Origin of the sequence: Shinella zoogloeoides, from assembly GCF_030733845.1 — a bacterium.
GTDB lineage: Bacteria > Pseudomonadota > Alphaproteobacteria > Rhizobiales > Rhizobiaceae > Shinella > Shinella zoogloeoides_C.
Window position 1 is genome coordinate 2,113,224 of record NZ_CP132311.1, and the last position, 903,551, is coordinate 3,016,774.

Consider the following 903,551-nt stretch of genomic DNA (forward strand, 5'->3'; position numbering starts at 1 on the left):
CAAGGCCGCCGGCGCGGAACCAAGTGACGCGGTCCATCGGTGCATCCGGCGTCAGGCGGCCGCGGACCTCCTTGATGCCCTCGCCCAACGACGCCAGAAGTTTCGCACCATCCACCTGCTTCATGCCACCTGCCCCGAAATGCCTGCCAGTTCACCCGGCAGCGCCTGCGCCCAATACGTGATACTGCCAGCCCCCAAGAGAACCACAAAGTCGCCCGGCTTTGCAATGCCGGCGACGATCTCGGCCAGTGCCTCGGGCGAGGCGAGGAACCGCGCGTCGCGGTGGCCGCCCGACTTGATGCGGGAAACCAGCTCTTCCGCGCTGACGCCCTCGATAGGGTCTTCGCCCGCCGCATAGACCGGCGCGATCATGATCGTGTCGGCATCGTTGAAGCAGCCGGCGAACTCCTCGAAGAGGCTCGCCACGCGGCTATAGCGGTGCGGCTGGTGCACGGCGATGATTCGGCCCGAGCAGGCCTCGCGTGCAGCGCGCAGCACGGCCTTGATCTCCACCGGATGATGGCCGTAGTCGTCATAGACGCTGACGCCGTTCCAGCTTCCCGTCAGGGTGAAGCGGCGCTTGACGCCGCCGAAGCTTGCAAGCCCCTTGGCGATCAGCTCCGGCGAGATGCCGAGGCGCTGCGCGACGGCAATGGCCGCCGTCGCGTTGGAAACGTTGTGCCGGCCCGGCATCGGCAGGCGCAGGTCCTTCAGCGCGATCACCTGGCCGGTGCGGCGGCGGCGGATATCGACGTCGAAGACGGAGGTCGCGCCGTCCATGCGGATATTGCCGAAACGCACGTCGGCCTGCGGGTTCTCGCCATAGGTGATGACCTTGCGGTCCTCGATGCGGCTGACCATGGCCTGCACTTCCGGATGATCGAGGCACATCACGCCGAACCCGTAGAACGGCACGTTCTCGACGAACTGGCGGAAGGCCGCGCGCACGGCATCGAAATTGCCGTAATGGTCGAGATGTTCAGGGTCGATATTGGTGACGACGGCGATGTCGGCGGGCAGCTTCAGGAAGGTGCCGTCCGATTCGTCGGCCTCCACCACCATCCACTCGCCCTCGCCCATGCGGGCATTGGTGCCGTAGGCGTTGATGATGCCGCCGTTGATGACGGTCGGGTCGAGCCCGCCGGCTTCCAGCAGCGTCGCGACCATCGAGGTCGTCGTCGTCTTGCCGTGCGTGCCGCCGATGGCGATGGCATTGCGGAAGCGCATCAGCTCGGCCAGCATTTCGGCCCGGCGCACGACTGGCAGCAGTTTTTCCCGCGCGGCGATCAGCTCGGGATTGCTCTTCCGGATCGCGGTGGAGACGACGACCACTTCGGCATCGCCGAGGTTCTCGGCCTTGTGGCCGACGAAGACGTCAATGCCCTTGTCGCGCAGGCGCTGCACGTTGGCGCTGTCCGCCTGGTCGGAGCCCTGGACGCGGTGGCCGAGATTGTGCAGCACTTCGGCAATGCCGCTCATGCCGATGCCGCCAATGCCGATGAAATGAACGAGCCCTATGCTCTGCGGCATCTTCATGGCCGTTCTCCCTTGAATTGTGCGATCGTCCTGCCGCCCGCAATAGCCTCAACCATCAAGGCGAGCAAGCGCGCGGCATCCGGTTTGCCCGCCTTTCTGGCGTTGGCGGCCATCGCCACCATGCCGGAGGGATCGTGCATCGCCTTGGAAACGATACCCGCGAGACGCTCGGTGGAAAGCTCCGATTGCGGTATCACCTTCGCCCCGCCGCCGGATGCGAGCGCGGCGGCATTGGCTGCCTGGTCGTGATCCAGAGCATGGGGATAGGGCACGAGGATGGCCGGGCGGCCGATGACCGAGACTTCGGAAACCGTCGAGGCGCCGGACCGGCTGATGACGAGATGCGCATGGCCGATGCGCGCGGCCATGTCGTTGAAGAAGGGCGAGACATCCGCCGGGATGGCGAGATCGGCATAGCTGCGCACCACCTCGTCGCTGTCTTCCGGCCGCGCCTGCTGCGTGATCTTCATCCGCGCCCGGTCGGCGGGCTCCAGGGCCGCGATCGCCGAGGGGATGGCCTTGGAGAAGAACTGCGCGCCCTGGCTGCCGCCGAAGACGACGAGGCGGAATTCACCGTCTGCGGAGGCTTCGTAAGGAATGGTCGCGGCCTCGAGCACGGCGGGGCGCACCGGATTGCCGGTGGTCACCGTCTTGTCGGCATATTGCCCACCCGTCTCGGGCAGGAAGCCGCCGGCGATCGCCTTGACGCGGGCGGCGAGCGCCTTGTTGGCGCGGCCCATCACGGCGTTCTGCTCGTGGATCATCGAGGGGATGCCCATGCCGGTGGCGGCGAGCAGCGGCGGCACGGTCGGATAGCCGCCGAACCCAACGACGACCTTCGGCTTCAGCCGCGCCATCAGTTTTCGCGCGGCGCGGATGCCCTTCCAGAGGGTGAACAGGGACCTTGCGACGCTGACCGGGTTCTTCGAGCCGATCGTCGCGGACGGCACGACATGGATCTCGTCCGCCGGGAACTTTCCGGCGAAACGCTCGGCGCGGCTGTCCGTGACGAGATGCACGGACCAGCCGCCGGCCTTCAGCTCATGCGCCAGCGCCTCTGCGGGAAAGAGATGGCCGCCGGTACCACCGGCGGCAAGAAGAACGATGCCTTTGTCCATTCGAAACCCTTATTCAGCGGGCGCCACGATGCCGCCGCGGAAGAGGCTGCGCTCGGAGGCGCGCTTTTCCGGCCGGTGGCGGGTCAGCGCCAGGATGAAGCCGGCTGTCACGCAGATCGCGACCATCGACGAGCCGCCATAGGAGATCAGCGGTAGCGTCATGCCCTTGGCCGGCAGCAGTTCCAGGTTCACGCCGATATTGATCATCGACTGCGTGCCGAGCAGCAGTACGAGGCCGGCGACGGCGAAACGCGTGAAATCGTTGCGCTCCTTGAAGGCATGGTTGAGGCCGCGCATCACCACGAAGGCGAAGACCAGCACGATGACCATGCAGAAGATGATGCCGAACTCCTCGGCGGCGACCGAGAAGATGAAGTCGGTATGGCTGTCCGGGATGATGCGCTTGACGGTGCCCTCGCCCGGCCCCTGGCCGAACCAGTCGCCGCGGATGATGGCCTCGCGCGCCGTATCCATCTGGAACGTGTCGCCTTCGCCGGTGAGGAACTTGTCGATACGCGCCGCCACGTGCGGCAGGAAGGTGTAGGCCGTTAGCAGGCCGCCCACCGCGGCGCCGCCGAGGATGATGATCCACAGCCACGGCATGCCGGCCATGAAGAACATGCCGCCCCACACGGCGGCGGTGAGGATGGTCTGGCCGAGGTCGGGCTGGGCGACCAGCAGCGCGGCGACGATGCCGAAGAGGATGATTGCGAAGAGGTTGCCGGGGATTTCCGGCTGGCGGGCGTGCTCGGCGAAGAGCCATGCGCAGATGATGACGAAGGCCGGCTTCATGAATTCCGACGGCTGGATGGAGAAGCTGCCGATCGATATCCAGCGCCGCGAGCCCTTGACCTCGACGCCGAAGAACAGCGCCAGCACCATAGCCGCCAGCGAAAGGACGAGAAGGATCATCGCCGCCCGGCGCACCTGCCGGGGCGACAGGAAGGAGATGCCGAACATCACGGCGATGGCCGGCAGCAGGAACAGGGCGTGGCGCTTGACGAAGTGGAAACTGTCGAGCCCGAGACGCTCGGCGACCGCCGGGCTTGCCGCGAAAGACAGCATGAAACCGAGGCCCATCAGCACGATGAAGGCCGCGAGGAAGAACCGGTCTATCGTCCAGAACCAGTCCGCCAATGCACCGCGTTCGGCACGACTAACCATGTCTCTTCCCTCGCTTAAACCTCGACCAGCATGGACACGCCGGGCAGTGCCGCGACATGTCTCACGAAGGCGTCGCCTCTGACTTCAAAGTTCTTGTACTGGTCGAAGCTTGCGCAAGCCGGGGACAGCAGAACGGCAACGGGGCCGCTTCCATCCTTGCCGGCATCCGCCGCCGCGTCCTCGACGGCACGCTCCAGCGTGCCGGCAATCTCGAAAGGCACCGTCTCGCCGAGCGTCGCCGCAAAGGCCGGCGCCGCCTCGCCGATGAGATAGGCCTTGGCAATCTTCGGGAAGAAGCCGCCAAGGGTGGATATGCCGCCCTCCTTCGGCACGCCGCCGGCGATCCAGTAGATGCGTTCGAAGCTCGAAAGCGCCGGGGCGGCGGCATCGGCATTCGTCGCCTTGGAATCGTTGACGAAGAGCGTGTCACCCTTGCGCCCTACCGGCTGCATGCGGTGCTTCAGTCCAGGGAACGAGGCGAGCCCCGCGCGGATCTCGTCCTCGCCGACGCCCACCGCCAAGCACGCCGCAACGGCGGCGGCCGCGTTCTGCGCATTGTGGCTTCCGCGCAGCGTCTGGATCGACGAAAGGTCGGCGATCGCACGCGTCGCCCCGCTTTGTGCCAGGACAAGGCGCGCGCCATCCGCATAGATGCCGTCGGCCAGCACGTTGCGCCTGGATATGCGCACGACTTTCGTGCCGGTCCGCTCGACGCGGTCGGCGATCATCGCGCAGAACGTATCGTCGACGCCGACGATGGCCGTGCTGCTGCCCGCGACCAGCCGCTCCTTGACGTCGGCATAGTGCTGCATCGTGCCGTGGCGGTCGAGATGGTCGGGCGTCAGGTTGAGCAGGATGCCGGCGGACGGATTGAGCGTCGGGGCAAGGTCGATCTGGTAGGACGAGCACTCCACCACATAGAAGCGGCCGGCCTTCGGCGGATCGAGCGTCAGCACGGCCGTGCCGATATTGCCGCCGAGCTGCGTGTCGCGGCCGCTCGCCTTGAGGATATGGGCGATCAGCGCCGTGGTGGTCGACTTGCCGTTCGTGCCGGTGATGGCGATGAAGGGGCAATCGGGCGCATGCGCCCGGCGCTCGCGCACGAAAAGCTCGACGTCGCCGACAACCTCGACGCCGGCCGCACGCGCGAGGTCGGCGCTCCAGTGCGGCTTGGGATGGGTCAGCGGCACGCCGGGTGACAGCACCAGCGCATCAATGGCCTTCCAGTCGAGCTTGCGCAGGTCGCCGGTCCTGATGCCGGCGGCGGATGCGTTCTCGACGCTCGCCGGATTGTCGTCCCAGGCGATGACGTCGGCGCCGCCCGCGGCAAGCGCCAGCGCCGTCGCAAGGCCGGAGCCGCCGAGCCCGAAGAGCGCGACGGCCTTGCCTTTGAATGTGGTGACGGGGATCATCGGACCTTACCGCAGCTTGAGCGTGGAAAGGCCGACCAGCGCCAGCACGACGGCGATGATCCAGAAGCGGACGACGACCTGGCTTTCCGTCCAGCCCTTCTTCTCGAAGTGGTGATGGATCGGGGCCATCAGGAAGACGCGCTTTCCCGTGAGCTTGAACGAGGCGACCTGGATGATGACCGACAGGGTCTCCATGACGAACAGACCGCCGATGATCGCCATGACGATCTCGTGCTTGGTGGCGACGGCGACCGAACCGATCAGGCCGCCCAGCGCCAGCGAGCCGGTATCGCCCATGAAGATGGCGGCGGGCGGCGCGTTGAACCAGAGGAAACCGAGACCCGCACCGATGACCGCGCCGAGCACGACGGCGAGCTCACCCGTGCCGGGCACGAAATGGATCTGCAGGTAGTTCGAAAACACCGCATTACCCGCGAGATAGGCGATGAGGCCGAAGGCCGCCGCGGAGATCATCACCGGAACGGTGGCAAGGCCGTCGAGGCCGTCGGTCAGGTTCACGGCATTGCCGGCGGCGACGATGACGAAGCCGCCGAAGAGTATGAAGAAGATGCCGAGATTGACCATCACGTCCTTGAAGAAGGGAAAGGTGATGGACGAGCCGAAGGTCGAGCCCGCCGCTCCGGCCGAAAGCGAGGCGCGCATCATGAAATAGGTCGCAGCGCCCGCGATGACGAATTCGAGGGCAAGGCGGGCCTTGCCGGAAAAGCCCTTGTCCGTCTGCTTGGTGACCTTGAGATAATCGTCGTAGAAGCCGATGGCGCCGAAGCCGAGCGTCACGAGCAGCGTGGCCACCACGTAGACGTTGGAAAGGTCCGCCCAGAGCAGTGCGCTGCCGACGATGCCCGCCAGGATCATCAGACCGCCCATGGTCGGCGTGCCGGCCTTCTTGAAGTGGGTCTGCGGCCCGTCGGCGCGGATCGGCTGGCCCTTGCCCTGGCGGATGCGTAGCGACGAGATGATCATCGGTCCGAACAGGAAGACGATGGTGGCCGAGGTGAACAGCGCAGCGCCCGTCCGGAAGGTAATGTAGCGAAACAGGTTGAACACCTGAACGGTGTCAGCCAGCTCGACGAGCCAAAGCAGCATTGTCACCCTTTCCCCAAAAGGTTCCCCTGATCGTCCCGGCGTGACGACCGCGGACGAGAGAAGCAAATTTCAAAAAAGATAAGGTCCGGCGGACGTCTGCCCGGCCGAACCTCCCTCAACTCTCGCGCACCCTCTCGGGGAGCGCCGGATATTTGTCAAGCAGGGCCGCCACGATGCGGCTGAATCCCGTGCCCTTGGACGATTTGACCACCAGCACGTCGCCCGGCCGCACCGCATCGAGCGCATGGGCGGCGAGTTGGTCGGCGGTTTCGCGATATTCCGTTTCGACACCTTCCGGCAGCATGTCCCGCAGCGCCGCCATGTCGGGTCCCCCGAGCCAGACGTCGCCGACCCCAGCCGCGAGCAGAGGTTCGGCAAGGCCGGCATGCACGGCGGGAGAATGCTCGCCCATCTCCAGCATGTCGCCGAGGACCGCGATGCGGCGGCCGGTGCCATGCGGTTCGGCGTCGCGCAGCAGCGAAATCGCCGCGCGCATGGAGGCCGGGTTGGCATTGTAGCTTTCGTCGATCAGCGTGAACCAGCCGCCGTCCTTGGCGAGGCGATAGCGCCGGCCGCGCCCCTTCTCCGCCTGCATGGTCGCAAGGCCCGCCATCGCCTTCTCGATGTCGCCGCCGGCAAGATGCACGGCGCCGAGCACGGCCACGGCGTTTTCGGCGATGTGCCGGCCGGGCGCGCCCATCGGCACTTCCAGCGTCTGGCCCCCGACCGCGGCGCGCAGCAAGCTGCCATCAGCGGTGCTGATGAAATCGAGCAGGCGGAATTCCGCCTGCGGATCGGCGCCGAAACCGTGGATATGAGACACGCCGGCCGCCTGCGCCGCCTTTTCGAGGAAGGCGAACTGTTCGTTGTCGCGATTGAGCAGCGCATGGCCGCCCGGCACGACGCCTTCGAAGATTTCCGCCTTGGCGCCGGCGATCTCTTCAAGGTCGCGGAAATTGCCGAGATGGGCCGCCGCGATGGTGGTCACGATCGCCACATGCGGGCGCACCATGCCGACCAGCGGGCGTATCTCGCCGACATGGTTCATGCCGATCTCGAAGATACCGTAATCGGTGGTCTCCGGCATGCGGGCGAGCGTGAGCGGCACGCCCCAGTGATTGTTGAAGGAAGCGACGGAGGCATGCACGCTGCCTGAGGGGGCAAGCGCCTGCCGCAGCATCTCCTTGGTCGTCGTCTTGCCGACGGAGCCGGTGACGGCGATGATGCGGGCGGCGGTGCGGTCGCGCGCCGCACAGCCGAGATCGACGAGCGCCTGAAGCACGTCCGGCACCACGATCATCGGCGTGACGAGACGGCCGAGCGCCGGCAGCTTGCCCTCGCTGACGACGAGCAGCCCCGCGCCGTTGGCGATGGCGAAGCTCGCGAAATCGTGGCCGTCGACGCGGTCACCCTTGATGGCGAAGAAGGCTTCGCCGGGCGAAATCGCGCGGCTGTCGATGGAAATGCCCGAAATGCCCTGCGGCAGGTTGCCGATGGGGCGGCCGCGCGTCGCCGCAACGAGATCAGCGCTGGTCCAGAGCCATGTCACCGGTCGAACTCCTCCAAGGCCTTGCGCAGTTCGGCATGATCGGAGAAGGGCAGCGTCACGGCGCCGACGGTCTGGCCTTCCTCATGTCCCTTGCCGGCGACAATCAGCGTATCGCCGGACTGCAGCATCCGGACGGCATTGCGGATCGCCTCCGCGCGGTCGCCGATCTCGCTCGCCCCCTTGGCCGCGGCCATGATCTCGGAGCGGATGACGGCGGGAACTTCCGAGCGCGGATTGTCGTCGGTCACGATCACCACGTCGGCAAGGCGCGTGGCGATCTCGCCCATGATTGGCCGCTTGCCCTTGTCGCGGTCGCCGCCGCAGCCGAAGACAACGATGACGCGGCCCGTCGTGAAGGGGCGCACGGAGGTCAGCACGTTTTCCAGCGCATCCGGCTTGTGGGCATAGTCGACATAGGCGAGCGCGCCGTTCTTCGCATGGCCGACCAGTTCGAGGCGGCCCGAAGCGCCGATCAGCTTTTCCAGCGCCGCCATGGCGGTGGCAGCGGGAACGCCGGTCGACATGGCAAGGCCGGCGGCGACAAGCGCATTGGCCACCTGGAAATCGCCGGCGAGCGGAATGTGCACTTCGAAGATATCATCGCCGACGTGGATTTCGGCGGTCTGCTTGTGGCGGAAATGCTCGACGCGCTTCAGCGCGAGATAGTCGCCCTTGCGGCCGACGGTGCGCACGTCGAGGCCGGCCTTGCGCGCCGCGTCGATCGCCACGCCCGACCATTCGTCGTCGGCATAGATGACGGCCGGGCCGCCCTTCGGCAGCAGCGTATCGAACAGCCGCATCTTGGAGGCCATGTAGTGCTCGACCGTCGGATGGTAGTCCATGTGGTCGCGGCCGAGATTGGTGAAGGCGGCGGCGGCGAGCTTCACGCCGTCGAGGCGCGACTGGTCGAGGCCGTGGCTGGAGGCCTCCATCGCCGCATGGGTGACGCCGGCATCGGCAAGCTCTGCGAGCAGCGCATGCAGCGAGACCGGATCGGGCGTCGTCAGCGAGCCATAGTCGTTGCGGCCGGGCGCGACGACGCCGGTCGTGCCGATCATCGCGGCCGGGTGGCCGGCATGCGCCCAGATCTGACGCGTGAAGGAGGCGACGGAGGTTTTTCCCGCCGTCCCGGTGACGGCGACCATCGTTTCCGGCTGGCGGCCATGGAAGCGGGCGGCGGCAAGCGCCAGGAAACGGCGGGGTTCGGCAACGGCAATGACCGGCACGGCCGCTTCGGCGGAAGGACCCTCGGCGACGACGACGGCGCTGGCACCGCGGGAAACCGCATCGGCGATGAAGGCGCTGCCATTGGCCCTGGTGCCGGAAAGGGCAACGAAGAGATCGCCCGGCCTCACCGTCCGGCTGTCGCTCGTGATGCCGCTTATCTCCGTGGAGGCCGCGGCGCTCGAGAGGTCGGTTTCGGGTCCGGCGAGGTCACTGATCTTCATTGTCCGCTCTATATGCTTTCTGTTGGCAGCCGTTCCGCCCCACGAATCGGCGTCCTGTCATCTCCATTCAATAAGACACAAGCAAGGCAGACCCGTCCTCACCAAATTTCGGCTTTACACCGAGAAGCGCGGCGGAGCGGCGGATGATTTCGCCCACCATCGGCGCGGCGTTGAGACCGGCGGTGCGGCCCCCGCCCTCGCCTGTCTGCGGCGCATCGATAAAGGTCAGGACGACGTATTTCGGGTCGTCGATCGGGAAGGCCGAAAGGAAGGCATTGAAGTTCTGCGTGTTGGAATAACGCCCGCCGACAACCTTGTTGGCCGTGCCGGTCTTGCCCCCGACATTGAAGCCGGGAACCAGCGCCCGGCGGCCGGAACCGTCGTTGGCGTTGAGCTTGAAGAGGTAGCGCATCTTCTCGACGGTGTCGGGCTTGACCACCACCTTGGCGACCTCGTTGGCCTCGTCGGCCGTGCGCGGCAGGAAGGTGGGATTGATGAGCAGGCCGCCGTTCATCAGGGCGGCGGCGGCGACCGCCGTCTGCAGCGGCGTGGTGGAGACGCCATGGCCGAAGGAGATGGTGATCGAGTTGATCTTCTTCCACTCGCGCGGCTGGGTCGGCGTCTTCACCTCCGGCAGCTCGGTTTCGAGGCGCGTCAGGAGGCCGAGCCGGGTCAGGAACTCCTTGTGCCCGGCGATCCCCACGACGTCGGCCATCTTCGCCGTGCCGATGTTCGACGAATACTGGAAGATCTCCGGCACGGTCAGCACCCGGTGCTTTCCGTGGAAGTCCTTGATCGTGAAGCCGCCGATGCGGATGGGCGCGCGCGCGTCGAAACTGTCGGTGATCTTCACCTTGCCGGAATCGAGCGCCATGGCGGTGGTGAAGCTCTTGAAGGTCGAGCCCATCTCGAACGTGCCGTTCGACATGCGGTTCATCCAGCCTTCCTTGGCGCCCTCCGCCGGATTGTTCGGATCGTAGTCCGGTACGGAGGCCATGGCGAGGATCTCGCCGGTATGCACGTCCATCACGACGGCCCCGGCGGCGATCGCCTTGTATTTCTCCATGCCTTCCTTGACGACTTCGCGCACGATGGCCTGGACGCGAAGGTCGATGGAAAGGCGCACCGGCTCCAGCTTGGCGTCGCTCGTCATGCCGATGGCCGCAAGATCGGCAAGCCCCTGGCTGTCGATGTAGCGCTCCATGCCGGCAATGCCGCGGTTGTCGATATTGACATGGCCGACGATGTGCGAGGCGGTGGCGCCGCCCGGATAGAAGCGGCGCTTTTCCGGCCGGAAGCCGACACCGGGAATGCCAAGCGCCAGGATGCGGCTCTGCTGCTTGGGGGTGAGTTGGCGCTTCAGCCACTGGAAGCGCGACTTGGAGGTCAGCTTGCGATAGGTGCCGCGCCGGTCGAGGTCCGGCATCACGGTCGCGAGCATCTCGACGGCCTCGTCCACATCGACGATCTTGTGCGGTTCGGCATAGAGCGAGACGGTGCGGATGTCGGTCGCCAGGATCTCGCCGTTGCGGTCCACGATATCGGGACGCGAGGCCATCAGGTGGTCGGCCGGGCCGATCGAGGAGACCGTCTCCGGCGAGGCCATGCCGTATTGCACGAGGCGGCCGCCGATCACGGCATAGACCATGCCGAAGCAGCAGATGATGACGGCGACGCGGCTGCGGGCCTGCGAGCCGGAGCGCTTGCGCGTACCCTCGAAGGCCTGGCCGCCATTGCCGCCGGTCCGGTTGTTGTTGCCGCCGGCGCTGAAATGCGCCTTGCTCTTCAAGTCCATGATGCGGGAGAGAAACGACATCAGTTTGCCACCGATCCGGTTTGGATTGCATCCGTGCCCGAAGTCTTCTTCTTGTTCTTGGCGACCTTCTCTTCCTTGGCCGGCTCCAGCGCCGGCAATTCGTCCATGCGCATCGGCAGCTCGTTCGGTTGCGCGAGCTGGGTCGATTCGGTCGGCACGAGCTTGAGGTCTGCCTCGAAGGTCTTGACGAGACGGTTCAGGCGGTTCGGCTGGGTGAGCAGCGCCCAGTCGGCCTTGAGAAGATCGATCGTGTCCTCTTCGAGTTTGATCTCGGAATCGAGCTTGCGCACCTCTTCGAGCTTGTTCTCGGCCTGGTGCTTGATCGAATAGGTGACGGTGGCTGCTGCGGTCATCACCGCGATCATCACGACATCAAGGGTACGGAACATCTCTCAGCTTCCCATCTTCTCGAGGTCGGCAAGGTTTGGCAGGTTGAAGATGGACAGATCATCTGTCCCGGCAGGGGCGCTGGTGCGCTCGCCTGCCCTCAGCTTCGCGGATCGGGCACGCGGATTGACCGCGCTCTCCTCGTCGCTGGCAGCCACCATAGGGCGCCCGACTGGTGCGAAGGTTGCGGCGCGTTCGTGCACTTCCGGAAGATGTCGCGAGCCCGACGCCTTGCCGGCGCGATCCTGGAAGAACTTCTTGACGATGCGGTCTTCCAGCGAATGGAAGGAGACTATGACGAGCCGGCCGCCGGGCTTCAGCGCACGCTCGGCGGCGAAAAGCGCCGCGGCGAGTTCCCCCAGCTCGTCGTTGACGAAGACGCGCAGCGCCTGGAAGACGCGCGTTGCGGGGTGGATCTTGTCCTTGGCCTTGCGGGGCGTCACAGTCTCGATGAGGTTGGCGAGCTGCCGAGTCGTGGTGAAGGGCTCCTTCTCGCGCGCCTTCTCGATGGCGCGGGCGATACGGCCCGCCTGCTTCTCCTCGCCGAGGAAACCGAAGATGCGGATGAGGTCGGAGACTTTTGCGCGATTGACGACATCGGCCGCCGAAACGCCGGACGCCGACATGCGCATGTCGAGCGGACCGTTCTTCTGGAAGGAGAAGCCGCGCTCGGCCTCGTCGATCTGCATGGAGGAGACGCCGACATCGAGCACGACGCCGTCGAGCCCGCCCGCGGGCGCGTGGCTCGCAAGATCGGAAAAGCGCGAATGGATGAGCGTCAGGCGGCCGCCGGAGGCTGCCACCAGCCCCTGCCCGCCGGCTATGGCCGTCGGATCGCGATCAAGGCCGATGACATCGGCGCCGGCAGCGAGAATGGCCGTACTGTAGCCGCCCGCCCCGAACGTGCCGTCGAGAATGACCTCGCCGGGCTTGGGCGCGAGCGCCGCCATGACCTCGGAGAGAAGAACCGGAATGTGACGGACCGGTCCGCCATCGGCTTCAGAAAAACCTCCGCCAAGATCCGCCGTCATTCCGATTCTCCGTCTTACTCCGAGCCCAGACCTCGCGTCCTGAACTCTTCTCGGGCAGCCGCCTGCGTGGCTTGAAATGTCTGCGGCGCCCAGAGCTGAAAATGATCCGCCCGACCGACAAAGGTCACCTCCGTCGTGATGCCCGTATAGTCCCGGATGAAATCCGTGACCGGCAGGCGCCCTTCCGAATCGAGCTTCATGAAGACGCCGCCCCCGTGAATGAGGAGCGACATCGAATTGGCCTTCGGCGAAAAAACATCCTCGCTGGCGATCTGGCGCTCGAATCGATCGAGCAGATCCAGCCCACCGACGCTGACCGCCGGAAACATGAAATCCTGGAAGCAGTAAAGTTCCCGGATGTCGCGTTGCGACAGAACGGAGCGGAATGCCGAGGGAACGGAAACCCGTCCCTTGGCATCGATCCTGTTTGTCGCATTCGACAGGAACCGGTTCATGACGCGATACAGCCGCTTCCAAAGCCGGAGCGCTGTGCATCCCCCCCGGCATAACAAACACAATACGACGCGCACGAACCAGCCCTGATGCTACGCGTTCGCGTCGCACCGTCCCCAGCGGGTTTGCCTCAAAGCTTTGCGATGATCGGACGCTCATGCGTCCTCGTGCAGTATGGTTTTGGGATAACATGGGACCATATGGGCGTCAATGGGAAGAGACCTCGTTCCCGTATTCAGACCGTCAAATGTTTATAAGGCGTTAAGTTTAACAAAACGTTAGGAAGCCCCCTTCAACGCCTTGTATTTGCACGGGGTAAAACGCGACGCGCGTGCGCGCAGCCCAACGCAAGGCATGCGCGAACTCCAGGAAATTCAGCACATTAGCAGACCGTGAAAAATAGTCCGCAAAAGAGGGGGATTTTTGCCAGTTGGCCTGTAAGCCGGGTTCTGTATGGCTCCGGTTTGCACCGGAACGTGGCAGCCATTCATCTGGGACCGGACTTGCGCCCGGCCTCTTGCAACCCACCCGGATGACCGGCCCGGAAACAGGCTGAACCGCTTGCGCGGTTCGCGTCATCCCTATTCGGTTTTGCTCCCGGTGGGGTTTACCGTGCCGTCCATGTCGCCATGGCCGCGGTGGGCTCTTACCCCACCCTTTCACCCTTACCTTCCGAGGAAGGCGGTTTGCTTTCTGTGGCACTTTCCCTGGGGTCGCCCCCGCCGGACGTTATCCGGCACCGTGTTTCCGTGGAGCCCGGACTTTCCTCACCCTGCGGTCTTTCGACCCTTGCAAGGCGCGGCTGCCCGGCCAACTGGCAGGGGCTGACTAGCCCATGCGGACGGGAAAGACCAGAGGCTTGAGGGTTTTTACGCATTGTCCTTCGCAAAACCGCTTCACGCTTTTGCTGGAAATGCTCTAGCGAAAATGAACGGCGAAATCCGTCGCATAGTCCGGCTCTTCGAGCCGGCCGCGAATCACCAGGTCCGCGCCGATACGGCCGATCTCGTCCGAGCTCTTCGCCGCAGCGCCGTTGCCGCCGGTCAGCAGCGCGACGCGCTCGCCCTCGACAAAGCCCGCATAGGGATAGCCATGCGTGGTGTAGGTCGTCACGCACGGTACGGAAACCAGCCGCACCGGTTTCAGGTCCGGAACAGAACGGGCAAGCAGGTGCTTGAGATGGGCGACCGCTTCGGGGCGCCCCTCCCCGCGGAACCAGTCGCGGATCGCCTGCTCGTCCTCGATCTCCACCTCGATCGGATCGCCGCCGATCTTGAGATAGGTCTCACCGTCGGGATAGACGATCGGCGGCAGGAAATAGAAATGCTCGGAAGGGTCGGCGCTTTCATCGATCCAGGACGGCATGCCGCGATAGGCCTCGGCCTGTTGCGGCGTGAGCTGCGCCAGGACGATGGTGCGCGCCTTGACGACCAAGGCCGGCACCTTCGCAAGCAGCCCCGGCGCCCGCGAAAACCCACCCGTCGCCACCAGCACGCGCCCGCCCGTCACCGTCTCGCCGGATCTCAGCACCACCGCCGCCCGGTCGCCGGCATCGCGCACCGAAACGGCATCGTCCAAGATTGAGACGCCGCCGGCCTTTTCGAGGCAGGCGACCTGCGCGGCGACCAGCTTGCGCGGATCGACATAGCCCGCGCCCGTGGTTTCGAAGATACCCGCGGAGGTTTCCGGCAGGTCGAACCAGGGGAACCGCCTGCGCAGTTCGGCACGGTCGAGCAGCGGCGCATCGAGCGCATAGCGCCTGGCGACCGCCTCGACCGCATTGACGAAATCGCCGCCGGCAGGCCCGCTGATCAGGCAGCCGGTCTCGCCGAAGAAGGAGATGCCGGTTTCCGCCTCGATCTCGCGGTAGCGGGCAATCGACCGCCTTGCGAGCAGCGCCCAGTCGGCATCCTGGTCGATGGTACGCGTGATGCGGCCGCTGTCGTAGTGGCTGGAGAACACGCCGTCATGGCGCCTCCAGTCTGCCGGTTCGCCCCGGCCGACGAGCGCCACCGAGGCGCCCGTTTTGCTAAGGTGCCGCGCGGCGGCGGCCCCCATCATGCCCCTGCCCACCACGACGAAATCGAAATGCCGAACCATGCTTCACCCTCGCTCTTCGCAAATGGCATAGCATGGCCGCGGGCCGATTCCAGCCCGCGAAAAGTCACGCATCGCAGGCTCAGTCGATGTAGTTCTGAACCTTGCCGCAATAGCGCTTGGAGACCGGGTTCATGCGCTTTGCGCCATGGCCGGCATTGTATTTCAGGATGGTGCCGCAGGTCGTGCCGCCGCCGAGCTCATGCGCCATGGCGAGATACTTCATGCCGAACTTGATGTTCGTCTCCGGATCGTAGAGACCCTTGGCGCTGCCGCGATAGCCCATCATGCGCGCCGTCGCCGGCTTGATCTGCATGAGGCCGATTTCGCCGGCGCTGCCGCGGGCCTTCGGATTGAAATTGCTCTCGACGCGCACGACGGCATGCGCCAGATCCACCGGCACGCCGTAGCTCTTCGCATAGGTCTGGATGATGCTGGAATAGCTCGCCGTCTTGACGCCCGATGCCAGCGGGTTTTCCGGCTTGGCATAGCCGGTCGTGCTCTTGAAGGTCTTCAGCTTGCCGACGACCACGCCGTCCTTGTCGATCACCGTCTTGCGCTTGTTGCGCTTGACCGACGTCTTGCGGACCTTCTCCTTGCCGTCGACCTTTTCCTTCTTCGGGGTCTGGCCCACAGTCCGGGCGCTCCAAACCCGGTCATCGCCGGGCGAGGCATGCGCCATGCCGGCGGAAAAAACGGACACACAAAGGCAGGCCGCGCTCATGGCAGCAAGAAGTCTTCTCATCTAGTTGTCGTCTCCAAAAGGCGCAAAGGCAGAGCCTCGGGCCGCGGCATCCTTGGCCGTGCACCCTGCGCTAACGTCTCGATCATCGTTGATTGCGACCAGGCCCTGACCGCATGCTGCGCTGCAACGAACGCAGCCGGAAAAGACATGCCCAATCGGGTCAGGATGTGGCGGAGCGATAAACTTCTGTTACAGAGTGTAATATTCTAATAAACGCATAAGCTGTCAGACGGCCAGTCGCGGCAGTGCGGAAAGCAGCCGGTGCAGCGTATCGATGGTCGAAAAATCGGCGATGCCGTCGACCTGTCCGGGGCGGAAATGACGCTGGAAAGCCTCGACGGCGCCACGCGTTTTTTCCGAGTAAATCCCATCGATTTCAACATCATAGCCGTAGAGCGACAGCATCGTCTCCAGCGCCTCGACCGGCTGACCGGCGTCCCCCTGCTGGAAGAAGCGCCCGCCGGCGATGGGCGACGGCTCCACCCAGTGCCCGACACCCCCGGCATGAAGGCGTTCCCAGGGGAAATTTTCACCCGGATCGACCTTGCGAACGGGGGCCACATCGCTGTGCGCAAGCACGCGTTCGGGGGCAATTCCCCACCTTTCGCCACAATCGCGACACAGTTCGATGACCGCCGCGATCTGCGGATCGGGAAAATCCGGCAAGCCGCCGGGGTGGCCGGGATTGGCGATCTCGATGCCGATGGAAGCCGAGTTGATGTCGACCTCGCCCTTCCAGAAGCTCTTCCCCGCATGCCAGGCGCGGTCCGCCTCGCGCACGAGCTGCTCGACGCGCCCGTCCTCGTGCACGAAGTAGTGACAGGAGACCTGGCTTTCCGGCGCGCAAAGCCACTTCAGCGCGCCGTCCGCCGTTGCCATGCCGGTATAATGCAGGAGGATGATATCCGGAGTGCGCCCGCCTGCCCGTTCGCCGAAGTTCGGCGACGGCGCTGCAGTCGCGCCGGCATAGTCACATGTGAATGCGCTCATGCAGCGCAGCGTTCCTTCTCGATCGCCTCATAGGCAGCGTTGAGCGCGGCCATGCGGTCGTTCGCAATCTGATGGAACTCGGCCGGCACGCCACGCGCCACCAACCTATCAGGATGATGCTCGGAGGCAAGCACGCGATAGCGCTTGCGGATCTCCGAAAAGTCGTCGCTGGGCTTCACGCCGAGCACCTTGTAAGGGTCGCGACCGCTGATATGGACATGGCGCGCCGTGATCTGCTCGAAGCGCTCCTCGGCCATGCCGAAGATTTCCGCGACGCGGCCGAGAAAGGCCATTTCGTTCTCGTGGATCATCCCGTCTGCTTTCGCGATGTGGAACAGGCCGTCGACGATATCCTCGAGGATCGGGCAGTTCTTCTCGCAGGAGACGCAGAGCGCCTTCATCTTCTCCGCATAGGCCTCGTAACCCGCAACGTCCTGACGCGCGAGGTTATACAGCCGGGCGACATTGGCCGCCTGGTTGTCGGGATATTTGAAGATGTCCTTGAAGGCATCGACCTCGGCAGTCGTGACGATGCCGTCCGCCTTCGCCATCTTGGCGGAAAGCGCGATCATCGCGACGGAAAAGGCCACCTGTCGGCGCGTTTCCGGATCGCCCTCGAACAGGGTCCGCACGGCCTCGACCACGCCGGACAGCACATTGCTGGCGGCATCCGAGACCATGCCGACGAGGCGATCCCACACGGCACTGATGAAGCAACTTGGCGAATTCTGGAACATAAGGTGATCTTGATCAGACAATTGCAGGGAAAGCAAGGCACGGAGCCGCGATTTCGCCCCCAATGACGAAATTTTGATGCCCCTCATTAAGTGGCGCCATCAGAATTTATGGATCGGAGGATTTTCGCCTGTGGAGCACAGAAGACAATCCGTCATGGAGTGCGGATAAGTTCACCGCGCCGTTCCCCTTGCGGGGATTATACGCTAGAGAACGCCCACCCATCAGGACGGGCTGAAGCCGAGGAGGAATTATGGCCAAGCAGAAAGTCGCAATGCTGACCGCCGGCGGGCTCGCGCCCTGTCTGTCGTCCGCTGTCGGAGGCCTCATCGAACGCTACAGCGACGTCGCGCCCGATATCGAGCTCGTCGCCTACCGGTCTGGCTACCAGGGCCTCCTGCTTGCCGACCGCATCGAGATCACCAGGGACATGCGCGAAAAGGCGCCGCTCCTGCACCGCTACGGCGGCTCGCCGATCGGCAACAGCCGCGTCAAGCTGACCAATGCCGCCGACTGCGTGAAGCGCGGCCTCGTCAAGGAAGGCGAGAACCCGCTGCGCGTCGCGGCCGAGCGGCTCGCCAAGGACGGTATCACCATCCTGCACACGATCGGCGGCGACGACACCAACACGACGGCGGCCGACCTTGCCGCCTATCTCGGCGCGAACGGCTACGACCTCACCGTCGTCGGCCTGCCGAAGACCGTCGACAACGACGTCGTGCCGATCCGCCAGTCGCTCGGCGCCTGGACGGCCGCCGAAGTCGGCGCCGGCTTCTTCGACCATGTCAGCAACGAGCAGAGCGCGGCCCCGCGCACCCTCGTCGTGCACGAGGTCATGGGCCGCCATTGCGGCTGGCTCACCGCCGCCACGGCCAGGGCCTATATCCAGAAGACCAGCGGCAACGACTATGTCGATGGCTTCATGATGAACAAGCAGCTGAAGAACATCGACGGCCTCTACCTGCCGGAGCTGGACTTCAACCTCGAAGCCGAGGCCGAACGCCTCAGAGGCGTCATGGACCGCGCCGGCTTCGTCACGCTGTTCGTTTCGGAAGGCGCCTGCCTCGACGCCATCGTCGCCGAGCGGGAAGCTTCGGGCGAGACCGTCAAGCGCGACGCCTTCGGCCATGTGAAGATCGACACGATCAATGTCGGCAACTGGTTCTCCAAGCAGTTCGCGGCCCTGCTCGGCGCCGAGCGCGCCATGGTGCAGAAGTCCGGCTACTATGCCCGCTCCGCCCCGGCAAACCGCGACGACCTGCGCCTCATCCAGAGCATGACCGACCTTGCCGTCGAAAGCGCGCTGGGCAAGGTCTCCGGCGTCACCGGCCACGACGAGGGCCAGGGCGGCAAGCTGCGCACCATCGAGTTCCCGCGCATCAAGGGCGGCAAGCACTTCGACACCTCGGCAAAATGGTTCGGCGAGGTGATGGACACGATCGGCCAGAAGTGGAAGCCGGCCGGCTGATCCCGATCGGGCTTGACGGCGCAATGACGTGATGGCTTGCTCCCCGGATCGCACTCGATCCGGGGAGTTTTCATGTCCTTCGAACATTGGCTTGCCTTTGCCGCCGCCTCCGCCGTCATGCTCGCCATTCCGGGGCCGACCATCCTCCTCGTGATCTCCTATGCACTCGGCCATGGCCGCCGCACGGCGGGCGCCACGGTCGCCGGCGTGGCGCTTGGCGATTTCACCGCCATGACCGCCTCCATGCTCGGCCTCGGCGCCCTGCTCGCCACCTCGGCGGCGATCTTCACCGTGCTAAAATGGGTGGGCGCGGCTTACCTCGTCTGGCTCGGCATAAAACTCTGGCGCGCGCCCATCGCGACCGGCGCGGAAGGCGAGGCGCCGGCCGAGGAAAAACCTTTCCGCATCTTCGCGCACGCCTATGTGGTGACGGCGCTGAACCCCAAGAGCATCGTCTTCTTCGTCGCCTTCCTGCCGCAGTTCCTCGACCTCACGCAGCCGGTGCTGCCGCAGATGGTGATCTTCGAAATCACCTTCCTGGTGCTGGCGACGCTGAACGCGCTTTCCTATGCCCTGCTCGCCGCCGCCGCGCGCCAGACGATCCGCAAACCCTCGGTGCAGAAGGTCGTCAACCGCACCGGCGGCACGCTGCTGATCGGCGCCGGATTGCTGACCGCGGGCCTCAAGCGCGCGGCCGCCTGACGCATCGCCAGACCTGCGGGTTGCCGCCCTGCCCCCGATCGGTTAAGAGCGGGGCACGGCCACGGCCGATTGATTTGCAAAAAGCGGGCGCTCCGGCGCCCGCGCACCCCGGCAAACCGAGAGCGACGACCATGGCTGATACAATCGTTACCCGTCCGGCACGCATTGCCACGCTTGCCTGCGCAGGCCTTCTGGCGACCCTCGCCGGCTGCGCCAGCGTGGCCGAGGATGCAACGACGGCAAAGACGGTAACGCCTGCTTCAGCCACGAGCATCGTCGCAGCGGACGGCACGGTGACGGAAGTCGCCTATGCCGCCCTGCCCGCCGCCAAGCCGGGCACGGAAAACACGCCCGAAGCCCTGCCGACGCCGATCGCCGTAGCGAGCGATGCCGCCGCCGGTGCCGTTCCGGTTTCCGCCCTTGCCGAAGCCAAGCCCGTAACGGGCGCCGCCGCAGCCACCGCCGCCCTTGCCGGCAATACGGGCGCGGCCATGACGGCCGTCGCCGAGGCGCAGCAGTCCTACGACACGGTCATCGGCGTTTCGGTCATGGAGCCCGGCTTCGATACCGGCGAGCCGGAAGGCCTCGAACAGCTCGTCGCCAGCCGCAAGATCGTGCCGATGGCCAAGCCCGCACTGGTCAGCAACGCCGTCCTGACGACGCAGACGCGTCTGATGGTGCCGCAGGCTGAGCAGCCGTTCACGAAGTCCGGCACGCCGATCGATGCGCTGATCACGAAATATGCCGCCCTGTACGGTATTCCGGAATCGCTTCTGCATCGTGTCGTGAAGCGGGAAAGCACCTACAATCCGAGGGCTTTCAACCGAGGTCACTACGGCCTCATGCAAATCAAGTACGCGACGGCCAAGAGCATGGGTTACGAAGGCCCGGCCGAAGGCCTGTTCGACGCGGAAACCAACATCAAATATGCCGGCAAGTATCTGCGCGGCGCCTGGATGGTGGCGGACGACAAGAATGACGGCGCCGTGCGCCTTTATGCGGCCGGCTACTACTACCACGCCAAGCGCAAGGGCCTGCTCGACGAGACCGGCCTGAGATAAGCCAGCCTTCGCCTTAGGGCCGGTCAGCGCGCCGGCTTCAACCAGAACGACATCGGCTTTTCGGCCTCGTCCTCCTCACCGATATCCCGCCAGGCCAGCATCGTGCGCAGGTCGCCGCGATGCTCATAACCGCGCTTGGCCCAGAATTCGTCGAGCGGCACATAGTCCGCCGGTCTCAGCGGATGGTCCCTCGGCCGCTCCACGGCACAGAAAGCGCACCAGTCGAACCGGCCGAGGCGCCGCGCATAGGCCTCGCGCTCCTCGAAGAAGCGCACGCCGAGCCCCCTGCCCCGATAACCGGACAGCAGCACGGATTCGCCGAAGTAGAAGACCTTTGCCGGATCGATCCCAGCCTTGACGAAGGGCGCCTGGAAAACCACGGCGGCATCGGTCATCGGCACGCCCGTCGAGGCGCCGACGATCCGCTCCCCGTCGAGCGCCAGCACAAAAAGGCTTTCGGGTGACTGGGCGTAGGTCGCAAGATAGGTGGCCTCGTAGTCCTCGCTGCCCTCGTAGAGATACGGGAAGGCGCGGAAGACTTCGGTGCGCAGGCGCGCGAGATCCGCGATATGCCGCGTCACCGCCTTGCCGTGGACGATCTTGATCTGCATGATCCGTGAATGTTCCCAAAGGCTTGAACAATGCTATAAGGCGAACGGCTTCTGCCGACACGCCAACGATATGAGGGATGACATGCCAGCAAAAGAGACGATCCGCGCCTATTACGATGCTTTCAACAGGCAGGATATGGAGGCCTTCCTCAATCTCTTGCACGATGACGTCATCCACGACATCAACCAGGGCGGCCGGCAGGTCGGCAAGGACGCGTTCCGCGATTTCATGGCGCACATGAACCGCTCCTACCGCGAGACGCTGACCGACATCATCATCATGTCGAACGACGACGGCACGCGCGGCGCGGCCGAATTCGTCGTCAACGGCCAGTATCTCGCCACCGACGAGGGGCTTCCCGAGGCCAACGGCCAGACCTATATCCTGCCCGCCGGCGCCTTCTTCGAAATCCGCGACGGCAAGGTCGCCCGCATCTCCAACACCTACAACCTCAACGACTGGATCGCTCAGGTCGGCGCCTGACCGGCCTGGAGCTTCGACGCGTCCAGCACGTCGAGGATGCGCTTGACCAGCGGCTGGGGCCGGTAGCCGAGTTTCGACGGCGTCAGTCCCAGCCGGATCACCGCGAGCCTGCGCGAGGGAATGACGGCGGCCGACTGGCCGTCATGGCCGAGGATCCAGAACGTCTCGTCGGGCAGGCCGTAGTCCGCATCATCTTCCCTGCCCGGCCCCTTGGCCCAGGCCTGCATGCGGCTGTAGGCGCCGTCGGAAGCCTCGGTCGGCATCGCCATCGCCGTGACGAAGCCTTGCGGCAGCAGGCGCTCACCCTTCCAGACGCCGTCGTTGAGAAGCAGCAGCGAGAAGCGTGCCCAGTCGCGCGCCGTCGCATACATGTAGGATGAGCCGACGAAGATGCCGGTCTCGTCCGGCTCCATCACCGCGCTTGCCATGCCGAGCGGGGCAAACAGCGCCTTGGCCGGGAAGGACAGCGCCTGCGCCCGCCCGCTGAGCGTCCCCATCCAGATGCGAGACAGCAGAACCGCCGTCCCACTGGAATAGTTGAATGCCTCGCCCGGATTGGTCTCGAGCGGCAGCGACAGCACGAAGCGCGTCATGTCGGGCTCGAGGAAAAGCATGCGCGTGACATCGGCGACATCGCCATAGCTTTCGTTGAAGGCAAGCCCGCTTTCCATGGCGAGAAGCTGGGCGAGCGTGATCTTCGCGCGCGCATCGCCACGCCATTCCGGGAAAAGGCCGCTCATCTCCGGCGACAGCGCGCCGGCCTGCATCAGCCGGCCGATCAGCGCGGCATTGACCGACTTGGTCATCGACCAGCCGAGCAGCGGCGTCGCGGCGGAAAAGCCGTCGCCATAGGCCTCCGCGACGATGCGGCCGTCATGCACGACGACGACCGCCCGCATGCCCGGCCCCGTCAGCGCGGGATCGGCAAGCAGGGCGGCAAACCGCTCGTCGGGCGTCACCGCCTCACCGTCCGGCCAGGCGATGGCGGGATCGCCGGCAGGGATCGCCGGCAGCGCGACATCCGACACGGCCTGCTGCGCCGCACGGAAATCTCCGTCCGGCACGTTCGAGCAGCCAAATCCCTCATGCCAGGCGGCATGGCCCGGCGCGAAGGCACCGAGCAGATGGGTCGTCACGGTCTTTTCAGTGAAATCGACATCCTGCCGCATAAGCTTCAGCAACGGATGGCCGGGGGCCTGCACGTCCTTGGCCAGCACTTCGTCGGGGTCGCGCCCGGCGATGAAGACATTGGAGCAGACGATCTTGGCGGCATAGCCGGACCCGACGCTGAGCAGTGCCGGCGGCGATACGATGATCCAGCTCGCCCCCACCACGACGACAAGGGCAAGCAGGGAAAGCGCCCAAGCGGCCAGCCTGTAGAATCGTCTCATCGCGGCCTCTCCTTCCATCCGAGACAATCAGGATTTGAATGCCGTGAAAAGGCTTTTTGCGCGATCAGGCCGAAAGCCGGCTGTCCGGCCGCACGAGGAAGGTCATGACGTCGGATGCGGCGACCGGGCCGGAGATCAGGTAGCCCTGCGCCTCGGCTGCGCCGCGCTGGCGGATGAAATCGAACTGGCTTTCCGATTCGATGCCCTCCACCGTCGTCGTCACCTGGAACGTCTGGCCGAGTTTCAGGATGATGTCGACGAGGTCGGCATCGCGCTTGCTCTCCATCATCGCCCGCGCGAAGGAGCGGTCGATCTTGAGCTGGTCGATCGGGAAGGCGCGCAGGTTGTTGATCGAGGAAAAGCCGATACCGAAATCGTCGAGTGCCACGCGCACGCCGTGATCGCGCAGCTCCTTGAGGCTTTCTCGGATGGCCGTCTCGTCCACCGAGAAGACCGATTCCGTCACCTCGACCGTAAGGCGCCCCGGCGCAAGCCCGGCCTCGGCGAGGCATTCCTTCACATAACCGACAAAGGCGCGGTTCTTGAACTGGTCGCCGAAGACGTTGACGGCAACGCCGGCCGGCGCCGGCCACTTGGCCGCCTCCCGGCAAGCCTCACGAACCACCCAGTTGCCGAGCGGCAGGATGAGGCCCGTCTTCTCGGCGGCCGGGATGAAGACGTCGGGCATGATCAGCCCCTTTTCCGGATGCCGCCAGCGCAGCAACGCCTCGAAGCCGCGGACCGAGCGGCTCTCGACGCCGACGATGGGCTGGTATTCGAGGAAGAATTCGCCGGCCCTGATCGCCCGCGCCAGATCGTGCTCGATCGCCGCTCGCGCCTGCACGTCGGCGGCCAGCGCCGCGTCGAAGAACCGGAAACCGCAAGCATGCGCCTCCTTCGCCGCGTAGAGCGCAAGGTCGGCGCGCTTCAGGAGCTCGGACATGCTGACGTCTTCCGCCTCCATGAAGGTGACGCCGATGCTGCAGCCGCTTGTCACGCGGTTGCGCTTCAGCTCGAACGGTTCCTCGAAAAGCTGGCAGATCGTGCGGCAGACATCTTCAATCTTGCCTTGGGAAGGCCGTCCGGCGATCGTCACGACGAATTCGTCGCCGCCCAGCCGGTAGACCCGCGCCGTCGACAGCAGCGCGCGCTTCAGCCGCTCGGCAATGGCCGCCAGAAGCTGGTCGCCGGCATCGTGGCCGAGGCTGTCATTGACGAATTTGAATCGGTCGAGATCGAGAAGCAGCAAAGCCGGGCGACTTCCCCCCTCGCGCGCTTCCATGAAGGCCTGGATATCGCGCTCCAGGCAGAAGCGGTTGGCCAGCCCCGTCAGCCGGTCGTGATGCGCCTCGTGCGTCAGTTGCCGCTCGGTCTGCCGCCGCTGGCCGAGCTCTTCGATGAGTTGCGCCTTGGAACGGCCGATCTGGTAGAAGCCGACGCCGAAGAAGACCGGCATCAGGGCGAGCGCGGTTGCTGTCGGCGTGGAAAAGCCGAAAAGGCTCGCCTCGTTGTGATCGCGCAGGAACTGATCGGCAGCAAAGCAGATGGCAGGCAGAAACGCTCCGAAGACCGATCCCGCCAGCGCATAGCGCTGCTCGATCCTCGGCAACAAGGTTTTCAACATCATGTAACCCTAAACCGTTGTTATCATGACAACAGGGTGCCCCGGCCCATAGCGGCCTGGTGATGTTTCTAGCGGACAAAGAATGACAGAGTGTTAAGCGAGTGTTGGCATTCGCCCCCAAGATTCATGGGGTCTATTTTCTTCGGAACCAACGGGCTTTCTGCGCGTTGGGTCGGTTGTTGTCATTCGCGTGCGGGGCTTCGCGCGAGTATCGAGTGAAAAGGACCATCACATGAAATCCATCATCTTCGGTGCCGCCGGCATCCTGCTCACCGCAGGCGCACTGCCGGCCTTCGCGGCCGACATGGCCATTGCCGAACCCCCGGTGGAAACCCCGATTACCGAGGTGGCCGGCATCTATGACTGGGGCGGCTTCTATGTCGGTGTGAACACCGGCTATGCCTGGACAGGGGTCGAGTATTCGGACGGCGTTTCGGCCATCAACCAAGATCTCGGCGGCTTTGCCGTCGGCGCCTATGCCGGCTACAACTTCTTCAACGACGGCTGGGTGTACGGCGTGGAAGCCGACATCAAGCGCGACTTCAATGACGAACGGTTCGCGGCAGGCGGAACGACGCTCGAAACGGAAACCACATGGGGTGGCTCCGTTCGCGCACGTCTCGGCTACGCCATCGACCGGACCCTGATCTACGGTACGGGCGGCTATGCCTTCACCCATGCCAAGCTGGAAGACGTGAACACCGGCGCGAGCGAAGGCGAAACGCTGCACGGCTGGACGATTGGCGCCGGTGTGGAACAGGCCTTCACCGACAATGTGGCCGGGCGGCTCGAATATCGCTACAGCGACTACAGCAAGTCCGACGTGTTCGGCGCCGCTGGCGTCGATGGCGATATAGATTCGCACTCGGTCATGGTCGGCGTGAGCATGAAGTTCTGACGGTCGAAGCCGGGGCGGACCCCTCGCCCCGGCTTAACCGCCCGCTAACCATAATTTTACGGAAATACGCGATAGGTCGAAGGCCCGTCTCGCGCGCTCCCCTTTACGGCCCGGCCCATTCGAGGCAGGATTGGTAAACGCGCAACAACGGAACCTTCATGCGTCGGCTTCTTCTGGCTCTCCTGCCCCTTGCCCTTCTCGCCACGTCCTGCTCCACCACCGACTACGATCTCGTGTCCACCGCGTCGCTTCCGCCGCGGTTCGAGGACAAGGATCCGCAGGATTTCGGCGCCCGCACGCCGCATCGCCACGAGGTCCACGGCATCGACGTCTCCAAATGGAACGGCGAGATCGACTGGCACGCCGTCAAGAAGGGCGGCGTCTCCTTCGCCTTCCTGAAGGCGACCGAAGGCACCGACCGGCTGGACAGCCGCTTTGCCGACTATTGGCGCGGCGCGCGCGCCGCCGGCATCTCCCATGCGCCCTACCACTTCTACTATTTCTGTTCGACGGCGGACGCGCAGGCCGACTGGTTCATCGCCAACGTGCCGAAGGAGGCCGTGCAGCTTCCGCCGGTGCTGGACGCCGAATGGAACGCCGCCTCGCCGACCTGCAAGCTGCGCCCGCCGGCAGACGAGGTGCGCACGGTGCTGAAGCGCTTCATGGATCGCCTCGAAGCGCATTACGGCAAGCGGCCGATCATCTATACGACGGTCGATTTCCATCAGGACAACCTCGTCGGCCATTTCGAGAACTACCCTTTCTGGCTGCGCTCGGTCGCCAACCATCCGGAAAACATCTACGCCGCGCGCAAGTGGGCCTTCTGGCAATATACCTCGACGGGCGTCGTGCCGGGCATCTCCGGCGATACGGACATCAACGTCTTCGCCGGCTCCACGAAGAACTGGAACAAGTGGGTCGCTTCGGTTTCCCGTTGAGCGCGACAACATTTGCGTGAGAAAGGGCGACCGCACGCCGCGGTTGCCGTTTTCTTCTTGCTTCCGTCACATTCATCTGAGACAGCCGGCATTCGAGATAGCCGGGCATCGAAGACAGCCGGCAGCGGACCCAAGGAGCACTCGGATGCGGCCAAACCTGAAGACGACACTTGCGGCAGGCCTTGCGGCCTTTCTTCTCGCCGGCAATGCGCATGCCCAAACGGCAGCGGCCTGCGGCGGCGATGTCAGCGCGTTCCTTGAGGGCGTGAAGGCCGAGGCGCTGACGCGCGGCGTTTCCGCCGAGGTCGCCGACCGCGCGCTTGCCGGCGCCGCCATCGACCAGAAGGTGCTGTCGCGTGACCGCGCCCAGGGCGTGTTCCGCCAGACCTTCCTCGAATTCTCCAAGCGCACGGTCAGCCAGTCGCGCCTCGACATCGGCCGCAAGAAGCTGAAGGATCTCGGCTCCGTCTTCGCCCGCGCCGAGCAGGAATTCGGCGTGCCGGGCCCGATCATCGCCGCCTTCTGGGCCATGGAGACCGACTTCGGCGCCGTTCAGGGCGATTTCAACACCCGCAACGCCCTGGTGACGCTCTCGCACGATTGCCGCCGTCCCGAGCTCTTCCGCCCGCAGCTTCTCGCGGCCATCGAAATGGTCGGCCATGGCGACCTCGACCCGAACGGCACGACGGGCGCCTGGGCCGGCGAAATCGGCCAGGTGCAGATGCTGCCGAAGGACATCATCGAATTCGGCGTGGATGGCGACGGCGACGGCCATATCGACGTCAAGAAGAGCGCGCCCGACGCCATCCTGACGGCCGCCAAGTTCATCCAGCATCTCGGCTTCACCAAGGGCCAGCCGTGGATCCAGGAAGTGTCCGTGCCGAAGGTGCTGCCCTTCGAGAAGACCGGCCTGCAGCCGGGCATGAAGGCCGCCGACTGGTTCGCGCTCGGCGTCAAGCCGCGCGACGGCGACACGTCCTTCGGCAATCTCGAAGCCTCTCTTGTGCTGCCGCAGGGTCGCAAGGGCCCGGCCTTCATCACCTATCCGAACTTCAACATCTATCTCGAATGGAACCAGTCCTTCATCTACACGACGTCGGCCGCCTATTTCGCGACCCGTCTTGCCGGCATGCCGCCCTATGAGCGCGGCACGCCGGAGGAAGGCCTTTCCGACGACGCCATGAAGCAGCTCCAGACCAAGCTGCAGGGCCACGGCCACGACGTCGGCAAGATCGACGGCATTCTGGGTTCCGGCACGCGCGCCGCGATCCAGAAGGAACAGCTGCGCCTCGGCCTGCCGGCAGACGGCTGGGCCACACAGGCCCTGCTCTCCGCCCTCTGACGGAATCGGGTGGCCGACCGCCATCCGGTGCTGTAAACCTCGCCCAGACCCGAAGCGGCGCATGCCCGGTCGAACCGGACATGCGCCGTTTGTCTTTGTCTTGCCGTATCCACGCCGCTTCGCCTGGATGCCCTGGGAGGGGGAACGCATGGAACAGCCGGTTGCAGCAACACGCATGAGCGCCCAGACCTGGGGCCTGCTCGCGCTCCTCGGCATGATCTGGGGCGGTTCCTTCTTCTTCGCGCGCGTGGCGGTCGCCCATGTGCCGCCGGCGACGCTCGTGCTGCTGCGTGTCGGCATCGCGGCGCTTGCGCTGCACGTCTACGTCGCCGGCCGCTTCGGCATCTACGCGACGCTGCGCGAGCGCTGGCGCGAGTTCCTGCTGCTCGGCCTCATCAACAATGCCGTGCCGCACATGCTGATCTTCCTCGGCCAGACACAGATCGGCGCGGGCCTCGCCTCCATCCTCAACGCGACGACGCCGATCTTCACCGTGCTCATCGCCAACCGCATGACCGTGGACGAAAAGCTCTCGTCGGAGAAGATCGCCGGCTGCCTCATCGGCCTCGTCGGCACCGCGGTGCTGATCGGCCCGCGAGCGCTTGCGCCGTTTACCGGCGCCGGCGGCCCGCCGCTCTGGGCGGTCCTCCTGCCGGTGCTGGCCGCCGTCTCCTACGGCTTTGCCGCGACCTACGGCAAACGCTTCCGCGGCACCGCCCCGCCCGTCATCGCCGCCGGCCAGCTGACGGCCTCGACGCTGCTGATGCTGCCGGTCTCCCTTGCGCTCGATTCGCCCTGGCAGCTTCCCCTGCCCCCGCTGTCGGCCATCCTCGCCGTGCTGGCGCTGGCGCTCGTCTCGACGGCCTACGGCTACATCCTGTTCTTCCGGATCATGGCGGCGGCCGGCGCGACCAATACCTCGCTCGTCACCCTGCTCGTGCCGCCCAGCGCGATTCTCGCCGGCATGCTGTTCCTCGGCGAAACCCTGACGCCGCTCGGCATCCTCGGCATGGCGCTGGTGCTCGCGGGCCTCGTTGTGCTCGACGGGCGTGTCCTCGCCCGTTTGCGCACCGCCTGAAGAGGCCGGGAACAAAGCGCCTTTCCGGCCGTTTCATGGCGATACGCCGGATTGCGGACCCGACTTACGCCATAATGGTAAATGCACAATGTCGGCATTCGTCATTTGGTAGGGATTGTGAATTTTTTGTGGCGCGCACGATAAAGGAGGAAATTCAGCAGGTTAGAGCTGTTAATAACCATCGGGCCGAGCCCGGATGTTGCAACGCAGCAACAAAATACCTTTCCAACCCGCTTTTTTCGGTCGTAATATCGGACCGTAAACGCAAGGAGGTCAGCCATGGGACTCACACATTCCTTGAATGTTCTGATGATCAGTGCAGCGTTCCTCTTCATCGCAACGATGATCTTCATCTGAGGCGATCCAAGCGAAGCAGAAAGGTCAGGGACAAGAACAAGAAACCCTGCCGAAACCCATTGAAAAAACGCATGGCCCCGGAGACGGCGCCATGCGTTTTTATTTGAAGCCTTCGGCATTCGGGCCTGGCGAAGAACTAGGCCGCAGCGCCCGCAGCGCGGCTCCGGTCGATCTTCGCAAAGCCGACGCCGTCGCAAACCGCCGAAACCATCGCCGCCCGGTTCATCGTATAGAAGTGGAACTCGCTGATGCCGCGGGCGATGAGGTCGTTCACCTGGCGGATCGCGAGGTCGACCGCAACGGCGGCACGCTCCTGCGGACGATCTTCGAACGGACCGAGGCGTTCTGCAAGCCAGCCCGGCACCGAGGCGCCGCACAGGTCGGCGAATTTCTGGACCTGCGCGAGATTGTGCACCGGCAGGATGCCTGGCACGATCGGGATCGTGATCCCCGCCTTGCGCACGCGCTCCAGATAGCGCTCGAAATCGTCGTTCTCGAAGAAGAACTGCGTCAGCGCGCGCGTGGCGCCGGCATCCACCTTGCGCTTGAGCATGTCGATATCGGCGGCGACATCGGGGCTTTGCGGATGTTTCTCCGGATAGGCGGAGACGGAGACCTCGACATCGGCGAGTGCGCGCAGGCCCGCCGTCAGTTCCGCCGCATTGGCATAGCCGCCCGGATGCGGCTGGTAGGCCGCGCCGACGCCGCCCGGCGGATCACCGCGCAGCGCCACGAAATGATGGACGCCCACCGCCTGGAACTCCGCGACGACGGCATGCACCTCCTCCTTCGTCGCACCGACGCAGGTAAGGTGCGAGGCGGCCGGCAGGCCCATCTTCAGGAGATGGCGCACCGTCGCCAGTGTCGGTGCCTTGGTGGAACCGCCCGCGCCATAGGTGACCGACATGAAGCCCGGCTCATAGGCCGAAAGCTGGGCGGCCGTCTCCCAGAGCTGGCCTTCTGCCTCCGCCGATTTCGGCGGGAAGAATTCGAAAGACAGACGGATGTCCTTGTGGGCCCTGGTGGCGGTCGCCTGCTTCATGTCAACTCCTCCTGCGGATCGCGATGGGGTCGGCCGCCTGTTCGCGCTGGTCGCGGGCAAGCCAGATTGTCACGGTGAGCGCATCGGCAGCCGAATGCGCGGGTTTGAGGTCGACGACCTCCTCGACGGCGAGCCCCGCCTTCTCCAGCCACTCGGAGAGGGTCTGGTGCGAGAAGCCGAGGCGGATATGGGCGTGCTCGTCGCGCAGGTGCTCCAGCGCGTGCGGCGCCAGGTCGATGATCGCAAGGCGGCCGCCGGGCGCCAGCATGCGCGCGGCTTCTGCGATCGCCGCGTCCGGCTCGTCGAGGAAATGCAGGACCTGGTGGATCGTCACGACGTCGAATTCGTCGCGCTCCAGCGGCAGGTTGAAAATGTCGCCATGGCGGATCGAGGCCTTGGTGATGCCGGCGCGGTCGAGATTGGCGCGGGCCACCGCCAGCATGTCGCGGCTGGCATCGACGCCGACGCCGCGGCGGTAGAGCCCTTCGAAGAGCTGGAGGATGCGCCCGGTGCCCGTGCCGAGATCGAGGAAGGCGCCGACCGGGGCCGTGCCGATCATCTCGGCGAGCTTCGCCTCCACTTCCGCCTCGCTGACATGCAGGCGCCGCACCGCATCCCACTCCGCCGCGTTGCGGCTGAAATAGGCCTGCGCCTTGTCGGAACGGATCTTCTTGAGCGCGCGCAGGCGCTCGTCGTCGCGGGTAAAGACCGCGTCCGCCGGCTCGGCCGCATCGAGGAGCTGGTGGGCGAGCGCGACGGCGGGGCCGCCCTGGCTCAGCCGGAAGAAGGCCCAGGCCCCTTCCTGGTAGCGATCGACGAGGCTCGCCTCGGCCAGCAGCTTCAGGTGGCGCGAGATGCGCGGCTGGGACTGGCCGAGGATATCGGTGAGATCGGTCACGGTAAGGTCGCCATGCGAGAGCAGCGCGAGCAGGCGAAGGCGCGTCGGCTCGCCCGCCGCCTTCAGGATCTCCACGATGTCGTCCAGTCCGAGTTTCTGCATGTCGCCCATGATCTTTCCAATCAAGACATAAAGATATGTTTATGTGATTAACTCGCGTCGCGCAAGAGCCAATCCGTGTCGCCGATCTTCCCATCAACAGGCCCAAAGAAAAACCCCGGCGAACCGGGGTTTCTCAAAAGGGCGATGACGTTTTCGCTCAGCGGGTCAGGCGCTTGTAGGCCTGGCTGCCGGGGTTGAGGGCGTCGGGGCCGAGGCGGCGCACCTTGTCTTCCTCATAGTCCTCGAAATTGCCTTCGAACCACTCCACATGGCCGTCGCCTTCGAAGGCCAGGATATGCGTCGCCAGACGGTCGAGGAACATGCGGTCGTGGCTGATGATGATCGCGCAGCCGGCGAAGTTTTCGAGCGCGCTTTCCAGCGCACCCAGCGTTTCCGTGTCGAGGTCGTTGGTCGGTTCGTCGAGCAGCAGCACATTGCCGCCGGCCTTCAGCATCTTGGCAAGGTGCACGCGGTTGCGCTGGCCGCCGGACAGGTTGCCGACCTTCTGCTGCTGGTCGCCGCCCTTGAAGTTGAAGGCGCCGCAATAGGCCCTGGAGTTCATGTCGAACTTGCCGAGCTTGATGACTTCGGCACCGCCGGAGATTTCCTCCCAGACCGTCTTGTTGCCGTCGAGCGCATCGCGGCTCTGGTCGACATAACCGAGCTGGACGGTGTCGCCGATGCGGATCGAGCCGGCATCGGGCTGTTCCTGGCCGGTAATCATCTTGAACAGCGTCGACTTGCCGGCGCCGTTCGGACCGATGATGCCGACGATGCCGCCCGGCGGCAGCTTGATCGACAGGTCGTTGATCAGCGTGCGGTCGTCAAAGCCCTTCTTGATGCCTTCCAGTTCGATGACCACGTTGCCGAGGCGCTCAGAGACCGGGATGATGATCTGGGCATCGCCGGGCCGGATGTTTTCGGCCGCATCGACCAGCTGTTCGTAAGCCTTGATACGGGCCTTGGACTTGGCCTGACGCGCCTTCGGGCTGGAAGCGATCCACTCCTGTTCGCGCGACAGCGCCTTCTGGCGCCCGGCTTCCTCGCGGCTTTCCTGCTTCATGCGCTTGGCCTTGGCCTGCAGGTAGGCGGAGTAGTTGCCTTCGTAGGGAATGCCGCGGCCGCGGTCGAGCTCGAGGATCCAGCCGGTCACGTTGTCGAGGAAGTAACGGTCGTGGGTGATCATCATCACGGCGCCCGGATAGTCGCGCAGGTGCTTTTCCAACCAGGCGATGGTCTCGGCGTCGAGATGGTTGGTCGGCTCGTCCAGCAGCAGAAGGTCGGGCTGCGACAGAAGCAGGCGGCAGAGCGCGATACGGCGGCGCTCACCACCCGACAGCACCGTGACGTCGGCGTCCTTCGGCGGGCAGCGCAGCGCTTCCATCGCCATCTCGACCTGCTGTTCGAGGTCCCAGAGGTTCTGGCTGTCGATGATGTCCTGGAGCTTGGCGCCCTCTTCCGCCGTCTCGTCGGAATAGTTCATCATCAGCTCGTTGTAGCGGTCGAGCACGGCCTGCTTGTCGGCCACGCCTTCCATGACGTTCTCGAAGGCCGTCTTGGTCGGGTCGAGCTTCGGCTCCTGCTCCAGGTAACCGACGGTCGCGCCTTCGGCGAGCCAGGCTTCCCCGGTATATTCCTTGTCCTGACCGGCGATGATACGAAGGACGGTCGACTTACCCGCGCCGTTCGGGCCGAGGATGCCGATCTTGGCATCGGGATAGAAAGACAGGTTGACGTTTTCGAGAATTTTCTTGGCGCCGTAGGACTTGTTGAGCCCCGACATGTGATAGATGAACTGACGTGCCATGTAAGCGTACTCCGCATTCGCAGGAAATTTGCCCGCTATGTAGGCGAATTCTCCGCCCGCGGCAATCAGCGAAAGCGCCAGCGCACAAGCCTTCTCCCGCAATTCCCCGAAGGCAGGGCCATCAGAAGCCAACCCTCCTGCCCCGCACGGCGCAAACCGCACCCGGCACCGTCACGGGACGGTGGGGAGTACCCGCCGAACGGCCCCTAGCCCGCCGACGCCATGCCCGTAAAACCTTCGGTGCAGCGCGATTTCGTCGGAGACGACCCGTCGATCAGCGCCGACAGCGTGCCCTCGCCGGCGGCAAGGCCGATGGTGAGGCCGATCACCATGGTCCGGTCGCCCGCCTTGCGGCAGGCAAGGCGCACCCGCTCGCCGGCCCCGGGGCCGAAGGCCTTGTCGAAGGCGGCGCGAACCTCGGCGAGCGTCAAGGTGCCGCCGGCCTTGCCGGTAAAGAGCGCCGGCACCGGCGAGGCATTGAGCTGGTCGAGCAGATCGAGCGAGCGGTCGTAATAGGCCTCCGCCGAGGCGGCGACGCAACTGCCGCTGCGCAGCCATTGCTGACGGTCGAGGCCGAGCCGCGCGGCAGGCATGGCCGCCATGAGGCGCTGCTTCGTCGCCACGGCGAGCGTGATGTCCGGCAGGTCCGTCCACTTGCCCTTGCGCGCCCGCTGCTTCAGGTCGGCCTCGATGCCGCAATAACTCTTGCGCACCTGGAAGCGGCTATGCAGCGAGAATTGCCTTGCAGCCGGCGATGTCGCGGAGAAATCTGCGCAGCCGCGGCTCTTCGGCCGCGCCGCGCAGTAACCCGGCTGCCAACTGAGGGAGAGGACTTCCCGCGTCCCGCCGCCGTCCGGCACGGACTGCGCCAGCGCGACCCCGGCAGCCAGCAGAAAGGAGATGCATGCGGCAAGAACGGAAAATGCAGCTTTCGTCTTCATGACCCAGCCCCCAAATGAGAACAAAACAAGATCATATACAACCTAAAACGAGAAAATTGCAACCATGAATCGGAAAAATCCCGAAATGCGAGAAGATAAGGAAAAATACACGCCGCATCCCGTTGTGTTTGCATGGCAAATCGCGTTGACCTTTGCCGAACGGGAGGAATGGTGGTGTTTTCAGAAGCCGGGACGCTGAAGAGTACAAGCGGGGCGACGCTCGCACTGCGTCATGAGCCGGCGCGCGGCGACGCACGCGGCATCCTCCTCCTCAGCCACGGCCTTGCCGAGCACAGCGCGCGTTATGCGGCCTTTGCCGCACACATGGCGGCGGAAGGTTTTCACGTCTATGCCCACGACCATCGCGGCCATGGCTTCACAACAGCGCCGGATGCGCCGCGCGGCCAGTTCGCACCGTGCAACGGCATCGGCCGCGTGATCGCGGACATGCGCGCCGTCAGGGACCATGCCGTCGCCCGGCATCCGGGCCTGCCGGTCGTGCTCTTCGGCCATTCGATGGGCGGGCTGCTGGCGCTCGCCTTCGCCGAGGCGCATCCGGCCGACATCGATGCGCTGGCCGTCTGGAATTCCAACCTCGAACCCGGCCTTGCCGGACGCATCGCGCAGGGCGTGCTGGCGGCCGAGCGCATGCTGAAGGGTTCGGACGTGCCGAGCGGCATCCTGCCGCGCCTCACCTTCGGCGCCTGGGGGAAATCCATCGCCGGCCGGCGCACGGCGTTCGACTGGCTGTCGCACGAGCCCGCCGAGGTGGACGCCTATATCGCCGATCCCCTCTGCGGCTTCGACGTCAACGTCTCCATGTGGATCGACATCTTCGCCGTGACCTTTGCCGGCGCCTCGGCCGACGGGCTCGCCCGCCTGCCGAAGCGTCTGCCCATCCATCTTGTCGGCGGCGACGAGGACCCGGCGACGGATCGCGGCCGGGCGACGCTGGCCTTTGCCGAACGGCTCAAGAAATCACGGCTTGAGGACGTCACGACGATGGTCTATCGCGGCATGCGTCACGAGACGCTGAACGAAAGCCCGGCGTTGCGCGATCCCGCCGTCGATGCCTTTGCCGGCTGGTGCCGGCGGGTCGTCGAGGAAAGGCGCCGGGTCCCGGAACACACATGAGCACATCCGCCGTCACGCCGTTGCGCAACGAGGTCAGCCTCGGGCTCCTTCTCATGGTGCTCTCGGTACTCGTCTCGCCGATCATCGACATCTTCGCCAAGCTCGCCGTCACCTCCGTGCCGGCGACGGAGATCACCTTCGTGCGCCTCCTGTTCCAGATGACGGTGCTGGGGCCGATCTGTCTGATGCGCGGCACGCTGCTCGACGTGACCCGGAAGAAGATGAGCCTGCATGCGGCGCGCGGCCTGCTGATGGCCATCACCATGATCAGCTTCGTCACGCCGCTTGCCGTCATGGAGGTGGCGGACGCCATCGCCATCTTCTTCGTCGAGCCGATCATCCTGACGATCCTCGGCTCGATCTTCCTCAAGGAGACGATCGGCTGGCGGCGCTATACGGCCTGCGGCGTCGGCTTCTTCGGCTCGCTGCTCGTCATCCAGCCGAGCTTGCAGGAGGTCGGCTGGATCGCGCTGCTGCCCGTGGTCGCCGCCTTCTCGCTGGCGCTGTTCTTCCTCTTGACCCGTCTGGTCGCACAGAAGGAGGACCCCTGGTCCATGCAGTTCTATGCCGGCCTCTGGGGCGCGCTCTTCGCCGGCATTCTGCTTCTTGTCGGCGGCAGGGCGGGCATATCCTTCCTGACGCCGGTCATGCCCGACATGGCGAACACGCTCTACATCGCCGGCGCGGCCGTCGCCGCCACCATTGCCGGCGTGCTCGGCGTCTATGCCTACCGTTCGGCGCCCGCCTCCACGCTCGCACCGCTGCAATATCTGGAGATCGTCTCGGCCACCATCCTCGGCTGGTGGGTGTTCGGCGACCTGCCGGACGCGCTGAAATGGCTCGGCATCGCCATTATCATCGGCTCCGGCCTCTACGTCATCTGGCGCGAGCGGCAGGTGGGCAAGACGGCGACCATCCCGCCCACCTCGACGCCGATCTGAAGCACGCAAAACCGCCCGGCATCATGTCAGTCTCAGCCGTCATGATGTCCCCGCCCGCTTCGGCTATCGTGCCCACCGGCTTTTTGTTATCCAAGGGAAAACGGGCGTAAAGGCCCGGCGGGCGCCTTTGCGCGTCCACCCTGGAGGAAGTGCACGATGGAGAAGTCGAACCTGCCGCTTGCCGGCATAAGGGTCATCGAGCTGGCGCGGGTGCTTGCCGGCCCTTGGGCCGGCCAGATGCTGGCCGACATGGGGGCTGACGTCATCAAAATCGAGAACCCGGACGGCGGCGACGACACGCGTGCCTGGGGCCCGCCCTTCGTCATGGGCAAGGACGGCGAGAACCTCTCGGCCGCCTACTACCACTCCACCAACCGCGGCAAACGCTCCATCGCCGTCGACCTCAAGACCGAGGAAGGCCGCGACATCGTCCACCGCCTGATCGCGACCGCCGACGTGGTAATCGAGAACTTCAAGGTCGGCGGGCTCGTCAAATACGGGCTCGACTACGAGAGCCTCGCGAAGAAGCATCCGAAGCTCGTCTATTGCTCGATCACCGGTTTCGGCCAGGACGGTCCCTATGCCGCCCGCGCCGGCTACGACTATATCGTGCAGGGCATGTCCGGCTTCATGTCGGTGACCGGCGCGCCGGACGGCGAGCCGATGAAGGCGGGCGTCGCCATCGCCGACATCTTCACCGGCATCTATGCCGTGACCGCTATCCAGGCCGCGCTCATCCACGTCATGAAGACCGGCATGGGCCAGCATGTCGACATGGCGCTGCTCGACGTTCACTCCGCCGTCATGGCGAACCAGAACATGAACTTCCTCGCCTCCGGCACGGCGCCGGCGCGGCTCGGCAATGCGCATCCGAACATCTCGCCCTACGAGGTCGTGCCGACCTCGGACGGGCACATCATCCTCGCCGTCGGCAATGACGGGCAGTTCCGCAAGCTCTGCGGCATCCTGAAGCTCGACGGCGTGGCGGACGATGCACGCTTTGCGACCAACCGCGCCCGCGTCGCCCATCGCGACGAGGTGCGCCGCCTCGTGACGGGCGCGACGGCCGCCATCGGCAAGGCCGACCTCCTGGCCGCCTGCGAGCGCGAGGGCGTGCCGGCCGGGCCGATCAATTCCATTGCCGAGACCTTCGACGATCCGCAGGTCAAGGCCCGCGGCCTGCGCATCGACCTGCCGGATGCGGACGGCAACAGCATTCCCGGCGTTCGCACGCCCATCGTCTTCTCCGGCACGCCGCTCACCTACGACCGCCCGAGCCCGCGGCTCGGCGAGCATACCGACGCCGTGCTGGCGGAACTCCATTCTCTCGAAGCAGGAAAGAAAAGCGCATGAAGACCGGTGGCCAGTTGATCGTCGACGCCCTCGTTGCCAATGGCGTCAAGCGCGTCGCCTGCGTGCCGGGCGAAAGCTACCTCGCCGTTCTCGATGCGCTGCACGACACGGATGTCGATATCCTCGTCTGCCGTCAGGAAGGCGGCGCGGCGATGATGGCCGATTGCTGGGGCCGGCTCACCGGCGAGCCCGGCATCTGCATGGTCACGCGCGGCCCCGGCGCCACCAACGCCTCGGCGGGCCTCCACATCGCCCGGCAGGATTCGATCCCGATGATCCTCTTCATCGGCCAGGTGCAGCGCGATGCGCGCGAGCGCGAGGCCTTCCAGGAAGTGGAGTACCGCCGCGCCTTCACCGAGGTCGCCAAATGGGTGGCCGAGATCGACGACGCCCGCCGCATTCCCGAATTCGTCACCCGCGCCTTCGCCGTCGCCACCTCCGGCCGCCCCGGCCCGGTCGTGCTGGCGCTGCCCGAGGACATGCTGACGGACACGGTCGAGACGGTCGAGCCGCAGGCCTATATGCCGGTGGAAGCCCATCCGGGCCGCAAGCAGGTGGAGGAACTGGCCGGCCTGCTGGAGAAGGCCGAGCGGCCGCTCGTCATTCTCGGCGGCACGCGCTGGTCCGGGGAAAGCGTCGCGGCCTTTGCGGACTTCGCCGAGCGCTGGTCGCTGCCGGTCGCCTGTTCCTTCCGCCGGCAGATGCTGTTCGACCACCAGGACCCGAACTATGCCGGCGATTCCGGCATCGGCATCAATCCTGCGCTCGGCAAGGAAATCCGCGAGGCGGACCTTATCGTGCTGCTCGGTGGCCGCTATTCCGAAATGCCGTCCGCGACGTACAGCCTGCTCAAGAGCCCCTACCCGCAGCAGAAGCTGGTCCATGTCTATCCCGATCCGTCGGAACTCGGCCGCGTCTACCGCCCGGATCTGGCGATCTGCGCCGCACCGGACGATTTCGTCGCCGCGCTCGAAGGCCTTGCCCCGAAGACCGCGCCGCGCTGGGCCGCCCGCACGACCGCCATGCACGAGAGCTACCTGAAATGGTCGACGCCGCCCATGGAAGGCCCCGGCGACGTGCAGATGGGGCCGATCATGGCCTGGCTGGAGGAAAACACCGGCGAAGACACCATCTTCACCAACGGCGCCGGCAACTACGCCACCTGGGTGCACCGCTTCCACCGCTTCCGCCGCTTCGGCACGCAGGCCGCGCCGACCTCCGGTTCGATGGGCTACGGCCTGCCGGCCGCGGTCGCCGCCAAGCAGCTCCACCCGGAGCGCGAGGTTATCTGCTTTGCCGGCGACGGCTGCTTCATGATGCACGGACAGGAATTCGCCACCGCCGTGCGCTACAACCTCCCGATCATCACCGTCGTCGTCAACAACGGCATCTACGGCACGATCCGCATGCACCAGGAGCGGGAATATCCCGGCCGCGTCAGCGCCACGGACCTCACCAATCCGGATTTCGCGGCGCTCGCCGTCGCCTATGGCGGCCATGGCGAGACGGTGGAGAAGACGGAAGACTTCGCGCCCGCCTTCCTGCGCGCCCGCGCCAGCGGCAAGCCGGCGATCATCGAGGTGAAGCTCGACCCGGAAGCCATCACGCCGACGCGCACGCTCTCGGATATTCGCAGCGGGAAGTAACGGTTGGGGCGTAAGGCCCCTCATCCCGCTGCCGCGACCTTCTCCCCGCAAGCGGGGAGAAGGGGCAAGGGGCGATGCCTCGCACCTTCCAAGACCGTCGATTTTTTTGAAAACCGGTTCGGCATGTCCCTTCGCCCCGCTTGCGGGGAGAAGGTGCCGGCGACGGATGAGGGGCTTTTCCCCTCCCCGGCCTCAGCCGCGAATGTGCTGCGTCTGTTCGTAGGTCTTGGTCGAGCGCATGCCCGAGCGGCAATAGCCGAGCATCGGGCGCGGCAGTTCGTCGAGCGCGTCGACCATGCCGGTCACCGCTTCCGCCGTCACGCCCATCGGGCCGACGGGCACATGGGCGGTCTCGATGCCGAGTTCGCCGGCGCGGGCGGCAATGGCTGCAAATTCCGGCTGGCCGGCCTCTTCGTGGTCGGGGCGGTGGCAGACGATGGATTTGAAGCCCATGGCGGCGATCGCGTCGAGGTCCTCGACGGTGATCTGGCCGGAGACGGAATATTCGTCGTTGATCTCGCGGATATCCACGGGGGTGTCCTTTCAAAAACGGGGCGTCCACCGTTTAAGCCGGTGCCGCCTGAGCGTCAATCATGCGAAATCTAGCGGACCTCGAAGGCGAGGCCGTAGCCGGCGCTTTCGCCGGGCGCAAAATCCGGCGCCTCGCCGGCGGCGATCAGCTCGGCGCGGGGGGCGAGGCGATGCGAGACCGGTTCGATGCCGAGCACGGCGCAACCGGGCGACTGGTTCCGCCAGACCTGCAGAAAGGGCAAGGTATCGGTGCGGAAACGGACATGCACGCTGCGCCCGCCGAGGCTGGCGATCGGCCCGATGGCGACCTCTGCCCAGCCGTGGTTCGCCGTCCCGACCGCCGGTACGCAAAAGATCGTCATGTCGCCCTCGCCGAAGCGCCAGGGCAGGCTGCCGCCGGGTAGCATGGCACCGGTCAGCCGCGTGTTTTCGTCAAAGAGCCCGGTGCCGAAATTGATGTGGTACATGCCAAAGCGCGGCCATGGTGTGGCTCCCGTATTGGTCAGCACGTCGTCCAGCGTGATGTGGCCGGTGGCCCGGTCGGCCCGCCAGCGGCGTGCAAGTTCGGCCGTACCGCCATTGGCGAGCACGACGGGAACCCGCCCCTCGCAGATTACCTCCCCCTCGTCCTCCTCGATGAGGGTGTGCAGCGCCGGATTGGAGGAGAACGAACCGTGCAAGGGATAGCGCCGCCCGTCCGCCGCGCCCTCGACCGGCACCGGATGGCGGATATGGTCGGGTCCGCAGGTGAACAGGAATCCCGGCAGGGCCCGGTCGATCCGCGGATCGCCATCCGAGGGAACCGCCGAGCCCGGCGCGACGTTCACTCCTTGAAAGACCGCGGCGCCGACATCGAGCACCGATTGCGGCGTCAGGTCCAGGCGAAACGAATGAGAGGATGTGTCGGCAGTGAGGACAAAGGTCATCCGGGGCTCCGGCAAGAGGCAGTCAGGCATGGCCCATGCTAGGGTCAAAATCCGGGCAAAGCCACGGGGCGCCGGCGCTTCGACCCCATATTTTCACGGAACCATCTCGACCGATCACAAGTTTTTGCCTGACGCGTTGACGTTAGGTTCACCATCGATTCAGATTTTCCATATTAAGGTCTGAATTCAAGTGTTCCGTCCGCGCGATATATGCAATCTGGCAGGTCAACGATCGTGAATTCGATATTTAAAACAAGCATTTCGCTTCTTGCAGCGGCGTCCGTTCTCGGATTCGCCCTCGCGCCTGCCCACGCCCAGAGCCGCTACGACCGCGATACGGTGCTCATCTCGCCGGAGGGTGATATCCTCGATTACGTGCCCGACGACGGCAGCGTCCGCTGGGCGCGTGACAACAGCGGCCGCTCGGTGCTGGTCGACAACTGGGGCAACATCGTCGCCACCGCCATGCCCGCCAACCGCGATTACGCACGCGGCGACGATTATCGCCCTCGGCGCGATCGTTACCGCGAGGTGCGCGGTTATCCTGAAACGAACCCGGATTACTTCCCCCCGGCGCCCGAATCCGGCTTCGGCGACGACCTGACGACAAGTTCCGTGCCGGAAATGCGCGAAGGCCTGCCGGGAGATATCGAACGGCAGCCCCTGCCGGATGCCGATTTCGGCGGTTCGCAGCCCCTGCCCGACTTCAACGGGAACGATACCGCCGCGCTGCCGGAAAACGGCATCGATCCGAATACCGAATTCGTGCCCGGCCCGAAATTCGAGCCGGCGACGGCGCTCGGCAAGATGTCATCGGCCGAAGTCACCGCGCTTCAGGTGTTCCTCGACCGCGAGGGTTTTTCGCCGGGCGTGATCGACGGGAAGAAGGGCTCGAACGTCACCAAGGCGATCGAAGCCTGGCAGAACGCGACGGGCGAGACGCTCGATCCGAACAATGCCGACGATATCCTGGAGCGCCTGCGCCTTTCCGGCGGCATGGCCTTCACCACCTACGAGATCACCGCCGCCGACGCGGCCGGTCCCTATGTCGCGTCGATCCCGGAGGATTACGCCCACAAGGCCGCGCTGCCGCATCTCTCCTTCACCTCGACGACCGAGATGCTGGCCGAGAAGTTCCATATGGACGAGGCCTATCTGAAGGAGATCAATCCGGGCGTCGATTTCACCATTCCCGGCACGCTCATCAAGGTGGTCGACACAGGCGCGAAGAAGACCGGCAAGGTGGCGAAGATCCTCGCCGACAAGGGCCGCAAGCAGGTGCTCGCCTATGATGAGAACGGTACTCTGATCGCCGCCTATCCGGCGAGCATCGGTTCGGCCGATACGCCTTCGCCCTCCGGCACGGTCACGGTCGAGCGCATCGCGCTCAATCCGGGCTACACCTACAATCCGAAGATCAACTTCCAGCAGGGCAGCAACAACAAGGTCCTGACCCTGCAGCCCGGCCCGAACGGCCCGGTCGGCACCGTCTGGATCGCGCTCTCCAAGCCGACCTATGGCATTCACGGCACGCCGGAGCCCTCGAAGATCGGCAAGACCCAGAGCCATGGCTGCATCCGCATGACCAACTGGGACGCCACCGAGCTCGCCAAGATGACAAGCGCCGGCGTGACGGTCGAATTCGTCGACTGACGGTTTTTCAAATAGACAGCGAAAGCCGGCCCGTCGTGGCCGGCTTTTTCTTTTCAGGAAAACCCGGTTTCGCCACGGTACGAACCGCAATTCGCCGCTTTTGCCTATGAAGGAGCCGAACCGCTTCATCGAAACCAGCAATCCGGTTCCCATGTTCAAGAAACTCCGCCCCGCCCTCTTCTTTCTCGCGCTTGCCGGCACGCTGCCGCACGCCGCTTCCGCCGCCGACCTCATGACCTTCTGGGATACGCCGCAGAAGGGCGGCAACAGCTTCAATGCCGCTGAACCGGACAAGGCCTATTTCGAGGCGCTTGCGGCGACCGGCGCGACCTGGGTGCGCCTGACCTTCAGCAAGTGGAAAGGCGAAGGCCGGGATTTCCTGATCGGCGATGCCGATGCCTACAAGGGCCTGCAAGCGAAGGACCTCGAAAAGCTGCGCAAGGCGCTCGACGCGGCCCATGCCGCGGGGCTCAAGGTGGCGGTGACGCCACTCAGCCTGCCGGGGGCACGCTGGAAGCAGCAGAACGACGGCGCGTTCGACGACCGGCTATGGTCCGATCCCGCCTTTGCCGATCAGGCCGTGGCCTTCTGGCGCGACCTTGCCGGCGCGCTGAAGGACCACCCCGCCATCGCCGCCTATAACCTCCTCAACGAGCCCGCGCCGGAAAAGACGACGGGCCTTGCCGAGAACGGCACGATGGAGGACATCATCGCCTGGCAGGCGAAGCATGCCGACAGCCCGCGCGACCTGCCGAAGCTCTATGCGCGCATCATCGAGGCCATCCGCGCCGTCGATCCCGTCACACCTGTCATGGTCGACGGCGGCTACTATGCCAATCCGCGTTCGCTGGCCGCCTGGCCGAGACGCCTTGCCGACGACAAGGTGCTCTACGCGTTCCACATGTACGAGCCCTATGACGCGACGAGCGCGCCGAACATGAAGCGCGACAAGCCCCACCGCTATCCCGGCGTCGAAACCGCCTATGCCGGCGGCAGGATGGCCTGGGACCGCAAGGCCGTCGCAGACCATATCGGCGCCGCCTTCGACTGGGCGAAGACGCAGGGCCTGCCGCCGACCCGCGTTGTCGCCGCCGAATTCGGCTGCATGCGGCTCTGGGCCGATTGCGGAACCTACCTGACCGACGTCATGGATGCGGTTGAGGAAAAGGGCGGCCACTGGGCCTTCTATTCCTTCCGCGAGGACGTGTGGGAAGGCATGGACTACGAGCTTCCGGCAAAGGTGAAGCCCGGCCAGTTCTACTGGATGAGCGAACAGGGCAAGGCCGGCACGCTGCCGCGCGACGGCGAACTGATGGACCTGCTCAAGGCGCGCATGCGGAAATAAAACAAAGGCCGGGCGGCATCGACGCCGCCCGGCCTTTCTCGATCCGACGCTTCACTCAGGCCGCGCGCGTATATCCAGAGCCCTCGGCAGCCTGGGCGGTGCCGCCGGTGCGGAAAGCGCTGAGCTGGGCGGCGATGGAGGCCGCCTCCTGCGTCAGCGCCTGGCTTGCGGCATTGGCCTGCTCGACCATCGCGGCATTCTGCTGCGTGATCTGGTCCATGGCGTTGACCGCCTTGTTGACCGCCTGCAGCCCGGTCGCCTGCTCCGCCGTGCTGGCGCGGATGGAATTGAACACCGCGCTGACGTCAACGACCTGCGAAACGATCTGGCGCAACGACTGGGCGACCTCGCCCACCGAGCGCACCCCGTCCTCGACCTGCCCGTGCGACTTGGCAATGATGTTCTGGATGTCCTTCGCCGCATCCGCGCAGCGCTGGGCGAGCGCGCGCACTTCCGAAGCGACGACGGCAAAGCCCCGCCCGGCTTCCCCTGCCCGCGCCGCCTCGATGCCGGCATTGAGCGCCAGAAGGTTCGTCTGGAAGGCGATCTCGTCGATCACCTCGATGATGTTGGCGATGGCGGAGGACGAGGCCTGGATCTCGCCCATGGCGGTGATCGCCTCTTCCACCACCTCGCCGCTGCGCTGGGCATTGTCGCGCGCCGCCATGACGAGCGCGTTCGCTTCGTCGGCGCTCTGCGCCGTCTGGCGCACGGTGGTCGTCACCTGCTCGACGGCCGCCGCCGTTTCCTCGAGGTTCGCCGCCTGCCGCTCGGTGCGCTTGGCGAGATCGTCGGATGCGGAGGCGATTTCGCGGGCGCTGAGATGGATCGATCCCGCGCCCGCGCCGATGTTGCCGATGGCCTGCGCGAGCGTGGAAATGGCGTGGTTGAAATCGTGGCGCAGCGATTCGTAGGCTTCCGGCAACGCGCCGGTGATGCGCGCGGTCAGGTCGCCGTCCGAGATTCGCTTCAGCGCGGCGCCGAAACTGTCGCTGACGAGCGCGCGCTCTTCGGCGACGACCTGCGCCTGCACCGCCTGCTGCTTGGCGACGTCGGACATGTCGTTGTAGACGGAGATGGAAAGGTCCATGTCGAGGAACATGGCCTTGAGCAGGCTGGCAAACCGCGCGGCGAACTCTTCCGGCTCGATCTCCCTGCGGGAAAACAGTCCCGGCTTCGGCCAGGATGCCTTGACCGCTTCCGTCAGCAGATGCTCGACGATCAGCGCATAGCCGCCGATATACCAGCGCGGCTCCAGCCCGATGCGCGCATGCACATGGCCGATCGTCTGCACCTTCGCGGCATAGTCGCCAGTGAAATCGCCGGCGGCGATGTTCGCCCAATGGCCGAGCTGGGCGTTCTTGGCGCGGTTGATGTGCGCCTCGTTGGAGAAGAGGTGGTTCACCTCCGGGCTCTTGCGCACGATGGCGTAGAACTTGTCGAGCGCCGGGCCGAGTTCCTTCTCGATGAAGGGCTTCAGCGTGCGCAGCCGCTTCAGGGACGCCTCGTCAAGGCCGAGATAGTCCAGACGACGCGCGATATCGTGGTTCTGGCTGGCGGTCTGCGGGGCTTGCTTCATTCTGAGGGGGTATCCTGGCATTCGGGAAATGGGGGAAAGCAGCAATTTCCCGTCGGAAGGGCGCCGCCGCACGGCACGCCCACCCCCGCAACCCCTCATGGGTCCTGTCGAAGGCAACGGCCTTCAAGGAATAGCTTTCTGACGGGATATCACTAGGTTGGGCATGGTAAATTGTTCATTACCAAGCCTTGTGCCTCTTTGCGGGAACGGCTGCGCATTTGGTCGCAACCGTTCCTGGCTTTCGTCAAGTTCAGGCGGCGTGCCGAAGCGTGCGGAAGAAGCCGCGCTCGGTTGCCACCGGCTTGCGCGAGGGCAGCAAGCGCAGCACCTCCTCGGCGAAGAGCCGCGCATTCTCGCGTGCCTTGTCGAGATTGCTGACCTTCGCGGAATCCATCGAATAGAGCGTGCCGCCACAGTCGAAGATGTCGCGGAAGGCCGTGCGCTCGCCGATCGGCGTGTCGAGCACCGTCACGCCGCGCGCCGAGAGCAGCGTCTTGATCGTGCTCATGGCGCGGGTCGTCACCATCGCGCTCATGCGCGTCAGCACGACTGAATGGCTGATGCGGATGCCCGCCTTCTCGTCGAGCTGCTTCAGGAGTTCAAGGATCTGCGCGGCGCCCCGCGCATCCATCGCACAGCCCTGCACCGGGATCATCACATGATCGGAAAGGCCGATGGCTGTGGCGACGAGCGCATCGCGCGCGCCAGCGAGGTCGATGATGAAATAGTCCGTCGTCGCCCGGTTTTCGCGGATATGACACTGGATGGAGGCCATGGAGACTTCCGAGATGACGGCGATGTTGCGCTGGCGGCCGGATATCTCGTGCCAGTGGCTGATCCAGCGCTGCGGATCGGCATCGAGGATGGTGACGCGGTGTCCCTGGCTGGCGAGCTCGGTGGCAAGTATCAGGGCCGCGGTTGTCTTGCCTGCGCCACCCTTGGCATTGGCAAATGTGATGACTGGCATGTCTTTCCTCGTTGAATGCTGCGAGCTTCCTCATCGCTCTCGTCCGGCGACCCCGTGCAAATGGCGCCCGCTTACTCAAACCTTTCAAAACATGGTTAACGAAGTGGAAATTTCCTTATCGCGAAGATTAACGAGACGGCGCCCGGTTTTTCGCTTCGCAAAGAAAAAGCCCGGAAAACCAGCGTTCTCCGGGCCCCTGTTATTTGTTAACGGTAAGAATTCAGATGCACTCGACGAAGAGCCGCCTGGCCGCATCGAGCGTCAGCTCCACCGGATTGCCGCCGGCCGTCGGGTCGACGATGGCCATCTCGGACATCTCGTCGATCCGGTCGGTGCCGACGCCGAGCGCCGACAGCTTATCCGGCACGCCGAGTTCCTCGCGCAGGCGCAGCACATAGTCGAAGAAGCCGTCGAAGCCGCCGGCTATGCCGAGATAGGCCGCGGCGCTGACGATCTTCGCCTCGATGGCCGGGCGGTTGAAGGTCAGTACCGGCGGCATCACCACGGCGTTGGTCATGCCGTGATGGGTGTTGTAGATCGCGCCGACCGGATGGGAGAGCGAGTGGATGGCGCCGAGGCCCTTCTGGAAGGCGACGGCACCCATGGCGGCGGCCGACATCATGTGGGCGCGCGCCTCGATATCCGTGCCGTCCTTGTAGGCGCGCGGCAGGTATTCCTTGACGAGGCGCATGCCTTCGAGCGCGATGCCCTGGCTCATCGGGTGGTAGAACGGCGAGCAATAGGCTTCGAGGCAATGGGCGAAGGCGTCCATGCCGGTGCCCGACGTGATGACCTTCGGCATGCCGACCGTCAGTTCCGGGTCGCAGATCGTCACGGAAGGCAGGATCTTCGGGTGGAAGATCACCTTCTTGGTGTGCGTCTCGGAATTGGTGACGACCGAGGCGCGGCCGACCTCCGAACCGGTGCCGGCCGTCGTCGGCACGGCGACGATGGGGGCGATGCCATCAGGATTGGCGCGTGTCCACCAGTCGCCGATATCCTCGAAATCCCAGACGGGGCGCGTCTGGCCGGACATGAAGGCGATGGCCTTGCCGAGGTCGAGGCCCGAGCCGCCGCCGAAGGCGACGACGCCGTCATGGCCGCCGTCCTTGAAGGCCTTGACGCCATCGGCGAGGTTCCTGTCGGTCGGGTTCGGATCGACCTCGGCGAACATCGCCCGGCCGAGGCCGGCGGCCTCCAGGATGGCGAGCGCGTTCTGCGTGATCGGCATGGTCGAGAGGCCGCGGTCGGTGACGAGCAGCGGCTTCTTCATACCGACCGCCTTGCAGTGGTCGGCCAGTTCCGAGATGCGGCCGGCCCCGAACTTGATCGCGGTCGGGTAGCTCCAGTTGGCGGTGATGGTCATGCTGTTCAAGCTTTCCTGAAATGATAGGATTTCGGGCGGGTAAGGTTGTGGAAGCCGATGACGGAGAGCGAGCCGCCGCGGCCCGTTTCCTTAACGCCCGTCCAGCACAGCGCCGGGTCGAGATAGTCGGCGCGGTTCTGGAACACCGTGCCGGTCTCCAGATCACGGGCAATACGGGCCGCGCGGTCGGAATCCTTCGTCCAAAGCGAGACGGTGAGGCCGTATTTGCAGTCGTTCATCAGGGCGAGCGCTTCCTCGTCGCTCTTCACCTTCATGATGCCGACGGCCGGGCCGAAGGTCTCCTCGGTCATGAACTCCATGGAATGATCGACATCGACGAGGACCTGCGGGGCGACATAGGCGCCGCCGTCATCGGCTGGGAACAGTTTCGGATCGACCAGCGCCTTGGCGCCCTTCGAGACGGCATCGGCGATCTGCGCGCGCACCGTCGCGGCGAAGCGCTTGTGCGCCATCGGCCCGAGCGTCGTTTCCGGATCGAGCGGGTTGCCGAGCTTGTAGTTGGAGACCCAGGCGACCGACTTCTCGACGAATGCGTCGTAGAGCTTCTCATTGACATAGACGCGCTCGATGCCGCAGCAGCACTGGCCGGAATTGTAGGTCGCGCCGTCCATCAGCGTGTCGACGGCAGCGTCGAGGTCCGCGTCCTCCATGACATAGCCGGGGTCCTTGCCGCCGAGTTCGAGGCCGACGGGCGTGAAGGTGCCGGCCGCCGCCCGCTCGATCGATCTACCGCCTTCGACGGAGCCGGTGAAGTTGACGAAATCGAAGCTGTTGCCGGCGATCAGCGCCGAGGTCGTGTCATGGTCGAGGAAGACGTTCTGGAAGACGTCTTCCGGCACGCCCGCTTCGTTGAAGGCGCGCACGAGGCGTTCGCCGACGAGCAGCGTCTGGGCGGCATGCTTGATGATGACCACGTTGCCGGCCATCAGCGCCGGGGCGATCGTATTGATCGCCGTCATGTACGGGTAGTTCCACGGCGCAATGACGAAGACGACGCCATGCGGCTCGCGCTCGATGCGGCGCTCGAAACGCTCGCTGTTCTCGATGACGATCGGCGCCAGCGACGAGCCGGCAATCTCCGCGACATAGTTGGAGCGCTCGTTGAAGCCCTTGAACTCGCCGCCGTAGCGGACCGGGCGGCCCATCTGCCAGGCGATTTCCGGCACGATCTCGTCGGCCATCTCGTTGACGCGTGCGACGCCCTTCAGCACGAGCTGGATACGGTCTTCCAGCGGACGCCGGGCCCAGGCCTTCTGCGCCTTCTTCGCGCGGGCGACAGCCTCCTGCGCGGCGGCCAGCGGCATCGCCTCGCGCTCGGCATAGACCGAGCCGTCCACGGGGGATATGCATTTGATCACAGTCATGATCGACTTCCTGTTGGTTCTATCGGAATTACAGTTTCTGGCGCTCCGGTCTACGCCCTCTCGAAGCCGCGCGCCACCTCCCAGTCGGTGATGCGGCGGTCGTATTCCTCCTGCTCCCATTCGGCAGCGCGAAGATAGTGGTCGACGACATCGTCGCCGAAGGCCTCGCGCAGCATCTCGGACTCCTTCAGCGCCGCCGCCGCGCCGCGCAGCGTCTTCGGGATCTCGCGGATATCCTTACCGCCATAGGCATCGCCCTCGAACGGCGCCTCCAGTTCCAGCTTGCCCTCAATGCCCGCGATGCCGGCCGCGATCAGCGCCGCCATGGCGAGATAGGGGTTGAGGTCCGAGCCGCCGACGCGGCATTCGATGCGGATGCCCTTCGTGCCCTCGCCGCACAGGCGATAGCCGGCCGTGCGGTTGTCCTTGCTCCAGACTGCCTTGGTCGGCGCGAAGGTTCCGGCGACGAAGCGCTTGTAGGAGTTGATGTAGGGCGCGAGGAAATAGGTGATCTCGCTGGCATGGGCGAGCAGGCCCGCCACATAGCTCCGCATCAGATCGGACATGCCGTATCTGGCGTCCTTTTCGAAGAACTTCGGCTCCTTGCCGTCCACGCTCCAGAGCGACTGGTGGATATGCGAGGAGGAGCCGGCGGCGGTGTAGTTCCACTTGGCAAGGAAGGTGACGGACTTGCCGCGCTGCCAGGCGATCTCCTTGGTGGCGTTCTTGATGATCGAGTGCCGGTCGGCCATGGCGAGCGCATCGGCGTAGCGCACGTTGATCTCCTCCTGGCCGGCGGATGCCTCGCCCTTGGAGTTCTCGACCGGAATGCCGGCGCCCTGCAGGCCGTTGCGCAGCGCCCGCATGACATCCTCCTCCTTGGTCGTCTGGAAGATGTGGTAGTCCTCGTTGTAGCCGGAAGCGAGGCGAAGGTCCCGGTAGCCGCTCTCGCGCGCATCGTCGAAGGACTGGTCGAACAGGAAGAATTCGAGCTCGCTCGCCATGTACGCCTTGAGGCCCATGGCCTCCAGCCGCTTGACCTGCCTCTTGAGGATGGCGCGCGGCGAATGCGGCACTTCCGCGTGGGTATGATGGTCGAGCACGTCGCACAGCACCAGCGCCGTGCCTTCGAGCCAGGGGAGCTTGCGCAGCGTCGCAAGGTCCGGCTTCATCGTATAGTCGCCGTAGCCGGCGGCCCAGCTCGTCGACTTGTAGCCGGAGACGGTCTCCATCTCCATGTCGGTCGCCAGCAGATAGTTGCAGCTGTGCGTCTCCTCGTACGCGCTCTCGACGAAATACTCCGCCTGGAATCGCTTGCCCATGAGGCGGCCCTGCATGTCGACGAGGCAGGCAAGAACGGTGTCGATGCGGCCTTCGGCTACATCCTTCTTCAGGTCATCGAACGTATAGGTCATGCTCATGGTCTTCGGTCCCAGAAAATCGTGCACGGCAATCGCCGCGCGTCGGTCGGAAAATAGAAGCAGGGGCCGCGCACGCGGCCCCCCGCGCTGTGACGTGATCAGACTTGGCCGACGGCCTTTTCGGCGGCGGCGATCTCGGCCTGGCGGCGCGCGACCTCGTCGCCGATCGGCGGTCCCTTGAAGCGGCGGCTTTCAAGGCCGAACCAGATGATCGCGGTCAGGACGAGGAAGCCGACGGTAATGTAGAGCGCCCAGTCGTTCGGCGGCTGGATGCCGAGAACGAAGATCAGCACCATCGCGATGATCGACAGGATCGCGAAGAGCTTGAAGACGCCCTCGCCGAGGTTCCACGGCCCCATCTTGTCCCACTTCGACGTGCCCCAGGCAAAGAGGCCGAGCGCGATCGGGATCGCGAAGGAGAAGAACAGGAAGATGACCGTGCACGAGACGACGACGGTATAGACCGGCGTCTCGCCGATCGAGACGAGCGAGGACCCCCAGACGAAGAGCACGGCGAGGATGGAACCCGTCCAGATCGCGGAAACCGGCGTGCGGTAGGTCGGGCTGACCTTCGACAGGCCGCGCGAGAACGGCAGGCCGCCGTCACGCGAGAAGGCGAAGATCATGCGCGATACCGACGTGACGGTCGCAAGGCCGCAGAGCCACTGGGCGATCAGGACGAGGAAATAGATGACATCCTTCACGACCGGATGCACCTGCGTGTCCATGGCCCAGAAGAAGACGTTCCAGCCCTGGGCCGCCGCTGCTGTCATGCCGTCGGTGGTCGTGCCGTCGGCATTGGTCACCGAGGTCGGGATCATGAGCACGAAGGAGCACAGCATGATGTAGCCGAACAGCGCCGACCAGAGCACGGAGGAGACCATGCCGCGCGGCACGGAATGCGCCGCCTTGACCGTCTCTTCCGACGTGTGCGCCGAGGCGTCGTAGCCGGTGATCGTATAGATCGGCAGGAGAAGGCCGAGCAGGAACACCCAGGTGCCGGAATTTTCCGGCCAGACGTTTCCGCCGGCCTCGCCCGAGAAGTTCGAGAAGGTGAAGAGGCGGGCGATGTCGTAGCTGTCTGCGGCGACGAGGCAGACGATGGCGAGCGCGATGGACGTCGCAAAGATGAGGTAGCCTGAGAAGTCCGTTAGCTTCGCCGTCAGCCCGATGCCCATGTGGTTCACGAGCGCCTGCGCGCCGGTGATGATCGCCAGGAAGATGATGCGGGTGGTGGTCGTGTCTTCCAGGCCGAAATACGGCGTGCCGAACGATCCCATGAAGAAGTAGTAGGTGCCGACATTGATGGCGCCGAGCACGGTGACCAGGCCGAGCAGGTTGAACCAGGCGGTCAGCCAGCCGGTGAAGCGGTTGCCGAGGATCGAGCCCCAGTGATAGAGGCCGCCCGCCGTCGGATAGGCGGAACTGATCTGCGCCATGGCGACGGCGAAGACGAGCGAGATGAAGCAGCCGACCGGCCAGCCGATGCCGATCGCCGCGCCCCCTGCCCCCGATGTCGCCTGCGCCAGCGAGTTGATGCCGCCGGACAGGATGCAAATGATGGAGAAGGAGACCGCGAAGTTCGAGAACTGGCTCATCCGCCGCTCGAGTTCCTGCGCGTATCCCATCGAGTGCAGAACCTGCATATCCTCGTGTTTATCGTTATCTGAATAATCTGACATGTTTTTCCCCTGTATCGACCGGTCCCTGGCGGAATTGCCGAGGGGCCGCCTGTGTCTGAGGCCCATGAAATGCATGGGATATGCGCCGCGGGCATGCCATTCTCTGGTCTTCTTCTGATCAGGCGACGGGAAGGCTCCTTGAGAGCAGTCCCGCCAGATAGCCGGCCACGACCTCCTGGCCGACTTCGTCTCGAATGAGGTCGTTGCGGACCTCGATCATCACATTGGGCACGCCGTTGGAAAGGCCGTGCTCCCTGAGCGTATGCGTCACGCCGTCCTCGGGGCCGTAGGGCTCGTTGCGGCGGGCGTCGTAGCGCCCGTCCGCGTCCGCCTCGGCCAGCATGGCATCGGCAAGGCGCGTGTCGGCATCGTGCAGGATGCCGATCTCCACCGCGCGCTGCCGGCCGAAATAGACCGGCGTGAAACTGTGCATCGTCACGATGACAGGCGTCCGCCCCGCGGCGATCCGCTCCCGGACGAGGCGCGAAAGCATCTCCCGGAACGGCAGGTAGAGCGCCTCGGTGCGGGCATCGCGCGCGGCCTGGTCGAGCCCCGCATTGCCGGGAACGTCGAAGACCTCGCTCTTTTCCGGCATGGCGGCCGGCGAATCGGGGGGACGGTTGCAATCGTAGACAAGACGCGAAAAGCGCTGGTAGAGCAGCGTCGCGTCGAGGCTTTCGGCCATCAGGCGCGAGACGGCGAGCGCGCCGGGATCCCAGGCGATGTGGCTTGCCAGCGCCTCTTCGGAAAGGCCGAGCGTGCCGAGCGAGGCCGGCAGAAGGCGCGAAGCGTGCTCGCAGACCAGGATGACCTGTCCACGGGCGACGGCATTCTCCAGGGCGACGGGGTCGCCCTCCTCTCCAGTCAGAATTCCCATCAGCCTGATCCCCTCGACCGGCTTTTATCATTAATGAAAAGAATTCTTCACAGTTTTGCCGGTGTCAACGGGGTGTTGAAAAAATCTCTTCAAAAAATCATTTGACTCGAATTGTGACAGCGATGTTTAATTTTCAAAACTCCGGCAAAGACCGGAGCGCAGGGGAACAATTTGACGCTCAACCAAGCATCCATGACGGTGTCGGATGTGATCCATGCCCACTTCGATGCGCTGACGCGCGCCGAACGGCAATTGGCCACATCGCTGCTCGACAACTATCCCGTCTCCGGCCTCGGCTCGATCACGACGGTCGCTGAGAACGCCGGCGTGTCGACGCCGACGGTTGCGCGCATGGTGCAGAAACTCGGTTTCCGCGGCTTTCCGGATTTCCAGACCCGCCTGCATCACGAGCTGGAAGCGACCCTATCGAGCCCGATCAGCAAGCACGACCGCTGGGCGGCCAACGCGCCGGGCACGCATATCCTCAACCGCTTCGCCGATGCGATCATGAACAACCTGCGCCAGACGCTCGCGCAGGTGGAGACAGCCGAGTTCGACGGCGCGAGTGCCCTTCTCGCCGACCGGCAGCGCAGCATCTACATCATCGGCGGGCGCATCACCAAGGCGCTCGCCGACTATCTCTTCACCCATCTCCAGGTCATCCGGCCGAACGTCACGCAGATCGCTTCCAATCCGAGTTCATGGCCGCACTATGTGCTCAACATGAAGGCGGGCGACGTGCTCGTGATCTTCGACATCCGCCGCTACGAGCAGGAGATGGAGACGCTCGGGCGCGTGGCGCACGAGCGCGGCGTGAAGATCGTGCTCTTCACCGACCAGTGGGCCTCGCCCGTCGCGAAAGTCGCGGCGAGGGTCTTCCGGGTCCATATCGAGGCGCCGTCGGCCTGGGATTCGTCCGTCGTGACGCTGTTCATCGTCGAGGCCCTGATCGAAGCCGTCCAGAGTTCGGGCTGGGAGGAGACCAGCGGCCGAATGAAGACGCTGGAGGGCCTTTTCGAGGCCAGCCGGCTTTTTCGCAAACCCAGGCCGGAGGCATCCGGCAAGTCATGACAGTCACATAAGAAAAACCGAAACAAAACTGTCACATAAGCTTCATGCGCCGCCAGTATCAGCTTCGCCGAAGTTGACTGACACACAAAAGGAGAACACCCGTGATGTCACAGACGAGACGCCTGCTTTCGCTCTCCACCGCAATGGTGGTCGCCACCACGTCCCTCGCCTTCGCCGAACCGAGCGCCGAGCTCATCGAAGCGGCGAAGAAGGAAGGCATGCTGACGACGATCGCCCTGCCGCATGACTGGTGCGGTTACGGCGAGGTCATCGCATCGTTCAAGGCGAAGTACCCGGAAATCCAGGTCAACGAACTGAACCCGGATGCCGGCTCGGCCGACGAAATCGAGGCCATCAAGGCCAACAAGGACAACAAGGGCCCGCAGTCGCCCGACGTGATCGACGTCGGTCTCGCCTTCGGTCCGTCCGCCAAGGCTGAGGGCCTGCTGCAGCCGTACAAGGTCTCCACCTGGGACGAAATCCCGGACACCATCAAGGACGCCGAAGGCTACTGGTACGGCGACTACTACGGCGTGATGTCCTTCCTCGTGAACAAGGACCTCGTGGCCAATTCGCCGAAGGACTGGGCTGACCTTCTGAAGCCGGAATATGCCGGCCAGGTCGCGCTGGCAGGCGACCCGCGCGCCTCCAACCAGGCGATCCTCGGCGTTCTCGCCGCAGGCCTTGCCAAGGATGCCAAGTCCGGCAAGGAAGCCGGCGAAGCGGGTCTTGCCTACTTTGCCGAGCTGAACAAGGCCGGCAACTTCGTTCCGGTCATCGGCAAGTCCGGCACGCTGGCGCAGGGCTCGACCCCGATCGTGGTCGCCTGGGACTACAATGCCCTCGGCTGGGCCAAGACCCTCAACGGCAACCCGCCGACCGAGGTCATCGTTCCGGAGAAGGGCGTTCTCGCCGGCGTTTACGTTCAGGGCATCTCGGCCTACGCGCCGCACCCGAACGCCGCCAAGCTGTGGATGGAACACCTCTATTCCGACGAAGGCCAGCTCGGCTGGTTGAAGGGCTATTGCCATCCGGCGCGCTTCAACGCCATGGTCAAGGCAGGCAAGGTTCCGCAGGAGCTGATCGACGCCCTGCCGCCGGCAGCATCCTATGAAAAGGCCTACTTCCCGACGCTCGAGGAAGTCGATGCCAACAAGGCTGCCGTCACCGGCGCATGGGACAGCGTCGTCGGCGCGAACGTGCAGTAAACGCATCCTTCGTCGCTCCGGCCAACCGGCCGGGGCGGCGATCGCGGTATGCCGATGACGGCAACCACATCCGGGGTTTTCTTGATGTCCTCTGACAGTCCAGCCGCCAGCCAGCCGACGCGGGCGCCCTTTCGCCTCCCGCTGCACTGGCTAGGGGCAGCGCCTTTCGCGATCTTCGTCCTGCTGTTTCTGATCATGCCGACGATGCGCATCGTCATCGGCGCCTTCCAGACGCCCGACGGCAGCTTCACGCTGGACAATATCCGCGGGCTGTTCACCACGTCGATCATGTCGGCCTACTGGATCTCGATCAAGATCTCCATCGCCTCCGCCCTACTCGGCTGCCTGATCGGCTTTGCGGTAGCCGCCGCGGCGGTGCTCGGCGGGTTGCCAAAATGGATCCGCGGCCCGCTGCTGACCTTCTCCGGCGTCGCCTCCAATTTCGCGGGCGTCCCGCTCGCCTTCGCCTTCCTCGCCACCCTCGGCCCCGTCGGCCTCCTCACGGTGTTCCTGAAGACCCAGGTCGGCATCGACCTGCGCGCGCTCGGCTTCAACATCCTGTCCTTCTGGGGCCTGACGGTCACCTACCTGTTCTTCCAGATCCCGCTGATGATCCTCATCATCACGCCCGCGCTCGACGGCCTGAAGCGCGAATGGCGCGAGGCAGCCCAGATCCTCGGCGCGACGAACGGCCAATACTGGCGCATGGTCGCCTTCCCGATCCTGCTGCCGTCCTTCCTTGGCACGTTCGCGCTTCTCTTCGCCAACGCCTTCGGCGCCGTCGCCACCGCCATCGCGCTGACGGGCTCCTCCCTCTCCATCGCACCGATCCTGCTCTTCGCGCAGATCCGCGGCGACGTGCTGGGCAATCCGCATCTCGGCTATGCGCTCGCCTTCGGCATGATCGTCATAACGGGCATTGCCAACACGATTTACATCTGGCTTCGCGCCCGCAGCGAAAGGTGGCTGAAATGAAGAAGTTCTGGGCCTGGGGCGCCCTCATCTTCGGGCTGCTCTACTTCATCCTGCCGCTTCTCGGCATGACCAACTTCTCGCTGAAGATGCGCCGCGGCGTCTATTCGCTGGATGCCTATGCGGTCGTGCTCGGCGATCCGCGCTTCCAGGAGACCTTCACCTATTCCATCCTGATGGCGCTCGCGACCATCGTCTTCGGCGTGCTGCTGGTGGTGCCGACAGCCTACTGGGTGCGCCTGAAGCTGCCGGGCCTGCGCCCCTATGTCGAGTTCGTCACGCTGCTGCCGCTGGTCATCCCGGCCATCGTCATCGTCTTCGGCTATATCCGGCTCTACAACACGTCGAGCTGGCTGCCGCTGACCGGCTCGGTCACCGGCACGAACATCCTGCTGATGTTCGGCTATGCCACGCTCGCGCTGCCCTACATGTACCGCTCGGTGGACACGGGCCTGCGCGCGATCGACATCGCAACTCTGACCGAAGCCGCCCAGAGCCTCGGCGCCGGGTGGACGACGATCCTCGCCCGCATCATCCTGCCCAACGTGCTTGTCGCGGTGCTCTCGGGCGCCTTCCTGACCTTCGCCATCGTCATCGGCGAGTTCACGATGGCCGCCCTTCTCAACCGTCCGGCCTTCGGTCCCTACATGCAGTTGCTCGGCGCCAACCGCGCCTATGAGCCGGCGGCTCTTGCGGTGATGTCCTTCGCCTTGACCTGGGGTTGCCTCGGCCTGATCCAGCTTGTTTCCCGCTTCCAGAAGGGCGCGCAAAGCCCCGCCTGAGGATTTTCATGAGCTTTCTGACACTCTCCAGCATCCAGAAGTCCTTCGGGCCCGTCCAGGTCGTGAAAGACTTCAACATGTCGATCGAGAAGGGCGAATTCGTTTCCTTCCTCGGGCCGTCCGGCTGCGGCAAGACCACCGTCCTGCGCATGATCGCCGGCTTCGAGACGCCCTCGGGCGGCACGATCGCCATCGACGGCAAGAGCCAGGCGAACCTTCGGCCCAACCAGCGCAACATCGGCATGGTCTTTCAGGCCTATGCGCTGTTCCCGAACATGAACGTTGCCGAGAACGTCGCCTTCGGCCTCAAGGTCGCCGGCCGGCCGAAGGCCGAGATCGACGCGCGCGTCAAGGAAATGCTCGGCCTCATCAAGCTCGACCATCTCGCAGACCGCTACCCCTACCAGATGTCCGGCGGCCAGCAGCAGCGCGTCGCGCTCGCCCGCGCGCTCGCCCCCAAGCCGCAGGTGCTGCTGCTCGACGAACCGCTCTCGGCCCTCGACGCTAAGATCCGCGTGTCGCTGCGCGAGGAAATCCGGCAGATCCAGCAGCAGCTCGGCATCACCACCGTCTTCGTCACGCATGACCAGGAAGAGGCGCTGTCGATCTCCGACCGCATCGTCGTCATGAATGCCGGCAAGGCTGACCAGATCGGCGCGCCCGCCGAGATCTACAACCGCCCGGCCACCCGCTTCGTCGCCAACTTCGTCGGCACCTTGAACCTCGTCGAGGCCAAGGTGGTCGATCCCGCGTCGAACCGCGTCTCGATCGGCGATCAGGGTGTGACATTGCGCGAGCCGATCGGCAACGCGAAGGCCGGCGACACGATCTCGCTGGCGCTGCGCCCGGAGGCCGGCTCCATCGCGCCCGACGCCAAGGGCGACACGGCGCTTTCCGGCGAGGTCGTCTCCTCGAACTTCCTCGGCTCGGTCATCCGCACCCGCATGAAGGTCGGCGGCAGCATCATCTCCTTCGACATGTTCAACAGCCCCGGCCTCGTGCCGCCGGCCGTCGGCGAGACGGTGACGCTGCGCTTCACAGCCGGCGACCTGCTGGTCATCCGCGACTGACGCGAAAGGCCATTCCAGGCCTCGGCCGGGGCTTGGAAAAATCTGTCGTGAATCGCGCGCTTTCCGTCGCCTGCGGATTTGATCTCAGCGCTGCGCCCGGCTAATCTCCGCTTGTTCTCAGGGCGGGGTGAAATTCCCCACCGGCGGTATCCGGAGCAATCCGGGAGCCCGCGAGCGCCCTCCCGCCAAACGGAGGGGTCAGCAGATCCGGTGCGATGCCGGAGCCGACGGTCATAGTCCGGATGGAAGAGAGCAAGCAGAAGGCACCGGCCGCAAGGCTGGTTTCAGCTTTCCTGCGTGTTCGCCCAAGGGACCCGTTGCAAAATGGCTCAACCCTTGAAAGGCCTAAACATGAATGCGAATGCCACTCCCTCCGCCCGTATCGCCGTCATCCGTGCCCGCTGGCACGCCGGCATCGTCGACCAGGCGGTCACCTCTTTCATCGCCGAATGGCAACAACTCGGCGGCCGCTCCGAAGACATCGACGTGATCGATGTGCCGGGCGCGCTCGAAATCCCGCTGCAGGCCCAGCTTCTGGCAAGGACCGGCCGCTACGCGGCCATCCTCGGCGTCGCGCTCGTCGTCGACGGCGGCATCTATCGCCACGATTTCGTCGCCGGCACCGTGGTCGATGCCATCGTGCGCGTCGGGCTCGACACCGACGTACCTGTCCTGTCGGCCGTACTGACCCCGCACAATTTCCAGGAATCGGAAGCGCATATCGCCTTCTTCCGCGACCATTTCGTCGTCAAGGGCAAGGAAGCCGCCAACGCCGCCCGCCAGATCATTGACGCAAGGGCTCAGGTCGCGCTGGCATCGGTCGGTTGAATCTGCATCTCAAGGACCGGAATCGATCCATAAGGATATAGCGGCAATCCGTTGAAAAGACTCCGAAAGCCCGGCAGCGATGCCGGGTCTTTCTTCTTCCGCACACCCTCTCCTCCGTCATCCTCGGGCTTGACCCGAGGATCCACCCACACGGCAGACGGGAGAGGTTGGGACATGGATCCTCGGGTCAAGCCCGAGGATGACGGAGGGTGGGGCGAGGTCCTCCTGTCACCGACACTCCTGCCGGCCCACCTACCCCTGCAAATTCTTCAGATAGATCGACAGCAGCTGGATCTGCGAGGAGATGCCGAGCTTGCGGTAGACGTTGCGGCGATGGACCTTCACCGTGCCGGTGGAGATGTCGAGCCGCAGCCCGATCGACTCGGACGAATGCCCCTGCAGCACCAGTTCGATGATCGACGCCTCGCGGTCGGTGAGGTTGAGCTTGCGCCAGACCTTGTCCGCCGCGCTCACCGGCTCGCTGCGCCGGCCCCGCCCCTGCGCCGTCTCGGCAAAGCGCCCGGCAAGTCCGCCCCAGGCGCGGCGCACGAAGGCGGAGACGAAGGGCTCGGCATCCTTGAGCAACAAAAACTCCGGTGCGGGAAAGATGCCCGTCTTCTCCCGGCGCATCAGCGAGACCACCACCGTCACGCCATCCGACGTCGGCACGAAGAAGCCGAGCTCTTCGGCAAGCCGCGTCTGTGAATAGTAGCTGCGGAAATATTCGCTGGAGAAGAACCGGTCGGGCGCGAGCTCGCGCATGCGCAAGACCCCTGCCCGGCCGGCGCGCGTCGTGTGGTAGAACGGGTCGAGCAGATAGGGCCCGGCCTGATACATCGTCACGAAGACATGGTAGTCATCCGCAGCGAACGTGCTGAACAGATCGATGGGCCGTGCCTTGTCGCGATAGGCGAATATGACCATATCGTCGAAGCGCACGAGCGCGCGCATCATCGCAAGCAGGCTCTCTCCGGTCTTGACGTCCGAGCTCTCAGGCGCGCCGGTCCAGTCGGCGAGCGTCCTGAAAAGTGCCGTGAAATCGACCCGCATGACGCTGCTGCTCCCCCGGATTTCCTGCGGCAGCCGGCTTTTGCTCCCGCTGGGATATACTCCTTCCATAGCCTGTTTACGGATAAAATACCTCTCTCGGGGTATATACCACCCACCGGCGGCTGACTAGCATTCCTCCCGACGGTGGCCAAGGCGGCAGAGATCGCCAAGAGACCAAACAACCGCAGGGAACAGACGTGACATCCGCCCCAACGAACGACATCGAGTTCCGTTCGGTGACCAAGCGCTATGGCGCGGTGACCGCGGTCTCCGACATCAATCTCGCGGTTCCGAAAGGCGCTTTCGTCGCCCTTCTCGGCCCCTCGGGCTGCGGCAAGACGACCTGCCTTCGCATGATCGGCGGCTTCGAGCAGCCGAGTGACGGCGAGGTGCTGATAGCAGGCAAGGTGGCCAACGGCGTGCCGGCCTATCGCCGCCCGGTCAACATGGTGTTCCAGCAATATGCGCTGTTCCCGCATTTCGACGTGGAGAGCAATGTCGCCTACGGCCTGAAGCAGCTTCGGCCGCGGCTGCCGGCGGCGGAGATCGCCCGCCGCGTCGGCGAGGCGCTGGACATGGTGCGCCTTTCAGGCTTTGCAAAACGCCGCATCCACGAAATGTCCGGCGGCCAGCAGCAGCGCGTGGCGCTGGCCCGCGCCTTAGTCAACAAGCCCTCCGTCCTGCTGCTCGACGAGCCGCTCGCCGCCCTCGACAAGAAGCTGCGCACCGCCATGCAGATCGAGTTGCAGACGCTCCAGCGCGACCTCGGCATCACCTTCGTGCTCGTCACCCACGACCAGGAGGAGGCGCTGTCGATGAGCGACCTCGTCTGCGTGATGAGCGCCGGCCGCATCCGCCAGCTTGCCACGCCGCAGGAGGTCTACGACCGTCCCGCCGATCTCTTCGTCGCCGATTTCGTCGGCAAGACGAACCGTTTCGACGGCATGCTGGAAGCAGGCGGCACCGTGCGCCTCGGCAACGGCTCGGCACTCGCCTCCCCGCGCGGCGATCTCGCGCCGGGCGCCGTCACCGTGGCGCTGCGCCCCGAAGCGATCCGCCTTTCGCGCGTCGGTAGCGGGACGGCGACGCTGGAGGGCACGGTCACGCACCGCATCTTCCTCGGCTCGGCCGCGGAATATTCCGTCGCCGTCGACGGGCTCGGGGACATCCTCGTCACCGCCGAACGCCACAGCCAATCCAATAACGACCTCGTCGCGCCGGGCGAGCGGGTCGCCATAAGCTTCGATCCCGGTCAAACGCATATCTTTCCGGCCTGAGGGGAAACAGGCCTCACAACAACAAGGGAACAGCGTGATGTCGAAATGGTTCAGAGAGAATAGCCCGATCAGTGCCCATGACCTGACGGAAGAATTCATGCGCTTGAAGCGTGGCTCGGTCACCCGCCGCCACTTCCTCGGCGTTACCGGCCTCGGCCTCGCCGCCGCCGTGCTCGCCCGCCAGCCCGGCCTCTTCACTTCGGAAGCCTATGCGCAGGAAGACCTCGGCTCGACCATGTCGCTCGCCACCTGGCCGAACTACCACGATCCCGCGAGCTTCGAGGCTTTCACCGCCGCGACCGGCGTCGCCGTCGAGGTGAACGTCTTCGGCTCGAACGAGGAGATGCTCGCCAAGCTTCAGGCCGGCGGCACCGGCTGGGACCTCTTCGTGCCCACCAACTACACGATCTCCACCTATGCCGGCCTCGGGCTGATCGATCCGCTCGATGTTTCCAAAGTGCCGAATTTCGACCCGAAGACCCAGAACACCCGCTTCACCAACGAAGGCACGGTGGACGGCAAGGTCTATGCACTGCCGAAGAACTGGGGCACGACGGGCATCGCCTTCAATTCCGACAAGGTGAAGTCGAAGGTGACGAGCTGGAAGGAGTTCTTCGAGGTCGCCATGACCGAGGCGGACGGCCGTGCCATGGTGCACGACTACCAGCTCACCACCATCGGCAACGCCCTCGTCTCGCTCGGCTTTTCCTTCAACTCGGTCAAGCCCGAGGAGCTGGCGAAGGCCGAGGAACTGCTGATCAAGGTCAAGCCGCACCTCTATGCCATCAACAGCGACTACCAGCCGTCCATGCGCGCCACCGATGCCTGGATGACCATGTGCTGGACGAACGACGGCGCACAGCTCAACCGCGACATCCCGGAAATCCAGTTCGTGCTCGGCTCCGACGGCGGCGAGATCTGGTCGGATTTCTACGCGATCCCCAAGAGCGCCGCCAACAAGCCGGCCGGCTACGCCCTGCTCAACTTCCTGATGGACCCGCAGAACGCGGTGAAGGAGCACGTCGCCAACGGCGCGCCGACCACCGACAGCCGCGTCATCTCCCTGCTGCCGGCCGAAATCACCGGCAACAAGATCGTCTACCCGGACGAGGCCGCCCTGACCCCGCTCGAATTCGGCGCGGCCGTGACGCTGACCGACCCGGCCCGCGCGGAGCTGATGGCGCGGTTCAAGTCGGCGTAATACCCCCCTCTGCCCTGCCGGCCATCTCCCCCTCAAGTGGGGAGATCAGCAGGGGGCGGGAACCCTGCTTCATCATCGACGCTGGAGATGGGCGGAGCATCGCCACATCCAATCTCCCCCCTTGAGGGGGAGATGGCCGGCAGGCCAGAGGGGGGCGCCACACCCACCTCTCCCGGTCCACTATTCGCAAGAGGACAAACGCAATGCCCCTGACGATGACGACGAAAAGACGGCTGGTGACGACGGCGCTGCTGGCGCCCGCGTCCCTCTGGCTGTTCGTCTTCCTCGTGCTGCCCTTCATCGCCATGTTGGTCTTTTCCGTCGGCGAGCGCGGACCGGCGGGCGGCTATCAGGCGGCGTTCACCTTCGCGCAATACGCCAACCTGCCGGCCCGTTCCGCCGCCTACTGGAACACGCTGATGCTGGCGCCGGCGGGCGCCTTCCTCTGCCTGCTGGTCGCCTATCCGACCGCCTATTACCTCGCCGTCAAGGCAAGCCCACGCCACCGGCTGCTACTTGTCTCGCTGGTCGTGGTGCCCTTCTGGACGAGCCTTCTCGTGCGCACCTATGCCTGGATGTACATCCTCGGCTCGCGCGGCATCCCGAGCCTCCTCGACATGATCGGCATTGCGGACGTACGCCTGCTCAACACGCCGGGCGCCGTGCTGCTCGGCATCGTCTACGGCTACCTGCCGCTGATGATCATGCCGATCTATGTCAGCCTCGAAAAGCTCGACCGCCGTCTGCTCGAAGCCTCGGCCGATCTCGGCGCGAAGCCGGTCTCGACCTTCTTCTCGGTCACCCTGCCGCTCTCGCTGCCGGGCGTCATGACGGGCGTCGCGCTCGTCACCATCCTGCTGCTCGGCGAATATCTCATCCCGCAGCTTCTCGGGGGCGGCAAGGTGTTCTTCATCGGCAACGCGCTGGTCGATCTCTTCCTGCAATCGCGCAACTGGCCGTTCGGCTCGGCCATCGCCGTTACGCTGGTCGCCATTGTCGTGGTGGTGCTAATGGTCGCCATGCGCATCGCCTGGCGCATTTCCGGCACGAGACAGGTGGACCTCGTCTGATGCGCGCCCTGATCACCGCCGTCTATCTCTTCCTCTACGCGCCGATCGCGCTGGTCGTGCTGTTCTCCTTCAATGCGGGACGCAGTGCCAGCGAGTTCACCGGCTTCTCGACGCAATGGTACGGCAAGGCGCTCGCCAATCCGTTCCTCGTCACGGCGCTGCAGAACAGCCTGATCATCGCCGTCGTCAGCGCCACACTCGCCGCCGTCTTTGGCACCATGGCCGCCCTCGGCCTCGAACGGCTAGGCGCGCGCACCCGCGCCGTCTTCGACGGCCTGCTCGCCGCCGCCATCGTCGTGCCGGGCGTCGTCATCGGCATCGCGACGCTGGTCGCGCTGGTCGCCGTCTTCGGCATCGTCAATCCGGCCATCGCCGGCCTCTGGCCGGGCGACAAGCCGCCGCAGCTCGGCCTCGGCTACGGCTCGATCATCGCCGCGCACGGCCTCTTCACCATGGCGCTCGTAACCATGATCGTGAAGGCACGCATCGCCACGCTCGGGCGCGACATCGTCGAGGCCTCCGCCGATCTCTACGCGACGCCGCTCACCACCTTCCGCGATATCGTGCTGCCGCAGATCCTGCCCTCGGTGCTGGCCGGGTTCCTGCTCGCCTTCACCTTCTCCTTCGACGATTTCATCGTGGCCTTCTTCGTCGCGGGCTCGAAGACGACGCTGCCGATCTACGTCTTCGCCTCCATCCGCCGCGGCGTGACGCCGGAGGTCAACGCCATCGCGACCATGGTGCTCGTCGCCTCGCTGCTGCTAATCCTCATTGCCCGCCTGCTGATGCGGGAAAAGACGAAATCCCCTGCCGGAGAATAACCGATGATCCTGAAGAACCGCGTCGCCATCGTCACCGGAGCAGGCTCCGGCATCGGCCGGGCGGGTGCGCGCATCATGGCGCGCGAGGGCGCGACTGTGTGCGTCGCCGATCTCGACGAGACGCGGGCGGGCGAGACCGTCGATTTCATCCGCGCCGACGGCGGCAAGGCGGAGGCCGTCATCGTCGACGTCACCGACGACGTGGAACTGAAGATGGCGGTGGCCGCGGTGCTTTCCCGCCACGGGCGCATCGACATCCTGCACAACCACGCCGGCGCGCAGGTCGCAGGCGATCTTGAAAACGTGCCGCTCGACGGGCTGGACCTGTCCTGGAACCTCAATGTGCGCGCCCATCTGATGGCCGCCCGCCTCGTCATGCCGGCCATGCGGGCGCAGGGCAAGGGCGTCATCCTCAACACCGCCTCCTCCTCCGGCGTGCTCTACGACCGCGAGATGATCGCCTACACGACCACGAAGCATGCGGTCATCGCCATGACGCGGCAGATGGCCGGCGACTATGCCGGGCTCGGCATCCGCGTCAACGCGCTCTGCCCCGGCTGGGTCGATACGCCCTTCAACGCGCCCTTCATCGAGCAGATGGGCGGGCGCGGGGCGATCGAGGCCTATATCAGGGAGAAGGTGCCCATGGGGCGATGGGCGGATGTGGAGGAGATCGCCGAACCGATCCTCTTCCTCGTCTCCGACCGGTCAAGCTACATGACCGGCCAGATCCTCGTGGTCGACGGCGGGGAGACCGTGGTCTAGCTCAAACAGACGGCGACATCGCCCCCTGATGCACCACGATGCGCGCGTGATAGGGCACGCGCTTGTAGAGATCGAGCACATCCTGGTTGATGAGCCGCACGCAGCCCGAGGAGGTCGCCTTGCCGATCGACTTCCAGTCCGGCGAGCCGTGCAGGCGGTAGAGCGTGTCCTTGCCGTTCTGGAAGATATAGAGCGCCCGCGCGCCGAGCGGGTTCTTTATACCCGGCTCCATGCCGCCGTTCTCGACGGAGTATTTCGCAAGGCTCGGCGTGCGCGCGATCATGTCCGCCGGCACCTTCCAGCGCGGCCAGGGCTGGCGCCAGTGGATGATGCCCTCGCCTTCCCAGGCAAAGCCTTCGCGGCCGATGCCGACGCCGTAGCGCATCGCCGTGCCGCCCGGCTCCACGACATAGAGGAAGCGGCCGGGCGTATCGACGACCACCGTGCCAGGCGTCTCGCCGGTCGGATCCTTCACGCGCTGGCGGTAGTATTTCGGATCGATTTCCCTGTAGGGAATGGCCGGAATGAGATGGCCGCCATCTTCCACCGCGGCATAGCGCACCGCCAGTTCATCGTCCGTTGCCGGCACGATCGGATAGCTGACCTTCTGGGGAACCGGTGCATTCTTGACCGAAGTCTCCGTGGTTGCGCATCCCGCGAGCGTCGCGGCGGCGCCAAGGAAAAAGGCTCTGCGCGACAATGTGCACACCGTAGGCATTCTCGATACTACTCCATGGAAAAACCGTTGAGGCCGATGGCTAGCCAAAGCGCAAGCAGGCTGGCAAGAAGCAGGAGCATCACATCTTCGGCATCGGCCACGCGTTCTTTCCGACAGATGCAAAGCAGTCACGCCCGGCCCGATATCCGGAGGAAAACACGATGGCGCCTGTGGAAATCGACCCCGCCCATGTCCGCGAATTTCCCGATCAGGAAACCTTCTACCGCTGGCTCGGCGAGAACCACGACCGTGCGCCCGAGGTCTGGATCAAGGTCCACAAACGCGGCTCGGGCCTTGCGTCCATCACGCCGGAAGAGGCGATCGAGGTGGTGCTCTGCTGGGGCTGGATCGATGGCATCCGCAAGGGGCTGGACGAGAAGAGCTTTTTCCAGCGCTACAGTCCGCGCGGACGCAAGAGCGTGTGGAGCAAGAAGAACGTCGAGACGGTCGGACGGCTGGTCGAGGACGGCCGGATGACCGCGCACGGAATGAAGCATGTCGAGGCCGCCAAGGTGGATGGCCGCTGGGACAAGGCCTATGGCAGCGGCAAGGACCTGGCGATACCGCCCGACCTTCAGGCCGCCATCGACGCGGAGCCGGCGGCGAAGGACATGCTCGGCAGGCTGACGGAGCAGAACCGCTTCGCCCTTGCCTTCCGCATCCACAACCTCAAGACGGAAGCTGCCCGCAAGCGCAGGATCGACGCCTTCGTGGAGATGCTGAAGCGCGGCGAAACGATCTACCCGCAAAAGCGGAAATAAACCGCCTCTCGCGCGCTCAGGACTGGCCGTTCAGCCAGTTGTGCCAGTCGTTGACGCTGCCCGAGAAGACATTGAGGTCGATCTTGCCGTCGACGCCGTGCGACAGGCCCGATCCCGAATACTGCCAGAACAGCCAGCGGCGGTTCGGATAGCGCTTGGAGGGATGGGCGGCGACGGAGCGCAGCCAGAACGGATGGTTCTTGAGTTCACCCGAAAGGTTGTCTGCATAGAAGTCTGGCGCCGTATAGATGATCGGCCGCTTGCCGTAGTGGCGTTCCAGCATATCGGAGAAGACCTGAATCTTCTCGACATACTGTGCGCGCGTCAGCCGCTTTTTGCAGCTCGATTCGCCGTTGTATTCGGCGTCGATGACCGGCGGCAGCGCATCGGGATCCTTCGGCACGTTGCGGATGAACCATTCGGCCTGCGAGCTTGCGACGCGGCACCAGTAGAAGAAATGGTAGGCGCCCCGCCTGATGCCCGCCTCCTTGGCCCGACGCCAGTTCTTCTGGAACATCGGGTCGAGATGGTCGCCGCCGTCGGTCGCCTTGATGAAAGCGAAGTTGGCGCCCTGCGTGCGCAGCTTCATCCAGTCGATGTCGCCCTGCCAGCGCGAGACGTCGACGCCGTGCACCTGGTAGTGCTTCGGCGCGCGCTTGCCGAAATTGATGGGGTGGGCATCGCGGAACCGCTGGCTGTAGACGCGAGAGCCCTTGCGCGAACGGCCTTCCGTCAACGGCTCATCCCCGATCACCGCCTCGGCGGGACGGTCTGCCGGGATCGCCGCCTTCTTGGCCACGCTTTCGAAAACCTGGGTTTCCGGCACCGGCCCGGCCCAGGCGAGCATTTCCTGCGCATCGTCCGCCTTCACCTGGCTTTGGCCGACCGCGACTTCGGGAACCGGGCCGCCGCCCTTGGTGACCGAACTCGTCGTCTCGCGCGATGGCTTGATCGCAAGGACGGTTTCCGGGCTCGAGCTCGAGGCGCACCCAACGAGGGAAGCGCAACCGAGGAGGACCGCTGTAAGGACCGAAAGACGCATAGGCACTCGCACGCAAAACTAACCGAAGCCCCGCCCTTTCGACACATGGACGGAATTACTAACGGAAGATTACCGCGAAATGTTAAATGCAAAGTTTACGGCCGACCTCGACATTTCAGGTAGTTAGGCTCGGCGAGTTCATGTTCCTTGACGATTGCCATCAAGGAACGCCCGTCCGCGCGGCGAAAGCCGGTAGCCGGCGGCAAGGCTTTCCGTCAGCCCCAAATCCTTGAGCTGCCTGATCTTTCGCTTGAGCACCAGCTTCTCCACGCCGAGCCGTTCCGCCATCTCGGTGGCGGTGTGCCCGTCCCTTTCGGCGATCAGGGAAAGAACGGCGCGGGTCCAGGGCTTCGTGCGGTCGAGCCGCGCAAGCTGCCCTTCGAGGGCAGCGGTTTCGGCCGCATCGAGCGTATCGTTTTCGCGCAGTTTTTCCCGCGGATCCTCGCCCGCGACATGAAAGGCGATGCGGTACAGCGAACCCTCCGGCCGAAGGTCGCGCTCCAGCGCCGCGCGGGAGGCATAGCCGGCCGCGCGGATGTCGGTGTTGGAAATGGCTTCAAGCGGAAGGGTCTCGACGCTGTCAATGGCAAGAACGCCCACGGCGGTCCGCAAGGTGCCGCCGGCCCGGACGGTCGGCCTGGTCCACCGCCGAAAGGCGACCGTCACCGCGCCGCTCGCGATCCCTTCAAGCACTTTCGCCTTGAACAGCATTCCGCCTCTCAAGCATTGCCGATCTTCACGTAGCCGATGCCCTTCTTCTCGATCTCGTCGAACGAATCCTCGTAGCCCGCATCCGCATAGCGGATGACGCCGAGCGACGTGTCGTTCGTCAGAGCGTGCTCCAGCCGCTCCGCGCCGTCAGCCGTGCCGTCGGCGACCAGCGTCACGCCGCAGCTCGTCATGTAGCCTGCATAGCCGCCGCCGCCGGAATGGACGACGACGAGATCGGCCATGGAGGAGGAAAGCAGCATGGCGTCGAGCAGCGGCCAATCGGCGATGGCGTCCGAGCCGTCCTTCATGCGCTCCGTCATGATGTTGGGATGCGCCATCGCGCCGGCATCGAGATGGTCGCGCGAAAAGGCGATCGGCCCGTTCAGCTCGCCCGCCGCGACCAGCTTGTTGACCGCCAGCGCCAGCGCCGTGCGCTCGCCATGGCCGAGCCAGGCGATGCGTGCCGGCAGGCCCTCGAACGGCACATTCTCGCGCGCAAGCCGGATCCAGTTGGTGACGATGCGGTTGTCGGGGAACATCTCCAGCACGAGATCGTCGATGCGGGCGATGTCGCTCTCTTCGCCCGACAGCGCCATCCAGCGGAACGGGCCGATGGCGCGCGCGAAGAGCGGCCGCAGATAGGCCTCGGTGAAGATCGGGATGTCGAAGGCATTGTCGACGCCGCCTTCCCGCGCCTGGGTGCGGATGAGGTTGCCGTTGTCGAAGACTTCCGAACCCCTTTTCTGGAACTCCAGCATGGCCGAGACATGCTCGACGATGGAGGCGCGGCTCGCCGCCATCAACTGCCCCTGCCCGTCGTCGCGCAGGCCCTTCACCTGATCGAGGCTCATGCCCTTCGGCACGTAGCCGTAGACGAGGTCGTGCGCCGACGTCTGGTCGGTGACGATGTCGGGCACGATGCCGCGCCGGGCGATCTCCGGGTAGATTTCCGCCGCGTTGCCGACAAGGCCGATCGAGGTGGCGCGCTTTTCGTTCACCGCCTCATCGATCATCGAAAGCGCCGTATCGAGGTCCGGAGCGACATGTTCGAGATAGCCGACGGCCTTGCGGGCCGCCGCGCGCGCCGGGTCGATATCGACGCAGAGGATCGCCGCGCCCGCCATACGGCCGGCAAGCGGCTGCGCACCACCCATGCCGCCAAGGCCGGCGGTCAGGATGAAGCGGCCGGCAAGGCTGCCATCGAAGCGCTTTTCCGCGATGCGCATGAAGATTTCATAGGTGCCCTGGATGACGCCCTGGCTGCCGATATACTGCCAGGCACCGGCCGTCAGCCCGCCCCAGCAGATCAGCCCCTTGCGCTGGAGCTCGTAGAACACCTCAGCCTTCGCCCACTGCCCGACGATGTTGCAGTTCGCCATGATGACCAGCGGCGCCTTCGCATGGGTCTTGAGCAGGCCGACCGGCTTGCCGGACTGGATGACCAGCGTCTGGTCCTCGTCCATCTCCGTGAGCGCCTTGACGATGGCTTTGTGCGCCGCCCAGTTGCGCGCCGCCTTGCCGAGCGCGGCATAGACGATGAGATTGTCCGGGTCCTCGCCGACCGACAGCACGTTTTCCAGCAGGCGCAGCAACGCCTCCTGCCGCCAGCCTTTTGCGCGCAGCACCGGGCCGCTCGGGATCGGGTAGTTCGGGTGACGCGGGTTCGGTCTGGGCATGGTCGTCTCCTGTTCGTTTCGCGGGGCGCTGCCCCTCATCCGCCTGCCGGCACCTTCTCCCCGCAAGCGGGGAGAAGGTTAGGGTGAGGGGCAACGCACTTAGCTGCCAAGCGCATACCGCGCCAGCTCGATCCCCATCGCCTTTTCCACGGACGGATAGACCGTCGGGTCGAGCACGCTGGAGGCGAGCGGAATGATCGTCTTGGGGACGTGCAGCACGAAGATCTTCATGCCGACTTCGAGCTGGCCGACGCTGAGCGGTTCGCCCTCCGGCGAGAGCGTGGTGATGACGTCGGGGAACGTGGCAAGGCGCCTGCCGTCTGCCGATTCCACCGCCATATATTCGTTCATGACATGCAGCACCGTCGCGCTGTCGCCCGTGCCGAGCGTCACCGTGCCGATGTCGAAGGCTTCCTTGGTATAGACCACCGACTTGTCGGTGATCGTGCCCTCGGAAAGGATCGAGCCGCCGGTCGTCTCGACGATGGCGTCGATGATCGCCGAACCGCCCCTGCCCTCGGCCGCGATGATCGCCTCGCCGAGCTTCAACGCGAGCGAGATGCCGCCGAGCGCCGCATTCTTGCGCACATAGCAGGCGCGCAGCGGGTTGCGGCAGGAGGCGATGAAGCCGCCGGACATGTCGGACGCCGTGCGCAGGATCGGCGAGACCTTCGCGGTCGCGCCGCGCACCACAAGCTCGATATAGCGGTTCTCCTCGCGGTTTCCGCCGACGGCCGTCTGGATCATCTGCTCGGGCGAGCCCGCCATGCCGATCGAACCCATGTCGCCGGTCGGATGCGCGCGCATGTCGCCGACGGCATCCAGCACCTTGGTGCCGAGGATGGCCGACGGCAGCCAGCCGTTCAGCGTCGAGGACTTGCCGTTCTGCCCCACCATCAGCGCGGCGACCTTCTCGCCCAGCGCCTCCTGCAGAAGCTCCACCGCCTTCACATAGTCGACGCCGCGCATTTCCCAGGGCGTGGTCGAGGCCGGCGCGCCGATGGCCGCCGCCGTCGCCACCCAGTCGTCATCGGAAAGCTCGTCGATGGAGACCAGCTCCGGCTTGCCGATAGAGACCGCGGCATAGCCGAGCATGCGGCCATGGTCCGCCCAGCCGCCGCCGCCGGCCGCATAGACCGAGCCGCCCTTGACCGCGGCCTCGACGTCTTTTTCCTTTAGAATCCGGCCCATCAGGCGCCCTCCTGAATCACTTTTTGAAGTTTTCCGTCGAGTTGAATCACTGCGCTGAGAAGCACCGCCGCGCCGAGTGCGATGTCGTCCGTCTCGGCGAACTCTTCCGGCGCATGGCTGCGCCCGCCAAGGCACGGCACGAAGATCATCGCCGCCCGCGTCACCTTGGCCATGAAGGCCGTGTCGTGTCCGGCACCGGAGGCCATACGACGGTGACTCGCGCCCGCCGTCTCGCAGGCGGCGTCCAGCACGTCGAGCAGCAGCGCATCACCCGGCGTCGGCATGTTGTCGGAGATGCGGCGCGGCGGCGCGATGACGGTTCCCGTCTCGCGCGCGGTCTGCTCCGCCAGTTGCTCCACGGAGGCGGCGAAGACATCCATGGTCGTGCGCTCTTCCGCCCGCGCATCGATCAGCAGGCGCGCGCGGGAGGGAACCACATTGGCGGCGTTCGGCTCGATGGAGAACTCGCCCACCGTCGCGGTGAAATGCCCCGCCCCTTCGGAAAACGATTTCGCCAGCGCCTCGATGCCCGTCACCAGCCGCGCCGCGGCGGCGAGCGCATCGGCCCGATTTCCCATCGGCGTCGTGCCGGCATGATCGGCCCGGCCCTCGACGACGATCTCGATGCGCGTGATCCCGGCGATTGCAGTCACAACGCCGATGTCGCGCTTTTCCGTCTCCAGCACCGGCCCCTGCTCGATATGCAGTTCGAGGAAGGCCGCGATATCCTTGCGCGCCTCGGCGGCAATACGCGCGGGATCGCCGCCCGCGTCGCGAATGCCCTGTTCCAGCGTCAGGCCGCCGCTCTCGCGCGTCAGCCATTCCTGCGGCAAAACGCCGGCCATGCCGCGGCTGCCGATGCAGGAGACGCCGAAGATCGACACTTCCTCAGCAAGGAAATCGACCACTTCGAGATCGTGATCGAGTTCGATGCCCTGGTCCGACAGCGCGCGCGCCACCTCCAGCGCCACCGCGACGCCGGCAATGCCGTCGTAGCGACCGCCGTCCGGCACTGTGTCGGAATGCGAGCCGAGCATGATCGTGCCGAGGCCCGGCTTCCGGCCCGGCCGCCGGGCGACGAGATTGCCCGCCGCGTCGATGCGCGTCTCGAGCCCCGCGGCCTGAAACCTGTCGCGGAGAAAATCCCGCCCCGCCGGGAATTGAGCGGTGAAGGCACGCCGCGTATAGGGCCGGCCCGGCTCGGTGAGCCCGGCGAGCCCGTCGATCACATCCCCGATACGGGCGGGATCGACCGGCAGGTTGCTTGCGCGGGCCATCAGCGCGCACCGGCGCAAACGAGCGTCGGCAACGGCCGCACGAAGGCGCCGGTGCCCGGCTCGGCAAGCACGTCCTTGCCGTCGAAAGCGAGCTTTCCGCGCAGCCAGGTCGCCGAGACGCGCCACGGCAGGCGAATGCCCTGATAGGGCGACCAGCCGACGACGTTGTGGCCGCTTTCCGCAGCGTCGTAGGTGTAGGGCTCAGGCGTCAGCACGGTGATGTCGGCATCCTTGCCGACCTCCAGCGCGCCCTTGACGTGATCCAGCCGGAAGTGGCGGGCGGGATTCAGTGTCATCAGCTCGGCGGCGCGCGTCAGCGGAATGCCGCGCTCCAGCGCGCCCTTGACGAAGAGCGGCACCATGACCTCCAGCCCCGGCACGCCCGATGCATTGGCCAGCATGTCCGGATTGGTCTTGCGGTCCTCCGACCAGCTTACATGGTCGGTGGAAACCAGCGTGACATTGCCCTCGGCGACATGCCGCCAGAGCTTTTCCACCTCGGCGCGCGGGCGGATCGGCGGATTGATCTTCGCCTTGCCGCCGAGCCGCGCGACGTCGTTCTCCTCGTCGAGCGTCAGGTAGTGGATGCAGCATTCGATGGTCGCGCGAAAACCCTGCGCCCGGTAGGCGCTCGCGATCTCGTAGCCACGGCCGAGCGAGCAATGCACCACATGCGCCGGGCACCCGGTCTGCGCGCCCGTCTCGTAGATCTGGTTGGAGGCGAGCAGTTCCGTCAGCGGCGGGCGCGACAGGCCGTGCGCGCGGTAATCCGTGATGCCGGCGGCCTTCACCTTGGCTATCGCCGCGCGCACCGCCTCGTCGTCCTCGTTGTGCACGCCGGCCGTCAGCCCGGTCGGCGCGATGGCGCGGAAGCAATCCTCCAGCAGCGCGGCGGGAATGCGCGGAAAACGCTTCGGGTCCGTGCCGAAGGTGGAGAACTTGAAGGCCGCGACGCCCGCCTCGACCATCTCGCCGATGCGCGCCGGCCCCTCCTCCGGGTCGACCGTGCCGTAGAGCGCGAAATCGACGCGCGCCTGCGGCGAAGCGTGGTCGACCTTGCGCTTCACGGCTTCCGCCGATGAGACGAGATTGCCCTCGTCATAGGGCATGTCGACGATGGTCGTCACGCCGCCGGCCGCGGCCGAGCGCGTCGACCAGAGGAAATCCTCCTGGTTCTTCTGCGACAGGGAATGGACCTGCGCATCGATGGCGCCCGGCAGGATCAGTGCGCCGGAAAGGTCGTGCCGTTCCCTGGCGGCCGGCATCACGCCCTGCCCGACATGCACCACCTTGCCGTCCCGAACCACGACATGGCCGCCTTCGACGATGCGGTCCGCAAGGACCACTGTGCCTTTGAGAACGAGATCGAAATCGGCCATTGCCTGTCTCCGTCAGGGCTTGAGGGCAAAGAAAGCGTCGAAATCCGCCATGGGCGCGGCCGCGACGAAGGCGGCAAGCGCCTCGGGGCTGGCAAGGTCGCGGTCGAGCGCCTCGATCTCGGCCGAAAGCGGCCGGTCCTTGCGGTAGAACGGGCTGATCGCCCGCGTGCGCTGGTAGGCGACAAGCGCTACCCCCTCGACATTGTCGCCGGCCAGGTCGATCGCCTGTGCGGACAGCATGGCTTCGAGCGCGGCGAGCTGGCGCAGGTCCCGCACCTGGCTTTCCATGCGCTCGACGATGAGCGGCAGGAAGGTCGCCTCCTCTTCCAGCCCGCCGGCGACGACGATGGACTGCGCCGAGATCGGCACGGCCAGCGACTGGATGCGCATGTAGAGCTCGACGGCGAGCTTGAGGAGCGGCCCGAAGCCGGTCGCCGCCTCGCCGGGCGCGACGAGATTGACCGGCAGGTTGCGGCGAACGCCGTTGGCAAGCAGCACGCAGCGGTTCAGCACGTTGCGGGCGAGATGGGCAAAGCCGGTCTGTGCCGCCTCGACATAGAGCGTGGTCGACAGCGGCAGCGAGCCGCCGGACGCCATGACGTGATTGTCCAGCACGACCGGATTGTCGTCCGACTGCGCCGTCGCCTCGACGATGCGCTCGGCCGCATTCATCAGCGTGTCGAGGCAGGCGCCGAAGACCTGCGCGGTCATGCGCAGGCTGAGCGGATCGTGGATCGCCGAGGGTTTGGGCCAATTGCCCGAGGCGGCCTGTGCCTCGAACCAGGTGCCGGCCAGCGCCTCGCCATGGGCGGAGAGCCGCGCGGCGACCCGCCACGGATCGGCCGAGGCGCCGAGCGCCAGCGAGGACAGCACGCCCGTCACCATGAGGTTGCGGATCGCCTTGGCCGCCTCGCGCACCACATTGGCGGCGGCGGCGTGCGAGATGGCGTTGACGCTGAGCGCAGCCAGCGCGTCGCGCGGCTGCATGCGGTAGGGGTTGAGGCCGGCGCGCTTCAGCGCTTCCGTCGCCGGCAGGCGTTCGCCGCCGTACCACGCCTCGCCCTCGCCGGTCAGCACCGCCGCGATCTGCCCCATCAGGCCGATATCGGCGCAGCCCATCGAACCATGGCGCCGCACGACCGGCACGACATCCTTTTCCAGCAGCGCCAGGAAGGCGTCGATCAGCTCCGGGCTGCAGCCCGAATAGCCGCCGAGCGCGGTGTTGATGCGGATGGCCATCGCCTTGCGCACGATCGGCAGGTTGAAAGGTTCGCCGGTGCCGAAATGATGCGCCTTGACGAGGTTGTTGTTGAATTCGAGCAGGTCGTCCGCCGTCCAGAGCTTGTCCTTCATCGAGCCGACGCCGGTATTGGCGCCGTAGATCGGCAGGCCGGTGGCGAGGCGGTCGGTGATGACATGGCGCGCCGTATCGACACGCCCCATGCCGATCTCGCAGGCGACGGCGCGCCGCGTTCCCGCGCCGATCGCTTCGAGGGTCGCGAAGTCGAGCGGTTGACCGGTGAGATAGAGCATGTCGGCGGAAGCGAGCATTTTGGGAAAGCCTGTTTTTCAACGTGGATGTTATGCGGAACGCGCGCCGAGCGTATATCCCAAAATCCGTACGGTTCATGCTACAAGCCGAACAGACGAGAAAACCCTAGGCCCCGCCATGGATCTATCCACCCTTTGCCTTGTGCACAGCATTCTGGAGGAACGCGGCATCCGCAGGGCGGCCTCGGCGGCCGGCCGCCCGGCCTCCAGCGCCAGCGCCGCGCTTCGTCGTGTCGAGGCCGTGCTGTCCGTGCCGCTGGTGCGGCGCGACGGACAGGCCCTCGTGCCGACGCTCGACGCCGAGGGCCGCCTGCCGCGCTTTGCCGAGATCGCCCGCGCCGCCGCGGCGCTCACCGCGCTCGGCGATGCCTCGCGGGCGCCGCCCGCCATATCGCTCGCCGCCCTCGCCCGCTTCGTCACGGCGGCGCGGGCCGGCAGCATCAACGCCGCGGCAAAAACCCTCGGCCTCGGCCAGCCGCAGCTCACGCGCCAGCTCAGCCATCTGGAGGAGGCGGTCGGCTGCAAGCTGCTCGCCCGTTCTGCGGCCGGCATAAGCTGCACGCCGGCGGGCCTGGAGGCCCTCGGCCTTGCCGAGCGTATCGGCGTGGCCTGGGATGCGCTTTCGGCCGCCGCCGCCGAGCGCTTCCGCCGCAGCGCCGCCACCTGGCGGCTCGGCACGGTCATTCCCTTCGGCCATGAAAGCGAGATCGCCGCCACGCTCGCCCGCCTTGCCGTCGAGTGGCGCGCGGTACGGCCCCGCCAGCCGCTCTTCCTGTCCTCCACCACGGCGGACGAGCTCGTCTCCGGCCTCAAGAACCGCCGGTTCGACCTGATCCTGCTCGACACCGACCACTATCCCGCCGAGTTCGAGGGCAGCCTGATCGGCCGCTCACAACTGGCGCTCGCCGCCCCGCGCACCCTCGGCGAGGCCGGGCCGCAGGATTTGGCCGCCCTGCTGTGCCGCCATCCCATCGCCGTACCGAGCCCGCGCAGCGGCCTGCGGCAGATGACGGACCGCTTCCTGGAGGCGACGCTCTCCCCAGCCGAGCGGGCGCGGCTGACGCTGGTCGAGGTCGATTCGATCCCCGTTATCATCAACCTCGTGCTGGACCACGGCCATCTCTCGGTCCTGCCCGAACATTCCGTCGCCAATATCAGCCCTCCGCCGACCTTGCTGCCGCTCGACCCGGCATACCAGCAATCGCTCAGCCTCGTCTGGCCGCGCGATGCCCTGTCGCGGCAGGCTGCCGAGACGATGATGCGGCTGCTTGGGAAAACTAGTTCTTAGCGCCGGTCCGCAGCCGCCGCCGCGTCTCCGTCGGGCTTTCGTGATAGTGCGCGCGATAGCTGCGCGAGAAGGCGGAGGAGGAATTGAAGCCGGTGAGCGCGGCGATATCGGCGAATTCGGACCTGGTCTCGATGACCTTGCGCCGCGCCGCGTTGAGGCGGAGCGCCAGATAGTGCTGGTGCGGGGCGACGCCCATCGATTCCTGGAAAAGGTCCTGGAGGTGCCGGGCGCTGATCCCGACGCGCCTTGCCAGCCGCGTCAGCGTCAGCGGCGCATCCACCGTCTCCTCCATCAGCCGCACGGCCTGGCCGACGCGCTGGTCGGCGACGCGCATGTTGCCGAGCGCCGGCACCTGCAGAAGGCCGCCGGTACGCTCGTGCTCGTAGATGAAGAGGCGCGAGACCTCCAGCGCCAGCGAATAGCCCTGCCGCCGGCGGATGATCTCCAGCATCAGGTCGAGCGTCGGCAGCGAGCCGCCGGTGGTGACGCGCTTGCCGTCGATGACGTAGCGCTCGCGCATCACGGCGATCTGCGGATAGCGGGAGGCGAATTCCTCCATGTCCTCCCAGTGGATCGTCACCGAATGGCCGTCGAGCAGGCTCGCCTCGGCCAGCAGCCAGCTGCCCGATTCGATGCCGGCCATCATCGTGCGGTGACGCGCCGTCTGCGAAAGCTGGCGCCGCAACAGAGGCGTCGCACTCATCTGCCATTGATAGGACGAGAGCACGAAGAGCGGGAAAACCTCCTTCTCCGGCCGGAACACACCGTCGACCGGAACGGGAATACGGCTGCGCGTCTCGATCGGCTGGCCGTCCGGCGAAAAGATGCGCCAGCGGTATAGGTCCTGGCCGGAGATGCGGTTGGCCGCGCGCAGGGGTTCGATGACCGAGGCGACGAGGATGAGGTTCGTCTCGGGCAGCACGAGAATGTCGATGTCGAGCGTATCGGAAGAGGGATCGAGCATGGCGCAATCCTGCTTTTCTATCTCTCGAATTGTCAAGGATGGATCCGAAAAGTGAAAGCACTACGCCTTCTCTTGGCTCGTAATGGTTCCAACGAGAATACCGGGAGAACGACAATGCCCTTAGCCATGAACCGTGACGTCTTCATCACCTGCGCCGTCACCGGCTCCGGCGACACCGCCGGCAAATCCCCCCATGTGCCGCGCTCGCCGAAACAGATCGCCGAATCGGCCATCGAGGCCGCAAAGGCCGGCGCCGCCGTCGTGCACTGCCACGTCCGCGATCCGGAAACCGGTGCGCCGAGCCGGCGCAACAACCTCTACCGCGAGGTGACCGAGCGCATTCGCGACGCCGAGGTGGACGTCGTGCTCAACCTCACCGCCGGCATGGGCGGCGACATGATCTTCGGCAACACCGAGCAGCCCCTGCCGCTGAACCCCAACGGCACCGACATGGCCGGCGCCACTGAGCGCGTGTCCCACGTCGCCGAATGTCTGCCGGAAATCTGCACGCTCGACTGCGGCACGATGAACTTCTCGCTCGGCGACTACGTGATGACCAACACGCCGTCCATGCTGCGCGCCATGGCCAAGATGATGACGGACCTTGGCGTGCGGCCCGAGATCGAAGCCTTCGACACCGGCCATCTCTGGTTCGCCAAGCAGCTCGTGGAAGAAGGCCTGATCGAGGACCCGGTGCTGATTCAGCTCTGCATGGGCATTCCGTGGGGCGCGCCCGACGATCTCAACACCTATATGGCGATGGTCAACAACGTGCCCGCCAACTGGACCTTCTCGGCCTTCTCCATCGGCCGCAACGCCATGGCCTATCCGGCCGCGGCCGTGCTTGCCGGCGGCAATGTCCGCGTCGGTCTCGAGGACAACCTCTATGTCGGCAAGGGCCAGCTCGCCACCAATGCGCAGCTCGTCGACAAGGCCGTCAACATCATCGAAAGCATGGGCGCCCGCGTCATCGGCCCGGCCGAAGTGCGCGAGAAGCTGAAACTGACAAAGCGCGCGCCGCGCGGCTGACGGACGAGAGCCCCCCTCATCCGCCCTTCGGGCACCTTCTCCCCGCTGGGGAGAAGGGAGAAAGGCCGGGGCTTTGCCACAAGTCCCTTCTCCCCTCGGGGAGAAGGTGCCGGCAGGCAGATGAGGGGGAGCCGCCCCACACCGAGAAAAATACGAGGGAACGCATGAGCATGAGCACCATCAACAAGGCAGCCTGTGTCGGCGGCGGCGTCATCGGGGGGGCGTGGGTCGCGCGCTTCGCGCTCGCCGGCATCGACGTCAAGGTCTTCGATCCGCATCCGGAAGCCGAGCGTATCATCGGCGAGGTCATGGCCAATGCGGAGCGCGCCTATGGCATGCTCACCATGGCGCCGCTGCCGCCGAAAGGCAAGGTCATCTTCTGCAAGAGCTTGGAAGAGGCCGTGCAAGACGCTGACTGGATTCAGGAAAGCGTGCCCGAGCGGCTGGAGCTGAAGCGCGGCGTGCTCACCCAGATCGACGCGGCCGCAAGACCCGATGCGCTGATCGGTTCCTCCACGTCGGGCCTGATGCCGACCGATCTCCAGCGCGACATGAAGCACCCCGAGCGCCTGTTCGTGGCCCATCCCTACAACCCCGTCTACCTGCTGCCGCTCGCCGAGCTCGTCGGAGGCCAGAAGACCTCCCGTGCCGTGCTGGAAGACGCCAAGGCCAAGCTCGCCCCCATCGGCATGAAGGGCGTGATCATCAACAAGGAAATCGAGGCCTTCGTCGGCGACCGCCTGCTCGAAGCCGTCTGGCGCGAAGGCCTGTGGCTGATCAAGGACGACATCTGCGACACGGAAACGCTGGATGACGTGATCCGCTATTCCTTCGGCATGCGCTGGGCGCAGATGGGCATGTTCGAGACCTACCGCATCGCTGGCGGCGAGGCGGGCATGCGCCACTTCCTCGCCCAGTTCGGCCCCTGCCTCTCCTGGCCCTGGACCAAGCTCACCGACGTCGTAGACCTCGACGACGCGCTGGTGGAGAAGATCGCCGGTCAGTCCGATGCCCAGTCCGGCGCGCGCGGCATCCGCGAGCTGGAGCGCATCCGCGACCAGAACCTCGTCGGCATCATGCACGCGCTGAAGGCCGGCGACGAAGGCCGCGGCTGGGGCTCGGGCAAGCTGCTCGCCGAATTCGAGGAACACCTCTGGGCCAAGGCCGGCAAGGCGAAAGTCGAGGTCTCCGCTTCGGAGCCGCTGCGTCTCGTCGACACCAAGGTCAACGCGGCGTGGGTCGACTACAACGGCCACATGACGGAGCACCGCTACCTCCAGCTCTTCGGCGACACGTCGGACGCGCTGCTCCGCCTCATCGGCGTCGATTTCGCCTATGTCGAGGCCGGCCACAGCTACTACACGGTGGAAACCCACATCCGCCATCTCGGCGAAGGCAAGCTCGGCCAGGCGCTCTACACGACGCTCCAGCTCCTTTCCTCGGACAGGAAGCGCCTGCACTTCTTCACCCGCATCCACGACGCCGCCACCGGCGACGTCATCGCGACGGCGGAGCAGATGATGGTCCATGTGGACTCCAAGGCCGGCAAGAGCGCCGATGCGCCCGCAGAGGTGCTGGCGAAGATCGCGCCGATCGCCGAGGCCCATGCGAAGCTGGCCCTGCCGGAAGGTGCGGGCCGCAGCGTCGGGCAGAGGAAAGCGTAAGGCGCAAGCCTCCACCCCCCTCTGCCCTGCCGGGCATCTCCCCCTCAAGGGGGGAGATCGGCAGGAGGCAAGGCGGTGCCACAACCAATCTCCCCCCTTGAGGGGGAGATGCCCGGCAGGGCAGAGGGGGGGTAGCCACAACACGCACCTCCCGTAAAAGACATACCGGGAGGACTTTTCAATGAATTTCGCACTCACCGACGAACAGCAGATGATCGTGGATACGGTCCGCTCCTTCGTCGAAACGGAAATCTATCCGCATGAGAACGAGGTCGAGCGCACCGGCCATGTGCCGCCGGAACTCGGCCAGGAGATCGCCCGCAAGTGCAAGGAGATCGGCTTCTTCGGCTGCAACATGCCCGAAGAGGTCGGCGGCGCGGGCCTCGACCATACCTCCTTCACGCTGGTGGAGCGCGAGCTCGGCCGCGGCTCGATGGCGCTGACGGTCTTCTTCGGCCGCCCCTCGGGCATCCTGATGGCCTGCAACGACGAGCAGCGCGAGCGTTACCTGCTGCCGGCCGTCAGCGGCGAGAAGTTCGACGCGCTTGCCATGACCGAGCCGGACGCGGGCTCGGACGTGCGCGGCATGAAGTGTTTTGCGAGGCAGGACGGCGACGACTGGGTCGTCAACGGCACCAAGCATTTCATCAGCCATGCCAACATCGCCGATTTCGTCATCGTCTTCATCGCGACGGGCGAGGAGGATACGCCGCGCGGCAAGAAGAAGCTGATCACCTGCTTCCTCGTCGACCGCGGCACGCCGGGCTTCGATATCCGCGACGGCTACAATTCCGTCTCGCACCGCGGCTACAAGAACTGCATCCTCAATTTCGACGAATGCCGCCTGCCCTCCTCGCAGATCCTCGGCGAGGTGCACAAGGGCTTCGACATCGCCAACGACTGGCTCTACGCGACGCGCCTCACCGTCGCCGCCACCTCCGTCGGCAGAGCTCGCCGCGCCTTCGACTATGCCCTCAACTACGCCGCCGAGCGCAAACAGTTCGGCAAGCCGATCGGCGCGAACCAGGGCGTCTCCTTCAAGCTCGCCGACATGATCACCGAGATCGACGCAGCCGACCTGCTGACGCTCTCGGCCGCCTGGCGGCTCGACCAGGGCCTGCCGTCGAACCGCGAGATCGCCTCGGCCAAGGTCTATGCCACGGAAATGCTCGCCCGCGTCACCGACGAAGCGATCCAGATCTTCGGCGGCATGGGCCTGATGGACGACCTGCCGCTCGCCCGCTTCTGGCGCGACGCCCGCGTCGAGCGCATCTGGGACGGCACCTCTGAAATCCAGCGCCACATCATCAGCCGCGACCTGCTCCGGCCGCTGGGGGCTTGAGGATGGGGATGGCGATGAAGACCCCTCCCCAACCCCTCCTCACAAGGGGGAGGGACTTAACCTGCCGCTCCGCTTCATTCCATCTAGACGGTACCGCTGGCAGCGGCGCTTTTTTCAAGCCGTCAACGGCGCGGCACCGTAAGCCCCTCCCCCTTGTGGGGAGAGGTTGGGGAGGGGTCCTCCCATGACCCGCTCCCTCGACCGCCTCATCCGCCCGAAATCCATCGCCGTCTTCGGCGGCAAGGAGGCGCGGCGGGTCATCTACCAGTGCGACAAGATGGGCTTTGCCGGCGAGATCTGGCCGGTTCATCCGCGCGAGGACGAAATCCTCGGCCGCAAGTGCTACCGCTCCGTCGCGGACCTGCCCGGCGCGCCGGATGCCTCCTTCGTCGGCGTCAACCGCGAGCTGACCATCGGCATCATCCGCGATCTCGCGGCCCGCGGCGCCGGCGGCGCGGTCTGTTATGCCTCGGGCTTTCGCGAAGCCATCAGCGAGCTGGCCGATGGCGACGATCTCCAGAAGGCGCTGGTGGAGGCGGCGGGCGACATGCCGATCCTCGGGCCCAACTGCTACGGCTTCATCAACATGCTGGACGGCGCCCTGCTCTGGCCCGACCAGCACGGCATGCTGCGCGTCGAAAAGGGCGTCGCCGTCCTCACGCAGTCCTCCAACATCGCCTGCAACATCTCCATGCAGCAGCGCGGCCTGCCGCTCGCCTATATCCTGACCGCCGGCAACCAGGCGCAGACCGGCCTTGCCGACCTTGCCTGCGCGGTTTTAGAAGATCCGCGCGTCACCGCCGTCGGCCTGCATATCGAGGGCTTCGACAGCCTCGCCTCGCTGGAACGGCTCGGCCTTCGCGCCCGCGAGCTGAAAAAACCCGTCGTCACGCTGAAGGTCGGCAAGTCCGAACAGGCGCAGCTCGCCACCGTCTCGCACACCGCCTCACTTGCTGGCAACGACGCGGTCTCCTCGGCGCTGCTTGCCCGCCTCGGCATCGGCCGGGTCGAGACGCTGCCGGAACTGCTCGAAACGCTAAAATTGCTGCATGTCGCCGGCCCGCTGCCGAACTTCGACATCTCCTCTATGTCCTGTTCGGGCGGCGAGGCCTCGCTGATGGCGGATGCGGGCGTGAAGCGGAAGGTCGTCTACCGCGACCTGAAGCCCGAGCAGCGCCAGCCGCTGCGCGAGACGCTCGGCCAGATGGTGACCATCTCCAACCCGCTCGACTACCACACCTTCGTCTGGGGCAACCGCGAGAAGCAGACCGCCGCCTTCACGACGATGATGCAGGGCGGTTACGGCCTGAACCTCCTGGTGCTCGATTTCCCCCGCCTCGACCGCTGCGATCCCGCCGACTGGACCACCACCTGCCATGCCGTCATCGACGCCGCGAAGGCAGCGGGAGCGAATGCGGGCATCGTCGCCAGCATGGGCGAGAACATGCCCGAAGCGACCGCCGAGATGCTGATCGCAAACGGCGTCGTACCCTTCTACGGCATCGAGGAGGCGCTCGCCGCCGCGGACGCCGCCGCCGGCATCGGCGAAGCCTGGGAAAAACCCCTGCCCGCCCCGCTGCTCAAAACCACGCAAGGCGCAGGCGAAGCGGTCACGCTCACCGAGCACGAGGCCAAGCAGGCGCTCGCCGCCCATGGCCTGCCCGTTCCGAAGGGCATGACGGCCGCCACGGCGGAAGCCGCCGCCGACGCCGCCGAACGGCTCGGCTTCCCCGTCGTGCTCAAGGGCCTCGGCATCGCGCACAAGACGGAAGCCGGCGCGGTGAAGCTGAACCTTGCCGACCGCAAGGCCGTGCTGGATGCGGCGGAAGCCATGGCCGGGGTCGCGTCCGGCTTCCTCGTGGAAAAGATGGTGGGGAAACCGGTCGCCGAGCTGATCGTCGGCGCGATGCGCGATCCCGTCGCCGGCACGGTGCTGACCATCGGCGCCGGCGGCATCCTCGTCGAATTGCTGGAGGATTCGGCGATCCTGACCCTGCCGACCGACGAAAAGGCGATCCGCGAGGCGATCTGCGGCCTCAAGGTTGCAAGGCTGCTCGGCGGCTATCGCGGCGGCCCGAAAGGGGATATCGACGCCCTTGTCGCCGCCGTCGCATCAGCGGCATCCTATGTCGTTTCAAACGCTTCAATAATCGAAGAACTGGACGTTAATCCCATAATGGTGCTGCCGGAAGGCGACGGTGTCGTCGCAGCCGACGCACTGATCCGTCTGAGGAAGAACCCATGACCGGACCGATCCTGCAACGCCGCGAAGGCGGCATCCTGGAAGTCACGATCGATCGCCCCAAGGCGAACGCCATAGACCTCGTGACCAGTCGCATCATGGGCAAGATCTTTGCCGATTTCCGCGACGACGACAGCCTGCGCGTCGCCATCATCACCGGCGCGGGTGAAAAATTCTTCTGTCCGGGATGGGACCTCAAGGCCGCTGCCGCGGGCGATGCGGTCGATGGCGACTACGGCGTCGGCGGCTTCGGCGGCATGCAGGAACTGCGCGACCTCAATAAGCCGATCATCGCGGCGGTCAATGGCATCTGCTGCGGCGGCGGCCTCGAAATCGCGCTCTCGACCGACCTCATCCTCGCCGCCGAGCACGCCACCTTCGCGCTGCCGGAAATCCGCTCCGGCACCGTCGCGGACGCCGCCTCGATCAAGCTGCCGAAGCGCATCCCCTATCACATCGCCATGGACATGCTGCTGACCGGCCGCTGGCTGGACGTGCAGGAGGCGCACCGCTGGGGTTTCGTCAACGAGATTCTGCCCGCCGGCAAGCTGATGGAACGGGCCTGGGAACTTGCCCGCCTGCTCGAAAGCGGCCCGCCGCTCGTCTACGCCGCCATCAAGGAAGTGGTGCGCGCCGCCGAGGGCGAAACCTTCCAGACGACCATGAACAGGATCACCCGCCGGCAGTTCCGGACGGTCGATATCCTTTATTCCAGCGAGGATCAGCTCGAAGGCGCCCGCGCCTTCGCGGAAAAGCGCGATCCCGTCTGGAAGGGACAATGACCAGGCGCCCCTGCATCGGGCGCCCTTCGCGAGTTTCCATAAGCCTGACTTGTGGAAGATATAGGTAAATTAGGGCGTTACAGCCGCCTTGTGCCTGGTTAAATTATAGGAAAAACGCCGACCGGCGGCGGAAAGGGGAGGCTTTCGAAAAACGGAAAATACGCTTCTGGGGGCATAAAAACCGATCGTAAGGTTGCCTTAGAGGCGAAAACCAGAAATTCTGCCAATCATAACGACAAATGCTCAAAAAATTGGGCCAGCAAAGGGAACAGGGGAATGACGGACTACACAAAATACCTCACCAGCCAGGTCTCGCTCGGCAAGATGAACCGCCGCGAGTTCATGGGCCGCGCCGCAGCCTTCGGCATCACGCTCGCCGTCGCCGGCACCATGTTCGACACCGCCGCCAAGGCACAGGAGCCCAAGCGCGGCGGCCATCTCAAGCTCGGCCTCGAAGGCGGCTCGGCGACGGACTCCAACGATCCCGCGAAGTTCCTGTCGCAGGTCATGTTCTGCATCGGCCGTTGCTGGGGCGACATGCTGGTGGAATCCGAGCCGCTGACCGGTCAGCCCGTGCCGGCGCTTGCCGAATCCTGGGAGCCGTCCGCCGACGCCTCCACCTGGACCTTCAAGATCCGCAAGGGCGTGAAGTTCCACGACGGCAAGGACCTCACCCTCGACGACGTCATCAAGACTCTGCAGCGCCATACCGACGAGAAATCGGAATCGGGCGCGCTCGGCGTCATGAAGTCGATCAAGGAGATCAAGGCCGACGGCGAGAACCTCGTGCTGACGCTGACGGAAGGCAATGCCGACCTGCCGCTGCTTCTGACCGACTATCACCTCGTCATCCAGCCGAACGGCGGCTATGACGACCCGACCTCGGCCAACGGCACCGGCCCCTACAAGATGACGAGCTTCGAGCCCGGCGTGCGCGCCACGTTCGAGCGCAACCAGAACGACTGGCGCCAGGATCGCGGCTTCGTCGACAGCATCGAAATCATCAACATGAACGACGCGACGGCGCGCATCGCCGCGCTTTCCTCCGGCCAGGTGCACTACATCAACCGCGTCGATCCCAAGACCGTCGATCTCCTGAAGCGCGCGCCGACCGTGGAGATTCTCTCCACCTCGGGCCGCGGCCACTACGTGTTCATCATGCATTGCAACACGGCGCCGTTCGACAATGTCGACCTGCGCCTTGCGCTGAAATACGCGATGGACCGCGAGACCATGCTGGAAAAGGTGCTCGGCGGCTACGGCAAGATCGGCAACGACTTCCCGATCAACGAGACCTATGCCCTCTTCCCGGAAGGCATGGAGCAGCGCGCCTACGATCCCGACAAGGCCGCCTTCCACTACAAGAAGTCCGGCCATAGCGGCTCCGTGCTGCTGCGCACGTCGGACGTCGCTTTCCCCGGCGCGGTGGACGCCGCCGTCCTCTACCAGGAGAGCGCCAAGAAGGCCGGCATCGAGATCGAGGTGAAGCGCGAACCCGGCGACGGCTACTGGTCGAACGTCTGGAACGTGCAGCCCTTCTCGACCTCCTACTGGGGCGGTCGCCCGACGCAGGATCAGATGTATTCCACCGCCTATCTCTCGACGGCGGACTGGAACGACACGCGCTTCCTGCGGCCGGACTTCGACAAGCTGCTGCTCGAGGCCCGCTCGGAACTCGACGAGGCCAAGCGCAAGGACATGTACCGCACCATGGCCACGATGGTGCGTGATGAAGGTGGCCTCATCCTGCCGATGTTCAACGACTTCGTGAACGCCTGCTCCAAGCAGGTGAAGGGCTACGTGCACGACATCGGCAACGACATGTCGAACGGCTATGTCGCAACCCGCGTGTGGCTGGAAGCCTGATGGCCGGCGGCGGACCGGCGCACGGTCCGGAACTGACGGCGACGGCGGCTGCGGGCGATAGCCCGCAGTCTGCCGGCGCTGCCGGGTCGGTTGCGTCCACGGGAATCCCAGCCACCGAAGGCTCGCCTTCGTTCTGGGCGAAACTCAGCAAGAAGAGCCCCCTCGCCGCGCTCATCCTGCAACGCCTCGCGCTCAGCGTGGCCTTGCTCTTCGCCGTGTCGCTGATGATCTTCGGCGGCGTGGAGGCCCTGCCCGGCGACTTCGCGACGACCTATCTCGGCCAGTCCGCGACCCCGCAGGCCGTGGAGAACATCCGCAAGGACCTCGGCCTCGACCAACCGGCCACCACCCGCTACTTCAACTGGCTCGGCGGCGCCATCCAGGGCGATTTCGGCAAATCCTGGGCCTCGAAGAATTCGGTCAGCGAACAGATCGGCAAGCGCCTCGGCAATTCGCTGTTCCTCGCCTTCTTCGCGGCGATCATCTCCGTGCCGCTCGCCGTCGGCCTCGGCATGCTCGCGGTGCAATACAGGAACCGCCTGCCGGACAAGATCATCAACGTCATCTCGCTGGCGGCGATTTCCCTGCCGGAATTCTTCGTCGGCTACCTGCTGATCCTGTTCTTCGCCGTGCAGATGGGCGTCGCGACCTTCCCGGCGACGGTCTACGACTCGATGACGATCGGCCAGCGGCTGTCGGCCATCGCGCTGCCCACGGCAACGCTCGTCCTCGTCGTGCTCGCCCACATGATGCGCATGACGCGGGCCGCCATCCTCAACGTCATGTCGTCTGCCTATGTCGAGACGGCGGAGCTGAAGGGCCTGTCGAGCCTGCGCATCATCGCCAAGCACGCCGCGCCGAACGCCGTCGCCCCGGTCATCAACGTCATCGCGCTGAACCTTGCCTATCTCGTGGTCGGCGTCGTCGTCGTGGAAGTGGTCTTCGTCTATCCCGGCATGGGCCAGTACATGGTCGACGCCGTGACGGTGCGCGACATGCCGGTGGTACAGGCCTGCGGCCTGATCTTCGCCGCCTTCTACATCTTCCTCAACATGTTCGCCGATATCCTTGCGATCATCGCGAACCCCAGATTGAGGCATCCGCGATGAGACTTTCCACCATTCCCGTCAGCGCGTGGATCGGCATGCTGGGCATCGTGCTCGCCGTGTTCTGCGCCATCTTCGCCCCCCTCATCGCGCCCTATGGCGAGAGCGAGATCGTCGGTGCCGTCTGGCTGCCGATGGGCGGCGACTACCTGCTCGGTACCGACAATCTCGGCCGCGACCTCTTCTCGCGGCTGATCTTCGGCGCCCGCACCACGATCTTCGTGGCCTTGGCGGCGACCGTACTTTCCTTCTCGCTCGGCATGCTGCTGTCCTTCACCGCGGCCGTGACGGGCGGGCTGGTCGACCAGGCCTTCTCGCGCTTCAACGACCTGATGATGGCGATCCCGACGCTGATCTTCGCCCTCGTCGTGCTGGCGGTTCTGCCCCAGCAGCTCTGGATCCTCATCCTCGTCATGGCGATCCTCGACTCGACGCGCGTCTACCGCATCGGCCGCGCCGTGGCGCTCGACGTGGCGGTCATGGAGTTCGTGGAGGCCGCGCGGCTGCGCGGCGAAGGCACGGGGTGGATCATCTTCCGGGAGATCCTGCCCAACACGCTCTCGCCGCTGCTTGCCGAATTCGGCCTGCGCTTCGCCTTCTCGATCCTGTTCCTCTCCACCCTCTCCTTCCTCGGCCTCGGCATCCAGCCGCCGGCTGCCGACTGGGGCGGCATGGTCAAGGACAACAAGGACGGCATCATCTTCGGCATTTCGGCCGCCCTCATTCCGGGCGGCGCGATCGCGGGGCTGGCCATCTGCGTCAACCTTGTCGTCGACTGGCTGATGAAACGCACCTCGAGCCTGAAAGGGGGACGCGGCGATGCCTGATCTTCTCTCCGTCCGCGACCTCAAGATCGAGGCAACCAGCTATCCGCCCGGCGAGCCGCCGCGCACCGTGACCCTCGTCGAGGGCGTGAACTTCGACGTCGAGAAGGGCAAGGTGCTCGGCCTCATCGGCGAATCCGGCGCCGGCAAGTCCACCATCGGCCTCACCGCGCTCGCCTACGGGCGCGGCGGGGTGCGCATCACCGGCGGCGAGGTCAAGCTCAACGGCGAGGACCTGCTGAAGCTCTCGCCCTCCGGCATCCGCAAGGTGCGCGGCTGCAAGGTCTGCTACGTCGCCCAGTCGGCGGCCGCCGCCTTCAACCCCGCCCACCGGCTCGGCGAACAGGTGATAGAGGCCTCGCTGAAACACGGCATCATGAGCCGCGCTGAAGCGGAAAAGCGTGCGCTCTACCTCTTCAAGGTGCTCGGCCTGCCGAACCCGGAAACCTTCGGCCAGCGCTATCCCCACCAGGTCTCGGGCGGCCAGTTGCAGCGCGCCATGACAGCCATGGCGCTCTGCCCCAATCCCGAGCTCATCGTCTTCGACGAGCCGACGACGGCGCTCGACGTGACCACGCAGATCGACGTGCTCGCCGCGATCAAGCATGCCATCGAGGAGACCCACACCGCCGCGCTCTACATCACCCACGACCTTGCCGTCGTGGCGCAGATCACGGACGACATCCTCGTGCTCCGGCACGGCAAGATGGTGGAATACGGCCCGGTCAAGCAGATCATCGAGGCGCCGAGGGAGGACTATACCCGCGCATTGGTCAATGTGCGCGGCACGAAGCGCGACGAGGCGCCCGACCAGACGGACACGCTCCTGAAGGTCGAGAACATCACGGCCGGCTACGGCAACGGCTTCAGGGTACTGGAGAACGTCTCGCTGCACCTTCCCAAAGGCCAGACGCTGGCGGTGGTGGGCGAATCGGGCTCGGGCAAATCCACCCTCGCCCGCGTCATCACCGGCCTGCTGCCACCGCAGGAGGGCACGATCGGCTTCGACGGCAAGCCCCTGCCGAAGGCGCTGAAGGGCCGGGCGAACGACGAACTGCGCCGCGTCCAGATGATCTACCAGATGGCCGATACCGCGATGAACCCGCGCCAGACGGTGCGCGACATCATCGGCCGTCCGCTCACCTTCTACTACGGCATGCGCGGCGCCAAAAAGACGGAGCGGGTGAAGGAACTCTTGGAGCAGATCGAGATGGGCGGCCGCTTCGCCGACCGCTATCCCGCCGAGCTCTCGGGCGGCCAGAAGCAGCGCGTGGCGATCGCCAGGGCGCTGGCGGCCCAGCCGGAACTCATCCTCTGCGACGAGCCGACCTCCGCGCTCGACCCGCTGGTGGCGGAAGGCATCCTGAAGCTTCTCATGAAGCTGCAGGAGGAGACGCAGGTCTCCTACATGTTCATCACCCACGACATCGCCATCGTGCGCGCGATCGCCGACAGCGTGGCCGTGATGCACAGGGGACGGCTCGTGCGCTTCGGGCCGAAATCCAAGGTGCTCTCGCCGCCGTTCGACGACTACACGGACCTCCTGCTGAAATCCGTTCCCGAAATGGAGATCGGCTGGCTGGAACGGGTGCTGACGACGCGGCGCATGGAAAGCGCGGGGAACTGAAACAAGCGGGCGGCTCCGGCCGCCCGTTGCCATGCGCAAAACGCCCCTCATCCGGCCTGCCGGCCACCTTCTCCCCGCAAGCGGGGAGAAGGAAATTTGCCGCACCGGTTTCCCAAACCTTCACCGTTGCGTGGGGCGCGTCCCCTCTCCGCGATTGCGGGGAGAGGGTTAGGGTGAGGGGCAAACTCCCTCCTCCCCGCGCTTCAATTCTGCGTGCAGGCCACATCCCCGAGGCGGCTGGCGGATTCGCCTTCGACGCTCACCGTCTCCTCGCCGCGCGCCGTGCAATTGCCCTTCTCGCCGACGCCGGTGCGGAACTTCACCATGGGCTGGCCCTCGATCATGACGCTCGGCACGATCTCGTAGAGTTCCGGCGGGCAGTTGACGACATCGGACAGGCGCAAAGCCGGCGCGCCGCCGATGAAGACGCTCTTCGAACCCGACAGGGCGCAGGCCGGAATGGGGGCCGGAGCGTCCTCGGCCGACGCAACCGACGGCAGCCCGGCCATCAGGCCGACGATCAGCACCGCACCTGCAAATTGCCCTGATATCATCACGCATCTCCTTTTTCACGCGCTGTGCGGGATAGATCCCGCAGCGTTTCGAGCGCCCGTTCTGCATCTATTTCCGGCACGAATATATGGTCGTGATGGTAGCCGGCAACCACGTTGGCGCTGATGCCCGCTTTGGTCAGTGCCGTCGCGAAGGCCGCCGTCAGCCCGACCGCCTCCAGCGAGGAATGCACGGTGAGCGTGAGCATGCGCATCGGCGCGCTGGCGGCAAGCCCCTCCGCGGCGTCGGCCGGCAGGATCAGCGTGATGCCCTCCTCCTCGCGGAACAGGCCGATCGGCCCGCGGGCGAGATGCGCGGCGAGATCGGCCGCCGGCACGCTCGCATAGACGAAGCTGCCCTCCGTGAGCGCCGGCTCCATCGTCGCCAGCAATTCGGCGAGATCGGTGACGCCGCTCATGGATTGGCCATCCGTCGCACGGCATCGCACAGCGCCGCAAAGCCGGCCTTCGCCCCCTCGCTCATGAAGCGGGCGCGCAGCCAGGCATGGATCATCTGCTTCTCCTCGCGGAATTCCACGGGCACGCCGGAAAGCGCGAGCCGCGCCGCATAGGCGCGCGCATCGTCGCGCAGCGGATCGAAATATGCGCCGGTGATGAAGGCCGGCGGCAGGCCGGCAAGGTTTTCCGCCCGCAGCGGATAGGCGTGCACCGCGTCTTCCGGCGCCTTATAGATCTCGCGATAGTAGGCGACGTCGGCGGTCGAAAGACCCGGCGCTCGCGCCATATCCACATAGGAGCCGGAGACGAGGTCGCCGCCAAGGCCCGGATAGACCAGCGCCTGCCCGGCAATGCCCTTCAGCCCCTCATCGCGCGCCTTCAGCACGATGCCGGCCGCCAGATTGCCGCCGGCGCTGTCGCCGATCACCACAACCGGATGGTTCTCCAGAAGAAGCTCGACCAGCACGGCCCAGCAATCGTCGAAGGCGGCGGGCCAGACGTGTTCCGGCGAAAGGCGGTAGTCGATGGAGACAAGTTCGGCGCCGGCCGCCTGCGATATCTCGGCGCAGATGGCGTCGTGGCTCTCCAGCGAGCCGACGACGAAGCCGCCGCCGTGGATGTAGAAGAGGCGCGTTTGGGAAGTGACCTCCGCCGGCCTGTAACGGCGGACCGGGATGCGCCCTGCGACCAGCCCGCCCGCCTTGGCCATTCCGGCCGGCGGCGGCGCATCGAAGGCGGCGCAGAGCGCATCGTACCAGGCGCGCTGCTGGACGATATCCGCATCGACGGCATCGGCCGGATAGAAATCCTCGCAACGCTTGTGGAAGGCCAGAATACCCTCCTCGGTCGGCATGGGACGTTCGGTCATGGTGGGTTCCGTTCGGATCAGGTCTTCTGGAAGGCGAGGTTGAGGCCGAGCCCGACAAGGATCGTGCCGCCGACCCGCTGCATCGTCTTTTGCACCCGCGCGGAGCCTTTCAGCCGCGTGGCGATCGCGCCGGCCAGCAGCACGCAGACGATGTCCGCGGAAGTGAACATCAGATTTACCACCGTGCCGAGGACGAGGAGCTGCGCCCAGACCGGCAGCGCCGCCGACGGATCGACGAATTGCGGCAGGAAGGCGAGGAAGAAGATCGCCGTCTTGGGATTGAGCACCTCGACGGAAACGCTTTCGACGAAGGCACGCCGGCCGCTTTTACGCGCCTGTTCGCCGGATGCCAGCGCCGGCGCCTCGGCCTTTGCCCGGAACATGGCGATGCCGAGCCAGATGAGGTAGAGGGCGCCGAGCAGCTTGACCGCGAGATAGAGCGCGGGAACGGCGTGGAAAAGCGCCGTCAAGCCGGCGGCGGCGGCAAGCACATGGGCATAGCCGCCGAGATGAATGCCAAGGCTCGCCATCAGCCCCGAGCGGCGTCCGCGCGCGATGGTCTGCGCCGCGGCATAGAGCATGGCCGGTCCCGGCATATAGGCGAAGACCGCCGTCGTCACGAAAAAGGCAAGCATCATCTCGAACGGGGGCATGTCCTCTCCTGCAGGTCGCGCATCGGTTGCCGGAGCTTATCCCAGGAACCGAGGGCGGGGAATGCCTGGCGATGCCCATCCGCAGCCATTCGCCTTGCGTCGCGCCCGCGGCGCATATTAACTGCCGCCATGGCATTCACCTTCCGGCAACTGCAGTATTTCGTCGCCGTCGCAGAGCAGGGTTCTGTAACGCGCGCGGCGCAGAATCTCTCGATCTCGCAATCCTCGATCACCGAGGCGATCAAGGAACTCGAATCGGATCTCGGCGTGGAGCTCTTCGACCGCCATCCGCGCGGCCTGACGACGACCCACAACGGCCACCAGTTCCTGCGCCACGCGACGAAGATCCTCGCCGACGTCTCGGATGCGCGCCGCTCCTTCTCGGACAACCGCACGGCGGAAAAGGGCCAGCTCAACCTCGGCGTCACCTCGCTGGTCGCCGGCTACGTGCTCTCCGACCTCCTCTCGCGCTACCGCCGCGCCTTCCCCGGCATCGATGTCAGCGCCATCGAGGACAACGGCTCCTATCTGGAACACCTGCTGGTGGGCGGCGAACTGGACGTCGCAGTCATGGTCATCTCGAACCTGCGCGACCGCATGGCGCTGCAGGCGGAAATCATCGAGACTTCGCCCTACCGGCTCTGGCTGCCGATCGGCCACCCCCTCGTCTCGGCGGACATCATCTCCGTCAGCGACATCGCGAAAGAACCGCTGATCATGCTGACGGTGGACGAAATCGAGGAGAACACCGGCAAGCTCCTGAGCGCCCTCGGCGCGCGCCCACATGTCGCCTTCCGCACCCGCTCGGTGGAAGCGGTGCGCAGCCTCGTCGCCACCGGCGCGGGCATCGCGCTGCTCCCCGATCTCGTCTATCGCCCCTGGTCGCTGGAAGGCGACCGCATCGAAAGCCGCGACGTCTCCGGCGCGCTGCCGGTCGTCCAGGTCGGCATGGTCTGGCGCAAGGGCTCCAGCCTGCCGCAGGCCGCGCGCGATTTCGTGGGACTGGCAGAGGCATTGCGGAGCGGGCGGGGACGGTAGGTTTCGGAATTTCCGATAACGACATTCTGATTAATGAATTTGCGAAAGCGGCGAAATCGCGGCACCTTTTCATCCGGGAACAATACCGCCTTGAAGCGGATCAAACCGGGAGACTGTCATGAAGCGACTTCTGCATTCCTGCACCGCGCTTACCCTTTCGCTCGCCTTCACTACCGCCGCCATCGCCCAGGAGCCGCTGAAGGAGCTTGGCGCGGGCGAAGGCGAAGTGTCGATCGTCGCCTGGGCCGGCTATATCGAGCGCGGCGAAACGGACAAGAATTACGACTGGGTCACCGAATTCGAGAAGAAGACGAGCTGCAAGGTGACGGTCAAGACCGCGGCGACCTCTGACGAAATGGTTGCGCTGATGAACGAGGGCGGCTTCGACCTCGTCACCGCCTCGGGCGACGCCTCGCTCCGCCTCGTCGCTGGAAAGCGCATCCAGCCGATCAACACCGACCTCATCCCGAGCTGGAAAACCATCGACGAGCGCCTGCAGAACGCGCCCTGGCATACCGTGAACGGCGTCCACTACGGCACGCCCTATCTCTGGGGGCCGAACGTGCTGATGTACAACACCGAAGCCTTCAAGGGCGAGGCGCCGAAGAGCTGGAAGGTCGTCTTCGAGGAGATGACGCTGCCGGACGGCAAGTCCAACAAGGGCCGCGTGCAGGCCTATGACGGCCCGATCCATATTGCCGACGCCGCCCAGTACCTGATGGCGCACAAGCCGGACCTCGGCATCAAGAACCCCTACGAACTCAACGAAGACCAGTACAAGGCCGCGCTCGATCTGCTGCGCGTCCAGCGCACGCTCGTCGGCCGCTACTGGCACGACGCCATGATCCAGATCGACGACTTCAAGAACGAGGGCGTCGTCGCCTCCGGTTCCTGGCCCTTCCAGGTCAACCTGATGCAGGCGGAAAAGCAGCCGATCGCCTCGACCTTCCCGGAAGAGGGCGTGACGGGCTGGTCGGACACGACCATGCTGCATGCCGAAAGCCAGCACCCGAACTGCGCCTATATGTGGATGGAACACTCGCTGTCCGCCAAGGTGCAGGGCGATGCGGCCGCCTGGTTCGGCGCCGTTCCCTCGGTCCCGGCCGCCTGCAAGGGCAATGCGCTCCTGACCGACGAAGGCTGCAAGACCAACGGCTTCGAGAACTTCGACAAGATCGCCTTCTGGCGCACGCCCGTCACCAAGTGCGAAAGCCAGGGCGAATGCGTGCCGTATCACCGCTGGGTCTCCGACTATATCGGCGTGATCGGCGGGCGCTGAAAACAGCCCCTCACCCTAGCCCTCTCCCCGCAAGCGGGGAGAGGGAACGTGCCCCGCGACAGGTTTCGCTTCGACGGCAGAATGCCACAGCGGAGAACGCCTCTTCGTGCCTCCTTCTCCCCGCCTGCGGGGAGAAGGTGCCGGCAGGCGGATGAGGGGCAGGCAACATACACCGGGAGCCCCCATGACCGCCGTCCTGTTCCAGCAAGTATCCCGCCATTTCGGCACTGTCCGCGCCGTCGACAGCGTGGATCTCGCCATTGCCGAGGGCGAGTTCTTCGCCATGCTCGGGCCGTCCGGTTCCGGCAAGACGACGTGTCTGCGCCTGATGGCCGGCTTCGAGCAGCCGACGGCGGGCCATATCGAGATCTTCGGCGAGACGGCGGAGGGCGTGCCGCCCTATCGGCGCAACGTCAACACGGTGTTCCAGGACTACGCTCTCTTCCCGCATCTCTCGATCCTCGAAAACGTCGCCTACGGCCTGATGGTCAAGGGCGTCGGCAAGGCGGAGCGCCTGAAGGCGGCGGAGGATGCGCTCGCCATGGTCAAGCTGCCTGGCTACGGCGCGCGCCGGCCCGGCCAGCTCTCCGGCGGCCAGCGCCAGCGCGTGGCGCTCGCCCGCGCCCTCGTCAACCGCCCCCGCGTGCTCCTCCTCGACGAGCCACTCGGCGCGCTCGACCTGAAACTGCGCGAGCAGATGCAGGAAGAACTGAAGTCCCTGCAGAAATCCCTCGGCATCACCTTCGTCTTCGTTACCCACGACCAGGGCGAGGCGCTGTCGATGGCCGACCGCATCGCCGTCTTCAGCGACGGCAGGATACAGCAGCTCGGCACGCCCGAAGACGTCTACAAGCGGCCGCAGACGCGCTTCGTCGCCGATTTCGTCGGCTCCTCCAACGTGCTGCCGCCCGATTTCGTGGAAAGCCTCGGCTTCGGCAAGCACTATGCGAGCCTGAGGCCCGAGGCGGTCACGCTCGGCGACGGCCCCGGCCGCAAGCCGTTCTCCGGCCGCGTGACAGCGGCAAGCTTCCTCGGCGCGGCCAATCGCGTGACGGTCGAGGCGAACGGGTCGCGGGTCGCCGCCATGCTGCCGGCCTCGATCGCGGTGCCGGCGCAGGGCGAGACGGTCACCCTCTCCTTCCTACCGGAAGACCTGCACACCATGGATGGCGCGCAATGAGCACCGTCACGGACACCTCCATCCTCGATCACCGGCAAGGCGCCTCCGGGCGGCTTTCGGATTTCTTCTGGCGCAACCCGAAGATCCTCCTGCTCCTGATGCTGACGCCGCCGCTACTCTGGCTCGGCATCATCTATCTCGGCTCGCTCTTCGCGCTGCTGCTGCAGAGCTTCTTCTCGATCGACGATTTCTCCGGGCTGATCAATTACGAGTTCACCCTCGCCACCTACCGGCAGCTGCTCATCCCGTCGAACTTCGACATCATCATCCGCACCGTCACCATGGCCGTGCTGGTGACGCTGGCCTCCGCCGTCATCGCCTTCCCGATCGCCTACTATGCCGCGCGCTACGCCAGGGGAAAGTGGAAGGTCGTCTTCTATCTCGGCGTCATGCTGCCGCTCTGGTCGAGCTATCTGGTCAAGATCTACGCCTGGAAGCTGATCCTCGCCAAGGAGGGCATCGTCACCTGGGCGCTCGCCAAGCTGCACCTGCTCTGGCTGCTCGATGCATGGCTGGCGCTCCCCGTCGTCGGCGGTTCGTCGCTGTCGATCAGCTATACCGGCACCTTCATCGTCTTCATCTATGTCTGGATGCCCTTCATGATCCTGCCCATCCAGGCCTCGCTGGAGCGCGTGCCGGGCAACCTGATCGAGGCATCCGCCGACCTCGGCGGCCACCCCGGCCAGACCTTCCGCTACGTGCTCTTTCCGCTGGCGCTGCCCGGCATCATCGCCGGCTCGATCTTCACCTTCTCGCTGACACTGGGCGACTACATCATTCCGCAGATCATCGGCTCGTCGCGGTTGTTCATCGGCCAGGCGGTCTATGCCCAGCAGGGCACGGCCGGCAACATCCCGCTCGCCGCCGCCTTCTCCGTCGTGCCGATCGTCATCATGGGCCTCTATCTCTGGATGGCCAAGCGACAGGGGGCTTTCGATGCGCTCTGACAGAAACACCTCCGCCCCGCTCGGCCTGAAGATCGCTGCCGGCGCCGGCCTTGCCTTCCTGCACCTGCCGATCCTGCTCATCTTCCTCTATGCCTTCACCACGGAGGAAAAGAGCTACCAGTTCCCGCCGCCCGGCTATACGCTGCAATGGTTCGCCGTGACCTGGAACCGGCCGGATGTCTGGGAGGCGATGGGGCTTTCCGTGCGTGTCGCCGCCATCTCGACGGCCGTTGCGCTGGTGCTCGGCACGCTCTGCGCCGCCGCCGTTTCCCGCACCCGGTTCTTCGGCCGGGAGGCGGTCTCGCTGCTCGTCATCCTGCCGATCGCCCTGCCCGGCATCATCACCGGCATCGCGCTGCGCTCGGCCTTTTCCTTCGCGGATATTCCCTTTTCCTTCTGGACCATCGTGCTCGGCCACGCGACCTTCTGCGTCGTGGTCGTCTACAACAATGCCGTCGCCCGCTTCCGCCGCATCTCGGGCTCCTTGATCGAGGCCTCGATGGACCTCGGCGCCGACAGCTTCCAGACCTTCCGCTACATCATCCTGCCGAACATCGGCACGGCGCTTCTGGCCGGCGGCATGCTCGCCTTCGCGCTGTCCTTCGACGAGGTCATCGTGACCACCTTCACCGCCGGCCAGCAATCGACCCTGCCGATCTGGATGCTGGAGGAACTGGTGCGCCCCCGCCAGCGGCCGGTGACGAACGTCGTCGCCATGGTGGTCGTGCTCGTCACCTTCCTGCCGATCCTCGGCGCCTACTACCTCACCCGCGACGGCGACCAGGTCGCCGGTGCCGGCAAATGAACCAAACGACAAGGGAGAACGCCATGGACACCCAGATGCTGATCGGCTCGCGCTTCGAGGCCGGCACCGAGGCCGAGGAACACATCCTGAACCCGAAGACCGGCGGCAAGATCGTCGACCTGCCGGAAGCGTCCCACGCACAGATCGACGCCGCCGTCGATGCCGCCGAAAAGGCCTTCGTCTCCTGGGCGACGACCACGCCCGCCGAGCGCTCCGGCTACCTCCTGAAGATCGCCGACGCCATCGAGAAGGACGCCGACGCCTTCGCCGCGCTGGAATCGCTGAACTGCGGCAAGCCGATCAATGCCGCCCGCAACGACGAGCTGCCCGCCATCGTCGACTGCTGGCGCTTCTTCGCCGGCGCCATCCGCTCGCTGCACGCCCCCGTCGCTGCCGAATACCTTCCCGGCTTCACCTCCATGGTGCGCCGCGACCCGGTCGGCATCGTCGGCTCGATCGCGCCGTGGAACTATCCGCTGATGATGATGGCCTGGAAGCTGGCCCCCGCCATTGCCGGCGGCAACACCGTGGTCTTCAAGCCCTCCGAGCAGACGCCGCTGACGGCGCTGAAGATGGCGAAGCTCCTCGCCGACATCCTGCCGGAAGGCGTCGTCAACATCGTGCTCGGGCGCGGCGAGACGGTCGGCAACACGCTCATCAACCACCCGAAGATCAACATGGTCTCGATCACCGGCGACGTGGCGACGGGCAAGAAGGTGCTGGCGGCAGCCGCCAAGACCGTCAAGCGCACGCATCTGGAACTCGGCGGCAAGGCGCCGGTCGTCGTCTTCGACGATGCCGACATCGACGCCGTCGTGTCGGGCATCCGCGCCTTCGGCTACTACAATGCCGGCCAGGACTGCACCGCCGCCTGCCGCATCTACGCACAGGACGGCATCTACGAGAAGCTGGTCGCCGACCTCTCGGCCGCCGTCTCGACCATCAAGTACAACGACCCGGACGACACGCAGAACGAGATCGGCCCGCTGATCTCCAAGCGCCAGCGCGACCGCGTGGCGAGCTTCGTCGAGCGCGCCGCCGAGGTGAAGCATATCGAGATCACCACCGGCGGCCGGGCCGGCAGCGACGACGGCTACTTCTTCCAGCCGACCGTGGTGGCCGGCGCCACACAGGACGATGAGATCGTGCGCCGCGAGGTCTTCGGCCCCGTCGTCTCCGTCACCCGCTTTTCCGAGGCGGACCAGGCGATCACCTGGGCGAACGACAGCGACTATGGCCTCGCCTCCTCCGTCTGGACGAAGGACATCGGCAAGGCGATGACGGCAGCCGCCCGCCTGCAATACGGCTGCACCTGGATCAACACGCATTTCATGCTGACCACCGAGATGCCGCATGGCGGCGTCAAGCAGTCGGGCTACGGCAAGGACATGTCGATTTATGCGCTGGAGGACTACACCGCCGTCCGGCACGTCATGATCAATCACGGGTGATCCTCCCCGCCGCAAAAGCGGCCACCTTGCCGGGGCGCACCAGCGTCCCGGAACTTTTTTGCCTTCCGCGCGTCTTTCCCCGGACTGTATCGGAGGCTTCACCATGCTGAAATGGGCACTGATTTTTCTCGTCATATCGCTGATCGCCGGCTTCCTCGGCTTCTCCGGCGTCTCGGCCGCCACGGCCACCATCGCTAAGGTGCTCTTCGCGATCGCGCTCGCCATCTTCCTGATTTTCCTGGTGCTTGCATTGATGGCCGGCAGCCTCGCCTTCTGAGTGCAGCGCGTCCACATTTCCTGTTGCACCCCTGCAACAGGGGGAAAAACATGACCGGAAGAGTCATATAATTTGTTGCGGCCCATATAATCCTGATGAAAACAGTCATCTTATAGACTGGTCATCAGAAAGCGATCCGCATGCAAAATCCTCTCCGCCCGATGCTTCGCCTTGCGCTTGCCGGCACCTCCCTCCTCACGCTGGCCACGATGGCGGCCGCGCAGGATCAGGCGGGCGCCGCGGCCGGCGGCACCACCGTCCTTGAGGACATCGTCGTCGATGGCGGCAGCGGCGGGGTGATCAACGCGGACGGCTATGTCGGCAAGAGCAGCGCGACGGGCGCGAAGATCGACACGCCGTTCATCGAGACGCCGCAGTCGATTTCCTCCGTCACCAAGCAGCAGCTCGAAGACCGCAACCCGCAGACCCTGCTCGACACGATCGCCTATACGCCCGGCACCCGCGTCGGCGGGTACGGCTTCGATCCGCGCTTCGACAGTTTCACGGTCCGCGGCTTCGACGTGACCTACACCGGCGTCTTCCGCGACAACCTGCGCCAGCCGGGCGCCGGCTCCTCGCTGTTCAAGACCGAACCCTACGGCCTCGAGGGCGTCTCCATCCTGCGCGGCCCGTCCTCGGCGCTCTACGGCGCTTCCGGTGCGGGCGGCCTCTACAACCTCATCAGCAAGCGCCCGACCGAGGAGGCGCTACGCGAGGTGCAGGTGCAGTACGGCAGCCATAATCGCTACCAGGGCCAGTTCGATTTCTCCGGCCCGGTCAATGACGACGACCCGTTCTACTATCGCCTGACCGGCCTTGCCCGCAGCGCCGATACGGAACAGGTCGGCGTTCCGGACGACCGTCTCTACCTCGCCCCGGCCTTCACCTGGAAGCCGGACGAGGACACGCGCCTGACCATCCTCGGCGAATATTCCCGCACCAAGACGGGTGGCACCGCCGCATATTATTTCGACGGCGTTACCGTCAGCGACTTCTTCGCCGGCAACCCGGCCTATAACGACTCCGTCCAGAGCCAGGGCCGCATCGGCTACGAATTCGAGCGCCGCCTGAACGAGACCTTCACCTTCCGCCAGAACGCCCGCGCCTCCTGGCTGAACACCGATACCGACTGGACCTTCGCCTACGCGCCGAACGCCGTCGATCCGCTGCTGCTCGACAACAGCGCCGGCACGTTCGAGGAATGGCTGAACACCTATACGATCGACAAACAGCTCGAAGCGAAATTCGATACCGGCGCCCTGGAACACACGCTCCTCGCCGGCATCGACTTCACCAAGCTCCGCTGGAAGTCGCTCGACGGCCGCGGCACGACGCCGCCGCTCGACAGCCGCAACCCGACGCTGGGCCGCCCGGTCGATCCGATCGCCTTCCAGACGAAGACGGTGCAGGACCAGTTCATCACCGGTCTCTACCTGCAGGACCAGGTCCGCTACGACGCGCTGACCTTCACGCTCGGCGGGCGCTACGACTGGGTCTCGACCGACACCGACAACACCGACCTTGCCAGCGGCGCCGTTAGTGCGATCTCCCAGGACGACCGCGCCTTCTCCTGGCGCGCCGGCCTGACTTACGAGACGGAATGGGGCGTCACGCCCTATGCCAGCTACTCGACCGCCTTCTCGCCGAATGCGGGCATCAACCTGGAAACCGGCAATCCCTTCAAGCCGACGGAAAGCGAGCAGCAGGAAATCGGCGTGAAGTACCTGCTGCCGGACAGCAACACGCTGCTGACCGCCGCGCTCTTCAACATCGACCAGTCGAACGGCCTCTATTACGAGGTCGTCAACCTGCCCTCCGGCCCGGCGAACATCCAGGTGCAGCGCGGCAAGCTGCGCTCGCGCGGCCTCGAGCTCGAAGCCTCCACGAGCCTCGACAACGGCCTCTCGCTGATCGCGTCCTATACCTATACGCAGGCGAAGATCATCGAGGGGCCGGCCGCCACCCTCGGCCATGACGTCTCCTCCGTGCCGCGCCACATGGCCTCGCTCTGGGCGCACTACACGATGCCGGAAGACGGCGCGCTCGCCGGCCTCGGCTTCGGCGCGGGCGTGCGCTTCACCGGCGCGAGCTACGGCAGCGACGAAAACACCACGAGGAACAATTCCCGCGCCCTGATCGACGCATCGATCGACTACGATTTCGGCGCGATCAACAAGGACTTCGAGGGCCTCAAGCTGCAAGTCAATGCCACGAACCTCTTCAACCGCCGCGATCCCGTATGCTCGGCCGGCTTCTGCTACCGTGACCAGGGCCGTACGGTCATCGGCAGCTTGAAATATTCGTGGTAACCCCTTGAATACCCTTTCCTCCCAGGACGGCGAGACCGCCTTCAGGCCCAGCCTGAGGGCGGTCTTTACCGGTGAGCATGCCTGGTGCGGCGAGAAGATGATGCTCTCGTCGGACCTCGAAGGCGCCATGCCGCTCGGCGAGTTCCTGGCGGGCGACGGGTTCGGCGAAACGCTCGACCGCTATGCGGCCAGCCATGGCAATGCGGACCGCCGGGCCGCCGCCTCGTTCTGGTCGCTCTATTATTTCTCGGCCCTGACCATTCCCTATGTCGTCGCGCGCCGGGCGGAGATGACCCTTCCCGTCGCGTTCGACGAGATGACCATCGCCATAGGCGAGGACGGCCTGCCCCGCGCCTTCGGCCTGCCGCACGAGGGCGACTGGAGCGGCGGCGACAGCCTCGTCGATTTCGTGACGCCGCTGGTGGACTGCCACCTTTCGCGCGCCGTCGGCCTGCTCAAGGAGAAGTCCGGCATCGCCCCGAAGCTCGCCTGGAACAATGCGGCGGTCTATATCGATTATGCCTTCAACACGACCGACCGCTCCCCTGCCGAGGGCGACGACGACCACTGGCCGTCCCGTCCGCTCTTCGACTGCCCGCTTCTCGCCAATGGCAGCCGCAATCCCTTCCACGGCTGCCTGCGCCACGAATTGGCGGAAGGCACCACCCACTGTCGCCGCAAGGTCTGCTGCCTGCGCTACATGCTGCCGGGCATTCCCGGCTGCGGCGAACTCTGCGCCCTGCCGGAACTGAGAAAACAATGACCCGTCTCCTCGCCTTCTTCACCGCCGCCTTCCTGCTGGCGGCAAGCCTTGCCGCCCGCGCCGAGGTCCAGTACCCGCTGACCGTGACTGATGCCCTCGGCCGCGAGGTGACCATCCCCGCCGAACCGAAGGCGATCCTGCTCGGCAGCGGCTTCAACCTCGTGGCGATCTCGCTCATCCATCCCGATCCGGTGAGCATCCTCGCCGGCTGGGCAAGCGACATGAAGGGCGACAACCCGGAAATCTTCGCCCGCTTCAAGGAGAAGTTCCCGAAGATCGAGGACGTGGCGATCATCGGCGACGGCATCACCGTCTCCTTCGAGGCGGCGCTGTCGCTGAAGGCAGACCTTGCCATTCTCGCCAACTGGCAGGCGGAAACGGAACTCGGCAAGCAGGCGATCGGCTATCTGGAGCAGACCGGCGTTCCGGTCGTGGTGGTCGATTTCAACAGCGACGCCCTCAACAACACCGCAGGCAACATGCGCCTGCTCGGCAAGGTGCTGAACCGCGAGGAGCAGGCGAACGCCTTCGCCGACTTCTACGAGGCACGCGTCAAGCGCATCCGCGATCTCGTGGCAGAGCATCCCGAACCCGGCCCGACCGTGCTGATGGACGCCTTCCCGAACCCGGAAAAGTGCTGCTATGCCTATGGCACCGGCGGGCTCGGCGCCTTCATCGCCATCACCGGCAGCCGCAACATCGCCGAAAGCCTGCCGCCGCAGGGCGGCCTCGTCAATTCGGAGTTCATCGTCGCGGCAAACCCGGACGTCTATATCGCGACCGCCTCGCCGGGCGGCACCTACAGCACCTTCTCCGTCGGCCCCGGCGTCGATCCCGAGGAGGCGCGGGCGACCTTGAAGCGCGCGGTCTCCGCACCGATCCTCGCCGATATCAAGGCGGTGAAGGAGGAGCGCGTGCACGGTCTCTGGAACTTCTTCAACGCGGTGCCGCTCAACATCCTCGCCGCCGAGGCCTTCGCGCACTGGCTGCGCCCGGACATCTTCGCCGACATCGACCCGGACGCGACGCTGAAGGAAATCAACGAGCGCTTCGCCGCGGTGCCCTTCGACGGGGCCTACTGGATCAGCCTCAAGGCAAATTGAACCGGGCAACCCTTCCGGCTGCCGGCTGCGCAGGCTATATCATGCCCAGGAGGACATGAATGATCTGGGCATTTGCAGTCGTGGCGGCGGCCATTCTCTATCTCGCACTACGCTTCCGGCGGTTCCAAAGCTGGGTTGAACCCGTCCTTACCATCGTGGTCGCGATCGGCCTCACCGCGGCGCTCCTCATCTGGTTCGTCGAGGAACGCGCGCCCTCGGGCGATGTAGCGGCGCCCGATGCCACGCCTCCGGCGCTCAGCGCCGACAATCTCGTGCTTTCCGGCATGCAGGCGAGCCTCGGACAGACGAAGACGAGCTACCGCATCACCGGCCAACTCGCCAACAAGGGCGACGTGCCCCTGCAATCCTTCCGCCTCGACGTCGTGCTCTCCGACTGCCCGAACGGCACCTGCCGGGAGGTCGGCCGCGACAGCGCGCTGATCGTGCTGCGCGTGTTGCCCGGCCAAAGCCAGCCCTTCACCACCTTCGCCGTCTTCCCCGGCAGCGACCTCAACCCCGTCACCACCCCGCAATGGGATTTCGGCGTGCGCGACGTGCGGGCCGCCGGGCGGTGAGCCTCAGAAATAGATCTTGAACTTCTCGCGCACCGCCTGGTCCGTCGCGAAATCGAAGAGCGGGCCGCCGGCTTCGGCAAGGATGCGGTTCTTGCGCTCGATGGCTTTCTGCACCAGGTCCGGCCGGCCGATCTCTGCCCATTCCTTCGGGCTCGTGCGGTCGGCGACGGCAGGGTAGACGTATTCCGTCTGCATCAGGGAGAGCGTCTGCGGGTCGCCGAGATAGTGGCCGGGGCCGTCGAGGCAGACGGAGCGCATGGTCTCCAGCGAAACCGAATCCTCCGTCACGTCGATACCGCGCACGCAGCGTTGCACCTGGCCGAGCAGGTCGTCGCCGAGCACGAGGCTTTCCAGGCAGAAGCCGAGTAGCGAGGCATGCATGCCGACCGCCTCGTAGACCATGTTGAGGCCGGAAAGGCCGGCCATGACGTTGGAGATCGCCTGTTCCCAGCCGGCCTGCATGTCCGGCAGCTTGGAATCCGCGATGCCGGCGGCGGCGCCGCCCGGCAGGCCATAGAACTGGTGCATCTGCGCGCAGCCGGCCGTCAGCAGCGCCTGCTCGCCCGAGCCGCCGGACATGGCGCCGGTGCGAAGATCCGAGACAAAGGGCCAGGTGCCGAAGATCGCCGGGTGGCCGGGCGCCATGGCGTTGACATAGACGACGCCTGCAAGGCACTCGGCGACGGCCTGGACGATGGCGGTGGCGAGCGGCGCGGGGGCCGTCGCGCCGGCCTGCCCTGCCGACAGCAGCAGGATGGGCATGCCGGCGCGGATGCAGGCCTCCATGGTGATGCAGCTCTCCTCCGCGAATTTCATCGGCGGCACGACGAAGCAGTTGGAATTCGACACGAAGGGCCGCGCCCGCCACTTGTCCTCGCCGCCCGCCATCATGTGGATGAGGTCGAAGCAGCCGGCGACATGGGAGGGATCGGAGAAACTGGTGCCGACATGTTTCGACGTGCCGGCGCAGCAGCCGTAGAGCGTGTTGATGTCCATCAGGAAATTGTCGGGTACATCGCGGCAGACCATCGCCCGCTGGAAGAAATGCACGTTGTCGAGATGATGGACGAGCTGCGCGGCGTTGAAGAGGTCCTTCGCCGTCGATTCGCGGTATTCGCGTTTCTCCACGTCAACGATATGCACCGCCGCGCCCGCCGTGCCGTAATAGACGCGGGTGCCCGACAGTTCGAGATCGTATTTCGGATCGCGGCCATGGAGCGTGATGTCGCGCGCGGCAAGCGCCAGCATGTCCTCCACCAGCGCGCGCGGGAAACGCAGCCGCCCGTCGTCACCGAGGATCGCACCGGCGCCGGTCATGATCTCGATGCCGGACTTCGGCGCATTGGCGAGGCCGATATTTTCCAGCGCGTCCAGCGCCGCCTCGTGGATGCGGCGAACGCCCGCCTCGCTCAAGGGCTTGTACTGGCCGCCGGGCAGGCCGGGGCGCACGGGCCGGACGTTTTCCGCCAGCGGCGCGGCGCGCATGGCGACGCGGGCGGCACGGCCGCCGGACCGCCGGGACAAGACTGCCTGTTCACTCATGATCCGTCTCCCCCGCCCCGGCGGCAAGCATCTGGTTGATCCGGTCCCCCGACGCGGCGGCGGACAATCTGGCAAAACTGCCATCCTTCACGATGGCCTCCATCTGCTCGGCGATGGCCGCATGGGTGACGCGGGCGATCATCGAGCCGAGCGAGATGCGGCGCACGCCGATGGCGGCGAACTGCGGCACGGTGAGCTGGCGCAGCGGCCCGGCGGCGAGCGCATTGACGGGCTTTGCGACTGACTGCACGACGCGTCGCAGCTCCGCCTCGCCCGGCGGCACCGGCACATAGACGAGGTCCGCGCCGGCCTTCTCGAAGGCCTGGATGCGCCGGATGGCCTCGTCGAGGTCGTAGACACCGTTCATCACGCCGTCGGCGCGGGCACAGAGGATGAAAGGGCGACCGAGCGAGCGGGCAGCGTCGGCGGCCGCGCGGATACGCTCGACGGCGAGGTCGAAACCATAGGCCGGGTTGCCGTCGACCATCTGCGTGTCTTCGATCGAGCAGCCGGACAGACCCACTTCAGCGGCAAGCCGGATCGTCTCGGCGACATCGTCGGGCGCATCGGCAAAACCGTTCTCGAAATCGCCGGAAACGGGAAGCGCGGTCGCGCGTACGATATCCTCGGCGTGCTTCAAAGACTCATCCCGTGTCACCCGGCCCATATCCGGCCGGCCGAGCGTGAAGGCGAAGCCGGCGGAGGTGGTGGCGAGCGCCACGGCGCCGGAGGCCGCCATCATGCGGGCGGAACCCATGTCCCAAGGGTTCGGGATGACGAAGCAGCCCGACTGGTGCAAAGCGTGAAAACGTCGGTGGCGTTCGGCAAGCGTGGTCATGCCCGTACCCTCTCGGCCTTCGGATCGTACAGCGGCGCAAGCGAGGCTTCCGCCTTCACCCGCACGCCGGCAATCTCGATCTCGTAATTCGAGGCCAGCACATCCGCCTCGCTCTCGCCCTGGCAGGGTACATAGCCCATGCCGATCGCGCCGCCGAGATAGTGACCGAAATTGCCGGAGGTGATGGTCGAGACGATCCTGCCGTCGCGCACCAGCGCCTCGTTGTGGAAGAGCAGCGGCTCGGGATCGGAAAGCCTGAACTGCACCATGCGGCGCTTCAGGCCCTCCTCCTGCCTGCGCAGGACGGCATCGCGGCCGATGAAATCGCCCTTCTTGGTGCGCACGGCAAAGCCGAGGCCGGCTTCCAGCACATGGTCCTCGTCGGTAATGTCATGGCCGAAATGGCGGAAGGCCTTTTCGATGCGGCAACTGTCCAGCGTGTGCAGGCCGCAGAGCTTCAGGCCGACATCCGCCCCGGCTTCCTCCAGCGCCTCGAAGACATGGGCGGTCTGGTCGGTGGAGACGTAGAGCTCCCAGCCGAGCTCGCCGACATAGGTAACGCGGTGGGCGCGGGCGAGGCCCATGCCGATCTCGATCTCCCGCGCCGTCGCGAACGGGTGGTGCGCGTTGGAGAAGTCATTGGGGCTGACCTTCTGCATGAGGTCGCGCGCCTTCGGTCCCATGACGCAGAGCACGCTTTCGGCTGCCGTGACATCGGTGATGACGACGAACTCGTCCGTGAGATGCTTGCGCAGCCAGGCGAGGTCGCGCTGCAGCGTCGCGCCGGGCACGACGAGGAAGAAGGCGTTTTCCGAAAGGCGCGTCACCGTCAGGTCGCTCTCGATGCCGCCGCGGACGTTGAGCATCTGGGTATAGACGATCCTGCCGGGCCCGACGTCCATCTGGTTGGCGCAGAGCCTTTGCAGGAAGGCGAGCGCATCGCGGCCCTCCACGCGGATCTTGCCGAAGGAGGTCATGTCGAAAAGGCCGACGCCGTTTCGGACGGCAAGGTGCTCTTCCTTCTGGTTCTCGAACCAGTTCTGGCGCTTCCACGAATAGCGGTATTCCCGCTCCTGTCCTTCCTTGGAAAACCAGTTGGCGCGCTCCCAGCCCGCCACTTCACCGAACACCGCGCCGCGCGCCTTCAGGTGCTCGTGCAGCGGCGAGCGGCGCACGCCCCGCGCCGTCGCCATCTGGCGATAGGGGAAATGGTCGGCATAGAGCAGGCCGAGCGTTTCAGAGACGCGATCCTTCAGATAGGCGCGGTTCTTCTGGAACGGCTGGGCGCGGCGGATATCCACCTCCCAGAGGTCGAAGGGCGGCTCGCCGTCGTTCATCCATTGGGCGAGCGCCATGCCCGCACCGCCGGAGGAGACGATGCCGATGGAATTGTAGCCGGCGGCGACCCAGTAGCCCTTCAGTTCCGGCGCTTCGCCGAGATAGTAGCGGTCGTCGGGCGTAAAACTCTCCGGGCCATTGAAGAAGGTGTGGATGCCGGCCGTTTCCAGCATCGGCATGCGATTGATGGCGTTTTCGAGGATCGGCTGGAAGTGATCGAAATCCTCCGGCAGCTGGTCGAAGCAGAAATCTTCCGAAATGCCGTCCATGCCCCAGGGCTTGGCCTTCAGCTCGAAGGCGCCGATCAGCATCTTGCCGGCATCCTCCTTGTAATAGGTGCATTCGTCCGGCACGCGCAGCACCGGCAGGCGCTGAAGGTTCGGGATCGGCTCGGTGACGATGTAGAAATGCTCGCAGGCATGGAGCGGCAGCGTGACGCCCGACATGTCTGCGAGCGTGCGCCCCCACATGCCGGCGGCATTAACGACATTCTCCGTCTCTATGGTGAAGCTCTCGCCGTTCTGCTCGCAGGCAACGCCCGTCACGCGGCCGTCCTTCGTCAGCACCGACGTCACCTTGACGCCCTCAATGACCGTCGCGCCGTTCTGCCGCGCGCCCTTGGCGAGCGCCATGGCGATATTGGCCGGATCGCACTGGCCGTCGAGCGGCAGGTGCACGGCAGCCTTCACATCCGCCGTGTTGAGGTGCGGATAGAGCGCCTTCACCTCGTCGACGGTGATCTCGCGCACATCGATGTCGAAGGCGCGGGCGAGCGAGGCCTGACGGTAGATCTCCTCCTTGCGCTCCTCGGTCAGCGCCACGGTCATCGAGCCGCACTGGCGCATGCCGGTGCCGATGCCCGTCTCGGCCTCGAGCTTGACGTAGAGGTCGGCGGAATATTTGGCGAGGCGCGTCATGTTCTGCGAGGCGCGCAGCTGGCCGATGAGGCCGGCGGCGTGCCATGTGGTGCCGCAGGTCAGCTGCTTGCGCTCCAGCAGCACCACATCCGTCCAGCCGAGTTTTGCCAGATGATACGCGACCGAGCAACCGGACACGCCGCCGCCGATGATGACGGCTCTCGCCTTGGAGGGAATGGGCTTGGTCATGCGCGCAGTCTTTCATTGTTGGGGTCGAAGAGCGGGCCGTCCGGCTGGACGGTCGCCTTGAAGCGGTCGCCGTAGATTTCCACCTCGATCTCGGTGCCTGCCACCGCGAGGTCGGCGCGCAGCATGCCGAGCGCAATGGACTTGCCGGTGCGGTAGCCCCAGTTGCCGGAGGTCGTCTCGCCCACCACCTTGCCGCCATGCCAGAGCGTCGACATGTAGGGCGCGTCGCAATCGCCGGCCTCCACGGTCAGCAGCACGAAGCGCTTGGTCACGCCCTGCTGCTTCTCCCGCTCCAGCGCCGCCTTGCCCTTGAAATCGGGCTTCGCCCAGTCGACGAAGCGGTCGAGGCCACCTTGCAGGATGGTGTAGTCGGTCGAAAGATCGCCCTTCCAGGCGCGATACCCCTTCTCGATGCGCAGGCTGTCGAGCGCTTCCATGCCGAAGGGTTTCAGGCCATGTTTCTGCCCGGCTTCCCAGACGGCGTCGAAGATGACGGCCGTATCCTCCACCTTGCTGTGGATTTCCCAGCCGAGCTCGCCGGCGAAGGAGACGCGCACCAGCTGGCACCAGCGGCCGGCGATCTGGCAGGCCTGATGGGTGAGCCAGCCCTTCTGGAGATCGGCGTCGCTGACCTCGGCAAGGATGGCGCGGGAATTCGGGCCCGAGAGGATCTGGCAGGAGAAGTTCTCCGTCACGTCGTCCAGCGTGAAGGCGGCCCCCTCCGGCAAGTGCTTCTGCAGCCATTCGAAATCGTGCCACTGCGCCGTCGCGGCGGTGATGAGGAAGAAGAAGTCCTCCGCCAGCATCATGACCGACATTTCCGTAACGATGCGGCCCTTGTCGTCGGCAAAATAGGCAAGGCCGATGCGGCCCGGTTTCGGCACCTTGCCAGTGATGAGCGAGGAGAGCCACGCCGTCGCACCCTCCCCCTTGACGCGGAAGCGCGAGAAGCCGGGAAGGTCGAGGATGCCGGCGGCCTCGGTGACGGCGCGGCACTCTTCCTCGATGCGCGGCCGCCACGGCCCCTCGCGGTTCCAGGTCTGCGTCGCCTCTTCCGAAACGTCGTCGCCGGGCTGGGCGTACCAGTTGGCCCGCTCCCAGCCGTTGTAGGGCTTGAACTGCGCGCCGAGTCCCTTGATGCGGTCGTGGATCGGCGAAAGCTTTCGGTCCCGGCCCGCCGGCCAGGCGTGTTTCGGGAAATGCATGGCATATTCGTGGCCGTAGACTTCCATGCCCTTGGCGACGCAATAGTCCTTGTCGGCGGCAAAGGCGGTGTAGCGGCGCGGGTCGCAGGACCACATGTCCCATTCCGTCTCGCCCTCCGTCACCCATTCCGCCAGCACCTTGCCGGCCCCGCCCGCCTGGCAGATGCCGAAGGTGAAGACGCAGGCCTCGAAGGCATTCGGCACGCCGGGCATGGGGCCGAGCAGCGGGTTACCATCAGGCGCATAGGGGATTGGGCCGTTGATCATGCGCGACAGGCCCGCCGTGCCGAGGATCGGCACGCGCTCGACGGCATCGTTGAGATACCATTCGAGCCGGTCGAGATCGTCGGGGAAGAGCTGGAACGAAAAGTCGTCCGGCATCGGATCGTCGGGCGTCACCCAATGCGCCTTGCAATTGCGCTCGTAGGGGCCGAGATTCATGCCCGTCTTCTCCTGCCGGAGATAGTAGGAGCTGTCGACGTCGCGCAGCAGCGGCAGCTTGTGGCCGGCCTCCTTCGACCAGGCGGCAAGCTCGGGGATTTCCTCGAACAGCATGTATTGATGGCTCATCACCATCATCGGCACGTCGCGGCCGAACCACTTGCCGACCTCGCGGGCATAGTAGCCGGCAGCGTTGACGACCTTCTCGCAGCGGATCTCGCCCTGCGGCGTCGAGATCACCCATTCCTCGCCCTCGCGCCGCGCGCCGGTCGCCGGACAGAAGCGGAAGATCTTCGCGCCCATGTCGCGCGCGCCCTTCGCCAGTGCCTGCGTCAGCTGCGCGGGGTCGATGTCGCCGTCATAGGGGTCGTAGAGCGCGCCGGTGAGGTCATGCGTTTCGAGGAACGGGTATTTCGAGCGCATCTCGTCGGGCGTCAGGATGTCGAGGTCCATGCCCTGGTAGCGGCCCATGCCGACGACGCGCTTGAACTCCTGCAGCCGCTCCTTGGAGTGGCCGAGGCGGATCGAGCCCGTTACGTGGTAGTTCATGGGATAATCGACCAGAGCGCCCAACTCGCGGTAGAGCGAGGCGGAATAGCGCTGCATGTTCATGAGCGACCAGGAGGAGGAGAAGGTCGGCACGTTGCCGGCGGCGTGCCAGGTGGAGCCGGCCGTCAGCTCGTTCTTTTCGAGCAGCACGCAATCCGTCCATCCGGCCTTGGCCAGATGATAGAGCGCCGACGCCCCCACGGCGCCTCCGCCGATGATGACGACACGGGCATGGCTTGGCAGTGCGGACATTCTCGTTTCCCTTCTTTGCCCCGGATTTGTGGCAACCAAAGCGCCTTGCGGCAAGCGGGCGGAATTCGCTTTATTAATCGGAAATCTCGATTACATTGCCGTCAAACATTGGAAAAATACGGCGCGTTCATGCAAATTGTCCTGATTGAGACATTCCTGGACCTGATGGAAACCCGCAATTTCAACCGCACGGCGGAGCGGCTGAACATCACGCAATCGACGGTCACCCACCGCATCAACGCGCTGGAGGCGATGTTCGCGCGAAAGCTCTTCGCGCGCAACAAGGGCGGCACCCAGCCGACCGCCGCGGGCCTGCGTTTCCTCGATCACGCCAAGGCGCTCCAGCATCAGTGGCACGAGGCGACGAGGGCGGTGGAGACGGCCGGCGCCTACGAGCGTTCCATGCGCATCGGTCTGCAGCACGACCTCGCCGCCCACTATGCCGGCGACTGGCTGGCGGCAGTGCGCAAGGAACTGCCGGCGACCTCCATCTACTTGGAAGTCGACTATTCCAGCCAGATGAACCGCGACCTCGGCGCAGGTGATCTCGACCTCGCCATCCTCTTCACGCCGCATTACCTGCCGGACCTGCATTACGAGCGCATCGGCGAGGTGCATTACGAGATGGTGAGCAGCAGGGTGACGCGCATCGAGGACGTGAAGCCGGAGGACTATATCCAGGCCGTCTATTCTCCCGCCTTCGACCGGCTGCACCGGCAGGCCCATCCCGCCCTCTCGACCGCGCCGATCGCCAGCGGCGAGACGACCGCCATCCTTGCGCTGATGCAGAAGCTCGGCGGCGCGGCCTTCGTGATGGCGGCGGATGCGAAGCGGCTGCTGCGCACGGGCGCGGCGAGCCGGGTGGCCGGGGCCGAGCCGATCGCGCAGGCCGTCTACGCCGCCGTCAACGTGCGCACCCGCCATGCCCACCAGCATCGGCGGATCATCGCAATCCTGCAGGCCCTGCTTGCCGCCTGAATCCTTGAAACCGGCCGGAGCCATGCCTATTAACGGCAAACCCGATTCCGACGAAGGAGACGCCCATGGCCGCCCGCGACCGCTACTCGCGCAAACTCGAATGCGCCATGTGCGGCAATTCCGGCTATGCCGAGGTCTCCGAGGACGACATGCCGACCCGCAAGAACCCCGACTTCACGGTGGATTCCCTGCCGCGCGGCTTCCTGACCGAACGTCCCTCGAAATATCCGGACAAGCACATGATCCGCTGCCGCTGCGGCCATGTCTTCAAGTTCCAGCAGAAGACGGTCTATGCCGAGGGCGGCGAGCCCCGGCGCTAGGCCCTACCCCCGCCCGACGAACGGCATCGTCGTCGCCATCACCGTCATGGTCAGCACGTTGGCATCGAGCGGCAGGCTTGCCATGTAGATCACCGCATCGGCGACGTGCTTGACCGACATGGTCGGCTCGCTGGCGATTTCGCCGTTTGCCTGCAGCACGCCGGCGTTCATCCTCGCCGTCATGTCCGTCGCGGCATTGCCGATATCGATCTGGCCGCAGGCGATGTCGTATTTGCGCCCGTCGAGCGCGGTCGATTTGGTGAGGCCGGTGATGGCGTGTTTCGTTGCGGTGTAGGGCGCGGAGTTCGGCCGCGGCGCCGTCGCCGAAATCGAGCCGTTGTTGATGATGCGCCCGCCCCGTGGGCTCTGGTCCTTCATGATCCTGAAGGCCTGCTGGGTGCAGAGAAAGGCGCCGGTAAGGTTCGCGGCGAGAATGCTCGACCACTCCTCGAAGGGAATGTCCTCCAGGAGCGCCGGCGAGACATTGGAGCCGGCATTGTTGACGAGCAGGTCGAGCCGGCCGAATTCCTGCTTCACCTCGGCAAAGACCGCCGCCACCTGCAAAGGATCGCCGACATCGCAGGCAATTCCCCGGACGGGATGCCCCGTCCCGGCGGAAATCTCCCCGGCCGCCTTTTCCAGAACGCCAGGCCGGCGGCCGGTGATGACGACTGTATAGCCCTCGGCGCTGAGACCCCGCGCGACCGCGAGCCCGATGCCCGTGCCGCCGCCCGTCACCAGTGCGATCTTGCCTTTGCCGGTGCTGCCCCAATCCGTCATGTCGGTCCCTCCCAGAATCGTCTTCGCGCGCAAGGTGCATATACGACCTATCGCGACGAGCCGGGAAAGTCATCCATGGAGCACGGGACGGCCACCCCGAAGCGGGGCGGACGCGCCGTGCGGCCAAGCCATGTCAGGAGTGCAGGTGAATGCGCTCACGGCGTTCACGCACCGCCGCAAGCTCCTGTTCGATATGAATTTTCCGCGCGTCGTCCATCGCCGCGGCAATGGTGTCGGTGATGACGCGAAGGCTGTCGTCGGACACGAGCGGCGATACCCCTCGGCACTCCGCCGCGTGCAGTTTGCAAAGCGTGCTGGCAAGCAGCCGCGCATAGTCTTCCGGTTTGCGACCCATGTTCCCCATCCTTTTTGTTTATACCCACAGAAAACCACACAATGCGGCATAAAGCCACACCTTTCTCACAAGCTAATGGAAAAAATTGTGGGTAATCCCGCCGCCCCTCCGAGCGTGGAATGCTGAAAACCGAGACTGTTCGGAAAGGGGACAGGCGGTGGGCGCGCCCTGTGTCAACCTGCAGCAGGAAACACGATCTCTGCCTCGAAACCGTCAACACGCCCCGGGATAGGCGACGTCAGGACAAGGCTTGCCCGCATCTGCGCCAGCAGGCGTTCGGCAATGGAAAGCCCGAGGCCGGAGCCCGGCGCGAGCGACTTGCCGCGGGAGAACCGCTTGCGCACGGCGGCAAGCTCCGCCTCGGACAGGCGGGCGGCGGCGTTGCGGATGCGGACATTGCCCGTTTCGCTGACAAGAATCTCGACCGGTTCGCCCGCCCGGCCGTGCAAAAGCGCATTTTCGATGAGGTTTCGCAGCACGATGGCGAAGGCATCCGCCGTGCCCTCGCGCAGCGCCGGCCCGGCAAGGTCGCTCTGCAGGCGGATGCGCGCCGGATCCTGCGAGGCGCACTGGAAATCCGTGACCACTACCCTCACGACATCGGCGACGTCGAACGTGGTTTCCGCCACGCCGATCCCGGCCTCCGCGCGGGCGAGCTGGAGGAGCTTTTCCGTGAGCCTCGCCAGCTTCTGCAAGGAAGCCTCGATCTGCTGGGCGCGCGGGCGCGTCGGCGCGTCCCTCAGTTCGGACAGAAGAAGCTGGGTCTGCGCCAGCACGCCGGCGATCGGCGTTCGCAGCTCGTGCGCGCTGTTGGCGGTGAATTCCCGCTCGGCGGCGAGCACGGCGCGCAGGCGCGCAAGCAGGAGATTGACCGAACGCAGGATCGGCTTCAGCTCCAGCGGCAGGTCGGCCGCAGCGATGGCCGCGAGATTGCCGCCGTCCTTCTCGCCGATCGCCGCGCGCAGCGTTTCGACCGGCGAAAGCACCCGCCGCACGACGAACCACACGGCCGCGATGGTGACGGGAACGATCAGCAGCACCGGCAGCAGCAAGGCGAGCGAGCCTTCCACCATCGCCTCCCGCCGCTCCGCGGCGGAATCCTGAACCTGTACGAAGATCGTGCCGTCAGGGGTGGCGGCGGTGTAGATGCGGCCGGTTTCTCCCTGCCAGAAACCGACGTCCAAGGGTGCATTAAAGGCTTCCGCCGCCGCGGTGTGCGAGTGCAGCAGCACCCGGCCCGCCGCATCGCGCACCTGATAGGTCAGGTATTCCTCCTCGGAGGGCGCGCGGGCGGCCTCGATGCGGCGCGGCATGGTGAGGTCGTCGCGCCGCTGGAGGTCGTCGGCAACGAGCGGCACCAGCCGTTCGGCCGTCTCCTGCAAGGCGCTGTCGAAGATCTCGCCGAACTCGTCGTGCATGACGAAGGCGCCGAAACCGACCGCCACCAGCCACAACAGGGTGATGGTCGCCGTAATCCACAGCATGAGCTGGCCGGCAAGGCTCCTGAACCCGCTCATCTGCCCAACCTGTAGCCGATGCCGCGCAGCGTCTCCACGCAGTCCTTGCCGAGCTTCTTGCGCAGCCGGCTGACATAGACCTCCACCGTGTTGCTCTCGATCTCCGAGCCGAAGGCGTAAAGCGCCTCCTCGATCTGGTTCTTCGAGACGATGGCCTCCGGACGGGCGGCAAGCCGCGCCAGCACCGCCCATTCGCGGCTGGAAAGGTCGACCGGCTCGCCGGCGCGCAGCACCCGGCGGTCGGCAAGCTGGATCGTCAGCGGCCCGGCCTCCAGCACCGCCGCCGCCGCGCCGGCATAGCGCCGGGCGACCGCCAGCATGCGCGCGCCAAGCTCGCCGAGGTTGAACGGCTTGACGAGATAGTCGTCCGCTCCGCTGTTCAGCCCCTCGATGCGATCGGAGATCTGGTCATGCGCCGTCAGGATGATGACCGGCGTCACGGCCCCGGCGCGGCGCAGCTCCGTCAGCAGCGAAAGCCCGCTGCCGTCGGGCAGGCGCAGGTCGAGCAGGATGAGGTCGTAGCCGACCGCGCCGGCCGCGCCGCGGCCGTCGTCCAGCGTCTGCATCCAGTCGACGGCGTGGCCGAGCCCGGCCACATAATCGCGCACCGCCTCGCCCAGAACGGCATCGTCCTCGATCAGCAGAACCCTCAACGGCCGTTTCCCCGCATCCCGGCGGCCTGAAAGCCGCCTTCCGAATCCGGAGGATACAGGACGCCGGCCCCGCCTGTCACCGCCCGCCCGCTCAGGACGACGCGCCGAGCCGGCAGGGCGACACGAGGTCGAGCGCCGGCGCGCGGACCTTCGTCTCCACCCGCATCATGCCGAGCACGGTATGGAACAGGTTGTCGTGCGACTGCGGCTCCCTTGTCTTGCCTTCCAGGCACGTCGCCGAATAGGCCGCCTTCTCCCCCTTGCCGAGCCACAGCACGAAGGGCACGTGGGTCTGCTGGCTCGGCGCGATCATGTAGGGCGCGCCGTGCAGGTAGAGGCCGAGCTCGCCGAGCGATTCGCCATGGTCGGACATGTAGATCATGGAGACGTCGAGGCGGTCCTCCTGCTTCCGTAGCCGGTCGATTACGCTCGCAAGGATATGGTCCGTATAGGCGATCGTGTTGTCATAGGCGTTGACGATCTCCTCCCTGGTGCAGGCGGAAAATTCGGCGCTGCGGCATTCCGGCTGGAAGCGGCGGAACGCTTCCGGATAGCGCTGGTAATAGGCCGGGCCATGGCTGCCGATCTGGTGCAGCACCAGCACGGTGTCCCTGTTCACCGAGCCGATCCAGCCGTCCAGCGCGTCGATCAGCACTTGGTCCTGGCATTCGCCGCCCGAGCAATAGGCCGGGTTGCCGCTGTCAATCAGCGAATGCACCTTCAAAAGCCTGGCGATCCCCTTGTCGCCGGTATTGTTGTCCCACCATTCGACCTGGATGCCGGCATGGGAGAGCACCCAGAGCAGGCTCTGCGTCGCGAGCCCCTTGCGGTGCGTATATTCGGAGCGAGTATAGACGGAGAACATGCAGGGCAGCGAGACGGCGGTCGCCGTGCCGCAGCTCGTCGTGTCGGGGAAGTAGAGGATGTCCTCCTTCGCCAGTTCCGGATTGGTATCGCGCCCGTAGCCGCCGAGCGAGAAATTGGCGGCGCGCGCCGTCTCGCCGGCGACGACGATCATCAGGCGCGGCTTGCGCTGGCCGACCGGCGCATCGCTCACATGCGCATCCTCGCCGAGCGGCGCGGCAACCACGTTGACATCGACCGACTGGCCGGCGGCGAACTGCACCGCAGTGACCAGCGGCACGAACGGGTTGAGCGTCTCGAACCAGTCATGGTGCTCCCGCACGGCCGCGGCATAGACGCGGGCATGGGAAAGGCCCGCGACGAGCGCGATGACGAGCGCCGGCACGATGACGGCGAGATTGCCGCGCACCTTGCCGAGGAACGGGCGGTGGCGGACCTTCACCCACACCAGCAGCAGGCAAGACAGCACGCCATAGAAAAGCATATGCAGGATGAAGCCGGCCGTGACCAGGTGACCGGCCTCGGCGCTGTTCGTCTCCGCGGCATTGCGGATCATCTCGATGTCGATGACGACGCCGAACCGGTCCATGAACCAGGCGCCGGCCGCGCTCGCGAGGATGAGCAGGATGAAGACCGGCTTCATCACATATTTCAGCGAAACGGCGACGCAGAGCGCGATGTAGAGGCAGGCGATGCCGAGGGCGATGGAGGCGAAGGTGGTCGGCCTGCCCTCCAGATAGTGCCAGCCCTTCGACCAAAAGCTCCCGTTGGTGAGGGCGAGCAGGTACAGCGCCGTCAGCGTGCTGACGGTGACGCTGCCGAGTTCGGGCCGCCACAGGGCGATACGGCCGGTTCCTTCGCGCATGGATTGTCCTTTCAGGCATGTCCGGCGATGCCGCATAGCCGCATCGCCCTTGCGCCGTCCCTGCCGGGGCAAGCTGACAGCCGCCTGAACGCATCCCGGCGCCGGCATTCAGCGCGGCTTCAGGTTCGCGGCGCATGATCGGCCGCGGAACATGAGGTGATGCGTGAAATCGAGGTTCTTTCATCCGGGCACGCTGTTCGTCGCGGCCCTGGTCTTCCTGGTCCTGGCCATCCCTCTCGCCCAGGCCCAGCTTTCCCGCCAGCACAACGAGGGCCTCCACCGGGCCTTCCTCGGCAGAGCCGGTTAGCGGCGCGTCTCGGCGCGTCGGCACAAAATCCGATTGCATTTTGCAATCAGATTTGCGACCATCGGTCAACAAACGCGGAGGTCGCCATGAAGCCGGTTCTCTATGCCCATCCCTTTTCGAGCTACTGCCAGAAGGCGCTGACGGCGCTTTACGAAAACCACATCGATTTCGAATACCGCCTGCTCGACCACAACGATCCCGAGACGCTGGCCGACTTCGAGGCGCGCTGGCCGATCAAGCGCTTCCCGATCCTCGTCGATGGGGACCGCACGGTGATGGAGGCATCGATCATCGTCGAATATCTCGGGCTTCACTATCCCGGCCCGGTCAAGCTCATCCCGGACGACCCGCAGATGGCGATCGAGGTGCGCATGCTCGACCGCTTCTTCGACAACTACATCTCGACGCCGCAGCAGAAGATCGTCTTCAACGCCATCCGGTCGGAAGCCGACCGTGATCCCTACGGCGAGAAAGAGGCCCGGAGCATGCTGGAGCGTGCCTATGCCTGGCTCGAGCAGCATATGGAAGGCCGCCTCTGGGCGTCGGGCGACGCCTTCACACTTGCCGATTGCGGCGCCGGCCCGTTCCTCTTCTATGCCGACTGGACGCACGCCATCGACCCGGCCTTCAAGCATGTGCATGCCTATCGCCGCCGCCTGCTCGCCCGCCCGTCCTTCGCCCGCGCAGTCGACGAGGCCCGGCCCTTCCGGAAGTTCTTCCCGCTCGGCGCGCCAGACCGCGACTAGCCTTTCGGGCACTCACGTCGTTCGGCGGCCTTCGCCTCGCGCAGTATGCCGGTGACGACAAGGATGGGAGGCCCCTTGGCCTGCCTTTCGACATGCCCGCGAACGACGAGACGGCCGTAGTAAAGCGCATCCGTCTCCTGGATGCGCTGCCGGTCCGCCTCCGAAAGCCGGCTGATATCGGGCGAAACGCTCCGCCACGCCTTGCCGGTGGCAAGGTCGCGAACCGTGGAGGACGGGCACGGCGCCTTCACGCAGCGCAGGCCGTTGTCGCAGGCGACATAGGCGGCATCCCCTGCCAGCGATGGCAACGTTGCGGCGAGAACCAGACAGGCGGCGAGAGCGGGAATCGTTGAGCGCATGGGAGCAGTCTAAGCCGATCCGCAAAACGGAAAAACCCCGGCATCGGTGCCGGGAGCAGGCCGTCGGCAAATGGGTCTTTACGAAGCCTGCCCGATGAGCGCGAGGCGCGCGAACTCGGCGACGGAGGTCGTGCCGAGTTTCTGCGCGATATTCGCCCGGTGCGTATCGACCGTGCGGGGCGACAATTGCAGGCTTTCCGCGATCTCGCGCGTCGACCAGCCGCGCCCCACCATATCAAGCACCTCGCGCTCGCGGTCGGTGAGCTGTGCCACGAGCTTTACCGCCTCCGCCTTCTCCGCATGCACATCGAGCGCGCCGGAGGCCTGCTGCAGCGCCTCGACCAGCACCTGCTCGTCGATGGGCTTGGTCAGGAAATCGACGACGCCGGCCTTGAAGGCACGCCGGCAGGCGTGCACATCGCCATGGCCGGTACAGATGATGGTGGGCCAGTCGCAGCCGATGGCGACGAGCTTCTCATGCAGTTGCAGGCCGGTGATCGCCGGCATGCGCAGGTCGAGCAGCAGCACGCCCGGCTTCAGCTTCGGCGCGCGGGCGAGGAATGCGGTCGGATCGCCGAAGGTCTCGATGCGGATGCCATAGGTGCCGAGCAGCAGCGACAGGGCGCTGCGCACCCCCTCGTCGTCGTCGACCAGATAGACCGGCGCCATCGTCATTCCGCTGCTTCCTCTCGTTCGTGGGCGTCGCGCGCCGCCGGCAGCCGCACGGTGAAGACCGCGCCACCCTCTGCCCGGTTCTTCGCCGAGATCTCGCCGTCGAAGCGCTCGACGATGCTTTCGCAAAGGCTGAGCCCGAGGCCCATGCCATCGGGCTTGCTGGAAAAGAACGGCTCGAAGAGGCGCGGCAGGATATCGGGTGGGATGCCGGCGCCGTTGTCGGAGACGGCAATCGCGTAGCTCGCCCCCTCGGGCTTCAGCGCGACCAGCACCCGGCCATCGGCCCTGCCCGCCTGCTCCACCGCATCGGCCGCATTGCGGATGAGATTGTGGATGACCTGCTCGATCTCCACCGGGTCGATCCGCGCGATCGCGGGCGTATCCGGAACGTCGATGTCGAGCACGATGCCGCGCCGGTCGAGATCGATGCGCGACAGGGCGACGATATCCGCGACGTGGCGGCCGAGATCGTGCACGCCCGCTTCCGGCGCGCTCTTGCCGACATAGGCGCGCAGGCGCACGAGGATATCGGCGGCGCGCTTGGCCTGCTGCACATTGGCGGCGAGCACCGTGTCGATCGGTGTATCCGCGAGGTCGTTCGCCGCCGCGATGCGCCGGCCGGCCTGGCTCTGGCTGAGCAGCGCCGTCAGCGGCTGGGTGAGCTCGTGGGCAATGCCGGAGGCCATCTCGCCCATGCTGTTGATGCGCAGCGCGTGGGCAAGCTTCGTCTCATGCTGCCGCAGCGCCTCGCGCCGTGCCGCCGCCTGCACCGCCTCGCGCGCGACCGCCGCTTCCTGCCGGTGGCGCAGCAGCGAGCGCACCAGCACCAGCCCGGCGAGCGAGAGGCCGGCGAACAAGGCGAAAGGCCCCGGCGGCAGGAGCTGCGCCAGCGTGACATGCCGTTGCAGCGAGAGCCGCAGCGGCTGCGTGGCGCTGGCGATGGGCGCATCGAAGACGATGGTCCGGGCGAGCAGGGACGAGGCGGCTGGCTGCCCTGCCCCCGCCTCCAGCAACGGCCCTGCCGCGGTCGAAAGTTTCAGCGCGGCCCAGCGCGGCAGTTCCTCGCCCTCGACGAGCCTTGCCCCGTCGATGTCCAGGCTGACCGCCATCGTGTCGTTCATGCGCTTCATCAGGCGGTAGTGCCCGGGCTTGGCATCCGGGCCGTAGGCCGCCTTGCCGGCTGTGAGCATTTCCACCGCCTTGAAGACCTCAGCGGGATCGGCCGTCGATCCGTCGGTGGATTTCGCCGTGCTCACCACGCGCGCCCCCTCACCGGCCGGCACGCCGATGAGGTCGATGGCGACGATGCGCGGATAGAAGCGCAGGATCGACCTGGCGACGAGATCGAAATCCTCAGAGGGCTGCGCCTGCGCGAGGCCGAGCGCGCTGAGGCTCGTCAGGTGCGCATCGTGCTGGGCGACACGCTGCGAGATCGCCCGTTGCAGCGCGCGGCCGCTTTCGGAGACCTCCTGCTCCAGCGCCTGCCGGTGGCTTGTCGCCGAATAGAGGCCGAAGGCGGCGAGCAGCAGCAGCCAGCCGCCGGCAAGGGCGGCCGAGGAGCGGAGAAAGGTCAGGCGTCGAGGCATGCGCGGTAGGGCCGGGTCAAGGAACGGGAAGAGCATCATAGGGCTTCCCTCACGCCTTGGCGATCCGCAGCATCACGGATGCGGCAGCACCGGCAGGGACAGCGGCGCCAGCGCTGATGCCGCCCGCCCGCGCGGATCGTTGGCCTGCAGGCGCCGCACCGCGAAATCCTGCACCGCCTGCAATTCCGCCAGCGCGCCGTCGTAGTCGACGCGCGTCGGGCGATCGTTCTCCATGACACAGGCCCCGTCGACATAGACGGCGGCCACCGCCCGCTCGGCGGCGCAGTGCAGGAGATTGCGCAGCGGATCGTAGACCGGCTGCATGCCGGAATGCTTCAGGTCGACCAGCGAGAAATCCGCCTTGGCGCCCCTCGCGATGCGGCCGATATCGCTGCGGCCGAGCGCCTTCGCGCCGGCCAGCGTAGCCACGTCGAAAATATCGGCGGTCGAGACGTCGAACACCGTACCACCGGCGATGCGGGCGTTGATCAGCGCCGTGCGCATCTCCTCCAGCATGTTGAAGGGATAGCTGTCCGTGCCGAGCGCCACATTGACGCCGCTTCTGCGGTAGCGGCCGACCGATTGCAGCACCATGCCGCTGCGCGCGAAGGTGACGGGGCAATGGGCGACGCTGGTTCCGCTTGCCGCAAGACGGCCGAGATCGTCCGCCGTGCGCTGGCGCGTCCAGCCATGGCTGTCGATGAAAATGCAATGGCCGAGGATAAGGTCTGGGCCGAGGACACCGAGTTTTTCCAGGTACTGCACGGCGGTGAGGCCATGGCGGCGCAGCAGCTCCTCGTGCTCGGCCATGGTCTGCGCGGCATGGATGGTGATCGGCACCTTGCGGCTGCGCGCCGCCTCCGCCGCTTCCTGCAGCAATTCGGGCGAGCAGGTCTCGACCTGCGCCGGCGCGACGATGCCGCCGAGGCGGCTGCAAGGGTGGGCCTCGGCCGCATCGACGGTTTCCAGCGCCCGCGCGAAGGCCTCGCGGCCACGCGCGGCATTCCAGCGGAAATCGAGGCGGCGGCTGTCTTCCACATGCCATTGCGCCTCGCGAAAGCCGGGGGCGACATAGGCGCGGGCGCCGCTTTCGGCAAGCGTCGGAAGCCAGCAGTCGTGCGGGCCGGCGATATCGACGAAGGTGGTGACGCCGCTGCGCAGGAGGTCGCCGAGCATGACGGTCAGTGCCGCCTTCACCGCATCGTCGCCGATCTCGATCAGCGTCGAATATTCGTACATCGCCTGCCCCCAGAGGGCGGCGGTGCCCTGGTCCTCGAAGAGGCTCTTGGAGACCGGCTCCTCGCCGGAATGGCAATGCACGTTGACGAAGCCCGGCAGGACCATGCGGTCGCGGCCGGAAATTTCGTCGGCGAACGGCCCCTCGTAGCGGCCGCCGACATGCAGGAAACCCGTCGCGTCAAAGGCGACGTCGGCATCTTCCAGATAGGCATGGCCGCCGGTCGCGGCATTGTAGGCGACGACGGTGCGGGCGTTGCGGATGACGATGATGTCAGGCATGGGTCGTCCTGAAATGCTTTTCGAGGAAGCGGCTATAGGCGCCCAACAGGGCGCTGAAGGTGAAGTAGACGGCGGCGGCGACGAGATAGCCTTCCAGCACCGCGATGCCCTGCCATTCCGGATCGCGGATCGCCGAGCGCACCGTATCGAGGAAATCGACGAGGCCGACGATGGTGACGAGCGTCGTATCCTGGAAGAAGCCGATGAAGAGGCCGACCATCGGCGGAATGACCTTCTTCAGCGCCTGCGGCAGCACGATCTTGCGCATGACCTGCCAGTAATGCAGGCCGAGCGACTTGCCCGCCTCGTATTGCCCGGCCGGCACGTCCTGCAGGCCCCCGCGCACGATCTCGGCGATATAGGCGGAGGCGAAGAGGATGATCGCCACCTGCGCGCGCAGCAGCTTGTCGATCGTCACGCCCTCGGGCATGAACAGCGGCAGCATGACCGTCGCCATGAAGAGGATGCTGATCAGCGGCACGCCGCGCACGATCTCGATGAAGCCGACGGCGAGCACGCGGATCGCCGGCAGGTTGGAGGCGCGGGCCAGCGCCAGCACGATGCCGAGCGGCATGGCGAGCGTCAACCCGACGAAGGAGAGCGTGAAGGACAGCGGCAGGCCGCCCCAGCTCGTCGTCGGCACCGGCGTCAGGCTGAGGACGCCCCCGGCCATGAGGATGTAAAGCACCGGCAGGATGACGACGATCCAGGCAATCAGCAGGCTCCGGCTCCAGAAGCGCGGCATCATGGAGACGAGGAAAGCGGCGAAGAGCAGCAGAAGCGCCAGCATCGGCCGCCATTGTTCTTCATAGGGGTAGAAACCGAACAGCATGTAGCGCAGCTTCTGCGCCACGAAGGGCCAGCAGGCGCCGCTCGCCGCCTTGCACACCGCGCCGTCGCCGGAAAACACCGCATCGACCACCAGCCAGCCGAAGGCGAGCTTGGCGATGAAGAGGATGGCGGCGATGGAGAGAACGCTGATCAGCGTGTTGCCGGGCGAGCCGAAATAGGCCGAGAACCTTCCCATGCGCGCGGCGGCGGGCGCGGGCTGCGGCGGGGCGAGGACGAGAGCCGGGACGTCGGTCATATCAGCGCTCCTTCAGCGCGACATGCGCATTGTACCAGTTCATCAGCAGCGAGATGGCGATCGACAGCGCGAGATAGACGCCCATGAAGATCGCGATCGTCTCCATCGCCTGTCCGGTCTGGTTCATCACGATGTTGGAAACGGTGACGAGATCCGGATAGCCGATGGCGATGGCCAGCGAACTGTTCTTGAAGACGGTGAGATAGGTGTTGGTGAGCGGCGGGATGATGATGCGCAAGGCCTGCGGCAGCACGACGAGCCGCATGGTTTTCCCGCGCGGCAGCCCGAGCGCGGCGGACGCCTCCCATTGCCCCTTGTCGACGGCTTGGATGCCGGCACGCACGATTTCCGCGACATTCGCCGAGACGCTGAGCGCAAGGCCGAAAAGCAGTGCGACGAATTCCGGCCGCACATGCAGCCCGCCCGTCAGGCGGAACTTGCCGGCGGTCGGAAAATCCCAGTTCACCGCGAAACCGTTCGCAAGCCAGAGCAGGAGGACGGGCGCGAGCAGGGCAGCGATGGCGAGGAGGCCGCCACGGTTGGACTGGCCGGTCGCGATGCGCCGGCGCGTCGCCGTCGTACGGATGAAGAGGGCGGCCGCCGCGCCGCCGACGAGGGCGGCGAGCAGCGCATAGCCGCCGCTTTCCACGAAGGCGGCCGGCACGACGAGGCCGCTGTTGGAAAGATAGACTCCCGGCAGCAAGTTCAGCGCCTGCTTGACCGGCGGCAGGATGAGGATGATCAGCGAGTACCAGAGGAAGAGATAGAGCAGCAGCGGCACGTTGCGCAGCAGCTCGACATAGACGAGCGCAAGGCGCGCCAGCAGCGGATTGTGCGAGAGGCGCGCAATGCCAACTGCAAGGCCGAGCAGCGTGCCGAAGAAGGCCGCGAGCAGCGAGACCTTCACCGTATTGGCGATGCCGACGAGGATCGCCCGGCCGACCGTATCTGTCGGCTCGAAGGCGATGGCCGCCTCGGTGATGACGAAGCCGGCAGGGCGCGTCAGGAAGTCGAAGCCGGTCGCGATGTTCTGCTTGGCAAGATTGCCGCTCGCCGTGGAAAACATCGTCCAGCCGACGAGGACCACGAAGCCGATCGCGACGACCTGATAGAAATAGGCGCGAAAGCGCATGTCATGCAGGAAAGCCATGAAACCTCGCCGCCGGATTGGGAAAGAAAAGGCGCGCGCACCAACATGCGCGCGCCCTTGGGGATCGTCAGGCGATCAGCGGATCGGCGGCGAGTAGATGAGGCCGCCGGCATTCCACAGCGCGTTCGGGCCGCGCGTCAGGCCGAGCTTGGTGCCCTCGCCCACATTGCGCTCGAAGATTTCGCCATAATTGCCGACGCTCTTGATGACGTTGTAGCCCCACTTGTTATCGAGGCCGAGCATCTTGCCGAGCTCTTCCGTGGCGCCCAGCATGCGCTGCACGTCCGGATCCTCGCTCTTCAGCTTCTCGTCGACATTCGCCTGGGTGATGCCCTTTTCTTCCGCCGCCATCAGCAGCCAGACCGACCAGGAAACGATGTCGCCCCAGTTGGAATCGTTCTGGCGGAAGGCCGGCGCGAGCGGCTCCTTGGAGATCGTCTCCGGCAGGACGATGTAGTCGTCCGGATTGTTGGCGACGGCGCGGATCGAGGCGAGGTCCGAGCGGTCCGAGGTGATCGCCTCGCAGCGGCCGGAATAGAAGGCCGCGCGGTTCTCGTCCGGGCTTTCGAAGACGACGAGCTCGAACTTGCCCTTGATGGCCGTGAAGAAGTCGGAAATGTTCTGCGCGGTCGTGGTGCCCGGCAGGGTGCAGATCGCCGCTTCCGTCAGCTCCTTGGCGCTGGTGACGCCCAGCGACTTCGCCACCATCAGGCCCTGGCCGTCATAGAAGACCGTCGGGCCGAAATCGAGGCCGAGCGAGGCGTCGCGCGAGAAGGTGTGCGTGGTCTGGCGCGACAGCACGTCGATCTCGCCGGACTGCAGCGCCTGGAAGCGCGTATTGATGTTGGTCGGGACGAAATCGACCTTCTCGCCGTCGCCGAAGACCGCTGCGGCGATCGAGCGGCAGATATCGACGTCGAAGCCCTGCATGCGGCCCTTGTCGTCAGGCGCCGCGAAACCCGGCACCGTCAGCGAGACGCCGCAGATGAGCTTGCCGCGCGCCTTGACGGTTTCCAGCGTGCCGGCGGCCGAGGCCTGGCCGGCCAGCGTCAGCCCGAGCGCGGCCGCGCAGATCGAAAGAAGTGCCTGCTTCATACTCCCCTCCCATGGGTGTTGTTGGATGCGGAAGGCGAACCGCCCTCCAGCAGCCGCCACCCCATCGCGATCCATCAGACCGCAATGATTGTGTACAATGCAAAAAATCCATCATCAACACTTTCCGATCAGGAATGTCGACAATCCCGGCAAAACGGCCATGTACAATGATCATGAATATATGTATGATAGGCATGAACGTCGAATTTGCCGTAGGTTGATATCCCGGATATCCACCAATCCGGTGTTGCCACGTTGATAATGCGGGCTAAAAATACGATTTTTCGCGCGTCGCGGTATACAATCGGCGTTCGACAGTTCTTGCAAGGAAAGCGCCCGACGGCGCGGCACGACAGTTCAGAAAATTTCTCCCGGAGCCGGGGTCGGAGCGCGAATGTTCCGGCCCCGGCTCTGTGTTTACGCCCCGCCGGCCGGCCGGGCGCACCTGACCTTTTGGCGTATTCCGCGGTTTCGGCCCACGCGCCAAATACGGGCAAGCCCTGCACAGGCAGGTCAACCGCTCGAAACGAAGGTTAGGATCCACCATGTCGAAAGTCATCAAACTCGGCCGTGACGGCGTCGGCCTCAAGGCCCTCGAAAAGTGCAGCGTCGTACCGGCGGAAGCCATCCTCTCCGGCTTTGCCGAGGAGATGGGCGACGTGCATTTCGAAAGCGCCGACGGCTCGCTCGTCATCGGCACCTGGCAGGCGACGCCCTATGCCGAGATGCTCGTCTATCCCAACGGCACCGAATATGCCGTCATCGTCTCCGGCAAGGTCGCTCTGACCAATCCGGACGGCTCCGTCGAGACCTTCGGCCCCGGCGAAAGCTATATCCTGCCGCCGGCCACCGAAGTGCGCTTCGAAGTGCTGGAAACCATGCGCAAAATCTACGTCCTCCAGACGGCGAAGTAACGGCAGGCGGAGGGGAGGACATGCGGACCATGGTATCGAAAGCGCTTGCCGACGTGAAAATGGAACCTTTCTGGCCGGATCGACCCGACCGGCCGGAAACGCTGCCTCCCCTCACCGCCCCGCGCAAGGCCGACCTGCTGGTGGTCGGGGGCGGCTTCACCGGCCTGTGGGCCGCCATCCAGGCGCGGCAGGCAAAGCCCGACTGCGCGGTCATCCTGATCGAGAAGTCGAGCGCGGCCAGCGGCGCCTCCGGCCGGAACGGCGGGGTTGCCTCCACCTCGGTCATGCACGGGCTCTCCAATGCCGCCCGCATCTTCCCGAAGGATATCGCCGCGCTGGAAGTGCTCGGCCAGGAGAACATGCGCGGCTTCATGCAGGTGATCGCCGAGAACGGCATCGACTGCCACGCCGAATGGGGCGGCGAGCTCAACGTCGCCATCGAGGACAGCCAGATCGACAGCCTGCGCGAGGAGCACGACCTGCACCTCAAATACGGCCACAACGCCGTCTTTCTCGACCGTGACGCGCTTGCCGGGCACATCCGCTCGCCGCGCTACAAGGCCGGCGTCTGGACGAAGGACGTCGCGGGCACCGTGCATCCCGCCCTGCTCGCCTGGGGCCTGAAACGCCTCGCGCTGACACTCGGCGTCGAAATCTACGAGACCACCCCGCTGCTGAGCCTGGAGGAGACGGCGGGCAAGATGCGCGTGACGACGCCGCACGGCTCCGTCGTCGCCGACCGGGTGCTGCTCGCCACCAATGCCTTCATGGCCGGGCACCGGCATATCAAGCGCCGCATCGTGCCGATTCGCGACCGGGTGCTGGCGACGGAACCGCTCTCCGACGCGCAAATGGCCGCCATCGGCTGGGGCAACCGGCAGGGCATCTACGACATGCGCACGCAGATGAACTACATGCGCCTGACGAAAGACAACCGCATCATCTTCGGCGGGCGCCTCGCCTATGCCTTCAATGGCGACACGTCGCCGGATGTCGACCGCGAGCACGCCACCTATGCTCCGCTCGCCGAGGCCTTCTTCGACACGTTCCCGCAGCTCGAAGGCCTTGCCTTCAGCCATGCCTGGAGCGGGGCGATCGACCTTTCGACGCGCATGGCCGTGCATTTCCAGCGTTACCATGGCGGTAAGGTCGTCTATGCCGGCGGCTATTCCGGCTTCGGCGTCACGGCCTCGCGCTTCGGCGCGCGCGTCGCGCTCGATATCCTGAACGGCTCGACGCTGCCGGAGAGCCGCCTGGAATTCGCCACGCAACTCCCGTCCATCGTGCCGCCGGAACCGTTTCGCTGGCTCGGCGCGCAGATCACCATGAACGCGCTGGACACGGCGGACCAGAAGGGCGGCTGGCGGTTGCCCTGGCTGAAATTCGTCTCGGCGCTGGGCTTCCCGCTGCATTGAGCCGGGCAGTAGAGCCGCCCGACGGGTCTAAGGCACCATGAACTTCGCGTGTTTCAGCATGTAATGCGCGGCCTCACGGATATCGTGCGCGACAGCCTCGCGCGCGCGGATGGGATCCTTCGCCTCCAGCGCGTCCATGATGCGCTCGTGGAAGTCGACATCGAGCGCTTCGGTCGGCGTGAAGGTCGTGCCTTCCACCAGCTTGCGCAGGAACGGGCCGGCCTGGAGCCAGAGGATCTCGATCATGTAAAGCAGGTATTCGTTGCCGCAGTGCTGGTAGATCGAGAACTTGAAATCGAAATTGGCCTGCAGGTAGCGGTCGATGTCGCCGGCCTTTGCCGCCTCGGTGCGCGCCTTGCAATAGTGGCGCACGGTGCGCAGGCTATTGCCGTTGAGCTGGGTGGTCGCCAGTTCCGTCGCGGTGCCCTCGATGGCGATGCGCGCCTGCGTCAGGCTGTTGAAGGATGGCACGGTCAGGAGCGGCACCTCGACGCTGCCGTTCGGCAGCAGGTTCAGCGCACGCACGGCCTGCAGGCGCTGGAAGGCGGTGCGCACCGGCATGGGGCTGGTGCCGAACTGCTCGGCGACCTTGCGGTAGGTGAGCTTCTGGCCCGGCTCGAAATGCCCGGCCATCAGCGCGTGCACGATCTGCTGGTAGACCTGCTCGTGCATCGGCACCGGAGCCTCGATCGCCGTGATGCTTGCCGTCTTCTTCGCCGCCATGTCCGCCCCTCGAAACGCGCTTCGCACGCTGGAATTGCCCTTGGTAGGAGATTTGCCGGCGCCCGCGCAAGCCCTCAGCCGCACGCCGGCACCCCTGCATCACACCATGCGGGCGAGTTTCGCCAGGAAGGCGATGTTGTCGCGGTCGAACGGGTCGGTCACCGGGTCGGGCTGCGAGGACATGCGCACGATGACCGTTTCGCTGGCCGGATCCACGTAGAGCCACTGGCCGTGGATGCCGATGCCGCAATAGGCGCCCTCGCCCGTCTGGTACCACTTGTTGCGGTAGCGCCCCTTCGGGAAGAGGTCGAAGAAATCGCTCCTGTCCCAGGCCTCCTTGCTGCCGCCGCCGACCGTGTCGGCGACCCAGGCTTCGGGAACGAGACGCCTGCCGTTCGCCACCCCGCCCTGCCGCATCATCTCGCCGAAACGCGCAAGGTCGCGCGGGGTGAGCGAGACGCCGGCCGAGGCCCGGCTGGTGCCCTCGCGATCGACGGTGATCGTCACCGTGCCGCGCGCGCCGAGCGGCGCAAAGACCTTCTCGCGCAGAAGATCGGGAATGCGGCGGCCGGCGGCGCGCTCAAGGATGACCCCGAGCATGTCGGTGTTGGGCGACCGGTAGCGGAAGATCTCGCCATGGTCTCCCGGCAGGCGCCGGAGCGTGCAAAGGAATTCGGCAAGCCCCTCGCCGCCGCCGCCCGGGTTCCACAGCATCGCCTTGCGGTAGCGCGCGAACGGGCTCTGCGGGTCGAGATAGGCCTCGTCGATATCGATGGCGACGGACATGTCCAGCACATGCCGCACCGTCGCATCGCCATAGGCCGAGCCTTCGGCTTCCGGCACGTAATCCGTCACCGGCGCCTGCGGATCGAGCAGGCCGTCCTCCTCCAGGGCGCCGGCAACGACCGCGACGATCGACTTGCTGATCGAAAAGGCGATGTGGCGATTGCCGAAATCCATCGTCGGGGCGGACCAGTCGGCGACGAACCTGCCAGCCTTCATCACGGTAAGCGCATCGGCATGGGAGCGGGCCAGATAGTCCGAAATCCGCTCCTCGCCGCCGGGCAGCGTAACGGTCGCGGCAATGAGGCCGGCCGGATCCTGCGGCGCATCCTCGCCGCCCGCCCCACCCCATACCTCAGCGCTCGGCACCAGCTCGCCGACATTCTGGAACGACCACTGGCTGAACGGCGTCAGCCGCCAGTTGCCAAGCCGCACCGCATCGCGGCGAAAGCCGTATCTGTTCTCGAAAGCCGTCGTGCCGGTCATGCCTGTCCTCAATCCCCTGCCGCAGGAGTCGTCCCGGTTCACAGCAGCCCTGCGAACGTCGCCAGGAGGCGGCTTTCCCTGGCAATCATTAGACGCTATACTGTGATCTCAGATCACGCAACAGGATTTGCCTGCCTTTCCCGGCAAGGCGAGACAAACGCAGGCACGGCGCGTAAAATTGCGCGTCAGGCGACGGAATCGGCCGCGGAGAACATATGACTGTCGAAGCATCGAACGAGGACGGGCAGGTCTCGGCCATTGCCGATCTCGCCATGGCGCTGCTGGAGGGGATCGGCCGGCTGGATTTTCAGGAGCGCATCATGAACGCCCTGAAGCAGCAGGTCGATTTCGATGCCAGCCTCGTCCTTCTTTATCGCCGGGAAAGCGCGCCAAAAATCCTGTTCAACGACTGGCGCACGGACCGCGGCCTCTCGAACATCCGGCAATATCTGCAAGGCTACTACCGGCTCGATCCGTTCTACCGGCTGACGCTGGAGGACGGTATCGACGGAGTGCACCGGCTGAACCAGCTCGACACCAGCTTCGGCGACAGCGACTACTACCGGGAATTCTACCAGTATTCCGGCCTGCAGGACGAGATCAACGTCCTGGTCAGCCTCGACGCCGACACCAAATTCGCCATCTCGCTCGCCCGGCGCAACACGCGTCCGGCCTTTACCGGCGCCGAGCTGAAATTCCTGCAGACGGCGACGCCCCTTCTGGTCAAGGCGATCGTGCGGCACTACCGCGACCTTCGCCCTGACGGACAGGATGACGAGCCGATCCTGCAAAGCGCGCTGGCGCAGGCGGTGCGCAATTTCGGCCGCAGCGTGCTGACGAACCGGGAATGCCAGGTGGTGCAGATGGTCCTGCGCGGCCATTCGGTGAAGGAAGCCGCCGCCAAGCTCGGCATCGCGCCGGCAACGGTGAAGCTGCACCGCCGCAACCTCTACGCCAAGCTCGACGTGACCTCGCAGGCAAGCCTCTTCTCCCTCTTCCTCGATGCCGTCTGCTCGGCTGAAAACGCCTTCGACGACCCGCTGGCCGGCTATCTCACCCGCCGCGCCCGGCTGACGGGCGACCTGCTGCACGCCTAGCGGCGCCGTGCGTTCCGGGGCGCGGAAATCGGCCCGAACCTTTCCAAATATGAAGGGAACAATCGCCGCCCTTGCCGGTTGAAGCATCGTCAATGACGATAGGCGTGATCGCATATGCCCGACCAATCCAAGCTCTTTCCCGACCATAGAAGGCTGTCGGGGGAACGCTACACGGTGGAAACCTTTCGCGCGGCCTATGACCTCTCCCAACAGGAGGCCAAGCGGCTGTACGACAAGTTCGGTCCCTCCAAGAGGGAACTCGATCTCCTCATGCGCGCAAGACGCGACCCCGAGCAGTTCCTGAACTTTTGAAAGCCCGGCACTCTAGAAGCAAGGAGCCGACCATGACGATCGAAAATCCCAAGCCCGGCGCTCCCGGCACCACGGAGCAGTCTCCCCGCTGGGAAGGCCCGGAAGCCACCCGCCCGCGCGGCTACATGCCCGCCAAGGACGACCCGGATCATGACCCCGACGCCCACGGCGAGACCAATGCCGATCCCTCGCGCGAAAAGCTGAGCGACGCCGGCAAGACCAAGGACGGCGAACCGGAAAGCGAAGAAGAGAAGATCAAGCGCGAGCAGGCCACCAATCCCGCGCTGATGCCGATCGGCGACCCGGCCGGCGCGGCATAGGCAAAGCACACAGAAGACCAACAAGAACCCGCCTGACGGCGGGTTCTTGCATGTTCGCGTCATGCAGCCGCCATTGCCGCTTCCCGCGACTTCGGCACCGGCCGGAAGGTCATGGCGATCAGGAATGCGCCAAGGCCGATGCCCCAGGAGCCGACATAGAGCCAGGTATAGCTGGCGAAGGTATCGTAGATCAGCCCGCCGGCCACCGGCCCCAGCGCCATGCCGAGGCTGCCGGCCATGGCCGTGCCGCCGATGACGGTGCCCATCATGCGCAGCGGGAAGTTTTCCCGCGCGATGACCGCATAGAGCGGCATGACGCCGGCATAGATGAATCCGAACAGGGCAGCGACGATGTAGAAGGAAGCCAGCCCGCCGGTGAAAATATAGGCGAGTGCGCCGAAGGCCTGGGCGAAGAGGCCGAGCACCAGGATGTGCTTGGCGCCGAACCTGTCGCCGAGAATGCCGAAGGCCACGCGCCCGCCCATGCCGGCCAGCCCCTCGATGCTGTAGATCGTGACGGCCGCGATCATCGGGATGCCGCAGGTGATGGCATAGCTCACCGTATGGAAGATCGGCCCGGAATGGGTGGCGCAGCAGAAGAAGTTGGTGAGGCACAGGATGATGAACTGCGGTGACCTCAGCACCTCGCGCGTCGTCATACTCTCCTGCGGTTCGTCCGCCGCGGAGGAAGCGTCGCCGCCCGCCTCCAGCGCCGGCGCGCGCCTGACCAGCAGCGAGACGGGGATCATCACCACCGCGACCACGAGGGCGATGATCTGCAACGAGGTGCGCCAGTCGTGCATGGTAATGAGCCAGGCGGCGAAGGGCGACATGGTCATCGGCGCCATGCCCATGCCCGCCGAAACGAGCGAGACGGCAAGACTGCGGTGCGTGTCGAACCAGCCCGTCACGCAGGCCATCATCGGCGCGAAGATCGCGGCGACCGAAGCGCCGACGACAAGGCCGAAGACGAACTGGAACGCGACGAGCGAGGTGGCAAGGCTCGCCAGCGCAAGGCTCGCTGCGAGCAGGACGGAACCCGTCAGCACGACGGGCCGCGGCCCCCAGCGGTCCGAAAGGCTGCCCCAGAACATGCTGGCGAAGGCGAGCGCGAGGAAGCCGACGGTCATAGCCGTGGAAATGCCCGTGACCGACCAGCCGGTATCCTTGGAAATCGGCAGCAGGAACACGGGCAGCGCGAACATGGCGCCGATGGCGATGCAGCCGAGCAGGCCGCCCGCGGCGACGATCACCCAGCGATAATGCGTATCGATCATTGTCATCTCCTCCAGGATCGGCCGGCAGGCGGAGGCCGCGCCGGCTCATCGTGTCCGCCTGAAAGACGCTGGCGGCGGCTCCCTTCCGACATCACCATGAAAGAATTTCACGATGACGCCGAACATGGACCGCGGCAAGCCGGGCGATGCGAGATCCGGCAGCCGCACCCTCCGCCAGAAAGGGCTTGAATGCGGGCCGCAAAACGCCTTTCCTCGGCGACGAACGGCCCGAGACTAGCCGGCGGTATCTGCGGGCGGGAGTTACAAGTGTGACGGGAATGCCATGGACTCGATGATCACCGCCGCCGCCCGGGCGCTTGCCGCGGGCGATCCGCTCGGCGCATTGAACCGCGTGGCGCTGCGCGACGACGCCCCGGCGCTCGCGCTGCGCGGCATCGCCATGGCCCAGCTCGGCGATCTCGACCGGGCCAAGGCGCTGCTGAAGAGCGCTGCCCGCGCCTTCGGCCCGCGCGAGGCGATAGCGCGGGCACGCTGCGTGGTCGCCGAGGCGGAAATCGCCCTCGTCTCGCGCGATCTTGCCTGGCCGGTGAAGGCGCTCGCCGCGGCCGGCGCCACGCTCGAAATCCATGGCGACCGGCTGAACGCCGCCCATGCCAGGACGCTCGCCATCCGCCGCCTGCTGCTGATCGGCCGGCTGGACGAGGCGGCCGCCCTGCTTTCGGACATCGATGCGGCCACCCTGCCCCCACCGCTGCGGGCGGCGCACGAGCTTGCCGCCGCCGGCATCGCGATCCGCCGCCTGCGCATCGCCGCGGCGCGCGAGGCCTTTGCGCGCGCAGCCGCGGCGGCCCGGCAAGCCGGTATCCCGGCCGTGGCGGCCGAGGTCGCGGACGCGGCCTCCGTCCTGCAAAAACCGGCCGCCCGCCTGATCGCCCGCGGCGAAGACCACCTGCTGCTGCCGGATGCCATCGAGGCGCTGCTTGCCACCGACAAGCTCGTCGTCGATGCCTGCCGGCATGTCGTGCGCCAAGGCGAGGCGGCGATCTCGCTCGCCACGCGCCCGGTTCTCTTTTCCCTGCTGTGCACGCTTGCCGAGGCCTTTCCGGGCGATGCCAAGCGCGGCACGCTGCTTCTCCGCGCCTTTCGCGCCCGCCATGCCGACGAGTCGCATCGCGCCCGGCTGCGCGTGGAAATGGGCCGGCTGCGCGCCGAACTCGCGGGATTTGCACAGATCGACGCCACCAAGGACGGCTTCGTGCTCATCCCGCACGATGGCCGCGACGTCGTGGTGCTGGCCCCGCCGCTCGACGAGCCGCATGCCGACGTGCTGGCGCTCTTCGCCGACGGGGAAGCCTGGTCGAGCTCGGCGCTCGCCATCGCGCTCGGCACCAGCCCGCGCACCGTTCAGCGGGCGCTGGACCGGCTTGCCGCCGCCGGCAAGGTGCAGACGGTCGGCCGCGGGCGCATGCGGCGCTGGTTGACGCCGACGCCCGGCGCGTTCTCGACACTCTTGTTACTCCCAGGTCCTCTGCCAGGCGACTAGGATCAGGCCATCAACGATCCAAAGGAGATTTCGATGACCACCTCTCAGGCAGACATCATCCGCGAATACGGTCCCTTCCCCGGCGTGGAGCAGGTCCACGGTGTCACCTTCGACGGAAAGAACGTATGGTTCGCCGCCGGCGATGACCTCAAGGCGGTGAGCCCGGACGACGGCCGGGTGCTGCGCACCATCGACGTGGCGGCCCATGCCGGCACCGCCTATGACGGGCGCCATCTCTTCCAGATATCCGAAGACCGGATCCACAAGATCGATCCCGCGTCCGGCACCGTGCTCGCCACCATTCCCGCGCCCGGCAAGGGCGGCGATTCCGGCCTCACCTGGGCGGAAGGCTCGCTCTGGGTCGGCGAATACCGCAGCAGGCAGATCCACCAGATCGATCCGGAAACCGGCGACGTGATCCGCGTGATCCAGAGCAACCGCATGGTGACGGGCGTCACCTGGGTAGACGGCGAACTCTGGCACGGCACCTGGGAGAATGACGAAAGCGACCTGCGCCATATCGATCCCGAGACCGGCGCCGTGCTCGACACGATCGTCATGCCGGCCGGCACGGGCGTCTCCGGCCTCGAATCCGACGGCGCCGACCGCTTCTTCTGCGGCGGCGGGCGAAGCGGCATGATCCGCGCCGTCCGCCGCCCGCGCTGATCTTCGCTTACGTCTAAAATCCGTGGGTGCCGTCGTAGCCGTTGACCGGCGGCGGCGCCCAGCCTTCCGGCAGGCCCTTCGCCTTGTAGATTTCCACCACCATCGGATAGCAGGCCGCCGTATCGGAGGAATGCTGCGCCGAGCAGTCTCCGCCCGGGCAGGCCGACATGCAGCCGAGAAGATCGATCTCGGCGAAGAATTCCAGATAGTCGCCCGGCCGCACCGGGCTGGCCTTCATGAAATACTGTCCCGTATCGCGGGTGAAGCCCGTGCACATGAAAACGTTCAGCACGTCGTGCACATAGGTTTCCGCCTCGCGCGGCGCCATGCCGGTCTTCTGCGCGAAGGCGCGCGTCAGGTTCGAATGGCAGCAATGGTGGTACTGCCCGCCATGGCTCAGGAGATTGTGCGTATAGGGATCGCACCGCGTGCCGATCACGTCATGCACGGCCCCGCCGAACGCGTCGAAGCCGTACCAGTCCAGCGTATCGTGTGTGATCGTCGCGATGGGGCGCAGGTAGGGGAAGTTGGAGAAGAGCTGGTCGCCGAGCCCGACATGGGTGCCGTTCAGCGCGCGGGTCTTGCCGGTATAGAGCCGTTCGCGAAGATCGTTGGCGTTGAAGAGGTTGAGGTCACCCACCTGCGGGCCCTCGCTGCTGACGATGCGGCAGAAGTGCCCGGCCGGCACCGTCCACGTCGCCGCCTCGCGCGGCGGCACCACGACCGTCTCGATCAGCTCCAGGTCGTCCCGCAGCGCGCGGTAGGCCGCAAGGTCGGGCCGCGGCAGCGTCTCGACCGGATAGCAGATCACCGGCTTTATCGCCTTGCGGGCAGCGGCATCGGCAGGCGCGGCGGTTATCGGATTGGGCTTCATGACGTCCTCCCTCTCGGCAGGATGAGTGCCCTGCCCCTCAATCTTGTTGAATGAGGCTACTATTATTGTTCAACAGCATCCAGTTCAAGCCGCGACGTGGCGTGTCGGACGCCAGCCCCTGCCAGCTCCCAGCTTGACAGGCCGCATGCCAGACGCGACACCGTCCCTCCCCACGCGACGAGGTGCTGGCATGGCCATCGACTGGACCTACATTCAGGAAAACTACGACTGGCTCGGCCATATGGTCGAGGCCTTCGTCATGGCCGTGATCGTCGCGCTCATCGCGCGCGTCCTCTACCGCTGGCGCGATTCCTTCGTCATCGGGCTCGCCTTCGCCATGGGCCATTTCCACGGCCGCGAGAAACGCGACTACGAGGTCTCCGTGCACATGCCGCCGCCCCATCTCGACGGCTATTGCATGTGGGACTGGAGCTGGGACCAGATGACCGATTTCTGGCCGACCGCCCTCTTCCTCATGGTGCTTCTTTTTTTCGTGATCCGGCGCAAGGCCTGACGGCTTGCGGCGATTGACAGTTACAACCCATTGTTTAGACGTTAGGTGCAAACAACAATTGGCACCCCTATGCTCGCCTGGCTCCAGAAACCGGTCAATTTCCACGAATTCCATGGCGAGGGCGTGTTCGAGCCCGTGCGTGCGCAGGACTATGCCGGCCCGCCCGGAAAGCCGCTGAACCTGCTGCTGCAGGCTAGAGCCGACTTCCTGTCGATCTGGCGTGCCGGCGACTATAGCGAAGGCATTTCGCAGATCCGCGTCCTCGGACGGCAGGTGGTGGTGGTCAACAGCCCGGCGCTCATCCGCGACGTGGTCGTCAAGCGGCAGGAGAACTACGAGCGCAAGAGCCCGCAGATGCGCCGGGCGCTTGAGCACCTGCTCGGCGACGGGCTGTTCATTTCCGATGGCGAGACCTGGCGCCAGCGGCGCGCGCTGGTCGCCGACATCGTGCACATGAACCGCGTGCCCGCCTTCGGCCCGGTCATGGAAAAGACGGCAAGCGAGCTCGTCGAGCACTGGAATGCCGTTCCCGAGGGCACCACCCTCAACGCGCTGCACGAAATGGCGGGACTGACGGCGGAGATCATCTCCCGCGCCGTCTTCGGCAACCAGCTCGGCGAAGAGGGCGCGGCCTCCGTGTCCGAAGGCTTTTCGAGCTACCAGTCGCTGATCGACTCGATCAATCTCGGCTATTTCCTCGGCTTCGACGACGGCCTGCCGATTCTGCGCACGCCCTCGCTGCGCCGCTCCGTGAAGCGTATCCACCGGGTCATCGACAAGGTCGTCGAGGACCATCTTGCCGGCCGCGGCGACCACAATTCGATGGTTGAGCTCCTGATCCGCCGGCAGCAGCGCAACCCCGAGCTCAAGCTCGACGTGGTGGCGCTCCGCAACGAGGCCGCGACTATCTTCATGGCCGGGCATGAGACGACGGCCGCAACACTGACCTGGGCCTGGTATCTGCTCGCCCGCGCGCCGTGGGTGGAGCGGTCGGTCCACGAGGAGATCGCCCGCGTCTGCGGCGACCGGACGCCAACCATCGACGATGTGCCCAATCTGGAATGGTGCAAGGCGGTGATCGAGGAGACGCTTCGCCTCTACCCGCCGGTGCCGATCCTGGCGCGGCAGAACCGCAAGGCGGACGAACTCGGCGGCGTTACCATCGCGGCCAATTCGCTGATCCTCATCGTACCCTGGCTGCTGCACCGCACGGGAAGCCTGTTTGCCGAGCCGCACCGCTTCCTGCCAGAGCGTTTCATGGAAGGGCGCCGGCCGACGTCCTACAGCTACATTCCCTTCGCCAGCGGCCCGCGCGTCTGCCCGGGCCTGCATTTCGGGCTCACCGAGGCCGTTCTGTGCCTTGCGATCATCGCGCAGCGTTTCCGCGTGCGCGTGCCGGAAAAGCACAGGGTCGAGCCCGTCTGCCGCCTGACGCTGCGCCCGCGCGACGGCCTGCCCGTCACCCTCGAAAAGCGCGCCGGAGCGCCCGCATGACCGACCAGCCGCCGCGCGACGCCGGCAACCTCAGCCGAAGGAAGGCGTGGTTCTTTTCGAGCGGCGACCGGCCCGGCCTTTCCGCCTTTCTCGCCGGCGGAAGCGAGCGCAAGCGCTTTTTCCGCTACTGGGTCAGGGACAATCTCTGGAACGCGGCGCATCTTCTCGGCCACTACGCCCTGAAGCTCGTTCCCATGGACGCGGTTTCAGCCCTCGGCGCGGGGCTTGGCCGCTTTGCCATGCCGCGCTTCCACAAGCTTGCCGAACGGCGCGCGCGCGAAACGCTGCGCACGCTCCGGCCGGACCTTTCGGACTCCGAGCGCGAAAGCCTGCTGATCGAGAACCAGAAGGCGCAGGGTCGCATCATGACGGAGTTCTCCGTCGTCAACCGGATCGCAAGGCACCCCGATCGAATCCAGTATCACGGCCTCGAGATCATCGACGAAGCGGTGCGCGCGGGACCGACGATCATCGTCGGCCTGCATCTCGGCAATTGGGAAATCGGTCCGGTCATCCTGCAGAAGATCAACGTGTCGCCGCACACCTTCTACGTCCCGCCGGTGGAAAGGGCGAAAGCCTGGATCGCCGAGCGCGTGCGCAGAAAGGCCGGCGTGCAGTTTCTGCCGCCGGGTTTTCAGGGCGTGCGGCCCGCGGTGAAGATCCTGCGAAGCGGCGGCGTCGTCAACGCCTTCTGCGACGAGGGGTTTCAGGGCGTCATCCGTGGCCCGTTCTTCGGCCAGACGCCGCACATGGAAGGCAACATCGCGCTCATCATCCGGCTTGCCCGCATGACCGGCGCGACGATCTGTCCGTGGTACAATATCCGCACCGACGGCTTCCGCTTCGAGGCGCACGCCCTCGACCCGATCCGCCTGCCGCCTGAAGACGTCCCCGGCGAGCGCTTTCTCGACGACATGCTGCTGCTGAACGCCGCGATAGAACCCATCGTCCTCGCCCATCTGGACCAATGGTACTTCCTCGACAGCGCCATCAAGGCACGCTGAGCGCCCCACACTCCGGGCTTCGATGGGCCTGCCGGAACAGGCCCATCGCGATAGGTATCAACCGCCGAGGAACCGGCTCACCGCCTCGCTCGCGGGTCCGCCGTCCAGCGTGGTCACGCCATCGAGCCAGGGGCCGGCCGCATCGGGATGGGCTTGCAGCCATTCCGTTGCCGCCGTCGCCGCGTCCTTGCCGTCGTTGAGGATGGCGCCCATGATCTCGTTTTCCATCTCCAGCGTGAAGCGCAGGTTGGTCACGAACCGCGCGGCGTTCGGGCATTCCGTCGCATATCCGGCGCGAATATTGGTATAGATGTCCGCGCCGCCGTAGTTCGGGCCGAAATAGTCGTCGCCGCCGGAGAGGTAGTCGATCTTGTACACGGAGTTCATTGGATGCGGCGCCCAGCCGAGGAAGATGATCCATTTCTTCTCGCCGATCGCTCGCCCGACCTCCGCCAGCATGCCCTGCTCGGAGCTTTCGACCAGCTCCCAGCCGCCAAGGCCGAAGGCCTTCTTCTCGATCATGTCGGTGATCATGCGGTTGCCGTTGTTGCCGGGCTCGATGCCGTAGATCTTCTGGCCGAATTTTTCGGCGAATTTCTGCAGGTCCGCGAAATCCTTCACGCCAGCCGCCGCCACGTAGTCGGGCACGGCAAAGGTATATTTGGCGCCCGTCAGGTTCGGACCGAAGACCTCGATCGACTTGTCTTCCAGAAAGGGCTTGCGGTCTGCCTCCATGCTCGGTTGCCAGTCGCCGAGATAGACGTCGATATCCTTGTTCCGCATGCTGGTATAGGTGACCGGAATGGAGAGGAGCTTGCTTTCCGGTGCATAGCCGAGCGCTTGGAGGATCGCCGAGGCGACGGCCGTGGTGGAGGTGATGTCGGTCCAGCCGACGTCGGAAAAGCGCACGACCTTGCAGCTTTCCGGATCGGCGGCGCGGGCGGTGCCCATCGTCGAAAGCAGGCCGGCAGTCATGGCAAGCATCATTACAGGCGTGATATGTCTTGGCATTTGCTGTTCCCTTTCTCGTTATGTTGGCTTCATGCGAACCGGGCGGCTCACCAGAGTGCGCCGCCCGAGATCTGTATGTTCTCCATGGTGATGCCGCGTGCACCCTCCCCGCACAGGAAGACGGTGAGCGAGGCGATTTCGTCCGGCTGGATGATGCGGTTCTGCGGGTTCTGTCGGGCGATGTCCGCCATGGCGTCTTCCAGCGTCCGCCCGCCGCCCTCGCGGTCGATGACCTGCTGGACGTTACGCCGCATCAGTTCCGTCTCCACCCAGGTCGGGCTGATCATCACCGCCGTCACGCCATGCGGCGCCCCTTCAAGCGCGACGCAGCGCGTGAGGCCGAGAAGCCCCGATTTCGAGGTGCAATAGGCGGGATTGTCCTTCCAACCGACCGTTGCCGCCGTCGAGCCGATATTGATCACCCGGCCCCATTTGCGGGCGATCATGCCCGGCAGGTAGGTGCGGGTCATGCGGAAGGCGCCATTGAGGTTGGTGTCGATGATCTTCAGCCACAGCTCGTCCGAATGGCCGCTGACGGGCTGCTCGGCGGTGGTGCCGGCGGCATTGACGAGAATGTCGGCCGGCCCGCACGCTGCCCCGGCGGCGGCCGCAAAATCGGCGATGGAGGCGCTGTCGCGCACGTCGAGATGGCCGGCATGAACCTTCACGCCGAACCGTGCGAGCCCCGCGCGCACGCCTGTGATCTCCTCGGGGTCCGGATAGGCGGCCGCATCACCCTGCCGCCCGACTGCTTCGCGCACGAACGAGCCCACGGCGACATGGGCGCCGGCGCCCGCAAGCGCCTCGGCAATCGCCAGCCCCTGCCCCGTCAGCCCGCCGGTGATGACCGCGCTGCGGCCCTTCAACTGTCCCGTCATGCCGTCTCCTTCAGGGGTTTTCCCAGCCAGCCGCGATAGAAGCCGTCGAGGTCGGGCTGGAAATCATGCACGATGGGATAGCCGGGCGCAGCCGCCTCCACCTCATGGAGATGGGCGCATTGCGGGCAGAAGAACTCGCGAATCTCCATCCATTCCGGGTCCGGCAGGTCGCTGTTCGGATAGATTTCCCGCAGGCTTTCCTCCGTGTCGCGCACGTTGATGACGGCGGCGAGCTTCCAGTTCTTCCGGTAGTCACCGAAAGAGTGGCCGCATTCGCAGCGCGTGATCCTGCCCTCGCCACTGTCGCAGATGAACAGCCGGTCGCCGACCGGCAGCAGGATCGGATCGTCGAAGGCGACGCGATCCTGAAGGACCGCGATATATTTGAAGAACCGGTCGTCGTCCTTGTAGGCGCTCATGATACGGCGGGTCTGCGGCCAGGGCAGCGTGCCCTCGACCAGCTCGCGGATGACATCCTTGGAATATTCACTCATGGCTCAATTCTCCCCGGCAATGGCATAGTCGGCGTCGAGGCTCCAGAATTCCTTGAATTCCCTGGTGAATCTCGGCGAGAGCTGCATTGCGCTGCGATACATCTTGGCGACTTCCGGGGCAAAGGCCCCGGCCTTCACACGGTCCCTCTCGCGCGCGATCCATTCGGAGACCGGGACAGCCTTGGCGAGGCGCGCCCGGCGCATCTCTGCGCGCCTTGCAGCGGTGGCGTCGATATCGGCCTGCGGATAGCCCTCGTCGTCATCCTTCAGAATGATGCCGAAGACCTGTTCGGCCGCCTCGCGCGTCAGGAAGCCGTTCTCGACGTCCCAGGCTGTCTTGATCGGGTCGCGCTCCAGCACGTCGCCGAAACCGCCTCCGCCATTATAGGCGTGGCTGAAGATGTCGCCGGTCTTGTGCGGCTTGGTGATGTAGGGTCCCTCCTCGAAGACCTGCTGGCCCTTGTAGGTGCGTTCGAAATTCGAGGTGATCGGGTCCGTGCCCGGCGCATGGGCCAGCGGCTCGCGCCGTTCGGCCTTCTCGAAGATGTCCGAGCCGCGCACCGCATGGTGCTTCTCGCACGTCGGCGCCGGATAGCCGCCGCACAGGCCGCCATTGTCGAAGACGCGGGAGGAATGTTCGGAGGTGACGAGGCGCAGATGCTCCGTCTTGCTGACCAGCCATGTCGAGATGAAGGCGCAGCCGCCGCGATATTTGCCCGCCCCGCCTGAATTGGCGACGATGGAACGGCCGATATAGACCATCGGCATGTTCTGTTCCCAGATCTCGATATTGCCCATGTCGGATTCCGGATTCCAGCCGACATAGGCCGTGTCGAGCCCGTCCTTGATGGCGAGCGCGCCGGAGCCGGCGGCCGCGCATTCGAAATGCGCCATGCCGAAGCTGCCGCCGTACTGGCTGACGCCGCCCATCTCGATCATCGGCGAATTGACCTGGCCGACAAAGGCCTCCTCGACGAAGCCGCGGGCGATGAAGCCGCGCGACAGCAGCCGCTGGAACACGCCATAGGCGGGCAACAGCAGCGCCCAGGAGGTGGCGGTCGCCGCCATCTCATTGTCCGGATTGGTCCAGGTGCCGTGCGGAATGTTGATCTCGGTCGCCATCCATGCGCCGTCGTTGACGAGGCCCTCGAAATTCATGTGCTGGGTCAGCGTCACGAACATGCCGCCGTCCATGCCGGCCGGCGTGCAGTTCATCGAGTGGTAGCCCCAGGGCTGGGTGCCGTCGAAATCCATGCGGATCCTGCCCTCGGCCGTGATCTCCATCTCGATCGGGATGTTGTAGAGCCAGTTCGGATCGGCGAGCGGCTGGAAGCCGGGCTTGCCTTCCGTGACATGGCCATAGAACGTATGGCCGCGATAGATGCCGGGCACGGTGAGCTGCCGCGTGCGGGCAAGCTGGGCGCGCCGGCCTTCCTCGATGAACTCCTTGGCGATCTGCTGCCAGTAGCCGAGTCCGATCTCCGAGATGAGCTGCTTGACGCTCTCGCGCATATCGATGCAGGCGGCGACCTTGGCCTTCTCGTCGAGTACCCAGTAGATGGGCATGCGCAGGTTCCGTTCGCAGCGGATGATATAGTCGCGGCGCAGCTCGTCGTTCTGCCCGACCTTCTCCGCGCAGACGAAGAGGCCTTCCGTGAAACGCTCCTGCGCCAGGCAGACGTCGCCGCCGGGTGTGATGCCGCCGGCCTCCAGCTCGTGGCAGACCGCGCCCGCCCAGCCGACCAGCGTGCCCTCATAGTAGATCGGCACCACGTCCATGACATCGGGCACCTGCACCGTGCCGATGAAGGCGTCGTTGTTGGCGAAGATGTCGCCGTCGCGGATGCCGGGGTCCTGCTCGTAGCCGTTGCGGATCATCCACTTGATGAAGCGGCTCATCGTGTGCACATGCACCATGATGCCGTTGGAGAGCGCGATGGCGTCCCCCTCCGGCGTATAGATAGCGACGACCATCTCGCCGACTTCGCGCACGCCGGGCGAAGCGGAGATGCGGCGGGCCATCTCGCGCGCCGAGACGCAATAGGCGCGCAGCTTCGTGTGCAGCGTCTCGAACTTGAGCGGATCCTCCTTGCGCAGCTTCAGCTCGGTAATGCCGTCATAGCAGCCGGTTTCCTCCATCAGCCGTTCGGATTCCAGAAGGCGCGACTGGAGGGGGTTTGCGGTTTTGTCCAGCATGTCTTGGGTCTCCCGCTCAGGCATGGTTGTAGTGGAGCAGCGTCCACTCGTCGATGAAGACACGATCATTGGGATGGACGACCAGAGTGGTCGCCGGATGCTCGATGATGGCGGGGCCGGTCACCTCGTGGCCGGGCTGGAGCAGATCCATCTCGTAGAGGTTCGCCTTGTGCCAGCGCCCGCCCATATAGGCTTCGCGCATCCCCTTGTGGGCGGCTTGCGGGTTGGAGGTGCCGAGCGGCCGCCGCACGAGGGTCGGCTTGATCTTATCCGCGGTGGCGATGATGCCGAGTTCCATCAGCGAGAAGCCGGCCTCGCCGTATTTGGAGACGCGGTGATTGGCCTTGGCGTAGACCTCCTCGAATTGGGCAAGCAATGTGCGCATATCGTCGGCAGTGGCGATGGCGTCGAGCGGCGCGATGACCTCGACATCCTCCAGTTGCCCCGTATAGCGCGCCATGAAGAAGGGCACGGCCTTGATCTTCTCGCGGGCATGGCCGTCGGCGAGCATTTCGTCGACCGCGGCCTTTTCGAGGTCCTTCCAGACCTGCGTCACCTGCCGCCCGGCGGCCATGAGTTGCTCGTCCGAGGCCCGGGCGCCGATATCGATCTGGGTGGAGACCGAGTGACGCCGCATGTAGTCGGCCGTCGTGCAGCCGAAGGCGGAAAAACCGGCGGCGAACTGGAAGGTGATGATGTCCTTGAAGCCGATGCCCCTGGCGCAGCCGGCAAGATGCAGTGGGCCGGAGCCGCCATAGGACAGCAGCGTGAATTCCGAGGGGTGGATGCCCTGGCCTGAGATCACGCGGCGCAGTGCATTGTTGGCATCCGCCTCCAGCATCTCGATCATGCCCTCGGCCGCCTCTTCGACCCCGACGCCGAGCGGATCGGCGCATTTCTCCTTGAAGGCGGCGCGCGCCTTCTCCACCTGCAGCTTCACCTTGCCGCCGAGGAAATAATCCGGGTTCAGCCGACCGAGGATCGCATCGCAATCGGCAATGGTCGGTTCCGTGCCGCCGCGGTCGAAGCAGATGGGGCCGGGATCGGAGCCGGCGCTTTCCGGGCCGAGCGAGATCTTCCGCGTCAGCGGATCGACCTTCAGGATCATGCCTGCGCCGGCACCGATCGTATCGAGGTGCAGCGTCGGCACGTTCAGCTTGAAGCGGTCCATCAGCGGCTCATTCTCGATGCGCGTCTGGCCGCGCGAGATGACGCCCATGTCGAAGGACGTGCCGCCCATATCCGAGCAGATGAGGCTGTCATTGCCGATCAGCTTGCCGATATAGGCCGCCCCGAGAATGCCGCCGATCGGCCCGGAGATCATCGTCTCGTGCAGGCGCGGATGGTTGATCGAGGTGAGGCCGCCGAAGGACAGCAACGTCTGCACGCCGTATTTGAAGCCGTATTTCTTCGAGGCGTGCTCGATGCCACGCAGCTGCATGCGACCGCGCGAGGTGGCATAGGCCTCGATCAGCACGGAGTTCAATCGCGACTGCTCGCGGACGACGGGACGGACTTCGTGGCTGGTATAGACCATGATCTCGACACCGGCTTTCGCGATCTCCTCGCGGCAGATCTCGGCAATGCGCTTTTCGTGCGCCGGGTTCACATGGGAGAAGATCGTCATGATGCAGATCGCATCGACCTTGTCCTTGATGAGCGCGCGCGCTGCCTTCACCACATCCTCGTCGTAGAGCGGCAGGATGACGTCGCCGAAATGATCGATGCGCTCGGTGACGCCATGGGTGCGCCGGCGCGGCACCAGCGGATCGGGATGGGCGTGCGTGACGGCATGCAGCCGATCGGCATAGGAATAATCGGCCCAGGCCTGCAGGCCGCGGCCCATCAGGATCATGTCCTCCATGCCCTTGGTGGTGATGAGCCCGAGGCGGCGTCCGGTGCGCGAGAGCAGCGTGTTCAGCATGCCCGTGCCGGAATAGAGCACCACGTCGAGGCCGGAGAACATGTCCTCCAGCGAAATGCCCCAGGCGTCGGCCGCGTCCAGTGAGGAGGCGATGAAGCCTTCCGCCTCGTTTTTCGGCGTGGTCGCCGCCTTGCCGATCTTGAAGTGTCCGTGCCGATCGACGAGGATCGTGTCGGTCATGGTGCCGCCCGCGTCGATGCCAATCACTATCGGGTTTTCCAAGTCCTGGCCCTCCTGAGATTTTCGATGGGGGAAGACTAGGCTCGCGCAGGGCAAGGCCGCCATATGCCGAAAGGCACAATGACGGGGGAGCGTTGACGTGCTAGATCAGGGCATGCGTGGGCAAAGTTTCTGGCAGACCTTCGCCGCAGCGATTGCCGCGACGGGAACCGACGATCATGTCGATCGGTTGATCGACATGATCGATGCCGTCGTCTCGCCCGACCTCGTCACCGTCACACGCTATTCCGCGACCCACCGGCCGCAATTTGTCAAGCACCGCGGCTATTCGGAAGCGATGGTCGCGCGCTATCTGGAAACCTACTACGTCTTCGACCCCTTCTACGCGCATTGGCGCAACGGGCGACAGGCGGGCGTCGTGCCGCTCAAGGGCCTTGCCAACGACCGTATGAAGCGCGGCCGCTACATAGCCGAATTCCTCGCCCAGTCGGAAATCTGCGACGAGATCGGCGTGCTGCTGGAAGACGGCGACGACTGGTGCCTCGGCATATTCCTCGATCGTTCGCACCAGCCCTTCCGCGACGGCGAGGTCGACCTGCTCAACGAGCGCTTCTCCGTCTTCTCGGCGCTGCATGCGCTCGACACCCGCACGCGCCGGCCCATCGAACGCCGCACGGTGCCCGCCGCCGCGCCGGCCAACGGCCCGGTGATCCTGCCCGCCCAGTGGCCCGAGCTTTCCGCCCGCGAACTGGAGCTTGTGGAACTCGTGCTGAAAGGCCATCCCACCGCCACCATCGCGGCAAGGCTCGGCATCGCCGCCGGAACGGTGAAAAACCACCGCGCCCGCATCTACGAAAAGCTCGACATCACCTCCGAGCGCGAACTCTTCCTGCACTTCTTCCAGCGCAGCCAGCCGGGCCCGGATCACCAGGGCTAGCCCCGGCGCACAGCCCCTGTCGTCTCGCGCACGACCAGCGGACCGTCGACCTTGATGGTCATGGCGCGCGTCTGCTTGCCGTGAATGGCCATGTCGATGAGGATTTCGGCGGCTTTCTGGCCCATCTCGTAGTTCGGCAGCACCAGCGTCGAGAGCGGCGGATGGGTGTAACGGGCGAGTTCCTGGTCGTCATACCCCATGACGGCGAGGTCCTGCGGCACGCGAAAACCCTTTTCCTGCGCCGCTTCCATCACGCCGATCGCCATCAGGTCGTTGCCGCAGAAGATCGCCGTCGGCGGATTGTCGAGGGAGAGGAGATCAAGGCCGGCCTCGTAGCCGCGCAGCGGCAGCCAGTCGCCGTCGCGCACCAGGCTCTCGTCGAAGGCGATGTCGGCGGTGGCGAGTGCCTGCTTGTAGCCCTTGAGGCGGTCCATCGCCGCATCCATCCACGGCTCGCCGTTAATGAAGCCGATGCGCTTGTGGCCGAGCGACGTCAGGTGGGCCGTGGCGGTAAAACCACCCGCCACCTCGCCCGGCACGATCGCCACGTGCTGGCGCGGTTCGCAATAGCAGTTGAGCAGCACCGTCGGGATGGATTTCAGCGCCTTGGGGACCAAGACCTTTCGCGTGAAGATCGTCGCATAGATGACGCCGGCGATCGACGGGTCGCGCAGCACGGAGCGCAGCACGGCGTCTTCCAGGTCCGGATTGGAGCGCGTCGCATGCGCGGAAACCAGGAGCCCCTGCTCGAACGCATAGTCGCGGATGCCGTCGAGGCTGACCACCGGATGCGGACTGGTGGAGATTTCATCGACGATGAAGGCGATCGTGTCCTTCTCGACGGTGGGGGCGGCTGCGACCGGGCTACGCGTCGCGGGCAGTCTATAACCTATTTTATGAGCGGCCTCGCGCACCTTCTGCTGTGTTTCCTGCGAGATGCGCGACCCGGACATTTCGTTGAGCACGAGCGAGACGCTGGACTGGGAGACGCCGGCGATCCGTGCGATATCCGTCATTGTCGGGCGTCCGCTGCCCTCCCTGCCCGTATTGCGCCCGTTTCCCCTGGCCATGCATCGCTCCTCGCCCTCGCCGTGCATTGCACTGCACGCGGATTTTTTGCAAGTGCTCATAATTTTGGCTCTTGACTGCTCATATTATTAGCGCAAGATTTGCCCATGTGAAGCAGGAATTTGCTCACGTCCGGTAGAGGAGCACCGGCCAGAACCTGGGAGGAGAACCCACTCATGACCATGATTTCCCGTCGCACCTTCATGCTTGCGGCAACGGCCATCGGCGCGCTCGCCATCACCGGCGTCGCGATTGCCGAAGTGCCCAAGCTGGAGCAGAAGGACACCTACAAGGTCGGCTTCGCGCAGACCGAATCCAACAATCCCTGGCGCATCGCCCAGACCAACAGCATGAAGGCCGAGGCCGAGAAGCTCGGCTACCAGCTCGTCTATACGGACGCCGCCGGCTCGGCCGCCAAGCAGGTCGCCGACGTCAACTCGATGATCGCCCAAGGCGTCGACGTCATTTTTCTCGCCCCGCGCGAGGAAAAGCCGCTGATCCCGGCCGTCATGGCCGCCAAGAAGGCCGGCATTCCGGTCATCCTGCTCGACCGCTCGGTCGATCCCTCGCTTGCTAAAGCCGGTGAGGACTATCTGACCTTCATCGGCTCGAACTTCGTCGAAGAAGGCAAGCGCATCGCCGAATGGCTCGTCAAGAACGCCAATGGCAAGTCGAAGATCATCGAGCTGGAAGGCACGACCGGCTCCTCGCCGGCCAACGACCGCAAGAAGGGCTTCGATGAGGCGATAAAGGCGGCGGGCGGCTTCGAGATCGTCGCCTCGCAGACCGGCGACTTCGCCCGCGACAAGGGCCGTCAGGTGGCCGAGGCGCTGCTTCAGGCGCATCCGGACGCAGATATCATCTACGCCCACAACGACGAGATGGCGATGGGCGCCATCGCGGCGCTGGAAGCGGCCGGCAAGGTGCCGGGCAAGGACGTGCTGGTCCTCTCCATCGACGGCGGCAAGGAAGCCGTGCAGGCGGTGGTCGACGGCAAGATCGCGGCGGTCGTCGAGTGCAACCCGCGCTTCGGGCCGAAGGCCTTCGAGACGATGCAGCGCTACGCCAAGGGCGAGGCCATCGAGCCGATCCTCATCAACGAAGACAAGTTCTACGACGCCTCCAACGCGGCCGCCGAACTCGCCGACGCCTACTGATCGCATCTCCCAAGCATTTTGCGGCCGGGGCGGCAAAACCGTCTCGGCCGTTTTTTGAACGGGCCTGACCTTTGGTTCGTTCGGGTGTAGGCTCGCAAGGCCCGTCCCGGTGGGCGGATAGAGGAGGAACCGGATGCTTCTGTCCATGCAGGGCATTTCCAAGGCGTTTGCCGGCGTCGCCGCGCTGAAATCCGCCTCGCTCGAAGTCGAGCCCGCGGAGGTCATGGCGCTCGTCGGCCAGAACGGCGCGGGAAAATCGACGCTGATCAAGATCCTGACGGGCGTCTATCGCCGCGACGAGGGCAGCATCGCCTTCGACGGCAAGGAGGTCGACTTCTCCATGCCGGCGGAGGCGCAAGGCTCCGGCATCGCGACGATCTACCAGGAAATCAACCTCGCCCCGCAGCGCTCGGTGGCGGAGAACATCTACCTCTCCCGCGAGCCGAGACGCTTCGGCCTGATCGACCATGCCGCCATGCGGCGCGGGGCCGAGGCGGTGCTGAAGACCTTCAACCTTGCCATCGACGTCGACCGTCCTGTCGCGCATTTCGATGCCGCGACCCGGCAGATGGTGGCGATCGCCCGGGCCGTCACGCAGAACGCCCGCCTCGTCATCATGGACGAGCCGACCTCCTCGCTCGACGAGCGCGAGGTCGCCGTGCTGTTCGAGACGATCCGCACGCTGAAACGCTCCGGCGTCGCCGTCATCTTCATCGGCCACCGGCTGGATGAGCTCTATGCGATCTGCGACCGCGTGACGATCATGCGGGACGGCCAGACGGTGGCGAAAAGCCCGATGGCCGACATGCCCAAGATGGCGCTGGTGCGCCACATGCTCGGAAAGGAACTCGCCGCCTTCCAGGCGATGGCTCCCGACGAGGAGAGACCTGACCGCCCCGTTCGCCTCGCCGTCGAGAATGCCGGCGCCGGCGTGAGGGTGCGCGATGTCAGCCTCGATGTGCGCGAGGGCGAGATTTCGGGCCTTGCCGGCCTCCTCGGCTCCGGCCGCACGGAGACCGCCCGCCTCATCTTCGGCGCCGACAGGATGCAGCGCGGCACGATCCGCATGGACGGCCGGGAGCGCGCCTATCGCGAGCCGGCGGATGCGATTGCCGACGGCATCGGCCTCGTCTCGGAGGACCGCAAGATCGACGGCATCGTGCCCGACATGAGCATCCGCGAGAACATGACGCTGGCGCTGCTGCCGAAGCTGAAGAAGGCCGGCATCGTCGACCGCGCACGGCAGGACGAGATCGTCACGCGCTATATCCGCGCGCTCGGCGTGAAATGCGCCTCGCCCGACCAGCCGATCAAGGAGCTCTCCGGCGGCAACCAGCAGAAGGTTCTGCTCGCCCGCTGGCTCGCCACCGATCCGCGCGTGCTGATCGTCGACGAGCCGACCCGCGGCATCGATATCGGCGCCAAGTCGGAGATCCTGAAGCTCCTGCGTGGCCTCGCCGACGAAGGTCTCAGCGTGCTGATGATCTCCTCCGAGCTGGAAGAGCTTCTCGCCGCCGCCGACCGTGTCACCGTGCTCAGCGACGGCACGTCGGTCGCGACGCTGCCGCGCAAGGACTTGAGCGAGGCGGCGCTGCTTTCCGCCATGGCCCATCAGGTGGCCCATCAGGTGGAATGACATGACGACGATCGAAACCCCTGCCCCGCAGCCGTCAGGCACGTTCTCCTCCGGCAGCCGGCTGTTCACGCTGGCGAGCCGGTACGGCACCTTCGTCGCCTTCCTGGCGCTCATCGCCTTCAACATCGTGGTGACGCCGAACTTCCTGTCCTGGCAGACGCTCAACGTGAACCTCACGCAGGTCGCCACCATCGTGATCGTGGCGACCGGCATGACGATCGTCATCGCCACCGGGGGGATCGATCTCTCGGTCGGCTCGCTCATGGCGATTTCGGGAGCGCTCGCGCCGATGATCTTCATGGGCCAGTTCTGGCCGGTGGAGAACATGGCCTTCGCCGTGGCGCTCGCCCTCGTCATACCGGTCGTCGTCGCCGGCCTCTTCGGCCTGTTCAACGGGCTGCTGGTCACCCGCTTTTCCATCCAGCCGATCATCGCGACGCTCGTGCTCTTCATCGCCGGCCGCGGCATCGCGCAGGTCATGACCAACGGCAATCTGCAGGTCTTCAAGAACGAGGGCTTCCAGTTCATCGCCATGGGCCGTATCGCCGGCATCCCCGCGCAGGTCGTGCTGATGATCCTCATTGTCATCCTTGCCTCCGCGATGATCCGGTACACCGTGATCGGCCGCCAGATCATCGCCGTCGGCGGCAACGAGAAGGCGGCAAGGCTCACCGGCGTGCCGGTCAAGCGCGTGAAACTGCTCGTCTATATGATCAGCGGCGCGCTGGCCGGGCTTGCCGGCCTCGTCGTGGTCGCACGCAATTCGGCAAGCGACGCCAACCTCGTCGGCCTCGGCATGGAGCTCGACGCCATCGCCGCCGTCGCCGTCGGCGGCACGCTGCTGTCGGGCGGGCGGGCGAACATCATCGGCACCGTCATCGGCGCCTTCGTCATCCAGCTCGTACGCTACACGCTTCTGGCCAATGGCGTGCCGGATGCCGCCGCCCTCATCGTCAAGGCCGGGTTGATCGTGCTCGCCGTCTTCATCCAGCAGCGCGCCGACCGGCATTGAGGAGATCGATCATGCAGGCCCTCCTCCGTCCCTTCGCCATCAAGTCCTCGGGCGATCTCGCACGCTTCGGCGTCATCCTCGCGCTTGCCGGCCTCATCCTGTTCGGCGCGCTGCGCTACGACAACTTCCTGTCGCCCTTCAACATCCTCTCCTTCCTGCGCTACAATTCCATGTTCGCGCTGATCGCGCTCGGCATGGCCTTCGTCATCATCACGGGCGGCATCGACCTTTCGGTCGGCGGCACGGCGGCGATGGCCAGCGTGGTGGCGGCGCTGCTTTCGCCCTATCACTGGGCGGCCGGACTTCTCGGCGGCATGGCGGCGGGCCTTGCCGTCGGCGCGCTGAACGGCTTCATCATCACGAAGATGCGTATCCAGCCCTTCATCGCGACGCTCGCGACCATGCTGGCGGCCTATGGCACCGGCCTGCTGCTTGCCGACAACCAGTCGGTCTCCGTCTCCTACGACACCGGCTTCACCGTGATCGGCCAGGACGATTTCCTCGGCTTTCCCATTCCGGCCTGGATCGGGCTTGCCGCCTATGTGCTCGGCTGGCTGGTGCTGGAAAAGCTGCCGATCGGCCGCCACATCCTCGCCATCGGCGACGGCGAGGCGACGGCCGGACTGATGGGCCTCAAGGTCGAGCGCACCCTCGCCGCCGTCTATCTCGCCTCCGGCACGCTCGCCGGCCTTGCCGGCGTCATCCTCGCCTCGCAGTTCGGCGCTGGCCAGCCGACGGAGGGCGTGGGTTGGGAACTTTTTGCCATCGCCTCCGTGGTCGTCGGCGGCACGCTGCTGACGGGCGGCTCGGGCTCGGTCGGCGCGACGCTGGCGGGCGCCCTGCTGCTCGCCATGGTCTTCAACATCCTGAACTTCGAAAACGGCCTCGGCTGGATCTCGCTGTCGGCCTATTGGCAGTCCGTCATTCGCGGGGCCTTCCTGCTCGTGGTCGTCGTGCTGCAGGCCAAGCTGATGGCGCGGCACAGGAGCGCCTAAAGCGGGCAGCGACAGGCAAGCGGTCCTCACGCCCACTGATCTGGTGATACTGAGCCGACGGATGCGGGGAAAAGGCGGACGCTCGGCTTGCCGCAGCGACGCCGGGAATAACGTCGACGGAGATGTCTTCGCGAACGAGATGGGCGACCTCTTCGCCCGCTTGCCCGAAGGCCATGGGATTTCCTGTTTTCAGCCTCACCACGCGCTTACCCGCCCTGGCGAGCCCGATCATCAAGGTATTGATGTCCCGCCGGCAGCTTTCCTGACCGACCGGCAGGCGTTCCGCCTCCCGCCGGGCGAGCTCCAGCACCTCGGCGGAAACGAGGTCGTCGAAGAGGATGACGTCGGCCGATTGCAGCGCGCGCACGGCCTTCAGCGTCAGGAGTTCCGCATCGCCCGGCCCCGCGCCGACCAATGTCACGCAGCCGATGGCGGGGGCTTCCGCGAGCCGTTCGGCATCAGCAAGAAGCACCCCGCCTACGCCCTCCTCCGACGTATCCAGCGTCGAGAAAACCCGGTCGGAAAACCGCTCCCAGAAGACGCGGCGCTGCTGGCCGGGCTGGAGGCGCCGGTTGACCGCCTCGCGCAGCGACTGCGCCAGCGTCGCCCAGCTTTTCAGGCTGCGCGGCAGCAGCGCCTCGATCTTGCGGCGGATCGTCTGGGCGAGGATCGGCGCCGCGCCGTCCGTCGAGATCGCCACGACGACCGGCGAGCGGTTGACGATCGAGCCGAACTGGAACTGGCAGAATTCCGGCTTGTCGATGACATTGACCGGCACGCCCGCCGCGCGTGCCGCCGAGAAGAATTCCTGCGCATCATCCGCGCAATCGCCGATCGCGAGCATAGCGCCGGGAAGATCGGACGGCGTCCAGCATCTGTAGTGCGGTATCAGGCGGGCAGCCGGATGATCCGGCGCCCGGGCGAGCAGCGCCTCGAAGGCCGCGCCGAATGTTGGCGCATAGACATCGACGCGGGCGCCGCACGCCGCGAGCAGCTCGGCTTTCCACATGGCCGCATCCGAACCGCCGGCAACCACGACGCGCCTGCCTTCGAGCGCCCAGAACACCGGCAGCTTGGCGAGCGGTTCCACGCGTGCCGGAGCCTCATTCCGCGGCGGCAGCAAGACATCCATCGACGATCCCCCTGATTTCGGCGCGGCAGGAGCCGCAATTGGTTCCGGCATCGAGCGTCTTGCCGATAGCTTCGACACTGTGGCAGCCGCCGCGCACCGCAGCGACGATCTGGTTGACGCCGACGGAAAAGCACGCGCAGACGGTCGCCCCGGGATCCGCCTTGTCCGCCCCCGGCCGGCCGGCGACGAGCGCGAAGCGCTTGCGCAGGTTGGCGTGGTCGGTGGTGAGCTGTGCGATCGCCCAGTTGCGGGCAACGGCGACGGGCTCGCGCGCCAGGAAGAAGGCGGCAAGCAGCCGCGGACCGTCGAAGAAGGCGAGCCTGATATCGCCGGTCTGCGCATCGGCATAGCCGAGCGGCTCCACGCCGTCGGGGATGGCGAAGGCACGGCGGCACCAGCCGGCCCAGTCCTCCTGCGGTGCGGTGAAAGCGAGCTCCAGCCGCCAGCCGCCCTCGGCCCTGGCGAGCGCCCAATAGGCCGCGTCCGGTCCGGCCGGCTTCGCCTGCGATACCGCAAAGCCGTAATGCCGCACCTTGAACGGGCGGGCCGCGACGGCGACGTTCTTCGATGCCGGCTGGCCGGAAAACCGGTCGGTCACCGCAGGCACGACGGCATCGATGCGGGCCTTTGCGGCGAACCGGTCGTTCCAATGCATCGGCGCGAAGATGCTGCCGCGCGCCTGGCGCCCGGTAATGAGCGCCCGCACGACCGCCCGGCCCTGCGGGCTTTCGATCTCGACGAGCCCGGCATTGCCGACCCCGATCTCCATTGCGTCGCGCGGATGCAGCTCCGCGAAGGGCTCGGCGATGTGCGAGGAGAGACGCGCGCTTTTGCCGGTGCGCGTCATTGTGTGCCACTGGTCGCGGATGCGGCCGGTGTTCAGCGTGAAGGGATGATCGGCATCGGTGCGGTTCGTTTCGGTCGGTTCCACCGCGACGAACCGGGCTTTGCCGTCCGCATGATAGAAGCCGCCATCGGCAAAGAAGCGGGTTTCGGCGCGCGCCCGCCCCGCCGGCTGCGGCCACTGGAAGGGGGCGAGCCCGTCATAGGCGTCTTCCGCAAGGCCCGCATGGGCACCGATATCGAAGTCCCGGCTGCCGGCATTCTCGAAGGCCGAGAGGGCTGCATGTTCGGAAAATATCTCCGACGGCGCGGCATAGGCGAAGTCCTCGGCAAACCCCATGCGCCGGGCGACTTCGGCAAGCTGCCACCAGTCCGCCCTCGCCTCGCCCGGCGCGTCGAGGAAGGCGCGCTGGCGGGAAATGCGGCGCTCGGAATTGGTCACCGTACCGCTCTTCTCCCCCCAGCCGAGCGAAGGCATGAGGACATGGGCGTTCCGGGTGGTATCCGTCTCCTTGAGGACGTCGGAGACGACAACGAAGGGACAGGCCCTGATCGCCGCCTCGACGGCGTCGGCATCGGGCATGGAGACGACGGGGTTCGTCGCCATGATCCACAGCGCCTTGATGCTCCCGTCCGCCACGGCGCGAAAGAGATCGACGGCCTTCAGGCCCGGTTTCTCGGCAATGACGGGCGAACCCCAGAAGCGCCGCACACGGTCGCGATCCCCGGCATCCTCAAGCGCCATATGGGCGGCGAGCATGTTGGCGAGCCCGCCGACCTCGCGCCCGCCCATCGCATTCGGCTGGCCGGTCAGCGAGAACGGCCCCGTGCCCGGCCGGCCGATGCGGCCGGTGGCGAGGTGGCAATTGAGGATCGCATTGACCTTGTCGGTGCCCGAGGAAGACTGATTGACGCCCTGGCTGTAGCAGGTGACGACCTTTTCGGTTGTCGTGAACAGGCGGTAGAATTCGCGAAGCTGCATGGCCGCAAGCCCGGTCCGCTCCAGCACCTCGCCGAAGGAGACGGTGCCGGCCGCCGCGAAGGCGTCGGCAAAGCCTGATGTATGCGCCGCCACGTAGTTCTGATCGACGGCATTGTTCGACACCAGATGCGAGAACAGGCCGGCGAACAGCGCCACATCCGTATCGGGACGGATCGCCAGATGCAGGTCTGCAACATCGGCCGTCATGGTGCGGCGCGGATCGATGACGACAATTTTCATGCCCGGCCGCTTTTCCTTCGCGGCAGCAACACGCTGGTAGAGCACGGGATGGCACCAGGCGAGGTTCGAGCCGGTGAGGATGACGAGATCCGCGAGCTCCAGGTCCTCATAAGTCCCCGGCACCGTATCCGCACCGAAGGCGCGGCGGTGGCCGGCAACGGAGGAGGACATGCAGAGCCGCGAATTGGTGTCGATATTGGCCGAACCGAAAAACCCCTTCATCAGTTTGTTGGCGACGTAATAGTCTTCCGTCAGCAACTGGCCGGAGACATAGAAGGCAACGGAATCGGGGCCGTGCTCGGCAATCGCCGCGGCGAATTTGCCGGCGACGAGGTCGAGCGCCTCATCCCAAGAGGCCTGCCGGCCGCCGATCTCGGGGTGAAGGAGGCGGCCGTCAAGATCGATCGTCTCGGCGAGCGCCGATCCCTTCGAGCAGAGCCGGCCGTAGTTCGACGGGTGGTCCGGATCGCCCCGGACGGAGACGCCGCCGTCTTCCGCAACCGTCGCGATGACCCCGCAGCCGACGCCGCAATAGGGGCAGGTTGTCTTGACCGCTTTCTTCATCCTATTCGGCCGCCATCATCAGGCTTTCGAGCGCGATAAACAGCGCCCCGCCATTGTTCCTGAGCGCGATCGTCTTCACCGAACCCTCGTCGGCGCCGAGTGCCTTGCCTGTTTCCAGCGAGATCACCCAGTTGTGCAGCGGGCATGTCACGGCCTTCGCATGGACGATGCCCTGCGAGAGCGGCCCGCCCTTGTGGGGGCAATGATCCTCGATGGCAAAGGCCTCGTTTTCCGCGGTGCGGAACACGGCGATCTTGCCTTGCGGGGTTTTTACGCAGCGCGCGCCGCGCAGCGGAATGTCGGCGATGTTTCCGATGGCAAACCAGTTCATGTTCGACCTCCTATTCCGCCGCTTCCGGGTAGCCGATGGTCGCCATCGGCCTGAATTCATGCTTGTCCTTGCCGGAGACGCGCTCCGACCACGGATCGACCTGGGCGAATTTCTGGGAGAAGACGAAGCGCTCGTAATAGGCCTTGCGCCTTGCCGCATCGCCCATGATCTGCCGGCGGATCTCGTCGAGGCCGATGCGCTTTGCCCATTTGTAGATGCGCTCGAGATAACGCGCCTGCTCGCGATACATCTGCGTCAGCGCCACGATATGCTCCAGCGCCTCGTCCTCTGTCCTCACGAGGCCGAGCACCTCCGTGCCCTTGATATCGAGGCCCGCCGCCCCGGCGAAATGGATCTCGAAACCCGAGTCGACGCAGACGACGCCGATGTCCTTGCAGGTCGCTTCCGCGCAGTTTCGCGGACAGCCGGAGACGGCCATCTTCAGCTTGGCCGGCGTCCAGGAACCCCACATGAACTTTTCGATACGGATGCCGAGGCCGGTGGAATCCTGCGTGCCGAAGCGGCACCAGTCGGAGCCGACGCAGGTTTTCACCGTGCGCAGGCCCTTCGCGTATGCCTGCCCGGAGATGAAGCCGGCCTTGCCGAGATCCGCCCAGACGGCGGGCAGGTCCTCCTTCTCGATGCCGAGCAGGTCGATGCGCTGGCCGCCCGTCACCTTCACCAGGGGTATTTCGAACTTGTCAACGACATCGGCGATGGCGCGCAGTTCACCGGCATTGGTGACGCCGCCCCACATGCGCGGCACGACCGAATAGGTGCCGTCCTTCTGGATGTTGGCGTGCACGCGTTCATTGATGAAGCGGGACTGGTAGTCGTCGGCATATTCGTCCGGCCAGTCGCAGACGAGGTAATAGTTGAGCGCCGGTCGGCATTTGGCGCAGCCGCAGGAGGTCTTCCATTCCAGTTCCTGCATGACGGCCGGAATGGTCTTGAGCCCCTTCGCTTTGATCAGGCGGCGCACGTCGTCGTGGCCGAGATCGGTGCAGCCGCACATCGGCTGCACGGCGGCGGGATTGTAGCTGTCGCCGAGCGTCAGCGTCATCAATTGTTCGACGAGGCCGGTGCAGGAGCCGCAGGAGGCCGACGCCTTGGTATGGGCGCGCACGTCGTCGAGCGACGTCAGGCCCTTTTCCGTGATGGTCGACACGATCCGGCCCTTGCAGACGCCGTTGCAGCCGCAGATTTCCGCATCATCCGGCAAGGCTGCAACGGCCGCCATAGGGTCCAGCGGAGCGCCCCCCTGATAGGCCTGGCCGAAGATCAGCGTCTCGCGCATCTCGGAAATGTCGGTCGCCTTCTTCTTCAGGTCGTTGAACCAGGCGCCGTCGGAGGTCTCGCCATAGAGCACCGTCCCGATGATGCGGTTCTCCTTCAGTACCAGCCGCTTGTAGACACCTGCAGAGGCGTCGCGCAGCACGATCTCCTCACGGTCGTCGCCATCGGCGAAATCGCCGAGCGAGAACAGTTCGATGCCGGTGACCTTCAGCTTGGTCGGCGTGTCCGAATGCTTGAAGGCGGCGCCCGGCTCGCCGGCAAGATGCGAGGCCGCGACGCGTGCCATCTCGTAGAGCGGCGCGACGAGGCCATAGACCATGCCGCCCACCTCCGCGCATTCGCCGAGTGCCATGATGCTGCCGTCTGAGGTCTGCATGCCGTCATCGACGACGATGCCGCGATTGACCGCCAGACCGGCTTCCTTTGCCAGCCCGACGCTCGGGCGGATGCCGACGGCCATGACGACAAGCGTCGCCGGTATGACGCGCCCGTCGTCCAGCTCGATGCCCTCGACCTTGCCGTTGCCGATAATGGCCTTGGTGTTCGCCTTGCAGATGATCTTGATGCCGCGCCCTTCCAGCTCCTTCTGCAGGAGATAGCCGGCGGCCGGATCGAGCTGGCGGTCCATCAGGGTGGGCATGACGTGGAGCACCGTCACATCCATGCCGCGGCCGGCAAGGCCGGCAGCCGCCTCGAGACCGAGCAGGCCGCCGCCGATGACCACGGCCTTTTCGCGCGACTGCGCGGCAAGCAGCATGGCCTGCACGTCGTCGAGGTCGCGATAGGTGATGACGCCGCGCATGTCATGGCCGGGCACGGGCAGGATGAAGGGCACGGAGCCGGTGGCGATGACCAGCCTGTCGTAGCTTTCCGTCACGCCATGGTCGGAGGTGACCGTCCTGGCATCGCAATCGATGGCCACGATGCGGTGGCCCTTGTAGAGCGTGATGCCGTGCTTGATGTACCAGCCGTCGCCGTGAATGATGATTTCTTCGTAGTCCTTCTCGCCCGATAGCACCGGCGAGAGCATGATGCGGTCGTAGTTGACGCGCGGCTCGGCGTTGAAGATGGTCACCTCGTAGCGGCCGGGCGCCTTTTCGAGAAGATGCTCCAGCATGCGCCCCGGCGCCATGCCATTGCCGATGATGACGAGTTTCTCGGTCATGGTGTTTCCTTGCGATTATGCGGCGACGGCGGAGACGGAGGGACGATCCATCTGGCGGATGGAGAGGTGCATCCAGATCAGCGAGACGGCGACGACGGCGAAGAGAAGCAGGAAGCAGCTCGACCAGAGGCCGGTCGCATCCTTGAGGAGGCCGAAGGCGATGGGCAGGACGAAGCCGCCGAGCCCGCCGACCATGCCGACGACACCACCGACCGCGCCGACGCTATCGGGATAGTAGGCCGGGATGTGCTTGTAGACGGCGGCCTTGCCGAGGCTCATGACGAAGCCGAGCACGAAGACGATGACGATGAAGACGGCGGGCGTGACGCCTGACGGCAGCGACAGGATCAGCGTCGCCACGGCCGAGACGGCGAACATGCAGTACATGACGGAGCGCGCGCCCTTGCGGTCCGAAAGCATGCCGCCGAGCGCCCGGAAAATGCTGCCGGGAATGGAATAGGCGGCAGCGACCATGCCGGCGGTCGCGATGTCGAAACCGTAGACGCCGACGAGGTAGCGAGGCAGCCAGAGCGACAGCGCGACGAAGCCGCCGAAGGCGAAGAAATAGTAGAGCGAGAAGCGCCAGACCTGTGCCTTCTTCAGCGGCGCGAATTCCTCGCGCAGGCTGCGCTTCGGCGCCTTGCCGTCGCGGCGGCTCTGGAAAGCCGGATCGTCGCTGGTGGTGAACCAGAAGAGACAGGCGGTGAAGATCAGCGCCGCCGCCCAGATTTCCGCGACCATCTGCCAGCCGGCAGCGACGAGGACGAAGGGCGCGACGAATTTCGTGAGTGCGGCGCCGACATTGCCCGCACCGAAGATGCCGAGCACCGTGCCCTGCTTTTCCGCGGGAAAGAACGGCGAGATATAGGCGACGCCGACGGCAAAGGATCCACCGGCAAGCCCCACGCCGAGACCGGCAAGCAGCATCTGCGGGAAGGTGGTGGCGTGCGACAGCAGAAGCGTCGAAAACGCCGCGGCCAGCATTGTCAGCGTGTAGACGAGTCGGCCGCCGAAGCGCGGCGTCCAGACGCCCAGAAGGATGCGCACCAGTGAACCGGTGAGGATCGGCGTTCCGACGAGCAGGCCGAACTCGGCCTCCGACAGGCCGAGGTCCTCCTTGATGCGGATGCCGATGATCGCGAAGATCGTCCAGACGGCGAAACAGATGGTGAAGGCGAAGGTGGACATCCACAGGGCAACGGCTGGTGCGTGCGGGGATGAGGGCTGCTTGATCTCAGACATGGCTTCTCCGAGGCCCGACAAGGTCGTGCCGCTCCATCTTGGGGGTGAAAAACAAAAAGCCGCTGGCCAGGTACACGCGGCACGAAAGACCGTGGCGCGCAGAATCCTGATCAGCGGCTTTGCTGGTGAGACGCCCGCCATTGGACGCCGATATCGTGGCCCGAAGGCCTGAACCTTAAAAAGCAATCGGCGTGCCAGTTTCGCAAGCCATTGATTTTAAATGAATAGAATTAGCTATTGGTGCAAGATGCCGCGACTGCCGCCGCTGGCCTGTGCAATGTAAAGCCATTTTTTGTGCAGTGCGTATAAATTAAGCGGCGCTTCTTCAGCCGGCGGATTGCGAGGCGATATAGGCATCGACATCATCAGGATCGAAGCGCCCGCCATCGAAGAAACCGTCCGGCCCGAGCGTCAGGGCGCCGGAAGAGCCAACCGGCGTTGCTACAGTCAGCGCGCCCTCGACCTTGGCGCTGGCCGAAGGCATGGCGATCCCGAGATCCTTTAACGCGGCGCGGTAGATGTCCGGCCGATAGGTTTCCGCCGCAATGCGCTGGCGCTCCGCCGTATGCTCGATCTGCCGCCAGCGGACCATCTGCGTGTAGAACCAGAGGGCATGGCTTTTCCAGGGGAAGGTCGCGGCCTTGGCGTTCGGCACGAAGAAATCCGCGACAGCCCGCACCACAGCGCCGCCGACCGGCAGGTTGCCGGTGAGTGCCGGCAGGAAGAGTTCGGCATCGCGCCCGACATAGGCCGGCTTTGCCAGAAGCGCGGCAAGCGCTGCGTGGTTCTCAGGCCGGGCGCACCAGAGCGAAGCCTGGTGCAGGGCGACGAGCAGCGCGGCCATCGCCTGCGGATTGGCCCTGCCCCACGCCGCGTTTACGCCGAGCACCTTTTCGGGGCTGGAACGCCAGATCGCCGCCTTGACGGTGGCCAGATGCGCGCCGCGGCGAAGCACGCCGAAGGTGTTCCAGGGCTCGCCCGCGCAGTAGCCGTCGATGACGCCCTCAGCAAGCGCGTCGCCCATGTCCGGCGGCGGCAGGACGACGATCTCGATATCGCGATCCGGGTCGATGCCGCTGGCCGCCAGCCAGTAGCGCAGCTCGTAATTGTGCCCGGAATATGGATGCACAACGCCGAAACGCAGCGGCCTGCCCCTTCGCGCGGCGGTGACCTTGCGGAGCGCCGCACCGTTCACCCGCGCGTCGAGGTCCGCCGTGGCGCCATGCTCGGCCATCGCCCGCCAGAGCGCAGGTGAGACGGTCACGGCATTGCCGCCAAGCCCGAGCGCCATTGGCACGATCATCTCCGGCGCCGGGACGTTGAGGCCGAGATTGCAGGCGATCGGCATGGGGCCGAGGATATGCGCGACGTCGACATGCCGGACGGCAAGCCGATCGCGTATGCTCGCCCAGGAGCGCTCGCGCAGCAGCGTAAGGTCGATCCCCTGCTCCTCGGCAAAGCCCATTTCGCGCGCAACGACGAGGAGCGCGCTGTCGAGCAGCGGCACGAAACCGGCGGTGATGGCGTGGCGCGTCGTCATTCCGTTCCTCCGGGATCGAGCAGACTGGCCGCCGTGACGAGGCTCTGGGCGATGTCTGCGATCTTGCGGTTCTGGTTCATCGCCGTGCGGCGCAGCAGCGCATAGGCCTCTTCCTCCGAGAGCCCGCGCGAGCGCATCAGCAGCCCCTTGGCGCGGTCGATGACCTTGCGGTTCTCCAGTTCGCCGCGCGTCTCCTCCAGTTCGCGGTTCAGGCGGGAAAAGGCGTTGAAGCGGCTGATCGCCATTTTCAGGATCGGCCGCACCCGCTCCTGCTTCAGACCATCGACGATATAGGCCGATACGCCCGCCTCCACGGCCGCCTCGATGGACGCCTCGTCGGACTTGTCGACGAACATGGCGATGGGGCGCCTTACCGCGCGCGAAAGCTGGAACATGCTTTCCAGCATGTCGCGGTTGGGATTTTCCAGATCGATGACGATGACATCGGGATTGAGGTCGGCGATGCGCCGCGCCAGGCCGTGCATGACGTCGATGACCGTGACCTGGTCATAGCCGGCATCCCGCAACCCCTCCTCGATGATGGCGGCGCGGATGCGGTTCTCGTCGATAACCAGTACGTTCAGTCCGCTCGGTTTCATCTCAATATCGCAATGATACCGCGCCGCCGGATTGCTGCGTCGTCATTTTGCAATGCAGCATGAAGCCGGCAAAATCAAGCATGGAGGAAGGCTGCGGACAAATCGACACGCGCGTCGAAGAACAACCTGCGTCGTGTGCAGGAATCGGCGGTGTTCTTCGAGTTGCCAGCCGAACGCATCGAGCAGTCCTGCCGCGAGCACCTCGCCATTCTCGACGCGGTGGACAATGGTGATCTCGACTGAGCGCAAGCCTTGTTGCGCCAGCATCTGAAGCAGGCCTGGGAATTCGGCGCGGCTACGGATGGGCGCGGCTAACACCACGCCTGACTTAAACGATCACTCCGGCAACGCGCCCTGAAGTCAATCCATCCCGCGAGGATGAACGCTCATCGCAGTCCGAGGAAGGACAGGATGACGAGCACGATTACGACCAGGCCGACGATGTAGATGATGCGGTTCATGATGGTCCTCCTTGATGAGTGTGCAATGCTCAAAACCGAAAGTTGTTCCAAATCGAAAAGGCACGAGCGCGGAACAACGGCCTCCCCGGCCCCGTTGAAGCGCGACAGGAGGAACAGCGATGGCGATTGAGAACGCACCGACAAAAGACGGCAAGGAAGGCGCCCGGGGATTGCACAAGGCCGCGCGGGCCGAGGAAAAGAAGGTCGAAGCCGAAAAGGGCTCGGAACTCGCCAAAGGCGCGGACCGCTTCGAGGAGCGGTCAAGAAGTTCGGACGGCAAGAGCGCGGAAGAGAAGCAGCGCTAGTCCGGGCAAAAGCCGCCTCTCCGAAAGAGGGGCGGCTTACATTTTAACGCTGAATACTACCAGTTCTGGCGACCATACCAGTCGTCGATATCCTTCCTGGCACGGTCCTTCTCATAGCCGTAGCGCTCCTGGATCTTGCCTTCGAGCTGGTCGCGCTTGCCGTCGATGACGTCGAGATCGTCGTCAGTGAGCTTGCCCCACTGTTCCTTGATCTTGCCCTTCACCTGCTTCCAGTTACCTTCAACCCGGTTCCAATCCATTGTCGTCTCCTTTTGTAGGGTAGTGATGGGAAAGGGAACGCGCGGGGCAAGTTTTTGATCCCGGATACATTCACCGGCCGCTGCGGCGGTGTTGACGACACCTCTTGGATTGCGTCGCAATATCTCTATATTGCGATGCAGCAACAGGAGATACGCATGACAATCGATGTGAAAAATCCGATCGCAGACCTCCGCAAGTCCAAGGGCTACACGCTGGAGCAACTTTCCGTCATATCCGGCCTTACGGAACTCGAAATCACCAAGCTCGAGAACGGCGAACTGGTCGACCCGGCAAAGCTCGCCCGGTTGATGAGCGCTTGCGGCGCCAGGCAGGCCTGACGGCTGCGCGGTCGTAACTGCGGCCAGCGCCCATCGGATTGACGGTGGCAAGGTGCTGCCCCCCGTGCCCTTCGGGTCGCGGAACAATACCGTCCGCTCTTCATTTGTTTCCCGCCAATCTGGAAACGAGGAGAGCCCAATGAAAACCCTATCTGATATTTTCGAGCATACCCTCCAGGACGTCTACTATGCCGAGAACGCCATCACGAAGGCGTTACCTAAGGTCGCGAAGGCAGCCAAGAGCGCTGAGCTGAAAAAAGCGGCCGAAGACCACCTCGCCGAGACGAAGCAGCAGATCAAGATGCTCGAGCAGGTGTTCAAGTCGATCGGCAAGAAGGCGTCCGGCGAAAAGTGCGACGCGATCGAAGGCCTGATCAAGGAAGCCGACGGGCTCATGAAAGAAGCCGAAGGCACCGCGCTCGACGCCGGCCTTCTGGCTGCCTGCCAGGCGGTGGAACACTATGAAATCGCCCGCTACGGCTCGCTGCGCGAATGGGCCAAGGATCTCGGCCACGACGAGGCCCACAAGCTTCTGAGCGAGATCCTGGACCAGGAGAAGGCGACGAACAACAAGCTGACGAACCTTGCCGTGACATCCATCAACAAGACGACGGCCGCCAAGAAGGCTGCGTGATCGCGACGGACCGAACACCGGCCGGCCATTCGTGGCCGGCTTTTCTTTGCGCCGTGGAACCATCGACCGCAGACGGCATCGCATCGGGGAACTTCCGGCGGACCTGCGCCTTCCTCAGTCTATGATCTGGAAGGAGCAAACCATGAAGATCATTTCCATGGCGATCCTCGCAGGAAGCCTGACGCTGATGCACGCACCCCAATCGGCCGCCGGGGAGGAGCAGTTCCTGGACTCCCTTGAAGGCCAATACGAGGGCAAGGGACAGGTGCGGCTCAGGACTAACCGCGGCCCGATAAACGTAACATGCTCCTTCCGCTCGACCGCGACGGCGAACTCGCTATCGCTGGATGGCCGGTGCAGAGGCCTCGTCGTGGTCTCCCGCTCCGTGGGCGCCAAGCTGACGCACAACGGCAACTCCTACAAGGGCTCCTATATCGGCGCGGGCTCCGGACCGGCGACCCTCGCGGGCAAAAGGCAGGGTGATGCGCTCCACCTGACCATCAACTGGGCCAAGGAAGTCAACGGCGACCGCCGCGCTCAGCTTTCCGTGGCGAAGGCCGGCGCCAGCGGCCTCACATTGACCACCACGGACAAGGACCCCGCTTCCGGAAAGCCCGTGGTGACGAGCAAAATCGTCCTGCAGCGCCAATAGCCAGGACAACGCCGAATTCACGCGCCGAGGAAATCCGCCATTTCGACATTGTAGAATGTCTTGGTGCGCGGCCCGGCGAGGATCGGGTCGATCCGGCGCACGCATTCCTGATAGTGCGCGGTCTTGCGGTGCTCTTCCAGCGCCTCGGGCGATTTGAAGACCTCGTAGATCACGAACTTGTGCGCGTCTTCCGGATCGCGCAGCACGTCGAAGCGCAGGTTGCCCGGCTCGTGGCGCGTGCCCTCGTAGTTGATGCGGAATGCCTCCAGAAATTCGGCGGCATGGCCCTGCTTGACGTTGATGCTGACCATCTGGATGAGCATGTCTTGATCCCTGCTATGGTTGATTCACGAATGAAAAATTAGAGGCCCGGTGCCTTCCACATGGCCGTGGTGACGCCCTCGTCTACGAGCTGGCGTTGCAGCGCATAGGCTCGCGCCCACCGCTCGCCGGCCTCGTCATAGATGGCCTTGTGCGAAAAGTTCGGCTCGAAGCGCCGGTCCCAGCGCACCCAACCCTCGGCCGCCTCGACGAAATCGCGGCGAAAGCCGATGCCGATGGCGGCGCAGGCCGCGCAGCCGAGCGCGGTCGCTTCCTTGACGACGGGCGTGACGACCGGAAGGCCCGTCGCATCGGACAGGATCTGCGACCAGTGGGCGGATTTCGACGCGCCGGCGGCGAAGACGATCTTGTCCGGCGTCTTGCCGGAGAGCTTGAAGATGGCCGAAAGGTTGCGGGCCGCGACGATGGCCGCATTCTCCTGCAGCGCGCGGAAAATCGCCGCCTTGCCGGATTTCTCCGGATCGATGGACAAGTTCAGCAGCGACGGGGCGGCGTGATACCAGTTGCCGTAGTGCATGACGTCGGAGAAGACCGGGATGATGCCGTAGGCGCCGACGGGCACGCTCGCCGCCTTTTCTTCCAGCAGCCTGTAGGCATCGCCGCCCGGTCCGGCTGCCGCCACCTCTTCCGCGCCAAAACTGTCGCGGAACCAGCGCATGACGATGCCGACGAAGAAGCTTATCGCCTCGGCCTGGTTGAGGCCGGTGACGACATGCGGATTGATGCGCAGGTCCATCGACGGATCGGAGACATCCGGGCCGACATTGACCACCTGCTGCCAGAAGGTGCCGCCAAGCACCGCGCAGTCGCCCTCGTTGACGACGCCGATCGCCGCCGCACCGCTCTGGCAGTCACCGCCGCCCATGACGACGGGCGTGCCGGCGGCAAGGCTGGTCTCGTCCGATGCCTTCTCGGTGACGCGGCCGATGACCGTTCCGGGCTCGACGCTTTCAGGGAAGATGTCGTCGCGCATGCCGGCTCTCGCCATCGCCTCGGGCAGCCAGTCGCGTTTCGTCAGGCTGTAGAGGCCGGTCGTGCCGGCATTGGAAGGATCGCTGGCGATGACGCCGGAAAGGCGCGCCAGAACCCAGTCGGACAGCATGCTGATCCTGTCGATACGCGCATAGACGTCCGGCAGATTGCGCTTCAGCCAGAGGAGGCGCGGCAGGGCGCCAAGCGCGAAGGTCTGGCCAGTCTCGGCATAGAGATCGCGTTCCAGATCGGGGAAATCACGCTTCAGGTCGCGCACCTCGCTGACGGCGCGGCTGTCGACATTGGCGCAGGCCCAGATTTCCCGGCCGCTACGATCATAGGCGACGAAGGCCTCGCGCATGCTGGTGGCGCTGACGGCACGGATATCGGCGGCCGTGATTCCGGCTTCGGATATCGCCTGCCGGATGGCGCGCGACAGCAGCGACCAGTTGCCCTCGACGTCGAAATCCATCGAACCCGGAAAGCGCGGATCGGCCTTGTGCCACCATTCGTGCTGCGCGCTGGCGATCTGATTGCCGTTCTCGTCGAAGATCACGGCACGGCCGCTGCCGGTGCCGGCATCGACGGCCAGCAGATAGGAAGTCGTCATGGGATTCAGTCCTTGATCTCGATGAGGCCGGCTGCCGTCGTCTCGTCGGTGATGAGGATGCCGACGAATTTTCCGCGCAGCGCCGCGTGGATGGCTCCGACCTTGTGAATGCCGCCCGCCGCCGCCACGACCTTTTCCGCGCGCGACAGCGCCGCGAGCTTCACGCCGATCACCCGGTCGTGCAGCGGCAGGTCGAGCGGTTCGCCGCGTTCGTTGTAGAACTGGCAGAGGATATCGCCGACCGCGCCCTTGCGGCGCAGCGGCTCCACTTCGTCGGGACTGACATAGCCGGAGCGCACGACGGTGGAGGCGGCGGAAAGCTCGCCGATGCCGACGAGCTGGTAGGTGGCGTTGAGCGCCATGTCGAGGAGGTTGGCGACGGCCGGCTCGGAGGAGAGGTTGCGTGCCACGTCCGGGTCTCGCACGACGAGCGGCGCGGGCACCAGATGCACGCCGCTGCCCCAATTGGCCGTGCGCATGCCGTCGACATAAGTGCCGACGCCGCCGGTGAGGCTGACGAGGCCGATATTGCGCTCGTTGGCGAGATGGCCGAGCCGCTGGATGGTGTTCGAGACGGTGGCGCCCCAGCCGACCGCGAGAAGGTCGTCGGTCTGCAGCCGCTGCATGAGGAACTGCGCGGCCGCCTGCCCTAGCCGGTCGCTCGGGTCCTGATCGGGAAGCTGCGGCACGACATAGGCCTCGAGCAGCCCGTAGCGCTCCTTGATCTGCCGCTCCAGCGCAAGGCAGCCCTGGTAGCGCGAATTGATGCGCACCTGGATGATCCCCGAGCGCCGGCCGCTTTCCAGCAGGCGCGAGACCTTGATGCGCGACATGTTGAGCTTTTCGCCTATCTCGTTCTGCGTCAGCCCGTCGTTGTAGTAATACCAGGCGATGCGGGTGAGGATCTCCTCGTCCGTATCGGCGTAGCTCCATTCCCCGTTATCCGACGCCATGCAAGCGGCCCTTTCGGTCAATTTCTGATCATTTGAATAACAAAAAAACTTTTGATACGTCAACGTATCCGTGCGGCAAAAAATTCTTTGCCATCGCAATTCCTTGATTTCGGCCGATAATTCATATTTTGCAGCGCAATATTGACCTTGCGCGGCGTGTCTGCGTGATTTGAGCATATTGACGACCCTGCATCACTGTGATCACATGATTGACAAGAATTACATATGAACAGGTGCAGAATGACGGATAGCCCGGCGACCGGGAGGGTCGCGAAGCTGACGGACATCTGGAAGTCCTACGGCGCCGTTCCGGTGCTGAAGGGCGTCTCGCTCGCCTTGCAGGCCGGAGAGGTGCATGCGCTTCTCGGCGGTAACGGCGCCGGCAAGTCGAGCCTCATGAAGATCATGTCGGGCATCATCCCGGCCAATTCCGGCGCGATCGAGATCAACGGCCGGGCGCTTGCCCATGCCTCGCCAGCCCATGCCCAGGAGCTCGGCCTCTACCTCGTGCCGCAGGAAGCCCATATCCTGCCCAACCAGAGCGTCCTCGAAAACATCTGCCTCGGCCTTGCCGCCTCGCCCAAGGCGCTGCGCCCGCGTGTCGAGCAGCTGGTCACCGAGCTCTCCGTCTCGCTCGACCTCGACGCCCAGGCCGCCGCCCTCGAAATCGCCGAGCGGCAGATCGTCGAGATCCTGCGCGGCCTTGTGCGCGATGCGCGCGTGCTGATCCTCGATGAACCCACCTCCGCCCTCACCCCCTTCGAGACGAACGCGCTCTTCCAGCGCGTGCGCAAATTGCAGGCGCAGGGCGTCGGCATCTTCTTCATCTCCCACAAGCTGCGCGAGATCCGCGAGATTTGCGGCACGATCAGCGTGCTGCGCGACGGCGTGATCGTGCTCTCTGGCCCGCTCGACAGCTACAGCGACGCCGAGATCATCGACGCGATGAGCCGCGTGCAGATCACGGAGACCTCCGGCAAGGATCGCACTGGCCGCAAGGTCTCGCAGATCGGCCAGCCGCGTCTCAGCGTGCTCGGCCTCAGCGGCGAGGGTTTCCGCAATATCAGTCTCGACGTCCGGGCCGGCGAGATTCTCGGCCTTGCCGGCGTCGTCGGCGCGGGGCGTACGGAATTCGCCGAAACGCTCTTCGGCCTGCGCCCTCAGACGGCGGGCAGCGTCATCTTCGACGGGGCGGAACTGAAGAAGCGTTCGCCGCGCATCTGCATCGATCGCGGCCTCGTCTACCTGCCGGAAGACCGCCAGCAGCACGGCCTATTCCTCGAAGCGCCGCTCTTCTGGAACGTCTCGTCCTATCTCGTGCACCGCCTGCCCTTCTTCCTGCGCCCCGGCGCGGAACGGAAGGCCTTCGACGAATTCCGCTCCAGCATGGGCATCAAGTGCACCGGCCCCGGCCAGGAGGCGCGCGGCCTTTCGGGCGGCAACCAGCAGAAGGTGCTGCTGGCTAAATGCCTGTCGGCCCGGCCGAAGGTGCTGATCCTCGACGAGCCGACGCGCGGCGTCGACGTCGCGGCCCGCAACGACATCTACGACCTCATCCGCAAGCTCGCTGCCGAGGGCGTCGCCATCGTCCTCATCTCCTCGGATTTCGACGAGATCGAACAGCTCGCCGACCGCGTCGAGGTCATGGCCTTCGGCCAGTCCGGCGGGGAACTGACGGACGACATCTCGGTGGACGCCATCGCCCGCCTTGCCTTCGGCGCCGCGGAGGCCCGCCATGCTTGACCTCTTCGCGCGCAACCGCGTCGCAACGCTCATCGCCGTCCTCGTCGTCGCCTATGCCGCCATCGGCGCGGCCGCGCCCGGCTATCTCTCCGGCGCGACGGCCTCGGTCGTCGTCTCCAACAGCCTCGTGCTGATGCTGATCTCGCTCGGCACGATGATCGTCATCCTGACGCGCAACATCGACGTTTCCAGCGGCTCGGTGCTCGGCCTCAGCGCCGCCGTGCTCGGCCTCTCGCTCAATGCCGGCCTCGGCCTGCCGCTCGCCATCGCCTTCTGCCTCATGACGGGGGCCGCCGCCGGCGCCTTCAATGGGCTGATGGTCGCCTATCTCGGCATTCCCTCCATCGTCGCCACGCTCGGCACGCTCGGCCTCTACCGCGGCATCATGCTCGTCCTGACCGGCGGGCGCTGGATCGAGGACCTGCCGCAGGGCCTGAAGGGGTTAGCCGGCAATCTCGGCCTCGGCTTCTCCGCGCTCACCGTCGTCGTGCTCGTTCTCGTCGTCCTCGCCTGGCTGGTGCTGCGCAGGACACGCTTCGGCCGCTATTTCTACGCCGTCGGCGACAACCGGGCCGCCGCGCACCATCTCGGCGTGCCGGTGAGGCGCGTGCAGTTCACCGCCTTCGTCGCGACGGGCCTTTGCGCCGCGCTCGCCGGCCTCGTCTTCGCCGCGCAGATCGGCTTCATCCCCAACCAGGCCGGCAACGGCATCGAGCTGAAGGCCATCGCCGTCAACGTGCTCGGCGGGGTGAGCCTGCTCGGCGGTACCGGCTCGGTCGCGGGCGTCTTTTCCGCCGTCATCTTCATCACCTCGATCGACAGCGCGCTCGTCTTCCTGAAAATCCCCGCCTACTGGAACGACTTCATCGCCGGCGCGATCCTGCTCTCGGTGCTGCTGCTCGACGGGCGCATCCGCCAGATCATCGACCGCCGCATCCGCGCCCGCCGCTATGCCGTGCACGAGCGCGGCCCCATCCAATCCGCTGAAACGACAACGGCGCGCACCGTGGAGGCCGGCCGATGAAGAAGCTCATCTTCCGCTGGGAGACCGCCCTCCTTGCGATGCTCGTCGCCGAACTCGCCATCTTCGGCCTCGTCAATCCGCGCTTCCTCAACGTCGCGAACCTGATCTACGGCACCTCGGACTTCGTGCAGATCGGCATCGTCGCCCTGCCGCTGACCCTCGTCATCATCGCCGGCGGCATCGACGTCTCCTTCGCCTCGGTGATCGGCCTTGCCGCCATTGTCTTCGGCGTCGCCACCTTCTACGGCGTGCCGCTGCCGCTCTCGATCGCGCTGGCGCTCGTCTCCGGCGCGCTCTGCGGCCTCCTCAACGCCGCCGTCATCCACCTGTCGAAGATCCAGCCGCTCGTCGTCACGCTCGGCAGCCTCTATCTGTTCCAAGGCACGGCAACGGTCGCCTCCGGCCTCGTCGGCGCGGGCGGCTACGAGGGCATCGGCAATTTCCCGGATGCCTTCAACGCCTTCGGCTATGCGGAATTCCTCGGCCTGCCGGCCTCGCTCGCGCTCTTCCTCGCGCTCGCCTTCGTGCTGGTCGTGCTGCTGCACTTCACCCGCTTCGGCCGCGCCGTGTTCCTCTCGGGCCAATCGGAAAGCGCGGCGCGCTTTGCCGGCATCCCGGTCGGCCGCGTGCAGACCATCACCTATGTCATCACCGGCGTTTCCGCCGCCATCGCCGGCCTCGTCATGTCGGCCTATTTCGGCTCGGCGCGCGTCGACCTCGGTTCGGCAACGCTGCTGCCCGCCGTCACCGCGGCCGTGCTCGGCGGCGCCTCCATCTATGGCGGACAGGGCTCCATCCTCGGCACCCTGATCGCCACCTTCGTCATCGGCTACCTGCAGCAGGGCCTGCAGGCGGCCGGCGTCCCCAGCCAGATTTCCAGCGCACTTTCGGGAGGGTTGCTGGTTGTCGCGGTCGCACTGCGCCATGGAAGCGCAATGCTGGCCGATTTCATCGCCGTCGCCCGGCAGAAAAGACAGAACCGGGCGGCAGTCACTTCAGGAGGAGAATGAGAATGATCAAGAACATCATGAAATCCGGCGCCGTCGCCGCGGCGCTTCTCGCCGGCACCGTGCTCGCCTCGGGCACGGCCCACGCCGAAAACCAGATCGCCTTCATCCCCAAGCTGGTGGGCGTCGGCTTCTTCACGTCCGGCGGCGCCGGCGCGACGAAGGCCGGCGAGGAACTCGGCGCGAAGGTCACCTATGACGGCCCGACGGAGCCCAGCGTTTCCGGCCAGGTGCAGTTCATCAACAACTTCGTCAACCAGGGCTACAACGCGCTCATCGTCTCCTCCGTCTCGCCGGACGGCCTGTGCCCGGCGCTGAAGCGCGCCATGGAGCGCGACGTGCTGGTCATGACCTGGGACAGTGACGTCAACCCGGATTGCCGCAGCTACTACATCAATCAGGGCACGCCCGAACAGCTCGGCGGCCTCCTGGTCGACATGGCGGCGGAAGGCGTGACGAAGGAGAAGGCCAAGGTCGCCTTCTTCTATTCCAGCCCCACCGTGACCGACCAGAACGCCTGGGCGGAAGCCGCAAAGGCGAAGATCGCCAAGGAGCATCCGGGCTGGGAGATCGTCACCACCCAGTACGGCTATAACGACGCGCAGAAGTCGCTGCAGACGGCCGAAAGCATCCTGCAGACCTATCCGGACCTCGACGCGATCATCGCGCCCGATGCCAACGCCCTGCCGGCCGCCGCGCAGGCAGCGGAGAACCTGAAGCGCGCCGAAGGCGTCACCATCGTCGGCTTCTCCACGCCGAACGTCATGCGCCCCTATATCGAGCGCGGCACGATCCAGCGCTTCGGCCTGTGGGACGTCACGCAGCAGGGCAAGATCTCGGTCTATGTCGCCGATCACGTCCTGAAGAACGGCCCGATGAAGGTCGGCGACAAGCTGGAGATCCCCGGCGTCGGCACGGTCGAGGTCTCGGCTAACAAGGTGCAGGGCTACGACTACGAGGCCGACGGCAACGGCATCATCCTGCTGCCGGAGCGCACCGTGTTCACCAAGGACAACATCGCCAACTTCGACTTCTGACAACGCACAAACGGCGGGCGGTGCTCCGGCTGCCCGCCGCTTTCATTTCAAGGACAGGACATCCGCATGAAAAGCCGCTGGAACGACGGGGACGCAGCCCGTTACGTGGAAGTCGCGCGCGCGGCCGGTCAGAGCGAGGCGCTCGGCCTTCGCATCTACACCTCCCGCATCATCGGCGGCGACCCGGACCTCGTGCTGCACGGCGGCGGCAACACGTCCGTCAAGGTAAAATCAGCCGATGGCGAGGACCTGATGCACATCAAGGGCAGCGGCTGGGATCTCGACACGATCGAGGCGCCGGGCCTACCGGCCGTACGCCTCGCCCCGCTGCTCGACGTACGCCATGGCCCCAAGCTCTCCGACCCCGAAATGGTGGCGCTGCTGCGCGCAAATCTCATCGACGCAGACGCGCCGAACCCGTCCGTCGAGGCACTGCTGCACGCCTTCCTGCCCTTCACTTTCGTCGATCACACCCATGCGACGGCGATCCTCGCCCTTGCGGACCAGCCCGACATGCGCGAGGCGGTCAAGCGCGTCTACGGCGGGCGCCTCGCCTATGTGCCCTATGTCATGCCCGGCTTCGACCTTTCCATCGCCGCCGATCGGGTTTATCGCGACCATCCGGATTGCGAAGGGCTCTGGCTGGAGAACCACGGCCTCTTCACCTTCGCCGACGATGCCCGCGCGTCCTACGAGCTGATGATCGAATTCGTCACCATGGCCGAGGCCGAGCTTGCCCGTGCCGGCATCACGCTCTCCGGCCCGCAGGAAAGCGACGGCGACGAGGATGCCGCGCTGAGGGCGCGGCTGGAAACGGCCCTCGCCCGCGAGGGGTCCCCCTTCGCCAAGGGCGTCTTCCTCGATTACCGCGCCACCGCCGCGATCCGCAAACACACCGCCAAGGCGAACGTCGAGGAAATTGGCCTGCGCGGCACCGTCACGCCTGACCATGTCATCCGCATCAAGCCCTGGCCGATGATCGTCGAGCCGGATGCGGACGAGGCCGCAATCCACGCGGCCCTTGCCGCCTATGCGGAGCGCTACACGGCCTATTTCGAGCGCAACGCAGCCCGCGCGAGCGAACCGAAGCACATGCTGGACGCCTATCCGCGCGTCGTCCTCGTACGGGGAAACGGCATTTATGCCCTCGGCGCCAACGCCAAGGCCGCCAGTATCGGCGGCGACCTCTGCGAACAGGCGACACGCGCGATCAACGCGGCCGAAGCCTACGGCCGCTTCACGCCCATCGGCGAGGCCGATCTCTTTGATATGGAATACTGGTCGCTGGAACAGGCAAAGCTCGCTATCGGCTCAAAATAGCACGGACACCTGCCGGTCGTCGGCGCTCGGTGGTGCGGCGCAGAGCCCACGCGCGATATTCGCAGCCGACACCGCAACCGTTGGAACCAAACAGCCGATTGGCAGTTCGCTGCTCGAACCTCACCAATTTGCAGCATCGCTTGTTGAGGTCTCGTTGATATTTTGCGAGCGAACCAATGAGCAAATTGCCAGCGGACGAGCCAGAACCTCCGCAACGTGACAGCAGGCGCTATCCCATAGGAGCCGAAATCATCGGGGACGCCGCGTCGTTTCGACTATGGGCCCCATCCCGGACCGGCGTCGAACTGCTGCTTGAAGACGGCACGGCTCTGCCCATGCGAGGCGAGGCGAACGGATATTTCCGCCTCGACGTGCAGGGGCTGCCCGCCGATACGCGATACAAGTTTCGCCTGGAAGGCATCGACGCACCGGCGCCGGATCCCGCGTCCCGGTTCCAGCCCGAGGGGCCTGACGGCTGGTCGAGCCTCGTCGATCCTTTCAAGTATCGGTGGCGGGACCTCGCATGGAAGGGTCTTGGCCCTCATGAGCAGATCCTCTACGAAATCCACATGGGAACCTTCACGCCGGCGGGAACCTATCGCGCGGCAATGGAGAAGCTCCCTGCCCTGCAGGATATCGGCGTAACCTGCCTGGAGATAATGCCGCTGAACGAATTCCGCGGGAGCTTCGGCTGGGGCTATGACGGTATCCTGCCGTTCGCGCCAAGTCATCTCTATGGCGAACCCGACGATCTCCGGGCACTGATCGACGCCGCCCATGCCTGCGGCATCGGCGTCATTCTCGATGTCGTCTACAACCATTTCGGCGTCGGCGATCGCTACCGCGATTTCAGCGCCGACTACTTCACCGACCGCTATTCGAACGATTGGGGCAGTTCGATCAACTTCGACGGCCCCGGCAGCGCGGGCGTGCGTGAATTCGTCTCCGCCAATGCCCGCTACTGGATCGACGAGTTTCATTTCGACGGTTTGCGCCTCGACGCCACGCAGGCTTTGAATGACGCGAGCCACGAGCACATCATCGCGGCGGTGGCACGCGAGGCGCGTAGCGGCGCCGGCGACCGCGCCGTTTATCTTGTCGCTGAAAACGAGCCGCAGGAAACCCGGCTTGTCAGGCCGGCCTCGGCCGGTGGGTACGATATCGATGCGCTTTGGAACGATGATTTTCATCATTCGGCGATGGTCGCGCTGACCGGGCGGCGGGAAGCCTACTACCACGACCATTCAGGCACCGCGCAGGAGTTCGTCTCGGCGGCAAAATATGGCTATCTGTTCCAGGGGCAGCGCTACGACTGGCAGAAAGCCTCCCGGGGGCAACCCGCGATCGGCCTTCCGGCCACGAGCTTCATCCACTTCCTGCAAAACCACGACCAGATCGCCAATTCCGGCACCGGCGGACGCTTGCATCAGCTCGGCTCCCCGGCGCGCGCCCGCGCACTGACCGCCCTCCTGCTCCTCGGACCACAGACCCCGCTTCTCTTCCAGGGGCAGGAATTCGGCGCTTCGACCCCCTTCCATTATTTTGCCGATCATCCGGACGATCTGGCACGAGACGTCAGGCAGGGACGCGTCGCATTCTTGCGGCAGTTTCCAAGCCTTGCGAATCCGGCTTTCGCAGAACGCATGCCGGAACCATCGGCGAAGGCGACGTTCGAGGCGTGCAAACTCGACTGGTCGGAGCGCGAGAACAATCGCCAGTTCGTCGAACTGCACTGCGATCTCATCGCGCTCCGCCGGGCGTGCCGCGCGATCACCCATTGCGCGCAAGGGCAAGTGGACGGAAGCGTCATGACCCGGTCCATGTTCCTGCTGCGATACTTTGCAGACGAGCCCGACGATCAACGGCTTTTGATCGTCAACCTCGGGAGCGACGCCCCCTTGACGACCAGCGCCGACCCGCTTCTCGCGCCGCCCGCGGGCCGGCAATGGACGCTCGAATGGTCGAGCGAGGATTTCAGTTATGGCGGCAGCGGCGTGCGGCCGGTCGACATGCATTCGAGGATGACGATCAGCGCGAATTGCGCCCTGTTCTTCAGACCGGAGAAGAAGGAACGGCTGCCGATTCCCGATCATGACGAACTGCTCTCGTGGCAGGAGGCGATCGGCCGGGGACGATGATTATAGAGCCTTTCAGGTTAGTGCATGCCGGCATGCGCGGCTCGAAGGCCACGATTTTACGCTTCGTGGGACCGCGCAGGAACCTTACGCGGCCAACGTCATTGCCCTGCCGAGCGCAAGCTCATCCTCCTCTTTTGAAAAGGGCTTCGCCATGTCCACGAAAACGCTCCATGACATCGCTAGGAAACTCCAGAAGATCGATTTTTGCATGATGTCGACGCACGGCGAACAAGGAGCGATTTCCAATCGCCCCATGAGCAGCAACGGCGATGTCGAATACGACGGTGATTCCTGGTTCTTTTCCTATGACGATACGGCCAAGATCGCCGATATCGGCCGCAACCCGCAGGTCTCCCTTTCCTTCAGCGAACCGCCGAGCCTGCTCGGCAAGCCTGGGATTTTCATTTCTATCGAGGGCCAGGCACGCGTGATCCGTGACAAGGCCGCATTCGAGGAACATTGGCTGGCCGGTCTGGAGCGCTGGTTCCCACAGGGAACCGACACGCCCGGCCTCGTATTGATCGAGGTCCGGGGTACACGTGTTCAATACTGGGATGGCGAGGAAAACGGCACGTTCCGTCTCTAGCTGGAAAATCGCCACCCAGCATCGGTTTCAGCCGAGGCCGACCAGTAGCCCCCCTTGCGAAGAAGCGCCGCCGCTCCGCGATGACACGGAAGGACGTGAGGAAGGTGTCGATATCGCAACCCGGCCGGCTCCGGCGGATGCAGGCGGCGAACGCCCGGCCTCCTCGCGAGGCATCGCAAGCGATTCTTGCAAAAGAACAGGATGAGCAAGGTGAGACACCTTCTGCAGGGTAAAAAGCGGCGTCGCTAACCCTACCGGCTAACCAACATATAACTAATTGACATATAATAACTTTTGGTGGTGGAAGCAGTCCGAGGAGAACTCGTCTCGGAGGCAGATTTCCCTGAGAGTGGCCGATTTACAGGGTATTTCTGCAATTCGCCCTCAGCAGAATGCACTTCACCTGCGGATCATCTTGGAAAGTCAGCAGCTTGACAGTAGTATTCCCTAAAACCCTAAACAGGGAATTTTACCGCGAAAGCTGGGATTATGCGTTGCATGTGAGAGCGGAGAAATAAACTAGGCTCCGCGCGAGAGACAGTCTCCGAGGCAGGCGCATTTGTCGTAACGGAGCATCTCCCGAACGCCCGCAAGCAGGTCGTCGATGACCTCATTGACCACGGCCTAACGCTCGATGGTCCGCGCCGCCCGGAAAACGCCATTGGTACCCGCACCGCCGAAATACTGATGGGTTCCAACCCGTGCCGGCACATTCTCGATCCGATGGCACGGAAGATATCAGCAATCTTCAACCGCAAGAAATCTGACGTGCCGACCTGGGCGCTGCTCGCCTTGAGCTGCAGCGCAATTCCCTCGATCACCGGCCCCGTATCAACCGAGCGGACGAAACCGATGTCAAGCAGGACTCGTCTCTGATGTAGCCGTCGTCGAGGATCAGCGTGACCTGCGGTTGATGGGTGCAAGGACCAGGGAATGTGCTCAGTTCGGCTTAGGTGCAAGCTTTTCTCCTCGTTCCGAGGTTCAATAGCGGCTGATGGAACAGCATCAATCCGCCTTGATGTTGACCTTTTCGGCAGTCAGGACAAGATCAAAAGGGTCGACATCAAGGGCCAACTTCCTCGGTTCGTCGCATTCGGCAATGTTGTAAAGCTCTCCGGTCCGATGGTGGAGCGTATTTCAACAACGGATCAGACATGGGTCCGGTTGGAGCTACGCCGTCGAAAAATGTAAGGCAGAGCAGCATTCGCTGATGCCCCTAACTTCGGCTGGGCAAGGGATCTGTCTAGAAAAGTTCATATGACAGCCGACGTCGTGGTGATGAGGTCTCGAGCAAAGCACCTACCGTTTGGAGTGTATAGTGGAGGCAGTGTCGGGCCCCCAAAAGCACGGCGCGGGCGGACTATGACTATCCTTCCAGTTCAAGGCTTGCGGAATTCCACGGAATTCGGCGAAAGCCAGGATGGAGCGGGTAGCGGGAATTGAACCCGCGCGTTCAGCTTGAGAAGCTGTTGGTGTTGTCGCACGATCAAGGGCATAGCTGTAAAATTGTGCCTGAGCCTCAAACGCAATATCAAGGGCTTAGCGAGCCGATTGTAAAACCCCAATTTCCGCCATTCGGTGAGAACGACATACTTCGATGGCGCTTGGCCGGCAACCTTCGGCCTAGGAGGCATTTGGGGTCCTGACGGTTTGTCTGGGGCTTATTGGCTCGCTTTGCACTGAGAACATATAGAGAACATTTAGGTGGTGCGGACGCCAAAACTTAAAGCCAGGGGAAGATGCCTACTGTGGCACGAGACACAGGAGAATGAACGGGTGCGACCAAATATGAACGAAGACCTGCGAGACGCGGTCAACGACGCCATAGCTTGGCATGGTGGTGATGTCCGCGCCACAATCGGCACGCTCCTGGCCGACTGTGCTCATCTGCGTGAGCAACTCGACATTGCCAGCCGCGCGATGGGGCACGGTTTTACGCGTGGCTGGCGGCCGGCGTCAGAGCGCGAGTGAAATCATCGGAAACGGTCGGCCGCACTTAGGAAACCGCGGGACCATCCGGATTGATACTTCGGAGACATCATCGAGCCCACCACATCGAAGAAGCAGGTTGCGTCAAAGAGAACCGTTCGGCAAACGCCCCTCATTCGCGCCATATTTTATGTAATGCTCCATCGGATCCGCGCCGCTCTTGGCAACATCATCATAATGCTTGAGATACCACTCCGCATCGACCACACCTGCCTGGCTCAACAGTTCCACTTTTCGTTTTATCTGCGCCTTGTGCGGCAGGATAGTCCACAATGCAGGCAGTTCGATCATCTGCAGGATCGCGCGCCCGTTCTTGCTACGGCGCTCGGCGCCATCGATCTCGGCTATCGCGCCATCATCCTGACCGATGCGGTCTGCAGTGGCACGGACGAAACGCATGACGCATCGCTGAAGCTGCTCGAAAGCCGCTTTACAGCTCAGATGGAGGCGATGTTGACCGAGGCGTTCCTGTCGTCGGTTGCCGGCTAGCCGCCTGCCGAGACGCTATCAGAGTTCCGTGATTAGACGAAGGGCTCGCAGATACTTCTCACCATCCTCGCCGATCGTCTGCACTTGAGAAAGGTTGTCCTCAAGGTCTGCCAGCTTCACGGGCTTTGCGACAGAGTTCGAAGCAGCCCGACGGACAAATGCCTCCCACCCTTCATCCTCTCGCCGCGTCATCGCATCCACCGCGCTGATGACGTCGGGCGGGAAACCCTCCTCCCGCAGCCGATCCAGCGTCCATCCTTTGCCCTTCTCGACCACGTCATGCAGATAGGCGACGATTTTTCCGGTTTCATCTGTGACGAGGGAGGCGACGCGACGGCAGTGCTCGAAATAGGATCGTCCGGTCTTGTCGGCCTGGCCTTCATGTGCCGACTGGGCGACCTGGATTGCGTGAGCGAGGTGGTTCACGGGTTCAAGGCCCTTCGGTACTTTTGATTTTCTTGCGAGCCGGCTCATCTCCGGTCGAGATTTCCACGGTGGGTACCTCAGTCGTAGCGGCGTCTCCGCTGGAACCCTTCTTTGAAGCCTCGAACTCCGCTTCCGCCATTGACCAATGGCGCAAATCCTCACCGGCCGGACATCCCTCCTCCTCCCAGATCCAGTACGCACGCCGGCGAATTTGTTCATCGCGATCAACATCTGTCATCGATTTTCTCCTCGCTTGTGAAGGGCGCGACGACGCGGTCCCACTTTTCAGCGCCTTGTTATCCCGAGCCAACCTCTAATACCTCGCCCAAGGTCTCGCGGTCGACGACGTCGCCATGCTGCATGCTGGAATACGCCATCAAGTATATGCATGTCCGAGCAGCAGAGCGCACAACTGGTCACCTTGATGATCGCGTCTCGGCCATCCTCCATCTTTACGAGGCCGTTTTCATCCAGCTTCGTGATAAAACGTGACATCATCCTCAAGACCTACTGACCATCCTCCGCGGAAACGGCCGGCGCGATGTCTGTTTGAGACGGCTGGCCTTCCGTAACCGTCTCCCGGGTCGACTTTTCATCTTCGCTTGATGTCGTGGCCGACGTCGTTACCCGGTCGGTCGGCAGCGGCTGCGCGGTTATCGATCCATCGGCTGCCGCCACGCGCCACACCGTATTTCCGGCATCATCGGCGATCAGCAAGGCACCGGTACCATCGATCCCAAGTCCGACCGGACGTCCATGAACCTGGCCGTTCTCCAGGAACCCGGTGACGACATCCTGCGCCTTTGCGGAAGGTCGGCCATCGGCGAACGGGATGTAGACAACCTTGTATCCGTTGAACGCGCTTCGGTTCCAGCTACCGCGGTTGCCGACGAAGGCGCCGTCGCGAAACGCCGCGGGCAGTGCAGAGTCGTTTGTGAAGGCGAGTCCGAGTGCCGCGACGTGGCTCGACAACGCATAGTCGGGCGCAATCGCCTTCTCCACGAGATCGGAGCGTTCCGGACGGACGCGAGGATCGACATGCTGACCATAGTAGCTCCACGGCCATCCGTAGAAACCCTCCTCTTTCACGGAGGTCATGTAGTCGGGAACAAGATTAGGGCCGAGCTCGTCCCGCTCGTTGACGACAGTCCAGAGCTCGCCCGTCCGGGGATGGAAGTTGAGCCCGTTGGGATTGCGAAGACCGGACGCAAAAACCTTTGCCGCCCCCGTTTGGCGATCGACCCGCCAAATTGCGGCCCTTCCCTTTTCGGCCTCGATCCCGCGTTCACCGACATTGGAGTTGGATCCGACCGAAGCATAGAGGAAGCGCCCATCTGGACTGAGAGCCAGATCCTTCGTCCAATGATGGTTGATTGGCCCGCCAGGCAAAGGCGTGAGGATCCGGGGTTGCGCCGTGATTGCATTGCTGCCGAGCACGTATGGATATGCAAGAATCGCATCGGCGGCAGCGACATAAAGCGTATCCTCGTACCAAGCGACGCCGAAAGGCGAATTCAAACCGGAAAGCAGATCGACGCGCTCGTCAGGCGTGCCGTTGCGGTCGCTATCACGCAGAAGGGTGATGCGATTCGTTTCACCGCCACTGCCACCGCCGGCGGCCAAGGACATAATCCACCCGCGAATAATGTCTTTCGGACGTTCCAGCGGCTTGCCGGAGGGTGCCTTGGACTGCACGACGAGTATGTCGCCATTCGGAAGCGTGTGGACGGTGCGCGGGTTCGCCAGGTCCTTCGCGTAAGCGGTGATCGTCAGACCATCCGGAACCTTCGGCGTGTGTTCGCCCTGCCAGCCGATGACCGGCGCTACGTTAAGATCCGGCCAGAGACTTTGCGACGGCTCCGGCAGAACCGGATCCGGACCGAGCTGCTGCGCTGTATCGAAATCGTCGTCACCTCCCCTGCAGCCCACGAGGACGGCGCAGGCTAGCAAGGCCGCGATCGGCATGTGTACCTTAGACATGGGCATCTCCTTTCCGACCGGCGAGCGCCGTGACGCACATCACCACCACAGTGGCAACGGAAATCGTCAGTCCGTAGGGAATGACCGCGGTCCAGCCGTCCGCCGTGTGGATGAAACTGTTCAGGGCAGCGAGCCCGAACGCGATCATCTGCCCGACGACCCCGAGCCAGGTGGGGCCGTACCAGCGGCCGACGAGCGCGATCAAAGCAATGAGAACGGCAACCGCGCCGAAGACGAGGCCGGCAAGCAACAACCATTCGGAAAAGTGGAGCCAGATCAGATTCGTGGTCTGCCAGTAGGCGACGTCTGTCAGAACGGTCAGGAAGAAGCAGGCGATCGGGAACGACGAGAAGAAGCGATAGACCGCATAAGCTAACGGATGGGTGGCGGGCATGGTATAGAGTGTCATCGGAGCGACCTGCCATTTCGCGAGGGATCTCCCGAGGATACGCGCTCACGACGCAAATGTTCCTCGCGTACCCTTCAAGGCGAATTTCTGTCGCTGAACCGCGCCGGGTTTGCCGGAGGCCATTTGGTTTGAGTTATGCGGCCATGGCTGTTTCGTCCAGCATGGCGTAGTAGCGTTCTTCGGCTTCGGCAGGCGGTATGTTTCCGATGGGCTGCAGAAGTCTGAGAGCGGCGGTGCAAAAGTCGGCCACGGTAGCGGCGGCATAATGCTGCTGCGGGCGGAGTAAAATCCGGCCACCTATCTTCCTTCTGCAATGATCGCAGGAGGGACAGGGGATCTACACCGTGGAACTATATCTGAAGGTTCGTCTGGCTGTTTCGGAAGGGATGACGCAGCGTCAGGCGGCGAAGCATTTCAACATATCGCGCGACAGCGTGGCGAAGATGGTGTCGTATTCGACGCCACCCGGTTACCAGCGGCGATCACCGATCCGGCGTCCGAAGCTGGATGCGTTTGTTTCGACGATCGAGCATTGGCTCGACGAGGACCTGAAGGTGCCGCGCAAGCAGCGGCATACGGCCAGGCGGGTATTTGACCGCCTGCGCGACGAGTGCGGGTTCACCGGCGGCTACACGATCATCAAGGACTACATGCGCGAGCGGGATCAGCGCCGGCAGGAAGTGTTCGTGCCACTTGCCCATCCGCCGGGCCACGCGCAGGCCGATTTCGGCGAGGCGATGGTGGTGATCGGCGGTGTGGAACAGAAGGCCCGCTTCTTCGTGCTGGATCTTCCGCATAGTGATGGCTGCTATGTTCGGGCCTATCCGGCGGCGGTGGCCGAGGCCTGGGTGGACGGTCACATCCATGGATTTGCCTTCTTCGGGGGCGTGCCGCAGTCGATCGTCTACGACAACGACCGTTGCCTGGTCGCAAAGATCCTGCCCGACGGTACACGCAAGCGGGCGGTGTTGTTCAGCGGCTTCCTGTCCCACTACCTGATCCGGGATCGCTATGGGCGGCCGGGAAAGGGCAATGACAAAGGGAATGTCGAGGGCCTTGTGGGCTACGCCCGGCGCAACTTCATGGTGCCGATCCCGCAGTTTGCGACATGGGATGCGTTCAACGCCTTTCTGGAGGAGCAGTGCCGCAAACGCCAGCGCGACAGGCTGCGCGGCGAGAGCGAGACGATCGGCGAGCGCCTGCAGCGGGATCTGGCGGCCATGCGTCCATTGCCGACATCACCCTTCGATGCCTGCGATCAGGCCAGCACCAGCGTAACGGCCCAGTCCCTGGTGCGCTACAAGACCAACGACTATTCCGTGCCGGTCGCCTACGGTCATCAGGACGTCTGGGTGCGGGGCTATGTCGACGAGGTGGTGATCGGCTGCCGTGGCGAGATCATTGCTCGCCATCCGCGGTGCTGGGATCGGGAAGACGTCGTCTTCGACCCTATCCACTACCTGCCGCTGATCGAGCAGAAGATCAATTCCCTGGATCAGGCCGCCCCTCTGCAAGGCTGGGACCTGCCGGAAGAGTTCGCTACGCTGCGCCGGCTGATGGAAGGCCGCATGGCCAAGCATGGTCGGCGGGAATACGTTCAGGTTCTGCGCCTGCTGGAGAGCTTCGAGCTCGCCGACCTGCATGCGGCGGTGAAGCAGGCAATCCAGCTCGGCGCAATCGGATTCGATGCGGTCAAGCATCTGATCCTGTGCCGGGTCGAGCGACGGCCACCTCGACTGGACCTGGCGATCTATCCCTACCTGCCGAGGGCGACGGTCGAGAAGACCTCGGCGAAAGCCTACATGCGGCTTTTGTCGTCTGATGCGGGAGAAGCGGCATGAGCACCGAAGCACCCGAGATACTGCTTGCCCACTATCTCAAGACCCTGAAGCTGCCGACCTTCCAGCGCGAGTATCAGAAGCTGGCCCGGTTATGCGCCACCGAGGGCGTCGACCACATCGACTACCTGTTCCGGCTTGCCGAACGGGAGATGATCGAACGCGATCGCCGCAAGGTCGAACGCCGGATCAAGGCGGCCAAATTCCCTGTCGTCAAAAGCCTCGACAGCTTCGACTTCACAGCCATCCCCAAGCTGAACAAGATGCAAGTGCTGGAGCTGGCACGTTGCGAGTGGATCGACCGCCGCGAGAACGTGATCGCTCTCGGCCCCAGCGGCACGGGCAAGACGCATGTCGCACTCGGCCTCGGACTGGCGGCCTGCCAGAAGGGGCTGTCCGTCGGCTTCACCACGGCCGCCGCCCTGGTCAGTGAGATGATGGAGGCGCGTGACGAGCGGCGTCTGCTCCGTTTCCAAAAGCAGATGGCAGCCTACAAGCTGCTGATCATCGATGAGCTGGGCTTCGTGCCGCTGTCCAAGACCGGCGCGGAATTGTTGTTCGAGTTGATCTCCCAGCGTTACGAGCGCGGTGCGACCATGATCACCAGCAATCTGCCTTTCGACGAATGGACGGAAACCCTGGGGTCCGAGCGTCTGACCGGCGCCCTGCTCGATCGCATCACCCACCACGTCAACATCCTCGAGATGAACGGCGACAGCTACCGTCTCGCCCAAAGCCGCGCCCGAAAGGCCGGCTGACGCCTTCTCTGAAAATCGCCGCGCGCGCCTGAGACCCCCGCTCGGGCTACGCCCTCCCGGCGGTCTCAGGCGCGCGCCAAGGTGGCCGACTTTTGCTCCGCCCCGTGGCCGGTTTTTACTCCGCCGTTGACACATGGGCCATCAGTCAGCCTTCAAGTTCTAAAGGCCTGCTCCGTGAGCGCTTGAAAAGGAGTGGCGGCAATAAAGAGCCCGTCAGCAACGCGCTCTCAGCTCAAGCCGCATATACGGCCCGAGGAATTTGGACGGCCGAGCCCACGTTTCGAGATGCCTTTTTGGGCACGAGATGGCCGCGCTCGAGGATATGCGGTCCCCGTCCAATAGATTTATTAAGCTCGCGCTGTTCTTTCCCGCATCGTCTGGAAACAACATCGGTCTTTTCCTTTAGCCTTTGCTTCATAGAGTAATTTGTCCGCCGCGCCTAGCAGTTGATCTAAGTCTGTCGTTGCCTTCGCCCATACTCCTCCGACACTCGCCCGAACATCTACGCTACCCTGAACGATTCCAACCGGCGCCCGCATCTTGGCCACCACACGCTCGGCGACTGCTTTCCCGGTGTCTTCCGTTCCTGCGACGACGAGGAGGAATTCATCTCCGCCGGTGCGACAAACAAGATCGGCACCTCTGACGCACGACAACAGTCTTCTCGCCGTCTCGACAAGAACCGAATCTCCCGCAGCATGACCGTGGATGTCGTTCACCGGCTTGAAGCCGTCGAGATCGACTGCAAGGACCGAATATCCCTTGGGAGCGATGAGCTTGGAGAAGCTGGCGCTCAATCCGCGCCTGTTAAGCAACCCTGTCAGCGCGTCTCGCCGGGACGTATGCTCGAGGTCGGTGAAACGATTGTGCTCGTCGGTGAAGTCGATCGCCATTCCGACAATTCTGAGCGGCTTCCCTTCAGCATCACGAAGCAGCCGACGGTCACATCTCATCCACCGTTCTCCCACTATCGTTTCCAGCCTATACTCGGCGACGGCTTGATCGACCTCCCCCGCAAGGAGCGGGGTAAGGTCGGCGGTCGCACCGTCATCGACGTTGACCCGTTTCAGATAGTTCTCAAGATCCATGCGAGCCGCAGCGGGACCGGCGATAAACTGCGCCAGCCTGTCCGAGGTCTCGAATTGCCGCGAACCAACGTCCATGTACCAGAAGCCGCCACGGACAGCTTCCATCGCAAGTTCCAGCTGCGCCGCACGCTCGGCAAGCCGCCGCTCGTATTCCTTGTGATCCGTAATGTTCTGGATTTGCGAAATCAGCCTGATGACTTCACCTGCCTCGTCGCGCATCGCAGCAATATGAATGAGAACGTGAACCACAGCGCCGTCCGGCCGAATGTAGCGCTTTTCGATCGAATACCCATCCCTTGTTCCCGCGAGCACATCCTGGAAAAGCGCGAGATCGGCTTCCAGGTCGTCGGGATGAGTAAAATCCGCGAATGCCATCCCCGTCACTTCCACGAGCGGCCGGCCCACGAGTTCGGCGAATGCGGCATTTCCCCGGATAATGCGCCCACGGATATCGACCAGCGCAATCCCGATTGGGGCATGGTCGAATGCAAAATCGAACAACGCCATCCTGACTTCCGGACTTTCAGATTGAAGCTGCAACTCGTTGTTTTTGGTCATCGCACCTCAAGCCACATAATCTCGCGCACGCCTGCGACTAGTAACGCGTGGATATGGGGCGCGTTCGAGTACAAGCAAGGTAAAACGCCCACCTTGGTACAAGGCTCATTGTAGGCGGGGCGAGTGTGCTTGGGCCGCAGCATTCTAAGTCCCGGAAAAATCCCAGCTCAGAATTGCGATTCGTCAAATTCAACAGGATTTTGTGTGTCCTTTGATTTTTTCGCGCCCATCGCCCTTGAATTCGGGACGTCGTGTTCAAGTTCCCTCCGCAGGAGTGCTGACCAACCACACGGGGAGACGTCGACGATGGGGCAACTCACGACGGGGGAGCGGGATTTCGGTGCGATCATCCTGATCGTCCTTGCGATCATCGGCATCGCGATGGCCGCCGCAGGACGCTCGGATGTGCTCGGCATTCACGGCGCGATGGTCCTTCTCTACAGCCTCGCTCTGCTTTTTGTTCTCCTCTCGGGTGCCTTCGGAACGCCGCCCAGCCCCGCCCGCCTCACCCGCTACTATGACGATCCGATCAAGATCGGCGTCGGGCTGACACTGTTCTGGGCGATCTTCGGCATGTTCATCGGCGTATGGGCCGCCGCGCAGCTCGCCTGGCCAAGCCTCAACTTCGATACGTCTTGGGCGAGCTTCGGCCGCATCCGCCCGGCACATACGTCCGGCGTCATTTTTGGGTTCGGCGGCAATGCGCTAATCACCACCTCGTTCCACGTGGTGCAGCGCACCTCGCGCGCCCGGCTGGCCGACCAGCTTTCGCCTTGGATCGTGCTGTTCGGCTTCAACCTCTTCTGTCTCATCGCGATTTCCGGCTATTTCCTCGGCGTCACCCAGTCCAAGGAATATGCCGAGGCGGAATGGTACGCCGATATTTGGCTCGTCATCGTCTGGGTGACCTATTTCGTGCTCTACGTGCGCACGCTTGCCCGGCGCAAAGAGCCGCATATCTATGTAGCCAACTGGTACTACATGGCCTTCATCCTCGTCGTGGCCATCCTGCACATCGTCAACAACCTCGCGGTTCCCCTCTCCTTTGCCCACGCCAAGAGTTACACGATCTGGGCGGGCGTACAGGATTCCATGGTGCAATGGTGGTACGGGCATAACGCCGTCGCCTTCTTCCTCACCGCCGGCTTCCTGGCCATGCTCTACTACTACCTGCCCAAGCGCGCCGAGCGGCCGATCTTCTCCTACCGGCTGTCGATCCTCAGCTTCTGGGGCATTACCTTCTTCTATATGTGGGCGGGCTCTCACCACCTGCACTACACCGCCCTGCCCCACTGGGTACAGAATCTCGGAATGACCTTTTCCGTAATGTTGCTTGTGCCCTCTTGGGCATCCGCAGGCAACGCGCTGCTCACCCTCAACGGGGCCTGGCACAAGGTGCGCGACGACGCGACGTTGCGCTTCATCATGATGGCGGCGTTCTTCTACGGGCTGTCGACCTTCGAAGGCTCGTTCCTCGCGATCCGCCCTGTCAACGCGCTCTCTCACTATACGGATTGGACGGTGGGCCACGTCCATGCCGGCGCGCTCGGCTGGGTCGCGATGATCACCTTCGGCTCGCTCTATACGCTGGTGCCGGCGATCTGGAAGCGCGAGCGGATGTATTCGGCGGTTCTGGTCGAGGTGCACTTCTGGCTCGCGCTGGCCGGGACACTCATCTACGTCTTCGCGATGTGGAATTCCGGAATCATCCAGGGCCTCATGTGGCGCACCTATTCCCCTGACAACACGCTCGTCTATTCCTTCGTGGATACGCTGCTGGCAATGTATCCCTACTATATCGCGCGCGCTTTCGGCGGCCTTCTCTTCCTCATCGGAGCGATGGTCGCGGCCTACAACATCTGGATGACCGTGCGTAGCCCCGTCACCGCCGTGCTTCCCCTCGATGAGGATCTGCCCGTCGACGAGCGGCCGATCGGTGGCGCAACCCCCACGCCTGCGGAGTAGCCGATGCCGGAACTGATGCACAGGAAACTGGAACGCTCCGCAACGGGCTTCATGCTGGCCATCATCGCCGCCGCCAGTGTCGGCGGCATCGTCGAGATCGCCCCGCTCTTCACCATCGACGATACGGTCGAGACCGTTTCCGACATGCGGCTCTATACGCCGCTGGAACTGGCCGGGCGGGACATCTATGTGCGCGAGGGCTGTTACGCCTGCCATTCGCAGATGATCCGCACCCTGCGCGACGAGGTGGAGCGGTACGGCCCCTATTCGCTGGCTGTCGAATCCCAGTACGATCATCCGATGCTGTGGGGGTCGAAGCGCACCGGCCCGGATCTTGCCCGCATCGGCGGCAAATATTCGGATTTCTGGCATGTCGCCCATCTGAACAATCCGCGCGACGTGGTGCCGGAATCCAACATGCCCTCCTACCGCTGGCTGGGAACGACCCCGCTGAAGCTTGCCGATCTGCCGCTTGCGCTTCGCGCGCAGCGCGCCGTCGGCGTGCCCTATACCGACGAGATGATCGAGAACGCCGCGCGCGACGCCTATGGCCAGGCCATACCCGACAGCGAGCAGTCGTCGGGCGTGACGGAGCGATACGGCGAGGCGACGCAGGTCTCGGCCTTCGACGGCGTGACGACCAACGTGACGGAGATGGACGCGCTCGTCGCCTATCTCCAGGTGCTCGGCCAGCTCACCCGCGCGGCGTACGAGAACACCGCCGCGCCCGAACAGATGCCCGATCCGGACAATTGAGGTGACGAGATGGCGTTGACCCATGAGACACTGCTCGAAGGCTCGAAGATGTGGGGCCTGTTCTACCTGATCGGTTTTTCGATCTGTGTGCTGATCTACACCTTCCTGCCCTCCAACCGGGAGCGCTTCGAGCGGGCGGAGCGGGAGATTTTCGACGAGGACGATGGCCCATGGAAGTGAAAGAGGTCGATCCCGTCAGCGGCCGCAAGACGACGGGCCATATCTGGAACGGCATCCGGGAACTCGACACGCCCATTCCGCGCGGCGTGCTGCTCTTCCTGATCGTCACGCACATCTTTGCCGTGCTCTGGTGGGTACTGATGCCCACCTGGCCGCTCGGCAGAACCTACACCAAGGGCGTGCTCGGCGAGAACCAGAAGACCACCGTCGAGGCGTCGATCAAGGAGGGAGCAGGCGCGCGGGCGTCCTGGACCTCACGCATCGAGAACCTGTCGTACGACGAGGTCCGCGCCGACGAGCGGCTGATGGAGACGGTACGCGCCAACGGCCACCAGCTCTTCGGCGACAATTGCGCCGCCTGCCACGGCCGCGACGGCAAGGGCCGCGAGAACTATCCCGACCTCACCGACGACGACTGGATCTGGGGCGGCGGGCCGGAGGCGATCGCGCAGACGCTGACGGTGGGCGTCAATTCCCGCCATGCGGAAAGCCGCGTCGGGCAGATGCCGGCCTTCGGGCGCGACGAGATGCTCGATGCCACGCAAGTGTTGGACGTCGCCACCTATGTCAGCTCGCTGAGCGACCCCGCCATTTCCACCGCCGAGAACGTCGAGCAGATCGACCGCGGACGCGAGGTCTTCCAGACGACGTGCATTGCCTGCCACGGCGAGGATGCCAAGGGCAATCCGGAGCTGGGCGCGCCCAACCTCACGGACAACAGGTGGATCTATGGCGGTAGCCTGCAGCGCATCATCGCGACCATCCACGGCGGCCGGCAGGGCCATATGCCGACCTGGGACGAGCGGCTGGCGCCGGTCGAGATCAAGGTCCTGGCGCTCTATGTCGACGACCTCGGAAAGAGGACGCCGTAGATGACGAATGCCGCGCCCGCCCGCACACGACGGTTTCACCTCCTATGGCTTTTGACAGCGGCGGCGGTGGCCGTATTCGTGGGCGCCAATGCTCATCTCGTCTACGTCGCCGTCTCAAGCGAGCCGGGCTGCGTGGCGCATCTGAAGGACAAGAGCGGAACGCCGGGCGGATATCGCGCGGCCAAGTCCGCATGCTGACGGGGAGACGGTGAGATGGTCGCAAGGCAGCAGACACCCGAACTCGTATCCGAGGTTTCGGATATCGAGGAAACGCGCAACGAACGCTGGAAGCGCCACCTTTCCGCGCGGGCGCCCGTGCAGTGGCTCGCCAGCGGCTGGCGCGACCTGTGGAGGAACCCCGTGCCGAGCCTCCTCTACGGTCTCGCAGTCTTCCTCGCCTCGATCGTGTTCATCGTCTACATGTTCGATACCGGACGGGACTATTTCTTGTTCCCGGCACTGGCGGGCTTCCTGATCGTCGGTCCGCTGGTCGCTGCCGGCCTCTATCTCAAGAGCCGCGATCTGGAGGCCGGGGTGCGGCCGACGCTGCGCTCCATGCTCGCCGTGCAGCCCATGGCAGGCGCGCAGGTTTTTTTCACCGGCATGCTGCTGGCCATGCTGATGCTCCTGTGGATGCGCGCGGCCGTTCTGGTCTATGCCCTGTTCTTCGGCGTCCGCCCCTTTCCTGGGCTCGACCACATCGCCGAGATGCTCTTCACCACCCCGAGCGGTTGGGCGATGCTCGTCGTCGGCAGCCTGATCGGCGCGCTCTTTGCCGGCTTCGCCTTCGCCGTCAGCGTCTTCTCCATTCCCATGCTGCTCGACCGGCGCGTCGACGCCTTGACCGCAATGGGCGTCAGCACGGCGCTGGTGTGGAACAACCTCTCCCCGATGCTGGCCTGGGGCGCCATCGTGCTCGGTCTGTTCCTCCTTTCGGTCGCGACCGGGCTTCTCGGCCTGATCGTGGTCTTTCCTTGGCTCGGGCACGCCACCTGGCACGCCTATAAAGAGATGCGGTAGCGGCCATGTCCTGCTGCTCCGCCGAGATCGGACTGGGTGTGCCGCCCTGGCGGGCCAGTGTTTCGGCAGAGGAACTGGCGATGGCCAGCCGGGACATCGGCGGCGGGAGGCGGCAGAGCGTGCTTTCGGTACCCGCCATGCACTGCGCCGCCTGCATCGGCGCGGTGGAGTCCGCCCTTGCCAGGGTGCCGGGCGTCGAGCGGGCACGCGCCAACCTCTCGCTACGCCGAGTCACCATCGACTGGAAACAGGATGGAAGCGCGGCCCCCGACATTGTCGGCGCACTCGCCGCCATCGGCTATGACGCCAACCTCCCGGCAACCGAGATCGATGGCGAGGACCCTGCCCTTGCCGGCCTCGTGCGCGCGCTTGCCGTCGCCGGCTTTTGCTCCATGAACATCATGCTGCTTTCCGTCTCAGTCTGGTCGGGTGCGGATGGGGCGACGCGCCAGACATTTCACGTCGTTTCTGCATTGCTTGCGTTGCCGGCGGTGTTCTACGCGGGCGCGGGCTTCTACCGTTCGGCCTGGCGGGCGCTCAGCCATGGCCGCACCAACATGGACGTGCCGATCTCCGTCGGGATTCTGCTCACGTTCGCGCTCAGCCTCTACGATACCGCCACGAACGCCCCGCACGCCTATTTCGAGGCCGCCACGTCGCTGATCTTCGTCCTCCTCGTTGGCCGGGTTCTGGACCATGCCATGCGCGGCAAGGCACGCTCGGCGGTCGCCGCCCTGACGCGACTGATCCCGCGCGGGGCGAGCGTGCTGCGGAGCGACGGCACGCGCGACTATGTGGACTTAAGCGAGGTCGAGGCCGGCATGCGCCTCGGCATCGCCGCGGGCGAGCGCATACCGGCGGATGGCGTCGTGGAGGAAGGCCGCGCCGAGCTTGACGCCGCTCTCGTCACTGGCGAGAGCCTGTGGCGGCGCGCCAACGCGGGCGAGGCCGTGCGCGCAGGGGAACTCAACATCGGCAACCCCTTCGTGCTGCGCACCACCGCCGCGCCGGCAAACTCGACAGTCGCAGAAATGAGTCGGATGATCACGGCCGCCGAAGACGGCCGCTCGCGCTACCAGCGGCTCGCCGACCGCGCGGCCGGCCTCTACGCCCCCGTCGTCCACAGCCTCGCTGCCGTCGCCTTCATGACCTGGTTCCTGGCGACCGGCAATGTGCACACCGCGCTCACCATCGCCATCACCGTCCTCATTATCACCTGCCCCTGCGCGCTGGGGCTCGCCGTTCCCATGGTACAGGTCGTGCTGGCCCGTCGTCTCTTCGAGCGCGGCGTCATGACGGGCGATGGCTCCGCCTTCGAGCGCCTGAGCGAGATCGACACCGTGGTCTTCGACAAGACCGGGACATTGACAACGGGAACGCCCCGCCTGTTCGCCCCGGCCGGAATCGCGCCGGAAGCGCTCAGGCTTGCCAGCGCGCTGGCTGGTGCTTCCGCTCATCCGATAGCGAGGGCGATCGCTGCCGCAAGCCCCGCGGCCAGCTTACCCGTCTTCACGGATCTGCGGGAAGAGCGGGCAATGGGAATGGAAGGGAGGCTTGGAGCCGATCTCTATCGGCTGGGCCGGCCGGAATGGGCGCTGGCAGCCTCCGGCGGAGCGGCAATGACGGTACTCGCGAAAAACGGCGAGGCGCTTGCCTATTTCACATTCGGCGAGCACGTCCGCCGCGGGGCGCGTGATCTCGTCGCCACGCTGAAAACCCGTGGCATCGATATCGTCCTGCTCTCCGGCGATTGCCCGCAAGCCGTCGAGAGCGTCGCCACTTCGCTCGGCATCGACGACAGGCGCGCCCGGCTCCTGCCCCGCGACAAGGTGCATGCGATAAAGGACTTGCAGCAGCGTGGACGCCGGGTGCTGATGGTCGGCGACGGCATCAACGATGCGCCTGCGCTACGTGCCGCCGATGCATCCATGGCCCCCGCCTCGGCCAGTGATATCGGACGCAGCGCCGCCGATTTCGTGTTTCTCGGTGACGACCTGCGTGTGGTGACGGATATTTTCGACACCGTGGAAAAGGCGTCGGTCCTCATAAGGCAGAATTTCGCACTCGCGGTGCTGTACAACCTCGTCAGCCTGCCGATTGCTTTCCTGGGGTATGCGACGCCGCTGATCGCGGCCGTCGCGATGTCCTCATCCTCGCTCATCGTCGTTGCCAATGCGCTACGCCTCACGCGGAAGGCCAGCGCCGGAAGCAGCACTGTGGAAACCATTGTGGAGGCGAAGGCATGACAGCCATCGGCCTCCTCGTCCCGCTTTCGATCATCATGGGCATCGCCGGCCTCCTGGCCTTCCTATGGTCTCTGCGCGCCCGGCAATATGAAGACCTCGACGGCGCTGCCGCAAGAATTCTGCTCGAAAATGACGAGGACGCGCCGGTCGTCGACCGGCAGCGCAACTTGGCCGGAGAAGGAGACTCAGATGGTCGATGACGAACCTCAACGCTATGAACAGATCGACCACCACCGCGTTGTGGTCGATCCCTCGGATGCCGTGACGGGTCTCGGCTTTGTGCTGGGGCTGGTAGGCGCGGCAGTCGGCGTCGTGGCCGCGATCGTGATGGCGCCACAGCTTGAGGCCTTGACGATCCTCTACTGTCTTATCGGGGGCCTTGCCGGCGGATCCGCCGGCGTGGTCACAGGCGGGATGATCGGGGCGGTCTTCTCGGTCGCCCGCGGGAAGCCGCATTGAGATGTTCAATCATGCCTCCCCTGATCAGATTCATGATCTCTCGTCTGCTCATCGGTTTCTTGATCGGTGGCCTCGGCGCTATTTCTTTGAATGCCGGGCAGTGTCGGCAGTCCAACGACGTGTCTGGCAGGGGCGTTACTCTTCTATGGATTTGGTTCGACTTCCGCGTTTGGCTATCTCGCTGCCGCGCGCACTGGAAACCATCGATTGCTGTTAGTGCGGGCCTCGCATATCGGAACATTGGACAAAATCTGGCTCGCCATCAGTCCCTAAAACTACCGCCAGCGCGACAAAACTCTAATTTGGCCGCACGGTTGAGAGCGGCGGTGCAAAAGTCGGCCACGGTAGCGGCGGCATAATGCTGCTGCGGGCGGAGTAAAATCCGGCCACCTATCTTCCTTCTGCAATGATCGCAGGAGGGACAGGGGATCTACACCGTGGAACTATATCTGAAGGTTCGTCTGGCTGTTTCGGAAGGGATGACGCAGCGTCAGGCGGCGAAGCATTTCAACATATCGCGCGACAGCGTGGCGAAGATGGTGTCGTATTCGACGCCACCCGGTTACCAGCGGCGATCACCGATCCGGCGTCCGAAGCTGGATGCGTTTGTTTCGACGATCGAGCATTGGCTCGACGAGGACCTGAAGGTGCCGCGCAAGCAGCGGCATACGGCCAGGCGGGTATTTGACCGCCTGCGCGACGAGTGCGGGTTCACCGGCGGCTACACGATCATCAAGGACTACATGCGCGAGCGGGATCAGCGCCGGCAGGAAGTGTTCGTGCCACTTGCCCATCCGCCGGGCCACGCGCAGGCCGATTTCGGCGAGGCGATGGTGGTGATCGGCGGTGTGGAACAGAAGGCCCGCTTCTTCGTGCTGGATCTTCCGCATAGTGATGGCTGCTATGTTCGGGCCTATCCGGCGGCGGTGGCCGAGGCCTGGGTGGACGGTCACATCCATGGATTTGCCTTCTTCGGGGGCGTGCCGCAGTCGATCGTCTACGACAACGACCGTTGCCTGGTCGCAAAGATCCTGCCCGACGGTACACGCAAGCGGGCGGTGTTGTTCAGCGGCTTCCTGTCCCACTACCTGATCCGGGATCGCTATGGGCGGCCGGGAAAGGGCAATGACAAAGGGAATGTCGAGGGCCTTGTGGGCTACGCCCGGCGCAACTTCATGGTGCCGATCCCGCAGTTTGCGACATGGGATGCGTTCAACGCCTTTCTGGAGGAGCAGTGCCGCAAACGCCAGCGCGACAGGCTGCGCGGCGAGAGCGAGACGATCGGCGAGCGCCTGCAGCGGGATCTGGCGGCCATGCGTCCATTGCCGACATCACCCTTCGATGCCTGCGATCAGGCCAGCACCAGCGTAACGGCCCAGTCCCTGGTGCGCTACAAGACCAACGACTATTCCGTGCCGGTCGCCTACGGTCATCAGGACGTCTGGGTGCGGGGCTATGTCGACGAGGTGGTGATCGGCTGCCGTGGCGAGATCATTGCTCGCCATCCGCGGTGCTGGGATCGGGAAGACGTCGTCTTCGACCCTATCCACTACCTGCCGCTGATCGAGCAGAAGATCAATTCCCTGGATCAGGCCGCCCCTCTGCAAGGCTGGGACCTGCCGGAAGAGTTCGCTACGCTGCGCCGGCTGATGGAAGGCCGCATGGCCAAGCATGGTCGGCGGGAATACGTTCAGGTTCTGCGCCTGCTGGAGAGCTTCGAGCTCGCCGACCTGCATGCGGCGGTGAAGCAGGCAATCCAGCTCGGCGCAATCGGATTCGATGCGGTCAAGCATCTGATCCTGTGCCGGGTCGAGCGACGGCCACCTCGACTGGACCTGGCGATCTATCCCTACCTGCCGAGGGCGACGGTCGAGAAGACCTCGGCGAAAGCCTACATGCGGCTTTTGTCGTCTGATGCGGGAGAAGCGGCATGAGCACCGAAGCACCCGAGATACTGCTTGCCCACTATCTCAAGACCCTGAAGCTGCCGACCTTCCAGCGCGAGTATCAGAAGCTGGCCCGGTTATGCGCCACCGAGGGCGTCGACCACATCGACTACCTGTTCCGGCTTGCCGAACGGGAGATGATCGAACGCGATCGCCGCAAGGTCGAACGCCGGATCAAGGCGGCCAAATTCCCTGTCGTCAAAAGCCTCGACAGCTTCGACTTCACAGCCATCCCCAAGCTGAACAAGATGCAAGTGCTGGAGCTGGCACGTTGCGAGTGGATCGACCGCCGCGAGAACGTGATCGCTCTCGGCCCCAGCGGCACGGGCAAGACGCATGTCGCACTCGGCCTCGGACTGGCGGCCTGCCAGAAGGGGCTGTCCGTCGGCTTCACCACGGCCGCCGCCCTGGTCAGTGAGATGATGGAGGCGCGTGACGAGCGGCGTCTGCTCCGTTTCCAAAAGCAGATGGCAGCCTACAAGCTGCTGATCATCGATGAGCTGGGCTTCGTGCCGCTGTCCAAGACCGGCGCGGAATTGTTGTTCGAGTTGATCTCCCAGCGTTACGAGCGCGGTGCGACCATGATCACCAGCAATCTGCCTTTCGACGAATGGACGGAAACCCTGGGGTCCGAGCGTCTGACCGGCGCCCTGCTCGATCGCATCACCCACCACGTCAACATCCTCGAGATGAACGGCGACAGCTACCGTCTCGCCCAAAGCCGCGCCCGAAAGGCCGGCTGACGCCTTCTCTGAAAATCGCCGCGCGCGCCTGAGACCCCCGCTCGGGCTACGCCCTCCCGGCGGTCTCAGGCGCGCGCCAAGGTGGCCGACTTTTGCTCCGCCCCGTGGCCGGTTTTTACTCCGCCGTTGACACACCAGTACGTCGAGAGGGATGTACTTTGAAACGACGGACCCTGCCATGACCTGAGAGTTGTCGCCTGTCGAACATCCGGGAGGCCCTTTCGTTCATCAACGAGCTCAAGGCCATGTCGAACCACACGATACCCTTAGCACCTGGCAAACAGAGCCAAAACGTTCGTTAGCGAAAGCCACTATGGACGGCTGCGCGACACGTTCCTGGATGAAACAATCTACCGAAACAGCTGCAACATATGCTCTGTATTCGAGTTCGCTATCGACAGGAGTTGAGTGGCGAGTTGCTGCTGGGTCTGAATAGCTTTCATGCGGAGCGACGCTTCGTTCATATCGGCATCGACGAGGCGGCCAACACCCTTGTCCAATGTTGCCATCATTCTTGCTGCAAACTCAGCTTGCATATCGATCCGCTTGTGAAGGGCGCCAAGTGATGTGGCACCATCTGTTACCCTTCCGGCGACGACATCCATATAGTCGATGTAAGTGGCAATCATATCTGGGTTTTGCTCCACATCGATTTCAAGAAAGTTGAGGGTGGGCAAAGGCTCTATGCTGACCCGTATGTTGTCGAATTCCAGACGCGTTCCACTTCCCCAAGCTCGATCGACAGAAGGGTCCGACTTAATCAAAACTGCGGAGGGTGATTTCGCCTCGATGATAAGGTCTGGCCAGTCCTCATCAAGCAAACTCTTCAGAAGTGTAGCCATTTCGTCGGAGGTTTCGACTTTGCCGGTTTCTTTGCCAAGAATGTCGTTCACATAACTCCGATTGAAGGAATAGGCTTTAGGAGCGGCGTTATTAACGCCGAAAGCAAAACTAATCTCTACCCCGTCGACGTTGTCGCCATCTTCATGGACAATAAACTCCTTAAACGCCAGGTTCATGCCAGAGCCGCGACGTCCGAAATCAGAAGCTTCCCTCAACCCTCCCGTGCTGATGCCAACACTGGTGAGGTTGGCAATCTCAACGTAGGATCCATCCCCGTGATGTTGCAGCGTCTGAATCGACATCCGTTCGGGGTCGTGGATCCAGTTCTGAGAACCCGGCGGCGACTCAATTCGGCTCGTTGCCGAGACGTATGCGCCATGTGGGTGAAGCTTATAGCTGAGGAGGCCGGCAAACTCCGTATTTGTCGTGATTTTGCCACCAAGCTCAGGTCTCCAAGCGTCAACATCCGCCTTGGTAATGGTAATTGAGGCAGTATATCCCGCATAGAAAGGTCCAGGCAAATCCTGCAATTCACCTGACAATCCGGGCTCACTATCGGGATTGGACGCTTCCCTATCCAGGATGATATCAAAGCTGATCTCGGCGCCTGGCGAAGTAAAATCAAGTGTCGATCCTACTGGAAATGCGTCAAGGGCGAAGCTGCCAGAGCTCCCCGTCGTGCCCATAGGGATCATCCAGCCTGCTCCCTCGCTCCCATTGTATGCAGTCGAATCGGTCACGATCGGACGGGTAGGAGTGAAGCCTCGGATGCCGCCGATCGTTTTCGAATCGCGTGCGTCTGCCTGTAGCAATCCGCCGCCCGCGCTATTGAAAAGCGAAACTTCGGAACGATGGAAGTCGATGGTCTCGACTGCTACACCGCTGGAAGGAGTTCGAACAAAGGAGGCTACGAGGGCGGTTCGGTTCAGATCATTATCGTAGATATTGGGAATGTTAGTATTTAGCCAGTTTTCGCCACTAAAGCTTGAGGACATCGAGACGTCCAGCACCTGTTGCTTTAGTTGCTCCAGCTCGGCCTGGACCTTTGACTTATCGACGCCACCTTCCGCCGCCAGAACGAGCTTTCCACTAAATTCCGAGAGAATGTCAATCACGGATGAGAGTCCTGAATAAGCTACATCGACCTTTGCGGCACCGAGTCCGAGCGCGTCAGAAACCGCTGATATCGCCATGCGATCAGAGCGCATCGTCGTAGAAATCGACCAATATGCGGCATTGTCGACAGCATTTTGGACTCGTTTCCCAGACGAGATTTGCGCTTGCATGTGCTGGAGATCTGCGGTGACTGTGCGCAGCGTCTGGAGCGCAGAAATTGCGCTCGCATTTGTGTGAATGCTCGTCATATTAGCTCGTCTTGAAATTGTAATTCTGCTCTTCATGAGCTATGGCTGGTTGTCCTCACTACAATCTCGATAGGGTTAACGCCAAGTTAACATGCGTGCTAGATTTGGTAGAACCCGCTGCCTGGGCCCCGGAGAACAATCTCCTAACTTTTGAACGAAGGCTCCTTTGGAAGTTAATGGGACAGAGATTTTCGCGCCGTATACGCGAGCTGTCTTCCAGGATAGCCCAGCGATAATTCGGGCGAGCGCCGATCACATCCGCGTCGCTCACACCTCCGACACCGTCTTCGTCTTCGGCATCATGCGCGTGGTTACGGCCATATCGTGGAATCCACGCGCCGGCACGCCTTGGGTGGCCAGCCGTCGCTCTAGGCTAGCGTTTTCGTCTATTCTCCTGATCGTTCCGGCTATTCACTCGGCGTCACTTAATCGAAGAAAGACGCCGAGTCGGCCGTACGAGAGCATCGCCATCTGCAGCGAAAAAGCACATCACCAAACACGTCTTCCTTCTCGGTGCGACATATCGGCCAGACGGCGACCGATTTTTGCCCGTGTAGCATATTCAAGTCCCGTCCCAATCTGCCTTGTCAAATTGCCACTGTCGGTGGGACAAACGCGCGGCATCACCGTCATTTGAGTTTTTCTTGACCATGAAGCATACTTCGTCATTGGCAATGTTTTCCGGTGAGAAGTTCGCAATGAAAGCCTACACAAGCCGTCATCGGGGGTCGGCCAACCACGACGGCTTAGCTACGAATTTCGCGTCCGCGGCCCGAAGTAATTTAGCTGGTTCTTCGACAACGACCGGCTGCACAAGGCATCGTATTGCTGCATTTCAGCCTCCACGAAGTGGGCGCATTTTATCAGCTACGATCTTCACGGCTGAACGCCATGCGCCTGCAACCAACAGGTCAATGTGGATTAAAATACCGTTCAGGCGCAAATCCATGCGGAGCTACAAAGCGCTGCCTGGGAACGAGGCCCCTGCATATCAGCGATGCGCCTGCTTTTGTGGCCATCGATCATATGTTGAAGCAATACTAGCGTAGCGAAAGGCAACACATGCCCGCAACAATTCCATTTAAGCGCTCAGAAATGAAGCGACTGGCCGAATTCGCGAAGCGTGAAGGTGTGCGCGCCGAGATCGAAGTCAATGGTTTCGTCTTCCGCGTGGCGCCAGACTTCAACCCTGTTAGGGTTGCCGTTACAGAGGAATCCGACCTTGATCATGCGCTTGCGGAGTTCGATAGAAAGCATGGTTACAGCTGAGCACAAAGGCGTCCACGTCGTGAAGGCGAAGGGCAAAACGTATACCTATGCGTGGCGCGGGGGGCCTCGTATCTTCGCGGCGCTTGGCACGCCTGCGTTTCAGAAGGCATATGCCGAAGCGGTGGAGAGAATCCGCTTGCCCGATGAGAGTAGCTTTTCAGCGCTGATTACCTTCTACAAGCGCAGCGACGACTACAAGAAGCTTGCTGACAGTACGAAGAAAAACTGGTCTCGCTGGCTCGACCGGGTCGATGAACACTTCGGTTGTCTGCGGATCAAAAACTTTGACCGACCCGACCAGATCCGGCCCCGCATCCGAAAGTGGCGTGCCAACTATGCTGCCACTCCCCGCACGGCCGACTACGGCATGCAGGTTCTCTCGCGCGTTTTGTCCTACGCAGTTGACCCGCTCGCGAAGGTCAGCATGAACCCGTGCGAAGGCATTAAACGTCTCTGCTCTTCCAACCGGGCGGCGATTATCTGGGAGGCGTCCGAGATGCAGAGTATGCTCGCCTATTGCTCTGCCGAGGCAAACTTCGCCATCCGCCTCGCTGCTCTGACGGGTCTGCGCGCGGGCGATCTCTTCCGGCTAGCATGGTCGCACGTCGGCGAGAACACGATCAGGATGACGACGGGTAAGAGCCGACACCAACGAGAGGTTGTAATTCCCCTCTATCGGGAACTCAGCGATTTGCTCGACGAAATCCCCATACGATCGCCGATCGTGCTCACCAACAGTCGAAAACGGCAGTGGACGGTTAATGGCTTTGCATCCGTTTTCAACAAGGCGAAGAAGAACGCGAAGCTTGAGCGCAATCTTCACTTCCATGATCTTCGCGGCACGGCAGCGACGAAGCTCTACAATGCCGGCCTCGACAAGCGTATCATCGCGGAGATCCTAGGGTGGAAAGAAGAGAACGTCGACAGGATTATCCGCCGATACGTTGGCAGAAATGCCGCAACTGAAGCGTTGATTTGGAAGCTCGACACGGCCGCTGTAAGTACAGCGAGTGCAAACCTACTGTAGAACAGCATGATAAATGGTCTGCTTAAATGGAGCGCAGAGCGCTGGCCAAATAGCTGGAGCGGATAGCGGGATTCAAATCCGTGCGTTCAGCCAACGGGGATCCATACGGCGTGTTCTTGACCCGAGTGCCGATGTCGAGCAGGTTCGGTGGCGACAAGGAAGGCCAGGTCGCCGTTGCGAAGCGCAAGGGCCAAGCGATCGAGAATGCACTGATGAGGAAGGGGTGCGCCGGATAGGGTGCAGGCTGACATCCTCTCGCGGGGTTCTGGTTCAGCGGCTCAGTCAAGTATATCGGCCTCTTCGATGACGATGAGAAGGAGAGGCTGATGAACGCTTGCGGGCGACTATGAAAGAGTATGCGGGGGACGAATGACAACCCGAATAGACCGGCGCAATTGCCTTCGCCGCCTGTGCGCCCATATCTCATAATGTCTGCACTTTGACGCAGGCCGGAAGCCGCGAAGCGTTCCGCACGTCCTGCCGAGCGGCTTCCGTTATGATCGTTTCGGGAGGTGGAATGATGGACCTGGCGCAAGAGATTGAAGACGCGTTGGACCGCTTTGCCCTGGAGCAAGAAATTACCCGCGAGGAAGTGCTTGCGGTCATCGCCCGGGACTGGTTGATCGGACAAGGATATCTCCGCGCCGACGATGATGAGGAGCATGCTAGCGATGAAGCGCGGCCAGTGGAGTGAGCCTGTCACGTTCGAGACGCAGCGACATGGCCAGTATCGCACGATCGCCAGCGCTGAGGAGGCTGCCGGCGTCCTGATAGGACAATGGCCGCGGGAAGACGGGAAGGCTTTACGGAAAGCCTGCAAAGCTTGTCTGGATGCTCTTGAAGGGCTTGGCGACGCTGAGACCGCGAGAAGGGCTTTTTTGAGAGCCGCAGACGAGGCGAAAGTGTACACCTGCGACCGAGACGAGATGCCTACTGTGCGCCCAGGCGAAGATTAATCAGGGATCCCGCCGATTTGCTATGTTGGCTTCGTCGGCGGCTACTTGCACGCGTGCTGCGTGGTCAGCTATGGAGCTTTTCCCCCCAGTTTCGAGAGGATTTAAGTTTAGACCTTCGAAGCACGCGCGGCTTGTGAACGGCAAGTCCAAGGCGGGGTGCAGCTCTCGCGGGTGAAGAAATATGGCTCGAAGGTCGTACGGGATATGGCCTCGGCTAGAACCTAGTGTTGAATTGACCCGCAGTGCGTCTCGTGTGGAAATCGCTCACCGGAAACGGTCCAGGTCGCTGCCCCCTCATGCCCCGCCCCATGCGGCGGCCTGCCTTTACCGGGTCGTCGATTTCCATCGGAACGGGAACAGAGGCATCGCGGATTTTGCGAATGGAGGACGCAAATGCCGAGATTCCACTTCAGCATACGTGAGGGCGACAAGGTCGAATTCGATTCGGAGAGACCTGAATTGTCATCGCAAGGAGAAGCGGTCGCTGACGCACGCAAAGCTGCGCGGGTTGCGAGCTCCCCGGCAAACCGCCTCCCGCAACAAGCCTAATTCCATCTATCAGATTCGCGACTACGCTCGTCCATCGCCCGGCGCATGGCTTCCTCTCGATCGCACTCGTACTTTTCCATATGATAGCGGATGAGCGATTGGCGTCTGCTTTCCTCCATCATGGCAAAAACATTCCGGAACCGGCTCTCGGTTGGTGATTTTGAAACGGGCGCTGCCCTGGCTCGGAAGAGCTCGTTGAGCGCGAAGTGAATAGCCCATCCAGCCGCAAGCGCTGCGACGGTTGCAATTACCCAATCCCCCGGGGTAATTTGCCCGAGAGGCTTTGTTGTGATTTCGATGATCGATCCAGCTTCCATCACCCCTCCGTTCTCTAACCCAGAACAGCATTGCATGATCGTCTACTCGCATTGGTAACATTCAGCGTTGGGCGAACCCTGAAGGAAACGGCAGGCATTTTATCAATTGCCGCCGGCATGTGGATCGGGCGCGCATTGTCGTACGGGTTGCAAATCGCAGTAGTGCCTTGAGGGGATGCCGTGACATAAAAAAGCCAACGCTTTCGCACACCGAAACGCGATGCGGTCTCTGCGAAGGCGGCACTGGGCATGTGGGCCGTCTAACCACATCTTCACAGCATTATCGGCGGAGGTAAGTACGCTCGGATGGGTTGCGGATCGAAAGAGGCGGACGATGCGCTGGATTTGCTGAACTGGCAGCATATCGCGAGGCGGAAGCGAACAACGCATGGACTGAGGCTCGGCCTCAGGACGACGAGCATTAGCGCGTTGCGTCTATCGCGATGCGGCGGAGCCGAGAATTTGATAAGCTTGTCCAGACGGGAACAACTCATGGTCGCTTTTATTGCGTCGCAGCCGGTCATCCGTCTCGATTCAAGTTGCCGTATCAAGGGCATCGACCATAAAGCTCTTCGCGTGGTCGGCGATCCGGACGTTCTTCACAGAGCAGCCTCGGCGTCGGCGGCTTCTTGCCAGACCGCATGGCGCAGCTGCCAGCGGTTGCCCTCCCACTTCCAGAGGTGGGGGCTGCGGAACGTGTCGGCAAGCGTGTCGAAATAGTCTCGCGTCAGAATAGGCTCCTCGAACATTCGACTGGCTTCCGGGAATTCTTCCGGCGGAATGCTGAGATAGCGGAAGATCTCTTCGGCAAAACGTTCCGGCCATTCATGGTCGAAACGCTTGACCAGCGCCACGCCTTCTTCGCGCGTGATGTCGCCGGAGCGGATTTCCTGCGCCGCATCGTAGCTCGCCCGACCGAGGCCGAACTTGATGCCGGTTGTGTAGTAGTGGAAGTCGTCGATCCGGTCGTCGATGCTGTTGTACTTGCTGTAGGTGCCGGGCGTCCTTTCCGGCGAGGCCTGGAAGCCGCCATGCTCGACGGCGTAGTAGTAGCAGCTCTGCGGGTGCCATTTGAGATAGTAGCCGAGATAGTGGACCTCGACGCCCTGGGCCTCGATCTCCGACGGATTGGCCGGCAGGTAGGGCAGGAGATCCTGCTGCTCGACGCCGAAATGCGCCTTGAGATCGGGGATGGGCACGCCGCCGAGGCTCACCTTCGACTGGTCGTCGGAGGTGAAGTAGGACCAGTCGCGCTTGGCCGTTTCGGTATCGCCGATAGGGTTGCCGTATTCGGCCTCGTTCTCGCCGAAGAAGACGAGCGGGATCTTGTGCAGCAGCGCCATTTTCGGCGCCAGCGCCTTCTGGCCGAACATGAAGGCCTGGAAGGGGTGGAAAAGGTTGTCGACTGCAAGGCGCGTCAGGAGCCGGTGCACGCGGCCGTTCGGCGTCGAAAGCAGATTGTCGTGGCCGGCATGGATCCAGCTCTGGAAATTCCGCCAGCCCCATTCCGTGTAGACATGCGGCGCCCAGGTCACGGTCAGCGGATGCATGCCGTATTTGGTCTTCAGGATATGGGAGGCATAGAAGCTGTCCTTGCCGCCCGAACCCGGCACGATGCAGTCATAGTTGCCGTTGCGGCTGCGGAACGTATCGCACAGGGCGACGAGCCGCCGTTCGCGCTCTTCCCACTCGATCCCGGCCTGCTTCTTTTCCGCGAAGCGGCAGGCGTCGCATACGCCCTCTTCGTCGAAGGCGATCGTCGCCTTCTTGCTTTCCTTGGTGTGCTTGTACTCCACCGCAGAATTGGGGCGCTGGTTCGAGATCACGCAGCGAACGCAGAACTTGACCTTCGAGGGCAAACCGTACTTGGTTTCGTGCGCATGTGCGTCGCCCGAAAAGAGAGACTTGTCGATACGGGCCGGGGCCGGAATTCGATTCATGCTTGTCACTCCATTCTCATCTCGGCCAATCACTTCGCGGGCCGCAGGCAATATCTCTTGAGCAGGCCCCAATCGATTTCCGGCGGGCCTCACAAGACATGACCAGGCAATCCATGCGTAACCACCGACGACGACGGCAGCGCGAAGAATGTCGAACCACAGCACAAAATTGTCATAGTATCTCTTGCTACCGGTTCAGACTTCGATCTGTCAATTAGAACCATGGATGGGGCGATCGAGGTATTGCTGACGAGGTCGTGCTAATCGTCCCTCTGCGCAACATGGATCAAACGGCGGGTCAACCTGCGGTCGGAAATAATGGGGCGGGAAGCGGGAAAAGAAGGCACTGCGGCGCGCGCCTGCATGAAGGAAAAAGAACGTCCGCAAGTACGTTCCAGCGTCTTCTGCCGCGCTATTGCCGGCCCGTATTCGCCTGCCGAACCGCGTCGGCCCGTCAGAAGGCTCGTCCTCGATGATCGGCATCGTCTATCGATATAGCTTACACCTTAACCGTACGGATAACTTCTCACACGTAAGCCATCGTTTTACAGCCAGCGGTGGGAGTGAAGATGTTAAGAGTCTTAACGGCACTCGAGTCCGACCAAAAATGTTTCTCCCACCAGAGCCCCGTTGGGGTATTTCTGCTTGAGCTCGGCCACTAGACCGTTCGGCAGCATTCTGCGCACCGGGAAGTAGTTCAGTCCTCCCCGGTTCGTGAGCCAGTCGACCGTCGACCCGTTGACCAGAATTATGAACTGTGGACGAATGTCGTCCCCTGCCTGTGCCTGCGGTTCGAGATGGTGAGCGATCGAAGCCTTCGCCTCCTTACGCTGGCGGGCAGCAACTATCGGGTCATAGGTCGGCACGAGGCGGTTGTTGTATCCTAGTGACGTCAAGATGGTGACTCCGTCGGCCGCGGGCGACAACAGGCGAATACTACCGTAATTGTAGAGCCCCGACGCGTCGCTATTAGCGATCTGCACAAGCCTATGGCAGGTCTGTGCGAGCGGCGACGGGGAAAGCGCCGTGGTGAGCACCGCCATCAGTTGGCGACGTGCATCGCTCGACAGGGTGTCCAGATTGGAGCTGGATACCAGCGGATAGAGCCCGGTGCGCGAGCGCATTATCGTCATCGTCTTAGGGTCGGAGACGAGAACTCCCCTCTCTTTGGACAGTGCGAGGACCCTGCGTGCCGTGTCGAGATCGGTTCGGTCATAGGCGGCGAGGGCCCCGTTTGCTGGCGGCGGCTGGTTGTGGAAGGCATAGGACTTAAAATAACTACGCGACACGGCGAATTCCATCGCTACCGCCGCGGTTACCGCGAGGATCAGAGGCAGACTTCGCATGCGACCCCAGACGAGCGCCAGAACTACCGCGAGAACCCCGACACATGCCATGGCGAGCAGTACCGGCAGCGCCCGCCACAGGTAAGGTTCCGCCCGTTCGCTCAGAAGGAGGAAGGGCAGCGCCATCACCACCAGCATATAAGAAAGTGCCGAAAGCGACAGCCGACTATAGCTGTTGAACATCGTTGAGGCATTGCAGACAAGGATGGCAAGCGTCGCGGACGCGAGAAGCGTGATGAGGAACGCCGCCCGATGAATAAAGGGAAAGCCAGTAAGGATCAGTAAAATGAAGCCAAAGAACAGCAGAGTGATGTCGGCAAAAAGGTGGATCTCGCGCGCGTTTTCCAAACGACTCGGCCCTGATCCCAGTCGCCTAGCGGATAGCGACAGCATGCCGAACACGCCAATCAGCATCAGCAACACTGCGAGCGGTGAGACGGTGCGCGCTGCCTCAAACAGGGCGACCCGCGCCCCGACGCCCGGGGCAAGGTCACCATCGAGGGCGACATTGGCGAGGCTCTTACCCGTGATCGGGGTCAGCACCAGATCGAACAGGCTCCACAGGCCAAAAATATCGCCTTCTCCGCGGCTGAATACGAGAATTTTCACACACATCGCCGTCAGCAGGCTCAGCACCCCGATAGTTGCCAGCACCACCCCTCGGCTGACGACGCTGGGGCAGTAGTGGCGGCGAACGATACAAAGCAACGACAGACCACAGGAGAGTGCCACCACCAACGCGACAAAGAGGAGCGCACCACGGTGGAACAGCAAGGCAATGGCCGTGAGCACTAACACAGGCCAGATCTGCGCGACAAGCGGACGTCGTGTCAGATTGCCGACCAGCACGAGGGCAATCACGAGAAAGCTCGCCGCTCCGCTTGGCAGCTTCGTCAAGGCGACGCCGATCAGCAGCGCGGGGACCACGGTCAGAAGCTCCACGGCGCTGGCAGTGCCGGACATCATTCGGTCGCGTCGCGGCAGCAACACCGAGAGCAGCAGGATCGCTACCATCTCGGCCATTGAGCCATTGGTAGGATTGGACAGGGCGAACTGCGCCAACGCGATCGCCAACGCGATCAAGGTCGTGCGCCGGTTCGGCAGTAGACGTTCAATCAGACAGAGCAGCGTTGCGATCTGAATCGGCGCCATCGCCACCGGCCACACCCATTCCGCATCCAACGGATCGGCGCCCGTCAGACGCATCAACATGCCAAGGAACAGCTGCTGGAACGGGATGTAGGAGTCGGTGGCAAAGGGATTGAGAATAAAATTGCGCGCAAATTCGAAAGCGCCGCCATGGAAATGGCTGCGTTGGAACAGGTCGGTCACCGGATAGTCGGAAAAGATCGAAATGCTGTAGGCATAGCGTAACGCGACGAGAGGAAGCGAAATTGCAGCGACGACCATCAGTCGCTTGCGTTCTCCCGCCTTAAGCCGATAGGCCTCGCCGAGGCGGAGCCAGCCAATCACCGACAGTAGGTAGATCGGCGTCGCTAGCGTCAGGAAGCCGGTGCGCGCGCCGGACAGACGCTCGGACAACAAGAAGACGAGGATTATCAGTAACGTGCCGGTGAAATAGGCGATCAGCAGCGATTGCAGCTTGCTCAGCCGGTGAGGTAGGGCGCCGCGCAATCCGAAGGCCAGCGCATTGCCTACTCCGGCCGGAACGAGCAGTAGCAGCGGTGCGCTGAGGATGGTTGCCGCAAGCGAGGGCAACGACAGCACCATCGGTAGGAGCCCCATGATCATTGCGCCGAGAATCGTTTTCAACTCAACTCGCACGGTCACCCGCTCTCAATTGGGAAGGCAGCACGACGTAGGCGACCACCGGTTGGGAAAAAGTCACGATATTGTCGGGTGTCATCTGGAAGAAGCGGCTCCTCAAAGAAAGACTTCTCGATGAAGAAGTTGGCATTTCCGTGCCGACTCGCCAGACCGAGATGAAACCGCCTAGCTCCTGCACTATCACCAGCGCCTTGGTGTCGTGCAACTCATGAAAAGTTTTCTCTTGGCCAAGCAGCGGCCCAACCTTTGCGATGCCCTGAACCTCAAACTGCGTGCGGCTCTACGAGGCGCGCGCGCGAAGCCACTAAGCATGCGGCCCGCGCGCGCACAACTCTTACGCCGCTCATCATGGAAGTGGATATGAACACGGCATATCCGGTTGCGTGAAGACGCGGTTCGAGTGAAGCAAAGACGCTTAACCGGTTTTGAGTAAGCCTGACAAAAATCAGAACGGTTCTCATACGGTGAAAACCTCAATGCTGCTGAGCGGTAGCTTCGTCAACGGATTGCGCGCATGGCGGACACGCGCCGCGGGGTCGGACGAACAAGCGGCATAGTCCTGAAGCAGGGCCGCGACATCGGCTACGCCGAAGGCTTTGCCTGTGCGCGAAGGCTGGATCCGCTGCCGGAGCACATCTGCGGCGGCACTACCGGCGGCAAGCGACGACAAGCCGAGTAGCACCTGGCCAACAGAGGCATTTCTGCGACCGCCGCGCAACGCCATGGTCGCGCTTCTTCGTGCGACCGTAGACTTGGTCGCCAGCGCGCCCACTAAAAGGTCCGCCAGCCTCGCCGCCGCGAGACCGTCAGAATGATGGAACCAAGGCCGCGTCACGGCCTGGGCGGCCTCTATATCATAGGGCGAACGGTCCGGCAGCGTCTCGACGAAAGCACAAAGCTCCTCGAAATTTCCGGCTTGCAGGCTGATACTGGAAGGAAGCGGCGCATGTGACTTAATCGTTTCGGTATTCAGATACTCTATTGAGATCGGCACCTTACCACACAGTACGGCATCAACGGCGGTTCCGCAGTTGAGATGGATAACTCCATCCGACGCGGAAATGACGTTCAACACGTCGCCCGCCCCGTCGATCACGATGTTGGCGATCCCGGCAAATCGCTCGCGATAGAGCGATTCGTTTTCAAAGGGATGCGGCCTCACCAAAATCTGGCGCTTGGGAAAAGCCCGGGCAAGACTTTCAATCGTTTCGAGGTACACAGGGAAGACCCGTTCGAGATCGGCGAAGATCCTCTTAACGTATTCTTCGGTCCATCCGAGCGAGCGGAAGATTGCGCGCTCCTCAGAAGCGGAGCGGGTGTAGCGCGGATTGATCGCCGAGAAGTTTGTGTTAACGAGGATGAAATCGCGCCGCGTATGGCGCAGCATCGATCTCCACGGCTCGACGCAGAGATCATAGCGCGGACAGCCTGTGAGCCACAACTTTTCCGGAGGAATCCCGGAATGACGAACAAAGGCGTGATGCACATTCTCTCCCCAGAAGGCATAGTGATCGATAAGCGCGGATAGGCCCGAACGGCATATCGAGGCCGCCCAGGTATCCGGCGCATCATGCCCTTTGCTAGAGAGAATTCCGCCTTCCGTATCAAGCACCGCCACACCGTATCCGGCGCTACGATAAGTCTCGAGAAGCGGCCGATTGCTTTCCCGGGCGTAATTCACGACGACCAAATCCGGCGCGATGAGCGGGATGTCGTAGCCCTGCTGGTACATGGGCACCACAACGGCTGCCACGCCCCGCAACGCGAGCTGATGGGCGAGAAGAACGAGCCCGCGAAGATCACGACGCGGGTTGTCGACCACAATGGCGATCTTGCCGGGATGCGATGAGGATGACACAATCTTCTCCGTCATTGGGGTGCTTCGGGCATTTTCGGCCTTGGCGGCGGAACGCCTTCCAGCCTTGAGGATCGACAAAAGCTGCGGCCATGCCAGCCGTTGCGATGGTCATCACGGATCCCTTCCATACGAGCGACACCCATAGCGTTTCGAATCCGATCCGGTCACAAAGAATGACGGCACCTAGGGCAATCGTCCACAAGCAAAGAATGCGAACCACAGGAATCGAGTGCGGATAGGCCTGGTGCGCCAGAAAACACTGCAACGCGGCGCGCACGCTGACTGTGATCACTACCGCAATGCTGCCCCCCCCCGCGATCCCGTATTGGGCACGAGCACGGCAAGCGCCCCAGTGACACCGCCACATGCACAATCGAGCTCCTAATCCACAAACCGTTCTTTTCGGCAACATCAAGCCCGCGTCCGAACGATGCGATGAGCACTTGGAGATAGGCGGCGAGAACCAGCCACGAAATGAACGGAATTGCGGCACAGATTTTCGTCGCCGATAAGCCCCAGGATATCAAACATCTCCAGCTAGGCATCGAAAGCGACCACTTTCGAGTGAAGAAGAACATGCCGAAAATCGGCGGCTTCTAATCTTTCAGCACGGCACGCCGGACGATCGCCGGCTTCAAAGCGATGCTCTGGCTGCGGAAAGGCTTTGGCTTTTCCGGCAATTGGAGCGTCAACGATCAGAATGATCTGCTCGCGGGCCTCTCCGCACAAGTCAACAAAGCATGGAAATCCTGCCGATCGCAGGGTAATTTCAGCCTATTGAAAGGTTTGCGATAGTCCCTTCTCACTGCTTGTAGAGGATCCTTAGGCCATGAATAAGTTCGACGACGGTCAGGAATCCGAAAAACAGCGCGTAAAGTAGATTGTAAAGCGATCCAAGATTCAGCAGCACAGCGAGGATGAGAAACAACGGCATACCCGAAACAATGGCAAGTAGTCCGCGCTTCGCAAACTTGAACCGACTACTACGGCCGGACGAAGCCGCTGGCTGTTCAGCGGTGGACTCCAGCGATCCGCGCACGAACGTCAGTCGGATCTGCACATAGCAGCGGAACAGGAATACGAAGGACACGATGACGCCGATAAGCACGTCCACCGACGGATCAAAAAATCCTTGTCCCGACACCGACATGCCGTGCGCGAGAGCGAAGAAGATCAGGAAAGTAAGCGAATCAACCAGGCCGTCGATCATCTTACCGAAGGCACTAAACGACTTTGTGAACCTTGCTATATTGCCGTCGATAAAGTCGATCACATAAGCCGCTAGATAAAGCAGCGCACCCGTCATCAACCAGCCGGAATAAAGGGCAAAGACACCGGCAAGCAACATGGCGCAACCGATGGAGGTTACCTGGTTCGCAGTAAGGCCGGCCTTGATGCACAGCGCGGTGGGATAGAAGGAAGACCAGCGATATACAGGAAAAAAGACGTAATCACTGTCGAATTCCTGCTTTTTGCTGCCCCGGTATTCAGCGATGATTTGGGCAGCGAGCGCGACGGCTGACGTCATGGGTGAATCTCCGGCTTAGGACAGGACGGCAATGACGCGCGTCACGCTCGGGTCTTCCTCGAAATACTTGGCGTACCCCTTCCCCGACACCTCATATGCTACCTTGAAGCCGCGGCGTTCGATGGCATGACGAAAATATTCGGGCGTCTGATAGCGGCGGTAGTGCTCGCCAAACACTTTCTTGGTGTTTTCGTCATCTGCGTTGCGGAATTCGAAGTAGGCGGCGGCTAGATTCTGCCGCAGGGCATCCATGCCGTCGAGCATGGCCTCTTGCTCTTCCTCCGAGATTGAATGCTGAAAGAAGCGCGAGTAGATGTAGAATTTCCCGCCAGACGAGAATTCCCTTAGCGGTGCCAAGTCCAGTTCCGACACATCTCCGCGCAGATAGTTCAGCGATTTTCCAATGGCGTCTCCGGCACGGTGGGAGCAATAGTCGATCGCACTCTGGGCGGCATCCACACCAAGGACGCGGAAGCCGTGACTTGCCATAACGCGGGAATCGCGACCATTGCCGCAACCGAACTCGATCACGCTGGCTCCCTTTTCCGCCTCTTGGCAAAACATCGCGCAGAACTGGCTCGGTATATCGAGTGTAAAGTTGCCGGAGTAAAAAGCGTTCCAGTAATCGGTTTTCATATCGGAGTACCATTCGATGTTTCGAGAGGCGTAGCGAAAAGCCTCTTGCGATTGGCTACTCGCTTCTTTTCGAGCCTCGTTGGTAGAGAATAGTGCCGCCCGATCCATCTCGGTGGGCGGCCCCCGCCAAACCCTTGGATTAGCGAGCGTAGGCGTGCGGCAGATAAGCGTAAATTACAAGATTGTCTATAACGCTTGTAGGGTCAAATCTCAGTGGCAATCAACAGCGTGGCACGTCTTGGTGCCAGCGGGCTAGCTTTTTCGTCTATTCTCGTGACCGTCCGGCTATTCACTCGGCGTCGCTGAATTGAAGGACGATGCGGAACTGGCCTAACGATAGCATCGCCATCGGCAACGAAAGCACACCACAAAACAAGTCATCCTCCTCGGTGTGACGTGCTTCTTCAAGTGTCGTCCCCTGCCCTGTTATATTGCTAGCCGGTCCCGGATTGCGCGGTCGCACACCCGTTCCAGAAACTCCTCCGCAGCAATACCCAGTGGACGGCCTGCTCACCGGAGGCTTTTAACTGTACGCAATCACCCTCGCGCAAGCGCAATGCAGTACTGTGATTCTGTCGGTGGAGGCGGGCATGGACATGCATGAACATTACAAACAGCTGATTTACTTGGTCGCCGCGACCGCGATCCTGCTGTTTATCCTGGGAATCCCATCGCTCCTTCTGCTGTTTTGAGTGTTTTCTAGGGTTAGGGGACGAGTCACGGTCGCGCGCCCATCTGTTGCGGTGTTGAAGGGAATGGAGGGAACAACGCGCATCGACCCCGCGCGTTCAGCCTTGAGAGCTGTTGGTTCTCCTGCGTATTCAACAGCTTGAATGTAGAACTTTGCCCTCGCGCGGAGCGGAATTGCTCTGATTCACAAAAACTGGATCGTTCATAACCGGAGTTTTCCGCGTTAAATTCTCGGCTGGGAACAGGAGCGGAAGCGATGAATGCATCGAAGTTTTCGGAGGTCCAGAAAGCGTTCATTCTGAAGCAAGGCGACGACGGAGTGCCGGTGGCAGAGATTTCCCGCAAGGCGGGGATCAGCCAGGCGACGACGATCGGCAGGAAGCGGTCGGGTCGAACGACGTCTGGGCAATGGACTTGTTCACGACCAGCTCGCGACCGGCAATAAGCTGCGCATCCTGACAGTGGTCGACACGCACTCGCGATACTGCCCGGCCGCCGACGCACTCTTCACTTATCGGCGAGGACGTGGCCCCTCGACAGACAACCAAGATGGATTCATGCGCGGACTGACGGCAGCTTTGCCTCCGCGGCGCGACTTGACTATGGGATAAAGGACGTAATCCGTGCACGAGGTCTTGGCACTCGCGTCGTTCTACTGGAGACTCGTGTTCCGTTGCCGCCCGCCCTCGGCAAGGTCACGCTCTAAATTGTCCGAGACTGAATCAGGAGGTTCAACGCAGTGCGTTCTTCGACATCTGATAATTGATTGATTGATTGAGTGACCGACCGGTCGATAAGGTCGTGCGACGCGTCGTGTCGTGGCGTTTACCGGTGTTGATTGCCACTGAGAACTGACCCGGCATAGCCCGATATTTCCATTGAGAATTGACCCATGTTTCAACCGTCCCTCGCGAGTTTTCAGCGGGGGCTGTGGAGTGATCGACATGGCGTTACTGAGCGTGATCCGGCGCTGGCATCTTCGAGAGCATCTATCGATCCGAGAGATATGTCGCCGGACTGGCCTTTCGCGGAACACGGTCCGCAAATACCTGCGCCTTGATGGCGGGGAGCCGAAGTTTAAGGTGCCGGAGCGACCGAGCAAGCTCGATCCGTTTGCAGATCGGCTGTCGGCATGGATGAAGACGGAATCGAAGAAGGGCCGCAAGCAGAAGCGGACGATCAAGCAACTGCATGCCGATCTGGTCGGCCTCGGTTATGAGGGCTCTTATAATCGGGTTGCAGCCTTTGCCCGAGAGTGGAAGGCGGACAGGCAGAGGGAACTTCAGACCACAGGACGCGGCACGTTCGTGCCTCTGGCCTTCGAACCGGGCGAAGCGTTCCAATTCGATTGGTCGGAGGACTGGGCCATCATCGGCAATGAGCGCACCAAGCTGCAGGTCGCGCATACGAAGCTGAGCTACAGCCGCGCCTTCATCGTGAGAGCCTATCTCCTCCAGACGCACGAGATGCTGTTCGATGCCCACAACCATGCCTTCCGCGTCTTTGGCGGCATTCCTGGCCGTGGCATCTACGACAATATGCGCACGGCGATCGACAAGGTTGGTCGCGGGAAGGATCGCGACGTCAACGTGCGCTTCATGGCGATGGCCAGTCACTATGTGTTCGAACCCGAGTTCTGCAATCCGGCGTCCGGTTGGGAGAAAGGACAGGTCGAGAAGAACGTTCAGGATGCCCGTCATCGTCTCTGGCAGCCCACGCCGCGCTTTCCGTCGCTGGAAGCGTTGAACGTCTGGCTGGAGCAGCGCTGCAAGGAATTGTGGGCGAATACCCCGCACGGACAGATGCGCGGCACCATCGCCGACATCTGGGCTGAGGAGGCTTTGGCATTGATGCCTGTCTCCCGGCCGTTCGATGGCTTCGTCGAGTATACCAAGCGCGTCACGCCGACCTGCCTCGTTCATCTGGAGCGCAATCGCTACAGCGTTCCTGCCTCCTTCGCCAATCGGCCGGTGAGCCTGCGGGTCTATCCGGATCGTGTCGTTGTCGCCGCGGAGGGCCAGATCGTCTGCGAGCATCGCCGGGTCATCGATCGCTCTCATGACCGACCGGGACAGACCATCTACGACTGGCGGCATTATCTGGCGGTGGTGCAACGCAAGCCGGGCGCTCTTCGCAATGGTGCACCCTTTGCCGAACTGCCCGATGCGTTCCGAGCCTTGCAGCAGTACCTCCTGAAGAAGCCGGGTGGTGACCGCGAGATGGTCGATATCCTGGCCCTTGTTCTCCAGCACGACGAACAGGCCGTGCTATCGGCGGTCGACATGGCGCTGAAGTCCGGCGTCCCCACGAAGACGCACGTGCTGAACCTGCTGCATCGCCTCGTCGACGGCAAATCCTTCACACCACCGACCATCGACGCGCCTCAGGCCCTGACGCTCACCAACGAGCCGAAGGCCAATGTCGAACGCTACGATGCGCTCAGAAAGACGGAGGCTCGCCATGCGTCATAATCCAGCAAGTGGCGCTGTCGTCATCATGTTGCGGCAACTGAAGATGCACGGCATGGCCCAGGCCGTCGGCGAACTCACCGAACAGGGATCGCCAGCGTTTGAGGCCGCCATCCCGATCCTGTCGCAGCTTCTCAAGGCCGAGACGGCGGAACGCGAAGTTCGATCGACCGCCTACCAGCTCAAGACGGCACGCTTTCCAGCCTATCGTGACCTGAACGGCTTCGACTTCGCCAGCAGCGAGGTCAACGAGGCGCTGGTGCGTCAGCTTCATCGCTGCGACTTCCTCGGCGACGCCAACAACATCGTCCTCGTCGGCGGTCCCGGCACGGGCAAGACGCATATCGCCACAGCGATCGGTGTCCAGGCTATCGAGCATCATCACAAGCGGGTTCGGTTCTTCTCGACCGTGGAGCTGGTCAACGCGCTCGAGCAAGAAAAGGCACAAGGGCGTTCCGGCCAGATCGCCAACCGCCTGGCACACTCCGATCTCGTCATCCTCGACGAACTCGGTTACCTGCCGTTCAGCGCTTCAGGCGGGGCGCTGCTCTTCCATCTGTTAAGCAAGCTCTACGAGCACACGAGCGTCATCATCACGACCAACCTGAGCTTCAGCGAATGGGCCAGCGTCTTCGGCGATGCCAAGATGACCACCGCGCTGCTCGACCGCTTGACCCACCATTGCCACATCCTCGAAACCGGAAACGACAGCTTCCGCTTCAAGAATAGTTCGGCTCATGAGCCCAAAATGACGAAGGAGAAAAGGAAGAGCTTGACCGCAACCATCGACCCGAACGACATCTAATAAACGGGTCAATTCTCGGTGGAAATGCCGGGTCAGTTCTCAGTGGCAATCAACAGTCCCCCAAACGCGAGACCGGCGGACCGTACTGTTCCTCCGGCAGAGTGTCTGCCGGATCGGGCTTGTCATTGGCTTCGCCCTTGGCCTCTGCGATCAACAGATCGATCGTCGGCGCATCGAAGCCGATCGCATCCATGTTGAACTCGATCGAGATGAGGTCGGTAAGTTCGATGCTGAGCTCCGGCAAATCCCAGCCCGCGAGTTCGGCGATGCGGTTGTCGGCGATCTTATAGGCCCGTTTCTCCTCCCCGGTCAGATGATCGACGCGCACGGCCGGCAGGCTGGCAATGCCGAGGCGCCGGGCGGCTTCCACACGGGCATCCCCGGCGAGCACGGCATTGTGCTCATCGGTTACGATCGGGTTGAGAAAGCCGAACGTGTTGAAGGACCCCATGATCGTCGTGATCTGGCGTTCGTCGTGCGTGCGAGTGCGCCGGGGATGTTCCTTCAGCGTGTCGAGCGCAATCATGGTGACGCGATCGACGATGGTTTTGTTGAATGCCGCAATGTCCGACGGCAGCGAAGCATGCCTACCGATTGCGGCTTTGGGCTTGGTCTTGCTCTTCAGGGATTTGAGGAGCGGGTCGTTCGTCTTGGGCATAAGGCACTCCAATAGCGTTGCGGCGGCGGACATGGTCCGACCGTCGCCGGCAGAAGCCGGGTGATTATCTGGGGGCGTCAGTGCCTTTTGGCGCCGTAGTAAACGTCATCGACGTTAGGAACGGACAAGACCCGATCGGCCGCAAGGGTTTGGACCTCACGGTTGATCATGGACTATCAGCGCCATGCGTCATTGTCAATAAACCATGTAAAAACAAATAGATGACGAACCGATCCTTTGGCAGGGCGCGCTGCCAAAGGATGTTTCCAGGCCATTGTAAATCTTTGCAATTCGACTGGACTTGGCCACCAAAGGAAGCATTGCTGTGGTCATCGAAAGCGACTGAACCCCTCGCGATCATCCGCCCGCCGCCTGCGGGCTTCAGCCAGTACGAGGGCCCGGATTGGCCGGCCTTCCGAACCCGGAGCGATGATCATGACGAAGACGAATCAGACCAGCCGCAAAGCCAAGGCAACCGAAGCCAAGGACACCACCACAACCCCGGCGGTTCTGCCAGAGACGGCCGCGGCATCGCCAACCACCATCGTGACAGCAAAGGCCCCCACGAAGGCGGACAAGGTGATCACGATGCTCCGCGCAAAAACCGGCGCGACAATTGCCGAGATCATGGCCGAGACGAACTGGCAGGCGCATTCGGTCCGCGGCTTCCTCTCGGGCACCGTGAAGAAGAAGCTCGGCCTTGCACTGGAGAGGGCGGCCGACGAGGTCGGCGTCCAGCGCTACCGTATCGTCGAGCCGGCCTGCGAGCCCCGGAGGTCGGAAAGGCGACGCAATCGCAACCGTGACGCCGCCGGCAGCGCCAACGTCGCAATGACGGCCTGATCATGGCCAGGCGTGTCACTCTAGACGACAAGGTCGCCGCCCTCGGCGACCTTTCCTATGGCGAACTCGTCGAGCGTTGGACGAAGGCTCACGGGTGCCCGCCACCGAAAGGCGTCAAACGCGGTTTGCTGGAACGATCGGCCGCTTATACGCTACAGACTAGATACCACGGCGGAATGTCGCCTTCAGGCAGAGCGGCCCTGCGCGCTGCCATAAAGCGCTACGAGGGCAACCGCCAGACTGCGGGATCGAAAGAGACGAAGGATCCGTCTGCACTTCCTCTCAAGTCCATTCCTCCCGCAGCGGCCGCCGCCCCCCTACCCCCTCGCCCAACGCTATCCCCCGGCAGCCGCCTCGTCCGCGAGTGGCATGGTAGGATTCATTCCGTCGACGTCGTCGACGCCGGGTTCCGCTTCGAAGGAAAAACCTACCGATCGCTTTCGGCGATCGCCCGGCAGATCACCGGTGCACAATGGTCAGGGCCGAGGTTCTTCGGCCTATGAGCACCCCAAAAGCAAGACTGCGTTGCGCGGTCTACACCCGCAAATCGACCGAAGAGGGCCTGGAGCAGGAGTTCAATTCGCTCGATGCACAAAGAGAGGCCTGCGCCGCCTATATTGCCTCGCAGGCGGGTGTCGGCTGGACGCTTGTACGAGACGTCTATGACGATGGCGGCGTGTCGGGCGGCACCATGGACCGTCCGGCCCTGAAGCAGCTGCTTGCCGATATCGAAGCTCTCCGCGTCGATGTGGTCGTCGTCTACAAGATCGACCGGCTCACCCGATCCCTCACGGACTTTGCCCGCATCGTCGAGGTCTTCGACAAACATGGCATCTCCTTCGTCTCCGTAACGCAGCAGTTCAACACAACGACTTCCATGGGCCGGCTCACCCTCAACGTCCTGCTCTCCTTTGCCCAGTTCGAGCGCGAGGTCACCGCCGAGCGTATCCGCGACAAGATCGCCGCCTCCAAGCGCAAGGGCATGTGGATGGGAGGTGTCGTTCCGCTCGGCTATCGGGTGGAGGAGCGCAAACTGGTGATTGAAGAGGGCGAGGCTCGTATCGTCCGGCATCTCTTCCAGCGCTACATCGACTTGCGGTCGGTTCCAAAGCTCGCCGACGAGGCCCGAACCATCGTTCTTCCGCAATCACGACAGCGCAAGCCGGGCAAGCCGTTCGGGCGCGGCAATCTCTATCATCTTCTGTCCAACCCGATCTATGCCGGAAAGATCCGCCACAAGGATGCACTCTACGAAGGGGAGCACCAACAGATCATCGCCCACGAGCTGTTCGACCAGGTCCAGGCGATGCTAGCGGATCAGGCGCAGGATCGAGCAGCGCCGAAGAACCGTGAGGGTGCCCACCTGCTGACCGGGCTGCTCTTCGACGACACCGACGATCGCATGAGCCCTACCCATGCCAACAAGAAGGGCGTGCGTTATCGGTACTACATCTCGTCAAGGCTAGTGGACCGGACACGACAAGACGATACCGGATGGCGGATTCCGGCAAGCGAGATCGAGGCGCTTGTCCTCGACCAGACGCATCGCGTCCTTCATGATCAGGCGATGCTGGCATACTGGCTGGAAGAGGCAGGCCTGACGGATAGTTTGCACAAATGCCTGGAGAATGCCAAACGCATCAGCGCCAGAAGGGACAGCGAGACCGCTGGCATGCCCCTAGGCGAGGGGCTTCGGTCTATGGTGCGGCGCATCGCACTTCATCGTGATCGCATCGAGATCGATATCGACCGGCACGGCACACTGCTCATGCTGGGCGTCAAGCCCGGGGATGGCGATCCTTTAGCCTTCCAAACTATCATCTTGCCAGTCACTCTCAGGCGCCGGGGAGCGGAGACCCGGTTGGTGATGCTCGCAGGCCAACCGATCGCGCGCCATCCTGACGAGAGCCTCGTACACCTGATCGCACGAGCCCATGCCTTCCTTGCATCGCTCACCGAAATCGCCGGTCGCAGCCTTGGCGATGTTGCCAAGCTACACGGCACCGATCTGTCGAGTGTCAGCCGCATCCTTCCATACGCCTTCCTCTCGCCGGCGCTCACCGAGGCGATCCTGACGGGCCGGCAATCCCCCACCCTCAATACACAGCGCCTGGTCCGCCTGGCCGATGTGCCGATCGATTGGTCGCAGCAGCAAGCGCTGCTCGCCTGACGCCCTCGGGCTCTCTCAAAACTACCATTATACAACCGCCGCGAGCCTCTTTTGGCATCGGATCCATCAACACGAGTGATGCTGGCAGATAGTGTTCCTGCGAAAGCAGCGACTACCGATTCGTCCCTGCATCGCCCAAAACGACTTGCCGCGGAAAACCGGGCGACTGAGACGGAAACAGGAATTGCGGCATTCTTGCTCGGAATTGACCGTCTCACAGTCAAGTCACCGAGACCATACGGCCGTAAGCCTCGGGAATGACGAGGCAATTGGGAATACGCAAAATCACTGCGGAAATAAATGGACTGAATGGTGGGCCCGGAGGGACTCGAACCCCCAACCAAGCGGTTATGAGCCGCCGGCTCTAACCATTGAGCTACAGGCCCGGCCCGGCTTTTGGCCGGAGTCGTCGGTCAATGGCGGCCGACGGTTGGAAAGCGTCTAGACGAATTCGGTCTTTCCCACAAGCGCTGCCGCATTCTCCACACAATGGCAGGCGAAGAACGGGGCAAGGGACACAACCATCAGGAGATATTCCCACATGTTCCACGGAAGCTTCGGCCGCCGCACCGGCGCCAGCCTCGTCGCCCTCTCGCTCGCCCTTGCCGCCGCTCCGCTGGCCGCCAAGGCCGAGGACACGGCAAAGCCGCGCGAGGCGACCATCGTCGTTACCGGCGAAGGCACGGCCGAAGCCGCGCCCGACATGGCGCTGATCGACCTTGGCGTCGTCAAGGACGCCAAGACCGCCCGCGAGGCGCTCGACGCCAACAACAAGGCCATGGCCGAAATCCTCGCCGCGCTGAAGGAAGCCGGCATCGAGGAGCGCGACCTGCAGACCTCCGGCTTCATGATCAACCCGCAATACCAGTATCCGCAGAGCTCGACGGGCGAGAACCCGCCGCCGGTCCTCATCGGCTTCCAGGTCACCAACACGGTGACGCTGCGCGTGCGGGACCTGTCCAAGCTCGGCGAAATCCTTGACAAGGCCGTGACGCTCGGTGCCAACCAGAGCGGGGGCATCCGCTTTACCAACGACAAGCCGGATACCGCCGTCAGCGCAGCGCGCAAGAAGGCCGTCGAGAACGCCATGGCCAAGGCAAAGGAACTCACGGACGCTGCCGGCGTCGGCCTCGGCCGAGTGATCGAGATTTCCGAAACGAGCTACCGTGCCGAACCGATGCCGATGATGCGCGCCGTGGCCAAGGACTATGCGGCGGCCGGCTCCGTGCCGATCGCCGCCGGCGAGAACAGCTACTCCGTCGTCGTCAACGTGACCTTCGCGCTCGGCAAGTAAGGCGCAAGAAACGGCAATCGAACGGAAGGGCCGGGAAACCGGCCCTTTTCGTTATGGAATAAATAAACCTCCACCTACGGTGGAGGACTGGACTGGTTCTACATTGTCGTTGAGAGACCTCCGCGCTTGGACCGCTAGATTGGCCGAGACATAGAACGGAGGTTTTATGGACGAACGATCGCAATCACACGCGACGTGGGACTGCAAATATCATGTGGTCTTCGCGAGTAAGTACCGAACGAAGCGCCTTTACGGGGACGTAAGGCGTGAGTTGGGTGATCTGCTGCATAATCTTGCTCGACAAAAGGGATGCGAGATCAGGGAAGGGCACTTGATGCCCGACCATGTGCACATGCTGATATCGATCCCGCCGAAATACTCGGTGTCTTCGATTGTCGGCTTTTTGAAAGGCAAGACGGCCCTTTACGTGGCCAACAAATATGCCCGCAAGCGGCGCTACAAGGGCTATCACTTTTGGGCGCGTGGGTACTTCGTCTCTACGGCTGGCTATGATGAGCAGGTCGTCAGACGTTATATCCGTAATCAGGAAAAGGCCGACAAAGCTTCCGACTTTGCCGACCTCTTTAACCGTAGCTACTAACACATAGCAAAACCGCTTCTAGCGGTTCAAGCGCAGCGTTTCAAACCTCCACCTCTGGTGGAGGTCATGACTTCCGAAAACTGCCCTAGCAATTCCAGGCCGATACGGATCGGTCGATCCGGCCCTCCATGAGGGCCACCGGGAAGGCGACGCCGGGGGCCATGGGAATGGAAACGATTTCCAGCCGCTTCAGCCCCATGCGCGCATAGAAGGGCTCGGCGTTCAGCCCCGAAAACGCCTGAAAGCGCAAGGCGCCCTGCCCGGCCGCCGCGCGGGCGCATTCCGCAAAAAGCGCGCGGCCGATGCCCTGCCTTGCGCAAGCGGGATCGACGGCGAAATGACGCAGATGCGCCAGGCCCTCGATCGTCTCGCCGGAACCCGGCGCGCCAAACGTCCAGCCGCCGCAGCCGAGGATGCGGCCGTCCTCTTCGACGACATGGAACGTGCCGGATGCGAGAAGGTCGGGATTCGCCCGCATCATGAAGGGCAAGGCAAGGGCAAGCAGGCGCTCCTCATAGGCTTCGGCCATCATGGCCGGATAGGAGCGGCAAAGCAGGGCCTCCACGGCGGAGAGATCCTGCGGCGTCGATACTCTCGTCTTCATGTGGCTCCCCTGCTTCTGAACCAGCATAGGTTGCAGCGCTGCGTCGGCAAAGGGTTTTGCGCTGTCGAAACGCAAAAAACCCTCCCGGCAGAACCGGGAGGGTGGCCGTCCGCCGGCCGGGGGTGACAAGGTGGACGGCGTCCGTCGGGCAAGCGCCGGAAGGCCGGCCTCGCCCCTTAACGCCAGAGGGCCGGGCAGCCGCGGTCGTTCGCGAAGACGATGCGGCGGTATTCGCCACGGCGGAAGCCTTCCACTACGACCTTGCTGCGCGACACGTCGACGATGCGGGCACGGCGCAGGCCGATATCGCGCGCCTTGGCGACGGCGAGGTCCGGCGAGCAGCGGCCGCGGCGGCCGCCCCAGCCGCCGCCGTGGCGGCGGTCGTCGCGGCGGTCCCAGCGATCGCGATCGTGCCCGCGGCGCTCGCCGTCCCAACCGCCTTCCCAGCCGCCGTCATAGTCCTGCACCTGGAGGAAGCCGTTGCGGTAGCCGACATTGTCGATGGTAACGCTGAGGCCGGCGGCGGAGGCGGCCGGAACGGAGGCTGTCAGGGCGCCGAGGCCGAGAACGGCGGCGAGAATGGTCTTTTTGAGAAGGGTCGTCATGGAAGGATCTCCTGTTCGTTCCGGCGCCGTTCTGTCCGGCGATTGAGGAGACCATATGGCGGCGCGGCTGAACGAAATCCGAATCCTCCGTTCAGCCTGCGTTCAACTTCATGAACCGGAAAACACCGCGAAGCGGGTGATCGCGCCTTCCTCCAAGTCGAGGAGAAAGATCCGCTCCTTCGAATAGGCGCCGCCGCCCGCGGACGTGCCGCGCGCCGTCACGCGGATCGCGACATTGTGGCCGAGCGCATCGCTCATCACCAGCGCGTCGCCATAGCTTTCGTCGAATGCCTCGAAATGCCGGGCGAGACGGTCGCGCAGCGCCTCGCGGCCGTTGTCGCTGCCCTCGCCGATGCCGGAAATGGCGACATCTTCGTGGACCTTGGCGGCGAGCGCGGCAAAATCGCGGGCGTTCAGCGCCTCGATGACGGCGTGGTTGATGCTTTCTGTATCGGCCATGGCTCTCTCCTCTCAGCGGGTCGCCGGCAGCAACGTTCCATCGTGTGACGCAGTTCCGTCAAGGGCCGAGATGCAGCACGATTTCGCGCCGATGCGGCCGGTCGCGATGCTCGAAGAGGTAAAGGCCCTGCCAGGTGCCGAGCGCAAGGCGCCCGCCCATGACGGGAATGCCGATCGAAACCTGCGTCAGCGCCGCCTTGATATGGGCCGGCATGTCGTCCGGCCCTTCCAGCGTGTGCACGATCCAGGCCATGGACGGATCGTCGGCGGGCGGCACGAGGCGGCGGAAGAACGTATCGAGGTCGCGCCGGACGTCCGGGTCGGCATTTTCCTGGATGAGCAGCGAGCAAGAGGTATGGCGCACGAAGACCGTCAGCAACCCCTCTTCCTGGGCCGCCTTGCGCACGAATGCCTCGGCCTCGCGGGTGAACTCGTAGAGCCCCTGCCCGCGGGTCGAGACCGTCAGGATCGTCTGCGGCACGGCGCGCCTACCTCAGCCGAGCGCCCAGAACAGGGAGCCGACGAGGACGATGAAGGCGATGATCACGCCCATGAAGCGCGCAAGACCGGCATTGGTATCCGTCGTGGTGCCGACGATTGCATAGTAGAGGTTCATCATGGCAGGTCCTTTCTTACGGATGGCGGGTGCGTTGATAGCGCACCCGCCATTCGCTCACAACTCGAGGAAGGTCTCGAAGCCGCCGTAGATCATGCGCTTGCCGTCGAAGATGTCCTTCCATTCCTCGCCGCCCAGCCGCTCGTCGGCCATGACCTTGGCGACGATGTCATCGCGCTGCGCGCGCGATTTGTAGGTGATCCAGGAAAAGATCACGATCTCGTCTTCGCTCGCCTGCACGGCGCGGGGAAACGAGGTGAGTTCGCCATAAGGCACGTCTTCTGCGGTGCATTCGACATAGTCGATCGCCCCATATTCCTTCCACACCGCACCCGCGGCGCGCGCCATCGCCTTGTAGGCCTCGATCTTGGCCTTCGGCACGGCCAGCACGAATCCATCGACATAGGTCATGTTCGTCTCCTCCTTGGTTCGGACATGACAAGGACGTGTGTCGCCATCGCGATCCGACAAGGGGACGGATATTTTATCGGGAGCCTCTACGTGGCCTTGGTGGGATCGCCGATCTCGGCGTTCAGCCGGATCGCCGCGCGCACGAGCCGCTCGGCAATCGCCATGTCCACCCGGTCGCCTTCGAGGAACGTCATCGTCGCCAGCTCGTATTTGCCGCCGGGCTTCAGCCGTGGCTCGATCTCCACCAGACGCTTGCCGCGCCAGAAGCCGAAGAGCACGCGCGCGTCCTCCGCCCGGATCAGCAGAACCGGCCCGTTGGAAAAACAGACGATGTGGCCCCATTTGATGCGTTCCACCGGTGCCCCGGCGGCAACCACCGCAACGCGCAATGTGTCGACGATGTCCCGCCGCCAGCCGCCGAGCGCGGCGGCATAGGCATCCGGGCTCTCCGCAGGTTTTTCCTTGCGCATCATGCCGCTTCCTCCCCGTGCGGAGAGACTAGCGCGAACCGCCTACCGGCGCCAATCCGCATGGGAGCTGCGCCGACGGAAGCGACACATGGTTGCGCCGGCAGGGTCGGCATGCAAGGTTCGCGGCAACCGGGCATGCGAAGCGGAAGGAGTATCGGTCGTGCGGAATTGGTTCTGGCGTCTTGCTTTCTCCTTCTCCGCCACCGGGCTGGTGCTCGGCACGCTGCTCTTCGCGGCCTCCCTGACACCCAGCCTCCTGCCGCGCACCTATGTCACGCAAGGGCTGTTGTCCGGTGTCGCGATGGCCTGCGGCTATGGCCTCGGCGTTCTTCTCTCCGCCCTGTGGTTCTGGCTGGAACTGCCCGAACCGAAGGACCGCGTGCGGCTCGCCCTCAAGGCGGCTGCCGGCGGCATTTGCGGCGTCGTGGTGCTCGTCTTCCTCTGGCGCACGGCCGAATGGCAGAACTCGATCCGCACGCTGATGCACCTGCCGCCGATCGAGACGGCGCACCCGTTCTATGTCGGTCTCATCGCGCTTGCGGTTTTTCTGGCGCTGTTCGGCCTCGGGCGGCTCTTCGCCTTCCTCGTTCGCCTCTTTGCCAGAACCTCGCGGCGCGCGGCCCCGCGGCGGCTTTCCTATGTCATCGGCACGGCCCTGGCCGCGACCCTGTTCTGGACGCTGGCCGACGGCCTTCTCGTGCGTTTCGTGCTGCACACGGCCGATTCCTCCTTCCGCCGGCTTGACCAGGTGATCGAGCCGGATACCGCCGAACCGGCCGATCCGCTGAAGTCGGGAAGCAAGGCATCGCTGGTGCGCTGGGACGAACTCGGCCGCATGGGCCGGTCCTTCGTCGCGAGCGGGCCGACGGCGGCGGAGATATCCACCTTTACGGGCAAGCCCGCGCTGGAGCCGCTGCGCGTCTATGCCGGCCTCAACGCCGCCGAAACGCCGGAGGCGCGGGCGAAGATCGCGCTCGACGAACTCATCCGCGTCGGCGGCTTCCAGCGCTCGACGCTCGTCATCGTCATGCCGACCGGCACCGGCTGGGTCGATCCGGAAGGCATCGATACGGTCGAGTACCTGCACCATGGCGATATCGCCAGCATCGCCATCCAGTATTCCTATCTGGCGAGCTGGCTCTCGCTGCTCGCCGAACCGGACTATGGCGCCGAGGCCGCCCGCGCACTCTTCCACGCGGTCTACGGCCACTGGACGAGCCTGCCGAAGGAAGGAAGGCCGAAACTCTATCTCTACGGCCTCAGCCTCGGCGCGCTGTCGTCGGAACAGTCGGCGGAACTCTTCGAGGTGATCGGCGATCCCTACCAGGGCGCGCTCTGGGCCGGGCCACCCTTCCCCAGCCGCATCTGGCGCAAGATGACGGCCGATCGCGAGCCCGGCACGCCGGCCTGGCTGCCGCGCTTCCGCGACGGCTCCTATGTGCGCTTCACCAGCCAGCGCAATGCGCTGCCGGAGGCGGGCGACCATTGGGGCCCGATGCGCATCGTTTATCTGCAATATGCCAGCGACCCGATCGTCTTCTACGATCCCTATTCCTTCTATCGCCAGCCGGCCTGGATGGCCGTGCCGCGCGGGCCGGACGTCTCGCCGGACTTCCAATGGTACCCCGTCGTCACCTTCCTGCAACTGACGCTCGACATGGCGATGGCCACGACGACGCCCATGGGACTGGGCCACGTCTATGCCGGCGAGCATTATGTCGATCCGTGGATCGCGGTGACGGATGTGACGGACTGGAGCGCGGCGGATATCGCGCGGCTGAAGGAGAAATTTCGCGCGGGACGGTAGATGCCTGTCTTCTCCCCCGTCATGCCGGACTTGATCCGGCATCCAGCGCGCTCACGTCCGTGAGCGCAGAAGGCTCCCCTCACCGCGCAGACGCGCGGTGGCTGGACCCCGGATCAAGTCCGGGGTGACGAAGGAGAGGCTAGCACACAACAAAAACGCCGGAGCAAAGCCCCGGCGTTCGCATTCCAAATCGCGATGACCTTATTCGGCGGCGACGATCTTGCCGTCTTCCCACTTGAAGAGCGAGAAGCTCTGCGAGGTAAGGTCGCCGGTTTCGCCGTAGGTGAGCTTGCCGATGGCGGTCGGGATGGCTTCGCCGGACTTCAGCGCCGCGGTGACGGCGGCGGCATCCTCGGCGCTGCCGGCCTTCTCGATGCCGGCCTTCAGAACCTCGACGGCGGCATAGGCGTTCAGCGTGAAGGCTTCCGGCGGAACGCCCTTTTCCTTGAGCACAGCGACGGCCGCCTGCGAATCGGGGCTCTTCAGCGCGTCGGACGCGTTGGTGAAGAGCGTGCCGGCAGCCGCTTCGTTGCCGATCGCCCAGTATTCGCTGTTCGACAGGCCTTCGCCGCCGATGATCGTCGCGTTGACCGAGAGGTCCTTCAGCTGACGGGCCAGGAGGCCGCCTTCCGGATGGTAGCCGCCGAAGTAGATGACCTCGACGCCGTCAGCCTTGAGACGGGTGATCAGCGCGCTGAAATCCTTGTCGCCGGGCGTGACCGAATCGTAGAGCGCCTCGGTGACGCCGCCCTTGTTGAGCGCCGCCTTGAAGGCATCGGCAAGGCCCTTGCCGTAGGCGCCCTTGTCGTGGATCACGGCGACCTTCTTGTCCTTGAGGTTGGCCAGCACATAGGCGGCGGCGACTTCGGCCTGCTGGTCGTCACGCCCGCAGGTGCGCAGGACATTGGTGAGGCCGCGAGCCGTCAGGTCCGGCGCCGTCGCGGTCGGGGTGACCATCAGGATGCCGTTTTCAGCCAGGACGTCGGAGGCCGGAATGGCAACGCCCGAGGTGACCGGGCCGACGACGAAGCGGATGCCTTCGCCGACGATCTGGTTGGCGGCCGAAACGCCCTGCTTGGGCTCGCCGGCATCGTCCGTCAGCTTCAGCACGACCTGCTCGCCGAGGATGCCGCCGTTCTTGTTGATCTCGGCGACGGCCGCTTCCGCGCCGTTCTTGACCTGGTCGCCATAGGCCGCGACCGGGCCGGTCAGCGGGGCGATGAGGCCGATGACGATATCGGCATGGGCGAGCGGCGCAAAAGCGACGGAAGCCGCAAGGAAGGCTCCGGCGAAAATCTGCTTCTTCATGGTCTTTCTCCTGAACTGGGGCCTCGAAAGGGCCCGGTCGCAAACCGTCATGCATCCGGACGGCGCTGGCCGAAATCCGATGGCAGGACGGCGTTTCACGGTCCGGAACAATCGTGCGCGAAGGGCCGGCGTCGTATGGATTGATTAGGCTGGAAGGGCAAAAAGCGCAACAAAATAATGCATTTGCATATTTGATAGGCGGATCACGCCGATGAATGGGAGGGATCAAATGGCAATTGAATCAAAACGGATTGTTAAGATTTACCATTCATAAATATCCGGGAATTTTGAGGATAAGCGATGCGTTGCGTATTGATCGTCGTCCTCCTGCTGCTCGCCGGATGCGCGTCCGTTCCCCGACAGACGCAGAATGCCTGCGCCATCTTCGAGCAGCGCGACGGCTTCTTCGAGAACTGGCGGCGTGCCGCCTATAGTGTCGAGCGCGAATACGGCGTGCCCGTGCCCGTGCTGATGGCCACCATCTACACCGAGTCCGGCTTCCGGCATAATGCCCGCCCGCCGCGCACCTACCTGCTCGGCTTCATTCCATGGAAGCGCCAGTCGACGGCCCTCGGCTTCTCGCAGGCGCTCGACGGCACCTGGAAGCGCTACAAGCGCGAGACAGGCCGCTGGGCCGCCAAGCGCACCGATTTTTCCGACGCCATCCGCTTCATCGGCTGGTATCACAGCGAGAGCAACCGGCGGAACGGCATCGCGCTGAACGACACCTACCGCCTCTACATCGCCTATTACCACGGCCATGCCGGCTACAAGCGCGGCAACTGGAGTTCGACGGCCAAGACAGGCGGCAAGCGCGCGGCAACCATGGCCATCAAATATTCGCAACAGTTGAAGAGCTGCGGCAGCTGGTAAGGCCCGGCAGACCATAGAATAGAAAAAGCCCCGCGACCTTCCGGTTCGCGGGGCTTTTCGTTTCTTCGCCGCCTCAGCTATCGAGGAACGAGCGCAGCTTACGGGACCGGCTGGGGTGCTTGAGCTTGCGCAGCGCCTTCGCCTCGATCTGGCGGATACGTTCGCGGGTGACCGAGAACTGCTGGCCGACTTCTTCCAGCGTGTGGTCGGTGTTCATGCCGATGCCGAAGCGCATGCGCAGGACGCGCTCCTCGCGCGGCGTCAGCGAGGCCAGCACGCGGGTCGTCGTCTCGCGCAGGTTCGCCTGGATGGCGGCGTCGATCGGCAGCAGCGCGTTCTTGTCCTCGATGAAGTCGCCGAGATGCGAATCCTCTTCGTCGCCGACGGGCGTTTCCAGCGAGATCGGCTCCTTGGCGATCTTCAGGACCTTGCGGACCTTTTCGAGCGGCATGGCGAGCTTTTCGGCCAGTTCCTCCGGCGTCGGCTCTCGGCCGATCTCGTGCAGCATCTGGCGCGAGGTGCGCACGATCTTGTTGATTGTCTCGATCATGTGCACCGGAATGCGGATCGTGCGGGCCTGGTCGGCGATCGAACGGGTGATCGCCTGCCGGATCCACCACGTCGCGTAGGTGGAGAACTTGTAGCCGCGGCGATACTCGAACTTGTCGACCGCCTTCATGAGGCCGATATTGCCCTCCTGGATGAGATCCAGGAACTGCAGGCCGCGGTTCGTGTACTTCTTGGCGATCGAGATCACGAGACGGAGGTTGGCTTCCACCATCTCCTTCTTGGCGATGCGCGCCTCGCGCTCGCCCTTCTGCACCATATGCACGATACGGCGGAATTCCGAGATGGAAATGCCGGTCTCGGTGGCGAGATTCTGGATCTCCTGGCGAATGTCGCGGATCATCGTGTTTTCGCTCTTGGCGAATTCCTTCCAGCCGCGGGCCGCAAGGTTGGCGATCGACTTCATCCAGTTCGGATCGAGTTCCGCACCGTTGTACTGCTCCAGGAACGAGTCGCGCTTGACGCCGTAGCTCTCGGCCAGACGCAACAGGCGGCCCTCGTTCTGCACAAGGCGCTTGTTGATGTCGTAGAGCTGCTCGACGAGGCTGTCGACGCGGTTCTGGTTGAGCGACAGCGACTTGACGGCCGTGATCAGCTCGTCCTTGAGCTCCTTGTAGCGGCGCTCCTGGGCAGGCGAGAGCGTGCCGGTCGCCTGCAGGCGGGCTTCCACCTGCTGGTCCTGCAGCTTGCGCAGCTTCTTGTAGGTCTCGGCGATCGTGTCGAGCGTCTCCATGACCTGCGGGCGCAGTTCCGCTTCCATGGCGGCGAGCGACAGGTTCGACTCGTCGTCGTCCTCTTCCTCTTCCTCCGGCGGCAGGCCCTCGCCGCCGACATTGGTGATGTCGTCGTCGTTGGCGGCGCGCGGCCGGCGGTTCTTTTCCTTCTCCTCGGCCGCCTTGCGGTCGGCCTCGATCTTTTCCGGGCTCTGGAACTGCGGGGCAGCCTTCGCCTCGGGACCGGAATAGGTCGTCTCGAGGTCGATGATCTCGCGCAGAAGCGTCTGGCCTTCGTTGAGTTCATCCCGCCAGATGATGATGGCCTGGAACGTCAGCGGGCTCTCACAGAGGCCGGCGATCATCGTCTCGCGGCCAGCCTCGATGCGCTTGGCGATGGCGATTTCGCCCTCGCGCGACAGGAGCTCGACCGAGCCCATCTCGCGCAGGTACATGCGCACCGGGTCGTCCGTGCGGTCGGTCGGCTCTTTCTTCTTGGCGGTCGCAAGCGCGGTGCCGCCGGAGTTGGCGATTTCCCCGCCTTCGCTCTCGTTGTCGTCGTCGCCGCCCTCGTCGTCGCCGCCCTGGTTCGCCTCTTCGGCGTCCTCGTCCTCGATGACGTTGATGCCCATATCCGAGAGCATGGCCATCGTGTCCTCGATCTGCTCCGAGGTGACTTCCTCGGAGGGCAGGACGGAATTCAGCTCGTCCATCGTGACATAGCCACGCTTCTTGGCGGCCTTGATCATCTTCTTGACTGCATCATCGGAAAGATCGAGAAGAGGGCCGTCGGATGCGCCTTCGCGTTCGTTTTCGACTTCCTCGTTCTCTTTGACCTTTGTCGCCATTTATTTCGTCGCTTTCCTGATCATCCAGTTTTCAAGCGGTTAGGGTTTCCGCAGCCGATCGCCCTTCGGCATGCGCAATCGCTTATCAGCGTCCCTGACCTAACGGATTGACAATTAAATCTCGATTAACCACATCCCGGCCCGCGGGATGGTGGACGTGCCGCCGATGCAGCACAATTGACATGACTTCCCGATCCGCCGTACCCATTCCTTCACAGCCAACAATGGTGATTCCCAGAATTTTCGGTTACGTCAAGCTTTTCCGGCAAAAAAGCCGCAAAAGGTTCCGATTCGGCTTCGCGGACAGGACTGTCGGCGGATCCGGGCGATTGAGCCTTCATGTAGGCGCAAATCCCCGAAAGACAAGAGCCCGCAGCCTTGGCACACCCACAGCCGCCCGCACGGCGATTCGCACGCGAAGGTTTCAGAACGAGCGTCCATCCACCTTGGTGATCGTCAGTGTCTCAAGATCGACCGCCGGCAGGCAGCGCAGATTGACCGCCGCCATGCTGTTTCCTTTCGGATCCTTGCCCTCCCCATAGGGCGCGATGCCGCAGGTGGCGCAGAAATGATGCTGGATGGCATGGCGATTGAACGTGTAGGTCGACACGTTTTCTTCCGGGGTCGTCAGCACCAGCATTTCCCGCGGCACGAAGGCGAGCAGGCCGCCGCGCCGGCGGCACATGGAACAGTTGCAGTCGAGCCCCGTATCGAACTCGCCCTCGACCTCGAAGGCGATCTTGCCGCAATGGCAGCTTCCCTCGTATTTCATCGCGTTTCTCCTTCTGATCTTTGGCGCATGTCGTTGTCGCAAAACCGCTACGCACTTTTGCGCAACATGCGTCAGTGCCAATCCATGACGACCTTGCCGGAATTGCCCGAGCGCATCGCCTCGAAGCCGTCCCGGAATTCGTCGATCCCGATCCGGTGGGTGATGATCGGCGAAAGGTCGAGCCCGCCCTGCACGAAGGCGATCATCTTGTACCAGGTCTCGAACATCTCGCGGCCGTAGATGCCCTTCAGCGTCAGCATCTTGAAGATCACCTTGTTCCAGTCGATGCCGAAACCATCGGGCGCGATGCCGAGGATGGCGATCTTGCCGCCATTGTTCATCGTGTCGATCATCGAGCGGAAGGCCGGTGGCGCACCGGACATTTCGAGCCCGACGTCGAACCCCTCCGTCATGCCGATTTCCGTCATGACCTCGGCAAGGTCCTGCTTCGACGCATCGACCACATGATCGATGCCGACCTTGCGGGCAAGGTCGAGGCGCACCGGATTGATGTCGGTAATGACGACCTTGCGCGCGCCGGAGCGTTTCGCCACCATCGCCCCCATGATGCCGATCGGCCCGGCGCCGGTGACGAGCACGTCCTCGCCGACGAGGTCGAAGGAGAGCGCCGTGTGCACGGCATTGCCGAACGGATCGAAGATCGCCGCCACCTCGTCCGGCACGTCGTCGGGGATCGGCACGACATTGTGCTCGGGGATGCACACGAACTCGCCGAAGGAGCCCGGCCGGTTGACGCCGACGCCCTTCGTGTAGTGGCAGAGGTGCCCGCGCCCGGCGCGGCAGTTGCGGCACTTGCCGCAGACGATGTGCCCCTCGCCCGAGACTCGCTCGCCGACATGGTATTTGGTGACGGACGAGCCGATCTCGGCGATCTCGCCGACGAATTCATGGCCGACGACCATCGGCACCGGAATGGTCTTCTGCGCCCAATGGTCCCAGTTCCAGATATGCACGTCCGTGCCGCAGATCGCTGATTTCTTCACCCGGATCAGCACGTCGTTCGGCCCGACCTCCGGCACCGGCACGTTCTCCATCCAAAGGCCGACTTCAGGTTTTGCTTTAACCAGCGCACGCATCATGTTCGACATGACGAAACCTCCGCAAGGGATTCAGAAGACTCTTCAAATGACGCCAAGGTCGCGGCCGACTTCCGCGAAGACTTGAATCGCTTTGCGAACATCGGCTTCGCTATGCGCCGCCGACATCTGGGTGCGGATGCGCGCCTGCCCCCGAGGCACGACGGGGAAGGAGAAGCCGATGACATAGACGCCCTTTTCCAGCATGCGGCTCGCCATTTCCTGCGCCAGCGCGGCGTCGCCCAGCATCACAGGAATGATCGGATGCCCCTCCCCGGCAAGCGTGAAGCCGAGCTTCGTCATCTCCGCCCGGAAGAGGTCGGCATTGCCGTAAAGGCGCTTGCGCAGCGCATCGCCATTGTCGATCAGGTCGAAGACCTTCAGCGAGGCGGCGGCGATGACCGGGGCGAGCGTGTTGGAGAAGAGATAGGGCCGCGAACGCTGGCGCAGGCACTCCACCACCTCGCGCTTGCCCGACGTATAGCCGCCAGAGGCACCGCCCAGCGCCTTGCCGAGCGTGCCGGTGATGATATCGACGCGGCCCTCGACGCCGCAATGCTCCGCCGAGCCGCGGCCATGTTTACCGACGAAGCCGACGGCATGGCTGTCGTCCACCATGACCATCGCGCCGTATTTTTCGGCAAGGTCGCAGACGCCCTGAAGGTTGGCGATGATGCCGTCCATCGAGAAGACGCCGTCGGTCGCGATCATCTTGAAGCGGCTGCCTTCCGCCTTCTTCAGTTCTTCCTCCAGCGCAGCCATGTCGTTGTTGGCGTAGCGGAAGCGCTTCGCCTTGGAGAGCCGCACGCCGTCGATGATCGAGGCATGGTTCAGCGCATCGGAAATGATGGCGTCCTCCTCGGAAAGCAGCGTCTCGAAGAGGCCGCCGTTCGCATCGAAGCAGGAGGAATAGAGGATCGTATCCTCCAGCCCGAGGAACGAGGAGATGCGCGCCTCGAGCTGCTTGTGCTCTTCCTGCGTACCGCAGATGAAGCGCACCGAGGCCATGCCGTAGCCGTAACGGTCGAGCGCCTGCTTGCCGGCCTCGACCAGTTCCTCGTTGTCGGCAAGGCCGAGATAGTTGTTGGCGCAGAAGTTCAGCACGCGCTCGCCCGAGGCGACCGCGATCTCGCCGGCCTGCTTGGAGGTGATGACGCGCTCGGCCTTGTAGAGGCCGCCGGACTTGAGGCCTTCGATTTCGGATTTGAGATGGGCGATGAAGGCGGAGGTCATGGGCACACTCGTAAATTACGGGAGATCGGGAACGGCGAAGGGCCGCGTCTTACGCCACGCGCGCCGCATAGGCGGCCATCAGCGGCTCGAAGTCCTCCATCGGCGGAAACTTCTCATAGCTGTGGGCGGCCGGCGTTGTCGCCCAGGGGAGCTGTTCGCTCGTATAGGTCTCGACGAAGGGGCTGTACCAGCTGACATCGTCCAGCATGGTCGGCCGAACATTGACGAAGAAATCGAGCCCCGCCGGGCGGGTGAACATCCATGTCATGCAGTCCGGGCAGAAATGATGCCCGGCCTCCGGGCTGGCACCGGCAACCACCGGCTCGCCCGCGATGACGGAGAACCCTTCGGCCGGGATCGCCGCGCTCAGCGAATAGGCGCTGCCGGACATGCGCTGGCAGCCGGTGCAATGGCAGGCCATGGTGATCATCGGCGGCGCGCTGATGCGGATTTTCACCTTCCCGCAGCGGCAGGCGCCGTCCAGCGGCAATGTCGGTCGGCTCATGGGCTCGGCTCCCCTTCCGATATGCGCCGGCCTGTCTTTTTGATCGTGATGCCGGCGAATTGCTCCACGAGGATAGTTCTAGCGCAGCGACGGCCCGCGTAAAGGGCCGCAGCGCTGTTTTCAGGGGCGATCGCAGGCGATGAGCAGGAACATCGGCCGGTTGAGTTCCACCTGCCATTCCGGGTGCTCGGCAAGCTGCGCCGCGCTCGGCCGCCATTCCTCGACATGGCGAATAACAAAACCCGCCGCCACCAGCGCGTTCAGCGTGGTACCGAGTGTACGGTGATGTTTGACGACGCCCTTGGCGAGCCAGTCGGTCGTGCGCGGTCCCTCGACGAGATAGCCGTCGACCGGCCAGACCGTTTTCCCGCCCACCTCCGCCCAGTCCGGCGCGGAAGGCGCCATGTAGAGCGGGTGCTCGATGGTGAAGACGAAGGACGAGCCCGCAACGAGCGCGGCATGGACGGTCCGCACCAGCCGGTCGAAATCTGCGATATAGTGAAAGGCGAGCGACGAATAGGCAAAGTCGAAACCGCCTTCCGGCAGGTCGAGCCTGTCGAGATCGGCGATCGCGTAGCGCACGGCGGGCGAGGCCGTCTCCGCCTTCGCCCGGGCGATCATATTCTCCGAAAGGTCGAGGCCGAGCACGCTCTGCGCGCCCTGCTCCGCCGCATAGCGCGCGAACCAGCCGAAACCGCAACCGAGATCGACGATCCGCCGATCCTTGAGATCGGGCAGCAGCGCGCGCACCGATTCCCATTCCGCCGCCCCCGCCAGCCCGTGAACCGAGCGCGGAAGGCTGCTGTAGCCTTCGAAGAAGGCAGGCTGGTCGTAGATGTTCTGGGCCATGGCGGGAATCCTTTCAGACGGGCGACATAGCGTCTTTTTTGCCAAAGGACAAAGCCGCACGCACCGCCATCGGGGTTGACAGGCACGCCTCGCCCCTGTCCGTTGGCGCCACGAAAGGATGCGGGCGATGACGATATTGGACAGGTTTTCCCAGAAGGGCCGCGTCGCCCTCGTCACCGGCGGCGGGCGCGGCCTCGGCTTCGAGATCGCCAGGGCGCTGGCGGAGGCCGGCGCGCATGTGGTCGTCACGGGACGGACGGCCGCGACCCTGGAGGAGGCCGTCGCCAGGATCGCCGCGGCCGGCGGCAGTGCGACGGCCGCCGCCTTCGACATTGCCGACCGCGCCGCCCAGCGCGCGGCGCTCGGCGAGATCGAGCGCCGGCACGGCCGCCTCGATGTGCTCGTCAACAATGTCGGCGCCCGCGACCGCCGGCCGCTATCCGAGATGGACGACGAGGCGATCGACGACCTGATCCGCACCGACCTTTCGGCCGCCGCCAGCCTTTCGCGCGACGCCGCCGCGCTCATGAAGCGCAACGGCCACGGACGGTTGATTTCCATCACCTCGATCGGTGGCCATGTGGCCATGCCGAACGACGGCATCTACCCCGCCGCCAAGCAGGGCCTCACCGGCCTGATGCGCAGCATGGCGGTCGAATACGGCCCCGACGGCATCACCAGCAACGCCATCGCACCCGGCTGGTTCGCGACGGAAACCAATGCGGCCATGGCCGCCAACGAGGAGCTGATGCCCTTCGTGCGCCAGCGCATCCCGGTCCAGCGCTGGGCCCGCGCCGACGAGATCGCCGGCGCCGCCCTCTTCCTCGCCAGCGACGCCGCCTCCTTCGTCAACGGCCATGTGCTGGTGGTGGATGGGGGAATGACGGTGCGGATGTAACGCTGGGGCTGCCCTTCATCCCGCCGCCGCCGCCTCCAGCGGGGCGATGTCGAGCTTGACCATTTTCAGCATGGCCTCGGTGACGCGTTTGACCTTCGCCTGGTCCGGATCGTTCATCAATTCGCCGAGCCGGGCCGGCGCGATCTGCCAGGAGAGGCCCCAGCGGTCCTTGAGCCAGCCGCATTGCTCCACCGAGCCGCCCTCCTTCAGCGCATCCCAGAGCCGGTCGAGATCGCCCTGCGTCTCGCATTCGACCATGATGGAGAAGCTGTGGTTGAACGGGTCGAGCGGGCCGGCCTCGATGGCCATGTAGCGCTGATCGCCGAGCGTGAAGCTCGCGATCTTGACGCTGCCGGGCGGGCCGCTCGGCGTTTCGGCCGGCAGCGGCGAGACCCAATGGACCGAGGAGCCGGGAATAAGCGAGGCGTAGAAGCCGATGGCGGCCTCCATGTCTTTCGCGAACCAGAGATGCTGGGTGACTTTCATCGTGACGTCCTCCTTGCTGACCTACAGCAAGGACGAAGCACCGCCGAACGTTCCGACAGGGCGTTTCAAAAAAGCCTCAGCCGGCAAATTCCTCGATGACCGCCAGGAAGGCGTCGCCGAACCGGTCGCGCTTGGAAACGCCGATGCCGGGAATGTCCAATAGTTCCTCACGGTCGCGCGGGCGCTCCTTGGCGAGCGCGATCAGCGTCGTATCCGGGAAGACGACATAGGGCGGCACGTCGAGGTCCTTGGCGATCGAAAGGCGTTCGGCGCGCAGCAGTTCGAAAAGCTCGCGGTCGGAACCGGCAAGGTTGGAGCGCTCGCGCGCGGCGGGCGAGCCGCCGCCCTTGGCCTTGCGGCCCGTCTGTGGCCGGTCCTTGCGGAACAGCACCTGCCGCTCGTGGCGGAAGACGGCGCGCGCCTCCGGTTCCAGCTTCAGCGCGCCGAAGGCGGCATGGTCGACGCTGACGAGCCCGCCGGCCAGCAATTGCCGGAAAATCGATTGCCAGATGCGCGGCGCGATATCCTTGCCCGCCCCGAAGACCGGCATTTCCGTGTGGCCGAAGCGCTCGGTCTTCTCGTTGACCGATCCCATCAGCACATCGATGAGATGCCCCGCGCCAAACCGCTCGCCGGTGCGGTAGACGGCTGCGAGCGCCTTGATGGCGGCCTCCGTGCCGTCCCAGGTCTCGACCGGGTTGCGGCAGGTATCGCAATTACCGCAGCGGCCGGCATGGGATTCGCCGAAATGCGCGAGGATCGCCTGGCGCCGGCAGCCCGCCGTCTCGCAGATGGCGAGCAGCGCCATCAGCTTGGCCCGCTCGATGCGCTTGATCTCGTCGGCCGCGTTGCCCTCGTCGATCATCTTGCGGCGCTGCACGACATCCGCCATGCCATAGGCCATCCACACGTCGGACGGCAGGCCGTCACGCCCGGCGCGGCCCGTCTCCTGGTAATAGGCCTCCACCGAACCCGGCAGGTCGAGATGGGCGACATAGCGCACATCCGGCTTGTCGATCCCCATGCCGAAGGCGACGGTGGCGACGAGGCAGAGGTTTTCTTCCTTGAGGAAGGCATCCTGGTTGGCGTCGCGCACCGCGCGGTCGAAACCCGCATGGTACGGCAGCGCGCGAATGCCCTGCGTGTTCAGCCAGTCGGCGGTGTCCTCCACCTTGGCGCGCGACAGGCAGTAGACGATGCCGCTCTCGCCCTGATGACGCGACAGGAAGCGAAGCAGTTGCTGGCGCGGCTGGTCGCGCTCGGCGATCTCGTAGGCAATGTTCGGCCGGTCGAAGCTGGTGGTGAAGACCTCGGCATCCTGAAGGCCGAGACGCTCGATGATGTCCTCGCGCGTGTGCGGGTCGGCCGTCGCCGTTAGCGCGATACGCGGCACGCCGGGATAGCGCTCGCCGAGCATGCCGAGCGTGCGGTATTCCGGCCGGAAGTCGTGGCCCCACTGAGAGACGCAATGCGCCTCGTCGATGGCGAAGAGCGCGATGCGGGCGTCGGCGACGAGCTCGGCGAAACCGTCCGTGACGATGCGCTCCGGCGTGACGTAGAGAAGATCGAGTTCGCCGGCCCGCATGGCATCGCGCACCGCGAAGAATTCGTCGCGCGAGAGGGAGGAGTTCAGCGCCGCCGCCCTGACGCCAAGCTGCTTCAGCGCCTCGACCTGATCGCGCATCAGGGCGATCAGCGGCGAGATGACGATGCCGACGCCCGTGCGGCACAGCGCCGGGATCTGGAAGCACAGCGACTTGCCCGCGCCGGTCGGGAAGAGGACGACGGCATCGCCGCCCGCCGCCACATGCTCGACGACCGCCTCCTGCTTGCCGCGGAAGGCATCGTAGCCATAGACGCGCTTGAGCACATCGAGCGGGCTTGCGGCCTGCGCGTCGAACAGTGCCGACAGGGAACGGGAGGAATCTGCTTGAATCATGACCTGCACTTTCTACCCCCATTCTGGCCAAGCCGGAACCCACGGCAACCACCCAGCCCTCGTGTTTCGCTTTCGCACACAATGTTCTTGATTTGTTCTTATTTAAGGGTGGGTTGCAAGAAGATTGAGAAGAGGAGAAAACGCCTATTTCCCCGCCGGCCCTTTCACGCGGCCGGACAGCACGCCGAACCCCTCGATAATGGCTTCCTGGTTTTCCATGCGCACGGTCTCGAGCTGTACTTCCTGAAGCGCGCGCAGGATCTGCGGCACCCGCTCGCCGTCGCCCTCTTCCGTAGCCATGGCGAGTTCGCGTTCCAGCTCGCGGCGCTGCCAGAGCAGGGCGCGGGTGCGCTTGTGAAGGGCGAGCGCCTGCAGGAAGCCTTCGCGGGCGTCTTCCGGGGCCGCTTCCGCCGTCGCGGTCCACAGGCGGGAATTGCGGATCTGCTGGTCGAGACCCTTGAGCAGCGCCTCGAATCCGGCCGCCTCCAGCTCCTCGACGAGGCGCGCGCGATCGAGCCGCGCGCCGATGGAGCCGGCGGTGCCGAGCAGCGACGACCAGAGGCGTTGGAGGTCGCGGTTCTCGTATTCGATGATGGCGATCTCATCGTAATCGCTGAAGAACAGGCCGGGATGGTTGACGACGGTGAGCGCCAGCACGCTTTCGCGCAGGGCAGGCAGGTCCTGCGCGCCGCGCACCAGCGCCGAGCGGGCGAGCCGGTCGGAAATGCCTGACGGCACGGCGCTACCCTGCGGCGCGCCGCGCCCGCCGCCCCTGCCCTGCCGGTTGCCGGAAAATCCGCCGCCGCCCTGCCGCGGGGCTGGACGGAAGAAGGCGTTCAGCCGGTCGCGCATGCCTTGCTGGTAATGGCGACGCACGTCCTCGTCGGCGATCGCGCCCGTGATCTGGCGCAGGCGCGCTTCGAGCGCGGCCCGGCTTTCCGGTGTGTCGAAGCTCGCGCCCTGCACTTCGCGGTTCCAGATCATCTCGTCGAGCGGTCGGGCGCCGGCCAGCACCTTGTCGAAGGGCGCGCGGCCCTCGTGACGCACGAGATCGTCCGGGTCCTTGCCGTCCGGAAGCAGGGCGAAGCGCACGGTCCGTTCCGGCTTGATGAAGGGCAGCGCCAGATCGGCGGCGCGGTTCGCCGCACGAATGCCCGCCCCGTCGCCGTCGAAGCAGAGCACCGGCTGCGGCGTCATCTTCCACAGCAGTTCGAGCTGGTTTTCCGTCAGCGCCGTGCCGAGCGGGGCGACGGCATTCTCGATGCCGGCCTGGTAGAGCGCGATCACGTCCATATAGCCTTCGACGACGATGATCGTGCCCGCGGCTTTTTCGTCCTGGGGAGTGTTGCCCGCGCGGCCGGCGCTCTTGCGGGCGCGGGCATGGTTGTAGAGCACGCTGCCCTTGTGGAAGAGCTCCGTCTCGTTGGAGTTGAGGTATTTCGCCGGCGCATCCGGCGACATGGCCCGCCCGCCGAAGGCAATGACCTTTTCCCGCACTGAGAGGATGGGGAACATGATGCGGTCGCGGAAGCGGTCGTAGGAGACCGGAATCTCCGGGCCATGCACGACGAGGCCGCAGGCCTCGATCGCCTCCTTCGGCACGCCCTTGCCGGCCAGGAATTCCTTGAGCGCGTTGCGGCTGTCCGAGGCATAGCCGAGGCGGAAGGTCTCGATGGTACGGCCCGTCAGCCCGCGGTCGCGCAGATATGCGCGCGCCTTCGCACCCGCCGGCGTCTGCAACTGGTCCTGGAAGAAACGCGCCGCCATTTCCATGACCTCGACGAGGCCCATGCGTTCCTTCTCGCGCTGCTCGGCCTGCGCGTCCGGCTGGGGCATCGCGACGCCGGCTAGGTCGGCGATCTGCTGCACGGCCTCCGGGAAGGACAGCCCGTCGAGATCGGTGAGGAAGCGGAAGTGATCGCCCGAGACGCCGCAGCCGAAGCAATGGTAGCGGCCCTTGCGATCCTCGCAGTGGAACGACGGCGACTTCTCGCCGTGGAACGGGCAGCACGCCCAGTAGTCGCCGCGCGAGACATTGGTCTTCTTGCGGTCCCACGTCACGCGCTTGCCGATCACCTCCGAAATGGAGACGCGGTCACGGATCTCGTCCAGGAAGGCATTGGAAAAACGCATGGGTACCTCGGTCGAGGTCCATATAACCATGCAAGCGCCCCGCCGCCAGCGATAGTCGCCCACCCACAGCAATTCACAGGCCGGACCTCAAATCCGCCGTGTCAAAAACCCATGTCCGGCGCATAGAAACAGCGCGGCGTGTCCTCGGTCGGGTAGAGGCAGAGATGGTATTCGCCATCCTGCGAGCGGCGGGCGCTGTCCTGCGAGAGGCGGAAGATGTGGCGGCGGGTGGCGAGACGGTGGTCGCCGGGCGCGAGCGTCACCTGATAGCCGCCCTCGACGATGCGCACCGTGGTCGCCGGGATCATCTGGCAATCGCCGTTGTGGCTGTTGCCGTTGCAGCAGAACATCTCGTATTGCCAGCCGCTCGCGGCATCGTGCGCGATGGCGGGACCTGCAAGGGCAAGGGCGAGAGAGGCAAGGAAAACGACGCGCATGGAACCGGGCTCCGTTTGACGAAACGGCCACCGGTGACGACGCTGCAACAAGTCCGGCGGCACGATATGCACTTCGCCGGGGCCAGCCGATGCACGATTAACGCGGTCTCGCCGGGCTCCTGTCCATCGGGTATAACGCCGCGCTTTGCTTTTGGTTCCCACGCCCCGCACGGAATGCGTGTTGAAACGAAGAAGGGCGACCGAAGCCGCCCTCTTCTCGAATCCGTTTCACCGGTTTACTTCAGCAGGTCCTTCACCACGCCGGAGGCCTTGGCGAAGTCCATCTGGCCGGGATAGCGCTCCTTGAGCACGGCCATCACCTTGCCCATGTCGCGCAGGCCCTGCGCGCCGATCTCGGCGATGGCGGCCGCGATGAGGTCCTTCATCTTGCCCTCGGAGATCTGCTCGGGCAGGAAACCTTCGATGACCTTGATTTCCTCGCGCTCCTGGGCGGCGAGTTCCGGGCGGCCGTTCTCGGCGAAGATCTTGGCGGATTCCTCGCGCTGCTTGATCATCTTGGCGAGGATCTGCAGCAGTTCGTCGGTTTCCACGGGGCCCTTGCCGACACCGCGGTTGGCGATGTCGCGGTCCTTCAGCGTCGCCTGGATCAGGCGCAGCGTGGAAACACGACAGGCGTCCTTGGCCTTGAGGGCGTCCTTGAGGGCGTTTGCGATGGTCTCGCGCATTCTTTTCTCCATAAGAGGCTGTCCGCGCCGGATGCGCGGCAGGGCCTCGATCGTCGTTCGATTGTGCATGCTCATAGACCGGCAAAGGCTCTGCCGGCAAACAGATTGCGCAAGCGCTTGATTTTCAACGCTTTATAAATCCACGCAATTCTTGAGGCAATGGTTGACCCCGCCCCCTGCTTTGTCTATTTTCCGGCACCTGCACGAAAATTGGCAATCAGGGCGAACCAACGCGGGTTTCCGCGCGCCTTTGCCTGCGACTTAAATGGTACCCGGCCCATCGGCTTTCAAGCCGCACGCCCGGTGCCGGAAACGGGATGATTATGACCTCGACCCCCGCATGGACCACCGAAAAGCCGACCGCCCTGCTCGTTCTTGCCGACGGCACGGTGATCGAAGGCAAGGGCATCGGCGCCACCGGCAAGGTGACGGCGGAAGTCTGCTTCAACACGGCACTGACGGGCTACCAGGAAATCCTGACCGACCCCTCCTATCTCGGCCAGATCGTCACCTTCACCTTCCCGCATATCGGCAATATCGGCGCCAATGACGAGGACATCGAGGACCTGACCCCCGCCGCCCGCCACGGCGCCGTCGGCACGATCTTCAAGGCCGACATCACCGACCCGTCGAACTACCGCTCGGCAAAGCACCTCGATGCCTGGCTAAAGGCCCGCGGCATCATCGGCCTTTCCGGCATCGACACGCGCGCACTGACCGCCTGGATCCGCGAGAACGGCGCGCCGAACGCCGTCATTGCGCACGACCCGAACGGCGTCTTCGACATCGAGACGCTGAAGGCGGAAGCCAGGGCCTGGAGCGGCCTCGTCGGCCTCGACCTCGCCAAGGTCGCCTCCTCCGGCCAGTCCTCGCGCTGGAGCGAGAAGCCCTGGGTGTGGAACGAAGGCCACGAGGACCTTACGGACGGCGACGTGAAGTACCACATCGTCGCCCTCGACTACGGCGTGAAGCGCAACATCCTGCGCCTCTTCACCGGCCTCGGCTGCAAGGTCACCGTCATGCCGGCGACGTCCAGCGCCGACGACGTGCTCGCCCAGAAGCCCGACGGCATTTTCCTCTCCAACGGCCCGGGCGACCCGGCCGCGACAGGCGAATATGCCGTGCCGGTCATCAAGACGCTGATCGAGACGGGCATCCCGGTCTTCGGCATCTGCCTCGGCCACCAGATGCTCGGCCTTGCCGTCGGCGCCACGACCGAGAAGATGCACCAGGGCCATCACGGCGCCAACCATCCGGTGAAGGACCACACGACCGGCAAGGTCGAGATCGTCTCGATGAACCACGGCTTCGCCGTCGCCTCCTCGTCCCTGCCGGAAGGCGTGGAAGAGACCCACGTCTCGCTCTTCGACGGCACGAACTGCGGCCTGCGCCTCGTCGGCAAGCCGGTCTTCTCCGTGCAGCACCACCCGGAAGCCTCCCCCGGCCCGCAGGACAGCCACTATCTCTTCCGCCGCTTCATCAATCTCGTGCGCGAGAAGAAGGGCGAGGAAGCCATTCCGGAACGCGCGTAAGCGCCTAGCGGTTCAGACGAAAGGCCCCGGATTGCAGTCCGGGGCCTTTTGGTTTTGGAGGAACGACGGTCGCCGTATCGCCGAAGGTCGATGCCCATGCGTCGTTTCAATCCACACTCCCCTAAGGGAGTGATCCGCCGAGGATCCGCGCACCTACGCGATGATCCGGTTTCAACCCACACTCCCGCAAGGGAGTGACCCATGCGGCCATCGATCCAGCGGACAAGACCGGCGTTTCAACCCGCACTCCCGCAAGGGAGTGACATTCCCAGCCCTACACCGTTGCCGGCGTGAAGCAGTTTCAACCCACACTCCCGCAAGGGAGTGACCCTCGGGCTTCGGCACCTCGGGCTTCTGCGCCAAGTTTCAACCCACACTCCCGCAAGAGAGTGACTCGGAGCCCCGAGTTGGTCGGCGAGTTCCAGCGTTTCAACCCACACTCCCGCAAGGGAGTGACGCTTCGGCGTGGCTGGCACCGTTGCCGGTGGCGTCGTTTCAACCCACACTCCCGCAAGGGAATGACTGTTTTCCCTGATCTTTGGCGCTCCCCCTGAATGGTTTCAACCCACACTCCCGCAAGGGAATGACGCCCAATTGGGCACCCCTCTTCACCAGCTTGTCCGCGTTTCAACCCACACTCCCGCAAGGGAATGACGCAGGCGCTTGCGCTCGTCGGCGATCTCGCCGCGTTTCAACCCACACTCCCGCAAGGGAATGACGCAAGGTGGAGCGGGGGCGCACTGCGGCTCCGCGGGTTTCAACCCACACTCCCGCAAGGGAATGACCATGGCACTTGGACGCGAACTCACCATCGGCCGCGTTTCAACCCACACTCCCGCAAGGGAATGACCAGCCGATGCCCATGACATTCGCCCTGGGGGACGTTTCAACCCACACTCCCGCAAGGGAATGACTGCCAGCCGATAACATCTTCCGCGACCATACAAAAGCGTCACGGAAACGCGAACCTTGCGGGAAAGGATGGTCGTATCCTGCTCGCGGAGAAACCGTTCTAAAAAACGCTTTTAGAACAGCTTCTTGCGGGCGCGCGAACCTGCCGGAACGTGCGGCACGCTTGAGGTTCGCACGCCCGCCCGGCTATGCCGCGCTCCGCTGCCTTACCAGCCGGTAGAAGCGCCAGTTGAGCAGGACGGCGGCGGCGGCGAGGCCGCCGACGAAGCCGAACCAGATGCCGATGCCGCCAAAGCCGGCCGGGAAGGCGAAGAACCAGGCGCAGAAGAAGCCGATCGGCCAATAGGAGATCAGCGCCAGCACCATGGGGATGCGCGTGTCCTTGAGGCCGCGCAGCAGGCCGGCGGCAATCGCCTGGAGGCCGTCGACGAGCTGGAAGATGCCGGCGATCACCACGAAGGGGCCGGCAATCGCCAGCACGGCGGCCGAATCCTTGCCCCCCTTATCGAGGAAGACGGAGGCGAGCGTGGTCGGGATGAGTGCGAAGAGCAGGCCGCCCCCGACCGCGATGCAGGCCGCCACGACCAGCACCGCCCAGGACGAACGCACGACGCCGAGATGGTCACCGCGGCCATGCGCCACGCCGACGCGCACCGTGCCGGCCTGCGCGAGGCCGAGCGGGATCATGAAGGCGACGGAGGCGAGCTGGAGCGCGATACCGTGGGCGGCAAGCTCCAGCGTGCCGATATTGCCCATCAGCAGCGAGGCGCCGGTAAACAGGCTGACTTCCGCCAGCATGGTGAAGCCGATCGGCAGGCCGAGCTGCACGACCTCGCGGAAGGCCGGCCAGTCCGGCCGCCAGAACCGCACGAAAAGCTCATAGCGCCGCATCTCCGGCCGCAGCTGGATATAGGCGGTGATCAGCAGGAAGCTCAGCACGTTGACGCCGAAGGAGACGATCGCCGCCCCTTCCATGCCCATGGCCGGAAAGCCGAAACGGCCGAGCACCAGCGCATAGGCGAAGAAGGCGTTGACCGACAGGATGATGATCGTGACATAGAGCACGATGCCCGCCCGTCCGTGCGCGCTGACGAGACCGCGCAGCGTCATGAAGAGCAGCGCCGGGGCAATGCCCCATTGAGCGATCTTCAGGTAGCTGCCGGCGAGCGCCGCCACCTCCGGCTTCTGGCCGGCATAAAGCAAAATGTTTTCCGCGTTGTAGAAGATCGGTATCATCAGCGCCGCATAGATCAGCACGACCCACATGCCCATGCGCACGGAGCGGCGCACGGAGACGGTATCGCCGCGGCCATAGACCTGCGCCACCATCGGCATGACGGCATTGGCAAAGCCCGAGCCGAGGATGAACAGCGTGAAGAAGAACTGGCTCGACAGCACGATCGCCGCCAGATGCGCGGCGCCGAGGCGGCCGAGGATGACGACGTCCGTCGTGTGAATGCCGAGCTGGGCGAGCTGCGCGCCGATCAGCGGAATGCCGAGCGCAAAGGTCGCGCGGAAATGCGCGCGCCAGCCATTCTCCTCGCGATGCGGTGCCATGTGCATGATAGTTCTCACTTTCGCATCGCTTCCGATCACAAGTTCCGGCCGCGATCAATCGAATAGATTTGATCTTTTCATCAAAACTGCAGGGAAACCGGCCTTTCCAGGCGGCCTCCCCGCGAAAATTTCGTCGAAACGTCACGTTTGAAAGCGCTTCAGGCGCGTTCCGGCGTCATTTCCGCCTTGGGTCCCGCTCCCGCGCCTCGAAGTTTCACGACGAAGATCAGGAAGCCGACGAGGAGGATGACCGCCGCGACCGCGAAGGGCGCGCCGGCGAAGACGGCCGGGGCCGACGGCCCGGTGAAATGGCTGAAGACCTGCGTGAAGATCAGCGGGCCGATGATCGTGGTGATCGAGGACACGCTGGTGAGCGCGCCCTGCAATTCCCCCTGCGCGGAGGGCGGCACGCGGGCCGAGGCGATGGAGCGCAGCGGCGGATCGGCCAGCGCCTCCAGCGCCGTCAGCGCGATCACGGCATAGACCATCCAGCCCTGCCAGGCGGAGGCATAGCCGGCAAGGCCGACGACCGAGAAGAACAGGCCGAGGACGGCCGTGCGGTATTCGCCGAGCTTCGGCACGACGCGCGGCAGCACGAAGCCCATCACGATGGCGCCGCCGACACCGAAGATGCCGAGCGACAGGCCGATCTGCCCCTCGCTCCAGCCGTAGCGGAACGCCGAGACGAAGGACCAGACGGACGGATAGACGGCATGCGCCAGCCAGTAGCAGAAGAAGACGAGGCCGATCCACAGCACGCCGGGATAATGGCGCATCTGCATCAGCGCGCCGAGCGGATTGGCACGGGAGATCTCGAAGCGGCGGCGGTTGGCCGGCGCAAGGCTCTCCGGCAGGAGGAGCCAGGCGGCGACGAAATTGAGGAAAGCGAGCACCGCCGCGCCGTAGAAGGGAATGCGCGGCCCGAATTCGCCCAGCAGGCCGCCGATGACCGGTCCGAGCGCAAAGCCCGTGCCGAAGGCGATGCCCATCAGCCCGAAATTCTTCGCCCGCGTCTCGTCCGTCGAGACGTCGGCGATATAGGCGGCGGCCGTGCCGAAGCTCGCTCCGCTGATGCCCGCCAGCACCCGGCCGACGAAGAGCATCCAGTAGCTCGTCGCCAGCGCGCAGATCAGGTTGTCGATGGCGAAGGTGAGGATGCAGGCGAGCAGCACCGGCCGCCGGCCGAAGCGATCCGACAGGTTGCCGATGAACGGCGCGAAGAGGAACTGCATGCCGGCATAGACGAGCAGCAGCCAGCCGCCGTCGATGGCCGCCTGGCTGATATCGTCGCCCGTCAGCTCGCGCAGATAGGTCGGCAGCACCGGCATGATGATGGCGATGCCGATCACGTCGAGGAACATGATCATGAAGACGAGAAAAAGCCCGCGCCGGGTGGACCTGGCATCGATCATGGTTCGACCTCGAAAATGAACGGCGCCCGCTTTCGGGCAAAAATGTCAGGCGGCGAGTTCTATTTCACTTTTTTCAGCGAAACAATCCATGAACATCGCAAATTTTTTGATGATTCCGATGCGTTTTGCTGATGCTGCAAAACAAAACCCTCCGGCGCGAAGCGCCGGAGGGTTTTGTCAATCAGGCTCTTGGGAAGGTGTCAGACGTCGCCCTTGAACGTGTCGCAGGCATCGACGCGGCCGGTGTCGAAGCCGCGCTTGAACCAGCGGCGGCGCTGCTCGGACGTGCCGTGGTTGAAGCTTTCCGGCACAACATAGCCCTGCATGCGCTTCTGCAGCGTGTCGTCGCCGATCTGGGTTGCGGCATTCAGCGCCTCTTCGAGGTCGCCGCGCTCCAGGAGGCCCTTCTGCTCGGTATACTTGCCCCAGATGCCGGCATAGCAATCGGCCTGGAGCTCAACGCGGATGGACATCTGGTTGGCCTCGACCTCGCTCATGCGCTGGCGCTGCTGGTTGAAGCGCGGCAGGACGCCGGTGAGGTTCTGGACGTGATGGCCCACTTCATGCGCCACGACATAGGCCTGCGCGAAGTCACCGGCGGCGTCGAACTTGCTGGAGAGCTCGTCGAAGAAGCTCATGTCGAGATAGACCTTGCGGTCTCCAGGGCAATAGAACGGGCCGGACGCGGCCGAGGCGAAGCCGCAGGCCGACTGCACCTGGCCGGAGAACAGCACCATCTTCGGCTCTTCATAGCGCTCGCCGGCCGTCTGGAAGATGCCGTTCCAGGTATCCTCCGTCTCGGCGAGCACGGTCGCCATGAAGGCCTTGGTCTCCTCCTCCTGTGGGGAAGAGCGGCGGCTTGCGCTCTCGGTCTGCTCGAAGCCCGGCATGCTGACCTGGCCGCCCTGGCCCATCACCTGCAGGAGGTCGATGCCCATCGCCTTGAAGACGAAATAGATGACGACGAGGAAGATGATCGTGCCGATGCTCATGCCGCCGCCGCCGGCCCGGCGCCCGCCACCCATCGGAATGCGGAACCCGCCACCGCCGCGCCCGAACGGATTGCTGCCGCCGGCCCCGCGCTGGTCCTCGATATTGCCCGACTGGCGACGACCTTTCCATTCCATGGCGCATTTCCCCGCATTGAATTGCCGACGAACGTTCATCGCGTGAATTCGTTCCTCAGCACCAGCTTATAGGGCCTGCCGGGGCGCCATGCAAAATGAAAAGCAGCGGCCCCGGCAGGCCTCAGCGCTGCATCTCATCGCTTGCAACACCCACCGACCGGGATATTTTCCCCAGGCATTGTCGGATCGACCTTTTGCCGTTCGTCTCTAGGTATCAACCCATCATCCTGCCAGGAGAAAACCGATGAGAAAGATCATTGTCGCCGCATTCACCAGTCTCGATGGCGTCATGCAGGCGCCCGGGGGGCCGGACGAGGATCCGGTCGGTGGCTTCAGGTTCGGCGGCTGGGCGGCGCCGCTCTTCGACGAGAAGATGGGTGCCTCCATCGGCGAACTGTTCGCAAAGCCCTTCGACCTCCTGCTCGGCCGCAAGACCTACGACATCTTCGCGGCGCACTGGCCCTATGTGGAGAAGGACGACCCGATCGGCCCGCTTTTCGACCGCATCAATAAATATGTCGCGACCCGCAATTCGGCCTTCAAGCCCACCTGGCAGAACAGCCATGTGCTCGGGCCGGACACCATCGCGGCCGTGAAGCGGCTGAAGAGCGAGGACGGGCCGGATCTCCTGACGCAGGGTTCCACCGAATTCCTCAAAACCCTGTTCGAACACGACCTCGTCGACGAGATCCACGTCTCCGTCTTCCCGGTCGTCCTCGGCAAGGGCAAGCGGCTGTTCGGTGAGGCCTCCTTCCCACGCGCGCTGACGCTGACCGGTTCGAGCACCAGCGATTCCGGCATCGTCATGAGCAAATATGCCCGCGCCGGCGATGTCGTCACCGGCTCCTTCGAGTTCGAGACGCCGACGGCGGCCGAACTGGAGCGCCGCCGCAACCTGACGTGACCGGTCAGGCCAGCCCCTCCTCCGACACCGCCGCCTCGAGCCAGGCGGCGAAGGCGGACATGGCGGGGGTGACGGCGCGCGATTGCAGGCGCGTGAGCCAGTAGCTGCCGAGCGTCACGCTCGTGCGGAACGGCTGGACGACGTCGCCGGAAGAAAGGAGCCGCGAGAACATCAGCGGCGGGGCGAGGCCGACGCCCGCGCCCTGCAGCACGGCTTCCATCATGGCGAGCGACGTGTCGAAGACGATGGCGTTCTGCGGCGGCGGCGTGCGCGGCAGGCCGGCGACTTCGAACCAGCGGGTCCACTCGTCGCGGCGATAGGAGCGCAGCAGCGTCATGCCGAGAAGGTCGGCGGGCTCCTTGAGCGTGCGCGCGACCGCGGGGATGGCGAGCACGGATAGCGGCGCGTCGAAGAGGCGGCTCGCATCCGTGCCGTGCCAGGCGCCCGCGCCGAAGCGGATGGCATAATCGAGGCCTTCGGCGGCAAGGTCCACGCGGTTGTTGTTGGTGGAAAGCCGAACCTCGACGAAGGGATGACGCTCGCGAAAACCGGCAAGCCGCGGCAGCAGCCAGCCGACGGCGAAGGTGCCGACGGCGCCGACCGTCAGGATTTCGCGCACATGCCCGCCGCGGAACCGCTCCACCACATCCGCCATGCGGTCGAAACTGTCGCGCAGCACCGGCAGCAGGCTTTCCCCCTCCGCCGTGATCATCAGCCCGCGCGGCAAGCGCTTGAAGAGCACGATGCCGAGCTGCTCCTCCAGGCTCTTCACCTGGTGGCTGACGGCCGCCTGCGTGACGTTCAGCTCGATGGCGGCGCGGGTGAAGCTCAGATGCCGGGCGGAGGCCTCGAAAGCCCGGAAGGCATTTAGCGGCAGATAAGGCCGAACCATGGCGATGCCCCAATTTTCCTAATGGCTGAGACCAATATTGATCTTTTGCCAGAGGATCAAGGCGTTGCTATCCATGATGCACAAACCATTCGAAAAGCGAGGAAAACGTGATGGATCTGCGCCCCGTCGCGGCCGGCATGCTGCTGGCCGCCGCCTTTGCCATGCCTGCCGAGGCCCGTATTATTTGTACGATCGTTGCCGATGCGGCGAGCAACGAAGTCATCCTGGAACAGGGCGACTGCAAGACGCGCTTCACCCCCGCCTCCACCTTCAAGGTGCCGCTCGCCGTGATGGGCTACGATTCCGGCTTCCTGGAGAATGCCGAGGAGCCGGTGCTGCCGTTCATGAAGGATTATCCGGACTGGGGCGGCGAGAACTGGCGCCAGCCGACGACGCCGAAGCGCTGGCTGGAATATTCGGTCGTCTGGTATTCGCAGCGCATCACCGAATTCCTCGGCTTCGAGCAGCTTCGCGACTATGCCGAAGCCTTCGGCTACGGCAATGCCGACATGACGGGCGATCCCGGCAAGGACAACGGTCTCGAACGCGCCTGGATCGCCTCCTCGCTGAAAATCTCGCCGCGCGAGCAGGTGGAGTTCCTGAAGAAGCTGGTGAACCACGAATTGCCCGTCTCGGCCGAAGCCATGGATTCGGCGATGGAAATCGTCGAGGGACGCGACATCGCCGATGGCTGGCGGGCACAGGGCAAGACCGGCATGGCCTATTCGAGGAAGGCTGACGGCACGCTGAACTATGGCCGCCCATGGGGCTGGTATGTCGGCTGGGCGAGCCGCGAGGACCGCACCGTGGTCTTCGCCCGGCTGATGCAGGACGAAAAGAAGCAGGAACCGCGCATCAGCCTGCGCGCGCGGGACGGCATCCTCGCGTAATTGCCGGGCATTCTGGCCGGCGATTGAGGCCGCGCGCAATAACCACTCGCGACACCCCGGATCGGCAGTGGAAAGTCCCCGCACTTTTCCTGTCGATTGGGCGATTTTCGGGGTTCCGCTCGCCCCTTCCTTTGCCTATAAGCCGCTTCTAGCCTTTGAAAGACCATAGATGCGCGCCCGGCCGGTGATCCCAGCACCATGGCCCGGTTTACGCGCGCGCGGCCCAATGCGTTAAGAACGGATAGAGAGATGCCCAAGCGCCAAGATTTGAAATCGATCCTCATCATCGGCGCGGGGCCGATCGTTATCGGTCAGGCCTGCGAATTCGACTATTCCGGCACGCAGGCCTGCAAGGCGCTGAAGGAGGAAGGCTACCGCGTCATCCTCGTCAACTCCAACCCGGCGACGATCATGACCGATCCGGGTCTTGCCGACGCGACCTATGTCGAGCCGATCACCCCGGAAGTCGTCGCCAAAATCATCGCCAAGGAGCGCCCCGACGCGCTGCTGCCGACCATGGGCGGCCAGACGGCGCTCAACACCGCGCTTTCGCTGAAGCGCATGGGCGTGCTCGAACGCTACAATGTCGAGATGATCGGCGCCAAGCCCGCCGCCATCGACATGGCCGAAGACCGCGCGCTCTTCCGCGAGGCGATGGCCCGCATCGGCCTTGAAACGCCGAAGTCGCTGCTCGCCAACGCCACCGAGATCAAGGACCAGGACCGCAAGGTTCACGAAGCCCAGCGCGCCAAGCTGAAGGCAGAGCTTTCGGGCGATGCGCTCGACAAGGCGCTGGATGAGCTGGAAAACCAGTGGAACCTCGGCGAGACCGACCGCAAGCAGCGCTACATGAGCCACGCCATGGCGATCGGCGCGCAGGCGCTGGATGAGATCGGCCTGCCCGCCATCATCCGCCCGTCCTTCACCCTCGGCGGCACCGGCGGCGGCATCGCCTACAACCGCTCGGAATTCTTCGAGATCGTCAATTCCGGCCTCGACGCCTCCCCGACGACGGAAGTGCTCATCGAAGAGTCCGTGCTCGGCTGGAAGGAATACGAGATGGAGGTCGTCCGCGACAAGGCGGACAACTGCATCATCATCTGCTCCATCGAGAACATCGACCCGATGGGCGTGCATACGGGTGACTCGATCACCGTCGCCCCGGCCTTGACCCTGACGGACAAGGAATACCAGATCATGCGCAACGCCTCGATCGCGGTGCTGCGCGAGATCGGCGTGGAGACCGGCGGCTCGAACGTGCAGTTCGCCGTCAACCCGGCAAACGGCCGCCTCGTCGTCATCGAGATGAACCCGCGCGTCTCGCGCTCGTCCGCTCTGGCGTCGAAGGCCACCGGCTTCCCCATCGCCAAGATCGCGGCCAAGCTCGCCATCGGCTACACGCTGGACGAGCTGGAGAACGACATCACCGGCGGCGCGACCCCGGCCTCCTTCGAGCCGTCCATCGACTATGTCGTCACCAAGATCCCGCGCTTCGCCTTCGAGAAGTTCCCCGGCGCCGAGCCGACGCTGACGACGGCCATGAAGTCGGTCGGCGAGGTCATGGCCATCGGCCGCACCTTCGCCGAATCGCTGCAGAAGGCGCTGCGCGGCCTCGAAACGGGCCTGACCGGCCTCGACGAGATCGAAATCCCCGGCCTTGGCGACGGCAACGACCGGAACGCCATCCGCGCCGCCATCTCCACCCCGACGCCGGACCGCCTGCGCATGGTCGCTCAGGCGCTGCGCCTCGGCCTCACGCTGGAAGAAGTGCACGAAGGCTCGAAGATCGACCCGTGGTTCCTCGAACAGTTCAAGGCCATCGTCGACATGGAGGCCCGCATCCGCGAGCACGGCCTGCCAGCGGACACCGAGAACCTGCGCATGCTGAAGGCCATGGGTTTCTCCGACGCACGCCTCGCCACCCTTTCCGGCAAGCGCCCGAAGGAAGTGGCGGAACTGCGCAACGGCCTTGACGTGCGCCCGGTCTTCAAGCGCATCGACACCTGCGCCGCCGAGTTCGCCTCGCCCACCGCCTACATGTACTCGACCTATGAGACGCCCTTTGCCGGCGCCACGCGCTCGGAAGCCGGCATTTCCGACCGCAAGAAGGTCGTCATCCTCGGCGGTGGCCCGAACCGCATCGGCCAGGGCATCGAGTTCGACTATTGCTGCTGCCACGCCGCCTTCGCGCTGAAGGATGCCGGCTATGAAGCCATCATGGTCAACTGCAACCCGGAAACCGTCTCGACCGACTACGACACCTCCGACCGCCTCTATTTCGAGCCGCTGACGGCCGAAGACGTCATCGAGATCCTGAAGGCCGAGCAGACCAATGGCGAAGTCGTCGGCGTCATCGTGCAGTTCGGCGGCCAGACGCCGCTGAAGCTCGCCGAAGCACTGGAGAAGAACGGCATCCCGATCCTCGGCACCGCCCCCGACATGATCGACCTTGCCGAGGACCGCGACCGCTTCCAGAAGCTCCTGCAGAAGCTCGACCTTGCCCAGCCGAACAACGGCATCGCCTACTCCGTCGAGCAGGCACGCCTTGTCGCGGCCGAAATCGGCTTCCCGCTGGTCGTGCGCCCGTCGTACGTGCTGGGTGGCCGCGCCATGCAGATCATCCATTCGGAATCCATGCTGCAAACCTATCTGCTCGACACGGTGCCGGAGCTGGTTCCCGAGGACATCAAGCAGCGCTACCCGAACGACAAGACCGGCCAGATCAACACCCTGCTCGGCAAGAACCCGCTGCTCTTCGACAGCTACCTGTCGAACGCGGTCGAGGTCGACGTCGATGCGCTGTGCGACGGCAAGGACGTCTTCGTCTCGGGCATCATGGAGCATATCGAGGAAGCCGGCATCCATTCGGGCGACTCGGCCTGCTCGCTGCCGGTCCACACGCTTTCCAGCGCGGTCGTCGACGAGCTGGAGCGCCAGACGAAGGCGCTCGCCAAGGCGCTCAACGTCGGCGGCCTGATGAACGTGCAGTACGCTATCAAGGACGGCACGATCTACGTGCTGGAAGTCAACCCGCGCGCCTCGCGCACGGTGCCTTTCGTGGCGAAGACCATCGGCGCGCCGATCGCCAAGATCGCCGCCCGCATCATGGCCGGCGAAGGCCTCGACGCCGCCATCGCCGCCTATGGCGCAAAGCCGGACCCGCGCAACCTCAAGCACATCGCCGTCAAGGAAGCCGTGTTCCCGTTTGCCCGCTTCCCGGGCGTCGACACGCTGCTCGGCCCGGAAATGCGCTCGACGGGCGAGGTCATCGGCCTTGACACCGACTTCGCGCTGGCCTTCGCCAAGTCGCAGCTCGGCGCCGGCGTCGACCTGCCGCGTGAAGGCACGGTCTTCGTCTCGGTGCGCGACGAGGACAAGGAGCGCGTTCTGACGGCCGTGCGCCTCCTGACCGACATCGGCTTCAAGGTCATGGCGACCTCCGGCACCGCCCGTTTCCTTGCCGAAAACGGCATCGAGGCGGTCAAGGTCAACAAGGTGCAGGAGGGCCGCCCGCATGTCGAGGACGCCATCCGCAACCGCCAGGTCAGCCTCGTCATCAATACGACGGACAGCAACAAGGCGATCTCGGACAGTAAGTCGCTGCGCCGCGCCGCCCTGATGCAGAAGGTGCCCTACTACACCACCATGGCCGGCGCCGCCGCCGCCGCCCAGGCCATCAAGGCCCTCAAGCAGGGCCAGTTGGAAGTAAGGCCGCTGCAGTCGTATTTCTAAGGCCGAAGCCGATAGGTGAAGAACGAGGCCGGGTGGCGATGTCACCCGGCCTTTTGCATCCCCTCCATCGTCTCTCCCAGATGCCGGATCATCTGCATGTCCTCGATGAAAAGGGCGTGCTGACGCCGGCGCTCGGTTTCGTCGGGCAGGCGCAGCAGGTAGGAGGGGTGGATGGTCGGGTAGAGCACGACGTCGCCCTCCATGGCGATCGGCCTGCCGCGCAGCTGGCTGAGCGGCTTGCGCTCGCCGCTGAGTGCATAGACGGCGGTGGCGCCGAGCGCGACGATGAGGCGGGGCCTGACCAGCGCGACCTCCTTTGCCAGCCACCAGCGGCAATGCTCGATCTCGCCCTGCGACGGCTTCTGGTGGATGCGGCGCTTGCCGCGCGGAACATATTTGAAATGCTTGACCGCATTGGTGAGGTAGAGCGTGTCGCGCGGAAGGCCGGCCTCCTTCAGCACCGCGTCGAAGACCTTGCCCGCCGGTCCGACGAAGGGGCGGCTGGCAAGGTCCTCCTGATCGCCCGGCTGCTCGCCGACCATCATCACCCGCGCGTCCTGCGGCCCTTCGCCGAAGACGGTCTGCGTGGCCGTGCAGTGCAGCGGGCATCGCGTGCAGTGCCGCGCCTCGGCGCGCAGGGCCTCGATGGTGCCGGCCGCCGCGGGCACGATCTGCGCCTCCGTCCCGGCCGCGTCCTGAAGGCGGTAATGGAAGAGCGGAGGGTCGCTCGCCGCCCGCTCGGCCATGGCGCGCACATTGGCCTCCGCATTGGCGATCAACTCCGGAATGAGGTCCGCCTCCGGCAGGTTCCGCCAGTATTTCTTCGGCATTTCCGCCTGCATGGCCTTCAGCTTCAGCCGCGCGGGGTTGAAGATGCTCGCATAATAGGTGCGCCAGAGATCGTCGGTCGGATCGCCGTGACCCGGGTCCGCGCCGGGGCGCGTGTCGAAGATCAGGCTTTCGCCATCCCAGCTCGCCGTGCCCTTCGGCGTGGCGATGATCCAGTCCATGTCGGCGAAACGGCGGCGGAAGAACGGCGCGGTGCGTGCCACGACGAAATGCGAGGGCTCGAACCAGGCGAAGAAACGGCGCCGGCCTTCCGTGCCCCCGGCGATTTCCTTGAAGCGCACGAAGGCCGTCATCTTGTGGCTGTCGCGATGGACGTTCTTGGCGAGCAGGCGCGCCCAGGCGACATCCTTGTCCGCCGTCAGCTCCAGAAGCCGGCGGTCCGATTGCAGGCGCCAGAGCAGGCGATAGAGCAGATGGAAACGGCCGGGCTCGGTGTGGCAGACGACCGCTTCGGCCAGCGGCAGGAAGGCGGGCGGCACCGTGAGGGGCGGCGCTGGCGGATCGGGTTTCGGCAGGTCCGGCGGGTCGGCTTCGAAAAGCTCGTCCCCGAGATCGCCGATCCGCCACTCCACCTCGCGCGGCGAAATGCCCGCCGCGGCGAGCGCCCGCGCCGCATCCCGCCATTCGGAAAAGTCGCCCCGGCCAAGGAGAGGAACCGTGTGCATCAGAGCAACGAAAGCTGTTCGGGCCTCGGCGAGAAGAGCGTCTTGAGGTCGGCGCGGTCGGCAAGGCGCCGCGGCGTCCAGCCCTCCGCCTCGATGAAGGCGCGCACCTTGCGCAGCGAGACGCCGAGCCGCGCCAGGTCCTCCAGCCGCAGGCGCCGGAAGCGGCGGCTGGAAAGGATCGCCTCCACCGTCTTCGTGCCGAGGCCCGGCACGCGCAGCAGCCGCTCGCGCGCGGCCCGGTTGACGTCCACCGGAAAGGCGTCGCGGTTGGCGAGCGCCCAGGCGAGCTTGGGATCCATGTCGAGGTCGAGCATGCCGCCCGTCGCCCCGGTGATCTCGTCCACGCCGAAGCCGTAGAAACGATAGAGCCAGTCCGCTTGGTAGAGCCGGTGCTCGCGTACCAGCGGCGGCTTGATCAGCGGAAGCGCGCGGGAGGCATCGGGAATGGGGCTGAAGGCGGAATAATAGACGCGCTTCAGGCCGTAGCTACCATAGAGCCGCGCGCTCGTCCTGAGGATGGTCGCGTCATCCGCCCCGTCAGCGCCGACGATCATCTGCGTGCTCTGGCCGCCCGGCACGAAGCGCTTGCGCCGCTTCGTCTGCAGGGTCGGATCGTCGGCCGCCTCGATCTTGCGGCGCAGCTCCCCCATGGCTCGGCGAATGCCGTCCGGCCGCTTTTCCGGCGCGAACCGGCCGATACCGGCATCCGTCGGAAGTTCGATGTTGAGCGACAGCCGGTCGGCATAAAGCCCCGCCTCCTCGATCAGCTCCGGCGCCGCATCCGGGATGGACTTCAGATGGATATAGCCGCGAAAGCCGTGCACGGTGCGCAGGTCCCGCGCCACCCGCACCATCTCGCCCATCGTATGATCGGGCGAACGGATGATACCGGAGGAAAGGAACAGGCCTTCGATATAGTTGCGCCGGTAGAACTCCAGCGTCAGCCAGACGACCTCCTCCGGCGTGAAGCGGGCGCGCTCGACATTGCTGGAGGAGCGGTTGATGCAATAGGCGCAGTCGAAGATGCAGAAATTGGTCAGCAATATCTTCAGGAGCGAGATGCATCGCCCGTCCGGCGCATAGGCGTGGCAAATCCCCGCCCCTTCGGTCGATCCAAGCCCGCCCGACTTGACGGAGTCGCGCCTGACCGTCCCGCTCGAGGCGCAGGAGGCATCGTATTTGGCGGCATCCGACAGGATGGCCAGGCGTTGCTGCAGCGATTTCTTCATATCTGTTCACTATATGTTCTATTGAGGCGCGTCAAGAATGACGCGCCGGTCCATCGGCGGCCTAATAGCCGCCGATGATGGGAAGCACCTCGCCGGTGATGTAGCTGGAGCATTGCGGCGAGGCGAGGAAGACATAGGCCGGCGCCAGTTCCTCCGGCTGGGCGGGACGCTTCATCGGCGTGTCCGCGCCGAATTCCGCGACGTCCTCCGCCTCCTTGTCCGAGGGGTTGAGCGGCGTCCAGACCGGGCCGGGCGCGACCGCGTTGACGCGGATGCCGCGCGGCACGAGCTGGCCTGCCAGCGAGCGCGTGAAGGCATGGATACCGCCCTTGGTCATCGAATAGTCGAGCAGCGCCTTCGACCCTTCGAGGCCGGTCACGGAGCCGGTGTTGATGATCGCCGACCCGGGCTCCATGTGCGGCACCGCGGCCTTCGCCATGAAGAAATAGCCGTAGAGATTGGTCTTCAGCGTCTCGTCGAAATGCTCTTCCGAGAGGTCCAGGATATCCTTCGCATGGACCTGGAAGGCGGCATTGTTGTCGAGGATGTCGAGCCGGCCGAGGTCCTTGACCGTGCATTTGACCGTCTCGCGGCAGAACGCCTTGTCCTTGACGTCGCCGGCAAAGGCGATGCAGCGCCGGCCCTCCGCCTTGACGGCGGCGATCGTGTCTCTTGCATCCTGCCCTTCGGCGAGATGGCAGATCGCCACGTCCGCGCCCTCGCGGGCGAAGAGCACCGCGACCGCCCGACCGATGCCGGAATCGCCGCCGGTAATGAGCGCCACCTTGCCCTTCAGCTTCTCGGACCCCTTGTAGAAGGGCGCATCGTACATCGGCGGCGGATCGAGCTTGGCCTCGCTGCCGGGTTTGGGCTGATGCTGCTTGGGAAAGGGCGGGACGGGATAGAGGCGCGCGCCGGCCTGCATGGCCTCGGGCTTGTCGCCCTTGTCCTTGCGGTCGGCCTGCGCCACCTCCTCCTGGATATCGCGCTGTTTCGCCGCCGTGCGGGCAGACTGGCTGCGGGTCATGGGGCCTCCTCCTCAAAGCTCGGTGGGACGGATGTTGTCGACGCGAACGGTGCCGGAAACGACTTCGCGCGGCCCCTCAACCGGATAGGCCGAACCGGTCTCGTCGACGACCGTGTAGAGTTTCTCGTTGCGGAAGGCGCTCGACGAGGTCGTGGAATTGCCGTCGCCCGGAAGGGCATCGATTTCCATGTAGTCGAGCTCGGCCTCGGCCGCCACGACACGGGCGTCGCCGCTCGAGCGGGCGCGCACCACCACCTCGCCCTGGTTCGGCGCAAGGTCCCAGTTCTGGTCCGTCGCGGAGGCGATCGGAATCAGGCGATAGAGCTTCAACTGCTCGGTATCGGAATAGTCGGCAACCGGCGCCTCGGTATCCTGCCGCGGCGCCGTCTCGTCGAAGCCGACGGACCAGTCGCGGGCGGGCGCAGCCATGCCGGGCGGCGTGCGGTGCGCGGTCGCATCGTCGCTGCCGGTGATGACACGCGGCTTGGCGCTGGAAACGCCGTCATTGCTGCCGCCGGCCTGCGAGACCTCGAATTGCGGCACGGCATCGGCATGGATGACCTTCTCGCGGCCGGTCTGCGCCGAGACCACGCTGTCGGCCCCCGGCACGGTACGCGGCTCGACGGGCACCACCTGCTCGTGCTTTTCCTGATGGCCGCCGCCGGCAGCCTCGCGGCGACCTTCCTCGTGCATAGCCTGATTGCCGGACACTTCGCCGGCCAACTGTTTGAAATAACCGGAAATCTTCTGCATCACACTCATGGTTTCATCCTCATGTCCTGGTGTCGAGGCGCGCCATTGCGGCCTTCAGGATCGCGCGGATCTCATCGTCCGCGATCTGCTGGGCGGCAAAAGCGGCGTCGGGCTCTATGCCCGGATCCTCCTCGTGGTCGCAGACCGTTTCGTTGTCGCGCGCCATGGCAATCAGCGCCTCGCGCGCCTCGGGAATGCCGGCGACGATCGAAAGAAGTTCGACGAGCAGGCGCCGATGGGCGTTGATCCTGCCTTCCAGATGAGCCGCATTGCCGATCGTCATGCACGCCTCCCGCGATGAACGGCTAACGGCAGCATCGGGCGATTGTTCCAGCCCTTGCGGGCGCCACCCGCCCTGCGGCAAAAAAACTGGCTTTGGCACGATGCAATCTGCTATAAGGGGCGTTCAAATGCTTTCGACGGTTCCGGGGAATCTTCTCCGGAGACCGTTTTCTTTTGCGTTCGCGCAGGCGGGAGCCTGGGCGGCGCGGGCTGAAGGACGGGATAAAATGGTTGAAAAGGTACCGATGACTCAGGACGGTTTCGTCAAGCTGCAGGAAGAGCTGCGCTGGCGTCAGCAGGAAGAGCGTCCGCGAATCATCGAGGCGATCGCCGAAGCGCGCGCCCATGGCGACCTGTCGGAAAACGCCGAGTACCACGCCGCCAAGGAAGCGCAGAGCCACAATGAAGGCCGCGTGGCGGAACTGGAAGACTTCGTCGCCCGCGCGGAAGTCATCGACCTTTCCAAGATGTCCGGCACGAAGATCAAGTTCGGCGCCAAGGTGAAGCTCGTCGACGAGGACACCGAGGAAGAGAAGGTCTACCAGATCGTCGGCGACCAGGAAGCCGATGTGAAGCAGGGCCGCATCTCCATTTCCTCGCCCATCGCCCGCGCGCTGATCGGCAAGGAAGTCGGCGATTCGATCGAAGTGAACGCCCCCGGCGGCTCCAAGGCCTACGAGATCCTCGCCGTCACCTGGGGGTGAGGCCGGCCTGCCGGAGAGACCGTCGGTGACCGACATCAGACATGTCGACGTGATAGCGTTGAACTTCAAGCGCCGGCTTTCCGGCGTGACGTCGACGGTCATCCAGCTCGTGCCCTTCCAGGCCAAACTCGGCACGCGCATCGCCGTGCTCGGCCCCGGCCTGCCCGACGATGCCGGCCTGCCGAAGATCGGCTTCGGCGCGCTCCTTCGCCTCTGGCGCGCGCCCGAAGGGCGCCGCCACCGCATCTGGCACGCGCGGCGCAACAACGAGATGGGCGTCGGCCTCTTCCTGCGCGGCGTCTTGCGCATGCCACTGAAGCTGGTCTTCACCTCGGCCGCGCAGCGCCGCCACAGCGCTTACACGCGCTTCCTCATCCGCAAGATGGATGCCGTCATCGCGACCAGCGATCGTTCCGCCTCCTTCCTCGAAGTGCCCTTCCGGGTCATCCGCCACGGCGTCGATCTCGAAGCCTTCCACCCGCCGCAGACGGCCGACGACGGCATTGCCGCGACCGGCCTGCCCGGGCGGCATCTCGTCGGCTGCTTCGGCCGCATTCGCCACCAGAAGGGCACCGACCTTTTCGTGCGGGCGATGATCGAGCTTCTGCCGCACCATCCCGACTGGACCGCCGTCATCTGCGGCCGGGCGACCGCAAGCCACGCCGCCTTCGCCGATGGCCTGAAGGCCGAGATCGCCGCCGCCGGCCTCTCCGACCGCATCGTCTTCATGGGCGAAGTGCCCGATGTAAAGGTCTGGTATCGCCGGCTTACGCTCTATGTCGCGCCCTCGCGCAACGAAGGCTTCGGCCTGACGCCGCTGGAGGCCATGGCGTCCGAAACGGCCGTGGTCGCGAGCGACGCCGGCGCCTATGCCGAGATGATCTCGCCCGGCAGGACGGGCGAAGTCGTGCCCGCCGGCGATTTCCAGGCGCTGCGCGAGGCGATCCGCCCCTACCTCGCCGATCCGGACATGACCCTGCGCCACGCCGCGGCGGGCCTTGCCGAGGTGCGGGAAAACTTTGCGCTGGAAAAGGAAGCAAGGGCCGTCAACGCGGTCTATGCCGACCTTGCCTGATCCTGACAATTCGACCAGCATCGACCGTGCCTACCTGCCTCTTGCGGACGGCCTCGCAAAGCCCGGACTGGATTGAAAATGTCTCTTCTGAAAAAGCTGCTGCTGACTCTTGTCCTGAAGCAGGCGCGAAAAAACAGGGCCTTGCCGCAATCTTTCGCGGGGCTCGTTTTCGACTACATATCCATCAAATCGGTTCTCTACGGCCGCTTTGAAAACGCCGAGCTGGATTACCTGGAGCAGCGCGTCTTCCCTCGCCTCCCCGCCCGGCGCAATGTGCTGGATGTCGGCGCGAATATCGGCGTGCACGCCCTGTCGTTCAGCAACCACTTCGCACATGTGCACGCCTTCGAGCCGCATCCGCTCACCTTCCAGATCCTGGCATTCAACAGCCGGCTGGCAAAAAACGTCAGCGTCCACCAGAAAGGCGCCTCGTCAGAAGCCTTCGTGGCCAGGGCGGTCAGCGTGCCGGGCAATATCGGCGCCGCCCATATCGTGGCCGAATCCGCAGCCGATGCCGAAAGCATCGAATTCGCATGCGACCGGCTCGATGCGATGCTGCCGGAAGAGGTGAAGTCGTCCGTCGATTTCATGAAGGCCGATGTCGAAGGCCATGAACTGAGCGCCCTGAGGGGCGCAGAGGACATTCTGGCCAGATCGTCTCCCCTGATCGCGTTCGAGCTGCTGCGGTCGAAAGACCCCGCCCAGGGGGCGGATCTGATCGGCTTCCTGAAGGATCGAGGCTACGTCCATTTCTACGAGATCCGCCGCACCCTGCTCGGCACGCGAAAACTCGCCGTCATCGCGCGCTTCCGCAACAGGAACCACAAGATGGTGCTGGCCTCGAAAACGCCGCTTCGCTGAAGGCGCTACGCGTCACACCTCCACAAGCCCTACCCGCTTGACCTGGCGGATGGTCAGCATGGTGCGCACGGTATCGACCTGCGCATTGGCGGTCAGTTCCTCGATGACGAAATCCTGGAAGCGCGTGAGGTTCTCGGCCACGCAATGCAGGAGGAAGTCGCTGTCGCCGGAGACCATCCAGGCCTGGCGCACCATCGGCCATTCACCGGTGGCGGCCGCGAAGGCCTTCAGGTTCGCCTCCGACTGGTGCTTGAGGCCGACCATGCAGAAGGCGACGAGATCGTAGCCGAGCGCCGGCGCGTTCAGCATCGCCGTATAACCCTCGATGATGCCCGCCTCCTCCAGCTTGCGCACGCGGCGCAGGCAGGGCGGCGCGGAGATACCAGCGCGCGCGGCAAGCTCCACGTTGGTCATCCGGCCATCGGCCTGAAGCTCTTTCAGGATGCGGATGTCGATGGCGTCAAGTTCGGCGCGAAACATGGGACTTTTTGAAACCTTTCAGAATGGCGACCGGAAGTGACCCGAATCGCCGCATCAGCGCAACATTGTTACTGCAAGAGGCACAAATATGTCACGCGGGTTCGCTTGCCTGTTGGCAAAGCGTCGCGCGCACTTGAAACTGCGGACACTCCCCTCATAAATGAGGGTCGAACAACGACACGCTGGCCCTGGCTACGCGCGAGACCGCGCGGGCGGGCCGATTGGGGCGCAAGACCCCGGAAGGAACGACATGTCCGCCCGTCATGTAAAGGTGCTGATCATCGGATCCGGCCCCGCCGGCTACACCGCCGCCATCTATACCGCCCGCGCCATGCTGGAGCCCGTGCTGATTGCCGGCATGGAACAGGGCGGCCAGCTCATGATCACCACGGATGTGGAAAACTATCCGGGTTATGCCGATCCGGTGCAGGGTCCCTGGATGATGGAGCAGATGCTCAAGCAGGCGAGCCATGTCGGCGCCGAGATTGTCAACGACCTCGTCACGAACGTCGATCTCGACGTGCGCCCCTTCCGCGTCTCCACCGATAGCGGGACCGAATGGACCGCCGATGCCCTCATCATCGCGACCGGCGCCAAGGCCAAGTGGCTCGGCATCGAGACCGAACACAAGTTCATGGGCTTCGGCGTATCGGCCTGCGCCACCTGCGACGGCTTCTTCTACCGGAACAAGGACGTCATCGTGGTCGGCGGCGGCAACTCGGCCGTCGAGGAGGCGCTTTACCTCTCCAACCTCGCCAAAACCGTGACGGTCGTGCACCGCCGCGACTCGTTCCGCGCCGAACGCATCCTCCAGGAGCGCCTGTTCGCCAAGGAGAACGTCAAGATCGTCTGGGACCATGAAGTCGTCGAATATCTCGGCGCCGACCCCAAGCCCCCGATGCCGGCCTCCGTCAACGGCGTGAAGCTGCGCAACGTGAAGACCGGCGAAACGCGCGACATGGTCACGGACGGCGTTTTCGTCGCGATCGGCCATGCGCCGGCGGTCGAACTCTTCAAGGACAAGCTGCGCCTCAAGCCGAACGGCTATCTGTGGACGGCGCCCGATTCCACGGCGACGGACGTGCCGGGCGTTTTTGCCGCAGGCGACGTCACCGATGACATCTATCGCCAGGCGGTCACGGCCGCCGGCATGGGCTGCATGGCGGCTCTCGAAACCGAAAAATACCTTGCAGGTCATATGCCTGTCGCAATTGCGGCCGAGTAGAAGCCGCCAACAAAGGGGGGCGGATTCGCGTCCGATCCCCCTATGGGAACAGTTGAATCAGCGACCGGGCGGGAAACACGCGTTCCCCGCCGCAAAGACATATGGGGGATTAAATGCCACTCGATTGGGACAAGCTGCGGATTTTTCACGCCGCGGCCGAGGCCGGCTCGTTCACGCACGCCGCAGACAAGCTGCACCTTTCTCAGTCGGCCATCAGCCGCCAGGTGAGCGCGCTGGAGCAGGACGTCGGCATAAAGCTCTTCCACCGCCACGCCCGCGGCCTCATCCTCACCGAGCAGGGCGAAATCCTCTACCGCACCGCGCATGACGTGCTGATGAAGCTCGAAAGCGTGCGCGTTCAGCTCACGGAAAACACCGAGAAGCCGAGCGGCAAGCTGCGCATCACCACCACCGTCGGCCTCGGCCAGGGCTGGCTGACGGACAAGGTGCAGGAATTCCTCGCCCTCTACCCCGACATGCAGGTCCAGCTCATCCTCGACAACGAGGAGCTGGACGTGAACATGCGCCATGCCGACTGCGCCATTCGCCTGCGCGAGCCGCAGCAGTCCGACCTGATCCAGCGCCGGCTCTTCACCGTGCACATGCACATCTACGCCGCGCCGTCCTATATCAACCGCTACGGCGAGCCGCAGTCGGTCGACGACCTCGACAACCACAAGATCATCACCTTCGGCGAGCCCGCGCCGAGCTACCTGCTCGACGTGAACTGGCTGGAGATCGCCGGGCGCGATTCCGACAATCCCCGCCCCTCCGTGCTGCAGATCAACAGCCAGACCTCGATCAAGCGCGCCGCCCTGCTCGGCATCGGCATCGCCATGCTGCCGGACTATATCGTCGGCCGCGATCCGGGACTTATCCAGCTGCCGGTCAGCGCGGACATTCCCTCGTTCGATACCTATTTCTGCTATCCGAGCGAGATGAAGAACTCCGCCAAACTCAAGGTTTTCAGGGACTTCATCGTAGCCAAGGCGCGCAATTGGAACTTCTGAGGAAAGCTATTTCGAAGGCCTGCGCCTCATGCATGGCTGGCATGCACATTAAATGATTGCCGTATGCCCAAAAAACCATCATATCGCGGGCAGCTGATGCATTTTGGTGGCTTTTTCCTCCCAGTGCCACCGCAGCAGCTGTTCCCCTCTGGAGGTTTTATTACCTTCAAAACTATAAAGGGCCCAAGTTGATCTTGCGGCCCTCTTTTTTTACCTTTCGTTAACCAAGACAGAATTTTCAACGTTTCTGGAAAACTTGGCACGTCTTTCTCTTGAAGAAGCGCCACCCCTCCCCCATATCTAGAACAGCCAGCGCACTTGCGGTCTTTCTCCTCCCAGTGCCGCGCGTTGGCTGTTCCCCTCTGGAGGTTCTTTAACCTTCAACCTTGCAGGGCCCAGGCTTCGCTTGTGGCCCTCTTTTTTTGCCGGCACCCCTTGCATCGGCAAAGCTCGATCCCAATATCGTTGATAACCGATATATTCATCGCCGGATCACGATAGACAGATGACCACGCTCGACACGGACGAAATCCTCAAGGCCCTCGCGCACCCGAAGCGGCTGGAGATTCTCGCCTGGCTGAAGGAGCCGCGGCAGCATTTCGCCGGCCAGGAGCACCCGCTGGAGTTCGGCGTCTGCGCCGGCCAGATCGAAAAGCGTTGCGACCTCTCGCAATCCACCGTCTCCGCCCATCTCGCCACCCTTCAGCGCGCCGGCCTCGTGACGACGCGCAAGGTCGGCCAATGGGTGTTCTTCAAACGCGACGAAGAGAAGATCGCGGCCTTTCTCCACCACATCAACAACGCTCTTCAAGCAATTCCAGGAAAAGTGTGACGCGGTTTTCCGTCCGGAATTGCGAAAGAAAAAGTGCGTCCCAAGCCCCAGAAGAAGGACTTTCCCATGACCTCGCTCTTCGACCCCATCAAGATCGGCGATATCCAGCTTGCCAACCGCATCGTGATGGCGCCCCTGACGCGCAACCGTTCGCCGGGCGCCGTGCCGAACACGCTGAACGCCGCCTATTACGAGCAGCGCGCCAGCGCCGGCCTGCTGATCACCGAAGCGACCGCCATCACCCAGCAGGGCCAGGGCTATGCCGATGTGCCCGGCCTCTACACGCCGGAAGCCCTTGCCGGCTGGAAGCAGGTCACGGACGGCGTGCACAAGGCCGGCGGCAGGATCGTCGTGCAGATGTGGCATGTCGGGCGTATCTCGCACGACACGCTGCAGCCGAACGGCGGCAAGCCCGTCGCGCCCTCGGCGATTCGCGCCAAGTCGAAGACCTATCTCATCAATGCCGACGGCACGGGAAGCTTCGCCGAGACCTCCGAGCCGCGCGCGCTGGACAAGGACGAGCTCCCGGGCATCATCGAGGACTACCGCCGCGCCGCCCGCGCCGCCATCGATGCCGGTTTCGACGGCGTCGAGATCCACGCCGCCAACGGCTACCTGATCGACCAGTTCCTGCGCTCCGGCAGCAACGCACGCACGGACGAATATGGCGGCTCGATCGAGAACCGCGCCCGCCTGCTCTTCCAGGTCGTCGACGCGATCACCTCGGAAATCGGCGCCGGCCGCACCGCCATCCGCATCTCGCCGGTGACACCCGCCAACGACGCCTTCGACCCGGATCCGCAGCCGCTCTTCACCTATGTAGTGGAAGGCCTCGCCAGATACGGCCTCTCCTACATCCACATCATCGAGGGCGCCACCGGCGGTCCGCGTGACCACCAGCAGGGCGACGCACCGTTCGACTATGCGGCGCTGCGCGCGGCCTATCATACGGCCGGCGGCAAGGCGGCCTGGATGGTCAACAACGGCTACAACCGCGAGCTCGCCATCGATGCCGTGGAGGAAGGCAAGGCCGACCTCGTCGCCTTCGGCAAGCTCTTCATCGCCAACCCCGATCTCGTCGAGCGCCTGAAGAACGACACCGTGCTGAACCCGCCCGATAAGGACACCTTCTACGGCGGCGGCGCCAAGGGTTACACCGACTATCCGGCGCTCGAAAACGTCGCGTGACATCAGGTGCCGGGCGGCCGCGTAATCCGGCGGCCCGGCGCTACCCTCCCGCGAAGGGAGGATGCAGGACGCCCGCGGTTTCCTCCGCCGCGGGCGTTTCCTTTTTGCGCGGCGCGGCTACATCTACTCCAGCACCATCCGCCAAGGAGTAAGCCCGCCCATGCTCTCCAGCCTGCTGAAGGAACGTTTCCTGTTCATCGGCCTTGCCGCCGCCGTTCTCGCCTATGCGACGGAACACAGCCTGCTGGAGATGGGGCGTCCCGCGATGCTGCTGGCAGCCTTCCTGCTTGTCGTCGCGATCATCCTCGTCTCCACCCGCATCGCCCATCACGCGGAAATCCTCGCCTCCAAGGTCGGCGATCCCTACGGCACGATGATCCTGACGCTCTCGGCCGTGCTGGTGGAGGTCGTCGTGCTGGCGATCATGATGCAGGGCGAGACCGCGCCGACGCTGGTGCGTGACACGATCTATGCCGCCGTGATGCTCGACATCAACGGCATCCTCGGCCTTGCCGCGCTGCTCGGCGGCATCCGCCACGGCGAGCAGCCCTACAACGACGATTCGGGAAAGACCTACGGCGTGATGATCCTGACGGCGATGGGCATTTCCATGGTCGTGCCGGAATTCGTGCCGCGCGAAAGCTGGCACCTCTATTCCGCCTTCACCATCGGCGCGATGATCGCGCTCTATGCCGTCTTCCTGCGCATGCAGGTTGGTGCGCACAGCTATTTCTTCAGCTACGCCTATCCGCGCGCCGAGCGGAAGGAAGGACTGCCGAGCAAGGCGGCCGACGAGAACGAGCCTGCCACGCTCTCCATCGTCGTCATCATCATCGGCGTGGTGCTGATCGGCGCGCTGGCGGAGGTGATGTCGGTGCTGCTCGGCGCAGGCCTCAAGGGTTCCGGCGCGCCGCCGGCCCTGATGGCCGTGGTCGTCGCCGCGATTTCCGCCGCGCCGGAAATCCTGACGGCGTTGCGCGCGGCGCTCGCCAACCGCATGCAGTCCGTCGTCAACATCGCCATGGGCGCCTCGCTCTCGACGGTCATCCTCACGGTGCCCGTCATGGAGGCGATCGCGCTCTATACCGGCCAGCCCTTCATCATGGCCATGTCGCCGACCCAGACGGTGATGGTGACGATCACGCTTATCGCCGCCGCCATCAATCTCAACGACGGCGAGACCAACGCCATCGAGGGCATGACGCATTTCATCCTCTTCGCCACCTTCATCATGCTGACCATGATCGGGCTATGACGTAGAAAAACGGAAATGCTCTACCGGCGCTCGACGCCCTGGTAATAGTCGTTCGAGCCGTTGCGCGTGGTGCGGTATTTTTCGGGATTGTTGAAGAAATAATCCCAGGCCGTCATCATGGCCGGGCGTTCGCCCGCAACGATCTTGCCGCGCGGCGCTCGTTCTTCTCCATAGCGGTCGGCCGCAAGGGCCGAGGTTGCCGCGCAAAGCGCCATGAGGGCGGCGAGAGAAAGGGATGTGGCTTTCATGATGCTGCTCCGAGATTCTTCCTTTGCCCTTCTATATCGGCAATGAAGGCGGAAATTTCACCGGCAGGCGGCAAAAAAGGCCCGTCGTCCCCGACGGGCCTTTTGTAGGGCAAAATGGTTGCGGCTTACTTGCAGGCCGCGCAGAAGCGCTGGATGCGCTTGCAGGCTTCCTCGAGCTGGGCTTCCGAGGTCGCGTAGGAAATGCGGAAGTTCGGGCCGAGGCCGAAGGCCGAGCCGTGCACGACGGCGACGCCTTCCGATTCCAGGAGCTCCGAAACGAAGTCCTCGTCCGTCTCGATGACCTTGCCCGACGGCGCGGTCTTGCCGATCAGCCCCTTGCAGGACGGATAGACGTAGAAGGCACCCTCCGGCGACGGGCACTCGATGCCCTTGGCCTGGTTCAGCATGGAGACGACGAGATCGCGGCGGCCCTCGAAGATCTTCTTGTTCTCGGGAATGAAGGCCTGTGTGCCGTTCAGCGCCTCGACGGCCGCCCACTGGGCGATCGAGCAAGCGCCCGACGTCTGCTGGCCCTGGATCATGTCCATGGCCTTGATGAGGGCGAGCGGGCCGGCCGCATAGCCGATACGCCAGCCGGTCATGGCATAGGCCTTGGAAACGCCGTTCATCGTCAGCGTGCGGTCGTAGAGGCCGGGCTCGACCTCGACCGGTGTCGCGAACTTGAAGTCGCCGTAGGTCAGGTGCTCGTACATGTCGTCCGTCAGCACCCAGACATGCGGATGGCGCATCAGGACGTCGGTCAGTGCCTTCAGCTCGTCATGGCTGTAGGCGGCGCCCGACGGGTTGGACGGCGAGTTGAAGATGAACCACTTGGTCTTCGGCGTGATCGCCTTTTCCAGGTCTTCCGCCTTCAGCTTGAACTTGTTTTCCTGGGTCGTCGCCACGAAGACCGGCGTGCCGCCGCACAGCGACACCATTTCCGGGTAGGACACCCAGTAAGGTGTTGGAATAACGACTTCATCGCCCGCATTCATCGTCGCCATGAAGGCGTTGAAAAGAATCTGCTTTCCGCCCGTGCCGACGATGGTCTGCGCGGCGGTGTAGTCGAGATTGTTCTCGCGCTTGAACTTCTTGGAGATGGCCTCGCGCAGTTCCGGGATGCCGGAGACCGGCGTGTACTTCGTCTCGCCGCGGGTGATGGCTTCGATCGCCGCCTGCTTGATATTGTCCGGCGTATCGAAATCCGGCTCGCCGGCACCGAGCCCGATGACATCGCGGCCTTTCGCTTTCAGCTCGCGCGCTTTCTGGGAAACGGCGATGGTGGCGGAAGGCTTCACACGGGAAAGGGCGTCGGCAAGAAAGGCCATGATGGAGATGTCCTCATCGGGTTCAAAGACGGCTTGACGCCATGGACCCGGAGCGCCGGGCTCCATAGCGGTTAGGTCTATGTCGAATGTGGGCCGGTCTTGCAAGCGCGAAGGGCGAAAAAAGCGGGAAATGCGGGCCTGCGCGCAAAATTTCATGAACGCCATCAACAGCGCGAATGGATCGCGGCGGCGTCACGGAATCTTCACACGAAATGGTTGAATTAGCAGGAAACAACCAAGAGTTTTACGCGAAGGATTAAATCCGCGTTAACGGGTGGGGCTTATTCTCGCATCGACAACATCGTTCCAGCGGATGGTGCGCTGCATGAGCGAAAGAAGCATTTTTTCCAATCTCGTCCGGCAGGCCGACGGCGCCTTCAGCGCGGTCTACGGCGCCTATCTGCTGCAATCCGCGCTCCAGCCGATCTTCACGGAACGGGCGGACGGCCAGTTGCAGATCGCCGCCTTCAAGGGCCTCATCCGCGCCAGCATGGGCGACATGCCGTGCTCCCCCGCGGAATTCTTCCAGGCCGTGCCGGAAGACGAACGCGCGGCGGTCGATGGCCTCTGCCGGAGCCTGCACATCCTCAACACCGGCGGGCTCGGCCGCCCCGGCACGGCCCTCATTGTCAATTTCCACGCCGGCCTCTACCGGACGCCCCAGGCGATCCGCCAGGAAGTCGAACGGCTGCGGCTGGCCGCGCACGAGGCGGGCATGCCGCCCGAGGCGATCGCCTGCGAAATCCGCGAGCATCCTCTTGACGACCCGGAGGGGCTGGCGGCCTTTGCGGCGCGGCTGCACGAGAGCGGCTTTTCCATCGCGATCGACGAATATACCGGCGAGGATCGCGACCTCCAGCGGCTGGAACGCCTGAAGCCGCAATTCGTGACCTTCGATACAGAATGGCTGCGCAGCTTTGCGGAAAACTCCGCCGGGCTCGCCCTGCTGCGCGTCGTCATCGGCCAGTTCGCCGTCAAGGACATCCGCGCCATCGTCGCCGGCATCGAAGAGCCGGACATGATCGATCTCTGCCGGGAGATGGGCGGGCCGTTGATGCAGGGCTACGGGCTCGCCCGCCCCGAGCTTGCCCCGACAAGCTTCAACGCGACCTTCCCCACGCTTGCCGACGACCAGGCATCGGCACCTACCGAAACCATCGTGGCGAGCTTTGCCGCACCGGCCGAAACGCGCGTGGTCCGGCCGCTCCGCCAGTTCGGCAGGCGGGGCGTCTAGAACGGCGCAAAGCGGCGATCTATTCGCACGAACAGGCTGAAAATCCAGCTTTTTTACCATGCCATCTTTTCGCCGCAATAAATGTCGGGACTTGCCGCAATTCGGTCCTTGTCGCGCCGATTTCGGCAGGCCTTTTCGTCCTCACAAAAGGGAACGCAAAGACAGGGGACGACAATGTTTCTGGACGACGACAAGATCGGCAGCTCACCGAAGGCCCGCGAGTCGCGCGCCATGTTTCTCATCGCCATGACGGCGCTTGCCGCCTGCGTGGCCATGGTCATCAGCCTGATGTCGCCACCCGCCGCCGCGGGGATCGACATGATCAAGACATCCGGCATCGAGAAGACGACGTCGCAGCTCGACCCCACGCAAAATTGACCTTCGCCCGCCGCCATCGCCCTTGAAAGGCGCCGCGCTCTGGGCCAGTTAACGGCGAACTGCAGGAGACGGCGATGCGACGGGACAAAGGCGACTTGAAAGACCTTCTGAAAGGCGCGGCGACCGTACTCCTCCTCCCCCTTGCATTCTCCTCCACCGCTTCCGCCGCCGAAACCCGCGAAATCCCCAGCAAGAAGGCCGCGCTCACCGTCGAGACGCTGGCGACCGGCCTGAAGCAGCCCTGGTCCGTCGAAATCCTGCCCGATGGCGGCTATCTCGTCTCCGAAAAGGGCGGCACGCTCCGCCTCGTGCGAAACGGCAAGGCTTCCGCCCCCATCAGCGGCGTGCCGGAGGTCGCCACGAATGGCCAGGGCGGCCTGCTCGATCTTGCGCTCGCTCCTGATTTTGCCACCAGCCGCACGCTCTATTTCACCTACAGCGCCCGCGGCGACGGCGGTGCCGGCACGGCGGTCGCCAAGGCGAGGCTTTCCGACGACGGCACGAAACTCGAAGGCGCGACCCGCATCTTCCTGATGAGCAGGCTCACCCCGCGCGGCCAGCATTTCGGCTCGCGCATCGCGATCGCCAAGGATGGCAGCCTGTTCTTCGGCATCGGCGACCGCGGCGAGGACATGCGCGCGCAGGATCCGCGCGACCATGCCGGCGCGATCCTGCACATCAATCCGGACGGCAGCCCGGCCGCCGACAACCCATTCCTCGGCACATCCGAGGGACTGGCGGAAATCTGGTCGAAAGGGCATCGCAACCCGCAGGGTCTTGCGTTCGATCCCAAGGACGGCACCCTCATCTCGGCCGAGCACGGCGCGCGCGGCGGCGACGAGATCAACAACCCGCAGCCCGGCCGCAACTACGGCTGGCCGCTCGTCTCCTATGGACGGCATTATTCCGGCGCGGAATTCGAGCTCGGCTCGTCGGCCCAGGGTTACGAGCAGCCGCTTTATTATTGGGATCCGTCGATCGCGCCGGGCGCTCTTGCCGTCTATCGCGGCGCGATGTTCCCCGAATGGGACGGCAACCTGATCGTCGCCGCGCTGAAATACCAGCTCGTCGCCCGCCTGGAGCGGGACGAGAGCGGCGCGATCGTTTCGGAGGAGCGCCTGTTCGACGGCGAGTTCGGCCGCATCCGCGATGTCGTGGTGGCGCCCGACGGAGCGCTCGTCCTGCTAACGGACGATGCCGACGGCGCGTTGCTGCGCGTTTCCCGCTCCACCGAGACGGACTGACACCCCGCCCTCCCTTGCCTCGATGCCCCGCACCTGCTAGCAGGACCGCCGGGCGCAGCTGCGTCCATTTCCTCCCATCAGGGTATGAGACATGACGCGCGTTCAGGCGAACCTTCTCCTGTTGCTGGCCGGCGCCATCTGGGGCGCGGGCTTCATCGCCCAGTCGACGGCCATGGAGACGCTCGGCCCGATCTGGTTCATCGGACTGCGCTTCGTCGTGGCGACCTTCGTCGCCCTGCCCTTCGCCCTGTGGGAGAAGGCGCGCGCGGCAAGCGCGGTGCGCCCGGTGAATATGGCCGGCTTCGTGCTGACCGGCCTTGCGCTCTTTGCCGCCGCCGTGTTCCAGCAGATCGGCCTTCTGACGACCACCGTCACCAATTCCGGCTTCCTCACCGGCCTCTATGTCGTCTTCACGCCGATCCTGACCGTGCTGGTGCTGCGTCGCCGGCCGCACTGGATCATCTGGCCCGCCGCCTTCCTGGTCTCCGTCGGCATTTTCCTCTTGTCGGGCGGCACGCTCGCCGCGCTGACGATCGGCGACCTGCTCACCATCTTCTGCGCCGTCCTCTGGTCCGCCCAGATGATCTGCGTCGGCGTCTTCGCCGGCCGCTCCGGCCGGCCGATCGCACTGTCCCTCGTGCAGTTCGCCGTCTGCGGCGTGCTCGGCTGTGCCGCCGGCATCCTGTTCGAGCCCGTCAGCCTTGCGGCGATAAAGGGCGCCTTGCCGGAAATCCTCTATGCCGGCCTCTTCTCGAGCGGCATCGCCTTCATCTTCCAGAATGTCGCCCAGCGCTATACGACCGCGCCGCAGGCGGCGATCTTCCTGTCCAGCGAGGCGCTGTTCGCCGCCCTCTTCGGCGTGCTGCTGCTGGGCGAGACGATCACCCCCGCCGGCTATGCGGGCTGCGCCATTCTCTTCGCCGCCATGCTTGCGGTGGAACTGGTGCCCGAACTCTTGCGCACCCGGCGCCCGGGCCTGCCGGTCGAAGTATGACCGGGCCAAGGTTTCGGCGTTTCTTTGGCAGTGCAATATAGATCGTGCCGGAACGGCGCGAAGCCCGTAAAAGCTGCGGGTTTTTTCGGCAATCGCCCGGAATTTGACCAAAGTGAGGCGCTTCCAACTCGCGCCAAAACTTTTGCTTGCCAATTTGAAGCAAACGCATCAATCTTGCGCCGTTCGGGCAATTTGCGAACATGGGAAGACCTTGAATAAAAGCGCGCCGGAGACGCGAAACAATTCCGGGCAGCCGACATCTGAATGGTCCTTGGGACCTATGTTTGGCTGGCTGCGGTGAAAACAGGACCCTTTCCTCAAACTCGAGAACTGCCTGCCTAACGCCCTTCGGGGCAAAACTGATGTGCTGCCCGCCGCCAAATATACGGGCAGAGAGAAAAGGACCTGACGCATGGCCGAGACTGGCACCGTAAAATTCTTCAACACCGAGAAGGGCTTTGGCTTCATCAAGCCCGACAACGGTGGTGCGGATATCTTCGTACACATTTCCGCTGTACAGGCTTCCGGCCTGAACGGCCTTTCCGAAAACCAGAAGGTAAGCTTCGACACGGAACCCGATCGCCGCGGCAAAGGCCCGAAGGCGGTCAACCTGCAGATCTCCGGCTAATCCGGATTTTCCAGGATTTTCAAGTTGGAGCCCGGCAGAGATGCCGGGTTTTTTCGTTCAGCCTCCGTTCAGCCGCAGTCTTCTAGTTTGTTCGCGTCATTGACCGGCAAGGGCCGGATCCGAAGGAACGACGTCATGAACAAAGTCATCAAGACCCTGGTGCTGTCCGTCGCCGTCGCCGCGACGACGCTCACCGCGACCGCCGGCATTGCCGCAGCACGCGACCGCGACGGCTACTGGCGCGGAGACGGCGGCTACCGCCATCATCGCCGCCACCGCAACAACGACGCCCTGATCGGCGGCGCGCTTGGCCTGGCCACCGGCGTCATCATTGGCGGCGCGCTGGCATCCCAGCCCCGATACGAGGAACGCCGCTATGTGGAACCGGAATACTATCCGGAGCCCGAGCCCCGCGTGATCTACCGCCGCCCGGTCGCCGTGCCGAGCTACGAGCCGTGGACCCAGTCCTGGTACGATTACTGCTCGCAGCGTTACCGCTCGTTCAATCCCGATACCGGCACCTTCGTCGGCTATGACGGCCGCGAGCACTTCTGCACCGCCGGCTGAAAATCCGGCAGGCTAACTGAATCAAAAGGCGGGTGCCGCAAGGCCCCGCCTTTTTTGTTTTTACAGTCCGCGCAGGAACGGGTTGGAGCGCCGTTCCTCGCCGATCTTTCCGCCCGGCCCGTGGCCGCAGAGGAAGCCGACCTCGTCGCCGAGCGGGAACACCTTGTCGCGGATGGAATCGAGAAGCTGCTGATGGTCGCCGCCCGGCAGGTCGGTGCGCCCGATCGAACCCTGGAAGAGCACGTCGCCGAGATGGGCGAAGCCCTGCTTGCGATTGAAGTAGATCACATGCCCCGGCGCGTGGCCCGGCGTGTGATAGACCTCGAATTCATGCTCGCCGAAGGAGACCGTGTCGCCATCCTCAAGCCAGCGGTCCGGCACGACATTGCTGACCTTCATCGGCACGCCGAACATCGAGGCCTGCGCTTCCAGCCGCTGCAGCAGGGAAAGGTCGTCCTTGTGCGGGCCGATGATGTCGATGCCGAGCGCATCCTTCAGTTCCTTCGCCCCGCCCGCATGGTCGACATGGCCATGGGTCAGCCAGATCGCCTTCAGTACGATGCCGTTTTCCTTCACCGTCTGGAGGATCACCTCGACGTCGCCGCCGGGATCGACGACCACGCCTTCCTTCGTCTCGGTGTCGAAGAGAATGGTGCAGTTCTGCTGGAAGGGAGTGACGGGAATGATGCCCGCCTGAAGCATGCCCATGGGATCCTCGCTGGATTGCCGCTTGTCGCCCCCGTATAGCCGCAAGCGGGCGCGAAGACCAAGCGTGAACTAGCGCAGGCTCGCCATCTCCTGGGCCGGGCCGGTGGCAAGCGTCGGGGAGACCGTCGAGAAGAGAAGCGCGATGACCGCGATGTTGACGGCCGCATAGAGATAGACGACCGGACGGAGGCGATCGGCCACCGGGTTCTGTTTCTTCGTGCTCGGCTGCATTGTTCTGTTCCCTCGTCCTGGGCCGCGTTCGGCATCTGTGTGATCGCTTCTATAACGACGCGGGAATCCGGCCTGTTCCGCCGGGAACAGAGCAAGGCAGGGGGTGTTGCCCTGAAGCAACAGCTCAGAGCGGCAGCGCCATGGTCTCCTTCAACGTGTCGAGCACGATCGCCGTCTTCACATGCGAGACGGATTCGTGCGGCAGCAGCACGTCGTTGACGAAGGCGGACAGCGCCTTCAGGTTCGGCACCACGACCTTGATGACGTAGTCCATCTCTCCCGTCAGCGAGAACGCCTCCAGCACCTCCGGCAGGTTTGAGATGAGGCGCGCGAAGCGCACCGCATTGTCGCGGTTGTGCGTCGAGAGCGTCACCGTGACCACGATGACGATGCCGAGATCGAGCTTTTCCCGGTCGAGTTCCGCCCGATAGGCGCGGATGATGCCCTCCTCCTCCAGCCGGATGCGCCGGCGCGAGCATTGCGAAGGCGAGAGGTTGATGCGCTCAGACAGTTCGTTGTTGGTCAGGCGCGCATCCTGCTGCAAATGCGCGAGCAGTTTACGGTCGAAGTCGTCGAGATGCACGCCCTGCCCTCCATATCCTGTTTCAATGCACGATCATTGCATGGAATTGCCAAAGCGCAAGCACTATGCACGCACATTGCACGCCGTTCGCGCCATACTTCCCTCACATCACTTTCGAGGAGGACGAACAATGGGGCCTTTCCCGCATGACGCACCGCCGGCGCTGATCACCGCCGACAACCCGGCAGGCACCGACGGGTTCGAGTTCGTCGAGTTCGCCCATCCCGAGCCGGCAAAGCTCGAAGAGCTTTTCGCGCGCATGGGCTATAGCAAGGTCGCCACGCACCGCACGAAGGCCATCTCGGTCTGGCGCCAGGGCGACATCAACTATGTCGTCAATGCCGAGCCCGGCTCGCACGCCATGAAGTTCACGGAATTGCACGGCCCCTGCGCCGCCTCCATGGCCTGGCGCGTGGTGGATGCAAAGCACGCCTTCGAGCACGCCGTCTCCAAGGGCGCGACGCCCTATGACGGCGACGACAAGGCGCTCGACGTGCCCGCCATCGTCGGCATCGGCGGCTCCCTGCTCTATTTCGTCGAGAAATACGGCGCCAAGGGCTCGGCCTACGATGCCGAGTTCGAATGGACGGGCGAGCGCGACCCGAAGCCTCAGGGCGTCGGCTTCTATTATCTCGATCACCTCACGCACAACGTCTACCGCGGCAACATGGACAAGTGGTGGGACTTCTACCGCGAACTCTTCGGCTTCAAGCAGATCCATTTCTTCGACATCGACGGACGCATCACCGGCCTCGTCTCGCGCGCCATCACCTCGCCCTGCGGCAAGATCCGCATCCCGCTCAACGAATCGAAGGACGAGACGAGCCAGATCGTCGAGTACCTGAAGAAGTACAAGGGCGAAGGCATCCAGCACATCGCCGTCGGCACGGATGCGATCTACGACGCGACCGACAGGCTTGCCGAAAACGGCCTGAAGTTCATGCCCGGCCCGCCGGACACCTATTACGACCGCTCCTATGTACGCGTCGTCGGCCATGAGGAGCCGGTCGAGCGCATGAAGGCGCACGGCATCCTGATCGACGGCGAAGGGGTCGTGGACGGCGGCATGACGAAGATCCTGCTCCAAATCTTCTCGAAAACCGTGATCGGCCCGATCTTCTTCGAGTTCATCCAGCGCAAGGGCGACGAGGGCTTCGGCGAAGGCAATTTCCGGGCGCTCTTCGAATCGATCGAGGAAGACCAGATCCGCCGGGGCGTCATCGCAGCAGAATAACAACCGCGGCAACCAAGCCACTGCGGGGAAGGAAGAGGCGGTCGCATCGCGGTCGCCTCTTTTCATGCGCGCAAGTCTCCGGTGCACGAGCGGCGCGGGCAAATTGACAGACCCCAAAATTGTCCGCACGTTACGGCTGCCGAGTCTTTCGGCAGCGGGCGCGCGGGCTCCAGATCGCGCCCCGGCAACGAGGCAAGTGTCCGGCTCGGATCACTCTCATTCCGGGCGGACCTTTCGGAGGGGAAGTCATGGAAGCATTGATGCCCATCATCACGCAGCTCATCGCCGGCGCCGTCGGCGGCAATGCCGCGGGCGCGGCCCTGAAACAGGTGGCCGTGAGCGTGATCGTCCGCACCATCGTCGGCGCCATCGGGGGCGTGGGGGGCGGTCTTCTCCTGCAGATGGTGGGCGGGGAAGCCGGCCTCTCGGGGCTTGTCGCCAACGGCATCGGGGGCCTCGTCGGCGGCGGCGTGCTGACGGCCATCGTCGGCGCGGTGCTCGGCAAGAAGGCAGCCTGACTGGCTGCATAAAAAAAGGCGGCCCCGAAAGGGCCGCCCGTTTGTTTTCAGATCTCTCGCGCCGCTTATTCCGCGGCGGCCGCGACCGGATAGACTTCCTTCATGTAGTCGTTCATCAGCGTTTCGCAGATCGTGCCCGGCGTGAAGCGGTACGGGCCGATTTCCGAGACCGGCGTCACTTCGGCGGCCGAGCCGGTCAGGAAGCACTCGGAGAAGCCGGAAAGCTCTTCCGGCATGATCGCCCGCTCGACGATCTCGTAGCCGCGGCGCCTCGCAAGCTCGATGACCGTGCGGCGCGTGATGCCGTCGAGGAAGCAGTCCGGCACCGGCGTGTGGATGACGCCGTCCTTTGCGAAGAAGATGTTTGCGCCGGTCGCTTCCGCCACCTGGCCGCGATAGTCGAGCATCAGGGCGTCCGCATAGCCCTTGGCCTCGGCGGCATGCTTGGAGATTGTGCAGATCATGTAGAGGCCGGCGGCCTTCGACTTCGACGGCGCAGTCTTCGGATCGGGACGGCGATATTCGGCGATGTCGAGGCGGATGCCTTTCAGCTTCTCGGCCGGATTGAAGTAGCTGCCCCACTGCCAGATGGCGATGGCGACGTTGATGCGGTTGTTCTGCGCCGAAACGCCCATCATCTCCGAGCCGCGCCAGGCGATCGGGCGCGCATAGGCCTCGGAAAAGCCCTGGCGCTTCAGGAGCTCGATGCTCGCCGCGTCCAGCTCCTCGACCGTGTAGGGGATCTTGAAGCCGAGGATTTCGGCCGACTTGTGCAGGCGCTGGTTATGCTCGGTCAGCTTGAAGATGCGCCCGCCATAGGCGCGCTCACCCTCGAACACCGCGCTGGCATAGTGCAGGCCGTGCGTCAGCACGTGGATCTTCGCATCCTTCCAGTCGACGAACTCGCCGTTGAACCAGATTTGCCCATCCAGTTGATCAAAGGGAACAGCCATGGTGTCATCCTCCGGCGCTCTCGCGCGCCATTCTTTCAAGTTGATTGTTTCGCCTGTTACGGTCTAACCAGAAACGGGCAGGATTACCTGATCGGAATGGTAATCCGGATTGGGGATCGGAGAAACACCGGATACTCTCCGGCGCCTGGGAACCGCAATGTGGGCGGACCCTAACAAGGGCGGAAAAATATGTCAACAAAGCTGACATATTTTGCTATAAATTACGCTAGGACGGCAAAGCATGAAAGGAAATGACAACGTGGCCCGACAGATGCCGGACAAGAACGGCGGGAGCGAGCTGCACGAGGACGCCATGACGGGCGACGGCCGCATCGACTTCGAGATCATCGAAGGGCTGTTCTTCGCCTATCGCGACTTCATTTCCGATCCCGACGCCATTCTCGAAAAGAGCGGTTTCGGCCGCGCCCACCACCGGGTCGTGCACTTCGTCAACCGCGAGCCCGGCATGACGGTGGCGGACCTGCTCGACACGCTGAAGATCACCAAGCAGAGCCTGGCGCGCGTCTTGAAGCAACTCATCGATTCCGGCTATATCCAGCAGGTAGCCGGCCCCGAGGACCGCCGCCAGCGAAAGCTCTATCCGACAAGGGCCGGACGGGAACTCGCGCTGGCGCTCGCCGAGCCGCAATCCCGCCGCATCGCCCGTGCATTCGAGGACATGAGTGCCGGCGACCGCCGGGTGGTGACCCGGTTCCTTACCGGCATGCAGAACGCCAAGAGCGAATGATGAGTGAGCAGGAGGTGAAGACGATGACCGCTGCCGGTACGCCCTCCGACGACGCATCCCATCTTCTCGTCGTCGACGACGACACCCGTATCCGCGACCTTCTCAACCGTTACCTGATGGGCGCGGGTTTCCGCGTGACGGTGGCGGGGGATGCCGACGAGGCGCGTCGCAAGCTGCGCGGCCTCGATTTCGACCTCATCATCATGGACGTGATGATGCCGGGCGAAAGCGGCCTGGCACTGACGAAGAGCCTGCGCGAGATCCGCCCCGTGCCGATCCTCATGCTGACGGCGCTGGCCGAATCCAAGGCGCGCATCGAGGGCCTGGAGGCCGGCGCCGACGACTATCTCTCCAAACCCTTCGAGCCGCGCGAACTGGTGCTGCGCATCAACAACATCCTCAAGCGCAACGCGGCGCCCTCCACGCCGAAGATCGAGCAGGTCATGTTCGGCCCCTATACCTTCTCCATCGTGCGCAAGGAGCTGAAGCGCGGCAGCGATGTCATCCGCCTCACCGATCGCGAACAGGACATCATGCTGCTCTTCGCCCAGCGCGCCGGCGAGACAATCCCGCGCCACGAGCTGATCGGCGAGGAGACCGAGGTCGGCGAGCGCACCATCGACGTGCAGATCAACCGCCTGCGCCGCAAGATCGAGGACGACCCGTCCAATCCCGTCTGGCTGCAAACGGTGCGCGGCATCGGCTACCGCCTGAGCGTGGAGCACGTTTGATCGTGCCGGGCGCGCGCGCCAAGGGGCTCACCCCCCTCTGCCCTGCCGGGCATCTCCCCCTCAAGGGGGGAGATCGGCAAGAGCCAAAAACCGCGCTCAAGCTGTACCGTCAGAGAATGGCAAGGCATCACCCCATCCAATCTCCCCCCCTGAGGGGGAGATGCCCGGCAGGGCAGAGGGGGGTATCCCAAGCTGCACGCCTGCCGGGGTCTTACCCATGACCACCTTCGAGACCATCCGGCGGGACCTCGAGCGCGCGCCGGGCGCTGCCTGGAAGCGCTTCGCCCGCTGGCTGCGGCGCCAGATGCCGACCGGCCTCTACGCCCGCTCGCTGCTCATCATCATCATTCCGATGGTGCTGCTGCAGGCCATCGTCGCCTTCGTCTTCATGGAACGTCACTGGCAGCTCGTGACGCAGCGCCTGTCCATGGCCGTCACCCGCGACATCGCCGCGATCATCGATCTCATCGAGACCTACCCGCAGGACGAGGACTATTCGGAGATCACCCGCATCGCCCGCGAGCGGCTGGAACTCATCATCTCCATCGAGCCCGGCAAGGAACTGCCGCCGCCGCGCAGCAAGCCGTTCTTCAACATCCTCGACGAGATCCTGAGCGAGGAGATCGTCCGCCAGATCCGCCGGCCGTTCTGGATCGATACGGTCGGGGAGAGCAACCTCGTCGAGGTGCGCATCCTGCTCGACAACAAGGTGCTGCGCGTCTACGCCCGGCGCAACCAGGCCTATGCCTCGAACACCCATATCTTCCTGCTCTGGATGATCGGCGCGTCGCTCGTGCTGATCGCCATCTCCATCCTCTTCCTGCGCGGCCAGATCCGGCCGATCCTGACGTTAACCCAGGCCGCCGAAAGCTTCGGCAAGGGCCAGAAGATGCCGGAGAACTTCGCACCGCGCGGAGCAAACGAGGTGCGCCGCGCGGGCCTTGCCTTCATCCTCATGCGCGAGCGCATCGAGCGGCAGATGGAGCAGCGCACCGCCATGCTGACCGGCGTCAGCCACGACCTGCGCACCATCCTCACCCGCTTCAAGCTGCAGCTCGCACTCGCCGGCGACAATCCGGACCTGCAGGGCCTCAACAAGGATGTCGAGGACATGCAGACCATGCTGGAGGGCTATCTGTCCTTCGCTCGCGGCGATGCGGAAGAGGATGTCGGAGAACTCAGGCTTTCCGATCTCTTCGAGCGTTTCTCCCTGGAAGCCGAACTGCACGAGCGCGCCTTCTCCAGCGAGATCGAGGGCGACGACGAGGTGCTGGTACGCCCCAACGCCTTCAGCCGCCTCGTCGGCAACCTCGTCTCCAACGCGATGCGCTATGCGAAATCCGTGCACGTGGAGGCCCGCCACGGCGCCAAATGGCTGACCATCACCGTGGACGACGACGGCCCCGGCATTCCCGAGCGCTCGCGCGAGGATGTCTTCAAGCCCTTCTTCCGCCTGGACGAGGCCCGCAATCTCGATGCCTCCGGCACCGGACTCGGCCTTGCCATCGCCCTCGACATCGCCCGCAGCCACGGCGGCAACGTCACGCTCTCCGACAGCCCGATGGGCGGCCTCAGGGCGACGATCCGCGTTCCCGCCTGACGAAGAACGGAGCCTACCGATGAGCGCATTTCCCCTCGACGGCCTGACCTGGCTCAATCCGCCGCCCGCAGCCTCCGTTTGGGACAATCATCTCCACGTCCGCACCGGGCTGAAGACCGATTTCTGGCAGCGCACCTATTACGGCTTCCAGCCGGACAGCGGCCATTTTCTGCATCGTTCCTGGACGGGCGATTTCACGCTGGAGACGACCTTCCGCGGCCGCTACGAAACGCTCTACGACCAGGCCGGCCTGATGGTGCGCCATGACGAGACGACGTGGATGAAGTGCGGCATCGAATATACCGACGGCGCGAAACATTTCAGCGTCGTCGTCACGCGCGGCCATTCCGACTGGTCGGCTTTCCGCATCGATGACGAATTCGACCTGATTTCCGCGCGGGTGACGCGCAACGGCGATGCCCTGTTCATCCAGTACCGGACGGACGCCATGACGGACTGGCGCATGGCGCGCCTTGCCTATTTCCCGGCGGAGCCTTCGGAGGCCTTGGTCGGCCTGATGGCCTGCTCGCCGCAACGCGACGGCTTCGAGGCCGAGTTCACGGACTTCCGCCTTGGGCCGCCCGTCTCACGCGACATTCATTGATCAGCACATCTTCCTGCCGTTCGGCACGGCCTGTCCGACGCCGGCAAGCACGATCGCGCCCGTATCGTCCTCGAAACCGAGCGTCAGCACTTCCGAGCGCACCGGGCCGATCTGGCGCGGCGGGAAGTTGACGACGGCAAGCACCTGCCGGCCGACGAGGTCTTCCGGCGTATAGTGCACGGTGATCTGCGCCGAGGACTTCTTGATGCCGATCTCGGGGCCGAAATCGATCTGCAGCTTGTAGGCCGGCTTGCGCGCCTCGGGAAAATGCAGCGCCTCGACAATGGTGCCGACGCGAATATCGACGCGTTCGAAATCGGCGTAGGTGATGGTCTCGGTCATGGAAATATCCTTGGAAGGCGTCAGCCTGCCAGCTCCTCGGCACGCTTGCGGGCGGCGGCGATGGCCTTGTCGAAGAGCGGCTGCATGCCGTCGTCGGCCATGAGGATGGACAGGGCTGCGGCGGTGGTGCCGCCGGGCGAGGTCACGTTCTGGCGCAGGCGGCCGGCGTCGTCGGGGGACTGATGAAGCAGTTCACCAGCCCCCGCGACGGTTTCCCGCGCGAGCCGCATGGCGAGGTCCGCCGGCAGGCCTGCTTTGCGGCCTGCCTCTGCCATGCACTCGACGAGATAGAAGACATATGCCGGGCCGCTGCCCGAGACCGCCGTGACGGCATCGATATCGCCCTCGGTTGCGACCCATTCGACGGGGCCGCTCACCTTGAGCAGGGAATGCACGAAATCGCGCTGCGCCGCGGTGACGCGCGCATTGGCGAAGGCGCCCGTCACGCCGCGGCCGATCATGGCGGGCGTGTTCGGCATGGCGCGCACGGTGGCAGCTTCCCCGAGATGGCTTTCCAGATTGGCGATGGTCTTGCCGGCGGCGACCGAAACGATGACCGTGTCGGGTCCGACGAGCCCCTTCAGCGGCGGCAAGACCTGGTCGATGACCTGCGGCTTGACCGCAACGAAGATCACGCCGGCCTTCACGCCCTCCGGCGCGGATGTTTCATGCCGTGCGCCGTTGTCGGCGATCAGCTTGGCCATGGCCGGCTGCGGGCCTGGATCGATCACGATCACCGAGGAACCCGAAATACCGCTCTTCAGCCAGCCGGCGAGCATGGCCCCGCCCATGTTTCCCGCGCCGATGAGAACGATGGATCCGTGACCTGCAACCGCCATCGTCACGCCTCCCCGACCGTCTCGAAGAGCACCGCGTCGACGGCGGACTGGGCGTCCATGCCGGACCAGACGACGAACTGGAAGGCCTGGAAATAGGCTTCGCAGGCTTCGAGCGCGCTTGAGAGCAGCACCTCGACCTGCCGGTTGGTGGGCTCGGCCCCGCCGGCAAGCAGCAGCGACTGGCGGAAGATCACGACATCCTCGCGGCGCCACAGGTCGAAATGCCCCATCAGCACCTGGCCGTTCACATGCGAGAGCAGGCAGTGCACTTCGGTAACGCGGCTTTCGGGAACCTTGATGTCGAAGGCGCAGGCAAGGTGCAGCGCCTCGAACTCCTCCATCCAGGAGAAGGAGACGTGGTAGTCCGCCCACTTGCCCTCGACCGTCATCGCGATCTCGTCTTCGCCGGACCGCTCGAACGTCCAATCATTGTTGGCCGCGACGAACTCGATCATGTCGACCGGGTTGGACTGACGCCCGATATCCAATTCCATAAGGCTCATGCATCACCTTCTAGACCGGAAGGCATGCGCCATCGTGCCTACACACACGACGCGGCAAACCGAACTCCGGATACAACACTGAATGATTGCTCGGCACTACACCCACTCTGGACGACATACCCTGTCCGAAGCTTGCGCCGCCTGTCTCGAATCATCATTTAAAATCAGTGTATAACGGCGGAGTCACGACGCCAGCCCCCTGCCCGTCCAATTCTCCGCCCGGTTGTGGACAGCCGCTGTCAAAAAGATTCAGGTCGGACGCTTAAGGGACTCTGCGCAAAGGGCTTTTCGCAAGTGTCCACAGGGGTAAAAATTTTATTAAAAAAAACGGTTGGCGCGAAGTGAATCACGCCAACCGAGTCCCATCGGTCGAAAGCCGTGCCGAAACGGCTCAGTTGCCTGCGTTGAGGCGGGCTTCGAGCGCCTCGATGCGCTTGAGAAGCGCATCGTTTTCATCGCGTGCCTTGATCGCCATTTCACGCACGGCTTCGAATTCCTCGCGCTTGACGAGGTCCATGCCGTTGATGAAACGCTCGGCCTGGGCGCGGAACACGGTCTCGGCCTCCTTGCGCACGCCCTGCGCGGCGCCGGCGGCATCGGTCATCAGCTTGGCGAAGTCGTCGAGAATGCGGTTCGCACCGGTGGTCATGGTCGTACCCTTCCTGAGGTGTCGATGGTGGCTTGCGGGCGCCACCGCCCGCGTCATGAAACTGAGGTAGGGTCTCGCGCCCGCGCTTGCAAGCGGATTCCGGTGGATCGCCGCCGACCGGCCGGCCGCGCCGCCGCCGATCACGATTTATCGCCTTGACCCTGCCGCAAGGCGCCGCCATCTTCCGCGCCAAACAGGAAGAGCTAAACTTTGACGAACATCGCGCACCTTTTCGCCATCATGCCCTATCCGGAAATCGATCCGATCGCCTTCTCCATCGGCCCGGTCGCCGTGCACTGGTACGGCATCGCCTATGTCGTGGGCATCATGCTCGGCTGGCTCTATGCCCGCCGGCTGGTCGAGACGCCACGGCTGTGGGCCGGCGAGGCGCCGATGAACCGCACCCAGCTCGACGACTTCCTCGTCTGGGCCGCCGTCGGCATCATCCTGGGCGGCCGCGTCGGCTATATCCTGTTCTACGACTTCCCGAATGTCGTCGCTGATCCGCTGCGCGCCATCCAGGTCTGGAACGGCGGCATGTCCTTCCATGGCGGCCTTGCCGGCACCACGCTCGCCATGATCCTCTTCGCCAGGCGCCACGGCATCCCGATCTGGAGCCTGTTCGACGTCGTCGCCGCCGTCGTGCCGATCGGCCTGTTCTTCGGCCGCATCGCCAATTTCGTCAACGGCGAACTGTGGGGGCGCCTTTCCGACGCGCCCTGGGCGGTGATCTTCCCGCAGGCCGGCCCCTTCGCCCGCCATCCGAGCCAGCTTTACGAAGCGGGCCTCGAAGGCATCGTCCTGCTGACGGTCCTGGCGATCGCCATCTACCGCTTCGGCGCCTTGAAACGCCCCGGCCTCGTCAGTGGCCTCTTCGTGGCCGGCTACGCGCTCTCGCGCATCACGGTGGAGTTCTTCCGCGAGCCGGATCCGCAGCTCGGCTATCTCCTCGGCGGCTGGCTGACCATGGGCATGCTGCTGTCGCTGCCGATGCTCGCCCTCGGTCTCTGGGCGATCTTTCGCGCCCGCGCGGCCCGGCCGGCCAGCGCCTGAGCGATCCGCCCATGCCGACACCCCTCGCCCGCAAGATCAAGGCGCTGATCCGCATCAACGGCCCGATCAGCGTCACCGATTACTTCGCGCTCTGCCTCGCCGACCCCGAATACGGCTACTACCGCACGCGCGATCCCTTCGGCAGTGCCGGCGACTTCGTGACGGCGCCGGAAATCAGCCAGCTCTTCGGCGAGATGCTGGGCGTCTTCCTCGTCCACGCCTGGCAGAAGCACGGCGGGCCGGAGCAGGTGCGCATCGCCGAGATCGGCCCCGGCCGCGGCACCATGATGGCCGACATGCTGCGCGTCATCGCCAAGCTCGCCCCGCAGCTCTACGAAAGCGCGACGATCCACCTCATCGAGACGAGCCCGAAGCTGCGCGCCGTCCAGCACGAAACGCTCGGCACCGTTGCCGCCCGCGTCACCTGGCACGACAGTTTCGAGGACCTGCCGGAGGGTTTCGTGCTGCTCGCCGCCAACGAACTGTTCGACGCGATCCCCATCCGCCAGTTCATCAAGACGGCCTCCGGTTTCCGCGAGCGCATGGTCGGCCTCGGTGCCGACGACGAGCTGACCTTCGCCGCCGGCGTCGCCGGCATAGACCCCGCGCTGCTGCCGGAGCACCACAAGACAGTCCCCAACGGCACGATCTTCGAGATCGCCCCCGCCCGCGAGGCGGTGATGGCGACGATCGGTGAACGCATCGCCCGCTTCGGCGGCACGGCGGTGGCGATCGACTACGGCCATTTCGTCACCGGCTTCGGGGATACGCTCCAGGCGGTGCTCAAGCACGACTTCGATCTGCCGCTCGCCCATCCCGGCGAAGCGGACCTGACGAGCCATGTCGATTTCGAGCGTCTTGCCGGCGCCGCCGCCGCCGCGGGCCTTCATGTGCACGGCATGCTGCACCAGGGCGACTTCCTCGTCGGCCTCGGCATCGGGGAACGTGCCTCCGCGCTCGGTCGCAACCGCGACGAGACGACGCAGCAGGCGATCCTGTCAGATATCGACCGCCTCGCAGGATCCGGCGCGGGAAAAATGGGTGATCTTTTCAAGGTGTTGGCAGTTGGCAGCGCACCGCTCGCGCTCTTTCCGTTCCGTCAGCCCGATTGACACATCCGCCAAGGCCGGACAAATTCGACCCGATTTGCACCCCGCATGCCCCGGCTGAAATCCTTGCCTGGCGGCCCGCTCGAAAGCCCAGCCGAGAGATCATGAAGGACCAAGCGCTCCCCTCCCCGATCGAAAGCCCGCTGCTGGTCGAACGCGCCGGCACCGCGGCCCGCCACGGCTTCTTCACCCGCGAGGGCGGCGTTTCCGAGGGCATCTATCGCGGCCTCAATGTCGGGCTCGGCTCGAAGGACGAGCGGAAGAACGTCCACGAGAATCGCGCCCGCGTCGCCCGCTGGTTCTCCGCCGCGCCGGAGCGGCTGGCCACCGTGCACCAGGTCCATTCGCCCGATGTCGTCGTGGTGGACGACAGCTACGACGGCACCCGCCCCGAGGCCGACGCGCTGGTGACCGCGACGCCCGGCATCGTCCTCGGCGTGCTGGCGGCCGATTGCGGCCCGATCCTCTTTTGCGATCCCGAGGCACGCATCGTCGGCGCCGCCCATGCCGGCTGGAAGGGCGCGCTCTACGGCGTGCTGGAAAACACCATCGCGGCCATGGAAAAGCTCGGCGCGAAACGCGAGAACATCCTCGCCAGCCTTGGCCCGTCCATCGGCCGGCGGAACTACGAGGTCGGTCCGGAGTTCGTTCAACGTTTCCTCGACGTGGACGGGACCTATGAGCGCTATTTCACGCCGTCTGAGAAGGCCGATCATGCCATGTTCGACCTGCCGGGCCTGACGACGCAGCGGCTCGCCGACGCGGGGGTGACGGCCGAAAATCTCGACATCTGCACCTATCCCGACGAGGATCGCTTCTACTCCTACCGGCGCACCACCCACCGGCAGGAACCGGATTACGGCCGCCAGATTTCGGCCATCATGATAAGGGGCTGAAGCCCTGGAACAGACGAAGACGAGGGAGACACCCCAATGGCACTTCACTTCGACACCGAGGAATACGCCAACCGCCTCCAGCGCCTCACCTCCCGCATGCGGGAGGAAAAGCTCGACGCCATGCTGCTCTTCGCGCAGGAGAGCATGTACTGGCTGACCGGCTACGACACGTTCGGCTACTGCTTCTTCCAGACGCTCGTCGTGAAGTCCGACGGCAGCATGGTGCTCATGACGCGCTCGGCGGACCTGCGGCAGGCGCGCCACACGTCCAATATCGAGAAGATCGAGGTCTGGGTCGACCGCGTGAACGCCGACCCCACGATGGACCTGAAGAACCTCCTCTCTGACCTCGACCTGCTCGGCTGCCGCATCGGCGTCGAATACGACACGCATGGACTGACCGGCCGCAACACGCGTCTGCTCGACAACCAGCTCCAGAGCTTTGGCGAGATCGTCGACGCCTCGGCCATCGTCAGCCGCCTGCGCCTCATCAAGAGCCCGGCGGAGATCGGCTATGTCGAGCGTGCCGCCGCGCTCTCCGACGATGCGCTCGCCGCCGCCCTGCCGCTGATCGTCGCCGGCGGCGACGAGGCGGCGATCCTCGCCGCGCTCCAGAATGCCGTGCTCGCCGGCGGCGGCGACTATGCCGCCAACGAATTCGTCATCGGCTCGGGCATCGACGCCCTGCTCGTCCGCTCCAAGTCGGGCCGCCGCAGACTGGAGGCCGAGGACCAGCTCAGCCTGCAATGGGCCGGTGTCAGCGCGCGCTACCACGCGCCGATGATGCGCACCGCCGTCATCGGCGAACCCAGCGCCCGCCATCGCGAGCTCTACAGCGCCTGCCGCGAGACGATGCAGGCGATGGAAATGGTGCTGCGCCCCGGCAATACCTTCGGAACCGTCTTCGAGACCTTCGCGCGCATACTCGACGAACGCGGCCTCGCCCGGCACCGGCTGAACACCTGCGGCTATTCCGTCGGCGCGCGCTTCGCCCCGTCCTGGATGGATCCGCAGATGTTCCTGCTCGGCAATCCGCAGGAGATCGAGCCGAACATGTCGCTCTTCGTGCACACGATCATCCTCGATTCCGACACCGGCACGGCCATGACCCTCGGCCAGACCTACCTGACGACAACAGACGCGCCGAAACCGCTGTCACGCTACGGGCTCGACTTCATCGAGGTCTGATCGATGCGGCGCATGCAAGATCCTGCGATTGACAGGGCATGGGGTGGAACCCATAAATCGTCGCGGGGAATGGAGAAGGCCAAAGCCTTCCCAAGGATACGGACGATGACGATGCAAGAGCTGATGAAGCGGCTGGCACTGATCGGCCTCATTGCCACGCTGGCCGGCTGCAACAGCACCGACGCGCTCACGCCGCGCGCCGATGTCGGCAACGGATTCAACTCGCCGCCGGTGACCCAGAGCGATCTCGACCAGATGAGCGCCGAGACCAGCCCCGTCACCACGACGCCGGTCGCGACCGCCACGCAGCAGACCGCCTTCACCGCCTCGGGCATCTCGACCGGCGAAGACACGGCGGGCACTCTACAGGGTCAGGCCGACGCGCTCGCCCGCAACGGAGGCGCGGCACGGCGCGATGCCGAGCTCGCCCGCACGAGCGCGCAACGCTCGCTGGCGGCCGAAACTTCCGAAGGCGCGGAAGAGGTCGCGGCCCTGCCCCCCGCCACCGCGCAGGAAGGCCAGACGATCCGGTTCCTGCCGATCATCGGCGCGCCGGTCGAGGCCGTCACGCCGCTGTCCAAACGGCTCGGCGCGGAAGCGCGGGCCGGCGGACTGACCATCCGCAGCGCCTCGGACAATACCAGCAAGCATATCCTGAAGGGCTATTTCTCCGCGATGAGCGACAACGGCAAGACGACCGTCGTCTATGTCTGGGACGTGCTCGACGGCAGCGGCGCGCGGCTTCATCGCATCCAGGGCCAGGAAACCGTCTCGGGCACCGCGGCAGACCCGTGGGCGAACGTGCCGGCACGCACGATGGACGGGATCGCCCGCAAGACGATCCGCCAGTATCTCGACTGGAGCGGCGCTTCGCGTGGGTAAAGCACCGTGAAACGGTAAATCACAGGGAAATGCGAAGAATCGCTTTTCCAACACGGCAAGACCCTTGCATTCGCGGATTTAGCCGCTTAAAGGCCCCGCATCAGCATAAGCACAGGCGGACCATAGATGAAGGTTTTCGCGGGCAATTCGAACCGGCTTCTGGCCGAAGCGATCTGCAATTATCTGAATGTTCCGCTCGGCCGTGCCACGGTCAGACGCTTCGCAGACCAGGAAATCTTCGTTGAAATCCAGGAAAACGTGCGCGGCGAGGACGTTTTCGTCGTCCAGTCGACCTCTTTTCCGACAAACGACCACCTGATGGAAATGTTGATCATGATCGATGCCATGCGCCGCTCCTCGGCGCGCCGCATCACGGCCGTGATCCCCTATTTCGGATATGCCCGCCAGGACCGCAAGCCCGGTCCGCGCACGCCGATCTCCGCCAAGCTCGTCGCCAACCTCATCACCGAAGCCGGCGCCGACCGCGTGCTGACGCTGGACCTGCATGCCGGCCAGATCCAGGGCTTCTTCGATATCCCGACGGACAATCTCTACGCCGTGCCGATCCTGGCGCGCGACGTGAAGGAAAACTACAATCTCGAAAACGTCATGGTCGTCTCGCCAGACGTCGGCGGCGTGGTGCGCGCCCGCGCGCTCGCCAAGCGGCTCGATTGCCAGCTGGCGATCGTCGACAAGCGCCGCGAGCGCGCAGGCGAATCCGAAGTCATGAACGTCATCGGCGATGTCACCGGCAAGGACTGTCTGCTGATCGACGACATCGTGGATTCGGGCGGCACGCTCTGCAACGCGGCCGAAGCGCTGCTGAAGAACGGCGCGACCAGCGTCACCGCCTATATCACGCACGGCGTTCTCTCAGGCGGGGCCGTCGCCCGCGTCACGTCTTCCAAGCTCAAGGAGCTTGTCATCACCGACTCGATCCAGCCGACGACGGCCGTCCAGTCGGCGCACAATATCCGCGTGATCTCGACTGCCAACCTGCTCGGCGAAGCAATCAACCGCACCAGCGCCGAAGAGTCGGTGTCCAGCCTCTTCGACTGATCACGCCGTCATCTCAAGGCTTCAAAACCCGCGCGCCAGCAATGGTTGCGCGGGTTTTTTCATCCTTCAACCATCCCCTGTTTTTTACATTCGCCCCGATACCCGGCCGATCAATTTTACGTTACGGTCGCTGCGGTTCACCAGGAGGAATCCATGATATCGATGTCGCCTTTCCTGTCCCGGCTCATGGGACGCATAGCCATCCTTCTTGCAGCGGGCACGCTTGCTGCCTGCTCGGTCGAAGTCGACGAAGGCGGTGGCGGCTACCGGCCGGGCCCGCAGGCCTGCACCATGGAATATCGCCCGGTCTGCGGCGCGCGCGGCAACGACCTCCAGACCTTCGCCAATTCCTGCGAGGCGCGCTCGAGTGGCTACCGGATCGTCGGCGCCGGCGAGTGCCGACAGGGTGGCCGGCCGGATCCGCGTCCGGACGAAGGCCGCGCCTGCACGCGCGAATATGCGCCGGTCTGCGGCGCGAACGGCCGCGATCGCCAGACCTTCGCGAATGCCTGCGAAGCCCGCAACAGCGGCTATGACATCATCGGCCGCGGCGAATGCCAGGTCCGCCGTCCCGACAGCGGCTGGGGTGACGGCCGGGATCGCGACCGTGACCGGGATCGCCCGGACTGGCGTGACCGTGATCGCGACCGGCCGGACTGGCGCGACCGGGAGCAGGATGGCGGCGGGCAGCGCGTCTGCACGATGGAATACAATCCGGTTTGCGCACAGCGCGGCCGCGACCGCAAGACGTTCGGCAATTCCTGCTCGGCCGGCGTTGCCGGCTACCGGGTCGTCAGCCCGGGCGAATGCTCGGCCTACTGATCGAAGCCTTGCGTAGAAAGTCATGACCTCCACCAGAGGTGGAGGTTTGAAACGCTGCGCTTGAACCGCTAGAAGCGGTTTTGCTATGTGTTAGTAGCTACGGTTAAAGAGGTCGGCAAAGTCGGAAGCTTTGTCGGCCTTTTCCTGATTACGGATATAACGTCTGACGACCTGCTCATCATAGCCAGCCGTAGAGACGAAGTACCCACGCGCCCAAAAGTGATAGCCCTTGTAGCGCCGCTTGCGGGCATATTTGTTGGCCACGTAAAGGGCCGTCTTGCCTTTCAAAAAGCCGACAATCGAAGACACCGAGTATTTCGGCGGGATCGATATCAGCATGTGCACATGGTCGGGCATCAAGTGCCCTTCCCTGATCTCGCATCCCTTTTGTCGAGCAAGATTATGCAGCAGATCACCCAACTCACGCCTTACGTCCCCGTAAAGGCGCTTCGTTCGGTACTTACTCGCGAAGACCACATGATATTTGCAGTCCCACGTCGCGTGTGATTGCGATCGTTCGTCCATAAAACCTCCGTTCTATGTCTCGGCCAATCTAGCGGTCCAAGCGCGGAGGTCTCTCAACGACAATGTAGAACCAGTCCAGTCCTCCACCGTAGGTGGAGGTTTATTTATTCCATAACAAGACCCCGCCGTTCCACCGGCGGGGTTTTTGTTGGTCTAGCGGCCCGGCAACGGGCAGGCCTCGCCGCCACCGAACAGCCGCGAACGGGTGAGGAAGCGTTTCTCCCGGCCATTGTCGAGCGAGAACATGCCACCGCGGCCGGGCACGACGTCGATGATCAGTTGCGTGTGCTTCCACACATCGAACTGGCTTTCACTGATATAGACCGGCACGCCACCGATCTCGCCGAGCTTCACGTCCCGGTCGCCGACGATGTAGTCATCAGCCGGATAGCACATGGGCGAGGAACCGTCGCAGCAGCCGCCCGACTGATGGAACAGGATGTCGGGATGATCCGCCTGGATTTCCCGGATGAAAGCCAGTGCGGCATCGGTCGCCACGACGCGCGGTTCTGAGACTTCGGACATGACAGCTCTCCCTCAACGCATTTTCCCTCTCCCCGGGTGGGCGGGGAGAGGGATGGGGCAGGAGCAAAGGCGGACAGCGCTCCCGCCCTTCGATCGCCTTCTCCGACAGGGGGAAGGCGGCGGCCGCTCAGAAGAAACCGAGCGCCTTGGGAGAGTAGCTGACCAGCATGTTCTTGGTCTGCTGGTAGTGGTCGAGCATCATCTTGTGCGTTTCGCGGCCGATACCCGACTGCTTGTAGCCGCCGAAGGCCGCATGGGCCGGATAGGCGTGGTAGCAATTGGTCCAGACGCGGCCGGCCTGGATATCGCGGCCGAAATGGTAGCAGCGGTTGGCATCGCGGCTCCACACGCCGGCGCCGAGGCCGTAGAGCGTGTCGTTGGCGATGGAAAGCGCTTCCGCATCGTCCTTGAAGGTCGTGACCGAGACGACCGGCCCGAAGATCTCCTCCTGGAAGACGCGCATCTTGTTGTGGCCGCGAAAGACGGTCGGCTTGACATAGTAGCCGCCCGCAAGATCGCCGCCGAGATCGTTGCGTCCGCCGCCGGTCAGCACTTCCGCGCCCTCCTGCCGGCCGATGTCGATATAGGAGAGGATCTTTTCCAACTGCTCGGAGGAAGCCTGCGCGCCGATCATCGTCGCCGTATCGAGCGGGTTGCCCTGCACGATCTTTTCGACGCGCTTGATCGCCTTCTCCATGAAGCGGTCGTAGATCTTCTCGTGCACCAGCGCACGGCTCGGGCACGTGCAGACCTCACCCTGGTTGAGCGCGAACATCGCAAACCCTTCGAGCGCCTTGTCGAGATAGTCGTCGTCCTCGTTCATGACGTCGGCGAAGAAGATGTTCGGCGACTTGCCTCCGAGTTCCAGCGTCACCGGAATGAGGTTCTGGCTGGCATATTGCATGATCAGCCGCCCGGTCGTCGTTTCGCCGGTAAAGGCGATCTTTGCGATGCGTGGGTTGGAGGCGAGCGGCTTGCCGGCTTCGAGACCGAAACCATTGACGATGTTGAGCACACCGGCCGGCAAGAGATCGCCGATAAGCTCCGCCCAGACGAGGATCGAGGACGGCGTCTGCTCGGCGGGCTTCAGCACCACGCAGTTGCCGGCCGCAAGCGCCGGCGCCAGCTTCCAGGCGGCCATCAGGATCGGGAAGTTCCACGGGATGATCTGCCCGACGACGCCCAGCGGCTCGTGGAAGTGATAGGCGACGGTCTCGTGGTCGACCTCGCCGATCGTGCCTTCCTGCGCGCGAACGCACGAGGCGAAATAACGGAAATGGTCGATGGCGAGCGGAATGTCGGCGGCGAGCGTTTCGCGCAGCGGCTTGCCGTTGTCCCAGGTTTCCGCGCGGGCGAGGAGATCGAGATTGTCCTCCATGCGCTGGGCGATCTTCATGAGGATGTTGGAGCGCTCGGTGGTGGAGGTGCGGCCCCACTTGTCCTTCACGGCATGGGCGGCGTCGAGCGCAAGCTCGATGTCGGCGGCGTCGGAGCGCGCGATCTCGCAGAGCTTGCCGCCGGTGATCGGCGTGATGTTGTCGAAGTAGCGACCCGCAACCGGCTCCTTCCATTCGCCACCGATGAAGTTGCCGTACTTCGCCTTGTACGGGTTCTCGACGATCTTCTGATGCAGCATGTCATTCCTCCCAAAAGGACCCGGACTGGGTCGTCGGGAGGATGGTGCGGCGCTTCCGGCATTTGCGGTAGAGGCCCACCGGCGATGGCCGGCGCGACTGTTTCAGATTTGAGACAGGAGGACACGCCCGGCTGTGCTGCGGCGCAATATCAGTTGATCGAGAGCTTCTTCATCTTGCGATAGAGCGTCGCGCGGCTGATGCCGAGCAGGTCCGCCGCCTGGCTGACATTGCCGCCGGCGCGCGTGAGGACGCGGCGAAGCGCGGCGCGCTCGGCATCGTCGAGGTCCCGTCCCTCTTTCGCCCGGTCTTCGTGGAGAAGGTCCGAGGCGGCGATGCCGGTGGCGATGCGCCGGTCGTCGAGACCGAGCACCTGCCGGGCGGCCCGCGTGGCGCCAAGCACGAGATCGTCGCGATCGACGGCAAGCAGCGCCGGCGCGGTGCGGCCCTCGACCGGCACGAGCAGGATGCGGGCGGCCGAGAAGGCACGGCGGAACAGGCCAGCCTCTATGCGCGCAGCGGCATCGCGCACGGCCTGCGAGAGGATCGACATGGTCATCTCGTTCGCGTCATTGCGACATGTGGAAATGTCGATAGCCGCGGCGATGCGGCCGGTATGGTCGCGGATCGGCGCCGTGGTGCAGGAAAGCCCGGTGTTCTGCGACAGGAAATGCTGGTCGCGCAGGATGAGCACCGGCCGTTCGTCGGCAAGCGCCGTGCCGATGCCGTTGGTGCCGACGCTCGCCTCGCTCCAGACCGTGCCGGACCACAGGCCCACGCCGCGGAAATCGCGATCGTCGCCCGCCGCCCCGCGCCTTTCGAGCGCGATGCCGTTCTCGTCCGTCAGAAGCAGGCAGCAGCCGGCCTTGCCGACCGTGGCGAACAGCCGGTCGATCTCGCCCCGCGCCTCCTCGATCAGGACGCTGGAACGAAGACGGACCTGCCGGAACTCGGCTTCCGTCAGCCGCCACGGCGTGCGGGCCTCCTCCGGGGAAAGGCCATGGAGCGTCAGGCAGCGGCGCCAGGAGGCCGCAACCGGCGAACTCGCCGCAGCCGAGGCATGGGCCGCCACGGTGTTCACATGATCCGCGTGATCGAAACGCGCAGGCATCCGCTCTCCTCCCGAAAGCTTCCGACCGATCGTCGCACCAGAATATAACGCCGCAGACTATACCCGCATTTCCGCCACGGGGTCCAGCAGGACGAAGGTCCAAGACCGGAGGGATGCCATGGCCTCCCGGTCATGAACGTTTCGCAGGGCATGTCCCCTCATCCGCTTGCAGCACGGCTAACGCATGAAGACACTCTCTGCCTGCCGGCATCTCCCCCACAAGGGGGGAGAAAGGTCGCAGCTTGCTCTTCACTCCATGTTCCACGTCGAGCGCGCCGCGCAATAAGTCCCTCCCCCTTGTGGGGAGGGATTTAGGGAGGGGCCTTCCATCGTAAGCGACAACCCTGTTTCCAAGCCCCGCGCCGCCTGTTACCAGTGCGCATTCCTTTTCAGCATCGATCTCAGCCATGCTCCGTGATTTTTCCGCCCAAGCCCTGTTCATGGGCCTGCTCACCGCCTTCGTCGGCTTTGCCAGTTCCTTCGCCGTCGTGCTGCACGGCCTGACTGGCGTCGGCGCGACGGAGGCTCAGGCCGCTTCCGGCCTGATGGCGCTTTCGGTCTCGATGGGCGTTTGCGCCATCGTGCTCAGCGTCGCGACGCGCCTTCCCATCTCCATCGCCTGGTCGACGCCCGGCGCGGCGCTGCTCGCAAGCTCGGGTGCCGTCGAGGGCGGTTTTGCGACGGCCGTCGGCGGGTTTCTCGTCTGCGCGGTGCTGATCGTCATCGCAGGTCTCTGGAAGCCGCTCGGCCGCATGGTAGCCGCCATCCCGGCGGCGCTCGCCAATGCCATGCTCGCCGGCGTCCTGATCGGCCTCTGCTTCGCGCCGGCCAAGGCCATCGCCTTCGACCCGCTGCTCGGCCTGCCGATCGTCATCGCCTGGGTCGTCGTCGGCAGCTTCAACCGGCTTTATGCCGTGCCGGCGGCGCTTGCCGCCTTCGTCGCGGTGCTCGCCTTCGGCATCGACATCCCGGACGGCGCCCTTGCCGGCCTCGCCGAGACGCTGTTGCCGAAGCCGGAATTCGTCACGCCGGTCTTCACGGTCGCCGGGCTCGTCGGCATCGCCCTGCCGCTCTTCATCGTCACCATGGCCTCGCAGAACATTCCGGGCATCGCCGTCCTGAAGGTCAACCACTACGAGCCCCGCCCCGGCCCGCTCTTCGCCGTGACGGGCCTCTTCTCGCTGCTGTCGGCCCCTTTCGGCGGCCACGCCGTCAACCTCGCCGCCATCACCGCCGCCATGTGCGCCGGCAGCGATGCACACCCCGACCCGGCGAAACGCTACTGGGCGGCCATCAATGCGGGCGTCTTCTACGTGATCTTCGGGCTTGCCGCAGGCGCCGTCACCGCCTTCGTCAGCCTCGCCCCGCCGATCCTCATCCAGGCCGTTGCGGGCCTTGCGCTGATCAGCGCCTTCGCCAACTCGGCCCTTAACGCCTTCAAGGAGCCGGACGGCCGCGAGGCGGCGGCGGTGACCTTCCTCGTCACCGCCTCGGGCGTCTCCTTCGCCAGCATTTCCGGCGCATTCTGGGGCTTGATCGCCGGCGGCCTGATGCTGGCGCTCACCCGCTTCGCGGGCAAGCTGCGGGCCTGAAAGCCTACTGCTGGAACGGCAGCGGGCGGCCGTTGATCAGCACCTTGCCGTCCTCGCCGACCGTCAGGTCCCAGGCCTGCGCGCCGTCGCCGGCATCGCGGGCAAGACCCTTCATCATGAGAAGGCCGAACGCCGCCTGGCCGAACTGCGGCACGGCGGCTGCGTTCTGCTGGAGATAGGCGACGGTCTTGTCGAAGCTGCGCATGGTGATCGTCACGTCAGCGCTGTGGCGGTCCTTATCCTCGGGATAGACCAGCATCTTGCCTGCCAGATGCACGTCGTAGATCGGCGAGACGGCGGAGACGTCTTCAAACTCAACGGTCATCGCCCCACCGGGCAGGATGATGCGGCCGATCTCCTTGTTCTGCTCCTCCGTCAACGGCTCCGGCTTGGTGAAGTCGGCATGCTCGATGAGATAGGTGACGGCGCCTGCAAGATCGAGATCAGCGACCGCCGCCTTGAAGGTCGCCCGCTCTGGCAGCGCGCCCTCGTAGGCGGCAGGCAGCACGCCGGCCGGCGGCTTCGGCTTCTCCACGCCGAAGCCGAAGCCAAAGCGGGTCGAATGCGCGATGCCGTTCATGGCGAGGTTGTAGCTGACGGTCTCTGCTCCAAACGTGCCTTTCTCCGTGCCGACCGTCACGTTCGAGGCCTTGATCGTCTCCGTCAGGTTGTCGAAGACCGGCAGGGAAGCGCGCAGCAGGTCCTTCAGCCGCGTGGCGTCCGCCGCCTCCAGCTTGTCCTTGTCCATGTTGTCGAGCACGAAGAAGACGAGGTCCTGCACCACCTTGTAGCGCGCGCCGTCCATGCTGACATCGATATCGACCGTATCGGCGCCGATATCCACCCGGCCGGACGGCCCGCCGGTGATCGTCTCGGCAAAGGCCTTCATCACCCCGGTCGAGGAAATGTCGAGCGTTCCGGCATCCTTCTTCTCGGCCTCAACGCGCATCGCCGTCTCGCCGAAACTCGCCGTCACGCTTTCCTTCGGCGAGGTGCTGGAGAAGGCGAGCCGCCTGGCGGACCAGTCGGCCGAGGTGAAGTAGAGGATTTCCGGATCGTAGATGCCGTCGAGCTTCATCGAATCGACGACATAGGAGAACGAGTTCTTGCCGTCGGCGATATCGACCGATCCCTTGATGTCGAGGCTGTCGTTCGCCTCGATCCGGTAGGTGCCTTCCGGCATCGGCCGCAGATAGGCCGTCATCGGCTTCAGGCCTTCGAGCTTTACGGCACCGGTCTTGGCCTTGTCGAGAAGCACCGCCGGGTTGAAACGCAGCTCGTAGAAGGACGACGCCGCCTTGACGGTGACGAGCCCCGCGTCGATCATCTCCCGCGGCAGGTAGCGGGTAAGGCGCTGCTGGATGCTTTCGGCTTCGGTGGGCGAAATCTCCTGGGCGAAGGCTGGGCTCGCGGATACGAGCGCAAGGGCGGCCGAGGCCATCAGGATCTGTCTTCTCATTCTGGTCTCCTTCGCCGAACGATCTGCAACCGAACATCCAATCGCGGCGGCACCGTGTCAATCCGGGCGCAGGCCTTGCATTTCCGGGCATTCTCGTTTATCGAGCCCCGTCCGCGTAGACACCCTTGGAGGCAACGCGGATGAGGCTTTCACGAAATCCTCAAGTTTTGCGCGGTCGGCGAAGGCGCCAGCCGTGGAAAACTCTCCAGTAACACACGAAAGGTAAAGCCATGAGCCACGAAACTTACGAGCTCAAGGCCGAAACGCGCGAACGGGTTGGTAAGGGGTCCTCCCGTGAACTTCGCCGCAACGGTCTTATTCCTGCAGTTATCTACGGCGACAAGCAGTCCCCGCTTGCCATCGCCATCTCGACCAAGGACGTCACGCAGCGCATCCACGCCGGCGGCTTCAAGACGACGGTCGCCACGATCGACGTCAACGGCGAGAAGATCAAGGTTCTCCCGAAGGACTTCCAGCTCGATCCGGTCCGCGACTTCACGATGCATGTCGACTTCCTGCGCGTCTCGGGCAACACCCATGTCGTGGTCGAAGTTCCGGTTCACTTCATCAACGAAGAGAAGTCCCCGGGCATCAAGATCGGCGGCGTCCTGAACGTCGTTCGCCACGCTGTCGAGCTGCACGCTTCGGCCGGTGACATTCCGGAATTCATCACGGCGGACCTCGCTGGCCTCAAGGTCGGCGACGGCATCCACATCTCGAACATCAAGCTGCCGAAGGGCACGAGCCCGGTCATCACCGACCGCGACTTCACGATCGCAACGATCGCGACCCCGGCCGGCGGCGTGAAGGAAGAAGAAGCGGAAGCTTCCGAGGAATAATCCCCGTCGAAGGGATGTTTTCCAGAGCCCCGCGTCCCCCGGATGCGGGGTTTTTCTTTGCCGATTTTCCAGTACTACCGCTGCGGGAAGTTTGAATTATCAGTACTTTTCCGGGTCCGTATTTCAGCAACATTTAAGACTTTGATGAAAGTCTAGGCCCACAAATGACGAAAGCCAAAAGAGGGGCGCTATGGGCTGGCTTCGCAGCGCGGCATGGGGGCAACCGGCATGAAAGTGCACTCGGTGGAAAGCCGCTTCATCGCCATCGTCATCGGCGCGCTGCTGGTTTTCGTCGCCCCGCTCTTCGTCCTCTTCCTCATCCTTTCCTCCGATCGCGTCGCCCGCGAGCGGCTGCAGAACACGGAAGTCCTGCTGAAGACCAATGTCCAGGCGCTCGGCAAGCCACTTTGGGACTTCGACAAGGAGAGCATCGACCAGATCGTCGGCGGCCTGGAGGCCGAGGCCGATATCGGCTTCGTGCATGTGCGCGACACGTCCGGTACGATCGACATCCGTAAGCCGGCCGTCGCGCCCAATCCGGACGAAGCCCGCTCCATCGTGAAGACCGACATCCTCCACAAGGCCTCCGACGGCATCAAGAAGGTCGGCACCGCGGAGATCTGGCTTCGGAAGGAAGGTATCTTCTCGCGCTTCACGAAGGACGAGATGAGCATCTTCGCCATCTTCTTCTTCGCCGTGGCGACGCTCTTCACCGCCGCCATCATCGGCAACCGCATCACCATCATCCGGCCGCTGATGCGGCTGACGGCGGCGATCGAGGCCACCCGCCGGCTCGGCTCCCGCCACCATGTCGACTGGACCTCGAACGACGAGATGGGCGCGCTCGCCCATAATTTCAACGAGATGCAGAGCAAGCTGGAGCGCGAGGAAAAGGAGCTCAAGCTCGCCCATGCGCGTGCCACCGACATCTACAACCTGACGCCGGCAATGCTCTTCTCGATCGATGCGCACAACCGCATCACCGCCGTCAGCGACTATTGGCTGACCGCCACCGGCTATCGCCGCGATCAGGTAATCGGCCAGGAATTCACCGATTTCGTCGCCGAGGAATGGCGCGACACCTACCGCAAGCGCCACGCCGCGAACGGGCCGGAAAACGGCATCTGCGACGTCACGGTGCGTTTCCGCTGCGCCGACAGCAGCCTGATCGACGTGCTGATCCTGGAAACGGACACCGAGGCGAGCGGCGGGCGGCAGGCGCTCTCGCTCTCCGTCATGACCGATGTCACCGACCTCAAGGAGGCGGAGAGCCGCAACCATCGCCAGGCGATCACCGACCATCTGACCGGCCTTCTCAACCGGCAGGGCTTCGAAGCCGTGCTCGACGACCTGATCGTCGAGGCCGACAAGCTCGGCCAGCCCCTCGCCTGCCTCTTCGTCGATCTCGACCGCTTCAAGTGGATCAACGACAATCTCGGCCATGCCGCCGGCGACGACGTGCTCTGCCAGGTGGCGATGCGCCTGCGCCGCCAGTTGCGCGCCGGCGATGTCATCGCCCGGCTCGGCGGCGACGAGTTCGCCATCCTCCTGTCCGCGCCCCATGCCCGCCAGCTCGCCCTCGACGTCAGCGAGCGCCTCGTCGCGAGCCTGCGGGCGCCCCTCGTGGTGAACGGCGCAGAGCTTCATGTCAGCGCCAGCATCGGCGTCGCCGTCTATCCCGACCACGCCGCCACCGCCGCCTGCCTGCTGCAGAAATCGGACATGGCCATGTATGCCCGCAAGCGCAGCGGCAAGAACGGCGTGCAGATCTTCGACAACAACATGGTCGACATCGCCCGCAAGCGGCTGGAAACCGAGCAGTTCATCGACCAGGGCCTGCGCGACGACTGGTTCACCGCCCATCTCCAGCCGATCGTCAGCCTTTCAGACGGTCGCGTCGCCGGCTTCGAGGCGCTGATGCGCCTTCATCATCCCGAGCGCGGCATCCTGCCACCGGCCGACATCATCGGCATCGCCGAGGAGAACGGCTCGATCGGCCGCATCGGCGATTGCATCCTGTCGAAGTCCATCGCCAGCCTCGCCGTCATCTCCAGGCTGGAAGGGCTTGCCGACAGCTATCTGGCGGTGAACTTCTCGCCGCTGCAATTCGAGCCCGCCCTGCCCGCCCGCCTTGCCGCGCTGCTGCTGGAGCAGGGCATCACGCCCTCGCGCATCGTCGTGGAGATCACCGAAGCGGTGCTGATGCTCGACAATCCCGTGGTGCGCGACGTGCTCGACGCGCTCTCCGACCTCGGCTGCCGCATCGCGCTCGACGACTTCGGCACGGGCTATTCGTCCCTGAGCTATCTCAACCGCTTCCCGGTCGATATCGTCAAGGTCGACCAGTCCTTCACCCGCTCGCTCTCCTCCGACCAGCCGGACGTGCGCCGCAAGAGCCGCATGCTCGTCGAGGGCATCCGCACCATCTCGCACCAGATGGGCTGCGCCGTGGTGGCCGAAGGCATCGAAACCACCGAGCAATGGGACATCCTCCAGGCGATGAACATCGAGTTCGGCCAGGGCTATCTCCTCAGCAGGCCCCTGCCGCTCGACGCGCTGCTGGAAAAGCTGGATGAATTCGCCATGCCGGACGTGCCGGAGCGCCGGGCCGCGGCGTCCTGAAAAACCGGGGGACGAGACGATGAAGACGCTGCTTTTGACGCTCTGCCTGTCGCTCGCCCCGCTTTCGGCCTGCCTTGCCGAAACGCTGCACTTCGTTACGGAAGAATATGCCCCCTTCAATTATTCCGAGGGCGGCAGGATCACCGGCATCGCGGTCGAGCAGGTCGAGGCGATCGCCAAGGCGGCCGGCATCGACTACACGATCGAGATCATGCCCTGGGCCCGCGCCTTCGCCATGGCGCAGAACCAGCCGATGCATTGCGTCTTCACGACCGGCTACAACCGGGAGCGCGCCGGCCAGTTCACCTGGGTCAATCCTCTCTTGAAAGACGAGATGGTGATGCTGAAGCGCAAGGACGGCAGCAGGGGCCCGGCTACCATGGCGGAAGCGCTCGGCATGAAGGTCGGCTCGCAGCGCGGCGATTTCGGCGTAGAGGCGCTGGAAGACCTCGGCTTCAAGGACATCGACCTTGCCGCCGATATCGACCTCTCCTTGCGCAAGCTCCTTTCCGGCCGGGTGGACCTGCTGCCGACCTCCATCAAGACCTACGAAAGCCTGGTGAAGCAGGGGCAGCCGGTCGAGAAGGCCATGCTGCTGGCCGGCCAGATCTACGGCCTCGCCTGCCAGAAGGATACGCCGCCGGACGTGATCGGACGTCTTCAGACGGAGCTGGACAAGCTGATCGCGAGCGGCGAGCAGGACCGCATCTTCGCCGCCTACGGCCTGCCGCCGAATGCACGCACGGCGCAGGACGGCGCGAAGAAATAAGCAAGGGCGGTTGACTTCCGGCTGCTTTCGCGGTGGTGAAGATCAAGCACAGCTTTTGGCGGACGATTTCATGCTTGTAATCACCGGGCTCGGCAATCCGGGCGCAAAATATGCGGGCAACCGCCACAATATCGGTTTCATGGCGCTGGACGCCATCCACCGCAAGAACCCGTTCTCGCCCTGGTCGAAGAAGTTCAAGGCGGAGATTTCCGAGGGCGAGCTTGCCGGCGAGAAGGTGCTGCTCGTCAAGCCCCAGACCTTCATGAACCTTTCCGGCGAATCCGTCGGCGAGGCCATGCGATTCTACAAGCTTGCCCCCAAGGACATCGTCGCCATCTACGACGAACTCGACCTTGCGCCCGGCAAGGCGCGCATCAAGGTCGGCGGCGGCCATGGCGGGCACAACGGCATCAAGTCGATCGACGCCCATTGCGGCAGGGAATACCGGCGCCTGCGCCTCGGCATCGGCCATCCCGGCGTCAAGGAGCTCGTCACCGGCCATGTGCTCGGCGATTTCGCCAAGGCCGACCATGTCTGGCTCGACCCGCTGCTCGACGAGCTCGCCATCAACGCCGACATGCTGGTGCGCGGCGAGGATTCGCAGCTCATGAACAAGCTGGCGCTCGCCACCGGCAGCAAGCCGGAGGAAAAGGCGCAGCCCGCTAAGCCCGCCGGCCAGTCCCACATCCGCCAGGCGCGCAACCACGCCCAGCCGAAGGCCCTGCCGACGAGCGGGCCGATGGCCGATATGCTGAAGAAGCTGTTCGGCAACAAGGGCGAATAGGCGGCGACGCCCTACTCCTCCGGCTCGGTCTGGAACAGCAGCGGGAAGCCGGCCTCCTTGGCGAGGTCCGTCGCCTCCTTCGCCTTGGTTTCCGCGATATCGCGGGCGCAGACGACGACCACGCAGGTGCCGAGCTTGTGCGCGGTCATCATGACGCGATAGCTCGCATCCGCATTCATGCTGAAGACGGCCTTGAGCACCAGCACGACGAATTCGCGCGGCGTATAGTCGTCGTTGACGAGAATGACCTTGTAGAGCTTCGGCCGTTCCAGCTTCGGCTTGGTATCGGTCTTCGGGGTGAGGGTCGTATCGCCATTGCTCATCGCAAGCTCCTCGTACCGTTGGCTTCGAGCGATGTGGGGCCATTGTGCATCGCAGGAAGCGCGACTTCAAGGCCCGAGAGGCGCTGGGTCTTGACCCTGCCCTGTCCTTCCCCCATAGCGAGGGCAACGATTTTCCTAAGACGAATGGACCACCTCCATGGGTTTCAAATGCGGTATCGTCGGTCTGCCGAATGTCGGCAAGTCGACCCTCTTCAACGCGCTGACCAAGACGGCGGCCGCCCAGGCGGCGAACTATCCCTTCTGCACCATCGAGCCGAACACCGGCGAAGTGGCGGTGCCCGACCCGCGCATGAAGGCGCTCGCCGGCATCGCCGGCTCCAAGGAGATCATCCCGACGCGCATCTCCTTCGTCGACATCGCCGGCCTGGTGCGCGGCGCGTCCAAGGGTGAAGGCCTCGGCAACAAGTTCCTCGCCAACATCCGCGAAGTCGATGCGGTTGTGCATGTCCTGCGCTGCTTCGAGGACGACGACATCACCCATGTCGAGGGCCGCATCAACCCGGTGGGCGATGCCGACACGATCGAGACCGAGCTGATGCTCGCCGACCTCGAAAGCCTGGAACGCCGCGTCGAGCAGACCCGCAAGCGGGCGACCGGCAAGGACAAGGAATCCCTGGCTCAGTTGCCGATCATGGAAGCCGTGGTCAAGCTGCTCAACGAGGGCAAGCCGGCGCGTCTTCTCCTGAAGACGCTGGCGCCGGAGGAGATCGAGATCCTGAAGGGCCTCAACCTCCTGACCTCGCATCCGGTCCTCTATGTCTGCAACGTCGCCGAGGGCGATGCGTCCACCGGCAACACGCATACCGAAGCCGTCGCCGCCATGGCGAAGGAACAGGGCGCCGAATGCGTCATCATCTCGGCCGCGATCGAATCCGAGGTCGCCCAGCTTCCGGAAGAGGAAGCCGCCGAGTTCCTCTCGGCGCTCGGCCTCGAGGAAGCAGGCCTCGACCGCCTCATCCGCGCCGGCTACCACCTCCTCGACCTCATCACCTATTTCACGGTCGGCCCCAAGGAGACCCGCGCCTGGACCATCGTGCGCGGCACCAAGGCGCCGCAGGCCGCCGGCGTGATCCACACCGATTTCGAACGCGGCTTCATCCGCGCCTTCACGATCTCCTATGACGACTACATCGCCTACAAGGGCGAAGTCGGCGCCAAGGAAGCCGGCAAGGGGCGCGACGAAGGCAAGGAATACGTGGTGCAGGACGGCGACGTCATCCATTTCCGCTTCAACACGTAAGCGAGCCGCCGCTTCTCCGTGAGCAGATCCGCTGCCGCCCTTTGCCCAAGGGGCGGCAGTTTTCATTTGGGGCGGGCGAGCTTGCCAAAGCACGCCGCGCTCGCCATTGTGCACACGCAACAGGACAACCGGAACGTGGCCAACTACACTTTTGAAGATTTTACGCCGGGCCGTCGCTTCGATTTCGAGAAGCGGACACTTTCGGCTGAGGAAATCATCGCCTTCGCACAGGAATTCGATCCGCAGCCGATGCATCTCGACGAAGCGGCCGGCCGCGACAGCATCCTCGGCGGGCTTGCCGCCTCCGGCTGGCACACCAGCGCCGTGATGATGCGCATGCTCTACGAGGCCTATATTCGTGGCTCGACCTCCGAAGGCTCGCCCGGCGTCGACCTCATGGAATGGAAGCGCCCGGTGCTGGCGGGCGACACGCTCGGCGGCCATTGTATCGTGCTGGATGCCCGGGCCTCGCGCTCGCGGCCGGAGATCGGCATCGTGCGCATGCGCGCCGAGATCACCAACCAGCGCGGCGAGCTCGTTGCGGTTTCGGAATATATCAACATGATGCGTCTTGCCGGAAAGGAAGCCGACCATGCGCATGGCTGAGCTCTACCCGTTCGGCGAGGCGGTCGAGATCGGCAGCCTCACCTTCACGGCCGAAGACATCATCCGCTTCGCGCGGGATTTCGACCCGCAGCCCTTCCACCTCGACGAGGAGCTTGCAAAGCATGCGCTGTTCGGCGGCCTCTGCGCCTCCGGCTGGCATACCAGCGCGGGCTGGATGAAATGCTTCGTGCCGTTCTGGATGCGCGAATGCAGGCGCCTCGCCGCCGAGGGCATCGTGCCGCCCAACCTCGGCCCCTCCCCGGGCTTCACCAAGCTGAGCTGGCTGAAACCGGTCTTCGCCGGCGATACGATCACCTATTCGGTGACGCTGACGGGTTCGCGCGCGCTCGCGACCCGCTCCGACCGGCTGATCAACACGATCCTCAATGCCGGCCGGAACCAGCACGGCGACCCGGTCGTCCGCTTCGAAAGCACGGTGCTGGAATTCGTATAGTCCTGCCGGGGAATACCCCCCTCTGCCCTGCCGGGCATCTCCCCCTCAAGGGGGGAGATTGGCTAGTGGTAAGCGCATCTCTTCGATCGCTACGGCAGTTATGGGCAAGACCTTCCCGCGATTCAATCTCCCCCCTTGAGGGGGAGATGCCCGGCAGGGCAGAGGGGGGTGAGCCACGTCCGCCAAGCGAATCGGAAACTCCTCAGTCCCCGTCGAAGGCCACCAGCGTGCGCACTTCCACGCCCAGCGCCTCCAGTTTTCTGCGCCCGCCGATGCCCGGCAGGTCGATGACGAAGCAGGCGGCGACGATGTCGGCACCCATCTGGCGCAGCAGCTTCACCGCCGCTTCCGCGGTGCCGCCGGTGGCGATCAGGTCGTCGACGAGGATCACCTTCTCGCCCGGCCTGATCGCGTCCTTGTGCATCTCCATCTCGTCCACGCCGTATTCCAGGCTGTAGGCGATGCGCACGGTCTCGTGCGGCAGCTTGCCCTTCTTGCGGATCGGCACGAAGCCGGTCGATAGCTGGTGTGCCATGGCCCCGCCGAGAATGAAGCCGCGCGCCTCGATACCCGCGACCTTGGCGATGCCGATCCCGGCATAGGGATGCACCAGTTCGTCCACCGCGCGGCGGAAGGCGCGCGGATTGCCGAGCAGCGTGGTGATGTCGCGGAAGATGATGCCGGGCTTGGGATAGTCCGGGATGTTGCGTATCGCGGCGACGAGTTCTTGTTCGACGGTGGAATTGGATATGGACATGGGATTTCCCGGCTGCGGAGGGCTTCGTCCGGTTATTGCAGGTGCGGCGGATGCCCTCAAGTCATGACCTCCACCAGAGGTGGAGGTTTGAAACGCTGCGCTTGAACCGCTAGAAGCGGTTTTGCTATGTGTTAGTAGCTACGGTTAAAGAGGTCGGCAAAGTCGGAAGCTTTGTCGGCCTTTTCCTGATTACGGATATAACGTCTGACGACCTGCTCATCATAGCCAGCCGTAGAGACGAAGTACCCACGCGCCCAAAAGTGATAGCCCTTGTAGCGCCGCTTGCGGGCATATTTGTTGGCCACGTAAAGGGCCGTCTTGCCTTTCAAAAAGCCGACAATCGAAGACACCGAGTATTTCGGCGGGATCGATATCAGCATGTGCACATGGTCGGGCATCAAGTGCCCTTCCCTGATCTCGCATCCCTTTTGTCGAGCAAGATTATGCAGCAGATCACCCAACTCACGCCTTACGTCCCCGTAAAGGCGCTTCGTTCGGTACTTACTCGCGAAGACCACATGATATTTGCAGTCCCACGTCGCGTGTGATTGCGATCGTTCGTCCATAAAACCTCCGTTCTATGTCTCGGCCAATCTAGCGGTCCAAGCGCGGAGGTCTCTCAACGACAATGTAGAACCAGTCCAGTCCTCCACCGTAGGTGGAGGTTTATTTATTCCATAACAAAAAAGGCGGCCCGAAGGCCGCCTTTCGACAGAGAGCGATGGGACCGCTCAGTGTTCCTTGTTCGCGTAGACCGACTTCTTCGTCAGGTAGATCAGGCCGGTGAAGATCACCAGGAAGACCATGACCATGAAGCCGGTGCGCTTGCGCTCTTCGAGATGCGGCTCGGCGGCCCACATCAGGAAGGCGGCGACGTCGTGCGCGTACTGGTCGACCGTCTGCGGCGAACCGTCGTCATAGGTGACCTGGTCGTCGGAGATCGGCTTGGCCATGGCAAGCGCCGCGGCATTGGCGAAGTACGGGTTGAAGTGCGTGCCTTCGGCGACTTCGAGATGCGCCGGCTTCTCTTCGTCGTAACCGGTCAGCAGCGAGTAGATGTAGTCCGGGCCGCCTTCCTGGTACTGCGTGAAGATGTCGAAGACGAACTGCGGGAAGCCGCGGGTGATGCCGCGGGCCTTCGCGATCAGCGAGAAGTCCGGCGGGGCCGCGCCGTTGTTCGAAGCGGCAGCCGCTTCGTGGTTGGCGTAGGGCGACGGGAAATAGTCGGACGGAACGGCCTTGCGGGTGAACATCTCACCATCGCTGTTCGGGCCGTCCTGAACTTCGTAGTTCGCCGCGAAAGCTTTTACCTGGGCTTCCGAGTAGCCGAGGCCTTCCAGCGTGCGGAAGGAGACGAGGCTCATCGAATGGCAGGCCGAACAGACTTCGGTATAGACCTTCAGGCCGCGCTGCAGCTGGCCCTTGTCATACTTGCCGAACGGGCCGGCGAACGACCAGTCCTGCTGCTTGGGCTTATGCATGGGATAGTGCGGCGTGGCGTGCTCGGCCTCCGCACCGCCGGCAGCGGCGTGGTCTTCCTGCGCCGTGGCGAGGGAGATGCCGAGACCGGCGACGAGTGCGAGCGACAGAATGCCTGCAACAAGCTTTTTCATTGTCATGGTTCCTTTCGACGCTCGCTATCAGGCCTTGGCCGCCTTGGCGTTCTTCTTTTCCAGAACCGCTTCCGTGATCGAATTCGGAATGCGCTTCGGGGTTTCGATCAGGCCGAGAACCGGCATGATGACGAGGAAGAAGCCAAAGTAGTACAGCGTGCCGAGCTGCGAGAGGATGACGTAGATGCCTTCGGCAGGCATGGCGCCGAGCCAGCCGAGCAGGATGGCATTGGCCACGAAGATCCAGAAGAACAACTTGTACCACGGGCGGTAGACGGCGGAGCGGACCTTCGACGTGTCGAGCCAGGGCAGGAAGAACAGCACGATGATCGCACCGAACATCACCAGGACGCCGCCGAGCTTCGAGTCGATCGGGCCGACATTGAAGGTGATGGCGCGCAGCATCGCGTAGAACGGCAGGTAGTACCATTCCGGAACGATGTGAGCCGGGGTCTTGAGCGGATCAGCCGGGATGTAGTTGTCCGGGTGGCCGAGATAGTTCGGCATGTAGAAGATGAACCAGGCGAAGACGATCAGGAAGACCGAAACGCCGAGCGCGTCCTTGAGCGTCGCATAGGGCGTGAAGGCGACCGTGTCGGTCTTGGACTTCACTTCGACGCCGGTCGGGTTGGTCTGGCCGGTGACGTGCAGGGCCCAGACGTGCAGGACGACGACGCCGGCGATCATGAACGGCAGCAGGTAGTGCAGCGCGAAGAAGCGGTTCAGCGTCGGGTTGTCGACGGCGAAGCCGCCGAGCAGGAACTGCTGGATCCACTCGCCGACCCACGGGAAGGCCGAGAAGAAGCCGGTGATGACGGTCGCGCCCCAGAAGGACATCTGGCCCCAGGGCAGAACGTAGCCCATGAAGCCGGTGGCCATCATGAGCAGGTAGATGACCACGCCGAGGATCCAGAGGATTTCGCGCGGCGCCTTGTAGGAGCCGTAGTAGAGGCCGCGGGCAATGTGCAGGTAGACCGCGATGAAGAAGAAGGATGCACCGTTGGCGTGCATGTAGCGCAGCAGCCAGCCGTGGTTCACGTCGCGCATGATCTTCTCGACCGAGTTGAACGCGACGGAGGTTTCGGCGGCATAGTGCATGGCCAGAACGATACCGGTCAGGATCTGCACGATCAGCATCACCGACAGCATGGCGCCGAAGGTGTAGGCATAGTTCAGGTTGCGCGGAACCGGATAGGAAACGAAGCTGTCATGGATCATGCGCGGCAGAGGCAGGCGCGAATCGACCCATTTTTCGATGCCAGTCGTCGGCTGGTAGGTTGAATGTTCAGCACTCATTATCAGTAGTCCCCTCAACCGATCTTGATGACTGTGTCGGATACGAACGAGAAGGTCGGCACAGGAAGGTTCTCGGGGGCGGGGCCCTTACGAATACGACCGGCGGTATCGTAGTGAGAACCGTGGCAGGGACAGAACCACCCGCCGAAATCGCCGGCCTGGCCGAGCGGAACACAGCCGAGATGGGTACAGGAGCCGATCATGACGATCCAGTTCTCCTTGCCCTCGCCGGCGGAGCGGTCGAGGTCCGTCGCCTGTGCGTCGGACGCGATGTTCGCGTTGCGGGCGACCGGGTCCTTGAGGTCGGCGAGCTGGACAGCCTTGGCCTCTTCGACTTCCTTGTCCGTGCGGTTGCGGATGAAGACCGGCTTGCCGCGCCACTTCGCCGTCAGCGACATGCCGGGCTCAAGGCTGGAGACATCGACCTCGATGGACGCCAGCGCCAGCGTGGACGCATCCGGACGCATCTGGTCGATGAACGGCCAGGCAACCGCTACGCCGCCCACGACGCCCGCCATACCGGTGGTCAGGTAAAGGAAATCGCGGCGAGTGGGCTCGCCATGGGGTTCGCTTGTTGTCTCGTGTTCGCTCACGGCTAAACCATCCTCTCACGCAATGTCTGCGGAAACCGCAACGCCCCTTTTGAAACCGGCAAGATCCGGACACAATACGGCCATAGATTCCCCGTCAATCCGGCGCGTTCTATGCTTGATCGCAAATTATGTCCAGCCTTGGCAAGGGGAGGTGGGCACATTGTCGCGGGAAAAAGCCGGCATCTTGACAAGGCATGGGCATCGCCTTGAACATGCAGCGCTTACCGGCTGAAAAAGCTGGCGGGAAACGACGCTTCGCGGCCCTATTGCGCCGCTTCCTGATGGCCGAGGAAGCCGCCCGACTGGCGTGACCAGAGATCGGCATAGAGCCCGCCCCGCGCGACGAGCTCCGCATGGGTCCCCTCCTCCACGATATGGCCGTGGTCCATCACGATCAGCCGGTCGAGCGCGGCGATGGTGGAGAGGCGATGGGCGATGGCGAGCACGGTCTTGCCGCGCATCAGCCGCTCCAGGTTCGACTGGATCGCCGCCTCGACCTCGGAATCGAGCGCCGATGTCGCCTCGTCTAGAACGAGGATCGGCGCGTCCTTCAGCATGACGCGGGCAATGGCGATGCGCTGGCGCTGGCCGCCGGAAAGTTTGACCCCGCGCTCGCCGACATGGGCATCGTAGCCCGTTCGGCCGCGCTGGTCCTCAAGCTGAAGAATGAAATCGTGCGCCTCGGCTTTCCTCGCCGCCTCGATCATCTCGGCCTCGCTGGCATCGGGATTGCCGAAGAGGATGTTGTCGCGGATCGAGCGGTGCAGCAGCGCCGTATCCTGGCTGACCATGCCGATATTGGCGCGCAGGCTCTCCTGCGTGACGGCGGCGATGTCCTCGCCTCCGACCAGGATGCGCCCGCCTTCGATATCGTAGAACCGCAACAGGAGGTTGACGAGCGTCGACTTGCCGGCGCCTGAACGCCCGACGATGCCGACCTTCTCGCCCGGCCGGACCGACAGAGTCAGGTCGTCGATGACGCCAGACTTGCGGCCATAGTGGAAACGGACGTTCTCGAAGCGGACATCCGGGCGCGCGACCTTCAGCTCCGCCGCATCCGGCCGGTCGACGAGGCCGATCGGCTGCGAGATGAGGTCGGCGGAATTCTGGATCGTGCCGATATTGCGCATGATGCTGTTGAGCTGCGTCATCAGCCGGTTGAGCAGGAAGTTCAGGCGCAGCACCAGCGCCATGGTGAAGGCGACGGCGCCCGAGCTGATGATGCCGCCAAGCCAGAGATGGATGCAGAGCACCGCCATGCCCGCGATCATCAGGCCGGAGAGGAAGGCGAGCGAGGCCCGCAACGACGTCAGCAGCCGCGTGAAGTTGAGGATCGTGCGCTGGAAGATGTCGAAGCCGTCCCGCATGTAGCGGTCGTTCGCATCGTCCCGGCCGAAGAGCTTCAGCGTCTGGATATTGGAGTAGGCATCGACCATGCGGCCGCTGATCATCGACCCGGCCTCGGCGGACTGGCGCGCATGCTCGCGGATGCGCGGCACGAAATAGCGCGCCAGCACGGCGAAGATCGACAGCCAGACGAGGAGGATCGCCGCCAGCCGCCAGTCGAGCTGGCCGAGCAGCACCAGCGTCGAAACCGTGTAGATCGTCACGAACCAGACGCTTTCCATGAAGGAGGTGATGACATCACCCGTCGCCTGCCCCGCCGACCAGACCTTGGTGACGATGCGGCCGGAAAAGTCGTTCTGGAAGAAGGACAGCGACTGGCGCGCGACATGCACATAGGACTGCCAGCGCACCAGATTGTAGAAACCCGGCGTGATGACCTGCTGGTCGATCAGCGCCGTCAGGAACGCCACGACGAAGCGCACGACGCCGATAAGGGCGAGCATCATGAGGAGTTCCGGCCCATGCGCCGAAAGAAGTCCGCTCCACCCCCCGCCCGGCCTCACCGTCGCCAGCATGTCGACCAGCCGCCCGACGAACCAGAAGGTCGCCGCCTCGATCCCCGCGGTGACGCCGCCGAGCACCAGAAGCGCCGCAAACGGCGCCTTCGCCTGCCCGACATAGAACCAGATGAAGGCAAAAAGCCCCTGCGGCGGCCGCAGGTCGTCCCGCCGGGCGAAGGGCTGGATCCAGTTCTCGAAGTAGGAGAAAAGCGGACGGAAGATCATGCCCCCGATATAGGCCGTTTTACGCGGCGGGCAAATTAAAGATCGGAAAGATGGCGACGCTATTTGCCTGATGGGGACGCCTTGATTTTCCCGGCTTGTAATATTAAAGTTACAGCCTAAATGACGCTCCTGATCAAGCAGACGGACACATTTCGCAAATGGGAGGGAGCGCTAGGCGATGCCAAAGCGCGGGCGTCGATCGCCGCCCGCCTGAACCGGATCGCCTATGGCCTGCTCGGCGACGTCAAAACCGTCGGTGATGGCGTCAGTGAAATTCGTATCCATTACGGACCGGGATATCGCATCTACTTCACGCGAAGAGGCAACGAGATCATCGTACTGCTCTGTGGTGGCGACAAGACCAGCCAGAAACGGGATATCGCGGCGGCCAAGGCATTGGCAGCTAGATTGGACGACTGATATGAACGAGACCTTGCATAACTACGACCCGGCAGAGGCCCTGACCTCGGACGAGGCCGTCGATGTCTTCATGAAGGACGCTTTCGAAAGCGGCGATGCCGGGTACATTGCGCATGCCCTCGGAGTCGTCGCGCGTGCCAGAGGCATGAGCAGGATTGCCGAGGAAACGGGTCTTGCCCGCGAAGCGCTATACCGTTCGCTGACCAGCGACGGCAACCCGACCCTCAAATCCATGCTGACGGTCATGCATGCCCTGGGGCTCGAACTGACCTCAAAGCGCACAGGCACATGAGAAAACCTCCCCGCTCACCCGGCGGGGAGGTCTCGTTTTTTTCACTCCGCCGCCGCTTCCGCCTCCGCATCATCGGCGATGAAGCCGCCGGACTGGCGGGTCCAGAGGTCGGCGTAGATGCCGCCCTTGGCGACGAGTTCGCTGTGGGTGCCCATCTCGTGGATGTGGCCCTTGTCGAGCACGACGAGGCGGTCCATCTCCGTCAGCGTCGAGAGGCGATGGGCGATGGCGATCACCGTCTTGCCCTCCATCAGGGCGAAGAGGTTTTCCTGGATCGCCGCCTCGACCTCGGAGTCGAGCGCCGAGGTCGCCTCGTCCAGCACCAGGATCGGCGCGTCCTTCAGGAAGACGCGGGCGATCGCGATGCGCTGGCGCTGGCCGCCCGAGAGCTTCACGCCGCGCTCGCCGACCTGGGCATCGAGGCCGGAGCGTCCCTGCTGGTCGGCGAGGCTTTCGATGAAGTCCCAGGCATTGGCCCGCTTCGCCGCCTCGATGATCTCCGCGTCGCTCGCCTCCGGCTTGCCGTAGGCGATGTTGTCGCGGATCGAGCGGTGCAGCAGGGAGGTGTCCTGCGTGACCACGCCGATCTGCGAGCGAAGGCTGTCCTGCGTGACCGTCGCGATGTCCTTGCCGTCGATCGTGATCTTGCCGGACTCCAGGTCGTAGAAGCGCAGCAGCACGTTCATCAGCGTCGTCTTGCCGGCACCGGAACGGCCGACCAGGCCGACCTTCTCGCCGCCGGCAATGTCGAGCGACAGGTCCTCGATCACGCCCTTGTTCTTGCCGTAGTGGAAGCGGACATGATCGAAGCTGATCGCGCCCTTCGCGGTCGGCAGGGTCGGCGCTTCAGGGCCATCCTTGATGTCGTGCGGCTTGGTCATCATGCCCATGCCGTCATAGACCGTGCCGATATTCTCGAAGAGCGCGGTCACTTCCCACATCACCCACTGCGACATGCCGTTGATGCGCATGGCAAGGCCGATGGCGACGGCCACGGCGCCGACGGACACGTCGCCCGCCATCCAGAAGTAGATGCCGATACCCGCCGTGAAGAACATGGTGATGACGTTGTTGATGTCGATCGCGATGTTGAACCCGGTGATGAGCCGCATCTGCTTGTGCACGGTCACGAGGAATTCGTTCATGCCCTCGCGGGCATAGGTCTCCTCACGGCCGGCATGCGAGAACAGCTTGACGGTGGCGATGTTGGTGTAGCTGTCGACGATCCGGCCCGTCATCATCGAGCGCGCATCGGCCTGCTCGCGCGAGACCACCATCAGCTTCGGCACGAAGTAGCGCAGGATGCACAGATAGACGACGAACCACACGAGCAGCGGCACGACGAGACGCAGGTCCGCCGAGGCGATGATCGCGATCATCGAGATGAAATAGCTCACCACATAGATGAAGACGTCGATGACCTTCATCACCGTCTCGCGCACGGCAAGCGACGTCTGCATTACCTTCGTCGAGACGCGGCCGGCGAACTCGTTGGAGAAGAAGGTCATGCTCTGGCGGATCAGGTAGCGGTGCATCTGCCAGCGGGCGATCATCGGAAAATTGCCCGCGAGCGCCTGGTGCATGGTCATGGTGTGCAGCGCGCCAACGCCCGGAATGAGGACGAGCAGCAGGAGCGCCATCCAGACCAGCGTGTCGCCTTCGCGGGCGAGGAACGTGCTCGGATCACCGGCCGACAGCCAGTCGACGATGTTGCCGAGGAACTGGAACAGCACGACTTCCGCGATGCCGAGCACCATGGAGCAGAGGCCGAGCAGGGCCAGCCACGGCGCGGCGGGGCGCGTATAGTGCCACAGGAAGGCAAGAAGCCCCTTCGGCGGAAGCGAAGGTGCCTCGGAAGGATAGGGATTCAAACGTCTTTCGAACCAGCCGAACATGGCTTTCTCCGTAATATAAAGCCGGAACCGGCACGGACGGCGCAGAATGGGCGCGGTCGGGAACGGGGTTCCGATAGGATTGCCGGGCGGCGAAAAGCGTCACACGGCGAATTGAAATGAAGGCAAACAGGGAATCTGGATGGCGAAGTGCCTAGGCGAGAAGAGGCGTCATTCCAGCCGGGAGGCGTAGCCGATGCGTGGTATTCATCATGATCCTCCCTTTTCTCGCGTTGCAGATGCGCTCTGGTTACCCCGAAATGGCGCAATTTGCCAGATACTTCGTCGCAAATTCGCATCTGCGGCCAATTCTGTTGCCATGCCGCCACATCTGGACTAGGCGAACGGGCATGTCCGCGCTCCGCATCGCCCTCTACCAGCCCGATATTGCCGGCAATACCGGCACGATCCTGCGTTTCGCCGCCTGCCTCGGCCTGTCGGTCGACATCATCGAGCCCGCCGGCTTCGACCTGTCCGACCGCAGCCTGAAGCGCGCCGGCATGGACTACCTCGCCGCCGTGACGCTCACGCGACATGTGAGCTGGGAGCGATTCGAGGAATGGCGGGCGACGAGCGGGCAGCGCCTCGTGCTCGCCTCCACCAAGGCGGCCGAGCCCTACACGGATTTCGCCTACCGGCCCGACGATATCCTGCTCTTCGGCCGGGAAAGCGCCGGCGTGCCGGAGCGCGTGCACGAGACGGCGGACGGCCGCGTGCTCATTCCCATGGTCGAAGGCCAGCGTTCCATCAATGTCGCGCTCTCGGCCGCGATGATCTGCGGCGAGGCGCTGCGCCAGACGGGTTTTGCCTGATCTAGCCATTGCCCGGACCGAGCAGCCGCGCGATGAAGGCCACGACGCCGAACACCAGCACGACCGCCCCGACGATGGCGTAGGCCCCGCCGTAGCCCGATGACGCGATCAACGGCTGCGAGACGATCGGCGAGAGGAACTAGCCGGCGAAGATGGCGGACACCAGAAGGCCCGAGACACGGCCGCGCAGGGCGGGCGGGGCCAGCAGCATCGCGGCGGCCGCGAAGTTCGGCATGATGGTTCCCATGCAGACGCCCGAGACGGCCATCGCGACGAGCACGCCGGCATAGCTCTCCGCCCCCCACAGCAGCAGGAAGGACAGTCCGGCCGAGACGAAACCCAGGCCGAAGACGCCCATGATGCCGAGCAGGCGGCGGAACGGCGCGAAGGCGAGCGCGCTCAGCACGCCGACAAGCTGCCCGGCACCGATCGCCGTGCCCGCAAGGCTTGGCGCGGCAAAACCGAGATGCTCCAGATAGAACGGAAGCTGCGTCGGGATCATGTAGAAGGCGATCATGTTGACGGCGGCGGCAAGGAACAGCAGGCCGAGCAGCGCGATCTCGCGCCCGCCGAGCCGTCCCTCCCCTGCGGTCGCGGTCGCCGGCTGGACCCGGCGCGGCTCCGGCAGGAACGCCATCGCCGCCGGCAGCAGCAGGATCGCCACCGTGTAGATGAGGAACGGCCCGCGCCAGTGGACCTCCGCGAGGAACCCGCCGCCCGTCAGGAAGATCGTGCCGCCGATACCGACAAAGGCCTGCTGCAGGCCCATGTAGCGGTCGCGCGCCGGCCCCTGGAAGAAATCGCCGACGAGCGCCGTCGTCGCCGTCATGATGCCGCCGACTGCGACGCCGAGCACGGCGCGGCCGACGAGCAGGCCGGGCAGCGTGTCGAGGAAGAGGCCGGAGGCGCCGGCGACGCTGAAGAGCGCGAGCGAAACCAGGAGCAACGGCTTGCGGCCGAAGCGGTCGACGAGGAAGCCGGCCGCCGGCGAGAACATCGCGATGAACACGGCCGGCAGCGTCAGCACCAGCCGGCTGAGCAGCGCCACGTTCTCCACGTCGGCAAAGCGCACCGCGATGCCCGGCAGCGAGGCGGAGATCGTCGCGCCGGACATGATGGTGAGCGTGCTGACGAGGAGCAGCGTCGCATTGCGCCGGAACTCTTCCGGGGAGCGGGCGACCTCTGCTGTCGCGTAGTGTTCGGGCTTCATGCGGCTGCCTCGTCGTAGCGTGTTGCGATGCGCGCCGCCTTCAGCGCGTCCGCCCACCAGGTAAGGCGTTTCAGGAGAACGGCAAGCTGGCCGTTGAGCTGGCCGGGACGGAAGGGATTGCCGGCGGGGTCGAAATGCGTCCAGGCATGGGCGAGGCTCACTGTCTCCCGGATCGCCACGGCGTGCAACTCGGCGAACACCAGGCGCAACTGCTCGACGGCCCTGAGGCCGCCGGAAACGCCGCCATAGGAAACGAAGGCGATGGGCTTGGCATGCCAGGGCCGGAAGCAGCAATCGATGATCGCCTTCAGCGCGGCCGGATAGGCATGATTGTATTCCGGCGTGACGATGAGGAAGGCATCCGCCTGCGAAATCCGGCTTTCGACGAATTCCGCCGAGGCCTCGTCGAGGCCGCCGGGGGTGAAGGTCAGCTCGGCCGGATCGATGCGGATGATGTCATACTGGCCGAACCCTTTGAGTTCCGGCTCCAGCCATCCCGCGATCGTATCGGCAAAGCGCCCCTCGCGGCCGCTGCCATAGATGAGGGCGATGGTCAGTCTGTCTGTCATGCGGGTTTGCTCCATGTTGGAAAAGCAGGGAGCCGCTGGTATAGAACCTCAACCAATGTTGAGGTCAACAGTCATGACGGAAAAATGTCCAAACGACGCGATGCCCCGCGAACTCAGCGTCGGCGAGGTCGCCGAGCGCAGCGGGATCGCGGTTTCCACCTTGCACTTCTATGAGACGAAAGGGCTGATCCACAGCCAGAGGAACCGCGGCAACCAGCGGCGCTATCCGCGCAGCATCCTGCGCCGCGTCGCGGTGATCAAGGTGGCGCAGCGCACCGGCATTCCCCTTTCCGAGATCGCGGACGCGCTCTCAGTGCTGCCGCACGACCGGCCGCTGACCGTGCAGGATTGGCGCAAGCTCTCCGAAACCTGGCGTAAGCAGCTGGACGACCGCATCGCGCGGCTCACCAAGCTGCGCAACCAGCTCGACGGCTGCATCGGCTGCGGATGCCTGTCGATGCGGGAATGCCCGCTGCGCAATCCGCTCGACACACTCGCGGCGGAAGGCCCGGGCCCGAGACTGCTCGAGCCCGACCCGATTTAATCGAGCCGCGTGGCGAGCAGCTTGTCGACGCGGCGGCCATCCATGTCGACGACCTCGAAGCGCCAGCCCTGCGTTTCGGTGATCTCGCCGGTCTTCGGCAGTTTCTGGAGAGATTCGATGACGAGACCGGCGGCCGTCTGGTAGCTGCGGCGGGCCGGCAGCGACAGGCCGAGCCGGTCGGCCATCTCGTCGATGGGCATGGAGCCGGCGATGAGCCAGGAACCGTCCTCGCGCTGCACGGCGTAGTCGTCGTCGCCTTCCTCGATATCGGCGCGGAACACGCCGGCAATCGCCTCCAGCACGTCCGCCGGCGTGATGACGCCTTCGAAGTGGCCGTATTCATCATGGATCAGCAGGATCGGCACTTCGGAATTGCGCAGGGCCTCCAGCACGCGCATCGCATCCATCGTATCGGGCACGATCGGCGCCTGGCGGATGAAGGAACGGATATCGAGAGGCTGGCCGGTCAGGAGCGCGGAAAGCAGTTCGCGCTTCTGCACGATGCCGACGATGGTTTCCGGCCCGCCATCGGCGACCGGCAGGCGCGAATGCTGGCTCTCGACGAGCTGCTGGTGAATCTCCTCCACCGTATCGCCGAGGTCGATCCAGTCGACATCGTTGCGCGGCGTCATGAGGCCGCGCGCCTCGCGGTCGGAAAAGCGCATGACGCCGGCGATCATCAGTTTCTCGCCGCCCTCGATGACGCCGGCCGCCTCGGCTTCCGCGACGATCGTCTTGATCTCCTCGTCGGTGACGACGCTCTCGGACACCTGATGCTGGCCAAGCAGGCGGAAGATCAGCCGCGTCGAGGTATCGAGGATCCAGACGGCGGGCGCGCCGACCTTGGAAAGCAGCGACATGGACGGTGCGACGAGCGTGGCGAAGCGCTCGGGATTCTTCAGCGCGATCTGCTTGGGCACGAGTTCGCCCACGACCACCGAGAGGAAGGTGATGATGAAGATGACGATACCGTAGCCGAGCGGATCGGCCAGCCAGTCCGGCACGCCTTCGGCGTAGAGGATGTCACGCAGGCGCCCGCCGAGCGCGGCACCCGAGAAGGCACCGGCGAGAATGCCGATGAGCGTGATGCCGATCTGCACGGTGGAAAGGAATTTTCCGGGATTTTCCGCAAGCTTCAGCGCCGAGGCGGCGCCACGCGAGCCCTGCGCCGCCATGGTCTTGAGCCGTGGCTTGCGGGCGGAAACGATGGAAAGTTCGGAAAGGGCAAAAACCCCGTTCAAGAGAATGAGGAAGACAGCGATCGCGAGTTCGAACAAGGACTATGAGCCGTGCTTTAGAACCGCAACGGCGCCTTTCTATTGATGACGATGGCCGCAAGATAGGGGTGCGGCGGTCCGCCGTCAATCGAACTTGCCGATCACGCTATCGTCAAGCCCGGCAAAAGGCGCTGGCGATGCGGCTTCAGTCCGCGCTCGGCAGCCGGCGCATGGTGAATTCGATACGGTCGCCTTCCAGCATCCGCCAGCTTTCCACCTCCGTCCAGTAGGCGGCCTTCGGCCACAGGTCGAACCATTCGCGGGCCTTTTCCCGCGCCGCCTGCCGCTCGAGGCGGAAGGTCTCGCGCACGAAATGGCCGGCGCCGGCAGGCTTCTCGCGGCGGCGGCGCTCGATCTGGCGCCGCAGCCCTTCGAGCGGGGGCGGTCCGGGAACACGCGCCATGCAGATTTCCTCCTGGCAGCACATTCTATAGAATGAAGATAGGCCGGCCCCGCGCGTTTTGCGAGTCCTGCCTTTCCCCGCCGGGGAGCCCTTTCGGTTGCCAAACGGCGCAAAGTTGGGAAGTGTGGCCAAAATGCGATTCGGCGTCGAGCCGCCAGCGGGAAGCACCATGGAACGACCAGACCTGCCGAAAGGCCTGCCCGAAGATATCGAAGACAAGAAGAACGCCGCGCGCGCCTGGTTCGAGCAGTTGCGCGATGCGATCTGCGCGAGCTTCGAGGCGATCGAGGACGATCTGGAAGGCCCGCTCTCCGACCAGCCGCCGGGCCGTTTCGTCGGCAAGGACTGGCTGCGCGAGGACGGTGAAGGCGGCGGCGGCCGCATGTCGATGATGGAAGGCCGCGTCTTCGAGAAGGTCGGCGTGCACACGTCCACTGTCCACGGCGAGTTCTCGCCGGAATTCCGCGGCCAGATTCCCGGCGCCAGCGAAGACCCGCGCTTCTGGGCCTCCGGCATTTCGCTCATCGCCCATCCGGTGAACCCCAACGTTCCCGCCGTGCACATGAACACGCGCATGGTCGTCACCACCAGCCACTGGTTCGGCGGCGGCGCAGACCTGACGCCGGTGCTCGACCGCCGCCGCGTGATGAGCGACCCGGATACCGCCCTCTTCCACAAGGCGATGGAGATCACCTGCAGCCGCCATCCGGTTGCCGACCACGCGAAGTTCAAGCAGTGGTGCGACGAATACTTTTTCCTCAAGCACCGGGGCGAACCGCGCGGCACCGGCGGCATCTTCTACGACTGGCTGCATTCGCCGGAAGAACTAGGCGGCTGGAACGCTGACTTCGCCTTCACGCAGGATGTCGGCCGCGCCTTCGCCATGGTCTATCCCAAGATCGTGCGCTCGAACTTCAACAAGGGCTGGACAGAGGAGGACCGCGACGAACAGCTTATCCGCCGCGGCCGCTATGTCGAGTTCAACCTGCTCTACGACCGCGGCACGATCTTCGGCCTGAAGACGGGCGGCAACGTCGATTCCATTCTCTCCTCCATGCCGCCGGTGGTGCGCTGGCCCTAATACGGCAGTGGATACTAGCGCGGTTGTGATTACCTGCCGCGCGGCCTCCGTGGTAATGTGCGCCCGCACGTTTCCATGGAGGAGAGTCATGACCAATCCGGTACAAGACGCAGTGCATACGGGTCTCGACCCGCAATCCCCCGATTTTCTCGATCGTTTCGCCGAAACCATGCGCGCCGGGAGCGGCATGGACCTGCCGCATGCCTATTTCGTGGAGGAAGCCCGGCTGACGCTTTCCAGAGGCACGGTCCACCATCTCGCAGATCGCCATACCAGGCCGGAACAACTCCAGTCGTCCGCGTGCTTCGACGCCTGGGCGAAGGATGAAGACGCAGCCTGACGGCAGCCTCGGGCGGCACGATATTCCGGCCTTCGGGTGGAACCGCGAGCCGCCTTCTCCGTTCCCCAGAACGGCTTCGCAGAGCCGCAAGGCCCTCGCCCGGTTTGGTCGATCGGGCCTCGTCTGCTACACTGGTCCCGTTGAAACGACAGGAGATAGTCATGAGACTTTTTGAATGCGGTTCACTCGTCCCCGGATGCGAATGGCATACGCGGGCCAATGACGACGCCGAAGTGGTCCGCCGCGCGGTCGAGCACATGCGCACCACCCATGGCGAGACCATGATCCGGGAAAGCATGGTCGACCACATCAAGGAACGCATCGTCGACGAGAAGGCGGCCGACGCCGCCTGACGGGTCAGCCTTCCCTGGCGAGCCCCTCCAGCCGGGCAAGCAGTTTTGCCCGGCCGTCACGGAAATTGCCCGCCACCCATTCCTCCTCGATCACGCCGAGCACCGCGCCGACCTTCGGCCCGGCCGGCACGCCCGCGGCCAGCACATCCGCGCCGTTCAGCGGGAAACTCGGCTTCTGCCATTTTTCCGCGCGCGCCAGCAGGCGCTGGCACAGGCCGGCGAAGGCGAGCGCCTCGGGATCGCCGAGCCCCCGCGTCCGCGCGGCGGCAAGCGCCAGCTTGAGCCGCATCGTCAGCCCCTGCGGCCCGTTGCGATAGAGCAGCCGGTCGAACGCCGTCTCGGCGAGTTTCGGCGCGATCTCGGGCGCTGCCGCCCAATAGTCGAGAACCGCCGCTTCCGCCTTGGAAAGACGCAGGCGCTCGGCGAGCGCCTTCAGCCGGTCGCGATCCGGCGGCACCATCGCGGCAAGCCGCAACAGCGCGTCCGGCTTCCACCCGAAGGCCTTTTCCGCTTCGATCAGGCCGGGGACCGCATCGATGCCCCACTTTTCCGTTTCCGGCAGGACTTCCGTCAGCACGCCGGCCTGGCGCATCCAGAGCAGCGCGCGGCCGGGATCGGGCGCGGCGAGCAGCTTCTTCGTCTCCGACCAGACCCGCTCGGCCGAAAGTTTCTTCAGCGTATCCTTCGCCCGCGCACAGGCCTTCAGCCCCTCCGCATCCGGCCGGCCGCTGCCGTAGAGCGCGAAGAAGCGGAAGAAGCGCAGGATGCGCAGATGGTCCTCCGCGATGCGCATCGTGGCGTCGCCGATGAAGCGCACCGTGCGGCTCTCGATGTCCGGCAGGCCGTTCACGAGGTCGATGACACGGCCGTCCGCCGTCGCATAGAGGGCGTTGATGGTGAGGTCGCGCCGCTCGGCGTCCGTCTGCCAGTCCGTGCCGAAGGCGACTTCCGCATGGCGGCCGTTCGTCGCGACGTCGCGGCGCAGCGTCGTCACCTCGAAGGGCTTTCCGTCGATGACCAGTGTCACCGTGCCGTGCTCGATACCCGTCGGCACCGCCTTGATGCCGGCTGCCTTCGCCCGCTCGGCGACCGTTTCCGGCCGCAGCGTGGTCGCGATGTCGACGTCGGCAACGGGCAGGCCCATCAGGCTGTTGCGCACGGCCCCGCCGGCAACGCGCCCCTCGCCGCCGTCGCCGTTCAGCAGCGCCAGCACGCGCACGAGCGCCGGATCGGAAAACCACGCCTCGCCCGAAACAGACGTCATGCATAAAGCCTTTCATAGATCACCCGCACGATGCCGGCGGTGATGCCCCAGATGTTATGCCCCTCATAGGGCATGCGATAATAATGCCGCTCGCTGCCGAGCCAGACGCCGCTGCCCTGCTCGTGGTTGCGCGGATCCATCAGGAAGGAGAGCGGCACGTCGAAGACCCGCTCCACCTCCGTTGGGTTGGGGACCAGCTCGAAACCCGGCTGCACCACCGCCAGCACCGGCGTGATGGAAAAGCCGGAAAGCGCCTTGTAGTGCGGCAGGCGGCCGACGGGCTCGACGAAGCGCCGATCAAGGCTGATCTCCTCCTCTGCCTCGCGCATCGCCGCCGCCTCGACATCCTCGTCGTCGTCATCGACGGCCCCGCCGGGAAAGGCGACCTGGCCGGAATGCTTGCGCATCGTCGCGGTGCGCTGGGTGAAGATGACGCGCGCCTCGTCCCCATCGTCGACGACGGGGATGAGCACCGCCGCATCGCGCAGCTTCATGCCCTCGATATGGGGAATGACGGACGGGTTCAGCAGGCTGTCGCCATGCTCGCGCCAGCTCTCCTCGCCGAGCGTCAATGTCTGCGCCATCGCCCGGCGGCGAAACTCGGCGGCGCTGTGCGGCGGAAAGCTCATCGCGACAGCGCATCCAGCTCGGCCGCCGGCATGACGGGAAACACCACGCCGCCCGAGCGCACCGCGAACATCGCGACACCATCGATCTCGACGGTCTCGCCGAGCGCCACCAGATCGTACATCACCGCCCGCGAGACGAGCGCCTCCAGCCGGCCGCGCACGAGGAGATAGGGCTTCAATTCGCTGTTCTCGCCTGAAATCACGAAGCGGAGGGGATGGTCCGGCCCCGCGGCGACCACGTCGCCGACATTGGTGCGGAAGGTCAGCACCTGCTCGTCGCCCTCTCCGCTCCCGTTCATCTCCACCGCCAGGAAGGGCGCATCGACCACGCGGATCCCGACCTTCTCCACCGGCGTCACCAGATAGGTCTTCCCGTCCTCGTCCTTGCGCAGCACCGTGGAGAAAAGCCGCACCAGCGGCGCGCGACCGATCGGCGTTCCCAGGTAGAACCAGGTGCCGTCCGCGCGGATCTCCATGTCGATGTCGCCGCAGAACGGCGGGTTCCAGCGCTCGACCGGCGGCAGGCCGCGCCCGCCCGTTTCCGCGCCGGCGCGCGCGATCAGGGCGGCCAGTCCCGCCGCGTCGTTGCTTTCGCGAATTTCACCCGTTGCCATTGTTCCGTCCCGGTTCAACCCTATCTCGGCGAGAGGAAAAGGTGGATACACTCACGAGATAGTCATTTCGTGGCCGCTTGTCAGCCACGGGTGAGCTAATAAGCTTTCCATGTAGGACGCGAACGCGGCAAGGCCACGATTCGCCACGCATTGTAAACCGGCACTGGAGACGACCATGGGCGTTCAGAATTCCCCCGAGGCAGGCCTGGACGAAAAAGCGGTGATCGCGGCTGCCGAGCGGGCGCTCTCCGACATCGCCGTCATCCGCAAGGAAGTCGCCAAGGTCATCTTCGGCCAGGAAAGCGTGGTCGAGCAGACCATGCTGGCCGTGCTCTCCGGCGGCCATGCGCTGCTCGTCGGCGTGCCGGGCCTTGCCAAGACCAAGCTGGTCGCAACGCTCGGCACCGTGCTCGGGCTTTCCTCCAGCCGCATCCAGTTCACGCCCGATCTCATGCCTTCCGATATCCTCGGCTCGGAGGTGATGGACCAGGACGAGAACGGCAAGCGCTCCTTCCGCTTCGTGCCCGGTCCGATCTTCACGCAGCTCCTGATGGCCGACGAGATCAACCGCGCCTCGCCGCGCACCCAGTCGGCGCTCCTGCAGGCCATGCAGGAATACCATGTGACGGTCGCCGGCCGGCCGAACGATCTGCCGAAGCCGTTCCACGTGCTCGCCACCCAGAACCCGCTGGAACAGGAAGGCACCTACCCGCTTCCCGAGGCCCAGCTCGACCGTTTCCTTTTGCAGGTCGACGTCGATTATCCGGAGCTCGCCGCCGAGCGGCAGATCCTGCTGGAGACGACGGGCGTCAGCGAAGCCCATGCCGGCGCCGCGATCTCCGCTGACCGCCTCATCGAGATCCAGACCCTCATCCGCCAGATGCCGGTCAGCGAGAAGGTGCTCGACGCGATCCTCTCGCTGGTGCGCTCCGCCCGTCCCGGCAACGGCGTCGCCTCCACCGACAAGCACGTCGCCTGGGGCCCCGGCCCGCGCGCCGGCCAGGCGATGATGCTGTGCGCCCGCGCCCGCGCGCTCTACGAAGGGCGCCTGGCGCCCTCCGTCGACGACGTGCTGGCGCTTGCCGAACCCATCCTCCAGCATCGCATGGCGCTGACCTTCGGCGCCCGCGCCGAGGGCATGTCGGTGCGTGACGTCATCGCCGATCTCGTCCGGCAGGCGGGCGGCTGAGCGGGGAAAGCGCATGGCGTCGATAGGCCAGACCGTTCAGCCGACACCGACCCGCGAGGTGCTCTCGCGGGCGCAGGCCCGGGCTGCCCTCATTCCCGATTGCATGGTGGAGGCGCAGCGCCTCGCCAACACGGTGATCTCCGGCTGGCACGGCCGCCGCAAACGCGGCATCGGCGAGAATTTCTGGCAGTTCCGGCCCTATGTCGATGGCGAGAGCCTGTCGCGCATCGACTGGCGGCGCTCGGCCCGCGACGACCATACCTATGTGCGCGACCGCGAATGGGAAGCCGCCCACACCGTCTGGATCTGGGCAGACCTGTCGCCCTCGATGATGTACAAATCCACCTTCGGCGCCGTCTCGAAGGAGAGCCGCGCGCTCGTTCTCATGCTGGCGCTCGCCGAAATCCTGGCCCGTTCCGGCGAACGCATCGGCTGCCCCGGCGTCATGGAGCCGATCGCCGCGCGCAACGCCGCCGAACGCCTCGCCACCGCCCTCATGCACAACGGCACGACCGGCGGCCTGCCGGACACGAGCATGATCCGCGGCAACAGCGATATCGTGCTGATCGGCGATTTCCTCGATCCCGTCGAAGACGTGATGGACCGCCTCGGTCCCCTTGCCCGCCGCGGCCTTCGCGGCCATGTGGTCGAGATCGCCGACCCGGCGGAAGAGCTGTTCCCCTATGTCGGCCGCACCGAGTTCACCGATCCCGAAAGCGGCCGGAAGCTCACCGCCGGCCGCGCCGAGACGCTGAAGGACGATTACGCCCGCGCCTACATCGCGCGCCGCGACACGCTCGCCGATAGCCTGCGCCACCTCGGCTGGAGCTTCGTTTCCCATCGCACCGACCGGCTCGCCTCCGAGGCGCTGGTGTCCGTGCACGCCTATCTCTCCGGCATGCCAGCCCTGAAGATGGAGGGCCGAAGCCGATGAGCGCGTTCGCCTTCGCCTTTCCCGCCGTGCTGACGGCGCTGGTGCTGCTGCCGGTCATCTGGTGGCTGCTGCGCCTGACGCCGCCCAAGCCGCTCGCCGAAGTCTTTCCGCCCTTCGCCATCCTCGCCTCGATCATGAAGCGCGAGGAAACGCCGGCGCAGAGCCCCTGGTGGCTGACGCTGCTGCGCATGCTGATGGCCGCCGCCGTCATCTTCGCCATCGCCGATCCGGTCTTCAATCCGCGCACCAACACGCTGGCGAGCAGCGGCCCGCTGGCGCTCGTCCTCGACAACAGCTGGGCGTCGGCCACCGATTGGCAGCAGCGCGTCGACACCGCCTCCGCCTTGATCGACGACGCCGAGAGCCGCGACCTGCCGATCGCGCTGGTGCTGACGGCGGACCGCCAGCACGACGCCGTGCCGGTCGATGCCGCGACGGCGCGCAACCGCCTCGCCGCCGCCGAACCGCGCCCGCTGCCGGCCGATCGCGCGGCGGCCGTCGCGTCGCTGCGCACCGCGCTCGACGGCACTCCGCCCGGCACCGTCGCCTTCCTCAGCGACGGCATGGCAAGCGGCGAGACCGACGAGACGGTTTCCGCCCTCCAGGCTCTCGGCCCCGCCGAATTCCGTCTGATCGAAGGCGATGGCGCTTCCGCCGTCGCCGTGACCTCCGCCACCAACGGCGCCGACGCGCTCTCCGTCACGCTCACCCGCCTCGATGGCGGCGCGGCGCGCGGCCTGCCGCTGACGGCGCACGATTCGCGCGGCCGGCCGATCGCCGCCGGCACCGCCGATTTCGCGGCCGGGGCGACCTCGACGACGGGGACGATCACCGCCCCCTTCGAGTTGCGCAACGATTTCGCCCGTATCACCGTGGACGGCCTTGCCAATGCCGGCGGCACCTATCTGCTCGACGACGGTTTCCGCCGCCGTCGCGTTGCCTTCCTCTCCGGCGAGGTGGTCGATGCCAGCCAGCCGCTGCTTTCGCCGCTGCATTATATCAACCGCGCGCTCGCGCCCTATGCCGACCTGATCGAGCCGAGCGTCGCCGACCTCTCGGTCGCCATCCCCGAACTGCTCGAACAGAACCCGTCCGTGCTGATCATGGCCGATATCGGCCGCTTGCCGGAAGATGTGCAAAGCGAGGTGCGGCGCTGGATCGAGGCGGGCGGCATGCTGATCCGCTTCGCCGGGCCGCGCCTTGCCGCCGCGCCCGCCGACGATCCGCTCGTGCCGGTCATGCTGCGCAAGGGCGAGCGCGCGCTCGGCGGCGCGCTGTCCTGGTCCGAGCCGCAGCCGCTCTCGGCCTACCAGGCGGGCAGCCCCTTCTTCGGCATGCGCGCGCCGGAAAACATCCTGATCAAGCGCCAGGTGCTGGCCGAACCGACGCCGGACCTTGCCGAACGCACCTGGGCAAGCCTTGCCGACGGCACGCCGCTGGTCACGACCGGCCCGCTCGGCTCCGGCCGCATCGTGCTCTTCCACATCAGCGCGGAAACCGGCTGGTCCAACCTGCCGCTGTCGGGCGATTTCGTGGAAATGCTCCGCCGCACCGTGCAGCTTTCGCGCGGCGGCGGCGTCTCCACCAGCGACGGCGAGCAGAGCCAGGGCCTGCCGCCCTACCGCCTGATGACCGCCAACGGCACGCTGGCCGCCGCGACCGGCGAGGCAAAACCGCTTGCCGCCGCCGACGGCGCAAGGAAGGTCGCAAGCTTCGATAACCCGCCCGGCCTCTACGGCACGGAGGACGGCTATGTCGCGCACAACCTCTTCCCGCCGGGCCACGAAATCCGCCCGCTCGCCGTCATGGACGGCGCGTCCGCCCTGCGCGAGCCGCTGGCCGGCAAGGAGACCTGGTCGCTGAAGCCGCATCTCTTAACCCTCGCCGCGCTCCTGCTGCTCGCCGACTGCGCCATCGTGCTCTTCATGGGCGGCGCCTTCGCCGCCGCCGCGCGGCGCGTGCCGAAGCGGAGCGCTACCGCCGCCGTGCTGCTGGCGCTGCTTGCCGGCGCGCTCGTGGCTATGCCGCCGGAAAGCCGGGCGGCCGATGAAAAGCCCGGCGACGAAACGATCCTGTCGCGGCTCGACACGACGCATCTCGCCTATGTCGTGACCGGCGAAAGCGAAGTGGACCGCATTTCCGAACGCGGCCTTGCCGGCCTCACGGATTTCCTGACCTATCGCACGACGCTGGAGCCCGGCGAACCGGTCGGCATCGATATTTCCAGGGACGAGCTTGCGCTCTATCCGATCATCTACTGGCCGGTGAGCGCCACGGCGGAGATGCCGTCGAGCGCCGCGATCAGCCGCATCGACGCCTATATGCGCAGCGGCGGCACCGTGCTGTTCGACACGCGCGACCAGTTCGTCTCGCTCGACGGCAATGCGACGAGCCCGAACACCGAGCGCCTGCAGGCGATCCTCGCCAATCTCGACATTCCGCCGCTGGAGCCGGTGCCGGCCGACCATGTCCTGACCAAGGCCTTCTACCTGCTCGCCAATTTCCCCGGTCGCTATGCCGGAAGCCCGCTCTGGGTGGAAGCCGAGCTCGACCGCACCGAGGATCCCTCGCGCCCGGCCCGCGCCGGCGACGGCGTCTCGCCGATCATGATCACCGGCAACGACTTTGCCGGCGCCTGGGCGGTGGACGCCAACGGCATGGCGCTCCTGCCCACCGTGCCGCCGGACGAGGTGCAGCGCGACCACGCCTTCCGCTCCGGCGTCAACATCATGATGTACATGCTCACCGGCAACTACAAGGCGGACCAGGTGCATGTGCCCGCCCTCCTCGAACGGCTGGGGCAGTGACATGACGCTTCAATTCTCCCCCTTCCTGCCGTGGATCGCCATCGCCGTCATCGGCCTTGCCGGGCTTGCGCTTGCCGCCCTCGGCTTCTGGCGGGGCCTGCGCGGCTCCGTCATCCGCGCGCTGGCGCTCGCCCTGCTGGTGTTCGCCCTCGCCAATCCGGTCTTCCTTCAGGAGGACCGCGAGGCGCTGTCGACCGTCGTGCCCGTCATCGTCGACCGCAGCCAGAGCCAGGACAACGAGGAGCGCACGGCGCAGACCAATGCCGCGCTGGAAGGCCTCAAGGAACGGTTCGCGCGCTATCCGCGCATCGAGCCGCGCATCGTGGAGGCCGGTGACGACGGCACCTCCGACACGCCGTCCACCCGGCTTTTCGACGCCCTGAATTCCGCGATCGCCGACGTGCCGCGCTCGCGCGTCGGCGGCGCGATCCTGATCACCGACGGCCAGGTGCACGACATCCCGGAAGCCTCCGCCTTTTCAAGCTTCGACGCCCCGGTGCATGCCCTCGTCACCGGCCGGCCGGACGAATTCGACCGCCGCATCGAGGTCGTCAGCGCGCCGCGCTTCGGCATCGTCGGCGAACCGCAGGAGCTGAAATTCCGCGTGGTGGACGACGGCACCGGCCCGGACGAGCCCGCCCGCGTGACCATCCGCCTCAACGGCAACGAGATCGCCTCGGAGATCGCCCAGCCCGGCACCGAGCAGCCGCTGCGCTTCACCGTGCCGCGCGGCGGCAACAACATCCTGGAATTCGAGGTCGCGCCGGTCGAGGGCGAGATCACCACGGCGAACAACCGCGCCGTCCACGTCATCGAGGGCATCCGCGAGAACCTGCGCGTGCTGCTCGTCTCGGGCGAGCCGCATGCCGGCGAGCGGGCCTGGCGCAACCTTCTAAAGTCCGACACGGCCATCGACCTCGTGCACTTCACCATCCTGCGCCCGCCGGAAAAGCAGGATGGCACGCCGATCAACGAACTGTCGCTGATCGCCTTCCCGACACGCGAGCTTTTCGTCGACAAGATCAACGAGTTCGACCTCATCATCTTCGACCGCTACCAGCACCGCGGCGTGCTGCCGATCCTCTACTACGACAATATCGCGCAATATGTGGAGAACGGCGGCGCGCTGCTGATCGCGGCGGGGCCTGAGCATGCGGGCAACGATTCCATCGCCAGCACGCCGCTCTCCGTCGTGCTGCCGGCAACGCCCACCGGCGCCATGAACGAGGCCCCCTTCTATCCCCGCCTTTCCGAGCAGGGCCGTAAGCACCCCGTCACACGCGGCCTCGAAGGCGCGGGCGAGGAGCCGCCGCATTGGGGTCGCTGGTTCCGCACCGTGGACGTGCAGCGTCCGCAGGGCAATGTCGTGATGGAGGCCAATGACGGCAAGCCGCTGCTCGTGCTGAACCGCGCCGGCAAGGGGCGTGTCGCCATGCTGCTCTCCGACCAGGGCTGGCTCTGGGCGCGCGGTTTCGAGGGCGGCGGCCCGCATGTCTCGCTCTACCGGCGCACCGCGCACTGGCTGATGCAGGAGCCCGCACTTGAAGAAGAAGCGCTGACCGCCCGCACCTTCGGCCGCACGCTGCAGATCAACCGCCAGACGATCGGCGACGCACCGGGCGAAGCGACGCTGAAGCTGCCGTCCGGCGAGACGCGGCAGGTGGCGCTGAGCGAAGCCGAACCCGGCCTCTATCGCGCCGAGGTGCAGACCACGGAGACCGGCCTCTACGAGATCACCAACGACGATCTCAGCGCCCTCGTCCATGTAGGCGCGGTCGATGCGCCGGAATTCAAGGCAACGATCTCGACCACAGAGACGCTGGAGCCGCTTGCGGACGCCACGAAGGGTACCGTCCGCCGGCTGGTCGCCGAGAGCGGCGAGGCCATCTCCCTGCCCCCACTGCTGCCGGTCTCCGGCCAGGTGCGCACGGTGGATGAAAACCGCCTGTCGCTACGCATGACGGACGAGACCGTGCTGAAGGGCATCAACTCGCTGCCGCTCTTTGCCGGCTTTGCCGGTGTCGGCCTGCTGCTGCTCGCCTTCTCGGCCATGTGGTATCGCGAAGGGCGTTGACCTTTCTTCAGCGATTCGGCTAATCTTTCCGCACGGCCGGAGGCGGCCGGCAGACCCGCGCCTTTCCAAGGCATGGCGAACGCCTCCAGAACAACCTTTCTCCACCGTTCATCGTTGGGCGAAGGCGTCGGCAATGCGGGCACTGACGGGGACTTCGCCGGAACGAAAGGAACGGACATGCGCGATTTTCGCGATGCCAAGGCCATGGCGAAAGCCATGCGGGAAACGCTGGCCACCCGCAACATCGACCTCTCCCACAGTGAAGCGCTCGAAATCGTCGCCCGCCAGTTCGGCGTGGAGACATGGAACATCCTCTCGGCAAAGATCGAGGAGAAGCCGCCGGAAACTGGCATCGCCTTCGAGCAGGCGGTACCCATCGTGCGCATCTTCGACGTGGCGAAGGCGCACGAATTCTACCTCGGCTTCCTCGGCTTCTCGGTCGATTGGGAGCACCGCTACGGCGACAATTTCCCGCTCTACACGCAGGTCTCGCGCGGCGGGCTGCGCCTGCATCTTTCCGAACATGCGGGCGACGCCACGCCCGGCGGCTGCTCGGTCGTCTACATGAAGGGCATCCGTGCTTTCCAGAAGGAACTGATCGGCAAGAACTACCGCTACATGAAGCCGGGGCTGGAAGATGAAGGCTCGCGGCTGGAAGTGGAGGTAATCGATCCCTTCCAGAACCGCCTTCGCTTCATGGAATTGAAGGACTGAAGCGCTGCCCCTCATCCGGCCTGCCGGCCACCTTCTCCCCGCAAGCGGGGAGAAGGAGATATGCCGCACCGGCTTCCTCATTCCTCGACGCTGCGTGAGGCACGTTCCCTCTCCCGCTTGCGGGGAGAGGGTTAGGGTGAGGGGCAAATTCAACAGGGAAACGTTACCGCTCTTCCGACCCGCCATCCCGCCAGGCGATGACGCCCTTCAGCCGTTCGTGCGTGTCTTCAGCAAAAGGCATGACCAGCACGCGGGCCGGATCGACCGGTCCGGGGAAGGCAAGCGCGTTCCACGCCACCTTCTCGAAACCGAGCGGCGCGTAATAGGGCGGGTCGCCGACGAGCACGACGGCCTCGGAGCCCTTGCGCTTGGCGGCCGCGCAGGCGATGCGCAACAGTTCCCGGCCGATGCCCCGGTTCTTGTGCGAGGGCCGCACGGCGAGCGGGCCGAGAAGATGCGCCTTCACGCCGCCGGCCATGACGGGCGTCATGCGCACCGAGGCGATCGTCTCGCCGTCATCCGTGCAGACGAAGGACAGCGACAGGTCGTGCGGCCCCTGCTCGCGGATACGGGCGGCCGCGCGAACGTGCCGGCCGGGGCCGAAGGCTTCTTCGTTGATGTGTTCGATGGCGGCGTCGTGGGAGGCATCTTCCGTCAGGTAGACGATGTCGTGCTTGAGCATGTTCATGAATCAGGGAACCGGATACGAGCTATGGATGCGGGTTATCGCGCCGCCGAGGGGGCGCAGCATGAGCATCAGCGTCGTCGTGGGTTTCCCGTATGGAACATGGTCGGTCGTCTTCCTGGCCGGCAGAAGCGCCGGTGCTGATCTGCGCGGATAGCAGAAATTTTCCTTCTGTCAAAGAGCAAAACGCACTGTTCACCAAAAAGCGCCTATCAAGCCCCCGCCCATGCGCTATCTATGACCGCAGGTCAAGGCCGTGGACGGCGGCGAAAGGAGACAATCATGGGCATGCTCGTTGATGGCGTCTGGCACGACGTCTGGTACGATACGAAAGCGACGAAGGGCCATTTCAAGCGCGCGGCCTCGCAGTTCCGCAACTGGATCACCCCGGACGGCACCCCCGGCCCGACCGGCGAAGGCGGCTTTGCCGCGGAGGCCGGCCGCTACCACCTCTACGTCTCCTACGCCTGTCCCTGGGCGCACCGCACGCTGATCTTCCGCAAGCTGAAGAAGCTGGAAGACCTCATCACCGTCTCGGTGGTCGATCCGCTGATGCTGTCGAAGGGCTGGGAGTTCAAGGGCGAGAACGGCGGCACGCTCGATCCGCTGTTCGGTGCCGCCGCGCTCTATGAGGTCTACCTGAAGGCCGATCCGCATTATTCCGGCCGCGTCACCGTTCCGGTGCTGTGGGATAAGAAGCAGAACCGTATGGTCTCGAACGAATCGGCCGAGATCATCCGCATGTTCAACACCGCCTTCGACGACCTCACCGGTTCGCGCGACGATTTCTACCCGGAAATCCTGCGCGCCGAGATCGACGCGCTGAACGACAGCATCTACGACACCGTCAACAACGGCGTCTACAAGGCCGGTTTCGCGACGACGCAGGACGCTTACGAGGGCAGCGTCACGAAGCTGTTCGAGATGCTGGACAGCCTGGAAGAGCGGCTTGCGGCGAAGCGCTATCTTACGGGAGACCGCATCACCGAGGCCGACTGGCGCCTCTTCACGACGCTGGTGCGCTTCGATCCCGTCTATGTCGGCCACTTCAAATGCAACATCCGCCGCATCGCCGACTACCCGAACCTCTACGGCTACCTGCGCGAGCTCTACCAGATACCGGGCATCGCCGGGACGGTGAACATGCGCCACATCAAGGAGCACTATTACCGCAGCCACGTCACGATCAACCCGACGGGCATCGTGCCGGTCGGCCCTGAGATCGATCTTGCCGCCCCGCACGGCCGGGAGCGTTTGAAGGCCGCCTGATCCTACCAGAAATCCGCGAAGGCCGACCGGCCGGCAAGTTCCTCCAGCCGTCGGTGGGTCGCGGCGGTCGTCGCGACAGGCAGGGCGTCGAGTGCGAAGAAACCCGCCTCGACGATTTCCCGGTCCTTGAGGCGCGGCGCCGTCTGCGTGACCGCGTCACAGCGGTAGAGCAGCACATGGTCGCGCCTGCTGGTCTGCCGGTTGAAATAGATATGGATGAGCCGCGGCGGCGCGCCGATGGCAAGGTTGCCTTCCTCGCGCATCTCCTTGGCAAGCGCCTCCAGCGCCGTCTCGCCGCGCTCGACGCCGCCGCCCGGCAGATGCCAGCCCGGCACGTAGCTGTGGCGCACGAGGAAGATGCGGCCGGCCTCGTCGAAACAGGCGGCCCGCACGCCCATCGTCATGCCGCGCGACAGCGCGAAATAGCCGTGCAGCATCCGCGTTGCGAACCGCACCAGCGGGCTTTTCTTCGGCGGGGCGTCGCTCGGCATGTTCTCATCCATCGCTGCACTTCGCCGGAACCTTTCGGCCAAATCAAGGCTTGGTGCCGCAAACAACCAGGAATATCCACGCCTTGCGTTTCCCTTGGCGGTCTTATGTTCTAAGGAGGGGTATGTTCAGACTTGCCCATATATCGGACGTCCATCTCGGGCCGCTGCCGGCCCTCACCTTTCTGGAGCTGTTTTCCAAGCGCATCACCGGCTTCGTGAACTGGCATCGGAACCGTCGCCGGCACCTGTTCACCAACACGCTCGACCTCGTGCTTGATGACATCGAACGGCAGAACCCCGATCATCTCGCCATCACCGGAGACTTCGTGAACCTTGCGACCGGGCTGGAGATCGCCGCGGTGAAACACTGGCTGCCGGAGGCCGGACCGCCGGAAGACGTCTCCATCGTGCCGGGCAACCACGACGCCTATGTGCGCGGCGCCTACGAGAAATCGACGCGCGCCTGGTATCCCTATATGCGCGGCGACGCGGCCCCCGCCGAATGGCAGGAGGACATGCACGTCTTTCCCTATCTGCGGGTGCGCGGCCAGGTGGCGATCATCGGCTGCTCGACCGCCGTCGCGACGCCGCCCTTCGCCGCCTCGGGCTATTTCGGCAGCCGGCAGGCCCGCGAGGCGGTGAACATGCTGCGCGCCGCCGGCGAGGCCGGTCTCTTCCGCGTCGTCCTCATCCATCACCCGCCGATCCGCGGTGCGACCTCCTTCCACAAGCGCATGATCGGCATCCGCCGCTTCGCCGCGACGATCTCCACCGGCGGCGCGGAGCTCGTTCTGCACGGCCACACCCATCTCGACACCGTGCATTGGCTGCCGGGCCAGACGAAGCCGGTACCGGTCGTCGGCATCGCCTCCGCCTCGCAGGGGCCGGGCGGGCACAAGCCGCCGGCGGGCTACAATCTCTTCTCGATTTCCGGCGCACCGGGAAACTGGGAGATCCTGCGCGAGCGCCATGCCCTGACGCCTGATGGCGCCGCGCTGGCGCTTGCCGAGACGACACGTTTCTAAAAGCACCCGCGAATAAATCCCCCGCTCCATCCGTACCATTTCCCTAGAGCGGCCTGCCCCGGCGAACACCCTGCGCCGGCCGTTCGAAGACGGCCAGCGCCCGGCAGATGATCCGATCGAGAGGGAATCCCATGACCATGCTCCGCCACACCATGCTGCTTTCATTCTGCGCCGCCGTCTCGCTGACGGCGCTTGTCCCCGCGAGGGCCGCCGATTCCGATACGACCACGCCGCCGGTCGCCACCGAGACGACGACGACCTGCACCGACGGCAAGATCTGGAACGAGGAAAAGAAGGAATGCCTCGCGCCCGAGGACATGAAACCGGCCGAAACGACACCGGCGGAAGGCACGCCGGCCGACGACAAGGCCAAGACGGAAGAGCAGAAGAAGACCGAACGTGAGATCGACGACAAACTCTACGAGGCCGCGCGCGAATTCGCCTATGCCGGCCAGTACGAGAACGCGCTGCGCGCGCTGCGCACCGCATCCGATCAGGAAGACCCGCGCATCCTCAACTATCTCGGCTACAACACCCGCAAGCTTGGCAACATGGAACTCGGCATGCGCTACTACAAGCGCGCGCTGCAGAAGGACGGGAACTACATCCTCGCCCGCTCCTATATGGGCCAGGCCCTGATCGAACAGGGCGACATCGAGGGTGCCCGCGTCCAGCTCGTCGAGATCCGCGACCGCGGCGGCGAGAACACCTGGGCCTATCGCGCGCTGCTGCAATCGCTCGGCGGCGAACGCGTCACCTACTAAAGGTGCCGGCGGCGCTGTCCGAAACCGGGACGGCGCCGGCCAACACGGGGACAATCGTTGAGGGAACACAGGAAACTGCGTTCCGGGATGCCGTTCATGCTTGCAGACCCAAGGAAGAATGTTTCATATCAGACGGTCGCCGCCCAGCCGGGGGCGAATAGAGTTTTGATCCCGAACGTTTCCTTGGAAAAGCAATGCGTCCGACGGCAGAATCGAATGAGTTCCGGCGAGAATTGGTCAATTTGCTGCCGAAGTTGCGTCGTTTCGCCATGACGCTGACGCGCAACGGCAGCGATGCCGACGACCTCGTGCAGGAGGCGTGCGAGCGGGCCATCACGCGGAGCCATCTCTGGAACGGGGAAGGCCGGCTGGAAAGCTGGGTTTATGCCATGACGCGCAATCTCTGGGTGGACGAAATCCGCAAGCGAAAGGTCCGCACAGGGTCCGGCACGGTAGATGTCGCAGAGCAGGATAACCTGCATATCGAAGCGTCGGCCGACAAGGCGGTCTATGCCAAACAGTTGCACAAGTTGATCATGACGATGCCGGAGGGCCTTTCGAGCGTCTTCCTGCTGGTGAATGTCGAAGGCCACAGCTACCGGGAGGCGGCGGATATCCTCGGGATACCGATCGGCACTGTGATGAGCAGGCTTTCGGCGGCCCGCATCAGGCTTGCGGCCATGATCTCCGAACAGGCAGAAAGGAGAGCCTGATCGTGGAAAGCACACAGGGTCTCCCTCTGGAAGTACGGCTATCGGCCTATCTCGACGGGCAGCTTCCGCAGTCGGAAGTGGATGAAATCAACGCGATGCTCGCCGCGGACGACGATGCGCGCATCGTCTACGAAAAGCTCAAGCTCGGCAGCGAGTTCGGCGCCCGCGCCTTCGACAGGATGCTGCAGGAGCCGATCCCGCTCGATCTGGTGCGCAACATCAAGGAAGCCGGCAAGAACGAGGACGAACCGCCGAAGCTCGGTTTCGCCGACATTCCCATGGCCACCCTGCCCGCCTCCCGCCGCAGCGCCTTCTGGCCGCAGGCGCTGGCCGCCTCGTTCGTCATCTTCCTGGCCGGCGGCGCTGCCGGCTACCTGATTTCCGAACAGAAGCAGACCTCCTTCAACGTCGCGAACAACCAGTTCGCGCCGGCCCGCACCTGGCTCGACGACATCGCGGACTACCACCGCATCTATGCGCGCCAGACGCGCCATCTGGTGGAAGTGCCCGCCAGCGAAGAGGCCCATATCGTCGAATGGCTGTCGGCCAGCACCGGCGTCAACTTCGCCCTGCCCGATCTTTCCGGCCAGAAGCTCACCTTCGAGGGCGCACGCCTGCTGGTCGCCGGCGGCAAGCCGACCGCCCAGCTCCTCTACCGCGATGCGGAGAACGAGATCTTCGCCATCTGTTTCCTCCAGTCCGACCCTGTCGAGGGCAGGACGGACCTTGCGGAGAGCATGCGCAACGATCTCGGCCTGATCTCCTGGCAGAAGGGCAACGCCTCCTTCGTGGTGGTCGGCCCCTCGGCCGACCCGAGCCTCGAGCAGATCGCCGAGAAGGTTTCCACGAGCATCTAGAGTTTGTCAGGGAAAAGTGGGAACCGGTTTTCCCGAAAAGACAAACGAAAACAAAAAAGTCTACAGTCTGTCCGGTTCAGAATGAACCGGACAGACTGTAGCGCTTCGGAAAGGCTTCGCCTTATCCGCGCCGCGCCGCTTCGATCGCCGCGACGTCGATCTTCTTCATCGTCATCATGACATCGAAGGCGCGCTTCGCCTCGTCGCCGCCGACCCTGAGCGCCTCCATCAGCACGCGCGGCGTGATCTGCCAGGAAACGCCCCAGCGGTCCTTGCACCAGTGAGAGCGGCGGTGCAAAAGTCGGCCACGGTAGCGGCGGCATAATGCTGCTGCGGGCGGAGTAAAATCCGGCCACCTATCTTCCTTCTGCAATGATCGCAGGAGGGACAGGGGATCTACACCGTGGAACTATATCTGAAGGTTCGTCTGGCTGTTTCGGAAGGGATGACGCAGCGTCAGGCGGCGAAGCATTTCAACATATCGCGCGACAGCGTGGCGAAGATGGTGTCGTATTCGACGCCACCCGGTTACCAGCGGCGATCACCGATCCGGCGTCCGAAGCTGGATGCGTTTGTTTCGACGATCGAGCATTGGCTCGACGAGGACCTGAAGGTGCCGCGCAAGCAGCGGCATACGGCCAGGCGGGTATTTGACCGCCTGCGCGACGAGTGCGGGTTCACCGGCGGCTACACGATCATCAAGGACTACATGCGCGAGCGGGATCAGCGCCGGCAGGAAGTGTTCGTGCCACTTGCCCATCCGCCGGGCCACGCGCAGGCCGATTTCGGCGAGGCGATGGTGGTGATCGGCGGTGTGGAACAGAAGGCCCGCTTCTTCGTGCTGGATCTTCCGCATAGTGATGGCTGCTATGTTCGGGCCTATCCGGCGGCGGTGGCCGAGGCCTGGGTGGACGGTCACATCCATGGATTTGCCTTCTTCGGGGGCGTGCCGCAGTCGATCGTCTACGACAACGACCGTTGCCTGGTCGCAAAGATCCTGCCCGACGGTACACGCAAGCGGGCGGTGTTGTTCAGCGGCTTCCTGTCCCACTACCTGATCCGGGATCGCTATGGGCGGCCGGGAAAGGGCAATGACAAAGGGAATGTCGAGGGCCTTGTGGGCTACGCCCGGCGCAACTTCATGGTGCCGATCCCGCAGTTTGCGACATGGGATGCGTTCAACGCCTTTCTGGAGGAGCAGTGCCGCAAACGCCAGCGCGACAGGCTGCGCGGCGAGAGCGAGACGATCGGCGAGCGCCTGCAGCGGGATCTGGCGGCCATGCGTCCATTGCCGACATCACCCTTCGATGCCTGCGATCAGGCCAGCACCAGCGTAACGGCCCAGTCCCTGGTGCGCTACAAGACCAACGACTATTCCGTGCCGGTCGCCTACGGTCATCAGGACGTCTGGGTGCGGGGCTATGTCGACGAGGTGGTGATCGGCTGCCGTGGCGAGATCATTGCTCGCCATCCGCGGTGCTGGGATCGGGAAGACGTCGTCTTCGACCCTATCCACTACCTGCCGCTGATCGAGCAGAAGATCAATTCCCTGGATCAGGCCGCCCCTCTGCAAGGCTGGGACCTGCCGGAAGAGTTCGCTACGCTGCGCCGGCTGATGGAAGGCCGCATGGCCAAGCATGGTCGGCGGGAATACGTTCAGGTTCTGCGCCTGCTGGAGAGCTTCGAGCTCGCCGACCTGCATGCGGCGGTGAAGCAGGCAATCCAGCTCGGCGCAATCGGATTCGATGCGGTCAAGCATCTGATCCTGTGCCGGGTCGAGCGACGGCCACCTCGACTGGACCTGGCGATCTATCCCTACCTGCCGAGGGCGACGGTCGAGAAGACCTCGGCGAAAGCCTACATGCGGCTTTTGTCGTCTGATGCGGGAGAAGCGGCATGAGCACCGAAGCACCCGAGATACTGCTTGCCCACTATCTCAAGACCCTGAAGCTGCCGACCTTCCAGCGCGAGTATCAGAAGCTGGCCCGGTTATGCGCCACCGAGGGCGTCGACCACATCGACTACCTGTTCCGGCTTGCCGAACGGGAGATGATCGAACGCGATCGCCGCAAGGTCGAACGCCGGATCAAGGCGGCCAAATTCCCTGTCGTCAAAAGCCTCGACAGCTTCGACTTCACAGCCATCCCCAAGCTGAACAAGATGCAAGTGCTGGAGCTGGCACGTTGCGAGTGGATCGACCGCCGCGAGAACGTGATCGCTCTCGGCCCCAGCGGCACGGGCAAGACGCATGTCGCACTCGGCCTCGGACTGGCGGCCTGCCAGAAGGGGCTGTCCGTCGGCTTCACCACGGCCGCCGCCCTGGTCAGTGAGATGATGGAGGCGCGTGACGAGCGGCGTCTGCTCCGTTTCCAAAAGCAGATGGCAGCCTACAAGCTGCTGATCATCGATGAGCTGGGCTTCGTGCCGCTGTCCAAGACCGGCGCGGAATTGTTGTTCGAGTTGATCTCCCAGCGTTACGAGCGCGGTGCGACCATGATCACCAGCAATCTGCCTTTCGACGAATGGACGGAAACCCTGGGGTCCGAGCGTCTGACCGGCGCCCTGCTCGATCGCATCACCCACCACGTCAACATCCTCGAGATGAACGGCGACAGCTACCGTCTCGCCCAAAGCCGCGCCCGAAAGGCCGGCTGACGCCTTCTCTGAAAATCGCCGCGCGCGCCTGAGACCCCCGCTCGGGCTACGCCCTCCCGGCGGTCTCAGGCGCGCGCCAAGGTGGCCGACTTTTGCTCCGCCCCGTGGCCGGTTTTTACTCCGCCGTTGACACACCAGCCACACTCGCTTTCCTGGCCGCCGTTTCCGACGATCGCATTCCAGTACCGGTCGGTTTCCTCCTGGTTCTCCGTCGAGATCTGGAAGGAGAAGGCCTCGCTCTGCTTGAATTCGGGGCCGCCGTTGAGGCCGATGCACGGAACGCCCGCCACGGTGAACTCGACGACCAGCACCTCCCCCTGCTGGCCTGACGGGTAGTCGCCTGGCGCGCGAATGACGGCATCGACCGAGCTGTCGGGAAAGGTTTCGGCGTAGAAGCGGGCGGCCGCCTCGGCATCCTTGTCGTACCAAACGCAGATGGTGTTCTTGGCCATGGTGTGATCCTTTCGAGGGTAGTTTTGGTGATCCTACACATAGAAGACGAACCGACCTTCGCCAGTCCGACACGCCGCCAAAAAGAAAAGCCCGGCAGCAGCGCCACCGGGCTCCGATCTCGTCTGAAAATGTTGGCCGTTCAGCCGCGCGTGGCGATCACATGGTTGGCGGCCGAGACGATGGCTTCGAGCGAGGCCGTCACGATGTTCGTGTTGATGCCGACGCCGAACAGCTTACCGCCGGGATGCTGGACCTCGACATAGGCGATCGCCGCCGCGTTCGATCCCTGCTGGAGCGAGTGCTCGGAATAATCGACCACCGACATGGGAACGTCGAGATAGATCGACAGGGCATTGATGAAGCCGTCGATCGGGCCGGTGCCCTTGCCCTCGATGCGCTTGACCTCGCCGCCGTCGGTGATTTCGGCGGCGACGATGCGCGAGCCCTTCTGGACGGCATCGGGATAGGTGTGGTGGTCGATGAAGCGCAGGCGCGTGCCGGGCTGCGTGACGTAGCGCTCCATGAAGCTCTCATGGATGCGCTTGGCCGGCAATTCGACGCCTTCTTCATCCGTGATGCGCTGGATCTCGTCGCGGAACTCCACCTGCAGGTTGCGCGGCAGGTTGATGCCGTAGTCTTCCTGCAGGATATAGGCGATGCCGCCCTTGCCGGACTGCGAGTTGATGCGGATGATCGCCTCATAGGAACGGCCGACGTCCTGCGGGTCGATCGGCAGGTAAGGCACTTCCCAGATCGGCTTGTTGGCCTTCTTGATGGCCTTCATGCCCTTGTTGATGGCGTCCTGGTGCGAGCCGGAGAAGGCCGTGTAGACCAGTTCGCCGACATAGGGGTGGCGCTCGGGAATGGCCATCTCGTTGGAATATTCGTAGACGGCCTTGATGCGCTCGATGTCGGAGCAGTCGAGCTTGGGATCGACGCCCTGCGTGTACATGTTCAGCGCGAGCGTCACGACGTCCACATTGCCCGTGCGCTCGCCATTGCCGAACAACGTGCCTTCGACGCGGTCGGCGCCGGCCATCAGCGCCAGTTCCGTCGCAGCGATGCCGGTGCCGCGGTCGTTGTGCGGATGCAGCGAGATGATGACGTTCTCGCGGTTGTCGATGTTGCGGCACATCCACTCGATCTGGTCGGCATAGATGTTCGGCGTCGCCATCTCGACGGTGGAGGGCAGGTTGAGGATCAGCTTGTTGTCGGCAGTCGGCTTCACGATCTCGACGACCGCGTTGCAGATTTCCAGCGCCACTTCCAGCTCGGTGCCGGTGAAGCTCTCCGGCGAATATTCGAAGCGGTAGCCGCCACCGGCCTTGGCGGCCATGTCGGTGATCATCTTGGCCGCATCGGTCGCGATCTGCTTGATGCCGGCGACGTCCTTGGCGAACACCACGCGGCGCTGCAATTCGCTGGTCGAATTGTAGAAGTGGATGATCGGCTTGTGCGCGCCTTCCAGAGCCTCGAAGGTGCGGGTGATCAATTCCGGCCGGCACTGCACCAGCACCTGCAGGGAGACGTCCTTGGGCACGTTGCCCTCTTCGACGCACCAGCGGGCGAAGTCGAAGTCGGTCTGCGAGGCGGAGGGGAAGCCGATCTCGATTTCCTTGAAGCCCATGTCGAGCAGGAGCTGGAACATGCGGGCCTTGCGATCGTGGCCCATCGGGTTGATCAGCGACTGGTTGCCGTCACGCAAGTCCACCGAACACCAGATCGGCGCCTCTGTGATCACCTTGCCCGGCCAGGTGCGATCGGGAATGTTGATCGTCGGATAGGCCTGGTACTTGACCGGCGCCTCGGGCATGCCCTGCTTGGAAGTGTGGGTCTTCAAAATCATAGCGTCTTCTCTTCGTCGTCCCGGCATTCGCGGACGTCTTAGCGCAAGCATGGACGCTTGGCGACGGCGAATGGTGGCCTGATGCGGCCGGAACCGGAATTAATGCATGGGGTGGTGAAGCGAGGAGCCATTGCCGGCGGGCTTTTCGGCCGCCGGGCGCTCCTCAGCGAACCCGGCAACCGCGCGTAAGGCCGAGAAGAAGAAGCGAGGAGAAGCCGCGCGAACGCTCGACGACAGCTGCGCTGCCGCGGGAGACTCGTTCGATGATCTGTGCGCTGGTCTTCAACATGAGGCGGCTTATAGCGGGGAGAGGAAGGGAGTGCAAGCCGAAGCGACGATTTTATCGGCGGCGGGTGTGACACCCCCTCTGCCTGCCGGCATCTCCCCCACAAGGGGGGAGAAAGAGAAACGCTCGCTCACCACTCCGAGAGAAACGCAGAGGGCGCGGCAGATTAAGTCCCTCCCCCTTGTGGGGAGGGATTTAGGAAGGGGTTTTCCCTCAGATATCGGCCTGCGAGGTCACGATGCGCGAGACGAGGCCGTAGCCCTTGGCTTCTTCCGCCGAGAGCCAGTAGTCGCGGTCCGTGTCCTTGGCGATCTTCTCGATCGGCTGGCCGGTGGCATCGGCGAATATCTTGTTCAGGCGCTCGTTCATCTTGATGATCTCGCGCGCCTGGATCTCGATATCCGAGGCCATGCCGCGGGTGCCGCCCGACGGTTGGTGCAGCAGGAAGCGGGTGTTGGGCAGGCAAAGGCGCTGTTCCTTCGGCGCCGCGACATAGATCAGCGCACCGGCGGAGGCGACCCAGCCCGTACCGATCATCCAGACCTTCGGCTTGATGAACTTGATCATGTCATGGATCGAATCGCCCGATTCGACATGGCCGCCCGGCGAATTGACGTAGATGCGGATGTCTTCGTCGCTGGCGGCGGCAAGCGCCACGAGCTGCGAGCAGACCTTCTGCGCCAGTTCCTGGTTGATCGGCCCGTAGATGAAGATCGAACGCGACTTGAAAAGGTTCGCCTCCGTTTCCTTGCCCAGGGGCAGTTCCGTCTTCTTGTCGTCTTCGTCGCTCATCCAAAGTCTCCGGATTGCTCGTCAATGGTCCTGTCGCTGTCAGATAATGCGACTCACTGGCCAAGACAATGCAACAAAACCGCTATCGGGCGATAGAGCCTCGCCGCGCCACCGGAAAACAGGGTAAATGGCGGCATTTACGGCGCGGCCTCCGTGGCCGGCGCCACCCGCACGCGCTCGCCATGCGCCTTTTCCGTCTCCGGCTCGACATGGATGGCGATCTGCGCGCCCGGCTGCACGGCGCGGATGGCGTCCTCCAGCCGGTCGCAGATCTCGTGCGCCTCGCCGACCGGCATCCTCGCCGGCACGACGAGGTGGAAATCGACGAAGGTCGCCGCCCCGGCCCGCCGGGTCTTCAGGTCGTGCACGCCGAGCGAACCGGCACCGTGCGCGGCTATCGCCGCCTTGATCGCCTCGGCCTCATCAGGCTCGACCGCATGGTCCATCAGCCCGTCGACCGAATGGGCGATGACCTTCCAGCCCTGATAGAGAATGTTCAGCGCGACGAGCACCGCCAGCAGCGGATCGAGTACGGCATAGCCGGTGGCGAGCGCCAGGACGAGGCCGACGAGCACGCCGACCGATGTGACAACGTCGGACAGGATATGCTGGCCATCCGCCGACAGCGCCGGTGAACGATAGCGCCGGCCGGCGCGGATGAGCACATAGGCCCAGGCCGCGTTGATCGCGCCGGCCGCAAAGTTGATGACGAGACCCAGCGCCGGGGCCTCCATCGGAACCGGCGCCAGCACCGTCGGCACGGCCTCCGCGACGATCAGGAGCGCCGCCACGACGATCAGCACGCCTTCGAGAACCGCCGAAAGATATTCGGCCTTGTGGTGGCCGAAGGGATGCGTCTTGTCGGCCGGTCTTGCCGCATAGCTGACCGCCGCGAAGGCGACGATGGCGGCCACCACGTTGACGCTCGACTCCATCCCGTCCGAAAGCAGCGCCACCGAGCCCGTCACCCACCAGGCGACGAGCTTCAGCCCCATCACGCCCAGCGAAAGCGGAATGCCCCAGAGCGCCAGCCGCTTGACCCTGTCCGAAGTTTCCATGCCACTCTCCATGCGCATGCAACCGAGTTGCAAAAAGCCTGGCCCATCAACGCAAAACCGCCCGCGCGGTGTGTCGCGCAGGCGGTTCTGTCATGGGTGGCGTTTAGAGCAGACGGGCCGGCTTGTCAAAACCGCAAACGCCCTGCGGCATCGTTCATCGGAGCGTCAGCCCGATACGCTCCTTGTCGCCGGCCGCGAGAACCGAGGCGGCGACACCGACGACGTCGGGCTGCGCGACGAAACCGTCTTCGTTGAACATGTCCGGGAAGCGGCTATCGAGCGAGTTGTACCTGTTATCGCCCATGACGAAATATTTGTCGGCCGGCACCGTGACGGGGCCGAAATCGTCCGCTTGGGTCCGCGGCCTCGGGTCCGGCATGGCGATCGTGTAGCTGCGCCCTTCCGGCGTCGTCTCGCGCAGAACCGCTGCGGAAAAGGTGTCGTCGCTATAGGTTTCACCGGTCACCTCGCGGGCAAGGGGCTTGCCGTTGACAAGCACCTCCCCGGCGTGAATCTCGACCGTATCGCCCGGCATGCCGATCACCCGCGTTATGCCCAGCGTCGTGGGCGAGGCAGCGCCCTGATATTTCGCATTGTGCACGAGAACATCGCCCCGGCGGACGGCTCCGAAATCCTTTTGCAGCACGGCAACGGTATCCTTCACGAGCAGCGCCGGCGCCATGGACGTCGAGGGGATTCTGACGAGCTTCACGCCGCAGAGATCGCGGTTCATGCGTGCCAAGTCACAGGTCCTGGGAAGGGTAGCCGCCAGACCGTGTGCGGAACGCTCGGTCGCCGTCTCAATCGCCGTCATATCGGCGGTGAAGGCGCCGGCCTGGGCCAGCCAGACCGGCAAGCCAGCCGAAACGAGGGTCTTTGCCGCCGCCTCCCGCTCGTCCGCAGCATGGGCTCCTGCCGTCGACAGGCAGAGAGCGGCAAAAACCCCGGCGATCATTCGATTTGGCTGCATCATTGCATGTTCTCAGGCTGCGCCGCGCATGTCCCGTGGGAATGCGCGGCAAATGGTCGATCAGGCCACCTTGCTTTTCGCGTCCTTTTTCTTGGAAAGATGCGCCACCACGTTCTCGATCATGCGCATGCCGGCGTCCTGGCCGAGTGTCATGATCGATTCGGGATGGAACTGCACGGCAGCGACCGGTTCGCTGGCATGCTCGATGCCCATGATCGTGCCGTCCTCGCTTTCCGCCGTGATGATGAAATCACGCGGCAGGGTCGAGGGATCGGCGAAGATCGAGTGGTAGCGGCCGACGGTGACGTCCTTGCCGAGGCCGGAGAAGACGATGCCCGGTTCCAGCACGCGGATGCGCGAAGGTTTGCCGTGCATGGGGATGGCGAGCTGGCGCAGCTCCCCGCCATAGGCTTCGGCAAGTGCCTGCAGGCCGAGGCAGACGCCGAAGATCGGCAGGCCCCGGGCCCGCGCCTTCTTGATCGTCGCCTTGCAGTCGAAATCCTTCGGCGTGCCCGGACCGGGCGACAGCACGACGAGATCCGGCTTGATTCGGTCGAACACCTCTTCCGGTACCGGCGTGCGCACGGTCGTCACGCTTGCGCCCGTCTGGCGGAAGTAGTTGGCGAGCGTGTGAACGAAACTGTCCTCGTGATCGACGAGCAGGATGTTCACCCCTGCCCCGACGGAGGCGACGTCGCGCTGGACCTTGGCGGAATTGCCGGACTTGGCGTCGCGGATGGCTGCGATCATGGCGGATGCCTTCAGTTCGGTTTCGGCTTCTTCTTCTTCCGGGCTGGAATCGTAGAGCAGCGTCGCCCCGGCGCGCACTTCCGCGATGCCGTCCTTGATGCGAATGGTGCGCAGCGTGAGGCCCGTGTTCATGTCGCCGTTGAAGCCGACCATGCCGATCGCCCCACCATACCATGCGCGCGGGCTCTTCTCATGCGCCTCGATGAAACGCATCGCCCACAGCTTTGGCGCGCCGGTGACCGTGACGGCCCATGCGTGGGAGAGGAAGCCGTCGAAGGCGTCCATGTCGTCGCGCAGGCGCCCCTCGATATGGTCGACCGTGTGGATGAGACGCGAATACATCTCGATCTGCCGGCGGCCGATGACCTTGACCGAGCCCGGCTCGCAGACGCGGCTCTTGTCGTTCCGGTCAACGTCCGAGCACATGGTCAGCTCGGATTCGTCCTTCTTGGAATTGAGCAGCTTCAGGATCTGCTCCGAGTCGGCGATCGGGTCGTCGCCGCGCTTGATCGTGCCGGAGATCGGGCACGTCTCGATGCGGCGGCCCGACACGCGCACGAACATTTCCGGCGAGGCGCCGACGAGATATTCCTGATTGCCGAGATTGATGAAGAAGGAATAGGGCGACGGGTTGATCGCCTTGAGACGGCGGGAGATTTCCGACGGCTTGCTTTCGCAGCGCTCGAAGAATTTCTGGCCCGGCACCACTTCGAAAAGGTCGCCGCGCCGGAAACTCTCCTTCGCCTTGACGACCAGCTCGGCATATTCGCCGGGACGATGGTCGCCATGCGGCGGGATGACGTCGACGGTCTGGAAGGGCTCCGCTTCGATCGCCTCGCCCTTGCCTTCCGTCGAAAGCCCGCCCTTGGCGAAATCGTAGCGGTCGATCCAGGCCTTGGCGGCATAGTGGTCGACGACGAGGATCTCGTCCGGCAGGAACAGAACCATGTCGCGCTGGTCGTCCGGCCGCTTCAGCTTCAGGTCGATCGCGTCGAACTGGAAGGCGAGGTCGTAACCGAAGGCGCCGTAGAGGCCGAGGCTGGCATCCTCGGCCGAATGGAAGAGGTCCGTGACGGCGCGCAGCACGGTGAAGACCGTCGGCATCTTGGAGCGCTCTTCCTCGGTGAATACCCGGTCGGGCATCTTCACGTCGAGGTCGAGACGATTTGCCGTGCGGGTACCGAGCGCCAGTTCCGGCACCTGCGCCAGACGATCGGCGATCAGCGACAGCAGCACCTCGCCGCGCGCATTGTAGGCCTCGATCCATACGGCGCGGCCGAAGGAGGAAATGCCGAGCGGCGGATCGACGACGGCCGTGTCCCAGCGCGTATAGCGGCCCGGATATTCGTAGTTGGACGAGAAGACCGCGCCGCGCCGCTCGTCGAGCTTGTCGACATAGGCGGAGATCGCATGTGCGTAGTCCGCGGCCCGGCGGCGGCGGGTGACGGTCACGCCGCCCCGCGTCTCATAGGCTTCGCCGCCGTCTTCCAGAATTATCGTGGCCATTCCCAACTCCGTTTCAGGCCCGGTCTCTTGCAGGCGGCCAGAACACAAAAAAGCCGCCTCGAAGGTTCCGGGCGGCTTGTCGTCTCAATCACGCATGACTGGTCAAGGCCGCCTCAGCGAGCCCACCACCAGCCAGCGATGATGCGTGCGTTTATCATGGCGGGAATTGTTAGCGGCAGACGCGGGCTTGCGCAAGAGCCCGTTTTGCGGCCGAAAGGAAAAGGGCGGCCGAAGCCGCCCTGTCCTTGAATCTTGGTCACGATCTCAGAAGCGCTGGGTCAGCGACACCTTGAAGGTGCGGCCCGCCTCCGAATAGAAATCGACCGGCTGGTTCGTGCTCGTAAAGCTCGTCGGGTCGATGTCGCGCACGCCGATCGCGTTCCAGTACTTCTTGTCGAAGATGTTGTAGACGCCGGCCTGGACGCGAAGGCCCTGGAACTGCTCCGGCTCCCACCACGTCGTGAAGTTGGCGATGCCGTAGCCCGGTGCGTCGAACGTCTTTGGATCGGCATCGTCCCGCATGGCGGCCGAGAAGACGCCCGAAAGCTCAAGCCCCCAGGTCTCCTGCTGGTAACCGACGCCGACGATCGACTTCAAGGGTGCGACCGAGCGGATGAATTCGCCGGTTTCCTTGTCCTTGCCGTAGGTATAGGCCAGCGAGCCGTTCACATAGAGACCGTTCGCGAACTCCTTGCGTGCCTTGAGCTCGACGCCGGACATTTCGACGCGATTGCGGTTCGCCCAGCTGTTGATCAGGAAGCCCTGGGGGAAATAGCCGGCGGGATAGGCGGAGCTGTACTCCTCCGTCGTATCGATGAAGTTGCGGTACTTGTTGTGGAAGAGCGTCACCTTGCCGGTGAAGTCCCCCGCATCGTAGTTCGCTCCGATCTCGAAGCCCTGACCGGTTTCCGCCTTCAGGTCCGGATTGCCGAGAACCGTGTAGCCGCCCACCGTATTGGTGAAGTTGCTGTAGAGTTCGGTGACCGTCGGCGCACGATAGGACATGGACCACTGTGCGAAGAGTTCCAGTTCCTGCGTTGCCTGGTAGGAGGCCAGAAGCTTGGGCGACAGGCGCGTTCCGCTCTGCCCCTCCGGCAGGCCGAAGTAACCGAAGCCCGTATTGCCGGTGAAGGCCGCGCTGGATTTCGGATTGTAGTCGTACCAGTCGAAGCGCAGGCCGGGCGTCAGGGTGAAGCCGCTGTCGCCGAATACGATCTCGTCTTCGGCAAAAAGGCCGAGGCGCGTGCCGTCGACATCAGGCACGTCGGCCTGCGACGCCGAAGGCGACGTTGCCGAGGTGCCGCCGATGGACGTGACGAACTGGTCGTACTGGAACATGCTCAGATTACCGCCAAGCCTGACGGAATGGCTGAGCGTACCCGTCTCGAATTCGGAAACGGTACCCCCGGTCAGGCCGAACGAGCCTTCGCGCGTCTGGTTCTCGCGATCGTATCTCCAGGAGGCCGCCGTCGGCGTCCCATTGGCGAAGCGGGTCGCGTTCGAGCCGGAATCCTTGGTCAGGCGCTGCCAGTAAAGCGTGAATTTGGCCGCGTCGATCAGGCCACCGGCCTCCGGCGCCTGATAGTCGTAGTCGAGCGAGACGCGCTCGCGCGTCGTATCGTCGAAGCCCCAGTAATAGCCCGGCCGGTAAGTCGTGCCGTTCATCAAGGTCTTCAGGTCGCTGTCCGTGTCGCGCGCAAAGCGTTCCGCCGTCAGGCCGATCCTGTGGCCGCCCTCGAGGTCCTGACGGACCTTGAACAGGAAGTTGCTCTGCTTGCTGTCCATCGGGTTAGGCACGGTGCGCAGCGAGCCGATCCTGTCGACCGTGCCCTGATTCTCCCGCTCATGCCCGCGCTTGTAGCCGCCCTGGAACAGGACCGAGGTATTGCCGAACCGCTTGGCCACCGCCACGGAACCGTTGAAGCTGCTGTCTTGACCGTCATAGCCGGTCTTTGCCAGCCCACCCCAATCGCGCCCTTCGCCGATCAAGTCCTCCGGCTCGAGCGTGCGCAGGATCAGCGCACCGCCGAGCGCGCCCGGACCGATGCGGCTGGAATCCGAACCGCGCAGCACGTCGACCGACGACAGCGAAGCGAAGTCGAAGCTGTTGCTGCTGTCGCTGATGCCCGTCGTTGGCGATTGCGCACCGGTACGGGTCAGCGTTTCGAGATAGGGGACCGGAATATCGTCGATAAGGGTCGCGATACGCGCGCCGCCCATGCCGCGGATGAACATGCCGCCGGCAGCGCCCGGACGACTTTCAATGTAGTCCACGCCCGGCTCGGTGGTATTGCCGAGGTCGCCGACGCTGGCGATTTCCTTCTTGCGGATCGTTTCTGCCGACGTCTCGGAAATGAGCGGAGTGTTTCCGACGATGCCGGGCTTGACCACCCGCTTGCCCTTGACGACGATCGGCTGCAGCGCGGTGCTGTCGGCGGTCGCGGCAGCGCCGCCCGCGGCATCCTGCGCGAAGGCATCGGCGGAAAGCGAGAGCACGGCGATGGCCGTGCATGCCAGAAGTGCGGAACGGGAACGCCGAGCCTGCATGTCTATCCTCTATTCGGTCAGCTCGCACGGCATCGCTCCCGCGCACGGAATGCGCCGGTGGGCCATGCGGAAATATGGCAAAAACGTGGTGGGCCGGAACCCGACCCATCGCTATGAAACATGATTAAACTTGTCAACATAAAAAAGCTGACTTTATCAATCAACTATAAAGGAACGGCACCCATGTCACATAAATGCCAGTTTTCAAGAACGCGGTGGGGGAAATCTCTTGGCCGGCGCCGCCGCCTCAGGATGTTGCGTCGAGGCTTCCGGAGATGACGATTCCATCCGCGCCGTACGCGGCACGGCGAAACAATCTGTCAATATCCCGAATTTTCGCCATGCCCGGACATTTGCTCCTTTTTTGAGCATGTGCTAATGGCAGCCTGAAAAACTAGGCTAGCAAGGCAATATCCATGGTCTCCATCATGGTGGAAACGTTCCGCGAGATGCAGCTTCGGCTCGCGGACACGATCGAGCAATATGAAACGCCCGAATTCAAGGCGCTGGATGGCGACATCGCCGCGGTCTTCCACGATCTCTACCGGCATGCCCCGCGCAATGCCGAGGAAGCGCGCACCCTGGTCGGCTTCTTCCTCGACATCATCGAGAACAACGACGCGGGCGACAACCTCCACCTCATCGAGCGCGTCCGGGCGATCGTCGACGACTGCCCCGGCTCAAGCCGGCCATCGATGGAAATCGCGCACGGCGCGGGCATCTAGCCTTCCATCGGCAACCAATTCGCTTCCGCGGCGTTTCCCTGCTGATTTTCTCAGCCGGGAGACGGACCCATCGACTTTTTCCCCCGCATAGCCCTTCTCGCCGCCGCCCTCGTGCTTGCCGGCGCTGAACTCCCCAAGGAAGGCCCCTTGCCGCTCTCGAAACCCGAGCAGCGGCAGGCGGACGAGACGAAGGCAGCCCCCGCGGAGGACGCTAAGGCTGAGGCTGCGCGAAAGGCAAAGGACGAGGAGGAAAAGGCGAAGCAGCGTCCGCAAGAGGACACCAAGGAGCATGCAGCCTGCCTGATCGCGCTGAAGGCGATCGGGGCGACGTTCGAAGTGGCAAAGCCCGTCGATGACGGCAAGGCCTGCGGCATCGACAAGCCGGTCCTGCTCAAGGCATTGCCCGAGGGCGTCAAGGTCGAACCCGAAGCCACCATCCGCTGCGATACGGCGCTGCAGCTTGCACGCTGGCTGGAAGGATCGGTAAAGCCGTCGCTCGAAGCAGCCATGCCCGGCGAGACGATCACCGGCCTCTCCCAGGCTTCCGGCTATGTGTGCCGCAATCGAAACGGCGCGACGGAGGGGAAGATCTCCGAGCATGCCTTCGGCAACGCCATCGACATCGCCGGCTTCACGCTGAAGAGCGGCAAGATGCTGACCATCCGCCCGGCCGACAAGGATTCCACCCTGGAGGGCGCCTTCCAGCGCGCCATCACGGAAGCCGCCTGCCTCTACTTCACGACCGTGCTCGATCCCGGCAGCGACGCGGCGCATGAGAACCACCTGCATCTCGACGTGAAGGAACGGCGCGGCGGCTACCGCTACTGCTGGTGACGCCGCAATATTTTGCTTCGCGCCTGAAAAGACGGCATGGCGGCACCTATCTGTAGCGCAGCCGGCAACGGCCATCCACCATTCCCATCCAGAGGTTCCCGCCCATGTCGATCACCCCCTACGAACTCTCCATCCCGGCCTTCCAGCGCGGTTTCGCCGTGCTCTCCAAACTGCTCGACAAGGCGGAGGCCTTCGCCGAGGAAAAGAAGATCAAGCCGGAAATCCTGGTCAACGCACGCCTCGCGCCGGACATGCTCTCGCTTGCCGGGCAGATCCAGCGCATGAGCGACACCGCCAAGGGCGCCGCTTCCCGCCTCACCGGCACGGATGCGCCGAGCTTTCCCGATGACGAGACGACGCTTGCGGACCTGCGCACCCGCATCGAGAAGACCACCGCCTATCTCGCCTCCGTGCCGGAGGCCGCCTTCGAGGGCGCGGCGGAACGCACCGTCGTCCTGAAGACGCGCGGCGGCGAACTCAGCTCTTCCGGCAAGGAATATCTCCTCACCTTCGTGCTGCCGAACTTCTATTTCCACCTGACGACCGCCTACGCGATCCTGCGCCACAACGGCGTCGCCGTCGGCAAGCTGGACTTCCTCGGCCGCACGTAAATCCCAAAGGGGCGCCAAGCGCCCCTTTTTGCGGCTCAGAACAGGCCTTCGATATAGCCCTCTTCGTTGAGGAAGATCTTCTCCGACGAGGGCACCTTCGGCAGGCCCGGCATGGTCATGATCTCACCGGTGATGACGACGACGAAGCCGGCACCGGCCGAAAGCCTGACCTCGCGCACCGGCACCGTATGGCCGGAGGGCGCGCCGCGCAGGTTCGGATCGGTCGAGAAGGAATATTGCGTCTTGGCCATGCAAACCGGCAGCTTGCCGTAGCCCTGCTCCTCCCAGACGCGCAACTGGTCGCGCACCGACTTGTCGGCGATCACCTCGCCGGCATGGTAGATGTCCTTGGCAATCGTCTCGATCTTCTGGAACAGCGGCATGTCGTCCGGGTAGAGCGGCGAGAATTGCGAAAGGCCGGATTCGGCCAACTCCACCACCTTGCGCGCCAGCTCCTCGATGCCGGCCGAGCCGAGCGCCCAGTGCTGGCACAGGATGGCCTCGGCGCCGAGCGTGGCGACGAAGTCCTTCACCGCCCGGATTTCGGCGTCCGTATCCGAGGTGAAATGGTTGATGGCGACGACCACGGGCACGCCGAACTTCTTCACGTTCTGCACATGCCGGCCAAGGTTGGCGCAACCCTTGCGGACCGCCTCGACATTCTCCCGGCCGAGATCGTCCTTCTTCACCCCGCCGTTCATCTTCATGGCGCGCACGGTCGCCACGATGACCGCGGCATCCGGCTTCAGCCCGGCCTTGCGGCACTTGATGTCGAAGAATTTCTCCGCCCCGAGATCGGCTCCGAACCCCGCTTCCGTCACCACATAGTCGGCAAGCTTGAGCGCCGTCGTGGTGGCGACGACGGAATTGCAGCCATGCGCGATGTTGGCGAACGGGCCGCCATGCACGAAGGCCGGATTGTTTTCCAGCGTCTGCACGAGGTTCGGCTGCATGGCGTCTTTCAGGAGCACCGTCATCGCGCCATCCGCCTTGATATCCCGCGCAAAGACCGGCGACTTGTCGCGGCGGTAGCCGATGATGATATTGCCGAGGCGCCTTTCGAGGTCCCTCAGGTCCATCGCAAGACAGAGGATCGCCATGACCTCCGAGGCGACGGTGATGTCGAAGCCGGTCTCGCGCGGATAGCCGTTGGCGACGCCCCCCAGCGAGCCGACGATATGGCGCAGCGCCCGGTCGTTCATGTCCATCACGCGCCGCCAGGCGATGCGGCGGATGTCGATGTTCTGTTCGTTGCCCCAGTAGATGTGGTTGTCGATCAGCGCGGAAAGCAGGTTGTGCGCCGAAGTGATGGCGTGGAAATCGCCGGTGAAATGGAGGTTCATGTCCTCCATGGGCACGACTTGCGCATAGCCGCCGCCGGCCGCCCCGCCCTTCACGCCGAAGCAGGGGCCAAGCGAGGCTTCACGGATACAGGTGACGGCTCGCTTGCCGATGCGGTTGAGCCCGTCGCCGAGGCCGACGGTCGTCGTCGTCTTGCCCTCGCCCGCCGGTGTCGGATTGATCGCCGTGACGAGGATCAGCTTGCCGTTCTTCCTGCCCCGCTGCGCGGCGATGAATTCGGCGCTGATCTTCGCCTTGTCATGGCCGTAGGGCAGAAGGTGCTCGGCGGGTATGCCGAGTTTTTCGCCGATCTCCAGGATCGGTCTCTTCTTCGCCGCGCGGGCGATCTCGATATCGGATTTCACGTCGGCCATGCGGTGTCGCTCCCTCAAGCGTTGCTACCGCAGCCGGGTCTCCTCTCCCGAAGGCGGCATTTTCCTGCTTCGTCGGCATGCATTGCAATTGGCAGCAGATGCTGCCGAAAGGTCCGAATTCGTCAATCCCTGTCGGCTCCTGCCTGTGTGTCCAGCTCCTTTACCGCGCCAGCACGTCGCGCATTTCGACGAGGTTGGAGCGCACGCGCAGGATATAGAAGCCCATCGTGGCAAGGTGCGTCGGCATGATCCAGCCGTCCTCGCGGCCGTTCGAGATGATCGCGGGCTGGATGTTCAATGCGGAGCGCAGTTGCTTGATGCTTTCGATCCAGAGCGGCTCGATGCCGCGCGCCTTGATGATCGCGTCGAAATCGGCGCCGGCGGCCGAAAGGATGCCGTAGTAGCCGTAGAGCTGGCCGTAGGCGAACCAGAAGCGATCGTCCGCCCGCGTGTCGAACCAGCCGCCATTGTGGAACTCCGAGCGCTCGCGGATGATGGCGGAGGTAGAGCCGATATCGTTGGCAATGCGATCGAGGAATTCGATCAGGTTGTCCGAGCGCCCGTCAAAGATGGCCTCGCAGGATTCAAGCGACGTGTTGAACTTTCGCAGGTCCGCCATCGCCGAACGGTAGTAGTTCGGCGTCGGCGTCTTCGGCAGCAGCGAATCCGAGCCGAAATACCAGGTTTCCTCGTCGAACTGGATATTGCCGCGGGCGCGCTGGAGGTCGGCGTTGATGCCGGACGTGCCGCGAACGCGACCGAGCGAATCGACAAGTTCCACCGCCGTCCGGCGGACCGCCTGGTTGATGCCGCGCTGGAACGAGGCCTTGTTGTCGAACCAGGGCGTCTTGTCCCAGTCGAGCCCGAACAGCCCGAGCTTGTAGAGCAGCATCGAGGAGATCCAGGCGCTCTGGTTGACGTTGACGTCGATGAGGTCGGCCGTGACGTCGACGATCGCCGAGCGCACGCAGGTCTTGGGTTCGGGCTCCGAGGCCTCGCCTGCCGCCGGCGTGGCCGATGCCGTCGCCGTCGACGTGGAGCCCGCGTCCTGCTTGCGCTCCCCGAGATTGTAACTGTTCACATAGTCCGGGTTGAAGCCGCTCCACACCTGGGTCTGCCAGATGAAGTAGGCGTAGAAGCCGAAGAGGACGAGAAGGCCGATGCCGATCGGTCCCTTGATGATCCAGCCGCGGGCGCGATACCAGTTCGCCACGGTGATGAACGGCCAGAGGATCCAGGCGACCACCGTTCCGATGCCCCTGCCGATGGCCGCGAAAATGCGCTGGAAGAACAGGGCGATCGGGTCAAGCATTGGTGTCGTCCTCTTTGATGCCGTAGAGTTTCCGGCGGAAAGCAGCCTTGTCTTGCAGATAGGTCCGCGTCAACGTGGTCACAACGTACTCGCGGAACTTTTCGCTGTATTGCTCGTAAGCCGCGTAGAAGCCCTGCTTGTCGAACACGAAGCGCGAGACGAAATCGTAGGGCACCATCTGGGAGATCAGGCGATTGACCAGCCATTGGTCCGGATGGTCGGGCGCCGCGCGCACCAGAAGGAACCGCCGCTCGGGCGCGACCTCGCCGATCTTGATCTCGCCGGTCGCGGCCAGCGCGCGAACCGCCTCCTGCAAGAAGGGATAGGTGCCGTCGCCGGCGACCAGCGCCGCATTGCGATGCATCCAGGTCTGCAGCCAAATGCGGTCCGCCTTTTCGAGATCGGCCGTCGGATCCGCCTGGTTGACGAGGCCGGCGACCGTCATGTCCGCCCGGTGCTGGAAGAGGCCCGACGGCTCGACCCAGGAGGCGCGCGGCAGTTCCAGCCGTTTCGTGGAGGCCAGGAAATCGAAGATCCGCTTGTGGTCGTCGAGTGCGATATAGCTGACCTGCCAAGGCCGTGAGCGGCGGAAGCCCGGCACGGTCGGATCGCAGATCACCGTCGTCGTCTTGTCGTCGAGGAAGACGTAGACCCCGCCGAAATGGTTGGCCCAATAGGCCTCGTGGCGGAAGACGAGCTGGTCCGGCACCAGCGCGTTCTGGCGGATGTCGCCCGTCTGCTTGGCAAGCTCCACCATGCGGTTCAGCATGGCGTCGTCCGCCCAGGCATTCGGCACCGTCTTCAGCCGGTCGACCAGTCCGCGCAGTTCCCCCGCCTTGCCGAGCATGTCCTCGGCCGACAGCACCTTGAAGCGCACCTCGTTGATCGAGAGCAGGTCATCGATATCGTTGACCGCCGACACCGAGTCCTCGATCTCGCCGTAGAGCGCGTCGCGGATGGTGATCGCGTTGATCGCCCGCGCGTTGGCCGAGAAGAACTCGTGCATCAGCGCGGCGGTGTTGGAAAAGCTCGTATGCACGACCGGCAGGTTCACCTGCTCCGGCGTCATGATTATGAAGCGGCGGTTGACGCGGTTCGGATCGAGATAGTCGCGGTCGCCGAGCTCGTCCGCGATCTCCGGCGAAAAGCCGGTCATGTCGATGCGGAAGCTCGAAAGCCCGGTGCGCCGCATGCCGAACCCGTCGAGCGCCTTGTTGTAGCGCTCGACCAGATGCGGCTCATCGACCGGCAGCAGCCGGCCATAGATCAATTCTGCTTCGAGGAGGCGTTTCATGCCGCCCCGCTCGTAGGTTCAGGAATAGATTTCACGCCGATGTCCCACACGAACGACAACCACGACAAGCCTGTTGTCCTGAATGTCGCAAATTACCCTGTAATCGCCGACACGATAGCGCCAGTAAGCTCCCAACCGGGATCCCTGAAGGGCGGCTCCGAACTGGCGGGGATCGTCCGGAGGAGCAAGTCGCTTGGCGAGGAAATCGCGAACCCGCTTCGCCTCGGCATGGCCAAGCCTATCAAGCTGCTTTTTCGCCCCTTCGGTGATCTCAATCTCCCAGGCCAAGCTCGTCCTCGACCTCCTTCAGAGAATACACCCGGCTTTCGCCACGCCGCACGCGCTCGAGTTCCTGCTCTGCAAGATAGATATCTTCGAGGTCTTCGAGATGTTGCTCGATTGCTTCGCGAATATAGTAGGTCGCCGTCCGCCCTGTTCGCGCCGCCAATGCCTGCAGGCGTTCATAGGTCTCATCGGGAAGGCGGATCGCCGTTTGTTTAGCCATTCCATCCTCCTTGGGATATCTGTATCCCAACATATAGCACCTGCGCCGGCATATTCCAACGAGGCGTTCACCACCGCCCTTCCGCCTTCATCGTCTCGATCTCGCGAACCGCCTTCTCGCGCTGGCGTTCGCGGCGGATGATGTCGGAGACGGCGGCGTCGTCGGATTTGTCGGTGTAGCGGAATTCCGAGTCGGCGTAGCGGTTGATCTCCTGCAGGACCATCTCCATCGAGATCGGCCCGCGCAGTTCCTCGATCATCGCCTTCTTCTCGTCGTAGCCCTTGTGCATGAAGGCGTCAGCCGTGGCGAACCAGTCGTCCGGCAGGTCCACGTCCATGGCGCGCATCTTGATCGCATCGGTGATGTTCTTGATGGCACGGCCGGTGAAACGCGGCTCGGCGAGCTTGATGCGGTGGAGATAGGCGCCGACATCGGCGATCGAGCGGATCGCACCCTGCTCCTTCTCGTGCCGCTCCCAGACGGCCAGCAGGCCGTCTTCCTGCGGCCTGGCGTGCTGTTCGTAGGAGGTCGAGACGGCGCGCTTGATCTCCTGTCCCTCGAACAGCGTGTGCTCGCCGAGCGGGATCGAATGGTTCTTGCCGACCAGCAGCGCGAAAATGTCGATATAGTCGTCCTCGGTCTGGGGACCATCGACCAGCCAGCGGGCGCCGGCGCGCTGGCGCAGCGCGTCGTCGACATTCTCGGGATAGTTGGAGAACATGCCGAAGGTACAATTGCCCCGCACCACGGTCGAGGCGCCGGCAAAGCTTTCCATCAGCACCGCCGTCACCTCGTGCTGGCCGGCAGACGCCCGGTCGTCGGAGCGCTTGGCGGCCACCTGGTCGACATCGTCGATGGTGCCGAAGCCGATGGCCTTCGGGTTGATGACGTTGTTGACGAATTCCTTGCAGTTCTGGCCGGACTTGCCCTGATAGGACGAGATCTGGTCGACGCCGAAATTCTCGTAGTGAAAAGCGTAGCCGGCGATCTGGCAGTAGTCGTTGACGAGACCGGCGAGCATTTGGATGAGGATCGTCTTGCCGGTGCCCGGCATGCCGTCGCCGATGAAGGTGAAGAGGAAGCCGCCGAGTTCGACGAACGGGTTCATCTGCCGGTCGAAATCGTAGGCCATCAGCATCTTGGCGAGCTTCATCGCCTGGTACTTGGCAATGTGGTTGCCGATGATCTCGTTCGGCTGCTTGAAGGTCATGACGAGCGGCTTGCGCTTCTGGCCCGGCGCGACGTCGAAGCCGGAGAGCGTGAAATCGTCCTGCTCGATGCGGATATGGGCGTTCTCGAAGCCGGCAAGGCCGGTGAAGCGCGCCCGGCGGCCGATCAGCCCCTCGATGGCCACGCGCGAGAAGGCACGCGCCCGGCTCACCAGCGCCGCGTCGTCGGGTGCGCCGGCAATCGTGCGGTCGAGACCGGCGACCATGCTCTTCAGCGCGTCCTGCGGCGTATCGAACAGATAGTCCGGCTCGCCGCTGTCCTCGACCGGCTCCCCCTCGCCCGGCAATGTCGCCCCGAGATAGGCCGCGAAGGTGAAGGCGGCGATATAGGCGGAGGCGGAAAGCAGGGCCTTGAACTGGGTCGCCTCGTCGCCGGCAAGCGGCGCGGCGAGGTTGCGCGATTGCAGCGCTTCGAGGTTCGTCTGGCGGGAAAAGGCATCCGTCACCGCAAGCGCGACCTGCAATCCGCGCCGGGCGCGAAACAGCACGGCATGCTGCTGCGGCGAGAGCAGCGGGTCGCCGGCGCGCACCGACTGGATGGTCTTGGCCAGTTCCACCTCGCGGGTGCGCCGGCTGCCGGCGGTCGAAACGGTCGAGACGAAGCGCCGGCCTGTGCCGGCGAGCGCCGTGCCGCTCTTGCCATCGTCACTTTCGAGAATGACAAGCTTGGTGACGAGGCTCTGCGCCGCCGCCTGGTGCTTGGCGATGTCGTCCTCGTGGATCGTCGTCAGTCCGGCATTGAGGCTCATGGTAGAGTCCTTCTGAAAGTTCGGCGGCGGAGAGCCGCCGAGATATTTTCGGGCTCCGTCAGGAGCGGTTTGCAGCCGATATCCCGAGGATATCGGCAAGAAGCGCGACGCGGCGGAGCGCGAAAGGAGCCGGCGGATCGACACGCCGAATTTTCAGGAGGACTCTCATCCCTCGCTGATGACCTGGTTTCCGGAAATCACATGCACCTTGTAGGCGCCGAAAATTCCCTGCGTCTCGCCCGCGGCGTAGAGCGCCTGGTAGGCGTCGTGCGGCACGAGCGCATGTTTCTCGTAGGCGCTGACGCCCATGCGGGCGGCTTCGAGGTCGTCGGTCTCGATATGGAATTCCTCCTGCGCCGGGGTAGAACTCCAGAATCCCTTCTGCGCCGGCCGCTCGGCCTTGGAGAAGACCTCCTGCACCGTCCAGGTGAGCAGCCAGGCATTGTCGGGCTTGCGCACCTTGGAAAGGATCTCGTTGACCCGCTCGTTGTTCTCGGTGATGCCTGCCGAATAGAACGGCCCGAGCACGATGCGGCGCAGCTGCTTGGGGTGCAGCGTCGGGAAATCCTTGTCGAGATTGGTGGCGATCGTCGCCGGCGTCAGCGAATAGGCGCTGTTCTTCAGCGCGAAATCGTCGAAGCGGCTGGCAAGTTCGGGATTGAGCAGCCCACCGACGGGCAGCGGAATGTCCACTTCCGGGTTGAGCTTGCCGTCCTTCGTCACCAGCATGTCGACGATGCTCTGCGTCGAATCCTCGATGGTCGCCATATAGACCATCGGCAGCGTCGCCGTGCCGTCGAAGGCGCCCCAGCAGACGACGTAATAGGGCCGCATGGTCTTCGGATTGACCGCCACGCGGATCGTCTCGGGCAGCACGAAGGGCGAGAAGATGTCGCCCTTGCCGATCTGTTCGAGATAGAGCCGCTCGGCCATGCGCGTCTGGAGATCGCTCGGAAACGCCTTCTGCCGCAGGATGAAATCCGCCATCTCCGTGCGAAGCTGGTCGGCATCAGGAATGGCGGAAAGCCGCTTTTCCGCGCTTTGCCGGTCATTCTCCAGTTCAAGGACGTTCTGGAACACCGGAAAGCCGCTCTCGGCGCGCGAGACGCGGAACTGCTGGACGAAGCCGATGCGGTTTTCCCAGCAGGCGAAGGAAGCCTTCAGCCGCGCCAGATACGGCATGACGATCTCGCCCACCACGCTGTTGCGGTAGAGCGGCGAATTGCGATCACCCAGAAAGATTTCGAGGCCACCGAGCGCGGAGCGGATGGTGGAGAAATATTGCGCGACGGCGCTGTCGGCGGGGATGTTCATAGATGTCGCGCCCCACGAACACCCCCCTCTGCCCTGCCGGGCATCTCCCCCTCAAGGGGGGAGATTGGAAAGGGGCCTGCTTTTCCCGCGAACCGCATTGTCGCCGAATAGCCAGACGTCGTCACATGCCGATCTCCCCCCTTGAGGGGGAGATGCCCGGCAGGGCAGAGGGGGGTGGCACCAGTTCCCGGCCCCGCTGCAAGCAAAACCGCCATGCACACCATCACTGCTTCACGTAATTGGCGGTGTTGTGCTTGTCCATGACGGCCTGGAAGCGCCGGGCGAAGGCGTCGTCGGCGAGCTTCTTGCGGCGCTGGATGTCCTGGGTTGCCAGCATGTTCTTCTCGTGCATTTCGAGAAGGTCGCCGATATGGCGCTGGGCGGCCGAGCCGATGCCCGCCATGGTCTCCTCGGCAGCCGTATCGACCTGCGAGCCGAGCGTGTTGATCTTGTGCGCCACGTCCTGCTGGGCGGCCGTCTTCAACGAGTCTTCCAACGCCTTGTAGAGCACGATGCGCTGCTCGGTATCGATGGTCAGCTTGTTGATCAGCGTGTTCTGCGCGGCGATCTGGTTATTGAGCGAATCGACGAAGGTCTGGAACATCGAGGTGTAGCGTTCCAGCGTCTGGCTTTCGGCCAGAAGCTCCTGCTCCTTCGCCTGCATCTGGTTGTACTCGGTCGCCAGCGCCGAGCGCTCGCCTTCGAGGTCCGTGCGGCTCTTCTGGTCCGTCGAGGCCGCGATGCGGTTTTCGAGGTCCATCAGCAGCGGATTCAGTTCCTCGATGCGCTTCTGGGTGGCTTCGAGATTGCTCATCGTGCCCTTGCGGCGCTCGATCACCTGCACGAGGCTCGCCTCGGAGGTCTTGTAGCGCTGGTCGAGGATCGATTTCTGCTCCTTGAGGATGCCGACGATCGTGTCGGACTTGGAGAGCAGTTCCTGCAGGTTGCCGGCCAGCGACATGTTGCGCACGCGGTCGGTGCGCATGCGCTGCATCTTCTGCTTGGAGAAGATGCCGATGAACTTCTCGTAGCCCGTATAGCTCTTCATGCTCTCGAATTCGGTGCCGAAGATGTTCGTGGCGTCCTCGAGGCCGATGATGAGGTCGGCGATATTGCCCTCCATCACCTTCTGCTGGGAGATGACGTCCTGGATGCGGGCGTTCTCGATGTCGAAATTGACGTCGCCGAGCTTGGTGTCCGCCTTGGCGAACTGTTCCAGCACGATGCCGGATTGCTCCAGCTTGCCGCGCATCTGGTTGACGACACTGCGGGTCTTGTCGATCTCCGCATCGAAGTTCTGAAGTGTGGCCATATGCCTCTTTCCCCTTGAGCTCTGCACGGCAGACGTCTGCGTCGCCCGTTTTATTCCGTCGCGGCAACACTATACGATTTCAGACAGATAGGAACCTGCCCCGCACAACATGTGGAGCGCGCGCGGGCGCACGCAAGATCGCGGGCAAAATTTTCGGCGAGCGATCAGTGGCGCGCCGGCGCCTTCAGATAGGCGATGAGGTTGGCGATATCCTCGATCTTCTTCAGGCCGGCGAAGGTCATGCGGGTGCCCGGCACCATGGCCTTGGGCGACATGAGGTATTCGGCGATCAGCGCCTCGTTCCAGATCCGGCCACCGTCCGCGAAGGACGTCATCGCCGCGGAATAGCCGTAGTCGGCGATGGAGGCGACCGGACGGCCGACGATGCCCGCGAGCGTCGGCCCGACCCGGTTGACCGGCTCCGTCGAATGGCACGGCGCACATTTCCTGAAGACCGACTTGCCCGCGACCGCATCGCCCTCCGCCAGCGCAGGGGCGGCAAGACAGAGAAAGGCCGCGGCCAGCATGGCAGGATGTCTCATCGTCGCTCCTTCGCCGCCAGCGCCTCACTCGGCGTTCATGATGTCGTCCCAGTGGCGGCGGCAATAGGAAACGTACTTGTCATTGCCGCCGATTTCCACCTGCGCGCCTTCCTTGACCACCTTGCCATCGCTGCCGAGGCGCACGACCATGGTCGCCTTGCGGCCGCAATGGCAGATGGTGCGCACCTCGCGCAATTCGTCGGCGATGGCGAGCAGCGCCTGCGAGCCCGGAAAGAGCTTGCCCTGGAAATCCGTGCGCAGGCCGTAGGCCATGACGGGAATGTGCAGCCGGTCGGCGGCGCGCGCGAGCTGCCAGACCTGGTCCTCGGAGAGGAACTGCGCTTCGTCGACGAAGACGCAGGCGATCTTGCCCTCTCCGTCGCCGTTCAATTCCTCGATATGCCGGTAGAGGTCGTCGGTATGGTCGAAGGCGATGGCGTCCGATGTCAGCCCGATGCGCGAGGAGATGCGGCCCTGGCCCGCCCGGTCGTCGAAGGAGGCGATGAAAATCGCCGTGCGCATGCCGCGTTCGCGGTAGTTGTACGACGCCTGCAAGAGCAGCGTCGACTTGCCGGCATTCATCGTCGCGTAACTGAAATAGAGCTTGGCCATGATTTTCTCCGTCCCCGCCTCATGGCCCGGGAATGGTCGATTTTCCAGTCGGAAAGGCTCGAAAACCACAGAAATCGACGCGGCCCATCCGTTGCGACATCCATGTGCAAAATTGCGAACCGGGCCGAAATTTATTGGACCTTTCAGGAGCTTCCGGTTACGCCAAGGTGCTTGAAAGCATATCGTTTTGATGATTGGCTAAACTACCATTTATAAGGGGAGCAATAAAATGAAGACTGCATCACCATTCAAGACCGTTCTTGCCGCAGCCGTGTCCGTCCTCGCTCTTGGCGTCGCCCATGTCTCGGCCGCCGAAGCGGAAAGCTGTGGCAAGGTTCGCTTCTCGGATGTCGGCTGGACGGACATCACGGCCACCACCGCAACCGCGACCGTCATCCTGAAGAGCCTCGGCTACGAGACGGAAGTTACCGTCCTGTCCGTTCCGGTCACCTACACCTCGCTCAGCAACAAGGACATCGACGTCTTCCTCGGCAACTGGATGCCGACCATGGAAGCCGACATCAAGCCGTTCCGCGAGAACGGCTCGGTCGAGACCGTGCGCGAAAACCTTGAAGGCGCAAAGTACACGCTCGCGACCAACGCCAAGGGCGCCGAACTCGGCATCAAGGATTTCGCCGACATCGCCAAGCAGAAGGAAGCGCTCGGCGCCAAGATCTACGGCATCGAGCCGGGCAATGACGGCAACCGCCTGATCATCGACATGGTGTCCGGCAACAAGTTCGACCTGTCGGGCTTCGAGGTCGTCGAATCCTCCGAACAGGGCATGCTGGCCGAAGTCGCCCGCGCCGAGCAGGACGGCAAGCCGGTCGTCTTCCTCGGTTGGGAACCGCATCCGATGAACGCCAACTTCAAGCTGACCTACCTGACGGGCGGCGACGACGTGTTCGGCCCGAACCTCGGCGGCGCGACGATCTACACCAACGTTCGCCAGGGCTACACGACCGAATGCCCGAACGTCGGCAAGTTCCTGCAGAACCTCAAGTTCTCGCTGGAAATGGAAAACCAGATCATGGGCAAGATCCTGAACGACAGCCAGGATCCGGAGACGGCCGCAACGGAATGGCTCAAGGCCAACCCGGCCGCCATCGAGCCGTGGCTCGCCGGCGTGACGACCAAGGACGGCAGCGGCGAGGCCCTGCCGGCCGCAAAAACGGCGCTTGGTCTCTGACAGGCAAGAATAGGGCGGGAAGGAAACCTTCCCGCCCTTCTTCCTTCCCGATAGTCGCGCATCGTCAAACTCCAGCCAGAGGCTTACTCTCGTGGATTGGCTCACCGTCTCCAAAATTCCGATCGGCCCGATCGCCAAGGAAGCCGTCAGCTGGCTGACGACCAATGGCAAGGGACTGTTCGACTTCCTCAAGGTCTTCCTGCAGGCCGGTATCGACGCCGTGCTCTTCCTGTTGCAAGGCCCCTTCGCCAGCGCCGGCGGCAAGCTCGGCTATGCGCTGTTCCTCATCGCGCTCGTGACGGGCCTCAGCTGGTATTTCCGCCGCTCGCTCGGCGTTGCCGTCTTCACCCTGCTCGGCCTGCTGCTCATCGTGAACCAGGGCTACTGGAAGGAGACGACGGAGACGCTGGCGCTCGTGCTCGCGGCGACCGGCGTCAGCATGGTCGTCGGCGTGCCGCTCGGCATCGCGGCCGCGCGCCGGCCATGGTTCTACTCGATCCTGCGGCCGATCCTCGACCTCATGCAGACGATCCCGACCTTCGTCTACCTGATCCCGGCGCTCATCCTCTTCGGTCTCGGCATGGTGCCCGGCCTGATCGCGACGGTGATCTTCGCCATTCCCGCGCCGATCCGCCTCACCCGCCTCGGCATCATCTCGACCCCGCCCTCGCTGGTGGAAGCCGCACAGGCCTTCGGCGCCACGCCCGGCCAGGTGCTGCGCAAGGTGGAGTTGCCCTTCGCAATGCCGCAGATCATGGCGGGCCTGACGCAGACCATCATGCTTTCGCTGTCGATGGTGGTCATCGCCGCCCTCGTCGGCGCCAAGGGCCTCGGCGTTCCCGTCGTGCGCGCGCTCAACACCGTGAACATCTCCATGGGCTTCGAGGCCGGCCTCTGTATCGTCATCCTCGCGATCATCCTCGACCGTCTCTTCCGCTCCTCCGACGAAGGAGACGCCAAATGACCGACACCGTCGTCTTCAAGAACGTCTCCATCATCTTCGGCGACAATCCGCAAAAGGCCCTCGCGATGGTCGATGCGGGCAAGACGCGCGACGAGATCGGCGCGGAGACCGGTCTGGTGCTCGGCGTCGCGGATGCCACGCTCTCCATCAACGAGGGCGAGATCCTGGTGCTGATGGGCCTTTCCGGCTCCGGCAAGTCGACGCTGCTGCGCGCCGTGAACGGGCTTGCGCCCGTCGTGCGCGGCGAGGTCGAGGTGAAGGCCGCCAGCGGCAGCGTGAACCCCTATGCGGCGACCCCGAAGGCCCTGCGCGACTTCCGCATGCACACCGTCTCGATGGTGTTCCAGCAGTTCGCGCTTTTGCCCTGGCGCACCGTCGCCGACAATGTCGGCTTCGGCCTCGAGCTTGCCGGCGTGCCCGACAGCGAGCGCAAGGCGCGCGTCGCCGAACAGCTCGAACTGGTCAACCTCACCAAATGGGCAAGCCGCAAGGTGAACGAGCTGTCGGGCGGCATGCAGCAGCGCGTGGGCCTTGCCCGGGCATTTGCCACCGGCGCGCCGATCCTGCTGATGGACGAGCCCTTCTCCGCACTCGACCCTCTGATCCGCACGCGCCTGCAGGACGAGTTGCTGGAGTTCCAGCGCCGGCTGAAGAAGACCATCATCTTCGTCAGCCACGACCTCGACGAGGCCTTCCGGATCGGCAACCGCATCGCCATCATGGAGGGCGGGCGCATCATCCAGTGCGGCACGCCGCAGGAGATCGTCAAGAACCCGGCCAACCAGTATGTCGCGGACTTTGTGCAGAACATGAACCCGATCACCATGCTGACGGCCGGCGATGTCATGCAGCAGGGCGCTTCCGGCAACGGCGGCGTGACGGCGACCGCGACGCCGCAAACCCCGCTCGTCGACATCCTCGACGCCATGGCCCGCACGCCCGGCAATGTCGGCGTGGTCGACAACGGCACGGTGATCGGCACGATCAACGCGCAGGATATCGTGAACGGATTGACGCGGCATCGACGCCGCGGCTGACAGACGGCTTCGTTCGGATTAGATAGGGCGGCGCTCCGAAACGGGCGCCGCCTTTTTTGCATCCGGACAGACAGGAGCCGAGCACATGACCGAGAAGGACAAACCGAGCGTTCTGCGCGAAACGGACGACGAGGCCCGCCGCCTTGCCCGCACCCTGCTGCGCTCGGCGCGAAGCTGTGCGCTCGCCGTCCTCGAACCGGAAACCGGCGTCCCGCTCGCCAGCCGCACGCTGACCGGCACCGACACCGACGGTACGCCGGTCATCCTCGTCTCGTCGCTCTCCTTCCACACCCAGGCGCTGAGGGCCGATCCGCGCGCCTCGCTGCTGGCCGGTGAGCCCGGCAAGGGCGATCCCCTCGCCCATCCGCGCCTCACCGTCATCTGCCGGGCCGAGGAAGTCGCGCGCGACAGCGAAGCCCGCGCGGCGCTGCGCGAACGCTTCATCCGCCGTCACCCGAAGGCAAAACTCTACGTCGATTTCCCTGATTTCACCTTCTTCCGCCTGGTGCCTGAACGCGCCAATCTCAACGGCGGCTTCGGCAAGGCCTTCCTGCTCACCGCCGACGACCTCATGATTCGCTCCCCCGCCCGCGCCGCCCTTGCCGAAATGGAAACGGGCGCCGTCGAGCACATGAACAGCGACCATGCGGAAGCCGCCGGCATCTATGCCCGCCACTATTGCGGCGCCAAGGACGGCGAGTGGATTCTCGTCGGCCTCGATGCGGCGGGTATCGATCTTGCAAGCGGCGACAAATTGAAGCGTCTCGAATTTTCACGCGAACTTGAACAGGCCGGGGAACTGCGCAGCGAACTCGCGCGTTTGCTTCACGAAGCAAGGGCGGCAGGGTGAAAATCGGCGTTTGCGTGGGAAATCCATGGGTTATCGCCTGACGGTTGGAAAAGGCCTATCGCCATGCGTGCACCCCCTACCCCCATTTCTTGCTCTTGATGAGGTAGGTTTTGTTTATATGCTAACAAGCGGATTCACATAAAATCATATGATTTGAAGCGGAAACGCCCAAAGGAGTTTCAGATGGACAAGATTTCAGACGCGGAACACGCGCAGGCCGAGGTTGCATCCGATTTTCTTTCCGCCATGGCCAATCCCAAGCGCCTTCTCATCCTGAAAGTGCTGGTCGGCGGCGAGATCGCCGTCGGTGCGCTGGCAGGTCAGGTCGGCCTCAGCCAGTCGGCCCTCTCGCAGCATCTGTCGAAGCTGCGCGCGCAGAACCTCGTGACCACGCGTCGCGACGCCCAGACCATCTACTACTCCAGCAAGTCGGACGCCGTCCTGACCATCCTCGACGCGCTCGACCGCATCTACAAGACCGCAGGCAACCCTTCGGAAAAGAAGCTCCGCATCGCCTGAAACCTGAAAAACCGCACGCCTTTCGCCGCCCCGGATGCAAATCCGGGGCGTTTTGCATGAAAACCGGTGCTTGACGCCTCGAGGTGCCTTGATAATTTGACCGCCGGGTAAAAATCCCAACCGGGACGGCCCCCCGCATGACAAGGCCATGGAGAGACCGCATGTCCAACCGCCTCAACACCCCCAACGATCTGCGTGCCTTCTGGATGCCGTTCACGGCAAACCGGCAGTTCAAGAAGGAGCCGCGCCTCTTCGTCGGCGCCAAGGACATGTACTACACGACCCATGACGGCCGGCAGGTGCTTGACGGCACCGCGGGCCTCTGGTGCGTCAATGCCGGCCACTGCCGCCCCAAGATCACCGAGGCGATCCGCGAGCAAGCCGGCGAGCTCGACTATGCGCCGGCCTTCCAGCTCGGCCATCCCAAGGCCTTCGAGCTTGCCAACCGCCTCGTCGACATCGCACCCGAGGGCATGGACCACGTCCTCTACACCAATTCCGGCTCCGAATCGGTCGAGACCGCGCTGAAGGTCGCGCTCGCCTATCACCGCGCCAAGGGCGACGGTGCGCGCTCGCGCCTGATCGGCCGCGAGCGCGGCTATCACGGCGTCAATTTCGGCGGCATCTCGGTCGGCGGCATCGTGTCCAACCGCAAGATGTTCGGCACGCTGCTGACCGGCGTCGACCACATGCCGCACACCCATTTCCCGGACAGGAACGCGTTCTCCCGCGGCGAGCCGGAGCACGGCGGCGACATCGCCAGCGAGCTGCAGCGCATCATCACCCTGCACGACGCCTCGACCATCGCCGCCGTCATCGTCGAGCCGGTCGCCGGCTCCACCGGCGTGCTCATCCCGCCGAAGGGCTACCTCCAGAAGCTGCGCGAGATCTGCACGCAGCACGGCATCCTCCTGATCTTCGATGAGGTCATCACCGGCTTCGGCCGCCTCGGCGCGCCCTTCGCCGCGCAATATTTCGACGTGAAGCCGGATATCATCACCACCGCCAAGGGCCTCACCAACGGCGTCATCCCGATGGGCGCGGTCTTCGTGACCTCGGAAATCCACGACGCCTTCATGAACGGCCCGGAACACATGATCGAGTTCTTCCACGGCTATACCTATTCCGGCAACCCGATCGCCTGCGCCGCCGCGCTCGGCACGCTCGACACCTACAAGGAAGAGGGCCTGCTCACCCGCGCCGCCGAACTCGCCTCCTACTGGGAAGACGGCCTGCATTCGCTGAAGGACTGCCCCAACGTCATCGACATCCGCAATGTCGGCCTGATCGGCGCCATCGAGCTCGCCGCCATCCCTGGCGAACCCACCAAGCGCGCCTTCAACGCCTTCCTGAAAGCCCACGAGAAGGGCCTGCTCATCCGCACGACCGGCGACATCATCGCCCTCTCCCCGCCCCTCATCATCGAGAAGCACGAGATCGACGAGCTGTTCGGCAAGCTTCGCGAGGTTCTGCAGAACAATATCTGACCGGAGCGATCCGGCCGGCAGGATGGCGGCTTCGGCCGCCATTTTCATTCGGGCCGGATTTTCCGCAGCCGGCCGGAATAGTGCACGACCTTGCCGATGCCCGGCAGCGCGATCGGCACGTCGAAACAGAAATCCTCGCCCTCCGCCCATTCGCGCGCCTCGCTGCGCGGGGCAAGAAATAGCGGCATGGGAATGCCGAACACCGACCATCCACGCATCGCCATCGTCAGGCCGGCCGCATCCGATGGCAGGTCGAACGAGAAACGCATCGGCCCGAACCGCTCGACGAGATGGGCGCCGCGCTGGCTGAGCTCGCTCGTAAAGGCATGGCCGGCAAAATCCCGCGTCCAGCGCTCCACGCCGTTCCGCTCCTCGAAGGAGACATGCAGGTCGTGCTCGCCCTCCGGCGGGAAACGCATCACGCGACAGACAAGCCGCGCCAGTATCGACCGGCCCCGCCGCACCGTGGCGCGGCCGGAGGCGCCGGCATCGCCGATGAGGTCGTGCATGGCCTGCACCGGCTGCGGCAGGGCCGCATAGTCCGCCCCGATGACCCGGCGATAGAGCGGCACATAGGATTGGCGCTCCATGGCCCGGAAGATGGCGAGCCTGTCGAAATGCACATCGAAATCGCCGAGCTTCACCTCGCCCGCCGCAGGCCGCGCACCGGGCTCCACCCGCTCTTCGGCAATGGCATTCGCCAGCACATGCGCCGCGATCGTCGGGATTTCCGGGCCGTCGCCCGCTTCCGCAATCAGCGTCCAGCGGCGCAGCTCTGCCGATCCTTGCGCCATGCCCTTGACCTCGATCGTCATGGCGGACCGATCCGTGCCGAAGCGCGCGGTCAGCTTCTGAAGCGGCAGCAGCCATCGGGCATAACGAGAAAGCGAGGAGATCCAGCCCCATTTCACCGGCCAGCTCAAAAACCAGAGCGTCAGAAGCTGGAAGGAGAATTCCGGCCCGGCGCGGAAAATGGTTGCCGGCCGGCCGGGAAGAGATTGCGGGACGATGTCATGATCAGGCACATCCGCCAGCGCGACCAGCCGCCGGATCGGCGCACGGCCGGGAACGGCATAATCCTGCCGATGCAGCCTGTGCCAACCGGTCTCCTCCCGCCATCGCCGGCCACGCCACAGGCGCACCGGCTTTCCGACATAGCTGAGGATCGCGGCCGCCACCGACGCCCCTGCCGTCGCCCGGTTGGAAGCGCTGATCGACATGTCGACCGAGCAGACCTCTTCCATGCCCTGCGCAAGCGCCGCAATCACCGCGCCCGAAAGCGCCGGCACGCTGGAGCCGCCGGAAACCGCCACGACGCCCGCCGCCCGCGCCGCCGCGTCCAGCCGTCCGATGCCGCAGACGAAATCCCGCGCATCCGCGAGGTCGATGTAATGCACGCCGCAGGCGATGCAGGCTTCCGCGACCTGATAGCCGCTTCCCTGAAAAGGCCCGGCCGCATCGACCAGCATGAACGGCCGGTGCTTTTCGAGCAAGGGCCGCAGATCGCCATCGCGATCCGCCGTGAGCGGGAGGGCATTGGGCAATTCCCCGGCAAGCCGCGCCGCAGCCGCGCCATTCCGACCGGCGACCAGCACCGTCCAGCCATCCGCCGCCAGCCGCCGCGAGAGCCGGGCGCCGAAACCGCCGTAGCCGCCGAGAACGATGACGCGCTTCACAGCACCCGATCTGCATCGCCAGGCGAAGGCACCCAGCAGGCCTCGCGCCGCCCGAAGATGCGGTAACGGTTGCGTGCAAGCCAGCGATAGGCGGGATCGCGCAAGAAACGGGGGATGACGCGCAGCAGGGAGACCGCTTTCCACGGCCAGCCGAGGCCGGCATAGATCGCCAGCACCGCGTCGCTGTCCCGCAGCAGCCGGTCGCCCGCAACGACGATCATCGATTCCGGATTGGACGGGTCTATACCGAAGCGGCGATAGAGGCCGGCGCCCACGTCCTTCTGCATGGAGGCGAGACGGAAGCGCCGGGCGCGGTCATGCCGCAGCACGAACTGCGCATTGGCCGAGCAGAGAATGCACTCCGCATCGAAGACGATGATCGGGCCTGCCGCGTCGTTCGGGTTCATGCATCCATCCTATTGCGGCGGCAAGCGCCGGGCAACCGCTATGCCGCGGCGGTAACGGTCTTTTCATAGCGCCAGACATCCAGATCGAAGGGGCCGTCGATGGTGTCCAGGTGATGGACGACCGTGCCGGCGCGGCGCCATCCGCACTTCTCGTAGAAGCGCGCGGCGCGGTCGTTGCCGATCGCGCAGGCAAGCCAGGCAGTCGTCATGCCATGGGCGGCAAGGCGCCGCTCGGCATCCGCCACCAGAGCGGCGGCAATTCCCGTGCCGCGCCCCTCCGGCGCGACGAAGAGCTGGTCCAGTTCGTCATGCCGGATCGCACAGAAGCCGAGCGGCATGCCGAGGTCTCCGGCCAAGCGGATATCCGGCAGCATGGCCGGCAGCCGGTCCTCGAAGCTTTCGAGCGTGCGCCGCCGGGCAAGTTCCGCCGGCACGACCGCCGCATGGGCGTCCTGCCAGCCGGCATGCCAGAGCCGCGCGAGCGCCCCTATCTCCGAAACCTCCGGTGTCCTTATGCTCCATGCCGGCTGCATCGGCTCCTCCCATGTTGGAAACAGCCTTTGCCACCCGATTGCGGCTCTTGCAAGTTCGGCCCGTTTGGGGGCTATTGTGCCGCCCAGATACGCTGGAGGCCCGCGCCATGCCGACCATCACCCGCATTGCAAACGAATATCTCGCCGTCGACGTCTCCTCCCTCGGCGCGGAAATGCAGTCGATCACGACGCCGGACGGGGCGGACTGGCTGTGGAACGGCGACGCCGCCTTCTGGACCGGCCGCTCGCCGGTGCTGTTCCCCATCGTCGGCAAGGCGCCGGACGATACGCTGCTGATCGACGGCAGGTCCTATCCCATGGCGCAGCACGGCTTCGCGCGGCGCCGGGAATTCTCGCTCGACACCGCGACGGCGACGGCGTGCCGCTACGTGCTGGAAACTTCCGAGGAAACCCGCGCCGCCTATCCGTTCGACTTCAGGCTTGCCGTCGAGCACAGCCTCGACGGCCCCGTCCTCACCGTCGCGGCCGAGGTGGAAAACCATGGCGACGAGCCGATGCCCTTCGGCCTCGGCTTCCATCCCGCTTTCCGCTGGCCCCTGCCAGGCGCCGAAGGCAAGGCACATGCGGTGACGCTCGACAACGGCGCGGAGCCGAAGCGCCAGCCCTTGGAGAAAGGCCTGCTCGCGCAGAAGCGGGATCCGTCGCCCTTCACCACGGGCAAGCTCGCGCTCGACCACGGCCTGTTCCAAAACGATGCCCTCGTCTTTCCCGAAGACGCAGGCGAAAGCCTCGCCTATGCCGCAGAAGACGGGCCTTCCCTTAAGTTCCAGTTCGAGGCGCTGCCGAACCTCGCGCTCTGGACCAAGCCCGGCGCGCCCTTTCTCTGCATCGAGCCTTGGCACGGCACGGCGGCGGAATATGGCGGCTCTCGCGAGCTGAAGGATCGGCCCTTTACCAGCGTGCTCGCCCCCGGCGGGCGCAAGCGCTTCGCCTTTATCGTGACCTTCCCGGTCTGAAGTTTCAGCACCCCGGCCCTTCCCTCTTCCGGCAGCAGGACTACAGTCTCCTGAAAAGGATTCGGAGACTGATCATGACCGACTTGGAACGCTTCATCGACCAGGGAACCGGCCGCGAACCGGCCGACATCGTGCTGAAAGGCGGGCAGTTCTTCGATCTCGTGACGGGCGAGCTCGTCGCCTCCGACATCGCGATTTCGGGCGGACGCATCGTCGGCACCTGCGGCGACTACACCGGCCGCACGGAAATCGACATTTCCGGCCGCATCGTCGTGCCGGGTTTCATCGACACCCATCTCCACATCGAATCCTCGCTGGTGACGCCGCACGAATTCGACCGCTGCGTGCTGCCCTACGGCGTGACGACCGCCATCTGCGATCCGCACGAGATCGCCAACGTGCTCGGCACCGAGGGCATCCAGTTCTTCCTCGACAGCGCGCTCGAAACGATCATGGACATCCGCGTGCAGCTTTCGAGCTGCGTGCCGGCCACGCATCTGGAGACCTCCGGCGCCGACCTGCCGGTCGAGCGTCTCCTGCCGTTCCGCGATCATCCCAAGGTCATCGGCCTTGCCGAGTTCATGAATTTCCCCGGCGTCATTCACAAGGACCCGGTCTGCCTCGCCAAGCTCGAAGCCTTCCAGGGCGGCCATATCGACGGCCACGCGCCGCTGCTCTCGGGCAACGACCTCAACGGCTACCTTGCAGCCGGCATCCGCACCGAGCACGAATGCACCACCGCCGAGGAGGCGCTGGAAAAGATCCGCAAGGGCATGCACATCCTCGTGCGCGAGGGCTCCGTCTCCAAGGATCTGCTCGCCCTGCTGCCCGTCATCACCGAGCGGCTCTCGCCCTTCATCGCGCTCTGCACGGACGACCGAAACCCGCTCGACATCGCCGAACAGGGCCATCTCGACTATATGATCCGCACTGCGATCGGCCATGGCCGCGCGCCGCTCGCCGTCTACCGCGCCGCCTCCATTTCCGCGGCGAAAGCCTTCGGCCTCACCGACCGCGGCCTCGTCGCACCCGGCTGGCGCGCCGACCTCGTCGTCGTCGACACGCTGGAAAACTGCAAGGCGGAGATGGTCTTCTCCGCCGGGCGCAAGGTCGATGCCGCGCTGTTTTCCACCCGCAAGCCTGTGGAGCCGGTCGGCCTCGACAGCGTCAAGGCACGGCCCGTCAACGCCGCCCATTTCGCCATACCGGTCACGGACGGGGAAACGCCTGTCATCGGCGTCCTGCCCGGGAAGATCATCACCGAACACCGCCGCTACCGCCTGCCGGCCAGGGGCAACCAGACGTCCGTCGATCTGGCGCAGGACATCATCAAGGTCGCCGTCATCGAGCGCCACGGCAAGAACGGCAACCATGCCAATGGCTTCGTCCAGGGTTTCGGACTGAAAAAGGGCGCGATCGCCTCGACCGTCGGCCATGACAGCCACAATATCTGCGTCGTCGGCGTCGACGAGGACGACATGGCGCTCGCCGCCAACCGGCTTGGCGAGATCAAGGGCGGCTTCGTCGTGGTGGAAGGCGGCAAGGTGACGGGCGAGATCGCCCTGCCCGTCGCCGGTCTGATGAGCCTCGAACCCTATGAGACCGTCCGCGACACGCTGCACCACCTGCGCCAGGCCGCCTTCGCGCTCGGCGCCACGCTGGAAGAACCCTTCCTCCAGCTCGCTTTCCTGCCGCTGCCCGTCATCCCGCACCTGAAGATTTCGGACAAGGGCATGGTGGATGTGGACCGGTTCGCGCTGATCGGGTGAGGAGCCGATGCCTGTCGTTTTCCGCCACCAGAGCCGCACCTTCTTTTTCTATTCGAACGAAGGTGACCCGCGCGAACCGATACACATCCATGTTCGAGGTGGCGGGACGATCGCGAAAGTCTGGCTGGAGCCGTTGATCGGTATCGCCGAAAGCCGTGGCTTCAACAGCAGGGAGCTGTCTGCTATCTTGCGCCTTGTCGCAGAGCATAGGCACCTCATAGAGAAGACGTGGCATGAATATTTCCGCAACTGACATTCGTTTCGACGATGACACGATGTGGGTGGCCCTCGACGACGGGCGCACGCTCGGTGTTCCGCTTGCCTGGTTCCCACGCCTCCTCGTCGCAGACAAGGCGGCGCGCCAGCGCTACGAACTCAGCCCCGGCGGCATCCACTGGGATGCGCTCGATGAGGACATTTCCATTGCCGGCCTTCTGGCGGGCCGTGGCGACCAGACGCTGAGGCGCCCGGCCGCCTGATCCTCACAGCCGCACGCAGGCCATATCCAGCCCGTCCAGCTCGATCGCCCCGTTCTTCAGCTTCGCGCCGAAGCCGGGGACCGGCAGCGGCTCGCCGAGCTTCAGCGATTTCGCCGGCACGAACTCGGCCTTTTCCCGCGTCAGGTTGAAGACGAAGAGCAGCTTTTCGCCGCCCTTCTCGCGGGTGAAGGCGAGGATGTCGTGGTTGGAGTGCAGGAAGGCCATGTCGCCGTCGTGCAGCGTCTCGTGCTCCCGGCGGAAGGCGAGCGTCGCGCGATAGTGGTTGAGCACCGAGCCGGCGATCTTGTCCTGAGCGTCGACGGCATGGCGGGCGTGGTCTTCCGGCACCGGCAGCCAGGGCTTTGCCGTGCTGAAGCCGGCATGGGCCTCGCCGCGCTGCCAGGGCATCGGCGTGCGGCATCCGTCGCGGCCCTTGAAGGCCGGCCAGAAGCGGATGCCGTAGGGATCGCGCAGGTCCTCGAAGGCAAGATCCGCCTCGGTGAGACCGAGCTCTTCACCCTGGTAGAGGCAGATCGAGCCGCGCAGCGTGGAAAGCAGCGTGACGGCGAGCTTGGCGACCCGCTCGCGCTCCTCCGGCGCCTGGCTGAAGCGGCTGACATGGCGGTTGACGTCGTGGTTGGAAAAGGCCCAGCAGACCCAGCCGTCGGTCACCGCCCGCTGAAAGCTCTGGACGCATCTGCGCACGTGGTCGGCGGTAAAATCCGGGCCGAGCAGGTCGAACGTGTAGCACATGTTGAGCTTGTCGCCGCCGCTCGTATATTCGGCGACCGTCTTCAGCGAGCGCGCGCCGTCACCCACCTCGCCGACCGTCATGCGCCCCTCGTACTCGTCCAGCAGCGCACGAAAACGCTTGAGGAACGCGACGTTCTCCGGCTGCGTCTTGTCGTAGCGATGAGCCTGCATGCCGTAGGGGTTGACGTCGGGCGCGTCGAGGCCGATCTCGTCCGGGTCCGGCTCGTGGGGCGGGTTGTCGCGCAGCTTCTTGTCGTGGAAGTAGAAGTTCACCGTGTCGAGGCGGAAGCCGTCCACGCCGCGGTCGAGCCAGAAACGCACGGTCTTCAGCAGCGCATCCTGCACATCGGGATTGTGGAAGTTGAGGTCCGGCTGGGAGGTCAGGAAGTTGTGCATGTAATATTGCTTGCGCACGCCGTCCCATTCCCAGCCCGGCCCGCCGAAGATAGACAGCCAGTTGTTGGGCGCCGTGCCGTCCGGCTTCGGATCGGCCCAGACATACCAGTCCGCCTTTGGGTTCTTCCGGCTGGCGCGGCTTTCCACGAACCAGGGATGCTGGTCGGAAGTGTGCGAAATCACCTGGTCGATGATCACCTTGATGCCGAGGCGGTGGGCTTCGGCCAGCATCGCATCGAAATCGGCGAGCGTGCCGAACATCGGATCGACGTCGCAATAATCCGAGACGTCATAGCCCATGTCGGCCATTGGCGACTTGAAGAAGGGCGACAGCCAGATCGCGTCGACGCCGAGCGAGGCAATGTGCCCGAGCCGTTTCGTGATGCCCCTCAAATCCCCCATGCCGTCGCCGGTCGTATCCTGGAACGAGCGGGGATAGACCTGATAGATGACCGCGCCGCGCCACCAGTTATCAGGCTTCTTGTGGGGCTTTGCCATGCGTTCTCGCTCCGGTTCTCGATTGCATTCCGGCAGATGTAACGCGCACCCCACGGGGCGTAAACGGGCTGGACCCCGATTTTTCGAAGGTTGACGAACCAACGGTCGGCCTGGATGATGCCGGCAAATTCCATAGAGAAGGTTGACCATATGGCCGATGACGTCACCCTTTCCCCGACCGAAGCGATCGACCTTGCCCGCACGGCGCTGATGCGCGTCGGCATGGCGGAGACGGCGGCCGGTGCGCTCGCCCGCGCCACGGTGGAGGCCGAGACGGCCGGCAAGCCGGCGGTCGGTTTCCTTCACCTGACCGATTACCTCAGAAGCCTCGTCGACGGCAGGATCAGCGGACGGGCCGAGCCGCTCATCACCGCGCCGGTGCCCGCCATCATGAGGTGCGACGCGATGGGCGGCGTGGCGCAGCACGGCTTTTCGATTGCCCATGAGGAACTGGCATCGAAGGCGAAAACCTTCGGCATCGCGGTCTTCGCGCTGCAGAACAGCTACACGACGGGCGAACTCGGCTGGTACGCGGCCCGACTTGCCGAGGAGGGTCTTGTCGCCCTCGCCGCGACGAACGGGCCGGCAGTGCTCGCCGGCGCCGGCGGCCGCCAGCCGGTCTATTGTGCCAATCCGCTCGCCTTCGCCGCCCCCATGGCCGACGGCAGGGTCCTGTTGATCGACCAGACCTCCAGCGCCACCGCCTTCGTCAACATCCGCGAGGCGGCCGCGCATGGCGAGGCGATCCCCGAGACCTGGGCGCTCGATCAGGACGGCGAGCCGACCACCGACCCCTTCGCCGCCATGCAGGGCGCCCTGCTCGCCTTCGGCGGCACGCGCGGCGCCAATGTCGCCCTCATGGTGGAAGTGCTCGCAGCCGGCCTCACCGGCGCGAACTGGTCGCTCGACGCACCGGATTTCCAGGCCGGCGATGCCTCGCCCGGCTGCGGCCTCTTCGTCCTCGCCTTGTCGCCGCAGCTTTTCGCCGACGATTTCCCGGTGCGCCTTGCCAGCCAGGTCGCCCGCCTCTCCGGCGATTACGGCGTGCACGTCCCCGGCATCGACCGCGTGGCACGGCAGCAGCAGGCGGAAAGCACCGGCATCGTCTTGCCCCGGCAACTCTTTGACAGTATTTCCTCTTTCCGGCGAATTTGAGCGGGAGGAACGGGCATGGCGGGACGGCTGCTGGCGATCGGCGAATGCATGGTGGAACTGATGCAGGCCGATGGCGGCCTGATGCGCAAGAGCTTCGCCGGCGACACGTTCAACACCGCCTACTACGCCCGGCAGTTCCTGCCTGCCGACTGGAGCGTGGACTACCTTTCCGCCGTCGGCACGGACATGATCTCCGACGAAATGCTCGCCTTCATGCAGAGCCATGACGTCGGCATCGACCATGTCGCGCGGATCGAGGGCCGCTCGCCCGGCCTCTACATGATCCACCTCAAGGACGGCGAGCGCAGCTTCTCCTACTGGCGCTCCGTCTCGGCGGCAAAACTCCTCGCCCGCGACGGCGACCGACTGCGCAGCGCCATCGAAGCTTCGGATATCGTCGTCTTCTCCGGCATCACGCTGGCCATCCTGCCGGCGGAGGATATCGAGACCCTGCTCGCCGAGCTGCGCCGCGCCAGGGCCGCCGGCAAGCGCGTCGTCTTCGATCCCAACATCCGCCCGCGCCTGTGGGACGATGCGGAATACATGCGCGCGACGATCACCGAGGGTGCCCGCGCCGCCACGCTGGTCATGCCTAGCCTCGACGACGAGACCACCCATTTCGGCGACGCCTCGCTGGAGGAAACCATCGCGCGCTACCGCGCGCTCGGCGTCGAGGATCTGGTGGTGAAGGACGGCAGCGAGGGCGCAACGCTCGTCTTCGGCGACAAGCGCAGCCACGTTCCCTCGGCGAAGGTCGAGACGGTCATCGATACGACCAGCGCCGGCGATAGTTTCAACGGCGCGTTCCTCGCCCGCCTGGCGACGGGCGCAAGCCCTGAAGAGGCAGCCCGCTTTGCGGCCGACGTCGCGGCCGCCGTCATCCAGCACCATGGCGCGCTGGTGGCTAGGGACAAGCTTGCGAAGGAATGAGCGGAGGCGCGATCAGCGCTTCTTCTTCGCCCGCCCCGCGAACGGATTGTCCGACGCCCTGAAGTGGATGCGGATCGGCACGCCCGGCAGGTTGAAATCGTTGCGCAGGCCGTTGGTGAGATAGCGGATATAGGATTCCGGCAGCGCATCCGGCCGCGTGCAGGAGATCATGAAGCCCGGCGGACGGGCCTTCACCTGCGTCATGTATTTCAGCCTCAGGCGGCGGCCGGAGACGGCCGGCGGCGGATGCTGCGTCTGCTGCGCATCCAGCCAGCGATTGAGCTTGGCGGTGGAGATGCGGCGGTTCCAGGTGCGGTCCGTGTCGATGACGGCCTGCATGAGTTTGTCGAGGCCGCGGCCCGTCTGACCGGAGACCGGCACGGCACGGATGCCGCGCGCCTGCGGCAGCAGCCGGTCGGTCTTCTCGCGAAGCTCGGCGAGCACGGCCTGCGGGTCATCGATCAGGTCCCACTTGTTGAAGGCGAGCACGGCGGCGCGGCCCTCGCGCAGCACGAGATCGACGATCTGCAGGTCCTGCTTTTCGAAGGGAATGGTGGAATCGAAGACGATGACCACCGTCTCGGCAAAGCGGATGGCCCGCAGGCCGTCTGCGACGGAGAGCTTTTCCAGCTTCTCCTGCACCTTGGCCTTGCGGCGCATGCCGGCGGTGTCGAACATCTTGATCGTGCGGCCCTTCCAGTCCCATTCGACGGAAATGGAATCGCGCGTGATGCCGGCCTCCGGCCCTGTCAGCAACCGGTCCTCGCCGAGGAAGCGGTTGATCAGCGTGGACTTGCCGGCATTCGGGCGGCCGACGATAGCGACGCGCAGCGGCTTCGTCTCGTCATATTCAGGCTCGTAGTCTTCGTCCTCTTCGGCGCCCTCGGCCATCTCGGCGCGCACGTCGATATCGGTGACGGCCTCGTCGTCCTCGGGATAGGCCCGCTCCTCGCCGATGGCGGCGACGATGGCGTCGCGCAGGTCCAGCATGCCCTGGCCGTGCTCGGCGGAAATCGGTGTCGGCTCGCCGAGGCCGAGCGTGTAGGCATCGTAGAAGCCGCCGTCGGAGCCACGGGCTTCCGACTTGTTGGCGACGAGCACCACCGGCTTGCCCTTGCGGCGCAGCATGTCGGCCAGCGCCTGGTCCACCGGCGTCAGGCCCATCTTTGCGTCGACCACGAAGAGCGACAGGTCGGCCTCGTCGATGGCCGCTTCCGTCTGCGCGCGCATGCGGCCCTGCAGCGTGTCCGGCGCCGCCTCTTCGAGGCCGGCCGTATCGACGATGCGGAATTTCAGGTCGATCAGGCGCGCGTCGCCCGGCCGGCGGTCACGGGTCACGCCGGGCGTGTCGTCGACGAGCGCGAGCTTCTTGCCCACGAGCCTGTTGAACAGGGTGGACTTGCCGACATTGGGGCGTCCGACAATGGCGACGGTGAAGCTCATGGATATGTTCCGTTGTAGTGACCCGGCGAAAACCGGATCAGGAGGACAGCTTGCCGCTTGCCGCGATCAGGTCAAGCAGCATCTGCGCCCGGTTGGCGACGTTGCGCGGGCTCTCGGTGTCGTTGAGGATGGCGTCGAACCATTCCTTGGCGCGCGCATAGTCCTCGTGCTTGTAGGCGGAAAGGCCGAGAACCTCGCGGGCCGAATGGCGCAGCGCGCTCTGCGGCGTCGCAAGCTGTTCGGCTTCGGCGGAAACCTGGTCGTAGGTTCCGGTATCGACCAGCAGGTAGGCCGCGCGCAGGCGGGCCGCATCGCGCAGCGCCTGCGGCACCGACGTATCCTTGGCGATGACCGTGAAGGCGTTGACCGCGCCCTGGGCGTCGGTTTCGGCCAGCAGCGAGGCAGAGCGCATGCGAGCGAGCACCGGATAGGAGCCGAAGCCGTCCTTCTCGAGATCGGTCAGCGCTGCCAGCGCCTCGTCCTTCTTGCCTTCGCGGGCAAGGGTAAGCGCTGCGAGGAACTTGTCGCCGGCGGCCGAAGCCTCGCCGTCGCGCCAGTAATCGTAGCCGACCTTGCCGATCGTGCCGAGAACGACCAGCACGGCGGCGCCGATCAGGACACGGCCGAAACGCTTCCAGACCAGACGCATCTGGTCGGAACGAAGTTCCTCGTTCACCTCGCGGATAAAGCTGTCGTCCTGATGTACCATTCCCTGCCCGGCTCTTGCTGACGATTGGAGTTCGCGCCTTCTACCCCATTTTGGCGGCGTTGTAAGGGGGCAGGCGCGAAAAGCCCCAAGATCGGGCAGTCATCGGGCCGGCATCAGGCAAAGCCGATCACGGCAGCGGCGCGACGCCGATCAGCCATTCGTGCAGCTTGAAGACGATGACGGCGTAGAGCGCGAGGCCGACGACGACGGAAATCAGGTCGTATTTCGCCGAGACGAAGACCGGCAGCCTGGTTTCGCCCGCCGCGATGCGCTTCTTCAGCGTGATGCGCAGGATGACCGCCCAGGCGAGGATCGTCACGAACAGCAGCACGGAATAGCTCTCGCCGTTGGCGAGCAGGTGCGCGAAGGCCCAGATCTTGATGGCGACGAGCATCGGGAACTTCAGCTTCGTGCGGATATGGCCGGCCGGCAGGAAACCGGCGACGAGACAGATCGAGGCGATCATCATCAGCGTCAGCGCGATATGCGCCATGAAGGTCGGCGGGAAATAGAGCATCTCGCCGCCGTTCTCGCGCGCGTCGACAAAGCCGTAGGCGATGAGCACGAGGCTTGCGAGCGACACGATGCCATGGACCGCCATCCAGCCCGGCTTGCCGAGCGCGGCAATGCCCGCATTACGCAGGCCCGGTGCGAAGGGCCGCAGGAGATGGGTGACGATGAAGAGAACGAGACCGGCGATGAGCAACGTCATGGAAATGCCTCTTGGAAAAATCTTCGGTCCGCGACCGCTGACACTGGAATATCGGGGACGGCCAGACAATTCCAGCCCGATCAAAGGATTGCCGCATTCGGAATCGATGAGAGACCCTTTGCAAATTGTCGCGGGTGGCCATGTTGTCTTCATTTTCGTCTCGAATTTTCCTCCTCCCCCTTGCCGCCCTGCTGGCGGCAGGCCCGGCACTCGCCAAGGACGACGCCATCGGGACGGCGAAACGAAAACAGCTCATCATCGTCTCCTTCGACGGCGCGCACGACAACCTGCTCTGGGAGAAGAGCCGCGCCATGGCCAAGCGCACCGGCGCGCATTTCACCTATTTCCTCTCCTGCACCTTCCTGTTTCCCAAGGACGAGCGCGCCAAGTACCAGGCGCCGCATGAAAAGCGTGGCCGCTCAAATGTCGGCTTTTCGCAGGACAAGGATGAGACGATCCTGCGGCTCGGCGAGATCTGGCTGGCCAAGCTCGAAGGCCATGACATCGGCAGCCATGCCTGCGGCCATTTCGACGGCGGCAAGTGGAGCGCGGAAGACTGGAAGGCGGAATTCGCCTTCTTCCGCGATTCGCTGCGGAACGGCTGGCAGAATGCCGGCGTCGGCGAGCGCGAGCCGGCCGACTGGCAGCGTTTCGTGTCAGAAGACATCAAGGGGTTCCGCGCGCCCTACCTTTCGGCCGGCAGCGGCCTCGTCAAGGCGCTGGAGGCGGAAGGCTTCACCTATGATGCCAGCCTCGTCACCAAGGGACCGGCCATGCCGGTCGCCAGCGGAGAGATCGCCCGCTTCGGCCTGCCGCTCGTGCCGGAAGGCGCCTCGCAGCGCCCGGTCATCGCGATGGACTACAATCTCTATGTCCGCCATTCCAAGGGCAAGGAAAAGCCGGAAAAGAGCGCCGCCTTCGAGGAAAGCACGCTCAAAGCCTACCGCGACGCCTTCGCCGGACAGTATGACGGCGAGCGCATCCCGCTCCAGCTCGGCTTCCATTTCGTCGAGATGAATGCCGGCGCCTATTGGCGCGCGCTCGACCGCTTCCTGACGGAAACCTGCGGCAAGGCGGATGTCGCCTGCGTCAGCTATGCCGAAGCGCTGGACATTCTCGTAAAGGAAAAGAGGGCGGCTGGCGCCGCCCTCTGATCCTCATTTCCTGCGGCGAACATCGGCTTAGCGCGCCAACTCCTCGTTGCCGCCGACCTCGATGAACTGCTTGTCGATGCTCGGCAGTTCCTGGCCTTCGATTGCCGCCTCGAAGGCCTTCAGACGCTTGAAGATCGACTGAAGCTCAATGATCGTCGACCAGGAATTCACGAGATACTGGAACGAGCTCGAGACCTGCCCGAAGGCCGTCAGGATCTGCTGCAGGATACCGTAGGTGATCTTGCCGGTGACGATGGTCGGCACGAGGATGAAGTAGACGAAGAGATTGTCCGCCTGGATGTAGAACATGCGGGCGACGTTGAAATAGAGATAGTGGAAATAAAGGCGGAAGTAGTTCGCGCGGACATTGTCGAAGAGTTCGCGCACCGTCGGCGGCTGGGCCTTGGTCTCGTCGTCTTCACCATAGACGAGCTCCTTACGATAGGCCGCCTCGACGCGCTGGTTGCGGAATTCCAGGCCCGGCAGCTTGATCCCCACGAAGGCAAGCAGGAACGTGCCGAAGGCCGACCAGAGGATCGCCGCCCAGAACAATGCGTGGGGTATCTCGCCGACGATCGGCAGAGGGCCGATATGCACCGAGAGCGCAAAGAGCACCGGGAGGAAGGCAATCAGCGTCATCACCGCATCGATCAGGCTGACGCCGAGGCCTTCGGTGATCGTGGCGAAACGCATCGTGTCTTCCTGCACGCGCTGCGAGGCGCCTTCGATGTGGCGCACGCGCGGCCAGAGCGACATGTAGTAGTTGTTCATCGCCGTACGCCAGCGGAAGACGTAGTGGCTGACGAAGAAGCGCGTCATGACGTAGACGAAGACGCTGATGAAGGCGATCTGGCAGAAGATCAGCATCAGGTCGAAGAAGTTCTGCGAGGTGACGCCGCCCGTGCCCTGCAGCGCGTTCTGCAGCGTATCGCCGAAAGGCCGGCGCCAGTTGTTGATGGCGAGCGAGACCTGCACGCTGAAATAGGTCGAGAAGATGATGAAGGCCGAGCCCCAGATCGACCAGTTGGTCCAGGGATGGTCCTTCGCCTTGATCTGCCAGAACAGGCCGAAGAGCCCGGTGCAGATGAGGAAGTAGAGATAGAACCAGATATTGTCGGGCGTCACGAAATAGCCGAGGCCGACCGGAGGCTCGGTGCCGGCCGGAAGCGGCGGCAGGCCGAGCACCGCGCCGAAATCGGCGCCGACCGTGTACCAGACCGCGATGGCGAGCAGTGTCCAGACGACGAGGGAGGAAAAGAACAGCTTCGGCTGCGGGAAGAAGGCGTGGAACAAGGTGCGAAACTCTCGTTTGCATGGGGCAGCAGCGCCGCCGGTTCGCGCCGAACCTAGAGGAGTTTGCGCATCGCAACAATCGCCGGCTGCCCGGATTACCGAGATTTAATGGAGAGTGCGCCGCCCAGCACGGTGATGGCCGCGGCGAGCAGAAGGATGCCGGCGGCCGCAAGGCTCGGCAGCACGTAGTTTCCCGTCCGCGCCGCCAGGAAGCCCGCGCCGAGCGGCCCGATGATCTGCCCCACGCCGAAAGCCGCCGTCATCAGCGCCAGTACCTGGCGCGGGCTTTCGCTGGCGAGAACCCGCCCGAGCTGCAAGCCGTATGCGGTGACGACGATGAAGGTGACGCCGAGCAGCGCGCCGCCGATGAGCGCCGACCAGGGAAAGGGCAGCAGCACCGTCGCCGCCACGCCGACCGTCTCCACCAGGATCGCCGCGAGATAGGCGACCGCCACGCCGTAGCGCCGATCCACCGGTTTCCACGCGACCAGCGAGATCGCCGCCGCGGCCCCGGTGACGAGCCAGGTGAGGCATTCGAGGAACGGGCTTTCGGCCCCCTCCCGCGCGATGGCGACGATGAAGGTGGCGGTGACGACATAGCCGATGCCGAAGAGGCCGTAGCTCAGCGTCAGCGCCGCGAGCGGCCGCGTCCAGACGATCGGCGGCTCGCGCACTGCCGATGCATGTCCCTCCGGGCGCGGCAGCAGCCAGGCGACGACGGCAAGGCCGATGGCGCCGAGCAGCGCGCCGGCCAGCCAGTCGACCCGCCAGGCGGCGATGGCCGGGAACTCAACCAGCGACAGCAGGTAGACAAGCACGGCCGAGACCGCGATGCCGCTGCCGACCCCGGAAAAATGCGCCCGCTGCACCCCGGAATCCTGATGGCGAAGGCCGATGGACAGCACGATGCCGGAGGTGAAGATCATGGCGAAGGCGCTGGCAAGGCCGGCGAGGAAACGCACGACCGAGAGCGCCGCGACGCCGGAGAGAAGTCCCATGGCGAGAAGCAGGAGCACGGTCGCGCCGAGCGCGCCTATCGCAAGGCGCCGCTCGTGGCCGGCCGCCCAGCCATAGGCGGCAAGCACCGCGCCGACGAGGTAGCCCGCGAAATTCGCCGCGGCGATGATGCCGGCATCGGCGGCGTCCAGCCCGAGGCCGGCCATCATGCCCGGCAGGACCGGCGTATAGAAGAAGCGGCCGAGACCCATGGCGACGGCCATGGCCAGCGCACCGGCGATGGCCGCCCGGACAGGCTCGCGCGACAGGAAGGTGCGTTGCGTCATGCCGCGACCATTGCACTGCAACATGACCGCGGCAAACGACATTTCTTGATCGATGGATCAGCCCCGGTGAAGGCTCAGCCCGGCAGCGTCACGACCAGCGGGCCGTTGCGCGTGGCGACGACCGTGTGCTCGAACTGCACCGTGGGCGCGCTCGGCTCGCTGTAGAGCGTCCATTCGTCCCTGTCGCCACCCTCGGCCCAGTTGGCGCCGAGCGACAGGAACGGCTCTACCGTGAAGACGAGGCCTTCCGTCATGCGGCGCTTTTCCTGCGGATCGGGCCAGGTGGCGATTTCCGTCGGCTCCTCGTGAAGCGAGCGGCCGACGCCGTGGCTGGCGAGGTTGGCGATCAGCGTATAGCGGTTCTTGCGGGCGAATTCGCCGATGGCGTTGCCGACCTGCGCGAGCGGCTTTCCGGCCTTCACTTCCTTGAGGCCGACCCAGAGCGCGCGCTTGCCGTCGCGGCAAAGCCGCTCCACCGCCGGCACCGAGCGCCCGACGGTGAACGAGGCGCCGGTATCGGCGAAATAGCCGTTGAGCTCGGCGGACACGTCGATGTTGACGAGATCGCCCTCCTTGATCACCCGCTCGCCCGGAATGCCGTGCGCCACCTCTTCATTGACGGAAATGCAGGTCGCGCCCGGAAAGTTGTAGCAGCTCTCCGGCGCGGACCGCGCACCCGCCGCTTCCAGCATGCGCCGGCCGATCAGATCGAGCTCCGCCGTCGTCATGCCCGGCTGGATGGCGGTCGACATGTGCTGCAGCACATTGGCGCAAATCCGGCCGATCGCCTTGAGGCCATTGAGGTCTTCGTCGTTTCCGAGGGTCATCGCATCTCTCTTTCGCCGGGCGTCCTATCATGTCCACGCCGCGCTGTCAGGCGGAAGCGACCGCCTCCGGCCTGGTTTCCGCCAGCATCTCGCGCACCAGCGGCGCGACCTTGGTGCCGTAAAGCTCGATGCCGCGCAAAATATGGTCGTGCGGCATCGGGCCGATCGCCATCTGCAGGAGGAAACGATCGTTGCGGAAGATCTTCTGGTGCGAAACGATCTTCCGCGCCACCGTTTCCGGGTCGCCGAGGAAGAGATGGCCGTTCGGACCGATGGACTGGTCGAACTGCGCCCGGCTCGTCGGCCCCCAGCCGCGCTCGCGGCCGATGCGGTTCATCACCTCGGCCTGCGGCCCGTAGAAGGCATCGGCCGCGGCTTCCGTCGTCTCGGCGATGAAACCGTGCACGTTGATGCTGGTCTTCAGCCTCGCCTCGTCCTGCCCCGCGCGGCGCGCCGCTTCGCGGTAGAGGTCGAAGAGCGGCGCATAGCGCGACGGCGTGCCGCCGATGATCGCGAGTGCCAGCGGCAGGCCGTAGGCCCCTGCCCGCGCCACCGATTGCGGCGTGCCGCCGACGGCGATCCAGATCGGCAGCCTGCCATGGGCCGGACGCGGATAGACGGCAAGTCCCGGCAACGGCGCGCGCATCGTGCCGTTCCACGAGACCGTTTCGCTTTCGTTGAGGGCAAGCAGCAGGTCCAGCTTCTCTTCGAAGAGCTGGTCGTAATCGTCGAGCGCATAGCCGAAGAGCGGGAAGGACTCGATGAAGGAGCCGCGCCCCGCCATGATCTCCGCCCGGCCGCCCGAGAGAAGATCGACCGTCGAGAACTGCTGGAAGACACGCACCGGATCGTCCGACGACAGCACCGTCACCGCGCTCGTCAACTTGATATTCTTCGTGCGCGCGGCGGCGGCCGCCAGCACGACGGCCGGCGCAGAGGCCGCATAGTCGGCCCTGTGGTGCTCGCCGAGCCCGAAGACGTCGAGCCCCACCTGATCGGCAAGCTCGATTTCTTCCAGCAGGTCCTTCAGGCGCCGCTCCCCTTCCCGCCCCTTGTCGGCGGCATTGGGATCGACATCGGCAAAGGTATAGAGGCCAAGTTCCATGGGATGTTCCAGATGAGAGAGGTTTTCCCTGAAATATGGCTGGTGGCGACGGCTTGAAAGGGGCCGTCGGGAAACAGTGTGTTCAGGAACACCGCACGTTAAGGCGCCTCGTCTCCGGGCAGAAACTGCCGCCCGCCATAGAGCACGCGGTCGAAGACGACCCTTTCGCCAGCAATGTGGAAGGCCAGCGTCACCCTTTTCTCGAAACCGACCAGCCGTAATCCCGGCAGGATATCATCCCTGGCGATGCCACGTTGCGGGAACTGCTCGAAGCCGAGGCAGAACGCCTCTATGCGTTCGATATAGGCCAGGGCACGCGCAGCACCGGATTGCCCGGCAATGAAGTCGTAAAGTTTCAGAAGGTCATCCCGCGCCTCGGGTGAGAAATGGACGCTATACCGCACGCTCAGGTCTCATGCCGCGATCGGTGGTGCCGGCGAATATCGTCGAAAACATCCTTCGCAGGGATCGCCCGTTGCGGATTAGCCTGCATGGCAAGCACGACAGGAACGACATCCTGGGCGAGCCAGCGCTCGACCGCGATATCCCGCTCCCGCAATGCCCTCAGACCCGCGCGGATCACTTCGCTCCCGCTTGCAAACGCACCGCTTGCGACGAGTTCGTCGATGTAATCGGATTGCTCCCGGGGAAGGCTGAATGTGCGTTTCTCGGCAGGTGCCATATCCCGACCTCCACTCGACGGTATGAAGCTTTCATACCACACTATTCACCTCATGCCAAACAGGCCAGACGATGGGAATCGAACATCGAGTGCCCATCGTCCTTGGCCGCTCAGAGCTTCGACGCCACCGCTTCGAGCTGCGTCGCCACCTGCCCCCAGCCTTCGTGGAAACCCATCTTCTCGTGCGTCTCGCAGTCCTCCACGCTCCAGTGGCGGGCGATGGCGGTGTAGCGGGTCTTGCCGTCGCCGAGATCGTCGAAGAGGATTTCGGCGCTGAAGAAGGCCTTTTCCGTCGGCTTCCAGTCCGGGCCGAAGGCATCGGTGGTGATGATGCGCCTATCCTTCTCAACCTTCAGGAAGACGCCGGTCGAATCCATGTGGAAGCCGTCCGGGCCGGTCATGACGGTGCGGAACTTTCCGCCGTCGCGCGCCTCGATCTCGATGACCGGCGTTTCATACGGCTTCGGCGCAAACCATTGCGTCATCAGTTCCGGCGTCGTCCAGGCCTTGAAGAGCTGGGCGGGCGTGGCGTTCAGCACGCGGGTCAGCACCAGTTCGCGGTTGTTGGCGGGCTTGATTTCGGTCATCTCGGTCATGTCTGTCTCCTCGAAAAGTGTTTTTGGCGGGTTCATGGCAAGGACGTCGGGGCCGCAGCCGATCCGACATATCCTGCCGGTTATTTTTCAGCCGCGGCCATTTCGCGCTGCACGCTGTCGAGATGCTGGCGGATATGGGCGGCCTCGGCCGGCGACGTGGCGAGCGCGATGGCGCGGTCGAACGCCTCATGCGCTTCGCGGTAGCGGCCGAGCTGCTTCAGGAGGCCGCCGCGCAGGCCGTGGAAATAGAAATAGCCATCGAGCTTGCCCGCCAGCGGCTCGACGAGCGCCAGCGCCGCCTCCGGCCCCTCCCGCTTGGAAACGGCGACGGCCCGGTTGAGCCGTACCACCGGCGAAGGCTGGATGCGTTCGAGCGTCTGGTAGAGCAGGTCGATCTCAAGCCAGTCCGTCTCAGCCGCCGTCGCGGCACGGGCGTGCAGCGCGGCGATCGCCGCCTGGATCTGGAACGGGCCGGGCGCGCGATGGCGGATCGCCTTGTCGATGAGCACCAGCGCCTCGTCGATCAGCGGCCGGTCCCAGAGCGAGCGGTCCTGATCCTCCAGCAGCACGATCTGGCCATCCTTGTCGAAGCGGGCGTCGAGGCGCGAATGCTGGATGAGCATCAGCGCCGTCAGCCCCATGATCTCCGGCTCGGCGGGGAAAAGCGCCAGCAGCAGCCGCGCGAGCCGGATCGCCTCCGCGCAGAATGGTGTATCCGCTTTGTCGGGCGCGCCGGCCGAATAGCCCTCATTGAAGACGAGATAGAGCATCGCGGCGACGAGGCCGAGCCGCTCGGCCCGCGCCACGGCGTCCGGCGTCTCGAAGGGAATGCCGGCGGCGCCGACCTTCGCCTTGGCGCGGGTGATGCGCTGCTCCATCGCCGCCTCCGAAACGAGGAAGGCCCGCGCAATCTGCCGGACCGAGAGGCCGGAGACGATGCGTAGCGCCAGCGCGATCTGCTGCGTCGCCGGCAGGTCCGGATGGCAGCAGACGAAGAGCAGGCGCAGGATGTCGTCACGGTAATGCGCGCCGTCCAGCCGGTCCGCGAGGTCGTCTTCCCTGTCTTCGAGGTCGGACAGCACCTCCTCGGACGGAAGCGGCTGGAGCTTTGCGCGCTTGCGCACTTGGTCAATGCCGCTGTTGCGGCCGACGAAGATGAGCCAGGCTGCCGGATCGCGCGGCGGGCCCTTGTCGGGCCAGGTCTTCAGCGCGCGCAGGCAGGCTTCCTGAAAAGCCTCCTCCGCCATGTCGAGGTCACGGAAATAGCGCAGCAGCGCCCCCATGGCCTGCGGCCGCGCCGACGTCAGTGCCAGATCGATCCAGGCAAGGTCTGTCATGTTATGGGTACTCCCGGATTGAAGAACTGCAACGGCCGGATTTCGTAGGTGCCGTTTGCCGGATTGGCGGCGGAAAGCTCGCGCGCGAAGGTGATCGCTTCCTCCAGCGTTTCCGCCTCGAGCACGAAGAACCCGAGGAACTGTTCCTTAGTCTCGGCAAAGGGCCCGTCCATGACGATATGGTCCATCACGCCCTTGCGCACGGTGACGGCCGCCGTCGTCGGCATCAGCCGCGCGACCGGTCCCAGCTTGCCGGCCTCGGCATAACGCTGGTTGACCGCGCCGAGATCGGCCATGACCTTGTCGTCAAGCTCCTTGCTCCAGGCGTTGACTTCACTTTCGGCGTCGTAACAAAGAACGGCATACAGCATGGTGAACTCCCGTTGGCTGAAAGACGTAGGAGTAGCGTCTCAGCCGACAGCGTGCACCGGAATATTTTCGATTTTTGGGTGAAGACCCCCACCGGGTCAGATCTTGAACACGTCGTCCTGCCAGAACACGATGACATAGCCGCCCTCGGGCTCGGCTTCATCCGCCCAGGCCTGCAATTGCGAGCGATAGGGCTCGCGCCGCCAGATGTCCGGATGATCGACGTCGACCAGCACCGTGATCTGCGGCCCCTGCCGGTAGACCATCATGTGCGAGCGCGACGGCTCCCAGACCTCGCCGAGACTTGCATCGGTCATCCAGAGGCACAGGAAATCGCGACAGACCGATGGCCGGTCCGCATAGATCGAACAGCCCTTTCCCTCGATGCAATGGCTGCACCAGGCATTTGCCGGCTTCTCGAACAGATCGATTTCTGGCAGCCGGCAACAGAGCGTGCAGGTACCGCATGATCGCCCCGCGACAATGGTCGAAGATGGTTGCATGCGCGACCCAATAGCATCCGCAGGCACGGTGCAGAAGGGCAATCGGATTGGTGTATCCCTATCCCGCGCTCAGCGTCCGCCGCACCGCGTCCTTCCAGCCCCTGATCTTCACCGCGCGGGTCTTTTCGTCCATCTTCGGCTCGAAACGCGTATCGCGCGCCCAGGACTTGGCAAAACCCTTGCGGTCTGGCCACACGCCGGCGCGCTGGCCGGCGAGCCAGGCGGCGCCGAGGGCGGTCGTCTCCAGAATGGTCGGGCGGTCGACGGGCGCGTCGAGGATGTCGGCGAGGCGCTGCATGGTCCAGTCGGAAGCGACCATGCCGCCGTCGACGCGCAGCACCGTTTCCTTGCCGTTGCTGCGCCAGTCCTTGTGCATGGCGTCGAGCAGGTCGCGCGTCTGGTAGCAGACCGCCTCCAGCGCCGCGCGGGCGAATTCCGCCGGCCCCGTGTTGCGCGTCATACCATAGATCGCGGCGCGCGCCTCCGGGTCCCAATGCGGCGCGCCGAGTCCGGTGAAGGCGGGCACGAGGTAGACGTTCTGCGTCGGGTCGGCTTTCGCGGCGAGGTCGCCGGTGTCGGGCGCCGCCTTGATCACCTTCAGCCCATCGCGCAGCCATTGCACCGCCGCGCCGGCGATGAAGATCGAGCCCTCCAGCGCATAGGTCGTTTCGCCGTCGAGCCGGTAGGCGATGGTGGTGAGCAGGCGGTTCTTGGAGCGCACCATGTCGGGGCCGGTGTTGAGCAGCGCGAAGCAACCGGTGCCGTAGGTGGATTTCATCATGCCCGGCTCGAAGCAGGCCTGGCCGATGGTGGCGGCCTGCTGGTCGCCGGCAACGCCGAGGATCGGGATTTCCGCGCCGAACAGGGCTTTTTCCGTCACGCCGAAATCGGCCGCGCAATCCAGCACCTCGGGCAGCATGGCCTGCGGTACCCGCAGAATATCGAGAAGCTCGTCGTCCCAGTCGTTCGCCGCGATGTTGTACATCAGCGTGCGGCTGGCATTGGTGGCGTCGGTGACGTGCGACCTGCCGCCCGTCAGCCGCCAGATCAGGAACGTGTCGATCGTGCCGAAGCAGAGTTCGCCCTTCGCGCCCCGCGCCCGCGCGCCCTTCACGTTGGAGAGCATCCAGGAGAGCTTCGTGCCGGAGAAATAGGGATCGAGCAGCAGGCCGGTCTTCCTGGTGAAGGTTTTTTCGAGGTCCTGCCGCTTCAGCTTCTCGCAGTAGGAGGCGGTGCGGCGATCCTGCCAGACGATGGCGTTGTGAATCGGCTTGCCGCTCTCGCGCTCCCAGACGACGACCGTCTCGCGCTGGTTGGTTATGCCGATGGCGGAAATGTCGGACGCCTTGACGTCGGCCTTCTTCAGCGCGGCCTTGACCGACCAGACGACGCTTTCCCAGATTTCCTCCGGATCGTGCTCGACCCAGCCGGATTGCGGAAAAATCTGCGTGAATTCCTTCTGGCCGGAGCCGACGACCTTCTGTTTGCCGTCGAAGACGATCGCCCGGCTCGAGGTCGTGCCCTGATCGATCGCGAGAACATATCCGCCCATCATTTCCTCCCCATCGGATGGCCTCTCCCAGCCCCTTCGGAATCTTCAATACGAGACCAAAACGAATGTCAAAGGAAAATAAAACGCAAATCCTGCTTTGCCCTCAGCGGGACTGTACCGCGCGTAAAACGCAATTGTCATCGCTTGAGTTTTAGGCGTAGGCTGCCGCAACGCAGCATATCGGGAGAGACAGAGAACATGAAGAGCGTCGTCGTCACCGGCTCCACCAGCGGCATTGGCCTTGCCATCGCCAGCGCCTTCGCGGAAAGCGGCGCCAACGTCGTCATCAACGGCTTTGGCCCGGCAGACGAGATCGAGGCGACCCGCGCCAGGCTGGAGGGCCTCGGCAAGGGCCGCGTGCTCTATCATCCGGCCGACATGACGAAGCCGCATGAAATCGCCGATCTCATCCAGACGGCGGTCGAGGAGTTCGACGGGGTCGATATCCTCGTCAACAATGCCGGCATCCAGCATGTCGAGAAGATCGAGGATTTCCCTGTCGAGAAGTGGGACCAGATCATCGCGATCAACCTCTCCAGCTCCTTCCACACCATTCGCGCCGCCGTGCCGCACATGAAGCGCAAGGGCTGGGGCCGCATCATCAACGTCGCCTCCGCGCACGGCCTCGTCGCCTCGCCGTTCAAGGGAGCCTATGTGGCGGCCAAGCACGGCATTATGGGCCTCACCAAGACCGTCGCGCTGGAAGTGGCCGAGAACGGCATCACCGCCAACGCCATCTGCCCCGGCTACGTGCTGACACCGCTCGTCGAAAAGCAGATCCCCGATACCGCCAAGGCCCGCGGCATCAGCGAGGCGCAGGTGAAAAGCGATGTCATGCTGAAATTCCAGCCGACCAAGGAATTCGTCGGCACCGACGAGGTCGCCGCCATCGCCCTGTTCCTCGCCTCGGATGCGGCAAAGTCGATCAACGGCACCCATATCTCCGTCGATGGCGGCTGGACCGCCCAATAAGGCGCTCGCGCCGCCGGTGGATCGCCGGCGGCCGGACGCGCAAGAAGGATGAGATGAACTTTCTGCAGGACAGTCTCGAGGGCTTTCTGGCCCGAGAACACCGCGTCGTCATCGTCGACGTCACCGCCACCAGGGGCTCCGCGCCGCGCGATGAAGGCACGTTCATGCTGGTGGCGCCGACCGAAATCCGTGGCACGATCGGCGGCGGCCAGCTCGAATATTTGGCGATCGAGAACGCCCGCAAGTTGCTGGCGGATGCCGGCGGCGAGGCGAAGCTCGACATTCCGCTCGGCCCCGAGATCGGCCAGTGTTGCGGCGGCCGCGTCGAGCTCGCCTTCACCTTCGCGGATGAAGAGGCCCGCAACGCACTCGATGCGCGCCTCGCCGAGGAAGAGCGCCGCAAGCCGCAGGTCTGGATATTCGGCGCCGGCCATGTCGGGCGGGCGCTCGCCGAGGCGATGACCCTGCTGCCGCTCAACGTTTTCGTCGTCGAGGCGCGCGAGAGCGAACTCGACCAGCTCACCTCCGAAGTGCACCACCGGCTGAGCGCCATGCCGGAATCGCTGATCGCCGATATTCCGTCCGGTTCGGCGGTCGTCATCGTCACCCATGACCACGCGCTCGATTTCCTGATCGGACAGGCGGCGCTCGCCCGCACCGACCTTGCCTATATCGGCATGGTCGGCTCGAAATCGAAGCGCGGAAGCTTCCTGCACCATATCGAGGAAGAGGGCGTGGACCGCGCGGTGGCCGACCGGCTGGTCCTGCCGATCGGCGGCACGGCGGTCGGCGACAAGCGGCCGGAGGTCATCGCGGCGATGACCACCTCCGAGGTGCTGCTCGCCTTCGCCGCATGGCAGGCCGAACAGGCCTAGCGGCCGTCGAGAAAGCCGAGATCGCGCTTCAGATGATCGGAGAGCTCGCGCGGGTCGAGCCGTGGAAGACGCCGTACCGTCCGGCGGCGAAAGGCCATAGAGAGCTTATGCCAGAGGCTCGGCTCTCGAAACTGCAGGGCGCCCATTGGCGCCTGATCGACGATACATGTCATGGCTAAACCTCATAAATCCCATCCATTGCTTGCAGAGTGCGCCGGAAAATGATGGAATTCCAATCGAACCTTCGTCTGCATGCATAAAGAGAACTTGGTCATGAAGATGTCGCGCAATTTTCCGCTCAATGCGCTTCGCGTCTTCGAGGCGGCCGCCCGGCAGGGCAGCTTCACGCGCGCCGGCGACGAGCTGGGCATGACGCAGACCGCCGTCAGCTACCAGGTCAAGCTGCTGGAGGAGACGCTTGGCGAGACACTGTTCCTGCGCCAGCCGCGGCAGGTCATTCTCAGCGAGGCCGGCGAGCGCCTTGCGCCCAAGGTTGCCGAAGGGCTCGCCAAGCTCGCCGAAGCGGTGGCAGACCTGCGCGGGGCGAGCGAACAGAAGCTGCACATCCACTCGACGCCCACCTTCGCCACGCAATGGCTGAGCCGCACGCTCGGCGACTTCCAGCTCAAGCATCCGAACATCGCCGTCCGGCTCTCCACCTCGCAGGAGGTGATCGACTTTGCCCGTGAAGAAGCGGATGTCTCGATCCGCTGGGGCAAGGGCGACTGGCCGGGCCTGGAATGCCACCGCGTCATGCGCATGGACTTCGCGCCCATGCTGAGCCCGGCGCTCGCCGAGACGATCGGCGGTATCCACGAGCCGGCCGACCTCCTGAAACTGACGATCATCAGCCCGCCGGACATCTGGTGGCGCACCTGGTTTTCCGCCGCCGGCATCGACAACCCGAACCTCGAGCGTTTCCCCCCGAACGAACTCGGCATCCAGACCATCGACGCACAGGTGGCCATGGCCGGCCAGGGGGTCGCGATCCTCAATCCCGGCCATTTCCGCGAAGAGGTCGCCGCGGGCCTGCTCTACCAGCCGTTCGAACTCACCTGCAACGACGGCCGCGACTACTGGCTCGCCTATCCGGAAAACCGCCGCAACATCCAGAAGGTCCGCGCGTTCCGCGACTGGATCCTCGCCACGATGCCAAAAGAGGTCTAGCGCCGGGCCCCCGCTCATTGTCGCACCTGCAGCAAACGCTTGCGCTTCCACAACGCATGATGTCATTAGGACGCTTCTCCGGAGACTGCCCATGACCACAAACACAACGGCCGGACGGCCATGGAAAAGATTGGCGTTGCTCGCATCGCTTTTCCTGTATGCACCGGCCCATGCGACGCCCGTGCTCGTCGTCGATGCCGAAAGCCATCAGGTGCTTTATCAGGAGGATGCCGGCGCGCCCTGGTATCCGGCCTCCACGACCAAGCTCATGACGGCGTTCGTCGTGTTCGAAGCCCTCCGCGCCGGCGAAGTGAACATGACGACCCCCGTCACCATGACCCGCAACGCGACAAAACAGGCCTTTCTCGAATCCGGCCTGACCTTCGGGCGGACGATGACGCTGGAAGACGCGCTCTTCGCCATGCTCACCGCCTCGGCGAACGACGTCGCCGTCGCGCTGGCGGAAGCCGTGGGTTCCGACGAGAAATCCTTCGTAAAGCGCATGAACGAAGCGGCAACCCGCCTCGGGTTGACGGGTACCCATTTTGCCAATCCGAACGGCCTGTCGGACCCAAAGAACTACACGACTGCCCGCGACCTCGCGATCCTCGGCATGGAGGTGGACCGCCTGTTCCCCGAACATCGCCGCTTCTTCCAGGCCTCGGCCGTCACGATCGACGGCAAGGAGATCAAGTCCAACAACCTGCTGCTGACCCGCTTCAGCGGCACGATCGGCATGAAGACCGGTTTCATCTGCGCCTCCGGGCGCAATATCGTCGCGCTGGCCACGCGCAATGCGCGGCGCGTGATGGTCGTCATCCTGGGCGCGACGACGGAACGCGAGCGCAACGAACGCTCCGCGCAATATTTCACGCAGGCCTTCGACGGCCGCCTGCCTTCCGGCGCGGGGCCGGTGGAGAATCTGAAAAACCGCACCGGTGTCGCGCCGGAGGACATGCGCGTTCGCCTGTGCACCGACAAGAGCGCCGCCTACGAGGCGAGCCGCGACGCGCTCTATCCGATGGGCTTGCCGGGACATGACTCCTACCTGCGGGACCAGATACCCGGCCAGGTCCGCGCGATCAGCACATGGGCCGATGAAAACGTGGTGGATGTGCCGATACCCAAGGGACGTCCTTCATAGCCACTGGCTGAAAGGCTTTACCGGGATCACAGAGCGAGCTGGGCGGCCGCGAGTTCGGCAACCGCGCGGTTGATCGGCGCCGGATCGCCGTCCTCGATAAACCACGCCCATGACAGCCCGCACCAGGCAAGTATCCACAGCAGCAGGCGCTCCCTGTCCAGCGACGCGGCCTCGCACACGACGGCGAGCCGGCGGGCAAACCGCTGTGGATCGGTCGCCACCGGAATGCGCGCATCGGACAGGTCGGGGTTCGTGAAAATATTGGCGAAGTCGAAACCCCGCTCGCCGTGCAGGCCCTTGGGATCGATCGCCAGCCAGCCGCGATCGCCGAAATCCAGCACGTTTTCGTGGTGAAGGTCGCCATGCAGGACGACGATGTCTTTCGGTGTGGCCAACAGCAGGTCGGCCGCTTTCGCGCAGCGTTCGAGAATCCCGCCATGCGTCCTTGCCGCGGGTTCCAGCGCACGGAAAATCTGCGCGAGCGGGACGAGATCCGGCAGCGGCTGCCGCCGCGGCGCATGCAGCCGCCATGCCGTGGCGCAGAGGATGCGGCATGCCTCCTCGTCCCTGCCCGCCCGCGCCATCTGCGAGAGCGATTGCTCCCCGTCGGCACGCTCCATCAGCAGGGCCTCGCCCGCATGGGCAAGGACGGGCGCGGCTCCCACGCCAGCCCACCACGCCATCAGGGAACCGCCGCGGCGCTCCTCGTCCGCCCGCGCCAGCTTCAGCATGGCCTTCCTGCCGGCTTGCCTTACCGGCAGAAGGCTGCTGGTATGCGTCTCGATCGGATCGCCATCCGGCACCAGATGCCAGCGATGCAGATATGGTTCAAACATGGAGTCCATATAGGGCGCTTTCGACGCGTTGTAATGCCTTGGGGCGCCTTGGCAATTTGGCGATTGCCCTTCATGCCGGCGGGATCTATCTGCAGGCGGGTCGCCCGACCGGTAACCGGCCCGGCCACCGGCAAGCGCGCGCCCGCATCACCGTTTGGCTCCAAACCGTCGCAGAAGGAAGACCGCCATGACCGAAACCCTGATCCGCGGACGCCTGCTCTCCTTCCTCCGACGTCCCGAATCGATCGACGATGCCGCAAGCTACCGCTACGAGGAGGATGGCGGCCTGCTGGTGGTGGACGGCCGGATCGTCGCCGTCGGCTCCTATGCCGCCGTGCGCGCCGAGGCGCGCGACGACGCGGAAGAGATCGACCACCGCCCGCACCTCATCCTGCCGGGCCTCATCGACACGCACCTGCACTTCCCGCAGATGCAGGTCATCGGCTCCTATGCCGCAAACCTGCTCGAATGGCTGAACACCTATACCTTCCCGGAGGAATGCCGCTTCGTCGAAAGCGAGCACGCCGCCCGCATCGCCCGCCATTTCTACGACGAGATGATCCGCCACGGCACCACGACGGCGGTTGCCTATTGCTCCGTGCACAAGACCTCGGCCGACGCCTATTTCGCGGAGGCCCTGAAGCGCGGCATGTGCATGGTCGGCGGCAAGGTGATGATGGACCGCAACGCCCCGCAGGGCCTGCAGGACACGCCGGAAATGGGCTATGACGAGACCCGCGCGGTGATCGCCGAATGGCACGGCAAGGGCCGCAACCACGTCGCCATCACGCCGCGCTTCGCCATCACCTCGACGCCGGCCCAGATGGAGATGGCCGCCGCCCTCGCCCGCGAATTTCCCGATCTCCACATCCAGACGCACCTGTCGGAAAACCACGACGAGATCCGCTTCACCGGCGAACTCTACCCGGATGCGATCGACTATACCGACGTCTATGCGAAATACGGCCTGCTCGGCCCGAAAAGCCTGTTCGGCCACTGCATCCATCTGTCGGATCGCGAGGCGGACGCCATGAGCGAGGCCGGCGCGGTGGCGGTGCACTGCCCGACCTCCAACCTCTTCCTCGGCTCCGGCCTCTTCCCGCTGAAAAGCCCGTCGCGGCGCGAGAGGCCAGTGCGCATCGGCCTTGCCACCGACATCGGTGGCGGCACCAGCTATTCCATGCTGAAGACGATGGACGAGGCCTACAAGATCCAGCAATTGCTGGGCGAGCGGCTGAACCCGTTCGAGAGCTTCTACCATATGACGCTCGGCAATGCCGAAGCGCTATCCCTGTCGGACCGGATCGGCACGCTGGAAGCCGGCACGGATGCCGACTTCGTGGTGCTCAACGCCGCCGCCACGCCCGCCATGGCGCTGAAGATGGAAGTGGTGCGCTCGCTTACCGACGAACTCTTCCTGCTCCAGACGCTCGGCGACGACCGCGCCGTGCGCGAGACCTATGTGGCGGGCAAGCCGATGAAGGCGATCCTTTAGCTGCCGCGATAGGTCGAGTAGCTATAGGCCGAGAGCAGCAGCGGTACGTGGTAGTGGCTCGACGGATCGGCGACGCCGAAGCGCAGCGGGATGCGGTCGAGGAAGGCCGGCTCGGTGACGGCGGCGCCGCTCGCGCGCAGGTACTCTCCGGCATGGAAGACCAGTTCGTAGGTGCCGGCCATGAAGCCGACGCCTTCGACGAGCGGAGCATCGACACGGCCGTCGTCGTTCGTGACGGCGCTCACGATATGCTGATGCTCCTCGTTCTCGATCCAGTAGAGATCGATCCTGAGGCCCGCGGCGGGCTTGCCGAGTGCGGTATCGAGAACGTGGGTCGTCAGGCGGCCAGTCTTGCTCATGGTTCCTCTCAGGGCTGTTCGATGATGAACGGTGTGTCGAAGAAGGATTCTTCGAGGTTGACGCCGCCGCCCAGACGGTCGACGACGAGGAAATCACTGACGGCACCGACCGCGATCAGCGGATGGTGCCACACGTTGCGGCGGTAGTTCACGCCCTGCCGTCCGCCGGCGCGGAAGACCTGCGGCCGGCCCGGTTTGCCGCCCTCGTCCTCGGCCACCACGACGAGCCAGGGCCGGTCGTCGATCGGCGAGAAGCTCTGGCTGCCGAAGGGATGGCGCTCCATCATGCCGACGGCATAGGGGAAGGCGCGCGGGCTGCCCCGGAAGAGGTTTATGATGACCTTGGCGTCCTCGCCCACGGCTTCGACCTCGGTGAGCGCGTGGTAACGCTCCGTCGTGCCGCCGTTGATATAGCGCATGGAGGCGGGATCGGCCTCGATCACCTTGCCGAAGGGGGCGAAGGCGTCCTGGGTCAGCGGTTGGATCTTCAGTATCTCAGCCATCGGACAGCCCTCCCGGGGAGAGGAAGGGCGGTCGTTGGTAGTCGGGCATCGTCAATCTCCGGGGAGCAGAGCATTCAACCGGAGGAGCGCGATGCGCTCCACCTGGCTTTTCGCGGTTTCGAATTCGTCATCGGTCGAATTGCCGATGCGTCTTTCGAAGGCCGCAAGGATGTCGTCCTTGTCAAGCCCTTTGACCGCAATGATGAAGGGGAAGCCGAATTTTTCCATGTAAGCGGTGTTGAGCTCGGTGAACCGGGCGTGCTCGGCGGGGCTCAGCCGGTCGAGGCCGGCGCCGGCCTGTTCCTTGCGGCTGTCCTCGGTAAGCCCGCCGGCGATCGCCAGCTTGCCGGCAAGGTCCGGATGGGCGGTGAGCACGCCGAGCTGTTCGGCATGGCTCGCCTTGCGGAAGGCGTCCGTCAGCGCGGCATGCACGCCCGCCGCCGTCAGCGGCAGGGCGACGGCACCGGCATCGAGCGCGCGCTCGGCGATGAACGGCGAGTGCTCGAAGACGCCGCCGAAGCGGTCGAGGAAATCGGTGCGGTCGATCATGCGCCCTTGCCTTTCGAGGGGTGGTGGTTCTCGATCCAGTGGCGCGCGATGTCGATGCGGCGCGGAATCCAGACCTTCTCGTGGCCGAGCACGTAATCGACGAAGCGCGCGAGCGCGGCGACGCGGCCCGGCCGGCCGACGAGGCGGCAATGCAGGCCGATGTTCAGCATCTTCGGGCTGCCTTCCTTGCCTTCCTGGTACAGCACGTCGAAGGCGTCCTTCAGATAGTTGAAGAACTGGTCGCCGGCATTGAACCCCTGCGGCGTGGCAAAACGCATGTCGTTGGTTTCGAGCGTATAGGGGATGATCAGGAAGGGCTCGCCGTCGAGGCCCGGCACCCAATAAGGCAGGTCGTCGGCATAAGAATCGGAGGAATAGACGAAGCCGCCCTCCTCCATGACGAGGCGCAGCGTGTTCGACGAGGGCTTGCCCTGGTACATGCCGAGCGGATGGGAACCGGTCAATTCCTTGTGCAGGCGCACCGCCTCGCGGATGTGCTCGCGTTCCTTCTCCTCGGAATAGTCCTTGTATTCCAGCCAGCGGTAGCCGTGACTGGCGATTTCCCAGCCGGCTTCCTTCATGGCGGCCACGGCCTCCGGGTTGCGCGCCATGGCGAGCGTCACGCCATAGACCGTGGTGGTTACGTTGCGGCTGGTGAACAGGCGGTGCAGGCGCCAGAAGCCGGCGCGCGAGCCGTATTCGTAGATCGATTCCATGTTGAGGTTGCGCTGGCCCGGCCAGGGCTGCGCGCCGACGATTTCCGACAGGAGCGATTCCGACGCCGCGTCCCCGTCGAGGATGCAGCTTTCGCCGCCTTCCTCGTAGTTGATCACGAATTGCACGGCGATATTCGCATCGCCCGGCCAGCGGACCTGCGGCGGAGTGCGGCCGTAACCGATCAGGTCGCGCGGAAGAATCTTGTCAGTCATTCGATCACCTCGGGAATGGGCTCAACCGTGCATCGGACGGCCGGAAGTCGAATTGAATCGGGTGCATAACCCCATGCAGAGGAACCAATACCGCCTTGGCCCGTTTCCTGTCCATGACAACCAAGGAGAAACACCTATGGCCATGCAGGACGCAAACATTCGCGAAACCCAGGATCTGATCGCCAGCGACAAGGTCGAAGGCACCAGCGTCTACGGCGCCGATGGCAAGCATATCGGCTCGGTGGAACGCCTTATCCTCGACAAGCGCAGCGGTCATGTCTCCTACGCCGTGCTCAGTTTCGGCGGTTTCCTCGGCATCGGTCACGACCATTATCCGCTGCCCTGGAGCAAGCTGAATTATGACGAAGGCCTCGGCGGTTACCGCGTCGATGTGACGAAGGAGCAGGTCGAGCAGGCACCACACTATGAAAGCGATGCCGAATACGACTGGAACCGCCGCAACGGCAAGGTGATCCACGACTATTACGGCGTGCCGCCGTACTGGATGTGACGAGAGCCTAGATCCGTCCGGCTTCCTTGAAGTGGGCCGCGACGGTGAACGAGGGCGGTACGTCAAGCGTGCCGCCCTTGATTTCGTCCAGCACCGCGCGCGCCAGCGCATGCGCCATGCCGAAGCTTACCTTGAAGCCGCCGGTCATCAGGCTGACATTCGCGTGGTCCGGATGCCGGCCGACCATCGGCTCGCGGCCGATCGCCTTGGGCCGCAGCCCCGCCCAGCGCTCCACGACGGGCGCCTTCGCCAGAACCGGCGCCATATCGCGCGCCTTGTCGATCAGGACATCCAGCAGGACATCCGTGTTCAGGGGGTCGTTAAAGGTGTTCTCGCTGGTACTGCCCACCGCCACGAGGCCGTTTTCATGCGGCAAGATGTAGAGACCATCGGCGAAGATCACCGGCAGGGACGGATCTACCGGCGCTTCGAGCAAGGCCGCCTGCCCTTTCACCGCCATGCCGACCGGCCTGGCAAGCGGTGGATTGAGTGGAGAGAGCAAGGCAAAGGTTTCGACACCGGCCGCCAGCACGCAGTCGGCGAAAACGACGCTGGTGCCGTCATCCAGGCGGGCAAGGCCGGCCGCGGGCTCAAGCGTTTCGATGCCGACGCCTTCGCTGAGCGTCACGTTCGGCATTCTGTCGAGCGCGGCGCGCAGGGCCGCAAGCAGCGAGCGGGGCGCGAGGCGGGCGGCAAGTTGGTCGTGGACCAGTCCATGCGCCATGGCGGCATCCGCCGGCCAACCGGCGACGGGAGCGCCGTCCAGCACCTCAAATGCGAAGGAACGGTCGGGTGTCTTCCATACCGAGAGCGCATCCCGCGCATGGCCGAGGGCGATGTCGCGGTTGTGGGGCTTTGCCAGCGGAATGAGGCGGCCGGAGCGGCGGTAGCCGGCGGAAAGACCCGTTTCGGCCTCAAGCGCGGCGATATCCGTTTCCAGTGAAACCAGCGCCGCGAATTGAAACGCCTTCTTGGCGTTCCAGCGGTCCGGCAGATGCGGCATCAGCGCGCCGAGCACGCCGCCGCTGGCGCCGGCCCCGATCGTCCGCTTTTCGACGAGGCGCACGGATAGGCCGTCGCGCGCCGCGAAAAGCGCGGTCCACAGGCCCATGACCCCGCCGCCGGCGACGAGGAGGTCCACGGCCGGTTGACCGGCGGCCTTCACGCGACTATCGGCATCTGCCATGGCTGATCACGACCCTGAAAATACGCCGCAGACCCAAGCGGTCCTCGACTGGCACGAAGGCGATATGCCCTATTCGCCCGCCTTTGACGACCACTTTTATTGCCGCAGCGACGGCCGGCTGGAATGCGGCCACGTCTTTCTCTCGGGCAACGGGCTGCCGGACCGCTGGCAGCGCGAAGACCCCTTCCGCATCGGCGAACTCGGCTTCGGCACCGGTCTCAATCTCTGCGAGACATGGCGGCAATGGCAGGCGACGGCACCGGGCGGCGCAAGCCTTCATTTCACGTCCTTCGAGCGCTTTCCGATGGCGCGCGCCGATATCGACCGGGCGCTTTCGCACTGGCCGGAGATCGCCCGGGAACGCATGGCGCTGACCGCCCGATGGCCGGACAGGCCGGCAGGCCGCGTCGAGATCGAGCTGGAACCGCGCGTGCGTCTCACCGTCGTCTGCGGCGCCGCGCTCGACAGCCTGGCTGCGGAGATACAGCCCTTCGACGCCTGGTATCTCGACGGATTCGCGCCGTCCCGCAACCCGGACATGTGGTCGGCGGAGCTGATGGCGGCGGTCTTCGGCCTCACCGTTCCCGGCGGACGCTTTGCGACCTATGCGGCGGCCGGCTTCGTGCGGCGCAATCTTGCCGCCGCGGGCTTTGCAGTCGAGCGGCGGCCGGGTTTTGCCGGAAAGCGCGAAATGCTCTGCGGAGAAAAGCAGGCCGCTTGAAGGCTTAGTGCGTGTCAGGTTCAGATTGAATCAGACATGCTCCAAATTCTTTTGTTTTCGTTTGTCTTTTCGGGAAAACCGGTTCCCACTTTTCCCTGACAAACTCTAGTGCAGCGTACCGTTGGCGGCCTGCGCCTTGCCGTGCTTCAGCCAGCGGTCGAGCTTTTCCTCGAGCTTCTCGATGCTGATCGGCTTCGCCAGATAGTCGTCCATGCCGGCGGCAAGGCATTCCTCACGATCACCATCGAGCACATGGGCGGTGACGGCGACGATCGGCACGCGGCGAGCGCTACCGCTTTCGAGTTCGCGGATCGCCCGGCTCGCCTGCAGGCCGTTCATCACCGGCATGGAGATGTCCATCAGGATCATACGCGGCCGGCTCGCGCGAAAAACCGCGACGGCCTCCTCGCCGTTGTCGACCAGCCTGAAGCGGAGGCCGGATGCCATGAGCATCTGGGTGAAGAGTATCTGGTTGACCTCGTTGTCCTCGGCGACCAGTACGTCCAGCGCCTCGCCTACCGCCGCCGCCGCCGTCGGCGCGGCATGCGGGCGCAGCGGCAGGACCTTGCCCTCGCCCGTCGCGGAAGACAGCGTCTTCGTTCCGCGCATGGCGCGCAGCACGTCCGATACCGTCTCGCGCAGGAGATCGGCACGCACCGGCTTCATGAGATGGGCCTGAATGTCCTGCGAAGAGAGCAACGGGTCTTCGGCCGGCAGGTTCATCGAGGTGAGCACGATCACGGATATGCCTGCGGTCGCGGCGCTGTCGCGCAGCGTGCGCACGAAGCCGGGCGAGTGGTCCGGCCGATAGTCGATCAGGATCGCGTCCACCGCCACGCCCATGTCCGCGGCCGCCGTGAGCACGGCAAGCGCCTCCGTCTCCGAACCGACTGCGGTCGCATCGAACCCCCAGTCGAGCAGCATGTCGTGGGCCGCCTTGCGGGAAAGATCGTGCGCATCGACGACCAGCAAGCGGGCGCCGGGCGCCTTTGCCGGCACGATACGGGCCGGCAGCGAGGCGACGGCAAGCGCCATCGGCAGGCGCGCGATGAAGGCCGATCCCTTGCCGACTTCGCTCGTCGCGGTCAGCGTGCCGCCGAAAAGTCGCGTCAGCCCGTCGGTGATGGCAAGGCCGAGGCCGGTGCCCTCATGCCGGCGCGTCGAGGAGGCATCGACCTGCGAGAACTTCTCGAAGATCGATTCCATCTTCTCGGTCGGAATGCCGGTGCCGGTATCCTCGACGCGGATGACGATCTCGACGCCCTCCTCGGTCGTATTCGAGGCAAGGTCGATGAGGACATGGCCGCGGTCGGTGAACTTGACGGCATTGCCGACGAGATTGGTGACGATCTGGCGGAAGCGCCCGGCATCGCCTATCACCGCCGCCGGCATGTTCGCCGCCCCGCGCACGACGAGTTCGATGTCCTTTTCCGCCGCCTTCGCCGACAGCAGCGTCGCCACGTCCTCGATCGCCTCGACCGGGCTGAAGGCGACGTCGCGCAGCGTCATCTGGCCCGCATCGATCTTCGAAAAATCGAGGATGTCGTTGATGATCGTCAGCAAGGCGTTGCCGGATTTCACGATGATGTCGATGAAGGTCTTCTGCCGCGTGTCGAGGTTCGACTTGGCGAGCAGTTCCGCCATGCCGAGCACGCCGTTCATGGGCGTGCGGATCTCGTGGCTCATATTGGCCAGGAATTCCGACTTCGCCTTGTCGGCCATCTCGGCGCGGGCGACCAAGCGGCGCAGTTCGTCCTCGCGGCTCTTGAGGTCGGTGATATCGGAGAAGACCATGACGCTGCGACCACGGCTCGTCGGCGTCACGTCTAGGCGCAACCAGCGCTCGTAGCCGCTGAACACCGTCAGCGAGGCCGGCTTGCCGGTGAACAGGATCTTGCCAAACTCGCTTGCATCGACGGGCTCCTCGCCGGAAAAACCGGCAATCCTGCGATCGATGCAGCTCTGCAGCACATCCTTGACCAGCGCGCCCGGCTGCAGCAGGTCGTGTGGCATGGCGATCATGGTGGAAAGTGCCTCGTTGGAGAGCACCACGACGCCGTCCTCGATGATGAGCAGGCCCTGGCTCATCGAGGAGACCGCATCCTTGACGAGGCTGCCGACCTCTTCCAGCGCGCTGCGGGTTTCGAGCACTTCGCGCTCGCGTTCGCGTCGCTCGGTGATGTCGATATAGGTCAGCAGGCAGCGGCCGCCGGAGACCATGCAGCCGGCCTCGATCACCGTCCGGCCGCTGGCATAGGTCACCTCGCGCGCGGGCGTCTCGCCCGTGCGGATGCCGGCAAGGCATGCCTCGTATCCTTCGTCGTGCGGCCCGCCCTCGCCGCTGATGCCGCCCTGCGCGCGCTGGAAGCGCAGGAGCTCCGCGAGCGGCCGGCCCTTCATCGGCGGCAGCGCGCCGTCCCAGAGCTCCTCGAAGGCGCCGTTCACGAGGTCGATGTCGCCCCTTTCGTCCACGACGACGATGCCGACGGGAAGCGATTCCACGACGCTTTCGAGGTCCGACCGCGCCGCTTCGGCCCGGCGCTGCGTCTCGATGAGCTGGTCCTCGCGCTTCTTCAGCACCGTCGTATCGGTGATCGAGCCGATCAGGTAGTTCTTGTCATCCAGCGTCGTGACGCGGTAAAGCCGCGAGATCGTCGGCAGAACCGAACCGTCCGCGCGGATATAGTCGATCTCGGATTCGAACAGCTCGCCGGTATCCAGCACGAACTGGTTCTGCCCGTGGAACGCCTCCCCCTGCTCCGGATACATTTCCAGCGTGGTGAGCCCCAGCAACTCCTCCGGCTGGCGTCCCGTCAGTTCGACATAGGCCCGGTTCGCGAAGATCATGCGCTGGTTCTCGTCGCGCATGAAGCTGGCGACGGGCAATTCGTCGAGCAGCGCCCGGTAGAGGCTGATCTCCTGCGAATGCTGCTTCAGCCGCCCTTCGCTTTCCTTCTGCGCCGTCACGTCCAGCCGCAGCACGACGAGCGCGCCATCCTCGCGGCGCTGCGTGACGAGCCGGACCCAGCCGCCCGCCATGCGGGCGACGGATTCGTAGAGCGGAAGATCGTAGCTGGAGAGCCGCGCCGCCACCCAGCGCTCGCGCTCGGCCGCCGTGGTGCGTCCCACCTCGATGTCGTGCAGGGCCTCCGTCACCGCGGCAAGGCTGACGGGACCGTCCGCGACCTCGCCGATGAGGACGCGGTAGAATTCCCGCATGCTGCGATTGGCGTAGCTCAACCGGTTGTCGGCGCTGAAGACGGCAACGCCGGCTCCCACCGCATCGAGCGCGCCTTCGACATGCGCATGCGCCTGCGGCTGCAAGCTGCGCCCGGTCTCCCGTTCGCCGTCATCGCCGTTTCCATTGGCGGCGGCACGGACCGTCGTCGCCAGCGCCTCGACGGAGGGCGTGAAGAGGCCGACGAGGATGGAGAGCGTCGGGGAAATCCGCTCGCGCTTCAGCGCGATGTCGAAAACGCCGCCGCCGAAGGGATGGATGTAGCGGGCGCGCTCGGCATTGCCGAAAATCAGGCAGCGGCGTTCCGGATCGTCCCGGTCGCCATGACCCGGCGCCTCGCCGGTCTCGTCGCTGCGCAGGCCGATCATCTCGGCAGGAGCATGGCCGAAGAGGCGCGCATAGGCCTCGTTCACCGCGAGATAGCGCAGTTCGCTGCTCTTGACGTAGGCCGGATGCGGGTGTTCGCGAACGCGCGCGCAGGCCGCCACCAGCAATTCGTCTTGAGATTCAGTCACGTCATGCGCTCCCCGAAGCGGGACGGAGGGAGGGATTAATACCTCTCGGGGAGTATCACCAATCCTTGAATGGATGGTTAACCGTTTGTTGCCAGAACTGGAGCGGACCTCGCCGCTTATCCACGAGAGCACGCGCCTGTCGCAAATGGCGGGGGCATGGCGCCGCGGGATATGCGATAGGAAGCGAGAGGCAAACCAGACCGGGGACGCGCCGCAGATGGGTGACGTGATCAAGCTCGAAAACCACCTCGAACAGCCGGAGACCGACGCAGGCGAAGCGCCCGTCGAGCGCCGGCGCCGGAGCGGCGGCCGCAGCGCCGAGCGCGTCAAGCGCGCGCCGGCCACCGCAAAATACCTCAACCTCGTCAACACCACCGCCAGGTCCGCCGTGCTCTCCGAGGATGCGCTGGAGGCGGTTCACCAAGCCTCGCTGACGATCCTCGAAGAGATCGGCATGGACATCATCCTGCCGGAAGCGCGCGAGCGCATGAAGGCGGCCGGCGCCGAGGTGACGCCGGGCACCGACCGGGTGCGCTTCGATCGCGGCCTGATCATGGAGATGATGGCCTGCGTCCCCCCGACCTTCACCATGCATGCCCGCAACCCGATGCGGAACGTCGAGATCGGCGGCAACAACCTCGTCTTCGCGCAGATCGCCTCCGCGCCCTTCGTCGCGGACCGAGAGGGCGGCCGACGGGCCGGCAACCAGGAAGACTTCCGCAAGCTCGTCAAGCTCGCCCAGTCCTACGACGTCATCCACACGACCGGCGGCTACCCGGTCGAGCCGATCGACATCCATGCCTCGATCCGCCACCTCGACTGCCTGTCCGACATGGCGAAGCTGACGGACAAGGTCTTCCACGTCTATTCGCTCGGCCGCCAGCGCAATCTCGACGGCATCGAGATCGCCCGCATCGGCCGTGGCATTTCCATGGACCAGATGGAGCGCGAGCCCTCGCTCTTCACCATCATCAACACCTCCTCGCCGCTGCGCCTCGACGGGCCGATGCTGCAGGGGATCATCGAGATGTCGGCGCGTAACCAGGTCGTCGTCGTGACGCCCTTCACGCTCGCCGGGGCCATGGCGCCGGTGACGATCGCGGGTGCGGTGGTGCAGCAGAATGCCGAGGCGCTGGCCGGCATCGCCTTCACGCAGATGGTGCGCCGGGGCGCGCCGGTCATGTATGGCGGCTTCACCTCCAATGTCGACATGAAGACGGGCGCGCCGGCCTTCGGCACGCCGGAATACATGAAGGCGGTCATCGCCGGCGGCCAGCTCGCGCGCAAGTACAACATTCCCTACCGCACCTCGAACACCAACGCTTCCAACACGCTGGATGCGCAGGCGGCCTACGAATCGGCCTTCTCGCTCTGGGCGCTGACGCAGGGCGGCGGCAACTTCATCATGCATTCGGCCGGCTGGAGCGAGGGGGGCCTCACGGCCTCCTTCGAGAAGTTCATCCTCGACGTGGACATGCTGCAGATGGTGGCGGAGTACCTGACGCCACTCGACGTCAGCACCGAGGCGCTCGGCCTCGATGCCGTGCGCGACGTCGGCCCGGGTGGACACTTCTTCGGTACGCCGCACACGCTGGCGCGCTACGAGACCGCCTTCTATTCGCCGATCCTCTCCGACTGGCGCAATTTCGAGACATGGACGGAAGCCGGCCGGCCGACCACCTACGACCACGCCAACCGGGTCTTCAAGGAAAAGCTCAACGCCTACGAAAAGCCGCCGCTCGACCCTGCGATCGAGGACGAACTGGATGCGTTCGTCGCCAGACGCAAGGAAGAGGGCGGCGTTCCGACCGACTTTTAAAAAAAGAAGTCAGGCATTGAACATGATCGAGCGGACGGAGGAGATCAGCTTCTCCGTCGGCAGGTTGGAGAAGTTCTTGTCGATCTCGGCCATGGTCAGCGTGCGCGACTTGTCCGACAGCTTGCTGCGCAGGTCGCCGAGCGTCTGCGGCGCGGCGCACACGACGAGACGGTCGAAGGCGCCTTCGGCCGCATAGTCATCGATGCGGCCGGCGACTTCTGCGGTGAACTTCTGCTGTTCTTCGCGCACCGGATCGCTCGAATATTCCATGGCTGAGCGCCCGTGGCCGACCGAGGAATGGCTGCGGCCCGGCTTGTCGGCCATAATGTCCTGCGCCTTCTTCGGCTCCCAGCGAAAGACTTCCTGCTCCGGGCTCTGCTGGTCGTCCTTCAACAGGTTCACGCCCTTGAGCAGGCGAGCCTGATTGCCGTCGGCGGCGAGAATCCAAGTCGTGGCGGTCATGTTTCACTCCCGTAGCGAGGTTCATGGACACGCAGATCGCTCTGCGTCGAGAAGCATCCAACAGGATTGTGGCAGGATGCGTGTTGATCCAACGCAACGCGCCGCCGCATGTTCCGGGTGGCGCGTTCCACGAAGCTGTTGGAAAGGGAGCGATCCCCTATCGCGATGCCTCGAAGGCTCGCTAGGGTAGCGTTGACGACAGGAGAGACCCATGGCCGAACCGTTGAAGAACCTGCTGCATCCCGGACTGGTGAAGGACATGGCGGGGCACATTTCCCGCGCGGCGCCGGATTTCGACGCCGCACGATTCGTCCGCCTTGCGACGCAGGACATGGACACGCTGGAACTGATGCAGCGGGCCGAGCGGATCAAGGACGCACTGACGGCGACGCTGCCCGCCGACTATGCCGGAGCCTCGGATATCCTGCGCAGGGCCTTGCCCGCCGCCGATGGGCCGGGGCTTTCCGGCTGGGCGCTGCTGCCGGTCAACCAGTTCGTTTCCCAGCACGGCCTCGGGCATTTCGACCTGTCGCTCGCTTTGCTGAAGGCCCTGACGCCGCATTTCACCGCCGAGTTCGGCATCCGCCGCTTCATCCATGCCGACCAGGATCGGGCGCTTGCGGAAATCTCCGGCTGGACGGCGGATGCGAACCACCATGTCCGCCGGCTGGCCAGCGAGGGCACCCGCCCCCGCCTGCCCTGGGCGATGCGCCTGCCGGCGCTGGTGAAGGATCCGCAGCCCATCCTGCCGATCCTTCTCGCCCTGCTCGACGACCCCGAGGACTATGTGCGCCGCTCGGTCGCCAACAGCCTCAACGACATCGCCAAGGATCACCCTTCGCTCGTCGCCGGTTTCGTCGAGCGCCACATCGCGGACGCATCGGCCGAGCGGCGGCAGTTGCTGCGCCATGCCTCCCGCACCCTGCTCAAGAAAGGCGATGCGAGGGCGCTTGCCAATTTCGGCTTCGCCGCCGCCAGGGGCATCGGCGCGACATTGACGATCGACACGCCCTCCGTCGTCTTCGGCGACAGGCTCGGCTTTTCCATCGCCGTGACGAATGCGGACACGGTGCCGCAGCGGCTGATGATCGACTATGCGATCCATCACGTGAAAGCGAACGGTACGCTGGCGCCGAAAGTGTTCAAGTGGAAGCAGATCGAGCTTGCGGCGGGCGCGCGCCAGACGATCGGCAAGGACCACGCGATCCGGCCCATCACGACGCGGGTCTACTATCCCGGCACGCACCGCATCGAGATCCTGATCAACGGTGCGGTTTCAGCGGCGGCCGATTTCGATCTCATCATGGATTGAGCGCCGATCCTTTCGCACCTGCGAAACTAGCACTTGACTTTTCGGCGCAAAACAACGACATGAGCCGCAGCGTCGCCCTTCGGCCGCCGCGTGAGCGAGCCAAAGATTTCCCGATACCGGGATGCTGAGAAGGACAAGCGCAAGAGACCGATCCGCCTCCCATTTGCGGATGACTGCGCAGACGATAGCCAACCAACCCACAAGTTCCCAATTCACGCGGGGTTCTTGACGCCGAACGAAACCGGAAGCGCATGGTGCGTTTCCGGCCCGAAGCAGTTGCAGCAAAAGTGTGACGCGGTTTTGCGTCCGCAACTGCGTTTCGGGAAAGTCGTTTGGCGCCCCGAAAGGTATTCACTTGACCACTTTCCACGACCTCGGCCTCTCGAAGACCATCGTCGCTACCCTTTCCGCCCTCGGCTTCGAAAAAGCGACGCCGATCCAGGAAAAGGCCATCCCGCTCGTCATGGAAGGCAGCGACCTGATCGGCCTCGCCCAGACCGGCACCGGCAAGACGGCGGCCTTCGGCCTGCCGATGATCGAAAAGCTGCTTGCCGAAGCACGCCGTCCCGACCCGCGCAACATCCGCGCCCTGATCCTCGCCCCGACCCGCGAACTGGTGAACCAGATCGCCGACAACCTGCGCGACTTCGTGAAGAAGACGCCGCTGCGCGTTGTCACCGTCGTCGGCGGCGCCTCGATCAACAAGCAGTCTGAAATGCTGAGCCGCGGCACCGACATCCTCGTCGCCACCCCCGGCCGCCTGCTCGATCTCGTCGCCCGCAAGGCCGTGACGCTGACGCAGGCCCGCTACCTCGTGCTCGACGAGGCCGACCAGATGCTCGACCTCGGCTTCATCCACGACCTGCGCAAAATCTCCAAGCTCGTCCCGAAGAACCGCCAGACGCTGCTCTTCTCGGCCACCATGCCGAAGCTGATCGGCGAGCTTGCCGGCGAATACCTCGTCAACCCGAAGAAGGTCGAGGTCACCCCGCCCGGCAAGGCCGCCGACAAGGTGGAGCAGTACGTGCACTTCGTGCCCGGCAAGGACCACAAGACCCAGATCCTCAAGCAGACGCTCACCGCCAACCCGGACGGCCTGTCGCTCGTCTTCTCGCGCACCAAGCACGGCGCCGAGAAGCTGATGAAGCACCTCGACCAGGTCGGCTTCAAGGCCGCCTCCATCCACGGCAACAAGAGCCAGGGCCAGCGCGAGCGCGCCCTCAAGTCCTTCCGTGACGGCGAGACCCGCGTGCTGGTCGCCACCGACGTCGCCGCCCGCGGCATCGACATTCCGGGCGTCACCCACGTCTACAACTACGACCTGCCGGAAGTGCCGGATGCCTATGTCCACCGCATCGGCCGCACGGCCCGCAACGGCCGCGACGGCATCGCCATCGCCTTCTGCGCGCCTGACGAAGCGCACCTGCTGCGCGACATCGAGAAGCTGATGGGCATCAAGATCGCTGTCGCCAGCGGCGAAGCCCCGGCCGTCGTCACGGCGGGCCCCGGCGGCAAGTCGCGCAAGGGCCGCAACGGCGGCGGCCAGCGTTCCGGCGCAGGCCGTGCCGCCCAGCGCCCGCAGCGCAAGCCCTTCGGCGAAGGCGCACAGGCCTCCGAAGGCGGCGCACCGGCAGCCGGCAAGCGCGCCCATGGCGGCCGACCGCCGCAGAAGCAGGGCGAGCGCCAGAACCGCAACCACGGCGGCGGCAACGGCCAGGGCCGCCCGAACCAGCACGGCAAGCCGCGCCGCTCGGAAGGCCAGCGCCGCGAACAAGCGTAAGCGCAGGCAACCATTATCGATTTAGGGAACGGCGGGCTTCGGCCCGCCGTTTTCGTTTCCGCCTGCCCTAAAGAACAATCGAGACGCGAGCGCCCGGCACGGCCTCGTCGATGCTCGGGCACGGAAGGGGCAGCTTTTCAGCATCTGCCCATGTTTTCAGCAACGGAACCAGAGGAGACAGAACCGGTTGTAAATGTCCTCGCAAAAAACCGTCGTTACGGCCGGTTTCCTGGTGCTCAAAGCGGTGTGAGAATTCTTCCTCGCTAATTGAGCATGGTTCTTGCATTGACCGGGCTATTGTACTCAAATGGCGAAAAATGGGGAACACGCCTTTGGCATTTGATGAAATGATGAACGCGGACACAAACCCGCGGCAGCCATACGAAAACTACCATGACTGGTATGAAGGACAGGATCGGGCCCGCCTGATCGCCAAATCTAGGGACGCCGAGAACCTCTTTCGAAAGACCGGCATCACCTTCGCGGTCTATGGACACGCTGACAGTTCCGAAAAGCTCATCCCCTTCGACATCATCCCGCGCATCATTTCCGGCCGGGAGTGGCGCAAGCTCGCCCAGGGCATCGAGCAGCGGGTCATCGCCCTCAACGCCTTCCTCGACGACATCTACCACAAGCAGGAGATCATCAAGGCCGGCCGCGTCCCGCGCGAGTTGATCGAGCGCAACGAGGCGTTCCTGCCGCAGATGATCGGCTTCAAGCCGCCCGGCGGCGTCTACACCCACATCGTCGGCACCGACATCGTGCGCACCGGCGAGGACCAGTTCTACGTGCTGGAGGACAATGCCCGCACGCCCTCCGGCGTCAGCTACATGCTGGAGAACCGGGAAACCATGATGCAGATGTTCCCCGAGCTGTTCCACCTCAACAAGGTGCGCCCGGTCGAGGACTATCCCAAGCTCCTGCGCCAGAGCCTCGCCTCGCTCGCCCCGCCCGGCTGTTCGGGCAAGCCGCGCGTCGCGGTGCTGACGCCCGGCATCTTCAACTCCGCCTATTACGAACACGCCTTCCTCGCCGACATGATGGGCGTGGAACTGGTCGAGGGCTCGGATCTGCGCGTCGTCGATGGCAAGGTGAAGATGCGCACGACCCGCGGCTATGAGGCAATCGACGTGCTCTACCGCCGCGTCGACGACGACTTCCTCGACCCCCTCACCTTCCGGCCGGATTCCGCCCTCGGCGTGCCCGGCATCATGGACGTCTACAAGGCGGGCAACATCACCATCGCCAACGCCCCCGGCACCGGCATTTCCGACGACAAGGCGATCTATTCCTACATGCCGGAGATCGTCGAGTTCTACACCGGCCGCAAGGCGCTGCTGGAGAACGTTCCGACCTGGCGCTGCTCGGAGGAGGACAGCCTGAAATACGTGCTGGAGCATCTGAGCGAGCTCGTCGTGAAGGAAGTGCACGGTTCGGGCGGCTACGGCATGCTCGTCGGCCCGACCGCCTCGAAGAAGGAATGCGCGGCCTTCGCCGAAAAACTGAAGGCCCGGCCGGCGAACTACATCGCCCAGCCAACGCTTTCCCTCTCCACGGTTCCCATCCTCGTCAACAAGGGCATCGCGCCCCGGCATGTCGACCTCCGGCCCTACGTGCTCGTTTCCGACAAGGTGCAGATCATTCCCGGCGGGCTCACCCGCGTGGCGCTGAAAGAAGGCTCGCTGGTGGTCAATTCCAGCCAGGGCGGCGGCACGAAGGATACGTGGGTACTGGAGGACTGATGCCGATGCTCGGAAGAACTGCCAACGGCCTTTACTGGATGTTCCGCTACATCGAGCGCGGCGAGAACATTGCCCGCCTCATCGATGCGGGCCTGCGCATGGCGCTGACGCGCAGCGGCTCCACCGACGAGGACTGGGACGGCGTGCTGCAGAGCGCCGGGGTGCGTGAGGATTTCGACGGCGTGCACGACAGGCTGACGAGCGCCGACGCCATCGACTACCTCCTGCGCGACCGGTCCAACCCGTCGAGCGTGATGTCCTGCATCGAATCCGCGCGCAACAATGCGCGCATGGTGCGCACGGCCCTGACGCGCGAGACCTGGGAAGCCACCAACGAGTGCTGGATCGAACTGAAGCAGCTGCTTTCCAAGCGCGCCAAGCCGGCCGACATGCCGGAGGTGATCGATGCCATCAAGCGGAGCACCGGCCTCATCCGCGGTACCTTCCACGGCACCATGCTGCGCGACGACATCTATAACTTCTCGCGCATCGGCACCTTCATCGAACGGGCGGACAACACGGCGCGCATCCTCGACGTGAAATACTACGTGCTGCTGCCGGCGATCGCCAAGGTCGGCTCCTCGCTCGACAACAAGCAATGGGAATCGATCCTGCGGTCGGTCTCCGCGCACCGCTCCTACAGCTGGGTCTACGACGGCGACTATTCGCCGGCCAACATCTCGGATTTCCTTATCCTCAACGACCGCATGCCGCGCTCGCTCGCCTACAGCTATGACAAGATCGTCAGCAATCTCGGCTACCTTGCCAAGCTCTACGGCGACAACCACGCCGCCCACGAGACGGCCTCCTCGACGCTGATGCTGCTTCGAAGCCGTACGATGGACGACATCATGGACCAGGGGCTTCACGAATTCATCGAGGAGTTCATCGTGCACAACAATCGCCTCGGAGAGGAAATCTCCGAAGGCTACCGCTTCTATCGCTAAAGCAATTCCAGCAAAATGCGAAGCGGTTTTGTGTCTGGAATTGTGTGGAAACAAAGAGATAGAGTGTTTTCGCGATTTGGAGAAAAGCGGAAACGCTCCGGGGGCGAACGATGCGACTGAAGATCAGCCACACGACCGAGTATCAATATGACGATCCGGTGCAGTATTCCCTGCAGCGGCTGCGGCTGACGCCGAAGAGCCAGCCCGGCCAGATCGTGCGCGACTGGAAGACGACCGTGCACGGCGCGCGCCTGGAGGCCGGTTATACCGATCATTTCGGCAACCATGTCGATCTCGTCAGCACCAATGCCGAGCAGGTGACGATCCGCATCGTCGCCGAGGGTCAGGTGGATACGGAGGACCGGGCAGGCGTATTCGGCCCGCACCAGGGTTTCGTCCCGCTCTGGCTCTATCTGCGCGAAACGCCGCTGACCAAGCCCGGCAAGCTGATCCGCGACCTCGCCAAAGCCTCCGCCGGCGACAACGAACTGGCGCGCATGCACGACCTGATGGGTGCGATCCACGCGACCGTCGCCTACAGGCCGGGCGAGACGGCATCGGACACGACCGCCGAACAGGCGCTGGAAAAGAAGCAGGGCGTCTGCCAGGACCACGCGCATATCTTCCTCTCGGCGACGCGTTGCCTCGGCATTCCGGCCCGCTACGTCTCGGGCTACCTGCTGATGGATCAGCCCGAGCAGACGGCGAGCCATGCCTGGGCGGAAGTGCATCTGCAAGGCCTCGGCTGGGTCGGTTTCGACGCCGCGAACAATATTTGCCCGGATGCGCGCTATGTCCGCCTTTCGAGCGGCCTCGACTACATGGATGCCGCGCCGGTCTCCGGCATGGTGGTGGGCAAGGCGGCGGAAACGATGAGCGTGTCGATCACGGTGGAACCGACCGCCACTCAGAGTCAGTCGCAAAGCCAGAGCTGAAGCGGCGGCCCGAGGAGCCGCCGCCCGTCCCGTCAACGGGACGCCGTTTCGAGCAGGCGACACAGGTTGGCCAGCGAGGAATCATAGCCGCCGCCATTGATGCCGCCGCAACGCCGGAGCATCTGCATGCGCTCGCTGCTCGGAAGCTGCGAGAACTGGCGCAGGATTTCGCGGTCACGGCTGCTGTTGCCGTTGGAAGTGCCGGAACCGTTTTCGCCGCCGGTGCCGGGATTCGTGCCGGTTCCGCCACCGCCGATGCCGAGCCCGATATCGACATCCGCCAGGCCGCCATTGCCGCCCACATTGGCACCGACATTGGCGGCAAGACCGCCGCTGCCGCCAACCGTTGCGTTCACATCGGCATCGACCAGGCCTTTCGAACCGCCGACATTTGCCTTGGCGTCGGCATTGATGCCGCTACGCCCGCCGATGGATGCGGTCGCGTCCACATCGGCAAGACCCTTCGAACCGCCGATATTTGCCTTGGCATCGGCGTTCACGCCGCCCTCACCACCGACATTCGCGCCGACATCCGCATCCACGAGGCCCTTGCTGCCGCCGACGGTCGCCCCGATATCGGCCTTTACGCCGCCGAGATCGACTCCCACCCCGACACCGAAGCCCCCGCCCTTCTGCTGCGCGACCGCAGTCAGCGGCGCGGCAAGAACCGCAGCGACCAATACGGCCGCCGAAAGCTTGGGGATGGACATTGCATTCGTCGCTGTGAACATGACAAACCTCCAGATCAGCGACCAGTCCGGGAGTGGACCGGCATCGCAAAACGAAAGGTTGAGCCTCGATTTTGGTTCCCGAAGCGGAGAAACGCTCAAATGACAAGGAAAAGGAAGGGTTTAGGCCGCAAAGCAAGCATCGCACATTGTACCGGAACGGAACAGATCGGACGCAGCCTGTGGCCGCGCCCGAACGACGTTCTACCTGGCTTACGTTACGCCATCGTATAAGCGGTCTTGACGGTTGTGTAGAACTCGCTGGCGTATTTGCCCTGTTCGCGCGATCCGTGGGACGAGCCCTTGCGGCCGCCGAAGGGGACGTGGAAATCGACGCCGGCCGTCGGCAGGTTGACCATGACCATGCCGGCCTCCGCATTGCGCTTGAAGTGTGTGGCGTGCTTGAGGCTCGTCGTGGCGATGCCGGAGGAAAGGCCGAACGGCGTGTCGTTGGCGACGGCCAGCGCTTCCTCGTAGTCCTTCACGCGGATGACGGCGGCCACCGGGCCGAAGATTTCCTCGCGCGATATCCGCATGTCGTTCGTCGCTTCGGTGAAGAGCGCCGGCGCGAGATAGAAGCCGGGCGTGTCGCGCTTCAAAAGCTCGCCGCCGAAGGCGAGCCTGGCGCCCTCCTGCCTGCCGATCTCGATATAGTCGGTATCCTGCTTCAGCTGGCTCTCGTCGACGACAGGGCCGATATGCGTGCCGGCCTTCAACGCATCGTCCACGACGACGCCCTTCAGCCGCTCGCCGACGGCCGCGACGAACCTGTCGTGGATGCCTTCGGTGACGATGACGCGCGAGGAGGCGGTGCAGCGCTGGCCGGTCGAGAAGAAGGCCGAGTTGACGGCGGCTTCCACGGCGACAGTGAGGTCCGCATCATCAAGCACGACGAAGGGGTTCTTGCCGCCCATTTCGAGCTGGTACTTGCGGTTATGCTCGACGGAGGCCATGGCGACGCGCTTGCCCGTGCCGGTCGAACCGGTGAAGGTGATGGCGTTGACGTCGGGGCTGTCGAGCATCGCCTGGCCGACGACGGAGCCCTTGCCCATGACGAGGTTGAGCACGCCCTTCGGCAGGCCGGCGCGCACCAGGATATCGACGATGGCCCAGGAGCAGCCCGGCACCAGTTCGGCCGGCTTGAAGACCACCGTGTTGCCGTAGCAGAGCGCCGGGGCGATCTTCCAGGCGGGAATGGCGATCGGGAAGTTCCACGGCGTGATGATGCCGACGACGCCGACCGGCTCGCGGGTGATCTCGACGCCGATGTTCGGCCGCACCGAGGGCAGCACCTCGCCGGCAAGGCGCAGGCATTCTCCGGCGAAGAAATCGAAGATCTGCCCGGCGCGCACCGTCTCGCCGATGCCCTCCGCCAGCGTCTTGCCCTCCTCGCGCGACAGCAGCCGGCCGAGTTCGTCCTTGCGGGCGAGAATCTCGTCGGCGGTCTTTCTGAGGATGGCGTGGCGCTCGAGGATGCCGGAGCGCGACCAGGCCGGGAACGCCGCCTTCGCCGCCGCGATCGCCGCCCTGGTGTCCTCGGCGGAGGCGCGGGCATATTCGCCCACCACATCGTTCGTGTTCGACGGGTTGATGTTGCGGATCGCGTCGGAGCCGACCCATTCGCCGGCGATCAGGTTCTGGTGGATGGTCATGGCGCAAGCCTCCTGCTGTCATGGTGCGGCCGATAAAACCGGCTCGCGGCATGGATTACAATTGGCGGATGACGATGTCTTCCTCGCCGGCGATCGCCAGCGGATTGCGCAGCGGCAGGCCGAAACCGTCCGCGCCGATCTCGAACACGTCGCCCTCCTCAGTGCGGATGCCGTCGCCGAAGGACAGCGTCGCCGTGCCGAACATGTGGACGTGGATATCGCCGGGTGCGCGGAACAGGCCGTACTTGAAGTGGTGGTATTCGAGATTGGCGAAGGTGTGCGACATGTTCGCCTCACCCGAGACGAAGGGCTTTTCCCAGAGAACCTTGCCGCCGCGCAGGATGCGCGAGAAGCCGCGGATATCCTCCGGCGCGGCGCCGACGCGGATTTCCGGGCCGAAGCTTGCCTGCCGCAGCTTGGAATGGGCGAGGTAGAGATAGTTGATGCGCTCCGTCACATGGTCGGAGAATTCGTTCGCCACGGCAAAGCCGATGCGGAACGGCGAGCCGTCGGCGGCGATGACATAGATGCCGGCCATTTCCGGCTCCTCGCCGCCGTCGAGCGCGAAGGACGGCGAGGTGAGCGCGGCGCCCGGCGCGACGGCCTGGCTGCCGTTGCCCTTGTAGAACCATTCCGGCTGCACGCCCTTCTCGCCGGCCTTCGGCTTGCCGTTCTCGAGGCCCATGCGGAACATCTTCATCGTATCGGTGGCGCCCTCCTCCACCTTGGAGACCGCCGCATGCATGGCGTCGCGGGTCGAGGCCGAGCCGAGATGGGTGAGGCCCGTTCCCGTCAGGTGCAGGTGCGCGGCGTCCGGATGGGTGATCGGCGACAGCAGCCGGCCCGCAGCATAGGCCGCTTCCAGATCGACGACCTCGCCGAGCCCCTTCGCGTCGATGACAGCCTTGAGCGACCCGCCGCTATCGGCCGCCTCCATCGCCAGCGCGTAGACGCTCGCCGCGCCCTTGACGGCACGGCCATCGCCGCCCTCCTCGCGAACGACAACCGTGATCGAACCGTCGGTATTGCCTACCTGGGACAAAAGCATCTTCGTTTCCTTCCTTGGGCGGGCTTCGGTCAAAGCTCCGCACTTGCGGCGGACGCGTGTCCCCGCTCGGGCCGCGCCCGCGGCCGGTCAAACATATTTGCGATCCGTCGGCCGACCGGTTTCCCGGTCAGCCCTTGTTCTTGTTGTAGACGTCGAAGAACACCGCGGCGAGCAGCACCAAGCCCTTGATGAGCTGCTGGTAGTCGATGCCGATGCCCATGATCGACATGCCGTTGTTCATGACGCCCATGATGAAGGCGCCGATGACCGCACCGGTGATCTTGCCGACGCCTCCCGACGCCGAGGCGCCGCCGATGAAGCAGGCCGCGATGACGTCAAGCTCGAAGCCTACGCCTGCCTTCGGCGTCGCCGAATTGAGGCGGGCCGCGATGATCATGCCGGCGAGCGCGGCGAGCGCGCCCATGTTGACGAAGGTGTAGAAGGTCAGGCGCTCGGTGTTGATGCCCGAGAGCTTCGCCGCCTTCTCGTTGCCGCCCATGGCATAGATGCGCCGGCCGATCGTCGTGCGCGTCGTCACGAACGTATAGAGCGCGATGAGCACGCCCATGATGACGAGCACGTTCGGCAGGCCGCGATAGGTGGAGAGCTGGAAGCCGAGGAAGATCGCAACCGCGCCGATGATCGCCATCTGCACGGCGAAGAAGGTGAAGGGCTCGTTCTCGGTCTCATGCAGGGCGTTCATGCGCCGCTCGCGCAGGCCCGCATAGACGGCATAGGCGACGAGCAGGACGATCATGACGAGGGCGAAATAGTTCTTGATGAGGCTCGTCGCCGGGTCGGTGATGGACAGGAAATCCGGCACGAAGCCCGTCGAGAGGATCTGGAACTCCTTCGGGAACGGACCGACCGGGCGACCGGAGAGCACGACATAGGTCATGCCGCGGAAGACGAGCATGCCGGCGAGCGTGACGATGAAGGACGGTATCTTCTGGTAGGCGACCCAATAGCCCTGTGCCGCGCCCATGACGGCGCCGACAAGGATACAGAGCGGCACCACGACGATGGCCGGCAGCCCCCATTTCACCAGCATGATCGCCGATATGGCGCCGGTGAAGGCGACGATGGAGCCGACCGACAGGTCGATATGCCCCGCCACGATGATCAGCAGCATGCCCAGCGCCATAATGACGATAAACGAGTTCTGCAGTACCAGGTTGGTGATGTTGACCGGGCGGAAGAGCACGCCGTTGGTGAGTATCTGGAAGAAGATCATGATGACGACGAGCGCGACGAGCAGGCCGTATTCACGGATGTTCTTGCGCAGGTAGTCCCCCACCGAAGGCTGGGTCGTCTTGGTCGCGGTATCGGTGGCCATTAGTGTTTCTCCCCGGAGCGCATGATGGCGCGCATGATGGATTCCTGGCTTGCTTCCGCCTTGGAGAGCTCGGCCACGATGCGTCCTTCGTTCATGACATAGATGCGATCGCAGGTCCCGAGCAGTTCCGGCATCTCCGACGAGATCATGAGGATGCCCTTGCCCTCGGCGGCAAGCTGGTTGATGATCGAGTAGATTTCGAACTTGGCGCCGACATCGATGCCGCGCGTCGGTTCGTCGAGGATCAGGACCTCGGGATTGGTGAAGAGCCACTTCGACAGCACGACCTTCTGCTGGTTGCCGCCCGAAAGATTGACCGCTTCCTGATAGATCGAGTGCGAGCGGATGCGCAGCTTCTGGCGGTAGCCCGAAGCGACCTTGGCCTCCTGGTGGCTATCGATCACCGTCGCCCTGGAGACGCCGCCGAGATTGGCCAGCGTCGTATTGTGCATGATGTTGTCGATCAGCACGAGACCGAGCTGCTTGCGGTCTTCCGTGACATAGGCAAGGCCCGCCTCGATCGCCTTCGGGATCGTGCTGACATCGACCGGCTTGCCGCGCATGGCGACCTCGCCGGTGATCTTGTGGCCCCAGCTCTTGCCGAACAGGCTCATCGCCGTCTCGGTGCGGCCGGCGCCCATCAGGCCGGCAATGCCGACCACCTCGCCGGCGCGCACGGTGAAGTTCACGTCGTGCAGGAACTGCCGGTCGCGGTGATGCTGGTGGAAGACGTTCCAGTTCTTCACCTCCAGCAGCGTCTCGCCGATCTTGGGCTCGCGCGGCGGATAGCGGTCCTCCATCTCGCGGCCGACCATGCCCTTGATGATGCGGTCCTCGGAAATATCCTCGTGGTGACAGTCGAGCGTCTCGACCGTGCCGCCGTCGCGCAGGATGGTGATCTGGTCGGCGACCTTTTTGATCTCGTTCAGCTTGTGCGAGATGATGATCGAGGTCATGCCCTGCGTGCGGAATTCCATCAGCAGCTTCAGCAGCGCGTCGGAATCCTTCTCGTTGAGCGAGGCGGTCGGCTCGTCGAGGATGAGAAGGCGCACCTTCTTGGAAAGCGCCTTGGCGATCTCCACGAGCTGCTGCTTGCCGACGCCGATATCGGTGATCAGCGTGCCCGGTGGCTCCTTGAGGCCGACCTTGTCGAGCAGTTCCTGCGTGCGGCGGAAGGCCTGCTTCCAGTCGATGACGCCGTTCTTGGCGACCTCGTTGCCGAGGAAGATGTTTTCCGCGATCGACAGGAGCGGCACGAGCGCCAGCTCCTGGTGGATGATGATGATGCCCAGATGCTCGCTGTCGGAGATCGTGGAAAAGCGGCGGACTTCGCCGTCGAAATGGATTTCACCCTCGTAGGAGCCGGCCGGATAGACGCCGCTCAACACTTTCATGAGGGTGGATTTGCCGGCCCCGTTCTCGCCGACAAGGGCATGGATCTCGCCTTCGCGGACCTTCAGGTTGACGTTGTCGAGCGCCTTCACGCCCGGGAACGTCTTCGTGATGCCACGCATTTCCAGAAGGGTCTTGCTCATATAACCAGGTTTCCAGCGGCCATCCGCCGTCACTCAAGCGGCGGGGTCCAGCCTATTCGCTCTGCGATCAGGAGAAAAGAGGGTCCGCGCACGTTGCGCGCGAACCCCCGATGGCGGCGAAAGGATCAGTTCTTGAGCTGATCGGCCGTGTAGTAGGCCGAGTCCGTGACGAGGATCTTCTCGGCATTCGACTTGTCGACGGCGACAGGCTTGAGGAGGTAGGACGGAACGACCTTGACGCCGTTGTCATAGGTCTTGGTGTCGTTCACTTCCGGCTCCTTGCCTTCCAGGATCGCATTGACCATGCCGACGGTGACCTTGGCCAGTTCGCGCGTGTCCTTGAAGACCGTCGAGTACTGTTCGTCAGCGAGGATCGACTTGACGGACGGCAGCTCGGCGTCCTGGCCGGTGACGATGGCCATCGGCTGGTCGCCCGAGCCGTAGCCGACGCCCTTCAGGGCCGACAGGATACCGATGGACAGGCCGTCATAGGGCGACAGCACGCCATCGACGCGGCCGTCGGTGTAGGTCGAGGACAGCAGGTTCTCCATACGCGCCTGCGCGACGGCACCGTCCCAACGCAGCGTGCCGACGGTTTCCATGCCGGTCTGGCCCGACTTGATGACGATGTCGCCCTTGTCGATGAGCGGCTGGATGACCGACATCGCGCCATCGTAGAAGAAGAAGGCGTTGTTATCGTCCGGCGAGCCGCCGAAGAGTTCGACGTTCCACGGCTTGGTGTCCGGGAACTTCGCCTTCAGGCCATCGACGAGGCTGGTGGCCTGCAGGACGCCGACCTGGAAGTTGTCGAACGTGGCGTAGTAGTCGACATTGCCCGAATCGCGAATGAGACGGTCGTAGGCGATGACCTTCACGCCGGCATCGGCAGCCTTCTGCAGGATGTCGGAAAGCGTCGTGCCGTCGATCGCGCCGATGACGAGAACCTTGGCACCCTTGGTGACCATGTTCTCGATCTGGGCGAGCTGGTTCGGGATATCGTCGTCAGCGAACTGCAGGTCCGGCGTGTAGCCGGCATCCTTGAACAGCTTTTCCATCGTCTCGCCGTCGGAAATCCAGCGGGTCGAGGTCTTGGTGGGCATGGAGATGCCGACCATGCCCTTGTCCTGGGCAAAGGCCGGCGCCACGAACGACGCGACGCTGATGGCAGCGGCGGCGAGAAGCGAAGTGATCATTTTCATTGAAAGGTCTCTCCCTTGTGCGCACTGGCCGATATTGCGGCCAGGCATTGCTCTGTGCGCGGACGGGGTCGCATTCAGGCGACGCCTGGACTGGTCGGGCGCAGGCCCGCCGGTCCCCACTCCCAAGGACCCCAGCGCACATTGGCGCAACGTCGTACGAATTGCCATAACTGTCAAATGCAATGAACTTCTAAATCGATATCATATTTGATATATAGTGAGCGAAATATACTATTTTTACGGATAGAGGAATCATGCGTCTGGAGAGCGACAACGAGGAGCAGCTTTTTGCCGGGGAAAGCCTCGACAACCTGCAGGGCATCGGCCTGCTGCGCAGCGGCCTGAAGCTCAGCCACCTGCGCATGATCGTGGCGATTGAGGAGCACAAGCAGGTGAGCGCCGCGGCGGATGCGCTCAACATCTCCCAGCCCGCCGCGTCTCGCATGCTGACGGAAATGGAGACGATCCTCAAGGCCCAGCTTTGCGAGCGCATATCGCGCGGCGTGGCGCTCACAGCCTTCGGCCGGGCCTTCGCCCGCCGGGCGCGCACCATCCTGCTCGAACTGCGCGAGGTCGACCGCGAGCTTTCGGCGCTGAAATCCGGCACCGGCGGCTCGGTCTTCCTCGGCGCGGTGACGGCGCCGGCCATCAGCCTTGCCGTGCCGGCGATCCAGCAGGTCAGCGCCGCCTATCCCGGCATCGAGGTGAACGTGCGCGTGGAGACGAGCAATGTGCTCGCCCGCGAACTGCTCGCCGCGCAGCAGGACTTCATCATCGCTCGCGTGCCGGACGACCTCAATCCGCGCCTCTTCAACGTCACCGAGATCGGCATCGAGAAGGCCTGTCTCATCGTCCGCAAGGGCCACCCGCTGACGGAAAAGCCCGTCGTCGGCCTTGCGGACCTGCCGCGCTACGACTGGGTCTTCCAGCCCGCCGGCACGCTACTGCGGCGCCGCATCGAGGAACTGTTCATCGCGGCGGGCGTGCCGCTGCCCTCCACGGTGGTCAACACCTCGTCCATCCTCCTCACCACCGCCATCGTCTGCGGCTCCAACGCGATCGCGCCGGTGGCGCGCGACATGGCGACCTTCATTGCCGATGTCGGCGCGCAGGCGGGCGAGATCAGCATCCTCAACACGGATTTCGAGATCGACATCAAGCCCTACAGCCTGATCTCCGTCAAAGGCAGGGCGCTCCCGCCCAGCGCCAAACTGCTCTATGATCTGATCTGGCAACGCAGCCGGACGCTTTCGCCGGACTGAGCGAAGGAGACCCCATGTTCGGCATGACCGTTTTCGAATCCGTGCTGGAACGCCTGAAGGCGGAGGCCCGCGAGGCGGCCGAAGAGGCGGAGGGCGAGACGCCGGACGACGGCGGCCACGGACAGATTCGTGGCCTGATCTCGGGCTTTACCGGCCTCGGCACGGCGGGCACCTTCGTCTCGGGTTCACAGGCCGCCGCCGCCTATCTCGATCTCTACGAGGAGCCGCGCCCGCCCGAACCGCAGCCGCCCCCGCCGCCCGAGGCACCGCCGGCACCGCCGCCGCATCTCCTGCGCACCGCGCCGGAGGAAGTCGCGAAAGACCTAGGCCTCAGCGGACGGGAAAATATCGACGACCTGCTTGCCCGCCGCCGCAGCTTTGCGCGCGAAAACCATCCCGACCGCGCGCCGGAAGACCTGCGCGCCAATGCGACGCTGCGCATGAAGATCGCCAACATGCTGATCGACGAGACGATCCGCCGGGTCAATGTCGAGAAAAGCCTCGGGCTGTCGCGCTAGCGGATGCCCTAGCCCTTCGTCTCGCCACCCTCTTCCGGCGGCTTGGCGGCCGGGTCGGAGGGCTTGAAGAAGAGAATGAGGTTCGCGAAGGCATAGGCGGTCACGACGAGGAAGATGGTGGCCCAGGTCTGCTCGCCGTTGTAGAACTCCACCGCCGTCCATGCGGCGCAGAACCCGACCAGAAGCAGCCGCCGCCAGAGCGGACGGTAGAACGGATGGTCGGTGTCGATGAATTTCATGAACGTCTCCTCACGCCTTCAGCGCCTACATAGGCGGTTTTGCGGCGGGGGGAAACCGGCTTTTCAAGCGCCGAGCCCATCGAGGAAGGCGGCAAGCTCGGAAGGCTCGATGCCGACGAGGTGCCCCTTTTCCGGATAGGCGCCCGAGCGCACGTCATCGGCATATTCGCGGAAGGCCGCGACGCGCTCCTGCTGGAGCCGGTCATATTCGGCGGCGAAGTTGCGGTAGACCTTGGCATGGCGCGGATAATGGCCGCGATTCTGCCCGAGCACGTCGTCCGCGAAGAGATATTGCGCGTCGCACCCCGCCCCCGCGCCCATCGACAGCATGACGAGCGCGGTCCTCGCGCTGATCGCCGCCGCGATTTCGCCGGGCACGACCTCGATCTCCGCCGCGAAGGCCCCCGCCTCTTCGAGCGCCTTGACCTGCCGGAAGATTTCCAGCGCGCTTTCCGCCGTCTTGCCGACCGCGCGGAACCCGCCCGTCCATGTCGCCTTGGAGGGAATGAGACCGACATGGCCGCACACCGGGACGCCCTCCTCGCGCAGGCGCCGCACGGTGGAAAGGCCGGCGGCGCAATAGACCGCATCGCCGCCGGCCTTCATCGCCTGGAAGGCGCCGCGCAGGTAGTCGTCGGCCGTGACGAAATCACCGTATTCGAGGCCGGGGAAGGCAAAGACCGTCGGGGCTGCCTCACGGAAGGCCGGCCCCAGCAGGGCGGGCGGCACGGAAACAAGGTCGATGCCCGCCTGTTCGGCGGCCTCCGCCTCCTCCAGCGTCACGACGCGCAGCATGGTGAGCTGGCGCTTGCCCTTCATTGCCTGCAGGTCGGCGACGGTCGGTCTCTTGGTTTTCACGATGAATCTCCCTCAGGCGGCGAGCAGTTTCTTGAGCTTGGTTTCCGGTGCGGCGAGCTCCGCCGGATCGGGATGGATGCGGGCGGCGATCAGCATTTCGGCAAGGCGGATGTCGCGCGCGACCGCATTGCCCGGCCCGATGCCGCTTGCCGCGATCAGCCGTCCGGCTGCATCGAGATGGAAGAGGATGAACGCCCCCTCGCCCATGTCGCGCCGAACGGTCGTCGCCGCGCCGTCGGCAAGGCCGGCGATCTGCAAGGTCATGTCGTACTGATCCGACCAGAACCACGGCACCGCCGCATGCACATCCGCACCGCCGAGCATGTTGGCCGCAGCGAGCTGACCCTGTTCCTGCGCGTTGCGCCAGGATTCGAGGCGGATGCGGCGCTCGCCATAGAGCGGCAGCGGATAGGAGGTGCAGTCTCCCGCGGCAAAGATATCCGGATCGGAGGTGCGCAGCATTCCATCGACCGAGATGCCATTTTCTACGGTAAGGCCCGCCGCTTCCGCCAGTTCCGTGTTCGGCACCGCGCCGATGCCGACGACGAGCAGGCTGGCCGCAACAACGCGGCCGCCTTCAAGCGTGAGGCGCACTTCGCCCGGCAACTCCTCGACACTGGCGATCTTCGCGCCGCAGAGGATTTCCACCCCTTCGGCAGCGTGCCGATGCGCGACGATCTCGGCAATCTCCGCCGGCACACCGCGGCTCAGGACGCGCGGCAGGCCTTCGACGAGCGTGACGGTGGCACCGAGTTTGCGGGCGCTGGCGGCAAGCTCCAGCCCGATGAACCCGCCGCCGAGAATGGCGACGTGGCTTCCCTCCACCAGATGCGCGCGGATACGCGTTGCGTCGTCATGGCTGCGCAGCGCCGCGACACGGCCGCCGTGGGTCGTGCCCGGCAGAGCGCGTGGCCGGGCACCGGTGGCAAGCAGCAGCTTGTCATAGGGAACCACCGTGCCGTCCCCCAGCACGACACATTTTGCGGCGCGATCGATCCCGCAGACCGTGCGGCCCAGCAGCATGTCTATGCCGGCTTCGACATAGCGGTGCGGCTCGGCGACGAATTTCGGGCCGGCCCCGGCAACAAGTGCTTCCTTGGAGAGCGGCGGACGCTCGTAAGGCAGGTGCGTCTCGCTGCCGATCAGGGTCAGCGTGCCGTCAAACCCCTTCTCGCGCAGCGCAAAGGCTGCGCGCGCACCGCATTCGCCGGCGCCGACGATAACGAAATTCGCCATGACGTTTCCTCTGGAGCATTTCCAGCCGAAGCGAAGTCGCTTCGGCGTCGGACAATGCGACAAAACCCCTAGAGCCCGATGAAGACCGTGCCGCCCTCGACCTTGACCGGATAGGTCCTGAGATCGACGCAGACGGGCGCGCCCTTGGCTTCACCGGACCTGTAGTCGAAGCGGCCATTGTGCTTGGGACATTCGATGATGTGATCCATCACCAGCCCGTCGGCAAGGTGGATCTTCTCGTGGGTGCAGAGCCCGTCCGTCGCGTGATAGGTGTCTTCCGGGCTGCGGTAGATCGCGAAGGTGCGGCCCGCATGGTCGAAGCGGATGACATCTTCCTCGTCGATCTCGTCTGCCGCGCAGACCTCGATCCAGTTGTCGCTCATGGTCTCTCCTCCGGGAATGGGTTGTTATTCGGCGGCCGCAATCGCCGGTTCGGCGTGGAATTCTTCCTTGTAGGGGCGTGCGGTGCCGGGCAGTTCGCGCTTCAGGAAATAGTCCTCGTTGCGCAGCTGGCGCAGGAAGGCCGGGATCATCTCCCTGTAGCCGTGCCAGATGGACGGGTTCGGCGCCGGCAGGTCGTGCTTGATCATGGCGTGCAGCCGGGGCAGCGCATGATAGGGCACCATCGGGAACATGTGGTGCTCCACATGGTAGTTCATGTTCCAGTAGATGAAGCGGCTGACGGGGTTCATGTAGACCGTGCGGCTGTTCAGCCTGTGATCAATGACATTGTCGGCAAGGCCGCCATGCTGGAGCAGGCCGGTCATCACATGGTGCCAGGCGCCGTAGAGCCGCGGCAGGCCGATCAGCATGGCCGGCAGGATCGAGCCGAAGTAGAAACAGGCGGCGATCGTCGCGGCATAGATGGTGAGCCAGATGCGGGCGATGCGGATCGCCTTCGGCTGTTCCATTTCCGGCACGAAGGTCTTTTCCGCCGCGCTCATCACGCCCGCCGCATTGCGCACCATATCGACGACGGCATGCCAGGCGTCGAGCAGGCCGAAGAAATTGAGGACGAGCCGCAGGAGATCCGGCGGACGCATGACGGCGATCTCCGGGTCGCGGCCGACGATGACCGTATCCGTGTGGTGACGCGTGTGGCTCCACCGCCATGTCACCGGATTGCGCATGATCATGAAGCAGGCGATCTGGTAGACGGCATTGTTCATCCACATCGTCTTGAAGGCCGTGCCGTGGCCGCATTCATGCCAGCGGCTGTCGGAAGCCGAACCGTAGAGGACGCCATAGACGAGGAAGAACGGCACCGCCCACCAGGTTCCCCAGAACCAGATACCCGCAGCGGCGCAGACCAGCATGGTTCCCAGCCAGATCGCAGTGTCGCGGATGGCGGCCGCATCGCTGCGCTGCATCAGTGCCTTCATTTCCTTGCGCGGGATTTCGGTATGATACCATTCGGCCGCGGCCAGCCCGTTTGCAACGGCGGCCTCGGCATCGCGGCCAAGAAGGCTGTAATCCCTCTTCGTCGGGTTCATCGCTCGTCTCCTCCACGCGGGGCACGCTCACCGACCCGCCTCATCTGATGGACAAACGATACCGCCGCTTCTTGCGTCTCTCAATCCTGCCATGATAGAATGCGTCAAATTCCATCATTCACTATCATTCCTGTTTGATGGAAAGATTTCAGGAGGGGAACATGGCATCGAGACCAACCATCTCGGATCTCGCCAGGGCGGCCGGCGTCAGCGTCGCGACGGTCGACCGAGTGTTGAACGGCCGCCACAAGGTGCGCGAGGAAACGGCGCGCCGGGTCTATGACGCCGCCAACGCCATCGGCTATCACGCCATCGGCCTCATAAGGCAGCGCGTCTTCGAGGACCTGCCGCAATACCGGCTGGGCTTCAGCTTCCAGCGCCCGGGCCAGGCCTTCTACCAGAATTTCGCGCGCGAGATCGAAATCGCCTGCAATGCCTGCACCACCGCGCGCATCGTGCCGCAGATCGAATTCATCAGTGCGCAGACGCCCGCGGCGATGGCGGAGATGCTGCGCCAGCTTTCCGCGCGCAACCAGGCGCTCGCCGTCGTCGCGCCGGACTATCCGGCGACCACATCCCTGGTGGAAGACCTGAAGGCCCGCGGCATTCCGCTGTTCTGCCTGCTCTCGGATTTCGCCATGGACGTGCGCCAGGGCTATATCGGCCTCAACAACATGAAGGTCGGACGCACCGCCGCCTGGATGATCGCGCGTGGCGCGAAACGCCCCGGCAAGGTCGCGATCTTCGTCGGAAGCCACCGCTTTCACGGCCACGAACTGCGCGAGATGGGGTTCCGCTCCTTCTTCCGCGAGAAGGGCCAGGCCTTCGAGGTGCTGGACACGCTGGTCAACCTCGACACCAGCGAGATCACCCACGAAGCGACGGCAAACCTTCTGGCGCAGCACCCCGATCTCGTCGGCCTCTATGTCGCCGGCGGCGGCATGGAGGGCGCGATTTCGGCGATCCGCGAGGAAGGCTATGCCGGCAAGGTGCAGCTCATCGTCAACGAACTGACCCCGGAATCGAGGGCCGGCCTTGCCGACGACGTCGTCACCATGGCCATCAGCACCCCCTTGCCCGCCCTCTGCCGTGAACTCGTCTCGCTGATGGTGACCGCCATCGAGAAGGGCGAAAACGCCGTGCCCGGCCAGACATTCCTGCCCTTCGACATCTTCCTGCCGGAGAATATCTGACTGATCATGATGGTTTTCCATCATGATGGTTTCTCAATCTTTCAGCCATGACGGCGACGACGGCACCTTCGGCTTTGACGCCCGTCAAGCCTGTCCCGATCCTCATGCGTGCATGCGAGGCCGCGCTATCGGCGGCTCGAAGACCGGAGGACACCATCCATGCCGCCCCTGACTTTCGCCCTCAACCACATGACGGCGCCCGCCCTGACGCTCGACGCCTTCTTCGCCCTCGCCGTCTCCCTCGGCATGACGGCGGTCGAAATCCGCAACGATCTTGACGGCAACGCCATCCTCGACGGCACGACGCCCGCCGAGGTGACGGCGCTCGCCGAACGCCATAGCGTCACGATCATCTCGATCAACGCCCTCCAGCGCTTCAACGAATGGACGCCCGCCCGTGCCACCGAAGCGAGCGAACTCATCGACTTCGCTAGCGCCTGCGGCGCCCGCGCGCTCGTGCTTGTGCCAAAAAACGACGGCACCGGCCAGGCTGACGGCGAGCGGCAGGCGAACTTGCGCGAGGCGCTGGCCGCGCTGAAACCCCTGCTCGACGCGGCCGGCATCATCGGCCTCGTCGAACCGCTCGGCTTCGAGATCTGCTCGCTGCGCTCCAAGCGCGAGGCCGTGGAGGCGATCAAGGCCGTCGGCGGGGAACGGACATTCCGCCTGGTGCACGACACGTTCCACCATCATCTCGCGGGCGAACCGGAACTCTTTGCCGACCACACCGGTCTCGTCCACATTTCCGGCGTCGAGGACCCGGCGGTCGCCATTTCCGACATGCGCGACGGCCACCGCGTCCTCGTCGGCCCCAGCGACCGGCTTGGGAATACGACCCAGATCAAGGCGCTGCTTGCTGCCGGTTATGCCGGCCCGCTGTCCTTCGAGCCGTTTTCGCCGGCCGTGCACGATGTCGCCGATCCCAGGGCGGCGGTCGCCGAAAGCGTCGCTTTCCTACTCGAAAGCCTTTGAGCCCCTTGGGCCGGCGGGTGTCATGCCGGCCCTTTTCCCCAAGCCGGCCGGTTTCCCACCGCCGGAAAATGGAACGGGCTTGACGTCACAGGCAGAAAATGGAATAAACATTCCGCAATACGGAATTCGCGGTTTGTTTATTCTGTTTTGGCCTTTTGCATCCCGGGAGGAGCAGAGGGCCGGCTGTCCCGCAAGGGCAGCTATCCGGATAATCGAGTGGCGCTGCCGGACGCCACGTTGAGGAGGAGAACGACATGAAAAAATTCATTCTTGGCTCGGCGCTTGCCGTGATGCTGTCGACGGCCGCCCATGCCGAGACGATCGGCGTGACGATGGCGCAGTTCGACGACAACTTCCTGACCGTCCTGCGCAACGGCATGTCCGACTACGCCAAGACGCTCGACGGCGTGGAGCTGCAGGTCGAGGACGCCCAGAACGACGTCGCCAAGCAGCAGAGCCAGATCCAGAACTTCATCGCCTCGGGCGTCAGCGCGATCATCGTGAACCCGGTCGATACCGATGCCACGGCCGCCATGTCGAAGGCCGCGGCCGACGCCGGCATTCCGCTCGTCTACGTCAACCGCGAGCCGGTCAACGTCAACGAACTGCCGGAAAAGCAGGCCTTCGTCGCCTCTGACGAAAAGGAATCCGGCACGCTGGAAACCAAGGAAGTCTGCCGCCTGCTGAACGGCAAGGGCAAGGTGGTCGTCATGATGGGTGAACTGTCCAATCAGGCCGCCCGCGTGCGCACCCAGGACATCAAGGACGTCATCGCGACCGACGAGTGCAAGGGCCTCGAAATCGTCGAGGAGCAGACGGCCAACTGGTCGCGTACGCAGGGCTCCGACCTCATGACCAACTGGCTCTCCGCCGGACTGGAATTCGACGCCGTCATCTCCAACAATGACGAAATGGCGATCGGCGCGATCCAGGCGCTGAAGGCGGCCGGCCGCTCGATGGACAGCGTCGTCGTTGCCGGCATCGACGCCACGCAGGACGCACTCGCCGCCATGGCTGCGGGCGATCTCGACGTGACCGTGTTCCAGGATGCCGCCGGCCAGGGCAAGGGCTCGGTCGACGCCGCGCTCAAGCTCGCCAAGGGCGAGAAGGTGGAGACCAAGGTCTATATTCCCTTCCAGCTCGTGACGCCGGCCAACATCGCCGATTTCCAGGCGAAGAACTGATCGGTTCGCACCGATAGAAGACGAAACGACCAGATTGTCATGGACGCGCGCACGCCTGCGTGCGCGCGTCCGACCCGTTTCAGGTTGCTCCGGGAGGGAGGGACGATGGTCAGTCCGACCACCATGGCCGCGGTTCGTGCAAGCGGCGCCATTCCGAATGCCGATTATCTTCTGTCCGCGGAAGGCATCCGCAAGGAATTTCCCGGCGTCGTCGCGCTCGACGACGTCCAGTTCAAGCTGAAGCGGGGCAGCGTGCATGCCCTGATGGGCGAGAACGGCGCCGGCAAATCCACGCTGATGAAGATCCTCGCCGGCATCTACACGCCCGACCAGGGCGAGGTGCTGCTGAAGGGCCAGAAGATCCGGCTCGACTCGCCGCTCGACGCGCTGGAGAACGGCATCGCCATGATCCATCAGGAGCTCAACCTGATGCCCTTCATGACCGTGGCGGAGAACATCTGGATCCGCCGCGAGCCGAAGAACCGCTTCGGCTTCGTCGACCACGGCGAGATGCGCCGCAAGACAGCCGACCTCTTTAAGCGCCTCAACATCGCAATGGACCCGGAAACGCAGGTGCGCGACCTCTCGGTCGCCAACCGCCAGATGGTCGAGATCGCCAAGGCCGTCTCCTACGAGAGCGACGTGCTCATCATGGATGAGCCGACCTCGGCGCTGACCGAGCGCGAGGTGGAGCACCTCTTCACCATCATCCGCGACCTGCGCTCGCAGGGCATCGGCATCGTCTACATCACCCACAAGATGAACGAGCTGTTCGAGATCGCCGACGAGTTCTCGGTGTTCCGCGACGGCAAGTATATCGGCACCCATGCTTCCACGGACGTCACCCGCGACGACATCATCCGCATGATGGTCGGCCGCGAGATCACCCAGATGTTCCCGAAGGAAGAGGTGCCGATCGGCGATGTCGTGCTGTCGGTGAAAAACCTGACCCTCAAGGGCGTCTTCCACGACGTCTCCTTCGACGTGCGCGCCGGGGAAATCCTCGGCCTTGCCGGCCTCGTCGGCTCCGGCCGCTCGAACGTCGCGGAAACGATCTTCGGCGTGACGCCGGCGACATCGGGCACGATCTCGATCAACGGCAGTCAGGTGAATATCGACAGCCCGAACACCGCGATCAAGCATCGCATGGCGTTCCTGACGGAGGACCGCAAGGACACCGGCTGTCTTTTGATCCTCGACATCCTGGAAAACATGCAGATCGCCGTTCTCCAGGACAAGTTCGTCAAGAACGGCTTCGTTTCCGAGGGGGCGCTGATCAAGGTCTGCGAGGAGATGAGCAAGAAGCTGCGTGTGAAAACGCCGAACCTGTCCGAGCGCATCGAGAACCTGTCGGGCGGCAACCAGCAGAAGGTGCTGATCGGCCGCTGGCTGCTCACCAACCCGCGCATCCTGATCCTCGACGAGCCGACGCGCGGCATCGATGTCGGCGCGAAGGCGGAAATCCATCGCTTCGTGACGGAGCTCGCCAGGGACGGCGTAGCCGTCATCATGATCTCGTCGGAAATGCCGGAAGTGCTCGGCATGAGCGACCGTGTCATGGTCATGCACGAGGGCCGCGTCACCGGCATTCTCGACCGGGCGGAGGCGACGCAGGTCAAGGTCATGGAACTGGCTGCCCAGTGAGATTGGGCCCCGTAAGATCAAGGGCCGCGGGGCGGCCGCAAGGGAGGTACTCATGAGCACGAATTCCGCCGCGCAGGCCCAGGCCGCTGCGCAGAAATCTGCCCGCCGGCTCCCGCCGGAACTCAACATCTTTCTCGTCCTCATCGGCATTGCGCTGGTCTACGAAATCCTCGGCTGGATTTTCGTCGGCCAGAGCTTCCTGATGAACCCGCAGCGCCTGACCATCATCATCCTGCAGGTCTCGGTCATCGGCATCATCGCCGTCGGCGTCACGCAGGTCATCATCACCGGCGGCATCGACCTGTCGTCCGGCTCCGTCGTCGGCATGACGGCAATGTTCTCCGCCTCGCTTGCGCAGGCCTCGACCTGGCCGCGGGCGCTCTACCCGTCGCTGACCGACCTGCCCTTCATCGTGCCGGTGGCGGTCGGCGTCGGCGTCGGCCTGCTTGCCGGCTTCATCAACGGCCAGCTCATCGCCAAGACCAAGATTCCGCCCTTCATCGCCACCCTTGGCATGATGGTGTCGGCCCGCGGCATTTCCAAATGGTACACGAAGGGCCAGCCGGTCTCTGGCCTGACGGACCAGTTCAACTTCATCGGCACCGGCATCTGGCCCGTCGTGATCTTCCTCGTCGTTGCCGTGATCTTCCACATCGCGCTGCGCTACACCCGCTACGGCAAATTCACCTATGCGATCGGCGCGAACGTGCAGGCCGCGCGCGTCTCGGGCATCAACGTCGAAGCCCATCTCGTGAAGGTCTATGCGATTGCCGGCGCGCTGGCGGGCCTTGCCGGCGTCGTCACCGCCGCCAGAGCCCAGACCGCACAGGCCGGCATGGGCGTGATGTACGAACTCGACGCCATCGCCGCGACCGTCATCGGCGGTACCTCGCTGGCCGGCGGCGTCGGGCGCATCACGGGCACGGTCATCGGCACCGTCATCCTCGGCGTCATGACCTCGGGCTTTACCTTCCTGCGCGTCGATGCTTTCTACCAGGAGATCGTCAAGGGCGTGATCATCGTCGCCGCCGTCGTCGTCGACGTCTACCGGCAGAAGAAGCGCAAGACCTGACACCCATTCCGCGGCCTTCCGCGGCGCCTTTGCGGGGCGAGCGCATCGCCCCGTCCCTCCCCCGGCGGCAAGGCCGCCGGTTCGACCAGAGAGAATGAAGATGACTGTGAGATTTGGTCTTCTCGGCGCAGGCCGCATCGGCAAGGTGCATGCCAAGGCCGTGACCGGCAATCCCGATGCCGTGCTCGTCGCCGTCGCCGATGCCTTCCCGGCGGCTGCCGAGGCGATCGCCACGCAATATGGCTGCGAGGTCCGCACGATCGAGGCGATCGAAACCGCCGAGGATATCGACGCCGTCGTGATCTGCACGCCGACCGACACCCATGCCGACCTCATCGAGCGTTTCTCGCGCGCTGGAAAAGCCATCTTCTGCGAAAAGCCCATTGACCTCGACGTCGACCGCGTGCGCGCCTGCATGAAGGTGGTCGAGGAGACGAAGGGCAAGCTGATGGTCGGCTTCAACCGTCGCTTCGACCCGCATTTCATGGCCGTCCGCAAGGCCATCGACGACGGCCGCATCGGCGATGTCGAGATGGTCACCATCACCTCGCGCGATCCCGGCGCCCCGCCGGTGGACTATATCAAGCGCTCCGGCGGCATCTTCCGCGACATGACGATCCACGACTTCGACATGGCGCGCTTCCTGCTCGGCGAGGAGGTCGTCTCGGTGTCGGCCACCGCCGCTGTACTGGTGGACCCCGAGATCGGCAAGGCCGGCGACTATGACAGCGTCTCGGTCATCCTCCAGACCAAATCCGGCAGGCAGGCGGTCATCTCCAACTCCCGCCGCGCCACCTACGGCTACGACCAGCGCATCGAGGTGCACGGCTCGAAGGGCATGGTATCGGCGGAAAACCAGCGGCCGGTCTCCATCGAGATCGCAAACGGCGAGGGCTACACCCGCCCGCCGCTGCACGATTTCTTCATGACCCGCTACACGGAAGCCTATGCGAACGAGATCGCGAGCTTCATCGCCGCCATCGAAAAGGGCGCCGCAATCTCCCCATCCGGCGCCGATGGCCTCGCCGCCCTCGCGCTCGCCGATGCCGCCGTGAAGTCGGTGGAAGAAAAGCGCCAGATCCCCGTCGCCTGACGGAAACCTCCTCCCAAGCAACTGGCCGGGCGATCTCCGTCGCCCGGTCTTTTTATTCGCCCGCCGTTCCCGCCGCGATGATGTCGTGGTCCATCTCCGCCAGCGCCCGGTCGAGATGGCCTTCCAGCGCGAGCGTCGCCTCCTCCGGAACGACGGAGATCGGCGGCGCGCCGAAGAGGCGTACCTGCTGCGATTGGGCCAGGCCCTCCTCCAGGCCGCGCCTGAGGAGATCGAAATAGCGTGTGCCCGGACCGGTGATGGCGATCGGCATGTTCTCGTAGAGGCTCACCATGCGCGACAGCCCCTGCCCCAGGGCAAGGCCGGCCTGGCGGAAGGCGTATTCCGACATGCGGTGCCCCTGCCGGGCGCGCAGCGCGATCTTGTCCATCTCGGCCAGCGGCACGAACTTGGCGGGGATCGTATCGGGCGGCACCTCGAAGGCCGTGCGCAGGATGCCGTAGAAGCCGGCGGACGCCTCGATGCAGCCCTGCGAGCCGCAGCGGCACAGCTTGCCATCCGACGAATTCAGCATGTGTCCGAAATTCGGCGCCGTCACGGTCAGTTCGCCGGTCCGGTCGAACCGGGCGATGCCGAGGCCGATACTGTGGCCGAGCGACAGCGCCGCGACCGCCTGCAGGTTCTTCTCGCCCGCCCTCTCCATGCGCAGCGCCATGGCATGGGCGACCAGCAGCGTCTCGTTGCTGAGCAGGATCTTCGCGCGCCACTCGGACCGGAGGAGCGCGGCGAAATCCACCTCCTGGGCACCGAAGACCGGCGACCAGACGAGGGTTGCGCGCGCGGGATCGACAAGCCCCTTGCTGCTGATAGAGACCACCAGCACCCGCGCGCGGTCGATCCGCGAGCGCTGGACCAGCCGGTCGAGCGCGGCGACGAAGGCAGCGGCGAAGGGTTGGGGCGAGGTGTCGGCGTGGTTGCGCGCCTCCTCGAAGCGATCGAGCAGCGTGCCGCCGTAATCGGCCAGAGAATATTGCACGACGTCGGAGGAAATGCGCACGGCTATGAGATAGCCAGCACCGCGCCGCTGGCCGAAGATGACGCGCGGCCGGCCGCGCGAGGCGGAAGCCTGCTGCTCGCGCCGTTCCAGCACCTCGGCCTTTTCCAGCTCGGCCGTGATGACCGAGATCGTTGCGGAAGCAAGGCCGGTATGCTGGGAAATGTCCGTATGGGCGAGCGGGCCGTGGCGGCGCAGCGAGGCCAGCACGAGCGCACTGTTCTGCTGACGCACAAGCTCCGTGCTCGACTTCACCAGCATCTTCCGTTTCCGCCCGCTTTCATAAGCTGCAACACATGCTCCTCCCAAAGCATCTGTCACGCCGTCATTCAAGGACTTTCTAAACCCGTGTTGACAGCCCGAAAAAGTTCTGACATTTATTTTCTCGACTGTCGAGAAAAAAGTCCCGGCACCGTCGGGAGAGGCATCGAGACAGCATTGTCGTGGCCGGTCGTTGATTGGACGGGAGGTTCGTCCGGCGGCCGGTGTTCACTTGGGAGGATAAAATGAAATCCGTTTTGAAGCTGATGGCAGGGGCTGCCGTCATCGTTTCCCTGCATTCCGCGGCCGCGCACGCCAAGGACCTGGTGGTCGGCGTTTCCTGGTCGAACTTCCAGGAAGAGCGCTGGAAAACCGACGAAGCCGCCATCAAGGCAGCGCTTGAGGCTTCCGGCGACAAGTACATTTCGGCTGACGCCCAGTCCTCCGCCGCAAAGCAGCTGACGGACGTCGAATCGCTGATCGCCCAGGGCGCCAACGCCATCATCGTCCTGGCGCAGGATTCGGACGCCATCGGCCCGGCCATCGAGAAGGCCGCCGCCGAAGGCATTCCGGTCGTCGGCTACGACCGCCTGATCGAGAACCCGGCCGCCTTCTACATCACCTTCGACAACAAGGAAGTCGGCCGCATGCAGGCCCGCGAAGTGTTCAAGGTGAAGCCGGAAGGCAACTATGTCTTCATCAAGGGCAACTCCGCCGACCCGAACGCCGACTTCCTCTTCGCAGGCCAGCAGGAAGTGCTGAAGGAAGCGATCGACGCCGGCAAGATCAAGAATGTCGGCGAAGCCTATACCGACGGCTGGAAGCCGGAAAACGCCCAGAAGAACATGGAACAGTTCCTGACGGCGAACGACAACAAGGTCGACGCGGTCGTCGCCTCGAACGACGGCACGGCCGGCGGCGCGATCGCCGCGCTGGCGGCCCAGGGCCTTGCCGGCTCCGTCCCGGTCTCCGGCCAGGACGCCGACCACGCTGCACTCAACCGTGTCGCGCTCGGCACGCAGACCGTCTCCGTCTGGAAGGACTCGCGTGAACTCGGCAAGCGCGCCGCGGAAATCGCGGCCCAGCTCGCCGGCGGCAAGACCATGGACGAGATCGAGGGCGTCACCACCTTCAACGGCGGCCCGAAGGGCGTCGAGATGAAGTCGGTCTTCCTCGCGCCGCTGCCGGTGACCAAGGACAATCTGAACGTCGTCATCGACGCCGGCTGGATTTCCAAGGAAGCCGCCTGCCAGGGCGTCGCTGCCGGTTCCGTCGCTGCCTGCAACTAACGCAGCACCATTGACCTGACCATTGCCGGGCGCCGCAACGACATTCGTTGCGGCGCTTGCGCAAGGTGGGCAGCGGGCGGAGGATAGGCGGCTCTATATCCTCGAGAAAGCCCGCACGACACGATCAACAAAGTGAGGGGGACGGCAAAGCGATGGCCGACATCACGAATACCGCACATGCCAATCGCGCGCGATCGGCGAGCGAGAATCCGGTAAAGCGCTTCTTCCGCGCGACCGAGATCGATACGCGCCTGCTCGGCATGGTCGGCGCGCTGCTGATCATCTGGATCGGCTTCAACATCCTGTCCGGCGGCCTGTTCCTGACGCCGCGAAACCTCTGGAACCTCTCCGTCCAGACCGCCTCCGTCGCCGTGATGGCGACCGGCATGGTGCTCGTCATCGTCACGCGCAACATCGACCTCTCGGTCGGCTCGATCCTCGGCTTCGTCGGCATGATCATGGGCGTGCTGCAGGTCGAGCTCCTGCCGCAGCTCATCGGCTTCAACCATCCCGCCACCTGGATCGTCACCCTCCTCGCCGGCATCGCGCTCGGCGCCGCCATCGGCGCGCTGCACGGCTCCATCATCGCCTTCCTCAACGTGCCGTCCTTCATCGTGACACTCGGCGGTCTCCTGATCTGGCGCGGCGCCACATGGTTCGTCACGAGCGGGCGCACGGTCGCCCCGATGGACACCACCTTCCGCCTGATGGGCGGCGGCACCGAGGGCTCGATCGGCGCGACGGCGAGCTGGATCGTCGGCATCCTCGCCTGCATCGCCATCGTCGCGACGATCGCCAACTCCCGCAAGCAGCGCAAGCGCTTCGGCTTTCCGCTCCGCCCCATGTGGGCCGAGTATTTCCTCGTCGCCGTCGGCTGCGCGCTGGTGCTCGGCGCCATCGCCGTCGTCAACAGCTATCCCTGGCCGGTCGCCATCGCCCGCAAATATGCCGACGCCAACGGCATCGCCTGGCCGGAGGGCGGCCTGTTCATCCCGCACGGCATCGCCATTCCCGTGCTGATCGCCATCGTCGTCGGCATCGTCATGACCTTCATCTCGACGCGCCTGCGCTTCGGCCGCTACGTCTTCGCCCTCGGCGGAAATCCGGAAGCCGCCGAGCTCGCCGGCATCAAGACCCGCTGGGTCACGGTCAAGATCTTCGCGCTGATGGGCATGCTCTGCGCCATCGCCGCCGCCATCTCGACCGCCCGCCTCAACGCCGCCACCAACGCGCAGGGCGAACTCGACGAGCTATACACCATCGCTGCGGCCGTCATCGGCGGCACGTCGCTCGCCGGCGGCATGGGCACCATCGCGGGCGCCATGCTCGGCGCCCTCGTCATGCAATCGCTGCAATCGGGCATGGTGCTGGTCGGCATCGACACCCCGTTCCAGCGCATCGTGGTCGGCATGGTCCTCGTCGTCGCCGTCTGGCTCGACACGATCTACCGCGCCCGCGCCAAGTAAGAGGAGCCCACCCAATGACGGACAAAAGCACGCCCCTCGTGGAGCTGAAGAACATCTCCATCTCCTTCGGCGGCATCCATGCCGTGGACAATGCCTCGGTCGATCTCTATCCCGGCGAGGTCGTCGCCCTGCTCGGCCACAACGGCGCCGGCAAGTCGACGCTGATCAAGATCCTCTCCGGCGCTTACAAGCGCGATGCCGGCGAGATCCTGATCAACGGCGAGCCGGCCGATATAAGCAATCCGCGCGACGCCAAGAAATACGGCATCGAGACGATCTACCAGACGCTCGCCGTCGCCGACAACGTGGACGCCGCCGCCAACCTCTATCTCGGCCGCGAGCTGCGCACGCCGTGGGGCACGCTCGACGACGTGGCGATGGAGGCTAAGACCCGCGAGGTGATGGGCCGCCTCAACCCGAACTTCCAGCGCTTCAAGGAGCCGGTGAAGGCGCTGTCGGGCGGCCAGCGCCAGTCGGTGGCGATCGCAAGGGCCATCCTCTTTAACGCCCGCATCCTCATAATGGACGAGCCGACGGCGGCGCTCGGACCCCAGGAGACGGCGCAGGTCGGCGAGCTGATCAAGCAGCTCAAGAAGGAAGGCATCGGCATCTTCCTGATCAGCCACGACATCCACGACGTCTTCGACCTCGCCGACCGCGTCTCGGTGATGAAGAACGGTCAGGTCGTCGGCCACGCCCGCACCGAGGACGTGACCAAGGACGAGGTGCTCGGCATGATCATCCTCGGCAAGGTCCCGGAAAAAGCCATCCCCGGCCCCGGCGCCATGCAGACCGCCTGACAGCCCACACGAAAGAGCCGCCGGAAACCCGGCGGCTCTTTCCGTTCAACAAGATCGCGCCAGCAAACCGCAGAAGAGATATCCCTTTCCGCAATTTCCCGATTGAAGCCCGCCCCCAGCTAGGCTAAGAACCCTCTCATCGGACAGGCGAGTCATCGCCTAGGGCAAGCACCCGTAGCTCAGCTGGATAGAGTGTTGGATTCCGATTCCAAAGGTCACAGGTTCGAATCCTGTCGGGTGCGCCATTTCAGTACAGAACCACTAACGCCGAATGCCGCCGATTTGCTGCGAGAAGCGGCAACAAGCGTGCGTAGCAGTTCCGATTTCGATTCAATGATGCGAACTTCGTCGTCAGCGACCTCAACGCGCTGCGCCAGCGCGCGAGGGTGGTCCCGCCGATAGTCGCCTTCTTCGAGCTTATCCGCGCGACTGCTATGCGAAATGCGTCCACAACGTGGGCCGGATTCTCAACGCATGAACCCACACCATCGCGCCCGCCTGTATACTGCAGGCGGGCGCTTTCGCCTGTTCGCATTTTTCCGCCACGCGACTGGCGCGCCGTCACGGACTAGTGTATTCAATATCTCAATGATTCTTGAGATATTGAGATGATGAACGAAAATCGAGCTCTCGACGCCTTTGCCGCGCTATCGCAGGAAACACGATTGCGCATCGTCCGCTTGCTCGTGATCGCCGGCCCCGATGGCCTGTCTGCCGGCGCAATCGGCGAAGCGATGGACAGCGCATCCTCGTCGCGCATGTCGTTCCATCTGGGCCATCTCGAACAGGCCGGCCTTGTGGAATCCCGGCGCGAGGGCCGCTCGATCATCTACAGCGCGGCTCTGCCGACGCTCGCCGGCCTTATCGAATTTCTCATGCGCGACTGCTGCCAGGGCCATCCCGAGGTGTGCAATCCGGCGATGGCCGCGCTGTCTTCCTGCTGCGAACCGACGAAAGGCACCGCCCATGGCTGATGCAGGCCACTCCGCACGCGTCCCCATGGACGTCATCACCTATCACAACCCCGATTGCGACACGTCGCGCAACACGCTGGCGATGATCCGCAATGCCGGCATCGAGCCGCACGTCATCGAATATCTGAAGACGCCGCCCAGCCGGGCAATGCTCACGCAACTCATCACGCGCATGGGCATCGTCCCCCGCGCGCTGCTGCGCGAAAAAGGCACGCCCTATGCCGACCTCGGCCTTGGCGATCCGGCGCTCACCGACAACGCGCTTCTGGACGCTATGATGGCGCATCCGATCCTCATCAACCGGCCGATCGTCGTCAGCCCGAAAGGCGTGAAGCTCTGTCGACCGTCGGAAGACGTGCTTGACCTGCTGCCGCCGCAGCAAGGCGAGTTCGTCAAGGAGGACGGCGAGCGTGTCATCGACGGGCACGGCCGCCGTGTCGCGACGGCTTGAGGATCGGGCATGTCCACCTTTGAACGCTATCTGACCCTCTGGGTCGCCCTCTGCATCGTCGTCGGGATCGCGCTCGGCCATCTTATGCCGGGCCTGTTTCAGATGATCGGCACGGCCGAAATCGCCAAGGTCAACCTGCCGGTCGCGGTGCTGATCTGGTTGATGGTCATTCCCATGCTGCTCAAGATCGACTTCGCCGCGCTCGGCGAGGCCGGCCGGCACTGGCGCGGCATCGGCGTGACGCTGTTCGTCAATTGGGCGGTGAAGCCCTTTTCGATGGCGCTGCTCAGTTGGCTGTTCATTGGTTGGCTGTTCCGGCCTTATCTGCCAGCCGAACAGATCGACAGCTATATCGCCGGCCTTATCATCCTCGCCGCGGCCCCCTGCACCGCGATGGTCTTCGTCTGGTCTAATCTCACCAAGGGCGAACCACATTTCTCGCTGAGCCAGGTCGCACTCAACGATGCGATCATGGTGGTCGCCTTCGCACCCATCGTCGGCCTGTTGCTCGGCCTGTCCGCGATCACAGTGCCCTGGAGCACACTGATCCTGTCGGTCGTGCTCTACATCGTCATTCCGGTCATCATCGCGCAGATCGTGCGACGGCAGATGCTGGCGGCTGGCGGGCAAGCCGCGCTGGATCGGTTGCTCGCCAAGCTCGGGCCGATCTCGCTCGTCGCCTTGCTCGCGACGCTGGTGCTGCTGTTCGGCTTCCAGGGCGAGCAGATCATCGCACAGCCCTTGGTGATCGCGCTGCTGGCCGTGCCGATCCTGATCCAAGTCTATTTCAATTCGGGGCTGGCCTACCTCCTTAATAGGATCTCAGGCGAACAGCATTGCGTCGCCGGTCCCTCTGCGCTGATCGGCGCGTCCAACTTCTTCGAGCTGGCCGTTGCTGCCGCTATCAGCCTGTTCGGTTTCCATTCCGGCGCGGCGCTCGCCACCGTCGTCGGCGTGCTGATCGAAGTGCCGGTCATGCTCTCCGTCGTCTGGATCGTGAACCGATCGAAGGACTGGTATGAACGCGGCGGCAAGCCGGAGAGCGTCGCGGAGGCCAATCGCTGATGCTGGTTGACCTTCCGAACCTCCATGCCGATTGCGTGGAAATTCCGAGCACCGAGCGGCTGCGCGCAACGCCTTCGTCCCATCCGCCGCGTATCCTGCTGCTTTACGGGTCGCTGCGCGAACGCTCGTACAGCCAGTTTCTCACGCTCGAAGCCGAGCGGCTGCTGAACCATTTCGGAGCGGAAACGCGCGTCTTCGATCCGATGGGCCTGCCGCTGCCGGATGGCGCCAAGGTCAATCACCCGAAGGTGCAGGAGCTGCGCGAATTGTCGCTCTGGTCGGAAGGGCAGGTGTGGAGCAGCCCGGAACCCCATGGCGCAATGAGCGCGGTGATGAAGGCGCAAATCGACTGGATTCCGCTCTCCGTCGGAGCCATTCGGCCGACACAGGGCCGGACGCTCGCCGTCATGCAGGTCAGCGGTGGCTCGCAGAGGTTCAACGCCGTCAACCAGATGCGCGTGCTCGGCCGCTGGATGCGGATGGTGACGATCCCGAACCAGTCGTCCGTCGCAAAAGCCTATCAGGAATTCGACGAAGCCGGCCGCATGAAGCCGTCCTCTTACTATGACCGGGTGGTCGACGTGATGGAGGAACTGGTCAAGTTCACACTGCTCACCCGCGACGTGTCGGCTTATCTCACCGAGCGCTATTCCGAACGCAAGGAAAGCGCCGCGGCCCTGGTGCGACGGGTGAACCTGTCGGCGGCAACCTGACGATATCATAACCGGCTCGACCGCGAGCCGCGTCCCGTGCCAAGTTCGGCAATGGCCGTTTCCGGCTCTTCTTCCGCTACAGCAGCGCCAGCAAGGTCATCATCTTCGCATGGGTGAACTATGAGAACAGCCTGCGGACCTGCGGCTCCGGACGCCTGCAAGCTCTTCAAGGGAATGCTCGACGACGGCAACTCGCCCGACGATTGGGAGGCGATGCACAAGCAGGCGTCCGACTCCAAGGCCGTTACCCGGCTGGAAAAAGCCTCTCCCTCAAAATCATGAAGATTAGTCCCGGCGCGGGCCTTGTCTGCTTCGTCGCCAACGCCACCTGTGAATCACTCACACGCTAAATCTGCCGGCAGGTCTGCGCTATTATGATCGTCGACGCGCGCTGCACCGCGCCAGCAGATTATTTGGCGCTGGCAAACTATGAAAACCGCTGCGCAATGTCGCAAAAGTCGATCGCGAAACTCGGACGTTTGCGACAGGGGTGCGACAACAATTGCCGAGCAATTTTAACGCCGCCGTCATGCCAGAAAAATCAGGATTTTCTCGGAGAATTTGCTTCCATTCCTTGTTCAATCTCGATGCCAAAAAGGAATGTATTGAAAGTCCTCAATGGGTATGAATTCCAAGCCGATTATTTTTTCATCAAAGCAATCTTTCATAAATCTTTCAGAGCAAATCGTTTCTCCAAAAAAATCGAGAGACTTAAAAATATCTCTTTTAGGGTCTTTCGACAGATCAATCCTGAACTTTTCAATCTTGTCAAAATTAGGCATGCCGGGGAAATATTTATTATAAATTACGTCACCACTACCCAAGTCCCTATCATATTCAAAAGTTGAATTATTCAAATCAATCATGGAGAACCAATCGCCAAACACGATGTAGAAATAATCTTTCTTCGGCTTTTTACCTCCAGCAATGATAAAACGAACGGGAATTTCCTTTATCCTTTCTGAGTATTTTTTAGCGATTTCAATGAATTCCGCCGACGCAATATCGTTCGATTCGAAGAAATCGAAATCAATAGATCGATTTGAAACCTTTGCGATATGCTCTCTTTTGATTTCGATGGAGTCGATATCGGGATTAAGGTTATCCCAATCCAGTCCGCCGTCATCATCTTTCCAGAGCAAAGCAGTAGGGCAGCCTGGCGCGCCGTGTTGATATTTAATTACATAATATTTCATCAATATTCGGCCTATAACCTATAGCTTTGTTTTCGCGGAATTCCCGAATATAGCGAGACTTTCGCACCTGATTTTTGCTGCGTTGCAGAATAGCAATTTTTGCGAGGGTTCATAAGAGCCAGCTCCTCGCAGCAAGTATTGTGGCGTCGCCCTTCGGGCCGCGCTGTCGGCTGCACCGGTGCGCGACCGAGTTCAGCGCCGCCTGGAAGAAGACCGCCCGCGAAACCGGCCGCGAATACCTCTCGGTCAAGCTCGACGATCCGAGCTTCCCGGCCCCGATCTACGCCAGCCTGGTCGACGCCGAGGACGGCAGCAGCCACAACCTCATCTGGTCCCGCCGCAACGGCCACTGAGACCGGCCCCTTAAGAAGCCCCGCGGCGGCGGGGCTTCTCCCCGCTCACTCCGGCAGGCGTTTTGCCACGTCGAGGTAGTGGATGCCGACCTGTACCAGCGTGTGCAGGGCCTCGCGCAGGTCCTCGTCGGAGGGAGCGTCCGGCAGCGTGGTGATGGGCGATTCCTGGAGGAGCTTTAGCGTCAGGGCGAAGGCTTCCTGCATCTTTGTGACGAGAATCGTGGTTGCCGCATCGAGCGGCTGATGCTCGCGAAGGACGTTGAACCGTTCGCCGAGGAATTCCATGCCGATCGCCCGGTCTTCGCACACGGCGGTGTTGAACCGCTCGAACAGGAAGCGTTCGAGATCGATCGTGATCGCGCTGTCGATCAGCACGTCGTCGCGCGCCGGCGCGCGCGCTTCCATCGGCGGATCGATGCGGTTCGACTTCAGGACGACGAAGACGCTGGTATCGGCCTGCGCTTCCAGGCCGGCGATGAAATGCGCCGGGCTGCGGCCCGTGCCGGAGACATCAGCGATGATCGTGCGCGCGCCGCGCAGCCGCGAGACATAGGCGGCATAGGCCGGGCTGTCGGCGAGGAAGAGGTCGCGCGACGACGGGAGGTAGTGCACAGCCATCTTGCGCGGGGAAAGGCCGATCATCCAGCGCAGCAGATGGACCCACATGTTGGAATCGCGCCCGCACATCAACAGCGTGTCCGCCCCGGCCGCGTTCGCCCGCCGGATGAGGATGAGGCCGGCGATGATCAGCAGCGGGATGTTGGCATCGAACTGCGCCAGTTGCGCCTGCCGCGCCGTCTTGTCGAAGGAGAAGCTGGAAAGCCGGGCTTTCCGCACCGCCTTGGCGAATTCGCCAAGGCCGACCGAGCACAGGACGGTCTCCCCCATCGACCAAGCGGATGTCGTGACGTGCTCGGCGTCGATGCCGGCCTTGCGCGCCTGCGCGACGTCCGAGTGATGATTGTCGCCGTAGTGGCGCAGGATCCGGTGCCCGGCGAGGATTTTCGGCCAGATCGTGCCATGGTGCTTGCCGTGATTGCTCAGATGGATCGTCAGCCCCGGCAGGCCGCATTTCTCCTCGACGATCTTCCGCAGGAAGGATTCCGGCAGGTACATGTCGGAAATGATCAGGTCGTCGTGCCGGACGCGGGCGACCATTTCCTGGATCGGAAACAGGTTGTCCCACTCCTCGGCAAGTTCCAGCATTTTCAGCCGCTCGATCAGGCCGTCCGGCCAGCCCGTGGCCTCGGCGAGCTTCGCATAGACGTCATCGAGCGTGTAGTCGCCGCTTCGCCAGAGGTCTGCTTCCAGGCTCTGGCGGAGCCGCGCGAAGCCTTTTGCCCGGGCCTTGGCCTCCACAGCATCGAAAACGGCGAGCGGATCGACGCAGTAGCGCGCAACGAGCGTATCGAACAGATCGAAGGTCTGCACGGCCGGCAAATAGCCGCGTAGCGCCAAGGGCCGGAAGTAATGCAGGTGGATTTCTTCCTCCAGCAGGAAGGGGCCGACGATCTCGCGGCTGCCATCGTCCGCCTCCATGAGGATGGCGATGCAGGACGGGGTTCCGTCCTCGCGCAGGATGAACAGCCTGTCGTCGTCGATCCGCCAGCCGGCCTCGTTCGGATGCTGGTAGCCGCCGATCCTGCCGTCCTTTTCGAAGAGCATGCCAGACGTGACCAGATGGCGCTGCGGCCCGACTTCGAAGCTGAAGACGTGCCGGGTCAGCCAGTCGGCCGTCAGGCGCGCCTTTTCGGGCGTCGCCGGCGGGTTCGGTTGCGTTTGCCGGAAGGTCAGGGCGGGGGCGAACAGGTTCACGGGGGCAGGCTCCGGGGGCGTTGGGTCGAGGTGTCCGCCCGGATCGTCGCGGGCGGGCGAAGGTCGGCTCACTTCTTCTGGATCGCGATCATCTTGATCCTCCAGTGATCCGTTCCGCCGCGCTCGTCCCAATGCACGAACACGTTGGCGATCTGGGACTGGATGATCTCCCGCTTGAACTCGTTGACATGCGGGCTGTCGAGCAATCCGGTGAGGATGTATTTCTGGAAGACCTCCTCGGTCCGCGGGGTTGGCGGCAGGATGTCGTCGACTTCCTGATTGTGCCAGTGCAGGTCCTCGATGACGTAGAACCCGCCCGGCTGCAGCTTTTCGAACAGTTCCGAGAAAGCGACCTGCTGGTGGTAGGGGCAGTGCGAACCGTCATCGACGATGATCTTGAGCGGCGGCGTGTTGCGCTTGAACTCCATCAGGGAGTCGCGCGAGCCCGCATCGCAATGGAAGAAGGTGAACCGGTCGCGGTCGTTGAGGGACGAGAAATCGGAAATGTCGACGCCGTAGACATAGGCGTTCGGGAAGAAGTTGAGCCACATCTCGACGGAAGGCGCGGTCGCCGAGATACGGGTTGCCGCAAGTTCCTGGTTCTGCGGGCCGATCTGGAGGCCGATTTCCAGCATGTAGAACGGCTGCTCGCGAAAGCCGCCGAACAGGAATGAATAGAGCGGCGCGTAGTTGTGCGCGTGGTGGACGACATCCCCCTTGTCAGACCCAAAATGGTTGGCAAGTTTCGTCAGGTTCGGGGCTGGGTTGAACAAGGCATTTCTCCGTTTTCTGGATATCCAGACTGATTGCGTATCGACGGCGCCGGTGAAGCTTTACAAGACCCGCATTCGGCCAAATGCCGTCACAAGGGCCGCGGCGCGAACTTCGGCAGGTCGAACCTTTCCCCGAAAAGATGCAGCCACAGGCGCTCGAGGATGTAGCCGTAGACCGCGACGCCGGACACCGCGAGATTGCGCAGGATGTCGATGGATTCGGCGGGAACCGCGGCAACCCGGCTGTTGCGGACGGCGAAGATGGCGCCGTAGGAGAACACGCCGACCATGTGCCGCTCGGCCTCCGCCGCCAGGTCGTCGAGCTTGGCGAGGCTGAGGAAGTGGCTGGCGATGTTGGTGCCGTCGGGCAGGCCGCCATGGATGGCGCGATAGACGTTGCCCATGCCCCAGGCGCCCTGGTCGATGAAGTCGATCGGGCCCCAGGTCAGCAGCGAGAACCGCTCGAGGCGCACGCGCGGCCGGCCGAACAGCCCGCGTTCGTATTCGGCAAGGAGGAGCGGCGGCGGCACTTTCTTGTCGGAAAGCCATTGCCAGGACATCGGCTGCAGGTCGTCCCAGTTCTTCCAGGTGTGCAGGAGGCTGATGAAATCCGGGCTGTGCTCGAAGGGGCCGCCCTGGGCATAGACGGTGAAGCCGTCGTCGTCCCGCGCGTCCGTCAGCATGTGATGGAGGTAGGTTTCCGACTCCCGCCCCTCGTTGGGGCGGTCGATGATCTGGCTGGCGCGCTGCAGGACGCCGGGCGAGTCGATCCTGTCGCCCTTGTTGTAGATGATGACCTCGAAGTCGTCGGGGATCAGCTTGATCCACTCCAGCGGTTCGGAATAGCGGGCAAGTACGACACGGTTCATCAAGGCTCTCCAGCACGTCACGGCACCGGAACGGAAATCTTTCACGAGCGAAAGGCTTCGGGCGCATCCATCCGTTCCGGCCTCAGCCTATGGCATGAATAACTTGCTCGTGGCTGGCCGCTTCGCGCCGGGGCGACGGGGATGCGCCGGTCGGCCTGTCGTCCGGCAGTGGTCAAGCCGCATCCCGCTTGACGGGAAGCGCACATTCCGTATGCCATGCGGCAAAACACTCCCCGTGAAAGGCCGAACCATGGATGCGATCATCTACCACAATGCGAAATGCGGCACGTCGCGCAACACGCTCGCCCTCATCCGCAATGCCGGCATCGAGCCCACGGTCGTCGATTACCTCGCCTCGCCACCGTCGAAGGCCGAATTGCGGGCGATGATCGCGGCCGCCGGCATTACCGTGCGCGCGGCGCTGCGCGAGAAGGATACGCCCTATGCCGCGCTCGGCCTCGCCGATCCCGCGCTTTCGGACGACACCCTGCTCGATCACATGATTGCCGAGCCGATCCTGATCAACCGCCCCTTCGTGAAGACCCCGCTCGGGACACGGCTCTGCCGGCCGTTGGAAGTCGTGCTCGATATTCTGCCAGACACGCACAAGGGGCCGTTTTCGAAGGAGGACGGGGAAAAGGTGATCGGCGACGACGGTAAGCGCCTCGCCTGACCCCTAAGCGACGGACGCCGCCTTCACGACGGCAAGGCCGAGGGCGGCGCGAAGGGTCGCCTCGCTCTCTTCGGCAAAGCGCAAGGCCGCGAGGCGCCCACGCTTCTCATCGCGCGGCGGCAGCGGGCCGGCAAGCCGCTCGGCGGCATCCTCCACGGCGGCCGCGATATGCGGCAGGTTCTCGATGATGCACAGGCGATGGGCGAGCGAGCCCTGGCGCACGACGACCGGGATGCCGAGCTGCACCGCGCGTCCGAGAATGCCGGTCGCATGGTCGCCGACCCGCGGGAAAAGGCACCAGACCGTATCGCTCGCCGCATAGGCGCCGAGCAATTCGGCATCACTGACCGTGCGATCGACCATCACGCCGCCCGCCTCGCTCAGCACGGCGGCATGCTCGCCCGCTTCCTGCACCACCTTGCCGCAGGCGATGAACTGGTAACGCCCGCGCAACCCGGCCGACCGGGCATAGATATCGGCAAAAAGATCGAACCCTTTCTGCGCGCTCTGGCTGCCGATCGCCGTCAGGACCAGCCGGTCGCCCGACCGCCGCTCGGCGCGCAGGAGGTTCACGGCCTTGCGCTCCTCCTCTGCCAGGTCCCAGAGCTGGAAGTCATGAATCCAGCCGTCCGCAATCGACGCGAAACCCGGGAAGACGCTGAACGGCAGGATGGTCAAGGTCTGGACGGAACGGCAGGGCTTCAACCTTTGCAGCACCGCCCGCTTCCAGCGGCATTGCCAGCGGGGCGACGCGGCAAGCGGCATCGGACGCAGCAGCAGGCCCGCCGTGCGCCGACCGGTGAGCGCGCGCAGCAGGCCGACCGCGACATAGAGAAGGAAAGCCTCCTCGACCATCAGGAACAGCACCGGCGCGCGGGAAAGGAAGAGGTCGCGTAGCCCAGCCCGGCGGGCGCCGAACAGACGCTCCAGAACACGCAGATAGGATGGGCGCCGGCCGGTCTCGCCGCGGGTATAGACAAGCGGCACGGCGGGCCGTCCCGCGGCCCTGCCTATCCGCACGCGGGCCCAGTTCAGCCACCGGCGAACCCCGGCTTCAAGGCGTTCAGGCCGCAGGTCCGCGCGCGCAGCCGAACCCGTTGCGGCTGGCATGTCAGAGCTCGCCTGCATGGTCTTCCCCCGAAAATCGTCGTGAAAATCCTCCGGCGCCGTCCCCTGCCCCGAAAGAAGTCGTCAAGGCAAGCCGGGTTTACCCCTTTCGCTTGCCGTTATGCGAACAGCATCCACGGAGGGCAATGAAGCCCTTCAAGCACAACCTGATCGCTAATATCTAGACTTTAACGTGCCTTTGACAAATTTCAAGCGCGATTTTACAACCTTTGCGGATCATCAGCGTGCAGCTTTCGAACACGCCATGAACCTCCCGGCGCTCTATCAGACGCTTGCTTGCCGCACCGCGCCGGAAGGTTCATAAAGGCCGCGATCGACCGACCGCATGCAGGGAGACAGGATGAACCTCAAGGAATTTGCCGCCCGCATCGGCCTCTCCCAGACGACAGTGAGCCGGGCGATGAGCGGATATCCGGAGGTGAAACCGGAGACCCGCGCCCGCGTGCTGGAGGCGGCCGAGCGCCTCGGCTACCGGCCGAACATCAGCGCGCAGCGGCTGGCGACCGGCCGGGCCGGTGCGATCGGCATCGTCTTCCAGGGCGGCGGGCGTTTCGGCCCCCATTCCAGCGAGTTCATGGGTGGGCTTTCTACGCGCCTGCAACGGGACGGCATCGACATTCTCGTCTCGACCGTCGAGACGGAGGAGGAGGAAGCGGCCGCCTATCGCCGGCTCGCCGCCAGCAAGCGGGTGGATGCGGTGATCGTGCACACGCCCGCCTGCACGGATGCGCGGATCGCGCTTCTGCAGGCGCTGGGCCTGCCCTTCATCGTGCATGGCCGCAGCGAGGCGAAAAAACCCTTCGCCTTTCTCGATATCGACAATTTCGGCGCGATCGCAACGGCGACGAAACACCTCAGCGATCTCGGCCACCGCCGCATCGCACTCATCAATGGCGACACGGCCAGCACCTACGCACGAGATCGGGAGAACGCCTGGCGCACGACGCTCGCGGCTCGCGGCCTTCAGGCCGATCCAGCGCTGGTTGGCTACGGCGAATTCACGGACGAGACCGGCTTCCGGCTGATGCAATCGTTCCTTGCCCTGCCCGCCCCGCCAACCGCCGTCATCGCCGGATCGATGATGTCGGCGCTCGGCGCCATGCGGGCGATCCGCATTGCGGGCCTTGCCCTCGGCGACGACGTCTCGCTCATCGCCCATGACGACGTCTTCCCCTATCTCAGCCCCGACAATCTCGTGCCGGCGCTCACCACGACGCAATCGCCGATCCGCGCGGCGGGCGAGCGGATCGGCGATATGGCGTTGCGGTTGTTGCAGGGCGAGAAGCCGGAGGCGTTGCAGGAGGTCTGGCCGGTCGATTTCGTCGTTCGCGCATCGACAGGCCCTGCCCCGTTCTAGGTCAGACCTTCAGTTCACAGCGCCCCTTCTCGGTCTCGATGGCAAGGTCGAGGACCTTCTGAAGCTCGGCGGCGTGGCGAAAGCCGGGCTCGATCTTTTGTCCCGCGGCGACGGCGGCGGCGAAGCGCTGGTAGTTAGTGGGCACCGTGCCGGCGTCGATGTCCCGCCAGACGGCCTTTTCGACATCCTCGCCAAGGCAGCCGCGCAGCTTCGAGCCCTCGGTCGAGTGGACGACCTCGAGGGCGCCCCTGTCGCCATGCATGCGCAGGCGAAGCTCGTTTAGATGACCGGTCGCCCAACGGCTGGAATGGATGACGCCGAGCGCGCCATTGGCGAAATCGACGGTCATGGTGAAGCTGTCATTCGCATCGAGATCGTATTCGCCGATACGGTTGTCCGGCGCCTTGTCGAAGGCCTTGAGCCGCGCGAAGACATGCTCGACGTCGCTCGCCGCGCCGTAGCTGGCGAAGTCGAGGATGTGGATGCCGACATCCCCCAGCACGCCGTTCGAGCCATGCCGGGTGGAAAGCCGCCAGAGCCATTGGCTCTCCGTCGCCCAGTTGCCCCAGGCCTTCGAGACGAGCCAGCTTTGCAGGTAGGAGGCCTCGACATGGCGCACATGGCCGATTTCGCCGGCGAGCACCATCTCGCGCGCTTTCTGCAAGGGCGCGACATTGCGGTAGGTGAGGTTCACCATGGTGACCAGGCTGGACGCCTCGGCGGCGCGCGCCATCTCGTCCGCCTTGGCGTAGTTTTCCGCCAGCGGCTTTTCGCACATAACGTGTTTTCCGGCCGCCAGCAGCGCCAGCGTCGTGGGATGGTGCGCGCGGTCCGGTGTCACATTGGTCGCGGCATCGAAGCCGTCCCAGGCGATTGCGTCTTCCAGCGAGGTAAAGACGTTAGGAATGGCGTGCGTATCGGCAAACGCCTTGGCGCGCGAGGGGTCCACGTCCACGGCGCCGACGAGATCGACGCCGTCGATCGCAGCGAAGTGCTTGGCATGGGCATTGGCCATGCCGCCTGTTCCAAGAATGAGCAGACGCATCGTTCGCCTCAGCGGTAACCGGCTTCGCCGGCTTCATGCAGTTTCGGCCCGCGCTCGACGATCGGCTCCAGCGCCTTCTCGACCGGCACGTTCGGCGCATCGTGGATCGCCGCGTAGGTGCCCTGCGGGTTAAAGGCCCATTTCACGCCATTGACGAGCACCTTCCGGACAGTGGTGTCGTGATAGGTCGGATAGGTCTCGTGGCCCGGCCGGAAATAGAAGATATTGCCCGCGCCGCGCCGCCAGGTGAGGCCCGAACGGAAGACCTCGCCGCCGGCGAACCAGGAAATGAACACCGTTTCCAAGGGCTCCGGCACGGAGAACTGCTCGCCATACATCTCCTCGTTTTCCAGCACGAAGTTCTCGCCGAGGCCTTCGGCGATCGGATGGCGTGGATTGACGACCCAGACGCGCTCGCGCTCGCCCGCCTCGCGCCATTTCAGTGCGCAGGGCGTGCCCATCAGGCGCTTGAATATCTTCGAGAAATGACCGGAATGCAGGACCAGAAGCCCCATGCCTTCCCACACCCGCCTTGCCACGCGCTCGACCACCTCGTCGCTGACCGCTCCATGGTCCTTGTGGCCCCACCAGACGAGCACGTCCGTCTCGGCAAGCCGTGTTTCCGTCAGCCCATGCTCCGGCTCCTGCAGGGTGGCGGTGGTGGCGGCGATATCAGGATCCGCGTTGAGCGCCTCGGCGATCGTGTTGTGCATGCCGTCCGGATAGATCGAACGGACGACCGCGTTCGTCTGCTCGTGGATGTTCTCACCCCATACGATGGTGCGTATTGCCATGTGCCGTTCCTTTGAAGCCAAGAATTGAAACCGCTTTCAATTCGTCGGAACCGATAGAACCAGACCCCTTTCTTGGCAAGCGGGGGCCGTGACGATTCCAGCGCCTTTCAGTGGAATGTCGACTTGGAGAAAAGGTTCAACACTAAAACGCCCGCGATGATGAGACCGAGGCCGAAAATGGCGGCCGGGTCGAGCTTCTGGCCGAAAGCGAAATAACCGACGAGCGAGATCAGCACGATGCCGAGCCCGCTCCAGATCGCGTAAGCGATGCCGACCGGAACGTAGCGCAGGCTCCAGGAGAGGAAGAAGAAGGCGATGGCATAGCAGACCACCATCATCACGGTCGGCACGAGGCGCGTGAAGTGCTGGGCGGCCTGCATGGCCGAGGTGCCGAGCACCTCGAAGACGATGGCGACGACGAGGACGGCGTAGACGGCGGTGAGGTTCATGACGTGTCTCCGGCGCAAGCAGCGCCAACGGGCGCCTTGTCCGGCGCGAAATTCGGGATATCAGGTGCGCGAAAGCGCCAGCAGGCGCTCCAGCACGGCCGCACGCGTCGTCGCGTCCAGCGCTGGCGTGCCGAGCAGGTCGGCAAGCCACAGGCCATCGACGGCGTAGCGCACCAGCACGGCATCGAGCGCGGAATCCGTGCCGACATTTTCCGCAAGCTGCCGTTCCACCCATTGTCGCCAGCGTTCGCGCAGATGCGGCTCGGAGATGAGCGCGACGGTCAGCACCTTCCATTGGTCGCCGTCCGCCATGCCGTCGGGCAGGAACCACACGGCGACATAGGCCCGCGTGAAGCGCCCCTTCGGCTCGGGGTCGTCCCGCATCCGCTCTGCAAGCGCCCGGTCGAACTTCTGCGTGAGATCGTCGAACAGGCCGTCGAGCAGCGACAGCTTGTTGGGGAAATGATGCAGCAGGCCACCCTTGCTGACGCCGGCCGCCTGCGAGACCGCGTCGAGCGTCACGCTTGCAGGCCCCTTCTCAAGTGACAGCCGTGCCGCGACCTCCAGCAGTTGCTGGCGGACGGCTTCGGGATGCTTTTTGCGGTGGTGGGCCTTGCTCATGCCAAAAACATACCGTCTAGACGGTTTCTTGTCAATTATGAAAGTGCAGCCCGTTGCGCGCTTCGTCGCAGCGAAAGGCCTGCCATTGCGCGAAGGATGGGCCGGCGCTAAAACGCGGCCATGATGGATACGAGCGACGACCCGGGGCGGCAGCGCGAGACGATCACGCTTTACGAAGCGGTCGGCGGCGATGCGGGCGTGCGCGCGCTGACACGCCGCTTCTACGAGCTGATGGATACCCTGCCGGAGGCGGCGCGGTGCCGCGCCATCCATCCGCCCGACCTCTCGGGCAGCGAGGAGAAGTTCTACGAATATCTCACCGGCTGGCTTGGCGGACCGCCGATCTATGTGGAAAAACGCGGCCACCCGATGCTGCGCCGCCGCCACTTCGTGGCGCCGATCGGCCCGGCGGAACGGGACGAATGGCTGCTCTGCTTCGTGCGCGCGCTGGAGGAGACGGTGCCGGGCGAAGGCCTGCGCAAGATCATCCTCGATCCGGTGACGCGGCTCGCCCATCACATGCAGAACCAGGAATGAAACCGATGTCCTTCTCGCTTCGCTCGGCCAGCCTTCTCGTTGCCGGCCTGATGGGCCTTGCCGGTGTCGTCACCGCGGCCGCCGCCTCCCATGGCAGCGATCCGCGCCTGATGGCGGGCGCCTCCGCCATGTGCCTCGCCCACGCACCGGCGCTGATCGCGCTTTACGCAGCCTGGCCGTCCATGCGCACCGCTCCGCTCGCCGCTATTCTTCTGATCATCGGCACGGCGCTCTTTGCCGGCGATCTCGTGTTCCGCCATTCCACCGGGCACGGACTGTTCCCGATGTCCGCGCCGACCGGCGGCGTCGTCATGATGGCAGGATGGCTGGCGGTGGCGCTTGGCGCTTTCCTGCCGCGCAAGGACGCCTGATCCCGGCGCTTCGGAACATGGCCGAAGCGCTGGAGATTGCCGTGCGGATCATGGATATGGTCGCCGCGCGCTCAGGCGCCGACGACAGCGGTGAACCCTTCGAATTTCGGCGGGCCGAGATAGATGCCGCGGTTGTCGCCGGCATTCTTGTGGGCCTGCCGGAAGTTTTCCGATTTCGTCCATGCGACGAAGTCGTCCTTGCTCGCCCAGATCGTATGGGAAGCGAAGAGCGTATAGCCCTCCTCGGTGTTCGTGTCGCCACGCAGAAGATGGAAGGACTGGAAGCCCGGCATCTCGGCCAGGCTCGATTCCCGCCCCTTCCAGATATTCTCGAAGGCTTCCTCATGGCCGGGGACAATGTGGAAGCGGTTCATGGCAACGAACATGGGAAGGCCTTTCTGTCAGAACGAATCCCGCCGCGTGCGGCGCGGCACAGGGAAGGCTACGACATTATCGTTGCGCGCTTCAAGAACGCCCGCACCTTCGAAATTCACACCGCGGGCCGGCGGGCGGGCGCTGTGCACCGGAAATTCCGTGACATTCTCGCTTTCAAGCATGTCCGCGCGGCGCGTCAGCAGGGCATAGAGTTCCGGCACGAGGCCGTCGCCGTTCTGCGCCGCAAGCTTGTGCAGGCCGATCATCATGAAGGCTTCGGGTCTTTCGTCGTTCACTGGACATTGTCTCCCTGTGTCATGCTCTGCAGGGCGCGCTCGAAGGAGGATTTGCTGCCGTTGCGCAGCGGCACGAAGGCCTTCTCCCACTTCTTGCAGCCCGTCTTCACGCGGATGCAGGCATCGTGGCTGATACAGTCGATGGGGCAGAAGACGCAGTCGACCGAGGGAAGCACGTTGTCGATGCGCGAGACCGCCTCGCGCAGGCCGCCGTCGTGGTGGATGAGATTGGCGCCGTAGGAGCTGGCGATCTGGCGCAGATGCGCCACCTGGCAGTCGCGGCCGCCGACATAGAGGAAGCTGCGCCCCTCGAGCCCCGCCTTGCTGTCCGCCTTCTCGGCCTCGTTGCCGTCCTGTCGCCGGCGGGCCTGCTGCTGTTGCCTGTGCTTCTCGCGCATCGCCTTCCTCTCCGCTTCGCCGGTCCGGCGCTTGACTTTGGTGACTTCCACGCTGCGGGGCGCCTGCGGCGCCCGCACTTCAACCCGAGGCGCGACCGGCTCGGCGGCTACGGCGTCCTGCGGCACGGCCGCCATCTGCTTCTTCAGCGCGGCAAGCTGCCGCTCCAGGTCGGCGATACGCCGGTCGCGTTCGGCGATCGTTGCCTTCAAGACCGCTTCCATGCGGCCCGCACTCATCACATTCATGCAGCATTCCCCTTTGGCACTCCGCATGGGCGGAGCCTCAGTTCGGGGGCAACCTACAAAACTTGATTTTCAGAGTAAAGTATAAACATGACTAGGAAAGTCATATTTTCTGACAAAAAAATCCCGCCGGCTGGAGGACGGCGGGAAAAGAAGCTCTCAGTTGAAGACGATCGGCACGTTGAAGGCCCAGGACGACTTGCCCGCAGCCTCCGGGATCTTCGCGAAGGGGGCCGCGCGCTGCACCGAATCGACCGCCGCCCGATCGAGCGCCGCGCTGCCGGAGCTGCGCGCGACGCGGATGCCGCTCGCCTGGCCACCGGAACCGACGACGAAGCTCACCACCACGCTGCCGCGATCGCCGCCCGAAACACGCCGCTTGGCGCGGTTGATCTTGTTGCGCACCTTGCCGGGATAATTGCTCACGGCGGCGTTGCCGGCGGCGGACGAATTGCCCTTCTTCTGGCCGCCCACGGCCGCAGTCTTCACGTCTTCCGAGCCATCGACTTCACCCTTGGAGGCATTGGCCTTGGCCTTGCCCTTTTCGCCGGCCTTCTTGACGACCTTCTGCTTCGGCTTCTTGCGCTCGACCTTCTTGACCGGCTTTTCCTTCTTCACTTCCGGAACCGGCTTGATCTCCTCCTCCGGCTCGATCACCGGCTTGATTTCCGGGACCGGGACGGCGGCAATCTCCACCTCGGCCGAGGGAACGATCAGCTCCTGCACCGGCTCGGACACAACGGGATCGACCGGCGCGATCTCGGTCACTTCGGGCTGGATCTCGGTCGGCTGGATTTCCGCCACTTCCTGCGGCTCGGTGACGTCGGGCTGGATCGTCTCGGGCGTGATCACATCTTCGGGATTGCCGGATTCCACCGCCTCGAAAGCGCCGTTGCCGAGCATCGCCACTTCGGCGACGACGCCGCCGGCAATCAGCGCTTCCTCTTCCTGCTGCGCAGGCGTCATTGTGAGGATTGCGGCCGCGCCGGCATGGGCGAGCAAGGAAAGGGCGCCCGCGCCGATCCAGAGCCACTTGCTTCCAGCCATGATAGTCACCCGTCGTTCCGTTTCATGCGTCGCCGCGCATCATGCGCCGCGCTACTCGTCACTCAACCTTCGAGGCCGGCCGTCGCCTTGCTGCGCGTGACGATGCCGTCCATGCAGCGGCCTTTCTCCAGCCCCTCGCCCTCGCAGACCGGTGCATCGTTGATCAGGAGGTTCTTCACGCTCTCGCACTTGATGCCGGGCACGTCGAACTGGCGCACCTTGGATTTGCCCGCCGGCAGGTCGCGGAAATCGAGCAACGCCAGGCGCTCGACGGTACCCTTGTCGTTGAAGATCACGAATTCGAACGAGACCTTGGAAACGTTCTGCGCAAAGCCGTTCTGGGCGACGAAGGTGAAGAGGCAGCCCTTCTGGGAGCCTGCCAGCGCGTTGAGCTCCACATCCAGCCCCTTGGCCGCCGCGGCCTCCTGTGCTGCGGCGCCGGAAACAGCGACAGCGGAAAATAGCGCGGAGAGGAGAAGGGTACGTACGGTCATGAGCTCGCCTGTTCACGTTTTCGCCGGGGCGCCGGCCAGATCTGTTGTACGGCACTCGTCAAAGAATTAACATGACTTTATGGCACCGGTATTGCGTGCATAAATAAATATGAGTAATGAAGTCAAGATAGTAAACGCCAAAAAACCTGTCAAACCCCTGTTCCGCCACGAAAATTTCAGCGGAAGGGATGGTGGAGGCGGGAATGGCACCACGCATTTTATGAAGGCCGCGCCCATGACCGACACGACCCGACCGACTCCCGCCGAAATCCGCGCCTTCCGCGCCGAGAACCCGAAGATGCGCGAGCGAGACATCGCCGCCCAGCTCCGCATTTCGGAGGCAGCACTCGTGGCGGCGGAAGTCGGCCTCACGGCCGTGCGCATCGACGGCGACGCCAACCGGTTCCTGGAGCGTTCGGAAGCGCTCGGCGAGGTCATGGCGCTCACCCGCAACGAGAGCGTCGTGCACGAGAAGATCGGCGTCTTCGAGAAGATCAACACCGGCAAGCACGCCTCCATCGTCCTCGGCGAGAACATCGACCTGCGCATCTTCCCCGGCACCTGGGCCCATGGTTTCGCCGTGACCAAGACGGATGGCGACCAGGTGCGCCACAGCCTGCAGTTCTTCGACAAGGCCGGCGAGGCCGTGCATAAGGTGCATCTGCGCCCGGCATCCAACCTCGAAGCCTATGAGGCGATCGTCGCCGATTTCCGCCTGGAGGACCAGTCGCAGGAATTCGTCGAGGTCATCACGGAAAAGACCGTCGAGACTGGCCCGGTCGACGTCGCGGCGCTGCGCGAAAGCTGGAGCGCCATGACGGACACCCATCAGTTCTTCGGCATGCTGCGCAAGCTGAAGATCGCCCGCCAGGACGCCGTGCGCAGCGTCGGCGAGGATTTCGCCCATGAGGTGCGCGCCGATTCCGTTACCGAGCTGCTGCGCGCCTCGGCCGAACGCGGCGCCGACATCATGTGCTTCGTCGGCAACCACGGCACGATCCAGATCCACACCGGCCCGGTAAAGAACATCCAGCCAATGGGTCCGTGGATCAACGTGCTCGACCCGACCTTCCACATGCACCTGCGCACGGACCATATCGCCGAGTGCTGGGTGGTGCGCAAGCCGACCTCCGACGGCCACGTCACCTCGCTCGAAGCCTATGACGCGAACGGCGAGATGATCGTCCAGTTCTTCGGCAAGCGGAAGGAAGGCATGACGGAGCGCGCCGACTGGCGCGAGATCCTCGACAGCCTGCCGCGCCCGGACAGCGTCGCCGCCTGAGCCCAAAACCCGCGAAGGACCGCTACCATGAGCAAGAGCTTCGATTTCCGCCGCGCCCGCCCGTGGGAAGTGGCCCTCACCGTCTTTGCGCTGTCGGCCCCGCTGCTGCTGCCGCTCACCGCGAACGGCGACGGCGGCTTCATCCGCAAGGCCGTCGCGCAGGAAATGCAGCAAGTCGACACGTCGAAGCTCGTGTCGATCGGCGGCGCCATCACGGAAATCGTCTATGCGCTCGGTGAGGAAGACAGGCTCGTCGCCCGCGATTCCACCAGCATGTATCCCGAGGAAGCGATGAAGCTGCCGGATGTCGGCTACATGCGCGCGCTTTCGCCGGAAGGCGTCATCGCCGTGAACCCGACCGCCATCCTCGCCGTCGAGGGCAGCGGCCCGGCCGATGCGCTCGCCGTGCTGAAGAGCGCCGGCATCCCCTTCGAGACCGTGCCGGAAGGCTACGACCGCGCGGCGATCCTCAGGAAGATCGACGTCGTCGGCACCTTCCTCGGCGTGCCGGAAAAGGCGAAGGAACTGGAAGCCAAGGTCGGCGCGGAGCTCGACGCCGCCATCGCCGACGCCGCCAAGCGGCCGGAAGCCGAGCGCAAGCGCGTGCTCTTCATCCTGAGTTTCCAGGGCGGCCGCGTCATGGCTGCGGGCAACAAGACCGCCGCCGACGGCATCATCGGCCTTTCCGGCGGCATCAACGCCACGGACGGCACCTTCGAGGGCTACAAGCCGATCACCGACGAGGCGATCATCAACGCCAAGCCCGACGTCATCATGGTCATGATGCGCCCCGGCCACGGCAGCAGCGACGCGGAAATCCTGGCGCATCCCGCCATCTCGGTGACCCCGGCCGCCGCGAGCAAGGCGGTGGTGCGCATGGACGGCCTGCATCTGCTCGGCTTCGGCCCGCGCACCGCCTCGGCCATCACTGACCTCAACAAGAAGCTCTACGGCAAGGCCGGCAATGTCTCTCAATGATGCCGTGCGCGATCCGCTTGCGCGCGGTTCCGTCCTGATGCGCTCCGTCCGATCCCGGGCTGCCGGCGACCGGACGGCGATCGCGCGTCTGACGCTCGCCTTCCTCGTTGTGCTCTCGATCGTCGCCCTCGCGCTGTCGATCGCGACCGGCGCCTCGGACGCTTCCGCGGTCGGCGTCATCGGCGCGCTCCTCAGCGGCGCGGAAGACACCGCGCTCAGCGTGCGCGACCGCATCATCGTCTTCGACATCCGCATGCCCCGCGCCCTGCTCGGCTTCCTCATCGGCGGCGCGCTCGCCATGTCCGGCGCCGTCATGCAGGGCCTCTTCCGCAATCCGCTCGCCGATCCCGGCCTCGTCGGCATTTCCTCCGGCTCGGCGCTCGGCGCGGTGCTGATGATCGTGCTCGGCAGCAGCCTGCCGGCCGGCGTCATGCTCACGCTCGGCGCCTATGCCCTGCCGATCGCCGCCTTCGCCGGCGGCCTCCTGACGACCCTGCTGCTCTACCGCATCGCCACGCGCGGCGGGCAGACCTCCGTCGCCACCATGCTGCTCGCCGGCATCGCGATCTCCGCGCTTGCGGGTGCCGTCACCGGCATCCTTATCTACATGGCCGACGACAAGCAGTTGCGCGACATCACCTTCTGGGGCCTCGGTTCGCTCTCCGGCATGACCTGGCTGAAGCTCTTCACCGCCGGGCCGATCATCGTGCTTGCCCTGCTCGTCGTGCCCTTCCTGTCGCGCGGCCTCAACGCGATCACGCTCGGCGAGGCGGCCGCCTTCCACATGGGCGTGAAGGTGCAGCGGCTGAAATATATCGCGGTCGTCGCCGTCGCCGGTGCGGTCGGCGCTTCCGTCGCCGTCAGCGGCGGCATCGGCTTCGTCGGCATCGTCGTGCCGCATCTCCTGCGCATCGTCATCGGTCCGGACCACCGCTACTTGCTGCCGGCCTCGGCGCTGCTCGGCGGCGTGCTGATGCTCGGCGCGGACATGCTGGCGCGCACCATCGTCGCGCCCGCCGAACTGCCGATCGGCATCATCACCGCGCTTGCCGGCGCGCCCTTCTTCCTCTGGGTGCTCCTGCGCGACCGCTCGCGGAACGGCTGGTAGAAACATCATGATCACCGCAAAGAACCTTACGGTCAGCCTCTCCGGCAAGACCATCGTGCATGGCGTGGCCCTGGAGGCGAAGGCCGGCGAACTCACCGCCATCGTCGGCCCCAACGGCTCCGGCAAGACGACGACGCTGAAGGCGATCGCAGGGGAACTCGCCAGCAAGGGCGACATCACCCTCAACGGCCACGACATCCGCGCGCTCGAACCCTGGCAGCTCGCCGTCAAGCGCGCCGTGCTGCCGCAGGCCGCGACCATCGCCTTCCCTTTCACCGTGCGCGAGATCGTTCGCCTCGGCCTCACCGTCGGCCCGAACCGCCATGCGGATCGTATCGACGCGGTCACCGCCGAAGCGCTCGCCGCCGTCGATCTCGCAGGCTTTGCCGGCCGCTTCTATCAGGAGCTTTCCGGCGGCGAGCAGCAGCGCGTGCAGCTTGCCCGCGTGCTCTCGCAGATCTGGGAACCGACGCTCGACGGCGAGCCGTGCTTCCTGATGCTCGACGAGCCGGTCTCCGCACTCGACATCCGCCACCAGCTCACCATCATGCAGCTCGCCCGCCGCTACTGCGAAGGCGGCGGCGGCGTCATCGCCGTCATGCACGATCTCAACCTGACGGCGATGTTCGCCGACCACATGGTGATGATGAAGAACGGCCGCATCGAACGGTCCGGCCCGCCGGCCGACGTCATGACCGACGATGCCATGGAAGCCATCTTCGGTTGCCGCATGCGCATCAACGGCGTGCCCGCCGCCGGTGTGCCCTTCGTGCTGCCGCACACCGCTTCGGCCTGATTTTCCAGCACCTTACGGAACCTTTTGCCGCCATCCACGTTTATTGCCCCGGAAGACCGTTCCGCCAAGGGGGTGGAGCGCTGTTCGGCCCGCGCCCGTCGCGGGCGACCCGCAAAAGGAGCAACGGCATGGCCAACGGACTGTTTTCATCCCGCAGCAAGACCCTTCGCAACGGGCTTCAGGACGAAGCCCAGGCTGTCGAAGAGCAGATCGCGGAACTGCGCGCGGAGATCGCCTCCCTTGCCAGCGCCCTGGCCAGCGACGCCTCGAGCGGCGCAAGCGGCATCCGCAAGAAGGCCCGCGCCGTCAAGGCCGAGGTCAGCGACGCCGCGCACGGCCTGAAGGACCGCGCGGAAACCGATGTCCGCGACATGATCGCCGCCGGCGAGGACATCCTTGCCGAGCTTCAGGCCCGCTACCAGGATTCCGGCCGCAAGGCGCGCAAGGCCGTGCACGACCACCCGCTCGCGACGCTCGGCATCGCCGCCGCGGCTGGTTTCGTCCTCGCCGCCCTATTGCGGCGCTGATCTGGCCATCGCACGACCCGGGGCGCCGTTCGGCGTCCCATCCGGGCCTAGCTGGCTCATCCTTCCATTCGGAGCGTAAACGGCATGTTGTCCTTGGGGGCCATTCTCATCCAGAACCTCGTTACCCGTGTCACCGACCGGGTGGATGAGAGCGTCGACATTGCCAAACGCAGTGCCATCGCCGGCCTCTTCATCGGCATCCTGCTTGTCACCGCCTATGTGCTCGCCATCGTCGGGGCGGCGGTTCTGCTGTCCGACCACTACGGCACGGTCCCGGCCCTCTTCGGCCTTGCTGGCGGTTTCCTTGTCCTCGCGCTCATCGTGCTCGCCGTCGTCGCCGCCCGCAACAAGCGGGAGCGCGAACTGCGCCGCATCCGCCGCCAGCAACTTGCCGCCCGGCGCGACCTGATGGCCGCCGCCGCGACCGTCGCCGTGAAAAAGCCTCTCGCTGCGACTGCCGTGGCGCTCGCGCTCGGCTTCCTGCTCGCGCCGAAATCCCGCCGCGACGACGACTGATCCCATCATTCCAGTTGTTCTGGAAAGTGTGCCGCTCAGAGCGGCATGCGCACGACCGCCGTCACGCCTTTCGGCAGATATTCGACATGCACACTGCTGCCGAGGATCTTGTCCAGGCTGCGCTCGATGAGCACCGAGCCGAAACCGCGCCGTCCCTCCGGCTTGACCGGCGGCCCGCCCACCTCGTGCCAGGTCATGTTGAGCACGCGCTGGCCATCCTCGTTCATCACCCGCGCCGTGATCACCACCTTGCCCGAGCGTACCGAGAGCGAGCCGTATTTGCGGGCATTGGTGGCAAGCTCATGCAGCACGAGACCGAGGCCGACCGCCTGGTCAGGCCCGAGCTCCACCTCGTCCTTGTGGATTTCCACCTGGGCTTCGTAATCCATCGCATAGGGCATGATCTGCTTTTGCAGCAGCATCTTCAGATGGATCACGCCCCATTCATGATCGCTGAGCAGGCCATGCGCCTCGGACAGCGATTGCAGGCGGCCCGCGAAGGCATCCATGAACTCGACGGGATCGCTGGTCTGCCGCAGCGTCTGGCGCGCCAGCGATTGCAGCATGGCGAGCGTGTTCTTGACCCGGTGGTTGAGTTCGCGCAGCAGGAGCCGCGTGCGCTCGGAGGCGAGCTGCCCGTCGGTGACGTCGACATTGATGCCGAGGAACACGGTCGGCCGCCCGTCCGTATCCCATTCATGCACGCGGCCGCGGCCGAGCAGCCAGCGGCCGGACTTTGCCGCACGGAACAGGCCGTCATATTCCTTGCCGCTGACGAGCGCATCGCGCAGCCGCCCGATGGTGGCCTTGCGATCGGCCGGATGCACTGACGAGAAGAACCGCCGTGCGCTCATCGGCTTTGCCGGCTTGACGCCGAGCATGCGGTAGAATGTTTCGTTACCGGAGACGACACCGCTCGAAATGTCCCACAGCCAGCTCGCCACATTGGCGGCATCCAGGGCCAGCGCATGGCGCTTCTCGTCCCGCGAGAGGGCTTCCGCCGCCAGCAGGCGCCGCCGCGCCTCGTCCTTCAGCTTGACGAGCGAGGCGGCAAGCGAGGCCAGCCGTTCAAGCCGCGGCACGAGGTCCGGGGCGATGCGCGCATGGGGTTTCACATCGAAGACGCAGACCGTGCCGATCGCCTCTCCGCCGAGCAAGACCGGTGCCCCGGCGTAAAACCGCAGATGCGGCGCACCGGTGACGCTCGGCAAGTTGGCGAAGCGTGCATCCTTGCGGGCGTCGGGTATGACGAGCGGGTTTCCGGCACATTCGGCGATCATGCGCGCACAGAACGAGTCCGCCGACGGCGCGCGGATATCCGGCGTGCCCTCACGGGCGAGGAACCACTGATCGGTGCGGCCGAGGATGGTGACGAGCGAGATCGGCACGGAGAAAAGCCCCGCCGCAAGCGCGGCGATATCGTCGAAATCCGGATCGGGGCCGAGAAAGACCGGCACGGCGGCAGCGAGCACCGCCAGGCGGTCCGGAGCCTCCAGAACCGCAGCAACATCGGACGTGAATGGCTGAACGTTGTCCTTCATACCTTTTCGGTAAGCGATTCCACGCCCGTTTTCACCCGCGTTGCGCGAGATGGGCGAAAATTCGCTTCTTCCCCCTCAATCTTTCCGCCGCCCGCCATCACAACGGGCGGCGTCCGTTTCTTTATCAGGATGCGAAGGCACGCGACGTGATAGGCGCCGATACCGCGTCGGGACCGTAATCGCTTTCGCCGCTCACCTGCAAAAGCTCCTGCAGGCGCTGGCGGGCGCGGTTCACGCGGCTCTTGATCGTTCCGAGGGCGCAGCCGCAGATTTCCGCGGCCTCCTCATAGGAAAAGCCCGAGGCACCGACGAGAATGATCGCCTCGCGCTGTTCGTCGGGCAGCTTTTCGAGCGCCTTCTTGAAATCCTGCATGTCGAGCGAACCGTATTGCGACGGGTGCTGCGCCAGGTTCTCCGTGAAGATACCGTCGGAATCCTGCACCTCGCGGCCACGCTTGCGCATCTTGCTATAGAGTTCGTTGCGCAGGATCGTGAAGAGCCAGGCCTTCATGTTCGTGCCCATTTCGAACTGTTCCTGCTTTGCCCAGGCCTTCATGATCGTGTCCTGAACGAGGTCGTCCGCCTGGTCGTGGCGGCCGATCAAGGAGATCGCAAAGGCGCGCAGGCTTGGCAGAACCGCCAGCAACTCACGTTTGAAAGTAGTCTGTCCCTGATCCATCACGTCCTCACTCGACCCTTTGCACACTGTTTTCGACAGCATCCAATTTCTCGAGAAGATCCAGGAATCTCTGGGGAAGAGCCTCGTCCTGTACCGAATGGTAGAATGCACGCAGTTTTACGGCAATCTGTGCATTGGGATCATCCGGTTTTCTGGGGGGCCGGCTCGCGTTCGTTTTCATATTCACGCTATTCACTCTTGGCCACTTTCATGTTCACTCACCTGGTGACGAATTCGGCTTGGAAATGCCTAGCGTCAAAAAAAGTTCCCGCCCCTGGAACCTAAAATTGGCTTCCGCGTTCAAACCGTCAACTGCCATTGCAGCAAATCGAGAACAGGGGACCACATCATGCCGATTTCCGACCGCATCGGGCCGCACCTTCCCGCGCTCCGCCGCTACGCACGCGCGCTTACGGGAACCCAATCCTCCGGCGACGCCTATGTTGCCGCCACGCTCGAAACCATCCTCATCGATCCCACGGTGATGCCGGCGGGCGGGGACGACAAGGCTAGGCTCTTCGGCCTGCTCAGCCGCATCATTTCTTCCCTCCCCGTTTCGATGAGCCGCGGCGCGGGCGCCATAGTACCGGGCGCGGAAGTGCCCTTCGACCTTTCCAGCGTCCCCCCGCTCGGCCGCCAGGCACTGCTGCTCGCGACCGTCGAAGGCTTCACGGTCGAGAAGACCGCGGACATTCTCGAGGCGGAGGCCGACACCATCCGCTCCTTGCTGGACGCCGCCTTTGCCGAAATCGCGGCGCAGGCCGAGACCGGCATCATGATCATCGAGGACGAGCCGCTGATCGCGCTCGACCTCGCGCATATGGTCGCCGGCATGGGCCACCGGGTCACCGGCATCGCCCGCACGCAGGCCGAAGCCGAAACGCTGTGGAGCAACAGCCGCCCCGGCCTCGTTCTGGCCGATGTGAAACTGGCGGACGGCTCTTCCGGCATCGATGCCGTCAACACCATCCTGTCCCGCACGGATATCCCCGTCATCTTCATCACCGCCTACCCGGAAAAGCTCCTGACGGGCGAGCGGCCCGAGCCGGCCTTCCTCGTCTCCAAGCCCTTCAACCCCGAACAGGTGAAGGTGCTGATCAACCAGGCGCTTCTCTTTACGCCGCAGACCCGCGCAGCGGCCTAATCTCGCTCCCGGATAGCCGCAGCGGCGGCGCGGCGGCGGCGGTGGGACGGCACGCCCACCGCCGCCTTTGTCTTGTTTTCACAAAGCACAAAGAAAACAGCCAGCGCCTGGGGGGCACTGGCTGCTTGAGTATCCACGGACCGGAGGGGGACACGGTATCGTGGTCGATCACCGGTCGAGGGCCTCGCATTTGGGGGGATATGCGCAGACCGGTGACGACATGAAAACACGTAGCCTGCGATTTGGTTCCACTCGGCTGGAGATTTTTTTCAAGTTTTTTTCAGTCGATCGTTTCCAGCTCCGCCCGGTGGCGGACAAGGGCCAGAAAGCGGCGATAATCGCGGTCGTAGCCGGCCTTGCGGCGGGCATCCGGCAGCAACACCGTGCCGCCCGGCGACATGGCCGCACCGGCAGCAGCAAGATCGGGATAGAGGCCGCCGGCCGTTGCCGCGACCATCGCCGTCCCGAGAAGAACCGCATCGCCGGTCTCCGGCACCACGATGCGGCAACCGGTGACGTCGCGGTAAAGCTCCAGCAGCAGCGGATTGTGCACATGCCCGCCGGCAATGTGCAGCGTATCGCGCCGATAGCCGCATTCGCCCAGCTTTTCGAGAATATGGCGGATGCCGAGCGCGATGGCGACCGAGGTGCGCCAGTAGAGCCGGCAGAGCCCATCGAAGGAGGCATCGAGCGCAAGGCCGCTGATGACGCCGAGCGCGTGCGGATCGGCAAGCGGCGAGCGATTGCCGTGGAAGTCCGGAAGGACGTGCAGTCGCGCGGCGAAGCCGTCGCCCTCCTCCTGCCGCATCGCGCGGATGCGGGCGATGATGCGCGCATGGTTCGCCGCGTCGGGTTCCCCGCCGGCGCTATGCGCGCGCACGATATGGTCGAGCAGTGCGCCCGTCGCCGATTGCCCGCCTTCGACCAGCCACCAGCCGGGCAGCACCGCCTCGTAATAGGGGCCCCACATGCCGAAGCCGAATTTTTCGCTGCGCGAGAAGGCGACGATGCAGCTCGACGTGCCGCCGATCAAGGCGAACTGGCGCTCCAGCGTTTCCGGTTCGCCGGCGAAGCGGCCGAGCACGCCGAGCGTGCCGGCATAGGCATCGATCAGGCCGGTCGCGACCACGCACTCCGCGCTCAGCCCGAGATCATGCGCGGCGTCCGGCGTCAGCCGCCCCAGAGCATTGCCCACCGGAACCGTTTCGTCCGGCAGCGATCCACGTTCGCGCACGTCCTCGAGCCCGATCGCCTTCAGGAAACTCTCGCTCCAGCGCTCCTTCTCGTGGGCGCGATGGTTCCACTTGGCGGTCATCGTGCAACGCGAGCGGGCATTCGAGCCGGTCGCCCGCCAGGTGATGAAATCGGCAAGGTCGAAGAAATATCCGGCCTTGGCCCATTGCTCCGGCTGGTGGCGTTTCAGCCACATGAGCTTCGGCATTTCCATTTCGGGCGACATGACATGGCCGGAATGGGCGAGCACGGGATGCTTCGTCGCCGTGCAGAAATCGGCTTCCTCCAGCGCGCGGTGATCGAGCCAGACGATGGTGTCCCAGCGGGCATCCTCGCCGCCGGAAACGGCAAGCGGCTTGCCCGCCTCATCCCGCATGACCAGCGAGCATGTCGCATCGACGCCGAAAGCGGCCACGCGGGCGGTATCCGCGCCGGCCACCCGGCACGCCGCCTTCACCGCGGCGCAGACCGCCTGCCAGATGTTTTCCGAATCATGCTCGGCGCGGTCGGCGCTCGGCCGGCGCATGGCGATCGGATGCTCGGATCGCCCGAGAAGCCTGCCGCTCCGGTCGAACACGCCGGCGCGGGCACTGCCGGTGCCGATGTCCACCGCAACGATCAGATCGCCCATCAATGCTCTTTCCCGCCGTCCTCTTGCGCGCGGACAAACTGTAACAAATCCCGCATGTCGTCAAACAGGGCGTCGGGTTTGAGGCTCAGCAGGCTTTCGCGGTGCTCCGGGCTGCGCGCGTGGGAGCCGCCGGTGAAGGCGACGACCCGCATGCCGGCGGATTTCGCTGCCGCGATGCCGGCCGGGCTGTCCTCGACGACGACGCAGTCGCCGGGCGCCACGCCCATCGCGGCACTGGCATGCAGGAAGAGATCAGGCGCCGGCTTGCCGCGGGCGACCATGCTGGCGCTGAAGATGTTGGGCTCGAAGCGGTCGATGAGGCCGGTGACGGAAAGCGACAGGCGAATGCGCTCCGGCTGGCTGGAAGAGGCGACGCAATGGGCAATACCGAGCGCATCGACCGTCTCGGCAATGCCCTCGATCGGCCGCAGTTCCGCGCGAAACCGCTCGTAAAGTACCTTGCGCATGGCTTCGAGGAAGGCCGCGTCGATGGCAAGGCCGTAGTCGTCGTGCAGGATTTCCGACATGCTTTTCAGGCTGCGGCCGAGGAACCGCTCATGCGCCTCCGCCTCGCTCATCGCGACGCCCGCCGCGGCCAGCGCCTCGACCAGCACCGTGATCGAGATCGGCTCGCTGTCGACGAGCACGCCGTCGCAGTCGAAGATGACGAGTTCTGTCGCTCTGGCGGCCATGGCTTCCGTTCCGTGTTCGGGCCTCCGTGGTACTGTCTGCCCTCGTCGATGGAAAGCCCCGGATGGGGTGGAGCTCAGTTTGTCAGCGTGTTTTCCAGATAGCGCTTCAATGTCGGCCGTGTGCCGTTCTGCTGGAGGGATTTGAGGGCATTGGCGAAGCGCGTGCGGAAGAGGTCGGATTCCGCGACGGTGCCGAAGATATCCTTCAGTTGCAGGAAGGCGGCGGGGTCGAGTTTCGCGGCGGTCGCCGCGGCGTGGATGCGGTCGATATTGGGGTCGTTGAAGGTGATGGCCTTGCCGCTGTCGGTGGTGCCGGCAAGGTAATGGCACCACAGCGCCGAGACGAGCGCGAGGCCGGTAACGTCCTCGCCGCGCGACAGCCGGTCGGCGGTGGACGGCAGGATGAACTTCGGCTGGCGGTTGGAGCCGTCCTGCGCAAGCCGCGGGATCGTATCGGCGATCTTGGGGTTGGAGAAACGGCGCTCGATCAGCGCGTAATAATCGTTGAGGTCCGTGTCCGGCACGGGCGGGATGACGGGGATGATCTCCTCGCGCTCCAGCTTGGCGAGGAAGGCGCGGATATCCGGATCCTCCATCGCCTCGTGCACGAAGTGGATGTCGAGCAGCGCCGCCGGATAGGCGATCGCCGCATGGCCGCCGTTGAGGATGCGGATCTTCATGTGCTCGTAGGGCGCGACGTCGGGCACGAACTGCACGCCGACCGTCTCCAAGGCCGGACGCCCCTCGGGGAACTTGTCTTCGAGCACCCATTGCTTGAACTCTTCGCAGAAGACCGGCCAGGCATCGTCGATGCCGTAGTCGTCCGCCACGATGCCGATCTCGCGCGCGCCGGTCGCCGGCGTGATGCGGTCGACCATGCCGTTCGGGAAGGCGACATTCGCATCGATCCAGTCGGCAAGACCCGGGTCGGAGAGGCGCGCAAGGCCGGAAACGGCCGCATGGGTCACCTTGCCGTTGTGGGGAATGTTGTCGCAGGACATGACGGTATAGGGCGCGACACCCTTGTCCTTGCGGGCTTTCAGGCCGGCAAGGATGAGGCCGAAGACCGTCTTCGGCTCGGCAGGATCGGCAGCGTCGGCGGCGATCGCCGGATGGGCCGGGTCGAAGACGCCGGAGGCCGGGTTGATGAAGTAGCCGCCTTCGGTGATCGTCAGCGAGACGATGCGGATGGCGGGATCGGCAAGCCGGGCGATGGTCGCCGCCGCATTGCCGGGTGTGAGATAGTCGGTCATCGCGCCGGTGATACGGGCGCCGGAGCGGTTGTTGTCCTGCTCGACGACGGTGGTCAGAAAGTCCTGCCCCGCAAGCTTGTCGCGCATCGCCGCGTCGGACGGCAGCACGCCCGCGCCGACGATCGCCCAGTCGTGGTCGAGGCCGAGATTGAACAGGTCGTCGAGATAGACCGCCTGGTGTGCCCGGTGGAAATTGCCGACGCCGAAGTGGACGATGCCGGCCGCAAGATCGGCGCGCGCATAGGCCGGCACGCTTGCGGTCTTCGAGATATCCCCGAGGGTGGCGAGCGACAGTTTCGTGGTCATGGTCCATTCCTTCCGGTTTGTCCGGTCTTGGCGTCGTCGGTCCGCTGGCGCGGACTCAGCTCATCCAGTTGCCGCCATCGACATTGTAGGTCTGGGCGACGACGTAGTTGCTCTCCTGCGAGGCGAGGAAGATCGCCATGCCGGTGAGGTCGTCGGCGGTGCCCATGCGGCCGAAGGGGACGTCCTCGCCCACCAGCCGCTTCTTCTCGCCGCGCGGACGGTTCTCGTATTTGGCAAAGAGCGCGTCGACGCCGTCCCAGTGCTCGCCGTCGACCACGCCGGGCGCGATCGCATTGACGTTGATGCCGTGCTTGATGAGGTTCAGGCCCGCCGACTGGGTGAGGCTGATGACCGCCGCCTTGGTGGCGCAGTAGACGGCGACGAGCGCTTCGCCGCGCCGGCCGGCCTGGCTGGCCATGTTGATGATCTTGCCGCCGCGGTCCTGTGCGATCATCTGCCTGGCCGCCGCCTGCAGCGTGAAGAGCGTGCCGGCGACATTGATGGAGAACAGCCTGTCGTAGCTCTCCCGCGTGATCTCGACGATCGGCGCGAGATCGAACAGCGCGGCATTGTTGACGAGGATGTCGAGCCCGCCGGCCTTCTCCACGCAGGCGGCAATGGCCGCATCGATGGAGTCCTGCCGCGTCACGTCCATCTCGACGGCATAGGCTGCCGGGCCGATCTCCTTCGCCGTCGCGGCGGCGCGCTCGATGTTGATGTCGGCGATGGCGACGCGTGCGCCCTCGCGGATATAGGCCTCGGCGAAGGCGCGCCCGATGCCCCGCGCCGACCCCGTGATCAGCGCGCTCTTGCCTTCCAGCCTGCTCATCGGATCGCCATTCCCTTGTCGTCGAACCTGTGGATGCGTCCATCATCGGGGGTGAGCCAGACGGTATCGCCGTGCGTGACGGGGAAGTCGCCGTCGGCGCGCACGGTCATCATGCCGATGCCCTCGACATTGACGTGCAGGAAGGTGTCGGAGCCGAGATGCTCGGCAACGCCCACGACGCCCTTCCACGCGCCGCTCTCCTTGGAGAGCCTGATGTGCTCCGGCCGGATGCCGACGGTCGGCGCGTTGTAGGGTCTGGCGGCCTCGCCCTTGACGAAGTTCATGCGCGGCGAGCCGATGAAGCCGGCGACGAAGAGGTTGTCGGGCTTGTTGTAGAGATCGAGCGGCGAGCCGACCTGCTCGATATTGCCGGCGTTCAAGACCACGATCTTGTCGGCCATGGTCATGGCCTCGACCTGGTCGTGCGTGACGTAGATCATCGTGGTCTTCAGCTGGTGATGCAGCTCGCTGATCTCCAGCCGCATCGTGCCGCGCAGCGCCGCGTCGAGGTTGGACAGCGGCTCGTCGAAGAGAAAGGCCGACGGTTCGCGTACGATCGCCCGGCCGATGGCCACGCGCTGGCGCTGGCCGCCGGACAGCTGGCCCGGACGGCGTTCGAGATAGTTGGTGAGGTTGAGCACGCGCGCCGCTTCCGTCACCTTCCTGTCGATCGCCGCCTGGTCCATCTTCGCCATCTTCAGCGGAAAGGCGATGTTCTTGGCGACGCTCATATGCGGGTAGAGCGCATAGGACTGGAACACCATGGCAAGGCCGCGTTTTGCCGGCGCCTCCCCGGTGACGTCCCGCCCGTCGATCTCGATCGCGCCTGATGTGGTGTCCTCCAGTCCCGCGATGAGGCGCAACAGCGTGGACTTGCCGCAGCCCGACGGGCCGACGAAGACGACGAACTCGCCGTCCTCGATGGTCAGGTCAATGCCCGGAATGACCTGCGTCGCGCCGAAGGACTTGTTGACCTTCTTGAGTATGATCTTGCCCATGGGTTCCTCCCCGATCTCTGTTCGTTACTTCACGGCGCCGAAGGTCAGGCCGCGGACAAGCTGTTTCTGGCTGAACCACCCCATGATCAGGATGGGTGCGATGGCGAGCGTCGAGGCCGCCGAGAGTTTGGCCCAGAAGAGGCCCTGGGGGCTGGAGAACGAGGCGATGAAGGCGGTCAGCGGCGCGGCGTTGGTCGTCGTCAGGCGGATCGTCCAGAACGCCTCGTTCCAGGCGAGGATGATGTTGAGCAGCAGCGTCGAGGCGATGCCCGGCACCGCCATCGGCGTCAGCACATGCACGATCTCGCCCCACAGCGAGGCGCCGTCCATGCGGGCCGCTTCCAGGATCTCGCCGGGGATCTCGCGGAAATAGGTGTAGAGCATCCAGATGACGATCGGCAGGTTGATCAGCGTCAGCATGACGGTGAGGCCGAAGCGCGTGTCGAGCAGGCCGGTGTCGCGGAAGATCAGGTAGATCGGCACCAGCACGGCGACGGCCGGCATCATCTTGGTCGACAGCATCCACATCAGGATGTCCTTGGTGCGCCGCGTCGGCGAGAAGGCCATCGACCAGGCGGCCGGGATCGCGACGGCCAGCGCCAGCAGCGTCGAGCCGACCGAGATCACCACCGAGTTGAGGAAGAACTTGAAGTAGTTGCTCTGCGCCTGCACGGCCGCATAGCTCTCGATCGTGCCGGAGGGCAGCAGGTCGAAGCCCTGGATCGCCTCGGTCTCGGACTTGAACGAGGTGATGATCGTGTAGAGGATCGGGAAGAAGATGATCAGCGCGATGATCCAGGCGGCGATCGTGAAGACGACGGTTCTTCTCTTTGAGACGGCTCTGGCCATGGGTCTCTCCTCCCTTACTTGTCGAGATTTTTGCCGACGGCGCGCATCAGGAAGAAGGCGACGATGTTGGCGAGGATCACGGCGATGATGCCGCCGGCCGATGCGCCGCCGACGTCGTAGCCGAGGAGCGCGGTGCGGTAGATCAGGAACGGCAGGTTGGTGGAGGCATAGCCCGGCCCGCCATTGGTGGTGACGAGAATCTCCGCGTAGACGCCGAGCAGGAAGATCGTCTGGATCAGGATGACGACGGTGATCGAGCGGGCAAGATGCGGCAGCGTCAGGTAGACGAAGCGGGACACGAAGCCTGCGCCGTCCATCTCGGCCGCTTCCTTCTGCTCGCCGTCGAGCGACTGCAGCGCGGTGAGCAGGATCAGCGTGGCGAAGGGCAGCCACTGCCAGGCGACGATGATGATGATCGACAGCAGCGGGAACTGCGCGAACCAGTCGACCGGCTGGAAGCCGAGCGCCCGGTTGATATCGGCCAGCACCCCGTAGCCCGGATGCATGATCATGTTCTTCCACACCAGCGCAGCCACCGGCGGCATGACGAAGAACGGCGAGATGATCATGATGCGCACGATCCCCTGCCCCCACATTGGCTGGTCGAGCAGGAGCGCGATACCAATGCCGCCGACGACGGTGATCAAAAGCACCCCGCCGACGATCAGCAGCGTGTTCCAGATCGACTGGAAGAAGGCCGGATCGGTGTAGAAGAATTGATAGTTGAACAGCCCCGCCCAGCTCACATTCGCCGGGTTCAGCAGATTGTAGTTCTGGAACGAGAACCACAGCGTCATCGCCAGCGGCACGATCATCCAGACCAGAAGCAGCCCAACCGAGGGCGCAAGCATCATCCGCGCCAATCCACGCGTATTCTCCGTCGCCATTGAAATCTCCTCCCGAAAGCCGGTTTGCCGGCCGATGCAGTCAGTTCGCATGCGTTACGGCAGAGGGCCGTCCCTCACCCGTCTGCCAGACCCGTTTCATCGGCTGCCCGGAACGCGTCCGGGCAGCCCGTCCTTGGGGAGGAGGCTTACTTGATGTAGCCGGCGCGGGTCATTTCACGCACGGCGGTCGTCTGGGCCTGAGCCAGCGCGTCCTCCACGGAGGACTGACCGGCAAGCACGGCCGAGAAGAGCTGGCCGACCGTCGTACCGAGGCTCTGGAATTCCGGGATCGCCACGAACTGGCCGCCCGTATAGGGCACCGGCTTGACCGACGGCTTGGTGATGTCGGCTGCGTTCATCGCCGCAAGAGTGGGCGCCGCGAAGGCGGCCGCCTTCTCGTACTCGGCGTTCTTGTAGAGCGAGGTGCGCGTGCCCGGAGGAACGTTCGCCCAGCCTTCCTTGCTCGCGACGAGCTCGGTATAGCCCTTGCTGGTCGCCCAGGAGATGAACTTCTGCGCAGCCTCGGCCTTTGTCGAGCTCGCCGGTACGGCGAGGTTCCAGGACCACAGCCAATGGCCATGGTTGCCATTGCCCGTATCGGGGAAGATCGCGTAGCCGACCTTGTCGGCGACCGTCGAATCCTTCGGGTTCGACACGAAGGAGGCGGCGACCGTCGCATCCATCCACATGCCGCACTTGCCCTGCTGGAAGAGCGTCAGGTTCTCGTTGAAGCCGTTCGACGAGGCGCCCTGCGGGCCGGCGTCCTTCATCATGTCGACATAGAACTGAAGGGAGGCCTTCCATTCCGGCTGGTCGAACTGCGGCTGCCAGTTCTCGTCGAACCAGCGGCCACCGAAGGAATTGTTGAGCGCGGTGAGGAACGCCATGTTCTCGCCCCAGCCGGCCTTGCCGCGCAGGCAGATGCCGTTGATATCGGCGCTGCGGTCGGTGATCTTGCGGGCAGCCTCGCCGATGAATTCCCAGGTCGGGGAATCGGGCATGGTGAGGCCGGCCTTCTCGAACAGGTCCTTGCGGTACATGATCATGGCGGATTCGCCGTAGAACGGCGCCGCATAGAGCTTGCCGTCGACCGACAGGCCGCCGCGGATGGCAGGCAGCAGGTCGTCGACGTCGTAGTCGGCGCCGAGGCCGTCGAGCGCGACTAGCCAGCCCTGCTTCGCCCAGATCGGAACTTCGTAGTTGCCGATGGTGACAACGTCGTACTGGCCACCCTTCGTCGCGATGTCGGTCGTGACGCGTTCGCGCAGCACGTTCTCCTCGAGCGTCACCCACTCGAGCTGAATGTCCGGGTTCTTGGTGGTGAAGTCTTCCGTCAGCCCCTGCATGCGGACCATGTCGCCATTGTTGACGGTGGCAATCGTCAGCGTTTCCGCATTGGCGAAACCGCACAGGAGAGCAGCCGAGCAGGTGCCCAGCAGAAGGGTTCTCAAATTCATCGTCTTCCTCCCAGAAGGATATTGAGCATTTGCTTCGCTCATGAGCAATTACCCATAAAATGCCGCAACAAGTCAACGGCATTCGTTGCTGCGCCGCACAATGGAAAGCGGCGTCCGTTGAATTTCCTGGGATTTTTTTGTGTGGCCGAGTTGGCTATGCGCCCGACGAACCTGCCGTCAGGCCGAAAGCAGGTAACGCGCCGTCGCTTCGTCGGTGATGACACCGTTGATCATACGGCCGCGCAGTGCCGCAAGGAGAGCGGCATGTTTGCGCTTGCCCTTGGCAAGGCCGATGACCGTCGTCGTATCGCGCGGCGGCAGCGGCACGGAGGCGACACGCTCGTTGATGCTGCCTTCAAGCAGCTTGCCGTCGCGGTCGAACATCCAGCCGCAGATCTCGCCGGCAGCGCCCGCCTCCATCAGCCGCGCCATTTCCTCCGGGTCGAGGAAGCCGTCGAGGCAGAGCGGCGCATCCGCGCCGAGCTCGCCGATACCGACGAAGGCGACATCCGCCTCGCGGCCGAGCTGAAGCGTCGACTGCACGAGGCTCTGCTTATGCAGCAGGTCGCGCTCCTCGGTGGAGGAGACGAGCACCGGCAGCGGCATCGGGTAGTGCCGCGCCTTGACCGCATCGGCCATGGAGAAGATGACGTTGTAGTAGGCGGCCGAGCCGTCCGGGCCGATATTGCCGGTGAGCGACATGATGCGGTGCTGCGGACATTCCATCGCCGGAAGCTGGTCGATCGCCGCCTTCAGCGTGCGCCCCGTACCGACCGCCAGCACGATCGGGTCGGGTTTCTTCAGCCAGCGCTCGATTTCCGCCGCGCCCGCCTCGGCAATGCCGATCGTCGTCGAGGTGGAACCCGGGTCGCTCGGCACGATATCGACATGCACCAGGGCGAACTTCTTGCGCAACGCCTCACCCAGCTCCAGGCATTCGGCGATGGGGTGATCGAGCCGCACCTTGATCAGCCGCTCCGCAACGGCGAGCGACACCAAACGCTGTGCCGACTGGCGGGAGATGCCCATGGCCGAGGCGATCTCGTCCTGCGTGCGGCCGGCGACGTAGTAGAGCCAGCCCGCCCTCGCCGCATCGTCAAGCCGCCCGGCTGTTTCGCTCCGCTTCGCCATTGTGTACCCCGATTGTTGCACACGATTTGCTGCATCTTTTCATGTGGTCTGTCAAACGGCACATGATGCCGCAGCGAGAACAGCGTTCGATATCGCGCGTGCCTGGAGCGCTAAAAACATAACTTGAAATCTCATGTTTAAATCCGCTCGACCACCTGGAAAACCGGCATTTCCTTTGAAATTTTACCGTTTGATAAAAAAATATACCTGAGTTACCGTTCTCTTATTCAAAAAGCCCACTCGAATGGGAGATAACTATGGGAACGACGCAATCTGGGATCCATCGTGGGCGTCTTGCGCCTGCCGAATACGAGACGAATTTCTCCGACCTCCATCCGCGCCTCGACGACCACGAGGCGCTGGTCGCAGCCGACCGCTGCTACTTCTGTCATGACGCGCCGTGCATGACGGCCTGTCCCACCTCCATCGACATTCCGCTGTTCATCCGCCAGATCTCGACGGGCAATCCGATCGGCTCGGCCAAGACGATCTTCGACCAGAACATCCTCGGCGGCATGTGCGCCCGGGTCTGTCCCACCGAGACGCTCTGCGAGCAGGCCTGCGTGCGCAACACGGCCGAGCACCGTCCCGTCGAGATCGGCCGTCTGCAGCGCTACGCAACCGACGTGGCGATGACGGAGAACAAGCATTTTTACGAGCGCACGGCGCGCACGGGCAAGGCCGTGGCGGTCGTCGGCGCCGGGCCGGCGGGCCTTGCCTGCGCCCACCGGCTCGCCATGGACGGCCACGACGTGGTGATCTTCGAGGCGCGCGAGAAGGCCGGCGGCCTCAACGAATACGGCATCGCCACCTACAAGACGGTCGACGACTTCGCCCAGCGGGAAGTCGACTATGTGCTGGCCATCGGCGGCATCGAGGTGAAGAACGGCCTGAAGCTCGGCCGCGACTTCACCCTTGCGGACCTCACCGCCAATTTCGACGCCGTCTTCCTCGGCATGGGGCTATCGGGCGTCAACGCGCTCGGCGCGGAGGGCGAGACCCTGCCCGGCGTCGTGGATGCCGTCGATTTCATCGCCGAGCTGCGCCAGGCGACCGACAAGGCCACCATCCCCGTCGGCCGGCGCGTCGTCGTCATCGGCGGTGGCATGACGGCCATCGACGCCGCCGTGCAAGCAAAGCTGCTGGGCGCGGAAGAGGTGACGATCTGCTACCGCCGCGGCAAGGAGCATATGAACGCCTCGCCCTTCGAGCAGGACCTCGCCGCCTCCAAGGGCGTGATGATCCGCCACTGGCTTCAACCCAGGCGCGTCATCGCCCGGGATGGCCACGTCGCCGGCATCGAGGTGGAATATACCGAACTGCGCGACGGCAAGCTCGTCGGCACCGGCGAGACCGGGGCGCTTGCCGCCGACCAGATCTTCAAGGCCATCGGCCAGACCTTCGAGGCCGCCGGCCTCGGCGCGCTGGCCATGTCCGCGGGCCGCATCGCCATCGACGCCGAGGGCCGCACCTCCATGCCCAATGTCTGGGCGGGCGGCGACTGCGTGAAGGCCGGCGAGGACCTGACGGTCACCTCGGTCGCGCAAGGCCGCGACGCGGCCGATTCGATCAACCGCATGCTGGCCGCCGCCGCGCAGCCGGCCGTTGCCGTCGCTTGAGGGAGATGAGACATGGCTGATCTTCGCAACAACTTCGTCGGCATCAAGTCGCCCAATCCGTTCTGGCTCGCTTCCGCGCCGCCGACCGACAAGGCCTACAATGTCGAGCGTGCCTTCAAGGCGGGCTGGGGCGGCGTAGTCTGGAAGACGCTCGGCGAGGAAGGCCCGCCGGTCGTCAACGTCAACGGCCCGCGCTACGGCGCGATCTGGGGCGCCGACCGTCGCCTCCTCGGCCTCAACAATATCGAGCTCATCACCGACCGCGACCTCTACACCAACCTCATCGAGATGAAGCAGGTGAAGATGAACTGGCCGGACCGAGCGCTGATCGCCTCGATCATGGTACCCTGCGAGGAGGAGAGCTGGAAGGCGATCCTGCCGCTGGTGGAAGAGACCGGCGCCGACGGCATCGAGCTTAACTTCGGCTGTCCACACGGCATGTCCGAGCGCGGCATGGGCGCCGCGGTCGGCCAGGTGCCGGAATATATCGAGATGGTCGTGCGCTGGTGCAAGCAGTATACGCGCATGCCGGTCATCACCAAGCTGACGCCCAACATCACCGACATCCGCAAGCCCGCCCGCGCGGCCAAGGCCGGCGGCACCGACGCCGTGTCGCTGATCAACACGATCAACTCCATCGTCTCGGTCGATCTCGACAATTTCGCACCCAACCCGACGGTCGGCGGCAAGGGCACCCATGGCGGCTATTGCGGCCCGGCGGTCAAACCCATCGCGCTCAACATGGTGGCCGAGATCGCCCGCGATCCGGAAACGCACGGCCTGCCGATCTCCGGTATCGGCGGCATCACCACCTGGCGGGACGCTGCGGAATTCCTGGTGCTCGGCGCCGGCAACGTGCAGGTCTGCACCGCGGCAATGACCTACGGCTTCAAGATCGTGCAGGAGATGATCTCAGGCCTTTCCGACTGGATGGACGCCAAGGGCCACCGCACCCTCGACGACATCTGCGGCCGTGCCGTGCCGAATGTCACCGACTGGCAGTATCTCAACCTCAACTACATCGCCAAGGCCCATATCGACCAGGATGCCTGCATCAAGTGCGGCCGCTGCCACATCGCCTGCGAGGACACCTCGCACCAGGCGATCACGCAGTTCGTCGATGGCGTCAGGCATTTCGAGGTGATGGAGGACGAGTGCGTCGGCTGCAATCTCTGCGTCAACGTCTGCCCGGTGGAAAACTGCATCACCATGGTCGGCCTCGAGCCCGGCGTGCTCGACCAGCGTACCGGCAAGCCCGTCGATCCCAACTACGCCAACTGGACGACCCATCCGAACAACCCGATGGCGCGGCAGGCGGCGGAGTGACAAACAAGAAGGCCGGGGGATAGGCTCTGGCCCTTTTCCCATGTGCCAGCCTCTCCCTCGTCATGCCGGACTTGATCCGGCATCTAGCCACCGCGCGTCCGCGCGGTGAGAGGACTGCTGCACGTCCACAGAAAGAGTCTTTTCCGCGCAATGACTTGCGCGAGCTGGATGCCGGGTCAAGCCCGGCATGACGGAAGGGAAGTGGGCAGAAAGCGCCTTAACCGAAGAAACTGTTGCCCGCGCTGTAGGCAAGGAAAGCCAGCGCTGCAAAATAGACGATCGTCAGCACGACCATCACATAGCCTGCCAGCACCACCAGCCCGTCACGCTGCGAAATGCCGGCGGCGAGCAGCAGGATGGCGACGCCGGGCAGCGTATTGGAAAAGGGGATGAGTCCGAGCGGAGCCATGAGCAGGATGCCTGCCCCCATCAGTACGAGGCCGTTCACCCGGTTCATCACCGCGCCGGAGGTGAGCGAGGTCATGCGCGGCTTGAAGAACCGGTCGATCTTGCGCAGGAACGTCACGCCGCGCTCCAGCACCGGCCGGAGCTTGCCGCTTTCGAGCCGCCGGTCGGCGACCTTGCTCGGCAGCCAGGGAAGACGGTTGAGCGTGATCGCCGCGCTGATCAGCACGATGCCGGCGCCGAACACCGTCGAAACGCCGGGGATCGACACCGGGAAGAGGAAGGGCAGCGACAGGAAGGCGCAGAGCAGCAGGAGGCCGCTTTCACCCATCATCGCCAGAAGGTCGCGCAGCGTGATGTGCTCGCCCTTGATCGAATGCAGGATGTCTTCGAGCAGTTCGCTCGTCTTGCGGTCCGTATCCTTGAAGCCGATGGCCGTCGTCATGAAGTGTCCTTTCGAATGCCGCCGGCATATGGGCGGAGATTGCGGCTTTCCTGTGGGGTGGCGCGTCGCCCCGCACGGGTCTATGAGCATGCCGCGCCGCAGACAATAGGATGATTTTCTTGACGAAGCGTATGCCGGCCCAAAGGGGCCATTCCGTTCATGCCAAGGGCCGTGAAAAGCTCAAGGGCCACCTCGCCATGCTGCTCTTCGCTGTGCTGATCGCCGGCTCCTTCTCCTTCGGCGGCCTTGCCGCCCGCTATATGGAAGCCGAGCCGCTGATGCTCTGGCGCTACATCCTGACCATCGGTGTCATGGCCGCGCTTGCCTTCGGCGCCTTTCGCGTCCCCGTCGCCTTGCCGAAGGAGGCCTGGCGGTTCCTGCTGCTCGGCGGCCTCATCGCAGTCTACATGCTGACGATGTTCATGGCGCTGGAATTCACCAGCCCCATCGCCACCGGCGCGGTCTTCACCCTGATGCCCCTCCTCAGCGCCGCCTTCGCGCTGCCCGTGCTCGGCCAGAAGACCCGGCCGGGCGTGCTCGCCGGCCTGATCATCGCCGCCGCGGGCGCGGTGTGGGTCATCTTCCGCGGCGATATCGATGCCATCCTCTCCTTCGACGTCGGCACCGGCGAGATGATCTTCTTCATCGGCGTCGTCGGCCATGCGCTCTACGTGCCGCTGATCCGCCGCTTCGACCGCGGCGAGCCGGCCGTCGCCTTCGGCTTCTGGGTCACGGTCGGCGCGACGCTCTGGCTGGTGCCGCCGGGCATCAAGGGCCTGCTCGCGGTCGATTTCACCGCCCTGCCCCTCGCCGTCTACGCCGCCGTCACCTATCTCGCGGTCGTCACCACCGCCGGCACCTTCCTGCTGCTGCAATATGCCTCGATGCGCCTGCCGGCCACCAAGGTTCTCGGCTACGGCTACCTGACGCCAAGCTTCATCATCCTGCTCGAAGGCCTGCTCGGCCACGGCTGGGCGAGCCTGCCGGTCCTGGCCGGCGCGCTGGTGACGGCCTGCGGCCTTGCCTTGATGGCGCTGCTGCCCGACTGAATTTTTTTCGGAACGATCCGTCGCCTCATGCGTTGCGAACCCCGTTGGGGCGCACCTTGAGTATCGACGGAGCGCATATTTTGAAGCGATTTGAGATCATCGATGGCATGCGGGGCTATTTCCTTGTCTTCATGCTCATCAACCATCTGATTTTCGTCGGCGGCTACTGGATGATGGAAGTGAACCATCGCCAGTTCGCCTTTGTCGAAGACGCCCAGGGCTTCGTCTTCCTCTCCGGCCTGCTGATCGGCATGGTCTATGCCCGCAAGATGCTGAAATCCGGCTACGAGACGGGACGGCAACTGATCCACGGCCGCGCCTTCGAGCTCTATCGCTATGCCATGGGCACGGTGATGGCGGTGCTCGTGGTGCAGATGCTGCTGCCCGATGCCTACCGGCTCTGGTACAACTGGCTCGGCACGACGAATTTCGACGAGCCGCTGCGGCTGGCGGCGATCGCCACCTTCCTGTTCCAGCCGACCTTCATGGACATCCTGCCGCAATACATCGTCTACATGCTCTTCGCGCCGCCCCTCGTCTGGCTTTGCCTGCGCGGCAAATGGGCCCATGTTCTCGCCGGTTCGCTGATCGTCTGGATGGCCGGCCAGCTCGGCCTGCAACGCTTCGTCACCGAACCGCTGAACATGTGGATCACCGGAACGGACGGCCAGGGCATCCGCGCCAGCTTCAACATGCTGGGCTGGCAGATCGTCTTCTTCTCGGCGATGGTGATCGGCGTGCTGACCGCTCAGGACAAGATCGATTGGCAACGCATCTTCTCGCCGGAAAAGACCCTGCTGCCGAAGGCGGCGCTCGCCATCTGCCTGTTCTTCCTGCCGCTACGCATCATCACCGCCTGGGACCTGCTGCCGCAGACCGTGCTCGACAAGTTCGCGACGATGGAGATCCGCGCCGATTTCGGCCCGGTCTATCTCCTGAACTTCGCCGCCGTCGCAACCGGCCTCGCCTGGCTGCTGATCGCCGGGCCGAAACACCACAATGTCTGGATCCGCGGCCTTGCCCGCGGGGTGACGGCCGTCTTCACGCTGCCCTTCCTGCGCCTGCTCGGCCGCCATTCGCTGCAGGTCTATGTCTGGCACGTCGCCATCGTCTACGCGGTCTACTATGCGGACGGCCGCACGCCGGCACTGTCGCAGCTCACCAAGACGACGATCGCCGTCGTCTGCATCGTGCTGCTTGCCTTGCCGGCGCTGTGGCGGGAACGCGAGCAGATTGTGGCGAGCCTGTTCGGCCAGTCGAAGGCGCAGCCCGTCAAGACGAAGCCTGGGCCGGCTGCTCGCTGATGTGAAGGCCGTTGAGGAAGAGCTGTTCGAGGAAGCGCGCCGCATCCTCGAACCGCCCGGCCCCCGCTTGGTCCTGTCCCAGCACCGCGCGCACCTGCACGTCGAAGTCGGCATAGTGCTGCGTCGTCGACCAGATCGAGAAGATCAGGTGGTAGGGATCGCACTTGGCGATCTTGCCCGCCTTGGCCCAGGCCCGAATGACCTCCGCCTTCTCGTCGACGAGCGCCTTCAGCGGCCCCTTCAGCTCGTCCTCGATATTCGGCGCGCCTTGCAGGATCTCATTGGCGAAAAGCCGGCTTTCGCGCGGGAAATCGCGCGCCATTTCCAGCTTGCGGCGGATATAGCTGCGGATCTCCGAGACCGGGTTGCCCTCCGCATCGAATTCGCGCAGCGGATCGAGCCAGGTATCGAGCACGCGGGTGATGAGCGCGCGGTGCATCGTCTCCTTGGTGCGGAAATAGTAGAGCAGGTTCGGCTTGGACATGCCGGCGACCTCGGCGATCTGGTCCACCGTGGCGCCGCGGAAACCGTGGAGCGAGAAAACCTCCAGCGCCGCTTCGAGGATCTGCTCCTCCTTCGCTTCCTGGATGCGCGTGCGCCGCTGAGTCCTGGCCGCCCTCGGTAGTGCCATCGTGCCCCCTATGCCCCCTCCGCCGGCCCGAAAGTGCCGCCAAATTCACCAGTTTAACCCGTCGCCATTTTCTTGGGCGAAGCCCCAAGGTTTTTGGTTTTTCGGCTTGAGTGCCGCTACGGAAGCTGTAATGTTTACCAACCGGTCAAATTATCAGACAGTTATCAGGTAAAGGCAACTGCTCTGATCGGACGGCGCAAAACAAACAATCGCGCTGCCAGCCGGTGGGAACAAAATGGGGCTTCAAGAGCCCGAAGACGTGGGAGCATACGACATGGCCGCACCCGGCGAGAACATGCGTGTCAACGCGGACCGCCTGTGGGATTCCCTCATGGACATGGCGAAGATCGGCCCCGGCATCGCCGGCGGCAACAATCGCCAGACGCTGACCGATTCAGACGCCGAAGGCCGCCGTCTCTTCCAGGCATGGTGCGACGATGCCGGCCTGACGATGGGCGTCGACACGATGGGCAACATGTTCATGACGCGCGCGGGCACCGATCCGGACGCCCTGCCCGTCTATGTCGGCTCGCATCTCGATACGCAGCCGACCGGCGGCAAGTATGACGGCGTGCTCGGCGTGCTCTCCGGCCTCGAAGTCGTCCGCTCGCTGAACGATCTCGGCATCCAGACGAAGCACCCGATCGTCGTCACCAACTGGACGAACGAGGAAGGCGCCCGCTTCGCCCCCGCCATGCTCGCCTCCGGCGTTTTCGCCGGCGTGCACACGCAGGATTATGCCTATGGCCGCAAGGACCCGGAGGGAAAGACCTTCGGCGACGAGTTGAAACGCATCGGCTGGGTCGGCGACGAAGAGGTCGGCGCACGCAGGATGCACGCCTATTTCGAATATCACATCGAACAGGGGCCGATCCTCGAAGCCGAAAAGAAGGACATCGGCGTCGTCACCCACTGTCAGGGCCTGTGGTGGCTGGAGTTCACACTGACCGGCCGCGAGGCGCATACCGGCTCGACGCCGATGGCCATGCGCGTCAATGCCGGCCTTGCCATGTCCCGCATCCTCGAAATGGTGCAGACAGTCGCCATGGAGAATCAGCCGGGCGCCGTCGGCGGCGTCGGCCAGGTGTTCTTCTCGCCCAACTCGCGCAACGTGCTGCCCGGCAAGGTCGTCTTCACCGTCGACATCCGCTCGCCCGACCAGAAGAAGCTCGACGGCATGCGCGCCCGCATCGAGGCGGAAGCGCCCGCCATTTGCGAGGCGCTCGGCGTCGGCTGTTCCGTCGAGGCGGTCGGCCATTTCGATCCCATCACCTTCGACCCGACGCTGGTCGCGACCGTGCGCAAGGCCGCCGAGGATCTCGGCTACAGCCACATGAACATCATCTCCGGCGCCGGCCACGACGCCTGCTGGGCCGCCAAGGTCGCCCCCGCCACGATGATCATGTGCCCCTGCGTCGGCGGCCTCTCGCACAACGAGGCGGAGGACATCTCCAAGGAATGGGCCGCCGCCGGCGCCGACGTGCTGCTCCACGCGGTGATCGAGACGGCGGGGATCGCGGAGTGATCGGATGCTTCTGGCGGTGAACACCCCCTCATCCGACCCTTCGGGCCACCTTCTCCCCGTTGGGGAGAAGGGGAAGTGTGTTGCAACATCTTTGCTCAATCCGGCGCCGCATACGCCGAGCTGGAGAGAGAAGAAAAACGGTTCCGCAGATATCCCCTTCTCCCCAACGGGGAGAAGGTGGCCCGAAGGGTCGGATGAGGGGGGCATGCCGAACGCAACCGACATTACCAAGCGACGCCCCGGCAAAACCCGTCAAGCCCGCCGGCTGAGGCAGATCGATACGGAAGAGGAACGCCGCCTCTGGAGCAACCTCCGGGACCGCCGACTGAACGGCTTCAAATTTTCTCGGCAAATACCTTTGGGCGTTTACTTCGTCGATTTTCTTTGTCGAGACCTACGCCTCGTCGTTGAGATCGATGGATTTCAACATGCCGAAATGCCGTCCGATGCCCTGCGAACCGATTGGCTCAACAGGAACGGCTATTCCATCCTTCGCTTCTGGAATCATGAGATCACGCAGGAACGCCGGGCTGTCCTTGATACGATCCTGGCAGCATTGACCGGCCAAATGACGGAACGTTGCAGGAACGCGAAATTCTATCCCGCCATTCCTGCTGAAACCCGAAAAACAGGGGAGCCATCATGAGCACTGTCATCAAAGGCGGAACCATTGTCACCGCCGACCTCACCTACAAGGCGGACGTAAAGATCGAGGGCGGCAGGATCGTCGAGATCGGCCCCAACCTCTCGGGAGACGAAGTGCTGGATGCGGCGGGCTGTTATGTCATGCCGGGCGGCATCGATCCGCATGTTCATCTCGAAATGCCCTTCATGGGCACCTATTCGGCCGACGACTTCGAGAGCGGCACCCGCGCCGGCCTTGCCGGCGGCACGACGATGGTGGTCGATTTCTGCCTGCCCGATCCCGGCCAGTCGCTGCTCGACGCGCTGAAGCGCTGGGACAACAAATCGACCCGCGCCAATTGCGATTACTCCTTCCACATGTCCGTCACCTGGTGGGGCGAGCAGGTCTTCGACGAGATGAAGACCGTGGTCGAGGAGAAGGGCATCAACACCTTCAAGCACTTCATGGCCTATAAGGGCGCGCTGATGGTGAACGACGACGAGATGTTCGCCTCGTTCCAGCGCTGCGCCGCGCTCGGCGCCCTGCCGCTGGTCCATGCCGAAAACGGCGACGTGGTCGCCGCCATGCAGGCCAAACTGATGGACGAGGGCAACAACGGCCCGGAAGGCCACGCCTATTCGCGCCCGCCGTCGGTCGAGGGCGAGGCGACGAACCGCGCCATCATCATCGCCGACATGGCGGGCAGCCCCCTCTATGTCGTGCACACATCCTGCGAACAGGCGCACGAAGCCATCCGCCGCGCGCGCCAGAACGGCATGCGCGTCTATGGCGAACCGCTGATCCAGCATCTGACGCTCGACGAGAGCGAATATTTCAACAAGGACTGGGACCATTCCGCCCGCCGCGTCATGAGCCCGCCATTCCGCAACAAGCAGCATCAGGATTCGCTTTGGGCCGGCCTTGCGAGCGGTTCGCTGCAGGTGGTGGCGACCGACCATTGCGCCTTCACGACCGACCAGAAGCGCACCGGGCTCGGCGACTTCCGCAAGATCCCGAACGGCACCGGCGGCCTCGAAGACCGCATGCCGATGCTCTGGACCCACGGCGTCAACACCGGCCGCCTCACCATGAACGAGTTCGTCGCCGTCACCTCGACCAATATCGCGAAGATCCTCAACGTCTATCCGCGAAAGGGCGCCATCCTCGTCGGCGCCGATGCCGACATCGTGGTGTGGGACCCGAAGCGCTCCAAGACGATTTCCGCCGGCAGCCAGCAATCCTCCATCGATTACAACGTCTTCGAGGGCAAGCAGGTGACCGGCCTGCCGCGTTACACGCTGACGCGCGGCGTCGTCGCCATCGAGGAAAGCACCGTGAAGACGCGCGAAGGCCACGGCCAGTTCGTCAAACGCGAGCCCTTCACGGCCGTCAACAAGGCGCTGTCGACCTGGAAGGAAATCACCGCGCCGCGCAAGGTGGAGCGCAGCGGCATTCCGGCGAGCGGCGTCTGATGCCTCCCGGCCCTGCGCTTTCCGCCCTTCTTCTCGGCATCGCGCTGGCCGGTCCGGCGGGGGCGGCGGCCGACATCGTCGATGGCAGCTACGGCGACAAGGAAGGCTGTCATTACGCCGAAACCGGCGAATCTTCCGGCGCCGACTTCTTCTTCCTGCTGAACAAGGAGGGCGTGACCACCGCGGCCTCCTATTGCGAATTCAAGGGTGAGGGCAAAAAGGTCGGCGGCGCAAGCGTGGTCGCGGCCGAATGCCACGAGGAAGGATCCGAGGACGTCACGCCCAACGAACTGACGCTGACGCCCGACGGCGGCGGCTATACGGTCAGCTTCCCCGACGGCACGCGCTGGGGGCCGCTGATGCGGTGCAATCCGTGAGGGCTGGATGTACGGCGCGGCTCCCCCTCTGTCCGGGTAGCGCCCTCGAAACGGCAAGGGCCCGGCTTGCCGCGGCGAGTAGCACCAACCCCGCCTTTTCGTTCAAGATTTCCGTGCCCAAAGCGATAGTCCAGACAATGCCGATTGCAATGCCGGGAAGGGACATGCAGTCTGCCGAAAACCGCGCCGTGCGAGGCGCCGAAAGATGAGCAGCATGGCTTCTTCCGATACTGTCGTGTCAGCCAGGGATCTCGGCCTTACCTTCCAGACCGCCGACGGCCCGGTCACGGCGCTGACCGGCGTCGATCTTTCCGTCGAGAAGGGTGATTTCGTCTCCTTCATCGGCCCTTCCGGCTGCGGCAAGACGACGTTCCTGCGCGTCATCGCCGATCTCGAAAAGCCGACCTCCGGCACGATCACCGTCAACGGCATGACGCCGGAGGAGGCCCGCAGGCGCCGCGCCTACGGCTATGTCTTCCAGGCCGCCGCCCTTTACCCCTGGCGCACCATCGAGAAGAACATCGCCCTGCCGCTGGAAATCATGGGCTATGCGCGGGACGAGCAGAAGGCGCGCATCGAGCGCACGCTCGATCTCGTCAACCTCACCGGCTTCGGCAAGAAATATCCCTGGCAGCTTTCCGGCGGCATGCAGCAGCGCGCCTCCATCGCCCGCGCGCTCGCCTTCGACGCCGATCTTCTGCTGATGGACGAACCCTTCGGCGCGCTCGACGAGATCGTCCGCGATCACCTCAACGAACAGCTCCTGAAACTCTGGGCGCGCACGAACAAGACGATCTGCTTCGTCACCCACTCGATCCCCGAGGCGGTCTATCTCTCGACGAAGATCGTCGTCATGAGCCCCCGCCCCGGCCGCGTCACCGACATCATCGAATCGCCGCTCCCCAGGGAACGCCCCCTCGGCATCCGCGAGACGCCGCAATTCCTCGAAATCGCCCATCGCGTGCGCGAGGGCCTGCGCGCGGGGCATAGTTATGAGGAGTGAGGCTGTGAAATTGGCGAAAACCCCTCCCCAACCCCTCCCCACAAGGGGGAGGGGCTTAAACCGCCGCCCTGTCTCTTTTCCTAAAGCCGTCGCTACTAGCAGCAGCGTTTCGGAACAAACACAATGGGAGCGTCATCGTAAGTCCCTCCCCCTTGTGGGGAGGGGTTGGGGAGGGGTCCTAATGCCGCACTCGAATGTCTCACCAAAAACGAGAGCTCGCGCCAAAACCCTGCGCCGCGAACTGACGAAGGCGGAGCAGGCCATGTGGGACATCCTCCGCGACTTTCGCACCCGCGGCGCACGGTTTCGTCGGGAGACGCCGATCGGCCCTTACATCGCGGATTTTGCTTGGCTTTCAGCGCGGATGGTCATTGAGGTTGACGGAGACAGTCACGAAACGGAAAGCGGCCGTCGCCACGATTTGCGTCGAGATGCATTTCTGAACTCACAGGGCTTCCTGGTCCTGCGTTTCGACAATGCTCAAATTCTCGACGGCCCGGACTATGTGGTCGTCACGATTGAAAACCACATAGTCGCCTATTTGACGAAGGAGCACGTCTGATGAAGCTCTCCTTCGTGCTCTGGCTGTTCGGCGCGACGTTCGTCTTCATCGGCGCGGCATCCGCCTCGCGCGTCTATGTCGGCACGACCAACATCCTCTATCTCCTGCTCTCGCTGGCGCTCTATGTCGTCGGCAACCTGATGATGCTGCGGCTGATGCGCGAGGGCGGGCTGGGCCTTGCCATATCGCTTTCCGCCATCACCCAGCTTCTCATCATCAACGTCATCGCCTTCCTGTTCTTCGGCGAGCGGCTGAGCGGCACCCAGCTTGCCGGCATCGGTCTCGGCATCCTTGCCATGGGGCTGATGCTGCTGCCCTCCCCGGCGCGGAGCTGAGCCATGGGTGAAGCGAGCTTCCTCCGCGACCGCCTGTTTCCGATCGGTACCGTCGTGCTGGCCCTCGTCGCGCTCTGGTATGTCTTCGTCGTGGTGCTGAACGCGCCCTTCGAGCGCGACACGGCGGCGCGCGCCGGCACGACGATCGGCTTCATGGAGCTTCTGCCGAAGACCATGGCGCAAGAGCGCCCGGTCCTGCCGGCGCCGCACCAGGTCTTCGCCGAGCTGTGGGACACGACCGTCAACAAGGCGATCACCTCGAAGCGCAGCCTCGTCTATCATTCCTGGATCACGCTGTCGGCGACGCTGCTCGGCTTTGCCATGGGCGCGGTGCTCGGCATCCTGCTCGCCATCGCCATCGTGCACAACCGCGCCATGGACCGCTCGCTGATGCCCTGGGTCATCGCCAGCCAGACGATCCCCATCCTCGCCATCGCGCCGATGATCATCGTGGTGCTGAACGCTGTCGGCATTTCCGGCCTGATGCCGAAGGCGCTGATCTCGACGTATCTTTCGTTCTTCCCCGTTGTCGTCGGCATGGTGAAGGGACTGCGCAGCCCCGAGCAGATCCAGCTCGACCTTATGCACACCTACCACGCCTCCGCCGCGCAGACCTTCTGGAAGCTGCGTTGGCCGTCTTCCATGCCCTATCTCTTCACCTCGCTGAAGGTGGCGATCGCCATCTCGCTCGTCGGCGCCATCGTCGGCGAATTGCCGACCGGCGCCGTCGCCGGCCTCGGCGCACGCCTGCTCGCCGGCTCCTATTACGGCCAGACCGTTCAGATCTGGGCCGCGCTCTTCATGGCCGCGGGCGTGGCGGCGCTGCTCGTCATCGTCGTCGGCATCGCCCACAGCCTCGTCCTCAAGCGCATGGGGGCACGGGCATGAACGTCTCGATCCTCATCGCCGCCATCGTCTTCTGGCTCGCCGCCTGGGCGTTCAACGAATGGCTGGTGCGCCGGAAGTTCGCGAGCCCCGCCGCCGACCGTGCCGCCCGCCTCGCCGTGCCGCTGATCTTTGGCTTCACCCTCCTCGTGCTTTGGGAAGGCATCGTGCGGGGCTTTGCCATCCCCTCCGTCCTGCTGCCGCCGCCGAGCATGATCTGGGCGCGCCTGATCAATTCCGTGCCGACGCTGTGGGCCGACTTCCGCCAGACCTTCCTCAAATCCGTGCTGACAGGCTATGCGCTCGGCTGCGGCCTCGGCTTCCTCGTCGCCATCCTCATCGACCGCTCGCCCTTCCTGCAGAAGGGCTTGCTGCCGCTCGGCAATTTCGTTTCGGCCCTGCCGGTCATCGGCGTTGCGCCCATCATGGTCATGTGGTTTGGCTTCGACTGGCAGTCCAAGGTCGCCGTCGTCGTCATCATGACCTTCTTCCCCATGCTGGTGAACACCGTCTCCGGCCTTGCCGCGACGAGCCACATGGAGCGCGACCTGATGCGCACCTACGCCGCCGACTGGTTCCAGACGCTGTTGAAGCTGCGCCTTCCCGCCGCCTGGCCCTTCATCTTCAATGCCCTCAAGATCAATTCCACGCTGGCGCTTATCGGCGCCATCGTCGCCGAGTTCTTCGGAACGCCCATCGTCGGCATGGGCTTCCGTATCTCCACGGAAGTGGGCCGCATGAATGTCGACATGGTTTGGGCCGAAATCGCGGTCGCCGCGGTGGCTGGCTCCGTCTTCTACGGGATCGTCGCGCTCATCGAGCGGGCTGTCACGTTCTGGCATCCGTCTGTCCGCGGTGGACAGGCGTAACAAGAAGAAAGAGGGAACTGACATGAAAACGAAGATCGCATCGCTGCTTCTGGCAAGCACCTTCTCGCTTGCCGCGTTCCAGGCCGAAGCCGCCGACAAGGTGACGCTCCAGTTGAAGTGGGTCACGCAGGCCCAGTTCGGCGGCTATTATGTCGCGAAGGACAAGGGTTTCTACGAGGAGGAAGGCCTCGACGTCGAGATCAAGCCGGGCGGCCCGGACATCGCGCCCGCGCAGGTGATCGCCGGCGGCGGCGCCGACGTCATCGTCGACTGGATGCCCTCCGCCCTTGCCACGCGCGAAAAGGGCGTGCCGCTCGTCAACATCGCCCAGCCCTTCAAGTCGTCGGGCATGATGCTGACCTGTCTCAAGGAATCCGGCGTCACCGGCCCGGAAAACTTCAAGGGCAAGACGCTCGGCGTCTGGTTCTTCGGCAACGAATATCCGTTCCTGTCCTGGATGAGCCACCTGAAGATCCCGACCGACGGCGGGCCGGACGGCGTGACGGTGCTGAAGCAGGGCTTCAACGTCGATCCGTTGATCCAGAAGCAGGCCGCCTGCATTTCCACCATGACCTATAACGAGTATGGCCAGGTTCTCGACGCCGGCATCAAGCCGGAGGACCTCATCACCTTCAAGTATGAGGACCAGGGCGTTGCGACGCTCGAAGACGGGCTCTACGTGCTGGAGGACAAGCTGAAGGACCCGGCCTTCAAGGAAAAGATGGTCAAGTTCGTGCGTGCCTCCATGAAAGGCTGGAAATATGCCGAGGAGCACCCGGACGAAGCCGCCGAGATCGTTCTCGAAAACGACAGCACCGGCGCGCAGACCGAGGCGCACCAGAAGCGCATGATGGGCGAAGTCGCCAAGCTCACCGCCGGCTCGAACGGCGCGCTCGACGAAGCCGATTACAAGCGAACGGTCGCCTCGCTGCTCGCCGGCGGTTCCGATCCCGTCATCTCCAAGGAACCGGAAGGCGCCTGGACGCACGAGATCACCGACGAGGCGCTCAAGTAATCCTCATTTCGAGGACAACGATGCGTGCGGGGCCCTGCCCCGCACGTTTCGTTTCCGGCAACGAGAAACTGCGGCAGCAAGCCGCAATTGCCATCGAAATGCCAAACGCCTAAAATAATGAGGCACCATTCCGTTACCTCTTGTAAGGTGAGCGGGCGCCGATTACATAGACGCACGGTGGAACTTGGGACGAGGCGGCGAAGCCCTCCCGCATCCGCGATACTGGCAGGAAATAAAGTCCGGCAAGACCAATAAAAAGAACGTCCGGGCCAAGATCATAAAGTCATCCTTTTTGGGAAAGCTCGGCCTATGGCTTCTGGACACAGGAAAGTCCTCTCTTTTTCCGTCGCCGCTTTCATGACGGTCAATCCGGTTCTCGCCCTCGCCGCCGATGCGGCCACCGGCGATACGGCCGAACAGCAGCAGTCACAGAACCTCCCGGCAATCGTCGTCACCGCCGCTGAACCGCGTCCCATCGTGGACCGCGTGATCGCGACCGGCTCTGTGCAGGCGGTCGAGGAGGTCTACGTCACCCCGCTCGTCGACGGCCTTTCCATCCGCACGCTCGTCGCCGATGTCGGCGACCGGGTCGAGGCGAACGGCACGCTCGCCACGCTGAACGACGATGCCCTGCTTTTGCAGAAGAGCCAGACCGAGGCGACGCTCGCCAAGGCCGAGGCCGCGCTCGCGCAGATCAAGGCGCAGCTCGTCGAGGCGAAGGCCAATGCCGATGAGGCCGTCCGCGTGCGTGAGCGCGCGCAGAGGCTCGTGAAGTCCGGCTCGCAGTCGCAGGCGAACGCCGACCAGGCCATCGCCGCCGCGGACGCCGCCCTCGCCCGCGTCAATTCGGCCGAACAGGCGATCGCGGTCTCCGAGGCCGACATCAAGGTGGCCCAGTCGCAGATCGACGACATCGACCTGAAGCTCGCCCGCACGGCGGTGAAGTCCCCGGTCGCGGGCGTGGTTTCCGCCCGCACGGCGAAGATCGGCGCCATAGCCAGCGGTGCCGCCTCGCCGCTCTTCACCGTGATCCGCGACGGCGAGATCGAGCTGAAGGCCGACGTTTCAGAAGACGCGGTCCTCAAGCTCGCACCGGACCAGAAGGCGACCGTCACGCTCGCCGGCGGCGCGGCCAAGCTCACCGGCACGATCCGCCTCGTCGAACCGACGCTCGACCCGCAAAGCCGCCTCGGCCGCGTCTATATCCGCTTCGACGAGCCCGGCAAGGCGCGCGCCGGCATGTTCGCCAGCGCCGAGATCGTCGTCGCGGAAAGACAGGGCATCGCCCTGCCGCTTTCCGCCATCACCACGGCAGACGGCAAGACGGTAGCCCGCAAGGTCGGGAACGGCATCGTCAAGCTGGTTCCGGTCGAGACCGGCATTCAGGATGGTCAGGTGATCGAGATCGTCAGCGGCCTTGCGGCCGGCGACGAAGTGGTCGCCAAGGCCGGCGCCTATGTTCGCGATGGCGACCGGGTCAATCCGGTCCATGCCGAGCAGGCTTCGGCCACGAAATGACGTAGAGGCCCTGCCGCGGCAGGGCTGCTTCCGTAGGAACGGAAGATGATGCCGGGCGGGAGCCCGAACGTCTGGTCTCTCAACAAGGACTTTGGGGACATGAACTTTTCAGCTTGGTCCATTCGCAATCCGATTGCGCCGCTGCTCGCGTTTTTCCTGCTGATCTATGTCGGCATCCAGTCGTTCTACGCGCTGCCCATCACGCGCTTCCCCAATATCGACGTGCCGATCGTCGCCATTTCGGTGACGCAGAGCGGCGCGGCCCCGGCCGAACTCGAAGTGCAGGTCACCAAGGAGATCGAGGACGCGGTCGCCGGCATCGAGGGCGTCGACGACATCATGTCGACGGTCACCGACGGCAGCTCCGTCACCTCGGTTCTCTTCGAGATCGAAAAGCCGACGAACCAGGCATTGCAGGACGTCAAGGATGCGATCGACCGCATCCGCAGCGATCTGCCGGCCTCCGTCGAGGAACCGGTCGTCACCAAGATCGACGTGGAAGGCCAGGCGATCCAGACCTTCGCCGTCTCCTCGCCCAATATGACGCTGGAAGAGCTGTCGTGGTTCGTCGACGACAAGGTCAAGCGCGCCCTGCAGGGCCAGCCCGGCATCGGCAAGATCGACCGCTTCGGCGGCGCCGACCGCGAGGTGCGCATCGACCTCAACCCGGACAAGCTCGATTCCTTCGGCATTTCCGCCGCCGACGTGAACCGGCAAATCCGCAGCATGAATGCCGATGTCGGCTCGGGCCGCGGCCAGATCGCCGGCGCCGAACAGGCGATCCGCACGCTCGGCGACGCACGCTCCGTCGAAAAGCTCACCAACACGATGATCGCGCTGCCGAACGGCCGTTTCGTGCGGCTCTCCGAGCTTGGCAACATCACCGACACCTATGAGGAGCCGCGCTCCTTCTCGCGCTTCAACGGCAACCCGGTCGTGACCTTCGCGGTCTTCCGCTCCAAGGGCGCCAGCGAAGTGACGGTCGCCGAATCCGTCGCCAAGTCGCTGGAAAAGGTGCGCGCGCAATATCCTGACGTCTCGATCAGCCTGGTCGACGATTCCGTCTACTTCACCTACGGCAACTACGAGGCCGCGCTGCACACGCTGATGGAAGGCGCATTGCTCGCTGTCATCGTCGTCCTGCTCTTCCTGCGCAACTGGCGGGCGACGCTGATCTCCGCCGTGGCGCTGCCGCTGTCGGCGATCCCTACCTTCTTCGTCATGGACATGCTGGGCTTCTCGCTCAACCTCGTCTCGTTCCTGGCGCTGACGCTCGCCACCGGCATCCTCGTCGACGACGCCATCGTGGAGATCGAGAACATCGCGCGGCACATCCGCATGGGCAAGACGCCCTACCGCGCCGCCATCGAAGCCGCCGACGAGATCGGCCTCGCCGTCATCGCGACGACCTTCACCATCATCGCGGTCTTCGTGCCCGTCTCCTTCATGCCGGGCATTCCGGGCCAGTACTTCATCCAGTTCGGCCTCACGGTCGCGGTGGCGGTGTTCTTCTCCCTTGTCGTGGCGCGCCTGATCACGCCGGTCATGGCGGCCTATCTCATGCGCTCCGGCGATGCGGACGGCCATGGCGAGGAGAAGGAAGGCGCCTTCATGCGCGGCTATACCTGGCTCGTCAGCAAGACGACGAGCAAATGGTACGCCCGCTATGCCACACTCCTTGCCGCCATCGTCTTCCTCGTCGCCTCGGTCGGCCTGCTCTTCACCGTGCCCGGCAGCTTCCTGCCGCCGGAAGACGCCTCGCGCGTCGTGCTCTCCGTCGAGCTGCCGCCGGACGCGATGCTGGAGGATACCGACCGCACGACCACGCAAATCTACGATCGCGTCAAGGACATCAACGGCGTGCAGGGCGTCTTCGTGCTCGGCGGTTCCTCGCCGAAGGGCGACCTGGAGCTGCGGCGCGCCTCCGTGACCGTCATCCTCGACAAGCTCGAACATTCGCTCACCCACAAGCTGGTGAACGACGTCGCCGGCAACATTCCGGTGATCGGCGCCTACCTGCCGAAGATCGAGGCGAAGGGCCGCGTGCGCCCGCAGTGGGACATCGAGAAGGAAATCTTCGCCACCCTGCGCGAAATTCCCGACGTACGCATCATCAAGCTCAACGACCGCGGCGAGCGCGACCTGGCGTTTAACCTGCTGTCCAACAACGAGGCGGACCTCAACAACACCGTCGCCGTGCTGGAATCCAAGCTGCGCGCCGATCCGCTCCTGTCCAACGTCAGCTCGGAAGGCTCGCTGCCGCGGCCCGAACTGCAGATCCGCCCGCGTGACGACCGGATGGCCCGCCTCGGCATCACCACGGCGCAGATCTCGGAAGTCGTGCGCGTCGCCACCATCGGCGACATCGATTCCCAGCTGAGCAAGGTCTCGCTCGACGACCGGCTGATCCCGATCCGCGTGCAGGTCGACCGCGGCTTCCGCGGCGATCTCGCCGCCATCCGCAATCTCAAGATCCAGACGGCGGGCGGCCAGTTCGTGCCGCTCTCCACCGTCGCGGATATCGATTATTCGGAAGGCCCGAGCTCGGTGAAGCGGCACAACCGCAACCGCGTCGTCTCCATCGGCTCCGATCTCCAGCAGGGCGTGGCGCTCGACACGGCAACCGCCCGCTTCAAGGAGATCGCCTCCAGCATCGACATGCCGCCGAGCGTGCAGTTCGCCGAGAGCGGCGACGCGGAAATCCAGGCGGAGATGCAGCAGTCCTTCGGCAACGCCATGCTGCTCGGCCTGCTGCTCGTGCTGATGGTGCTGATCCTGCTCTTCAAGGACGTGATCCAGCCCTTCACCATCCTCTTCTCGCTGCCGCTCGCCATCGGCGGCGTGGCGGCAGGCCTCATCCTGACGCAGAACGCGCTCTCCATGCCCGTTCTCATCGGCATCCTGATGCTCATGGGCATCGTGACGAAGAACGCGATCCTGCTCGTCGACTTCGCCATCGAGATGATGCACCACGGCATGGAACGGGTGGAAGCGATGATCGAGGCCGGCCGCAAGCGTGCCCGCCCGATCGTCATGACCTCCATCGCCATGTCGGCCGGCATGCTGCCCTCAGCGCTCGGCGTCGGCGAAGGCGGTTCGTTCCGCTCGCCCATGGCGATCGCGGTGATCGGCGGCATCATCGTCTCGACCGTGCTTTCGCTGGTCGTCGTGCCGTCCTTCTTCCTGATCATGGACGACGTGTCGCGCTTCCTCGGCTGGCTCTTCGGGCGCTTCGTCGGCAAGAAGGACGACGAACTGCTGGCCATGGAGCCGGAGGCCCTCACTCGGCTTGCCGACCAGACCGCGCGAGACGTCAGCGATCTCGAAAAGCGCATCGAGACGCTGGAAAGGAAGAACGGCGAGCGCAAGCCGTTCAGCGTGGTGCACCATTCGCCGCTCGCGGCCGAATAGACGCTGCAGCCGCCTGAAACAAACGGCCGGTCCGGCGAAAGCCGGGCCGGCCGTTTTCGTCTTCTTTGATCGAAATCAAGTAAGACTTCCCCGACCTCGACTATCGTCCTGTCATCGAAATTCGAACGACGCCTGCGGGAGCATGGAGTGAGATCGATGAACAGGCTGATGAAACCCGGTATACGGGAACGCGAGACCCTGCTGAACTCGGGCCTTCTGTCCGCGCTCGGCGTGGAAAGCGTCGCGGCAATGATGGAGATCGCGGTGATCGGCAACCTGCCGGCGCGCCAGATTCTGTTCCGCGAGGGCGAGCCCGCCGACATGCTACATTGCGTGCTGTCCGGCTACATCCGCGTCTACAAGCTCGACCCGGACGGACGGGAAGCGGATGTGGAACTCTACGGCCCCGGCGACCTGATCGGCGCCAGCGTCGTGCTCGATGGCGGCCGCTATGCCGCAACCGCCCAGGCCGCCGAGCCCGCACTGATCGCCCGCTTCGACCTGAAGCGCGTGCGCGAAATCATCAGCCGCCGCCCGGACCTTGCCGTCGCCTTGGCGAACGCACTCTCCGCCCAGCTTTCCAAAGCCTTTGCCAGCCTTGCCAACGACCGCCTGCACACGGCGCCGCAACGCGTCGCACGCTACCTGCTCGGCCATTGCCCGGCGGACGGCAAGGCGGCGAGCTTCCGCCTGCCCTACCAGAAGAGCCTGCTTGCCGGCAGACTCGGCCTTGCACCGGAAGCCCTGTCGCGGGCCTTCTCCATGCTGCGCAGCCACGGCGTCAGCGTGCGCGGCCGTCTCGTGCATATCGGCGATCCCGAAGCCCTCCGCCGGCTCTGAAGAGGTCCGGCCGGCGCGCTTACCTGTCGAGGCGGTCGAGATGGCCGGCGGCGATCCGCGATTCCACCCAGCGCCGCTCGGCGGCGAAGGGGTGCCATTGCCAGCCCTCATGGCCGAAGCCGGCAATGGAGACGCGGTCGCCATCTTCCGCGATATTGTCGAGCACATGGGCAATGACGATCAGACCGGAGCTCGGCACCACATAGGGCGACGGATCGAAGGCCGCGAGCGCGGCATCGAGCTTGCGATGCGCTGTCGCCGGGACGATGCGCAGCCGCTTGCCGGTCGCTTCGGCAAACGTCTTGAAGCCTGCCGTGTAGTCATCGCAGAAATCGTCGAGATCGGGATGGCTGATCGAGAGCGGGCCGCGCATGGCGGCAAACATTTCCGACGTGCGCACGCACCAGATCTCTTTCGCCCACCGCAGCGGTTCGCTTGCCTTCCACCGCCCGCCCGCAAGCATTTCCAGCGCCGGCCGCCCGGTATTGCAAACGGCGATGACATCCGTCCTGTGTCCCCCGGCGCCGGCCGAGCGGCAGAGATTGAAGCGGATCACCATATCGGCGGCATCGATTGGCCCGGCGAACTTCTCGGAAACAGCGCCATTGCCGACGATGACGATCCTGCGCGGCATGGAGCGCCTCAGTCTTCCGTCTCGTAGACGCTCTTCAATTCCGCCGTGCGCTTGCGCGTGAGATCGGCAAGGCAGCCGGAAACCAGCATGGGCTCCATCGAGCCGCCGCGCGCCTCGAAACCCGCCAGCTCGCACTGGCCGTCGCGATAGCCGATCCAGGATCGCTGGGCGCGCTTCAGCGCATCGACGGCGCCAACATATTGTTCGCCCATGTCCTTGTAGTCCGCATCCATCTTCTGCGTCGCTTCCATCGCCTTCTTGTAGGCGGCGTTCAGCTCTTCGTCGGCCTGCGCATAGTCGCGATGCGCGCAGATGTTCAAGTCCATCTGCGCCACGGCATTGTTGCAATCGACCTCCGGCTCCTCCTGCGCCACGGCAAACGAAGCGGGAAGGAGGAGGATGGCGGCGGCAAGAAGGGTGCGGATACGCAACGGCATGTCAGAATTTCCTCATCATGTTCCTGGTGGATGCTTTGGATCGCCGGGCAATCGCGATCGTCACGCCGCTTCAGCCGGCCCGCAGCCTTCGGCCTTCAGCACCCTCTTGGTGGATGCCGGATATTTTACCAGCAAAGCCGCCGGCCGCACCGGCCGGCGCACGAACTCGCCGCCGCAATTGGGGCAGCGATCGCCGAGGACCGTTGCCACGCAATCGGCGCAGAACGTGCATTCGAAGGTGCAGATCATCGCCTCCGGGCTTTCCGGCGGCAGGTCGCGGTCACAGCATTCGCAATTGGGCCTGAGGTCGAGCATGGTCTCACCGGATCGGTTCGGGCACGGTCACGGACGCCATGCCATCAGGAAAGGTCACTTTCATCTGCCTGTGTAAATCATTTCGGCACGGCCTTCCATCACACATCCGCACCGTCAAACCCGTCCGGACTGCGCAGAAGGCGGCACACGAAAAAGCCCGGCACAAGGCCGGGCTGGAACTCGAAGCGGCCGGGCGGCGTGCGTGCGCCGCCCGTTCCGTGAGAACGATTAGTCGTTCTGGACGTAGGTGTACTTGCCGTCGTCACCCTTCTTCCAGGTGTACATGACGTAGTCCGGGCGGGTGATGTCGCCCTTCTCGTCGAAGCCGAGTTCGCCGATGGCCGTCTGGAACGGACCCTTCGACTTGATGGCTTCGGCAACGGCCTGCGTGTCGGTACCACCGGCAGCCTTGGCGCCTTCGGCGATGACCTGTACGGCGGCATAGGCGTAGAGCGTGTAGGCTTCCGGCTCGAAGCCGGCAGCGCGGAACTTCTCGACGAGGTCCTTGGCAGCCGGGTTCTTGCGCGGATCCGGCGCGAAGGTCATCAGCGTGCCGTCGACGGCGTCGCCGGCAATCGAAGCCAGTTCGTTGGAGACGATACCGTCACCCGAGATGAAGGTCGCCTTCAGGCCCTGGTCGGCAGCCTGGCGCTCGATGAGACCGAACTCGGTGTGCAGGCCGCCCCAGTAGACGACCGATACGCCGGCTTCCTTCATCTTGGCGATGAGCGCCGAGAAGTCCTTGTCGCCGACATTGACGCCTTCGTAGATGGCTTCCGTGACGCCGGCTTCGTTTGCCGCCTTCTTGGTTTCGTCGGCAAGGCCCTGGCCGTACGGGGTCTTGTCGTGCAGGACAGCGAGCTTCGCGTCCTTGAAGTTCGCGGCGATGAAGGAGCCTGCTACCGCGCCCTGCTGGTCGTCACGACCGCAGGTACGGAAGGTGTTCCACAGGCCGCGCTCGGTGTAGGTCGGGTTCGTCGAGGCCGGCGAAATCTGCAGCACGCCGTTTTCGGCGTAGATTTCGGAAGCCGGGATGGAAACGCCCGAGTTGAAGTGGCCGACAACGAACTTCACGCCGTCAGCAACGAACTTGTTGGCGACCGAAACGCCCTGCTTCGGGTCGGACACGTCGTCGCCGAGCACGATCTTGATCTGTTCGCCGTTGATGCCGCCGGCTGCATTGATGTCGGCAGCAGCCTGCTCGGCACCCTTCTGCAGCTGTGCGCCGAATGCGGCGTTCGGGCCGGTAATCGGGCCGCCGACGCCGATCAGGATGTCGGCCCAGGCGCTGCCGCTGAACGCGACCATTGCAGCCAAAGCAACAGCCGACATGAGAGACTTCTTCATATTGTTACTCCCAAAATTTATAGCGGGTTGGTTTCAACCGGCCGCAACACCCGCATTCATTGCGCCGATATCGTTATGCCGCGGGCCGGAACCGGCTGCGGAGTTCCCTCTGTTATTTCGACTTCCAGGAAAAGGGCGAGGCCTTTTCATAGAGCCAGTAGTAGTTGTTGGTCATCTGCCGCGTCCGGTAGTAGCGGAAACCGAGCGTAGCAAACAACAAAAGCACCAGCGTGTCCACGACATAGTATTGCACCGTCAGCATGGAGCCGTGGAACAAGGCGTGGTGGACGAAGCGGATCGCGGCGCCCAGCAGCAGGACGTAGACGACCAGCGTGCCGTAGTTCTGCCAGTTCTCCGCAACGCTCTTGCCGGTGCGCCAGGCCGTCCAGCCGCCCATGATGACGGTGATGAACAGGAACTGCCAGACTGACGGTTCTTCGTAGAGAATTCCCTGCATCTTAAATACTCCCCTCGACCGTCCTCAATGCCGTCCGCCTTCGAGATAGGCGGCGCGCACTTCCGGGTTGGCCAGAAGTTCCTTGCCCGAACCGCTCATCGTCACCTGGCCGTTGACCATCACATAGGCCCGGTCGGAGAGTTTCAGCGCGGCGAAAGCGTTCTGCTCGACGAGGAACACGGTCAGGCCCTGCTCCTGGTTCAAGACCTTGATGGCGTCGAAGATCTGCTTGACGATCAGCGGCGCAAGGCCGAGCGACGGCTCGTCGAGAAGCAGGAGCTTGGGACGGGCCATCAGCGCGCGGCCGATGGACAGCATCTGCTGCTCGCCGCCCGAAAGCGTGCCGCCGCGCTGCGCCTGGCGCTCCTTGAGGCGCGGGAAGAGCGTGAAGATCTTTTCCACGTCCTCGTTGAAATACTTCAGATTGTCGAGGCTCGCGCCCATCTGAAGGTTCTCGTAAACAGTCATGCGCGGAAAGATGCGGCGACCCTCGGGCGACTGCGCGATGCGGCGGCGGGCGATGAGATGCGTCGGCTGGCGGGTGATGTCCTCGCCGTCGAAGATGACGGAGCCGGTACGCGCCTGCGGGCTGCCGCAGATCGTCATCATCAGCGTCGACTTTCCGGCGCCGTTGGCACCGATCAGCGAGACGATCTCGCCCTTCTTCACTTCGACATTGACGCCGGCGAGCGCGCGGATATTGCCGTAATAGGTTTCCACGCCCTGGACGCTGAGAAGCGTATCGCTCATTCCTGCGACCCTCCCTGCGTACCGTCGTTTTCCGCGATCACCTCGATTTCCTCGATCACCTCTTCGACCTCATCATCTTCGACACCGAGATAGGCCGCGATAACCTTCGGATCGTTCTTCACATGGTCCGGCGTGCCGTCGGAGATCTTCTGGCCGTATTCGAGCACGACCACGTGGTCGGAGATCTCCATGACGACCGACATGTCGTGCTCGATGAGCAGGATCGACGTGTTGCTGTCGTTGCGGATCGAGCGGAGCAGATCGTTGAGCGCTGCCGATTCGCGCGGGTTGAGGCCGGCGGCAGGCTCGTCGAGGCAGAGGAATTCCGGCCCCGTGCACATGGCGCGGGCGATTTCCAGACGCCGCTGCGCGCCGTAGGGCAGATCGCCCGCCGGGTCGTCGGCACGCTCGACGAGGTTCGCCTTCTCCAGCCAGTACTTGGCGATATCGATCGATTCGGCCGCCGCCTTCTTGTAGGCGGGCATGCCGATGAGGCCGAGGATCGTATAGCCGGACGCCTTCATCAGCATGTTGTGCTGGGCGACGAGCAGGTTTTCCAGAACCGTCAGGCCGGAAAACAGCCGGATATTCTGGAAGGTGCGCGCCACCTTCGCATCGCGGTTGACCTCGAAGTCGGTCATGCGTTCCAGCAGGAACTCCTTGCCCGCCTTCTGGCGCATGGTGATCATGCCCATGGTCGGCTTGTAGAAGCCGGTCACGCAGTTGAACACCGTGGTCTTGCCGGCGCCGTTCGGGCCGATCAGCGCCGTGATCTCGCCGCGATAGGCTTCGAAGGAGAGGTCGTTGATGGCCATGAGGCCGCCGAAACGCATCGAGAGATGCTCGACCTTGAGGATGGGATCGCCCGTCATCGTATTTGGCGTCATCGTGTTCGTCGCTACCGTATTCGTTCCGAGGGCCATCAGCCGTGCCCTTCCTTGGTGAAGCTGCCGGAGACCGCCTTGCGTTCCCGAAGGAAGGCGGTCGGCTCACGGCTGCCGACGAAGCCGCGCGGCTTCCAGACCATGACGACGACCATGGCGAGGCCGAAGATCAGCATGCGGTAGAGTTCCGGCGTGAAGTCCGGTCCGAAGACCGCCTTCAGGAACTGCATCTCGCGCAGCAGCTCCGTGCCGCCGACCATCACCGCCGCGGCGACCGCGATGCCGACCAGCGAGCCCATGCCGCCGAGGACCACGATGGCCAGGATGATCGCCGATTCGAGGAAGACGAAGCTCTCCGGCGACACGAACCCCTGGCGCACCGCGAAGAAGGAGCCGGCAAAGCCGCCGAACATCGCGCCGATGGAAAAGGCCGTCAGCTTGGTCGTCACCGTGTTGATGCCGAGCGAGCGGCAGGCGATCTCGTCTTCGCGCAGCGCTTCCCAGGCGCGGCCGATCGGCATGCGGCGCAGGCGGATCGTCACGTAGGCGGTGAGCAGCGCCAGCGCCAGGATGAGATAAAAGAGGAAGATCTTGTAATAGGCCGAGGACATCGGCAGGCCGAAGACCTTGGCGAAATTGTTCGGCGCGCTGACGTCGAACGACCAGATGCCGAAGACCGAGGCCTTGGGAATGCCCGAGACGCCGAAGGTGCCACGGGTCACTTCCGTCCAGTTGATCAGCACGAGGCGGATGATTTCCCCGAAGGCGAGCGTCACGATGGCGAGATAGTCGCCCTTCAGGCGCAGCACAGGGAAGCCGAGGATCATGCCCCAGAAGGCTGCCAGGATGCCGGCGAGCGGCAGCAACACCCAGAAGGAGAAGCCGAACTGCTGCGAAAGCAGCGCGTAGGAATAGGCGCCGACCGCATAGAAGGCGACGTAGCCGAGGTCGAGCAGACCGGCAAGGCCGACGACGATGTTGAGGCCCCAGGCCAGCATCACGTAGATGAGGATCTGGATGCCGAAATTGTCGACCCATTTCAGCGAGCCCTGCACGCCGAAGAGCATGACCATCAGCGGCGGATAGATGAGCAGCGCGGCAATGGCGATCTTGCTGAAGTTGCGCTTGAAGAAACTCTCTTCCGTCTCCGCGGCCGTTGCCGGGGCGGCGGCCTTACGGGCGGCCATCCAGGGGCGCAGATAGGCGACGGTGAGGAAGCGGCCGACGGCGGCGACGATCACGAAGATCGCCAGCAGCCCCCAGCGCTGGTTCAGCACGAGCTCGTTGCGGATGTTCTGCGTGGTCTCGAGACCGACGAAGAGAACGAAGAGGCCGAGCGAGACGAGGCCGGCGAAAACGCCCTCGCGCAGAGCCCGCGCCGTCAGGTTACCGCCGGCGCTCTCAGACGTGTTGGAAATGTTGGACATGAAATCAAACCTTCTCGACTTCCGGTCGTCCGAGAATGCCGGACGGCTTGAAGATCAGGACGATGGCGAGGATGGAGAACGTCGCGACGTCCTTGTAGTCGATGGTGAAGTAGGCGGACCACAGGCTCTCGATGAGGCCGATGAGCATGCCGCCGAGAACCGCGCCCGGCAGCGAGCCGATGCCGCCCAGGACCGCGGCCGTGAAGGCCTTGACGCCCGGGATGAAGCCGTCGGTGAAGACGGTCACGCCGTAATACATCAGGTACATGGTGCCGGCGACGGCGGCGAGCGAGGCGCCCATGATGAAGGTCACGGAGATCGTCCGGTCGACATCGATGCCGAGCAGCGCCGCCATCTTGCGGTCCTGTTCGGTCGCGCGCTGGGCGCGGCCCAGCGAGGTCTTGTTGACGATGTACCAGAACGTCGTCAGCAGGATGACGGTCAGCAGCATGATGATGATCTGCTTGAGCGAGATCGCGATGCCGAAGACGTTGTAGACCGAGGAGACCAGCGGCGGGATCGGCTTGTTGCGCGGGCCCTGCGTGACCTGGATGAAGTTCGAAAGGGCGATCGACATGCCGATGGCGGTGATCAGCGGCGCGAGGCGGAAGGAACCGCGCAGCGGCCGGTACGCCACCTTCTCGATCGTCCAGTTCCACAGCGATGCGGTGAGCATCGCCGCGGCGATCATGACCAGCAGCAGCAGGACGACCGGAAGGCCGACGAACACGCTCGTCAAGACGAGGAAGGTGATGAGAGCGGCAAATCCACCCAGCATGAAGATATCGCCATGGGCGAAATTGATCATGCCGATGATGCCATAAACCATGGTGTAGCCAATGGCTATCAGACCATAAATCGAGCCAAGCGTCAGCCCGTTCACGAGCTGCTGGACGAAATACTCCATATATATAATCCCCCGGATGCAGTTCCCTGAGGGCCGCATCTCTTGTTTTTGTCGCTCTTTTTTCGAGCTTGTTTGGACAGGGGGATTCCATACCGCTTTCGATACAAAAAGGAAGCCCAAAAAGCCGGGATCGACAATTTCTTTAGCGAGAAGCGTTAAATGACATAATTAACGCCACGGAAACCGAAAAATCGGCAGGAAAAGCAGCACTTTTGTGCAAAATGCTGCACCCGGCCGCAAAGGCGATGTCCCGATTTGAAACACCGCCCTTGCAATGTGAATCAGGTCAGCCGCGCATTTTCGCGCCGGAGGGGTCGAAAAGCGGTTCGGCCTGCAGATGCGCCGTCAGCATTTCACCGAGAAGCTCGATCGACCAGCCGGTTTCGACGTCCGCGATCTCCCTCGGCACATAGCCGAGCGCGACGGAAACGCCCGCGGCATGGGCATAGCCGCCGGACGTCACCCAGCCGCGCACTTCGCCGTCGAGATAGATCGGCTCGTCGCCGATTACGTCCGCGTCCCTGGCCGCGACGACGAAGGTGCGCAGCCGCAGCGTGCCGCCCGAACCCCGCTCGGCCGTCGCCGCCGCCCTGCCGATGAAATCGGCGTCCTTTCGAACGGCCACGAATCGCTCCAGCCCCGCTTCGAGCGGCCCGTAGAGCGGGCGGTATTCGCGCGACCAGCTCCCGTAGGATTTTTCGAGGCGGAGCGCGTTGAGCGCCCGAAGGCCGAAGAGGCGGATGCCGAATTCGGCGCCGGCCTCCAGGATGAGGTCGTAGAGATAGCGCTGGTGCTGCGGCTTCATCCAGACCTCGTAGCCGAGATCGCCGGTATAGCTGACGCGCCCGACGATGGCCGGCGCCATGCCGAGGTCCATCCTGCGCACCGCCATGAAGGGAAAGGCGCCGGTCGAAAGATCCTGGTGCGTCAGTTTCTGCAGCACGTCCCGCGCCTTCGGGCCGGCGATGGCGAGGCCGACGAGCGCGAGGTTCAACGCTTCGAGCGTCACCGAGCCGTCCTGCGGAAGATGCCTTTCGAACCAGCGCATATGATAGTCTTCGGCAATGCCGGAGCCGATGAGCAGGAAGTCCCCCTCCCCGAGCTTCGCAAGCGTGAAGTCGCCGATGAGCTTGCCGTCATCCTTCAGCATCGGCGCGAGCGTCATGCGGCCCGTCGCCGGCATGCGGCAGGTGAGCAGCCGGTCGAGCCAGGCCTCCGCGCCCCTGCCCTTCACCGCATATTTGGCAAAGCCGGAGGTCTCCATCAGCCCGACGCTCTCGCGCACGGTCCTGGCCTCGGCACCGACCGTCTCGAAGTCGGTAGAGCGGCGCCAGGAGAAATGGTCCTCGACGCCTTCGGGCGCGAACCAGAGCGCCTGCTCGAGGCCGTAGGACGCACCGAAGACCGCGCCGGCGTCCTTCAGCCGGTCGTAGATCGGCGTCGTCAGCAGCGGACGGGCGGCCGGCAGTTCCTCGTTCGGATAGCGGATCGAGAAACGGCGCGAATAGTTCTCGCGCACCTTGGCATTGGTATAGGCGAGCGTCGCATAGTCGCCGTAGCGGGCAACATCCATGGCGAAGACATCGAAGCCGGGATCGCCGTGGATCATCCAGTTGGCGAGCGCAAGGCCGACGCCGCCGCCCTGGCTGAACCCGGCCATGACGGCGCAGGCCGACCAGAAGTTCGTCATGCCGCGCACCGGGCCGACGAGCGGGTTGCCGTCCGGCGAGAAGGTGAAGGGCCCGTTGATCACCTTCCGGATACCGGCCTTGTTGAAGGCGGGGAAGTGGCGGAAGCCGACCTCCAGTTCCGGCGTGATCCGCTCGATATCCTCCTCCAGCAGCTCATGGCCGAAATCCCAAGGCGTCGTCAGCGGCGACCAGGGACGGCAGGCCTTTTCATAGGTGCCCATCAGCATGCCGTTGCGCTCCTGCCGGAGATAGATTTCCCCGTCGAAGTCGACGCAATGCATCAGCTCCTTTCCGCGCGTTTTGTTGAACTCGATGACCTCGGGCATGTCCTCGGTGATGAGATACATGTGCTCCATGGCGAGGACGGGCAGTTCCAGCCCCACCATGCGGCCGATTTCGCGCGCCCACAGGCCGCCGCAGTTGACGACGTGCTCGGCGACGATCTCGCCCTTGTTGGTGATGACGCGCCAGCTTCCGTCCTCGCGCTGCACGAGGTCTTCCACCTTGGTGTGCAGGTAGATCTCCGCGCCGTTCTTCTTCGCCGATTTCGCATAGGCATGGGTCGTGCCGTAGGGATCGAGATGGCCCTCGACCGGATCGAACACCGCGCCGACGAACTGGTCGGGATCGATGAGCGGCATCAGGTCATGGGCTTCCTTCGGCGTCAGGAGATGGGCGTCGAGGCCCATGTAGCGTCCCTTGGCGAGGATCGACTTCATCCAGTCGAAGCGTTCCTTCGTCGCCGCCAGCATCATGCCGGAGGTCATGTGCAGGCCGATGTCCTGGCCGGAATAGTCCTGGATCTCCTTGTAGAGCTCGACCGTGTATTTCTGCAGCTTGGCAACGTTGGGATCGCCGTTGATCGTGTGCATGCCGCCGGCCGCATGCCAGGTGGAGCCGGAGGTCAGCTCCGAACGCTCGACCAGCACGACATCGGTCCAGCCGAACTTGGTGAGATGATAGAGGACGGAACAGCCGACGACGCCGCCCCCGATGACGACGACCCTTGCATGGCTCTTCATGGAAAACTCCGGCTTTCAGCGGGTTGACGGGAATGCACTGCTGCGGATGAAACGCAGCCTATGTGCTTGCCCGGACGCCTCACAAGCCCGTGGTGCGAAGCGCCATGTCGCTTCGGATGATTTTGTCAGCGCGTGGCGAAGTCCACCGAAAGGTCGAAGCTGCGCGCCATGACCTTGAGGTCGCCGACAAGGGCCTCGGCGAAAGAGCGCATCACGACGAGATCGAAGCGTGTTTCGCCGGTGCGGGCGAGGTTGACCGACAGGTGATTGCACAGGACGTTCGCCGCGCGGCCGACCGGAAAGGCATCGGCATGCAGATCGAGGGCAATCCCGTTCGCAAGGATGCGGGCGGCGTCGGGTCCGCAGAGCGTCAGCATCACGCGGCCATGGCTCTGGTCGACGATATGGGCGAAATCACCGAGCCGGACGGCGAGCTCGGCAACCAGCGTTTCCGGCGCATGCACCTCGGACAGAACCAGCCATTCGCCGGGGCCGGAAAAACGCGCCTCGAATTCGCCGTCGGAAACAAGGATGCCCGCCGCCTCCGCCGCCCAGCCGGGTGCGGCCAGAACCATCGCGATCGCCGTCGCGCGATGGACGGCGAGATGGTTCGCCCGCCGCTCGGAAATCGCCCCGATGGTGCCGTCCAGCGCGTGCACCGCCTGATAATCGTATGCCATGCCTCTACCTCACGCCATCAGCTTGCGGTTTTCCGGATCGACGAAGACCGGATCGCAGACTTCCGCCATGGTCTCGACGCCGCGCAACTGGTCCCAGACCACGACCCTCTCGCCATACCGCTCACGGCCGGATTTCAGGAAGGCAAGCGCGATATGCCCGCCGACCGTCGGCGAGAAGCAGGCGGAGCTGACCCAGCCCTGGTCATTCAGCGTCGAGGGCTTTGCGCCGTCCTTCAGCAGGTGCGCGCCGGCCCGCATGTCCTTGTCCGCTTCCAGCGCCCTCAGGCCGACGAGCTGCGCGCGGTCCGCCGCCGTCAGGCCGAAGCGCGTCGAAAGCCGCTTGCCGATGAAGTCCGGCTTGCCGTTCGCCATCATGCGGCCGAGGCCGGCATCGTCGGGCGTGACGCGGCCGTCGAGTTCGGCATGGGTCACATGGCCCTTCTCGAGGCGCAGCACGTTCAATGCCTCGACGCCATAGGCGCAGATGCCGTGCGCCTGCCCCGCCCGCATCAGCGCATCGGCGACGGTCTCGCCATAGCCCGCCGGCACGGCCAGTTCATAGGCAAGTTCGCCGGAGAAGGAGATCCGGAAAAGCCGCGCCTTCAGATTGCCCTTCAGCCGCACCTCGCGGGCGGCGAGGAACGGAACCGCCGCATTCGACACGTCGTCCTCGATGATGGCCTGCAGAATGGTGCGCGCCTTCGGCCCGGCCAGCGACATCTGCGCCCACTGGTCCGAAACGGAAAGGAACCGCACCTTGAGGTCCGGCCAGAGCGCCTGCGCGGCAAATTCCATATGCGAGAGCACGCCGCCCGCCATGGCCGTCGTCGTGGTGACGAGGAAATGCTCCTCCGCCAGACGGCTCACCGTGCCGTCGTCATAGACCATGCCGTCTTCGCGCAGCATCAGGCCGTAGCGCGCCTTGCCGACGGGCAGCTTCAGCATCGGGTTGCAATAGAGCCGATTGAGGAACTCGGCGGCATCCGGCCCGAAAACCTCGATCTTGCCGAGGGTCGAGACGTCGCAGAGACCGGCATTCTCCCGCACGGTGCGAACCTCGCGGTCGACGCTCTCCCGCCAGGTCTTTTCCCCTGTCCTCGGAAACCAGGACGAGCGGTACCAGAGCCCCGAATCGATGAAGACCGCGCCGTTGCGCGCCGCCCAGCCGTGCAGCGGCGAGCGGCGGACCGGCATGGCGTGTTCGCCGACGGAGGTGCCGGCCAGCGCGCCGAAGGAGACGGGCGTGTAGAACGGCCGGAAGGTCGTGGTGCCGACCTCGGCCGGGCTGACGCCGCGCATGGCCGCGAGAATGCCGATGGCGTTGACATTGCCGAGCTTGCCCTGGTCCGTCGCCATGCCGCCCGTCGTATAGCGCTTGGCATGCTCGACATGGCCGAAGCCCTCGCGCACGGCCAGGCCGAGATCCCGGGTGTGCACGTCGTTCTGGAAATCGACGAAGGCCTTGGATTTCGCGCCCGGCACATGCCAGAGCGCCGTGAAGGACGGGTCCACGTCCGCGCCGACCGAGGGCCGCTCGAAGCCGGCGACGGGGCGGCCGAAGGTCTCCACGATGGCCGACGCCTTGCGCGCGCCGTCCTCGAAGCATTCCGAAAGCCGGTAGTGCCCCGCCGCGGCACCGGCCATCACGAGGCCGCCCGCTTCCGGCGCGAGGAAGGCCTGCATCGCCTCGGACCAAACCGGCCTGCCGCCGCGCTGGCAGGCAAGGTGGATGACCGGGCTCCAGCCGCCGGACATGGCGACGGCATCGCAGGCGATCAGGTCCTCGAAGCCGCCGCGATCCGTGACGATCGCGCGGACCCGCTTGCGGCCCTTCGTATCGACGACGGCGCCGCCGCGAATGAGCCGCACGCCCTCCGGCGCCCGGTCGGCGGCGTCCATGCGGCTATCGACAAGCGCCGCGATATCGATGCCCTGCGCCGCAAGGTCCGCGGCGGTGCGGTAGCCGGCCGAACCGTTGGTGAAGATCGCCACCGACTTGCCGACGGCGACGCCGAAGCGGTTGGCATAGCTGCTGGCAGCGCTCGCCGTCAGGATGCCCGGCCGGTCGTTGCCGCCGAAGACCAGCGGCCGCTCCTCCGCGCCGGTGGCAAGGATCGCCTGCTTCGCCACGATGCGCCACAGGCGCTCGACCGGCCTTGCCGCATCGATGACCGCGCTGTGCTTCTGCACCCGCTCGACGGCGCCGAAGACATTGCCGTCGTACCAGCCGAACACGGTGGTGCGCGGCAGCAGCGTGACGTTCGGGCTGTTCCGGAGCTCGTCGATGACCCGCCGGGCGAAGACGAACGGCGCCTCGCCATCCAGCAGCGTCGTCTCGCAAAGCAGCGCGCCGCCGAGGGCAAAGTCCTGCTCGGCGAGGATGACGCGCAAGCCCGACCGGGCGGCGACCAGCGCGGCGGCGAGACCTGCCGGGCCGGAGCCGACGACCAGCAGGTCGCAATGCGCCCAGCTCTTCTCGTAGGCGTCGGGGTCGCGCGGCAGGTCCGTGCGGCCAAGGCCGGCGGCGCGGCGGATCAGCGGCTCGTAGAGCTTTTCCCAGAAGGCGGCGGGCCACATGAAGGTCTTGTAGTAGAAGCCGGCCGACAGGAAACGCGACATCCGGTCGTTCACCGCGCCGATGTCATAGGCAAGGCTCGGCCAGCGGTTCTGGCTGGTCGCGGCAAGGCCGTTATAGAGTTCGGCGACCGTCGCCTTCGTGTTCGGCTCGCGCCGCGCGCCGCTGCCGATGGTGACGAGTGCGTTGGGCTCGGACGGGCCGGCCGTCACGATGCCGCGCGGGCGGTGGTACTTGAAGCTGCGGCCGACGAGCAGCCTGTCATTGGCCAAAAGCGCCGAGGCGAGCGTATCGCCGGCATGGCCCTTGAAGCTCGCGCCGTCGAAGGTGAAGCCGAGGGCATGGCTGCGCTCGACGAGGCCGCCGGCGGGAAGGCGATAGGCGGTCATTGCGCGCCTCCCTGCCCGGCCGCGGCATCGGTCACGGCAAACACCTCATGGGAAAAATTGTCCCGCTCCACCACCAGCCAGCGCCGGCAGCCGGCGACATGCTGCCAATGCTCGCGGATGCGTCCGCGCGGGTTGGCGCGCACATGCACATAGTCGTGCCAGGCCTCGTCGGCGGCCATCGGCGCCGGGCGGACGGGCGTCGCATCGCCGCGGATCGAAAACTCTTCCTTGGGGCGCGTGCCGCAATGCGGACAGGAAATCAGGCTTGCCATGGCTTGTCTCAATGCAGGTTCGGCTGGGTGCCGGCACCCGCCTCGTCGATCGGGAAACCGCGCTCGAAACGATCGAGCCGGAGCGCGCGCGCCACATGATGGCTCTCGCCCCTGGCGATCAGATGCGCGAAGCAGAAGCCGGAGGCGGGCGTCGCCTTGAAGCCGCCATAGCACCAGCCACAGTTCAGGTAGAGGTTTTCGATGGGCGTGCGGTCGATGATGGGCGATCCGTCCATCGACATGTCCATGACGCCGCCCCAGCTTCGCAGCACCCGCACGCGGGAAAGGCCGGGGATCATCGTCACCCCCTCCTCCATGACATGCTCGGCCGTCGCGAGATTGCCGCGCTGGGCATAGGAGGAATAGCCGTCGATCTCCGCGCCGAAGACCAGCCCGCCCTTGTCGGACTGGGAAATGTAGAAGTGTCCCGCGCCATAGGTGATGACATGGTCGATGCAGGGCTTCAGCCCTTCCGTGACGAAGGCTTGCAGGACGTGGCTTTCGATCGGCAGCTTCAGTCCGGCCATCGCGCCGACGCGCGAGGTGTTGCCGGCGGCGGCCAGCGCCAGCTTGTTGCAGCCGATGAAGCCCCTGGTCGTCTCGACACCCGTCACCACGCCGTTTTCGCGGCGGATGCCGGTGACCTCGCAATTCTGGATCAGATCGACGCCATGCCGGTCGGCACCGCGCGCAAAGCCCCAGGCGACCGCATCGTGCCGCGCCGTGCCCGCGCGCCGTTGCAGCAAGCCGCCGACGATCGGGAAGCGGGCATGGTCGAAATTGAGGAAGGGCAGCATCTTCTTCAGCGTCTCGCGGTCGAGCTGTTCCGCCGCCACGCCCTCCATCATCATGGCGTTGCCGCGCCTGACATAGTGATCGCGCTGGCTGTCGTTATGATAGAGGCTGATGATGCCGCGCTGCGAGAGCATGACATTGTAGTTGAGGTCCTGCTCCAGCCCTTCCCAGAGCTTCAGCGAGAACTCGTAGAAGGGCTCGTTGCCGGGCAGCATGTAGTTCGAGCGCACGATGGTCGTGTTGCGCCCGACATTGCCGGAGCCGAGATAACCCTTTTCAAGCACCGCCACATTGCGCAGGCCGAATTCCTTGGCGAGGTAATAGGCCGTCGCCAAGCCATGCCCGCCGCCGCCGACAATGATCACGTCATAATGCGGCTTCGGCTGTGGCTCCCGCCAGGCGGGCTTCCAGCCGAGGTTTCCGGCAAGGGCTTGTTTGAAGATAGAAAAGGCGGAGTAGCGCATGCGAAATCCCGGATCAGTTGGCCCACATTCGCATATGCAGCACAAACGGCAAGACGGGGCAGCGCCGCAGCCCCGCACAAGTGCGACTCTTTCCACATCGCCCAGCTGGCACGCGACATTGCTTTCGTCCCGGCGCGCGGCTAAGCCAGGGGCAGGAAAGGCCGGGAAACCCATGCAGGCAGACCTTGCGGAATTGAAACAGGTGATGGAGAGCGCCGCGCTTGCCGCAGGCCGCGCCATCATGGCGATCCACAGCGCCGGGCCCGACGTGCACTACAAGCCGGACAGTTCGCCGGTGACAGAGGCCGACGAAGAGGCCGAACGGCTGATTCTCGCTGCGCTTGGGCGCTATTTTCCCGCGATCCCGGTCGTGGCGGAAGAGGCGGTCGCCGCCGGCATCATCCCGGACATTTCCGGCGGCCTGTTCTTCCTCGTCGATCCTCTTGACGGCACCAAGGAATTCATCGCCGGCCGCAGCGAATTCACCGTCAACATCGCCCTCATCCGCAACGGCGCGCCGATCGCCGGCATCGTGCTCGCGCCGGCCCTCTCGTCGGGTTTCGTCGCGGTTGAAAACCGCGCGGAACGTTTCGCGGTGACGGACGATTTCGCCATCGGCGAAAGACAGGCGATCGGCTGTCGCGGCCGCGGCAAGGCGCTGACCGCCGTCGCCAGCCGTTCGCACGATACGCCGGAGACGGCGCGGTTCCTCGACGATCACGGCATCGACGCCTGCACCGCCATCGGCTCATCGCTGAAATTCTGCCTCGTCGCCGAGGGCCTTGCCGACGTCTATCCCCGCTTCAGCCGCACCATGGAATGGGACACGGCAGCGGGCGACGCGATCTTGCGCGCCGCCGGCGGCGAAACCCGCACCCTCGACGGCGCACCGCTCGCCTACGGCAAGCGCAACCAGGCGCACGATGCCGACTTTGCCAACCCGAACTTCATCGCCGCCGGCGCCGGCTGGAGCACGGCCGCCCAAAAAAGATGACCCCGCCTTGCAGCGGGGTCGGAAGTCGTCGGCTCATGCTGCCGGAACGGGCTCGGGCTCAGGCGCCGAGAGGTTTTCGTCCCTCTTCTCTTCCGGCTTGATGCGGAACCAGGCGATGTAGAGCGCCGGCAGGAAGAGCAGCGTCAGCACCGTGCCGACGATGATGCCGCCCATCATGGCATAGGCCATCGGCCCCCAGAACACTTCGCGCGAGATGGGGATGAGCGCGAGGCTCGCCGCCGCCGCCGTCAGCATGATCGGCCGCATGCGATGTTCGGTCGCCTCGCGCACCGCATCCCAGGCATGCATGCCCTCCCGCCTCAAATCCTCGATCTGCACGACGAGGATGACGGAATTTCGGATCAGGATGCCGATCAGCGCAAGCACCCCGAGGATCGCGACAAAGCCGAGCGGCGCACCGCTGCCGATAAGCGCGATGACCACCCCAATCAGCGCCAGGGGCGCCACCGCGAAGACGAGGAACAGCCGCGAGAAGCTCTGGAGCTGAAGCATCAGGATCGTCGCCATGGCAAACAGCATGAGCGGCACGACGGCGACGATCGGCGCCTGGCTGTTGGCGCTCTCCTCGACCGAGCCGCCGACGGCGATGCTGTAGCCGGACGGCAGGTCCTGGCCGAAGGCGGAAACGTCCTTTTCCATCTGCGAGACGATCGTCGCCGGCTGTACGCCACCGGTGACGCTGGCCTTGACGGTGATGGTCGGCTGGCGCGAACGGCGCCAGACGACGGGCTGCTCCATCTCGTAGCGGAAGTTCGCGACGGCGGCGAGCGGCACCGAGGTGCCGTTTGCCGTCGGAAGCTGCATCTGGCGCAGCGTCTCGATGGATTCGCGCTCGCTCGCCCGCGCCCTACCGATGACGTCGATCAGATAGACGTCGTCGCGGATCTGGGTGACCGTCGTGCCGCCGACGACGCCGTTGAGCGCGGAGGAAATGTCCTGCGAGGTCACGCCGAGCTGGCGCGCCTTGTCCTGCAGCACATCGACCTTCACCACGCGCGCCGGCTCGTTCCAGTCATAGACGATGTCGCCGAGGCGGTCGTTCCTGCCGAGGAGTTCGCCGAAGGCGAGTGCCTGCGCGCGCACTTCCTGGATGTCCGGCCCGCTGATGCGGTACTGGATCGGCCGGCCGACCGGCGGACCGATATCGAGCAGTTTGACGAGCGCGTCCGTGCCGACGAAGGTGTCGCGCAGATAGGTTTCAAGATCCGCCTTCAGGCGGTCGCGGGCCTCCAGGTCCTTGCTGACGATGATGGTCTGGCCGAAGGCCGGCGACGGCGGCTGCACGTCGAAGGAAAGCAGGAAGCGCACGGCGCCTTCGCCCACATAGGAGGACCAGCGCTCGATATCCGGGTTGCCCTTCAGCTTGTCTTCCTCGAGCTTGGCGATCTGCGCATTGGTCTCGGCAATGGAGGCGTTCTGCGGCAGCGCCCAGTCGATGACCAGTTCCGGCCGGTCGGAGGACGGGAAGAACTGCTCCTGCACGAAGCGCATGCCGAAGACCGAGACGGCGAAGATCAGCACCGTCGCGACGATCGTCGTCCATTTCCAGCGCATGCAGACGTCGAGGATGCGCGCGAAGCCGCGGGCGACCCAGCCCTTCTGCTCGTGGTGCTTCTTCATGCTCTTCGGCAGGATCGTGACGCCAAGCAGCGGCGTGAAGATGACCGCGACCACCCAGGACACGACGAGCGAAATGGCGATGACGACGAAGAGGCTGAAGGTGAACTCGCCGGCCGCGCTGTTGTTGAGGCCGATCGGGATGAAGCCCGCCACCGTGACCAGCGTGCCGGTCAGCATCGGGAAGGCGGTGGAGGTGTAGACGTAGGTCGCCGCCTTGCGCAGCGAATCGCCCATTTCCAGCCGCGCCACCATCATCTCGACGGCGATCATGGCGTCGTCGACGAGCAGGCCGAGCGCGATGATCAGGGCCCCCAGCGACACGCGCTGCAGGGAGATGCCGTCGTAATACATGAAGACGAAGGTGATGCCGAGCGTCAGCGGAATGGACAGCGCCACGACGAGGCCGGCACGAAGGCCGAGGCTGACGAAGCTGACGATGAGGACGATGGCGACCGCTTCGAACAGCGCCCGCGTGAAGCCGGACACCGCCTCCTCGACGACCTTCGGCTGGTCGGAAACGAGATGCACGTCAACGCCGACCGGCAGCTCGTGCGACAGGAGTTCGATCTCCTTTTCCACCGCCGCGCCGAACTCCAGAAGGTTGGAGCCCTGCTTCATGCCGATCGCAAGGCCGATCGCCGGTTCGCCGTTGAAGCGGAACAGCGCCGACGGCGGATCCTGGTAGCCGCGGGTGATGGTGGCGATGTCGGAAAGGCGGAAGAAGCGGTTGTTGACGCGCAGGTTCACCTCGCGAAGGCTTTCTTCCGAGGAGAACTGGCCGCCGACGCGCACGCTGACGCGCTCGCCGCCCGCCTGCACCACGCCGGACGGGGCGATCGCGTTCTGCGCCTGAAGGGTCGAGACGACCTGCTGCGTGGAAATGCCGAGCGCGGCAAGCTGGCGCGTCGAGAACTCGAGATAGATCACCTCGTCCTGCGCGCCGACGAGATCGACCTTGCCGATATTCGGCACGGTGAGGACGCGCGTGCGGGCATCCTCCACATAGTCGCGAAGCTGGCGCGGCGTCAGGCCGTCGGCGGTGAAAGCGTAGATATTGCCGAAGACGTCGCCGAAGCGGTCGTTGAAGGCCGGGCCGATGACGCCGGAGGGGAAATCGCCCCTGATATCGTTGATCATGTTGCGCACCGTCAGCCAGGTCGGCGCGACGTCGCGTGCGCGGGTCGTCGGCTTCAGGTTGACGAAGACCAGCGTCTGGCCGGGCGTCGTCACGCTGCGGCTGAAATCGAGCGATTCCAGCTCTTCCAGCTTGCGCTCGATACGTTCCGTCACCTGCCGCGTCGTCTCCTCGACGGATGCGCCGGGCCAGGCCGCGCTGATCGTCATCGTCTTGATGACGAAGGACGGATCCTCCTCGCGGCCGAGGTTCTGGTAGGTAAAGAAACCGAGCAGCGCGAAGACGATCATGAAGTACCAGACGAGCGATGCATGATCGAGCGCCCAGTCAGAAAGGTTGAACTTCTTCATAGGCTTGCCTCGTCTTCGATCTTTATCTTCTGGCCTTCTTCGAGGCTGTTCACCCCGGCGGTGACGACGCGGTCGCCGTCCTTCAGCCCGCTTGCCACGGGCAGGTAGCGGCCGACGGCGGCGCCCGTCTCGACCGGCGCCAGATGCACCTCGCCCTTGCCCGCATCGACGAGCCAGACATGCGGCTTGCCGTCCTTCTGCAACACAGCCGTCTCCGGCACCATGATGGCCGTCAGGTCCGGTCCTTCGAGTTCGGCGGTGATCGTCGTGCCGAGGCGAACGGTCTCCGGCGGGTTCTCCAGCGCGATCTTGACGCGCCGCGTGCGGGTCACCGCATCGGCGGACGGCGCGACCTCGCGCACGCTCCCCTTGACGGTGATGGCGGGGTTGATCTGCAGGGAGACCGTGAACCGGCTGCCGATGGCAATGGCCTCGGCCGTTTCCGGAATATCGACCACCGCGTCCCGCTCGTCCGGGCGGGCGACCGTGACGATGGCCTCGCCGGGCGAAACGGTCTGCCCGACCTCGGCGCCGGTCGCGACGACGACGCCGTCGAATTCGGCGAGGATCTGCGTGTAGGAAAGCTGCTCCTCAGCCTTCACCAGCGCCGTGCGGGCGCGGATGAGGCCGGCATCGGCCGCCTCGCGTGACTGCTCGGCGCTTTCCACGGCAGCCTTCGCCGCCGCATTCGATTGCAGCAGCGTCTTCTGCCGCTCCTCGGCGGCAACCGCGCTAGCAAGCGTCGCCTCGGCGCTGGAAAGCTCCGCGCGGGCGGAACGGACCGCAAGCTCATAGGCCGTCGCATCCAGCACGGCGAGCACATCGCCCTTCTTCACGAGATCGCCGACATGGACGCCGCGCGAGACGAGGCGTCCGGCAACGCGCGAGCCGAGCGCAGCCTGCACCCTCGCCTGCACCGTGCCGGCAAAACGCGTGCCGGGCAGCGCGGTGGGCGTGACGACGACCGAGAGCACCGGCCGCGGCGGCGCGGCAGTCTCTTCTTCCTTGTTGCAGCCGGCGAGCGTCATGGCGGCAAGGACAGCCATGGCCAGCGGGAGGGATGTCCTCATTGGGCAGTTCCTTCGGTCGCGGTGACGGTCTGGCCGGGCCGCAGCAGCTTGGTGCCGTCGGCGACATAGGTCTCCCCTTCCTCGATGCCTCCGGAAACGAGCGCGACGCCCGTCTCGAAGGACAGCACCTCGACCGGGCGCAGGCTGACCGTGTTCTTCGCCTTGTCGACGATCCACAGCGCCGGCTTGCCGTCGATGCCGGAGAGTGCCTGCCACGGCACGACCGCGACACGGCGCGGCGCAAGCGCCCCGACACCGACGACGGACGCGCCGAGCGTCATTTCCGGCGGCGTCTGGTCCATGGCGATCTTCACCCGCACCGTGCCGGTCTGGCTGTCGATGGTCGGCGAGACCTCGCGCACAGTGCCGGTCGTGCGCACCTTGTCGTCGCTCAGCAGCGTGACGACCACGCCGTCCTTGGCGGGTTGAGCGAAGAACAGCGATTCGTAGACGTTGAAGACTGCGTCGCGCGGGCCGGTATCGGCGATGGTGAACATGGTCTGCGCCGCCTGGGCGACTTGGCCGCTCTCGGCAAGGCGTGCCGTGACGATGCCATCGGCGGGCGCGCGCAGCTCCGTATAGGAGAGCACTTCCTTGGCCGTGTCGCGCTGGGCGATCGCCGCCTCGCGGGCGCTTTCGGCCGTGCGCAACGCCGTCTCGGCATCGTCGAAATCACGCCGCGTGCTGATGCCGTCGTTCAAGAGCGATTTCTGCCGGTCGAAATTGGCGCGGGCGAGCTTGAGCTGGGCTTCGGCCGCGCGCACGCCCGCCTCGGCAGCCTCGACATCCGCCTTCTGCTCCTCGGGATCGAGCCGGGCCAGAACCTGGCCTTGCCTGACCGCATCGCCCACATCGACGAACCAGCCGGTGATGCGCCCGCCGACACGGAAGGAGAGGTCCGTCTCCACCCGCGCCACCACCTCGCCGGTGATGGTGACCGATTGCTTGCGTTCCTCGAAATGCACCGGCGCGACATGCACCGGCCGCGCCGCACCATCGGCAAGAGCCGGCAAGGCGGCGGCGGAAAGCAAAAGCGCCGCCAGCATCAATTTGCCCGATCGGGTCATTCTCGTCTCCACTGTTGCAGAAACCCCATTTAATATGGGTCCTCATTATATCGCGAAGAACAGTCTGGCAAGCCGCCGCACCATCAGGCGTTGAACATGCCGCAGCCTGAATGTGGCGGAGTCCGAAGAAAAAGCCAATCAGGAGGGCCCTATGACAGAAAAATATAATAAGTCATATTTTTCATTGACCTAGCCCGGCGCCATCCGCCCGGCCAAAACAACAAAGCCGCCGGCAGCCTCGAAACCTCTGCGGGTCTCTATGGCGCTGCACGACGGCTTTACCGGAGCGTCATTCGTTGGACGCTTCTATCTCGGTCCCCTCTGGACCTGCTGTTGGAAAAGCAGGAAGCGTGCCAGTTTCAGGAAGTTCCGAATCCAAAAGTGATTTCATATTACTAAAGATTTTCCTGATGCATGCCGCAACGGGATGGACACGCCGAGGCTGTTCAATTCCTGTGCAACGTCCGAATCCGGCGCAGCGCCTCGCCCAACAAAAAGGCGGCCGTCACCGGCCGCCTGCGTTTTTTAACCGGCTGGAGAAGGCTCAGAACTCCTGCCAATCCTGCGCCGCGGCCGCGGCCTGTCCGCCGCCGAAGGCGGTGGCGAGCTTGTTGCCGAGTGCCCGTGCACCCGAGGCGACCGGGCGGTGTTCGGCGGGCGTTGCCGCCACCGCGCGCATGCCGCCTGCGCCCGCCCCCAGCCGGAACTGCGCGATGAGCGTGTTCAGCGCCGCCGCCTCGGTGGCAAGCGCATGGCTCGCCGCCGTCTGTTCCTCCACCATGGCCGCGTTCTTCTGCGTGCCCTGGTCGATGGAGTTCACCGCCGCGCTGATCTCGTTGAGGCCCGTCGACTGCTCGCGCGCCGAACGCACGATCGCCGCGACATTCTGATCGATCTCCTGAACCTGGTTGACGATTTCCGAGAGCGACGAACCGGTCTCGCCGACCAGCGTCACGCCGAGATTCACCTGCTCTCCCGACTTGGTGATGAGCGCCTTGATTTCCTTGGCGGCATTGGCCGAGCGTTGCGCAAGCTCGCGCACCTCCTGCGCGACGACCGCAAAGCCCTTGCCGGCCTCCCCTGCCCGCGCCGCCTCGACGCCGGCATTCAGTGCCAGAAGGTTTGTCTGGAAGGCAATCTCGTCGATGACGCCGATGATGTTGGAGATTTCGCGCGATGAATTCTCGATGCCGCTCATCGCACTCACGGCGCGGCGCACGACCTCGCCCGACTTTTCGGCGCCTGCGCGGGTGCGCTCGACGAGCTGGCCGGCGTCTTCCGCCCGCTTGGTGGCGTCCTTGAGCGAGGTGGTGATTTCCTCCAGCGCCGCGGCCGTTTCCTCGACGGATGCCGCCTGCTGCTCGGTGCGCTTGGCAAGATCGTCGGAAGCGGAGCGGATTTCGGCGGAGCCGGCCTGGATGGCATTGGCATTGCTGCCGACCGAGCGGAGCGCCGATTGCAGCTTTTCGACCGAGGCGTTGAAGTCGTGGCGTACCTCGTCGAGCGACCCCGCAAAGGCCTCATGGATCCGGTGCGTCATGTCGCCGTCGGCGAGCTTCTGCAGGCCCTGGGCCAGCGCCTCGACGGCAACGCGCGTCTGGCGTTCGCGCTCGGCGGTTTCCTCGGCGCGCTGGCGGCGCTCGTCTTCCGAAAGCGCGCGGTTCTGTTCCGCCTCGCCCTCGAGGCGAACCTTGGCGAGCGTCGCATCGCGCAGCACGGCAAGCGAGCGGGCCATTTCGCCGATCTCGTCCTGGCGCTCGGATTCCGAGAGATCGACATCCGTGCGGCCGCGGGCGATTTCGCTCGTCGCGACGATGACCTTGTCGAGCCGCTTGCGGAAACGGGCAGCGAGCAGCCAGCCGATCACGATCATCAGGCCTGCCGCGATAGCAATGACGATGATCGAGGTAAGCGCAAGGTTGGAAAGGCTGGCGAACAGGACCGATTTCGGCACCGATACGACGGCGAACCAGACGGCGCCCGGGCTCAGGTTGACGGGAACCGCGACCGCCATGGAAGCGACGCCGGCCGCATCCGTCAATTCGAACGCCTTTCCAGGATTTTCAATCAGGCGCTGCCAGGTGGCGACGTCAAGGCCGGAATCCTTCAGCGGCTTTCCGAGCGCTGCCTTGTCGGGATGGCTGATGACGCTGCCGCTGCTGCTCAGGAGCGCGACGTAACCTTCGCCAAGCGGCTTCAACCTGGCAATGTCGGCCGCCAGCGCATCGAGTGCAACGTCCGTGCCCGCCATTCCCTTGAACGCGCCATCGTACAGCAACGGCGTCACGAACGAGGTCATCAGCGTGTCCTTGCCGCCGACGCTGTATACATAGGGCTCGGAGAGGTAATCCTTGCCGGTTGTCTTCGGCACCTGATAGTAGTCGCCCGGTCCCGGCTTGTCGTAGTCGACCAGGGCCTCGATCGTCATGCCGCCGTTCGAACGGATCGTATAGGGCACATAGCGGCCGCTCGCATCGTGGCCGGGCTTGTCCTTGTATTCGGCGTCCCTGCCGTCGAAGGCGTCTGGCTCCCAGGCTGTGTAGACACCGACGGCAATGGGCGTGTCCGTCAGCAGTCGTTTCATCATCATGTCGAACTGTTCGCGGCTCGGCTGCGCGCCGTCCTTCATCGCGAAAAGAGCCGAACGCATGTTCCAGCTCAACGTCTTCACCTGCGCGAAGGTCGTCTTCACCTCGCCGGCGCTGGCTTCCGCCGCGTTCACCATTTCCGAAATCGACCGCTCCTCCACGGTGCGGTAGGACAGCCAGAGCAGGACGCCCGCCGTCGCCACGGTCGTGGCAACACCGGCCGCCACGATGGCGAACATGTTTCGGGCAGTCGCAGTCTTTGGCAGCATAAACGTCTCCTCGCATCCGGGCGCGCCGGCAATCATCGGAAATGGCGGACATGCCGACGACGCGGCGAAAAAGAGACGAAGTCATTTCGCGAGGGGAAGCGTAAGCGGATGCTGGTTTATGAAACGATAAAATTCGAATGATCGAGCGCAGGAACAGAATGGGTGGATAAACGCTATATCTGAAACGGCGGTTTTTCAGCGTGGCGAGGCGACCCGGCCGCTTCGCAATGCTTGTCACCCGTCGTTCAGGAAAAGTGAACAATCCGTTCGCCGGACCCGGCCTTCCGGGAGCGTAGGCAAGGGGCGATATTCGCTTCAACGCAAGGCCCCAAGAGCGGGGCACGCACAAGGACAGTCCGGACCCTTCCGGAGAGGAGTTTCTCATGACCCTGCAGCTTACAGGCATCCACCACCTGACCGCGATCACGGCGAACGCGCCGGAAAACCTGCGCTTCTACACGCAGACGCTCGGCCTGCGCCTCGTCAAGAAGACCGTCAACCAGGACGATACCAGCGCCTACCATCTCTTCTATGCCGACGGGCTCGCCTCGCCCGGCACGGACCTGACCTTCTTCGATTGGCCGGTCGGCCACGAGCGGCGCGGCACGCACAGCGTTTCCCGCACGGGCCTGCGCATTGCCAGCCTTTCGACGCTCGAATGGTGGAAAGCCCGCTTTGCCGACCTCAAGGTCAAGGCCGGCGATATCCGAGATGTCGGCGGCCGTGCCACGCTCGATTTCGAGGATGGCGAAGGCCAGCGCTTCCGCCTGACCGTCGACAATGCCGGCGCACCGTCCAATCCGTGGGAAAAGAGCCCGGTTCCGGCCGAACACCAGATCAAGGGCCTCGGCCCCATCACGCTGAGCGTGCCTGACATCCGCAACACGGAGACCGTTCTCGTCCACGTCATGAACATGGCGCAGACCTCGACCTACCCGAACCCGGATGGCGCGGGCGACGTCCACGTCTTCTCGATGGGCGAAGGCGGTCCGGCAGCCGAGCTGCATGTCGCCGTCGAACCGGACATGCCGGCAGCCCATCAGGGTGCGGGCGCCGTACACCACGTCGCCTTCCGCGCACCTGACGTCGAGGCGCTGCATGCCTGGACGGAGCGCCTGCGCGGTTTCCGCCTGCCCTCCAGCGGCGAGGTCGAGCGCTTCTACTTCCGCTCGCTCTACTTCCGCGAGCCGAACGGCATCCTGTTCGAGATCGCCACGGATGGTCCCGGCTTTGCCGTGGACGAGCCGCTCGAAACGCTCGGCGAGAGCCTGTCGCTGCCGCCCTTCCTCGAGCCGCGCCGCACGCAGATCGAGGCCAGGCTGAAGCCGCTCGCCTAAGCTGAACCGAACCCCGGCGCGACGACCGTCCGCCGGGGTTTTCTCTATCCATCGACGGGAGACATATGATGACGAAACTGGTGGCAATCTCGGGCAGCCTGCGCAAGGGCTCCTTCAACACGGCGCTGCTGCGCGCCGCCCTCGACATGGCGCCCGCCGGCACCAGCATCGTGGAGGGTTCGATCCGCAGCATTCCGCTTTACGACGGCGACGTGGAAGCCGCCGACGGCGTTCCGGAGGCCGCCACGCGCCTGAAGGACCTCGTCGCTGATGCGGACGGCGTCATCCTCTTCACCCCGGAATACAACAACGGCATTCCCGGCGTCTTCAAGAACGCCATCGACTGGATGAGCCGCCCCTCCTCCGACATTGCCCGCGTCTTCGGCGGCAAGCCCTTCGCCATCACCGGCGCCTCGCCAGGCAATTTCGGCACGCTGCTCTCGCAGGAAGCCTGGCTGCCCGTCATGCGCACGCTCGGCACGGTGCCGTGGTTCGGCGCCAAGCTGATGGTCTCGCGCGCCGGCACCGTCATCCAGGACGGCCGGATCGCCGACGAAGCGACCGAAAGGAAGCTGCGCGATTTCGTTGCAGGCTTTGCCGCCTTCGTCGCAGAATACAAGCGATAGGCTCAGCCCCATCGAATCGGAAGGGCGCGTCCTGCGACGCGCCCTTTTTCGTTTCAGCCACCGGCATCAGCCGATGACGCGTTCCTTGTAGGCCTTCGCCAGCTCCAGGTCGGCCCCGCCGATCTCGTGCCCGGCGGCGAGCAGCCGGTGCTCGACCGTGGCGCCGCGCGCCTTGAGGTGCCGTTCGAGGTCGCCCGCAAAGCGGCCATAGGGATCCGACTCGCCGCTCGCCATCAGCACGTTCGTGCCGGGCAGGTCCGTTGCCGGAACGGTCTCCAGCACGTTCATGCCCCGCAGCAGCACGGCGTTGCGGATGATGCCGGGATGCAGCAGCATGACCGCACCGATCATGTTCGCGCCGTTGGAGTAGCCGACGAACAGCGTCTTGTCGGGGTCAAGGCCATAGGCCGCGTTCGCTCCTTCCATGAAGGCCGCAAAGGCTTCCGCCTCGCTGACGATGTCCTTCTGGTCGAAGGTCGTCATGCTCAGCCGGCGGAAGAAGCGCGGATGGCCTTCATCGACGCTGCGCCCGCGCGGGCTGACGAGCACGGCATTCGGCGCAAGCCGTGCGCCGAAGGGCAGAAGGCTGGTCTCGTTGCCGCCGGTGCCGTGCAGCAGCACGACGGCGGTGCCGTCAGGATTTTCCGGGCGGTGCATCCGATGGATGAAGGGCAGGTCTCGTTCACTCATTCTCTCGTCTCCAGGTAGCGAGAATTGCGGAAGCCGCGCCCGGACATCCTCCGGGTCGGCACGAAAATGCTTCGGGATGAACAGCGTGTGCCCGAGCGTTTCCAGCGGCTCGTCGACCGTCATGCCAGGGCCGTCCGTCGCATATTCGACGAGGGAACCGCCGGGTTCTCGGACATAGAGCGAGTAGAAATAGCTGCGGTCATGCATGTTCGTGTCGCCCGCATCCTCGGCGGCGAGCCGGCCGGCCATCGCCTCCACGCTGGCCCGGTCGGGCGCACGCAGCGCGATATGGTCGATCGTCCCGGTACCGGGCGCGGACGTCCAGAAACCGCTGGCATTGCGGATGTCGAGCACGTCGCCCGCCTCCCCGCCAAGCCGGATGACACCGTCGGCCTCGGCGACCTTGCGGAAGCCGAAATGCCCGCCGATGAAGGCCGTCGTTTCCGCCGGCTTCTCCGACAGGATCGTCGCGCCGCGAATGCGCTGGATCGCGTCCCCCGCCGCGATGCCCCTTGTGACATGCGGCGCCGGACCGCTGACATCCGCCTCGCCGACGAGCTTGACGATGATGCCGTCCGGATCCTTGAAGCGCAGCACCGGTTCGCCGAACTCCTGCGCCGGACCGGTCATGGCGACGTTGTGCGTCAGCGCCCGCGTCAGCCAGAAGCCGATCGCCTCCGGCCGGATGGCGAGGGCGATCTCCGACGGTTGGCCGAGCCCGACCCGGCCGGGAGACCCATCCTCCCAGGCAAGGAAGGTGATCAGCGAGCCGGGGCTGGCCGCCGCATCGCCATAAAAAAGATGGAGCTGGTCAGCGTCCTCGTATCCCGCCGTTCGCTTGACGAGCCTGAGGCCGAGAAAGCCGACATAGAAATCGACGTTCGCCTGGATCTTCCGGGTAATCGCCGTGATGTGATGGATGCCGCTGGTCATGGGGCACCTCCTTTCGAAAGCACCCAATCAGGATTTGGCAGCCCGCGCCAGCGGGCGCGAGGTGAATGGATTGTTCACAAAATGAGACCGGCCCCGCTGAAAGGCGAGGCCGGCCGTAAACGGCACGCAACGGCCGCTTCGTGGGGATTGTGGTTCAGGCGGCCGCGCTATTGGCCGGGGACATCGCCCGCGCCGAGGCGGACGGATCGTTGAGAAGGCGGCGGATCGCCAGGCGCACTTCGTCTGCCGACGAGAAGCGTTGGGAATCCAGATCCCAAACGGAATATTTGACGGCCACGAACTTCAGCCGATCCTCATCCGGAACGACGACGCCGACGGCTTCACCACCGATTTCGATAACCTGCTTTTGCATAACAACTCCTGCCGCACCCGAGGGCACAGCCAATTCAATCTTGCGCTAAATTCGATGAGGGGAAATCAGATCACATTCGGCAGAGGGCCGTATGCGCTTTCCCTGTAATCGTTTCACGACAGGAGTACGCCACACGCACGGAGGCGATGCAGTTGATATGGTACATGACACACTCCTCTGGTTGGCGCTGACGCTAAAAAATAACTGCGTCAGGGATAGACCGGAATAAGACGCATGCGGTCTTCATGCGATGCTGCAACACATAAGCGGCTCTCCCTTTTTTGTCAATGGAATCTGCAGGTTTTTGGAAAAAATTGCTTCCGGATTTGTGTGACAATTCGAATCGCAAAATATTGTTCGCTGATGCAGCATTTTTCAGGAAAATATGTCGCGAAGACGGACATTCCGGGGAAATGCCGTGACGCAATCTGGCGGCGCAGCAAAAATCGGCCAACTTTCGCATAGCGGGCAAAAAAACATCCCCGCAGAACGGATCGCGTTGCATGGCGGACACACACCGCCGGCGAACGGGGAAAAAAACGTTGTGGGACCATTCTTTTTTAAGGAGGAGGCTCGATCTCGGCGTTAAACATAAATAAAGAGTGAATCAGAGATTTCTTGCGTTAATATGCCCAAAGGCCGACAGGATAGACCCATGAATTTCACCAGGACGCTTTTTCCGCTGAGCATGCTTCTCCTGTCAGGCTGCGTCGTCGGCCCCGACTACCAGAAGCCTGACACGGCGCTTCCGGCAAAGTTTTCCGAAAGCAGGGCGGCGAGCGCCGAAAACGTGGCGCTCAATCCGTGGTGGGAATCCTTCCGCGACAAGCGTCTCAACGGCCTCGTCCACCAGGGCATGGCCGAGAACCTCACCGTTCAGCAGGCGCTGGAGCGCATCACGGCGGCCGAAGCCAATGTCGTCGTTGCCGGCGCGGGCGGACTTCCGAGCATCGGCGCCTCTGCGGACGGCGACGTGAGCGGCCAGGACGGCAGCTATCTGCGCCGCTCCACCGGACGCGACCATTCCGAATCGAAGTCGATCTCGGCCGGCGTGAGCGCGTCGTGGCTGCTCGACTTCTTCGGCCAGTACCGCCGGTCCAAGGAAGCGGCGAACGCCTCGCTCGACGCCGCCTATGACGACGTCAGCGTTGCACGCCTCGCCTATCTCTCGGACCTCGTGTCGAGCTACATCAATGCGCGCTACTATCAGGAAGCGCTCGCGCTCAGCCGCAAGAACCTAGTTTCGCGCCGCGAGACGCTGAAGCTTACCAACGAGATCAAGGAAGCGGGCGCCGCCTCCAGCCTCGACGTGCTGCAGACCGAAGGCCTCGTCAACCAGACGCTGGCTGACCTGCCGGCACTGGAAACCGGCTTCCATCAGGCGGCGAACCATATCGCGACCCTGCTCGGCGTGCCGGCCAGCACCATCACCTCCAGCCTGATCAAGGGCTCGGCCCAGCCGATGCCGCGCTACGCGACCAAGACGGGCATTCCGGCGGACCTCATCCGCAACCGTCCCGACATCCGCGCGGCCGAGCGTCGCCTGCAGGCGGCAACGGCGCAGATCGGCGTCGCCGAATCGCAGCTCTATCCGAGCATCGAGCTTGGCGGCTCGATCGGCGTGGCGCGCAACTTCAATGCCGTGACCGGCAGCCTGTCGAGCTGGTCCTTCGGCCCGACGCTGAACCTGCCGATCTTCAACGGCGGCGCGCTGAAGGCGCAGGTCAAGATCGCCCGCTCGGAAGCCGAGCAGCAGTACCTGACCTGGAAGGCCACCGTGCTGAACGCGGTCGAGGAAGTCGAGAACGCCCAGACGGCGCTCATCCGCGACGGCCAGACGGTCGCGGCCCTGCGCAAGGTCGTCAATTCCTACGAGCAGACGCTGAACCTCGCCCGCGAAAGCTATCGCGGCGGCGCCAGCACGATCCTCGACGTGCTCGATGCCGAACGCAACGTCGCCTCGGCCCGCCTGTCGCTCGCTTCCGCCATCCGCCAGCTTGCCCGCGACTATGTCGCGCTCAACGTGGCAATCGGCGGCGGCGCGGAAATCGGCGCGGCGACGACGGTCGCCAGCAAGTAAGCCGGAGCCAAAGACGAATAGCAGAACGGCGGCCCCTAGACCGGGCCGCCGTTTTCATTTTGGAAGAAGCCTTCGAGGGCGGCGGCGGTGCGCCCGTAATGCTCGCGAAGCGCCGCAGCGGCCCCTTCCCCGTCGCGCGCCAGGGCACGCTCCATCAGCCGCCGGTGCTCTCCCTCCACGTCGCGCGCCGCGCCTGCCAGGCTGACCGACAGCCGCCGGTAGCGATCCGCGCGTGAAAACAGCTTCTCGCAGATTTCGAGCAGGATCGGCGACCCGCAGGCCGAGATCAGCGCGGCATGGAAAGCCGCATGCCGCGCCTCCCAATCCTCCCGCATCGCCGAGGGAATGTCGTCACGCGCCTGCGGGATGCGCACCATGAGATGGTGGGCGGCAATCACCCTTGCTTCCCAGTCCGCATCGCCCCTCGCCACAGAAAGCCGCAGCGCCTCGCTTTCGCAGAGCTGGCGCGCTGCCGTGATGTCGCGCAACTCCTCCAGCGACAAGCGCGCGACGCTGTAGCCGCGATGGTCGTCGAGCACCGTGAGGCCTTCCGCGGTCAGACGCGTCAGCGCCTCGCGCACGGGCGTCACGCTCATGCCGCACAGCGCCTGAAGATCGGCAAACCGCAGGCGATCGCCCGGCTTGAAGTTTCCCGCGCGGATAGCCTGCCGGATCGTCTCGTAGGCCTCGCCCGCCAGCGTTCGCGTCCCCACCCGCTTCTCGCCCATCGTTCTCGCCTACCTTATAAAATCTGAAAGATTTTCGAAAATCATTGACTCGATGTAAAACCGGATGAAAGGTGCGTGCAACCGAAATCGGCGTGAATGGAGGAATGAATGAAACTGGTGCGCTTTGGCGCGGCGGGCGCGGAAAAGCCCGGAATGATCGATGCGGACGGCAAGGTCCGCGACCTCTCGGGCCTGGTGAGCGACATTGCCGGCAGCGTGCTCGGCCGTGCGGAACTGGCGCGCCTGCGCGCCATCGACCCCATGAGCCTGCCGCTTGCGCCCGAGGGGAGCCGTTTCGGCGCCTGTGTCGGCCGGGTCGGCAACTTCATCGCGGTCGGCCTAAACTATGCGGACCACGCCGCCGAAAGCGGCATGGCGGTGCCGAGCGAACCTGTGCTCTTCAACAAGGCCCCCTCCTGCATCGTCGGCCCTGACGATACGATCCTCATTCCGCGCGGTTCGGAAAAGACCGACTGGGAAGTGGAGCTTGCCGTCGTCATCGGCGAGCGCGCCTCCTATGTCTCGGAGGCCGAGGCGCTGGATTATGTGGCGGGCTATTGCGTCTGCAACGACGTGTCCGAGCGCGCCTTCCAGATCGAGCGCGGCGGCCAGTGGACCAAGGGCAAGGGTTGCCCGACCTTCGGCCCGATCGGCCCCTGGCTGGTGACGAAAGACGAGGTGGACACGAGCGATCTTGCCATGACGCTCAGCGTCAATGGCGAACTTGTGCAGAACGGGTCGTCCAGCACCATGGTCTTCAAGGTGCCGTTCCTCGTCCACTACATTTCGCAGTTCATGATTCTCGAACCCGGCGACGTAATCACCACCGGCACCCCGCCCGGCGTCGGCATGGGCATGAAGCCGCCGCGCTACCTGAAGCCCGGCGACCGCATGGAAGTCTCCATTGCCGGTCTCGGCGTGCAGCGCCAGGTCGTTGCCGCGGGTTGATGCGGGAGCATGGTCATATAAGCGAGAGGGGCCTCAAGGGCCCCTCTTTCGTGTCGGCGATCAGTGAACGGTCGTAGGCGACGCTTCGCCCTCGAGAATGCGGAAGGCCTCGTCCAGCGCGGCCACGAGGATATCCGTCAATTCGTCCGAATCGTTTTCGAGGAGGAAGAGCGCGACCGTTGCATTGTCCGGATCGCTGTAGCGCTCGAGGTCTTTCGACATGTCATTGTCCCTTTCCAGCCGGCACCATCCCGGTTAACGGAAAGCTTAGGGACGCAGGCTTGCGTCTGGCTTGTGCCGGAAAGACACAGGTTGCGCAAGGAGAAAACCGTCAACCGCACCAGGACTGGTGCCGCCCCGTCCAGGGCCTGGCAAGCCCTTCGCGCACGAGCCTGTGGCCGATCGACTGGCCATTGCGCAGCACGAGATGCGGCGCTGCGCCGGCCCGTCCGGACCCACCCTTCGCCGCCGCCAGCGTGACATTGCCTTCGTTCAGTATCTCGCGCAGGCGCAGCTTCGCATCCCCGCCGCGCGAGCGCTCCGCATCGCAGCGCGCCTCAGCAATCGCCGGCGCATCGACGTCGGCAAGCCGCACCTTGCGGCCGGCATAAAGGATGGTGCTGCCGTCGAGCACGCAGTAATCGGTCTGCGTCGTGCAGATGAACCATTTTCCGGAAAAGGCAGGCAGCTTCTCCTCCACGGCAAGCGTCTCGCCTACCGCCTCGGAGGGACGCGGCTTCGGCCGCACGCGCACGACCTCGCGTTCCGCCTTCTTCTCCTTGCGCTCGATGGAGGCCGTGCGGATTGCCGCGGCGCCCGTTTCCGGCCCCGGTGGGAGGTTCTCCATATAGAGAATGCCGCCGACAACGGCCGCGCCCAGCACATACCAATGCGCCATGCCGCCGCGCGAAGCGGCCGAACGCCGCGTTCCCGAACTCTTCTTCCGCCTGGTCGTCTTTTTCGCCATCGCCTGTCTCCTGGCGGGACAGTGCAACGATCTCTTGAACATATGGTTACCGAACGATGGAACGGCATCGATCGCCGTCGACGGGCATGCCTTGCCCTGCCCTTCCGGGCCAAAAGCGCCCTCTCCGTTCATCAAGGAGTCGTGAAGAAAAATTATGCCGTTGGCGCGGAACCGGCAGGCCGATTCGTCCATTCATGCGGCGATTTTCGAATGAGGCATCGATATGAAACCGACCACTTGGGAACAGGGCCTGACCGTGAAGATTGCGGAAGGCACACGGCTGCACCTCGTACAGGACGCCCGAAACGCGGCCTATCTCCTGGCGGAAAAATGGCCCGTCACCTACGGCCGCGCCTATCAACGGGCACTCGCCTACTGCGCCAGGGCAATGGAGGGCCGCTGCAGCCCGGGCCGGGCACGCCTGGCATTCATCGCTGCGGCGCGAGAGGCCGAGGTCGTAGTGACGTGATGATTTTCTCGGGAGAAAAAATGGTAGGGGAAGCAGTCTGGGGCGAACTCGTCTCGGAAGCAAATTTCCCTGATAGTGGCCGATTTACAGGGAATATGTCTGTTTTAACCGCATATCATGCATCCGGCAGATATATTTTCGCGGGAAATCAGTTTCTTAACGATCGAATTCCCTAAAACATTAAACAGGGAATTTTCGATAGGAAACTGGGAATTTTGGACTAGATATTCGATCTGAAGCTAGGGAGTAAATCGAAGGGCCTCGTCGCGACTTACGATCAGGCATATATTCCTGCGGCTTGTGCCATTCCGCAAATTACGCGAATGGCTGCCGCCGAACTCTCGAAGGGAATACTCGCCGGGCCAATGCTGGAAATCGCGTCCAGAGGAGTGCGAAGCTTTACTCAAAGTCCAGCAGGCGGGCACCCGGTCAGATAGCCAGCTTCGATCGGATCTGGTCCAGCGTCTCGGCGATCTCGAACCGCTCGCCGTTGACGTGGATGAAGCAGCCAGCACCGTGTATCGGGGTTATCGCCCCGACCTGAAGAATGTTGACATAAAGCGGCGTGTCGTCAATTTGGGTGACGGACAGCCAAATGCCTTCCTGCTTCGCAACCCCATACATGAATGCCTCACAGAACTCTGTTCGCCCGAACATAAACATCCTGCAACGTTAAGGCGCAGGAGTCGAGGAAGTGGGTTGTAAAGATTCCATTAAGGTTAAATCCGGACACGTCATAGCCACTGCCATGCTGCCCAGAGGATGCAGTAGACTGCCACCCCGATAACGAGACACATCACGAAGTCTCGAGCCATGACGTGCACCCCCGCGCCCTGACAAGGCTTCAAGGATGCGCCGTCTATTCGAACAAGTCGAGACGGGTGTTGTGTCGCCGCCTAGTCGCGCGGGGTTTCAGGATCCGTAGGCGCCCTTATTGGGATGGCGCGGCGCTTCTGAATTTACCGCCGTCTGGCCTTCCTTGAGGTTCGGCTTGCCAGCGGTGCCGGACACACGTTCGGCGTCGCCGTTTCCCTTGGTCGGCGTCGGCTGCCTGTGCTCCCTTGCCGAGGGATGTGTTCCGTCAGAGATACTGCCGGGGTGAGGGTCTTCGACGACCGGCATCGGCGTTGTTGTTTTGCTGCTATCGGGCTTTGTCATGGTGGTTCTCCTTATCCGCGAAGAATGCGGCCACGCCCTTCCCAGTTCCGCCCCTATTCCCGCAGGTGATCAGATGCTCTCTCTGCATCCTCGGTGGAGGGTAGAGACAGGGGCTTTACTTGGGCTGACAAAATGTCACCAACGCAAGATCACGCCTTTCTCCTTGGTAGTCCTCCGGTAGTGCGTTGCTGGTATGGCGAACGCAGCTTTCAAAATCAGTTTCCTTCGTGTGTACCGCAGCAGTGAGTATCGCGAATGCGCCACACCTTGTTGTCACCGTCCCACCGCGCGAACGGCACCTGCCGGATTTCCTCAACCAGCTTTCGCGAGTAGGGCGTCCTGATGCGGAACCCGTTCTTGTCGACACTCAGATATGGGCTGAGGATCAGCTCGAAGTCGAAGGCGTCCCTGCCCTTTCTTCTGCGAACGGATCGGCGCGGGATTCGTCCTTAGCTTTCCAGCGGTCGAAGCGCCGTAGGGCTGTCTCTCCAGGGACGAGCCAAGCTTTGCGCCGATCGCTCCAACGGGCACGGGGAAATTCCTGCCGGAAACGCTAGACCATCATCCGGTCAAACGGAAACGAGACGGCGACACGCTCGTCGCCGTCTTCACCGTCAACTATCTCGGATTCGGCATCGTCGCCCATCATCTCATCCGATGGCGCATCCACCATTCGTTAGTGCTTGGTATGCCGGTCGCCACGGTGACCTTCGCCCGGCTTGGCCTTCGTTCTTGGCCTTGCGGCGACGATCGGCAGACACGGAGCGGCTGAAAGCGACGCTTTCCTTGAACTGGCCCTTCTCGTCTCGGCGAACATAGCGTTTGTCGGTCCCTGTATCGATGGTCTCACGCTTCTCCCCGCCGAATATAGCCACGGCAGCATTTCGAAGCCGTAATCCGCGGGGCAGGTATCGCGCTTGGACGCAGCGTCCTCGTTGCGGAAGACCTTGCCGCCGGTCGTTTGATATCGCTCATTTGCCGGGCGAAGCTCGGTCACATGGGGCTACGACCTGATCTACCGGATCGTCAACCAGGATCATCCGAACGTGCGCGTGCCAGGAACTGCATTTTGCGAGAAGTGCGAGAGTTCATGCGAACGACGAATGGATGACGCCCTGCGAGCGACGCCGGGCCTTTAACTAGAACCGAACCTAAGCGCACCCGGGGTCATCGCGATCGCTTGCGCTGATTGCTGGTCCTGTTGCCTGGCGACTCCGAGCAGCCACTTATGGAAGTTTTGCCCGAACGGCTTTTCGAGGGCGGTCCTGTCCCAAGCCAGATAGTAGCTTTCCGAAAGCTTCATGCGGATATCGAAAGGCACGACCAGGCTGCCGGCGGCGATTTCGTCCTGTACCATGGAAACCTGCGCGAGAACAAATCCCCTACCGTTGGCCGCCGCGTCGATGGCGCTGCTTGAGAGGGTGAAGGAAAGGCTGGAAATAGTCTGCCGGCCGTCGGCATTGATGAGGCTCGCCCAGTCCTTCCATTGTGGCGAGGCCTTGTAGTCTGCTTCCCATTCCACATTGAGCAGGGGAAAGGTGAGGATATCCTGCGGACAGCTCGGAGCCCCGTTTGCAATGAGCGCGGGCGAACAGACCGGCACGACCCAGTCGGTGAACAAAGCCGCCACATGTTCGTGGGCGTAGGAGCGCCGGCCGTAGGTGATACGGAAATCCACCTCCTCCGCGCCGAGACGGGGCTCCTGCTCCTGGCCGAGGATGCGCACGTTCGAGCCCGGGCAGAGCGACTGCCAATCGAAGATCTTGCGGCTGACCCAACGGCTGGCGACCGAGGACAGGGCGCTGAGCACTATGCTGCTTTCGTTGCGCGCACGCGTCAGTACATTGGCGGCATGGGAAAGCTGCTCAAACCCCTTCGCAACCTCGCGATAATAGAGCCGCCCCCAGGAAGATAATTCCACCCGCCGGCCGCGCCGCTCCAGAAGCGTTAATCCAAGACATTGCTCCAGATTGCGCACCAACTGGCTGACGGCTCCCGGCGACACGCCCAGGTCTTCCGCGGCAGCACTCACCGAGCCGCATCGTCCAATGGCTTCAAAGGCCTGCAAGCCGCGCAAGGACGGGTTCGACATCGTTACGCATTCCTCCCGCGACGCATCCCAATTTAGATTTTCTAAAATAGAACGCAGCAGCTGGCAACTTGTTGGCGCCGGGAAAACAACGAACATTCGCTTATCAAAACGCAAGGAGAGCGAGATGTTTCTCAAGAATGCCTGGTACGTCGCGGCCTGGGATCACGAGGTAAGCCGCGAGCTTAAGCCCGTCACCATCCTCGGCGAAAAGATCGTTCTTTACCGCCTGCAGAATGGTCAGGCCGCCGCGCTGGAAGATGCCTGTCCCCATCGCAAGCTGCCGCTCTCCATGGGCCGTATCAAGGGCGACGATGTTGAGTGCGGCTATCACGGCCTGACCTTCGACTGTTCGGGCACCTGCACGCGCGTTCCGGGTGCGGAGCGCATTCCCCATGTCGCCAAGGTGCGCTCCTACCCGGTCTACGAGCGCTACGGCCTGCTCTGGATATGGATGGGTGAAGCCGACAAGGCGGACCCGAAAGACATTTTCGAGGTCGAGTATTTCGACGATCCGGCCTGGGGCATTAATCGCGGCGAGTCGATGACGCTCAACTGCAACTACCTCTACATGACCGACAACCTGCTCGATCCGTCTCACGTTGCCTGGGTCCACCAGTCGTCCTTCGCAAGCTCGGCCTGCGAGGAAACGCCGCTGGAGACGACCGTCAAGGACGACGGCGTCACCGTTTGGCGCTGGATGATCGACTCCGAACCGGCGCCCTTTTATGCCCCCTTCCTGCAGTTCGAGGGCAATACGGACCGCAAGCAGCACTATGAGGTCCGCTATCCGAGCAACGCCATCATCAAGGCGATCTTCGCGCCGGCCCACACGGGCGGCGAAGGCCGCGCGCTGCCGGAAAACACCTTCCTCATGGACAGCTACAACTTCATGACGCCGGTCGATGAGAACCGCACCAAATATTACTGGTTCCAGATGCGCAATTTCGCGCCTGATGACGCTGAAGTCTCTGCGCGTTTTGCTACATCCGTACGTGGCGCCTTCGAGGAGGACCGCGTGGTCTTGGAGGCCGTGCATCACGGTATGGCCAACAAGCAGACGCCGAACCTCGACCTGAAGATCGACGTCGGCCCGATGCGCTTCCGCCGCAAGCTCGCCCAGATGATCGCCGCCGAAGCGCAAGCCGGGCCTGCCACCGCGGCGGCTGAGTAAGGATCGCCCGAATGCTGGACGCCGCGGCCTCGCGCTTCCGCCCCTTCGAAGTGATCTCGAAAGTGCGCGAAAGCACCACCATCACATCTTTCCGACTTGCCCCTCTCGACCGGCAGCACTGGCGGCCGTTCGAGGCCGGACAGTTCCTCACGATACGGGTTCCCGATAGGAAGGGTGGCCATGTCCTGCGCAACTATACGGTCTCCTCGTCGCCGCGCGAGGAAGGCACGTACCGGATTACTGTGAAGCGTGAGGGCGCACCGTCGCAGGGCGTTCCGGCAGGTGTGAGTTCGTGCTGGCTGCATGACGAGATCGAGCCCGGCGCCGTCGTCGAAATCGACCTGCCGCGCGGCGCCTTCAAGCTGGACACCGCGAGTAGTCGGCCAGTCGTGCTGCTCTCCGGCGGCGTCGGGCTGACGCCCACGGTCTCGATGCTTGATGTGCTGGCACGGGAAAGCAACCGACCCGTCTGGTTCATCCACGCCTGCGACAGCGGGGCCGTCCATGCCCTGCGCGGCGAGGTCGAACGGCTTGCCGCCCTCAGGTCCGGCATCACCGTGCATTTCTGCTACCGCTTCGCAGACAGCGCCAACCTCGACACGATGAGATGCCATTCCGAAGGCTTCCTGACGCGCGCCACGCTTCAAGAGCTTCTGCCGCTCGACGATTACGACATCTACATGTGCGGCCCGCCCCCCTTCATGCAGGCGCTTTATGGCATCCTCACCGGCCTCGGCGTCCGCAAGGAGCGTATTGCCTATGAGTTCTTCGGCCCGGCAAGCCTTCTCACGGAGGCCGCGCAGACAACACCGCAACCCGTGAAACCGGCGGCCGACCAATCCCCCGCAGGCGACGGACCTCATATCGTTCTTCAGAAATCCGGGCGCAGGCTCGCCTGGGACGGCACGAGTGAATCCATCCTCGCCTTCCTGGAGGCACAGGGCATCGAGCCGGAATTCTCCTGCCGGGCGGGGGTCTGCGGAACCTGCGAACAGGGCCTCGTCTCCGGAGAGGTCGACTATTTCGACGAGCCGCTCGACGTGATCCCGAAGGATCGGGTGCTGCTGTGCTGTACCCGACCGAAATCCTCGCTCGTGCTCGATCTGTAGCGACTGTGAACAAGAGGCTGCGGCCTGAATCCGGGGTGCCTCGCACCCCAAGGAGAACCCGTGACGAAAATGCTCCGAGACGAAATTCCGCTCAATCCGCATGTCGCCGGGCTGCCGCCCTATAATGCCGGCATGAATATCGCCGCCGCGCAGAAGCATAGCGGCCGGCAAGACATCGCCGCTCTTGCCAGCAACGAGAACCCGGACGGCTGCTCGCCGAAGGTCGCCGCCGCTCTCGCCGGCCTCAATCCGGCGCGGTACTGCGATCCGGCCTGCACGGCGCTGCGCACGGCCCTCAGCCACAAGCTCGATGTTCCCGCGGACCGCATCGTCGTCGGCAACGGCTCGGAGGAGATGATCGCTGCGGTATGCCGCGCCATTCTTCGTCCTGACGCCTTCGTCGCGACGCTCTGTCCCGGCTTCGGCCTGCACGAGATCGAGGCGCTTGCCAACGGCGCGCGGATCGAGAAGGTTGCCATGCGGGCGGACCTGGATTTCAACATTCCCGCGATCGTTGCCATGCTTGCGCGCAAACCGGCGATCTTCTTCCTCTCGTCGCCGTCCAATCCTGTCGGGCCGGCGCTCGACCGTGACGGCCTCGCGCGCATTCTCTCGGCGGTTCCACCACAAACGCTGCTCGTGCTGGACGAGGCCTATTTCGAGTTCACCGACGACGATACACCCGACGGACTTGCCTCCCTTACAAGGACCGATCTCGCCTGGGTGGTGCTGCGGACCTTTTCCAAGGCCTACGGGCTTGCCGGCCTGCGCGTCGGCTATGCCGTGACGTCGGACCTGCGCCTGGCGCGCGCCATGACCGCCGCCAAGACACCGTTCAACGTCAATGCCGCCGCGCAGACCGCCGCCCTTGCCGCGCTGGATGACGAAGCGTGGATGCGCGCATCGGTCACCGCACTGAAGCGGGAACGGCAGCGGGTCTCCCAGCGCGTCGCGACCCTCGGCTTTCGCGTCGCCGGATCGCAGACGAACTTCCTCTTCATCGATGTCGGATGGGACAGCCGGGCGGCCTTGGATCACTTCCTGTCGAAGGGGATCATCATTAAGCCGTGGAAGGAAGCCGGCTACGAAACCTTCATCCGCGTGACGATCGGCAGCCGCTCAGAAAACGACCGTTTCATCGAGGCGCTTGCCGCTCTCGCCAAGGAGTGACGCCCGCAGCGCCGCTCCAATTGAACAAGACAGAACAGCGGCCGATCCACGGCCCAAGGGAACGAACCATGAGCGCAAACGCAAGTCTGCCCAAAGCGAACCGGGAGCCAAATCGCATGTCCCCATCGACGCCATCCGGCCTGTTTTCCGGCGACTATTCCGCTCTGCGCGCCCGGTTCCTCGCCGCCGCGCGCACGGCCGGGGCGAGCCTCGTCGAATATCTGCACCCGTTGCACGGCCCCGATGGCGAGCGGCTTGCAACCGATGTCGCCTATCTCGGACGCAACGATGCCCGCAAGCTCATGGTGCTGATTTCCGGCACCCATGGGGTCGAAGGCCCGTTCGGCTCGGCCTGTCAGACCGCCTGGCTCTCCCAGAACACACCCTGGCAGCTTCCCGACGATACCGCCGTCCTCGCAATCCACCTGATCAACCCCTGGGGCACCGCATGGTCGCGCCGGGTGAATGAAGACAATGTCGACCTCAACCGCAACTTCATCGACTGGCAGAAGGCGCCGCCGAAAAACGAGCGCTATGGCACGCTGCACGGCGCGCTCGTCTGTCCAGCGCTGGAAGGGCCGGCGCATGACACGGCCATGGAGGCCTATGAAGAGGTCAAGCGGCGTTCCGGCGGCTATGCCGGCCTTGCTCCGATCATCGAAGCCGGTCAGTACGATTTTCCGGATGGATTGTTCTATGGCGGCGACGGCCCCGTCTGGTCCAACCGCACCCTGATCGACATCCTCACGACCTTGGCGCAGCAGGCGAGCGAGGTGGTCGTTTTCGACCTGCACACAGGCGCCGGTCCCTATGGCTATCCGGCGCTGCTCTCCGTCGCCGAAAGCGAGCATGCCGGCCTGGATTGGGGACGCGGCATCTTCGGCCCTGCCCTTTCCATCGTCGTCACCGGCGCAAACGCGACCACGGATACCGGCATTGCCGCGACCGCGACCGGTTATGTCTCAGCGGCCGTGCGAACCGCGCTGCCGAAGGCGCGTGTCCTGCCGCTGGTCGTCGAATGCGGCACGCTTGATGGCGCCACCGTTTCAGACGCGGTGCAGGCCGACAACTGGCTTCATCTGTTCGGCAAGGTCGATACGCCGCTCGGCGGCAGGATAAAGAAAACCCTGCGCGCCGCCTTCATTCCCGAAGACGCAGATTGGCAGCGTGCATGCCTTGCCGCGTCGCTGCGCCATTTCGACCGCGCCTTCGCCGACCTCAAGGCGGTCGGCGGTGCCGGTCCGGAAAAAACGGTTCCGGCGGCAGCGGCCGTGACCATCGTCGCCCATCCGGACGTCAACGGCCCGAGGCTTGCCGAACGGCCGGCGATCGAGGTGCACGGCATCCACAAGCGTTTCGGCATCCTGCCCGTGCTGAACGGCGTCAGCGTCTCCGCGCAGCCGGGTGAGGTCGTGTCGATGATCGGCTCCTCCGGTTCGGGGAAAAGCACCTTTCTGCGATGCATCAACCTCCTAGAACAACCGAACGACGGACGCATCGTCATCGACGGCGAGGAAATCCGCATGAAGAAGACGGCGGACGGCAGTGCCGTCCCGGCCGACATGCGGCAGGTCGAGCGCATCCGCTCGCGGGTCGGCATGGTGTTCCAGAACTTCAATCTCTGGCCGCACATGACCGTGCTCGAAAACATCGTCGAGGCGCCGCTGCATGTGCTGAAGGAAGAGCGGCAGGCGACCGTCGATCATGCCCATGCGTTGCTGAAGAAGGTCGGCCTCTCCGACAAGCATGCTCAATACCCCGGCCAGCTTTCGGGCGGCCAGCAGCAGCGCGCCGCCATCGCCCGCACGCTTGCGATGCGCCCGAAACTCATCCTGCTCGACGAACCGACCTCCGCGCTCGATCCCGAGCTGGTCGGCGAGGTACTGCGGGTGATCCGGCAACTGGCCGAAGAAGGAAACACGATGATCCTCGTGACGCACGAAATGCAGTTCGCGCGCGAGGTCTCGCACAAGATCCTCTTCCTCCATCAGGGAAAGGTGGAGGAAGAGGGTGCCCCAGCGGAGGTGTTCACCAATCCGCGCTCAGAACGCATGCGCCAGTTCCTGGCCCGGACGTTCTGACAACCGCCGGCCTCAACCACCCGACAACAAAGCTCAACATGGGGAACCAAAACATGAAGCTGAAAACTCTGCTGCTCGCCGCCTGTTTCGCCGCTGGCATCACCGCCGCCCAGGCCGCCGAAGGTGAATTGTCCATCGGAACAGAGGGCGCCTATCCGCCATGGAGCATGGCCGATGCCGCCGGCAATGTCACCGGCTTCGATGCCGATGTCGGCAACCTGCTCTGCGCCAAGCTGGAGATGAAGTGCCAGTTCGTCGTGCAGGCCTTCGACGGCCTGATTCCGGCCCTGAAGGCCAAGCGTTTCGACATCATCATTTCGGGCATGTCGATCACCGAGGATCGCAAGAAGGAGATCAACTTTTCGATCGGTTACGCCGAACTCGCCAACATGTTCGTCGTACCGAAGACCTCGACACTCGTCGGCATCACCGATCTCGATGGACTTATCACGGCGCTGGACGGGAAGAAGGTGGGCGTGCAGGCCGGCACGACCCATGCGCACTACCTCGAGAAGAAGGTGCCAAACGCCGACCTAAAGACCTATGACACGCTCGACCAGATGCAGATCGATATTGCCAGCGGCCGTATCGATGCAGCATTCGCAGATCGATCGGCGCTCGACGACTTCCTGAACAAACCCGAAGGCAAGGATTTTCAGTTGGTCGACGTCAACGTTCCGAGTTCGTCTGACCCGACATTGGGTGAAGGCATTGGTGTTGGAATCGCCCAGGAAAACACCGAGCTGAAGGCCCGCATCGACACGGCGCTTTGCGAACTGGTCTCCGACGGTTCGATCGGCAAGGCGAGCCAGACCTGGTTCAAGACGGACATCTCCCGCCCCTGCAAGTAACGCCAACATGGTGTCTCCCGGATATCGTCCGGGGACATTGCCTCCGACAGGACAACAGACAGGTTTGGGCAGGTCCGATGGAATTTGGATTATGGCAGGTATGGGAGGGCGGCTGGATCGCCGCAATCCTGCGCGGCGCGGCGATCACCATCGCGGTCGGTGTCGCGAGCATGGCATTCGGCATTGTCATCGGCATTGCCTGCGGCCTGATCAAATGGGCGCGGCTCTTCCCGCTGACGCTGGCGGTGGATTTCTACACGTCGATCGTGCGCGGCGTGCCCGAACTCCTGATCATCTATCTTCTCTTCTTCTCCTCCGTCGAATTCGTGGGACAGATCGCCGCCGCCTTCGGCTATGAGGGGCTGGCCGGCAACGGCTACGCCTTCATCATCGCCGTCATCGCGATCGCGGCCATATCGGGCGCCTACTCCACCGAGGTCGTGCGCGGCGCGCTTGCCGCCATTCCCGGCGGCCATATCGAGGCCGCCCGCGCGCTCGGCATTCCCGGCAGGCGCATCTTTCGCCGGATCATAGCACCGCAGATGCTGAGGATTGCCGTGCCCGGCATGAACAATGTCTGGCAGACGACCATCAAGGATACCGCCCTCGTCTCCGTCGTCGGCCTGCAGGAACTGATGCGTGCTGCCTTCGTCGGCGCCGGCTCCACGCGCCATCCCTTCATTTTCTACTTCATCGCGGCTGTCGTCTATCTCGTCATCACGCTGGTCAGCCAGGGTGGTTTCGACCGGATCGAGCGCCTTCTGCGCCCCCGCACGAGGACATAGGCCATGGATCTCGATCTCATCCAGCTTGCCGTTCCGACCCTTGCCAAGGGATTGTGGCTGACCGCCGTCCTGACGCTTGCCGCCGTCGCCATCGGCTTCAACCTCGGCCTTGCGCTCGCCGTCATGCGGCTTTCGAAAAACCGATTCGTGAGCGGTTTCGCCAAGGGCTACAGCACCGTCTTCCGGGGAACGCCGTTGCTCGTCCAGCTCTTCCTCTTCTACTACGGCCTCGGCCAGATTGCCTTCGTGCGCGACAACCCCGTCCTCTGGTGGGTCATCGGCGACGGCGTTCATTGCGCCGTGATGGCATTGGCGCTCAACACCGCCGCCTATACGTCGGAAATCCTGCGCGGCGGCCTCCTGTCGATCCCGGGCGGCCTCGTCGAGGCGGCGCAGGCCTGCGGCATGTCGCGGCTCCTGTGTTTTCGCCGGATCACGTTCCCACTGGCCATAAGGCAGGCCTTGCCGGCCTATGGCAACGAGCTCGTGCTCGTCGTCAAAGGAACGAGCCTCGCCTCGACCATCACCGTGCTGGAAATCACCGGCCATGCGAAACGCCTGATGAGCCAGACCTATGCGATCCTTGAGGTCTTCGCCATCGCCGGCATGCTCTACCTCCTGATCAATCTGGTGTTGATCACCCTTGTTCGGCTGCTGGAAGCCAGCCTGACGCGCTACGTGCCGAGGTAGCCAAATCTCTGAAACGACGGATACTCTGGAAGGAAAACACCATGGACGTACGCGCCGCCGTTGCCGTTCAGGCCGGCAAACCGCTTGAGATCATGACCGTGCAGCTCGACGGCCCGAAGGCCGGCGAGGTGCTGGTCGAGGTGAAGGCGACGGGCATCTGCCACACGGACGAGTTCACCCTGTCGGGCGCCGACCCGGAGGGCATCTTCCCGGCTATCCTCGGCCATGAGGGCGCCGGCATCGTCGTCGATGTCGGCCCGGGCGTCACGTCGCTGAAGAAGGGCGACCACGTCATTCCGCTCTACACGCCCGAATGCCGCGAATGTTATTCCTGCCTGTCGCGCAAGACCAACCTGTGCACCGCCATCCGCGCCACCCAGGGCCAGGGCCTGATGCCCGACGGCACAAGCCGCTTCTCCATCGGCAAGGACAAGATCTTCCACTATATGGGCTGCTCGACCTTCGCCAACTACACGGTGCTGCCCGAGATCGCGCTCGCCAAGGTCAACCCGGACGCCCCCTTCGACAAGATCTGCTACATCGGCTGCGGCGTGACGACGGGCATCGGCGCCGTCATCAACACGGCGAAGGTCGAGGTCGGCTCGACGGCCATCGTCTTCGGCCTCGGCGGCATCGGCCTCAACGTGCTGCAGGGCCTGCGCCTTGCCGGTGCCGACATGATCATCGGCGTCGACATCAACAACGACCGCAAGGCCTGGGGCGAGAAGTTCGGCATGACGCACTTCGTCAATCCGAAGGAGGTCGGCGATGACATCGTGCCCTACCTCGTCAACATGACGAAGCGAAACGGCGACACGATCGGCGGGGCGGACTACACGTTCGACTGCACGGGCAACACCAAGGTGATGCGCCAGGCGCTGGAAAGCGCGCATCGCGGCTGGGGCAAGTCGGTCATCATCGGCGTTGCCGGCGCAGGCCAGGAGATCTCCACCCGTCCGTTCCAGCTGGTCACCGGCCGCAACTGGATGGGCACGGCCTTCGGCGGCGCGCGCGGGCGCACGGACGTGCCAAAAATCGTCGACTGGTACATGGAGGGCAAGATCCAGATCGATCCAATGATCACCCACACCATGCCGCTCGAGGACATCAACAAGGGCTTCGACCTCATGCATGCTGGAGAAAGCATCCGCAGCGTGGTGATATACTGAGCGCGGATTCAGGACCGCCGGCACTGCAGCAATCCATTCAACGCACCGTCGCGCCAGCGCCGGCGGTGCCTGTGATCGGCCGCGCATACCGCGCCGGCCATGAAGGAGGAGAAGCCCATGCCAAGCATCGCGATACATCCATCCCTCGACAGCGGGTTCAAGGCGACGAATGCCGCCTTTTCCGGCGGCACGCTCGTCTGCAATTGCGCGAGCAATACCGTGAAGGTTCGCATCAAGGGCGATATCGCCCATAACCATGCCTGCGGCTGCACCAAATGCTGGAAGCCTGACGGCGCGGTTTTCTCGGTCGTCGCCGTCGCGCCGACCGAGAATGTCGAAGTGCTTGAAAACGGCGACAAGCTCGCCGTCGTGGACCCGGCTGCCCTCATCCAGCGGCATGCCTGCCAGGCGTGCGGCGTGCATCTCTACGGCCCGGTCGAGCGCGACCATCCGTTCAAGGGCCTGTCCTTCGTGCATCCGGAGCGTTTCGAAGAGAGCGGCTGGGCGAAGCCTGGATTTGCGGCCTTCGTCTCCTCGATCATCGAGAGCGGCTACGACCCGGCGCAGATGGACAGCGTTCGGACCCGGTTGCGCGAACTCGGTCTCGCGCCCTACGACTGCCTCAACCCCGCCTTGATGGACTACATCGCCACCTGGACGGCGAAGAAAAACGGCACGCTTCACGCCTAATGCCCTGAACCTCCCAAGATCAGCCTCTCCCTCTTTCCCGATGCCATCGACAGGATCTGTCCAATGCACCGTCTGAAGCCCGAATTCACCGCAGAAGTCCGCAACATCGTCGGCGAGGGAAACTTCAGGGAGGGAGAGGCGGTCGCCATGATCGATTACGGCGTGGCGCCGGAAAATCTCGACGCCGGCGCCGTCGTCCTCCCCGGCACGACCGAGGAGGTTGCCGCCATCGTCCAATGCTGCCGCGCCCACGGCGTCCCGCTTGTCACGCATGGCGGTCGAACCGGGCTCGTGGGCGGCGGTCTGTCGAAAACGGGAGAACTGGTGCTCTCCACCGCCCGGCTCAATCGCATCCTGCATCTCTGCCCCGTCGAGCGTGTTGCGGTGGTGGAAGCCGGCGTGACGCTGCAGGCGCTGCAGATGGCGGCCGCGGAGCATCGCCTTGAACCGGGGATCGATCTACCGTCCCGCGGCTCGGCGACGATCGGCGGCATGACTTCAACGAATGCCGGCGGGATTTCTGCCTTCCGGTTCGGCGTCATGAGGCATCGCATTCTGGGGCTGGAGGCCGTGCTTGCGGATGGCTCGATCTATTCCGACCTCACCCGCGTTGTGAAAAACTCCGCTGGCTATGATCTGAAACATCTGTTTGTCGGCGCGGAAGGCACGCTCGGCGTGATAACGCGGATTGCCGTCAAGCTGGAGCCCCAGCCTTTGGCCACTGCAACGGTCCTGTTCGGCCTGGCCTCGGTGGATGCAGCACTCGAGACGGTTCGCCGGGGACTGGATGCAGAATACGGCCATCTGCGCGCGGCCGAAGCGATCTGGGACAGGTATTTCCGACTGACCTCCCGCCACCATCGCTGGTCGGCTGCGGACTACGCTACGGATCACCCCGTCAACCTTCTGATGACGCTTGGCGGCGTCGACGAGACCGCCTTGCAATCGGAGCTCGCACGCGTCTATGAAGTCGTGACTGCCACTCAACCCGACACCTCGGCCGTGATCGCATTCTCGGGCGCGCAGGAGGCAGATCTCTGGCGGCTTCGCGAGGACACAGACCTCATCTATCGGCAGCATCCGGGTGCACCATCCTACGACGTCTCCATTCCCCTCTCGCAGGTGGCGTCCTATCTCGAACGGTGCCTTGCCGATCTGAAGGCGATTGATGCCGCATTCGACCCCTACGTCTTTGGCCATCTTGCCGACGGAAACCTCCACATCGTGCTCAACAGCACCGGCAGCGACATTTCGGCGGAAAAGGCGAGTGCCGTCGATGAGGCAATCTACCGGAGCATCAGAGAGCTGGGTGGGTCGTTTTCTGCCGAACACGGGATCGGCGCGAAGCGAGTGGTGTCGCTATCGGCTCTGTCCCACCCGGCCAAGCTCGCCCTGATGCACCGGATCAAGGGCTCGCTCGACGCGCCGGCGCTTCTTAATCCAGGCAAGGTGCTCAAGGCAGTCATGGCCTGAATAATTGCCAGTTCGCCACTCGCCACATCCAACTCCTAACGATAGGTGCCGTTCGGAGAAGGGAACCTCTCAAACAATATGTTTTTGACGCGGCTCCGCATCTTATTGGGCGTCATGCCGAAATTGGCCCGAAAACGCCTGCAAAAATGCGAGCTGTTTGCAAAGCCGACGTCGAGCGCAATCTCAATCACGGTCTTGGATGTTCGCTCGACCAGTTGCGCGGCCTTTTTCATACAGATCTTCTCGTAGGCAGCAGCAGGTGAAACGCCAGTCTTGCTCTGAAATATCCGTTCCAGCTGCCGCCTGGAAAGACCGACGCGGTCCGCGATCGTCTCGATTTCAAGCCTGTCGTCCATGTTTTCCTCCATACAGAGGAGCGCCACACGAATGCGGTCGTCGCAGTGAACGGGCAGAGCGATCGGCGTCCGGCTCTGCAAATCCGAACCTTCTCTGCGCCGATCGAGTTGAAGGATTTCCATGGCATTGCGTTCTGCGCTCTCGCCGACATGCCGCCGGACCAGCAGTGCGGCAAGATCGGCCACAGCGCTTCCTCCGGCGCACGTCGTTACCTTTCCGTCCTCGACGAAGAGCCGTTGTGAGGTAAGTCGAATCGCCGGGAAGCGTGCCTTGAATTCGGAATGATGCAGCCAGCTGATACAGGCCGTCTTGCCGTCCAGCAATCCGGAATCGGCAAGAACGAAGCTGCCTGTGCAGGCACCGATCAGCCTGACACCCTTCTGGAGGGCGCGCTGAAGAAAACTGACGGATTCGGATGGCAATTGTTCCTCAACGCCCAAAAGGCCGCCAATCACGACGATATAGTCGAAACGCTCCGGATCACCGAGACTTGTGGTCGGAACAACCTGAACACCGCAGCTTGATCGGATCATATGTGTGTTCGGGCTCAGGACATCCCAGTCGCACATGCGACGGCCCGATTTGTCCTCTACGTCGCTGGCGAGCCGCAGGGTATCAACGAATAGTGCAAAGGCGCTCATGGTGAATTGCCGGGCGAGGAGAAAGCCGACCCTCAGTCGCTTGCCGGGTCCACCATCGGAGCCGTGGTTCTTGCCGCGTCCGGCGACGACATATCCAATTCCACGCTCCAGCATCGGCTCTCCCCGCTTCCAAAACGACGGCCGATCGCGGCCCTCTCTTGCTGGAAACCTATAGAAGGAGATACCGCGACGGAAATTTCCTTCGCAAATGACGGCATTAGCAATCTGCACGAAGTTCGAATTCCTTATGCCCGCATTGGAACTTCTAATTTTCCAGCAGCCACGAAGCTTCCTACCCTCAGTTTCGTCGAACAGGGCGATTGGCCGCCAAGAAGGAGTTTTTCACATGAACATGTTTGCGCGAGGGATGCCGAACCAGCTCCTACGATTGCAGGAAATGCACAATGGCGAGAAGGTACAGTCGACTTTCTCGGCAGGCGAAATGGAGCGGCGACAAAATGCGATGCGTGGCATTTTGGAGGAGTTGAAACTCGATGCGGCGGTACTGACCTCCTATCACAATATCTGCTATTTCTCCGATTTCCTCTATTGCTCCTTTGGCCGGCGATATGCCTTCGTCATCACGCCGGAAAAGGCGACTTCGGTCTCCGCCGGTATCGATGCAGGCCAGCCCTGGCGCCGCACCTTTGGCGACAACATCACCTATACCGACTGGCAGCGTGACAACTTCTTTCACGCTCTGCAGCAGCTTTTGCCGAATGTCTCGCGCATTGGCATCGAATTCGATCAGGTCAATCTCGATCTGCGTCGACTGCTGGAAGAAGCCTTCCCCAGTGTCGAGTTCGTCGATATCGGCTCGCCGACCATGTGGTTGCGCACGATCAAGTCGCCCGAGGAGATCGTGCTCATCAAGGCAGGGGCCGCGACGGCCGATATCGGAGGCGCCGCTGTGGCGAAGGCCGTGCACGAAGGCGTGCCGGAATACGAAGTTGCGCTTGCCGGCACGCAGGCCATGGTCCGCCATATCGCGGACCGTTTTCCCCATGCCGAACTGATGGACACATGGGTTTGGTTTCAGTCGGGCATCAACACCGACGGGGCACACAATCCGGTGACGTCGCGCCGCGTCCAGAAGGGAGACATTCTTTCTTTGAACTGCTTCCCGATGATCGCCGGCTATTATACGGCGCTCGAACGCACACTGTTCCTCGACCATGCGAGCGACGAGCACCTGCGCATCTGGGAGATCAACTGCGCCGTTCATCGTCGCGGCCTTGAATTGCTGAAGCCGGGTGCGCGTTGCGGCGATGTGGCGACCGAACTCAACGAGATCTACCGCGAGCACGGCCTGCTCGGCTACCGTTCCTTCGGCTACGGTCATTCCTTCGGCGTGCTTTCGCATTATTACGGCCGCGAGGCCGGGGTAGAGTTGCGCGAGGATATTAACACCGTGCTGCAACCGGGTATGGTCGTCTCAATGGAGCCGATGCTGACCATTCCGGATGCCCTGCCGGGGGCCGGCGGCTATCGCGAACACGACATTCTCGTGATGACGGAAACCGGCAGCGAAAACATCACGGGCTTCCCCTTCGGTCCGGAGCATAATATCATCCCCGCCTGACCCGTATGCGGGCAACTTGGAACGGGCCGCCCGATCGGCCCGTTTCCTTTTGGAAGCGGTACCACGCTCGTGAGAAACATCCCGACCGACCTTCTTCGTACTTTCCTTGCGGTTATCGATTTGCGCAGCCATACGCGCGCCGCCGAGCAGCTCGGCCGTACCCAGCCGGCCATCAGTCTGCAGATGAAGAAGTTGCAGGAACTGCTCAACGTTTCCCTTTTTGCCAAGGACGCCAGCGCGCAGCCGACCGAGGCGGGCGAACTCGTGGCGAGCTACGCTCGTCAGATGTTAACGCTGAACGACGAGATGGTGCTGCGCCTCTCCCGACGCGACCAGCATGGCAAAATCCGCCTCGGCATTCCCAATGACTATGCCGACCATTTCCTGCCGAAGCTGATGCCACGCCTTGCCCGCAGCGGCCACGATTTCCGCTTCGAGGTCGTCTGCGACCTTTCCCATATCCTGCTGCAAGGCCTGCGTAGCGGTCTGTACGATCTCGTTGTGGCGATGACGCCGGACGGGCCGGCAGAAGGCGCGTTCATGACCTGGAAGGAGCCGCTCGCCTGGGTGGGCGACGACGAGACCTCCATTGTTGCGGACAGTGGAGGAAATCTGCGCATCGTCTGCTATCCGGAGGGTTGCCTCTACCGTCGGGCGATGCTGACGGCCCTGCAGCGAGACGGTCGTGGTTATGAACTCGTATATACGAGCCCTAGTCTTTCGGGCCTCGAGGCCGCAGTCGGTTCCGGTTTCGGCAACACCGTGCTCGCCCGTCGCATCGTGCCGGCCAAGTTATCGACGCTTGACGACGCCCTTGGCCTTCCCAGGCTCACGGACGTCGTCGTCGGCATCTATCTGAGTTCCGACCGCAAACGCTCCCCGGTGGCAGAGAGCTTTGCTGCGCATTTTGCCGACGCTTTTCTCGCCGACACACGGGACGGGTGATCAGGTCCGTCGCATTCGACGGATGAGGTTCAGCACTAGAAACAGGGCGATGGAGACGGTGGTCAGCAGGCTTGCCGCCGCCATGATCGTCGGGTTGATCTGGTCCCGAATACCGGAGAACATCTGTACCGGCAGCGTGCGCTGCTCGGCCCCCGTGAGGAATAGGGCGACAATAACCTCGTCGAAGGAAACAGCGAAGGCAAGCAATGCGCCGGAGACGATGCCGGGGAGGATGAGAGGCAGCGTGACGGCGAAGAACACGCTGATCGGCCCTGCGCCAAGACTCGCGCCTGCCCGTGTGAGATTGGAATCGTAGGTGGAAAGCGCCGAAAGCACCGTAACGACCACGAAGGGAATGGAGAGCGCGGCATGGGCGAGCACCAGTCCCGTGCGCGTGTTGGTGAGCCCGAGCGTGCCGAAGAACATGTAGGCGCCAACGGCGACGATGACGACGGGCATGATCATGGGCGAGATCATCAATGCCATGACGGCTTTACGCGCCGGAAACCCGGGTCGGCTGATGCCGAGTGCGGCCAGCGTGCCGAGAAGCGTGGCGAGCGCCGTACTGAAGACAGCCGCGACCACGCTGTTCAAAAGGCTCTGTGTCCAGCGCGGGTTCTCAAAGAAATCCGAGTACCAGCGCCACGAATACTCCTGGATCGGAAAGGTAAAGAACGGATCCTTCGAAACCGACAACGGAAACACGACAAAGAGCGGTCCGATAAGGAAAACGAGAACGGCAAAAGCGAAAGTGACGACGGCGAAACGGCAGAGCCGTTCGCTTCGGGTTGCGTAAGCAGGAAGCCACATGGTTCTCATCCAAGCTTGATACGTTCCGCACCGACGAGGCGCAGGAACAGGAGGTAGATGGAGAGCGTCATGACAAGGAGCACGCAGGCGAGCGCAGCGGCCATGCCCCAGTTCAGGTCGCGGTTTATGTAGGTGGCGATGAAGTTTGACATCATCTGGTCACGCGGCCCGCCGACCAGTGCCGGCGTGATATAGTAGCCGAGCGACAGGATGAAGGTCATCAGGCAACCGGCGGCGACGCCTGGTAGCGTCTGCGGTGCATAAACCCGCCAGAAGGCGAAGAACGGTGGTGCGCCAAGTGAGCGCGCGGCGCGCATCTGCCCCTCCGGAATGGATTTCATCACGCTGAGAATCGGGAGAATTGTGAAGGGTAGCTGTATATGGGTCATGGCCGTCACCGTACCGAAGCGTGTCAGCATCAGCTGTAGTTTTTCCGTGGTGAGCCCGAGTGCCAGCAGCGCCTGGTTTATGATGCCGTCTGTCTGCAGCAACACGACCCAGGCGGTGGTGCGTACCAGAAGTGAGGTCCAGAGCGGTAAAAGCACCATCAGGAGTAGGAAGCCAGCAATGCGAGCGGGTGCAAGCGAGATGACGTAGGCCGTCGGAAAGCCGAGCAGAAGCGTTGCGAAGGTCACCAGCCCGGCAATCCAGAGTGTGCGGCCGAGGATGCCGAGAAACACAGCTTGGTCCTCTGGTGCCCGAACGATGGCACCGGATGCATCCTGCCAAAAATCGACGGCTGTCAGAAGGTAGTACGGGGTGACGGCATTGGCGTTGCGCTTAAGGATCGCCCAGAGATCCGGGCTCGCCCAGACAGGGTCGAGCGCTGCAAATTGCGGCGCAAGGGGACCATCCCGTAGTTTGCCGAGATGCCGAACGATCGACATGACGCGGCTGCGCATGCCCGCGCTCTCATAGTTTAACCGCTTGCCGAGTGCGGCAGCGGTGTTGTTTTCCTTTGCCCGTGTAAGATCGGCCACCAGCGCAACGTAGACGCCTTCGCCGGGTGTGGCTTGTCCGTCCCAGCCATCAAGCGCGATTATCGTTTGCGGCAGAACATCACGCACTTCCGGATTGCTCACCGCCGTCGTCAGGAAAACGCCGATCGGGGCAGCGAAGGTTACAAGCAGAAACAGGAGCGCCGGCAATGCCAGCGCGAGTGCCCGGAGCCGGTTGGGTCTTTCCGCACGGCGTAGCGCCACACCCAGATTGGCCTCGGCGGCGAGAGGGGCAAGAGACATGGTCTGCGTCATGACTACCTCGTCAGCGTTCGGCAATCAGCCGCGAAACAGGTCATCTCGATTTGGCTTTCCGGCTGGATGGCTGCACCAGACGCCGAAGGCAAGGACGCAACGAGGCGATCTCCGCCGAAGGCTTCGAGTGTCAACCGCACTCGGTCGCCAAGAAAGGTTTTGTCGAGCACGCGGGCACGGATGCGGTTTTCGGCAGTGCTGCGTTCCGCATGGTTGAGACCAAGTCGCTCCGGGCGGAGTGACATGGTGAGGTTCGATCGGGCCTGGCCCGAGGCGCCCGTTGTCAGAAGCCGGGTTCCGTCCGCCATTCGCACTACGTTGAAGCCGTCTTCCGTCCCGACAAACTCACAGGAAAGCGTGTTGTTGTCGCCGATGAAGCCGGCGACGAAACGGTTATCAGGCCGGTCGTAGAGCGTGACCGGATCGGAAAGCTGCTGGATTTTGCCTTCGTGGAAGACAGCAATCCGGTCGGACATGGTAAGCGCCTCGGACTGGTCGTGCGTCACATAGACCATGGTGATGCCGAGGCGTTGCTGGATTTTTCGGATTTCCACCTGCATGTGCTCGCGAAGCTGTTTGTCGAGCGCGCCGAGCGGCTCGTCCATCAGGATGAGCTTCGGGTTGAAAACCATGGCGCGGGCCAGCGCCACGCGCTGCTGCTGTCCGCCTGAAAGTTGCGCTGGACGACGCTCGCCAAGGCCCGTGAGCTTGACCATTGCTAGCGCTTCCTCGACACGACGCGTTGCATCGCCCCCCCTGACACTTCGATAGCGAAGAGGAAAGCCGACATTTTCAGCGACCGTCATATGCGGAAAGAGTGCGTAGTTCTGGAAGACGAAACCGATATCGCGACGCTCGGGCGGCAGGCGCTCCACGGCTTGTCCTTCGAGCAGGATGCGTCCGCTTGTCGGCTGCTCGAACCCGCCGAGCATCATCAGAGTGGTTGTCTTTCCAGACCCGGAAGGCCCTAGCATGGTGAGGAATTCACCACGTCGCACAGTAAGGTTCAGGTCTTCGACAACAAGCGTGCGCCCATCATAGGTTTTTTGGACTTGCTCGAAAGCGACCATTGTCTCGGCAGCATTCTTGGTTGGCGGCGCTTCGTCGAAGCGCCCCCTTTCCAGGATCATAGTGTTCATCCGCCGCTCCTCAGTTGGAAAGCCAGGTCGTGAAGCGCTTGCGGATTTCGTCGCCGTGGTCTGCCCAAAACGCGTTGTCGAGCGTAAGCGAGGCGGTCAGATTGGCGGGGCTTGTCGGCAGGTTCTTCGCATCTTCGGGCGCCACCTCGGCGGCCGCGCTCGTGCGGACCGGACCATAGGGTATGTACTTCGCGATACCCGCCAGAACCTTGGGTTCTACAGCGAAGCGGATGAAGGCGAGTGAACCTTCCAAATCCTTGGCCCCCTTGGGAATGACCCAATAGTTGGAATCGAGGATCTGATTGTCCCAGACGATGCTGAAGTTGCGACCTTCCTTGTTGGCATTGAAGATGCGCCCGTTCCACGCGGTCGTCATGGCTACTTCGCCGGAGGCGAGGAGTTGCGGTGCTTGCGCGCCTGCTTCCCACCAGACGATTTGGCTCTTGATAGTGTCGAGTTTGGCAAAGGCGCGATCGACACCTTCAGGTGTTGCGAGCGTCGCATAGACATCCTGCGGCGCTACGCCGTCGGCAAGGAGTGCGAATTCAAGATTGGTCGCGGGATTTTTCCAAAGACCACGCTTGCCGGGAAAGTTGGCAAGATCGAAGAGATCAGCAAGCCGCGTCGGCGGCTTTTCCAGCTTGTCCTGATCGTAGGAGAGGATAGTCGCATAGACGATTGTCCCGACGCCACAATCCGATGTGGTGCCGGCGAGCCAGTCCGACTTCGGGCCGATTTTTTCCCAGTCGATTGTTTCGAAAAGACCTTCGTCACAGCCTTGGAGCAAGGTCGGCGCGTCGACGTCCACCACGTCTATCGTCGTGTTGCCGCTGTCGATCATCGCCTTGATCTTGGCAATTTCGCCGCCGTACTCCTGCTCGGAAATCTGTCGGCCGGTTTCCTCGCTGTAGGCACCGAATACGGCCTTTCGCTGGGCATCCTGATAAGCGCCACCGAAGCTCATGACCGAAAGCGGCTCGGCCGCGAGTGCCACGCCGAGCGTCAAGCCATAGGCAAGCGTTGTCGCTGCCAGAAACATTTGTGTTCTGAACATTGGAATTCCTCTCTGGAGACAGATTTGATCTACCCGTCGTGACGCCCGTCTTGCTTGCGAGCTATGAGGAAAGCCTATGTTGCGACATGCCGCGGCGCAAATAAGTAGCTGTCATGTGAGCATGAGCGCCGCTTATCGGAGCCGCAGGCTAATGCCCGGACCCCACCACAAACTCACGCCGCAGATCGCGGACAGTCGCTGCTCCATATGTGAGCGAACCGGTGCATGCAGAGGCTTCTGCGAAGACAGACGGCAGGCGTGAACACAACCAATCATGTCAACATCTAAGCAACAGAGGTGAGCGCCCCAGAAACCCCTCGCTGCTCCTCATGCGGCTTTTGTTTCCTGTTGCGCTTAAAAGGCCCATGGGGAATTTCGGGCGGGGCGAAGCTGTCGGCAGCGGCACGGTCCCATCGATCGTGCCAGTCCGCCAGTTCGCGGATCTCCCCGCCTGACACAAGGAACCCCTCGGGCAGGTAGGGGTAGGCTTCGTTGCCGTCCAGGAATTCGTTGTCCTTCTGCCGGAACATGAAGTGGTAGGGCATGAAATCGCTCGGATTGCCGAGGCCGGCGGCGCCTGCGATTTCCCCAAGCGCGCGCATCGTATTGCGATGGAAGCGAGCGACGCGGTCGCTCTTGTCGCCGAGGTCGATCGCACGCTGGCGTGTCGGATCCTGGGTGGCGATCCCCACCGGGCAGCGGTTGGTATGACAGGATTGAGCCTGTATGCACCCGATCGCGAACATGAAGCCACGCGCGGCATTGCACCAGTCTGCACCGAGGGCCAGCGTGCGGGCGATGTCAAAGGCGGAGACAATCTTTCCGGCGGCAACGATCTTCACCTGTTCGCGAATGCCTGCGCCGCGGAGCGTATTGTGAACGAAGGACAAGCCTTCCAGCATCGGCATCCCGACCCGATTGGCGAACTCTACGGGGGCCGCCCCCGTTCCGCCTTCCGCACCGTCAACGACAATGAAGTCGGGAACAATGCCCGTCTGCAACATCGCCTTGACCATGCTCATGAATTCGCGGCGATGCCCGATGCAAAGCTTGAAGCCGACGGGCTTTCCGCCGGAAAGCTCCCGCAGCTGGCCGACGAACGCCATCAGCTCCAGAGGTGTCGAGAACGTGCTGTGTGCCGCGGGCGATATACAGTCTACACCCATCGGAATGCCGCGCGCTTCGGCAATCTCGGGTGAGATCTTCGAGGCCGGCAGCATGCCGCCATGTCCCGGCTTGGCGCCCTGGCTCAGCTTGATCTCGATCATCTTGATCTGGGGATCGGCCGCGAGTTGGGCGAATTTCTCCGGAGAGAACCGGCCCTGCTCGTCCCGGCAGCCGAAATAGCCCGATGCAATCTGGAAGATCAGGTCGCCGCCGCCTTGCCGATGGTAGCGGCTGATGCTGCCCTCTCCCGTATCATGGGCGAAACCGCCTTTCTTTGCGCCGGTGTTGAGGGCAAGTATCGCACTGGCTGAGAGTGCGCCGAAGCTCATGGCCGAGATATTGTACAGGCTGGCTTCGTAGGGCTGCTTGCAGGCTGGACCGCCGACGCGCACCCTGAAGTCTGTGTCGGCAATAGTGACCGGTGTGGCGGAATGGGTGAGCCAGGCGTATCCAGAACCATAGACATTCTCGATGGTGCCGAAAGGCCGCTTGTCTTCCACCCCCTTGGCACGCTGATAGACGAGACCGCGATCCTGTCTGTTGAACGGAACGGCATCGTTGTCGCCTTCAATAATGTACTGGCGTATCTCCGGCCGGATACTCTCCAGCAGGAAGCGCAGATGCCCAACTACCGGATAGTTGCGCAGGATCGCATGCTTGTGCTGACGCAGATCGTGGATACCGAGCAGGAACAACGCGCCGCAGATCGCGGCAATGACAAGGAGCCAACCATTGTAGAAGAGGCCGCCGCCGAGTGATGCAGTCGCGGCCACCCCGACGCCGAAGAACACCGCATAGCGCTGATTGGAAACGAGAGCCTTTACCATGATGCCTTGTCCGAAATTCGCTGATATCGATTGAGAGCCGGTATGCCGTGGATACGCACAGAGACTGCGGCGAACGGCACGACCCTGCCATAACCACCTGTGTTTGCAGAATGCTTATGGGATGATAGCGGGGGTGTTGTTCGCCGCGAGCAGGCCGTTAGAGGCTTACGCCTTCCAGTTTCCCGATCAGCATGGTGCGATCATCGATGGATTTCAGCCGCACCGTGAGCGCCTCGCTCTTGACCGGCACCTGGGGCGGCAGGGACAAGGCGACACCCGGAATGTTCTCGGCCGCCCACTGCTTGAAACGGGGCAACTTGTTCGGGCCGCTGATGGGGAAGGTATGGCTGTATCTGAAAGTCATTTCTGGTTCTTTCCGTATATGGGCAACGCATCGGCACAGAGAGGCCGGGTTGCTGCGCAGGTTTCAGTCTCGGATTGAAATGCCTGACGTCACTCTTGCTATCGCAGTTAGTGACGCCAGGCAGTCAGCGTCCGGCACTGACCCTGCGGATGGGAAAGACGTAAGGCATCCGGCCTGCGAAACCTGTCGGAAACATCTTGGCCACCTCAGCTTCTAGGAGCACGAACGCCGCTGAAAGACAAACTTCGCCGATCGGAGCAGCTGCTTGCTTCCAGCCGCTCCGGATCCGTTTCAAGTTCTCTCACGAACTCGGCAAGCTCGACATCGTCGAGCTTGCCTGCGGCCGCTTCGACAGAGAACCATCTTCGCTGTCTTTGCCCCTTCTCGCGCCAATGGCTGAGCGTACCGCGCACTTTCATGCCGAACAAGGTAACGCGGCAGGCGACCTGTGATCCATCGTCTCGAACCTTCATGTATCGATAGGTCGTCATTGGAACAGACGAGATGTCACCGGTGATCCCTGCCTCCTCAAAGGCTTCCCGCGAGGCCGCGACAAAGGGCGGAAATCCCTTCATGGGCCACCCTTTGGGTACGATCCATCGCCCCCGCCTGCGCGAGGTAATAAGTAGCAGCTTCCGCTCGCCATCACGCCTGATACGCCAGGGAAGGACCCCGACCTGTTGCAACTCGCCCGTATCGCAAACCATCCGGACGTTGTCGCCTGTTGTCGTCGTACAAGTCATAGTCCGGCATCCTCCCGGAGCCAGAGAAAAACCTGTCGAGAGGCACGACGATCGCGAACGACACCACGGCGGGAAACAGGTGATGGAATCGGCGTCGTGCACCACGGGCAACGGGCCGCAGCGCCGGGAGGATGCCGGTTACAGGTGACACAGTTGGGACGGGATCGGAAAGGGGACATGGATACGCTCCATTGACACGTCGCATGAGCGACGCGAAACGAACCGCACTTTCAATTGCGTGGTTCCCGGAGCGGCTGGGTCTATGGCGGCGTTACAGGATCACGGCTGCCAGCTCCGGGTAAGGAAGCATGCTTGATCGATAAGCCTCGAAAACAATGTCATTTCGGTCTGTTGCATAGTGCTCATCTGGGGCAATGCGGCACGTCGTTCAAGGTGACTTTTCGCCGCATGATAAAGGGAAATTCCCGGGTTTCACCAGAGCGGCGCGGTGCTCCACCCCTTCGCTACTTCACGAGGAAAGCAACTGGGGTACCGTTTATTCCGGTTAGCGAGGCAAATCTGCTGCAGGTACACCACGAAGTCACAGAAATAGCGGACACTGCGGATCAGGATCCTCTGATTGTTGCCGCAAACCAATTTGCCACACTGCGAACGTTTGCACCGCTGATCGATTAATGATCAATTTGCCAGCCTCAGATCTGAAGACCTGAAAACAGGACGCCTGGCCCAAAGGCCCCGATCCAGGGTCTTCTCGTAGCCGATGCGATACACTGAGCGCATATATTCAACGCTTAGCGGATCCAACATGGAATATGGCACCTGTTCATCGATCGATGCGATATCGAGGTCCACGCCTGCTCGTTGTGCGAAATTATACAGCGCGATAAGCCCATGTCTCGTCTGCGACTTCAAAAGTATGCCATAGGCCCGCCCCATAATCGGTAGGGCCCGCTCACGCGACATCGAAAACTCGGGAATGAGGGCGTTATTTACGATCACGTAGATATGAAGGCCTTGACCTCTCGCATGATCGTTTTGCGTAACAAGCAAGGATTCTGGCACGGTAAAGAACTGCGCCGAACTGCCCCCATCTGAATGCAGTTCCTCGATGTGCTTTCCATCGACCACTGCTCTTATTGATACAGGCGGAAGAATACCCGGCACACTTGCCGATGCGATCAATACTTGCCGAACCAGCGAAAGAGCATCCGGCCTACGGCTGTCAGCAATCGCTCCGATGTTCCAGATGACGGCCCGTTGTGTATCTAGATTTGTCGTCATAACCAGGAGCCGGCGACCGGCGCGATGCTCGGCTGCGATACGACGTAGTATTTCGGGCGTGATGTTCTGTTCGACATTGCCGCGTAGAGCCTGCCCCTTCAGGAACCCCGGAGAAAAGAAACCGGCTCCCTTCCATTCAATATCGAGGAGATCTCGTGTTTCTCCCGATAGATAAAGTCGTCTGAGCTGCTCATCATATTTGGAGCCGAGGAATGCGAAGGGCGCAATCAGGGCTCCTGTACTCACCCCCGTTACCACCTCGAACCTTGGCCTGGTTCCAAGCTCACTCCAGGCAGATAAAATGCCCACGGCAAACGCGCCACCTGCGCCGCCCCCGGAAATGGCAAGCATAGTGGGCTTATCTTTCAGGATGACCGGTTTCCAGGGGTCGTGAATCGACGCGGAAGGTCGGGGATCATCCACGTGCGCCCTGATATTCTCAAATCCGGCAATCTCAGCGCGTCGCGCTTCAGATGCATTGTATGCTGGGCGCTCCGGTGCCACGCAGCCACTTAAAGTGGCCACTACAAAGATCAGGATACCGGCAAGCGCGGTTCCAAGAAATCTCGTCGCGAAGTTTCGCTGAGTTTCCGCTTGCGCAGAGAACTTCATCCATGTGACTCCATTGGAACGGGGAAACCAGCGGCGCAGTCACGCGGCAACCCAGAAAGTATCGGCTGGTAAACGGCGGCTCTAATTAGGATGTCTGCGTTTCCGGATCAGTTTTGGGTAGCCTCACGATCGCCAATAACGCGCCTATCGTAGCGACCACTATCGCCACACCGATCCAGACGCCATAGAGTTTATGACCCAGAATGAAACCGCCAATCAGAGGGGAGACAATATCTGTCAGGGCGCCAAGCGACTGGGCCGATCCCATTACGACGCCTTGGCGGTTTCCCGGTACATGGACGGATAGAGCCGCAAGGTAAGTCGGTTTTGCCATCGCATCGCCTGTGCTCACACAAAGTACCGCCAATGCGAGAAGCGGGATTGTTGTCGCGAGGCTCGCGATGAGAAAACCTGTGCAGATCAATCCAAAAATCAAGACAATCAACTGACGTTCGGAAAATCGCCGACCAAGCCACCCCAAGACGAAGAGCTGCACCAGGATGTTGATGACGCCATCGGCAGCGACGATGTAGCTAAGGTGCTGGGGACCGAAAGCCTGCCCGTTCCAGATGAACGTCTCCGCGAGAAAGACCGGCATTTGCGAACTATAGATGCCGTATGCCAGGAAATGGCATACCATCACGATGATAAGGATACGGATGATCGGCGATGAAACGATGGCGCGAAACGAGATTTTCTCTCGTTCGTATGATCCAGTTTGTAAGGGTGCTGCCTTATCGGCTTTCAACGCGAACAGAGTAAGTCCAACCGCACCGATCGAGAGGAAAAGGGCTGCAAAGATTGGCAACGTCAGCGAAGCCTCGGAAAGAAACCCGGACAGGCCAGCTCCGGCAATTCCGCCCAGGCCGACACCACCAGTCAAGATACTAATGGCCTGTCTACGATCCTCAGGTGCAGTGTGGTCAGCGACATAGCCCGCGGCCGCTGAAAAATTTCCGCCGGTAAGACCAAAGAGCACGCGCGCGACTATCACCACGAACACATTTGGCGCGACCGCCAGCAGGAAAAGACTTGCTGCCGCCATAGCCTGGCTTGCAAGCAGAACTCGCTTCCTGCCGAACCGATCCGACAACTGGCCAAGAGTGGGTGCGGCGACAAAATGAGTGAACGCCTCCGTAGCCAGAACGAAGCCGAAGATCAGCGGAGTTGCCCCCATGTCCCTCAGGTAGAACGGCAGGACGGGCAGCACCGAAGCCATTCCGGCAGAATAAATAGAAACGATCAGAAAGAGTGGCGCCAGGATCCGCCAGTTCCGACGCAAGGCCTCACGGGAGGCCGTTTTCGAGTAGGCAGCTTCGGACATCTTCACTTTGTCCCCTGGCTGAGATCGAAAACAGTTCGCGACGTGCTGTCGTTTTTCGGCCATGCGGCATTAAATTCAGCGAAAGGGACTTTCCTGAAACTGATATCCAGCCTGGCCGGTCTAGTAGACCGCAACACGGTGTTAGTGATTTCGACGAGCTTGTCTGTAGACACGCTGCCGTTCCCGCTGCCCATCAGTTCGATTTTTGACGCCCGTAGTACAGCGCCTGGCAGCGAAATCTCCGAGCCAGAGATCGAGCCCACCTGAACAAAACGTATCGGGGATGCGCCGGAGCCTGCTTTGGCAGCAGTAATCAGGAGGCGCTCGGCACTCCTGCCCCAGAGGTAGTCGATGACGATATCGACGCCTTCGGCAAACTCCTTCATAAATCGGTTGTCGAGAGTTTCTGGTTCTACCCCAAGCTGGATGATCACATCCGCACCGCTCTGTCTTATCTCTTCAAGCGCGATGGGGTTTCTGCCCGTTGCCAGGACCTTCCCGGCGCCAAGCCATTTCGCGATTTGCACCGCGAGGCGGCCGGAGGTGCCGGTAGCCCCGTTGATCAAGACGGTTTCCCCTCTTTTCAGACGGGCGCGTTCCGTCAACCCTGCCCAGGACGACATTCCCGGATTGGCGATGGCTGCCGCAGTAAAATCATCGAGGTCGTCCGGTAGGGGTATGCAAAGGCGCGAATCTGCAACAGCAAACTCTGCCATGCTGCCAAAAGGCGAGCGGGGAAGCGCAAAATACACGCGACTGCCATCATCGAGCCTGCCCACGCCATCAACACCGACAACGAACGGAAACTCGTCATTTGCGCTGTAGTGGGCCCCGGAAGCGCGAGCCTTAGTGACGTGGCTGATCGCTGCCGCTGCCACTTTGACCCGATTCTCACCTTCGAGTGGGATAGGCAAATCGATTTCGCCCAAGGCTGGCTCAATCCCCATCGCCGATACCATTGCCGCTCTCATGTGCAATCTCCGTTGATGGGAAGCAAACCGACCTCTGCTATATAAATTTCGATCTTGTGGGTTCGATCGGCATCAAAGATTGCGCCGACATACCCGTCCGGACGGATCAAAATGCAATCACCGGGCTTCAGCGCGTATGCGTCTTTGAAATGTCCCCACTCGTCGGAAAACTCCGCACCAGGCCCGATCCGGTGAAGATGCAAGCCCTTCCTTGGCTCGACTACTTGATGCCCGGCCTCGTATGCCAGCAAAGTCCAGTGGACGCCCTTGAACAGGCTGAAAAGACGTACAACCTGTCCTCCTGCGCCTCGCATCGGCGCATCGGGAGCGCGATCGCCAGCCGACAGTTGACCTCGAGCCGCAGTGGAGTTCACTGAGAGTGGCGACAACGGATAACCGATATCGAGTTGGCGCACCTCACGACCACGCCGCATCTCTCCCGCCTTTTGGGCGTCCAACAGCTTGGTTGCAAGCCCAAGCATTGCTGCGGCAACCGGCCGCCGTTCCTCTTCGTAACTATAGAGCAGCCGGTCAGGGGCGCCCCGCGCGACCGCCGCAAGCTTCCATCCGAGATTGTAGGCATCCTGCACGCTGGTATTCAGGCCCTGGCCACCCGTCGGCGGATGGACATGGGCGGCATCACCGACCAGAAAAGCGCGCCCCAGCCGATAGCTGTCAGCCAGACGGGCATTCATCTCATAGTCTGATGCCCAGTGAACAGTGCGGACAATGACGTCATTGAGGCCTGTTCGATCGGCCAGGAACGTCGTCAGTCCGTGCGCGGAGAGATCGACCTGCGTGTCTTTGGCGACAGGCGCCTGGATCTGGAACAGCTCCGTACCGGCGAGAGGGCCGATCCATACCTGCCGGCTCATGTCCCCACCCCTGGCAAAGCGATGCGCGATATCACGCGAAAGCCCCGAGAGCGCTACATCGGCTACGATTGCACGAGCATCGAGCGTCTTGCCAGGAAAGCCGATCCCGACACAATGCCTGACAAAGCTTTTCCCGCCGTCAGCGCCAATCAACCAGCGCGCACGAACGACCTCTTCCTGTTCGGGATGGCCGATACGTGCGGTCACTCCATCCTTATCCTGCTCAAAACCCTTCAATTCACGGCCGAACTCCACCCTGCTACCCAGTTCAGCCAGACGCGCTCGTAAAATGCGTTCGGTCACGTATTGCGGAACCATGAGCGCCAGATGGTAGGGCTCCGCCGGCGTGGGCTGGATGATCTCGCCCATATCTGCGTCGGTGTGGCTTCCGTCATCCCGATAGGTCCGCTGTCGTGGATACATACCTCCTGCGGCCACGGCTTTGTCAAGAACGCCCAGATCCTCAAAAATTTCCTGGGTTCTGGGCTGTATCCCTTTGCCGCGCGACCCGTGGAAGGGCGTTTCCAGCCGGTTAATCAGTCGGAAAGAAACACCGCGGCGCGCGAGTTCGATGGCGAGCGTCAGGCCAGCCGCCCCCGCTCCGCAGATGAGTACATCTGCAGTTAAATCGTTTGTCATTTCAGTCTCCATGTGTGTATTATGCACATAAGAGGAAGGAGGACCTGATGTCAACAGATAATGTGCAAAATACACACACATCGGAACTTATGCGTAACCTGCATGGGGCTTTGATAGAGATCGTCAGCGCGATGAACCGCCCGCAACGAGACGACGAACTGGTTCGGGAGGCTGGTATTTCACTGGACCGCGCTCTGTTTCGGCTCCTCGTCGCCGTCGAGCGCCTGGGGCCGATCGGTGTCGTCGAACTCGCCGAGCGGGTCGGACTCGATTATACGACCGTAAGTCGCCAGGTCGCAAAGCTTGACGGCCTTGGCCTTGTTGCCCGCCAGGGTAGTGCTGCCGACCGACGAGTTCGCGAAGCAATTATCACGCCTGAAGGAAAGCTTGTGACGGACAAGATCGATGCAGCGCGTGAGCGGATGAGCCGGGCGATCTTCGATAAATGGGACGAAACGGACATTGCTGATCTGGTGCGATTGATGCGCCGTTTTGCTGATGCATTCAGGCAGGATCGGAATTAAGCACCCAAGCCGGATTCCCGACGAAGCGCCTGCGAGCCATCTGAAGGTGCAGGAGTAGCGTGAGCTATCGCAATGGTCGGAGGGGCACCCGCCACAGCGCGATGACCGGCATCATGAAGTCGCAGATCGACTGGATTCCGCTTTCAGCGGCAGGTCGTGCCCTGACGCTACTACATCCATCACGTCTTGTGACCACATCCCCTTCGATCGACTGGTGCCAAGCGGAACGAAACACGACTAGCTTCGTCCAACCTAGATCCAGACCGTCTGCCCCTCACCCTCGCAGCCGAAGGCGTGGAGCGTGGCTCTCGGGACGCTGAGCATATGTTCGGCGCCCCTGTTCAGGAGAAAGGCGGAGGTCTGCGGTTCCCGGTAGGCGAGGATTTCCGTGGGGGATGCCGCCGTGTAGATGCCGCGCAGGGCGCGCAGGCAGCCGCTATGTGTGACAGCGACATGCGGGCGGGTCTGGTCGAGGGAGCGCAGCCATTCCCGCAGCCGTTCGGCCAGCGCCGTGCGGCTCTCCCCGCCGGGCATGGAATAATCCCACGGGTCGGCGGCATGGGCATCGTATTGCTCGGGCAGATCCCGCTCGATCTCGCCATGCAAGCGTCCTTCCCAGACGCCGTAGCAGCGCTCGGCCAGCAGCGGCGCTTCCCCGAAGCGCTTGAAGGGCAGCGACCAGATATCGGCGAGGATAGAAGCCGTCTGCCGGGCGCGGCCGAGAGGGCTCACCCAGAACGCCGCATCCGTCATGTCCGCCACGGTTTCCGAAAGCCGTACGGCGACGGCCTGCGCCTGACGCACGCCATTGACGGTCAGCGGCGTGTCACGGCTTCCTTGCAGGCGTCCGGCGACGTTCCATTGGGTCTCCCCGTGGCGGATGACGAGGAGGGTGGGCAGGGTTTCAATCATATCTTAAGGCCTTTGCATGGGGGAACCTTCGCCGCCGGAGCGGCGAAGGGGATCGTCGTCAATCGGCAAGCCAGAGCGCCGAGGCCGGCTTGATGCCGAGCACCGTGCGACTGCCGGGGGCAAGCAGGCCGTCGCCGGAATGGAAGGGCGCGTCGACCAGCACCGTCGCCGTGCCCACTTCCACGCCGTAGCGCACCGTCGCGCCGAGGAACTCCCGGTGCGCGATTGTGCCGGAAAGCGGGACGGCATCGGCGTCCACCGTGCCGATCGTCGCATATTGCGGGCGGAAGACGAGCTTCGCCCCGGCCGGCACATCGACGCCCGCCGGCACCGGAATGCTGCCGCCGCCGGCCACTTCGAAGCTGCGCGCCGCGCCCTCACCCTTCACGCTGCCTTCCAGGATGTTCGCCGTGCCGAGAAAGTTGGCGACGAAGAGGTTGGACGGCTTCTCGTAGAGATGCATCGGCGTGCCGACCTGCTGGATGCGGCCTTCGTTGAAGACCGCGATGCGGTCGCAGACCGTGTTCGCCTCCTCCTGATCGTGGGTGACGAAGATGGTGGTGAGCTTCAGGCGCTGCTGGAGTTCGCGCAGCTCCCGCCGCACCTCCACGCGCATCTTCGCGTCGAGGTTCGACAGCGGCTCGTCGAGCAGCAGCACCTTGGGCTCGATGGCGATGGTGCGGGCGAGCGCCACGCGCTGCTGCTGGCCGCCGGAAAGCTGCGAGGGCCGCCGGTCGGCAAGATGCGACAGGCCGACCAGCGCAAGGGCCGCGGCCACGCGCTTTTCCACCTCGGCGCGGGGCAGGCGCCGCTCCTCCAGGCCAAAGGCGACGTTGCGTGCCACCGTCATGTGCGGCCAGAGCGCGTAGGACTGGAATACCATGCCGATGTCGCGCTTCCACGGCGGCATGTCGAGCACATCCTCGCCGCCGACGACGACCGCGCCGTTCTGAGCCTGGTTGAACCCGGCGATGAGGCGCAGCAGCGTCGTCTTCCCGCAGCCGGACGGGCCGAGAAAGGCGAAGAACTCGCCGGGCTGGATTTCGAGATTGATGTCCTTCAGCACATGCAGCGGACCGTAATAGAGATTCACGTCGCGGATGCTGATGGCCTTTGCTGGGCTTTCCGCGAGGGCAGCCTTGTCGATATTGATGGTCATAGTCCGTTCCTCCCGGATCATTTGCCGATGCCGAGCGCCTTCTGGCGGCGCTCGATAACGTAGTGGGACAGCAGCGTGCACAGCGCGACCATGACGACCGCGATGACGCCGAGGGCCGCGCCGGGGCCGCGGCCGGCCGGCGATTGCATGAAGACGTAAAGACCGTAGGCGAGCGGCGCGTCGGAATTGCTCTGAATGAGCATCAGCGTCGCCGAAAGCTCGACGGCGGCGGTGGAGAAGCTGGTGACGAAGCCGGCGAGAAGGCCGCCCGTCATCAATGGAAGCACGATACGGCGGATGGTCCGCTGCTTGGTCGCGCCGAGGTTCTCCGCCGCTTCCTCCAGCGATTCCGATACCTGCTGCAGGGCGGCGTAGCAGGCGCGCAGCGCATAGGGCAGGCGGCGAATGGCGAGCGCCAGCACGACCATGATCCAGAGCGTGGCGAGCGGCGTGCCATCCGGCAGCGAGACGCCGTAGAAGGTGCGCAGATAGCCGATGCCGAGCACGACGCCGGGAATGGCGAGCGCCGAGGTCGCCGCCCAGTCGAGCCATCGCCGGCCGATGATCTTGGTGCGCAGTACGAGATAGGCGATGGCACCGCCGACGACCACGTCGATGAGGCCGGCGAGCGTGGCGTAGATCAGCGTGTTCTTGATGTAGATCGAGCTTTCGCCGAACACCCGGCCGTAATGGGCGAGCGTCACGGCATCCGGCAGCGGGCTGAAGGACCAGACCGTGGCGAAGGACAGCATCAGCAGGCCGATATGCGGCGAGAGCACGAGCAGCAGGATGAGGCCGACGACGCCATAGGCGACGATGCTCTCCCCAAGACCGAGCTTGCGCCGCGACAGGCCGCCACCGCCACGCTGGGTCGTGGAATAGTCCTTGCCGCGCATGGCGACGGCCGACAGCCACATGGCGAAGATCGAGACGACGATGAGGATGACGGAGATGACATAGCCCATCGGGTCCGTCAGACCGACGGAGGTGACGCGCAGATAGGCCTGCGGCGCCAGCATGTCCTTGACGTTGAGCAGAAGCGGCGTCGCAAGATCGTCGAAGACCTTGACGAAGACCAGCGAGGCGCCGGCGAGATAGCCGGGCATGGCGAGCGGGAAGACGATGCGGCGGAAGAGGCGCATGCCGGACGAGCCGAGGTTCTGCGCCGCCTCTTCCATGGAGCGGTCGATGTTGCGCAGACTGGTGGAGAGGTTGATCAGGATGAAGGGGAAATAGTGCAGCGACTGCACGAAGATGACACCGTTCAGCCCCTCCATGAAGGGAATGCGGATGCCGAACCAGTCATTGAGCAGCAGGTTGACGGTCCCGTTGCGGCCGAAGAGCAGCTGCATGGCCACCGCGCCGACGAAGGGCGGCATGATGAGCGGCACGAAGCCGAGGGTCTGGATGACCAGCGAGCCACGGAACTCGAAGCGCGTCGTCAGCACCGCGAGCGGCAGCGCGATGGCGCTCGCCCAGACCACCGACATGGCCGAGACATAGACCGAGTTGAAGAACGAGCGGCGGAAGAGATCGGTGTTGAAGAAATCGACGAAGTTCACGGCGGTGAGTGCGCCGGTGCCCTTCTCCGTGAAGGCGGTGTAGATCACCGTTCCGGCGGGGATGACAAGGAAGATCGCGAGAAAAAGCGCGATCAGCGTCACCGCCAGAACCTGGCCGGGCCGCGCCGTGATGCGCCGGGCAGGAAGGGATGGAAGTGCGAAGGCCATGAGGCAGTCTCCGGAGTGAGATCGGCCGGCCCGGCGGCCGAGGGCGCCGGGAGGAGCGAAGACAGGGCTGAGGGGGGGAGGCCGCCCGTCCGGCGGGCGGCCCTGGCAAGATCAGTCGATCAGGTCGAGCGCCTGCTCGGCCTTGGACTTGGCGGCAGCGTATTTCTCGCTGGCGAAGGCCGCCCAGATCTGTTCCAGTTCGGCCTGACGTGCCGTCTTTTCCTCGCCGCCGGTGAAGGCCGCGCGCATTTCGTCGGTCGCCGCCTCTTCCGCCGAGACCGGCATGCGGGCCATCAGGCCATGGGCCTCCGCGATCAGCGCGCGCGCTTCGGCCTGGTCATTGGCCGCCAGCGCCTTTTCGGCAGCATGGATCGCCTTCGTCGCATCGCGCAGATTGTCGAGCTGGAAGGTGATCAGCTGGTCGTAAAGGGCGTCGACAACATCCGTGCGCTGCTTGGAGACGTCGGAATCGAAGGTGATCATCGACTGGAAGCGCGGATCCTCGAAGGGGTTCGGGAAGCCTTCCGGCGCATTCTTGTAGAGTGCCGGGTTGATCGGCAGGCGGCGGATCGCCGGTTCGAGCAGAACGGCCTGCCCCTTTTCCGACAGCAGGTAGTTCACGAAGGCTTCGGCGCCCTTCTGGTTCGGCGCATTGGCGATGATGCCGACATTGGCCGGCACGACCGTCGTGATCGAGGGATAGCTGAAGGAGACCGGGAAGCCGCTCGCCTTGGCGGAGAAGGCGAAGAAGTCGATGACGATGCCGATGCCCGTCTGGCCGGAATTGACCGCATCCGGCACGCCGAAGGAGCGCTCCGTCACCTGCTGGAGGTTGCCGCCGATGCCGGTCAGCGTCGCCCAGCCCTTTTCCCAGCCCTCGCCCTGCAGGATCGTCTCGATCGTCAGATGCGTCGTGCCGGAGCGCGAGGGTGCGGCGATGGCGATATGGTCATGATATTCCGGCTTCAGGAGGTCACTCCATTCGGTCGGCTGCGGCAGGTTGTTGGCTTCCAGATAGCGGTCGTTCGACATGATGCCGTAGCCGGACGCGGCAAAGCCGAAATAGTAGCCCTGCGGATCGTTGACCGGATAGGAGCCGACTTTTTCGGGAAGGCCCGTGACAGACGGCGTGAACCGGGCCAGCAGGTCGCGGCTCTTCAGGTTCTCGAAGGCGTCGGGCGCGGAGGCCCAGAACAGGTCGACCTGATTGTTGCCCTTCGTCTCGTCGACGAACTTGACGCCCGAGCTCGTGCTCTTGTTCTGAACGTCGAGCGTATAACTGGGATTGGCGGCCTCGAAGCCGGCCTTGAAGGGATCTGTGACGTCCTTGGAGAAGGACGTGATGACGGTGACTTTTCCGCCGTCCTGGGCCTGAACGGCAACGATCATGGCGGCCGACATCAGCATCGCCGCGGCAATGGTCTTGAGCATATGGTTTCCTCCCAATGGCGCCGCCGGCTCTCCGGCGGTCATCGGGATATCAGCAAAGCCCGTGCCAGTTTCGAAAACGCCGGTTTTCCAGCGTTCCCGCACGAAAAATGGGAAAGAAGGGTAACATCGCCTCCGTTTTCCGGGGTCGAAAGGGTAACGTCACGCTTCCTCTTCACCCCCGAGGCCATGCTTGCGCATCTTCAGGTACAGCGTCTTGCGTGAGATGCCGAGCATGTCCGCCGTCACGCCGATGCGGCCTTCCTGCTCGGCAAGGCTGTCGATGAGGATCGCCCGCTCCACCCGGTCCATGCGCGCCTCCAGCGTCTCACCGGCCGCTTCGCCGCCCGTCGGCAGGTCTTCGAGGCCGAGCACGTAACGTTCGGCAACGTTGCGCAGCTCGCGCACATTGCCGGGCCAGTTGCGCCGGTCGAGATCGGCAAGCACGGTCGCATCGACATGCGGGGCGGCGCGGCCCTGCCGGCGTGCAGCCAGATCGAGGAAGTGGCGGAAGAGCAGCGCGACGTCGCCCCGGCGAACCGAAAGCGCGGGCAGCTCGACGCGGGCGATGTCGAGCCGATAGGCGAGGTCTTCGCGGAACCTGCCCTGCCGGGCAAGCTGGTGCAGATCCGCCTTCGTGGCGGCAACGACCTGAAGGTCGACCGCCACCTCGTCGTTCGAGCCGAGCCGCTCGATGACCCGCTCCTGCAGCACGCGCAGCAGTCGCACCTGCGCCGGCAGCGGCATTGATTCGATCTCGTCGAGGAAGAGCGTGCCGCCATGGGCATGCTCGATCTTGCCGATGCGCTTGTCCTTCGCCCCGGTAAAGGCACCGGCCTCATGGCCGAACAGTTCCGATTCCAGCATGGTCTCCGGGATCGCGCCGCAATTGACGGCGACGAAGCGGCCCTTGCGGCCGCTGAAATCGTGCAGCGCCCGCGCCGTCACCTCCTTGCCGGTGCCCGTCTCGCCGAGAACGAGGATATCGGTCGCCGCGCCCGCAATGCGCTTCAGCCGCTCGCGCAACGCCACCATCGGCGCCGAATGGCCGATCAGCCGCGCCTCCCAGCCATCGGCCGCGATGGACAGGCGCAGGCGCCGGTTTTCGATAAGCAGGCGGCGATGGTCGCGCGCCCGGCGCACGGTCTCGATGAGATGCACCGGATCGGCCGGCTTCTCCAGAAAATCCCAGACGCCATCGCGCATCGCGCGCAGCGCCATCGGGATATCGCCATGGCCGGTCATCAGGACGATCGGGATCTCCCTGTCGATAGCCTGCACGGCGGCCACGAGGTCGAAACCGTCCCGCCGCGGCATGCGCACATCCGAAACGAGGACCGCCTCGCTATCGGCCGCAAGCCCTTCCAGCGCCGCCGCGACGGAACCGTACGCGGATACGCGAAACCCCTCGATCTCCAGAAGTTCGCGGCAGGCGTCGAGCACATTGGCGTCGTCGTCGACGAGGATGACGTCTATCGATGCGGTCATGCCGCTCCTTTCAGGGACACGATGAAGCGCGTGCCGCCGGGTCCGGTCTCCAGCACGGCGATATCGGCGCCGAAATCCTTGATGATGTTGTAGGAAATGGAAAGGCCGAGCCCGAGGCCCGCACCAACCGGCTTGGTGGTGAAGAAAGGATCGAAGACCGCCTCGCGGTTCCCGGCGGCAATGCCCGCGCCGGTATCGCCGACGATCAGGCTTGCCCCTTCGCCGCTCCCCTCCGCCGTCACCGTCACGACCCTTTCGGGCCGCTCCGCCACGGCATCGAGCGCATTGGCGACGAGGTTCACCACGACCTGTTCGAGCCGCACTGGCTCGGCCATGACCTGCGGCAGGTCGGGCGGCAGCACGAGTGCGAGCGTCGCGCCCTCCTCCTCGAAACGATGGTCGAGCAGGCTCAGCGCCTCGTGCACGACAGCCGCAAGATCGACGGGCTGCAGTTTCGCATCCGGCCGTCGCGCGAAGCGGCGGATATGGCTGATCTGTCCGGCCATGCGCGCCGTCAGCGCGCGGATCTTCTCCAGGTTGTTCAGCGCCTGCTCGCTGTTGCCGCGTGCGATCAGCGTGGAGCCGCTGTGGATATGCGCGCGGATCGCCGCCAGAGGCTGGTTCAGCTCGTGGCCAATGCCCGCCGCCATCTGGCCGAGCGCCGCGAGCTTTGCCGACTGCACCAGCTCATCACGCGTCTGGCGAAAGAGGGTGAGCGCGCGGGCAAGGTCCGCCAACTCGTCATTGCCGCCCGCCGGAATGGGCGCGGCAGGATTGCCCGCGCTGATCGCCGTCGCGGCATGGGCGAGCTGATCGATGCGGGCAAGCAGGCTGCGATGCACATAGAAGACGCCGATGACGACGGCGAGCGCGACGGCCATCACGGCGATGGCCGCAAGCAGCTTCCGGCCGAGGTCGATGGCCGCGGCCGCCCTCTGCGCCGCCGCGCCGGCGCTCGCCTCGATGGCCACCACTTCCGCCTCGATGCGCTGGCCGAGCGCCGCGACGAGACGGCCGTTCTCCTTCGCCAGTTCGCCGAGCCGTTCCGCCTCACGCATTTCTGAGCGCTTGCGGTTGGGCGTGCCCGTCGCGGGGTCGGATTGCTGCAGGATGCGCCGGGCAAGCTGGCGCACCGTCAGACTGTCCGGCCAACCCTCCAGAGTCGCCAGGCGCGCGGCAAGCTCGTCCGCGCTGTCGCCGAGAAAGGCATTGGCCTCCTGCACCTCCTCCGCCGTCGCGCTGCTGACGAGCCGGGCGATCAGCCCGGTGGCAAGATTGGCCTGCGACACCACGGTCAGCAGTGCCTCGCTGCGCCGCTGCTCGCCGAGCGCGGCCGCGCTGCGACCGTTACGCGTTTCCGCCTCGATGTTGAAGCGGATGTCGTCGACCAGCGGATCGGCCTCCTCGATCAGATCGGCCTGCACCCAGCGCAGCTCGTCGACATCCGCGCGCATCGCCTCGGCCAACGTGAAGCGCTTGCCGGCCGCCAGATCGATCCGGGTGAGGTTGCCGTTGATCGAGGCGGCCAGCGGCAGAAGCTTCTGCACGGAAGGTTCGGCCTCGTTATCCTCCAGCAATGCCTGCAAGGCGGCCAGCCGCTCGGCATAGACGCGGCGGGTCTCGTCATATTCCGCCCGCGTCTCCGCACCGGTCAGCGCCGCCGTGACCGAGCCGATATCGGCTCCCGCCTTGGAAAGCCGCGAGGCGAAGGCAAGCTGCGGCATCTGCACTTCGGCAATGCGCGAAAGCTCGCCCGAGAGTTCCCGGTAGGAAAGCCAGCCGACGAGGCTGGCGCCGACGGCAAGGCCGACGATCGCGACGAAGGCCGCGCCGAGGCGCGCGCCGATACCGAAGCGCCATCGCCTCGGCCCCTTCCGTCGTGATGCATCATGGGTCTCCATCGCGCCGGCTTCTACCATCGCCGGCCGGGCGGGGTCGAGATCGTCACCAGCAGGCTTTCCGCCCGGGTAAGGTTCTGCTCCACGACGCCCCTTATATCGCGCGCGACGGTTTGCTGCGCCGCCGTGCGGGCAATGCCCCGCGGCCATTCGCCCTTCAGGTCTTCGGCCAGTTTCTCCACATCGCCAGCCGACAGCGGCGGCGTGCCCAGCAGCCTGCGCACGCTCGCCAGCGTGCTTTGCCGCGCGGCATCGCCCTGCGCCTGCCCTTCGAATTCCCGCAGCCGCGCCCACAGACGGGCGAGCATCGCCCGTCGACGAACGATGTAATCATCGAAGATCAGGTTGACGATGCCGTAGCGCTCGGCCGAAAGGCGCGCATCGAACCCATTGGCGGCAAGCAGGCCGCCCGTGCTTTCGGGCGGCAGCAGGCCGGCATTCAGCTCCGCACGCACCGGAATGCGCCCGATGGCCGGTCGCAGCAGGATACCCTGCCCTTCCGCGGAAAACAGGAAATCAACGAAGCGCTCGGCCGCCTCTCCATTGCGCGCCCGCGAGAGAATGGCGATGTTGGCCGGCACGTAGATCGGGTCCGGCGTCAGCGCGAATACGTTCTCGCCACCCGCGACATCCGGCGCCTTCGCCAGGAAATCGATGGTGACGCCGATGCCGAAGCGGCGTTGTGCCACGCCCGAGGCGACGCCGAAGCTGCGCGCCGTGACGGTCGAGAGATTGCCGCCGATCTCCGACAGCAGCGCCCATCCCCGCTCCCAGCCATAGGCCTGCAGCAGGGCTTCCACGATGAGATGCGTCGTGCCGGAACGGGAGGGCGAAGTGATGCCGATATGGCCGGCATAGGCGGGTTTCAGCAGATCCTGCCAGTTCTGCGGCACCGGCAGGCCATATTGCGCGAGATAGGCCGAATTGTAGACGAGCCCGTAACCCGACAGCGCAAAACCGAGATAGAAGCCATCGGGATCGTTGACCGGATAACCGAGAATGCGTTCCGGCGCGCCGGTCTGGCGCGGGCGGATCGCCCTCAGGGCCCCCTTGCGCTTCAGAAGCTCAAAGGCATCCGTCGCCGAAGCCCAAAAGATATCCGCCGCGACCTCGGGCTTCTCAAGGATGAAGCGGCTCGCGCTGCCCGTGTTGCGCTGAACGACCGTGACACGCACATCCGGATTGCGCGCCTCGAAGGCCCGCTGGAACGGTTCGTAGAAGGACGGCGGATAGGACGTGATGATCGACAAATCCGCCGCTCTTGCGCCGAATGCGCAATCTAGAAACATGGCGAGCGGCAAAAGCCAATACAGGCCATGATGACCGTGCCATTTCAATGCTAATTGTCCTCTGTGGTGGAACGTCTTACTGCCTAACTGGCGGCCGAAAGAAGTTTGTCTGCCTTCGGATCGGATGTCCATCGCATCCCAGACCGGTACAGCTGGTTTCAAGTGGGTCAGGCGCGACGACGAACTCCTTCTCGATCATTGTTACATAATTCGAGATATTGAACTACGTGATGTAGCCGCAAAGTTAGAATGTCCTGTTTCTGCAAAGTTAGAATGTCGCACTCCCCGGTCTGAATGAGACCTGGGAGATTGCAGATGGGACTGATTGCGACCTGCAGCGCATCGAGATTTTGTCGAAGGTGGTCGCCGGCCGGATGAGCATCGTGTTAGCGGCGCATGTTCTGGATCTGAGCACGCGCCAGGTCCGTCGGCTTCTGCAGCGAATGCGCACGGACGGCGCAGCTTCGATCCGGCACAATGCAATCGGCCGTCTGCGGTATGGACGACGGCAACGCTTTCCTGCCTCAATTCATGGAGCGCTATAACCGCCAGTTTGCCATTGCCCCTGCCCGACCTGACGACTTGCACCGGCGGTTGAATCTTGCCCCCGATCGGCTGTGCGACGTCCTGTGCAAAACGTGAGCAGCGTTATGTCGGTGCCCAGTTGACGTTTTCGTTCGAGCGCCAGCGGATCATGCTCGAGGAGAACGAGGTGACGCGTGGACTGGTTGGGCGCTATGTCGAATCTTCGACAAGGACCAGCAGGTGACGCATGCGGCGATCACCGAGGACAAACGGCTTTCCGATGTGCTGGCCTGCCTCGACGTGCGCCAGGACGAGCGGCCGATACTGAAGGTAACGACCCACAGCGAGAAGATTGGCTACACGCCGCGCGGTCGCAAGCCGGGCAAGCGAACGGATTACATGAACCATCCGGCAGTGATTGCGCGGCGTACGACGGCGCTGTCGAAGCTTGATGTTGCCGACTAGCGCATCGATAAATCGTCTCAAAGCTCACATGAGGATTTCGCCGTCAAGATCAATCATCGTTTCATAGCGTGCCCCTTCGATTTCGCATCGAACCCATGGTCTGAGCCACCTTGCTTGACGCGGCACGTTTCCGTCACCGGTTCAAACTCACATACGGTCGCCGTTTTGTCCGGCAGCACCATTATCCCGCTTGCGTAGCGGCAAGGCTCAGGAGAACGGGACCAATCTAAAGCGCGGCATTTGAAGCCCGACTTTGAGGCGGTTCGCTCACCTGGATCCGCCAGGAGTGATCAGTCCTGGAAGATTCGTGTGTTCGGCAATTTTCGTCAGGCGGTCTTCATGACAGCCCCCTCGATGACAACACCCGCAGTGACAAACTTCCACAGCGCGATAAGGAGTTTGCGCGCCAGGGCAACTATCGCGGCTTTCCTTAAGCGTCCACCATTCGACTGAACCCGATCCACAAACCAACGGCTGAGCGCTGATGCTGGCTGATTGCGTAGCCACAACCAAGACAGTTGAATCATCGTGGTGCGCAGCCGAGGGTTTCCTGCCTTTGAGACACCCTGTTCGTGGTCGATGGTCCCGCTCATCCATGGAGTTGGTGTCAAACCTGCATAGGCGGCAATCTGCCGCCTATTATCAAAATGCCGGGACAGGGCTTCGGTCCAAAGAACAGCGGCAAATTCAGCGCCAACACCCTTCAAGGACAGCAGCATCGCTGCGGGCGAGGTTGCCTCAACCGCTGGCTGCTCGTCCATCGATAGGAGAGAATTACGCTCGCTCTCCACTGCAGCGATCTGTTCTAGCAGCAACTCGAGACGGTCGAGTTCGCGATTGATTTGAGCCCTCAGGTGTTTCGGTAACTCGCGCCCATCTCCGGTCTGGAGCTCCTCCAGCCGCTGACGGCGATCTTTACGGAGCGGTTGATAGCCGCTGACGCCTTGAGCAAAGAGTAGCCCCTTCACGCGATTGACATGCCTGACCCGCTCAGCAATCAAAACTTTGCGTTCCCGGCAAATCCGGCGCCGATCTTCGTCCTTCGGATCTGGCGCTCTAACCATCGCACATACGCGTGGCTCGCCGCGCTTGAACGCGAGCAATGTGCGCGTCAGAGCCTCTCCATCGATCTTGTCGGTCTTGGCACGCCGACGTCGACGGGAAGTCGCGATCGAAGCTGCGTCGACGACGTAACTCTCGATGCCGTGAGCCTCCAGCACGCGGTGTATCCAGAAGCCGTCCAATCCTGCCTCTTGGATCGTCACGATGGGAAATAACTTCCCTGTTCTCAGCCGGGCCTTCAGTTGTAGCTGCTCAAATCGATCCAGCAGCTCGGCTACATTGCCACCGGCCACTACATGCTTCGACATCTTCTCGCCGTTGCCTGGCGACAACGAAGTGATCAACCAGGTTGATCGGCTCAATTCCAATGACACAAAAATTGCGCCAAGATCAGTGCGGACAGCGGTCGGATGAATGGATGCAGGTTCCATAAACTGCTCCTCCTGAGCGAGTGTTTTGATGCAACCTCACTCTGCCAGAGCGGCGGCCGCTGTTCACTCCTCATGGGATCTAAAGCCGAAGGGGCGTGCTTACCACCCGCCCCGATCTGATCTTGCAACCCGGCCCAGCCGGTCAGATCGGGGCTGATTGGCAGGCCGTGTGGCGACCAAAGGACATTTCTAGTGTAGATTCCGATGATTCACCGGACGGCATTCCGATCAAAAACCGGACACGATTCCGAGAATTAACCGGACGCGATTCCGATTTGATACCGGACAGTTTTTCAACGTAAGCTGAGAGCGGCGGTGCAAAAGTCGGCCACGGTAGCGGCGGCATAATGCTGCTGCGGGCGGAGTAAAATCCGGCCACCTATCTTCCTTCTGCAATGATCGCAGGAGGGACAGGGGATCTACACCGTGGAACTATATCTGAAGGTTCGTCTGGCTGTTTCGGAAGGGATGACGCAGCGTCAGGCGGCGAAGCATTTCAACATATCGCGCGACAGCGTGGCGAAGATGGTGTCGTATTCGACGCCACCCGGTTACCAGCGGCGATCACCGATCCGGCGTCCGAAGCTGGATGCGTTTGTTTCGACGATCGAGCATTGGCTCGACGAGGACCTGAAGGTGCCGCGCAAGCAGCGGCATACGGCCAGGCGGGTATTTGACCGCCTGCGCGACGAGTGCGGGTTCACCGGCGGCTACACGATCATCAAGGACTACATGCGCGAGCGGGATCAGCGCCGGCAGGAAGTGTTCGTGCCACTTGCCCATCCGCCGGGCCACGCGCAGGCCGATTTCGGCGAGGCGATGGTGGTGATCGGCGGTGTGGAACAGAAGGCCCGCTTCTTCGTGCTGGATCTTCCGCATAGTGATGGCTGCTATGTTCGGGCCTATCCGGCGGCGGTGGCCGAGGCCTGGGTGGACGGTCACATCCATGGATTTGCCTTCTTCGGGGGCGTGCCGCAGTCGATCGTCTACGACAACGACCGTTGCCTGGTCGCAAAGATCCTGCCCGACGGTACACGCAAGCGGGCGGTGTTGTTCAGCGGCTTCCTGTCCCACTACCTGATCCGGGATCGCTATGGGCGGCCGGGAAAGGGCAATGACAAAGGGAATGTCGAGGGCCTTGTGGGCTACGCCCGGCGCAACTTCATGGTGCCGATCCCGCAGTTTGCGACATGGGATGCGTTCAACGCCTTTCTGGAGGAGCAGTGCCGCAAACGCCAGCGCGACAGGCTGCGCGGCGAGAGCGAGACGATCGGCGAGCGCCTGCAGCGGGATCTGGCGGCCATGCGTCCATTGCCGACATCACCCTTCGATGCCTGCGATCAGGCCAGCACCAGCGTAACGGCCCAGTCCCTGGTGCGCTACAAGACCAACGACTATTCCGTGCCGGTCGCCTACGGTCATCAGGACGTCTGGGTGCGGGGCTATGTCGACGAGGTGGTGATCGGCTGCCGTGGCGAGATCATTGCTCGCCATCCGCGGTGCTGGGATCGGGAAGACGTCGTCTTCGACCCTATCCACTACCTGCCGCTGATCGAGCAGAAGATCAATTCCCTGGATCAGGCCGCCCCTCTGCAAGGCTGGGACCTGCCGGAAGAGTTCGCTACGCTGCGCCGGCTGATGGAAGGCCGCATGGCCAAGCATGGTCGGCGGGAATACGTTCAGGTTCTGCGCCTGCTGGAGAGCTTCGAGCTCGCCGACCTGCATGCGGCGGTGAAGCAGGCAATCCAGCTCGGCGCAATCGGATTCGATGCGGTCAAGCATCTGATCCTGTGCCGGGTCGAGCGACGGCCACCTCGACTGGACCTGGCGATCTATCCCTACCTGCCGAGGGCGACGGTCGAGAAGACCTCGGCGAAAGCCTACATGCGGCTTTTGTCGTCTGATGCGGGAGAAGCGGCATGAGCACCGAAGCACCCGAGATACTGCTTGCCCACTATCTCAAGACCCTGAAGCTGCCGACCTTCCAGCGCGAGTATCAGAAGCTGGCCCGGTTATGCGCCACCGAGGGCGTCGACCACATCGACTACCTGTTCCGGCTTGCCGAACGGGAGATGATCGAACGCGATCGCCGCAAGGTCGAACGCCGGATCAAGGCGGCCAAATTCCCTGTCGTCAAAAGCCTCGACAGCTTCGACTTCACAGCCATCCCCAAGCTGAACAAGATGCAAGTGCTGGAGCTGGCACGTTGCGAGTGGATCGACCGCCGCGAGAACGTGATCGCTCTCGGCCCCAGCGGCACGGGCAAGACGCATGTCGCACTCGGCCTCGGACTGGCGGCCTGCCAGAAGGGGCTGTCCGTCGGCTTCACCACGGCCGCCGCCCTGGTCAGTGAGATGATGGAGGCGCGTGACGAGCGGCGTCTGCTCCGTTTCCAAAAGCAGATGGCAGCCTACAAGCTGCTGATCATCGATGAGCTGGGCTTCGTGCCGCTGTCCAAGACCGGCGCGGAATTGTTGTTCGAGTTGATCTCCCAGCGTTACGAGCGCGGTGCGACCATGATCACCAGCAATCTGCCTTTCGACGAATGGACGGAAACCCTGGGGTCCGAGCGTCTGACCGGCGCCCTGCTCGATCGCATCACCCACCACGTCAACATCCTCGAGATGAACGGCGACAGCTACCGTCTCGCCCAAAGCCGCGCCCGAAAGGCCGGCTGACGCCTTCTCTGAAAATCGCCGCGCGCGCCTGAGACCCCCGCTCGGGCTACGCCCTCCCGGCGGTCTCAGGCGCGCGCCAAGGTGGCCGACTTTTGCTCCGCCCCGTGGCCGGTTTTTACTCCGCCGTTGACATTGTACAGCTGGAAAGATCAGCTACTCGGTCACGAGGCTCCCTCATCCATGAAACGCCGCAAATCCAACCCCAAGCTGCCTGAACGTGAAGAGCTCGAGCGGCAGCTTGAAGCCCTCCAGCGTGATGTCCGCCAGTTACAACTCGAGCATGATCTCCGAAGAAGGCCAACGAACTCCTAAAAAAAGACCTGGGCGTCGATCTGCAGATCCTGAGAAATCGGGAGAAGACCCAGCTGATTGACGCCCTTAAGGAAGTTTATCGCTTGCCAGAGCTGCTTGCCCAGCTTCGGATTGCCCGCAGCTCCTACTTCTACCATCGCGCCCGCATGTGCCTGGCAGACAAGTATGCCGCCGTCCGCCATAGCCTAGCTGAGATCTTTGAAACGAACCGTCGTTGCTACGGTTATCGACGACTGCAGGCGTCGCTGGCCAGACAAAGCGTGGTAATCTCGGAAAAGGTTGTCCAGCGATTGATGAAGCAGGAGCAACTGGTCGTTGCCAGGCCGCGTCGACGGCGGTTTGGATCCTATCTGGGAGAGATCAGTCCAGCGCCCGAGAACCTGATCAATCGCGACTTCCATGCAGAAGCGCCGAACGTGAAATGGCTGACAGACATCACCGAGTTCCAGATCCCAGCAGGTAAGGTGTACCTTTCGCCCATCATCGACTGCTTTGACGGCATGGTCATCAGCTGGTCCATCGGAACCCAACCGGATGCAGGTCTCGTCAACACCATGCTGGATGCAGCCATCGGAACCGTCGCCAACAGCGAGGAACGGCCAATCATCCATTCTGATCGCGGAGCCCATTATCGATGGCCCGGCTGGTTAACCCGTATCAGCGAAGCAAGACTGGTTCGCTCGATGTCTCGAAAGGGTTGCTCGCAAGACAACGCCGCGTGCGAAGGGTTCTTCGGTCGGTTGAAAACCGAGCTCTTCTATCCACGAGACTGGAAGGTCATCACGATCGAGCAGTTCGTGGCAGAGGTGGACGCCTACATCCGATGGTACAATGAAACGCGCATCAAAATATCACTGGGATCACTCAGCCCGGTCGAATATCGTAAGAGCCTCGGCCTGAGCATTTAAAACAGTCCAACTTTTTATCCGCACCCCCTTCCCCGCAATCCCGGGTCAGTTCTCAGTGCAAATCAACAGCGATGTACAACGGGGCGAGGGATATTCAGCTTTGGGAGACCGGCTGCGCACTGCATCGTTCTACCGGAGGGAAAAGCGGAATGCGCGCCACATTTTCTGAACCTTTTCGCGGGAGAGAGCGCCGCCCTTTTCGCAAAGCCTAGTCCACCATCTCTCGCATCGCCGATGCCACGGCCCGTCCTGCATAAGGCTTGGTGAAGAAACGGCTATCGTCGGGAAGATCCTCGATCGCAATTTCCCGAAGCCCGGACGTCACGATGATCTTTATGGGTGGCCATCGATCGCGAACCGCGGCGGCGAGTTTTAATCCATCCATGCCGCCCGGCATATCTATATCGGTGAACATCACCTGAATGTCAGAACGTATCGCAAGGATAGCAAAGGCCTCGCTCGCGTTGCCAGCCTCCATGACCACGAAGCCGAGGTCTTCCAACTGATCGACGATGTCCATGCGGATGAGAGGCTCGTCTTCGACGACGAGAACGGTTATGACCTGTGGCAAGATGAAATCCGATACGCGCTATGGTCTGCGCCCAGACCCGTAATACGAAACCGCCTCGAACGGCAAACGTTCCGGCGTTCGCCGTCAAATCTCGAACATGACGCCGTTCTGTTGCTAAGTCGCGGTAAACTAATCAGAATGCGTGCGCCAGGGGAGCATCGTTGACCGTATTTGACCGAAACAACATTCAACTGCATGGAACGGGCCACCGATCAATCGTATTCGCCCATGGCTTCGGCTGTGACCAGAACATGTGGCGCTTCGTCGAACCCGCATTCCGGGACCGGTATCGAACCGTTCTCTTCGATCACGTCGGCGCGGGGCGCTCTGACCTGAAGGCTTTTGACAGGGCGAAATATTCCGATCTCAAGGGCTATGCATCCGATGTGATCGAGATCGGCCAAGCGCTGCAACTCGAGGGCGCCGTCTTCGTGGGCCATTCGGTCAGCGCCATGATCGGAGCGTTGGCATCGATCAGCGCGCCTGGCATGTTCGCGAAGCTGGTCATGGTCGGGCCATCGCCGCGCTATATCGACGACGGGGACTATGCCGGCGGATTCAGCGCGCTTCAGATTGAGGAACTGCTCTCATCATTGGCCGACAACCACCTTGGCTGGTCGGCAGCCATGGCCCCGGCGATCATGGGCAATCCGGACCGTCCCGAGCTTGGGGAGGAGCTGGTCAATTCGTTCTGCCGGACAGATCCTGAAATTGCTCGGCATTTTGCCCGAACGACGTTTACCTCCGACAACCGCACCGACCTGAAAAAAGTCATCGCGGATACCTTGATCCTGCAGACCCGAGACGACATCATCGCCTCGGAAGAAGTCGGCGAATACGTTCGCCGCGAGATCGAGGGTAGTCAGATCGTCTATCTGGATGCCACCGGGCACTGCCCTAATTTAAGCGCACCGGCCGCAGTGATTGAAGCGATGAATGAGTTCCTCTGACCTCTCTGACTCCGATTTTCAGGACCTGTTTGAGAACGCCCCTTGCGGTTACCTGTCGCTTGGGGCGGACGGCAAGGTCGTCCGGGTCAACGCCACCCTCTGCAACTGGCTTGGCAAGTCCTCCGACGATCTCGTCGGCAAGCGGCTTCGTGACATCCTGAACGTTGCAGGTAGTATCTTCTACGAAACTCACTTTGCTCCATTGCTTCGTATGCAGGGGTTCTTCGAGGAGGTTGCTCTCGACCTCCTGAAACCGGATGGCACTCTCCTTCCTGTGTTGGCCAACGCCGCCGAACGCCGGATTTCTGGCGAACTGGCCTTCACCCGGGTCACGCTCTTCCGCGCACCACAGCGACGCCGGCACGAACGCGAGCTGTCCGAGGCTCGTCGATCGGAAAGGGAGGCGCGCGGCAAGCTGGAGGAAATTAATGCGGGATTACAGCACCGCATTACCGATGCAGCGGTTCAGCAGACGCAGGCAGTCGAGGAGGCCGAACTACGGGAGCAGTTCATTGCGGTTCTCGGACACGACCTTCGCAATCCCCTGGCAGGGTTCGCAGGCGGCACGAACATTTTGACGCAAATGCACGGCGATCCCAAATCGATCCGCGTGCTGCGTCTGATGAGGGAAAGCATCAAGAGAATGGAAGGCTTGATCGACAACCTCATGGACTTCGCGAGGGGCCGCCTTGGTGGCGGCATCCACGTCGAGCCTTCATCCGGACAAAGGATCGAGCCGACAATCGCCCAGGTAGTCAATGAGATGAAGGCGGGTCATCCGGAGCGCAATATCGAGATGCGCCTCGATCTTCCTCAAACAGTCGATGTCGATCACCCGCGCATTGCCCAAATGTTTTCCAACCTGCTCGGTAATGCTATCGCGCACGGCTCGGAAGACCGCCCCATCGTGGTCGAAGCCAGGACGGCCGAAGGGGACTTTCTGCTCTCTGTCGCCAATGGCGGTGAACCCATTCCGCAGGCCGCTCTGGACCGCCTCTTCCGGCCATTTTACCGCGGCGAGGTCCGGCCCAGCATGCAGGGCCTTGGCCTTGGGCTTTATATTGCCAGCCAGATCGCGCAGGCGCACGATGGACGCATCGATGTAACGTCGGACGAGAAAGAAACGAGATTCACGTTTCGCATGCCGATCGGTGGATCAGTCGACCAACGCTAGCGTTGGAAACGTCCTCAAGTAATCTGTGTGGCAGGAAAGTGCTCACGGTGGAAGCACTTACCGCGACGCCCATGGCGATAAGACCCCTGGGGAGCGGACGAATTCGGCTTCTCGCGCAACCCATAGCGTTCTCAAGAAAAAGCGGCAGCACGAAAGCTGGCAGCACATTCGATCAGCTCAAGGACTCGGGCTAGACGTCCAAGACTTGGACGCTAGGCAGGCTTGGCCTTGCGATTGGCGTAGCGCCGATCGCGTTCGGCCTTGCGGGCGGCCGCGTCGTCGACAACCCGTGCGATACGATTTCTTTCTGCGGCTTCACGCGCTTCGGTTTCGGCGCGCGACGCCGCATCCGCAGCCGCCTGTCGCTCGGCTGCCTCGGCTGCCTGGCGTTCGGCCTCATCGCGTTTCACCCGTTCGCGCTCGAGACGCCGCTCTTCCCTGGCGGCGGCGATCGTCGCCCGCTCCGATTGCCTCGCCAATCTGGCAGGTTCGTCAGTAGTGCTTGCCGTACGAAAGGCACTCAGGAGAGCGGACTTTGCTTCCGCAGCCGCGCTACGGCGATCGGAGAGGTCATTGTTTCTGGCGTGTTTCAAATCTTTGTCCTGTGGGTCGTAGTTTACAAGTCAGGCCGTTCTGGCGCGTTTGGCGAGGAGAGAGATGATCGCCGCCTCCCGATCGGTCAGTTCTTTTGCAAGGCGCGCCTCGCGAAGCCGTCGGGTCTTCTCCTCACGGGCCAGAACGATGGAATCCAGCTCCTCAGCGGCACTGTTGCGCGCGAAGAATTGCGATTGAGCATTGGCGAAGGCGATCTCCGCCTTTTCGCGAGATTTGCTATGTGTGTGTGACATGGTTTTTCCGGTTGGGGCGCCGCAGGATGGTGCGGCAACAAAAAAGGCCAGGCACGCTGCCTGACCTTGGGTGGTATCATGCTCTCGACAGTGCCAGTACATCCGTGGTCAACGGAAAGCAGATACCGGATGGCTTAGGCAGCCTGCAGATTGCAGGCCGACATCTTGCCCGACTTGTTATCGCGCTCCAATTCGAAGCCGATCTTCTGACCTTCGACGAGGTCACGCATACCGGCGCGCTCGACGGCAGAAATGTGGACGAAGGCATCAGCGCCGCCATTGTCAGGCTGAATGAAGCCGAAGCCCTTGGTGGAATTGAACCATTTAACTGTGCCAGTGGTCATGGTGAACCCTTTCATAGCAATAAGAGAACCACAACGCCCGCGGCGTTGCAGATGTGATAGCGATTTTGAAAGAAAAGGTTCGTTCAGGGCACGGTGCCAAGCGCGCGACAATCAAAGCTAAGCAAGCAAATATCGACAAGCGGTATATAGGCGCGTCCTATCCCGTTGTCAATTTTTAGTTTTTGACTTCCAATATTCTCGGCGTCTGGTTGTATTTAAGAGAGGCCGTCAGCACCCCCTTCGCTCCTATTTTTCGCACAATACGCGGCAATGGAAGTCCGCCGCACGGTGGCGATGCTCGGCGCGCGGTCGCTGCTCGTCGGTGCGTTGATCGTCCGCTGCCGCCGCCCTCGGAGGGCGCCAGTGTGACGACGAAGAAGCCGCATTGATCGTCAAACGCTAAGCCTGATCGAAGCCGCATCTCGGAGTTGCTTCTTTCTTAAATCAGATTCATTGTGCAGTGCAGCAACCATATCGCTGCTGAGGTGTTAGGGTCTATGCGCCAATCCGGCGCGCCCCTGGAGCACCCCATGAGATCTCTGTCCGATACGCTCGAACGCCTTGCCCGGTTGCGCGCGGTGAAACCCGCCACCCCGACCGGTTCCATTCTCAGGAAGCTCGATCAATTCGGGAGCAACCCCGGTGCTTTGACCGCATGGCACCACGTTCCGAAACATTTGCCTGCTGCGCCGGCCCTGGTTGTTGTGCTGCACGGCTGCACGCAGACTGCCGCCGGTTACGACGCCGGCTCAGGGTGGTCCGCCTTGGCGGAGGATTACGGTTTCGTCGTTCTATTTCCGGAACAGGTCCGGCAGAACAACGCGAACCTGTGCTTCAACTGGTTCAATACCGCCGACACACAGCGCAATGAGGGCGAGGCCATGTCCATCCGGCAGATGATCGCCACGCTGGTCGCCGAACATCGCATTGATGATCGCAGGGTTTACATAACCGGCCTTTCGGCCGGCGGTGCCATGGCGAATGCAATGCTGGCCTGCTACCCGGACGTTTTTGCCGGCGGCGCCATCATCGCTGGCCTTCCATACGCAGCCGCGTCCACCGTGCCGGAAGCATTCGATCGCATGCGCGGGCAAGGACTTCCCAAGACGAACGCCCTGCAAGCAAGCCTGCGCGCCGCCTCACGGCATGAGGGGGCGTGGCCGACGGTTTCCGTCTGGCACGGAACCGGTGACAACACGGTCGTGCCGGAAAACGCGGCGGCGATCGTCGCGCAGTGGCGAGGTGTCCATGCATTGCCGGAACAGCCGACATCCTCAGAGATGTTCGCTAACTATTCGCGGTCGGCCTGGCGCGACGGGCGCGGCACTGATACAATCGAACTCTACTGGATCTCCGGGATGGCCCACGGCACACCCGTCGATGCCTCCACCGGCTATGGCCACGCCGCGCCCTTCATGCTGGATGTCGGCGTTTCCTCAACCGTTGAGATCGCAAGGACATGGGGCCTCGCAGCCTCCTTTGAGCGACGCCAGCGACCGAAGGCTGAAACTTTCGACGAGCGGCCAGCCAGACACCCGAGCGACGGTGGCGGGAACAAAATTCAATCCGTTATCGAAAACGCGCTGCGCTTGGCCGGGCTTATGAAATGATGTGATCTCGGCTCGCCCAAGGCATCTCCTCGGGTTTGCACGCGACGTCGTCGACCATATTGAGGATGAGGGAGCGCCTGCCGCAAGCGAGTTGACCGTGGAAGAAATTCAACAACCAGCGGTCGTCGGCCTTTGCTTCGAAGGTCACGAAGGCACGTATTTGTGTGACGACTCGGCGTCTCAGCGTTCGAAATCCAGGAAATGGCCCGCCGATGTTGGAAGCAGGGCTGGCACTAAACAATGTCACACTGCGATACATCGCGCAGCCTTGTCAGCAGCTTTCCGGTCGTTGCCGTGCTCGGCAAGGATCCGCCCTGCATCCTCGACGGAGATCCGGTGCTTCTTCGCCAGTGTCTTGGCATCGTACTTCTGGGCAGACGCCGAAGCGTCTTTGGATTGCGCCACGATGTTCTCCTAGGGATTGTCGCAAGACATGAGCGCAAGAGGCGCGCCTAAACCGATGAGCTTGTGTAGGTGGTCAACGACCATATAGCAACCGGCTGATACCCGACGGAGGTCGATGCCCGTGCCGGTGGAGATGCTGGCGAACTGGAAGATTCGCTTCCTACAAGTCGTGCTCATCATCCCAGATATTGAGAGCTTCGCAGCGGCGGGGTGTTTTCGCCTCCGCGAAACGTCTGGCCGGACCTTCGAATAGGCGGGCGACATCGCGAGCTTCTTTGTATTCCGGTTGGGCCTCGCTACTAAGGCTCTTGCTCGTCCTCGATGCTTTGAAGGTCAGGATCACCACAGCCAGCCCTCTGAGAGAACATAGATGGTCATGATTAAGCTAGCGCCAACCGCGAAGTGGGAGGCCATCTCGGTAACGACTTGACGGTTCTGGAAACGGTAAGTGGTGGAAGACATAATGTCATCCTTTCAATAGAGCGGTCGAAGGCAAATTCAGTTCGAAGACGGTGGCACGTTAGCCATTCAGGCCTTGGCATCGAGAGCTAAGGCCCGATGAACGTCATCGTACGAAACCTGAAGGCGTTGGCGAACGATCGAAGATGAAGAGAGGCGCGGTATCTCAAGATGAGTAGCTACGCGCTTGTAGGCGGGGAAACTCAATCCGACGATGAGTTCTTCGTCGACTATTAGGCGGTACGTGCCGGCCTCTTGCGGCTCAACGAGTGATTCAAGCCGGAAAGGCCTGTGGAATGTAATTTCTTTCTCAGTCGTTCTCATGACGCGTTCGCCCTGTGATGTGCTGGTAGCTGCAGCAGCTAAATTGGAGGCGGGCGGAAGCGCCCGATAGACGGCGCTTCGAAATCTAGCCCTGGTTTTCCGGCTTCCTAGCCGGGCGCCTACCACAGCCAGCCATCCATGAGGACGTAGACGATCATAACAATGCTTGCACCGACAGCGAACTGTGACGCGGTCGCAGCAACGAGATATCGATCTTGATGAGTTGCGAAGTTGGAAGACATGTCGTCCTCCTCTCTTTGGGGCCAGGGTAGCAAGCCCTCAAACAGCAGCGCCCGTAATGATGGCTGCTGGAGTAACGACCTTGCGCGCTTATGGCGGCATTAGCAAGCAATCAAATAAGGCAGTTGGAAACGAGGGCTGCGCCGGTTCCGTAAGGCGCCTGCGCGTCGCCTAGGTGACGACGATCTGACCTTTTTGCACGTACTCGGTAACGTCGAGATCAAAGCGCTGCACGACAGCGAGATCATCGGCCACGTTCGGCGGTGCGAAGTGCAAGAAGTAAGACGCGTTCCGGCTCTTCGAGCGCTCAATCTCAGTGTCGGACAGCTTTTGCCCCACATAGATACCGTCCCCCACCTCGTGCCCTTCGACCATCAAAGTTTGCTTCACAGTGAATTTCATAGGTTTGATGGTCATAGCTATTCCTCCGTGGGGTTGCCGTTAGAACCAATGCCACCCCGCTCTCGAAAAGTCGCCGATAACGAAGATCAGTGCGTCTTTCCGAGGAAAACGTAGCACCTTTTTAAAGTGCAAGCACAGAAGCATGAACTGCTACGCCTGATGAGTCGATAGGCAATCCTCCCGGTCGGCTGGCCGAGGCGAAACAAAGTTTCAGCGCGGTACGGATGAAGATAAGAGCAGAGCATAGCCCCTACCCTCGACAGCGCGGAAAATAACAGCAGGTTGGGTACACCGAAGGGCGCCACGCCGCGCCCTCCAACAATATCATCGACGCGATGGAACGCTATAATTGAGCTCTTGAATGGGCTCGAACCAGCGGCCCGATAGTTGCGCCTTTGGCGGGCTGACATTCTCTATAATTCTGCAGGCGCCTGAAAGCGCTATATTCAGCTATCCGGGGCCCAGCAGGAACAAGTTCTTTTCACCCACATTGTGCCCTCGTCTTTGCACCGGCGAATCAAGGGCATCCCAGGTGAGCAGGACACCTCGCTCAGAGCTTCACGATCGCCTTGCGAGCCAACAAGCCTTGCGGTGCGAACAACAGAACTGCGATGACAAGCAAAATGGTGAAGGCGTCGCGATAGCTGAGTAGGCTTTCCGGCAGGTAGGCCTGCAGGAAGACCTCGATGAAGCCGAGCAGAAAGCCGCCGGCGACGGCGCCCGAAAGGCTGCCGAGGCCACCGATGATCGCCGCGATGAAGGCCTTGAGCACCGGCAGGAAGCCCATCAGCGGATCGACGCTGCCGCGTTGGGCCACCCAGAGAATGCCGGCAACACCCGCCATGAGGCCGGAAATCGCGAAGGCCGTGGCGACGACAGCATTGGCGCGGATGCCCATCAGGCGGACGATGGCGAAATCCTCCGACGCCGCCCGCATGGCCCGGCCCAACACCGTGGTGCGCAGGAAGAGGTTGAGGCCGACCAGCATGATGACGGTGACGAGGATGGAAATCGCCTGGATAACACCGATATGCAGACCGCCAATCTCGATCGTGCCGGACAGGCTCATCGGCATCGGCACCGGCTTGGGACGGGCGGAAATGAAGTTCTGGAACAGCACGCGCAGGATGGCACTGACGGCAAAGCTCGTCAGAAGCAGCGTCGTGCCGCTCGCGCCGCGCACCGGGCGGAAAGCGATGCGCTCCATCAGCAGCACCAGCACGATCGCGACGGCAAGCGCGAAGATGACGGCAACGCCGAAGGGCATGCCGACGATGAGGGCGAAGCACAGGCCGTAGCCGGCGGCCGTCATCAGCTCACCATGGGCGAAGTTGATCAAGCCCATGATCGAGAAGACGACGGCAAGGCCGAGCGCGAGCAGCGCATAGGTGCCGCCAAGGCTCAGCGCATTGACCAGTTGCTGCAGGAACATGTCCATGGATGGTTTTCCTTCTTGCCGGTCACGCGCCGAGATACGCGCCCTGGATTTCGGTGGAATTGCGCAGATCGGCAGCGGAGCCGGACAGCACGATGCGGCCGTTCGCCATGACATAGCCGGCGTCGGAGATCTCCAGCGACAGCGACACGTTCTGCTCGACGAGCAAGATCGTCAGCCCGCGTGCGCGCAGGCCGGCGATCAGCTCGAAAATCTGGTCGACGATCTGTGGGGCAAGGCCGAGCGAAGGTTCGTCGAGCAGCAGGAGATCGGGCGAGGACATCATGGAACGGGCAATCGCCAGCATCTGCTGTTCGCCGCCGGAGAGCGAGCCGGCCTTCTGGTGCAGACGCTCCTTGAGGATCGGGAAGCGCGACAGCATGTCTTCGCGCACCGTGTCGATCTGTCCCCTGCCCTTGTGCATGGCGCCGCCGAGAAGAAGGTGTTCATCGACCGTCAGCGTCGGGAAGATGCGACGTCCCTCGGGCGTCAAGGTCATGCCCATGCGCACGATCATCTCGGGCGGCAGGGCGGAAATGTCCTTGCCGGCGAAGGTCACGCGGCCGGCTTTCTTGGCGGCGAGGCCGACGAGCGCATTGAGCGTCGAGCTCTTGCCCGCGCCATTGGCGCCGAGCAGGGTGACGATCTCGCCCTTGCGGACCTTGAGGTCGACGCCCTTCAGCGCCTCGACCGGCCCATAGGCGACCTTGAGGCCGCTGACCTCGAGCAAGGGGGTATCGTCGGAAGTCTCACGCGTCATCGGCAAATCCTCGCCGCGGCATGTCCGCCCCGGCCAACAGCAGGAAGATCGCCCTCCGACTGACGCCGGAGGGCATCGCTTGAGAGATCACGGTGCGGGAACGTCCTCGGCCGCCGGCACGCCCTGACTGACCAGCGAGCGGTTGCCGCCCTCGATGCGCACCAGCGAGACCGAACGCAGCGGCATGCCCTGCGTGCCGACATAGCTGATCTTGCCGGTCACGCCCTCGACGCCGTCGAGCGAGGCGATGGCCTCACGGATGGCAGTCGAGTCCACGCTGTCGGCCTTGGTGACGGCCGCCTCGATGACCTTGCCGAGATCGTAGCCGTTGGCGATGTAGACCGTATCCGGGTCCTGGCCGAACTTCGCCTTGTACTTCTCGTTGAAGGCGGCGAGCGGGCTGCCCTCCGTCGCAAAGCCGGCCGTGGTGAAGACGACGCCGTCAACCAACGGGCCGAGGCCGAAGGTCGTCGGGGAATCGATGCCGTCGCTGCCGAGGATCGGCGTGGCGACACCCGCGCCGCGCAGCTGACGGATGAAGGCCGGGAAATCCGGTTCATAGGCGGCGGTCATGATGACGTCGGGCGCCGGGTTCAGCGCCTTGATCTTGGTGACTTCGGCGCTGAAATCCTGCTGGCCCATGCTGTAGGTGCCCTCGCCGACGACTTCGCCGCCCTTGCCCTTGAAGCTGGTCGCGAAATATTCCGGCAGCTTCAGCGTATAGGCGGTATCCGGCGACTTCAGCACATAGGCGGTTTTGAAGCCCTTTTCCTTGGCGTAGTTCGCCAGCACGGCGGCCTGGACGTTATCGGCCGGATAGTTGCCGAACATGTAGTCGCCGACGGCGAGCGGCATGGTCGGCGTGGTGGCGCAGAAGGAGAAGGCCGGGATCTGCGCGGCCTGCGTGATCTGGCCGGCCGCGATCGACGGGTCGGCATCACAGGGCGTGATCAGGATCTTGATGCCTTCGTCAACCAGTTCCTGCGCGACGAGCGCGGTCTGGGCGGCATCCGAGCGGGTATCCTTGGCGATCATCTTGATCGGGAATTTACCGGCGATGCCGCCGGCCGCGTTGATTTCGTCGACGGCCATTTGCAGGCCCTTCAGCGACGGCTGATCATAGGGCGCGAGGCCGCCGGTCTGCGCGGTTGCAAGCCCGACGACAAGGTCCTCGGCAAGTGCGGGGAACGCGAGAGCGCCAAGCGCGGTGGACAAGAACAAGGCCTTCAACGTCGTTTTCATTCTTATTCTCCTCTGGTGGTTATGCGGGCTTGCCGGCGGTATGCGGATCGAGATCCGGCACGGCGGCGTCGATTGCGGGCTTCGTCTGCTGCGCGGCCGAACGGCGGCGACCGATATAGGCTTCGATGACGGCGGGGTTGGCCTGGATTTCAGCGGGCGTGCCGATTGCGATCTGCTGGCCCTTGTTGAGCACTACGACCACGTCGCAAAGCCGCATGATGAGCTTGAGGTCGTGCTCAACGACGAGGAGCCCGAGCCGGTGCTTCGTGCGGATGCGATCGAGCACGGTCATCAGTTCCTGCGTTTCGGCCGGGTTCATGCCGGCGGCGGGCTCGTCGAGCAGCAGGTAGCGGGGCTTCAGCGCCAGCGCGCGGGCGATTTCCAGCCGCCGTTGCGCACCGTAGGACAGCGTGCCGGCAAGCTGGCCCTCGACAGTGCCGAGACCGACCTCAACCAGCGCCTCGCGGGCAAGGTCCACGGGATCGCGCTCGCCGACTATGGCGCTCGCGGCAACCGTGACGTTTTCCAGGACGGTGAGGTTCTTGAAGAGACGGATGTTCTGGAAGGTCCGGGCAAGGCCGGTGACCGGAACCCGGTGCACCGGGAGCGACGCGACATCCGTGCCATCGATCATCACTCTGCCGGTGGACGGCGGCACAACGCCCGAGACGCTGTTGATGAGCGTCGACTTGCCGGCGCCGTTCGGGCCGATCAGGCCGGTAACGAGGCCGGGACGGATTTCGAAATCGGCCTTTTCCAGCGCGACCAGCCCGGAGAAACGCTTGCCGACATCTTCGACACGCAAGGTGCCCGGTTCTTTTGCTGCGGCCTGCGCCGGCTGCTCGGCCACCGGCTTGACGACGCCAGCGGAAAGCCGCTTGAGGAACGGCACCTGCTCGTCAATCTCGCGCACGCCGAGAAGACCATCCTGAAGGCGGTACATGACGAGCAGGATGGCAAGACCGATGCCGATATCGGTGAGGCCGAACACCGTCGGCAGCGAGAAGGCGCCGAGATCGACACCGCCTTCCAGCTTTCGCAGCAGCTCCACGATCAGCATGATGACAGCCGATCCGACGACGGCGCCGGAGACGGTGGTGATGCCGCCGAGGATGAGCATGGCGAGCAGCATGAAGGTGAAGTTGAAATAAAAATCCTTCGGCGAGAAGGCGCCGATGAAATGCGCAAACAGCACGCCCGCCGCCCCGGACAGGATCGCACCCAGCACCCAGGCCAGGAAGCGGTGCAGGCGCACATTGACGCCGACGGCCGTCGAGGCGATCTCATCCTCCCGCGAAGCGCGCAGCTTCATGCCGGCGGCGCTGTCGCGATAGATGCGCGCGACGGCGACCGCGAGAATGGCGAAGGGAAGCGCGACCCAGATATTCACCGCACGGGGAATGCCGAAAAAGGTCTGACTACCACGGGTGAAATCGCTGGAAGCGACCAGCACGACATGCACGATGACGAGGAAGCCGAGCGTGCAGATCGAGGCGGAGGAACCGGCGAGCCGGGCGACCGGAATGCCGATGGCGACCGCCACCAGCGCCACCACGACGAGCGCCACAAGAAGTGCCGGCAGGAACGGCATGCCCCAGCCCATCAGCCAGTCCGGCAGATGCGGCAGCGCCGTCTTCTGCACGATCGGATTGATGGTGAGGAGGCCGGACGCATAGGCGCCGACGGCCATGAAGCCGACATTGCCGAACGAGATGATACCCGAATTGCCGCTGTAGACACCGATGCCGATGACGGCGGTCACGTTGATCAGGAACAGCGTCACCAGCCGCTCTCCCGCTCCCGGAAAGAGGCCTTTCGCCACCAGGGCTGCGATCACCAGGGGAAGCACCGTCGCGACGATCCCGACGACGGTTCCGCGCCTTATGCGCACCATCAGCATTCTCCCGATTTGCGGCTTCGTTTGTCGAGCCCGTTCCCGCAACAAACGTTAATCGAGAAAACGCATATGTCAATCTTGTTTCATTTTTTATTGTCTGCTAGCAAGAATGTAACAAAATTAAAATCGCGCCACGAACGCCGATCACGAGGGGGAGGCAAGCAATGGCCATTCGAGACCGACTGACGGACGGGGAAATCGCCTTCACACGGGCGGAGCTGAAAATCGTACGGCAGCTGCTGTCGAACTATCCGGCAGCCGGCCTCAATACGGTCGCGCACCTTGCCGCGGCTGCCGATGTCAGCAATCCCACGGTCGTGCGTTTTGCCAACAAGCTTGGCTTCGAAGGCTATCCGGAATTCCAGGCGGCGCTGCTCAGCGAAGTGCAGGAGCGGATGAGTTCGCCACTCTCCATGCTCGACACGCGCAAGCCGTCGCTGGAGCAGGAGAATTTCTACCAATACTTTTTGCGCGCCAGCATTCACGCGCTGGAAGCGTCGATGCAGATGCTGCCGCCCGACGATTTCGAAGCCGCCATCGATGCCGCCGCTGATCTCAACATGCGCGTTCATTGCCTCGGCGGACGGTTCAGCGGCTTCCTTGCCGGTCTCTTGTGGTCGCATATGAAGCAGCTGCGCGGCGAAACGCGCTGGATCAACGGCTCGCAGGCCGATCAGGTCGATCAGCTGGTCGATCTCGGCAAGCGCGACGTGCTCTTCGTCTATGACTACCGCCGCTACCAGATCGACACGATCCGTTTCGCCCGGCAGGCGGCCAAACAGGGCGCGCGCATCGTGCTCTTCACCGACCGTTGGGTCTCGCCGATCGCCGAATTTGCCTCGGTCACGCTGATGGCGCCGGTCGATACGGTTTCGCCCTATGACACGATGGTGCCCGCCATCGCCCAGACCGAGGCGTTGATCGCCGGCCTCACTGCCCGTCTCGCCAGCCAATCGCGTGGCCGCATCGAGCGCATGGAGGACCTGCGCCGCAGCTACGCCATCACCGAAGACGCCTACAGCCCGCCGGTCGACGGCGGCAAATGACACAGTGCCCTCAGGGCGAACCGACATCCACTGGAGGACAGACATGACTGCGATTGAAGTGCAATACGGCAAGGACCTGCTGCGGCGCGACAGCGCCTATGAGGACGGCATGACGGCCCTGCTTTATGTCGACATGCAGCGCATCTGGTGCGAGCCGAACCTCGACCCGACCCATCCGCAGGACGCTGACAGCTACTACCACCGCCGCCTGCGCGAAAAGGTCATTCCGAACCAGGTGCGCATTCTCGAAGCAGGCCGCAAGGCCGGCTGCAACGTCCTCCACACCATCATCGAGAGCCTGACGCTGGACGGCCGTGACCGTTCGCTGGACCACAAGCTCTCCGACATGCATGTGCCGAAGGGCTTGCCCGAAGGACAGGTCATCCCGGCGCTGGCGCCTATCGACAACGAGATCGTACTGCCCAAAACCTCGTCCGGCGTCTTCAATTCGACGAACATCGACTATGTGCTGCGCAATCTCAACACGCGCTATCTGATCATTGCCGGTGTCGTCACCGACCAATGCGTCGACATGGCCGTGCGCGATGCTGCCGACCGTGGCTATCTCGTCACCGTCGTCGAGGATGCCTGCGCCACCTATAGCCAGGAGCGTCACGACGCAGCGATGCGCGCCTATTCCGGCTACTGCTGGATCACCGACACGCAGACCGTCGTCAGCCGCCTTTCCGCACTCGGCCGCGCCTGATCGGATCACAAGGGGATCACCATGAACGAGAACAGCAGCAGCAAGGCCTTCGCCGATCTGACGGAACTTGCGACCTTCGTCACGACCGATATTGCCGGCATCACCCGCGGCCGCAGCTTCGCCGCCGCCGAGATCGAAGACTACCTGCGCAAAGGCGTCGGCTGGGTGCCGGCGAACCTCGCGTTGACGCCGTTCGATCTCATCGCCGACCCCAATCCCTGGGGCTCGGCCGGCGACTTGCGGCTGATGGCTGATCCCGAAAGCAAGGCCCGCGTCACCTGCCTGCCGGACGAGACGCCGCTGCATTTCTATCATTCCGACATCACCGATCTGAAGGGCGAGCCGTGGGATTGCTGCGTGCGCAGCTTCCTCAAGGCGACGCTGGCCGACTTCGAGAAGGAAGCGGGCCTCAAGGTCATCAGCGCGGTCGAACAGGAATTCCAGGTTCTCGGGGCCAATTGGCTCGCGGCACCCGCCTTCGGCCTGCGCGCCCAGCGCCGCGCCGAACCCTTCGGATCCCTGCTGATGACCGCGCTGAAGGAAGCCGGCGCCGAGCCGGAAATGTTCCTGCCGGAATATGGCAAGGACCAGTTCGAAGTCACCTGCCGTCCCGCCCCGGCCCTTGTCGCCGCCGACCGCGGCGCGACGATCCGCGCCGTGACCCGCGAGGTCGCCGCCCTCTTCGGCTGGACCGCCAGCTTCGCGCCGAAGACCGACCCCAACGGCGTCGGCAACGGCGTGCACCTGCATGTCAGCTTCACCGATCTCGACGGCAACCCCGTGACCTTCGACGCCTCGCGCCCCGGACGGCTCTCCAAGGTCGCCGGGTCCTTCGCGGCCGGCGTTATCAGGCACCTGCCGGCGCTGGCCGCCTTCACCGCGCCCTCCGTGCTCTCCTACATGCGCCTCGTGCCGCATCACTGGAGCGCGGCCTATACCTGCCTCGGCGAAAAGAACCGGGAAGCGACGCTGCGCATCTGCCCGACGCTCGACCTGCCCGGCAGCAACCCGGCCAAACAGTTCAACATGGAATACCGCGCTGCGGACGCCTGCGCGAGCCCGCATCTGTCGCTGGCCGTCGTGCTGCGTGCCGGCCTCGAGGGCATTCGCGCCGGGTTGGAACAGCCGCCATTAATCAACACTGACCCGTCGGAATTCTCCGCCGAGGAACAGGCGAGGCTCGGCATCCGTCGCCTGCCTTCCAGTCTTTCGGAGGCTCTCGATACACTGGCTGCCGATGACGTGGTGACGGGCTGGTTCTCGAAGGATTTCCTCGACTGCTACTTCGCCATGAAGCGCAAGGAGATCGAAATCGTCGAGGGTCTTTCGCCCGAAGACCTCTGCGCCCGCTACGCGACCGTCTATTGATGGGGCCGGCCATGACCTCAAGCAACGCTGCTCCCCGCCCTGAAAACCGATGGCGGCACGATCCGGCCCTGCCGCTGCTCGCCATCGACGAACCGCCGCCCTATAGCGTGGTCAATCCGGATGGTGCCTCGCCCTATCTGCTGCTGTGCGAGCATGCCGCAAACCGTATCCCGCGGGCGCTCGGCGATCTCGGCCTGCCGGAGACGGAGCGCCGGCGCCATATCGCCTGGGACATCGGCGTCAGCGCGCTTTCGCTGCATCTCAGCCGGACACTCGATGCCCCGCTGTTCATGACGAACTATTCGCGACTCGTCATCGACTGCAATCGCCCACTCGGTGTGCCCTCCGCCATTCCGGAAACCAGCGAAACGACCGAGATCCCCGGCAATATCGGCTTGACGGACGCCGAGAAGGCGCAGCGGATCGAGACGTTGTTCACACCCTATGCCGAAGCCGTCGCGAGACGGCTCGACCTGTTGCAGCAACAGGGCAAGCGCCCCATCGTCGTCGGCATCCACTCCTTCACACCGATCTATTTCGGCAAGCAGCGTCCGTGGCATGCCGGCATCCTCTATGGCGCGGCAACCGGCTTCGGCCGGACAATGATCCGAGAACTCCGGACGGAGTCCGGCCTCACTATCGGCGACAATGAGCCTTACACGATCCATCGGGATGAGGACTACACCGTGCCGGTCCATGCCGATGCACGCGGCCTGCCGGGCGCCCTCATCGAGGTGCGGCACGATCTGATCGACACGCTGTCCGGCGTCGGTGCATGGGGTGACAGGCTCACCCGCTGTTTCGAGGCCGCAACGAGGGAGCTGGGCTGATGGCCAACAGTCTCTACGACAGGGATGAAGCGGCGATCGGCACTTTGCAGAAGCTGCGATTCTTCCCGCTTGCCATCAGCGGCGGAAAGGGCGCCCGGCTCTTGGAAGAAAATGGCCGCGAGCTTATCGACCTCTCCGGTGCCTGGGGCGCAGCGAGCCTCGGTTACGGCCACCCTGCCATCGTCGAGGCCGTCTCCACCGCTATCGCCAATCCCGCCGGCGCAAGCATCCTCTCCGCCTCGAACGCACCGGCCGTGGCGCTTGCCGAAAGGCTGCTGGCGACATTTCCCGATCGCGGCGGGCATAAGGTCTGGTTCGGCCATTCCGGCTCCGATGCCAACGAAGCCGCCTATCGGGCGATCGTGAAGGCAACCGGCCGCACCGGCATCATCGCCTTCGTCGGCGCCTATCACGGCTGCACCGTCGGCTCCATGGCATTTTCCGGCCACAGCGTTCAGGCCGGCGCGGCCAAGGCGGAGGGATTGATCCTTTTGCCCTACCCTGATCAATACCGCCCTTATCAGAACGACCCGACCGGCGATGCCATTCTCACGCTTCTCAGGGAGAAGTTGGCTGAGGTTCGGGCCGGCTCGATCGGTGCGGCCTTCATCGAGCCTATCCAGTCGGATGGCGGCCTTATCGTGCCGCCCGACGGTTTCCTGCGGAAATTCGCCGATATCTGCCGCGCCCACGGCATTCTCGTCGTCTGCGACGAGGTGAAGGTCGGGCTTGCCCGCAGCGGCCGCCTGCATTGTTACGAGCACGAGGGGTTCGTGCCGGATATCCTGGTGCTCGGCAAGGGGCTTGGTGGTGGCCTGCCGTTTTCGGCGCTTATCGCGCCCGCCGAAATCCTTGATTGTGCCAGTGCTTTTGCCATGCAGACCCTGCACGGCAACCCGGTCTGTGCTGCCGCCGGCCTCGCGGTTCTCGAAACGATCGACCGTGAAGACCTCGCGGCGGACGCTGACCGCAACGGAAAGCTGCTGCGCGACGGTCTCGCACGGCTCGCCGAACGCTATCCCCTGATCGGCGACATCCGCGGCCGGGGCCTCGCCTGTGGCGTCGAACTCGTGCTCGACCGCCAAAGCCGCGCGCCGGCCCGCGCCGAGACGGCAAAGCTGATCTACCGCGCCTACGAACTCGGCGTCGTGCTCTATTATGTCGGCATGAACAGCAACGTCCTGGAATTCACGCCGCCGTTGACCATAACGGAGGGTGAAATCCGGGAGGCACTCGACCGGCTGGATCAGGCCCTGTCGGATTTGCCGAACGTTTCGAAAGAAAATCTCGCGCAATTTACCGGTTGGTAGATAAAATCTGACCTTGTCCCTTTGGAATAGTTCTTTTTAGATTGAGTTCCTGGCCCTTAAGAAGGCTGGAGAACTAACGCAAAATGCGGTCTAGGTCCAACTTTCTCTATACCTCGTGTGGAAAGCTCTTGAAGGGTATCGAACTTGCGGCCCCTTTGTTTGAGTAGACCTAACGCGCTGAAATCGTTGAGCGTCGCGCAGTGGCTTATCTCTGTAGAAGGGCTGATATGGGGCCGTAAGAGGACCGTCCGGTTCTGGCGCGTGAACAGTCGATGGCGGACACGCCGGAGCGTACAAGAATGGCGGTTATTGGCTGGCCAACCGTCAGTCTCCTCCTGTTCGCAATAACGGAACTATCGTTGGACTCTTCGCCCCCAATCCAGGCGCAGCTGCGCAATTCGGGCAACGATGGGCAAGTCGTCTGCGGTGTCCCTCCAACTTGCTTCAGACCAGTGTCATGAGCCACCTTTCCGGCTGACCGCTTCCGTTTTTAATCGTGGCCGCAAATCGAGACCCTTAGCCAATAGCCTCACAGTGCCACCCAGCTCTTGCTGAAGCCGTCGAGCTTCAGCATCAAGGAAAGAGATCAGCATGGGCAGCGTCATCTGCGCATTAGTGTCCGGGTGCCTCCAGGTTCGATCCGAACTGACGGTGATCATCAAGCAACCGACCTTCGCATGTTCCGCCGCCATGTACTTGGTGAGCAATTGATCCTTGAGAGCGCTCCGTAAATCTGCAGCAGAACGGTCCTTTTCCCCAATCTTCAACTCGATCGTCGCTTGTTGCGGCGACGAGGTTGAACGGAGCCGGATGTCGGTTTCCTTCTCGTCGGCCGTCGCAGCTTCCTGATCAACGGTGTAGATGTGGTTGTTCATTGCGTTGAGCTCGCGGGCGATCGCTCGCCGCATCACTCTCTCATCCTCGATCAGCGCCCATTGCTCACGCGGCGAGGTATCTTGCAAAAGGGCGTCATCGATGTCGTCCAAGCGGTCACGGAGCAGCTGGTACATTGCATCGCGCGTGTTTGGCGGTGCTTCGCCATACGTATCCAATGTCTTGAACTCGCTCTCCGATAAGGTGGCGGCATCCGCCTCTTCTGCTGCCTTTTCTTCCGCCAAAATTCGCCCACGATCCGAGAAATGCGCGAATAGCGGGTCGTTGATCATCGCCATCTTTGTCGACCAGCCCTCGCTGCCGCTGAGATCGAGCACCGCGCCGAGCAGATTGTTTCGTGCATTTTCCGCGTTGTCGCGGGTGTCAGGGGTGTAGGCTCCTTCGTGCCGAACATCGTCTGATGGGCGCACGTGGCGATAGGCGAGCTTTGCCAGTCGCAATTGCACGGCGGGCGTAAATCCGGGCGCCTTCGGGTAGACAGCGCCCCCGTCATGGTCCCGTCCAAAGAGCCGGGCGAACCACCCGACCGCGACACTGTCCTTTTCCGGTTCGACATCGGTAAGACCGGCTTCCAAGATATCAGTTGCCCGCGCAGGGTTGAGCCGGAATAGCAAAGGTAACCAAGTCCCGGCCCCAGAAACGTTAAGGCCAGCCCCAAGGAACCGCGCTACCGCGCTTTCGAGAAATGCACGGTCATCCTCGTTTCCAAATTTTAGCATGATTTCGATGGCGTGGTCAGTGACCGTCTCCGACGCCCGCACATTGGAACCGCGGCCGCTTAGCATCGACTCCAACCACTGCCGCACGCGCGGCACGAAAACGGCTGCGATAGCGGGAGATGCGTACTTGATATCCTGAATCACGTGAGAGTGATCTTCATTGGAGGTGTCATAGAGCGCGAGGGTGATTTCTCTGCCTAAAACATTGTCAATTGCGGTGGGATGGGCACCTGCGAGCGCCTCCAGCCAGGACGGAAATCCATTGAGGTGGATCGGCGCGTAGCGGCAGGCGAGCTCAGCTTCTTCCGGCGAGAGCTTGGACGCCCAATCCGGATCTTCGGCTTCGGCCTCGATTGCCGCCAGCCCGAACTGCCATCGGACAAGAAACGTCCTCTTCTCACCGTCAGGTCGTTCACTTCGAAGCGTAGGGCGATCATTACGCCAGACCTTAAGCATCGAATTCCTTAGCTTATCGGCCACCTCCTTTCCAAACTGCTCTTCGATGAAGGCGCGGTTCCACCCGGCGGACCTGCTCTCGGAACCAGTCCGCTCCATCACGCGCCAAAGATTCCAGGCCGTGCCCGAGGCGCGGCTGTCACCGAAAAGTTGCTCGGGGTGGTCGATGATCTCCTGCCAGAAGGCGACCCAGCTTGCGTGTGCTTTAGCGCCATCACGCTCCTCCTTCTTTTGACGCCGCGCGTGGTTGCGTTCGAGGCGGGCCATTTCCTCGCTAAGAGGGCGGGGCTTCATTCTATCCTCAAGCATCGCCGTCAGCTCCGGCGAGTCCGATGTGAGGGGGCGGAGGTCCTCCAGCGGGGCTGGCGTTTCGCCACGCCGGTGCAACAGACCCGTCATCAAAGCCCATAGCATCATCTGACGGTGGACCAGCGGCTCGTCAGGATTGGAAAGTCGACGACTCACCCATTCCAAGTCCGAGTCTGGCGTTAGGGTCAGCCCACCATCATGGGAAATCGTATAAAGCCGGTGCCATGGGTCCGGCTCCGGATGCAGAGCGGCCAAGAACGCATCCTCCTTCCAGAAGGCCTCTTCCCTAGCTTCTGTCGGCAAATTGGCGATCACCTTTGTGAGCGGCGCGGGGCGATCATCTGAACTGTGGCGGCCGTCGTTTAGCCGTAACGCTAGGAGGGTGGAGCGTAGCCATGCCGAAGTGCGAACCCCGAGATGCGCTTGGCGGCCACACGCTGCGAGCAGCGCCTCAAGTAGGTCTGGCCGGTTCGTTGCAACATGGGGATGCCGTGAAGGATCCCACGTCACCCCATCACCAACTAGCCGCGTCAGAAGCTCGCGCAAACCGTCGAGGTCGGCGTCTGCACTCTCCAGTCCCTCTATCATCTTCGGGAAGTGATAGGTCAGGTAGCCGACGGCGCCTTTACCTTCGCGCACCCGCACGAGAATTTTTTCGAGAGTAGCCAGCGGCAGGTGGTGCGGAAAGAGATGCGCAAAGCTTCGGCGGGTAACCTCGTCGTCCCAGAGATCAGGCATAGACCCCAGGCTCTCCGCGATTGCGGTGACCCGCGGATCGTCCAATGTCACAAGGACACTTACGGCCGTGCTCCGAAGGGTGGCGGGCATGCCCTGATCAAGCGCGACCTCATAGGCAAGGTCGGCGCATTCCGGTATGGGACCGGCAGCAATGAGGTCGAGTACCAGGTCACGGACCTCATGATTTGGCACACCAGCGTTCCAGTGCTGCTTGATCGTCTCGGCTAGATCGGGCGAGGCGAAACGGCGAACTTGAATGTGCGGGATGCTGAGCCCCCGCCATTCGCCTTCCCTGTATCTGGAGATGAATGCGTCCAGCGCGCGCATGCGCTGGTCAGGCCGAAGAGACTGAGGGTCGCCGAAATTCAGCATGACCGAGGGATCGCGGCTGACGATCTCATCGAATACACTGTCACGCCAAAGTGCGAGCCATGCCGCGACGGGACGCATTGACGGGCGTACCACGGGCAATCCTTGAGCTGTCTCCGTGAACAAAAATCGCTTGATCGACTTCATGGGAACGCCTTCCTGAAGAAGGGCTTCTAAACGCACCGCTGCGAGATACTCCAGCACGGAGCGGTGGTGGAAGCGAACTCGGCCGTAACTTGCGAAGCCAAAGAGCGGTCGCTCTAACAGTGTCTTTTGCTCGTCGGCTGAAGCCTCGGGGATTAAGCGCGATACATCGAGTGCAGACACGCTTGCCTCAACGTCGTCGGTGCTGGCGTCGTGCCGCAGGGTGAGCTTTCGCATCAAGATCGCAGCAAGAGCTAGGCGGCTCGCAAGCTGTTGGGCCTTCTGCAGGGAAAGGTTTGTCCGTTCCTCACGCTCGGCGTTTGGCTTCAGCTTTGTCGCAACGTTGGACTCGACTTGCTCGCGGTGGGTTCTGATGCGCTGGAGGTCGCGCCAGTCGGCACATAGTTCGACGAGGTCCTGGGGACGCTCGGCAAATTCCTCTGCATTCCGCCGTTCGATGTCCCGCAGAAGGTCATCAGGATTGCTAACATTCTGGGAGATGGCCAAGGCTCGCATCTGGCTTGTCGACAACGGCAGCAAGCCAACATTGGCCCACCCCTCATGATCGTTGTCATAATCGGTTTTTTGCGGGCGGTTGTGGCGCATCGCGATATCAGCAAATGCATTTGCCGATGCCGTAACCGTCTCACGCTTTGGGATCGGAAACTGGTCGACCATCAACTTCCGGTCGAGCGGTACCGGACGGCTGGTGACAATAATGCGGATACGGGCCAGCTGACCGTCGACAAGCTTTCTAAGCCTGCGCAGCGCAACGTCAAACTTGCCGCGTGTGAGCTTCAGCTCATCAATCGAGTCGAGAAAAAAAGTTGCTACGTCGGACTGGGCACGTTTCCAATATTCCAGCCGATCCAACTCGTCGCCAGAGAGCATGTCGTCAATTGGCGTCATCGCAAGGACCGATAAATCAAGAAAAAACGCTGCCTCGCCCTCGCTCCACAATTTCTGTTGCTGCGCGCGGCACTCATAGGTCTTACCCGACCCCGCTTCCGAGACGAGCAGCACCCGCCTGAAGGCAAGGAGGTCTTCCCATTTTAGCTCTTTTCGCCAGTACCCGCGGCGCGCCGTCGAAATCGCGGTTTCGAGATCGGCCACTTCCTCGTTCGTAAGACGGTAGAAAGTCCGCTCCACTGTTCCGCTATCTGTAAGAGAGGTACTCATTGGTGCACGCCCGTTGTCGGCCAAATTGAATTAGGTCGGGCCAGCCCGATCTGCAGCGTTCGGCCCACGGCCTTAGCTGCCCGCTGCAGCATGGATAGCGTCACTGATGGGTTGTTGGAGTCAAGCAGCCGGTCCGATTATCGACAGTCAAGTTTATAGGCGCGGCTGGGTAACCGATTAGGCTATGGCTCGCATCCCAAGGTGGGCAAGGCACGCATCCCAGGATGCAAGGTCGCATGCCAGCTCGATCGTGTAGATCTCTAGGCTGAGTGGCGGCGACGTCAGCTATCTGGAACTCGCGGAGCTTGATCGAACGACCGGAATGAAGGCGCAAAACGGTCACGAAAGAACGTCGATCGTTGTGCAGAGGCCAAAGCAACCATTTCCTTAGGCTCTTCTTCCCATTTTATATCGTGACGGTGTTTGCCCTTGACCACGAAGCATACTTCGTCATTGCTTGAGTAAACCAATACGGAGTTCATCATGCTTGGTTTGCGCAAATGGCCATGGGGCATCCTGCCCACCTACAACGGCTTCAGCCACGATGAGCGCGTCCGCGGATGGCAGCTGGTAGGCTGGTTCATCGACAATGGCTGGATGCCCAAGGCGACGCAGTGCTGCATCTCCGGCGCGACGGAGCGGGTGCAATATCACAGCGAGGATTATTACGGCTGGACGCCATATGCCTTGAACCAGCAAGTCCATTTTGCCCTGCACCAACGCTTCAATCGCCCCAAACGGTGGCTGGAGCTGGTGGAGCGATATGCCATGACCGGAAATGAATGGTTTGCCAACCTCGCGATGGAGCCGATCGACGTAGCCGGATCGTTGCGGGCGAGCCAGGGTGCAGGTGTCGTCGATATCTTTGCGCGGGCGCCGGTGCCGAAGGACGTCACAATCCCCAGGCACCAGATCTATACAAGATCAGAGACCTGACGCGCCGCAAGCCGGCTCACTTGAGCGTCTTCAACGCCTCGATCTGCTGGAGCGCGATGCTGACGGCCGTGTCGCTCAGCCCTTGCACGACGGTCACCAGCCTTGCCTCGTTGTCGGCCCGCTCGCGCGACACGTTGCGGGCATCTTTTGAGGCTTCGATCACCTCGACCGTCGGCAGGTCGAGCACCCGCGCCAGATCGAGCAGCGTATCGAGCGCTGGCAGTTGCTTGGCGCGCTCGATATTCGAGATGCTTTCGGGCGTCTTACTGATGCGGGCAGCCAGTTCCTCCTGCGACCAGCCTCTTGCCATGCGCGAAGCCTTGACCCTGGAAGCGATGATTTGTCTGAGCCTGTCCGTCATGGCGCGAAGATGACTTCGACAATTCGACTTGACCATGAAGTGAACTTGAGCATTGGTCACAACCATGAAGTCGACTTCATCAGGATGGCGACTGACGAAGTTTATGGAGGTTCCGCCATGCCCGAAACGACGAATTGCCCTCAAGCGCTGGAGATCGTGTGATGCAAGCGCTCCTGCTTCCAAGTGTCGATCAGGATACGATTGGGCCGGCAGGACCTCCAACCGCCCTCCCCTTCAGCCGCCGGACGCTGTCTTCCGTTCCAGGCGGCTATGACGAGAAGTGGCTGCAGGAACTGCTGTTTGCCCATCCCGCGCTGATACCGCTCGAGCTCATCGAACCGGGTGCCGGAGACGTCGTGCCGCTCTGCCGCGAACTGACGCTGAGCCGCGAGGGCGGCGTCGTGTTCCTCGACCTGCTCTGCGCCACCCGAAGCGGACGCCTGATGCTGATCGAATGCAAGCTGTGGCGCAATCCCCAGGCGCGCCGCGAGGTCGTCGCGCAGATCCTCGAATATGCCGCGCTTCTCAAGGGCTGGAGCTACGGCGACCTGACGGCTCGCCTGAAGCAGCAGCGGCGCTGGCAGGGTCCAAATCCGATCTTCGACCATGCCCGGACCCTGTGGCCCGATCTCGACGAGGCCCGCTTCGTCGATGGCGTCTCGCGCTCGCTCGCCACTGGCGACTTCCACCTGGTCATCGCCGGTGACGGCATCCGCTCTGACGTCGAGGCTTTGGCCGGCCATATCAACAGCAGCAATATGGGCTCGGGCCGCCTCAGCCTGCTGGAGATCCAGCTGTGGGGTTCGCCGCGGGGCGATACGATCGTCGTGCCCTGGGTGCCGACACGCACCGAGGTGATCGAAAGCCGGGTGATCGTTGCCGAAGACGGCCGGACGCTTCCGGTCAAGGATGTGCGGGTGGACGGCGTGCTGGTGGATGGCGCGGGCGCGAGAGGCCATGGCGCAAGCGATGCCGATCAGATCGTCGATCCGGCAAAGGCGGCGCAACGCGACCACAACAAGGTGTTTTGGGACCGCTTCATAGTGGAGACCCGCTTCGACCACCCCGAACAGCTTGCGCCGACCCACGGCGGCAACAACTGGGTTCGCATACCGCTGGAATCGCCGGTGCGTTGGCTGACGGCCTATCGTGCGAGCAACGACGTGATGGGCATTTTTGCCCGACTCACCGACGAGGCCGGCCGGCAGCTTGCAGCCATGCTGGACGATCAGATCGAGGGACTGCGCACGGAAAGCGGATTGCCGCTGGAGATCAAGATCCAGTCCGAAGAGCCCTTCAAGGCCGATCTGTCGGTCACGCAATCGACCGCCGGGCTTGGGGAGGACGAGCAACTCGGATGGCTCTCGGACACGGCAAACCGTCTGGTGACGCTTCTGAGACCAAAACTCTCCGCCTGGTCGGCGGCGCAGAGCGCAAACCAGGGGGCTGCGGCATGAGCGCGGATGAGAGCGCAGGCGGCACGACCAGCGACAAACAAATGCAGGTCGCGCTCGCCGTCGCGATGGAACCCGACCTTCGTGCGCTGAAAGGCCTGACGACGGTCCTGCGTTATCTCAGCGAACGCGCACCGTCCGAGCTGATCGAACCGGCCGCCCTTGCCGCCCTGATCGTTCCCGCCGAAGACGCGGTGGACCGGCTCCTTGCCTTGAGGCAGGCCGGGACCCGGGAAGATGAAAAGGGCCGCCGTTGAACCCGGCGGCCCTTTATGCTGGTGCGCGAGCGCTGCCTAATAACACCTAGCGGCGCGCCGAACGGCCCGGATAGGGGTCGGTAAAGGCGCGGCCGAGCCGCCAGCCGAACATCAAGTCGAGGAACTGCGTCATGCTATCGACCTGGTCGTCGTGGCGTCCGTTCGGGAACGCGAGGCATTCACGGCGGAAATCGGCCAGCCAATCGGCTTGCTCGGGCATGTGGAAGTTGACGTCTTTCAGCCGTGCGATCTGCGTCTCGAAGCGGATCTGCTTGTCGAGGCGCGGCGTATAACCGACCGGAGCGCCGCGAAACGCATTCTCGCGCGTGAGCTCGCGGATGAGGACGATGCCCGTATTGGCACGTTCGATGATGACCCGATCCGCGTTCCAGCGATTGCGCAGCTGGATGACCCGTCGCTTGAGGTCGCCATAGTCGAGGCGCTGGCGAAACACGTCGAGCAGGAACCAATTGTTGCTGTCGAGTGCTCCCCAGGTGGTGCAGACCGAATAGTCGCTGTGGGGAAGCGCCGTCATGCCGGTATCCCAGCTCTGTACCACCATGGCGAACTCAGTCCGCTCGGGCGCCTCCTCATAGGTGTGGAAGTCACCCCAGCTCATGCGGTTGCCGCCGGGCGGCGTCGGATCCTGGAGATATTGCGCAGAAAACACCATCGGCCCGAGTTCGGCGCGCACGCGGTTCAGGACCTCGATCGGTTCCTGCTGCGGGAACAGGACATCTCCGACAGCACGATACTTGACCCGCCCCTTGCCAAGCGCAATCTCCTGCGGTTCCTGCGCGATCGCCGGCAGGTTCAAATGCCGGTATTCGCCGGTCGAAAGGAGATAGGAGGCGACATCGCCCTCATGCAGACGCTGCTGGATGGAAACGACCCTACCGTCTCTCTTGCTGTCGAAGCGCGACAGGAGCGTGCCGCTCACGAAGTCCTCGGCCCGCCGACGCTCGGGCTCGGACTGGGCATCGGCCGCCTTCATCAGGTCGTCGATGATGATAACGTCGGCGCCGCGTCCGGTTACGGCGCCTCCGACGGACGTCGCCTTCATTCCGCCGCCCCGCGTCGTCACCAGCTCCGAACCCGAGATGCGCGCGATCTGCGTTGCGGGGAAGAGCGCCTGGTAAACCGGATGCTCCATGACCCGGCGCAGATCGGCAAAGATGCTGCGCGACAGGTCGTGGCCATAGGTCGCCAGGATCACCTTGGTCGAGGGGTCATGGCCGAGCAGCCAGGCGGTAAAGCCGATCGAGGTGCAGATCGTCTTGAGATGGCGCGGCGGGACGGTGATCAGCAGGCGCCGGTTCTCGCCGCGGTAGACGCATTCCAGCTCATGACACATGGCCTCGACATGCCAGTTGTCGATGAACGAGATACCCCGCGGCTCATGCAGAATGTCGAAGATGCGCCAGACGAAGAGGTGAAAGGAACTGCGGCAGGCATGGAGCAACTGCTGCGCGTGCCACTGATCCATCTGAAGAGCATAGTTGCCCCCTGCCCGTTGCGGCTCACCCGGACCACCAAGGTGGTCAGACGATATCGTCATCGTCGTCCTCCTCGCCGATGGTCTCATCGCCGTCGTCATCATCTTCAAGGGGACCGCCCGATTGCTCGACCTGATCCATGTCATGGTGCGGCGCCGGGAGGCCGAGCGCTTCGAGCAGCTTGGCGATCTGATCGTCCGATACACCGGCCTCGCGGTAGAGATCGGCCTGATAGCGGGCGAGGATGTGCTTGTCGCTCGGCGTGAGCGAGGGCGCTGAGGATATGTGCTGACGCTCCTCACTGCCACTACCGGCAGCATCGGGCTCCTGAAGCTTTGAAGCCAGGTTGATCACCTGCGCGGCAGCGCGCGGATCCCCTGTCATGAACTTGACCATCAGCTGCTGCAGCCCGATCTTGAACTGCGGCATGCGCTTCTTCTTGCCATCGATCGTCACCTCACGCGTCTTGAACAGCTCTTCCCTGATGAGTGTCTTGGTGTTGCGCGACCCCTTCGGCCGGCCCGGCGGGTGGCCGCACTGGCCGGGCTGGAAGCGCGTATGCACGGGCGGCTTGCCATAGCCCACCTCATAGTCAGCGGACCGGCTCTGGTCCCGCTTATGCTTCTGCTTCTGCTTCTTCGCTTTGCCCGGCGCGCTTTCCGCCGGCATCGCCTTGGCCTTACCAGTCTCGGCGCGAACGCCCTGCTGATCGTCTTCGATCTTACGGACGGGCCTGGTGCGACGGCGCACATTCGCCACCGCCTCATCGAGGCGTGCCTGTTCTTCGGCGGTCGTGAGCTTTTTTCTGGAATTCGACATTGGATTGAACCTCGATTATGCGTTTGCCGCCAGGCCATGGCCGGAGCGGGTGCGGGCGCGGACAGTGAGCGGCGCGTCGGACGGAGCTTGTTTAAAACGGCTCTGGTCGATAGTTCCGTCCGTGGGGTCAGTCGATGTCTCGAAGCGACGCTGGCTGAGCTGCACATAAGTCAGGCCGGTCTCGGCATGGACCGCCTCAATGCCGGTATAGGCCTCGTAGCGGCGCACGATCGTATCGACGTAAAGCGGGTCGATCTCGACGCCGCGGCAGATACGGCGGCACGTCTCGGCGGCCATCAGCGTCGAGCCGGAGCCGAGAAACGTGTCGAGCACGATGTCGTTCTGGCGTGTGACATCCTTGATCGCCTCGACCAGCAGGTTTACCGGCTTGACCGTCGGATGCAGCTTCAACGCTTCGTCGCGGTTCTTGCCGAAGGACGCCATGCCCGGATGGTCCCAGACATTGGTGCGGTAGCGGCCATTCTTGCCGAGTTCGACATTGTTGAGATGGGGAGCGGTGCCTTTCTTGAACACAAGGCACAGTTCATGCTGCGAGCGATAGAGGCTGCCCATGCCGCCCGTGCCCTTGTTCCAGACGCACAGATTGATCTGGACGAGGTCGGCGGCCTCGAGAGCCGCCATATAGGCGCCGTGGCCGCGCCAGTCCATAAAACCGTAGAGCAGGCCCCCGTCCACCAGATAGTCCGCCGCGTTCTGCGAGGCCGTCTTCAGGAACTCGAAGAACTGCGGCTTCGACATCTCGCCGGACGCCATGGCAAACTCGCGGTGCTTCACCTTGCCGAGGCCGCCGACAAAACCGTTGACGCGAACATTGTAGGGCGCGTCCGTCAGAACCATCCTTGCGCGATCGTCGCCCATCAGCCTTGCCATGACACCCTGCTCCAGCGCGCTGCCGCAGATGAGCTTGTGCGGGCCGAGCAGCCAAATATCCCCCAAACGCGAGACCGGCGGACCGCCCTGTTCCTCCGGCAGGGTGTCTGCCGGATCGACTTCATCATTGGTTTCGCCCTTGGCCTCTGCGATCAACAGATCAATCGTCGGCGCATCGAAGCCGATCGCATCCATGTTGAACTCGATCGAAATGAGGTCGGTAAGCTCGATGCTGAGCTCCGGCAAATCCCAGCCCGCGAGTTCGGCGATACGGTTGTCGGCGATCTTATAGGCCCGCTTCTCCTCCCTGGTCAGATGATCGACGCGCACGGCCGGCAGGCTGGCAATGCCGAGACGCCGGGCGGCTTCCACACGGGCATCCCCGGCAAGCACGGCATTGTGCTCATCGGTCACGATCGGGTTGAGAAAGCCGAATGTGTTGAAGGACCCCATGATCGCCGTGATCTGGCGTTCGTCGTGGGTGCGGGTGCGCCGGGGATGTTCCTTCAGCGTGTCGAGCGCAATCATGGTGACGCGATCGACGATAGTTTTGTTGAATGCCGCGATATCCGACGGCAGAGAAGCGTGCTTGCCGATCGCGGCCTTGGGCTTGGTCTTGCTCTTCAGGGATTTGAGGAGCGGGTCGTTCGTCTTGGGCATAAGGCACTCCAATAGCGTTGCGGCGGCGGACATGGTCCGACCGTCGCCGGCAGAAGCCGGGTGATTATCTGGGGACGTCAGTGCCTTTTGGCGCCGTAGTAAACGTCATCGACGTTAGGAACGGACAAGACCCGATCGGCCGCAAGGGTTTGGACCTCACGGTTGATCATGGACTATCAGCGCCATGCGTCATTGTCAATAAACCATGTAAAAACAAATAGATGACGAACCGATCCTTTGGCAGGGCGCGCTGCCAAAGGATGTTTCCAGGCCTTTGAAAATCTTTGTAATTCGACTGGACTTGGGCACCAAAGGAAGCATTGCTGTGGTTATCGAAAGCGACTGAACCCCTCGCGATCATCCGCCCGCCGCCTGCGGGCTTCAGCCAGTACGAGGGCCCGGATTGGCCGGCCTTCCGAACCCGGAGCGATGATCATGACGAAGACGAATCAGACCAGCCGCAAAGCCAAGGCAACCGAAGCCAAGGACACCACCACAACCCCGGCGGTTCTGCCAGAGACGGTCGCATCATCGCCAGCCACCATCGTGACAGCAAAGGCCCCCACGAAGGCGGACAAGGTGATCACGATGCTCCGCGCAAAAACCGGCGCGACAATTGCCGAGATCATGGCCGAGACGAACTGGCAGGCGCATTCAGTCCGCGGCTTCCTCTGGGGCACCGTGAAGAAGAAGCTCGGCCTTACGACGACGCGCAACGAGGATGTCGATGGTCACCAGCGCTATAGGATTGTCGAACCAGCATGTGATCCAATGCCGCAGGCAGCAGCCCTGACGGATGTGGAAACGGACAAAGCATCGGCGACAGCCAACCCTGATGCGCAAACGAACGAGGCTTGATCGATGGCCGGCAACAGGGAGACAATCGAAGAAAAGGTCGCCGCCCTCGGCGACCTCCCTCGCGAGGAGCTTATCGCCCTCTGGCGCAGGAATTTTGGAACAGCACCACCCAAGGGCGTCCATCGCGAACTCCTGATCCGAGCAGCTTCCTTCCATTTGCAGCAGAAGCATTCTGGCGGACTGTCCGGCGAGGCCAAACGGCTGCTGAAAGTCGCGATGCGGGAAGTCGGGAAAGCCAAGACGTCCCGCGAGAAGAGCGACGAGACGGTAAGGATCGATATCACAGCGCAGGGGGCAAGGCAGGCTGCCGTAAAAGCATCGCCCGCCGAACGCCGCCCGGCCCTGCCTGGCGCTCGCCTGATCCGCGATTGGAACGGCAGCAGCCATGTCGTCGATGTGGTCAACGGCGGCTTCATCTATGCCGGCAGCCGCTACCGGTCCCTGTCAGGAATCGCCCGCGAAATCACCGGCACGAACTGGTCAGGACCGAGGTTTTTTGGGCTATGAGCGCCATCCCCAAACTTCGCTGCGCGATCTACACCCGCAAGTCCACCGAGGAAGGTCTCGAACAGGCGTTCAATTCCCTCGACGCCCAACGCGAAGCCTGCGAGGCCTATATCGTCTCGCAGGCCTCCCTTGGATGGAAGGTTTTGCCCGAACTCTATGACGATGGTGGAATCTCTGGTGGCACGCTGGAGCGTCCTGCCCTGCAGCGCCTTCTTCACGACATCAAGGACCGAAAGATCGACGTGGTGGTCGTTTACAAGATTGACCGCCTGACCCGCGCCTTGATGGATTTTTCCCGGATCGTCGAGATCTTCGACAGTCATGGCGTCTCCTTCGTCTCTATCACCCAGCAGTTCAACACCACGACATCGATGGGACGGCTGACGCTCAACGTGCTCCTTTCCTTTGCCCAGTTCGAACGCGAGGTCACCGCCGAACGCATTCGCGACAAGGTCGCCGCCTCGAAGAAAAAGGGCATGTGGATGGGCGGCAATGTTCCGCTCGGGTATGAGCTCAAGGATCGCAAGCTGGCCATTGACGAAGAAGAGGCAAGGACCGTCCGATGGCTGTACCTGCGGTATCTAGATCTCGGATCGATGCGTGATCTGTCGATCGAAGCGCGCACCGCCTGTCTGTACCGACGCCCAACCCGACGGGCCAGCGGATCGGCCTTCGGACGCGGCAATCTCCACCATCTTCTTACCAACCCGATCTATGTCGGCAGGATCCGCCACAAGGGTGCGGTCTATAGCGGTGAGCATCCTGCCATCGTCGATGAGGACGTCTTTAATCGGGTGCAGGCGATGCTGACCCAGCAGAGCCCGAAGCGCCGCTCGGCAAAAAGCCATCGCGACATTCATCTTCTTTATGGCCTACTACGCGATGATGCAGGTCAGACGCTCGCGTCGACGCATGCAAACAATCATGGCAAGCGGTATCGCTACTATGTCTCGCGCGCACATAACGGGAAAGAAAGCGGACAGACCGATAAAACCAATCTGCCAACCGTCTGGCGATTATCGTCGACGATGATCGAGCCGCTCGTCGAGCGGCAGCTTCATGCCATCCTCTCAGACAAGAAACGGCTGGCAGACTGGTGCGAAGATGCTGGATCAGCAACACGGCTTGCCGATGTGCTGACCGCAGCCGCAAAGCTGAGCACCCAGTATAGCGAGCATGAGGGTCACGTTGAGAAGCAGGGTATCCTGCGAACGGTCTTTGCCGGTATAACGCTTCGAACCGATGCGATAATCTTCGAAATCACCTCAGGCGGGCTAATCTCGATGCTGCTGGATGGAACCGCAGATCAAAAGAGGCCGGCGCAGCCCCATCGTGGCGCCGATGATACGGTCACCATCACCGTCCCGGTCATCCTAAAACGTCGCGGTGTCGAGGCGAAGATTATTCTAGAAGACAGCCTGGTCGCCCCTCCCCAAAAAGATCCGATGCTGATCGCAATGGTCGCAAAGGCGCATCTTTATCTTGAAGCGTTGACTGATGGATCCGGGGCCGGTCACACCGAAGTCGCCGGTCGTCTGGGCATCCATGGTCCCGACATCAGCCGCATCCTACCCATGGCTTTCCTAGCGCCGAAGATTACGGAAGCGATCCTAACCGGAAGACAGCCGGCCGATCTGACTATCGCCAAACTCACCAGGATGCTCGATCTGCCGATGAGCTGGAATGAACAAGCGGCTCTTCTCGGTTCTTGAAACCAGCGAGACACAGCAAAAGACATGCGGCTCGTTTCTTCGGAAATGAGCCGCATCTCGTGTGCGTCCGCTAGCTGACGATGGTCCGTCGCCAACGCCTGGACCAATCAGGACAAGCGAACCTGTCTCACGAAACCCGCGGCCAGCGGTTCAAAACTTTTGGCTGGCGGAATAGGCAATCTGAGACGCCGCGGCGAAAAGGCGAGAATGAGCAACCAGAGACCAGGAAGTGACGGAGAATGCCGCGTCATTGCCTGCGCAAGTCTTTGAAAATAAAATAAAATTCTCGATATGACAAACGGTTAAGAGTTTGGGTGGACCGTTTGGTAGCGGAGGAGGGATTCGAACCCCCGACACAAGGATTATGATTCCTCTGCTCTAACCTACTGAGCTACTCCGCCGCCCGATGGGACAATCGAGAACGATGTCCATTTCCGTCCGGTGCGCGGCTTATAAGGCGCGGTTCCCGCGGGTGTCAAGCGAGGCTCCAAGAAAAATCGCTTTATCCGCAAAGGCTTTGCCGGGCGCGGCTTTTCAGGCCGCGACCGGGGTTGAAAGAATGCGCTTCAGCGCATCCTCGGCAGCCGCTTCCCGCTCCGAGCGCAGGATGAAGCCGCCGCCATAGATGCGGGCGTCTTCGCCCTCGCCGGAATAGAGCGCACAGGCTTGGCCGGGTGCGACGCCGGGTTCACCCTCTTCCAGTTCCACATAAATGCCGCCAGCGCCGGACTGCAGACGTGCCGGGCGCGGCGGGCGCGTGGAGCGCACCTTGGCGAAGCAGTCGAAACCGCCGGCAGCCACCGCCGCCAGATCGCCGTCGCCCAGCCAGTTGATGTCGCGCAGGTAAAGGCGCTTCGTCTCCAGCGCTTCCTTCGGGCCGACGATGACGCGGCGCGAGCGGGCATCGAGGTAAACGACATACAGCGGCTCGCCGGTGGCGATGCCGATGCCGCGGCGCTGGCCGATCGTATAGTGCAGGATACCCTCGTGCCGGCCGAGCACACGCCCGTCCATATGCACGATCTCGCCGGCAAGCGCCGCATTCGGCTTCAGCTTGTTGACGATGTCGGAATATTTGCCCTGCGGCACGAAACAGATGTCCTGGCTGTCCGCCTTCTTGGCGACGACCAGGCCCATATCCTCGGCGAGCGCCCGTGTTTCGGCCTTGGAGAGATGGCCGAGCGGGAAGCGCAGGTAGTCGATCTGCTCCTGCGTCGTCGCGAAGAGGAAGTAGCTCTGGTCGCGCTCCGCATCGACCGGCCGATAAAGCGCGCGGCGCTGCGGCGCGTCGGGCGTCGGGTTCGGGCGCGAGCGGATGTAGTGGCCGGTCGCCAGCGCGTCCGCGCCGAGCTCCTTGGCCGTGGCCAGGAGATCGGCGAACTTGACGGTCTGGTTGCAGGCAACGCAGGGGATCGGCGTTTCACCCGCGATATAGCTTTCGGCGAACGGGTTGATCACCGTTTCGCGGAAGCGCTTTTCATAATCGAGAACATAGTGCGGAATGCCGAGCGTTTCGCAGACGCGGCGCGCGTCGTCGATGTCCTGCCCGGCGCAGCAGGAGCCGGCGCGGTGCACCGCGGCGCCATGATCGTAGAGCTGCAGGGTGATGCCGAGGACGTCATAACCCTCGCGTTTCAGGATTCCGGCCACGACGGAACTGTCGACGCCGCCCGACATGGCGACGACGACGCGGGTATCTTCCGGCTTGCGATCGAAATCGAGACTGTTCACGCGAGGTCCGTTCCGGTGCTGCATGGTTCTGGCGCAGGCCACCTTTGACTGGGGCCGACATCGGCCGTTGCGGCGCTCGACAACCGGCAGAGCGCCTTTCCGGGCGACATATAGAAACTTGCCGCACCGAGGGCAAGAGAAGGCCCGGAAACCGGCGGTCAGATGAGCCGGAGACGCAGTGCCACGGCGATCGCCTGCATGCGGTTGACGGCCTTGAGCTTGCGGGTCGCGCTCTTGAAATAGCTGCTGACCGTATAGACCGAAATACCGAGGATGGTGGCGATCTCGTCGCTGCTCTTGCCCGCCGCGGCCCAGCGCAGGCACTCGACCTCGCGGCTGGAGAGTTTTTCGCGGCTCGCGGTCGCGGCCACGAAGGTCTTTTCCAGGCATTCGAAAAGCTGGAGGGCCGAAAAATGCAGTTCCGACAGTTCCGGCCGGGCCAGCGGCGTGCGCGTGCCGGAAAACACCATCAGATAGGGATCCGAGGTCGTGGAATGCAGCAGGAACGCCGTGGAAGCCGAAAGGCCGTGGCTTTCGGCAAGCGCGACGGCCTCGCCGGCCTGCGCGCTCTCCCAGTCGGCCGGGGCGAGAAGCGCACTGTCGCCCTGCACCGGCAACTTGGTCATGCCGGTGTCGATCGCCAGCCGGCTGACATGGAACAGGTTCATGGCATCGTATTTGCGCACCAGATCGGCCGGCCAGTTGCTGACGAGCAGGCGCTCGGAGAAGCGCTGCTGCTCGTTTGCCGGAAAACGAGACACCAGGAAATGGCTGAAGCGGAAGTGCTGGGCGCACTGGCGCATGAGGTGCAGGACTTCGTATTCGGTCTGCACGGATTCGATATTGGCCGAAGACAGGAATTCAGGCGACCAGCCCTGCCGCAGGAGCATGTTGTCTGGATCTCTCATTTCCGTTTCCAAAAGCCGGCGGGAGGTGCCGGACTCGTGTGTGTATTTTCGGTCCGGAAATTTTCAGGCGCACCCTTCAGGCAGGCGGCGCAAAAAACGCCGCGGAAGCCATATCCCGATGGGAAACAGCTCGCGGAGGGAATTCATTTGGATGCGTCCTGGAGGCTTCCGGTGGCATCGACCCGATGCCGGCCTCCGAATTTTGGCGCGTATTAGCAGTATTTGAATAAAATGGAAATGAAATATTTGCATGGCTCCCATGCCCTTCGCGCGCGGGAAAAGCCGACAAACGTAAGGGGAGGCAGCGCGTCGCGCGGAATGACTGCTCCGCCGAAGCCGCTCAAAAGATTAGAAAATTGTTAGCATGCGCTTAGGCAAATCTTAAATGTGGCGGGCTACAGTTCCGCCATATGGTCTTGAGTTTATGTAGAGAGTCCAATGACCGAACTGATACGACCCCGCGTTAAATACGTCATCGGCCCCGATGGCAGCCCCCTGACGATCGCCGATTTGCCGCCTGCCAATACGCGGCGCTGGGTGATCCGCCGGAAGGCAGAAGTCGTCGCCGCCGTACGCGGTGGCCTCCTGAGTCTCGAAGAAGCCTGCGAACGCTATACGCTGACGGTCGAAGAATTCCTGTCCTGGCAGTCTTCCATCAACGACCATGGTCTCGCCGGGCTGCGCACCACGCGCATCCAGCAGTACCGCCACTAGCTTTTCCTTTTTATATCAAGACCCTGCGGCCGCTCAACGCGGCCGCAATTTCATTTGCAGAAGGCCGGTCATGATCGCCGAGGCGGCATAGAACCAGAGACCCGGCTGCGTGAAGGCCGAGGCCATGCCGCTGGTCTTCGCCGCGACGATGACCAGCGCGACCAGCATCACATCCATCATCGACCATTTCCCGAGCACCGGCAGCAGCCGCGCGAGGAAACCCGCCTTGCCGTCCGGCTGCGGCGGCGCGGTCGCCTCCAACGCAATGCCGAACAGCTTGACGATCGGAAAGACGATGGAAAAGAGGCCGACCAGCACCGCCAGCCCGCCGTACCCCTGCCCCCAGAGCGAGAGGACGATGTCGATCAGCGAGGGCGTCTCGCTGAAGAAATAAAGCTTCTCGAAGCGCACGAGCGGCAGAACGAGGCCGAAGGCAAGGCACAGCGCGGAGAGAACGAGAAGGGCGGGAACGACAAGAATCATGAGGCACGACGCGGTTTCGACTGACCTTCCTTAACATCCGCGGTATCCCGATGCAGCACGGACTGTTCACCTCGGCGCGGCTTGCGGGCGCGGGCGGGACAAGAAAGGATGGCTCCAACGCAACACGGCGCAACGCAACACGGCAAGGAGCATCGCCATGGACATCCTGCACGAAGACAACGGCTCGAAAGGCCGCTACCACACCACCGTCGAGGGGCACGAGGCGGAGGTGACCTATTCGCGCGCTTCGCCGCAACTCGTGATCGTCGACCATACCGGCGTGCCGGATGCGCTGCGCGGCAAGGGCGTCGGCCAGGCCCTGGCGGCCCATGCGGTGGAGGATGCCCGCAGAGGCGGCTGGAAGATCATGCCGCTCTGCCCCTTCTTCCGGGCGCAGGCGATGCGCCACAAGGACTGGCAGGACGTCGTCAATCTCTGAGAACGGCAGGCAACGCGAAGAGCCCTCGTGAGCGGTCTTCCGGCCGCTCGCGAGGGTTCTTCAAATCTTAGCCGATCAGGCGCGCATCCGGACCGCGTTGTCCCGCTCTTCCAGCGCCGAAGCCTTGGCGAATTCCGCCTCCGCCTCTTCCAGCGCCAGTTCGGCCGCATCCTGCTGCACCTTCAGTTCCCGGATGGAAACCTGGAGGTTGTCGGAGCGTTGCCGCGCCGCCTTGGCAAAGGTGGGATAGGCAAAATGGCCGGGATCGGTGATCCCCGACTTCTTTTCCTCGATGGCGATCTGGCTTTCCAGCTCCTTCGACATCCGTTCGAATTCGGACATCATCAGCTGCAGCTGGGCCAGTTGCCGTCTTTTGTCTTTCACCTGAAATTCCTTCAGGCGAACTAGGCTCTCACGCGACTTCATACGCAATACTCCCGTGGATAGCGAGACCCCGGCATTGGAGCGAACAGCCACCGAAACAAGATGGCCGAGCGTTCGCCCCGCATTCCAAATCAGTGCCCGAAGCACGGCCTTCACCGCGCGCCGGAAACCGGCATTCACACCCGTAGCCCGGCAAAACCTGCCGAACCGTAAAAAAAATTCAGCGAGATTAATAAAATCCTACCGCTGGTAACCTTTCGTTTACGGGCATCGTTAATCATAGGTTCGATGATTTAAGGCTCGGTAAATACGGTTCGCTAAAAAAGAGGTGGGTCGCATTGATGAGTCGAAAGAGTCGGTTAGGAATGTTTCTTAATGTAGAAAATTAAGAGATACATTTCCGATTTATGTGTGAAATCAGGAGTCTGCCTAAAATAATTAACAGATCGATACACCTTGCCAAAGTGAATCAGGATTTGTTAACCATTTCGTGGCAGCCTCCAAATCAGGCAACGACTGGATCCGTATCGCGTAGGGGGCCAGGAACCTTGGGCGGCGGAAAAGGGGACAGATATGCGGGTTCTACTCATTGAGGACGACAGCGCGACGGCGCAGAGCATCGAATTGATGCTGAAGTCCGAAAGTTTTAATGTGTATACCACCGACCTCGGCGAGGAAGGTGTCGATCTGGGCAAGTTGTACGATTACGACATCATCCTGCTCGATCTGAATCTCCCCGACATGTCGGGTTACGAGGTTCTGCGCACGCTGCGCCTGTCCAAGGTGAAGACGCCGATCCTCATCCTCTCCGGCATGGCCGGCATCGAGGACAAGGTTCGCGGTCTCGGCTTCGGCGCCGACGACTACATGACGAAGCCGTTCCACAAGGACGAGCTCGTCGCCCGCATCCACGCCATCGTGCGCCGCTCCAAGGGCCATGCCCAGTCGGTCATCTCGACGGGCGAGCTCATCGTCAACCTCGACGCCAAGACGGTCGAGGTCGGCGGCCAGCGCGTGCACCTGACGGGCAAGGAATACCAGATGCTCGAGCTGCTTTCGCTGCGCAAGGGCACGACGCTCACCAAGGAAATGTTCCTCAACCACCTCTATGGCGGCATGGACGAGCCGGAACTGAAGATCATCGACGTCTTCATCTGCAAGCTGCGCAAGAAGCTCGCGAACGCCGCCGGCGGCGCGAACTATATCGAGACGGTCTGGGGCCGCGGCTACGTGCTGCGCGAGCCCGATGGCGACTATCTCGAAAGCGCCTGACAAGCCGGGCTCCCTCCCCTTACGCGAAAACATCCGACCCGCCGCTTGCCGGCGGGTTTTCTTTTGCCCGGAGCGCAGCGGGCCGCCCCCGCCCGAAAGCAAAACGCGGCCGGCTCCTGCGAGCCGCCGCGTTTCCTGTTCAATTCAATTGTCGGTCGTTTCAGGCAGCGATCGAGAGGCTGCCGAAGACCTGGGTCAGGATCTTGCGATCGAACGGCTTCAGCAGGAAGTCGTCCGCCCCGGCACGCTTGCCCATCATCATCTTCTTGAGATCCGCCTCGACGACGCAGTAATAGATGCGCACCGACTTGCCCTGCGGCAGGTTGCGGATGTTGCCGATCAGCTCGAGCGCACCGTCCATGGTCGAATCGACGATGAGAATGCTGGGCAGGTCCGCCTCGCAACGCACCAGCGCCTCGAGCGAGCTCGAGGCTTCCAGCACGACGAAATCGAAACCGGAAAGAATACGCTTGCCGACCTTGCGGACGACATCGGACGCGTCGGCGATCATCAATCGCTTCATTGGCTGCTCCTAGGTCTCCCGCTCGCAAAGCGGGAACGATACAGGATGCAACTCTACCGGCGACTGGCAAACAAAGGGTTAGCGGCCATGGTTAACGAACCCTGACCGCTTCTATCTTACTCGGTAGCGGCAGCCATGCGGGCCGTGAAGACGATCTCTTCGGGGCTGACGGCGACATCGAGTTCCATGCCGGCCTCTTCGGCAAGCAGCACCGTGTAGTAGGGCTGGATGGAATGCGCGTCGACCTGCTCTTCCGGCGTGCCGGAGAGGATTTCCGAGAACTTCGGCGGCACCCGCAGCATGCGGCCTTTCACGGCCAGCTTGAAGGTTGCGTCGAATTCCGGATTGTCGAGCGCCACGTCGATCGAGCCGCCGCGCGGAATGGCGCCATAGGCGATGAGGAACAGGTTGAGCAGCAGCTTGACCCGGTTCTTCGCGACGATGGCGCGCGGGCCCGACCAGGTGATTTCCGTCTTCTTTTCGGCGGCGGCGAAATCGCGCGCGGCCTTTTCGGCCTCGCCCGTATCGATCGAGGCACCGACCGAGCCGGACGCGCCGAAGGCGAGCCGGGCGAACTTCAAGCGGACCGAAGCGTTCAGCGCGCTGGTGCGGATGAGGTCCATCGCCTCGGCATCGGCGCCGCCCTCATCGAGCAGTTCGAGACCGTTGTTGATCGCGCCGACGGGCGAGATGACGTCATGGCAGACACGGCTGCAAAGAAGCGCTGCCAGATCGGGACCGGCCAGCGTAAGGTTCAGATTTTTAGCCATAAAATTCTCCCAGATCCACGCATTGTTTCATCGCGGGACGCCTAGCGAAAGGCGCACGCGGGGACATTCCGCGCGACGCATAGCACGCCTGAATTGCGCGAGGCGTGCTCGATTTAAAGACAGCCATAATGACACCACATTTGGTAAACCGATTGTTAATATCATCGGATCAAATTGCGCATGAAACGGGGCCGAGTCATAGGGAAGGCGAACGGACATGGGTATTTCAAATCCGGCGAAGATGGCTTTCAGGATCGCCGCGGCGGTGTTCGTCGCGCTCCTTCTGGCATTGCCGGCCAGAGCGCAGCAGAGCGGCAGCCAGTATTCCATGCAGGAGATCGTCGACGCCGGCCACGGCTTCTTCGGCGAAACGTCCGGCGGCCTTGCCAAGCTGGTCGAGCGCGCCTTCGAATCCTATGGCCTGCCGAACGGCTACATCCTCGGCCAGGAAGGCTCCGGTGCGTTCGTGGCGGGCCTGACCTATGGCGAAGGCACGCTCAATACCAAGAATGCCGGCCAGCATTCCATCTTCTGGCAGGGCCCCTCCCTCGGCCTCGACTGGGGCGGCCAGGGCAGCCGCACGATGATGCTCGTCTACAATCTGCCCGACGTGAACTCTCTCTACGACCGTTTCGGCGGCGTTTCGGGCTCGGCCTACGTGATTGCCGGCCTCGGCATGCAGGTCAACGTCAACCGCGATATCGTGCTCGTGCCGATCCGCACCGGCGTCGGCGCCCGTCTCGGCATCAATGCCGGCTACCTGAAGCTGACGCGCGAACCGACCTGGAACCCCTTCTGATCGGCCCTGGCGCCCACGCGATCGAATGAACCGGCCGCCTCGCCCGTCAGGTTAACCGAAAGTTGATTTCGCAGGAACGCCCCCTGTGCAAGCTCGAACGAGCCGCTATAGTGCGCTCGTTCGAGATCCGTTTTGGGCCATGTTTGGAACGAGTTGACCCGTGATCGAGTATGCTCTCCTCTTCGCGCTCGGCTTTCTTGCTGCCACGCTGACCGGCTTGCTCGTCGCGCCGGCGATCAAGGAGCGCATCGTCAAGTTCACCGAGGCGCGCATGCGCGCCACCATGCCGCTGAGCCCGCAGGAAGTGCGCGCACAGAAGGACATGGCCCGCGCCGCCTATGCCGCCGAAAACGCCCGCCTTTCGCAAAGCGTGCGGCGCGAGCGGGAAAAGCACACGCTGGAAATGGTCAAGAACGAAAAGCTGCTTGCCGGAGCGGCGGCGATCGGCACGGAAAATGCCGAACTGCACGCCCAGATCGCCGACATGAATATCGAGGCCGGCGACATGCGCTCGGTGATCCGGCGCGAGGAGATGAAGAGCGAGCAGTTGAGGACAGCGCTTGCCGCCGCCGACCGCGATGTCCGCGCGAAGGCGGCGGATATCGAGAAGCTCAACGGCAGCATCAGCCATCTGCGCGCCGACATCGACAACATGAAGATCGATCTTGCGACCCGTGACACGGCGCTGGAGAACCTCAAGAGCCGCATCGGCAACCTGAAGGACGAGCGCGACAAGCTGCGCGAGGACCTGAAGGCGGCCAGCGAGAAGGCGAAATCGTTCGAAATCCGCCTGACGCGCGAAGAGACCCGCGTGCGCCAGCTCGAAACGAGGCTCACGCGGGAACTTGCGGGCAATGCCGACAAGGACAATGCGATCGAACGGCGCATCGCAGAAATCGGCCGCCTGCGCGAAAAGGTGAAGACATTGACGGCGGAGAACAAGGAAGTGGCGAAGGGCGCCCGCTCCACCGGAATTGCCCGGACGATCCCGGCCGGCAAAACGCCGCCCCGCCGCACGGAGACGATCCAGCCGGTGCCGCCCATCGACATCGCCGCCCTGGAAGAGGACGTGCGCAACCAGGGCACCGCCCTGACGGAGCGCCTGCTCGCCGCCAGGACCGACACCAATGACGGAGCGTTGCGCGAGGAAATGGCCGATCTCGCCAGCAAGATGATCGTGCTGACCGCCGCACGCGAGGGCGCAAGCTCGCCGGTGCACGAACTCATCGCCACGCTCGATCCCGCCCTAGACGGCGACGACCGCAGCCTTGCCCAGCGGGTGCGCGAGCGGATCGGCCGCGACGAGGCCTGACCCGAACGGAGCCGCACGATGAAGGCACTGATCCTGGCGCTCGCCCTCGGCCTCACGGGCGCAAACGCTCCCTCTCCCAAACAGGAAGCGACCGTCGCCGGCCAGTATTGCGGCCGTCTTTGGAGCAGTGGCGCGCTTGTCCAGGTGGAAACCGACTTCACCGTCGAAAGTGACGGCCGGCTGAGCGGCACCTATCGCTTCGCCGACTATGGCGGCATGACGCCCGGCACCCTGGCCGAAGCCGCACCCGTGACGGGTCTCGCGCACACGCTCGACTGGCAGGACAAATACGGCAGCGGCAAGCTTTCCATCACCTTCAAGCCGGACTACAGCGGCTTTACCGGTACATGGCAGGACCGGACCAGGACGCCGAACGAATTGTGGGACGGCGTGCGCTGTTGAGCGGCCTCAGCCGACACGTTCCATGGCAAGCGCGATCTGGTAGAGCGCGATGCCGCTCGCCGTCGCGACATTGAGGCTGTCGAGGCCCGGGCGCTGCGGGATGCGCGCCGTGCGGAACGACGACAGGATGACTTCCGGCAACCCTTCACCTTCCGTGCCGAGCACCAGCGCGATTCGCCGCGCCGCTGGAATAGATGCGACCGGCACGTCGCCGCGCGGCGAAAGCCCCCATATCTCGAAACCCGCCTCCGCCAGCCCCTGCAGCATCACCACCGCCGAGAGGCCACGCGAGAAGGGCACCGTCAGCACCGAGCCGACCGATACGCGCACTGCCTTGCGGTAGAGCGGATCGCAGGAGGTTTCGTCGAGGAACACCGCGTCCGCACCGAAGGCGGCGGCGTTGCGGAAGATCGAGCCGACATTGTCGTGATTGGAAAGGCCGCAGCCGGCGAGCACGAGGCTCGTTTCCGGCAGGCGCCCGAGAAGCGTCGCGCCGATTTCCGCCGCCGGCTTGCGGCCAAGCGCCAGCACGCCGCGATGCATGTCGAAGCCGGCAACCGCGTTGAACACCGCCTGGGAGGCGACATAGACCGGCACGGTCTGCGGGAAGGAGGCCAGCACGTCGGCAACACCGGCAAGCCGGTTTTCGAGGAGCAGGATGGCTTCCGCCGCAAAACCGTTCCCGAGTGCCCCGGCCTCGCCGAGCATGCGCAGCACGACCGTGCCTTCGGCGATGAACAGGCCGTCGCGGCCGGTCAGGTCCCGCTCGCGGATCGAGACGAAGCCGGCAATGCGCGGATCACCGGGATCGTCGATACGGACGGGATCGGCCGCCATGCCGGTCAGTTGCCCTTGACGTCGATCTCGGCGACGGTGCGCGCGGTGGCGATGTCGAAGAGGAAGGCCTTGCGCACGCCATCGGCCATCACGCCGTAGAACAGGATCTGCCCGCCCGCCTGGGAGACGGCCGAAACGGCAAAGCCGTCGGGCAGCGTCGCGGTCGCCTTGACCGGCGCGTCGCTCGGCACGGCAAGACCGCCCGCGGCGGAGGCGACGGCTTCAGGCTTGCCATCGCGCGTGTTGATCTTATAGACAATGGCCGCGAGCACCGCCATGAACATCAACAGCATGATGCCGCCCGACACGAGTTGCAGGCGCATCATCTTGCGGCGAACATTTTCCATCACGGGGTCGAGCGGCTTGTCTTCCTGATCGTCGGTTTCGATGTTGGACATGGCAGGCGCCCTTCCGGCAATGAGTAGAATTGAACGATGACCGACCCCTTTAAAGAAGCCGAGGCCACAAGAAAAGTCCTGACGGCGCCGGAAGACGCGGAAGGACGCATCGACGCCTGGCTCGCCGCGATGCTTGCCGACGATTTCTCGCGCAGCCGCATCAAGGCGATGATCGAGGAGGGCGCGGCCAGCGTCAACGGAGCGGTCATGACCGAGCCGAAGCGCAAGGTGCATCCGGGCGACGTCATCGAAATCACCCTGCCGGCGCCGCGCGACCCCGAACCGCAGGGCGAGGACATCCCGCTCGAGGTGCTCTACGAGGACGACGACCTTATCGTGCTCGTCAAGCCCGCCGGCCTCGTCGTGCATCCGGGCGCCGGCAACTGGACGGGCACGCTCGTCAGCGCGCTCATCCACCACTGCGGGACGAGCCTGTCCGGCATCGGCGGCGTACGCCGGCCCGGCATCGTGCATCGGCTCGACAAGGAAACGAGCGGCGTGATGGTCGTGGCCAAGAACGACATCGCCCACCGCCACCTCTCCGACCAGTTCGCCGACCATGGCCGCACCGGCCCGCTGGAGCGCGCCTACCAGGCGATCGTCTGGGGCCGCCCGCGCCAGTTGAAGGGCACGATCGACGCACCGCTCGGCCGCGGCACGGACCGCACGAAGCGCGCCGTCAAGCGCGAGGATGCCGACGACGCACGTGAGGCGATCACCCACTACGAGGTGGTCGAGCGCTATGGCGAGCGGGAGGACGGCACCAGCCTCGCCTCGCTGGTCGAGTGCCGGCTCGAGACCGGCCGCACGCACCAGATCCGCGTGCATATGGCCCATGTCGGCCACCCGCTGATCGGCGACCCGGAATATGGCGCCGCCTTCAAGACCAAGGCGAACCGGCTGCCCGACGAGGCCCGCATGGTGGTCGACGGTTTCCACCGGCAGGCGCTGCATGCCTTCCTGCTGCAGATCGAGCATCCGACGACGGGCGAGACCATGCATTTCGAGGCCCCGCCCCCGAAGGACCTGGAACAGCTGATCACGGCGCTGCGGGCGATCGACGACCCCGCCAGCCCTTGATTTTCCGGTAAAAGACACCACTTTAGCAGCGTGTCGCAAAGTCCATCCACCTTGCCCGCCTTCACGCAGCCGTGAAGCCCGCGGTGCCTTGAACCATTGTTTCGCCATACCTATCTGTATGATCAGTGGGGTCGCCATGACCCACGGGGAGCATGGTTGCTGACGGGGATCCGGTTTTCAGGATCAAGCTCCGTACCAAGGCTTGCCGGAATGGAAGCCGTCTCAGAAAGGGGTGCTGAATGGCCCGCAATACGCTGCCGTCGATCACGGCCGGAGAAGGTGGTCTCAACCGCTATCTCGATGAAATCCGCAAATTTCCAATGCTTGAGCCGCAGCAGGAATACATGCTGGCCAAGCGTTACCAGGAGCACGGCGACCGCAACGCCGCCCATCAGCTCGTCACGAGCCATCTTCGTCTCGTGGCGAAGATCGCCATGGGCTATCGCGGCTACGGCCTGCCGATCGGCGAAGTCGTCTCCGAGGGCAATGTCGGCCTGATGCAGGCCGTCAAGAAGTTCGACCCGGAGCGCGGCTTCCGCCTTGCGACCTATGCCATGTGGTGGATCAAGGCCTCGATCCAGGAATACATCCTGCGCTCGTGGTCTCTGGTGAAGATGGGCACGACCGCCAACCAGAAGCGGCTGTTCTTCAACCTGCGCCGCATGAAGGGCAAGATCCAGGCGATCGAGGATGGCGACCTGCGTCCCGACCAGGTCAAGGAGATCGCCACCAAGCTCAAGGTCTCGGAAGACGAAGTCGTCTCGATGAACCGCCGCCTTTCCGGCGACGCCTCGCTGAACGCGCCGATCAAGGCCGGCGAAGGCGAATCCGGCCAATGGCAGGACTGGCTCGTCGACGACCATGACAGCCAGGAGCAGACGCTGATCGAGCAGGACGAGCTGGATACGCGCCGCGCCATGCTGGCCCGCGCCATGAGCGTCCTGAACGATCGCGAACGCCGCATCTTCGAGGCCCGTCGCCTCGCCGAAGATCCGGTCACGCTGGAAGAGCTCTCCTCCGAGTTCGACATCAGCCGCGAGCGCGTGCGCCAGATCGAGGTGCGCGCCTTCGAGAAGGTGCAGGAAGCCGTACAGAAATATGCGGCCGAGCAGGCCCGCGCCGTGCGCGTCATCGAAGACGCCTGACCCGAACGTGACAACCCAGAAATGAAGAAGGCCCGGCAGCGATGCCGGGCCTTTCCTTTTGCCGGATGAACCCGGTCTATTGCGTGCCGGTGGTCGACCAGGCCTTCATCACCTTGTCGAAGGCTTCCGCGCCCGCCGTGCCCTTGTCGAGCGTCAACAGCGCGCGGCGGCCGTTGCGGTAGGTGATCGGAATGTCGATCCAGCTGCGGCTGCGCAGCAGTTCCGTGTTCTTGGTGATCGCTTCCGGGAAGTCGTTGAGCGCGATCATGTGGAAGTCGTCGGTGATCTTCGCCGGCACCGCGATCAGCGCATCGCCGCGGTCCTGCTCCGTCCGCTTCATCGCCACGCGCTGGACGCTCTCGATACCGCCGCCTTCGAAATTTTCCGGCAGCGAGAAGACGAGCTCGACGAGATGGCTGGCCGGCAGGGACTTGTCCGCGTTGCGGCGGAACGTCACCAGCGCCGTCAGGCCCTTCGACGGCACGTTGATCTGCGCGCGCACGACCGGTTCCGGCTTGGCGTCGCCACCCGGCGATTCCTCGGCGCTCGACCAGGCGACGGTTCCTTCGATGGCCGTCGGTGCCGTCTGCCCGAGACGCTCCTCGTAGAGGAACATTTTCTGGGCGACGCCGACGGTTCCCGCCTGATCGCCCGTCGCTGCCGGGGTCTGCGTGTCGGCCGTGGTGGCCGTGCCCGTGTCGGCCGGCGTCTGCGCCGCACCGTCCGTGCCGGCAGCCGGTGTCTGGCCAGCCGTGTCTCCGGTCGCCGCCGCGCCGTCTTCGGTCGCGACACCGGCCGTTTCCGTGGTCTGCGCCGCGACGGACTTTCCCTCTTCCGCCGCACCGCCGTCGAGTGCCGGCGCCGGGCCCTCGTCCACTTCGGTACCGTCCGTCAGGAGCCGCTGGGTGAACTTGCCGCTGCTGTTCTGCGTGGCGGAGGCGACTTCGGTGTTTCCGGCCGCGTCGTCCGTCGTCTCGGCGGTGTTGGAAGGCGTGGTGTTCGCCGGCAGGCTGCGCCCGCCTTCGGCCGTATCGCTCGTCTGCGACGTTTCGGCGGGTTTCTCTGTCGAGGGCGCGGTAAAGGACGCGATCTTCTCGTCGACCCAGCCGTTCACGGCGTCGCGGTTGATCCAGTATGCGGCACCGGCACCACCGACGATCGCAAGCAGCGCCACCGTGGCGGCGAGCGCGGCGAGGTTGAAGCGCGACTTGCGCGGCTCGGCACGGAACGAGCGCTGCGGCGCGCGGGCAGCCGTTTCCACGGCGGCAGACGGCACGGCGGCGGCAAAGCCGGGATCGGCCGCGGGCGTCGTTTCGGTGGAGACCTCTTCGGTCTTCGGCATGTAGCCGATCAGGTCGTCGAGGTCGTCCCAGTCGGACTTCTGCGCGCCCTGTTCCTGTGCGCCTTCCGTCTGGGACGGCTTGTCGTCCGGCCATTCCCAGGCGAGCGGATCGGCGGCTTCGACGGGAGCCGCGTTCCCGTTGCCGGCTGTGATGGTGGTGGCGGCCGCTTCGTTCCAATCCCACTCAGCTTCGGCGGGCGGCATGCGGGCTTCCGCCACCGGCTCGGCGTCGGAGGCTTCCTCGTCGTGAACCGGATAGACCACCGGTTCGGGCTCGACCACCTCGACCGTTTCGGCGCCCACCTCGGCGGTGATATCCGCCTCCGGCTCGTGCCAGGACGGGACGTAGTCGTCCGCCGGCGTGGCTTCCGCCTGCCAGGACGGCTCGACATGAGCCTCGACGGCAATCGGCTCCTCGTGGACGACCTGCTCTTCTGCAGTCGGTTCCGGTTCCGGCTCTAGCTCAGCCTCGGGCTCGGGCTCGGGCTCGGGCTCGGGAATGGTCTCGGCCACCGGCTCTTCGACAACCGCTTCCTCGGCGGCCGGCTCTTCGGCGGTCAATTCTTCGGGACGCTGCTCTGCGACGGGCTCGTCGGCCTGCTCGGGCTCGGGCTCCACAGGCTGATCTTCCGGCTCCGCGACGGCGACGGGTTCTTCCGTCGCCGGCTCGGCCTCGATGACCTCTTCCTGCATCACCTCTTCGACGGATTCGGGCGCGGGCTCATCGGCTGGAAGCGCCTCGGCATGGTCGCTCTCGACATCGACGATCGCCGCTTCGAGCTTGTCGAGCTGACGCTTCACGAGTTCATCGGAAGCGCGCGGGTTCATGGATTCGAGCTGCCGGCGGACGGCGCCGCGGGCCTTCTCGTAAACCTTCTGCCGCATCTCGGCATTGTTGTCCGAGAGGCCGTCCACGGCCCTCCGAATGACTGCTACAAAATCCGCCATCAGAACTTTCCGTCGTGTCCGCGCGCTATCTCATTGGAATACGTCACGGAACTGGTGTTGAGCTTGAGATTAGTCCTCAAACGGGTCTGTCACAAGTATGGTGTCGTCCCGTTCCGGGCTGGTCGAAAGCAGGGCGACCGGTGCGCCGATCAGCTCTTCGACCTGGCGGACATACTTGATCGCCTGGGCCGGCAGATCCGCCCAGCTACGCGCGCCGACCGTCGATTCCTTCCAGCCTTCGAGCGTGATGTAAACAGGCTCGACGCGGGCCTGCTGGCCCTGGCTGGCCGGAAGGTGGTCGATATCCTTGCCGTCGAGCGTGTAGCCGACGCAGATCTTCAGCTCGTCGAGGCCGTCGAGCACGTCCAGCTTGGTGAGTGCGATACCGGTGATGCCGTTGGTGGCGACCGACTGGCGCACCAGCGCGGCGTCGAACCAGCCGCAGCGGCGCTTGCGGCCCGTCACCGTGCCGAATTCGCGACCCTTCTCGCCGAGGAACTGGCCGATCTCGTCGGTAAGCTCCGTCGGGAACGGGCCCTCGCCGACACGGGTCGTATAGGCCTTGGTGATGCCGAGGATATAGCCGAGCGAGCCCGGGCCCATGCCGGAACCGGCGGAAGCCTGGCCGGCGACCGTGTTGGACGAGGTAACGAAGGGATAGGTGCCGTGGTCGATGTCGAGCAGCGAGCCCTGCGCGCCCTCGAACAGGATGCGCGCGCCGCGGCGGCGCTCCTTGTCGAGCATCAGCCAGATCGTCTCGCGATAGGGCAGCACGCGGTCGGCGACCGAGGTCAGTTCCTGCATGATCGTCTCATGCGTCACTTCGTTTTCGCCAAGGCCGCGGCGCAGCGCGTTGTGGTGCGTCAGCAGGCGCTCGACCTTGCCCGGTAGCGTCTCGAGGTCCGCAAGGTCCATGATGCGGATGGCCCTGCGGCCGACCTTGTCCTCATAGGCCGGGCCGATGCCGCGGCGGGTGGTGCCGATCTTGACGCCGGAATTGGAGTTGGACGCGGCGTCCTCGCGGATGCCGTCGAGTTCGCGGTGCAGCGACAGGATGAGCGTCGCATTGTCGGCGATGCGCAGGTTTTCCGGCGAGATCTTCACGCCCTGCTTTTCAAGCTTGTCGATTTCGGCGATCAGCGCATGCGGATCCACCACGACGCCATTGCCGATGACGGCCATCTTGCCGGGGCGCACGACGCCGGAAGGCAGCAGCGACAGCTTGTAGCTGGTGCCGTCGATGACGAGCGTATGGCCGGCATTGTGACCACCCTGGAAGCGCACCACGATATCCGCGCGCTCTGAAAGCCAGTCGACAATCTTGCCCTTGCCTTCGTCACCCCATTGCGATCCGATTACCACGACGTTCGTCATTTCATCTTTCCCGTTTTCGCGCGCGAGCGCTGCTGTTTACGCACACGCGCGCGTGCACCTGACTGAAACCCGCGCATCTATACTGTGTTGTCTTTGGGAATGCGACCCTGTTATGACGGCCGGCATCCGCTTTTTGCATGACATTGCGTGGTTTTTCGCCTTATGTGAGGCGCCTTCCGCCGCACCCCGCGCGCACCCTTCCACCATCCGGATAATGTCACCTTGAACAGCAGAGCTTATTTCTACCTGTGCATCACCACGCTTTTCTGGGGCGGAAACTCGGTTGCCGGCAAGCTCGCCGTCGGCCATGTCAGCCCCATGGTGCTGACGACATTCCGCTGGGTCGTCGCGCTCACAGTCATTCTCGCCCTCATGCTGCCGCAGGTCAAACGCGACTGGCCGGTCATCCGCAGGCACTGGCTCCAGCTTCTGCTCTACGGCGTCTTCGGCTTCACCGCCTTCAACGCCCTGCTCTACACCGCGCTCGGCTATACCAGCGCCATCAATGCCGTCATCGAGCAGGCCGGCATTCCGATGCTGATCTTCGTCTTCAACTTCGTCCTGTTCCGCATCCAGGCATCGATCGCCCAGATCGTCGGCTTCACCGTGACGCTCATCGGCGTGCTGGTAACAGCCGCTCATGGCGAATTCTCGGCGCTCGCCGAACTCAAGTTCAATTTCGGCGACGCCCTGATGCTCCTCGCCTGCATCGTCTATGCCGCCTATACGGTGTCGCTCCGCTGGAAGCCGGAGTTGCACTGGCAGAGTTTCATCGCCGCGCCCGCCTTCGGGGCCTTGCTCAGCGCCATCCCGCTCTTTTTCTGGGAACTGTCGCGCGATGCGGCAATCCTCCCCGATGCCACTGGCTGGGCCATCGTGCTCTATGCCGGCATCTTTCCCTCGCTCCTTTCCCAGGTGCTCTATGTGCGCGGCGTCGAGATGATCGGCGCCAACCGGGCCGGCCTTTTCATCAACGCAATACCGGTCTTCGGCACGATCCTGTCCGTGCTGCTGATCGGAGAGACGATGCATCTCTTCCACATCATCGCCCTCCTCCTCGTGCTCGGCGGCATCGCCATTGCCGAATGGGGACGGCCTAAGGAAAAGAGGGCCTGAAAGCGAAAAGGCCCGCCGGACGATCCGGCGGGCCTTTCCAGTCCGTCTTGGGAGGACGAAGCTCAATCGACGTTGAAGACCAGCGGCTTGATCTGGCGGATCGCCGGGTTGGCGCGCAGCTTGTTCAGCACATCTTCCGACACCGCGGCATCCACATAGAGCAACGCGATCGCATCGCCGCCCTGCTTGTCGCGGCCGAGCTGGAAGTTGGCGATGTTGACGCCGGCTTCGCCGAGCGTCGTGCCGATGAAGCCGATCATGCCGGGAACGTCGGTGTTGGTGATGTAGACCATGTGGTTGCCCACATCGGCGTCGAGGTTGATGCCCTTGATCTGGATGAAGCGCGGCTTGCCGTCGGAGAAGACCGTGCCGGCGATCGAGCGGGTCTGGTTCTCCGTCTTCACCGTGAGGCGGATATAGCCGTCGAAGACGCCCGACTTGTCGCGCTTGACCTCGGAGAGGATGATGCCTTTCTCCTTGATCATCACCGGCGCCGAGACCATGTTGACGTCGGCCACCTGCGAGCGGATGAGGCCGGCGAGCACCGCGCTCGTCAGCGCCTTGGTGTTCATGCCGGCGGTCGCGCCGTCGTAGAGGATCTCGATTTCCTTGATCGCGCTTTCCGTGACCTGGCCGACGAAGGCGCCGAGCACGTCCGCAAGCCGGATGAAGGGCTTCAGGATCGGCGCTTCCTCGGCCGTGATCGACGGCATGTTGATGGCGTTCGAGACGGCGCCCTTGACGAGATAGTCCGACATCTGCTCGGCGACCTGCAGGGCGACGTTTTCCTGCGCTTCCGTGGTGGAAGCGCCGAGATGCGGCGTGCAGACGACGTTTTCGAGGCCGAAGAGCGGGCTTTCGGTCGCGGGCTCGACCTCGAACACGTCGAAGCCGGCGCCGGCGACATGGCCGGACTTGATGGCTTCGGCAAGCGCGGCCTCATCGACCAGTCCGCCACGGGCGCAGTTGATGATGCGCACGCCCTTCTTGGTCTTGGCCAGCGCTTCCTTGTTCAGGATGCCGCGGGTCTTGTCCGTCATCGGAACGTGAAGCGTGATGAAGTCGGCGCGGGCGAGCAGGTCGTCCAGCTCCACCTTCTCGACACCCATTTCCTGGGCGCGTTCGGCCGACAGGAAGGGATCGTAGGCGATGACATGCATGCCGAGGCCGATGGCCTTCTTGCAGACGATGCCGCCGATATTGCCGGCGCCGATGACGCCGAGCAGCTTGCCGGTGATCTCGACACCCATGAACTTCGACTTTTCCCACTTGCCGGCCTGGGTCGACGAATCGGCGGCCGGAAGCTGGCGGGCGACGGCGAACATCAGCGCAATGGCGTGCTCGGCCGTGGTGATCGAGTTGCCGAAGGGCGTGTTCATGACGATGATACCGCGGCGCGAGGCGGCCGGGATATCGACATTGTCGACGCCGATACCGGCGCGGCCGATGACCTTGAGGTTGGTCGCGGCGGCGATCAGCTTCTCCGTCGCCTTGGTGGCCGAGCGGATGGCAAGGCCGTCATAGTTGCCGATGATCTCGGCGAGCTTTTCCTTGTCCTTGCCGAGCTTCGGCTGGAAATCGACTTCGACGCCGCGATCGCGGAAGATCTGGACGGCGGTTTCCGAGAGTTCGTCGGATACGAGTACGCGAGGTGCCATGGGAGGCCTCCTTAAATCGGTCTAGGGAGATGAGATAAAGGGTGGCTCCGCCCGAGGGACGAAGCCGGTCGCGAAAATCAGGCCGCAGCCTTGGAAAGCGTCGCCTTCTGGGTCTCGAAGGCCCAGGTCAGCCAGGGCATCAGCGCCTCGAGGTCCGCGGTGTCGATGGTGGCGCCGGCCCAGATGCGAAGGCCCGACGGGGCATCGCGGTAGGCGCCGATGTCATAGGCGACACCCTGCTTGTCGAGGGCGGACACGAGGCCCTTGGCGAAGGCCGCCTGCGCCTCGGCGTCGAGCGCCAGCACGTCCTTGTCGGCGATCGTCAGGCAGACCGAGGTGTTGGAGCGCGTTGCCGGGTCCTTGGCGAGATTGGCGATCCAGTCGTTCTTCTCGACAAAGTCGAAGATGACCTTGGCGTTCGCATCGGCGCGGGCCATCAGGCCCTTGAGGCCGCCGACTTCCTTCGCCCAGAGAAGCGCATCGATATAGTCCTCGACGCAGAGCATGGAGGGCGTGTTGATCGTCTCGCCCTGGAAGATGCCCTCAATCAGCTTGCCGCCCTTGGTCATGCGGAAGATCTTCGGCATCGGCCAGGCCGGCGTATAGCTCTCCAGCCGCTCGACGGCACGGGGCGACAGGATGATGACGCCATGGGCGCCCTCTCCGCCGAGAACCTTCTGCCAGGAGAAGGTGACGACATCGAGCTTGGCGAAATCGAGGTTCTGCGCGAAGGCGGCCGAGGTCGCGTCGCAGATGGTGAGGCCCTTGCGGTCGGCCGGGATGAAGTCCGCATTCGGCACGCGCACGCCCGAGGTCGTGCCGTTCCAGGTGAAGACCACGTCACGGTCGAAATCGATCGTGGAAAGGTCGGGAAGCAGGCCGTAGTCGGCGGTAATCTTGCGGGTGTCGGGGAGCTTCAGCTCCTTCACGACGTCCGAAACCCAGCCCGAACCGAAGCTTTCCCAGGCGACCATGTCAACGCCGCGCGGGCCGAGCAGCGACCAAAGCGCCATCTCGACGGCGCCGGTATCGGAAGCCGGCACGATGCCGATGCGGTAATCCGCCGGCACTTCCAGGACGTCACGGGTGAGATCGATGGCCTGCTTGAGCTTGGTCTTGCCGATCTTGGCGCGGTGCGAACGACCGAGCGGCGCATCGGAAAGCGCTTCGAGCGACCAGTTGGGACGCTTCGAGCAGGGACCAGAGGAAAAATGGGTGTTGTTCGGACGCACGTCCGGCGGGGTGACGGTCTTCGTCATGATGGCTATCCTTCCAGATAGATAGCTCCTCGTTGGGGAGGAGTGGCCCGCCGCTGGGAATATGAGAGAGGCCTTTCCGAGTCAAGGGGATTATGTCGCGAACGAAAAATAATCCGGCGCAATGGAAACGGCGCGCCGGTTGCCCGACGCGCCGTTCGAAGATCAGGAAGGCAGCCGCCTCACCAGGTCGGGATACGCAAGCCGATGCGGAATTCGTGCTTCTGGAAGCCGTCGTCCCGGCCCTTCGCGCCGGCCGCGCCATAGCCCTGCTCGGCGGCGCCGTAGTGGAACATCCGGCCGCCCCCCGTATCGGAGAAGCGATAGCCGAAATCGAGCTTGAGCCGCTCCGAAAGGTCGAAGGATGCGCCGGCCATCAGGGCATAGGTGAAGCGCCAGCTGTCATATCCCTCCAGCACGTCGCCGCCATAGCCCGCCCCCGAGCAGGCCGCGCCACCCGAGACGCAGAAGGCCCGCGCACTGACATCGCCCCAGCTCACGCGCGTCGCGCCGACGCCGGCGCCGACATAGGGCGTGAACCCGGCAAAGGTGCCGATATCGACATAGCCGTTGGCCATGAGGTTGATCGCACTGTAGTCGGCTTCATGGCTGAACCCGCAGCTCGTCCCGGCCGGCTCGGCGCCGCTGCACGGCGCGGCGACGGTCGAATCGCCGCGAAGGTCGCCGCTGAAGAAATCCGTCGTCAGGTCGGCGCGCAGCATGTCGTTGAACTGATAGCCGAAACCCACGCCATAGGAGAACTCGTCGGAAAAACGGGCGCTGTCGAAGCGCTCCAGCGAGGTGGCACCGCCCGGCGCATAGACCGTGTAGTCGGGCTTGCCGCCCCTGGTCCAGCCGGAATAGCCGAGATCCCCGCGGATATACCACCCTTGCGCCACCGCGCTTTGCGAGACGTCGATTTCCGGCGCGTTGATGATGTCGATGTCGCTGGCGCCCGCCCCCGTCGCGAGAAGGCCGGCGATGGCGATGCCAAGCGGTGCGATACGGCGGAACATGGTCTCGATCCCCTGCGACCCGGGATTGCCCGGCGTTTGCGCGACCGGCTGAGGGCAGGCAAATCGCTGCTCTATACCGTTGGTTAACCATATTTCTTAAGGAATGAAGAAACGGTTAAGGACCGCCGGAACGCGAAAAGGCCGCCCCGAGGGGCGGCCTTGAAGGACGTTTCGAAAACAGGTCTTACTTGTAGACCGGCTGTTCGATCGGGATATCTGCCGGCGGAATGTAGGTCGCCTGCTCGCAGCCGTTGAAGGAGTAGCGCAGACCGGCGCGCGCTTCGTGGCTGTAGAAGCCCTTGTCGTAGCCGGGGCCGCCGTTCAGGTTGTAGCCGAACATGTCGCCCTTGGTGACATGGCGGAAGCGGTAGCCGAGGTCGGCCTTCAGGTTGCAGGTCACGTCGACCGAGGCGCCGGCCATGAGCGCATAGGTGAAACGCCAGCTCTTCTTGCCGCGGTGGATGACGGTCGGATCGCAGTTGCCCGGATTGCCGTCCTCGCACGAGGTGTTTTCGAGATCGCCCCAGCTCACATGCGTGCCACCGATACCGGCACCGACATAGGGCGTCACGATGCCGTACTTGCCGATATCGACATAGGCATTGGCAAGCAGGCTGAGGGCGTTCATCGAAGCGACGTCGCGGGACGTGCAGCTGACCGCAACGCCGCAGCCGCCGGAGGTCGAGCCGCGGAACTTCGACTTGAACATGTAGTCGAGCGTCACGTCCGTACGGAAGTGATTGTTGATCTGGTAGCCGACGCCGCCGCCGATGGTGAAGCCGCTTTTCAGGCGCGCCGTGCCGAAATCGCGATCGAGAGCGTTGGAGCCCTGGAAATAGTGCGCGCCGCGCAGCTTGTTGTAGGACCAGCCCGCATCACCGCGCAGATACCAGCCGCCGGTCTCGACGATGGTTTCCTGCACCGGGGCCTCGATGACCTGCGGCTCATACAAATCGGCCGCGTAACCCGTCGTGCCTGTCAGCAGGACGGCAACGACGCCACTCAAAACTTTCCTCATGGCCTGACTCCAATAGGCTTGTGTGCTTGGCACGCCCGGCAAGCCGGTCCCCAAGTCCCTCGATCGGCTATGGATAATGGCGAAGAAAGGTTAAGCGCCGATTAACTACGAACATTTACCCTATTTGTTAACGGCCCTTCATGAATTCGGTAAATTTTTAAATAAAGCTCCGGCTTTCACTTGCCGGCAAAAGAAAAGGCCGGGACGAAGCCCGGCCTTTTCGGAAGACATGCCGATGTCGCTCAGGCGGCGTTGCGCGCCGACCCGATCACGCCGACGAGCTCGTCGACGATGCGCTCCACCTGCGCGCGGTCGTCGCCTTCCGCCATCACGCGGATCAACGGCTCCGTGCCGGAGGGGCGGATGAGCAGGCGGCCGTTGCGGGCAAGCTCGCTCTCCGCGTCGGCGATCGCCTGGCGGACGCCCGCGTCCTCCAGCGGCTGGCCGGCCTTCACGCGGACATTCTTCAGAATCTGCGGGACGGGCTCGAAACGGTTGCAGACCTCGCTCACCGTCCTGCCGCTGCGCTTGACGCAGGCGAGGATCTGGAGCGCGGCGACGAGGCCGTCGCCGGTCGTGCCGAAATCGGACAGGACAATGTGGCCGGACTGCTCGCCGCCGACATTGTAGTCGTTCTGGCGCATATGCTCGACGACGTAGCGGTCGCCGACCTTGGTGCGCTGGAGGCCGAGGCCCTTGCCGGTGAGGAAACGCTCGAGGCCGAGATTGGACATGACGGTGGCGACGAGGCCGCCGCCGCGCAGCATGCCGTCCGCCACCCAGCTTTCGGCAATCACGGCCATAAGCTGGTCGCCGTCGATGATCTTGCCGTTCTCGTCGATGATCTGCACCCGGTCCGCGTCGCCATCGAGCGCGATGCCGATATCGGCGCGCACCTCGTGCACCTTGCGCTGGAGCGTCGCCGGGTGGGTGGAGCCGCATTCGAGATTGATGTTGAGGCCGTCGGGCTCCGCGCCGATCGTCACGACATCAGCGCCGAGCTCCCAAAGAGCGGCCGGTGCCACGCGGTAGGCGGCGCCGTTGGCGCAGTCGATGGCGATGCGCAGGCCCTGCAGCGTCACGTCGCGCGGCAGCGTGCGCTTGGCATGCTCGATATAGCGGTCATGCACGCCGTCGATGCGCTTTGCCCGGCCGATCTCGGCGGACTTGGCAAGCTGCGCCATCATGTCCTTTTCGAGCAGCTCTTCGATTTCCATCTCCAGTTCGTCGGAGAGCTTGTAGCCGTCGGGGCCGAAGAGCTTGATGCCGTTGTCATAGAACGGATTGTGCGAGGCCGAGATCATGACGCCGATATCGGCGCGCAGCGAGCGCGTCAGCATGGCGACGGCCGGCGTCGGGATCGGGCCGAGGACGAAGGCGTCGATGCCGGCGGCGGTGAAGCCCGCGACCATGGCGTTTTCCAGCATATAGCCGGAAAGGCGCGTGTCCTTGCCGATCACCACCCGGTGGCGATGCGCGCCGCGCCGGAAGATCGTGCCGACGGCGATGCCGACCCGCATGGCGAGGTCCGGCGTCATCGGGAAGGTGTTGGATTGACCCCGGATGCCGTCCGTGCCGAAATAACGACGTTTCATGTTCGCTCCTGAATTCGCAGGCCTGCGGCGTCTTCCGCCGCGCCCAGCGCAATACGCGTTCCTATTGCCGCGCCCTAGGTGCCGTATATAGGAGGGCACCGAATGGGGAAATACTCTACGCTCTTCGCGTAACTTTAACCTTAAGACGCGCAGCACTCGCGCTTCTTTGCCACAAAAGCGGGCAAAGAGCATCCATCTCGAAATCAGAATTCGTTACAGTCCGTTACCGAAGGAAAACGGCCGGGAATTGCTTCCCGGCCGTTCTGGTTTCTTCGGATGGCGCTTATTGCGGCTGCGGTTCGAGACCGCTTTCCGGCTCGCCCCCCTTCTTGTGACCGGCCTTCGGAACGGCCGAGCCACGATGCGGCGGAGTGTCGTCGCCAAGGTCGCGCGCCGGCTTTTCGCCGCGGATGAGCGCCTTGATCTCGTCGCCCGTCAGGGTTTCGTATTCGAGAAGGCCTTCCGCCAGCGCCACGAATTCGTGGTTCTGCTCGGTGATGATGCGCTTGGCCTCGGAATAGGCCTCGTCGATCAGGCGGCGGATTTCGTTGTCGATCTTCTGCGCGGTCGCCTCGGAAACGTTCTTCTGCTGCGCGACCGAATGGCCGAGGAAGACTTCCTGCTGGTTCTCGCCATAGGCGACCTGGCCGAGCTGGTCGGAGAAGCCCCACTGCGTCACCATCGCGCGGGCAAGTTTGGTCGCCTGCTCGATGTCCGACGATGCGCCGGAGGTGATGTTGTCCTTGCCGAAGGTGATCTCCTCGGCGACGCGGCCGCCCATCATGATCGCGAGGCGCGAGACCATCCACTTGTAGCTCATCGAGTAACGGTCGCCCTCGGGAAGCTGCATGACCATGCCAAGGGCGCGGCCGCGCGGAATGATCGTCGCCTTGTGCAGCGGATCGGCGAGCGGAACCTTGAGCGCGACGATGGCGTGGCCGGCCTCGTGATAGGCGGTGAGCTTCTTCTCCGCCTCGGTCATGGCCGAGGAGCGGCGCTCGGCGCCCATCATGATCTTGTCCTTGGCGTCCTCGAATTCCTGCATGGTGACGAGGCGCTTGTTACGGCGCGCCGCCATCAGGGCGGCCTCGTTGACGAGGTTCATGAGATCGGCGCCGGAAAAGCCGGGCGTGCCGCGGGCCAGAACCTTGAGGTCGACATTCGGCGCCAGCGGCACATTGCGGACATGCACCTTGAGGATGCGCTCGCGGCCGACGATGTCGGGGTTCGGCACGACGACCTGGCGGTCGAAGCGGCCCGGGCGCAGCAGCGCCGGGTCGAGAACGTCGGGACGGTTGGTCGCGGCGATCAGGATGATGCCCTCGTTCGCCTCGAAGCCGTCCATCTCGACGAGGAGCTGGTTCAGCGTCTGCTCGCGCTCGTCATTGCCGCCGCCGAGGCCCGCGCCGCGATGACGGCCGACGGCGTCGATTTCGTCGATGAAGATGATGCAGGGCGCATTCTTCTTGGCCTGCTCGAACATGTCGCGCACACGGCTCGCGCCGACGCCGACGAACATTTCGACGAAGTCCGAACCGGAAATCGTGAAGAAGGGAACGTTGGCCTCGCCCGCGACCGAACGTGCGAGAAGCGTCTTACCCGTACCGGGCGGACCGACGAGCAGCACGCCGCGCGGAATGCGGCCACCGAGGCGCTGGAACTTCTGCGGGTCTCGCAGGAATTCGACGATCTCTTCAAGGTCCTGCTTGGCCTCGTCCACGCCGGCGACGTCCGCGAAGGTGACGCGACCATGCGCTTCCGTGAGGAGCTTGGCCTTGGATTTGCCGAAACCCATCGCCCCGCGCGAGCCGCCCTGCATCTGCCGCATGAAGAACAGCCAGACGCCCAGGATCAGCAGCATGGGAAGCAGCGTGCCGATATAGCTGAGGAAGCCGGACGAACCATCCGTCTCAGGCCGTGCGCTGACGACGACGTTCTTCGCCTCCAGGCGCTGGACGAGCGAGTTGTCGCCGGCCGGTGCGTAGGTCTGGAAGGTCGCGCCGGTCTCGACATAGCTGCCGACGATTTTCTCGCCGGTGATGACGACTTCCTTCACCCGGCTCGAGTCGACCTCCTTGAGGAACTGCGAATAGGGGATTTCCCGCGAGCCGGTCTGGGCCGGGCTCGTCTGGAACATGCTGAACAGCGCGATCAGCAGGAGGGCGATGATCGCCCAGAGGGCGAAGTTTCGGAAATTGGGATTCATCGAACTTTCCGGGCACTTTCCCGGCCGGGGACTCCCAGCCGTTTCTTTGCTGCCTAACATAGGGTCGCCTTGCGGCCTTGCCAAGGCAAAGCGCACGGTTCGCGGGCATTTCTCAAACTATCGTCAACGGCCGGAAGGCGCGCCGACAGGACGGCTGCGGTATCGGCATCCATCCGTATTCTAGCACAACGCCTTCGCCCGCGCCCTCATTCGTTCGGAGGAGAGGCAAAGCGCCGGCTCCCGACGATATCGGCGAGGACCTGCGCGACCGGAAGATCGAATCGCGGCAGGAAATCGGCATAGGGCGCGAGCGAAGGCTCGATGGCCGCAACGCCTTCCAATACCGCTCCGCCATCCTCGAATTCCAGGTGCGCCGCCGCCCAGGCAGCGCGCGCGGCCGGGCCGGTCAGGCCATCGGCCTCCGTCGTCCGCACACCTTCGCCCACGGCGCAAACGACGATCGCCCGCGCAGCACGGTTGAGCACATGATACCGCCCGTCCCATGTTGCCGCCTCCCCCGCGCGAACGAGCAGCGGCGCGATGCCCCGGCATTCGCGGTAGAGGTAGAGGCCGTCGCGCCGGCGGTCGAACACCACGCGGCCGGCCGTCAGCCGCGACAGTGTGCCGCTGGCAAGGAATGCGCGCAGCCGCGCGGCCGAGCGCGCTTCGAGCACATGCGCCCGCCCGCCGGCCGCAGCCGCGAGCAGCAGCAGGCCACGCCAGGCGGCGGGGTCGGCCAGCACGATCTCAATCGCCGCCGGCGTTATGGCATAGAGCGAACGCTCCGTCCGAATGCTGGCAGCGAGAAAATCCGCCGCACGCTGCGCCATGGAAAGCCTGTCCACCGCCACGGACTCAAAAGGCACCACGTCACCTTGGCTGCGGACGCGCACGCGCTCGAAGCGCGGATTGAGGTTGCTCGGATCATCCACCCAGCCCTCCCCTCGCGCGGTGAGAAAATTCCGGATCGACGCCCGGTCTACTTCCAGAAACGGCCGGAGCAACCAGACAATCCCCTTCAGCAGAACGGCGTCCGCCATGCCGGAAAGGCCGATACCGTCGGGCGCGCGCGCGGCGCGCATGGCGACCGTCTCGGTCTGGTCGTCGCGCGTGTGGCCGGAAAGGATGGCATCCGCACCGGTTTCGGCCGCAGCCTCCACGAGCAGCTCGTAGCGCCTGGCGCGCGCCGCGGCCTGCAAGCCGGTCGCGGGTTTCGGCCCCGTCCAGCGGCGGATGACATGCAGGATGCCGTGACGGGCGCACAGCGCCGCGACGTCGGATGCCTCCCCGGCCGAGCCGGCGCGAAGGGCATGGTCGACGGTGCAGGCGCGAAGGGTGATCTGCGGATAGCGCCCGGTGGCGCAAAGGGTGGCGAGCGCCACGAGAAGCCCGGTCGAATCGCTGCCGCCGGAAACAGCGATCAGAAGCGTTGCGGGGCGTTTGAAACTCTTGAGCAGGCGGTCGGCTGCGTTCGTGACGGGATCGTCCACGCGGGCCACGGCCTCGGCTTCGCCCGCAATCAGCAGGACAGGCGGCGCTGTTCGGAAGAGACCTTGCTCTTCACGGCCTTGGAGGCCTCGGGATAGCGCTTGTTGACTTCGCGCAGCGTCGCGCAGGCGGTTTCGCGGTTGTCGAGCGCGGCGAGCGACATGCCGAGCTTCAGCAGCATTTCCGGCGCCTTCTTCGATTTGCCGAAGGTCTGGTGGGCATTCAGGAAGGTCTTTGCCGCGTCGTTGAAATTGCCCTGCGAATACTGTGCCTCGCCCAGCCAGAAATTGGCATCCGCCGCCTTATCGCTGCTCGGGAAGATGTCGAGGTAATCGCGGAATTCACGCTCGGCAACCTGGTAGTCGCCCGAGAGCACATGGCCGTAGGCCGCCTGGTAGAGGTCGTCGGGATTGTCGAGAGAGGCGGTCGACGATTGCGAGGCCTGCGGCAGGCCGCCATCGACGCCGGGCAGCGCGTTGTCGTTGCCGATCGAGGCGCTCTGGTTGTTCAGGTCCGGATTGGCGTCCGCGCCGATCGGATTGCCGTTCTCGTCGAACTTGATGGAACCGAGTTCCTGCGGCTGCGCGCCGCCCCCGCTTCCGCCGTTCTGCGTGCCGAGCGTGTCGGTCCCGGCGGTATCATCCGCCGGCACCTTGTTCGATGCGATCTGCTGGTCGGCGGTTCCGCCATTGACCGGCTTGTCGAGTGCGCCGCTCTTGCCGCTGCCCCCGCCCTTGCCGCCTTCGAGTTCCTGGAATCGGTACTCGTTGTCTTCCTGCGTCTTGCGGAGCTGTTCCTGCATCTGCAGGAGCTGGTAGCTCATTTCCTCGATGCGGCCGTTGAGGCTGCGAATCTGCTCTTCAAGCTGGCCGACCCGCGGGTCCATGGCCTGCGCCAGAACCACGTTGCGGTCACCCGCCCGTTCGCTCTTGGCCGCAAGGAAGCCGTTCGCCAGTGTCGAGAGCGGCGATGCGCTGATCGGCCCGACTGTTGCTGCTACCGCTGCCAGACTGAGAACGCCTGCCGCGACAAGTTTCTTCATCTATCTTCGTCCTGTTGGTCCTAGTTACGCCGAAGCGCTGCCGAAGAGTTTTCCATATGCTCTCAAAAAGCAACGGAGTTCGGCCAAAGTGTGTTGAAAAAAGAAAGGCGGCCGAGCGGCCGCCTTTCGCATGGATCCTTCCGCGGAAGGAATTACATGCCTGCGCCGCCCAGAACGGTAACGGCACGGCGGTTCTGCGACCAGCAGGAAATGTCGTCGCAAACGGCGACCGGCTTTTCCTTGCCGTAGGAGATCGTCTTGATGCGGTTTGCCGGAATGCCGCGCGAAGCGAGATACTGGCGGGTCGAGGCCGCACGGCGCGCACCGAGCGCCAGGTTGTATTCGCGCGTGCCGCGTTCGTCGGCATGGCCTTCGACCGTGATCGCGTAGTTCGGATACTGCTGCAGCCACTGGGCCTGGCGGTCAAGGGTCGCTGCGGCATCGGCGCGGATCGACGTGGAGTCGGTGTCGAAGAAGATGCGGTCGCCGACATTCACGGTGAAGTCCTGCTGCGAGCCGGGGGTTGCGGCGCCCGCGCCGCCGTTGAGGCCGAGATCGCCGGCGCTGTTCGGCAGGTTCTTCTTGGAAGCGCAGCCTGCCAGCGCCAGCGACATGAAGAGGGCGATCATAGCCGGGTTACGGGCGATGGTCTGCATGCGGCCAGCGGCCGGGGTATGAATGCGGCTCATGAGCCGGTCTCCTTGCATCAGTTCTTGCGTCAAGTTCGTTGAGGCGCGGTTTTCAATCAGGGTTGCCAGACTGTAACCGCGGGCGGTTAATCCGCATTCAACGAGTATGGTTAACGATTGCTTGTAAGACCGTCCCCGGCCCCCGTGCATTCTCTTGCGTGACGCGGTCTGCCGCCTCTCGCCTGAAGCCTGATTTACAGGACTTTGCGGCAAGAACGCGGCGGGCGCGCCACATATGTGGTGCTATTCGAGCAGCGGCGACCAGGCCGGGTCGGACGCAAAGCCCTTCGTCTGGATGACCTGCTCGTTGTAGCCGGAAAGGTCGATCGAATAGATCTGCGGACCGCCGGAGCCGGCGGCCTGGCGGAAGAACATCAGCACGCGGCCGTTCGGCGCCCAGGTCGGGCCTTCGTTGTGGAAGCCCGTCGTCAGGATGCGCTCGCCCGAACCGTCCGTCTTCATCACGCCGATCGAGAACTTGCCGCCCGACTGCTTGGTGAAGGCGATGAGGTCGCCGCGCGGAGACCAGACCGGCGTGGAATAGGAGCCGTCGCCGAAGGAGATGCGGCGCTGGTTGGAGCCGTCGGCGCCCATCACGTAGAGCTGCGGCCTGCCGCCACGGTCGCTTTCGAAGACGATCTGCGTGCCGTCGGGCGAATAGGAGGGCGAGGTGTCGATCGCCGCGGTCGAGGTGAGCCGCGTCGTGGTGCGCGAGCGCAGGTCCATCGTGTAGATGTTGGAATTGCCTTCCTGCTGCAAGCTCATGATGATCTTCTGCCCATCCGGCGAGAAGCGCGGCGAGAAGGTCATGCCCGGGAAGTTGCCGACCACTTCGCGCTGCCCGGTCTCGAGCTGGAGCAGGTAGACGCGCGGCTGGTTGCCCTCGAAGGACATGTAGGTGATTTCCTGACGGCTCGGCGAGAAGCGCGGCGTCAGGACGAGATCGTTGGCGTTGGTCAGCGCGCGGGCGTTGAAGCCGTCCTGGTCCATGATGGCGAGCTGGCGCTTGCGGGCCGTCTTCGGGCCGCTTTCGGCGACATAGACGATGCGTGTGTCGAAGTAACCCTTCTCACCGGTCAGGCGTTCGTAGATGGCGTCGGCGATGATGTGCGCGACACGGCGCCAGTTTTCCGGCTGGGTGTAGAACTGCTGGCCGGTCAGCTGCTGGCCGGCAAAGGTGTCCCACAGGCGGAACTCGGCGCGCAGGCGGCCGTCGCCCTCCTGCGTCACGCGGCCCGTGACGAGCGCCTGCGCGTTGATGACCTTCCAGTCTTCGAAGCGCGGCGGCTGGTCGGGATTGGAGATCTTCTCGATGAAGGCCTGCTTGCCGACCGGCGCGAAGAGGCCGGACCGCTTGAGGTCCGCCGCGATCACGTCGGTGATGCGCTGGCCGAGATCGCCGCTCGCGATGAAATCGGTGACGGCGATCGGCAGCGGCTCGACATTGCCCTTGTTGATGTTGATTTCCACGACCGCGAAGGCCTGCGGCACAAAAGCCGCGAGACCGGTCAGCACGACCAGCAAACGGAGGAGATTTCGTCTGAACATCTATCTAGGCCTTCCCTAGTTCTTACATCATCTGGCTGGGGTCGAAGTTCACGACGACTTCGCTCCAGGCGTCATATTTTTCAGGCGGCAGACCCTTGAAGGGCCGCGATTTCATGATGGCGCGGCGCGCACCGCCGGCAAGCGCGCGGCGCGCGGATTCCGAACCACCCGTCGCAACCACTTCCGGCTCGCCGATAATGTCGCCGTTCTGGTCGAGCTGCATCTTGACCTGGATGCGCACGTCGGCGGCATCGGACATGCCGGGGATGATCGACCAGTTGTTCTGGATCTGGCCGCGCAGGGCGTCCATCTCGCTCAGCGACAGCTTAGTGCCGCTGGTCGTCTTCTTGCCGCCGAGCGCGGCCTGGTCCTGCGAGCGCTTGGCACCGCCGCCGGCAGCCTTGTCCTTGTTCAGAAGCGCAGCGATTTCGTCGGAGTTGAAGTCGCTCTCGTTCGTCGAGCTCGCCTTCTCCTGCTTCTTCTTCTGTTCCTTCTTGCGGTCGGGCGTCTTGGCGGTCTCGGCCTTGGCCGTCTCCACCTTCTTTTCAGCCGGTTTCTCGGCCGTCTCGGTCTTCTTCGCCTCGATCTTCGGCTTCATCTCGGGAAGCGGGATCTTGTCGGGCAGCGCCTCGGCTTCCGGGTCGGCCGCGGGCGTATCCTCGGCCGGCTTTGCCTCGGGCTTCGGATCCGGCTTGACCTCCTGCTTGGTCTCGGCCACCGCCGCGACCTCCGTCGAGGGCTCGCTGGCAGGCTCTTCCTGCTTCACGTCCTCGACGGGCTTGGTGTCCGGCGTCTGGACGGCCTTCTCCGCCTTCTCCGGCGAGGCGGCCGTCTCGATGTCGCGCGGCTTTTCCTCCGGCGTCGGCAGGTTCTTCAGGTCGATGTCGTTGTCGCCGACATTCTCGGCATTCTCGACAGGCGTCTGCTTCTTGGTCGGAACAGGCGCGGCCTTCTCCTTCATTTCGGCTTTCTTGTCGCCCTGCTGGATTTGCGTCAGTTCCTCGATCGACACGATATCGACCGGCATGGCCTCGACATCGGCGACGTCGAAGCTTTCGGGACTGCCGAGCGAAACCAGCGCCCAGGTGAGAACCAGGGTGTGGAGCACGGCGGATGTGGCAAGGCTGCCCTTCATGGCGTGCGATTACCTGTCCGGTTTCTGCTCGGTGACAAGACCGATATTGGTGAAGCCGCCGGCCTGGATGCGCGACATGACGTCGGCGATGATGCCATAGGGCGCATTGCCGTCGCCGCGCACGAAGATGCGTTCGGTATATCCCGTGGTGGCCACCGCCTGGAGCTTGGCCGCGACCTCGTCGATCGGGATTACCGTCTCCTGCAGGAACACCTGGCCGTCGGCCTTCACCGAAACGGTGATCGGCTGCGTATCGGCGTTGAGGGCCTTCGCCTGCGTCTTCGGCAGGTCGAGCGGCACGCCGACCGTCATCAGCGGCGCGGCCACCATGAAGATGATGAGCAGCACGAGCATGACGTCGACGAACGGCGTCACGTTGATCTCGCTCATCGGGGCCTTTTTGCTGCCCCCGCGACGGCGGCGGCCACCGCCCGCATTCTTCGCTCCGACTGACATGCCCATGGCGTCGTCTCCGTCTCAGGCGGTTCCGGGAAAAATGGGAAGCATCCGGAACCGCGGAATATCTGAAATGCCGATCACTGCGCCGCAGCGCGCGGCTGCAGCTTCTCGTCGATCTGGCGCGAGAGGATGGCGGAGAACTCGTCCGCGAAGCCTTCCATGCGCGCCGTCAGCTTGCCGGCATCTGCGGAGAACTTGTTGTAGGCAATAACCGCCGGAATTGCGGCGAGAAGGCCGATGGCGGTCGCCAGAAGCGCTTCGGCGATACCGGGCGCCACAACCGCAAGGCTCGTCTGCTTGGAACCGGCGATCGCCTGGAACGAGGTCATGATGCCGACCACCGTGCCGAAAAGGCCCACGAACGGCGCCGCCGAGCCGATGGTGGCAAGCGAGCCGAGGCGCGCCTCCAGCGTCTCGGATTCACGCGACAGCGTCACGTCCATCGCCCGGTCGATACGCATCTGCAAACCGATCGGCGATCGTGCCCCGCGCTCGAAACTCTTCTTCCACTCCCGCATCGCCGCCACGAAGATGGCGCTCATGCCGGAGGTCTGGCGGTCGGAGAGCGTGCGATAGAGCTCTTCCAGCGACTGGCCCGACCAGAAGACCTGCTCGAAGCTGTCGAGCTGCCGGCGCGCCCGGCCATAGCTCACCGACTTGTCGACGACGATGGCCCAGGTCCAGACGGACGCGGCGATCAGGCCGAGCATGACCAGCTTGACGACGAACCCGGCCTGCATGAAGAGACCCCAGAGGGTCACGCTGCCTGCCGCTTCCAAACCTACTTGTTCCATAGACCTATGTCCCCGAATCCAAACACCCGGCACGGGCCTTTGCGGCTCGAACCGGGTCACATTCACGCCTTTGCGGTCTCCTGGGAGGTGGATCTCGCATCGGCATTCACAAACGCGCGTTGCAGCAAAGGATCCGATCCCACCCGCTTCGCATGTCCGTCAAGAATGTCCGGTTGATGCCGCCGGCCGCCATGCCGGTCAAACGCTTACAACCTGCCTTCTTCACGGCAATTTTGGTTAAAGGATGACGTGCAGTGCACAAAATCCTCGTGAAGCGAGTAAGACATCATTATGGTTAAGGGAGTGTTACCGCTAATGCGCGCCGGTGACTTCCTGCGCCCTGGCAAGGAAACGCGCCGCCAGACCTTCCGGCAGCCGGCGTGGCCGCCCGGCCGCATTGATCACCGCGATGATCACGCGCGCGGCGATCAGAAGCTGGTCGCCGCGGCAGATTTCCTGGGTAAGGATCATCTTCGCCCCGCCCGCCTTCTCCGTGGCCGTGGAGATCGTCAGGATATCGTCCATGCGGGCCGGCGCCTTGAAGTCGATCTCCATGCGGTGCACGACGAAGACGAGCCCTTCCCGGTCCTCCTCCAGGACGAGGCTTCCCTGCTCCACGCCGAGCAGCCGCAGATAGTCCGTCCGCCCGCGCTCGAGGAAATGCAGGTAGCGGGCGTGGTAGACAACGCCAGAAAAATCCGTGTCCTCGTAATAGACCCGCTGCACGAGCCGATGGCCGGCATCGGTGAGTTCGCCTGAAAGCGAATGAGGCGCTCCGGTCAAGCCGCTGCTCCTTCCCTGACGATGAGATGTTCGCCGCCGGCCGGCAGCCGCTCTATGCGCTCCGCGATGAATTGCGGCTTCAGCCGGTGCATGGCGAGCGCAGCGGGCGTCGCCTTCAGCCAGCGGAACTCCACCTCCACGCCATCTTCGACCCGGTGGACGATGTCCTCCTCATGGAAGGGAAAGGGCTCGGCCAGCGAAAGCAGGTAATAGAAGCCGAGTTCATGCGCCGTATAGCCCTCATAGGAGAAGAAATTCTCCACGGTCCACAGCAGGCGCTCGATGCGCACCTCCTGGTGAAGTTCCTCGCGCATTTCGCGAAGAATGGTCTCCTGCGAATTCTCGCCGATCTCCGCCCGCCCGCCGGGCAGCGCCCAATAGTCGTCCTGCGCACCGCGCTGGGCGAGAATGTACCCGTCGTGGAAGATCAGGCCAGCCACGCGGAAGCTGAAGAGCTGCGGCCTGCGGTCGATCCGGATCATGTGGCGGGCCGGCGCGCTCATTCGTCGAGCTCCAGCCTGAACTGCGCCGCCACGACATCCTTCGGCGGCGTCAGCCCCAGATGTTTCCAGGCGTTCGCGGTCAGGACACGGCCGCGCGGCGTACGCTGGATGAAACCCTGCTGGATCATGTAGGGCTCGATGATGTCCTCGATCGCATCGCGCGGCTCGGAAAGCCCGGCCGCGATCGTCTCGATGCCGACAGGACCGCCACCGAAATTGTGCGCGATCATCGACAGGTAGCGCCGGTCGAGCTGGTCGAGGCCCATATTGTCGACGAGAAGACGCGTCAGCGCCTCGTCGGCGATTTTCTGCGTCACCGCCTCCGCTCGCGCGACTTCCGCGAAATCGCGCACGCGGCGCAGCAGCCGGCCGGCGATGCGCGGCGTGCCGCGGGCGCGGCGGGCGATCTCGCGCGCGCCATCGTCCGTCATGCCGAGACCCATCAGCCGCGCGCCGCGGCGAACGATCAGTTCCAGCTCCTCGACGGTATAGAAATTCAGCCGCACCGGAATGCCGAAACGGTCGCGCAGCGGCGTGGTGAGAAGACCGAGGCGCGTGGTGGCGGCGACGAGGGTGAATTTCGACAGGTCGATCTTCACGGAACGCGCCGCCGGGCCTTCGCCGATGATGAGGTCGAGCTGGAAATCCTCCATGGCCGGATAGAGGATTTCCTCGACGGCCGGGTTGAGGCGGTGGATCTCGTCGATGAAGAGCACGTCGCGCTCTTCCAGATTGGTCAGCAGCGCCGCGAGGTCGCCGGCTTTCGCGATGACCGGGCCGGAGGTCGAGCGGAAGTTGACGCCGAGCTCCTTGGCCATGATCTGCGCCAGCGTCGTCTTGCCGAGGCCGGGGGGGCCGACGAAGAGCACATGGTCGAGCGCCTCGCCGCGGTTCTTCGCCGCCTCGATAAAGATCTTCAGGTTCGCGCGCGCCTCCGCCTGGCCGGTGAAGTCGTCCAGCGTCTGGGGCCTGAGGGCCGTATCGATGTCCTCGCCGCGCTTGTCGGGCGAAAGCAGTCTGTCATCGTCGCTCATCGCGCCCTAATCCCATTGTCCGCGGCGGAAGGCAACCGCATCACCGCGACAATTCCTTGAGGCCGAGGCGGATGAGCTTGGCACTGTCGGCCCCCTCCCCGCCATTCTTCAGCGCCGCCGCGACGGCATTGGCCGCCTGGTCGCGCGAATAGCCGAGATTGGTGAGCGCCGAGACGGCATCGGCGACCGGCGCCGAGGCGACGCCCTCGCCGATCTCCTGCTTGAGGCCGATCGCGGCCGAGGCCTCGCCGGCAAAGGCCGGCGCCTTGTTGCGCAGCTCCGTGACGATGCGCACCGCCACCTTCGGCCCGACGCCCGGTGCGCGCGACACGGCGGTCTTGTCCTGCAGCGCGATGGCGTTCGCCAATTCCCCCGGCGTCAGCGTGGACAGCACCGCCAGCGCCACCTTGGAGCCAACGCCCTGCACACTCTGCAGCAGCCGGAACCACTCCCGCTCCAGCGCCGTCAGGAAACCGAACAGCCTGAACTGGTCCTCGCGCACATAGGTCTCGATGAACAGCACCGCCGCCTCGCCGGCCGAGCCGAGCTTGCCGAGCGTGCGCGCCGAGCAATGGGCGACATAGCCGACACCGTGCACGTCGAGCACCACATGGTCCTCGCCGATCTCGTCGATGGTGCCTTTGAGTTTGCCGATCATGGTGGAGTCCGTCAGGGATGGGTTTCGGGAGAGATGATGTCGAGCGCGGGGAAATAGGAGCGGTAGCGCGCCGCGTCGCGCGTAAGAAGCCGGTGGGAACGCAGGACCGCATGGGCGCCGACAAGGAAATCCGGAAGCGTGCGCTCGCGGAGCCCGCCCGCCCGGCGATAGGCATAATGCGCCTTGCCCGCCGCGAACGCCGCCTCGTAGGATGTCGGCTCCCGCCGCATGTGCAGCCAGCCGAACGCAAGGTTCAACTCCAGCTCGCTGAGCGGTGAGGTCGCCAGTTCCGACCAGACGACGGAATGAAGGACCAGTTCGCCTTCTTCCGCGCAGCGTTTCAGCGCAGCAAGCGACCAGACGCGCTGGGGCCGGTCGGGACCGAGAATGTCGATCAGGACGTTCGTGTCAACGAGGGTCGAGGTCATCGCGCGGCCCCCGCAGCCATTCGAAATATTCGTCGGGTGTCATGCCGTCGAAATCCCACGTTCCCTTGACGCTGGCCGCCCAGGCTTCGAAGTCCTCGAAATCGGACTTGCCGTCACCGGTCTTGACCAGCATCACGCCATCTTCCGACACGACGAAATCGACCTCCGAGCCCGGCTTTATGGCAAGCCGGTCGCGGATATCCTTAGGGATCGTCACCTGGCCTTTTTCCGTCACACGCATGGTAATACCTCCGAGGTATTACTTATCGGCAGAACCGGAACAAGTCAAGAACAAATCACCCGGCAAGCTTGGCGAGGCGGCCGGAGAGGCCCTGGCGATTGTGGGCGTGGCAGATGGCGATGGCCAGCGCATCGGCGGCGTCGTTGCCGGTGAAGGTAGCCTTGGGCATCAGCACCTTTAGCATCATGTGGATCTGCTGCTTCTCGCCATGGCCGACGCCGATGACGGCCTTCTTGACGGCATTCGGCGCATATTCCGCGACACGCAGGCCCGCCCGCGCCGGCACCAGCATGGCGATGCCGCGCGCCTGCCCGAGCTTCAGCGTCGCCGTCGCATCCTTGTTGACGAAGGTCTGCTCGACGGCGGCTTCATGCGGCTGGTAGCTGTGCACGATCTCGGCCAGGCCATCGTGCAATTGGCAGAGGCGCGAAGCGAGATCCATATCGCCGTCGGAGGTCACGGTGCCGGAAGCGACGAAGCGCAGCGAGTTGCCGAGCGTCTCTATGACGCCCCAGCCGGTGCGGCGAAGCCCCGGGTCGATGCCGATGATGCGAATCGTTTCCTGCATGGCCAAAACCCTATTCCTGTCGGGCGGACCCTGCCAGCGAAATGTGAACAAAACAAAAACATTAGAGCGCTGCAGGAAAACCTGCAAAGCGTCGCTTGGATTTCACGAAACTGAACCTACATGGGAGCACAATCAAATCCGCTCACAACGAGGCCGTTCCCATGGTGCCCTTTTCCATCCTCGACCTGTCCCCGGTCATCGAAGGCGGCACCGTCGCCCAGTCGCTCGAAAACTCCCGTCGGCTGGCGCAGGAAGCGGAGGCCTTCGGCTATAAACGCTTCTGGCTTGCCGAGCACCATGGCATGCGCGGCATCGCCAGCGCCGCCACCTCCCTCGTCATCCAGCATGTCGCGGCCGGTACGCAAAAGATCCGCGTCGGCTCGGGCGGCATCATGCTGCCTAACCACTCGCCGCTGGTGATCGCCGAACAGTTCGGCACGCTCGCCGCCCTCTTTCCCGATCGCATCGATCTCGGTCTCGGCCGGGCGCCCGGCACGGACATGCGCACGGCGCAGGCGCTACGCCGGAACCTCGACAGCGCCGCCAACAATTTCCCGCAGGACGTCATCGAGCTGATGCAGTTCATGGGGCCGCCCAGCCCTGATCAGAAGGTCATCGCCGTGCCCGGCGCGGGCAGCAACGTGCCGGTCTGGCTGCTCGGCTCCAGCCATTATTCGGCGCACCTTGCCGGCATGCTGGGTCTGCCCTTCGCCTTCGCCTCGCATTTCGCGCCTGATATGCTGCTAAGCGCGCTGGAAATCTACCGCGAGCGTTTCGAGCCCTCGCAATATCTCGACAAGCCGCATGCCATGGTCGGCGTGATGGGCGCGGCGGCCGATACGGATGCCGAAGCCGATCACCTCTTCACCTCGATGCAGCAATCCTTCGTGCGCCTGCGCCGCGGCGCGCCGGACGCCTTCCCGCCGCCGGTCGACGACATGGGCCCGCTGTGGAGCGAGCAGGAGAAAATCAATGTCGAGCATACGCTGCAATATGCGGTGGTCGGCGGGCCGGACAAGATCAGGCGCCGCATCGCCGATTTCCTGTCGCTGACCAGAGCGGACGAGCTGATCGTCTCCATGCCGGTCTACGACATGGAGGCCCGGCTGAAATCCGTGCGGCTCTTTGCCGGGGCGCGGGAAGCGCTCGCCAAGGCGGCCTGAACGACAAAGGCCGGGGCCTTTCGGCGCCCGGCCTTTTCGATTGACGGCATTGCGACCGGTCAGGCCGAAAGCTTGGCCATGACCTCGTCGGAAACCTCGAAGTTCGAATAGACGTTCTGCACGTCGTCGTCATCTTCCAGCGTGTCGATGAGCTTCATCAGCGACTGCGCCTTCTCCTCGTCGACCGGCACGGTGTTCTGCGCCTTCCAGATGGCCTTGACGGTCTCCGCCTCGCCGAGCTTGTCTTCCAGCGCCTTGGAAACCTCGCCGATATCCTCGAAGCCGCAGATGATCGTGTGGCCGTCTTCATCAGTCGTCACGTCCTCGGCGCCGGCCTCGATGGCGGCTTCCATGACGCTGTCGGCATCGCCCGCGGAGAGCTTGTAGGTGATCTCGCCCACGCGGTCGAAGGAGAAGGAGACCGAGCCGGTTTCGCCGAGCGCGCCGCCGGCCTTGGAGAAGGTCGAGCGGATGGAGGAGGCGGTGCGGTTGCGGTTGTCGGTCAGCGCCTCGACGATGACGGCGACGCCGCCCGGGCCGTAGCCCTCGTAGCGGACTTCCTCGTAGTTCTCGCTGTCGGCACCGGAGGCCTTCTTGACGGCGCGCTCGATATTGTCCTTCGGCATGGACTGCGCCTTGGCGTTCTGGATCGCCAGACGCAGGCGGGCGTTCATCGCCGGGTCGGGAAGACCGGTCTTCGCCGCCACCGTGATTTCACGGGCAAGCTTGGAGAACATTTTCGACCGCACGGAATCCTGTTTGCCCTTGCGGTGCATGATATTCTTGAACTGTGAATGGCCAGCCATGGCACCCCTGTCTCGGTTTTTGGCGCCCCGTCTCGGTCGCCGGTCACTATGCCGGGACGCACAGCCACGGCGATGCGTCGGCTTGCAGACCCGATTTTCGGAATGCCGCCTTATAATTTCATTGCCGCCGGACGTCCAGCAGTCCCCGCAAACAAAGCGGCACCCGGTTTCAGTCCGCCTGCACGCGGGCGCGGCTCAGCAGGAAGGAATGGCCGTCGCTGCGCTCGCAGGTAAGGCCCGTGCGCTCCGAATAGCAGGTGAACGGGCCGGCAGACCAGGTCTCGCCATAGGGCACGACCTTCTCGGCGCCGCAGCAGCCCCGGTCACCGACATTGGCGCGCACCACGGCCTTGCCGCTTCTTGCCAGCGTGGCGCGCAGATATTTCGGCTCGATGCGGTCGCAGGACAGTTCCGGCCCGCCGTCGGCCGGCTGGTAGACCTCGGTGCCGCCTTCCGGAATATAGGTGCAGCCGATATTGCCTGACGGCATCACGAATTCTTCCGCCACGCCGAAGACACGCGCCGGCGCCTTTTCCACCGGTTGTGTCACCGTCTCGCGCGGCTGGCCGGATTCGGCCGCCGGACCGCCCGGCGTCGGCGCGCCGCTGGCAGAAGCAGCGGCGGAAGAAAACAGCAGAACGGCGATGGCAAACAGCAAGCGCATCAGGAAACTCCGGCATCAGACGCCGGAGAGAATATGAATCGTCGGCCGCTTCGGCAAGTTGCGGATGGAAACGGTCATCGTCGCATCGTCATCGCTCACCGCATCGAAGCCATTGCCGAACATCGACAGGAACTGGCTGATCGGCGGGCCGCGGCGATGCATCGGCAGGATGAGCGACGAGCGCAGCCGCTGCACGACCCGGCTCATGCTCTCCGCGCCCATGGTCAATCCGCCGTCGACCGGCACCATCAGCACGTCGAGCCGGCCGATCTCGCCGTACTGCTTCTCCGTCAGTTCGTGGTGCAGGTGGCCGAGATGGCCGATGCACAGGCCTGCCACCTCGAAGATGAAGATGGAATTGCCGTTCGGCTCCATCGCCCCGCCCCAGCCGCGGATATCGGTGGGTACGTTGCGGATATAGGTGTCGCCCACCACCACGTCGTGGTCGGCGCCCTTTTCCGAACCGTCCTTCCAGCCATGCAGCACATATTCGATGCCGGGCTCCGGGGTCATCGTATAGTGGCTGGAATGGGCCTTGTTCATCGTCACCACGGTCGGCAGCGCCGGTGGCTTGTACCAGCCGTTGTAGTCGGTGGCGATCTTTACCCCGGCGGGCGTCTCGATGAAGAAGGTCGAGTGGCCGATATAGGTGATGCGCACCTCCTCGTTCGCCCGGGCCTGCACCTGAACGGCGCTTCCCGCGGCAAAGCTGGCGAAGGTGACGGAGGGCAGCGCGCGGGCGATCATCTGGCACTGGCTGACCGGCGCCTGCGTTTGCGCCATTGACGCCCGCGGCACTGCGAAACCCGCAAGAACGACGGCGATCAACGAGATGAGCAGGAGATGCGGCATGGGCGGCTCCGTTCACTGGTCGGCGGCGACTATGCGCCCGCGCGCGGAACGGGTCGAGGCTGGCGGGGCCGTGCGACGATCACAATCGGTTGAGCGATCCCTCGCCGGAACCTTGCCTGCCGCGTCGCGTTCCCCGAGCATCAACCCCCAACGATCGAGAGGAACAACCATGTCCAATCTCACCCGAGCGCGCGAAAACCCGAAGGAACAGCTTTTCGACGAGATCGACCGCATCCATGCCGGCATGCTCGGCATCGAGGGCAGCCATATGCACATGCAGCCCATGGCGCCCCAGCTCGACCGCGAAACGGCGACGATCTGGTTCTTCACCAAGACCGACGCCGAGATCGTCGAGGCCACCGCACCGGCGGCGCGCGCCCATTTCTGCGTGGTCGGCAAGGATCACGACTACCATGCCTGCATCGCCGGCCGTATTTCCGTGCGCAAGGACCCGGCCAAGATCGACCAGTACTGGAGCTCCGTCGTCGAGGCCTGGTTCGACCACGGCAAGGAGGACCCGTCCCTCACCATGCTGGCGCTGGAGATCGAGGATGCGGAAATCTGGGCCTCGACCGGCAGCAAGCTGAAATTCGGCTGGGAGATCGCCAAGGCGAACTTCAACCCGGACGAGGAGCCCGATGTCGGCGTGAAGGCACACCTGACCTTCAACGCCAGTTCGGCCGATCACCTGCGCCACATGATCTGACCCTTGGGGTCAGCGCCAGAAATCCGGCAGGGTTTCGGCAAGGCGCGGTCCGAGGCGCAGCGGCGCGATCTTCTCGGCAAGGCCGGTGCGGTCGGAGATCTCCACCGCCAAGCCGCAGATCGTCGCCGGACCGGAGGCCGCCTCAAAGCGGCCTTTCGGCATTTTCGAGATGAAGCGGTTGAGCGGCTCCTCCTTGTCCATGCCGAGGGAGGAGTCGTAGTCTCCGCACATGCCGGCATCCGACATATAACCCGTGCCGCCGTTCAGGATCTGGCAGTCGGCGGTCGGCACATGGGTATGCGTGCCGACGACGACGCTGGCGCGGCCATCGACGAAATGGCCGAAGCACTGCTTCTCGCTCGTCGCCTCGGCATGGAAATCGAAGATGATCGCATCCGCCTGCTCGCCGAGCGGACAGGAGGCGAGGATCGCCTCGCCCGCCGTGAAGGGATCGTCGAGCTCGGGATGCATGAAGACGCGGCCCATGACGTTGGCGACGAGCACGCGGGCGCCGTTGCGGGCAATGAAGAGGTTGGCGCCGCGGCCCGGCGTGCCGGCCGGATAGTTGGCGGGGCGCAGGAACTGGTCGTGCCGGCCGGCAAAACCGACCGCCTCCTTCTGGTCCCACACATGGTTGCCCGTCGTCACCACGTCGGCGCCGGCATTGATCGTCTCGAGGAAGATGTCCTCCGTGATACCGAAACCGCCGGCCGCGTTCTCCCCGTTGACGACGACGAAATCCAGCTTGAGGTCGCCGATCAATCCCGGCAGGCGCTCCCAGACGGCCGTCCGTCCGGTCTTGCCCACCATGTCGCCCAGAAAGAGAAAACGCATCGAACTGCCTTACGAAACCTGTTGGAACATGACGAGGCCGCTTTCGGTGAGAATGCCATCCAGGGGCACGTCGTGCGGCTCGGCGGGTACTGATGCCACTTCCTGGCAGTCGAACGCAATGCCGATCAGCTTCGGCGCACGACCTTTCGCCTTCAGCCGGTCGATCGCCCGGTCATAGTGGCCGGCCCCGTAGCCGATGCGATGCCCCGTCCGGTCGAAGGCCGAGAGCGGCACCAGGAGGATGTCAGGATCGAGCACCGGGGCCTCGGGCCCCGGTCCCGTCGTGCCGAACCCGGTCTTCACCACCGGCGCGCCGACGACCAGCTCGCGAAAGACGATCGTCTCGCGGTCGAGCACGACGGGCAGGCACAGCCGCGCGCCGCGGGTGCGCAGATGCGCCATCAGCGGGCGGATATCCGCCTCCGAGCGGATCGGCCAGAAGCCGGAGATGACGGTGCCGGGCTCGAAATCGATGCGGTCGCCCGCATGGTCGATCATGGCAAGGCTGCCCTCGATGCGCGCTTCGTGCGTCATCGCATCGCGCAGGGCCAGCCGCTCGTTGCGGATCGCCGCCTTCTGTTCCTTGGGTGTCACGCTCGTCTCCAGATCGCCTGCCGTGGCTTATCAGCTAGCAGCGGCCGAAAGCAAATTCAGCCCGATTTGCGACACGAGGCGACCTGTCCCGCAATGGGACAAAGTGGCGAAATGCGACCGGCCGCCGTTAAGCATTGGAACAGCTTACCCTTTTCGTGCCACGTGCCAGCCACTAAGCGGGGACGCATGACGCTTCCGGAAAATGATCTTTCCCGCCTTCCCGACCTGACCGAAATCGAAAAACGGTGCCTCGAGCTTGCCGCCAACGGCAGGACACCCGCCGATATCGTGCTCGAGACCGACCTTGCGATGCCGCGCGTGACGGACGCCATGCGCAGTGCCATCGACAAGCTCGACGCCCGCAACATCACGGCCGCCATCACCCGCGCCGTGCGGCTCAAGCTGATCTAGGCCGCAGCGGAGGTTTCGGCGAGCCGCAGCATGGCCTGCGCCGCGCCCTCGTCGGTGATCAGCGTGTTGCAGCCGATGCGGCGGATCGTGGCGCGGATCGCTGGCGCCCGGTGCGCGCCGCCCGAGACGAGCACGATATGGCGCGCCTTCTTCACCGTATCGAGGTCGATCGACATGACCCGGTGGCGGATCGGATGGTCGATCGTGTGTCCCTCCGCATCGAGGAAATTGCACATCGTATCGCACACGCAGCCGGCGGCGATCAGTTCGTCCAGCTCCTGCCGGGCAATGAAGTCGCGCGAGAGCGAGCTTGCGCGCGGACCGATGTCGCCGCAGCTCACCACAGCGATATCCATGTTCTCCGCCAGGTCGAACAGCGTCTTCAGGCCGCACTTCTCGATAAGGCTGCGCTTGGTTTCGCGCGAATCGACGAGCAGCGGCGCAAGGAACAGGTAGCATTCTGCGCCGAGCTGGCTCGCCAGCTGCCAGGTATATTCGATGGGGTTGATGTGGTGCGCCTCGACCACGCCGCCGAGCAGCGAGACGACCTTGACACGCTCGCGCCGCGCCGGGCGGAAGCTGGCGAGCGAGGCCGTCAGCGTGCGCCCCCAGCCGACGCCCACCGTGCAGTCGTCGGGAATAGCCTCGGTGAGGAACTGGCCGAGCGCCAGGCCGACGCTCTTGGCCGTCGCCTCCGCATTGTCCGCAGCCGGCACCACCACGGCTTCGTCGAGCCCGTAGGCCTTTTCCAGCCGCACGGCGAGCTCGACACAGTCGGCGATGCCCTCGTTGATCCAGATCTGCACCTCCGAACGCTTCAGCGCTTCGTCGAGCATGCGCACGACGGTGGTGCGGCTGACGCCGATCTTCTCGGCGACGTCCTTCTGGGTGAGCCCCTGATTGTAATAGAGCCAGGCCGCCCGAAGCCGAAGCGCCGCCGATTCCGAATAGGCCGTGTGTGTATCGCGCCGAAGCCTTGCCACGTCGCCTCCATCTGTCTGCATCAGTCGTTATGGCGACCTTATCATATCGTACGGGGAATGCGACATATGTTCAGAAGATTAGGCAAAAGTGCTTGACTTTTACCCAGGGAACCGCTGATAGTCCGCTCATATCGGCTGGCGGCTTTCCGCCGGCAGATGAGGTGTGCCAGCGCACGCGGCGGCTGAACCGGAAGCAGGTCGCCGTTGCGCTTTCACGAGGAACATGGAGGAGGGCCTGGCGTTTCCTAAGCCAAGGCCCGGCAACAATTCGGGATTTCGGATATGACATCCAAGCTTGAACAACTGCGCGCGATGACGACCGTCGTGGCGGATACCGGCGACATCGAAGCCGTGCGCCGCCTGAAGCCGGTCGATTGCACGACCAACCCCACCATCGTCCTGAAGGCCCTCGGCACGCCGATGTTCGCCGATGCCGTCGGCGAAGCTATCCGCTGGGGCCAGTCGCAGGGCGGCAACCGCGAAGGCGTCGTCACCGCCGTGGCGGATCGCCTTGCCATCTCCGTCGGCGCAGCGCTTGCCGAACTGGTGCCCGGCCGCGTCTCGACCGAAGTCGACGCCGACCTCTCCTTCGACACGGAAGCCTCCGTCGCCAAGGGCCGCGAGATCATCAAGGCCTATGAGGCGCGCGGCATTTCCCGCGAGCGCATCCTCATCAAGCTCGCCTCCACCTGGGAGGGCATCCGCGCCGCCGAAGTGCTGCAGAAGGACGGCATCGACTGCAACCTGACGCTGCTCTTCAACAAGGCCCAGGCCATCGCCTGCGCCGATGCCGGCGCCTTCCTCATCTCGCCCTTCGTCGGCCGTATCCTCGACTGGCACGTCAAGGCATCGGGCAAGACCTTCACGGCCGAGGAAGACCCGGGCGTTCTCTCGGTCCGCGCGATCTACGACTACTACAAGTCCAACGGCATCAGCACGATCGTTATGGGCGCCTCCTTCCGCAACACCGGCGAGATCGAAGCGCTGGCCGGCTGCGACCGCCTGACGATCAGCCCTGCCCTGCTGGAAGAACTCGAAGCGGCCGAAGGCAAGCTGGAACGCAAGCTTTCGCCGGAAAAGGCCGCGAAGGTCTCGCCGATCAAGATCGACGAAAAGACCTTCCGCTGGATGCTGAACGAAGACGCGATGGCGACCGAGAAGCTCTCCGAAGGCATCCGCGCCTTCGCAAAGGACCTCGGCAGCCTGCGCGCCATGGTCGACAAGGAGCTGAAGGCCGCCGCGTAAGGCACCCTGCACCACGAAATGACGAAGGCCGCCCGGTGGGCGGCCTTTTTCGTTTGCCAAGCGATGGCACCACGGCCGCCGCCGGAGACTTGTGCTTCCCGGTATCCGATTCACGCCTGGCGTTAACTAATAATTAAGCATTTGTTTTACTCCCGAAATCCGATGTGGGAGTACTCGTCCCGGCACATTCGGCCATTCTTGGATGAGGCATCCTCCTTTCAAATAGAGAGAGGCGAGCCGGGAAGTTAAAGGCAAATCAATGCGCACGGACAACAACGACAGGCCCTTGGTGTCCTGCATCCTCCCGGTCTACAACGGCGAACGCTGGCTGCAAGCGGCCATCGAATCCGTGCTTGGCCAGACCTACCCTCATCTCGAATTGATCGTGATCAACGATGGAAGCACCGACAGGAGCGGCTCGATTGCGGCCGATCTCGCCGCCCGGGATTCGCGCGTCGTCGTTATCGATCAGGACAATACCGGCATAGTGGGCGCCTTGAACGCCGGGCTTCGTGTCGCACGCGGCTCCTACATCGCCCGAATGGACGCGGACGACATCTGCCTGCCAGAGCGCTTTGCGCGCCAAGTGGAGGCGCTGGAAGCCCATCCGGAACTGGCGATCATCGGTACGCGGTCGATTACCGTCGGCGCGGAGGGGGAAATCGATTCACAGGTCGAGGCCGGGCAGCACGAGAGCATCCCTCTGTTCGTGAAAAGCAGCAACGTTCACAATTTTCCGCCGTCCCTGCTACAGGTCCTGCACCCGACGATCATGGTGAGGGCCGACCTCATGAAAACCATTGGCGGATACGGCGGGAGATATCCGCATGTGGAGGATTACGACCTCTACATGCGCCTGTCGGCTTACGGGCCTATCGCCGAGCTGCAGAGGGAGCTGCTGCTTTACCGCGTCCACGGCGACAACGTGTCGATACGCCGCCTGCGCGAGCAGGAAGAGAATGCCGCCCGCTGCGACATCGAAAACGTGAACGCCTTCCGCAGAAAAGCCGGAAAACCGGCACTGAGAATATCGGACAAGACAGTCCTCGGCTGGGTGGAATTCCGCTGTTTCCGCCGTGAATTCCCTCTGGGAATATCGAAGGTCGGAACCCTCAACTCCGCGCTTTCCTACACGATCCAGGGCGCCTTCCGAACCAGCCTGAACATCACCGCCCTCATTCTCATGAGATGCGGCCTGTATTACATGAAGAGTTTTCGGATCGCGGCGACCCACCTTCGAAAGTTTCGCATTCAGCCGAAACCTTTGAAGTCATAAGAAAAAGTACGATCCACGGCGACCGATGGAGGTTTACGATCCTGGGTGCCTACAAACGTAGGTGGGCACCGTGTGACCAAGCCCACGGGCCGGGTCAGGGACAGCTCCCTTTGGATCGAGTATGGCCCCAGGGATTGTGGTTCCTGTCGGGAAGCGCAGACCGCATTCGACATATAGGACGAAAGCGGCGTCTTCGCCAGTGGCAACCGGCAAAAGTGCGAAGCGGTTTTGCGTTCGGAAATGCGCAGACGCTAAGGTCAGTTGACCGGGGGCTTGCCGGACAGTTTCGCCGCCATCCCCTGGATCTGGCTGGTCAGCTCGCCGAGCGCCTGCGCGATCGCGTCCTCGCTCTTGGAAACCTCGTCCATCACGCCTTCCCGGCCCTTGCGCAGGTCCTCGGTTTCCGTCTCCAGCTTGGCGAGGCGGCGGGTGACGTCGTTCAGCTCGTCCATCACCATGATGCCGGCCATGACGGTCAGGCGCAGGTCGCCGATCTCGCCGAACTGCGTCTTCAGGTGTCCGACATACCGATCGAAGCCGGCGGCAAGCTCTTCGAGATGCGCCTCCTGGCCCTCCTCGCAGGCCATGCGATAGGCCTTGCCATCGATCTGTACGGTTACCTGTGCCATGCGGGATTATCCTGATTGCGGGGAAATGCGGCGCTCAACGGTCGAGCACGGCCCGGATCGTCTCCATCGCCGTGACGAGCCGGCGGGAGACCTCGCGATTGACCTCCTCCAGCCGGTTCGCACGGAATTCGGACTGGTCGAGCTCCTGGGCAAGCCGCGAGCGGTCGGTGTTGACACGCCGCACCTCGCCTTCCACCTCGCCGTGGTCGCGCTCACGGTCGAAGCGCATGTCGAGCGCATTGTCGAGGCTGACGATAGCCTTGCGAAGCTCCTCGATCGCTGCCCTGACTGTTTCCCCGTTGGTCATAAAGCCTTCACCGGCACTCTCAAAAAACGCGAATCGCCGCCGCCAGCGCCGGTTCTCTCACCTTGACAGTATTCAACTGCGGGCCCGAGCGTCAACAGCGCGGCGCGGGGGCCGGAAAAGCCGCTGTGGATCAGCGCCCCCGATCGCCGGAAAAGCGACCGCACAACTCCATTCGAAAATGCTGAAAAAGGTCGTGGAACCGGCGTTCAAGTGCCGCAGGAACGGCCGAATTCGTTGACTCCGACGGCGCACCTGCTATGTGTCTCCCGCTTCCAACCGACGCTCGGAACGACGTCGGCCCTGACACCCCGAAGAATACGGAACAGCCATGATCTCTCGCGAAAAACACGACCGGATGGCGAACGCAATTCGCTTCCTTTCCATGGATGCCGTGGAAAAGGCGAATTCGGGTCACCCCGGCCTTCCCATGGGCGCAGCAGATATCGCAACGGTTCTTTTCACCCGCTTCCTGTCCTTCGATCCGAAGACCCCGTCCTGGCCGAACCGCGACCGTTTCGTCCTGTCGGCCGGCCACGGCTCGATGCTTCTCTATTCGCTGCTCTATCTGACGGGCTACGAAGACATCACGATCGACGAGATCAAGAATTTCCGCCAGCTCGGCGCCCGCACGGCCGGCCACCCGGAATACGGCCACGCCGCCGGCATCGAGACGACGACCGGTCCGCTCGGCCAGGGCATTGCCAATGCCGTCGGCATGGCGCTTGCCGAGCGCAAGCTGCGCGACGAGTTCGGCGCCGACCTCATCGAACACTACACCTATGTCATCGCCGGTGACGGCTGCCTCATGGAAGGCATCAGCCAGGAGGCGATCTCGCTCGCCGGCCACCTGAAGCTCAACAAGCTGATCGTCTTCTGGGACGACAACAACATCTCGATCGACGGCCCAATCTCGATTGCCGACTCGACCGACCAGCACGCCCGCTTCCGCGCCAGCCAGTGGCACACGATTGCTGTGGATGGCCATGATCCGGACGCTATCGCCGCCGCCATCGAAGAGGCGCAGAAGTCCGACAAGCCGACCATGATCGCCTGCAAGACGACGATCGGCTTCGGCGCGCCCAACAAGGCCGGCACGCACAAGGTCCATGGCTCGCCGCTCGGCGCCGAGGAAATCGCCGCCACCCGCAAGGCGCTGAACTGGGAATCGGAAGCCTTCGTCGTTCCCTCCGACGTGCTGGACGCCTGGCGCCTCGCGGGCCTGCGCTCCGCCAAGACCCACAAGGAATGGGAAGCCCGCCTCGACAGGACGGATGCCGAGAAGAAGGCGCAGTTCGTCCGCCGCTTTGCCGGCGACCTCGAAAGCGGCCTCGATTCGGCGATCTCCGCCTACAAGAAGAAGCTTGCCGAGACCAAGCCGAACCCGGCGACCCGCAAGGCCTCCGAAGACGCGCTGGAAGTCATCAACGGCGTTCTCCTGGAAACGATCGGCGGCTCGGCCGACCTCACCGGCTCCAACAACACCAAGACCAGCCAGACCAAGTCGATCACCCCGACCGACTTCTCCGGCCGCTACATCCACTACGGCGTGCGCGAGCACGGCATGGCGGCGGCGATGAACGGCATGGCGCTGCACGGCGGCCTCATCCCGTATTCGGGCGGCTTCCTGATCTTCTCGGATTATTGCCGTCCGTCGATCCGCCTCGCCGCGCTGATGGGCATCCGCGTCATCCACGTTCTGACGCACGATTCCATCGGCCTTGGCGAAGACGGCCCGACGCACCAGCCGGTCGAGCACATGGCGGCGTTGCGCGCCATCCCCAACCTGCTCGTCTTCCGCCCGGCCGATGCCACGGAAACGGCCGAATGCTGGCAGCTGGCGCTGGAAAGCCATAACCGCCCGTCGGCCATCGCGCTGACGCGCCAAAACCTGATGCCGGTGCGCCTGGAATATGAGGAAGAGAACCTCTGCGCCCGCGGTGCCTACGATCTCGTTTCGGCGAGCGACGCGCAGGTCACGCTCTTCGCCTCCGGCTCGGAAATCGAGATCGCGGTGAAGGCTCAGCAGGCGCTGTCCGCCAAGGGCATCTCGACCCGCGTCGTTTCCGTGCCCTGCTTCGAGCTCTTCGCCGAGCAGCCGGAAGCCTACCAGCAGGCGGTCATCGGCAATTCGCCGGTCAAGATCGCCATCGAGGCCGGCATCCGCCAGGGCTGGGATCACTTCATCGGTTCGGACGGCATCTTCGTCGGCATGTCCTCCTTCGGCGCCTCCGGCCCGTACAAGGAGCTGTACAAGCACTTCGGCATCACGCCGGAGGCCGTCGTCGCCGCCGCGGAAGCCAAGCTTGCCTGATTGCCCAGGGCGCGGCTTCCCGGCCGCGCCCACATCGCAAAGTTCATCCATAGGGAGAGACCCGAAATGACTGTGAAAGTTGCCATCAACGGTTTTGGCCGCATCGGCCGCAACGTGCTGCGTGCGATCGTCGAGTCCGGCCGCACCGACATCGAAGTCGTCGCCGTCAACGACCTCGGCCCGGTCGAGACCAATGCGCATCTCGTTCGCTACGACTCCGTGCACGGCAAGTTCCCCGGCACCGTCACCGTTTCCGGCGACACGATCGATGTCGGCCGCGGCCCGATCCGCGTCACCGCCATCCGCGACCCGAAGGAACTGCCCTGGGGCGACGTCGACATCGCGCTGGAATGCACCGGCTTCTTCACCACCAAGGAAAAGGCTTCCGCGCATCTTGCCAACGGCTCCAAGCGCGTCATCGTCTCGGCCCCGTGCGACAATGCCGACAAGACCATCGTCTTCGGCGTCAACCACAACACGCTGACCAAGGACGACCTCGTCATCTCCAACGCCTCGTGCACGACGAACTGCCTTGCACCGGTCGCCTACGTCCTCGACAAGGCCTTCGGCATCGAGAAGGGCTACATGACGACGGTCCACTCCTATACGGGTGACCAGCCGACGCTCGACACCATGCACAAGGACCTCTACCGCGCGCGCGCGGCGGCCCTGTCCATGATCCCGACCTCCACCGGCGCCGCCAAGGCCGTCGGCCTCGTGCTGCCACAGCTCAAGGGCAAGCTCGACGGCTCGGCGATCCGCGTGCCGACCCCGAACGTCTCGGTCGTCGACCTGAAGTTCGTGCCGAAGCGCAACGTCACCGCCGAGGAAGTCAACGCCGCCATCAAGGAAGCCGCCGAAGGCGAGCTGAAGGGCATCCTCGACTACGTCACCGGCCCGCTCGTCTCGATCGACTTCAACCACGACAGCCATTCGTCGAACTTCGCCGCCGACCAGACCAAGGTCCTCGACGGTAACCTCGTGCGGATCCTCTCCTGGTACGACAACGAGTGGGGCTTCTCGAACCGCATGTCCGACACGGCGGTTGCGATGGGCAAGCTGATCTAATCGGAAACACGAAGCACCCGGACAGCGATGTCCGGGTGTTTTTTCTTGACCAGACGTCACATTCAGGAGCCGTGCCATGACCTTCAAGACCCTCGACAACCTCACCGACATCGCCGGCAAGCGCGTGCTCGTCCGCGTCGATCTCAACGTGCCGGTCAAGGACGGCAAGGTCACCGATGCGACCCGCATCGAGCGCGTCGCCCCGACCATCCGCGAACTGTCGGAAAAGGGTGCGAAGGTCATCCTGCTCGCCCATTTCGGCCGCCCGAAGGGCGAGGCCGTCGCCGACATGTCGCTGCAGCAGATCCTGCCCGCCGTGAATGATGTGCTGGGCGCCAAGGTCCATTTCGCCGCCGACTGCATCGGCGAGCCGGCCGCTGCCGCCATCGCCGCCATGGCGAACGGCGACATCCTGCTTCTCGAGAACACCCGCTTCCACAAGGGCGAGGAGAAGAACAATCCGGACTTCACCGCGGCGCTGGCCGCAAACGGCGACATCTATATCAACGACGCTTTCTCGGCGGCGCACCGCGCCCACTCCTCGACGGAGGGCCTCGCCCATCTCCTACCCGCCTATGCCGGCCGCACCATGCAGGCCGAACTGGAAGCGCTGGAGAAGGGCCTCGGCAATCCGGCCCGCCCGGTCGTCGCCATTGTCGGCGGCGCCAAGGTCTCGACCAAGATCGATCTCCTCATGAACCTCGTGAAGAAGGTCGACGCGCTGGTCATCGGCGGCGGCATGGCGAACACGTTCCTTGCCGCCCGCGGCACCAATGTCGGCAAGTCGCTCTGCGAGCACGACCTTGCCGACACCGCCAAGCAGATCATGATCGAGGCCGCGACCGCGACCTGCGCCATAGTGCTGCCGGAGGACGGCGTCGTCGCCCGCGAGTTCAAGGCCAATGCCGAGAACGAGGTGGTCGACGTCAACGCCATTCCGGCCGACGCCATGATGCTCGACGTCGGCCCGAAAACCGTCGAGGCCGTCAACGCCTGGATCTCCCGCGCTTCGACCCTCGTCTGGAACGGCCCGCTCGGCGCCTTCGAGATCGCGCCCTTCGACGCTGCGACGGTCTCCGCCGCAAAGCATGCGGCAGGCCGCACAAAGGAAGGCAAGCTCGTCTCCGTCGCCGGTGGCGGCGACACGGTGGCCGCGCTCAACCATGCCGGCGTGGCGGACGATTTCATCTATGTCTCGACCGCCGGTGGCGCCTTCCTCGAATGGATGGAAGGCAAGCCGCTGCCGGGCGTCGATATCCTCAACCAGCAGAAATAAGGCCGGGCCTCTTGCGCTCGGCCGTGGATCGCCTACATTCTCTGTAACGTCAACGAACAGAAAGGAAGGTGATCCAATGTCTAATGAGATTTCGGTCTTGGCTTCGGGCATGGGAATTGTGGTGAACGAAACGAGGCAGCCCTCGTTCTGAGCCCACCTTCCTGCGGGCACATCTGCCCGGGTCCGCACCGGACCAAACCTCATGGGGGCCACCTTCGGGTGGCCCTTTTGCGTTCAGGGGCGAATGAACACCGTCAGCATCATCATCGCGATGGCGACGACCGCGATCTTCCAAAAATCCGCGCGCCGCTTCAGCCCCGGCAGGCCGATGGGCCGGATGAGATGCAGCGGCATGACGGCAAGCAGCAGGGCGGGCAGGATTTTCGACATGGCGACCTTTCTCGGCCCTTCCTGTCACACCTCAGACACTTTTCCAAGCGATCAGCACAGGGCCTGAAAAACATGCCGGTGTCGCCTTTGCATCTGGCAATCGGCAACAGGTGCGCTATTCCTTCCCATCGGTGAAACTGCGAAAAATCAAATGCGTACAAACCTCATATCCGTCTTCGCGCTTCTCATGGGCACCCTGTTCCTCTTCCTGGGAAACGGCCTGCACGGCCTGCTGCTGCCGATGCGCGGCGCCTTCGAGGGCTATGAGACGACGATGCTCGGCCTGCTCGGCACGTCCTGGGCGACGGGCTTCGTGCTGGGCTGCCTCCTGGCGCCGACCATCGTCAAGCGCATCGGCCATGTGCGCGCCTTTTCCGGCTTCGCCTCGCTGATCGCCATCATCGCGCTTCTGACCGGCATGCTGGTCGATCCCTTCTGGTGGATCGTACTGCGCGCCGTCACCGGCTTTTCCATTGCCGGCACGTCGATGATCATCGAGAGCTGGCTGAACGAGCGCGCCACCAACGAGAGCCGCGGCCTGATCTTCTCGCTCTACATCGCCATCACGCTGATCGGCACCGTCGGCGGCCAGTTGACGGTCGCCCTCGGCGACGTGACGACGCCCTTGCTCTTCATGTTCGCCGGCATTCTCTACTGCCTTGCCATGCTGCCGACGACGCTTTCGACCGCCGCCTCGCCGCAGCCGCTTAAGCAGGTGAGGCTCGACATTCCCGCGCTCTTCCGCACCTCGCCCATCGCCTGCGTCGGCATCGTGCTGATCGGCATCGCCAACGGCGCCTTCGGCACGCTCGGCGCGGTTTTCGGCGCCAATGCCGGCCTTTCCTCCAGCACGATCGCCATCATGATGAGCGTCGCCATCTTCGCCGGTGCCGTCATGCAGCTTCCGGCCGGCCGCATCTCGGACCGGGTCGACCGCCGCATCGTGCTCGCCGTGCTCTCGGCGATCGCGGCCGGAGCCGGCCTTTCGCTCTTCGTCTTCCAGCCGGCTTCCGTTCCGGTCCTGCTGATGCTCACGGCGCTCTACGGCGCCATGGCCAACGCGCTCTATCCGATCGCCGTATCGCACGCCAACGACTTCGCGAGCCCCGAGGACTTCGTGAAGGTCTCCGGTGGCCTGCTGCTGCTCTACGGCGTCGGCACGATCATCGGCCCGACGCTCGGCGGCCCCATCATGTCGGCGGTCGGTCCCTACGCGCTCTTCATGGTCACCTGCTGGGCGCACATCCTGATCACCGCCTACGCGATCTTCCGCAGCCGCCGCCGCGCCGCCGTGCCGGCCGAGATGCGCGATTCCTACACGACCATCAATCCCGGCACGCTCACCACGCCGGAAAGCCTTCAGCTTTCGCCGCGCGCCCTCACCCAGCCGCAGGCCGCCGACGAGCAACAGGAGGAACGCACCGCATGAGCCTCTTTGACGACGACCGCCCGGCCAAGAAGACCGCACACGAGATCGGCAGCGACCTGTCGCTGCTGTCGGTAGACGAGCTTTCGGCACGAATCGAACTCCTGCGTGCGGAGATCGAACGGCTCGAAGCGGAGAAGACCCGGAAGGGCGCCAGCCGCTCGGCGGCGGAAAGCCTGTTCCGCTAGAAGCGGGCGGAACAGCCGGTATCAGGCCTGCCGGCTCCACCCGGCGGATGCGCCCCGCATCCCCTCGAATCACCCCGCACGCCCGAAGCGGCCCCCGCGCCGGATTGCCGCAGACTTGCCGAAAAGGCACAGGTTTGGCCAAAACCCCAATAGAGTTAACCGGCCATTAAGCCTTACATGTTATTACTTGCACATCCGGTTCTTCCGGGTTCAGACATTTTCGTCCTTTTGGGCATCGGTCTGATTTTTCTCCCTGTTTTACCTTGAGAGCCGCTTTCCGCGGCTCTTTTTTTGCTTGCGCGCACCCGCCCCGATACACCTGTCCCGAAAGAATTGTGGAGATTAACCCTTTCTTAAGAATACCCTTGCGCGAATTGGGTTATGGCATCATCCTCAAGACATAGACCGGCCACCTGGAACACCACGGGCCGACCTTCCGTTACCTGCATTGTGATGCGTTCAACAGGGATCAAACCATGTCCGAAAGAGGATTGAATACCGTCAGCTTTGCTGGCCACGTTGCGTCTTCGGCGCAATTCAAGTCCCTGTACGCCGAGGGCATGGGTCTGGTCGAGGAAACCGCAAGCTATCTCGACGGCGTCGGCCGTCAGGCGTCCAAGGTCCTGCCGCGCATGGCCTCGGTGCTCTATGCGGCGGAATCGATGCGCCTCACCACCCGCCTGATGCAGATGGCCTCCTGGCTGCTGCTCCAGCGCGCGGTCAACAATGGCGAGATGAGCCGCGACCAGGTGCTCTCGGAAAAGAACAAGGTTCGCCTCGACAGCTTCAACGTCGACAAGACCGCGCCCGGCTGGAACGACCTGCCGGAGGCCTTCCGCGACCTCATCGAACGCTCGCTTCGCCTGCAGAACCGCATCGCCCTGCTCGACCGCGAAATCTACCGCCCGCAGGAAGTCCAGAGCTTCCAGCCGGACAACCAGAACAGCGTCCAGGCCCAGATCAATCTGCTGCAGACGGCCTTCGGCAACAACTGAGCGGCAGCGCAAACGCCACGACACGAACCCGGCTCCGGCCGGGTTTTTTGTTGCTGGCAATCGTGTATTGCCCCTCACCTGCCTGCCGGCATCCTCCCCCCGTAAACGGGCGAGGAGCGCTGGGCTCACCGTTCTGCCCCCTTCTCCCCGCCTGCGGGGAGAAGGTCCCGGCAGGGGGATGAGGGGCTTAACCGCCACCAAAAACAGGCAACAAAAAACCCGGCCGAAGCCGGGTTCTTGAAATCGTCTGCGACGCAGAAGGATCAGAGGCCGAGGCCTTCGAAGCGCTTCTTGAACTTGGAAACGCGGCCGCCGCGGTCCAGCATCTGCTGGTTGCCGCCGGTCCAGGCCGGGTGCGACTTCGGGTCGATTTCGAGGTTCATCGTTGCGCCTTCCGAACCCCAGGTCGAGCGGGTTTCGTACTCGGTGCCGTCGGTCATGACGACCTTGATCATGTGGTAGTCGGGATGGATATCAGCCTTCATGACACTCTTCCTGCCTGTTCCGGGGGCCAATTGTCGCAATGGATTGCGACAGCGGGGCCAAAGACGTAAATGAAGCCGCGGTCGGTCGGACCTACGGCTTCCCAATTCGATGGCGAGCCTATACATGAAGGCCGTCTGGATAACAAGAGCCGAAAGACAATTCGTGCCGGCAGGCACTGGGAACGGGGGTATGGTGTCCACAGACAGACAGACAGTCGCGCAGGAAAAGCCCGCGCGCCGAAACATTCGTCCGCTGGGCAGGCTCGCTCCCTATATCCGCCGCTATCGCGGTCTGGTCGCCGGTGCGCTGGTGGCCCTCGTCATGGCCGCCGTGACGACGCTGGTGCTGCCGATCGCCGTGCGCCGCATGATCGACCACGGCTTCTCCGGCGCCGACCTCGGCTTCATCAACACCTATTTCACGATGCTCTTCGTGCTGGCCGGCCTGCTCGCGCTGGCAAGCGGCATGCGCTACTATTTCGTCATCACGCTCGGCGAGCGCATCGTGGCCGATCTTCGCCGCGACGTCTTCGCCCATGTCACCAGGCTGTCGCCCGCCTTCTTCGACGTCAACCAGTCCGGCGAGATCGTCTCGCGGCTGACGGCCGACACCACGCAGATCAAGTCCGCCGTCGGCGCCACCGCCTCTGTCGCGCTGCGCAACCTCATCCTCTGTTTCGGCGCCATCGCCATGATGGTCTATACGAGCCCGAAGCTCTCCAGCCTCGTCATCGCCGCCATCCCCGTCATCGTCTTCCCGCTCGTCGCCTTCGGCCGCTCGGTGCGCCGCCGCTCGCGCGAGGCGCAGGATACGCTTGCCGCCGCCTCCGCCTATGCGGGCGAAGCGATCGGCGCCACCCGCACGCTGCAGGCCTTCAACGCGGAAGAGGCCGCCCGCGCGCGCTTCTTCGGCAATGTCGAGAGCGCCTATGAGGCGGCGCGCGCCGCCATTCGCGCCCGTTCGCTGCTGACCGGCTTTGCCATCGCCATGATCTTCGGCTCCGTAGTCGCCGTGCTCTGGTTCGGCGCGCGCGACGTGCTTTCCGGCACGCTTTCGGCCGGCACGCTCGGCCAGTTCCTGCTCTATGCGGTCTTCGCCGCCGGCAGCCTCGGCGCGCTCTCCGAAGTCTGGGGCGAACTCTCGCAGGCCGCCGGCGCGGCAGAACGCCTCACCGAACTGCTCGCCGAACCGCCGGCCATCACCGCTCCTGCCAATCCGGTGGCGCTGCCGGTGCCCGCCCGCGGCGAGATCGCCTTCGAGGACGTGCACTTCTCCTACCCGGCGCGTCCCGGCTACCGCAGCATCAACGGCCTTTCCTTCTCCGTGAAGCAGGGCGAGACCGTCGCAATCGTCGGCCCGTCCGGTGCCGGCAAGAGCACGATCCTGTCGCTGGTGCTGCGCTTCTACGATCCCGATGCCGGCACGGTGCTTCTCGATGGCGTCGACCTTCGCACCGCCGATCCCGAAGACCTGCGCCGCCGCATCGCGCTGGTCCCGCAGGACGTCACCATCTTCGCCGCGACGATCCGCGACAACATCGCTTTCGGCATGTCCGGCGTCAGCGACGAGGCAATCCGCGCCGCGGCCAGGGCCGCGCAGGCGGAAGAGTTCATCGAGCGGCTCGACAAGGGCTATGACACGATGGTCGGCGAGCGCGGCGTCACGCTGTCGGGCGGTCAGCGCCAGCGCATTGCCATCGCCCGCGCCATCCTGAAGGATGCGCCGCTGCTGCTGCTCGACGAGGCGACCTCCGCGCTCGACGCGGAGAGCGAGACGCTGGTGCAGAAGGCGCTCGACGGCCAGATGGGCAAGCGCACGACGATCGTCATCGCCCACCGCCTCGCCACCGTCCTGAAGGCCGACCGCATCCTCGTCATGGAAGACGGCCGCGTCGTCGAGGAAGGCACGCACCAGTCGCTCATCCGGCAGGACGGGCTCTATGCCCGCCTCGCCCGGCTGCAGTTCGACCATGGCGGCCAGGCCTTCCTTGGGGAGGAACGCGCGGTCGGGTGATCGTCGCCCTTGCCTCGCGAGGCTGGCGCCCTATCCTGAGGTGGCGACTTCACGTCACCTTGGGAGGAGAACCACGTGGCATTTTCGACGATCACCCGCCGTACCCTCATTGCGCTTGGCACCACCGTGCTCGCATCGCTGTCGCTGGCCCTGCCCGCCGGCGCCCAGCAATTCCCCGACCGGACCATCACGCTCGTCGTGCCCTTCGCGGCCGGCGGCTCGACGGACGTCGTCGCCCGCATCATCGCGCAGAAGATGTCAGAAAACCTCGGCCAGCAGATCGTCGTGGAAAATGTCGGCGGCGCCGGCGGCAGCCTCGGTGCCGGCCGGGTGGCGCGCTCGGAGCCGGACGGCTACACGATCCTGATGGCGACCGTCGCCACGCACGCGCTGAACCCGCTGATCCTGAAGACCAAGCCCTATGATGCGGAAAAGGATTTCGCGCCCGTCTCGCTGCTCGTCATCGTGCCGAACGTGCTGGTGGTCAATCCGGAACTGCCGGCCAAGACCGTCGAGGAACTGCTGGCGCTGCTGAAGGCCGATCCCCAGGGGTACAGCTACGCCTCCTCCGGCAACGGCACGCCGCTGCACCTCTCGGGCGAACTGTTCAAGAGCATGGCGGGCGTCAGCATGCAGCATGTGCCCTACAAGGGATCCGGTCCGGCGCTGAACGACGTGATCGGCAACCAGATCCCGATCATGTTCGACAACTTGCCCTCCTCCTCCGGCCACATCAAGGCCGGCACGCTGCGCGCGCTCGCCGTCACGACGAAGGAGCGCGCGGCGTCCTTCCCGGATGTGCCGACCGTCGCTGAAGCCGGCATCCCCGGCTACGAGACCTATACCTGGAACGCGCTCTTCGCCCCGGCCGGCACACCGACGGAGGTCGTCGCCAAGCTCAACGAAGCGGCGAACAAAGCGATGAAGGATCCGGCCGTCGCCGAACGCATGAAGGAGTTCAGCGCAACCATCGTCGGCTCGACGCCGGAAGAACTCGGCAAGCACGTCACGGCGGAACTCGCCAAGTGGAAGCCGGTGGTCGAAGGCGCCAACATCCAGATGGATTGACCGGCAGCTTCCTCGGCCGGCGCTTTCAGGCGCCGGCCGCCCTGCCCGCGATGCGGCCGGAGAACAGGCAACCGCCGAGGAACGTGCCCTCCAGCGCATTGTAGCCATGCAGGCCGCCGCCGCCGAAACCGGCCGCCTCGCCCGCCGCATAGAGCCCCGGCACCGGCTTGCCCGACAGTTCCAGCACTCGGCCCGAAAGGTCCGTCTGGAGCCCGCCCAGCGTCTTGCGCGTCAGGATGTTGAGGCGCACGGCGATCAGTGGCCCGACCTTCGGATCGAGCAGGCGGTGCGGCCGCGCCGTGCGCATCAGCTTGTCGCCGAGATAGGCGCGCGCCCCGCGGATCGCCGTGACCTGTGCGTCCTTCGAGAACGGATTGTCGATCTCCCGGTCGCGCGCCTCTACCTCGGCCCGCACCTGCGCCACATCCAGCAGCGGCTCGTCGGTCAATGCGTTCATGGCGGAGACCAGATCGCCGAGATCGTTTCGCACCACGAAATCCGCACCCTTGTCCATGAAGGCCTGCACGGGGCCGGGCGGGTTCCTGCCGAGACGCTTGAGGAGCAGCGGAATGTTCTTACCGGTCAGGTCCGGGTTCTGCTCCGAGCCGGACAGCGCGAATTCCTTCTTGATGATCGCCTTCGTCAGGATGAACCAGCTATGGTCATGGCCGGTCGCACGGATCGCCTTCAGCGTCGCCAGCGTATCGAAACCGGGCATGGCCGGCGCGGGGAAGCGCCGCCCGCGCGCATCGAGCCAGAGCGAGGAGGGACCCGGAAGGATGCGGATGCCGTGGCCCGGCCAGATCGGATCCCAGTTCCTGAGACCTTCCGTATAGTGCCACATGCGGTCGCCGTTGATGAGCGAGCCGCCGACCTGCTGCGCGATGCCCAGCATGCGCCCGTCGACATGGGCGGGCACGCCGCTCACCATGAAGCCCGGCGGTTCGCCGAGGCGTTCGCGCGGCCAGTTCTGCCGTACCAGGTCGTGGTTGCCGCCGATACCGCCGGAGGAGACCAGCACCGCGCCGGCCCGGATGCTGAAATCGCCGACGATCTCGCGTGACGTCGACCGTCCCCGTTCGCCGCCGTCAGGCTTCAGCACGGCGCCATGGGCACCGACGACCGAACCGTTCTCCATGATCAGGCCATCGACCCGATGGCGGAAGCGGAAGGCAAGCCCTCCTGAGGCGCGCAATTCCTGCGCCCGCCGGACGAACGGCGCCAGCACGCCGGGGCCGGTGCCCCAGGTGACGTGGAAGCGCGGAACGGAATTGCCGTGCCCGGTGGCGAGCCCGCCGCCGCGCTCGGCCCAGCCGACGACCGGAAACCAGCGCATGCCCATGGCGTGCAGCCAGGCGCGCTTTTCGCCGCTCGCAAAATCCAGATAGGCCTCCGCCCAGCGGCGCGGCCAATAGTCCTCCTGCCGGTCAAAACCGGCCGAGCCAAGCCAGTCCTGGCGGGCGAGATCGATGCTGTCGCGGATGCGCATGCGCCGCTGTTCGGGACTGTCGACGAAGAACAGGCCGCCGAGCGACCAGAAGGCCTGCCCGCCGAGGTTCTGCTCGCCCTCCTGATCGAGGACGATCACCTTGAGGCCTCGTCCGGCCGCCTCCGTTGCCGCAACGAGACCGGCAAGGCCAGCCCCGATCACCAGAAGATCGCAATCCACCGCACTGCCTCCCATCGCCAAGCGTGAAAAACTTACGCATACGTACGCGTAAGATCAACATGCTGCAAAGAGACGGGAGACGCCGATGCGAAAGGCTACTTTTCCGTGAGCTTCAGCTCGATACGGCGATTGGTGGCGCGCGCCTTGTCGTCCCCGCCCTCGGCAAGCGGCTGGAACTCGCCGAAGCCGGCCGCGACGAGCCGGTTGGCCGGCACGCCGTTGGCGATCAGGTACTTCACCACCGATGTCGCGCGGGCGGACGAAAGTTCCCAGTTGTCGCGGTAGCGGCCGGTGCCGGAGAGCGGCACATTGTCCGTATGGCCGTCGACCCGCAGCACCCAGTTGATCTCGGAGGGGATTTCCTTGGCAAGGTCGAGCAGCGCCGTCGCCAGCTTACCCATCTCTGCCTGCCCGGCCTCGTTGAGATCGCTGCCGCCCGAGGGGAACAGCACCTCCGACTGGAAGACGAAACGGTCGCCGACGATGCGGATGTTCTCGCGGTCGGAGAGGATTTCGCGCAGACGCCCGAAGAAGTCGGAGCGGTAGCGGTTGAGCTCCTGCACGCGCTGCGCCAGCGCCACGTTGAGACGCCGGCCGAGATCGGCGATCTTCGCCTGCGAGTTCTTGTCCTTGGCCTCCGAGGCCTGAAGTGCCTCTTCGACGGCTGCGATCTGGCTGCGCAGCGCCGCGATCTGCTGGTTGAGCAGTTCGATCTGGCTCATAGCCCGCGCGCTCATCTGCTTTTCGGTATCCAGCTCGCCTTCCAGCGCCGCCGCGCGAGCGCTCGCCGCGTCGGATGCACCGGAGCCGCTGTCGAGCAGCTGCTGCAGGCGGGTCCGGTCGCTTTCGGACTGGGCGAGCGAGGCCTGGAGGTTGGCGAGCGCATCCTCCAGATCCTGCTTGCCGCTCTTTTCCAGCGCCAGGAGCTGCGTCAGCTCGTTGATCTGGCTGGTCAGCCGGTTCAGCACGTCGTCCTTGCCGGAAATCTCGCGGCTGAGGAAGAATTGCGCCAGCACGAACACCGTGAGCAGGAACATGATGGCGAGGAGCAGCGTCGACAGCGCATCGACGAAGCCCGGCCAGTAATCGACCGAACGCTGGCTGCGCCGGTTGCGGGCGAGCGCCATGTCTATTCGCCCCCGGCCGACTGGGCTTTTTCGGCGGCGCGTTCGGCCCGCTCGCTCGCCTTGTCACCACTGCGCGCGGCCAGCCGGTCGAGCGTGCGGCGCAGCGCCTTGGATTCCTCCTGCTGCGCCTCGATCCAGTCGCGCAGCATCTGCTGTTCGCTGCGCATGTTCTTGACGAGGCCCTGGATGCCTTCCGCAAGGCTCGCCATGGCGGCGGTGGAGCGGTTGCTGCCGCCGCCTTCCTGCGCAAGCTTCAGGATCTGACCGGCCAACGCCTGCACATCGGCGGACGAGGTTGCCGCCATGTCGGCGACCGGCTGCAGCTCGGAACCGACATCCGTCACCGACGAGAGCCAGTTTTCCAGCTCCGTATAGAAGCGGTTCTGCGCCCGGCCGGCCTGAAGGTCGAGGAAGCCGAGAATGAGCGAGGAGGACAGGCCGAAGAGCGAGGTGGAGAAGGCCGTGCCCATGCCTTCCAGCGGCGCGGAAAGGCCTTCCTTGAGGGCGGCCAGGATATCGTTCGCGGTGCCGCCGCCGGCATCGAGCGACTGGATGACCGTGCTGATCGAACCGATCGTGCCGAGCAGGCCCCAGAAGGTGCCGAGCAGGCCGAGAAAGACGAGAAGGCCGATCAGGTAGCGGGACGTGTCGCGGGATTCGTCGAGGCGCGTCGCGATGGAGTCGAGGATGGACCGCAGCGTCGTCGTCGAGAGCGCCACCGAATGATGCCTGCCGATCAGCGCGCGCATCGGCGCAAGGAGCACCGGATCGCGCCCGACCTTTTCTGCGCTGCCCGCCGCGCGGAAGGAATTGAACCAGCGCACCTCGGGCCGGAGCCTCAGCACATGGTTGAACACCAAGAGCACGCCGATCAGCAGAACGCCGAGGATGAGGCCGTTGAGGCCGGGATTGCTGAGGAAGGCCGATTGCGCCTGGCGGAAGAGGATCGCGGCCACGAAACCGACGATGATGAGGAAGATCACCATCGTCCAGAAGAAGGCCATGGGGCTCGAGAGTTTAAGCGGGTAGTCGTCTCCGGTCTCGGACGACCCTCCCCAGCCCGACAGCGCCAGCTTAGCCATGTAGTCCCATCTCCGCTTTCTCGTCGGGGCGGAGACTAGAGGAAGATTGCGCCGAATTGAAGGGCTTAGCGGCAAAAGCAGCGCGTGAAAGCGCCGCCCCGCCCGCCCCTCAGCGCGTCGGCACCGGGCGGTGCAGCACTTCGCGCAGCGCCTTGTGGATATATTCGTTGCCGCAGACGATCGCGCCGGTCTCGAACATGGCGTTGCCGCCTTCGAGATCGGTCGCATAGCCGCCGGCCTCGCGAATCAGGAGGATGCCGGCCGCGATGTCCCAGGCGGAAAGGCCCCGCTCCCAGTATCCGTCGAAACGGCCGGCCGCGACATAGGCAAGGTCGAGCGCGGCGGCGCCGAGGCAGCGCATGCCGGCAACCTCGCCCATCACATGGCGCTGCTCGATGAGGAACTTGCCGTGGTTGCCGCGGCCGAGATGCGGCATGCCGCAGCCGATGACGGCGTCCGACAGGTTCTTGCGGGCCGCCACGCGCAGGCGGCGATCGTTGAGGAAGGCGCCGCCGCCGCGCTCGGCGGTGAAGAGCTCGTCCGTCGCCGGGTTCAGCACGACGGCTGCGACGATCTCGCCATTGCGCTCCAGCGCGATCGAGACGGCAAAATACGGAATGCCGTGCAGGAAGTTGGTCGTGCCGTCGAGCGGATCGACGATCCAGCGATGCGCGCCGTCCGTGCCGACGATCTCCTCGGATTCCTCGCCGAGGAAGCCGTAGGTCGGGCGTGCCTTCATCAGCTCGTCGCGGATCAGCTTCTCCGCCTTGCGGTCGGCCTGGGAGACATAGTCGCCCGGCCCCTTGAGCGAGACCTGCAGGTTCTGCACTTCGCCGAAATCGCGGGCGAGCGACTTGCCGGCCTTGAAGGCGGCCTGAACCATGACGTTGAGAAGAGCTGAGCGAGCCATGTAACTTAAGTCCTTCGGGAATGTCCGGATGCTTCGGGACGGCAAAAGCCGCGGCGCACGAGGGCACCGGACCGAATGTGCGGCCTCAAGACCACAAATTCCCCGAAGTTTCAAGCCTTGCGCCCCTGCGCGCAGCGCAAAGCAGGGTGCACGATCGTGCAACAGGGTAAATGCGCAGGCCTCAGGACCCCGAGCGGAACTTGTTGGCCGCGGCGACCGCGGCCTTCTGTTGCTCGTCGTTGAGGCCGAGATAGAAGTCTTCCAGCGAGGGATCGTTGAGCCCGGCGCGGCGCGCCAGCACGAACCATTTCGCCGCCTCGACCGGGTTGGACCTGGTGCCGATGGCGTGGATGTAGAGCTGGGCGAGCTTGCTCTGGGCGACCGGGTTGCCGCCCTCCGCCGCCCGCTTCATCCACTTGAAGCCTGCATCGTAGTCGCGCTCGCCGGCCGTGCCGTTCACCAGCCACATGCCGAGATCGAGCTGGGCCGTGTCGTACCCCGCGCGCGCCGCGCGCACCAGCCATTCGCGGGCCCGCTTCGTCTTCTCCTCCGGCAGGTCCTTCAGGTTGATGTAGATCTGCGACAGCGCATATTGCGCGTCCGCAATGCCTTGCTCTGCGGATTTCTCGTAATAGGGCATGGCATCGCGCAGGCCCTTCTCGCCGGGACTGTCGGCCACCAGCACCTGCGCGTAGTTGAACTGCGCCGAGGCATTGCCGAGATCGGCGGACTTCTTCATCAGTTCGTCGGCCTTCTTGCGGTCCTCCTTCGAGCGCGAGCGCTCCATGAGAAGGACGGCATACTTGAACATGCCTGTGGGATCGCCGCCATTGGCCGCCTGCTCGTACCAGAAGATGGCCTGTTCGCGGTTCCGCTTGACGCCGAGGCCGCGGTCAAGGATTTCGGCGACCAGCGTCTGCGCCGCCGGATCGCCGAGCTGCGCGCGCGGCAGGGCCAGCTCCATCGCGGTGAGGTAACGGCCGCGCTGGAACGCGCCATAGGCATCGTCAACCTTGCCGGTGAAGGGCTTTTCCGCCGGCAGGTCAGGCAGTTCCGCCCCCATGCGCTCCAGCACGGTGAGGCCGCCGGACGGACCGTCGGCCGGCTTTTCCCCATCCTTCCCGGTCTCCGGGGTCTCGGCAACGAAGCCGGGCTGCACGTCGTTCGCCAGGCCCTTTACCGGTTCCGTCGTATCGTCCGGGGTGACGGAAGGCCCTTTCTTGGCCGGTTCCGCGAGGACAGGCGCGGCCATGAGAACGCCCATGGCAAAAAACGCCATCGGCGCGATACGGCTAGCTTGCGAGAGGGCGGCCCTGATCATGCGCGCCTACTATTGCTCAAACCGTGGCGCTTTTTCGTCAAGCAAAGCGTTGACGGCGGCAACCACATGCGGCGCCTGCGCCGGATCGGCGAACACCGCCTTGTCGAGCGCCACGAATTCCGCGCCGGCCTCGGCCACGACAAGCGCCGACTGCGGATCCGTGCCGCCGAGCACGATGCAGGGAATTTCGACCATCGACGCCCACCATTCGGCAAGCGCCACGTTCTTCGGATGCGCTTCCGGCTTGATGTCTCCGCCGATCTTGCCGAAGAAGATATAGTCCGGCTGAACCTCGCCGACCTCCAGCGCCTTGTGCCGGTCCGTCGCATTGCCGCCGCCGACGATGAGCTGCGGCGTGAACTTCTCGACCACCTCGCCCAGTTCCTCGACGCCACCCGTCACATGAATACCGTCGGCCTTCACCCGGCCGGCCACGCGCGTATCGCCGGCGACGAGCGCCGCCGCGCCGGCTTTCTGCACGATCGGCACCAGCACCTCGGCGTGCTTCTGGAACTGGCCGTCGTCCAGCCCGTATTGCGGCAGGATCACCGAAGCGACGTCACCGCCCTTCAGCGCGCCTTCCAGCATCGCGGCCCGCGCGGAAAGGTCCTCGCCCTCGGGAAGGATCAGCACCAGGCGGCAGCGGGTTTCGACATCGGACATGAATGGGCACTTCCCTTGGGTTGAGATCGTCGGGGCTCGTCATAACAGATCAAAGCGGATAGACGGAAGAACGAAGAGGATCAATCGCCTTCCATGTCCATCGACCCCAGCATCTATTATGCCGCCATCCCCGCCGTTGTCCTCGTCGGCCTCACCAAGGGGGGCATGGGAGAGGCGCTGGCGCTGATGGGCGTGCCGCTGCTGGCCATGGCCGTGCCGCCGGTGCAGGCCGCCGCCATCTTGCTGCCGATCCTCGTAGTGATGGATTGCGTCTCGCTATGGATCTGGCGCCAGCACAACGACCGCACATTGCTGAAGATGCTGCTGCCGGGCGCCCTCCTCGGCATCGCGATCGGCTGGGCGACCTCCGCCTACGTGCCGCGTGATGCCCTGCGCCTCATCATCGGCGTCATCACGGTGCTCTTCGCGCTGCGCTACTTCTACAACAGCTGGCGGGTGCGCCACGGCCATGTCATCCACGCCAAGCCGCACCGGCTTGCTCCGGCGGCCTTCCTCGGCACGCTTTCCGGCTATGGCAGCTTCGTCGCCCATGCCGGCGGTGCGCCGTTCCAGGTCTACGGCCTGCCGCTGAAGCTGCCGCCGCGCGATTATACCGGCGCGGCCGTGCGCTTCTTCGCCATCCTCAATTTCATAAAGCTCGGTCCCTATTTCGCGCTCGGCCAGCTCGATACGGAGAACCTGACGATCTCCGCCACGCTCGTCCCGCTGGCCATCCTGGCGACCGCCCTCGGCGGTTTCGCCGTCAAGCGCATGAAGCCGGACGTCTTCTATCCCTTCATGTACGCCATGGCCCTCGTCGCCGGCCTGAAGCTCTCCTACGACGGCGTGCTCGCCTTCCTCTGAAGCCTTCCTTCGCAGCGCACAAAACGCTTGCCGCAAATGCTGCTTTGCCATAGCGTTCGGCCATGGCGCACCCGGACCCCTTCGCTGCGATTGCCGATCCCAACCGCAGGTTCCTGCTGGAGGAGTTGCGCCGTGCCCCGCGCACCGTCAACGAACTGTCCGAAGGCCTGCCGATCAGCCGTCCGGCGGTATCGCAGCACCTCAAGGCGCTGCTCGATTCCAACCTCGTCAGCGTGAAGGCCGAGGGCACGAAGCGTATCTACGCGATCAACGCCAAGGGCTTCGACGGGCTCAATCTCTGGCTCGACCAGTTCTGGTCCTGACCCGGCAACCGTCCCATCCTGAAACAGAACGCCCCGGCATGCGTTGCGGCAGGCCAGGGCGTCTCGACGTCTATGATTTGGTTTCCTGGGACGGTTTCGCGAAATGGGCTCCTGCCCTGGTCTTCCCATTCAGACCAACTGTTTCCGCGACCTTCACCCTTCTAATAACTTGGAAAAATCCCTGTCGTTTCAGTGGGATGAAGAGCGAAGACGCTCGATCTCATCCTTGATGCGCAGCTTGCGACGCTTGATGTCCGCGATTGTCTGATCCTCCGAAGAGGGGCGCGTTACGGCAGCATGCAGCTCTTCCTCCAGAGCAAAATGCTTCTTTTCCAGCGTGGCCAGATGAGCCTCAATCGTCATGTGACAGTTCCTTCCTTTTGCTTGCACCCGATCACTTTCATGCCGGATGGTCCAGGTTGCAACAAAGTCAGTGTGCCATGTCATTTTTCATTTGTCGAAGGCGAAAACGTGGCAAGGGATAACTTCCCGTTACCATGGCTTTCGTGGTAGGAGCAGCCTTCATACAGGCTGGGGAGTGCGGGGGAGCCGCGCCTCCGACGACGGGGAACGTATAGCATGGCAGACCAGGAACAGGCTGAATTGCGGCTTGCCGTTGCACGGCTGCGCCAGGAGCACGAAGACTACGACGCCGCGATCAACGCCATGATCCAGATCGGCTGCGAAGCCCTCAGAATCCAGCGCATGAAGAAGAAGAAGCTGATCCTGAAGGACACGATCTCCAAGCTGGAAGACCAGATCATTCCCGACATCATCGCCTGAACCGGACGAGAAGCCTTGGACACCACAGAAACGCCCCCCGTCGCCATCATCATGGGAAGCCAGTCCGACTGGGAGACGATGAAGAACGCCGCCGATACGCTCGATGCGCTCGGCGTCGATTACGAGGCCCGCATCATTTCGGCGCACCGCACGCCCGACCGGCTCTATAGTTTCGCGCGCGGCGCCAAGGCGGAAGGCTTCAAGATCATCGTCGCAGGCGCCGGCGGCGCGGCGCATCTGCCGGGCATGGCGGCCGCCATGACGCCGCTGCCGGTCTTCGGCGTTCCTGTCCAGTCCAAGGCGCTGTCCGGCCAGGACAGCCTCCTGTCCATCGTCCAGATGCCGGCCGGCATTCCCGTCGGCACGCTCGCCATCGGCAAGGCCGGCGCGGTCAACGCGGCCCTCCTTGCCGCCGCCGTGCTCGCCCTCAACGATCCCGAGCTTGCCCATCGCCTCGACGAATGGCGCGAGAACCAGTCGAACGCCGTTGCCGAATATCCCGTGGACGGCCCCCTATGAGCGCCACCACGATCGGCATCATCGGCGGCGGACAGCTTGGCCGCATGCTGGCCATGGCGGCCGCGCGCCTCAGCCTGCGCACCGTCATCCTCGAGCCGCAGGCCGATTGTCCGGCCGCACAGGTCGCCAATGCGCAGATCGTCGCGGCCTATGACGATCCGGACGCGCTCGCCGAACTCGCACGCCTTTGCGACGTCGTGACTTACGAATTCGAGAACGTGCCCGTCGCGGCCGCCGAGGCGCTGGCGAATGCCGTGCCGGTCTTTCCGCCGCCACGCGCCCTGGAAGTCTCGCAGGACCGGCTCGTCGAAAAGAGCTTCATCCGCGATTGCGGCATTCCCACCGCCGATTTCGCCGCCGTGGACAGCCAGGCCGATCTGGAAGCCGCGCTCGACCTTTTCGGCGGCGTCGGCGTGCTCAAGACACGCCGGCTTGGCTATGACGGCAAGGGGCAGCGGCTCTTCCGCTCGCCGGCCGAAAGCCGCGATGGCGCCTTCGAGGCGCTCGGCGGCGTGCCGCTGATCCTCGAAAGCCTCGTGCCCTTCGAGCGGGAAATCTCGATCATCGCTGCGCGCGACCGCGACGGCACGATCGCCTGCTACGATCCGGCGGAGAATGTCCACCAGAACGGCATCCTGCACACCTCCACCCTTCCCGCCCGCGTCGGCGAGGCGACGGCCGACCAGGCCCGCAAGGCGGCGCGCGCGATTCTCGACAGCCTGTCCTATGTCGGGGTCATCGGCGTCGAATTCTTCGTGCTGCCGGATGGCGGGCTGGTTGCCAACGAGATTGCGCCGCGCGTGCACAATTCCGGCCACTGGACGGAGGCGGCCTGCATCGTCTCGCAGTTCGAGCAGCATATCCGCGCCGTCGCCGGCCACACGCTCGGCGATCCCCGCCGCCATTCGGACTGCGTGATGCAGAATCTCATCGGCGACGACATCGACGACCTGCCCACCTGGCTCGCCAGACCCGGCGTGCTCGTCCATCTCTACGGCAAGACGGAAGCCCGGCCCGGCCGGAAAATGGGGCATGTTACCCAGATTTTCGACTGAGAGAGGCCGGAAAACCGGTCGCTGTGGCGGAAAACCCGCCGTCCACGGTTGACAGGGGAAATGTCACGGGGTACATGCCTGCCAACCCGAAAGCGCGCCCGAAACGGCGCGTTTTTGATTGAAGAAATCCGGCGAACTCGAGTCGCCCTGTAATACGCGGATCAGAAAAATGAAGATCAAGAATTCGCTCAAGTCGCTCAAGGCTCGCCACCGCGAGAACCGCCTTGTTCGCCGCAAGGGCCGTATCTACATCATCAACAAGCAGAACCCGCGCTTCAAGGCTCGTCAGGGCTGATCAGGCGTCGTGGTCGCCTGCCCTTCACAGGGCAGTGATGATCGACAAATTTCGATTTGAAGTTAGGCCATGGCGGTTTACCATAACCGCCATGCGCTTTTTTATGCTGTCCATACTTATCCTTTCCCTCTCCCTCATCGGCGCCGCACCGACCGCTGCCCTTGCGCAGACAGCCGACAAGGCTTCCGTCGATGCCTCGGCCACTGCGTTCACCACGCCCGCCCAGCGGATCGACAAGCTCTTCACCGAGTTGAAACTCGAGGGAAACCCGGATGCCGCCAGGGGCATCGCCGACCAGATCCGCCGTGAATGGCAGGATTCCGGCAGCGCAACCATCAACCTTCTCATCCAGTGGGCCGACAAGGCCATGTCCGAGGAAAAGAACGCCGCCGCGCTCGATTTCCTCGACGAGACTATCCGCCTGAAGCCGGACTATGTGGAAGGCTGGAACCGTCGGGCGACCCTGCACTTCAAGATGAACAACTACCGCAAGTCGATGTCCGACATAAACCAGGTGCTGCGGATCGAGCCCCGTCACTTCGGCGCGCTCGCCGGCATGGCCGCGATCATGGCGCAGACCGGCCGTGACGAGATGGCCCTCAAGGCCTGGGAGCGTTTCCTCGACATCTACCCCACCGAGCGGCAGGCGCAGAAGGAACTCGGAGACCTCGCGGAAAAGCTTACCGGCCAGCGCACCTGACCGCGGCGGGCGATCCCGTAGACACAGTTCCTGCCCCAAGCCCGGACCAATCCTTGCCTCCTCCCCTTCGCCTCATGCTGACCATTTTCATTGCTGCCCCCATCGCCCTCGCGCTCGCCGGCTACGCCTTCACGGCGTGGAAGACCCGCACCTTGGAACAGGCCTTCCCGAATGTCGGCGAGTTGATCGACATCGGCGGCATCCGCATGAACAGCGTGTTCGTGCCCGCCGGCGGGACTGCCGACCTGCCGCCGGTCGTCTTCATCCACGGCGCCAGCGGCAACCTGCGCGACCAGATGCATGCCTTCCGCAATAGGCTGGAAGGCCGTGCCGACCTGCTCTTCCTTGACCGTCCCGGACACGGTTATTCGCAGCGCGGCGGGCCGGAAAATGCCTGGCCGGACGGGCAGGCGCACGCCATCGCCCGGCTGATGGAAAAGCGCGGCATCGGCAAGGCGATCATCGTCGGCCATTCCTTCGGCGGCGCCATTGCCGCAAGCTTTGCGCTGGAACATCCGGAAAAGACGGCGGGCCTGCTCTTCCTTGCGCCCGCCACCCATCCCTGGCCGGGCGGCGTCGACTGGTACTACGATCTTGCCAGGATGCCGGTGATCGGCTGGCTCTTCACCCGCATCGTGGCGCTGCCCGCCGGCCTGTCGCGCATCGACAGCGGCACGCGCTTCGTCTTCGCGCCGAACCCGCGCCCGGACGACTACATCGAGGCCACGGCGCCGGCGCTCGTGCTGCGCCCGGCAACGTTCCGCAACAATTCGATCGACGTCGCCAACCTGCTGGACTATGTGCGCCGCGTACAGCCGCGCTACCGCGAGATCCGCACGCCGACGGTCATCGTCACCGGCGATACGGACGGCGTCGTCTATGAGGAAATCCACTCGCGCGGGCTGGTGCGGGATATCGAAGGTTCGGAACTCGTCTGGATCCATAATCTCGGCCACAAGCCGGACTACGTAGTGACGGACCTTGCCGTCGAGGCGCTCGAAAAGATCGCCGGCAAGGATCGCGACCTGCAGGAATCAGCAAGGCGGGCCGAAGCCCGCCTTGCGAAGGATCACGGCGAATAGAGGCCGCTCAGACGCCGCTGACGCCGTCGGCGCCGATATAGGCGATGCGCAGCATGTTCGTCGCGCCCGGCGTGCGGAGGGGAACGCCGGCGGAGATGATGATGCGGTCGCCCGGCTTGCCGAATTCCTCGGCAACGACGATGCGGCAGGCGCGGTTGACCATGTCGTCAAGGTCTTCCGCATCGCCCGTGACGACGCAGTGCAGGCCCCAGACCACCGAAAGGCGGCGCGCCGTCTCAATGACCGGCGACAGCGCAAGCACCGGCGTGTCCGGCCGCTCGCGCGCGGCGCGCAGGCCCGTCGTGCCCGACGAGGTGTAACAGACGATGGCCGACAGCTTCAGCGTTTCCGCGATCTGGCGGGCGGCCAGCGAGATGGCGTCCGCGCCGGTCGCTTCCGGCGTCGAGCGCTGGGCGTAGATGATGCCCGGATAGTGGGGGTCGCGCTCGACCTTGCTGGCGATCGACGCCATGGTGGAGACGGCCTCGAACGGGTAATCGCCCGAAGCGGATTCGGCCGACAGCATGACGGCGTCCGCGCCTTCAAAGACAGCGGTCGCGACGTCGGATACCTCGGCGCGGGTCGGCACCGGTGCGGAAATCATCGATTCCAGCATCTGCGTGGCGACGACGACCGGCTTGCCGGCGCGGCGGCAGGCGCGGATGAGCTGCTTCTGCAGGCCTGGAACGGCTTCCAGCGGCATTTCCACGCCGAGGTCGCCGCGCGCCACCATCAGCGCGTCGGAGAGTTCGATGATCTCGTCGATGCGCTCGATGGCCTGGGGTTTCTCGATCTTCGACATGAGGCCGACGCGGCCGCGGGCGACCTTGCGCACTTCGGCAAGGTCTTCCGGGCGCTGGATGAAGGAGAGCGCCACCCAGTCGACGCTGCCGGTCGCGAGAACCGCATCGAGGTCGACGCGGTCCTTCTCCGTCAGCGCGCCGACGGGCAGCAGCGTGTCGGGCAGGCTGACGCCCTTGCGGTCGGAGATCTTGGTGCCGGAAACGACGGTGCAGACGATCGACTTGCCGTCGGCGCTGTCGGCGCGCAGGTGCAGCTTGCCGTCGTCGATCAGCAGGCGGTGGCCAGGCTTGACCGCTTCGAGGATTTCCGGGTGCGGCAGGTAGACGCGCTTGCTGTCGCCGGGCGTGTCCTTGTTGTCGAGCGTGAATGTCTGGCCGGGCTTCAGCTCTTCCGAGCCGTTGGCGAACTTGCCGACGCGCAGCTTCGGGCCCTGAAGGTCGGCGAGAATGCCGATCGGGCGGCCACAGCGCGCCTCCACGGCGCGGATGCGGCTGATCAGCGTGCGCATCACGTCGTGGCTGGCATGGCTCATATTGATGCGGAACAGGTCTGCTCCCGCCTCATGCAGCTTCTGGATCATCTGCTCGTCAGATGATGCGGGTCCAAGCGTGGCGAGGATTTTGACTTTTCTGTTCCGTCTCATCAGTTCTGGCTCTCCTGAGTCCCTGGCGTGTCGGAAAGCTGCACCATCCAGCTTCCCTGTCGACCCGTGTCGTATTCCTTGAAGCCCATGCGCTGGAAACCGCGGGCGAAGCAGTCCTCGACGCCGGTGACCTTGAACTCGTTCTCGGCGACGCACATGTTGACGTCGCCGGTCCAGCGGCCGCCGCGCGCGGCATCCTCGGCATAGAGATAGTAGTAGCGTGACTGCAACTCGCCCTCGATCAGCGTGGCGCAGGTCGTGGCAGGCACCTGCCACCAGCCTTCGGTCATCCAGCCTTCCTTGGCACGGTAACCGATGGCGACGCCGACGAGGTTCTGCGTGCCGTTGCAAACGCGGAAATCGGCCTTCGCCTCATCCGGGACGGACAGGGCGAGGAAACCCGCGAGTGTGAAAAGGCCGGCCTGGAGAAGACCGCTGGCTTTCGGGAAAAACGGGCTATGGCTCTTGGTTCTCACGGCTTCCAATGGAACTCCGTTGATTTGAATATGCGCTTTCTTGCGACGACGGGGCAGGAATGTCAACGCAACACTAATCGATTACATTTTCACAAAAGGAGAAGGAATCTTTCCTGTAACCGCAAGGCCCGAACCTTGCGAGGCGGAACGCCCCATGCGATCAGTCGCAAGGCGCGGCGGACATGTGGTAAAAGGCATGCAGGATCATCCTCCCTTCGAGATCATTGACGGCGACACCGGCCTCGGGCTCGTCATCCTGGCGGACCACGCCACCAATCGCCTGCCCGAACGCTACGGCCGCCTCGGCCTGCCGGAAAGCGCCTTCGAGCGGCACATCGCCTACGATATCGGCGTCGAGGGCGTGGTGCGCGGCCTTGCCGGCCGGCTGAACGCGCCGGTCGTCATGAGCCGCTTCTCCCGCCTTCTCATCGACCCCAATCGCGGGGAAGACGACCCGACGCTCGTCATGCGCATTTCCGACGGCGCGATCGTTCCAGGCAATCATCCGATCACGCCTGAAGAATGGCAGCACCGGCTCCAGACCTACCATCGGCCCTATCACGATGCCGTGTCCCGGACGATCGCGAGCGTTGCCGCCAGGACCGGAAAGGCCCCCCTCGTCATCTCCATGCATTCCTTCACGCCCACCTGGAAAGGCGTCGCGCGGCCCTGGCAGGTGACGGTGCTGTGGGACAGCGATCCACGCGCGGTCCGGCCCCTGCTCACGGAGCTTGCGGCACCGGGCGATGTCGTCGTCGGCGACAACGAGCCCTATGACGGCGCCCTGCGCGGCGACACCATGTTCCGCCACTGCATGAAGCCCGGCATTCCCCATGCCCTCATCGAGATCCGCCAGGACGAGATCGGCAGCGAGGCGGGCATCGCCCGCTGGGTCGACCGGCTCGCGCCGGTCCTGTCCCGGTTGAATGCGGACGAGGCCCTGCACACATACGAAATATTCCCCTCCCGCACCGGGCCCTATTGAGACGCAGGAAAAGACGATGACCGAGCTTACCAGAGAGCAGCAGACCGAATTCGAGGCCGCCGCCTTCCGCCGCCTCGTCACGCACCTGCGCGAGCGCAGCGACGTGCAGAACATCGACCTGATGAACCTTGCCGGCTTCTGCCGCAACTGCCTGTCGAACTGGTATCGCGAGGCCGCGAACGAGGCCGGCGTTTCCCTCGACAAGGAGGCTTCGCGCGAGATCGTCTACGGCATGCCCTACGAGGAATGGCGCGAGCGCTACCAGCGCGAGGCGAGCGAGACGCAAAAGGCGGCCTTCGAAATCAACCGTCCCAAGGAATGACGCGGCGCGCGCGAAAATCCTGAAGGAGCGCGTGATAGGCCTTGATCTTGCCGGAAGTTCGCGGCAAGTCACGGCACAATTCGAATTTCTAGCCCATCCAAGGAGAAAAGCATGTCGGATGCCCACGGCGTCGCCCGCGACCAGCTTCGCGCATTCATCGAGCGGATCGAACGCCTCGAGGAAGAAAAGAAAACCATCGCCGACGATATCAAGGACGTCTACGGCGAAGCCAAGGGCACCGGCTTCGACACCAAGATCCTGCGCAAGGTCATCCAGATCCGCAAGCAGGACAAGGACGAGCGCATGGAGCAGGAAGCGATCCTCGACACCTACCTGCAGGCCCTCGGCATGATCGAACTGCCGCAGGACGCCGAATAAGCCTTTCGCGCAATCATCCAATGAAAAACCCGCCGGATCGCTCCGGCGGGTTTTTTGATGGGACGTTTCCCTGCGCTTAGTTCTCGGCGCTTTCGAACTTGCGCACTTCCATGAAGTTCACCGCCGTGCCGCTGAAACGGCCGGTGTCGATCGACTTGCCTTCCGAATGGAAGCCGGCGAGGTAGACGGTCGTCGGTGCGGCACGCAGCGTGCGGCTGACGAAGCGCGGCGCCTTGACCGGCTTGGACAGCGTCGCGACGCGGCCCTGCGTCAGCGCCCATTGCGAAAGGATCTTCTGCGACAGCTTCGGCTCGGTGCGGATTGCACCGCGGTTCGCCGCATCGGCGTCCTTCTTCTTCGGACGGCTTCCCTTGGTGGTCGCGTCTTCCGCCGTCTTGGCATCGAAGGCGTCGAGACCGGAGAGCGAGCGACTGCCGCTATCGTTCATCGAGACGAGCGCGGCCATTTCGACCGGCGTGCCGGCAGCATCGTCCGTCGTCGGATCGGCAAGCGCTGCAAGGCCCGAACGGTCGGCCGACGACGGCAGCGCCACATCGGCCTCGGCCGCCGCCATCAGCGCCGTCTGCGTCTTGTCGAGCTCGACCTGCGGACGCAGGCCCGGCACCGGCACCATGGCCAGTTCCTCGCCGTCCTCGGCCGAGGCTTCCGCCGTCATGACCTCACCCGGCTGCGCATCGCCGGCCTGGGTGCGGGCACCCAGCATCACGGGAAGCGGAATCTTATAGGCCGCGAGATCCTCGAATTCGGGCTTCTGCTCTTCGGCCGTCGCCGCTTCGAGCGCCGCAACGGCACCGCTCGTCGTCGGCGCGACAAGAGCAAGTTCGCTCGTTGTCTCTTCGGATTTGAAGGCCGGGCGGCTGCCGGGGACCGGCGCGCTGAAGTCGACTTCCGTTTCGGCCTCGGTCGCGACCGGTTTCGTCTCGGCGGCCTTCGCCTTCGCGCCGGCGGATCCGCCTTCGTCGAAGTCATCGGCGATGGTCGCGTTGCTCGCGATCATTTCGGGTTCTTCATCCTCGTCGCCACCACCGCCGAAGAGAGCGGCAAGGAAGCCGCCCTTGCGCTTGGAGGCCGTCGGGCTGGAGCCGCCGCCGGCGACTTCGATCGTGTTGGCGCCGACGCGACGCTTGTAGTCGGCAACCGCCTGCTGGTAGCCCGGCAGCGGCTTGCCGTCGGTCGGCACGTGCATGGTCTTGCCATCGGGGAAGAGGCGGGTGAGTTCCTGACGGCTCATGCGCGGCCAGGCGCGCACGCTGCCGACGTCGAGATGGACGAAGGGCGAGCCGGAGGTGGGATAGTAGCCGACGCCGCCGACCTGGAACTTCATCGCGGTCGCGCGAAGGGTCGAGAGCTTGACGCCGGGAATGTAGAAATCCATCGCCTTGCCGAGCATGTGCTGGCTCTTCTTGGCGACGCCCTTGGAGCGCGAGCGCAGCATGCCGTTCGTCGCCGGCGAGCGATAGGCCGACACGACGTTGATGTAGCCCTTGCCGCCGGCCTTCTGGTAGACTTCCCAGACGAGGTCCAGCAGGCGCGGGTCCATACGCGTCGGCTCGTTGCGGCGCCAGTCGCGCAGGAACTGGTTGATCTGCTTCAGGCCGCGCTGATCGTAGCGCCCGTTGCGCTTGAAGGTGATCTCGGCCTTTTCCTTGGTATGGATGAAATAGAGCTTGAGCGTGCGACTGCCGCTCTCGGCCTGGACCGTCGCAGGGATCGCCGTCGGCAGGATCAGGGCAGCAGAAAGCATGGCCGTGGACAACGCCTTCGGCAGCTTGTGCAGCACTGTCTTGCAAAGGCTGCTCAGGGAGGACCCCCGGCGCTTCATCGATGCGAACAAATTTGCCAACTCTTTCCCCGTCCGAAGGACAACGAACGTCCGTTGCCCCAGATGACTGCCAATTGCGGTAAGAGCATGGCAAATCCGCCACACTCTTCTTCGCGCACCCGTTATAGTGAACAATCCACTAACAGGGAATAAACGGCAATCGAGAAATCCCAAGTGGCCGGGATATCAGGGGTTTTTACGCAGCTTCCTTCAACGGATCATCCGGATCGATGCCGTAATCCTTGAGTTTGCGGTAGAGAGTCGAGCGTCCGATGCCCAATTTGCGGGCAACCTGGCTCATCTGGCCATGATAGAATTTCAAGGCGAAGCGGATCAGTTCCTCCTCCACATCAGCCAGTTTGCGCACATGGCCGCCCTTGTCGACGCTGGAAATCGCATTGTCCGGGCCGGACGACGTGTCGAGTGATTCGCTCGGCCGGAAGTCCGGGTAGACGCTTGGCAGGCGCGTTTCGGATGATGCCGGCTCAGGCGTACGCAGGTCCGCCGCATCCCAGGTGACGGCTCCGTCCTCGGCAAGGCCGTAGCCGGGAACCTGCGCTGCGATCTGCGGGAAGTCGGCGGCCGTCAGTTCCGCCCCTTCGGACAGCACGACGGCGCGGAAGATGGCATTTTCGAGCTGGCGGATATTGCCCGCCCAGTCATAGGCGGTCAGCAGTGCCATCGCGCCGGCCGAAACGCCGAGCGGACGGGCGAGCTTCTGCTCGCCGGCAAACCGCTGCACGAAGGAGCGCACCAGGACCGGAATATCCTCCTTGCGCTTGCGCAGCGCCGGAATGGTGATCGGGAAAACGTTGAGGCGATAGTAGAGGTCTTCGCGGAAGCGGCCCTCGCGCACCTCGTTGATGAGGTCGCGGTTGGTCGCCGAGATGAGGCGCACATTGACCTTCTGCGGGAAGCGTGCACCGATCGTCTCGATCTCGCCCTGCTGGACCGCGCGCAAGAGCTTCACCTGCACCTCGAGCGGCAGGTCGCCGATCTCGTCGAGGAAGAGCGTGCCGCCGTCGGCCTCCATGAACTTGCCGGTATGGCGTTCCGTCGCGCCGGTGAAGGCACCCTTCTCGTGACCGAAGAGAATGCTTTCGACCAGGTTGTGCGGAATAGCGCCGCAATTGACGGTGACGAAGGGCTTGTGCGCCCGCTCGCTCGCCGCCTGGATGGCGCGCGCCACCATTTCCTTGCCGACGCCCGATTCGCCTTCCAGCACCACCGGAATATTCGACTGCGCGGCGCGGCGGCCAAGCTCGATGACGCGCAGCATTTCGGGACTTGCCGAAACGATGTCGTCGAAATGCACGGTCTCGGCGCGATGACGGCGGCCACCGCGGCCGCGGCCTTCCCGCTGGTCCACCTTCAGCGCATTGCCGACCGCGGCATTCAAGCGCTCGGGCGACACCGGCTTCACCACGAAATCGAAGGCGCCGGCCCGCATGGCCATCACCACCGTCTCGATGCCGCCCTGCCCCGTCTGCACGATCACGGGAATGGTGTTCTCGCGTTCGGAGAGCGCGTCGAGGAAGGCCGAGCCGTTCATTTCCGGCATCATCAGGTCGAGCAGGATGACGTTGATCAGGCCGCCCTTGCGATCGAGCAGATCGAGGCCCGCACGGCCGTTTTCCGCCATATGGGCGACATGGCCGGAGCGCTCGATCATGTTCTTCAAGAGCCTGCGCTGGACAGGATCGTCATCGATGACAAGAATATGGGCCGTCACTGGAACCTCCTTGCCTCAAGGCATGCCTCATGCACGCCCAAGGGAACTGGACACCAGCGGACCATGGCAGAAAGGGTTGAACATGCCGTTTTGAGAAAGGCTTGCATTTTAACCAATGCCGACGCAAGCAAGGGCCACCGGCCCCACGAGGAAGAGAGACACCAGATGATCCGACATGTCCAAGCCCCCCGCACCGCCTTCGCACCGGCGGATGCCGCAGCCAGCGCCCAGCTTGGCGATCTTCCCGGCTGGAACCTTGCCGATCTCTATCCCTCGAAAGAATCCCCCGAATTCCGCAACGACATGAAGAAGGCCGAGGCCGATACGCTCGCCTTCGAGGCCAAGTGGAAAGGCAAGCTGGACGCGGCGACCGAAAAGACGGGCGACGAAGGCATCGGCGCGGCGGTGCGCGAATTCGAGGCGCTGGAAGACGTGATGGGCCGCATCATCTCCTATGCCGGCCTCACCTACTTCACCAACACCACCGATCCGGCGAACGGCAAGTTCTACGGCGATGCCCAGTCGAAGCTCACCGATCTTGGTGCGCATCTTCTGTTTTTCTCCCTTGAACTCAACAGGATAGCCGACGAGCGCATTGACGCGGCGCTTACCAACGATCCGCTTGCCGCCCATTACCGCCCGTGGATCGAGGACCTGCGCAAGGACAAGCCGTACCAGCTCGACGACAGGACGGAACAGCTCTTCCTCGAAAAGTCGATGACGGGCGCTGCCGCCTGGAACCGTCTCTTCGACGAGACGATGGCCGCGCTGCGCTACACGATCGACGGCGAGGAACTGCCGCTGGAAATCGCCCTCAACCAGCTCCAGTCGCCCGATGGCGAGGCGCGCCGCAAGGCCGCGCAGGCACTGGCCAAGACCTTCAAGGACAATATCCGCACCTTCACGCTGATCACCAACACGCTCGCCAAGGACAAGGAAATCGCCGACCGCTGGCGCGGCTTTGCCGACATCGCCGACAGCCGCCACCTTGCCAATCGCGTCGAGCCGGAGGTCGTCGCGGCGCTGGCCGAAGCCGTGCGCGAAGCCTATCCGCGCCTCTCCCACCGCTATTATGCGATGAAGGCAAAGTGGCTCGGAATGGAGCAGATGGAATTCTGGGACCGCAATGCGCCCCTTCCCGAGACACCCGACGCGACGATCTCCTGGGACGAGGCGCGCGATACCGTGCTCGCCGCCTACGGCGCCTTCGCGCCCGAAATGGCCGCCATCGCGAAGGACTTCTTCGACAAGGGCTGGATCGACGCGCCGGTGCGCCCCGGCAAGGCGCCGGGCGCCTTCGCCCATCCGACCGTGCCGTCCGCCCACCCCTATGTGCTCGTCAACTACATGGGCAAGCCGCGCGACGTGATGACGCTCGCCCACGAGCTCGGCCATGGCGTGCATCAGGTCCTGGCCGGCGGCCAGGGCGCGCTGATGGCCTCGACGCCGCTGACGCTGGCCGAGACTGCCTCGGTCTTCGGCGAGATGCTGACCTTCCGCAGCCTGCTCGACAAGACGAAGGACAAGCGCGAGCGCAAGGCGATGCTCGCCCAGAAGGTCGAGGACATGATCAACACGGTCGTGCGCCAGATCGCCTTCTACGAATTCGAGCGCAAGGTGCACACCGCCCGCAAGGAAGGGGAGTTGACGAGCGACCAGATCGGCGAGCTCTGGCTCTCCGTGCAGGGCGAAAGCCTTGGCCCGGCGATCCGCATTTCCGAGGGCTATGAGACCTATTGGGCATATATTCCCCACTTCATCCATTCGCCCTTCTACGTCTATGCCTATGCCTTCGGCGATTGCCTGGTGAACTCGCTCTACGCCGTCTACAGCCAGGCCGAGGCCGGCTTCCAGGCGAAGTATTTCGATCTGCTCAAGGCCGGCGGCACCAAGCATCACACCGAACTCCTGAAGCCCTTCGGCCTCGATGCGAGCGATCCGTCGTTCTGGAGCAAGGGACTGTCGATGATCGAAGGGCTGATCGACGAGCTGGAAGCGCTTGATAGGGCCTGACCTCAAAAGAAGAAGCCGCGCATGACCGACCGCGAACGCTTTGTGCTCCTCAGGGACGACCGTGAGGACCGGACGGTGGTTTTCGCCGAGCCGATCGCGGTCGTCACCGTGCGTGATCGCGCCGGCTTCGAACCGGCTTTCGCGGCCTTGCAGGCGGCGCATGCGAAAGGCCACTGGATCGCCGGCTTCATGAGCTATGAGGCCGGCCATCTCTTCGAGGAAAAGCTCGCCCCGCTCGCGGTGGAGAACCGCCCGACCCCGCTCATGAGCTTCGGCATCTTCGAGGGGCCGGCGGACGATCACCCGCTCGCAAGACCGCGCCAGCGCGTCGAGAACGAGCCCTTCCTCACCGAGCCGAAAGCCCATTGGGATTTCGAGACATACCGCAGCCGCTTCGACCGCCTGCACCAGCACCTGCGCCAGGGCGACTGCTATCAGGCGAACCTCACCATGCCGATCCGCGCCCGCTGGGCCGGCGATCCGCTCGCCGCCTTCTGGTCGCTGATCGAGCGCCAGCCGGTGCGCTACGGCGCCTTCGTCTCGCTCGACGGCCCGCAGCTTCTCTCGCGCTCGCCGGAACTCTTCTTCGACATCGACAAGGACGGCTGGATCGAGACGCATCCGATGAAGGGCACGGCGCCGCGTGGCGCCAGCGCGGCGGAGGACGAGCGGATCAAGGCCGCCATGCAGGCCGATCCGAAGTCGCAAGCGGAGAACCGCATGATCGTCGATCTCCTGCGCAACGACATCTCGCGCATCACCGAGGTCGGCACGCTGCATGTGCCGAAACTCTTCGCCGTCGAGACCTACCCGACCGTGCACCAGATGGTGAGCCATGTGCGGGCCAAGCTGACGCCGGGCATCTCCATCCGCGACATCTTCGCCGCCCTCTTCCCCTGCGGCTCGATCACCGGCGCACCGAAGATGCGCGCCATGGAGATCCTGCACGACCTGGAGGACGGCCCGCGCGACGCCTATTGCGGCGCCATCGGCATGATCGCGCCTGATGGCACCATGCGCTTCAACGTCGCCATCCGCACCATCTCGCTCTTTGCGGACGGCAGCGCCGTCTTCAATGTCGGCGGCGGCATCGTCTTCGATTCCACCGCCGAGGCGGAGTATGACGAGTGTCTGCTGAAGGCACGCTTCGCGGTGGGGGACCAATGGATCTCTCGCTGATCGAGACATTGCGATGGGAGCCGGATGCGGGCTTCGTGCGGCTGGAGCGGCATCTGGCCCGTCTGGCGCGCTCGGCGGCGGAACTCGGCTTGCCGGGAGCGGAAGGGGCACGGAGCGCCTTGCTTGCGGCGCTACCCCCCTCTGCCCTGCCGGGCATCTCCCCCTCAAGGGGGGAGATCGGCAAGGGGCAGCGGCTTCCCGGGCGGCAAACCACCTCGGCTGCCGCACCGAACGAAAAGGAAGGCATTGAGCCATCCCCATCGATCTCCCCCCTTGAGGGGGAGATGCCCGGCAGGGCAGAGGGGGGTAGGCCGTACCTGACGCCTCTCCGCATCCGCCTCGAACTCTTCCCCGACGGCCGCATCGACGTCCAGACGGCCCCCTTCACCCCCCTCGCCCCGGACACGACCTGGCGCATCAAAATCGCCGCCACCCGCCTCGCCTCGACCGACCCGCTGCTGCGCCACAAGACCTCCCGCCGCGCCGCCTATGCCGCGGCCCGCGCCGAATTCCCGGCGGCGGAGGCCGACGAGGTGATCCTTCTCAACGAACGCGGCGAGGTCTGCGAGGGCACCATCACCACGCTCTTCCTCGACGACGGCTCCGGCATGCTGAAGACGCCGCCGCTTTCCTGCGGCCTGCTCGCCGGTGTGCTCCGCGAAGAGCTTCTGGAAAATGGCAAGGCCGTCGAGGCGGCGCTGCGGCCGGATGACCTGTCGCGCGGCACGATCTTCACCGGCAATTCGCTGCGCGGGCTGATCCGCTGCGTGCTTTCATGACGTGCCGGATGCCGGTCGCGGGCGGTTAAACATATCACCGCAGAAATTCTTGGCCGCTCTTTATTGTGACAGAAATCTGTGCTCTAGCGCTGCCATACTATGCTAGGGGCCTAGAGCCCTGATTTTCAGCGCAAAGCGGCCGTCCGCAGGAGACCCAAATGGCAGACAGCACCTATCCGGTTTATGGCGAGATCACCGGTCCGATCGTGATGATCGGCTTCGGCTCCATCGGGCGCGGCACGCTGCCGCTGATCGAGCGCCATTTCAAGTACGACCGGAACCGGCTGATCGTCATCGAGCCGCGCGAAGACGCCGCCGACGCCGAGATCTATGCCCGCCATGGCGTGCGCCACATCAAGGCGCATGTCACCAAGGAGAACTACAAGGACCTCCTGAAACCGCTCCTTCAGGAAGGCGAAGGCCAGGGATTCTGCGTCAACCTCTCCGTCGATACCGGTTCGCTCGACCTCATCAAGCTCTGCCGCAAGCTCGACGTGCTCTACATCGACACGGTCGTCGAGCCCTGGCTCGGCTTCTACTTCGACAAGGGCATGAAGAACGCCGACCGCACGAACTACGCCCTGCGCGAAACCGTGCGCAAGGAGAAGGAAAAGCACCCGGGCGGCACGACGGCCGTTTCCACCTGCGGCGCCAACCCGGGCATGGTCTCCTGGTTCGTCAAGCAGGCGCTGCTCAATCTCGCCAAGGACCTTGAGCTGAAGTTCGAAGAGCCCTCGCAGGACGACCGCGAAGGCTGGGCCAAGCTGATGAAGAAGGTCGGCGTCAAGGGCGTGCACATCGCCGAGCGCGATACCCAGCGCACCAAGAACCCGAAGCCCTTCAACACCTTCTGGAACACCTGGTCCGTCGAGGGCTTCATCTCCGAGGGCCTGCAGCCGGCCGAGCTCGGCTGGGGCACCCACGAGAACTGGATGCCGAAGAACGCCAAGAAGCACAAGAAGGGCAGCAAGGCCGCAATCTACCTGGAACAGCCGGGCGCCAATACGCGCGTGCGCTCCTGGTGCCCGACGCCCGGCCCGCAATACGGCTTCCTCGTCACCCACAACGAATCGATCTCGATCGCCGACTACTTCACGGTGCGCGACAAGGACGGCGACGTCACCTTCCGCCCGACCTGCCATTACGCCTATCATCCCTGCAACGACGCCGTCCTGTCGCTGCACGAGATGTTCGGCAACGGCGGCAACCAGCAGCCCACCCTGCACGTCCTCGACGAGAACGAGCTGGTCGACGGCGTCGACGAGCTCGGCGTGCTGCTCTACGGCCACGACAAGAACGCCTACTGGTACGGTTCGCGCCTGTCGCTGGAAGAAACCCGCCGCATCGCGCCCTACCAGAACGCGACCGGCCTGCAGGTGACCTCCGCCGTGCTCTCCGGCATGGTCTGGGCGCTCGAGAACCCGAAGGCCGGCATCGTCGAGACGGACGAGATCGACTACAAGCGCTGCCTCGAAGTTCAGACGCCCTATCTCGGCCCGGTCGAAGGCCACTATACCGACTGGACCCCGCTCGACGGCCGCCCGGGCCTGTTCCCGGAAGACCTCGACACGAAGGACCCGTGGCAGTTCAAGAACATCCTGGTGCGCTGAACCACTGGCACGATCACGACGAAGACGCCCGCGGCAAAACCGCGGGCGTCTTCGCTTTCAATGGGATAATGCCGGTTCGCCGGGCGGCGCGTCTTGCTTTCGAACAGTCTTCGCGGCATGTTCTGCCGAACCGGACGGGTGGTTCGCGCCGCCGTGACCTTGGGAGAACCAGATGAAGCCGATCACAGCCCTGAGCCTGCTTGCCGCCGCCGCCGCGCTCGCCTCCTGCCAGACCGAACGCGCGCCGCGCGACATGCCGGTGTCCCAGCGGCCCATGCCGACAGGGGTGGAAGGCGCCTGGGTGGATCCGAACGGCATCGTCTCGACCTTCGCGGCAGGCACGTTCACGACGCGCACGACCGACACCAACCAGCTTCTGGCCTCGGGCACCTACGTCAACAATTCGCCGACGCTGGTCGAGATCAACATGACCTCGCTGGTGCGCAACACGCAGTCCAAGGTCAATTGCGCGCTGGTCAGCCAGAGCCAGCTCAACTGCACCACGGCCGAGGGTGCGCAGTTCTCGCTCTCCCGCCGCGCCTGAGCCGGGGCAGATATCCGCAAAAGGGCCGCAAGGCCCTTTTTTCGTTTCCTCTCATGAACATGGCAGCGCTCCGCCGCGCCGTCTTTTCGCTTGAAGTTGCCGGCAAGCGGTGAAAACATCCGCCGGCCGGCTGTCAACTTTCCGGTCTATGGAATGCAGATGGCCCCTCCCGCGCCGTCGATCGCGGGCAAACGAGGAGAACAGGACCCATGACGATTTTCCGATCCGGCCTTCTGGCCGCCTCCCTTATCGCGCTCTCCGGCGGCTCGGCGCTTGCGGATTACGAGCTGAACATCCTGCACATCAACGACCTGCATTCGCGCATCGAGGCGATCAACAAGTTCGATTCGACCTGCTCGGCCGAGGAGGAAGGCAAGGGCGAATGCTTCGGCGGTGTCGCGCGCCTCAAGGCTGCGATCGATGCGGAGCGCCAGAAGCTTTCCGGCAAGAACGTGCTGCTCCTCAATGCCGGCGACAATTTCCAGGGCTCACTCTTCTACACGACCTATAAGGGCGCGGCCGAAGCCGAATTCCTCAACCTCATGAAGTTCGACGCGATGACCGTCGGCAACCATGAGTTCGACGACAGCGAGGACGGGCTCGCGACTTTCCTCGACAAGGTGCAGTTCCCCGTCGTCACCGCCAATGTCGCGGCCAGCGCCAGTTCGAAGCTCGGCGACCGCATCAAGCCCTTCATCGTGATCGAGCAGGGCGGACAGAAGATCGGCATCGTCGGCGCCGTGGCGAACGATACGGCCGAACTCTCCTCCCCCGGCCCGAACGTGCTGATCGGCAATGACGTCGCCGACATCACCGCCGCCATCGGCGAGCTGAAGAAAGAGGGCGTCAACAAGATCGTCGCGCTGACCCATGTCGGCTATCCCCGCGACCTTGCGGCCATCGCAAAGATCCCGGATGTGGACGTCGTGGTCGGCGGCCATACCAACACCTTCCTCTCCAACACCTCGGACAAGGCCGAAGGCCCCTATCCCACGCTGGTCGACAATCCCGGCGGCTACAAGGTGCCGGTCGTGCAGGCGGGCGCCTATACGAAATATCTCGGCAACCTGAAGGTCGTCTTCGACGATGCCGGCGTCGTCAAGGAAAGCTCCGGCGAGCCGATCCTGATCGACGCATCGATCAAGCCGGACGAGGCCGTCCTTGCCCGCATCAAGGATCTTGCCGGCCCCATCGAGGAGCTGAAGAACAAGATCGTCGCCGAAACCGCCGAGCCGATCGACGGTTCGCGCGAGACCTGCCGTGCCGCCGAATGCGCCATGGGCAACCTGGTGACGGACGCCATCCTCGACCGCACCAAGGACCAGGGCATGACCATCGCCATCACCAATGGCGGCGGCCTGCGCTCCTCCATCGACGGCGGCCCGGTCTCGATGGGCGAAGTGCTGTCGGTCCTGCCGTTCCAGAACACGGTCGCGACCTTCCAGCTCAAGGGGTCGGACCTCGTCGCAGCGCTGGAAAACGGCCTCAGCCAGATCGAGGAAGGCGCCGGGCGCTTCCCGCAGGTCTCCGGCATGAAATATTCCTTCGACAGGTCCAAGCCGGCCGGCAGCCGCGTCTTCTCGGTCGAGGTCAAGGAGGGCGACGCCTTCGTACCGCTCGACCCCGCCAAGACCTACGGCGTCGTCTCCAACAACTACATGCGTTCGGGCGGCGACGGCTATTCGGTCTTCGCCAAGTCCGGCCTGAACGCCTACGATTTCGGCCCGAACCTCGAACTGGTCGTCGCCGACTATCTCGCTGCCCACCGCCCCTATAAGCCTTATACGGATGGACGCATCACCGAAGTCGCGACTGGAGTAGTACTGGAGACCCAGGCCACGACCGACACGTCGACAGCCGACGATGCGAAGCCGGCAACCGGCGAAGCCTCCACGGACACGGCCGCAAAATCGACCGAGGGCACCGCGACCACCGGCGACGCCGCGGCCACGGCAATGGAGGCGGAAACCGCCACGAGCGCATCCGGCACGGCCGCGACGGCTGGCGGCAAGCATGTCATCGCGCGCGGCGACACGCTCTGGGATATCGCCAAGGCGGCCTATGGCGACGGCGCGCTGTGGCGCAAGATCGCGGAGGCAAACGGCAATCCGCGGCCCCGCGCGCTGCATGTCGGCACGGAGCTTTCGATCCCGGCCAAATAAGGACAATTTGTCTCCACTTTTTCTGCCGGTCCGGGCTTTCCCGGACCGGCATTTCTTTTTAGAACCGTTCTGAACGGAACGGCCCTCGCCGCGTATAAGAACGACAACCAGCACGCACAGGATCAACCATGGACATCGTCGCCAAGCCCGCCGACCATCCGCCCGTCAAGCATGGCAAGGTCGGCGTGCTGCTCGTCAATCTCGGCACACCCGACGGCACGGACTACGCGTCGATGCGGCGCTACCTGAAGGAGTTTCTGACCGACAAGCGCGTGATCGAGTGGCCGAGGATCGCCTGGTATCCGATCCTCTTCGGCATCGTGCTCAACACCCGCCCCGGCAAGGTCGGCAAGGCCTACGAGACGATCTGGAACAAGGACAGGAACGAGAGCTACCTGCGCACCTATACGCGCAGCCAGGCCGAACTGATGGCGACGGCCCTCAAGGACTATTCCGAGGTCGTCGTCGACTGGGCCATGCGCTACGGCCAGCCCTCGATCGCCTCGCGCATGGAATACCTGCACAAGCAGGGCTGCGAGCGCATCCTCGTCTTCCCGCTCTATCCGCAATATGCCGCGGCGACAACGGCGACCGTCAACGACAAGGCCTTCGAGACACTGCTCAAGATGCGCTGGCAGCCGGCGCTGCGCACCGTGCCGCCCTATCACGACGATCCGGCCTATATCGATGCGCTCGCCGTCTCCATCGAAAAGCACCTTGAGACGCTCGACTGGGAGCCGGAGCGCGTGCTGACCTCCTTCCACGGCATTCCCAAAAGCTATTTCGAAAAGGGCGACCCCTACTACTGCCAGTGCCAGAAGACCGCCCGGCTGCTGCGCGAACGGCTCGGCTGGTCCGGAGAGAAGCTGATGGTCACCTTCCAGTCGCGCTTCGGGCCGGAGGAATGGCTCCAGCCCTATACCGACAAGACCGTCGAGAAGCTGGCGCAGGACGGCATCAAGCGCATCGCCGTGCTCAATCCGGGCTTCGTTTCCGATTGCCTGGAAACGCTGGAAGAGATCGCCGAACAGGCCGCCGAAAGCTTCCTGCACAATGGCGGCGAGAAGTTCGCGCACATCCCCTGTCTCAATGACTCGCCGGAGGGCATGGCCGTGCTGGAAAAGGTCGTCAGGCGCGAGCTTTCCGGCTGGGTCTGAGCCCACATTAATTCTTCTTCCCGTCCAAATAGACTGGCATCGCGGCGCGTATTGCCTACAGTAGCGCCGCATTGCATTTTGGAGAGAAGAACATGGATTTTGCCGGACTGGATATCGTCGTCATCGCCCTTGTGGTGCTGGTCATCCTGATCCTGTTTGCCGGGATCAAGACGATCCCGCAGGGTTACCAGTACACGGTCGAACGCTTCGGCCGCTATACGCGCACGCTCCAGCCCGGCCTCAACCTGATCATCCCGTTCATCGACCGCATCGGCGCGAAGATGAACGTCATGGAACAGGTGCTGGATATCCCGACCCAGGAAGTCATCACCCGCGACAATGCGAGCGTGGCCGCCGATGGCGTCGCCTTCTACCAGGTGCTCAACCCCGCACAGGCCGCCTATCAGGTCGCCAACCTGGAAAACGCGATCCTCAACCTCACCATGACCAACATCCGCTCCGTCATGGGCTCGATGGATCTCGACGAACTCCTGTCCAACCGCGACGTCATCAACGACAAGCTGCTGCGCGTGGTCGATGAAGCGGCCAATCCCTGGGGCATCAAGATCACCCGCGTCGAGATCAAGGACATCGCGCCGCCGAAGGATCTGGTCGATTCGATGGGCAGGCAGATGAAGGCCGAGCGCGAGAAGCGCGCGCAGGTGCTGGAGGCCGAGGGCGCCCGCAATGCGCAGATCCTGCGCGCCGAAGGCGCCAAGCAGTCCGCCATCCTCGAGGCCGAGGGCCAGCGCGAAGCGGCATTCCGCGACGCCGAAGCCCGCGAGCGCCTGGCGGAAGCCGAAGCCAAGGCGACGAAGATGGTGTCGGAGGCGATCGCCGCCGGCGATGTCCAGGCGATCAACTACTTCATCGCGCAGAAATACACCGAAGCCATGGCCGCGATCGGCAAGGCGCCGAATTCCAAGATCGTGCTGATGCCGATGGAAGCCTCCTCGCTCATCGGTTCGCTCGGCGGCATCGGCGCCATTGCCAAAGAGGTGTTCGGCGACGGTTCTGCGCCCGCCGGCAACGCGCAGCGCATCCGCCAGTCGACGCCGGCGACCACCACGACCGCAGCGACGCCCGCCTTCCGCAATCCGTTCGACACGCCGCCGCAAGGAAGCTGAGCATGATCCAGCGCATTGTCACGGAACTGGGCCCGTGGGCCTGGTGGGTGCTCGGGATCGTCCTCCTGATCCTCGAAGTGCTGATGCCCGGCGTCTTCCTCGTCTGGATCGGCATCGCGGCGATCATCACCGGCGCCCTCTCCCTGCTGCTCTGGGAGCAGGCCTTCTGGGCCTGGCAGGCACAATGGCTCGTCTTCGCCGTCCTGTCACTGGCGGCCGCCCTGATCGGCCGGCGCATCATCAGCACCCGCGGCGAGACGAGCGACCAGCCGCACCTCAACCAGCGCGGCCAGAGCCTTGTCGGCCGGACGGCGACGCTGGAGCAGCCGATCAGCGAAGGCCGCGGCCGCATCCGCCTCGACGATACGATGTGGAGCGTTCAGGGACCGGACCTGCCGGTCGGCGCACGCGTGCGCGTCACGGCCAGCAACGGCCGCGACCTCACCGTGGAACCGATCTGACGGTTCTCAGGCGACGCCGATCCTCAGTAGATCGTGGAAATGCACGATGCCGACGGGGCGGAACGTCTCGTCGGTGACGATCAGCGCGGAGATGTTGTGCTGGTTGAGGAGCCCGAGCGCGGCGGTCGCCAGCGTGGACGGCTTCACCGTCTTCGGGTTGCGCGTCATCACGTCGTCGACATCGAGCTCGGAGAGGTTGCGCGTCAGGTTGCGCGCGATGTCGCCGTCCGTGACGATGCCGACGAGAATGCCGTCATTGTTGATGACGCCGACGCAGCCGTAGCGTTTCTGCGCCAGCATATGCACCGCATCCGGCATCGAGGTGCCGAGGGCCACGAGCGGCATGTTCTCCCCGCTGTGCATGATGTCGCCGATATGGGAAAGGCTCGCGCCCAGCTTGCCGCCCGGATGGAAGGTCTTGAAATCCGTCGCCGTGAAGCCCCGCGCCTCGAGCAGCGCGACGGCGATGGCATCGCCAAGCGCAAGCTGCATCAGGGTCGAGGTGGTCGGCGCAAGCCCATGCGGGCAGGCTTCCAGCGCCTTGGGCAGCAGCAACACCGTATCGGCCGCCCGGGCCAGCGCCGAGCGCTCGCCGGAGGTCATGGCGATCAGCGGAATGGAAAAGCGGCGGGAATAGGTGACGATGCCTTGCAGTTCGGCGGTCTCGCCGCTCCAGGACAGCGCGAGGATCACGTCGTCGCGCCCGATCATGCCGAGGTCGCCATGGTTGGCCTCGACGGGATGCACGAAGAAGGAGGGCGTGCCGGTCGAGGCGAGCGTCGCGGCGATCTTCACCCCGATATGACCAGACTTGCCAATGCCGGTCACGATGACACGCCCGCCGATATCGCCGATGCGGCGCACGGCATCGCAGAAGGCGTCGTGCAGGTCGCCTTGCAATGCCGTCGAGAGGGCAACCAGCCCCGCCCTTTCGGTCTCGACCGTGCGGATCGCGGAGGCAATCGCGCCGCCGCCGTCATATTTAATCTGTCGCGTGATCATGCGGCCTCGTTAGCGCTTTTGCTCCAAACTGTCCATTGCGAACGTAGACGCGCATTGCGCCTCGGTAGCAACCAAGCGTTAACCATGACGGTTTACGTTCGCTTAGGAAATTCGAGATTCGCAGGCCGATCATGACAGAGGCAAGGGGAATGGAATGCGGGCGCCCGTCGCTCCGCCTGACACGGCGACTGGCCGGGCTTCTGCTCGCCGGCACCGTGCTTGCCGCCTTGCCTGCGCTCGCCCAGCAGACGACTTCCACGACGTCGATGACCTTCCCGACGCCGCTTGCGGGAACGGGAAGCGGAACCACCACCAACGGCGAGGTACCCGGCGCAGCCGACGGCACGTCCACCACGACGGGTGCGGACGCGACAACGGACATGGACGCGACCACGACGACACGGCCCGCGCTTTCCGACGAATCCGCTGCCGCGCTCGCCGACGAGGGCGACGCCTTCGGCGCGACGGAGCGCCGGGCAGAGAGGCTGAACCAGCGCGAGGGCAATATCGACGGTTCGCGCAGCAATTTCGGCGACCCCTACGAGCCGACCGGTATCCGGGTCGGCACGTTCATCCTGCGGCCGTCGATCACGCAGAACCTCGGCTACGAGAAGAGGAAAAGCGGCTCCACGTCGACGAACCGCACCTTTTCCGAAACCGGCTTCCGGGGATCGCTGACGTCGGACTGGTCCCGCCATCAGTTGACCATCAATGCCGAAGGCATCTACCAGCGCAATATCAGCGGCACCGGCGAAACCGAACCACGCCTTCGGCTGAACAGCGATCTCAGGCTCGACCTCAGCGACGACACGGTCGCCAACATCACGGCCGGCTACGATTTCGAGCGGGAAAGTTCCAGCGATCCCAACGCCATCGACGGCGCCAGCGCCCAGTCCGGCGTCAACACCTATACGGGCGGCGCGCGCGTCACCCGCGATTTCGGCCTGATCCGCGGCACGATCGGCGCCGAGATCGAACGCCGCACCTATGGCTCGGCAACGCTGTCCGACGGCAGCAAGCTGATCCTGTCCGACCGCAACTACACGGAAGGCACGGTAACGGGCCGTATCGGCTACGAACTTTCGCCGGCCCTGATCCCCTATCTCGAAGCCTCCGTCGGCCGCTCGATCTATGACGACAAATACGATTCGCTCGGCTACGAGCGGTCGCATTCGACGCTCGGCGGGCGCGCCGGCGTGGAGGTGGATCTCGGTGAAAAGCTGCGCGGCGATCTCGGCCTCGGCTACCGGCGGGCCACCTTCGATGACAGCCGCCTCGCCGCGCTGAAGGCGCTGACGATCGACGGCTCGGTGCTCTGGTCGCCGCATCGCGGCACCGATCTGAGGCTCGGCCTCGCCACGACGCTCGAACCCTCGACCGCCGCCGGCGCGAGCGGCTACGTCTCCTATGCGGCGACGGCGGACCTGACGCACGAATTGCGCGACAATCTCGTGGCGCGGCTGAGCAGCGCCTATACGCTGCGCGATTTCCAGACCACCGGCACCACCGACCAGTCCATCTACCTGGTCGGCGCCGGCCTCACCTGGGATATCAACCGCTGGCTCGCCATGACCGGCGACGTCTCCTACGAATTGACGCGCCAGTCGGGCACGTCCGACACCGGCGTCACACGCGCCGGCATCGGCCTCGTCCTGCGGCGCTGATTACTTCAGGCCGGCGACCAGCTCTCTCAGCGGCCCCTCGACCGACGGGCGGATATCCGCACGCTCCAGCGCAAAGGCGATGTTGGCGAGGATGAAGCCGTCCTTGGCGCCGCAGTCATAGGTCTCGCCACGGAAGTGATAGGCGGCGAATTTCTGGCTGTCGGCGAGCTTCACCATGCCGTCGGTGAGCTGGATCTCGTTGCCGGCGCCGCGCTCCTGCGTGGCGAGGATCGAGAAGATTTCCGGCTGCAGGATATAGCGGCCGTTGATGAAGAAGTTGGACGGCGCGGTGCCCGGCGCCGGCTTCTCGACCATCTTCGTGATGGCGAAACCCTCGCCGACCTTCTCGCCGACGCCGACGATGCCGTATTTGTGCGCTTGGTCGGGCGCACATTCCTCGACGGCGATGACATTGGCGCCCGAATGCTCGAAGAGCTCGACCATGCCCTTCATGCAGCCCTTCTCGCCCTTCATGATCATGTCGGGCAGAAGCAGCGCGAAGGGCTCGTTGCCGACCAGCTCGCGGGCGCACCAGACGGCGTGGCCGAGGCCGAGCGGCTCCTGCTGGCGGGTGAAGCTCGTCGAGCCGGCGACCGGCAGGATGCTGTCGAGCAGCGTCAGCTCGGCCGTCTTGTTGCGCTGGCGCAGGGTTTGCTCCAGCTCGACCTGGATGTCGAAATAATCCTCGATGACCGCCTTGGACCGTCCCGTCACGAAGATCAGGTGCTCGATGCCGGCATCCAGCGCCTCGTCCACCACGTACTGGATGACGGGCTTGTCGACGACGGTCAGCATTTCCTTCGGAACGGCCTTCGTGGCCGGGAGGAAGCGTGTGCCGAGGCCGGCCACTGGAAAGACTGCTTTGCGAACCTTACGTGTCTGAGACATAGTCACCTCGTTAAGCCCATCGCCCTCATGGCCGGGCATATCTGCGCCGAATAGAATCCAATTGCTATTTTTTTGCAAAGGAAGACGGGACAAAAGTTTGATGGTAAAGAATTTGTTGACTTCGTTTTTATAAGTTTTGCGTTCAGCCGGTGGTTCCGAGCCATCGTACCGAAATTTTAAGAAACGGAAACGACAGCCGATGACACAGAATCTGAAGACCGTTCTGCGCCGATCTGCGCTCACCCTTCTCCTCTCGGCGGGGCTTTTCGCTCATGCCACCGCGGCCCGCGCGGATACCCGCTTCCAGAAGTGGATCGCGGAATTCTACGCGACGGCGTCCGAGGCCGGCATCAGCAAAGCCACCTACCAGAAGGCGTTTTCCGGCGTCAAGACTCCCGATCCGGATGTATTGGAGAAGGCGGCCTACCAGCCGGAATTCAAGCACAAGATCTGGGACTATCTCGATTCGCGCGTCAATCCTTACACGGTGCGCATCGGCCGCGAGATGGCGAGCAAGCATGCCCGCACGCTGGCCGCGCTCGAGCGCCATTTCGGCGTCGATCGGCACATCCTGCTCGCCATCTGGTCGATGGAATCGAACTATGGCGCGGTACTGGAGAAGGACGACCGGCTGCATTACGTGCCGCGCGCGCTCGCAACGCTCGCCTATGCCGACAAGAAGCGGGCGAAATATGCGCGCACGCAGCTGATCGCCGCCCTCAAGATCATCCAGCGCGGCGACATCGCCGCTTCCGACATGACTGGCTCCTGGGCCGGTGCGATGGGCCACACCCAGTTCATCCCGACGAGCTACATGCTCTATGCGGTCGATGCCGACGGCAACGGCCACCGCGACATCTGGAACTCCGTGCCGGACGCGCTGGCGACCGCCGCGAACCTGCTTGCCAAGAACGGCTGGCAGGCCGGCAAGACCTGGGGCTACGAGATCGTCGTGCCGAAGGGCGGCAGCAAATATTCCGGCCAGACGAAGACGCTCGCCCAATGGGCCAAGCTTGGCTTCACGCGCCCGGGCGGCAACGGCTTCAAGAACGGTTCGGACCGCGCCGAGCTGAAGCTGCCGGCAAACGGCGGACCGGGCTTCCTGATGACCAAGAACTTCTTCGTCATCAAGCGCTACAACGCGTCGGATTCCTACGCCATGGGCGTCGGCATGCTGGCGGACCAGCTCGCCGGCTACAGCGGCGTCAAGCAGCGCTGGCCGCGGCCGGACGGCACGCTCGACATCACGGAGAAGTTCGAGCTCCAGACGCGGCTCAAGGAGCTCGGCTATTATGAGGGCGAGGTCGACGGCAATTTCGGCTCCGGCTCCAAGGCGGCGATCCAGGCCTTCCAGAACCGCATGGGCCTGGCGGCGGACGGCGAGCCCAGCCAGCAGCTTCTGCGCGCCCTTCGCCGCTGATAGCGCGGGCAAACCGGCTTGAGGGGCGCTTCGGCGCCCCTTTTTGCTGGGCCGGTGCTTCCGCTTGCCGCCGGCATTTGCCATCATGCCGCCACCGAATGCCCGCAAGATCGCGGGAAAGACGGGGAGCCCTCGCAATGAGCATGACGATCCGGATTGTGCGCCTCGGCCTTGCCCTTGCCGTTTCGGCAGGCGTCTTCGCCACGGCTGCCGTGCCGGCAGGCGCGCAGGAACGCGTCGAGCGAAAATCGATCCTCCAGCTCCTCTTTGGCACGCCCAAGCGCAAGGAGGTCGAACCCGAGCGGCAGATCCGCAAGCCCCGTACCGTCACCCGCAAGAAGAGACCCGCCACGACGGTCGCCAGGAAGCCGGAACCGGCGGCCGTCGAAAAGCTGCCGGATGCCAAGGTCGTGCTCGTCGTCGGCGACTTCATCGCCGGCAGCGTCGGCGAAGGGCTGATCGCCGCCTTCGAGACGACCCCCGGCATTCTCGTCGAGCGGCGGACCAACGGCTCCTCCGGCATCGTGCGCGACGACTACTACGACTGGCCGGAATCCCTGCCGGCCCTGATCGCCGAAACGAAGCCGGCGCTCGTCGTCGTCAGCATGGGCGCCAATGACCGCCAGCAGATGGCCGTCGCCGGGCAGAAGGAAAAATTCCGCTCCGAAGCCTGGACGAGCGAATACGAGGCACGCGTCTCGCGCATCGCGACGCTGGCCCGCGAGAGCGGCAAGCCGCTCTTGTGGATGGGCATGCCGGCGTTCCAGTCTTCCGCGCTGACGGCCGACATGACGACGCTCAACAACCTCTACCGCGCCGGTGTTGAGAAGGCCGGCGGCACGTTTATCGATATCTGGGACGGCTTCGTCGACGAGGAGGGCAAGTTCGTCACCTCCGGCTCCGACATCAACGGCCAGCAGGTGCGCCTGCGCGGCTCGGACGGCATCAACTTCACCAAGGCCGGCAAGCGCAAACTCGCCTTCTATGTGGAAAAGGAAATCCGCCGCGTGCTGGGCGACGCCGCCGCGGACGGGCCCGGCCTGCAGGGCGACCTCAAGGACCTCGTCGTCGTGACACCGCCCGCCGAGGCTGCCGAAATCACCAAGACGCAGCCCATCAGCCTCGCCGACCCCGCGCTCGACGGCGGCACGGCCCTGCTCGGCGGCACGGCCATCAAGGGCAACGGCAAAAGCCTGCGCGAGAAGCTGGTGGACAAGGGCGAGACCGCCGACGCACCGCTCGGCCGCGTGGACGATTTCCGTTTGGACAAGACGGCGACGCCCTGATTACTTTCCAGAACGAAAAAAGGCGCGCTCGTTTCCGGCGCGCCTTTTTTTGTTTTGTGCATGTCACCGCGGCAGCGTGGTGGCCCCCATCAGCGCCTCGTCGATCGCGCGGGCGGCCTGACGGCCTTCGCGGATCGCCCAGACGACCAGCGACTGGCCGCGGCGCACGTCGCCGGCCGTCCAGAGCTTGTCGACCGAGGTCTTGTAATCGCGGTCGTTGGCGATGACGTTGGAGGAGCCGCGCTTGTCGGTGTTGATGGCGAGCTTGTCGCCGAGGTCCTTCAGCACGCTGCCGGTGAAGGGGCCGCGGAAGCCGATGGCGATGAAGGCGAGGTCTGCCTTGATGATGAACTCCGTGCCGGCGATCGGCTTGCGGCGGTCGTCCACTTGGCAGCACTTGACGCCCGTCAGCACGCCGTCCTCGTCGCCGACGAATTCGAGCGTGCCGACCTGGAACTCGCGCACGGCGCCTTCGGCCTGCGAGGAGGAGGTGCGCATCTTCGTTGCCCAGAACGGCCAGACGGCGAGCTTGTCTTCCTTTTCCGGCGGCTGCGGGCGGATGTCGAGCTGGGTCACCTTCACCGCGCCCTGGCGGAAGGCCGTGCCGACGCAGTCCGAGGCCGTATCGCCGCCGCCGACGACGACGATGTGCTTGCCGCCGGCAAGGATCGGATCGGACGGCCAGCCGACGCTGTCGATGTTCTCGCGGCCGACGCGGCGGTTCTGCTGCACGAGATAGGGCATGGCATCGTGCACGCCGGCAAAGTCGACGCCCGGAATGCCTGCATCGCGCGGGGTTTCCGAGCCACCGCAATAGAGCACGGCGTCATGCTCGGCGAACATCTCGTCCATCTTCTTGTCGACGCCGACATTGACGCCGTAGTGGAAGGTCACGCCCTCGCCGCGCATCTGGTCGACACGGCGGTCGATGAAGTTCTTCTCCATCTTGAAGTCCGGAATGCCGTAGCGCAGCAGGCCACCAGCCTTGGATTCGCGCTCGTAGAGATGCACCTCGTGGCCGGCGCGGGCGAGCTGCTGGGCCGCCGCCATGCCGGCGGGGCCGGAGCCGATGACGGCGACCTTCTTGCCGGTCTTCACCGTCGCCGGCTGCGGCACGATATAGCCCATCTCATAGGCCTTGTCGGCGATCGCCTGCTCCACCGTCTTGATGGAGACCGGCATATCCTCGAGGTTCAGCGTGCAGGCCTCCTCGCAGGGCGCGGGGCAGACGCGGCCGGTGAATTCCGGGAAGTTGTTGGTCGAGTGCAGGTTGCGGATCGCCTCATCCCAGTTGCCGTTGTAGACGAGGTCGTTCCAGTCCGGGATCTGGTTGTGCACCGGACAACCGGTCGGACCGTGGCAATAGGGAATGCCGCAGTCCATGCAGCGCGCGGCCTGCTTCTGGACCTCCGGGTCCGACATCGGGATGGTGAATTCGCGGAAATGGCGGATGCGGTCGGAGGCCGGCTGATACTTCGCCACCTGCCGGTCGATTTCCATGAAACCAGTTACCTTGCCCACTTCAGTAATCCTTGCTCAAAGCGGGGCGCCCGCAGGCCCCCAGTACCAGTAGGCGGCTCCAACCACCAAACCCAGTACGATGAATTCGATCCTGATCTCTCCGTTGACGAGTGTCGCGATTACGGGAACCGCGACTGTCACGCCCAGCGAAACCAGCCGGTGAAGGTTGGTGAACCGCTGCCTCACTCGGCAGCGATCCCCATCCTCATGCGCTCCATCTCTTCGAGCGCGCGCCGGTACTCGACCGGCATCACCTTGCGGAATTTCGGACGATACTCGGCCCATTTGTCGAGAATCTCCTTGGCCCGCGGCGAACCCGTGTAGTGCAGGTGGTTCGAGACGAGCTGGTAGAGCCGTTCCTCGTCATGGCGCGTCATGTCGTCGGACACGTCGACCATGCCCTTGTGCATGAGATCGCCGCCATGGTGGTGCAGCTTCTCCAGCATGTCGTCTTCTTCCGGCACCGGCTCCAGCTCGACCATCGCCATGTTGCAGCGGCGGGCGAAATCGCCCTCCTCGTCCAGCACATAGGCGACGCCCCCCGACATGCCGGCCGCGAAGTTGCGGCCGGTCTGGCCGATGACGACGACGACGCCGCCCGTCATGTATTCGCAGCCATGGTCGCCCACGCCCTCGACGACGGCGACGGCACCGGAATTGCGCACAGCGAAACGCTCGCCGGCAACGCCGTTGAAGTAGCACTCGCCCGAGATCGCGCCGTAGAGCACCGTGTTGCCGACGATGATCGATTCATGCGGCACCGCGCGGTTGCCGGCCGGGGGACGCACGACGATGCGGCCGCCCGAGAGCCCCTTGCCGACATAGTCGTTGCCCGCACCCACGAGGTCGAAGGTGATGCCGCGGGCAAGGAACGCGCCGAAGGACTGGCCCGCCGTGCCGTTGAGCGTCGCCGAGATCGTGTCGTCCTTCAGGCCCTTGAAGCCGTACCTCTTGGCGACCGCCCCCGACAGCATCGCGCCGGCCGAACGGTCGACGTTCTTGATATCGACCTCGAAGGCGACGGGCGTCTTCGAATCCAGCGCGGGCTTGGCCTGTTCGATCAGCTTGCGGTCGAGAACGTCGTGAATCGGGTGATCCTGCCGCTCGGTCCAGTAGGTCGCTTCCTTCGGCGCATCGACCTTGTGGAAGATGCGCGAGAAGTCGAGACCGTTGGCCTTCCAGTGCGAAATCATCGTCTCCTTCTCGAGCAGCTCGGAGGCGCCGATGATCTCGTTCAGCGAACGGACGCCGAGCGAAGCCAGGATCTCGCGCACTTCTTCGGCGACGAAGAAGAAGTAGTTGATGACATGCTCGGGCGTGCCCTTGAAGCGCTTGCGCAGAACCGGATCCTGCGTCGCAACCCCTACCGGACAGGTGTTGAGGTGGCACTTGCGCATCATGATGCAGCCGGCCGCGATCAGCGGCGCGGTGGCAAAGCCGAACTCGTCGGCCCCCAGCAGCGCGCCGATGACGACGTCACGGCCGGTCTTCAACCCGCCGTCGACCTGCAGGGCGATACGCGAGCGCAGCTTGTTGAGCACGAGCGTCTGGTGCGTCTCGGCAAGACCGATTTCCCAGGGGGAACCGGCATGCTTCAGCGAGGTGAGCGGCGAGGCGCCCGTGCCGCCGTCGAAGCCGGCGATGGTGATATGGTCCGCGCGCGCCTTGGCGACGCCGGCGGCAACCGTGCCGACGCCGACTTCCGAGACGAGCTTGACCGAGATATCGGCCTCCGGATTGACGTTCTTCAGGTCGTAGATGAGCTGCGCCAGATCCTCGATCGAGTAGATGTCGTGGTGCGGCGGCGGCGAGATGAGGCCGACGCCCGGCGTCGAATGCCGGGTCTTGGCGACAGTCGCATCGACCTTGTGACCGGGCAACTGGCCGCCCTCGCCGGGCTTGGCGCCCTGCGCGACCTTGATCTGCAGCATATCCGCATTGACGAGGTATTCCGTCGTCACGCCGAAGCGGCCCGACGCGATCTGCTTGATCGCCGAGCGCTCGGGGTTGGCGGAACCGTCCGGGCGCGGCAGGTAGCGGTCTGCCTCCTCGCCGCCCTCGCCGGTATTCGACTTGCCGCCGATCCGGTTCATGGCGACGGCGAGCGTCGTATGTGCCTCGCGGGAGATCGAACCGAAGGACATGGCGCCCGTCGAGAACCGCTTGACGATATCCACCGCCGGCTCGACCTCGTCCACGGAGATCGGCTTGCGGCCGGCCGCTTCCGCGCCCTTGATCGAGAACAGGCCGCGGATCGTGTTCATGCGCAGCGACGAGGCGTTCACCAGCTCGGCGAATTCCTTGTAGCGGTCGGCCGCATTGCCGCGAACGGCATGCTGCAGCGAGGCGATGACGTCGGGCGTCCAGGCATGTTCCTCGCCGCGCATGCGATAGGCATATTCGCCGCCGATATCGAGCGTGTTGGCGAGCAGCGGGTCGCGGCCGAAGGCGGCCTTGTGGCGGTTGAAGGTTTCCTGCGCGATCTGGTCGAGGCCGATGCCCTCGATGGTCGTCGCCGTGCCGAAGAAATACTGCTCCACCAGCTCGGAAGACAGGCCGATCGCGTCGAAGATCTGCGCGCCGCAATAGGACTGGTAGGTCGAGATGCCCATCTTGGACATGACCTTGAGAATGCCTTTGCCGATCGCCTTGATGTAGCGATAGACGATCTCCTCCGCATCCACTTCCTTCGGGAACTCGCCGCGCTTGTGCATGTCGGTGAGCGTGTCGAAGGCGAGATATGGGTTGATCGCTTCCGCGCCGTAGCCGGCGAGCAGGCAGAAGTGATGCACTTCGCGCGGCTCGCCCGATTCGACGACGAGGCCGACCGAGGTGCGAAGACCCTTGCGGATCAGGTGATGGTGCACGGCGGCGGTCGCCAGCAGCGCTGGGATCGCCACGCGGTCCGGCCCGATCTGCCGGTCGGAGAGCACGATGATGTTGTAGCCAGACGTGACGGCCTGCTCGGCGCGCTCGCACAGCCGGTCGAGGATTTCCGGCAGTCCCTCGGCCCCGCGCGAGACGTCATAGGTGAAGTCCAGCGTCTTGGTGTCGAAGCGGTCCTCGACATGGCCGATGGAGCGGATCTTCTCCAGATCGCCATTGGTGAGGATCGGCTGGCGCACTTCCATGCGCTTGGCCTTGGCCGCGCCGCCATGGTCGAGGATGTTCGGCCGCGGGCCGATGAAGGAGACGAGGCTCATGACCAGTTCCTCGCGGATCGGGTCGATGGGCGGGTTCGTCACCTGCGCGAAGTTCTGCTTGAAATAGGTGTAGAGCAGCTTGGTCTTGTCGGACATGGCCGAGATCGGCGTGTCCGTGCCCATGGAGCCGATCGCCTCCTGCCCCGTCGTCGCCATCGGCGACATCAGGAGGCGGGTGTCCTCCTGCGTGTAGCCGAAGGCCTGCTGGCGGTCACGCAGCGAGACGTCGCGGCGCAGCGCGCGCGGCTCGACCGGGCCGAGGTCTTCCAGGATGATCTGGGTGTTGTCCAGCCAGTCGCGGTAGGGGTGCTTGGCGGCGAGCGAGGACTTCACCTCCTCGTCGGAGATGATGCGGCCCTCTTCCATATCGATGAGCAGCATCTTGCCCGGCTGGAGGCGCCACTTCTTGACGATGCTCTCTTCCTTGACCGGCAGCGTGCCGGCTTCGGAGGCGAGGATGACGCGGTCGTCGTCGGTGACGAGATAGCGGGCGGGGCGCAGGCCGTTGCGGTCGAGCGTCGCGCCGATCTGCCGTCCGTCGGTGAAGGCGACGGCGGCCGGGCCGTCCCACGGCTCCATCAGCGCGGCATGGTATTCGTAGAACGCCTTGCGCTCCTGGCTCATCAGCTGGTTGCCGGCCCAGGCCTCGGGGATCAGCATCATGACGGCATGCGCCATGGAATAGCCGCCGCGCACCAGAAATTCGAGTGCGTTATCGAAACAGGCGGTGTCCGACTGGCCCTCGTAGGAGATCGGCCAGAGCTTGGTGATGTCCTCGCCGAAGAGCGGTGAGGAGACGGACGCCTGGCGGGCAGCCATCCAGTTGACGTTGCCGCGCAGCGTGTTGATCTCGCCGTTATGGGCGACCATGCGGTAGGGATGCGCCAGCTTCCACGACGGGAAGGTGTTGGTGGAGAAGCGCTGGTGCACGAGGGCGACGGCGCTCTCGAAGCGCGGGTCGGCCAGGTCCTTGTAATAGGCGCCCACCTGATAGGCGAGGAACATGCCCTTGTAGACGATGGTCGTCGAGGAGAGCGAGACCGGGTAGAAGTTGCTCTCCTCGCCCTCGTATTCGTCGTAGATGCGGTTGGAGATCACCTTGCGCAGCGTGAACAGGCGACGCTCGAACTCGCCGTTCGTCGCGGCCTCGCGGCCCGCGCCGATGAAGACCTGCACGTGGCGCGGCTCGGTGGCGGCGATCTCGGGGGCCTTGGAAAGCGAGGCATTGTCGACCGGCACGTCGCGGAAGCCGATGAGGACCTGCCCCTCTTCGGCGACGACATCCCCGATGACCTTCTTGAAATAGTCGACCAGCTTTTCGTCCTGCGGCATGAAGATGTGGCCCACGGCATATTCGCCTGCCTTCGGCAGCGTGATGCCTTGCTTTGCCATCTCCTCGCGGAAGAAGCGGTCCGGAATCTGTACGAGAATGCCCGCGCCGTCACCCATCAGCGGGTCGGCACCGACAGCGCCGCGATGCGTCAGGTTCTCGAGCATGAAAAGCCCGTCCTTGACGATCTGGTGCGACTTCTTGCCTTTCAGATGCGCCACGAAGCCGACGCCGCAGGCATCGTGTTCGTTTCGCGGATCATAGAGTCCCTGTTTTTTCGGCAGGCCCGGCGTGGAGGCGCGCGTTGTGGCGCCCGTCGCAGTCGCCTGCGCCCGGGTCTGCCGCAAATCATGTGCTTGGGTCTTCACCATTTTCTTTCCTCCTGTGGCCCGCCTTTCGCGGGATTTCGTTCTTGCCCCGGAACCGCCATTTGCCTTCCGGCAAACCGTCCGACGGGCGTCGGCAGCATGAACCTGATGCGACCATAAAAGCGACGGCCGATCGGGTGCGATCATCGGGACCGTCGAGGCGCTGGGGCATTCATGGGGAGAGTTCCCCGCTGCCCGGCGCCGTTCGGGCATCCTCTCGCCGGTCGCGAAAGGCGCCTCTTCGGTCTCTTGACCGAAATAGGACAGCAAACCTGTCCTATTTCATGGGCTCTATGCCAGAAACACCCCTACCCTGCAAGGCCATCATGCCAAATAATCACCACATCATGAAGAAAAATTGCCCGCGCCGATGACGCCTTGAAATTAAATTACGAGCCTTCGGCCCTTTGTTTCCGTTCCTTTCATTTTGCCGAAAAGCCGGGTTTTTGCCGGAATCCGGCAATTGATCGCCTTCATTTCTCCACTATGGTCCCTTTCGGACCCTCATTCGCACAGGAAACCGCATGTTTTTCGCTTCCGACAACTGGGCAGGCGCCCATCCCGCCATTGCAAGAAGCCTCGTGGAGGCGGCCAACGGCTTCGCCTCGGCCTATGGCACCAGTGACCTCGACAAGCGTGTGGAAAAGACCTTTTCCGAAATCTTCGAGCGTGACGTCGCCGTCTTCTTCGTCGGCACGGGCACGGCGGCCAATTCGCTGGCGCTCGCCAGCTTCAACCGGCCGGGCGGACAGGTGTTCTGCCACCGCGAGGCCCATGTGAATGTCGACGAGTGCAACGCGCCGGAATTTTTCGCGACGGGTTCCAAGCTCGTGCCGATCGACGGCCCCGCCGGCAAGATCGCACCCGATGCCCTCGCCGCCACCATCGGCCGTTTCCCGCCGGATTTCGTGCATGGTGGCCAGCCGATGGCCGTCACCATCACCCAGGCGACGGAAGCCGGCACGGCCTATTCGCTCGACGAGATTTCCGCCCTTTCCGACGTGACCAAGCAGACAGGCCTGCCGCTGCACATGGACGGCGCGCGCTTCGCCAACGCCCTCGTCCATCTCGGCGCGACGCCGGCGGAGATGACCTGGAAGCGCGGCGTCGACATCCTCTCCTTCGGCGGCACCAAGAACGGCTGCTGGTGCGCCGAGGCGCTCGTGCTGTTCGATCCCGGCAAGGCCCGGCAGATGCATTACCTGCGCAAGCGCTCCGCCCAGCTCTTCTCCAAGTCGCGCTTCATCGCCGCCCAGTTCGACGCCTATTTCCGGGACGACCTGTGGCTCGACCTCGCCCGCCATTCCAACGCCATGGCAAAACGCCTCGCCGCCGGCTTCACGGCCTCCGGCACGGCGCGCCTTGCCTGGCCGACGGGTTCGAACGAGCTCTTCGCCATCATCCGCAACGATGCGATCAAGGCCCTGCGAGAAAAGGGCGCCACCTTCTACGACTGGCCGGCCGGCCCGGCGCTGAAAGCGAGCATGCGCGAGGACGAAACCCTCATCCGCCTCGTCACCAGCTTCGCGACGAGCGAAGCAGACGTGGACGGCTTCCTTTCGGCGCTTTGAGACAAAAAAAGCGGCGCCCTGCGGCGCCGCCTTCTTCATGCCAAGTGAAGCGAGATCAATTGTTCTGCGCTTCGATCTGCTTGGCTTCGCGCTGGACGGCCGCGATCTCGATGCGGCGCGGCTTGGCGGCTTCCGGGATCTCGCGCAGGAGATCGATGTGGAGAAGGCCGTTCTTCAGCGAAGCGGCGCGCACTTCCACATGGTCGGCGAGCTGGAAGCGGCGCTCGAAGGCGCGCTTGGCGATGCCGCGATAGAGATACTGGCTCTCGTCAGCCGCATCGTCCTTCTTCTCGCCCTTGACCGTCAGCGCATGTTCGCGCGCTTCGATCGACAGTTCGCTTTCGTCGAAACCGGCAACCGCCATGGTGATGCGGTAGGTGTTTTCGCCGGTGCGCTCGATGTTGTATGGCGGGTAGCTCTGGGCCTGGTCGGGCTGGCCGAGGCTGTCGAGCATGGTGAAGAGACGGTCGAAGCCGACGGTGGAACGGTAGAGGGGGGAGAAATCGACGTGACGCATGGTGTCCTCCTTTAGAGCAACGGTTGCGATCCTTCTGAAGGCCGCCCCCGATTTCCGAAGGTGCGGCCCGGTTCATCCGGCCTCCGCCCCTTTTGTGGCGACGGAAACCTCGACGGACCCTTGCGGCGCCCGTGACGATGAGATGGGAACGGTTTTCGGCCCGTTCAAGAGGTGCCGGACGGCACAAAAAGCCTGCCCGCGGAATTTTTCGAGATGAACGGCAAATGAACGGCCGCTTCGGAAAGCGTTCAGCTTGGCCTTGCTAGAACAGCATCATCGAAAGCGACCCTTTCGACGACCGGGGTGCAACGTCCCTTCCTCCCCGGTTAAATTGCGCCGGCTGCATGTGTGCCACCCCCGTGCCACATGCAACCGGCTTTTTTCTTTGACGGGCCGGGGATGAGCGCCTATCCATCCCTGTAGCAAGCCCGAGACCATGCCGCCGATGGATTCCATTCTCCACGCCACCGCCGACAATCCCGTTCCGGAAAACCATTTCGCCGGCTTCCTGGAAGGCCGCGGCGGCGTGAAGATCCGCTATGCCGTGTTCCGCTCCGCCGAGCGCGAGGCGAAGGGCACGGTCGTGCTGCTGCAGGGCCGCAGCGAATGCATCGAGAAATATTTCGAGACGATCAATGATCTCACCTCCCGCGGCCTGTGGGTCGCGACCTTCGACTGGCGCGGCCAGGCAGGCTCCGACCGGCTGATTGCCGGCAACCGCGCCGGCCATATCGTGCGCTTTGCCGACTACGAGGCCGACCTTTCGCTCTTCCTCGAAAAGATCGTGCTGCCGGATGCCCGCCTGCCCTTCTTCGTCGTCGCCCACTCGACCGGCGCGCTCGTCGCCCTGTCGCAGGCCCCCGAATTGGAGAACCGTATCGAGCGCATGGTGCTCGCCGCGCCCTTCGTCGCGCTCGGCGGCCAGTCGATGAGCCAGCGCAAGATCGCCATCATCGCCCGCCTCGCCTCGCTGACCGGCCTCGGCACGCGCACGTTCCGCAAGGGCGACCCCTCGCTCGACTTCGCCCGCAATGTCGTGAGTTCCGATGCGCGCCGCTTTGCCCGCAACGCCGCGATCTACGCCGAGCACCCGGAGCTTTCGATAAGCTGGCCCTCCGCGCGCTGGCTGAACGAGACGCTGGCCGCCATGGCGCGCGTGACGCATCAGGACCACCTGACGCGTATCCGCATTCCCACCCTGCTGCTGTGCCCAACGGCGGACGTGCTCGTGCCGCGCAAGGCGATCGGCGACCTCGCGCGCATTTTCCGCGCCGCCCGCCTGATCGAGATCGACGGCGCGCGCCATGAACTGTTCCAGGAAGCCGACCGCTATCGCGCGCAGGCGCTCGCCGCGATCGATGCCTTCATACCCGGCAGCGACGCCGAGGAAACCAGCCTCGGCGCCTGAGACAATCTCCAGCCATTCTGCATGCTTATGCCCTGAGCAGCGCCATCGCCTCGTCATAGACCTTGCGGCTGCCGGCCGCGATGATCTCGCCGCCCATTTCCGCCGGGCCGCCGTCCCAGGTGGTGATGACGCCGCCCGCCTGCTCGATGACCGGAATGAGGCCGCCGACATCGTAGGGCTTCAAGCCGCATTCGACGACGAGGTCGACATGGCCGGCGGCGAGCAGCGCATAGGCGTAGCAATCGACGCCGTAGCGGAAAAGCCGGACCTTGTCCTGCACCGCCTCGAACCGCGTCTTCCGGCTCTCGGTGAAGAGATGCGGCGATGTCGTGAACATGATCGCGTCCGAGAGGCTGTTGCACGGCCGCGTCGAGAGCACCTTGCTGCCGTCGGGCCCGGCATAGTGCGAGACCTTGCCGTCCGCGAAATAGCGCTCGCCGGTGAAGGGCTGGTCGACGAGGCCCATCACAGCCTCTCCGTTGCGGTAGAGGCCGATCAGTGTGCCCCAGACCGGCACGCCCGAAATGAAGGCGCGCGTGCCGTCGATCGGGTCGATGACCCAGACATATTCGCGGTCGAGGCCGACCGAGCCGTGCTCCTCGCCAAGAATGCCGTGATCGGGGAAACGCTGCTCGATCAGCGCGCGGATCGCCGCTTCCGCCGCCCTATCCCCCTCCGTCACCGGATCGAAGCCGGTCGCCTCCTTGTTGACCACGTCGGCGCCGGCGCGAAAGCGCGGCAGGGTTTCCTTCTTCGCCGCATCGGCAAGAAGGTCGAAAAAGGCGCGGTCTGGCAGCATGGGATCTCTCGGCGGGAGTTCGATACCGCTCCTCCATACTGCATCGGCGGAGAAAACGGAACCGGAATGACGGTGAACCCGCCATGAGCCGGACGCAGGTAAATTACGTGTCGGGCCGCAAATTTGCTTCGCAGTTGCGCTTGACTTTTGTGCGGCGCAACATTATTCTTTTCTTACAGTCACTCGTGGCTGTAAATGCCCTCCTTGGGTGTTTCCTCCCTAGACTTGACCGCGCCGCAAGCGCGGTTTTTTTTGAGAGGGAGAGGGCCTATTCGGCGGCAAGCGCCCGGTCCGCGGCATATTCCTCCACATGGTCGGAAAAATCCTGCAGGAAGGCGGAAATCGCCGTCTGCAGCACCGCGAAATCCGGCCTCTTGGCCAGCGTCGTCTCATCGACATAGAGCCCGCGGTTCACCTCGATCTGCAAGGCATGCAGGCCCTTGGCCGGCCGGCCGTAATGCTCGGTGATGAAGCCGCCGGCATAGGGCTTGTTGCGCACGACGGAAAAGCCCATGTCCTCGAGCAACCGCATCGCCACGCGCGAGAGTTCGCCCGAGGCGCTGGTGCCGTAGCGGTCGCCGATGATGAAATCCGGCCGTATCCCCGTTCCCGACACCCGGATATTGCCCGGCATGGAATGGCAGTCGATCAGCACCGCGAAGCCGAAAGCCACATGGGTGCGCACGATGAGACGGCGCAGGCACGCATGATAAGGCTTGTAGACATTCTCGACCCGCTCCAGCGCCTCCTCCACCGGAAAGCGATGGCGGTAGATCTCCATGTTTTCCGCAACGACGCGCGGGACCGTGCCGAGCCCGCCGGCGACGCGAATGGAGCTGATATTGGCATAGGACGGCAGCGGGCCGTCGAACATGCGGGGGTCGAGCTCATAGGGCTCGCGGTTGACGTCGAGCCAGGCGCGCGGGAAATGCGCCACCAGCATGGGCGCACCGAGCGCCGGGGCTACCGAGAAGAGCTCGTCGACATAATGGTCTTCCGAACGGCGGATGCCGAGCGCATCGAGACGCGACTGTTCAAGGAAGCCCTGTGGATAACGCCTCCCGCTATGGGGCGAATTGAAGACGAGGGGCACGCTCTGCGAAACCGGCTCCAGCACTTCGAAGTGGCTGTTTTTGCTGAAAGCCTCCGCCATTGCCGTCCTTTACCATGCCTCGAAGTCATTACGCCCTTCATGTTGCCAGCGGGCCTATCGCGTGTCCATACTGAGAAACGAGGGATAAGGGCTTGCCCTGCCCCATTCACCGGATATTTACCGGAATACGCTCTTGTAACAGAACCGCCCCCTTGCGGGCAGACAACCTTCAGCAACGGTTCCCGAAATCCATGACACCCAAGATTCTCCTCGCCGAAGACGATAACGATATGCGCCGCTTCCTGGTGAAGGCGCTCGAAAAGGCGGGCTACCAGGTGCTGTCCTATGACAACGGCGCCAGCGCCTACGACCGGCTTCGCGAAGAACCCTTCTCGCTTCTTCTCACCGACATCGTGATGCCCGAGATGGACGGCATCGAGCTGGCGCGCCGCGCCACCGAACTCGACCCGGACCTGAAGGTGATGTTCATCACCGGTTTCGCCGCCGTCGCGCTGAACCCGGATTCCAAGGCCCCGAAGGACGCCAAGGTCCTTTCCAAGCCGTTCCACCTGCGCGACCTCGTGGAAGAGGTCAACAAGATGCTGGCCGCCTAAGGCCCGGAAAAGACCGCAAAATCGGCACGCAAAAAAAGCTGAAAAAGCCTATTGACGTAGCCAGATGTTTTGTGGTCTATCCGCCGCATCGGATGGGCGTGTAGCTCAGCGGGAGAGCACTACGTTGACATCGTAGGGGTCACAGGTTCAATCCCTGTCACGCCCACCATTCGAATTCCAAAGGCCTTTCGGGAAACCGGAAGGCCTTTTGCTTTTGGTCGGCAAACGGGCATGCGTGAAGGCTGCGCTGCGCCGGCAAACGCCGAATCAACCGGCCTCCCACTCCCTGAGAATCGAATCGCCGACAAGGCCGCGGGCGTGGTCGAGATAGGCTTGCGCGCTTTCGGCATCGCCCAGCCGGCGAAAGCTCTTTGCCATGGTGAGCGCCGGCAGGGGTTGGCCGCGGGCGGAGCACCAGTCGAGCGCCATCCGCGACACGGCGATGCTCCGCGCGTCGTCGCCGGTCTCGTGGAGGGCGGCGCCGAGGCCGCTCTTGATCCAGTAGCCGATATCGGCGCCCGGCAGGTGGGCATCCGCATAGTCCAAAGCCGCCGCCCAATATTCCACCGCCTCCGCATGCCGGCCGCGCGCACCGGCCTCGATGCCTTTCTGCGCCAGCGCAAGCGCTTCGGCTTCCAGCGGATTTTCCCTGTTTTTCCGGGGCATGCGGCGGTTTCCTTCGGCGTGTTTTGCGGCGCAGCAAAGCGCAAGGCGGAAATACACATATGCCGTGCAGGAAACAGTTGACGGCAGGCAGTGTTTTGCGCTCAAATGACAGCCGGTACAAGCCGTTCATTATACCGGGAAATGGCGCCAACCCTGTGAAAAAGCGCCATAATTCTGGATAGGCGCGGTATGTTGCGAATACTCCCCATCGCACGATTACCCCTGGAATACGTAAAGTGTTTATTGGCTGGCTATGCTTGAAGCGTTCTACCGCAGCGCGAAAGATAGCCCACCCGTTGGAGGACGGGGCTAGAGGGTCGACGTGATAGGAGGAGTATCCATGAGCGACGCATCCAGCATACATCCGGTGGACGAGAAACTGCCCGTCGGCAGGCTCGCAACGCTGGGCATTCAACACGTACTCGTCATGTATGGGGGTGCCGTCGCGGTGCCGCTCATCGTCGGCCGGGCCCTGCAGCTCAGCCCGCAGGACGTTGCGTTCCTGATTTCCGCCGACCTTTTCGTCTGCGGTCTCGTCACCATCATCCAGTCGCTCGGCGTCAGCCGCCATGTCGGCATCCGCCTGCCCGTCATGATGGGCGTCACCTTCGCCTCGGTCGGCCCGATGGTCTCCATGGCCACCATGGTGCCCGGACAGGAAGGTGCGCGCATGATCTTCGGCGCCATCATAGGGGCCGGCTTCGTCGCCCTCCTGCTGGCGCCTCTCATGGGGCGGCTGCTGCGCTTCTTCCCGCCCGTCGTGACCGGCACCATCATTCTCGTCATCGGCGTGTCGCTGATGCGCGTGGGCATCAACTGGACCTTCGGCAACCCCTTCGGCCCGACGGCACCCAAGCTGATCAACCCGACGCATGCGGAGTGGCTGACCCAGATGAAGAAGCTCGCCGAGACCGGCGGACCGGCCGTTCCCGATGGTTTCGCCATCGCGCCGACCGTTTCCAACCCGATCTATGCCGAGCCGAGCCACATCGCGCTTTCGGCCCTGGTGCTGATCTCCATCCTGCTCATCGCCCGTTTCGGCAAGGGCCTGATCAGCAACATCGCGGTGCTTGCCGGCGTCATCATCGGCTGCCTCGCCGCCACGGTGCTCGGCATGATGCATTTCGACCGCGTCGGCGAAGCCGGCTGGTTCGCCGTCGTCACGCCGCTGCGCTTCGGCATGCCGATCTTCGACCCGGTCCTCATCGCCACCATGACGCTCGTGATGATCGTCGTCATGATCGAATCGACCGGCATGTTCCTTGCGCTCGGTGAAATCACCGAACGGAAGATCGGCCAGCAGCAGCTCACCTCGGGCCTGCGCGTCGATGGCATCGGCACGATGATCGGCGGCCTGTTCAACACCTTCCCCTATACGAGCTTCTCGCAGAATGTCGGCCTCGTCGGCGTCACCGGCGTCAAGAGCCGCTATGTCTGCGTTGCGGCCGGCGTCATCATGATCGTCCTCGGCCTCATCCCGAAGATGGGCGCCCTGGTGGAAGCCGTTCCGACCTTCGTGCTCGGCGGTGCGGGCCTCGTCATGTTCGGCATGGTCGCCGCAACGGGCGTGCGCATCCTGACGGCGGTGGACTTCAAGTCCTCGCGCAACAACCTCTTCGTGGTTGCCGTCTCGGTCGGCTTCGGCCTTATCCCACTGCTGGCACCGAACTACCTGATGTGGCTGCCCCACGCGATCCATCCGATCATCGAATCGGGCATCGTTCTCGCCTCGATCGTGGCCGTGCTCCTCAACGCCTTCTTCAACGGCGTCGGTTACGACCATGCCTCCGCGGTCGACGCAGCCCGCATGGCCGACTCGCACTAAAAGCGCGGTCCTGAAACAGAAAGCCGGCCCGTTCATCACGGGCCGGCTTTTCTTTTTGCCGAATGCCTTCGCTCAGTTCAGCGGAAGGCGCACGCCGCCATCCGAAACGGACGGACGGGCATAGGTCGTGTTGTCAGCCGCTCTCGTGCTGCAGCCTGCCAGCGCCAGAACTGCAAGCATGGCGACGATGAAACCGGAAATGGGGCGCATGGTCCTCTCCTTTTGATGTGCCCCTATGACATAGGCACTGTGAGCGGCTGCGTCTACGCAGCCGGAAGGAAATGCCGGCTCACCACTCCGCGACGCTGCCGTCCTCATGCCGCCAGACGGGGTTGCGCCAGCGGTGGCCCTCCTTCGCACGCTCGATGACATAGTGCTCGTCCACCTCGACGCCGAGGCCCGGACCCTGCGGGATCGACACGAAACCGTCCGCATAGTGCAGCACCTCCTTGTTGGAGATGTAGTCGAGGATGTCGTTGCCCTTGTTGTAGTGGATGCCGAGGCTCTGTTCCTGGATGAAAGCGTTGTGACTGACGGCATCGACCTGGAGGCAGGCGGCGAGCGCGATCGGACCCAGCGGGCAATGCGGCGCCAGCGCCACGTCGTAAGCCTCGGCCATCGCCGCGATCTTGCGGCATTCCGTGATGCCGCCGGCGTGCGACAGGTCCGGCTGGAGGATGTCCACATAGCCGTCCGACAGCACGGACTTGAAGTCCCAGCGCGAATAGAGCCGTTCGCCGAGCGCGATCGGCGTCGCGCAATGATTGGCGATCTCCTTCAGCGCCTCGCGGTTCTCCGAAAGCACCGGCTCCTCGATGAACATGAGCTTGAACGGTTCCAACTCCTTCGCCAGCACCTTGGCCATCGGCCGGTGCACCCGGCCGTGGAAGTCGACACCGATGCCGATGTAGGGGCCGATCGCCTCGCGGATCGTCGCGATGGTCTCCACCGCCTTCTCCACCTTCTCCCAGGTGTCGACGATCTGCATCTCTTCGCAGCCATTCAACTTGATCGCCTTGAAGCCGCGCGCCACGACCTCGCGGGCATTGTTGGCGACGTCGGAGGGCCGGTCGCCGCCGATCCACGAATAGACCTTGATCCTGTCGCGCACCTGGCCGCCGAGCAGCGCATGGACCGGCTGGCCATAGGCCTTGCCCTTGATGTCCCAGAGCGCCTGGTCGATGCCGGCGATGGCCGACATGTGGACCGCTCCGCCGCGATAGAAGCCGGCGCGGTACATGACCTGCCAGTGATCCTCGATCAGCAGCGGATCCTTGCCGACGAGATAGTCCGACAGTTCGTGCACCGCCGCCTCCACCGTCAGCGCGCGGCCTTCCACCACCGGCTCGCCCCAGCCGACGATGCCCTCGTCCGTTTCCACCTTCAGGAAGAGCCAGCGCGGCGGCACGATGTAGGTCGTCAGTTTCGTGATCTTCATGGAGTTTCCATCCCTCGTCAGTTCGTATGGTCCGCGGGCGCCGGCCCGGGCAATTCGTCAGGCATCGCCGGCCTTGCCCATCAGGGCGGAGAGATCGCGCGCGGCAAGATCGAGAATGTGGCGCGAGCAGGCCTCGGCCCGCGCCCCGTCGCGAAAGCGCAGCGCATCGACAAGCTCGCGGTGCACGCCCAGCGCCTCGTCATGCCGGGCGGCCGCGCTGTTGGAGGCGTGCAGCGCATAGGACAGGGCAGCGTGGATGATCGAGGAGAGCTGATGGAAGACCTGGTTGTGACTGGCCTTCAGAAGCGTCTCATGGAAACGGGTATCGGCGCCGGTGAAGGCTTCGAGATCGCCCTCCGCCTCCGCCATCTCGTCGCAGGCGCGCTCCAGGTCCGCGATTTCCTGCGCCGTTGCCCGCTGGGCGGCGAGAAAGGCGGCGGCGGGCTCCACGGTGCGACGCGCCTCGAGGATCGAGCCCAGGAGTTCGGCCGACAACACGTCCGGCCCCATCCATTCGAGGATCTGCGCGTCCAGCACGTTCCATTCCGAGCGGGCGCAGACGAGCGTGCCGACTCGCGGGCGGCCACGCACGAGACCCTTGGTTTCCAGCACTTTCAGGGACTCGCGAACGACGGTGCGGCTGACCCCGTAGCTCTGGCAAAGGTCGCTTTCACGCGGCAAGACCGCGCCGGGCGCAAATCGCCCGCCGCAGATGTCCTTGCCGATCGCCGCCGTCACATTGTGGCGCACCCGCGGACGGCGCGACAGCGGCCGCTGCACATGCCTTTTTGCCTTTTCCGCCACGCCAATCTCCAATCTCAAATCATCGTACAATTACGAAGCAATTATACGACAAATTAATGGGAAGAGCCATGCCTCCACCCCCAGTGCGGCGCATATTTCACAATATTGACTTATGCTGACAAAGTGCATAATGCGCCGGTCCCAATCGAGGAGCCGCCATGCTTGCCGATCTGCCCGCCGTGCTCGTGCTGAACCCGAAGGACAATGTCGGCGTGGCTCCCGCCAATGTGGATGCGGCGCGCGCGCTCGTGAACGGCGTTGCCGCCATCGAGCGCATTCCGCGCGGGCACAAGGTGGCGATCGCGCCCATCGAAGAGGGCGCGCCGGTGCTGAAATACGGCCAGATCATCGGCTACGCGACACGGGCGATCCGCCCCGGCGAGCATGTGCACCTGCAGAACCTTGCCATCCTCGACGTCGAACTGAAGCACGATTTCTGCGCCGACAATGCCCCGCCCGTCATGGTGCCGGAGGCGGAGCGGCGCACCTTCGACGGCTACGACCGCGGCAACGGGCGCATCGGCACGCGCAACTATATCGGCATCCTCTCGACGGTGAACTGTTCCGCCACGGTCTCGCGCTACGTGGCCGAGCACTATGCCCGCAGGTTCCGCGAGGCAGGCCATGACAATATCGACGGCGTGGTGGCGCTCACCTATGGCGGCGGCTGTGCGCTGAACCTGAAATCCGAGGGCGGGCGCATCCTCACCCGCACCTTCAAGGGCTATGCCCGCAACCCGAATTTCGGCGGCATCCTGATGATCGGCCTCGGCTGCGAGACGTTTCAATACGGCCCGCTCGTCGAGGAGGCCGGACTGGAAGAGGGAAAGACCTTTCGCACGCTGATGATCCAGAACCAGGGCGGCACGCGCAAGACCATCGAGGCGGCCTGCGCGATGATCGACGAGATGCTGCCGGATGTCGGCCGCATCCGCCGCACGCCGCAGCCGCTCTCCGGCATCAGGCTGGCGCTCGAATGCGGCGGCTCGGACGGCTATTCCGGAATATCCGCCAACCCGGCGCTCGGCGTGGCCTCCGACCTCCTCGTCAGGCAGGGCGCAACGACCGTGCTGTCCGAGACGCCGGAAATCTACGGCGCCGAGCACCTGTTGACCCGCCGGGCCGCCCGGCCGGACATCGCCCAAAAGCTGCTCGCCCGCATCGACTGGTGGCGGGACTATACGGCGAAGAACGATGCCGAGCTCAACAACAACCCCTCGCACGGCAACAAGGCCGGTGGGCTCACGACCATCCTCGAGAAATCGCTCGGCGCGGTCGCCAAGGGCGGCTCCATGCCGCTCAACGCCGTCTACGAATATGCCGAGGAGGTGACGGAACGGGGCTTCGTCTTCATGGACACGCCCGGCTACGACCCCGCCGCCGTGACCGGCCAGATCGCCGGCGGCTGCAACCTCGTCGCCTTCACCACCGGCCGCGGCTCGGTCTCCGGCTACAAGCCCGCGCCCTGCATCAAGATCGCCACCAACACGCCGATGTACGAGCACATCAGGGAGGACATGGACATCAATTGCGGCACGATCGTCGACGGCACCGAGACGATCGAGGAGGCCGGCCGGCGCATCTTCGAATTCGTCATCGAGACCGCCTCCGGCCGCAAGACGGCAAGCGAGGCCTTCGACTACGGCGACAACGAATTCGTGCCCTGGCAGGTCGGCGCGATCACCTGATCAGCGCGTGTGCATGACGATGTTGACGAGCGCGCCGGCCGGATCGCGCACGAAGAAGCGCCGGACGCCCCACGGCTCGTCCGCCGGACCGTATTCGACCGGATAGCCCCCCTCAAGAACGGCCCGGTACACCGCCTCCACGTCGTCCACTTCGACCGAAAGCCCCGGCACCGGCGTGCCCGATCCGCCCTCGGAGGCGAAGCTGACCTGCAGGGGCATGGTGCCGTCCGTGCCGTAGGTGGCGATCCAGCCGTGATCCATCAGAAGCTCGAGCCCCAGCACTTCGCGGTAGAAGCGGGCGACGACGGCGGGGTCCGCCGTCTCGACATTCGCGACGATGCGTTTGACTTTCATGGCAACCTCCTCAGCGCGTGACGGGCGCGGCATAGGCGGGCACGGCGGGCCGATGCGCTTCGCGCAGCTCCGCGACACGCCCGATGACCTTGGGCAGGGACACGACGATATGATGGCGCAGCGTTTCGGCCGCCCGGGCGCCGTCGTCCACGTCGAGCGCCCTGAACACCGCCAGGTGCTCGGCGATGAACGGCTCGTCGGCGGGCATGCGATGCGAAACGCCGATGATGTGCTTGCTGACATTCAGCGTGAATTGGGCGCGGCGCAGCGCGATCAGCAGCTCCCGGTTCAGACAGTAGCCGAGACAGGTGATGTGCAGGTCGGTTTCGAGGTCGTCCATCGCCTTCACCGTGAGATGCGGATAGACCGCCAGCGCCTCCTCCAGCCGCGCCGTCATCGCACGGCGCTCGGCCGGCGGAATGAAGGGTGCGGCCTGGACGATCGCCAGCGGTTCCAGCGCGGCGCGGATATCGTGCAGGTCGCGCATGCGCTGCTCATCGAGCGGCACGAGCGTCCAGCGCATGCGCTCGTCCTTCTCCACGATGCCGTAGGCTTCGAGCCGGGTCAGCGCATCGCGCGCCACCTGCCGGCCGACGCCGCGGTCGCGCGCCAGTTCCACCTCGTTGATCCGGTGCCGGCCGAAGACGGAAAGGTGCACCATCTCCCGCTCCAGGCCCTCGTAGATCGCCTCCCAGGCCGGCGCCTTGCGCAGGCCGGGCGCCTCCTCGTCGAGGCCGAGCATCTCCGCCGTCAGCGCCACGCGCTTCGGCCCGCTGCGTCCCTGCCCGACCAGAAAGCCGCGTCCGTCGAACCGCCGGATCGTGCCCGCCGCCTCCAGCAGCGCGAAGGCCTGGCGCACGGGCGTGCGCGTCGAGGCAAACAGGCCCGCCACGGGGCCTTCCAGCAGCAGCGCGCCCTTGGGCAGGCGGCCGGTGGCTGCGGCATCGGCCAGCACATCGCGGATGCGCAGGTAGAGCGGGCTCTTGTCGAGCGCCGCTTCGGCGCCCGGCGCGCCCATATCTGCCAAGACCTGACCCGTTCCGTTCATGGCGCGGACCATGGCATGAATGGCTTGTGCCGACAACGGTCATGTCCAGCCGTAGCGCCAGCAAGGAAATTGCGCCACGTCGTCAAAAAATCGTCATTCCTTTCGTGACGCGCGGGGCGTTTTGCGCTAGGGAACCCTGCAAAGGCTCGCAATCCGGCCCCTCCAGGGCCATATGTGAACCAGGTCCGACGTCAAGGAAGAGAACCATGCCCGCATATCGCTCCCGAACCACCACCCACGGCCGCAACATGGCCGGTGCCCGCGGCCTCTGGCGCGCGACCGGCATGAAGGATTCGGATTTCGGCAAGCCGATCATTGCGGTGGTGAACTCCTTTACCCAGTTCGTGCCCGGCCACGTGCACCTGAAGGATCTCGGCCAGCTCGTCGCGCGCGAGATCGAGGCTGCCGGCGGCGTCGCCAAGGAATTCAACACGATCGCCGTCGACGACGGCATCGCCATGGGCCATGACGGCATGCTCTATTCGCTGCCGTCGCGCGAGATCATCGCCGACAGCGTCGAGTACATGGTCAATGCGCATTGCGCCGACGCCATGGTCTGCATCTCGAACTGCGACAAGATCACGCCCGGCATGCTGAATGCCGCAATGCGCCTCAACATCCCCGCCGTCTTCGTCTCAGGCGGCCCGATGGAAGCCGGCAAGGTCGTGCTGCACGGCAAGACCCACGCGCTCGACCTCGTCGACGCCATGGTCGCCGCTGCCGACGACAAGATGTCCGACGAGGACGTCAAGGCCATCGAGCGCTCGGCCTGCCCGACCTGCGGCTCCTGCTCGGGCATGTTCACCGCCAACTCGATGAACTGTCTGACCGAGGCCCTCGGCCTGTCGCTGCCCGGCAACGGCTCGACGCTGGCGACCCATGCCGACCGCAAGCGCCTCTTCGTCGAGGCCGGCCACCTCATCGTCGACCTCGCCCGCCGCTACTACGAACAGGACGACACCAGCATCCTGCCGCGCTCGGTCGCCAACAAGCGGGCCTTCGAGAACGCCATGTCGCTCGACATCGCGATGGGCGGCTCGACCAACACGGTGCTGCACATCCTTGCCGCCGCCTATGAAGGCGGCATCGATTTCGACCTCGACGACATCGACGAGCTGTCGCGCCGGGTGCCGTGCCTTTCCAAGGTCGCGCCCGCCAAGGCCGACGTCCACATGGAAGACGTGCACCGGGCCGGCGGCATCATGCGCATCCTCGGGGAGCTCGACCGTGGCGGCCTGCTCCATCGCGACACGCCGACCGTGCATGCCGAGACGCTGGGCCACGCCATCGACCGCTGGGACATCACCCGCACCAACAGCGAGACCGTGCGCACCTTCTTCCGCGCCGCGCCAGGCGGCATCCCGACCCAGGTCGCCTTCAGCCAGGAAGCCCGTTGGGACGACCTCGACACCGACGGCGAGAACGGCGTCATCCGCTCCGTCGAGCATCCTTTCTCCAAGGACGGCGGCCTTGCCGTGCTCTCAGGCAACATCGCGCTCGACGGCTGCATCGTGAAGACCGCCGGCGTCGATGAATCCATCCTGAAGTTCTCCGGCCCCGCCGTCGTCTTCGAAAGCCAGGACGCGGCCGTCAAGGGCATCCTCGGCAACGAGGTGAAGGCCGGCGACGTCGTCGTCATCCGCTACGAAGGCCCGAAGGGCGGCCCCGGCATGCAGGAAATGCTCTACCCAACGAGCTACTTGAAGTCGAAGGGCCTCGGCAAGGCCTGCGCGCTGATCACCGACGGCCGCTTCTCCGGCGGCACGTCCGGCCTTTCGATCGGCCATGCCTCGCCGGAAGCGGCGCAGGGCGGCGCCATCGGCCTTGTGCGCCAGGGCGACCTCATCGAGATCGACATCCCGAACCGTACGATCAACCTCGCGGTTTCCGAGGACGAGCTTGCCGCCCGTCGCGCCGAACAGGACAAGCTCGGCTGGAAGCCGGCCGCACCGCGCAAGCGCAATGTCACGACGGCGCTGAAGGCCTATGCCGCCTTCGCCGCCAGCGCCGACAAGGGCGCCGTGCGCATCCTGCCGGAATGATGTTCAACCGGGCGCGCACGATCCTGCGCGCCCGGCCGCATCCTCAAAGGTGGCGCGTCTCGGCCGGCGTATTCCACCACGCATTGTTTCGCCCGTCGAAATACTGGATCGGCAACTCCGCCAGTTCGCTGTGCTCGATATCATCTAGGCAGGCGACGTTGATCGAGACGTAATCCCCGCCGATTGCCTCGATATAGCCATTTCCGAAAGGCGAGACCCCGCAATTCCTGCAGAAGCGGTGATGCCCGCTCATCGTGCCGAACTGGTAGTCGGCAAGGTCGGCCTCGTCGCATTGCAGGCGAAAGGCATCCGGCTTGATCTGCGCGCCCCAATACCGCTTCTTCGAGCAGATCGAGCAATTGCAGCGCCCCGTGCCCGCCTCGAGGTCGATATCCGCCTCGTAACGGATCTTCCCGCAGTGGCAACTTCCCTTGTACGTCTTCAGCATGCGGTCTCTCCTCGCTTGCGCCGTCAGGCCTTAAATGACAATATATTGTCAAATTCACCTTCGCAAAATGACAGCATGTTGTCAATATGAATCCTGACCGTACCCCCGCCGGCGATGCCTTTGCCACCCTCGCCATTTCCGTCCTGCGCCTCGCCGGACATTTGCAGACGGCGGGCGACGCGCTCGCCAGGCCCGTCGGCCAGACCAGCGCCCGCTGGCAGGTGCTCGCCGCCGCCGACCACGCGCCGATGTCCGTCGCCGATGCCGGCCGGGCGCTCGGCATGACGCGGCAGGGCGTGCAGCGCGTCGCCGACCTGCTGGAGAAGGACGGGCTCATCGCCTATGCCGAGAACCCCGCCCACCAGCGGGCGAAGCTGATGGTGCTGACGGACGCGGGCAAGGCGGCACTCGGCGCCATAAGGGCGCGGCAGGCGGTATGGGCCAATGCGCTCGGCGAAGTCGTCGGGGAAAACGACATTCGCCAGGCAACCGAAACCGTCATCGCCGCGTTACAGGCCGTTGAGAAACTGCCGATATCGGAGCGCTGACCTCGGCCGGCATTTTTGACATGGGCAGGAAATGTTGATACCAACTCATATGTCGAAAGCCCGTGAAAGAGGAGTTCCGAGCATGAGACCGAACCACGAAATCGTCACCCGGCAGGAATGGCTGGATGCCCGCAAGGCGCTGCTGTCGCTGGAGAAGGAAGAAACGAAGCTGCGCGACAAGGTGCGCGCCGAGCGCCTCGCCTTACCTTGGGTCAAGGTCGAGAAAACCTATACGTTCGATACGCCCGAAGGCCGCAAGACGCTGGCGGAACTGTTCGACGGCCGTAGCCAGCTCATCGTCTATCACTTCATGTACGGTCCCGACTGGGACGCCGGATGCTCCGGCTGCTCGTTCATGGCCGACCATATCGACGGCATGCTGCCGCACCTCAACAACCACGACGTGACGATGATCGCCGTGTCCCGCGCGCCGCTTGAAAAGCTGGAAGCCTACAGGAAGCGCATGAACTGGTGTTTCCCCTGGGTGTCGTCCCACGACAGCGACTTCAACTTCGACTATCATGTCTCCTTCACCAAGGAGGAACTGGCCAGCGGCAAGGTCATGTACAATTACCGCGAGACGGATGCGGCCGATGCGCATGACGAACTTCCCGGCCTCAGCGCCTTCTTCAAGGACGAGGACGGCACCGTCTACCATACCTACTCCGACTATGCCCGCGGCGGAGAAGAAGCGCTCGGCACGCTGATGATCCTCGACCGCGCGCCGAAAGGCCGCAACGAAACCGGCACGCTCAGCTTCGTCAAGCGCAAGGACGAATATGCGCAGCCGCCCAAGGCACATTCCTGCTGCGACTGAACCAGCCAACCCTTGAAGGGAGCACCCGCATGCACAAGGATTACGGAAAGTTCTGCTGGTACGAACTGATGACGCCGGACGTGCCCGCCGCCGAACGCTTCTATGCATCGGTCGTCGGCTGGTCGATGCGCGATTCCGGCATGCCGGACATGAACTATACCCTCGCCTATGCCGGCGAGGGCCAGGTGGCGGGATTGATGACGGTCCCCTCGCAGGACGAGGGCATGCCGCCGATGTGGATCGGCTACATCTTCACCGACCGGATCGAGGACACGCTGAAAGACATCGAGGGGAACGGCGGCACGGTCTACCGCCAGCCGCAGGACATTCCCGGCATCGGCCGCTTCGCCGTCGCCGCCGATCCGCACGGCGCGATCTTCTCGCTCTTCAGCACCGAGGACGAGAGCCCCGCGCCGCCCGACATGATGACGCCGGGCCATATCGGCTGGAACGAGCTGATGGCCGGCGATCTCGACACCGCCTGGGACTTCTACGCGAAGACTTTCGGCTGGACGAAGGACCGGGCCATCGACATGTCCGAAACCGGCATGGGCACGTACCAGACGTTCGCCGTGCGCGGCGGCAATGCCATCGGCGGCATGATGACGAACCCCGCCGGCACGCAGATGCCGCCCGCCTGGGGCTATTACTTCGTCGTCCAGGGTCTGGATGCGGCGGCAAAACGCGTCACGGACGGCGGCGGCAGCATTCTGATGGAACCGATGGAGGTGCCCGGCGGCGCCTGGATCATCAACTGCGTCGATCCGCAGGGCGCCCAGTTCTCGCTCGTCGCCGACAAACGCTGAAGACCGTGCGGGGGGCTGCGCGCACCCCGCGCCATTCCCCGCTTGCAATCTCTCTTCGCATTGCACAAACTCCCCTCGATGACGGCAGAAGACCGTCACCGAGGGGATCAGTAAGCGCATGTCCATCAAGGCCGGTATCTACCACCTCACCCATTACAAATACGACAACCCGGTCCATCTCGGACCCCAGATCATCCGGCTGAAGCCGGCCGCCCATTCCAAGACCAAGGTCATCAGCCATTCGCTGAAGGTTTCGCCCGAAAACCATTTCGTGAACCTCCAGCAGGACCCCTACGGCAACTATCTCGCCCGCTACGTGTTTCCCGATCCCGTCACCGAGCTGAAGATCGAGGTCGACCTCGTCGCGGACATGACGGTCTACAATCCCTTCGATTTCTTCGTCGAGGAAGAGGCCGAGCACTGGCCTTTCGACTATCCGCAGGACCTTCGCGAAGACCTGGAAATCTACCGCGCCCCCGAGCCGATGGGACCGGCGCTCGAAGCCTTCATGGCGACCGTCGACCGCTCGCGCCAGCGCACCGTCGACATGGTCGTCGGCCTCAACGCGCGCCTCCAGCAGAATGTTGGCTACGTCATCCGCATGGAGCCCGGTGTGCAGACGCCCGAGGAGACGCTGACCATCGCGCGGGGCTCCTGCCGCGATTCGAGCTGGCTGCTCGTGCAGATCCTGCGCAATCTCGGCTTTGCCGCCCGTTTCGTCTCCGGCTATCTCATCCAGCTCACGCCGGACCTCAAGGCGCTCGATGGCCCCTCCGGCACCGAGGTCGACTTCACCGACCTGCACGCCTGGTGCGAAGTCTATATCCCCGGCGCCGGCTGGATCGGCCTCGATCCGACCTCGGGCCTGCTCACCGGCGAAAGCCACATTCCCCTCGCTGCCACCCCGCATTACCGCAACGCCGCACCGATTTCCGGCGGCTATTTCGGCGAGGCGAACACCGCATTCGACTTCGCCATGACGGTGGACCGCGTCGCCGAGCATCCGCGCATCACCAAGCCGTTCTCCGATGAGAGCTGGGAGGCGCTGAATGCGCTCGGCCGCACGGTCGACACGGTGCTCGCCGGCAACGACGTGCGCCTCACCATGGGCGGGGAGCCGACCTTCGTCTCCATCGACGATTTCGAATCGGAGGAATGGAACACCGCCGCCGTCGGCCCGACCAAGCGCGAGAAGGCCGACGATCTGATCCGGCGCCTGCGCGAGCGCTTCGCGCCGGGCGGCTTCCTGCACTACGGCCAGGGCAAGTGGTATCCCGGCGAGAGCCTGCCGCGCTGGACCTTCTCGCTCTACTGGCGGCGCGACGGCAGGCCGATCTGGCAGAACCCGGCGCTGATCGCCGAGGAAGGCAGCGAACTTGGTGTCGGCGAAGCCGATGCGCAGGCGATCCTGACCGGCATTGCGGAGGAACTCGGCGTCGAGCCCGACATGGTGCAGCCCGCCTATGAAGACCCCGCCGAATGGATCATCAAGGAAGGCAACCTGCCGGAAAATGTCGATCCGTCGAATTCCAAACTGGAGGACCCCGAGGAGCGCAGCCGCATCGCCCGCGTCTTCGAGCGCGGCCTGACCACGCCGACCGGCCATATCCTGCCCATCCAGGCCTGGAATGCCCGCGCAAGCGGCCAGCGCTGGATCAGCGAGAAATGGCGCACCCGCCGCGGCAGGATCTTTCTCGTGCCCGGCGACAGCCCCGTCGGCTATCGCCTGCCGCTCGGCGCGCTGCCCTACCTTCCGCCTTCCAGCTATCCCTACATCAACCCGGCCGATCCGTCCGAGGACAAGCCGCCGCTGCCGGATTTCGCAGGCCCCGGCCGCGCGATGGCCGAGGCTTCGTTCCAGCCGAGCGAGGCCGGGCAGGACCGCATCGAACAGGTCCGCAGCGAGATCGTCGGCACGGTGCGCACGGCCATGAGCGTGGAAGCCCGCGACGGCAGGCTCTGCATCTTCATGCCGCCCGTCGAGCGGGTCGAGGACTATCTCGAACTGGTGACCGCCGCCGAGCGGGCGGCGGACCGGCTCGGCCTGCCCGTTCATATCGAGGGCTATGCGCCGCCGCAGGACGAACGGCTCAACGTCATCCGCGTCGCGCCGGACCCCGGAGTCATCGAGGTCAACATCCACCCCGCCTCCAATTGGCAGGACTGCGTGGACATCACCACGGCGATCTACGAGGAGGCGCGCCAGACGCGCCTCGGCGCCGACAAGTTCATGATCGACGGCCGCCACACCGGCACCGGCGGCGGCAACCATGTGGTCGTCGGCGGCAAGAACCCGAACGACAGCCCGTTCCTGCGCCGGCCGGACCTGCTGAAGAGCCTCGTGCTGCACTGGCAGCGCCATCCCTCGCTGTCCTACCTCTTCTCCGGCCTTTTCATCGGCCCGACGAGCCAGGCGCCGCGCATCGACGAGGCCCGGCACGATTCGCTCTACGAGCTGGAGATCGCGCTGGCGCAGGTACCGTCGCCCGCGGAAGGCGTGCCGCCCCTGCCCTGGCTCGTCGACCGGCTCTTCCGCAATCTGCTCACCGACGTCACCGGCAACACGCACCGCTCGGAAATCTGCATCGACAAGCTGTTCTCGCCGGATGGACCAACCGGGCGGCTCGGCCTCGTCGAGTTCCGCGGCTTCGAAATGCCGCCGAACGCCCGCATGAGCCTTGCCCAGCAACTGCTCATCCGCGCGCTCATCGCCCGCTTCTGGCAGAACCCGGCCGAAGGAGGCTTCGTGCGCTGGGGCACCACGCTGCACGACCGCTTCATGCTGCCACACTATGTTTGGCAGGATTTCCTGGACGTGCTGGCCGATCTCAGGGCCAACGGCTTCGACCTGCGTCCCGAATGGTTCGCCGCCCAGCTCGAATTCCGCTTCCCCTTCTGCGGCGAGGTCGAATACGAGGGCGCCAACCTCGAAGTGCGCCAGGCGCTGGAGCCCTGGCACGTCATGGGCGAACAGGGCGCGATCGGCGGCACCGTGCGCTTCGTCGATTCGTCCGTCGAGCGGCTGCAGGTGAAGCTGGAGACCGCCAATCCCGAGCGCTACACCGTCGCCTGCAACGGCCGGCCCGTGCCGCTGAAGGCGACCGGCACGAAGGGCGTCTCGGTGGCCGGCGTGCGCTACAAGGCCTGGCAGCCGGCCTCCGGCCTGCATCCGGTGCTGCCCGTCAACACGCCGCTTACCTTCGACATTTATGATACATGGTCGCGGCGGGCGATCGGCGGCTGCATTTACCACGTTGCTCATCCGGGCGGACGCAACTATGACACCTTCCCGGTGAACGGCAACGAGGCCGAGGCGCGCCGGCTGGCGCGGTTCGAGCCATGGGGACACAGGGCGGGCGGCTATACGCTGTGGCCGGAGACGCCGCCGGCGGATTTCCCGCTGACGCTGGATCTGCGCAGGCCGCCCGGCATCTAGCTCCCGCAGGAGAATTGGATTGAAGACCACCAGCGTGGAAGCGGAGCATATCGACACGGCGCGGACACCGTCGCGCGCCTATGCGCCGCTCGCGGGCGTGGCCGACGAAATGGTCGATACGCAGGGCGAGGTGCGCCCGGTCTGGCGGCATTTCCTCAAGGCGCTCGACCGCATGGACGAAACGGACCTTGCCGGCCGCTTCGCCCGCGCCGACCGCTATCTGCGCGATGCCGGCGTCTTCTACCGCGCCTATGGCAAGGAGGCCGGCACGGACCGCGCCTGGCCGCTCTCCCACATTCCCGTGCTGATCGACGAGGCCGAATGGGAGAACCTGTCGCGCGGCCTCGTCCAGCGCGCCGAGCTGCTGGAAGCCGTCGTCGCCGATATCTACGGCAAGAACGAGCTCGTCGCGAACGGCCTGCTGCCGCCTGCCCTCGTCGCCTCCAACAGCGAGTTCCTGCGCCCGCTCGTTGGCGTGCAGCCGGCCGGCCGCCACTTCCTGCATTTCGTCTCCTTCGAGATCGGCCGCGGGCCTGACGGCAACTGGTGGGTGCTCTCCGACCGCACGCAGGCGCCGTCCGGCGCCGGCTTCGCGCTGGAAAACCGCGTGGCGACGACCCGCGCCTTTTCCGACGTGTACGCCGAAACCCACGCCCACCGCCTCGCCGGTTTCTTCGGCGCCTTCCGCAGCACGCTGCAGGCAGGCAAGGCCGCCGAGGACCGCATCGCCGTCCTGACGCCGGGCCTTGCCAACGAGACCTATTTCGAGCACGCCTATATCGCCCGCTATCTCGGCTTTATGCTGCTGGAGGGCGAGGACCTGACGGTGGTCGGCGGCAAGGTCATGGTGCGCACGGTCGCCGGACTCAAGCCCGTCGGCGTGCTCTGGCGCCGCCTCGACGCCGCCTTCGCCGATCCGCTGGAGCTCGACCAGAATTCCCATATCGGCACGCCCGGCATGGTGGAGGCCCTGCGCGCCGGTTCCGTCACCTTCGTCAATGCGCTCGGCGCCGGCATCGTCGAGACCCGTGCCTTCCTCGCCTTCCTGCCGAACATCTGTCGCCAGCTTCTCGGCGAGGACCAGCGCCTCCCCTCCGTCGCCACCTGGTGGTGCGGCCAGAAAAGCGAGCGCGAACACGTCGCGGCCAATATCGAGCGCATGGTCATCGGCCCGGCCTATTCGACGCGCCCGTTCTTCGACGACAACGAACAATCCGTGCTCGGCGCGAGCCTGCGCGATACGGCCAAGCAGTCGATTGCCGACTGGCTCGCCTCCGACGGCGCCAAGCTGGTCGGCCAGGAAGCGGTGACGCTGTCCACCACGCCGGCCTTCGTCGACGGCAGGCTCGTGCCGCGCCCCATGTCGCTGCGCGTCTTCGCCGCCCGCACGCGGGACGGCTGGCAGATCATGCCGGGGGGCTTTGCCCGTATCGGCGCCGGCGACAATGTCTCGGCTATCGCCATGCGCGAGGGCGGCTCGGCCGCCGACGTGTGGATCGTCAGCCGCAAGCCCGTCGAGCGCACCTCGCTGCTGCCGGCCGAAGAAGTCTTCACCCGCAACATGCCCGGCAGCCTGCCGAGCCGCGCGGCCGACAACCTCTTCTGGCTCGGCCGCTATATCGAGCGGGCCGAAGGGGCGCTGCGCATCCTGCGCGCCTGGCACGGGCGCTATGCCGAATATGCCGATCCCGAGCAGCCGCTCCTGAAGGACGTCAGCACCTATCTCGATGCGCTCGACATCGACACGTCTGAAGCCGTGCCGACGAGCCTTATCCGCAACATCGACAGCGCGGTCTTCTCCGCCAGCAATATCCGCGACCGGTTCTCGCCGGACGGCTGGCTGGCGCTGAACGACCTGTCGAAGACCGCCCGCCGCTTCCATGTCAGCGTCCAGCCGGGCGACGACGCGACGCGCGCCATGACGGTCCTCCTGCGCAAGCTCGCGGGCTTCGCCGGCCTCGTGCACGAGAACATGTACCGCTTCACCGGCTGGCGCTTCCTCTCCATCGGCCGCTACCTGGAGCGCGGCCTGCACATGACGCGCCTGCTCGGCCACATGTCCGGCGAGGACGCGCCGGACGGCGCGCTCGACATGCTGCTGGAGATCGGCGACAGCGTGATGACCCATCGCCGCCGCTACAACGTGGCGACCGCGCGCCTCACCGTCACCGACCTCCTGGCGCTCGACGCGCTCAATCCGCGCTCGATCCTCTACCAGCTCAACGAGATCAAGAACGAGGTCGAGCAACTGCCGAACGCCTATGCCAACGGCCAGATGTCGCCTTTCTACCGCGAGGCCATGCGCCTTCATGCGGGGCTCGCGGTGATGACACCGGAAACCATGACGGATGCGGTCTACGGGCGCTTCGAGGCGGAACTCGAGAAACTGTCCGACATTCTCGCCCAGACCTATCTGAGCTGAGCGAAAGGGAGGCGCTGTGACCATGCTCTACGACGTCAACCTCCATATCAGCTATCTCTACGACACGCCGGTTTCCGGCGGGCGGCACATCGTGCGCGTGCTGCCGCTCTCCATCGGCGGCCGCCAGCGGCTCGTCGCCGGCACGGTGGGTGTCGATCCCGGCCCGGGCGAACGGGTCGACCATCACGATTTCTTCGAAAACCCGATGAGCGCGATCCTCTTCCGCAATGCGCACGAAAAGCTCGACATCCGCATGCAGGCGCGCGTCCATGTCGACGTGCCGGAGCCGGCGGCAGATTTCTCGCCGCGCGTCGCCGACCTGCCGGAGGATATCGCCGGATACTGGTCGCTCGATGCCGGCTCGCCGCACCACTATACCGGCCCGAGCCCGCGGCTGAAGGATTGCCCGGAGATCGCCGCCTACGCCCGTTCGATCGCCAAGCCCGGCATGACGATCCGCGCGATCGCGACGGCGATCTGCGCGCGCATCCACAAGGACTTCACCTACGATCCGAAGGCCACCAACGTGGACACCACCCCGCGCGAGGCCTTCAAGCTGAAGCGCGGCGTCTGCCAGGATTTCTCCCATGTGATGATCGTCGCGCTGCGCAGCCTCGGCATTCCGGCCGGCTACGTCTCCGGCTTCCTGCGCACCATCCCGCCGCCGGGCAAGGAGCGGCTGGAAGGGGCGGACGCCATGCATGCCTGGGTGCGCTACTGGTGCGGCCGGGTGAACGGCTGGATGGAACTCGATCCGACCAACGACATCCCCGCCGGCACCGACCATATCGTCGTCGCCTACGGCCGCGACTATGCGGACGTCGCGCCCGTGATCGGCGTTCTGAAAGGATACGGCCAGCACAAGACGACCCAGGCCGTCGACGTCATCCCCGTCCGCCAGGCGTCGTGAATTCCCGTTTGGAAACAGCGCAGAGGGCGGAACTGCGGGACCTGCGCAATTTTACGAAAACTATACCACGCGCCCGAACCGTTGAATAACACTTCGATGGTAGCTTCAGCCCACATTATGACGATGGTGGGTGAAGTCTCATGACGACGAAGAAGGAAAATCGCACTTTGCTGTCCCGGTTCCGCAAGGATCGCCGCGGCAACTTCGCCATCATGGGAGCCGTCGCCGTACCCCTCATCCTGGCCGCAGCCGGCTTCGCGATGGACCTGACCAACATGGTGCTCGCGAGAGCCGAGCTTCAGGACGCGGCGGATTCCGCCGCCATCGCCGCGGCCTCGGCCCTTGCGAGCGACGGCAAGAGCGTGGCCGAAGCAAAAGCCATTGCCGCCACCTTCATGAAAACCCAGCTTTCCGGCAGCAGGGTGTTCACCTGGGGCAAGGACGGCATACCGCTTCCGACGGTCGATATCACGGAAGAAACCACGGCTGGCGTCGGAAAGGTTTTCAAAGTGGCCGTCTCCACGTCGGGAGATATGGAATTCACGCCGCTCACGAAGCTGATGGGCTATAAATCCACCACGCTCAATGCCAGCAGCTCCACCGAGAGCGCGACGGAATCCAAGAACGCGCTGTCCATGTATCTTGCACTCGACCAATCCGGCTCGATGCTCGCCAACACCAACGAGTTGAACACCACCGTCACCGGCAAATGCGAACAGTTCAACGAGAGCGGCATAAGCATCGGAAGAAAGTCGCCCTGCTACATCAAGAAGATCGAAGCACTCCAAATCGCCGCCACCAGCCTCTTCAATCAGTTGAAGAAAGCGGACCCGAACACCAAATTCGTGCGCACGGCAACCGCCTCCTATAACAGCAGCCTAGTCAAGTCCTACGAACTGGCGTGGGGCACCACCGCCGCCCAGAAACAGGTGGATGCGCTTAAGGGCGGCGGCGGCACGAGTTCGACGGGCGCCATGAACGCGGCCTATACCAAGTTGAGCGCCGACACCGAGAAGACCGAACACAAGCGGGTAAACGGTCAGGATCCGACGAAATACATCATCCTGATGACGGACGGGAACAACAACAATACGTCGGACGACGGCGCAACCGAGACGATCTGCAAAAACGCGAAGGACGCGAAAATGGAGGTGTACGGCGTCGCCTTCATGGCGCCGGCGCGCGGCCAGAAGCTGCTCAAGGCGTGCGTTTCCTCACCGGAAAACTACTTCGCGGCGGAAGAGATGAGCGAACTCGTCGACGCCTTCAAGGCCATCGGCGACAGAGCGTCTGCCGTTGTGGCACGCGTCACCCGCTAACATCTGAGAGCAGGACAAATTTTGAACCCGCTGCGGCTTGCGCAGCGGGTTTTTTAACATGTCCTGGTTGTTTCAGCCATGTCGAAAATGCATGCGCCCTTTCTTGAAAAGGCATATTGCAAGCGCTTCGGACAGATGCTTAAATTGATTTAAACGCGATTTTCGCCAGAACGAATGCATGGAATGCGAAGGGGAAAAGTTCACCGATGATGAACCGGGTAACCAACAACGACCTTGCCCCCGCCCTTCGGTCATCCGACCGTGAACAGCTTGCAACCGAGCTTCTGGAGCGCCTGAAATACCGCATCGGCAAGGACCCCAAGGTCGCCAAGCCGCACGACTGGCTGACGGCGGCGATCCTGGTCGCGCGCGACCGCGTCACCGACAAGTGGATGGACTCGACGCGCCGCACCTATGACACCGGCGCAAAGCGCGTCTACTACCTGTCGTTGGAATTCCTCATCGGCCGCCTGATGCGCGACGCCATGACGAATATCGGCATCCTCGATGAAATGCGCCATGCGCTCGCCTCGCTCGGCGTCGATCTCGACGTCATCGCGGAGCTGGAGCCGGATGCGGCGCTCGGCAACGGGGGCCTCGGGCGCCTTGCCGCCTGCTTCATGGAGAGCATGGCGACGGTGGATGTGCCGGCCTATGGCTACGGCATCCGCTACGTGCATGGCCTCTTCCGCCAGCAGATGGCGGACGGCTGGCAGGTCGAACTGCCGGAGACCTGGCTCGCGCACGGCAATCCCTGGGAATTCGAGCGCCGCGAAAGCTCCTACGAGATCGGCTTCGGCGGCGCCGTCGAGACGATCAACATCGGCGAGGACAAGCAGCGCTTCGTCTGGAAGCCGGCGGAGCGCGTCATCGCGACCGCCTACGATACGCCGGCCGTCGGCTGGCGGGCAAAGCGCGTCAACACGCTGCGCCTGTGGGCCGCCAATCCGATCGACCCCATCCTGCTCGAAGCCTTCAATGCCGGCGATCACATCGGCGCGCTGAAGGAAAGCAACAAGGCGGAAAGCCTCACGCGCGTCCTCTATCCGGCAGACGCCACGCCCGCCGGCCAGGAACTGCGCCTGCGCCAGGAATTCTTCTTCTGTTCGGCCTCGCTGCAGGACATCCTGCGCCGCCATCTCCAGCAATATCCTGATTTCACGTCGCTGCCGGATGCCGTCGCCATCCAGCTCAACGACACGCACCCGGCCGTCTCCGTCGCCGAGCTGGTGCGCCTGCTTACCGACGTGCACGGCCTCGACTTCGATGTCGCCTGGGACATCGCGCGCCGCACCTTCTCCTACACCAACCACACGCTGCTTCCCGAGGCACTGGAAAGCTGGCCGGTTCCGCTGTTCGAGCGGCTTTTGCCGCGGCACATGCAGATCGTCTATGCGATCAACGCGAACATCCTGGTGGAAGCCCGCAAGGACAGGGGCTTCGAGGACCAGCGCATCCGCAACATCTCGCTGATCGAAGAATCGGGCGAGCGCCGGGTGCGCATGGGCAACCTCGCCTTCATCGGCTCGCATTCGATCAACGGCGTCTCGGCGCTCCACACCGAGCTGATGAAGGAAACGGTCTTCGCGGACCTGCACAAGCTCTACCCTGACCGCATCAACAACAAGACGAACGGCATCACGCCGCGGCGCTGGCTGATGCAGTGCAATCCGGGCCTGTTCGAGCTGATCCGCGAATCGATCGGCGACGCCTTCATGGACGATGCCGAGCAGTTGAAGGCGCTCGACGCCTTCGCCGACAACAAGGATTTCCAGGAGCGCTTCGCCGCGATCAAGCGGGAGAACAAGAACCGCCTCGCCAATCTGATCGGCAGCCGCATGGGCGTGCGCATCGACCCGACGGCGATGTTCGACATCCAGATCAAGCGCATCCACGAATACAAGCGCCAGCTGCTCAACATCATCGAGGCCGTCGCGCTCTACGACCAGATCCGCTCGCATCCCGAGCTGGACTGGGTTCCGCGCGTAAAACTCTTCGCCGGCAAGGCGGCGCCGAGCTATCACAACGCCAAGCTGATCATCAAGCTCGCCAACGACGTCGCCAAGGTCATCAACAACGACCCGGCCGTGCGCGGCCTGCTGAAGGTCGTCTTCGTGCCGAACTACAACGTCTCGCTCGCCGAGATCATGGTGCCGGCCGCCGACCTCTCCGAGCAGATTTCGACCGCCGGCATGGAAGCGTCGGGAACCGGTAACATGAAGTTCGCGTTGAACGGTGCGCTGACGATCGGCACGCTCGACGGCGCCAATGTCGAAATGCGCGACTGCGTCGGCGAGGAGAACATCGTGATTTTCGGCATGACCGCGGAAGAGGTCGCGAAGGTTCGCTCGGAAGGCCACAATCCCCGCGCCATCATCGAACAGTCGCGCGAACTCTCGCAGGCCCTCGCCGCGATCTCCTCCGGCGTCTTCTCTCCCGACGACCGCAACCGCTTCGCCGGCCTCGTCGACGGCATCTACAATCACGACTGGTTCATGGTGGCGGCCGATTTCGACGCCTATGCCAAGGCCCAGCGCGACGTGGACGCGATCTGGACCGACAAGGCCTCGTGGAATTCCAAGACCATCCGGAACACCGCCCGCATGGGATGGTTCTCCTCCGACCGCACGATCCGCCAATACGCCAAGGAAATCTGGAGGGCCTGATGACCGCACCGCCGAACAAAGGCACGACGGAACAACCGTCAGGGCTCCTGGCGAAGGCGGACATCGACGCGATCCTGGAAAGCCGGCACTGGGACCCGTTCGCCGTGCTCGGCGTCCACGCGGCCGGCGACGGATATGTCGCCCGCTGCTTCCTGCCCGGCGCGGCCGAGGTGACGGCCGAGACGCTGGCTGGCAAGGAAATCGGCACGCTGACGCAGCTCCACCCGGCCGGCATCTTCGCCGGCGAGGTGGCGGTGAAGAAGCTGCAGCCGATCCGCTACCGCGCCCGCAACGAGGGCGGCGAGTGGATCGTCTACGATCCCTACAGCTTCGGTCCGGTGCTGGGGCCGATGGACGACTACTACATCCGTGAAGGCTCGCATCTCCGCCTCTTCGACAAGATGGGCGCCCATCCGATGACGCTCGACGGCATCGACGGCTTCCACTTCGCCGTCTGGGCGCCGAATGCCAAACGCGTCTCCGTCGTGGGCAATTTCAACGAATGGGACGGCCGCCGGCACACGATGCGCCTGCGGCGCGATACCGGCATCTGGGAGATCTTCCTGCCCGGCATCACCGCGGGCCATGCCTATAAATTCGAGATCGTCGGCATCAATGGCGAGGTCCTGCCGCTGAAGGCGGACCCCTTCGCCCGCCGCTCGGAACTGCGCCCAAACAATGCCTCGATGACGACGGGGCCGATCGACCAGCAATGGGAAGACGAGGCGCATCTTGCCCATTGGGCATCCGCCGACGCGCGCCGCCAGCCGATCTCCATCTACGAGGTGCATGCCGGCTCCTGGCAGAAGCACGATGATGGCAGCTTCCTGAGCTGGGACGAGCTTGCCGACCGGCTGATCCCCTACTGCACCGACATGGGCTTCACCCATATCGAGTTCCTGCCGATCACTGAATACCCCTTCGATCCGTCCTGGGGCTACCAGACGACCGGCCTCTATTCGCCCACCGCCCGCTTCGGCGAGCCCGAAGGTTTTGCCCGTTTCGTCAACGGCTGCCACAAGGTCGGCATCGGCGTCATCCTCGACTGGGTGCCGGCGCATTTCCCGACCGACGCGCACGGCCTCGGCAAGTTCGACGGCACTGCGCTCTACGAGCACGAGGACCCGCGCCAGGGCTTCCACCCGGACTGGAACACGGCGATCTACAATTTCGGCCGCGCCGAGGTTCTGTCCTACCTCATCAACAACGCGCTCTACTGGGCCGAGAAGTTCCATCTCGACGGCCTGCGCGTCGATGCGGTGGCCTCGATGCTCTACCTCGACTATTCGCGCAAGCACGGCGAATGGGTGCCGAACGAATACGGCGGCAACGAGAACCTCGCGGCGGTGCGCTTCCTGCAATCCATGAACCGCCATGTCTATGCCGGCCATCCCGGCATCCTGACGATCGCCGAGGAATCCACCTCCTGGCCGAAAGTCTCCGCCCCCGTGCATGACGGCGGCCTCGGCTTCGGCTTCAAGTGGAACATGGGCTTCATGCACGACACGCTGCAATACCTGTCGCGCGAGCCTGTTCACCGCAAGTTCCACCACAACGACATGACCTTCGGCCTGCTCTATGCGTTTACGGAGAATTTCGTGCTGCCGCTGAGCCACGACGAGGTGGTGCACGGCAAGGGCTCGCTGATCGCCAAGATGACCGGCGACGACTGGCAGAAGTTCGCCAATCTGCGCGCCTATTACGGCTTCATGTGGGGCTATCCCGGCAAGAAGCTGCTGTTCATGGGCCAGGAATTCGCCCAGTGGCAGGAGTGGAGCGAGGAACGTTCACTCGACTGGAACCTCCTGGAATACCCCCTGCACGAGGGCATGCGCCGGCTGGTGCGCGACCTCAACGGCACCTATCGCCGCAAGGCCACGCTGCATGCGCGCGATTGCGAGGGCGACGGCTTCGAATGGCTGATCGCCGACGACCGGGAGAACTCGGTCTTCGCCTGGCTGCGCAAGGCGCCCGACGAAAAGCCGATCGCCGTCGTCACCAACTTCACCCCCGTCTACCGCGAGAACTACGGGGTGCCGCTGCCGGTGGAGGGCCGGTGGCGCGAGATCCTCAACACCGATGCCGAGATCTACGGCGGCAGCGGCAAGGGGAACGGCGGCGCCGTCGAGGCGAGGAAACATGCAAACGGAAGAATAGCAGCCACGATCACCCTGCCGCCGCTGGCGACGCTGATGCTCGAGCTGGACGCATAATAGACAAGTCGGGAGGACACCATGGAGCAGAAGCGCAATCAACCCCTCGCCCGCGATGCGATGGCCTATGTTCTGGCGGGCGGGCGCGGCAGCCGCCTCAAGGAACTGACGGACCGGCGCGCCAAGCCCGCCGTCCATTTCGGCGGCAAGGCCCGCATCATCGACTTCGCCCTCTCCAATGCGCTGAACTCCGGTATCCGCCGCATCGGGGTGGCCACCCAGTACAAGGCGCATTCGCTGATCCGCCACATGCAGCGCGGCTGGAACTTCTTCCGCCCCGAGCGTAACGAGAGCTTCGACATCCTTCCCGCATCCCAGCGCGTGTCCGAAACGCAGTGGTACGAAGGCACCGCCGATGCGGTCTACCAGAACATCGACATCATCGAGGACTACGGCGTCGAATACATGGTCATCCTTGCCGGCGACCATATCTACAAGATGGACTACGAGTTGATGCTCCAGCAGCACGTCGATTCCGGCGCGCAGGTCACCATCGGCTGCCTGGAAGTGCCGCGCATGGAAGCGACCGGCTTCGGCGTCATGCACGTGGACGAGAAGGACGAGATCATCGCCTTCGTGGAAAAGCCGGCCGACCCGCCGGGCATCCCCGGCAATCCGGACATGGCGCTCGCCTCCATGGGCATCTACGTGTTCCACACGAAGTTCCTGATGGACCTTCTGCGCCGCGACGCCGCCGACCCGACATCGAGCCGCGATTTCGGCAAGGACATCATCCCCTATATCGTCGAGCACGGCAAAGCCGTCGCCCACCGCTTCACCGCCTCCTGCGTGCGCTCCGATTTCGAGCGCGAGGCCTACTGGCGCGACGTCGGCACCATCGACGCCTACTGGCAGGCCAATATCGACCTGACGGACATCACGCCCGAACTCGACATCTACGACAGCTCCTGGCCGATCTGGACCTTCGCCGAGATCAAGCCGCCGGCCAAGTTCGTGCATGACGACGAGAACCGCCGCGGCTCGGCGACCTCCTCGCTCATTTCGGGAGACTGCATCATTTCCGGCGCCTCGCTGAACCGCAGCCTGCTGTTCACCGGCGTTCGCGCCAATTCCTATTCCCGCCTCGAAGGCGCCGTCATCCTGCCGAATGTTATGATCGGCCGCCACGCCAATCTAAAGAACGTCGTCATCGACAGCCGCGTCATCATTCCCGAAGGCCTCGTCGTCGGCGAGGATCCGGAGCTCGACGCCAAGCGGTTCCGCCGCTCGGAGAACGGCATCTGCCTCATCACCCAACCGATGATCGACAAGCTGGAGTTCTAGTCGGAAATGAACATCCTTTCGGTGGCATCCGAAGTATTCCCGCTCATCAAGACGGGAGGCCTCGCCGACGTCGCCGGCGCATTGCCGATCGCGCTCGCCGGGCATGGCATGCACATGCGCACCCTTGTGCCCGGCTATCCGGCGGTCATGCAGCGGCTGGCCGAGGTCGAGGTGGTCGCCACCTTCGAGGACCTGCTCGGCGAACCGGCCCGCATTCTCGCCGCAATGCACGAGGGTCTCGACATCCTCGTGCTCGACGCCCCCGGCTTCTTCGACCGCACCGGCGGCCCCTATACGGACGCCACCGGCAAGGACTTCGTCGACAACTGGCGGCGCTTTGCCGCCCTCTCGCTGGCGGGCGCCGAAATCGCCCGCGGCCTGCTGCCCGGCTGGCGGCCGGACATCGTGCACGCCCATGACTGGCAGGCGGCGATGACGGCGGTCTACATGCGCTACACCGGCCTGCAGCACATCCCCACCATCGTCACCGTGCACAACCTCGCCTTCCAGGGCCAGTTCGGCGCGGAGATCTTCGCCGAATTGCGCCTGCCGCCCGAAGCCTACAGCGTCGACGGGCTCGAATATTACGGCGATGTCGGCTTCCTCAAGGGTGGGCTGCGCACCGCCTGGTCGATCACCACGGTCAGCCCCACCTATGCGCACGAAATCATGACGCCCGAATACGGCATGGGCCTCGAAGGACTCATCAACGCCCGCGCCAGCGATCTCGCCGGCATCGTCAACGGCATCGACACCGCCGTCTGGAACCCCGAGACCGACGCGCATATCGCCCGCCCATATGCTGCCGGCTCGCTCAAGCAGCGCGCGGTCAACCGGCGGGCGGTCGCCGAGCGGTTCAGCCTCGAGCACGACAGCGGCCCGATCTTCTGCATCGTCAGCCGCCTCACCTGGCAGAAGGGCATCGACATCGTCGCCGAGGTCGCCGACTGGATCGTCGCGGAAGGCGGCAAGCTCGCCGTGCTCGGCTCCGGCGACCAGGGGCTGGAGGGCGCGCTGCTGGCCGCCGCCTCGCGCCATCGCGGCCGCATCGGTATCGTCATCGGCTACAACGAACCACTGTCGCATCTCATGCAGGCCGGCGCCGACGCCATCCTCATCCCGTCGCGCTTCGAGCCCTGCGGCCTCACCCAGCTCTATGGCCTGCGCTACGGCTGCGTGCCCATCGTGGCGCGCACCGGCGGCCTTGCCGACACCGTCATCGACGCCAACGAAGCCGCCCTCTCCGCCCGCGTCGCCACCGGCTTCCAGTTCACGCCGATCAATGCCGAGGGCCTGCGCCAAGCGCTGCGCCGCGTCTTCAAGGCCTGGCGCGAACCGAAAATATGGGCGCGCATCCAGAACCAGGGCATGAAATCGGACGTTTCCTGGGAAAACAGCGCCGCGCGCTACGCCGACCTCTATTCCAGCCTAATCTCGCGAGTATAGAAGATGACCATCAAGACCGTATCGACCACGCCCTACACCGACCAGAAGCCGGGAACCTCGGGCCTGCGCAAGAAGGTCCCTGTCTTCCAGCAGAAGAACTATGCGGAGAACTTCATCCAGTCGATCTTCGATAGCCTGGAAGGCTTCGAGGGCCAGACGCTGGTGATCGGCGGCGATGGCCGCTACTACAACCGCGAAGTCATCCAGCTCGCCGTCAAGATGGCCGCCGCCAACGGCTTCGGCCGCGTGCTGGTCGGCCGGGGCGGCATTCTCTCGACGCCCGCCGCCTCCAACGTCATCCGCAAATACAAGGCCTTCGGCGGCATTGTGCTCTCCGCCAGCCACAATCCCGGCGGCCCGACCGAGGACTTCGGCATCAAGTACAATATCGGCAATGGCGGCCCGGCCCCGGAGAAGATCACCGACGCCATCTTCGCGCGCACCAAATCCATCGACAGCTACAGGATCGCCGAGGTGGAGGACGTTAACCTCGACCACGAGGGCACGCAGGAGATCGAGGGCATGACGGTCACCGTCATCGACCCCGTCGCCGACTATGCCGAACTGATGGAACAGCTCTTCGACTTTGACGCCATCCGCCGCCTGCTTGCCGGCGGCTTCCGCGTCGTCTTCGATGCGATGAGCGCCGTCACCGGCCCCTATGCCAAGGAAATCCTCGAAAACCGTCTCGGCGCCACCAAGGGGTCCGTGCTGAACTTCATGCCGCTGCCGGACTTCGGCGGCCACCACCCGGACCCGAATCTCGTGCATGCCCGCGCCCTCTACGAGACGATGATGGCCGAGGACGCGCCGGATTTCGGCGCCGCCTCGGACGGCGACGGCGACCGCAACCTGATCATCGGCAAGGGCATCTTCGTCACCCCCTCCGACAGCCTCGCGCTGCTCGCCGCCAATGCCCATCTCGCCCCCGGCTATGCCAAGGGTCTTGCCGGCATCGCCCGCTCCATGCCGACCTCGGGCGCCGCCGACCGGGTCGCCGAGAAGCTCGGCATCGGCATCTACGAGACGCCGACCGGCTGGAAGTTCTTCGGCAACCTGCTCGACGCGGGCCTTGCCACGATCTGCGGCGAAGAGAGCGCCGGCACCGGCTCCAACCATGTGCGCGAAAAGGACGGCCTCTGGGCGGTCCTGCTCTGGCTCAACATCCTCGCCGTGCGCAAGGAAAGCGTGCTCGACATCGTGGAGCAGCACTGGGCGACCTACGGGCGCAACTACTATTCACGCCACGACTACGAGGAGGTCGACACCGAGGCCGCCAACGGCCTGATGGCGAACCTGCGAGACCAGCTCGCAACGCTCCCCGGCAAGTCCTTCGGCGCGCTGACGGTCGAGACGGCCGACGACTTTGCCTATAACGATCCGGTCGACCAGTCCGTCAGCAAGAACCAGGGCATCCGCATCCTGTTCGAAGGCGGCTCGCGCGTCGTCTTCCGCCTCTCCGGCACCGGCACCTCGGGCGCGACGCTGCGCGTCTATATCGAGCGCTTCGAGCCCGACGCCACCCGCCATGACATCGACACGCAGGAGGCGCTGGCCGACCTCATCGCGGTCGCCGACGAGATCGCCGGCATCAAGTCCCGCACGGGCCGCGATGCGCCGACCGTGATCACCTGAGATGAGCATCACCGCCCCATCCTTCGCGCCGGGCGCCACGCTCTCCGGGGACGGGGTGGAATTCGCGGTCTATTCGCACGATGCTTCCCGCGTCGAGCTCTGCCTGTTCGACGACGAGGGCGACAGGGAACTCGCCCGCCTCACCATGGGGCGGGACGAGAACGGCTTCCACCGCGTCTTCGTCGAGGGCGCGGCGGCCGGCACGCGCTACGGTTTTCGCGCGGACGGCGTCTATTCGCCCGACCACGGCCTCTGGTTCGATCCGGCAAAGCTGCTGGTCGATCCCTATGCCCGGGAACTCGACCGCCGCTTCGTGCATGACGGACGGCTCACCGTCTTCGGCGCGGAAACGGCGGATATCGTGCCGAAGGCCATCGTCACCCGCGATCGGCCGGTGACGGTGAAGCCGCCTCTCTTCCGGCCCGGCGGCTTCATCTACGAGATCGCCGTGCGCGGCTTCACCATGCTGCATCCGGACGTGCCGGAAGCGATGCGCGGCACGGTCGGCGCGCTCGCCCATCCCGCCGTGCTCGCCCATCTGAAGCGCCTCGGCGTCGATGCCGTCGAGCTGATGCCGATCACCGCCTGGATCGACGAGCGTCACCTGCCGCCGCTCGGCCTTTCCAACAGCTGGGGCTACAACCCCATCGCCCTGATGGCGCTCGATCCGCGCCTCGTGCCCGGCGGCATGAAGGAGCTTGCGGACACGGTGGCGGCCCTGCGTGCGGAAGGCATCGGCACCATCCTCGACCTCGTCTTCAACCATTCCGGCGAGAGCGACCGCCACGGCGCGACGCTCTCCATGCGCGGCCTCGACAATCTCACCTATTATCGCCATGTGCCCGACAGGCCAGGTGAGCTGATCAACGATACCGGCTGCGGCAACACCATTGCCGGCGAGCATCCGGTCGTGCGCCAGCTCGTGCTCGACAGCCTGCGCCATTTCGTGCGCCATGCCGGTGTCGATGGCTTCCGCTTCGACCTCGCCACCATTCTCGGCCGCGAGGCGAACGGTTTCTCCGCCCATGCCGCGCTGCTCTCCGATATCTGCGAGGATTCCTTGCTCCGGGATCGCGTGCTGATCGCCGAACCCTGGGATATCGGCCCCGGCGGCTACCAGCTCGGCAATTTCCCCGCCCCCTTCCTCGAATGGAACGACCGCTACCGCGACGACGCCCGCATGTTCTGGCGCGGCGACAGCCACAGGCTCGGCGGCTTCGTCACCGCCTTTGCCGGCTCCTCAGACATCTTCTCGCGCAACGGCGGCGAGCGCACCCGCACGGTCAATTTCCTCGCCGCCCATGACGGCTTCACGCTGATGGACCTCGTCTCGCACACGATGAAGCACAATGCGGCGAACGGCGAGGACAACCGCGACGGCCACAACGAGAACCATTCCTGGAACAACGGCGCGGAAGGCGCGACCACCGACGGCGCCGTGCTCTCGGCCCGCCGGGCGGACGTGAAGGCGCTGCTCTCCAGCCTGTTCCTGTCACGCGGCACCGTGATGCTGACGGCCGGCGACGAGGGCGGGCGCAGCCAGGGCGGCAACAACAACGCCTATTGCCAGGACAATGCCATCACCTGGCTGCACTGGGACCGGCTGGACGAAGGCCTGATCGAGCACACCGCCATGCTGTCGGCCATCCGCAAGCGCTTTCCGGCGCTCGGCGAGACGATCTTCCTCAGCGGCACCGGCGATGTCGAATGGCTGACGCTCGCCGGCAGCCCGATGACCGTCGCGGACTGGGAGGCTCCCTTTGCCGGCACCTTGCTCGTCCTCCTGAAGACGCCGGATCTCGAGCAGCGGCGCATCGTCCGCCTCGCGATCGCCATCAACCGCACGCATGGCGAACAGGCCCTTGCCTTGCCCCTGCCGGATGGACGAGACTGGGTGAGCCTGCTCACCGTCAACCATCCGGCGACCGGCATGCTTCACGCGCGCACCGTCGAAATTTTTGTCGAAAAATACTGAATTTCCATTGCCCGGACAAACCGTCTCTCTAAAGCACTTCCAGCAAAAGCGGATACCGGTTTTCGCTCGCAAATGCGGAAGACAAAGAGATAGATCCCGATACGAACGGCGAGAAGGCCAGATGCCAGCCACCATCCATTTGAAAGACATTCCCCCCCTCGTCGGAACGGAGATCGGCCTTTCGCGCTGGTTCACCGTCGACCAGACGATGATCGACCGTTTTGCCGATGCGACGGAGGACCATCAGTTCATCCACACCGATCCGGTGCGGGCCGCCGCCGAAACGCCGTTCGGCGGCACCATCGCCCACGGCTTCCTCACCCTCTCGCTGCTCTCGGCGATGAACTACGATTGCCTGCCGCACATCATCGAGCAGACGATGGGCATCAATTACGGTTTTGAGAAAATCCGGTTCATGACGCCGGTGAAGAGCGGCGCTCAGGTGCGTGGCCGCTTCAAGCTCGCCGAAGCCCGTTTCCGCGGCGCCGGCATGGTGACGATCCGCTATGACGTGACGGTCGAGATCGAGGACGAGCGCAAGCCGGCGCTGACGGCCGACTGGATCACCATCATCCAGTTCGATCCGAAGGACCGGCCGGAGAACGTGTGAAGATCCGCTCCGCCCGGCACGAGGATCTGCCGGCGCTCGGCGCCTGCGACTTCTCCTTCCTGGTTACCCGCGAGGCTATGCCGCCTTTCGAGGGCGACTGGCTGGCCCATGCCCGGCCGGTCGAGCCCTACCCCAAGAACTACGGCTTCGACCCCGCGGAACTGGAAACCTATGTGGCGATGGACGACAAGGCGCTTTTCGTCGTCATCGGCGACGAGGCGCCCGTCGGCTATATCGCGCTCTCGGCCGGCTGGAACAATTTCGCCTTCGTCGACGATCTCGCCGTCGATGCGCAATGGCGCGGCACCGGCGCCGCGCAGCGCCTGATGCAGCGCGCCGTCGACTGGACGAGGGAAAAGGGCCTGCCCGGCCTCCGGCTCGAGACCCAGAGCAACAATATCGCGGCCTGCCGCTTCTACCTGCGCCAGGATTTTACGCTCGGCGGCCATGACAGGCACCTGTACGAAGGGCTGTCCCCCGGCACGCGGGAGACAGCCCTGTTTTTCTACCGTTTTCTCTGATCGGCTCAGAGCCCGGCGTCTTCCGCGCCCTCGGCGAGCATGCCGAAGGCATAGGGCGAGAACGAGCGCCAGCACTCGACGCGGTAGTCCTCCTTGCCGGTGCGCAGCAACACGATCTCGATCTTGCCGAGCACCGTGCGCGCCGCAGCCCCCACCGGGAAGGCCGTCTTGCCGAGATCGAGCGGGCAGGCGGCGGCAATCGCCTCTGCCGCGTTCGGGCCGGAAACGAGGACGGCGGTATTGCGGTGGGAGACGTCCGTCGCCGAATGCAGCACGCCCGCATTCGCAGCGGCGGCCATCAGGTCCGCGCCGTTCTCGTCGATCAGCAGCCACTCGTCCGGGCCGAGCCAGAGCGCATGGCGGCCATTCGCGGAAGCCGAGGTCTTCGGACGCGTCGGCAGCGTCAGGCCGAAGGCCGACGACAGGGCGTCGAGCGCATCCGTGCCGGCGCGCAGCGACAGGCGGGTTGCGGGAGCGGCGGGCGTGACGCGCGCGCCGGCGGAGCCGCCGTGACGGCCGGCAAGCGGCGCCTTGCGAAGAGCTTGATCAGCCATTGAGGCGTCCTCCTTCCTTATCGATGAAGACCATGTCGCTGACCTCAACCGCGATGGTGCGGTCGGGCATCGGAACGTAGAGCGTCTGGCCCATGCGTGCCTGTCCGCCGGCAACGAGCGCCATGGCGATCGACCGGCCGCAATTTTCCGACCAGTAGGACGAGGTCACATGGCCGAGCATTTTCATCGGCTTCGGCTCGTTCGGATCGGCGACGATCTGCGCGCCCTCCTCCAGAACCACATTCGGGTCCTTGGTCAGGAGGCCGACAAGCTGCTTGCGGCCCTCCTTGACGAGGTCCGGGCGCTTGAGGCCGCGGATGCCGACGAAGTCCGCCTTCTTCTTGGAGACGGCCCAGCTGAGGCTGGCGTCGTGCGGCGTGACCGTGCCGTCCGTATCCTGGCCGACGATGATGTAGCCCTTCTCGGCGCGCAGGACGTGCATGGTCTCCGTGCCGTAGGCGCAGGCGCCGAGCGGCTCGGCCCGCGCCCAGATGGCTTCCCAGACGGCCTGGCCGTAATCGGCGGGAACGTTGACTTCGTAGCCCGCTTCACCGGTGAAGGACATGCGGAAGAGCCGGGTCGGCACGCCGCAGATTTTTCCTTCGCGCACGCTCATATGCGGGAAGGCCTCGTTGGAGATGTCGATGCCCTCGACCAGCGGCTCGAGGATTTCGCGCGCCTTCGGACCCTGCACGGCGATCACAGCCCATTGCTCGGTGGTCGAGGTCAGCCAGACCTTGAGATGCGGGAACTCCGTCTGGAGATAGTCTTCCATGTGGTGCATGACGCGCGGCGCGCCGCCCGTCGTGGTGGTGACATGGAAGCGGTCTTCCGCAAGGCGCCCGACGACGCCGTCGTCATAGACGAAGCCGTCCTCGCGCAGCATGATGCCGTAGCGGCAACGGCCGGGCTTCAACGTGTCCCACGCGTTGGTGTACATGAGGTTCATGAACTCGCCGGCATCCGGGCCGACGACCTCGATCTTGCCGAGCGTCGAGGCATCGAACAGGCCGGCGGCGTTGCGCACCGTGCGGCACTCGCGGTTGACCGCGTCATGCATGGTCTCGCCCGAGCGCGGATAGTACCAGGCGCGCTTCCAGTTGCCGACATCCTCGAAGACGGCGCCGTGCGCCTCCTCCCAGGCATGGATCGGCGTCTTGCGCGCCGGGTCGAACAGATCGCCACGCGAATGGCTGATCAGCGCGCCGAAGGTGACGGGCGTATAGGGCGCGCGGAACGTGGTGAGGCCGATCTTCGGGATCTCGCGGTTCAGCACTTCCGAGGCGATGGCAAGGCCGTGGATGTTGGAGAGCTTGCCCTGGTCCGTCGCCATGCCGTTGGTGGTGAAGCGCTTGATGTGCTCGATCGAGTGCATGCCCTCGCGCACCGCAAGGCGGATATCCTTGGCGCAGACGTCGTTCTGGAAGTCGACGAAAGCCTTGACGGTCGTGTCGACACCAGCGCCTTCGCCGGCCCCGGCCATGCCGCCGGTCCATTCGAAGGCGTTCTCGCCGCGAAGCTCGACCTTGCCGCCGCCCTCGTTGCCGGTGGCGCGGGCCATCAGCTCGCCGGCCGCCAGCGCCTCCTCGATCGTCGCCTGCAGACCGTCCGTGCCGTTGCACGAGCCGACGGAAAGGCAATCCTGCGCATAGGTGCCCGGCAGGAAACGGCCGGAGGCGGCGTCATAGGCCACCTTGCCGCGCGACTGCGAGAAGAGGTGGACGGAGGGCGTCCAGCCGGCGGACATCAAGAGCGCATCGACCGGGATCGAGCGCGCCGAGCCGCCGCCGTTGCGGGCGACCGACATGGAGGAGACGCGCAGCTTGCCCTTGGTGTCGACCACCGAATGGCCCGCCAGCACCTCGATGCCGAGCTTGCGGGCCTCGGCAAGGACGGCCTCGCCGGGCTTTTCGCGTACATCGACGATGGCGGCGATGGCGACGCCCGCGCGCTTCAGGTCGAAGGCCGCTTCATAGGCCGAGTCGCTCGCCGTGTAGACGCCGACCTTGCGGCCGACGGCGACGCCGAAATGGTTGAGATAGGTACGCGCCGCCGACGCCAGCATGATGCCCGGCCGATCGTTGTTGGCGAACACCATGTGCCGCTCGATGGAGCCGGTGGCGAGCACGACGCGCTTGGCGCGCACCTGCCACAGCCGCTCGCGCGGCAGCTTCCTGTCGGGGCGCGCGAGATGGTCCGTCACGCGCTCCACGAGGCCGACGAAATTGTGGTTGTAGTAGCCGAACGCCGTGGTGCGGGTGAGAACGGTGACGTTCTCCATCGCCTTCAGCTTCGCGGCGGTCGCCTGCGCCCAGTCGTAGCCGTTTTTCCCGTCGATGGTGACGGACGTGTCGTAATGCAGCGCACCGCCGACTTCCGGCTGCTCGTCGACGAGGATGACGCGTGCACCCGCCTCGGCGGCGGCGAGCGCCGCGGACAGGCCGGCGACGCCGGCACCGGCCACCAGCACGTCGCAATAGGCGTAGCGGTTGGCGTAGTGGTCAGGATCCTCCTCCGTCGGCGCGACGCCGAGGCCGGCGGCTTTACGGATGAAGGGCTCGTAGAGCTTTTCCCAAGCCGCCTTCGGCCACATGAAGGTCTTGTAGTAGAAGCCGGCGGCGAAGAACGGCGACAGGAGGTTGTTGACGCCGCCGACATCGAAGGCGAGCGAGGGCCAGCGGTTCTGCGATTCCACCTTCATGCCGTCGAAGACTTCCTGCACCGGCGCGCGCACATTCGGCTGGCGGCGTGCGGCGTCGCGCGACACGTCGATCAGCGCGTTCGGCTCTTCCGGCCCGGCCGAAAGGATACCGCGCGGGCGATGGTACTTGAACGACCGGCCGACGAGGTGCACGCCGTTGGCGAGCAGCGCCGAGGCGACGGTATCGCCCTCAAGCGCGTCGAAGGTCTTTCCGTCGAAGGTGAAACGCGCCGTCCTGGCGGGCGTCAGGCGGCCCTGGCCGGCAATGCGATTGGCACCGCTCATTTCGCGATTCCTTCTACGGCTTCATAGGTTTCGACGGTCTTTTCGGTGGCGGGGGCGACGCCCGGCAGATCGGGTTTCGGCTCGCCGGCCTTGTAGCTCATGTAGAACCGGTCGCTCACCGTGTCGCGCGCCGCGTTGAAGAAGCGCCCGCAGCCGTGGATATGGCGCCAGCGTTCGAAGATCAGGCCCTTCGGGTTGTCACGCAGGAAGAAATAGTCCTGGAACTCCTCGTCGGTGATGTCGGCGATGTTGGTCGGCCGGGCGATGTGCGCGTCGCCGCCATGGCGGAATTCGAGCTCGGAGCGCTCTTCCTCGCAGTAGGGGCAGTAGATCAGCAGCATTTTATCCTACCTGTTTAAAGCTCTGGACCCGTCACAAGCGTGCCCGGTTCCTGGTCGCAAAGTCTCTGGCCCATGGTGACGAAGGGCACGAGCCGATGAAGCAGCTGCGCGGTATCGTCGTAGGGAGCCAGCACGTCTGGCACGCCAATATTGATGATGCTCATCGCAAAGAGGTTGCGTCGATGTGGAAGGCGCGGGTCAGGTCCTTTTCGTCCGGGACAAAATAGACCGCGGGTTCCCCGAGCACTTTCGCACATCCCAGCATCCCGCTCTCGGCGATGAAAGGCCAATTCTTCTCGCTCGCCGCCTTGCGGATTGTCTGAAAGCGAAAGTCATCCGGTTCGGGGAAGACATCGCCGACCGGCAGGGCGCCGGCCGTCATCAGCAATCCGGCGACGAGCGCGCCATTCATCAGTGTGCCACCGCCGCCGCTGCCGCCTCGTCGATGAGGCGGCCAGTGCGGAAGCGGTCGAGCGTCAGGCCGGCCGCCAGCTTGTGCGGCTCGCCCTTCGCGATGAGATGGGCGAAGAGATGGGCCGAACCCGGCGTCGCCTTGAAGCCGCCGGTGCCCCAGCCGCAGTTGACGAAGAGGTTCTTGACCGGCGTCACGCCCTGGATCGCCGAACGGTCCGGCGTGTTGTCGGTGATGCCGCCCCACTGGCGCATCATCTTGACGCGGCGGAACATCGGGAAGAGCTCGCAGATGGCGTCGAGCGTATGCGTGATGATCTGCAGGCCGCCCGTCTGGGAGTACGAATTGTACTGGTCCGTACCCGCGCCGATGACGAGTTCGCCCTTGTCCGACTGCGAGATATAGGCATGCACCGAGTTGGACATGACGACGCAGGGGAAGATCGGCTTCATCGGCTCGGAGACCAGCGCCTGGAGCGGCACGGAATGCAGCGGCAGCTTGACGTCGGCCATCGAGAGGATGACCGAGTTGTGGCCCGAAGCCGACACGGCGATCTTCTTTGCCCCGATGAAGCCCTTCGACGTCTCGACACCCGTCACCGCGCCGTCAGGCCCGCGGCGGATGCCCTTGACCTCGCAGTTCTGGATGACATGCACGCCGCGATCGGAAGCCGCGCGGGCGTAGCCCCAGGCGACGGCATCGTGGCGGGCGGTGCCGCCGCGGCGCTGCAGGGCCGCGCCGTTGATCGGATAGCGGGCCGTCGCAGAGATGTCGAGGACCGGCACGAAATCCTTCGCCTGCTGCGGTGTCAGCCACTCGTTGTCGATACCGTAGAGACGGTTGGCGTGGACGTGCCGCTGGAAAGACTGCTTGTCGTGCACATTGTGCGACAGCATCATCACGCCGCGCGGCGAGTACATGACATTGTAGTTGAGGTCCTGGCTGAGGTTCTCCCAGAGCTTCAGCGAGTGCTCGTATATGTCCATGCTCTCGTCATAGAGATAGTTCGAGCGGATGATGGTCGTGTTGCGGCCGGTATTGCCGCCGCCGAGCCAGCCCTTCTCGATCACGGCGACATTGGTGATGCCGTGCTCCTTGGCGAGGTAGTAGGCCGCGCCGAGGCCGTGGCCGCCGCCGCCGACGATGATCACGTCGTATTCCTTGCGCGGCTCGGGCGAGGTCCACTGTGCCTCCCATCCCTTGTGGCCGCGCATCGCCTCGCGGGCGACGGCAAAAGCCGAATATTTGCGCATCCCGTATCCTCGATGTCTCGCCGGCCCCGCCGGCTGTTTCCTGCCCCGATAGAAAGCAAATCCTGACGCCGCGCGCCGTATTCTTTGCGACGCATTCAGGCGCACCTTGTACCACATGCGACATGACCCCCAATGGGGCTTTCTCGACGGTTTTGCACCCCTTCCACGCAAATATCCCCGACATCAGGCGCAGGAGACTGGACTTCTTCCAAGTGTTCTGGTATCCGACGCCCAATCGTCAGCCTTCCGGGCTGCGCGAACGTCACTTATTTGCCTGACGACCTCAAGGAATCGCCGGGTAACAACGAACAAAGGAACGGGATTCTCGTGCAGGTACTTGTCCGCGACAACAACGTTGATCAGGCTCTCCGCGCTCTCAAGAAGAAGATGCAGCGCGAAGGCATTTTCCGTGAAATGAAGATGCGCGACTATTACGAAAAGCCGTCGCAGAAGCGTGCGCGTGAAAAGGCCGAAGCCGTTCGTCGCGTTCGCAAGCTGGCCCGCAAGCGCGCCCAGCGCGAAGGCCTCGTCGGCGGCCGTCCTGGCGCCCGTTAATCGGCCGTCATTTCGACGTTTTCGGATGCAAGACCGGGCGGGGGCGATGAATTCGCCGCCGCCTTTTTTGACATGACCGGAAGATTTTCACGCTTGTGAAAGACTTCCCATGCAATTCCGGGTCGATCGCTACGCACCTTGCCGGAATTGTGGTGAGCCGTAGCGTATTCTTCGCGCATGAGGCGCGCACGAAGCTCCGTTTTGAGGATTCGCACTTGGACATGGCTGCATCTACCGGGTACCCGACCGATCGTCTTTCTCCCTCGTCCGCCCGCATGCGCCGCCCCTTGATGGCCGCGGCTGCCGCGACCGCGATGGCCCTCATGCTTGCCGGCTGCCAGTCGACCACCTCGACGGACGTCCTGAAGGTCGAGCGCGCGCAGGGCTCGCAGGAGAACATCTCGTCGCTCTCCGCCGTGATCGCCGCCAATCCGCAGGATCCGGAAGGCTACAACGTCCGTGGTTCGGCCTATGGCCGCGCCGGCGAGCATCGCCGCGCGCTGGAGGACTTCAACCGCGCCATCGAGCTCAACCCGCGCTTCTACCAGGCCTATGCCAACCGCGCGCTCGTGCAGCGCAGCCTCGGCGATCAGGCGCAGGCGGCGGCCGACTACAACACGGCGCTGCAGCTCAGCCCCAACTATGACGTCGCCTATATCGGCCGCGGCAATCTCTATCGCCAGGCCGGCCGCCTCGACGACGCGTTCCGCGACTTCAACCGCGCCATCGAGCTCGATACGACCGATCCGCGCGCCTATCACAACCGCGGCCTGATCTACCAGGCGCGCCGCCAGCACGACAAGGCGATCGACGACTTCTCGAAGGCCATCTCGCTCTCGCCGAACTCGGCCGAGCCCTATAACGGCCGCGGCATCTCCTATGCCGCGCAGGGCGACGACGACAACGCGTTCCAGGACTTCAACACGGCGATCAACCTCGACGGCAAGCTGGCCGAATCCTGGGCGAACCAGGCGCTGATCTACGAGCGCCGCGGCGACAATGCCCGCGCGGCAAGGTCCTATTCGCAGGCCCTGCGCCTCGACCCGAACTACGCGCCGGCAAAGTCGGGCCTCGCCCGCACCCGCGGCGCCGGCAACGCCGCCAAGCCGGCCTGACCACCGGCCTGATCGGCATCCCGGCCTGAGCCGCAGGCGCTATTGCGCCTGCGCATGTACCTTGAACGGGTCCTGCGTCAGGCCGGGGCACGCTATGGTCACCCGCCGGGATTCCCGCCGGTCGAGATAGGTCACCGTCCGGCACAGCGTCAGGCCGCCCTGCTCCAGCCACACGCTCACCAGCCCCTGCCCGCCCTCGTTCTCCAGCAACGCATCGACATAAATCGGCCCCGTCGTGGCGGTCTCGACGATCCGCACCCTGTCGGGATTACGCTTGTACACATAATGCAGGACAAGTGTAGCAAGCGGCAGTACCGCGACGAGGAGGATAAAAAGCTCCATTTTCAGTTCTGCTGTTTTCATTGAAGGCAACGATAAGGAACGTTTTTGTTGAATGTTCCTCGACGTTGGCGCAGACTTGATTTCTACTCGTAGTCCTAGCCACTCCTCCCAAGCTTCCAAGAAAAATAGCTAAAAAATATCCCCGCTCAAAAACGTTCGTTTATGTTGAAGAAAGCAACGATGAACGGAAGGCGGCACATGGCGAGGAAAATCGGTTATCTGAGAGTCAGCACTGTCGACCAGAATCCCGATCGTCAGGTCGACGGGCTCAGGGATCTGTGCGATGAGCTACACGTCGAGACGCTTTCGGCGGTCAGCCGCCGCCGTCCGGTCTACGAGGCGGTCACCGCCGCCCTGCGGGCGGGCGACATCTTCGTCATATGGGATCTGGACCGGGCCTACCGCTCGGCGAAGGATGCGCTCGGCGAGCTGGACGCGCTCCAGCAGCGCGGCATCCACTTCCACATCGCCAAGCTCAGCATCGATACCACGACGCCGACCGGCCGCTTCCTCTACACGGTCATGGGCGGCCTCGCGGAATTCGAGCGGCTCACCCTTTCCCAGCGCACCCGCGAGGGCCTGCTAGCCGCCCGCCGGCGCGGCTCGCGCCTCGGCCGCCCGCCCAAGCTCGACGACCACCAGCTCCGCCTCGCCCGCGAACGCCTCAGCCGCGGCGAAACCATCACCGCCCTCGCCCGCACCTTCGGCGTCGCCCCCTGGACGATGACGCGCGCCCTGCGGCGGGGGGAGTCTTGTCGGTGACGTGAAGGCCCTCTCCGCCTGCCGGCATCTCCCCCACAAGGGGGGAGAACGCAAGATGCTTGCTCTTCATTTCCCAATCTTACGCCGAGGGTGCTACACGTTAAGTCCCTCCCCCTTGTGGGGAGGGGTTGGGGAGGGGTCTTGCTCAGTGGTTCATCGCCTTGACGATGTCGTCGGTCATCTTCTTGGCGTCGCCGAGCAGCATCATCGTGCCGTCCTTGTAGAACAGCGTGTTGTCGATGCCGGCATAGCCGGAGCCGAGCGAGCGCTTGACGAAGAGGCAGGTCTTGGCCTTGTCGACGTCGAGGATCGGCATGCCGTAGATCGGCGAGGACTTGTCGTCGCGCGCCGCCGGGTTCGTCACGTCGTTGGCGCCGATGACATAGGCGACGTCCGCCTGGGCGAATTCCGAGTTGATGTCCTCGAGCTCGAACACTTCGTCATAGGGCACGTTCGCTTCGGCGAGCAGCACGTTCATATGGCCCGGCATGCGGCCGGCGACCGGGTGGATCGCGTATTTCACTTCGACGCCGTTCTTCTTCAGCGCATCGGCGAGCTCGCGCACCGCATGCTGCGCCTGCGCCACCGCCATGCCGTAGCCCGGCACGATGATGACCTTGGAGGCATTCGACATCAGGAAGGCCGCGTCGTCGGCCGAGCCCTGCTTGACCGTGCGCTGCACGCCATCGTCGCCCGCCGCAGCGCCGCTGTCGCCGCCGAAGCCGCCGAGGATGACCGAGACGAACGAGCGGTTCATGCCCTTGCACATGATGTAGGACAGGATCGCGCCCGAGGAGCCGACCAGCGCGCCGGTGATGATCAGCGCGAGGTTGCCCAGCGTGAAGCCGATGCCGGCCGCCGCCCAACCCGAATAGGAGTTGAGCATCGACACGACGACGGGCATGTCGGCCCCGCCGATCGGCACGATGAGCAGCACGCCGAGCGCCAGCGCCAGGATGACGATCAGCCAGAAGTCGAAATGGCTTTCCGACAGCGTCAGGCCGACGATGAAGAAGACGATCGCGGCGAGCAGCACGATGTTGATGACATGCCGGTAGGGCAGCATGATCGGCTTGCCGGACATGCGCCCGTCGAGCTTGAGGAAGGCGATGATCGAGCCAGTGAAGGTGATCGCGCCGATGGCCGCGCCGAGCGCCATTTCGACCAGCGCCTGGCCGTGGATCTCGCCGACCTGACCGATGCCGAAGGAAACAGGCGAATAGAGCGCTGCCGCCGCCACCAGCACGGCGGCAAGGCCGACCAGCGAGTGGAAGCCGGCGACGAGCTGCGGCATCGAGGTCATCGGGATCGAGCGGGCGATATAGGCCCCCGCGCCGCCGCCGATGGCAAGGCCGAGCACGATGAGCACGAGACCGCCGAAGGAGGGCGTCGCGAGCAGCAGCGTCGTGCCGATGGCGATGCCCATGCCGATCATGCCGAGCATGTTGCCGCGGCGGCTGGTCGTCGGATGCGACAGGCCGCGCAGCGCCATGATGAAGAGGACCCCGGAGACGAGGTAGAGGAAGGCTGCGAAGTTTGCGTTCATCGGGCCGGCCTCACTTCTCTTTTTTCTTGTACATCGCCAGCATGCGCTGGGTGACGAGGAAGCCGCCGAAGATGTTGACGGAGGCGAGGATGAGCGCGACGAAACCGAAGCCGGTCGCGACACCCGAGAGCGAGATGCCGACGGCGAGCAGCGCGCCGACGACGATGACCGAGGAGATCGCGTTGGTGACGGCCATCAGCGGCGTGTGCAGCGCCGGCGTCACCGACCAGACGACATAGTAGCCGACGAAGATCGACAGCACGAAGATCGCAAGGCGGAAGACGAAGGGGTCGATCGCCCCGCCGGAAACGCCGTGCGCCGCGGCAGCCGCGGCGTCCGGCACATATTCGGAAGCGGCGCGAACGGCCTCCACGGCGCGTTCGAGATCGGTGATCGCCTTGTCCAGAAGTTCGTTCGCCATCACTTGCCCTCCCCTTGCTGAACGGCACCGCCGAAGTTCGGATGCACCACGGTACCGCCGTTGGTCAGCATCGTCGCCTTGACGAGTTCGTCCTCGACATTGACCGAAACCGATTTCGTTTCCTTGTCGACCATGGTCTCGAGGAAGGTGATGAGGTTCTTGGCGTAAAGCGCGGAGGCGGACGCCGCGATGCGGCCCGGCACGTTGAGATAGCCGATGACCTTCACGCCCTCGACCTCGGCGACCTTGCCGGGTTCCGAGCCCTCGATATTGCCGCCGCGCTCCACCGCGAGATCAACGACGACCGAGCCGGTGCGCATGGCGGCCAGCATCTGGCGCGTCACGAGACGCGGCGCGGGACGGCCGGGGATCAGCGCGGTGGTGATGACGATGTCCTGCTTGGCGATATGATCGGCGACCAGCGCCGCCTGCTTCGCCTGATATTCTTTGGACATTTCCTTCGCGTAGCCGCCGGCGGTTTCGGCGGCCTTGAACTCGTCGTCCTCGACGGCGATGAACTTGGCGCCGAGCGAGGCGACCTGCTCCTTGGCGGCCGGGCGTACGTCCGTCGCGGAGACGGCGGCGCCGAGGCGGCGGGCCGTGGCAATGGCCTGGAGGCCAGCGACGCCGGCGCCCATCACGAAGACCTTGGCGGCCGGAACGGTGCCGGCGGCGGTCATCATCATCGGCATGGCGCGGTCGAATTCATGGGCGGCGTCGATGACCGCCTGGTAACCGGCAAGGTTCGCCTGCGAGGACAGGATGTCCATCGACTGGGCGCGCGTGATGCGCGGCATCAGTTCCATGGCGAAGGTGGTGAGGCCGGCCTGCGCCATCTCGGCGATGGCGGCTTCGTTGCCGTAGGGATCCATCGTGGCGATGACGATGGCGCCGGACTTGTAGCCGGCGATCTCGGCCGAGGTCGGCCGGCGCACCTTCAGGATGACATCGCCCGACTTCGCCTCTTCCGGCCCGACGATGCGGGCGCCGGCGGCCTCGTAGTCGGCATCGAGGATGCGCGATCTGAGACCGGCGCCGGCTTCCACCAGCACGTCGAGCCCCAGGCTCTTCATTTTCTTGATCGTTTCGACGGACCCTGCGACGCGGCCTTCTGCCGGATCGCTCTCCCGTGCCACAAAAATACACTGACTCAAACCGTGGTCCTCCCCCCGAGACTGGCCGTGTTGAAGCGCGACGCCGGATGGCGCCGCGGCGAACCGCAGGTGCGGTCCTTTTAGATCAACGCAGCAGGAAGTAGCCGACGACGTTGAGAATGATGAGCAGCAGAAGGCCGCTGAAGAAACCGGCGCTGGTGAAGAAGCCGGCAGCCATGGCGATCAGCAGCGCCACGCAGAACAGCGTGCCGTACTTGGTGGCAGCGATGAAGAAGTCGTAGGTCTTCTCGTGCTCGGGATAATCCATCGGCGCGCCGAGTTCGACCGGTCCGTTATGATGTTCAGCCATAGTCACCTTCTCCTAAGCAGCCGCACCCGCCAGCCGGAAAGCTCCACCCGATGAGCGCCTAAACAAGGCCGGACCCTGAACGGTCCGGCGATTCCCTCAAGCGCGAAAGCGCGCGTCTTTCTGGCCATACACAAAGGATTGGCAAAGCGCAACGGCAAGCCGGGATGTGCTTTTCCGCCTGTATCGTTTCCGAAACAGAACGGGCCGGTTTCCTGCGAAACCGGCCCGTGATGCGACATCAGAACGCAAGCCTCACCCGGCGTAGGCGCCGCCCGAAAGCTGGATGCGGTTATGGGCATGGGCGAGCCGCGCCGTGGGGCGCACGGTCAGCGGGCTGAACGGCATGTCCTCGCCGCGCGCAAACAGCATGCGCCGCTCGAAGGCTTCGGACTGGAAGAACGGGAAGCGCTTGTAGAGCGACGAGCGGATGTCCTTGCAGCGCGTCGCCATCAGCATCAGATCGATGATGAACTTGCCCTGGTTGCTCTTCGGCGAGGCGACGAAATCGCCGTCGAAAACGCGCCGGTAGAAGGCCGCGTGCGCCGGCTTGACCATCTGGAGCACGCGGTCGGCATCGAAATAGTCCGCCGCCATCGTGGCAAGGCGCAGCGTGAGATACGGGATCGCCGGCATCTCGCTCCAGATTTCCGGGTCGGCCGCCAGCCGCACGGGGTCGATCAGCGACATGCCCGCATCGAGGAAGGCCTTGATCTCGTCGGGAAATACCTTGCCGGACGAGGTGACGCGATGCTCCGGCGTCACATGATGCAGGCGCACCGTCGAGATCAACCGTTCCTCATGGTAGACGCCGAAGACATAGGCATGGCTGTCGAAATCGGCCTCGTCGATGAGGAGCGGCGAGTCTTCGGCCAGATGCATCACGCTGCCGGCCTTGTAGGCCTTGTAGCGGATGCGGGCGATATCCTCCATGTCCTCGCTCGTCTCGACCCGGCGGTATTCCACCTTGTCGAGCAGCCCCAAAAGCTTTTCGGAAAAGCGACTGTTCGCCGTTTCCACCATGGCCATGCCCCGTACCCCTGACTGAGAAAGCCGGCCGCACCCCGCAGCCGACTCTGATAATCGCCGATATAGGACAATTTGTGTAAAATACCATTCATTAACCTTAATATATGGTTAACGCTAATTTTGAAGAATGATATATATATTGTGGAATTAATGGCTTCCGGGAAAAGAATGCGCGTCAGGCGACGCGGCGGCCGCGACGGCGCGGTTCGACCGGCTTGCCGCCGAGGCTTTCGTAGCGATCGCGCAGCGCATCGGGCGACATGGGGGCGGCGAAGACGTAGCCCTGAACCAGGTCGGCGCAATGGTACTTGTTGATGAGGGCTAGCTGCTCCTCGGTCTCCACGCCCTCGATGACGATGCGCAGGCCGAGTTCGCGCGACAGGTTCACCGTGCCGCGCAGCAGCTTGAAGCGGCGCGGGTCCTCGCCGATATTGCGCACGAAGGAGCGGTCGATCTTGATGACGTCGAGCGGCAGCTGGTCGAGATAGCTGAGGCTCGAATAGCCGGTGCCGAAATCGTCGATGGCGATGGTGATGCCGCGGGCGCGAAGCTCCTGCAGGATCGCCTGCACCTTGACCGGCTCCTCCATCAGGCAGCTTTCGGTGACTTCGAGATGCAGCCGGCGCGGCGCAAGGCCCGCCGCCTCCAGTGCTTCGGACACGATCTCGATGATGGCGGTGCCACGCAGGTCCTGCACCGAAAGATTGACGGACACGCCCATATGCGCCGGCCAGGTCGCGCAGTCGGCGCAGGCGCGGTTGATCATGAAGCGCGTGATCTCGGAGACGATGCCGATCTCCTCGGCGATCTGGATGAACACGTTCGGCGCCACCGGGCCGCGCTCGGGATGCGTCCAGCGCGACAGCGCCTCGCAGCATTCGATGCTGGAACCGTCGGGAACGAACATCGGCTGGTAGGCGACCGAAAGCGCATCGTTGGCGAGCGCCTCGCGCAGGTCCTCCTTCAGCTTCTGGCGGTCCATGTAGCGGGCGTCCATCTCCTGTTCGAAAATGGTGACGCTGCCCTTGGCGCGCGACTTCGTCTCGAACAGCGCGAGATCGGCGCGGATCTGCATCTCCTCCAGCCGGAAATCGTCGCTCGCCACGGTCACGCAGCCCGCGCTGAACGAAACGAAGAGGGTCGTGCCCTCGAATTCGTAGGTGCCGCGAAGCTGTTCGTGGAAGCGTCGCATTCGGGCCTCGAGATCGCGCCGGTTCGCCTCGTTCGGGAAGAACAGGATGAACTCGTCGCCCATCAGATGGCCGGCAAGCACCCGGTCCCCGGTCAATCGTCGCAGCCGCTCGGCGATGGCACAGAGCAGCCGGTCGCCCGTGACGTGCCCCTTCATGTCGTTGACGTGCTTGAAGTCGTCGACGTCGAGAACCATGAAGCCGACCGTGCCCGGCTTCTTGCGCTCGGCCAGCGCCTCCTGCACGAGATCGGCGAAATAGGTGCGGTTCGGCAGGCCGGTGAGGCTGTCGTAGCGCACCATGTGCAGGATCTTCTTTTCCGCCCGCACGCGTGCCGTGACATCCTCGAAAATGAGCACCGCGCCGCCGTTGTCGCGGGGCGCGGCGGTGAATTCGAGGTACAGCCCGTCCGTCACCTGCACCAGCGCGCGCGAGCGCTCGCCCCTCAGGAGCTCGTCGAGCTGGCGCAGGATCGTCCGGCTCTGCTCGGCGTTGAAGAAAGTGTTGCGCACGCCGAAGCGCAGGACCACGTCGAGATGGCAGTCCTTCAGCCGCTCCTGGCTGCCGAGATGCAGGAGTTCGCAGGCCCGGCGGTTGGCGACGAGGATGCGGTGGTCCGCATCCAGCATGAATAGGCCGTGCGGCATGTTGTTGAGCGCCGTGTCGAACCGGTCGGCGATGGTCGCAAGCTCGCGCGCAGCCAGCACGTTCTCGTAGAGAAAGGTGCGCACGCCGTTCGCCATCGAGCGTGTCGTCATGGCGAATGGCAGGACAAGCGAGGCGAGCACGGCGTGGTAGAAGTCCTGCAGGGCGAGGAAGCCGACCGCGATCGGAAAGCAGGCGCAGAAGACCATGTAGCTGACCGCCCGCGGCGATCCGTAGTTTCGGCCGACGACGGAAACCATGGTGGCGAAGGTCACGGAGATACAGGCGATCTCGGCGAAGGCATCGCGGGCGACGATCAGGCTGTAGCAGCAGGCCGTGCCCAGCGCGAGCGTCGTGCCGACGGCGCCGAGATTGTACCAGTTCTCCCAATAGCGGATGCCGGCCATGTCGAGGCCGTCCTTGTCCGCGCGGTCGAAGTGACGCATGCCTTCGGCGCGCAGCGCCCAGATGAGCACGACGAGCGCGCTCCAGACGAGGTAGAAGGGATCGGAGGTCTTGGCGTAAACGAAGGAGAACGTGATGACATGCGAAATCATGCCCACGAGAAGGGTCTGGCGGTTTCCGTACAGCGAGCTGACGAACGAGAGGTAAACATCAGCCGGCAGTGTGTTTTCACCCTTATCCTTCATGGACTCGGCACTCCCTATGGCGTTTGAGGGTTACCGGCCAAAATTTAATGAATGATTTCGGGAAATTACCCAATAACTGGGGGACGTCGGGGTATTATTGCACGCCGCCTCAACCAAGGGAAGATGTATTCAACCCAATATTGCAGAATACCGCTTTATCCGGAAACGACTCAACCTCCCATACGTCCGCGACGCAACTTCCTGACTCGCATGCGACAGAGTATTACGCGGCGACGGGCGATGGAAATCTTGCGCTGCAATCCCCGTTTGCAACGACGTGGTTAACGGCTTGCCTCTTTAGCCCCTGCTAAAACTTGCTAGAGCGCGCGCCCTTTGGGCGCCGGATACCGCGTGGACCTGCCGTTTTGTCGTCATTTCGCCCGAATGGGGGAATTGACTGGCGCGGGATTTGATAGCAAATCCTCATTTGGTATTTCTTTTTCCGGAGCCCATCATGTCGAAACCCGTCGTCGCCATTCCCGCCGATATCAGGGAGATCGAAGGCAACGTCTGGCAGGCCACCCCGAACCAGTATGTGCGCGCCGCCGTCAAGGGCGCCGATGTCACGGTCTTCCTGGTTCCGGCGCTCGAGGCCGACAACGATTTCGACGGCATCCTCGATCGGGTCGACGGGCTTCTGGTCAGCGGTTCTCGCACGAACGTTCACCCCTCGCTCTACGGCAAGGAAGCGACCGACGCGGAAGGCCCCTACGACATGGCGCGCGACGCGACCAGCCTGCCGCTCATCGAGCGGGCGCTGGAGCGCGGCATCCCGCTGCTCGCCATCTGCCGCGGCATCCAGGAGCTCAATGTCGTGCTCGGCGGCACGCTCGCCAATGAAATCCAGGACCAGCCCGGCATGTGGGATCACCGCAAGCCGGATACGCCGGTGCTCGACGTCGCCTATGGCATCCGCCAGAAGGTGACCGTCAAGGAAGGAAGCTGCCTTGCCGCGGTGATCGGCGCCGGCGACGTGCAGGTGAATTCGCTGCACCGGCAGGCGATCTCCGAAATGGCGCCGCGCCTTGCCGTGGAAGCCGTCGCCGAAGACGGCACGGTCGAGGCGGTCTCCGTCATCGGCGCCAAGGCCTTCGCGGTCGGCGTGCAGTGGCACCCGGAATACTGGGTCGGCTCCGACCAGCCCTCCAACAAGCTCTTCGCCGCCTTCGGCGCGGCCGTGCGCGACTATGCGGCGGCCAGGGAAGGCGTGCAGCACCGGACGGCGGCCGAATAGGCCCCGTCAGTCGGCGGCAATCATCGTGACCATGGCGTCGGCGGGCTCGACCGCCTCGTAGGCGAGGCCGTCGCCGTCGACGACGGTGAGGATCGCCTCGCCCTGCGCATCGGCAACGACGACCGTGCCGTCGCCATTGTTGAGCCAGGTCCGCGCCTTCGAAAGGCCGGGCCAGACGGCATCGCAATCCGCCCCCGCCTCGAAGCGCGCGCTGCGGCTGGAGATCGGGCTGCCGCGCTCGGCAAGGCAGGCCGTGTTCGCCATCACGTTGGAGACGGTATAGCTGTGTCCGGCCGTGCGCGAAGGAATGGAGTTCGAGATCACCGGATCCACGCCGGGCGTCTCCTGACCGGAAAAGGCCCACAGGCCAAGCGACACCGCACCGGCCAGAACGGCGATCGTCAGTGTCTTCATGGGGCTCTCCTTCATCAGCGATTCGATGGGGAAAGCATGCGCCCGCAAACTTGCCGAAAGGTTAACGAAGGCTTTCCAGCCGCTACCCGGTTTTTCGCGTAAAGGGCGTTTCCGGCACCGGCGTCAGCGCCGCCCCCTGCCCGAACCAGGCGAGGAGATTGTCCGCCACGAGATCGGCCATGGCATCGCGCGTCACCACCGAGGCCGAGGCGACATGCGGCAGCAGCGAGACGTTCGGCAGGTCGATCAGCGCCTGCGGCACGTTCGGCTCGTCATAGAACACATCGAGGCCGGCGGCGGCGATGACGCCGTCCCGCAGCGCCGCGATCAGCGCCTCCTCGTCCACCGTCCAGCCGCGCCCGACATTGATCAGCACGCCGTTCGGCCCGAGCGCCCGCAGCACCGCCGCGTCGATGGTCCTGTGCGTCTCGGCCGTCTTCGGCACGATGGCGATCAGGATATCGACCGCCTCGGCGAGTTCCGGCAGCGAGGGGTAGTAGGCATAGGGCACACCCTCGCGCGGGCGGCGGGTGTGATAGGCGATGTCGAGCCCGAACGCCTTCAGGCGCTCGGCGATCGCAAGGCCGATGCGCCCGAGGCCGTAGATGCCGGCCCTGCGGCCGCGCAGGCTGAGCGGCGTCAGCGGAAAGGCGCCCTCCCGCTTCCAGCGCCCCTCGCGCAGCCAGGCCTCCGCCTGCGGGAAGCGCCTGACGGTGTTGAGCAGCAGGCCGACCGTGGTGTCCGCCACCTCGTCGTTCAGCACGTCGGGCGTGTTGGTGACGGTGACGCCGCGCACTGCCGCCGCCGCCGCATCGACGCCGTCATAGCCGACGCCGAAGCTCGCGATGATTTCCAGCGCCGGAAGATGCTCGATCATCGCAGCGCCGAACGCGCCGGAAACGGCGACGCCCGAAATGCTCGCCGCCTCGGAGCGGGCGAGCAGCGACGGATCGGCCCGGTCGATGCGCAGGACGTCGAAGCTCTCCTTCAGGCGGTCGAGCACCCGCTCGCGGATCGTGCCGGGCACGAGAATGCGTGTCTTGGCCGCCATGGCGAAAACCTCCTATGCCTTGACGCCTCATCCTTCCGGATGCGGCTTCAATGGTCCGGTGGATTGCCGGATGCGCATTTCCGGCTTGATGAGATGGATGCCGTCGGGCTCGTGGCTGCCCGAGAGCTTGTCGAGCAGGGCGCGGGCCGCATTGCGACCCACCTCCGACTGCCCGTTCCAGACGGTGGTGAGCGCGGGCGTGGCGATCGCCGCCTCCTCGAGGTCGTCGTAGCCGGTGACGGAGACGTCGCGCCCGGGCACGAGGCCGGCGCGGGCGATGCCGTTCATCAGGCCGATCGCCACGAGGTCGTTCCAACAGACCGCCGCCGTCGGCTTCTGCGGCAGCGAGAGGAAATGCACCGCCGCCTCGAAGCCGCCCTGCTTGGTGCGGGGGCCTGGAATGCGCAGGCTGGGATCGACCTCGATATTCGCCTTGCGCAGCGCGTTGACATAGCCCTGGTAGCGGTCGCGGCCGGTCGAGGTCTGGTCCGTGCCGCCCACCATGGCGATGGTGCGGTGGCCGAGCCCGATCAGGTGATTGGTGGCGAGCGAGATGCCGTAGCTGTCGTCGCCGCGGAAGATCGGCACGTCGAGGCCGTCGATGGAACGCGCGATCAGGATCGCCGGCATGCCGTTGTCCTCGGCAAGCTGGATGTCCTCCGGCGGCGTGCCGATGGCCGGCGACATGATCACCCCGTCGCCGCCGAGCTGCAGCAGCGTCTCGACGAAATTGCGCTGTTTCTCCACCGAATCGTAGTGGTTGGAGAGGATGAAGGTCTGCCGGTCCCGGTCGAGCTCGCTCTCGATGGCCTTGAGGATTTCCGCGTAGAACGGGTTCATGATGTCGTGCACGACGACGCCGATGATGCCGGACCGCGAGGTGCGCAGGCTCGCCGCGCGGCGGTTGTAGATGTAGCCGAGCGCGCGCGCCTGCTCCTTGATGCGGTCGCGGGTCGCCGCCGCCACCAGCGGACTGTCCCTCAGCGCAAGCGACACCGTCGCCGTGGAAACGCCGAGCGTCTCCGCGATGGTGGAAAGCTTGATTTTCTGTGCCACGACCCCTCCCCGACGAACACGCAGCAGCGCGGCTTTAAAACCGTTTATTTAAACAGTTTAAATCTCGTCGGCAACCGTCTTTTCACTACTCCGGGGTGCATCCGGCAGGGTGACGTGCAGGTTCTCGTCCATCGCGCGCAGGAGCTTCAGGAGATTGCGCACGTCCTTCTCGCTGAGGCCTTCGGCCGCCTGCTGCTCGCTGAGGCGGCCGGCTTCGGTGATGCGATCGACGGAGGCGCGCCCGGCCTCGGTGAGATGCACGACGGTAAGGCGCCCGTCCGTCTCGTCCGGCCGGCGCTCGACGAAGCCCTGCGCCTCCAGCCGGCCGATCGTGCGCGTCATGGTGGGCGCCTTGACGCCGAGCCGGGCGGCAAGCGCGCCGGCGGTCAGCCCGCCCTCGTCCGAGAGCGCCAGGATCACGCCGTCCTGCCCGGCATAAAGGCCGGTGGCGAGCAGGTTGCGGGAAAGCACCGTGCGCATGGAGCGCGCCGCGTTGACGACCGCGCCGGCAAGGCCCGCGCCCGAGACCGCCTCGTGCGACTTCTTCTTCTTGGCCTTCTTGCCGTCTTTGCCGTCCTTGTGCTTCTTGCCCATCCATCGCCTCCTGCACCGCCCTTGCATCATGGGCCCGGCCTTGTATGACTCAGGAGCAAGGCAGGCGGCAAGTGAGGATCGGAGAGACGCCATGGCGCATCCCAGGCTGCGATGGACCGAAAACGACCCCATGCTGGCGCCGGAGGACCGTGCCGGCTGGATCGCCGTCCTGCCGCTCGGCGCACATGAGGGCCACGGCCCGCACCTGCCGCTGGAGACGGACACGCTGATCGCCGAGGGCATTGCCGAGCGGCTGATGGCGGTCCTGCCGGCGCACCTGCCCGTCACCTTCCTGCCCGCAGAGCCGGTCGGCTATTCGCCCGAACACCTCGACGTGCCGGGGACCCGCTCGCTCGGCTATGCGGAAGCGATCGAGCGCTGGCTGCGCATCGCCGAGGATCTCAACCGCTTCGGCTTCCGCAAGCTCGTGCTGCTCAACGCCCATGGCGGCAATTCGCCCCTGATGACCATCGTCGCGACCGAGGCGCGCGTGCGCCTCGACATGCTCACGGTTGCCACCGCCTGGACCCGCTTCGGCCAGCCGCATGGCTGGATCGCGCCGGAGGACAAGGCGATCGACATCCACGGCGGCGATATCGAGACCTCCGTCATGCTCGCCCTTCATCCGGATCGCGTCGAGATGGACAAGGCGGAGCGCTTCGGCTCGCGGCAGGCGGAGTTCTCCGCGCGCTTTGCCTATCTGCGCGCCTATGGCCCGCACGCCTTCGGCTGGAAGATGTCCGACCTCAATCCGAAGGGCGTGGCGGGCGATGCGGCGGCGGCGACGGCGGAAAGAGGCGAGCAGCTCATCGCCCATGCCGTACGTGGCCTCGTCGCTCTCCTCGAAGACGTCGCCGCCTTCGACGTGGATGCGTTCCAATAACGCCATCGGGCATTTGCGCTGGCCCGTCCGATCTCCTATATCAGTCGCCAACCGGACGTCCCGACCGTCCCTGCCCCGCGCGAGGTTCCCATGACCGAAACAGCCCCTTCCAAGCCCATCCCCGTCACCGTGCTCACCGGCTATCTCGGCGCCGGCAAGACGACGCTGCTGAACCGCATCCTCACCGACAACCACGGCAAGAAATACGCCGTCATCGTCAATGAGTTCGGCGAGATCGGCATCGACAACGACCTGATCGTCGAATCGGACGAGGAAATCTACGAAATGAACAACGGCTGCATCTGCTGCACCGTGCGCGGAGACCTGATCCGCGTGGTGGAAGGCCTGATGCGCCGCCCCGGCCGCTTCGACGCGATCATCGTCGAGACCACCGGCCTTGCCGATCCGGTGCCGGTCGCCCAGACCTTCTTCATGGACGACGACGTGCGCCAGAAGACCGAGCTCGACGCCGTGGTCGCCCTCGTCGACGCCAAGCACCTGCCGCTGCGCCTCAAGGACAGCCGCGAGGCCGAGGACCAGATCGCCTTCGCCGATGTCGTGCTTGTCAACAAGACCGACCTCGTCAGCCCCGAGGAACTGGCGAAGATCGAGGCGACCGTGCGCGCGATCAACCCGTCCGCCCGCATCCACCGCACGACCCGCTCGGACATCGACCTCTCCAAGGTCCTCGACCAGGGCGCGTTCAACCTTGAACGGGCGCTGGAGAACGATCCGCATTTCCTCGACCACGATCACGAGGACCATGTCTGCGGCCCGGATTGCGGCCATGACCATCATGACCACGATCACCACCACCATGATCATGATCACGACCATCACCACCAAGATCATGACCACCATCACCACGACCACAGCGTTTCGCCGATCCATGACGTGACGGTGCAGTCGATCTCGCTGCGCGGCGGCGAGATGAACCCCGAGCGGTTCTTCCCCTGGATCCAGAAGATCACCCAGACGGACGGCCCGAACATCTTGCGCCTCAAGGGCATCATCGCCTTTGCCGGCGACGACGAGCGCTATGTCGTGCAGGGCGTGCACATGATCGTTGAGGGCGATCACCAGCGCGCCTGGAAGGACGGCGAGAAGCGCGAAAGCCGCCTGGTCTTCATCGGCCGCGATCTCGACCGCGAGAAGATCGAGCGCACGTTCAAGGCCTGCGAGGCGCAGAAAGCATGATGCAGCAGTTTTTGGGCAACGTCCTGCGCCGGAGAGACAAGAACTGATGCCGACAGTCGCGCCCCTCGATCTTGACGGCCACGTCGTCGCGGCCGCCTTCCTCGGCGACGTGCCGTTCTTCGCCACCGCCTCCGGCGCCATCCATCGCCTCGATCACGGCCAGAAGGTCACCGAGGCGCATGACGGCCTGCTCGCCTGCGTCCGCGACGAGGCGAACGATACGCTGGTCACCGGCGGCGAGGACGGCAAGGTGCTGCGCATCGCCGCCGACGGCACCGTCACGCTTCTTGCCGAGGTACCGCGCAAGTGGATTTCCGTCGTCGCCGCCGGCCCGCAGGGCGCGGTCGGCTTTGCCGAGGGACGCACGGCGCGCGTCCGGCTTTCCGACGGCACGATCAAGGAATTTTCCGAGGCGCGTTCGGTCGAGGGCATCGCCTTCGCGCCCAAGGGCCTTCGCCTCGGCGCGGCGCGCTACAACGGCGCCTCGCTCCATTGGGTCGCCATGGCCGCCCCGCCGATCGATCTCGAATGGAAGGGCGCCCATAACGGCATCACCTTCTCGCCCGACGGCCGCTTCGTCGTCACCAGCATGCAGGAAAACGCCCTGCACGGCTGGAAGCTCGACAGCAAGCCCGGCGCCGAGACGCGCCACATGCGCATGACCGGCTATCCGGCCAAGGTGAAATCGCTGTCCTGGTCCGCCAAGGGCAAGTGGCTCGCCTCCTCCGGCGCGCCGGCCGCCATCGTCTGGCCCTTCTCGGCCAAGGACGGCCCGATGGGCAAGCCGCCGCTCGAACTCGGCACCCGCGCCGACGTCATGGTCACCGCCGTCGCCTGCCATCCGGGCGAGGACGTGGTCGCCATCGGCTATTCGGACGGCATGGTGCTGGCGGCTCGCTTTGCCGACAGCCGCGAAGTTCTGCTGCGCCGCCCCGGCAAGGGCGCCGTCACCTCGATGGCCTGGAGCCGCAACGGCAAGCTCCTCGCCTTCGCCAGCGAAGCCGGCGATTGCGGCGTCATCGATCTCGCGGGCTGAGGCCCACCCTCCCTGAACAAGGAAAAACCCGGGAGAGCAAAGCTCTCCCGGGCCACTGACCACGGGGACGGGTGGGGAAGCGTGGTCAATGTTTCCGCTTCTTGCAGCCGCAGTCGCTACCGCCGCCGCCGCTCAGGATGCCGAGAACCGAGCCGTTGAGGACGCCCGAAAGGGTGCCGTTGAGGTTGTTGTTCAGCACGCCGTTCAGGATGTTGTTGCCGTTGTTGTCGCTGAGGATGTTGCCGACGCCGAGGCCGACGCTCGGGGCGATCACGATGCCGCCGGTCTTGGTCTTGTTGCCGTTGAGAATGCCGAGGCCGCCGAGCAGGCCGCCGGCCGAAGCCTGGCCGGCGCCGGCAAATGCGATGATGGTTGCGATGGCGATGATGCGGGTCTTGTTCATGATCTCTCTCCTTTGGTTGTGCACCTCGTCGATGCACAATCAAAGGTAATATAAGCGCCGATTTACTCAACCCGTTTTGCCAATCATAGCAAAGAGTTAACCATAACATAGACAAGTTTAACGATTCCCAACCGGGCACAACCTTTAGTATTTAAAATTGCACAATCCCGTCAATTATCAACCTTTGAGGGAATTTTTAACCATGCAACCCTAGGATTCCGTTTCGGAAACGGACAGGGGCACGAGCGGATGCGTTCTCATCATGGTTTGCTGTGCGCGGCTTTTGCGCTGGCCATTTGCAACCCGGCAAATGCCGATTCAACCATTGATTACAGTTTCGGCGGTGGCTGGACGTCGAATGTTTTCAAGGATCCAACCGCGTTGCGGGCCTCGTTCGACGAGGCGAAGATCGCGCTGCGCGGCAGTCTCGCCCTTGAGGACACCCAGCTCGCCTATGGGCTCACCGTCAGCGGGCGGCGCGTGCCGCGCTACCGGTTCGCCGACGAGCGGAAGATCGGCCTCGAGGTTGGCCTGACGCGCGACCTCGGCGAGGCCGTCAAGCTCACGCTGAGGGGGAGCATCGAGCAGCGGCGGGAGGGCGATATCTTTCTCGCCCTGCCCGGCCTCCTGATCGGCTACCGCAAGGCCGATATCGCCGCTGCGGCGAGCGCGGGCCTCACCGTCGAGCATTGGGGCGGCAAGAGCCACCTGACGGCGGCGCTCTCCAATCTCAACCGCGGCAACGTCGATTTCACGCTGAGGGGCCTGCCGCGCGTCCAGCTCGAAGCGGGCAACCGGCTGGCGGAGCTGACCGGCGGCCATATCCGCGCCCTCTTCGGCGGCGAGGTGGGCGCCACGCTGCAATACCGCACGAACCCCATCCCGGCCGAAGAACAGCAGCCGTTCGAACGCTTCCCGGCCGAGACGCTGCGCGGCTCCCTCGCCTATGGCCGCCCCCTTGCGGAGGGCATCACCCTGATGGCGGAAGCCGGCATGATCGGCGTGCGCAGCCCTGAACTCGGCAAGACGGTCGATACCATCAGGCCCTTCCTCAAGGCGGAACTTGCCTGGCAGCTTCCGCGCGATACCATGCTGAAGGCGGGCTTTACCCGCGACATCCAGCTTGCCGATATTGATGATCCGCTCGGCGAGGACGTGCGCACCGTTGCTCTCTCGCTGGAAAAGGCGCTGACGGAAAAGCTGAAACTCACTCTCGCCTACGAGAAGGCCCGTAGCGACTGGCTCTACTACGACTACCGCACGCGCACGACGTCCACGATGGCGACGCTGCACTATACGCTGGACAAGGGCGCGGCGGTGGTGCTGGAATACAGCCGCCTCATCCGACGCGAAGCGGACGAGACCGCCGATTTCAGGATCGACGGCCTCGCGGCGCGGTTTTCCGGCTCCTTCTGAGAAGTTCCGGTTTTACCATTCCAGTTCCAGATGCGGACGGCCGTTCGAAGTCTTCGCCGCCGTCCGCCCCGTATCGTCGACGGTGCAGTTCACGCGCTGGCGGAAGGCGGAGAAGCTGTCGAAGGTCACCACGTCCACCGGTTCGTCGAAATGCAGCACCATGCGGTAGTGCCCGGGCTGGCTCGTCAGCGCCTGCACGCCGAGGATCTCGGCATCGAAGGGCTGGCCGAGATAGTGGCCGCGCACGCGCGAGCCGAGCATCCACGGATTGAACGGCGGCCGGTTGCCGACCGCCGCATGCAGCGTGTTCCAGTCGCGAAAGCCGTATTGCGCGGCGATGAGTTCGAGCGCGCGGGAATGGGAAATGCCCTGCCCCTCGTCGCAAAAGCGCGCACGCAGCCGCTTTGCCTGGTCTTTCAGGGCATCGAGGGATGGAAGTGGCGTCGAGGACGGACGCATGTCGGATCTCCAGTGTCTGCATGCGTCATTTCGGAGGGGGCCCGCATTGCCGCCGGTTCGCATGCATGATGCTGGAAGACCGATCGTCTGAAGAGAGACTTCACCAAAGCTCGCGCTTGCGGACGGCAGGGGCTCTCACCCTGCCGTCCCGATAACGCAATCGCTTGTCCAAGTCAATCAGCGGGCGGTCAGGCCGCCTTGCGCAATTCGCCTGCCAGCCGGCGGCCGCTTGCGACGAGCAGGCCCGCCGCGCCGTCGAGCCAGCCGTGCTTCAGCTCGAGCGCCAGGAAGCGGCGGCGCTCGAAGGGACCGGGCATGACGAGGTGCTGCGCCGGCTCCGTGAAGAAGCCGAAGCGCTCGTAATATTCGGGATCGCCGACGAGCAGCACCGCGCCGTGGCCGCGATCCCGCGCCTCGGTGATCGCCGCGCGCATCAGCGCGCCGCCGATGCCCTTGCCCTCGTGCTGGCAATCGACGGCGAGCGGGCCGAGCAGCAGGGCCGGCACGGCATTGCCGTCCGAATCGACGCCAGCCTCGACATTCCAGAGGCGCACGGTGCCGATGACATGCCCGTCGGCATCGCGGGCGACGAGCGCCAGGCCCTCAGCGGGAAGCCGGTTGCGGCGCAGCTTTTCGGAGGATTTGCGGAAGCGCGCCTCGCCCATGACGCGGTCGAGCAGCCGCTCGCGCGCGACGACGTCGCCGGTGTTTTCCTGGTCAATGGTGAAGGCGGCATGCGCGAAGAACGCGCGGACAGAATCAAGAACAGTGGCCATCCCTGGGCCTCCCGAACTCAAAACCGATTCAGACGGTATCTTGAACTGATTGTGAAAGTGGCGCTCCCGCTCCAGACGGGAGCGCCGGGTCGTCTTAGATGACGTAGGCCTTGAGCGGCTCGAAGCCGTTGAAGGCGACGGCCGAATAGGTCGTCGTATAGGCGCCGGTGCCCTCGATCAGCACCTCGTCGCCGATCGTCAGCGTGACCGGCAGCGGGTACATGTTCTTCTCGTAGAGCACGTCGGCCGAATCGCAGGTCGGGCCGGCAAGCACGCAGGGCTCCATCTCGTCCGCATCGCGCACGGTGCGGATCGGGTAGCGGATCGCCTCGTCCATCGTTTCGGCGAGACCGCCGAACTTGCCGATGTCGAGGAAGACCCAGCGGTGGTTGTCGTTGTCCGACTTCTTCGAGACGAGCACGACCTCCGCCTTGATAACCCCCGCATTGCCGACCATGCCGCGGCCCGGCTCGATGATGGTTTCCGGGATCTGGTTGCCGAAGTGCTTCTTCAGCGCGCCGAAGATCGCCTTGCCATAGGCTTCTGCCGAGGGCACGTCGCGTAGGTACTTCGTCGGGAAGCCGCCGCCCATGTTGACCATTTTCAGCTCGATGCCCTGCTTGGCAAGCTGCACGAAGACGCGCTTGGCATCGGCAAGGGCCGAATCCCAGGCGTCGAGCTTCGTCATCTGCGAGCCGACATGAAAGGACACGCCATAGGAGGCAAGGCCGAGCTGGTGGGCGTAGACGAGCACGTCGACGGCCATCTGCGGCACGCAGCCGAACTTGCGCGACAGCGGCCACTCGGCGCCCTCGCCATCCGTCAGGACGCGGCAGAACACGCGGGCGCCGGGCGCGGCGCGGGCGATCTTCTCGACTTCCTCATGGCTGTCGACGGCGAAGAGCGAGACGCCGAGCGCATGGGCTTTCGCGACATCGCGCTCCTTCTTGATCGTGTTGCCGAAGGAGATGCGAGAAGCGGTCGCGCCGGCATCGAGCGCCATCTCGATTTCGGCGACGGACGCGCAATCGAAGTTGGAGCCCATGGAGGCGAGCAGGCGAAGGACTTCCGGCGCCGGGTTGGCCTTGACGGCATAGTAGATCGCGCTGTCCGGCAGCGCATGGCGGAATGCCTTGAAGTTGTCGCGCACGACATCGAGGTCGACCACGAGGCACGGGCCGTCGGGACGTCGGGTGTTCAGGAAGTCGATAATACGTGCAGTTGCCATCTCGGTATTCCCCATATCCAGGTTGCTCCGGGCAAAACCCGGAGGACAAAGGGCAGAATGCGGGCACGCTCTGGAACCAGCCGGTGGAGACCCCGGAACCAAGCATGCGCATCATGCGCGAACGGTGAACCGAAGCCCGCCTAGGCTTCAATTCGGCTTTGTCTGCCATGGATTGGCGGGAAACCCGACCGCACTTCCGGCAATGAAGGTGTGCCTCTTCAGTAACCCCGGCTGATGGAAAGCCGGCAGACACCAGAAAGGCCCGCACCGTCGTTGCTTCAAGATGTCCTCGCTCTTCCGGTTGGCCGGAGAAACGACTGGAGGGGTTAATTCCAGGTACCTTACCGATTTCCTCACCAATTCGAGGGTCGGCGGACACCCACAGGCACGTGCGACTTTGGGCAAGGCGGGAGATAAGAAGAATCGCTGTCGTAATCAAGAGTTTTTTGCGGGCTGCTATTGAAAATATTGTGACAGCCACGACATTCGCCGGACTGGTTTTCAAAGATCGTTCATAATGCACCGGCCATCGCATTGCGGCCGGAGGCCCGCCTTCCTTCGCGCCATCGACGAGACGAAGCGGCGGACAGCCAAGTGGGGACACATGGATACATTGACCCGAATCCGGGCCTTCATCGACGTCGTCGATGCCGAGGGCTTTTCCGCCGCATCGCGCAAGACCGGCCGGTCCAAGGCGCTTCTGTCCAAATATGTGCGCGAGCTGGAGGACGAACTGGGCACGCTGCTGCTCAACCGCACGACCCGCCAGTTCTCGATGACTGAATCCGGCCACACCTATTATCGCACCGCCTCCGACATCCTGAAGGAGATCGACAATCTCGCCGATCTGGTGCGCGAGAAGAACACGGACTTGCGCGGCAAGCTGAAGGTCTCCGCCCCGCGCACCTTCGTGGACGCTGATATCGGCCAGTCGCTCATCGATTTCGGCCGGGAGCACCCGGAGCTCTCGCTGGAGATCGTCTCGGACGACCGGTTCGTCGACCTGGTTGAAGAGGGCTTCGACGTCGCCATCCGCATCACGCGGCTGGAGGATTCCGCCCTCATCGCCCGCAAGCTCGGCGATTTCTTCCTGAAGATCTGCGTGACCGAGGAATTCCTCGAACGCGCCGGCCCGATCAACCATCCGAGCGATCTGGCGCGCCTGCCCTGCATCATAGACACCAACGGCAAGTCGCACAGCAACTGGCGCTTCATCGACGAGAAAGGGGCCGGTTTCAGCGTGCCGGTCGGCGGCCATATCGAGGTCAACAGCCCGACGGCGGCGGTGCGCGCGGCGGCGAGCGGCCTCGGCGTCGCCCAGGTGCCGGCCTTCATCGCCCGCTCCTGCCTCGCGTCGGGCCGGGTCGTCTCCATCCTCGAAGACTACCTTCCGACCGACCGCGGCATCTACGCGATCTATCCCCACCGGCGTTATCTTCCGGCGAAGGTGCGCACCTTCGTCGATTTCCTGCACGGCTGGTTCCGCCGCAATCCCGGCATCGAGGCGTGAGGTCCCAATTCCGACCCATTTGCGTTACATTCCAGCGGGCGATTCCAAAGACTGTCACGCCGCTTCGAGAGGCTTGAAACCCATGCGATTCCTCCCCCTTCTCGTCGCCGGCACGGCCCTCCTTGCCCCGGCCGCGGCCTTCGCCCATCCGCATATCTTTGCGGAAGCACGGCTCGAAGTGGTGGCGAATGCGAACGGCACGGTCGGCGAGCTGCGCAATGTCTGGCGTTTCGACGAGATGTTCTCCGCCAGCGTCGTCATGGACTTCGACAAGAACAGCAATGCCGTGCTGGATCCGGACGAGCTTGCCGAGGTCGGCAGGACCGTGCTCGAATCGCTGGAGGAGTTCAGCTACTACACGACGATCACCGAGGACGGGAAAACCGTGAAGGTGGCCAAGCCCGATGCGATCAATGTCGACTACAAGGACGGCCAGCTCCTGATGCTCTTCACCGTGAAGCCCGGCGAGGTCATGCCGCTCAAGGGCAAGCTCACCTTCGGCGTCTACGACCCGACCATGTACGCGGCCATGGATTTCGCCACCGACGACGACCTCGTCACCGTCGGCGACAATTTCGGCTCGTGCAAGCGCGCCGTCGTGCGGCCCGACCCGGACGAGGTGCTGGCGCAGAACCAGGACAGCCTGACGGATGCCTTCTTCAACGATCCGGCGGGCACCGACATGTCGAAACTCTTCGCCACCCGTCTGGAGCTGACATGCTGAGCCGCGCGTTCCGTGCCGTCACCCCCCTCTGGCCTGCCAGCCATCTCCCCCTCAAGGGGGGAGATCGGCAAGGGGTAGTGGCTTCCCTTCAGCGGCAACGTCCGAATGGAGCAAGACGGTCCCCCATCCAATCTCCCCCCCTGAGGGGGAGATGGCCGGCAGGCCAGAGGGGGGTATCCCGCGCCGCCCATACCGCACTCATCATCGCCCTTGCCTTCATCGCCACGGCAAGCCTCGCCCACGCCCAGTCGCCGCTCGGCATCGGCTCGGCGGAGCCGGGATTCAACACGTCGGGCACGTTCGGCGGGCTCTTCGCCTGGATCAACGCGCAGCAGCAGGGTTTCTACCGGATGATGACCGGCGCGCTGAAGGACATGCGCGAGAACCCCTGGGCCGCCTCCACGCTCGTCGGCCTCTCCTTCGCCTACGGCGTCTTCCACGCCGCCGGCCCCGGCCACGGCAAGGCCGTCATCTCCTCCTACATGCTGGCCAACGAGCTGGAGCTGAAGCGCGGCGTGCTGCTCTCCTTCCTGTCCTCGATCCTGCAGGGCGTGGTCGCCATCCTGCTGGTCGGCGCAGCCTACCTGTTCCTGCGCGGCACCACCGTCTCGATGACCGACGCCACCCGCGCGCTGGAAATCGGCAGCTATGCGCTGATCGCCCTCTTCGGGGCATGGCTGCTCTTCAAGAAGCTGCGGCCGGGAGAACGGCGCACTTCCACGCTCGGCGCGCAGGCCGTCGCAGCACATGATCATCATCACGACCACGCCCACCACCATCATGCCGGCGAGGTCTGCTCGACCTGCGGCCACGCCCATGCGCCGGACCCGTCGCTTTTGAAGGGCGATCGTTTCGCGCTGCGCGAGGCTTGGTCGGCCATCGTCGCCGTGGGGCTGCGCCCCTGCTCGGGCGCGCTCATCGTGCTGAGTTTCGCGCTGCTGAACGGCCTCTACCTCGGCGGCATGCTCGCCGTGCTCGCCATGTCGATCGGCACGGCCATCACCGTCTCGATCCTCGCCACGCTCGCCGTCACCGCCAAGGGCGCGGCCGTGCGCTTTGCCGGCAACGGTTCGGCAGCCGTGAAGGTCGGCACCGCCATCGAGATCGGCGGCGCGGCGCTGGTGATGATCCTTGGATTATTACTTCTTGGAGCGGCGCTGCAGGCCTAGTTCTCGCGATTGCGCTGGTAGCGCGCCCTGAGCCAGAAGAGCAGGAAGAAGCCGAGCACGATCAGCGTGCCGAAGGCGCCCGCCAGCCAGGGCGAGACGCCGCCGAGCGCGATCATGACGCGCGGCAGGAAGTAGAACACCACGCCCGTGCCGAGCAGGATGAAGAGCGCCGCCAGCGCCGCCGACTTTCCCTTGCGTTCCTCGCTCATGCCGCGCCCGCCTTGGAGATTTCGGCGCGGATGTCTTCGAGCTTGCGCTTCTGCCGTCCCTCGGCATCGAAATTGTCGGGCGCCAGCCAGGCATCGAAGGCCTTGGCGATATCGGGCCATTCGCTGTCGATGATCGAGAACCAGGCGGTATCGCGGTTCTCGCCCTTGGAGAGCATGTGCTGGCGGAAGACGCCCTCGAAGGTGAAGCCGAGACGGGCGGCGGTGCGCTTGCTGGCCGCGTTGCCGTTGTGGCACTTCCACTCGTAGCGGCGGTAGCCGAGGTCCTCGAAGACATGCTTTGCCAGAAGATACTGCGCCTCGGTGGAGAGCGGCGAGCGCGACATGCCGGGACCATGGGCGATGCCGCCGATCTCGACGACGCCGTTCGCGGGGTCCGGCCGCATGTAATGCGCCATGCCGACGACCTTGCCGTCCGCCTTGTCGACGATGACCTCTCGCACCCAGCCCGACTTGATCGCCCCTTCGGACCAGGCATCGAAATCCTCGATGCCGGTAAAGTCGGCCTGCGTGAAGTAGCGCAGCAGCGGATTGATCTCCATGCCGCCGAAGGCATCCCACAGCGCCTGAAGATGTTTCGCGCGATCATAGGGCTCGATGCGCACGGTGCGGCCGTCGAGCGCCACGGGCGCCGGCGGCGGGCAGCCTTTCCAATCCTTGAGATCGCGCATGATAATCCTCCTTCGGTCTTGCCGAAGGGATAGAGCAGCGGACCGCGCGAAGCAATGTGGAAAGCGGGGAGCGGCGTTCGGCCGCTCCCCCGGATGTCACACCTTGGCGGCGGAAACCGTGGCCTCGATATGGTCGACCAGCCCATCGGCAAGGCCGAGGCGGCCGGCGAGCAGGTCGAGATAGCCCCGTTCGGCACGCGACTTCGGCTCGATGGCAAGGCGCGAGGCGGTGTAGAGCTCGACGCGCTGCTCCTCCGTCGAAGCCGCCGCGATGATCGCGTCGAGATCGACCGGATTGGCAAGCTCGTCCTCGAGGAACTGCGCGGCATCGGCGCCAAGGCCCGAGACCTTCAGCTTGTCCATGATGCGGGCGCGCTCCGCCTCGTCGATATGGCCGTCGGCGCGCGAGGCGGCGATCATGGAGCGCACGAGGATGAGGGCGAAGTCGGTGCTGACCGCCTCCGGGTGGAAGCCGGAATCGGTGGGCGGCGGCAGGAGCTCGGGCGTGCCGCCCCCGGCGGTCTCGGCCGGGCTCTGGCCGGCCTTGTAGTTCTTGTAGGCCTGGTAGCCGAGGCCGGCGATGGCGGCGAGGCTGCCGAGCTTCAGCGCCGAGCCTGCGACCTTGCGGCCGCCGTCCGTGCCGAGCAGCACGCCGGCAATGGCGATGGTGGCAAGCGGATTGTCCTTGGCGAGCTGGGTGACCTGGCCGGCGCGGTCGCGCACGGATCCACCGGCGCCGGGCACCTGCGAACCGAGGAACTGGTCAAGCAACTTCTTGGGGTCGAACATAGGGGCGTCTCCGTTTCTCTCGTCGCGCAAGGGCAGACTGCAAGGCAAGATAGGAATGCCGCTCCTCGATTACAAACGCAGAACGGGCGACCGAAGGCCGCCCGCCTGCAATTTCGCTGAACCTGCCTCAGCCCTTCAGGGCAGCGGCTTCCGCGGCGAGCTTCTCGATGCCCGCCCAGTCGCCCTTGGCGACGAGGTCCTTCGGCGCGACCCAGGAGCCGCCGACGCACACGACATTGGGCAGCGAGAGGTAGTCGCGGGCATTCGCCAGCGAAATGCCGCCCGTCGGGCAGAACAGCGTGCCGGCGAGCGGCGAGGACAGCGACTTGAGGTAGGCCGCACCGCCCGCCTGCTCGGCCGGGAAGAACTTCAGCACCTCGTAGCCCTCCTCGCGAAGGCCCATGACCTCGCTGGCGGTGGCAGCGCCCGGCAGAAGCGGGATGTCGGAATCGGCGGCCGCGTCGATCAGCTCCTGCGTTGTGCCGGGGCTGACGATGAACTGCGAGCCGGCCTCGACCGCCGCTTCGAACTGCGCGGCGTTGAGGATCGTGCCGGCACCGGCGACGGCGCCTTCGACCTCGTTGGCGACGGCGCGGATCGCCTCCAGCGCGGCGGTCGTGCGCAACGTGATCTCGATGGCTTTCAGGCCGCCCGCGACCAGCGCGCGCGCCAGCGGAACAGCGGTCTTGACGTCGTCGATGACGAGCACCGGCACCACCGGCTGCAGCCTCAGGACGGAAAGGAGCTTGGCGTTTTTCTCGCGCATGGCATGACCTTTTAAAACGATTGAATTGAAACCGGAATATCGCGTCCGCGACGTCCTGTCGAGCCTAAAGCACGATTCATGGCCTTGTCATGACACACTTATCGTGTAGTCTCCCCTCGCCCAAGCCCATCTCCAACTGCGAAAGCGTGCCAATGGCAAAAGAGATCGAGCGGAAGTTCCTGGTGTCGGGCCAGCGGTGGCGTATCTTCGCGGATGAAGGCATAGCCATACGGCAGGCCTATGTCGTGGCGCAGGACGACCGGTCGCTCAGGGTTCGCCTCTATGGCGACGGGCGCGCGCGCATCACCCTCAAAGTCGGCCATACCGCCCTCGTGCGCGACGAATACGAATTCGACATCGACCGGGATGAGGCCGAGGACATGCTGCGCCATGCCATCGGCAACGTGATCGAGAAGGTGCGCTACCGGGTGCCGCACGAGGGCCATGTCTGGGAGGTCGACGTCTATGACGGCACCCATCGCGGCCTCGTCATCGCCGAGGTCGAGCTGTCCTCGATCCATGACGAACCGGAAATGCCGAACTGGGTGGGCCGGGAAGTCACCGGCGAGAGCCAGTATTCCAACCAGTCGATGGCGCTCGGCACCAGCAACGGGGCGAGCCTGCAACGCCTCGCCTGAGGCGCTACGCGACGCCGCATTGCCTGAAATGCGGCAAAGCTGTATGTGGCGGCCATGACAAACGCGATCTCCTCCCCCGCACAGGAAACCGGCTTCCTCGTCGCCGCTCTCTATCATTTCGCCTCCGTCCCGCGCTTTGCGGAACTGCGCGCGCCCCTGCAGGGGCTCTGCGAGGACAATGGCGTGCGCGGCACGCTGCTGCTCGCCCATGAGGGCATCAACGGCACGATCGCCGGGCCGCATGCCGGCATCCGCACGGTGCTTGCCTATCTGCGCGCCCAGCCGGAATTCGCCGGGCTGGAGCACAAGGAAAGCCACGCGGCGGATATGCCCTTCCTGCGCATGAAGGTGCGGCTCAAGAAGGAGATCGTGACGATGGGCGTCGAGGACATCGACCCCACGCGCTCCGTCGGCACCTATGTGGCGCCCGAGGACTGGAACGCGCTGATCTGCGATCCAGATACGATCCTCATCGACACGCGCAACGACTACGAGACGGCGATCGGCATGTTCAGGGGTGCGGTCGACCCGAACACCAAGACCTTCCGGGAGTTCCCCGACTGGGTGCGGCAGAACACCGGCCTGCACAACAAGCCGAAGATCGCCATGTACTGCACCGGCGGCATCCGCTGCGAGAAGGCGACGGCCTTCATGAAGGCCGAGGGCTTCGACGAGGTCTACCACCTCAAGGGCGGCATTCTGAAATATCTCGAGGAGGTGCCGGCCGAGGAGAGCCTTTGGGAGGGCGCCTGCTTCGTCTTCGACGAACGCGTCTCCGTGCTGCACGGGCTGGAGGAAGGCGAGCACAAGCTCTGCCGCGCCTGCCGCCATCCACTGACGGCCGAGGACACGACCTCGCCGCTCTACGAGGCCGGCGTCTCCTGCCCGCATTGCCATGCGGCGCGCAGCGAGGAGGATCGGCTGCGCTTCCGCCAGCGGCAGAAGCAGATGGACCTTGCCAGGAAGCGCGGCGAGCGCCACCTCGGCAAGTAGGCTAGCCCGCCGCGGCCTGCACATCGATCTGCGGGGCGATGAGTTCGCCCATCGCCTTCTCGCTCATCGGCCGGCCGAAGAAGTAGCCCTGCAACTGGTCGCAGCCGCACAGATGCAGGAAGGCGGCCTGCTCGGCGGTCTCCACGCCCTCCGCCGTCACCGGCATGTCGAAGGAGGTGGCAAGCGCCACCGTCGCCTGCAGCATCGCGCCGCCCTTGACAGACTGCTCCGCCGCCACGGTCAGCGACCGGTCGATCTTCATGCGGTCGAAACCAAAGCGGATGAGATAGCCGATGCTGGAAAAGCCCGCGCCGAAATCGTCGAGCGCGATGCGCACGCCGCCCGCTTTCAGCCGGTCCATCACCAGCCGCGCGCGACCGGGATTCTGGATGAAGTAGCCCTCGGTGATTTCCAGCGTGACGCGCGATGGCTCGATGCCGGCAGCGGCGATGATGGCGAGCGCCTGGTCGGGGAAATAGGGATTGCGGAACTGCGCCGGCGAGACGTTGATGGAAATACCGATCTCCGGCCAATGGCGCGCCGCCTCGCAGGCGCGCTTCAGCACCAGCGGGCCGAGCGCATCGATGACGCCGGTCGCCTCCGCCAGCGGAATGAAGACATCCGGCGGCACTGGCACCGTTCCGCCGCGATACCAGCGGGCCAGCGCCTCGACGCCGCAGATGGTTCGGTCGCCCGCCCTGACGATCGGCTGGAACACGACGTCGATCTCGCCGCGCGCGACAGCCGCCCGCAGCGCATCCTCCATCTCGCGCCGCGCATCGCGGTCGTCGTCCATCAGCACCTCATAGTGCATGGCGCGCCCGCGGCCGGCATGTTTTGCCCGGTACATGGCAACATCGGCGCGGCGCAGCAGCTCCTCGCCGCCGACATCGCCGCGGCGCGAGACCGCGATGCCGATGCTGGCGCCGACGACGGCGACGCGCTCGCCGATCGAGAACGGCTCGGAGAAGAAATCGAGCAGCGAACCGATGAGCCGGCCGATCTCCGGCCCGTGCGGATCGCCGCTGAAGGCGATGGCGAATTCGTCGCCGCCGATGCGGGCGAGCATGGCATTGGCGGGCACGAGCCGGGAAAGGCCCGCCGAAACCCCGCGGATCAGCCGGTCGCCGACGGCGTGGCCGTAGAAGTCGTTGACGTCCTTGAAGCCGTCAAGATCGAGATAGAGCATCACGACGTCGCGCTCCTGCGCCGCCGCGCGCACGGTGAGCTCTTCGAGGGCGATGTAAAGGCCGGTGCGGTTGCGCAGGCCACTCAACCGGTCGGTGATCGCCTGCAGGCGCGCCTTGTTCTCATCCGCCTTGAGGCGGATCGTGAAGGCGGCGCCGGTCAGGACGAGCAGCACGAAGAAGAAGATGACGCCGCCGAGCGCCAGCAGGACGAGCGGGCGCACCTGCGCATAGCTCTTGTCGCCGGGCATCTCGGGCGTCCATGAGAGGAAACCGAGGGTCTGGCCTTCGGGATCGCTGATCGCCACGCTGGCGCCCTTTGCCGGCGGTTCCTCCGAAAGCAGCAGGCCGGAAACCAGGAAATTGTCGGCGATCCGCGCGATGCGGGCGGGCGACAGATGGCGGATGATGACCAGCGTGCGCAGGGCATTCGCGGGCGCCTTCACGGCATCGGAAACCGGACGCACCGCCGAGATGGCCGCGACGGCCGGCCCATCCGGCGTGCGCAGGAACGCGCCGAGTTCCTCGCCCGGCTCGAGCCCCGCCTTCAACACCTTGCCGTAGAGATCCGTCAACACCGTCCCGCCATAGGATCGCGCATCCGCCGCGAAGGGGGCGCCGTTTCGATAGGCGAGCATTGTGCCACCCTTCTCGTCGACGAGGAAAACCGTGTCGAACAGCGGGCCGCCCTGGGTGGCCAGGCCGATATTGGCGGTGAGCCATGGCATGTCCGGCGTGCCGTAGATGGCGCTCACCGCGTCGTCCCAGACCGCATAGTCGCGCACGGTGGTGACCATGGAGCTGCGCATGGAGGACAGCGCGCCGAAGACGGTCTGGCGCGTGCGCTCCTCGTCCAGTTCGTTCGCCCGGTTCGCCAGGAAGCCGAGCGCCATCATGACGAGTACGGTGGCGAGGCTGACCACGACCGCAAAGGAGGCGAGCACGCCGAGGACGACCAAAAGCCGCCTGGCGCCGAGCATGCCAGAAAGGTGGTGCGCAAGCCGCAGCATCGTCTTCTCCGACCGAGAGGCGATGATGCGGCAGAACCGTTATGATTCCTTTACGGTTCGATGGTTGCCCTTCGGGAAGCGGCCGGCAAGGGCGGCGTACCAGTGGCCGCTCTTCTTGATCGTGCGCGCCTGCGTCTCGTAGTCGACATGGACGATACCGAAGCGCATGCGATAGCCTTCCGCCCATTCGAAATTGTCCATCAGGCTCCAGGCGAAATAGCCGCGCATCGGATAGCCCTCGCCGATGAGGTCGGCCGTGACGCCGAGATGTTCGGCGATGTAGTCGAGGCGCGGCTGGTCGTCGACCACGCCGTCCGTCACGCCCATATTGTAGCAGGCGCCGTTCTCCGTGATGTAGCAGTCGGGCAGCCGATAGGCGGCGTTGAGCTTGCGGATGAGGGCGCCGAGCGCGGGCGCCTGGACCTCCCAGCCGATGTCGGTCTTGCCATCGGCGACGGGCGGCGCGGGCACGGTCGCCGGGAACGCGGCGCCCTCGGCCGGATCGTCGCTAACGCGCATCGGCGTATAGTAGTTGAGGCCCCACCAGTCGAGCGGCTGGGAGATCGTCTCCATGTCGCCGGGCTCGATATCCGGCATGCGGTGGCCGAGGGCGGAGAGGAAGCGCTCGGGATATTCGCCCTTGAAGACCGGACCAAAAAAGACGCCGTTGTGGAAATCGAAGGCGCGCTCCGCCGCCGCCCGGTCCGCCGGCCCGTCGCTGCCGGGATAGATCGAATGGGCGTTCAGCACGAGGCCGACGGGCAGGCCCGGCCGCTCCGAGCGGATGGCCGAGACGCCGAGGCCATGGGCGAGATTGGTGAAATGCAACGCGTGCAGCGCCGCGCCCATGCTGCGCTCGCCCGGCGCGTGGATGCCGTAGAGGTGGCTGAGCCAGACGGAGCACCAGGGCTCGTTGAAGGTCGCCACGGCATCCAGCCGGTCGCCGAGCCGGGCGATGGTGGTCTTGGCATAGCGCTGGAAGGCATAGGCCGTCTGCCGCGCGGTCCAGCCGCCCTCGCCCATGAGCATCAGCGGCAGATCCCAGTGGTAGAGCGTGGCGAAGGCCTTGATGCCGCGGGCCTTGAGGCCATCGACGAGGCGGTCGTAGAAATCGAGCCCCTTCTCGTTCACCGGCCCGGTGCCCTCGGGAACGATGCGCGGCCAGGCGATGGAGAACCGGTAGGCCTCGACACCCAGCGACTGGATGAGATCGAGGTCTTCGTCGAGGCGGTTGTAGTGGTCGCAGGCGACGTCGCCATTGTGGCGGCCGAAGACCCGGCCGGGCATGTTGGAAAAGGCATCCCAGATCGACGGCTTGCGGCCATCCATCTTCGCCGCACCCTCGATCTGGAAGGCGGCGGTCGCCACGCCGAACACGAAATCGCCGGGAAAGCGGTCGGCAAGGGTCTTGGGGTCGCTCATCGGTCTTCTCCCGGATTGTAACGCTCAGGGCAAATCTGCAACGTTGCAGTAAAGCGGTTTTGCGGAAAGTCAATCATCTTCATGCGCGCGCATCCACGCGGCGGATTTCGCCCGTGGTTTTGGGAAAGAGCATCGGACGGGGCGCCGGTGGTGCCGCATCGAAAGTATTTGGTATGACACCTTCCGGCGCCCCGTTCGGCGGTTTGTGCCCGCGTCTTCGGTCTCTCTGCAAGGGCCGGGACAGGGGATGGTTCTCGCCGGTTTCCGGAAGGGAACATCTCCGTTTTTGCATCCGGCCGCACGCCTTGGCGATCCGGACGGGGAGGCCTCTCCCCGGACTGCTTTCCTTCCGGCGGACGATGCCGACGCATCCGCCAGTCCCGTCCCCCTTGTGTGCCGCACAGGCACGCCCGGCGCGCCGTTCGGGGCCGTGAAGCGAAGGGTCGGCCCGATGTCCCGTCGCTTCCCCCGTGTCGCCGGAGGGAGACCATTTTCCGCGGACCCTTTCGATGAAGGCTTACGTCCTTCCCGCACCCAAAGCGCCGACCCCGCCTCGCTGCAACGCCTTGCAGTGTATCCGCGGCGGGATGCGCGCAGTATAGGCATGGGTCGAGGGGGTGGGGAAATTCGAGGGCGCTTCTTCCGGGAAATGAGACGGTTGCGGGCGGGAAATTCCCCGCGCCGCGCCATGGACCGCGCCTCTAAATCAGACGCCCCTTAAATAAGGCTTAGGATTTCGTGCCATAAAGTATCCATGTGCTGGGACGGAGACACACGTGGTACGACGCATTCCGAAGCATCTCGTTCGAAAAGGCATGTTCGTCGAATCGGTCGAATGCCCGGACGCCGAATTCTCCAGCCGTCGCTTCCTCGTGCAATCAGACGAAACCGTACGCGCCATCCTCGCCACGTCGGCGGTCTATGCGCTGGTCAACCCGCAGAAGAGTACGGTCGAAATCGACACCAGCACGCCGGCGGCCCGGCAGTCCGAGGAGCGCAAGCGCACGGCCGAGACCGTCGCGGCGGCGACGAGCACCCTGCGCGGCAGTTTCGAGGCGGTGCGGTTCGGGCAATTGCAGGTCGAGACGCTGGCGCCCGTCGCGGACGAGATCTCCGACCGGATCGACGCCTCGCCGGATGTCTTCCTCAAGGTCACCCGCCTCAAGACCAAGGACGAGGGCACCTATGTGCATTCGCTGGCGGTGAGCGCGCTGATGATGCGGCTTGCCCGGTCCCTCGGCCATGGCGACGACGCGGTGCGCGAACTCGGCGTCGCCGGCCTGCTGCACGATGTCGGCAAGCTCATGGTGCCCAACGCCATCCTGAACAAGAGCGGCGGACTGGAAGCCGACGAGAGGCGCCTCATGCGCAGCCATCCCGAGGTCGGCTACCGGCTCCTCCAGGAACAAGGCAGCCTGTCGGACCTCGTCCTCGACATCTGCCGGCACCACCATGAAATGCTTGATGGCAGCGGCTATCCGCTCGGCCTGAAGGCAGAGCAGATCAGCCCGGAAATCCGGCTGTCCACCGTCTGCGACGTGTTCGAGGCGCTGACCAGCGCCCGCCCCTACAAGCGCGCCTGGTCAACGCGGGACGCGCTGAACTGGATGTTCGATCGCGGGCACATGTTCGACAAGAAGCTCGTCATCCGCCTCGGCGGCATCTTCGCCTGACGCAAGGCCCGGCCGCCGCGATAGAGCATGTCAGGTTCAGATTGAACCAGACATGCTCTAAATTCTTTTGTTTTCGTTTGTCTTTTCGGGAAAACCGGTTCCCACTTTTCCCTGACAAACTCTAAGGCGGCGGCGAGGCCGATGGGTCAGACCTTCACCCAGGCGCCGTTCTTCTTCGAGGACTGCACGCAGGCATCGACGAAGATCATGCCCTTCAGACCGTCGTCCACCGTCGGATAGATGACGGCGGGATCGATCGCGGCGCCGCTCCGCTTTGCGTGGATGGCGCGGGCGGCTTCCGAATAGATGTTGGCGAAACCTTCGAGATAACCTTCCGGATGCCCGGAGGGCACGCGGCTGACGCGGGCGGCGGCAGCGCCCGAGCCAGCACCGTTGCGCGTGATCAGCCGCTTCGGCTCGCCGAAGGGCGTGTACCAGAGATAGTTCGGATCGGCCTGCACCCATTCGAGGCCGCCCTTGGTGCCGTAGACGCGGACCTTCAAGCCGTTCTCGTGGCCGGGCGCGACCTGGCTGCACCACAGCGTGCCCTTGGCGGTAACGCCGTCCCTCTCCTTGAAGCGCATCATGACATGGGCGTTGTCGTCGAGCCGGCGGCCCGGCACGAAGCTGTCGAGATCGGCGGAGAGCTCCGCGAGCTCCAGGCCCGAGACGAAGCAGCCGAGATTGTAGGCATGGGTGCCGATATCGCCGGTCGAGCCGCCGGCACCGGACTTGGTCGGGTCGGTGCGCCAGGCGGCCTGCTTCTGGCCGCTCGACTCGATGTCCTCCGTCAGCCAGTCCTGCGGATATTCCATCTGCACGAGGCGGATCGTGCCGAGCTCACCGTTGGCGACCATCTCGCGCGCCTGCCGGACCATCGGATAGCCGGTATAATTGTGGGTGAGCACGAAGAGCGCGTCGCTCTCCTCCGTCAGCTTCTTCAGCTTGCGCGCGTCGCCAAGCGTCGAGGTCAGCGGCTTGTCGCAGATGACGTGGATGCCGCGCTTCAGGAATTCCTTGGCCGCTTCGTAATGGACGTGGTTCGGCGTGACGATCGCCACCGCCTCGATGCCGTTCTTCAGCTTCGCCTCGCGGATCGCCATCTCCTTGAAGCTGGCGTAGCTGCGCGACGGATCGAGGCCCAGCTCGCGCGCCGACTGCTCGGCCTTTTCCGGCGAGGACGAGAGCGCGCCGGCGACGAGCTCGTATTGATCGTCGAGCCGGGCGGCGATGCGGTGCACCGCGCCGATGAAGGCGCCTGAGCCCCCGCCGACCATGCCGAGCCGGATGCGAGGCTGCCGCGTGTCGCTTGCGCTTCCTTCGATTGCCATGATTTTCTCCTCAGACCTACATTCGTGAAAAAGACCCCCTCTGGCCTGCTGGCCATCTCCCCCACAAGGGGGGAGAAGACACGCGGCACCGCCGCGGCTTAAGTCCCTCCCCCTTGTGGGGAGGGGTTGGGGAGGGGTCTTGACTGCCTAGAGCCCCAGCATGCGCCGGTTGGCCGCCTCGTCCGTGCCCGCGTCGGCGAAATCGTCGAAGGCCTTTTCCGTCACGCGGATGATGTGCGCCTTGACGAATTCCGCGCCCTCGCGCGCGCCGTCCTCCGGATGCTTCAGCGCGCATTCCCACTCGACCACGGCCCAGCCGGCAAAGTCGTTGGCGGCCATCTTGGAGAAGACGGCGCCGAAATCGACCTGGCCGTCGCCGAGCGAGCGGAAGCGGCCGGCGCGGTTCACCCAGCCCTGGTAGCCGCCATAGACGCCCTGCCGGCCGGTCGGGTTGAACTCGGCATCCTTCACATGGAACATGCGGATGCGGTCCTTGTAGATGTCGATATTGTCGAGATAGTCGAGGCACTGCAGCACGTAGTGCGAGGGATCGTAAAGCATGCAGGCGCGGGCATGGTTGCCGGTGCGCTCCAGGAACATCTCGTAGGTGATGCCGTCGTGCAGGTCCTCGCCGGGATGGATCTCGTAGCAGACGTCGACGCCGTTGTCCTCGGCATGGTCGAGGATCGGCTTCCAGCGCTTCGCCAGCTCGTCAAAGGCGGTCTCCACCAGACCGGCCGGGCGCTGCGGCCAGGGATAGACGAAGGGCCAGGCGAGCGCGCCAGAGAAGCTGGCCATGGCGTCGAGCCCGAGGTTCCGCGAGGCCGTCAGCGCCATCTTCACCTGCTCGACGGCCCATTCCTGCCGCGCCTTCGGATTGCCGCGCACCTCGGGCGCCGCAAAGCCGTCGAAGGCCTCGTCATAGGCGGGGTGCACGGCGACGAGCTGGCCCTGGAGATGCGTGGAAAGTTCGGTGACCTCGACGCCGTTCTCGCGCGCCTTGCCGGCGAATTCGTCGCAATAGTCCTTGGAGGAGGCCGCCTTCTTCAGGTCGATGAGGCGCGAATCCCAGGTCGGGACCTGCACGCCCCTGTAGCCGATATCGGCCGCCCATTTGGTGATCGCGTCCCAGGAGTTGAACGGCGCGGCATCGCCGGCGAACTGAGCGAGAAACAGGCCGGGCCCCTTGATCGTCTTCATCTTTGGCTTCCTCCCATGGACCCGACCGCGCTTCCGGTCGGTCTCGAATATTCCTGCGGTACGTACCGCAGCGCGTGGAAAGCTATCGGCCTTTGACGGCTCAGGCAATGCGGAATGCCTGTCTCGGCCGGGAAAAAACCGCCCGGGTCATGACGCCCGGGCGGCTCGCGTCGTCTTCAGATCAGAACGGGGAGTCCGGGAAGTAGAAGTCCTTCGCGTTGTCCTTCGTGATCAGCGTGGCGTCGATCGTGTAGACGCCGCGGACCGGGACCTGGCCGTAGAAGTTGGCGGCGGTCATTTCGAGCGCGGTGCCGACCATTGCCGGCGGATAGAGCACGTCGACCGGGATCATCTTGTCGCCGTCCATGACCTTCTTGATCATGTCCTTCGAGCCGGCGCCGGCCACGACATACTGGATGTCCGTGCGGCCGGCCTGCTCGATGGCCTGCAGCACGCCTACGGCCATGTCGTCGTCCTGGCACCATACGACGTCGATCTTCTGGTACTTGGTCAGGTAGTCCTGCATGACCTTGAAGGCGTCGTCGCGGTTCCAGTTACCGTACTGGCGGTCGAGAACCTTGACGCTGGAGCCTTCGATGCCCTTGTCGAAGCCGTTCTGGCGTTCCTGGTCGATCGGGATCGGCATGCCGCGGATCACGACGACTTCGGCTTCCGGCGTCGTCGTCTTGATGTACTCGCCTGCCGTCTGGCCGAGCGCGAAGTTGTTGCCGGCGACGTAAAGGTCACGCACCGAATTGTCGTTGACGCTCGGCGCACGGTCGACGAGGGAGACGAACGTTCCCTTGTCCTTGATCTCCTTGATGGCGTTGACGAGCGGATCGGGATCCGTCGGCAGGATGACGAGCGCGTCGATGCCCTGCGTCGCAAGGTCCTGCACGGCATTCGCCTGACTGGCCGGATCGGGGGACGTCTTGACGACGACGTTGAGGCCCGGATGGCTCTCCATCAGCTGCTTGGCGACGCGCTCGGCGTGATAGATCACGCCCGCGGTCCAGCCATGGCTCGCGGCCGGGATCGAAACGCCGATCGTCACCTTCTTTTCTTCCTGAGCGTGCACGACGCCGGCGACGAGAGCCATTGCCGCGACCGTCAGGCCCAACAGTTTCTTGCGCATGAGTTTCCTCCCAAAAGCAGGTCTTCCTTCGTCACCGGGGACCCGTGAACCCGGCTCTTTCCCCGCAGCACCGGCAGTTTGCGCATGCCGGTGCTGCCTGGCCTCACGATTTCCGCACCAGCGAACGCTGGACGAGCATCGCAATGATGATGATCGCGCCCTGAATGGCCCCGATCAGGTATTCGCTGATGAAGTTGGACAGCAGCATGATGTTGCCGACCAGTTCGAGAATGAAGGCGCCGCAGATCGTGCCCCAGACGCGCCCCGCCCCGCCCTTCAGCGCCGTGCCGCCGACGACGACCGCGGTGATCGCCTGCAGCTCCCACAGGATGCCCGTGGTGGCCGAGGTGGAGCCGAGGCGCGGCACGTAGAGCAGCACGGCGATGGCGACGCACAGGCCCTGGATGACGAAGGCGATGGTGCGCACCCGGTTGACCGGAATGCCCGAATAGCGCGCGACGTCGCTGTTCGAGCCGACGGCGACGACATGGCGGCCGTAGCGCGTGCGGTAGAGGATGAACGCGGCGACGCTCGTGACGGCGAGAATGACGACGATCGGGATCGGCACGCCGAACAGCGTCCCGAAATAGGCCGGACGGTAGAGCGCCTGCAATTCCGGCTCGCGAAGCGTGATCGCGCCGCCCTGCGAGAGCCATGTCGTCAGGCCGCGATAGATGCCCATCGTGCCGAGCGTGGCGATGAAGGGCTCGATCTTGCCGACCGTCGTGATGAGGCCGTTCAGAAGCCCGCAGCCCGCGCCGATGACGATGGTGAGCACGATCGCCGCCGTCAGCATCAACGACGGATCGGCGATGGCGCCGGAATTCATGAAGAGGATCATGAGCGAGGCGACGAAGGCCACCATCGAGCCGACCGAGAGGTCGAGGTCGCCCGAGGAGATGACGAAGGTCGCGCCGACCGCGACGATGGCGATGAAGGCGCTGCGCGTCGCGACATTCGCCAGGTTGGTCAGTCCGATGAAATTGGGGTTCACCAGCGCGCCGACGACGAGAAGCAGCGCCAGCGCCGCAAAGGGCGCGACGGCCCTGAGATCGACGTCCCGCCAGCTTCGGCCCCTCGCCTTCGTTTCGCCCGCCTCTTCGCTTGCCGTCATGGTCGTCCCCGCGTGACTTCGTTATGGTGATGCAGCCGGCTTTTCGCTCAGGCCGCGGTCTTCTTCTTCAGGCCCGCCGAATAGCGCATGATCTCCTGCTCGGAGATCTCCTCGCCTTCGAGAATGCCGACGATCCGCCCTTCCCGCATGACGGCGACGCGTGTGCACAGGCCGATGATCTCCGGCATCTCCGAGGAGACGACGATGATCGACTTGCCGTCGCGGGCGAGCGCCGAGATGAAGTGGTAGATCTGCTGCTTGGTGCCGACATCGATGCCGCGCGTCGGCTCGTCGATGATGATGACGTCGGGCTCGGTCTCCATGACCTTGGCGAGCAGCAGCTTCTGCTGGTTGCCGCCAGACATGCGGCCGGCGACGACGCGCCCGTCGCGCACGCGGATGTCGAAACGGCGGCGGGCGCGCTCCAGCGCGGCGGCCTCGCTCTTCGGGCTGAGATAGCCGTAGTTGCCGTGCTTTTCCAGCGATTGCAGCGTGAGGTTCGCCGTCATGCGCGAGTTGAGCAGCAGGCCCTTGTGCTTGCGGTCCTTGGTCATGTAGGCGATGCCGACGCGGTTGGCGGCATGCACGTCGCCGCCCGGCACGCTTTCGCCGCGCACGGAAACCTCGCCGGCAAGGCGCGAGCGCAGGCCCGCGACCGCCTCCATCAGCTCCGACCGGCCCGAGCCGATCAGGCCGGAAAAGCCGAGGATCTCGCCCTTGCGCACCTCGAAGCTGGCATCCTTGACGTAATGCGTCGAAAGCCCCTGGACGGAAAGCGTCACCTCCTCATCCACGCTCGGCTCCTGCTTGGCAGGATAGAGACTGGAAAGTTCGCGCCCGACCATGAGCTGGGCGATGGATTCGCCATCAAGAATGCTCGTCGGCGCGGTCTTAACCCATTGCCCGTCGCGCAGCACCGTCACGCGGTCGGTCAGTTCCATCACTTCGTCCAGCTTGTGCGAGACGAAGACGAAGGACGTGCCCTTCTCGCGCAGCTTGCGCACCTGGCGAAACAGGTAGTTTGTCTCCTCGCGGGAGAGGACGGCCGTCGGCTCGTCCATGAAGATGATGCGCGCATCGCGGCTGATTGCCTTGGCGATCTCGACCATCTGCTTGTCGGCGATGGAGAGCGAGCTGATCAGCGCGTTCTCGTCGACATGGGAGCCGAGCTGGTCGAGCACGCGGCGCGTTTCAGCGCGCATGAACTTGCGGTCGAGCACGCCGAAGCGCGTGACCTCCCGGCCGAGGAACAGGCTCTCCGTTACGGTGAGGTGTTCGGCGAGATTGAATTCCTGGTGGATGATGACGATGCCGAGCGCTTCGGCCTGGCCGTTCGGCGGCAGCTTGACCGACTGACCGTCGAGCAGGATTTCGCCGGAGGTCGGCTGCTCGAAGCCGGAGAGGATCTTCACGAGCGTCGACTTGCCGGCGCCGTTCTCACCCATCAAGGCATGGATTTCGCCGGCGTGCAGCTCGAAATTGACGCTGAACAGCACCTGTACGCCGTTGAAAGACTTGCTGATGCGGCGTGCAGCCAGAACGACGGGAGCCCCGTCGGCAGCGTCCGGATTCATGGATTTCCTCCCTGCGGCTCCTCGACCGCTTGAAGGATGATGTAAACCTTTACACTGCTTATGTAAAGGTTTACATCATTGGATATCAGGAATTTTCACCAAGCGCCGTTTGACCCGCGGGCCAGTCTGTGTAGTGTCCCCGCAAATCCTTGGTTTCCGCGATTGCCGACGCTTCACGCGCCGCCTTTGTGAAGCCGCCATCGCCGAGTGGGAGCCAGTTTGTCGATGTCCAGCCCCGCCACGATCGAGGATGTCGCGCGCATCGCGCAGGTCTCGATCGCGACCGTGTCGCGGGCGATCCACACGCCGGAAAAGGTGGCGAACTCGACGCGGCTGAAGGTCAACCAGGCGATCGCCATCACCGGCTACACGACCAATGCCATGGCGCGCAGCCTGCGGCTCGGCCGGTCCAACATGATCCTCGTCGTGGCGCCCGACATCGGCGACCCTAACTTCTCCAACATCCTGATCGGCCTGGAAAACGAGGCGCGCGCGCATGGCTACGGCATCCTGATCGGCCACACGCACAACGACCCGCAGCGCGGGCTCGAATACCTGAAGTTCCTCAACTCCAACCAGGCGGCCGGGCTGATCCTGTTCACCGGCATCCTGCCCTTCGGCCACCAGACCATGACGGCGCGCCTGCCGCCGAGCGTCGGCGTCTTCGAGCCGGTCTACAATGGCGGCATTCCCTATGTCGGCGTGGACGACATCGAGGGCGCGCGCAAGGCGGTCGACCTCCTCATCGCCGAGGGCCACCGCAAGATCGCCTTCATCGGCGATTCGCGCACGCGCCTTGCCTATAGCCGCCGCCGGCAGGGCTATGACGAGGGGCTGGACGCCGCGGGCGTACCGGTGGGCGAGCGCATCATCCTCGAAGGCGACGGGACCATCGAGAGCGGGCGGCTGGCGCTCGAACAGCTCTTCATGCGCGACACGCTGCCGAGCGCCTTCATGTGCGTCAACGACCAGACGGCGATCGGCGTGATCATCGGGCTCGGCGCGCGCGGCTACGACATCCCGACCGACTTCTCCGTCACCGGCTTCGACGACGTGCCGCAGGCGACCTTCATGACGCCCTCGCTCACCACGATCCGCCAGCCGCGCACCGCCATCGGCAAGAGCTCCATGGCGCTGCTGCTGGAACTGCTCTCCGGCAGCGAGCCGCCGGACGCGGAAATCCTGTTGACGCCCGACCTCATCGTGCGCAATTCGGTTTCGACGCCGGCACGGCGTTTCGTGAGGCGGTAACGGGCGCGGTGGTGGGGCGGCGAGATGCCTCTCTGCCATTGCCCTTCTCCCCTCGGGGAGAAGGTGGCCCGAAGGGTCGGATGAGGGCGCTTGTACGACCTCTCACATCTGCGCCCCCCTCATCCCGCTGCCGCGACCTTCTCCCCGACGGGGAGAAGGGGCAAGACGCGATCTCCCAGTCCATATGCGACTGCCCTACTCTCAGGGATGCCCGGCAGGGCAGAGGCAGGCCAACCGCCAGCCTCATCCATACCGCCGCTGCGCTGGCCTTGCCGGCCGCTCGCTGCGCTCCGCCGAGACGACGAACCGGTCCACGAGCCCCTTCAGCGTGGTGCTGACCTGCATGAGATTGTGCGTTGCGGCGTTGGTTTCTTCCACCATCGCGGCATTCTGCTGGGTCATCTGGTCCATGCTGCCGACGGCCGTGTTGATCTCGGAAATGCCGGCCGACTGTTCGCGTGCGGAGCTGGCAATGGCGTCGATATGGGCGTTGATGTGCACGACCTGCTCGCCGATATGATGCAGCGCCTCGCCCGTTCGGTTGACCAGCGACACGCCGAGCTGCACATCCGCGAAGGACTTGTCGATCAGCGCTTTGATCTCCTTGGCGGCCTCGGCGGATTTCTGCGCGAGTTCGCGCACCTCCTGCGCCACGACCGCAAAGCCCTTGCCGGCCTCGCCGGCGCGGGCGGCCTCGACGCCGGCATTCAGCGCCAGGAGGTTGGTCTGGAAGGAAATCTGGTCGATGACGCCGATGATCTGGGTAATCCTGCCGGATGAATCCTGGATGGCGCTCATGGCGCCGACCGCCTGCTCGACCACCTCGCCCGAGCGCTCGGCCTCCTCCGTTGCGCTGCGCACGACGCGGCGGGCCTCTTCCGCCCGCCCGGCCGCCTCGCGGGAAATGGTGGTGATCTCCTCGACGGCCGCCGCCGTCTCCTCGAGGGACGCCGCCTGCTGCTCGGTGCGCTTGGCCATGTCGTCGGTGGCGTGAACGAGCTCGCCGGAATTGCCGGCCGCATCGTCCGCCGCCGTGACGATCGCGCCGAGCGTGTCGTCCAGCTTCGCGATGGCCGAGTTGAAATTGGAGCGCAGGCCCTCGAACTGCGGGGCGAGCGGTTTGGAAATGGCGGCCGTGAGGTCGCCGCCGGCAAGGCGGGTCAGCGAGGCATCGAGCGCGGCAAGCGCCTCTTCCTGCTCGGCATTGCGGGCCTGCCGCTCGGCCTCGGATTTCTCACGCTCCTCCTGGAGCGCTTCGAGATAGACCGAGATCGCATAATCCATGTCGACCAGGGCGGCCTTGACGATGGCGGTGATCTCCCCGCCCAGCGCCGCCGCCTTCTTGCGGTAGAGGAAGCCTTCGAGGTGCTTTGCGATGACGCTCTCGACGATGGCTTCGAGGATCAGCGCGTAACCGCCGATATACCAGCGCGGCTCGAGGCCGAGGCGGGCGTGGGTCTTGCCGATCGTCGTGACGGCATCGACATATTGCGTGTCGAAATTGGCCGAGCCGATCAGTTCCCAATGCTTGACCTGCCGGCCCTTGGCGCTCTGGATATGCGCCTCGCTGGAAAAGAAGCGGGCCGTCTCCGGCGTCGCGCGCGCCTTGCGGTAGAAGGTGTCGAGCGCGCCGTCGAGCGAGGCGGAAATGGTCGGCAGCGCCCGCTTCAGCGCATCCCGCTGGCGCGTGTCGAGATCGACGAATTGCAGGCGTTCGTTCAACTGCTTGGTCTTGGTATCCTGCGCTGGCATCGGACAGATTCCCCGTATTGTTGGACTGGCGGCAGATGCCGGATCCCGAATCGGGACCGCATCCTTCGCCCTGTCGCGATTTTTCGCAGGAGACAGTAAACAAGAACTATAAGATCGACCGCAATACTTTCCCGTAAATTGACGAAGCGCAAGTTACCTTCAGATTTAATTAGTAAGTATCGCTTATTGTAATACTGCATATCGATCAATACGAACCAGAACACGATATTCGACAGAACAATACTGATCCCCTCCTCACTTTACGTGAAGCACACTTTTCCTAGAAACAAAAAGGGGCGCCCGAAGGCGCCCCAGGGATTCGTTCGGCAATAGCAGGCGATATCAGACGTAGCGGTTGACTACGTTTTCCAGAAACTCCTGCCGGCCGGAGCGCGGCTGCGGATTGACGTTGCCGTCAAGCACATAGGCTTCCAGCGCCTCCAGCGAGGAGCCGCCGGCGAGGATCTCCTGCGCGTCCGGCTTCTGCCAGCCGGCATAGCGCTCGGAAAGCGGCCCGGAGAGCGCCTTGTCCTCCAGCATCTTCGCCGCCGCCTTCACGCCGCGCGCGCAGCAATCCATGCCGCCGATGTGGCCGATCAACAGGTCTTCCGGATCGATCGACTGGCGGCGCAGCTTCGCGTCGAAATTCGTGCCGCCCGTCGTGAAGCCGCCGCCGGCGAGAACCTGGTAATAGGCCAGCGCCATTTCCGGCACGTTGTTCGGGAACTGGTCGGTGTCCCAGCCGGACTGGTAGTCGTTGCGGTTCATGTCGATGGAGCCGAAGACACCGAGCGCGTTGGCGAGCGCCAGCTCGTGCTCGAAGGAATGGCCGGCGAGGATGGCGTGGCCCTGCTCGATATTGAGCTTCACCTCGTTCTCAAGGCCGTATTTCTTGAGGAAGCCGAAGACCGTCGCGACGTCGTAGTCGTACTGGTGCTTGGTCGGCTCCTGCGGCTTCGGCTCGATGAGGATCGCGCCCTTGAAGCCGATCTTGTGCTTGTATTCGACGACCATGTTGACGAAGCGGCCGAGCTGGTCGAGCTCCTGGCCGATATTGGTGTTGAGCAGGGTCTCGTAGCCCTCGCGGCCGCCCCACAAAACGTAATTGTCGCCGCCGAGGCGGTGCGTCGCGTCGATGCAGGTCTTCACCGTCGCCGCGGCGAAGGCGAAGACATCGGGATCCGGGTTGGTCGCTGCGCCGCCCATGTAGCGGCGGTTGGAGAAGAGGTTGGCGGTGCCCCAGAGCAGCTTCACGCCCGTTTCGGCCTGCTTCTGCGCGAAATAGTCGACGATCTCGTTGAGGTTCTTCGTGTTCTCGACGAAGTCCCTGCCTTCCGGGCGCACGTCGGCATCGTGGAAGCAGTAGAAGGGCACGCCGAGCAGCTGGAAGAACTCGAAGGCGACATCGGCCTTGAGCTTCGCGGCCTTCATCGAATCCTCGAACCACGGGCGCTCGAAGGTCTGCCCGCCGAAGGGGTCCCCGCCCGGCCAGACGAAGGTGTGCCAGTAGGCGACGGCAAAGCGCAGGTGATCCTCCATGCGCTTGCCCGCGACGATCTCGTCGGGATTGTAGTGGCGGAAGGCGAGCGGATTGGTGCTCTCTGGACCTTCATATTTGATCTTGGCGATATCGCCGAAAAAGCCGGTGGCCATGGGTGTCTCCTCTGGGGTGTTCGTTGATCAGCAGGCGGCGCGGATCGCCGGGTAGAGGCGGCGGTAGCGCTGGTAGGCGTCCTCATAGGCGGCGGCGAGCGCCGTCTCGGGTTCGATGGTTTCGGCAGTGGCGGGCGCGGTCAGCACCTCGGCCGGGTTCGCGCCGGTCGCGGCGATGAGGCCGAGGCGTGCGGCGCCGAAAGCGGCGCCGAAATCGCCGTCGGCCGGCAGGTCGACCGGCAGGTTCAGCGCGGTGGCGATGGATTTCAGCCAGTAGCGCGAGCGCGAGCCGCCGCCGATGGCCGTGACGCGCGAAAGCGACGTGCCGGCGGATCTCAGCGCTTCGAGATTGTCGCGAAGGGCGAAGGAGACGCCTTCCAGCACGGCCTGCGTCAGCACCACGCGGCCGCTCTCATGGCCGAGGCCGAGGAAGGCGCCGCGGATGGCCGCGTCGTTGTGCGGCGTGCGCTCACCGGAGAGATAGGGCAGGAAGGTGACACCCGACGGCGCCTTCAGCGCGTCGCCGAGCTCGCCGGTGAGATCGGCGGCAGAGGCGCCGGTGACGCGCGAATGCCAGTTCAGCGCATCGGTGGCCGACAGGATGACGCCCATCTGGTGCCAGGTATCCGGCAGCGCATGGCAGAAGGCGTGCACAGCGCTTTCCGGGTTCGGCAGGTAGCTGGCATTGGCGGCGAAGAGCACGCCGGACGTGCCGAGCGAGACGAAGGCCGTGCCTTCGCGCACCGTGCCCATGCCGCAGGCCGAGGCCGCATTGTCGCCGGCCCCGCCGGCGATGACGACGCCCTCGCCGAGCCCCCATCGGGCGGCAAGCTCCGGACGCAACGTGCCGGCGGGCTCGGTGCCTTCCACGAGGCCGGGCATGTGGCGCTCCTCCAGGCCGGTCGCGGCCAGGAGTTCCGCCGACCATTTGCGCGCGCCGGTGTCGAGCCAGGCGGTGCCGGCCGAATCCGACATGTCCGACAGGTGCTCGCCGGCAAGCCAGACGCGCAGGTAGTCCTTGGGCAGCAGGACCCGGCGGATCCTGGCGAAGACATCCGGCTCGTTGGCCTTCACCCAGACGAGCTTCGGCGCGGTGAAGCCGGGGAAGACGATGTTGCCGGTGACCTTGCGGAAGCGCGGATCGGCATCGAGCGCGGCGGCCTCGCGGTGGCTGCGCGTGTCGTTCCACATGATGCAGGGGCGCAGCACCTCGTCGTCGGCATCGAGCAGCGTCGCGCCGTGCATGTGGCCGGACAGGCCTATGCCGCGCACGGCGGCAAATTCGCCGGGATGGGCGGCGCGAAGGCCGGCGACGGCCTCTTCCGTCGCCCGGATCCAGTCGGCCGGGTCCTGCTCCGACCAGCCGGGATGCGGGCGCGCCGTCGCAACCTCCTTGCCGGACGCCGAGCCGATGACCTTCTGGTCCGCGTCGATCAGCATGGCCTTGACGCCCGAAGTGCCGAGATCGATCCCGAGATACATGTGGCTCTCCTATTCCTCGTCCGGGCCGGCCGGCGGAAGATTGTCCTTGATGAAGATGTCGAGGCGGATGCGTTCCTGCGCGGCGTTCACCGGCAAGCCATCCGCCTTGGCGCGCAGAACGCGGACGGCGCTGCGCACCTCATGGCCGGCATCCTGGTTGAGCACGGCGTCGATCAGGCCGGTTTCGAGCGCCGCGCGGGTATCGGCGGTCAGTTCGTGCGCGATGACGCAGAGGCCCGCATCCGTACGGCCGGAGAGGGCCTTCACGAGGCCGTGGTTGCCGGCGCCGAGGCTGTAGATACCGGCAAGATCGGGGGTGGCGGCGAGGCAGCGCGAAATCAGCGCGAAGGCCTGCCCCGGATCGTCCTGTCCTTCCAGCACCGGCAGCACGGTGCGCGCTGTCGGCATGGCCGCCATGGCGGCAAGAAAGCCGTCAAGGCGCTCGCGGTGGTCGCGCAGGCGCATGGAGCCGGCAAGCACCGCGACGGGGCCGGGCCGCCCGCCGAGGAAGCGGCCCATCAGGCTGCCGGCAGTGCGGCCGGCGGCGATGTTGTCGACGCCGACGAAATGATCGCGACCGGAGCCTTCGAGATCCGACACCAGCGTGACGAAGGGAATGCCGGCCGCCTGCGCCCGGGCGATGGCGGCGGAGACCTCCGGCGCATCGACGACGACCGCCGCGATGCCCGCGACATCCTCGGCGATGGCGGCATCGATCGCCCGCACGAGCGCCACCGCATCGAAGGCGGGAACGGACACCACCGAAAGGCGCGTGCGCTCTGCCGGCGAATGCAGGCCGGCGCGGCGAACCTGCGCCTCCAGCCCGCGCATGAAGGGATTGTCGCCTTGCGGCAGGATGAAGACCAGCGGATAGACGCGGCTTTTCGCAAGGTTCGCCGCCGCCACGTCGCGCACATAGCCGAGCGCCGCGATCGCCGCCTCGACCCTGGCGCGCGTGACGCCACGCACGCCCGGCCGGTCGTTGAGCACGCGGTCGACGGTGGCGAGGCTGACGCCCGCCTCCGCGGCAATATCGTGAACCGTAGGTCTCATTTTTCCTCCGTGGCAGACCCTTAGAGGAATTTTTGATGTACGTAAATCAGAAATTTCGACGGCGGAGAAAGGCGAGCCTGATCAGCGTGAAAAACGCTTACTGAAGGCGTGCGTGAAGACGATGTCGGCGGGGTTCTCGCCGGCCCTTGCGAGCGCGATGTCGAGGAACGCATCGGTTACGCGAACGAGCGCGAGGCCGCCCAGGAAGGCCGCGACGGGCTTGAAGATGTCGTAGCCCTCGTGGTTGTAGATCATCGGCGTCGGATGCTCGTGGCCGTGGAAGATGCCGACCACATTGTAGCCCTTCAGCGCGGCGAGAAGCCCGGCGCGCTCGGCATCGCTCCACCAGTGCGCGGCACCGGCGCCCTGCGGGTCGAAGGTCCCCGCGGCCGGATCCCAGTGCTCGGTGGAGAACCGGTCCCAGCCGTAGTGCTGGAAGAGCACGACCGGCCGGCCGTCGCCGGCATAGGTCGCAAGGTCGTCCTTCAGCCACGGCAGGCCACTGATCGCGCCCTTCGTGTCGTCGCCGCCGAAGCGCTGGAGCTGGACGAGATGCAAGCCGCCCCAGTCCCAGGAATAATTGTCCGAATCGATATCGTAGTTCGTGACGGGCACCGGGGCCTTGTAGAACACGGTCGAGCGGTGATTCAGCTCGACATAGTCGCGCAGTTCGCGCCGATACCAGTCGCGGTGCGGCGAGGCGCCGTCCTGGTCGAGATCGTGATTGCCGAGGCCGTTATAGACCGGATAGTGCACCCGGTCGGGACCCGTGCCCTGCTGATAGCGGCTGGAAAACTGCTGGAGCTGCCGCCCCTCGCCCGGCACCTTCACCTGCCCGCCGCCGTCATCCGTCATGTCGCCGCCGAGCACCAGGCCCCGCGGCGCGGCGATGCGCGTTCCTGCGCCGGCAAGGCCGGACGGCTTGCCGTCGATCTCCGCCGGCCACTCAAGACCGTCCACGGCATTCACCGCCGCGACGTGGCGCAGAAGCGCCGCATCGGTCTTGCCCTCAGCCGCGCAGTTCGGGCTAAGGCTGTCGGCCGAGACGAGGCAGGCATGGACATCGCAGGAAAAGACAAAGGTCGCATCGGTCGCAGGCCACGTCTGCGCGAAGCCGGAAAGCCTCGGCAAGGCAAGCGACAGGCCGAAGCCCCCGGCCGCGGTCAGGAGATGACGGCGCGTGGGCTTGAACGGCATGGGACCTCCGGGCATCGATCGTTCCCGTCATTCTGGAGGAAGGACCAATGTCTCGACAAGAGGCTTGTGGCCTCAGTGCCCGCCGCCGCCTCCGACGCCCGATTGCGGCTTGCTGATCGCGAAGGCGCAGGCGACGAGCGCGCCGAAGAGGAAGGTGAGCAGCAAGAAGATGTCGATGAAGGACAGGATATAGGCCTGTTGCTGCACCATGCCGGCCATCTGCTTGACGGCGATGGTCGCCCCGTCGAGGCCGTGCGCGTTGAAGCTGGAGGCCATGTTGCGCATCTGCTCGACGGCGACGGGATTGCCCCACTGCACATGCTCGGACAGGCGCAGGTAATGCTCCTGCGAACGCTGCGTCAGGATCGTGTTGATGACCGCCAGCCCCACGGCCCCGCCGAGGTTTCGCGTCAGGTTGAAGAGGCCGGAGGCGTTGCGGATGCGCTCTGGCGGCAGCGTGCCGAGCGCGACGTTGTTGATCGGCACCATGCAGATCATCAGCGAGACGCCGCGCAGGATCTGTGGCAGGAGCAGCTCGTAGAAATCCCAGTCGGCGGTAAGCTGCGTCATCGACCAGGTGCCGAGCGCGAAGCCGCCGAAGCCGATCATCATCATGACGCGCGGATCGAGCCGCGACGACATCATGCCGGCGATCGGCGCGGTGCAGAACATGGCAAGGCCCGAGACGAACATGGTCTCGCCGATCATCAGTGAATCGTAGCCGCGGATGCGCGCGAGGTAGAGCGGGTAGAGATAGGTCAGGCCGTAGAGGCCGATGCCCATGACGAAGGAGAAGACCGAGCCGAAGGCGAAGTTGCGGTTGGCGAAGGCGCGCAGGTCCACCACCGGAAACGGCACCTTGAAGGCCCGCCAGAAGAAGACCACGGCGCCGACCACGATGGCGACGGTGCCGAGCACGATGTGCTCGTCGTTGAACCAGTCCTTGTTGTTGCCCTCTTCCAGCACGTATTCCAGCGAGCCGAGGAACACCGCCATGGAGGCGAGGCCCCACCAGTCGAAGCGCTTGATCAGATTGAATTCCGGCTTGTCGAAATCGATCAGGTTGAAGGTGAGGACCGTGACGATGATGCCCGGAATGATGTTGACGAGGAACAGCCAGTGCCAGGAGAAGGCGTGGCTGAGATAACCGCCGACCGTCGGACCGATGGTGGGCGCGAGCGTGGCGACGAGGCCGATCATCGGCGAGACGACGGAGCGCTTGGAGGGCGGGAAGATGGTGAAGGCGGCCGCGAAGACCGAGGGGATCATGCCGCCGCCGATAAAGCCCTGGATGGCGCGGTAGACGATCATCTGGTCGATGTTCGTCGCGGTCGCGGCAAGCGCGCTGGCGATGGTGAAGCCGGCGGCCGAGAAGCTGAACAGGATACGCGTCGAGACGATACGCGCGAGCGTACCCGACAGCGGGATCATGATGACTTCGGCGATGAGGTAGGACGTCTGCACCCAGGCGATCTCGTCCGCGCCGGCGCCGAGCCCGGCCTGGATCTCGGACAGCGAGGCGGAGACGATCTGGATGTCGAGGATCGACATGAACATGCCGAAGACCATCGCGAAGAACGCGACGACCCGGCGGACGGGAACCTTGTCGGCCTGCGCGGGCGCCGCCAGGGCGCCTGCTGCCGGTAGAGCGGTCGCGGCCATTGCCCGCGCTCCTTTGCTGGAAAACCCTTATTCGGCCCTGGCGGCGAGCGCCGTGTCCGTCGGCGCCGTGCGGCTGTCGACATCGACCACGACGCTGAGGCCGGCCCTCAGCTTGCCGGTATCCAGTGCGTCCTTCGGCAGGGCGATGCGGACCGGCACGCGCTGCGTGACCTTGGTGAAGTTGCCCGTGGCGTTTTCCGCCGGCAGCAGCGAGAAGACCGAGCCAGACGCCGGCGCGATCGATTGCACCGTGCCGAGGATATCGTCGTTCTCGTAGGCATCGACATGCAGGTGCACCTTCGAGCCGGGCACCAGATGGGCGATCTGCGTTTCCTTGAAGTTGGCCTCGACATAGAGGTCCGTCACCGGAACGAGCGCGGCAAGGCGCTGGCCGGCCGAGACGAGGTCGCCGACCTGCACGGAGACGTTGCCGACCACGCCGTCATAGGGCGCCTTCAGCACGGTGAAGCCGAGATCGCGCTCCGCCTTGTCGCGGGCAAGCTCGAGCGTGCGGATGCCGCTTTCGGACTCGGCGCGCTGCGCCTCGAGAACGGAGATGCTCGCCCTGGCCGAGACGATGTTGGCGTCGGCGCCGACGAGGTTGGCCTTGGCCTGGTCGAGCGCGACGGTGGCGCTGTCGAGCGAAGCCGTGGTGCCGACGGCCTTGGCGTTCAGCTCCTTGGCGCGCTTTTCGGCGACTTGCGCGCCGCTGAGGGCGGCCTGGTAGGCCGTCTTCTGGGCTTCGGCTTGGGCAAGGCTCGCCTTGGCGCCCTCGATCTGGGCGTCGATGCGGTCAAGCGCAAGCTTCTGCGTGGCGATCTGGGCCTCGGCCTGCTCGCTCGCAAGGCGGTAGTCTCCATTGTCGAGCGTGACGAGCGGATCGCCCGCCTTGACCGCCTGGTTGGCGACGACGTTGACCGCCTCGACATAACCCGAGACCTTCGGGGAGATGGAGGCGATGTCGCCCTCGATATAGGCGTCGTCGGTCGAGATCATGAAACGGCCGTGCGTCCACCACTGATAGCCGTACCAGCCGGCGGCGGCGAGCAGCACGAGGCCGACGACCGGCAGCATCAGCCGGCGCCCGCCCTTCTTCTTTTCCGGCTGGGCAACGGCCGCGGCGGGCGCCGCCTCCGCCGTCACCGGCTTGGCCTCGGCGGTCTCGGCCTCATAATCGTCGTTGACCGGGCGAACCTTCGCCGTGCCGGCGCCATGGGAAGTCGACATGCGCTTGCCACCATCTTCTGGGGTAAAAATTCGAACTGAACCGTTCGGTTCGATTTGACATAATCCTGTTTCTCCCGCATATCAAGTAGAAATCGAACCGCTCGGTTCGAAATAGTTGATGCAAGGTGTCGGAAACGGGAATGGAGATGCAGACGACGGAAGGCCGACCGGACGCTCCGCAGACGGGTCGCCGCGCCGCCGGGGAGGACCCCGCCAAGCGCGAGCAGATCCTAGACGGCGCAAAGCGCGTGTTCATGGAGCAAGGCTTCGAAGCCGCCAGCATGAACGACATCACGCGCGCGGCCGGCGTTTCCAAGGGCACCATCTACGTCTATTTCGAAAACAAGGAAGACCTGTTCGGCTACATGATCGAACGGGAGCGCCAGCGGATCACCGAGACGGTGCGCCACGCGCTCGACGGCCGGAAACCGATCGGCGAAACGCTCAACGGCTTCGGCACGCTCTTTGCCACGCACATGACGGCAGACCAGACGATCCGCGCCATGCGCATGGTGATCGCCGCCAACCATCGCCTGCCGAGCCTCTGCAGCCGCTTCTTCTCCGCAACGCCGATCAACCCCGTCTCGGTGCTGCAGGACTATCTCGACCGGCAGGTCGCCGCCGGCATCATCGTCTGCGACGACACGGCCCAGGCCGCCAAGCAGTTCATCGAACTCACCACGGTCGGTCTCTTCAAGCCGCGCATCTTCGGCTCCATGGAGGAGGTTCCCTCCACGGCCATGATCGAGAAGAACGTCACCTCGGCGATCCGCGTCTTCCTCGCGGCCTACGGCGCCAAGTCCTAGCGACTTAGCGGAGCCCCAGCGTTTTTTCGGGGATTGCCGCGAACGCGCAACCGCGATCAAGTGACGGGCCTTAAAGGGCGCCATAAGACGGCTGTCCATGAGGAGCGACCACGCCATGCACCCCGTTGCCAAGGCCATCTGGTATATCGAGAGCCATTTCGGCCGCGCCATCGCGCTTTCCGAAATCGCGGCGATGGCCGGCATGTCGCGCCACCACCTGTCCCGGCGGTTCAGCGAGATGACCGGCCAGAACCTCAACCGATACCTGCGCGCCCGCCGTCTCTCGGTGGCCGCCCGGCAGCTTGCCGGCGGTGCGCAGAACATCCTGACGGTGGCGCTCGAAGCCGGCTACGGCTCCCATGAGGCATTCACCCGCGCCTTCCGCGAGGAATTCGGCCTGACGCCGGAAGCCCTGCGCGCAAGGCGCGACCTCTCAGGCCTCACCCTTCAGGAGCCCATCCGCATGTCCGCCATCGACAAGAGCAACCTTCCCTCGCCCCGCATCGAAACGCTCGATGCCTTCGTCATCGCCGGCCTCGGCGCCGATTTCGAGCCCGGCAAGGCGGCCGGCATTCCGGCGCTCTGGCAGAAGTTCAACGAATATTTCGGCCACATCCCCGGCCAGACCGACAAGACCGCCTTCGGCCTGTGCCGCATGCTGCCGGGCAAAGAGGGCTTCCGCTACGTCGCGGGCGTGCGCGTTGCACGCAGCGACGACCTGCCGGCGGGCTTCGAGACAATCCACGTCCCTGCGCAAAGCTGGGCGATGTTCCCGCACGAAAGCCATGTCAACGGCATTGCAGCGACGGCGGACGCTGCCTTCCGCACCTGGCTGCCGGCCTCCGGCCGCACGATCGGCCCCTTCCCCGACGTGCTCGAATTCTACGGCGAGGACTTCGATCCCGAGACAGGGGTCGGCCGCGTGGAAATCTGGCTTCCGCTCGCAGATCAGATGACGAATTCGTGAAATGCGATTTACCGGCGGCCGGTCGGCTTGCCAGCGGTCGAATTCTGCATAAATACGGAAGTCCATTCTTGCACCGTATTTTGGAGAGGAAGACCGGATGGACAGCATTCTTGCGCTCATGCAGGACCCGGCCGCCTGGATCGCGCTCATCACGCTCATCGTGATGGAAGTCGTTCTCGGTATCGACAACCTTATTTTCATCTCGATCCTGACGAACAAGCTGCCCGCCGAGCACCGGGTGCAGGCCCGCCGCATCGGCATCGGCCTGGCGCTGGTCATGCGCCTTGCGCTGCTCGGCACCATCGCCTGGATCGTCCAGCTCACCACCCCGGTCTTCGAGGCCTTCGGCCACGGCTATTCGTGGAAGGACATGATCCTGATCGCCGGCGGCCTTTTCCTCGTCTGGAAGGCGACGAAGGAAATCCACCACAATGTCGACCCGGTCGACCACAAGGAAGACATGGTGGGCGGCGCGGTATCGTCGACCTTCGCCTCCGCCATCGGCCAGATCCTGCTGCTCGACCTCGTCTTCTCCATCGACAGCATCATCACCGCCGTCGGCATGACGCCTCACCTGCCGATCATGGTGGTCGCCGTCGTCGTGGCCGTGACCGTCATGCTGGTCGCTTCCAACCCGCTGGCCAACTTCATCGAGAAGAACCCGACGATCGTCATGCTGGCGCTCGCCTTCCTGCTGATGATCGGCACGACGCTGATCGCCGAAGGCATGGGCTTCCATGTGCCGAAGGGCTACGTCTATGCCGCCATGGCCTTCTCGGCGATCGTGGAAGTGCTCAACATGATCTCACGCAGGGCGCGGCAGAAGAGCAAGCCGGGCGCGCACTGAAACATGAAACCGGCGGGAGAAATCCCGCCGGTTTCATTTCGCAAATCTGTCGAAGACAGGCCGGACGGGTTGGGAGCTCGCCTGCCATTTCGTTGGCCACGGGGAGAAACCGGAAAAATCCCCGTGTCCTCCATCTCCGTCATGTCCGGTTGACACGACCTGCCTTCCCTTGGCAAATCTTCTGACGGGTGGATTGTTCCGCAAAAGTTTTGAACGGTTGGGCCGCTTGCGGCGGAACCGGGACGACGTGCAGGGAATTCATGCCGAGCATCGTCCCGCCGCACGGACCCGAACATGACCCTAGAGCAGACCTTCGCCTTCGTCGTCATCGCGCTGATGATGGCGGCATTCATCTGGGGAAGGTTCCGCTACGATCTGGTCGCCTGCTGTTCCCTGCTTCTGGCGCTCGCCCTCGGCATCGTGCCCTTCGACAAGGCCTTTTCCGGCTTTTCCGACGATATCGTCATCATCGTCGGCAGCGCGCTGATGGTGAGCGCGGCGGTCGCCCGCTCCGGCATCGTCAACATCGTCGTGAAGCGCTTCTTCCCGAATCTCACCTCCAAGCGCAGCCAACTCGCACTGCTGCTCGTCTCGGTCGCGGTGCTCTCGGCCTTCATCAAGAATATCGGCGCGCTCGCCATCATGATGCCGCTCGCCTTCCAGTTCTCCCGCAAATCCGGCGCGCCCGCCTCGAAATTCCTGATGCCGATGGCCTTCGCGGCCCTGCTCGGCGGCCTGATGACCCAGATCGGCACCTCGCCCAACATCGTCGTCTCGCGGCTGCGGCAGGAAATCACCGGCGAGAGCTTCACGATGTTCGACTTCACGCCGGTCGGCGCCACGCTCACGGTGTGCGGCGTGCTCTTCATGCTGTTCTTCAACCGCATCGTGCCCGAGCGCACCAACAACAATGCCAGCATCGAGGAATCGCTGGAGGCAGCCGCCTATTCCTCGGATGCGACCGTGGAGGAAGGCTCGCCCTCGGTCGGAAAATCGCTCAACGACATCCTGAAGAACGGCGACGGCGAGGTGATCGCCACCGCGATCATCCGCGGCCACGTCCACATCGCGCCGTTGCCTGACGTGCGGCTCATGACGGGCGATACGGTCCTGATGGAGGGCACGGCCAGCGCGCTCGACAAGGTGGTTTCCGCCACCGGTCTGACGCTTTCCGGCAAGCCGATCCGCGCCGGGCGCGGGGAAGCCGGCGAGATCAGCGCCATCGAGGTGGTCGTGGGCAACGAATCCCGCCTCATCGACATTTCCGCGCGCTCCATCGCGCTCTTCCACTCCTACGGCATCAACCTGCTCGCCGTCAGCCGGCAGGGCCAGCGCCTGCGCGAAAAGCTCTCCGAGGTGCGCCTGCGCCCCGGCGACGTGATCGTGGTGCAGGGCAACAACCGATCGCTGCCGACGCTGCTGCCGGAACTCGGCCTGCTTCCCCTCGCCCAGCGCGAGATCCTGCTCGGCGCGCCGCGAAGGGCGATCATTCCCGTTCTGATCCTGATCGCCGCCATGGCGTCCACCGCGCTTGGCTTCGTTCCGGTCGCGACCGGCTTCTTCGCCGCCGCCGTCGCCATGGTGCTGTTCCGCGCCGTGCCGTTGCGCGAGGTCTACGGCGCGCTCGACGGGCCGATCCTCGTCATGCTCGCGGCCCTCATCCCGGTCTCCGACAGCCTGCGCACGACGGGCGCGAGCGAACTCATCGCCGGCTGGCTCGGCGATGTCGCCGTGCACCTGCCGCCTTTCGGCGCGCTCGCGCTCATTCTTCTGACCGCCATGGCCGTGACGCCCTTCCTCAACAATGCCGCGACAGTGCTCGTCATGGCCCCGATCGCCGCAAGTTTCGCCGGGGCGCTCGGCTACAGGCCGGAGGCCTTCCTGATGGCCGTGGCGATCGGTGCGGGTTGCGACTTCCTCACCCCCGTCGGCCACCAGTGCAACACGCTGGTCATGGGCCCCGGCGGCTACAAGTTCGCCGATTATCCGCGCGTCGGCCTGCCCCTCTCTCTTCTCATCGTCATCGTCAGCGTGCCGACGCTGCTCGCCGTCTGGCCGGTGCAGTAGGCAAACCCGAGTTTTTCTTGACGCGCCGGGCTGAATATGGTCTCACCCAGCCCAACGGAAAGCCTCTTCCCGCCGCTCGAAACGGCGAAAATCCGGGCTATCCTCTCCTGAAATGTCACGACAGGCCCTATCATGAGCACATCCGGCGTTCGCGTCCGCATCGCACCCTCCCCGACCGGCGAGCCGCATGTCGGCACCGCCTATATCGCGCTGTTCAACTACCTCTTCGCCAAGAAGCACAACGGCACCTTCATCCTGCGCATCGAGGATACGGACGCCACGCGCTCGACGCCGGAATTCGAGCAGAAGGTACTGGACGCGCTGAAATGGTGCGGCCTCGAATGGTCGGAAGGCCCCGATATCGGCGGCCCCTACGGCCCCTACCGCCAGTCCGACCGCAAGGACATCTATCGTCCCTATGTCGACAAGATCGTCGCCAATGGCCACGGCTTCAATTGCTTCTGCACGCCCGAGCGGCTGGAGAAGATGCGCGAGGAGCAGCGCGCCGCCGGCAAGCCGCCGAAATATGACGGCCTGTGCCTCCACCTTTCCGCAGAGGAAGTGACGAAGCGCGTCGAAGCCGGCGAGCCGCATGTCGTGCGCATGAAGATCCCGACCGAGGGTTCGTGCAAGTTCGTCGACGGCGTCTACGGCCCGGTCGAGATTCCGTGGGATGCGGTCGACATGCAGGTCCTGCTCAAGGCCGACGGCATGCCGACCTACCACATGGCCAACGTGGTCGACGACCACATGATGAAGATCACGCATGTGGCGCGCGGCGAGGAATGGCTCGCCTCGGTGCCCAAGCACATCCTCATCTATCAATATCTCGGCCTCGAGCCGCCGGTCTTCATGCACCTGTCGCTGATGCGCAATCACGACAAGTCGAAGCTGTCGAAACGCAAGAACCCGACCTCGATCTCCTATTATTCGGCGCTCGGCTACCTGCCGGAAGCGCTGATGAACTTCCTCGGCCTGTTCTTCGTGCAGATCGCCGAGGGCGAAGAGCTGCTGACCATGGAACAGCTCGCCGAAAAGTTCGACCCGGAGAACCTCTCCAAGGCCGGCGCGATCTTCGACATCCAGAAGCTCGACTGGCTGAACGGCCGCTGGCTGCGCGAACAGCTTTCCGAGGAAGAGTTCACCCAGCGCGTGCTGGCCTGGGCGATGGAGAACGACCGCGTCCGCCAGGGCCTGAAGCTCTCGCAGTCGCGCATTTCCAAGCTCGGCGAACTGCCCGATCTCGCCGGCTTCCTCCTGAAGTCGGATCTCGGCCTGACGCCGGAGGCCTTTGCGAAAGTGAAGTCGACGCCGGAGGAAATCCTCGAAGTGCTGAACCAGGTGCAGCCGGACCTCGAAAAGATGCCGGAATGGACCGTCGAGAGCATCGAGGCGGAACTGCGCGCCAGCGCCGACAGGCTCGGCAAGAAGCTGAAGGTCGTGGTGGCCCCGCTCTTCGTCGCCGTCTCCGGCTCGTCGCGCTCGCTGCCGCTGTTCGATTCGATGGCGATCCTCGGCCGTTCGGTCGTGCGCCAGCGCCTGAAGGTCGCCGCGCAGGTCGTCGCCTCGATGGTCGGTAGCGGAAAGTAAGGACAGAGAAGAATGAACGAGAAGACAGAAACCGCCCTTTCCTCCGATCCGACGGAAGTCCGCCGCCAGAAGCTCGACCAGCTTCGCCAGACGGTCGGCGACGTCTATCCGGCGCATTTCCACCGGACGATGACCAATGCGGAGCTGGCTGCGAAATACGAGACGCTTGAACTCGACACGGAGAGCGGCGACGTCGTGACCGTGGCCGGCCGCGTCTATTCCTCGCGCAATTCCGGCATGTTCATGGACATCCATGACGCCTCCGGCAAGATCCAGATCTTTTCCCACAAGGACACGACGCCCGAGGAAGCCCGCGCGCTGCTGCCGATGATCGACCTCGGCGACATCATCGGCGTCACCGGCCTCGTGCGCCGCACCAAGCGCGGCGAACTGACGATCAACGCGCAGGAGATCGTCATGCTGACGAAGACCCTGCTGCCGATGCCCGAGAAGTGGCACGGCGTTGCCGATGTCGAGATCCGCTACCGCAAGCGCCACCTCGACATCATGACCAACGAGGAATCCAAGCTCCGCTTCCAGCAGCGCTCGAAGATCGTTTCCGGCATCCGCCGCTTCATGGAGAACGACGGCTTCATGGAAGTCGAGACGCCCATGCTGCATTCGGTCTATGGCGGCGCGACGGCCGAGCCCTTCAAGACGCACCACAACACGCTGAAGCTCGACATGTTCCTGCGCATCGCGCCGGAACTGTTCCTCAAGCGCACGCTGGTCTCCGGCCTCACCGACAAGGTGTTCGAGATCAACCGCAACTTCCGCAACGAGGGCGTGTCGACCCGGCACAATCCCGAATTCACGATGATGGAGTGCTACTGGGCCTATGCCGACTACGAGGACATCATGGACCTCGTGGAACGCCTGTTCGCCGAGCTTGCGGTGAAGATCCACGGCTCGACCGAGTTTGCCTACGGCGACAAGGAAATCTCCTTCAAGGGACCGTTCAAGCGCGTGCCGATGCCCGACGCCGTCAGGCAAGCGACCGGCATCGACTTCCTCGCGATCAAGACGGACGAGGAGGCCCGCGCCGCCGCCAAGGCCGCCGGCTTCGAGGTGGAGAAGGACTGGACCTGGGGCGAATGCCTCGCCTTCATCTTCGAGGAGAAGGTCGAGCCGACGCTGATCCAGCCGAGCCACGTCACGCACTTCCCGAAGGACATCTCGCCCTTCGCCAAGGAAGTGCCGGGCGAACCGCGCCTCGTCGAGCGTTTCGAGACCTATTGCAACACCTGGGAACTCGGCAACGCCTTCTCGGAACTGAACGACCCGGAAGAGCAGCGCGCCCGCATGGTCGAGCAGCTCGAACAAGCCCATGCCCGCGGCGAGAAGGCCAAGCAGCTCGACGACGAATTCCTCGACGCCATCGACCAGGGCATGCCGCCCGCCGGCGGTCTCGGCATCGGGGTCGACCGCCTGATCATGCTGCTCACCAACGCGCCATCGATCCGCGACGTCATCCTCTTCCCGGCGCGCCGGGCGAAGAACGACTGAAGGGAAGCCCCTCCCCAACCCCTCCCCACAAGGGGGAGGGGCTTACCTCGCCTCTCCGTTCGCGTTCAAATTTGATCGGTGAGCAAGCCTTCTCCTTTCTCCCCCCTTGTGGGGGAGATGCCGGCAGGCAGAGGGGGACTTACGCCTCGATCGACACGTCGCCGATCGGCCGCGAGCAGCAGGCGAGGATATAACCCTCCTCGATCTCGTCATCGAGAATGCCGCCATTGTGCCGCATCTCGACCTCTCCCGAGACCTTCATCACCCGGCAGGTGCCGCAAAGGCCGCCCTCGCAGGCCGCGCCGATGCGCACGCCGGCGGCGCGTGCCGTCTGCAGGATCGTCTGGCCGGGCGGGCACTTGGCGTCCTTGCCGGCCATGGTGAAGGTGACGGTGGAGACGGCCCCGGCATCCGGCTCGCCCGGGCCGGCGCGAACGGCGATTTCTTCCGGCGCCGGGGCGTTGGCCGGCTGGAAGCTTTCCTCATGATAGCGGTCCATGTTGAAGCCGCAGACCTTCAGCATGTCGCGCACGCCGCGCATGAAGGGCTCCGGGCCGCAGCAGAAGACGGTGCGCTCACGGAAATCGGGGGCGAGCAGCGAGAGGCGGGCCGCATCGATCCGCCCGCGCAAGCCATGCCAGCCGTCGCGCGGATTGTGGCTCTCGACGACGAAGCCGAGCGCGAGGTTCGGCATCTGCGCGGCGAGACATTCGAGCTCCGCCTTGAACAGGAGGTCTTCCGGCTTGCGGGCGCAAGAGACGAAGGCGACGTCCGACTGCGGCGCGCAGTCCGACATCCAGCGCGTCATCGACATCATCGGCGTGATACCAGAGCCGGCCGAGATGAAGAGGTACTTTTCCGCCGGATAGCGCACGAAGGAGAAGTCGCCGAGCGGCCCGAACGCCTTCAGCTTCATGCCGGGACGCAGGTTGTCGAACATCCAGCGCGTGCCGATCGAACTCTTCTGCGCCTTCACCGTGACGGCGACGGAGAAGGGACGCGAGGGCGTCGAGGAGAGCGTGTAGGTGCGCATGACCGGCTCGTCTTCCGACACCGGCAGCTCCAGCGTGACGAACTGGCCCGGCAGGTACCGGAACCAGTTGTCGCGATCCGAGCGGAAGGTGAAGGTCATCACGTCGGCCGTCTCCACCGTCACGGCGGTGCATTCCAGCAAGTGCTGGCGATCGTTCCATGGCTGGAGTCCATCGAAGTGACGGAAGTGGCTGGCGGCGGTCATCTCATGCCACCCGCGAAAGCGGCTTCTTGGCGCCGTCGAGCCGCTCGATCATGAAGTTGCAGTACCATTCGACGAACTGCATGACGCCGCCCTCGTCCTCCGGCGAATAGGGGCCTGGCTGGTAGGCGGGCGAGCGGATGCCGAAGGCGTTTTCCTCGACGATCCGGCGATCCTGGTCGTTGGTCTCGGTCCAGACATGGGTGAGCTCGTCGAGACGGTAATCGACGCCTTCCACCGCATCCTTGCTGACCAGCCATTTGGTGGTGACCTGCGTCAGTTCAGGGCCGAGCGGCAGCACGCGGAAGGTGATGGCGTGGTCGGCGAGAACGTGGTTCCACGTCGACGGATAATGGAAGAGCAGCAGCGTGCCGATATGGCTCTCCAGCACGTCGTTGGAGAGTGGTCGCTGGACGGCGCGCGCGCCGGACATGGTGTAGCTCTCGGCATCCTGGATGAGCGGCATGCGCGCGGCGCGGAACTGGCCGGTCGGCGAGATCCTGAATTCGCTCGGCAAGCCCTGGGCCTCGCAACGCGCCCAATGCTCGGCGATGACGGGATCATCCTTGGCGCCCTGCACGCCGGTCGCGCTCGGCGCTTCCGGATAGGTGCGGCAGAGTTCCGGATGGTTGGCGGCGCAGTGGTAGCACTCGCGGTTGTTCTCCCAGACGAGCTTCCAGTTGCCCTTCTCGATGATCGTGCTTTCGAAGGCGACCTTGGTTTCGCCGAGGCGGTGGCGGGCGAGATAGGGCTCGACCAGGGCGCGGAAGGGCGCAAAATCCGGCGCCTCGTCAGCAAGGCAGATGAAGATGTAGCCGCCGACGGTCTGGCAGTTGATCTGCTTCAGGCTGTGCTGCGTCCTGTCGAAATCCTCCGCCATGTGGCGGGCGAAGAGCAGCGAGCCGTCGAGTTCGTAGGTCCACTGGTGGTAGGGACAGACGAGCTTGGCGGACGAGCCCTTGTGCTGGGTGCAGACGCGCGAGCCGCGGTGGCGGCAGGAATTGTGCAGCGCGCGCACCATGCCCGAGCGGTCGCGGGTGATGACGACCGGATAGTCGCCGACCTGCACGGTGAAATAGTTGCCGGCTTTCGGGATTTCGCAATCATGGCCGATGAACAGCCAGTCGCGATACCAGATCGTCTCCAGGTCGAGCTTGTAGTGATCGGGGTCGATGTAGAAGGCCTGCTCGAGGCTGTAGCCGTCGCGCCGGTTCTTGAGCTTGCGGAGCACGTCGCTTCTGATGTCCATGCCGGTGTCCTCGAAATATCCAGATTGCGGATGAAGCGCACGGAAGGAGACGGCATTCGGGCGGCAGGCGCACCGGTTGCACGCTTCCCGGCCGCCCGCCGCAGCCAGTCACGATCGATACTCCAGGCTGGTTTCCGGGCTGAGGAGCGTCCCTTCGGACCATCGCAGCGCCTTCCCAGACCCTTGGGTCCAGTGGCTTTTGCCGCGTCTTCTCCAACACCGTTGCGGGGGCAGCGCCGGATTTCAACCGGCTTCCCAATTCTCCGCCCTCTTTCGAGAGCGGCACCTTGAGTGTCCTTATCTAAGCGCAAGACTTCTCCGACAGCATGTCGAAAAGCGACACGCCGTCATGATTTGACGACAGTCAAATACGACAGAAGAGCAACACCTTGCATCTGTACTTTTCTTACATATCAAGGCGATATGCATTCTTTTTCGGCAGACCGCCCACGCCTTCGGCATGATGTATTCGACGGGACGACTGTTGTCATATTGCGACCACAAAGCCTGACCCGCAGGAATGGGGACGCAGGCGGAAAGGAATGCTTAACGACGTTTCCATAAACTTTCCGGCAATCCGGACGCGGGGCCGGGCGCGAGCATGGAGTACGGGGCGTGCAGCAGACGAAATTCCGATATTACGATGCCGTCGCCTTCAAGCGCGCGAACCCGCCGAAAGCCGCCGTGCACACCGAATTCCTGCGCACCGGCCGCATCGACCGCAGTTTCGGCTGGAGCCCGACGGAGAAGCGCTATCTCAGCCACCAGGAGGTTGCCGAGCGCACCGGCCGCAAGCTGGAACGGGCCGGCAGCGTCACCCATGACCGCATCAACGGCTTCCACCAGTCCATCCAGTTCCCGAAGCTGATCTTCCACCGCACGCTGGCCGAAACGCCGCATCTCGGCTATTGCCACATCACGGTGGCCAAATCCCGCTTCGCGGAATTCGAGAACGTGCAATGGGCCTTCTACATGGCCAATTTCCTCGCCGAGATCGGCGACGACGAGCAGTTCTTCGCCGGCATTTCCAAGAAGCCCGGGCGCATGTATTTCGCCGTCGCCATCGCGCCGACGGAGGAGGAAGGCCGCCTCAAGATCGACCGCAAGGTGCGCGGCAACGGCGTCATCTTCCGCACCGACGATCCGAAGCTCGCCATGAAGAACGTGCTGATGCTCGGCGCCCGCAACGAGGCGCTGCGCAAGATCATCCGCGCGCTGTGACCGCCGGTCAGGCCCGGTAGAGCATCCATTCCTTGCCCGCCGGCACCTCGTCGCCGCGGCCGTAGACGACCACCCCGTCTCCTCCCCCTGCCCTGGCTTCGGCAAGCGCGCGCTCGCAGGCCGAGGCAAGGTCGAGCGCGCTGTCGGCGCGATCCGACATGCAGACCCCGGCCGAAAGCGTCAGGTGGCCGAGATTGCGGCCGGTGCGCGGATCGCGCAGCGCCATCGTCTGGAAGGCGGCGCGCAGGAGATCGATCAGCCGCGTCACCTCGCTCTCGTCCGATGTGTGGAAGAGGAAGCCGAAGCGCAGGCCATCGAAGCGGACGGCAAGGTCGCTTGCCGGAAAGGCCTGGCGGATGAGGCCGCCGTAGAAGCTCACGAGGTGGTCGGACAGCGCCTCGATCTGCCCGGGCGAAAAACGGCGCTCGGCATCGATCTCGGCGACGGCCACGCCGCACAGCATCGGCAGGTCCGGATTGGCGTAGACGCGGGCGAGCGCCTTGTTGAAGGCGCGACGGTTGCCGAGCTTCGTCGGCGGATCGATGAATTTCGTCGCCTCGAATTCCGCCATCTCCTTCTGGATGCCCTCCATCGCGGCCGATTGCGCGGCAACCTTTTCCGCCATTTCCGCCGTGTGGCTGACGCGCAGTTCCGTCGCCCGCTGCAGGGCTTCGAGCGAGCTGCCGAGCGCGCCGCCGGCCTCGCGGATGACCTGCGAGGCCTCGCCGATCAGGCGGCCGTAATCGTTGAGCGAGGAGCGCTCCTGGCTGAGCAGGTCCATGAAATTGCTCATCTCGCTGCTGATCGCGCCCGCCGAGCGCTGCAGCACGCTCGCCTCGTGCTGGTGCGGCAGGTACTTGCGGCCAAGCTCGTCGAGGGCGGCCTGCGTCTTGTACTTGCCGAGCGCGATGAAGTCGCGCACCAGCTCCGGATTGCCGCCGGCATAGGCCTCGTAGACCAGTTCGTAGTTGCGCGGCAGGCCGTCGATGCCCATCTGCTTCATCGCCGTCGCGATCCGCAGGGCGATGTCGGTCGTCGAGGATTTCTTGTGCGCCATCAATGGAGACCTGTGTGCGGGATGTTCAACCTCTCCTAGCAGGCCGCTCTTTCGGTGGGTCTAATCCGGTCGCTCGAATTTTAGGCAAGCGGGCGGCCCTTGGCATTTGCCGGCAAAGCCCTGTATGGAAGCCGGAAAGACGGAAGGACGGCATGGCTGAGATCGTTGATACGCGCATGGATGCGGAGGCGGCGCTGGCGCGGGCCGCGAAGACCCTCGGCCGCGGCGTGCCGGTCGCCATTCCCACCGAAACCGTCTACGGCCTTGCCGCCGACGCCACCAATCCGCTGGCGATCACCCGCATCTATGAAATGAAGGGCCGGCCGCGCTTCAACCCGCTGATCTGCCACATGGCCGACCTTGCCATGGCGGAGCGCCACGCGGTGTTCGATCCCCTGTCGCGCAGGATCGCCGAGGCCTTCTGGCCCGGCCCGCTGACGCTGGTGGTGCCGATCCGCCCGGACAGCGCCATCCATCCTCTGGCGCGCGCGGGCCTCGACACCGTCGGCATCCGCGTGCCGACCGGCATTGCCGGCCGCCTGATCGCCGCCTTCGGCCGGCCGCTCGCCGCCCCGAGTGCCAACACGTCCGGCCGCATCAGCCCGACCAGCGCGCGCCATGTGGCAGACGATTTCGGCGGCAAGCTGGAACTGGTGCTCGACGGCGGCCCTGCGGTCGTGGGGCTCGAATCCACCATCCTCAAGGTCGAGGGCGAGACGATCCGGCTGCTCAGGCCCGGCGGGCTCGACGCGGCGGATGTCGAGCGGGTCACCGGCCGCCCCGTCCTGCGCAAGGAGGCCGGTGCGAGCATCGAGGCGCCGGGCATGCTCGCCTCGCACTATGCGCCCGACGCGCCGGTGCGCCTCGACGCCCGCGACGTGCGGCCCGGCGAGGTGCTGATCCGCTTCGGCGGCAAGGCGCTTCCCGGCGAGGCGCAGGCCGCGCTCGTGCTCGACCTCAGCCCGGCCGGCGACCTCGCCGAAGCCGCCGCCAACCTCTTCGGCTACATGAAGCAGGCGGATGCGGCGGGCGCACGCGCCATCGCCTTCTCGCCGATCCCCGCGAGCGGCCTCGGCGAGGCGATCAACGACCGCCTGCAACGCGCCGCCGCGCCGCGCGGCTAGTGAGGAAGACGACATGGTCCAGGCAACGCTTTCCTCCGACCTCATCGCCCGCTTCGCCGCGATCACCGGCCCCGCTCATGCCCTCACCGTCGAGAAGGATATCGCGCCCTATCTCGTCGAAAGCCGCGGCCTCTACCACGGCACCGCACCGCTGGTGCTGCGGCCGGGCTCGGTGAAGGAAGTGTCTGATATCCTGGCGCTCGCCACCGAGACCCGCACGGCCATCGTGCCGCAGGGCGGCAATACCGGCCATGTCGGCGGCAGCGTGCCGCGCGAGGGGGCGGCGGACGTGGTGCTCTCGCTCTCGCGCCTCAACCGCATCCGCGATGTCGATCCGGTCGGCAACGTGATCGTGGCGGACGGCGGCTGCGTGCTGGCGGACATCCAGGCGGCAGCCGAAAAGGTCGGCCGGCTTTTTCCGCTATCGCTCGGCTCGGAAGGCTCCTGCCAGATCGGCGGCAACCTTTCCACCAATGCCGGCGGCACCGCCGTGCTCGCCTATGGCAACATGCGCCAGCTCTGCCTCGGCCTTGAAGTCGTGCTGCCGACCGGAGAAATCTGGAACGGCCTTCGCCGCCTCAAGAAGGACAATACCGGCTACGACCTGCGCGACCTCTTCATCGGCGCCGAAGGCACGCTCGGCGTCATCACCGGGGCGGTGCTGAAGCTCTTTCCGCGGCCGCTCGGCCACGAGGTCGCCTTTGCCGGGCTCAACTCCGTAGAGGATGCGCTCGCCCTCTTCGAGCGCGCCTCCAGCCGGTGCGGCACCGCGCTCACCGGCTTCGAACTGATGCCGCGCCTCGGCGTCGACTTCACCACGCGGCACATTCCCGGCGTGCGCGATCCGCTCGCCAGCCGGCACGACTGGTACGTCCTGATCGACATCTCGACCTCGGATGCCGCCGACACGGCGGCGCGCATGATGGAGGCGCTGCTGGCCGAGGGCATCGAGGCGGGACTGGTGGAAAACGCGGTGGTCGCGGCCAGCGACGCCCAGCGCAAGGCGCTCTGGCACATGCGCGAGAGCATGTCCCCGGCACAGAAGCCGGAGGGCGGCTCGATCAAGCACGACGTGTCCGTGCCGGTCTCGGCCATTCCGGCTTTCATGGCGGAGGCGGACGCGGCGGTGATGGCGGCGATGCCCGGCGCCCGCATCTGCTCCTTCGGCCATATGGGCGACGGCAATATCCATTACAACATTTCGCAGCCGGTCGGCGCGGACAAGCAGGCCTTCCTCGACCGGTGGCGGGAGATCAATCATCTCGTGCACGGCATCGTGCTGAAATACCACGGCTCGATTTCCGCCGAGCACGGCATCGGCCAGCTCAAGCGCGACGAGCTCGCCAGCGTGCGCGAACCGATCGAGATGGACCTGATGGTCCGGGTGAAACGCTCGTTCGATCCCGCCGGCATCATGAATCCCGGCAAGGTGATCAGCGTCTGACCGTCAGCTTCCGCCGGTGCGAAGCTGCGCCAGCGACATCATGATATCGGCGCTGATGCCGGCCGAGCCCGAGCCGCTCAGCACCGAAAGGGCGGGGTCGGTCGTGGTCTGGTTGTCGAGATCGTAGAGGACCGAGAACTTGACGATCATCTTGGCGACCTTTTCCGGATCCTGCAGGTCCTTCAGCTCGAGATAGCGCTCGATCATGGTGGCCTGCGCGTCGATATCGGCGCTACCGATCTCGTCGGGCAACTGATAGAGCACCTTGAAGACCTCGAAGAGCGCGTCGTCGGCCAGGATGTCGTAGGGACTGGCGATCGCCCCCGCCTTGCGCTCGAAATAGAGGGCGAGGCGCACGCCGGCATTCTCGTTGCCGGCTTCCTCCTCCAGCATCTGGCGGACATGGCCGTCGATCGTCTCGTAGATGCCGCGGCGCGACTGGATCTGCGCGTCGTCGGACCGTTCGACCTGACCTTGCGCATTGAAGTTGAAGGAGGCGACGATCGCCCGATAGGCGCGGTCCTGCTGCTGGTTCGCAAAACTCTTGGGGTCGTCGAGGTCGGAGGTGAAGATCTTCTCCATGAAGGCCGCATCGACGCCTTCCGGATCGATGCCGTTCGCTTCAAGGACGAAGGCCACCAGGCGCTCGTCCGCCAAAAATTCCTTGACGGAGTCCACCTTCTGCATCTGGGCGGAGTAATACTTCGCCTCCTCTTCCGCCTTCTTCTTGTCGTCTTCCGTTCCGAAACGGGATTTCTCCGACACATAGGCGCGCGACATCACGAGGATTTCGGATTCGGCCTGTGCCAGCTTCGGCGCGGTGATGTTGCCGTCCGAACCGAAATTGAACGCCTTGGCCAGCTCGACGAACCGCTCGTCCTTCAACTGGTACACATAGCTCCTGGGATCGTTCAGGTCGCTCTTCAGCACGTTCTTGATGGTCAGCGTCGAGACCTTGGCCGGATCTAGGCCGAAGGCCTTCAACGCGAAGTCGTAGACCGTCGCCTCGCCCACGAATTCCTGCACGGTGTTCACCGCGCCGATCTGCGCCTTGAAGCGCTTGACGGCACGTTCGTCGGCCTCGTCGTCCTTGTCGTTGTAGTGGACCATGTAGCCGTTGGTCGCCGTGGCGGTCTGCGCCGCCGTCTGTGCCTTTGTGCCGGCCGCGAGCGTTCCGTCCTCCTCGAAGTTGAAGGCGGCCCGCAGGGCGATGTACTTCTCCTTGTCCTGTCCCCCGAACAGGTTGATGTAGCTGTCGGGATTATCAGGGTCGGCATCGCTCGTCAGGATATTGGCGATCGTCGAACTGACGACGGACGCCTTGTTGAGGTCGAAGGCCACCTTGATATAGTTCAGCATGCGCGGGTCGTTGACGAGGTCGTCCGCCGTGGCGATGTCGCCGATCCCGCTCTCGAAATACTCCTTGTTGAGCAATGCCGCCGCCGACGTCACGCGCGGATTGGAGAGCGTGTAGAGATCGGTCGTGCTGGCCTTCTGCCCGGCATTCTGCGCGGTGCCGGCGACGGCCGCGCCGTCGGTATGGAAGTTATATGCCGAGGCCAGCGTCTGGTACTTCTCCACATTGGCGATGACGGCCTGCTGCTGCACGATTTCCGCCTGGAGCTGCTGGATGCGGGCCGCATTGGCGCTGTTGGACGGCAGGCCCGCCAGTTCCTCGCTCGCCGCCTCGATGGCCGCCGCGGCGGCCGTCGCCAGCGGGGCGAGTTCCGTGTTGAAATAGCTCGCGGGATTGTCGAGGTCGCTCGTCAGCACGCCGCGGATCGTCTGGCGCGAATAGGTGTTGGGGTCGATGCCGAAGGCCGTGAACATGTAGCTGCGCAGGCGATCGTTGTTGATGAGCTGGTCGACGCTCGTCACCGTGTCGATGGCTATATTGTAGTAGCGCGTCTCTTCCTTGATCGCGGCGCCGGCATTGGCGGCAGTTGCGGAATAGAGGCCGATGACCTCGTCGAGCTGCGCCTCGGTCTGCGCCACGGCCGTCGAGGAGGCGAAGCTGAAGGCGCTGGCAAAACCGCGATAGCGCTCGTCCGTCAGCTTGTTCGCGAAACTGTTTGCGTCGGTGAGGTCGCTTTCCAGCACCTTGCGCATAAAAGCCTTGGCATAGGTCATCTCCTCGATGCCGTAGGCTTTCATGGCATAGGAATAGAGCCGGTAGTCGTCGAGGAACTCGTCGACCGACGTCACCTTGCCGATGGTCTCCTTGTAATAGGCCGCCTCGCGCGCATTGGTCGTCTCGCTGGCCGTGCGGTTCAGCGACTTCAACATATCCTTCGCGATGAGGTTGTAGCTCGTATAGGTCGACAGCATCGGAAAACCGTTCCTTCCAGTCATCGGCCGGTCATCGACACGCCGATCGTCGGCATTGTCGCGCGCGAGGCTTGTCCCGGCCTGTCGGGAAGGCGGTTCAAATGCGGCTGGCGGCGTTCACGTCTCCTAAACCCTAGCCCGTTCGGTTTTGCTAACCATCAGGAACTGCAAAGTTTTCTTAACCGCAATTTTTAAGCGGCATGGAAGGGGGCGCGCCTATTCTCCCCCTCAGAGGACGAAAAGTCCCGATGAGAAGACCGGACACCGGCTCTCAAGGAAAACAAGGGCGAAAGACATGCTGAACACCGTTTCCAAGCCGGCCTGGGCCGGCACCACGCTCCGGCTCGATCCCAAGCGCTTCCCGCAGCAGGTGACGTTCGAGCTGCGGACGGAAGGAACCAACGCCACCATCACCCTCGACGAGCGCGGCGCGGTCCTGCGCAAAGTTCTGCCATCGAGCGGCCTGCCGCTGTCCATCGCCCTGCCGGCCCGCGCCTTCAAGGGCGTCGCCGCCCGCGCCATCGACCATGGCAATGGCGACGTCACCGTGACGCTGGAACTGCACCACGACGATCCGGACCTCTGCATCCCGCTGCTGGTGGCACACGACCTGTGCGACATCGCCGCCGACTGGCGCAGCTGGGCGGACGCCTACCGCATCCCCATGCTGATGGTGGAAGCCGACGGCGTCGCCCGCCCGCTCGACGATCACCTGACGCCCGGCAGCAGCCCCGCCAAACCGCGCCGCCGCCATTCCTATTTCGCCGACCGCCGCCCCCGCTTCCTCGTGCGCCGCACGACCGGCAAGCTCGGCGTCCAGATGAAGATCGACGGCCGGGAGATCATCGCCCGGCGTTGAAGCGATACGACTGACCTCCGGAAAGCCGGCCGTTCCCTGCGGCCGGCTTTTTCATGTTCCCTGTTCCCTCCGGAACATCGCCATTGCCTGCGGCGTGGGAAAGAGCGTCCGACAAACGAACGCAGGGACACGCACGTCATGGCAAAGCTCTTCACCACCCTCCTCATCCATATCCGCAAGGCCGATGCCGCGATCGTCGCGCGCGGACGCCCGCCGCGGCGCGGCTTCGAGCTTGCCCTGCATCCGGCAACGCTCAGAAGGACCGGCGAGCGCCCGCAGCTGGCGGTGCGCTCCCGCTAGGGGTCAGGCGAAGGGAATGGCGACGGCCAGCGCGAGGAAGATGGCAAAGCCGACGAAGTGGTTGAACTTGAACAGCGCCAGGCACTGCACGGGATCGTCTATGTCGAGCGTCCTGATCTGCCAGGCGAGCATCGCCGCCGCCACTGCGAGGCCGAGCCAGGCGACGATGCCGACATCAGCCAGGAAGAAGGAAAGCGCCATCAGCACGACCGTCAGCCCGTAGAGGCCGACGAGCCATTGCCGCGTCTTCTCGCCGAACAGGCGCGCGGTGGAACGCACGCCGATCAGCGCGTCGTCTTCCTTGTCCTGGTGGGCGTAGATCGTGTCGTAGCCGATCGTCCAGGCGATGGCGGCGATGTAAAGCGCGACGGGCGCGACCGAAAGCGTGCCGAACGCCGCCGCCCAGCCCATCAGCGCGCCCCAGGAAAAGGCCATGCCGAGGAAGAATTGCGGCCAGTCGGTGAAGCGCTTGGCGAAGGGATAGATCGCGACGATCAGCAGCGAGGCGATGCCGAGCCCGATGGTGAAGAGATTGAATTGCAGGAGGACGACAAGACCGACCAGCGCCTGCAGCAGGATGAAGATCTTCGCCTGCCGGCGCGTGACGCGGCCGGACGGCAGCGGGCGCGAGCGGGTGCGCGCCACCGCCTGGTCGATCTCGTGATCGACGAGATCGTTATAGGTGCAGCCGGCGCCGCGCATGGCGACGGCGCCGATGAAGAATAGGAAAAGGTGCACGAGGAAACGCAGCCAGTCGAACGTGCCGGCTGCCGCCGCCACATTCGCCGCGAGCGCCGCCGACCAGAGGCAGGGCCATAACAGGAGCTGCCAGCCGATTGGCCGGTCCCAGCGGGCAAGCTGCGCATAGGGCCAGAGACCGCGCGGCAGGGCGCGGTAGACCCAGTTGTCGGAGGGCGCATCGGCGACGCGGCCGGAATCGGACGGAGAGCTGATCATGCATCTCAATCGCAAGCCGCCCGCCGCCGGTCAAGCCGGCACGACGTCGCGCCCGCTCGTGCCCGACACAAATGCTCAGGGAAGCGTGAAATCGAAGCGGTAGGTCGCCGAAACACCGACCAGGAACTGATCGCGGTCGCCACGCGCCTGGACGAGGCTAGAATCAGCCGCCGAGCCGACGAGGCGCTTGTATTCGGCAAAGGCGCTGGTCTCGATCTTCTCGTTGACCTGCCAGGTGATCGCCGCGCCGGCACCGACCGAATGAATGCCGCCGTCCGGATCGTAGGCGGCAAGGCCCGAGGCCGCGGTCTGGCTCGGCTTCACGCCGTAATAGGCGTCCATATAGTCCTTCGAGGCGAGCGTCAGGCGCGGGCCGGCGGAGATGCGCACATCCGGCCGCACATCGACGAAGGCATCGGCCGCGACATCCGCCACGACGCCGTGATGGCTGCGGATGCCGTGGCGCACTTCGCCGCGCACGCGCAGCCAGTCCGTCGGGTAGACTTCCGCGAAGGCGCCGAGCTCGCCACCGAACTTCACCGGCGTCAGGCCCCTGAGATCGTCGGAATCGTCCTCGTCGCGCGGCATGACCAGCTTGCCGGTGGCGCCGGCGCGGAAGGCGCCGCTGTCGATGAGCGCGAAGGACGGATTGTCGTTGCGCGAGGAGAAGCGGACCGTGCTGCCGGCCTTGCCGAGCGAGATCATCGGCGTGACCTGGAAGAGGTATTTCTTGGCGCCCTCGTAGCGCGGCGCGGCAAAGCCGGCAGCGCCGACCTTCAGATACCAGTCACCGGACCAGAAATAACCGCCCTCGCCGGCAAGGGCGGAAACAGACGCAAGAAGAAGGGCGGCCGCAGTCATTGCGGTCGTTGCACGGATACTCAAAACACAATCCTCGCTTTGCCGGCGCACCCGCCGCGGGCTGCCGAAACCATTGATTGCATGAACATTAGCCCTGTTTCATTACCGCTTTGCTAACCATCGCCGACATGCCGCCGCTGGAACGATTCGGTCCAGTTTGCGTTTTTCGGCCGATGAAACAAGGATTTTTCCGATGACAGTCAGCACGATGGAACTGAAGCTCCAGGCAATTCGCGACGATTCCGGCCTTTCCCGCAAGGAGAAGATCGCCAAGCTCGAAAAGCTGCGCACCGAAGCCCGCGCCCTCCAGCGCGCGGCGACCGAAAGCACGATGGTGGAGGATGACGGCTGGTACGAGGACGTGCACCTGATCGACACGGAGCTGGAAAACCTCGGCCGCAGCGTCGAGGAAAAGGGCGCCGCGACGCTCTGAGGCCTTGCAGGCCTTGACCTTTCAGCCCCGCCCCCTTAACCCGCCTGCAACGAAGGACAGGTCGAGGGCACGGGCATGAAGGTTCTGTTGATCGGATCGGGCGGACGCGAGCACGCCCTTGCCTGGAAACTGGCGCAATCGCCCCGCCTCACCACGCTCTATGCCGCGCCCGGCAATCCCGGCATCGCCGAATGCGCGACGCTCGTTTCCCTCGACATAGACGATCACGCCGCGGTCTGCGCCTTCTGCAAGGAGAACGGCGTGAGCTTCGTCGTCGTCGGCCCGGAAGCGCCGCTCGTCGCTGGCCTCGCCGATGTGCTGCGGGCTGACGGCATCGACGTCTTCGGTCCCTCGGCCGCCGCCGCCCAGCTCGAAGGCTCCAAGGGCTTCACCAAGGATCTCTGCGCCAAATACGACATCCCGACCGGCGCCTACCGGCGCTTCACCGATGCCGCCGCCGCCCGCGCCTATGTCGAGGCCGAGGGCGCGCCGATCGTCATCAAGGCGGACGGCCTTGCCGCCGGCAAGGGCGTGACCGTCGCCATGACGCTCGACGAGGCGCTCGCCGCCGTGGACGACTGCTTCGACGGCGCTTTCGGCGCGGCCGGCGCGGAAGTCGTCGTGGAGGCTTTCCTCGACGGCGAGGAGGCGAGCTTCTTCTGCCTTTGCGACGGCGTCAACGCACTGCCGCTCGCCTCCGCGCAGGATCACAAGCGCGTCGGCGACGGCGATACCGGCCCGAACACCGGCGGCATGGGCGCCTATTCGCCGGCCCCGGTGATGTCGCCTGACATGGTCGAGCGCACGATGAAGGAGATCATCGAGCCGACGATCCGCGGCATGGCGAAAGACGGCCATCCCTTCCAGGGCGTGCTCTTCGCCGGCCTGATGATCACCGCCAAGGGCCCCGAGCTCATAGAATACAATGTGCGTTTCGGCGATCCGGAATGCCAGGTGCTGATGATGCGGCTTGAAAGCGACCTCCTGCCGATCCTCCATGCAGCGGCGACCGGACGGCTCGACACGGTCTCCGCAAAATGGCGCGACGCGCCGGCGCTCACCGTCGTCATGGCCTCGAAGGGCTATCCGGGCGCCTACGAGAAGAACACGCCGATCCTTTCGCTGCCGGCCGACGACGCCGGCACCAAGGTGTTCCATGCCGGCACAGCCCTGAAGGACGGCTCGCTGGTCGCCACCGGCGGGCGTGTGCTCAATGTTACGGCCGTGGCCCCGACCGTCGCGGCGGCGCAAAGCGCGGCCTATCAGGCGCTCGATCGGGTAAAATGGGAGAACGGCTTCTGCCGTCGCGACATCGGCTGGCGTGCCGTGGCCCGCGAACAGGCCTGAACGTCGGGGTGAAAAACACCCGGTAGATCAAATTTTACCATTTCCCCTGACGGGACCGTAACCGGCGCGCGCTATTCTCCCTTCAACGATAAGGGAGTTCCGTTGATGCGTACCCTGCTGCCGACCCTTGCCCTGATACTGCTTGCCGCCCCCGCCTTTGCGGATTCGATCCAGCCGGTCGCCGGCGCGGTTTCGGCCGGCAGCATCGAGACGATCCGCTGCACCGACTGCCCGACGCTCAAGGAAAAGCTCAAGGCCGCGACCTATCACGTCGATGCCATCGAACCCGGCACGCAGAAGGTCGAGGTTCGCGAGGAGAACGGCGAGCGCAAGATCTTCCGCACCGAAGCCTGGATGGGCGGCTCGCCCGTGCTGTTCGTCAGCAAGGCACCTGCTGAAGCCGTCGAGGCTGCCGACGCGGACAAGCCGGGCGATACGCTGACGGTGGATGCGAGCGCCAAGACCAGCGCGCTCAACGAAGGCGCCGCACGGCAGGCGACTGAGGCCTCGATGACGGGCTCACGCGAGTTTGATCCGGAAACGTTTGAACTTCGGCTCAACTAGGCCCATATTGGAGGAGCCCTGCCTCTCAGTCCCTCCAGGCTGACAGGAATCCGCAAAAGCGGACGTTTGCGCCCCTGACCTCAAGCAGGGGCGTACGCGTATCAGCCGCCTTCCCCCAGATCGCTGACGAGACGGTCGACTTCGCGGTCGGAATAGACGGCGATGCCGTTGCGGCGCAGAAGGGCCGCCGTCACCCCCTGGCCCGCATGCCGGGCACCGGAAAACGTACCGTCATAGACAAAGCCGGACCCGCAGGACGGGCTGCCATCGATGAGCAGCGCATGCCGGCAGCCGTTTTTGCGCGCGATGGCAAGGGCGATGCGCGCGCCGTCGATATAGGCGGCCGAGACATCCCCGCCGGAAATTTCCAACACCCGCGCCCGCCCGTCGAGCACATCTTCGCCGCCCATCCCGCCTTCGATCTCAGCCGGCGGCCGGGGCACCTGGAACCCGCCGGCCAATTCCGGACAGAGCGTCACCAACCGCCCCTCCGCCCTCCAGCGATCGACCGCATCATGCAGCAGGGGTTTCGCCGATCCGTTGTAACGGACCGGCAGACCGGCAAGGCAGGCGCTGATGAGGATGTTGCCGGCCATCAGCGCCCACTCCTCACCCCGTGATCTTGGAGAAGTCCGCGACCGTGCCGGTTGCCGAGCGGATGGCGGACAGGAGGGCAAGGCGGTTGGCGCGGATGGCGGGGTCGTCGTCGTTGACGAGCACGTCGGTGAAGAACTGGTCGACGGGCGCGCGGAGCGTGGACAGCGCTTCCATGGCCGAGCGGAAATCTTCCTTCGCAACCGCGGCGGCGGCGTCCTTCGTGGCGGTTTCCACGGCGGCGTGGAGCGCCTTTTCGGCGTCGAGCTTCAAGAGTTCGGCCGAGACCGCACCTTCGACGACGGTGCCCTTCTTCTCCTCGGCGGCGAGAAGCTGCGTCGCGCGCTTGGTGCCGGCGAGCAGGTTCTGCCCTTCCTCGGAGGTGATGAAGGCCGTCAACGCCTCGACGCGGCGGGCGACCATCAGGAGATCGTCGGCCTCCGGCGTCAGGACGGCGTCGATGAGGTCGTGGCGCGCGCCCATGTCGCGAAGGTAGACCTTCAGGCGATCGTGGAAGAAGGCGAGGAGATCCGCATCCCTCACGACGGACAGAAGCGGCAGGCGGATATTCTTTTCGAGCAGCATGCGAATGACGCCGAGGGCGGCGCGGCGCAGCGCATAGGGGTCCTTCGAGCCGGTCGGCTTCTCGTCGATGGCCCAGAAGCCGATCAGCGTGTCGAGCTTGTCGGCAAGCGCCACGGTGAGGCCGACCTTGTCGGCCGGCACGCGGTCGGAGGGGCCGTGTGGCTTCCAATGGTCCTCGATGGCCTCGGAAACGGCGGCGTCCTCGCCCTGCAGAACCGCGTATTTGCGACCCATGATGCCCTGGAGCTCCGGGAATTCGCCGACGGCTTCCGTGCGCAGGTCCGCCTTCGCGAGCACGACGGCACGGTCGACCAGCGTGGGATCTGCGCCCGTAACCTTTGCCAGCTCGGCGGCGAGCGTGCGGATGCGCGCGACGCGCTCGCCCTGCGTGCCGAGCTTGGCATGGAAGGTGACGTTCAGCGCGTCGAGCTTGGCCATGCGCTGGTCGAGCGGCTTTGCGAGGTCGAGGCCGAACTTTTCGGCCGAGGCCTTCAGCGTGTCGAGGTCCGGCAGGTCGCCCTGATCGCGCAGCCAGAAATGCTTGGCGTCCGAAAGGCGCGCACGCACGACCTTGCCGTTGCCGTGTACGATCTCCCTGCCGCCATCCTTCGCCTCGATGTTGGAGATGAGGATGAAGTGGTTGGAGAGCGTATCAGCGCCCGGCTTGCGGGTGACGAAACACTTCTGGTTCGTCTTGATGGTGAGGCGGATGATCTCCGAGGGGATCGAGAGGAAGTCCTCGTCGAACGTGCCCATCAGGACCTGCGGCCATTCGACGAGACCCGAGACCTCTTCGAGAAGGCCTTCGTCCTCGACCAGTTCCAGGCCGTTGGCGAAGGCGATGTTGTTGGCATCCGTGGCGATGATCTGCTTGCGGCGCTCGGCATCGAGCACGACCTTCGCCTTTTCCAGATTGGCGACGTAATCCTCGAAGCGGCGCACGGTGATCGCCTCGGGCGCATGGAAGCGGTGGCCGTAGGTGACGTTGCCGGCGACCAGCCCGTCGATCTCGAAGGGCACGACGCGGGTCTCTTCCGTCTCCGAGCCGAAGGTGCAGACGATGGACTGCAGCGGGCGCACCCAGCGCATCGCGCCGGGCCGGGCGGAGGCGGCGCCCCAGCGCATCGACTTCGGCCAGGGGAAATTGCGGATGATGCCCGGCATGACGTCGGCGATGATCTCGTCGGCGGGACGGCCCGGCTTGACGATATGGGCGACGTAGAAGTCACCCTTCTTCGGGTCCGAGTGGACGTGGGCATCGGCGACCGAAGCCAGGCCGGCCTTGCGCAGGAAGCCCTGGATCGCCTGCTCGGGCGCCGAGGTCGTCGGCCCCTTGATATCCTCGCGCACGTCGCTCGAGCGGGCATTGAGGCCGCGAATGTCCAGCGTCAGGCGGCGCGGCGTCCAGTATTCGCGCGCGCCCTCATAGGTGAGGCCGGCCTCAACCAGGGCATCGGTGACGAGCTTCTTGAGGTCGCCGGCCGCCTTGCGCTGCATGCGGGCGGGAATTTCCTCGGAGCGGAGTTCAAGCAGAAGATCGGGCATGTCAACTTTCCTCACCCTCGCCGCAGCGGAGAGGGTCGGCACGCCGTGCCGGTACGGGGTGGAGATCGTGTGCCTCTGCTAGCAAAGTTGGGTGGGGCTGTACAACGGCAAATATGCCGCCGGAGCGACGGAAAAGCCGTCAGTGCCCGGCGGCAGCGACCTCGTGGGAGCCATCTTGCGCGCTGGCATGCTCGCTCTCGGCCTTGGTCTCGGCGGCGTGGCCGCCCTCGTCCTTCGCCTCGCCGTGGCCGGCCTTTGCCGTCTCGGTCTCTTCGGCGTTCGGATCGATGCAATCCTCCCGCTCCTTCATCGCCGTCACGATGGTCTTGATCTCGTCGAGCGAGAGTTCCTTGCGCTCGCCGTAGAATTCGCCGTTCTGGGCCGGCGTGCCGGCCGTGTAGCGGGCGACGAAGGGCGCCGCCATGCCGGGAATGGCCGATGGATCGCGCGCGAAGAGCACTTCCGCGCCGATGGCGCGGCCACGCATGTCGGCGCGGTTCACGGGACCGGCGGTATCGAGCAGGATCACCTGGTAGAGATCCGCCTCTTCAGCGTTGGAAACGGCGCCGGCGACGCGCAGCGCGGTCTTGATGCGCACCTCGCCGTCCTTGGCTTCCGAGCGGACGTATTTGCGTAGCCAGTGCTGGCCGTTGCGGTCGAGGCGGACCGTCGTGACCGTGGTGCAGGCGGCGCCGGAGACCTCTTCCGCCGGGGGGCCGAGCAGCACGTCGCGCCCGACGAAGATCGCCGCCGCTCCCGAGGCACCCGTCAGCACGGTGACACCGGCAAGGATGATCAGAAGCTTCCGGGACAGGCGGAACGAGGTCGGAAGGAGCTTCACGGGCGACGAACTTCTCTTTGAACGCAGAACACGGGAACGCGCCGAGAGCGCGCGAACTTTGCCGCACTCTACCTGGCGGGCGTTTCGGAAGTTTTAAACCGCGCCGTCCGATTTCGGGACGTTTTTGCGAATGATTTGCAATTGCGTTGACAGACGGAGAAACGACCCTATAGTTTATTGCAACTCATTCGCAAAAGCAGATCAGGAAACCCGATGCTCCGACGTTCCTTCCATGCCCTTCTCGCAAGCCTGCCGCTCCTCATCGCCGCTCCCGCCCTCGCGCAGGAAAAGCCCAAGGTGGTGACGACCTTCACGATCATCGCCGACATTGCCGCGAACGTGGCGGGCGATGCCGCCACCGTCGAATCCATCACCAAGCCGGGCGCGGAAATCCACAACTACCAGCCGACGCCGCGCGACATCCTGAAGGCGCAGGACGCCAAGCTCGTGCTGTGGAACGGCCTCAACCTCGAACTCTGGTTCCAGAAATTCCTCGCCAATCTCGGCGAGGTGCCTGAGGTCACGGTCTCCGAGGGCATCGAGCCGATGAGCATCGTGGAAGGTCCCTACGAGGGCAAGCCGAACCCGCATGCCTGGATGTCGCCGGAAAATGCGCTGATCTATGTCGAGAACATCCGCAAGGCGCTTAGCGCGCTCGACCCGGCCAATGCCGCGACCTACGACGCCAACGCCAAGGCCTATGGCGAGAAGATCAAGGCGCTCGGGGAAGAGATGAAGGCGAAGATCGGCGCGCTGCCGGAGGAAAAGCGCTGGCTCGTCACCAGCGAAGGCGCCTTCAGCTACCTCGCCCGCGATTTCGGCCTGAAGGAACTGTTCCTCTGGCCGATCAATGCCGACCAGCAGGGCACGCCCAAGCAGGTCAAGGCCGTGATCGACGCGGTGCGCGAACACAACATCCATGTCGTCTTCAGCGAGAGCACTGTCTCCGCCGACCCGGCAAAGCAGGTCGCCGCCGAAACCGGCGCCGCCTATGGCGGGGTGCTCTATGTCGACTCGCTGAGTGAGGCGGACGGCCCGGTGCCGACCTATCTCGACCTCCTGCGCGTGACCTCCGAGACCATCGTGAAAGGTCTTTCGCAATGATGATGGGCAGCAAGCCGAAGAAGGTCGAAGGCATCGTCGCGCAGGACGTGACCGTTACCTATCGCAACGGCCTCACGGCGCTCAGCCATGCCAGCTTCTCCGTGCCGAAGGGCACGATCACCGCGCTCGTCGGCGTCAACGGGGCGGGCAAGTCCACGCTCTTCAAGGCGATCATGGGCTTCGTGCCGGTCGCCGCCGGCACGGTGACGATCCTCGGCCTTTCCGTGCGCGAGGCGCTGAGGAAGAACCTCGTCGCCTATGTGCCGCAGGCCGAGGAAGTCGACTGGACCTTTCCGGTGCTCGTCGAGGACGTGGTGATGATGGGCCGCTACGGCCACATGAACTGGCTGCGCATTCCCACGAAACACGACCATGAGATGGTCGACAAGGCGCTGTCGCGCGTCAACATGGCCTCCTTCCGCAAGCGCCAGATCGGCGAACTCTCCGGCGGGCAGCGAAAGCGCGTCTTCCTCGCCCGGGCGCTGGCGCAGGAAGGCCAGGTGATCCTTCTCGACGAACCCTTCACCGGCGTCGACGTCAACACCGAGGAACAGATCATCGAGCTGCTCGGCAAGCTGCGCGACGAAGGCCGCGTCATGCTGGTCTCCACCCACAATCTCGGCAGCGTGCCCGACTTCTGCGACCGCACCGTCTTCGTAAAGGGCACGGTGATCGCCTCCGGCCCGACGAAGGAGACCTTCACCGAGGCCAATCTGGAGCGCGCCTTCGGCGGCGTGCTGCGCCATTTCATCCTCGGCGGGCACGACCTGCACGACGACGAGGACAAGCGCACCGTCAAGGTCATCACCGACGACGAACGCCCCTTCGTCATCTATGGCGAGCGCGATCCGGAGAAGACGCCGTGATCGAAACGCTTCTCGAACCCTTCACCTACGGCTACATGGTCAACGCCATGTGGGTGAGCGCGCTGGTCGGCTGCATCTGCGGCTTCCTCTCCGCCTATCTCATGCTAAAGGGCTGGTCGCTGATCGGCGACGCGCTGTCCCACTCCATCGTGCCGGGTGTCGCCGGCGCCTACATGCTGGGCCTGCCCTTTGCCGTCGGCGCCTTCCTGTCCGGCGGGCTCGCCGCCGCCGCCATGCTCTTCCTCAACCGCAAGACGAAGCTCAAGGAAGACGCGATCATCGGCATGATCTTCTCCTCCTTCTTCGGCCTCGGCCTCTTCATGGTGTCGCTGTCGCCGACGCCGGTGAACATCCAGACCATCGTGCTCGGCAATATCCTCGCCGTCACGCCCGAGGATACGCTCCAGCTTGCCATCATCGGCGCCGTCACGCTTCTCATCCTGCTCGTCAAGTGGAAGGACCTGATGGTCACCTTCTTCGACGAGAGCCATGCGCGTTCCATCGGCCTCAACCCGACCGGCCTGAAGATCCTGTTCTTCACGCTGCTCAGCGCCTCGACGGTCGCGGCCATGCAGACGGTGGGCGCCTTCCTCGTCATCGCCATGGTGGTGACGCCCGGCGCGACCGCCTACCTCCTCACCGACCGTTTCCAGCGCCTCATCGTCATCGCCGCCGCGCTCGGCGCCGGCACCAGCCTCGTCGGCGCCTATGCCTCCTACTTCCTCGACGGCGCGACGGGCGGCATCATCGTCGTGCTGCAGACGGCGATCTTCCTTCTCGCCTTCCTCTTCGCGCCGAAACACGGCCTCATCGCCGCCCGCCGCCGCAGCCGGCTGGCACTCGTCACGGAAGGCCGCCAACCATGAACGAGACGCTTGAACTCGCCCTCCTGCCCTTCCAGCTCGCCTTCATGCAGAACGCTTTCCTGGTGACACTGATGATCGCGGTGCCGATGGCGCTGCTGTCCTGCTATCTCGTGCTCAAGGGCTGGTCGCTGATGGGCGACGCGGTCTCGCACGCCGTGCTGCCGGGCGTCGTCATCGCCTATGTCGTCGGTCTGCCCTTCGCGGCGGGCGCCTTCGTCGCCGGCCTGTTCTGCGCGCTTGCCGCCGGCTATCTCAAGGACAACAGCCGGGTGAAGGAGGACACGATCCTCGGCATCGTCTTTTCCGGCATGTTCGCCCTCGGCCTCGTGCTCTACGTGAAGATCCAGCCGGACATCCACCTCGACCACATCCTGTTCGGCGACATGCTCGGCATCGCCGTCTCCGATCTCGTGGAAACGGCGGCGATCGCCAGCGCGTCGACCGCCTTCATCCTCTTCTTCCGCAAGGACCTTTTGGTGCATGCCTTCGACCGGCAGCACGCCTCGGCCATCGGCCTGCCGGTGAAGCTGCTGCACTATGGCCTGCTCACCGTGCTTTCGCTCGTCGTGGTCGGCGCCCTGAAGGCGGTCGGCATCATCCTGGCCATCGCCATGCTGGTGGCCCCGGGCGCCATCGCCGCCCTGCTCACCCGGCGCTTCCCGAGCATGCTGATGGTCGCCGTCGCCGTCGCCGTCGGGGCCACCTTCCTCGGCATCTGGCTGAGCTTCATGCTCGACAGCGCGCCCGCGCCCACCATCGTGCTCCTGATGACCATCGTCTTCGTGTTCGCCTTCCTGCGCCAGGTGCTGGCGAGCCGCAGGCCGGCGATCGATGCCCGCAGGGAGGCCTGATCCGGCGCGGCTTTCACTCTGTCGACAGCCATCCGGTTTCCGTCTATCGTCCGGCGCAAATGGCCGGCCGTGCTTCGCGGGCGGCGGACTGCAACGAAAACAGAGCGGCAACGGGACGGCATGGCGCATATCGGTATCGTCGGCGGTGGCCTCATGGGCTGCGCCACAGCGCTCAATCTCATGGAACAGGGCCACAGCGTCACCATCCTCGAACGGGATGCCGGCGGCCTGCCGGCCTCGGTCGGCAATGCCGGCATCCTCGCCGTGCCGGAAATCGATCCGCTCGCCCGGCCGGACATGCTGCTCTCCGTGCCGAAATGGCTGCTAGATCCGCTCGGGCCCCTCACCGTGCGCTGGCAGGACCTGCCGGCGCTGACGCCCTGGCTCCTGAAATTCCTGCTCTCCGCCCGCGCCGGCAAGGCGGCGGAAAGCCGCGCGGCCATGCTCTATCTCATGAAGACCGCCGAGGCCGACCATATCCGCCTCGGCACCTTCGCCGGCATTTCCGGCCATATCCGCGACACCGGCGCCCTGACGGTGTTCGACAGCCTTTCGGCGCGCGACAAGGCATTCGCCCATGAAGCGGAAAACGCCAGGCTGGTCGGCTGCAATGCCGAGAAGCTGGATGTCGAGGAAGCCCGCCGCCGCGTGCCGGCGCTGCAAGGCGCCTTTGCCGGCGCCACCTTCAACGACGGCTACAAGACCTTCGAATATCCGCTGACCTTCCTGCGCCGGCTGCAGGCGGCCTTGCGTGAGCGCGCGACGCTGCTCGACGCCACCGTCTCCTCGGTGCGGCAGACCCAGGACGGCGTGGTCGTGCGCACGGAGGGCGGCCGGGAATTCACCTTCGACAGGCTGGCGATAACGGCCGGCGTCTGGTCGCGCCGCTTCGTCGCCGATCTCGGCCTGAAGGTGCTGCTGGAGACCGAGCGCGGCTACAACACGACCTTCATGAACCCCTCGACCACGCTGGAAATGCCGGTGTTCTTCTCCGAGCACGGCTTCGTCGCGACGCCCTTCGAAAACGCCCTGCGCATCGGCGGCGCGGTCGAGCTCGCCTCGCCGGAAGCGCCGGCCAACTACAAGCGCGCCGCCGCCATGCGCCGGAAGATGCGCCGCTACGTGCCCGACCTTCAGGAAGAAGGCGGCACGGAATGGATGGGCCGACGCCCATCGACGCCCGACACGCTGCCGGTCATCAGCCTGCATCCGCAGGACCCGCGCATCGCCTTTGCCTTCGGCCACGGCCATCTCGGCCTGACGCTGTCGGCGACGACCGGCCGCCACGTCGCCCGGCTGCTTTCCGGCGAAGGCGAGAGCGCGCTCGCCCCCTTCTCCATCGCCCGCTTCCAGTAAGCGCGCGATCTGCTGAACGACGACAAAAGCCCTATAAAAACAAAAAGAAAGTGACCAACCATGCACAAGGTTATTTTTGACACGGATCCCGGCGTCGACGACGCCATGGCGCTGCTGTTCCTGCACAATCATCCCGAGATCGACCTGATCGGCATCACCACCGTCTTCGGCAATGCCTCCATCGAGACGACGACGCGCAACGCGCTGTTCCTGAAGCGCGAATGGGGCATTGCCGCGCCGGTCGCGCGCGGCGAGGGCAAGACCTACAATCCGATGCGCAACCCGATCGACTGGCCGGTGATGATCCACGGCCATGACGGGCTCGGCAATATCGACGTGCCCGAGGTAATCGACCTGCCGGTCGATCCGCGCCCGGCGCACCGCTTCATCATCGAGACCGTCCGGGCCAATCCCGGCGAGGTGACGCTGATCGCCGTCGGCCGCATGTCGAACCTTGCCTATGCGCTGAAGGAGGACCCCGCGATCGCCGGCCTCGTCAAGCAGGTCATCATCATGGGCGGTGCCTTCGACGTGCCGGGCAACATCACCCCCGCCGCCGAGGCCAACATCCATGGCGACCCGGAGGCCGCCGACGTGGTGATGGGCGCGCCGTGGAAGGTGGTGGTCGTCGGCCTCGACGTGACGATGAAGACCGTCATGACGCGCAAGCGCCTCGCCGAACTGACCGCCGAGAACGGCAGGCACCTGACGCTGCTCTCCGACATCTCGCAGTTCTACATCGACTTCTACGGACAGCATGTGAAGGACGAGGGCATGGTGGTGCACGACAGCTGCGCCTGCGTCTATCTCGTCGCGCCCGAACTCTTCACCACCCGCAGCGGCGCGATCCGCGTCGTGGCCGGCGGCATCGCCGATGGCCAGACGATCCAGAAACCGGATGCCCGCAGCTTCCCGCCCGGCAACTGGGACGACCTGCCGAGCCAGCACGCCTGCATCGGCATCGATGCGCAGAAGGTGATGGCGCTGCTGGACGAGACGCTGGTGCGCTGAAGCCGTTCCGCCAAAGCCGTGAAAATCCTGTCGCCGGCCGGTGCCCTTACCGGCCGGCGTTTTCGTTCCACCAGCGCAGGACGCGCAACGCCCGCAAGGTGATCCAGCGCGACGGTTCGCCCACCGTCTCCATCTCGAACCAGACCGGCCCCTTCAGGGACCAGTCGAGCCGCCACCTGCCATCAGCCATCTGTTTTGAGCGCAGGTGCGCGACGGCTTCCGCAAGGCGCTGATCGGGCACGCCGCCGGCCGCCCGGAAATAATCGAGCCCGCGCAGGACGTCGTAGCGCCACCGGTACGGATAGAGAAAGGCGAGATAGCGCTCGTCGACCACCGCGCCGCTCGTCAGCCCGCGCAAAAGCCGGCGCTCGAGGAGATATTCTTCGCCCGCCCGCCGCGCGGCAGCGATTTCCGGCGTTATCCCCTTTGCGCGCCCGTAGGCGAGGAGCGCCTCGAGCACATTGATCGTCGTGTGGAAGGAGGAACGATCGGAGCCGTTGCAGCGCTCGCAGTTCCAGCCGCCGTCCGCCTGCCGCTCGCCAAGCAGCCGCGCGACGATCGGCGAAACGTCGACGCCGAAATAGACGCCGGCCGTCACCGTGCGGGCATTGATGCATTCCTCCACCTCGCCATCCCAGAAGGGCTGGCCGTCATGATCCCAGCGTGAATGCTGGCCGACGAGCCGGATCGTCTCGCGGGCCTGCAGGGAGGCCGGATCGAGGCCGAATTCGCAAAGCTGCTGCAGCGAGAAGCAGGTGGCCGTCCAGGCCTGGCCCAGCTCGCGCCACTTCTCCTGCGTGTAGCCGGCAGGCATGAAAGCGCCGCCGGCCCATTGGCCGTCCGCATCCTGATGCGACAGAAGCGCCGCGCCCCAGCCCTCGGTTTCCACCTTGGCACGCTCAGCCTGCCATTCGGCCTCGGGCGTATCGAGCAGATCGCGCATGACCTGCCAGCGGATCGCCGGGTCCGAATCCAGAAGCCAGTCGATGACGGAGCCGGAGGATGCCATGGGAAAAGCCTACCAGCCCCGGCGGGCAATTTCTATTGTGGCGTTGCCGGCAATTGCCAGTCGATCGGCTTGCGTCCGTGCTTTTCGAGGAATTCGTTCGCCTTGGAGAACGGCCGCGTGCCGAAGAAACCGTTATGCGCCGAGAGCGGCGACGGGTGGGGCGAGCGCAGCACGAGATGGCGGTTGCGATCGACGAAGGAGGCCTTCTTCTGCGCGTAGGAGCCCCAGAGGATGAAGACGACGGGCTTTTCCTGCTCGTTGACGGCCCGGATGACCGCATCGGTGAACCGCTCCCAGCCCTTGCCCTGATGCGAGGCGGCGCGGCCCATTTCCACCGTCAGCACGCTGTTGAGCAGCAGCACGCCCTGCTTGGCCCAGTGCTCCAGAAAGCCGTGACGGGCCGGCGGGATGCCAAGGTCTTCCTGCATTTCCTTGTAGATATTGACCAGTGAGGGCGGGATGCGCACGCCGGGCTGCACGGAAAAGCACAGGCCATGCGCCTGCCCCTCCCCGTGATAGGGATCCTGCCCGAGGATGACGACGCGCACCTCGTCGAGCGGCGTCAGGTCGAGCGCGCGGAAATATTCCGCGCCCTTCGGGAAGATGCGCCGGCCATCCTGCTTCTGCTCCAGCAGGAAGGCTTTCAGCTCGGCCATATAGGGGCTGGAGAATTCGGCCGCCAGCGGCGCCTTCCAGCTCTCGCCGACCTTTACCTCGCTTGCCGCCATCGTCTGCTCCCATCCTGTCTTGAGCTGGCGAGTTTAGCGCCGGATGACGGCGAGGACCGGCGCGAGGACCGGTCATCCACAGCTAATCTTGCGCGACGCCGAGCACTGCCATCAGGTTTTTCATGCGCGTAGCGGCAAGTTCCGGCCTGTCGAGCACGTTCGCCCGGTCGGCGAGGCGGAAGACATCGGCATAGTGCAGGACGCCGCGGGCGGACTGCATGCCAGCCGGCATGGTGAAATGAGCCTGATGGCCGTTCAGCCAGGCGAGGAAGACAACGCCCGCCTTGTAATATTGCGTCGGCGCCTCGAAGATTTTTCGCGACAGCGGCACGGTGGGCTCGATGACGGCGCGGAAGGTGGCGACATCGCCCGATGCGAGCGAGGCCAGCGCCTTCGAAGCCTGCGGCGCCACCGCATCGAAGATGCCGAGCAGGGCGTGGCTGTATTTGCGCCCGTCGCCCTCGATCAGTTCGGCGTAGTTGAAATCATCGCCGGTGAAGCAGAGAACGCCGTCGGGCAGCCGGTCGCGCAGTGCCACTTCACAGGCATTGTCGAGCAGGGAAATCTTGATGCCCTCGACCTTGTCGCGGTTCTCCGCGATGATCGACAGCACGGCGTCCAAGGCCGGCTCGAAACTGTCCGAACCCCAATAACCCCTCAACTGCGGATCGAACATGTCGCCGAGCCAGTGCAGCACCACCTTGTCCTTCGCCTGGCCGAGGATGCGGCCGTAGACCTTGCGGTAATCGTCCGGCGACTGCGCGAGGTGGGCGAGCGCGCGGCTCGCCATCATGATCGCCCGGCCGCCGTGCTTTTCCACGAAACCGACCTGCTCCTCATAAGCCCTGATAACGTCGTCCAGCGAGCGGGCGTCGGCCGGGTTGAGATGGTCCGTGCCCGCGCCGCAGGCAAGATCGGCGCCCGGCACGGTCCTCGCATCGGCGAGCGAGCGGCGGATCAGCTCCTGCGCGCCGGCCCAGTCGAGCCCCATGCCGCGCTGCGCCGTGTCCATCGCCTCGGCGATGCGGAAGCCGAGCGACCAGAGATGATGGCGGAAGGCCAGCGTAGCTTCCCAGTCGACCGCCGGCGCCTCCCACGGCCGCATGTCGCGGCGCGGATCGGACACCACATGGGCGGCGGCATAGGCGATGCGGTTGAAGGCCGGCGCGGCGGCCGGGCGCTCCGTGGGCGTGCCCACGAGCGAATAGGCTTCGACGCCGCCATCGGCGCGCGGCAGGGAAAGGCTGATCGGCATGGAGTCCTCCCGAAGGTCTTGTCAGGCAATAATTTAGATCGTTCCAAATTTCAAGATGAATTTTGAAAGCTTCATCAAAGGGAGCGATCAACGACGCAAAAGGGCTGCTGATACGCCAACCGCCGGTGTTAGAGACCGGTAAACCCGCTTCAACAAATATGCCGATCCCGCTTGACAAATTTGGAACGATCCAATTAATTACCGACAACAAGCGGGACAGGAGCACCCGCCCAGGGAGGAATGGACGTGAACAAGAGCCGGGTGACAGTCGTCGACATTGCGCGCGCCGCCGGCGTGTCGAAGTCGACCGTCTCGCTCGTCCTGCAGGCAAGTCCGCTCGTCAACGAGGCGACCCGCGCCAAGGTGAACGCCGTTATCCGCGAGCTCGGCTATGTCTACAATCGCGGCGCGGCGAACCTGCGCCAGTCGGCCTCCTCGCGGATCATCGGCATCATCGTCAACGACCTCACCAACTCCTTCTTCGCGGAGCTGGCGGTCGGCATGGACATGGTCATGCAGTCCGCCGGCTACGTGCAGTTCCTGTCGAATTCCGCCGAGAACATCGACCGCCAGCGCGAGGTCATCGCCTCGATGCGCGAGCACGGCATTTCCGGCCTCATCATCTCGCCGGCTCGCGGCACGGAGGCGGCGGACCTCAAGCCGCTCGCCGCCAGCGGCATCCCCGTCGTCGCCGTGGTGCGCAACGTGGTCGGCGCAAAGGTCTCCTCGCTGTTTTCCGACAACTATGCCGGCGCAAAGGATGCGGTGCGTCATCTCATCTCGCTCGGCCATCGCCGCATCGCCTTCCTCGGCGGCATACCCAACACCACGGTCTTCACCGAGCGCGTGGAGGGCTGGCGCGACGCGCTGGCGGAAGCCGGCCTCGATGCGCCCGATACGCTCGTCATCGGTTCGGCGGCCTCGCGCGCTGGCGGCGTCGCGGCCATCGAGCGCGCGCTTCTGCTGCCCGACCAGCCGACCGCCGCCCTCTGCTTCAACGACGCGGCCGCCTTCGGCGTCTGCGACGGCCTGCGCGCCGCCGGCAAGGAGCCCGCCCGCGATTTCGCCGTGGTGGGTTTCGACGATGTGATCGAGGCGGAAACCGCCGTGCCGGCGCTGACAACGGTCTCCGTCGATCCGCAGGGCATGGGCCGGCGCGCCGCGCAACTGCTCCTGAAACAGATCAACACGGGCCGGGTGGAGCCCGAGGCGATCGTCAGCTCCGTGCGCCTCGTCGTGCGCCAGAGCTGCGGCGCCGGCCAGAAGACGAAGAGGAAGTCGGCATGACGCGGTGGGGACTGATCGGGGCGAGCACGATCGCCAAGGAATGGGTGATCGGCGCGATCCGCGCGACGGGCGGCGAGGTCGTTTCCGTCATGAGCACGAGCGCCGAGCGCGGCAAGGCCTATGCGGACGAGCAGGGCATCACGAAGGCGGTGACGTCGCTCGACGACCTCGTGAACGATCCCGATGTCGACGCCGTCTACATCTCCACCACCAACGAGCTGCACCGCGACCAGGCCCTCGCCGCCGCCAAAGCCGGCAAGCATATCCTGTGCGAAAAGCCACTTGCCATGTCGCTCGAAGATGCCCGCGCCATGGTGAAGGCCGCGAAGGATGCCGGCGTCGTCATGGCGACCAACCATCACCTGCGCAATGCGGCGACGCACCGGGCGATGCGCGAGGCCATCAAGGCCGGACGCATCGGCACGCCGCTTGCCGCCCGCGTCTTCCACGCCGTCTACCTGCCGCCGCATCTGCAAGGCTGGCGGCTCGACAAGCCGGAAGCCGGCGGCGGGGTGATCCTCGACATCACCGTGCACGATGCCGATACGCTGCGCTTCATCCTCGACGACGACCCGGTGGAGGCCATCGCCTTCTCGCAGGCCGGCGGCATGGGCAAGGCCGGGCTGGAGGATGCCGTGATGGGCGTGATGCGCTTCAGGAACGGCGTCATCGCCCAGTTCCATGACGGCTTCACCACGAAATTCGCCGAGACAGGCCTCGAACTGCACGGCACGGAGGGCTCGCTGATCGGCCGCAACGTGATGACGCAGCGCGCCACCGGCACGGTGACGCTGCGCGATGCAAGCGGTGAGCACGCCCTGCCGCTCGACCATAAAAATCTCTACGAGACCGCCCTTTCCGCCTTCCACGCCGCCGTCGCCGGCAAGGGGCAGCCCTCTGCCGCCGGCGAGGACGGCGTCTGGTCGCTGGCGACCGGCCTTGCCGTCGTCGAGGCCGCCCGCACGGGCAGGACCGTCCGCATCGAAACCGGATACTGAAGCAATGAACAAGCATATCACCCCGCGCCAGGCGGCAGACCTCATTCCAGACGGCGCCGTCGTCTCGGTCTCCTCCTCCTCCGGCCTCGGCTGCCCCGACCTGACGCTGAAAGCGATCGGCGAGCGCTTCGAGGAGACCGGCCATCCGCGGAACATCACGACGCTGCATCCCATCGCCGCCGGCGACATGAGCGGCATCAAGGGCATCGACTACATCGCGAAGAAGGGGCTGCTCGCCAAGGTGCTTGCCGGGTCCTATCCGTCCGGCCCCTCTTCCTCCGAACCGCCGCTGATCTGGCAGATGATCACCGGCAACGAGATTCCCGCCTACAATATCCCCTCCGGCATCCTCTTCGACATGCACCGCGAAGCCGCCGCCAAGCGCCCCGGCGTCATCACCAAGGTTGGCCTCGACACCTTCGTCGATCCCACCCGCGAGGGCTGCGCGATGAATGCCGCCGCCGCCAGCAAGCCGGTGGTGGAGAAGATCACCTTCGCCGGCGAGGAATGGCTCTATTTCAAGGCGATCGCCCCGCAAGTCGCCATCATCCGCGCCACGACGGCGGACGAGCGCGGCAACCTCACCTACGAGCACGAGGGAGCCACGCTCGGCGGGCTCGACCAGGCGCTCGCCGCCCGCAACAATGGCGGCATCGTCATCGCGCAGGTCAAGCGCATCACCAAGGAAGGCTCGCTGAAGCCGCATGACGTGCGCGTGCCGGGCGTGCTGGTCGACTATATCGTGGTCGATCCGGACCAGAAGCAGACGACGCAGACGCTCTACGATCCCGCCATCTCGGGCGAGATCTTCCGCCCGCTCGACAGCTTCCGCGTGCCGGAATTCAACATCCAGAAGGTCATCGCCCGCCGCGTCGCGCAGGAGCTGGAAGCCGGCAGCGCCGTCAATCTCGGCTTCGGCATTTCCGCCAACGTGCCGCGCATCCTGATGGAAGAGGGCCTGCACGGGGCCGTCACCTGGGTGATCGAGCAGGGCGCGGTCGGCGGCGTGCCGCTGCTCGACTTCGCCTTCGGCTGCGCCTCCAATGCCGATGCCTTCATGCCCTCGCCCTACCAGTTCACCTATTTCCAGGGCGCGGGCTTCGATGCTTCGCTGCTGTCCTTCCTGGAGATCGGCAGGGACGGCTCCGTCAACGTCTCGAAGCTCTCCTTCCGCCCGCATGTGACGGCCGGCTGCGGCGGCTTCGTCGACATCACGGCGCGGGCGAAGAAGGTTGTCTTCTCCGGCATGTTCAATGCCGGCGCCAAACTCGCCGTCGCGGACGGCAGGCTCGTCATCGAGAAGGAAGGCAAGCTGAAGAAGCTGGTCAACGCCGTCGAGCACGTCACCTTCTCCGGCCCGCGCGGCGTGGCGCAGGGGCAGGACATCACCTATGTCACCGAGCGCTGCGTGATGAAGCTGACGCCCGACGGCATCATGCTGACCGAGATCGCGCCGGGCGTCGATCTCCAGGCGCATATCCTCGACCAGTCGGAATTCGACCTCATCGTCTCGCCGGACCTGAAGGTGATGGACGCGGCGCTCTTTGCCGATGCGCCGATCGGCCTGGCGCTGCCGGAAAAAGCAGAGCGCCGGCTCGCGGGAGCGAACCATGGCTGAACCGCGCATCCGCATCACCATCGACGGCGCCATCGCGATGATAACAGTCGCGCGGCCGGAAAAGCTGAACGCCTTCGACATCGACATGCTGAAAGAATTGTCGGCCGCCTGCGACGACGTCGAGGCCAATACCGCCGTGCGCGTCGCCATCCTCACCGGCGAGGGCAAGGCCTTTTCGGCCGGGGGCGATATCCGCGCCTGGGCCGGCATGGAAGCGAACGAATTCGGCCATGCCTGGGTGCGCTTCGGCCACCGCGTCTTCGAGCGTCTCGCGACGCTGCGCATGCCGCTGGTCGCCGCCGTCAACGGCCATGCGCTGGGCGGCGGGCTGGAGCTTGCCGCCGCCGCGGATATCCGCATCGCCGAAACCCAGGTGAAGATCGGCTTGCCGGAAGCCGGCCTCGGCATGGTGCCCGGCTGGTCCGGCACGCAGCGGCTGGTGAAGCGGTTCGGCGCGCAAGCCGTGCGGCGCATGCTGCTGGGTGGCGAGGTGCTGACGGCCGAGCAAGCCGCGGCGCTCGGCATCGTCGATCAGGTCGTGGAGACCGGAACGGCCGTGGACGCAGCCAAGGCCTATGCGGCGCGCATCGCCGCGCGCGGGCCGGCGGCAACGGAGATTTCCAAGCTGATGATTTCAGTCGCGAACGGCGAAGACAACGGCGCGGCGGTGGAAGCCCTCGGCTCCATCCTCGTCGCCAAGACCGGGGACCTCAAGGAAGGCGTCGCCGCCTTCACCGGGAAACGCCCCGCAGACTTCAAGGGAGAATGGTGATGACCGCGCATGTGAAACCGAAGGCGCTCGACAACTTCAAGGCACGCGATTTCCGCATGCTGATCGACGGCGTCTGGGCAGACGGCGCAGGCAGCCCGCTCGAACGCATCGCCCCCGGCCACGGCATCGTCGTCAGCCGCTATCCTGCCGGCACGACGGCCGATGCCGAGCGCGCCATCGCGGCGGCCCGCAAAGCCTTCGATGAAGGCCCATGGCCGAACATGACGGGCGCCGAGCGCTCCAACATCCTGCTCAAGGCCGCCGATCTCATCGCCGCGCGCGCCGACGATCTCGCCTTCCTCGACTGCATCGAGAGCGGCAAGCCCATCAGCCAGGCGAAGGCTGAACTTGCCGGCGCGGCCGATATCTGGCGCTATGCGGCGGCGCTCGCCCGCGACCTGCACGGCGAAAGCTACAACACGCTCGGCGAAGGCACGCTCGGTGTCGTGCTGCGCGAGGCGATCGGCGTCGTCTCGATCATCACGCCCTGGAACTTCCCCTTCCTGATCGTCAGCCAGAAGCTGCCCTTCGCGCTCGCCGCCGGCTGCACGACGGTCGTCAAGCCCTCGGAACTGACCTCCGGCTCAACGCTCGTGCTTGGCGAAATCCTCATCGAGGCCGGTGTGCCCTCGGGCGTCGTCAACATCGTCACCGGCACCGGCCCGGAAGTGGGCGCGCCGATGACGACGCATCCGGATGTCGACATGGTCTCCTTCACCGGCTCCACCGGCGTCGGCCGGCTCACTATGGCCAATGCGGCGCAGACCCTGAAGAAGGTATCGCTGGAGCTCGGCGGCAAGAACCCGCAGATCGTCTTTCCCGACGCCAATCTCGACGAGTTCATCGACGCGGCCGTCTTCGGCGCCTATTTCAATGCCGGCGAGTGCTGCAATGCAGGCTCGCGGCTGATCCTGCACAAGTCCATCGCCGACGAGGTCACGGCGCGCGTCGCGGAACTGGCCAGGAAGGTGAAGGTCGGCGATCCGCTCGATCCAACGACGCAGGTCGGCGCGATCATCACGCCGCAGCATTTGGAAAAGATCGGCGCCTATGTGGATGGCGCGGCGAAGGCCGGCGCTTCGGTCGCACTCGGCGGAGCGGCGCTTGATCTCGGCCTCGGCCAGTTCATGGCCCCGACCATCCTTTCCGGCGTGACGCCGGACATGCCCGTCGCCCGCGAGGAGGTCTTCGGGCCGGTGCTCTCCGTGCTGACCTTCGAGACGACGGAAGAGGCGATCCGCATCGCCAACGCCATCGACTACGGTCTTTCGGCCGGCGTCTGGAGCCGCGACTTCGATACGTGCCTCACCATCGGCCGCAAGGTGCGCGCCGGCACGGTCTGGATGAACACCTTCATGGACGGTGCGTCGGAACTGCCCTTCGGCGGCTACCGCCAGTCCGGCCTCGGCCGCGAACTGGGCCGCCATGCCGTCGAGGATTATACCGAGACCAAGACGCTCAACATGCATATGGGCGCACGCACCGGCTGGTGGATGCCGCGATGATGAGAACCGTCCCGACAACCATGGCAGGGACCGGCTCCGCCGCCCGCTCAGGGCGTCGGGAAGCTGAATTGCGGGCTCTGGAGGATCGCAAGGTCCGCGATGGGTTCGCCGGCGATGCGCTTCAACAGCAGCCTCCCCATGGCCTCGCCCGCCGCGGTCAGGTCCTCGTAGATCGTCTCGACCTTCGGCTGGATCTGGCTGAGGAGCCGCGACGTCTGCTTGGCGACGATGTCATATTCGACGCCGAGCGAAAGGCCGTTGTCGCTCATGCCGGTGATCGTGGCGAGCGCGGAGACTTCGCCGGGACAGGCGAACCCGTCCGGCGGGTCCGGCTCGGTGCTGCGGCGGCGCATGTAGTCGCGGATCATGTCGGCGGGGCTGTCGAGGTCGAGGTCTTCGGGGATCTCGTAGGCGATGCCGGCCTCGCGCACCGCCGTCATGAAGCCGTGCAGCATGTGCTGGTTGAACGTCAGCCGCTTCGGCGGCAGGACGATCGTGACCTTGCGCCGGCCCTTGACGATCAGCCGCTTGGTGGCCTCGTAGGCGAAGGCGAAATTGTCGTAGTCGACAAAGGCATGCGGGGTGGAGAATTCCGTGCGGCCATGCGTGACGAAGGGAAAGCCGTTTTCCAGGAGCAGCCGCACGCGCGGATCGAACGGCTCGGTGCGCGAAAAGATCAGGCCGTCGGCCATGCCGTTGCGGATGATGTAGTTGACCGCATCGACATTGCTGCCGTCGAGGAAGTTCGGCGTGACGATGAGGTGATAGGGCGTCGTCTGCAGCGCGCGGGCAAGGCCGTGCATGATCGACGTGCCGAAGCCGAGGATTTCCTCGTGCGGATCGAGCAGGACGGAAACCACATTGGTGCGGCCGGTCTTCAGGCGCTGGGCGGCGCGGTCCGGCAGATAGCCGATCTCGGCGGCGACCTCGTGCACGCGCCGGCGCGTCGCCTCGGAAATCTGCGGCGCGTTGCCGAGCGCCCGGGAAACCGTGGTGATCGCCAGTCCCGTCATTTCGGCAATGGTCTTCAGCGTCGGCTTGCCGGCTCGGGCCGTGCTGCGGGCGGGTTCGCTGTCGGTGGTTTTTTCGATGCGGGACACGGATACGGTTCTTCGGATTGCGGTAGTCGATCGGCGGCACCATACCGGCGAGCCATCCCTTCGGCAATCTTGCGCTGCACAGAATTTAAAACGATTTCATTGCGGCGCAGCAGGTATCGAAAACTACGTAAACTTCGTGAGGCACCTGAATTTACCGCATTTGCGAAAGCGATGGCGGCCGCGTGCCTCGGCGACTTGACTCCGCAAATTTACAACGTTTTAAATTGGCACGGCAATTTGAGCCGCAGACATAATTCCGGCGCCCGCAAGGGCCTCGGGGAAATCGGCGGGAGGAGGCTCTCGCCCACGAACTTGCAAACGGGAGGAATACGATGCGCAAGTTTCTGACAACCACCGCGATCGCCGCGGTGATGATGAGCATGGGCGGCACGGCCGCGCGCGCAGCCGAAAACGTGGAAGTCCTGCACTGGTGGACCTCCGGCGGTGAAGCCGCGGCCCTCGACGTCCTGAAGAAGGACCTCGAGACCAAAAGCATCTCCTGGACCGACATGCCGGTTGCCGGCGGCGGTGGCACGGAAGCCATGACGGTGCTGCGCGCCCGCGTCACGGCCGGCAACGCGCCGACCGCGGTGCAGATGCTCGGCTTCGACATTCTCGACTGGGCCAAGGAAGGCGCGCTCGGCAACCTCGACGAAGTCGCCGCCAAGGAAGGCTGGGACAAGGTGATTCCGACCGCCCTGCAGCAGTTCTCCAAGTATGACGGCCACTGGATCGCCGCGCCGGTCAATGTGCACTCGACCAACTGGGTCTGGGTCAACAAGGCCGCGCTCGACAAGGCCGGCGGCAAGGAGCCGACCAACTGGGACGAACTCGTTGCCCTCCTCGACAAGTTCAAGGAACAGGGCATCACGCCGGTCGCCCATGGCGGCCAGCCGTGGCAGGACGCGACGATCTTCGACGCGGTCGTGCTCTCCTTCGGCAACGACTTCTACAAGAAGGCCTTCATCGACCTCGATGCGGAAACGCTGGGCAGCCCTCAGATGAAGGAAGCCTTCGACCGCATGACGAAGCTGCGCTCCTATGTGGACGACAACTTCTCGGGCCGCGACTGGAACCTTGCTTCCGCCATGGTCATCGAAGGCAAAGCCGGCGTGCAGTTCATGGGCGACTGGGCGAAGGGCGAGTTCATCAAGGCCGGCAAGAAGCCGGGTACGGACTTCGTCTGCATGCGCTTCCCGGGCACGCAGGGCTCCGTCACCTTCAACTCCGACCAGTTCGCGATGTTCAAGGTCGCCGAGGACAAGGTTCCGGCCCAGCTCGTCATGGCATCCGCCATCGAGAGCCCGACCTTCCAGTCGGCCTTCAACGTGGTCAAGGGCTCTGCCCCGGCCCGCACGGACGTGTCGGACGAAGCGTTCGACGATTGCGGCAAGAAGGCCATCAAGGACCTTGCGGAAGCCAACACCAACGGTTCGCTCTTCGGCTCCATGGCGCACGGCCACGCCAACCCGGCCTCCGTCAAGAACGCGATCTACGACGTCGTGACCCGCCAGTTCAACGGCGAGCTCTCCTCCGAGGAAGCCGTCGAGGAACTCAAGGCCGCCGTCGAAGGCGCGAAGTAAGCAAAAGAGGCTGGGGGCTTGCCCCTCATCCGCCTGCCGGCACCTTCTCCCCGCAAGCGGGGAGAAGGAAGAATGCCGCGCCGCCCAATCCCCTCTCCCCGCTTGCGGGGAGAGGGTTAGGGTGAGGGGCTACTGCCCCTGAACCGCACAACCGCACAACAACGGTGGTAACGACCATGGATAGCCGAAGCCGGCTGCAGGAGCTTCTGCCGAAGCTCGTGCTGGCACCCAGTTTCCTCATCGTGCTCGTCTTCGTCTACGGCTTCATCGCCTATACGGGCTTCCTGTCGCTGACGGACAGCAGGATGCTGCCCTCCTACAATTTCGTGGGGCTGAGCAACTATACCAAGCTATGGGCGCTGCCGCACTGGTGGCGGGCGATCTCGAATCTGGCGATCTTCGCCTCGCTCTACATCGTCATCTGCTCGGTGCTTGGCCTGGCGCTCGCCATCCTGCTCGACCAGAAGATCCGCGCCGAAGGCCTGTTGCGCCCGATCTATCTCTACCCGATGGCGCTCTCCTTCATCGTGACGGGCACGGCCTGGAAGTGGTTCCTCGATCCCGGCATCGGGCTTGAGAACACCATGCACCTCTGGGGCTGGGAAAGCTTCGCCTTCAACTGGATCAAGGACCGCAACTACGCCATCTACTGCGTGGTGATCGCCGCCGTCTGGCAATCCTCCGGCTTCGTCATGGCGATGTTCCTCGCCGGTCTTCGCGGCGTCGACAACGAGATCATCAAGGCCGCGCAGATCGACGGCGCCTCGACCTCCACCATCTACCGCCGCATCATCATTCCGCTGATGCGCCCGGTCTTCCTGTCCGCCTTCGTGGTGCTCGCCCACCTTGCCATCAAGGCCTACGACCTCGTTGTCGCCTTGACCGGCGGCGGGCCGGGACAGGCGACCGAGTTGCCGGCCACCTTCATGTATTCCTACACCTTCACCCGCAACCAGATGGGCATCGGCGCGTCCTCGGCGATCATCATGCTGGTCATGATCTTCTCGATCATCATCCCCTACCTCTATTCCGAAATTCGCGGAGGCAAAGGCCGATGAGCGCCCAGAACCCCGACAACGTCATCTCGCACAACAGATTGACGCGCGCCCTCATCTACACCGCGCTCATCCTGTTCGCGGTCTACTACCTGCTGCCGCTCTACGTGATGCTGGTCAACTCGCTGAAGCCGCTGGAGGAAATCCGCCAGGGCGGCATGCTGAACCTGCCGCAGGTCTGGACGATCGAGCCCTGGCTGCAAGCCTGGTCGACGGCACAGATCGGCGTGCAGCCGACCGGCCTTCGCCCCTTCTTCATCAACTCGATCCTGATGGTCGTGCCGGCCGTCGCCATTTCCACCATCGTCGGCGCGCTCAACGGCTACGTTCTGACCAAGTGGCAGTTCAAGGGCTCGAACGTCTTCTTCGGCCTCTTGCTGCTCTCCTGCTTCATCCCGTTCCAGATCGTGCTGATCCCGATGGCGCGCATCCTCGGCTGGCTGGGCCTGGCCGGCTCGCTCTGGGGCCTGATCCTGGTGCATGTCGTCTACGGCATCGGCTTCACCACGCTCTATTTCCGCAACTACTACGAAAACTTCCCGACCGAGCTGGTGCGCGCGGCGCAGATCGACGGCGCGAGCTTCTTCCAGATCTTCTACCGCATCCTGCTGCCGTCCTCGGGGCCGATCATCGTCGTCTCGGTCATCTGGCAGTTCACCAATATCTGGAACGACTTCCTGTTCGGCGCCTCCTTCTCCGGCGCGAACACCACGCCGATGACGGTGGCGCTCAACAACCTCGTCTCCTCCTCGACCGGCGTGAAGGAATACAATGTGCACTTTGCCGGCGCGATCCTCGCCGCGCTTCCCACCCTCATCGTCTACATCGTCTCCGGACGGTACTTCGTGCGCGGCCTGATGTCCGGCGCCGTGAAAGGATAACGCTCATGTCGTTCCTCAAGATCAGCAACCTGCGCAAATCCTACGGCGCGCTCGAAATCCTGAAGGACATCAATATCGAGATCGAGCAGGGCGGTTTCCTCGTGCTGGTCGGCCCCTCCGGCTGCGGCAAGTCCACGCTGCTCAACACGATCGCCGGGCTGGAGCCGATCACCTCGGGCGAGATCGCCATCGACGGCCGCTCGGTCGCCGGCCTGCACCCCTCCAAGCGCGACATCGCCATGGTGTTCCAGTCCTACGCGCTCTACCCGAACATGACGGTCGCCGGGAACATCGCCTTCGGCATGGAAATCCGCGGCGTGCCGAAGGAGGAGCGCGACAAGGCGATCAAGGAGGTCGCCGACATGCTGCAGATCGGCCATCTGCTCGACCGCAAGCCCGGCCAGCTCTCCGGCGGCCAGCGCCAGCGCGTCGCCATGGGCCGGGCGCTGGTGCGCGACCCGAAGCTCTTCCTCTTCGACGAGCCGCTGTCGAACCTAGACGCGAAGCTGCGCGTCGACATGCGCACCGAGATCAAGCGCCTGCACCAGCGCATGAAGACCACCATCGTCTATGTGACGCACGACCAGATCGAGGCCATGACGCTCGCCACCAGGATCGCCGTGCTTAAGGACGGCGTGCTCCAGCAGTTCGGCTCGCCCTCGGAGATCTACAACAACCCGGCCAATACCTTCGTCGCCGACTTCATGGGCTCGCCCGCGATGAACCTGCTGCAGGGCAAGGTGGAGAACAACGGCTCGGGCGTCGCCGTCTCGCTTGCCCGCCATCAGGCCGAGCCGCTGGTGCTTGCCGTGCCCAATGCGCCCGGCGGGCTTGCCGCCTATAGCGGCAAGGACGTGATCTTCGGCATCCGCCCGGAAGCCCTCACCGACCCTGATGGTGCGGACCGCAACGCCCGCACCATCGGCGAAGGCGATTGCCTGATCGAGGTGGTGGAGCCCGCCGGCGCCGATACCTTCGCCGTCACCCATCTCGGCGGCAAGCAGATCGTGGCGCGCCTGCGCGCCGACGTGCGCATCGCCGCCGGCCAGACGGCGCGCCTTGCCTTCAACCTCGACAAGGCGGTGTTCTTCGACCCCGCCAGCCAGCTTCGCATCGCCTGAGATTTTGCAATGACCACGCAGCCGGACATCGTCATCATCGGATCGGGCATCGGCGGTTCCACCATGGCCGCCGCACTCGCCCCGACGGGCGCACGGATCGTCATACTGGAAGCGGGCGACCACCTGCCCGACCTGCCGGAGAACCGCGACCAGCGCGCCATCTTCCAGCGCGGCCATTTCCGCCCGAAGGAGATGTGGTACGAGGCTGATGGCACCGCCTTCAACCCCGGCAACTACTACAATGTCGGCGGCAATTCGAAATTCTACGGCGCGGTGCTGGTGCGCTATCGCCGCGAGGATTTCGAGGAGATGCGCCACCGCGACGGCATCTCGCCCGCCTGGCCCTTTCCCTACGAGGAGCTGGAGCCGTGGTATTCGGCAGCGGAAAGACTCTACAATGTGCGCGGCACACTCGGCGAGGATCCGACCGAGCCGCACCATTCGGCCCCCTACCCCTTCCCGCCCGTACCGGACGAGCCCGCCATCGCGAAGGTCCGTGCGAAGCTGAAGGCGAACGGGCTGCACCCCTATTCATTGTCGCTCGGCATCGACATCGACCGCTGGCTCGCCAAGGCGAAGACGCCGTGGGACGCGCATCCCAACAGCAATGACGGCAAGATGGACGCGGAGACCACGGCGCTCGCCGAGGCGCTGAAACATCCGAATGTCGAACTGCGCACCAATTGCCGGGTGACACGGCTCGCCACCGCCCCGCACGGCCGCAGCATTTCGACCGTGCATTACATGCGCGGCGGCGAGGCGGAGAGTGTTTCGCCGAAACTTGTCGTTCTCTCGGCAGGCGCGGTGCAATCGGCCGTGCTGCTGCTGCGCTCGGCCTCGGAGGCCTTCCCCAACGGGCTTGCCAACAGCTCCGACCAGGTCGGCCGCAACTTCATGAACCACAATTCGAGCGCCGTCATCGGCCTCTCGCCCTTCTACCGCAACACCTCCGTCTACCAGAAGAGCTTCGGCTTCAACGACTACTACCTCTCGGACGGCGAAGGCGGCCCGCCGCTCGGCAATGTGCAGCTCCTCGGCCGCGTCTCCGGCAAGATCCTCAAGGCCAACATGCCCTCCATGCCGGAATGGCTGCTGGAACAGGTCGCAGCCCGCGCCATCGATTTCTACGCCATGAGCGAAGACCTGCCGCATCCCGAAAGCCGCATCATGGTCGACCGCGACCGGATCGTCATGAAATGGACGCGCACCAACTGGCAGGCCCATCTCGACCTCGTGGCGAAGCTAAAGGCCGCGCTGAAGAAGGCGGGCTTCCCGGTCGTGCTCGCCCGCGCCTTCGACAAGCGCACGCCCTCGCATCAATGCGGCACCGTGCGTATCGGCAGCGATCCGGCAACGGCGCCGCTCGACATCTGGTGCCGCGCGCACGACCATCCGAACCTCTTCGTGGTCGACGCCTCCTACCTGCCGACCTCGGCCGCGGTGAACCCGGCGCTGACCGTCGCCGCACAGGCGCTGCGCGTCGCCGACCACATCAAATCGAGGGACCTTGCCGCATGACGACATCAGCCCGCCCCGTCGCCATCGTCACCGGCGGCCGCCGCGGCATCGGCCTCGGCATCGCCAAAGCCCTCGCGGCTGAGGGTTTCGACATCGCTATCACCGGCATCGGCGACAGTGATGGCGCGACCGACACCATGCTTGGCGAACTCACCGCGCTCGGCGGCCGGGCGATCTATCTCAAGGGCGACCTTGCCGATCTCTCCGGCCATGCAGCGACCGTCGCGGCCATCGAGGATCGGCTCGGCGCCATCGGCTGCCTTGTCAACAATGCCGGCATCGCCTCCGTCGTGCGCGGCGATTTCCTCGATCTTTCACCGGAGCATTTCGACACGATCGTCGCCACCAACCTGCGCGGCACCGTCTTCTTCACCCAGGCCGTGCTGAAGGCGATGCTGCACACCAAGACCGCGGGACCGCGCTCGATCATCAACATCACCTCCGTCTCGGCCGGCCTCACCTCGCCCGAACGGCTCGACTATTGCATGACCAAGGCCGGCCTTGCCGCCTTCAGCCAGGGGCTGGCGCTGCGGCTCGCCGAGACCGGCATCTCCGTCTTCGAAATCCGCCCCGGCATCATCCGCTCCGACATGACCGCCGGCGTTTCGGCGAAATACGACGCGCTGATCGACGGCGGCCTCGTGCCGATGAAGCGCTGGGGCGAGCCTGACGATATCGGCAATGCCGCGGCGGCACTTGCAACCGGCAAGTTCGCCTTCGCCACCGGCTCGGTGATCAATCTCGACGGCGGCCTCGCCATCGGGCGGCTTTGACAGAGGGAAAAGCGGTTGCGGAAAGTCCCCCTTCTCCCCTCGGGGAGAAGGTGCCGGCAGGCGGATGAGGGGGACGGCGGAGGGGACTTCCCCCTCATCCGACCCTTCGGGCCCCCTTCTCCCCGAGGGGAGAAGGGGTCGAGGCAAGGTATCGGCCAACATGAAACGCCGCTGTGGAACCTAAGGAAAACGGCATGACCTACGACTACATCATCACCGGCGCCGGCCCTGCCGGCTGCGTGCTGGCGAACCGGCTTTCGGAAGACCCGACCGTGCGCGTGCTGCTGCTGGAGGCCGGTGGCGGGGACTGGAACCCGCTGTTCCACATGCCGGCGGGCTTTGCCAAGATGACCAAGGGCGTCGCCAGCTGGGGCTGGGAGACCGTGCCGCAGAAGCACATGAAGGGCCGCGTGCTGCGCTATACGCAGGCCAAGGTGATCGGCGGCGGCTCCTCGATCAACGCGCAGCTCTATACCCGCGGCAATGCCGCGGACTACGATCTCTGGGCGAGCGAAGACGGCTGCGAGGGCTGGAGCTACCGGGAAATCCTGCCCTATTTCAAGCGCGCCGAGGACAACCAGCGCTTTGCCGACGACTATCATGCCTATGGCGGGCCGCTCGGTGTTTCCATGCCGGTCTCGGCGCTGCCGATCTGCGATGCCTATATCCGCGCCGGCCAGGAACTCGGCATTCCCTACAACCACGATTTCAACGGCCGCCAGCAGGCCGGCGTCGGCTTCTACCAGCTGACCCAGCGCAACCGCCGCCGCTCCTCCGCCTCGCTCGCCTATCTTTCGCCGATCAAGGATCGCGAGAACCTGACGATCCGCACCGGCGCCCGTGTCGCCCGCATCGTGCTGGAAGGCACGCGCGCCGTCGGCGTCGAGGTGGCGACGGCCAAGGGCGTCGAGACGATCCGGGCGGAGCGCGAGGTGCTCGTCTCCTCCGGCGCCATCGGTTCGCCGAAGCTGCTGCAGCAATCCGGCATCGGCCCGGCCGATCACCTGAGATCGGTGGGCGTTCCGGTAAAGCACGACCTGCCGGGCGTCGGCTCGAACATGCAGGACCACCTCGACCTCTTCGTCATCTCGGAATGCACCGGCGACCACACCTATGACGGCGTCGCAAAACTCCACCGCACGCTCTGGGCCGGCCTGCAATATGTGCTGTTCCGCTCCGGCCCCGTCGCCTCCTCGCTCTTCGAGACGGGCGGTTTCTGGTATGCGGATGCCGAAGCCCGTTCGCCGGACATCCAGTTCCATCTCGGCCTCGGCTCGGGCATCGAGGCGGGCGTCGAAAGGCTGAAGAATGCCGGCGTGACGCTGAACTCCGCCTATCTACATCCGCGCTCGAAGGGCACGGTGCGCCTCGCCTCGGCGGACCCGTCCGCCGCGCCGCTGATCGACCCGAACTACTGGGAAGACCCTCACGACCGGAAGATGTCAATCGAGGGCTTGAAGATCGCCCGCGAGATCATGCAGCAGGCCGCGCTGAAGCCCTATGTCATGGCCGAGCGCCTGCCGGGAACGAAGGTGATGACCGACGAAGAGCTCTTCGACTACGGCTGTGCCAATGCCAAGACCGACCACCACCCGGTCGGCACCTGCAAGATGGGTACGGGGGCGGATGCCGTCGTCGGGCTGGATTTGAAGGTGCATGGCCTTGAAGGTCTGCGCGTCTGCGACAGTTCCGTCATGCCGCGCGTTCCCTCTTGCAACACCAATGCGCCGACCATCATGGTGGGCGAGAAGGGCGCGGACATCATCCGCGGCCTGCCGGCGCTGCCGGCCCAGGTCTTTCAATACGAGCGCAACGATGCGCGCCCACGCGCCCGCGCCGACATCCGATAGGTGCCATCATGATCCGCCATTGCGTCTTCATCCACTTCAAGCCGACCATTTCGGTGGCCTACAAGACCGAGCTCTTCGACGAGATCGACAGGCTGAAGCATCGCCTGCCCGGCATGCTGGCCGTGCATATCGGCACCAATGTCAGCCCGGAAGAGGGCATGGACAAGGGTTTCAGCGACGGATTCATCGTCGACTTCGCCGACAGTTTCGCGCGTGACGCCTATCTGGAGGATTCCGAGCACAAGCAGACGGGGAGCCGGCTAGTGGCGGCTGCGGAAGGCGGCATCGCCGGCATTCTCGTCTACGACCTGGAAACCGACGACTAACTCGCCCGCCCGGCCCGGCGCGCCAGCACGCGTTCGAGGGCGGAGAAGGCATCGTAGATCAGCACCGCCAGCACGGCGACGACAAGGCCGCCCTGCAGCACGAAGGCGAGGTTGTTCGATTGCAGGCCGGCGATGATGACCTCGCCGAGCGTCTTGGCCGCGACCGTCGAACCGATGGTGGCGGTGGCAAGGCTGATCGTCACCGAAAGGCGGATGCCGGCGAGAATGACCGGCAGGGCGAGCGGCACCTCCACCTTGGTCAGCCGCTGCCAGGCCGTCATGCCCGTGCCGCGCGCCGCCTCGACGATGGCCGGCGGCAGGGTGGAAAGGCCGGTCATGGCATTCTCGAAGATCGGCAGCAGGCCGTAGAGGAAGAGCGCGATCAGCGTCGGCTTCTCGCCGAAACCGACGGCGGGCACGGCGAGCGCCAGCACCGCGACCGGCGGGAAGGTCTGGCCGATATTAACGAGGCTGCGTGACAGCGGCAGGAACTCCGCGCCAATGGGCCTTGTGACGAGGATGGCAAGGCCGACCGCCACGATGGTCGCCGCGAATGTGGCGGTGAAGACCGTGGCAAGGTGCGACAGCGTCAGCGACAGCAGGCTGCCCTGATTATAGACGGCCGGCGCATTGGCCTGCACCAGCGGCTTCAGCAGCGGCTCGAACAGCATGGGCTGGACGAGGAAGGCGATCAGCAGAACGAGCGCCGCCAGTCGCAGCAGATTGGGCAGGAACCGCCTCATTGCGGCCTCGCAGCACGGCGGGCAAGGCCGGCAAGCGTGATACGGCCAAGGGGCACGCCGTCCGCGCCGACGACCGGCAGGGCCTCGCGGCCCGACCAGAGCAGCGCCGAGAGCGCCTCGCGCTGGCTGGTGCCCGCGGCGAGCGGTTCGCCCTCCGCCGTGCCGGTTTCCGCGGCGTCACCCGCCGTGCCGATGGACAGCAACCGGAACGGCCGCTCGCCGGCGCCGATCAGCGTCTCGACGAAATCGGTGGCCGGATTGACCAGCATCTCCTCGGGCGCGGCGTATTGCACGATCTTTCCCTTGTCCATCACGGCGATCTTGTCCGCGAGATGGAACGCCTCCTCCATATCGTGCGTAACGAGCACGATGGTGGTGCCGAAATGCTTCTGGATCGCCAGGAGATCGTCCTGCGCCTTGGCGCGGATGACCGGATCGAGCGCGCCGAAGGGCTCGTCCATCAGGAGGATGTTCGGCTCGGCGGCAAGCGCGCGGGCGACGCCGACGCGCTGCTGCTGACCACCCGAGAGCTCATGCGGATAACGCGGGCCGAAGGCGGCGGGATCGAGCTGGAAGAGCGTCAGCAATTCCTCGACCTTGGCGTCGATGCGGCTCTTTTCCCAGCCGAGCAGCGCCGGCACGGTAGCGATGTTCTCGGCGACCGTGCGATGCGGGAAGAGGCCGTGACCCTGGATGGCGTAACCGATACGGCGGCGCAGCTCGTAGCCGGGAATGGCGTCGTTGGGTTCGCCGTCGATCAGGATCTTTCCCGAGGTCGGCTCGACCAGCCGGTTGATCATGCGCATCAGCGTCGTCTTGCCGGAGCCGGACGTGCCGACGATGACGGTGATCGTGCGCGGCGCGATGCTCATCGAGACATCGTCGACGACGGTCGTATCGCCGTAGCGCTTGGTGATGCTGTCGATCTCGATCATGCGGCCCTGCCGGGTTTGGAATTGGAAAGTTCGGTCGCGGCATCGAGCACGATGGCCGCGGCGAAGGCGAGCGCCACGGTCGGCACCGCGCCGAGCAGCACGAGGTCCATGGCCGTCTGGCCGATGCCCTGGAAGACGAAGACACCGAAGCCGCCGCCGCCGATGAGCGCGGCGATGGTGGCAAGGCCGATGTTCTGCACGAGCACGATGCGGATGCCGGTGAGAATGACCGGGAAGGCGAGCGGCAGCTCGACGCCGAAGAGGCGCTGCCGGTCCGTCATGCCGATACCGCGCGCCGCATCGTTCGCATCCCGCGGCACGCCGGCAAGGCCGACGACGGTGTTGGCGACGACCGGCAACAGCGAATAGAGGAAGAGCGCGACGAAGGCGGGGGCCGCGCCGATGCCGCGGATGCCGATGGCGGACGCGCCCGGAACATTGAGCGCGATCCAGCCGAGCGGGGCGATGAGCAGGCCGAAGAGGGCGATCGACGGGATCGTCTGGATGATGTTCAGCACATTGAGCACGCCGGCGCGCAGCGCCTCCACGCGGTGGCAGAGAATGCCGAGCGGCAGGCCGACGAGCGTCGCGGCGGCAAGCGAGCCGAGCGCCAGCACCACATGGCGGCTCGCCTCCAGCCAGAAGGTCTCCGCGCGGCTGCCATATTCCTTGAGGATCGACAGCCCGTCCCATGCCCCGGACATCAGGAGCGCGGCGACAGCGGCGGCGACGGCGGCGAGCAGCGCGACACGGGCGAGCGGCGAGAGCTTCAGCCGGGCGAGCGCGTCGGCCGTCAGGAGCGCGAAGGCGAAGCTCGTAAGCCAGAAGCCGGAGGCCGGCGAGACGCGGGCATAGGTGTTTTCCGGCGGCGTCAGGTGGCCGGCGGAAAGGCCGATGAGAATGGCAAGCGCAAACAGCCCCACAAGTCCGAGCATCAGCCGGAACACGGTCGGCGTGCGCAGCACGATGAGGACGACGGCGACGGCGACGAAGGCGAGAAGCGCCGCACCGAGGCCGGCCGGCAGCGCATCGAGGACCGGCCGCGCCTCGCCGGGCACGATGCGGTTGGCGCGAAAATTGGCGAACGGCGCCAGGAAGGCGCCGTAGGCCAGCAATGCGGCGATCACCACGCCGAGCTTGTCGATCCGCAACGTCATGAACGCCTTTCGGGGAAAACCCTCCGCCCCGACGGGCAGAGGGTAACGGCAGCTTACTTGATGAAGCCGTTCTTCTTGAGGAAGTCCTCGGCGACCGCCTTGGCCGGCTCGCCGCCGACCTGAACGCGACCGTTGAGGTCCTGCAGCGTCACGAGATCGAGTTTTTCGAAGACGGGCTTCAGGATTTCCTCGATCTGCGGATTGGCCTTCAGCACTTCCTCGCGGATGATCGGCGCGGGCTGGTAGACCGGCTGCACGCCCTTGTCGTCTTCGAGGACGACGAGACCCGACGGTGCGATGCCGCCGTCCGTGCCGTAGACCATGGCGGCATTGGCGCCGTTCGTCTGGTTGGCGGCGGCGCCGATCGTCGCGGCCGTATCACCGCCCGAAAGCGTGATGAGCTGTTCCGGCTTCAGCGTGAAGCCGTAGGTCGTCTGGAACGCCGGCAGGGCCGCGGCCGAGTTCACGAATTCCGACGAGGCGGCAAGCACCACCTGGCCGCCATCGGCGACATATTTGCCGAAATCCGTCAGCGTCACGAGCTTGTTCGGCTCGGCGACATCCTTGCGCAGCGCGATCGCCCAGGTGTTGTTGGCGGGCGAAGGCGTCAGCCAGACGATCTTGTTGGCGTCGAAATCGAGCGTCTTGGCAAGCTCATAGGCCTTGGTGGCATCCTTCCAGGCCGGATCCTCGGCCTTCTCGAAGAAGAAGGCGGCATTGCCGGTATATTCCGGATAGATGTCGATCTCGCCGGCAGTGATCGCCTTGCGCACGACCGGCGTGGCGCCGAGCTGCACACGGTCCGTCGTCTGGACGCCGTTGGCATTCAGCACGGCGAGGATGATGTTGCCGAGGACCCCGCCTTCGGTGTCGATCTTCGAGGAGACCACGACCTGGGCCTGGGCAGCACCGGCGGCAAGGCCGAGGGCCAGCGCTGCTCCGAGGAATTTGACGACTGGGCGCATGAGAATAAACCTTTCGTTTGTGCGGGAACCCACGGCGGCATTTTCACCACGTTTGGGAAAGCCCGTCCGGGCAAAGCATTTCATATATGGCAGGCATTCGCAAAAAATAGACCGCACCGGCGAGCAAATGCACGCCATTTGTTGCGGCCTTCAAAGCGCTTTCGAGATTGCGCGAGGAGACGGGCTTTGGCAACAGAAACGCGTTGCAATTGCCGGTCGCATCCGACACTCTCGCGTCGGTCCACTCTCATTTTTCCAGCATTGCATTTCATCACCCGCCGGGAACCATCGCGGGCCCGATGTCCGGCACAGATTTTCGTGAGGGGCTAATGAGCATCTATATTCTCGCATTGCTGATCGGCATCGTCGCGGGGCTTCGGGCCATGACGGCGCCGGCGGCCGTCAGCATCGGCGCGGCGCTCGGCTGGCTGCCGGTTTCCGGTACCTGGGCCGCTTTCCTCGCCTATCGCTTCACGCCCTATATCTTCGGTGCACTGGCACTCGTCGAATTCGTCACCGACCAGTTGCCGAGCACACCAAGCCGCAAGGTGCCGCAGCAGTTCGGCGCCCGCATCGTCAGCGGCGGCTTCTGCGGCGCCGTCATCGGCACCGTGGGCGGCTCGCTCGTCGGCGGGCTTGTCGCGGGCGTCATCGGCGCCGTGATCGGCACGCTCGGCGGCGCGGAAGCCCGCCAGCGCCTCGTTTCGGCCACCGGCGGCAAGGACCTGCCCATCGCGCTGCTGGAGGACGCCGTCGCCGTTCTGCTCGGCCTCTTCGTCGTCTCGTCGGTGCTCTGATGCGCAGGTTCGACGCCATCATCGTCGGCGCGGGCCAGGCCGGCCCGTCGCTTGCTGCCCGCCTGACGGCTGCGGGCAAGACCGTCGCCCTCATCGAGCGCAAGCTCGTGGGCGGCACCTGCGTCAACACCGGCTGCATGCCGACCAAGGCCATGGTCGCCAGCGCCTATGCCGCCCATCTCGCCCGCCGCGGCGCCGACTACGGCGTGGTGACGGGCGACGTCTCCATCGATTTTCAGAAGGTCATGGCGCGCAAGGACAAGGTGCGCTTCGACGCCCGCAAAGGCAACGAGGACTGGTTGGAAGGGATGGCGGGCCTGACCTTCCTGCGCGGCCATGCGCGCTTCGAGAGCCCGACGGAAATCCGCGTCGGCGAGGAGCTTCTGTCCGCCGGACAGATCTTCCTCAATGTCGGCGGCCGGGCGGTCGTGCCGGATTTTCCCGGTGTCGCCGATGTGTCGCATCTCGACAATGTGTCGATGATGGACCTGACGGAGCTGCCTGAACATCTCATTGTCGTCGGTGGCAGCTATATCGGGCTGGAATTCGCCCAGATGTTCCGCCGTTTCGGTTCGAAGGTGACGGTCGTCGAGAAGGGGCCGCGACTGATCGCGCGGGAGGACGAGGACGTCAGCGCCGCCGTACGCGACATTCTCGAGCGGGAAGACATAACCATTCGCACCGGAGCGGAGTGCATCCGCTTCTTCAAACGCGGCAATGATGTCGGGGTCGGCGTCGACTGCACGGCAGGCGCGCCGGAAATCCTCGGCTCCCATATCCTGCTTGCCACCGGCAGGCGGCCGAACACGGACGATCTCGGTCTCGACAAGGCCGGCGTTGCGATCGACAAACGCGGCTACATCACGGTCGACGAGCGGCTGGAGACGAACGTGCCGGGCATCTTCGCCCTGGGCGACTGCAACGGCCGCGGCGCCTTCACCCACACGGCCTACAACGATTTCGAGATCGTCGCAGCGAACCTTCTCGACAACGAGCCGCGCAAGGTGAGCGACCGCATCCAGACCTACGCGCTCTACATCGACCCGCCGCTCGGGCGCGCCGGCATGAGCGAGACCGAGGCGCGCAAGACGGGCCGCAAGCTGCTGATCGGCACGCGGCCCATGACGCGGGTGGGGCGTGCGAAGGAAAAGGGCGAGACGCTCGGCTTCATGAAGGTGATCGCCGACGCGCAGACCAAGGAAATCCTCGGTGCATCCATCCTCGGCACCGGCGGGGACGAGGCGGTGCAGAGCATTCTCGACGTGATGTATGCGGGCAAGCCATACACGACCATCACCCATGCAATGCACATCCACCCGACCGTGTCGGAACTAATCCCGACCGTCTTTGGCGATATGCAGCCCGCAGAATAAGGAAAGGCCCGGGATCGGATTCCGGGCCTTTCATGTTCTTACTTGCGGATCGTCAGCGCCGGGTTATGGGCGAAGAAATTGTGCGGCATGATGTGCACGGTCTTCCACTCCGTCGACATGACCGGCCAGTCCTCCATGCGCGGGATGTGATGGAAGCCGGCGGAGAACCAGGTGACGATGTCCTTGCCCATCAGGCTCTGGTCCTTCTTCACCCACTCGGCGAGCGTATCGGACCCGTCGCTCTGCATGGCGAACTTGCCGCCGGCATAACGCTGCTCCGGATCGTAGACCGTATTCCAGACAGAATATTCGATATAGGCATTGCGCTTCATCGGCGGGTCGTTCGCAAAATCGAACGGGCCGTAGGAAACGTCGCCGTGGTGGATCATGTAGCCCGGCTCATGGCCGAGATAGCCTTCGCGCGAGGGATTGGAGATGTGGAAATAGCGCGGCTGCATGGACGAAAGCTTGTAGCGCGCCTCCATTTCCGTATGCGGCATCTTGTGTTCGACCGTCCACATCGACTTGCGCGGGCTCGATGCGTCGAGCTTCGCCGGCACGATGTCCATGGTCGAGAAATGGTTCACCGGCTGGTCCACGTCGAAGTCGATGCGGAAGTTGAAATAGTGGTCATGATTGGCGGCAACGAGATTCGGGGCGATCAGCGTGCCATGGGCCGTATCCGCCTTCGCCGTCGCGTCCTTCATCGAGGTGGAGGCGACGCCCTTCACTGCATCGAGCCCGGTCGCGCCGACATAGATGTTGACCTGGCCGTTCTGCTGCAGGCGGTAGTCGATGAGGTAGTCGTAGTTGCCGACCTCCGAGGCCGTGCGCACGACGAGCTCGGTCGCCGGCCGGCCTTCCGCCGGAACCGGGCTTTCCGGCGTCTGGGCGAAGACCTCAAAGTGGCGCCAGGCCGGATCGCCGATATTGCGCTCGAAGACGCAGATCGCGTCGGGAATGACGAGCGGCGCGCCCTTGTCGTCGGCAATCGTTGCCGGCAGGAAGGTGGCGTGCGCGGGGCAGTCGATGCCGGCGCGCAGGGGGCTCAGGAACAGGCCGAAACCATATTCCCCGCTGTCCATGTAGGTGCGCCAGTACCAGCCTTCCGACGGGTCCATATAGGGCACGAAGACTTCGGAAAGGTGTGCCTGGTAGATGACCGAGCGCCAGGTGCCGTCATCGTTGACGTCGAGGTTGGAAAGAACGAGGCCGGGCCGCTTGTCGATGCGGAAGTTGAAGCGCCAGATGTCCCATTCGAGATGGCTGCCATCGATCTTGTAGTTCGGGCCAACCTCCTGCACGAGCTTGACGGGCTTCATTTCCGGGCGCAGCGGCACGCGCTTGGCGACCTCTTCCTCGGTATAGCCCCAGGCGTCCTTCGGCACGTCGACGACGCCGATATCGACGACCCGCTGCACTTCCTTCTTGCCGATGTCGTAGATGGCGAAAAGCCCCTCGATCGGCTTGGCATAGAAGTTGGAGCCTTCCGGCACCCGGTAGCACGGCACCTTCATCAGACGGGAATTCTGGTATTCCTCGGTGAAGAAGTTGCCGCCCGTCAGCGGCAGGCAGAAGGCCTGCTCCGGCTTCAGTCCGCGCTTGGCAAGCCCCGCCACCATGTCCGGATGGCCGAGCGCGCCCTCCAGCGCGTTCATGAACTCGGTGAAGAGCACCATGGGCTGGCCCTTGGTCTTCTCGTTGCTCTCGACCGTGCCCTTGGTGATGTTGACGACCGCCTCGCTGAAACCGTCCTTGCTGGTGAGGAAGACCGTCGCCTTGCGGTCGAGGCCGTCGCCCTCCTTCCAGGCGAGCACATCGGCCTTGGCCGGCTCCTTCAGCTCGATCAGCGGATAGAGCGTGTTGTCGTCAGCGAGCTTCTCGCCGCGCAGGATCTGGTTGATCTTCTGGTATTCCTCGGCGGTCAGACCGTCCAGCGGGTGGGCGGCGGCTGCGGTGGCGGCAAGGCCGAAGGCCAGCGCCGTCGCGGCGAAATGTTTTATCAGTCTCATGATCGTTCCCTCTTTTCCCTTATTTCACTCAGCTGAAGACCACCTGGATGTCGGTGTATTCGGCAAGCCCTTCCTCCGCGAACTCGACGCCGAAGCCGGAGGCCTTCACGCCGCCGAAGGGCGCGTTCGGCTGGATGGCGCCGTGCTTGTTGATCCAGACGGAGCCGCAGGCGAGACGCCCCGCCACTTTCTTCGCGGTCGCGATATCCGATGACCAGACGGAGCCGCCGAGCCCGTTGGGGCTGTCGTTCGCGAGCCGGATCGCCTCCTCGATGTCGGAATAGCGGATGATCGGCAGCGCCGGGCCGAACTGCTCCTCGTCGACCAGCGCGTCGCCGTTGCGAAGCCCGGCAATGATGGTCGGCGGGAAGAACAGGCCCTCGCCCGGCTCGCCGCCGAGCAGCACCTTCCCCCGCCCCCTGGCATCGGCGACGAGACGCTCGACCTTGTCGAACTGCATGCGGTTCTGGACTGGCCCGAGAATGCTCGCCTCCTCCATGCCGTTGCCGACCGGGATGTTCCTGGCATAGGCGACGAGCGCATCGCAGACGGCGTCGTGGATATCTTCATGCACATAGAGCCGCTTCATCGCCGCGCAGGTCTGGCCGTTGTTGATGAAGGCGCCCCAGAAGAGGCCTTCGGCGATCTTCGCCGGGTCCGCATCCGGCAGCACGATGCCCGCATCGTTGCCGCCCAGTTCCAGCGTCAGCCGCTTCATCGTCTCGGCGGCGGATTGCATGACCTTCTGCCCGGTGGCGCAGGAGCCGGTGAAGACGATCTTGCGGATATCGGGATGAGCCGACATCGCGGCGCCGAGATTGAACGCCCTGTCATCGCCCGTCACCACGTTGACCACGCCCGGCGGCAGCACCTCGTTCATGATCTCGACGAGCCGCAGCGTGGAGAGCGGCGTATGGGGCGAGGGCTTGACGACGACGGTGTTGCCCGTGCGCAGCGCGGGAAGGATATGCCAGACGGCGATCATCACCGGAAAATTCCACGGCGTGATGGAGCCGACGACGCCGAGCGGCTTGCGGGCAAGCTCCACCCGACCCTGCTCGTTGTCCTGCAACACCTTGACCGGCAGCGAGAGGCCGGCCGTGTAGCCCGCCCAGGCGACGGCGCCGCCGACCTCCCAGCGCGAGCCGAGGCCGTTCAGCGGCTTGCCCTGCTCCAGCGTGATGATCTCGGCCAGCTCGCCCGCGTGCTCCTCGATCTTCGCCGTGACGGCGGCGCAGGCGGCCTGCAAGGCCTCGTCGCTTAGCATCGACCAAGAGGCGAACGCCGCCTTGGCGATGGCGACGGCCGCGTCCACCTCGGCGCCGCCCATGTTCGGCGCGCGGCCGACCTCCTCGCCCGTCGCTGGATTGAGGACGGCAAAGTCCGAGCCGACATGCGCCGGCTTGCCGCCGATGGTTGCCTTGAATTCCATCATTTCCGCCTCCTCCATGAACGCCCGGCCTCCTCCGGCAGGGATATCTGGTGGCGAAGAATAGGCCGCGGCGGGGCGTCAGACTTGGACGGCGCCGTCCCGGCTTTTGGACAAAAGCGTCAATGGCAGCGCGCGACCGCACCCGGCGTCGTGCCGTATTTCTTGCGGAACTCGCGGTAGAAATAGGAGAGGTCGTTGAAGCCGCAGTCGAAGGCGACGGCGGTGACGCCTTCGGCAAGCTGGTCCCCCTTGCGGGTGGAAAGCCGCGCATGGGCCAGCTCCAGCCGGCGGTTGAGCAGCCTGTGCCCGGGCGTCTCGCCGAGCGGCCGGAAATGCCGCTGCAACATGCGCTCCGAAACGTTGAGGCGGACGGCAAGCTCACGCGGCCCGAAGGCGGGATCGGCCCTGTGGCGGTCGATCATCGCCAGCGCGCGCGACAGCAGCGTCTCGGCCGGCGTCGCGGCACCCATGACGCGCGTCGAATGCAGGTAGGCGCCAATGAGGCAGAGGAACGCCTCGCCGAGCTGCGCCTGCGCGCCCTCCTCCAGCAGCATCTTGGCGATGACGGCGCGCATGGCGAGCCAGAGCGGATCGTCGCGCGAGATCGCAAGCCCCCCGGTGCAGAGAGTGCCGAAGCGGTGCACCATCTCCTCGCGCGGAATGTGCAGCGACACCTGGTTCGAGCGCTCGCCGCGATAGAGGAAGGTCGAAGGCTTGACGGAATCGACAAGGAACATGTCGCCGGGCAAAAGCTCCGCGACATGATCGCCCTGCTCGACGCGACATTGCCCGGCATCCTGCACCAGCAGGAAGAAGTGCTCGCCGGGATCCTGCCGGATGGAGCGGGTGTTGCGCGCGACCTCGGAGGCATCGAGCGCGACGATCGCCGTATCGAACGGCCCGACGCGGCGCGTGGCGACGTCGCCGTTGACGACGCCCGTCCGCCGCATGGGCTCCAGATCGAACGAGCCGCAGACCCGCCTGATCTCCGCTTCGAGGATTTCTACCGGCACCGGCTTGTGTCCCGGCGTCATCAGCGACTGCATCGTGCCCTCCCGGCTCCAGCAGAATGCCTGTTCTCCCAAAACTATCTCATCACAGTCCGCAGCGCTTGCCTATCGCCCTCACCCGGCGAGCGCCGAAAAACCGCCGGCTTCAGCGGCCCGGCGCAGGCCTTCGCACGGCGGCTCGGCCAGACCGTCCGCCGAAAGCCGGTCGAGCACGGCCACGACCGCGGCAAGGCCGCGCGCCTCGGCATAGTGCATCGGCCCCCCGCGCCAGCGCGGAAAGCCGTAGCCGTGGATCTTGACGAGGTCGATATCGGCAGCGCGCAGGGCCACGCGCTCCTCCAGGATTCGCGTTGCCTCGTTGACCATCGGCAGGACGATCGCGTCGGCGATCTCCGCCTCCTCCCACCGCCGCTGCGGCCGGCCCGCGGCCTCTTCCGCGATGATCGCCGCCACGGCATCCGACGGTTTCGGCGTGCGGTCGCCCGGCTGGTAGTCGTACCAGCCGCCGGCGGACTTCTGGCCGAATCGCTCGATGGCGCAGAGCCGGTCGGCAACGGGGGCGAAGGGCGTTTCGCCGCGTGCGCGGGCGGCCTTGCGCTGGAAGGCGGCGATGTCGAGCCCGCCGAGGTCCTGCGCCTCGAAAGGTCCCATCGGCAGGCCAAAGGCGCGCATGGCGGCATCGACCGACGCGGGCGTCGCACCCGACAGCACAAGCCGCTCGGCCTGCGCGCGCGTCACCTTCAGGATGCGGTTGCCGATGAAGCCGTCGCAGATGCCGGCGCGCACCGGGATCTTTCCGAGCTGGCGGGCCAGTGCAAAGCCTGCGGCCAGCACCTCCGGCGCGGTCGCGTCGGTCGGCACGATCTCCAGCAGCTTCATCACATGGGCGGGGCTGAAGAAATGCAGGCCGAGGAATCGCTCCGGGTGACGGACGCCCTCGCTGATGGCGTTAGGGTCGAGATAGGACGTGTTGGTGGCGAGCACCGCATCCGGCCGGCAAATCTCCGAAAGCCTTGCGAAGACCGCGCGCTTGACGTCGATATCCTCGAAGACCGCCTCGATCACGAGGTCCGTATCGGCAAGGAGATCATAATCGTCTGCGCCGACGACACCCGCCATGCGCTCGTCCGCAACGGCTTGCGGGATGCGGTTGCGCTTCACCGACCCGTCATAGATGGCGCGGACATTGGCAAGCCCCCGCTCGACCGCGTCCTTGTCGCGCTCGATCAGCACCACCGGGAGGCCGGCGTCGCGCAGTGCCGCAGCGATACCCGCGCCCATCGTTCCGCCACCGATGACGGCGGCGGAGCGGATGGCGCGCGGCGTGATACCGGCAAGCTCCGGCGGGCGCGGCGCGGCGCGCTCGGCGAAAAAGACGTGGCGCAGGGCCGCCGCCTGCGCCGAGCCGCGCAGCTCCAGAAACGTCTCGCGCTCGAACGCCATGGCGCTTGCGAAATCCGCTTCGCTCGCCCTGCGCACGGAGGCAAGCGCCCGGAGCGGGGCGACCTCGCGCTTCGCCTTCGCGGCCACGGCTTTTTCGGCGGTCTCCCATAAGCCGGCTTCGACTGGCGGCACGACACGCTCGGAGATCGGCTGCGGGACGGGCTTTCCGGCGATGTCGCCTGCAAAGGCGATCGCACCGGCGCGCAGGTCGCCGTCGATCAGCGCGTCGACGAGGCCGAGGCCCTCTGCCTTCCTCGCGCCGACCGGGCTGCCGCCCGTCACCAGATCGACGGCGGCGGCCGGGCCGATCAGGCGCGGCAAGCGCACCGTGCCGCCGGCACCGGGGATGATGCCGAGCCTGACTTCCGGCAGGCCGAGGCTGGCGGAGGGGACCGCGACGCGATACGCGCAGCCGAGCGCCACTTCGAGGCCGCCGCCGAGCGCGCTGCCATGGATCGCCGCGACCCAGGGTTTCCTCGCGCCTTCGATGCGTGCCACCACATCCGGCAGGTGCGGCGGCTGCGGCGGCTTGCCGAATTCGTTGACGTCAGCCCCGGCAATGAAGGTGCGGCCGGCGCAGATCAGCACGACGGCCCTGACCGCCGCATCCGCGTCGAGCTCCGCCACCGCGTCCACGAGCGCCTGGCGCAGCGCCTGCGACAGCGCGTTGACGGGCGGATTGTCGACAGTGACGACGGCGACGGTGTCTTCGCGGGCAATGGTGACGGTCATGGTGTCAAATTCCCAGGTAAGCGGCGCGGATGCGCTCGTCCGCGATCAGGTCGGCGGCGGGGCCGGACATGGTGATGCGCCCCGTCTCCATGACATAGCCGCGATCGGCGACGGAGAGCGCGCCGAAGGCGTTCTGCTCGACGAGGAGCACGGTGACGCCGAGCGCCTTCATGCTTTTCACCACGTCGAAGATCTGCGCGACGAGGATCGGGGCGAGACCCATGCTCGGCTCGTCGAGCAGCAGGCAGGACGGGCGCGCCATCAGCGCGCGGGCGATCGCCAGCATCTGCTGCTGACCGCCGGAAAGGCCGCCCGCCGCAAGGTTGCGCTTTTCCTTCAGGATCGGGAACATGGCGAAGGCGTCTTCCCTATCGCGATCCACCTTGTCGTCGGAAAAGAGATAGGCGCCGAGGCGCAGGTTCTCCTCCACCGTGAGGTTGGTGAAGATCTGCCGGCCCTCCGGCGACTGGGAGAGCCCCCGTTGCACGCGGCGATGCGCCGGCACCGTCGTCAGCACTTCCCCGCGGAAGTGGATGGAGCCCGCCGAGACCGGCTGGATGCCGGAGAGGCATTTGAGCAGCGTCGTCTTGCCCGCGCCGTTCGCGCCCACCACCGTGACGATCTCGCCCGAGGCGACATCGAGGTCGATGCCGTGCAGCACCTCGATACGGCCGTAGCGCGAGCGCAGTCCCTCAACCGTCAGCATTCTGGGCCTCCGCCGCCTGGGCACCGAGATAGGCTTCGACGACGCGCGGATCGCGCGCGATCGCCGCCGGCTCGCCCTCGGCGATTTTCTCGCCATGATCGAGCACCACGATATGGTTTGAAATGCGCATGACCATCTTCATATCGTGCTCCACCAGCAGGATCGAAACACCCTCGGCCGCGACCTTGGCGATGAGATGGTCGATCTCCTCCGTCTCGACGGCATTGCAGCCGGCGGCCGGCTCGTCGAGCAGCAGCACGCGCGGCTTCAGCGCCAGCGCGCGGGCGATTTCCAGACGCTTCAGCGCGCCGTAGGAGAGCGAGCCCGCCTCCTGCTCGGCGGCACGGCCGAGGCCAACGCGCTCCAGCAGTGTGCGGGCGCTCTCTTCAGATGCCTTGCTGCGCCGGCGCGCGGCGGGCAGCGAGAAGAGATCGGCGAAGACCGAACCGCGCTCATGCAGGTGATGGCCGGCGACGGCGTTTTCGAGCACGCTCATTGACTGGAATATCTGCAAGTTCTGGAAGGTGCGCGACAGGCCGCGTCGGGCGAGCAGGTGCGGCGGCATGCGCGTGACGTCCTCGCCATCCAGCGCGACGCGGCCGCGCGCCGGGGCATAGACGCCTGAAATCATGTTGAACAGCGTCGTCTTGCCGGCCCCGTTCGGGCCGATGACGGAGACGATCTCGCCGGGTTTTAACGAGAAGCCGACATCGTTGACGGCGCGCAGGCCGCCGAAATCGATCCCGAGACCTTCGATCTGAAGCAGGCTCATTCTCCCCTCCCCCGGATGCGGCGGCCGATGGAGGGCAGCAGGCCCTCGCGCATGAAGATCATCACGAGCATCATGACGAGGCCGAGCATGAGCTGTTCGTATTCCTGGAAGATCGTCAGCACCTGCGGCAATGTCGTCAGGATCGCCGCGCCGAGGATGGCCCCGAGCACGGACCCCGCCCCGCCGAGCACCGTCATGGTGACCATCTCGATGGAGTGCATGAAGCCGGCGACATCGGGCGTGATGAACTTGTTCTGCAGCGCCAGCAGCGAGCCCGACACCGAGGCATAGACCGCCGAGATGACGAAGGCGACGAGCTTGTAATGCGCGACGTCGACGCCGACCGTGCGGGCGGCGATCTCCGAACCGTGCAGCGCCCGGAGCGCCCGGCCTGTGGGGCTGTGGTAGAGGTTGAGCGCGAGCCACGCGCCGAGCACCAGCACGAGGCCGGAGAAGGCATACCAGAACTCGGTGTTGGAGAGGTCGATGCCGATGGCCTTGAGGACGGCGCGCAGGCCGAGTTCCGGCACCGCCATGCCGTCGGGCCCGCCGGTGAGCTGCGCCTCGTTCGACAGGACCATGGAGACGAGGATGCCGAAGCCGAGGCTGGCGACGGCGAGGTAATAGCCCTTGAGACGCAGGATCGGCCGGCCGACGAGATAGGCGATGGCTGCCGAAAGAAGTGCCCCGAGCAGGGCTGCCAGCGCCGGATGCCAGCCGAGATGGGCCGGCGCGAGCGCGCAGGCATAGGCGCCGATGCCGGCGAAACCCGCATGGCCCAGACTGATCTGGCCGGCATAGCCGATGAGGATGACGAGGCCCGTCACCGCAACCCCGTTGACGAAGATCAGCGAGCCGACGCGGAAATAGTAGGACGACGGGAAGAAGACCGGCGCGACGGCGATGACCGCGGCGAGGATGAGAAGCATGGTCGCCTTGCTGGAGAGCCGCATGGTCACACCCGATCCGTCGACTTGCGGCCGAAGAGGCCCTGCGGCATGGCGAAAAGCACGGCGAGGATGACGACGAAGGCGGCCGCATCCTTGTATTGCGAGCTGATATAGCCCGCCGTCATCGCCTCCAGCACGCCGAGCAGCAGGCCGCCGACCAGCGCGCCCTTGGGATTGCCCATGCCGCCGAGCATGGCGGCGGCAAAGCCCTTGAGGGCCAGCGCGAGGCCAACATCGTAGCTCGTCAGCGTGATCGGCGTCACCAGCACGCCGGCAAGCGCGCCGATGGCGGCGGACATGGCGAAGGAGAGCGTCATCACGTAATTGGTGTTGATGCCGACGAGCTGCGCGGCCACGCGGTTGTTCGCCGTCGCCAGCACGGCGTGGCCGATCAGCGTGCGCGTGAAGAACAGCCAGAGACAGACGAAGACGGCAAGCGCGCCGGCAATCACCCACAGGCTCTGCGGCAGGATGGTCGCGCCGCCGACGAGGATCGGCTGGTCGCCGGAAAAGGCCGGGAAGCGGTGGATCTGCTTGTCGAAGACGAGCTGCGTCGCGCCGCGGATGAAGATGGACGCGCCGATGGTGATGATGATGAGCGAGACGACCGGCGCCCCGCGCGCCGGCTCGATGGCAAGCTTGTTGAGCGCCACGCCGATGGCCGCCGTCGCGACGATGGCGATGAGCGCGGCAAGCGGCAGCGGCAGGCCCGCGGCATGGGCGAAGAAGGTGATCATGCCGCCGAGCATGACGAATTCGCCCTGGGCGAAGTTCACGACATCGGAGGCATTGTAGATGATCGTGAAGCCGAGGGCGACCAGCGCATAGACGGCGCCGACCGTGATCCCGGAGAGGAGAAATTGCAGGAGTTCGGGCATGGATGCCTCCGCGTTCCGAGCGACGGTTTCCGCCGGCCCCATCCTTCTCGGAGCGGGCCGGCGGGCTCGATTACTCGACGATCTTCCAGCCGCCCTTTTCGATCTGCAGCATGCGGAAGGCCGAGAGGTCGAGGCCGAGATGGTCCTCGGCCGTCATGGTGACGGTGCCCGTGGTCCCGACAAGACCCTTCGTTCCCTCGATCGCATCGCGGATGGCCGCGGGCTCGGCACTGCCCGCCCGCGTGATGGCATCGACGAGGATGCGCAGCGCGTCATGGGCATAGCCGCCGAAGGTCGAGACCGGCTTGCCGGTCGCCTTCTCGTAGGCTTCCTTGTAGGCGACGACGACCGCACGCTGCGGGTCGCTTTCCGGCAGCAGGCCGGCAACGAGCAGCGCCGTGCCCGGCAGGCGCACGCCTTCGGCCGCGTCCGCGCCGGCAAGCTCGATGAAGCCGTCCGAGGCGACGCCATGCGACTGGTAGAGCGGCAGGCCAACGGCAAGCTGGGCATAGTTGCGCGTGACGATCGCCGGTCCCTGGCCGAAGCCGGGGTTGAGCACGGCCTGGATGCCCTCCTTGCCCTTGATGTTGGTGAGCTGCGGCGTCATGTCGGCATCGGTCGGGCCGTAGGTCTCGTCGGCAAGGACCTCGATGCCGTATTCGCCGATGATCTCCAGGCACTGCTTCTTCATGGAGGCGCCGAACCCGTCGGAGCCGGAGATCATGCCGATCTTCGTGATGCCGGCCTTCTTCATGTCCTCAAAGATCTTCGCGCAGGCCATGCGATCGGTGTGCGGCGTCTTGAAGGTATAGGGCTGCACCGGATCGATGATCTCGATGGCGCCGGCAAGCGAGATGAACGGCACTTCGGCATCCTCGAAGACCGGGATGATGGCCATGGATGTGCCGGTGGTCGTGCCGCCGATCACGGCGACCACTTCGTCGTCCTCGACGAGGCGGGTCGCGAAGGTGCGCGCCTTGTTCGGGTCGCCGCCGTCGTCATAGATGACGAGCTCCAGCTTCTCGCCGTTGACGCCGCCGGCCGCGTTAATCTCCTCGACCAGCATCTTCAGCGTCTTGGCTTCCGGATCGCCGAGGAAGGAGGCGGGGCCGGTCTCGGAAATGGTGGCGCCGATCTTGATGCCGGCAAAAGCGGGCGCGGCAAGGCCGAGGACCAGCGCCAGGGTGCCGGCAAGCGCCGTGGTGGTGAGCGAAAATTTCATGTCGGTTTCTCCTCCCAACAAAGACAAAGGGTTAAAGCGAAAACTCCTCTCACGCCGCCGCAGGGCGGCGCCACATCGCCACGCGGAACCGGTTCGCGACGAAAGCCGCATCCGTCAGGCTGGCATTGCCCGCCGGATTGGCACCGGTGACGTGGAAATCGCTGAAGGCGGCGCTCTGGTTCACATAGATGCCGCCGGTCAGGTTGACCGAAAGATTGACGCCCGCCGTTGCAAAGCGATCGGCGGCGGCAAGGATCTGCGCCTCGTCGGTGGCGTAGAGCGCGGCGGTGATCGCGCCCTTGCGCTCGGCAAGCTCCGCGGCGCGGTCCACGCCCTCGGCGGCGTCATCGACGGTGACGACGAAGGTGATGGGGCCGAAGCGCTCCTGCCCATAAGCCTCACCATCCGACGCGTCGACGGCGAGGATCAGCGGGGTCGCCGTGCGCGCATCGTCCAGCCCTTCGACCGGCGCGGAATCGCGCACGATGCGGCCGAGCGGCCGGACGGTCGCGATGCGGGCGAGCGTCGCGGGATTGGCGATGGCCCCGCAGACGCCGGCCGCGCGGGCCGGATCGGCAAGCAGCCCGTCGACGGCGGCGGCGATGCCGGCCGCGACCTCGTCGAAGCTCTTGTGCCCCTCGTTCGTCGCGATGCCGCCGCGCGGCACGAAGATATCCTGCGGTGCCGTGCACATCTGGCCGGAATAGAGCGACAGCGAGAAGGCGATGTTGCCGCACATGCCGGCAAAGTCGTCGGTGGCGCCGATGACGATGGAATTGACGCCAGCCTCTTCCGTGTAGACGTCCGCATTGCCGGCATTTTCGCGCACCCAGCTCCCGAAGCTGTTGGAGCCGGTATAGTCGACGATGGCGATGGCCGGATGGCGGACGAGGTCCTTGGTGATCTCGGAGCCGGGCTCGTCTGTGGCAAGCAGCACTATATCGGCCGCAAAGCCTTCTTCCACCAGCACCTGCCTGATGATCTCCACGGTGATGGCGAGCGGCAGGATCGCCGCCGGATGCGGCTTGACGATGACGGTGTTGCCGGTGGCAAGGCTGGCGAAAAGCCCCGGATAGCTGTTCCAGGTCGGGAAGGTATTGCAGCCGATCACCAGCGCAACGCCGCGCGGAACGATGCGCCAGTGCTTTTCCATGACGATCGGCGCGCCCTTGCCCTGCTGCTTGGTCCAGGTCGCCTGCCGCGGCGTGCGGGTCATCTCGGCATGGGCATAGGCGACGGCCTCCAGACCGCGATCCTGCGCATGCGGGCCGCCGGCCTGGAAGGCCATGGCGAAGGCCTGGCCGGTCGTGTGCATGACGGCATTGGCCATCTCGAAGCTGCGGGCATTGAGGCGAGCGAGGATCTCAAGGCAGATGCCGACACGCACCTGCGGCTCGGCGGCCGCCCATTGCGGGGCGGCGGCACGCGAGGCGGAAACCAGCATGTCGACGGAGGCTGCGGGATAGGCGATGCCGAGAGCCGGTCCGTAAGGTGAGACTTCCGCGCCGACCGTGCGCTCGGAAGGGTGGTCGGGGAGGTCGAACGTCTTGCCGAGCCGGGCCTCGTAAGCGGCAAGCCCATCGTCCCTGGCGGTTTCGCCATAGATCTTGCCGCTCGGCACTTCCGGATAGGGCGACCAGAAATCGCGCTTTGCAGCCGCTTCCAGTGCGGCGTCCAGCGTCGGACGATGGCGCTCGAAAAGTCCGGTCATGACCTGTTCCTCCCAGTCAGTGCTTTTATAATTGACTGACCGGTCGGTTTATGCAAGAGTTTTTTTACGGTCGCCAGTGGGAGGGCGACAGGGAGGTCCAATGTCCAATTCCGACACCATTCTGTCGGCGCTTGCCGATGGCGTTCTCACCCTTACGCTGAACCGCCCCGACAAGCTCAACGCCTTCAACGAAGAGATGCATCTTGCGCTGCGCGCCGGCTTCGAGCGCGCTCATGCGGACGAGGCCGTCAGGGCGGTGCTCCTGACCGGCGCCGGCCGCGGCTTCTCGGCCGGCCAGGATCTCGGCGACCGCGATCCGAAGAAGGGCGTGCCCGACCTCGGCCATACGATCGAGACCTTCTACAACCCCTTGCTCCGCCTCATCCGGAGCCTCGAAAAGCCCGTTATCTGCGCCGTCAACGGCGTTGCCGCCGGGGCCGGCGCCAACATCGCCTTTGCCTGCGACATCACGCTCGCCGCCCGCTCGGCCCGCTTCATCCAGGCCTTCGCGAAGATCGGCCTCGTGCCCGATTCCGGCGGCACCTGGAGCCTGCCACGCCTGATCGGCGAGGCACGCGCCAAGGCGCTGGCGCTGACCGCCGAACCGCTCGGCGCCGAAACCGCCGCCGACTGGGGCCTCATCTGGCGCGCCGTCGACGACGACAGGCTGATGGAGGAGGCAACCGCGCTCGCCGCCCGCCTTGCCGCCGGCCCGACCCGCGGCCTCGGCATGACGAAGCGCGCCATCCAGGCCGCCGCCACCAATTCGCTCGATCAGCAGCTCGACCTCGAACGCGACCTGCAGCGCGAGGCCGGCCGCAGCGCCGACTATGCCGAGGGCGTTTCCGCCTTCCTCGAAAAGCGCAAGCCGGAGTTCAAGGGAAGATGAGCGCCGCCGGCCTTTCCCCGCAGGCGCTGGCCGAAGCCTGCGCCAGGGCGATGTGGGACGACGACAACGCCACGCGCCATCTCGGCATGGAGCTCGTCTCCATCGCACCCGGCGAGGCGGTCATCGCCATGACCGTCGCCGAGACCATGACGAACGGCCACGGCACCTGCCATGGCGGCTACATCTTCACGCTGGCGGACTCCGCCTTCGCCTTTGCCTGCAACACCTACAACCAGCGCACCGTCGCCCAGCACTGTTCGGTGACCTACATCGCGCCGGCCTTCAGGGGCGACCGGCTGACGGCGACGGCGCGGGAGGCGTCGCGCCGCGGACGGGGCGGCATCTACGACATCCGCATCACCAATCAGGAGGGCGAGCACGTCGCGGAATTCCGCGGCCACTCGCGAACAGTCAAGGGTACCCATCTGCCGGAATAGGCCGCTGAATGGTCCCTTGCGGGGCCAGTCGGCAAAGCCAAGGACAGGCCGGTGCCATCCAGCATTCTCGGAGGAGACATTCATGGAAGACCTTTCCCCCCGCCCCGGAGACCTCGAAGCGATCGAGACGGCCTCCCGCGACGAGATTTCCGCGCTGCAGCTAGAACGCATGACGTGGTCGCTGACCCACGCCTACGAGAATTCACCTTTCTATCGCCAGCGCTTCGACGAGGCGGGCGTCCACCCCTCCGATCTCAAAACGCTCGCCGATCTCGCCAAATTCCCCTTCACCACCAAGAAGGACCTGCGCGACACCTATCCCTTCGGCATGTTCGCCGTGCCGCGGGAAAAGCTCGCGCGCATCCACGCCTCCTCCGGCACCACCGGCAAGCCGACCGTCGTCGGCTACACGCAGAAGGACATCGACATCTGGGCGAGCGTCGTCGCCCGCTCGATCCGCGCCTCGGGCGGCCGCGCCGGCGACATCGCGCATATCGCCTACGGCTACGGCCTCTTCACCGGCGGCCTCGGCGCCCATTACGGCGCGGAAAAGCTCGGCTGTACGGTGGTGCCGATCTCCGGCGGCATGACGGAGCGCCAGGTGACGCTGATGCAGGATTTCAAGCCGCGCATCATCATGGTCACGCCCTCCTACATGCTCTCCATCCTCGACGAGTTCCGCCGCCAGGGCATCGACCCGCGCGAAAGCTCGCTCGCCGTCGGCATCTTCGGCGCCGAGCCCTGGACCAACGCCATGCGTGAGGAGATCGAGCAGGCCTTCGACATGCACGCCGTCGACATCTACGGCCTGTCGGAGGTCATGGGCCCGGGCGTCGCCAACGAATGCGTCGAGACGAAGGACGGCCTGCACATCTGGGAGGACCATTTCTACCCAGAGATCATCGACCCGGAGACGGGCGCGGTGCTGCCCGACGGCGAGATCGGCGAACTGGTCTTCACCACGCTGACCAAGGAAGGCCTGCCGATCATCCGCTACCGCACGCGGGACCTGACGCGGCTCCTGCCCGGCACCGCCCGTTCCATGCGCCGCATGGAGAAGGTCACCGGCCGCTCCGACGACATGATGATCCTGCGCGGGGTCAACGTCTTCCCGACCCAGATCGAGGAGCAGATCCTCAAATGCCGCGGCCTTGCGCCGCACTTCCAGATCGAACTGACGCGCGCCGGTCGTATGGACAACATGACCGTCCATGTCGAATGTACGCTGGAGGCGGCCGACGAGGCGTCGCGCGCTGGATCGTCGAGGGAACTCGCCCACCACATCAAGAGCATCGTGGGCGTCTCCACCAGGATCACGGTTCACGAGCCGGGCGGTGTCGCCCGCTCCGAGGGCAAGGCCAAGCGGGTGGTCGACAACCGGCCGAAAGAATGAACCGCCGGGATAGCCCGGCACCGGCTTGACTGTGTATAGGAGGGCAACCGCCCTCCTGAAGCAGGGCCGGCCGGAAACGAGCAGAGCAAGGAACACATGGCACGCACGCGCGCAGTCGATTTCGAGGAAAAACAGCGTGGCATTCTGTCGAGTGCCGCGGCGGTGTTCGCCGAAATGGGCATGGAGAAGGCCTCCATGTCGCTGATCGCCTCGCACAGCAACGTCTCGAAGGCCCTGCTCTATCACTATTATCCGAGCAAGGACGCGCTGATCTTCGACATCGTGCGCACGCATCTGACCGAACTGGAGACGGCGATCGAGGCGGCCGACCGCACCGACGTCGCGCCGCAGGAGCGGCTGCGCCTTCTCGTCAAGGCCGTCCTCAAGAACTACGAGGGGCGCGACAACGAGCACAAGGTGCAGCTCAACGGCACCAGCGCGCTCTCCGCCGAGCAGCTCGGCGAGTTGCAGGCGATAGAACGGCAGATCGTCAAGCGCTTCTCCGGCGTCATCCGCGACATCAACCCGGACCTCAACAAGGACCGTCCCCTGCTGATGCCCGTCACCATGTCGCTCTTCGGCATGATGAACTGGGTCTACATGTGGTTCCGCCCGAACGGGCCGGTCACGCGGGACGAATATGCCGACATCGCGACGACGCTGATCCTCGAAGGCGTCAAGGCCGTTACGTAAGTAACGACTAACCTTCTTCCGCCCGTTCCACATCCTTGCCCGTCGCGGCGACCGACTCCAGCCGCTCCGCGAATTCGCGCCGCAGCGTCCGGCGCAGCTCCGCCGCCTTGTAGCGGCGGATATCGACCGGATCGGTGGGACGCAGGTCCGGCACGCGCAGCGGCCGTCCGGCATCGTCGACGGCAACCATGGTGAAATAGCAGGAATTGGTGTGCCGGCGATGGCCGGAACGGATGTTCTCCGCCTCGACACGGATGCCGACCTCCATGGAGGTGCGTCCCGTATGGTTGATCGAGGCGCGGAAGGTGACGAGCTCGCCGACCTGGATCGGCTCCTTGAACATCACCTGATCGACCGACAGCGTCACCGCATAGTGCTGCGAATAGCGGGACGCGCAGGAGAAGGCCACGCGATCGAGCAGGTTGAGCAGCGCCCCGCCGTGGACCTTGCCGGAAAAATTCGCCATGTCGGGCGTCATCAGAACGGTCATTTCCAGGCGGCGCGGGTCCTGCTCCATCGGCGTCATGCGGTCACTCTCTCGTTTTGGCCACCATCGTCAGAACGTCGTATTGCGCGACGGTGGCGCCCGTCTGGTTGGTCACCTGGCAATCCCAGCGCACCTCACCATGCTCGGCATTGGCGCGCGGATTGATCTCCTTGCAGGTGAGCTGCACCTGAAGCGTATCACCGGGATTGACCGGTGTCAGGAAGCGCAGGTTGTCGACGCCGTAATTGGCAAGGACCGGGCCTGGCGCCGGATCGACGAAAAGGCCGGCGGCGAAGGACACGATCAGGTAGCCATGTGCCACGCGCCCGTCGAAGAACGGGTTCGCCTTGGCGGCCTCCTCGTCCATGTGCGCGTAGAAGGTATCGCCGGTGAAATGGGCGAAGTGCTCGATATCGTCGAGCGTCACCGTGCGCGTGGCGGTGACGAGCTGGTCGCCGACCTTGAGCTCGGCGAGCGACTTGCGGAACGGGTGCTCGCCGCCTGCCCGCGCCTCGGCGCCCGGAAGCCAGCGGCCGGTGACGGCGGACAGCATGGTCGGCGCGCCCTGCACGGCGGTGCGCTGCATGTAGTGCTTGACGCCGCGGATGCCGCCCAGTTCCTCGCCGCCGCCCGCGCGGCCGGGGCCGCCGTGCACGAGGCCCGGCAAGGGCGAGCCGTGGCCGGTGGAGGAACTGGCGCTGACGCGGTTGCCGATCATCACGCGGCCGTGGAAGGGAGCAAGGCCCAGCACGACCTCCTCGGCGAAAGCCGGATCGTTGGTGAAGACGGACGCGACCAGGCTGCCCTTGCCGCGCCGGGCAAGATCGACCGCCTCTTCCGCCGTGTCATAGGGCATGACCGTGCTGACCGGGCCGAAGGCCTCGACATCATGGATCGCGCGGGCGGAGCCCGGCTTGTCGCAATAGAGCAGCACCGGATTGAGGAAGGCGCCGGCGAGGGCATCGCCGGACGTCACGCTCGGATTGTCCGGATCGCCGGCAACGATCTCCGCGTCGGCGGAAAGGTCGCGGATGCGGGCGCGCACTTCCTCGCGCTGGTCGAGGCTGGCGAGCGGCCCCATGCGGACGGCCTCGTCGGCGGGGTTGCCGATGGCCGTCTTGCCGAGCCGGGCGCGCAGGCTCTCGATCAGCGCTTCGCCATGGGCGCGCGGCGCGATGACGCGGCGGATCGCCGTGCACTTCTGGCCGGCCTTCACCGTCATCTCGCGGGCGACTTCCTTGACGAAAAGGTCGAATTCTTCCGTGCCGGGCGCGGCATCGAGGCCGAGCACGGCGGCGTTCAGGCTGTCCGCCTCCATGGTGAAGCGTACGGAATTCTCGACGATCGCCTTGTGCGTCTTGAGACGACGGCCGGTCGTGGCCGAGCCGGTGAAAGTCACGGCATCCTGGCCCTCCACATGGTCGAGCAGGTCGCCGACGGAGCCGCAGACGAGCTGCAGGGCACCCTCCGGCAGGATGCCGGTCTCGATGATGCGGCGGACCATGAGCTCGGTGAGATAGGCCGTCTGGCTCGCCGGCTTGACGATGGCCGGAACGCCGGCGAGCAGCGTCGGCGCCAGCTTTTCCAGCATGCCCCAGCAGGGGAAGTTGAAGGCGTTGATGTGGACCGCGACGCCCTGCAGCGGGCTCAGGATATGCTGCGCGGCAAAGGTCCCGTCCTTGGAAAGCGGCTCCACCTTGCCGTCGAGCAGGACGCGGGTGTTCGGCAGCTCGCGCCGGCCCTTGGATGCGTAGGACAGCAGCGTGCCGATGCCGCCCTCGATATCGACCCAGCTGTCGGCGCGGGTGGCGCCGGTTGCGGTCGACAGGGCGTAGAACTCCTCCTTGCGTTCCATCAGCGCCTGGCCGAGCGCCTTCAGCATGGCCGCGCGTTCATGGAAGGACAGGCGGCGCAAGGCCGGCCCGCCCTTGTCGCGGCCATAGGCGAGGATCGCCTTGAAATCGATACCGGTAGAATCGATGAAGGCGACGGGCGCGCCCGTCGAGGCGTCGAGCAACGGCACGCCCTCTTTGGCCCCGGCGACCCACTGGCCGCCGACATAGCTTTCGAGCCGGCGCGGTCGGTTTGCCATGACGTTCATCTCACTATCCTTCTGTCAGTTCAGGTTCAGCGCAGCAAGCTGCGCATCGACCTCCGCCCGCCATTCGGCAAGCAGCTTCTCGTTGGGCGTATGCCGCAGGCCGAAACGCGACAGCGTCTCGAAGCGCGCCGAGCCGGAATGGCCGAAGCTCGCGGCAACGCGGGGATACCAGTAGGCGACGGAGGCTTTCGCCCCGGCGCGGCCGTCCGCACCGTCGACGGCCTGCACGAGACCGGCGAGGCCAAGCTCGGCATGGCGCGTCTCGCGCGGCAGGATGGCGCGGAAGACCTCGGCGAGCGGCTGGTAGGAGACGCGCGACAGTTCCTTGAGCTGCACGATGCTCGCCTGGCCCATCAGCACGTTCATGACGACGGCGTCCACCCAGCCTTCCAGCGGATAATGAAAGACGGAAAGGCGCATGTCGCCGCCCTGCCGCGCCGCGCCGATATCCGCCCCGCGGGCGAGCCGCTCGGCCCAGGGATGGTGCACGGCATAGCGCCCTCCATCGGCGCCGAATGTTTCCATGACCTTCAGCACCTTGCCGGCATGGTCGGCCTTTTCCAGCACGATGCGGGCGGCGGAGATGCGCTCCTGGATGCCCGGCGCATCGTTGATCGTATCGGCAAAGCCGGCGGAACCGGCCAGCTCGCTGTCGACGAAGCTCGCCATCAGGCGCAACAGCTCGCCGCGATAGCGCGGCGGCACATTGGCCGGCGACGAGAGAACGCCGCCCTGGGCCAGATAATCCTCGATCGGCATCGTATCCGACATGGCAGTTCCCCCTACTGGTCGTAGCTGACGACGATGCGGTCGGTGAGCGGGTAGCACTGGCAGGTCAGCACATAGCCCTGGCGCACCTCGTAATCCTCGAGCGCATGGTTGGTCTCCATCTCGACCTCGCCTTCGAGAACCTTGGCGCGGCAGGTGGAACAGACGCCGGCCTTGCAGGCGTAGGGCGCGTCCATGGCGTTTTCGAGCGCGGCATCGAGCAGGCTCCGACCCTGCTTCGGGAACTTGAACGTGCGCGTGGCGCCATCGAGCGTGACGGTCGCCTCGCAGGCGGCATCGTGGTCCGCGCCGTTCGCCTGCTCCACCTTGCGCCTGATACGGCCGGGCTGCGAGGAGGCGAAGAGCTCGAACTTGATCTGGTCGTCGCGAAGCCCGTGCTCGCGCAGCGCCGCGGCGATCGCCAGCATCATCGGCTCCGGGCCGCAGATGAAGGCGGTGGCGATCGACCCGATGTCGATCCAGCTCCTGAAGAGCGCCGCGCATTTCTCGCCGTCGACGCGGCCGGTGAAGAGATCGATGTCCTGCGCCTCGCTCTCCAGCACATGCAGCACGGAGAGGCGGCCGAGATAGAGGTTCTTCAGGTCCTCCAGCTCCTCGCGGAACATGATCGAGCTGATCTGCCGGTTGGCATAGACCAGCGTGAAGCGGGAGCGCGGCTCGCGCGACAGCACGGTCTTGATGATCGAGAGCACCGGCGTGATGCCGCTGCCGCCGGCAAAGCCGAGATAGTGCTTGCCGACCTCCGGCTCCAGCGCCGTGAAGAAGGCGCCCATCGGCGGCATGGCCTCCAGCATGTCGCCCGGCTTCAGGTTCTCGTTGACCCAGGTGGAGAAGCAGCCGCCGTCGACGCGCTTGATGCCGACCTTCAGCACGCCCTCGTCCTTGCCGGCGCAGATCGAATAGGACCGGCGCAGCTCCTCGTCCTCGAACTTGCGGCGGAAGGTCAGGTACTGGCCCTGCGTGAAGTCGAAGACGGCGCGGTCCTCGTCGGACGGCCGCAGCGTGACCACGACCGCATCGCGCGTCTCGCGGCGAACGTCGGTCACGGTCAGGGGATGAAAACGTGCCATGCGCGGGCCCTTTCCATAGAGCAATTCCAGCAAAAGTGCTTGAGCGTCTTGCGTCCGGAATTGCGTAAAAACAAAGCTCTCGTAGTCAGATGCACTTGAAGTAATCGAACGGTTCCAGGCAGTCGGTGCAGCGATAGCTCGCCTTGCAGGGCGTCGAGCCGAACTGGCTGATCTTCTCGGTGTTCGCCGATCCGCAGCGCGGACAGGCGATCGTCAGGTTCGAACGGCCCGAAAGCCGGTCGATGCGTTTCATCAGCACGCCGTCGGCCGCCGTGCCGTCGATCGGCGGAGCGATGCCGTAGTCGCGAAGCTTCTCCCGGCCCTCGGCGCTGATCCAGTCCGTCGTCCAGGCGGGCGAGAGCCGCCTCTCCAGCCGCACATTGGAAAGGCCCTTCTCCGTCAGCGCCGTCTCGATATCGAGATTGATCACCGTCGTCGCGGGACAGCCCGAATAGGTCGGCGTCACCGTCACCACCAGCGTATCGTCCCGCCATTCGACATCGCGGATGATGCCGAGGTCGGTGAGCGAGATGACCGGGATTTCCGGGTCCGGCACCTCGGACAGCCAGTGCCAGACCTCATCGACCGAGGGACGGAGCGCCGGATCCATCACCGCCTCCTACCAGGTGGCGCCCGGATAGGCGCGCTGGAGGAACTGCATCTCGGACAGGATGAAGCCGAGATGCTCGGTGTGCACGCCGCGCCGGCCGCCCTTGTGCATGTAGCCGTCGGCCGGCTTCTTCAGCGTGCCCTCGTCAAACGTGTCGGCAACGATCTCGTCCCAGTCGGCCTTGAGGCTCCGCGGGGCGGGAATGGCGCCGGCCTCGACCAGTTCGGCATCCAGGGCGTCGCCCATGAACATCTCGCCGGTATAGGGCCAGAGGTCGTCCAGCGCCGCCTGCATGCGGCGATGGCTTTCCGCCGTGCCGTCGCCGAGGCGGATGACGAGGTCGCGGCTGCGGTCGAGATGATAGGAGGCCTCCTTGAAGGCCTTTTCCGCGATATCGGCGATGCGCGTGTCCGACGAGCCCTTCAGCGCCTTGAGGAGCAGGTAGTGCCAGGCGTCAAACAGGAACTGCCGCATCAGCGTCTTGCCAAAATCACCGTTCGGGCGCTCAACGAGGAGGATGTTGCGGAATTCGTAGCCGTCGCGCAGATAGGCGAGGTCGTCCGCCGAGCGGCCCTTACCTTCCACTTCGCCGGCAAGGCCGAGCCAGAGCTGGGTCTGGCCGATCAGGTCGAGCGCGGTGTTGGCGAGCGCGATATCCTCCTCCAGCGCCGGCGCATGGCCGCACCATTCGGAAACGCGGTGGCCGAGGATCAGCGCATTGTCGCCGATGCGCAGCAGGAATTCGAAGAGCGCGGCCTGACGGGCCGCCGGATCGAGCGCCGCGGTCGCCATCACATATGCCCCACTTCGTCCGGAATGTCGAAGAAGGTCGGATGCCGGTAGACCTTGGAGTCCGACGGGTCGAACAGCGGTCCCTTCTCCGAGGGCGCGCTCGCGGTGATCTCGGCCGACTTCACCACCCAGATGCTGACGCCCTCGTTGCGGCGCGTGTAGACGTCGCGGGCATTGTTGATGGCCATCTCGGCGTCGGGCGCGTGCAGGCTGCCGACATGGCGGTGGTTGAGGCCGTGCTGGCCCCGAATGAAGACTTCCCAAAGCGGCCATTCGCTGGACATGGTTCTCTCTCCCAAAACTTATTCGGCCGCGACCTTTGCGGCGGCGCGGCGATCTTCGGCCTTTTGCGCATGGGCGGTGAGCCCGTCACGGAACCAGGCGCCGTCGTCCCAAGCCTTCTTGCGGGCGTCGAGACGCTCCGCATTGCAGGGACCGTTGCCGGCGATCACGTTGAAGAACTCTTCCCAGTCCGGTTCGCCGAAATCGTAGCCGCCCTTCTCCTCGTTCCACTTGAGGTCCGGGTCCGGCACGGTGAGGCCGAGATACGTCGCCTGCGGCACGGTCTGGTCGACGAATTTCTGGCGCAGCTCGTCGTTGGAATTCTGCTTGATCTTCCAGGCCATCGACTGGGCCGAATGCACGGAGGCGTCGTCCGAGGGGCCGAACATCATCAGCGACGGCCACCACCAGCGGTTCAGCGCGTCCTGCACCATGGCCTTCTGCGCCGGCGTGCCCTTCACCATCTTCATCAGCGCGTCGTAGCCCTGGCGCTGGTGGAAGCTCTCTTCCTTGCAGATGCGCACCATGGCCCGCGCATAGGGGCCGTAGGAACAGCGCTGCAGCGGGACCTGGTTCATGATGGCCGCGCCGTCGACCAGCCAGCCGATCGCGCCGATGTCGGCCCAGGTCAGCGTCGGGTAGTTGAAGATCGAGGAATACTTCGCCTTGCCGGAATGAAGCTGCTCGTACATCTCGTCGCGGCTGACCCCGAGCGTTTCGGCGGCGCAGTAGAGATAGAGGCCATGGCCCGCCTCGTCCTGCACCTTGGCGAGCAGGATCGCCTTGCGCTCCAGCGTCGGCGCGCGGGTGATCCAGTTGCCCTCCGGGAGCTGGCCGACGATCTCCGAATGGGCGTGCTGGCTGATCTGGCGCACCAGCGTCTTGCGGTAGCCCTCCGGCATCCATTCCTTCGGCTCGATCTTCTGGCCGGCATCGACGCGCTCCTGGAAGGCGCGCTCGACGGGATCCATCTCGTCGAGGGAGCGGACGCGGGCGGCATCGGTCTTCACCATCTGGGCATACATGGTCTTTCCTCCTGTTTCCGGCGCGTCAAACGCGTTCGAGAATGATGGCGATGCCCTGGCCGACGCCGATGCACATCGTGCAGAGTGCGTAGCGACCGCCCTGGCGATGGAGCTGGTAGGCGGCCGTTGTCACCAGGCGGGCGCCGCTCATGCCGAGCGGATGGCCGATGGCGATGGCGCCGCCGTTCGGGTTCACATGCGGGGCATCGTCCGGCAGGCCGAGATCGCGCAGAACAGCGAGCGCCTGCGAAGCGAAGGCCTCGTTGAGCTCGATGACGTCCATCTGGCCGAGCGAAAGACCGGCGCGCTCCAGCACGCGGCGCGCGGCCGGCGCAGGGCCGATGCCCATGACGCGCGGCTCGACGCCCGCCGCCGCCATTGCGACGATGCGCGCCTTCGGCGTCAGGCCCTGCGCTTTGGCAACGGCCTCGTTGGCGATGAGCAAGGCAGCCGCGCCGTCATTGACGCCCGAGGCGTTGCCGGCGGTGACGGAAAGGTCGGGGCCGTTCACGCCCTTGAGCCGGCCGAGCTGCTCGGCGGTAGTGCCGGGACGGGGATGCTCGTCGGTATCCACGACGAGCGGATCGCCCTTCTTCTGCGGCACATGGACGGGCACGATCTCGTCCGCGAAGACGCTGGCCTCGTGCGCAGCGGCCCAGCGGGTCTGGCTGCGGGCGGCGAAGGCATCCTGGTCCTGCCGGCTGACGGCGAAGTCGGCGGCGACATTGTCGGCCGTCTCCGGCATGGAATCGACGCCGAAGGCCTTCTTCATCTTCGGATTGACGAAGCGCCAACCGATCGTCGTGTCGTAGACGGCATTGGCGCGGGAAAAGGCGCTCTCGGCCTTCGGCATGACGAAGGGCGCGCGGCTCATGCTCTCGACGCCGCCGGCAATGACGAAATCGCAGTCGCCGGCGCGGATGGCGCGGGCCGCCATGCCGACGGCGTCCATGCCGGAGCCACAGAGGCGGTTGACGGTGGTGGCAGGAATGGAAACGGGAAGCCCGGAGAGCAGCACGGCCATGCGGCCGACATTGCGGTTGTCCTCGCCGGCCTGGTTGGCGCAGCCATAGATGAGATCGTCCACCTTCGACCAGTCGACACCGGGATTGCGCGCCATCAGCCCGGCAAGCGGCACGGCGGCAAGGTCATCGGCACGCACCGAGGACAGCAGCCCGCCATAACGGCCGATGGGCGTGCGAACGGCATCGCAGATAAAGGCTTCGGACACGCGGTTTCCTCCCTGGCACCCAAGGCCGGTCGCCCATCCGGAAAGATTGACCGACCGATCGGTTATCTATTTACCATTCAACATGTCACAAATCAATGATAATTTTTACAAATTCTGTGACGTTTTATGTCGGCACCATTTATCATAGCACCAAGAGGGCGTTTTCCGCGTAAAAAGTGGGCTCAGGCCGGATCGCGCAGCAACGAAAGGCGGCGGAGCGTCGCCTCGCTCGCTTCCGGCAGTCTGCCATCCGCCGTCACGAAACTGCGCGCGACATGCAGGTCTGCCTCCGGCGAAAGACGCAGATAGAGATCCGTGAAGAGCCGGCGCGCTTGCTCGCCCGGCCAGTCCCCCGGCAGCGCGGCAAGCGGCAGGCGCGGATCGCGCAGCACGACGAGACGATACTGGTGCACGAGCACCAGCCGCGCAACGAGGCTGTCGGCTGCGGTGAGCCTTATGCCGCCGGCGAGCAGGCCGGCAAGCCGGCCGAACCGGTCAAGGAAGCCGCGATAGGCATCGGCATGCAGGGCAAGGTTCCAGTGATCCGCGGCGAAGGCGCCGAGGTCCTGCCCGCCGCTCAGCACCTCTGCCTTGAAGACCACGGCAGGCTGCCGGAAGCTCGGCAGCGACCGGACACCCACGGCGAGCCTTGGACCGAGCCTTGCATGGCCGGCACGCTCGAGGACCTGCATCGCCTCGTCCGGCGCCGGGCCGGTCAACTGGACGAAGTGCCAGTCCGCCGCCTCCGGCGGACCGAACAGCAGCCGCGCGGCGGCGGCGAATTCGGCGCGGGCGGGCGCGGCGAGGCGGTAGAAGCTGCGGCGCCCCTCGCGCTCGCCGGCAAGCTGGCCTGCGGCGACGAGGCGGGAGACGGCGGTGCGCACCAGGGTCTCGCTGATGCCGACGGCGGCGCAGGTCTCGATGAGGTTGCCGGTCCACACGACGCCGCCGCGCGGCTCCACCACGTCGCCATAGATGGTGACGATGAAGCCTGCCGCCTTCAGCGGGCTTTCCTCGACGATCGCCCGCAGCAGCGCGCCGAATGCGCTTTCCGCCCTATCGCTTTCCGCCGGCAAACCCGCTCCCTCCGTGGTTTCGATCCGCGCGGAGGAGTAGCCCGAATGGGCCGCGACGGGAAGCCCCAGGGCCGGCGGTATCGCTGTCACCTTCCAGAACAGGCCATCGCCTCGTCAGCAAATATTAAGCTGCGTCTGCCATCGTCCGTCGACGATCGCCCCGGGCGTACGGCCCAGGACGCGTAGATGCGCAAACGAACGGAACGCGATGAACGACCGGAATGCCCCACTATCCTTCCGGGGGCTGGGATACTACATCCCCGCCATCGTCGTCGCGTTTGCCGTCCTGATCGCCGCCTTTCTCGCCGACGTGCAGAAGCGCCGGCTGGAGACGGAATACCTGCGCTCCTTCACCACGGAACAACTCGGCCTGCTGCGCGCACGCCTGCAGGGCAACATCCTCAGCGACATCAAGCTGGTGCAGGGCCTCGTCGCGACATTCTCAACCGAACCGGACATGTCGCCGGAGCGTTTCGCCGACCTGTCCCGCCGTATTTTCCGCGAGGGAACGCAACTGCGTAATCTCGCCATCGCGCCGGATTTCGTCGTCACCCTCGTCTATCCGCTGAAGGGCAACGAACGCAGCCTCGGCCTCGACTATCACAAGAACGTACAGCAGCGCGCCGCCGCCATGCAGGTCAAGCAGCACGACCGGCTGATCGTCACCGGCCCGGTGAATCTCGTGCAGGGCGGGCGCGCCCTCATCGCGCGCTATCCGATCCATACCGGCAAGGACAACGCCTTCTTCGGCATCGCCTCCGCGGTGATCGACCTCGACAAGCTGCTCGCCAGCAGCGGCTTCGACGAGGACATGCGCATCGCCGTCTCGATTTCCAGCCGGGCGCATGAGGGTGGCGAGGCGAAGGGTTTCTTCCGCACCACTGCCGCGGTCGATGCCGACCCGGTGGTGATGTCCCTCGACATCGGCCATGAGATCTGGACCATGTCGGCCGCGCCGGTGAAGGGCTGGCACCAGCCTTCCGCCGATCTCGGCCTCTTTCGCGGCGGCCTTGCGCTGCTCGCCCTCATCATCGTCGCGCCGATGTTCTGGGTCGGTTACCTCACGAAGGACCGCCACCGCCATATCCTTGCCTTGCAGGATCGCGAGGAGCGACTGGAAACCGTCTCGCAGCGCCTCCAGCTCGCGCTCGACGCCTCCAAGGTCGGCGTATGGGAATACGACTCCGAAACCCGGCACCTCTCCTGGGACGCGCGCATGCGCGTCCTCTACGACGTGCCGCCGACGCAGCCGGTTTGCGGCTATGAGGATTGGCGCCGCGGGCTGCATCCCGATGATCTCGAAGAGGCCGAGCGCGTCTTCGCCACCGCCATCGAGACGGAAAAACCATACATCACCGCGTTCCGCGTGCTGCGGCACGACGGCAGCATCCGCCATATCCGCGCGCACGGCATGACCTACCGCGCCTCCTCCGGCGCCAAGCGCATCGTCGGCGCCAACTGGGACGTGACGGAGGACATCCAGCTTCAGGCCGAGCTGCTGCAGGCCAAGCTGACGGCCGAGGCGCAGAACCGCGCGCTGGAGGAAGCCCGCCGCGTCATGGAGCACAATTCGCTGCACGATGCGCTGACGCGCCTGCCGAACCGCCGCTTCCTCGACCAGCAGCTCGCCCTTGCCAGCGACGACGGGCGGGCGCTGACGCTGCTTCATATCGACCTCGACCGCTTCAAGGACATCAACGACACGCTCGGCCATGCCGCCGGCGACGAGGTGCTGAAACAGGCGGCCGCCGTGCTGCGCGCCCATGTTCCGGCGGAGGACTTCATCGCCCGCATCGGCGGCGACGAATTCGTGCTCCTGTCGCGCCGCGATCCGGCGGCGGCCGACTTCCCGACGCTATCGGCGCGCCTCATCGAGGCAATCAGCGCGCCGATGGCGATCGAGGGCCACGACTGTCGCATCGGCGCGAGCATCGGCATTGCGACGCGCCACGACGCGGAGGAATCCGCCGAGCAGCTTCTCGTCAACGCCGATATCGCGCTCTACGAGGCCAAGCGCCGAGGCCGCAACCGGGTCGAGGCCTTCAACGACGAGCTGCGCCTTCGCACCGTGGAGATCAAGCGTCTCAGCGACGATATCCTGCGCGGCCTCGAACGGGGCGAGTTCCACCCCTTCTTCCAGCCGCAGTTCGATGCGGAGACGCTGGAGATCGTCGGCGTCGAGGCGCTTGCCCGCTGGGCGCATCCGACGCGCGGCTTCATCCCGCCGGACGTTTTCCTGCCGGTCGCCGAAAGCCTCAACGTCGTCGCGCAGATCGACGAGGCCATCCTCGACCAGGCGCTTTTCCAGACCATTCGCTGGGAAGGCCAGGGCCTCGATATCCCGCGCGTCTCGGTCAACGTCTCCTGCCAGCGCCTGCGCGACGAGAACCTCATCGAGAAGCTGAAGGCGATGAACATCCGGCCCGGCGCACTCACCTTCGAGCTTCTGGAATCGATCTCCTTCGACGCCGCCGACGACGGACTGAAACAGGCGATCGAGGAGATCAAAGCGCTCGGCATCGATATCGAGATCGACGATTTCGGCAGCGGCCACGCCTCCATCGTCAGCCTGCTCGAACTGTCGCCCAAGCGGCTGAAGATCGACCGGCGGCTGGTGCTGCCATTGCTGGAATCCACCGCACAGCAGAGCCTCGTCCATTCGATCATCGATATCGGCAAGGTCCGCGGCATCGAGACGGTCGCCGAGGGCGTCGAGACGCTTGCGCATGCCGAGCTGCTGCGCAGCCTCGGTTGCGACGCCCTGCAGGGCTATGCGCTCGCGCGGCCGATGCCGGCGGACGACTTCCTCGCCTTCGCCAAGGCACGCGAATGGATGCCGGCGGCAAGACCTACGACGGCAAGAGCGAGCTGAGCACGTCGGCGACGGCCTCGCCGTCATGGTGGCCGCGCTGCCACGGATCCTCGAATTCGCCGATCACCGCCTCCGCGCCGATCCGCGCGCAAGCCTCCTCCAGTTGCCCGGTGCCGAGATAGGCGAAGGCCCCGACGGTCTTCTCGAAGGGCAGGAGCTGGCGGTTCGCCAGCACATGCGTGAAGGGCCGCACATCCGCGCCGCCGCGCGCGCGCCACAGGCCGGCGGCAATATCCAGCATGCGCCCCATGTCCAGCCCGCGGGTCTCCCGGCATTGCAGGATGTTGCCGATGAAGATGCGGCGGGCGCGCACGTTGCGCGCGATCGCCGGCACGATATCCTCGACGAGGAAATGCGGCAGGATGCTGGTGAAGAAGCTGCCCGGGCCGAAGACGATGGCATCGGCGCTTTCAAGGCTTTCGAGCACCGCCTCGTTCGCCGCCACCCTCTCGCCGCCGGCCGCAAGGGCGATCTCGCGGATGCCGACCTTGCCCTCCCCCTCCGCGAGCGCCGTCACCCGGTGCTGGCCGGCGACGGGCGTCCCGTCGTTGAGGACGGCCGAGAGATCCACGCCATCGGCCGTCGTCGAGGGCCAGACATGGCCGGCCACGTCGCAGAGCTTGCGGAAGACGAAGATGGCGGTGTTGATGTCGCTGTTATGGGCGAGATGCGCGCCGGTGAGGATGAAATTGCCGATGCTGCCGTTGCGGAAATCGAAATCCGCGGCAATGCCGGCCCGGAAGGTGCGCAGGTAATTGAGGATCGCGCCGCGCAGGCCCGGCTCCATCCGCTCCAGAAGCGGATGGCGACCTTCGGCATAGAGCGCGAATTCCGTGCGGGCATCGGCCTCGGCGCCGCTGGTCAGGCGCGCATTGCACACCTTCACCACGTCGCCCGCCCGGCCCTCGCCATGGGCCATGGTCATCAGCGCCTGGCGGATGTCGCCGACGGCGAGCACCCCGAGGCTTTCGCGGATCACCTTCGAGCTGCCGCCGCTATCCCAGGCCGGCACGATGCGCGTCAGCCGCACCGGCTTCGTACACAGCGCCAGATTGGTCGAGCGGCACGCCGTGCCGCCCGAAAAGAGTACGATATGCGGCAACCGGTCTGCGGCCATCCGTTCCCCGTCCTTCGCGGTCTACGGCGCGATGTTGTAGGCCGCGCCGATCAGCGTCTTGGTATAGGCTTCCCGGGGCGCGCTGAAAATGGCATCCGTCGGGCCTTCCTCGACGATCTTGCCGTCCTTCATCACCACGACATAATCGGACATGGCCCGCACCACCGACAGATCGTGGCTGATGAAGACATAGGAGAGACCGTAGCGGGACTGGAGATCGCGCAAAAGCTCGATCACCTGGCCCTGCACGGACCGGTCGAGCGCCGACGTCGGCTCGTCGAGGATCACCGCCTGCGGTTTCAGGATCATCGCCCGGGCGATGGCGATGCGCTGGCGCTGGCCGCCGGAGAATTCGTGCGGATAGCGGTTGCGCGCGGCCGGATCGAGCCCGACCTCCTTCAGCGCCTCGATCGCCCGCTTGTCACGCTCGGCGCGCGAAAGCTGCGGTTCGTGCACATAGAGACCTTCGGTGATGATCTCGCCCACCGTCTGGCGCGGCGAGAGCGAGCCGTAGGGATCCTGGAAGACGACCTGCATGCTGCGCCGGAGCGGCCGCATGCCGGTGCGGTCGAGACCGGAAATATCCGTCTTGCCGAAGCGATAGGCGCCCTCGCTGGAAATGAGCCGCAACAGCGCCCGGCCGAGCGTCGACTTGCCCGAGCCCGATTCCCCCACGATTCCGATCGTCTGGCCCTCATGCAGGCTGATGCTGACATTGTCGACGGCGCGGAAGGTCGAGGCGCGCTTCTTGAGGAGGCCACCGTCGATCTTGTAATCGACGACCACATTGCGGCCTTCGAGGATGATCGGCGCGTCGTCCGCCGGCGCGGCCTTGCGGCCGTGCGGCTCCGCCTCGATCAGCATGCGCGTGTAATCGGCCTTCGGGTTCTCGAAGATCTCCGCCGTCGCGCCCTGCTCCACTACCTCGCCGCGCCGCATGACGACGACCCGCTCGGCGAAATGCCGGACTATGCCGAGGTCGTGCGTGATCAGCACGATCGCCATGTCGAACCGCTTCTGCAGGTCTCGCAGCAGCTTGAGTATCTGCGCCTGGATGGTCACGTCGAGCGCCGTCGTCGGCTCGTCGGCGATCAGGATGTCCGGCTCGTTGGCGAGCGCCATGGCGATCATTACGCGCTGGCGCTGACCGCCGGACATTTCGTGCGGATAGCTGTTGATGCGGCGGTCCGGATCGGGAATACCGACGAGCTTGAGGAGTTCCAGCACGCGCGGGCGGGCGGCCTTCCGCGTACCGCCGCGGTGATGCACGATCACCTCGGCGATCTGCTTGCCGATAGGATACAGCGGATCGAGCGAGGTCATCGGCTCCTGGAAGATCATCGTGATCTTCGCGCCGCGGATCTCGTTGAGCGCCTTCGGCGGAAGCCCGACCATCTCCTGGCCGCGATATTTCGCCGAGCCGGTGACCGTACCGTTCGCGGCGAGCAGGCCCATGATGCCCATCATGGTCTGGCTCTTGCCGGAACCGGATTCGCCCACCACCGCCAGCGTCTCGCCGGGGCGGACATCGAGGTCGATGCCCTTGACCGCGTTGACCTGACCGTCCGGCGTCGTGAAGGAGACCTTCAGGTCCCGGACGGCAAGGATCGGCTCCATGGTCTTTTTCGTCTCTTCCATATCAGCGATCCTTCGGGTCGAATGCGTCGCGCAGG

Annotated in this window: 837 protein-coding genes, 4 tRNA genes, 2 other RNA genes, 18 pseudogenes, 1 CRISPR repeat array and 2 riboswitches (2 of these 864 cut by a window edge); of the genes and pseudogenes, 406 read left to right on the forward strand and 455 right to left on the reverse strand. The window is 64.4% G+C overall.

Annotated elements, in window-relative coordinates:
• The 17 genes from murB to Q9316_RS11615 all read right to left on the reverse strand — a co-directional run.
• A protein-coding gene (gene murB, locus Q9316_RS11535; protein WP_306031758.1) for a UDP-N-acetylmuramate dehydrogenase crosses the window boundary here: on the reverse strand, nt 1-124 show its 5' portion. The gene continues 851 nt to the left of window position 1, outside the view; the window shows 124 of its 975 coding nt (coding positions 1-124); it begins with the start codon at nt 122-124; the stop codon falls past the left edge of the window.
• Nucleotides 121-1,536 (reverse strand): UDP-N-acetylmuramate--L-alanine ligase, encoded by a 1,416-nt coding sequence (gene murC, locus Q9316_RS11540; protein ID WP_306031759.1) that lies wholly within the window; start codon nt 1,534-1,536, stop codon nt 121-123. The genes murB and murC overlap by 4 nt, the downstream gene beginning before the upstream one ends.
• Nucleotides 1,533-2,654, reverse strand: a complete 1,122-nt coding sequence (gene murG, locus Q9316_RS11545) for an undecaprenyldiphospho-muramoylpentapeptide beta-N-acetylglucosaminyltransferase (protein WP_306031760.1) — start codon at nt 2,652-2,654, stop codon at nt 1,533-1,535. The genes murC and murG overlap by 4 nt, the downstream gene beginning before the upstream one ends.
• A 9-nt stretch (nt 2,655-2,663) precedes the next feature.
• Nucleotides 2,664-3,818, reverse strand: a complete 1,155-nt coding sequence (gene ftsW / locus Q9316_RS11550; RefSeq protein WP_306031761.1) for a putative lipid II flippase FtsW — start codon at nt 3,816-3,818, stop codon at nt 2,664-2,666.
• Between the two features lie 14 nt (nt 3,819-3,832).
• On the reverse strand, nt 3,833-5,230 hold the full coding sequence (murD, locus tag Q9316_RS11555) for a UDP-N-acetylmuramoyl-L-alanine--D-glutamate ligase (protein WP_306031762.1): 1,398 nt from the start codon (nt 5,228-5,230) through the stop codon (nt 3,833-3,835).
• 6 nt (nt 5,231-5,236) lie between these two features.
• On the reverse strand, nt 5,237-6,337 hold the full coding sequence (gene mraY / locus Q9316_RS11560; protein WP_306031763.1) for a phospho-N-acetylmuramoyl-pentapeptide-transferase: 1,101 nt from the start codon (nt 6,335-6,337) through the stop codon (nt 5,237-5,239).
• A 115-nt stretch (nt 6,338-6,452) separates the two neighbouring features.
• A complete protein-coding gene (locus tag Q9316_RS11565; protein WP_306031764.1) occupies nt 6,453-7,886 on the reverse strand; it encodes a UDP-N-acetylmuramoylalanyl-D-glutamyl-2,6-diaminopimelate--D-alanyl-D-alanine ligase in 1,434 nt (477 codons plus the stop codon).
• On the reverse strand, nt 7,883-9,334 hold the full coding sequence (locus tag Q9316_RS11570; protein ID WP_306031765.1) for a UDP-N-acetylmuramoyl-L-alanyl-D-glutamate--2,6-diaminopimelate ligase: 1,452 nt from the start codon (nt 9,332-9,334) through the stop codon (nt 7,883-7,885). The genes Q9316_RS11565 and Q9316_RS11570 overlap by 4 nt, the downstream gene beginning before the upstream one ends.
• Nucleotides 9,335-9,401: 67 nt before the next feature.
• On the reverse strand, nt 9,402-11,150 hold the full coding sequence (locus Q9316_RS11575; protein WP_306031766.1) for a peptidoglycan D,D-transpeptidase FtsI family protein: 1,749 nt from the start codon (nt 11,148-11,150) through the stop codon (nt 9,402-9,404).
• Nucleotides 11,150-11,539, reverse strand: a complete 390-nt coding sequence (ftsL, locus tag Q9316_RS11580) for a cell division protein FtsL (RefSeq protein ID WP_306031767.1) — start codon at nt 11,537-11,539, stop codon at nt 11,150-11,152. Before ftsL ends, Q9316_RS11575 begins: the two co-directional genes overlap by 1 nt.
• Nucleotides 11,540-11,542: 3 nt before the next feature.
• Complete coding sequence (gene rsmH / locus Q9316_RS11585) at nt 11,543-12,568, reverse strand: 16S rRNA (cytosine(1402)-N(4))-methyltransferase RsmH (RefSeq protein ID WP_306031768.1); 1,026 nt, start codon at nt 12,566-12,568, stop codon at nt 11,543-11,545.
• 14 nt (nt 12,569-12,582) lie between these two features.
• Nucleotides 12,583-13,023, reverse strand: coding sequence for a division/cell wall cluster transcriptional repressor MraZ (gene mraZ / locus Q9316_RS11590; protein WP_306031769.1), 441 nt, complete (start codon nt 13,021-13,023; stop codon nt 12,583-12,585).
• Nucleotides 13,024-13,443: 420 nt separating this feature from the next.
• Nucleotides 13,444-13,839, reverse strand: an RNA gene (rnpB, locus tag Q9316_RS11595) — RNase P RNA component class A.
• Nucleotides 13,840-13,939: 100 nt separating this feature from the next.
• Nucleotides 13,940-15,121: an NAD(P)/FAD-dependent oxidoreductase gene (locus tag Q9316_RS11600; RefSeq protein WP_306031770.1), complete on the reverse strand. Its 1,182-nt coding sequence runs from the start codon at nt 15,119-15,121 to the stop codon at nt 13,940-13,942.
• Nucleotides 15,122-15,200: 79 nt separating this feature from the next.
• The gene (locus Q9316_RS11605) at nt 15,201-15,863 is read right to left on the reverse strand and encodes a lytic transglycosylase domain-containing protein (RefSeq protein WP_371877906.1); all 663 of its coding nucleotides are present in this window, start codon (nt 15,861-15,863) and stop codon (nt 15,201-15,203) included.
• Nucleotides 15,864-16,088: 225 nt separating this feature from the next.
• Nucleotides 16,089-16,853, reverse strand: a complete 765-nt coding sequence (locus tag Q9316_RS11610; RefSeq protein WP_306031771.1) for an N-acetylmuramoyl-L-alanine amidase — start codon at nt 16,851-16,853, stop codon at nt 16,089-16,091.
• Entirely contained in the window at nt 16,850-17,590 is a 741-nt protein-coding gene (locus Q9316_RS11615; protein ID WP_306031772.1) for a DnaJ family molecular chaperone, read from the reverse strand. Before Q9316_RS11615 ends, Q9316_RS11610 begins: the two co-directional genes overlap by 4 nt.
• Nucleotides 17,591-17,841: 251 nt before the next feature.
• Here Q9316_RS11615 and Q9316_RS11620 point away from each other — a divergent pair, with 251 nt between their 5' ends.
• The 3 genes from Q9316_RS11620 to Q9316_RS11630 all read left to right on the forward strand — a co-directional run bounded on the left by Q9316_RS11620 (nt 17,842) and on the right by Q9316_RS11630 (nt 20,819).
• Complete coding sequence (locus Q9316_RS11620; RefSeq protein ID WP_306031773.1) at nt 17,842-19,056, forward strand: pyrophosphate--fructose-6-phosphate 1-phosphotransferase; 1,215 nt, start codon at nt 17,842-17,844, stop codon at nt 19,054-19,056.
• Between the two features lie 72 nt (nt 19,057-19,128).
• Complete coding sequence (locus Q9316_RS11625) at nt 19,129-19,758, forward strand: LysE family translocator (RefSeq protein ID WP_306031774.1); 630 nt, start codon at nt 19,129-19,131, stop codon at nt 19,756-19,758.
• 131 nt (nt 19,759-19,889) lie between these two features.
• Nucleotides 19,890-20,819 (forward strand): lytic transglycosylase domain-containing protein, encoded by a 930-nt coding sequence (locus Q9316_RS11630; RefSeq protein ID WP_306031775.1) that lies wholly within the window; start codon nt 19,890-19,892, stop codon nt 20,817-20,819.
• Nucleotides 20,820-20,842: 23 nt separating this feature from the next.
• On the opposite strand, the gene Q9316_RS11635 is transcribed toward Q9316_RS11630, so the two are convergent.
• Nucleotides 20,843-21,430, reverse strand: coding sequence for a GNAT family N-acetyltransferase (locus Q9316_RS11635; RefSeq protein ID WP_306031776.1), 588 nt, complete (start codon nt 21,428-21,430; stop codon nt 20,843-20,845).
• Between the two features lie 82 nt (nt 21,431-21,512).
• On the opposite strand from Q9316_RS11635, the gene Q9316_RS11640 reads away from it, so the two are divergent.
• Entirely contained in the window at nt 21,513-21,914 is a 402-nt protein-coding gene (locus Q9316_RS11640) for a ketosteroid isomerase-related protein (protein ID WP_306031777.1), read from the forward strand.
• On the opposite strand, the gene Q9316_RS11645 is transcribed toward Q9316_RS11640, so the two are convergent.
• Together Q9316_RS11645 and Q9316_RS11650 are read right to left on the reverse strand one after the other, a co-directional pair.
• Complete coding sequence (locus Q9316_RS11645) at nt 21,899-23,305, reverse strand: serine hydrolase domain-containing protein (RefSeq protein WP_306031778.1); 1,407 nt, start codon at nt 23,303-23,305, stop codon at nt 21,899-21,901. The genes Q9316_RS11640 and Q9316_RS11645 overlap by 16 nt on opposite strands.
• 64 nt (nt 23,306-23,369) lie before the next feature.
• Nucleotides 23,370-24,932 (reverse strand): putative bifunctional diguanylate cyclase/phosphodiesterase, encoded by a 1,563-nt coding sequence (locus tag Q9316_RS11650; RefSeq protein WP_306031779.1) that lies wholly within the window; start codon nt 24,930-24,932, stop codon nt 23,370-23,372.
• A 229-nt stretch (nt 24,933-25,161) separates the two neighbouring features.
• On the opposite strand from Q9316_RS11650, the gene Q9316_RS11655 reads away from it, so the two are divergent.
• From Q9316_RS11655 to Q9316_RS11670, 4 genes are all read left to right on the forward strand, one after another.
• Nucleotides 25,162-25,827, forward strand: coding sequence for an outer membrane protein (locus tag Q9316_RS11655; RefSeq protein ID WP_306031780.1), 666 nt, complete (start codon nt 25,162-25,164; stop codon nt 25,825-25,827).
• A 158-nt stretch (nt 25,828-25,985) separates the two neighbouring features.
• Nucleotides 25,986-26,765: a glycoside hydrolase family 25 protein gene (locus Q9316_RS11660; protein WP_306031781.1), complete on the forward strand. Its 780-nt coding sequence runs from the start codon at nt 25,986-25,988 to the stop codon at nt 26,763-26,765.
• 145 nt (nt 26,766-26,910) lie between these two features.
• Nucleotides 26,911-28,107 carry a lytic murein transglycosylase gene (locus tag Q9316_RS11665; RefSeq protein ID WP_306031782.1) on the forward strand — a complete coding sequence of 399 codons (1,197 nt, stop codon included), beginning with the start codon at nt 26,911-26,913 and terminating at the stop codon, nt 28,105-28,107.
• Between the two features lie 148 nt (nt 28,108-28,255).
• Nucleotides 28,256-29,185, forward strand: a complete 930-nt coding sequence (locus Q9316_RS11670) for a DMT family transporter (protein WP_306031783.1) — start codon at nt 28,256-28,258, stop codon at nt 29,183-29,185.
• Between the two features lie 493 nt (nt 29,186-29,678).
• On the opposite strand, the gene metF is transcribed toward Q9316_RS11670, so the two are convergent.
• The 4 genes from metF to Q9316_RS11690 form a co-directional block, all read right to left on the reverse strand.
• On the reverse strand, nt 29,679-30,584 hold the full coding sequence (gene metF / locus Q9316_RS11675; protein WP_306031784.1) for a methylenetetrahydrofolate reductase [NAD(P)H]: 906 nt from the start codon (nt 30,582-30,584) through the stop codon (nt 29,679-29,681).
• Between the two features lies 1 nt (nt 30,585).
• Nucleotides 30,586-31,593, reverse strand: a complete 1,008-nt coding sequence (locus Q9316_RS11680) for an ArsR/SmtB family transcription factor (RefSeq protein WP_306031785.1) — start codon at nt 31,591-31,593, stop codon at nt 30,586-30,588.
• Nucleotides 31,594-31,741: 148 nt separating this feature from the next.
• Entirely contained in the window at nt 31,742-33,391 is a 1,650-nt protein-coding gene (ettA, locus tag Q9316_RS11685; RefSeq protein WP_306031786.1) for an energy-dependent translational throttle protein EttA, read from the reverse strand.
• A 206-nt stretch (nt 33,392-33,597) separates the two neighbouring features.
• Nucleotides 33,598-34,332, reverse strand: a complete 735-nt coding sequence (locus Q9316_RS11690) for a ribonuclease (protein ID WP_306031787.1) — start codon at nt 34,330-34,332, stop codon at nt 33,598-33,600.
• Between the two features lie 174 nt (nt 34,333-34,506).
• On the opposite strand from Q9316_RS11690, the gene Q9316_RS11695 reads away from it, so the two are divergent.
• The 4 genes from Q9316_RS11695 to Q9316_RS11710 all read left to right on the forward strand — a co-directional run bounded on the left by Q9316_RS11695 (nt 34,507) and on the right by Q9316_RS11710 (nt 39,406).
• Entirely contained in the window at nt 34,507-35,466 is a 960-nt protein-coding gene (locus tag Q9316_RS11695) for an alpha/beta fold hydrolase (protein WP_306031788.1), read from the forward strand.
• On the forward strand, nt 35,463-36,407 hold the full coding sequence (locus tag Q9316_RS11700; RefSeq protein ID WP_306031789.1) for a DMT family transporter: 945 nt from the start codon (nt 35,463-35,465) through the stop codon (nt 36,405-36,407). Before Q9316_RS11695 ends, Q9316_RS11700 begins: the two co-directional genes overlap by 4 nt.
• A gap of 156 nt (nt 36,408-36,563) precedes the next feature.
• Nucleotides 36,564-37,760 (forward strand): CaiB/BaiF CoA transferase family protein, encoded by a 1,197-nt coding sequence (locus Q9316_RS11705; protein WP_306031790.1) that lies wholly within the window; start codon nt 36,564-36,566, stop codon nt 37,758-37,760.
• On the forward strand, nt 37,757-39,406 hold the full coding sequence (locus Q9316_RS11710; protein WP_306031791.1) for a thiamine pyrophosphate-binding protein: 1,650 nt from the start codon (nt 37,757-37,759) through the stop codon (nt 39,404-39,406). Before Q9316_RS11705 ends, Q9316_RS11710 begins: the two co-directional genes overlap by 4 nt.
• 192 nt (nt 39,407-39,598) lie before the next feature.
• Here Q9316_RS11710 and Q9316_RS11715 read toward each other — a convergent pair whose 3' ends face one another.
• Together Q9316_RS11715 and Q9316_RS11720 are read right to left on the reverse strand one after the other, a co-directional pair.
• Nucleotides 39,599-39,937, reverse strand: coding sequence for a TIGR01244 family sulfur transferase (locus Q9316_RS11715; protein ID WP_306031792.1), 339 nt, complete (start codon nt 39,935-39,937; stop codon nt 39,599-39,601).
• A gap of 71 nt (nt 39,938-40,008) precedes the next feature.
• Complete coding sequence (locus Q9316_RS11720; RefSeq protein WP_306031793.1) at nt 40,009-40,863, reverse strand: DUF4432 family protein; 855 nt, start codon at nt 40,861-40,863, stop codon at nt 40,009-40,011.
• A 210-nt stretch (nt 40,864-41,073) separates the two neighbouring features.
• Between Q9316_RS11720 and Q9316_RS11725 the strand changes: the two genes are divergently transcribed.
• Nucleotides 41,074-42,516, forward strand: coding sequence for a L,D-transpeptidase family protein (locus tag Q9316_RS11725; RefSeq protein ID WP_306031794.1), 1,443 nt, complete (start codon nt 41,074-41,076; stop codon nt 42,514-42,516).
• A 151-nt stretch (nt 42,517-42,667) separates the two neighbouring features.
• Nucleotides 42,668-43,861, forward strand: coding sequence for a glycoside hydrolase family 5 protein (locus Q9316_RS11730; RefSeq protein ID WP_306031795.1), 1,194 nt, complete (start codon nt 42,668-42,670; stop codon nt 43,859-43,861).
• A 55-nt stretch (nt 43,862-43,916) separates the two neighbouring features.
• Here the strand turns inward: Q9316_RS11730 and Q9316_RS11735 are convergent, their stop codons facing one another.
• The 7 genes from Q9316_RS11735 to Q9316_RS11765 all read right to left on the reverse strand — a co-directional run bounded on the left by Q9316_RS11735 (nt 43,917) and on the right by Q9316_RS11765 (nt 53,141).
• Nucleotides 43,917-45,440 carry a globin-coupled sensor protein gene (locus Q9316_RS11735; protein ID WP_306031796.1) on the reverse strand — a complete coding sequence of 508 codons (1,524 nt, stop codon included), beginning with the start codon at nt 45,438-45,440 and terminating at the stop codon, nt 43,917-43,919.
• A 250-nt stretch (nt 45,441-45,690) separates the two neighbouring features.
• Nucleotides 45,691-46,407, reverse strand: a complete 717-nt coding sequence (locus Q9316_RS11740; RefSeq protein WP_306031797.1) for a ParA family protein — start codon at nt 46,405-46,407, stop codon at nt 45,691-45,693.
• Between the two features lie 220 nt (nt 46,408-46,627).
• The gene (locus tag Q9316_RS11745) at nt 46,628-47,773 is read right to left on the reverse strand and encodes an iron-containing alcohol dehydrogenase (RefSeq protein WP_306031798.1); all 1,146 of its coding nucleotides are present in this window, start codon (nt 47,771-47,773) and stop codon (nt 46,628-46,630) included.
• A gap of 5 nt (nt 47,774-47,778) precedes the next feature.
• A complete protein-coding gene (locus Q9316_RS11750; protein ID WP_306031799.1) occupies nt 47,779-49,158 on the reverse strand; it encodes an aldehyde dehydrogenase family protein in 1,380 nt (459 codons plus the stop codon).
• 50 nt (nt 49,159-49,208) lie between these two features.
• A complete protein-coding gene (locus tag Q9316_RS11755; protein ID WP_306035283.1) occupies nt 49,209-50,573 on the reverse strand; it encodes a glutamine synthetase family protein in 1,365 nt (454 codons plus the stop codon).
• Nucleotides 50,574-50,677: 104 nt separating this feature from the next.
• Entirely contained in the window at nt 50,678-52,261 is a 1,584-nt protein-coding gene (locus Q9316_RS11760; RefSeq protein WP_306031800.1) for an amino acid permease, read from the reverse strand.
• Nucleotides 52,262-52,379: 118 nt separating this feature from the next.
• On the reverse strand, nt 52,380-53,141 hold the full coding sequence (locus tag Q9316_RS11765) for an N-formylglutamate amidohydrolase (RefSeq protein ID WP_306035284.1): 762 nt from the start codon (nt 53,139-53,141) through the stop codon (nt 52,380-52,382).
• A 189-nt stretch (nt 53,142-53,330) separates the two neighbouring features.
• Here Q9316_RS11765 and Q9316_RS11770 point away from each other — a divergent pair, with 189 nt between their 5' ends.
• The 6 genes from Q9316_RS11770 (at nt 53,331) to Q9316_RS11795 (ending at nt 59,069) form a co-directional block, all read left to right on the forward strand.
• Nucleotides 53,331-54,209, forward strand: a complete 879-nt coding sequence (locus tag Q9316_RS11770) for a MurR/RpiR family transcriptional regulator (RefSeq protein WP_371878004.1) — start codon at nt 53,331-53,333, stop codon at nt 54,207-54,209.
• A 101-nt stretch (nt 54,210-54,310) separates the two neighbouring features.
• On the forward strand, nt 54,311-55,417 hold the full coding sequence (locus tag Q9316_RS11775) for an ABC transporter substrate-binding protein (protein ID WP_306031802.1): 1,107 nt from the start codon (nt 54,311-54,313) through the stop codon (nt 55,415-55,417).
• A gap of 84 nt (nt 55,418-55,501) precedes the next feature.
• On the forward strand, nt 55,502-56,392 hold the full coding sequence (locus Q9316_RS11780; protein WP_306031803.1) for an ABC transporter permease: 891 nt from the start codon (nt 55,502-55,504) through the stop codon (nt 56,390-56,392).
• Entirely contained in the window at nt 56,389-57,171 is a 783-nt protein-coding gene (locus Q9316_RS11785; protein WP_306031804.1) for an ABC transporter permease, read from the forward strand. Before Q9316_RS11780 ends, Q9316_RS11785 begins: the two co-directional genes overlap by 4 nt.
• Nucleotides 57,172-57,179: 8 nt before the next feature.
• Nucleotides 57,180-58,241, forward strand: coding sequence for an ABC transporter ATP-binding protein (locus Q9316_RS11790; protein ID WP_306031805.1), 1,062 nt, complete (start codon nt 57,180-57,182; stop codon nt 58,239-58,241).
• A gap of 109 nt (nt 58,242-58,350) precedes the next feature.
• Nucleotides 58,351-58,499, forward strand: a riboswitch (FMN riboswitch).
• Between the two features lie 93 nt (nt 58,500-58,592).
• A complete protein-coding gene (locus Q9316_RS11795) occupies nt 58,593-59,069 on the forward strand; it encodes a 6,7-dimethyl-8-ribityllumazine synthase (RefSeq protein WP_306031806.1) in 477 nt (158 codons plus the stop codon).
• Between the two features lie 252 nt (nt 59,070-59,321).
• On the opposite strand, the gene Q9316_RS11800 is transcribed toward Q9316_RS11795, so the two are convergent.
• Nucleotides 59,322-60,119 (reverse strand): helix-turn-helix transcriptional regulator, encoded by a 798-nt coding sequence (locus tag Q9316_RS11800; RefSeq protein ID WP_306031807.1) that lies wholly within the window; start codon nt 60,117-60,119, stop codon nt 59,322-59,324.
• Between the two features lie 197 nt (nt 60,120-60,316).
• Here Q9316_RS11800 and Q9316_RS11805 point away from each other — a divergent pair, with 197 nt between their 5' ends.
• The 5 genes from Q9316_RS11805 to Q9316_RS11825 all read left to right on the forward strand — a co-directional run bounded on the left by Q9316_RS11805 (nt 60,317) and on the right by Q9316_RS11825 (nt 65,253).
• Nucleotides 60,317-61,396, forward strand: coding sequence for an ABC transporter ATP-binding protein (locus Q9316_RS11805; RefSeq protein WP_306031808.1), 1,080 nt, complete (start codon nt 60,317-60,319; stop codon nt 61,394-61,396).
• Between the two features lie 37 nt (nt 61,397-61,433).
• Nucleotides 61,434-62,597, forward strand: a complete 1,164-nt coding sequence (locus Q9316_RS11810; RefSeq protein WP_306031809.1) for a polyamine ABC transporter substrate-binding protein — start codon at nt 61,434-61,436, stop codon at nt 62,595-62,597.
• A 203-nt stretch (nt 62,598-62,800) separates the two neighbouring features.
• The gene (locus Q9316_RS11815; protein ID WP_306031810.1) at nt 62,801-63,667 is read left to right on the forward strand and encodes an ABC transporter permease; all 867 of its coding nucleotides are present in this window, start codon (nt 62,801-62,803) and stop codon (nt 63,665-63,667) included.
• Nucleotides 63,667-64,488 carry an ABC transporter permease gene (locus Q9316_RS11820; protein WP_306031811.1) on the forward strand — a complete coding sequence of 274 codons (822 nt, stop codon included), beginning with the start codon at nt 63,667-63,669 and terminating at the stop codon, nt 64,486-64,488. Before Q9316_RS11815 ends, Q9316_RS11820 begins: the two co-directional genes overlap by 1 nt.
• Nucleotides 64,489-64,491: 3 nt before the next feature.
• On the forward strand, nt 64,492-65,253 hold the full coding sequence (locus Q9316_RS11825) for an SDR family NAD(P)-dependent oxidoreductase (protein WP_306031812.1): 762 nt from the start codon (nt 64,492-64,494) through the stop codon (nt 65,251-65,253).
• 1 nt (nt 65,254) lies between these two features.
• Here the strand turns inward: Q9316_RS11825 and Q9316_RS11830 are convergent, their stop codons facing one another.
• Nucleotides 65,255-65,971 carry a L,D-transpeptidase gene (locus Q9316_RS11830; RefSeq protein WP_306031813.1) on the reverse strand — a complete coding sequence of 239 codons (717 nt, stop codon included), beginning with the start codon at nt 65,969-65,971 and terminating at the stop codon, nt 65,255-65,257.
• A gap of 161 nt (nt 65,972-66,132) precedes the next feature.
• Here Q9316_RS11830 and Q9316_RS11835 point away from each other — a divergent pair, with 161 nt between their 5' ends.
• Nucleotides 66,133-66,732 carry a YdeI/OmpD-associated family protein gene (locus tag Q9316_RS11835; protein WP_306031814.1) on the forward strand — a complete coding sequence of 200 codons (600 nt, stop codon included), beginning with the start codon at nt 66,133-66,135 and terminating at the stop codon, nt 66,730-66,732.
• Nucleotides 66,733-66,748: 16 nt separating this feature from the next.
• Here the strand turns inward: Q9316_RS11835 and Q9316_RS11840 are convergent, their stop codons facing one another.
• From Q9316_RS11840 to Q9316_RS11870, 7 genes are all read right to left on the reverse strand, one after another.
• Nucleotides 66,749-67,774, reverse strand: coding sequence for a glycoside hydrolase family 25 protein (locus Q9316_RS11840; protein WP_306031815.1), 1,026 nt, complete (start codon nt 67,772-67,774; stop codon nt 66,749-66,751).
• A 138-nt stretch (nt 67,775-67,912) separates the two neighbouring features.
• Nucleotides 67,913-68,485 carry a helix-turn-helix domain-containing protein gene (locus tag Q9316_RS11845; protein WP_306031816.1) on the reverse strand — a complete coding sequence of 191 codons (573 nt, stop codon included), beginning with the start codon at nt 68,483-68,485 and terminating at the stop codon, nt 67,913-67,915.
• Between the two features lie 8 nt (nt 68,486-68,493).
• The gene (locus tag Q9316_RS11850) at nt 68,494-70,161 is read right to left on the reverse strand and encodes a urocanate hydratase (protein WP_306031817.1); all 1,668 of its coding nucleotides are present in this window, start codon (nt 70,159-70,161) and stop codon (nt 68,494-68,496) included.
• Between the two features lie 99 nt (nt 70,162-70,260).
• Nucleotides 70,261-71,352 carry a DUF917 domain-containing protein gene (locus tag Q9316_RS11855; RefSeq protein ID WP_306031818.1) on the reverse strand — a complete coding sequence of 364 codons (1,092 nt, stop codon included), beginning with the start codon at nt 71,350-71,352 and terminating at the stop codon, nt 70,261-70,263.
• The gene (locus Q9316_RS11860) at nt 71,352-72,629 is read right to left on the reverse strand and encodes a Zn-dependent hydrolase (protein ID WP_306031819.1); all 1,278 of its coding nucleotides are present in this window, start codon (nt 72,627-72,629) and stop codon (nt 71,352-71,354) included. The genes Q9316_RS11855 and Q9316_RS11860 overlap by 1 nt, the downstream gene beginning before the upstream one ends.
• Nucleotides 72,629-74,008 (reverse strand): dihydroorotase, encoded by a 1,380-nt coding sequence (locus tag Q9316_RS11865; protein WP_306031820.1) that lies wholly within the window; start codon nt 74,006-74,008, stop codon nt 72,629-72,631. The genes Q9316_RS11860 and Q9316_RS11865 overlap by 1 nt, the downstream gene beginning before the upstream one ends.
• A 12-nt stretch (nt 74,009-74,020) precedes the next feature.
• The gene (locus Q9316_RS11870; RefSeq protein ID WP_306031821.1) at nt 74,021-75,559 is read right to left on the reverse strand and encodes an aromatic amino acid lyase; all 1,539 of its coding nucleotides are present in this window, start codon (nt 75,557-75,559) and stop codon (nt 74,021-74,023) included.
• Between the two features lie 118 nt (nt 75,560-75,677).
• Between Q9316_RS11870 and Q9316_RS11875 the strand changes: the two genes are divergently transcribed.
• Nucleotides 75,678-76,847: a LysR family transcriptional regulator gene (locus tag Q9316_RS11875; protein ID WP_306031822.1), complete on the forward strand. Its 1,170-nt coding sequence runs from the start codon at nt 75,678-75,680 to the stop codon at nt 76,845-76,847.
• On the opposite strand, the gene Q9316_RS11880 is transcribed toward Q9316_RS11875, so the two are convergent.
• The gene (locus Q9316_RS11880) at nt 76,837-77,811 is read right to left on the reverse strand and encodes a GlxA family transcriptional regulator (RefSeq protein ID WP_306031823.1); all 975 of its coding nucleotides are present in this window, start codon (nt 77,809-77,811) and stop codon (nt 76,837-76,839) included. The genes Q9316_RS11875 and Q9316_RS11880 overlap by 11 nt on opposite strands.
• Nucleotides 77,812-77,925: 114 nt before the next feature.
• Here Q9316_RS11880 and Q9316_RS11885 point away from each other — a divergent pair, with 114 nt between their 5' ends.
• The 10 genes and pseudogenes from Q9316_RS11885 (at nt 77,926) to Q9316_RS11925 (ending at nt 90,293) form a co-directional block, all read left to right on the forward strand.
• Entirely contained in the window at nt 77,926-78,840 is a 915-nt protein-coding gene (locus Q9316_RS11885; RefSeq protein WP_306031824.1) for a 3-keto-5-aminohexanoate cleavage protein, read from the forward strand.
• Nucleotides 78,841-79,010: 170 nt separating this feature from the next.
• Nucleotides 79,011-80,504 carry a carnitine 3-dehydrogenase gene (locus Q9316_RS11890; RefSeq protein WP_306035285.1) on the forward strand — a complete coding sequence of 498 codons (1,494 nt, stop codon included), beginning with the start codon at nt 79,011-79,013 and terminating at the stop codon, nt 80,502-80,504.
• A 14-nt stretch (nt 80,505-80,518) separates the two neighbouring features.
• Nucleotides 80,519-80,636 (forward strand): annotated as a pseudogene (locus Q9316_RS25665) (propionyl-coenzyme A carboxylase alpha polypeptide); the annotation flags it as partial.
• A gap of 49 nt (nt 80,637-80,685) precedes the next feature.
• Nucleotides 80,686-81,846: an acyl-CoA dehydrogenase family protein gene (locus tag Q9316_RS11895; RefSeq protein WP_306031825.1), complete on the forward strand. Its 1,161-nt coding sequence runs from the start codon at nt 80,686-80,688 to the stop codon at nt 81,844-81,846.
• Nucleotides 81,847-82,030: 184 nt separating this feature from the next.
• Entirely contained in the window at nt 82,031-84,091 is a 2,061-nt protein-coding gene (locus tag Q9316_RS11900) for an acetate--CoA ligase family protein (protein WP_306031826.1), read from the forward strand.
• Entirely contained in the window at nt 84,088-84,870 is a 783-nt protein-coding gene (locus Q9316_RS11905; protein ID WP_306031827.1) for a carnitinyl-CoA dehydratase, read from the forward strand. Before Q9316_RS11900 ends, Q9316_RS11905 begins: the two co-directional genes overlap by 4 nt.
• Nucleotides 84,871-85,146: 276 nt before the next feature.
• Nucleotides 85,147-86,736 carry an ABC transporter substrate-binding protein gene (locus Q9316_RS11910; protein ID WP_306031828.1) on the forward strand — a complete coding sequence of 530 codons (1,590 nt, stop codon included), beginning with the start codon at nt 85,147-85,149 and terminating at the stop codon, nt 86,734-86,736.
• Nucleotides 86,736-87,845, forward strand: coding sequence for an ABC transporter permease (locus tag Q9316_RS11915; protein ID WP_371877907.1), 1,110 nt, complete (start codon nt 86,736-86,738; stop codon nt 87,843-87,845). The genes Q9316_RS11910 and Q9316_RS11915 overlap by 1 nt, the downstream gene beginning before the upstream one ends.
• The gene (locus Q9316_RS11920) at nt 87,842-88,669 is read left to right on the forward strand and encodes an ABC transporter permease (protein ID WP_306031830.1); all 828 of its coding nucleotides are present in this window, start codon (nt 87,842-87,844) and stop codon (nt 88,667-88,669) included. The genes Q9316_RS11915 and Q9316_RS11920 overlap by 4 nt, the downstream gene beginning before the upstream one ends.
• The gene (locus tag Q9316_RS11925; RefSeq protein WP_306031831.1) at nt 88,662-90,293 is read left to right on the forward strand and encodes an ABC transporter ATP-binding protein; all 1,632 of its coding nucleotides are present in this window, start codon (nt 88,662-88,664) and stop codon (nt 90,291-90,293) included. Before Q9316_RS11920 ends, Q9316_RS11925 begins: the two co-directional genes overlap by 8 nt.
• Nucleotides 90,294-90,496: 203 nt before the next feature.
• Here Q9316_RS11925 and Q9316_RS11930 read toward each other — a convergent pair whose 3' ends face one another.
• The 4 genes from Q9316_RS11930 to Q9316_RS11945 are packed head-to-tail and all read right to left on the reverse strand — an operon-like array spanning nt 90,497 to nt 92,824.
• On the reverse strand, nt 90,497-90,847 hold the full coding sequence (locus Q9316_RS11930; RefSeq protein ID WP_306031832.1) for a PAAR domain-containing protein: 351 nt from the start codon (nt 90,845-90,847) through the stop codon (nt 90,497-90,499).
• Nucleotides 90,847-91,263: an ACT domain-containing protein gene (locus Q9316_RS11935; protein ID WP_306031833.1), complete on the reverse strand. Its 417-nt coding sequence runs from the start codon at nt 91,261-91,263 to the stop codon at nt 90,847-90,849. Before Q9316_RS11935 ends, Q9316_RS11930 begins: the two co-directional genes overlap by 1 nt.
• Nucleotides 91,260-92,171, reverse strand: coding sequence for an alpha/beta hydrolase (locus tag Q9316_RS11940; protein ID WP_306031835.1), 912 nt, complete (start codon nt 92,169-92,171; stop codon nt 91,260-91,262). The genes Q9316_RS11935 and Q9316_RS11940 overlap by 4 nt, the downstream gene beginning before the upstream one ends.
• A gap of 17 nt (nt 92,172-92,188) precedes the next feature.
• Complete coding sequence (locus tag Q9316_RS11945; RefSeq protein ID WP_306031836.1) at nt 92,189-92,824, reverse strand: LysE family translocator; 636 nt, start codon at nt 92,822-92,824, stop codon at nt 92,189-92,191.
• A gap of 129 nt (nt 92,825-92,953) precedes the next feature.
• Here Q9316_RS11945 and Q9316_RS11950 point away from each other — a divergent pair, with 129 nt between their 5' ends.
• The 11 genes from Q9316_RS11950 (at nt 92,954) to Q9316_RS12000 (ending at nt 104,551) form a co-directional block, all read left to right on the forward strand.
• Nucleotides 92,954-93,862, forward strand: coding sequence for a LysR family transcriptional regulator (locus Q9316_RS11950; protein ID WP_306031837.1), 909 nt, complete (start codon nt 92,954-92,956; stop codon nt 93,860-93,862).
• A gap of 118 nt (nt 93,863-93,980) precedes the next feature.
• Nucleotides 93,981-95,141 carry an ABC transporter substrate-binding protein gene (locus Q9316_RS11955; protein WP_306031838.1) on the forward strand — a complete coding sequence of 387 codons (1,161 nt, stop codon included), beginning with the start codon at nt 93,981-93,983 and terminating at the stop codon, nt 95,139-95,141.
• Nucleotides 95,142-95,325: 184 nt separating this feature from the next.
• A complete protein-coding gene (locus Q9316_RS11960; RefSeq protein WP_306031839.1) occupies nt 95,326-96,321 on the forward strand; it encodes an ABC transporter ATP-binding protein in 996 nt (331 codons plus the stop codon).
• On the forward strand, nt 96,318-97,268 hold the full coding sequence (locus tag Q9316_RS11965) for an ABC transporter permease (RefSeq protein WP_306031840.1): 951 nt from the start codon (nt 96,318-96,320) through the stop codon (nt 97,266-97,268). Before Q9316_RS11960 ends, Q9316_RS11965 begins: the two co-directional genes overlap by 4 nt.
• Nucleotides 97,258-98,073, forward strand: coding sequence for an ABC transporter permease (locus Q9316_RS11970; RefSeq protein ID WP_306031841.1), 816 nt, complete (start codon nt 97,258-97,260; stop codon nt 98,071-98,073). The genes Q9316_RS11965 and Q9316_RS11970 overlap by 11 nt, the downstream gene beginning before the upstream one ends.
• Before the next feature lie 23 nt (nt 98,074-98,096).
• A complete protein-coding gene (locus Q9316_RS11975; protein ID WP_306031842.1) occupies nt 98,097-99,524 on the forward strand; it encodes a gamma-aminobutyraldehyde dehydrogenase in 1,428 nt (475 codons plus the stop codon).
• 103 nt (nt 99,525-99,627) lie between these two features.
• Entirely contained in the window at nt 99,628-99,801 is a 174-nt protein-coding gene (locus tag Q9316_RS11980; protein WP_306031844.1) for a DUF1328 domain-containing protein, read from the forward strand.
• A gap of 140 nt (nt 99,802-99,941) precedes the next feature.
• Entirely contained in the window at nt 99,942-102,110 is a 2,169-nt protein-coding gene (locus Q9316_RS11985) for a TonB-dependent siderophore receptor (protein WP_371877908.1), read from the forward strand.
• A 97-nt stretch (nt 102,111-102,207) separates the two neighbouring features.
• Entirely contained in the window at nt 102,208-102,873 is a 666-nt protein-coding gene (fhuF, locus tag Q9316_RS11990) for a siderophore-iron reductase FhuF (RefSeq protein ID WP_306035287.1), read from the forward strand.
• Nucleotides 102,870-103,976 (forward strand): ABC transporter substrate-binding protein, encoded by a 1,107-nt coding sequence (locus Q9316_RS11995; RefSeq protein ID WP_306031845.1) that lies wholly within the window; start codon nt 102,870-102,872, stop codon nt 103,974-103,976. Before fhuF ends, Q9316_RS11995 begins: the two co-directional genes overlap by 4 nt.
• 59 nt (nt 103,977-104,035) lie before the next feature.
• Nucleotides 104,036-104,551 (forward strand): hypothetical protein, encoded by a 516-nt coding sequence (locus tag Q9316_RS12000; protein WP_306031846.1) that lies wholly within the window; start codon nt 104,036-104,038, stop codon nt 104,549-104,551.
• A 3-nt stretch (nt 104,552-104,554) separates the two neighbouring features.
• Here Q9316_RS12000 and Q9316_RS12005 read toward each other — a convergent pair whose 3' ends face one another.
• Genes Q9316_RS12005 through Q9316_RS12020 form a run of 4 tightly spaced genes read right to left on the reverse strand, consistent with a single transcriptional unit; the run spans nt 104,555 to nt 111,822 of the window.
• The gene (locus Q9316_RS12005) at nt 104,555-106,093 is read right to left on the reverse strand and encodes a trimethylamine methyltransferase family protein (RefSeq protein WP_306031847.1); all 1,539 of its coding nucleotides are present in this window, start codon (nt 106,091-106,093) and stop codon (nt 104,555-104,557) included.
• Complete coding sequence (locus tag Q9316_RS12010) at nt 106,086-106,931, reverse strand: isocitrate lyase/PEP mutase family protein (RefSeq protein ID WP_306031848.1); 846 nt, start codon at nt 106,929-106,931, stop codon at nt 106,086-106,088. Before Q9316_RS12010 ends, Q9316_RS12005 begins: the two co-directional genes overlap by 8 nt.
• The gene (locus Q9316_RS12015; protein ID WP_306031849.1) at nt 106,928-109,375 is read right to left on the reverse strand and encodes a GcvT family protein; all 2,448 of its coding nucleotides are present in this window, start codon (nt 109,373-109,375) and stop codon (nt 106,928-106,930) included. The genes Q9316_RS12010 and Q9316_RS12015 overlap by 4 nt, the downstream gene beginning before the upstream one ends.
• Entirely contained in the window at nt 109,372-111,822 is a 2,451-nt protein-coding gene (locus Q9316_RS12020) for a GcvT family protein (protein WP_306031850.1), read from the reverse strand. Before Q9316_RS12020 ends, Q9316_RS12015 begins: the two co-directional genes overlap by 4 nt.
• A 129-nt stretch (nt 111,823-111,951) precedes the next feature.
• Between Q9316_RS12020 and Q9316_RS12025 the strand changes: the two genes are divergently transcribed.
• Nucleotides 111,952-112,800: a LysR family transcriptional regulator gene (locus Q9316_RS12025; protein ID WP_306031851.1), complete on the forward strand. Its 849-nt coding sequence runs from the start codon at nt 111,952-111,954 to the stop codon at nt 112,798-112,800.
• A gap of 65 nt (nt 112,801-112,865) precedes the next feature.
• Nucleotides 112,866-113,120: a hypothetical protein gene (locus Q9316_RS12030; protein ID WP_306031852.1), complete on the forward strand. Its 255-nt coding sequence runs from the start codon at nt 112,866-112,868 to the stop codon at nt 113,118-113,120.
• Between the two features lie 3 nt (nt 113,121-113,123).
• Here the strand turns inward: Q9316_RS12030 and Q9316_RS12035 are convergent, their stop codons facing one another.
• The 5 genes from Q9316_RS12035 to Q9316_RS12055 form a co-directional block, all read right to left on the reverse strand.
• Nucleotides 113,124-113,900, reverse strand: a complete 777-nt coding sequence (locus Q9316_RS12035) for an SDR family oxidoreductase (RefSeq protein WP_306031853.1) — start codon at nt 113,898-113,900, stop codon at nt 113,124-113,126.
• A gap of 133 nt (nt 113,901-114,033) precedes the next feature.
• Nucleotides 114,034-114,255 carry a hypothetical protein gene (locus Q9316_RS12040; protein WP_306031854.1) on the reverse strand — a complete coding sequence of 74 codons (222 nt, stop codon included), beginning with the start codon at nt 114,253-114,255 and terminating at the stop codon, nt 114,034-114,036.
• A gap of 173 nt (nt 114,256-114,428) precedes the next feature.
• Nucleotides 114,429-115,772 carry a sensor histidine kinase gene (locus tag Q9316_RS12045; RefSeq protein ID WP_306031855.1) on the reverse strand — a complete coding sequence of 448 codons (1,344 nt, stop codon included), beginning with the start codon at nt 115,770-115,772 and terminating at the stop codon, nt 114,429-114,431.
• Complete coding sequence (locus Q9316_RS12050; RefSeq protein WP_306031856.1) at nt 115,769-116,425, reverse strand: response regulator transcription factor; 657 nt, start codon at nt 116,423-116,425, stop codon at nt 115,769-115,771. The genes Q9316_RS12045 and Q9316_RS12050 overlap by 4 nt, the downstream gene beginning before the upstream one ends.
• Nucleotides 116,426-116,516: 91 nt before the next feature.
• Entirely contained in the window at nt 116,517-118,154 is a 1,638-nt protein-coding gene (locus Q9316_RS12055) for a phosphoethanolamine transferase (RefSeq protein WP_306031857.1), read from the reverse strand.
• Between the two features lie 163 nt (nt 118,155-118,317).
• Between Q9316_RS12055 and Q9316_RS12060 the strand changes: the two genes are divergently transcribed.
• Together Q9316_RS12060 and Q9316_RS12065 are read left to right on the forward strand one after the other, a co-directional pair.
• A complete protein-coding gene (locus tag Q9316_RS12060) occupies nt 118,318-118,461 on the forward strand; it encodes a hypothetical protein (RefSeq protein WP_306031858.1) in 144 nt (47 codons plus the stop codon).
• Nucleotides 118,462-118,547: 86 nt separating this feature from the next.
• Nucleotides 118,548-119,207, forward strand: coding sequence for a glutathione S-transferase family protein (locus Q9316_RS12065; RefSeq protein ID WP_306031859.1), 660 nt, complete (start codon nt 118,548-118,550; stop codon nt 119,205-119,207).
• Here Q9316_RS12065 and Q9316_RS12070 read toward each other — a convergent pair.
• The 7 genes from Q9316_RS12070 to Q9316_RS12100 all read right to left on the reverse strand — a co-directional run bounded on the left by Q9316_RS12070 (nt 119,204) and on the right by Q9316_RS12100 (nt 126,677).
• Nucleotides 119,204-119,566 (reverse strand): hypothetical protein, encoded by a 363-nt coding sequence (locus Q9316_RS12070; RefSeq protein ID WP_306031860.1) that lies wholly within the window; start codon nt 119,564-119,566, stop codon nt 119,204-119,206. The genes Q9316_RS12065 and Q9316_RS12070 overlap by 4 nt on opposite strands.
• A 78-nt stretch (nt 119,567-119,644) precedes the next feature.
• Nucleotides 119,645-120,241 (reverse strand): response regulator transcription factor, encoded by a 597-nt coding sequence (locus tag Q9316_RS12075; protein WP_306031861.1) that lies wholly within the window; start codon nt 120,239-120,241, stop codon nt 119,645-119,647.
• Nucleotides 120,238-121,866, reverse strand: coding sequence for a sensor histidine kinase (locus Q9316_RS12080; RefSeq protein ID WP_306031862.1), 1,629 nt, complete (start codon nt 121,864-121,866; stop codon nt 120,238-120,240). The genes Q9316_RS12075 and Q9316_RS12080 overlap by 4 nt, the downstream gene beginning before the upstream one ends.
• A 33-nt stretch (nt 121,867-121,899) precedes the next feature.
• Complete coding sequence (locus Q9316_RS12085) at nt 121,900-123,345, reverse strand: amidohydrolase family protein (protein ID WP_306031863.1); 1,446 nt, start codon at nt 123,343-123,345, stop codon at nt 121,900-121,902.
• Nucleotides 123,338-124,432 (reverse strand): amino acid ABC transporter permease, encoded by a 1,095-nt coding sequence (locus Q9316_RS12090; RefSeq protein WP_306031864.1) that lies wholly within the window; start codon nt 124,430-124,432, stop codon nt 123,338-123,340. The genes Q9316_RS12085 and Q9316_RS12090 overlap by 8 nt, the downstream gene beginning before the upstream one ends.
• A 1-nt stretch (nt 124,433) precedes the next feature.
• Nucleotides 124,434-125,582, reverse strand: coding sequence for an amino acid ABC transporter permease (locus Q9316_RS12095; RefSeq protein WP_306031865.1), 1,149 nt, complete (start codon nt 125,580-125,582; stop codon nt 124,434-124,436).
• A 75-nt stretch (nt 125,583-125,657) separates the two neighbouring features.
• A complete protein-coding gene (locus tag Q9316_RS12100; RefSeq protein ID WP_306031866.1) occupies nt 125,658-126,677 on the reverse strand; it encodes an amino acid ABC transporter substrate-binding protein in 1,020 nt (339 codons plus the stop codon).
• A gap of 545 nt (nt 126,678-127,222) precedes the next feature.
• Between Q9316_RS12100 and Q9316_RS12105 the strand changes: the two genes are divergently transcribed.
• Nucleotides 127,223-127,591: a cupin domain-containing protein gene (locus Q9316_RS12105; protein WP_306031867.1), complete on the forward strand. Its 369-nt coding sequence runs from the start codon at nt 127,223-127,225 to the stop codon at nt 127,589-127,591.
• A gap of 20 nt (nt 127,592-127,611) precedes the next feature.
• A complete protein-coding gene (locus Q9316_RS12110) occupies nt 127,612-129,006 on the forward strand; it encodes an NAD(P)/FAD-dependent oxidoreductase (protein ID WP_306031868.1) in 1,395 nt (464 codons plus the stop codon).
• Nucleotides 129,007-129,033: 27 nt separating this feature from the next.
• On the opposite strand, the gene Q9316_RS12115 is transcribed toward Q9316_RS12110, so the two are convergent.
• Both Q9316_RS12115 and Q9316_RS12120 read right to left on the reverse strand, forming a co-directional pair.
• Nucleotides 129,034-129,729, reverse strand: a complete 696-nt coding sequence (locus Q9316_RS12115; protein ID WP_306031869.1) for a GntR family transcriptional regulator — start codon at nt 129,727-129,729, stop codon at nt 129,034-129,036.
• Between the two features lie 99 nt (nt 129,730-129,828).
• Nucleotides 129,829-130,998: a serine hydrolase domain-containing protein gene (locus Q9316_RS12120; RefSeq protein WP_306031870.1), complete on the reverse strand. Its 1,170-nt coding sequence runs from the start codon at nt 130,996-130,998 to the stop codon at nt 129,829-129,831.
• A 215-nt stretch (nt 130,999-131,213) separates the two neighbouring features.
• Here Q9316_RS12120 and Q9316_RS12125 point away from each other — a divergent pair, with 215 nt between their 5' ends.
• The 3 genes and pseudogenes from Q9316_RS12125 to Q9316_RS12135 all read left to right on the forward strand — a co-directional run.
• A complete protein-coding gene (locus Q9316_RS12125) occupies nt 131,214-132,095 on the forward strand; it encodes a helix-turn-helix domain-containing protein (protein WP_306031871.1) in 882 nt (293 codons plus the stop codon).
• Between the two features lie 114 nt (nt 132,096-132,209).
• Nucleotides 132,210-132,407 carry a hypothetical protein gene (locus Q9316_RS12130; RefSeq protein WP_306031872.1) on the forward strand — a complete coding sequence of 66 codons (198 nt, stop codon included), beginning with the start codon at nt 132,210-132,212 and terminating at the stop codon, nt 132,405-132,407.
• A gap of 38 nt (nt 132,408-132,445) precedes the next feature.
• Nucleotides 132,446-132,631: pseudogene (locus Q9316_RS12135) on the forward strand (hypothetical protein); the annotation flags it as partial.
• A gap of 155 nt (nt 132,632-132,786) precedes the next feature.
• Here Q9316_RS12135 and Q9316_RS12140 read toward each other — a convergent pair.
• On the reverse strand, nt 132,787-134,004 hold the full coding sequence (locus Q9316_RS12140; protein WP_306031873.1) for an MFS transporter: 1,218 nt from the start codon (nt 134,002-134,004) through the stop codon (nt 132,787-132,789).
• Between the two features lie 283 nt (nt 134,005-134,287).
• Here Q9316_RS12140 and Q9316_RS12145 point away from each other — a divergent pair, with 283 nt between their 5' ends.
• Nucleotides 134,288-135,508, forward strand: coding sequence for a helix-turn-helix domain-containing protein (locus Q9316_RS12145; RefSeq protein ID WP_306031874.1), 1,221 nt, complete (start codon nt 134,288-134,290; stop codon nt 135,506-135,508).
• Between the two features lie 33 nt (nt 135,509-135,541).
• Nucleotides 135,542-136,174, forward strand: coding sequence for a Vgb family protein (locus Q9316_RS12150; protein WP_306031875.1), 633 nt, complete (start codon nt 135,542-135,544; stop codon nt 136,172-136,174).
• 13 nt (nt 136,175-136,187) lie between these two features.
• Here the strand turns inward: Q9316_RS12150 and Q9316_RS12155 are convergent, their stop codons facing one another.
• On the reverse strand, nt 136,188-137,048 hold the full coding sequence (locus tag Q9316_RS12155; protein ID WP_306031876.1) for an urea carboxylase-associated family protein: 861 nt from the start codon (nt 137,046-137,048) through the stop codon (nt 136,188-136,190).
• Nucleotides 137,049-137,238: 190 nt separating this feature from the next.
• Between Q9316_RS12155 and Q9316_RS12160 the strand changes: the two genes are divergently transcribed.
• The 3 genes from Q9316_RS12160 (at nt 137,239) to Q9316_RS12170 (ending at nt 140,060) form a co-directional block, all read left to right on the forward strand.
• On the forward strand, nt 137,239-137,562 hold the full coding sequence (locus Q9316_RS12160; RefSeq protein WP_306031877.1) for a hypothetical protein: 324 nt from the start codon (nt 137,239-137,241) through the stop codon (nt 137,560-137,562).
• Nucleotides 137,563-137,631: 69 nt separating this feature from the next.
• A complete protein-coding gene (locus tag Q9316_RS12165; RefSeq protein ID WP_306031878.1) occupies nt 137,632-139,056 on the forward strand; it encodes a cytochrome P450 in 1,425 nt (474 codons plus the stop codon).
• Entirely contained in the window at nt 139,053-140,060 is a 1,008-nt protein-coding gene (locus tag Q9316_RS12170) for a lysophospholipid acyltransferase family protein (protein WP_306031879.1), read from the forward strand. The genes Q9316_RS12165 and Q9316_RS12170 overlap by 4 nt, the downstream gene beginning before the upstream one ends.
• A 57-nt stretch (nt 140,061-140,117) precedes the next feature.
• On the opposite strand, the gene Q9316_RS12175 is transcribed toward Q9316_RS12170, so the two are convergent.
• Genes Q9316_RS12175 through Q9316_RS12195 form a run of 5 tightly spaced genes read right to left on the reverse strand, consistent with a single transcriptional unit; the run spans nt 140,118 to nt 146,785 of the window.
• Nucleotides 140,118-141,071, reverse strand: a complete 954-nt coding sequence (locus tag Q9316_RS12175; RefSeq protein WP_306031880.1) for a choline ABC transporter substrate-binding protein — start codon at nt 141,069-141,071, stop codon at nt 140,118-140,120.
• A 47-nt stretch (nt 141,072-141,118) separates the two neighbouring features.
• On the reverse strand, nt 141,119-141,949 hold the full coding sequence (locus tag Q9316_RS12180) for an SDR family NAD(P)-dependent oxidoreductase (RefSeq protein ID WP_306031881.1): 831 nt from the start codon (nt 141,947-141,949) through the stop codon (nt 141,119-141,121).
• Nucleotides 141,946-142,443 (reverse strand): acetone carboxylase subunit gamma, encoded by a 498-nt coding sequence (locus Q9316_RS12185; RefSeq protein WP_306031882.1) that lies wholly within the window; start codon nt 142,441-142,443, stop codon nt 141,946-141,948. The genes Q9316_RS12180 and Q9316_RS12185 overlap by 4 nt, the downstream gene beginning before the upstream one ends.
• A gap of 3 nt (nt 142,444-142,446) precedes the next feature.
• Entirely contained in the window at nt 142,447-144,639 is a 2,193-nt protein-coding gene (locus tag Q9316_RS12190) for a hydantoinase B/oxoprolinase family protein (protein WP_306031883.1), read from the reverse strand.
• Between the two features lie 16 nt (nt 144,640-144,655).
• Nucleotides 144,656-146,785: a hydantoinase/oxoprolinase family protein gene (locus Q9316_RS12195; RefSeq protein WP_306031884.1), complete on the reverse strand. Its 2,130-nt coding sequence runs from the start codon at nt 146,783-146,785 to the stop codon at nt 144,656-144,658.
• Between the two features lie 112 nt (nt 146,786-146,897).
• Here Q9316_RS12195 and Q9316_RS12200 point away from each other — a divergent pair, with 112 nt between their 5' ends.
• Complete coding sequence (locus tag Q9316_RS12200) at nt 146,898-147,680, forward strand: helix-turn-helix transcriptional regulator (protein WP_306031886.1); 783 nt, start codon at nt 146,898-146,900, stop codon at nt 147,678-147,680.
• Here the strand turns inward: Q9316_RS12200 and Q9316_RS12205 are convergent.
• On the reverse strand, nt 147,677-148,750 hold the full coding sequence (locus tag Q9316_RS12205) for a LacI family DNA-binding transcriptional regulator (RefSeq protein ID WP_371877909.1): 1,074 nt from the start codon (nt 148,748-148,750) through the stop codon (nt 147,677-147,679). The genes Q9316_RS12200 and Q9316_RS12205 overlap by 4 nt on opposite strands.
• 174 nt (nt 148,751-148,924) lie before the next feature.
• On the opposite strand from Q9316_RS12205, the gene Q9316_RS12210 reads away from it, so the two are divergent.
• The 4 genes from Q9316_RS12210 (at nt 148,925) to Q9316_RS12225 (ending at nt 153,548) form a co-directional block, all read left to right on the forward strand.
• The gene (locus Q9316_RS12210; protein ID WP_306031888.1) at nt 148,925-149,905 is read left to right on the forward strand and encodes an ABC transporter substrate-binding protein; all 981 of its coding nucleotides are present in this window, start codon (nt 148,925-148,927) and stop codon (nt 149,903-149,905) included.
• A 133-nt stretch (nt 149,906-150,038) separates the two neighbouring features.
• On the forward strand, nt 150,039-151,541 hold the full coding sequence (locus tag Q9316_RS12215; RefSeq protein ID WP_306031889.1) for a sugar ABC transporter ATP-binding protein: 1,503 nt from the start codon (nt 150,039-150,041) through the stop codon (nt 151,539-151,541).
• Nucleotide 151,542: 1 nt separating this feature from the next.
• Nucleotides 151,543-152,553 (forward strand): ABC transporter permease, encoded by a 1,011-nt coding sequence (locus tag Q9316_RS12220; protein ID WP_306031890.1) that lies wholly within the window; start codon nt 151,543-151,545, stop codon nt 152,551-152,553.
• A gap of 11 nt (nt 152,554-152,564) precedes the next feature.
• On the forward strand, nt 152,565-153,548 hold the full coding sequence (locus Q9316_RS12225; RefSeq protein ID WP_306031891.1) for an ABC transporter permease: 984 nt from the start codon (nt 152,565-152,567) through the stop codon (nt 153,546-153,548).
• On the opposite strand, the gene Q9316_RS12230 is transcribed toward Q9316_RS12225, so the two are convergent.
• The 7 genes from Q9316_RS12230 to Q9316_RS12260 form a co-directional block, all read right to left on the reverse strand.
• A complete protein-coding gene (locus Q9316_RS12230) occupies nt 153,475-154,680 on the reverse strand; it encodes a siroheme synthase family protein (protein ID WP_306031892.1) in 1,206 nt (401 codons plus the stop codon). The two genes, Q9316_RS12225 and Q9316_RS12230, sit on opposite strands and share 74 nt — an antisense overlap.
• Nucleotides 154,652-157,309 carry a nitrate reductase gene (locus Q9316_RS12235; protein WP_306031893.1) on the reverse strand — a complete coding sequence of 886 codons (2,658 nt, stop codon included), beginning with the start codon at nt 157,307-157,309 and terminating at the stop codon, nt 154,652-154,654. The genes Q9316_RS12230 and Q9316_RS12235 overlap by 29 nt, the downstream gene beginning before the upstream one ends.
• A 1-nt stretch (nt 157,310) precedes the next feature.
• Nucleotides 157,311-157,640, reverse strand: a complete 330-nt coding sequence (nirD, locus tag Q9316_RS12240) for a nitrite reductase small subunit NirD (protein WP_306031894.1) — start codon at nt 157,638-157,640, stop codon at nt 157,311-157,313.
• A 10-nt stretch (nt 157,641-157,650) separates the two neighbouring features.
• Entirely contained in the window at nt 157,651-160,101 is a 2,451-nt protein-coding gene (gene nirB, locus Q9316_RS12245; protein ID WP_306031895.1) for a nitrite reductase large subunit NirB, read from the reverse strand.
• Between the two features lie 15 nt (nt 160,102-160,116).
• A complete protein-coding gene (locus Q9316_RS12250) occupies nt 160,117-161,343 on the reverse strand; it encodes an MFS transporter (protein WP_306031896.1) in 1,227 nt (408 codons plus the stop codon).
• 325 nt (nt 161,344-161,668) lie between these two features.
• Complete coding sequence (locus tag Q9316_RS12255) at nt 161,669-162,883, reverse strand: CmpA/NrtA family ABC transporter substrate-binding protein (protein WP_306031897.1); 1,215 nt, start codon at nt 162,881-162,883, stop codon at nt 161,669-161,671.
• Nucleotides 162,880-163,482: an ANTAR domain-containing response regulator gene (locus tag Q9316_RS12260; RefSeq protein WP_306031898.1), complete on the reverse strand. Its 603-nt coding sequence runs from the start codon at nt 163,480-163,482 to the stop codon at nt 162,880-162,882. Before Q9316_RS12260 ends, Q9316_RS12255 begins: the two co-directional genes overlap by 4 nt.
• 580 nt (nt 163,483-164,062) lie before the next feature.
• Here Q9316_RS12260 and Q9316_RS12265 point away from each other — a divergent pair.
• A complete protein-coding gene (locus Q9316_RS12265; protein ID WP_306031899.1) occupies nt 164,063-164,248 on the forward strand; it encodes a hypothetical protein in 186 nt (61 codons plus the stop codon).
• Nucleotides 164,249-164,304: 56 nt separating this feature from the next.
• On the opposite strand, the gene Q9316_RS12270 is transcribed toward Q9316_RS12265, so the two are convergent.
• A complete protein-coding gene (locus Q9316_RS12270) occupies nt 164,305-164,508 on the reverse strand; it encodes a CsbD family protein (protein ID WP_306031900.1) in 204 nt (67 codons plus the stop codon).
• A gap of 156 nt (nt 164,509-164,664) precedes the next feature.
• Between Q9316_RS12270 and Q9316_RS12275 the strand changes: the two genes are divergently transcribed.
• From Q9316_RS12275 to Q9316_RS12285, 3 genes are all read left to right on the forward strand, one after another.
• Nucleotides 164,665-164,847: a helix-turn-helix domain-containing protein gene (locus Q9316_RS12275; protein WP_306031901.1), complete on the forward strand. Its 183-nt coding sequence runs from the start codon at nt 164,665-164,667 to the stop codon at nt 164,845-164,847.
• 139 nt (nt 164,848-164,986) lie between these two features.
• A complete protein-coding gene (locus Q9316_RS12280; RefSeq protein WP_306031902.1) occupies nt 164,987-165,481 on the forward strand; it encodes a YciE/YciF ferroxidase family protein in 495 nt (164 codons plus the stop codon).
• Between the two features lie 142 nt (nt 165,482-165,623).
• Nucleotides 165,624-166,133: a hypothetical protein gene (locus tag Q9316_RS12285; RefSeq protein ID WP_306031903.1), complete on the forward strand. Its 510-nt coding sequence runs from the start codon at nt 165,624-165,626 to the stop codon at nt 166,131-166,133.
• A 17-nt stretch (nt 166,134-166,150) separates the two neighbouring features.
• Here Q9316_RS12285 and Q9316_RS12290 read toward each other — a convergent pair whose 3' ends face one another.
• The 3 genes from Q9316_RS12290 to Q9316_RS12300 are packed head-to-tail and all read right to left on the reverse strand — an operon-like array spanning nt 166,151 to nt 169,010.
• The gene (locus Q9316_RS12290) at nt 166,151-166,456 is read right to left on the reverse strand and encodes an antibiotic biosynthesis monooxygenase (protein ID WP_306031904.1); all 306 of its coding nucleotides are present in this window, start codon (nt 166,454-166,456) and stop codon (nt 166,151-166,153) included.
• Between the two features lie 38 nt (nt 166,457-166,494).
• Nucleotides 166,495-168,057 (reverse strand): autoinducer-2 kinase, encoded by a 1,563-nt coding sequence (lsrK, locus tag Q9316_RS12295; protein ID WP_306031905.1) that lies wholly within the window; start codon nt 168,055-168,057, stop codon nt 166,495-166,497.
• 5 nt (nt 168,058-168,062) lie between these two features.
• Complete coding sequence (locus Q9316_RS12300; protein WP_306031906.1) at nt 168,063-169,010, reverse strand: sugar-binding transcriptional regulator; 948 nt, start codon at nt 169,008-169,010, stop codon at nt 168,063-168,065.
• Nucleotides 169,011-169,250: 240 nt separating this feature from the next.
• Between Q9316_RS12300 and lsrA the strand changes: the two genes are divergently transcribed.
• The 8 genes from lsrA to Q9316_RS12340 all read left to right on the forward strand — a co-directional run bounded on the left by lsrA (nt 169,251) and on the right by Q9316_RS12340 (nt 179,836).
• Complete coding sequence (gene lsrA / locus Q9316_RS12305; RefSeq protein ID WP_306031907.1) at nt 169,251-170,753, forward strand: autoinducer 2 ABC transporter ATP-binding protein LsrA; 1,503 nt, start codon at nt 169,251-169,253, stop codon at nt 170,751-170,753.
• Nucleotides 170,746-171,777: an ABC transporter permease subunit gene (locus Q9316_RS12310; RefSeq protein WP_306031908.1), complete on the forward strand. Its 1,032-nt coding sequence runs from the start codon at nt 170,746-170,748 to the stop codon at nt 171,775-171,777. Before lsrA ends, Q9316_RS12310 begins: the two co-directional genes overlap by 8 nt.
• A complete protein-coding gene (locus tag Q9316_RS12315; RefSeq protein ID WP_306031909.1) occupies nt 171,774-172,787 on the forward strand; it encodes an ABC transporter permease subunit in 1,014 nt (337 codons plus the stop codon). The genes Q9316_RS12310 and Q9316_RS12315 overlap by 4 nt, the downstream gene beginning before the upstream one ends.
• 2 nt (nt 172,788-172,789) lie before the next feature.
• The gene (gene lsrB, locus Q9316_RS12320; RefSeq protein ID WP_306031910.1) at nt 172,790-173,821 is read left to right on the forward strand and encodes an autoinducer 2 ABC transporter substrate-binding protein LsrB; all 1,032 of its coding nucleotides are present in this window, start codon (nt 172,790-172,792) and stop codon (nt 173,819-173,821) included.
• Nucleotides 173,822-173,887: 66 nt separating this feature from the next.
• Nucleotides 173,888-175,141, forward strand: a complete 1,254-nt coding sequence (locus tag Q9316_RS12325) for a class II aldolase (RefSeq protein ID WP_306031911.1) — start codon at nt 173,888-173,890, stop codon at nt 175,139-175,141.
• A 176-nt stretch (nt 175,142-175,317) separates the two neighbouring features.
• Nucleotides 175,318-177,279, forward strand: a complete 1,962-nt coding sequence (gene treZ / locus Q9316_RS12330) for a malto-oligosyltrehalose trehalohydrolase (protein ID WP_306031912.1) — start codon at nt 175,318-175,320, stop codon at nt 177,277-177,279.
• A gap of 151 nt (nt 177,280-177,430) precedes the next feature.
• The gene (locus tag Q9316_RS12335; protein ID WP_306031913.1) at nt 177,431-177,865 is read left to right on the forward strand and encodes a pyridoxamine 5'-phosphate oxidase family protein; all 435 of its coding nucleotides are present in this window, start codon (nt 177,431-177,433) and stop codon (nt 177,863-177,865) included.
• Nucleotides 177,866-179,653: 1,788 nt separating this feature from the next.
• Nucleotides 179,654-179,836 carry a hypothetical protein gene (locus Q9316_RS12340; protein WP_306031914.1) on the forward strand — a complete coding sequence of 61 codons (183 nt, stop codon included), beginning with the start codon at nt 179,654-179,656 and terminating at the stop codon, nt 179,834-179,836.
• 102 nt (nt 179,837-179,938) lie between these two features.
• Here the strand turns inward: Q9316_RS12340 and Q9316_RS12345 are convergent, their stop codons facing one another.
• On the reverse strand, nt 179,939-180,253 hold the full coding sequence (locus tag Q9316_RS12345) for a hypothetical protein (RefSeq protein WP_306035386.1): 315 nt from the start codon (nt 180,251-180,253) through the stop codon (nt 179,939-179,941).
• On the opposite strand from Q9316_RS12345, the pseudogene Q9316_RS12350 reads away from it, so the two are divergent.
• A pseudogene (locus Q9316_RS12350) lies at nt 180,164-180,343 on the forward strand (isochorismatase family protein); the annotation flags it as partial. The gene Q9316_RS12345 and the pseudogene Q9316_RS12350 sit on opposite strands and share 90 nt — an antisense overlap.
• A gap of 18 nt (nt 180,344-180,361) precedes the next feature.
• On the opposite strand, the gene Q9316_RS12355 reads toward Q9316_RS12350, so the two are convergent.
• The 5 genes and pseudogenes from Q9316_RS12355 to Q9316_RS12370 all read right to left on the reverse strand — a co-directional run bounded on the left by Q9316_RS12355 (nt 180,362) and on the right by Q9316_RS12370 (nt 183,158).
• Entirely contained in the window at nt 180,362-180,769 is a 408-nt protein-coding gene (locus tag Q9316_RS12355) for an HD domain-containing protein (protein ID WP_306035288.1), read from the reverse strand.
• Between the two features lie 4 nt (nt 180,770-180,773).
• Nucleotides 180,774-181,007: a DUF2934 domain-containing protein gene (locus tag Q9316_RS12360; protein WP_306031915.1), complete on the reverse strand. Its 234-nt coding sequence runs from the start codon at nt 181,005-181,007 to the stop codon at nt 180,774-180,776.
• Between the two features lie 16 nt (nt 181,008-181,023).
• A pseudogene (locus Q9316_RS25670) lies at nt 181,024-181,267 on the reverse strand (alcohol dehydrogenase catalytic domain-containing protein); the annotation flags it as partial.
• A gap of 9 nt (nt 181,268-181,276) precedes the next feature.
• Nucleotides 181,277-182,734 (reverse strand): PQQ-dependent sugar dehydrogenase, encoded by a 1,458-nt coding sequence (locus Q9316_RS12365; protein ID WP_306035289.1) that lies wholly within the window; start codon nt 182,732-182,734, stop codon nt 181,277-181,279.
• Between the two features lie 7 nt (nt 182,735-182,741).
• Entirely contained in the window at nt 182,742-183,158 is a 417-nt protein-coding gene (locus tag Q9316_RS12370; protein WP_306031916.1) for a DUF2231 domain-containing protein, read from the reverse strand.
• 344 nt (nt 183,159-183,502) lie between these two features.
• On the opposite strand from Q9316_RS12370, the gene istA (Q9316_RS12375) reads away from it, so the two are divergent.
• Nucleotides 183,503-184,999: an IS21 family transposase gene (gene istA, locus Q9316_RS12375; protein WP_431522392.1), complete on the forward strand. Its 1,497-nt coding sequence runs from the start codon at nt 183,503-183,505 to the stop codon at nt 184,997-184,999.
• The gene (istB, locus tag Q9316_RS12380; RefSeq protein ID WP_242218626.1) at nt 184,996-185,754 is read left to right on the forward strand and encodes an IS21-like element helper ATPase IstB; all 759 of its coding nucleotides are present in this window, start codon (nt 184,996-184,998) and stop codon (nt 185,752-185,754) included. The genes istA (Q9316_RS12375) and istB (Q9316_RS12380) overlap by 4 nt, the downstream gene beginning before the upstream one ends.
• A 347-nt stretch (nt 185,755-186,101) precedes the next feature.
• Here the strand turns inward: istB (Q9316_RS12380) and Q9316_RS12385 are convergent, their stop codons facing one another.
• Nucleotides 186,102-187,400, reverse strand: coding sequence for a GGDEF domain-containing protein (locus Q9316_RS12385; RefSeq protein ID WP_306031917.1), 1,299 nt, complete (start codon nt 187,398-187,400; stop codon nt 186,102-186,104).
• A gap of 306 nt (nt 187,401-187,706) precedes the next feature.
• Here Q9316_RS12385 and ccoN point away from each other — a divergent pair, with 306 nt between their 5' ends.
• The 11 genes from ccoN to istB (Q9316_RS12440) all read left to right on the forward strand — a co-directional run bounded on the left by ccoN (nt 187,707) and on the right by istB (Q9316_RS12440) (nt 197,587).
• Nucleotides 187,707-189,365, forward strand: coding sequence for a cytochrome-c oxidase, cbb3-type subunit I (gene ccoN, locus Q9316_RS12390; RefSeq protein ID WP_306031918.1), 1,659 nt, complete (start codon nt 187,707-187,709; stop codon nt 189,363-189,365).
• Nucleotides 189,366-189,368: 3 nt separating this feature from the next.
• Nucleotides 189,369-190,121 (forward strand): cytochrome-c oxidase, cbb3-type subunit II, encoded by a 753-nt coding sequence (gene ccoO / locus Q9316_RS12395; RefSeq protein ID WP_306031919.1) that lies wholly within the window; start codon nt 189,369-189,371, stop codon nt 190,119-190,121.
• A 9-nt stretch (nt 190,122-190,130) separates the two neighbouring features.
• Nucleotides 190,131-190,301, forward strand: coding sequence for a CcoQ/FixQ family Cbb3-type cytochrome c oxidase assembly chaperone (locus Q9316_RS12400; RefSeq protein WP_117371767.1), 171 nt, complete (start codon nt 190,131-190,133; stop codon nt 190,299-190,301).
• A complete protein-coding gene (ccoP, locus tag Q9316_RS12405; protein ID WP_306031921.1) occupies nt 190,292-191,173 on the forward strand; it encodes a cytochrome-c oxidase, cbb3-type subunit III in 882 nt (293 codons plus the stop codon). Before Q9316_RS12400 ends, ccoP begins: the two co-directional genes overlap by 10 nt.
• Nucleotides 191,174-191,371 (forward strand): hypothetical protein, encoded by a 198-nt coding sequence (locus tag Q9316_RS12410; protein WP_306031922.1) that lies wholly within the window; start codon nt 191,174-191,176, stop codon nt 191,369-191,371.
• A 15-nt stretch (nt 191,372-191,386) separates the two neighbouring features.
• Complete coding sequence (locus Q9316_RS12415; protein ID WP_306031923.1) at nt 191,387-192,193, forward strand: DUF2189 domain-containing protein; 807 nt, start codon at nt 191,387-191,389, stop codon at nt 192,191-192,193.
• Nucleotides 192,194-192,198: 5 nt separating this feature from the next.
• Entirely contained in the window at nt 192,199-194,439 is a 2,241-nt protein-coding gene (locus tag Q9316_RS12420; protein ID WP_371877910.1) for a heavy metal translocating P-type ATPase, read from the forward strand.
• Nucleotides 194,436-194,639 carry a cbb3-type cytochrome oxidase assembly protein CcoS gene (gene ccoS, locus Q9316_RS12425; RefSeq protein ID WP_306031925.1) on the forward strand — a complete coding sequence of 68 codons (204 nt, stop codon included), beginning with the start codon at nt 194,436-194,438 and terminating at the stop codon, nt 194,637-194,639. The genes Q9316_RS12420 and ccoS overlap by 4 nt, the downstream gene beginning before the upstream one ends.
• Nucleotides 194,629-194,898 carry a hypothetical protein gene (locus Q9316_RS12430; protein ID WP_306031926.1) on the forward strand — a complete coding sequence of 90 codons (270 nt, stop codon included), beginning with the start codon at nt 194,629-194,631 and terminating at the stop codon, nt 194,896-194,898. The genes ccoS and Q9316_RS12430 overlap by 11 nt, the downstream gene beginning before the upstream one ends.
• Before the next feature lie 437 nt (nt 194,899-195,335).
• On the forward strand, nt 195,336-196,832 hold the full coding sequence (gene istA / locus Q9316_RS12435) for an IS21 family transposase (RefSeq protein WP_431522392.1): 1,497 nt from the start codon (nt 195,336-195,338) through the stop codon (nt 196,830-196,832).
• Nucleotides 196,829-197,587 carry an IS21-like element helper ATPase IstB gene (gene istB / locus Q9316_RS12440; protein WP_242218626.1) on the forward strand — a complete coding sequence of 253 codons (759 nt, stop codon included), beginning with the start codon at nt 196,829-196,831 and terminating at the stop codon, nt 197,585-197,587. The genes istA (Q9316_RS12435) and istB (Q9316_RS12440) overlap by 4 nt, the downstream gene beginning before the upstream one ends.
• A gap of 350 nt (nt 197,588-197,937) precedes the next feature.
• Here the strand turns inward: istB (Q9316_RS12440) and Q9316_RS12445 are convergent, their stop codons facing one another.
• A complete protein-coding gene (locus tag Q9316_RS12445) occupies nt 197,938-199,794 on the reverse strand; it encodes a flagellin N-terminal helical domain-containing protein (RefSeq protein ID WP_306031927.1) in 1,857 nt (618 codons plus the stop codon).
• Nucleotides 199,795-200,856: 1,062 nt separating this feature from the next.
• On the opposite strand from Q9316_RS12445, the gene Q9316_RS12450 reads away from it, so the two are divergent.
• The 4 genes from Q9316_RS12450 to Q9316_RS25675 all read left to right on the forward strand — a co-directional run bounded on the left by Q9316_RS12450 (nt 200,857) and on the right by Q9316_RS25675 (nt 203,046).
• Nucleotides 200,857-201,063 (forward strand): hypothetical protein, encoded by a 207-nt coding sequence (locus Q9316_RS12450; RefSeq protein ID WP_306031928.1) that lies wholly within the window; start codon nt 200,857-200,859, stop codon nt 201,061-201,063.
• A complete protein-coding gene (locus tag Q9316_RS12455) occupies nt 201,050-202,090 on the forward strand; it encodes a tyrosine-type recombinase/integrase (protein WP_306031929.1) in 1,041 nt (346 codons plus the stop codon). Before Q9316_RS12450 ends, Q9316_RS12455 begins: the two co-directional genes overlap by 14 nt.
• Nucleotides 202,091-202,607: 517 nt before the next feature.
• A complete protein-coding gene (locus tag Q9316_RS12460) occupies nt 202,608-202,784 on the forward strand; it encodes a hypothetical protein (RefSeq protein ID WP_306031930.1) in 177 nt (58 codons plus the stop codon).
• Nucleotides 202,762-203,046 (forward strand): DUF982 domain-containing protein, encoded by a 285-nt coding sequence (locus tag Q9316_RS25675; protein WP_371877911.1) that lies wholly within the window; start codon nt 202,762-202,764, stop codon nt 203,044-203,046. The genes Q9316_RS12460 and Q9316_RS25675 overlap by 23 nt, the downstream gene beginning before the upstream one ends.
• A gap of 545 nt (nt 203,047-203,591) precedes the next feature.
• Here Q9316_RS25675 and Q9316_RS12465 read toward each other — a convergent pair.
• The 4 genes from Q9316_RS12465 to Q9316_RS12480 form a co-directional block, all read right to left on the reverse strand.
• Entirely contained in the window at nt 203,592-203,912 is a 321-nt protein-coding gene (locus tag Q9316_RS12465; protein WP_306031931.1) for a hypothetical protein, read from the reverse strand.
• 599 nt (nt 203,913-204,511) lie between these two features.
• Entirely contained in the window at nt 204,512-205,852 is a 1,341-nt protein-coding gene (locus Q9316_RS12470) for an N-acetyl sugar amidotransferase (RefSeq protein WP_306031932.1), read from the reverse strand.
• A 581-nt stretch (nt 205,853-206,433) separates the two neighbouring features.
• The gene (locus tag Q9316_RS12475; RefSeq protein ID WP_306031933.1) at nt 206,434-208,971 is read right to left on the reverse strand and encodes a hypothetical protein; all 2,538 of its coding nucleotides are present in this window, start codon (nt 208,969-208,971) and stop codon (nt 206,434-206,436) included.
• Nucleotides 208,972-209,443: 472 nt separating this feature from the next.
• On the reverse strand, nt 209,444-210,859 hold the full coding sequence (locus tag Q9316_RS12480) for a surface carbohydrate biosynthesis protein (protein WP_306031934.1): 1,416 nt from the start codon (nt 210,857-210,859) through the stop codon (nt 209,444-209,446).
• A gap of 510 nt (nt 210,860-211,369) precedes the next feature.
• Here Q9316_RS12480 and Q9316_RS12485 point away from each other — a divergent pair.
• Nucleotides 211,370-211,639, forward strand: a pseudogene (locus Q9316_RS12485) (DDE-type integrase/transposase/recombinase); the annotation flags it as partial.
• 7 nt (nt 211,640-211,646) lie between these two features.
• Here the strand turns inward: Q9316_RS12485 and Q9316_RS12490 are convergent.
• On the reverse strand, nt 211,647-212,372 hold the full coding sequence (locus Q9316_RS12490; RefSeq protein ID WP_306031936.1) for a CDP-alcohol phosphatidyltransferase family protein: 726 nt from the start codon (nt 212,370-212,372) through the stop codon (nt 211,647-211,649).
• 15 nt (nt 212,373-212,387) lie between these two features.
• A complete protein-coding gene (locus Q9316_RS12495; RefSeq protein WP_306031937.1) occupies nt 212,388-213,008 on the reverse strand; it encodes a class I SAM-dependent methyltransferase in 621 nt (206 codons plus the stop codon).
• A gap of 946 nt (nt 213,009-213,954) precedes the next feature.
• Between Q9316_RS12495 and Q9316_RS12500 the strand changes: the two are divergent.
• The 4 genes and pseudogenes from Q9316_RS12500 to istB (Q9316_RS12510) all read left to right on the forward strand — a co-directional run.
• Nucleotides 213,955-214,083 (forward strand): annotated as a pseudogene (locus Q9316_RS12500) (transposase); the annotation flags it as partial.
• Nucleotides 214,065-214,216 (forward strand): annotated as a pseudogene (locus Q9316_RS25680) (IS3 family transposase); the annotation flags it as partial. The pseudogenes Q9316_RS12500 and Q9316_RS25680, both read left to right, overlap by 19 nt.
• Before the next feature lie 426 nt (nt 214,217-214,642).
• Nucleotides 214,643-216,169 carry an IS21 family transposase gene (gene istA / locus Q9316_RS12505; protein ID WP_306035252.1) on the forward strand — a complete coding sequence of 509 codons (1,527 nt, stop codon included), beginning with the start codon at nt 214,643-214,645 and terminating at the stop codon, nt 216,167-216,169.
• Nucleotides 216,159-216,971, forward strand: a complete 813-nt coding sequence (gene istB, locus Q9316_RS12510) for an IS21-like element helper ATPase IstB (protein ID WP_306031938.1) — start codon at nt 216,159-216,161, stop codon at nt 216,969-216,971. Before istA (Q9316_RS12505) ends, istB (Q9316_RS12510) begins: the two co-directional genes overlap by 11 nt.
• Nucleotides 216,972-217,020: 49 nt before the next feature.
• On the opposite strand, the gene Q9316_RS12515 is transcribed toward istB (Q9316_RS12510), so the two are convergent.
• Nucleotides 217,021-217,629 (reverse strand): ParB/Srx family N-terminal domain-containing protein, encoded by a 609-nt coding sequence (locus Q9316_RS12515; RefSeq protein WP_306031939.1) that lies wholly within the window; start codon nt 217,627-217,629, stop codon nt 217,021-217,023.
• Between the two features lie 435 nt (nt 217,630-218,064).
• Here Q9316_RS12515 and Q9316_RS12520 point away from each other — a divergent pair, with 435 nt between their 5' ends.
• From Q9316_RS12520 to Q9316_RS12530, 3 genes are read left to right on the forward strand one after another with little or no spacing between them, the layout of a single operon-like run.
• Nucleotides 218,065-218,472 (forward strand): DUF3489 domain-containing protein, encoded by a 408-nt coding sequence (locus Q9316_RS12520; RefSeq protein ID WP_306031940.1) that lies wholly within the window; start codon nt 218,065-218,067, stop codon nt 218,470-218,472.
• 2 nt (nt 218,473-218,474) lie between these two features.
• A complete protein-coding gene (locus Q9316_RS12525) occupies nt 218,475-218,975 on the forward strand; it encodes a DUF2924 domain-containing protein (protein WP_306031941.1) in 501 nt (166 codons plus the stop codon).
• Complete coding sequence (locus tag Q9316_RS12530; RefSeq protein ID WP_306031942.1) at nt 218,972-220,642, forward strand: recombinase family protein; 1,671 nt, start codon at nt 218,972-218,974, stop codon at nt 220,640-220,642. Before Q9316_RS12525 ends, Q9316_RS12530 begins: the two co-directional genes overlap by 4 nt.
• A gap of 310 nt (nt 220,643-220,952) precedes the next feature.
• On the opposite strand, the gene Q9316_RS12535 is transcribed toward Q9316_RS12530, so the two are convergent.
• Nucleotides 220,953-221,028, reverse strand: a tRNA-Ile gene (locus Q9316_RS12535).
• A gap of 155 nt (nt 221,029-221,183) precedes the next feature.
• Between Q9316_RS12535 and Q9316_RS12540 the strand changes: the two genes are divergently transcribed.
• Nucleotides 221,184-221,936 carry an SIMPL domain-containing protein gene (locus tag Q9316_RS12540; protein WP_306031943.1) on the forward strand — a complete coding sequence of 251 codons (753 nt, stop codon included), beginning with the start codon at nt 221,184-221,186 and terminating at the stop codon, nt 221,934-221,936.
• A 166-nt stretch (nt 221,937-222,102) separates the two neighbouring features.
• Nucleotides 222,103-222,537, forward strand: coding sequence for an IS200/IS605 family transposase (tnpA, locus tag Q9316_RS12545; RefSeq protein ID WP_306031944.1), 435 nt, complete (start codon nt 222,103-222,105; stop codon nt 222,535-222,537).
• Nucleotides 222,538-222,622: 85 nt separating this feature from the next.
• On the opposite strand, the gene Q9316_RS12550 is transcribed toward tnpA (Q9316_RS12545), so the two are convergent.
• From Q9316_RS12550 to Q9316_RS12580, 7 genes are all read right to left on the reverse strand, one after another.
• On the reverse strand, nt 222,623-223,141 hold the full coding sequence (locus Q9316_RS12550; RefSeq protein WP_306031945.1) for a GNAT family N-acetyltransferase: 519 nt from the start codon (nt 223,139-223,141) through the stop codon (nt 222,623-222,625).
• A gap of 176 nt (nt 223,142-223,317) precedes the next feature.
• On the reverse strand, nt 223,318-223,746 hold the full coding sequence (locus Q9316_RS12555) for a hypothetical protein (RefSeq protein WP_306031946.1): 429 nt from the start codon (nt 223,744-223,746) through the stop codon (nt 223,318-223,320).
• 108 nt (nt 223,747-223,854) lie between these two features.
• A complete protein-coding gene (locus Q9316_RS12560; protein WP_306031947.1) occupies nt 223,855-224,205 on the reverse strand; it encodes a nuclear transport factor 2 family protein in 351 nt (116 codons plus the stop codon).
• Between the two features lie 58 nt (nt 224,206-224,263).
• Nucleotides 224,264-224,686, reverse strand: coding sequence for a secondary thiamine-phosphate synthase enzyme YjbQ (locus tag Q9316_RS12565; protein WP_306031948.1), 423 nt, complete (start codon nt 224,684-224,686; stop codon nt 224,264-224,266).
• 12 nt (nt 224,687-224,698) lie between these two features.
• Nucleotides 224,699-224,824: a hypothetical protein gene (locus Q9316_RS12570; RefSeq protein ID WP_306031949.1), complete on the reverse strand. Its 126-nt coding sequence runs from the start codon at nt 224,822-224,824 to the stop codon at nt 224,699-224,701.
• Nucleotides 224,825-224,878: 54 nt separating this feature from the next.
• Nucleotides 224,879-225,232: a DUF1428 domain-containing protein gene (locus Q9316_RS12575; protein ID WP_306031950.1), complete on the reverse strand. Its 354-nt coding sequence runs from the start codon at nt 225,230-225,232 to the stop codon at nt 224,879-224,881.
• Nucleotides 225,233-225,318: 86 nt separating this feature from the next.
• Entirely contained in the window at nt 225,319-225,705 is a 387-nt protein-coding gene (locus Q9316_RS12580; RefSeq protein ID WP_306031951.1) for a DUF1801 domain-containing protein, read from the reverse strand.
• A gap of 157 nt (nt 225,706-225,862) precedes the next feature.
• Between Q9316_RS12580 and Q9316_RS12585 the strand changes: the two genes are divergently transcribed.
• Nucleotides 225,863-227,509, forward strand: coding sequence for an alpha/beta hydrolase (locus Q9316_RS12585; RefSeq protein WP_306031952.1), 1,647 nt, complete (start codon nt 225,863-225,865; stop codon nt 227,507-227,509).
• 201 nt (nt 227,510-227,710) lie between these two features.
• Here the strand turns inward: Q9316_RS12585 and Q9316_RS12590 are convergent, their stop codons facing one another.
• The gene (locus Q9316_RS12590) at nt 227,711-228,817 is read right to left on the reverse strand and encodes a branched-chain amino acid ABC transporter substrate-binding protein (protein ID WP_306031953.1); all 1,107 of its coding nucleotides are present in this window, start codon (nt 228,815-228,817) and stop codon (nt 227,711-227,713) included.
• A 300-nt stretch (nt 228,818-229,117) separates the two neighbouring features.
• On the opposite strand from Q9316_RS12590, the gene Q9316_RS12595 reads away from it, so the two are divergent.
• The gene (locus tag Q9316_RS12595; protein ID WP_306031954.1) at nt 229,118-229,690 is read left to right on the forward strand and encodes a transglycosylase SLT domain-containing protein; all 573 of its coding nucleotides are present in this window, start codon (nt 229,118-229,120) and stop codon (nt 229,688-229,690) included.
• Nucleotides 229,691-229,763: 73 nt separating this feature from the next.
• Here Q9316_RS12595 and rpoD read toward each other — a convergent pair whose 3' ends face one another.
• From rpoD to Q9316_RS12625, 6 genes are all read right to left on the reverse strand, one after another.
• Complete coding sequence (rpoD, locus tag Q9316_RS12600) at nt 229,764-231,818, reverse strand: RNA polymerase sigma factor RpoD (RefSeq protein WP_306031955.1); 2,055 nt, start codon at nt 231,816-231,818, stop codon at nt 229,764-229,766.
• A 424-nt stretch (nt 231,819-232,242) separates the two neighbouring features.
• Nucleotides 232,243-232,590: a GFA family protein gene (locus Q9316_RS12605; protein ID WP_306031956.1), complete on the reverse strand. Its 348-nt coding sequence runs from the start codon at nt 232,588-232,590 to the stop codon at nt 232,243-232,245.
• Between the two features lie 71 nt (nt 232,591-232,661).
• Nucleotides 232,662-233,699, reverse strand: a complete 1,038-nt coding sequence (gene tdh, locus Q9316_RS12610; protein WP_306031957.1) for an L-threonine 3-dehydrogenase — start codon at nt 233,697-233,699, stop codon at nt 232,662-232,664.
• Nucleotides 233,700-233,732: 33 nt separating this feature from the next.
• Nucleotides 233,733-234,920 carry a glycine C-acetyltransferase gene (locus Q9316_RS12615; protein ID WP_306031958.1) on the reverse strand — a complete coding sequence of 396 codons (1,188 nt, stop codon included), beginning with the start codon at nt 234,918-234,920 and terminating at the stop codon, nt 233,733-233,735.
• A gap of 49 nt (nt 234,921-234,969) precedes the next feature.
• Nucleotides 234,970-235,425 (reverse strand): GFA family protein, encoded by a 456-nt coding sequence (locus Q9316_RS12620; protein WP_306031959.1) that lies wholly within the window; start codon nt 235,423-235,425, stop codon nt 234,970-234,972.
• A gap of 120 nt (nt 235,426-235,545) precedes the next feature.
• On the reverse strand, nt 235,546-236,274 hold the full coding sequence (locus tag Q9316_RS12625; protein ID WP_306031960.1) for a class I SAM-dependent methyltransferase: 729 nt from the start codon (nt 236,272-236,274) through the stop codon (nt 235,546-235,548).
• A gap of 127 nt (nt 236,275-236,401) precedes the next feature.
• Between Q9316_RS12625 and Q9316_RS12630 the strand changes: the two genes are divergently transcribed.
• A complete protein-coding gene (locus Q9316_RS12630; protein WP_306031961.1) occupies nt 236,402-237,172 on the forward strand; it encodes an SDR family oxidoreductase in 771 nt (256 codons plus the stop codon).
• A 15-nt stretch (nt 237,173-237,187) separates the two neighbouring features.
• On the opposite strand, the gene Q9316_RS12635 is transcribed toward Q9316_RS12630, so the two are convergent.
• The 5 genes from Q9316_RS12635 to Q9316_RS12655 all read right to left on the reverse strand — a co-directional run bounded on the left by Q9316_RS12635 (nt 237,188) and on the right by Q9316_RS12655 (nt 242,853).
• Nucleotides 237,188-237,658, reverse strand: coding sequence for a VOC family protein (locus tag Q9316_RS12635; RefSeq protein ID WP_306031962.1), 471 nt, complete (start codon nt 237,656-237,658; stop codon nt 237,188-237,190).
• 76 nt (nt 237,659-237,734) lie between these two features.
• A complete protein-coding gene (gene recQ / locus Q9316_RS12640) occupies nt 237,735-239,597 on the reverse strand; it encodes a DNA helicase RecQ (protein WP_306031963.1) in 1,863 nt (620 codons plus the stop codon).
• Nucleotides 239,598-239,741: 144 nt separating this feature from the next.
• A complete protein-coding gene (dnaG, locus tag Q9316_RS12645) occupies nt 239,742-241,730 on the reverse strand; it encodes a DNA primase (RefSeq protein WP_306031964.1) in 1,989 nt (662 codons plus the stop codon).
• A 101-nt stretch (nt 241,731-241,831) separates the two neighbouring features.
• Nucleotides 241,832-242,167: a hypothetical protein gene (locus Q9316_RS12650; protein ID WP_306031965.1), complete on the reverse strand. Its 336-nt coding sequence runs from the start codon at nt 242,165-242,167 to the stop codon at nt 241,832-241,834.
• Nucleotides 242,168-242,403: 236 nt separating this feature from the next.
• A complete protein-coding gene (locus tag Q9316_RS12655; RefSeq protein WP_306031966.1) occupies nt 242,404-242,853 on the reverse strand; it encodes a GatB/YqeY domain-containing protein in 450 nt (149 codons plus the stop codon).
• Between the two features lie 323 nt (nt 242,854-243,176).
• Here Q9316_RS12655 and carA point away from each other — a divergent pair, with 323 nt between their 5' ends.
• Complete coding sequence (gene carA / locus Q9316_RS12660; protein WP_306031967.1) at nt 243,177-244,385, forward strand: glutamine-hydrolyzing carbamoyl-phosphate synthase small subunit; 1,209 nt, start codon at nt 243,177-243,179, stop codon at nt 244,383-244,385.
• 103 nt (nt 244,386-244,488) lie between these two features.
• A CRISPR array of direct repeats spans nt 244,489-245,299; the repeat unit is 31 nt; unit sequence GTTTCAACCCACACTCCCGCAAGGGAATGAC.
• A 184-nt stretch (nt 245,300-245,483) separates the two neighbouring features.
• Here carA and Q9316_RS12665 read toward each other — a convergent pair.
• From Q9316_RS12665 to ypfJ, 3 genes are all read right to left on the reverse strand, one after another.
• Entirely contained in the window at nt 245,484-246,860 is a 1,377-nt protein-coding gene (locus Q9316_RS12665; protein ID WP_306031968.1) for an MATE family efflux transporter, read from the reverse strand.
• 152 nt (nt 246,861-247,012) lie between these two features.
• Nucleotides 247,013-248,266, reverse strand: a complete 1,254-nt coding sequence (locus Q9316_RS12670) for a TCR/Tet family MFS transporter (protein WP_306031969.1) — start codon at nt 248,264-248,266, stop codon at nt 247,013-247,015.
• 200 nt (nt 248,267-248,466) lie between these two features.
• On the reverse strand, nt 248,467-249,393 hold the full coding sequence (gene ypfJ, locus Q9316_RS12675; protein ID WP_306031970.1) for a KPN_02809 family neutral zinc metallopeptidase: 927 nt from the start codon (nt 249,391-249,393) through the stop codon (nt 248,467-248,469).
• Nucleotides 249,394-249,637: 244 nt separating this feature from the next.
• Here ypfJ and Q9316_RS12680 point away from each other — a divergent pair, with 244 nt between their 5' ends.
• Nucleotides 249,638-250,297, forward strand: a complete 660-nt coding sequence (locus Q9316_RS12680; RefSeq protein ID WP_306031971.1) for a dihydrofolate reductase family protein — start codon at nt 249,638-249,640, stop codon at nt 250,295-250,297.
• A 4-nt stretch (nt 250,298-250,301) separates the two neighbouring features.
• On the opposite strand, the gene Q9316_RS12685 is transcribed toward Q9316_RS12680, so the two are convergent.
• Complete coding sequence (locus Q9316_RS12685; RefSeq protein ID WP_306031972.1) at nt 250,302-251,189, reverse strand: LysR family transcriptional regulator; 888 nt, start codon at nt 251,187-251,189, stop codon at nt 250,302-250,304.
• Nucleotides 251,190-251,299: 110 nt separating this feature from the next.
• Here Q9316_RS12685 and blaOXA point away from each other — a divergent pair, with 110 nt between their 5' ends.
• Entirely contained in the window at nt 251,300-252,079 is a 780-nt protein-coding gene (gene blaOXA, locus Q9316_RS12690) for a class D beta-lactamase (RefSeq protein ID WP_306031973.1), read from the forward strand.
• Between the two features lie 249 nt (nt 252,080-252,328).
• Nucleotides 252,329-255,811 carry a carbamoyl-phosphate synthase large subunit gene (gene carB / locus Q9316_RS12695; protein ID WP_306031974.1) on the forward strand — a complete coding sequence of 1,161 codons (3,483 nt, stop codon included), beginning with the start codon at nt 252,329-252,331 and terminating at the stop codon, nt 255,809-255,811.
• 41 nt (nt 255,812-255,852) lie between these two features.
• Here the strand turns inward: carB and Q9316_RS12700 are convergent, their stop codons facing one another.
• From Q9316_RS12700 to Q9316_RS12720, 5 genes are all read right to left on the reverse strand, one after another.
• Nucleotides 255,853-257,325, reverse strand: a complete 1,473-nt coding sequence (locus Q9316_RS12700; RefSeq protein ID WP_306031975.1) for a UdgX family uracil-DNA binding protein — start codon at nt 257,323-257,325, stop codon at nt 255,853-255,855.
• Nucleotides 257,325-258,554, reverse strand: coding sequence for a putative DNA modification/repair radical SAM protein (locus tag Q9316_RS12705; protein ID WP_306031976.1), 1,230 nt, complete (start codon nt 258,552-258,554; stop codon nt 257,325-257,327). The genes Q9316_RS12700 and Q9316_RS12705 overlap by 1 nt, the downstream gene beginning before the upstream one ends.
• Before the next feature lie 61 nt (nt 258,555-258,615).
• Nucleotides 258,616-259,581, reverse strand: a complete 966-nt coding sequence (locus Q9316_RS12710; RefSeq protein WP_306031977.1) for an SDR family oxidoreductase — start codon at nt 259,579-259,581, stop codon at nt 258,616-258,618.
• A gap of 12 nt (nt 259,582-259,593) precedes the next feature.
• Nucleotides 259,594-259,911, reverse strand: a complete 318-nt coding sequence (locus Q9316_RS12715) for a hypothetical protein (protein ID WP_306035290.1) — start codon at nt 259,909-259,911, stop codon at nt 259,594-259,596.
• 442 nt (nt 259,912-260,353) lie between these two features.
• Nucleotides 260,354-260,617, reverse strand: a complete 264-nt coding sequence (locus Q9316_RS12720; RefSeq protein WP_306031978.1) for a hypothetical protein — start codon at nt 260,615-260,617, stop codon at nt 260,354-260,356.
• A gap of 226 nt (nt 260,618-260,843) precedes the next feature.
• Here Q9316_RS12720 and greA point away from each other — a divergent pair, with 226 nt between their 5' ends.
• From greA to Q9316_RS12735, 3 genes are all read left to right on the forward strand, one after another.
• The gene (gene greA / locus Q9316_RS12725; RefSeq protein ID WP_306031979.1) at nt 260,844-261,320 is read left to right on the forward strand and encodes a transcription elongation factor GreA; all 477 of its coding nucleotides are present in this window, start codon (nt 260,844-260,846) and stop codon (nt 261,318-261,320) included.
• Between the two features lie 25 nt (nt 261,321-261,345).
• Nucleotides 261,346-262,395, forward strand: a complete 1,050-nt coding sequence (locus tag Q9316_RS12730) for a glycosyltransferase family 4 protein (protein ID WP_306031980.1) — start codon at nt 261,346-261,348, stop codon at nt 262,393-262,395.
• Between the two features lie 78 nt (nt 262,396-262,473).
• Complete coding sequence (locus tag Q9316_RS12735) at nt 262,474-263,256, forward strand: FkbM family methyltransferase (RefSeq protein WP_306031981.1); 783 nt, start codon at nt 262,474-262,476, stop codon at nt 263,254-263,256.
• A gap of 12 nt (nt 263,257-263,268) precedes the next feature.
• On the opposite strand, the gene Q9316_RS12740 is transcribed toward Q9316_RS12735, so the two are convergent.
• A complete protein-coding gene (locus Q9316_RS12740) occupies nt 263,269-263,736 on the reverse strand; it encodes an Lrp/AsnC family transcriptional regulator (protein ID WP_306031982.1) in 468 nt (155 codons plus the stop codon).
• Between the two features lie 250 nt (nt 263,737-263,986).
• On the opposite strand from Q9316_RS12740, the gene trxB reads away from it, so the two are divergent.
• The 5 genes from trxB (at nt 263,987) to Q9316_RS12765 (ending at nt 269,246) form a co-directional block, all read left to right on the forward strand.
• Nucleotides 263,987-264,961 (forward strand): thioredoxin-disulfide reductase, encoded by a 975-nt coding sequence (gene trxB / locus Q9316_RS12745; protein WP_306031983.1) that lies wholly within the window; start codon nt 263,987-263,989, stop codon nt 264,959-264,961.
• 113 nt (nt 264,962-265,074) lie between these two features.
• Nucleotides 265,075-265,971 carry a LysR family transcriptional regulator VtlR gene (locus Q9316_RS12750; RefSeq protein ID WP_306031984.1) on the forward strand — a complete coding sequence of 299 codons (897 nt, stop codon included), beginning with the start codon at nt 265,075-265,077 and terminating at the stop codon, nt 265,969-265,971.
• A 505-nt stretch (nt 265,972-266,476) separates the two neighbouring features.
• On the forward strand, nt 266,477-266,803 hold the full coding sequence (locus Q9316_RS12755) for an ArsR/SmtB family transcription factor (RefSeq protein ID WP_306031985.1): 327 nt from the start codon (nt 266,477-266,479) through the stop codon (nt 266,801-266,803).
• Nucleotides 266,804-266,869: 66 nt separating this feature from the next.
• Nucleotides 266,870-267,991, forward strand: coding sequence for an alkene reductase (locus Q9316_RS12760; RefSeq protein WP_306031986.1), 1,122 nt, complete (start codon nt 266,870-266,872; stop codon nt 267,989-267,991).
• Nucleotides 267,992-268,151: 160 nt separating this feature from the next.
• A complete protein-coding gene (locus tag Q9316_RS12765; protein WP_306031987.1) occupies nt 268,152-269,246 on the forward strand; it encodes a calcium:proton antiporter in 1,095 nt (364 codons plus the stop codon).
• Nucleotides 269,247-269,266: 20 nt separating this feature from the next.
• Here the strand turns inward: Q9316_RS12765 and Q9316_RS12770 are convergent, their stop codons facing one another.
• Nucleotides 269,267-269,494, reverse strand: a complete 228-nt coding sequence (locus Q9316_RS12770; RefSeq protein ID WP_306031988.1) for a hypothetical protein — start codon at nt 269,492-269,494, stop codon at nt 269,267-269,269.
• A gap of 125 nt (nt 269,495-269,619) precedes the next feature.
• Nucleotides 269,620-270,822, reverse strand: coding sequence for a pyridoxal phosphate-dependent aminotransferase (locus Q9316_RS12775; protein ID WP_306031989.1), 1,203 nt, complete (start codon nt 270,820-270,822; stop codon nt 269,620-269,622).
• A gap of 325 nt (nt 270,823-271,147) precedes the next feature.
• On the opposite strand from Q9316_RS12775, the gene Q9316_RS12780 reads away from it, so the two are divergent.
• The 6 genes from Q9316_RS12780 (at nt 271,148) to Q9316_RS12805 (ending at nt 275,867) form a co-directional block, all read left to right on the forward strand.
• Entirely contained in the window at nt 271,148-272,056 is a 909-nt protein-coding gene (locus Q9316_RS12780; RefSeq protein ID WP_306031990.1) for an EAL domain-containing protein, read from the forward strand.
• A 174-nt stretch (nt 272,057-272,230) separates the two neighbouring features.
• On the forward strand, nt 272,231-272,434 hold the full coding sequence (locus Q9316_RS12785) for a hypothetical protein (protein WP_306031991.1): 204 nt from the start codon (nt 272,231-272,233) through the stop codon (nt 272,432-272,434).
• A gap of 74 nt (nt 272,435-272,508) precedes the next feature.
• On the forward strand, nt 272,509-273,678 hold the full coding sequence (locus Q9316_RS12790; RefSeq protein ID WP_306031992.1) for a PQQ-dependent sugar dehydrogenase: 1,170 nt from the start codon (nt 272,509-272,511) through the stop codon (nt 273,676-273,678).
• Nucleotides 273,679-273,769: 91 nt separating this feature from the next.
• Nucleotides 273,770-274,672 (forward strand): DMT family transporter, encoded by a 903-nt coding sequence (locus Q9316_RS12795; RefSeq protein WP_306031993.1) that lies wholly within the window; start codon nt 273,770-273,772, stop codon nt 274,670-274,672.
• Nucleotides 274,673-275,084: 412 nt separating this feature from the next.
• A complete protein-coding gene (locus Q9316_RS12800) occupies nt 275,085-275,300 on the forward strand; it encodes a cold-shock protein (protein WP_203424100.1) in 216 nt (71 codons plus the stop codon).
• Between the two features lie 135 nt (nt 275,301-275,435).
• Nucleotides 275,436-275,867, forward strand: coding sequence for a BA14K family protein (locus Q9316_RS12805; protein WP_306031994.1), 432 nt, complete (start codon nt 275,436-275,438; stop codon nt 275,865-275,867).
• Nucleotides 275,868-275,927: 60 nt separating this feature from the next.
• Here Q9316_RS12805 and Q9316_RS12810 read toward each other — a convergent pair whose 3' ends face one another.
• The 3 genes from Q9316_RS12810 to Q9316_RS12820 all read right to left on the reverse strand — a co-directional run bounded on the left by Q9316_RS12810 (nt 275,928) and on the right by Q9316_RS12820 (nt 277,389).
• Entirely contained in the window at nt 275,928-276,569 is a 642-nt protein-coding gene (locus tag Q9316_RS12810) for an MBL fold metallo-hydrolase (RefSeq protein ID WP_306035291.1), read from the reverse strand.
• A gap of 75 nt (nt 276,570-276,644) precedes the next feature.
• Nucleotides 276,645-276,806, reverse strand: coding sequence for a hypothetical protein (locus tag Q9316_RS12815; protein ID WP_306031995.1), 162 nt, complete (start codon nt 276,804-276,806; stop codon nt 276,645-276,647).
• A gap of 124 nt (nt 276,807-276,930) precedes the next feature.
• Nucleotides 276,931-277,389 (reverse strand): Lrp/AsnC family transcriptional regulator, encoded by a 459-nt coding sequence (locus Q9316_RS12820; protein ID WP_306031996.1) that lies wholly within the window; start codon nt 277,387-277,389, stop codon nt 276,931-276,933.
• A gap of 130 nt (nt 277,390-277,519) precedes the next feature.
• Between Q9316_RS12820 and hppD the strand changes: the two genes are divergently transcribed.
• Nucleotides 277,520-278,623 carry a 4-hydroxyphenylpyruvate dioxygenase gene (gene hppD, locus Q9316_RS12825; protein WP_306031997.1) on the forward strand — a complete coding sequence of 368 codons (1,104 nt, stop codon included), beginning with the start codon at nt 277,520-277,522 and terminating at the stop codon, nt 278,621-278,623.
• A gap of 248 nt (nt 278,624-278,871) precedes the next feature.
• The gene (locus Q9316_RS12830; RefSeq protein WP_306031998.1) at nt 278,872-279,141 is read left to right on the forward strand and encodes a hypothetical protein; all 270 of its coding nucleotides are present in this window, start codon (nt 278,872-278,874) and stop codon (nt 279,139-279,141) included.
• 65 nt (nt 279,142-279,206) lie between these two features.
• Here the strand turns inward: Q9316_RS12830 and Q9316_RS12835 are convergent, their stop codons facing one another.
• Nucleotides 279,207-280,094 (reverse strand): branched-chain amino acid aminotransferase, encoded by an 888-nt coding sequence (locus tag Q9316_RS12835; protein ID WP_306031999.1) that lies wholly within the window; start codon nt 280,092-280,094, stop codon nt 279,207-279,209.
• A 271-nt stretch (nt 280,095-280,365) separates the two neighbouring features.
• On the opposite strand from Q9316_RS12835, the gene Q9316_RS12840 reads away from it, so the two are divergent.
• The 4 genes from Q9316_RS12840 to Q9316_RS12855 all read left to right on the forward strand — a co-directional run bounded on the left by Q9316_RS12840 (nt 280,366) and on the right by Q9316_RS12855 (nt 283,777).
• Nucleotides 280,366-280,842 (forward strand): MarR family winged helix-turn-helix transcriptional regulator, encoded by a 477-nt coding sequence (locus tag Q9316_RS12840; protein WP_306035292.1) that lies wholly within the window; start codon nt 280,366-280,368, stop codon nt 280,840-280,842.
• Between the two features lie 23 nt (nt 280,843-280,865).
• Nucleotides 280,866-281,573 carry a response regulator gene (locus tag Q9316_RS12845; RefSeq protein ID WP_306032000.1) on the forward strand — a complete coding sequence of 236 codons (708 nt, stop codon included), beginning with the start codon at nt 280,866-280,868 and terminating at the stop codon, nt 281,571-281,573.
• Between the two features lie 217 nt (nt 281,574-281,790).
• Nucleotides 281,791-283,173 carry an ATP-binding protein gene (locus Q9316_RS12850; protein ID WP_306032001.1) on the forward strand — a complete coding sequence of 461 codons (1,383 nt, stop codon included), beginning with the start codon at nt 281,791-281,793 and terminating at the stop codon, nt 283,171-283,173.
• 19 nt (nt 283,174-283,192) lie between these two features.
• Nucleotides 283,193-283,777 (forward strand): DUF1349 domain-containing protein, encoded by a 585-nt coding sequence (locus Q9316_RS12855; protein WP_306032002.1) that lies wholly within the window; start codon nt 283,193-283,195, stop codon nt 283,775-283,777.
• Here Q9316_RS12855 and Q9316_RS12860 read toward each other — a convergent pair whose 3' ends face one another.
• The 4 genes from Q9316_RS12860 to Q9316_RS12875 form a co-directional block, all read right to left on the reverse strand.
• Complete coding sequence (locus Q9316_RS12860) at nt 283,778-284,119, reverse strand: tRNA-binding protein (RefSeq protein WP_306032003.1); 342 nt, start codon at nt 284,117-284,119, stop codon at nt 283,778-283,780. It abuts the gene before it with no gap.
• Between the two features lie 20 nt (nt 284,120-284,139).
• Nucleotides 284,140-284,958 carry a pyrroline-5-carboxylate reductase gene (gene proC / locus Q9316_RS12865; RefSeq protein ID WP_306032004.1) on the reverse strand — a complete coding sequence of 273 codons (819 nt, stop codon included), beginning with the start codon at nt 284,956-284,958 and terminating at the stop codon, nt 284,140-284,142.
• A gap of 2 nt (nt 284,959-284,960) precedes the next feature.
• A complete protein-coding gene (locus tag Q9316_RS12870) occupies nt 284,961-285,461 on the reverse strand; it encodes a YbjN domain-containing protein (protein WP_306032005.1) in 501 nt (166 codons plus the stop codon).
• Between the two features lie 391 nt (nt 285,462-285,852).
• The gene (locus Q9316_RS12875) at nt 285,853-286,110 is read right to left on the reverse strand and encodes an accessory factor UbiK family protein (RefSeq protein WP_306032006.1); all 258 of its coding nucleotides are present in this window, start codon (nt 286,108-286,110) and stop codon (nt 285,853-285,855) included.
• 240 nt (nt 286,111-286,350) lie between these two features.
• Here Q9316_RS12875 and lgt point away from each other — a divergent pair, with 240 nt between their 5' ends.
• The 7 genes from lgt (at nt 286,351) to Q9316_RS12910 (ending at nt 293,119) form a co-directional block, all read left to right on the forward strand.
• Nucleotides 286,351-287,163, forward strand: a complete 813-nt coding sequence (gene lgt / locus Q9316_RS12880; RefSeq protein ID WP_371878005.1) for a prolipoprotein diacylglyceryl transferase — start codon at nt 286,351-286,353, stop codon at nt 287,161-287,163.
• Nucleotides 287,164-287,174: 11 nt separating this feature from the next.
• Nucleotides 287,175-288,275 (forward strand): class I SAM-dependent methyltransferase, encoded by a 1,101-nt coding sequence (locus Q9316_RS12885; RefSeq protein WP_306032008.1) that lies wholly within the window; start codon nt 287,175-287,177, stop codon nt 288,273-288,275.
• 101 nt (nt 288,276-288,376) lie between these two features.
• A complete protein-coding gene (gene pgeF / locus Q9316_RS12890) occupies nt 288,377-289,168 on the forward strand; it encodes a peptidoglycan editing factor PgeF (protein ID WP_306032009.1) in 792 nt (263 codons plus the stop codon).
• Between the two features lie 36 nt (nt 289,169-289,204).
• Entirely contained in the window at nt 289,205-290,356 is a 1,152-nt protein-coding gene (locus Q9316_RS12895) for a M24 family metallopeptidase (protein ID WP_306032010.1), read from the forward strand.
• Nucleotides 290,357-290,467: 111 nt separating this feature from the next.
• On the forward strand, nt 290,468-291,238 hold the full coding sequence (locus Q9316_RS12900; RefSeq protein ID WP_306035293.1) for a hypothetical protein: 771 nt from the start codon (nt 290,468-290,470) through the stop codon (nt 291,236-291,238).
• A gap of 126 nt (nt 291,239-291,364) precedes the next feature.
• Nucleotides 291,365-292,297, forward strand: a complete 933-nt coding sequence (locus Q9316_RS12905) for a ribose-phosphate pyrophosphokinase (RefSeq protein ID WP_160857199.1) — start codon at nt 291,365-291,367, stop codon at nt 292,295-292,297.
• 153 nt (nt 292,298-292,450) lie between these two features.
• Complete coding sequence (locus Q9316_RS12910) at nt 292,451-293,119, forward strand: Kazal-type serine protease inhibitor family protein (RefSeq protein ID WP_306032011.1); 669 nt, start codon at nt 292,451-292,453, stop codon at nt 293,117-293,119.
• Nucleotides 293,120-293,209: 90 nt separating this feature from the next.
• On the opposite strand, the gene tnpA (Q9316_RS12915) is transcribed toward Q9316_RS12910, so the two are convergent.
• The 4 genes from tnpA (Q9316_RS12915) to Q9316_RS12930 form a co-directional block, all read right to left on the reverse strand.
• Nucleotides 293,210-293,644, reverse strand: coding sequence for an IS200/IS605 family transposase (tnpA, locus tag Q9316_RS12915; protein ID WP_306031944.1), 435 nt, complete (start codon nt 293,642-293,644; stop codon nt 293,210-293,212).
• A gap of 153 nt (nt 293,645-293,797) precedes the next feature.
• Complete coding sequence (locus tag Q9316_RS12920) at nt 293,798-294,169, reverse strand: DUF779 domain-containing protein (protein ID WP_306032012.1); 372 nt, start codon at nt 294,167-294,169, stop codon at nt 293,798-293,800.
• Between the two features lie 127 nt (nt 294,170-294,296).
• On the reverse strand, nt 294,297-295,805 hold the full coding sequence (gene adh / locus Q9316_RS12925) for an aldehyde dehydrogenase (RefSeq protein ID WP_306032013.1): 1,509 nt from the start codon (nt 295,803-295,805) through the stop codon (nt 294,297-294,299).
• A 149-nt stretch (nt 295,806-295,954) separates the two neighbouring features.
• A complete protein-coding gene (locus Q9316_RS12930) occupies nt 295,955-296,914 on the reverse strand; it encodes a helix-turn-helix domain-containing protein (protein WP_306032014.1) in 960 nt (319 codons plus the stop codon).
• Nucleotides 296,915-297,321: 407 nt separating this feature from the next.
• Here Q9316_RS12930 and Q9316_RS12935 point away from each other — a divergent pair, with 407 nt between their 5' ends.
• A complete protein-coding gene (locus Q9316_RS12935; RefSeq protein ID WP_306032015.1) occupies nt 297,322-298,506 on the forward strand; it encodes a benzoate/H(+) symporter BenE family transporter in 1,185 nt (394 codons plus the stop codon).
• Nucleotides 298,507-298,510: 4 nt separating this feature from the next.
• Here Q9316_RS12935 and Q9316_RS12940 read toward each other — a convergent pair whose 3' ends face one another.
• Complete coding sequence (locus Q9316_RS12940) at nt 298,511-299,965, reverse strand: hypothetical protein (protein WP_306032016.1); 1,455 nt, start codon at nt 299,963-299,965, stop codon at nt 298,511-298,513.
• Between the two features lie 230 nt (nt 299,966-300,195).
• Between Q9316_RS12940 and Q9316_RS12945 the strand changes: the two genes are divergently transcribed.
• The 4 genes from Q9316_RS12945 to pth all read left to right on the forward strand — a co-directional run bounded on the left by Q9316_RS12945 (nt 300,196) and on the right by pth (nt 304,979).
• Nucleotides 300,196-300,804 carry a 50S ribosomal protein L25/general stress protein Ctc gene (locus Q9316_RS12945; RefSeq protein ID WP_306032017.1) on the forward strand — a complete coding sequence of 203 codons (609 nt, stop codon included), beginning with the start codon at nt 300,196-300,198 and terminating at the stop codon, nt 300,802-300,804.
• Nucleotides 300,805-301,032: 228 nt separating this feature from the next.
• Nucleotides 301,033-303,426 carry an EAL domain-containing protein gene (locus Q9316_RS12950; RefSeq protein ID WP_306032018.1) on the forward strand — a complete coding sequence of 798 codons (2,394 nt, stop codon included), beginning with the start codon at nt 301,033-301,035 and terminating at the stop codon, nt 303,424-303,426.
• Between the two features lie 19 nt (nt 303,427-303,445).
• On the forward strand, nt 303,446-304,195 hold the full coding sequence (locus tag Q9316_RS12955; RefSeq protein ID WP_306032019.1) for a substrate-binding periplasmic protein: 750 nt from the start codon (nt 303,446-303,448) through the stop codon (nt 304,193-304,195).
• A 70-nt stretch (nt 304,196-304,265) separates the two neighbouring features.
• Nucleotides 304,266-304,979 (forward strand): aminoacyl-tRNA hydrolase, encoded by a 714-nt coding sequence (pth, locus tag Q9316_RS12960; protein WP_306032020.1) that lies wholly within the window; start codon nt 304,266-304,268, stop codon nt 304,977-304,979.
• Nucleotides 304,980-304,990: 11 nt separating this feature from the next.
• Here pth and clpS read toward each other — a convergent pair whose 3' ends face one another.
• Nucleotides 304,991-305,302, reverse strand: coding sequence for an ATP-dependent Clp protease adapter ClpS (gene clpS / locus Q9316_RS12965; protein ID WP_306032021.1), 312 nt, complete (start codon nt 305,300-305,302; stop codon nt 304,991-304,993).
• 157 nt (nt 305,303-305,459) lie between these two features.
• On the opposite strand from clpS, the gene ychF reads away from it, so the two are divergent.
• The 3 genes from ychF to Q9316_RS12980 all read left to right on the forward strand — a co-directional run bounded on the left by ychF (nt 305,460) and on the right by Q9316_RS12980 (nt 307,623).
• Complete coding sequence (gene ychF / locus Q9316_RS12970; protein WP_306032022.1) at nt 305,460-306,563, forward strand: redox-regulated ATPase YchF; 1,104 nt, start codon at nt 305,460-305,462, stop codon at nt 306,561-306,563.
• A gap of 135 nt (nt 306,564-306,698) precedes the next feature.
• Entirely contained in the window at nt 306,699-307,169 is a 471-nt protein-coding gene (locus Q9316_RS12975; protein WP_306032023.1) for a MaoC family dehydratase, read from the forward strand.
• Nucleotides 307,156-307,623 carry a MaoC family dehydratase gene (locus Q9316_RS12980; RefSeq protein WP_306032024.1) on the forward strand — a complete coding sequence of 156 codons (468 nt, stop codon included), beginning with the start codon at nt 307,156-307,158 and terminating at the stop codon, nt 307,621-307,623. Before Q9316_RS12975 ends, Q9316_RS12980 begins: the two co-directional genes overlap by 14 nt.
• 202 nt (nt 307,624-307,825) lie before the next feature.
• On the opposite strand, the gene Q9316_RS12985 is transcribed toward Q9316_RS12980, so the two are convergent.
• The 6 genes from Q9316_RS12985 to Q9316_RS13010 all read right to left on the reverse strand — a co-directional run bounded on the left by Q9316_RS12985 (nt 307,826) and on the right by Q9316_RS13010 (nt 314,014).
• Nucleotides 307,826-308,380, reverse strand: a complete 555-nt coding sequence (locus Q9316_RS12985) for an adenine phosphoribosyltransferase (protein ID WP_306032025.1) — start codon at nt 308,378-308,380, stop codon at nt 307,826-307,828.
• Nucleotides 308,381-308,511: 131 nt separating this feature from the next.
• On the reverse strand, nt 308,512-308,946 hold the full coding sequence (tnpA, locus tag Q9316_RS12990; RefSeq protein ID WP_306031944.1) for an IS200/IS605 family transposase: 435 nt from the start codon (nt 308,944-308,946) through the stop codon (nt 308,512-308,514).
• Between the two features lie 165 nt (nt 308,947-309,111).
• Nucleotides 309,112-309,993 carry a cytochrome c1 gene (locus Q9316_RS12995; protein WP_306032026.1) on the reverse strand — a complete coding sequence of 294 codons (882 nt, stop codon included), beginning with the start codon at nt 309,991-309,993 and terminating at the stop codon, nt 309,112-309,114.
• 27 nt (nt 309,994-310,020) lie between these two features.
• Nucleotides 310,021-311,289 (reverse strand): cytochrome b, encoded by a 1,269-nt coding sequence (locus Q9316_RS13000; RefSeq protein WP_306032027.1) that lies wholly within the window; start codon nt 311,287-311,289, stop codon nt 310,021-310,023.
• Nucleotides 311,290-311,303: 14 nt separating this feature from the next.
• On the reverse strand, nt 311,304-311,882 hold the full coding sequence (gene petA / locus Q9316_RS13005; RefSeq protein WP_306032028.1) for a ubiquinol-cytochrome c reductase iron-sulfur subunit: 579 nt from the start codon (nt 311,880-311,882) through the stop codon (nt 311,304-311,306).
• 263 nt (nt 311,883-312,145) lie between these two features.
• Nucleotides 312,146-314,014: an ABC transporter ATP-binding protein gene (locus tag Q9316_RS13010; RefSeq protein WP_306032029.1), complete on the reverse strand. Its 1,869-nt coding sequence runs from the start codon at nt 314,012-314,014 to the stop codon at nt 312,146-312,148.
• Nucleotides 314,015-314,134: 120 nt separating this feature from the next.
• Between Q9316_RS13010 and Q9316_RS13015 the strand changes: the two genes are divergently transcribed.
• Nucleotides 314,135-314,434, forward strand: a complete 300-nt coding sequence (locus Q9316_RS13015; protein ID WP_306032030.1) for a type II toxin-antitoxin system RelE/ParE family toxin — start codon at nt 314,135-314,137, stop codon at nt 314,432-314,434.
• A gap of 1 nt (nt 314,435) precedes the next feature.
• Complete coding sequence (locus tag Q9316_RS13020; protein WP_306032031.1) at nt 314,436-314,726, forward strand: addiction module antidote protein; 291 nt, start codon at nt 314,436-314,438, stop codon at nt 314,724-314,726.
• 41 nt (nt 314,727-314,767) lie between these two features.
• Here Q9316_RS13020 and Q9316_RS13025 read toward each other — a convergent pair whose 3' ends face one another.
• Complete coding sequence (locus tag Q9316_RS13025; RefSeq protein ID WP_306032032.1) at nt 314,768-316,621, reverse strand: ABC transporter ATP-binding protein; 1,854 nt, start codon at nt 316,619-316,621, stop codon at nt 314,768-314,770.
• A gap of 347 nt (nt 316,622-316,968) precedes the next feature.
• Between Q9316_RS13025 and Q9316_RS13030 the strand changes: the two genes are divergently transcribed.
• Nucleotides 316,969-317,430, forward strand: a complete 462-nt coding sequence (locus tag Q9316_RS13030) for a tRNA (cytidine(34)-2'-O)-methyltransferase (RefSeq protein WP_306032033.1) — start codon at nt 316,969-316,971, stop codon at nt 317,428-317,430.
• 139 nt (nt 317,431-317,569) lie between these two features.
• On the opposite strand, the gene Q9316_RS13035 is transcribed toward Q9316_RS13030, so the two are convergent.
• Together Q9316_RS13035 and Q9316_RS13040 are read right to left on the reverse strand one after the other, a co-directional pair.
• Nucleotides 317,570-318,640 carry an MFS transporter gene (locus Q9316_RS13035; protein ID WP_306032034.1) on the reverse strand — a complete coding sequence of 357 codons (1,071 nt, stop codon included), beginning with the start codon at nt 318,638-318,640 and terminating at the stop codon, nt 317,570-317,572.
• Nucleotides 318,637-319,209 (reverse strand): NADPH-dependent FMN reductase, encoded by a 573-nt coding sequence (locus Q9316_RS13040; RefSeq protein WP_306032035.1) that lies wholly within the window; start codon nt 319,207-319,209, stop codon nt 318,637-318,639. The genes Q9316_RS13035 and Q9316_RS13040 overlap by 4 nt, the downstream gene beginning before the upstream one ends.
• Nucleotides 319,210-319,282: 73 nt before the next feature.
• Here Q9316_RS13040 and soxR point away from each other — a divergent pair, with 73 nt between their 5' ends.
• Entirely contained in the window at nt 319,283-319,753 is a 471-nt protein-coding gene (gene soxR, locus Q9316_RS13045) for a redox-sensitive transcriptional activator SoxR (protein ID WP_306032036.1), read from the forward strand.
• Here soxR and Q9316_RS13050 read toward each other — a convergent pair.
• Both Q9316_RS13050 and Q9316_RS13055 read right to left on the reverse strand, forming a co-directional pair.
• Nucleotides 319,750-321,030: a hemolysin family protein gene (locus tag Q9316_RS13050; RefSeq protein ID WP_306032037.1), complete on the reverse strand. Its 1,281-nt coding sequence runs from the start codon at nt 321,028-321,030 to the stop codon at nt 319,750-319,752. The genes soxR and Q9316_RS13050 overlap by 4 nt on opposite strands.
• A 145-nt stretch (nt 321,031-321,175) precedes the next feature.
• Nucleotides 321,176-321,433, reverse strand: a complete 258-nt coding sequence (locus Q9316_RS13055) for a hypothetical protein (RefSeq protein ID WP_306032038.1) — start codon at nt 321,431-321,433, stop codon at nt 321,176-321,178.
• Between the two features lie 169 nt (nt 321,434-321,602).
• Between Q9316_RS13055 and hemF the strand changes: the two genes are divergently transcribed.
• The 3 genes from hemF to Q9316_RS13070 all read left to right on the forward strand — a co-directional run bounded on the left by hemF (nt 321,603) and on the right by Q9316_RS13070 (nt 323,207).
• Complete coding sequence (gene hemF / locus Q9316_RS13060) at nt 321,603-322,514, forward strand: oxygen-dependent coproporphyrinogen oxidase (RefSeq protein ID WP_306032039.1); 912 nt, start codon at nt 321,603-321,605, stop codon at nt 322,512-322,514.
• A gap of 88 nt (nt 322,515-322,602) precedes the next feature.
• On the forward strand, nt 322,603-322,854 hold the full coding sequence (locus Q9316_RS13065; RefSeq protein ID WP_306032040.1) for a hypothetical protein: 252 nt from the start codon (nt 322,603-322,605) through the stop codon (nt 322,852-322,854).
• 161 nt (nt 322,855-323,015) lie between these two features.
• Nucleotides 323,016-323,207 carry a DUF1059 domain-containing protein gene (locus Q9316_RS13070; RefSeq protein ID WP_306032041.1) on the forward strand — a complete coding sequence of 64 codons (192 nt, stop codon included), beginning with the start codon at nt 323,016-323,018 and terminating at the stop codon, nt 323,205-323,207.
• 4 nt (nt 323,208-323,211) lie between these two features.
• Here Q9316_RS13070 and Q9316_RS13075 read toward each other — a convergent pair whose 3' ends face one another.
• Genes Q9316_RS13075 through Q9316_RS13085 form a run of 3 tightly spaced genes read right to left on the reverse strand, consistent with a single transcriptional unit; the run spans nt 323,212 to nt 325,714 of the window.
• The gene (locus Q9316_RS13075) at nt 323,212-324,471 is read right to left on the reverse strand and encodes a CCA tRNA nucleotidyltransferase (RefSeq protein ID WP_306032042.1); all 1,260 of its coding nucleotides are present in this window, start codon (nt 324,469-324,471) and stop codon (nt 323,212-323,214) included.
• Nucleotides 324,468-325,100 (reverse strand): CoA pyrophosphatase, encoded by a 633-nt coding sequence (locus tag Q9316_RS13080; protein WP_306032043.1) that lies wholly within the window; start codon nt 325,098-325,100, stop codon nt 324,468-324,470. The genes Q9316_RS13075 and Q9316_RS13080 overlap by 4 nt, the downstream gene beginning before the upstream one ends.
• Nucleotides 325,097-325,714 carry a DUF1285 domain-containing protein gene (locus Q9316_RS13085; protein WP_306032044.1) on the reverse strand — a complete coding sequence of 206 codons (618 nt, stop codon included), beginning with the start codon at nt 325,712-325,714 and terminating at the stop codon, nt 325,097-325,099. The genes Q9316_RS13080 and Q9316_RS13085 overlap by 4 nt, the downstream gene beginning before the upstream one ends.
• 175 nt (nt 325,715-325,889) lie before the next feature.
• Here Q9316_RS13085 and Q9316_RS13090 point away from each other — a divergent pair, with 175 nt between their 5' ends.
• The 5 genes from Q9316_RS13090 to Q9316_RS13110 all read left to right on the forward strand — a co-directional run bounded on the left by Q9316_RS13090 (nt 325,890) and on the right by Q9316_RS13110 (nt 333,432).
• Nucleotides 325,890-326,903: an AAA family ATPase gene (locus tag Q9316_RS13090; RefSeq protein WP_306032045.1), complete on the forward strand. Its 1,014-nt coding sequence runs from the start codon at nt 325,890-325,892 to the stop codon at nt 326,901-326,903.
• Nucleotides 326,904-326,916: 13 nt separating this feature from the next.
• Nucleotides 326,917-327,837, forward strand: a complete 921-nt coding sequence (locus tag Q9316_RS13095) for a DUF58 domain-containing protein (RefSeq protein ID WP_306032046.1) — start codon at nt 326,917-326,919, stop codon at nt 327,835-327,837.
• Entirely contained in the window at nt 327,834-330,644 is a 2,811-nt protein-coding gene (locus Q9316_RS13100) for a DUF4159 domain-containing protein (protein WP_306032047.1), read from the forward strand. Before Q9316_RS13095 ends, Q9316_RS13100 begins: the two co-directional genes overlap by 4 nt.
• A gap of 1 nt (nt 330,645) precedes the next feature.
• A complete protein-coding gene (locus Q9316_RS13105) occupies nt 330,646-332,718 on the forward strand; it encodes a hypothetical protein (protein ID WP_306032048.1) in 2,073 nt (690 codons plus the stop codon).
• Nucleotides 332,719-332,895: 177 nt separating this feature from the next.
• The gene (locus Q9316_RS13110) at nt 332,896-333,432 is read left to right on the forward strand and encodes a glyoxalase superfamily protein (protein ID WP_306032049.1); all 537 of its coding nucleotides are present in this window, start codon (nt 332,896-332,898) and stop codon (nt 333,430-333,432) included.
• 163 nt (nt 333,433-333,595) lie between these two features.
• On the opposite strand, the gene Q9316_RS13115 is transcribed toward Q9316_RS13110, so the two are convergent.
• Nucleotides 333,596-334,120 carry a GNAT family N-acetyltransferase gene (locus Q9316_RS13115; RefSeq protein WP_306032050.1) on the reverse strand — a complete coding sequence of 175 codons (525 nt, stop codon included), beginning with the start codon at nt 334,118-334,120 and terminating at the stop codon, nt 333,596-333,598.
• Nucleotides 334,121-334,399: 279 nt separating this feature from the next.
• Between Q9316_RS13115 and Q9316_RS13120 the strand changes: the two genes are divergently transcribed.
• Nucleotides 334,400-335,386, forward strand: coding sequence for a glutathione S-transferase family protein (locus tag Q9316_RS13120; RefSeq protein WP_306032051.1), 987 nt, complete (start codon nt 334,400-334,402; stop codon nt 335,384-335,386).
• Between the two features lie 2 nt (nt 335,387-335,388).
• Here the strand turns inward: Q9316_RS13120 and Q9316_RS13125 are convergent, their stop codons facing one another.
• Complete coding sequence (locus Q9316_RS13125; protein WP_306032052.1) at nt 335,389-335,877, reverse strand: NUDIX domain-containing protein; 489 nt, start codon at nt 335,875-335,877, stop codon at nt 335,389-335,391.
• 122 nt (nt 335,878-335,999) lie between these two features.
• Here Q9316_RS13125 and Q9316_RS13130 point away from each other — a divergent pair, with 122 nt between their 5' ends.
• From Q9316_RS13130 to Q9316_RS13145, 4 genes are all read left to right on the forward strand, one after another.
• Complete coding sequence (locus Q9316_RS13130; protein ID WP_306032053.1) at nt 336,000-336,902, forward strand: metallophosphoesterase family protein; 903 nt, start codon at nt 336,000-336,002, stop codon at nt 336,900-336,902.
• Nucleotides 336,903-337,033: 131 nt separating this feature from the next.
• A complete protein-coding gene (locus tag Q9316_RS13135; RefSeq protein ID WP_371877912.1) occupies nt 337,034-337,666 on the forward strand; it encodes a tetratricopeptide repeat protein in 633 nt (210 codons plus the stop codon).
• Nucleotides 337,667-337,860: 194 nt separating this feature from the next.
• Nucleotides 337,861-338,379: an RNA polymerase sigma factor gene (locus Q9316_RS13140; RefSeq protein WP_306032054.1), complete on the forward strand. Its 519-nt coding sequence runs from the start codon at nt 337,861-337,863 to the stop codon at nt 338,377-338,379.
• 2 nt (nt 338,380-338,381) lie between these two features.
• Nucleotides 338,382-339,236, forward strand: coding sequence for an anti-sigma factor family protein (locus Q9316_RS13145; RefSeq protein WP_306032055.1), 855 nt, complete (start codon nt 338,382-338,384; stop codon nt 339,234-339,236).
• Between the two features lie 121 nt (nt 339,237-339,357).
• Here the strand turns inward: Q9316_RS13145 and Q9316_RS13150 are convergent.
• Nucleotides 339,358-339,516: pseudogene (locus tag Q9316_RS13150) on the reverse strand (VOC family protein); the annotation flags it as partial.
• Between the two features lie 123 nt (nt 339,517-339,639).
• On the opposite strand from Q9316_RS13150, the gene istA (Q9316_RS13155) reads away from it, so the two are divergent.
• Together istA (Q9316_RS13155) and istB (Q9316_RS13160) are read left to right on the forward strand one after the other, a co-directional pair.
• Nucleotides 339,640-341,136 (forward strand): IS21 family transposase, encoded by a 1,497-nt coding sequence (gene istA / locus Q9316_RS13155; protein WP_431522392.1) that lies wholly within the window; start codon nt 339,640-339,642, stop codon nt 341,134-341,136.
• The gene (gene istB, locus Q9316_RS13160) at nt 341,133-341,891 is read left to right on the forward strand and encodes an IS21-like element helper ATPase IstB (RefSeq protein ID WP_242218626.1); all 759 of its coding nucleotides are present in this window, start codon (nt 341,133-341,135) and stop codon (nt 341,889-341,891) included. The genes istA (Q9316_RS13155) and istB (Q9316_RS13160) overlap by 4 nt, the downstream gene beginning before the upstream one ends.
• A 131-nt stretch (nt 341,892-342,022) precedes the next feature.
• Here the strand turns inward: istB (Q9316_RS13160) and Q9316_RS13165 are convergent.
• The 7 genes and pseudogenes from Q9316_RS13165 to Q9316_RS13195 form a co-directional block, all read right to left on the reverse strand.
• Nucleotides 342,023-342,343, reverse strand: a pseudogene (locus Q9316_RS13165) (VOC family protein); the annotation flags it as partial.
• 140 nt (nt 342,344-342,483) lie between these two features.
• Complete coding sequence (leuA, locus tag Q9316_RS13170; protein WP_306032056.1) at nt 342,484-344,190, reverse strand: 2-isopropylmalate synthase; 1,707 nt, start codon at nt 344,188-344,190, stop codon at nt 342,484-342,486.
• A 499-nt stretch (nt 344,191-344,689) separates the two neighbouring features.
• Nucleotides 344,690-345,268: an ATP-dependent Clp protease proteolytic subunit gene (locus Q9316_RS13175; RefSeq protein ID WP_117366840.1), complete on the reverse strand. Its 579-nt coding sequence runs from the start codon at nt 345,266-345,268 to the stop codon at nt 344,690-344,692.
• Nucleotides 345,269-345,405: 137 nt separating this feature from the next.
• Nucleotides 345,406-346,326 (reverse strand): cation diffusion facilitator family transporter, encoded by a 921-nt coding sequence (locus tag Q9316_RS13180; protein ID WP_306032058.1) that lies wholly within the window; start codon nt 346,324-346,326, stop codon nt 345,406-345,408.
• 154 nt (nt 346,327-346,480) lie between these two features.
• Entirely contained in the window at nt 346,481-347,281 is an 801-nt protein-coding gene (gene lepB, locus Q9316_RS13185; RefSeq protein WP_306032059.1) for a signal peptidase I, read from the reverse strand.
• 75 nt (nt 347,282-347,356) lie between these two features.
• A complete protein-coding gene (locus tag Q9316_RS13190; RefSeq protein WP_306032060.1) occupies nt 347,357-349,552 on the reverse strand; it encodes an anthranilate synthase in 2,196 nt (731 codons plus the stop codon).
• Nucleotides 349,553-349,816: 264 nt separating this feature from the next.
• Nucleotides 349,817-352,099: a TonB-dependent hemoglobin/transferrin/lactoferrin family receptor gene (locus tag Q9316_RS13195; RefSeq protein ID WP_306032062.1), complete on the reverse strand. Its 2,283-nt coding sequence runs from the start codon at nt 352,097-352,099 to the stop codon at nt 349,817-349,819.
• Between the two features lie 416 nt (nt 352,100-352,515).
• Here Q9316_RS13195 and Q9316_RS13200 point away from each other — a divergent pair, with 416 nt between their 5' ends.
• The 3 genes from Q9316_RS13200 to Q9316_RS13210 all read left to right on the forward strand — a co-directional run bounded on the left by Q9316_RS13200 (nt 352,516) and on the right by Q9316_RS13210 (nt 354,269).
• On the forward strand, nt 352,516-352,824 hold the full coding sequence (locus tag Q9316_RS13200) for a hypothetical protein (RefSeq protein ID WP_306032063.1): 309 nt from the start codon (nt 352,516-352,518) through the stop codon (nt 352,822-352,824).
• A 147-nt stretch (nt 352,825-352,971) separates the two neighbouring features.
• The gene (locus Q9316_RS13205) at nt 352,972-353,658 is read left to right on the forward strand and encodes an extensin-like domain-containing protein (RefSeq protein ID WP_306032064.1); all 687 of its coding nucleotides are present in this window, start codon (nt 352,972-352,974) and stop codon (nt 353,656-353,658) included.
• A gap of 104 nt (nt 353,659-353,762) precedes the next feature.
• Nucleotides 353,763-354,269, forward strand: a complete 507-nt coding sequence (locus Q9316_RS13210) for a DUF1993 domain-containing protein (protein WP_306032065.1) — start codon at nt 353,763-353,765, stop codon at nt 354,267-354,269.
• 35 nt (nt 354,270-354,304) lie between these two features.
• Here the strand turns inward: Q9316_RS13210 and Q9316_RS13215 are convergent, their stop codons facing one another.
• From Q9316_RS13215 to Q9316_RS13260, 10 genes are all read right to left on the reverse strand, one after another.
• Nucleotides 354,305-355,984 carry a formate--tetrahydrofolate ligase gene (locus tag Q9316_RS13215; protein ID WP_306032066.1) on the reverse strand — a complete coding sequence of 560 codons (1,680 nt, stop codon included), beginning with the start codon at nt 355,982-355,984 and terminating at the stop codon, nt 354,305-354,307.
• A 160-nt stretch (nt 355,985-356,144) separates the two neighbouring features.
• Nucleotides 356,145-357,296, reverse strand: coding sequence for a DUF2333 family protein (locus Q9316_RS13220; protein ID WP_306032067.1), 1,152 nt, complete (start codon nt 357,294-357,296; stop codon nt 356,145-356,147).
• Nucleotides 357,289-358,590 (reverse strand): DUF6638 family protein, encoded by a 1,302-nt coding sequence (locus Q9316_RS13225; protein ID WP_306032068.1) that lies wholly within the window; start codon nt 358,588-358,590, stop codon nt 357,289-357,291. The genes Q9316_RS13220 and Q9316_RS13225 overlap by 8 nt, the downstream gene beginning before the upstream one ends.
• Nucleotides 358,591-358,608: 18 nt before the next feature.
• The gene (locus Q9316_RS13230; RefSeq protein WP_306032069.1) at nt 358,609-358,878 is read right to left on the reverse strand and encodes a type II toxin-antitoxin system RelE family toxin; all 270 of its coding nucleotides are present in this window, start codon (nt 358,876-358,878) and stop codon (nt 358,609-358,611) included.
• Nucleotides 358,862-359,095, reverse strand: a complete 234-nt coding sequence (gene relB, locus Q9316_RS13235) for a type II toxin-antitoxin system RelB family antitoxin (RefSeq protein ID WP_306032070.1) — start codon at nt 359,093-359,095, stop codon at nt 358,862-358,864. The genes Q9316_RS13230 and relB overlap by 17 nt, the downstream gene beginning before the upstream one ends.
• 67 nt (nt 359,096-359,162) lie before the next feature.
• Nucleotides 359,163-361,073: an AAA family ATPase gene (locus Q9316_RS13240; RefSeq protein ID WP_306032071.1), complete on the reverse strand. Its 1,911-nt coding sequence runs from the start codon at nt 361,071-361,073 to the stop codon at nt 359,163-359,165.
• Between the two features lie 165 nt (nt 361,074-361,238).
• A complete protein-coding gene (locus Q9316_RS13245) occupies nt 361,239-362,387 on the reverse strand; it encodes a hypothetical protein (RefSeq protein ID WP_306032072.1) in 1,149 nt (382 codons plus the stop codon).
• A gap of 223 nt (nt 362,388-362,610) precedes the next feature.
• A complete protein-coding gene (locus Q9316_RS13250; protein WP_306032073.1) occupies nt 362,611-363,699 on the reverse strand; it encodes a hypothetical protein in 1,089 nt (362 codons plus the stop codon).
• A 164-nt stretch (nt 363,700-363,863) separates the two neighbouring features.
• Nucleotides 363,864-364,241, reverse strand: a complete 378-nt coding sequence (locus Q9316_RS13255) for a c-type cytochrome (protein WP_306032074.1) — start codon at nt 364,239-364,241, stop codon at nt 363,864-363,866.
• A gap of 24 nt (nt 364,242-364,265) precedes the next feature.
• On the reverse strand, nt 364,266-364,853 hold the full coding sequence (locus Q9316_RS13260; protein WP_306032075.1) for a thymidine kinase: 588 nt from the start codon (nt 364,851-364,853) through the stop codon (nt 364,266-364,268).
• Between the two features lie 229 nt (nt 364,854-365,082).
• Between Q9316_RS13260 and Q9316_RS13265 the strand changes: the two genes are divergently transcribed.
• The 6 genes from Q9316_RS13265 to Q9316_RS13290 all read left to right on the forward strand — a co-directional run bounded on the left by Q9316_RS13265 (nt 365,083) and on the right by Q9316_RS13290 (nt 370,899).
• Complete coding sequence (locus tag Q9316_RS13265) at nt 365,083-366,042, forward strand: choline ABC transporter substrate-binding protein (protein WP_306032076.1); 960 nt, start codon at nt 365,083-365,085, stop codon at nt 366,040-366,042.
• Between the two features lie 91 nt (nt 366,043-366,133).
• Nucleotides 366,134-367,006 (forward strand): choline ABC transporter permease subunit, encoded by an 873-nt coding sequence (gene choW, locus Q9316_RS13270; RefSeq protein WP_306032077.1) that lies wholly within the window; start codon nt 366,134-366,136, stop codon nt 367,004-367,006.
• The gene (gene choV, locus Q9316_RS13275) at nt 367,003-368,043 is read left to right on the forward strand and encodes a choline ABC transporter ATP-binding protein (RefSeq protein ID WP_306032078.1); all 1,041 of its coding nucleotides are present in this window, start codon (nt 367,003-367,005) and stop codon (nt 368,041-368,043) included. Before choW ends, choV begins: the two co-directional genes overlap by 4 nt.
• Before the next feature lie 85 nt (nt 368,044-368,128).
• On the forward strand, nt 368,129-368,893 hold the full coding sequence (locus Q9316_RS13280; RefSeq protein WP_306032079.1) for a HugZ family pyridoxamine 5'-phosphate oxidase: 765 nt from the start codon (nt 368,129-368,131) through the stop codon (nt 368,891-368,893).
• 183 nt (nt 368,894-369,076) lie between these two features.
• Nucleotides 369,077-369,412, forward strand: a complete 336-nt coding sequence (locus tag Q9316_RS13285; RefSeq protein ID WP_306032080.1) for an ArsR/SmtB family transcription factor — start codon at nt 369,077-369,079, stop codon at nt 369,410-369,412.
• A gap of 161 nt (nt 369,413-369,573) precedes the next feature.
• Nucleotides 369,574-370,899: an aspartate aminotransferase family protein gene (locus Q9316_RS13290; protein ID WP_306032081.1), complete on the forward strand. Its 1,326-nt coding sequence runs from the start codon at nt 369,574-369,576 to the stop codon at nt 370,897-370,899.
• Nucleotides 370,900-370,943: 44 nt separating this feature from the next.
• Here the strand turns inward: Q9316_RS13290 and Q9316_RS13295 are convergent, their stop codons facing one another.
• The 3 genes from Q9316_RS13295 to Q9316_RS13305 are packed head-to-tail and all read right to left on the reverse strand — an operon-like array spanning nt 370,944 to nt 373,515.
• The gene (locus tag Q9316_RS13295) at nt 370,944-372,575 is read right to left on the reverse strand and encodes an SDR family oxidoreductase (RefSeq protein WP_306032082.1); all 1,632 of its coding nucleotides are present in this window, start codon (nt 372,573-372,575) and stop codon (nt 370,944-370,946) included.
• Nucleotides 372,572-372,982 (reverse strand): thiol-disulfide oxidoreductase DCC family protein, encoded by a 411-nt coding sequence (locus Q9316_RS13300; protein ID WP_306032083.1) that lies wholly within the window; start codon nt 372,980-372,982, stop codon nt 372,572-372,574. Before Q9316_RS13300 ends, Q9316_RS13295 begins: the two co-directional genes overlap by 4 nt.
• Before the next feature lie 38 nt (nt 372,983-373,020).
• Nucleotides 373,021-373,515: a GNAT family N-acetyltransferase gene (locus tag Q9316_RS13305; protein WP_306032084.1), complete on the reverse strand. Its 495-nt coding sequence runs from the start codon at nt 373,513-373,515 to the stop codon at nt 373,021-373,023.
• 107 nt (nt 373,516-373,622) lie between these two features.
• Between Q9316_RS13305 and Q9316_RS13310 the strand changes: the two genes are divergently transcribed.
• The 4 genes from Q9316_RS13310 to Q9316_RS13325 all read left to right on the forward strand — a co-directional run bounded on the left by Q9316_RS13310 (nt 373,623) and on the right by Q9316_RS13325 (nt 376,740).
• Nucleotides 373,623-374,492 (forward strand): aldose 1-epimerase family protein, encoded by an 870-nt coding sequence (locus Q9316_RS13310; protein ID WP_306032085.1) that lies wholly within the window; start codon nt 373,623-373,625, stop codon nt 374,490-374,492.
• Nucleotides 374,493-374,563: 71 nt separating this feature from the next.
• Nucleotides 374,564-376,261 (forward strand): adenine deaminase, encoded by a 1,698-nt coding sequence (gene ade, locus Q9316_RS13315; RefSeq protein ID WP_306035295.1) that lies wholly within the window; start codon nt 374,564-374,566, stop codon nt 376,259-376,261.
• A 7-nt stretch (nt 376,262-376,268) separates the two neighbouring features.
• Entirely contained in the window at nt 376,269-376,514 is a 246-nt protein-coding gene (locus tag Q9316_RS13320) for a DUF4160 domain-containing protein (RefSeq protein WP_306032086.1), read from the forward strand.
• Nucleotides 376,495-376,740 (forward strand): DUF2442 domain-containing protein, encoded by a 246-nt coding sequence (locus Q9316_RS13325; protein WP_306032087.1) that lies wholly within the window; start codon nt 376,495-376,497, stop codon nt 376,738-376,740. Before Q9316_RS13320 ends, Q9316_RS13325 begins: the two co-directional genes overlap by 20 nt.
• A 3-nt stretch (nt 376,741-376,743) precedes the next feature.
• On the opposite strand, the gene bglA is transcribed toward Q9316_RS13325, so the two are convergent.
• Nucleotides 376,744-378,387 (reverse strand): beta-galactosidase BglA, encoded by a 1,644-nt coding sequence (gene bglA / locus Q9316_RS13330; RefSeq protein ID WP_306032088.1) that lies wholly within the window; start codon nt 378,385-378,387, stop codon nt 376,744-376,746.
• 150 nt (nt 378,388-378,537) lie between these two features.
• On the opposite strand from bglA, the gene Q9316_RS13335 reads away from it, so the two are divergent.
• Both Q9316_RS13335 and Q9316_RS13340 read left to right on the forward strand, forming a co-directional pair.
• Nucleotides 378,538-379,542, forward strand: coding sequence for an Ldh family oxidoreductase (locus tag Q9316_RS13335; RefSeq protein WP_306032089.1), 1,005 nt, complete (start codon nt 378,538-378,540; stop codon nt 379,540-379,542).
• 15 nt (nt 379,543-379,557) lie between these two features.
• Nucleotides 379,558-380,472, forward strand: a complete 915-nt coding sequence (locus Q9316_RS13340; RefSeq protein WP_306032090.1) for a sugar kinase — start codon at nt 379,558-379,560, stop codon at nt 380,470-380,472.
• Between the two features lie 12 nt (nt 380,473-380,484).
• Here Q9316_RS13340 and der read toward each other — a convergent pair whose 3' ends face one another.
• The 3 genes from der to Q9316_RS13355 form a co-directional block, all read right to left on the reverse strand.
• The gene (gene der / locus Q9316_RS13345; RefSeq protein WP_306032091.1) at nt 380,485-381,915 is read right to left on the reverse strand and encodes a ribosome biogenesis GTPase Der; all 1,431 of its coding nucleotides are present in this window, start codon (nt 381,913-381,915) and stop codon (nt 380,485-380,487) included.
• 37 nt (nt 381,916-381,952) lie between these two features.
• Nucleotides 381,953-382,624 (reverse strand): tetratricopeptide repeat protein, encoded by a 672-nt coding sequence (locus Q9316_RS13350; RefSeq protein WP_306032092.1) that lies wholly within the window; start codon nt 382,622-382,624, stop codon nt 381,953-381,955.
• Between the two features lie 127 nt (nt 382,625-382,751).
• Nucleotides 382,752-383,336: an NnrU family protein gene (locus Q9316_RS13355; RefSeq protein ID WP_306032093.1), complete on the reverse strand. Its 585-nt coding sequence runs from the start codon at nt 383,334-383,336 to the stop codon at nt 382,752-382,754.
• A gap of 140 nt (nt 383,337-383,476) precedes the next feature.
• On the opposite strand from Q9316_RS13355, the gene Q9316_RS13360 reads away from it, so the two are divergent.
• Complete coding sequence (locus Q9316_RS13360; RefSeq protein ID WP_306032094.1) at nt 383,477-384,490, forward strand: polysaccharide deacetylase; 1,014 nt, start codon at nt 383,477-383,479, stop codon at nt 384,488-384,490.
• A gap of 27 nt (nt 384,491-384,517) precedes the next feature.
• On the opposite strand, the gene sbmA is transcribed toward Q9316_RS13360, so the two are convergent.
• From sbmA to glpK, 11 genes are all read right to left on the reverse strand, one after another.
• On the reverse strand, nt 384,518-385,783 hold the full coding sequence (gene sbmA, locus Q9316_RS13365) for a peptide antibiotic transporter SbmA (RefSeq protein ID WP_306032095.1): 1,266 nt from the start codon (nt 385,781-385,783) through the stop codon (nt 384,518-384,520).
• 95 nt (nt 385,784-385,878) lie between these two features.
• Nucleotides 385,879-387,066 carry a YbfB/YjiJ family MFS transporter gene (locus Q9316_RS13370; protein ID WP_306032096.1) on the reverse strand — a complete coding sequence of 396 codons (1,188 nt, stop codon included), beginning with the start codon at nt 387,064-387,066 and terminating at the stop codon, nt 385,879-385,881.
• A 74-nt stretch (nt 387,067-387,140) separates the two neighbouring features.
• Nucleotides 387,141-387,893 (reverse strand): type I methionyl aminopeptidase, encoded by a 753-nt coding sequence (gene map / locus Q9316_RS13375; RefSeq protein ID WP_306032097.1) that lies wholly within the window; start codon nt 387,891-387,893, stop codon nt 387,141-387,143.
• A 46-nt stretch (nt 387,894-387,939) separates the two neighbouring features.
• Nucleotides 387,940-388,998: an LLM class flavin-dependent oxidoreductase gene (locus Q9316_RS13380; RefSeq protein ID WP_306032098.1), complete on the reverse strand. Its 1,059-nt coding sequence runs from the start codon at nt 388,996-388,998 to the stop codon at nt 387,940-387,942.
• A gap of 98 nt (nt 388,999-389,096) precedes the next feature.
• Nucleotides 389,097-389,402 (reverse strand): type II toxin-antitoxin system RelE/ParE family toxin, encoded by a 306-nt coding sequence (locus Q9316_RS13385; RefSeq protein WP_306032099.1) that lies wholly within the window; start codon nt 389,400-389,402, stop codon nt 389,097-389,099.
• A 2-nt stretch (nt 389,403-389,404) separates the two neighbouring features.
• Nucleotides 389,405-389,680, reverse strand: a complete 276-nt coding sequence (locus tag Q9316_RS13390; RefSeq protein ID WP_306032100.1) for a ribbon-helix-helix domain-containing protein — start codon at nt 389,678-389,680, stop codon at nt 389,405-389,407.
• A 110-nt stretch (nt 389,681-389,790) separates the two neighbouring features.
• Entirely contained in the window at nt 389,791-390,276 is a 486-nt protein-coding gene (locus Q9316_RS13395) for an SRPBCC family protein (RefSeq protein WP_306032101.1), read from the reverse strand.
• A gap of 80 nt (nt 390,277-390,356) precedes the next feature.
• Nucleotides 390,357-391,613 (reverse strand): RNA polymerase sigma factor, encoded by a 1,257-nt coding sequence (locus Q9316_RS13400; protein WP_306032102.1) that lies wholly within the window; start codon nt 391,611-391,613, stop codon nt 390,357-390,359.
• On the reverse strand, nt 391,610-391,984 hold the full coding sequence (locus tag Q9316_RS13405; protein ID WP_306032103.1) for a YciI family protein: 375 nt from the start codon (nt 391,982-391,984) through the stop codon (nt 391,610-391,612). The genes Q9316_RS13400 and Q9316_RS13405 overlap by 4 nt, the downstream gene beginning before the upstream one ends.
• A 96-nt stretch (nt 391,985-392,080) precedes the next feature.
• A complete protein-coding gene (locus Q9316_RS13410) occupies nt 392,081-392,299 on the reverse strand; it encodes a hypothetical protein (protein ID WP_306032104.1) in 219 nt (72 codons plus the stop codon).
• A 244-nt stretch (nt 392,300-392,543) separates the two neighbouring features.
• Nucleotides 392,544-394,037 (reverse strand): glycerol kinase GlpK, encoded by a 1,494-nt coding sequence (gene glpK / locus Q9316_RS13415; RefSeq protein ID WP_306032105.1) that lies wholly within the window; start codon nt 394,035-394,037, stop codon nt 392,544-392,546.
• 198 nt (nt 394,038-394,235) lie between these two features.
• Between glpK and Q9316_RS13420 the strand changes: the two genes are divergently transcribed.
• Together Q9316_RS13420 and xdhC are read left to right on the forward strand one after the other, a co-directional pair.
• The gene (locus Q9316_RS13420; protein ID WP_306032106.1) at nt 394,236-395,009 is read left to right on the forward strand and encodes a 3-hydroxybutyrate dehydrogenase; all 774 of its coding nucleotides are present in this window, start codon (nt 394,236-394,238) and stop codon (nt 395,007-395,009) included.
• A 53-nt stretch (nt 395,010-395,062) separates the two neighbouring features.
• Nucleotides 395,063-395,884, forward strand: a complete 822-nt coding sequence (gene xdhC, locus Q9316_RS13425) for a xanthine dehydrogenase accessory protein XdhC (RefSeq protein WP_306032107.1) — start codon at nt 395,063-395,065, stop codon at nt 395,882-395,884.
• Here the strand turns inward: xdhC and Q9316_RS13430 are convergent.
• On the reverse strand, nt 395,881-396,057 hold the full coding sequence (locus Q9316_RS13430; RefSeq protein ID WP_306032108.1) for a hypothetical protein: 177 nt from the start codon (nt 396,055-396,057) through the stop codon (nt 395,881-395,883). The two genes, xdhC and Q9316_RS13430, sit on opposite strands and share 4 nt — an antisense overlap.
• Nucleotides 396,058-396,157: 100 nt before the next feature.
• On the opposite strand from Q9316_RS13430, the gene Q9316_RS13435 reads away from it, so the two are divergent.
• Nucleotides 396,158-397,051, forward strand: coding sequence for a LysR substrate-binding domain-containing protein (locus Q9316_RS13435; protein ID WP_306032109.1), 894 nt, complete (start codon nt 396,158-396,160; stop codon nt 397,049-397,051).
• Nucleotides 397,052-397,142: 91 nt separating this feature from the next.
• A complete protein-coding gene (locus tag Q9316_RS13440) occupies nt 397,143-398,195 on the forward strand; it encodes a D-alanyl-D-alanine carboxypeptidase family protein (RefSeq protein WP_306032110.1) in 1,053 nt (350 codons plus the stop codon).
• A gap of 26 nt (nt 398,196-398,221) precedes the next feature.
• On the opposite strand, the gene Q9316_RS13445 is transcribed toward Q9316_RS13440, so the two are convergent.
• Nucleotides 398,222-399,031 carry an aminoglycoside phosphotransferase family protein gene (locus Q9316_RS13445; RefSeq protein ID WP_306035296.1) on the reverse strand — a complete coding sequence of 270 codons (810 nt, stop codon included), beginning with the start codon at nt 399,029-399,031 and terminating at the stop codon, nt 398,222-398,224.
• Nucleotides 399,032-399,218: 187 nt separating this feature from the next.
• Here Q9316_RS13445 and guaD point away from each other — a divergent pair, with 187 nt between their 5' ends.
• A complete protein-coding gene (gene guaD, locus Q9316_RS13450) occupies nt 399,219-400,526 on the forward strand; it encodes a guanine deaminase (RefSeq protein WP_306032111.1) in 1,308 nt (435 codons plus the stop codon).
• Here the strand turns inward: guaD and uraH are convergent.
• From uraH to puuE, 4 genes are read right to left on the reverse strand one after another with little or no spacing between them, the layout of a single operon-like run.
• Nucleotides 400,523-400,885: a hydroxyisourate hydrolase gene (uraH, locus tag Q9316_RS13455; RefSeq protein ID WP_306032112.1), complete on the reverse strand. Its 363-nt coding sequence runs from the start codon at nt 400,883-400,885 to the stop codon at nt 400,523-400,525. The genes guaD and uraH overlap by 4 nt on opposite strands.
• An 8-nt stretch (nt 400,886-400,893) precedes the next feature.
• The gene (locus Q9316_RS13460; RefSeq protein ID WP_306032113.1) at nt 400,894-401,388 is read right to left on the reverse strand and encodes an ureidoglycolate lyase; all 495 of its coding nucleotides are present in this window, start codon (nt 401,386-401,388) and stop codon (nt 400,894-400,896) included.
• A gap of 51 nt (nt 401,389-401,439) precedes the next feature.
• Nucleotides 401,440-401,937 (reverse strand): 2-oxo-4-hydroxy-4-carboxy-5-ureidoimidazoline decarboxylase, encoded by a 498-nt coding sequence (gene uraD / locus Q9316_RS13465; RefSeq protein ID WP_306032114.1) that lies wholly within the window; start codon nt 401,935-401,937, stop codon nt 401,440-401,442.
• Nucleotides 401,934-402,866 (reverse strand): allantoinase PuuE, encoded by a 933-nt coding sequence (gene puuE, locus Q9316_RS13470; protein WP_306032115.1) that lies wholly within the window; start codon nt 402,864-402,866, stop codon nt 401,934-401,936. The genes uraD and puuE overlap by 4 nt, the downstream gene beginning before the upstream one ends.
• Before the next feature lie 136 nt (nt 402,867-403,002).
• Here puuE and Q9316_RS13475 point away from each other — a divergent pair, with 136 nt between their 5' ends.
• The gene (locus Q9316_RS13475) at nt 403,003-403,377 is read left to right on the forward strand and encodes a PRC-barrel domain-containing protein (protein ID WP_306032116.1); all 375 of its coding nucleotides are present in this window, start codon (nt 403,003-403,005) and stop codon (nt 403,375-403,377) included.
• Nucleotides 403,378-403,384: 7 nt separating this feature from the next.
• On the opposite strand, the gene Q9316_RS13480 is transcribed toward Q9316_RS13475, so the two are convergent.
• A complete protein-coding gene (locus Q9316_RS13480; RefSeq protein WP_306032117.1) occupies nt 403,385-404,563 on the reverse strand; it encodes an NAD(P)/FAD-dependent oxidoreductase in 1,179 nt (392 codons plus the stop codon).
• Here Q9316_RS13480 and mnmD point away from each other — a divergent pair.
• On the forward strand, nt 404,562-405,284 hold the full coding sequence (gene mnmD, locus Q9316_RS13485) for a tRNA (5-methylaminomethyl-2-thiouridine)(34)-methyltransferase MnmD (RefSeq protein WP_306032118.1): 723 nt from the start codon (nt 404,562-404,564) through the stop codon (nt 405,282-405,284). The two genes, Q9316_RS13480 and mnmD, sit on opposite strands and share 2 nt — an antisense overlap.
• Before the next feature lie 105 nt (nt 405,285-405,389).
• Here the strand turns inward: mnmD and Q9316_RS13490 are convergent, their stop codons facing one another.
• Entirely contained in the window at nt 405,390-409,037 is a 3,648-nt protein-coding gene (locus Q9316_RS13490; RefSeq protein ID WP_306032119.1) for a PAS-domain containing protein, read from the reverse strand.
• A gap of 217 nt (nt 409,038-409,254) precedes the next feature.
• Between Q9316_RS13490 and Q9316_RS13495 the strand changes: the two genes are divergently transcribed.
• Complete coding sequence (locus Q9316_RS13495; RefSeq protein WP_306032120.1) at nt 409,255-410,856, forward strand: trimethylamine methyltransferase family protein; 1,602 nt, start codon at nt 409,255-409,257, stop codon at nt 410,854-410,856.
• A gap of 9 nt (nt 410,857-410,865) precedes the next feature.
• On the opposite strand, the gene Q9316_RS13500 is transcribed toward Q9316_RS13495, so the two are convergent.
• Nucleotides 410,866-411,318 carry a host attachment protein gene (locus Q9316_RS13500; RefSeq protein ID WP_306032121.1) on the reverse strand — a complete coding sequence of 151 codons (453 nt, stop codon included), beginning with the start codon at nt 411,316-411,318 and terminating at the stop codon, nt 410,866-410,868.
• Nucleotides 411,319-411,529: 211 nt separating this feature from the next.
• Here Q9316_RS13500 and Q9316_RS13505 point away from each other — a divergent pair, with 211 nt between their 5' ends.
• From Q9316_RS13505 to Q9316_RS13525, 5 genes are all read left to right on the forward strand, one after another.
• A complete protein-coding gene (locus tag Q9316_RS13505) occupies nt 411,530-412,630 on the forward strand; it encodes a DNA alkylation repair protein (RefSeq protein ID WP_306032122.1) in 1,101 nt (366 codons plus the stop codon).
• Between the two features lie 355 nt (nt 412,631-412,985).
• Nucleotides 412,986-414,410 carry a DEAD/DEAH box helicase gene (locus Q9316_RS13510; RefSeq protein WP_306032123.1) on the forward strand — a complete coding sequence of 475 codons (1,425 nt, stop codon included), beginning with the start codon at nt 412,986-412,988 and terminating at the stop codon, nt 414,408-414,410.
• Between the two features lie 347 nt (nt 414,411-414,757).
• A complete protein-coding gene (locus Q9316_RS13515; protein ID WP_306035297.1) occupies nt 414,758-416,152 on the forward strand; it encodes a circularly permuted type 2 ATP-grasp protein in 1,395 nt (464 codons plus the stop codon).
• A 5-nt stretch (nt 416,153-416,157) separates the two neighbouring features.
• Nucleotides 416,158-417,099, forward strand: a complete 942-nt coding sequence (locus tag Q9316_RS13520; RefSeq protein WP_306032124.1) for an alpha-E domain-containing protein — start codon at nt 416,158-416,160, stop codon at nt 417,097-417,099.
• Nucleotides 417,100-417,209: 110 nt separating this feature from the next.
• The gene (locus Q9316_RS13525; RefSeq protein ID WP_306032125.1) at nt 417,210-418,034 is read left to right on the forward strand and encodes a transglutaminase family protein; all 825 of its coding nucleotides are present in this window, start codon (nt 417,210-417,212) and stop codon (nt 418,032-418,034) included.
• Nucleotides 418,035-418,066: 32 nt separating this feature from the next.
• Here Q9316_RS13525 and Q9316_RS13530 read toward each other — a convergent pair whose 3' ends face one another.
• The 6 genes from Q9316_RS13530 to chvE all read right to left on the reverse strand — a co-directional run bounded on the left by Q9316_RS13530 (nt 418,067) and on the right by chvE (nt 425,532).
• On the reverse strand, nt 418,067-418,765 hold the full coding sequence (locus Q9316_RS13530; RefSeq protein ID WP_306032126.1) for a hypothetical protein: 699 nt from the start codon (nt 418,763-418,765) through the stop codon (nt 418,067-418,069).
• 215 nt (nt 418,766-418,980) lie between these two features.
• Nucleotides 418,981-420,414, reverse strand: coding sequence for an aldehyde dehydrogenase family protein (locus Q9316_RS13535; protein WP_306032127.1), 1,434 nt, complete (start codon nt 420,412-420,414; stop codon nt 418,981-418,983).
• A 55-nt stretch (nt 420,415-420,469) separates the two neighbouring features.
• On the reverse strand, nt 420,470-421,462 hold the full coding sequence (gene araD1, locus Q9316_RS13540) for an AraD1 family protein (protein ID WP_306032128.1): 993 nt from the start codon (nt 421,460-421,462) through the stop codon (nt 420,470-420,472).
• A 127-nt stretch (nt 421,463-421,589) separates the two neighbouring features.
• The gene (mmsB, locus tag Q9316_RS13545; RefSeq protein WP_306032129.1) at nt 421,590-422,798 is read right to left on the reverse strand and encodes a multiple monosaccharide ABC transporter permease; all 1,209 of its coding nucleotides are present in this window, start codon (nt 422,796-422,798) and stop codon (nt 421,590-421,592) included.
• Nucleotides 422,798-424,333: a multiple monosaccharide ABC transporter ATP-binding protein gene (mmsA, locus tag Q9316_RS13550; protein ID WP_306032130.1), complete on the reverse strand. Its 1,536-nt coding sequence runs from the start codon at nt 424,331-424,333 to the stop codon at nt 422,798-422,800. Before mmsA ends, mmsB begins: the two co-directional genes overlap by 1 nt.
• 125 nt (nt 424,334-424,458) lie before the next feature.
• Nucleotides 424,459-425,532, reverse strand: a complete 1,074-nt coding sequence (gene chvE / locus Q9316_RS13555; protein WP_306032131.1) for a multiple monosaccharide ABC transporter substrate-binding protein — start codon at nt 425,530-425,532, stop codon at nt 424,459-424,461.
• Between the two features lie 254 nt (nt 425,533-425,786).
• Between chvE and Q9316_RS13560 the strand changes: the two genes are divergently transcribed.
• Together Q9316_RS13560 and Q9316_RS13565 are read left to right on the forward strand one after the other, a co-directional pair.
• Entirely contained in the window at nt 425,787-426,794 is a 1,008-nt protein-coding gene (locus Q9316_RS13560) for a LysR family transcriptional regulator (protein ID WP_306032132.1), read from the forward strand.
• Nucleotides 426,795-426,817: 23 nt separating this feature from the next.
• Nucleotides 426,818-427,312, forward strand: coding sequence for a hypothetical protein (locus tag Q9316_RS13565; protein WP_306032133.1), 495 nt, complete (start codon nt 426,818-426,820; stop codon nt 427,310-427,312).
• An 8-nt stretch (nt 427,313-427,320) separates the two neighbouring features.
• Here the strand turns inward: Q9316_RS13565 and Q9316_RS13570 are convergent, their stop codons facing one another.
• The 5 genes from Q9316_RS13570 to Q9316_RS13590 form a co-directional block, all read right to left on the reverse strand.
• The gene (locus tag Q9316_RS13570; protein WP_306032134.1) at nt 427,321-427,551 is read right to left on the reverse strand and encodes a hypothetical protein; all 231 of its coding nucleotides are present in this window, start codon (nt 427,549-427,551) and stop codon (nt 427,321-427,323) included.
• 63 nt (nt 427,552-427,614) lie between these two features.
• Nucleotides 427,615-428,409 carry a 3-methyl-2-oxobutanoate hydroxymethyltransferase gene (locus Q9316_RS13575; RefSeq protein ID WP_306032135.1) on the reverse strand — a complete coding sequence of 265 codons (795 nt, stop codon included), beginning with the start codon at nt 428,407-428,409 and terminating at the stop codon, nt 427,615-427,617.
• Nucleotides 428,410-428,421: 12 nt separating this feature from the next.
• Nucleotides 428,422-429,645, reverse strand: coding sequence for an NAD(P)/FAD-dependent oxidoreductase (locus Q9316_RS13580; protein ID WP_306032136.1), 1,224 nt, complete (start codon nt 429,643-429,645; stop codon nt 428,422-428,424).
• A gap of 68 nt (nt 429,646-429,713) precedes the next feature.
• Nucleotides 429,714-430,028, reverse strand: coding sequence for a MocE family 2Fe-2S type ferredoxin (locus Q9316_RS13585; protein WP_306032137.1), 315 nt, complete (start codon nt 430,026-430,028; stop codon nt 429,714-429,716).
• Between the two features lie 24 nt (nt 430,029-430,052).
• Entirely contained in the window at nt 430,053-431,138 is a 1,086-nt protein-coding gene (locus Q9316_RS13590) for a fatty acid desaturase family protein (protein ID WP_306032138.1), read from the reverse strand.
• A 161-nt stretch (nt 431,139-431,299) separates the two neighbouring features.
• Between Q9316_RS13590 and Q9316_RS13595 the strand changes: the two genes are divergently transcribed.
• From Q9316_RS13595 to iolG, 6 genes are all read left to right on the forward strand, one after another.
• Entirely contained in the window at nt 431,300-432,331 is a 1,032-nt protein-coding gene (locus Q9316_RS13595; RefSeq protein ID WP_306032139.1) for a LacI family DNA-binding transcriptional regulator, read from the forward strand.
• A gap of 159 nt (nt 432,332-432,490) precedes the next feature.
• Nucleotides 432,491-433,303: a TIM barrel protein gene (locus tag Q9316_RS13600; RefSeq protein ID WP_306032140.1), complete on the forward strand. Its 813-nt coding sequence runs from the start codon at nt 432,491-432,493 to the stop codon at nt 433,301-433,303.
• A gap of 254 nt (nt 433,304-433,557) precedes the next feature.
• Nucleotides 433,558-434,487, forward strand: a complete 930-nt coding sequence (locus Q9316_RS13605) for a sugar ABC transporter substrate-binding protein (protein WP_306032141.1) — start codon at nt 433,558-433,560, stop codon at nt 434,485-434,487.
• A gap of 105 nt (nt 434,488-434,592) precedes the next feature.
• Nucleotides 434,593-436,131, forward strand: a complete 1,539-nt coding sequence (locus Q9316_RS13610) for a sugar ABC transporter ATP-binding protein (protein ID WP_306032142.1) — start codon at nt 434,593-434,595, stop codon at nt 436,129-436,131.
• Nucleotides 436,132-436,183: 52 nt separating this feature from the next.
• Nucleotides 436,184-437,203 carry an ABC transporter permease gene (locus Q9316_RS13615; protein WP_306032143.1) on the forward strand — a complete coding sequence of 340 codons (1,020 nt, stop codon included), beginning with the start codon at nt 436,184-436,186 and terminating at the stop codon, nt 437,201-437,203.
• Nucleotides 437,204-437,303: 100 nt separating this feature from the next.
• A complete protein-coding gene (iolG, locus tag Q9316_RS13620; protein ID WP_306032144.1) occupies nt 437,304-438,296 on the forward strand; it encodes an inositol 2-dehydrogenase in 993 nt (330 codons plus the stop codon).
• 52 nt (nt 438,297-438,348) lie between these two features.
• Here iolG and Q9316_RS13625 read toward each other — a convergent pair whose 3' ends face one another.
• On the reverse strand, nt 438,349-439,569 hold the full coding sequence (locus Q9316_RS13625) for an ROK family transcriptional regulator (protein WP_306032145.1): 1,221 nt from the start codon (nt 439,567-439,569) through the stop codon (nt 438,349-438,351).
• 245 nt (nt 439,570-439,814) lie between these two features.
• Between Q9316_RS13625 and xylF the strand changes: the two genes are divergently transcribed.
• The 9 genes and pseudogenes from xylF to Q9316_RS13670 all read left to right on the forward strand — a co-directional run.
• Complete coding sequence (xylF, locus tag Q9316_RS13630; RefSeq protein ID WP_306032146.1) at nt 439,815-440,858, forward strand: D-xylose ABC transporter substrate-binding protein; 1,044 nt, start codon at nt 439,815-439,817, stop codon at nt 440,856-440,858.
• 152 nt (nt 440,859-441,010) lie between these two features.
• Nucleotides 441,011-442,324: a sugar ABC transporter permease gene (locus Q9316_RS13635; protein WP_306032147.1), complete on the forward strand. Its 1,314-nt coding sequence runs from the start codon at nt 441,011-441,013 to the stop codon at nt 442,322-442,324.
• Between the two features lie 14 nt (nt 442,325-442,338).
• Nucleotides 442,339-443,124: an ATP-binding cassette domain-containing protein gene (locus Q9316_RS13640; RefSeq protein WP_306032148.1), complete on the forward strand. Its 786-nt coding sequence runs from the start codon at nt 442,339-442,341 to the stop codon at nt 443,122-443,124.
• A 168-nt stretch (nt 443,125-443,292) separates the two neighbouring features.
• Nucleotides 443,293-443,369 (forward strand) — tRNA-Arg (locus Q9316_RS13645).
• 366 nt (nt 443,370-443,735) lie between these two features.
• On the forward strand, nt 443,736-444,098 hold the full coding sequence (locus Q9316_RS13650) for an ArsR/SmtB family transcription factor (protein ID WP_306035298.1): 363 nt from the start codon (nt 443,736-443,738) through the stop codon (nt 444,096-444,098).
• 25 nt (nt 444,099-444,123) lie between these two features.
• Entirely contained in the window at nt 444,124-444,549 is a 426-nt protein-coding gene (arsC, locus tag Q9316_RS13655; protein WP_306035299.1) for an arsenate reductase (glutaredoxin), read from the forward strand.
• 9 nt (nt 444,550-444,558) lie between these two features.
• Nucleotides 444,559-445,614 carry an ACR3 family arsenite efflux transporter gene (gene arsB, locus Q9316_RS13660; protein ID WP_306032149.1) on the forward strand — a complete coding sequence of 352 codons (1,056 nt, stop codon included), beginning with the start codon at nt 444,559-444,561 and terminating at the stop codon, nt 445,612-445,614.
• A complete protein-coding gene (gene arsH, locus Q9316_RS13665) occupies nt 445,614-446,327 on the forward strand; it encodes an arsenical resistance protein ArsH (RefSeq protein WP_306032150.1) in 714 nt (237 codons plus the stop codon). The genes arsB and arsH overlap by 1 nt, the downstream gene beginning before the upstream one ends.
• Nucleotides 446,328-446,410: 83 nt before the next feature.
• A pseudogene (locus Q9316_RS13670) lies at nt 446,411-446,677 on the forward strand (hypothetical protein); the annotation flags it as partial.
• 228 nt (nt 446,678-446,905) lie between these two features.
• On the opposite strand, the gene Q9316_RS13675 reads toward Q9316_RS13670, so the two are convergent.
• Nucleotides 446,906-447,523 carry an Imm43 family immunity protein gene (locus Q9316_RS13675; protein ID WP_306032151.1) on the reverse strand — a complete coding sequence of 206 codons (618 nt, stop codon included), beginning with the start codon at nt 447,521-447,523 and terminating at the stop codon, nt 446,906-446,908.
• A 176-nt stretch (nt 447,524-447,699) separates the two neighbouring features.
• On the opposite strand from Q9316_RS13675, the pseudogene Q9316_RS13680 reads away from it, so the two are divergent.
• Nucleotides 447,700-447,876: pseudogene (locus Q9316_RS13680) on the forward strand (DUF736 domain-containing protein); the annotation flags it as partial.
• A gap of 45 nt (nt 447,877-447,921) precedes the next feature.
• Here Q9316_RS13680 and Q9316_RS13685 read toward each other — a convergent pair.
• The 3 genes from Q9316_RS13685 to Q9316_RS13695 all read right to left on the reverse strand — a co-directional run bounded on the left by Q9316_RS13685 (nt 447,922) and on the right by Q9316_RS13695 (nt 451,333).
• Nucleotides 447,922-449,691 (reverse strand): hypothetical protein, encoded by a 1,770-nt coding sequence (locus tag Q9316_RS13685; protein WP_306032152.1) that lies wholly within the window; start codon nt 449,689-449,691, stop codon nt 447,922-447,924.
• A gap of 68 nt (nt 449,692-449,759) precedes the next feature.
• On the reverse strand, nt 449,760-450,464 hold the full coding sequence (locus tag Q9316_RS13690; protein WP_306032153.1) for a hypothetical protein: 705 nt from the start codon (nt 450,462-450,464) through the stop codon (nt 449,760-449,762).
• 89 nt (nt 450,465-450,553) lie between these two features.
• Complete coding sequence (locus tag Q9316_RS13695; RefSeq protein ID WP_306032154.1) at nt 450,554-451,333, reverse strand: hypothetical protein; 780 nt, start codon at nt 451,331-451,333, stop codon at nt 450,554-450,556.
• A 250-nt stretch (nt 451,334-451,583) separates the two neighbouring features.
• On the opposite strand from Q9316_RS13695, the gene arsC (Q9316_RS13700) reads away from it, so the two are divergent.
• A complete protein-coding gene (gene arsC, locus Q9316_RS13700; protein WP_306032155.1) occupies nt 451,584-452,006 on the forward strand; it encodes an arsenate reductase (glutaredoxin) in 423 nt (140 codons plus the stop codon).
• A gap of 3 nt (nt 452,007-452,009) precedes the next feature.
• On the opposite strand, the gene Q9316_RS13705 is transcribed toward arsC (Q9316_RS13700), so the two are convergent.
• A complete protein-coding gene (locus Q9316_RS13705; protein WP_306032156.1) occupies nt 452,010-452,993 on the reverse strand; it encodes a hypothetical protein in 984 nt (327 codons plus the stop codon).
• Between the two features lie 481 nt (nt 452,994-453,474).
• On the opposite strand from Q9316_RS13705, the gene Q9316_RS13710 reads away from it, so the two are divergent.
• The gene (locus Q9316_RS13710; RefSeq protein ID WP_306032157.1) at nt 453,475-454,491 is read left to right on the forward strand and encodes a LacI family DNA-binding transcriptional regulator; all 1,017 of its coding nucleotides are present in this window, start codon (nt 453,475-453,477) and stop codon (nt 454,489-454,491) included.
• Between the two features lies 1 nt (nt 454,492).
• Here Q9316_RS13710 and Q9316_RS13715 read toward each other — a convergent pair whose 3' ends face one another.
• From Q9316_RS13715 to Q9316_RS13730, 4 genes are all read right to left on the reverse strand, one after another.
• Nucleotides 454,493-455,536, reverse strand: a complete 1,044-nt coding sequence (locus Q9316_RS13715) for a Gfo/Idh/MocA family protein (protein ID WP_306032158.1) — start codon at nt 455,534-455,536, stop codon at nt 454,493-454,495.
• Nucleotides 455,537-455,544: 8 nt separating this feature from the next.
• Nucleotides 455,545-456,330, reverse strand: a complete 786-nt coding sequence (locus Q9316_RS13720; protein ID WP_306032160.1) for a ThuA domain-containing protein — start codon at nt 456,328-456,330, stop codon at nt 455,545-455,547.
• Nucleotides 456,331-456,437: 107 nt separating this feature from the next.
• On the reverse strand, nt 456,438-456,779 hold the full coding sequence (locus Q9316_RS13725; protein ID WP_306032161.1) for a DMT family transporter: 342 nt from the start codon (nt 456,777-456,779) through the stop codon (nt 456,438-456,440).
• A gap of 60 nt (nt 456,780-456,839) precedes the next feature.
• Complete coding sequence (locus Q9316_RS13730; RefSeq protein ID WP_306032162.1) at nt 456,840-457,400, reverse strand: TetR/AcrR family transcriptional regulator; 561 nt, start codon at nt 457,398-457,400, stop codon at nt 456,840-456,842.
• Between the two features lie 123 nt (nt 457,401-457,523).
• Here Q9316_RS13730 and Q9316_RS13735 point away from each other — a divergent pair, with 123 nt between their 5' ends.
• The gene (locus Q9316_RS13735; protein WP_306035301.1) at nt 457,524-457,937 is read left to right on the forward strand and encodes a group II truncated hemoglobin; all 414 of its coding nucleotides are present in this window, start codon (nt 457,524-457,526) and stop codon (nt 457,935-457,937) included.
• A 5-nt stretch (nt 457,938-457,942) separates the two neighbouring features.
• A complete protein-coding gene (locus tag Q9316_RS13740; RefSeq protein WP_306032163.1) occupies nt 457,943-458,308 on the forward strand; it encodes a DUF423 domain-containing protein in 366 nt (121 codons plus the stop codon).
• A 71-nt stretch (nt 458,309-458,379) separates the two neighbouring features.
• On the opposite strand, the gene Q9316_RS13745 is transcribed toward Q9316_RS13740, so the two are convergent.
• The 5 genes and pseudogenes from Q9316_RS13745 to Q9316_RS13765 all read right to left on the reverse strand — a co-directional run bounded on the left by Q9316_RS13745 (nt 458,380) and on the right by Q9316_RS13765 (nt 461,161).
• Nucleotides 458,380-458,694, reverse strand: a complete 315-nt coding sequence (locus Q9316_RS13745; protein WP_306032164.1) for an antibiotic biosynthesis monooxygenase family protein — start codon at nt 458,692-458,694, stop codon at nt 458,380-458,382.
• Nucleotides 458,695-458,709: 15 nt separating this feature from the next.
• Nucleotides 458,710-458,979 (reverse strand): hypothetical protein, encoded by a 270-nt coding sequence (locus tag Q9316_RS13750; RefSeq protein ID WP_306032165.1) that lies wholly within the window; start codon nt 458,977-458,979, stop codon nt 458,710-458,712.
• A pseudogene (locus Q9316_RS13755) lies at nt 458,976-459,293 on the reverse strand (DUF2325 domain-containing protein); the annotation flags it as partial. The pseudogene Q9316_RS13755 and the gene Q9316_RS13750, both read right to left, overlap by 4 nt.
• Before the next feature lie 486 nt (nt 459,294-459,779).
• On the reverse strand, nt 459,780-460,667 hold the full coding sequence (locus tag Q9316_RS13760; RefSeq protein ID WP_306032166.1) for an energy transducer TonB family protein: 888 nt from the start codon (nt 460,665-460,667) through the stop codon (nt 459,780-459,782).
• 62 nt (nt 460,668-460,729) lie between these two features.
• Nucleotides 460,730-461,161, reverse strand: coding sequence for a hypothetical protein (locus tag Q9316_RS13765; protein ID WP_306032167.1), 432 nt, complete (start codon nt 461,159-461,161; stop codon nt 460,730-460,732).
• Nucleotides 461,162-461,396: 235 nt separating this feature from the next.
• Between Q9316_RS13765 and Q9316_RS13770 the strand changes: the two genes are divergently transcribed.
• The 6 genes from Q9316_RS13770 (at nt 461,397) to Q9316_RS13795 (ending at nt 466,368) form a co-directional block, all read left to right on the forward strand.
• Complete coding sequence (locus Q9316_RS13770; protein ID WP_306032168.1) at nt 461,397-462,443, forward strand: hemin-degrading factor; 1,047 nt, start codon at nt 461,397-461,399, stop codon at nt 462,441-462,443.
• A gap of 27 nt (nt 462,444-462,470) precedes the next feature.
• Nucleotides 462,471-463,421: a heme/hemin ABC transporter substrate-binding protein gene (locus Q9316_RS13775; RefSeq protein ID WP_306032169.1), complete on the forward strand. Its 951-nt coding sequence runs from the start codon at nt 462,471-462,473 to the stop codon at nt 463,419-463,421.
• Complete coding sequence (locus Q9316_RS13780) at nt 463,408-464,529, forward strand: FecCD family ABC transporter permease (RefSeq protein WP_306032170.1); 1,122 nt, start codon at nt 463,408-463,410, stop codon at nt 464,527-464,529. Before Q9316_RS13775 ends, Q9316_RS13780 begins: the two co-directional genes overlap by 14 nt.
• A 7-nt stretch (nt 464,530-464,536) precedes the next feature.
• The gene (locus Q9316_RS13785) at nt 464,537-465,325 is read left to right on the forward strand and encodes a heme ABC transporter ATP-binding protein (protein ID WP_306032171.1); all 789 of its coding nucleotides are present in this window, start codon (nt 464,537-464,539) and stop codon (nt 465,323-465,325) included.
• 128 nt (nt 465,326-465,453) lie between these two features.
• Nucleotides 465,454-465,852, forward strand: a complete 399-nt coding sequence (locus tag Q9316_RS13790; protein WP_306032172.1) for a glycine zipper domain-containing protein — start codon at nt 465,454-465,456, stop codon at nt 465,850-465,852.
• Between the two features lie 84 nt (nt 465,853-465,936).
• Entirely contained in the window at nt 465,937-466,368 is a 432-nt protein-coding gene (locus tag Q9316_RS13795) for a hypothetical protein (RefSeq protein ID WP_306032173.1), read from the forward strand.
• Between the two features lie 35 nt (nt 466,369-466,403).
• Here Q9316_RS13795 and Q9316_RS13800 read toward each other — a convergent pair whose 3' ends face one another.
• The 3 genes from Q9316_RS13800 to Q9316_RS13810 form a co-directional block, all read right to left on the reverse strand.
• A complete protein-coding gene (locus Q9316_RS13800) occupies nt 466,404-467,909 on the reverse strand; it encodes a sensor histidine kinase (protein ID WP_306032174.1) in 1,506 nt (501 codons plus the stop codon).
• Nucleotides 467,910-468,033: 124 nt separating this feature from the next.
• The gene (locus Q9316_RS13805) at nt 468,034-468,588 is read right to left on the reverse strand and encodes an RNA polymerase sigma factor (RefSeq protein ID WP_306032175.1); all 555 of its coding nucleotides are present in this window, start codon (nt 468,586-468,588) and stop codon (nt 468,034-468,036) included.
• Between the two features lie 7 nt (nt 468,589-468,595).
• Nucleotides 468,596-468,769, reverse strand: coding sequence for a NepR family anti-sigma factor (locus Q9316_RS13810; protein ID WP_306035302.1), 174 nt, complete (start codon nt 468,767-468,769; stop codon nt 468,596-468,598).
• Between the two features lie 168 nt (nt 468,770-468,937).
• Here Q9316_RS13810 and Q9316_RS13815 point away from each other — a divergent pair, with 168 nt between their 5' ends.
• Nucleotides 468,938-469,732 carry a response regulator gene (locus tag Q9316_RS13815; RefSeq protein ID WP_306032176.1) on the forward strand — a complete coding sequence of 265 codons (795 nt, stop codon included), beginning with the start codon at nt 468,938-468,940 and terminating at the stop codon, nt 469,730-469,732.
• Between the two features lie 280 nt (nt 469,733-470,012).
• On the opposite strand, the gene Q9316_RS13820 is transcribed toward Q9316_RS13815, so the two are convergent.
• The 9 genes from Q9316_RS13820 to Q9316_RS13860 all read right to left on the reverse strand — a co-directional run bounded on the left by Q9316_RS13820 (nt 470,013) and on the right by Q9316_RS13860 (nt 479,998).
• Complete coding sequence (locus tag Q9316_RS13820; protein ID WP_306032177.1) at nt 470,013-471,596, reverse strand: FGGY-family carbohydrate kinase; 1,584 nt, start codon at nt 471,594-471,596, stop codon at nt 470,013-470,015.
• Nucleotides 471,596-472,288, reverse strand: a complete 693-nt coding sequence (locus tag Q9316_RS13825) for an HAD family hydrolase (protein WP_306032178.1) — start codon at nt 472,286-472,288, stop codon at nt 471,596-471,598. The genes Q9316_RS13820 and Q9316_RS13825 overlap by 1 nt, the downstream gene beginning before the upstream one ends.
• A 74-nt stretch (nt 472,289-472,362) precedes the next feature.
• Complete coding sequence (locus Q9316_RS13830; protein ID WP_306032179.1) at nt 472,363-473,847, reverse strand: mannitol dehydrogenase family protein; 1,485 nt, start codon at nt 473,845-473,847, stop codon at nt 472,363-472,365.
• A gap of 55 nt (nt 473,848-473,902) precedes the next feature.
• The gene (locus Q9316_RS13835; protein WP_306032181.1) at nt 473,903-474,676 is read right to left on the reverse strand and encodes an L-iditol 2-dehydrogenase; all 774 of its coding nucleotides are present in this window, start codon (nt 474,674-474,676) and stop codon (nt 473,903-473,905) included.
• A complete protein-coding gene (locus tag Q9316_RS13840; protein ID WP_306032182.1) occupies nt 474,673-475,674 on the reverse strand; it encodes an ABC transporter ATP-binding protein in 1,002 nt (333 codons plus the stop codon). Before Q9316_RS13840 ends, Q9316_RS13835 begins: the two co-directional genes overlap by 4 nt.
• Nucleotides 475,675-475,698: 24 nt before the next feature.
• Nucleotides 475,699-476,523 (reverse strand): carbohydrate ABC transporter permease, encoded by an 825-nt coding sequence (locus Q9316_RS13845; RefSeq protein ID WP_306032183.1) that lies wholly within the window; start codon nt 476,521-476,523, stop codon nt 475,699-475,701.
• A gap of 14 nt (nt 476,524-476,537) precedes the next feature.
• Nucleotides 476,538-477,410, reverse strand: coding sequence for a carbohydrate ABC transporter permease (locus tag Q9316_RS13850; protein WP_306032184.1), 873 nt, complete (start codon nt 477,408-477,410; stop codon nt 476,538-476,540).
• Between the two features lie 146 nt (nt 477,411-477,556).
• A complete protein-coding gene (locus tag Q9316_RS13855; protein ID WP_306032185.1) occupies nt 477,557-478,867 on the reverse strand; it encodes an ABC transporter substrate-binding protein in 1,311 nt (436 codons plus the stop codon).
• A gap of 177 nt (nt 478,868-479,044) precedes the next feature.
• Nucleotides 479,045-479,998 (reverse strand): sugar-binding transcriptional regulator, encoded by a 954-nt coding sequence (locus Q9316_RS13860; protein WP_306032186.1) that lies wholly within the window; start codon nt 479,996-479,998, stop codon nt 479,045-479,047.
• A gap of 257 nt (nt 479,999-480,255) precedes the next feature.
• Between Q9316_RS13860 and Q9316_RS13865 the strand changes: the two genes are divergently transcribed.
• Both Q9316_RS13865 and preA read left to right on the forward strand, forming a co-directional pair.
• Complete coding sequence (locus tag Q9316_RS13865) at nt 480,256-481,617, forward strand: NAD(P)-dependent oxidoreductase (RefSeq protein ID WP_306032187.1); 1,362 nt, start codon at nt 480,256-480,258, stop codon at nt 481,615-481,617.
• A gap of 12 nt (nt 481,618-481,629) precedes the next feature.
• Nucleotides 481,630-482,943, forward strand: a complete 1,314-nt coding sequence (gene preA, locus Q9316_RS13870; protein WP_306032188.1) for an NAD-dependent dihydropyrimidine dehydrogenase subunit PreA — start codon at nt 481,630-481,632, stop codon at nt 482,941-482,943.
• 217 nt (nt 482,944-483,160) lie between these two features.
• Here the strand turns inward: preA and Q9316_RS13875 are convergent, their stop codons facing one another.
• Nucleotides 483,161-483,793 (reverse strand): exopolysaccharide biosynthesis protein, encoded by a 633-nt coding sequence (locus Q9316_RS13875; RefSeq protein ID WP_306032189.1) that lies wholly within the window; start codon nt 483,791-483,793, stop codon nt 483,161-483,163.
• A gap of 119 nt (nt 483,794-483,912) precedes the next feature.
• Between Q9316_RS13875 and Q9316_RS13880 the strand changes: the two genes are divergently transcribed.
• Together Q9316_RS13880 and Q9316_RS13885 are read left to right on the forward strand one after the other, a co-directional pair.
• Nucleotides 483,913-484,842 (forward strand): DMT family transporter, encoded by a 930-nt coding sequence (locus tag Q9316_RS13880; protein WP_306032190.1) that lies wholly within the window; start codon nt 483,913-483,915, stop codon nt 484,840-484,842.
• Between the two features lie 80 nt (nt 484,843-484,922).
• Complete coding sequence (locus Q9316_RS13885) at nt 484,923-486,146, forward strand: OpgC family protein (RefSeq protein ID WP_306032191.1); 1,224 nt, start codon at nt 484,923-484,925, stop codon at nt 486,144-486,146.
• On the opposite strand, the gene Q9316_RS13890 is transcribed toward Q9316_RS13885, so the two are convergent.
• Nucleotides 486,115-486,777: a TetR family transcriptional regulator C-terminal domain-containing protein gene (locus Q9316_RS13890; protein ID WP_306032192.1), complete on the reverse strand. Its 663-nt coding sequence runs from the start codon at nt 486,775-486,777 to the stop codon at nt 486,115-486,117. The genes Q9316_RS13885 and Q9316_RS13890 overlap by 32 nt on opposite strands.
• A 274-nt stretch (nt 486,778-487,051) precedes the next feature.
• On the opposite strand from Q9316_RS13890, the gene Q9316_RS13895 reads away from it, so the two are divergent.
• The 13 genes from Q9316_RS13895 (at nt 487,052) to Q9316_RS13955 (ending at nt 501,214) form a co-directional block, all read left to right on the forward strand.
• The gene (locus tag Q9316_RS13895; protein WP_306032193.1) at nt 487,052-488,302 is read left to right on the forward strand and encodes a Zn-dependent hydrolase; all 1,251 of its coding nucleotides are present in this window, start codon (nt 487,052-487,054) and stop codon (nt 488,300-488,302) included.
• 4 nt (nt 488,303-488,306) lie between these two features.
• Nucleotides 488,307-488,948 carry an endonuclease domain-containing protein gene (locus Q9316_RS13900; RefSeq protein WP_306032194.1) on the forward strand — a complete coding sequence of 214 codons (642 nt, stop codon included), beginning with the start codon at nt 488,307-488,309 and terminating at the stop codon, nt 488,946-488,948.
• Nucleotides 488,945-490,399, forward strand: a complete 1,455-nt coding sequence (gene hydA / locus Q9316_RS13905) for a dihydropyrimidinase (RefSeq protein ID WP_306032195.1) — start codon at nt 488,945-488,947, stop codon at nt 490,397-490,399. The genes Q9316_RS13900 and hydA overlap by 4 nt, the downstream gene beginning before the upstream one ends.
• Complete coding sequence (locus tag Q9316_RS13910) at nt 490,399-490,776, forward strand: hypothetical protein (RefSeq protein WP_306032196.1); 378 nt, start codon at nt 490,399-490,401, stop codon at nt 490,774-490,776. The genes hydA and Q9316_RS13910 overlap by 1 nt, the downstream gene beginning before the upstream one ends.
• Nucleotides 490,777-490,981: 205 nt before the next feature.
• A complete protein-coding gene (locus Q9316_RS13915) occupies nt 490,982-491,779 on the forward strand; it encodes an ABC transporter ATP-binding protein (protein WP_306032197.1) in 798 nt (265 codons plus the stop codon).
• Between the two features lie 181 nt (nt 491,780-491,960).
• Nucleotides 491,961-492,341 (forward strand): endonuclease domain-containing protein, encoded by a 381-nt coding sequence (locus Q9316_RS13920; protein ID WP_306032198.1) that lies wholly within the window; start codon nt 491,961-491,963, stop codon nt 492,339-492,341.
• The gene (locus tag Q9316_RS13925) at nt 492,341-492,676 is read left to right on the forward strand and encodes a hypothetical protein (RefSeq protein WP_306032199.1); all 336 of its coding nucleotides are present in this window, start codon (nt 492,341-492,343) and stop codon (nt 492,674-492,676) included. The genes Q9316_RS13920 and Q9316_RS13925 overlap by 1 nt, the downstream gene beginning before the upstream one ends.
• A 3-nt stretch (nt 492,677-492,679) precedes the next feature.
• Nucleotides 492,680-493,564, forward strand: a complete 885-nt coding sequence (locus Q9316_RS13930) for an ABC transporter permease (protein ID WP_306032200.1) — start codon at nt 492,680-492,682, stop codon at nt 493,562-493,564.
• Nucleotides 493,561-494,430, forward strand: coding sequence for an ABC transporter permease (locus Q9316_RS13935; protein ID WP_306032201.1), 870 nt, complete (start codon nt 493,561-493,563; stop codon nt 494,428-494,430). Before Q9316_RS13930 ends, Q9316_RS13935 begins: the two co-directional genes overlap by 4 nt.
• A gap of 22 nt (nt 494,431-494,452) precedes the next feature.
• A complete protein-coding gene (locus Q9316_RS13940; protein WP_306032202.1) occupies nt 494,453-495,445 on the forward strand; it encodes an ABC transporter substrate-binding protein in 993 nt (330 codons plus the stop codon).
• A gap of 357 nt (nt 495,446-495,802) precedes the next feature.
• Nucleotides 495,803-496,963 (forward strand): efflux RND transporter periplasmic adaptor subunit, encoded by a 1,161-nt coding sequence (locus Q9316_RS13945; protein ID WP_306035303.1) that lies wholly within the window; start codon nt 495,803-495,805, stop codon nt 496,961-496,963.
• 99 nt (nt 496,964-497,062) lie between these two features.
• Complete coding sequence (locus tag Q9316_RS13950; RefSeq protein ID WP_306032203.1) at nt 497,063-500,374, forward strand: efflux RND transporter permease subunit; 3,312 nt, start codon at nt 497,063-497,065, stop codon at nt 500,372-500,374.
• A gap of 168 nt (nt 500,375-500,542) precedes the next feature.
• Nucleotides 500,543-501,214, forward strand: coding sequence for a Crp/Fnr family transcriptional regulator (locus Q9316_RS13955; RefSeq protein WP_306032204.1), 672 nt, complete (start codon nt 500,543-500,545; stop codon nt 501,212-501,214).
• A 19-nt stretch (nt 501,215-501,233) separates the two neighbouring features.
• Here Q9316_RS13955 and Q9316_RS13960 read toward each other — a convergent pair whose 3' ends face one another.
• The 14 genes from Q9316_RS13960 to Q9316_RS14025 all read right to left on the reverse strand — a co-directional run bounded on the left by Q9316_RS13960 (nt 501,234) and on the right by Q9316_RS14025 (nt 516,260).
• On the reverse strand, nt 501,234-501,848 hold the full coding sequence (locus Q9316_RS13960) for a Urease operon accessory protein (protein ID WP_306032205.1): 615 nt from the start codon (nt 501,846-501,848) through the stop codon (nt 501,234-501,236).
• Nucleotides 501,849-501,856: 8 nt separating this feature from the next.
• A complete protein-coding gene (locus Q9316_RS13965) occupies nt 501,857-502,273 on the reverse strand; it encodes a lysozyme inhibitor LprI family protein (protein WP_371878006.1) in 417 nt (138 codons plus the stop codon).
• 72 nt (nt 502,274-502,345) lie between these two features.
• Complete coding sequence (locus Q9316_RS13970; RefSeq protein WP_306032207.1) at nt 502,346-502,600, reverse strand: DUF1272 domain-containing protein; 255 nt, start codon at nt 502,598-502,600, stop codon at nt 502,346-502,348.
• Nucleotides 502,601-502,828: 228 nt separating this feature from the next.
• Nucleotides 502,829-503,947 carry a branched-chain amino acid ABC transporter substrate-binding protein gene (locus Q9316_RS13975; protein ID WP_306032208.1) on the reverse strand — a complete coding sequence of 373 codons (1,119 nt, stop codon included), beginning with the start codon at nt 503,945-503,947 and terminating at the stop codon, nt 502,829-502,831.
• Nucleotides 503,948-504,059: 112 nt separating this feature from the next.
• Nucleotides 504,060-504,404 (reverse strand): DUF6867 family protein, encoded by a 345-nt coding sequence (locus tag Q9316_RS13980; protein WP_306032209.1) that lies wholly within the window; start codon nt 504,402-504,404, stop codon nt 504,060-504,062.
• A gap of 24 nt (nt 504,405-504,428) precedes the next feature.
• Nucleotides 504,429-505,154 (reverse strand): ABC transporter ATP-binding protein, encoded by a 726-nt coding sequence (locus Q9316_RS13985; protein ID WP_306032210.1) that lies wholly within the window; start codon nt 505,152-505,154, stop codon nt 504,429-504,431.
• Entirely contained in the window at nt 505,151-506,077 is a 927-nt protein-coding gene (locus Q9316_RS13990; RefSeq protein WP_306032211.1) for an ABC transporter ATP-binding protein, read from the reverse strand. Before Q9316_RS13990 ends, Q9316_RS13985 begins: the two co-directional genes overlap by 4 nt.
• Complete coding sequence (gene livM, locus Q9316_RS13995) at nt 506,077-507,465, reverse strand: high-affinity branched-chain amino acid ABC transporter permease LivM (RefSeq protein ID WP_306032212.1); 1,389 nt, start codon at nt 507,463-507,465, stop codon at nt 506,077-506,079. Before livM ends, Q9316_RS13990 begins: the two co-directional genes overlap by 1 nt.
• Nucleotides 507,466-507,469: 4 nt before the next feature.
• Nucleotides 507,470-508,372, reverse strand: a complete 903-nt coding sequence (locus Q9316_RS14000; protein WP_306032213.1) for a branched-chain amino acid ABC transporter permease — start codon at nt 508,370-508,372, stop codon at nt 507,470-507,472.
• A 286-nt stretch (nt 508,373-508,658) separates the two neighbouring features.
• Nucleotides 508,659-511,085: a GcvT family protein gene (locus Q9316_RS14005; protein WP_306032214.1), complete on the reverse strand. Its 2,427-nt coding sequence runs from the start codon at nt 511,083-511,085 to the stop codon at nt 508,659-508,661.
• Between the two features lie 125 nt (nt 511,086-511,210).
• A complete protein-coding gene (locus Q9316_RS14010) occupies nt 511,211-511,765 on the reverse strand; it encodes a sarcosine oxidase subunit gamma (protein WP_306032215.1) in 555 nt (184 codons plus the stop codon).
• A gap of 9 nt (nt 511,766-511,774) precedes the next feature.
• On the reverse strand, nt 511,775-514,729 hold the full coding sequence (locus tag Q9316_RS14015) for a sarcosine oxidase subunit alpha family protein (RefSeq protein WP_306032216.1): 2,955 nt from the start codon (nt 514,727-514,729) through the stop codon (nt 511,775-511,777).
• On the reverse strand, nt 514,726-515,001 hold the full coding sequence (locus tag Q9316_RS14020; protein WP_306032217.1) for a sarcosine oxidase subunit delta: 276 nt from the start codon (nt 514,999-515,001) through the stop codon (nt 514,726-514,728). The genes Q9316_RS14015 and Q9316_RS14020 overlap by 4 nt, the downstream gene beginning before the upstream one ends.
• A gap of 8 nt (nt 515,002-515,009) precedes the next feature.
• A complete protein-coding gene (locus tag Q9316_RS14025) occupies nt 515,010-516,260 on the reverse strand; it encodes a sarcosine oxidase subunit beta family protein (protein WP_306032218.1) in 1,251 nt (416 codons plus the stop codon).
• 193 nt (nt 516,261-516,453) lie between these two features.
• On the opposite strand from Q9316_RS14025, the gene cysQ reads away from it, so the two are divergent.
• Nucleotides 516,454-517,254: a 3'(2'),5'-bisphosphate nucleotidase CysQ gene (cysQ, locus tag Q9316_RS14030; protein WP_306035304.1), complete on the forward strand. Its 801-nt coding sequence runs from the start codon at nt 516,454-516,456 to the stop codon at nt 517,252-517,254.
• A 33-nt stretch (nt 517,255-517,287) separates the two neighbouring features.
• Here the strand turns inward: cysQ and Q9316_RS14035 are convergent, their stop codons facing one another.
• The 4 genes from Q9316_RS14035 to Q9316_RS14050 all read right to left on the reverse strand — a co-directional run bounded on the left by Q9316_RS14035 (nt 517,288) and on the right by Q9316_RS14050 (nt 525,374).
• Nucleotides 517,288-520,380, reverse strand: a complete 3,093-nt coding sequence (locus Q9316_RS14035) for an efflux RND transporter permease subunit (protein WP_306032219.1) — start codon at nt 520,378-520,380, stop codon at nt 517,288-517,290.
• Nucleotides 520,377-521,450 (reverse strand): efflux RND transporter periplasmic adaptor subunit, encoded by a 1,074-nt coding sequence (locus Q9316_RS14040; protein WP_306032220.1) that lies wholly within the window; start codon nt 521,448-521,450, stop codon nt 520,377-520,379. Before Q9316_RS14040 ends, Q9316_RS14035 begins: the two co-directional genes overlap by 4 nt.
• Nucleotides 521,447-522,517 carry an efflux RND transporter periplasmic adaptor subunit gene (locus tag Q9316_RS14045; protein WP_306032221.1) on the reverse strand — a complete coding sequence of 357 codons (1,071 nt, stop codon included), beginning with the start codon at nt 522,515-522,517 and terminating at the stop codon, nt 521,447-521,449. The genes Q9316_RS14040 and Q9316_RS14045 overlap by 4 nt, the downstream gene beginning before the upstream one ends.
• A gap of 544 nt (nt 522,518-523,061) precedes the next feature.
• Nucleotides 523,062-525,374, reverse strand: coding sequence for a methyl-accepting chemotaxis protein (locus tag Q9316_RS14050; RefSeq protein WP_306032222.1), 2,313 nt, complete (start codon nt 525,372-525,374; stop codon nt 523,062-523,064).
• Nucleotides 525,375-525,757: 383 nt separating this feature from the next.
• Between Q9316_RS14050 and Q9316_RS14055 the strand changes: the two genes are divergently transcribed.
• Both Q9316_RS14055 and Q9316_RS14060 read left to right on the forward strand, forming a co-directional pair.
• The gene (locus Q9316_RS14055) at nt 525,758-526,711 is read left to right on the forward strand and encodes a ring-cleaving dioxygenase (RefSeq protein ID WP_306032223.1); all 954 of its coding nucleotides are present in this window, start codon (nt 525,758-525,760) and stop codon (nt 526,709-526,711) included.
• Nucleotides 526,712-526,779: 68 nt separating this feature from the next.
• Complete coding sequence (locus tag Q9316_RS14060) at nt 526,780-527,337, forward strand: NADPH-dependent FMN reductase (protein WP_306035305.1); 558 nt, start codon at nt 526,780-526,782, stop codon at nt 527,335-527,337.
• Nucleotides 527,338-527,403: 66 nt separating this feature from the next.
• Here Q9316_RS14060 and Q9316_RS14065 read toward each other — a convergent pair whose 3' ends face one another.
• A complete protein-coding gene (locus tag Q9316_RS14065) occupies nt 527,404-528,960 on the reverse strand; it encodes a VOC family protein (protein WP_306032224.1) in 1,557 nt (518 codons plus the stop codon).
• 154 nt (nt 528,961-529,114) lie between these two features.
• Nucleotides 529,115-529,333 carry a hypothetical protein gene (locus Q9316_RS14070; protein ID WP_306032225.1) on the reverse strand — a complete coding sequence of 73 codons (219 nt, stop codon included), beginning with the start codon at nt 529,331-529,333 and terminating at the stop codon, nt 529,115-529,117.
• Nucleotides 529,334-529,988: 655 nt separating this feature from the next.
• Between Q9316_RS14070 and Q9316_RS14075 the strand changes: the two genes are divergently transcribed.
• Nucleotides 529,989-531,413: an efflux transporter outer membrane subunit gene (locus Q9316_RS14075; RefSeq protein WP_306032226.1), complete on the forward strand. Its 1,425-nt coding sequence runs from the start codon at nt 529,989-529,991 to the stop codon at nt 531,411-531,413.
• Between the two features lie 35 nt (nt 531,414-531,448).
• Here Q9316_RS14075 and Q9316_RS14080 read toward each other — a convergent pair whose 3' ends face one another.
• Complete coding sequence (locus tag Q9316_RS14080; RefSeq protein WP_306032227.1) at nt 531,449-532,141, reverse strand: GntR family transcriptional regulator; 693 nt, start codon at nt 532,139-532,141, stop codon at nt 531,449-531,451.
• Nucleotides 532,142-532,249: 108 nt separating this feature from the next.
• Here Q9316_RS14080 and Q9316_RS14085 point away from each other — a divergent pair, with 108 nt between their 5' ends.
• Nucleotides 532,250-533,089: a fumarylacetoacetate hydrolase family protein gene (locus Q9316_RS14085; protein ID WP_306032228.1), complete on the forward strand. Its 840-nt coding sequence runs from the start codon at nt 532,250-532,252 to the stop codon at nt 533,087-533,089.
• Nucleotides 533,090-533,149: 60 nt separating this feature from the next.
• On the opposite strand, the gene Q9316_RS14090 is transcribed toward Q9316_RS14085, so the two are convergent.
• Together Q9316_RS14090 and Q9316_RS14095 are read right to left on the reverse strand one after the other, a co-directional pair.
• Nucleotides 533,150-533,311: a hypothetical protein gene (locus Q9316_RS14090; RefSeq protein ID WP_306032229.1), complete on the reverse strand. Its 162-nt coding sequence runs from the start codon at nt 533,309-533,311 to the stop codon at nt 533,150-533,152.
• Between the two features lie 109 nt (nt 533,312-533,420).
• Complete coding sequence (locus Q9316_RS14095; protein ID WP_306032230.1) at nt 533,421-534,056, reverse strand: thermonuclease family protein; 636 nt, start codon at nt 534,054-534,056, stop codon at nt 533,421-533,423.
• A gap of 223 nt (nt 534,057-534,279) precedes the next feature.
• On the opposite strand from Q9316_RS14095, the gene Q9316_RS14100 reads away from it, so the two are divergent.
• Complete coding sequence (locus Q9316_RS14100; RefSeq protein WP_306032231.1) at nt 534,280-534,525, forward strand: DUF982 domain-containing protein; 246 nt, start codon at nt 534,280-534,282, stop codon at nt 534,523-534,525.
• Nucleotides 534,526-534,954: 429 nt separating this feature from the next.
• Here the strand turns inward: Q9316_RS14100 and Q9316_RS14105 are convergent, their stop codons facing one another.
• The 5 genes and pseudogenes from Q9316_RS14105 to Q9316_RS14125 all read right to left on the reverse strand — a co-directional run bounded on the left by Q9316_RS14105 (nt 534,955) and on the right by Q9316_RS14125 (nt 537,871).
• Nucleotides 534,955-535,149 carry a hypothetical protein gene (locus Q9316_RS14105; protein ID WP_306032232.1) on the reverse strand — a complete coding sequence of 65 codons (195 nt, stop codon included), beginning with the start codon at nt 535,147-535,149 and terminating at the stop codon, nt 534,955-534,957.
• Nucleotides 535,150-535,437: 288 nt separating this feature from the next.
• Nucleotides 535,438-535,683 (reverse strand): hypothetical protein, encoded by a 246-nt coding sequence (locus tag Q9316_RS14110; protein WP_306032233.1) that lies wholly within the window; start codon nt 535,681-535,683, stop codon nt 535,438-535,440.
• 254 nt (nt 535,684-535,937) lie between these two features.
• Nucleotides 535,938-536,329: pseudogene (locus Q9316_RS14115) on the reverse strand (hypothetical protein); the annotation flags it as partial.
• Between the two features lie 30 nt (nt 536,330-536,359).
• Nucleotides 536,360-536,552, reverse strand: a pseudogene (locus Q9316_RS14120) (hypothetical protein).
• Nucleotides 536,553-536,818: 266 nt separating this feature from the next.
• Complete coding sequence (locus Q9316_RS14125) at nt 536,819-537,871, reverse strand: LysR substrate-binding domain-containing protein (protein ID WP_371877914.1); 1,053 nt, start codon at nt 537,869-537,871, stop codon at nt 536,819-536,821.
• A 28-nt stretch (nt 537,872-537,899) separates the two neighbouring features.
• On the opposite strand from Q9316_RS14125, the gene Q9316_RS14130 reads away from it, so the two are divergent.
• The 10 genes from Q9316_RS14130 to Q9316_RS14175 all read left to right on the forward strand — a co-directional run bounded on the left by Q9316_RS14130 (nt 537,900) and on the right by Q9316_RS14175 (nt 548,964).
• Nucleotides 537,900-538,946 carry an aromatic ring-hydroxylating dioxygenase subunit alpha gene (locus Q9316_RS14130; RefSeq protein WP_306032234.1) on the forward strand — a complete coding sequence of 349 codons (1,047 nt, stop codon included), beginning with the start codon at nt 537,900-537,902 and terminating at the stop codon, nt 538,944-538,946.
• An 11-nt stretch (nt 538,947-538,957) separates the two neighbouring features.
• A complete protein-coding gene (locus Q9316_RS14135) occupies nt 538,958-540,055 on the forward strand; it encodes a 2Fe-2S iron-sulfur cluster-binding protein (protein ID WP_306032235.1) in 1,098 nt (365 codons plus the stop codon).
• Nucleotides 540,056-540,124: 69 nt separating this feature from the next.
• Entirely contained in the window at nt 540,125-541,225 is a 1,101-nt protein-coding gene (hisC, locus tag Q9316_RS14140) for a histidinol-phosphate transaminase (protein ID WP_306035307.1), read from the forward strand.
• A gap of 116 nt (nt 541,226-541,341) precedes the next feature.
• The gene (locus Q9316_RS25825; RefSeq protein WP_306032236.1) at nt 541,342-543,306 is read left to right on the forward strand and encodes a DUF2817 domain-containing protein; all 1,965 of its coding nucleotides are present in this window, start codon (nt 541,342-541,344) and stop codon (nt 543,304-543,306) included.
• Nucleotides 543,307-543,359: 53 nt separating this feature from the next.
• A complete protein-coding gene (locus Q9316_RS14150; protein WP_306032237.1) occupies nt 543,360-544,157 on the forward strand; it encodes a transporter substrate-binding domain-containing protein in 798 nt (265 codons plus the stop codon).
• 77 nt (nt 544,158-544,234) lie between these two features.
• Nucleotides 544,235-544,942 (forward strand): ABC transporter permease, encoded by a 708-nt coding sequence (locus Q9316_RS14155; protein WP_306032238.1) that lies wholly within the window; start codon nt 544,235-544,237, stop codon nt 544,940-544,942.
• Nucleotides 544,943-544,945: 3 nt separating this feature from the next.
• Nucleotides 544,946-545,632, forward strand: a complete 687-nt coding sequence (locus Q9316_RS14160) for an ABC transporter permease (protein ID WP_306032239.1) — start codon at nt 544,946-544,948, stop codon at nt 545,630-545,632.
• Between the two features lie 41 nt (nt 545,633-545,673).
• Nucleotides 545,674-546,801, forward strand: coding sequence for an S-(hydroxymethyl)glutathione dehydrogenase/class III alcohol dehydrogenase (locus tag Q9316_RS14165; RefSeq protein ID WP_306032240.1), 1,128 nt, complete (start codon nt 545,674-545,676; stop codon nt 546,799-546,801).
• Nucleotides 546,802-546,918: 117 nt separating this feature from the next.
• Complete coding sequence (gene gfa / locus Q9316_RS14170) at nt 546,919-547,491, forward strand: S-(hydroxymethyl)glutathione synthase (RefSeq protein WP_306032241.1); 573 nt, start codon at nt 546,919-546,921, stop codon at nt 547,489-547,491.
• Between the two features lie 63 nt (nt 547,492-547,554).
• Nucleotides 547,555-548,964 (forward strand): FAD-binding oxidoreductase, encoded by a 1,410-nt coding sequence (locus tag Q9316_RS14175; RefSeq protein ID WP_306032242.1) that lies wholly within the window; start codon nt 547,555-547,557, stop codon nt 548,962-548,964.
• A 35-nt stretch (nt 548,965-548,999) separates the two neighbouring features.
• Here Q9316_RS14175 and Q9316_RS14180 read toward each other — a convergent pair whose 3' ends face one another.
• Nucleotides 549,000-549,962, reverse strand: coding sequence for a GlxA family transcriptional regulator (locus Q9316_RS14180; RefSeq protein WP_371878008.1), 963 nt, complete (start codon nt 549,960-549,962; stop codon nt 549,000-549,002).
• Nucleotides 549,963-550,329: 367 nt separating this feature from the next.
• On the opposite strand from Q9316_RS14180, the gene Q9316_RS14185 reads away from it, so the two are divergent.
• Together Q9316_RS14185 and Q9316_RS14190 are read left to right on the forward strand one after the other, a co-directional pair.
• Nucleotides 550,330-551,544, forward strand: coding sequence for a M24 family metallopeptidase (locus Q9316_RS14185; protein ID WP_306035308.1), 1,215 nt, complete (start codon nt 550,330-550,332; stop codon nt 551,542-551,544).
• Between the two features lie 69 nt (nt 551,545-551,613).
• Entirely contained in the window at nt 551,614-552,489 is an 876-nt protein-coding gene (locus tag Q9316_RS14190) for a LysR family transcriptional regulator (RefSeq protein WP_306032244.1), read from the forward strand.
• Here the strand turns inward: Q9316_RS14190 and Q9316_RS14195 are convergent, their stop codons facing one another.
• Nucleotides 552,490-553,026 (reverse strand): ABC transporter permease, encoded by a 537-nt coding sequence (locus tag Q9316_RS14195; RefSeq protein ID WP_306035309.1) that lies wholly within the window; start codon nt 553,024-553,026, stop codon nt 552,490-552,492. It lies immediately after the preceding gene.
• Between Q9316_RS14195 and Q9316_RS14200 the strand changes: the two genes are divergently transcribed.
• A complete protein-coding gene (locus tag Q9316_RS14200; protein ID WP_306035387.1) occupies nt 552,953-553,285 on the forward strand; it encodes a hypothetical protein in 333 nt (110 codons plus the stop codon). The two genes, Q9316_RS14195 and Q9316_RS14200, sit on opposite strands and share 74 nt — an antisense overlap.
• Nucleotides 553,286-553,304: 19 nt before the next feature.
• Here Q9316_RS14200 and Q9316_RS14205 read toward each other — a convergent pair whose 3' ends face one another.
• From Q9316_RS14205 to Q9316_RS14230, 6 genes are all read right to left on the reverse strand, one after another.
• Nucleotides 553,305-554,552: an ABC transporter permease gene (locus tag Q9316_RS14205; protein WP_306032245.1), complete on the reverse strand. Its 1,248-nt coding sequence runs from the start codon at nt 554,550-554,552 to the stop codon at nt 553,305-553,307.
• A 2-nt stretch (nt 554,553-554,554) separates the two neighbouring features.
• On the reverse strand, nt 554,555-555,691 hold the full coding sequence (locus Q9316_RS14210; RefSeq protein ID WP_306032246.1) for an ABC transporter ATP-binding protein: 1,137 nt from the start codon (nt 555,689-555,691) through the stop codon (nt 554,555-554,557).
• A gap of 10 nt (nt 555,692-555,701) precedes the next feature.
• Nucleotides 555,702-556,745, reverse strand: a complete 1,044-nt coding sequence (locus tag Q9316_RS14215; RefSeq protein WP_306032247.1) for an ABC transporter substrate-binding protein — start codon at nt 556,743-556,745, stop codon at nt 555,702-555,704.
• Between the two features lie 284 nt (nt 556,746-557,029).
• Complete coding sequence (locus Q9316_RS14220) at nt 557,030-558,739, reverse strand: FMN-binding glutamate synthase family protein (protein WP_306032248.1); 1,710 nt, start codon at nt 558,737-558,739, stop codon at nt 557,030-557,032.
• A gap of 157 nt (nt 558,740-558,896) precedes the next feature.
• Nucleotides 558,897-559,103 carry a hypothetical protein gene (locus tag Q9316_RS14225; RefSeq protein ID WP_306032249.1) on the reverse strand — a complete coding sequence of 69 codons (207 nt, stop codon included), beginning with the start codon at nt 559,101-559,103 and terminating at the stop codon, nt 558,897-558,899.
• A 206-nt stretch (nt 559,104-559,309) separates the two neighbouring features.
• Complete coding sequence (locus Q9316_RS14230; protein WP_371877915.1) at nt 559,310-559,846, reverse strand: NUDIX hydrolase; 537 nt, start codon at nt 559,844-559,846, stop codon at nt 559,310-559,312.
• Between the two features lie 312 nt (nt 559,847-560,158).
• Here Q9316_RS14230 and Q9316_RS14235 point away from each other — a divergent pair, with 312 nt between their 5' ends.
• Nucleotides 560,159-560,482: a hypothetical protein gene (locus Q9316_RS14235; protein WP_306032250.1), complete on the forward strand. Its 324-nt coding sequence runs from the start codon at nt 560,159-560,161 to the stop codon at nt 560,480-560,482.
• A 3-nt stretch (nt 560,483-560,485) separates the two neighbouring features.
• On the opposite strand, the gene Q9316_RS14240 is transcribed toward Q9316_RS14235, so the two are convergent.
• The 4 genes from Q9316_RS14240 to Q9316_RS14255 all read right to left on the reverse strand — a co-directional run bounded on the left by Q9316_RS14240 (nt 560,486) and on the right by Q9316_RS14255 (nt 565,509).
• Complete coding sequence (locus Q9316_RS14240) at nt 560,486-561,700, reverse strand: patatin-like phospholipase family protein (protein WP_306032251.1); 1,215 nt, start codon at nt 561,698-561,700, stop codon at nt 560,486-560,488.
• An 85-nt stretch (nt 561,701-561,785) separates the two neighbouring features.
• Nucleotides 561,786-563,024, reverse strand: a complete 1,239-nt coding sequence (locus tag Q9316_RS14245; RefSeq protein ID WP_306035311.1) for an MFS transporter — start codon at nt 563,022-563,024, stop codon at nt 561,786-561,788.
• 2 nt (nt 563,025-563,026) lie between these two features.
• Nucleotides 563,027-563,995, reverse strand: a complete 969-nt coding sequence (locus Q9316_RS14250) for a quinone oxidoreductase family protein (RefSeq protein ID WP_306032253.1) — start codon at nt 563,993-563,995, stop codon at nt 563,027-563,029.
• Nucleotides 563,992-565,509 carry an FAD-dependent oxidoreductase gene (locus tag Q9316_RS14255; RefSeq protein ID WP_306032254.1) on the reverse strand — a complete coding sequence of 506 codons (1,518 nt, stop codon included), beginning with the start codon at nt 565,507-565,509 and terminating at the stop codon, nt 563,992-563,994. Before Q9316_RS14255 ends, Q9316_RS14250 begins: the two co-directional genes overlap by 4 nt.
• 44 nt (nt 565,510-565,553) lie before the next feature.
• Between Q9316_RS14255 and Q9316_RS14260 the strand changes: the two genes are divergently transcribed.
• Together Q9316_RS14260 and Q9316_RS14265 are read left to right on the forward strand one after the other, a co-directional pair.
• Nucleotides 565,554-566,033 (forward strand): MarR family winged helix-turn-helix transcriptional regulator, encoded by a 480-nt coding sequence (locus tag Q9316_RS14260; RefSeq protein WP_306035312.1) that lies wholly within the window; start codon nt 565,554-565,556, stop codon nt 566,031-566,033.
• A gap of 13 nt (nt 566,034-566,046) precedes the next feature.
• Nucleotides 566,047-566,179 (forward strand): annotated as a pseudogene (locus Q9316_RS14265) (arsenical resistance protein ArsH); the annotation flags it as partial.
• 106 nt (nt 566,180-566,285) lie between these two features.
• On the opposite strand, the gene Q9316_RS14270 reads toward Q9316_RS14265, so the two are convergent.
• From Q9316_RS14270 to Q9316_RS14300, 7 genes are all read right to left on the reverse strand, one after another.
• Entirely contained in the window at nt 566,286-566,945 is a 660-nt protein-coding gene (locus tag Q9316_RS14270) for a histidine phosphatase family protein (protein WP_306032255.1), read from the reverse strand.
• Nucleotides 566,946-567,003: 58 nt separating this feature from the next.
• Nucleotides 567,004-568,104, reverse strand: coding sequence for an ABC transporter ATP-binding protein (locus Q9316_RS14275; RefSeq protein WP_306032256.1), 1,101 nt, complete (start codon nt 568,102-568,104; stop codon nt 567,004-567,006).
• 17 nt (nt 568,105-568,121) lie between these two features.
• Nucleotides 568,122-569,834 (reverse strand): ABC transporter permease, encoded by a 1,713-nt coding sequence (locus tag Q9316_RS14280; protein WP_306032257.1) that lies wholly within the window; start codon nt 569,832-569,834, stop codon nt 568,122-568,124.
• 111 nt (nt 569,835-569,945) lie between these two features.
• The gene (locus Q9316_RS14285; RefSeq protein WP_306032258.1) at nt 569,946-571,265 is read right to left on the reverse strand and encodes an ABC transporter substrate-binding protein; all 1,320 of its coding nucleotides are present in this window, start codon (nt 571,263-571,265) and stop codon (nt 569,946-569,948) included.
• 159 nt (nt 571,266-571,424) lie between these two features.
• Nucleotides 571,425-572,750, reverse strand: a complete 1,326-nt coding sequence (locus Q9316_RS14290; protein ID WP_306032259.1) for a sigma-54-dependent transcriptional regulator — start codon at nt 572,748-572,750, stop codon at nt 571,425-571,427.
• A complete protein-coding gene (locus Q9316_RS14295; protein WP_306032260.1) occupies nt 572,747-574,651 on the reverse strand; it encodes an ATP-binding protein in 1,905 nt (634 codons plus the stop codon). The genes Q9316_RS14290 and Q9316_RS14295 overlap by 4 nt, the downstream gene beginning before the upstream one ends.
• A gap of 11 nt (nt 574,652-574,662) precedes the next feature.
• Nucleotides 574,663-575,898 carry an ABC transporter substrate-binding protein gene (locus Q9316_RS14300; RefSeq protein ID WP_306032261.1) on the reverse strand — a complete coding sequence of 412 codons (1,236 nt, stop codon included), beginning with the start codon at nt 575,896-575,898 and terminating at the stop codon, nt 574,663-574,665.
• Nucleotides 575,899-576,311: 413 nt separating this feature from the next.
• On the opposite strand from Q9316_RS14300, the gene Q9316_RS14305 reads away from it, so the two are divergent.
• Both Q9316_RS14305 and Q9316_RS14310 read left to right on the forward strand, forming a co-directional pair.
• On the forward strand, nt 576,312-576,482 hold the full coding sequence (locus Q9316_RS14305; RefSeq protein WP_306032262.1) for a helix-turn-helix domain-containing protein: 171 nt from the start codon (nt 576,312-576,314) through the stop codon (nt 576,480-576,482).
• Nucleotides 576,421-576,927, forward strand: a pseudogene (locus Q9316_RS14310) (ISNCY family transposase); the annotation flags it as partial. The gene Q9316_RS14305 and the pseudogene Q9316_RS14310, both read left to right, overlap by 62 nt.
• A 326-nt stretch (nt 576,928-577,253) precedes the next feature.
• Here the strand turns inward: Q9316_RS14310 and Q9316_RS14315 are convergent.
• Nucleotides 577,254-578,420: an IS110-like element ISRel9 family transposase gene (locus Q9316_RS14315; protein WP_306032263.1), complete on the reverse strand. Its 1,167-nt coding sequence runs from the start codon at nt 578,418-578,420 to the stop codon at nt 577,254-577,256.
• A gap of 426 nt (nt 578,421-578,846) precedes the next feature.
• Here Q9316_RS14315 and istA (Q9316_RS14320) point away from each other — a divergent pair, with 426 nt between their 5' ends.
• The 3 genes and pseudogenes from istA (Q9316_RS14320) to Q9316_RS14330 form a co-directional block, all read left to right on the forward strand.
• Nucleotides 578,847-580,343, forward strand: coding sequence for an IS21 family transposase (istA, locus tag Q9316_RS14320; protein ID WP_431522392.1), 1,497 nt, complete (start codon nt 578,847-578,849; stop codon nt 580,341-580,343).
• The gene (gene istB / locus Q9316_RS14325) at nt 580,340-581,098 is read left to right on the forward strand and encodes an IS21-like element helper ATPase IstB (protein ID WP_242218626.1); all 759 of its coding nucleotides are present in this window, start codon (nt 580,340-580,342) and stop codon (nt 581,096-581,098) included. The genes istA (Q9316_RS14320) and istB (Q9316_RS14325) overlap by 4 nt, the downstream gene beginning before the upstream one ends.
• Nucleotides 581,099-581,227: 129 nt before the next feature.
• Nucleotides 581,228-582,318, forward strand: a pseudogene (locus Q9316_RS14330) (IS3 family transposase); the annotation flags it as partial.
• 208 nt (nt 582,319-582,526) lie between these two features.
• Here Q9316_RS14330 and Q9316_RS14335 read toward each other — a convergent pair.
• A complete protein-coding gene (locus Q9316_RS14335; RefSeq protein WP_371877916.1) occupies nt 582,527-582,889 on the reverse strand; it encodes a response regulator in 363 nt (120 codons plus the stop codon).
• Between the two features lie 161 nt (nt 582,890-583,050).
• On the opposite strand from Q9316_RS14335, the gene Q9316_RS14340 reads away from it, so the two are divergent.
• Nucleotides 583,051-583,839, forward strand: coding sequence for an alpha/beta fold hydrolase (locus Q9316_RS14340; RefSeq protein WP_306032264.1), 789 nt, complete (start codon nt 583,051-583,053; stop codon nt 583,837-583,839).
• Complete coding sequence (locus Q9316_RS14345; protein WP_306032265.1) at nt 583,826-585,013, forward strand: PAS domain-containing sensor histidine kinase; 1,188 nt, start codon at nt 583,826-583,828, stop codon at nt 585,011-585,013. Before Q9316_RS14340 ends, Q9316_RS14345 begins: the two co-directional genes overlap by 14 nt.
• 212 nt (nt 585,014-585,225) lie before the next feature.
• Here Q9316_RS14345 and Q9316_RS14350 read toward each other — a convergent pair whose 3' ends face one another.
• The 3 genes from Q9316_RS14350 to Q9316_RS14360 form a co-directional block, all read right to left on the reverse strand.
• Nucleotides 585,226-585,606, reverse strand: a complete 381-nt coding sequence (locus tag Q9316_RS14350; RefSeq protein WP_306032266.1) for a DUF6481 family protein — start codon at nt 585,604-585,606, stop codon at nt 585,226-585,228.
• 30 nt (nt 585,607-585,636) lie between these two features.
• On the reverse strand, nt 585,637-585,861 hold the full coding sequence (locus Q9316_RS14355; RefSeq protein WP_306035314.1) for a hypothetical protein: 225 nt from the start codon (nt 585,859-585,861) through the stop codon (nt 585,637-585,639).
• 134 nt (nt 585,862-585,995) lie between these two features.
• A complete protein-coding gene (locus Q9316_RS14360; protein ID WP_056321197.1) occupies nt 585,996-586,205 on the reverse strand; it encodes a cold-shock protein in 210 nt (69 codons plus the stop codon).
• Nucleotides 586,206-586,735: 530 nt separating this feature from the next.
• Here Q9316_RS14360 and Q9316_RS14365 point away from each other — a divergent pair.
• A complete protein-coding gene (locus Q9316_RS14365; protein WP_306032267.1) occupies nt 586,736-587,815 on the forward strand; it encodes an extracellular catalytic domain type 1 short-chain-length polyhydroxyalkanoate depolymerase in 1,080 nt (359 codons plus the stop codon).
• A gap of 243 nt (nt 587,816-588,058) precedes the next feature.
• On the opposite strand, the gene Q9316_RS14370 is transcribed toward Q9316_RS14365, so the two are convergent.
• From Q9316_RS14370 to Q9316_RS14400, 6 genes are all read right to left on the reverse strand, one after another.
• The gene (locus Q9316_RS14370; RefSeq protein WP_306032268.1) at nt 588,059-588,220 is read right to left on the reverse strand and encodes a hypothetical protein; all 162 of its coding nucleotides are present in this window, start codon (nt 588,218-588,220) and stop codon (nt 588,059-588,061) included.
• A 1,194-nt stretch (nt 588,221-589,414) separates the two neighbouring features.
• Nucleotides 589,415-589,660, reverse strand: coding sequence for a hypothetical protein (locus tag Q9316_RS14380; protein WP_244763876.1), 246 nt, complete (start codon nt 589,658-589,660; stop codon nt 589,415-589,417).
• 535 nt (nt 589,661-590,195) lie between these two features.
• Nucleotides 590,196-591,083: a branched-chain amino acid ABC transporter permease gene (locus Q9316_RS14385; RefSeq protein ID WP_306032270.1), complete on the reverse strand. Its 888-nt coding sequence runs from the start codon at nt 591,081-591,083 to the stop codon at nt 590,196-590,198.
• Nucleotides 591,084-591,105: 22 nt separating this feature from the next.
• A complete protein-coding gene (locus Q9316_RS14390) occupies nt 591,106-591,840 on the reverse strand; it encodes an ABC transporter ATP-binding protein (RefSeq protein WP_306032271.1) in 735 nt (244 codons plus the stop codon).
• An 87-nt stretch (nt 591,841-591,927) separates the two neighbouring features.
• Complete coding sequence (locus Q9316_RS14395) at nt 591,928-593,082, reverse strand: ABC transporter substrate-binding protein (protein WP_306032272.1); 1,155 nt, start codon at nt 593,080-593,082, stop codon at nt 591,928-591,930.
• A gap of 19 nt (nt 593,083-593,101) precedes the next feature.
• A complete protein-coding gene (locus tag Q9316_RS14400; RefSeq protein WP_306032273.1) occupies nt 593,102-594,976 on the reverse strand; it encodes a branched-chain amino acid ABC transporter ATP-binding protein/permease in 1,875 nt (624 codons plus the stop codon).
• A gap of 167 nt (nt 594,977-595,143) precedes the next feature.
• Between Q9316_RS14400 and Q9316_RS14405 the strand changes: the two genes are divergently transcribed.
• Genes Q9316_RS14405 through Q9316_RS14425 form a run of 5 tightly spaced genes read left to right on the forward strand, consistent with a single transcriptional unit; the run spans nt 595,144 to nt 600,239 of the window.
• The gene (locus Q9316_RS14405; protein ID WP_306032274.1) at nt 595,144-596,025 is read left to right on the forward strand and encodes a MurR/RpiR family transcriptional regulator; all 882 of its coding nucleotides are present in this window, start codon (nt 595,144-595,146) and stop codon (nt 596,023-596,025) included.
• 43 nt (nt 596,026-596,068) lie between these two features.
• On the forward strand, nt 596,069-596,731 hold the full coding sequence (locus Q9316_RS14410; protein WP_306032275.1) for an isochorismatase family cysteine hydrolase: 663 nt from the start codon (nt 596,069-596,071) through the stop codon (nt 596,729-596,731).
• 21 nt (nt 596,732-596,752) lie between these two features.
• Nucleotides 596,753-598,099, forward strand: coding sequence for a glutamine synthetase family protein (locus Q9316_RS14415; protein WP_306032276.1), 1,347 nt, complete (start codon nt 596,753-596,755; stop codon nt 598,097-598,099).
• Between the two features lie 11 nt (nt 598,100-598,110).
• Nucleotides 598,111-598,929 carry an N-formylglutamate amidohydrolase gene (locus Q9316_RS14420; protein WP_306032277.1) on the forward strand — a complete coding sequence of 273 codons (819 nt, stop codon included), beginning with the start codon at nt 598,111-598,113 and terminating at the stop codon, nt 598,927-598,929.
• Complete coding sequence (locus tag Q9316_RS14425; protein WP_306032278.1) at nt 598,929-600,239, forward strand: aspartate aminotransferase family protein; 1,311 nt, start codon at nt 598,929-598,931, stop codon at nt 600,237-600,239. Before Q9316_RS14420 ends, Q9316_RS14425 begins: the two co-directional genes overlap by 1 nt.
• Before the next feature lie 455 nt (nt 600,240-600,694).
• Here the strand turns inward: Q9316_RS14425 and Q9316_RS14430 are convergent, their stop codons facing one another.
• Complete coding sequence (locus Q9316_RS14430) at nt 600,695-604,981, reverse strand: hypothetical protein (protein WP_306032279.1); 4,287 nt, start codon at nt 604,979-604,981, stop codon at nt 600,695-600,697.
• Between the two features lie 549 nt (nt 604,982-605,530).
• Here Q9316_RS14430 and Q9316_RS14435 point away from each other — a divergent pair.
• Complete coding sequence (locus Q9316_RS14435) at nt 605,531-605,983, forward strand: hypothetical protein (protein WP_306032280.1); 453 nt, start codon at nt 605,531-605,533, stop codon at nt 605,981-605,983.
• 16 nt (nt 605,984-605,999) lie between these two features.
• Here Q9316_RS14435 and Q9316_RS14440 read toward each other — a convergent pair whose 3' ends face one another.
• Nucleotides 606,000-606,293, reverse strand: coding sequence for a helix-turn-helix transcriptional regulator (locus tag Q9316_RS14440; RefSeq protein ID WP_306032281.1), 294 nt, complete (start codon nt 606,291-606,293; stop codon nt 606,000-606,002).
• 212 nt (nt 606,294-606,505) lie between these two features.
• On the opposite strand from Q9316_RS14440, the gene Q9316_RS14445 reads away from it, so the two are divergent.
• Entirely contained in the window at nt 606,506-607,801 is a 1,296-nt protein-coding gene (locus Q9316_RS14445) for a hypothetical protein (protein ID WP_306032282.1), read from the forward strand.
• On the forward strand, nt 607,798-608,055 hold the full coding sequence (locus Q9316_RS14450; protein WP_306032283.1) for a hypothetical protein: 258 nt from the start codon (nt 607,798-607,800) through the stop codon (nt 608,053-608,055). Before Q9316_RS14445 ends, Q9316_RS14450 begins: the two co-directional genes overlap by 4 nt.
• Before the next feature lie 46 nt (nt 608,056-608,101).
• On the opposite strand, the gene terL is transcribed toward Q9316_RS14450, so the two are convergent.
• From terL to Q9316_RS14465, 3 genes are read right to left on the reverse strand one after another with little or no spacing between them, the layout of a single operon-like run.
• On the reverse strand, nt 608,102-609,613 hold the full coding sequence (gene terL / locus Q9316_RS14455) for a phage terminase large subunit (protein ID WP_306032284.1): 1,512 nt from the start codon (nt 609,611-609,613) through the stop codon (nt 608,102-608,104).
• Nucleotides 609,597-610,370, reverse strand: a complete 774-nt coding sequence (locus Q9316_RS14460; protein ID WP_306032285.1) for a DUF5681 domain-containing protein — start codon at nt 610,368-610,370, stop codon at nt 609,597-609,599. The genes terL and Q9316_RS14460 overlap by 17 nt, the downstream gene beginning before the upstream one ends.
• A gap of 15 nt (nt 610,371-610,385) precedes the next feature.
• Nucleotides 610,386-611,921 (reverse strand): site-specific DNA-methyltransferase, encoded by a 1,536-nt coding sequence (locus Q9316_RS14465; RefSeq protein WP_306032286.1) that lies wholly within the window; start codon nt 611,919-611,921, stop codon nt 610,386-610,388.
• Between the two features lie 435 nt (nt 611,922-612,356).
• Here Q9316_RS14465 and Q9316_RS14470 point away from each other — a divergent pair, with 435 nt between their 5' ends.
• The 3 genes from Q9316_RS14470 to Q9316_RS14480 are packed head-to-tail and all read left to right on the forward strand — an operon-like array spanning nt 612,357 to nt 614,998.
• On the forward strand, nt 612,357-612,779 hold the full coding sequence (locus Q9316_RS14470) for a DUF3489 domain-containing protein (protein ID WP_306032287.1): 423 nt from the start codon (nt 612,357-612,359) through the stop codon (nt 612,777-612,779).
• A gap of 3 nt (nt 612,780-612,782) precedes the next feature.
• Entirely contained in the window at nt 612,783-613,286 is a 504-nt protein-coding gene (locus Q9316_RS14475) for a DUF2924 domain-containing protein (RefSeq protein ID WP_306032288.1), read from the forward strand.
• Nucleotides 613,283-614,998, forward strand: coding sequence for a recombinase family protein (locus Q9316_RS14480; protein ID WP_306032289.1), 1,716 nt, complete (start codon nt 613,283-613,285; stop codon nt 614,996-614,998). The genes Q9316_RS14475 and Q9316_RS14480 overlap by 4 nt, the downstream gene beginning before the upstream one ends.
• A 324-nt stretch (nt 614,999-615,322) precedes the next feature.
• On the opposite strand, the gene Q9316_RS14485 is transcribed toward Q9316_RS14480, so the two are convergent.
• The 3 genes from Q9316_RS14485 to Q9316_RS14495 all read right to left on the reverse strand — a co-directional run bounded on the left by Q9316_RS14485 (nt 615,323) and on the right by Q9316_RS14495 (nt 617,637).
• Nucleotides 615,323-615,399, reverse strand: a tRNA-Met gene (locus Q9316_RS14485).
• A gap of 133 nt (nt 615,400-615,532) precedes the next feature.
• Nucleotides 615,533-616,753, reverse strand: coding sequence for a tRNA 2-thiouridine(34) synthase MnmA (mnmA, locus tag Q9316_RS14490; protein ID WP_371877917.1), 1,221 nt, complete (start codon nt 616,751-616,753; stop codon nt 615,533-615,535).
• 134 nt (nt 616,754-616,887) lie between these two features.
• Nucleotides 616,888-617,637, reverse strand: coding sequence for a helix-turn-helix transcriptional regulator (locus tag Q9316_RS14495; protein ID WP_306032290.1), 750 nt, complete (start codon nt 617,635-617,637; stop codon nt 616,888-616,890).
• A 438-nt stretch (nt 617,638-618,075) separates the two neighbouring features.
• Here Q9316_RS14495 and sciP point away from each other — a divergent pair, with 438 nt between their 5' ends.
• The gene (gene sciP, locus Q9316_RS14500) at nt 618,076-618,351 is read left to right on the forward strand and encodes a CtrA inhibitor SciP (RefSeq protein ID WP_007769470.1); all 276 of its coding nucleotides are present in this window, start codon (nt 618,076-618,078) and stop codon (nt 618,349-618,351) included.
• A 33-nt stretch (nt 618,352-618,384) separates the two neighbouring features.
• On the opposite strand, the gene Q9316_RS14505 is transcribed toward sciP, so the two are convergent.
• On the reverse strand, nt 618,385-618,834 hold the full coding sequence (locus Q9316_RS14505) for a paraquat-inducible protein A (protein ID WP_306032291.1): 450 nt from the start codon (nt 618,832-618,834) through the stop codon (nt 618,385-618,387).
• A 157-nt stretch (nt 618,835-618,991) separates the two neighbouring features.
• Here Q9316_RS14505 and Q9316_RS14510 point away from each other — a divergent pair, with 157 nt between their 5' ends.
• Nucleotides 618,992-619,273 (forward strand): GNAT family N-acetyltransferase, encoded by a 282-nt coding sequence (locus Q9316_RS14510; RefSeq protein ID WP_306032292.1) that lies wholly within the window; start codon nt 618,992-618,994, stop codon nt 619,271-619,273.
• Between the two features lie 75 nt (nt 619,274-619,348).
• Here Q9316_RS14510 and Q9316_RS14515 read toward each other — a convergent pair whose 3' ends face one another.
• Nucleotides 619,349-619,699, reverse strand: coding sequence for a flagellar export protein FliJ (locus Q9316_RS14515; RefSeq protein WP_119256749.1), 351 nt, complete (start codon nt 619,697-619,699; stop codon nt 619,349-619,351).
• Nucleotides 619,700-620,230: 531 nt separating this feature from the next.
• Between Q9316_RS14515 and ctrA the strand changes: the two genes are divergently transcribed.
• Complete coding sequence (gene ctrA, locus Q9316_RS14520; RefSeq protein ID WP_064331096.1) at nt 620,231-620,929, forward strand: response regulator transcription factor CtrA; 699 nt, start codon at nt 620,231-620,233, stop codon at nt 620,927-620,929.
• Between the two features lie 160 nt (nt 620,930-621,089).
• Here ctrA and Q9316_RS14525 read toward each other — a convergent pair whose 3' ends face one another.
• Together Q9316_RS14525 and chpT are read right to left on the reverse strand one after the other, a co-directional pair.
• The gene (locus Q9316_RS14525; RefSeq protein ID WP_306032293.1) at nt 621,090-621,452 is read right to left on the reverse strand and encodes a response regulator; all 363 of its coding nucleotides are present in this window, start codon (nt 621,450-621,452) and stop codon (nt 621,090-621,092) included.
• A gap of 116 nt (nt 621,453-621,568) precedes the next feature.
• Complete coding sequence (gene chpT / locus Q9316_RS14530; RefSeq protein ID WP_306032294.1) at nt 621,569-622,222, reverse strand: histidine phosphotransferase ChpT; 654 nt, start codon at nt 622,220-622,222, stop codon at nt 621,569-621,571.
• A 217-nt stretch (nt 622,223-622,439) separates the two neighbouring features.
• Between chpT and Q9316_RS14535 the strand changes: the two genes are divergently transcribed.
• The 3 genes from Q9316_RS14535 (at nt 622,440) to Q9316_RS14545 (ending at nt 624,735) form a co-directional block, all read left to right on the forward strand.
• Entirely contained in the window at nt 622,440-623,021 is a 582-nt protein-coding gene (locus Q9316_RS14535; protein ID WP_306032295.1) for a DUF1134 domain-containing protein, read from the forward strand.
• Nucleotides 623,022-623,181: 160 nt separating this feature from the next.
• Nucleotides 623,182-624,333: a hypothetical protein gene (locus tag Q9316_RS14540; RefSeq protein ID WP_306032296.1), complete on the forward strand. Its 1,152-nt coding sequence runs from the start codon at nt 623,182-623,184 to the stop codon at nt 624,331-624,333.
• Nucleotides 624,334-624,351: 18 nt separating this feature from the next.
• Entirely contained in the window at nt 624,352-624,735 is a 384-nt protein-coding gene (locus Q9316_RS14545) for a hypothetical protein (RefSeq protein WP_306032297.1), read from the forward strand.
• Nucleotides 624,736-624,741: 6 nt separating this feature from the next.
• On the opposite strand, the gene Q9316_RS14550 is transcribed toward Q9316_RS14545, so the two are convergent.
• Both Q9316_RS14550 and Q9316_RS14555 read right to left on the reverse strand, forming a co-directional pair.
• Complete coding sequence (locus Q9316_RS14550) at nt 624,742-625,572, reverse strand: TrmH family RNA methyltransferase (protein WP_306032298.1); 831 nt, start codon at nt 625,570-625,572, stop codon at nt 624,742-624,744.
• A 5-nt stretch (nt 625,573-625,577) separates the two neighbouring features.
• Complete coding sequence (locus tag Q9316_RS14555; RefSeq protein WP_306032299.1) at nt 625,578-625,970, reverse strand: hypothetical protein; 393 nt, start codon at nt 625,968-625,970, stop codon at nt 625,578-625,580.
• A 36-nt stretch (nt 625,971-626,006) separates the two neighbouring features.
• Between Q9316_RS14555 and Q9316_RS14560 the strand changes: the two genes are divergently transcribed.
• Nucleotides 626,007-627,050 carry an RluA family pseudouridine synthase gene (locus tag Q9316_RS14560; protein WP_306032300.1) on the forward strand — a complete coding sequence of 348 codons (1,044 nt, stop codon included), beginning with the start codon at nt 626,007-626,009 and terminating at the stop codon, nt 627,048-627,050.
• A gap of 239 nt (nt 627,051-627,289) precedes the next feature.
• A complete protein-coding gene (rpoH, locus tag Q9316_RS14565) occupies nt 627,290-628,195 on the forward strand; it encodes an RNA polymerase sigma factor RpoH (protein ID WP_306032301.1) in 906 nt (301 codons plus the stop codon).
• A 76-nt stretch (nt 628,196-628,271) separates the two neighbouring features.
• Here the strand turns inward: rpoH and Q9316_RS14570 are convergent, their stop codons facing one another.
• Nucleotides 628,272-630,485: a hypothetical protein gene (locus tag Q9316_RS14570; protein ID WP_306032302.1), complete on the reverse strand. Its 2,214-nt coding sequence runs from the start codon at nt 630,483-630,485 to the stop codon at nt 628,272-628,274.
• Between the two features lie 69 nt (nt 630,486-630,554).
• Nucleotides 630,555-631,859: an adenylosuccinate synthase gene (locus tag Q9316_RS14575; RefSeq protein ID WP_306032303.1), complete on the reverse strand. Its 1,305-nt coding sequence runs from the start codon at nt 631,857-631,859 to the stop codon at nt 630,555-630,557.
• A 222-nt stretch (nt 631,860-632,081) separates the two neighbouring features.
• On the opposite strand from Q9316_RS14575, the gene Q9316_RS14580 reads away from it, so the two are divergent.
• Nucleotides 632,082-632,975: a DMT family transporter gene (locus tag Q9316_RS14580; RefSeq protein ID WP_306032304.1), complete on the forward strand. Its 894-nt coding sequence runs from the start codon at nt 632,082-632,084 to the stop codon at nt 632,973-632,975.
• 62 nt (nt 632,976-633,037) lie between these two features.
• Here the strand turns inward: Q9316_RS14580 and serA are convergent, their stop codons facing one another.
• From serA to ruvC, 20 genes are all read right to left on the reverse strand, one after another.
• Nucleotides 633,038-634,633, reverse strand: coding sequence for a phosphoglycerate dehydrogenase (serA, locus tag Q9316_RS14585; protein ID WP_306032305.1), 1,596 nt, complete (start codon nt 634,631-634,633; stop codon nt 633,038-633,040).
• 77 nt (nt 634,634-634,710) lie between these two features.
• Nucleotides 634,711-635,892 (reverse strand): phosphoserine transaminase, encoded by a 1,182-nt coding sequence (locus tag Q9316_RS14590; RefSeq protein ID WP_306032306.1) that lies wholly within the window; start codon nt 635,890-635,892, stop codon nt 634,711-634,713.
• 179 nt (nt 635,893-636,071) lie between these two features.
• The gene (locus Q9316_RS14595; RefSeq protein WP_306032307.1) at nt 636,072-636,905 is read right to left on the reverse strand and encodes an outer membrane protein; all 834 of its coding nucleotides are present in this window, start codon (nt 636,903-636,905) and stop codon (nt 636,072-636,074) included.
• A gap of 184 nt (nt 636,906-637,089) precedes the next feature.
• Nucleotides 637,090-637,923, reverse strand: a complete 834-nt coding sequence (locus Q9316_RS14600; protein ID WP_306032308.1) for an outer membrane protein — start codon at nt 637,921-637,923, stop codon at nt 637,090-637,092.
• 242 nt (nt 637,924-638,165) lie between these two features.
• The gene (gene glmM / locus Q9316_RS14605; RefSeq protein ID WP_306032309.1) at nt 638,166-639,518 is read right to left on the reverse strand and encodes a phosphoglucosamine mutase; all 1,353 of its coding nucleotides are present in this window, start codon (nt 639,516-639,518) and stop codon (nt 638,166-638,168) included.
• Nucleotides 639,519-639,801: 283 nt separating this feature from the next.
• Nucleotides 639,802-641,724, reverse strand: a complete 1,923-nt coding sequence (gene ftsH, locus Q9316_RS14610; protein WP_306032310.1) for an ATP-dependent zinc metalloprotease FtsH — start codon at nt 641,722-641,724, stop codon at nt 639,802-639,804.
• 206 nt (nt 641,725-641,930) lie between these two features.
• A complete protein-coding gene (gene tilS / locus Q9316_RS14615; RefSeq protein ID WP_306032311.1) occupies nt 641,931-643,223 on the reverse strand; it encodes a tRNA lysidine(34) synthetase TilS in 1,293 nt (430 codons plus the stop codon).
• Nucleotides 643,224-643,243: 20 nt separating this feature from the next.
• Nucleotides 643,244-644,254 carry a tol-pal system protein YbgF gene (gene ybgF / locus Q9316_RS14620; protein WP_306032312.1) on the reverse strand — a complete coding sequence of 337 codons (1,011 nt, stop codon included), beginning with the start codon at nt 644,252-644,254 and terminating at the stop codon, nt 643,244-643,246.
• Between the two features lie 152 nt (nt 644,255-644,406).
• Nucleotides 644,407-644,943 (reverse strand): peptidoglycan-associated lipoprotein Pal, encoded by a 537-nt coding sequence (gene pal / locus Q9316_RS14625; protein ID WP_306032313.1) that lies wholly within the window; start codon nt 644,941-644,943, stop codon nt 644,407-644,409.
• Nucleotides 644,944-645,186: 243 nt separating this feature from the next.
• Nucleotides 645,187-646,491 (reverse strand): Tol-Pal system beta propeller repeat protein TolB, encoded by a 1,305-nt coding sequence (tolB, locus tag Q9316_RS14630; RefSeq protein WP_306032314.1) that lies wholly within the window; start codon nt 646,489-646,491, stop codon nt 645,187-645,189.
• Between the two features lie 22 nt (nt 646,492-646,513).
• Nucleotides 646,514-647,626: a cell envelope integrity protein TolA gene (gene tolA / locus Q9316_RS14635; protein WP_306032315.1), complete on the reverse strand. Its 1,113-nt coding sequence runs from the start codon at nt 647,624-647,626 to the stop codon at nt 646,514-646,516.
• Between the two features lie 9 nt (nt 647,627-647,635).
• Nucleotides 647,636-648,088: a protein TolR gene (gene tolR / locus Q9316_RS14640; RefSeq protein ID WP_306032316.1), complete on the reverse strand. Its 453-nt coding sequence runs from the start codon at nt 648,086-648,088 to the stop codon at nt 647,636-647,638.
• A 74-nt stretch (nt 648,089-648,162) separates the two neighbouring features.
• Nucleotides 648,163-648,879 (reverse strand): protein TolQ, encoded by a 717-nt coding sequence (gene tolQ, locus Q9316_RS14645; protein WP_306032317.1) that lies wholly within the window; start codon nt 648,877-648,879, stop codon nt 648,163-648,165.
• A 312-nt stretch (nt 648,880-649,191) separates the two neighbouring features.
• A complete protein-coding gene (ybgC, locus tag Q9316_RS14650) occupies nt 649,192-649,662 on the reverse strand; it encodes a tol-pal system-associated acyl-CoA thioesterase (protein ID WP_306032318.1) in 471 nt (156 codons plus the stop codon).
• On the reverse strand, nt 649,659-650,165 hold the full coding sequence (locus tag Q9316_RS14655) for an NUDIX hydrolase (protein ID WP_306032320.1): 507 nt from the start codon (nt 650,163-650,165) through the stop codon (nt 649,659-649,661). The genes ybgC and Q9316_RS14655 overlap by 4 nt, the downstream gene beginning before the upstream one ends.
• Entirely contained in the window at nt 650,162-651,199 is a 1,038-nt protein-coding gene (gene ruvB, locus Q9316_RS14660; RefSeq protein WP_306032321.1) for a Holliday junction branch migration DNA helicase RuvB, read from the reverse strand. Before ruvB ends, Q9316_RS14655 begins: the two co-directional genes overlap by 4 nt.
• 40 nt (nt 651,200-651,239) lie before the next feature.
• A complete protein-coding gene (gene ruvA, locus Q9316_RS14665) occupies nt 651,240-651,857 on the reverse strand; it encodes a Holliday junction branch migration protein RuvA (protein ID WP_306032322.1) in 618 nt (205 codons plus the stop codon).
• Nucleotides 651,858-651,868: 11 nt separating this feature from the next.
• On the reverse strand, nt 651,869-652,285 hold the full coding sequence (locus tag Q9316_RS14670; RefSeq protein WP_306032323.1) for a type II toxin-antitoxin system VapC family toxin: 417 nt from the start codon (nt 652,283-652,285) through the stop codon (nt 651,869-651,871).
• Complete coding sequence (locus Q9316_RS14675) at nt 652,266-652,526, reverse strand: AbrB/MazE/SpoVT family DNA-binding domain-containing protein (RefSeq protein ID WP_306032324.1); 261 nt, start codon at nt 652,524-652,526, stop codon at nt 652,266-652,268. The genes Q9316_RS14670 and Q9316_RS14675 overlap by 20 nt, the downstream gene beginning before the upstream one ends.
• Before the next feature lie 55 nt (nt 652,527-652,581).
• Nucleotides 652,582-653,094: a crossover junction endodeoxyribonuclease RuvC gene (ruvC, locus tag Q9316_RS14680; RefSeq protein WP_306032325.1), complete on the reverse strand. Its 513-nt coding sequence runs from the start codon at nt 653,092-653,094 to the stop codon at nt 652,582-652,584.
• 161 nt (nt 653,095-653,255) lie between these two features.
• On the opposite strand from ruvC, the gene Q9316_RS14685 reads away from it, so the two are divergent.
• Nucleotides 653,256-654,257 (forward strand): LLM class flavin-dependent oxidoreductase, encoded by a 1,002-nt coding sequence (locus Q9316_RS14685; protein WP_306032326.1) that lies wholly within the window; start codon nt 653,256-653,258, stop codon nt 654,255-654,257.
• Nucleotides 654,258-654,316: 59 nt separating this feature from the next.
• On the opposite strand, the gene Q9316_RS14690 is transcribed toward Q9316_RS14685, so the two are convergent.
• The 3 genes from Q9316_RS14690 to Q9316_RS14700 all read right to left on the reverse strand — a co-directional run bounded on the left by Q9316_RS14690 (nt 654,317) and on the right by Q9316_RS14700 (nt 656,579).
• Nucleotides 654,317-655,063 carry a YebC/PmpR family DNA-binding transcriptional regulator gene (locus Q9316_RS14690; protein ID WP_306032327.1) on the reverse strand — a complete coding sequence of 249 codons (747 nt, stop codon included), beginning with the start codon at nt 655,061-655,063 and terminating at the stop codon, nt 654,317-654,319.
• Between the two features lie 169 nt (nt 655,064-655,232).
• Nucleotides 655,233-655,727: a hypothetical protein gene (locus Q9316_RS14695; RefSeq protein ID WP_306032328.1), complete on the reverse strand. Its 495-nt coding sequence runs from the start codon at nt 655,725-655,727 to the stop codon at nt 655,233-655,235.
• Between the two features lie 15 nt (nt 655,728-655,742).
• Nucleotides 655,743-656,579 (reverse strand): MBL fold metallo-hydrolase, encoded by an 837-nt coding sequence (locus tag Q9316_RS14700; protein ID WP_306032329.1) that lies wholly within the window; start codon nt 656,577-656,579, stop codon nt 655,743-655,745.
• Between the two features lie 169 nt (nt 656,580-656,748).
• Here Q9316_RS14700 and Q9316_RS14705 point away from each other — a divergent pair, with 169 nt between their 5' ends.
• The gene (locus Q9316_RS14705; RefSeq protein ID WP_306032330.1) at nt 656,749-657,285 is read left to right on the forward strand and encodes a pyridoxamine 5'-phosphate oxidase family protein; all 537 of its coding nucleotides are present in this window, start codon (nt 656,749-656,751) and stop codon (nt 657,283-657,285) included.
• 9 nt (nt 657,286-657,294) lie between these two features.
• Here Q9316_RS14705 and Q9316_RS14710 read toward each other — a convergent pair whose 3' ends face one another.
• On the reverse strand, nt 657,295-658,119 hold the full coding sequence (locus tag Q9316_RS14710; RefSeq protein WP_306032331.1) for a TIGR00282 family metallophosphoesterase: 825 nt from the start codon (nt 658,117-658,119) through the stop codon (nt 657,295-657,297).
• Nucleotides 658,120-658,128: 9 nt separating this feature from the next.
• Complete coding sequence (locus Q9316_RS14715; protein WP_371878009.1) at nt 658,129-658,653, reverse strand: 5-formyltetrahydrofolate cyclo-ligase; 525 nt, start codon at nt 658,651-658,653, stop codon at nt 658,129-658,131.
• 246 nt (nt 658,654-658,899) lie between these two features.
• On the opposite strand from Q9316_RS14715, the gene Q9316_RS14720 reads away from it, so the two are divergent.
• Nucleotides 658,900-659,124 carry a transcriptional regulator gene (locus Q9316_RS14720; protein ID WP_306032333.1) on the forward strand — a complete coding sequence of 75 codons (225 nt, stop codon included), beginning with the start codon at nt 658,900-658,902 and terminating at the stop codon, nt 659,122-659,124.
• On the opposite strand, the gene Q9316_RS14725 is transcribed toward Q9316_RS14720, so the two are convergent.
• Nucleotides 659,121-660,107 carry a sugar-binding transcriptional regulator gene (locus Q9316_RS14725; protein ID WP_306032334.1) on the reverse strand — a complete coding sequence of 329 codons (987 nt, stop codon included), beginning with the start codon at nt 660,105-660,107 and terminating at the stop codon, nt 659,121-659,123. The two genes, Q9316_RS14720 and Q9316_RS14725, sit on opposite strands and share 4 nt — an antisense overlap.
• Before the next feature lie 282 nt (nt 660,108-660,389).
• Between Q9316_RS14725 and tal the strand changes: the two genes are divergently transcribed.
• Nucleotides 660,390-661,352: a transaldolase gene (tal, locus tag Q9316_RS14730; RefSeq protein ID WP_306032335.1), complete on the forward strand. Its 963-nt coding sequence runs from the start codon at nt 660,390-660,392 to the stop codon at nt 661,350-661,352.
• Between the two features lie 259 nt (nt 661,353-661,611).
• On the forward strand, nt 661,612-662,628 hold the full coding sequence (locus Q9316_RS14735; RefSeq protein ID WP_306032336.1) for a glycosyltransferase family 2 protein: 1,017 nt from the start codon (nt 661,612-661,614) through the stop codon (nt 662,626-662,628).
• A 6-nt stretch (nt 662,629-662,634) separates the two neighbouring features.
• Here the strand turns inward: Q9316_RS14735 and ssrS are convergent.
• The 3 genes from ssrS to Q9316_RS14750 all read right to left on the reverse strand — a co-directional run bounded on the left by ssrS (nt 662,635) and on the right by Q9316_RS14750 (nt 663,564).
• Nucleotides 662,635-662,793: non-coding RNA, 6S RNA (gene ssrS, locus Q9316_RS14740), on the reverse strand.
• A gap of 92 nt (nt 662,794-662,885) precedes the next feature.
• On the reverse strand, nt 662,886-663,257 hold the full coding sequence (locus Q9316_RS14745; protein WP_306032337.1) for a cell division protein ZapA: 372 nt from the start codon (nt 663,255-663,257) through the stop codon (nt 662,886-662,888).
• 34 nt (nt 663,258-663,291) lie between these two features.
• Nucleotides 663,292-663,564, reverse strand: coding sequence for a DUF4164 domain-containing protein (locus Q9316_RS14750; protein WP_306032338.1), 273 nt, complete (start codon nt 663,562-663,564; stop codon nt 663,292-663,294).
• A 328-nt stretch (nt 663,565-663,892) separates the two neighbouring features.
• Between Q9316_RS14750 and tkt the strand changes: the two genes are divergently transcribed.
• From tkt to Q9316_RS14765, 3 genes are all read left to right on the forward strand, one after another.
• Nucleotides 663,893-665,875 carry a transketolase gene (gene tkt, locus Q9316_RS14755; RefSeq protein ID WP_306032339.1) on the forward strand — a complete coding sequence of 661 codons (1,983 nt, stop codon included), beginning with the start codon at nt 663,893-663,895 and terminating at the stop codon, nt 665,873-665,875.
• Between the two features lie 66 nt (nt 665,876-665,941).
• Nucleotides 665,942-666,943: a type I glyceraldehyde-3-phosphate dehydrogenase gene (gap, locus tag Q9316_RS14760; protein ID WP_306032340.1), complete on the forward strand. Its 1,002-nt coding sequence runs from the start codon at nt 665,942-665,944 to the stop codon at nt 666,941-666,943.
• 76 nt (nt 666,944-667,019) lie between these two features.
• Nucleotides 667,020-668,219 (forward strand): phosphoglycerate kinase, encoded by a 1,200-nt coding sequence (locus Q9316_RS14765; protein ID WP_306032341.1) that lies wholly within the window; start codon nt 667,020-667,022, stop codon nt 668,217-668,219.
• Between the two features lie 234 nt (nt 668,220-668,453).
• Here Q9316_RS14765 and Q9316_RS14770 read toward each other — a convergent pair whose 3' ends face one another.
• Nucleotides 668,454-668,609: a hypothetical protein gene (locus Q9316_RS14770; protein WP_306032342.1), complete on the reverse strand. Its 156-nt coding sequence runs from the start codon at nt 668,607-668,609 to the stop codon at nt 668,454-668,456.
• A 151-nt stretch (nt 668,610-668,760) separates the two neighbouring features.
• Here Q9316_RS14770 and Q9316_RS14775 point away from each other — a divergent pair, with 151 nt between their 5' ends.
• From Q9316_RS14775 to rcdA, 3 genes are all read left to right on the forward strand, one after another.
• A complete protein-coding gene (locus Q9316_RS14775; RefSeq protein ID WP_306032343.1) occupies nt 668,761-670,038 on the forward strand; it encodes an MFS transporter in 1,278 nt (425 codons plus the stop codon).
• Nucleotides 670,035-670,223, forward strand: coding sequence for a DUF1192 domain-containing protein (locus Q9316_RS14780; RefSeq protein ID WP_306032344.1), 189 nt, complete (start codon nt 670,035-670,037; stop codon nt 670,221-670,223). The genes Q9316_RS14775 and Q9316_RS14780 overlap by 4 nt, the downstream gene beginning before the upstream one ends.
• A 476-nt stretch (nt 670,224-670,699) precedes the next feature.
• Nucleotides 670,700-671,218 carry a protease adaptor protein RcdA gene (gene rcdA / locus Q9316_RS14785; RefSeq protein WP_306032345.1) on the forward strand — a complete coding sequence of 173 codons (519 nt, stop codon included), beginning with the start codon at nt 670,700-670,702 and terminating at the stop codon, nt 671,216-671,218.
• Between the two features lie 263 nt (nt 671,219-671,481).
• On the opposite strand, the gene rpmE is transcribed toward rcdA, so the two are convergent.
• On the reverse strand, nt 671,482-671,703 hold the full coding sequence (rpmE, locus tag Q9316_RS14790; RefSeq protein ID WP_306032346.1) for a 50S ribosomal protein L31: 222 nt from the start codon (nt 671,701-671,703) through the stop codon (nt 671,482-671,484).
• Between the two features lie 190 nt (nt 671,704-671,893).
• On the opposite strand from rpmE, the gene Q9316_RS14795 reads away from it, so the two are divergent.
• Nucleotides 671,894-673,717: an ABC transporter transmembrane domain-containing protein gene (locus Q9316_RS14795; RefSeq protein WP_306032347.1), complete on the forward strand. Its 1,824-nt coding sequence runs from the start codon at nt 671,894-671,896 to the stop codon at nt 673,715-673,717.
• Nucleotides 673,718-673,792: 75 nt separating this feature from the next.
• Nucleotides 673,793-674,785, forward strand: a complete 993-nt coding sequence (locus Q9316_RS14800; RefSeq protein ID WP_306032348.1) for a Bug family tripartite tricarboxylate transporter substrate binding protein — start codon at nt 673,793-673,795, stop codon at nt 674,783-674,785.
• A gap of 25 nt (nt 674,786-674,810) precedes the next feature.
• On the opposite strand, the gene Q9316_RS14805 is transcribed toward Q9316_RS14800, so the two are convergent.
• The 6 genes from Q9316_RS14805 to Q9316_RS14830 form a co-directional block, all read right to left on the reverse strand.
• Nucleotides 674,811-676,469 carry an FAD-binding dehydrogenase gene (locus Q9316_RS14805; RefSeq protein ID WP_371877918.1) on the reverse strand — a complete coding sequence of 553 codons (1,659 nt, stop codon included), beginning with the start codon at nt 676,467-676,469 and terminating at the stop codon, nt 674,811-674,813.
• A gap of 80 nt (nt 676,470-676,549) precedes the next feature.
• Nucleotides 676,550-677,581, reverse strand: a complete 1,032-nt coding sequence (locus tag Q9316_RS14810; protein WP_306032350.1) for a peptidoglycan -binding protein — start codon at nt 677,579-677,581, stop codon at nt 676,550-676,552.
• Nucleotides 677,582-677,583: 2 nt separating this feature from the next.
• Entirely contained in the window at nt 677,584-678,663 is a 1,080-nt protein-coding gene (locus Q9316_RS14815) for a MotA/TolQ/ExbB proton channel family protein (protein WP_306032351.1), read from the reverse strand.
• Nucleotides 678,664-678,772: 109 nt separating this feature from the next.
• The gene (locus Q9316_RS14820) at nt 678,773-679,573 is read right to left on the reverse strand and encodes an inositol monophosphatase family protein (protein WP_306032352.1); all 801 of its coding nucleotides are present in this window, start codon (nt 679,571-679,573) and stop codon (nt 678,773-678,775) included.
• A gap of 181 nt (nt 679,574-679,754) precedes the next feature.
• A complete protein-coding gene (locus Q9316_RS14825) occupies nt 679,755-680,894 on the reverse strand; it encodes a tetratricopeptide repeat protein (protein WP_306032353.1) in 1,140 nt (379 codons plus the stop codon).
• 9 nt (nt 680,895-680,903) lie between these two features.
• Complete coding sequence (locus Q9316_RS14830) at nt 680,904-681,557, reverse strand: thiamine phosphate synthase (RefSeq protein ID WP_306032354.1); 654 nt, start codon at nt 681,555-681,557, stop codon at nt 680,904-680,906.
• Nucleotides 681,558-681,650: 93 nt separating this feature from the next.
• Here Q9316_RS14830 and Q9316_RS14835 point away from each other — a divergent pair, with 93 nt between their 5' ends.
• Nucleotides 681,651-682,421, forward strand: a complete 771-nt coding sequence (locus Q9316_RS14835) for a sulfite exporter TauE/SafE family protein (RefSeq protein WP_306032355.1) — start codon at nt 681,651-681,653, stop codon at nt 682,419-682,421.
• Nucleotides 682,422-682,483: 62 nt separating this feature from the next.
• Nucleotides 682,484-682,744 (forward strand): ArsR/SmtB family transcription factor, encoded by a 261-nt coding sequence (locus tag Q9316_RS14840; RefSeq protein ID WP_306032356.1) that lies wholly within the window; start codon nt 682,484-682,486, stop codon nt 682,742-682,744.
• A gap of 189 nt (nt 682,745-682,933) precedes the next feature.
• Here Q9316_RS14840 and Q9316_RS14845 read toward each other — a convergent pair whose 3' ends face one another.
• A complete protein-coding gene (locus tag Q9316_RS14845) occupies nt 682,934-683,107 on the reverse strand; it encodes a YdcH family protein (protein ID WP_306032357.1) in 174 nt (57 codons plus the stop codon).
• Nucleotides 683,108-683,323: 216 nt separating this feature from the next.
• On the opposite strand from Q9316_RS14845, the gene Q9316_RS14850 reads away from it, so the two are divergent.
• The 6 genes from Q9316_RS14850 to Q9316_RS14875 all read left to right on the forward strand — a co-directional run bounded on the left by Q9316_RS14850 (nt 683,324) and on the right by Q9316_RS14875 (nt 687,178).
• Nucleotides 683,324-683,527: a YdcH family protein gene (locus Q9316_RS14850; RefSeq protein ID WP_306032358.1), complete on the forward strand. Its 204-nt coding sequence runs from the start codon at nt 683,324-683,326 to the stop codon at nt 683,525-683,527.
• Nucleotides 683,528-683,578: 51 nt separating this feature from the next.
• The gene (purE, locus tag Q9316_RS14855; RefSeq protein WP_306035316.1) at nt 683,579-684,046 is read left to right on the forward strand and encodes a 5-(carboxyamino)imidazole ribonucleotide mutase; all 468 of its coding nucleotides are present in this window, start codon (nt 683,579-683,581) and stop codon (nt 684,044-684,046) included.
• Nucleotides 684,043-685,101 carry a 5-(carboxyamino)imidazole ribonucleotide synthase gene (locus Q9316_RS14860; RefSeq protein ID WP_306032359.1) on the forward strand — a complete coding sequence of 353 codons (1,059 nt, stop codon included), beginning with the start codon at nt 684,043-684,045 and terminating at the stop codon, nt 685,099-685,101. Before purE ends, Q9316_RS14860 begins: the two co-directional genes overlap by 4 nt.
• Before the next feature lie 169 nt (nt 685,102-685,270).
• A complete protein-coding gene (gene ykgO, locus Q9316_RS14865; protein WP_024271182.1) occupies nt 685,271-685,396 on the forward strand; it encodes a type B 50S ribosomal protein L36 in 126 nt (41 codons plus the stop codon).
• A gap of 82 nt (nt 685,397-685,478) precedes the next feature.
• The gene (locus Q9316_RS14870) at nt 685,479-686,096 is read left to right on the forward strand and encodes a hypothetical protein (RefSeq protein ID WP_306035317.1); all 618 of its coding nucleotides are present in this window, start codon (nt 685,479-685,481) and stop codon (nt 686,094-686,096) included.
• A 53-nt stretch (nt 686,097-686,149) separates the two neighbouring features.
• On the forward strand, nt 686,150-687,178 hold the full coding sequence (locus Q9316_RS14875; protein WP_371877919.1) for an alpha/beta fold hydrolase: 1,029 nt from the start codon (nt 686,150-686,152) through the stop codon (nt 687,176-687,178).
• A 7-nt stretch (nt 687,179-687,185) separates the two neighbouring features.
• Here the strand turns inward: Q9316_RS14875 and pyk are convergent, their stop codons facing one another.
• Nucleotides 687,186-688,625 (reverse strand): pyruvate kinase, encoded by a 1,440-nt coding sequence (gene pyk, locus Q9316_RS14880; RefSeq protein WP_306032360.1) that lies wholly within the window; start codon nt 688,623-688,625, stop codon nt 687,186-687,188.
• Nucleotides 688,625-689,002: pseudogene (locus Q9316_RS14885) on the reverse strand (DUF1036 domain-containing protein); the annotation flags it as partial. The pseudogene Q9316_RS14885 and the gene pyk, both read right to left, overlap by 1 nt.
• Before the next feature lie 295 nt (nt 689,003-689,297).
• Here Q9316_RS14885 and Q9316_RS14890 point away from each other — a divergent pair.
• The 3 genes from Q9316_RS14890 to Q9316_RS14900 all read left to right on the forward strand — a co-directional run bounded on the left by Q9316_RS14890 (nt 689,298) and on the right by Q9316_RS14900 (nt 690,786).
• Nucleotides 689,298-690,086, forward strand: coding sequence for an N-formylglutamate amidohydrolase (locus tag Q9316_RS14890; protein ID WP_306032361.1), 789 nt, complete (start codon nt 689,298-689,300; stop codon nt 690,084-690,086).
• Nucleotides 690,087-690,102: 16 nt separating this feature from the next.
• Entirely contained in the window at nt 690,103-690,408 is a 306-nt protein-coding gene (locus tag Q9316_RS14895) for a DUF1244 domain-containing protein (RefSeq protein WP_306032362.1), read from the forward strand.
• Between the two features lie 111 nt (nt 690,409-690,519).
• On the forward strand, nt 690,520-690,786 hold the full coding sequence (locus tag Q9316_RS14900) for a DUF2312 domain-containing protein (protein ID WP_306032363.1): 267 nt from the start codon (nt 690,520-690,522) through the stop codon (nt 690,784-690,786).
• Between the two features lie 76 nt (nt 690,787-690,862).
• Here Q9316_RS14900 and Q9316_RS14905 read toward each other — a convergent pair whose 3' ends face one another.
• Together Q9316_RS14905 and Q9316_RS14910 are read right to left on the reverse strand one after the other, a co-directional pair.
• Nucleotides 690,863-692,629, reverse strand: a complete 1,767-nt coding sequence (locus tag Q9316_RS14905) for a DUF882 domain-containing protein (protein ID WP_306035320.1) — start codon at nt 692,627-692,629, stop codon at nt 690,863-690,865.
• A 196-nt stretch (nt 692,630-692,825) separates the two neighbouring features.
• On the reverse strand, nt 692,826-694,361 hold the full coding sequence (locus tag Q9316_RS14910; RefSeq protein ID WP_306032364.1) for a sigma-54-dependent transcriptional regulator: 1,536 nt from the start codon (nt 694,359-694,361) through the stop codon (nt 692,826-692,828).
• Nucleotides 694,362-694,526: 165 nt separating this feature from the next.
• Here Q9316_RS14910 and Q9316_RS14915 point away from each other — a divergent pair, with 165 nt between their 5' ends.
• From Q9316_RS14915 to Q9316_RS14955, 9 genes are all read left to right on the forward strand, one after another.
• Complete coding sequence (locus Q9316_RS14915) at nt 694,527-696,374, forward strand: M3 family oligoendopeptidase (protein ID WP_306032365.1); 1,848 nt, start codon at nt 694,527-694,529, stop codon at nt 696,372-696,374.
• A 21-nt stretch (nt 696,375-696,395) separates the two neighbouring features.
• Nucleotides 696,396-697,553 carry an aminodeoxychorismate synthase component I gene (locus tag Q9316_RS14920; protein ID WP_306032366.1) on the forward strand — a complete coding sequence of 386 codons (1,158 nt, stop codon included), beginning with the start codon at nt 696,396-696,398 and terminating at the stop codon, nt 697,551-697,553.
• The gene (locus Q9316_RS14925) at nt 697,538-698,332 is read left to right on the forward strand and encodes an aminotransferase class IV family protein (RefSeq protein ID WP_306032367.1); all 795 of its coding nucleotides are present in this window, start codon (nt 697,538-697,540) and stop codon (nt 698,330-698,332) included. The genes Q9316_RS14920 and Q9316_RS14925 overlap by 16 nt, the downstream gene beginning before the upstream one ends.
• A gap of 158 nt (nt 698,333-698,490) precedes the next feature.
• The gene (locus Q9316_RS14930) at nt 698,491-699,942 is read left to right on the forward strand and encodes a homospermidine synthase (protein ID WP_306032368.1); all 1,452 of its coding nucleotides are present in this window, start codon (nt 698,491-698,493) and stop codon (nt 699,940-699,942) included.
• Nucleotides 699,943-700,114: 172 nt separating this feature from the next.
• Nucleotides 700,115-700,486: an outer membrane lipoprotein Omp10 gene (gene omp10, locus Q9316_RS14935; protein WP_306032369.1), complete on the forward strand. Its 372-nt coding sequence runs from the start codon at nt 700,115-700,117 to the stop codon at nt 700,484-700,486.
• Nucleotides 700,487-700,695: 209 nt separating this feature from the next.
• Nucleotides 700,696-702,648 carry a 5'-nucleotidase C-terminal domain-containing protein gene (locus Q9316_RS14940; protein ID WP_306032370.1) on the forward strand — a complete coding sequence of 651 codons (1,953 nt, stop codon included), beginning with the start codon at nt 700,696-700,698 and terminating at the stop codon, nt 702,646-702,648.
• Between the two features lie 128 nt (nt 702,649-702,776).
• Nucleotides 702,777-703,805, forward strand: coding sequence for a ferrochelatase (hemH, locus tag Q9316_RS14945; protein WP_306032371.1), 1,029 nt, complete (start codon nt 702,777-702,779; stop codon nt 703,803-703,805).
• Nucleotides 703,806-703,897: 92 nt separating this feature from the next.
• Nucleotides 703,898-704,932 (forward strand): SPFH domain-containing protein, encoded by a 1,035-nt coding sequence (locus tag Q9316_RS14950; protein WP_306032372.1) that lies wholly within the window; start codon nt 703,898-703,900, stop codon nt 704,930-704,932.
• A 2-nt stretch (nt 704,933-704,934) separates the two neighbouring features.
• Complete coding sequence (locus Q9316_RS14955; protein ID WP_306032373.1) at nt 704,935-705,393, forward strand: NfeD family protein; 459 nt, start codon at nt 704,935-704,937, stop codon at nt 705,391-705,393.
• A 6-nt stretch (nt 705,394-705,399) separates the two neighbouring features.
• Here Q9316_RS14955 and Q9316_RS14960 read toward each other — a convergent pair whose 3' ends face one another.
• Entirely contained in the window at nt 705,400-706,395 is a 996-nt protein-coding gene (locus tag Q9316_RS14960) for a KpsF/GutQ family sugar-phosphate isomerase (protein ID WP_306032374.1), read from the reverse strand.
• Between the two features lie 131 nt (nt 706,396-706,526).
• On the opposite strand from Q9316_RS14960, the gene Q9316_RS14965 reads away from it, so the two are divergent.
• Nucleotides 706,527-708,059, forward strand: a complete 1,533-nt coding sequence (locus tag Q9316_RS14965) for an outer membrane beta-barrel protein (protein WP_306032375.1) — start codon at nt 706,527-706,529, stop codon at nt 708,057-708,059.
• Here Q9316_RS14965 and galU read toward each other — a convergent pair whose 3' ends face one another.
• The gene (gene galU, locus Q9316_RS14970) at nt 708,060-708,947 is read right to left on the reverse strand and encodes a UTP--glucose-1-phosphate uridylyltransferase GalU (RefSeq protein ID WP_306032376.1); all 888 of its coding nucleotides are present in this window, start codon (nt 708,945-708,947) and stop codon (nt 708,060-708,062) included.
• Nucleotides 708,948-709,146: 199 nt separating this feature from the next.
• Here galU and Q9316_RS14975 point away from each other — a divergent pair, with 199 nt between their 5' ends.
• Nucleotides 709,147-710,367 (forward strand): lytic murein transglycosylase, encoded by a 1,221-nt coding sequence (locus Q9316_RS14975; protein WP_306032377.1) that lies wholly within the window; start codon nt 709,147-709,149, stop codon nt 710,365-710,367.
• Between the two features lie 137 nt (nt 710,368-710,504).
• Nucleotides 710,505-711,653 carry an SGNH/GDSL hydrolase family protein gene (locus tag Q9316_RS14980; protein WP_306032378.1) on the forward strand — a complete coding sequence of 383 codons (1,149 nt, stop codon included), beginning with the start codon at nt 710,505-710,507 and terminating at the stop codon, nt 711,651-711,653.
• A 63-nt stretch (nt 711,654-711,716) separates the two neighbouring features.
• Here the strand turns inward: Q9316_RS14980 and Q9316_RS14985 are convergent, their stop codons facing one another.
• Together Q9316_RS14985 and gltB are read right to left on the reverse strand one after the other, a co-directional pair.
• Nucleotides 711,717-713,174 (reverse strand): glutamate synthase subunit beta, encoded by a 1,458-nt coding sequence (locus Q9316_RS14985; protein ID WP_306032379.1) that lies wholly within the window; start codon nt 713,172-713,174, stop codon nt 711,717-711,719.
• A 182-nt stretch (nt 713,175-713,356) separates the two neighbouring features.
• Nucleotides 713,357-718,078: a glutamate synthase large subunit gene (gltB, locus tag Q9316_RS14990; RefSeq protein WP_306032380.1), complete on the reverse strand. Its 4,722-nt coding sequence runs from the start codon at nt 718,076-718,078 to the stop codon at nt 713,357-713,359.
• Nucleotides 718,079-718,599: 521 nt separating this feature from the next.
• Here gltB and Q9316_RS14995 point away from each other — a divergent pair.
• Nucleotides 718,600-719,646: a threonine aldolase family protein gene (locus Q9316_RS14995; protein ID WP_306032381.1), complete on the forward strand. Its 1,047-nt coding sequence runs from the start codon at nt 718,600-718,602 to the stop codon at nt 719,644-719,646.
• A 55-nt stretch (nt 719,647-719,701) separates the two neighbouring features.
• Here Q9316_RS14995 and Q9316_RS15000 read toward each other — a convergent pair whose 3' ends face one another.
• Entirely contained in the window at nt 719,702-720,163 is a 462-nt protein-coding gene (locus Q9316_RS15000) for an Hsp20 family protein (protein WP_306032382.1), read from the reverse strand.
• Nucleotides 720,164-720,608: 445 nt separating this feature from the next.
• Between Q9316_RS15000 and Q9316_RS15005 the strand changes: the two genes are divergently transcribed.
• Complete coding sequence (locus tag Q9316_RS15005; RefSeq protein WP_306032383.1) at nt 720,609-721,571, forward strand: alpha/beta fold hydrolase; 963 nt, start codon at nt 720,609-720,611, stop codon at nt 721,569-721,571.
• Nucleotides 721,572-721,596: 25 nt separating this feature from the next.
• Here Q9316_RS15005 and hisN read toward each other — a convergent pair whose 3' ends face one another.
• Nucleotides 721,597-722,370, reverse strand: coding sequence for a histidinol-phosphatase (gene hisN, locus Q9316_RS15010; protein ID WP_306032384.1), 774 nt, complete (start codon nt 722,368-722,370; stop codon nt 721,597-721,599).
• 268 nt (nt 722,371-722,638) lie between these two features.
• Nucleotides 722,639-723,523, reverse strand: a complete 885-nt coding sequence (locus Q9316_RS15015; protein ID WP_306032385.1) for an N-formylglutamate amidohydrolase — start codon at nt 723,521-723,523, stop codon at nt 722,639-722,641.
• 191 nt (nt 723,524-723,714) lie between these two features.
• Between Q9316_RS15015 and cpdR1 the strand changes: the two genes are divergently transcribed.
• Both cpdR1 and Q9316_RS15025 read left to right on the forward strand, forming a co-directional pair.
• Entirely contained in the window at nt 723,715-724,077 is a 363-nt protein-coding gene (gene cpdR1, locus Q9316_RS15020; protein ID WP_023512679.1) for a response regulator CpdR1, read from the forward strand.
• A gap of 94 nt (nt 724,078-724,171) precedes the next feature.
• Nucleotides 724,172-724,246, forward strand: a tRNA-Val gene (locus tag Q9316_RS15025).
• A gap of 98 nt (nt 724,247-724,344) precedes the next feature.
• Here Q9316_RS15025 and Q9316_RS15030 read toward each other — a convergent pair.
• Complete coding sequence (locus Q9316_RS15030; protein ID WP_306032386.1) at nt 724,345-724,743, reverse strand: hypothetical protein; 399 nt, start codon at nt 724,741-724,743, stop codon at nt 724,345-724,347.
• 340 nt (nt 724,744-725,083) lie between these two features.
• Here Q9316_RS15030 and Q9316_RS15035 point away from each other — a divergent pair, with 340 nt between their 5' ends.
• On the forward strand, nt 725,084-726,568 hold the full coding sequence (locus Q9316_RS15035; RefSeq protein WP_306032387.1) for a nucleobase:cation symporter-2 family protein: 1,485 nt from the start codon (nt 725,084-725,086) through the stop codon (nt 726,566-726,568).
• A gap of 72 nt (nt 726,569-726,640) precedes the next feature.
• On the opposite strand, the gene Q9316_RS15040 is transcribed toward Q9316_RS15035, so the two are convergent.
• From Q9316_RS15040 to Q9316_RS15050, 3 genes are all read right to left on the reverse strand, one after another.
• Nucleotides 726,641-726,778 carry a hypothetical protein gene (locus Q9316_RS15040; RefSeq protein ID WP_306032388.1) on the reverse strand — a complete coding sequence of 46 codons (138 nt, stop codon included), beginning with the start codon at nt 726,776-726,778 and terminating at the stop codon, nt 726,641-726,643.
• Nucleotides 726,779-726,857: 79 nt separating this feature from the next.
• The gene (gene dgoD / locus Q9316_RS15045; RefSeq protein ID WP_306032389.1) at nt 726,858-728,006 is read right to left on the reverse strand and encodes a galactonate dehydratase; all 1,149 of its coding nucleotides are present in this window, start codon (nt 728,004-728,006) and stop codon (nt 726,858-726,860) included.
• 57 nt (nt 728,007-728,063) lie between these two features.
• The gene (locus Q9316_RS15050; RefSeq protein ID WP_371878010.1) at nt 728,064-728,816 is read right to left on the reverse strand and encodes a FadR/GntR family transcriptional regulator; all 753 of its coding nucleotides are present in this window, start codon (nt 728,814-728,816) and stop codon (nt 728,064-728,066) included.
• Between the two features lie 152 nt (nt 728,817-728,968).
• On the opposite strand from Q9316_RS15050, the gene Q9316_RS15055 reads away from it, so the two are divergent.
• Nucleotides 728,969-730,498, forward strand: coding sequence for a UxaA family hydrolase (locus Q9316_RS15055; RefSeq protein WP_306032391.1), 1,530 nt, complete (start codon nt 728,969-728,971; stop codon nt 730,496-730,498).
• Here Q9316_RS15055 and Q9316_RS15060 read toward each other — a convergent pair whose 3' ends face one another.
• Together Q9316_RS15060 and Q9316_RS15065 are read right to left on the reverse strand one after the other, a co-directional pair.
• On the reverse strand, nt 730,499-730,852 hold the full coding sequence (locus tag Q9316_RS15060) for a VOC family protein (RefSeq protein WP_306032392.1): 354 nt from the start codon (nt 730,850-730,852) through the stop codon (nt 730,499-730,501). It abuts the gene before it with no gap.
• 10 nt (nt 730,853-730,862) lie between these two features.
• The gene (locus Q9316_RS15065; protein ID WP_306032393.1) at nt 730,863-731,900 is read right to left on the reverse strand and encodes a GntR family transcriptional regulator; all 1,038 of its coding nucleotides are present in this window, start codon (nt 731,898-731,900) and stop codon (nt 730,863-730,865) included.
• Nucleotides 731,901-732,106: 206 nt separating this feature from the next.
• Between Q9316_RS15065 and ilvD the strand changes: the two genes are divergently transcribed.
• A complete protein-coding gene (gene ilvD / locus Q9316_RS15070; RefSeq protein ID WP_306032394.1) occupies nt 732,107-733,942 on the forward strand; it encodes a dihydroxy-acid dehydratase in 1,836 nt (611 codons plus the stop codon).
• Nucleotides 733,943-733,985: 43 nt separating this feature from the next.
• Here ilvD and Q9316_RS15075 read toward each other — a convergent pair whose 3' ends face one another.
• Nucleotides 733,986-734,390 carry a GFA family protein gene (locus tag Q9316_RS15075; protein ID WP_306032395.1) on the reverse strand — a complete coding sequence of 135 codons (405 nt, stop codon included), beginning with the start codon at nt 734,388-734,390 and terminating at the stop codon, nt 733,986-733,988.
• Nucleotides 734,391-734,476: 86 nt separating this feature from the next.
• Here Q9316_RS15075 and Q9316_RS15080 point away from each other — a divergent pair, with 86 nt between their 5' ends.
• From Q9316_RS15080 to Q9316_RS15150, 15 genes are all read left to right on the forward strand, one after another.
• Nucleotides 734,477-734,938 (forward strand): MarR family winged helix-turn-helix transcriptional regulator, encoded by a 462-nt coding sequence (locus Q9316_RS15080; protein ID WP_306032396.1) that lies wholly within the window; start codon nt 734,477-734,479, stop codon nt 734,936-734,938.
• 82 nt (nt 734,939-735,020) lie between these two features.
• Nucleotides 735,021-735,755 (forward strand): DUF899 domain-containing protein, encoded by a 735-nt coding sequence (locus Q9316_RS15085; protein ID WP_306032397.1) that lies wholly within the window; start codon nt 735,021-735,023, stop codon nt 735,753-735,755.
• Nucleotides 735,756-735,784: 29 nt separating this feature from the next.
• Complete coding sequence (locus Q9316_RS15090) at nt 735,785-736,561, forward strand: VOC family protein (protein ID WP_306032398.1); 777 nt, start codon at nt 735,785-735,787, stop codon at nt 736,559-736,561.
• Nucleotides 736,562-736,679: 118 nt separating this feature from the next.
• Entirely contained in the window at nt 736,680-739,997 is a 3,318-nt protein-coding gene (locus Q9316_RS15095; RefSeq protein WP_306032399.1) for a transglutaminase family protein, read from the forward strand.
• A gap of 34 nt (nt 739,998-740,031) precedes the next feature.
• Complete coding sequence (locus Q9316_RS15100; protein ID WP_306035321.1) at nt 740,032-742,419, forward strand: circularly permuted type 2 ATP-grasp protein; 2,388 nt, start codon at nt 740,032-740,034, stop codon at nt 742,417-742,419.
• A 22-nt stretch (nt 742,420-742,441) separates the two neighbouring features.
• A complete protein-coding gene (locus tag Q9316_RS15105; protein WP_306035322.1) occupies nt 742,442-743,329 on the forward strand; it encodes a transglutaminase family protein in 888 nt (295 codons plus the stop codon).
• Between the two features lie 140 nt (nt 743,330-743,469).
• The gene (locus Q9316_RS15110; protein WP_306032400.1) at nt 743,470-744,648 is read left to right on the forward strand and encodes a TadE/TadG family type IV pilus assembly protein; all 1,179 of its coding nucleotides are present in this window, start codon (nt 743,470-743,472) and stop codon (nt 744,646-744,648) included.
• Nucleotides 744,649-744,854: 206 nt separating this feature from the next.
• On the forward strand, nt 744,855-747,314 hold the full coding sequence (locus Q9316_RS15115; RefSeq protein WP_306032401.1) for a glycogen/starch/alpha-glucan phosphorylase: 2,460 nt from the start codon (nt 744,855-744,857) through the stop codon (nt 747,312-747,314).
• A complete protein-coding gene (gene glgB, locus Q9316_RS15120; RefSeq protein ID WP_306032402.1) occupies nt 747,314-749,527 on the forward strand; it encodes a 1,4-alpha-glucan branching protein GlgB in 2,214 nt (737 codons plus the stop codon). The genes Q9316_RS15115 and glgB overlap by 1 nt, the downstream gene beginning before the upstream one ends.
• Before the next feature lie 21 nt (nt 749,528-749,548).
• Nucleotides 749,549-750,811, forward strand: a complete 1,263-nt coding sequence (gene glgC / locus Q9316_RS15125; RefSeq protein WP_306032403.1) for a glucose-1-phosphate adenylyltransferase — start codon at nt 749,549-749,551, stop codon at nt 750,809-750,811.
• A gap of 6 nt (nt 750,812-750,817) precedes the next feature.
• Nucleotides 750,818-752,257 (forward strand): glycogen synthase GlgA, encoded by a 1,440-nt coding sequence (glgA, locus tag Q9316_RS15130; RefSeq protein WP_306032404.1) that lies wholly within the window; start codon nt 750,818-750,820, stop codon nt 752,255-752,257.
• A 3-nt stretch (nt 752,258-752,260) separates the two neighbouring features.
• On the forward strand, nt 752,261-753,892 hold the full coding sequence (locus tag Q9316_RS15135; protein WP_306032405.1) for an alpha-D-glucose phosphate-specific phosphoglucomutase: 1,632 nt from the start codon (nt 752,261-752,263) through the stop codon (nt 753,890-753,892).
• Nucleotide 753,893: 1 nt separating this feature from the next.
• Entirely contained in the window at nt 753,894-755,867 is a 1,974-nt protein-coding gene (gene glgX / locus Q9316_RS15140) for a glycogen debranching protein GlgX (RefSeq protein WP_306032407.1), read from the forward strand.
• Between the two features lie 121 nt (nt 755,868-755,988).
• On the forward strand, nt 755,989-756,477 hold the full coding sequence (locus Q9316_RS15145; protein ID WP_306032408.1) for a MaoC family dehydratase: 489 nt from the start codon (nt 755,989-755,991) through the stop codon (nt 756,475-756,477).
• Entirely contained in the window at nt 756,474-756,998 is a 525-nt protein-coding gene (locus Q9316_RS15150; RefSeq protein ID WP_306032409.1) for a GNAT family N-acetyltransferase, read from the forward strand. Before Q9316_RS15145 ends, Q9316_RS15150 begins: the two co-directional genes overlap by 4 nt.
• Nucleotides 756,999-757,003: 5 nt before the next feature.
• Here Q9316_RS15150 and Q9316_RS15155 read toward each other — a convergent pair whose 3' ends face one another.
• The 6 genes from Q9316_RS15155 to Q9316_RS15175 are packed head-to-tail and all read right to left on the reverse strand — an operon-like array spanning nt 757,004 to nt 762,544.
• Nucleotides 757,004-757,552, reverse strand: a complete 549-nt coding sequence (locus tag Q9316_RS15155; protein WP_306032410.1) for a sarcosine oxidase subunit gamma — start codon at nt 757,550-757,552, stop codon at nt 757,004-757,006.
• Entirely contained in the window at nt 757,545-760,538 is a 2,994-nt protein-coding gene (locus Q9316_RS15160; RefSeq protein ID WP_306032411.1) for a sarcosine oxidase subunit alpha, read from the reverse strand. Before Q9316_RS15160 ends, Q9316_RS15155 begins: the two co-directional genes overlap by 8 nt.
• On the reverse strand, nt 760,535-760,879 hold the full coding sequence (locus Q9316_RS15165) for a sarcosine oxidase subunit delta (RefSeq protein ID WP_306032412.1): 345 nt from the start codon (nt 760,877-760,879) through the stop codon (nt 760,535-760,537). The genes Q9316_RS15160 and Q9316_RS15165 overlap by 4 nt, the downstream gene beginning before the upstream one ends.
• A gap of 14 nt (nt 760,880-760,893) precedes the next feature.
• Nucleotides 760,894-761,043 (reverse strand): hypothetical protein, encoded by a 150-nt coding sequence (locus tag Q9316_RS25695; protein ID WP_371877920.1) that lies wholly within the window; start codon nt 761,041-761,043, stop codon nt 760,894-760,896.
• Nucleotides 761,040-761,291, reverse strand: coding sequence for a hypothetical protein (locus tag Q9316_RS25700; RefSeq protein ID WP_371877921.1), 252 nt, complete (start codon nt 761,289-761,291; stop codon nt 761,040-761,042). Before Q9316_RS25700 ends, Q9316_RS25695 begins: the two co-directional genes overlap by 4 nt.
• Nucleotides 761,291-762,544 carry a sarcosine oxidase subunit beta family protein gene (locus tag Q9316_RS15175; RefSeq protein WP_306032413.1) on the reverse strand — a complete coding sequence of 418 codons (1,254 nt, stop codon included), beginning with the start codon at nt 762,542-762,544 and terminating at the stop codon, nt 761,291-761,293. The genes Q9316_RS25700 and Q9316_RS15175 overlap by 1 nt, the downstream gene beginning before the upstream one ends.
• Before the next feature lie 327 nt (nt 762,545-762,871).
• Here Q9316_RS15175 and rpsU point away from each other — a divergent pair, with 327 nt between their 5' ends.
• Entirely contained in the window at nt 762,872-763,099 is a 228-nt protein-coding gene (rpsU, locus tag Q9316_RS15180; RefSeq protein ID WP_306035323.1) for a 30S ribosomal protein S21, read from the forward strand.
• 275 nt (nt 763,100-763,374) lie between these two features.
• Nucleotides 763,375-764,214 carry a tetratricopeptide repeat protein gene (locus Q9316_RS15185; RefSeq protein WP_306035324.1) on the forward strand — a complete coding sequence of 280 codons (840 nt, stop codon included), beginning with the start codon at nt 763,375-763,377 and terminating at the stop codon, nt 764,212-764,214.
• A gap of 39 nt (nt 764,215-764,253) precedes the next feature.
• On the opposite strand, the gene Q9316_RS15190 is transcribed toward Q9316_RS15185, so the two are convergent.
• Nucleotides 764,254-764,556: a hypothetical protein gene (locus Q9316_RS15190; protein ID WP_306032414.1), complete on the reverse strand. Its 303-nt coding sequence runs from the start codon at nt 764,554-764,556 to the stop codon at nt 764,254-764,256.
• A gap of 198 nt (nt 764,557-764,754) precedes the next feature.
• Here Q9316_RS15190 and Q9316_RS15195 point away from each other — a divergent pair, with 198 nt between their 5' ends.
• Complete coding sequence (locus tag Q9316_RS15195; RefSeq protein WP_306032415.1) at nt 764,755-765,318, forward strand: recombinase family protein; 564 nt, start codon at nt 764,755-764,757, stop codon at nt 765,316-765,318.
• Between the two features lie 145 nt (nt 765,319-765,463).
• On the opposite strand, the gene Q9316_RS15200 is transcribed toward Q9316_RS15195, so the two are convergent.
• The 6 genes from Q9316_RS15200 to Q9316_RS15225 all read right to left on the reverse strand — a co-directional run bounded on the left by Q9316_RS15200 (nt 765,464) and on the right by Q9316_RS15225 (nt 772,260).
• A complete protein-coding gene (locus tag Q9316_RS15200) occupies nt 765,464-766,864 on the reverse strand; it encodes an NAD(P)(+) transhydrogenase (Re/Si-specific) subunit beta (protein ID WP_306032416.1) in 1,401 nt (466 codons plus the stop codon).
• Between the two features lie 10 nt (nt 766,865-766,874).
• Nucleotides 766,875-767,285 carry an NAD(P) transhydrogenase subunit alpha gene (locus Q9316_RS15205; protein WP_023515780.1) on the reverse strand — a complete coding sequence of 137 codons (411 nt, stop codon included), beginning with the start codon at nt 767,283-767,285 and terminating at the stop codon, nt 766,875-766,877.
• The gene (locus Q9316_RS15210; RefSeq protein WP_306032417.1) at nt 767,285-768,439 is read right to left on the reverse strand and encodes a Re/Si-specific NAD(P)(+) transhydrogenase subunit alpha; all 1,155 of its coding nucleotides are present in this window, start codon (nt 768,437-768,439) and stop codon (nt 767,285-767,287) included. The genes Q9316_RS15205 and Q9316_RS15210 overlap by 1 nt, the downstream gene beginning before the upstream one ends.
• Before the next feature lie 85 nt (nt 768,440-768,524).
• Nucleotides 768,525-768,749, reverse strand: coding sequence for an aa3-type cytochrome c oxidase subunit IV (locus Q9316_RS15215; RefSeq protein WP_306032418.1), 225 nt, complete (start codon nt 768,747-768,749; stop codon nt 768,525-768,527).
• Nucleotides 768,750-769,001: 252 nt separating this feature from the next.
• Nucleotides 769,002-769,775 carry an N-acyl amino acid synthase FeeM domain-containing protein gene (locus Q9316_RS15220; RefSeq protein WP_371877922.1) on the reverse strand — a complete coding sequence of 258 codons (774 nt, stop codon included), beginning with the start codon at nt 769,773-769,775 and terminating at the stop codon, nt 769,002-769,004.
• Between the two features lie 175 nt (nt 769,776-769,950).
• Nucleotides 769,951-772,260, reverse strand: a complete 2,310-nt coding sequence (locus tag Q9316_RS15225; RefSeq protein WP_306032419.1) for a putative bifunctional diguanylate cyclase/phosphodiesterase — start codon at nt 772,258-772,260, stop codon at nt 769,951-769,953.
• A 454-nt stretch (nt 772,261-772,714) separates the two neighbouring features.
• Here Q9316_RS15225 and Q9316_RS15230 point away from each other — a divergent pair, with 454 nt between their 5' ends.
• Entirely contained in the window at nt 772,715-773,494 is a 780-nt protein-coding gene (locus tag Q9316_RS15230) for a gamma-glutamyl-gamma-aminobutyrate hydrolase family protein (RefSeq protein WP_306032420.1), read from the forward strand.
• 6 nt (nt 773,495-773,500) lie between these two features.
• Here Q9316_RS15230 and Q9316_RS15235 read toward each other — a convergent pair whose 3' ends face one another.
• The 4 genes from Q9316_RS15235 to Q9316_RS15250 all read right to left on the reverse strand — a co-directional run bounded on the left by Q9316_RS15235 (nt 773,501) and on the right by Q9316_RS15250 (nt 776,609).
• Nucleotides 773,501-773,908, reverse strand: coding sequence for a hypothetical protein (locus Q9316_RS15235; protein WP_306032421.1), 408 nt, complete (start codon nt 773,906-773,908; stop codon nt 773,501-773,503).
• A gap of 82 nt (nt 773,909-773,990) precedes the next feature.
• A complete protein-coding gene (locus tag Q9316_RS15240; RefSeq protein WP_306032422.1) occupies nt 773,991-774,959 on the reverse strand; it encodes a 2-hydroxyacid dehydrogenase in 969 nt (322 codons plus the stop codon).
• Between the two features lie 27 nt (nt 774,960-774,986).
• A complete protein-coding gene (locus Q9316_RS15245) occupies nt 774,987-776,015 on the reverse strand; it encodes a LacI family DNA-binding transcriptional regulator (protein WP_306032423.1) in 1,029 nt (342 codons plus the stop codon).
• 57 nt (nt 776,016-776,072) lie between these two features.
• The gene (locus Q9316_RS15250) at nt 776,073-776,609 is read right to left on the reverse strand and encodes a MarR family winged helix-turn-helix transcriptional regulator (protein WP_306032424.1); all 537 of its coding nucleotides are present in this window, start codon (nt 776,607-776,609) and stop codon (nt 776,073-776,075) included.
• A 91-nt stretch (nt 776,610-776,700) separates the two neighbouring features.
• Here Q9316_RS15250 and Q9316_RS15255 point away from each other — a divergent pair, with 91 nt between their 5' ends.
• From Q9316_RS15255 to Q9316_RS15265, 3 genes are all read left to right on the forward strand, one after another.
• The gene (locus Q9316_RS15255; protein WP_306032425.1) at nt 776,701-777,492 is read left to right on the forward strand and encodes a creatininase family protein; all 792 of its coding nucleotides are present in this window, start codon (nt 776,701-776,703) and stop codon (nt 777,490-777,492) included.
• A gap of 90 nt (nt 777,493-777,582) precedes the next feature.
• Nucleotides 777,583-778,689 (forward strand): CobW family GTP-binding protein, encoded by a 1,107-nt coding sequence (locus Q9316_RS15260; RefSeq protein ID WP_306032426.1) that lies wholly within the window; start codon nt 777,583-777,585, stop codon nt 778,687-778,689.
• A 46-nt stretch (nt 778,690-778,735) separates the two neighbouring features.
• Complete coding sequence (locus Q9316_RS15265) at nt 778,736-779,725, forward strand: WD40 repeat domain-containing protein (RefSeq protein WP_306032427.1); 990 nt, start codon at nt 778,736-778,738, stop codon at nt 779,723-779,725.
• A gap of 85 nt (nt 779,726-779,810) precedes the next feature.
• On the opposite strand, the gene Q9316_RS15270 is transcribed toward Q9316_RS15265, so the two are convergent.
• Entirely contained in the window at nt 779,811-780,128 is a 318-nt protein-coding gene (locus Q9316_RS15270; RefSeq protein ID WP_306032428.1) for a hypothetical protein, read from the reverse strand.
• Nucleotides 780,129-780,509: 381 nt separating this feature from the next.
• On the opposite strand from Q9316_RS15270, the gene Q9316_RS15275 reads away from it, so the two are divergent.
• Complete coding sequence (locus Q9316_RS15275; RefSeq protein ID WP_306032429.1) at nt 780,510-781,544, forward strand: outer membrane beta-barrel protein; 1,035 nt, start codon at nt 780,510-780,512, stop codon at nt 781,542-781,544.
• Nucleotides 781,545-781,556: 12 nt separating this feature from the next.
• Here Q9316_RS15275 and Q9316_RS15280 read toward each other — a convergent pair whose 3' ends face one another.
• The 3 genes from Q9316_RS15280 to odc2 all read right to left on the reverse strand — a co-directional run bounded on the left by Q9316_RS15280 (nt 781,557) and on the right by odc2 (nt 784,007).
• The gene (locus Q9316_RS15280) at nt 781,557-782,003 is read right to left on the reverse strand and encodes a glyoxalase superfamily protein (protein ID WP_306032430.1); all 447 of its coding nucleotides are present in this window, start codon (nt 782,001-782,003) and stop codon (nt 781,557-781,559) included.
• Nucleotides 782,004-782,191: 188 nt separating this feature from the next.
• A complete protein-coding gene (locus tag Q9316_RS15285) occupies nt 782,192-782,779 on the reverse strand; it encodes a GNAT family N-acetyltransferase (protein ID WP_306032431.1) in 588 nt (195 codons plus the stop codon).
• 94 nt (nt 782,780-782,873) lie between these two features.
• Complete coding sequence (gene odc2 / locus Q9316_RS15290) at nt 782,874-784,007, reverse strand: ornithine/lysine decarboxylase (protein WP_306032432.1); 1,134 nt, start codon at nt 784,005-784,007, stop codon at nt 782,874-782,876.
• A 604-nt stretch (nt 784,008-784,611) separates the two neighbouring features.
• Between odc2 and Q9316_RS15295 the strand changes: the two genes are divergently transcribed.
• The 3 genes from Q9316_RS15295 to Q9316_RS15305 all read left to right on the forward strand — a co-directional run bounded on the left by Q9316_RS15295 (nt 784,612) and on the right by Q9316_RS15305 (nt 787,410).
• Nucleotides 784,612-785,517, forward strand: coding sequence for a LysR family transcriptional regulator (locus Q9316_RS15295; RefSeq protein ID WP_306032433.1), 906 nt, complete (start codon nt 784,612-784,614; stop codon nt 785,515-785,517).
• Nucleotides 785,518-785,599: 82 nt separating this feature from the next.
• Nucleotides 785,600-786,241, forward strand: a complete 642-nt coding sequence (locus Q9316_RS15300; RefSeq protein ID WP_306032434.1) for a DUF1007 family protein — start codon at nt 785,600-785,602, stop codon at nt 786,239-786,241.
• Nucleotides 786,242-786,441: 200 nt separating this feature from the next.
• Nucleotides 786,442-787,410, forward strand: a complete 969-nt coding sequence (locus tag Q9316_RS15305; protein ID WP_306035326.1) for a nickel/cobalt transporter — start codon at nt 786,442-786,444, stop codon at nt 787,408-787,410.
• On the opposite strand, the gene Q9316_RS15310 is transcribed toward Q9316_RS15305, so the two are convergent.
• The 4 genes from Q9316_RS15310 to Q9316_RS15325 form a co-directional block, all read right to left on the reverse strand.
• Nucleotides 787,407-787,619 carry a hypothetical protein gene (locus Q9316_RS15310; RefSeq protein ID WP_306032435.1) on the reverse strand — a complete coding sequence of 71 codons (213 nt, stop codon included), beginning with the start codon at nt 787,617-787,619 and terminating at the stop codon, nt 787,407-787,409. The genes Q9316_RS15305 and Q9316_RS15310 overlap by 4 nt on opposite strands.
• Nucleotides 787,616-788,308 carry a GNAT family N-acetyltransferase gene (locus Q9316_RS15315; protein WP_306032436.1) on the reverse strand — a complete coding sequence of 231 codons (693 nt, stop codon included), beginning with the start codon at nt 788,306-788,308 and terminating at the stop codon, nt 787,616-787,618. The genes Q9316_RS15310 and Q9316_RS15315 overlap by 4 nt, the downstream gene beginning before the upstream one ends.
• Before the next feature lie 96 nt (nt 788,309-788,404).
• Nucleotides 788,405-789,097, reverse strand: coding sequence for a tellurite resistance TerB family protein (locus Q9316_RS15320; RefSeq protein ID WP_306032438.1), 693 nt, complete (start codon nt 789,095-789,097; stop codon nt 788,405-788,407).
• A 127-nt stretch (nt 789,098-789,224) separates the two neighbouring features.
• A complete protein-coding gene (locus Q9316_RS15325) occupies nt 789,225-789,863 on the reverse strand; it encodes a 2-dehydro-3-deoxy-phosphogluconate aldolase (RefSeq protein ID WP_306032439.1) in 639 nt (212 codons plus the stop codon).
• Nucleotides 789,864-790,015: 152 nt separating this feature from the next.
• Here Q9316_RS15325 and Q9316_RS15330 point away from each other — a divergent pair, with 152 nt between their 5' ends.
• Together Q9316_RS15330 and trhO are read left to right on the forward strand one after the other, a co-directional pair.
• Entirely contained in the window at nt 790,016-790,501 is a 486-nt protein-coding gene (locus tag Q9316_RS15330; RefSeq protein WP_306032440.1) for a CYTH domain-containing protein, read from the forward strand.
• A 54-nt stretch (nt 790,502-790,555) separates the two neighbouring features.
• On the forward strand, nt 790,556-791,494 hold the full coding sequence (trhO, locus tag Q9316_RS15335) for an oxygen-dependent tRNA uridine(34) hydroxylase TrhO (protein WP_306032441.1): 939 nt from the start codon (nt 790,556-790,558) through the stop codon (nt 791,492-791,494).
• Nucleotide 791,495: 1 nt separating this feature from the next.
• On the opposite strand, the gene Q9316_RS15340 is transcribed toward trhO, so the two are convergent.
• Together Q9316_RS15340 and Q9316_RS15345 are read right to left on the reverse strand one after the other, a co-directional pair.
• Nucleotides 791,496-793,691, reverse strand: coding sequence for a bifunctional diguanylate cyclase/phosphodiesterase (locus Q9316_RS15340; protein ID WP_306032442.1), 2,196 nt, complete (start codon nt 793,689-793,691; stop codon nt 791,496-791,498).
• Nucleotides 793,692-793,730: 39 nt separating this feature from the next.
• Nucleotides 793,731-795,113, reverse strand: a complete 1,383-nt coding sequence (locus Q9316_RS15345; RefSeq protein WP_306032443.1) for a GH1 family beta-glucosidase — start codon at nt 795,111-795,113, stop codon at nt 793,731-793,733.
• Nucleotides 795,114-795,889: 776 nt separating this feature from the next.
• Between Q9316_RS15345 and Q9316_RS15350 the strand changes: the two genes are divergently transcribed.
• The gene (locus tag Q9316_RS15350; RefSeq protein WP_306032444.1) at nt 795,890-796,786 is read left to right on the forward strand and encodes an HD-GYP domain-containing protein; all 897 of its coding nucleotides are present in this window, start codon (nt 795,890-795,892) and stop codon (nt 796,784-796,786) included.
• 146 nt (nt 796,787-796,932) lie between these two features.
• On the opposite strand, the gene Q9316_RS15355 is transcribed toward Q9316_RS15350, so the two are convergent.
• The 5 genes from Q9316_RS15355 to Q9316_RS15375 all read right to left on the reverse strand — a co-directional run bounded on the left by Q9316_RS15355 (nt 796,933) and on the right by Q9316_RS15375 (nt 803,140).
• Nucleotides 796,933-798,117: a Gfo/Idh/MocA family protein gene (locus Q9316_RS15355; RefSeq protein WP_306032445.1), complete on the reverse strand. Its 1,185-nt coding sequence runs from the start codon at nt 798,115-798,117 to the stop codon at nt 796,933-796,935.
• A 147-nt stretch (nt 798,118-798,264) separates the two neighbouring features.
• Complete coding sequence (locus Q9316_RS15360; RefSeq protein ID WP_306032446.1) at nt 798,265-799,317, reverse strand: sugar phosphate isomerase/epimerase family protein; 1,053 nt, start codon at nt 799,315-799,317, stop codon at nt 798,265-798,267.
• A gap of 181 nt (nt 799,318-799,498) precedes the next feature.
• Nucleotides 799,499-800,452 carry a substrate-binding domain-containing protein gene (locus Q9316_RS15365; RefSeq protein ID WP_306032447.1) on the reverse strand — a complete coding sequence of 318 codons (954 nt, stop codon included), beginning with the start codon at nt 800,450-800,452 and terminating at the stop codon, nt 799,499-799,501.
• Nucleotides 800,453-800,555: 103 nt separating this feature from the next.
• Nucleotides 800,556-801,566 carry an ABC transporter permease gene (locus tag Q9316_RS15370; RefSeq protein ID WP_306032448.1) on the reverse strand — a complete coding sequence of 337 codons (1,011 nt, stop codon included), beginning with the start codon at nt 801,564-801,566 and terminating at the stop codon, nt 800,556-800,558.
• Nucleotides 801,567-801,613: 47 nt separating this feature from the next.
• On the reverse strand, nt 801,614-803,140 hold the full coding sequence (locus Q9316_RS15375; RefSeq protein ID WP_306032449.1) for a sugar ABC transporter ATP-binding protein: 1,527 nt from the start codon (nt 803,138-803,140) through the stop codon (nt 801,614-801,616).
• 219 nt (nt 803,141-803,359) lie between these two features.
• Between Q9316_RS15375 and Q9316_RS15380 the strand changes: the two genes are divergently transcribed.
• The gene (locus Q9316_RS15380) at nt 803,360-804,391 is read left to right on the forward strand and encodes a LacI family DNA-binding transcriptional regulator (RefSeq protein WP_306032450.1); all 1,032 of its coding nucleotides are present in this window, start codon (nt 803,360-803,362) and stop codon (nt 804,389-804,391) included.
• Between the two features lie 243 nt (nt 804,392-804,634).
• Here the strand turns inward: Q9316_RS15380 and Q9316_RS15385 are convergent, their stop codons facing one another.
• The 7 genes from Q9316_RS15385 to Q9316_RS15415 all read right to left on the reverse strand — a co-directional run bounded on the left by Q9316_RS15385 (nt 804,635) and on the right by Q9316_RS15415 (nt 814,417).
• Nucleotides 804,635-806,143: a methyl-accepting chemotaxis protein gene (locus Q9316_RS15385; RefSeq protein ID WP_306032451.1), complete on the reverse strand. Its 1,509-nt coding sequence runs from the start codon at nt 806,141-806,143 to the stop codon at nt 804,635-804,637.
• Between the two features lie 342 nt (nt 806,144-806,485).
• Nucleotides 806,486-807,796, reverse strand: coding sequence for a xylose isomerase (xylA, locus tag Q9316_RS15390; protein WP_306032452.1), 1,311 nt, complete (start codon nt 807,794-807,796; stop codon nt 806,486-806,488).
• Nucleotides 807,797-807,823: 27 nt separating this feature from the next.
• On the reverse strand, nt 807,824-809,278 hold the full coding sequence (gene xylB, locus Q9316_RS15395; protein ID WP_306032453.1) for a xylulokinase: 1,455 nt from the start codon (nt 809,276-809,278) through the stop codon (nt 807,824-807,826).
• A gap of 9 nt (nt 809,279-809,287) precedes the next feature.
• Nucleotides 809,288-810,331 carry a LacI family DNA-binding transcriptional regulator gene (locus Q9316_RS15400; protein ID WP_306032454.1) on the reverse strand — a complete coding sequence of 348 codons (1,044 nt, stop codon included), beginning with the start codon at nt 810,329-810,331 and terminating at the stop codon, nt 809,288-809,290.
• Nucleotides 810,332-810,412: 81 nt separating this feature from the next.
• Nucleotides 810,413-811,528, reverse strand: a complete 1,116-nt coding sequence (locus Q9316_RS15405) for a metallophosphoesterase (RefSeq protein ID WP_306032455.1) — start codon at nt 811,526-811,528, stop codon at nt 810,413-810,415.
• Between the two features lie 72 nt (nt 811,529-811,600).
• Nucleotides 811,601-813,190: a DHA2 family efflux MFS transporter permease subunit gene (locus Q9316_RS15410; RefSeq protein ID WP_306032456.1), complete on the reverse strand. Its 1,590-nt coding sequence runs from the start codon at nt 813,188-813,190 to the stop codon at nt 811,601-811,603.
• Nucleotides 813,191-813,217: 27 nt separating this feature from the next.
• Entirely contained in the window at nt 813,218-814,417 is a 1,200-nt protein-coding gene (locus tag Q9316_RS15415) for an HlyD family secretion protein (RefSeq protein ID WP_306032457.1), read from the reverse strand.
• Nucleotides 814,418-814,557: 140 nt separating this feature from the next.
• Between Q9316_RS15415 and Q9316_RS15420 the strand changes: the two genes are divergently transcribed.
• The 6 genes from Q9316_RS15420 to lysS all read left to right on the forward strand — a co-directional run bounded on the left by Q9316_RS15420 (nt 814,558) and on the right by lysS (nt 822,200).
• Entirely contained in the window at nt 814,558-815,223 is a 666-nt protein-coding gene (locus tag Q9316_RS15420; RefSeq protein WP_306032458.1) for a TetR/AcrR family transcriptional regulator, read from the forward strand.
• 115 nt (nt 815,224-815,338) lie between these two features.
• Nucleotides 815,339-816,190, forward strand: coding sequence for an AraC family transcriptional regulator (locus Q9316_RS15425; RefSeq protein ID WP_306032459.1), 852 nt, complete (start codon nt 815,339-815,341; stop codon nt 816,188-816,190).
• A gap of 97 nt (nt 816,191-816,287) precedes the next feature.
• Complete coding sequence (locus Q9316_RS15430; protein ID WP_306032460.1) at nt 816,288-817,037, forward strand: TerC family protein; 750 nt, start codon at nt 816,288-816,290, stop codon at nt 817,035-817,037.
• A gap of 294 nt (nt 817,038-817,331) precedes the next feature.
• On the forward strand, nt 817,332-819,104 hold the full coding sequence (locus Q9316_RS15435) for an SLC13 family permease (RefSeq protein ID WP_306032461.1): 1,773 nt from the start codon (nt 817,332-817,334) through the stop codon (nt 819,102-819,104).
• Nucleotides 819,105-819,236: 132 nt separating this feature from the next.
• Nucleotides 819,237-820,694 carry a glutamate--tRNA ligase gene (gltX, locus tag Q9316_RS15440; protein ID WP_306032462.1) on the forward strand — a complete coding sequence of 486 codons (1,458 nt, stop codon included), beginning with the start codon at nt 819,237-819,239 and terminating at the stop codon, nt 820,692-820,694.
• Nucleotides 820,695-820,706: 12 nt separating this feature from the next.
• The gene (lysS, locus tag Q9316_RS15445) at nt 820,707-822,200 is read left to right on the forward strand and encodes a lysine--tRNA ligase (RefSeq protein ID WP_306032463.1); all 1,494 of its coding nucleotides are present in this window, start codon (nt 820,707-820,709) and stop codon (nt 822,198-822,200) included.
• Nucleotides 822,201-822,339: 139 nt separating this feature from the next.
• Here the strand turns inward: lysS and Q9316_RS15450 are convergent, their stop codons facing one another.
• Complete coding sequence (locus Q9316_RS15450; RefSeq protein WP_306032464.1) at nt 822,340-823,437, reverse strand: hybrid-cluster NAD(P)-dependent oxidoreductase; 1,098 nt, start codon at nt 823,435-823,437, stop codon at nt 822,340-822,342.
• A gap of 1 nt (nt 823,438) precedes the next feature.
• Complete coding sequence (locus tag Q9316_RS15455) at nt 823,439-824,683, reverse strand: aromatic ring-hydroxylating oxygenase subunit alpha (RefSeq protein WP_306032465.1); 1,245 nt, start codon at nt 824,681-824,683, stop codon at nt 823,439-823,441.
• 108 nt (nt 824,684-824,791) lie between these two features.
• Nucleotides 824,792-824,988, reverse strand: a riboswitch (cobalamin riboswitch).
• A gap of 310 nt (nt 824,989-825,298) precedes the next feature.
• On the opposite strand from Q9316_RS15455, the gene Q9316_RS15460 reads away from it, so the two are divergent.
• Entirely contained in the window at nt 825,299-825,904 is a 606-nt protein-coding gene (locus Q9316_RS15460) for a DUF6656 family protein (RefSeq protein WP_306032466.1), read from the forward strand.
• A gap of 7 nt (nt 825,905-825,911) precedes the next feature.
• Here Q9316_RS15460 and Q9316_RS15465 read toward each other — a convergent pair whose 3' ends face one another.
• Nucleotides 825,912-826,961, reverse strand: coding sequence for a GGDEF domain-containing protein (locus tag Q9316_RS15465; protein WP_306032467.1), 1,050 nt, complete (start codon nt 826,959-826,961; stop codon nt 825,912-825,914).
• A 152-nt stretch (nt 826,962-827,113) separates the two neighbouring features.
• Here Q9316_RS15465 and Q9316_RS15470 point away from each other — a divergent pair, with 152 nt between their 5' ends.
• Together Q9316_RS15470 and Q9316_RS15475 are read left to right on the forward strand one after the other, a co-directional pair.
• A complete protein-coding gene (locus Q9316_RS15470) occupies nt 827,114-828,085 on the forward strand; it encodes an L-threonylcarbamoyladenylate synthase (protein ID WP_306032468.1) in 972 nt (323 codons plus the stop codon).
• Nucleotides 828,086-828,098: 13 nt separating this feature from the next.
• Nucleotides 828,099-829,529, forward strand: a complete 1,431-nt coding sequence (locus Q9316_RS15475; RefSeq protein ID WP_306032469.1) for an FAD-binding oxidoreductase — start codon at nt 828,099-828,101, stop codon at nt 829,527-829,529.
• A gap of 3 nt (nt 829,530-829,532) precedes the next feature.
• Here Q9316_RS15475 and Q9316_RS15480 read toward each other — a convergent pair whose 3' ends face one another.
• The gene (locus Q9316_RS15480) at nt 829,533-831,857 is read right to left on the reverse strand and encodes a DUF1217 domain-containing protein (RefSeq protein WP_306032470.1); all 2,325 of its coding nucleotides are present in this window, start codon (nt 831,855-831,857) and stop codon (nt 829,533-829,535) included.
• A 295-nt stretch (nt 831,858-832,152) separates the two neighbouring features.
• On the opposite strand from Q9316_RS15480, the gene Q9316_RS15485 reads away from it, so the two are divergent.
• Nucleotides 832,153-832,716 (forward strand): DUF6101 family protein, encoded by a 564-nt coding sequence (locus tag Q9316_RS15485; RefSeq protein WP_306032471.1) that lies wholly within the window; start codon nt 832,153-832,155, stop codon nt 832,714-832,716.
• Between the two features lie 138 nt (nt 832,717-832,854).
• Complete coding sequence (locus Q9316_RS15490) at nt 832,855-833,016, forward strand: hypothetical protein (RefSeq protein WP_306032472.1); 162 nt, start codon at nt 832,855-832,857, stop codon at nt 833,014-833,016.
• A 3-nt stretch (nt 833,017-833,019) separates the two neighbouring features.
• Here Q9316_RS15490 and ubiA read toward each other — a convergent pair whose 3' ends face one another.
• A complete protein-coding gene (gene ubiA, locus Q9316_RS15495; RefSeq protein ID WP_306032473.1) occupies nt 833,020-833,973 on the reverse strand; it encodes a 4-hydroxybenzoate octaprenyltransferase in 954 nt (317 codons plus the stop codon).
• A gap of 75 nt (nt 833,974-834,048) precedes the next feature.
• Nucleotides 834,049-834,834, reverse strand: coding sequence for a MipA/OmpV family protein (locus tag Q9316_RS15500; protein WP_306035327.1), 786 nt, complete (start codon nt 834,832-834,834; stop codon nt 834,049-834,051).
• Between the two features lie 193 nt (nt 834,835-835,027).
• Here Q9316_RS15500 and Q9316_RS15505 point away from each other — a divergent pair, with 193 nt between their 5' ends.
• The 3 genes from Q9316_RS15505 to Q9316_RS15515 all read left to right on the forward strand — a co-directional run bounded on the left by Q9316_RS15505 (nt 835,028) and on the right by Q9316_RS15515 (nt 837,178).
• Nucleotides 835,028-835,267 carry a hypothetical protein gene (locus Q9316_RS15505; protein ID WP_306032474.1) on the forward strand — a complete coding sequence of 80 codons (240 nt, stop codon included), beginning with the start codon at nt 835,028-835,030 and terminating at the stop codon, nt 835,265-835,267.
• Nucleotides 835,268-835,342: 75 nt separating this feature from the next.
• A complete protein-coding gene (purD, locus tag Q9316_RS15510) occupies nt 835,343-836,614 on the forward strand; it encodes a phosphoribosylamine--glycine ligase (RefSeq protein WP_306032475.1) in 1,272 nt (423 codons plus the stop codon).
• A gap of 105 nt (nt 836,615-836,719) precedes the next feature.
• Nucleotides 836,720-837,178 (forward strand): plant virulence effector HPE1-like domain-containing protein, encoded by a 459-nt coding sequence (locus Q9316_RS15515; RefSeq protein ID WP_306032476.1) that lies wholly within the window; start codon nt 836,720-836,722, stop codon nt 837,176-837,178.
• Nucleotides 837,179-837,279: 101 nt separating this feature from the next.
• Here Q9316_RS15515 and Q9316_RS15520 read toward each other — a convergent pair whose 3' ends face one another.
• The 3 genes from Q9316_RS15520 to Q9316_RS15530 all read right to left on the reverse strand — a co-directional run bounded on the left by Q9316_RS15520 (nt 837,280) and on the right by Q9316_RS15530 (nt 840,743).
• Nucleotides 837,280-837,774 carry a DUF523 domain-containing protein gene (locus tag Q9316_RS15520; protein WP_306032477.1) on the reverse strand — a complete coding sequence of 165 codons (495 nt, stop codon included), beginning with the start codon at nt 837,772-837,774 and terminating at the stop codon, nt 837,280-837,282.
• Between the two features lie 13 nt (nt 837,775-837,787).
• Nucleotides 837,788-839,902, reverse strand: coding sequence for a glycine--tRNA ligase subunit beta (gene glyS / locus Q9316_RS15525; protein WP_306032478.1), 2,115 nt, complete (start codon nt 839,900-839,902; stop codon nt 837,788-837,790).
• A 139-nt stretch (nt 839,903-840,041) separates the two neighbouring features.
• A complete protein-coding gene (locus Q9316_RS15530) occupies nt 840,042-840,743 on the reverse strand; it encodes a hypothetical protein (RefSeq protein WP_306032479.1) in 702 nt (233 codons plus the stop codon).
• A gap of 213 nt (nt 840,744-840,956) precedes the next feature.
• On the opposite strand from Q9316_RS15530, the gene Q9316_RS15535 reads away from it, so the two are divergent.
• The 6 genes from Q9316_RS15535 (at nt 840,957) to Q9316_RS15560 (ending at nt 846,797) form a co-directional block, all read left to right on the forward strand.
• The gene (locus Q9316_RS15535) at nt 840,957-841,847 is read left to right on the forward strand and encodes a metal ABC transporter substrate-binding protein (RefSeq protein WP_306032480.1); all 891 of its coding nucleotides are present in this window, start codon (nt 840,957-840,959) and stop codon (nt 841,845-841,847) included.
• Nucleotides 841,844-842,713: a manganese/iron ABC transporter ATP-binding protein gene (locus Q9316_RS15540; protein WP_306032481.1), complete on the forward strand. Its 870-nt coding sequence runs from the start codon at nt 841,844-841,846 to the stop codon at nt 842,711-842,713. The genes Q9316_RS15535 and Q9316_RS15540 overlap by 4 nt, the downstream gene beginning before the upstream one ends.
• The gene (locus tag Q9316_RS15545) at nt 842,710-843,579 is read left to right on the forward strand and encodes a metal ABC transporter permease (RefSeq protein ID WP_306032482.1); all 870 of its coding nucleotides are present in this window, start codon (nt 842,710-842,712) and stop codon (nt 843,577-843,579) included. The genes Q9316_RS15540 and Q9316_RS15545 overlap by 4 nt, the downstream gene beginning before the upstream one ends.
• A complete protein-coding gene (locus Q9316_RS15550; RefSeq protein ID WP_306032483.1) occupies nt 843,576-844,430 on the forward strand; it encodes a metal ABC transporter permease in 855 nt (284 codons plus the stop codon). The genes Q9316_RS15545 and Q9316_RS15550 overlap by 4 nt, the downstream gene beginning before the upstream one ends.
• 120 nt (nt 844,431-844,550) lie before the next feature.
• Nucleotides 844,551-845,786 (forward strand): NAD(P)/FAD-dependent oxidoreductase, encoded by a 1,236-nt coding sequence (locus Q9316_RS15555; protein WP_306032484.1) that lies wholly within the window; start codon nt 844,551-844,553, stop codon nt 845,784-845,786.
• 60 nt (nt 845,787-845,846) lie between these two features.
• Nucleotides 845,847-846,797: a nucleoside hydrolase gene (locus tag Q9316_RS15560; RefSeq protein WP_306032485.1), complete on the forward strand. Its 951-nt coding sequence runs from the start codon at nt 845,847-845,849 to the stop codon at nt 846,795-846,797.
• A 46-nt stretch (nt 846,798-846,843) separates the two neighbouring features.
• Here Q9316_RS15560 and Q9316_RS15565 read toward each other — a convergent pair whose 3' ends face one another.
• From Q9316_RS15565 to Q9316_RS15575, 3 genes are all read right to left on the reverse strand, one after another.
• On the reverse strand, nt 846,844-847,806 hold the full coding sequence (locus Q9316_RS15565) for a squalene cyclase (protein WP_306032486.1): 963 nt from the start codon (nt 847,804-847,806) through the stop codon (nt 846,844-846,846).
• Nucleotides 847,807-847,838: 32 nt separating this feature from the next.
• On the reverse strand, nt 847,839-848,534 hold the full coding sequence (gene ung / locus Q9316_RS15570) for a uracil-DNA glycosylase (RefSeq protein WP_306032487.1): 696 nt from the start codon (nt 848,532-848,534) through the stop codon (nt 847,839-847,841).
• Between the two features lie 82 nt (nt 848,535-848,616).
• The gene (locus Q9316_RS15575; RefSeq protein WP_306032488.1) at nt 848,617-849,789 is read right to left on the reverse strand and encodes a dihydrodipicolinate synthase family protein; all 1,173 of its coding nucleotides are present in this window, start codon (nt 849,787-849,789) and stop codon (nt 848,617-848,619) included.
• Between the two features lie 246 nt (nt 849,790-850,035).
• Here Q9316_RS15575 and Q9316_RS15580 point away from each other — a divergent pair, with 246 nt between their 5' ends.
• Genes Q9316_RS15580 through Q9316_RS15600 form a run of 5 tightly spaced genes read left to right on the forward strand, consistent with a single transcriptional unit; the run spans nt 850,036 to nt 855,969 of the window.
• Nucleotides 850,036-851,076, forward strand: coding sequence for a LacI family DNA-binding transcriptional regulator (locus Q9316_RS15580; protein WP_306032489.1), 1,041 nt, complete (start codon nt 850,036-850,038; stop codon nt 851,074-851,076).
• Nucleotides 851,073-852,074, forward strand: a complete 1,002-nt coding sequence (locus Q9316_RS15585) for a Gfo/Idh/MocA family protein (RefSeq protein WP_306032490.1) — start codon at nt 851,073-851,075, stop codon at nt 852,072-852,074. Before Q9316_RS15580 ends, Q9316_RS15585 begins: the two co-directional genes overlap by 4 nt.
• Before the next feature lie 4 nt (nt 852,075-852,078).
• Complete coding sequence (locus Q9316_RS15590) at nt 852,079-853,692, forward strand: acyl CoA:acetate/3-ketoacid CoA transferase (protein ID WP_306032491.1); 1,614 nt, start codon at nt 852,079-852,081, stop codon at nt 853,690-853,692.
• On the forward strand, nt 853,685-854,464 hold the full coding sequence (locus Q9316_RS15595) for an enoyl-CoA hydratase/isomerase family protein (RefSeq protein WP_306032492.1): 780 nt from the start codon (nt 853,685-853,687) through the stop codon (nt 854,462-854,464). The genes Q9316_RS15590 and Q9316_RS15595 overlap by 8 nt, the downstream gene beginning before the upstream one ends.
• The gene (locus tag Q9316_RS15600; protein WP_306032493.1) at nt 854,464-855,969 is read left to right on the forward strand and encodes an aldehyde dehydrogenase family protein; all 1,506 of its coding nucleotides are present in this window, start codon (nt 854,464-854,466) and stop codon (nt 855,967-855,969) included. Before Q9316_RS15595 ends, Q9316_RS15600 begins: the two co-directional genes overlap by 1 nt.
• A gap of 47 nt (nt 855,970-856,016) precedes the next feature.
• Here the strand turns inward: Q9316_RS15600 and Q9316_RS15605 are convergent, their stop codons facing one another.
• Nucleotides 856,017-856,982, reverse strand: a complete 966-nt coding sequence (locus Q9316_RS15605; protein WP_306035328.1) for a LacI family transcriptional regulator — start codon at nt 856,980-856,982, stop codon at nt 856,017-856,019.
• A 458-nt stretch (nt 856,983-857,440) separates the two neighbouring features.
• Here Q9316_RS15605 and Q9316_RS15610 point away from each other — a divergent pair, with 458 nt between their 5' ends.
• The 8 genes from Q9316_RS15610 (at nt 857,441) to Q9316_RS15645 (ending at nt 866,176) form a co-directional block, all read left to right on the forward strand.
• A complete protein-coding gene (locus Q9316_RS15610; RefSeq protein ID WP_306035329.1) occupies nt 857,441-858,652 on the forward strand; it encodes an ABC transporter substrate-binding protein in 1,212 nt (403 codons plus the stop codon).
• A gap of 176 nt (nt 858,653-858,828) precedes the next feature.
• Nucleotides 858,829-859,710, forward strand: coding sequence for a carbohydrate ABC transporter permease (locus Q9316_RS15615; protein WP_306032494.1), 882 nt, complete (start codon nt 858,829-858,831; stop codon nt 859,708-859,710).
• A complete protein-coding gene (locus Q9316_RS15620; protein WP_306032495.1) occupies nt 859,707-860,588 on the forward strand; it encodes a carbohydrate ABC transporter permease in 882 nt (293 codons plus the stop codon). Before Q9316_RS15615 ends, Q9316_RS15620 begins: the two co-directional genes overlap by 4 nt.
• Nucleotides 860,589-860,593: 5 nt before the next feature.
• On the forward strand, nt 860,594-861,709 hold the full coding sequence (locus Q9316_RS15625) for an ABC transporter ATP-binding protein (protein ID WP_306032496.1): 1,116 nt from the start codon (nt 860,594-860,596) through the stop codon (nt 861,707-861,709).
• A 9-nt stretch (nt 861,710-861,718) separates the two neighbouring features.
• Nucleotides 861,719-863,227, forward strand: coding sequence for an FAD-dependent oxidoreductase (locus Q9316_RS15630; protein WP_306032497.1), 1,509 nt, complete (start codon nt 861,719-861,721; stop codon nt 863,225-863,227).
• Entirely contained in the window at nt 863,224-864,000 is a 777-nt protein-coding gene (locus Q9316_RS15635; protein WP_306032498.1) for a 3-ketoacyl-ACP reductase, read from the forward strand. Before Q9316_RS15630 ends, Q9316_RS15635 begins: the two co-directional genes overlap by 4 nt.
• A 194-nt stretch (nt 864,001-864,194) precedes the next feature.
• On the forward strand, nt 864,195-865,850 hold the full coding sequence (locus Q9316_RS15640; RefSeq protein WP_306032499.1) for a GMC family oxidoreductase: 1,656 nt from the start codon (nt 864,195-864,197) through the stop codon (nt 865,848-865,850).
• Between the two features lie 8 nt (nt 865,851-865,858).
• Entirely contained in the window at nt 865,859-866,176 is a 318-nt protein-coding gene (locus Q9316_RS15645; RefSeq protein ID WP_306032500.1) for a Dabb family protein, read from the forward strand.
• On the opposite strand, the gene Q9316_RS15650 is transcribed toward Q9316_RS15645, so the two are convergent.
• From Q9316_RS15650 to osmF, 4 genes are read right to left on the reverse strand one after another with little or no spacing between them, the layout of a single operon-like run.
• A complete protein-coding gene (locus Q9316_RS15650; RefSeq protein WP_306032501.1) occupies nt 866,173-866,919 on the reverse strand; it encodes an ABC transporter permease in 747 nt (248 codons plus the stop codon). The two genes, Q9316_RS15645 and Q9316_RS15650, sit on opposite strands and share 4 nt — an antisense overlap.
• The gene (locus tag Q9316_RS15655) at nt 866,916-867,854 is read right to left on the reverse strand and encodes an ABC transporter ATP-binding protein (protein WP_306032502.1); all 939 of its coding nucleotides are present in this window, start codon (nt 867,852-867,854) and stop codon (nt 866,916-866,918) included. Before Q9316_RS15655 ends, Q9316_RS15650 begins: the two co-directional genes overlap by 4 nt.
• Nucleotides 867,851-869,011 carry an ABC transporter permease gene (locus tag Q9316_RS15660; protein WP_306032503.1) on the reverse strand — a complete coding sequence of 387 codons (1,161 nt, stop codon included), beginning with the start codon at nt 869,009-869,011 and terminating at the stop codon, nt 867,851-867,853. The genes Q9316_RS15655 and Q9316_RS15660 overlap by 4 nt, the downstream gene beginning before the upstream one ends.
• A 53-nt stretch (nt 869,012-869,064) precedes the next feature.
• A complete protein-coding gene (gene osmF / locus Q9316_RS15665; protein ID WP_306032504.1) occupies nt 869,065-869,976 on the reverse strand; it encodes a glycine betaine ABC transporter substrate-binding protein OsmF in 912 nt (303 codons plus the stop codon).
• A gap of 329 nt (nt 869,977-870,305) precedes the next feature.
• Here osmF and Q9316_RS15670 point away from each other — a divergent pair, with 329 nt between their 5' ends.
• Together Q9316_RS15670 and Q9316_RS15675 are read left to right on the forward strand one after the other, a co-directional pair.
• On the forward strand, nt 870,306-870,773 hold the full coding sequence (locus tag Q9316_RS15670) for a DUF4126 domain-containing protein (protein WP_306032505.1): 468 nt from the start codon (nt 870,306-870,308) through the stop codon (nt 870,771-870,773).
• Nucleotides 870,770-872,146 (forward strand): FAD-containing oxidoreductase, encoded by a 1,377-nt coding sequence (locus tag Q9316_RS15675; RefSeq protein WP_306035330.1) that lies wholly within the window; start codon nt 870,770-870,772, stop codon nt 872,144-872,146. The genes Q9316_RS15670 and Q9316_RS15675 overlap by 4 nt, the downstream gene beginning before the upstream one ends.
• A gap of 38 nt (nt 872,147-872,184) precedes the next feature.
• Here the strand turns inward: Q9316_RS15675 and Q9316_RS15680 are convergent, their stop codons facing one another.
• The 10 genes from Q9316_RS15680 to paaN form a co-directional block, all read right to left on the reverse strand.
• On the reverse strand, nt 872,185-874,158 hold the full coding sequence (locus Q9316_RS15680) for a copper amine oxidase (protein WP_306032506.1): 1,974 nt from the start codon (nt 874,156-874,158) through the stop codon (nt 872,185-872,187).
• A 28-nt stretch (nt 874,159-874,186) separates the two neighbouring features.
• Nucleotides 874,187-875,593 carry an aldehyde dehydrogenase family protein gene (locus Q9316_RS15685; protein ID WP_306032507.1) on the reverse strand — a complete coding sequence of 469 codons (1,407 nt, stop codon included), beginning with the start codon at nt 875,591-875,593 and terminating at the stop codon, nt 874,187-874,189.
• Between the two features lie 116 nt (nt 875,594-875,709).
• Entirely contained in the window at nt 875,710-876,636 is a 927-nt protein-coding gene (locus Q9316_RS15690; RefSeq protein WP_306032508.1) for a helix-turn-helix domain-containing protein, read from the reverse strand.
• 78 nt (nt 876,637-876,714) lie between these two features.
• Nucleotides 876,715-878,775: a 3-hydroxyacyl-CoA dehydrogenase NAD-binding domain-containing protein gene (locus Q9316_RS15695; protein WP_306032509.1), complete on the reverse strand. Its 2,061-nt coding sequence runs from the start codon at nt 878,773-878,775 to the stop codon at nt 876,715-876,717.
• A 4-nt stretch (nt 878,776-878,779) separates the two neighbouring features.
• Nucleotides 878,780-879,481, reverse strand: a complete 702-nt coding sequence (locus Q9316_RS15700; protein ID WP_306032510.1) for an ABC transporter ATP-binding protein — start codon at nt 879,479-879,481, stop codon at nt 878,780-878,782.
• The gene (locus Q9316_RS15705; protein WP_306032511.1) at nt 879,468-880,253 is read right to left on the reverse strand and encodes an ABC transporter ATP-binding protein; all 786 of its coding nucleotides are present in this window, start codon (nt 880,251-880,253) and stop codon (nt 879,468-879,470) included. Before Q9316_RS15705 ends, Q9316_RS15700 begins: the two co-directional genes overlap by 14 nt.
• Nucleotides 880,250-881,206: a branched-chain amino acid ABC transporter permease gene (locus tag Q9316_RS15710; protein WP_306032512.1), complete on the reverse strand. Its 957-nt coding sequence runs from the start codon at nt 881,204-881,206 to the stop codon at nt 880,250-880,252. Before Q9316_RS15710 ends, Q9316_RS15705 begins: the two co-directional genes overlap by 4 nt.
• Before the next feature lie 2 nt (nt 881,207-881,208).
• On the reverse strand, nt 881,209-882,081 hold the full coding sequence (locus Q9316_RS15715) for a branched-chain amino acid ABC transporter permease (RefSeq protein WP_306032513.1): 873 nt from the start codon (nt 882,079-882,081) through the stop codon (nt 881,209-881,211).
• Nucleotides 882,082-882,151: 70 nt separating this feature from the next.
• Nucleotides 882,152-883,303, reverse strand: a complete 1,152-nt coding sequence (locus Q9316_RS15720) for an ABC transporter substrate-binding protein (protein WP_306032514.1) — start codon at nt 883,301-883,303, stop codon at nt 882,152-882,154.
• Between the two features lie 49 nt (nt 883,304-883,352).
• Nucleotides 883,353-885,014 (reverse strand): phenylacetic acid degradation protein PaaN, encoded by a 1,662-nt coding sequence (paaN, locus tag Q9316_RS15725; RefSeq protein ID WP_306032515.1) that lies wholly within the window; start codon nt 885,012-885,014, stop codon nt 883,353-883,355.
• A 100-nt stretch (nt 885,015-885,114) separates the two neighbouring features.
• Between paaN and paaG the strand changes: the two genes are divergently transcribed.
• The 4 genes from paaG (at nt 885,115) to Q9316_RS15745 (ending at nt 888,426) form a co-directional block, all read left to right on the forward strand.
• The gene (paaG, locus tag Q9316_RS15730) at nt 885,115-885,903 is read left to right on the forward strand and encodes a 2-(1,2-epoxy-1,2-dihydrophenyl)acetyl-CoA isomerase PaaG (RefSeq protein WP_306032516.1); all 789 of its coding nucleotides are present in this window, start codon (nt 885,115-885,117) and stop codon (nt 885,901-885,903) included.
• Nucleotides 885,900-886,340: a hydroxyphenylacetyl-CoA thioesterase PaaI gene (paaI, locus tag Q9316_RS15735; RefSeq protein ID WP_306032517.1), complete on the forward strand. Its 441-nt coding sequence runs from the start codon at nt 885,900-885,902 to the stop codon at nt 886,338-886,340. Before paaG ends, paaI begins: the two co-directional genes overlap by 4 nt.
• Before the next feature lie 82 nt (nt 886,341-886,422).
• On the forward strand, nt 886,423-887,733 hold the full coding sequence (gene paaK, locus Q9316_RS15740) for a phenylacetate--CoA ligase PaaK (RefSeq protein WP_306032518.1): 1,311 nt from the start codon (nt 886,423-886,425) through the stop codon (nt 887,731-887,733).
• A gap of 96 nt (nt 887,734-887,829) precedes the next feature.
• Nucleotides 887,830-888,426 carry a TetR/AcrR family transcriptional regulator gene (locus tag Q9316_RS15745; RefSeq protein ID WP_306032519.1) on the forward strand — a complete coding sequence of 199 codons (597 nt, stop codon included), beginning with the start codon at nt 887,830-887,832 and terminating at the stop codon, nt 888,424-888,426.
• Nucleotides 888,427-888,433: 7 nt separating this feature from the next.
• Here Q9316_RS15745 and Q9316_RS15750 read toward each other — a convergent pair whose 3' ends face one another.
• The 10 genes from Q9316_RS15750 to paaX form a co-directional block, all read right to left on the reverse strand.
• Nucleotides 888,434-888,952 carry an acyl-CoA thioesterase gene (locus Q9316_RS15750; protein WP_306032520.1) on the reverse strand — a complete coding sequence of 173 codons (519 nt, stop codon included), beginning with the start codon at nt 888,950-888,952 and terminating at the stop codon, nt 888,434-888,436.
• A gap of 4 nt (nt 888,953-888,956) precedes the next feature.
• Nucleotides 888,957-891,014: a phenylacetic acid degradation bifunctional protein PaaZ gene (gene paaZ / locus Q9316_RS15755; RefSeq protein ID WP_306032521.1), complete on the reverse strand. Its 2,058-nt coding sequence runs from the start codon at nt 891,012-891,014 to the stop codon at nt 888,957-888,959.
• 15 nt (nt 891,015-891,029) lie between these two features.
• Entirely contained in the window at nt 891,030-891,785 is a 756-nt protein-coding gene (locus tag Q9316_RS15760; RefSeq protein ID WP_306032522.1) for a Phenylacetic acid catabolic protein, read from the reverse strand.
• Between the two features lie 11 nt (nt 891,786-891,796).
• On the reverse strand, nt 891,797-892,873 hold the full coding sequence (gene paaE, locus Q9316_RS15765) for a 1,2-phenylacetyl-CoA epoxidase subunit PaaE (protein ID WP_306032523.1): 1,077 nt from the start codon (nt 892,871-892,873) through the stop codon (nt 891,797-891,799).
• Between the two features lie 85 nt (nt 892,874-892,958).
• The gene (gene paaD, locus Q9316_RS15770) at nt 892,959-893,483 is read right to left on the reverse strand and encodes a 1,2-phenylacetyl-CoA epoxidase subunit PaaD (RefSeq protein ID WP_306032524.1); all 525 of its coding nucleotides are present in this window, start codon (nt 893,481-893,483) and stop codon (nt 892,959-892,961) included.
• Between the two features lie 9 nt (nt 893,484-893,492).
• The gene (gene paaC / locus Q9316_RS15775; RefSeq protein WP_306035331.1) at nt 893,493-894,275 is read right to left on the reverse strand and encodes a 1,2-phenylacetyl-CoA epoxidase subunit PaaC; all 783 of its coding nucleotides are present in this window, start codon (nt 894,273-894,275) and stop codon (nt 893,493-893,495) included.
• A complete protein-coding gene (paaB, locus tag Q9316_RS15780) occupies nt 894,275-894,559 on the reverse strand; it encodes a 1,2-phenylacetyl-CoA epoxidase subunit PaaB (protein ID WP_306032525.1) in 285 nt (94 codons plus the stop codon). The genes paaC and paaB overlap by 1 nt, the downstream gene beginning before the upstream one ends.
• 18 nt (nt 894,560-894,577) lie before the next feature.
• Complete coding sequence (paaA, locus tag Q9316_RS15785; RefSeq protein WP_306032526.1) at nt 894,578-895,582, reverse strand: 1,2-phenylacetyl-CoA epoxidase subunit PaaA; 1,005 nt, start codon at nt 895,580-895,582, stop codon at nt 894,578-894,580.
• A gap of 25 nt (nt 895,583-895,607) precedes the next feature.
• Nucleotides 895,608-896,813: a 3-oxoadipyl-CoA thiolase gene (gene pcaF, locus Q9316_RS15790; RefSeq protein WP_306032527.1), complete on the reverse strand. Its 1,206-nt coding sequence runs from the start codon at nt 896,811-896,813 to the stop codon at nt 895,608-895,610.
• Nucleotides 896,814-896,995: 182 nt separating this feature from the next.
• Nucleotides 896,996-897,889 carry a phenylacetic acid degradation operon negative regulatory protein PaaX gene (gene paaX, locus Q9316_RS15795; RefSeq protein WP_306032528.1) on the reverse strand — a complete coding sequence of 298 codons (894 nt, stop codon included), beginning with the start codon at nt 897,887-897,889 and terminating at the stop codon, nt 896,996-896,998.
• Between the two features lie 208 nt (nt 897,890-898,097).
• Between paaX and Q9316_RS15800 the strand changes: the two genes are divergently transcribed.
• A complete protein-coding gene (locus Q9316_RS15800; protein ID WP_306032529.1) occupies nt 898,098-900,761 on the forward strand; it encodes a bifunctional diguanylate cyclase/phosphodiesterase in 2,664 nt (887 codons plus the stop codon).
• Here the strand turns inward: Q9316_RS15800 and Q9316_RS15805 are convergent.
• The 3 genes in view from Q9316_RS15805 to Q9316_RS15815 are tightly spaced (at most 21 nt apart) and all read right to left on the reverse strand, a layout consistent with a single transcriptional unit that may run on beyond the window.
• Nucleotides 900,739-901,878 (reverse strand): gluconeogenesis factor YvcK family protein, encoded by a 1,140-nt coding sequence (locus tag Q9316_RS15805; protein WP_306032530.1) that lies wholly within the window; start codon nt 901,876-901,878, stop codon nt 900,739-900,741. The two genes, Q9316_RS15800 and Q9316_RS15805, sit on opposite strands and share 23 nt — an antisense overlap.
• Nucleotides 901,879-901,899: 21 nt before the next feature.
• A complete protein-coding gene (locus Q9316_RS15810; RefSeq protein ID WP_306032531.1) occupies nt 901,900-903,516 on the reverse strand; it encodes an ABC transporter ATP-binding protein in 1,617 nt (538 codons plus the stop codon).
• Nucleotide 903,517: 1 nt separating this feature from the next.
• A protein-coding gene (locus Q9316_RS15815; RefSeq protein ID WP_306032532.1) for an ABC transporter permease crosses the window boundary here: on the reverse strand, nt 903,518-903,551 show its 3' portion. Its footprint extends 1,097 nt past the window's final position; 34 of the gene's 1,131 nt are visible here — the last part of the coding sequence; its start codon lies off the right edge, out of view; the stop codon is at nt 903,518-903,520.

Coding starts and splice junctions, on each gene's coding strand:
- murC (WP_306031759.1), bottom strand. CDS start 1,536: ATGAAGATGCCGCAGAGCATAGGGCTCGTTCATTTCATCGGCATTGGC.
- murG (WP_306031760.1), bottom strand. CDS start 2,654: ATGGACAAAGGCATCGTTCTTCTTGCCGCCGGTGGTACCGGCGGCCAT.
- ftsW (WP_306031761.1), bottom strand. CDS start 3,818: ATGGTTAGTCGTGCCGAACGCGGTGCATTGGCGGACTGGTTCTGGACG.
- murD (WP_306031762.1), bottom strand. CDS start 5,230: ATGATCCCCGTCACCACATTCAAAGGCAAGGCCGTCGCGCTCTTCGGG.
- mraY (WP_306031763.1), bottom strand. CDS start 6,337: ATGCTGCTTTGGCTCGTCGAGCTGGCTGACACCGTTCAGGTGTTCAAC.
- Q9316_RS11570 (WP_306031765.1), bottom strand. CDS start 9,334: ATGAAGATCAGTGACCTCGCCGGACCCGAAACCGACCTCTCGAGCGCC.
- Q9316_RS11575 (WP_306031766.1), bottom strand. CDS start 11,150: ATGTCGTTTCTCTCCCGCATCATGGACTTGAAGAGCAAGGCGCATTTC.
- ftsL (WP_306031767.1), bottom strand. CDS start 11,539: ATGTTCCGTACCCTTGATGTCGTGATGATCGCGGTGATGACCGCAGCA.
- rsmH (WP_306031768.1), bottom strand. CDS start 12,568: ATGACGGCGGATCTTGGCGGAGGTTTTTCTGAAGCCGATGGCGGACCG.
- mraZ (WP_306031769.1), bottom strand. CDS start 13,023: ATGAACCGGTTCCTGTCGAATGCGACAAACAGGATCGATGCCAAGGGA.
- Q9316_RS11600 (WP_306031770.1), bottom strand. CDS start 15,121: ATGGTTCGGCATTTCGATTTCGTCGTGGTGGGCAGGGGCATGATGGGG.
- Q9316_RS11605 (WP_371877906.1), bottom strand. CDS start 15,863: ATGAGAAGACTTCTTGCTGCCATGAGCGCGGCCTGCCTTTGTGTGTCC.
- Q9316_RS11610 (WP_306031771.1), bottom strand. CDS start 16,853: ATGAGCGCATTCACATGTGACTATGCCGGCGCGACTGCAGCGCCGTCG.
- Q9316_RS11615 (WP_306031772.1), bottom strand. CDS start 17,590: ATGTTCCAGAATTCGCCAAGTTGCTTCATCAGTGCCGTGTGGGATCGC.
- Q9316_RS11620 (WP_306031773.1), top strand. CDS start 17,842: ATGGCCAAGCAGAAAGTCGCAATGCTGACCGCCGGCGGGCTCGCGCCC.
- Q9316_RS11625 (WP_306031774.1), top strand. CDS start 19,129: ATGTCCTTCGAACATTGGCTTGCCTTTGCCGCCGCCTCCGCCGTCATG.
- Q9316_RS11630 (WP_306031775.1), top strand. CDS start 19,890: ATGGCTGATACAATCGTTACCCGTCCGGCACGCATTGCCACGCTTGCC.
- Q9316_RS11635 (WP_306031776.1), bottom strand. CDS start 21,430: ATGCAGATCAAGATCGTCCACGGCAAGGCGGTGACGCGGCATATCGCG.
- Q9316_RS11640 (WP_306031777.1), top strand. CDS start 21,513: ATGCCAGCAAAAGAGACGATCCGCGCCTATTACGATGCTTTCAACAGG.
- Q9316_RS11645 (WP_306031778.1), bottom strand. CDS start 23,305: ATGAGACGATTCTACAGGCTGGCCGCTTGGGCGCTTTCCCTGCTTGCC.
- Q9316_RS11650 (WP_306031779.1), bottom strand. CDS start 24,932: ATGATGTTGAAAACCTTGTTGCCGAGGATCGAGCAGCGCTATGCGCTG.
- Q9316_RS11655 (WP_306031780.1), top strand. CDS start 25,162: ATGAAATCCATCATCTTCGGTGCCGCCGGCATCCTGCTCACCGCAGGC.
- Q9316_RS11660 (WP_306031781.1), top strand. CDS start 25,986: ATGCGTCGGCTTCTTCTGGCTCTCCTGCCCCTTGCCCTTCTCGCCACG.
- Q9316_RS11665 (WP_306031782.1), top strand. CDS start 26,911: ATGCGGCCAAACCTGAAGACGACACTTGCGGCAGGCCTTGCGGCCTTT.
- Q9316_RS11670 (WP_306031783.1), top strand. CDS start 28,256: ATGGAACAGCCGGTTGCAGCAACACGCATGAGCGCCCAGACCTGGGGC.
- metF (WP_306031784.1), bottom strand. CDS start 30,584: ATGAAGCAGGCGACCGCCACCAGGGCCCACAAGGACATCCGTCTGTCT.
- Q9316_RS11680 (WP_306031785.1), bottom strand. CDS start 31,593: ATGGGCGACATGCAGAAACTCGGACTGGACGACATCGTGGAGATCCTG.
- ettA (WP_306031786.1), bottom strand. CDS start 33,391: ATGGCACGTCAGTTCATCTATCACATGTCGGGGCTCAACAAGTCCTAC.
- Q9316_RS11690 (WP_306031787.1), bottom strand. CDS start 34,332: ATGAAGACGAAAGCTGCATTTTCCGTTCTTGCCGCATGCATCTCCTTT.
- Q9316_RS11700 (WP_306031789.1), top strand. CDS start 35,463: ATGAGCACATCCGCCGTCACGCCGTTGCGCAACGAGGTCAGCCTCGGG.
- Q9316_RS11705 (WP_306031790.1), top strand. CDS start 36,564: ATGGAGAAGTCGAACCTGCCGCTTGCCGGCATAAGGGTCATCGAGCTG.
- Q9316_RS11710 (WP_306031791.1), top strand. CDS start 37,757: ATGAAGACCGGTGGCCAGTTGATCGTCGACGCCCTCGTTGCCAATGGC.
- Q9316_RS11720 (WP_306031793.1), bottom strand. CDS start 40,863: ATGACCTTTGTCCTCACTGCCGACACATCCTCTCATTCGTTTCGCCTG.
- Q9316_RS11725 (WP_306031794.1), top strand. CDS start 41,074: ATGCAATCTGGCAGGTCAACGATCGTGAATTCGATATTTAAAACAAGC.
- Q9316_RS11730 (WP_306031795.1), top strand. CDS start 42,668: ATGTTCAAGAAACTCCGCCCCGCCCTCTTCTTTCTCGCGCTTGCCGGC.
- Q9316_RS11735 (WP_306031796.1), bottom strand. CDS start 45,440: ATGAAGCAAGCCCCGCAGACCGCCAGCCAGAACCACGATATCGCGCGT.
- Q9316_RS11740 (WP_306031797.1), bottom strand. CDS start 46,407: ATGCCAGTCATCACATTTGCCAATGCCAAGGGTGGCGCAGGCAAGACA.
- Q9316_RS11745 (WP_306031798.1), bottom strand. CDS start 47,773: ATGACCATCACCGCCAACTGGAGCTACCCGACCGCGATCAAGTTCGGG.
- Q9316_RS11750 (WP_306031799.1), bottom strand. CDS start 49,158: ATGACTGTGATCAAATGCATATCCCCCGTGGACGGCTCGGTCTATGCC.
- Q9316_RS11755 (WP_306035283.1), bottom strand. CDS start 50,573: ATGACCTATACGTTCGATGACCTGAAGAAGGATGTAGCCGAAGGCCGC.
- Q9316_RS11760 (WP_306031800.1), bottom strand. CDS start 52,261: ATGTCAGATTATTCAGATAACGATAAACACGAGGATATGCAGGTTCTG.
- Q9316_RS11770 (WP_371878004.1), top strand. CDS start 53,331: ATGACGGTGTCGGATGTGATCCATGCCCACTTCGATGCGCTGACGCGC.
- Q9316_RS11780 (WP_306031803.1), top strand. CDS start 55,502: ATGTCCTCTGACAGTCCAGCCGCCAGCCAGCCGACGCGGGCGCCCTTT.
- Q9316_RS11785 (WP_306031804.1), top strand. CDS start 56,389: ATGAAGAAGTTCTGGGCCTGGGGCGCCCTCATCTTCGGGCTGCTCTAC.
- Q9316_RS11790 (WP_306031805.1), top strand. CDS start 57,180: ATGAGCTTTCTGACACTCTCCAGCATCCAGAAGTCCTTCGGGCCCGTC.
- Q9316_RS11795 (WP_306031806.1), top strand. CDS start 58,593: ATGAATGCGAATGCCACTCCCTCCGCCCGTATCGCCGTCATCCGTGCC.
- Q9316_RS11800 (WP_306031807.1), bottom strand. CDS start 60,119: ATGCGGGTCGATTTCACGGCACTTTTCAGGACGCTCGCCGACTGGACC.
- Q9316_RS11810 (WP_306031809.1), top strand. CDS start 61,434: ATGTCGAAATGGTTCAGAGAGAATAGCCCGATCAGTGCCCATGACCTG.
- Q9316_RS11815 (WP_306031810.1), top strand. CDS start 62,801: ATGCCCCTGACGATGACGACGAAAAGACGGCTGGTGACGACGGCGCTG.
- Q9316_RS11820 (WP_306031811.1), top strand. CDS start 63,667: ATGCGCGCCCTGATCACCGCCGTCTATCTCTTCCTCTACGCGCCGATC.
- Q9316_RS11825 (WP_306031812.1), top strand. CDS start 64,492: ATGATCCTGAAGAACCGCGTCGCCATCGTCACCGGAGCAGGCTCCGGC.
- Q9316_RS11830 (WP_306031813.1), bottom strand. CDS start 65,971: ATGCCTACGGTGTGCACATTGTCGCGCAGAGCCTTTTTCCTTGGCGCC.
- Q9316_RS11835 (WP_306031814.1), top strand. CDS start 66,133: ATGGCGCCTGTGGAAATCGACCCCGCCCATGTCCGCGAATTTCCCGAT.
- Q9316_RS11840 (WP_306031815.1), bottom strand. CDS start 67,774: ATGCGTCTTTCGGTCCTTACAGCGGTCCTCCTCGGTTGCGCTTCCCTC.
- Q9316_RS11845 (WP_306031816.1), bottom strand. CDS start 68,485: ATGCTGTTCAAGGCGAAAGTGCTTGAAGGGATCGCGAGCGGCGCGGTG.
- Q9316_RS11850 (WP_306031817.1), bottom strand. CDS start 70,161: ATGCCCAGACCGAACCCGCGTCACCCGAACTACCCGATCCCGAGCGGC.
- Q9316_RS11855 (WP_306031818.1), bottom strand. CDS start 71,352: ATGGGCCGGATTCTAAAGGAAAAAGACGTCGAGGCCGCGGTCAAGGGC.
- Q9316_RS11860 (WP_306031819.1), bottom strand. CDS start 72,629: ATGGCCCGCGCAAGCAACCTGCCGGTCGATCCCGCCCGTATCGGGGAT.
- Q9316_RS11865 (WP_306031820.1), bottom strand. CDS start 74,008: ATGGCCGATTTCGATCTCGTTCTCAAAGGCACAGTGGTCCTTGCGGAC.
- Q9316_RS11870 (WP_306031821.1), bottom strand. CDS start 75,559: ATGCTCGCTTCCGCCGACATGCTCTATCTCACCGGTCAACCGCTCGAC.
- Q9316_RS11875 (WP_306031822.1), top strand. CDS start 75,678: ATGGATCTATCCACCCTTTGCCTTGTGCACAGCATTCTGGAGGAACGC.
- Q9316_RS11880 (WP_306031823.1), bottom strand. CDS start 77,811: ATGCTCGATCCCTCTTCCGATACGCTCGACATCGACATTCTCGTGCTG.
- Q9316_RS11885 (WP_306031824.1), top strand. CDS start 77,926: ATGCCCTTAGCCATGAACCGTGACGTCTTCATCACCTGCGCCGTCACC.
- Q9316_RS11890 (WP_306035285.1), top strand. CDS start 79,011: ATGAGCACCATCAACAAGGCAGCCTGTGTCGGCGGCGGCGTCATCGGG.
- Q9316_RS11895 (WP_306031825.1), top strand. CDS start 80,686: ATGAATTTCGCACTCACCGACGAACAGCAGATGATCGTGGATACGGTC.
- Q9316_RS11900 (WP_306031826.1), top strand. CDS start 82,031: ATGACCCGCTCCCTCGACCGCCTCATCCGCCCGAAATCCATCGCCGTC.
- Q9316_RS11905 (WP_306031827.1), top strand. CDS start 84,088: ATGACCGGACCGATCCTGCAACGCCGCGAAGGCGGCATCCTGGAAGTC.
- Q9316_RS11910 (WP_306031828.1), top strand. CDS start 85,147: ATGACGGACTACACAAAATACCTCACCAGCCAGGTCTCGCTCGGCAAG.
- Q9316_RS11915 (WP_371877907.1), top strand. CDS start 86,736: ATGGCCGGCGGCGGACCGGCGCACGGTCCGGAACTGACGGCGACGGCG.
- Q9316_RS11920 (WP_306031830.1), top strand. CDS start 87,842: ATGAGACTTTCCACCATTCCCGTCAGCGCGTGGATCGGCATGCTGGGC.
- Q9316_RS11925 (WP_306031831.1), top strand. CDS start 88,662: ATGCCTGATCTTCTCTCCGTCCGCGACCTCAAGATCGAGGCAACCAGC.
- Q9316_RS11930 (WP_306031832.1), bottom strand. CDS start 90,847: ATGATATCAGGGCAATTTGCAGGTGCGGTGCTGATCGTCGGCCTGATG.
- Q9316_RS11935 (WP_306031833.1), bottom strand. CDS start 91,263: ATGAGCGGCGTCACCGATCTCGCCGAATTGCTGGCGACGATGGAGCCG.
- Q9316_RS11940 (WP_306031835.1), bottom strand. CDS start 92,171: ATGACCGAACGTCCCATGCCGACCGAGGAGGGTATTCTGGCCTTCCAC.
- Q9316_RS11945 (WP_306031836.1), bottom strand. CDS start 92,824: ATGCCCCCGTTCGAGATGATGCTTGCCTTTTTCGTGACGACGGCGGTC.
- Q9316_RS11950 (WP_306031837.1), top strand. CDS start 92,954: ATGGCATTCACCTTCCGGCAACTGCAGTATTTCGTCGCCGTCGCAGAG.
- Q9316_RS11955 (WP_306031838.1), top strand. CDS start 93,981: ATGAAGCGACTTCTGCATTCCTGCACCGCGCTTACCCTTTCGCTCGCC.
- Q9316_RS11960 (WP_306031839.1), top strand. CDS start 95,326: ATGACCGCCGTCCTGTTCCAGCAAGTATCCCGCCATTTCGGCACTGTC.
- Q9316_RS11965 (WP_306031840.1), top strand. CDS start 96,318: ATGAGCACCGTCACGGACACCTCCATCCTCGATCACCGGCAAGGCGCC.
- Q9316_RS11970 (WP_306031841.1), top strand. CDS start 97,258: ATGCGCTCTGACAGAAACACCTCCGCCCCGCTCGGCCTGAAGATCGCT.
- Q9316_RS11975 (WP_306031842.1), top strand. CDS start 98,097: ATGGACACCCAGATGCTGATCGGCTCGCGCTTCGAGGCCGGCACCGAG.
- Q9316_RS11980 (WP_306031844.1), top strand. CDS start 99,628: ATGCTGAAATGGGCACTGATTTTTCTCGTCATATCGCTGATCGCCGGC.
- Q9316_RS11985 (WP_371877908.1), top strand. CDS start 99,942: ATGCAAAATCCTCTCCGCCCGATGCTTCGCCTTGCGCTTGCCGGCACC.
- fhuF (WP_306035287.1), top strand. CDS start 102,208: ATGATGCTCTCGTCGGACCTCGAAGGCGCCATGCCGCTCGGCGAGTTC.
- Q9316_RS11995 (WP_306031845.1), top strand. CDS start 102,870: ATGACCCGTCTCCTCGCCTTCTTCACCGCCGCCTTCCTGCTGGCGGCA.
- Q9316_RS12000 (WP_306031846.1), top strand. CDS start 104,036: ATGATCTGGGCATTTGCAGTCGTGGCGGCGGCCATTCTCTATCTCGCA.
- Q9316_RS12005 (WP_306031847.1), bottom strand. CDS start 106,093: ATGAGTGAACAGGCAGTCTTGTCCCGGCGGTCCGGCGGCCGTGCCGCC.
- Q9316_RS12010 (WP_306031848.1), bottom strand. CDS start 106,931: ATGACCACGCTTGCCGAACGCCACCGACGTTTTCACGCTTTGCACCAG.
- Q9316_RS12015 (WP_306031849.1), bottom strand. CDS start 109,375: ATGACCAAGCCCATTCCCTCCAAGGCGAGAGCCGTCATCATCGGCGGC.
- Q9316_RS12020 (WP_306031850.1), bottom strand. CDS start 111,822: ATGTCCGCACTGCCAAGCCATGCCCGTGTCGTCATCATCGGCGGAGGC.
- Q9316_RS12025 (WP_306031851.1), top strand. CDS start 111,952: ATGCAAATTGTCCTGATTGAGACATTCCTGGACCTGATGGAAACCCGC.
- Q9316_RS12030 (WP_306031852.1), top strand. CDS start 112,866: ATGGCCGCCCGCGACCGCTACTCGCGCAAACTCGAATGCGCCATGTGC.
- Q9316_RS12035 (WP_306031853.1), bottom strand. CDS start 113,900: ATGACGGATTGGGGCAGCACCGGCAAAGGCAAGATCGCACTGGTGACG.
- Q9316_RS12040 (WP_306031854.1), bottom strand. CDS start 114,255: ATGGGTCGCAAACCGGAAGACTATGCGCGGCTGCTTGCCAGCACGCTT.
- Q9316_RS12045 (WP_306031855.1), bottom strand. CDS start 115,772: ATGAGCGGGTTCAGGAGCCTTGCCGGCCAGCTCATGCTGTGGATTACG.
- Q9316_RS12055 (WP_306031857.1), bottom strand. CDS start 118,154: ATGCGCGAAGGAACCGGCCGTATCGCCCTGTGGCGGCCCGAACTCGGC.
- Q9316_RS12065 (WP_306031859.1), top strand. CDS start 118,548: ATGAAGCCGGTTCTCTATGCCCATCCCTTTTCGAGCTACTGCCAGAAG.
- Q9316_RS12070 (WP_306031860.1), bottom strand. CDS start 119,566: ATGCGCTCAACGATTCCCGCTCTCGCCGCCTGTCTGGTTCTCGCCGCA.
- Q9316_RS12075 (WP_306031861.1), bottom strand. CDS start 120,241: ATGACGATGGCGCCGGTCTATCTGGTCGACGACGACGAGGGGGTGCGC.
- Q9316_RS12080 (WP_306031862.1), bottom strand. CDS start 121,866: ATGATGCTCTTCCCGTTCCTTGACCCGGCCCTACCGCGCATGCCTCGA.
- Q9316_RS12085 (WP_306031863.1), bottom strand. CDS start 123,345: ATGCCTGACATCATCGTCATCCGCAACGCCCGCACCGTCGTCGCCTAC.
- Q9316_RS12090 (WP_306031864.1), bottom strand. CDS start 124,432: ATGACCGACGTCCCGGCTCTCGTCCTCGCCCCGCCGCAGCCCGCGCCC.
- Q9316_RS12095 (WP_306031865.1), bottom strand. CDS start 125,582: ATGGCTTTCCTGCATGACATGCGCTTTCGCGCCTATTTCTATCAGGTC.
- Q9316_RS12100 (WP_306031866.1), bottom strand. CDS start 126,677: ATGAAGCAGGCACTTCTTTCGATCTGCGCGGCCGCGCTCGGGCTGACG.
- Q9316_RS12105 (WP_306031867.1), top strand. CDS start 127,223: ATGTCGAAAGTCATCAAACTCGGCCGTGACGGCGTCGGCCTCAAGGCC.
- Q9316_RS12110 (WP_306031868.1), top strand. CDS start 127,612: ATGCGGACCATGGTATCGAAAGCGCTTGCCGACGTGAAAATGGAACCT.
- Q9316_RS12115 (WP_306031869.1), bottom strand. CDS start 129,729: ATGGCGGCGAAGAAGACGGCAAGCATCACGGCGATCGAGGCTCCGGTG.
- Q9316_RS12120 (WP_306031870.1), bottom strand. CDS start 130,998: ATGACCGGCACGACGGCTTTCGAGAACAGATACGGCTTTCGCCGCGAT.
- Q9316_RS12125 (WP_306031871.1), top strand. CDS start 131,214: ATGACTGTCGAAGCATCGAACGAGGACGGGCAGGTCTCGGCCATTGCC.
- Q9316_RS12130 (WP_306031872.1), top strand. CDS start 132,210: ATGCCCGACCAATCCAAGCTCTTTCCCGACCATAGAAGGCTGTCGGGG.
- Q9316_RS12140 (WP_306031873.1), bottom strand. CDS start 134,004: ATGATCGATACGCATTATCGCTGGGTGATCGTCGCCGCGGGCGGCCTG.
- Q9316_RS12145 (WP_306031874.1), top strand. CDS start 134,288: ATGGACTCGATGATCACCGCCGCCGCCCGGGCGCTTGCCGCGGGCGAT.
- Q9316_RS12150 (WP_306031875.1), top strand. CDS start 135,542: ATGACCACCTCTCAGGCAGACATCATCCGCGAATACGGTCCCTTCCCC.
- Q9316_RS12155 (WP_306031876.1), bottom strand. CDS start 137,048: ATGAAGCCCAATCCGATAACCGCCGCGCCTGCCGATGCCGCTGCCCGC.
- Q9316_RS12160 (WP_306031877.1), top strand. CDS start 137,239: ATGGCCATCGACTGGACCTACATTCAGGAAAACTACGACTGGCTCGGC.
- Q9316_RS12165 (WP_306031878.1), top strand. CDS start 137,632: ATGCTCGCCTGGCTCCAGAAACCGGTCAATTTCCACGAATTCCATGGC.
- Q9316_RS12170 (WP_306031879.1), top strand. CDS start 139,053: ATGACCGACCAGCCGCCGCGCGACGCCGGCAACCTCAGCCGAAGGAAG.
- Q9316_RS12175 (WP_306031880.1), bottom strand. CDS start 141,071: ATGCCAAGACATATCACGCCTGTAATGATGCTTGCCATGACTGCCGGC.
- Q9316_RS12180 (WP_306031881.1), bottom strand. CDS start 141,949: ATGACGGGACAGTTGAAGGGCCGCAGCGCGGTCATCACCGGCGGGCTG.
- Q9316_RS12185 (WP_306031882.1), bottom strand. CDS start 142,443: ATGAGTGAATATTCCAAGGATGTCATCCGCGAGCTGGTCGAGGGCACG.
- Q9316_RS12190 (WP_306031883.1), bottom strand. CDS start 144,639: ATGCTGGACAAAACCGCAAACCCCCTCCAGTCGCGCCTTCTGGAATCC.
- Q9316_RS12200 (WP_306031886.1), top strand. CDS start 146,898: ATGCGTGGGCAAAGTTTCTGGCAGACCTTCGCCGCAGCGATTGCCGCG.
- Q9316_RS12205 (WP_371877909.1), bottom strand. CDS start 148,750: ATGGCCAGGGGAAACGGGCGCAATACGGGCAGGGAGGGCAGCGGACGC.
- Q9316_RS12210 (WP_306031888.1), top strand. CDS start 148,925: ATGACCATGATTTCCCGTCGCACCTTCATGCTTGCGGCAACGGCCATC.
- Q9316_RS12215 (WP_306031889.1), top strand. CDS start 150,039: ATGCTTCTGTCCATGCAGGGCATTTCCAAGGCGTTTGCCGGCGTCGCC.
- Q9316_RS12220 (WP_306031890.1), top strand. CDS start 151,543: ATGACGACGATCGAAACCCCTGCCCCGCAGCCGTCAGGCACGTTCTCC.
- Q9316_RS12225 (WP_306031891.1), top strand. CDS start 152,565: ATGCAGGCCCTCCTCCGTCCCTTCGCCATCAAGTCCTCGGGCGATCTC.
- Q9316_RS12230 (WP_306031892.1), bottom strand. CDS start 154,680: ATGGATGTCTTGCTGCCGCCGCGGAATGAGGCTCCGGCACGCGTGGAA.
- Q9316_RS12235 (WP_306031893.1), bottom strand. CDS start 157,309: ATGAAGAAAGCGGTCAAGACAACCTGCCCCTATTGCGGCGTCGGCTGC.
- nirD (WP_306031894.1), bottom strand. CDS start 157,640: ATGAACTGGTTTGCCATCGGAAACATCGCCGACATTCCGCTGCGCGGC.
- nirB (WP_306031895.1), bottom strand. CDS start 160,101: ATGACCGAGAAACTCGTCATCATCGGCAATGGCATGGCGCCGGGGCGC.
- Q9316_RS12250 (WP_306031896.1), bottom strand. CDS start 161,343: ATGTCTGAGATCAAGCAGCCCTCATCCCCGCACGCACCAGCCGTTGCC.
- Q9316_RS12255 (WP_306031897.1), bottom strand. CDS start 162,883: ATGACGACGCGCCACGCCATCACCGCCGGTTTCGTGCCGCTGCTCGAC.
- Q9316_RS12260 (WP_306031898.1), bottom strand. CDS start 163,482: ATGAAACCGAGCGGACTGAACGTACTGGTTATCGACGAGAACCGCATC.
- Q9316_RS12265 (WP_306031899.1), top strand. CDS start 164,063: ATGGCGATTGAGAACGCACCGACAAAAGACGGCAAGGAAGGCGCCCGG.
- Q9316_RS12270 (WP_306031900.1), bottom strand. CDS start 164,508: ATGGATTGGAACCGGGTTGAAGGTAACTGGAAGCAGGTGAAGGGCAAG.
- Q9316_RS12275 (WP_306031901.1), top strand. CDS start 164,665: ATGACAATCGATGTGAAAAATCCGATCGCAGACCTCCGCAAGTCCAAG.
- Q9316_RS12280 (WP_306031902.1), top strand. CDS start 164,987: ATGAAAACCCTATCTGATATTTTCGAGCATACCCTCCAGGACGTCTAC.
- Q9316_RS12285 (WP_306031903.1), top strand. CDS start 165,624: ATGAAGATCATTTCCATGGCGATCCTCGCAGGAAGCCTGACGCTGATG.
- Q9316_RS12290 (WP_306031904.1), bottom strand. CDS start 166,456: ATGCTCATCCAGATGGTCAGCATCAACGTCAAGCAGGGCCATGCCGCC.
- lsrK (WP_306031905.1), bottom strand. CDS start 168,057: ATGACGACTTCCTATCTGCTGGCCGTCGATGCCGGCACCGGCAGCGGC.
- Q9316_RS12300 (WP_306031906.1), bottom strand. CDS start 169,010: ATGGCGTCGGATAACGGGGAATGGAGCTACGCCGATACGGACGAGGAG.
- lsrA (WP_306031907.1), top strand. CDS start 169,251: ATGACGGATAGCCCGGCGACCGGGAGGGTCGCGAAGCTGACGGACATC.
- Q9316_RS12310 (WP_306031908.1), top strand. CDS start 170,746: ATGCTTGACCTCTTCGCGCGCAACCGCGTCGCAACGCTCATCGCCGTC.
- Q9316_RS12315 (WP_306031909.1), top strand. CDS start 171,774: ATGAAGAAGCTCATCTTCCGCTGGGAGACCGCCCTCCTTGCGATGCTC.
- lsrB (WP_306031910.1), top strand. CDS start 172,790: ATGATCAAGAACATCATGAAATCCGGCGCCGTCGCCGCGGCGCTTCTC.
- Q9316_RS12325 (WP_306031911.1), top strand. CDS start 173,888: ATGAAAAGCCGCTGGAACGACGGGGACGCAGCCCGTTACGTGGAAGTC.
- treZ (WP_306031912.1), top strand. CDS start 175,318: ATGAGCAAATTGCCAGCGGACGAGCCAGAACCTCCGCAACGTGACAGC.
- Q9316_RS12335 (WP_306031913.1), top strand. CDS start 177,431: ATGTCCACGAAAACGCTCCATGACATCGCTAGGAAACTCCAGAAGATC.
- Q9316_RS12340 (WP_306031914.1), top strand. CDS start 179,654: ATGAACGAAGACCTGCGAGACGCGGTCAACGACGCCATAGCTTGGCAT.
- Q9316_RS12345 (WP_306035386.1), bottom strand. CDS start 180,253: ATGCGTTTCGTCCGTGCCACTGCAGACCGCATCGGTCAGGATGATGGC.
- Q9316_RS12360 (WP_306031915.1), bottom strand. CDS start 181,007: ATGACAGATGTTGATCGCGATGAACAAATTCGCCGGCGTGCGTACTGG.
- Q9316_RS12365 (WP_306035289.1), bottom strand. CDS start 182,734: ATGCCGATCGCGGCCTTGCTAGCCTGCGCCGTCCTCGTGGGCTGCAGG.
- Q9316_RS12370 (WP_306031916.1), bottom strand. CDS start 183,158: ATGACACTCTATACCATGCCCGCCACCCATCCGTTAGCTTATGCGGTC.
- istB (WP_242218626.1), top strand. CDS start 184,996: ATGAGCACCGAAGCACCCGAGATACTGCTTGCCCACTATCTCAAGACC.
- Q9316_RS12385 (WP_306031917.1), bottom strand. CDS start 187,400: ATGACCAAAAACAACGAGTTGCAGCTTCAATCTGAAAGTCCGGAAGTC.
- ccoN (WP_306031918.1), top strand. CDS start 187,707: ATGGGGCAACTCACGACGGGGGAGCGGGATTTCGGTGCGATCATCCTG.
- ccoO (WP_306031919.1), top strand. CDS start 189,369: ATGCCGGAACTGATGCACAGGAAACTGGAACGCTCCGCAACGGGCTTC.
- Q9316_RS12400 (WP_117371767.1), top strand. CDS start 190,131: ATGGCGTTGACCCATGAGACACTGCTCGAAGGCTCGAAGATGTGGGGC.
- ccoP (WP_306031921.1), top strand. CDS start 190,292: ATGGAAGTGAAAGAGGTCGATCCCGTCAGCGGCCGCAAGACGACGGGC.
- Q9316_RS12410 (WP_306031922.1), top strand. CDS start 191,174: ATGACGAATGCCGCGCCCGCCCGCACACGACGGTTTCACCTCCTATGG.
- Q9316_RS12415 (WP_306031923.1), top strand. CDS start 191,387: ATGGTCGCAAGGCAGCAGACACCCGAACTCGTATCCGAGGTTTCGGAT.
- Q9316_RS12420 (WP_371877910.1), top strand. CDS start 192,199: ATGTCCTGCTGCTCCGCCGAGATCGGACTGGGTGTGCCGCCCTGGCGG.
- ccoS (WP_306031925.1), top strand. CDS start 194,436: ATGACAGCCATCGGCCTCCTCGTCCCGCTTTCGATCATCATGGGCATC.
- Q9316_RS12430 (WP_306031926.1), top strand. CDS start 194,629: ATGGTCGATGACGAACCTCAACGCTATGAACAGATCGACCACCACCGC.
- istB (WP_242218626.1), top strand. CDS start 196,829: ATGAGCACCGAAGCACCCGAGATACTGCTTGCCCACTATCTCAAGACC.
- Q9316_RS12445 (WP_306031927.1), bottom strand. CDS start 199,794: ATGACGAGCATTCACACAAATGCGAGCGCAATTTCTGCGCTCCAGACG.
- Q9316_RS12450 (WP_306031928.1), top strand. CDS start 200,857: ATGCCCGCAACAATTCCATTTAAGCGCTCAGAAATGAAGCGACTGGCC.
- Q9316_RS12455 (WP_306031929.1), top strand. CDS start 201,050: ATGGTTACAGCTGAGCACAAAGGCGTCCACGTCGTGAAGGCGAAGGGC.
- Q9316_RS12460 (WP_306031930.1), top strand. CDS start 202,608: ATGATGGACCTGGCGCAAGAGATTGAAGACGCGTTGGACCGCTTTGCC.
- Q9316_RS25675 (WP_371877911.1), top strand. CDS start 202,762: ATGAAGCGCGGCCAGTGGAGTGAGCCTGTCACGTTCGAGACGCAGCGA.
- Q9316_RS12465 (WP_306031931.1), bottom strand. CDS start 203,912: ATGGAAGCTGGATCGATCATCGAAATCACAACAAAGCCTCTCGGGCAA.
- Q9316_RS12470 (WP_306031932.1), bottom strand. CDS start 205,852: ATGAATCGAATTCCGGCCCCGGCCCGTATCGACAAGTCTCTCTTTTCG.
- Q9316_RS12480 (WP_306031934.1), bottom strand. CDS start 210,859: ATGACGGAGAAGATTGTGTCATCCTCATCGCATCCCGGCAAGATCGCC.
- Q9316_RS12490 (WP_306031936.1), bottom strand. CDS start 212,372: ATGACGTCAGCCGTCGCGCTCGCTGCCCAAATCATCGCTGAATACCGG.
- Q9316_RS12495 (WP_306031937.1), bottom strand. CDS start 213,008: ATGAAAACCGATTACTGGAACGCTTTTTACTCCGGCAACTTTACACTC.
- istA (WP_306035252.1), top strand. CDS start 214,643: ATGGCGTTACTGAGCGTGATCCGGCGCTGGCATCTTCGAGAGCATCTA.
- istB (WP_306031938.1), top strand. CDS start 216,159: ATGCGTCATAATCCAGCAAGTGGCGCTGTCGTCATCATGTTGCGGCAA.
- Q9316_RS12515 (WP_306031939.1), bottom strand. CDS start 217,629: ATGCCCAAGACGAACGACCCGCTCCTCAAATCCCTGAAGAGCAAGACC.
- Q9316_RS12520 (WP_306031940.1), top strand. CDS start 218,065: ATGACGAAGACGAATCAGACCAGCCGCAAAGCCAAGGCAACCGAAGCC.
- Q9316_RS12525 (WP_306031941.1), top strand. CDS start 218,475: ATGGCCAGGCGTGTCACTCTAGACGACAAGGTCGCCGCCCTCGGCGAC.
- Q9316_RS12530 (WP_306031942.1), top strand. CDS start 218,972: ATGAGCACCCCAAAAGCAAGACTGCGTTGCGCGGTCTACACCCGCAAA.
- Q9316_RS12540 (WP_306031943.1), top strand. CDS start 221,184: ATGTTCCACGGAAGCTTCGGCCGCCGCACCGGCGCCAGCCTCGTCGCC.
- tnpA (WP_306031944.1), top strand. CDS start 222,103: ATGGACGAACGATCGCAATCACACGCGACGTGGGACTGCAAATATCAT.
- Q9316_RS12550 (WP_306031945.1), bottom strand. CDS start 223,141: ATGAAGACGAGAGTATCGACGCCGCAGGATCTCTCCGCCGTGGAGGCC.
- Q9316_RS12555 (WP_306031946.1), bottom strand. CDS start 223,746: ATGACGACCCTTCTCAAAAAGACCATTCTCGCCGCCGTTCTCGGCCTC.
- Q9316_RS12560 (WP_306031947.1), bottom strand. CDS start 224,205: ATGGCCGATACAGAAAGCATCAACCACGCCGTCATCGAGGCGCTGAAC.
- Q9316_RS12570 (WP_306031949.1), bottom strand. CDS start 224,824: ATGATGAACCTCTACTATGCAATCGTCGGCACCACGACGGATACCAAT.
- Q9316_RS12575 (WP_306031950.1), bottom strand. CDS start 225,232: ATGACCTATGTCGATGGATTCGTGCTGGCCGTGCCGAAGGCCAAGATC.
- Q9316_RS12580 (WP_306031951.1), bottom strand. CDS start 225,705: ATGATGCGCAAGGAAAAACCTGCGGAGAGCCCGGATGCCTATGCCGCC.
- Q9316_RS12590 (WP_306031953.1), bottom strand. CDS start 228,817: ATGAAGAAGCAGATTTTCGCCGGAGCCTTCCTTGCGGCTTCCGTCGCT.
- Q9316_RS12595 (WP_306031954.1), top strand. CDS start 229,118: ATGCGTTGCGTATTGATCGTCGTCCTCCTGCTGCTCGCCGGATGCGCG.
- rpoD (WP_306031955.1), bottom strand. CDS start 231,818: ATGGCGACAAAGGTCAAAGAGAACGAGGAAGTCGAAAACGAACGCGAA.
- Q9316_RS12605 (WP_306031956.1), bottom strand. CDS start 232,590: ATGAAATACGAGGGAAGCTGCCATTGCGGCAAGATCGCCTTCGAGGTC.
- tdh (WP_306031957.1), bottom strand. CDS start 233,699: ATGTCGAACATGATGCGTGCGCTGGTTAAAGCAAAACCTGAAGTCGGC.
- Q9316_RS12615 (WP_306031958.1), bottom strand. CDS start 234,920: ATGACCTCCGCCTTCATCGCCCATCTCAAATCCGAAATCGAAGGCCTC.
- Q9316_RS12620 (WP_306031959.1), bottom strand. CDS start 235,425: ATGAGCCGACCGACATTGCCGCTGGACGGCGCCTGCCGCTGCGGGAAG.
- Q9316_RS12625 (WP_306031960.1), bottom strand. CDS start 236,274: ATGGCCCAGAACATCTACGACCAGCCTGCCTTCTTCGAAGGCTACAGC.
- Q9316_RS12630 (WP_306031961.1), top strand. CDS start 236,402: ATGACGATATTGGACAGGTTTTCCCAGAAGGGCCGCGTCGCCCTCGTC.
- Q9316_RS12635 (WP_306031962.1), bottom strand. CDS start 237,658: ATGAAAGTCACCCAGCATCTCTGGTTCGCGAAAGACATGGAGGCCGCC.
- recQ (WP_306031963.1), bottom strand. CDS start 239,597: ATGATTCAAGCAGATTCCTCCCGTTCCCTGTCGGCACTGTTCGACGCG.
- dnaG (WP_306031964.1), bottom strand. CDS start 241,730: ATGCGTTTTTCCAATGCCTTCCTGGACGAGATCCGTGACCGCGTCTCC.
- Q9316_RS12650 (WP_306031965.1), bottom strand. CDS start 242,167: ATGCGCGTCGTTTTCCTTGCCTCTCTCGCCCTTGCCCTTGCAGGTCCC.
- Q9316_RS12655 (WP_306031966.1), bottom strand. CDS start 242,853: ATGCGCGAGACCATCGCAAACGCCCTCAAGGACGCCCTCAAGGCCAAG.
- carA (WP_306031967.1), top strand. CDS start 243,177: ATGACCTCGACCCCCGCATGGACCACCGAAAAGCCGACCGCCCTGCTC.
- Q9316_RS12665 (WP_306031968.1), bottom strand. CDS start 246,860: ATGCACATGGCACCGCATCGCGAGGAGAATGGCTGGCGCGCGCATTTC.
- Q9316_RS12670 (WP_306031969.1), bottom strand. CDS start 248,266: ATGATCGATGCCAGGTCCACCCGGCGCGGGCTTTTTCTCGTCTTCATG.
- ypfJ (WP_306031970.1), bottom strand. CDS start 249,393: ATGGAATGGAAAGGTCGTCGCCAGTCGGGCAATATCGAGGACCAGCGC.
- Q9316_RS12680 (WP_306031971.1), top strand. CDS start 249,638: ATGAGAAAGATCATTGTCGCCGCATTCACCAGTCTCGATGGCGTCATG.
- Q9316_RS12685 (WP_306031972.1), bottom strand. CDS start 251,189: ATGGTTCGGCCTTATCTGCCGCTAAATGCCTTCCGGGCTTTCGAGGCC.
- blaOXA (WP_306031973.1), top strand. CDS start 251,300: ATGGATCTGCGCCCCGTCGCGGCCGGCATGCTGCTGGCCGCCGCCTTT.
- carB (WP_306031974.1), top strand. CDS start 252,329: ATGCCCAAGCGCCAAGATTTGAAATCGATCCTCATCATCGGCGCGGGG.
- Q9316_RS12700 (WP_306031975.1), bottom strand. CDS start 257,325: ATGCACACGGTTCCTCTCCTTGGCCGGGGCGACTTTTCCGAATGGCGG.
- Q9316_RS12705 (WP_306031976.1), bottom strand. CDS start 258,554: ATGAAGAAATCGCTGCAGCAACGCCTGGCCATCCTGTCGGATGCCGCC.
- Q9316_RS12710 (WP_306031977.1), bottom strand. CDS start 259,581: ATGACCCGCAGCCAGTCTGCCCGCACGGCGGCGAAACAGCGCGATATC.
- Q9316_RS12720 (WP_306031978.1), bottom strand. CDS start 260,617: ATGACGATCGGCAATGCGGCTCATCTGGAAGGCAGGATCAACGCCCAT.
- greA (WP_306031979.1), top strand. CDS start 260,844: ATGGTTGAAAAGGTACCGATGACTCAGGACGGTTTCGTCAAGCTGCAG.
- Q9316_RS12735 (WP_306031981.1), top strand. CDS start 262,474: ATGTCTCTTCTGAAAAAGCTGCTGCTGACTCTTGTCCTGAAGCAGGCG.
- Q9316_RS12740 (WP_306031982.1), bottom strand. CDS start 263,736: ATGTTTCGCGCCGAACTTGACGCCATCGACATCCGCATCCTGAAAGAG.
- trxB (WP_306031983.1), top strand. CDS start 263,987: ATGTCCGCCCGTCATGTAAAGGTGCTGATCATCGGATCCGGCCCCGCC.
- Q9316_RS12750 (WP_306031984.1), top strand. CDS start 265,075: ATGCCACTCGATTGGGACAAGCTGCGGATTTTTCACGCCGCGGCCGAG.
- Q9316_RS12755 (WP_306031985.1), top strand. CDS start 266,477: ATGACCACGCTCGACACGGACGAAATCCTCAAGGCCCTCGCGCACCCG.
- Q9316_RS12760 (WP_306031986.1), top strand. CDS start 266,870: ATGACCTCGCTCTTCGACCCCATCAAGATCGGCGATATCCAGCTTGCC.
- Q9316_RS12765 (WP_306031987.1), top strand. CDS start 268,152: ATGCTCTCCAGCCTGCTGAAGGAACGTTTCCTGTTCATCGGCCTTGCC.
- Q9316_RS12770 (WP_306031988.1), bottom strand. CDS start 269,494: ATGAAAGCCACATCCCTTTCTCTCGCCGCCCTCATGGCGCTTTGCGCG.
- Q9316_RS12775 (WP_306031989.1), bottom strand. CDS start 270,822: ATGGCCTTTCTTGCCGACGCCCTTTCCCGTGTGAAGCCTTCCGCCACC.
- Q9316_RS12780 (WP_306031990.1), top strand. CDS start 271,148: ATGAGCGAAAGAAGCATTTTTTCCAATCTCGTCCGGCAGGCCGACGGC.
- Q9316_RS12785 (WP_306031991.1), top strand. CDS start 272,231: ATGTTTCTGGACGACGACAAGATCGGCAGCTCACCGAAGGCCCGCGAG.
- Q9316_RS12790 (WP_306031992.1), top strand. CDS start 272,509: ATGCGACGGGACAAAGGCGACTTGAAAGACCTTCTGAAAGGCGCGGCG.
- Q9316_RS12795 (WP_306031993.1), top strand. CDS start 273,770: ATGACGCGCGTTCAGGCGAACCTTCTCCTGTTGCTGGCCGGCGCCATC.
- Q9316_RS12800 (WP_203424100.1), top strand. CDS start 275,085: ATGGCCGAGACTGGCACCGTAAAATTCTTCAACACCGAGAAGGGCTTT.
- Q9316_RS12805 (WP_306031994.1), top strand. CDS start 275,436: ATGAACAAAGTCATCAAGACCCTGGTGCTGTCCGTCGCCGTCGCCGCG.
- Q9316_RS12810 (WP_306035291.1), bottom strand. CDS start 276,569: ATGCTTCAGGCGGGCATCATTCCCGTCACTCCCTTCCAGCAGAACTGC.
- Q9316_RS12815 (WP_306031995.1), bottom strand. CDS start 276,806: ATGCAGCCGAGCACGAAGAAACAGAACCCGGTGGCCGATCGCCTCCGT.
- hppD (WP_306031997.1), top strand. CDS start 277,520: ATGGGGCCTTTCCCGCATGACGCACCGCCGGCGCTGATCACCGCCGAC.
- Q9316_RS12830 (WP_306031998.1), top strand. CDS start 278,872: ATGGAAGCATTGATGCCCATCATCACGCAGCTCATCGCCGGCGCCGTC.
- Q9316_RS12835 (WP_306031999.1), bottom strand. CDS start 280,094: ATGGCTGTTCCCTTTGATCAACTGGATGGGCAAATCTGGTTCAACGGC.
- Q9316_RS12840 (WP_306035292.1), top strand. CDS start 280,366: ATGCCGGACAAGAACGGCGGGAGCGAGCTGCACGAGGACGCCATGACG.
- Q9316_RS12845 (WP_306032000.1), top strand. CDS start 280,866: ATGACCGCTGCCGGTACGCCCTCCGACGACGCATCCCATCTTCTCGTC.
- Q9316_RS12850 (WP_306032001.1), top strand. CDS start 281,791: ATGACCACCTTCGAGACCATCCGGCGGGACCTCGAGCGCGCGCCGGGC.
- Q9316_RS12855 (WP_306032002.1), top strand. CDS start 283,193: ATGAGCGCATTTCCCCTCGACGGCCTGACCTGGCTCAATCCGCCGCCC.
- Q9316_RS12860 (WP_306032003.1), bottom strand. CDS start 284,119: ATGACCGAGACCATCACCTACGCCGATTTCGAACGCGTCGATATTCGC.
- proC (WP_306032004.1), bottom strand. CDS start 284,958: ATGGCGGTTGCAGGTCACGGATCCATCGTTCTCATCGGCGCGGGAAAC.
- Q9316_RS12870 (WP_306032005.1), bottom strand. CDS start 285,461: ATGAGCCTTATGGAATTGGATATCGGGCGTCAGTCCAACCCGGTCGAC.
- Q9316_RS12875 (WP_306032006.1), bottom strand. CDS start 286,110: ATGACCACCGGTGCGAACCGCATTCTCGACGACTTCGCCAAGCTGATG.
- lgt (WP_371878005.1), top strand. CDS start 286,351: ATGCCCTATCCGGAAATCGATCCGATCGCCTTCTCCATCGGCCCGGTC.
- Q9316_RS12885 (WP_306032008.1), top strand. CDS start 287,175: ATGCCGACACCCCTCGCCCGCAAGATCAAGGCGCTGATCCGCATCAAC.
- pgeF (WP_306032009.1), top strand. CDS start 288,377: ATGAAGGACCAAGCGCTCCCCTCCCCGATCGAAAGCCCGCTGCTGGTC.
- Q9316_RS12895 (WP_306032010.1), top strand. CDS start 289,205: ATGGCACTTCACTTCGACACCGAGGAATACGCCAACCGCCTCCAGCGC.
- Q9316_RS12900 (WP_306035293.1), top strand. CDS start 290,468: ATGCAAGAGCTGATGAAGCGGCTGGCACTGATCGGCCTCATTGCCACG.
- Q9316_RS12905 (WP_160857199.1), top strand. CDS start 291,365: ATGAAGGTTTTCGCGGGCAATTCGAACCGGCTTCTGGCCGAAGCGATC.
- Q9316_RS12910 (WP_306032011.1), top strand. CDS start 292,451: ATGATATCGATGTCGCCTTTCCTGTCCCGGCTCATGGGACGCATAGCC.
- tnpA (WP_306031944.1), bottom strand. CDS start 293,644: ATGGACGAACGATCGCAATCACACGCGACGTGGGACTGCAAATATCAT.
- Q9316_RS12920 (WP_306032012.1), bottom strand. CDS start 294,169: ATGTCCGAAGTCTCAGAACCGCGCGTCGTGGCGACCGATGCCGCACTG.
- adh (WP_306032013.1), bottom strand. CDS start 295,805: ATGCTGCATCAGAAGATCGTCGAGAACCCGTACAAGGCGAAGTACGGC.
- Q9316_RS12930 (WP_306032014.1), bottom strand. CDS start 296,914: ATGCCTGCGCGTTTCGATCACGCGGATCATGTGAACACCGTGGCGGCC.
- Q9316_RS12935 (WP_306032015.1), top strand. CDS start 297,322: ATGCTCCGTGATTTTTCCGCCCAAGCCCTGTTCATGGGCCTGCTCACC.
- Q9316_RS12940 (WP_306032016.1), bottom strand. CDS start 299,965: ATGAGAAGACAGATCCTGATGGCCTCGGCCGCCCTTGCGCTCGTATCC.
- Q9316_RS12945 (WP_306032017.1), top strand. CDS start 300,196: ATGAGCCACGAAACTTACGAGCTCAAGGCCGAAACGCGCGAACGGGTT.
- Q9316_RS12950 (WP_306032018.1), top strand. CDS start 301,033: ATGAAAGTGCACTCGGTGGAAAGCCGCTTCATCGCCATCGTCATCGGC.
- Q9316_RS12955 (WP_306032019.1), top strand. CDS start 303,446: ATGAAGACGCTGCTTTTGACGCTCTGCCTGTCGCTCGCCCCGCTTTCG.
- pth (WP_306032020.1), top strand. CDS start 304,266: ATGCTTGTAATCACCGGGCTCGGCAATCCGGGCGCAAAATATGCGGGC.
- clpS (WP_306032021.1), bottom strand. CDS start 305,302: ATGAGCAATGGCGATACGACCCTCACCCCGAAGACCGATACCAAGCCG.
- ychF (WP_306032022.1), top strand. CDS start 305,460: ATGGGTTTCAAATGCGGTATCGTCGGTCTGCCGAATGTCGGCAAGTCG.
- Q9316_RS12980 (WP_306032024.1), top strand. CDS start 307,156: ATGCGCATGGCTGAGCTCTACCCGTTCGGCGAGGCGGTCGAGATCGGC.
- Q9316_RS12985 (WP_306032025.1), bottom strand. CDS start 308,380: ATGTCCATATCCAATTCCACCGTCGAACAAGAACTCGTCGCCGCGATA.
- tnpA (WP_306031944.1), bottom strand. CDS start 308,946: ATGGACGAACGATCGCAATCACACGCGACGTGGGACTGCAAATATCAT.
- Q9316_RS12995 (WP_306032026.1), bottom strand. CDS start 309,993: ATGAAAAAGCTTGTTGCAGGCATTCTGTCGCTCGCACTCGTCGCCGGT.
- Q9316_RS13000 (WP_306032027.1), bottom strand. CDS start 311,289: ATGAGTGCTGAACATTCAACCTACCAGCCGACGACTGGCATCGAAAAA.
- Q9316_RS13010 (WP_306032029.1), bottom strand. CDS start 314,014: ATGATCTTCCGTCCGCTTTTCTCCTACTTCGAGAACTGGATCCAGCCC.
- Q9316_RS13015 (WP_306032030.1), top strand. CDS start 314,135: ATGACGCTCCTGATCAAGCAGACGGACACATTTCGCAAATGGGAGGGA.
- Q9316_RS13020 (WP_306032031.1), top strand. CDS start 314,436: ATGAACGAGACCTTGCATAACTACGACCCGGCAGAGGCCCTGACCTCG.
- Q9316_RS13025 (WP_306032032.1), bottom strand. CDS start 316,621: ATGTTCGGCTGGTTCGAAAGACGTTTGAATCCCTATCCTTCCGAGGCA.
- Q9316_RS13030 (WP_306032033.1), top strand. CDS start 316,969: ATGTCCGCGCTCCGCATCGCCCTCTACCAGCCCGATATTGCCGGCAAT.
- Q9316_RS13035 (WP_306032034.1), bottom strand. CDS start 318,640: ATGAAGCCCGAACACTACGCGACAGCAGAGGTCGCCCGCTCCCCGGAA.
- Q9316_RS13040 (WP_306032035.1), bottom strand. CDS start 319,209: ATGACAGACAGACTGACCATCGCCCTCATCTATGGCAGCGGCCGCGAG.
- soxR (WP_306032036.1), top strand. CDS start 319,283: ATGACGGAAAAATGTCCAAACGACGCGATGCCCCGCGAACTCAGCGTC.
- Q9316_RS13055 (WP_306032038.1), bottom strand. CDS start 321,433: ATGGCGCGTGTTCCCGGACCGCCCCCGCTCGAAGGGCTGCGGCGCCAG.
- hemF (WP_306032039.1), top strand. CDS start 321,603: ATGGAACGACCAGACCTGCCGAAAGGCCTGCCCGAAGATATCGAAGAC.
- Q9316_RS13065 (WP_306032040.1), top strand. CDS start 322,603: ATGACCAATCCGGTACAAGACGCAGTGCATACGGGTCTCGACCCGCAA.
- Q9316_RS13070 (WP_306032041.1), top strand. CDS start 323,016: ATGAGACTTTTTGAATGCGGTTCACTCGTCCCCGGATGCGAATGGCAT.
- Q9316_RS13075 (WP_306032042.1), bottom strand. CDS start 324,471: ATGACGTCTGTTTCGGGCGAGGCGTGGTTTTCCGATCCGGCGCTCGTG.
- Q9316_RS13080 (WP_306032043.1), bottom strand. CDS start 325,100: ATGAGCTTTCCGCCGCACAGCGCCGCCGAGTTTCGCCGCCGGGCGATG.
- Q9316_RS13085 (WP_306032044.1), bottom strand. CDS start 325,714: ATGGCAACGGGTGAAATTCGCGAAAGCAACGACGCGGCGGGACTGGCC.
- Q9316_RS13090 (WP_306032045.1), top strand. CDS start 325,890: ATGGGCGTTCAGAATTCCCCCGAGGCAGGCCTGGACGAAAAAGCGGTG.
- Q9316_RS13095 (WP_306032046.1), top strand. CDS start 326,917: ATGGCGTCGATAGGCCAGACCGTTCAGCCGACACCGACCCGCGAGGTG.
- Q9316_RS13100 (WP_306032047.1), top strand. CDS start 327,834: ATGAGCGCGTTCGCCTTCGCCTTTCCCGCCGTGCTGACGGCGCTGGTG.
- Q9316_RS13105 (WP_306032048.1), top strand. CDS start 330,646: ATGACGCTTCAATTCTCCCCCTTCCTGCCGTGGATCGCCATCGCCGTC.
- Q9316_RS13110 (WP_306032049.1), top strand. CDS start 332,896: ATGCGCGATTTTCGCGATGCCAAGGCCATGGCGAAAGCCATGCGGGAA.
- Q9316_RS13115 (WP_306032050.1), bottom strand. CDS start 334,120: ATGAACATGCTCAAGCACGACATCGTCTACCTGACGGAAGATGCCTCC.
- Q9316_RS13120 (WP_306032051.1), top strand. CDS start 334,400: ATGGGCATGCTCGTTGATGGCGTCTGGCACGACGTCTGGTACGATACG.
- Q9316_RS13125 (WP_306032052.1), bottom strand. CDS start 335,877: ATGCCGAGCGACGCCCCGCCGAAGAAAAGCCCGCTGGTGCGGTTCGCA.
- Q9316_RS13130 (WP_306032053.1), top strand. CDS start 336,000: ATGTTCAGACTTGCCCATATATCGGACGTCCATCTCGGGCCGCTGCCG.
- Q9316_RS13135 (WP_371877912.1), top strand. CDS start 337,034: ATGACCATGCTCCGCCACACCATGCTGCTTTCATTCTGCGCCGCCGTC.
- Q9316_RS13140 (WP_306032054.1), top strand. CDS start 337,861: ATGCGTCCGACGGCAGAATCGAATGAGTTCCGGCGAGAATTGGTCAAT.
- istB (WP_242218626.1), top strand. CDS start 341,133: ATGAGCACCGAAGCACCCGAGATACTGCTTGCCCACTATCTCAAGACC.
- leuA (WP_306032056.1), bottom strand. CDS start 344,190: ATGATTTTGAAGACCCACACTTCCAAGCAGGGCATGCCCGAGGCGCCG.
- Q9316_RS13175 (WP_117366840.1), bottom strand. CDS start 345,268: ATGAGCGACGAAGACGACAAGAAGACGGAACTGCCCCTGGGCAAGGAA.
- Q9316_RS13180 (WP_306032058.1), bottom strand. CDS start 346,326: ATGGAAACTTCGGACAGGGTCAAGCGGCTGGCGCTCTGGGGCATTCCG.
- lepB (WP_306032059.1), bottom strand. CDS start 347,281: ATGATCGCCGGGGTTTTTGCCGCTCTCTGCCTGTCGACGGCAGGAGCC.
- Q9316_RS13190 (WP_306032060.1), bottom strand. CDS start 349,552: ATGGCCACGATAATTCTGGAAGACGGCGGCGAAGCCTATGAGACGCGG.
- Q9316_RS13195 (WP_306032062.1), bottom strand. CDS start 352,099: ATGCAGGCTCGGCGTTCCCGTTCCGCACTTCTGGCATGCACGGCCATC.
- Q9316_RS13200 (WP_306032063.1), top strand. CDS start 352,516: ATGGTCTCCATCATGGTGGAAACGTTCCGCGAGATGCAGCTTCGGCTC.
- Q9316_RS13210 (WP_306032065.1), top strand. CDS start 353,763: ATGTCGATCACCCCCTACGAACTCTCCATCCCGGCCTTCCAGCGCGGT.
- Q9316_RS13215 (WP_306032066.1), bottom strand. CDS start 355,984: ATGGCCGACGTGAAATCCGATATCGAGATCGCCCGCGCGGCGAAGAAG.
- Q9316_RS13220 (WP_306032067.1), bottom strand. CDS start 357,296: ATGCTTGACCCGATCGCCCTGTTCTTCCAGCGCATTTTCGCGGCCATC.
- Q9316_RS13225 (WP_306032068.1), bottom strand. CDS start 358,590: ATGAAACGCCTCCTCGAAGCAGAATTGATCTATGGCCGGCTGCTGCCG.
- relB (WP_306032070.1), bottom strand. CDS start 359,095: ATGGCTAAACAAACGGCGATCCGCCTTCCCGATGAGACCTATGAACGC.
- Q9316_RS13240 (WP_306032071.1), bottom strand. CDS start 361,073: ATGAGCCTCAATGCCGGACTGACGACGATCCACGAGGACGACATCGCC.
- Q9316_RS13245 (WP_306032072.1), bottom strand. CDS start 362,387: ATGAACATCCCCGCCGACAGCGCCGTCGCGCAATATTTCTCCACCATC.
- Q9316_RS13250 (WP_306032073.1), bottom strand. CDS start 363,699: ATGGCCACACTTCAGAACTTCGATGCGGAGATCGACAAGACCCGCAGT.
- Q9316_RS13255 (WP_306032074.1), bottom strand. CDS start 364,241: ATGAGACATCCTGCCATGCTGGCCGCGGCCTTTCTCTGTCTTGCCGCC.
- Q9316_RS13260 (WP_306032075.1), bottom strand. CDS start 364,853: ATGGCCAAGCTCTATTTCAGTTACGCGACGATGAATGCCGGCAAGTCG.
- Q9316_RS13265 (WP_306032076.1), top strand. CDS start 365,083: ATGAAGACTGCATCACCATTCAAGACCGTTCTTGCCGCAGCCGTGTCC.
- choV (WP_306032078.1), top strand. CDS start 367,003: ATGACCGACACCGTCGTCTTCAAGAACGTCTCCATCATCTTCGGCGAC.
- Q9316_RS13280 (WP_306032079.1), top strand. CDS start 368,129: ATGACCGAGAAGGACAAACCGAGCGTTCTGCGCGAAACGGACGACGAG.
- Q9316_RS13285 (WP_306032080.1), top strand. CDS start 369,077: ATGGACAAGATTTCAGACGCGGAACACGCGCAGGCCGAGGTTGCATCC.
- Q9316_RS13290 (WP_306032081.1), top strand. CDS start 369,574: ATGTCCAACCGCCTCAACACCCCCAACGATCTGCGTGCCTTCTGGATG.
- Q9316_RS13300 (WP_306032083.1), bottom strand. CDS start 372,982: ATGAACCCGAACGACGCGGCAGGCCCGATCATCGTCTTCGATGCGGAG.
- Q9316_RS13305 (WP_306032084.1), bottom strand. CDS start 373,515: ATGCAGCCGGCATGGAGCATAAGGACACCGGAGGTTTCGGAGATAGGG.
- Q9316_RS13310 (WP_306032085.1), top strand. CDS start 373,623: ATGCCGACCATCACCCGCATTGCAAACGAATATCTCGCCGTCGACGTC.
- Q9316_RS13320 (WP_306032086.1), top strand. CDS start 376,269: ATGCCTGTCGTTTTCCGCCACCAGAGCCGCACCTTCTTTTTCTATTCG.
- Q9316_RS13325 (WP_306032087.1), top strand. CDS start 376,495: ATGAATATTTCCGCAACTGACATTCGTTTCGACGATGACACGATGTGG.
- bglA (WP_306032088.1), bottom strand. CDS start 378,387: ATGGCAAAGCCCCACAAGAAGCCTGATAACTGGTGGCGCGGCGCGGTC.
- Q9316_RS13335 (WP_306032089.1), top strand. CDS start 378,538: ATGGCCGATGACGTCACCCTTTCCCCGACCGAAGCGATCGACCTTGCC.
- Q9316_RS13340 (WP_306032090.1), top strand. CDS start 379,558: ATGGCGGGACGGCTGCTGGCGATCGGCGAATGCATGGTGGAACTGATG.
- der (WP_306032091.1), bottom strand. CDS start 381,915: ATGAGCTTCACCGTCGCCATTGTCGGACGCCCCAATGTCGGCAAGTCC.
- Q9316_RS13350 (WP_306032092.1), bottom strand. CDS start 382,624: ATGGTACATCAGGACGACAGCTTTATCCGCGAGGTGAACGAGGAACTT.
- Q9316_RS13355 (WP_306032093.1), bottom strand. CDS start 383,336: ATGACGTTGCTCATCGCCGGTCTCGTTCTCTTCATCGTCACCCATCTC.
- Q9316_RS13360 (WP_306032094.1), top strand. CDS start 383,477: ATGTTGTCTTCATTTTCGTCTCGAATTTTCCTCCTCCCCCTTGCCGCC.
- Q9316_RS13370 (WP_306032096.1), bottom strand. CDS start 387,066: ATGACGCAACGCACCTTCCTGTCGCGCGAGCCTGTCCGGGCGGCCATC.
- map (WP_306032097.1), bottom strand. CDS start 387,893: ATGACCCTCGGAAACGACGAAGACCTCAATGGCCTCAAGGCGATCGGC.
- Q9316_RS13380 (WP_306032098.1), bottom strand. CDS start 388,998: ATGGAACTTGGCCTCTATACCTTTGCCGATGTCGATCCCAATGCCGCC.
- Q9316_RS13390 (WP_306032100.1), bottom strand. CDS start 389,680: ATGGCACCTGCCGAGAAACGCACATTCAGCCTTCCCCGGGAGCAATCC.
- Q9316_RS13395 (WP_306032101.1), bottom strand. CDS start 390,276: ATGACCGAGATGACCGAAATCAAGCCCGCCAACAACCGCGAACTGGTG.
- Q9316_RS13400 (WP_306032102.1), bottom strand. CDS start 391,613: ATGACAGACCTTGCCTGGATCGATCTGGCACTGACGTCGGCGCGGCCG.
- Q9316_RS13405 (WP_306032103.1), bottom strand. CDS start 391,984: ATGCTGTATGCCGTTCTTTGTTACGACGCCGAAAGTGAAGTCAACGCC.
- Q9316_RS13410 (WP_306032104.1), bottom strand. CDS start 392,299: ATGACCGATGCAAGTCTCGGCGAGGTCTGGGAGCCGTCGCGCTCGCAC.
- glpK (WP_306032105.1), bottom strand. CDS start 394,037: ATGGGCGGATATGTTCTCGCGATCGATCAGGGCACGACCTCGAGCCGG.
- Q9316_RS13420 (WP_306032106.1), top strand. CDS start 394,236: ATGAAGAGCGTCGTCGTCACCGGCTCCACCAGCGGCATTGGCCTTGCC.
- xdhC (WP_306032107.1), top strand. CDS start 395,063: ATGAACTTTCTGCAGGACAGTCTCGAGGGCTTTCTGGCCCGAGAACAC.
- Q9316_RS13430 (WP_306032108.1), bottom strand. CDS start 396,057: ATGACATGTATCGTCGATCAGGCGCCAATGGGCGCCCTGCAGTTTCGA.
- Q9316_RS13435 (WP_306032109.1), top strand. CDS start 396,158: ATGAAGATGTCGCGCAATTTTCCGCTCAATGCGCTTCGCGTCTTCGAG.
- Q9316_RS13440 (WP_306032110.1), top strand. CDS start 397,143: ATGACCACAAACACAACGGCCGGACGGCCATGGAAAAGATTGGCGTTG.
- Q9316_RS13445 (WP_306035296.1), bottom strand. CDS start 399,031: ATGTTTGAACCATATCTGCATCGCTGGCATCTGGTGCCGGATGGCGAT.
- guaD (WP_306032111.1), top strand. CDS start 399,219: ATGACCGAAACCCTGATCCGCGGACGCCTGCTCTCCTTCCTCCGACGT.
- uraH (WP_306032112.1), bottom strand. CDS start 400,885: ATGAGCAAGACTGGCCGCCTGACGACCCACGTTCTCGATACCGCACTC.
- Q9316_RS13460 (WP_306032113.1), bottom strand. CDS start 401,388: ATGGCTGAGATACTGAAGATCCAACCGCTGACCCAGGACGCCTTCGCC.
- uraD (WP_306032114.1), bottom strand. CDS start 401,937: ATGATCGACCGCACCGATTTCCTCGACCGCTTCGGCGGCGTCTTCGAG.
- puuE (WP_306032115.1), bottom strand. CDS start 402,866: ATGACTGACAAGATTCTTCCGCGCGACCTGATCGGTTACGGCCGCACT.
- Q9316_RS13475 (WP_306032116.1), top strand. CDS start 403,003: ATGGCCATGCAGGACGCAAACATTCGCGAAACCCAGGATCTGATCGCC.
- mnmD (WP_306032118.1), top strand. CDS start 404,562: ATGGCTGATCACGACCCTGAAAATACGCCGCAGACCCAAGCGGTCCTC.
- Q9316_RS13480 (WP_306032117.1), bottom strand. CDS start 404,563: ATGGCAGATGCCGATAGTCGCGTGAAGGCCGCCGGTCAACCGGCCGTG.
- Q9316_RS13495 (WP_306032120.1), top strand. CDS start 409,255: ATGGGTGACGTGATCAAGCTCGAAAACCACCTCGAACAGCCGGAGACC.
- Q9316_RS13500 (WP_306032121.1), bottom strand. CDS start 411,318: ATGACCGCCACGACTTGGATTCTCGCCGCCGACGGCAATCAGGCTCGC.
- Q9316_RS13505 (WP_306032122.1), top strand. CDS start 411,530: ATGGCCGAACCGTTGAAGAACCTGCTGCATCCCGGACTGGTGAAGGAC.
- Q9316_RS13515 (WP_306035297.1), top strand. CDS start 414,758: ATGATGAACGCGGACACAAACCCGCGGCAGCCATACGAAAACTACCAT.
- Q9316_RS13520 (WP_306032124.1), top strand. CDS start 416,158: ATGCTCGGAAGAACTGCCAACGGCCTTTACTGGATGTTCCGCTACATC.
- Q9316_RS13525 (WP_306032125.1), top strand. CDS start 417,210: ATGCGACTGAAGATCAGCCACACGACCGAGTATCAATATGACGATCCG.
- Q9316_RS13530 (WP_306032126.1), bottom strand. CDS start 418,765: ATGTTCACAGCGACGAATGCAATGTCCATCCCCAAGCTTTCGGCGGCC.
- Q9316_RS13535 (WP_306032127.1), bottom strand. CDS start 420,414: ATGACCATCCACCAGAACCTGATCGCCGGCGAATGGGTCGGCTCCGAC.
- araD1 (WP_306032128.1), bottom strand. CDS start 421,462: ATGCTTTTGTCCCAGGTAGGCAATACCGACGGTTCGATCACGGTTGTC.
- mmsB (WP_306032129.1), bottom strand. CDS start 422,798: ATGGCCACCGATACCGCGACCAAGACGACCCAGCCTTCGGTGGGGGAC.
- mmsA (WP_306032130.1), bottom strand. CDS start 424,333: ATGAGCAAGACCCTTCTGGAAATGCGTGGCATCACGAAGACGTTCCCG.
- chvE (WP_306032131.1), bottom strand. CDS start 425,532: ATGAAAATGATCACTTCGCTTCTCGCCGCCGCTGCCATCAGCGTCGCG.
- Q9316_RS13560 (WP_306032132.1), top strand. CDS start 425,787: ATGCGTCTGGAGAGCGACAACGAGGAGCAGCTTTTTGCCGGGGAAAGC.
- Q9316_RS13565 (WP_306032133.1), top strand. CDS start 426,818: ATGACCGTTTTCGAATCCGTGCTGGAACGCCTGAAGGCGGAGGCCCGC.
- Q9316_RS13570 (WP_306032134.1), bottom strand. CDS start 427,551: ATGAAATTCATCGACACCGACCATCCGTTCTACCGTCCGCTCTGGCGG.
- Q9316_RS13580 (WP_306032136.1), bottom strand. CDS start 429,645: ATGGCGAATTTCGTTATCGTCGGCGCCGGCGAATGCGGTGCGCGCGCA.
- Q9316_RS13585 (WP_306032137.1), bottom strand. CDS start 430,028: ATGAGCGACAACTGGATCGAGGTCTGCGCGGCAGACGAGATCGACGAG.
- Q9316_RS13590 (WP_306032138.1), bottom strand. CDS start 431,138: ATGAACCCGACGAAGAGGGATTACAGCCTTCTTGGCCGCGATGCCGAG.
- Q9316_RS13595 (WP_306032139.1), top strand. CDS start 431,300: ATGGCATCGAGACCAACCATCTCGGATCTCGCCAGGGCGGCCGGCGTC.
- Q9316_RS13600 (WP_306032140.1), top strand. CDS start 432,491: ATGCCGCCCCTGACTTTCGCCCTCAACCACATGACGGCGCCCGCCCTG.
- Q9316_RS13605 (WP_306032141.1), top strand. CDS start 433,558: ATGAAAAAATTCATTCTTGGCTCGGCGCTTGCCGTGATGCTGTCGACG.
- Q9316_RS13610 (WP_306032142.1), top strand. CDS start 434,593: ATGGTCAGTCCGACCACCATGGCCGCGGTTCGTGCAAGCGGCGCCATT.
- Q9316_RS13615 (WP_306032143.1), top strand. CDS start 436,184: ATGAGCACGAATTCCGCCGCGCAGGCCCAGGCCGCTGCGCAGAAATCT.
- iolG (WP_306032144.1), top strand. CDS start 437,304: ATGACTGTGAGATTTGGTCTTCTCGGCGCAGGCCGCATCGGCAAGGTG.
- Q9316_RS13625 (WP_306032145.1), bottom strand. CDS start 439,569: ATGCTGGTGAAGTCGAGCACGGAGCTTGTGCGTCAGCAGAACAGTGCG.
- xylF (WP_306032146.1), top strand. CDS start 439,815: ATGAAATCCGTTTTGAAGCTGATGGCAGGGGCTGCCGTCATCGTTTCC.
- Q9316_RS13635 (WP_306032147.1), top strand. CDS start 441,011: ATGGCCGACATCACGAATACCGCACATGCCAATCGCGCGCGATCGGCG.
- Q9316_RS13640 (WP_306032148.1), top strand. CDS start 442,339: ATGACGGACAAAAGCACGCCCCTCGTGGAGCTGAAGAACATCTCCATC.
- Q9316_RS13650 (WP_306035298.1), top strand. CDS start 443,736: ATGAACGAAAATCGAGCTCTCGACGCCTTTGCCGCGCTATCGCAGGAA.
- arsC (WP_306035299.1), top strand. CDS start 444,124: ATGGACGTCATCACCTATCACAACCCCGATTGCGACACGTCGCGCAAC.
- arsB (WP_306032149.1), top strand. CDS start 444,559: ATGTCCACCTTTGAACGCTATCTGACCCTCTGGGTCGCCCTCTGCATC.
- arsH (WP_306032150.1), top strand. CDS start 445,614: ATGCTGGTTGACCTTCCGAACCTCCATGCCGATTGCGTGGAAATTCCG.
- Q9316_RS13675 (WP_306032151.1), bottom strand. CDS start 447,523: ATGAAATATTATGTAATTAAATATCAACACGGCGCGCCAGGCTGCCCT.
- Q9316_RS13695 (WP_306032154.1), bottom strand. CDS start 451,333: ATGAACCGTGTCGTACTTGCCCGCTATTCCGAACCGCTGGAGTGGATC.
- arsC (WP_306032155.1), top strand. CDS start 451,584: ATGGATGCGATCATCTACCACAATGCGAAATGCGGCACGTCGCGCAAC.
- Q9316_RS13710 (WP_306032157.1), top strand. CDS start 453,475: ATGAACCTCAAGGAATTTGCCGCCCGCATCGGCCTCTCCCAGACGACA.
- Q9316_RS13715 (WP_306032158.1), bottom strand. CDS start 455,536: ATGCGTCTGCTCATTCTTGGAACAGGCGGCATGGCCAATGCCCATGCC.
- Q9316_RS13720 (WP_306032160.1), bottom strand. CDS start 456,330: ATGGCAATACGCACCATCGTATGGGGTGAGAACATCCACGAGCAGACG.
- Q9316_RS13725 (WP_306032161.1), bottom strand. CDS start 456,779: ATGAACCTCACCGCCGTCTACGCCGTCCTCGTCGTCGCCATCGTCTTC.
- Q9316_RS13730 (WP_306032162.1), bottom strand. CDS start 457,400: ATGAGCAAGGCCCACCACCGCAAAAAGCATCCCGAAGCCGTCCGCCAG.
- Q9316_RS13735 (WP_306035301.1), top strand. CDS start 457,524: ATGGATACGAGCGACGACCCGGGGCGGCAGCGCGAGACGATCACGCTT.
- Q9316_RS13740 (WP_306032163.1), top strand. CDS start 457,943: ATGTCCTTCTCGCTTCGCTCGGCCAGCCTTCTCGTTGCCGGCCTGATG.
- Q9316_RS13745 (WP_306032164.1), bottom strand. CDS start 458,694: ATGTTCGTTGCCATGAACCGCTTCCACATTGTCCCCGGCCATGAGGAA.
- Q9316_RS13760 (WP_306032166.1), bottom strand. CDS start 460,667: ATGGCTGGAAGCAAGTGGCTCTGGATCGGCGCGGGCGCCCTTTCCTTG.
- Q9316_RS13765 (WP_306032167.1), bottom strand. CDS start 461,161: ATGACCGTACGTACCCTTCTCCTCTCCGCGCTATTTTCCGCTGTCGCT.
- Q9316_RS13770 (WP_306032168.1), top strand. CDS start 461,397: ATGACCGACACGACCCGACCGACTCCCGCCGAAATCCGCGCCTTCCGC.
- Q9316_RS13775 (WP_306032169.1), top strand. CDS start 462,471: ATGAGCAAGAGCTTCGATTTCCGCCGCGCCCGCCCGTGGGAAGTGGCC.
- Q9316_RS13780 (WP_306032170.1), top strand. CDS start 463,408: ATGTCTCTCAATGATGCCGTGCGCGATCCGCTTGCGCGCGGTTCCGTC.
- Q9316_RS13785 (WP_306032171.1), top strand. CDS start 464,537: ATGATCACCGCAAAGAACCTTACGGTCAGCCTCTCCGGCAAGACCATC.
- Q9316_RS13790 (WP_306032172.1), top strand. CDS start 465,454: ATGGCCAACGGACTGTTTTCATCCCGCAGCAAGACCCTTCGCAACGGG.
- Q9316_RS13795 (WP_306032173.1), top strand. CDS start 465,937: ATGTTGTCCTTGGGGGCCATTCTCATCCAGAACCTCGTTACCCGTGTC.
- Q9316_RS13800 (WP_306032174.1), bottom strand. CDS start 467,909: ATGAAGGACAACGTTCAGCCATTCACGTCCGATGTTGCTGCGGTTCTG.
- Q9316_RS13805 (WP_306032175.1), bottom strand. CDS start 468,588: ATGGATCAGGGACAGACTACTTTCAAACGTGAGTTGCTGGCGGTTCTG.
- Q9316_RS13810 (WP_306035302.1), bottom strand. CDS start 468,769: ATGAAAACGAACGCGAGCCGGCCCCCCAGAAAACCGGATGATCCCAAT.
- Q9316_RS13815 (WP_306032176.1), top strand. CDS start 468,938: ATGCCGATTTCCGACCGCATCGGGCCGCACCTTCCCGCGCTCCGCCGC.
- Q9316_RS13820 (WP_306032177.1), bottom strand. CDS start 471,596: ATGGGCGATCTGATCGTTGCGGTGGACATCGGCACCGGCAGTGCCCGC.
- Q9316_RS13825 (WP_306032178.1), bottom strand. CDS start 472,288: ATGGCCGCCAGAGCGACAGAACTCGTCATCTTCGACTGCGACGGCGTG.
- Q9316_RS13830 (WP_306032179.1), bottom strand. CDS start 473,847: ATGACCACGAAACTGTCGCTCGCCACCCTCGGGGATATCTCGAAGACC.
- Q9316_RS13835 (WP_306032181.1), bottom strand. CDS start 474,676: ATGAGCAGGCTGGAAGGCAAGAGCGCGCTGATCACGGGGTCGGCGCGG.
- Q9316_RS13840 (WP_306032182.1), bottom strand. CDS start 475,674: ATGGGCAAGATCATACTCAAGAAGGTCAACAAGTCCTTCGGCGCGACG.
- Q9316_RS13845 (WP_306032183.1), bottom strand. CDS start 476,523: ATGGCCAGAGCCGTCTCAAAGAGAAGAACCGTCGTCTTCACGATCGCC.
- Q9316_RS13850 (WP_306032184.1), bottom strand. CDS start 477,410: ATGGCGACGGAGAATACGCGTGGATTGGCGCGGATGATGCTTGCGCCC.
- Q9316_RS13855 (WP_306032185.1), bottom strand. CDS start 478,867: ATGAATTTGAGAACCCTTCTGCTGGGCACCTGCTCGGCTGCTCTCCTG.
- Q9316_RS13860 (WP_306032186.1), bottom strand. CDS start 479,998: ATGGCGAAGCGGAGCGAAACAGCCGGGCGGCTTGACGATGCGGCGAGG.
- Q9316_RS13865 (WP_306032187.1), top strand. CDS start 480,256: ATGGGAACGACGCAATCTGGGATCCATCGTGGGCGTCTTGCGCCTGCC.
- preA (WP_306032188.1), top strand. CDS start 481,630: ATGGCTGATCTTCGCAACAACTTCGTCGGCATCAAGTCGCCCAATCCG.
- Q9316_RS13875 (WP_306032189.1), bottom strand. CDS start 483,793: ATGACGACGGCCATCGGCTTCAAGGATACGGACCGCAAGACGAGCGAA.
- Q9316_RS13890 (WP_306032192.1), bottom strand. CDS start 486,777: ATGGCACTACCGAGGGCGGCCAGGACTCAGCGGCGCACGCGCATCCAG.
- Q9316_RS13895 (WP_306032193.1), top strand. CDS start 487,052: ATGGCCGCACCCGGCGAGAACATGCGTGTCAACGCGGACCGCCTGTGG.
- Q9316_RS13900 (WP_306032194.1), top strand. CDS start 488,307: ATGCTTCTGGCGGTGAACACCCCCTCATCCGACCCTTCGGGCCACCTT.
- hydA (WP_306032195.1), top strand. CDS start 488,945: ATGAGCACTGTCATCAAAGGCGGAACCATTGTCACCGCCGACCTCACC.
- Q9316_RS13910 (WP_306032196.1), top strand. CDS start 490,399: ATGCCTCCCGGCCCTGCGCTTTCCGCCCTTCTTCTCGGCATCGCGCTG.
- Q9316_RS13915 (WP_306032197.1), top strand. CDS start 490,982: ATGAGCAGCATGGCTTCTTCCGATACTGTCGTGTCAGCCAGGGATCTC.
- Q9316_RS13920 (WP_306032198.1), top strand. CDS start 491,961: ATGCCGCACTCGAATGTCTCACCAAAAACGAGAGCTCGCGCCAAAACC.
- Q9316_RS13925 (WP_306032199.1), top strand. CDS start 492,341: ATGAAGCTCTCCTTCGTGCTCTGGCTGTTCGGCGCGACGTTCGTCTTC.
- Q9316_RS13930 (WP_306032200.1), top strand. CDS start 492,680: ATGGGTGAAGCGAGCTTCCTCCGCGACCGCCTGTTTCCGATCGGTACC.
- Q9316_RS13935 (WP_306032201.1), top strand. CDS start 493,561: ATGAACGTCTCGATCCTCATCGCCGCCATCGTCTTCTGGCTCGCCGCC.
- Q9316_RS13940 (WP_306032202.1), top strand. CDS start 494,453: ATGAAAACGAAGATCGCATCGCTGCTTCTGGCAAGCACCTTCTCGCTT.
- Q9316_RS13945 (WP_306035303.1), top strand. CDS start 495,803: ATGACGGTCAATCCGGTTCTCGCCCTCGCCGCCGATGCGGCCACCGGC.
- Q9316_RS13950 (WP_306032203.1), top strand. CDS start 497,063: ATGAACTTTTCAGCTTGGTCCATTCGCAATCCGATTGCGCCGCTGCTC.
- Q9316_RS13955 (WP_306032204.1), top strand. CDS start 500,543: ATGAAACCCGGTATACGGGAACGCGAGACCCTGCTGAACTCGGGCCTT.
- Q9316_RS13960 (WP_306032205.1), bottom strand. CDS start 501,848: ATGCCGCGCAGGATCGTCATCGTCGGCAATGGCGCTGTTTCCGAGAAG.
- Q9316_RS13970 (WP_306032207.1), bottom strand. CDS start 502,600: ATGCTCGACCTCAGGCCCAATTGCGAATGCTGTGACCGCGACCTGCCG.
- Q9316_RS13975 (WP_306032208.1), bottom strand. CDS start 503,947: ATGAAGAAGTCTCTCATGTCGGCTGTTGCTTTGGCTGCAATGGTCGCG.
- Q9316_RS13980 (WP_306032209.1), bottom strand. CDS start 504,404: ATGCAGGGAATTCTCTACGAAGAACCGTCAGTCTGGCAGTTCCTGTTC.
- Q9316_RS13985 (WP_306032210.1), bottom strand. CDS start 505,154: ATGAGCGATACGCTTCTCAGCGTCCAGGGCGTGGAAACCTATTACGGC.
- Q9316_RS13990 (WP_306032211.1), bottom strand. CDS start 506,077: ATGGCCCTCGGAACGAATACGGTAGCGACGAACACGATGACGCCAAAT.
- livM (WP_306032212.1), bottom strand. CDS start 507,465: ATGTCCAACATTTCCAACACGTCTGAGAGCGCCGGCGGTAACCTGACG.
- Q9316_RS14000 (WP_306032213.1), bottom strand. CDS start 508,372: ATGGAGTATTTCGTCCAGCAGCTCGTGAACGGGCTGACGCTTGGCTCG.
- Q9316_RS14005 (WP_306032214.1), bottom strand. CDS start 511,085: ATGAAGAGCCATGCAAGGGTCGTCGTCATCGGGGGCGGCGTCGTCGGC.
- Q9316_RS14010 (WP_306032215.1), bottom strand. CDS start 511,765: ATGGCATACGATTATCAGGCGGTGCACGCGCTGGACGGCACCATCGGG.
- Q9316_RS14015 (WP_306032216.1), bottom strand. CDS start 514,729: ATGACCGCCTATCGCCTTCCCGCCGGCGGCCTCGTCGAGCGCAGCCAT.
- Q9316_RS14020 (WP_306032217.1), bottom strand. CDS start 515,001: ATGGCAAGCCTGATTTCCTGTCCGCATTGCGGCACGCGCCCCAAGGAA.
- Q9316_RS14025 (WP_306032218.1), bottom strand. CDS start 516,260: ATGCGCTACTCCGCCTTTTCTATCTTCAAACAAGCCCTTGCCGGAAAC.
- Q9316_RS14035 (WP_306032219.1), bottom strand. CDS start 520,380: ATGAAGAAGTTCAACCTTTCTGACTGGGCGCTCGATCATGCATCGCTC.
- Q9316_RS14040 (WP_306032220.1), bottom strand. CDS start 521,450: ATGAGGACATCCCTCCCGCTGGCCATGGCTGTCCTTGCCGCCATGACG.
- Q9316_RS14045 (WP_306032221.1), bottom strand. CDS start 522,517: ATGACCCGATCGGGCAAATTGATGCTGGCGGCGCTTTTGCTTTCCGCC.
- Q9316_RS14050 (WP_306032222.1), bottom strand. CDS start 525,374: ATGCTGCCAAAGACTGCGACTGCCCGAAACATGTTCGCCATCGTGGCG.
- Q9316_RS14055 (WP_306032223.1), top strand. CDS start 525,758: ATGACCCTGCAGCTTACAGGCATCCACCACCTGACCGCGATCACGGCG.
- Q9316_RS14060 (WP_306035305.1), top strand. CDS start 526,780: ATGACGAAACTGGTGGCAATCTCGGGCAGCCTGCGCAAGGGCTCCTTC.
- Q9316_RS14065 (WP_306032224.1), bottom strand. CDS start 528,960: ATGACCAGCGGCATCCATCACATCACGGCGATTACCCGGAAGATCCAG.
- Q9316_RS14070 (WP_306032225.1), bottom strand. CDS start 529,333: ATGCAAAAGCAGGTTATCGAAATCGGTGGTGAAGCCGTCGGCGTCGTC.
- Q9316_RS14075 (WP_306032226.1), top strand. CDS start 529,989: ATGAATTTCACCAGGACGCTTTTTCCGCTGAGCATGCTTCTCCTGTCA.
- Q9316_RS14080 (WP_306032227.1), bottom strand. CDS start 532,141: ATGGGCGAGAAGCGGGTGGGGACGCGAACGCTGGCGGGCGAGGCCTAC.
- Q9316_RS14085 (WP_306032228.1), top strand. CDS start 532,250: ATGAAACTGGTGCGCTTTGGCGCGGCGGGCGCGGAAAAGCCCGGAATG.
- Q9316_RS14090 (WP_306032229.1), bottom strand. CDS start 533,311: ATGTCGAAAGACCTCGAGCGCTACAGCGATCCGGACAATGCAACGGTC.
- Q9316_RS14095 (WP_306032230.1), bottom strand. CDS start 534,056: ATGGCGAAAAAGACGACCAGGCGGAAGAAGAGTTCGGGAACGCGGCGT.
- Q9316_RS14100 (WP_306032231.1), top strand. CDS start 534,280: ATGAAACCGACCACTTGGGAACAGGGCCTGACCGTGAAGATTGCGGAA.
- Q9316_RS14105 (WP_306032232.1), bottom strand. CDS start 535,149: ATGTATGGGGTTGCGAAGCAGGAAGGCATTTGGCTGTCCGTCACCCAA.
- Q9316_RS14110 (WP_306032233.1), bottom strand. CDS start 535,683: ATGACAAAGCCCGATAGCAGCAAAACAACAACGCCGATGCCGGTCGTC.
- Q9316_RS14125 (WP_371877914.1), bottom strand. CDS start 537,871: ATGTTCGTTGTTTTCCCGGCGCCAACAAGTTGCCAGCTGCTGCGTTCT.
- Q9316_RS14130 (WP_306032234.1), top strand. CDS start 537,900: ATGTTTCTCAAGAATGCCTGGTACGTCGCGGCCTGGGATCACGAGGTA.
- Q9316_RS14135 (WP_306032235.1), top strand. CDS start 538,958: ATGCTGGACGCCGCGGCCTCGCGCTTCCGCCCCTTCGAAGTGATCTCG.
- hisC (WP_306035307.1), top strand. CDS start 540,125: ATGCTCCGAGACGAAATTCCGCTCAATCCGCATGTCGCCGGGCTGCCG.
- Q9316_RS25825 (WP_306032236.1), top strand. CDS start 541,342: ATGTCCCCATCGACGCCATCCGGCCTGTTTTCCGGCGACTATTCCGCT.
- Q9316_RS14150 (WP_306032237.1), top strand. CDS start 543,360: ATGAAGCTGAAAACTCTGCTGCTCGCCGCCTGTTTCGCCGCTGGCATC.
- Q9316_RS14155 (WP_306032238.1), top strand. CDS start 544,235: ATGGAATTTGGATTATGGCAGGTATGGGAGGGCGGCTGGATCGCCGCA.
- Q9316_RS14160 (WP_306032239.1), top strand. CDS start 544,946: ATGGATCTCGATCTCATCCAGCTTGCCGTTCCGACCCTTGCCAAGGGA.
- Q9316_RS14165 (WP_306032240.1), top strand. CDS start 545,674: ATGGACGTACGCGCCGCCGTTGCCGTTCAGGCCGGCAAACCGCTTGAG.
- gfa (WP_306032241.1), top strand. CDS start 546,919: ATGCCAAGCATCGCGATACATCCATCCCTCGACAGCGGGTTCAAGGCG.
- Q9316_RS14175 (WP_306032242.1), top strand. CDS start 547,555: ATGCACCGTCTGAAGCCCGAATTCACCGCAGAAGTCCGCAACATCGTC.
- Q9316_RS14180 (WP_371878008.1), bottom strand. CDS start 549,962: ATGAGCGCCTTTGCACTATTCGTTGATACCCTGCGGCTCGCCAGCGAC.
- Q9316_RS14185 (WP_306035308.1), top strand. CDS start 550,330: ATGCCGAACCAGCTCCTACGATTGCAGGAAATGCACAATGGCGAGAAG.
- Q9316_RS14200 (WP_306035387.1), top strand. CDS start 552,953: ATGGGCGAGATCATCAATGCCATGACGGCTTTACGCGCCGGAAACCCG.
- Q9316_RS14205 (WP_306032245.1), bottom strand. CDS start 554,552: ATGACGCAGACCATGTCTCTTGCCCCTCTCGCCGCCGAGGCCAATCTG.
- Q9316_RS14210 (WP_306032246.1), bottom strand. CDS start 555,691: ATGAACACTATGATCCTGGAAAGGGGGCGCTTCGACGAAGCGCCGCCA.
- Q9316_RS14215 (WP_306032247.1), bottom strand. CDS start 556,745: ATGTTCAGAACACAAATGTTTCTGGCAGCGACAACGCTTGCCTATGGC.
- Q9316_RS14220 (WP_306032248.1), bottom strand. CDS start 558,739: ATGGTAAAGGCTCTCGTTTCCAATCAGCGCTATGCGGTGTTCTTCGGC.
- Q9316_RS14225 (WP_306032249.1), bottom strand. CDS start 559,103: ATGACTTTCAGATACAGCCATACCTTCCCCATCAGCGGCCCGAACAAG.
- Q9316_RS14230 (WP_371877915.1), bottom strand. CDS start 559,846: ATGACTTGTACGACGACAACAGGCGACAACGTCCGGATGGTTTGCGAT.
- Q9316_RS14240 (WP_306032251.1), bottom strand. CDS start 561,700: ATGAAGTTCTCTGCGCAAGCGGAAACTCAGCGAAACTTCGCGACGAGA.
- Q9316_RS14245 (WP_306035311.1), bottom strand. CDS start 563,024: ATGTCCGAAGCTGCCTACTCGAAAACGGCCTCCCGTGAGGCCTTGCGT.
- Q9316_RS14250 (WP_306032253.1), bottom strand. CDS start 563,995: ATGAGAGCGGCAATGGTATCGGCGATGGGGATTGAGCCAGCCTTGGGC.
- Q9316_RS14255 (WP_306032254.1), bottom strand. CDS start 565,509: ATGACAAACGATTTAACTGCAGATGTACTCATCTGCGGAGCGGGGGCG.
- Q9316_RS14270 (WP_306032255.1), bottom strand. CDS start 566,945: ATGATTGAAACCCTGCCCACCCTCCTCGTCATCCGCCACGGGGAGACC.
- Q9316_RS14275 (WP_306032256.1), bottom strand. CDS start 568,104: ATGACCATCAATATCGACAAGGCTGCCCTCGCGGAAAGCCCAGCAAAG.
- Q9316_RS14280 (WP_306032257.1), bottom strand. CDS start 569,834: ATGGCCTTCGCACTTCCATCCCTTCCTGCCCGGCGCATCACGGCGCGG.
- Q9316_RS14285 (WP_306032258.1), bottom strand. CDS start 571,265: ATGCTCAAGACCATTGCCGCGGCGATGCTGATGTCGGCCGCCATGATC.
- Q9316_RS14290 (WP_306032259.1), bottom strand. CDS start 572,750: ATGACCGCATCGATAGACGTCATCCTCGTCGACGACGACGCCAATGTG.
- Q9316_RS14295 (WP_306032260.1), bottom strand. CDS start 574,651: ATGGAGACCCATGATGCATCACGACGGAAGGGGCCGAGGCGATGGCGC.
- Q9316_RS14305 (WP_306032262.1), top strand. CDS start 576,312: ATGAGCATCGTGTTAGCGGCGCATGTTCTGGATCTGAGCACGCGCCAG.
- Q9316_RS14315 (WP_306032263.1), bottom strand. CDS start 578,420: ATGGAACCTGCATCCATTCATCCGACCGCTGTCCGCACTGATCTTGGC.
- istB (WP_242218626.1), top strand. CDS start 580,340: ATGAGCACCGAAGCACCCGAGATACTGCTTGCCCACTATCTCAAGACC.
- Q9316_RS14345 (WP_306032265.1), top strand. CDS start 583,826: ATGAGTTCCTCTGACCTCTCTGACTCCGATTTTCAGGACCTGTTTGAG.
- Q9316_RS14355 (WP_306035314.1), bottom strand. CDS start 585,861: ATGTCACACACACATAGCAAATCTCGCGAAAAGGCGGAGATCGCCTTC.
- Q9316_RS14360 (WP_056321197.1), bottom strand. CDS start 586,205: ATGACCACTGGCACAGTTAAATGGTTCAATTCCACCAAGGGCTTCGGC.
- Q9316_RS14365 (WP_306032267.1), top strand. CDS start 586,736: ATGAGATCTCTGTCCGATACGCTCGAACGCCTTGCCCGGTTGCGCGCG.
- Q9316_RS14380 (WP_244763876.1), bottom strand. CDS start 589,660: ATGACCATCAAACCTATGAAATTCACTGTGAAGCAAACTTTGATGGTC.
- Q9316_RS14385 (WP_306032270.1), bottom strand. CDS start 591,083: ATGGACATGTTCCTGCAGCAACTGGTCAATGCGCTGAGCCTTGGCGGC.
- Q9316_RS14390 (WP_306032271.1), bottom strand. CDS start 591,840: ATGACGCGTGAGACTTCCGACGATACCCCCTTGCTCGAGGTCAGCGGC.
- Q9316_RS14395 (WP_306032272.1), bottom strand. CDS start 593,082: ATGAAAACGACGTTGAAGGCCTTGTTCTTGTCCACCGCGCTTGGCGCT.
- Q9316_RS14400 (WP_306032273.1), bottom strand. CDS start 594,976: ATGGTGCGCATAAGGCGCGGAACCGTCGTCGGGATCGTCGCGACGGTG.
- Q9316_RS14405 (WP_306032274.1), top strand. CDS start 595,144: ATGGCCATTCGAGACCGACTGACGGACGGGGAAATCGCCTTCACACGG.
- Q9316_RS14410 (WP_306032275.1), top strand. CDS start 596,069: ATGACTGCGATTGAAGTGCAATACGGCAAGGACCTGCTGCGGCGCGAC.
- Q9316_RS14415 (WP_306032276.1), top strand. CDS start 596,753: ATGAACGAGAACAGCAGCAGCAAGGCCTTCGCCGATCTGACGGAACTT.
- Q9316_RS14420 (WP_306032277.1), top strand. CDS start 598,111: ATGACCTCAAGCAACGCTGCTCCCCGCCCTGAAAACCGATGGCGGCAC.
- Q9316_RS14425 (WP_306032278.1), top strand. CDS start 598,929: ATGGCCAACAGTCTCTACGACAGGGATGAAGCGGCGATCGGCACTTTG.
- Q9316_RS14435 (WP_306032280.1), top strand. CDS start 605,531: ATGCTTGGTTTGCGCAAATGGCCATGGGGCATCCTGCCCACCTACAAC.
- Q9316_RS14440 (WP_306032281.1), bottom strand. CDS start 606,293: ATGGCAAGAGGCTGGTCGCAGGAGGAACTGGCTGCCCGCATCAGTAAG.
- Q9316_RS14445 (WP_306032282.1), top strand. CDS start 606,506: ATGCAAGCGCTCCTGCTTCCAAGTGTCGATCAGGATACGATTGGGCCG.
- Q9316_RS14450 (WP_306032283.1), top strand. CDS start 607,798: ATGAGCGCGGATGAGAGCGCAGGCGGCACGACCAGCGACAAACAAATG.
- terL (WP_306032284.1), bottom strand. CDS start 609,613: ATGACGATATCGTCTGACCACCTTGGTGGTCCGGGTGAGCCGCAACGG.
- Q9316_RS14460 (WP_306032285.1), bottom strand. CDS start 610,370: ATGTCGAATTCCAGAAAAAAGCTCACGACCGCCGAAGAACAGGCACGC.
- Q9316_RS14465 (WP_306032286.1), bottom strand. CDS start 611,921: ATGCCCAAGACGAACGACCCGCTCCTCAAATCCCTGAAGAGCAAGACC.
- Q9316_RS14470 (WP_306032287.1), top strand. CDS start 612,357: ATGACGAAGACGAATCAGACCAGCCGCAAAGCCAAGGCAACCGAAGCC.
- Q9316_RS14475 (WP_306032288.1), top strand. CDS start 612,783: ATGGCCGGCAACAGGGAGACAATCGAAGAAAAGGTCGCCGCCCTCGGC.
- Q9316_RS14480 (WP_306032289.1), top strand. CDS start 613,283: ATGAGCGCCATCCCCAAACTTCGCTGCGCGATCTACACCCGCAAGTCC.
- mnmA (WP_371877917.1), bottom strand. CDS start 616,753: ATGCAGCACCGGAACGGACCTCGCGTGAACAGTCTCGATTTCGATCGC.
- Q9316_RS14495 (WP_306032290.1), bottom strand. CDS start 617,637: ATGAGAGATCCAGACAACATGCTCCTGCGGCAGGGCTGGTCGCCTGAA.
- sciP (WP_007769470.1), top strand. CDS start 618,076: ATGACCGAACTGATACGACCCCGCGTTAAATACGTCATCGGCCCCGAT.
- Q9316_RS14505 (WP_306032291.1), bottom strand. CDS start 618,834: ATGATTCTTGTCGTTCCCGCCCTTCTCGTTCTCTCCGCGCTGTGCCTT.
- Q9316_RS14510 (WP_306032292.1), top strand. CDS start 618,992: ATGGACATCCTGCACGAAGACAACGGCTCGAAAGGCCGCTACCACACC.
- Q9316_RS14515 (WP_119256749.1), bottom strand. CDS start 619,699: ATGAAGTCGCGTGAGAGCCTAGTTCGCCTGAAGGAATTTCAGGTGAAA.
- ctrA (WP_064331096.1), top strand. CDS start 620,231: ATGCGGGTTCTACTCATTGAGGACGACAGCGCGACGGCGCAGAGCATC.
- Q9316_RS14525 (WP_306032293.1), bottom strand. CDS start 621,452: ATGAAGCGATTGATGATCGCCGACGCGTCCGATGTCGTCCGCAAGGTC.
- chpT (WP_306032294.1), bottom strand. CDS start 622,222: ATGGCTAAAAATCTGAACCTTACGCTGGCCGGTCCCGATCTGGCAGCG.
- Q9316_RS14535 (WP_306032295.1), top strand. CDS start 622,440: ATGGGTATTTCAAATCCGGCGAAGATGGCTTTCAGGATCGCCGCGGCG.
- Q9316_RS14545 (WP_306032297.1), top strand. CDS start 624,352: ATGAAGGCACTGATCCTGGCGCTCGCCCTCGGCCTCACGGGCGCAAAC.
- Q9316_RS14550 (WP_306032298.1), bottom strand. CDS start 625,572: ATGGCGGCCGATCCCGTCCGTATCGACGATCCCGGTGATCCGCGCATT.
- Q9316_RS14555 (WP_306032299.1), bottom strand. CDS start 625,970: ATGTCCAACATCGAAACCGACGATCAGGAAGACAAGCCGCTCGACCCC.
- Q9316_RS14560 (WP_306032300.1), top strand. CDS start 626,007: ATGACCGACCCCTTTAAAGAAGCCGAGGCCACAAGAAAAGTCCTGACG.
- rpoH (WP_306032301.1), top strand. CDS start 627,290: ATGGCCCGCAATACGCTGCCGTCGATCACGGCCGGAGAAGGTGGTCTC.
- Q9316_RS14570 (WP_306032302.1), bottom strand. CDS start 630,485: ATGGCGGATTTTGTAGCAGTCATTCGGAGGGCCGTGGACGGCCTCTCG.
- Q9316_RS14575 (WP_306032303.1), bottom strand. CDS start 631,859: ATGACGAACGTCGTGGTAATCGGATCGCAATGGGGTGACGAAGGCAAG.
- serA (WP_306032305.1), bottom strand. CDS start 634,633: ATGGCACCTCGCGTACTCGTATCCGACGAACTCTCGGAAACCGCCGTC.
- Q9316_RS14590 (WP_306032306.1), bottom strand. CDS start 635,892: ATGACGAAGACCGTCACCCCGCCGGACGTGCGTCCGAACAACACCCAT.
- Q9316_RS14595 (WP_306032307.1), bottom strand. CDS start 636,905: ATGTTCCGCCGTATCGCACCGCTTGGCATCGCCATCGCCGGCCTTCTC.
- Q9316_RS14600 (WP_306032308.1), bottom strand. CDS start 637,923: ATGAGGAAAGTTTTGAGTGGCGTCGTTGCCGTCCTGCTGACAGGCACG.
- glmM (WP_306032309.1), bottom strand. CDS start 639,518: ATGAAACGTCGTTATTTCGGCACGGACGGCATCCGGGGTCAATCCAAC.
- ftsH (WP_306032310.1), bottom strand. CDS start 641,724: ATGAATCCCAATTTCCGAAACTTCGCCCTCTGGGCGATCATCGCCCTC.
- ybgF (WP_306032312.1), bottom strand. CDS start 644,254: ATGAAGAAACTTGTCGCGGCAGGCGTTCTCAGTCTGGCAGCGGTAGCA.
- pal (WP_306032313.1), bottom strand. CDS start 644,943: ATGAGCCGCATTCATACCCCGGCCGCTGGCCGCATGCAGACCATCGCC.
- tolB (WP_306032314.1), bottom strand. CDS start 646,491: ATGTTCAGACGAAATCTCCTCCGTTTGCTGGTCGTGCTGACCGGTCTC.
- tolA (WP_306032315.1), bottom strand. CDS start 647,626: ATGAAGGGCAGCCTTGCCACATCCGCCGTGCTCCACACCCTGGTTCTC.
- tolR (WP_306032316.1), bottom strand. CDS start 648,088: ATGGGCATGTCAGTCGGAGCGAAGAATGCGGGCGGTGGCCGCCGCCGT.
- tolQ (WP_306032317.1), bottom strand. CDS start 648,879: ATGGAACAAGTAGGTTTGGAAGCGGCAGGCAGCGTGACCCTCTGGGGT.
- Q9316_RS14655 (WP_306032320.1), bottom strand. CDS start 650,165: ATGAGCGCGCCGGCCCGCCACATGATCCGGATCGACCGCAGGCCGCAG.
- ruvB (WP_306032321.1), bottom strand. CDS start 651,199: ATGAGCGACGATGACAGACTGCTTTCGCCCGACAAGCGCGGCGAGGAC.
- ruvA (WP_306032322.1), bottom strand. CDS start 651,857: ATGATCGGCAAACTCAAAGGCACCATCGACGAGATCGGCGAGGACCAT.
- Q9316_RS14670 (WP_306032323.1), bottom strand. CDS start 652,285: ATGACCTCGACCCTCGTTGACACGAACGTCCTGATCGACATTCTCGGT.
- Q9316_RS14675 (WP_306032324.1), bottom strand. CDS start 652,526: ATGCGTGTGACGGAAAAAGGCCAGGTGACGATCCCTAAGGATATCCGC.
- ruvC (WP_306032325.1), bottom strand. CDS start 653,094: ATGCAGGAAACGATTCGCATCATCGGCATCGACCCGGGGCTTCGCCGC.
- Q9316_RS14685 (WP_306032326.1), top strand. CDS start 653,256: ATGGTGCCCTTTTCCATCCTCGACCTGTCCCCGGTCATCGAAGGCGGC.
- Q9316_RS14690 (WP_306032327.1), bottom strand. CDS start 655,063: ATGGCTGGCCATTCACAGTTCAAGAATATCATGCACCGCAAGGGCAAA.
- Q9316_RS14695 (WP_306032328.1), bottom strand. CDS start 655,727: ATGCGCTTGCTGTTTGCCATCGCCGTTCTGCTGTTTTCTTCCGCCGCT.
- Q9316_RS14700 (WP_306032329.1), bottom strand. CDS start 656,579: ATGCCGCATCTCCTGCTCATCTCGTTGATCGCCGTCGTTCTTGCGGGT.
- Q9316_RS14705 (WP_306032330.1), top strand. CDS start 656,749: ATGTCCAATCTCACCCGAGCGCGCGAAAACCCGAAGGAACAGCTTTTC.
- Q9316_RS14710 (WP_306032331.1), bottom strand. CDS start 658,119: ATGCGTTTTCTCTTTCTGGGCGACATGGTGGGCAAGACCGGACGGACG.
- Q9316_RS14715 (WP_371878009.1), bottom strand. CDS start 658,653: ATGACGCACGAAGCGCGCATCGAGGGCAGCCTTGCCATGATCGACCAT.
- Q9316_RS14720 (WP_306032333.1), top strand. CDS start 658,900: ATGACGCTTCCGGAAAATGATCTTTCCCGCCTTCCCGACCTGACCGAA.
- tal (WP_306032335.1), top strand. CDS start 660,390: ATGACATCCAAGCTTGAACAACTGCGCGCGATGACGACCGTCGTGGCG.
- Q9316_RS14735 (WP_306032336.1), top strand. CDS start 661,612: ATGCGCACGGACAACAACGACAGGCCCTTGGTGTCCTGCATCCTCCCG.
- Q9316_RS14745 (WP_306032337.1), bottom strand. CDS start 663,257: ATGGCACAGGTAACCGTACAGATCGATGGCAAGGCCTATCGCATGGCC.
- Q9316_RS14750 (WP_306032338.1), bottom strand. CDS start 663,564: ATGACCAACGGGGAAACAGTCAGGGCAGCGATCGAGGAGCTTCGCAAG.
- tkt (WP_306032339.1), top strand. CDS start 663,893: ATGATCTCTCGCGAAAAACACGACCGGATGGCGAACGCAATTCGCTTC.
- gap (WP_306032340.1), top strand. CDS start 665,942: ATGACTGTGAAAGTTGCCATCAACGGTTTTGGCCGCATCGGCCGCAAC.
- Q9316_RS14765 (WP_306032341.1), top strand. CDS start 667,020: ATGACCTTCAAGACCCTCGACAACCTCACCGACATCGCCGGCAAGCGC.
- Q9316_RS14770 (WP_306032342.1), bottom strand. CDS start 668,609: ATGTCGAAAATCCTGCCCGCCCTGCTGCTTGCCGTCATGCCGCTGCAT.
- Q9316_RS14775 (WP_306032343.1), top strand. CDS start 668,761: ATGCGTACAAACCTCATATCCGTCTTCGCGCTTCTCATGGGCACCCTG.
- Q9316_RS14780 (WP_306032344.1), top strand. CDS start 670,035: ATGAGCCTCTTTGACGACGACCGCCCGGCCAAGAAGACCGCACACGAG.
- rcdA (WP_306032345.1), top strand. CDS start 670,700: ATGTCCGAAAGAGGATTGAATACCGTCAGCTTTGCTGGCCACGTTGCG.
- rpmE (WP_306032346.1), bottom strand. CDS start 671,703: ATGAAGGCTGATATCCATCCCGACTACCACATGATCAAGGTCGTCATG.
- Q9316_RS14795 (WP_306032347.1), top strand. CDS start 671,894: ATGGTGTCCACAGACAGACAGACAGTCGCGCAGGAAAAGCCCGCGCGC.
- Q9316_RS14805 (WP_371877918.1), bottom strand. CDS start 676,469: ATGGGAGGCAGTGCGGTGGATTGCGATCTTCTGGTGATCGGGGCTGGC.
- Q9316_RS14810 (WP_306032350.1), bottom strand. CDS start 677,581: ATGGCGCTCGCCCGCAACCGGCGCAGCCAGCGTTCGGTCGATTACTGG.
- Q9316_RS14815 (WP_306032351.1), bottom strand. CDS start 678,663: ATGGCTAAGCTGGCGCTGTCGGGCTGGGGAGGGTCGTCCGAGACCGGA.
- Q9316_RS14820 (WP_306032352.1), bottom strand. CDS start 679,573: ATGGCTCGCTCAGCTCTTCTCAACGTCATGGTTCAGGCCGCCTTCAAG.
- Q9316_RS14825 (WP_306032353.1), bottom strand. CDS start 680,894: ATGATCAGGGCCGCCCTCTCGCAAGCTAGCCGTATCGCGCCGATGGCG.
- Q9316_RS14830 (WP_306032354.1), bottom strand. CDS start 681,557: ATGTCCGATGTCGAAACCCGCTGCCGCCTGGTGCTGATCCTTCCCGAG.
- Q9316_RS14835 (WP_306032355.1), top strand. CDS start 681,651: ATGTCCATCGACCCCAGCATCTATTATGCCGCCATCCCCGCCGTTGTC.
- Q9316_RS14840 (WP_306032356.1), top strand. CDS start 682,484: ATGGCGCACCCGGACCCCTTCGCTGCGATTGCCGATCCCAACCGCAGG.
- Q9316_RS14845 (WP_306032357.1), bottom strand. CDS start 683,107: ATGACGATTGAGGCTCATCTGGCCACGCTGGAAAAGAAGCATTTTGCT.
- Q9316_RS14850 (WP_306032358.1), top strand. CDS start 683,324: ATGGCAGACCAGGAACAGGCTGAATTGCGGCTTGCCGTTGCACGGCTG.
- purE (WP_306035316.1), top strand. CDS start 683,579: ATGGGAAGCCAGTCCGACTGGGAGACGATGAAGAACGCCGCCGATACG.
- Q9316_RS14860 (WP_306032359.1), top strand. CDS start 684,043: ATGAGCGCCACCACGATCGGCATCATCGGCGGCGGACAGCTTGGCCGC.
- ykgO (WP_024271182.1), top strand. CDS start 685,271: ATGAAGATCAAGAATTCGCTCAAGTCGCTCAAGGCTCGCCACCGCGAG.
- pyk (WP_306032360.1), bottom strand. CDS start 688,625: ATGAGACGGAACAGAAAAGTCAAAATCCTCGCCACGCTTGGACCCGCA.
- Q9316_RS14890 (WP_306032361.1), top strand. CDS start 689,298: ATGCAGGATCATCCTCCCTTCGAGATCATTGACGGCGACACCGGCCTC.
- Q9316_RS14895 (WP_306032362.1), top strand. CDS start 690,103: ATGACCGAGCTTACCAGAGAGCAGCAGACCGAATTCGAGGCCGCCGCC.
- Q9316_RS14900 (WP_306032363.1), top strand. CDS start 690,520: ATGTCGGATGCCCACGGCGTCGCCCGCGACCAGCTTCGCGCATTCATC.
- Q9316_RS14905 (WP_306035320.1), bottom strand. CDS start 692,629: ATGAAGCGCCGGGGGTCCTCCCTGAGCAGCCTTTGCAAGACAGTGCTG.
- Q9316_RS14915 (WP_306032365.1), top strand. CDS start 694,527: ATGATCCGACATGTCCAAGCCCCCCGCACCGCCTTCGCACCGGCGGAT.
- Q9316_RS14920 (WP_306032366.1), top strand. CDS start 696,396: ATGACCGACCGCGAACGCTTTGTGCTCCTCAGGGACGACCGTGAGGAC.
- Q9316_RS14925 (WP_306032367.1), top strand. CDS start 697,538: ATGGATCTCTCGCTGATCGAGACATTGCGATGGGAGCCGGATGCGGGC.
- Q9316_RS14930 (WP_306032368.1), top strand. CDS start 698,491: ATGGCAGACAGCACCTATCCGGTTTATGGCGAGATCACCGGTCCGATC.
- omp10 (WP_306032369.1), top strand. CDS start 700,115: ATGAAGCCGATCACAGCCCTGAGCCTGCTTGCCGCCGCCGCCGCGCTC.
- Q9316_RS14940 (WP_306032370.1), top strand. CDS start 700,696: ATGACGATTTTCCGATCCGGCCTTCTGGCCGCCTCCCTTATCGCGCTC.
- hemH (WP_306032371.1), top strand. CDS start 702,777: ATGGACATCGTCGCCAAGCCCGCCGACCATCCGCCCGTCAAGCATGGC.
- Q9316_RS14950 (WP_306032372.1), top strand. CDS start 703,898: ATGGATTTTGCCGGACTGGATATCGTCGTCATCGCCCTTGTGGTGCTG.
- Q9316_RS14955 (WP_306032373.1), top strand. CDS start 704,935: ATGATCCAGCGCATTGTCACGGAACTGGGCCCGTGGGCCTGGTGGGTG.
- Q9316_RS14960 (WP_306032374.1), bottom strand. CDS start 706,395: ATGATCACGCGACAGATTAAATATGACGGCGGCGGCGCGATTGCCTCC.
- Q9316_RS14965 (WP_306032375.1), top strand. CDS start 706,527: ATGACAGAGGCAAGGGGAATGGAATGCGGGCGCCCGTCGCTCCGCCTG.
- galU (WP_306032376.1), bottom strand. CDS start 708,947: ATGTCTCAGACACGTAAGGTTCGCAAAGCAGTCTTTCCAGTGGCCGGC.
- Q9316_RS14975 (WP_306032377.1), top strand. CDS start 709,147: ATGACACAGAATCTGAAGACCGTTCTGCGCCGATCTGCGCTCACCCTT.
- Q9316_RS14980 (WP_306032378.1), top strand. CDS start 710,505: ATGAGCATGACGATCCGGATTGTGCGCCTCGGCCTTGCCCTTGCCGTT.
- gltB (WP_306032380.1), bottom strand. CDS start 718,078: ATGGTGAAGACCCAAGCACATGATTTGCGGCAGACCCGGGCGCAGGCG.
- Q9316_RS14995 (WP_306032381.1), top strand. CDS start 718,600: ATGTTTTTCGCTTCCGACAACTGGGCAGGCGCCCATCCCGCCATTGCA.
- Q9316_RS15000 (WP_306032382.1), bottom strand. CDS start 720,163: ATGCGTCACGTCGATTTCTCCCCCCTCTACCGTTCCACCGTCGGCTTC.
- Q9316_RS15005 (WP_306032383.1), top strand. CDS start 720,609: ATGGATTCCATTCTCCACGCCACCGCCGACAATCCCGTTCCGGAAAAC.
- hisN (WP_306032384.1), bottom strand. CDS start 722,370: ATGCTGCCAGACCGCGCCTTTTTCGACCTTCTTGCCGATGCGGCGAAG.
- Q9316_RS15015 (WP_306032385.1), bottom strand. CDS start 723,523: ATGGCGGAGGCTTTCAGCAAAAACAGCCACTTCGAAGTGCTGGAGCCG.
- cpdR1 (WP_023512679.1), top strand. CDS start 723,715: ATGACACCCAAGATTCTCCTCGCCGAAGACGATAACGATATGCGCCGC.
- Q9316_RS15030 (WP_306032386.1), bottom strand. CDS start 724,743: ATGCCCCGGAAAAACAGGGAAAATCCGCTGGAAGCCGAAGCGCTTGCG.
- Q9316_RS15035 (WP_306032387.1), top strand. CDS start 725,084: ATGAGCGACGCATCCAGCATACATCCGGTGGACGAGAAACTGCCCGTC.
- Q9316_RS15040 (WP_306032388.1), bottom strand. CDS start 726,778: ATGCGCCCCATTTCCGGTTTCATCGTCGCCATGCTTGCAGTTCTGGCG.
- dgoD (WP_306032389.1), bottom strand. CDS start 728,006: ATGAAGATCACGAAACTGACGACCTACATCGTGCCGCCGCGCTGGCTC.
- Q9316_RS15055 (WP_306032391.1), top strand. CDS start 728,969: ATGCTTGCCGATCTGCCCGCCGTGCTCGTGCTGAACCCGAAGGACAAT.
- Q9316_RS15060 (WP_306032392.1), bottom strand. CDS start 730,852: ATGAAAGTCAAACGCATCGTCGCGAATGTCGAGACGGCGGACCCCGCC.
- Q9316_RS15065 (WP_306032393.1), bottom strand. CDS start 731,900: ATGAACGGAACGGGTCAGGTCTTGGCAGATATGGGCGCGCCGGGCGCC.
- ilvD (WP_306032394.1), top strand. CDS start 732,107: ATGCCCGCATATCGCTCCCGAACCACCACCCACGGCCGCAACATGGCC.
- Q9316_RS15075 (WP_306032395.1), bottom strand. CDS start 734,390: ATGCTGAAGACGTACAAGGGAAGTTGCCACTGCGGGAAGATCCGTTAC.
- Q9316_RS15080 (WP_306032396.1), top strand. CDS start 734,477: ATGAATCCTGACCGTACCCCCGCCGGCGATGCCTTTGCCACCCTCGCC.
- Q9316_RS15085 (WP_306032397.1), top strand. CDS start 735,021: ATGAGACCGAACCACGAAATCGTCACCCGGCAGGAATGGCTGGATGCC.
- Q9316_RS15090 (WP_306032398.1), top strand. CDS start 735,785: ATGCACAAGGATTACGGAAAGTTCTGCTGGTACGAACTGATGACGCCG.
- Q9316_RS15095 (WP_306032399.1), top strand. CDS start 736,680: ATGTCCATCAAGGCCGGTATCTACCACCTCACCCATTACAAATACGAC.
- Q9316_RS15105 (WP_306035322.1), top strand. CDS start 742,442: ATGCTCTACGACGTCAACCTCCATATCAGCTATCTCTACGACACGCCG.
- Q9316_RS15110 (WP_306032400.1), top strand. CDS start 743,470: ATGACGACGAAGAAGGAAAATCGCACTTTGCTGTCCCGGTTCCGCAAG.
- Q9316_RS15115 (WP_306032401.1), top strand. CDS start 744,855: ATGATGAACCGGGTAACCAACAACGACCTTGCCCCCGCCCTTCGGTCA.
- glgB (WP_306032402.1), top strand. CDS start 747,314: ATGACCGCACCGCCGAACAAAGGCACGACGGAACAACCGTCAGGGCTC.
- glgC (WP_306032403.1), top strand. CDS start 749,549: ATGGAGCAGAAGCGCAATCAACCCCTCGCCCGCGATGCGATGGCCTAT.
- glgA (WP_306032404.1), top strand. CDS start 750,818: ATGAACATCCTTTCGGTGGCATCCGAAGTATTCCCGCTCATCAAGACG.
- Q9316_RS15135 (WP_306032405.1), top strand. CDS start 752,261: ATGACCATCAAGACCGTATCGACCACGCCCTACACCGACCAGAAGCCG.
- glgX (WP_306032407.1), top strand. CDS start 753,894: ATGAGCATCACCGCCCCATCCTTCGCGCCGGGCGCCACGCTCTCCGGG.
- Q9316_RS15145 (WP_306032408.1), top strand. CDS start 755,989: ATGCCAGCCACCATCCATTTGAAAGACATTCCCCCCCTCGTCGGAACG.
- Q9316_RS15155 (WP_306032410.1), bottom strand. CDS start 757,552: ATGGCTGATCAAGCTCTTCGCAAGGCGCCGCTTGCCGGCCGTCACGGC.
- Q9316_RS15160 (WP_306032411.1), bottom strand. CDS start 760,538: ATGAGCGGTGCCAATCGCATTGCCGGCCAGGGCCGCCTGACGCCCGCC.
- Q9316_RS15165 (WP_306032412.1), bottom strand. CDS start 760,879: ATGCTGCTGATCTACTGCCCCTACTGCGAGGAAGAGCGCTCCGAGCTC.
- Q9316_RS25695 (WP_371877920.1), bottom strand. CDS start 761,043: ATGAGCATCATCAATATTGGCGTGCCAGACGTGCTGGCTCCCTACGAC.
- Q9316_RS25700 (WP_371877921.1), bottom strand. CDS start 761,291: ATGAATGGCGCGCTCGTCGCCGGATTGCTGATGACGGCCGGCGCCCTG.
- Q9316_RS15175 (WP_306032413.1), bottom strand. CDS start 762,544: ATGCGCAAATATTCGGCTTTTGCCGTCGCCCGCGAGGCGATGCGCGGC.
- Q9316_RS15185 (WP_306035324.1), top strand. CDS start 763,375: ATGCGCCGCCCCTTGATGGCCGCGGCTGCCGCGACCGCGATGGCCCTC.
- Q9316_RS15190 (WP_306032414.1), bottom strand. CDS start 764,556: ATGGAGCTTTTTATCCTCCTCGTCGCGGTACTGCCGCTTGCTACACTT.
- Q9316_RS15195 (WP_306032415.1), top strand. CDS start 764,755: ATGGCGAGGAAAATCGGTTATCTGAGAGTCAGCACTGTCGACCAGAAT.
- Q9316_RS15200 (WP_306032416.1), bottom strand. CDS start 766,864: ATGAACGCAAACTTCGCAGCCTTCCTCTACCTCGTCTCCGGGGTCCTC.
- Q9316_RS15205 (WP_023515780.1), bottom strand. CDS start 767,285: ATGGCGAACGAACTTCTGGACAAGGCGATCACCGATCTCGAACGCGCC.
- Q9316_RS15215 (WP_306032418.1), bottom strand. CDS start 768,749: ATGGCTGAACATCATAACGGACCGGTCGAACTCGGCGCGCCGATGGAT.
- Q9316_RS15220 (WP_371877922.1), bottom strand. CDS start 769,775: ATGGCCATGGTGGAAACGGCGAACAGTCGCTTTTCCGAAAAGCTTTTG.
- Q9316_RS15225 (WP_306032419.1), bottom strand. CDS start 772,260: ATGAAGGATAAGGGTGAAAACACACTGCCGGCTGATGTTTACCTCTCG.
- Q9316_RS15230 (WP_306032420.1), top strand. CDS start 772,715: ATGTCGAAACCCGTCGTCGCCATTCCCGCCGATATCAGGGAGATCGAA.
- Q9316_RS15235 (WP_306032421.1), bottom strand. CDS start 773,908: ATGAAGACACTGACGATCGCCGTTCTGGCCGGTGCGGTGTCGCTTGGC.
- Q9316_RS15240 (WP_306032422.1), bottom strand. CDS start 774,959: ATGGCGGCCAAGACACGCATTCTCGTGCCCGGCACGATCCGCGAGCGG.
- Q9316_RS15250 (WP_306032424.1), bottom strand. CDS start 776,609: ATGGGCAAGAAGCACAAGGACGGCAAAGACGGCAAGAAGGCCAAGAAG.
- Q9316_RS15255 (WP_306032425.1), top strand. CDS start 776,701: ATGGCGCATCCCAGGCTGCGATGGACCGAAAACGACCCCATGCTGGCG.
- Q9316_RS15260 (WP_306032426.1), top strand. CDS start 777,583: ATGACCGAAACAGCCCCTTCCAAGCCCATCCCCGTCACCGTGCTCACC.
- Q9316_RS15265 (WP_306032427.1), top strand. CDS start 778,736: ATGCCGACAGTCGCGCCCCTCGATCTTGACGGCCACGTCGTCGCGGCC.
- Q9316_RS15270 (WP_306032428.1), bottom strand. CDS start 780,128: ATGAACAAGACCCGCATCATCGCCATCGCAACCATCATCGCATTTGCC.
- Q9316_RS15280 (WP_306032430.1), bottom strand. CDS start 782,003: ATGCGTCCGTCCTCGACGCCACTTCCATCCCTCGATGCCCTGAAAGAC.
- Q9316_RS15285 (WP_306032431.1), bottom strand. CDS start 782,779: ATGGCCACTGTTCTTGATTCTGTCCGCGCGTTCTTCGCGCATGCCGCC.
- odc2 (WP_306032432.1), bottom strand. CDS start 784,007: ATGGCAACTGCACGTATTATCGACTTCCTGAACACCCGACGTCCCGAC.
- Q9316_RS15295 (WP_306032433.1), top strand. CDS start 784,612: ATGGATACATTGACCCGAATCCGGGCCTTCATCGACGTCGTCGATGCC.
- Q9316_RS15300 (WP_306032434.1), top strand. CDS start 785,600: ATGCGATTCCTCCCCCTTCTCGTCGCCGGCACGGCCCTCCTTGCCCCG.
- Q9316_RS15310 (WP_306032435.1), bottom strand. CDS start 787,619: ATGAGCGAGGAACGCAAGGGAAAGTCGGCGGCGCTGGCGGCGCTCTTC.
- Q9316_RS15315 (WP_306032436.1), bottom strand. CDS start 788,308: ATGCGCGATCTCAAGGATTGGAAAGGCTGCCCGCCGCCGGCGCCCGTG.
- Q9316_RS15320 (WP_306032438.1), bottom strand. CDS start 789,097: ATGTTCGACCCCAAGAAGTTGCTTGACCAGTTCCTCGGTTCGCAGGTG.
- Q9316_RS15325 (WP_306032439.1), bottom strand. CDS start 789,863: ATGCGCGAGAAAAACGCCAAGCTCCTTTCCGTCCTGAGGCTGCAGCCG.
- Q9316_RS15330 (WP_306032440.1), top strand. CDS start 790,016: ATGGCAAAAGAGATCGAGCGGAAGTTCCTGGTGTCGGGCCAGCGGTGG.
- trhO (WP_306032441.1), top strand. CDS start 790,556: ATGACAAACGCGATCTCCTCCCCCGCACAGGAAACCGGCTTCCTCGTC.
- Q9316_RS15340 (WP_306032442.1), bottom strand. CDS start 793,691: ATGCTGCGGCTTGCGCACCACCTTTCTGGCATGCTCGGCGCCAGGCGG.
- Q9316_RS15345 (WP_306032443.1), bottom strand. CDS start 795,113: ATGAGCGACCCCAAGACCCTTGCCGACCGCTTTCCCGGCGATTTCGTG.
- Q9316_RS15355 (WP_306032445.1), bottom strand. CDS start 798,117: ATGGCAATCGAAGGAAGCGCAAGCGACACGCGGCAGCCTCGCATCCGG.
- Q9316_RS15360 (WP_306032446.1), bottom strand. CDS start 799,317: ATGAAGACGATCAAGGGGCCCGGCCTGTTTCTCGCTCAGTTCGCCGGC.
- Q9316_RS15365 (WP_306032447.1), bottom strand. CDS start 800,452: ATGCGCAAGAAACTGTTGGGCCTGACGGTCGCGGCAATGGCTCTCGTC.
- Q9316_RS15370 (WP_306032448.1), bottom strand. CDS start 801,566: ATGACGGCAAGCGAAGAGGCGGGCGAAACGAAGGCGAGGGGCCGAAGC.
- Q9316_RS15375 (WP_306032449.1), bottom strand. CDS start 803,140: ATGAATCCGGACGCTGCCGACGGGGCTCCCGTCGTTCTGGCTGCACGC.
- Q9316_RS15385 (WP_306032451.1), bottom strand. CDS start 806,143: ATGCCAGCGCAGGATACCAAGACCAAGCAGTTGAACGAACGCCTGCAA.
- xylA (WP_306032452.1), bottom strand. CDS start 807,796: ATGGCCACCGGCTTTTTCGGCGATATCGCCAAGATCAAATATGAAGGT.
- xylB (WP_306032453.1), bottom strand. CDS start 809,278: ATGTATCTCGGGATCGATCTCGGCACTTCGGGCGTCAAGGCCATGCTG.
- Q9316_RS15400 (WP_306032454.1), bottom strand. CDS start 810,331: ATGAGACCTACGGTTCACGATATTGCCGCGGAGGCGGGCGTCAGCCTC.
- Q9316_RS15405 (WP_306032455.1), bottom strand. CDS start 811,528: ATGCCGTTCAAGCCCACGCGCCGTCATCTCCTGACCGCGGCCGGGGGC.
- Q9316_RS15410 (WP_306032456.1), bottom strand. CDS start 813,190: ATGGCCGCGACCGCTCTACCGGCAGCAGGCGCCCTGGCGGCGCCCGCG.
- Q9316_RS15415 (WP_306032457.1), bottom strand. CDS start 814,417: ATGTCGACTTCCCATGGCGCCGGCACGGCGAAGGTTCGCCCGGTCAAC.
- Q9316_RS15420 (WP_306032458.1), top strand. CDS start 814,558: ATGGAGATGCAGACGACGGAAGGCCGACCGGACGCTCCGCAGACGGGT.
- Q9316_RS15425 (WP_306032459.1), top strand. CDS start 815,339: ATGCACCCCGTTGCCAAGGCCATCTGGTATATCGAGAGCCATTTCGGC.
- Q9316_RS15430 (WP_306032460.1), top strand. CDS start 816,288: ATGGACAGCATTCTTGCGCTCATGCAGGACCCGGCCGCCTGGATCGCG.
- Q9316_RS15435 (WP_306032461.1), top strand. CDS start 817,332: ATGACCCTAGAGCAGACCTTCGCCTTCGTCGTCATCGCGCTGATGATG.
- gltX (WP_306032462.1), top strand. CDS start 819,237: ATGAGCACATCCGGCGTTCGCGTCCGCATCGCACCCTCCCCGACCGGC.
- lysS (WP_306032463.1), top strand. CDS start 820,707: ATGAACGAGAAGACAGAAACCGCCCTTTCCTCCGATCCGACGGAAGTC.
- Q9316_RS15450 (WP_306032464.1), bottom strand. CDS start 823,437: ATGACCGCCGCCAGCCACTTCCGTCACTTCGATGGACTCCAGCCATGG.
- Q9316_RS15455 (WP_306032465.1), bottom strand. CDS start 824,683: ATGGACATCAGAAGCGACGTGCTCCGCAAGCTCAAGAACCGGCGCGAC.
- Q9316_RS15465 (WP_306032467.1), bottom strand. CDS start 826,961: ATGGCGCACAAGAAATCCTCGACGACCGACATCGCCCTGCGGATCGCG.
- Q9316_RS15470 (WP_306032468.1), top strand. CDS start 827,114: ATGGCTGAGATCGTTGATACGCGCATGGATGCGGAGGCGGCGCTGGCG.
- Q9316_RS15475 (WP_306032469.1), top strand. CDS start 828,099: ATGGTCCAGGCAACGCTTTCCTCCGACCTCATCGCCCGCTTCGCCGCG.
- Q9316_RS15480 (WP_306032470.1), bottom strand. CDS start 831,857: ATGCTGTCGACCTATACGAGCTACAACCTCATCGCGAAGGATATGTTG.
- Q9316_RS15485 (WP_306032471.1), top strand. CDS start 832,153: ATGCTGAACACCGTTTCCAAGCCGGCCTGGGCCGGCACCACGCTCCGG.
- Q9316_RS15490 (WP_306032472.1), top strand. CDS start 832,855: ATGGCAAAGCTCTTCACCACCCTCCTCATCCATATCCGCAAGGCCGAT.
- ubiA (WP_306032473.1), bottom strand. CDS start 833,973: ATGATCAGCTCTCCGTCCGATTCCGGCCGCGTCGCCGATGCGCCCTCC.
- Q9316_RS15500 (WP_306035327.1), bottom strand. CDS start 834,834: ATGACTGCGGCCGCCCTTCTTCTTGCGTCTGTTTCCGCCCTTGCCGGC.
- Q9316_RS15505 (WP_306032474.1), top strand. CDS start 835,028: ATGACAGTCAGCACGATGGAACTGAAGCTCCAGGCAATTCGCGACGAT.
- purD (WP_306032475.1), top strand. CDS start 835,343: ATGAAGGTTCTGTTGATCGGATCGGGCGGACGCGAGCACGCCCTTGCC.
- Q9316_RS15515 (WP_306032476.1), top strand. CDS start 836,720: ATGCGTACCCTGCTGCCGACCCTTGCCCTGATACTGCTTGCCGCCCCC.
- Q9316_RS15520 (WP_306032477.1), bottom strand. CDS start 837,774: ATGGCCGGCAACATCCTCATCAGCGCCTGCCTTGCCGGTCTGCCGGTC.
- glyS (WP_306032478.1), bottom strand. CDS start 839,902: ATGCCCGATCTTCTGCTTGAACTCCGCTCCGAGGAAATTCCCGCCCGC.
- Q9316_RS15535 (WP_306032480.1), top strand. CDS start 840,957: ATGCTCCGACGTTCCTTCCATGCCCTTCTCGCAAGCCTGCCGCTCCTC.
- Q9316_RS15540 (WP_306032481.1), top strand. CDS start 841,844: ATGATGATGGGCAGCAAGCCGAAGAAGGTCGAAGGCATCGTCGCGCAG.
- Q9316_RS15550 (WP_306032483.1), top strand. CDS start 843,576: ATGAACGAGACGCTTGAACTCGCCCTCCTGCCCTTCCAGCTCGCCTTC.
- Q9316_RS15555 (WP_306032484.1), top strand. CDS start 844,551: ATGGCGCATATCGGTATCGTCGGCGGTGGCCTCATGGGCTGCGCCACA.
- Q9316_RS15560 (WP_306032485.1), top strand. CDS start 845,847: ATGCACAAGGTTATTTTTGACACGGATCCCGGCGTCGACGACGCCATG.
- Q9316_RS15565 (WP_306032486.1), bottom strand. CDS start 847,806: ATGGCATCCTCCGGCTCCGTCATCGACTGGCTTCTGGATTCGGACCCG.
- ung (WP_306032487.1), bottom strand. CDS start 848,534: ATGGCGGCAAGCGAGGTAAAGGTCGGCGAGAGCTGGAAGGCGCCGCTG.
- Q9316_RS15575 (WP_306032488.1), bottom strand. CDS start 849,789: ATGCCGATCAGCCTTTCCCTGCCGCGCGCCGATGGCGGCGTCGAAGCC.
- Q9316_RS15585 (WP_306032490.1), top strand. CDS start 851,073: ATGACGCGGTGGGGACTGATCGGGGCGAGCACGATCGCCAAGGAATGG.
- Q9316_RS15590 (WP_306032491.1), top strand. CDS start 852,079: ATGAACAAGCATATCACCCCGCGCCAGGCGGCAGACCTCATTCCAGAC.
- Q9316_RS15595 (WP_306032492.1), top strand. CDS start 853,685: ATGGCTGAACCGCGCATCCGCATCACCATCGACGGCGCCATCGCGATG.
- Q9316_RS15600 (WP_306032493.1), top strand. CDS start 854,464: ATGACCGCGCATGTGAAACCGAAGGCGCTCGACAACTTCAAGGCACGC.
- Q9316_RS15605 (WP_306035328.1), bottom strand. CDS start 856,982: ATGACGGGACTGGCGATCACCACGGTTTCCCGGGCGCTCGGCAACGCG.
- Q9316_RS15610 (WP_306035329.1), top strand. CDS start 857,441: ATGATGAGCATGGGCGGCACGGCCGCGCGCGCAGCCGAAAACGTGGAA.
- Q9316_RS15615 (WP_306032494.1), top strand. CDS start 858,829: ATGGATAGCCGAAGCCGGCTGCAGGAGCTTCTGCCGAAGCTCGTGCTG.
- Q9316_RS15620 (WP_306032495.1), top strand. CDS start 859,707: ATGAGCGCCCAGAACCCCGACAACGTCATCTCGCACAACAGATTGACG.
- Q9316_RS15625 (WP_306032496.1), top strand. CDS start 860,594: ATGTCGTTCCTCAAGATCAGCAACCTGCGCAAATCCTACGGCGCGCTC.
- Q9316_RS15630 (WP_306032497.1), top strand. CDS start 861,719: ATGACCACGCAGCCGGACATCGTCATCATCGGATCGGGCATCGGCGGT.
- Q9316_RS15635 (WP_306032498.1), top strand. CDS start 863,224: ATGACGACATCAGCCCGCCCCGTCGCCATCGTCACCGGCGGCCGCCGC.
- Q9316_RS15640 (WP_306032499.1), top strand. CDS start 864,195: ATGACCTACGACTACATCATCACCGGCGCCGGCCCTGCCGGCTGCGTG.
- Q9316_RS15645 (WP_306032500.1), top strand. CDS start 865,859: ATGATCCGCCATTGCGTCTTCATCCACTTCAAGCCGACCATTTCGGTG.
- Q9316_RS15650 (WP_306032501.1), bottom strand. CDS start 866,919: ATGAGGCGGTTCCTGCCCAATCTGCTGCGACTGGCGGCGCTCGTTCTG.
- Q9316_RS15655 (WP_306032502.1), bottom strand. CDS start 867,854: ATGATCGAGATCGACAGCATCACCAAGCGCTACGGCGATACGACCGTC.
- Q9316_RS15660 (WP_306032503.1), bottom strand. CDS start 869,011: ATGACGTTGCGGATCGACAAGCTCGGCGTGGTGATCGCCGCATTGCTG.
- osmF (WP_306032504.1), bottom strand. CDS start 869,976: ATGCGCCCAGTCGTCAAATTCCTCGGAGCAGCGCTGGCCCTCGGCCTT.
- Q9316_RS15670 (WP_306032505.1), top strand. CDS start 870,306: ATGAGCATCTATATTCTCGCATTGCTGATCGGCATCGTCGCGGGGCTT.
- Q9316_RS15680 (WP_306032506.1), bottom strand. CDS start 874,158: ATGAGACTGATAAAACATTTCGCCGCGACGGCGCTGGCCTTCGGCCTT.
- Q9316_RS15685 (WP_306032507.1), bottom strand. CDS start 875,593: ATGATGGAATTCAAGGCAACCATCGGCGGCAAGCCGGCGCATGTCGGC.
- Q9316_RS15690 (WP_306032508.1), bottom strand. CDS start 876,636: ATGCAGTCGCTGATGACGCCGGGACACAAGCCGGTGCCGGTAGAAATC.
- Q9316_RS15695 (WP_306032509.1), bottom strand. CDS start 878,775: ATGACCGTCACCATTGCCCGCGAAGACACCGTCGCCGTCGTCACTGTC.
- Q9316_RS15700 (WP_306032510.1), bottom strand. CDS start 879,481: ATGCTGACGGTTGAGGGACTGCGCTCGCGCTACGGCCGTATCGAGGTG.
- Q9316_RS15705 (WP_306032511.1), bottom strand. CDS start 880,253: ATGAGCCTGCTTCAGATCGAAGGTCTCGGGATCGATTTCGGCGGCCTG.
- Q9316_RS15710 (WP_306032512.1), bottom strand. CDS start 881,206: ATGCGGCTCTCCAGCAAGGCGACCATGCTTCTCATCCTCGCCGCGGTC.
- Q9316_RS15715 (WP_306032513.1), bottom strand. CDS start 882,081: ATGCCCGAACTCCTGCAATTTCTCCTCTCCGGGATCACGGTCGGCGCC.
- Q9316_RS15720 (WP_306032514.1), bottom strand. CDS start 883,303: ATGAAATTTTCGCTCACCACCACGGCGCTTGCCGGCACCCTGGCGCTG.
- paaN (WP_306032515.1), bottom strand. CDS start 885,014: ATGACCGGACTTTTCGAGCGCCATCGTCCGACGCTGGACGCCGCACTG.
- paaG (WP_306032516.1), top strand. CDS start 885,115: ATGTCCAATTCCGACACCATTCTGTCGGCGCTTGCCGATGGCGTTCTC.
- paaI (WP_306032517.1), top strand. CDS start 885,900: ATGAGCGCCGCCGGCCTTTCCCCGCAGGCGCTGGCCGAAGCCTGCGCC.
- paaK (WP_306032518.1), top strand. CDS start 886,423: ATGGAAGACCTTTCCCCCCGCCCCGGAGACCTCGAAGCGATCGAGACG.
- Q9316_RS15745 (WP_306032519.1), top strand. CDS start 887,830: ATGGCACGCACGCGCGCAGTCGATTTCGAGGAAAAACAGCGTGGCATT.
- Q9316_RS15750 (WP_306032520.1), bottom strand. CDS start 888,952: ATGACGCCGATGGAGCAGGACCCGCGCCGCCTGGAAATGACCGTTCTG.
- paaZ (WP_306032521.1), bottom strand. CDS start 891,014: ATGAACGTCATGGCAAACCGACCGCGCCGGCTCGAAAGCTATGTCGGC.
- Q9316_RS15760 (WP_306032522.1), bottom strand. CDS start 891,785: ATGTCGGATACGATGCCGATCGAGGATTATCTGGCCCAGGGCGGCGTT.
- paaE (WP_306032523.1), bottom strand. CDS start 892,873: ATGGCACGTTTTCATCCCCTGACCGTGACCGACGTTCGCCGCGAGACG.
- paaD (WP_306032524.1), bottom strand. CDS start 893,483: ATGGATCCGGCGCTCCGTCCCTCGGTCGATGAGGTCTGGCACTGGCTG.
- paaC (WP_306035331.1), bottom strand. CDS start 894,275: ATGGCGACCGCGGCGCTCGATCCGGCGGCCCGTCAGGCCGCGCTCTTC.
- paaB (WP_306032525.1), bottom strand. CDS start 894,559: ATGTCCAGCGAATGGCCGCTTTGGGAAGTCTTCATTCGGGGCCAGCAC.
- paaA (WP_306032526.1), bottom strand. CDS start 895,582: ATGTATGCCCAGATGGTGAAGACCGATGCCGCCCGCGTCCGCTCCCTC.
- Q9316_RS15800 (WP_306032529.1), top strand. CDS start 898,098: ATGAACGACCGGAATGCCCCACTATCCTTCCGGGGGCTGGGATACTAC.
- Q9316_RS15805 (WP_306032530.1), bottom strand. CDS start 901,878: ATGGCCGCAGACCGGTTGCCGCATATCGTACTCTTTTCGGGCGGCACG.
- Q9316_RS15810 (WP_306032531.1), bottom strand. CDS start 903,516: ATGGAAGAGACGAAAAAGACCATGGAGCCGATCCTTGCCGTCCGGGAC.